Raw genomic sequence first — 922,746 nt, 5'->3', positions numbered from 1 at the left:
GAAGTGTATTCGGATATGAATGATATCATTTTAAATAAAACAACGACGATTGAGCGATGTGTGAAACGAATTCATGAAGTATATGAAGGCAATTCAAAAAATTTAACTGATTTTACAAAGCAGGATAGCATTATTTTAAATATTCAACGTGCATGTGAGGCGAGTATTGATTTGGCTATGCATATTGTGAGCGAGAAAAAACTTGGTGTACCAAAAGCAAGCCGCGAAAGTTTTAAGTTACTTCAAGAAGCAGAGCTAATTGATGCTACTTTAGCAAAAACGTTAATGAATATGGTTGGCTTTCGAAATATCGCCGTCCATGACTATCAATCATTAGAACTGGATATTTTAGAAGCAATTTTAGAGAAACATATTGATGATTTTAAGGTGTTTTCGAAGGCTGTATTACAGTTGGAAATTTAACTTGTATGGATCGGAAGCTATGCAAAATAGGAAGTCGTGTATTTCGTATGAATGACGGAGTATGCGGCTTTTTGTGTTGAGAGATATGGAGTTGGATGAATAATGTTTGCATCTGTTGCGCGGAAATGGGCCCGTGCATGCATCGGATACCGAAAAAAGCATCTAGAAACGACGAGGGCACTAATTGCCGCTAGTGTTTCTAGATGCTTATTAAAAGCGTGCTTATAAAGTGGTCACAGAAAATAGCTGTGTCTACTTTTTAGGGATTGACTACTGATAATTTCAATATAGTCGTTTACCCATGATACCAACCATTTTTGGGGTTAATGGATACTACTGGGTACCACTGGCCAACGCCATTAATTTGTACGTAAAATTCTATGAGGCCAGCACCATTAAAAACATCCGATTCAACAAGTTTGATTTTATCGTTTTTACCGACATAGTCTTTTATAATCTTGTTTAATGTTTTATCTTTTATACCTGGTGCCCAGCTGTACGGATTTTGGAATACTAAATCATGCGTCGCTACCCAACCCGTTAAGCCCTCGTATTTTACTTTTGACCAGCCGTACATTTCATAGCCGGACCAATCTTCCTGATCGTAGCCAATAGGAACACCACCTACGACTTTCACGTTTGAACGAGCTGGAATAACACCAATTGTGTCATAAATTTCACCAGGCGAAGATTTGATGGCAATTGTATCCGTTGTGAATGCTTTATCAAACTCGCCTACACTTACGATGATTGTTTTATCGTCTGCCGTTAAAATAGCCTCTTCTTGTTTTGCATTCCATGTAGTTGTTACGCCAAATGATTCACTAATGAAGCGCAACGGTACTAATGTCGAACCATTATAAACCTGCGCAGGCACGTCAATTGTAACTGTTTTGTTATTAATTTTTGCCGTTTTTGAGCCAACCTTTAACCAAATGGTTGTTTTCCCTTTTTGAGCTGTGATTGTCTTATCCTTTTGATTCCACTGAACTGTCGCGCCTAATTCCTCAAAAATTGATCGTAAGGGTACGATTGTGCGGTTGTTCACTACTTTACCGCCGTCTAACGTAACGGTTGAACTCGCACTTGCAGTTTCCATGCTGATGCCACCTACCATTAAAATGGCTAATAATGCTAGTAAGAATTTTTTCATTTTTTCCTTCCTTTCTTTCCAATAAACAATATGACTATTATACCGTGAAATATGGTTATGGTTACTATTATTAACATAATTTAACCTGTGTGATTTGAGTTTGTTATTATATAGTAACGAATCATGGATATTTACATTGTTACTTTGGTATTATAGTGTTAATAATTGGAATTTTATAGAAGGTGAATATATTGAGTTCAATCGAAATCCTATCATGGCCTTTCAAACAAGAAAGCCTCAACCAAATCAACAACAAAGAGCAATTTTTAAACTATCCTGTCATTTATGTATTAAATGGCAAAAAGGAAGCTTACATAGGAGAGACAGTTTACTTTAAAAACCGTATGAAAGCTCATTTAAAAACGCGCAAAAATGTCGACCATATTAGCTTGATTAAGCATGAAAAGTTCAACCGTTCAGCAACGTTTCACCTAGAGACAAAGCTGATTAACTATTTTCTTGGGGATGAGAGATATACGCTTCAAAACAAAAGTAAAACGGCTAGTGATTTTACCCACAACTACTACAACAAGCCTTACTACGACCAAAAATTATTTATAGAGCTATGGCAAAAGCTTCATGAACAAAACCTTGTCGACAATGAGCTCCATGTCATTGAAAACAAAGATATTTTTAAATTATCGCCATTTAAAGAATTATCGTTAGAGCAATTGGAATTAAAGGATAAAGTACTCGAATTTTGTGAGGATCGAGTAAAGGGACATACAAGTGAATATGGCAACCTTTTAGTCATTGAAGGTGAAGCGGGTGTTGGCAAAAGCGTCGTATTAAGTTCGATATTCAATACGATTCAAGAAAGGGCAGAGGAAGCTTCTTCAAATTTATATGACACAGAAAATTATTTAGTCGTGAATCATGAGGAAATGTTTAAAACGTACAAAGATATTGCGAAACAGGTGAAGCATTTAAAAGGAAAAAACTTTGCAAAGCCTACACCTTTGATTAATACGTTGCAAAAAAGAGAAGATGACCAAAAGGCAGATATCATTTTGGTTGACGAAGCACATTTACTTTTAACAAAGCCAGATACATATAACAACTTCTATGGTAGCAATCATTTAGAGGAACTTCTGAAACTGGCAAAAGTGGTCGTTATTATCTATGACCAAGATCAAGTGTTAAAACTAAAGAGCCTATGGGGTGCAGCAATATTAGAAGGACTAAAAAATCTGAGTCCTTGTACAGAAGTATTTCCATTAACAAAACAATTCCGCATGCATGCAAATGATGATGTGATCAATTGGATTAACGAATTTAAACGAAAAAGATTATTGCCACTGCCGAAAGATGAAAGCTATGAATTTAAAGTGTTTGAATCGATTAAACATATGCATGAAGAAATTAAAGCAAAAAATACAAGACATGGCTTAAGCCGCGTTGTTTCAACGTTTGATTACTTGCATAAAAAAGATGGTGGCACCTATTACGTGAAAGAATCGAACGGGGAATATCAGCTGCCATGGAATACGACGAGTACGAAATATACATGGGCTGAAAAAGCTGAAACAGTTCACGAAGCTGGCTCCATTTATACAATTCAAGGCTTTGACTTAAATTATGTTGGGGTCGTGCTTGGTCCATCTGTTCAATATGATGCTGTGAAAGATGAAATTGTCATCGATACAAGCAAGTATATGGATAAAGGTGCGTATACAGGTATGGAGGGTATTGAAAATGTAAATGAAGCGAAGGAAAAAATCGTCCTTAACTCCATTAATATTTTGATGAAGCGCGGTATTAAGGGGCTATATATTTACGCAAGTGATAAAGCATTACGAAATAAACTTTTGGGATCTCAAGAAGCAGGGGAATAGTGAAGGGGGCAGATCATATGGATAATCAGTATTTCGTAGGTTGGGGTACATTGGCTTTGATAAATGCCGCACTTGCACAAGGGAAGAATCGAACGGGGTTAAATTGGTTTTTACTTACTCTTGTATTAGGTCCATTGGCAACACTAATATTGTTATTTGTTGAAAAGAGATAGTAATTAGAATAATTAACGGGGTGTAAAAATGGCAGAAATCAAATACGAAGTAGTCGAGCATATCGGTGTTCTCTCTGAATCCGCAAAAGGCTGGAAGAAAGAGCTGAACTTAGTGAGCTGGAACGGCAATGCGCCGAAATATGATATTCGTGAATGGGCACCGAATCGTGAAAAGATGGGTAAGGGTGTTACATTGTCAGCAGAAGAAGTGCGCGAGCTAAAGCAATTGTTAAATAGTACGAACTAATGTTGTAAAATTAAATGCTAATGTCAAAACACTCAAAACCTATATCAAAGGCTTTGAGTGTTTTTGTTTTTATAAATTGTAATGAATTGTTTTTGCATGCGGTACATAACTGTTATAGGTCCTCATAGAATACCTCCAATGAGTATGTTTATGGTGATTTTTCACAAGGTAATAGAAGCACTTGCTTATTATTCATTTGAAACGGGTATAGTTTTAAATCATTTCATTAAACAAAGTCACTATATAAAAACAAAAGGAGAAGATGATTATGAACAAGAATCCATTAACCAATTCTAAAACAGGCAAGCAACCAGAAAAGCCGGTCATTCCTAACGTACCGAAAGAGCCAGCAGAACCTATTATTCCAAACGGGCCGACAGAGCCAGTAGAACCGATTATTCCGAAAGAACCGAAAGAGCCACTAAAGCCCGTGACACCGGGAGAGCCGACAGAACCTCCAATGCCAAATATACCGAACGAACCTGTGAAACCAATTATCCCACAAGAGCCAACAGAACCACTACAACCAATAATCCCACAAGAGCCAAAAAATTAGAGAAACCGATGATGCCTGAAACTTCACATCGAAGTCTCAGGCATTTTTAGTCTATTTTCCACTTTTTAAACTTCAACCACGCCCAAAAAAACGGGCAACACTTTTGCTTGATGCTTCAGCTCAAAAATATATACCCATTCCTCAGAATGACTTAGCAAAACTTCGGTATATTTGTGCTGCTTGTAAACACTATGCAAGTGTTTTGGCCATACTTCATACCTCTTATAATGCAGGTTTTGTACTTCGGCTGGGTGGCGAGCAAAATACAGTGCGTATTTATTCCCGTCAACTTGTGTTGCATACAGTTTCACGCGGTTAATGCCGAGCAAATCTTCTTTATCCATCCGATGAATTTCTGCAATATCTTCGTCTGTAAATGGCACATCATACATGCGTTCGGGACGGTCATTTTTCTGCAGATAGCCCTTGATGAGTGCGAGGTAAATCCAGTAGGCACCGAAGTTTTGCTCGTATTTTACCATGTCTATGAACAGGGCATAGATGTTAGTTTCCTGTGATTGCATTCGTTTCACTCCAATTTTGGATATGTCCTGTTTGTAAAGTGGGATTTGATCGATTTGCTTGGACAAATTTGTGTTTTCTTCGTTTTTCTATTGTGCTTTTCAGTGTGGCTTGGTTGAGTGGTTTCAGTGTGTGACAATGGTTTATTTCGAGTGCTTGTGTGTGCGCATAAGAAGTGAGTGTCGTTTGTAAGTGAAGCTGCTGAAGTAAAATCGCTTCATCTACACCTAGTACACAGGCAAGGATTGGTTGAACAATGAGTGTTTTTTCGTTTGCTATTAATTTCATTTTGTCTCCTCCTCGAATTGGGGCTTACTATGTATATAGGCTGTAGCCATTCAAAAAAGGGACATTGGTGAAAAATTTTTTTGCAGATTCAAAAAGTTCTAGTGGCTATCATGTTTTGTTCACTAAGAAAGTTTTAAAAAAACTCCGTGAATGGTCGTAGCATTTTTTAATGCGACTCTATCTTTTTCTTTTAATCTTTAATAATCTAAATCTTTTTGTATGAAGTAAATTTTAACAATGGGAACGTATAGTGAATGAAATGGCAGTGATAAGGTGAAAATTTTTATAGTAAAATATCATTTTAAGAGTCGATTTGAGTAAAATCCTCCGAATAAAATTCTACGCATTGCACAACCTAAATTGATGATATTTTAATCGGAGAAAGAAGGGTTTTTATGGATCAGGAGATGCGCTATGGAAGTGATTTTAAATATATTCCAGCTACTTCTATTCAGAGTGGCGAGGGGATGGAGGTATTACCTGACTTATATATGCATACCATTCAAATTGTAAATTTTGTGCTTTACGGAGAGCCACAAAAAGGCGAATTTGTATTGGTTGATGCGGGGATGCCTCATAGTGCAAATGAAATTATTTCCGTAGCAGAAAAAAGATTTGGCTCTAATTGTAGACCGAAAGCCATTATTTTAACACATGGCCATTTTGATCATGTAGGAGCGATTATTGAATTGATTGAGCATTGGAAAGTCCCTGTTTATGCGCATTCTTTAGAATTGCCGTATTTAACAGGTCGACAAGATTACCCTGAGCCAGATGCAACTGTAAATGGCGGTTTCATTGCTAAAATGTCGCCATTCTTTCCAAATGAGGCGATTAATTTAGGTGCGCATGTAAAACAACTTCCTTTTAATGGAGAGATTCCTTATATGGATGGGTTCCACTGGATTCATACGCCAGGGCACACACCAGGTCATATCTCGTTATTTAGAGATGAAGACGGAGCATTGATTGCCGGGGATGCCTTTGTGACGGTTAAGCAAGAGTCCCTTTATAAGGTGCTAACACAGGAAAAAGAAATTAGTGGGCCACCACGCTATTTTACGACGGACTGGTTAGCTGCTTGGAATTCTGTAAAAAAGCTAAAATCTTTGCAACCGACAGTAGCTATTACAGGACACGGTTTACCGATGAGAGGCGAAGAGTTGACGACCAATCTTCAAAAATTAGTGAATGAATTTGAACAAATTGCATTACCGAATCAGGGAAAGTATTTAAATTGAGTGATGTGTGTAGTCATTCAAACCCCCTAAACCAAAAAAAAACAGTGAAACTCTATAAGAATCAAGAGTTTCACTGATTAAAATTATATTCGAAATCCACAATTATAAATCAAATAGTAGAAGCTTCTTTTGCATGAAGGGTATTTTTCAATGCGTTTTCAAGTGTCGTAGTGAGCTGTTGGCTAATACTTGCTTGTGGGACGAAGCCTTCGAAGCCGTGGAAGCCACCAGGATATAAGTGGAATTCAACGGGTACACCGCTTTGACGTAGCTTTTGAACATACGTAATTGTTTCATCTCTAAATGGGTCTAAGTCACCGATGCATGTGAAAGTAGGCGGTAAGTCTGAGTAATCTTCCGCACGTGCAGGCGCAGCGTAAATTGGTACGTCATCCGCATCTTTAAGGTCGCCTAAATACATATCCCATGCGGCACGATTTCCAATGCCATTCCAAACGCGTTCATCTGTAATTTCCATGTTGGATGGTGTGTTACAACGATCATCAATCATTGGGTAAAGTGGAAATTGTGCTGCAATTTTTGGACCTTTACGATCGCGTGCCAGCAATGTTAAAGCGGCTGTTAGTCCACCACCAGCGCTCGCACCGACAACGACAATTCGTTCTGGATCCACATTTAACTCGTCCGCATGATCGGCAAACCATTTTAACCCTGAATAGCAGTCCTCAATTGGCGCTGGATATGGATACTCAGGTGCCAAACGATAATCTACATTGACGACAACACAATTAAATTGTTCTGCATAGTGCTCACAACCTGAACTGAACATTTCAGCTGTTCCTAAAATATAGCCGCCACCATGTATATAATAGATGCCTGGTAAAACATCTGTTTGAGCTTTAGGTCGATGAATTAAAACACGTACCTCAGGATTTCCCTCAGCCCCAGGTACAAATTTTTCAATCGTTTCGACATTTGGCGATGAGGAAGTACTTAGTTGACTAATTTGTTGTGCAATGCCAGCGCGAATGCCTTCAATTGATTCTTGTGTAATGGGCATTCCAGGCATGACTGCAAAAACTTCTCGTAACTCTGGATGAACTTTTTTCTCCATAACAAATCTACCCCTTTTTGATCGGGAATTTAATAGTGAAGTATTCCCTTCGATTATAATATTGAAAACAAAGGTAAAGTATTCTAAGAAATGTTATGAAAGAGAAAAAAGTTAAAATTTAGGGATAAAAAAGAAATGGCGTAATGTTCATACGCCATTTCTTTTTTGAATAGTAATTAAATTCGACCGTAACCCGTGAAGTGTGATTTCCAATAGCCTTGATGTACATTTGAAATATTCACTTTTGATCCACTGGCATTAATCATTTTACCATTGCCAAGATAGATGCCAATGTGTGAAACCCCTTTTTTCGAAGTATTACTGAAGAAAACTAAATCGCCAGCTTTAGGGGATGATACTTTTTTAGACTTATTATAGAAGCCAGCCGCTGTTGTTCTGCTTACTGATTTACCAGATTGCTTTAACACATAATAGACGAAACCTGAGCAATCGAACCCTGATGGAGTAGAACCGCCGTATCGATAGCGTGTGCCAAGGTATTTTTTCGCATTATTGATTACCTTTGTGCTACTCGTAGTAGAGACAGTTTTAGCTGTAGTTTTTGCAGTTGATCCAATTTGTAATTTTTGACCAATGCGAATGCTCGTTGACTTCATACCATTTGACGTCATGATGGATTTGTAACTTGTACCGTATTTTTGAGCGATTTTAGAAAGGGTATCGCCACTTTTTACGGTATATGTAGCAGCTGATGCTCCTGATACAGTCGTAAATAATAGGGATGTGCCAAGTGCAAAAGCTGCAATTTTTTTCATTAATGAATTCATTATTCGTTAAACCTCTATATCTATATAATATTTTTTTGCTCTAATTAAACCTAACATTAAAATAATATCAAAAAAGTATTTCATTTTCTTTACAGTACTATTAAAATTGAAAGTTTTTTAGGGTTGAATTGTGAATATAAAGTTATTTCACAACATTTGATGAAGTTCATGAAAGTACAATTATATGCAGATTTACATGTCCGTTTAGTTATATGGGGAAACGTCGATTCGATCGGGCCATTAAATCGTACAATAGAAGAAACGCTTGAAACAACAGCGGGGCTTCGTAATCAGGCTGTTGAGGCGACCCCTTGGGGAATAAGCGTGCGCGGAATATCCACTTATTTGTGCCGCCGTATAGGCACAAATAAGTTAGATGGAGCCACGCCCCCAGGAAAGCGTCCCCCGTAGCGTAGCAGAACGGACTTGTTTAAAAGGAATGATGGGCCATTAACCTCATAAAAGGTTCGATAGTTGGATAAAATGAGATTAAATTGAAGGGGATTTGCGTTTTTGCACTATCTTTCAGGTTGATAATATGAAACCGTGGATGTATTTCGGAAATGAAGCTATTATTATACTTGATTTAGAAGAATATAATGTAGAATCTTTTCAAAATAGAAAGCATAGCAACTATGTAAATGAGGGTGGACAATGGAAGATGTGATAATATTTTTTGTTATTTTTTGTTTGGCGTTTATACCTTTTTTATTATTTCTTCGCGGCTTCTTTATTCAGTGGCGATTGCGGAAGGCACTAAAAAGAGGATTGAAGGAAAATCGTCAACACATTGGGAATGTGAAGGGCTATAAGTCGGGAGAGTTCGAGATTTATAAACGTGTGTACAATGATGCGTTGTATCGCACGAAATATTTGAAGTTGTTCAAATCACCTATCAAACTGCAAAAACAGTTGAATAATGAGCTGAATCGGATGGTTCAAAATCCGTTCTCAAAATTTTTCTCGTGGTGTCTTATTCGTGTGAAGGGATTGTGTTCACTCGTTTTGTTACTGGCGAGTTTACTTTTTGGATCGATGGCAATGGATGAGTGGAAGGCGGCTGATTTACAGTTACCGACACTTGATCCAAATATGACGATTGCGATGAAGCAAACCGCAGATGTTAGCTTAGACGGGCTACTTCAGTTTTTTAAAGATAGTCCGGCCAAACTACAGAGCTTCAATTACGAAGCGCTTTCGCAAAAAGCAGATCCGGTTGATCCAGTCTATGCCAACTATGATATGCCGGAAAATATCGCCTCACCGGAAGAGCTTGGACAAGCGATTGTTGCACAATTGACTAATTTTGAGCCGCAATTTAATTTAACTGTTGATACATCAAGTATGCCAATGGTACAGATGCAAGAGCGTGCCTTTGAATGGATGGAGCAAGAGGAGCCGTATATTTCAAGAATGCGCCAGAAAATAAGCTATAAATATTATGATTATGGAACGGTAAACGATGTGCAGTATACAGTAAGCTATGATTTGGCGCCAGAAAAGCATGCACTCATGTTAGGGAAGGTAAAGCAAATTGTAGCGAATATGCCAACTGGTTTAGCCGACGTAGAAAAAGTAAAGTATGTGAATGATTATTTAGTATCGCAAACCGTGTATAACTTAAATAGCGCTGACAATCCGTATACACCATACTCGATTTTGATAAATGGGGAAGGGGTTTGCCAAGGCTATGCACTCGCTGCCTATTTACTGCTAAAAGAGATGGATTTTGAGGTGAGATTTGTGACGGGTGATGCAATTCCTGTTGGGGGGCATGCATGGAATTTAGTTAAAGTAGACGGTGAGTGGTATCACTTAGATACGACGTGGAATGACCCAATACCTGATCAAGGGAAAAACATTCGCTACGATTATTTCTTGCTTGCTGATGCGACGATCAGTCAAGACCATGTGTGGGACACATCCCTTTATCCAGCAACGAGCACGACGGATTATTATTAAATTAGTAACTACCTGTCTTTTTGATTCTGACAACGTCAAAAAGATATTGACAATTATTTGTACAAGATATATAGTTCATATTGGCAATGATAATCATTATCAATAAAAATAAGGAGTGAAATTTTAAATGATTTCAAAAAGACATTTTTCATTAGTAACAATGTTACTAATTTCGATTCTGTCTCTTGCACTTGTTGGCTGCTCAGATAAAGATTCTAGTACAGACAAAGAAGCTACAGGATCTAAAACTACAGATACAGAAGCAACTGCAACTGAATATCCAATCACAATCAAACACGCATTAGGTGAAACAGTTATTGAAGAAAAACCAGAACGCGTTGCAACTATTTCATGGGCAAACCATGACGTAGCCTTAGCACTTGGTGTTGTACCAGTTGGTTTCTCTGCAGCAAACTACGGAGTTCAAGATGATAGCGGTATGCTTCCTTGGACTGAGGAAAAATTAAAAGAGCTTGGTGAAGAAAATCCCAACATCTACCAAGATACAGATGGTTTAGACTTTGAAGCAATTGCAGATTCAAATCCAGATGTAATTCTTGCTGCTTATTCAGGTATTACTCAAGAAGAGTACGATACATTAAGCGAAATTGCTCCAGTTATTCCATACCAAAAAACTCCTTGGGTAGCTTCATGGCGCGATCAAATTACTTATAACTCAATGGCAATGGGTATGGCAGAAGAAGGTAAACAACTGATTGCCGATACAGAAAAATTAATTGCTGATAAAGCAAATGAACACCCTGAAGTTAAAGGCTTAAAAGCGGCGTTCGCAATGTTCAATGCGACAGACTTATCTAAGTTCTACGTTTATACACCAGCAGATCCACGTGGTGAACTTCTTAAAGAATTAGGCATGGAATATCCTGAAGGCGTTAAAGCACAAGTTGCTGATCAAGAAAGCTTCTACATCGAATTAAGTGCAGAAAATGCAGATGCTTTAAATGATACGGACATCTTCATCGCATATGGTGATGACAATACATTAGCTGCATTACAAGCTGATCCAATTCTAGGTAAAGTACCAGCTATCCAAAAAGGAAATGTTGTGATTATTGCAGACAACACACCACTTGCAGCAGCTGGTAACCCGAACCCACTTTCAATTCAATACACAATTGATGAGTATGTTTCTTTAATCTCTGATGTTGCGAAAAAGATGAAATAATATGAATAAATTATCCGTATCAGAAAAAAAGCAAGTGCTCCTACCACGTAACTTTATAAAAGTATGTATCCTTTTAGCAATTTTACTTGTTGTATGTATCGTAGCTTCACTTGCATTTGGCTCTCGGATAATTAGTGTAGCTGATTTGATGGATGGACTATTCCATCCATCTGTTCAGTCTCATGAAGCCGTGGTTGTTCGACAAAGAATTGTTCGAACAATTTTTTGTTTCATGTGTGGTGCTGCACTAGGTGTTTCAGGAGCATTAATGCAATCGGTAACGCGCAACCCAATAGCAGATCCAAGTATTTTAGGTGTCAACACAGGGGCATCTCTTTTTGTCGTTTGTGGGATTGCCTTTTTAAATATTAGTTCAGCAGGTGAATATGTTTGGCTAGCAATCGCGGGGGCCTTTATCACTGCAATTTTTGTATTTGGTATTGGTTCGATGGGCGGTAGCGGGGCAACACCTTTGAAACTTGTTTTAGCTGGTGCTGCGACGAGTGCGATTTTATCATCGCTTGTTGTTGCTGTGATGATTCCGCGTTCGAATGTGATGGACCAATTTCGATTTTGGCAAGTTGGTAGTGTGGGCTCAGGGAACTGGGATTCCATCTCGTTATTTATTCCGTTTTTGATTGTCGGAATAGTCATCGCCATTTTTACAGCGCCCGCATTAAATGCACTCGCATTAGGTGATGAGGTTGCGAAGGGGTTAGGTGTACGTACGGGCACAATTCGATTGATTGCGGCACTTGGCGGTGTATTACTATGTGGTGTGGCAACTGCATTAGCAGGGCCAATTGGTTTTATCGGCTTACTTGCGACTCACGTCATCCGTTTAGTAATTGGACCAGATTTACGTTATATTATCCCGATGTCTGCGCTATCAGGTGCCATTATTTTATCGATATCTGATGTGTTAGGACGATTACTTGGCAGCCCAAGCGAACTTGAAGTTGGGATTGTAACAGCCTTTGTTGGGGCGCCAATTTTAATATTAATTACAATGAAAGCGAAAATGCGTGCGATATGATAAATGAAACGATTCATTCCATTAGAGGTTCTAGATTAAAGAGACGTCGCCGTTTTATCATGACTACTACAGTGCTTACAATGATTACTTTAGCGCTTTGTTGTGCAATGTTGATGTTAGGAAACACGATTTATCCAGTGAAAGATGTACTTCGTGTATTAATAGGTGAAGAAGTAAAAGGGGCAACTTTTACAGTCGGTACACTACGTTTACCAAGAATGCTTGCGGGTGTATTTGCGGGATTTGCCTTTGGTGTTGGTGGCTACATATTCCAAACGATGTTACGAAATCCACTTGCCAATCCAAATGTTATGGGGATTACATCAGGTTCTAGTGCAGCGGCTGTATTTTGTATCATCGTATTGCATGCCAATAATACGGTTGTATCGATTGCTTCGGTTGTCGGTGGACTTGTAACGGCAATTGTCATTTATTTATTAGCAAAAGGAGCTTCCTTTTCGATTGGAAGATTAATATTAGTAGGGATTGGTATTCAGGCTATGTTGACTGCAGTCATTAACTACTTAATGTTAATCGGAAAAACGAATGATATTCCAACTGCGATGCGCTGGTTAAGTGGTAGCTTAAACGGAGCGAAGATGGAAAATCTTTATCCGCTATTTATTGCGGTCATTGTTTTCACACCGATTATTTTGTTTTTCGGAAAACGATTAGAAATGCTCGAGCTTGGGGAACAAGCAGCAACTTCACTTGGGGTTGATACAAACAAAACAAGGGTGATCCTGATTGTTTGCTCGGTGCTGATTCTTGCATTAGCAACCGCAGCAACTGGTCCAATCGCATTTGTCGCATTTCTTTCAGGCCCGATTGCTAAACGATTGGTGGGCGTTGGATTTTCGAATATACTTCCTGCTGGCCTGATTGGGGTCATATTAGTATTAGCATCAGATCTTATCGGACAATTTGCATTTGTTGCGAGATACCCAGTAGGTGTCATCACGGGTATAATAGGTGCACCTTACTTGATTTATTTACTAATTCGAATCAATCGAAAGGGAGATTTATAAATGAAACCAACGCACATATTTCAAGCAGAAAATATTACAGCTGGCTATGACAATAAAATGATTTTACAAGATATCAGTCTTACCATTCCAAGCAATAAGATTAGCATTATTATCGGTGCAAATGGTTGTGGGAAATCGACGCTATTAAAAACGATGGCCCGCCTTATTAAGCCGTCTTCGGGACAGGTGACTTTAGACGGCAAGCCAATCAATAAAATTCCACCGAAGCACTTAGCACGTGTTTTAGGACTATTACCGCAATCGCCAGTCGTTCCAGAGGGAATTACGGTGGCAGATTTAGTTGGGCGCGGGAGATTTCCACACCAAACCTTTTTAAAAGGTTGGACAAAAGAAGATTATGAAGCTGTTGCAGAGGCAATGGAAATCATGAATATTACAGAATTTGCTGATCGTAATATTGATGAGCTTTCGGGTGGACAAAGACAACGTGTGTGGATTGCGATGGCACTTGCCCAACAAACCGATATTTTATTTTTAGATGAGCCGACAACGTATTTAGATATTACCTATCAAGTAGAAATTCTCGATATGCTAACGGACCTCAATCGAAAATACGGGACAACGATTGTGATGGTTCTTCACGATATTAACTTATCGGCGCGCTATGCAGATCATATTTTTGCCGTCCATAAAGGGAAGTTAGTCGCGGAGGGAACACCGGAAGAAGTGGTTTCAAGCACATTGATTCACGATATTTTTGGTCTGAAATCTTTAGTTATTCAAGATCCTGTATCCGATTCTCCGTCTGTTGTACCGATTGGACGCCATCATAATCAGTTAGATATGTAATGCAAAAATAGAATGGATAAACAAATGACTTAGCGCTATGAAAATAGTTAGCTAAGTCATTTTTTGGTTCATCATCAAATTGGGGCTAATTTTTATTTGTTTTTGTTTTGTCGGGCTACGGCATGACAGCATACGAGGCCGCCAATTCAATGCATATCTCTTTTTACAAGGTTAAGAGCGTTCAAATATAACCGTTTTTCTTATCTTTCTACTTGATTAGTAAAGTCGTCAACACCTTTTCAAATGCAAGTTACGGTTTTGATGGTAAGTATTAGGCGATTTAAAAAACGAAAAGTACTAATTTAACAGCTTATCGGAGGGGTGTTGGATTCGGTACCAATATATAGGCTATTTTTTGAGAAAATCCTATTTTACGATAGTAGTACGAAAGGAGGCGTACAAAATGAAAAAAAGTTTTATCACATTTTGTGCATTTGCACTTTTAGCTACGCAAGCCCCAGCAGCTAATGCGGCGGCAACTACTGGAGGAGAATCGGACGTCCGCTACGAAAAATCGTATAAGTCTGTACAAACTTATAAATTTAATTCGATTGTTTTAAATCAAAATATTAATATTTGGGATTCAATTTCTAATTTTATAGAATTCAAACACGCTATTCCAGTAAAAGGAAATGTTTCGGTGAAAGTAACGGAAGTTAAAAAACCAGTTACAACTCAAACTGAGGAAAAAGCGCCTGTATCACAGACAGCACCAAAACAACCAACAACAAAGGTTGAAAAGGCTCCAGTAGTAACAAAAGAGCAACCAAAGACACCAGTAAAACAGGTGACACCTGAGCAACCAAAAGCACCAACAACTGAAGTAAAAACAGAGCAACCAAAAGCACCAACAAATGAAGTAAAAACAGAGCAACCAAAAGCACCAACAACTGAGGTAAAAACAGAGCAACCAAAAGCTACTGAGACAAAAACTCAGCCAAATACTTCACAAAATACAAAACCATCAACAACACCAGTGACTTCTACGTCATCTGATATCGATGCCATTGAAGCAGCAGTTGTTGAATTAACAAATGCCGAGCGTGTGAAAGCAGGTTTACAACCATTAAAAACTTACGCACCATTAATGGCTTCTGCTCGTGAAAAATCTCAAGACATGAAAGATAAAAATTACTTCTCTCATACAAGCCCAACTTATGGTAGCCCATTTGATCAAATGAAAGCGCGAGGTATTAGCTATACAGCGGCTGGTGAAAATATTGCCAAAGGTCAACGTACAGCTGAAGAAGTTGTAACAGCTTGGATGAATTCTGAAGGTCACCGTGCGAATATTTTAAATGCAAACTTCACGCATATCGGTGTGGGTTATGTAAAAGACGGTAACATCTGGACACAACAATTTATTAAACAATAATTATCACGAACCCGTTTCTTTTGAAGCGGGTTTTTTGTTGCCTAAAATGTGCTGCACATTGTATTCATTCACTAAGAATTAGGGATTTATACCATTCTTTGCGCCCATTATTGAAGGCTGTAAAAAATGATTTATCACAATAGATGCTGCACCGAGGACAATTGCTTTATCTTGAAGTGTCGAGAACTCAATCTCCGTTTTATTAACGAAAGGAGCACTGGACTGCTCAGTCGTGATATCTATCATACTTTGCTTAATTTGATCTTGGAGTAAAGTAATGCGATTTCCGATAATAATTTTTGACGGGTTGAAAGTGTAAATTAAGTTCACTAATCCTATACCTATATAGTGTCCAATGTCGGTGAATATGTTTTGAATATCTTTTTCCTTTGCCGAGAGGGCAATAAGTTTTTCAAGTGTTAAGTCAGGAATAGTTAAGGCTGCTTCTGCTTCTTGAAGAAGTGCATATTCTGATGCATAAGCTTCCCAACAGCCATTTCGACCACATCTGCATTTTTTCCCGTTTACTTGAATTATCATATGGCCACTTTCTCCAGAAAAGCCTAACTCACCGTGATATAGCTCACCATTTACAAAAATGCCGACCCCGATTCCGAATCCGATACTGACAAAAAGTAAATTTTGATGTTGGTGATTGTGAATAAATGAAAATTCTGCAAAGCCACCAGCATTTGCTTCATTACTAATATATATAGGGTAATTCACGTGATCTTTAAGCATTGTTATTAAATCAATTTGCTGCCAGCCTAAGTTGGGCGCTTTAATAATGAGACCTTCCGTATCAATAATTCCAGGTACAGCAATGCCTAAACCGATTATTTTATACGGACTTGCTGGAACATTAAGCTCTAAAAGCTGAATTAGTGTAACAATTTTTCGAAAGTAACTAGTGAATGTTGTGTCTAAAATTTCCTCGTTATTATCGAAAACGATGACGCCATTTAAGTCTGTAATAATTCCTCGTAAGTAATTTACCCCAATATCGATACCGAGCGCATAGCCTGCTTTTCCGTTGAGTTTCAGTAATTTAGATCTTCTGCCGCCAGTGGAGACATCCATACCAGCTTCTACGATGAACTGCTCTTCAATAAGTTCTTTTACTAAATTAGCAACGGTCGCTTTTTTCAGGGAAGTTTTTTCGATAATTTCATTACGTGAAATACCTGAAGTTCCTGTACCTGAACTTATTAATACCTCCTGCAAAATCATTTCTTTATTTAACTTTTTTCCTACTTGTTGGTTCCAAGACATTACATTGCCTCCTCGTATTCTTCAGCAACATTATAGGTGTATACCGCGTGAATTGTATAGCTAAAATAAACTTTGTTTATCGGATAGACAAAGATTTTTGTCTATGTTATTATAACTTTGAATTACATTATAAGGAAATAGGGGGCAATATTTGATGGGGAAATGTAAGGGGTTACATTTGTTTTTAATCATGCTGTTATCGGTAATTGTTTTAGCTGCTTGTGGTGAGGATTCGGGTTCTTCTGATAATTCATCGGGTGGTGCTGATAAAGATAGCTTGAAAATTGGTTTATCAGTTTCTGATTTAACGTTAGAACGTTGGCAGCATGACCGAGATTTCTTTATTGCAAAAGCTGAAGAATTAGGGGCAGAGGTAATTGTACAATCAGCAGATGGTGATGAAGCACAACAATTATCGCAAATTCAAAATATGCTTTCGCAAAATATCGATGTCTTGGTAGTTATCGCTATTAATTCGGATTCATTATCAACAGTTGTTGAGCAAGCAAAAGAAGAGGGTGTACCAGTTTTAGCTTATGACCGTCTAATTAATAATGCTGAAGTAGATGCTTATGTATCCTTTGACAACGTTCGTGTGGGCGAAATGCAAGCTGAGTATTTAGTAAACTTAAAGGCATCAGGAAACTTCTTCTTAATGGGTGGTTCACCAACAGATAATAACGCAAAAATGTTCCGTGAAGGACAAATGAATATTATTCAGCCATTAGTTGATGCAGGCGACGTTACAATTGTCGGCGATCAATGGGCAAAAGATTGGGATGCGAACGAAGCGCTTAAAATTATGGAGAATGCTTTAACAGCTACAAAAAATAAAATTGATGTAGTTGTGGCTTCAAATGATAGTACAGCGGGTGGTGCAATCCAAGCATTAGATGCACAAGGATTAGCGGGTAAAGTATTAATTTCTGGTCAAGATGCTGACTTAGCAGGTGTTCAACGTATTGCGGAAGGTTCACAAACAATGACGGTTTACAAGCCAATTAAAGCAATCGCTGAGAAGAGTGCTGAAGTAGCTATTCAACTTGCTAAAGGTGAAGCACCTAATAGTGATACTACTGTAAATAATGGTGTAATGGATGTGCCTTACATCAAATTAGATCCAACTTCAGTTGGTAAAGATGAAATTATGGGCACTGTAATTGCTGATGAGTTCCATTCATATGATGACGTATACAAAAACGTTCCTGAGAGCGAGCGTCCAAAAAAATAATAGGAAAAGGGAGATAACAAATCTCCCTTTTCTTTTAAAAATAATAATCTATTAATTTAGAATAATAGAAATACAAGATGTCAGTGAGGGGAAGCTATGGAAACATTTGCACTTGAAATGAAAAGCATCACGAAGGAATTCCCTGGCGTAAAAGCACTTGATAATGTAACGTTCTCTGTTCGAAAAGGTGAAATCCATGCACTTTGTGGTGAAAATGGGGCAGGTAAATCTACTTTAATGAAGGTGTTAAGCGGGGTATATCCAGCTGGCACATACTCGGGCAGTATTTTCATTAACAATCAAGAAATACGCTTTAAAAATATCAAGGAATCACAGGATGCTGGAATAGCAATTATTTATCAAGAACTAGCATTAATCGGTGAGCTATCAATTGCGGAAAACTTATTTTTAGGACATGACTTAATGCGTCAACCCATTATTAATTGGAATGAAATTTATAGACAAGCTTTACTTGCACTAAAAAAAGTTGGGTTAGATGTCGATCCTCAAAAAAATGTAAAAGAGCTGACTGTTGGAAAGCAGCAACTTGTAGAAATTGCGAAAGCACTAATGAAAAAAACGGATATTTTAATCTTGGATGAGCCGACAGCAGCTTTAACTGAAACTGATGTAGCCGTGTTGGTTAATTTATTAAATGAACTTCGACAACAAGGTGTAACATGCGTCTACATTTCTCACAAGCTAGGTGAAGTTATGGAAATTGCAGATTCTGTAACGATTTTACGCGACGGAAAAACAATCTCAACAGACCTAATTGCCGAGATGTCTGAAGATAAAATCATTACAAAAATGGTAGGACGTGAATTAACGGAGCTATTCCCATATGAATCTCATGAAATTAGCGAAGAAAATGTATTGTGTGTGGAAAATTACACTTCATATGATAAATCAGGTAAACGAGTAGTTTCGGATATTAACTTTCATGTAAAAAAAGGTGAAATTTTAGGGATATCAGGCTTAATGGGTGCAGGGCGTTCAGAATTGTTTATTAGTCTATTTGGCGGATTACCAGGAAAAAAACAGGGGACGGTCACTATCAACGGCAAGGGGACGAATATTAAAGTGCCTGCGGATGCCATTCGTGAAGGATTGGCTTATGTTTCGGAAGACCGAAAACGTTATGGGTTAGTATTAGGCATGGATATTACAAAAAATACAACTTTAATCGCTTTAAATAAAGTAATGAAAATGAAAATGATTAACCAAGCACTTGAGGTGAAGCATGCTCAGGATATTACGAACAAAATGAAGCTTAAGGCACCCAATCTTGATGTAGAGGTAGGTAAGCTAAGCGGCGGAAATCAGCAAAAAGTAGTACTTAGTAAATGGATTATGAACAATCCAAAAGTGTTGATTTTAGACGAGCCAACGCGCGGTATTGATGTTGGGGCAAAATATGAAATTTATAAAATTATGAATGAATTAGTACAGCAAGGCGTCGGGATTGTCTTAATCTCATCTGAACTACCAGAAGTTTTAGGCATGTCAGATCGAATTTTAGTAATGAGTGATGGGCAAATCACAGGAGAATTTGATAGAAATGAAGCAACACAAGAGAAAATTATGATGTGTGCGACTGGAGGAGAAAGGGTTGTCTAATGAACAAGCAATAATCAAACAACCACAGCTAGAAAAGAAAGATCGCAAATTACCGTTTAAGTTTGATTTACAAGCCTACACGTTAATTTTAGCCTTAATCAGTATTGCGATCATTTTTACAGCTTTAACAGGCGGTGAGTTTTTATCGTCTCGTAATATATCAAACTTATTTACGCAAATGTCAGTCATTGCAATTTTGGCTATTGGGATGACATTAGTAATCGTAGCAGGGCATATCGATTTATCAGTTGGATCAATGGTCGGTTTAACAGGTGGTGTTGCCGCTATGCTACAAGTGTGGCAAGGCTGGAGTACACCAGTAGTCGTAGTAATAGCGGTAGTAGTAGGTGCCATTTTAGGTTTATGGCAAGGCTGGTGGGTTGCTTATCGTGCGGTACCAGCGTTCATTGTAACACTAGGTGGGATGCTCATTTTCAGAGGGATTTTAATCGGTCTTTCGAACGGAAAAACAGTGGCAGGACTAGATGTTTCATTTAAGCAAATTGGCAATAGTTATTTACCATTTATAGTAGGTTACATAATCGTTGCTGTTGCCATTGTATTACTAGTTTACACAACAATTCACGACCGAAAAAAACGTAATGAAATGGGTTTACTATTATTACCTGCACCAATTGATTACGGGAAGGTTGCACTTTATTCAGCAGTAATCTTAGTTATTACGTATATGCTAAACCGTTATCTAGGCGTACCAACTCCGTTTTTAATTGTCGTAACGATTGCATTATTCTTCGTATTCGTGACAAATAAAACAGCCTTTGGTCGTCGCATTTATGCAATGGGTGGAAATCCTGAAGCGGCTGCACTATCCGGTATTAACATTAAACGTAATACTTTAGGTGTATTTGTCATAATGGGTGCGTTAGCAGGTGTTGCAGGTGTTCTTTTATCGGCACGTCTAAATGCAGCTACGGTATCAGCAGGTAATAGCTATGAATTAGATGCTATCGCTGCATGTGTTATCGGTGGGACAAGCTTAATGGGTGGTAAAGGTAAAATTTTCGGTGCGTTAATCGGTGCACTTATTATGGCGTCGATTGACAACGGGATGTCGATGATGAATATCGGTGCATATTGGCAATATATCGTGAAAGGCTTAATTTTAATTCTAGCAGTTTGGGTGGACGTAGTTAGTAAAAACAAATAATAGGGGGTTTTTTGAAAATGGCGTACTTTAAAGATATTTCAACAATTCAATATGAAGGTTCTCAATCTAATAATGGCTTAGCATTTAAATATTATAATCCACAGGAAAAAGTCGGCGACAAAACGATGGAGGAGATTTTACGTTTTGGTGTTGCGTATTGGCATACATTTACATATGATGGTGGCGATCCATTCGGTGCCGGAAATATGCAACGTTCTTGGAACAACTATTCAGCTATGGATTTAGCTAAAGCACGAGTGGAGGCTTCTTTTGAGTTTTATGAAAAGTTAAATGCTCCTTTCTTCTGCTTCCACGACGTAGACGTAGCGCCAGAAGGTTCAACTTTAACGGAGACAAATAAAAACTTAGACATCATAGTAGATGAAATTGAAAGTCATTTAAAAACATCTAAAACAAAGCTATTATGGAACACAGCAAATATGTTCTCAAATCCACGTTTTGTACACGGTGCAGCAACTTCACCAAATGCAGATGTGTTTGCATATTCCGCTGCTAAGGTGAAAAAGGGCTTAGAGGTGGCGAAGCGTTTAAATGCTGAGAACTATGTTTTCTGGGGCGGTCGCGAAGGCTATGAGACTTTATTGAATACGAATATGAAGCTAGAGCAGGATAACTTAGCTCGCTTCTTCCACATGGCTGTTGATTATGCAAAGGAAATTGGCTATGAAGGTCAATTTTTAATCGAGCCAAAACCAAAAGAACCTACGAAGCATCAATATGATTTTGACGTAGCGACAGGTATTGGCTTCTTACGTACTTATGGTCTAGAAGATAAATTTAAATTTAACATCGAAGCAAATCACGCAACATTGGCTGGGCATACTTTCGAACATGAGCTGCACACGGCACGTATTAACGGTATGTTAGGTTCAGTTGACGCTAACCAAGGTGACACGTTACTCGGATGGGATACAGATGAGTTCCCAACAGATTTATATACGAATACATTAGCTATGTACGAAATTCTCAAAAATGGTGGCTTAGGAAAAGGTGGCTTAAACTTTGATGCGAAGGTGCGCCGTGGCTCATTTGAACAAGATGACCTATTCTATGCCCATATTGCTGGAATGGATTCATTTGCAATTGGCTTAAAGGTTGCCTATCAATTATTACAAGACCGTGTGTTAGAAGACTTTGTAGATAATCGATATGATAGTTACAATTCTGGCATTGGTCAAAAAATTGTTGAAGGTACGACGGATTTCAAAGAGCTTGAAGCGTATGCATTAGGGCTAACAGACATTCAAAATACATCGGGTCGCACGGAAAAATTACGAATGATTATCAACCAATATTTATTAAACACTTTAAAGTAATCGAGCTTTAAGGGACCTTTTTATAAAGGCTGTCTTATAAGGGTTCTCCTTGTAGGGCAGCTATTTTTAATCATAGGAGGCATTTTTAGATGAACTATGTTTTGGGAATTGATTTAGGGACGAGCGCGGTAAAAACCTGCTTAATGAATGAACTAGGTCACATTGTGGATGAGGCTTCATTTTCTTATAAACTGTACCATGAAAAGCCTGGCTATTCTGAGCAACAGCCAAACGATTGGGTAGTTGGTGTGACGCAAACGATTCAGGAAATTACGAGTCGATTTTCAGACGAAGTAGCGCAAATCATTGGTATTAGCTATTCAGGTCAGATGCATGGACTGGTGTTATTAGATGAAAATGGTAGCGTATTACGACCAGCAATTTTATGGAATGACACGCGTACAACAGCCCAATGTGCACAAATTATTAAACAAGTAGGCAAGGAAAAGTTATTATCAATTACGAAAAACCCAGCGTTAGAGGGTTTCACGCTACCAAAGTTGTTATGGGTAAAAGAGCATGAACCTGAAATTTTCAGGAAAGCGAAGCATTTTTTATTGCCAAAAGATTATGTACGTTACGTAATGACGAGCGAAATGCAAATGGAGCGTTCAGATGCTGCAGGAACATTGCTATTAAATATTGAAAAAAATGAATGGAGTGCTGAGATTGCTGAAGCAGTAGGCATTGATGTAGCCATTTGCCCACCCCTAATCGATGCTACGACAGAGGTAGGGCCAATTACAGCACAATTTGCTGCGGAAACAGGGCTTCACCCTAACACGAAAGTATACGGTGGTGGCGCGGATAATGCTTGTGGAGCTGTTGGGTCAGGCATCGTAAAGTCTGGAAAATCCATGGTGAGCATTGGCACATCAGGCGTTTTATTGTCTTATGAGGAAGTATCGGATAAAGACTTTGATGGAAAGGTGCATTACTTTAACCACGCTGTGACAGACGCCTACTATACGATGGGCGTAACACTGTCAGCAGGGCATTCTTTAAGTTGGTTTAAGGATACTTTTGCGAAGGATTGTTCTTTTGATGAATTACTACAAGGAGCAGAAGCAATTCGAGCGGGTAGCAATGGGCTTCTCTATACGCCTTATTTGGTAGGGGAACGTACGCCATATGCGGATAGTAACATTCGTGCAAGTTTTATCGGTATGGACACAGCACATACACCAGCACATTTCGCCAAAGCTGTGTTAGAAGGCATTACGTTCTCCTTACGTGATACGCTAGAAATTTTCCGTGCCTCAGGTAAAGAAATTAACGAAATTATTTCAATCGGTGGCGGTGCAAAAAATCCAATATGGCTCCAAATGCAGGCAGATATTTTTAATACCACAATTTATAAATTACAAAATGAACAAGGGCCAAGCATCGGGGCTTGTATGATTGCCCTTGTTGGCTCAGGATTGGTTGCTTCCTTTGAAGAGGCGGTTGAAAAATGTGTAGCAATCGACGGAAAGTTTGAGCCGATTGACGAGAATGTAAAAGTTTACGATGAAGTTTATAAAGTTTACACGCAAATTTATGCACAAACAAAATCATTAAATGATGCTCTGCAATCATTTCGTTAGGAGGAATCGTAGATGAAAAAGGTGAAATGGGGAATTCTTAGCACGGCTGACATTGCACAAACGCAAGTAATTCCAGCGATTCAACGCGCTGACAATGCCGAGGTGGTAGCGATTGCGAGCCGAGGTGCGAAGGTGCATGACGTTGCGCAAGTATTAAATATTCCACATGCTTATGAAAGTTATGACGAGCTTCTACAAGATCCAGAGGTGGAGGTCATTTATATTCCGCTACCAAATGATATGCATAAAGAGTGGTCCATTAAAGCGGCTGAAGCTGGAAAGCATGTTTTATGTGAAAAGCCAGTTGTACTGCTAGAAGAGGATCTTGAGGACATTATCGCAGCTTTTTCGAAACACAACAAAGGCTTTATGGAAGCGTTTATGTATCAGTTTCATCCACAGCATCAGCGCGTGAAGGAGATCTTAACGAGTGGAGAAATTGGTGAAGTTAAGCTATACAAATCGAGTCATTCCTTTTATTTTGAACAACGTGAAGGTAATATTCGCATGGATGCAAGTAAAGGTGGCGGCGCATTATGGGATGTAGGCTGCTATTCATTGCATGCCCTACAGTATTTCTTAGAAGAGCAAGTTTTATCGATGTCATTTAAGGCGAATTTTGATGAGACAACAGGTGTTGATGTAACGGCCTGTGGCATTATTATGTTTGAAAATGATGTAATGGCAATAATCGATTGTAGTTTTGATATGACGGGACGCAATGAGTACGAAATTGTTGGAACCAAGGGGACGGTTAAGGTGAAAACAGCCTTTCGACCAGATGTCTACAGTGGAGATGCACAAATTATTGTGACAACAGGTACAACTGAAAGAGTTGAGCATATTCAAGGAGATATTTATAAGCTAGAAGTTGAATATTTTTCGGATAAAGTATTAGATGGCTCTTCATTTGAAGAACAGCATAAAGCTTCACGAAAAACGACGAAATTACTGTTACAGGCATATGCTAGCTTGAAGGATGAATAATAAATGCTAAGACAAATAACACAAGCTTCTTTTGGTGAAATTGACGGCTTTGAAGTCATTGAAACGGTGATGCAAAATGCTAGTGGAATGCGTTTTGCAAGCTGTACGTACGGCGCGACGATAACCGAAATTGCAGTACCTAATCGAGAGGGATTAATCGAGAATGTGGTGTGTAGCTTTAATCAAGTGAAGGATTACAAGCAAAATCCACAATTTTTCGGTTCAACAATTGGCCCCTTTGCTGGTCGCCTTGAAAATAGCGAAATTGTTATTGATGGCAAGACACTTCAATTAAAGCCAAATGAGGGGAAGCATCTATTACATGGTGGTAGCAAGGGATTCCATAATGCGCTGTGGACGGTGGAAACGATTGAACGGCCGGACAGTTTAACTACGAAGTATACGTTAACTTATAACGAAGAGTTTCCAGGTATCATTCAGATGGAGGTTTCTTTTACACTACTAGAAACAAATGAAGTAGTAGTTACCTATAAAGGGAGCAGTAGTGAGGATACGTTTTTAAATTGTACCAATCATAGCTATTTTAATTTATCGGGTAATTTAAAGCATCCCATTCATCAGCACACGCTCCAATTTGAAGCGCAAAGCTATATACCGATTGATGAGCAGGGTTTACCGCTTGGAGAGCCTATTGCTGTGGCTGGGACATGCTTTGATTTTTCGGCGGGTTCAATATTACAGGAGATACTTGAACAAAATGACCCGCAGATTCAACTAGCAAGTGGTGGACTGGATCATCCGTTTTTATTGAATAAGGGGAAGATTGTTTTGGCGGATGAAGAAAGTGGAAGAAGGCTATCTATTGTAACGCAAGAACCTGCAGTCGTTATCTATACGGGCAATAAAATGGGTAAGGGCTACCAGTTTAAAAATGCACCTGCTCAAAACTTTTTAGGTATTTGTATAGAGGAACAAAACGTGCCAAACAGCATAAAGTATCCACATTACCCAAGCTCGTTTTTGGCGAAGGGGAAGCTATATCAAAAAAAGACATATTATAAGTTTGAGGTTGTAGGTGTGACGTAACGGTTTTGGTGATAAAAGCCCAATAGTTGACCAGCTTTAGGCAAGACAAAAACATATGGACGAAATGACAATAATCCTCACGAACCCGTTTCTTCTGAAGCGGGTTTTTTGTATGGTTTAACCCTACTATCCTCCTGACCAAACGAGCTATCCAAAAATATACCAAAATGAATAATCAACCCAAAATTACCCTATACTTCATCAAAAAGGGGGGCCGCCATGAAACAACCTACAGAAATACAGAAAGAGATTCAACAACTGAATAAAAAATTTCTTCATTCTTCAGATTTCATAGCGAAAGAAATTGCTTGGGGCCCAGATGAGCAGGCAATTTTGTGTTTTTATTCGTCGCTTGTGAAAAAAAGTGATGTGGAGCGCAATCTTCATATACTAAGACTCGCACGAAATATGCCAACACCCCCAAACTCAAATTCAGAACAAGAAGATACCAATGAGCAAAAAGGTGAGCAACCCGAATCCAATCAACAGGACAAGGATTCCAAGCAACCCGAGTCCAATCAACAGGACAAAGATTCCAAGGAACCCGAATCAAATCAACAAGACAAAGATTCCAAGGAACCCGAATCAAATCAACAAGACAAGGATTCCAAGGAACCCGAATCAAATCAACAAGACAAGGATTCCAAGGAACCCGAATCAAATCAACAAGACAAGGATTCCAAGGAACCCGAATCCAAACAACAAGACAAAGATTCCAAGGAACCCGATTCCAATCAACAAAACAAAGATTCCAAGGAACCCGAGTCCAATCAACAGGACAAAGATTCCAAGGAACCCGAATCCAATGTACAAGACAAGGATTCCACCCAAACCGAGTCAGCAAATCTATCAACACTGATGATGGATGATTCTGTCACGATTACTACTGAATCCTATGACTATAAAAAGTTAATACAATATATCTGTAATGGCGAAACACTTATTATATTGTCCAAAACGAAAGAACTCATAAGGTTGAATAGTCCAGATTTTGTGCACCGTACACCAGAAGAACCTGGAAATGAACAAGTATTACGTGGCTCGCACGAAGGGCTTGTTGAGAACTTTGATGCGAACGTGTCGCTTATCCGAAAACGCATTAAAAATAATAAACTGGTTGTTAAAGAGACTACCCTTGGCAAGGTGACAAAAACACATGCCTACTATTTGTATATGGAAAACCTTGTAGATAGAGAAGCACTGAAAACGGTAGAGGAGCGTCTACAAGCAATCAATATAGATAAGTTTTATAGTGTAGGTCAGCTTAGTGATTGTTTAGAAGATCAAGTGTGGTCCCCGTTCCCACAACTTTTGAATACGGAGCGACCAGACCGCGTTGTAGCTAATATTCTAGAAGGTAAAATTGCCATCATGACGGATGTATCGCCGACAGCGCTCATAGGACCAGTGACGTTTTTTACATTTTATCAATCGCCGGATGATTTTAATGCACGTGTGTTAGTCGGCTCATTTTATCGCATTGTGCGGATATTAAGTTTTTTAGCTGCGATCTTTTTACCTGCGTTTTATATTGCCATTGTCAGTTTTCATTTTGAAGTGTTACCGCTCGAATTGGCCAATAAGGTAAAGATGGATATCAATCAAATTCCGTATCGACCACTTATAGAAGCATTGATTATGGAAATTACGATTGAACTGATTCGTGAGGCCAGTGTGCGTCTACCTAAATCGATAGGACAGACGATCGGTATTGTCGGAGGACTTGTTATTGGGGATGCAATTGTAAGTGCGGGACTTGTATCAAATTTAATGGTCATTGTCGTAGCATTTACAGCGATTTCAAGTTTCGTTGTCCCATCTGTTGAACTCAATACATCGATTCGCATGTTACGCTTTCCGTTTATGGCACTGGCTGCACTGTTCGGGTTTTTTGGAATTGTTATTGGGACGTTCCTTTTTGTTACTCATTTATTGAATTTAAGTTCATTAAAACGGCCTTATTTTTCACCAATTGTTCCATTTCAGCCAAAAGAGCTGAAAAAAATATTTTTCCGTGAACCTTATTACAAAGCGAATAAACAAGTTACGAGTTTTTCGCCGCCAAAGGATGACGAAGCGTGAAAATCCAATTAACGAAAGTACAATTATTCATGTTAATGTTCGTTATGCAAACTGGATTTGTGTATACGTCTTTTCAAAATTTAATTATTGAGCATGGCAGACGCGACGCTTCGATTCAATTTATCATTATTGCCATCTTGTTTTTTTTACTATTATTGTTTTTCGAACGAATGCACAAATACTTCCTATTAAACCGCTTTACGAAAGCACTCTATCTAATATATTGGTTTGCTTATATTATTGTTTTCGTTATCTATATTACGTATGTGTTAACGACTTGGGTGTTTCCAAATACACCAGATATCGTGCTAATCGCCATTTTTCTATTCGTGTGCTTTTACGCGAGTGTTAGTAGACCTGAAACGGCTGTTAATATTGGGGTCGTTTTACTTCCGATGCTTGTCCTGTTTATCATTTTTATGCTTTTGGCGATCCCTAACTTACATGTTACAAATTTACTACCGTTATTTCATGATCGAAGCAATACGTGGATGCTGGGGTTCGTTTATTCAACATATGCATTTGGCGGTGCGGAAACATATGTCATGCTGCGCAAATATGTATTAAAGGATGAAAAGATAAATAAGAAGGTATTGACAGCGTATTGGGTCAGCCTGACAAGTTTTTATTTATTGGCACTTCTATTTACACTCATGTTTTTTTCACTCGAAGAAATCAAATTGATTCCTGAACCAATTTTGTATATATTACATTCGCAAGAAGTTACCTTTGTAAAGCGCCTTGATTTGTTTTTTAGTTATATTTGGTTATCTTGGTCGTTGGTAGCTATTGTCAATTATGCACTCGTAATGCGTCTCATCTATTTTGAAAAAAAGCGAAAAGCACCTAGACTACAGCAACTCATTTTTTTCATTGTCATTGGCGTGGCTGCAACCATTCTTACTCGTTTTGAAGTACTTGATTTTTTAAAGCATTATGTTGTATATGCCAATCTCATATTTACCGTTTTACTACCAATTATTATTATACTAGTAAATAAAATAAGGGGGCGAACTGTATCCGAATCCGATATGTCATCTTAATGTTAGTGCCACTATTACTAGTAGGTTGTTGGGATGAGCGGCTTTATAAAAATTCATCTGTAGTATCATTAACTGGCTTTGAAGGGGAAATCGGCGATGTCACTGCGTACTATGCCTATCCACAAGCAACAACAGAGGAAATGAAGATGATTGTAATTGTTGGACAAGGTATGTCGCCACGTGATGTACGACAGAATGCAGATCTAAAAGTAGAGCAAATATTGGATTTATCGGAACTGTCTACAGTACTTATTTCCGAAAAAACCGCAAAAGATGATATTTATGAGTATTTGGATGTATATTTTCGTGATTCGTTCAACCCCATTACACCAAAACTAGCCATTATACAAGGAGATTTGAAGCCGTTCTTTGATTTTACAGAGGAAATGCAAAGTTCTACAGGTGAGTTTTATAATCGCTTTATTACAAGTTTGGAAGAAAATTCGATGGTCATTCCCTACACGTTGCAAACTGCGGGATCGCTTCTTTTTGAACAAGCACAGGATTTATCATTACCTTATATCAAAATGGATGAGGAAGATCGACCAATTGGTAATGGTGTAGCATTGTTTTCAGGTCGCTCTTTTACAGGTGAGACCTTAAGTGCAGATCAAGGAGTTCTACTTAATATTTTAAATAAGTCGCTTGGTCATGTCGCACGTATTACTACTTTGTATGAAGGAAGTCCGTTTTCAGTCCGTATTAATAAAGTAAAGAGAAATTTTACTATTTCAGAAAGTGAAATTGAAATCGCACTGAAAATTGAAGTTGTCGTCACTGAATTTCCGCAAGACCATTTGAAAGAAAAGCAAATTCGAACGGATCTTGAACAATTTCTCACTAAAAAAATGGAAAAAGATATGAATGAAGTAATAGAAAAGTTACAAAAGGCAAAAAGTGACGCCATTGGACTTGGTAGAAGAGTCCGTGCATTTCATCCTAGTCTGTATAAAGAAGATTGGAGCGAACATTTTTCTACATTAAAAATTCCAGTCAAAGTAGAAGTTGAAATTGTGAAATCGGGGATACTGTATTAAAGGGACCTTTCAATGGGGTTTACTGTTTAAAAAACGGACAAGATCAATGAAGATCTTGTCCGTAGTCATGTCTAAGTAAGTGACGCTTAGTATGCAGTCCAACCAGCATCAGCGGCGATAACTTGTCCGTTGATGAAGCTTGAATCGTCTGAACCTAAGAATAATGCAAGTTGTGCAATTTCCATAGGTTCACCAGCGCGAGGCATTGTTCCTAAGCCAGTTCCTTGGCGACCAGCGCCAAATTCAGAAACATCAGTCATTGAAGATTGGATGTTTGTCATTACTCCACCTGGTGCGATACCGTTGCAACGAATACCAGAGTTTGTATACATATAACCAGTGTTTTTAGTTAACCCAGCTACTGCATGTTTAGAAGCTGTGTAAGCAGCACCAGCACGAGCACCACGTAAACCTCCAGCAGAAATGTTATTCACAATTACACCGTGACCTTGTTCAAGGAAGATGTTTGTCGCGATACGCATCGCTTGCATAACACCACGTGTGTTTACTGAGAATACGCGATCCCATTTTTCGTCTGAGATTTCACCAACTGGCTCCATGCCATCCATGATACCAGCGTTGTTTACTAAAATATCTAATTTACCGAAAGCTGTTTTTGTTTCTACAAACATGTTTTCGATATCTGTTAATTCTGCTACGTTAGCGCGGTTAGCGATTGCTTCGCCACCAGCTGCTTTAATTGCATCTGCTACTACTTGAGCACCTTCAAAGTTGTAATCTGAAACAACAACTTTTGCGCCTTCTTTTGCATAAAGTTCAGCGATTGCTTTACCCATGCCAGAAGCTGCACCAGTTACGATTGCTACTTTACCTTGTAATTTCATTAATGTTCATCCTCCTGAAATACAATTATTGTACATCTGTACGATAAAATTATAATATAAACAATAAAGCGCTTTCAATAAGCAAAATAGGTTCAAATTGTACGATATTAAACGTTTTTGATAAAAATGTTCAATAAAGGAGGCACTTATGAATAAAAATGATCTTCGCATTGTAAAAACAAAACAAACGATACATAAAGCACTATTATTCTTGTTGAAAAAAAAGCCAGTACCTCAAATAAAAATTACGGAACTATGTAAAGAAGCGTCAATAAATCGAGGCACCTTTTACTTTCATTATCAAAATGTTGACGATGTGCTACAAGAGTTATTTGAAGAAATTATGCACGACCTACAAGTTTCCTATGACGAACCGTTTAAAAAGGGATTTGATATTAACGGAATAGACTTAAATCCAAATTCCGTGAGAATATTTGATCATGTGAAGAAGTATGAAAATTTTTATAAAATTGTGCTGTCTGAAGATGTGTCGATGAAATATTATTACATGCTTTTTAATGAGATTTGTAAACTCATAGCTGAGTCTGATTATGGTGAAAATGATGTGCATCTTAATAAGTATTTCCATTCCTATAATGCCAATGCAATTATTGGGCTGCTCATCCAGTGGTACTTAAATGACTTTAAAGATTCAGTGGATGATATGAATAATCAGCTTGTAAAAGTTGTGACATTTAAAATGAAGTTATAGTATCACAAAATAATGGAAGGGAACATGCCGAGGAGATTATAACCTCGGCATATTTTTTAGAAACGATTAAAATTCCATTTGTACGGGCTTCGAAATGACCTCGATAGAGAAATGTTCATTAAAAATAAAATATTTACAAATTCGACACCAAATTAGTAACTTCGACAAATAGTAATTTTAGTAAACTGTGATAAAATTTTTTATATATAGGAAAATTTTTTAGGGGGTTATGAAAATGAAAGTTGGTTTTAAATTAAATCTCGCTTTTTATTCAATTATTGCTGTTATGATTTTGACAGCGATTATCGTATTTATAAATTTAAATACAATTGAAAACAAGCAAGAAGAAGCGTTAAATAATCGAGTAGTACAAATTCGTTTAGTAGATGATATTCGTTTTAATTTATCGATGCAAGGATTATATGCACGTGAGTTAATTATTGAAAATAGTAAAGAAAATCAAGACAATTTAATAAATTATGCAAAAGATTTAGATGAAGATATCAATACTCTAAATTCAATGAGTGTTTCAAAAGAAATGACACAATATGAAGATGAAATTAGTGCCTTTAATGAATCATTTAATACAGGAATGAATAAATTCCTCGATTCTTTAAAACGCAATAATACGCAAGAAAGTATAACGATTTTAAAAAATGATATAAAAGAAGCGAATGTTGGAATTTTAGGTGTTGCCAACAAAATGATTGAGTATCAAGAGGCCCAATTAAAAAGTATAGAAAAGGAAACAGCCTCATCGATCTCAACATCAAAAATAACTTCGATAATTAGTGTCATCATTAGTGTAATTATCGGCTTTATTTTAATTGTCTTCGTTAAACGTACAATTGTTAATCCTCTAAGCAAATTGATGATTGCAGCAGAACATATTGCAGAAGGCGATTTAGTACATGAAGATGTTCAAGTTCGTTCAAAAGATGAAATTGGTCAATTAGGTATGATTTTCAATAAGATGAAACAAAATTTACAGCAATTGATTAAATCTGTACAAGATAATTCGCAGCAATTAACTGGGGCAGCAGAGGAATTATCAGCAAGTACAGAAGAAATTACAGCGACGACAGAAGATGTAACGCGTCAACTTGAAACAACGTCTTATGCAGCTCAAAGTTCAGCTGAATCAGCAAGTGAAAGTGCACGTGCGATGGAAGAAACGGCTCACGGGGTACAACGCATTGCAGAAGCATCACAAGTACTGCATAACTCATCGATTGATGCGAGTACTACAGCATCAAAAGGTAAAGATATTATTGATAGTGCAAAAGTTCAAATGACGACGATTAATGATTCAACAGGGATCGTCAATGAGCTGGTACAAAAGCTATCCAAACAAACAATCGAAATTGAAAATATGACAAAAGTGATTACCGATATTACGGAACAAACCAACTTGCTGTCATTAAACGCAGCAATCGAGGCAGCTCGTGCAGGGGAACATGGTAAAGGATTCGCCGTTGTAGCAGACGAGGTTCGAAAACTCGCGGAAAGCTCAAAACAATCAGCAAACTCGATTGTCGAATTAACAATGGAAATTCAAAAAGATACGACCAATGTAGAACATGCCGTATCGGATGCCATTAACTCTGTAAAAGATGGAGTTAAAATTATTACAAATGCGGGTGAATCATTTACTGAAATCGTAGGTGCAGTAGATACGATGACGACACAAATTGAAGAAATTTCAGCTACAGCAGAGCAGCTTTCTGCAAGTGCTGAAGAAGTTACAGCTTCAGTTGGAGAAATTGCAAATGGTGCAGATGCCGCTTCACAAAGTTTGGATTCAATCGCTGCTGCAATGGAAGAGCAATCGGCAACGATGCAAGAAGTGAGCGGAATCGCAACAGCACTAGTAGATAGCGCATCTCAATTACAGCAAGAGATTAGTAAATTTAGAGTATAAATAAAAAGAGTAGCACAACTTACTATGAGTTGTGCTACTCTTTTTTCTTGTTTTAAATCTATAGGCTAAGTTGCTACAGAGATATTATTTCTGAATTCTTTTACGAATTTCTTGCTCTATTTTATCTTTTGGTTTCTCTAATGCTAATTCCAAAACATCGTAAATGATAGCAGAAATTTGTTGCAAAGTTTGCGTATCTTGAGATGCTAACTTTTTATCATTTGACTGTAGTTCAAGTTCTTTTCTTAATAATGTATTCATCAACTGTGCAACCTCAAAATGATTATTTCCATTTAAAGTTTCTACTTGCACGCGATGACGATTCGTATTTTTTTCTTCCCAATCATTGGGCGGATTATTGAAACAATCCATTAATTGTACCGCTTCGTCATAATCTAATACGCGCTCCAATTGTGAGTTATCACTTTCAACTGGATGATATAAAGTTACACCTGGTTTAATTTTTGATTGCAACACATAATATAACTTTGGCTCTCCAGAAAAACTCTCTTCAGTAATTCGATCAATTTTACAAACACCATGTGATTTGTAAAATGTTAAGTCACCAACCTTGTACATTCACTACGCCCCCAAAACTTTTATACTTCTATTTTATTTTAAAAAATTTTTTCGGTCAACTAGGTTGATTCAAGATAGATTTAAATGTATGGGTGTAAGGGATTTTTGCAAAGGCTATTGGAATAAGGCTTTACCCATTAAAAAGCACCTATTTCTCAGGATTACCTAAGGCAAATAGATGCTTAAAAAAATTTTTTTAAGGAATGCATAGAGCGATTTCGCGTGCCCAAAATTTTATTTTAGAACAAGAATTTCTATTCCACAACTTCTCCGATAAACTTCACCACAGCATCAAATGTTTCAAAAGCTTCTGGTGTATTCATCATAAACTGATATTCATGCGGTAGTTCGTTGCCCTCATAAAATTTTTCTACGACAGGCACACCCAGTTCTTGTAATCGCGCAGCAAGTTCTTTACCATGTTCATCAAACGTCATGACATTACCATCCGTTATAAACGATGGTGGATAATCAAGTGTCACAAAATCGATTGGTGACGCGAGCCGAGCCGTTTCAGATGTTTGCCAGTTACGGTCTCCGATATAGCCCCAACCTACACGATTTAATAAAAAGGCCACGATTTTGTTGTCACTTAAGTGGCTCAATTTTTGAATGTCAAAAGGCCCGCAAAATAGAAGGAGCCCAGCTATGTTTTCTTTTGCTACAACAGGCGTGATTTTAATCTCTTTGGCATATGCTTCATTTGTTTGGATTAATGCGTACTGGCTCACGATTTGAGCACCAGCAGAATCTCCTGCAAATAACAGCTTTGTTATATCAAATTTGTAGCTTTCGGCATTTTCCATCACCCATTGATACACGTCGTTCAGCTGGAGTAAGGGTGTCGGGTATTTTGCCTTTGGGGCGAGGTCATAATTGATATTGACGACGTGATATCCTTTTTCGGCAATTTGCACCGCATATTCGGTAATGTCGGATTTATCGCCTGCAACGAAAGCCCCACCATGGACCCACAGAATAACAGGTAATGGGGTATCTACCGTTTTAGGTGAAATAACATCAAGTTCATTTGATGAAAAGCTTGATTTATAAATTATATGTTCCTGCTGGAAGGTGTTCGCTTTTATTTCAGCGTAGTTTTTAGGCTCAACAGCGACGCCACCTTCAAATAATTTCTTAATGACCGCAGAAGCGGGGTACGGCGTGAAAATAAGCAATACTAGTGAAAGAACTAGTATAAGTAAGATAGCAAAGCCTATGAATCTAAACAATATGTTCACCTCAAATAAGTATAGTAGTAGGAATAGGCTGTGATAAGTTCTACCATAAAAAGTAGCAATCTATTGTTATTATACCAATAGTTAGCACTCAACTATCAACTATCAAACACATAATCATTAAAAACATTGGAACGTCAGGATCGAGTCTCGATTGATCGTGCTAAACGTCCAGCCAAATCGTCCCCATCGGAAACCTAAAATAACATTTCTGGATACAAATGTTGGGAAGAACCAAAAGCTATTGCCGTTTCTTTGCCAAATAAAGGTGTTGCGGTAAATACAGCGACTAATTCCACTAGAACCTGTTTGTGAACCTGACATTGTCATTGCTGGTGAAAAGGCAGGGGGCGGTCCCGGTGGCATTGGGGTGTTTCCTCCCGGTTGCTGAGGATTATTCATTGGGGGCGCGCCTGGACTACCAAATGGTGGAGGATTCATTGGAAATGACCCTGGTCCATCAAATGATGGCGGGAAGAACGGATTAAATGGTTGTCCGTTTGGGCTCTCATCAAACGGATTAAACGGATATTGATTCAACAAGCATACCTTCTTTCGTTCGTAGTCATTTTAATTTATGTAAATAATGGGGAGACATAATAGGAATTAGCCTACAGTTTTCAACATGTTTTGTTTTACATGTCCATCTAAAGGGAAGAATACAAATAGAGCGAATGAACATTTCGCTAAACATGCTTGTTGATGGAATAGGACAATTTGAAGGAGTGGGAACATGGGGAACACGTCAAAAGAAATCGCACTGCAAATTTTGAATGAAAACAATATTGGTGTCATGGCAACAAATAATGGAGGCAGACCGAATTCTCGCTATATGACATTTTTATATGTTGAAAACAAACTGTACACCGTGGCAAAACAAGATTCTGCAGTCGTGAACGAGCTAAAAGAAAATGCATCAACTCATATTTTACTTGGCTATGAAAGTGACGGCTTACTTGAAACATTCTTAGAAATTGAAGGCAATGCTGTGACGACCCTACACGATATTGTGAAGCAACAACTATTAGAAAAGTACCCTGCAGCAAACGAAGAAGAATTCGTTGTTCTTCAAGTAACACCAATTCGAATGCGTATTATGAACAAAAATGGGAAAAACCAAGAAGAAGTTCATTTAATTTAAGGGGGAATCAATGTGGAGACAGTAAAAGAAAAAGTACTTTCGATTATCAATAAAAATAAAATTGGAACGATGGCGACACTTAACGGTCAGAAGCCATATGTTCGCTATATGACATTTACAAACGAGGAATTTGTGTTGTATACAACGACGACAGAGGAATCGCAAAAGGTAATGGATTTAGAAAAAAACCCGTACACGCATATATTACTCGGCTATACAAAGGAAGCTATGGATGCTCCTTATGTAGAGATTACGGCAAAGCTGACAGAGATTAAGGATGACACATTGAAACTGAAAATCGCCAATTTCTTCAAAGATATTTTTAACTCTGATGCAGATGAAATGATTACGCTACAACTAGATCCAATAACGATTAAATTAATGAACGATGGAGAGCCACAGGACTTACACTTTTAAATAACAAGGAGAAGTGAGGAGAATCCTTTATGCCTCAGTTCTCTTTTTTTTATGCGGCAATTTTATTAGAATTCATTAGAAGGTAATATTAAGGTTCATCACCATAAGTTGGGGATGACATAACTTTAGAATTCAAAGTGATTCCTTTTTAATCAAGTCCGTTCTGCTACGCTACGGGGGACGCTTTCCTGGGGGCGTGGCTCCATCTAACTTGTTACTTGCCTCTACGGCGGCAAGCAACAAGTGGATATTCCGCTCACGCTTAATCCCCAAGGAGTCGCCCCCTGCGCTTCGCGTCACTCTATTTTGGAATAAAAAATTTTTTCTAATAAGGTTTTTTAGATAAGGCTTATTCGATAAGTATCTTTTATAAAAGTTAAAATAGTTTATAGGAAATGGGTTAATCATAAATGAAACAATGGCATTCACTTTCATATCATTAATAAGATGTAATTCTGATTAATCCAGCCGCCTCGCGAAAGCGCAAGCGGCATTATCTGAAGCATTTAACCAGGTAAAAAGTACAACACTTTGTATTGGCGGGCCTTGCATGCGGGTACTGCACCCCAAAAGTTAGAGCTAAAAACGAACTTTTGGGGTGATGTTATGCCTAAGGCGAAGTATAGTGAAGAATTTAAATTAAAGGTCGTTCAGGAATATTTAAATGGCCCATATGGTTATCGATTAATTGCAAATAAATATGCACCACTTGTACCCTCACAAGTAAGACGTTGGGTAAGCGCCTATAAAGCATTTGGGCGAAATGGGTTAGCGGTGAAAAAGAAGGATCAAGTTTATTCTGTTCAATTCAAGTTAAATGTACTAAACTTTATGAAACAAACAGGTGCTTCTTTACAGGAGACAGCGATTCAATTTGACTTGAACGACCCTAATTTGGTCTCGAAATGGAAAGCTAAATTTTCAAAGGAAGGTATAGAAGGCCTGGAACGCGTGAAAGGATGGCCAACTATGCCTAAAAAAACAAATAAAACGAAACAAGAAATAATGTCACGCGAAGAACAGCTAGAACGAGAAGTGGAACTACTTCGTTTAGAGGTCGCTTATTTAAAAAAGTTGAGGGCTTTTCGGGAGAACCCAAAAACATTCCTCGAAAAGCACAAGCAACCATTGCCTTCGAGCTTAAAGAAGAAGGATTCCGATTAATCGATGTCTTAAAACAAGTAGCGATTCCAGAAGCAACGTACCATTATCACATCAAGCAACTCAAAAACGAGAACCCGGATGAAGCTTGGAAAGCCTTGATTTTAGAGACGTTTGAGAAACATGAAGGGCGATATGGTTACCGTCGGATTCATGCGGAATTAAAAGCACAAGGGTACATGGTTAATCACAAGAAAGTACAGCGCCTCATGCAGGAATTGAACTTGAAATGTGAGAAATTTGTACGCAAGTCACGCTATAAATCGTATAAAGGGACTGTTGGAAAAGTGGCTAAAAACCGTATGAATCGTCGCTTCAGTACACCACATGCCTTACAGAAAGTCGTAACGGACGTAACAGAGTTCAAGTGTACAAATGACGAAAAACTGTATTTAAGTCCGCTTATGGACTTATATAATGGAGAGATAATTGGATTTAGTATCTCAAAACGGCCGACACTAGAGTTCGTCATGGCATCACTGAAACAAGCGCTCCCAGTCCTACAGGATGGCGCAAACTATCGAATAACAATTCACTCTGATCAGGGCTGGCACTATCAACATAAGGCATGGGTACGCACGTTAAAGCAGAACAAGATTTTCCAAAGCATGTCTCGCAAAGCAACTTGTGCAGATAATGCGGCCATGGAAAACTTCTTTGGCTTATTGAAACAAGAAATGTATTACGGTGAGGAATTAACCTCTTATGAAGCGTTAAAGAAGAAAGTCGAAGACTATATCGATTACTATAATAACGAACGAATTAAACAGAAACTGGGTGGCATGAGCCCAGTAAAATACCGAACTCATGTCAACCAATTAGCTGCATAATAAAACTCTAACTTTAAGGGGTCACTACCGCGGCATTAAAGACAGTAGTATGGACACGTACCACGTGGCCATAATGCGGTCATGCCGTAGCCCGCCAATAGCTAGACAAAACGAATACAAATAAAAATCAACCCCATGTTACGGTGATTATCCAATATTAATCATAATTCACAAAATATACCAGTTATGAACGAGTAATATAGTGAATTTTTAGTATAATTAGGAGTACCTATACATAGAGGGGGAAACGTTATGCATCAAAAATTGCAAGCAGTTGTCGACACAATGGATATCTATCAAGCTACTTTTCCAGAAGATGCGTGTATCGTGGTTACGGATACGGAACAAGTAGTCGGTTATATGCCAGGGAAAAAAGTCGATTTGAAAATAAGTTTAGGGATGAAAGTTGAGAGTTTTAAAGGCACTGTTACAGTTAAAGCCCTTCATTCAAAAATGCCTGTTCGAGATGAAAAAGGGCCAGAACAGTTTGGTTTTGCTTATATTTCAACCGCGAAGCCAATTTTTGACGGTTCACAGTTTCTTGGCGTCGTCAGTGCAATTATTTCAAATGAAAAAATGGATGCGATGCGTCAACTAGCAGAAGAATTATCAAGCGCAGTGGAAGAAATGTCTGCAACCAATGCAGAATTGACAAAGGCAAGTTCTGATGTTTCCAATCGTTTAGAAGGCTTAGTACAATCAGCCGAAACCATGAATGGTGACATTCAGCAAATCAATCATATTGTCGGACTAGTAAAAGACATCGCATCTAAATCAAAAATCCTAGGATTGAATGCTTCGATTGAGGCGGCTCGTTCAGGGGAGCACGGTCGTGGATTTGCAGTCGTAGCAAATGAAATTCAAAAAATGGCTCAGGGAAGTACGGATAGTGCCAATAAAATCGCGACGCAACTTGAAAATATTCGTGAATCGATCCAATCCGTAACGGAAACATCCACACAAATCGCTGCGTTCACACAACAATTCGCCGTAAGTATGGGTGAATTAGACGGGGCCTATGCCAATATTAATGACAACGCAGCCAACCTATTAAATTTAAGTGAAGTGAGATAAAGTTGTTTATTTAAGAGCAAATGAAATATCCATTTGGCTACGTAACTTTGGGATTGCCTTTTGGATTGAATTATTAATCGCACAACCCATTGCCCGTTTTGCAATGAAAAAATTACATCAAAGTCAAGCTGCGAAAGCGCACAACAATAAATAAAAGACGACCTCGGGGAAATCTCTGAGGTCGTTTATTGTTAAGAACAGTTAAAATTTATGGCCATTTACGACAATTAGAGCGTCTCATCTAATTTCTGAATTTTTGAGTTGGAAATTAAATATACATTGCCTAAAATGTCAATTTTGTCTCCCTTTACACGTACAGCGCAATCATTGTTCGACGCATAAATATTAATTTCTTCCGATAAGGGAGATAGTTCGCGTTGAACCAATGTAATGTTATTTTCAAGATCAAAATGCGATAGGACGGAAAAATTGTCAAGGCCGATTCCGTCGTAAACAGAGCTAATTTCAACGTTATAGCCAAAACTTTTCGAACATAACCATTTAGCAGACATGTTGATTGCACCAGCGCTTGCTCCCATCACAACAGCATTGCTTTTTTTAATCGCAACAGATAAATTATATTCAATTAAAAAACTATTTTGGTTAAGAGTATTTCCACCTAACAAGAAAATAACTGAGGCATTTTGAATTAAGGTTTGGGCATCTTCCTTCTGTACGCGATAATTAATTAAATGATATTCATCGAACATAATGTCAGCCTCGTCAAACCACGAGCGTTCAGTAGCACCATCAACCTCATTAAATAAAGGATCCGAGCTAATCATAACAAGCGACTTTCTATCCGTTATATCCTCCTGTAACACCCTGCCCAGATTGTCTGGAAAAAAATCATTAAACCAACCTAAATAATAATGAGTTTTCATAAGTTCCCCCGTAATTTTATCGAATTTTCCAAAACGGTATGACTTTATTTCAAGTCTACAATTATTTCCAAGTATACAATAATTGTAAATATCCTAACGATTTTAAAAGTCTCTCCAAATAGGATTCCCAAATAAAAGTTGATCGCTGATATAGGGAATACAAATTACAAAAATACCCATATTAAGGTTCATATGAGATAATTAAACTTATAATTTAATAACAAAATAAATAAAGCTAGTAAAAGGAGCATGTACATGGAAGTTTTATTAGTAGGTACCATTCACTTAGGTTACACGCCTGACATCAACGCTTTGTCAAAAGATGATACAGACAAATATAGTGACATTCATTTTGAACAATTAACGAATGATATTGCAAAGTTTCAAGCTGATCAAATCTTTATCGAGTATCCAGTTGATTTACAGCACAATTTAAATACACTTTATCATTCAGAATTGATCAGTGAGGATTTTAAACAAAATGAAATATATCAAATAGGGTTTAGACTAGCAAAAAAACATGGACATGAGACGATTTATGCTGCCGATTGGAACGAGAATTTAGATGCATCACTTGATTTAAAATTTGTTGCAGAAGGAAAATCAAAAGAAGCGTATGAGAAAATAATGGCACGCATCCCAATCGTCATCAATAAGTTATCATCTATTATTCAGGAAAGAGAAATCATCAAATTATATAAATATATAAATTCTGACGAGTACGTATTAAACGATCATAAAGTGTATGTAGACCTTATGCAGTTAGAGGATGAAATTGCATTTGAATGGGTATCAAAATATTGGTATTATCGTAATTTACGAATCGTTCATAATATAAAAAAATCAATAAAACCTGAAACAAAACGTATTGTTATTTTATATGGTGCTGCACATAACTATTTAATTAAGCAACAGTTAGAAGACGATCCATCCATTAAAGTAATTCAATACAGTGATGATTTATGGAGGGAATTAAATGGATAGTTTTTTCATCATACTTATGGGCTTTTTAATCGTTATTGCAAATGTTATTGGGTTTATGGTCTTCAAAAAGGAGAAAAATCTATATTCTGCTGCTTTTATAATATTACTACTAGCAGGCGTATTTGGTGGACTAGGAATTGCATTAGCATTATTTATTATTAAAGATGCCTTTGCGATATTCTATGGGTTGAATCTTGCCGGTTATTTACTAATAAATAGCCTAATCGTATTTTTCCTTGCGATTTTAGTTACTATAATAAAAAAATATAACAGAATAAAAATGTGATTATGCAAAATCAATTTAATTTGTGAATGAATATACTTAAACTTTCGGAAGTTAATGCATAATACGTTGCATTGATAATTGAGCGGTGTAAGGGAGTATTTATGAAGCCGAATCACGAGGAATGAAAAAAGCACGCTAGCAATTATGGCTAGCGTGCTTTTGAATGTGCATGAAATTAATGTATTGGACGACTATTTTTGATGAATAATGATCCGATTAAACCAATAATACCAACTACTAATACAGCGATAAAGGCGTGGCTTACACCGTGTGCTAGGAAGTCAGCTGGGTTCGCTGCACCAAATTCAGCGATATAGTCTTTTTGACCAGCTGTGAATAATGTAATTGCTAGGGCTGTACCTGCAGCACCTGCTACTTGGTTTAACGTGTTCATTGCTGCAGAACCATCAGCATAAAGTTTTGGTGCTAATGTGTTCATAGCATTCGTTTGTGCTGGCATGATTGTCATTGATACACCTACGAAGAAGACACATAAAGCAGTAACGACTTGCCATACTGGTGTTGTTGCAGATAAACCAAATACTAAGAAAATCGCAGCAACTGTAATCATTGTGAAACCAATACGTGTGAAAATTTTTGCACCAACTTTATCGAAGTTCGTACCAACGATTGGTGACATGATGATGTTTAAAACGTTACCTGGCAACATTAGTAAACCAGCAGCAATTGCTGTGTAGCCTAATACATTCTTAAGGTAAAGAGGAATTAAAATCGCTACTGTTAAAATAACGAATAATGTTGCAAACATAAGTACAGTACCTAATGCGAACATTGGGAATTTGAAAACGCGTAAGTCAATCATTGGTGCGTCCATTTTAAATTGACGAAGCACGAATAATACTAATGCTAGAACACCTGCTACTAACGGTGCCCATACGATTGCATCTGAAAATGGTGTTTCTGCAAGTGTTGCTAATGCGAATACAATACCACCGAATGCAACTGTTGATAATAAAAATGAAAGAACATCGATTTTCGGTTTTGTGATTTCTGACACATTTTCCATTTTAGATGCACCGACAACTACTAGGAGAAAGTTCAGTACTAACATGATCCAGAAAATATAGTGCCAGCTAGAAGCACTAATAATTAAACCGGCGATTGTAGGACCTAATGCTGGACCAGCTGTTAATACTAAACCAACGATCCCCATAACCGCCCCACGTTTTTGAATTGGGAAAATAACTAAGACAACACTGAACATTAATGGTAAGAAGATACCTGTTCCGATTGCTTGGATTAAACGACCCACTAATAAAATGGCGAAGTTTGGCGAAAGTGCAGCAACTAATGATCCGATGATTGAAATTACTAATGCACTGACGATTAATTGGCGTGTTGAGAACCAACGTACTAAATAAGCTGATAAAGGTACTAAAATTGCTAATACTAATAAATAACCAGTCGTTAACCACTGCGCTAATCCTGCGCTAACGCTGAAGTCTTCCATGATGTTTGTTAATGCCATGTTTAATGCGGTTTCACCGAATAAACCGATGAATGAAGCAATCATTAAAACTGCGGCCATCAATTTTGGACTTTTCACTTGTAACTGTGATTCCATGAATAAATAACTCCCTTTTCTATGAACTTAAATAAGCAAAGCAAGCTGTCATGCATTGCTTCGTAAGCTTTTGTTTAATAAACAAGTCTATTAGCAACTATAACAAAAATAATCTTATGATTTCTAATAGAACTTACTCGAAAAAACAAATTGTCGTCACAAAACAGACAATATTTTACCATTTAATTTACATTTATTAAATTAATTCCAAAATCTATTTTTGTTAATAGAAAATGAAAACGATTGCATTTTGCTATTTATATTTACCGATATATTCAATCTATTAGTATCAAAGCCCATAGAACAATGTTTGTGAAAGGTTTTTAATCTTTTGATAGGAGAACTGAAAAAAATTCAAGGTTGGAATTGCTAAAATCATAAAATTTTGTGCATATATTTAGCTGTAAATAAACTGTTTTTTTAGAAGGTTCCACATTTGTAATGCTAAATTCTATTTAAATGAAGAAAAGCATATATTTCTTCACTAAATTGCCTGATCAAAAATTTGATAAACAAGCGCTTTTCTAATAAAATCACAGAAGGATAGACATGAGCTCTTATAGAAATGTGAGGAAATTAAAAATGAAAAAATATGGGATATCCCTTCTTTTAGTTGTGCTTGCATTGACGGGGTGCGATGGTGGAGCAAAAAGCACACCAACATTTGCTGAAGACGAGGCAGTGCCGTTTGAAATCGTAAAATATGAAGAAAAAATTGCGCCAGTATATGAGTCACTTGTACCGTATGTGGCGTATGCAAAAACAGCCGGACAACTAGAAGAACTACAAGCACGGTTTCAAGTAGAAGGTGTAACGATGGATATGGAAAACTATTTTGCGGTCTTTATCGTTACGTATTCGAATAGCTGTGGTATTGCGGTAGATAGTGTTTATAATCATGACGGTAATTTAGCGGCGAAGTTATTGCCAGTGGAAGGCTCTAACTGTAAAGAAGAGGGCGTACCGCATACATTTGTCCTGCAAGTCGAAAAGCAGGATTACGAAAAAGTACAATTATATAACGGAGATATTATTAAATCTTCTGTTGAGGTTGATTAATTTAAAAAAAATGCCGTTCCTTCATTTATTGATTAATGAGGGAACGGCATTTCCATTTATTTATTTAATTTAAAGTGTGAAATAACCGCTTGTAGTTGTTCTGAAAGGTCGGCTAATGATTCACTTGCTGCAGCAATTTCTTTAAACACCCTATTAGAATAACAAAATTTGTATAAAAATTGAGTGACGCGAAGCGCAGGGGGCGACTCCTTGGGGGATTAAGCGTGCGCGGAATATCCACTTGTTGCTTGCCACCGTAGAGGCAAGTAACAAGTTAGATGGAGCCACGCCCCCAGGAAAGCGTCCCCCGTAGCGTAGCAGAACGTACTTGATTAAAAAGGAATGATTAAAAAATAACTTTCACAAAGCGATCTAGTAATGTATCGATTTGTTCACGTTTTGGTATAAGCCCCATCCAATCTTCTGGAATATCTAATTCTTCATAATGAAGTCCAGCAAGTCCACCTGCTATTGCAGCAATTGTATCTGTGTCATTTCCAAGATGAACGGCATTGTAAATGGTTTCAAAGTAGCTCGTACTATTTAATAAGCTCCAATAAACCGCCTCTAACGTATGAATCACATAACCATTACTTTGAATGTCATCTCGTTGCACGTTTTCTATAGATAAGATCCGTTCAAAATGGACGGCCTCTTCTGGATAATCCTTTAATTTTGGAGTGAACGCTTCATTTGCTTGCTGTAAGCTTTCTTGAATTGACAGACCGTCCATTAGCGCATGTACAACATATACATAATGCAAACAGCAAAGTGTAGAGCGAATATGACCATGCGTTAATGTTGCATAATCCTTTACATAGCGTTCTTCTATACTTCGTTTATAGCTATAAAAGGCAATTGGCAAAATACGCATTAAGGCACCGTTTCCGTTACTTTGTTCATCAGTTTTAGCCGTTTCGAAAAGACCTTTTTGTTCCCAACGATTCATGACTTCCGAAATGGTTAAACCCACATCAAAGGAAGGCTCATCATTGTATGTCCAGTAACCACGATAACCCCAGTCACAAAAGGCACGTTTTAGATCAGCGAAGGAAGAATCATTAATTAAATGTTCAATTGTAATGAGTGTCATCGCGCTATCATCAGACCATGTTCCTGCGGGTACGTCCCAGCAACCATAACCAATCATATCGCGAACATTGAAACTGTCCCGTTCCATAAATTCCATCGGCACACCATAAGCGTCGCCAATGATAAATCCCCATAATGCACGTTTTCGTTTGTTCATGACTTTCCACCCCAAATTGATCGAATCCTCAGTAGTTATTAGTAACAGTGTACCAAATGCTTATCGTATATTCGATTGTTTTTTACAATGAAAGTCAAAGAGGATAAAAAATGAAAGCATTCAACAAAAGATTTAACGCATCTTTGTTGAATGTTATTTTTTTATGATTATACTTAAAAATAGCGAATTTTTAGGATGAATGCCCAGTGGAAGCGGGTAATGTAGTGTAAGAATATAATACAAAGGATAGAAGCGGGACTGTATTTATTTCATCAATATATACTCGACAATAAGGTGGCACTTTTCGTAATATATAGAAAGAAAAAGGGGGAGAAGACATGGATTTACTTGAGCAATTAGCAGATGCCTATTTAAATGGTGAAGATGAATTACGCTTCTTTTACAATAGCGAAACGCAAGAAGTGTATGTTCCGCTAGAAGAGGAAGCCGACGATTGGGAAGAGGATGATTCAATTGAACTGGTCCCAGTAAAAGACTCACGCGAAATGTATGAAGTCATGGTCGATTTTTCAAATCAATTTGAAGGGAAAGTAGAAGAAGCTTTGTTTCAAGCATTAAATGGACGCAAACCGTTTCGTGCATTTAAAGAAGCAGCAAGTGTCGTAGGTGTTATTGAACAATGGTATGACTATGAACTGGAGTATGCCAAAAAAGAAATGAAACAATGGTTAGAAGAACTTTAAATGAAACCAAACTTTTAAGGAAAGGGGGTATCGTAATTATGCGTAGTTGGCAAAGTGTTGCATTTGAGAAGTTGCTACTTTTAAGAGGAACAAGGAAACGATATTTAGATATTAAATTGATGCAAGAATTTATCGAAGCAAAATATCATGCAACACCTTATGAATTAAACAGTAGATTTCAACGGAGAAACAACATTCAAAAAGCTCAAATTGACGAAATGCTTTATTACATCATTAACGAACAACCGAATCCGAAAAAGGTCATTTATTATTTTCATGGTGGTGCTTATATTAATGAGCCACTTGTTTTCCATTGGCGTTATTTAGTGAAGCTTGCAAAACATACGGATTTTACGATTGTGGTTCCTATTTATCCGAAGTTGCCTCATGCGAATCACGAGGATGCTTTTCACAAGATTCATGCATTATATGAACAACTGCTTCAACAATATGATGCACCGTTTATCTTTATGGGGGATTCTGCTGGAGGCGGACTTGCTTTAGCCTTTGCACAAGATGTAAAAATTATTGGCAAGACAAAGCCAGAACAAGTAGTGCTGCATTCACCTTGGCTCGATATTACCGGTCAACACCCAGATTATTTAAAGCTACAAGAGCAAAATATCGACCCGTTACTAGGGGTTTACGGTGCTGAGCAATTAGGTAAGCTGTGGGCGAATGTTCAGCAACTCGATTATTATAAGGTAAGCCCTTTATATGGGGATCTAAAAGACATCGGACGTATCACGTTATTTGTGGGGACAGCAGAACTATTAATTGTAGATGCACAAATGCTATTAAGTAAGGCAAATGAGCAGGGTGTTGAAATCATTTATTTTGAATATCCTAAAATGAATCATGTCTTTCCTGTTTTCCCGATACCGGAGGCAAAGCATGCGATGCGAAAATTATTACTCTTATTAATGAGATGAAAAAAGTACAATGACTTCACTTCAAAAGATTTTGAGTGTGTCATTGTACTTTTTATTTTAATTATTTTGACGGTCTTCTTTAATTTGTCTCACTAACTGAATGATTAACAAAATAATTCCGATTGTACATAATACAAGACTTATTAAAAATACGGCCATCCATAATCCAAAGCCCCAATCAATCGTTACGAAAATAGAAAGGGCTAATAAAACGATGCCGGCAAATAAAAACATGAAACCACGCTTATTTAAGTTCAAAGGTATTCCTCCTTCCGATCATTAAATAAAATAACATGTATCGTGCAAGAATTACTATTAATAGGTTTATCTGAATAAAAAAATAGTATTATATAAGTCGGAATTTTCGAAAGGGATGTTAGTGCTTTGAAAGTTGAGATGAAGAAGAGTGCCCCGTGAATCGTCCTATCTAGAAGGGGCACATACTTTTAGTGTTTGAGTGGTAGTGTGAAGAAAAATCGAGATCCTTGTTCTTTTAAGCTATCTACGAAAATTTTCCCTTGATGCTGCGTAATGATTTCTTTACAAATGGCAAGTCCGATTCCATGAGAATTCAATACGTTAGCATTTGATGCGCGGTAGTAGCTATCAAATATAAATGGCAGGTCTTGGTTAGGTATACCGATGCCACTATCCTCAACAATACAAACGAATTCGCCCTCTTCAATAGCCATGGATAATGAAACTCGTCCTTCCTTCGTATATTTGATGGCGTTTGTAATAAAATTCGAAAGGACTTGTTCAATTCTTAGTAAGTCGACTAAAACATAGCAATCGGGCTGCAGCTTACAAGAAACCGAGTAAGTTAAATTGGCGTAATGAACATCATCTTCAAATCGGTAAGCAAAGTCTTCGAAAAACTGTTCAACTGAAACTTTAGTAAATGTAAAATCCATTCGTCCAGCTTCTAATTTTGCTAGTTCAAATAAATCCTGAATCAGTCGATTTAATGCGAGTAATCGTTCACGACTTCGTTGTAAGTAAAGTGTTTGCTGTGCTTGATCTTGCACGACGCCATCTAATATCGATTCAATATACCCTAAAGTTGACGTCAGGGGCGAGCGCAATTCATGCGAAATACTTTGTAATAATTTTTTCCGTTCTCCTTCATTAATGGCCAAACGAGTATTAGCATCCTTTAATGATACATTCATTTTGTCTAATGTTACAGTTCGTTCCTTTACACGATTTTCAAGCTCGTTGTATATTTCCGAGTTTTCAAGAGCTACTGCAAGTTGTGTGGAAATAATACGTAAAAAATCAAGCTGAACGGAGTTGAATGCATTGTATAATAAATGATTTTTTAAAAATAAGAAGCCCTGCGTTTTACCTTTATGTTGAATCGACATACATAGAATTGATTTTGCTTCAATTGTTAAATGATTAAAGGTTAAATTATTATCTAAATTATCAACAATTAATGGTTTTCCAAGCTGCTGAACGTAATCCAATATGATGTTTATCGATTGTTTGGTTTTCTCGGGAACTTGCCTTTTTGATATAACTTCATCTTTAACATGAGCTTGAGAAATAGTATAGTAGCCATCCTCCGTATAACGAATAAAATAACCAGAAGTAGCGTTTGCTTGTTTTAAAACCGAATGTAAAAGCTGATGCAACATTTCATCGATACTTACCTCGTTTGCTAATGTTTGTGTTACATCAAACAAGCTCATCAACTCATAGGGAAGTACTTGATAATTATTGGAGTTATTTTTGAGCGTATAGTCGGTATACCGTATTTTCCATTCATTTGCGATTGTAATCGCGCCCCATTCACGTATTTTTTGAATGCCTTCAGAAATGTAATAGGATGCCTTCGCTTGATTTGACTCCTCAATATACACATTTCCAGTACGCTCATAAATAATCGCTTCATCCTGAGGGAAATGATAAATCTTCGCTAAATGTAACGCTTGGTCATAATAACGTTTTGCTTGGTCAAGCTCACAGTTCAACGCATGTTGCTCAGCTAAAAGCGTCACATACAAATGTTCATATTGATGCGGTGCTTCCGCGGCCCATTTCTTAAAAAGACGGATACTGTCTTTTATTTCTTTTAAAAGTGTTCGTTTCGAAAGTGAATGCGGCATTCTTCCTTTTAAAAAGTCGATGTTGCAAAGTGCGCGGAAGAAGTAATAGACGGGTGTCGTAGGAAGAGAATACACCTCGTCACTTTGTTTTGCCAGATCTTTTAACAATTGCTTAATTTGCTGTTCATTTTTAAATAAGTAGGCCATGCGTAAGCGTAGTGTATAGTGCATAACCGTGACGGCTTCTTCGTCTTTTAATGTGATATGCGCGTTCCATTCTGGCTCAACATTCGGTGACTTAAGCGTATGAATCCAATGCTTTAATTCTTTCAAATAATCATTTGCAAGGACACTTTGGTATTTACCATACAATTGCTGTTGATACAAAAGTTCCTCGTTAATTACTTGTAGAGATTTCCCATCAATAAGCTGGGCGCAACATAAGAAGCAAGATGCTGCAGTAAGGGTATAGTACAAGCCGAGTTTCTCCATATTTTGTTGCATACCACGCATTTGATGGATGCTTGAATCAAAATCTTTTTCCCAGTGATTTAAGAAAATACTATAAATAAAATATACGCGAGCTAAAATATACGTATTTTCTTGATTTTCCGCCATTGAAACGGCTAATTTTCCAAAGCGTGATGCTTCTTTTACATCATTGAAGCCCGAAATTAAAATGAGCGCATAGTTAATATAGACAATGGCGCTTTCTGTAGGAGCCCCGTACTTCAATTGCAGTCGCATAAGGCGCAGTAAAATCATACCTGTTAAATTGGAACTCATTCGGAAGGAATTGCTCACGATATTGATCATAATTTGAATGAGTACATCAATTTCTTCATTTTCAATGGGCTTTAGATTAAGTAAATCTTCATTTGATTTATTGCGAAGGGCAGCCTTTAATAAGAAAAATTCCTGTGCAACTTGCCATTTTTTCGGTTCAAGCTTAATGTTCATTTGGCATAAATCCATCGCCGTAATCCCAGCATTTAACACGAGCTCGGTATTTTCTTCCTCGATAAAAATAAGCGACATTAAGCGATAAACTTTTAATTTTTCAAGTGTCGTTTGTGTATGAGAAAGAGCTTCGAAAATATACAGTTTAGATTGCTCATAATTCCCAACTAAATATTCGCATTCCCCAATCCCCATATAAATTTGGATCATTTGTTCGCGAAGCTGTGTCCATGGATCATCAGGTAAAAAAGATAAACATTGTTTGAAATACTGACGTGCATTAACGTAAAGGCCAGCACTTTTGGCATTCGTAGCAAGCTCTAAATTCCACAGGGCTAATTGTCGATGCTCAGTGGATGATAATAGTTCCACACAATTATTCAGTTGACGAACGAGAGCTTGCAACTGATTTTCAAGCACATCTTCTTGTTGCAAAAGTCGGCTAATGGCAAAATGAGTTTCCACACGCTTTTCATGAGGTAAAGTTTCGTAAGCAGATTGCTGAATGCGGTCGTGAATAAACTGGAATTTCATCGAATGTAGTTGCTGCTTATTTTCTGGCATGCTTAATAACGTAGGATCAAATTGATTATCGACTGTCACAATGAAGCCATTTGTTAATAGTTGTTCTAAATTTAAAAGTAAGTCGTAATAAGGCATTTTAGCGATTTTAGTTAATAAATAAAAGTCAAATACATGACCAAAACAAGAGGCAGTTTGTAACAGGGAGTGTGCATTGTCTGTCAGCAAACTCATACGACTTTCGATAAAATTAAACAATCCAGTATGGTCAATGCTTTGATGCAATTTTTCTATATCGTATTCCCAACTTGCGGTTTGAAGATTATAGAAAATTGTCTTTTCCTTAATGAAAATACGAAATGCTTCATGTACAAATAATGCATTTCCTTGTGTCATTTGGAAAAGGCGTAATGCAATGGTTTTTGCTGTATTACACCTTGAATGCAAAGAATCGCATACCCATTCCAAAATACAATCATAGGAAAGTAATCGCACCTGTATGCTACTAAAAGAAGGTAATTCCTTTTGCCAATGCAACAATTCGTCTTTTATCTCTTCGGATTCCTCACGACTGGCAATGACTAATAGGAAGTAACCACCCTCAAGTTGTTCATAAATTTGTTTTAACATATAAATGGTCTCATGGTCTGCCCAGTGAATGTCATCGATAAAAATAATAATCGGCTGCTTCTTTTTAGAAAAAATGAGCAATAATTTTTGAATGGATGAGAAAATAAAGGCATTTAGTTGCAATAAATATTGTTTACTCTCTTGTGTAATACGAATGCGATCATTGACGAACCACTTTAATTCGGGAATAAGCTGTAATAAGCTATCTGTTAACGTTAAATCTACGTTTAAAAGACTATCGCGAAATTCTTCAATCGCTTGTTCACCCTCTAAAAAAATTTGACGCAATAATTTTCGGAATGGTTCTACTATCGGTTGGAAGGAATGCTGCTCTTGAAGTTGATCAAATTTACCTTCAAGGAAATAGCCTTTTTCTTGTGTGGCCACTTGAATTAATGTTCGTGCAAGAGTGGATTTCCCGCTACCAGAGTTCCCGCTTATAAAAACGATTTCTTTGTGACCATTTTTAGCGCGATTATAAGTATTGTGTAAGAGTGTTTGCTCTGTTTCACGACCGTATAATTTTGATATAAGCATCGGCTGGAACGGCGTATCCTTTTCCCCAATCACAAATTGTGCTGAAAAGTCCTGGTTGACTAATAATTCCATTGCTTTTATTAAATCCATACGTAGACCGAAAGCCGTTTGATAACGGTCTTCTTTGTTTTTGCTTAGTAATTTTGCAATTATTTGATTCAAAACTTGAAGTTGACAATGCTGTTCGAGTAAAGCTAAATCTGGCGTTTTCGTTAAAATATAAAACATATAATCCGCAATATTATCTGTTTGGAATAATGGTTTTCGCGTCAACATTTCAAAAAGAATCGCACCAATCGAATAGAGATCCGTACGTTCATCAATTTCTGAAATAACACGACCCGTTTGCTCGGGCGCTAAAAAAGATAAGTCTGTTACTTTTGGTATGTGCTGCTGCGTTGTTTGAGAACTCGACCATTTCACCGCTATGGGTGCTAAAAATTTTATTTTATGCGTTTGTGGTTGAATCGAAATAAGGGTTGGGTAGAAATGTTCAATGATTTCACCATGTTGATGGATACTAATGCAAGCATTTGTTAGCTCAATCGCAATTTGTAAAATTTGATGTGAGCTAAGTGTCGTTTCTTTTAAATACTGTTGCAAAATTTGTCCTGAAAAATCCTCATAGACAATCGCATATTGCCCAGAATCGAATGTATAGTCAATTGGTTGAAAAAGCCATATATTTTGTTCTGTCTTGGCCGTAATGCGTTCAAATTGCGCTTGTACTTGTTGCTCCGAAACAATGGATGGCATTGGCTGAATGAGCATCATCTTCTTATATTTCTCAACATATTCGCGCGTTAATAGCTGGTTTAATGTTAGATTCTCAGCAAACATTTGAGAGCAGCTCCTTTAGTTAAACCCATAGTAGATGTTCGGTTTTAAGAAATTGACCTAAATCATTTAGCAATTGATGTGTTGGAACGTCGGTACTTGAATAGCGAGATAGCAATCCTTCTAATTGCTGCTCCGTTAAATGGTAATACTGAATTGTAGAGGTAGGCATGTCTTTAAATGAATCTCCAATGACGATCAGTTTTTCCGCCTTACATAACATAATCATATTTTCAATGGCTTCTTTTGATTGGTTAACGATAGAAATAAACGGATAAATATTATGGTTATGCAATATACCTTCAAAAATCTGAATAATCGCAGATGTATTTTGATCTTCAGTTAACAGTAGGATTTTTTCATGGTGATGATGGTTTTGTCGGAAGGACTTTAATGTTTTTTCAATCATTGTTAGTAACTTATTTTTCACCTCTTCAAAACGTACTTCTGGAACCATATTGTAGTTTTCCATAACTCGGAAAATATGTAGTACTGGTAAATAAATATGCGTAAACCATTCACTTTTATGATAATGTACCTTTAGTTTTTTGTAGTAACGAATCATTTGTTCCTCGTCATTATTTAGAAGGAAATCCGAAAACTTACTAAACAACTGCTGTGGTGTATCAACCTGACACGTTATCATTTTGTTGATAGATAAGCTAAAGTCCATCGGCATTTGAAACGTCTCACTTGTTTGAATAACTTTGACAGTTGGTAATAATGGATAAAGGGAATTGACCTTTTCTACGATTGCCTGATTACCATCTGAAAGTAAAACAACTGCATTTTCAGGATAGATACCAATTAGATCTATAAAACGATAAACTAAATTGCTATCGAATTTTGTATGTTGCTTAATTAACTTTTCCATAGCAATGACTGCAGCCACACCATCTTTGTAGGAACGTTTCATCGTGATGGCAGAATAGACGTCCACAATCTGCAAAATTTGCATCTCATGTGAAAGTTGATCATTCGTTAAGCCCTCTGGATAACCGGAACCATCCAAGCGTTCGTTATGTGACTTAGCAAAATGAGCAATATGTTCAAAGCCATTGCTACATAATAGTTGATAGCCTTTTGTAGGATGACTTTGAATGGCAGCGTATTCCTCTTTCGTTAAGCGTTCCTTTTTGTTGAGTAACGTACTTGTAATATTCATCTTCCCAATATCATGGAATAAGTAGCCAAGTGCAATTTCTTCTATATTTGTAATACCTTCTGAAAGTGCAAATAATGTTCCAAGCGTAAATACATCCATTGAATGGAGATACGTACTTTCATCGTGATTTTTTAAGTTTGTAAATAATTTATAAATCATAGGATTTTCCATATAATTTGCTAATAAATTTTTTAAGAAATGGACATCTTCTGAATTATTGAGCGCTTTTCCATAGCGTGTTTCCGAGCTTAACGTACCAAGTACTTTTAAAAAGTCATGACCTAGTTCATATTTCATTTGCTCTATGATATTCATCGCGGAGTTGTCTGAATGATTGGTAGTCAGTGCTTTTTCAATCATGACTTGCTGAACATTGCGATTTTTTAAAATAGTAATGATGCGATCTGTTAACACATGGCCTTTAGCTAGAAGGCAGCGTTGTTCCACAAACACATCCTCATAGACGATTTGTCCAGACTTTAAATCATTAATGAAACAAATCTCATAGTTCGTACTCGCTTTTTTTTGTTGCATTTTAACACTCTCCCTAAATCTTTTACCTGTTACAAGTAAAATAAAGTAAAAAGGTTAAAATTAAGTTAAAAACTCTTAAGTATTTAAAAAAAAACAAAAATATTTTAGTTCAATTGAATATTGTGGGGATACTATTAATAGGAAAATCAAATTACCTAGCGCTAGTGAATTAGGTAGAAAAAGGATTCGTAGCAATGAGAAAATAAAGTTAAGAAAGTGTCTATGATACAATCCGAATAGGGAAAAATTACTGGAAGAGAGGCAAAAGTCATGGTTCAACAGCTCAATCAATTTATTCAACGATGGATGCCTATTTTAACGCCACTTAGTCTAGTTATGGGTATTTTATTAGAAGAAATCGGGGGGCATTTGTTGTTTTTAGTGCCAATTTTATTTGCAGGGATGACGTTTATTAGCAGCCTTAAATTGAAGTTTCGTGATATTAAAGTGTTTAAAGAATATCCAAAAACGATTTTATTTATCATTGCATTCTTACATATCTTAATGCCATTATGGGCGTATTTTTTAGCGCAAGTTATTTTTAATGATCATTTACTTTCGATTGGGTTTTTATTATCTGTTGCAGTACCAACAGGTGTGACGAGTGTTATTTGGGTAACGATTAGTAAAGGGAATTTGCCATTATGCCTAGCGATTATTTTGATCGATACATTACTTGCACCCATTTTAATGCCTGTGACGTTGCATCTTGTTTTAGGGGAAAGCATTCAATTAGAAACATCTGCCCTTATTTTCGATTTAATATGGATGATTGTGTTGCCATCTATTTTAGGGATGATCATGAATGAATGGACAAAGGGGAAGTTATCGGAAAAGGCGGGGATGCCGTTAGCGCTTGTATCGAAGCTTTGTTTATTCGGTATTATTATGATTAATAGTAGCGCGATTGCACCGTATGTAAAAAACTTGAATGTAGAATTAGCGAGTGTTATTGGCTTAGTGTTAGTAGTCGCAGTTTCTGGTTATACGTTTTCGTTAATAATTAGTCGCACTTTTTTGAAGTCTCGTGCCGATCAAGCAACATTTGTATTTAATGCGGGGATGAGAAATATCGCAGTCGGTGTTGTTATTGCTACAACTTATTTCCCATCAAAAGTAGCCATGCCTGTTGTATTTGGTATGCTATTTCAACAAGTATTAGCCTCCGTATTTTATAAAATAATCCGAACGTAAAAGAGGGTTTAATTGGAAATTGTACGTGTATAGTAAATAATTAGTCTTTGAAATAAAAATTCATTCGTGTTTTTATACTTCCATTCGGATTTAAATGTCTATATAGCAACGTTTTGATTGATGAGTAACTGTGCAATCAAATGTACACTCTAAAAATACAGTTGTGTTACCAAGTAATACAATGTATTATTGTGGTATAACAAGAGAACGAGTATTGAAGTGTAGTATAGAAATCTTCAATTGGTGAGGGAAAATCATCTTCAACCGATTGTTTGTTTTCATCAATCATCTAAGAATGGCGGAGGGTCTTATGGAACGGTTATTAGGAAAATGGAACAGTATTAATTTAGTCAATCGCATTATAATCGGGATTGTTGTAGGTATTATACTTGCCTTAACGATTCCAGATGCAGTAAGTGGAATTACAATTTTAGGTACGTTATTCATTTCAGCTTTAAAGGCTGTAGCACCGATTTTGGTGTTTGTGTTAGTTATTAATGCCATTGCTTCACATGTGAGTGGCAAGGCGACAAATATGAAAATGATTATCGTATTATATGCAGTTGGTACGTTACTTGCAGGATTTACAGCAGTTATCGTAAGCTACATTTTCCCAACGACATTAACATTAAAAACAGGTGCGCAAGATATTTCTCCGCCAAGTGGTATTTTAGAAGTATTAGAGAAATTATTATATAACGTTGTTTCAAATCCAGTAAGTGCGATTATGGATGCAAATTATCTTGGGATTTTAGCATGGGCGGTCGTACTAGGAATCGCATTAAAAGCTTCAAGTGATTCAACAAAAACGGTGATTTCAAATTTATCAGACGCCGTAACGAAAATTGTACAATGGGTAATTAGCTTAGCACCAATTGGGATTATGGCAATTGTGTTTGAAGCGATTTCTACAACAGGTTTATCAGCTTTATCTGAGTATGGTCGTTTAATTTTAATTTTAGTTGGTACGATGTTCTTCGTGGCTTTAGTGATCAACCCATTAATTGTGTTCATCGTAGCGCGTCGCAATCCGTATCCGCTTGTTTTAGCATCATTAAAAGAAAGTGGGATTACAGCTTTCTTCACACGTAGTTCAGCAGCAAATATTCCTGTTAATATGGCATTAGCTGAAAAACTGAAATTAGACAAAGACACATATTCCGTATCGATTCCTTTAGGAGCTACGATTAATATGGCGGGCGCGGCAATCACAATTTCCATTTTAACAATGGCAACAGCGCACACATTAGGAATTGAAGTTGATTTCATTACTGCCGTTATCTTAATGGTGCTATCAGCTATATCAGCAGCTGGGGCTTCGGGAGTTGCAGGGGGTTCATTATTATTAATTCCATTAGCATGTAGCTTATTTGGCATTTCAGATGATGTGGCGATGCAAGTAGTTGCGATTGGCTTCATCATCGGTGTTATTCAAGATTCATGTGAGACAGCATTAAACTCTTCTTCAGACATAGTCTTTACTGCAGCCGCTGAATATGCAAAAGAACGTAAAACTAAATAATTAACAAAAGGCATCTCGTAACGGTATACACACGAGATGCCTTTTTGTCGAATTCATGTAGATTACCAAGAAGAAGGTTATTTCTTGGGAAATAATATACAAAATATACAAAAATTGTCGTTATAATAAGGAGAGAAAAGTTCAATGTAACGATTACTAGAGCCTTTGGAGGATAAGACATGTCAATTTTAGATAATTTACGCCAAGTAAAACGTGAGCTGCTTGCTGAAAAACATCCGCTTGCCAATGAAAATATTCAATTCCGTAAAACCTATGCAATCGGTTATGCCATGCTCGTTTGTGTGAATGGTTATCCAAGTGAGATGGCAAAGGATGTATTAAAAAAACAAGTTGCGCTACTCGATTTACCAGCGGAATTTAAAAAGCTAGCCATCTCAGTTGCGCTTGAAGCAGATCCACAATCCGTACATAAAGTGGAACTATGAAGAAGTGCAGTTTATCCGAGGTTTCCGCTTAGCAATGCTGAAAAAAGATACCGAGGTGGCGACAAAAGTGGTGCAAGCTGCTTTTGAGCAAAGTGTAGCGCTCCCATTACAGGATTTAGCCTTCTTCTTACCAGGCTTTGAATATCAAGAACGTCTTATGCAAATGACGCTACTCGCAGGTCACAAGAAAAAATTAAGCCATGCCACTTATTTAAATGGCGAGATAATTGTCAGTAAGGGTGCCGAGCTCGATTTAAATGGCATGAAAGTAACCTTTGGCAACGAAGCAACCATTATTGTTGATGGTGGTGTATTAAAAGCAGATGGTGCCCAATTTATCGCGTCACTTGATGCAAACAAAACGATGCTATCGCTACGAAATGTAGGCTTAACAAAAATTCAAGACGCTCATTTCTTCGGTGCGAGTAATGTGCGCGCCATTGAAATGAACAACGCCAAGGTGGAACTTGATACATGCTCGTTTGAAAAATGTTATGACGAAGAACGCGGTGGTGCGGTTTACTTCACGAACAGCGATCATTTCGTGTTGCGAAATTGTGTGTTTGAACATAATTCGACGCTTGGTAAAGGTGGTAGCATGTATATTGCGGGTACGGAAGCGCGTCATATGAAGAAAATGGATTTCTTCAGCCGCATTACAGGTAAAGTACAAAAGGTGAAGTTAGTTTTGGAAGGCTGTCATTTCAAAGGAAGTCGTGCAGATATGTCAGGTGCACTACATATTTATGATGCTGATATTACGATCAATAATGCGGTGTTTGACAGCTGTTCATCGCGAGCAGGTGGTGCAGCGATTGATACCTTAAATTGTACAATTTCAGCAAGTGGTAATACATTTACAAAATGTATTGCTGCCATGAATGAGGCCATTGTAGTAGTAGGAAGTACAATGGGTACAACTGAAAGTATGATTGGGAAATTTGAGTTATGTGAACCGAAAAACTTGATAACGAAATAAAAAAGAGGGTTTATCGTAAATGACTGCGATAAACCCTTTATATTTGTATAGTAGCAATTGTCAATCTCCATCACCGCCAAAATCATCATTGATTGCTGCGTACATAAAATCAGAGTAATTTAGCTCATAAGACAGTAAATCTCCAATTGCTTCATTGGACGTATAAACTTGAGCGGCAATTAATAAAGAATTACATTGGTTACGACTAATTTTAAGTTTTCGGCAAATTTCATCATGAATATCATAAAGTGCTGGGAATTGGGCGATTTCGAATTTTGCTAATGCTAGGAGTGTAAGTGTTATATAGTGACAAGTTATCACTGAAATTTCGGCCCTTTGAATGAAGGCTGCTAATGTTTGTAAATGCTTGAATGTCGCTTCACAATACGCACCCGTGCCAATCGTTAATAACAAGGCACTATTTTTGGTTTCCCTATTTCGTTCAAAGCCAATGGAAACGAGCGCTTGATAATATGTTTCATAAGTGACGGCTAATTGTTGTGGTGATTCAGGACGAGCGGCTAAAATCGCGCAAGTATTGGTTGCTAAATGCGAATATTTTAAGCTCGGCTGCTTCATTAATTCTGTAATTAATGCTTCAATTTTTTGAATGGATTGTTCTGATTCAATATGAAGTGCTGCTAAATAACATTGGTCACCACGATGGAATTTTTTCGTCAATAATTTATACATATGTAGGGCGTGTGGGATTTTTTCCGGCGTTTTCGCAAAATGGACGTAATAAGCATGGCAAACTGGCAAATTCATGCTAACAAATTGGTACCATTTCGTATGTACTTTCATTTGCTGCTGTACTTTTTCATAATCCTCATAATAAAAATGAATGTTTCGAACGGTTAATTTTAACGCTAAATTTCTGGCACACTTATCGTCCTCTGTTCCGAAGTAAAGATGGATTTTATCAAGATTGTCGAAAAATAATTGTAATCGATCGTTCATTTTTATCACCCCTAATAAGTAGTACGTTTTAACTTAGCGGAAGTTTCAATAAATGAGAACAGAATAGCTGAAAATAAGCTTGCAAATTCAAGCATAATTCAAAAGAGTATTGTATGATAGGTAAGTAATTATTATAAAAAGCTTACGAAGCTCGTTGATAGAATTGAGAGGAAGAAAGTTATGAGCCAACAACCATTTTTACCGATTATTGTAGGTACTGATATTAATGCGTACAACATGGCAATTTCATTCCATGAAGAATATAAAATTCGTCCCATTTTAGTTGGGAAAGGTGTATTACCATTTACAAATTTAAGTACGATTCCACGTGCAATCGAATATGACAAAAAATTAGCCGATCCATCACAGTTCGCGAAAATTTTAATTAGTGTAGCGAAAAAATATGAAGGTGAAGCAGAAAAATTAATTTTAGTCGGAACGAACGATTTATACGTGCGATTAATTATTGAAAACCGAGACATCTTAAAAAATTACTTCGTGTTCAATTATATTGAAGAAGAATTAATGAACGATTTACAAATTAAGTCGAACTTCTATAAGCTTTGCGCACAGTACGACATCGATATTCCGACAACAATTTTTTATGATTGCAAAACGGATGGTGATTTCGAACAAGACATGATGTATCCAGTCATCATTAAACCAAGTAACGGGATTGAATACAGCCGTCATCCATTTGAAGGACAAGCAAAAGTATTCAAAGTGGAAAGCAAAGAAGAAGTACAAAAAGTCATCGATATGATTAAAAATAGTGGCTATAAAGATCAGCTGATTATCCAAGATTATATCCCTGGTGAAGATACAGCAATGTGGGATTCTGTTGTGTATGTGAACTCAAAAGGCGAAACACAATTTGTTTCATTTGCCCAAGTGGTTTTACAAGAGCATACAAAAACAGCAATCGGGAACTACACAGCCCTGATTACACGCTACAACGAAGAAGTGATGATGAAACTACGCGGCTTTTTAGAAGCAGTGGGTTATCGTGGTTACGGTAACTTCGATTTAAAATACGATGAGCGCGACGGCAAATTCAAAGTGTTTGAAGTGAATATTCGTCAAGGGCGTTCAAGCTATTATGTCAATGCAATGGGCTATAATTTAGCACGTAACTTTGTCGATGATTTAATTTACAATCGTTCACAGGAATGCGCTTACTTAAAAGGCGATGTACTGTTCTCGGTTGTCCCTAAAATTGTACTGAAAAACTTCGTTGAAGACAAAGATGTACAAAAGGATATTCAGCGTTTAATTCGCGAGAAAAAAATAGTTAACCCATTATTCTACAAGCAGGACAAGCACTTAAAACGTAAATTCTACATGTTCATTCGCCAAGTGAACTACTATAAAAAATATAAAGAAAACGTGTGGTAATCACACAGTTAAACCCATCAACGAGTGCAAACTTGTTGGTGGGTTTTGTTTTTTACAGCGCATTATTTTCTAATAAAGATGCTATGAAAGTATTTCAAGTTTTGTCGGCTGAAGGGTTGGTCAGAGCTAGTCATCTTCTAATAGAGATGTTATGAAAGTGTATCGTGATATGGCAGGGTTTAATTTTATAGCGAGTCCGTTGAATTTTGTGGGTTGAAGGGATTGTCAGAGCTAGTCATCTTCTAATAGAGATGTTATGAAAGTGTATTGAGTTTTGGCAGGCTGGGCGCCCAGAGTCGCAAAGATATGTTGCACATATCTGTACGACTCTTCTTTGCGCCTTGGGCTAGGCCTGCCAAATCAAAGTGTAATCCATTATGCCTTTGCATGTATTCGGGTGCGGCGCTATTGACGAGCAAAGGCGCCGTTTACTTTTAAAGTGAGTCCGTTGAATTTTGTGGGTTGAAGGGATTGTTATAGCTAGTTATTTTCTAATAAAGATGTTATGAAAGTGTATTGAGTTTTGGCAGGCTGGGCGCCCAGAGTCGCAAAGATATGTTGCACATATCTGTACGACTCTTCTTTGCGCCTTAGGCTAGGCCTGCCAAATCAAAGGATAGTTCCATTCTACTTTTGCATGTATTCAGGAGCGGCGCTGTTGGCGAGCAAAGGCGCCGTTTACTTTTAAAGCGAGTCCGTTGAATTTGGTGGGTTGAAGGGATTGTCAGAGCTAGTCATCTTCTAATAGAGATGTTATGAAAGTGTATCGTTTTTTGGCAGGCTGGGCGCCCAGAGTCGCAAAGATATGTTGCACATATCTGTACGACTCTTCTTTGCGCCTTGGGCTAGGCCTGCCAAATCAAAGGCTAGTCCATTCTACTTTTGCATGTATTCAGGGGCGGCGCTGTTGACGAGCAAAGGCGCCGTTTACTTTTAAAGCGAGTCCGTTGAATTTTGTGGGTTAAAGGGATTGTCAGAGCTAGTCAAATTCTAATAAATAATCTATAAAGGTGTTTCATAATTTGGCAGGCGACCGCATATCAGCAGCAGGGTCACGTGGTACGTGTCCCTACTACTGATACTGTTGCGGTATGCTAGGCCAGCCAAATCAAAGGCTAGTCCATTCTACTTTTGCATGTATTCAGGGGCGGCGCTGTTGGCGAGCAAAGGCGCCGTTTTTCTTTTAAAGCGAGTCCGTTGAATTAAGTGTGAAAGGGACTGTCACAGATTCTCTTTTTGTAAAGGGATGAATATATGGATAGATAAGGTTCAATAGTTGTCAAAGCCTTATATTCTATAATGGCAGGATTGCCTTTTCTACTAAAACTCTAGATAAATGAGTTCACAGTATTTAGATGATAAATAAATACATTGCGATTTTACCTACTTTATAAAAAGACTGGCGGCTTGCGTGCGAAGAACCTGCCAAATGACTACACCCGAATAACCACTTTAAAAAAGGCAGATCCACTTAAACTTTCTCTACTGTATAAAAAGATTCGCCTAATAAAAAGACTGGCGCCTACCACTGTAAGCGCCAGCCCGTGAATACAAGTAAAGGGAAAATGGATACACCTTGAATGGGCGGGCCTTACACACAGCACAAAGAACATTCGCGAAAGACTCTTGCAAAGAGGCTTTGTGAATGTGTGCTGCGCCCGCCCAAATGAAACACCCGAATCACCCCTATAACAAAGGATGAATTCACTATGATAAACCCTACTGTATAAAAAGATTCACCCAATAGACTGGCGCCTACCACTGTAAGCGCCAGCACGTGAATACAAGCAAAAGGAAAATGGATGCACCCTCTATTGGCAGGTCTTTCACGAAGCACAAAGGCGAGTCGTACAGACATGTGCAACATGACTGTGCGGCTTGCGTGCGAAGAACCTGCCAAATGACTATGCCCGAATCACCGCTTTAATAAAGGATGAATTCACTGTGATTTCCCTGATTTTATAAAAAGATTCGCCTAATAAACCGACTGGCGCCTACCACTGTAAGCGCCAGAACGTGAATATAAGTAAAAGGAAAATGGATACACCTTATATTGGCAGGTCTTTCACGAAGCACAAAGACGAGTCGTACAGACATGTGCAACATGACTGTGCGGCTTGCGTGCGAAGAACCTGCCAAATGACTATGCCCGAATAACCACTTTATAAAAGGCGGATCCACTTGAACTTATCTTTCTCAACTTTATAAAAGATTCACCTAATAAAAAGACTGGCGCCTACCACTGTAAGCGCCAGCACATGAATACAAGCAAAAGGAAAATGGATGCACCCTCTATTGGCAGGTCTTTCACGAAGCACAAAGGCGAGTCGTACAGACATGTGCAACATGACTGTGCGGCTTGCGTGCGAAGAACCTGCCAAATGACTATGCCCGAATAACCGCTTTAATAAAGGATGAATTCACTGTGATTTCCCTGATTTTATAAAAAGATTCGCCTAATAAACCGACTGGCGCCTACCACTGTAAGCGCCAGCACGTGAATACAAGCAAAAGGAAAATGGATGCACCCTCTATTGGCAGGTCTTTCACGAAGCACAAAGGCGAGTCGTACAGACATGTGCAACATGGCTGTGCGGCTTGCGTGCGAAGAACCTGCCAAATAACTACCCCCGAATAACCACTTTATTAGAAAATCGATTCCCTTTGAAAATAGCTTTATCTAGCTATATATAAATTGACCACTCAGTAATTAGCGGAAATGGTATAGTTAGTAAAAAGAATGGAAGGTGATTTTAGATGACACTACATACATTTACAGCAAAACTAGATTGGCCAGGTGGTCGTAATGCGGTAGGCGATTTAAACGCAGAGCGACTTTCTACACAAATTTCCATTCCACCTGAAATGGATGGACCAGGTATTGGGACCAATCCTGATGAAATGCTACTAGGTGCAGCAGCCACTTGCTATTTAATAACACTTGCGGCAATGCTCGAACGTAGCGACATTAAAGCAAAGCTCAATATGAAATCAGAAGGCTTAGTGGACGTGACGAATGGTGTGTTCACCTATAAAGAAATTCATCATTACGTAGAAATACAGCTACAAGAACAATTGGAGCGCGCCATTCGTTTAGCGGAGCGTTATGCATATAAAGCAGAAGAAACTTGTATGATTAGTAAAGCGTTAAAAGGGAATGTAAACATTCAAGTACATCTTACTCTAAAGTAGGGGAGCGATTTGATGGATATGGTTTCAGTAATCATTCAATTAGCAATAGCTGCGATAATTATCTTTTTTATTAGTGGGCGGTTAATCGGATCTCAAGTAAGCTTAGGAAAACGAATTTTATCGGTTGTTATTAGCGTGGCTTTTACGACTTTTGTATTTTGGTATACGTATTTAAGAGATGCAAGTTATTATGACGGCAACATTGTAACGAATGTCATTAATATTTCCACACTTTTATGGCTAGGCAGTATGCTTCTGATTTCGATGCTGTTGTATTTATTTTTTGAGTTATTTGATCCAATTGAATTAAATGAGAACGGGACACCGGTTGGGCGACGCTCGTATTTTAAAACGCTTATTACGTATTGGCGCCGTCAAAAAAGGTTGCGTCAAGTTGTCAGTATTGCGGTGAAAAATGGTGTGACGCGCACAATGAAGTACGCGCGTTCAAGAGAAGATGAACGGGAATTAGCAAAAGCGCTACGAGATACGTTAGAGCAATGTGGTGGGATTTTCGTGAAGTTTGGGCAAGTATTATCAACGCGAAAAGAGTTATTACCACCTATTTTTATCGAGGAATTAGAGAAGCTTCAGCAGCATGTGAGACCTCTATCAGAACAGCAAGTAGATGCCATTTTAAAAGAAAATTTAAAAGGACAAGACCAACAATTTTTTTCTTACTTTGATAAAAGTCCATTAGCTTCCGCATCCATTGGTCAAGTACATAAGGCAGTTTTAAAGGAAACAAATGAGCCCGTAGTGGTGAAACTGTTACGCCCTGAGGTAAAGGGAATCATGACAGAGGACTTGACGATTTTAATGGAGTTCGCAGGTTGGATTACAAGTAAGTCAAAATGGGCCGAAAACTTAGGTTTTTATGATTTAGCAAAAGGGTTTAGTTTGGCGTTAAGTGAAGAAATCGACTTTCATATTGAAGCACGGAATATGGAACAAATGGGTAATATCGTTCAAACCGGAAAAGTGGACGTAAAGGTGCCGAAAGTGTTTCATGATGTGTCAAATGAAAATTTAATAGTGATGGAGTTTGTAAAAGGAAAATCTGTTTCCGTTGCAACGGATTTGTTTCAAACCGAGCAAGTGGATCGACATGAATTTGCGAAAAACTTACTGTATGCGTTTTTAGAACAAGCACTCATTTCAGGTATTTTCCACGCAGATCCGCATCCAGGTAATATTTATTTGGAGCAAGATACAGGGAAGTTAGTGATGCTAGATTATGGTGCGGTTGGTCGATTGGCCGTGCAGCAACAGGACGGATTGAAGTATTTTTTAGTAGGTATTCATCAAAACGATGCAGCACTTGTTGTCGATGGGATTAGCTTGCTTGTTGAAAATGCAGAGGATATTAATCGTCTTGAAATGGAGCAAGCCATTAGCCAAATTTTACTGAAGATTAACTTTGTTTCTCGCATTCCAACAGATGTACTTATTTACTCGATTTTCTCTGTCGCAAGAGATTTCGGCCTGCATTTTTACCCAGCTGTGAGCGTGGCATTACGGGCGGTCGTTACATTAGATGGTACGTTAGGAATCATTCACCCTGGTTTTGAAATTTTTAGCGAAGTGAAAGATTTCTCGAATGACTATTTAAAAGCAAGCTTGCTCAAGCCATTTAAAGAACCACGCGCCACGAAGCAATTACTTGAAGAAGAATTGGCATTAATGTTGCCGAATTTAAGAAAAGTGCCACGCCGTATCGATCAATTGTTTAAAAAAGTAGAAAGCGGAAAAATTATTTTACATCATGATATTTTCTCAGATAAAGCGAATGCAAAATTTGTGACCCAGCTGTTTTCTCGCTTTGTGCTATTGCTTGTCGGCATTACATTTGGCATCATTTCGGTCGCATTACTCGCCATCTCACAATTTATTCATACGGCATATGCGGTATATTTAAATACAGCGGCCTACTTAGGACTATTTTTATGTGCGATTTTACTCGTACGTTTATCCATTCAAGCAATACGAGATATAAAGAGAACCAAATGACATGAGAGATCCTTTAAAAGGGTCTCTTTTTTGTATGATTGATTTAGTATGCTAAAATATTAAATCGATAGTGAAATAGCTTATTAACGCAGTAAATTAAATTAAGAAGAAAATGCTTTAAACGCTATAAAATATGCAATTTATTAGAAAGTATTGAAAAATAAATAAAAATTAACTAGAAATAAACTGCTATTTATACAATAATAAAATTAACGAATTTTTTTTGTGTAGAAAAATGCAAAGGGTGGGTTACATGATTCAATTAAACGGACAAAATTTATCTATTAAGCAATTGGCAAGTATTTTATACGGCAACGAAAAAGTGGAAATCGCACAAGATGCCATTGCACGCGTAGAAAAAAGTCGTCAAGCGGTAGAGCGTATCGTACAGCAAGATAAAACGGTGTACGGCATTAATACGGGTTTCGGAAAATTTAGTGATGTAAAAATTGCAGAACACGAAGTAAGCAAGCTCCAATTAAATTTAATTCGCTCACATGCATGTGGGTTTGGTGAGCCATTCCCTGAAAAAGTCTCAAAAACAATGATGGTATTGCGTTTGAATGCGTTATTAAAAGGATTATCAGGTATTCGACTAGAAGTGTTAGAGCGCTTATTATGGATGATCAATGAAGAAGTCAATCCGGTAATCCCGCAGCAAGGCTCACTTGGGGCTTCAGGAGATTTAGCGCCACTTTCCCATTTAGTTCTAGCAATTATTGGGGAAGGAGAAGTTTGGGTTGAAGGCGTGTGTAAACCTTCAAACGAAGTATTTGAAGCGCATCACTTAGCACCAATCGAACTACAAGCAAAAGAAGGGTTAGCGCTGATTAACGGGACGCAGGCGATGACAGCGCAAGGGGTTGTGAATTACATCGAGGCAGAAAAGCTAGCGTATGCGAGTGAATGGATTGCTGCGATGACAATGGAATCGCTGTACGGCATAATTGATGCTTTTCATCCAGCGGTTCATGAGGCACGTAATATGCAGGAGCAAATCGACGTTGCAGCCCGAATGCGTGATTGGCTTGAAGGCAGTGAGCTTATTACACATCAAGGAGAAAAGCGCGTACAAGACCCGTACTCATTACGCTGCATTCCACAAATTCACGGGGCGAGCTGGCAAGTGTTGAACTATGTAAAAGAAAAGCTTGAACTAGAAATGAATGCCGCAACGGACAATCCATTAATTTTTGAAGATGGGGAATTAGTTATTTCAGGTGGCAATTTTCACGGCCAACCAATTGCCTTTGCAATGGACTTTTTAAAAATTGGTGTCGCAGAGCTAGCAAACGTATCCGAGCGACGCATTGAACGTTTAGTCAACCCGCAATTAAATGAAGGGCTACCCGCATTTTTAAGCGCAAATCCCGGTTTAGAGTCTGGTGCGATGATTCTGCAGTACAGTGCGGCAAGTTTAGTGTCAGAAAATAAAACACTCGCACATCCAGCTTCCGTTGATTCGATTCCTTCCTCTGCGAATCAAGAAGACCATGTCAGTATGGGGACAACAGGTTCACGTCATGCGCGCATGATTATCGCTAATGTCCGTAATGTGTTAGCAATTGAAGCGTTTTGCGCAGCACAAGCAGTGGAATACCGTGGAGTTGATAAGATGTCACCAATGCTTCGCCAAAAATGGGATGAATTACGAAAAATTGCACCGAGTATGACAGAGGATCGTATTTTCAGTAAAGACGTGAATCGCATTATCGCTTATTTACTACCGTCAGACTAATCTTTCAAAACGATAATAGGGTTAGTGTTTGTTATAATAAGCATACGAGATAGAGAGGATGTATATTATGACAAAACCACATTTACTAATCATTGATGGCATGGCATTACTGTTCCGTTCATTTTTCGCATCAGCTGCTATGAATCAATTTATTCGTTTAGAAGACGGAACACCATCAAACGGCGTGCAAGGCTTTGCAAGACACGTATTAACTGCACAAAATCTAATCAAACCAACGCATTTAGCTGTTTGTTGGGATATGGGATCGCAAACATTCCGCAATGAAATATATGATGGCTATAAAGCAAATCGTCCCGCACCGCCAGAAGAAATGCTGCCACAGTTCGATATGGCAAAAGATGTTTCCAAATTAATTGGCTGGAAAAACTTCGGAACAAAAGGACTTGAAGCCGATGATTTAATCGGTTCTATGGTTGAAAAGTGGAAAGACGATGCACAAATTACAGTCGTAAGTGGCGACAAAGATTTGCTACAATTACTGAACCCTTCAACAACGATTGCATTTACGAAAAAAGGTTACACGGAATACGATGTGTATACAGAAGCTCGTTTTGTTGAAGAATATGGCATCTCGCCAAAGCAATTTGCCGAAGTGAAGGCATTTATGGGGGATTCGAGTGACGGCTACCCAGGCGTTAAAGGAATCGGTCCGAAAACAGCATTACAACTCATTCAAAATCATGGTTCAATTAATGGTGTATTAGCTGCCCTGCCAACATTAAAACCAGGTCAACGTACGAAAATTAGTGAAAATGAAGAGATGCTACGACTATCTCACAAATTAGCGATGATTCATTGTGAGGCAGAAATTGCCGCAGATTTAGAGTCGTTAAGATTAACAGAATACACACCAGCATTGTTTAATACAGTAGAAGAGCATGGATATCGTTTAATCGCGAAGCACGCTCGTTCGATTTATTAATGCTTAGTTGGAAGAGACGTGCTTATGAAGCTTATGGGTTCTCTATTGAATTACAAATTGTAAAATAATACTTAAAATAGCTTATTGAATCGACACTAGATTTAATAGGCTATTTTTGTTTATATTCTTGAGATTTTACTTATTAAATAAAGTTTACATTAAAAAAACATAAGATTATAGCTTGGAGAATATGCACGATTTCATACAACAATACCAGCGTTGTAACATTCCCCAAAACACGTTCAAACCGTTGTTGGAAGTGGATTTGTAGAAACATGCATAAAATCACGTATAAACAATGTTCCATAAGAAAAATGAGAAACGTTATTAAATCAGCGTTTCTCGCGTCTCTGCGTATTCCCAAACTTTGATTTGGGAACGTTATTTTGTATAGGAATGTATTTCAATTTTGCTTTTTCCTTTTAGAAAAGCTCAATATAAAGAGGGTTTTCGGTTTATATTAAAGAATAGCTAAGATATAAACTACAAGGGGTTGATTAGAATGAAATTTATTGAACTAAAAATATTTACAATACTTGTTACTTCATTGCTAGTTTCAGCAGCTCTAACGTTTAATTATATTTATTTTTCACATAATCCGCCCATTTATGACGAGTTTTTTATAAGCTTATTTGGTTATAGCCTTTATGTTTTCGTATTATTTATTATTGGTGCAAGTATCTCTTTCATTTTAGACTTTAAAATCAAAGCGAAAATTTATAATTTTGTTAGTTATATTTTTAGCGGGTGCTTATTAGGCATACTATTTTGTTTTATAGCGTTTCGAGGGATAACTATTAAAATGATAGCTGAAATGATAATACTAGGCATTATCTGTGCAATTCTATTTTGGTTAATACAAGAAATATTAAAAAGAACCTTTTACAAAAATACCATTTTTCTTTAAACAAACATAATTTGGGACCCTATCGTTCACATGAAGCCAAAAATCCCCCATTTAATTAAATAGGGGGGGTTGGTTACCAAAGTGTCATTTGGGAGTGTTATTTTGTATAATTTATTAAAACTTGTTGCACTAAATTTGCCTTTGGTTAAAGCATATTTGTATACAAACAGTCTAGGCTTTATAATTTAGATACACCTTTTCCACCTTTTGTTTTTAGCGTGCTAATTCTTTCCATACCAGTAATAATAGGTTTTGCTTGGCTAATTAATTTTTGAATAACCTCAAGACCTAGAGAGGCTTGATGAGAACTTTCATCAGTCCAAACTTCATAAACGTAAACTGAATTTGGTTCATTATCGGCAATGTTCACAAGATATATTTCACATTCATCTAAAGTTTCCATTGACTCAGCTGCTTCTAACAGAATATTAACCATTTCTTCTATTTTTTCTTCTTGAACTATAAACTTATTAAGTAGGCTAAATTTATTCATTTCATTCTCCTTAAATTTGTCATTACCTAAGTAATTCTATATTCCAATACTATTCCCAAAAGTAGAGGGATTAACACTAAGTCAAATTCCTCGGTTTATAAAATGTTTGTTGTACTAAGCATCCATTTCTAAATTTCGGTTCCTTTTGAAAGTTTCTTTTTAATAACAAAGTAAGTTACTATACCTAAGCAAATGTATATAATCAACAGGTAACTTCCCAATAGCATTGAGGTCTTAAATGCAGTGGTTAGCGAATATGTACTTAGTAATATATAGATTGTTAAAAATACATATCCCTTCTTTCTACTTTTCACAAAGACGGAAGTAAAAATAGCCAATATTAAACTGACAAATATTAAATGACTTAAAATGAGCATTATATACATCAAAATATTAAAATCCATTAATTATCCCCCAATCAGCTTAAATGATACCATAAATTGCCTTTTTGTTTTTAAATACTTTAACTAAATATTCCTAAACCGTTGGGGCACGTTTATTGAATGATTGTATATGGTTTATAAATGATTTTACGAATTTGTTGTAAATTTTATATGCTTGTCACCTAAGATAATAATATTTATATTCCATCTTGGGTGCATAACTAAATTATTATTTTCATCAAATTCTAAAGCTAGATGAATTTCATCATCTCCAGTTGTAAGAATAGCCATTCTTTTATTTTCGATATCTATATATGGCTTTAAACCTTCCACCAATTCTATTTCCCAATCAAAAAAAATCATTATTAAGCCTCCTAAATTATTATTATTATGATTCATATTTTTACCTTAACTAACTTAAAAAGCAAATCGAAGGAGCAATATTTATATGTTACAACCATTCAGAACAAGTGGATCGAATAGTCCTCTTTAAAATAATTTTTCACAGCATCTCAGAGCGTTATTTTCTATGAAAAAACGACAAACAATGATTTAACAGTGTTTGTCGCTTTTGGGCGCCTTCCAAAATTGGCATTTAGGAACGTTTATTGAATTTATAATGTATATAGAGTATTTATTAGTGTCAGTTCAAGTCCGTTTTAGTAGATAAAATACCCAGTGAAACAACAGAGCGTTTACTAGGTATTTTGGTTTTTGCACTACTAAAGAGAACCCGTAAACTTATGAAGCCGCCTCTTCTTTTTTTATGTGACCTTCTAGGAAAATAGAAAATAAAAAACGCAGAAAGCTAATGCTTCCCGCGTTTTTGTCTATCATTATTTTTTATAATCAACTACGATGTATGGTTGTAGTTGGAATGGCTTTGGTGCGATATTACGGTCATTCCACATACCGAACCAGCGCTCTAGTGGATAAAAGTAATAGCCATCTTGCCAGTGATCTGAAGTGTCATAAGGATCAGCAAAAATTAATACATCGTCACCGATACCAGGTGTACCGTTATTGTCGTATCCAATAATGGCTTGCCAATGTCCACCCCAGTCACCCCATTCAACCATAATTGGACGATTATTTTCTAAATGTTCTGTCAGCCATTTTACAAAATAACTATCTTTTGCATCAGATATCCAAGCTTCTGTTGTGTCGCTATTTTCTGATGAATATAAGCTATTCCATGTAAATGTTTCTGGCAGATTGCCAACATTGTTTCCTGTTGCACCAGAGTCTGCTTGAATAAGGTCGGCCTCTGAGTAATCTTCACGGTAGCTTGATTCAACAACTTCAAAACCTTCTAAGCTAGAGAAAAAGCTATGTAATTTCGAAACATCTGAGCCGTATTCAGGAAAGTTGTTCGCAGAGCCAGGTAATGCACCTTCTACATCAAGATCCGTCATTGCCTTCATTTGCGTGGCAATTTCCATTTCTGTCATTTCGTCATAGCCGAAATGATTCGCGACCATTAATGCAGTAACAGGGCCACAAGACCATTCTGTCGTCTGTTGCATCGTTTGGAACTTTTCTATAATTGTTAAATTTTCATCTGATTTCAAATTATAAAAATCAGGCGCTTTGTAGTAGCGAGATTCGTCATTGTCTCCAGCATTTGCGTATGCATCTGCACCGCCTGCTTCATCAAAATCTTCGCCCTTTATTGGGGTTGGTTTAACTGCCACAGTAGTTTCGGCTGATGCCTTTGTGTCTACGTTTACCTCCGCATTGTCCTTTGTTTCTTCTGAGCATGCACCCAGTAACATTGCAGATGCTAAAACTGCTGTAAGGGTTTTTTTCATTTATCACTCCACCTATTCTTGGTATTTTTCGTGCATTAAGCACAAGAATTTATTATATACAAAATAACAAAATACGCAATAACTTTTTTTGATAAAATAAAAAAGCGCTAGCTTATGCAGGCTAGCACTCCTTTGGTTCAATTTTTACGAAATCCAATACTTTTCGATTATCATCATATTTGAACGTTCGAATTTGGCTTTCTCGGTTACGACCACCATTATCATGAATCGTTAAATAAAGCTCATTGTCTATAATTTCATAGCCAATTAATGGTACCCAGTGATACTTATAAAGCGGCTTGTTTTTAGAGAGAAATTGCCCCGAAAAGTAAACGTCAAATCGCATGGCAACAGGATTTCCTGCACGCAACTGTTCAACCGCCTGAGTAAGCGTACATTCCTCAACAGACCAGTCATCTCCTAGTAATCGGCGTAAGTTTCGAATCATGCGCCATTTAAAAAGTCCGATTTTCGTCCCACCCAATAATTTGTAAAGTTCATTCACATCTTTTGTGAGAATCTTTTCATCATCTTTACATAAATAATTTAAAATAACATGTGCTGTTGTCGGTCCGCATGCCGAGTTTTGATATTCTGGTCGAACATCTGAACTATATTGTGACATTCCGTTTACGTTTAGTAGTACTCGCATACTAAACACCTCCATTACTATAAAGTTATAATATACCCAGTTCATGAAGAAATTAATCTTTTTTACTTTTGAAACTTAAAATCCAAGCACTCCGTCTAACGGAAAACAATATTGAAAGAAAGGAGCCTGAAAACATGCAATTGGAACAGTTTATTCGTGAACATGGCGAAGAGTTACTCAGGCTTGCTTATACCTATGTGAAAAGTAGGGAAGCAGCAGAGGATGTCGTGCAGGACGTGTTGTTAAAGGCATATGAGCAGCGCGAGCAATTCCGTGGGGGTTCGACATACCGCACGTATTTATATCGAATGACGATTAATCGCAGCTATGATTATTTACGCAGTTGGAGCTACAAAAATACCGTTTTAACAAATAAAATCCAACAAATTTTTCAAGGAACAAAATCAGCAGAACAGCAAGTGTTAACACAATCCGACAATCGCTTATTAGGTCAAGCAGTGCTCGACTTACCAGTAAAGTATCGTGAAATTATTATTTTATATTATTATAAAGAGCTGAAAATCGATGAAATTGCTAACCTATTATCTTGTTCGGATAATACGGTGAAAACAAGGCTGAAGCGCGGTCGGGAAAAATTAAAAGATAATTTAGAAGGGGGGGCATGGGATGACGAATTCTCAAGTGAAGCAAGCAATTGATGAGACGATTGGGAAAAAGCCGATGTTAAATGAGTCATTTGTAGAAAAAGTTTTAACGAAAAAAAGGCCTCCTAAAAGAATACCATTATTGCAACCAGCTATTGTCTTTGTCCTCATGCTTGCAATTAGCGCAATACTATATTTAACACCGTCTCAAAACGAAAACTCCGCTGTGGAAATAAAAGAGCAGTATTTAACCGATGGACAAAAACAGCTTATGGAGCAGTATTATTCAGCAATTGCAAAAAAGGATAAAAAGGCACTTAGAGAAGTGGCGACATTAAGTACAGACGAAGTAATCACACGCTACAAAGTATTTGATTTAACAAAAGCGCTAGAAGTCGTTAAAACGATTGATGCAGATAACGAACTCACACTTTTTGTGAAATTACAGTCAGCTACAGAAAGATATGTATATTTAGAAAAGCTAGTACTAGATAAACCAAGCAATAAATTCGTATTAAGTGATGCATATGAATTTAGCTATTACAATCAAAAAATCGAACTGCCAAAAACAATTTCGTTAAACTATAAAACAGCACCTATTGCAACGCCAATGACATCAAATGACATTGATCTTGATCAAGCTGAAAAGGAAAGAATCAACGGCAATACGTTCTATCAGCTTGAGACGAAGCTTGGAATGAAACGAATTTTTGAAGCGTTTTCTGGGGAGCGCTTTGATTTGGGAATTGTAAGTGAGGGCATGTCGTATTTCAGTGCTGGTCATGACAATCAGTTTTATTTTATTGATGCTTTAACAATGCATATGACATTCATTTACCTGAATGACGAAGGAAACTATCAAATTATGACAGGAGAGCTTGGGGAGCGAAGCATTACAACTTATCAAACAGATGTGCTCGAAGAACCGATTTTAATAACAGTGGGTGAGCAACCCAAAATTATGACCATTCAACAAGGGCAACTCGTTTACGCCGATATTTTTGAACAAGCCGAACTTGATAATCCTAGAATATTTTATACTACAGAAGCATCAATGGGATCACATGTAGTTGTGAAATACACAGAGGACCTACAGCAAATTTCGACGGATTATAAGTTTACTGCATCTAATGTGTTAACGGATTCTCGCACAATCGACATGTTTGAAGCAAAGCCAGAGCATTTACAAGAAATGGTTTTACAAAATCGCCGTAATAGCCAAATCATATATATATTTGCTAATGGGACGCTTCATTATAAGTCTGATACACGCCTTTATTATGAGAAGCCAAAATCAGCAGATGAAAAACCGGCTTCCGGAGAATTAATCGAAGAACAATATACGAATATTCAAATCAAAACAAAAAATAATCAATATTTTATTACTGGTGATAAAGGTTTTAGCTGGACGCTAACACGTACTGGACCACGCATTTTGCAGGATGAAAAGGGTATTGAATATACGATACCTATTGCGTTTGAGGATTTACCGGAAATAAGTAACATTCTCTTAGAAGACGAGATTCAATCACTAAGAATATATAAAATTAATGGATATGGCACAAATTCTTATGTACTAGAAGAAGACATAAAAGGGATAAATGAATTATTTGCGAATTCAGCTGTAAACAAAGATTTCGTTAGTTTGGAGAAATCGGAGTTAATGATTGAAATCGAATACCACAATGGTAAAAAGGAGAAGTTCGAGTTATGGTTAAATGAAGATGGTCTAAAGAGTATTGTGATGAAAGTAGATAGGATAACTAATATAACTATACTGTATACAATTCCCGAAGAGCTAGCGAATCATTTCCGACAATTAGCTAAACAAATTGAGGAATATGATAACTCCAAATAAAAAACGAAAACTACCCCAACTATTTGAGGTGGTTTTCGTTTTTTTACAATTAGCTACATAACCCAACTGACTTATTCTCATAAGCAGGATCGGCTAAAGCCTTCACCATAAAATGTGCAACGCTCGCACGTGGAATGGTACTCGAACCTTTTGGTACACCGTCCACTTCTTCTTTATAATCCGTTGTAAGTGGCGCATCTTTTAAGCCCATAGGACGCGCAATGGTGTAAACGACACCTTTCGATTTGTAGTAGTCAAGTGCAGCGCGGTGATCGGCTAATGGATTCGCTAGCATTTTCATCATCATCTTGCCCATAATACCAGGAATTTCGCGATCCACCCCAGCAGAAGCACAGTATACTAAACGTTTCACACCCGCTTTTTCCATCCCATCGGCAATGTTTTTGCCCATTGTTTCAAGCTCATTTGATTTTTTCGTACCTGTACTAGAGCCTAAACAAGAAATAACGGCTTCATGACCAGGAATAGCAGCCGCCACTTGTTCGGCGTTAAATGCATCACCTTGAATGATGTTCACACCTGTTGTTTTTAATTTTTCTGGTGTGCGCGCAAAAGCAGTAACCTCATGACCAGCTTCTACCGCCATTTGAACGAATTGTTGACCAACGCCACCGGTTGCACCGAAAACGATAATTTTCATTAGAATTGCCTCCTTGTTATTTAAATTGATTTTTGTAATCTTACACCTTTCCACATAAACGTGAAAATCGTTGTTAACACTAAAATAATTAATCCAGCAATAAATGGATATAAAATACGAATATCATAGAGTGCACCCGCTAGTAATGGTCCTAAAATATTCCCGATACTCATGTATGCATTATTCATACCCATCGCAAATCCTTGTTCATTTCCTGCCAACTTTGAAATAAGTGTTGTTAAAACAGGACGTAAAATCGACGTTGCTAAGAAAATTAATAACGAAATGGCAAAGAACATTCTGTAGCTTCCAGCAATGATTGATAGCAAGAATCCAAAGGCTGTTACAATTAAAAATAATTTTAATACATTTAATTCACCCATTGCCTTTACAATCCAATCGACAACAAAAAGTTGCATAATCACACCAACTAATCCTGTTGCAGTAACCATGAACGCAATTTCTTGTGGGGTCGCCCCAAATTTGTCATCCACATAAAGACCAAGAACGGTTTCGTACGCCATTAATCCAAAACTCATAATCAGCGTAATGACCAATGGAATGAAGAATGGTTTCTTTACGGATAAAATAATATCCTTTACCATCGATTGATTTAAGCCTTCTACAATTGTCTCTTTTTCAAGTTGACTTTCCTTTAAAGTGAAAAATGAAACGACAAATGCGAGTACTCCGACAATCGCTGAAACAAGTAACGGTATTTTTAAACCATAATCCGCTAAGAATCCACCAATACCAGGTCCAATAACGATACCTAAAGACATCGCAGCAGAAATAAAGCTATTCCCCTTTGCGCGTTGATCCATCGTTGTAATATCTGCTACATAAGCATAAATCGCAGGTATTAAAAACGCACAGCCAATTCCACCAATTGCACGTGATAAGTAGAGTAGCCAAATCGAATTAGCAAAATAAAAAATAAACATAGAAATCGCTAATGTAAGTAATCCGATATTAATAAGTGGACGACGACCGTATTTGTCCGTCCATTTCCCACCAATTGGAGAAACTAAAAATTGTGTAAACGCAAAAATTGCAATGATTAATCCTGCTGCAGTCCCACCCTGACCAATCTCTTTTAAATACGCTGGAATAATCGGTATAATAATCCCAAAGCTTCCAACTGCGATAAACATGTTGAGCATAAGTAAAGCTAATTTTTTTCGTTGATCTGAAGTCATACACTATCCTTTCATAATAACTAATTTTACGTGTAGTACATTGTAATATGTATAGAAGTTAAAGGCTACTGCTTTATGTAGAATAATTAGTCCTAATTCAAAAAAATGAATCCAAAAGATACATAACTTTTGGATTCAAATTCGCGGGAATTAAGCTTGTGCGTTTAAAAACTCTTCAATTTGTGCAGGTGATTTTGCGTTAGCACTATGTAAGTGAGCCAATTTTTCACCATTTTTGAAGATTAATAATGATGGAATCCCCATTACTTGATATTTCTCTGCTAAGTCAGGGAAGTTATCGCGGTTAATAGAGTACCAGTCATATTGAGTATACTCTTCGATAATTGGATCGATAAACATATCCATACGTGTGCAGTCAGGGCACCAGCCAGCGAAGAATTTCACGATTACTGACTTTTCAGTACCCGTTAATTCAGTAAATTGTTCAATTGTTGTAATTTCTTGCATTCAAATCACTCCTTTAAGCCCATTGTACACACAAAGGCTGATTACGAAAAGTAATTAAGCTTCTTAAATTTAATTACCATTCATCCCTCCATTGTGCGTTTTGGGGCATTTACTTTCTTGGCGGGACAAAGCAGACTTTTTAGCTCTTTTGTTCGTTAAATTAGAATAATAATTTTATTTAAAATTGTGAGAAAATTATTGCGTAAATTATCAAAATAATCTACACTAAGAACAGAAAAGCTGTTAGAAGTTTTTTTTTCATTTCAAAATGAATGACTGTTCATTCAAGGGAGAAGGGGGAAGTGCTCGTGTCTTACAAAATTCAAAAAGTAGCTGTTTTAGGTTCAGGGGTAATGGGTTCAGGTATTGCAGCGCATTTAGCAAATATCGGGATTCCTACATTATTATTAGACATTGCACCAAATGAGCTAACAAAGGAAGAGGAAGCAAAGGGGTTAACGCTTGATTCGAAAGCAGTTAAAAATCGATTTGCTGCTTCCGCATTACAAAAATTATTGAAGCAAAAACCAGCGCCACTTTCAGCGAAAAAAAATCTAGCATTAATCACACCAGGGAACTTTGAAGATGATTTAGACAAGTTAAAAGATGTCGATTGGATTATCGAAGTTATCGTAGAAAAATTAGACATTAAAAAAGGTTTATTTGAAAAGATTGATGCTGTGCGCAAGCCAGGAACAATCGTTTCATCAAATACATCAGGGGTAAGCATTAACGCAATGGCAGAAGGACGATCAGAAGATTTCCAAGCGCATTTCCTTGGAACACACTTCTTTAACCCGCCACGTTATTTAAAATTATTAGAAGTGATTCCAGCGAACACAACAAAACCAGAAGTCGTAAGCTTCATGCAAGAATTTGGTGAAGATGTACTTGGTAAAGGTGTTGTAATCGCAAAAGACACACCAAACTTCATTTCAAACCGTATCGGTACTTACGGTTTACTAGTAACGATGCAAGAAATGATTGCTCGTAATTATTCAGTAGGTGAAGTAGATTCAGTGACAGGTACATTGATTGGCCGTCCAAAATCAGCAACATTCCGTACGCTTGATGTTGTTGGTCTCGATACATTCGCACATGTAGCGAAAAACGTATATGACCAAACAACTGGCGCGGAACAAGCGGTATTTGAAGAATCACCAATTTTAAACAAGATGATCACAAACGGTTGGATCGGTGCAAAATCAGGTCAAGGCTTCTTCAAAAAAGAAGGAAAAGAGATTCTGCAACTAAACTTATCAACGTTTGAATATGAACCAAATAAAAAGCTAGTGGCACCATCACTTGAGATGGCAAAACAAGCAAAAGGTCCAGGTGGAAAATTAAAAACATTAATTTATGCAAACGACCGCATCGGTGAATTATTATGGAACTCATTCGCCCCAACGTTAATTTATTCAGCACAGGTAATGGGTGAAATCGCAGACGATATCGTAGCAATCGATAATGCTATGAAATGGGGCTTCGGCTGGGCTCAAGGTCCATTTGAAATGTGGGATGCAATCGGTGTAGAAAAATCAGTTGCGAAGATGAAAGAAGAAGGCCGTGAGATTCCTGCTTTTGTAACAGGGTTACTTGATAAAGGCTTCACTACATTCTACTCAGAAATCGAAGGCGACTTAGCTTACTATAACGGCACAGAGTATGTAAAAGTACCAGTGAACGAAAAAGCAATCAACTTAAAACGTTATAAGAAAAAACACGGAGTCATCAAATCGAATTCAGGCGCAAGCTTAATTGATTTAGGCGACGGTATTGCATTACTAGAATTCCACTCAAAATCAAATGCGATAGGTTTAGACATCATTCAAATGATTAACTTCGCGGTTGATGAAGTAGAGAAAAACTACAAAGGTCTTGTAATCGGGAACCAAGGCAAAAACTTCTGTGTAGGTGCAAACCTTGGCATGATCTTAATGGAAGCACAAGATGACAATATTTTCGAACTTGATTTTGTTATTAAGTCATTCCAACAAGCGATGCGCCGTATTAAGTACAGTGCGAAACCAGTTGTTGCAGCACCATTCCAAATGGCTTTAGGTGGCGGTGCGGAAGTTTGTTTACCAGTTGCACATATCCAAGCCTCAGCAGAAACTTATATGGGTCTAGTTGAAGTAGGGGTTGGCTTAATTCCAGGCGGTGGCGGTAATATCGGTCTTTATGAAAAATTCATTAAAGGCTTACCAAACGGTGTTGAAGTAGACTACCAAAATATCGCAAATAAAGTATTTGAAACAGTTGCAATGGCGAAAGTTTCAACTTCTGGTGAAGAAGCGCGTGAAAATAACTTCTTAAACTTCGCAGACGGTATTTCTGTAAACCCAGATCACCTAATCTATGATGCAAAACAAGCAGCAATAGCACTTGCAGATGCAGGCTACATTCCACCAGTGAAAAAGAAAGTGAAAGTAGTTGGCGCACCAGGTTATGCAACATTACTTTTAGGTGCACAAGGTATGTTCGATTCAGGATTCATTACAGAGCATGACTTGAAAATCGCTAAAAAGCTAGCGTATGTTATTGCAGGCGGTAAAGTACCATATGGAACAGAAGTTTCTGAAGAATATTTACTAAACCTTGAAAAACAAGCTTTCTTAGAGCTAGTTGCAGATCAAAAATCACAAATGCGTATGCAGCATATGCTTGTAAAAGGAAAACCATTACGTAACTAATTAAGTAAACTATTTCGCTAGCTAGACTCGTCTCGCTAGCCCATTACAAGGGGGAAACATCATTATGCGTGAAGCCGTTATCGTTGCAGGGGCGAGAACACCAATCGGACGTGCAAAAAAAGGGTCACTAGCCAATACTCGTTCAGATGATTTTGGTGCAGTAGTAGTAAAAGAAACGTTAAAACGTGCGGGCTATGAAGGTCCAATTGATGATTTAATTATGGGATGTGCGATGCCAGAAGCAGAGCAAGGAATGAACGTTGCACGCTTAGTTGGTGCGTTAGCAGGTCTTCCAGATACAACACCTGCACTAACAGTAAACCGTTTCTGTTCTTCAGGTTTACAAACAATTGCTTATGCAGCTGAACGCATTATGCTTGGTCACTCAAAAGCGATTATTGCTGGTGGTACAGAATCGATGAGTATGATTCCAATGACGGGGAACACAGTACGATTAAACCCGAAAATTGCAGAAGATGCACCACAATACTACATCGGCATGGGTCACACAGCAGAGGAAGTAGCAAAACGCTACAATGTAAGCCGTGAAGATCAAGATGCGTTTGCAGTTCGTTCACATGAATTAGCTGAAAAGGCTATTAAAGAAGGCAAATTCAAAGACGAAATCGTGCCAATCGAAGTAACAGAATACTACGTGGACGCTGACAATAAATTACAAGAAAAGAAAACAATTTTCGATACAGATGAAGGTGTACGTCCAGGCACTTCTGTTGAAGGTTTAGCAAAATTACGCCCAGCATTCAACGTGAAAGGATCTGTAACAGCAGGGAATGCTTCTCAAACTTCAGACGGGGCAGCAGCAGTATTAGTTATGGACCGTGAAGAAGCTGAAAAGCATGGGTTGACACCACTTGCTAAATTCCTAGGATTCGCAGTGGGCGGGGTACCACCAGAAGTAATGGGAATTGGTCCAATCGTAGCCGTACCTAAAGCGTTAGAAATCGCAGGCTTAACACAAGACCAAATCGACCTTTGGGAAATTAACGAAGCGTTCGCATCTCAATCAATTCAAGTTGTACGTGAGCTAGGTATTGATATGGATAAAGTGAATGTAAACGGCGGTGCAATTGCTCTAGGTCATCCACTTGGTGCAACAGGTACAATTCTTACAGTGAAATTAATTAACGAATTAAAACGTCGCGGTGGTAAATACGGTGTTGTGACAATGTGTATCGGCGGCGGTATGGGCGCAGCGGGCGTATTTGAAATACTGTAATTCATTATTAAATAATTAGATTCACAAAATCACAAAGACCATTCTGGGAGGAATTTATCATGGAACAAACAACAAACATCATTAAAGGTGGCGGCTTCTTAATCGAGGACGTAGAAATCGAGCGCGTATTTACGCCAGAGGATTTCACGGATGAGCAAAAAATGATTGCTCAAACAACGCAAGAATATGTAACAAATGAAGTATTACCAGTAGTTGAAAACTTAGAGCACCACGAATTCGAACATTCAGTACGTTTATTAAAAACTGCAGGCGATCTAGGTCTACTAGCAGCAGACGTACCAGAAGAATATGAAGGCTTAGGCTTAGACAAAATTTCTTCAGCATTGATCGCTGAAAAAATGTCGCCAGCTGGTGGTTTCTCAATCACGCACGGTGCACACGTTGGTATCGGTTCTTTACCAATCGTATTATTCGGTAACCATGAGCAAAAATCTCACTACTTACCAAAATTAGCTTCAGGTGAATTTATCGCAGCTTACGCATTAACAGAGCCAGGTTCAGGTTCAGATGCATTAGGCGCAAAAACAACTGCAAAATTAAATGAAGCAGGAACGCACTACGTATTAAATGGTGAAAAACAATGGATTACTAACGCTGGTTTCGCAGATGTATTCGTAGTATACGCAAAAATCGATGGCGATAAATTTACAGGTTTCATCGTAGAGCGTACATTCCCAGGCGTTTCTGTAGGTCCAGAAGAGAAGAAAATGGGTATTAAATCATCTTCAACACGTACGTTAATTTTAGAAGATGCACAAGTACCAGTTGAAAACGTACTAGGTGAAATCGGTCGCGGTCACGTTATCGCGTTCAACATCTTAAACATCGGACGTTACAAATTAGGAGTAGGTACTGTAGGAGCTTCTAAACGTGCATTCGAGCTTGCTGTAGCTTATACAAACCAACGTCAACAATTCAAAACAAAATTATCTGATTTCAACTTAACAAAAGATAAAATCGCAACAATGGCTTCTCACATTTATGCGTCTGAGTCATTAAACTACCGTACTGTAGGTTACTTCGAAGACCGTTTAAGCCAATTATCTGAAGCAGAGCAAAAAGACGGAAAAGCAATTGCAGGTGCAATCGCTGAATACGCAATCGAATGCTCAATCGCAAAAGTATTTGGTTCTGAAACATTAGACTTCATAGCTGACGAAGCAGTGCAATTACACGGTGGTTACGGCTTTATGGCTGAGTACGAAGTAGAGCGCATTTACCGCGATTCTCGTATTAACCGTATTTTCGAAGGTACAAACGAAATTAACCGTATGATCGTACCAGGTACTTTCATGAAAAAAGCATTAAAAGGTGAGTTACCTCTATTACAAGTTGCTCAAGAGTTACAAAATGAGCTATTAATGCTAATGCCTGAAGAAATCGGTGACGCAGCGTTAGAACAAGAGAAATACTTAGTGAAAAACGCGAAGAAAATTGCCGTATTAGTAGCAGGCTCAGCTGCACAACGCTTTGGAGCAAAATTAGATGCAGAGCAAGAAGTATTAGTAAGCATCGCCAATATTGCGAACCAATTATATGCAATGGAATCAGCTGTAATCCGTACACAAAAAGCAATCGCACGTGACGGTGAAGAAAAAGCAGCTCAAAAAATTCTTTATACGCAAATTTTCTGCCAAGAAGCATTTGCAGAAATCGAAAAAGAAGCAAAATTAACATTACTTGCTTCAGTTGAAGGCGATAATGCACGTATGATTCTTTCAGCATTACGCAAATTAACGCGCAACAACCCTTACAACTTAATTCCTAAAAAACGCGAAGCATCTGTGAAATTAATAGAAGCAGAAAAATACGTAGTTTAATAACTACTTTCAGCAGGGGTTCAAATACTGGGCCAGAAGGTAATTATGCCGATGTGTAATTGATTGAATTAAAGAAAAACGGGTGCAGGACGCTGCATCCGTTTTTTGCTTTGTTATAGAGTATCCGTTACAATAGGTGGAAAGTTACTGACAAAAAGGAGCACTTTTATGACAATAAAATTCATTCAATATCCGAAATGTACAACATGCAAAAAAGCACAAAAATGGCTCGATGAAAACGGTGTGAACTATGAAAGTGTTCATATTGTGGAAGAAACTCCTTCTAAAGAACAATTAAAATCATATTATGAAGCAAGTGGACTGCCGCTTAAAAAGTTCTTCAATACATCCGGCATGAAGTACCGTGATCTTGGTTTAAAAGACAAGCTAGCGAATATGTCTGAAGAAGAACAATTAGCGTTACTCGCATCAGATGGCATGTTAATTAAACGTCCTATTGTTACAGATGGTAAAAAATTAACATTAGGATTTAAGGAGTCTGACTTCGTAGAAAATTGGAAATAAAGCGTTAATCTTATTGAAATTCCGAACGAAATATGGCAAACTGAACATGAATGTACTACATATTACTTGGAGGTTTTCTCATGAGCACACCAAAAGAATTACGTTATACAAAAGAACACGAGTGGGTAAAAATTGAAGACGGTAAAGCAACAGTAGGTATTACACACTTCGCTCAAGCGGAATTAGGTGACATCGTATTCGTTGAGCTACCAGAAGTAGGCGACGAAATTGCTAAAGACCAACCATTCGGTAGCGTTGAATCTGTAAAAACAGTTTCTGAACTATACGCACCAGTGTCTGGTAAAGTTGTTGCAATCAATGAGGAACTTTCTGATAACCCAGAATACGTAAACGAATCTCCATACGAACAAGCATGGATGATTACAGTTGAATTAACGAATGAAGTAGAAGTTGAAGAATTAATGAGTGCAGACCATTACGCTGAATTAATCGAAGAATAAGAATTACTATTTGAAGCACTAAAATCCGGGTTTCTGGGTTTTAGTGCTTTTTTCATTGAAAAGCGATAGTATAAATTTTAATAACTCAATCTGATAATATACATAGAAAAAGGAGGTATACCATGAACAAATGCATCATCGTCGAAGGGCGTTCGGATAAACTAAAAGTCGCGCCACTTCTAGCTGAGCCCGTTGTGATATTATGTACAAATGGCACGATTAGTGAAGACGGTTTAATTGATTTATTGTCTGTGTACGAGCATTATGAAATGGTGACAATGTTTGATGCTGATCGTAATGGAGAAAAGTTGCGTAAGCTTATGAGACGAACTTACTCCGAAGCACAGCATGTCATTATTCCAGAAGTGTATCGAGAGGTTGCAGAAACACCTGCAAGCGTCTTAGTGCAGCTTTTAAAGGAAGCGAAATTTTCAGTACAAGAAGGATGACATCACAATGGAACAATGGACGAGAGCTCAGTGGCAGCAATTAATGAATGAAAAAGAACAAACCGCATTTTTTGTTTATACACCTATGTGTGGTACATGCGATGTTTCAAAGAAATTTTTGGAAGTTATTGAGGTGTTATTACCTGATTTACCTTTAGGAATGGCAAATATCAATTATTTAGAAGACTTACCTTATGAATTAAAGATTGAAAGTGTGCCTTGTTTAATCATTACCGAACATGGTCAAATAAAGGAAAAAGTTTATGCGTTTAAATCCGTACCGTTTTTGTATGAAATATTAAAAAGTAATTGACGTATACAATTTAGCGTGTTAAAGTGAAATTCATAATAAACAAACTAAATAGCGTTACTCTTATAAAGAGCGGTCGAGGGAAGTGCCCTATGAAGCCCGGCAACCTGCATTTATGCAAAGGTGCCAATTCACACAAAGTTTAACTTTGAGAGATGAGAGAACGGTTCAACATACAGATGTGATAACCTTTCTACTTGTCTTTGTAGAAAGGTTTTTTTGTTTTTATTAGGTAGAAATAAAGCAAAATAGTCGCAGCATTAAAAAGTAATGGGTAGTTAGTTTAGTTAAAGGAGTCCTAGCGATGATTGATATACAAAACGTAACGAAAGTTTACCAAACAAAGAGCGGTCAATTAACGGCTGTTGATCAAGTAAGCTTATCGATTAAAAATGGAGAAATTTTCGGTATTATCGGCTATAGTGGCGCTGGTAAAAGTACGATGATTCGCCTTCTAAATGGATTAGAAAAGCCAACATCAGGTTCAGTCATTGTCAACGGTCAAGATATTTCAAAGGCATCAAGTAATAAGCTACGTGATGCGCGCCAAAAAATAAGTATGATTTTCCAACATTTCAACTTACTTTGGTCACGTACAGTAGAAGAAAACATCGCATTTCCATTAGAAATCGCGGGTGTTTCAAAGAATGAGCGTGCGAAACGAGTTTCAGAACTAATTGAACTAGTAGGATTAGCTGGTCGTGGAAAAGCCTATCCATCACAATTATCAGGTGGTCAAAAGCAACGTGTCGGCATTGCCCGCGCATTAGCTAACAACCCAGAAGTTTTACTTTGTGATGAAGCAACATCAGCCTTAGACCCAGAAACAACGGATTCAATTTTAGAACTTTTACTCGACATCAACAAAAAAATTGGCTTAACAATTGTCCTCATTACACATGAAATGCATGTGATTCGCAAAATCTGTAATCGCGTAGCAGTCATGGAAGCGGGGAAAGTGGTAGAACAAGGCGATGTATTGCAAGTGTTCCAACAACCTCAAGCACCAATTACGAAAAATTTCGTATCACAAGCTTCAGGTGCAACACAAGAAACGCAAGCCTCTTTACAACAAATTATCGCAAACTACCCATCTGGGAAAATCGTCAAATTAAGCTTCGTTGGTCAAACGACAGAGCAACCTGTTATCTCGCAAATTATCAAACAATTCGATATTGTCGTAAATATTGTGCACGGTAAAATTTCAACGACAAATGGTGGTTCACTTGGAACACTGTATATCCATATCGACGGTCCAGCTGACGAGGTAAAAGCAGCACTAAACTTTTTAGCACAGCACGAAGTTCAAACGGAGGTGATTGAACATGTTTAATCAATTACTTCCAAATGTCGATTGGGGTAAAATGTTAGACGCAACATACGAAACTCTGTATATGACAACTGTTGCAACGGTTATCACGTTCATATTAGGAATTTTAATTGGGATTGTTTTATTTTTAACTAGTGACAATCAGTTATGGGCAAACAAAGTGGCTCACTTTTTAACTGGATCCATCGTCAACATTTTCCGTTCGGTTCCATTTATCGTATTAATCATTTTATTAATTCCATTTACTAAATTTTTATTAGGCACAATTCGTGGAGCGAATGCCGCGCTACCTGCACTCATTATCGGAGCTGCACCGTTCTATGCACGCATGGTTCTAATTGCACTACGTGAGATTGATAAAGGGGTTATTGAAGCAGCTCGTTCAATGGGTGCGAAAACTTCAACAATCATTTGGAAGGTACTGATTCCGGAAAGCTTACCAGCGTTGATTTCAGGCATTACCGTAACAGCGGTTGCTTTAGTTGGTTATACAGCAATGGCGGGAATTATCGGAGCTGGTGGTTTAGGGAACTTAGCTTTCTTAGACGGGTTCCAACGTAATCGTACAGACGTTACATTAATGGCAACCATTTTAATTTTAGTAGTGGTATTCATCATTCAATATATTGGTGACTACATTACGACAAAAGTAGACAAGCGATAGTTAGGGGCTTAAAGGCCGTAATTATAAATTGCCTTTGTTTAACTGAAACAAAGTAGACGCAAGTTTGAAATGAGCGAGCGTCTACAAATGTAATTTACTGAATATAAAAAAGTTTTGGAAAAACGAAGGCGTAAAAACAAAACAAGACAGGGGTTTTAAACAATGAAAAAATTATTATCAAGCGTTATTTTAGGGGCATCTGTATTAGCATTAGCAGCATGTGGCAACGATGATGACAAATTAGTAGTCGGTGCATCAAATACACCACATGCCGTGATTTTAGAAAAGGTAAAACCAATTTTAGCGGAGCAAGGCATCGAATTAGAAATCGAATCATATACGGATTACGTATTACCAAACAAAGATTTAGAGTCTGGTGATTTAGATGCCAACTACTTCCAACACATTCCGTACTTCGAAAGCCAAAAAGCCGATTTCGACTATGATTTTGCCAATGCAGGTAATATCCATATCGAGCCAATTGGTATTTACTCTAAAAAATATAAATCTTTAAGTGAATTACCAGAAGGTGCAACAATTTTACTTTCAAACTCAGTAGCTGACCACGGTCGTATGTTGTCATTACTTGAAGCAGAAGGTTTAATCACTTTAGCTGATGGAATTGATAAAACAAAAGCAGAAATTAAAGATGTCGTAGAAAATCCGAAAAACTTTGTATTTGATGCGGATACTGCAGCAGAACTTTTAGTGCAAATGTATGAAAATGAAGAGGGCGACGCGGTACTAATCAACTCAAACTTCGCTATCGATAATGGGTTAAATCCATTAAAAGATTCTATCGCAATCGAGTCTGGAGATTCACCATACGTAAACATTATCGCGGTTAAATCTGGTGATGAAGATTCAAAAGAAATTAAAGCATTAGTAGAAGCATTACATTCAAAAGAAATTCAAGATTTCATTCTTGAAGAATGGGGCGGCTCTGTAGTACCGGTTTCAAAATAATCTTTAAAATATAAAATGCCTACTGTTGAAGGATATTCTTTAACAGTAGGCATTTTTTTATTGAAAACGTGTTAATCGTGAGTAAAACTTCGATACAAAATCGATAAATACTTGTTCAGACGGTGCAAGTTCTCTTGTTGTTGGTGCAATGATGCCAACATTTCTACGGATGACTGGGATTGCGATTGGCATTTTGACGGTCATGCGCGGCGTAGAATCATAGAGTGAGCTTTCTGGTAAAAGTGTGACTCCGATACCTGCAGCTACCAATCCTTTTAATGCATCCATATCTTCGCCTTCAGAAGTAATATTCGGTAAAAAACCAACTGAACGGCAAGCATCGACCGCCACTTTTTGTAAAATATAGCCTTCAGGGAAAAGTACGAAATCGTCATTGCGTAAATCAATTAAATTGATAGTCTCTTTTTTTGCGAGCGGGTGTGTCGCTGGAAGTAAGGCGTAAATGCTCTCACTAAAAAGGACAGTTGTATCGATTGCCTCATCTTTAGGAGGTAATGGACCGAGCAATGCTAAATTTAATTCTCGATTTTTTACCGCTTCAATTAAGTATTTATACGAGCCTTGACGTAATTGAAATGAAATATCTGGGAATTCTTTTTTGAATGCAGAGATGACAGTCGGTAAGACGTAGCTTGCCAAGCTTGTTGGAAAGCCGACTTTAATGGTTCCTTTTGCAGGGTCTAAATGTTCTTCTACTTGTTTGGCTGCAAAATCAATGGCCTTCAAAGCCGTAATACTGTGTTCTAAAAAAATTTTACCAATTGGTGTTAGTTTGACGTTACGTCCGATACGTTCAAAAAGTGGCGTTCCGAGCTCCTCTTCCAAATTGGCAATTTGTCTACTAATCGCAGACTGGGCAACATGTAGATGCTCTGCTGCCTCCGAAATATGTTCGCGTTCTGCTACCTCGACAAAGTAACGTAATTGTCGTAATTCCACTAGTTACACCCCATTAATCTAGAAAATAGATGGTTCCTATCCAAACTATATATTGTTTATATTATTCTGATAACTTTAAAATGTAAATATGTAATGGAAGAATGAGGGGGAATTTTTATGAGTTTTCATCAGTTACCTATAGCGCAAGGGTTATATGATCCACAGTTTGAGCATGATGCGTGTGGTATCGGAATGTATGCCAACATAAAAGGGATTGCATCACATGACATCGTGAAAAATGGTTTAGAAATGTTATGTCGCTTAGAGCACCGTGCTGGACGTGGGGGAGACGGTAAAACAGGCGACGGCGCAGGCTTAATGGTACAAATTCCAGATGCTTTCTTTAAATACAACTGTCCGGATTTACAGTTACCTAAAAAAGGACAATATGGTGTGGGCCAAATCTTTTTGACGGATGACGCAGTTCAAGAGCAAAAAATTGAACAAAAGATGAACGAATTAATTGAACAAGAAGGCCAGGAACTAATCGGCTGGAGAATTGTACCTACGAATAAAGAAAATTTAAGCGATATAGCAAAAAGTAGTGCACCAGTTGTACGTCAAGTGTTTATTGGTTCAACAGCCGCGGACGAAAAGGCGTTTGAACGTAAACTTTATGTTATTCGTAAACAAGTAGAACACTGGGCAGCACAGCAAGGCTATGAATTATATATTCCGAGTCTTTCAAGTCAAACGATGGTGTTTAAAGGGTTACTAGCTCCTGAAGAAGTGAGTGATTTTTATATTGACCTACAAGATGAAAGTTTCGTATCAGCATTAGCGCTAGTGCATTCCCGTTATTCAACAAACACATTCCCATCTTGGAAACGCGCACACCCGAACCGTTACATCATTCATAACGGAGAAATTAACACACTTCGCGGCAATATTAACTGGATGCGTGCACGGGAGCAACAATTTGTTTCAGAAGCTTTTGGTGATGATTTAGAAAAGTTATTACCAATTATCGATCAAACAGGTTCGGATTCTTCGATGCTCGATAATGCGTTTGAATTTTTCGTATTAGCGGGTCGCTCACCAGCACAAACAGCAATGATGATGATTCCAGAGCCATGGACGGAAAACCCACGTATTGAAGAAGATCGTAAAGCGTTTTATCAATACCATTCAAGTTTGATGGAACCTTGGGATGGTCCGACAGCAATTTGCTTCACAGATGGTAAACAAATTGGCGCGATTTTAGATCGTAACGGTTTACGCCCAGGAAGACTTTATGTTACGAAAGATGATCACGTGATTTTCTCTTCTGAAACGGGCGTTGTTGATTATGCGGAAGAAGATATTTTGTATAAAGACCGTTTAAGCCCGGGACGTATGCTACTAATTGATTTGGAGCAAGGAAAAATCATTTCTGATGAAGAGTTGAAAGCGGAAATGGCAACAGCTGAGCCGTACGCAAAGTGGCTTGAAGAAAACATGATTCAGCTTGACGTAAGTGAAGAAAAAGCCGTAGAGGTAAATGATTTAACATTACGCCAGAAAATTCATGGTTACACATATGAAGACGTACAAAAATATATTGTCCCCTTAGCGAAAGAAGGAAAAGATCCACTTGGTTCCATGGGGAATGATTCACCGCTTGCCGTATTATCAAATCGTCCGCAATCGTTGTTCAATTATTTCAAACAGTTATTTGCACAAGTAACGAACCCACCAATCGACTCAATTCGTGAACATGTTGTGACTTCAACGATGACGCTTCTAGGAGCAGAAGGGGACCTTTTACATCCTACAGCAACGAATGCCCGCCGTATTATGCTCGATACGCCAGTATTAACGACAGCAGAATATGAACAACTACTAGACAACGAGGAGGAAGCTTTCCAAGTAGCAGAAATCTCGCTCAAATATATTGAAAATTTAGAAATCGAATTAAATCGTATTAAAACGGAAGCAGAAGCCGCAATATTTGGTGGTAGAACAATTTTAGTATTAACGGATTATGAAGAAGACGCGAAACAATTAACGATTCCTGTGTTACTTGCGGCAAGTGCGATTCATCAATATTTAGTGCGTATTGGATTACGTACAAATGCGAGCATCATTGTCAATTGCGCAGAGGTTCGTGAGGTGCATCACTTTGCAGCGCTAATTGGCTTTGGTGTCGATGCCATTCATCCATATTTAGCATACGCAACGCTAGCAGAAGCTATTGAAAAAGAGCATTTAAACGTTTCGTATGAAAAGGCCGTTCAAAAATTCCGTAAAGGGGCTGCAGATGGTGTTGTAAAAGTCATGTCAAAAATGGGTATTTCAACAGTGCAATCTTACCGCGGTGCACAAGTATTTGAAGCGGTTGGTATTTCAAAAGCGGTTATTGATGAATACTTTACAGGGACAGCATCTCAAATTGATGGCATTAATTTAGCAACAATTGGCGAAGAGGCGAAACGTCGTCACGATGCTGCTATTGCATCAATAAGTGCAGAGCTACAATCGGGTTCTGATTTCCAATGGCGTGCAGATGGTGAGCACCATGCGTTTAATCCGAAAACGATTCATACACTGCAATGGGCAACACGGAAAAATGATTACGGGTTATATAGAATGTATGCGGAAATGGCCAATGAAGAACGCATCGGTTTCTTACGTAATTTATTTGAGTTCAAAAAGGCTGAGCGCCGATTACCGATGGAAGAAATTGAATCGGTAGACTCGATTGTTAAACGCTTCAAAACAGGTGCGATGTCTTTTGGTTCGTTATCGAAAGAAGCACACGAAACATTAGCGATTGCGATGAATAAACTAGGTGCACGCTCGAATTCAGGAGAAGGTGGGGAAGATCCAGCTCGCTTCACAAAGGATTCTAATGGGGATAACCGCCGTTCAAGCATTAAGCAAATTGCCTCAGGTCGTTTCGGTGTGAAATCACATTACTTAGTGAATGCTGATGAGCTGCAAATCAAAATGGCGCAAGGAGCAAAGCCAGGTGAAGGTGGGCAACTACCAGGGAACAAAGTATACCCTTGGGTAGCAGATGTTCGTGGTTCTACACCAGGTGTTGGCTTAATTTCACCACCACCGCATCATGATATTTATTCCATTGAAGATATGGCGGAGCTCATTCATGATTTAAAAAATGCCAACCGTTACGCACGTATTTCCGTAAAGCTTGTCGCAAAAGCAGGGGTTGGTACAATCGCAGCTGGTGTGGCGAAAGGTGCAGCGGACGTCATCGTTATTTCGGGTTATGACGGCGGTACAGGGGCATCACCGAAAACATCGATTAAGCATACAGGATTACCATGGGAACTTGGCTTAGCGGAAGCTCATCAAACATTAATGCTAAATGGTCTTCGTGATCGCGTCGTTTTAGAAACAGACGGTAAGTTAATGACAGGAAAAGACGTTGTGATGGCGGCACTACTTGGTGCGGAAGAATACGGCTTTGCGACAGCTCCGTTAATCGTATTAGGCTGTGTGATGATGCGTGCGTGTCATTTAGATACCTGTCCAGTTGGTGTGGCGACACAAAATCCAGAGCTACGTGCAAAATTTATGGGGAACGCCGATCATGTAGTCAATTATATGCGCTTTATCGCAGAAGAAATGCGCGAATACATGAGTGTTTTAGGTTTCCGTACAGTAGATGAAATGGTTGGCCGTACAGATGTATTACAAATTTCAGAGCGATCAAAACAACACTGGAAAGCAAGCCAATTAGATTTATCTGCTTTACTTCACCAAATGCAAGGGGTACGTACAAAGCAAACAGTGCAAGATCATCACATTGCTGAAAGCTTCGATGTACGTGAATTATTACCGAAAGTAGAGCAAGCAATTGCAGACAAACAAGCAATTGAACTTAGCTACCCAATTAAAAATACAGACCGAGTAATGGGAACCATTGTGGGGAGTGAAATTTCACGTAAATATGGTGAAGTCGGCTTACCAGACAATACAATTCAACTTTCATTCACAGGGCATGCAGGTCAAAGCTTCGGCGCATTCATACCACGCGGGATGGCGATGCGTGTTGTTGGGGACGTCAATGATTATTTCGGTAAAGGTTTATCAGGTGGTAAAGTAGTAGCGATTGCACCGATTAAGGGCGAGCAAGAAACAAACGTCATTGCAGGGAATGTTTGCTTATATGGTGCAACGAGCGGGCAAGCATTTATTAACGGTCGTGCAGGGCATCGCTTTGGTGTTCGTAACTCAGGTGCGAACATTGTAGTTGAAGGGATTGGTGACCACGGCTGTGAATACATGACTGGCGGTAAAATTGTCGTATTAGGTGACGTTGGTCAAAACTTTGGTGCAGGGATGTCAGGTGGTATCGGATATATTTTACCGACGGACGAAGCAAAGTTTAAAGCGCAATGTAATATGGAAATGATTCAATTTGAAAAGTTATCAAATACACATGAAATCGAAATGGTACGACAATTAATTATTAAACATTTAGAGGAAACAGATAGTACTTATGCGCTGGATATTTTAGCAAAATGGGAGCAGTTCGTACCGAAATTTGTGAAGGTTGTACCAACAGATTACAAAGCAATTCTTGAAAAAATTGAGCAACATAAATTAAATGGATTAACAGATGAAAATGCAGCGATGCAGGCGTTTATTGAAACAACTGAAAATCAAAAAAAGCTTGTGAGTTCGAAATAAGAGGAGGGTTCTAGCATGGGGAAAGCAACAGGGTTTATGGAATTTAAGCGTGAAAAAGGGCAGGAAATAGCACCACTAGACCGTATTTCGAGTTGGAGTGAATATACAAGCAAGCTACCAGATGAAAAGTTGCAAACGCAAGGCGCTCGCTGTATGGATTGTGGTACACCATTTTGTCATATGGGAATAGAGATTCGAGGCACAGCTGCGGGATGTCCGATTCATAATGTCATCCCAGAGTGGAATGATTTAGTGTACAAAGGAAAGTGGAAGGAAGCACTGGATCGTCTTCATATGACGAATAACTTCCCAGAATTCACAGGGCGCGTATGTCCAGCACCTTGTGAAGGCTCTTGTACATTAGCAATTACGGACCCAGCAGTGGCAATTAAATCAATTGAACGCACAATTATTGATAAAGGTTTTGAAAATGGTTGGGTAACGCCACGTATCCCAAAAGAGCGCACACAGTATAAAGTGGCAATCGTTGGATCAGGTCCAGCAGGTTTGGCAGCAGCCGACCAATTGAATCAATTAGGTCATAATGTCACAGTATTTGAACGTTCGGACCGTTTTGGCGGATTATTAATGTATGGTATTCCAAATATGAAACTAGAAAAAGAATTGATTGATCGACGTATAGGCATACTTTCATTAGAAGGTATTAAATTTATCGCAAACACAGAAATCGGAAAAGACTTAACAAAAGAACAGCTACAGGCAGATTTTAATGCCGTTATTTTATGCACGGGTGCTCAAAAGCAACGTCAACTCCATATGGAAGGTAGTGACGCTGGAAATATTCATTTAGCGATGGATTATTTAACGGGCGTTACAAAAAGTCTATTAGATTCAAATTTTAAAGATAAAAAGGGATTAAACGTGAAGGGGCAAGATGTCATCGTTATCGGTGGTGGTGATACAGGTGCAGATTGTGTTGCAACAGCACTTCGTCAAAATTGCCGTTCCGTCTATCAATTTGGTAAGCATCCACAGCAAGCGTTAACACGTACAGATGAAACGATGTGGCCAAAAGATCCGAACATTTATAAATTAGACTATGCCTACGCAGAAGCAGATGCAAAATATGGTGGTGACCCTCGTGAATACTGCATCCAAACGACAAAAATCGTAAAAGATGCAAAAGGAAACGTAAAAGAGTTGCACACCATTCAAATGGAAAAAATTCTAGGTGAAGATGGCTTCCATTACTTCAAGGAGCTACCAGGCACAGAAAAAGTTTGGCCAGCACAGCATGTATTTGTCGCAATTGGCTTCGAAGGTACGGAAAAAGAAACACCAGAACATTTCGGCACAGAGGTAACAAACAACCGCATCCGTGCATCTATTAAAGATTACGAAACAAATGTACCAGGTGTATTTGCAGCGGGAGACGCAAGACGTGGTCAAAGCCTCATCGTCTGGGCGATTAAAGAAGGGCGAGGCGTTGCTGCAAGCGTCCACTATTACCTAACAGAGGCCTTAGTAAAAAACTAATATAATAATTAAAAAACGCCATTTCACATGTTGAAGTGGCGTTTTTACGTGGTTGAAATAAACTCTTACAATCCCTTAATCTACATTTATTTAATGAACAATCTATAGTAAGAAAACGGCACCTACTTTTAAACGCCACAATTTATTAGAAAACGTTTAATGAAGACGCTTGTCAACCTAAATCTACTTCCGCATTAGAAAAATAAATAATCCAATTAAATCAATTAAATAAGTGAAATTGATTCTCATTTGAAACTTACCTAATGAAAATAAAGAATTCAATCAAACTGCTGTTTATATAGTAGAAACAGACTAATAGAAAGAGTTTTTAAAAAATGATAGAGAATTTTTATTTAAAATCATTCTAAACTATTTGCAACGCACATCCATTTCGGGTAAGATTGGGTATGAAATTAATTTAGCATGCATGTGTCGTGCAAATGAACATTTGGAGGTAATTTAATGACAACTTTAGAAATTAAAGATCTTCACGTTGAAATTGACGGAAAAGAGATTTTAAAAGGTTTAAACCTTACTATTAACACTGGCGAAGTACACGCAATCATGGGTCCAAACGGAACTGGTAAATCAACATTAGCTTCAGCAATTATGGGTCACCCTAAATATGTAGTAACTCAAGGTGAAGTTTTAATCAACGGTGAAAACGTACTAGAAATGGAAGTAGATGAACGCGCGAAAGCTGGTCTATTCTTAGGTATGCAATATCCATCAGAAATTACGGGTGTAACAAACGCAGACTTCTTACGATCAGCAATTAATGCTCGTCGCGAAGAAGGCAATGAAATTTCATTAATGAAATTTATCCGTGAATTAGACAAAACTATGGAATTCTTAGAAATGCCAGAAGAAATGGCACAACGTTACTTAAACGAAGGCTTCTCTGGTGGTGAGAAAAAACGTAACGAAATTCTACAAATGATGATGATCAAACCAACTTTCGGTATTTTAGACGAAATTGATTCTGGTTTAGATATCGATGCATTAAAAGTAGTATCTAAAGGGATTAACGAGATGCGTGGCGAAGGCTTTGCATGCTTAATGATTACTCACTACCAACGTCTACTTAACTACATTACTCCTGATAAAGTACATGTAATGATGCAAGGTAAAGTAGTGAAATCTGGCGGTGCAGAATTAGCGCAACGTTTAGAAGCTGATGGTTACGAATGGATTAAACAAGAGTTAGGTATCGAGAATACTGACGCTATTACAGAAGAAGCATAATTAAGGAGGACGACGAAGATGACGGTTGAAACTAAATTAGCGTTATCAGCACAAGAAGTACGCTCGTTCTCTGAACAAAACGATGAACCAGCAGCATTCGCTGATTTCCGCGTGAGCGCATTAGAAAAAGCTGCTGCGCTTGAATTACCAAAACCAGATAGAACGAATATTACAAAATGGAACTTCATTGATTTTCCTGCACATACAGTAGAAAGTGCAGCATATACATCACTTGAAGAACTACCTGAAGAAGCAAAGGCAATCATTGATACAGAAGGTCAAGAAAACCTTTATATTCAACGTAACAACACACCTGCATATATTAAAGTTTCTAACGAACTTGTAAACAAAGGTGTTATTTTCACAGATATTCAAACTGCTATTCGCGAGCATGCGGATTTAGTTGAAAAATATTACATGACAACAGCTGTAAAAGTTGATGAAAATAAGTTAACAGCTTACCATGCAGCATTAGTAAATGGCGGTATTTTCGTATACGTTCCACGTAACGTAGTCATCGAAACACCTTTACAAGTGGTATTCATAAATGATAATGCAGAAGCTTCATTATTCAACCATGTATTAGTGGTAGCAGAAGAATCTTCAGCAGTAACATATGTAGAAACATATATTTCTACATTTGAAGAAGCAAAAGGCCAAGTAAACGTTGTTACAGAAGTAATTGCAAAAAACAATGCGCAAGTTACGTTTGGTGCAGTAGATAACTTAGCAAAAGGCTTCACTTCATATATGAGCCGTCGTGGTCACGTTGAACGTGATGCAAAAATTGATTGGGCATTAGGCTTAATGAATGATGGTAATACTGTTTATGAAAACACTACAAACTTAATTGGCGACAATTCTACATCTGACTTCAAAATGGTTACTGTAGGTCGTGGTGAACAAAAATTAAACTTCACAACATTAATTCGTCAATGGGGTAAAAACTCTGACGGTCGAATTTTAAAACACGGTGTTATGAAAGACGCCGCACAATCAATCTTTAACGGAATTGGTCACATTATGCACGGAGCGACAAAAGCAAACGCAGAGCAAGAATCTCGCGTGTTAATGCTTTCTGAAAAAGCTCGTGGTGATGCCAATCCTATTCTTTTAATTGATGAAGATGATGTAACAGCAGGACACGCAGCATCTGTTGGACGTGTAGACCCAACTCAATTGTATTATCTAATGAGTCGTGGTATCTCAAAAACAGAAGCAGAGCGCCTTGTCATTCATGGATTCCTTGCGCCAGTTGTTACTAACCTTCCAATCGAAGGCGTTAAAAAACAGCTGACGGAGGTTATCGAAAGGAAAGTTCGATAATGATACCAAAAGACATTAAAAGTTATTTTCCAATTTTAAATCAAGAAATCAATGGAAATCCTCTTGTATATCTTGATAGTGCAGCTACTTCACAAAAGCCAATTCAAGTAATTGAAGCAGTTAAAAACTATTATGAATTCGATAACTCAAATGTTCACCGTGGTGTTCACACATTAGGGAACCGTGCAACAGATTCTTATGAAGGGGCACGTGAGAAGGTTCGTAAATTTATTAACGCGGATTCTACGAAAGAAATTATTTTCACTCGTGGGACAACAACTTCTATTAATACAGTGGCTTCTGGTTATGCTCGTCAAAACCTAAAAGAGGGCGACGAGATTGTTATCACACACATGGAACATCATGCAAACTTAATTCCTTGGCAACAAGTTGCGAAAGAAAAGGGTGCTGTTTTAAAATATATCGACTTAGAGCCAGACGGAACTTTAAACTTAGATAAAGCCCGTGCAACAATAACACAAAATACAGCCATTGTTTCAATTGGAATGGCTTCGAATGTTATGGGTACAATTAATCCAATCAAAGAAATTGCTAAAATTGCGCATGAAAATGGTGCAATTATGGTAGTAGACGCTGCACAGGGAGCACCACATTTAAAAATTGATGTTCAAGATTTAGATTGTGATTTCTTAGCGTTCTCTGGGCATAAAATGTGTGCTCCAACGGGTATTGGTGTACTATATGGTAAACAAGCGCTTTTAGAAAACATGGAACCAGTTGAGTTTGGCGGAGAAATGATTGATTTCGTAGGCTTATACGATTCAACATGGAAAGAGCTACCTTGGAAATTTGAAGCTGGTACTCCGATCATTGCAGGTGCAATCGGTCTTGGTGCGGCAATCGATTTCTTAACTGAGATTGGATTAGATAATATTGCAGCGTATGAGCACGCTTTAGCAGGCTATGCGATGGAACAATTATCGACAATTGATGGTCTTTCAATTTATGGTCCACGTGATGCAAACAAACGTTGTGGTTTAGTAACATTTAATTTAGATGATGTTCATCCACATGATGTTGCAACAGTTCTAGACATGGGCGGCATTGCTGTTCGTGCAGGACATCACTGTGCTCAACCGTTAATGAAATGGTTAAATGTAACTGCAACAGCTCGAGCAAGCTTCTACATGTATAATGACGAATCTGATATCGATGCTTTAGTTGCAGGATTGCGCTCAGCGAAGGAGTATTTTGGCGATGTCTTTTAATAATTTAGATCAACTATACCGTTCCGTAATTATGGATCACTATAAAAACCCTCGTAACAAGGGGTCCCTTGAAGAAAATAGTGTCACAATCGATATGAACAACCCAACTTGTGGGGATCGTATCCATTTAACACTAAAAGTTAACGATGGTATCGTAGAAGAGGCGAAATTTGACGGCGAAGGCTGCTCAATTTCAATGTCTTCTGCATCAATGATGACTCAAATCGTTAAAGGTAAAAAAGTCGAAGAAGCTTTAGAGCTTGCAGAAATTTTCTCGAAAATGATGCTAGGTGAAGACTTCGATCATGAAAAGTACGAGCTTGAGGATATAGAGGCACTACAAGGTGTAGCAAAATTCCCAGCGCGTATTAAATGCGCAACATTGGCTTGGAAAGCAATGGAAAAAGGCGTAAAAAACGAAATGAAATAATGCAAGTTAGGCTAAAGTGCTAGCCGCTCGGACACTTCAGCGCTTGTCCTGGTGGAACGAGCACTTTAGCACTTTTAGTTAATATCCAGGCTAAAGCGCTAGCCACTCGGACACTTCAAAAGTCACTTCGCGTGCAAGCACACTATGTGACTTTCTCCAGTGCCTGTCGTGACTGAACGAGCACTTTAGCACTTTTAGTTAATATCCAGGTAAAATCGCTAGCTGTTCGGATGTTTCGATCGCTTCCTGCGTGTGCGAGCACACTTGTCAGAGTTCTCCAACATCTGTCACAGCTAAACGAGCGATTTTACACTTTTAGTTAATGAACGGAGGAGACAACATGGCTAAAAAAATGCCTGATATCGGCGATTACAAATATGGCTTCCATGACAAGGACGTATCAATTTTCCGTTCTGAACGTGGATTAACAGAAGAAATCGTACGTGAAATCTCAAACATGAAAGATGAGCCACAGTGGATGCTTGATTACCGCTTAAAAGCTCTTAATAAATTCTATGAATTGCCAATGCCACAATGGGGTGGCGACCTTGCATCGTTAAACTTCGATGAAATTACGTATTACGTAAAACCATCTGAAGCTACACAAAAATCTTGGGATGAGGTACCTGAAGAAATCAAAGCAACATTTGATAAATTAGGTATTCCTGAAGCAGAACAAAAATATCTTGCAGGTGTATCTGCTCAGTATGAATCTGAAGTAGTTTACCATAACATGAAGCAAGATCTTACTGATATGGGAATCATCTTTAAAGATACAGACTCAGCGTTAAGAGAAAACGAAGAAATTTTCAAAAAACACTGGGGTACAGTAATTCCTTATACAGATAATAAGTTCGCTGCTTTAAACTCAGCAGTTTGGTCTGGTGGATCATTCATTTATATGCCTAAAGGCGTTAAATTAGACACACCATTACAAGCTTACTTCCGTATTAACTCTGAAAACATGGGTCAATTCGAACGTACGCTGATCATCGTAGACGAAGATGCAGCTGTACACTACGTAGAAGGCTGTACAGCACCAGTTTATACTACAAACTCTCTACACTCAGCTGTAGTAGAAATCATTGTTAAAAAGAACGCTTACTGCCGTTATACAACAATCCAAAACTGGGCAAATAACGTATACAACCTAGTTACAAAACGTACTGTAGTTGAAGAAAACGGTACAATGGAATGGATCGACGGTAACATTGGTTCTAAATTAACAATGAAATACCCAGCATGTATCCTTAAAGGTGAAGGCGCACGTGGTATGACATTATCAATCGCGATTGCTGGTAAAGGTCAACATCAACACGCTGGTGCGAAAATGATTCACTTAGCACCGAATACATCTTCAACAATCGTATCTAAATCGATTGCTAAACAAGGTGGTAAGGTTACGTATATGGGTCAAGTTAAATTCGGTAAGAACGCTACTGGCGCTCGTGCAAACATCGAATGTGACACATTAATCATGGACAATGCATCTACATCAGATACAATTCCATACAACGAAATCTTAAACAATAACGTATCTTTAGAACACGAAGCGAAAGTTTCAAAAGTATCTGAAGAACAATTATTCTACCTTATGAGCCGTGGTATTTCTGAACAAGAAGCGACAGAAATGATCGTAATGGGCTTCATCGAGCCGTTCACAAAAGAACTACCAATGGAATATGCAGTAGAAATGAACCGCCTAATCAAATTCGAGATGGAAGGTTCAATCGGATAATAAGTTCGATTTTCCTAAAGGATTTTCAAGTAGCCATCGTGCGCTTGAAAATCCTTTTTCTTTTGGTGAAAAGAGAGTAAATTAGCTAAAATATGTATATTTAGTGAAAAAACATGAATTTTAAACAATCGTTACGAATTTAGTCACCTTGTAAATATTTACATTAATCGTTCTTGATGAAATAATGAATGTAAGAAAGTATACATACATTTTTTATTAAGGGAGCGAAAAAAGATGGAAAACTTATTCTGGCCAATTACTTTAGGTGTACCTGTAGTTGTATTAGTAGTAGCAGTTGCTGTTATTTTCTGGGCATTAGGACAAAAGAAAAGCGGCAAGCTTTGGAAAAACGATGAGCATGATGGCGTACTAAAAGTAAAATAATCGTAAAAATAAAAGGTGTTCCAAACGTTGAAATTCAGCGTTCGGAGCACCTTTTTGATTTGGGTTATTTTAAATTCGTAATAAAGTTCTCGATTTCTGCCTGTGTTTTACGGTCTTTACTGACGAAACGGCCAAGTTCTACACCGTTTTCAAATGCAACAAAACTTGGTATACCAATGACACCTAGTTCGATACATAAATCGATAAATTGATCACGGTCTACTTTCACAAATGTAAAGTTTGAAAATTTCTCAACGACTTCAGGCATGAAAGGGTCAATGAAGCGACAATCTGGACACCAATTTGCTGTAAATTCAAAAACAACAGCAGCACCATTTTTATAAGTTTCGAATTGCTCAATAGATTGTAAATTATGCATGGTAACGCCCTCCTTTTTATACAATTATGATAGGAATAATATTAATTTGCAATGACTTTGCTATGAATTTACGCAGGATGTTGTACAATATCTTGTAAGAGGTGATGGGAATGATTTCAATCGGATTAACAGGTTGGGGAGATCACCCTGACGTCTATAGTGAAGTTACAGCAGCAAAAGATAAATTATTTGATTACAGTGGGCATTTTCCTATTGTAGAATTAGATACATCATTTTACGCTATTCCTACGCCAGAAACGGTCGAAAAGTGGTGCAAAGAAACGCCACATAACTTTCAATTTGTGGTGAAAACCTATCAAGGAATGACGGGCCACTTGCGTGATGAATTACCTTACGAAACAAAGAACGATATGTTCAATGCGTTTCGAGCTTGTGCACAAACCTTTCAAAAAAACGGGAAGTTAGCAATGGTTCTTGTGCAATTTCCCCCATGGTTTGACTGCCAACAAAAAAATGTACAATATATTCGATATATAAAACAACAGCTTACAGATTTTCCGATTGCCATTGAGTTTCGAAACCAATCATGGTATTCCTCGAACATGAAGGATAAAACATTGAAATTTTTGAAGGATAACAAGCTTACTCACACGGTTTGTGATGAACCGCAAGCGGGGAGTGGTTCTGTACCCTTTGTGCCGATTGCAACGCATGATAAAGTGCTTGTCCGCATTCATGGTCGAAACGTCTTTGGTTGGCGTAATATTGGACATAGTGAAAATTGGCGGAAAGTCCGCTTTTTATATGATTATAATGAAGAAGAACTACAAAAGTTAAGTGAGCAAATTTCATTTTTAAGTAAACAGGCGAATGAAATTTTTGTATTATTCAATAATAACTCTGGGGGGACATGCAGCAAAAAATGCAAAGCGAATGCAACAAATTTTGCAGCTTCAATTTGATGGCTTAGCACCAAAGCAAATGAATTTTTTTGATGAGTAAAGAAGAAGTGAGGTGGCAAAGGTGCGTGAAGTAATTCATTTTTTTCATACGAATGATTTGCATAGTCATTTTAGTTATTGGAAACGCAGTCAATCGTTTATACAAATGCAGCGCAAAATGCTTGCTGAACAGGGAGAGACAAGTTTTTTAGTCGATTTAGGAGATCATTTAGATCGTTCCAATTTATATACAGAAGCGACGTTAGGTAAAGGAAATATTACGATGCTTAACGATGCCCAGTACGATGTCGTAACACTTGGAAACAACGAGGGGATTACATTACCTTATGATGTTCTTTATCATTTGTATGATGAAGCTGATTTTGATGTTGTTGTCGGGAACTTACAATCACTCAAAAAGGACAATCCCGCTTGGCTCAAGCCATACACAATTTTAACAACGCAATACGGTACAAAAATTGGTGTAATTGCAGCAACCGCGCAATTCGATGCATTTTACCGACAGCTCGGTTGGGAAGTGACTTCACCACGTGATCGTTTGATTGAACAGGTGCAAATTTTACAGCAACAAGTAGATATCATTGTTTGCTTATCACATTTAGGCATTACAGAAGATGAATTATTAGCGAAAGAATGCCCTGCAATTGACGTGATTTTTGGTGCTCATACGCATCATATTTTCGAACAAGGACGCGCTGAAAATGGCGTACTGCTTACAGGCGGAGGAAAGTTTGGTCAGTATACAGGCCAGCTTACAATTGAATGGGATACGTCCGTAAACAAGGTGGCTGCAAAAAAGGATCGCTTATATGAAAATTCCCTATTACCAGAAGTAGAAGAAGAAAGTGAGTGGCTGATGGGGTTACAAAAACAAGCCAAAGCCTTATTAGAACAGCCAGAGTTTTCACTATCGAAGTCACTCAACAAAGAATGGTTTCATCGCTCACAGCTTTCAAATTTATTTGCAGAATGCGTATTTGATTATACGAAAGCTGATTGTGTATTGTTTAATGCAGGTATTTTTGTTGAAAGTATGAATAAAGGTTATGTGACTGCATATGATATTCACAAAATATTACCACATCCGATTAATCTTTGCGTTGTACAATTAACGGGCAATGAATTAAAGGAGATATTCGTTCAGTCAGAAAATGAAGAATGGCCACGTCTTGAGTTAAAGGGATTGGGTTTCCGTGGTATTATTTTTGGCAAGTTATTAAATTACGGAATCACGATGAACAAGCAGCGAGAACTTTATATAAATGGGAAGCTTATGGAGCCTGATAAAGTGTATCGACTAGCAACATTAGACTTGTTTACATTTGGCTTTTTCTTTCCTAGCTTTAAATACGCTAAAAAGCAGTATTATTTGCCAGAATTTATTCGAGATATTTTCAAAACCCATTGTAGGAAGAAATTTCAATAGATTATACTTTTTTCATTTCATGGTATAATAAACGGAATGTATTATTAGATTGGAGAAAATAGATTCAATGCGACTAATATCTATAAATGTTCTCAAAGAAGGTATGGTTGTCGGGAGAACAATTTGGAACGAAGCCGGTCATCCACTACTGCATAAAGATGTTATCGTAACGAACCGAATTGTGGAGCGATTACGCGACCTCAATATACAGTATTTATACATTGAGGATAAAGTTTCACGTGGGATTGAAGTAGAAGAAACAGTTACACCAGCCAAACGAATTCAAGTTGTAAAAAATATAACAAAATCATTTAAAGAAGTGAAGCAAACAAAGTCATCGCAAGCTCCATACGTACTCGATCAGCAATCGAAAGTAATCGGTCTTATTGTAGAAGACATTATGAATTCGATCATTGGTAGTGAAGAGGTACTGATGGTGTTGACGGATGCTTATTTATATGATGAATATATTTACCAACATTCTTTTCAAGTAACAATGTACTCAATAGCCATTGCAAAAGCAATGGGCTATTCCTATGATGATATTCGATTAATTGGTATGGGGGCCATGTTGCATGATATTGGCAAACTATTAATTCCTCCAGAAATTTTATCAAAACCTGGCAAGCTAACTGATGAAGAATATGATGAAATGAAGCAACACACACGATTTGGTTTTGACTTACTGCGAAATTTACATTCGGTTTCTTTGCTCGTTGCGCATTGTGCATTCCAACACCATGAACGTATTGATGGTAGTGGCTACCCTCGAGGATTAGTTGACTTTGAAATCCACCCATTTGCGAAAATTATTGCTGTTGCAGATGTATTTGATGCACTGACATCTACACGTGTTTATCGCAAAAAAATGCTCCCTACCGATGCTATTTCTATTATCGAGGAAGGCAGAGGCATTCAATTTGATGCGCGCGTTGTCGATGCCTTCAAACAAAGCATCGTTCATTATGCAAACGGAACACTTGTCTTATTAAATGATGGTCGACGTGGCATTGTTTCAAAGCAGAATCTTGTCGACGCTTCACGCCCATGGTTGCGTATTTTTGAAGAAAATCATTCAATGTTAGAAGCTACATATGAAATTTGCCTGAGTGACTGTCCAATGCTCGAAATTGAAAAAATTGAGTTAGATTTTGTCGTTTATGCGGAATAGAGAAATCCTCCTTACCATATTGTATAGGTAAGGAGGATTTCTTTGCGTTTTAAAAGAGCTAAAAGAATGCACTTCAAAAAAAAGCGCAGTATAAAAAATGCTGTTACGCTTTTACTGATGAGTATTGCCATCATGGTCTTTATTACTATTTATGTCGTGAATATGAGATTAATGCCAACGTATTTGCAGTATGCTGAAGTTCAAACACTTAAAGTCGCCTCTTATGTTGTAAGTAAAGCGATAAATTCAAAAACTTCGAGTGTATTAGACGTCAATGAAATTATTGTGGATATCCCAACAACATCAGACGATGTGATCACCACAAAGTTTAATACAGAAATTATTAATCAAGTACGCGCAGAAACGCAAACCCTTGTAAAAGAGTATTTAGAACAAGCAGAAAATGGGGAGTTATCGCATTTGCCGAGTTTAGAAAATGTAGAGTACGATGTTGGAAAAATGGAGGCAGGTGATGGCATCGTCTTCTTTGTACCACTCGGTCAGGCAATGAATCTACCTATTATTGGAAACCTAGGACCTAAAATTCCGATTCGTTTTCATATTATTGGGAATGTGAGCAGTACAGTAGAATCTACAATCGAAGAATTTGGCATCAATAATGCAAAGGTAGAAGTCAATTTATTGATTGCAGTCAATGTCCAAATTATTATACCATTTGCGAGTAAATCAGCTTCAGTTGAGCAAAAAATTCCAATTGCAATGGGCCTAGTAAGGGGAACTGTGCCACATATTTATAGCGCGGGTGAGGGTGCCCAGCCGTCGATTGAAGTACCAATCCCATATGAATAATGTAACTGAATAAAAGACGTAGACAGATTAATCTAAATTATTTGATTTGTAGGAATAGTAAGTTGTTGCAAGTGGCAGAATATGTTACATTGACAACAGTAACAACCTAGAGGTAGTTGAGTGTAAAGGAGAAATAGCATGACATCTTGTAAACCAACTAGTCAAAAAGAAGAGTATCTACGCAAACCAGAATGGCTAAAAATTAAGCTAAATACGAATGATGAATACAAAGGTTTAAAAAAATTGATGCGTGAGAAAAACTTGCATACGGTATGTGAGGAAGCACGCTGCCCAAATATTCATGAATGCTGGGGAGAACGTCGTACAGCTACAATGATGATTTTAGGTTCCATTTGTACACGTGCCTGTCGCTTTTGCGCAGTCAAAACGGGATTGCCAAATGAATTAGACTTAGCTGAACCAGAACGCGTGGCAGATTCTGTTGCACTAATGAACTTAAAACATGTCGTAATTACGATGGTGGCACGTGATGATTTAAAAGATGGTGGAGCGGAAGTGTTAGCAGAAACGGTACGTGCAATTCGTCGTAAAAGCCCCTTAACCTCGATCGAAGTATTACCTTCTGATTTAGGTGGCCATGAAGAAAATTTACGCATTTTAATGGATGCAAAACCAGATATTTTAAATCATAATATTGAAACCGTACGTAGCTTAACACCACGAGTGCGTGCAAGAGCTACATATGAGCGTTCACTGGAATTTTTACGTCGTGCAAAAGAAATGCAGCCAACAATTCCAACAAAATCTTCCTTAATGATAGGCTTAGGCGAAACAGTAGAAGATATTTATGAAGTGATGGATGACTTGCGTGCAAATAATGTGGATATTATGACGATTGGCCAATATTTACAGCCTACTAAAAAGCATCTACCAGTAAAAAAATATTATTCGCCAATTGAATTTGGCAAGTTACGTAAAATTGCGATGGAAAAAGGCTTTAGCCATTGTGAAGCGGGACCACTCGTACGTAGTAGTTACCATGCAGATGAGCAAGTGAATGCAGCCAATAAAAACAAGGTAGAAATTTAATTCAATGTAGCCCATTAAATTGAAACTGCCTGGAAAAATTCGTTTGGAATATTGCTTTCGGCAAAAATATTCTTTAACATGAAGATTAAGATAGGTGGTGTACAATTTGATTATTGCAGAAGGCTATACTTATGAAGTAATCGAAAATGTGCGTGACGGTTTTAAAGAAGAAGCCTTTACTGCACGTTATTCAGATATTTTAACGAAATATGATTTTATTGTCGGTGACTGGGGTTATGGTCAGTTGCGTTTAAAAGGATTTTTTGACGACAAAAATCAAAAATCAACATTTGATACAAAGGTTAGCACGATAGAAGATTATTTATATGAATACTGTAACTTTGGCTGTGCCTACTTTATCGTTCAAAAAACAGGCCGCGCACCAGAACCAGTGGCGGAAGAAAGTACTGTTGAAGTGGAGATAGAACCTGAGGGACAAGAGGACGTTCAAGAAGAAGTGGTTGTAGTTGAAAATACTCCGAAAATTTTAGAAACGACTGAAAGTATGGTAAAAGGATAAAAATAAAAACTACTAATTTTAATAATCTAAAATTAGTAGTTTTTTGATTTTTAATCACCTATTTTAGCTTAATAATTCACGTAAATATTCTCGTAAATCCACTGTTTCGGCTTCAGTTCGATTATACACATGTTCTAAATAGCCCGGTTCCTCTACATCATCGGATCCAATAATTGCAAATCGACCAAATTGAATGTCTAAAACGAGTACTTTCCCGAAAAATCGACCGCTTTGTAAGACTGCTAAATCATAGCGTTGTGTTTTTCCTGCAAAGCTGACAAAGCGCGTTTTTGTATCTTCTACATCATCATATAAGAAAAATCGTTCCATTTTGCTTTGAACCCCTTCCATTTCTAAAGAATATGGTACTATATAAGTGAAAACACTATCAACTTTTATTGATTGAATGGAGGCTTTATCTATGTATTTCGTAGATAGAAATAAAATTACATTAAACTTAACGCACTTAAACGAGTTATTAGCATTACTTGAATCAAATGATAACTGGTTATCAAATGATATTCATAAACTAGCATTACAACGTATTGGTCATAACGTGATGGAAGCAATGATGGACGTAGGAAACTTAGTTATCGACGGCTTCATTATGCGTGACCCAGGTAGCTATGAAGACATTATCGACATTTTCGTTGATGAAAAAGTAATCACACCTGAAATGGATGCACCGTTAAAAGCGGTTGTCGGCTTACGTAAAATGATTGTACGTGAATTTATCGCAGTGGATAACGAAGAAGTTTTAACTGTGTTAACAGCAAACCTAGACACAATGAAACAATTTTCTAGCAAGGTACATGATTATTTAACAAACGAATTAGGTCCTGTTTCAGCATTTTTACCAGAGGACCACAAATGAGTTTCTACAAAGCGTATTGTTTTGATTTAGACGGTACGATTTATCGTGGAAAAGCAGGTATTGAATCGGCTGTACAGTTTGTCCATTATTTACAAGCGCAGAAAATTGAACCGTTTTATTTAACGAATAATTCGTCTAAAACAAGAGAGATGCTACAACAGTCATTACGTGACATCGGCATCAATGCGCCATTAGAGCATATTTATTCAAGTGCACTAGCTACAGCAAAATACGTTGCAAAAATTTGCACTGATAAAAAGGTCAATGTCGTTGGAGAACAAGGAATTCGAACAGCACTTGAACAAGAGGGCTTAGAAATTACCGATGAGCAAAGCGCGGTTCTCGTAATGGGTATCGACCGTCAAATTACGTATGACAAACTGGTGAAAGCTAGTTTTTACGTGCAAAATGGAGCAGAGCTGATTGGCACAAATGGAGATATAAAGTTTCCAAGCGAACGCAGTTTTGCACCAGGAAATGGCTCATTTGTCCATCTTGTAGCGAATGTCGCAGGGGTCACACCGACGTTTATCGGTAAGCCTTCACCCGTAATGTTGCAGATTGTAGCAGATGAGCATCATTTCACAAAAGAACAGATGGTCATGGTTGGCGACAATTATGATACCGATATTTTATGTGGCATTAATTTTGGTTGTGATACGATTCATGTGAATACCGGTGTCACACCGACCGATCGTGTTAAGCAACAATCGAAGCTACCAACTTACTGTGTGGAGAACTTGTTAGAGTTAATTAAATAATTAATGAAAAAATCCGATGGGTAAGTAATAATTACCACATCGGATTTTCTTCTATATAGTCATAAATGCGCTTAGTTAGTTCAGCTGGTGTATCTGCTTCAACTAAATCACCATTTACAACAGCATAAAACCCTTGTGCACACTTCGTACAATAGCTTAGGCAGCCATACTCAAGGACATCAATATCGGGATCTCTATCAAGTGCATCATAAGTTTCCTGCGCACCGTTTGCGAGATTACTAATACAAAATTCAACTAATGGATTCACCTACTGTCACCTCACTATTAGCCATGCTACTTTGTTTTTTAGATAGAGTCAATTTGTATGTTTTTTAATTTAAAAACTTCTTGTGAAAAGTTTCACAAAATCAATTTTAATATATTGTGAAATTTATCACAAACCGTTATAATGATTATGGAATATTTGTGAACATACTTATTAAATTTAGATATGAGGGAGAAGCTATGAAAAAATTAGTATTATTAGGCGGCGGTTATGGTAATATGCGTATTTTACTTCGTTTATTATCAAACTTACCTGCAGATGTAGAAATTACATTAGTAGACCGTACACCATTCCATAGTTTAAAGACAGAATTTTACGCAATGGCTGCGGGTACGTCAACGGATAAAGAAATTCGTGTTGACTTTCCGGAGCATGATCGATTAAAACGCGTTTATGGAGAAATCGTGCGCATCGATCGCGAAGATAAAAAAGTATATCTAGAAGACGGACAAGAAGTATCTTATGACCAGCTTGTAATTGGTTTAGGCTGTGTAGATAAATATCATGGCGTTCCAGGTGCCGATGAATTCACATACAGCATTCAAACAATCGCAAATTCTCGTAAAACTTTTGAAAAAATCGGTGGGTTAGCACCAGGTTCAACTGTTGCCATCGTTGGTGCAGGTCTTTCAGGTATCGAGCTTGCAAGTGAATTACGAGAAAGTCGCACGGATTTAAATATTAAATTATTCGACCGCTCACACCGTATCTTACGTGATTTCCCTGAAAAATTAAGTGCTTACATTAAATCTTGGTTCGAAAAGCATGATGTTGAAGTTATTGCAGAATCAAATATTACAAAAGTTGAAGATGGTCGTCTATACAACCATGATGAAATAATCGAAGCAGATGTTATTGTTTGGACTGCAGGTGTACAACCAGTAAAAATCGTTCGCGAACTAGATGTTGAAAAAGACAAATTCAATCGTCCAATCATTACTGACCATTACCATGTTGTAGGCGATGAAGACGTATATGTTATCGGAGACTGTGCGTCTTCTCACTTACCACCAACTGCCCAATTAGCAGAAGAACAAGGCGAACGTATCGTTAAAGTTCTGAAAATGCGTTGGAAAGGTGAAACATTACCTGAAAAATTATCAGAAATTAAATTAAAAGGCTTCATGGGCTCTCTTGGTAAAAAACAAGGTTTCGTCCATTTAGCAGATACTACAGTAACGGGTCGTATTGCTCGTTTAATGAAATCTGGTTTACTTTGGTATTACAAAAAGCAAAACGAAAATTAATGAAAAAATGCCCTGTCAGCTAACGTGAGCTGACAGGACATTTTTTTATTCTTCGGTAGGGATAAAGCCAGCGTTTTCAAGTGCTGTGAAAACAGGCTTAATTTGTACGTAACCCTCACCAACAACTTCATCATTGATTAACACTAAAGGATAGAAAAACTCATCTTCATGAATACGATTTGCATAATCTTGATCGCGCTCATTATCAATTATGCCTTCAATATCGATATAACGAATGGTAAACGGTTGATTTTGGTATTTACGCTCGATTGCTGCTTGTAGCCATTCATATGTATCTTTCGATGAGGGCGCATTAACACAGCTTGCACACATGATTTCTGCACCGAAAATTTCAATAATTGCTTTTGATTGTGACATAGAATTTCAAACCTTTCGTTATTCAACAATGGATTTTTTTACTTCTTCACATTATAATGATTTTAATGAAGGGAGTCGAGCAAAATGACAGAAACAGAACAATATCAACAAGTCCAAGAAGTTTTAGATAAATTACGTCCGTTTTTATTACGTGACGGCGGTGACTGTGAATTAGTAGATGTAGAAGACGGTATCGTAAAATTACGTTTATTAGGTGCATGCGGTAGTTGCCCAAGTTCTACAATTACATTAAAAGCAGGTATCGAACGTGCGCTTTTAGAAGAAGTACCTGGTATTTTAGAAGTAGAACAAGTTTTCTAAGTATAAATTAAAGGAGCAAGAGATGATGTATCTCTCGCTCCTTTTTATATTATTGTGATACTTGTTCTCTTGCTGCACGCACTAATTCCCATTGTTCCTTTGCCATATCCACTAGCTTCGCTTCACCGCCAGTACGTTGACTTTCGATAACACGTGAGAAGAAACGTGTGGCATTTTCATAATCTTCAAGACGACGTGATAGTTCGGCAATCATATACATAATACGTACACCTGACATTTGTGTACTTGCATAATCCTCTGTAGAGAAGCTTTCCATATAATGATCGCGCGCCAGAGTTAAGAAACGTTTTTCTTGTCCCACGTTTTTTAACGAACGGTACAGCCAAGCTAATCGAAGTGCTAGTCCTGAAGTGATGACGTACTTCTCTTTTTTAATAGTCGCACATAAGAAAGCTAATTTATATGCTTGAATCGCGTCAAAAATAGAACGCTCTCCATTAAAGTTGTGCGGAATCCAATTATTACATACTTGTGCTTCTAATATTTCTTTAACACCTGGTGCAAAATATTTATTGAAGTCTTCTGTAAATGAAAAACCACAATGCTGACAAACGAATACATTATAATAAAGTGCATTCACAAGATCATCTGTATAAATTGGTTGGAAATCGGTTTCTGTGTGTTCAATTTTAATTGATTTTGAGCGAACTTTTAATGTAGGAAAGCTTTTTTTGCAATGCATACAGTCTACATTTTTTTCGTAAAAAGGTGAAACTTCCATAGCATTCAGACCTTTCGATTTATATTCTATAGCTATTATAGCAACAAATTTAGTGAAACAGTGGTTATTTAATGGATTATTTATGAAGTTTTTAGGTATTTACTCCTTTAAAAGTTTGAGCTTTTATAGGAATATTAGCTTTTAAAGCAGTTTAGTTGGCAGAGTGGAATGACAATTGATATGATTATGTTAAGAAGGAAGGTGACTGAAATGGCAAGTGAAAAACAAATAATTATTTTAACCGAAGCGGCCTCATTTCAAGTCAAAGAAATGATGGTTCAAAATGAAGAACAGCATGCTAGCCTACGTGTAGCTGTAAAAGGTGGCGGCTGCAGTGGCCTGTCATACGGTATGGCATTTGATAGCGCAATTAACGAAGCTGATTTTATCGACAACCAATATGGTATTCAAATTTTGGTATCAAAAGAAGATGCAGGAATTTTACAGGGTACAAAAATTGATTTTAAACAATCCCTTATGGGGGGCGGCTTTACCATTGATAACCCGAACGCACTTGCTTCATGTGGCTGTGGTTCAAGCTTTAAAGCAGCAGCACGACCAGCAGAACCACAAAATTGTGAGTAAGTAGGATTGTAAATAACAGTAGAAATTGATGTGTACACAATCCCGAAATAGTGTAAACACAACCCCAAAATGACATGTTTAGGGTTGTGGATACCAAGCCTTTTTGATTTGTTGTATGTTGCAAAACATAACAAATTGAGGAGGCTTTTTTGTATGGTTTTGAAAAAAAGAAGAGAACAGTCATAGGTAAAATGGCAATGGAGAAAGAATATCCGAAGATTAATTTCGAACAAGCTATTGACCTTGTAATGTCGGCTAAAAGTGCAGAAAGGGTTAGACCTCGCACAAACAATTGACGAGCTTACACCACAAGTTTTTCGTGACTATATTAACTAATTGAAACATGATGCTGTTCGCTATGAAGGGCATATATTCATCAAAAAAGTTGGTGGTATTGGTTTAGCAGATACAATATTAATATTCGTCTGCGTGTTTATAAAGCATTTAGAGCGTGATGGATTGATTGCATTTAACCCAATGGATTCTGTGAGGCTGTTGAAGCAGGATTTAGGCCTTACAAACTGTTTCACCGATGAAGAAGTCAAGGAGCTATTTAAACAGCCTTACCAACGTGAATACGTGGGTTTTCGTGACCTTGTAGCAAAATGACCTTACTATTAGATTGTGGCATTAGAGCGAACGAGTTATTGAGCCTGAGAGTCAGTAAAGCTCCTCATACAGCTTATAGGAGAGAATGCCCCCAATGATAATCTGTCATTTTCAAAAGATACCTTTTACCTCGATATGATAGCGTTTAACCGTTCTTCTTTTTTATTACTTTAACAATAATAATTATTCCTATAATACATAAACTACCTGATAAAATATGAAGGATTATGTTCCATCCTTCACTGACGTTTTGGAAATATTTTATATATAGAGCAACGCCATGTACACATAATAAGATGCCCCAAAGCAATCGCATATAAATTTTTAACCCTCCATTTTTCTGAATTGAATGAAATCTTTTTATGTATATTTTAGCACAGTAGTTTGTAGGTTAGTAGTGAATGGGAAATGTGCATCAAAAGCAGCAGCACGACCAGCAGAACCACAAAATTGTGAGTAAGTAATTAAAAAATAGGCGAACGAAACCACCTACAAAGCGTCTTAATTTGTAGGTGGTTTTTATATAGTATTTTTAATTTAAATAATGCCTATAGTTTTACTATGTTTAGGTGTATAATTTTGTATTATTGAAATTTTTGAATTATTATAATGGTAACACCTTTTGTTAAGGAGGCATTCAAATGAGTGTTTTAGAGATGCTAGATAAGTTAGATCAAATCGAAGTATTATACGAGCCAATCTATAGCGCTGATGGCCATCGTGTGGTTGCTTATGAAGTCATTGGGCAAGTGAATGTCGAAAACGATGTCATTAATATAGAACAATTTACATACCAAAAAGACGCACCAGAAGATATCCGAGCAGAAATAGAACAGCTTTTTGTGCGCAAATCATTACAGTCTGTAGCAGAAAAAATAACTGATGTTGGACTATTCCTTCCATGCAATCCGAATTTACTCATGCTTGATTTTGGAGAAAGCTATTTCAACATGCTAAAAGAAATGATCACGGAAGAAAATTTACCAAATATTACGCTTGTTATGGCTGAACATAAATTTACAGGAGATATCCAGCAACTTCATCATGCAGTGCGTTATATTAAAACGTATGGCGTGAAGATTGCACTTGCAGATGTAGGCTCGCAAACGCAATTAGAAAACTTACTAATGTTAGAGCCGAACGTGTTAAAAATAAATGTAGCGCAATTAAACTATAATTTATGGGGTGCTCAAAATCCTGCGTTTGCAACGATTCGGGCATTAGCATTAAAAATGGGGGCCCTATTATTAATTGAGAACATCGAGACAGTGTATCAGTTGCAGTACGGTTGGAAGAACGGAGCGCGTTATTACAAAGGTCCTTACTTGCAAGAACCCCAGCAACAGTTTGTATCCCGTGATTCACTCAAGGAACGCTTCCGCAATGAGTGTGAGCAATTCATCGCTACAGAGAAAAAGCGACTGATTCAAAAATATGAAGAGATGAAGCGACTTGAAAAAACAATTTATACAGTTGTTGAACAGATTGCCCCGAAAAGCACACAGGAAGAAAAGCTAATGCAGTTGGCAAAAGCTTTAGAAAATTGTGCATTCCGAATTTATATTTGTGAAAGCAATGGATTCCAAACATCACCAAATATTTGTTGGAAAGAACAGCAATGGGAAGTACAGCAATGGGCAAAGGGGAAAAACTGGAGTTGGCGTCCATACTTTTTATTGAATATCATTAAAATGTCAAATGATCATAAAGGTGAACTTTCCTCTGTATATAGTGATATTGAAACGGGTGAATTAACAAGAACTTTTTCAATGGCATTAACGAATCAAGAGTTTTTATTTATCGACATTTCGTACGATTACTTATATGAACATAATATAGTCAATTAAAAATTAAAACGTGCAAATGAAGAACACATTTCTTCATTTGCACGTTTTTTGCTACTATAGAATAAAAGGGGTGGATAAATTTGGGGAAAGATCGAGGCAAAGTTTGGCTAGGGGTAGCTGCAATTGTTGAAAATGAACGTGGCGAATGGTTGCTTGTGAAAAAGACATATGGAGGTTTAAAAGGCGCCTGGTCACTTCCTGCAGGCTTTGTACAACAGGCGGAAACCGTGACAACTGCAGCCATGCGGGAAGTATTAGAAGAAACTGGGGTAGCTTGTAGCATTAAGGGACTTGTAGGTTTTCGTTCAGGAGTCATTTTAAATGATATTAGTGATAATATGGCGATTTTTTATTGTAAGCCAGTGGAGGAAAATCCAGAGCTAAAATTACAAGAGCGTGAAATTATCGAAGCATGCTGGATGGCACCAAAAGAAATTGCGCAGCATGAATTGTCTTCTGTAATGCTAAAAGAAATGGCTAATGAGCATATAGCAGAACATGTTCATCCGATTATTGAAGACATAAATCCAGGGGATATTTTCGGCTATAACGAATATCATTTATATTTCAAGAAATAACAATTATAAAAATCAAAAAAAATTAACAATATGGATAAGTTTTGACAATTAACAACTTCACTTCTTTATTATGGATGGGTAATTGAAAGAGAACGCCTAATCATGTAAAATTATGAGAGATTATTGGGGGTATACATATTATGAATGACGTTTCATTAGTACAACTAATTATTTCGATTGTCTTATTTTTTGTTATGTTTTTCGGAATTGGCTTCTTGTTAAATATGTTATTACGTATGACTTGGTTAATGGCATGCCTTTATCCATTCGTTGTCGTATTTATAATTGACGAAGTAAGTTTCCTTGATTACATTTTTAAACCTGGCACAGCCTTCCCTGCGTTGGTGGATAAAGTACAGGTATTACAAATTGTTGATATTTTAATTTTAGCTGGTGGATTTGGTGGTGCCTTAGTAGCAGGCTTTGTTATGATTGCACTTCGTAAAGCAGGCTATCGTATGTTCTAATAAAAACACGCTTACTTGTGATGAGTAAGCGTGTTTTTATTATTTTAAATTATGCTGTAAACAAGGAATGAAAAGACAATACCGGCAAGACCTCCGATGAATACCTCACTTTTTTTATGACCAAGCAATGTTTTTAAATCCTCTATCCTTTCTTGCTCGTTCATATCTGGCCAACGTTTTATTTCTTTATAAAATAATTGCAGATCATGGCGTATTTCGTTAAGCACGGCAGCATGTTGACCTGCTTGGAAACGTACATGGCTTGCGTCATACATAACGATTCCTGCAAACATTGCAGCAACAGCAAAAATAGGTGAATCAAGGCCCGTTTCAAAGCCGACCGCAGTTGCTAAACTTGTTACTGCGGCGGAGTGAGAGCTAGGCATACCTCCAGTAGAAGTGAGTAAGCTCCAGTCAATTTTACGCGTCACAATAAAGTTAATAGGGACTTTTAATACCTGTGCAAATACAATAGCGAAGACCCCAAGCCAAAGTGGCGTATTTTGTAAAATCTCGATGATCGCACCAACTTTCTAATAATTGCCAACATTATATCATTTTCCTAGCGTTGTTATTTATTCTTTTGTAGAAAAATTTTGAAAAATCGACTATTTCGTTTTCCGAATTACCTTCTTTTGTATATAATGAAAGAGATCGATATATAGGAGGCATATAACATGAACATTGAAGCAACAGCAAAAACATTTGAAACACAATCATCTGAAACATTAATTATCGGTGTCCAAAAGCATCGTGAACAAATGAAAAACTGGTCATTATTCAGCGACTTTTATGGAGAGACAATCGACGCATGGTTGCATGCTGGCGAAATTTCTACAGACTCTAAAAAAATTACGAAATTACCATATGCAGGTAATCACACCACTTTAAAACGTATAATTTTTGTTGGTTTAGGTGAAAAGAAAAATATTACAACAACAGACTTACGTGAAGCATTTGCTAGCCTAGGCAAAGAATTAAAATCATCTAAACTAGGTGAAGTAGCATTTTGGGTTGAATCATTTACAACAGATCGCATTGATGAAGCAGAAGTAGCAAACTTAGCAGGAGAAGGCTTAAACTTAGGTTTCTATTCTGTGAAAAACTATAAAACGACTTCAAACGAAGTAGACACATACTTTGACGATATTCAATTCGTAACAGAAGCGGCTATGGAAGAGGTTGTAGCAAACTTCGAAATAGGTAAAGTTTATGCAGATGCTGTCAATGAAGCACGTACATTAATTAACTTACCTCCAAACGTATTAACAGCAACAGAGCTAGCAAATTATGCAACAGAACTAGCGAAGAAATATGACTTTGAAATCGAAGTATTAAATAAAGCACAACTTGAAGAACTTGGTATGGGCGGTATTTTATCTGTCAATAAAGGTTCAGTAGAAGAGCCTCGTTTAATTACGATTAAGTATCAAGGAAAACAAAACTGGGAAGACGTGATCGGCTTTGTCGGTAAAGGTGTCACATACGATACTGGCGGTTACTCATTAAAACCACGTGAAGGCATGGTTGGGATGAAAGGCGATATGGGCGGCGCGGCTGCAGTACTTGGTGCAATGCAAATTATCGGTGAAATGCGTCCGAAACAAAATGTTGTTGCAGTAATCGGCTCTACAGACAATATGGTTTCTGGTGATGCATTTAAACCTGACGATGTGATTACAATGTACAATGGTAAAACTGTTGAAGTATTAAATACCGATGCAGAAGGTCGCCTTGTTTTAGCTGATGCGACAACTTATGCCAAACAACAAGGTGCAAACTACTTAATCGATGTTGCGACATTAACAGGTGGTGTTATCGTAGCGCTTGGTAAGGATAAAACAGGGGCATTAACAAATAGCGAAGAATTTTTCGAAGAGTTTATGGGAGCAGCAATCGAAACTGGTGAATTCGTATGGCGCTTGCCATTAACAGAAAGCGACAAAAAACGTATTCGCAAATCAGATGTTGCCGACTTGAACAACTCACCAGGTCGCGATGGCCATATGATTTTCGGTGGTGGCTTTGTAGGTGAATTTGCTGAAGAAACGCCTTGGATTCACTTAGATATCGCAGGTACTTCAGATGCGGATGCACCACATGTATTAGGACCAAAAGGCGGTACAGGCGTTATGGTTCGTACTTTAGCTTCATTAGTTGAATTACGTGAAAATTAATTTGTAATTTTAAAAAAGGGTCTTGTAAGTTTACATTACTTACAAGACCCTTTTTGTGTAGGCGAGTAACTAACTATTTAAGATTAATGACATACACTATTAAAAGAAGGGATGGTGAATATGGTCAATCGTTATCCGTTTAATCCAGGCTATGGAGGTTATCCATCAAATCCGGGCTATGGAGGTTATCCGATGAATCCAGGCTATGGAGGTTATCCATCAAATCCAGGCTATGGAGGTTATCCATATAATCCGGGCTTTGGCATTTTTCCTTTTGGTGCACCGTTTTTAGGTGGATTTTTAGGGAGTTTTCTAGGGGGTTCATTTAATCGTTATCCACAACCTTATAACCCTTATCCCCCGAATTATCCACGCAGGAGAAATTGGTAAAGCTTTTTAGGATTTAAGAACAAAGACGCTTGCCCCGTTTGCAATAGTTAGCTATGATGAATGAAATAGATTTAATAGTTTTGAGGGATTATGAAATATGAAAAATCCATATTTATACGGGTATTTACCATTAATAACAATCATCTTATTTAGCCTAACATTCGGGATTTTTGCCGTATCAGAATCACTGCAACTGTTTCAAGCAATCGGTGTTTATAACGGCATGCGTGAATTCTTATCAGATTTAGAACTACGTTTTGTGCTGCTGATTGTCTTTGCATTAATTTTTTTCATGCTATTTTCGGCGCTGAAATTAATCGGTGAAACGATTCATGAACTAGGGATGCTATTTTTTTCAAAGGATAAAGCAGGCGATACAATTAATGCAGCACGTGGAGGCTATGTTATTTTCTTCTTTGGTGCCTTCGCTTCTGTCATTGGGGTTCAATCGATTATCATTTTAGTAACGATTTTTTTAACAACAATTTTTAGCTATTTCATTTTTAATGTTTATAAAATGAGTAGGTTTATGTCGTTTGTTGGTGTGATTGGGCTAATCTTTTTTGAAATTTTATCGTGGTTTATTTTAGTGGCGCTCGTTGCGTATGCCATTGTGAAGCTATATAACGGAATTCTTGCAAGTTTACCGTTTGCAGTTTAAAAAAGACGAAAAGACGATTTCTTCAGTTGTTGAAGAAATCGTCTTTTTTAAGTGGATAAGAAAGTATAAATTTTAAAGGGAATCCACATAAGATAAGGCATAATCTCGCACTATTTGGTCGGAATTTGTTTTTCTAATCTGTAATGGCATTAAATATTGAAAAATGAATTTTTGCTTTTTCAATTCTCTCCATGGAAGTTGGTTTGTCGTAGCCAATCCAAACGGCCGCTGTATAATCATTCGTTAAACCAGCAACCCAATAATCTTTATATTGATTTGTCGTACCTGTTTTTGCACCGATATAACCTGAGCGGCTATACAATCCTCCACCAGTACCACTACGCACAACGGAATTTAATAAGTCGCGCATCGTTTTAACTGTGCTACTTGACCAAAACTCTTGTTGATCCTTTGCCCAAGAGTAAAGTGTTTCCCCATTTAAATTTGTTACTTTACGAATACTACGAGCAGGTGTATAAAAGCCGTCGATAAAGCTTGAATAGGCATCGGCCATTTCCAGTGTCGTTACCCCATAGGTTAGGCCACCTAAAGCAGCTGCATAAGTACGGTCTTTGTCGATTATCGATTTAAATTGGAAACGATCAATATATGAAAATGCCGTATCAACGCCTATTTGTTCATATAATCGTAGTGCACTTGTATTGTAACTGTGCTTAAAGGCTGTTTCAATCGTAACATTCCCATATTCATAACCCCCATAGTTTTCTGGACAGAAGATACCGACACAATAACGACCACCACTTACAATGGCATTTTTTGAAGCGGTTGTTGTTTCAAAATAAGGTGCATACACACTAATCGGTTTAAATGATGAACCAGGCTGTCTTGGTGACTGGAATGCACGGTGTAAGTCATATTTTTGATAATCCTTCCCACCAAAAATACTGACGATTTCTCGTGTATTATTGTCAATTACAGTCGCACTTGCTTGCAGTTCGGGTGTTGTTAAAATTCGATTAATGGCCGATTCATCTTTTACTTGTTTCTCTGGTTGAAGGGCCGTATAAACATGAATGCCTTGATTCATGACACGCTCCACTTCTTTATCAAGCTCTAATTGTAATACCTCTTTTTCCATCTTATCCGTTGTAGTGGCGATTTTTTTCGCATAACCAGATTGTTCGGCAATAAGCCATTTTAATTCCTGCAATACATACGTACTATAACTTGGATATTGTTGAACTTTAGCTTTCACGGCAAGGTGAATTTCTTCGTTTTTATGCGCTGTAGCTTCGGCTTGGCTAATTGCTTGATGCTCAACTAGTTTATCGATTAAGCGTTCTTGTCTACTTTTCGTATTATCGAAATTTTTAAGCGGATCGTATAAAGATGGATTATTTGGAATCGCTGCGATAAATGCAATTTCTGCTAACGATAGCTCAGATAGTGAGCGATTAAAATAATAGCTTGCTGCAGCGCCAATACCATACACTTGATTGTTAAAATACATTTCGTTTAAGTACATTTCTAATATTTGTTCTTTAGAATACTTTTGTTCAAGCTCGTAGGCGTAAAACAGTTCCATTAGTTTACGCTCATACGTTTTTTCTACCGATAAATAACGCATACGAACCAGCTGTTGTGTGATGGTAGAACCACCTTGTTGAATCCCTTGTTCGGATGTATTCGCGATAAATGCACGAGCAATCGCACTTACATCAAAGCCAATATGTTCATAAAAGTTTTCGTCTTCACTATATAAAAACAACTGTTTGACAAACTCAGGTATTGCATCAATCGTCATAGGTTGATGGAATTCTGTATATTCTTCACTAAACACGTTGTTATTTGCATCATATAAAGAAACGGGTAATCTGGATGTTGCGACTTCAGGTAATTCAATCGATTGTTCGATTGATTGTTCATGCTGCTGTGCTTTTGCCAACTCTTTCCATACTTCACTGCCAATTAGGAGTAGTAAAGGGATGCTACATAAAATCAGTAAGTAGCCAAAAATTTGTCTCATTGTTCTGCCCCCAATAACTTATCTTAAAAAAGAGTAACATAAATAGACACTTCATTTAAGCACGATTTTTTAAAATGTCATCCATATATTGGCGCGGAAGTTTTTTAACGAAATAAATGACAACAAAAGCAAAGAGGAAAAGCATGCCTGTTGTATAGAAAACCGAATGAATGCCACCTAAGCTTGCAACAAATCCGCCTAATACAGGTCCAATGACATTCCCAAAAAATCGGAAGCTTTGATTGTAGCCCATCACTTCACCTTGAACTTCAATCGGTGCTTCACGACGTATTAAGGCAGTGGTTGTTGGGATTAACCCACCTGAAACCATCCCAAATAAAAAGCGTAAGCCGATGAGTTGCCAAAGTTCCGTGACAAAAGCTTGTGGAATAATGAAAATTACTGACAGTACCAAGAGGTAAGAAAGTATTTTTTCATAACCGTGATGATCTCCTAATATGCCCCAAAAACGGGTGAAAAGAATATTTCCAAGCCCTGCAGCACTAAATGTAATTCCAGCAAGCATGGCGACTTCTTGTGATGTTGTTAACTCAGATACATAAAGTGACAAAAGCGGTTGTATGCTAAAATTTCCAATTTGAATAAGAGAAGTAATCAGCATGACATTTAAAATAAGCCGATGGTGGAAAAGGGCCCATATTACATTTTTTTGAGAGTATATCAAATTTTTCTTTTTGGAAATGATAGTTGGCTCATGAATTCCAATAATAATGATGATGGCAGCAAGGGTAATCGAAACAGCTGTAATAATAAATGTATATTTAAAACCCACCGCATCTGCTAATATCCCACCTAAAACGGGGCCAAAAAGGGTTCCGCCAACACTCCCCATTTGTAATGTACCGAGTGTCTTTCCAGCAACTTCTTTTGCTGTGTGCTTACTGATGAATGCCATAGAAGTTGGAATAAAGCCTGTTACAATACCCATTGCAAGTCGAAGTAAAAAGAACTGTTCAACATTCTGTACATAACCCATTAAGAAAATACTTGTCGCAATCCCAAAGCAGTTAATAATCATAATCGGTTTGTATCCGTATTTATCCGCAATGCGCCCCCAAACTGGTGACATCAGTAACGCGGAAATAAAGGTAGCCGCAAAAATTAGCCCTGCCCATTTTTGAACATAGCCTTCTGTAAAATCCCCAAGTGTATCAATATAAAGCGATAAAAAGGGCATAATCATTGTAGTTGACGCAGCTACAATAAAATTCGCAACTAAAATGATAATGAAATTGTGTTTCATATTTTTTTGCAAAGTAATCACATTCTTCCGTTATTTTGAAATAATTAAAATTCATTGTAACTTATTTAGTCTCCCGAAGAAAGTTGCAGCGGAAGATAATGGCGAAAATTATTCCACATATGGTACACTATAGCTTGTTAAATAGGGAAAGGCTTTATAAGTTCTATACCCAAGTAGTCCATATTTTATTTAAAGGAGAGACTTAAATGTATCCACAATTATCGAAAGAATTAAATCCAGGTGAAGTACTAGTAGAAATGAACACAACAATGGGTTCAATTAAAATTAAATTATTCCCAGAGCAAGCACCAAAAACAGTTGAAAACTTTTTAGGTCATGCAAAATCAGGTTACTATAACGGCATTATCTTCCACCGTGTTATTCCAAACTTCATGGTTCAAGGTGGCGATCCAACTGGTACAGGTATGGGTGGCGAATCAATTTGGGGTGGTTCATTTGAAGATGAATTTTCTCCAGAATTATTAAACATCCGTGGTGCACTTTCAATGGCCAATGCAGGTCCTGGCACAAATGGTTCTCAATTCTTCATCGTTCAAGCACCTAAAGTAGAAGTTTCTATGTTAAAACAAATGGAAGTTCGCGGTTGGTCGAAAGAAGAAGTAGAAGTTTACAAGGAAAACGGTGGTACACCATGGTTAGACGGTAAACACTCAGTATTTGGACAAGTAGTCGAAGGCATGGATGTTGTTGACAAAATTGTTAACGTTGACAAAAATATGCACGATAAACCAAAAGAAGATGTTAAGATTGAGTCAATCACAGTAATTGACTAATTAACAAAGGACGTGTGAGCGAGTGGATCGATTTTTATTGAATTTCTCTGGTGGCTTTTTATATTTCCCAGAAGATAAGTCACTTTATCTTCCAGCTGCTATAGAATTCGCAATTTTAATTATTATTGTTTTTGCTACATTTCGTTTTATTCGTCGTTTAGCTGCACGCCAAGCTGATAAGGTAAAACTTCTAGAAGAACGCGCATTACAAGAACGTGATGAGCGTCTGGCGAAAGAAAAACAAATGGAATCTATACAAAAGCAATAATAGTCAAAGTAAAAGAGGCTACCCTAATTTAGGATAGCCTCTTTTATAATTATTGAAGTGCATGTTTAATACGTTCGACACCATCTTTTAATGTTTCAAATGGACAGGCAACATTAATACGTAAAAAGCCTTGACCCGCTTCTTTATACTTCGTACCTGGATCTAGTGCGACTTTTCCGATTGATAGTAAGCGGTCCATCATTTCCTTTTCAGAAAGTCCTGTTCCTCTATAGTCAATCCACATTAAATACGTTGCATCAGGTACAGTAACTTGAATGCCGTCGATTGCATTTAATTGTTCCACCACATAATTCATATTCACTTTTAAATAAGCGAGTAAATCATCTACCCATTGCGCACCTTCTGTATAAACTGCTTTTACAGCTGTGCATGCAAAAGTATTAAGTGATAGACTACCATGTGCCAGACCCGTTTTCTCTAGTGCCAATTGTAGCTCTTTATTTGGTGTGATCGTCATGGCAGCATGAATTCCAGCAAGATTAAACGTTTTCGTAGGTGCGATACACGTAATAATGTTAGCTTCATCAGCGCCTTTAACGGTTAATGTTGGCGTATATGCTTTATTAATCGAAATATCAGCGTGAATTTCATCTGCTAACAAATACACATCATACTTAATACATAATTGGATTAGCTTTTCTAAATCTTCGCGGCTCCAAACAATACCAGCTGGATTGTGTGGATTACATAAAATGTACATCTTAATGCCTGACTGGAATAATTGTTCTAACTTTTCAAAATCCCACGCATAAGAGCCATTGGTTTCTGTTAAATCACATGTCACAATTTCACGTTGCTGTGCAATTGGAACATTAAAGAATGGCGGGTAAATAGGGGTAGACATACCGATTTTGTCACCAACATGTGTAAATGTTTCAACAATCGACGCGATCGCAGGGATTACCCCTTGATGGAATAGAATTGTTGAAGGATCGATTGTCCATTGGTGACGATTTGCAAACCAATTTGTAATAGCGTGTTTTACATCATCACTTGGGAACGTATAACCAAAAATTGGATGGTTCAAACGTTCAGTTAGTGCGTCTACAACTACTTTTGGTGCTGGAAAATCCATATCAGCAACCCACATTGGCAAAATTTCCGACGTATCATCTAATTGATAAATTTCGCCCATTTTGTCCCATTTTAAAGAGCTCGTATTTTTGCGTTCATAAATTGCATTAAAAAAAGACATGATAACCCTCTTTTCTTTTTGATCTGTTCCAACCTATGTTATCATACTAGCAAAGAGAAAGAGTAATTAGGTGAATAATATGGAAAATATTGAAATGAATCGAAAATGTGTTCAAGTGTTACAACAATGGGACCCATTTAAATTTGGCGAAGAAAGTTATGATACCGAGACAGCAGATGTCGTCGCAGCACTCCAAGGTATTGATGACCCATCAGAACTTGCGAAAGTTATACAAAAGGTATATGAATATTCGTTTGAACAATGGATTCCGATTGAAGATTGCGTGACGATTTCCTACAAATTAATTGCCGTAAAATTCGAAGCGAAATGTATTATCTAAAAAAATAGCGAGCATCCATATAAGGGTGCTTGCTATTTTTATACAGTAATACTCGATTGAAGGTTCGTTTTATGATAGAATCCCATCCATTAAGTTAGAAGCAGGAACTTCTAAAATTGTCGATAATACTAGAATCGTTTGGGTAGTTGGGATTTGGTCACCAGTTTCGTAGGCCGTCAATTTTTCAATGCTGATTTGTGTTTTTTTCGCTAATTCTTCAATTGATAAATTTCGTTCTAAGCGCAAACTTTTTAGTTGTTCCTGAAGCTGTAATTTCATATGGTGCACATCCTTCCAAATGTATTTTTTGTTGTAATTATTATAATATGAAGTGAATTGTATAAAATGCCCTATTTTTGTCAAAAAAATGAACGTAAGAAAGTACAAAAAAAGAGCCACCGAACGAATTCGGAAGCTCTCACTCACCCTCAATGAATTAGCTGAAAAATACTTTGCTAATAAGGATAGCGATTATTGAAATTGGGGCTAAATAGCGAACGATAAACAACCAAATATAGTAGATAGCTGGTGAAGTTTGTAGTTCTTCTTTTGAGATTTTTTTCGAATAATGATAACCTGCAAAAATTGATGTTAATAATGCACCAATGGGCATTAGAATCGCACTAGTTACGTAGTCTACAAAGTCGAAAATCGAACGATCCATTATTTGTACGTCCGATAATATCCCGAAAGATAAGGCACTAGGAATACCTACGATAAAGATAATCGCAGCGAAAATCCACGAAGCCTTTTTTCGTTTTTCTGTTTTTTCACGAATACCGATTGAAACAACAACTTCTAGTAATGCAATAGAAGACGTAATGGTTGCAAATAATAATAGGATGAAAAACACTAATAATAAGATGCTACCGAATGGCAACTGTTCAAAAACTGCTGGAATCATAATAAATACTAACCCAGGTCCTTCAGTAGGAGAGAAACCTAATGCAAAAACCGCTGGGAAAATGACTAAACCAGCCAAAAGAGAAATCGCAATATTCATACTGGCAACATTAATGGCAGATGTTACGATTTTTTCTTTTTTCGATAAATACGAAGCATACGTAATCATCGCTGCTACACCAATACTTAAAGAGAAGAATGCTTGCCCAAGTGCTAAAATTAACGTTTCTCCATTGAAATACGACCAATCTGGGATAAACATAAATTTAACGCCTTCCATGGCACCTTCTAAAGTGATGGAACGAACAAATAATAAAATGAAGAAAATGAATAAAAGTGGCATCATCCATTTACTAGCCGCTTCGATTCCTTTTTTAATCCCAGCTTGTACAATAACTAATGTGATAAGCATAAAAGCAGCTTGTGCAATCAATACTTCCCAAGGATTCGATATCAAATCTGAGAATAATGCACCAAAATCAAGACCTTTTCCGGTCAATGAAAATGTAAAGGCGCGTACGATATAACTTAATATCCAACCACCGACTACACTATAGAAAGAAAGGATAAGCCCACATGCAACAAGGCCAATCCAACCAATCATAAACCATGGTTTTCCTGGAGCTTGCTCTTTAAATGACGTAATCGGATCCTTTTGACCACGGCGACCAATCATAAATTCTGCCATTAAAATCGGTAAACCGATAATGACTGTACATAATATGAATAATAAAATGAAAACACTACCACCATTTGTTCCCGCCATATAGGGGAACTTCCAAATCGCACCAAGTCCAATGGCACTTCCAGCAGCAGCGAGAATAAATCCAAGCTTAGATGAAAACTGATCTCTAGATGACAAAACAAAACCTCCTTAAATATGTAACAATCCATTTTACAACAGCTATATAGTATAAAGCAAAGAAATTTCTATAAGACCATTTGATTTAATTGAATACTTAAAATTCTTTACACGTACTTTTCTTTTTACGTAGCTGTATTTTTATTTTGTGCTGATAATTTGCTAGTTTAAGGCGATTCTTTGTTCCGTCCCTTGTCATATGTTATAATTTAACATGACATTTACGTATATACGATAAAGAAGGTAGGAACAAGTATGGAAAAAAAAATCGAAGTGGGTGACGTACTATCAGGTAAAGTAACAGGAATTCAACCATACGGTGCTTTTGTTGCTTTAGATGAACAAACACAAGGACTTGTGCATATTTCTGAAATCACATACGGTTTCGTAAAAGATGTAAGCGAATTTCTATCTGTAGGGGATGAAATTCAAGTGAAAGTGTTGGACGTTGATTCCGAGCAAAAGAAAATAAGCTTATCTATCCGTGAATTACAAGAAGCGCCTCATCATCGTAAAAGAGATGTTCTACCACGAAAATCATTACAAGATCGCGTGGATGAGGTCGATGCAGATGGATTCAAAATTTTACAAGATAAATTACAAGACTGGATTGAACAATCTGGTCAATAGATAGTAAAGAGAGCATTCATGTAGTTAATATGGATGTTCTCTTTTTAGTTAATTCATGTATTAAGATAGTAAAAGTAGGTGAAAAATAAGTTTTTCTAATAATATTCTATGTGAATTATAAAAGTGTTTGAAATGTGTCAAAATATTTAACAAACTCTAATGGAAGTATGTTACAATGTTCGCGGAAAGACAAAAAAATCAAAATTTTTTAAAGAGGCGAAAAATTATGGCTGAAAATTTAAACTTATTCACATCAACTCAAGAAGTAATTCATGAGGCTTTAAATAAACTAGGTTATGATGAAGCGATGTATGAATTACTAAAAGAACCTGTTCGTATGCTATCAGTACGAGTTCCTGTGAAAATGGACGATGGTTCAACAAAAGTATTCACAGGCTATCGTGCACAACATAATGATGCTGTAGGGCCAACAAAAGGTGGGGTACGCTTCCATCCTATGGTTAGTGAAGAGGAAGTGAAAGCGCTTTCTATGTGGATGACGTTGAAATGTGGTATCGTCGATCTTCCATATGGCGGTGGTAAAGGTGGGGTTATTTGTGATCCGCGTGAAATGTCGATGGGTGAAATTGAACGTCTAAGTCGAGGTTATGTACGTGCAATTAAGCAATTCGTAGGCCCAACAAAAGATATTCCAGCTCCAGACGTTTACACAAACGCTCAAATTATGGCATGGATGATGGATGAATATAGCCGAATGGACGAGTTCAATTCGCCTGGATTTATTACAGGTAAACCGATTGTACTTGGTGGTTCACAAGGTCGTGACCGTGCAACGGCTGAAGGTGTAACGATTGTTATTGAAGAAGCAGCGAAAAAACGTAACATTGATATTAAAGGTGCGCGTGTAGTTATCCAAGGTTTTGGTAATGCAGGTAGCTTCTTAGCAAAATTCATGAGCGATTTAGGTGCGAAAGTTATTGGTATCTCAGATGCACACGGTGCGTTACACGATCCAAATGGGTTAGATGTTGACTACCTATTAGATCGCCGTGATTCATTTGGTACAGTAACAACTTTATTCGAAAATACAATTTCAAACAAAGAATTATTAGAGCTTGATTGTGACATTTTAGTACCAGCTGCAATCGAAAATCAAATTACCGCTGAAAATGCACATGACATTAAAGCGAATATCGTAGTGGAAGCAGCAAATGGTCCTACTACTGCAGAAGCGACAAAAATTTTAACAGAGCGCGGCATTTTATTAGTCCCAGACGTATTAGCATCAGCTGGCGGTGTAACAGTATCTTACTTTGAATGGGTACAAAATAACCAAGGTTACTACTGGACTGAAGAAGAAGTACGCGAAAAATTATATAAAAAAATGGTAACGGCGTTTGATAATGTTTATACAACAGCGCAAAACCGTAACATCAACATGCGCCTAGCTGCCTATATGGTAGGGGTACGCCGCACAGCAGAAGCATCTCGATTCCGTGGCTGGGTGTAAGAGTTAAAACACAATCCTCACTCGATATTCGAGTGAGGATTTTTTAGTGGATAAAAAAGTATAAATTTTCAAAGAAGTTCACATTAAGACGCATTACACGTAAAATTTGTTTTTCTAACAATAATTAGTAAGAAGTATTCGCAATTCTTACAGACGAATGCGAAAATATAAAGGTATTCATTTAATACTGAGGAGGAACGAACATGAACGCATTTTCATTTTATAATCCAGTAAAAATTCATTTTGGTAAAGAAAGCATTGAACAACTACGAAAAGAGCTACCGCAGTATGGTCAAAATATTTTAATTGTTTACGGCGGGGGAAGTATTAAATCGAACGGTGTCTATGATGCCATTATGTCGATTTTAAATGATTTATCGATGAATGTATTTGAATTATCAGGTGTAGAACCAAACCCACGTGTTGAGACGGCACGAAAAGGGATTGCTATTTGTAAGGAACAAACTATTGATATCGTTCTAGCAGTTGGAGGCGGTTCAGTAATCGATTGTTCGAAATTAATTGTAGCAGGTGCGAAGATTGAGCAGGATGCTTGGGATATCGTTATGAAGAAAGTAATTCCAACAGAGGCACTTCCATTAGCGACAGTACTTACAATTGCGGCAACAGCCTCAGAAATGAACTCAGGTTCTGTTATTACAAATGAAGAAACGAAGGAAAAGTACAGTTGGGGCAGCCCGGCAGTTTTTCCGAAATTTTCGATTTTAGATCCAACGTATACGTATACACTCCCAGCCAATCAAACAGTAAATGGTGTGGTTGATACGATGTCACATATTTTAGAACAATATTTCCATAATGCAACAAATACACCACTCACAGATGAAATGAGCGAAGGGATTCTTCGTACGTTAATCGACGTGGCACCAAAAGCACTAAAAGATCCATCGAATTATGAACATCGAGAAACATTAATGCTAGCTGGTACGCTTGGATTAAATGGCTTTTTAGGATTAGGAGCTCGTGGAGATTGGGCAACGCATAATATCGAGCATTCGGTATCAGCGTACTATGATATTGCCCATGCAGCTGGCCTCGCAATTATTTTCCCAAACTGGATGAAACACAATGTACAAGTGAATCCAGCTCGTTTTGCGAAATTAGCAGAGAATGTATTTGGTATTGAGCAAGCAGGTAAAACAGAAGAGCAAGTGGCATTAGAAGGGATTGAAGCATTATCAGCATTTTGGACTTCTATTGGCGCACCGAACAAATTAGCTGATTTTGATATTGATGCAACCTACTTTAATGAAATGGTAGAGCATTGCATGGTTACTGGTCCATTCGGTAATTTCACTAAGCTACACGCTGAAGATGTACGCAAAATTTTAGAAATGTCTCTATAAAAAGAAGAAGGGCAAGTCATCTATTGTATAAGATGACTTGCCCTCTTTTGTTAGATTAATTAAATCATGCCCTTTTCTTTTTCGGGCTTAGTAGCGGTATGCTGCCATGAGCGTTCACCGTCATCTTCATCAAATGCCATTGTTACTTTCGTTACCCCTTTTTGATTTAAAAGAAGTTCTATTAAATGGTCACGAACATCATCTAAATAAGCAAGCGATAGATTCGGGTCTGTTTCAGCAATTAATTCAACGTGTAAAAATTCACCTTCTTTAATTACTTCAAGACGAGCAATATCCGTGATGTTAGGATCTTCTAATACTAAATTGCCGATATGAACAAGCATTTCTTCATCCGTTTCTCCGATAGCTCCTCGTGCATTGTCTAAGAAAACACGTCCGACTACAAAGAACATCATCACACCGATAACCATGGATACAAGACCTTCTAATTGATAAAAGCCAGTTAAGTGGGCAATAACAATGGCTAAGAAGGCAAGAACATTACCGGAAGTTGCTACCAAATCTTCCATCCATACAAGCTTCGTTGCAGGCTTTGCACGGTTCAAATATTTGGCTGATGCGAAAATAGCAAGACCTTTCTTTTTAACGCCTGCGTCATGTAAAATTTCATGTGCCGCTTTAATTAGTACGCTTCCCTCTAAAACAATACCGATTGCTAATACACCAAGTGCAATCCATATACCTTTTGATTCCGTCGCTGGATGTAAAAAGCCATGCCAGCCTTCTAAAATCGTTTCATATGAAAGAATGGCGACAATTATTACTGCCCCAAGACATACTAAGTTAACGATTCGACCATAACCATTTGGAAATCGAGGGGTAGGTGCTTTTTTAGATAATGCTGATCCAATAAATACGAAAGTCTGATTAGCTGCATCTCCTAATGAGTGCATCATTTCAGCAAACATTGCAACATTTCCTGTTAAAGAGAAAGCAATGCCTTTAATAATGCCTAAAAATAAGTTTACAAATGCTGCAAGTAAGGAAGGTTTGTTTCCTCCTTTTAATAATTTAAATATTTCTCCCATGGCGTTCTCCTCCGTTAATCCAAATACTCAATTTTAATATTCTTTACATAACTTAGTTCATGTAACCGGTTGTATAGTTCAAGTGTATGATTTGTTTTCACTGTCGAAACACGTACATTGATTTCATGTAACATCGTATCAGATTTAGGAATATCTTTAATACATACTTTTTCGACATGCATGTTATTTTGCTTCATATAATCGATTAAATCTTTAATATGATTAGAATGCTCAGTCACAATCACAATGGATACTTCCCGCATACGTAAACGTTTAGGACCAAATTTTAACAGAAGCGGTGCTAATACTTCAATACCTAATACAACAATTAACACGGTAATGAAGGCTTGCATGTAAAATCCTGCACCTACCGCAATTCCGATTCCAGCGGCTCCCCAAATCATGGCTGCTGTTGTCAGCCCCGTAATACTATCATTACCTTTACGTAAAATTACACCTGCACCTAAAAATCCAATTCCGCTAACGATTTGAGCGGCTAGGCGTAGTGGATCCATTGTTATATTAATATCATCGCGAGCGGGCGTTGAATAAGCAGTTTCTATTGAGATAATAGTAAGCAAGCAACTAAACGTCGCAATGACTAAACTTGTCTTCAACCCAACCGGCTTCTTCTTCAATTCCCTCTCTATCCCGATAATTAAACTCAAAGTTGCGGCAACAACTAGTCTAATTAAAATTTCTAATGAAAACTTATCGACCGTAAGCCATTCCATGATGTTCATCTCCCTTTTTCTATATACCAAATTCGAATCGTGAGTTTAAAACTCCTTTAAAAATATATAGTTTTCTAGAGACGGAACAAGTAAAATAAATCGAAACTAAAATAATTGTTGAAATATTTATTTGAAAGAAGGGGATTTGAATGGAGAAACCACCCATTCATCCATATATTCCAATATTAATTGGTGTGATATCTGTTTCCCTCTCTGCTATTTTTGTTAAACTAGCAAATGCAGATTCAGGGGTTATTGCATTTTATCGAATGTTATTTTCGGTATTAATAATGCTACCATGGTTTATTATGAAATATCGTCATGAGATTAAAAAATTGTCAAAAAGAGATTGGATATTTTCATCTATTGCTGGTGTATTTTTAGCTTTTCATTTTATTTTATGGTTTGAATCACTTAACTATACTTCTATAGCAAGTTCTACTGTATTAGTAACGATGCAGCCACTTTTCGCCTTTTTAGGGACGTATTTATTTTTTAAAGAAAAGATTACACTAAAGACGTTACTAGCAGGAAGTATTGCGATTATCGGAAGTGTGCTAATTAGTTGGGGAGATTTCCGTATTAGTGGAACGGCATTTTATGGGGATGTTTTAGCATTAATTGCATGTGCACTTGTTACGGGATACTTATTATTTGGTCAAGACGTGCGTCAACGCCTATCGTTAGTTACATATACAATGGTTGTTTATTCGGTTAGTACGATTACTTTATTCATTTATATAATAGTAAAGGGAGAATCATTCGGACCGTATCCTTTAATGGACTGGATGTGGTTTTTATTATTAGCGATTATCCCAAACTTATTAGGACATAATTTATTCAACTGGTCGTTAAAGTGGGTTAGTGCGAATGTAATTTCAATTGCGATTCTTTTTGAACCAGTTGGAGCGGCGATTTTAGCGATTATCGTATTTAAAGAGTATTTAACAATCACTCAAATAATCGGAGGAGTCATTGTTATTATAGGTATTATGCTATTTGTAATTGATTTCAAAAAAATATTTACTAAAAACACTTGATTTATATCATCCTTTTGAGGTATATTATTACTTGTCCTTAAAAGGATGTTGTATTTAAAAAATATTTCAAAATAGTTATTGACAATGAAAATTGGCTGTTATATACTGTTTAAGTCGCTAACGAGCGAATGAAAATACTTTCAAAAATGTTATTGACATAATAACTTTTGAGTGATAACATTAAGAAGTTCTTTTCGAACAACATGAACCTTGAAAACTGAACAAGCAACGTTAATGAAACAAAGCTTCTTAAATGAAGCAAAATAGATATCAACTTTTAGTTGATACGCTAGCAAAGCAAATGAGCTTTCAAACTAACTATTATGGAGAGTTTGATCCTGGCTCAGGACGAACGCTGGCGGCATGCCTAATACATGCAAGTCGAGCGAATGACGAAGAAGCTTGCTTCTTCTGATTTAGCGGCGGACGGGTGAGTAACACGTGGGTAACCTACCTTACAGATTGGGATAACTTCGGGAAACCGGAGCTAATACCGAATAATATTTTTCTTCTCATGGAGAGTTATTGAAAGACGGTTTCGGCTGTCACTGTAAGATGGGCCCGCGGCGCATTAGCTAGTTGGTGAGGTAACGGCTCACCAAGGCAACGATGCGTAGCCGACCTGAGAGGGTGATCGGCCACACTGGGACTGAGACACGGCCCAGACTCCTACGGGAGGCAGCAGTAGGGAATCTTCCACAATGGGCGAAAGCCTGATGGAGCAATGCCGCGTGAGTGAAGAAGGATTTCGGTTCGTAAAACTCTGTTGCAAGGGAAGAACAAGTAGCGTAGTAACTGGCGCTACCTTGACGGTACCTTGTTAGAAAGCCACGGCTAACTACGTGCCAGCAGCCGCGGTAATACGTAGGTGGCAAGCGTTGTCCGGAATTATTGGGCGTAAAGCGCGCGCAGGTGGTTCCTTAAGTCTGATGTGAAAGCCCACGGCTCAACCGTGGAGGGTCATTGGAAACTGGGGAACTTGAGTGCAGAAGAGGATAGTGGAATTCCAAGTGTAGCGGTGAAATGCGTAGAGATTTGGAGGAACACCAGTGGCGAAGGCGACTATCTGGTCTGTAACTGACACTGAGGCGCGAAAGCGTGGGGAGCAAACAGGATTAGATACCCTGGTAGTCCACGCCGTAAACGATGAGTGCTAAGTGTTGGGGGGTTTCCGCCCCTCAGTGCTGCAGCTAACGCATTAAGCACTCCGCCTGGGGAGTACGGTCGCAAGACTGAAACTCAAAGGAATTGACGGGGGCCCGCACAAGCGGTGGAGCATGTGGTTTAATTCGAAGCAACGCGAAGAACCTTACCAGGTCTTGACATCCCATTGACCACTGTAGAGATACAGTTTTCCCTTCGGGGACAACGGTGACAGGTGGTGCATGGTTGTCGTCAGCTCGTGTCGTGAGATGTTGGGTTAAGTCCCGCAACGAGCGCAACCCTTGTTCTTAGTTGCCATCATTTAGTTGGGCACTCTAAGGAGACTGCCGGTGATAAACCGGAGGAAGGTGGGGATGACGTCAAATCATCATGCCCCTTATGACCTGGGCTACACACGTGCTACAATGGACGATACAAACGGTTGCCAACCCGCGAGGGGGAGCTAATCCGATAAAATCGTTCTCAGTTCGGATTGTAGGCTGCAACTCGCCTACATGAAGCCGGAATCGCTAGTAATCGTGGATCAGCATGCCACGGTGAATACGTTCCCGGGCCTTGTACACACCGCCCGTCACACCACGAGAGTTTGTAACACCCGAAGTCGGTGAGGTAACCCTTGTGGAGCCAGCCGCCGAAGGTGGGATAGATGATTGGGGTGAAGTCGTAACAAGGTAGCCGTATCGGAAGGTGCGGCTGGATCACCTCCTTTCTAAGGATTTTTCGGAATCATTCCTTCGGGGAATGAAACATTAACGTTTGCTGTTCAGTTTTGAAGGTTCATCGAAAGATGAAAAACTTCAAAAAATATTTGCTCCTGTCGCTAGCGCTATCGTCGCAAAGCTGCATGAAGCAAATTCAGCGAAACTTATTCACGATGTGATTGAAGTTAGCTGCTTTGTTCTTTGAAAACTGGATAAAACGACATTGAAAGCAATAAACAAATTTTCTATTAGTAATAATAGATCACAAACGTCAAGTAATTGACGTGCAAACTTAAATCTTGAACTTGTTCAAGTTTAACTAAACTTTTGGTTAAGTTAATAAGGGCGCACGGTGGATGCCTTGGCACTAGGAGTCGATGAAGGACGGCACTAACACCGATATGCCTCGGGGAGCTGTAAGTAAGCTTTGATCCGGGGATTTCCGAATGGGGGAACCCACTATCTTTAATCGGATAGTATCTACACGTGAATTCATAGCGTGATGAGGACAGACGCAGAGAACTGAAACATCTAAGTACCTGCAGGAACAGAAAGAAAATTCGATTCCCTGAGTAGCGGCGAGCGAAACGGGAAGAGCCCAAACCAAAGAGCTTGCTCTTTGGGGTTGTAGGACATTCTATACGGAGTTACAAAAGAATGAGCTAGACGAAGCGACTTGGAAAGGTCCGCGAAACAAGGTAAAAGCCCTGTAGTCAAAAGTTCATTCCCTCCAGAGTGTATCCTGAGTACGGCGGAACACGTGAAATTCCGTCGGAATCTGGGAGGACCATCTCCCAAGGCTAAATACTACCTAGTGACCGATAGTGAACCAGTACCGTGAGGGAAAGGTGAAAAGCACCCCGGAAGGGGAGTGAAATAGATCCTGAAACCGTGTGCCTACAAGTAGTTAGAGCCCGTTAATGGGTGATAGCGTGCCTTTTGTAGAATGAACCGGCGAGTTACGATTACGTGCGAGGTTAAGTTGAGAAGACGGAGCCGCAGCGAAAGCGAGTCTGAATAGGGCGAATTAGTACGTGGTCGTAGACCCGAAACCAGGTGATCTACCCATGTCCAGGGTGAAGGTGAGGTAACACTTACTGGAGGCCCGAACCCACGCATGTTGAAAAATGCGGGGATGAGGTGTGGGTAGCGGAGAAATTCCAATCGAACCTGGAGATAGCTGGTTCTCTCCGAAATAGCTTTAGGGCTAGCCTCGTGATTGAGAATACTGGAGGTAGAGCACTGTTTGGACTAGGGGCCCATCTCGGGTTACCGAATTCAGACAAACTCCGAATGCCAGATATTTATACACGGGAGTCAGACTGCGAGTGATAAGATCCGTAGTCAAAAGGGAAACAGCCCAGACCACCAGCTAAGGTCCCAAAGTAATCGTTAAGTGGAAAAGGATGTGGCGTTGCTTAGACAACCAGGATGTTGGCTTAGAAGCAGCCATCATTTAAAGAGTGCGTAATAGCTCACTGGTCGAGTGACACTGCGCCGAAAATGTATCGGGGCTAAACGATTCACCGAAGCTGTGGATGCATCCGTATGGATGCGTGGTAGGAGAGCGTTCTAAGGGCGTTGAAGTCAGACCGGAAGGACTGGTGGAGCGCTTAGAAGTGAGAATGCCGGTATGAGTAGCGAAACATGGGTGAGAATCCCATGCACCGTATGACTAAGGTTTCCTGAGGAAGGCTCGTCCGCTCAGGGTTAGTCGGGACCTAAGCCGAGGCCGATAGGCGTAGGCGATGGACAACAGGTTGATATTCCTGTACCACCTCCTCACCGTTTGAGAAATGGGGGGACGCAGTAGGATAGGGTAAGCAGAGCGTTGGTTGTCTCTGTTCAAGCAGTAAGGCGTGTATGTAGGTAAATCCGCATACTATAACGTTGAGCTGTGATGACGAGCTCGTATGAGCGAAGTTCCTGATTTCACGCTGCCAAGAAAAGCCTCTATCGAGGTGAGAGGTGCCCGTACCGCAAACCGACACAGGTAGTCGAGGAGAGAATCCTAAGGTGTGCGAGAGAACTCTCGTTAAGGAACTCGGCAAAATGACCCCGTAACTTCGGGAGAAGGGGTGCTCTTTAAGGTGAATAGCCATGAAGAGCCGCAGTGAATAGGCCCAGGCGACTGTTTAGCAAAAACACAGGTCTCTGCAAAACCGTAAGGTGACGTATAGGGGCTGACGCCTGCCCGGTGCTGGAAGGTTAAGAGGAGTGGTTAGCGCAAGCGAAGCTGCGAATTGAAGCCCCAGTAAACGGCGGCCGTAACTATAACGGTCCTAAGGTAGCGAAATTCCTTGTCGGGTAAGTTCCGACCCGCACGAAAGGCGTAACGATCTGGGCACTGTCTCAACGAGAGACTCGGTGAAATTATAGTACCTGTGAAGATGCAGGTTACCCGCGACAGGACGGAAAGACCCCGTGGAGCTTTACTGTAGCCTGATATTGAATTTTGGTACAACTTGTACAGGATAGGTAGGAGCCAGAGATTCCGGAGCGTCAGCTTCGGAGGAGGCGTCAGTGGGATACTACCCTGGTTGTATTGAACTTCTAACCCATACCCCTTAGCGGGGTAGGAGACAGTGTCAGGCGGACAGTTTGACTGGGGCGGTCGCCTCCTAAAGAGTAACGGAGGCGCCCAAAGGTTCCCTCAGAATGGTTGGAAATCATTCGAAGAGTGTAAAGGCATAAGGGAGCTTGACTGCGAGACCTACAAGTCGAGCAGGGTCGAAAGACGGGCTTAGTGATCCGGTGGTTCCGCATGGAAGGGCCATCGCTCAACGGATAAAAGCTACCCCGGGGATAACAGGCTTATCTCCCCCAAGAGTCCACATCGACGGGGAGGTTTGGCACCTCGATGTCGGCTCATCGCATCCTGGGGCTGTAGTCGGTCCCAAGGGTTGGGCTGTTCGCCCATTAAAGCGGTACGCGAGCTGGGTTCAGAACGTCGTGAGACAGTTCGGTCCCTATCCGTCGTGGGCGTAGGAAATTTGAGAGGAGCTGTCCTTAGTACGAGAGGACCGGGATGGACACACCGCTGGTGTACCAGTTGTTCTGCCAAGAGCATCGCTGGGTAGCTATGTGTGGACGGGATAAGTGCTGAAAGCATCTAAGCATGAAGCCCCCCTCAAGATGAGATTTCCCATTACGCAAGTAAGTAAGACCCCTGAAAGACGATCAGGTAGATAGGTTCGAGGTGGAAGTGTGGTGACACATGGAGCTGACGAATACTAATCGGTCGAGGACTTAACCACATTTTATTGCATAACTCAATGAAACGTTTATCCAGTTTTGAAAGAACAATTCTTTCTACATATACACGGATGTTCTTTAACATGACATCCATGTCATAGTGAAGTGATGATGGCAAAGAGGTCACACCTGTTCCCATACCGAACACAGAAGTTAAGCTCTTTAGCGCCGATGGTAGTTGGGGGTTTCCCCCTGTGAGAGTAGGACGTCGCTTCGCTAGAATATATGGAGGATTAGCTCAGCTGGGAGAGCACCTGCCTTACAAGCAGGGGGTCGGCGGTTCGAGCCCGTCATCCTCCACCATTTCTATAGTGCCGGTGTAGCTCAGTTGGTAGAGCAACTGACTTGTAATCAGTAGGTCGAGGGTTCGACTCCTTTCGCCGGCACCATTATAGAGTGCCATTAGCTCAGTTGGTAGAGCATCTGACTTTTAATCAGAGGGTCGAAGGTTCGAGTCCTTCATGGCACACCAGTTTTTAATTTCATAACTGTCAGAATAAAAATATCTTATGCATTTTGCGGAAGTAGTTCAGTGGTAGAACACCACCTTGCCAAGGTGGGGGTCGCGAGTTCGAACCTCGTCTTCCGCTCCAAAAAAATGCCGGGGTGGCGGAACTGGCAGACGCACAGGACTTAAAATCCTGCGGTGAGTGATCACCGTGCCGGTTCGATTCCGGCCCTCGGCACCATTTTTACTTTAAACAAAATAATTTAGCGCTCGTAGCTCAATTGGATAGAGCATCTGACTACGAATCAGAAGGTTGTAGGTTCAAGTCCTGTCGAGCGCACCATTTTTTCGGAATGTAGCTCAGCTTGGTAGAGCACTTGGTTTGGGACCAAGGGGTCGTAGGTTCGAATCCTGTCATTCCGACCACTATTAATGGGGCCTTAGCTCAGCTGGGAGAGCGCCTGCCTTGCACGCAGGAGGTCAGCGGTTCGATCCCGCTAGGCTCCACCATAAAGTAACCAAATAAAGATCCTGGCGGTGTAGCTCAGTTGGCTAGAGCACTCGGTTCATACCCGAAAGGTCGTGGGTTCGACTCCCTCTGCCGCCATCTTAAAGGACCTTTAGCTCAGTTGGTTAGAGCAGACGGCTCATAACCGTCCGGTCACAGGTTCGAGTCCTGTAAGGTCCACCAGTAAAACAATATATAATATTTCGGAGGTATACCCAAGTCTGGCTGAAGGGATTAGTCTTGAAAACTAACAGGCGGGTTAAACCGCGCGGGGGTTCGAATCCCTCTACCTCCTCCATTTTTAAAAAAAGCATGGTGTCTGAAAGACTCAACTAAATAGTATTGTCGCGGGGTGGAGCAGTGGTAGCTCGTCGGGCTCATAACCCGAAGGTCACAGGTTCAAGTCCTGTCCCCGCAACCAAATGGTCCCGTGGTGTAGCGGTTAACATGCCTGCCTGTCACGCAGGAGATCGCCGGTTCGATCCCGGTCGGGACCGCCATTTGTGGGTTTGTAGCTCAGTTGGTAGAGCATTAGATTGAAGCTCTAAGTGTCGGCGGTTCGATTCCGTCCAAACCCACCATATGCGGGTGTAGTTTAATGGTAAAACCTCAGCCTTCCAAGCTGATGTCGTGAGTTCGATTCTCATCACCCGCTCCAAAATAGGGCCTATAGCTCAGCTGGTTAGAGCGCACGCCTGATAAGCGTGAGGTCGATGGTTCGAGTCCATTTAGGCCCACCATAGTATTATTCCGAAGTAGCTCAGTTGGTAGAGCATCCGGCTGTTAACCGGCAGGTCGCAGGTTCGAGTCCTGCCTTCGGAGCCATTTTTATGTAAAGTGGGGAAGTACCCAAGCGGCTCAAGGGGCGCCCCTGCTAAGGGTGTAGATCGCGTAAGCGGTGCGAGGGTTCGAATCCCTCCTTCTCCGCCATTGGCCCGTTGGTCAAGCGGTTAAGACACCGCCCTTTCACGGCGGTAACACGAGTTCGATTCTCGTACGGGTCATAATAGAAAAAGCGCTAGATACAAAATTGTATCTAGCGCTTTTTCGTATAATTAAAAGTTTTTTTGAACTATTTGGTTCTGTAATATTTGTTGGGTTAGTCTTACAAATATTATATTTTTCTAATAGGTATAGATATTCCTATATATGCGCATTATTGTGTGGTGATAAGTGTGAGGAACTGGCAGCTGAACGCATAGAAGATATGAGAAATACTTTTGTTATGCGTAAGTTAAATGAGAAGATAACGCCTTTATATGACAAATTTTTATTGGGAGACTTACAAGTAGATAGTCTTTAGAAAAATGTTAAAAATTAGAGGGTCAAAAGTTTTCAGGTTATCAATGATTTTTCTAAGAGGAAGTTGAAGAAAATAATTTTTCTGAAATAACTTATAGATTTAATCGATTAGTTGAAAAGATAGAACTGGGAAATGCAACAGTTACTCGAGTAGCATTTTCAATTTACGTTGGCCGTGTTCTAAAAGAACCAAAATTAATTTTATCTGTAGTAATTGGCTATTTGTATTATGCCAAATATTTTAACATAATAAATAGTTCAAAAAGAAAAGAGAGTATATATTTTTGGATATAATTGTTTGTATTAAGAACAAGAATTATAGTTAAAATGAATGGAGAGTATTTTTTAGAAAATTGATAATTATTTATTATTTAAACGTTTTTGTAACACATTAACAGCATTTTAAATAATTATTTTTAAAAAGCACAAAACAACTATTGAAAAAATACTGCGTACATATTAAACTTTCGTTATGCCAAGAAATCGTTTTCATTAGGAGACGGAGCTAGTTAATGGCAACGATAGAAAATAATAAAAGTTTTTCTAAAAAGTTTTTAAAAACTATTGCACCATCTTAAAAAAACTGTTATTATAAATCTTGTCCTTAAGAGAAAGGACATGCGGTTATAATAATGTAACTTCAACATATCCCATGGAGGATTAGCTCAGCTGGGAGAGCACCTGCCTTACAAGCAGGGGGTCGGCGGTTCGAGCCCGTCATCCTCCACCATTTCTATAGTGCCGGTGTAGCTCAGTTGGTAGAGCAACTGACTTGTAATCAGTAGGTCGAGGGTTCGACTCCTTTCGCCGGCACCATTATAGAGTGCCATTAGCTCAGTTGGTAGAGCATCTGACTTTTAATCAGAGGGTCGAAGGTTCGAGTCCTTCATGGCACACCAGTTTTATAATATGTCTGCTGCGGGTGTGGCGGAATTGGCAGACGCACTAGACTTAGGATCTAGCGCCGCAAGGCGTGGGGGTTCGACTCCCTTCACCCGCACCATTTAATTTCATAACTGTCAGAATAAAAATATCTTATGCATTTTGCGGAAGTAGTTCAGTGGTAGAACACCACCTTGCCAAGGTGGGGGTCGCGAGTTCGAACCTCGTCTTCCGCTCCAAAAAAAATGCCGGGGTGGCGGAACTGGCAGACGCACAGGACTTAAAATCCTGCGGTGAGTGATCACCGTGCCGGTTCGATTCCGGCCCTCGGCACCATTTTTACTTTAAACAAAATAATTTAGCGCTCGTAGCTCAATTGGATAGAGCATCTGACTACGAATCAGAAGGTTGTAGGTTCAAGTCCTGTCGAGCGCACCATTTTTTTCGGAATGTAGCTCAGCTTGGTAGAGCACTTGGTTTGGGACCAAGGGGTCGTAGGTTCGAATCCTGTCATTCCGACCACTATTAATGGGGCCTTAGCTCAGCTGGGAGAGCGCCTGCCTTGCACGCAGGAGGTCAGCGGTTCGATCCCGCTAGGCTCCACCATAAAGTAACCAAATAAAGATCCTGGCGGTGTAGCTCAGTTGGCTAGAGCACTCGGTTCATACCCGAAAGGTCGTGGGTTCGACTCCCTCTGCCGCCATCTTAAAGGACCTTTAGCTCAGTTGGTTAGAGCAGACGGCTCATAACCGTCCGGTCACAGGTTCGAGTCCTGTAAGGTCCACCAGTAAAACAATATATAATATTTCGGAGGTATACCCAAGTCTGGCTGAAGGGATTAGTCTTGAAAACTAACAGGCGGGTTAAACCGCGCGGGGGTTCGAATCCCTCTACCTCCTCCATTTTAAAAAAAAGCATGGTGTCTGAAAGACTCAACTAAATAGTATTGTCGCGGGGTGGAGCAGTGGTAGCTCGTCGGGCTCATAACCCGAAGGTCACAGGTTCAAGTCCTGTCCCCGCAACCAAATGGTCCCGTGGTGTAGCGGTTAACATGCCTGCCTGTCACGCAGGAGATCGCCGGTTCGATCCCGGTCGGGACCGCCATTTGTGGGTTTGTAGCTCAGTTGGTAGAGCATTAGATTGAAGCTCTAAGTGTCGGCGGTTCGATTCCGTCCAAACCCACCATATGCGGGTGTAGTTTAATGGTAAAACCTCAGCCTTCCAAGCTGATGTCGTGAGTTCGATTCTCATCACCCGCTCCAAAATAGGGCCTATAGCTCAGCTGGTTAGAGCGCACGCCTGATAAGCGTGAGGTCGATGGTTCGAGTCCATTTAGGCCCACCATAGTATTATTCCGAAGTAGCTCAGTTGGTAGAGCATCCGGCTGTTAACCGGCAGGTCGCAGGTTCGAGTCCTGCCTTCGGAGCCATTTTTATGTAAAGTGGGGAAGTACCCAAGCGGCTCAAGGGGCGCCCCTGCTAAGGGTGTAGATCGCGTAAGCGGTGCGAGGGTTCGAATCCCTCCTTCTCCGCCATTGGCCCGTTGGTCAAGCGGTTAAGACACCGCCCTTTCACGGCGGTAACACGAGTTCGATTCTCGTACGGGTCATAATAGAAAAAACGCTAGATACAAAATTGTATCTAGCGTTTTTTCGTATAATTAAAAGTTTAAATTTTTTTGAGTTATATCGATTGACCTTTACGTTACGTTATCCTTTATTGTAATTCAAAGAGGTGATGACATGCTAATTAATGAATTAGTAAAGCTTTCGGGAGTAACTGCACGTACACTTCGTTATTATGATGAAATTGGATTGTTAAAGCCATCTAAAGTCTGGGAGAATGGTTATCGTTATTATAGTCAGGAAGATATTGATCGTTTGCAGCAAATATTATTTTATCGAGAGCTTGATTTTAAACTAGAGGAAATAAAAATGTTGCTTGATGATTCACGCTTTGACGTAAAAGTTGCATTACAAGAGCAACAAAAGCTACTCCAGAAAAAGAGAAATTATTTAGATGACCTAATCGACACGATTGAAAGAACAATTCAATCTATGGAAGGGGAAATAACTATGACAAATGAACAAAAATTTGAAAAGTTCAAAGAGCAATTAATCAATGATAACGAGCAAAAATTTGCTCAAGAAATTCGTGAAAAGTATGGAGAAGAAGAAGTATTAGCTAGTTATGGAAAGATGAAAACTATGACTGAAGGGCAATACGAGGCAGCACAACAACTTGAAAGCCAGTTATTTGAACGTTTAAAAGAAGCGATGGTACAAGGAGATGCTCAGTCCGAAATATCAATGGAAGTAGTGGAACTTCATAAACGTTGGCTGAGCTTTTATTGGACGAAGTATACAAAGGAAGCGCATGTAGGTTTAGCACAAATGTATATTAATGATGAGCGCTTTATCACTTATTACAATAGTCGAGTTGGTAATGGGGCAACGTTATTTTTACATGATGCGATTATGGCATATAGTGCGCTTTAAGGTTGGGATGAATGATTCATGTTTAAAAAATGCGAAAAAGGAAATAAATTAATAAGTTCATAAGGGGGACGTTATATGGAAAAAAAGAAACTTCAAAAGTTACGGACTGCATTGAAAGATGAATTAGCAACTTTATCAGAACATATCAATGAAGAGCCAATTGCTGAGGAATCAGAATTAACTTCAGTAGACAATCACCCAGCAGATGTGGCGACTGATTTAACGACAGTTACTACGGAAATTGCACTTGATGAATTAAAAGAAGAAGAGATGGAAAAAATACAAACGGCACTTAGGGCTATAGATGAAGAGACATATGGTAAATGCACAGAATGCGGAAAAGAAATTCCGTTTGAACGGTTAGAAGCAGTTCCTACTACGCTTACTTGCATAGAGCATGCGGAAGATGTAGAAATTTGAAAAGCTGTACGTACTAACGAATTGGTTAGTATGTACAGCTTTTTCTATTTAATAAAATATGAAATTAATAAACAAACTGCTAAAAGGAAGCTGAAGATTGCGCGTGACTGTATCATGGCGAAAAATAGTTCAAAATGAGAGTACGTGTTAAATGCCACCCTACATTAAGCTTGTGTCCGCTTCAATGACTTTTGTTATAAATAACACTCCTAACTAAAAATAATATCTAAACTATAGGAAAGTAAATGAAACAAAATGAACAGAGTGAAGCGTGAATACATGTAACGTTTGCTTGAAAAATGGTATGATGGGAAAGGCATTATTTATAGAACGAAAATAAATAAGTAAGCAAATAATTAAATTAAATAAGCACGTCAAAAACGTGATACATGCAACATACTTAGTGAATTTGCAACATGACGGAGGGAATTTTCATGCAACACAAGTGGTACAACGCCACTGAGATCGAAGTAGGCTCAAATTCAAAGCAGATTTTTTATATGGAAACGATCGAAGTAAGTCGTTTATCGGCGTTAGCATTTTTTGCTGCAGGTGAAGCGAACTATAAAGGAAAACGTAACTATTGGCAAAACCGAGAAAAAACTTTTACATTAGTTGGTTTAGGTCATGCGTATACAATTGAAAATAATGAACATAACAACCGCTTTGATGCTGTCGAAGCAGAGTGGAAAAAATTAACGAGTCAAATCGTACAGGAAGACCAGCATTTACAACCGATTTTATTTGGTGGGTTTACATTTGATCCGCAAAATGAAGTAACAGGTGAATGGGCGAATTTCCCACAAAGTTATTTTACAGTAGCAACTTATCAACTAGTGATTCGAAATGATCAAGCATTTGTGACGATAAACTTCATTACCGATAAAGCGAATAGTACAGAGGCATTTGAAGTGTTACGTAAAGAGCGTGATGCGTTAATACATGCTGCTCAAGTAAAAGAATTGAAAACGTATACAAAGCCGGTCATGAACAGCTATATGGAACCTCATAAAGAAGCCTATTTACAATCAATTGATCAAGTAACGGGCTTAATCAAAGCCAATGAGGCACAGAAGGTAGTCATTGCGCGTTCTTTAGCATTGCAGTTTGAGGAAACGATTACATCACCTCAAATTTTATCGCATGTTGTCCATGAACAACCAGAAAGCTATTTATTTGGCTTAGAGCATAACGATATGCTCTTTTATGGTGCTTCACCAGAACGTTTAGTAAAAGTAGATAATGGACATGCCTATTCTTCATGTGTTGCAGGTTCTATCAAACGCGGAAAAACAGCTGAAGAGGACAATCAATTAGGACAAAGCCTATTAAATGATATGAAAAATCGTGGAGAACATCATTATGTTGTAGAAATGATTACAGAAACATTTGAGAAAAACTGCTCACAAGTCATCGTACCAAATGGACCGAAGTTATTGAAAATACGTGACATTCAACATTTATATACGCCTGTTGAAGGGCAATTAAATGAAGAAGCAACGATTTTACAGCTTGTAAAACATTTACATCCAACACCTGCACTTGGGGGTGTACCACGTGAGCAAGCACTAGAAATGATTCGTACGTATGAACCGATGAATCGTGGGCTTTATGCTGCGCCAATTGGTTGGTTAGATGCAGATGGTAATGGTGAATTTGCAGTGGCAATTCGTTCGGCTGCACTTGTTCAAGATAAAGCCTATTTATATGCTGGCGGAGGAATTGTTGCGGATTCTGAAGCACAATCTGAGTATGAAGAAACACTTGTGAAATTTAGACCGATGTTACGAGCTTTAGGAGGACAACTACATGAATGAACGTGGAATTTTAACGAATTATGTTTATAAAATTGTGTCTACTCTTGTCCAGTCAGGCGTCCAAAATGTGGTTGTCAGTCCTGGCTCACGTTCTACACCACTTGCGTATGCCTTCGCTTCTACAAAAGAATTGGCGATGCATCGTCAAGTAGATGAGCGTGCGGCTGCCTTTTATGCTTTAGGCTTAGCGAAATCAACAGCAAAACCAGTCGTATTACTTTGTACGTCTGGAACAGCTGCAGCGAATTATTTTCCAGCGATTGTTGAAGCAAAATATGCGCGTGTACCACTAATCGTACTAACTGCGGATCGCCCACATGAACTACGTGAAGTCGGCGCACCACAAACGATCAACCAAGTACGTTTATATGGAGAAAATGTCAAATGGTCAGCAGAGTTTCCGATTCCTGATGATGCACTGCAAACATTGCCATACATTGAACACCATACTGTACGCGCGGTAAATATCGCAACGACAGCACCATTTGGACCAGTTCACTTAAATATTCCATTCCGTGAACCATTATTAATTGATTTTAATGAACAATTACCGAAGGCACATTTTGTGAAGAGCTATATGAACGAATTAGTTCCTTCAAAACAAGCTATGATGGAATTAAAAGAAATCATTGAGCACACAAAAAACGGTATTATTGTTGTTGGGGAGCTACCACTTGGTACAAATACCGAGCATTTATGGGATTTCATTCGTGAAGTGAAATGGCCTGTGATGATGGAAAGCCTATCTAATTTACGAACAGAAGTACCAGAAGACTGCCAAGCACTTGCGATTACTACATATGATGCACTAATGAAAAACGAACGCTTTAAACGCAATGTGCGACCACAAACAGTTATTCGCTTCGGCGCACAGCCAGTTTCGAAATTTTTAATGCAATTTATTACACAATCTAAACCTCAAAATTATATGATTATTGATGAAGATCCAATGTTCCGAGATTCAACGCATGTCTCGACGCATTTTATTCATGCATTACCAGGTGCTTGGTTAAGTGATATAAAAATCGAGCATACTGTTGCTGAAATGGCATATGTTGAGTTTTGGAAGATGGCGGACTTATTAGCGATTAATGAAATTGAAAAATATGCAGAACACGCATCTGATGAGGGCGCGATGGTGCAAGCAATGCTAGCTAGCCTACCAGAAGGCTCAGATATTTTTGTCAGCAGTAGTATGCCAATTCGCGATATTGATACATTTTTAACTACGACGAATAAGAATGTACAAGTATTCGCCAATCGTGGAGCAAATGGGATTGATGGTGTGACTTCGACAGCACTTGGATTTAGTCAGGGACGTAAAACACGTAAAACGTATTTATTTATTGGTGATTTAGCATTTTTACATGACGCGAATGCTTTTATTGCCACGCGTTATCAAACTTGTAATTTAACGATTGTCGTGATGAATAATGACGGTGGTGGTATTTTCTCTTATTTACCACAATCAAAAATTGAAGCACATTATGAGGATTTATTTGGTACACCAACAGCTTTAACATTTGAAAAGCTTGCGAGCATGTATGACATGGATTATGCGACGGCTACTTCATCAGAAGAATTTAGTTCAGCATTACAAGCTTCAAAACATGCTGATGTAAAATTAATCGAAGTATTTACGAACCGTGAGGACAATGTACGTGAGCACCAAGCGTTATGGACACGTATTCAAGAGGTGTTAGAGCAATGGCTCGATATGTATTAAATGACACTGAGTTTTTTGTTGAGCAGTGGAATGAAGCGGCGCAAAAAACGCTCGTGTTATTTCACGGCTTTACAGGGAGTACGAAAACTTGGCAGCATGTAGTAAAACAATTACCTACTGAATTTCGAATTATTGCCGTGGATCTAATTGGACATGGACAGAGTACTGCACCTGAAGAGGTTGAAAAGTATTCAATGCAAATGCAAATTAAAGGGTTAGAAGCACTGTTTCAACATCTGCAACTAGAAAAATTTTATTTACTAGGCTATTCAATGGGGGGACGTGTGGCACTTAGCTATACGGTACGTTACCCACATCGAATCGAGCAACTACTATTAGAGAGTGCGTCCCCTGGTTTAGCGTTAGACGAAGAACGAAGCGCAAGGAAACGTGCGGATGAAGTATTAGCTGAAAAAATCATGCAAAGCGGGATACATTCATTTGTAGAAAAGTGGGAAAACATTCCGCTTTTTGCAACTCAAAAGCAGCTGCCACAACAAGTGAAACAGGAAATTCGTGAGGAACGTCTAGCACAACGAGCAATTGGTTTAGCGAATAGTTTGCGCGGTATGGGCACAGGTGTGATGCCATCATTATGGGAGGCACTTGCTTCACTTAATATGCCCGTAACATTAATTACGGGAGCGCTTGATGAAAAATTCATTAAATTAAATGAACAGATGGTCAAATTGCTTCCTCAATCAAAACACGTCATAATTCCAGCAGTTGGTCATGCAATTCATGTGGAAAATCCGACAAAGTTTGCTACAATAGTAAAGGAATCGATTTCATAATTAATTAGGGGGATAACTCGATGACAAAACAACGTCTATGGACTTCATTACATACGTATGAAGACATTAAATACGAATTCTATAACGGTATCGCAAAAATTACGATCAACCGTCCAGAAGTACGTAACGCATTCCGTCCAAAAACAACAGCGGAAATGATTGACGCTTTCACACGTGCACGTGATGATGCGCGTATTGGTACAATTATTTTGACAGGTGAAGGAGATCTTGCATTCTGCTCAGGCGGCGACCAAAAAGTTCGCGGTAACGGCGGTTATGTAGGTGATGATAACATCCCTCGCTTAAACGTATTAGATTTACAAACTTTAATCCGTAAAATTCCAAAACCAGTAGTAGCAATGGTTGCAGGTTATGCAATCGGTGGTGGACACGTATTACACGTAGTATGTGATTTAACAATCGCTGCAGAAAACGCGCGATTCGGTCAAACTGGACCAAACGTTGGCTCATTCGACGCTGGTTACGGCTCTGGCTATTTAGCACGTATCGTAGGTCACAAAAAGGCGCGTGAAATCTGGTACTTATGCCGTCAATACGACGCACAAGAAGCGCTTGATATGGGCTTAGTAAACACAGTTGTACCTTTAGATCAATTAGAAGATGAAACAGTTAAATGGTGTGAAGAAATGCTTACTAAATCACCAACTGCACTTCGTTTCTTAAAAGCTGCTATGAACGCAGATACAGACGGTTTAGCGGGTATTCAACAGCTTGCTGGTGATGCTACACTTCTTTACTACACAACTGATGAAGCAAAAGAAGGTCGCGATGCATTCAAAGAGAAACGTCAACCTGACTTCGGTCAATTCCCACGTTTCCCTTGATTTTAGATGATTTCATACGGAAAGAGCATACTTTATGTGTGCTCTTTTTTAGTGGATAATAAGTATACGAGGAGGGATTTCTATGCAACCAAACTGGGTAAAACAACGTGCGAATTTAACGCCGAATCGAATTGCATTTAGCTTTAATGAAGAGCAATGGACATTTCAACAACTACACGACCTATCTGTACCTTTGGCATACAAACTAAATGCTTGTGGATTAACTAATGGAAAACGAGTTGCAATTTTATCACCGTCAACACCTCAGCTTATTCACGTGATATATGGCTGTATGCAGGCACAATGTGAAATGGTGATGCTAAATGGCAGACTTTCTAAACAAGAGTTAGCCTATCAAATAGACGATGCTGAAGTGGATATGATTTTAGTAGCAGATGGTGAGTGTTCAAAGTTACAAGAAGATGCACGTATCCTATCATTTTCTCAATTAAATGAAATGGAACCAAAACCATTTGACATTGCTTGTGAATGGAATGATGATTTTGCGTTAACGATAATGTATACGTCTGGGACGACAGGATTTCCAAAAGGTGTATGTCAAACAGTAGGTAATCATAGCTCAAGTGGCATTAGTTCCGCATTGAATCTAGGTATTTCAGAACATGATGTTTGGCTTTGTACGGTACCGATTTTTCATATAAGTGGTTTTTCGATTGTTGTGCGTTCCTTATTATATGGAATGAAAATACGTTTATATGAAAAATTCGATGCGTTCCGATGTGCACAAGAAATTAGCACGGGCGCGGTGACCAAAATGTCAGTTGTTTCAGTTACGTTGGAAAATATCATTTCCGTCATGGAAAAGGAGCATATGACCGCGCATCCAAATTTCACTACGATGCTTGCAGGAGGCGGACCAGTCCCTATGGATTATTTGAAACGAGCGATTGCTTTGAAATTACCAGTTGCCCAAACGTACGGTATGACTGAAACAGCTTCACAAACAGCAACGCTATCAAATGAAGATGCATTAACACATCTTGGTTCTGCGGGGAAACCGTTATTTTTCAATCAAATTCGTATTGAAACGAAAGAAAATAAAAAGATCGGTGAAATTTTAGTCCGTGGTCCTCATGTAACCCCGCGTTATATAGGGAAATTTAAGAACAAAGAAACGACGAAGGACGGTTGGTTGTATACCGGTGACCTTGGCTATTTAGATAAAGAGGGTTATTTGTATGTTGTTGATCGCCGCTCGGATTTAATTATTTCTGGTGGCGAAAATATTTATCCAGCAGAGATTGAGAGCGTACTTTTATCACATCCAGCAGTTAAAGAAGCAGGCGTATGTGGGATGAATGACGAGAAGTGGGGACAGGTACCGATTGCATTTGTTGTCAAAAAGGAGAATATTTCAGAGCAAGAGTTAGTAAGCTTCTGCAAAATAAACCTTGCTAACTATAAAATACCCCAAAAAATACATTTCGTAAATTTACTCCCTAGAAATGGGTCTAACAAGCTAGTCAGAAGAAACTTAATACAAATAGTCGACAATTAGGTAAGAAGTTAATTAGGACTTTTCTAACGATTTATACTACATTCATGAAAAAGGCAAAAAACGTACCGGTTGAATTTAAAGACATTAAAATCAGTATCAATTACACAGCAGCAGTTCACTAAAAACAAATGATCTTTTGTAGCGAAACATTAAAAAATGCCCTCTTGTTCACGATAAAGTGACCAAAAGGGCATTTTTTTAGTTTGATAAAGCTTGTTTTAATACATCTATATTTTTACGCATTAACGTAAAGTAATCTTCATTATTCGCGATGTCTTCTTTCGTAAGAACACTTAAGTTATGCAAAATTAATGGTTTGGCACCAATTTCTTTTTGAATAATCTCTGTTAAACTTGATGAAACATTTTGCTCGAAGAACATGTATTCGATGTTTTCTTTTTTTGCTAAATCCACAATGGCTGTTAATTCTTTTTGTGAAGGTTCACTTTGCGAGTTTAGACCTGCAACGGGTACTTGAGTGAAGCCGTAGTGACCTGCGATGTAGCCAAATGCCGCGTGAGAGACGAAGAAAGTTTTCTTAGACGTCGATTTTGCCATTTCTTCAAAATCAGCGTTTAGCGTGTTTAAATCGGCAACTAGTTGGTCATAGTTTGCAGTGAATGTTGCTTCTTGTTCAGGCAAGGCATTTACTAATTCATCTTTAATCGATAATGCTAATTGCTGTGAAATAATAGGTGATAACCAAACGTGTGCATCCTGGTCCGTATCGGCATGGTCTTCGTGAGTATCTTCGTCGTGATCATGATCATGGTCTTCTTCTGTCGCTTCAGCATGTGTATGACCTGTAGAAATATGCAATTGGTCTTCTGTTACACCCTCAGCTGTAGGAACGAGTTTTACACCTTCATTAGCTAATGTTTTTTTTGATTTTTCTAAGAAGCCTTCAAGACCTAGTCCAACATAGAAAAATAAATCGGCATCTGCTAAAGACATCATATCTTTTTGGGTTGGTTCAAATGTATGCTCATTGGCACCTGCTGGATAAATTGAAGCAACTTCGACAGCATCTCCGCCTATACGCTCTGCAAAATATTGCAATGGATAAACCGTTGTATAAATAGAAAGTTTGTCAGATGAATCTCCTGGAGTAGTCTTACTTCCTTTTGAAGCGTCGTCAGAACTACAAGCAGCTAATAAAAGCGTGAGTACTGTCACATAGAATAATAGTTTTTTCATGTATAATGAACCCCTTAAATAGTAATTGTTACGATTTAAATATTTTTAACATTTTTAATCATACATGATGTACAAAAAAAAAACAATATAAAAAACCTTCGAAAATTATTTTTTTTTCGAAGGCCATTTATCAGGTACAGGATCAAAGCCACCTGGATGCAGTGGCTGACATTTTAAAATTCGAATGATTGTCATTAAACTACCCTTGATAGCACCATGTTTTTGAATCGCTTCAATTCCGTAACTTGAACAGGTTGGGTGAAAGCGACAAGAAGGTGGTTTCATCGGCGATAAGTACTTTTGATATAACCGAATGAACCCAATAAATAATTTTTTCATTTAGTTTCTTGCTCTCCATTTTTGTACGCACGAATTGGTTTCGTGTCGATAGTTTGCTTTAATGATACGTTGTTTTTTCGAGCAAGTAAAATAATTGCTAACGAAAAGATCCCCATGATTGTTACGATAATAATAAGAACGATTGGTAAGCTCATGCTTTCACCTCTGTATTTTCGTTTAAAGTTGTTTCTTTTTCATTTTTAGCTGCTATTGAATCTGAATGATGTGTTACTTCATCAATTGTATGCTTTACTTTATAGCCCCAATTGACAGCTATTAAGAAAAGGCCAGTAATAAGGCTGACAATACATATACATACAATGACTATTGCGGTCATAGACATAGAATTTCCTCCGTTAACTATAGTACTTCTGTTAATTTTACAATAAATACTAGCAAGAAAATTAACTTTTCCATGACGATTATGTTTCGATTTAGTCTTAATAGGAAATACTAGATATTAGAACAATTAAATTCAATAATTATACACACACAGATTTCATAATAATGTTAGGAAAAATTCAATGATAATATTTACCATTCGAAATAAAGTTTTCAAGATGTAACATCCATTGAAACTTTAAATAAATACATGGAGTGATTGAAATGGCAAAAAAAGAATTAAACAATCAATTAAATGAGTTAGTAGCGACATGGTCAGTACAGTATACAAAGTTACATAATTTCCATTGGTATGTAAACGGACCTTCATTCTTTACTCTACACACAAAATTTGAAGAGCTATACAACGAAGTGACGTTAAATTTAGATGAAGTGGCAGAACGTATTTTATCTCGTGGAGGCAAGCCCGTTGCAACATTAAAAGAGCATTTAGAGCTTTCACTTATTAAAGAAGCAACAGGAGGAGAAGCAACAGAAGAAATGGTTGAATCGACAATTGCTGACTTTAAAACGATTATGAAAACCTTAAAGAAAGCAATGGATACAGCTGCTGAAGAAGGCGATGACCGCACAGAAGATTTATTAAACGCAACATACCAAAGCTTAGAAAAGCATACTTGGATGTTAAATGCATATTTAGGTAAATAAATTGTTAAAAAACGACTCCTGTAACTGGGGTCGTTTTTGTTTTATGCAATGCATAACAGGACTTCGATTCGTTCATCCTTTAAATGGAGGTGAACAAATTTGGACAAACAAAAAGTCTATGTATCTGTGGTGAATAATACATGTAATTTTCAACCAGGCATGAATTATGAATTTGTATTGCAGATGGAACCCGTAAAGGCACGCGTGTTTTCAAAATTGTTTTATCAAATGAATGGATTAGAAGCATCCAATGCCTTCCGTGCACATATGGCTTATATTCCATATCATATGGACCGGTTAAATCATGAGATAGATCATCGTCTTCGAAAAGTGTATGCATTGATTCATGAGTTTGGTGATGACGAGACGAAACTATTTGTTGAACAGCTACCTTATTTTAAATTGAACACCACTTTGTAAGTTGAATGTCAGACATTCGTTCGCTACACTATGAGGTAGGAGTTGAGCGAAACGATGTTTACTTTTATCGATGAAAACGGTTTGACAGTAGATTTAAGATTTGATAAAGGCCCATTTGAAGTGGAGCCAAAGCATGTATTAGCGCTAGTACAACATAACGGCAAGTGGCTATGCACGATTCATCATCATCGTGGTATTGAGTTTCCAGGAGGAAAGCAAGAAGAAGGGGAAACATTAGTACAAGCGGCTATTCGTGAGGTTTATGAGGAAACAACAGTCGTTGTAGAAGATGTGAAATGGTTTGCCTATTATATCGTGTATGATGAAATCCCATTTTGTAAGGCAGTCTTTACAGCAAAGGTAAAAGAAATTCAAACGTTTGTCGGGGACTATGAAACAGAAGGTGTCATCTGGTTGACAGAGGAAGAGCTTTGGCAACAACCAAATTTAAGCTTTTATATGCGTGATGCGGGGATGAAAAAGATGTTACAGGAAGTGAAAAATCATGAATGAAAATGGTAACATCTATTCGATTCGAAATTACCCGTCACCGAATCCTCATATTCGCTTAGATGAAGTGATTTATTGGTCGCAAGGATTACGCGTAAAGGGCTTACTTGCACGTCCTAAGAAGTCAGGGAACTATGAAGGGCTCCTTTATTTACGAGGAGGACTGCAATCGATTGGGATGGTACGACCTGCACGTATTGCACAGTTTGCAGCACAAGGCTTTGTTGTATTTGCTCCGTATTACCGTGGTAATCGCGGCGGGGAAGGCAAGGATGAATTTGCAGGCGATGACCGATTTGATGCAAGTAATGGCGTTGATGTATTAAAACAATTTGTGAAGCAAGACAACATACATTTATATGGCTTCTCGCGCGGGGGGTTAATGGTGTTATGGACCGCAATTCTGCGTGATGATATTAAATCAATAGTGACATGGGCTGGTGTTTCAGATGCAACCGCAACGTATTGGGAACGTGTCGATATGCGTAGAGGTTTAAAGCGAATTGTCGGAGGAACACCGAATAAAGTACCAGAAAACTATGATAATCGAACGCCTTTATTCAACGTTGATCAAATTGATGCCCCAGTACTAATCATTCACGGGACGGAAGATCAACATGTCAATATCGAGCATGCATATCAGTTAGAGCTATACTTAAAAGAAGAAGGAAAACGCGTAGAAACTTGGTTTTCACTTGGGTTAAGGCACCATTACCCACCAAAATTAAATCGAGCGACTGTTCATAACTTATGTCAGTGGATGAAGCAACAGTAACATAAATGGAAAAGGGATGTAATGTAAGTGAAGACTTACGCTACATCCCTTTTCGTATGATATGAAATATGGTGAAGTTTAGTAAATAAACATTATGTCGGAATCAACCAATTAGCAATTAAGCTAATGGACCACCCTTTTTCACGATATCTTCGTCAACATTAACGAATTTCGTAAAGTTGTTTTTAAATAGACCAGCTAGCTCAGATGCTTTTTTGTCGTAAGCTGCTTTGTCTGCCCATGCATCACGAGGGTTTAATACTTCAGATGGAACACCTTCAATGGCTACTGGGATATTTAATCCAAATACAGCATCTTGAGTTGTTTCAACGTCGTTTAATTTACCTTCGATTGCAGCACGTACCATTGCACGAGTATAAGAAAGTTTCATACGGCTACCTACACCGTATTCGCCACCAGTCCAACCAGTGTTTACTAAGAATACTTGTGAACCGTGCTCGTCAATTTTCTTACCTAATTGCTCAGCATAAACTGTTGCAGGAAGTGGTAGGAACGGTGAACCGAAGCATGTAGAGAATACTGGTTCTGGCTCCGTAACGCCACGCTCTGTACCAGCTAATTTAGAAGTGAAACCACTTAAGAAGTGATACATTGCTTGTTCTTTATTTAATTTAGAAACAGGAGGTAATACACCAAATGCATCCGCAGTTAAGAAAATGATTGTTTTTGGGTGACCTGCTACTGATGGTAATACAATATTATCGATGTAATCGATTGGGTATGCAACGCGCGTATTTTCAGTTAATGAACCGTCATCGTAATCACATACACGCGTTTCTGGATTTACTGCAACGTTTTCTAAAACAGCACCGAAGCGAATAGCATTGTAGATTTCTGGTTCTTTTTCTTTTGAAAGGTTGATTGTTTTTGCATAGCAACCACCTTCAATATTGAATACGCCATTGTCAGACCAACCGTGCTCGTCATCCCCAATTAATTTACGGTCAGCATCTGCTGATAAAGTTGTTTTACCAGTACCTGATAAACCGAAGAATAATGAAACGTCGCCTTCTTCGCCAACGTTAGCTGAACAGTGCATTGGGAAGATGCCTTGCTCTGGTAATAAATAGTTCATAATACCGAAGATTGATTTTTTCATTTCACCAGCGTACTCAGTACCACCGATTAAAATAATTTTCTTTTCAAGAGAAGTGATGATAAATGTTTCTGAAGCTGTACCATCTACCTCTGGATTTGCTTTAAAGTTTGGAGCAGCAACGATTGTGAAATCAGCTACATGAGAAGCTAATTCCTCTGCTGTTGGACGGATGAATAATTGATGACAAAATAGGTTATGCCAAGCATATTCGTTAATTACTTTAATTGATAGTTGAGAATCTATATCTGCACCTGCAAAGCCGTTGAACACGAATAATTCATCGCACTCTTTTAAGTAGTTAATGACTTTTACATATAATTTGTCGAATACTTCTGATGAGATTGGACGGTTAATTTTACCCCAGTTAATTTTATCTTTAGAACCGTCTTCTTCAACCATGTATTTATCTTTAGGAGAACGGCCAGTATATTTGCCTGTTTCAGCACGTAAAGCACCGTCAACAGTTAACATTGCTTCTCCACGTGATGTCGCTTTTTCAACTAATTGTGGAACTGATAGTTGTGTTTGAATATTTTCCCCGTTTAAAAGTTCTTTCAGCTCGTTAGCAATTTCTACCGAATTCATCGATTAAATACCATCCTTTTTTATAGTATTCCCTTGTGTAGGGGAGTTGTTTGTTAATTCAAAAATAGTATAACACATTGATATTAATAATCTATACTAATTATGAATTATTTTTAATGGATTTTCTAACTGTAATAATTAAGACAAAATTGGTTGACATAAAATCCGTTTTTACGTAAGATTGTTTAATGAACGGATACTCTTATCCCGAGCTGGTGGAGGGGCAGGCCCTTTGAAACCCGGCAACCTGCGTTATGTTAACGTGTTGGTGCCAACCTGATGCAAGGGCAAAATAACCCTTGAACGATAAGAGTGAAAGGTAACGAAGCATATTAATCCTTTCCTCACGCGTGATGAGCGCGGTAATGAGTGAAAGGATTTTTTTATTTTGATTTAAAAATCGCGAATAGATTTAAGATAGAGTTAAATTTATAGCCTTTCAAAACCTCGTGTTAAAGCAAACAAAGCTTGGCGTTTATACTATTACTATATAAACGGACATGGGTAATGAGTACCGTATCAAAACAAAAAACAATTGCCAAAGTGAATTAGGAGGAAATGACATGACAAATCGTCGACTGTTTACATCAGAAAGTGTAACGGAAGGACATCCAGATAAAATTTGTGACCAAATTTCAGATGCTATTTTAGATGCCATTTTAGCAGCAGATCCAAACGCACGTGTAGCTTGTGAAACAACGGTAACAACAGGCTTAGTATTAGTTTCTGGTGAAATTACAACAACAACTTATGTGGATATGAAAGGAATTATCCGTGATACTGTAGCAGAAATTGGCTACACACGTGGTAAATACGGCTTTGATGCTGAAAACTTAGCAGTACTTGTAGCGGTGGGAGAACAATCTCCTGATATCGCACAAGGTGTTGACCAAGCATTAGAAGCACGTGAAGGTTCAATGACGGACGAAGAGTTAGAAGCAATTGGAGCAGGTGACCAAGGTTTAATGTTCGGTTACGCTTGTAATGAAACACCTGAATTAATGCCAATGCCGATTTCATTAGCACACAAATTAGCACGCCGTTTAACAGAAGTGCGTAAAAACGGTACATTAGATTACTTACGTCCAGATGGTAAAACACAAGTGACAATCGAGTATGGTGAAAATAATGTTCCTTTACGTGTAGATACAATTGTTATTTCAACACAACACGATGAAGAAGCAACATTAGAACAAATTCAAGCGGATATGAAAAAATACGTAATCGCAGAAGTTGTACCAGCAGAGCTTTTAGATGAAGCAACAAAATACTTCATCAATCCAACTGGTCGTTTCGTAATCGGTGGTCCTAAAGGAGATGCAGGTCTTACAGGACGTAAAATTATTGTCGACACTTACGGTGGTTATGCACGTCATGGTGGCGGTGCATTCTCAGGTAAAGATGCAACAAAAGTTGACCGTTCGGCAGCCTATGCAGCTCGTTATGTTGCAAAAAATATCGTAGCAGCTGGCTTAGCAGATCGCGCGGAAGTACAACTTGCCTATGCAATTGGTGTAGCTCAACCCGTATCGATTGCTGTAGATACATTCGGTACTGGTAAAGTTGCTGAAAGTAAAATCGTTGAGTGGGTTCGTGAATTATTTGACCTACGTCCAGCAGGGATTATTAAAATGCTTGACTTGCGTCGTCCGATTTACAAACAAACAGCTGCATACGGTCACTTCGGTCGTACAGATATAAATGTTCCTTGGGAAAATACAGATAAGGCAGCAGCTTTAAAAGAAAAAGCAGGCCTATAATAAAAAAAGAAAAGGAGCAGTGGTCGACATATCGTTGACACCGCTCCTTTTTTTATTTTTGACTTGAAAAAAATTCATTATATAAATAGGAAGAAATACATTTTTTAGTAAGAGTGTTATTTCACAATTACTTTTGTAAGGATTTATAATATTGTCCCTTTTCTACATATTCACGAATAATCCGGTCCATATCTGCACGATCTTCCGCTGTCACTTCGCGTACGACTTTTGCAGGGCGTCCCATTGCTAGCATATTTGGAGGAATGACTTTTCCTGGCGGTACAAGGCTACCTGCACCGATAAATGCGCCTTCCCCAATTTCAGCACCATCTAAAATGATGGAACCCATGCCAATTAGTGCACGTTTCTTTATTGTGCAGCTATGTAATGTTACTTGATGACCAATTGTTACTTCGTCTTCAATAATTAATGGAAATGCTGGGCTCTGGTGGAGACAAGATAAATCTTGAACACTAACACGGTCACCAATAATTGTTTTGTTGACATCGCCACGTATGACGGTATTGAACCAAATTGTAGTTTCGGCACCGATTGTTACGTCACCTGTAATCGTTGCATAATCTGCAATAAAAGCAGAAGGATGAATCGATGGAGTTTTATCTTTGTATGGATAAATCATACGAAATTCCTCTTTTCTTGTATAAAATAGTATTTGAATCTAATAGTATCGTACCAAATGAATTGAAATTTTCAAATAACATTTCTTTTTTCAATAGATGGATTATAATGAATAGAAGTTTCATATGAAGGAGGTTTAATCATGTGGAAATGGGAAGCTGAAGGGCAACCGAAAGCGGTAGTTGCTATACTACATAGTGCATATGAACATCATCGTTGGTATGCATGGTTAATTGAAAAGTTTCGAAGTGCAGGCTTTCATGTTGTCATGGGAGATTTACCGGGACATGGAGATCAAGCAAAATATGCGAGATACCATGATGAAGATTTCGAGGAATATGTATCTTATACAAAACTACTATTAAAGGTAGCACTTGAATATAATTTACCGCTGTTTATAGTCGGAAATGGTTTAGGTAGTACGATTGCGATGAAGGCACTTAAAAAAAATAAAATTGAATGTGCAGGTATTATTTTGACGTCACCTTGGTTAAATTTAAAGCTTACACCAGGTAAAATGTCCAATGCTTTAACGAGCTTAAGTGCGATTACATCAAATGTTAAGATTAAGCATGAATTGACGTTGCAACATTGCTCTAGAAATACAGATGTATTAATAGAGTTAAAAGAAAGTTTACCACTCAACAGTATGGTAACCGTGAAATGGTATCGTGATTGGCAACAAATATCGCGAACTTTACGTGATCCAGAATACAAATTTCCAGATGTTCCGCTGTTATTAATGAATGGCGAAAATGATAAAGTGACAGATATTGCAGCTTCTAAAAAGTGGCTGTTGCAACAATCTTTGACAGAATTTCATTATAAAGAGTGGGCAAACTGCCTTCACAGTCTCTATTTTGAACTGGAACGTGAAGAAGTTTTCCGCTATACAACCGACTTTATTAATAATGTATTAAGAGATTTAGGTTATATAATTGAATAGTATTTTACCTAACAAAAAATTATAATTTGTTAGGTTTTTTTTATTTTTGAAAAAATCTATCGAAATTTTCGAATATTTGTAATATACTAAATTTTAAATTAATACAATAATTTTACAAAGGGGTGGCTTAATGGGATTTATCAATGATTTTGTAGGCTGGGCAAATAATATTTTATGGGGCCCAGTTATGATTTACGGAATTTTAGTAGTTGGTTTATTGTTCTCAATCCTAACAAAGTTTGCACAAGTCCGATTAATTAAGGACATGTTTGTTCTGATGTTCAAAGGGAAAAAATCGGACGCAGGTGTATCATCATTCCAAGCTCTATCTATCGCGTTGTCCGGTCGTGTTGGTACTGGTAATATCATCGGTACAGCTTCTGCCATCGCATTTGGTGGTCCAGGTGCAGTGTTCTGGATGTGGGTCACAGCTTTCATCGGGGCTTCTACTGCTTATATGGAGTCTACATTAGCTCAAATCTACAAAGAAAAGAAAGACGGTCAATATCGTGGGGGACCAGCGTTTTATATTGAAAAATCTACTGGAATTAAAGCTTTAGGAATCTTATTCGCTATTGCGATGATATTATCTGTAGCGATTTTAATGCCTGGTGTACAAGCAAATGCCATTGCTGGAGCAGTAGATAACGCATTTGGTATCGCACCGTGGATTACAGGATTAGTAACCGCTTTATTATTAGGTGTTATTATTTTCGGTGGTGTAAAACGTATTGCAAGTGTTGCTCAAATTTTAGTTCCATTTATGGCATTAGTGTATTTATTAGTAGCATTAGTAGTTATTCTAATGAATGCTTCAGCAGTACCTGACGTTTTTGGTTTAATTTTCCGAAGTGCATTTAGTTCTGATGCAGTATTTGGAGGTATGATTGGTAGCGCCATTTTCTGGGGTGTAAAACGTGCGATTTACTCAAACGAAGCAGGTCAAGGTACAGGAGCTCACCCAGCAGCAGCTGCAGAAGTTTCTCACCCAGCTAAACAAGGGTTAGTACAAGCGGCATCAGTATATATTGATACATTACTAGTATGTACTGCAACAGCATTGATGATCTTATTCATGGGTACATATAACGTACATGATGGTAGCCAGGACGGAGCATTAATTGAAGCTAAATTCGATGAGTCTATCACGTATACACAATTTACACAAGCTGCGGTTAATAATGCATTCCCAGCGTTAAATAACTTTGGTTCAGGGTTTGTAGCAATATCATTATTCTTATTCGCTTTCACTACATTAATGGCTTACTACTACATTGCTGAAACCAATGTTTCGTATCTGTTTAAGGGTGGGGCAGAAAAAATAGGGATTTTCTTAATGAAAATTATATTACTGGTATCAGCATTCTACGGTACTGTAAAAACGTCTGACTTAGCTTGGGCATTTGGTGACGTTGGTTTAGGGCTAACGGTTTGGATAAACGTCATATTGATGTTATTCATTATGAAACCAGCATTACTTGCACTGAAGGATTATGAACAGCAGAAAAAAGAAGGAAAAGACCCAGTGTTTGATCCGAAAAAGCTCGGTATTAAAAACGCAGACTTCTGGGAAACTTATAAAAAAGATTAAATGAAAGGAGCATGCTGATTTAGTTCAGCTGCTCCTTTTTTTCTTCATAAAAATGTTTTAAATTCTCGAACTGATCAGAAGTGAAATCCTTTTGACCTCGAATATATTTTTCAAGTAAATTAAAATAACAAATCGTCAAATATTGTATATCATGATGCTGCTTAAATGGTTCGTAAATTGAACTTGGCTGTACATTTTCAAAGTAATGTTCCATTTTGTCGATTGTCCGAATGTTTATGTGTCGATTGCGCATTTCTTCAAGTACAAGTGCTGTATAGCAGTACAAGTCTTCTTTCGGATATTCATAAATATAATTAATTAAAATATGCTGGTCTTGTTTTTTGAAAATACTATTGAGCTCACGCCATTGGGCAAGTAATTGGCTTTTTGGTAAAAAGGGAATTAGCTCGCTGTGCCATAGTCTCATTGACTCATCCTTTCTTAAAGAAAAAGAGCTAAGATATCTTAGCTCTCTAATGGAATATCTTTTACTTTTTCTAGTGCAATAATAAATGGCGGATCATTTTTTTGATTTATAAATTCATAGCGTAAAACGTGGATGTACTTTTGCGGTAAATTACTTACATACGATATGACCTCATCACGCTCTTCTTTACCGCCTTCATGTCCATGATAAACGACTAGCACAATGATGCCACCTACTTTTAATAACTTCAGTAAGCTTTCAAGTGCTTGGATCGTTGTATTTGGCATTGTCACAATATCATGATTACTGCCCGGTAAGTATCCAAGATTGAAAATGGCACCTGCTACAGGCTTTGTTACATAGTTTGCGACATTTTCATGTCCGTCTCTTAATACGATAGCACGGTGTTCAAGTGCGTTGTCGAGTAAACGATGAAGTGTTGCATCGACTGCTTCTTTTTGAACGTCGAATGCATACACATAACCATCATCGCCAACTAAATTTGCTAAAAATAACGTATCATGTCCATTACCTGCTGTTGCATCGACTGCAATATCACCTTCAGTAATCGACATTTCTAATAAAGTTTGTGCATATTGGATCACGCGTTCGAGTTTCATTCGCTGATCACTTCCGCTTTATAGTGCTTTCCTTGCCATGATCCACGACGCTCTAACTCCGCATCAATCCCATTTAATACTTCCCATTTGTTTACGGACCACATTGGACCCACCATTAAGTCAATAGGACCGTCACCAGTAATTCGGTGCACAATCATTTCTGGTGGAATGATTTCGAGCTGATCCGCAACGAGTTTCACGTACGCATCTTTTTCCATAAACTCAAGCATCCCTTTTTCGTATTGTTTTACGAGTGGTGTGCCTTTTAATAGATGCAGTAAATGAATTTTAATACCTTGTACATCTAATTTTGCCACTTCACGTGCTGTTTCCATCATCATATCGTAATCTTCAAGGGGAAGACCGTTAATAATATGTGTGACGATTCGAATCCCGTGTTTGCGAAGTTTATTGACACCTTCAACATATGTTGCATAATCATGAGCGCGGTTAATTAAGTTCGCCGTTTTTTCGTGAACCGTTTGTAGTCCAAGCTCTACCCAAAGGTATGTGCGTTCATTTAGTTCTGCTAAATATTCGACAACATCATCTGGTAAGCAATCTGGTCGAGTTGCAATTGAAATACCCATTACACCTTCACAAGCAAGAGCTGCTTCGAATTTTTCTTTTAACACTTCAAGTGGGGCGTGCGTATTTGTATATGCTTGGAAATAAGCCATTGTTAGGCCATCTTTCCATTTGTTCTCCATCTTCGCTTTAATTTGTTCAAATTGAACTGGAATTGGATCTACTTTATTGCCTGCAAAGTCACCTGAACCAGCAGCTGAACAAAACGTACAGCCACCAAATGCAACGGTGCCGTCACGGTTAGGACAATCAAAGCCTGCATCAAGTGCTACTTTATAAACCTTCTTACCAAATTCATTTCTTAAATAACGATTCCATGTATAATAACGCTTTCCATCAGACGGGAAAGGAAAATTTATTTCAGTCATTAGTCTGTTCACTCCTCTAACATTTTATTTTATCATGTAGCTACAGTCTGTACTATTAGAAAATCTTTTTCTTGTACATTTTTCTCAACAGGAATAAACTTGGAGTTTGGATAAAAGTTGTAAAGGGAGGAAAACACGTGCCTAAAATAGTTTGGTTTTTAATACTTGGCACCTTTGTTAATACGGTCGGCAATTCATTTTTATGGCCTTTAAATAGTATTTATATACATGATCATTTAGGAAAAACATTAACAATCGCTGGGTTTGTTCTCATGCTAAATTCATTAGCAGGTGTATTTGGAAACTTAATCGGTGGATATTTGTTTGATAAATTAGGTGGATATAAAGCGATTTTAATTGGGGTTGTTTTAAATTTAATTTCGATTACATTATTAACCATTTGGCATGACTGGCCCCAATATGTCATTTTTTTAACGCTACTTGGCTTTAGCGGAGGAATGGTGTATCCAGCAATTTATGCAATTGCAGGGAGTGCATGGCCAGAAGGTGGTCGACGTGCGTTTAATGCCATCTTTTTAACAAATAATGTAGGGGTTGCAATTGGACCAGCATTGGCAGGAATAGTAGCAGATATTAAATTTGACTATGTTTTTAGTGCGAATTTAATTGCTTATATTTTATTCTTTTTAATCGTTGTGACAACATACAAGCGTTTTGACTCAAGTAGAATGGCGACAAAATCAATGGCAGATGATACTAAAAAAACACGCAATAAAGCGCCTATCATTGCGATTAGTATTTTAAGTATTTCACTAGTAATATGCTGGTTAAGCTATTCTCAATGGAGCGCAACGATTTCTTCGTATACACAAGGACTTGGCATGAGTTTATCGCAATATAGCTTATTATGGACAATCAATGGCTTTATGATCGTGGCGATTCAGCCGATTATTAAACCACTCGTTACCCATTGGGAAAAGAAAATAAAACATCAGCTCATATTCGGATTACTATTAATGTCTATTTCCTATATGGTTGTGTATTTTGCAGGTAGCTTTAAAATGTTTGCAGCAGCGATGGTCGTTTTAACATTTGGTGAAGTGTTCTTTACACCCGTTATTCCGATGATTGCAAACAAGTTAGCACCACCAGGGCAACAGGGCTTTTATCAAGGATTAGTGAATAGTGCATCTACAATTGGCCGAATGATTGGGCCGCTGTTTGGCGGTGCGATGGTCGATATTTATGGAATGCAAGTATTGATGTTCATATTGTTTGTATTAATCCTCCTTGCGATTATTCCTTGCTTATTATTTGATCGGGGTTTACAAAAGGCGGATCTTTAAACAGTTACTTGTACTTTTCCAGTGAATCCGCTAAAATGAATAGAAATAATAGATTTGACTGTGATGAGGAATAGTAAATGGTCGCACTTTTTAGAGAGCTAGTAGGTGGTGGAAGCTAGTAAGTGTTAAATTGAACTCGCCTCGGAGTTTGCTTTAGTGAAATTGATAGTAGCTAAAAGCCGTGTATTCGCGTTAAGAAAATCAAGCTGAGTGCTGTGTCACTAATTTGGGTGGTACCGCGGGAGTTTTAAATCCTCTCGTCCCTTCTTATTTATTTAAGAATGGGGCGAGTTTTTTTATTTTTGAAATATTCTGTTAAATTAGCTAAGATTATAAAAATAACGCAGTATCGTCTAAAGTCACAGAATAATTTACATTACGAGGAGGAAAAATTGTGAGCTTTAATCATCAAAAAATCGAAAAAAAGTGGCAGCAATATTGGGATGTTAACAAAACATTCAAAACAGAAAATGAAGCCGATAAACCAAAATTCTATGCATTAGACATGTTTCCGTACCCATCAGGTGCTGGTCTACACGTAGGTCACCCAGAAGGTTATACAGCAACAGATATTTTATCTCGTTTCAAACGTCTGCAAGGCTATAACGTACTTCATCCAATGGGCTGGGATGCTTTTGGTTTACCAGCGGAGCAGTACGCACTTGATACAGGGAATGACCCAGCTGAATTTACTGCGAAGAATATTGCGACGTTCAAACGTCAAATTCAAGAGCTTGGCTTCTCTTATGACTGGGATCGTGAAATTAATACAACAGACCCTTCATACTACAAATGGACACAATGGATTTTCACGAAATTAGTGGAGATGGATTTAGCTTATGTGGATGAAGTAGCTGTAAACTGGTGTGAAGCATTAGGTACAGTACTTGCTAATGAAGAAGTAATCGATGGTCTTTCTGAACGTGGAAATCACCCAGTAGTACGCCGTCCAATGCGTCAATGGGTGCTACGTATTACAAAATATGCAGACCGTTTAATTGATGATTTAGAAGAGGTAGATTGGCCAGAATCAATCAAAGAAATGCAGCGTAACTGGATTGGTCGTTCTGAAGGTGCACAAGTTCGCTTCGCAGTAGATGGAACAGATGCTTCATTTGAAGTGTTCACAACACGTCCAGATACATTATTTGGTGCGACATACTGTGTATTAGCTCCAGAACATAAGCTAGTAGCAGATATTACAGCACCAGAACAAAAAGCTGCAGTAGAAGCTTACTTAGAAAAAGTGGCATTAAAATCTGACCTTGAACGTACAGATTTAGCAAAAGAAAAAACAGGTGTATTTACGGGTGCTTATGCAATCAATCCAATTAACGGTGAAAAAATGCCGATTTGGATTGCAGATTACGTACTATCTACTTATGGTACAGGTGCAATCATGGCTGTTCCTGCACATGATGAGCGTGACTATGAATTCGCAAAAGAATTTGGCATCGAAATTAAAGCAGTATTAGAAGGTGGCGACATCGAGAAAGAAGCGTTCACTGGTGACGGTGTACACATTAACTCAGGCTTCCTAGATGGTTTAAATAAAATTGATGGTATCGCGAAAGCTATCGAATGGTTACAAGAAAACGGTGTGGGTGAAAAGAAAATTACGTACCGTCTACGTGACTGGTTATTCAGTCGTCAACGTTATTGGGGCGAGCCAATTCCAGTAATTCACTGGGAAGATGGTACAATGACAACTGTTCCTGTTGATCAGCTGCCATTAGAGCTACCAAAAACAACAAATATCCATCCTTCAGGTACAGGTGAATCACCACTTGCAAATATTGAAGAATGGGTAAATGTAGTAGACCCTATAACAGGCTTAAAAGGGCGTCGTGAAACAAATACAATGCCACAATGGGCTGGTTCTTCATGGTACTTCTTACGCTACATTGATCCAACAAACGAGACCGCAATTGCCGATCCAGAACTACTTAAACGTTGGTTACCAGCTGATATTTATATCGGTGGAGCTGAGCATGCAGTACTTCACTTACTATATGCGCGTTTCTGGCATAAAGTACTTTACGATATGGGCGTTGTTCACACGAAAGAACCATTCCAAAAGTTATTTAACCAAGGGATGATCTTAGGTGAAGGTAACGAAAAAATGTCAAAATCTAAAGGTAATGTTGTAAACCCAGATGAAATCGTTGAATCTCATGGTGCCGATACACTTCGTTTATACGAAATGTTCATGGGCCCATTAGAAGCATCTGTTGCTTGGAATACAAATGGCCTTGATGGTGCTCGTCGTTTCTTAGACCGTATTTGGCGTTTATTTGTCACAGATGAAGGACAACTTGCTGCAAAAGTACAAGATTCAGCTGATACAACATTAGAAAAAGTGTATCACCAAACTGTGAAAAAAGTGACAGAGGATTACGAAGGTATTCGTTTCAATACGGCGATTTCACAAATGATGGTATTCATCAATGACTGCTATAAAGCAGATGTAGTTCCTACTGAGTATGCAGAAGGCTTTGTGAAACTATTATCTCCAATTGCACCACACGTGGCAGAAGAACTTTGGGCGATTTTAGGTCATGAAGGTACAATTACGTATGAACAGTGGCCAATGTTTGACGAGTCGAAACTTGTTGACGATGAAATCGAAGTTGTTGTTCAAGTATTAGGCAAAGTACGTGCAAAAGTACAAGTGACAAAAGATATTACTAAAGAAGAATTAGAAAAAATTGCACTTGCAGATAGTAAAGTACAAGAATTTATCGATGGCAAAACAGTGGTAAAAGTCATTGTGATTCCAGGTAAATTAGTAAATATCGTAGTTAAATAACGATTCAAATAAGTAGCTACCCAAAATTAGAGGGTAGCTACTTTTGTTTATAATTTGAAACAATTGTAAAATATGATATTATTTTATAATAAGTGCTAGAATCTACCCTACAGAATAGACGAGAAAGGAAGGAAAACGATGGAAGATACGACGATTTTAATTATCGAGGATGACTCGGACATTTTGGAAGTACTTTCTTTGTATGTTCAAAATGCAGGTTATCATGTGTTAAAAGCGACAACGATTCAAGAAGGTTTACAAGTATTTTCTACACAAAAAGTAGATCTCATGTTAGTAGATATTAATTTACCTGATGGTAATGGTAGTGATCTTGCAATAGAAATCAGAAAAACTTCAGAAGTAATTATTTTTTTTATTACGGCAAATAATACGGTTGAAGATAAATTACAGGGTTTTGACGTAGGCGCAGACGATTATATTACAAAACCATTCGTTCCTAAAGAGGTAATTGCTCGTATCAAGGCACACTTGAATCGGAAAAAGGTACATAAAAAAAATCAACTAGTAGTAAATAATGATATCTTGATAGATTTTGAAGAAAAAACAGTATATAAACAAGGGAAAGAATTACATCTATTTACAAAAGAAAAGCAAATATTGTTTTATCTTGTTGAAAATCAAAATCAAGTATTGAGCGTGGAGCAAATTATAAATCAGGTTTGGGGTTATGATGAGTTTGTCGACTTAAAAGCTGTAACTGTACATATTAGCATGTTGCGTAAAAAAATTGAAAGTAATCCAACAAAGCCAATTTATATCCAAACCGTACGGGGATTTGGGTATAAGTTTGAATTGAAATAAAAAAGGTAATTCTGCTAATTTAAATAAAGCAGAATTACCTTTTTTGTCTAGAAGTATACAAGTTGGTCGATTGAATATTCTTGTAGAAGATAATCAAATTCAAAACGGTCTTTATTTTCACCGACTAAATCTAATAAATAATGCTCTACGCGGTTTTTGGATAGTTCATACGTATTTGGTAAATAAGATAATAAAAATGTATCTGCTGAAGAACCGCTAATAACGCAAGTTTTCTCAATTTTTTCATTATCAATCGTCATCAAAATCTTATCCAAGCTTGCATCAATTGGCAATACATGAGGATAAATGTGCTCATTATGAATGAGTCCTAAAAATACTGTAAATAAATACTCATTTTTAAATTCATTATCGACTAATAATAAAATTCTTTCATTGTAGTTGTCATTATCGATCTGCTCATCGATTTTTTGCTGCATTAATTGTTCCATATATTCTACAACTTGTGTGAATTTTGTATCATAAATTGCCTTTTGCATCTTCAACAAATTTAAGATTTGATACACGGGAATGAATATTTTGGTGAAATATTCTGACATTTTAAAGTTGTCAACTAGCTTTAAATAAGTTTTTTTGGCGCTTTCTACATTGGCACTAACGAGTTCATTATAAAATGTATTCAGTAACTCATCTTTATTTTCAGATTGGTGTGAAATCATTTGAACGATTTCGATGTCATTATTAATAGAAATGTGGAAAGATACGCCCGTTTCAATACATTTCACGCGTGGTGAAGTAGGGAATTGGGGATTCGCCTTTTCAACGATTGCATGAAAATCATCTGATAGTAGAACGATGGAGTTTTCTGGGTAAATACCAATAAAGTCAACAAATTGTGTTAATAAGCCCTCATTGAACATATCTTCATCACGATATAATAAACTAAAAGCATCGGCAGCCCGCATGGCATCGCGGTACGCTCGTTTCATCGTAATAGCAGAATACACATCGATAATTTGCAGAATTTCAAGCTCTGTTGTAAAAACAGAAGGGATGCTTTCAGGGTAACCTTCTCCATTTCTACGTTCATGGTGTGAGCGTGCTAAATAAGAATAATCTAAAAGTCCTATTTGTTTGAAGATTTTTTCGCCTTCAATTGTATGCGATTTCATTAATTCAAACTCTTTAGTATTAAGACGACCTGGTTTTTGCAAAATCTCTTTTGGAATTCTCAGTTTTCCAATATCATGCAATAAATAACCAATCGCAATTTGCTCAATATTGCGTAATTGTAATTTGCGCGCAAACAAAGTACCGATAATAAAGGCGTCGATGCAATGCAAATAACCTACATAATCCCATCGTTTCAGTTGCATTAAATGATCAAAATAAACATCATTACTCATAATTACATTTAATAAATCTTGTAAGTAATCGATATCAGTTTCATCTTTTAATATTTGACCGTAGCGAATTTCAATATCTAGTTCCGCTAAAAGGGTATAAAAATTAACTTTTTGAGCTTCTGGTGTAGCGGAAATACTGGATATATTGTTGAAATTGAACGTGAAATTTGGTTGCTCAAGTTGTTCTTCTTTAGCGCTTTGTTCAGGAAGAAATGTATTTGGAAGAATGGAAGTTTCATTATAATAAATAGAAATGAATTGAACACTTTTCTTTTTTAATAACTCAATTCCCTTTTCCGTTAGTTTACTATCTTTTTTCATTAGTAATTGTCGATCGATAAATATGTCAGTAGCTAAAATGTCACCAGGCGCAACATCTTGAATTAAAATTTGTTCTATTTTTGACAATGAAAACACCTCTTTAACAAAGTAGATAAATTCTCTATTTATTATTATATGTCAATGTTAAACAAAAATGGGTGAAAAATATGAATTTTTATTGATTTATTAATGAAAAAGTACTTATCTATAATAGGTTAATGTTCATATAATGACATCAAACGACCGTAAGTTATTTCATGTTATTTACATTTACTAAGAATATTATTGAAGTATAAAGTCCTATTAACTATTAAGTAAGGATAAAAACATGATTTTGATATACGATTAAATTACGCATCTGTCAATTTGGGAGGGGAGATATAACATGTCAGAGCATCATCATACAAATAATAAAAAGACTTTAAAGATTTCCTTTATAATCATTACAACTTTTATGCTGGTTGAAGCAATCGGTGGTTTTTTCACGAATAGTTTAGCGCTACTTTCAGATGCAGGACATATGTTAAGTGATGCTATTTCACTGGGTATTGCATTGATTGCGTTTATGTTAGGTGAGCGTGCGGTGTCCAATCAAAAAACATTTGGATATAAACGTTTTGAAGTGTTGGCAGCTGCATTTAACGGCATGACCTTAATGCTTATTGCGATTTTTATATGTTATGAAGCAATCGGTCGCTTTATAAAACCACCTGAGGTTGCATCAGTTGGGATGTTGATCATTAGTGCAATTGGGTTGATCGTCAATATTTTTGTAGCTTGGCTCATGACGCGCGGTGCGGATACGAAAGATAATTTAAATATGCGTGGGGCTTTTTTGCATGTCATTAGCGACATGTTGGGTTCTGTCGGAGCAATTGTGGCTGCACTGCTAATGATGGGCTTTGGTTGGCTTTGGGCTGACCCACTTGCTAGTGTAATCGTTGCTATTTTAGTATTCCGAAGTGGCTATAGCATTATGAAGGCATCCGTTCATATTTTAATGGAAGGTGCACCAGAAACGATTGATGTAGAAAAAATTGCGCGACAAATTGGTTCGAATGAGCAAGTACTTGCGCTACATGATTTACACATTTGGACGATTTCAAGTGGCTTTAATATGTTTACATGTCACATCGTTGTGGCTGCACAATTACCAATTGGTGAAAGTGAAAAGTTGCTTAAAACGATTGAACACCAATTACTAGACAAAGGTATTCATCATGTTACAATCCAAGTGGAATCAGCTATGCATCCACATGATGAAAGCTTACTCTGTACATTCAAAGCGCAAGAAGAACATCACCATAACCATCATCATTGACAATAGAGGCTACCTAAATCGGTTGATTTTTGGGTAGCTTTTTAATTTGAAAAAAAATTCAATAAAATTGAAACTATTTCTTGAAAATATGCGACTATAAAGAAAAAGGTGAAAGGGGTGAGCTTTTGACAACGCATTTAAAAGAAGTGATGGAAGCTTACGGTGAGTATTGTATCCGTGTAGCGTATTTATATGTGAAAGATTGGGCTGCCGCTGAAGAAATTGTCCAAGATGTCTTTTTAGCCTATTACAAACAACAGCAACGATTTGAAGGGCGCGCCTCGTTGAAAACTTATTTAGTAAAAATAACGATACATAAAAGTCATGACTATTTACGAAGCTGGAAGCGAAAAATGAGCCATTTCGTAACACAAAAATATGTCACACCATCCGCGGAACAAACAATAATCATCGAAGAGCAACAGTCACAATTAGTTGAAGCACTACTAAAGCTCCCTATTAAATACAGAGAAGTGCTTATTTTACATTATTATGATGACTATAAAGTTAGAGAAATTGCTGAGCTATTGCAAGTAAGTGAAAATACGATTAAAACAAGACTTACACGTGGTCGTGAAAAATTAAAACCGCTACTAGCTGAATTGGAATGGGAGGTGCTGCAATATGACGAAGTGGAAAGATGAAATTGATCAACATATTGGACTTGAACCAAAGTTTACGCCGGAAGTCAAAGCGAAAATAGTGCGAAAAGCATCTCAGCGTTCGATAAATTGGCGTTACCCACTCACGCTTTTTGCGTTTTGTAGTGTAATCATTTTATTCTTTGTCGTAGGCCCAAAACAAGGGGAACAGCCACAATTAAACGCAACCTCATTTGAAACATTAATACAACAAGCGCAAGTAGAAAAATTTTTCATCAGTTCAAAGCAAAGTGAAGATGATCAATTTTTTGCGAGAGCTTCTAGTCGCTATATGCAAGTGCATGAATTTAATGGTGAAGCTGATACCATCAAAATGAATCAGTTTTTGCGAGATATGGAAGTAATGGAGCAAGAACCAGATTTTCAAATTAATACAGATGTTTTAGTGGAAATGTCTAATGGCGGGCACTTAAAATTAAAAGTATTTCCTTATGAAAGTTGGTACGCGGTACAAGATGTGCAAACTAATTTATATTACAGTTTAAAGGATGAATCTGCTGTAAGTTTTACAAAATGGAAGGATAGTATAAAAGAGCCGCCAATTTTTACAGTCTACTTATTATTTTTAGGTGGTATTTTTGGCCTTCATTTTTTAGTAAGAAAATTATTGAAGTTGCCAATGGTTGAGAAAAGGAAAGGTGCATTCTGGAGGAATTTTGGCATTTCCCTTGCCGTTTATTTTGGCGTACAGTGGTTATTTAGATTATTTGACTCGAATTCATATGTATTTCATAAAGATGTGTGTATGCTGGTCGTCCTTCTTGTGTTAATCTTCCTTTTCTATATTGATACCTATAAAAAAAGTTCGAAAAAACAAAGGATTGCTGATGGGATTGTTACGATTTATGGCGGTATCATGATTTTAATTTTAATTAACCTTATATAGCTTATTACTGAAATGTATTTTTCGAATAAAAACTTGAAAAATTGTTCACTTTTAAGCTACATAATTGTTGCATTAAGGTAGAAAATAACTATTTAGTCACATAAGTTTTTGTGCAATACTATAGTAGTAAATGATTATTCAACCATTTAACGATCTAAACGTAGAAAGTAGTGTGGAACGATGGCACAAGCATCACATTCAGTACAAATTCCAGTAAGCCAAGACAAAGTATGGAGCTTCGTAAGTAAAATTGAAAAGTGGGCAACGTTAGTACCTGCTTATAAAGAACATAAAGATATCGATGCTCAAACATCAATTTGGACGTTCGAAGGTAGCTTTAAAGGCTTAACGAAAAAAGTTGAAATAGAAATTAAAATCGTCGAAATGAATGAACCAACGAATATTAAATTCGAAATTAAAGGTTTATCCGATAACATCAAAGGTGGCGGCGAATTTAAAGCTGAACCAAAAGACGGTGGTACATATATGACAGCTACAGTTGAAGTAACGGCTGGTGGTCTTTCAGGAGCTGTATTAACTCCTGCAATTAAAGTATTATTACCAAAAGTAACAACAAAATTAACAGAAAAAATCGCACGCCATATTCAAGCGTAATGATGTCGCCCATTAGAATGTAGATTATCTAGGGTGAAATATTTATAATCAAACTACTAAAAAGGTATTACATTTTAATGATGTAGTACCTTTTTTATTGTAGTTATATGTAAATATCTTTGGTATTATATGTAATATTATAATCAAACTATAGGTATAGGAGGATATATATGAGATATGTTCAGGTATCTTCAAAAACATATAGGGATAATACAGGCAGGAGCATAGACTTTCCTACTCTTCTAGTTGAGTATAATGGAGAGACAATGCTTTTTGAACAATTACACAGATATCAATTAAAGAATCGTAGTAAAAGCAGAACTTGGCATAAGAAGTTAGTACAAGCTGTTGGACTATTGCTTGATTATATGGAAGCTAATCAGAAATGTTATTCTTCTCCAAAAGAATTCTTTGATACATTTACGGAGTCTGTTTATTCAGGAACAATAAATGAAGAAGGTTTAGACCCTTCGGGACTTTATTGGTTACCTAAAAGAGTTGAAACAGCGAATATGCTTTTATCTGCTTTAAATGGGTTATCAGATTGGTTATATGAAGAATATGGAGCTGTTCAATTAAACCCTTGGAGAAAAGCCACAAGATATGAAGAACGACTTAACTGGATGGCACAGATAAACAAAAGTCAGAACTCATTTCTAGGGCATTTAAATGATGTTCATGAAATCTCTGAAACTGCAAAATTAGCTCGCAATGCTGTTAGAAGAAGAAAACCATACTCATCAAAAGGAGATACAAAAGCATTCCCCGAAAATAAAATACATGATCTCCTATGGGAAGGGTTTAAGAATACAAGAAAGAACTATGAATTAGACCTTGTTGATCGTTATAACTGGCGTGATATTGCCATTACTATACTGATGCATGGCGGTGGACTTAGGCATAGTGAAGTATTTCATTTATGGGTACAGGACGTCTTCCCTGACCATGAAGACCTAAATCTTGCTGTGGTACGAATCTATCATCCAAGCGAAGGAAAGGCCCCGCAGGATTTCAAGAACCCTAATATCGGTAAATATATAACAGACAGAGAAAGCTATCTGCTGTTAAAATATGGTTTGCTACCACGCAATATGTATTCCGCACAGGACAAACGATTTGCAGGGTGGAAAGAGCCAAGACTTGATAACGATCAAGATAAATACATGCATGTTTACTGGTTGTCAAAGGAATGGGGATACATCTTTATGTCTGTATGGAAAATGTATATGGCAAAAAGGTTAAGAGATGGCATTAAGGATACTCACCCATTTGCCTTTGTCTCACATTCGCCTAAGACACTTGGAGAAATGATGCCACTTAGGACTCAGAGAGAGTCTCACGAAAAAGCGATTGAAAAGATTGGTTTGACAGTCGGAAAGAAAGATGGCACTACTCCACACGGACATAGACACGCATATGGTCAAAGTCTTAAAAATGCCAATATACCTGACCGCATCAAACAAATTGCCATGCACCACAAATCAATAGAGTCTCAGAAAGTATACACAGAGCCAACAGTTGCAGATGTTACAGCTTCACTAAATAATGCCACTGCATCTTTGGATAATGGTTATGTACTTCCAATGCAGACTGAGATTGATGCATGGATGAATGAAGAAACTAAACAGCAAAACAGATACAGATATAGGAGAAAATAAATGGGAAGAAAAAAATATGATAATTTTTTTAAGTATAAAATGATTGAAGAACTTTGCAACGGCAAAGCAGCAAGGAATATTAAGCGAGAATATGATGTTAGCCATAGAACTGTTATGAGATGGCTCCGAGATTTTATTGAAAACGGAGCTTTTGGTGATAATGCATTATCGCCAAAAGAAAATCTGAGGCTTGAACAGTTAAAGGAAAAAGCTAGGAAAAGAGAACTTGAGTTAAGGTTCCATGGAACGACCACGAGTGAAAACTTCGAATGGCTTTTAGGATATGATTCTGATTTACGGCAATGGAATGAATATGCCACAGAATGGATAAAGACGGTTGTAAGAGGCAAAGCAAAAGCACTTACATGTTTAACAAACTTCTTTAAGAAATATGTTATTGAAGAAGACATCACTAGGTCTGTGCAAGAGTTCATTTCAATAAAATATGACACTCCAGATTTTTACGAGATTATTTATGCAGAAAGAGGCTCACAATTCCATGCTTTAATTGAAGCAAAAAAGGTTGTTGAATTTGTTGACTGGATTATTGCGGAGAGGTTTTCGGTTGAAGATGATTTAGGAAATAAGCTTACTCCGGCAGAATTTGAAAATCCTCTAACAAAATACTTACCAGACTCTGTAAAATTATCGCAACGTAATGAATCAAATAAGAATGTCCTGCCTTATAGATACATAAAAGACCTTCGTAATATACTCTGTCCTCAAAATGCAACCTGCTTTAAAGACTTGAAATTTGCACAAAGTGCAGGCGATTCAAGTACAGGTGGTGATTGGTTCATTGTTGATAAGTCCGTTATTGATGAAAATGACCCAGACTGTGTTTACAGAGTCAGAAAAACTTCCCCGTATGAACAGAAAGAAAAAGGACTTTCTAAAGAAGTATATGAGATGTGGTTTCCGGGGACTACTGTGTTGCTTTTAACTAAGCTCCTTCTTCCTTTAAGAACTTATCAGGTGCGTATGCTTGACAGTGGAGAAATGGATACATATAAGTATGTGCAGTCTATGCGAGATGTGGCTGGAAAATGGATTAAGAATGATTCACATTTAAGTCAGGGTACAGAAAGGAATCCTTTTAAAAGAGGCGTTCTTCGTAAATTCAAAGACAATACAACGCAGCTTGAAATGACAGGTTTTTTTATCAATACGAATAAAACAGCAGACATCAACAAAGAGGAATCAGATAGAGGTTATGACATTCCTTGGCAGTACGAAGAAGCACAATACTGGCTTGCAAAACTTAGGGATTGGCAGGTGAAGTACAATCCTATTTCTCGACCTGCAAAATGGACAGAACTGACAAGAAATCACTTAGGAGAAATAAAAGATGTGAAGATTTTAAAACAAAAGGGGGAAATCACATTTCTTTTCAGAGACCCTACTTCAATAGGACATGAACGCTTACCAATAGCAGTAAGCGGAATGGGTACTTTTTGGTATAAGACACTTAAACAGCTTGAGGTTCAGCTTAAAGAAAATACATCATCCGAAGAAGAAAGAACATTAAAATTTGTGCGTCCAGACCGTACAGATTCGACTTATTATCCCCTTCATTCACTCAGAGTATCACTTATAACTGCCTATGCTCTTGAAGGTGGAGTTCCAATGCCTATTCTTTCAAAGGCTATCACAGGTCACGCAAGACTCATTATGACTCTTTATTATACAAAAGCAGGTATTTCATATGTTACAGATACAATGAATCAGGCTGAAAAGAGCATTCTTGAAAATGATAAAGAAGCTTTTGATAGATTTATTAGAGATTCAAAGTATGAACAGTTAGAAACAAGTGTAGCTGCGAATGACCCAATAGCTTATCAGGCAGTAATCAACGCTCAAAAATCAGGTGCAAGTATTATTATAAGTGATAAAGGAATTTGTCCTAAAGGCTGTTTTGGATGCGATTCAGGTGGCACATATGTTAATAATGATACAGATAAACTCACTTATGGTGTTGTTCCGGGTTTTCCAGAGCAGAACTGTGTCAGATGTAGATGGTTCGTAACCAGTCCTGCTTTTCTTCCGGGCTTAGTGCATCATTTTAATACCATAGGCTACAATATGGGCGAAATAGGAAAACGAGTGATTAAATATCAGCATGGTATAGAACTTTTAGAAAATGAAAAATACGAATGTGAACTTAATGGAACCATATTTACAAAACATCATGAATTTCTTAAATATGAGCAATTATATGCACAGGAGATACAAAAGAATGATAAGCTAGCAAACGATTATAATGCCACTCTTCGTCTTATTGATAAGTGCATGAAGTTAATCAATAAAACATCTTCTGATGATGGAGTTCAGCTTGTAACCGTAGGTTCTATATCGGATGTTGGAATTTCTATTAATAACATTGAGCATGAACTTGAACAGCTTCAAATCATCTGTAATGGGGCGGAACTGTTTCCTGAAACAGATGCAAGCAAGGCAGTTCTTCAAAGATCTCAAATCATAGATTTAACATTAAGAAATAACAATAAAATGCCCGTTATGTTCTCATTAACAGAAGAAGAACAGCTCATTGCAGGAAATCAATTCATGAGGCTTTTAATTAATCGTGCAGGTAGTTATAAAGATGCTATTCCTTATGCACTCGGGCGTAAGAAACTTGAAGAAATCGGGTTTGAGAATGAGTTTGTTAATGAACTTAAATCTGTGACTTTAAACAGTAATTTGTTACCAATATAGACAGTTCTACTATTGATTAAGAATTATTTATGTATTGGAGGATATATGATGGAATTGCATCCAGATGAACTGTTCTCTAAGTTTTACGAGAACGCTTCTACAAGGAAAAAGAAAACATTAGAACTCATAAATAACGCCTGTAAAAAACAGTCCGAGTCTGACATAAAAGATTTTTCCATTGGCACTATAGCCAGATTGATAGCAAATGATGGCGGTCCAAGTGAACAGGCACTTAGAAACAAAAATGCAGAGGATTACAGAGTTTTGATAAGCCAGTGGGCTGAATACTATAAAACTACCACTAAAAAGCCTAAAAAAGAAAAGAGAACAACCGTAAACGATGATATCTTAGCAAGTATCTCCGAACCAACAACAAAGGCATTGGTTGGTATGCTTATGGCAGAGAATAAAAAGCTCAAAAGAGAAAACTCTCTGCTAAAGGAACAAACAACCTTTACGATTGATATGCGTTCTAGAAACGATCTAAGCAAAAATAAGGATGTCGTTATAGTCGAGCCTTCTTATAATCTGACAGATACCGAAATAGATGCACTGAGAAATGCCATATCAAACGAATTTCTGAACCATCAGGGATGGACTAAAGATAATTATGGCAGAGTAAAAGAAAACGGCATTCAGATATATAAGGCAGGCTATATAACTGCCATACAAAAAATTCTTAATAAAATATAAAAAATACATCCATAAACCAAACTCAAAAGAAAAAAAATTAATTACTTTTTAAATACCCCTGTTAGGTTCAATTACGAAGTATTTTTAGTTGCTTAAGCAACCCCACTTAAACAAAAATTTTTTTATGGTGTATAAGTGGGTACGCTCTATCTTTGCCAAAAATTATTTAACGCCCATATAAGTTTTAATTATGTCAATCCCACTATACCCAACTTCCTCCGCCATACGTTCATGCACATAGCAATAACGTAAACCATGATAAGTGAGTTTATTAGATTTCACTCTTGTACTCATGATAGAAACGCCCTTCGGGAGTCTCTACAAGCCTCCTATGACGCTCTAAAAACTTTTCACAACGGAAATTTCCCACTTGATTGACTTTCTCGCCTTCTCGGACGAATACAAGCCCTCGTTCGATTTGAGAGATTCGTTCTTCCAATAACCCCTCTTGCATCATCAGAAAGACGTACAGAGCGATGTATACCGTTTTTAGACTCTCCATTGCCCTCGTATATACCAGTTCTGCTTGTAAACGTTTCATCGCCACTACCTCGGTGTTCCGCAAGTCCATCGTCCGATAGATTGGCAATATGTCTCTAACCTCCTTTGCAGTCAGCCCTCGAAAGCCGTCTTATTGCGATAGATTATCTATTAAAGTACGCATATCTCATACTCTTTTTGCTTCCAAGACGTATCCCCTTTTACAGCTGGTGTTTTATCAAGTTGTACATCATAGTTTTTAGCAAGATTTTCATTAGTTGATAATTCATACTTTGCATTGGGAACTAAATTTAGCATGTAACAGATTGCTCCTAAATCGCCTTTTAGCGTCTTATCGCTAATCCCAAGTGTATATCGCATCCCAATATTGAGCCAATTGTTAACTGAGCCAGTGAGCCACTTTACACTATCTGTCTTTTCCAGAAGCACACGTCGGCTTTATTTGGAGTGGCGGGCATGATACCCTGATGCGGGCGTTAAATTCCTGTTACTACGCCTTTTGAGCGAGAATTATGCCCGCAGAGGCTCCATGTAAAGCCTACCGAAAAACATGCTGCGACAATTATCTTGTCCACTGAAAAGGACCTCGTGTTCAATTGCGAAATGGCTCACTTTTCATTTGCGAAATACACCCAAGCTCTTCCCGATACTTGACATAGGTAACAATATGCTTATCTTGCAAGTTGCGTAGGTTTTTCATCTCATACTTTTCATCAAAAAACTAAATAAACTGCTGACAACTGCTCTCGTAATGTGCCTAGTGGCGTATGAGCCGCTGCGAGTCTGCTTAAATAACGTTGCACACTGACTCGCGACCTCTGACAATCCATTTGTAGTGTTGATTTGAAATAAAGATTGATCATTTGTAAAGTTTGATCAAAATAAACAGTCTTTTTACAGAAACCTTATAATAACAACGTTTATCAAACTATTTTGGTCAATCATTATTATAAAAAGTGATGAAAAATACTCGTTTTGGTCAATCTTTTTTATAAACGGTGCTACGGTGGTACACGTAAGAATGCGAGTTTGCAGGCTACTTTTTATCAAACTTTATTCAAAAGCCACATGTAGTCTCGAAAATAGGGATAGCTTGCTACTGGGCGAAGTCTGCCTACTTTTAGACGAAAGGGACGATTTTGTTCCAACATTGTCATAAAAACACCTCGTGTATAGGTAGCTAAAACAAGATAAAATCAAAAAAGAGCACCAATTCAAGCCTAAAATAAATTTAAACATGATTCGGTGCTTCCGAATTTTTACTTATCTTGTTTTTTGTATTTTTAGTTTTTTATAGTTCTAACCAACCTTCAAATAAGGAATCATCTTTTAAATTAAAATAGTATTTTGCAAATCTCATAAATTCTTTAGAATCAATCTCTTTATTTTTATAAAATTGATAATAAATTTTCAAAAATTCTTCAGCTTCTTTTATCTCCCCATTATCTTTAAATAATTCCCATAACATTATGGTAGATTTTCCATAGACATATGAGCTCATAATGTTAGATTCGTATTGATCAAGTGGTAAATTAACTGGTAGTTCTAGGTTTGGATCAATTCTGTACAGCGAATTATAGGTTTCACTTTGTTTCGAACTTGAAAACTTGAATAGACTAGTTGCAAATCCCGCGAAACCTTCATCTAACCATGCATTATTATAAGGATCATTACTAATCATCCCATAAAACCACTGATGAGCAATCTCATGAACTACCATACTTTTAAGCTGGCTAGAATTGCTAGGACCACTATTATAAATCGAATTTGCTGTTACAATTCCCGGATACTCCATACCCAACCCATCTAATACAATATCTAATTGATTAAAAGGATAATGCCCCATAACTTCTTCGAAATAATTTAATGCATCGGTAGCTTCGGTGAGTATTTCTTGATATAGTTCCTCTTTTTTCTCCTCAAATCCAAATACTCTAATGGAAATGCCTTCCTCGTTCTCCACTAGTATTGGATCTTTTAATATAGCAAGAAATATCTCCTTCACATTCTTAATTTCAATCAAACCCTTGTTTGGGGTTGGAAATACTTCTTGTTCAAATGAAGAAACTAAAGTGTACTCTTTAGGAATGTCATACGCTAATTTGAAATTGCTAAATGTGGTATGATAGGTCTCTCCTCTATATCGGTACGCTTCCTTGTTCCATTGATGGTTTCTATATGTGGCAATCATTGGATAAAATTGGGCTAAATGATAGTTACCATTACTTTTCGTAAATCTTAAGCCTTTTTCGGGAAGGGTTAGTTCATAGGAAAAATTAACTTTAACGTCTCGGTTAGGTTTCAACTTTTCTAAAAGCATTATGTTTAATGTATCTTTTTCTAGTGTATAATTAACCTTTTTTCCATCAATAGAAATGTTATGAAAATTAACAGTTGAGGGATGTTCTAGATCTGGTGAAACACTTTTTGCAAACATATTAGGTATAAAATAAAAAATTAATTGATTCCAATCATCGGTAGATAGATTTTTAATTAATACATTGGTTTCTAATTGAAATTTACCTTTATCATCCATTTTCAATGTAATATCATACTCACTAAAATTTCCGGGTTCTATCCCTTCTGGTATGAACTCTTCTATATCCACCTGTTTAGAAATCGTCGTTTCCATATTACCATCTTGTTTATTTATCTTCCAAGCAACGAAAATCCCACAAAATAAAACTATACTAATAAAAAATAATTTCTTTTTTATGATTACCGCCTCCAATACTTAATTTTAGTTAATTATTTCAAAATTAAATATTTCACTATTATATTAATCTATTCATCTATTCATGAATTTTTCAAACTATAACACGCTTTCTATATTCATCTTACTGAATATAGAAAATACATTTACTAAATACATTCTTTTTTTATGACCGATATAGGAATGAATATTTTTAAAGGATATGAGCAAAATGAGTCCAATTGTCTATCCTAATCTTCCAGTGCTTCTTTAGATTCAGGAAAGACAATATTGTTTAGTTAATAATGTTATAAACAGTATTGAAGTGTGATGGATGCTTATTGTAGATGTGAACTAGAAACAAATCATGAATATTTCCCATTATTTGTAATTAAACACTTCTAAAATGAATATATTATTATTAGTTCTAAAAAAGAAAGGTGGATGTTAATTATGGATGAAATTTTGGATGAATTCCAACCAATGACAAGCGATTGCGAAAAAATTGTTTGTTCTACTAATCCTTGTGGAGCCGGAGGTGTATATACCGTAGAATACTGTTATGCTGGGTATCCGTCGGAACCTCCTAGAACACACTGTGGATGTGGATTTTTTGGTTAAAAATTAAGTTTTAAATGTACAAAAGGCAAGGTAATACCCTTGTCTTTTGTATAATTAGAAAGGTGTGTAGGATAATTTCAGAATTAATATTATTTATCAAAATTTTAATAAGTACTATATTCCTTTTTTCATTTATTTCTAAAATTTTTACCTTCACAAAGTTCCTAAATGTATTCTCATCGTTAGGTTTTAATAAGTACTTTTCTTTTATCGCTGCGATATTAATTCTTTCTCTAGAGGCACTAGTTTCATTGCTTATTATTTTTAAAAAGACAAGTTTTTACGGAGAGGTTATATTGTTCTTTTTGATTCTATCTTTTTTTATTACAGCAATCTATAGTCAAATTAAAAGGCTACAAATAAGTTGTAATTGTTTTGGAGAGCTGTCAGATGAAAAGTTGGGGAAATCTACATACCCTAGGATAGTCTTTCTTTTCATTTTATTAAATCTTCTTTTCTTTAGCAAAATTGAGGTGGGCATTACAACCTACTCATTCGAGAAGAATTTTATGTTGTGCTTTGCTAGTATTAACATTATGATTCTGTATTATTTATCCAAGAACTTTAAAAAATTAACTACTTTAAGGCGGATACCAAAATCATGATCAATTTAATATATCTTCTTACAGTTAACTTAATGCTTCTTGTATTATCCATAATGATGCTGTATTTATATAAGTTATTGATTGACTCATCTACAAACAAAAGACTTCCGAAAAATGAAGATGGATTAAAGAAAGGTGAAGTCTATCCATTGACGCAACTAAAAACCATAGGAGGTTCTCCTTTTACAAAACCTAAAATTAAAGTGGGTTCGGTAATAATTATTACTTCATATGGTTGCGAAGTATGTAAAAGAGTTTATCCTTATCTTGAGGATTTGAGAAAAGAGTTTGGAAATTTGCAATTCAATATATTGATGCTAGCAACCGAAGAACAGGCTCGAGAAAATATTCATTTGTATAATTTAGAAAAATTCCAATTAGCGTTAATTAAACATGAACAACTTCATAATCTTGGCATTACTGGCTTCCCTTTTGCTTACTTACTTTCAAGAGACGATAAAGTGCTGGAGAAAGGTCTAGTAAATCATAAGAAGGATTTTGAATTATTAATATCTTATTTACGATTTAATAAATCTTCTTAAGTTATAAAGTTGTAGTTGATAAAAGTGTGGATTCTGGTAGTCTACTACCTACCTTTAATTCTAGGAGAAATTATGATGATTTCATATTTAATCAGATCCATTAAATTAATCTACTATATAAAAAAATCGTGGTTATTTGCTACTGTATTTTTCAGAATTGTGAATGGACTACTTCCATTCGCCGAGTTATGGGTACTCCAAACTCTCATCAACGAGATTGCGCTTTTTGTAAAAGGTGATAATAGTAGTATGTTATTAATTATTAAATTAATAATACTTCAATTAGTTTTTGCAATAATTAAATCAGGAATTACCAATTTTCTGAATGTTTTAGATACAAGTATGGAACAATTACTACATTACGAATTGGGTAAAATGATAATGAATAAACTAATTAGTGTACCTTATTCTTGTTTTGAGCTACCTTCTTTTTATAATCATCAATTTCGCATAAAAAATAATTATGGGACAAAATTTTTAAGACCCATTAAAAATATATTAGAATCTTTACAAAATGTTATTAGTATCTTATCTTTTATAAGTTTTTTATTTTTTGCTCATTGGATACTAGTAATTATGGCAGTAGTAGTAGGAATTCCAACCTTTATTATTCAGTACAAATATGGACAAGCTAAGTTTAATTTACTTATAGGTCAAACTACCGAATTAAGAGAAGCAAGTTATATACATGGACTACTTAGTAACAAGCAAAGCGCAAAAGAGGTAAGATTGTTTAATTTAGGAAATACTTTTTTAGAAAAGTGGAGTAAGATTATATTAACCAATAATTCTAGGTTAATACATATTCTTAAGAAACAAAGAAATATGAATATCGGACTAGATGGACTCTCGGCAATCTTATATGCACTAGCAACAATGGTGACAGTTAAGATAATAAATTTAAAAAAATTAAGTATTGGTAATTTCGTTACAATAATACAAGCCATGAAAGAATTACAACAAAGAATTAATCACATTTCATTATTGTTGGCCGTAATTTTAGAAAGCAGCCTCTATGTCAAAGATTTCTTTGATTTTATGGATTTTGAAAATAGTGAAACTGAAAATAATACAAATATGATAGGGAAGACAGTTAAAATAACAAATGTTAAAAATATAAGAATTAGAAATTTGTTTTATAAATATCCTATAAATCAAGAATATACTTTGAAAAATATTTCCCTAGAAATTAAAGAAAATGAGAAAATTGCTATTGTAGGTGACAACGGATCAGGGAAAAGCACGTTAATCAAAATTTTAGTTGGATTATATCAACCTACAAAGGGAGATATATTATTTGGTGAAAATGAAATTAGACAAATAGAAAAAACAAGTTTAAGAGAGAATATAACTGTAATATTTCAAGACTTTGTAAAGTTTTCTTACTCGGTTAAGGAAAATATAGCTTTTAGTAATATTTCAGATATAAATAATGATATAAAAATAAATAGTGTAGTTAATGAAATGGAAATTAATAATTTGATTAAAAAGTTACCTAATGGAATAAATACCAATCTTGGTAAGATACATCCAGATAGTGTAGATATATCGGGAGGTGAATGGCAAAAAATTGCCTTGTCTAGAGCATTATTTAAGGGTTCGAATATAATTGTGTTAGACGAACCCACAGCTGCTTTAGATCCAAAAACAGAAATTTATATTTTTGAAAAATTTATTGATTTAGTTAAGGATAAAACAGCAATTTTTATATCACATAGAATGGCATCTGCTAGAATTGCAGATAGAATTATAGTTATGAATAAAGGCGAAATTGCTGAAATTGGAAACCATGAAGATTTAATAAATAAGAAAGGTGTTTATTATAATATGTATAATTCTCAAGCTGTTTGGTATCAATAAAATTAAATCAGCTTCTCTTAAAAGGTTATGGGTTTAGCAGTTTTTGATTCTAAAAGTCCAAACAAGCATAGCCCCTGTTCTAAATTATCGACGGGGGTTAAAAATTATGCATACAAGGTTTTTATAGAATTATTATTGGCTCTTCCCCAAAACATATCCAGTGTTAATAAGATTTCTTATCGTTGTAAATACGGGAAAATTGACGAGACCCCTATAAGAAATAACGTTCCCAAACGAAAAGTTTGGAAATACACCAAAAAGCGATAAACGTTGTTAAATCAACATTTTTCGCTTTTTTAGTGGAACATTATTTATACATACTTTTATGCACGTTTTTACAAAGTTAGTCCCAGCAACAAGTTGAACATGTTTTGGTGCTGGCTGCGTTCATCATGATGTTGAATAAAATCGTGCATATTCTTAACATTCCTTAACGTACAACATTTCCGAAATGTGGGCCGTACCCCTAGACAAAAAAATTTGATTATAAAGTTTGATTATATATAATCAAACTAAAAACCTTTAAATATAAGGTGTAGCTTTATTTTATTATGCTATTCACCCTATATTATGTAGATTCTAATGGGCGTTTTCTTTAAAACATGATAAATATCATATGTAACTTATGACAAGTGGATATGTAGCAGTTTCCAGTTCTTTTTTATAATTAAAATAAGAAAGAGGTGTACAGTATGACACAAATCATGATGGAACGAAGTAGTTATAGCGCGAAAGAAGAATTTTGGAACGGTTTGACACATGGTGTTGCGGCATTGCTGACGATTCCAGCAACGATAGTATTAGCAAATAAAGCACTAACAAATAGTTCGACGATTGAACTGATCAGCTATATTATTTTTGGGATTTCTATGTTTTGTTTGTATTTTGCCTCGACCATGTATCATGTATGGCCAACACACAAAGGTTTTTTAAAAAAAATGGATCATAGTTCAATCTTTTTATTGATTGCTGGAACGTATACACCGATTGTATTAGTTGCTATTGGTGGAAAACTCGGTTGGACAATTTTTGCAATTCAATGGATTTTAGCAGCGGCTGGAATTATCTTAAAGCAATTTTTCGTCTATCGATTTAAAATTCTTTCATTACTTGTTTACATTGGCATGGGCTGGATTATTATTTTTGTTGCTAAGCCATTATTAGTACACATTACAATGGCTGGTTTTTTAACATTACTTTCAGGTGGCTTGTTTTATACAGTCGGAACGTATTTTTATAAAAATAAAAAAATCCCATACAATCATGCGATTTGGCATGTATTCGTAGTTGCTGGTAGTGCGATGATGTTCCTTGCAATTTATTTATATGTATAAGAAAAAAGAGTCGATTCCATTCATAAACGGAATCGACTCTTTTTATATGCTTGCGGTGAACTTTTCTATTAAATCTTGTAAATACTCATCATACTGTTCATCATTACGCTTAATCATTAGTTGTAAAATCTGATTTAAAAACGCTTTGTTTTCCATGAAATGATCGGGCATTGCGTTATAAAGTAATTGATGATGATAATTTTCTTGATCTAAATAAAGTTCAAAGAAATAACCAATCTTTTCATCCTCATTGAATAGATGCATCATACATTCTACTTCATAGCACTGCATTATAAAGGAATGCTTAAAGCCAATGCGAACTGAAAAGGAAATGTGCCCACCTTTTTCATCAATCGTAAACGGGCTAATATTTGAAATTAGCTGTTCATTTTGATAAAGCCAAATAAGCTGATCTGCTTGTCGATTTGTTGAAAATGCGGTAATTCCCTTTGGTGCATTTTCAATAAAAAATTGTTTCGCACGCTTTGCTTGAGCTGATGTATCGTAGTCAGAAGTAGCTGCAAGAACATTTAATTGTTTCGTAACAACTTGTAGAAAACTAGGACTTTTCTGGATGTGTTCGACAATTTGTTTTACTTGCATTGGAAAAATATTCGGGATATTCGCTAATTCTAATGCTAGAGTCATCCCTAATCCTGTTTTATTTAAGCCTAGAATTAATTTTAAAAGTACACTTTTAGCCATGCCTTCTGATTGTTCAAAATAACAGAAGGCATAAATTGCAAACGTGAACTCTTCTTTATTTGTATCTTTTAGTTTTTTACAAGTTAAATGTGTTTGCATCTGCTCATCTGCTGCTAAGTAGAGCGTGGTTTGTTTATTATCTAGATTATGCATAGTGCCTTAAGCCTCCTGATTGTACACTAACAATTATGATACTAGGAAAGTATTGGGAGTGCTAGTGTATTTCAAGTAGAAAATTCTTAAGCATGAAATTGACCCGCACTCATACCAGCAATACGTCCTGTTACTAATGCAGATGTAATATTGTAGCCACCTGTATAGCCATGAATATCTAAAATTTCTCCGCAGAAATATAAACCTAGTTTTTTCTTAGAAGCCATCGTTTTCGACTCGATCTCTTTTACAGAAACGCCACCACCTGTAACAAAGGCTTTCTCAATGGGTTGTGTTCCGTGAACATCCATTGTGAATCCTATAAGTTCACGTGCAAAATTACGGATTTTTTCTTGTGAAAGCTCGATGCCTGTTAATGAAACATCAATTCCTGCACGCTCTAGTAAGAATAGTAACCAACGTTCTGGTACAAGCGATTTCCATAAGTTCTTCACGGCCTTTTTCGGTTCAGCTTTAATCGTTTTGTTGAGCATTTGGAAGCATGTTTCTTCATTATAGTCTGTTAAAGATTGAATACGAACTTGTACGGGAGCGCTTCCTGTTTTTAATTGCTCTTTCACGATAAATTGGCTACAACGTAAAATAGCTGGACCGCTTAAGCCAAAGTGAGTAAACAGCATATCCATTTGATGGGTCACGAGCACTTTGCCTTTTTTATTTAGTACTGAAACGGCTACATCACGTAATGCTAATCCTTGTAATTCACGTGATTGAATGAATGGTTCTTTTGAGGTTACGGGAACTTCAGTAGGGAACAAAGTTGTTACTGTGTGTCCCGCACGTTCCGCCCATGGATAACCATCACCTGTTGAACCTGTTTGAGGAACTGCTTTTCCCCCCACTGCTACTACGACTGTTTGAGAGCGGACTTCTTCACCACTTTCTAAACGAACGCCGTAAATCTTTTCATCATCCATTAATAATTTATTGACTGCTGTATGGTAACGCACTTCAACATTCAATCGTTTTAATTCTTTTTCGAGTGCGTCGACCACGTCTTGTGCGCGGTTTGAAACAGGGAACATACGTCCATGGTCTTCTTCTTTTAGCGCAACGCCCAGTCCTTCAAAAAATTTGATAATATCTTCATTGTTATACACCGTAAAAGGGCTGTATAAAAAACGGCCATTACCTGGGATATGTTTAATAATTTCATCTGCTGATAAACGATTCGTTACGTTACAACGCCCACCACCTGAAATCGCAAGCTTTTTACCAAGCTTCGATCCTTTTTCAAGTAGTAGAACTTTCTTTTCTTGCTCGGCTGCTGCGATTGCCGCCATTAAACCTGATGGTCCGCCACCGATTACTATACAATCAAACATGAATGATTTCTCACTTTCTTATGCAAAAATTTGCTTAGTAGCTGTTCTTTTCTATGACCTATTATACATGAAACGAAGAAACTATTTGAGTAAATGGTCTTTCACATGTAAACTTGTATAAGGAAAAGTACGGGAACTTCCTTTTGTCGGAAATCGTCATTAGAGAAAGTTAAATTCTGTAAAAATTCATTCGATACAATGAAAATAGAATGATATATCCAACATATTTATTGAATTTTTATATAGAACGGTAGGTTTTTTCATGTCTTCATTAATGAAGGGAACAGCGATTTTAACAATCGGATTGTTTTTATCGAAGCTTTTAGGATTAGTTTATATTTTCCCGTTTTATGCAATTGTTGGTGAAGAGAATATTGGGTTATACAACTATGCCTATATTCCATATAACATTATGTTATCTATCGCAATTGCGGGATTACCAATTGCGGTTTCGAAGTTTGTATCGAAATATAATGCATTAGGTGATTATGATGCAGGGCGCCGCTTAGTCAAAACAGGTGCACTTTTAATGACGCTTACAGGGATTGTGGCGTTTATTTTAATGAACTTATTAGCAACACCGATTGCGAATATTGTTATCGCGGATGATGAGCAAACATTTAGCGTAGAACAAATTGCAAATGTTATTCAGTGGGTAAGTTATGCGTTAATCGTTGTACCATTTATGAGTTTAATACGTGGTTATTTGCAAGGTTACGGTCATTATTTACCGACCTCAATATCGCAATTAATTGAGCAGATTGTTCGTATCATCTTCTTATTAGGTGGCGCGTTTGTTGTAGTAAATGTTATGGATGGCAATCAAATTACGGCCGTAAATTTATCAGTATTTGCTGCATTTATTGGTGCAATTGGAGGACTTGTAACACTGCTCTATTATTGGAAAAAATTACGCCCTGAAATTAAAGCGGTTCAAGTGATTGCACCAAAAGAGCATCAGCTACCTTACTCCAACATGTATAAAGAGATTTTTAAGTACTCGATTCCAGTCGTATTCGTAGGTCTTGGAAGTTCATTATTCCAACTTGTTGATATGCTAACATTTAACCGTGCAATGATTGCTGGTGGTGTTGAAGCAAAAATAACAGATACGTACTTCACGATGCTAAACTTATTAACACAAAAAATTGTGATGATTCCAGTCGTTTTAGCAACAGGCTTCTCAATGGCCATTATTCCAACTGTGACGAAATACTTTACACAAAAAGATTTTCGCGGTGTTCACGCGGCAATGGATAAAACGTATCAAGTGTTATTATTCATTACAGTACCAGCTTCGTTTGGGATTGCGATTTTAGCAGAAGATTTATATCATTTCTTCTATTCCTATAGTGAAATGGGTACGCAAGTATTAAGTCACTATGCACCACTTGCTGTTTTATTTGCGCTATTTACAGTATCAGCAGCGATTTTACAAGGTGTCGATTATCAAAAGTGGGTTGTATTTAGTTTATTGCTTGGTTTATTTGTCAAAACGATTTTAAATACACCACTGATTAAAGTCATGTCAGTGGATGGAGCAATTTTAGCGACAGCAATTGGTTATCTTGTAACGATTGTTATTAATGTTTTAGTCATTAACAAAGTGACAGCTTATAACTCAAAAGTTGTTATACGTCGCATTCTATTAATATTCATATTAACAGGCGTCATGTTACTTGTTGTTTGGTTAACACACACCGGTCTTACAGCAATTGCACCAGCTACTTCGAAGTTACTTGCATTAGTATACGCAGTAGTTTGCGCAGGTGTTGGGGGAGCGATTTATGGCGCAGTCGCTTATAAATTAGGATTAGCTCAAATTTTACTCGGAGATAAATTAGGGAAGATTGCACGTAAATTAAAATTGATAAAATAAAATAAAAAACGGGGCGTCTGCGTATTAGACGTCCTATTTTATTGGAGGATAAGATGCGTTTAGATAAATTATTAGCAAACATGGGTTATGGCTCACGAAAAGAAGTAAAAGTTCTATTAAAGCAAAAGGCAGTTACCGTGGATGGGGTAGAAGTAAAAGATTCTGCGATGCATGTCAATCCAGAAAAGCAAAATGTTTCAGTATTTGGCGAGCGTGTAGAATACATTGAGTTTATTTATGTCATGATGAATAAGCCACCTGGTGTTATTTCAGCTACAGAAGATAAATATGATCCAACGGTTATTGAGTTACTAGACCCATCTATACAACATTTTGAGCCTTTCCCAGTAGGTCGATTAGATAAAGATACGGAAGGGCTTTTACTCATCACAAATGACGGGAGCTTAGCGCATAACTTACTTTCACCGAAAAAGCATGTATCAAAATGGTATTATGCAAAAATTGATGGGGTTGTTACCGAAGTTGATATCGAAGCATTTGCTCAAGGTGTGACACTCGATGATGGGTATCATACACAACCAGGTGAACTGAAAATTTTGGCTTCAGGTGAAGAGTCAGAAATCGAACTGATGATTCAAGAGGGTAAGTTCCATCAAGTAAAACGTATGTTTGAAGCAGTTGGTAAAACAGTTACCTACTTAAAACGACTATCAATGGGACCTTTACAGCTTGATGAGGAGCTTGAATTAGGGGAATACCGAGAATTAACAGAAGAAGAGTTAACGCAACTTTTAGAACGTAAATAAAACAAAAGAGAATGCCCCCGACGAAAAGGGCATTCTCTTTTTTTGTCGATAAGAAAGTAGAACTTTCTTTCTAATCCTTACCTAGAAGGACTTTGCGGACATTCACCTACGAGATGATATCCATTTTATTACAGTATGGAGCTGATGACACCTTAAGTTATGTTTGGGGCAAATAGATGCCCTTTCTTACAAAATAAGAATCAGCCGCTTTCAAAGTTTCTAAGATGTCATTTTTACTTTTTTCTTCGTCGTTGTCCATTTACCTCGACTTGGACTCATTACCAAGTCATTGAAGGCTAACACATTCAAATCTCTTTGAATGGTGCGAGGAGTGATGTTGAACTCTTCGACTAAATCCTGTGTAGTCACTTCTCCTTTGTTTAGGATAAACATATACACGTCTTTAATACGATTAAGCATTCTATCAGTAGTTGGTTTCATTTGAAAACCACTCCTTCGATCTTAAATTCTCATGGCATAAGACTAGCGGACGACAAGTTATGTGCGGAGTGCACTTAGGCTTCATTAGTTTGCCTTAGACATCCCCTTTTCTGAAGGTTTGGTCAGAATGAATGTTCCGACACATACATTATAGCGAAAAATTAAGTATATTTCCATAACTTCAACTGAATTATTCATAATTTTACTGAAAATTCATATACTAAAAATTTATCCGCTTTAACGTGCAGTAAGATTACCACCTCAAGTCTTAAGAAAATCGAAAAGAGGACAATTGAAGTTTCACTTTATAGTCGATATGGTACAGTGCAACAGATGTGATTTTTATTGTATTTTTGCTATTATAGGGTAAAATTAACGATATTAAAAAATAGAGGTGTAAGAAATGAATTGGTTAGAAATCGCAGAAAAAAGAAAATCGGAATTATTAGAGGAATTACAACAGCTAATTCAAATTGAAAGTGTACTTGATGAACAAAATACATCACCAGAAATGCCATTTGGACCTGGTCCGAGAGCGGCATTAGATTTTATGTTAGCAAAAGGCAAAGCGCAAGGAATGCGTGTGAAAAATGTAGACAATATGGCTGGTCATATTGAAATGGGAGAAGGCAAGGAACTAGTTGGCCTACTTTGTCACGTAGACGTTGTACCAACTGGTGATCCTGCAACATGGACTTACCCACCATTTGAAGGACGCGTTGTAGATGGTAAAGTCATTGGTCGAGGAGCTATTGATGATAAAGGACCAACGATAGCGGCATGGTTAGCGATGAAAATGATTAAAGATGAAGGCATCGAGTTAAATAAACGTGTACGTATGATTATTGGATCAGATGAAGAAAGTGGCTTCCGTTGTGTTGATCGTTATTTTGAAAAAGAAGAAATGCCATCGATTGGCTTTGCACCAGATGCAGATTTCCCATTAATCAATGCGGAAAAAGGGATTGCTCATTTAGTATTTAGTAGTGCAAAACCAACTGGTAAGGAACAACTCGTTTCACTTAAAGCTGGTAAACGTACGAATATGGTGCCAGAAGAAGCGGTAGCTAAATTGAAATTCGTCGAAACAAATATAAATGGGAATTTTCAGAAATTTCTATTGGAAAATAACGTCGAAGGGTCTATTATTGAAGCAGAAGAAGGACATCTAATTACGGTTAAAGGGAAATCTGCCCATGCAATGGAACCTGAAAAAGGACGTAACGCGGCTGTTTACTTAGCGAAGTTTTTACAAACGGTATTAACGAGCGGACAAGATAAACAATTTGTTGATTTTTTAGTCACTGTTTTTGAGGGTGATCATTATGGTTCAGCATTGAAACTAAACTTTGAAGATGAAATGTCAGGACCAACTACTTTAAATCCTGGTATTATCACTTTTGATGAAAATGGTGCTTCTATAGAAGTGAGTATGCGCTACTCAGTAACTTATCCATTTGAAGAAAAAATCACAATGGCACAAGCTGAATTACAACATCATCAGGTCACTTTAGATGTAGCTGGTAATTCGACACCACACTATGTAAGTGAAGAAGATGATCTTATTCAAACATTGCTTGAAGTGTATCGTAAATATAGTGGGGACTTCTCAAAACCTTTATCTACAGGTGGCGGTACGTACGCGCGTGTCATGAAAAAAGGTGTGGCATTCGGTATGCTATTCCCAGGAGAACCTGATGTAGCACACCAAGCAGATGAATTTGTCGTAATTGAAAATTTAGTGAAAGCAGCTGCTATTTATGCAGAAGCAATCGTGAAATTAGCAAGCAAATAACACATAAAGGATGGTTAAAATGGGCTATAGTTTATTAAATGATCAAATCGTTAAAGATGAAGAAATCGTTGTAGATAAAGAAGACCGTGGTTATCAGTTTGGTGACGGTGTATACGAAGTTGTTAAAGTATACAATGGAGAGTTATTTACAGCTAAAGAACATATCGACCGTTTTTATGCGAGTGCTGAAAAAATTCGAATTACGATTCCTTATACGAAAGATAAATTACATCAATTAATTCATCGATTAGTGGAAGCCAATCAAGTAGATACAGGACATGTTTATTTCCAAATCACACGCGGTACGTCACCTCGTAATCACATTTTTCCTGGGGATGATGTGTTGCCTGTATTAACAGGAAATACAAAAGAAAATCCACGACCTGTACAAAATTTTGAAAACGGCGTAAAGGCAACATTCGTTGAGGATATTCGTTGGTTACGTTGCGATATTAAATCATTAAATTTACTAGGTGCAGTTTTAGCGAAGCAAGAAGCACATGAGAAAGGTTGCTATGAAGCGATTTTACATCGCGCGGAAACAGTAACGGAAGGCTCAGCTTCTAACATTTATGGTATTAAAGACGGCGTTCTATATACACATCCGGCAGATAATTTTATTTTAAATGGAATTACACGTCAAGTGATTCTAAAGTGTGCTGAGGAAATTGGTATGTCTGTAAAAGAAGAAGCATTTACTAAAGAGCAACTCCTTATGATGGACGAAGCGATTGTTTCTTCAACGACATCTGAAGTGACACCAATTATTGATATTGACGGCACAATTGTTGGCGGCGGAACACCAGGTGAATGGACACGTAAATTACAAGCACAATTCGAAACAAAAATTCCTAAAGGGATTCGTGCTTAAACTCATTTAACCATATAGATTTGAAGAGATGTGTTGTATGTTTTTACGTACAACACATCTTTTTGTATATAATTGAGACTTTACAGTAATTCCTTCTCTATTTTTTTTTGTTAATAACCTGTAAAATAGAATTTAATGACAACTAGGAATTAGTTTAGGGAGAAGATAAAATGGCTCAGCTCTTAAAAATACAAGATTATATTTCACGCTATCAGATAGATTTAGCGCGCTATCCTACTCAATTTATACGTTTAAAGCAAAATCAGTGGGAACGCGTCAAACATCAATGGCAAACCGGAGAAGTAATTGAACAATGGGAACACTTAGAAGGAGATGAGATTCAAGAGGATAAAAAGCCGTCGATTTTCCAAAAGTTCTTTCCGTTTAAAAAAGAAAAAGAAGAAATTATAGAAGAATTTGAAGATATTGAACAAGTGAAAATCTCAAATGATTGGGCAATAGAAGAATCCATTCCAGAAGAAGATACAACGCTATTTTTTGAACCAAATATGGTGTACGCTCCAAAAACAATGGAAGAGCTAAAGAAAATGTTTATCGATCAATTTTTCCATTTTCAAATGAAATGGGCAAGTTCAACGCTCCGCGAAAGATCATATGTCGATCCAAAATATATGCGTGATCCATTCCTTCGAGCAATTCTTCAAACATTACCAGACAATTATTTAGTTTTTTACTTTCCAATTATTCGTGTCAAAAAAGCACCAATCGAATTAGATATTATGATTATGACGCCTACAGATTGTCTGTGTATTACCGTTTTAGAGCAAGAAGATCAAGCTGTTTACATTGCGAACAGTGATCGATTTTGGGTAAAAAAAGTAGGGAAGGCTGAGAAAAAGGTACTTAGTCCACTTATTCAACTCAACCGTATGGAAAAAGTGATTGAACAATTATTTGTTCAAAATGGAATTGAAATGCCAATCCGCAAAATCTTATTAACACGAAACGGCTATATTGATTATCCAGGTAATATGTATGGTGTTCAATTTGTTGATAAACGAAAATTCCCAGAATGGATGCAACAATTAAAACACTCTGTATCGCCAATGAAGCATATGCAAATTCGAGCTGCACAAGCCGTGTTAAGTAATGTACAAACAACATCATTCCATCGTGATATTTGGAATACCGATACGGCAAAGAAGGAAGATTAGTTTTTGAAATTACATTTTATCATTAATCCATCTGCGGGAAATGGACGCGGTAAAAAGATTTGGCTACAATTCGAACAACAATTAACAATTCCATATGAAGTACATTGGACAGAGTATGCGGGTCATACGGTAGAAATCGCACAGCAAATTGCAGGTCAAGCAACTGAAAAAAATCCAGCATGTCTCATCGCAATTGGTGGAGATGGTACGATTCATGAAGTGGTAAACGGTGCAGCACTTTATGAAAATGTGTATATTGGAGCAATATCAGCAGGCTCGGGTAATGATTTTAAACGAGGGTTTGCAACTTTTGAAAATGCAAAGCAAATCGAACAGTTTTTCACATTTATTGATGCTACGTCGCATGATTACGGTATTGCACAGTTTAACGGTCAGTCAAAATTTTTTGTGAATAACTTCGGTGTAGGCTTTGATGCATTAGTAGCGATTACAGCAAATGAATCCAAATTAAAAAATTCATTAAATCGTTTCAAGTTAGGGAAATTAAGTTATCCTTATTTTGTTATTTTGGCACTCTTTACATTTAAACCGTTCCGTTTAACTGTTACGCAAGATGGTCAACAAAAGGTAGTGGATAATGTATGGTTTACAACAATTAGTAATCAGCCCTATTTTGGCGGTGGCATGAATTTATCGCCAACTTCGAATACATCAGACGGGGAGTTAGAGGTAACGGTAGTTTCGAATTTATCGAAGTGGAAGTTGTTATTTCTATTTGGTAGTGTATTTTTTGCTAAGCATACGAAATTAAAAGAAGTTAATCAGTTTTCTTGTAAAGACATTACATTAGTTCTCGATGAACGAATGGCGGTACATGCGGATGGTGAAAAGCAACTGGTCAATGACAAGCATACCGAAATTTATTTGACAACGAAAAGAAACGGTTGGAAATTAGCAAAATAACAGCAAAACGTTCTTGTTTACGCTATAATATGGGGAATGTACACAATAGAAATGAGGATATAGTAGTGAGATTAAAACATAAACCTTGGGCACCAGAATACATTGGGGCACATCCAGATGTCATTATTCCAAACCCAGAAAACTATAAAGGCAAGTGGAATGAAGTTTTTGGTAACGACAATCCAGTTCATATCGAAGTAGGTACGGGTAAAGGTCAATTCGTTATTGGAATGGCTTTACAAAATCCAGATATTAACTATATCGGTATTGAATTATTTGATAGCGTCATCGTTTGCGCATTAGAAAAAATTGAAGCGGCCAATAAGCCTGCAAATTTACGTCTATTAAAAATTAACGGCGCAAAATTAGAAGAATATTTTGCGAAAGGTGACGTAAACCGCGTGTATTTGAACTTTTCAGATCCATGGCCAAAAACGCGTCACGCGAAACGCCGCTTAACTCATGGCGGTTTCTTGAAAGTCTATGAAAATGTTTTAGTCGATAACGGCGAAATCCATTTTAAAACGGATAACCGTGGTCTATTTGAATATTCTTTAGTAAGTATGAATGAATATGGCATGGCACTAAAATATGTATCTCTTGATTTACATGTAAACATGCCAGAAGATAACATCATGACTGAGTACGAAGAGAGATTTTCGAAATTAGGTCAGCCGATTTATCGATTAGAATGTCAATTTGTAAAATCAAAATAGTTTGTAGTGAAGGGGAGATTTGGGATGGATCGTTACGTATTTCACAACATGACTTTAACTTGGTTGGATGGTGGCATCACAGCACTGGATGGCGGGGCAATGTTTGGGGTAGTGCCAAAAGCACTGTGGTCACGCAAATATCCAGTCAATGAGTTTAATCAAATTGAGCTACCATGTGAGCCAATGTTAGTTCAATACGAAGGTAAAAATTATTTAATCGATTCTGGTGTGGGAGCTGGAAAATTAAATGAAAAGCAACTTCGTAATTTTGGGGTATCTGAACAATCAACAATCGAAAAAAGCTTAGCTGAACTTGGGCTTACGCCAAGCGATATCGATGCAATTTTAATGACGCATCTGCATTTTGATCATGCGGGTGGCTTAACGAAGTGGGAAGATGATAAGCTTGTACCAGTGTTCCCTAAAGCAGTTATTTACACAACAAAAACCGAGTGGGATGAAATGCAAAATCCAAACATCCGCTCCAAAAATACGTATTGGAAAGAAAACTGGGAGCCGATTCAACATTTAGTGAAGCCCTTTGAAGGTGAGCTAGAAGTGGTGCCAGGTTTGAAAATGATTCATACAGGTGGTCATAGTGACGGTCATTCGGTTATACGCATCGAGCAAAATGGAGAAGTGTTGCTACATATGGCAGATATTATGCCAACACATGCGCATCAAAATCCGTTATGGGTGCTTGCGTATGATGATTATCCTATGACAAGTATTTTTGCAAAAGAGAAGTTAGTAAAAGAAGCCCTTGAAAATAGCTATCGCTTTATTTTTTATCATGATGCTTATTACCGCATGATTCAGTGGGGTGCTGATGGTAAAGAGGTTATTGATAAGTTAGAGCGTTCTAAACAAAATTTAATTCCTTATAATTTATAAAGTGGTCCTTCAATCAGTGGAGGTACTAACCGATTGTTAGTTGAAACAATCGCAATAAAAATGAAAACACCTGAAGGCAGAAGCTTTCAGGTGTTTTCTGTATTTTAAACTTGTTGAATATCTATAATTGCGCCAGAGCGTGCATCTGCTGCGAATTCATAGTTTTCTATTTCTCCATCCAATGTGCGAGAAATACCGCCACGATATACAGGTGTTTCTGTAAAACCGTTGCTAAAGTTTTCAGTCTTCATATAAATCCATGAACCATCAATTGGTGCTTGTTTTCTAAATTCATCTTTAATACTGTTTAAAATATTGTTTGGAGATGCATACGGTGAAACGCGTTCACTCATTTCTTTCACGACGATTGCTGCTGCAACGCCTGTTACTACGCCTAATGCAAAATCTTTCATGTTCATTATGAAATCCCCCTTAAAAATATCGGCTAATCTTACTTTATCATACTCCGAAATCACTGTACAAAAAAATAGAAGGTTCGAAAGTCGAAATACTATTCAAAATATATGTTATAATAAAAAAAATCTAAATTTTGAGGTGTCACAAATGAATCAAGATACATTAGCACTTTTTAAAACATTAACAGAATTACCAGGTGCTCCAGGTAATGAACGTGCAGTAAGAAACTTCATGCGTTCAGAATTAGAAAAATATTCAGATGAAATGATTCAAGATAATTTAGGCGGAGTCTTTGGTGTACGTAAAGCAGCAGATGCAAATGCTCCAAAAATTTTAGTTGCAGGTCATATGGATGAAGTTGCTTTTATGGTCACTTCAATCACAGATAACGGGATGATTCGCTTCCAAACACTTGGTGGCTGGTGGAACCAAGTTATGTTAGCTCAACGCGTGACGGTGTATGCAAAAGACCGCGAGATTCCTGGTGTTATCGCATCGATTCCTCCTCATCTATTAACAGATGCTGAGCGTTCAAAACCGATGGACATTAAAAATATGTTAATCGATATCGGCGCGGATTCTAAAGAAGATGCAATGAACTTAGGCATTCGCCCAGGCCAATCAATTATCCCAGTTTGCCCATTCACACCAATGGCAAATCCAAAAAAAATTATGGCGAAAGCTTGGGATAACCGTTACGGCTGTGGTTTAGCGATAGAATTATTAAAAGAATTACATGGCAAAGAAGTAAAAAGCCACATATATTCAGGCGCTAACGTAATGGAAGAGGTTGGTTTACGCGGTGCTGCTGTTTCAGCAAACATGATTAAGCCAGACCTATTCTTCGCATTAGATGCTTCTCCAGCCAATGATACTTCTGGAGATAAATCGCAATTTGGTCAATTAGGTAATGGACCATTACTTCGAATTTTTGATCGTACAATGGTAACACACCGTGGTATGCGTGAGTTTATTTTAGATACAGCAGAAACGAACAATATTCCGTATCAATATTTTGTTTCACCAGGTGGTACAGACGCAGGTCGCGTGCATACGCAAAACGACGGTATTCCTTCAGCGGTTATCGGTATTTGTTCTCGCTATATCCATACAGCGGCTTCAATGATTCATGTGGATGACTACGCAGCAGCAAAAGAATTATTAGTGAAATTAATTCAATCAGCAGATCAATCAACAATTGATTCAATTCGCGCTAACGTATAAAAAAATCCAAATTTGTTTTATAATACAAGAGTGTGGTCCTGCACATTCTTGTATTTTTTTGTTTGAAAGAAGAAAACACAGGGAGATGAAGAAATGAAAATTGCAGTAGGGACAAAAAATAAGGCCAAAGTTGGAGCAATTGAGGCCATCGTTAAACAATATTTTCCCGAAGTAGAAATAGAAAGTATTAATGTTGCATCGGACGTATCGATTCAACCCTTTTCAAATGAGGAAACTAGAAAAGGCGCAATCAATCGTGCGCTTAATACATTAACGCAAACGCATGCCGATTTATCATTTGGATTAGAAGGTGGCGTGGATGAAATTGACGGTACGATGTATTGCTGCAATTGGGGCGCTGTTGCATTGAAAGATGGTACAGTCTTTTCAAGTTCAGGTGCACAATTTGCTTTACCAGAAGTAATTGCCGAACAGTTACGTGTAGGTAAGGAACTTGGACCAGTGATGGACATCTATACAAATACTGAAAACATTCGTCAACATCAAGGGGCAATCGGTATTTTTACAAGTGGATTAATTGATCGACAAGAAATGTTTGAGCACATCGTGAAGCTATTAGTAGGACAACTATTATTTAAATTTAATAAAGAGTCTAACGAATGAAACAATCATTAACATTAATTGCTATTAATATAAAACATTATGATGAAAAAATAGTTAGAAGAGAGGGGAAATAATGAATCGAACTTGGATTCATGCTTTGTTATTAACGGGAGTAATCCTTGTTTTAGCAGGCTGTGGCCTGACAGTGGAAGAGCAGGCAACAAGTGGCATAAGCAAAGCTCAAACTGTTTTTAGTAGTGAGCCAGCAGTATCGAATAAATCAATTGGCAATATACAGCTATACCTTCCAAAGGGATATGGTATGGAAAAAGGAATTGATAAATCGAATTACACACTAATCGATGGAAAAGACTCGTATATTTTATTCGTCAATCCTAACGAAACAATGGAAAGCCGATTGCACTATACGATTCTAAAAGAAGATCCTAGTAGTGAAGTTCTACAAGAAAAGACATATGAAGCAGATGATATTTTTGGCTTTTCAGCAATAGTTAGGCAGCCAGAAGAAAAATACCAACTTGTTGTAAATGTTGGTGGCGTGAAGCTTACGACTATTTCAGAAGGTAAAAAAATCGATGAGAAATTGCAACAAATGATGAAAGTTGTAAAAAGTGTTCGAGTAATTGATGAACAGAAGTAGTTATCAAGGCAATTCAACTATTTTTTTGATACAATAAACAGTATGAAAGCAATCGATAAACGGTTCACTTTAGTGAGCCGTTTTCTATTGTAAGTTAAAGGAGTGATTGAATGGAATCCATACAATTAGTTGCAAAGCTTAAAGAAAAATTAGGGGAAGCAAACTACACATTCACATTCGATGAGAAATACGATAAATTACGTCTTGATCATAAAGTTTTAGGACGAGGTATGGACATTTCGTTACCGGGAATTTTAACGAAGTATGAATCGAAAAAAGAAAAAGCGATTGATGAAATTATTTATACAATCGAGCAGACTTTCTTAGCAATGGAACGTGAGCATAAAGAAGGTTTCAATGGTTTAGTGAATGTTTATCCTGTAATTCGTTCAACTTCATTTCCAAAAAAATCAAATGAGGGACACGCATTTGTTGTATCGGATCATACAGCAGAAACGCGTATTTATTACGCACTTGATTTAGGCACGACATTTCGCTTAATCGATGAATCGATGCTGGCTATATTAAAAGTTACAGCTGAACAAGTACGTGAAGCATCACGCTTTTCTGTCAAAAAATTGCCGACTTCTGTCAAACGTGATGAAGTTTCGGGCAATATGTATTACTTTTTAAATCATAATGATGGTTATGATGCGAGCCGTATTTTAAATGAAAGCTTTTTGAAAGAAATGGAAAGCCAAATTGAAGGTGAAATGACTGTATCTGTACCGCATCAAGATGTACTAATTATTGGTGATATTCGCAACGAAGTAGGGTATGATGTATTAGCACAGATGACGATGCATTTCTTTACAGTTGGAGCTGTACCGATTACATCATTGTCATTCGTTTATGAAAATGGTCATTTAGAACCGATATTTATTTTAGCTAAAAACAAAGTCAAAAAGGAGCAAGAAGATTCATGAAAGTAGCTTATAACAAAGAACATGTAGGAGATGTCCTATTAGTACAATTAGCAATGGAAGCAATCGTAAAAACACAAATGGAACGTGTAGGCGATTTAGCCATCTTAAAAGAAGAAGCAACAGGTGAAGTAAAAGCCTTCAACCTTTTTAATGCTAGTAAGTATATCGAGCTTGACGTTACAGGTAATGTTGAAGTAACGCCTGAATTAGTAGAAAAATTAGAAGCTGCCATTCAAGCAAATGATGCTGAAATTTCATTAGAAGTAGATTTCTCACCGAAATTTGTCGTAGGGTATGTTGAATCAAAAGATAAACATCCAAATGCAGATAAATTAAGCGTATGTAAAGTAAACGTAGGTGACGAAACAGTACAAATCGTATGTGGTGCACCAAATGTTGATGCTGGTCAAAAAGTCGTTGTGGCCAAAATCGGCGCGGTTATGCCATCAGGTTTATTAATTAAAGAAGGAAACTTACGTGGTGAAGATTCATTCGGTATGCTTTGCTCAGCTCGTGAACTAGCAATTCCTGGTGCTCCAGAAGTAAAAGGAATTTTAGTTTTAGACGAATCAGCTGTTGTAGGTAGTCCATTTGAAATTCCATCTCGTTAATTTGTAGATAAGTCAGTCAAGGAGCTTAGGTCTCTTTGGCTGACTTTTTATTATGTCGAAAAACATCTGTTCGAATGCGCAAATTGCAGGTTAAATATGATATGCTTTGAGGGTATACGTATTTATGTGTATGTGTAAAGACCACTACAAATTCATAGTTGTAGGGCAATGTTTTTTAAGAAAGAAGTGACGATAATGAGCTGGATAAAAAATAAATTTAATAAACTATTTAATGAAGACCCTAATGAAATGTACGAAGAAAATAAGCAAGAGTATTATAACGAAGACCATCAAGAGGACAATGATAATAATCAGCTACAACAGCATTATGAACGTCCAACGGCTATTCACAATGTACCCCAGGAAAAAAATAAAACATTTCGTTTTCCTTTAATAGATGATTTTAATGATGAAGAACCAAATCGACCTGTAGTAGAGCCAACTTCGACACGTTTTTATGAGGAAGAAAGTGAAACATTAAAGCTACCAGATTACTTACAAAAACCAGTACCAGCTCCGAATTATGAAGGGGAAGTTTCAGGTATTCGTGATCTTTTAGAGCGTCGTCGTAAAGGACGTGGGTATTCAAATGTTATTCGAAGTGATAATGATTATTCCCATAAAGTCGTTGTTTCAAAAGAAGAAAAGGAAATTTTAACGCAAAATCCAATGCGTGAAGAGAGTAAAGTAAATCAAGAGTTTATCAATCCATTAGCAAATCGAAAACGCTTTGTGCCAACGGAAGTGCCTTCACCTGTCCATGGATTTATGAAACCAACACCGATTGAAAAATTAATGGAAAAACAACATGATTCTATACAAGAAGAACCTAGTGTGAAAGAACAAGAGGTCGATGCACCTGTTCATTTAACAGGCCAACAGCTTGTTGACGATTCCATTCAGGAAAATAAAGAGCCAGTTGAAACTATAATGTTACACCAAGAACCAATAGAGCCTATAGCGGAAATAAGTGAACAATTGGAAGAGACAACGAGCATAGCTGATACGCAACCAATTGTTGAACCAATCTCATTTGAACTAGATGAAGAGGAAGTTAATTCTGAAGTAGCAATGACCACTCCCTATTTTGAAAATGTAGAAACGCCAGTTATTTTAGCACAAGAAAAAGAAGTAGAAGAGGGTCAAGTAATCCAACTTGAAACGCAAGCAGTAGAGGCTGATAGAGAACCAACGCCAGCAGAAATTTTAAATGATGTGCAAGTAAAGCATGTAACCATTGAAAATTCAACAATTCATATTGGTCAATTGAACGTAGAGCAAATGCCACAAGTAGAGCAACCAAACGTGCAAGATCAACAAAATGAACCTGAGCAGCTACAACCTAATAATACAGGTAGTCGCATACCATTTAATGTTGTCATGCTGAAATCGGATAAAGAGAAAATGTTGACGAAAAAATATGTAAATGAGCAATTAGAGCAATCGGAACAACCGATGATGTCAGTAGAGGAGTCACCGATTGAAGTAGAAGGTGAAATTACTTCAATACAAGTGACAGTAAACGCTTCGAATGAACTGCAATTCCATGAAAATGATCATCTTACATCTGAAAAAGTAGAAGAAACGTTATATGAAGAAAATGCTCATCCAGCAAATGATGTTGAAATTACCGAGCAACTAGTCGAAATGGAATCAGTTGAAAAAGAACCTATAAAATTCACAATAACTGCACCTGAAAAAACTCCAGATATTCCAGTAATGGAACAATTGGATGAACAACCAGTACAATCTGAAGTTGCAGTAGGAACTTTAGAACGCGAGGAAATTATTGAAGAAGCTGAGCCATATGTTGAAGAAATAATGGAAGTAGAACCATTGGATGTCGTTGAACAAATTGAACAAGCAGAAGTAGTAGCAAATCAGGAGCCATTGCCAATGATTGAAACTGAAGTGATGGATGAACAAGTCATTGAATCGGTTTCTGAAAAGTCGAAGGAACAACAAGCTCCTGAAATGTTAGTTGAACAACCAGAAACGCTTAATCAAGAAGATTTACCAGTTGTTGAATCAGAACAGCCAGTGAAAAAACGAATACCATATGTGAAACCACCTCTTGAATATTTAGCACCTCCAGAGGAAATGGTAGAAGACCGTGACTGGATGGATGAACAAGGTGAAAATTTAGTCGAAACACTTTCCTACTTCCAAATTCAGGCACAAATTGAATCTATCGTACAAGGTCCAGCTGTAACACAATTTGAAATAACTGTAGGACATGGTACAAAGGTAAGTAAAGTACGAAACCTAGCTGACGATATTAAGTTATCACTTGCGGCAAAAGACATTCGAATCGATGCACCAATTCCTGGGAAACGTTCGATTGGGATTGAAATTCCAAATCGTATTTCAAGATCGGTTCGCTTATCTGAAGTTACCGATTCCGAATCATTCCGTAATTCAGATTCGCCATTAGAAGCTGCTTTAGGATTAGATTTAACGGGTAAACCAGTTACAATTGATTTACGAAAAATGCCGCATGGGTTAATTGCTGGTGCAACGGGTTCAGGGAAATCAGTGTGTATTAACTCTATTTTAGTAAGTCTATTATATAAGTCTGATCCAAATGAATTGAAATTGATGCTAATTGACCCAAAAATGGTTGAATTGGCACCATTTAATAACATTCCGCACTTAGTCAGCCCAGTAATTACAGATGTAAAGGCAGCAACAGCCGCTTTAAAATGGGCTGTAGAAGAAATGGAAAGACGTTATCAATTATTTATGCATAGCGGTGCCCGTAAAATCGAAGCGTATAATAAAATGTGTGATGAAAACGGCATGTATGCACAAAAATTACCTTACTTATTAATTGTTATTGATGAGTTAGCAGATTTAATGATGATGTCTCCGCAAGATGTAGAGGATAGCATTGTCCGAATTACTCAAAAAGCACGTGCAGCAGGCATCCATTTAATCGTAGCAACACAACGTCCGTCAGTAGATGTAATTACAGGACTTATTAAATCAAATATCCCAACACGTATCGCATTTTCTGTGTCATCGCAAATCGATTCACGTACAATTTTAGATTCGCAAGGCGCAGAACGCTTGCTTGGTAAAGGAGATATGCTATATTTAGGAAATGGTATGTCCGCACCAACTCGTATTCAAGGAACATTCGTAACGGATGATGAAATTGAAGAAATCATTGAATTTGTTCGTGAACAAGGAGAGCCTGAATATATATTTAAGCAAGAAGAGTTACTTAAACGCACAGAAGCCGCCGAAGAACAAGATGAATTATTTGAAGAAGTATGCCGATTTGTATTTGAACAAGGATCTGCATCAACTTCTTTATTACAACGACGTTATCATATTGGGTATAATCGTGCGGCAAGACTAATTGACATGTTAGAGCGAGAAGGTTACGTTTCCGAGCCAAAAGGTAGTAAACCGAGAGATGTTTTCATTACGGAAGCGGATTTATCTATTCAATTTGGGGACTAAAGAACTAATTAACTAGACAATTTTAATTTTTAGAATTGTTGTTCAATTATCGTTCCGTGTATTTAGTGCTATAATGTAGGCATACTTTTAATCAATAATTCATTACCTCAATCAGCAGATTTTTACTATCTATTGAATGAAGTTAATGGCCCCGGAAACGGCATGAATTTGGTGACGAATTTTTTGTACAAGGCAATACCGAATCTAAAGTTAGGTTGACCGTGGGAAATTGATAAGATTTGATAATTCAATGGGGTCTTTGCATCCTAGGAGGGTTTTAACAATAATGACACGCTATCATTTTACAGGTATTAAAGGTTCAGGCATGAGTTCGCTTGCACAGATTTTATTTGATTCTGGAGAGTATGTGCAAGGTTCAGATGTCGACACATATTATTTTACTGAGCAACCTTTGCGTGACCGAAAAATTGAAATTTTTACATTTGATGAAAACAACATACAACCAGGCTTAACAATTATTGCAGGGAATGCATTTCCTGATGAGCACCCTGAATTAGTGCGTGCGCGTGAATTAGGCTTAGAAATTATTCGCTATCACAAGTTTTTAGGAGATTATATTAAACGCTATACATCGATCGCCATTACAGGTGCACATGGTAAAACCTCAACAACAGGTTTAATGAGTCATGTAATTGGCGGTTATATGCCGACATCATTTTTAATCGGTGATGGAACTGGCGCAGGAAAATCTGATGCCTCATACTTCGTTATGGAAGCTTGTGAATACCGTCGACACTTTTTAGCATATCATCCGGATTATGCGGTGATGACAAATATCGATTTCGATCACCCAGATTACTTTACAGATATTGAGGACGTATATAGTGCGTTCCAATCGTTGGCATTACAAGTAAATAAAGCGATTATCGCATGTGGTGACGATGAGCAATTACAAAGAATTCAAGCAAACGTACCTGTTGTATATTACGGGTTTGGACAAGAAAATGATTTTGCCGCTCGTAATATCGTAAAAACAACAGAAGGTACTGAGTTTGAAGTTTATGTACGCAACGAATTTTATAGCAAGTTCTTTATTCCATTATTCGGCGATCATACGGTATTAAATTCATTAGCGGTTATTTCTCTTTGCCATTATGAAGGAATTCCAGCAAACTTAATTCAAGAACGCTTAACTACGTATGGTGGCGTGAAACGTCGCTTTACTGAATCGAAAATTGGAGATGTTGTCATTGTCGATGATTATGCACATCATCCAACTGAAATTGCCGCGACATTACAATCAGCTCGTCAAAAATATCCAGACCGTGAAGTAGTTGCGATTTTCCAACCACACACATTCACTCGTACAAAGGCATTTTTACAAGATTTTGCGAATAGCTTAAGTGCTGCAGATGCTACGTATTTATGTGATATTTTCGGATCAGCACGTGAAAAAAAAGGAGAACTTTCAATTCAAGATTTAAGTACATTAATCGAAGGTTGTGAAGTTTTACAGTTTGAAACGATTGACCATCTGAAAAAACATAAAAATGCAGTATTCTTATTCATGGGTGCTGGTGATATTCATAAATATCAAGATGCTTTTGAAAAATTATTAAATAATGAGGAAACAGCTTAATCCGTAACGGATAAGCTGTTTTTCTTTAGCAAATAAGAAACGATAACTTTTCAAGGGAATTGACATAAAAAAGACATCACTTTGCATTATTTTGGCGCGAATGCTGTTTTTCTAAAAATAAGAATACATAATACGAGAATATGTTTTATTCAAATGGTGATTGGGAATTATGTAAATATGGACAAAAATGTAATTCTATTTTTTAAAAGGAATGTACAATTTTATGTCGAATAGTTAAAATTGAACTAGATAGAGGAGGGCATTAAATGGAAGTAGTACTTTATATTGCGGCTTTAATTGCAGCAATCGGATTTCTAGTGTTATGCGTAAGTATTGGGATGACACTGTTTTCGTTAAAGAATACATTAAATTCTATCGCAGGAACAGTTGCAGGTATTGAAGGTCAAATGGAAGGCATCACGCGTGAAACGACTACACTTTTAACGAAAACAAATTCATTAGCAGATGACATTTCGGATAAATCAGAAAAGTTAAATTCTGTTGTACATGCAGTAAAAGGAGTTGGGGATTCGATGAACAGCTTAAACGCTTCTGTTCAACGCATCACATCATCAATTTCAACAGAAGTGCATAAAAACGAAGATAAAATTGCGCAAGTTGTTCAATGGAGTAATGTTGCAATGGGCATTGCAGATCAATGGAAGCAACGAAAACCTATCAATCAAGAAGATGTGATTTACACAAGTACAAATACAAATGAAACACCACCAAACATGGAAACAAAATCGAAATTTGGTTTCTTAAAACGAAATAAAGGCTAAACAGTTATTATTAAGGGGGAGCTATTTATGGCAGAAAAGATAGTAACAGTTCAATCACCTCAAGATTTTACACAAATTGATAAATCGATTTATGGAGAGGATAGCGTTCAAATGAAAGATTTTGTCATCGGCGCTTTAGTGGGCGGAATTGTAGGGGCAGCAGCGGCATTGTTACTTGCGCCAAAAGCTGGCAGTGAATTACGTAATGATGTTGCTGTTCAAGCAGTAACATTAAAAGAAAAGGGCGCTGAGTTGTCAGAAACTGCAAAGGAAAAAACAACCCAATTGTCCAACCAATTAAAAGAGCAATCGGTAACTTTAGTTGGTAAAGTAAAGGCAAAAACAGCTAAGCAGCCACCTGCTTATGATGATGGTACGGTTTCTTCAGAAGGTGAAGAACCATTAGAGGATGTTTTTAAAGAAGCAGCAGAAGACGTAGCAGTTGCTGTAGAACAAGTAGAACAAGTAGATGAAGATGTAACAAATTCTACACGCCATTCATCAATCGAATAAAAAAATGGCCTCCAATACGCGCTATTGGAGGCCATTTCTATTTTATCTACTAGGTACAGGTTGTTCAGTTAACTGAATTTCTAATTTGTCACCGCCAAAAATATCAGCATCAAATGATGTTGGCTGACCGTTACGCAGAATTGTAAAGGAGCCTTTAAATGCTGTCGGTAGTTGCCATGTTGAGAAACGGAATACGTCTTGGTAAATCCATTTGCCCGTATCTTTTTCTACTATTTTTATCGTTGCACCATTTGGAACAGTTACGATTCCTTGTACGACTTTACCATTAACAAAAAATTCACGTGCAATTTTCGCAAGCTCGACTTGTTCGTTTTGGAAAGTCACAATCATTTTATCCTCTAATAGTAGGTTTAAATGACTCGCAATCATTTCGGCTGTTGGCAATGAAACTTGTTCAAATGTAAGCACATCTCCATTTTGAACTGGATAATGTAGTTTTCCTGGCTTGCCATTAATGAAAAGCTGTGAAGAATACTCTGGTAAATAAACAGGTTTACCATCAATTTGGATACTATATGAACGGAATTGATTGTATTGGGTTAAATTGTTTGTCTGCTTAAGGGCATTTTCAATGGTTTCTACCGTTTCAGCAACGACAATATCACGATCATTCAGCATTGTATCTAAATTTACTAATTTGTTGTTAACATATACTTTCGGTTCTAACATATGCATTGTGTCCTGGATTGTAATCGTTTTAACAGCAGCTGCATCAATAATTTCGCGGACATTGACTTTTGCATGATCCCCATTTTTACCTGCAACTAATTCAATCTTATCGCCGCCCTTAATTTGTGATTTCGTAGAAGCTTCTTCCCCATTTAATAAGATGCGAGCTGGTTCTCCGTGTTCACCTGGTACGAATACACTTTGACCATTGACCGTTATCGATAATCCATGACCTGGTTTTCCATATAGCTGTTTTGCACGAATATTCGCTGCTAAAAATGCATCGCCTACAGTCATTTCTTTTAATTCAAATAAACGCACAACCTGGTCATTAACCGTTATTGACATGTAATGGATTGGTGCTTTTTGTGCAGCTATGGCGATACCAATCGGTGTTACAAGCTCTGGTGTTGCTTCAATATTTTCAGCGCGTGTTAAATTTGGAATAGCATCTAAATCTCTTACGGCTACTCGATTTGATGGTAAATTTAAAATTTTACACAGCTCATTGGTTAAGTTAGGCGTTAAACTACCACCACCTACAAGCATGATGGCCTTTGGTGCTACTTGATTATTTAAACGTAAAATTTCTTCGCCGATAGACTTCGCTAAATTTTCAATCGCAGGATATATAGCTTGTAACACTTCTTCACGAGGGTAATATTGGTCAAAGCCTAAAATATCTTGGATTAAAATTTTATCATTTTTGTGCATTTGACGTTTTGCCATCTCAGCTACTGGGAAGTCTAATAAGTAATAATCACTTAGACTCTCTGTAATTTCATCGCCGGCTGTTGGCACCATGCCGTAAGCAACGACAGTACTCTTATCGGTTATGGCAATATCAGAAGTACCTGCCCCAATATCAACTAATGCGACATTTAGTCGACGCATTGATGGGGGAATTAAAACGTTGATCGCTGCAATTGGCTCCAAAGTTAATGCTTCCATTTCTAAATCTGCACGCTTTAATGCAGCGAGTAAAGATTCTACAACGACACGAGGTAGGAATGTAGCGATGACTTCGATAGACGCTTCATCCCCTTGCTGATCAAGTAAGCTTCCGATTTCTTCGCCATCTAAACGATAGTAAAGCACTGAATAACCTACACAGTAATAGTGGTTGTTTTTTGCATCTTCTTTTTGCTGCAATAATTGCTGCTGGGCTTGTTGTACGGCCTGTAATTCTAAGCGGTTAATATCTTCTTCTGTAAAAATAGGGCGGTTTTTAATCGAGATAGTAACGATCGCTTGCTCCGTTTTTAATGAGCGTCCGGCAGCTGCTACACTTACTTTCGTTAAAGGGCCATGTGTTTCTTCTAATTGCTTTTTTATTTCTTTAATGAGTTCTGCTACGTACAAAACATTATGTATTTGTCCATCGACCATGGCACGTTCTTTATGTTCTTTTACTAAAATATCTGCTACATGATAATGGTCCTCGTGTTGTTCTATAATAATGCCGACAACCGAACGCGTACCTATATCCAAAGCGAACAATTTATTTGTCATTTGAAAACGCTTCCTTTCAATTCATTATTACAATATACTTTAGCGAGTTGAAGCGCTAAATTAAAAATGCGTGACATTCTTTCGTTAGTTGATTATAATAGGATTATTACTTAAAAATGTATCATACTTTTAATTTATCTGAAAGTGCCGGGTACAAGGAAGAGGGGAACAAGAGAATGAGTCAACAAGATTTAGAAAGCTTACGTAGCCAGATTGATAGCTTAAACTTAGACATTTTACGTTTAATTAATGAACGTGCTACAGTCGTAGAAGAAATTGGTAAAATCAAAGAAAAGCAAGGTGTAAATCGTTATGATCCATTACGTGAACGTCACATGCTTGATTTAATCCAAAAAAATAATAATGGACCTTTAAATCAAATGACGGTTGATTTTATTTTCAAACAAATCTTCAAAACGGCTTTAAAACAACTAGAAGCTGAAAAGAAAAAGGAATTACTCGTTTCACGCAAGAAAAAGTCAGAAGATACTGTCATTAATGTTAATAATGAACTAATTGGTTCAGGGGCACCTTCATTTGTATTCGGGCCTTGCGCAGTAGAATCATACGAACAAGTAGCTGCTGTAGCGGCTTCTATTCAAGAAAAAGGCTTAAAATTAATTCGTGGCGGTGCATACAAACCGCGTACGTCACCTTATGATTTCCAAGGCCTTGGCTTAGAGGGCTTAAAGATATTAAAAGAAGTTTCAAAAGAATACGGATTAGGTGTTATTACAGAAATCGTAACGCCATCTGATTTAGATCACGCACTAGATTATATCGATGTCATTCAAATCGGTGCACGTAATATGCAAAACTTCGAATTATTAAAAGCAGCAGGTGCAACAAACAAACCAGTGCTATTAAAACGTGGTTTAGCAGCAACAATTGATGAATTCATTCATGCAGCGGAATACATTATGTCAAAAGGAAATGAAAACATTATCCTTTGTGAGCGTGGTATTCGTACGTACGAAAGAGCAACGCGTAACACATTAGACATTTCAGCTGTACCAATTTTAAAACAAGAAACACACTTACCAGTCATGGTAGACGTAACACATTCTACAGGTCGCCGTGATTTATTATTACCTTGTGCGAAAGCAGCAATTGCTATTGGTGCAGATGGGGTAATGGCAGAGGTTCATCCAGATCCATCAATTGCATTATCTGATCAACAACAACAAATGGATATTCCAACTTTCAATGCTTTCTATGATGAAATTTTAAAATTCATGAAGCAATATGAAGTATCAAAATAATTAATCCGACTCCTTAAGTTAAACACGCATAAATGGCTCAAATAAGTAATAAAGAAGGGTGCTATCCATTAGATAGCGCCCTTTTTTATAAAAAAATACGTCTGAACTATGAATTTTTATTGAATTTACGAAAATTCGAGTGATTCACTCGGTTTAAGATTGAAAATGGAAATGAAAGTATTATATCATTAGGTTATACATAAATTCGGAAATCCGAATTAGTTATTTAGAAATTGTGTAGACGAATGAACAATGAAAAGGGGGAGATTTTTTGACTGTCACAATTTATGATGTTGCGCGTGAGGCAAATGTATCGATGGCAACAGTATCACGTGTAGTGAATGGTAACCAAAATGTAAAGCCAACAACGAGAAAAAAGGTATTAGAAGTCATCGAAAGACTTGAATACCGACCAAATGCTGTAGCACGTGGTTTAGCGAGTAAAAAAACAACATCAGTAGGAGTCATCATCCCTGATATTTCGAATAATTTAAATGCTGAGCTAGCGCGTGGTATTGAAGATATTGCGACTATGTATCGCTATAATATTATTTTAGCGAACAGTGATCAAAATGAAGAAAAAGAGTTAACATTACTTGATACGATGCTTGGGAAACAAGTGGATGGTATCGTGATGATGAGTGAAGAAGTTACGGAAAATATCCAACGTGCGGTTGAAGCATGTCCCGTACCAATTGTTCTAGCAGGCTCAGTAAGTGCAACTGAAAAAGTGGCTTCCGTAAATATTGATTATTACACAGCAACACTTGAGGCCATTCAGCAATTTGTTAACAAGGGTCATAAGCGTATTGCGTTCGTTTCGGGACCATTACAATATACAGTGAATGGACAACATAAATTAAACGCATATAAGGATGCATTGCAGCAAGCAAGCATTGAAGTAGATGAAGCACTAATCGTTCCAGGGGATGGTTCTTATGATGACGGCATAGAAAGTTGGACAACATTAGGTGAATTACAAGAGCCGCCAACTGCTATTTTCGTAGGTAATGATGAATTAGCTCTTGGAATTGTTCATGGTGTTCAAGATAGTGGTAAAAGCGTGCCAGAAGATGTAGAAGTGATTAGCTTTGAAAATTCAAAATTAGCACGAATGGTACGTCCACAATTGACAAGCGTTGTGTTACCTCTATATGATATCGGTGCTGTAGCGATGCGCTTATTGACGAAATACATGAATAAAGAAGAGGTAGAAAAACAAAGTGTTATTTTACCACATCGTATTGAATTGAGAGATTCGAGTAAATAATAATGAAAACGCCATTTTCCTTTTAGGAAATGGCGTTTTCATATGTTAATAATTTATTTTACTAATAAAGTTGAGCAATTTGCATTTTTCGTTACATACGTACTAACGCTACCAAATACCATTTCTTGCATTGGATTTAAGCCACGGCAACCAATAACAACTAAATCTACACCGTTATTATTCGCATAGTTTGAAATGATACGACCCGCTGGACCGTGTTCCATTGTTACTTTTACGTTCGAATGTTTTTCATTAACGAGCGCTATTTCACTCATAATTTTTTTGCGATACTCAGCTTCGACATTATCAAGTGTATCCGCATGCTTTAATTCAGTAGTAATCCCTTCTGTTGGAATAACAGAAATTAATTCGATTACGGTTTCTTGTGAAGCAATTTTTACTGCATCTTGTGCTGCACGCAATGAATTTTCAGAACCGTCTACAGCAAGTAAAATATGTTTATACATTTAAATACCTCCAAATAAATATAATATAACCATTATATTACATAGAATGTGTTTTTGGAGCCTTTCTTAGACTTTTGTAAAAAACTATATAATCTTATGACGAAATATTGTATAGAAAAATTAAGAATTATTTTTTTCTGTTCGAACCATATGTAACGCCTTTTCAAGCATTTGTGCATTTTTTTCTTGAATTTCTGCTTTACGTGGAATTTCCTCATATAAAGAAGTTGGATCTTCCCATGTTGGAATAAATGGAACGGGTGATTGAGGTTGCCACTTATCTAGCCAATCTTGTGGTAACGGTCCTGTTGGCGCTTGTTGATCAGTCATTTCTGTCCAAATAAAGGACCAAGCACGCGGTACAACACGCCAAATATCATAACCGCCTCCACCAACAGCAATCCAGCGGCCATTACAATATTCATGGGCAAGTTTATGCGCGAGTTTCGGAATTTCTTTATAAATATTCATGGTACCATACAGATGTGTTAATGGGTCAAAATAATGGGCATCCGCACCATTTTGAGTTAACACGACATCTGGCTTGAAAAATTCAAATACTTCACGCATTGACTGTTCGTATACATCTAAAAAGCTTTCATCTTCTGTAAAGGCATCAATCGGGAAGTTAAAAGAAGTACCATAGCCTGCACCATTTCCACGTTCTGTAATATTACCTGTTCCAGGGAATAAATAACGCCCAGTTTCATGGATGGATAATGTGCACACATTAGGATCATCATAAAATGACCATTGAACACCATCTCCGTGATGGGCATCCGTGTCTACATATAACACCCGAAGACCATATTTTTGTTGAATATATTTAATGGCGACGCTGCTGTCATTGTAAATACAAAATCCTGAAGCTCGTCCTCGGAAACCATGATGTAAACCACCACCTAAATTGAGTGCATGCTCGGCTTTACCTTGTAAAACATAATCAACAGCCTGTAATGTACCGCCAACAAGTAGAGCGCTTGCTTCATGCATATTTGGAAACATAGGTGTGTCTTCTGTTCCAATTCCATAAGGCTCTCCTTGTTGCTGCGTTAATTCCCCATGACCAGCCATTTTTACCATTTCAATATATTTAGGATCATGTGCTAATGCAATTTCTTCATCCGTTGCCATACGTGCTGGGACAATATTGTCGTCTGTTAGTGCACCAATATTTTTGAGTAAATCGATTGTTAAGTGTAATCGTTTATGATTAAAGGGGTGTGTGTCCGAAAATTTGTAATTAAGTTGATCTGGCGAATAGATAAAAACGGCTTTTTTCATAGAATTACGCCGGGTAAGTTTGGCCATAGGACGTCATAGCCCTGTTGGCGCAAGTCTTCGATAATACTTAATGGATTAATTACTTGTAAACGGACACTTAAAATACGAGATTTCTCATTTTCACCATCTGGATAAATGAGGATATTTAAAATATTGGCGTGATTATCATAGAATATTTTTGTGATTTCATAAAGCATTCCAGGTCGGTCGGCTACACGGATATCAACTTTTGAACTAGGTTGATGTGTTCCAGTTAATTCAATATACGTATAGAGTAAATCAGAGGTTGTGACAATGCCCACAAGTTCTCCTACTGAAACAATCGGAATGCAACTAATTTTTGATTCGTAAACAGTTAATGCGATTTCTTCGACAAAGTCTAAAGGGTGTCCGACAATTGGATTTTTTGTCATAATACTTTCAATTGACGCGTCATAAACAGTCGAGTTTGGCTCATCGCGCAACGAAGAAGGCAATGCATTTTTAATATCGTGTTCTGTTACAATGCCAACGATCACATTGTCTTTATTTACTATAGGAACGTGACGAATCTTTTTATCTCGCATGAGGTGTACTGCATCACGTACTGTATTTTCTGGAAGAAGTTTATGTAATTCGGTGTTCATTATTTGTTCGACAATCATTTTTCAATCCCCTTTGTGATAAGAATTAATACATGAATCGACTTCTAAATCGAAGTCTGTCAAATCGTTCAAGTGTATCAGCCTGAACGCGTGAACCAATACGTGCCATTAAACAATTTGCAGGATGTGACGTAATCTCTGGATCGTCGGTCGCGTAATATTCAAAATTAGCGGACTTCATCATTCGTTCCATCATATTTCGGTAATCCCACACAGTTAAACCTGTTCCCTTTAAATCCCAATGCCAATAATATTCAGTTGTAATAACTAAATAATCTTCCATCGCATCATCCATAAACGACACTTCAATTAGCTTTTTACCTGTACCAGTTCCTCGGTAAGCAGGGATAACTTCAATTGCACCAAGTTCGATCATATTTGGAATGCGGTCCTCAGACCAACGTTCTAATGGATCTGGATAAAGATACGTAACATAACCGACGACAAGGTTCTCTTGACGGATTAAAATGATTCGTCCTTCCTCTAATTTTGCAATATTGATAAGTGCTTCATGTTGTTGGTGAGAAGGTCGAAACGCCTTTAAGTCTTCATGCAAGGTATATGTAGCTAATTTTTCAGAAGGAACAGGCCCTTCAACAATTGTATTACCATGCCTTGTTTCAAATTCAATACTGTAATATTTTTTCACGTGTTTCATATTCACACCACCTGATTATGATATTTCTATTATACAGTATTTTATGCGAAAATACGCTGATATTAACCGAAAATAACTAAATTGTTAGAAATTTGAAAATCTTAAATTTGTAATAAGATTTAACCTATGAAATAGTAGCATGATTTAGTAATAACTAAAAAGCGACAATTGAAATCAGAATAATTTGTTTTTATATAAAAATACAGTTGACTAAATAAATATTCATAATTATACTTATTTTTATCTTAATAAATAATATGAAATTCAAAAAGTACGATGATGAAATATCAGAATTTAAGAGGTGATAAGATGAAAGTAGGTATTATCGGGGCAACAGGTTACGGCGGATTAGAATTAATTCGATTGTTGCATAATCATAAAGAAGTAACGCAAGTAGGACTATTCACATCGTCAGAAGAAGGGTTGAACTTCTCGCATAAATTCCCACATTTAGTCGATTTATATGATCAGCCCTTGCAAAAGATTGACTACGATAAGTTAGCAAACTATGATGTTGTGTTTTCAAGTACACCTTCAGGAGTTTCAAGTAGCTTATTCCCACCATTATTAGGAATGGGACCGAAGTTGATCGATTTATCTGGTGATTTCAGGTTAAAGAACTTAGCCAGCTATGAAACTTGGTATAAAAAAAAAGCTGCCCCTAAAGAGGCCATTGATAAAAGTGTGTATGGTTTAACAGAGTGGAATGAGCAAGCCATTCACGGTGCAGAGCTTATTGCAAACCCTGGCTGTTATCCAACGGCAGTATTACTCTCACTATTACCTTTAATAAAAGAAAAGTTAATTGATCCAAGTTTTTTAGTGATTGATGCGAAAAGTGGAATATCAGGCGCTGGCAATAAGCCCTCACAAAGCACACATTACAGCGAGGCGAATGAAAGTCTTTCTATCTATAAGATGAATGAGCACCAACATATCCCGGAAATTGAACAGGCAATTTCGATGTTTGCGCATGTGGATACAAAAATCACCTTTAATACCCATCTTGTACCAATGACGCGCGGCATATTAGCGACCTCTTACGCACAGGTTACACAAGGCGTGACGCAGCAGCAATTAGTCACATGCTTAGTAGATACTTATGCAAGTAATCCTTTTGTACGTGTCATACAAGAAGCATCGTCGGTTGGAACGAATCGGGTGAAAGGTTCAAACTACTGCGACATATATGTAAAGCTTGATGAACGAACAAACCGCGCAACGATTGTTGGCGTTATCGATAATTTAGTTAAGGGAGCCGCTGGTCAAGCCATTCAAAATATGAATGTACAGTTTGGGTATCCACAGCAAACAGGGTTACATATTTTGCCTTATTTTGTATAAAATGATTGATTGATAGAGTATTAACAAGAAAATGGAGGATTTAATGATGACGACAGTAATTGAAATGAAAAAGCTATCCAGTAAAAATATCGTGTCACCAAAAGGATTTATAGCTGCAGGTGTACATTGTGGGATTAAGCATAAGAAAAAAGATATAGCGATTTTAATTAGTGAAGTACCTGCAAGTGTAGCAGGTGTATTTACAACAAATGCTGTACAGGCTGCACCGATTAAAGTGACAAAAGAAGTTGTTTATAATACAAAAAAAATGCAAGCAATGATCGTCAATTCAGGCAATGCTAACGCATGTACTGGGAAACAAGGTTTGGCAGATGCATATGAAATGCAAAAGTTAGCCGCACAAAAACTAGGCATTGATGAGACACTTGTTGGCGTAGCTTCAACGGGTGTTATCGGTGAAATTATGAAGATGGAGCCTGTGAAAAAAGGCATAGATCTTCTAAACCCAGATTCAAAACTTGAAAACGGTATTGATTTTGCACAAGCAATTATGACGACAGATACTGTTATGAAAAACACAACATATGCGACAATCATTGATGGAAAGGAAGTATTAGTATCAGGAACAGCAAAGGGCTCAGGGATGATTGAACCAAATATGGCAACAATGCTTGGCTTTATTACGACTGATGCTAATATTGATTCAGAGGAGTTACAAAAAGCATTATCTCATGTAACCGACTGTACATTTAACTCGATTACAGTCGACGGGGATACATCAACGAATGATACTGTTGTCGTGATGGCTAATGGTTTAGCAGGGAATAATCTTTTATCTCCAACACATCCAGAATGGGAAAATTTCTACACAGCATTACGCCTAGTCGCAGAAGATTTAGCAAAATCCATTGCACGTGACGGAGAAGGGGCTACGAAATTAATCGAAGTGGAAGTCGACGGTGCCATTTCAGATGAAGAAGCACGTAAAATTGCAAAATCAGTAGTAGGTTCACCATTAGTAAAAACTGCAGTATTTGGCTGTGATGCGAACTGGGGGCGTATTATTGCTGCAGTAGGTTATTCCGGTGCAACAATTGATCCAGAAAAAATCACGATAAAAATTGGTGGTGCTACGATGGTAGAAAACGGCGAGCCCATTAAATTTTCAGAAGAAGCGTTAATTGAGATATTAAAACAACATGAAGTGAAAATATATGTGTCGCTTGAAGTGGGTGAAGGGCATGGCTTTGCATGGGGGTGTGATTTAACTTATGACTACGTTCAAATCAACGCATCCTACCGCTCGTAAAATGGTCATCAAGCTTGGAGGTAGTACATTAGAAGGTCTAAATGAGGCCTTCTTTCGTAATTTCAAAGCACTTCAAGCACAGGGGATTCAACTAATTATTACTCATGGTGGCGGTCCGGCTATTAATCGTGCATTAGCATCAGCAGGTATCCAGTCACATACAGTAAATGGATTGCGTGTAACAAGTGAAGAAATGATTGAGCTTGTACAATCGACACTAATTGGCAAAGTAAATCCTGCACTCGTTTATGAGTTAAACGAAGCTGGCATTTTGGCAATTGGTTTAAATGGCTTCGATGGACAATTATTAAAAAGTACATTTCTCGATCAATCGACATATGGTTATGTGGGCCAAGTAACACATGTCAATACAGCGCTAATCGATACCTTATTGACAGAAAAAATTGTTCCAGTAGTTGCCTGTATAGGGGCGACAAATGACGGACAAGCACTTAATATTAATGGTGATACCGTTGCAAGTGAAATTGCATTAGCGGTTGGTGCAGACTGCTTATTATTAGTGACAGATGTTGAAGGTATTCGCATAAATGACGCGTATCAAACGGAAGTGACACGGGCTCAAATAGAACAATGGATTCATGAAGAGCATATTTATGGAGGTATGATTCCAAAAGTGCAAGGTGCATTAAATTGCTTGAAAGCGGGTATTCCATCCGTACAAATTGTCAATGAGACATTAACAGGTACAACTATACTAAGTGAGGAGCTTGTCAAATGAGTGCATTATTTCAAAATTACGCAAGAAGACCTTTCGCCATTGTCGAAGGGAAAGGCACAGAAGTTTTTGATACAACAGGAAAGCGTTATTTAGATTTTACGAGTGGAATTGCCGTCTGTAGTTTAGGTCATGCGCATCCTTCTATTGTTGAAGCCATTCAAAAACAAAGTGAAAAGCTTTGGCATATTAGTAACTTATTCGAAAGTCCGGGTCAAGAACAATTAGCGGCATCATTAGTAAGGGATTTACCGTTATCGTATGCGTTTTTTTGTAACAGTGGTGCTGAAGCAAATGAAGCGGCCATAAAATTAGCACGCAAGCATACAGGCAAGCATAAAATTATTGTATTTGAACAAAGCTTCCACGGTCGTACATTTGGTGCGATGAGTGCAACAGGTCAAGATAAAGTCCGAAAAGGTTTTGGCCCATTAGTGAGTGAGTTCGTTACATTACCCTTTAATGATGTTGAAGCATTAAAAGCAGCGGTAGACGATAAAACGGCAGCGATTATGCTAGAAATGATTCAAGGGGAAGGTGGCGTCAATTCGGTTTCAGAGGGATTTGCCAAGGCCATTCATGAAATCCAGCAAGCCACAGACGTTTTAATTATTGTCGATGAAGTGCAAACGGGTATTGGTCGAACAGGTACACGCTTTGCCTTTGAACAAACCGCAATTCAACCAAATATCGTATCGATGGCAAAAGGGCTTGGTGGCGGCTTCCCTATTGGTGGCATACTCGGGACAGAAGAGCTGTTTGATACATTTAATGCGGGTACGCATGGCACAACATTTGGAGGAAACCCGTTAGCCGTTGCTGTCGCGCAAACAGTTATTGATCAAGTATTTGATGAATCTTTTTTAAATAATGTGAAACAAAAATCTACATACTTCATTGGAAAGTTAAAAGAAGCATTTCCTGATGATATCTATACAATTCAAGGAAAAGGTCTAATGCTTGGCCTAGGTCTCGGTGGGATAGATGTAGCTCCTTATGTAACGGAGCTTGATGAGGCGGGTTTATTAACCGTCGCAGCAGGCCCGAAAGTTATTCGTTTATTACCACCTTTAACGGTGTCTGAAAAAGAAATTGATGAAGCAGTAGCTGTTTTGAAATCAGTTATTCTTAAATAAAAAAAGTGTGATTCTCCTAATGTTTGGATTAGGGAATCACACTTTTTTATTCACCTGTTAAATCCGATAAATCAAGATCAAGGTCTTCAATCGAATCATCTGGTTCATCTGGAATATCTGTTTCAACAGGATCAATCGGTTCTTCAATTGGCGGTGGAATTTCTATGATTTCACCTACTTCATTTGAATAAGCAGATTCTAATCCTGTAATATCGACTGCTACAACGACATAACGTGTACCGGATGATACATTAATCTGTAAGCCTTCGTAGGATCTCTTGGATGCAACGAATGTATGTGAACCATTTGAAATATTATAGACACGATAGCCGACGACATCATTTGAAGCAGATGCAGACCACGATAATGTACCGTTTGATAATGTTGCAAATACAGAAGTCGGTGCAACGCTATCAGCAGAGAACTGTGCCCCTGTTGAAACACCATTACCTGAGCTGAATGATAATAGTTTGGATGCATCGCCACCTAGCTTGCCAAGCATACGATCGATAAATGTTTGGTTTAACCCGTAGCCTTTCATTTCAACAAATTCTGTTGGTGTTGTTGGTAAGGCTGCATAGGATCCACCATTTATAATAACCGTTGTAGATGAAACAAAACTATCATCTGGCTGTGTTGGTAAGTTATTTTTATTGAATAAATCTGAAGTAATTAAGCCAGCATTTGCGCAAGATGACGAAGGTGCTAATCCAGAAATACCACAGAATTCTTTAGTTACTACACCTGCTGGTTGCTTAAAGCTTTCTTTTGTTCCGATAAATTCAGAATCAATATCATATAAAGCATTCATGTAATTCGCCCAAAGCGTATTAACACGATAACTTGGATGTTGATACTTATTATTAAATGCAAATAATGTTCTCGGCTGGTCATAGCCTATCCATACGCCCATTGAAATAGTTGGATTGTAACCAACTAGCCAAACATCTTTATGGTCCTGAGTTGTACCAGTTTTAGCGGCAAAGTCGGACGAGAACTTTAATAAGCTTTGCGCACGTGTTGCAGTACCGCCTTGTTGTAAGACGTCACGTAGCATATCTGTCATCATATAGGCTGTTTCTTCACTAAAGACTTCGACTGGTTCTACTTCATGTTGATAAATGATATTACCATCTAAATCTTCAATTCTGTCAATCATATAGGCATCTACGAATTTACCACCATTGGCAAATGTCGCATAGGCATTTGTATTTTCTTCAACGGTAGCTCCATGAGTTAATCCACCGATAGATGTCGATAAGTTAACATAGTCACCACTCGTTAATTTTGAAAAGCCCATTTTTTCTAAATATGAAGCAGGGCGTTTATCTAAAATCGAATCGTATAGGCGTAATACTGGCAAGTTTTGAGAAGAGGCCAACGCTTGACGCGCAGGGATAATCCCAAGCTCTTGTTCTGGATTGTAGTTTACTGGTTTATAGTCGTCATATTCACGTACAAATTTGACATCGACTACTGGGCTACCTGCACCGATAACACCGTATTCAAGCGCTGGTGCATAGGCAAGTAATGGCTTCATTGTAGAACCATTCGAACGATAAGCTTGCGTTGCGTGATTTAACTGCTCTAGTGCATGATCACGACCACCAACAAAGCTTAAAATTCTTCCCGTTTTGTTATCAATGACAATGCTACCTGTTTGAACAGGAACGTCCACTTCTATTTCTTCACCTGTTTCAGGATCTTTAACTTTTTTCTTATATGTTTGTCCGTACAATGTGAATTCGTCTGTTACTTGTTGCATCGCATCATACATATCTTTATCAATTGTCGAATAAATACGATAGCCACCTGAACGAATTGTACGATCTGCTAAAATTGTATACTTTTCATTTAAATTGGATTCTTCTTTTAAACGTGCAGGATCAATGCCATCTTTTTCAGCGAGCGTTTGCGCAAAAATTTCTTTTGCACGTGTTTCAAGCTCAGCTGTTAACCAAGGGTATTTATCTTCTGGACGTTCTTCATAGTCTTTAAAATCTTGGGTAATATTATAAGTAATTGCTTGTTCATATTCCTGGTTCGTAATATAGCCAACTTCATTCATACGGAATAATACTGTTTTCATTCGGTCTACACCAGGCTTCATTCCTTCTGCACTCTTTTTCTCACCTTTATTTGTGAAAGGTGTGTATTTGAAAGGTGCTTGAGGAATACCTGCAATATAGGCTGCCTGTGGTAAATTCAATTCAGATGCTTTTATACCAAAAATTCCTTGTGCAGCTGTTTCGATACCTGCAATGTTTCGACCAGATGAATTACGTCCATAAGGAATGATATTTAAATAAGCCTCTAAAATTTCTTCCTTTGTCATAAAGTGTTCTAAACGATAGGCAAGTAAAATTTCCTTAGCTTTACGTTCGTATGACACTTCATTTGTTAAAATTTGATTTTTGATTAATTGTTGTGTAAGTGTTGAACCACCTGTTTGTGTAGAAGAGTTCGATACGTCTTGTAAAAGCCCACGTATTACTGCTTTTGGCACAATACCAGGGTGTTCACGGAAATATTCATCTTCTGTAGCAAGTACAGCATTGATGACCATGGGTGCTATATTGGCTAGTGATGTTTCACGGCGGTCTAAATCTGTACGAATTTTTCCAATGTAAAGCTCATTTGCAAAATAAATTTCACTTGTTTCTTCATAGCTAAATATTTGTTCGCGCATTTCTTCTTTTAATCGTAAAGGTTCGTCTTTCACTAATGAAGCGAAGTAACCCGCACCGACACTGCCGACAAATATTGTGACTGTGACAATAAAAATTATAGCTAAAAGGAATAAGTTCCAAAATACACCGCCCGCGATTCGGAAGTGGCGCATCTGCTTTGAAGAAGCAAGGATTTCGATTTTTTCATTCAATTTTTCAAGCCATTCTTTCACATCATCGACCTCCTAAAATCTTGTTTATTATAGCATATTTGTTAACTAGACGAACATAGTTATTGACAACGAGCGTTTATTGGTTAGAATTAAGAATATAAATTTTCAAGCATAGATGAGTTTGCAGTAATGAATACATTCCCTGTTATAGAGAGCTAGCGGTTGGTGAAAGCTAGACATAATGTGATTCATGAATTACGTACTTGGAGTTTGAAACGATTCGCCTGCGATAAAGGCGCTTAAAGTGGAAGAAAAAACTTTTTTCTTCAAGCCGGGTGGTACCGCGTTAAATGAAACTTTGACGTCCCTGCATGCAATTTGCATGTAGGGACGTTTTTATTTTCCCTACATGCAGGACAAAACATGTAAAAGGAGAGATTTGCAATGAATGAATTATTACAAGATTTAGAGTGGCGCGGTTTGTTATACCAACAAACAGACGCTGAAGGTATGGAAAAATTACTTAATGAGAAAAAGGTTTCCTTATATGTAGGGGTTGACCCAACTGCAGATTCAATGCACATCGGTCACATCGTTCCTCTATTAACATTACGTCGTTTCCAAAAAGCAGGTCACACACCGATTCTTTTAGTAGGTGGCGCGACAGGTACAGTAGGGGATCCATCAGGTCGTTCTGAAGAGCGTCAATTACAAACAATGGAGCAAGTTGAGAAAAACGTACAAGGTCTTAAAAAGCAAATGGAACGTCTATTTGACTTTAACTCAGGTGCTGAAAACTCAGCACAACTTGTAAATAATAATGACTGGGTTGGACCAATGTCATTAATCGACTTCCTACGTGATTACGGGAAATTAATTAATGTTAACTACATTTTAAATAAAGATACAGTGGCATCTCGCTTAGATTCTGGTATTTCATTTACTGAATTTGCGTACACATTAATCCAAGGTATTGACTTCAACCATTTATACGATCACCACAATGTACGTATTCAAGTGGGTGGCTCTGACCAATGGGGTAATATTACAACGGGCTTAGAAATGATTCGTAAAACACATGATGAAAATGCGAAAGCTTACGGTATTACAATTCCTCTTGTAACAAAAGCAGATGGTACGAAATTTGGTAAATCTGCAGGTGGTTCTGTATGGTTAGACGCTGAAAAAACATCTCCTTATGAGTTCTACCAGTTCTGGATTAATACAGCTGACGCTGATGTTGTGAAATATTTAAAAATCTTCACATTCTTAAGTCGTGAAGAGATTGAAGCTCTTTCAGTAAGTGTAGAAGAAGAGCCACATTTACGTAAAGGACAAAAAGCATTAGCAGAAGAAATGACACGCTTAATCCACGGTGAAGCTGGTTTAGAAGCAGCAGAACGTATTACCAAAGCATTATTCTCTGGCGATTTAAAAGCATTATCAGTAGAAGAAATGAAAGTAGCATTCGCTGGTGTTCCTTCTGTTGAAGTTGTTAAAGAAGATAAAAACATCGTGGAATTAATCGTAGAAGCAGGCATTTCATCTTCAAAACGCCAAGCACGTGAAGATGTAACAAATGGTGCAATTAGCGTAAACGGTGAAAAAGTAACGGATTTAGAATACGTAGTTGACGCAAAAGATCGTCTTGATGACGCATTCGCAATCATCCGTCGCGGTAAGAAAAAGTACCATATGGTGAAATTCGCTTAATTGAATTTGATGAAAGTAACGTCCTAGATTGACTTCTAGGACGTTTTTTTATGTCTAAAATTATGGCTAAATGATGGCGGGAATGAATGGACTTAAAGAAAATGGGTTCACTCTAAGAGGATTTCTTCAATATAACTTGAATTGTCAATTTAAGGAGGGGTTATATGGAAAGGAAATCTTATATTAGTGAAATTTTTAGCGCAATTATTTTATTGATGGCATTCGGCTTTTTTGTACTGCCAGTTCTATTTATTATGTTAATAAGCGGATCAACATATTATATTCCACTAATTCTTGTACTTGTGGCGGTTCTTTATATTTTCTTAGTGTTCTTAATATTTAAGGTGTCTCTAAGTAAGAAAAATAAAAAAATTTTCACAGGCATCTCGTTATTTGCCATTTTACTAGCTTCGATTCAGCCAATTTATGAATGGATAGATAATCAAGTTTCAACGGTCAATGCAGAAGTTGATATTTATCAATACATGCCATTTGTAGAGAAAAATCAAGTTGTAAAATTGCCTGTTCCTGCAACACTACAGTTAGAAAAATCATTACCAAAAATGGATGGTGCTACCGCGTTATATCCGTTATATTCAGCTATTGCGCAAGCGGTCTATCCAGAAAATCATTATGACCCTTATTCAAGTGCTGTTATGGTCAATCAAACACATGAAGCCTATTCGAATTTAATTAATGGAAAAGTAGATATGATTTTCGTTGCAGGACCATCTGATCAGCAGTTAGCTCGTGCAGAAGCAAACGGAATTGAGTTAAAACGAACACCGATTGGAAAAGAGGCCTTCGTATTTTTTGTGAATAATAAAAATGAAATTGATAATTTAACATTGCAACAAATAAAAGAAATCTACTCAGGAAATATTACGAACTGGTCTGAAGTAGGCGGAAAAAACGATTCGATTCGAGCATTTCAAAGACCGCAAGATAGCGGCTCACAAACAGCTTTACAACGATTAATGGGAGACACACCCATTATGGAAGCCCCATCAGAAGATGTCGCTACGGGAATGGGTGGCATCATTAATGAAGTTTCTCAATACAAAAATTATAAGAATGCCATAGGGTATACATTTCGCTATTACTCAAATGAAATGGTGCGCAATAAGGAAATCAAATTATTAGCGATTGATGGAGTTGAACCAACAAAAGAAACAATACGCGCAAATACGTACCCGATTACTTCGGAATTTTATATCGTAACGAGTGGGGAGCCAGAAGGAAATGTTCGAGCTTTAATCGATTGGGTATTATCTGATGAAGGGCAGGCATTAGTAGAACAGGCTGGATACGTTCCGATATCTTCCTATAAATAATTTCATATTCCGCTAGTTGAATAACTGCTAGAGACATTCAATAACTTTGAATCACCTGTAATATACCAGTATAATAGAAGGTATACATAGTTTTAGGGGGTTCTGTTTTGAGTGAGCAACAAACGACAATGGTCGATGATCGGCATGCAATACTAAGCATAGCTGTAAAACCACGTGATACAATTCGCTATTTATTAAAGACAAAAAACATTGCCTATTTTATATTTTTAGGCATTGTAGGGATGTTTACGAATAATTTAATAAGTTTAGTAGGTACTAAATTTAATGGAAATTATACGCTGGGTGATTACGTTTACTCTGCATTTATGTCGAGCTTCCTTTTATATTTTTTATCGACGTTGTTATCTGCTGCTGTTTTAATGTTATCTGCTAAAGTATTCGGGGGAAAAGGTAGATTTAAGCCAATGTTTCGTATGATTAGTGTGACGATGATTCCATATATTTGGATATTGCCAATGATATTATTTTGGATGCAGTTCGCACCCCAGTCATTTTTTGAAATCACCTATATAGAAACGGGCTTGAGTGATATAATTTTACAGTTTGTTTGTGGAACGTTTATTTTTATCGCATCGATTTGGACATTTGCATTGATGATTATTGGTATTTCAGAAGTACATCAGATTTCCAAATGGCGCGCATTTTTCGCAGCGCTAATAGTTATTTTAATATTAGTTTTTTTAATAGTATTTTTCTTGTAATAAACACAAAATCCCATCATTCCAAATCACTAAAATGGAATGATGGGATTTTTATTATTTGATGGCAATAGATTTTGAAACTTCGTTAGATGTAAATTCTTTTTCAGATTTTGAAACGACGATACATGCGACACCATTACCGATTAAGTTTGTCACTGCACGTGCTTCTGACATGAAACGGTCAACACCGATTAATAACGCGATACCTTCAACCGGAACCATTGGGAAAGCAGCAAGTGTTGCAGCAAGGGTAATGAAACCTGAACCCGTTACACCAGCAGCGCCTTTTGATGTAATCATTAATACACCAAGTAAGGTAATCATTTGAACTAATGAAAGGTCAGCGCCATATGCTTGGGCAATGAATAGCGTAGACATTGATAGATAAATGGAAGTACCATCTAAGTTAAATGAATATCCAGTAGGAACAACAAGTCCAACTACTTGTTTTGAACATCCTAATTTTTCAAGTTTACGCATCATCGTAGGAAGTGCCGATTCAGATGATGAAGTACCAATTACAAGGAAAATTTCATCTTTAATGTAGTTAATGTATTTGAAAATGTTAAAGCCGTAAAAACGAGCGATTGATCCTAGTACAACAATGACAAACACAAACATTGTAAGATAAACAGCACCCATTAGTAGACCAAGAGATTTTAATGAGCCCAAACCAAAGTTACCGATTGTATAGGCCATTGCACCAAATGCCCCGATTGGCGAAATTTTCATGACCATGCTAACAATTTTAAAGAAGATTTCTGAGACTTGTTCAAAAAATGTTATAACAGGACGTGTTCTTTCACCTAATGTAGCAGCCGCGATACCGAATAATACCGCACATAATAAAGTAGGCAATAGATCACCATTTGCAAGTGCCCCAACAAAATTATCTGGAATGATTGAAAAGATGAATCCACCTAAACCAGCATCACTGTTTTCAGCGGCAGCAGTGGTATATTTTGAAATATCTGTATCACCAGCGTGTGTTGTATCAATTCCAGCACCTGCATTAACAAAAATCCCGATGCAAATTCCAATTGCTAATGCCACTGTAGAAACAATTTCAAAATAAAGTAACGCTTTCCCGCCGATTTTTCCGACTTTCTTCATGTCACCCATACTACCAATACCGATAACAACGGTTAAGAAGATAATCGGTGCAATTAACATTTTGATTAACTTAATGAATAAATCCGCTAAAATTTTTAAACTAGCCCCAAATTCAGGCCAAATCGCACCTACAACAATCCCAAGTAGGATAGCTATAATTACTTGTACAGTTAAATTTTTTAGGAACTTCATAAAAATCCTTCTTCCTGTAAATAGTATTAATAAAAATCTGATATTGTTTAAGATGTTGTTATAATACACCCGTGAAAATCATTTGTGTAATTTTGTTCATAAAAATTATTTCCTACTATTACTTTGCTACATTGTTGAAAATACGTAATTTCTGTTTATAAAACATAATTTCTGTATAATGCCATGTATAAACTGTTCTATTACACCAAAGAAATGTAAGCGCTTTAATAATTAAAGTGCATTTTGTTCATTTTGTTCAATTTTAGTTATGTACAATAAACAAGAGACAACAAAAAAACCACCAAGCTATAAGCTTGGTGGTTTTTATCTGAAAATCGTAACGACTAACGAGAGTAGTACTCTACGATTAATTGTTCGCTGATTTCAGCAGATAATTCAGAGCGCTCTGGCATACGTACGAAAGTACCTACTTTAGAGTCAGCATCGAATGATAAATATTCAGGTACGAAGTTATTAACTTCTACTGATTCAGCAACAACTGATAAGTTAGCTGATTTTTCACGTAATGAAATAGTTTGACCTGGTTTTACAGAGTAAGATGGGATATCTAAACGTTTACCATCAACTAAGATGTGACCGTGGTTAACTAATTGACGAGCTGCACGACGAGTGCGAGCTAAACCTAAGCGGTAAACTAAGTTGTCAAGACGAGTTTCAAGAAGGATCATGAAGTTTTCACCTTGTAAACCTTTTAATTTAGCAGCTTTAAGGAATACGTTTTTGAATTGACGTTCAGTCATACCGTACATATGACGTAGTTTTTGCTTTTCAGTTAATTGTAAAGCATATTCTGATTTTTTACCACGAGCATTTGGGCCGTGTTGACCTGGTGCGTATGGACGTTTTGCGATTTCTTTACCTGTGCCGCTTAATGAAATACCAAGACGACGAGAGATCTTCCAAGATGGACCTGTATAACGAGACATAATTGTGTCTCCTCCTTTTAATTTGGTTTTTGTTGTAAAAGAAAAACCAGTTGTACCCGAGCTTAAACGGTATTTTATTTTCACGTATCTTCGCCCATGCAGCCTAAAGGGTTACACAATACACCATTCTATATAAATAGAAGGAATAAAATACAGCGAATAAGTTATACAACTACTGCATTCATTTTACACAAAATCTATTGTATCTTTTTTTAAAACATTCGTCAACAAGGAGGATTGTGACCGGATTTATACTAAACGTTTTCCCGCTTTACATGGTGTAATCTAAAATACCTATATATAAATAGAGCTATCATAAACAAAATGAAACAGATATGGATGAAATTGAGTGTATTATCGTTATAATTAGAAAAATATAACAAAATTTAATAGTCAAAATGGCACGATAAGTGTATACTTTAAAGTAAGTGATTAGTAACTGATAAAGGTAATGTGAAAGAAAAGGTGATTTAATGATGGAGAATCAACAGAAGATTGATCGGTTTAAATCTGACGTTCTGAGCCTTTGTATTAATTCGAGCAAGCAATTTAATCAGTATAAGGAATATTTTTCATTTCTAAAGGAAAGTTTGCATAACTACTTTGGCATGGAAGATTGTATTTTATTGAAAGTAGATGGATTGCGACTAAATCATTTAAATGATGAAAAGGAACAATTTCTATTTAATACTCAATTAACTTTAAAATCATTCGAAAACTACTTAGGTGGGGAAAAAATCGTAAACCTGCCGAATTTTTTAAAGGAAATGGAGTATTTCGAAAATCATACAAGTATGATGTTGCTTCAAATCGATGACCAGCTTGAAGGAATTCTATTATTCAAATATAAAAACACCAACGAACCATCTTATTCTAATTTATCTGAAGAATTAATAGATGGTATTGCTTTTGTTTTTAACTTTTTAGTTCAGAGCTATAATGTGAAATTAAATGAACAAAAATTCCAAAAATTATATAATATGACGGATCTCTTTCATTCAACAATGGATATTGATGTTATATTAGAAAATGTTCTTATAACAATTGAAGAGAATTTTCCACAACTAGAAGTGGAACTCATTTTATCAAATGACCAAGATCGTCAAACAAGAATTCGTATTAAGCAGTTTGATTATTTATCTGAAAGACCCTCAACGATTGAATCATTCGTATCAGGGGAATTAAAAGAAGATGAGGATACAGAGTTAGATTATCGTCTTTTAAATGCGCCGATTAAAGGTCGACAAGCAATCTATGGTATTTTACAAGTGAAAGCACCACTTGCTTATACATTTACAGCTACTGAAAAAGAATTTATCCGTATGCTTGCTCAAGTATCTGGAAATTCATTGGAAAATGCTAAATTATATCATCAATCCCATCGATTGATCAGTGACCTGCAATTAATTAATGAAACATCGCATCGTTTAAACATGAAATTATCGATTAACGAAATGCTTCTGTTCTTACAAACGCAACTATTAAAATCGTTCCAACCAATGGAAATTGGCTTCTTATTTAAAGAAGGCGAAACATTTGAAATGACCGAAGCGCGTACAGCTATTTTCAATACAGAAGCTGGTCAGGTATATATTCAACATGTTCAACAACATTTTGAGACAACGCAAGATTCGTTGTTTATCGCTGATTTTAGTAGACTACTTTCAGAAGATATTCAGTACAAATCGATTATGGCGATTCCAATGATAGTCGAAGAGAAAATTAATGGGTTTAGCATTGTATTACATGAAGACCCCTATTTCTTCTCGTTTGATAGTTTTAAATTAATGCAGTCTTTAATTCATCATTCCTCTTTAGCTATTTCGAATTCTATTTTGCGAGAAAAGCTACAAGAAATGGTAGACCGTGATCATTTAACGAAACTATTTGCACGTAGTTATTCTGATACCTACGTAGAAAAATCGATTGATAAAGATGATTCTGGAATGTTTTTATTGATTGATATTGATAACTTTAAAAGGGTTAATGACACATACGGTCACCAAGTGGGCGATGGAATTTTAATGCAAATTGGTTCGCAATTGCAACAAGAAATCGGAACTCGTGGAATTTGCTCGAGATGGGGCGGCGAAGAACTCGCTATATATATTCCTAATATTTTAGATCATGAAGCATTGAAGATTTCAAATGAAATTGTTGACATTATTCCGAGGGTGACAAACCCAACTGTTACAATTTCAGCGGGGATGATTACATGGAATAAATCAAATCGTCCAGATTTTCAAGAGATTTTTTTACAAGCGGATACGGCTTTATATAGTGCCAAACATAATGGCAAAAACCGAGTATGTGTATTTGAAGATACGATGCAATTACAATCATAAAAAAGAGAATGTCCTCATTTTGTTGAGGACATTCTCTTTTTTGTATTAAATATGTTTTAATAGTGTCATGACAAATAACTCTAAACCTGTTTGATCGTCTTTAGAGAATCTTGCTTCTAGCGGACTATCAATATCAAGCACACCAAAAACCTCCTCGTTTTTCATAAGTGGAATAACGATCTCAGATTTTGTGGCAGCATCACAAGCAATATGTCCTGGGAAAGCATGAACATCATCAACAACATGTGTGCGCTTTTGTTCGATGGTAGAACCACAAACACCACGACCGACCGGAATGCGAACGCAAGCTGGTAATCCTTGGAACGGTCCAAGAACTAATTCCCCGTCCTTCATCAAATAGAAGCCGACCCAATTAATTTTATCTAAAAATTGATTTAATAATGCTGAGGCATTACTTAAATTTGCGATTAGATCCTGTTCGCCGGTAAGCAAAGCATCTAGCTGCTTTGATAGTGATTGATATTGTTCAGATAATGTACCTGCATAAGTTGTTTTAGAAAACATAAGTAACCTCCGTTAGAAATTTAATTTTTCGGTAATGGTATGAAAATGCTGATGTAAATCTTTTACAGTATGCGCATCGGAACCAAAAACTAAAGGTAATTGAATGGAATGAGCATAATGAATAGATTTGAATGGCGGGTAAGGTTCTTTGCAGAAAGGCTTACTTAAACCAGCACTGTTTAAATCCAATTCATACCCTTTATTTTTCATATGTAATAATAGCATTTCGATTTGTTGCCCGTCATCAATTGTTTCATTGTGTGCGAGTTGAAATTTATGAATTAACGTCGGATGTCCAATTCGTTTTGGCTTGAATGGGCCTAAATCAGCATCAATTGATCTTTTAACCGTTTCGTAATACTGTGTGTACATACATTGAATTCCACCGACCTTTTCGGCGAAATTTAAATAAACTTCTTCTGAAAAATCAATACAATCGTAAGTATTTTCACGCTGTAAAAAATGAACCGACAAAATGGCATCATCTAAATAACTACCATACGTATTTAGAAAATCGCGTGTTTCTTGTTCATACCCAACAATAAAATCAACTTCTAAACCAATATTAATTTTTATTTGTGATTGATAGCTTTGCTTTAATTGTTGCAGTTGTTGGAAATAAGCGAGTAAATCGTTTTCTTTCATCCCACTATCTTGATCAGGTGTTGGATCGATGAAATTTTTTGGCAATGGCGCATGCTCGGTAAAGGTGATTTCGTCAAAGTTATGTGCAATTGCTTTTTCAATGTATTTTTCGAAAGCATCTTTCGTACCGTGTGGACAAAATGGTGTGTGAATATGGCCATCTTTTTTCATTTGGAGATTCTCCTTTAAAAATAAGATATGATAACTTAAAAATTCCTTGAAATAGTTCAACAAATTAACCAAAACGTGGTATTATTAATAATACGTATATAGCCAATTATTGATTTTATTTGGGATTAGGGGGCTTACAATGATAAAGTATATCATCATTGTTGTCGTCATACTATTAGCATTATTAGTCGCGGGTTTAGTAGTACGACGCAAGCATAATGCAGAAATAGGACGATTAGAAAAAGAAAAAATGCAAATCCAGCATTATCCAATTTTCGAAGAACTAGCAAAAGTAAAAGCTTTAAATATGAATGGACAAACAGAAGAGCTATTTGAAAACTGGCGCAATCGTTGGTTAGATGTAGTGGATGTTCAAGTGCCAAAATTAGATGAAATGCTTTTTGATGCGGAGGAATACATCGACCGCTTTAAATTTAAAAAAGCAACGCAAACAGAGCGTGAAATTGAACAAGAAATTATAAAATGTGAGCAAGTTCGTATTGAAATTATTTCGGAGCTGGATGAACTGATAGGTAGCGAAGAAAAAAATCGCATCGAAATGGAACAGTTAAAAGAATATTACCGTTCTGCTCGAAAAACGATTTTAGCACATCAACATTCTTTTGGTCCTGCATTAGCAGAACTAGAACAGCGATTAGAAAACTTCACACCAAAATTTGAAGAGTTTAATGAGCTGACGAAAGACGGAAATTACTTACAAGCGCGTGAAATCGTATTGCAACTTAATAGTGAAGCACAAACAATTTTTAACTATTTAAATGAAGTACCGACATTGTTGACGGATATTCAAGCGAAAATCCCGACTGCTATTCATGAACTTCGAAATGGTCAACGTGAAATGGAAGAACATAATTATTATTTACGTCATTTAGAACTGACTGAGTACTTAGATAAGGTAGAAAATGAACTTAATGAATTAAAAGACTCCATTGCACAACTAAATTTAGAAATTGTTGCACCACGTATTCAAGAGATTAATGATGAGATTGATAATTATTATGATTTACTTGAAAAAGAAGTGCATGCGCGTAATTATGTAGAGCGCAATTGCTCAGCAATGTATAGCACAATAACGGATGTAATGCGTTTAACGAAGGACATTAGTGATGAAGTTGCCTATGTGCAACACAGTTACCGCTTGCAGGAAAAAGAAGCTGAAATTCCAAAAGTGGGGTTAAAGCATTTAGAAGTACTTCAAAAGCGTTATGAACTTCTTTCAACGCGTGTACAAGAAGAAAAGTCTGCTTATTCAAGCTTACAAGAAGAGTTGCAGGAAATCACAGAAGAAATTGAACGCATCGCAGAAGAGCAAGAAAGCTTCTCAAACAAGCTTAAAAATTTACGTATCGATGAAAATAAGGCACGTGCTGATTTAGAACAGCTGAAGCGTCTGTTACAAAATACAGAACGATTATTAAGTCGTGCGAATATCCCTGGAGTCCCAGAAGAAATGGACGTACGCTTAGAAGAAGCGGCAGAGCGCATTTATATTGTTGTACAAAGTCTTCAAGAAGTACCGCTTAATATCATACAAGTAAACCAACATTTAGTAAGTGCAAAACAGTGCATTGAAGAAACACATGATCGTGCACAAGAAATGATTGAAAATGTATTAATTATTGAACGTTTAATTCAATTCGGCAATCGATACCGTGCAACGAACCATTCAGTGAACGAAAGTTTATTAGAAGCAGAAGATGCATTTAAAAAATTCCGTTATGTGAAAGCACTTGAAGATTCAGCTAAAGCAGTTGAAATGGTTGATCCGCAGGCGATTAAACGTATTGAGGCATTAGTTCAAGAGCAATTACTTATAAAATCATAAGCATAACGGTTACATGTTAAGCCGTTTAGAGGTATAATAAAACAGCAAAATGAGGACCACCTTGCATTTTTTGTGCAGGTGGTTTTCTTTCGGAATTAAACGATATCTATAACATAAAGAAGGTTGAATATAAATGATTTACTTAGATAACAGCGCAACAACGAAACCCCATAAAGAAGTACTTGCAACGTTTATGCAAGTGAATGAATTATACTATGCGAATCCTGCGTCTATTCACAAAGCGGGTGTTGAATCACATGCATTATTAACAAAAGCACGCGAACAAATGGCACAAATAGTAAATACCGAGCCACACAGCGTATTATTTACTTCAGGTGGTACAGAATCGAATAACTTTGCTGTATACGGAGTCGCAAAATCAAGTGGCTTTAGAGGTAAACATATTATTACAACTGAAATTGAACATCCTTCGATATTAGAAGCTGTGAAACGTTTAGCTGAAGAAGGATTTGAAGTAGACTACTTAAAAGTCGATAAAGAGGGCGTCATTTCATTAGATGAGCTACGTGAAAAATTACGTAAAGATACAATATTAGTTAGTATTATGCATGTGAACAATGAAATGGGTGCGATTCAGCCAATTGAAGAAGCTGCTAGACTCATTCATGAAAAAAGTAATGCGATGTTCCATATTGATGCGATTCAAAGCTTCGGAAAATTACCCGTGCGATTTAATGATGAAAAAGGTCCAGACATTGTATCAATTTCAGGACATAAAATTCATGCATTAAAAGGAACGGGTGTTGTGGCATTCCGTAAAAAACCAATGTTAAAAGCATTTTTAGTAGGTGGCGGTCAAGAGTTTGGCTTGCGTAGCGGGACCGTGGCTGTACCACAAGCTGTTGCGATGGCGAAAGCGGCACGTTTAGCTGTTGAAGCAATGCCAGAACGATTCGAAAGCTATAAAAAATGGTCTACACAGCTGCATGATTTCTTTGAATCATTTGGCAAGGATGTTTATGTATTATCATCTAGAAAAGGTGCACCACATATTTTATCGTTTAGTGTTCGCGGGTTAAAGGGCGAAATTTTAATTAATGCTCTACAAAAACGTGATATTATTGTGTCGACATCAAGTGCATGTTCATCAAAACAAACGAAAACAAGCCATGTAGTAGAGGCTCTTAATATCGACGGTCGATTTAAAAGCGGTGTACTGCGCATTAGTTTTGGTGGCTATACAACAGATCAAGAAATTGAAGCGTTTAAAGCAGGATTTACAGCTGTAATGAAAGAGTTAAAAGGAGACTATCATTCATGATTTTTAAAGAAATTTTAGTTCGCTACGGTGAATTATCAACAAAAGGTCGTAACAAAAAAGATTTCATTAACCGTTTACGTGACAATGTACGTTATTCTTTCCATGACATTTTACCACTTAAAATTCGTGCAGAACGTGACCGTATGTTTATCGAAATTGAAAACGCAGAAAAATTAGCGGTATTAATGGAGCGTTTACCACATGTATTCGGGATCCAATCATTTAGCCCAGTAGCTTCTTGTGAAAAAGATTTAGATGCGATGAAAGCTTTAGCATTCGACATTTTAGAGGATTACCGTGACAAAGGTGATTTAACATTTAAAGTAGAAGTTCATCGTACAGATAAAACATTCCCATTAAACACGCATGAATTACAACGTGAAATGGGTGGAACCATTTTACCAAAATTCGACAACTTCAAAGTTCAAGTGAAAAACCCTGATGTGGCATTACGTATCGAAGTACGTGAAGACGCGATTTACATGATGGCACAGGTGATCCCTGGTGCTGGTGGTATGCCAATCGGTTCAAACGGGAAGTCGCTTCTAATGCTTTCTGGCGGTATTGATAGCCCAGTAGCAGGTTATTTAATGATGAAGCGCGGTGTTCGTTTAGAAGCAATTCACTTCTTTAGCCCACCGTATACAAGTGATAATGCATTACAAAAAGTAAAAGAGCTTACAAATGAATTAACAAAATTTGGTGCGAGAATTCGTTTACACGTTATTCCATTTACAGAATTACAAGTGGCTGTAAAAGACAATGTACCAGACAATATGACAATGACATCAACACGTCGTATGATGATGAAAGTTGCAGACCGTGTTCGTGAAGAAGTTGGCGCACTTGGAATTGTTACAGGTGAAAGCTTAGGACAAGTAGCTTCTCAAACATTAGAAAGCTTAACTGCTATTAATGATGTGACAAGTACGCCAATTTTACGTCCACTAATTTCAGCAGACAAAAATGATATTATTAAAATCGCTGAAAAAATTGGAACATATGAAACATCTATCCAACCATTTGAAGATTGCTGTACGATTTTCACGCCAGCAAGTCCAAAAACAAAACCAAAACTTGAAAAAGTTCAGCATTTCGAAAGCTTCACGGAATTTGAAGATTTAATCGAACGTGCAGTGAAAAACCGCGAAACATATAGCTTCCCTCAAAAAGAAGTGAAAGCGGATAAATTTGCTGATTTACTATAAATTTTTCAAGTATCAATAGGAATTACCTAATAGAAGAACAAATTACCTGCTGAATAGATGTATTTTATTTTCCTCACGGCGCATTCTAATTGCACAAGGAGGTGAGAGATACATGGCTTCAAACAACAATGGTAGTTCAAACAAATTACGTGTCCCTGGTGCACAACAAGCACTTGATCAAATGAAATACGAAATTGCACAAGAGTTTGGCGTGCAACTTGGAGCAGAAGCTTCATCTCGTGCAAACGGTTCTGTAGGTGGAGAAATTACAAAACGCCTAGTTCAAATGGCAGAATCACAATTACGCGGTTCAAACAACAATCAATAAGTAAAACAAAAAGGAATTGTAACTTAAAAAGTTGCAGTTCCTTTTTTAGTTTGGTCAAATGTTGAAAAAATATTGAACAAATGACAGAAATTTTTGAATTTTATCTGTATAATAATTATACTAAGATGGTAAGTATCATTTTTTATCAAAGGGGAGAGTAAGAAATGAATCACGAACACCTAATTGCACCGAAAATGTTTAATATTGTGGATGAATTTGAAAAGCATGAAAACAAAGAAACGAAAACAGCTTTAATTATTCAAGAAGAAAATAGCGAACAGACGAGTTATACATATGAAGCGCTATTACAACAAGCAAATCAAGTAGCAAACGTCTTTCAAGCACAAGGCTTAAAAAAAGGTGACGTCATTTTAATTATGTTACCACGCTGCTTAGAAGCTTATGTAGCGTATATTGCCGCATTAAAAGCAGGACTTGTCATTATTCCGAGTTCAGAGTTACTACGCGCAAAAGATATTGATTATCGCCTCATTCACTCAGAGGCAAAAGCGATTATTGTAAATGATCAATTTATTCAAGAATTTGAGCAAGTACAAAATTTAGCAAATGTGACTTGTTTCATCGTTGGGGACGAAAGACAAAATTGGCAATCGCTAACGGAACTTGCAAAGCTGCAATCAATGGAATTTACAAATGTTGCAACTACATCAGATGATTTAGCATTTTTAGCGTATACATCAGGTACAACAGGTAATCCAAAGGGTGTTATGCATTCACACGGATGGGGCTATGCACATTTACGTACAGCCGCCGCAGCTTGGTTAGGCGTACAAGATGGCGACATTGTATGGGCAACAGCGGCACCTGGATGGCAAAAATGGATTTGGAGTCCGTTTTTAGCGGTACTAGGAAGTGGAGCAGCAGGATTTGTTTACAAAGGGAAATTTGATGCAAAAAAATATTTGCATTGTATTGAAGTTCAAAAAATCAACGTCCTATGCTGTACACCAACTGAATACCGTATGATGGCTAAGCTGAATGATTTAGGGGACTATCATTTAGACTCATTACGCAGTGCGGTGTCAGCTGGTGAGCCTTTAAATCGTGAAGTAATTGAGACATTTAAGCGTGAACATAATCTGATCGTACGTGATGGCTATGGTCAAACGGAAAATACTTTATTGATTGGTACGTTGCTAGATACAGAGTTACGTTCAGGTTCAATGGGGAAACCAACTCCAGGAAACCTAATTGAATTAGTTAACGAATTTGGCGAGCCAGTAGCAGTCGGTGAAGTTGGTGATATTGCCGTGCACAAATCGACACCAGCATTATTTAAAGGCTATTACAAAGATATGGAGCGTACAGCCATTCAGTATCGTGGCGATTGGTATGTAACAGGAGACCGCGCAACAAAAGATGACGAAGGTTATTTCTGGTTTGAAGGGCGCAATGATGACATTATTATTTCTTCAGGATATACAATTGGTCCATTTGAAGTAGAAGATGCGCTAACGAAGCATCCTGATGTGCAAGAATGCGCAGTTGTTGCAAGTCCAGATGAAATGCGTGGTAATGTCGTAAAAGCATTTGTCGTATTAAAGGACCCAGCATTAAAAGAGAAGCCGACAATGATTGAAGAGTTACAAAATCACGTAAAAGAATTAACAGCACCATATAAATATCCTCGAATCATCGAATTTTTAGATGAACTACCAAAAACAATTTCAGGTAAAATCCGTCGTGTCGAACTTCGTTTAAAAGAACGAAGTTAAGGAAGCGATTGTCGAAATATTTCCTGGGTAATGAAAAAAAGATGGTGGATTATCAGCCATCTTTTTTAGTGGATAAGAAAAGGGGAATTCACATAAGCAAAGACATCCATTCGCATTATTCTGTCGTGAATTATTTTTTGCTAAAATGTGGAATAATGAAACTTTTTGTAGAATACTTTCGTACAAAAAGTAAAGGAGGTATATAGATGAATACAAAACGAATAGTAGCACTTATTATTGCAGCAGTATTATTATTTTTCTCAATCGGGATTAATACGATTATTACCATATTTAAAACAGATTTTTTTAGTAGTTTTGATAGCATTATGGGGACAAAGGATATTGTCTATGAGAAGGTTATTGAACCAGGCGATTTCGACAAACGAATTGCTCACTTAACGGTGAATGGTGTCATTCAAGATGTAAGTGAACCAAGTATTTGGCAAACAGTCGACTATAATCACCAAGCTTTTTTAGATCAATTAGATGCCGTACTAGAGGATGATTCAGTTAAAGCCGTATTATTATCGGTAAATTCACCAGGTGGTGGTGTTATTGAATCAGCAGAAATTCATGAAAAATTACTGAAAATTAAAGATGAGAAACAAATTCCAATTTATGTTTCGATGGGCTCAATGGCCGCTTCTGGTGGGTATTATATTTCAGCACCTGCAGATAAAATTTTTGCCCAGCGTGAAACCATTACAGGTTCGATTGGTGTTATTATGCAATCGATCAATTACAGTAAATTGGCTGAAAAAATTGGTGTTGAATATGAGACGATTAAATCAGGGGAGCATAAAGATATGTTCGGTGGTGCACGTCCATCAACACCAGAAGAGTTAGCAATGTTGCAAGAAATGATTGACGAATCGTATGAAGAATTCGTTAATATTATCGAAGCAGGCCGAGGTATGACAGAAGCGGATGTGAAAAAAGTTGCTGACGGTCGAATTTTAGGCGGTTCACAAGCATTAAAAGCAGGATTAGTAGATGAAATTGGTAATGAGGCAGCTACGCTTCGTACATTACGTGAAGATCATGGCTTAGAAAAAGCGGGATTTTTTGAGTACACAGTAGATACAGATAGCTGGGCGTCATTATTAGGCGTTAAAATTGGTTCTTTCTTTAGTCCATCAGCTGAATCACAATACTTATCAAAAATTATTTCTTCAACAAATTCACCACGTATGATGTACTTATACGGTGAACATTAAGGGGAGGGATCGCGATGACTGAGGGAATCGAAACATTTGAGATGATACCGACTGTAGAGCACCCTTCGATACATTTAAAAACTGCGGGCTTTTGGATGCGTTTTTGGGCGTTCATTCTTGATTCACTTGTTATTAGTGCAATTGTTGGAATAACAGTCCGACCACTATTTGCCGTCATGGATTGGGATTTAGCTGGATCTACTTGGTATGCACCAGTGACGATAATATCTAGTACTATTTTTTATGTGTATTTTGTTTTATTGACGAAATTTTTTAAGCAAACTTTAGGGAAAATGGTATTTGGCTTAAAAGTAGAAAAAGATAACGGAGGGCCGTTAGATTGGCCAACCGTTCTATTCCGTGAAGGGGTTGGCCGTTTTATTAACGGGACATTACTTCATTTGCCCTATTTGATCGTAGCATTTGCACCGCGAAATAAAAGTGTAGCCGATTATTTTGCTGATACGGTAGTTGTTCATGAGAATATTTTTGTGGAAAATGTTTAATCAAATGCAGAAGGGGTAACTATCGATATCTTCTAAACAAGGAAAGAGCTGTAAGGTATGCATTAGCCTACTATACAGCTTTTTTCTTTGAGAAAATGATGGTTTTCAAGTTCACTTAGTTGCATTAATGAATTTGACTTTAGTAATATTAGGGAATAACAAAGGAGGCGTTATGTATGGCACAAGTAACATTTAAGAACAGTCCAGTAACATTAATCGGTAAAGAGGTAAAAGTGGGCGACAACGCACCTGATTTCAAAGTGTTAGCAAATGATTTGTCAGAAGTAACATTAAAAGATTCAGAAGGTAAAATTCGTTTATTCTCAGTAGTTCCATCATTAGATACAGGTGTTTGTGATCAACAAACACGTAAATTCAATGAAGCAGCAGGGGAATTAGGCGATAATGTTATTATTTATACAGTATCAATGGATTTACCATTTGCTCAAAAACGTTGGTGTGGTGCAGCAGGTATTGAAAATGTTGTAACTGTTTCTGACCATCGTGATGCTTCATTTGGTGAAGCATATGGCGTACATATGAAAGAATTACGCCTATTAGCTCGCTCTATTTTCGTAGTAGACGAAGCAGGTAAGGTTGTGTATGTAGAATACGTTTCAGAAGGTACAACACATCCAAACTATGAAGCTGCCATTGAAGCAGTAAAAGCTCTTTCAAAATAATTTCGTTTTTCGTGAATTTGTTGTAAAGTAAATATGATACATTGTTCACCCACTCAAACTCGTCTTTGAGTGGGTTGTTCATTTGAAAAAAGAAATAACATAAAGTAGTGCAAACATGGATTGAGGGAGTTTAGTATATGGAAAAGTTTGAACAAATTTTTAGTTTTATTAACAATCGTGCGGAAGAACAAATTAAAGCACAAGAGATTGATTATTTAGAGGCGCTATTACAAGTATTAGAAGATACGCTTGATGGTAAATTTGAATGGCATGTAGAAGGCGCAACAAAAGAGGATATGCGCAAAGCTATTCAAATTGCGATTTTAAAAGGTATGCGTAAAAGTTCACAGCCAAATCACCAAATGACACCAGATACACTAGGCTTATTAGTAAGTCACTTTGTAGAGCAATGTTTTGAAAAAGAATTTACAGAAGGCTCCATTACAGTTGCTGACCTGGCATTAGGTACGGGGAATTTACTTTACACGGTGATGAATGCACTTGATGGAAAAGTGCATGCAACTGGTGTGGAAGTTGATGATTTATTAATTCGTTTAGCAGCGGCAACAGGCGATTTAATCGAGCAACCAGTGACATTATACCGTCAAGATGCACTAGAAAAATTATTAATCGACCCAGTTGATGCAGTTATTTGTGATTTACCAGTTGGCTTTTATCCAAATGAAGAAGTAGCACTAGACTATGAAGTTTGTACAGCTGAAGGATTGAGCTATGCACATCATCTATTTATCGAACAGTCGATGAATTATACAAAAGAAGGCGGCTACGGATTTTTCTTAATTCCAGCGAATTTGTTTGAAACTGAGCAAGCAAAACAACTGCATAAATTTATTAAGGAACATGCCTGGATTCAAGCGGTTATTCAGCTTCCTGAAAATCTATTTTCTGCACGTGCCCATGAGAAAAGTATTTTAATACTTCAAAAACAGAGTGCAGCTTTAAAGGCACCACGTGAAGTATTACTTGCGAAAGTACCGAATATGTCGAACCGCCAAGCACTTGCTATGTTCTTTGAAAAAGTGCGTATGTGGAAAGAAGGAAAATAACAAAAAAAGACCATTGCACCTCGTAGGTTGCAATGGTCTTTTTCTCATTTAAAATAAAATCACTCTGGAGTACGAATAACTAATACGTCACATTTAGCAGTACGTACGATTGCTTCTGATACAGAACCGATTAAGAAACGTTCAACTGCGTTTAAACCTGTAGCGCCACAGATGATTAAGTCTGCTTCTACAACATTTGAAAGTTCTTTCGTAATAATATTTTTTGGCGAACCATATTCGATTACTAAATTTACGTTTGCAACGCCAGCTTCTTCAGCTTGTTTTTTGTAACCGTTTAATAATTCTTCTGAATGTTGTTGAGCACGTTCAGCGATTGAACGGTCGTAAGCTTCGATTGCTGCAAATGAACGCGTATCGATTACGTTTACAAGATTGATAGTTGCACCTTCATTACGTTTTGCAACATCGATTGATTTACGGAATGCGAATTCTGCTTCTTTAGAACCGTCTACTGCTACTACAATACTTTTATAATGATTTGCCATTTCTATTACCTCCTAATTGTCTATAACATGATTATATCAAATGTTTTGGGATTGGAAATACCTAACAGTGAAAATTATGTGATATTATCCAGTTTTAACTTATTTTAATTTAGATATTTGTAGAAAATACACAAATTTTGTAAAATAACTATTGTTATATAATGAGTGATAACGGATATTTAGCGAATTTATTGGTGAAATAGAATAACTTTCATTATCTTATAATTCTAAATATATTATATTTTTAAAATATAACTACTCTTTTTCGAATAAAGTTGGTAGAATGGATTTGATTTACTATCACTAAATTGTAAGGGGAGGAATTTACGTTGAAAATTGGGGTACCGAAAGAAATAAAAAATAATGAAAATCGTGTCGCGATGACGCCAGCTGGAGTATTATCATTAATCGCAAATAAACATGAAGTCTATATTGAGACTGGCGCAGGTTTAGGTTCAGCATTTACAGATAATGATTATATGATGGCAGGTGCACAAATTGTAGAAACTGCTGCAGAAGCATGGAATGCTGAGATGGTCATGAAAGTAAAGGAGCCAGTTACAAGTGAATACGGGTATTTCCATGAAGGTTTAATCTTATTTACATATTTACATTTAGCTCCAGAGCCAGCATTAACAAAGGCTTTAATTGAAAATCGCGTGACTGGTATTGCGTATGAAACAGTTCAATTACCGAATCGTTCATTACCTTTATTAACTCCGATGAGTGAAGTTGCAGGGAAAATGGCTACACAAATTGGCGCACATTATTTAGAAAAATTACCAGGTGGTAAAGGAATTTTACTAGGTGGAGTATCGGGTGTACCTCGTGGTAAAGTTGCAGTTATCGGTGGCGGTATTGCAGGAACAAATGCTGCAAAAGTGGCCGTTGGTATGGGGGCAGATGTAACGATCATTGACTTAAGTCCAGAACGTTTACGTCAATTAGAAGATATTTTTGGACGTGATGTACAAACATTAATTTCAAATCCATATAATATTGCAGATACAGTGCGCACAGCAGATTTAGTTATAGGTTCGGTGTTAATTCCTGGCGCGAAGGCACCGAAACTTGTAACGGAAGAAATGATCCAAGCGATGTCTCCTGGTTCAGTTGTTGTTGATATCGCAATCGACCAAGGTGGTTGCTTCGAAACGTCTGAAAAAGTAACAACGCATGATAACCCGACGTTTGTTAAACATGGTGTAGTTCACTATACAGTAGCAAATATGCCAGGGGCCGTACCGCGTACATCGACAATGGCATTAACAAACAATACAGTGCCGTATGCATTACAAATTGCGAACAAAGGTTTCTTAAGAGCATGTTTAGAAAACCCAGCATTAAAATTAGGTGTCAATACATTAGATGGTCATGTTGTGTACGAAGCAGTCGCAGATGCACAAGGTTTACCATACGTAGTAGTTGATGATGTATTAGGAGTTTTATCAGGTTCAAGTAATTAAGCAAAAGGCTGACGAAAAGTAAATTCGTCAGCCCTTTTTTATTTCACTGCAATGAGCTCTGTTGTAATGTTTCCTTCAAAGTCTGTAATCCGTATGATGCCGTACCCTTTAGCTAAATAAAGGGTTGAGCCATTCGGATAGTTTAAGACGACAACGTTTTCAAATGTCCCAGCTTCTGTCGTTAAAGTAGTTGAAGTACTGTTAACCTTTACTTCGATTTTGTTATTTGACTCAAAGCCGTAGTCAGTATCGATCGTTGTTGTCTTTTCTTTCATTGGATAACTTAGTGAAAAGAAAAATACATCAGAGTATCCGACACCGAAATTAAAGCTGTTTTCAGATTCGATATACGTATATCCAGTCCATTCGTTTTCAAATAAATCAATTGCATTTGAAACATAAGGATTGACCGAAGCAACATACGTTTTCTGTTCCTCACCTTCAAATGAAGGGAAATATGTGTAATTATGATTTGCTTGTGGTAAAAGTCCCTTTGTTACGACAGGAGTTTCTTTTGTTTTTGTTGATACAGTTATTTTTGAAATTGAGGTATCTACAAAAAGATTACTCCAATTTGGACGAATGGAAGTTTCAGCTTTTGAGAACGATGGAATACGACTTGCTACTAATTTATTCATTGCAATGAAATTTGTCGCGTGAATATTCGGTGCATCAAGTAAAAATCGATCATTAGATAATGCAACAGATGGTGTTGCCGCTTGAATCTGGTGTTCGCTCGCAAAGTTATTAACCATGAGTGTAGATAATAAAATAATGATTGAGAAAATTGTCCGATCTTTCATGATGCACTTCCTTTCGCACGTTATAATAGTCTATTCCTTATTTTCTCCTATAAGAAACGAGTAAATTATTGTAAATAACAAAAAATGATAAAAGAGACTTAAAAATAACTAAAAAAGAATCATCAAAGCGTATTATCTACTCTGATGATTCCTTCGTCATATCGTATGCAATTATGTGTTACTTCATGAAAAAAATTAAAGAATTACTAATTCTTTTGTGAACTTCGTTAATACTTCAACACCGTCGTTTGTAACGACAACATCATCTTCAATACGAACACCTGCGACATTTGTTTTATAAATACCAGGTTCAATTGTAAAGACTGTACCTGGATTTAATGTAATCTCATTTGATCCATTAATTGAAGGGAACTCGTGAACTGAAATACCAAGGCCGTGGCCAAGACGGTGTGTGAAGTATTCGCCGTATCCTGCTTCAGTAATAACGTCACGCGCGATTTTATCTAAGTCCATAGCACGTACACCTGGTTTAACACCTGCAATCGCATCTTCATTTGCTTTACGAACAGCATTGTAAATAGCCATTTGTTCTTCGCCAGGCTGACCAAATGCTACAGTACGAGTGATGTCTGAGCAGTACCCATCATAAATAACACCTAAGTCGAATAAGATTAAATCGCCTTTTTGAACTTTACGATCTCCTGGTGTACCGTGTGGAGAAGCTGCTTTTTCGCCTGCTAATACCATTGTATCAAAGCTCATTGCATAGCCTTTTGCTTTGATTGCAGATTCAATTTCGTTTAAAATTTCCATCTCTGTTTTGCCTTCAGCAATGGCATCGCAACCAACTTGAATTGCATAATCTGCTAATTCGGCAGCTTTACGTAATTTCACAAGTTCTTCTTCACCTTTGCGAATACGTAGTGCGTTTACTAATTCATCAATACCAGCAAATTTCAATTCAGCATAGCGCTCTTGAATCGCTTCATAACGCTCTACTGTTAAGTGTGATTTTTCAATTGCTAGTGAATTGAAGTCAAGGTGACGGGCTGCAACTGTTTTTGCGACAACATCCCACGCGTTTTGAGTATCTTCATGTCCAACTACTTCATATTTCCAACCTGCTGCAACAGCATCTGGCATCTCCATTTTTGGACAAATTAAAAATGGCTCAGCTTCTTTGAATACCATAACCCCTAATAATCGTTCATGTGGATCACTTTCAAAGCCAGAAAAATAAAATACGTTATCAGGTGTTGTAATGAATGCAGCATCTAAGCTGTTTTCACGTAAATAGTTTTGTAGTTCATGTAATTTTGACACAATGTTAGCTCCTTTGATTTTAGTAAAAAAATCATTTAAATTTATTCTGCGTAATAAGCATATCAAAAAAAGGAGAATTCTGCAGTACTATCGAATTGTGTTGGTAAAAGTGTGTTTTATTATAGGAGGATTTTATAGATGCAAATTTCATATCATGGACATTCAGTTGTAAAAATTCAAACGAACGGGACAACGATCTTAATTGATCCTTTTATTAATGGCAATGGGCAAACGGATTTAGTGGTGGAAAATGAGAAGCCTGATGTTATTTTATTAACGCACGGGCATAATGACCATGTCGGAGATACAGTGGAGCTAGCGACAAAGCATGATGCGCTTGTTGTGGCACCGAATGAGCTAGCAGATTATTTAGGCTGGCAAGGCTGTCGTGTACACAATATGCATATTGGTGGGGCGTGGCAATTCGATTTTGGAAAAGTGAAATTCACACAAGCATTTCATGGTTCTTCTTACGTGACGGAAAACAATGAAATTATTTATACAGGTATGCCCGCAGGTATTTTATTCACAGCAGAAGGTAAAACAATTTATCATGCGGGGGATACGGCATTATTTGGAGATATGGAGTTAATCGGAAAACGTCATCCAATCGATGTAGCATTTTTACCAATTGGTGATAATTTCACTATGGGTCCTGAGGATGCAGCTTATGCCGTGTCGCTATTAAAACCAAAAATTGTTGTACCGATTCATTACAATACATTCCCACCAATCAAACAAGATCCCAATAAGTTTGCTGAAATGGTAGAAAGTACGGATGTACAAATTTTAAATTCAGGTGATTTTGTTAATCTATAACGAAAATTATAAACTGCCCAGTAATAAACTATGTTACTGGGCAGTTTTATGTGGATAAATCGATAGAGCCTTCGCTCAATGAATAGAACGAAAGCGGTAGTCAGTAGTGAAAAATGTAAATTTCCCCGCCTAAATGTGTTACACTAAAGACAGAAATGAATGATGAGAAATAGGTGATGAAGTTGTCAACGAAACATGAAAAAATCTTACAATACATCGAATCACTACCAGTAGGAGATAAAATTTCTGTCCGACAAATTGCAAAAGAAATGCAAGTAAGTGAAGGAACCGCTTATCGTGCGATTAAAGAAGCGGAAAATCGTCGTCTCGTTAGTTCAATAGAACGTGTCGGTACGATTCGTATTGAAAAGAAAAAGAAAGAAAATATTGAGCGTTTAACATTTGCTGAAATTGTAAATATTATTGATGGTCAAGTTTTAGGTGGGAAATCAGGCTTACATAAAACTTTAACGAAATTCGTAATAGGTGCAATGAAGCTAGAAGACATGATGCGCTATACGGATGCAGGTAGTTTATTAATTGTAGGGAATCGTACACAAACACATGAATACGCGCTAAAAACAGGTGCTGCTGTATTAATTACAGGTGGTTTTGATACGACGGATGAGAATAAACGCTTAGCGGATGAACTGGATTTACCAATTATTTCAACAAGTTATGATACATTCACGGTTGCAACGATGATTAACCGTGCGATTTACGACCAATTAATTAAAAAAGATATTTTATTAATTGAAGATATTTATGTACCGATTGAGGAGACAGCTGTACTTAAAAATACGCATACGATTGCAGATTTTCATGTACAAAATCAACGAACATCACATGGTGCATACCCAGTTATCACAAGCCAGAACAAGCTTGTCGGGATGATTACAAGTAAAGATGTAATTGGAAAAGATGAGACAGATGCAATTGATAAAGTCATGACGAAGAACCCAATTGCGGCATCAATGAAAACCAGTGTTGCATCAGCAGGTCACCGAATGATTTGGGAAGGAATCGATTTACTACCAGTCATCGATGAAGATGGCCATTTAAAAGGTGTTATTAGTCGTCAAGACGTTCTAAAAGCATTGCAACATGCTCAACGTCAGCCACAACATGGTGAAACCATTGACGATTTAGTGAAAAATGAAATGCGTGTACTTGGGGAAGAAGATATTTCTGTAGAATTTACTGTAACGCCACAAATGACCAACCAATTTGGCGCAATCTCTTATGGAGCGTTCACAACATTGCTTACAGAAGTTGGTGCATTTGCATTGAAACGACGTAAGCGTGGCGATGCCGTTATGGAAAATATGACAATCTATTTTATTAAACCAGTACAAATGGAAAGTGTGCTAACTGTACAACCACGTATTTTAGATATGTCACGTAAATTCGTGAAGATGGATTTTGAAGTGTTCAGTGGAACATTACTTGTTGGGAAAGCGCTTATGACTTTCCAACTACTAGAGCGATAACAAAAAAAGGGTTTACCACTCAATTGAGAGAGGTCCCCTTTTTTAAAACTATTTATTTAATTCGTATTCTTGTTGTACGAATTTTCCTTCATGTTGCATGCGTTTAAAGTTGTTAAAGCCTAACACTGCACCAATAATGACAAAGATAACGGCCACAATATAGCCAATCCAGTCAGGGTAAATAATCATCGTATTTAATCCGAAAAGCGCTAAGAAAATTCCTAAAGTGACACCAGCTTTTGCGGTATACCATTTTTTACGAATGGGTAGTGTTGAACGAAACTGCTTCGTTTTAAAATAGAAATAAAAAACAAATGAAATAACAATACAAGCAACTAGAAAAAAATTTAAAAAAACCATAGTGAACCTCCCAATAGCATAACTATTAGATATTGTAACTATTTTTGGTAGAAATTGCGAATGGAAATCACTTGGAATCAGGAGGAACCATTTTGAAGCGTCAAATCATCGACACAATTAAAAAGTATGAAACGATCATTATTCATCGTCACGTGCGTCCAGATCCAGATGCTTACGGATCTCAAATCGGTTTAGCTGAGCTTATTCGAAATAATTATCCGTCAAAGCAAGTATATGTTGTTGGGGAACATGAAGATTCACTATCATTTTTAGCACAGCCTCAGCAAATTGAAGACGCAAAATTCGAAGGTGCGTTAATTATCGTAACAGATACAGCAAATACGGAGCGCATTGATGATCAACGTTACGCGAAAGGTGATTTTGTCATTAAAATCGATCACCATCCAAATGATGATGCATACGGTGATATTCTATGGGTAGACACAGATGCTAGTTCTTGCAGTGAAATGATTTATGATTTATTTGAAATCGGAGAATCACAAGAAAATTGGAAGATGCCAGATGAAGCAGCACGTTTATTATTTGCTGGAATCGTTGGGGACACTGGCCGCTTTATTTTCCCAAGTGCAAGCGAGAAAACATTTGAAACGGCTGGTCATTTAATTAAGTATAATTTTAATCGTACGGAATTATTTGATGGCATGTATGAAATGGACCGTAAACTACTACATTTACAAGGTTATATTTATCAAAACTTCGTGATGGATGAGCAAGGTATGGCTTATATCAAAATGACAAAAGAAATTTTACAAGAGTTTGATGTGACTCCTTCCGAAACGTCATTATTAGTAGGTTCTTTGGGAAATGTAAAAGGGATTTGTGCATGGGTCATGTTTATTGAGGAAAATGATACAATCCGTGTACGCTTACGTTCTAAAGGACCCATTATTAATCAATTAGCCAAAAAATATAATGGCGGTGGCCATCCGTTAGCATCAGGTGCAACGGCGTATTCATGGAACGAAGCAGACCAAGTTATTGTTGATTTAAAAGATATATGTAAAGCATTTAACTAATATAAAAGGAGGGATTAGCGTGGTCGTTTATCCACAAATACGGACAAGTGCCGATTTATTAAAAAGTACGATTCGTATCGAAGAACTCATCCCTTTTTTACAACAACAAAAGGCAAAAAGCTGTGCAATTGTCAATACGAAATTGTACGGACTTTTGCCTTTTGTGCATCAAATGAAAAAGGCTGGCATTCATCCCGTTGTTGGCTTAACGATACAACTCGAAGTAACAGAAGAAATCTCTTTACCACTTGTCCTTTACGCAAAAAATAATCAAGGCTATAAAAACTTATTAAAAGTTTCAAGCAGTATAGCCATTAGACAACAGCAAACAATTCCTTTGCGTTGGTTAACAGCCTATGCCAGTGGAATTGTTTGTGTGGTTCCAGTAATAGCCCAACAAGCGATTTGGCTTCAACAATCGATTGAACCGACCATACAGGTTTTAAAGGAAAGCTATCACTCGGATTTATATATTGGTATTTCTCGAATTTTAGGGAGTGAGCAGCAAGAAGAACGTGCTATTTTATTGGCAGAGGAAAATGCACTGAAAATTATTGCACTTCATGAAAGCTTATTTTTAAAACAAGACGATTATTTTTCATATGAAGTGGCGCAAGCAATTGAAACAGGCGTGAAGCTAAGTGAAGCTACAGATCATGAGCCGTTACAAGAAAGCTATGTGCTAACAAATGAAGAATGGCTAGCTCGCTTCTCTAATAAAATAGAATGGTTAGAGCAAACAGAGACACTTTTATTAAGCTGCCAAGTGACGATTGATAGTGATCAAGTATATATGCCGAAGTTCCCGCTTGAACAAGGGAAGACGGCTGAGCAGGTTTTACAGCAGGAAGTACTGAGTGGCTTAAAAGTTCGCTTAAATGTTGAAGCATTGCCAGAGGCTTACGAAAAGCGCATGTTGTATGAACTTCATGTAATTCAATCGATGGGTTATTCAGATTACTTTTTAATTGTTGCTGATTTCATGCGTTTTGCACGAGAAGAACAAATTTTAACGGGACCAGGACGTGGTTCATCTGCTTCTTCACTTGTTGCATATGCCCTGCAAATTACACAAGTTGATCCACTGCACTATGATTTATTATTTGAACGTTTCTTAAATCCTGAACGCGTGTCATTACCAGATATTGATATTGATTTTATTGATACGAGACGTCATGAAGTGATTCAATATGTCGCGCAAAAATACGGTAAGCAGCATGTCGCCCAAATTATTACGTTCGGGACATTGTCTGCTAAGGCAGTAGCGCGAGATGTAGCGCGAATGTTTAATTTTGAAAGCGATACATTAGAGATGATTTCAAAATTGATCCCGAATAAGCTTGGTACGACGTTGCAAGATGCCTATAAACAATCAGAGCCTTTACGTGCTTGGATTGCTAGTGAACCGATTCGTCAAAAGTGGTTTGCTGCAGCATTACGTTTAGAAGGTTTGCCAAAGAATGCATCAACTCATGCGGCAGGTGTCGTTTTAAGTCCAGTACCACTTGTCGATGTAATTCCGATTGAGGAAGGACATGACGATATTTATTTAACGCAGTGGCCAATGGTAGAAGTGGAACAAACAGGTCTACTTAAAATAGATTTTTTAGGACTACGTAATTTAACGATTATTGAACAAATTCGTCGTTCAATTCAGTTTTCACATCATTTGCAACTCAATATTAATCAAATTCCTTTACAAGATGAAGCAACATTCCAACTATTGCAGCGCGGTGATACAGCAGGTATTTTCCAACTCGAATCAGATGGTATGAAAAATGCATTGCGTGAAATTCGTCCAACACACTTTTTAGATATTGTCGCGGTTAATGCCCTTTATCGTCCAGGTCCTATGGAGTTTATTCCAGTATATGCCCGCAGAAAGCACCAGCAGGAACAAGTCGTTATGCCGCATCCAGCACTCGCACCCATTTTACAAGAAACATATGGCGTCATTGTTTATCAGGAGCAAATCATGCGCATCGCCAATATCCTAGCCGGTTTTACGATAGGACAAGCGGATTTACTCCGTCGTGCGGTCAGTAAGAAAAAGCGTGAAGTGTTAGAAGAACAGCGTGCTGCGTTTGTTCGTGGAGCGATGCAACAGGGCTATGAACAGCATGTAGCAGTGGAAGTATATGAGTTAATCGTACGCTTTGCAGATTATGGTTTCCCGAAAAGTCACGCGGTTGCCTATAGCATCATTTCTTATCAAATGGCGTATTTAAAAGCAAATTTTCCTGTTAATTTTTACGCTGCATTATTAACGAATGCAACAGGTAATGCTGATAAGCTCGCCCAGATTTTAGCGGAAGCAAAATCACAAAATATCGAGATTTTACCACCATCCATCAATCGAAGTATGCGTCATTTCAAAGTGGAAAATGGTAAGATTCGATTTAGTTTATCGGCCATTAAAGGCGTGCCACAGCCATTTTTACAAAAGCTAATAACAGCTCGTAAAGAAAGACAGCAGCCATTCGAATCGATTTTTGATTTAGCCATTGCGTTAACGACGACGAACTTTACACGGAAAATTATGGAGCCTTTAATTAAGGCTGGAGCACTCGATGAATTCGGAAAAGATCGTGCCACACTTCTTGCAACGATTGAAGGGGCACAAAAACAGGCTGATTTTGTACGTCCAACTGAAGGGGAAGACTTATTTGATGGCGTGCTGCTTGCTTTTGGGAAACCAAAATACACAGAAACATCCCCAATGCCTGAGAAAATATTACTTCAATTTGAAAAAGAAGTTCTTGGATTTTATTTATCAGATCATCCCATTGTAAAAGTGCGACCGCATTTCCGAGAAGTGACTGCAACTGTGCAAATGCTACCAAAGCTAAAAGAAAATATGTATGTCAAAATGATTGGTATTGTTAGCGAAATGCGTCAGCTTCGTACAAAGCGCGGAGAATTAATGGCGTTTGTACAACTTGAGGATGAATTTGGACTTGTCTCTTTAACACTTTTCCCCAAAGAATATCAACTTGTTGCAGGTAAGTTACAAGAGGGCACATTATTATATATTGAAGGAAATTTAGAACTTCGCTTCAATAAAGCTCAAGTAAAAGTGAAACATATTGTTATAAAGTGAAACTTCAATTAGTGGGTTCTCCCACTGATTGTTAGTTGAACTAATCGGGCTTTTACTGACAGTTGATTCCATAACTACTTATATTGTATATTTTGAACCTTGAGGTAGGGGGTCTTCTACCTGTCGCTTCGCTTTTGCTACAGATAGATTACTGTCAGTTAATGCAGGATAAAATGAATAATATTAAAGGGTGTTTCTAATGAAATTTAGAGATGCTCTTTTTTGTTAGTTTCCAAAAATATAGTTGGAAATGCTTGTTTTTTAGTTATAAATACATAATTTTTGTTATATATAGTGAATAGAATGTGCGAATCCTCTTTACAAGATCAAAAACATTTTGTATTCTATTGTAGAAACTGGTCAGACCACTTTTATGGTGAGTAACGATTATGTGGACTTGATCAAATGAGGTGGAAGCAGTGGAGGAGAAGGCAACCAAAAAAGTATTTTTACAAATTGTTAATCAGCTTAGGGAATTAATTACGGAACAAAATATACAAGAAGGGGAAAAGCTCCCTTCTGAACGCGTACTAAGTGAACAGCTTCAAGTGGGAAGGTCTTCTGTACGCGAGGCACTACGAAGTTTAGAACTATTAGGATTAATTGAGACGAAGCATGGTGGGGGAACATATTTGGCAAGTATGAAGCATCATCAATTCGTTGAAATCGTCGGTTCGTTCATTTTACAAGATGCAAAATCGATAGCAGATGTACAGGCAACGAGAAAAATGTATGAACAAGAAGCGATTCGTCAAATTAGTCGAAATAAAACATTGCGAGTTTTACCGATTTGGGAAAGCTTTTTTGTAAAAGTAGAGCTTGAACAATCTTTAAAAAGGGAAGATATTTTAAGGGAATGTATCATTGTTTCAGGAAATCGTTTAGCATTTAAAATTTGGTTGCAATTACTAGCTTTTAGTACTGCTGAATTGCAACGAGAAATTCAATCAACAGAAAAAATTCATGTAGAAATGATGCTTACATCGATACAAATGGGTTATGAATATGAGGCGATTGAAGCCTATGATAAATGGATGGAAATAATTAGTGAGTAACTAATTTTAGAAGAACAAAGGGGGATTACGATGGCTATTCGTGATTTATTTTCAATTAATCGAAAAAAAAATACAGCAAGTTTTGCAAATAATGCAGATGAGAAAACATTTCCAGAAGGCATTGTAACGAAATGTCCAAAATGTAAAACGATTCATGTGACAAAAGAAATCGAGAAAAATTTAAAAGTATGTCTTAAATGCCAATATCATTTTACGCTGACGGCCAAAGAACGTATTAGCTGCTTTTTAGATAAAGATTCGTTTACATCAATGGATGATCATTTACAAACAATAAATCCATTAAATTTCCCAGCTTATATTGAAAAAGTGAATGCAGATAAATTAAAAACAGGATTGAACGAGGCCGTGTTAACAGGCGTGGGTACATTAAAAGGGATGCAAGTAGTCGCTGCAGTTATGGATTCGCATTTCCGAATGGGATCAATGGGTTCAGTCGTCGGTGAAAAAATAACGCGTGCTGTAGAAAAAGCAACGGAACTGCGCGTACCTTTTATCATATTCACGGCAAGTGGTGGAGCACGTATGCAAGAAGGCGTCTTGTCTCTTATGCAGATGGCAAAAACGAGTGTTGCGTTAAAACGACATAGTGAAGAAGGTTTACTGTACATTTCCATCATGACACATCCAACAACTGGTGGTGTTTCAGCAAGCTTTGCATCGATTGGTGATTATAATATCGCAGAGCCACAAAGTTTAATCGGTTTTGCAGGACGACGCGTAATTGAACAAACCGTTCGAGAAAAATTACCAGATGATTTCCAAACGGCGGAGTTTTTATTAGATCATGGTCAACTCGATGCGATATTTAGTCGTTTAGAAATGCGTGAAAAAATCGCAACGATTGTGAAGCTACATGTACAAGGAGGCGTGTCACATGTCTAAATTAATGGCGTTTGAAGAACCTGTTGTAAAACTACGAGAAAAAATTGATGAATTAAAATCGATTGCTGTTGAGGCAGATGTTGATATGAGCGGTGAAATCGAAAAGCTTGAAACACGCTTGCAGCAATTAGAACAAAATATTTACGATAATATGGAGCCCTGGGACCGTGTACAAGTAGCACGTCATCCAGAACGTCCAACGACACTTGATTATATTGAACATATTTTCGATGATTTTATCGAATTGCACGGAGATCGTACATTTAAAGATGATGCTGCGATTGTAGGCGGAATTGCTTCATTAAATGGCCAAGCAGTGACTATTATTGGGCATCAACGCGGAAAGTCAACGAAGGAAAATATTCGTCGTAACTTCGGTATGCCACATCCAGAAGGCTATCGTAAAGCATTACGTTTAATGATGCAGGCACAAAAATTTAATCGTCCAATTATTTGCTTTATTGACACGAAGGGGGCCTATCCAGGTAAAGCAGCAGAAGAGCGTGGTCAAAGCGAAGCGATTGCACGAAACTTGTTTGAAATGGCTGGTTTAAGGGTACCTGTAATTAGTATTGTCATCGGTGAAGGTGGTAGTGGTGGTGCACTTGCTTTAGGGGTTGCCAATAAAATCTTAATGTTAGAAAATGCCACTTACTCAGTTATCTCACCAGAAGGCGCAGCGTCGATTTTATGGAAAGATGCAAGCTATGCGAAGCAAGCTGCTGAAGCAATGAAAATTACTGCACCTGATTTAAAACGATTAGAAATTATTGATGGGATTATTCCAGAAGTTGCGGGTGGCGCGCATAAAAATATTGAAAAACAAGTGATAACGATGAAGGAATGTATTGAAGATACATTACGTGAATTAAATTCATTAACGGCAGAACAATTAATCGAAAATCGTTATACAAAATTTAAAATGATTGGGCAATATTCTGAAGAGTAGTAGTTTAAGTGCTTACGAAAGACTTAGTAGGTCAACGAAGAATGCGTGAAAGCGCATTCTTTCATTTTTTTATAAAGCTTTAAATAATTGTTTTCTAGAATAGTTACATATATGTGTTTTTTCTGTTAATGTGAATAGTATGAGTATTATAGGAGGAAAATAGTGAATGAAAAAGATCGCGGTTTTAACGAGCGGAGGAGACGCTCCAGGAATGAATGCTGCCATTCGTGCAGTCGTTCGTAAAGCACGTTTTCACGACGTAGAAGTTATCGGAGTTTATCATGGATTTGAAGGGCTCTATAATGGTGATTATGAGCTTCTCGATATTGGTGCAGTCGGCGATATTATTCAACGAGGTGGGACAAAATTATTTTCAGCTCGCTTTCCACAATTCAAAGAAGATGAGTTCCAATTTAAAGCGATTGAAAAAATGAAAGAAGAAGGTATTGAAGGTTTAGTTGTTATTGGCGGTGACGGTTCATACCGTGGTGCGATGCAACTTACTGACAAAGGCTTTCCATGTGTAGGCATTCCAGGAACAATCGATAATGATATACCAGGGACAGAATATACAATTGGTTTTGATACAGCGTTAAATACAGTAGTAGAATCAATTGATAAAATTCGTGATACAGCGACAAGTCATGAAAATACGTTTGTTATTGAAGTAATGGGACGTGACGCAGGTGATATTGCATTATGGGCAGGTGTTGCTGCTGGTGCAGAATCCATTTTAATTCCAGAAGAGCCACTGGATATTAGCGATATTGTCAATAAACTTGAGCGCGGTGTAGCACGTGGTAAACGCCATAGTATCATTATTGTTGCAGAAGGCGTTATGAATGGTCATAAACTTGCCAAACAACTTGAAGAACATATAGGAGTGAAAATTCGCACGTCTGTACTTGGACATATTCAACGGGGCGGTTCACCATCTGCACGAGATCGAGTTTTAGCAGGTCGTTTTGGCGCGCGTGCAGTTGAATTATTATTAGAAAATCAAGGTGGACGTGCAGTGGGTATAAAAAATCATGCCGTCGTTGATTATGATTTAAAAGAAGCTTTTGAAAATAAACATAAAGCCGATTTAAGTTTGTATACATTATCACAAGAACTATCAATTTAAAGTGCAAAATGGAGATGACATAATATGAGAAAAACGAAAATTGTATGTACTATTGGTCCAGCTAGTGAATCCCCAGAAATGTTAGATAAGTTAATTACAGCGGGCATGAATGTTGCACGTTTAAATTTCTCTCACGGAGGTCACGAAGATCACGCAATTCGCATTGCATCGATTCGTGACGCATCAGAGCGTATGAAAAAACCAGTCGGAATTTTATTGGATACAAAAGGTCCTGAAATCCGTACACATTCAATGGAAAATGGCGAGTTACACCTTGTAACAGGTCAAGTTATTGATATTTCGATGACAGAAGTATTAGGGACGGAATCTTGTTTTTCGGTAACCTATGAACGTTTAATCGAAGACGTAGATCAAAATAATAGGATTCTTTTAGATGATGGTTTAATTGAATTACGTGTATTAGCAAAAGACTTAGACAAAGGTCTTATTCATACGATTGTAGAAAATGCCGGTATTTTAAAAAATAAAAAAGGCGTAAACGTACCTGGTGTATCCGTAAAATTACCAGGTATTACAGAAAAAGATGCTGCTGATATTTTGTTTGGTATTGAACAAGGAGTAGACTTCGTTGCTGCATCATTCGTTCGTACTGCAAAAGATGTATTAGAAATTCGTGAATTGTTAGAGCAAAATGAAGGCGGCCATATTCAAATTATCCCGAAAATCGAAAACCAAGAGGGTGTCGACAATATCGATGGAATTATCGAGGTTTCAGACGGCTTAATGGTAGCCCGCGGTGATTTAGGGGTTGAAATTCCAGCTGAAGAAGTACCACTTGTTCAAAAATCACTAATTAAAAAATGTAATCAAGTCGGCATACCAGTTATTACAGCAACACAAATGCTAGATTCGATGCAACGTAATCCGCGTCCAACTCGTGCTGAAGCATCAGATGTTGCCAATGCGATTATTGATGGTACGGATGCGATTATGCTTTCAGGTGAAACAGCTGCGGGTCTTTATCCGGTAGAATCAGTAGCTATGATGAATAAAATCGCAGAACGTACAGAAAATTCATTAGACTATCGTTCAATCGTTGTACAACGTAGCCGTGAAAAAGGGACAAATATGACTGAGGCTATTTCGCAAGCTGTAGCCACTACATCCATTAACTTAGGTGTAAAGGCAATATTAGCGCCAACTGAAAGTGGTAATACTGCGAAAATGATTGCAAAATATCGTCCAGGCGTTTCGATCATTGCGGTAACAAGTCAAGCGAATACTGCCCAAAAATTAACTTTAGTATGGGGCGTTAAGCCGATTGTGACACATGAAGTTGAAACAACGGATGAAATTTTAGAACTTTCAGTAGACGAAGCATTAAGTCACGAATATGTAAGCTACGGAGATGTAGTAGTCATTACAGCGGGTGTGCCAGTAGGTGAGGCAGGTACAACAAACTTAATGAAAGTCCATGTCATTGGCGATTTATTAGCTCGTGGGCAAGGGATTGGAAAATCCTCTGTATTAGGAAAAGCAATTGTCGCAAAAAATGCTGGAGAAGCATTAGCTTTTGATACAGAAGGTGCAATCATTGTAACAGTTGGTTCAGATCGTGAAATGATGCCTGCCATTGAAAAGTGTGTCGGCATTATTACAGAAGAGGGTGGGTTAACTTCTCACGCAGCTGTAGTTGGATTAAGCCTTGGTATTCCTGTTATTGTTGGTGTAAAAGAAGCAACTACATTAATTCGCCACGGACAAGAAATCACAATGGATGCAGAATCAGGCGTTATTTATAAAGGTCATGCAAGCGTACTATAATTTAAAAGAGTTGCTCGAAAAGAATTTTCTTCGAGCGGCTCTTTTTTTGAAACTTTTTAGCAAGAAATTTCGTAGTATTAAGTAAGAGGAGGCAATATGCTCATGAAAAAAATATTTTTCGGATTATTAGCACTCGTTTTCGCTGAGATTGCCGTATTTATCATGGTAGGAAAAGCCATTGGCGTGTTTTATACACTATTGTTAATCGTAGCGACATCTATTATTGGCGTTCTCATTGCCAAAAAACGTGGTACAAAATCATTTCAAACGATTCAAAAAAGCATCCAACAAGGGCAAGCACCCACTGTACCAATGATTGAAACAGTGATGATTTTTGTTGGAGGGGTTTTATTAGCACTTCCAGGATTTTTAACAGATATTATTGGATTATTATTTATGTTAGGTATTACGAGAAAGTTATTTAAGCCAATGATTTTTTATTTACTACGTAAAAAAATGCGTAACGGACAAGTCGTTATTTTGCAAAGATAGATGTTTGTTTGACTTTAATGGCGACCATTAAAAGAATCGGACTGAATAAAATACCATAAAAACCGAACAATTGAATGGAAGCAGCACTTATTAAAAATGTGTGGATCATTCGAATATGAAGCGTATGTGCCCATAGCAGTGATTCAGTTAACTGTCTTGTTATTTGAACGAAAATATAAAGTGTGATAATTGCTAATGCAAGTAATTGTTGCTCGATAAAAAAATAGTAAATAGCAAGTGGAATTAAAAATAGACCAATTCCTAAAAAAGGCAAGCAATCTGCTAATGCAATAACAAAGGCCTTCATAATCGCTGCATCAAATGAAAGTATTGAAAAACCAATGCTTAGCAAGATGAATGTAAGTGTAAATAGTTGTAGCTCAACGAAAATAAAATAGCTTATGAGTGACATCGCTTTTGTAAAATAGCGTGACCAATCATTACGATAGACTTTTGGCACATAGGTAAAGAACCAAAGTCTATTTTTTTTACTTTCAAAAAGAGAAAAGTAAAAAGCAATTGTAAATAAAAATAATTCAAAAAGAGAATTCAAACTATTTTTAATTACATTCACAAAAAATAAGGTAATCTCGTTAATGATTGAAGAAAGCTTTTCAACGAAATATGGTAAAAATGGGTGATTTAAATAGTTTTCAGAGAAAGAACGTAATGTCGATTGGACAGAAGGTAATAATTGAATGGCACTTTGGATTATTAAATAAAAGAAGATACCTATAATTAAAAAGAGAATGATTGAAATGCAAAATACAATGAGGGCAAATGGCAGCCTTAAATTTCGTTTGATAAAGTCAAATAAAGGGTAAAATAGATAGGCTAAGAATAATCCTAGAACAATCGGAAAAATAAAATATAACAGCGATATATAGAGCAATAAGACCACATATTTTTGACTATTTAGAAGGAATTTATTATAATTACTTTCTTTTATCACTAAAATCACCCCTAAAAAATTCCATATATATCTCGTTAGTAACGATAAATTCTCTTTAAGTCGCAAAATCTATCATATATGCTGATTTTTCTTAAAATCAAAGTATTTCATTCACAAAGCCGTCAAAATTGATTATAATGGATTATGTAAGCGATTTACTTATAGGTTCACCTGAGCAGAACAATATGAGTGTAATTCTTTCGTTCAAAGAAAAGAAAGCACTTACAAAACTAATTTATTAAGTGAAGGAGCGATTTTTATGTCAGCAACAAAAGGTTTAGAAGGTATCGTAGCAGCAGAAACTAAAATCAGTTCTATTATCGATGACACACTAACATATGTAGGTTATGGCATCGATGACCTTACTAACAATGCAACTTTTGAAGAAGTAGTATTTTTATTATGGAACACTCGTTTACCAAAAGCGGACGAGTTAGCAGATTTAAAAAAACAATTAGCTGATAACATGGCTATCCCAGCGGCAATTACAGATTTATTCAAATCTATGCCATTAAAAACAGTACACCCAATGGCTGCTTTACGTACAGCTGTATCTATGTTAGGTACATTTGACGAAGAAGCAGACGTTATGGAAAAAGAAGCAAACTACCGTAAAGCAATTCGTTTACAAGCGAAAATTGCTACAGTAGTAACTACTTTTGCACGCGTACGTCAAGGTAAAGAACCTATTGCTCCAAAACCAGAATTAGGTTATGCAGCAAACTTCTTATATATGCTAAAAGGCGAAGAGCCAGCAGAAATCGAAATCGAAGCATTCAATAAAGCATTAGTATTACATGCTGACCATGAGTTAAACGCTTCTACATTCACAGCACGTGTATGTGTAGCTACATTATCTGATGTATACTCTGGTGTAACTTCAGCTATCGGCGCTTTAAAAGGCCCATTACATGGTGGCGCGAACGAGCAAGTTATGAAAATGTTAACTGAAATTGGTTCATTAGATAACGTTGAAGCTTGGGTACAAAACAAATTAGACAACAAAGAAAAAATCATGGGCTTCGGTCACCGCGTTTACCGTGGTGGAGATCCTCGTGCACCACATTTACGTCTAATGTCTGAAAAGTTAACTAAGTTAACTGGTAAACCAGAATTATACCAAATGTCAGTGAAAATTCATGACATGATCGTTGAACAAAAGAAATTACCTGCAAACGTAGATTTCTTCTCAGCATCAGTATATGATTCTTTAGGCATCGAACATGACTTATTCACACCAATCTTTGCAGTATCTCGTACTTCAGGTTGGGTAGCGCACATTTTAGAACAATATGCGAACAACCGTTTAATCCGTCCACGTGCGGAATACGTTGGTCCAGAAATGCAAAAATACGTTCCAATTAACGAGCGTTAATCAAAAAAGTATGATAAAATGTCTAGGATTGCACGTAAGTTGCAATCCTAGATTTATGATTATTAGGAGGCAAATTTCCAATGACTAACAAAATCGTAGTAGAAAACGGTTCTTTAATGGTTCCAAACAATCCAGTAATTCCTTTCATCGAGGGTGACGGTATTGGTCCAGATATCTGGGCAGCAGCTTCTCGCGTTATCGACGCAGCAGTAGCAAAAGCTTACAATGGCGAAAAGAAAATCGAATGGTTAGAAGTTTTAGCTGGTGAAAAAGCATTCAACGCAACTGGTGAATGGTTACCACAAGAAACTTTAGACAAAATCAACGAGTACCTTATCGCAATTAAAGGTCCTTTAACAACTCCAATCGGTGGCGGTATCCGTTCACTTAACGTAGCATTACGTCAACAACTTGACCTATATGTATGTTTACGTCCAGTTCGTCACTTTGACGGTGTACCTTCTCCAGTTAAACGTCCAGAAGATGTTAAAATGGTTATCTTCCGTGAAAACACTGAAGATATCTATGCTGGTATCGAGTTCGAAGCTGGTTCTGAACAAGCTAAAAAACTAATCGACTTCTTACAAACAGAATTCGGTACAAAAAACATCCGTTTCCCAGAAACTTCAGGTATCGGTGTAAAACCTGTATCTCAAGAAGGTACTGAGCGTTTAGTACGTGCTGCTATCGAATATGCTATCAAGCATAACGAGCCTACTGTTACTTTAGTACACAAAGGTAACATCATGAAGTACACTGAAGGTGGATTCAAAAAATGGGGTTACGCGTTAGCTGAAAAAGAATTCGGCGAACAAGTATTCACATGGAATCAATACGATGCAATCAAAGCTGAACAAGGTGAAGCTGCTGCTAACGAAGCACAATCTGCTGCATTAGCTGCTGGTAAAATCTTAGTTAAAGATTCTATCGCTGATATCTTCTTACAACAAATCTTAACTCGCCCTAAAGAGTTCGACGTAGTAGCTACTATGAACTTAAACGGTGACTATATTTCTGACGCATTAGCTGCTCAAGTTGGTGGTATTGGTATCGCTCCAGGTGCTAACATCAACTACGTAACTGGACATGCTATTTTCGAAGCTACTCACGGTACTGCTCCTAAATACGCTGGTCAAGATAAAGTAAACCCATCTTCAGTATTATTATCAGGCGTATTAATGCTTGAACACTTAGGATGGCAAGAAGCTGCGGACTTAATTACAAACTCAGTTGAGAAAACAATCTCTTCTAAATATGTAACTTATGACTTCGCACGTTTAATGGATGGCGCTACAGAAGTTAAATGTTCTGAATTCGCTACTCGCTTAATCGAAAACTTCTAATTAAAACTTACTTTTTGCCATATTATGTGAAATTGTGAACAAATTATTCAATTTTGAATAATATTGTGAACATAATAAATCATTTACTTGGTGAATATTGACTTTAATAGATTTAAGTTTCAAAATGAATAGTAACAACAAAGGGAGAAAGCATATTGTTTTCTCCCTTTTTGTATACTTAAATTGTCTATATGATTGATTAAAGAGGAGCGATTCGTTATGGTAATAAAACGTAAAAAAATCTCTGTAATTGGTAGTGGAAATACGGGTGCAACGGCGGCTTTTTTAGCTGCACAAAAAGAACTTGGTGATGTTGTCCTTCTTGATATTCCAGATGTTGAAAACCCAACAAAGGGAAAAGCTTTAGATATGTGGGAAACAGCACCTGTGCAAGGCTTTGACTCCTATGTATTGGGTACGGTGAATTACGATGATACAGCTAATTCAGATGTCGTATTAATTACTGCAGGAGTTGCGCGAAAACCAGGAATGAGTCGTGATGATTTAGTTCAAATCAATCAAGCTGTTATGAAATCCGTATCAAAAGAAGTAGCACGAACTTCACCTGATGCGACAATTATAGTATTAACAAATCCTGTTGATGCGATGACATACACAGTATATAAAGAAACAGGCTTCCCAAAAAACCGAGTAATTGGACAATCTGGTGTACTTGATACAGCGCGTTTCCGAGCTTTTGTTGCAGAAGAATTAAATGTTTCGGTAAAAGATATTACCGCTTTAGTTTTGGGTGGTCATGGTGACACAATGGTTCCATTAACACGCTATGCTTCAGTAGGCGGTGTACCATTAGAAAGTCTAATCGAATCAGAACGTCTTGAGCAAATTGTAAAACGTACACGTGGTGGCGGTGGTGAAATCGTTAACTTGCTAGGAAATGGCTCCGCTTATTACGCACCAGCTGCGGCAATGATCGAAATGACTGAAGCAATTTTAAAAGATCAAAAACGTGTATTGCCTTCAATTGCCTATTTAGAAGGTGAATATGGTTATGAAGGTATATATCTTGGTGTGCCAACATTACTTGGTGCAAATGGTATTGAAAAAGTATTTGAACTTCAATTAAATGAATCTGAAAAAAATGCTTTAGACTATTCAGTAGCTGCTGTTAAGGATGTTATGCAAGCATTAAAATAAATAGTAATCAATGTACTGCCAAAAGTGTATAGCTCCCTTTTTGGCAGTATTTTATTTTGCAGCTAATCGTATGAATATAGTGTATTACTTAATGAAATAGAATCGTTCATCGATAATTGTACTTTTTTATAAAAGTTGTTACTATTGAAAGTAATAGTAGGAAAAGTTTCACCACCATACAAATGGAATAATTGATTGGAAATGGGGGTTTCAAATCAATTTTGGAGGAAGCGAATACATGAAAAAAACCGTTTTAGTAGTAGAAGATGAAATTTCGATTGCAACATTATTAAAATATAATTTAGAGCAAGCAGGTTTTGAGGTTTTATTAGCTCATGATGGTAAGCGAGGGTTGGATACAGCAGTAGAACAGACACCAGATTTAATGCTGTTAGATTTAATGTTACCAGAGCTTGATGGTGTGGAGGTGTGTAAAGAGCTTCGTCGCTTACGTATTAACTTACCAATTATTATGTTAACGGCACGTGATGATGAGTTCGATAAAGTGCTCGGTTTAGAATTAGGCGCAGATGATTATATGACGAAACCATTTAGTCCTCGTGAAGTCATTGCACGTGTGAAGGCTGTATTACGTCGCTTTTCTGGGCCAGTTATTGAAGAAGCTGTTCCATCATCTGAACTTGTATATACTTTTGGTGATTTACAAGTGTATCCCGAACGTTTTGAGACATTTATCAATGAAGAAAAACTTGAATTTACACCGAAGGAATTTGAATTATTAGTGTACTTATTAGAAAATAAAAATCGTGTATTAACACGGGATCAGCTTCTAAGCGCTGTTTGGAAATATGACTTTGCTGGAGATACACGGATTGTAGATGTTCATATTAGTCATTTGCGCGATAAAATCGAAGAAAATAGCCGAAAACCGATTTATATTAAAACAATAAGAGGGTTAGGTTATAAATTTGAGGAGCCCAGAAATTAATGAATAACCGTTTATTTTATTCTTTTATTTTTGTCATCGTGTCAATTTTAGCTGTTCTCGGTTTATTCGTAGGACAGCTTTTTCCTTTTTTTGCAAATGATTATATTCAATCTACCATAATTGAAAATCAGCAAAAAATGGAGCAGGTTGTTCAAGAAGAAAAAATCCAATTAAGTTCTGCACAAAAGCGGGCTTTGCTTGAAACATATGAAATTGATAAAAATGCAACAACTTATAATGAAGTTCGAATGCATCTTTACACGATTCTTGTACTATTAATTGTTGTAGCATGTATCATTATGGCGTTCATGATACACCGAATGGCGAGCAACTTTATTACGCCAATTGATAATATAACGCGAACAGCAATGGAATTATCAAAAGGCAATTATCGTGCACGGGCTTTTGCAAAGGGTCCAAAAACGGTCGTGGAGCTGCGAAACTCTATCAATATTTTAGCGCGAAATTTACAAGATATTACGAAAACCCGTGTTATCGAAGAAGAACGTTTAAAAACACTAATTGAGAATATGGGAAGCGCTTTAATGATGCTAGACCGTGAAGGAAATATTTCTATCGTCAATCGGAAATTTCAAGTGTTATTTGATTTAGAAAAAGAACAATTGATTGGAAAGAATTTTTTAACTTTAGGGTTAACGAAGCAATTGGAACAGTTTATCGATTATGTATTTTTAACGGAAATGCCCTATCGTCAGCAGCTTGAAATGGAAATTGGTGATGAACTTTATAATGAACAAATTTATGGCGCACCAGTAGTTGGAGAGCATGGTCGTTGGCTCGGAGTTGTGATTGTTATGCATGATGTGAGTGAACTAATCCGATTAGAACAAATTCGTAAAGATTTCGTTGCGAATGTATCACATGAATTGCGCACACCGATTACATCGATTAAAGGATTTTCTGAAACGCTTCTTGATGGGGCCTTTAAAGATGAAAACATGCTGCTCTCTTTTTTAAATATTATTCATGAAGAAAGTAACCGAATCCAAGTACTTGTACAAGATTTGCTCGAGCTTTCTAAAATTGAAAGACATGGCTTTTTGCTTGATGTGGAACCAGTCAAATTACAGGATATTTTAATTCGTGTTGTTGATCTAACAAGCGCCCAGTTAGAAAGTAAAAATATGCAATTTGAAGTGAACATTGAACAAGATGCGTTTATTTTGGGGGATGTGAACCGTCTTATGCAAATTTTTACGAACTTAATTAATAATGCAATGGCTTATTCAAAAGAGCATACAACTGTGACACTACGTATTAGCAGTGATGAGCAATATGGAATATTTGAGATAACGGATCAAGGAATTGGAATCGAGAAATCAGAAATCCCACGTGTTTTTGAGCGCTTTTATCGTATTGATCGTGCACGTAGTCGAAATTCAGGTGGTACAGGTTTGGGCTTATCAATCGTCAAGCACTTAGTTGAAGCACACCAGGGGAAAATTCAAGTGTCGAGTGAAGTAGGAAAGGGCACAACTATGAAAGTGTATTTACCACTCCAATAAGAAATCTTAACAATGTCTTTACAATACAGAAATAGTAACTATAAATTTAACTGCTATAGTAATTACTAGAAACCCCCGTTTCAAAATAGTGAAGATAGTTAAGAAATAAAGTATTTATGACGCAGTTTGTCCATTTTGGATAAGTTGCGTTTTATTTTTGTAAAAAATGAAACTTTTTGTAAGTTCTCTACGTAAAGTAGAGAGTTTTTAAAATGAAGTAGGGGGTCCTTTATGATGAGTGTTAAGCGGACGTTATTATTTGTCAGTCTCGGATTATTTACAGTAATTGCACTAATAGCTGTAACAACATCTTGGTACACGGTAGATGAGTCTGAACAAGCGGTGGTCATTACATTTGGTCAAGTAGATGATATGATTCAAGATCCAGGGTTACATTTCAAATTACCTTGGCCTATTCAAAAAGCAGAAGTTTTATCGAAGGAAACATATAGTTTACAGTTTGGCTATAAACAGAAAGCAGATGGAACGTTAGAATCGTTTGATAAAGAAACAAAAATGATTACAGGTGACGAGTACATTGTATTAACAGACTTAGTTGTACAATGGCGTATTGTGGATCCAAGAAAATATTTATTCAGTTCACAGGAGCCGAAAATCATTCTACATAGTGCAACATCGAGTGCCATTCGTTCGGTTATTGGAAGTTCAAAAATTGATGAAGCACTAACGGATGGTAAGGCAGATATTGAAGCAGAAACACGCGAACTTCTTGTCTCGTTAATCGAAAAATACGATATTGGGATAGGGATTGTTGGCGTTAAACTTCAGGATGTGGATGTCCCTAATGCAGAGGTTCGAGCTGCCTTTACAGCGGTTACCGATGCACGTGAAATGAAAAGTACAAAAATCAATGAAACTAAAAAATATCAAAATCAACGCTTAAGTGAAGCAGCTGGTGAACGTGATGCCATCAAGTCTAAGGCAGAAGGAGAAAAGGCAGCACGGGTTGAACAAGCGAATGGTGAGGTCGCGCTATTTAATAAGCTATATGAAGAATACCGTTTAAACAAAGAAATTACGCGTGAACGTCTAATGATAGAGACACTTGAAACAGTACTACCAAATGCACAAGTATATATTATGAACGATGATGCGAACGGTACAATGAAATACTTACCACTTCAGCAAATGCAAACGAATTCTTCGACTGAAACGAAGAAGGAAGGGAGTTCAAACTGATGAGCAATAACAATAATAATTTCGATGGCGATTTAGATGCGTTTATCAAAAAGCTATTTGGCAATAAGAAAGAGCAAAATAGTGTAAAGGAAGTATCATCGGATCAAGAGCCTTCTAATAATGGGCAAGAGCCAAATCAAACAAAAAAAACAATTAATAAAACCAAAAAGCCTATGAATATGAAGCAATGGGTTGCTTCCGTAATTGTAATTACGGTCATTTTTGCAGCGCTTCTTATTGCCTTTGCTAATCTGTATGTTGTCAAAGAAAACGAATATAAGGTTGTTCGTCAATTTGGGGAAGTTGTAAAGTTTGAGAAGGAACCGGGTCTCCATATGAAAATTCCCTTTATACAAAGTGTGACAACATTGCCACGTAACTTAATGACTCATGATATGACAGAAGAAGAAATCAGTACAAAAGACAAAAAGCGGATTATTATTGATAATTATACGATTTGGAAAGTGACGGATCCAAAAGCATTAATTTCGAATGCAGGTCAATTGTTAAATGCCGAAAATCGTATGGAAGAATTTATTTATTCAGCACTTCGTACAGAGTTTGGTCAAACGAATTATGAAGACATTATTAATGAAAAAAATTCCTCGCGAGGGAATATTAATGACCGTGTAACAGAGCTTGTGAATGAATTAATTACAGCTGCGAATTTCGGGATTGAAGTCGTTGATGTACGTATTCGTCGAACGGATTTACCACAGGAAAATGAACAATCAGTCTATACTCGTATGGTGTCTGAGCGCCAATCAATCGCCCAAAAGTATTTATCTGAAGGGGATGCTGAAAAGAGTAGAGGCGATGCCAAAACAGATCAAGAAGTGCAGGTAATGCTTGCGACGGCTAAAAAAGAAGCAGCCATCATCCTTGCGCAAGGAGAATCAGAGGCAGCTCAGATTTATAATAATGCCTATTCAAAAGATCCAGAGTTTTATCGTTTATTTAGAACGTTAGAATCGTACAAGAAAACAATAAATGGCGAGACGGTTCTTATCATTCCATCTGATTCGCCATATGCAAAGTTATTATCAGGTCAAGTAAATTAATCTAATTTAATTTAATCTTTGTAAGGAATCTGTTTGTTAAACATACAGATTCCTTTTTTGTATTAATTTACCTTCACGAAAAATTCAATTTATATTACTGGAATATAATATTTTGTTGATATAATAGAATTAGTATCATTTTAAAGGAGTGTCTAGCTTGAGTAGAAAGATTCAAAACAGTTTAATAGCTTTTATAATGGCGACGTCTGTATCAGCCTTGTTTGTTCAATCCAATATTGAATTCATGAAAACTGAAATTTTTCATATACCAGTATTATTTATAGTTATTTTAGGTGTAAGCTTATTTATTGCGGAAGACGTACGTGACTCATTTAAAAAAGTACTTTGGTTTGATAAACGAGAAGATAAGCGTCCAATCTGGCAAGTAGGCATCGGCAGTATTTTCTTCTTTACACAAATTGGGTTTGTTGAAGTGTTTGCACGTCATCTAATGCATTTTAATTTAGGTGGTATGCCATTATATTGTGTGTTTGCTTTTATGAATGCTTTTTTATTAACGGTTATATATGAAGAGATTTTTTATGAAGAAGAAAAAACTAATGTGCAGATTGTTAAATTTAAAAATCGAATGAAATAATGCTTAAAACCTGTATGGAAGTGAATTCTATACGGTTTTTTTACATAGTTGAAGAGAAATTGTTAGAAATATAATATAAATTTGATATTCTATATAAACTTACTATTCTGAAAAAATAATCAAATACGAAGTAATATCGGTAATAAAAAAGCCTTTTTTCACATATTTTGGATTTATTTATTTGGAATGATGGAAAAAAATTATCATTTGTGTATAATGGATAATATATAGTTATAAGGTTATATAATTTATAATATATAGAAAGTAAAATTACCTATATCATTCGGAACGATAGGGAAATTTTAACTGTTCATATTTTTAAACATAGGAGTTGAAGCATTGATTTTATTAGATACGACATATGTGTCTCCACTTTTAGCAGAGACTATAATTAAAAAAGAAATTAAAGTTTGTGATATTCACCGACACGAAATTTTAGGTGGACAATCGAACGGTCAGCAAGGGTTAGTGAATGTCTTTGAAGATGAAGAGTTACTAATTATGAATGCTGAGGAAGCCTTTAATATTTTGAATGAGTATCACGCTGAATCGCATGTAACAAAAATGGCGAATTTATTTAAAAATAAAATTGCTTTTAGAAAACGCTTAGCCGAGAGTTATCCCGACTTTTTCTTTTTAGAAACATCAATTAGTGGATTAAGTAATGTTGATATGGAAGCGTTGGCCTATCCAATCATCTTAAAACCTTCAGTTGGATATTCGAGTGTAGGCGTTTACCGCATTGGAAATGTAACCGAGTTCAATAGTGTGGTCAATGAACTTGGTGAAACAATGCAACAATTAAGTGGGAAATACACAAAAGATGTTCTGGATAGTGAGTCATTTATTATCGAAAGTTATATTGAGGGGCAGGAGTTTGCGGTAGACCTTTATTTTGATAAAAACAATGAGCCGGTTGTATTAAATGTATTTGCACGTATGTTTAAAGACGAAAAAGATATGAGTGATCGTATTTATTATACGAGCAAGCAAGTATTACAAAACTATTTAGCGTCAATTACGGATTATTTAAAACAACTTGGAAACATCTTCGAATTACAAAGAATGCCTCTTCATGTTGAACTTCGAATTGACGAACGTGGAGTCATTGTACCGATTGAGGTGAATCCGTTGCGTTTTGCTGGAGCGGGTACAACTGAATTGGGCGATTTTGCATATGGTGTCAATCCATATGGCTATTTTTTTGAGCAAAGAAAGCCAAATTGGTCGCAATTAATAGATGCAATGGATGATAAAATTTATAGCTTTACATGTGCAGAGTTTGATACAGATATAAAGATTGATGATCGATACATAGTGCGTCATGATTTATTAAAAGAACAATTTCCTCATATTTTAGAATATCGACATATTCCATATGAAAGTGGTTCAACTTTTGCTGTAATTTTTTACAGTAGTGATTCATTAGAACAAAATGAACATATTTTATCGTTAGATTTTATGGAATTTGTAGAAAAGAAAGAGACAATTTTAACTGAAGAATAAAATATATATATAAATTGGGGGGATTGCTCAGTTAAAACAATTTGTCATTGTTTTATAGAGCATTAAAAATGTTTAAAACAGTAAAGGCTAAAATATTATTAGGGATTTTACTACCAATTATTGTACTTAGTATTGTATTTAGTACAATTCTATTCCTTGTTTCAAGTCATTTAATCGAATCTAAAATTATTCCGCAATATAATCAAAATTTAGAGTTAAGTATGGAGAAATTCAGCGCTTTATATGATACGGATTTAGTAAATGATGCAAAAAATAATGCAGATGCATATAAAGAGTTAGAGACTATTACAACGGATTTCCAAAACGAGTTTGATATGGAAAATGCTTATATTATGAGTAAGGTTGATAACAAAGAAGTTATTTTAGTATTAGGAAATGCGGATGAGTATTTATCACCACTTGATTTCACAGCAGACCAGACAGCAGCACTAAATACGACAAACATGGTTGTTAGTGAAATTTATGAAGATGATTATGGTAAGCATAAATCAACATTTTTACAGATTCCAGGAACGGATTCAGTATTAGGGTTGGATGCGGATGCGGACTTTATTGACGATTTAAATAATTTACTAATAAAAATTATTCTCACTTTAGTTATTGTGGCAACAATTACAGGCGCAATTATAGCTTATATCGTTTCGAAACGTATTGTTAATCCTTTAACAAAACTTGTAGACCATACTGAAATTGTGGCACAAGGTGATTTATCAAAACAATTAGATGTTCACGGTAATGATGAAATTGGCCGTCTAGCGAATGGTTTCTCCAACATGCAAATACAGTTAAGGGATACAATTCAACATGTAACGGAAACTAGTGATCATGTAGAAGAAGGGTCATCTACACTAAAACAAAGTGTAGAACAATTAACAATTGCATCCAACCAAGTTTCAAGTGCAATTCAAGAAATTGCTTCGAATACGGAGCTAATTACAGCAGGGGCTACACAAAATCGTGTGGCGGTAGAACATATCACAGCACAAATTGCAGATATTTCGAATGTAACAAAGTTAGTTTCGGATGAGGCAGTGAATGCAACAACTGTTGCTATGCAAGGTAATAAAGTGATTCAAAAATCTGTTGCAGGTATTGAAATAATTAATGAAACTGCCAAAATGTCATTAGCGAAAACTGAACAGATGAATAGTCGTTCCTCGGAAGTAAGTCAAATTACGAAAATTATTTCAAATATTTCAGACCAAATTAACTTACTTGCACTAAACGCAGCAATTGAAGCAGCTCGAGCTGGTGAATATGGTAAAGGGTTTGCTGTAGTAGCAGCTGAAATTCGTTCGTTAGCTGAGCAATCCGCCAATTCAGCGAGCAATATTACAATACTAATTAATGAAATGCAAAAAGACTCAAACGAATCAGTACTTGCAATTAATAATGTAGTAACGAAAATCGAGCAGGAGAGCGTTACGATTTATTCGGCAGGTGAAACATTTAGTACGATTTCAAATTTAGTAGATGATATGAAAAATGAAATCCAAAACGTAACATTCACGTTACAAGAAATAGCAGCAGGTTCTCATCAAATGCTTGAAACAACCAATGCGACAGTACAGTCTCTCGAAGAATCAAATGAGCATTCTCAAAGTATTGCAGCTTCAATGGAAGAACAAACGGCTTCTTCCGAAGAAATGTTAAGCATTTCAACAGAATTAAATCAAATGATTGTTAAGTTAAAAGGACAAATTAATCATTTTAAAATCTAATAAATATTTAAAAAGATCTAGATTATGCCAAGTTGCATACATCTAGATCTTTTTATTTTAAATAAGTAGAGAGTTTTACTTCAGAAATTACGTTTCTATTGGCAATTCATTGCAATTATCGCTAAAGTAGAAAGAGAATAAAAAACCGAACATATATGTGTATTTAGGAATTCTAATTATTGGAGGAACAAGCATGACAAAACAAAAGTTACTATTATTAGACGGCAACAGTTTAGCATATCGCGCATTTTTTGCGTTGCCGCTACTGACGAATGACAGCGGAATCCATACGAACGCAACTTATGGGTTTACGACGATGTTACAAAAAATTATCGGTGAAGAAAACCCAACACAAATGCTCGTTGCGTTTGACGCGGGAAAAACGACTTTTCGACACGAAACGTATGGCGAATATAAAGGTGGGCGCCAAAAAACACCACCAGAGTTATCGGAGCAATTTCCTTATATTCGAAAATTAATCGATGCCTATAATATAAAACGTTATGAGCTTGCTCTATATGAAGCCGATGATATTATCGGGACATTAGCGAAACAAGCGGCAAAAGAAGGTACTGAAGTCATCATCGTGTCAGGTGATAAAGACTTAACGCAACTCGCTACGGATGATGTAACGGTTTATATTACGCGTAAAGGGATTACTGATATTGAAAAATATACACCCGCACATATTGAAGAAAAATACGGTTTAACACCCGTGCAAATTATTGATATGAAGGGCTTAATGGGCGATCAATCAGATAATATTCCAGGCGTTCCCGGTGTTGGTGAAAAAACGGCCATCAAATTACTAAAAGAGCACCATACTGTGGAAGGTTTATACGAAGTTGTTGAATCATTGAAAGCTTCGAAAATGAAAGAAAAGCTTATTGAAAATGAAGAGCTAGCCCATTTATCGAAAAAATTAGCGACCATTTATACAGAGGTGCCATTAACGATTTCATTAGAGGACTTAGCCTATGCAGGACCAAATGAAGAGCAATTAGTAGAAGTTTGGAAAGAGCTTGGCTTCAAATCATTAATCGAAAAAAGTGACTTTGAAGTAGAACAAATAGAGCAAGCAGAACTCAAGTTTGATACGGTAGATGCAATTACAGCAGAAATGTTACAAGATGTGATGGCACTTCACTTAGAATTAGAAAACGAACATTATCATACATGTAAAGCTCTAGGACTTGCGCTATCTGATGGCGAAAAAACAGTCTACACAACAATTGAAGGTCTACTTAACAATGAAGTGTTAAAGAAATGGCTACAAGATGACACGAAGAAAAAATACATGGTTGATAGTAAAGCAACACAAGCAATGCTTCAGCGCCTCGATATAGAATTGAAGGGTGTTGAGTTTGATTTATTATTAGCTTCTTATATTTTAAAGCCATCTATTTCAGGTGATGATGTGGCAACCCTTGCAAAAGAGTTTGGTTATCAAGACGTGCAAACAAATGAAGCCGTGTATGGTAAGGGTGCAAAATGGGCATTACCAACAGCGGATGCCTTGGCGGAGCATGTAAGCCGTAAAGCAGTAGCAGTTTGGAAGTTACAACCTGTATTAGAAGAAAAGTTAAAAGTAAATGAACAGTTCGAACTTTATAAAGAACTAGAGCTACCCCTTGCACATATTTTAGGCAAGATGGAAAGTGAAGGCATTACAGCAAATGTCGATACACTAGAGAAAATGGGCGACGAGTTAAAAGAAAAGCTTACAGTCATGGAAGCAACGATTTATGAGCTAGCAGGGGAAACTTTTAACATCAATTCACCGAAGCAACTAGGGGTTATTTTATTTGATAAATTGGGCCTACCTGTAATTAAAAAAACGAAAACAGGTTATTCGACTGCGGCTGATGTATTAGAAAAGCTGCAATATAAGCATGATATCGTAAAACATATTTTATCGTATCGTACATTAGCAAAATTACAATCGACATACATCGAAGGACTAACAAAGGAAGTGCACCCTGAAGATTCAAAAGTGCATACGCGTTTCCAACAAGCATTAACAGCAACAGGTCGCTTAAGCTCAACGGACCCAAATCTACAAAACATCCCGATTCGTTTAGAAGAAGGTCGGAAAATTCGTCAAGCATTTGTACCATCAAAAAAAGACTGGATATTATTTTCAGCCGATTATTCACAAATCGAATTACGCGTGCTAGCACATATGTGTGAAGACGATGCGCTTGTCGATGCATTTAAACATGGCATGGATATTCATACACGTACAGCGATGGACGTATTTGGTGTTGAAGCAGATGAAGTTACAAGTAATATGCGTCGTACAGCAAAAGCCGTAAACTTTGGTATTGTTTACGGCATTAGTGATTACGGCTTATCACAAAGCTTAGATATTACACGTAAAGATGCCGCGAAGTTTATTGACAACTATTTACAAAGCTTCCCAGGTGTAAAAAATTATATGGATTCGATTATTGAAGATGCGAAGAAAACAGGTTATGTGACAACTATCTTAAATCGTCGTCGTTATTTACCAGATATTACGAATTCGAACTTCAATTTACGTAGCTTTGCTGAACGCACAGCGATGAATACGCCAATTCAAGGGAGTGCTGCGGATATTATTAAAAAAGCGATGATTGATATGGCAGCTCGACTTGAAAAAGAAGGCTTACAAGCAAAATTATTATTACAAGTACACGATGAATTAATTTTTGAAGCACCAAAAGAAGAAATTGAGATTTTAGAACGTATCGTACCAGAAGTGATGGAAAATGCGATTGAACTCATTGTGCCGTTAAAGGTAGATTATTCATATGGCACGACTTGGTACGATGCAAAGTAAGGAGTAATTTTTATGCCAGAATTACCAGAAGTTGAAGGTGTCGTTCGCGATCTGAAGCCGATTGTTGAGGGGAAAACCATTGCACAAGTGGCTTTGTCGGAAGTTGTTTATAATTCGCATGAAGCAGGAAAGCAAGCGATTGTTAAAAATAGCGAGCCTTATCAGTTTGAGCAGCTTTTGAAGGATATGACCATTCAAAATTTACAACGACGTTCCAAATATATATTTTTTCATCTAGAAAAAAACGGAGAACCCTTTGTTTTAGTGAACCACCTTGGAATGAGCGGGGCATGGTTTGTTGTACAGGATGTAACAGAAATTACAGAGGATAAATTCCGAAAACACATTCATGCGATTTTCACATTGACAACGGGTGAGCTTCTTGTTTACTCAGATATTCGACGTTTTGGAGAGTTACGTTTTATGAAAGAAATTGCTGACCATCCGCCACTTTTAAAAATGGCACCAGAACCGTTTGATGATGATGCCTGTGATTTTTTTATTAAGCAAAGTGAAAAGCCGAAATTTGCGAAGAAACCTATTAAAGAAGTAATTATGGATGGCCAAGTTATTTCAGGTTGCGGCAATATTTATGCGACGGAATCGTTATTTAAAACAGGGATTTATCCTGGACGTAAAACCAACGATGTGAGTGATGAGGAAAAAGTTGGATTGTTCCATACGATTTGTGATGTGCTACAAGAAAGCATCGACTCAGGGGGCTCAACGATTTCAGACTACCGAAGCATTAATGGTGGCGCTGGTTCGATGCAGCATCGCTTAAAAATGTACGGAAAAAAACAATGCTTAACATGTGGCACAGCGACCGAGTCAATGGTCATCGGTGGTCGAACATCGGTGTATTGCCCGCAGTGCCAGCAGTAAAGGGGAATTTGTTGTGATTATAGGATTAACAGGAAGTATAGCAAGTGGTAAAAGTGCGGTTGCGAAAATGATTCAGTCATATGGGTTACCAATCGTAGATGCAGATGTAGTAGCTCGCCAAGTTGTTGAACCAGACAGTGAGACATTAAGAAAAATTGCGGAAGTCTTCGGACAAGAAGTGATCGCAGAAGATGGTTCAATGGATCGTGCGAAAGTTGGTAATATCATTTTTCATGATGAGACGATGCGCAAAAAATTAAATGACATTATCCACCCAGCAATCCGTGGAGAAATGATCCGTCAACGCGATGAGTTCATTTCGTATGGTGAAAAAAATGTCTTTATGGATATTCCATTATTATTTGAAAGTAAGCTGGAACATTTTGTTGAAAAGATTATCGTTGTTTCTGTATCAGAGGAAGTACAATTAGAACGTTTAATGGTACGTAACGGATTCACTGAACAGGAAGCACGAGCTCGTATTGCTACTCAAATTCCAGTAAAACAAAAAGAATCATTCGCTGACGCAGTGATTAATAATAACGGCACATTAGAACAAACTGCATTACAATTGCAAAACATTTTATATGAGTGGAATGTGTTGAAGTACTAATTAAACTTGTAAAATTTAACATAGATTACTCATAGATTTAAAAGATTGTTCTGAATGATTTCGGACAATCTTTTTTCTTTTTCTAACAGATTTAAGTAGGATTATTATCAGAAAATAATAACTTTTATTATGTATATTAAATATGTTCACCTTTTAAAAAAATGTGCTATACTAATGTGCGAGAAATGAAAATAAACGAATCGAAATCTTAGGAGGATTTAAATAATTATGACAGTTTCTATCGCAATTAATGGTTTTGGCCGTATTGGTCGAATGGTGTTCCGTCAAGCTATGATGCGCGGCAATGTAAATATCGTAGCAGTAAATGCAAGCTACCCAGCTGAAACGTTAGCACATTTAATTAAGTATGACACAAATCATGGCGTGTTCCCAGGTACTGTTGAAGCTACTGAAGGTGCTTTAATTGTAAATGGTAACCGCGTAGAGCTAGTTAGCGAACGTGATCCACTAAAATTACCATGGGCTGAAATGGGCGTAGATATCGTAATCGAAGCTACTGGTAAATTCAATGATCGTGCTAAAGCTGCAATGCACTTAGAAGCTGGCGCAAAAAAAGTTATTTTAACCGCTCCAGGTAAAAATGAAGATATTACGGTTGTATTAGGTGTTAATGACGACAAATTAGAATTATCTAAGCATGATGTTATTTCAAATGCATCTTGTACGACAAACTGCTTAGCTCCAGTAGCAAAAGTATTAAATGATGAATTTGGTATCGTAAACGGTTTAATGACAACAGTTCATGCATACACAAATGATCAAAATAATATTGATAACCCACACAAAGATTTACGCCGTGCGCGTAACTGTGCATCGTCAATTATCCCAACTTCGACTGGTGCTGCAAAAGCTTTGCGTTTAGTACTACCAGAATTAGATGGCAAAATTCACGGTATGGCATTACGTGTACCAACTCCGAATGTTTCGTTAGTTGATTTAGTTGTAGACTTAGAGCGTGACGTGACTGTAGAAGAAGTAAATGCTGCATTTAAGAAAGCAGCTGAAGGTAAAATGAATGGTATTTTAAACTTCAATATGGAGCCATTAGTATCTTCAGATTACAACACAACAACATTCTCATCTACAGTTGACGGCTTATCAACAATCGTTTTAGGTGACCGTAAAGTAAAAGTAATCGCTTGGTATGACAACGAGTGGGGTTACTCTGCACGTGTAGTAGATTTAGCGACTAAAATTGCGAATGAGTTAGCAATAGTTAACGCATAATTTGGTATTTGAAAAGGCCTTTTCAGAAGTGTTTTGTTTCTGTAAAAGGCTTTTTTCTATTGCATTAAAATAGCGTGGGCACTATAATTTGAAAGCGAAAATTTTTAAAACATACGAACGCGCGCGGAATCACTATTTCATGTGCGTTGTTTTTGTTATAATACATTTATACTAACAGATCAGGAGAACAAAAATATGAGATGTCCAGCTTGTCAATACAATGGAACACGTGTTGTAGATTCAAGACCTGTTGATGATAATAAAGAAATTCGTAGACGTCGTGAGTGCGAATCTTGCAGTTTCCGATTTACTACATTCGAAAAAATAGAAGAAACACCTTTAATCGTTGTGAAAAAAGAAGGTTCTCGAGAAGAGTTTAGCCGCGAGAAGGTGCTTCGAGGTTTGATTCGTGCATGCGAAAAGCGTCCAGTTCCATTAGAACAATTAGAAGAAATTGTTTTTGATATCGAAAAAGAGCTACGTCGTATAGGGAATGCAGAAGTGCGTTCTGAAGATGTTGGTGAAATGGTAATGGATCATTTAGCGAAAGTAGATGAAGTTGCTTACGTACGCTTTGCATCTGTTTACCGTCAATTTAAAGACATTACGGTATTTATTGAAGAGTTAAAAGAAATTATGACCCGTCAATCAAATGAAAAATAACAAGGAGGGGAGATAAAAAATGGTTCACTTTAATGAATTACAGCCTACGGATCATTTTGAAATAACGCTCCCTCATGCCTTATCTACAAATGAACGTCAATTAATAACGCTTTTTTATCAGCCATTAACAGGTCCAGAGCCAATTAGTCTTTATTTAACATTATGGGCCGAAGCGGAAAGTCATTCACCACAGCAATTAACGCATTATTATTTGATGAATGTGCTGTCGATGCCATTAAAAAAAGTGTTTGAAGCACGTATTGCACTCGAGGCAATTGGCTTATTAAGCACATGGCGAAAAGACGAAAATACGAGCCGCCACTTTATTTATGAGCTTGTTCGACCACTGGATGCACCGCAATTTTTTAAAGATCCGCTATTATCGATGTTTTTATTTAGTAAAATTGGGGAGGCTTCTTATCGTAAACTCCGTCAACGCTTTTTAACTAAGAAAAGTAAAGAGAACTTTGAAGAAGTGACACGCTCATTTGTCGATGTCTATCGCCCAGTGAATATGAGCTTACCAACCGATGACTATGATGAAACACATAAGAAAACATCGGATTATCCGTTTTATTTTGAACAATTTGATTTCAACTTATTAAAAGCGGGTCTTTCCGAACAATTAATACCAAGTGCGGCTTTAACGATTCAAGCGAAAGAAACAATTGCGAAGCTTGCATTCATGTATCAATTAACACCTTTGCAAATGCAAAAGGTTGTTATTTCAGCACTGGATGACCACAATAAGTTAACGACAGAGCGTTTAAAAAAAGCAGCTGCAGATTATTATAAATTAACGATTTCTACTGAGGCTCCAACATTACAGAAAACATTTGAACCAAAGCAGCATATTATCACGAAAGAGAATTTAACAAAAGAGCAGGAGTTGCTTCAATATTTAGAAACGACACCACCTGTCCAAGTATTACGTGATGTAAATAACGGGAAAGAACCGATTCCCTCAACAATTCAAATTGCCGAAGATTTAGTGGTGAAATATAGTATGCCAATTGGGGTAGTCAATGTTTTATTAGAATACGTGATGCTATCAACAGACATGAAATTGCCTAAAAATTATGTTGAAAGAATTGCAGACCACTGGAATCGTAAGCAGTTAAATACAGCAAAAGAGGCAATGGATTTAGCGCGACAAGAACGCGATAAATATGCACAGTGGAAGCAAGAAAGTACAACAGTAAAACAACCAAATACGACACAGCCGACGAAAAAGTCTTCATACAACCGGAAAAATGGGCGAGATGAACAAGTACCAGATTGGTTTTATAAACGACATGAAAAAAAAGAGCCTGAACCAGAAGAAGGTATCGATTTTGAAAAGGAACGCTTAAAAATCTTAAAAAAACTTGGACAACATGATGGGGTAGGTGAATAACAATCGAACCGATTAACAATCAATTAAATGAAATAAAAAAAAGAATGCCTTCGTTTGAAGAACGTTTTGAAAAGATGCGCCGTGAAACAATCGAGCATCCAAAAGTACAGCAATTTTTAAAAGAGCATGAGGATCAAGTAACAAAAGAGATGGTCGATATTAGTTTGCCGAAGCTTTATGAATATATCAATCAAGCTACAAGTTGTTGTGGATGTGGTAATACGAAATCGTGTACGAATTTATTAAAAGGCTATGTTCCGACACTTTATATTACACGAAACGTAATTGATATTTCCTACGTGCCTTGTGAACAAAAAATGCGTGAAGATGAGCGCCGTGAAGTGGCGAATATGATTTCAAGTATGCATATGCCGAAAGACGTATTAAAAGCTACTATTAAAGATTTATCGATTAATACAAGTTCACGAATTAAAATTGCAAATTTAGCTGCTGAATTTGTTGCTGAATATAAACTGACGGGTGAGCTACCTAAAAAAGGTTTTTATATTTATGGAGAATTCGGGGTAGGAAAATCTTTTGTATTGGGTGCAATTGCAAATGAATTGGCTAGCTTAAAAGTTCGTTCTGTTGTTGTATTTGTACCTGAATTTTTACGTGAAATGAAAAATGCGATTGGTGATAATACATTAAATGAAAAAATCGATTATGTAAAAAAAGCACCTGTACTGATGCTCGATGATATTGGTGCTGAAACGATGTCATCATGGACACGTGATGAAATTTTAGGTACGATTTTACACTACCGTATGAGTGAAGAGTTACCGACATTTATAACATCGAATTTTGAATATAATGGATTAGAAAATCATTTAAAGCAATCGCAAAAAGGCGATAATGAACCGATGAAGGCTGCTCGAATTATGGAACGTATTAAAGCGGTAACGACTCCGGTTCAATTGGACGGAGTTAACCGCCGAAATTAAATTATGAAAAAAATTTCTTTTATTCATAGTTGCATTTCATAAAAAACGAGCGTATACTTTGAACGTAATTACAACAATTTAAATGTAAATGCTTTGAAGAGGATAACAAGTTTAACGAACTAGCTTTTTAGAGAGGGAAGTCATGGCTGCAAGCTTCCTAGCATAAGCGTTCAACTTTACTACCTTGGAGCAGTGATGGGGCGAATCCATCATCGTTTCTCAGTACGTTAACTGACCTAGAGCTTCTATTTCACATTTGTGAGAAGGAAGAAGGGTGGCACCACGAGCATACAGCATCGTCCCTTTGTAGGGACGGTGCTTTTTATTTTGCCTGAAATTGCCCACCAAAAATAAAAGGAGGAAAACAACATGTCAGAAATGATTCAATTAACATTCCCAGATGGCGCAGTAAAGGAATTTGCTAAAGGAACTTCAACTTTAGATGTTGCAGGTTCAATTAGCCCAGGTCTTAAAAAATCAACATTAGCTGGTAAAATTAACGGCACTTTAATCGATGCAAAAACAGGTATCGAAGAAGACGGTGCTATCGAGATTATTACAAATAAATCTCCTGAGGGCTTAGAAATTCTACGTCACTCAACTGCTCACTTAACAGCACAAGCAGTAAAACGTCTATACCCAGATGTAAAATTAGGTATCGGTCCAGTAATCGATTCAGGTTTCTACTATGATATCGATTCGCCAACACCAATTACAGCGGAAGATTTACCAGCAATCGAAAAAGAAATGAAAAAAATCATTGCTGAAAACATCGAAATCGATCGTAAAAATGTTTCTCGTGATGAAGCACAAAAAATTTACGAAGAAGTGGGCGACGAGTACAAATTAGAACTACTTGAAGCCATCCCAGCAGATGACCAAGTGTCAATCTACTATCAAGGTGATTTCTTCGACCTTTGCCGTGGGGTACACGTACCATCTACAGGTAAATTAAAAGAGTTTAAACTATTATCTTTAGCGGGTGCTTACTGGCGCGGGAACTCAGACAATAAAATGTTACAACGTATTTACGGTACAGCCTTCTTCACTAAAGATGAATTAAAACACCATATTCAAATGCTTGAAGAAGCAAAAGAGCGTGATCACCGAAAAATCGGTAAAGAATTAGAACTTTTCATGACTTCTCAAACTGTAGGTCAAGGTTTACCATTATGGTTACCAAACGGTGCAACAATCCGTCGTACTATTGAGCGTTATATCGTAGATAAAGAATTAGCTTTAGGTTACAAACACGTTTACACACCAGTACTTGGTTCTAAAAAATTATATGAAACTTCTGGTCACTGGGATCATTATCAAGACGGCATGTTCCCTCCAATGGAAATGGACAACGAAACATTAGTATTACGTCCAATGAACTGTCCTCACCATATGATGGTATTCAAAAACGGCTTACACTCTTATCGTCATTTACCATTACGTATCGCAGAACTTGGTACAATGCACCGTTACGAAATGTCTGGAGCAGTTTCAGGGTTACAACGTGTACGTGGGATGACTCTAAATGACGCACATATTTTCGTACGCCCAGACCAAATTAAATCGGAATTCAAAAAAGTAGTAGAATTAATTTTAGATGTATACAAAGACTTTGATTTAACAGACTACTCATTCCGTTTATCTTACCGTGACCCGAACAACAAAGAGAAATACTTCGATGATGATGAAATGTGGGAAACTGCACAACGCATGCTAAAAGAAGCAATGGATGAGCTTGGCTTAGACTACTTCGAAGCAGAAGATGAAGCAGCGTTCTACGGACCGAAATTAGATGTACAAGTGAAAACTGCAATTGGTAAAGAAGAAACTTTATCAACTGCTCAACTTGATTTCTTATTACCACAACGCTTTGACCTTTCTTACATTGGTGAAGATGGTCAACCGCAACGCCCAGTAGTAATTCACCGCGGTGTTGTATCAACAATGGAACGTTTTGTAGCCTTCTTAATCGAAGAATATAAAGGTGCCTTCCCAACTTGGTTAGCACCAGTTCAAGCGACTATTATTCCAGTATCAAATTCAGTGCACTACGATTATGCGCGTGAAGTACAAGAAAAATTAGTTGCAGCTGGTATTCGTGTAGAAATGGATGACCGTGAAGAAAAATTAGGTTATAAAATCCGCGAAGCACAAATGCAAAAAATTCCTTACATGTTAGTTTTAGGGGACAAAGAAGTTGCAGAGGCAAGCGTAAATATTCGTCGTTATGGCTCTAAAGATTCAGAAACAATTAGCTTCGATGAATTCTTAGCGAACATCAAAGCAGAAGCTACTAAGTAATATAAAGAACAAATCCTCTATTCAGTATATAGTTACTGAATAGAGGATTTGTTTGTTACGAAATAAAACTATGTATCTTTTAAGTTTAAAAAGTAAATAAAACAGTTGACGGTTTATATAAGACGTGTTAAGATTATTTAAGTTATGAATACAAATTTTGAAAGTAGAGGCTGCCCGCTTCTCACCTGACAAGTGCTTTTATAAGTTACGACCAGGTATAGACACGTTGAATTGTTTTACGCTTGTACGCGTATGCACATATAGCGGGCGGACATCTCAAATGTCCGTCCTTTTTGTTTGTATAAAACGAAAAGAAAGTATGGACATAACGCTGAGTTGTACCGTTCGACCGGGTTATACTTTACACCAAAGCATGTATTCGCGACACACTCTTGGAGGTGGATTATTATTAGCAAAGACATGTATGTAAACGAAGGCATTCGCGCACGTGAACTTCGTCTAATCGACCATAATGGTGATCAGCTAGGTCTTAAAACACGTACCGAAGCGCTTGAGATTGCTACCCGTGTTAACTTGGATCTTGTCCTTGTGGCCCCTCAAGCCAAACCACCAGTCGCTCGTATTATGGACTATGGTAAATTTAAGTTCGAACAGCAAAAAAAAGACCGTGATATTCGCAAAAATTCTAAAGTCATCGTTATGAAAGAGGTTCGTCTGAGCCCAACAATCGATGAACATGATTTCCAAACGAAATTACGTAACGGCATCAAGTTCCTTGAAAAAGGTGACAAAGTTAAAGCGAGTATTCGTTTTAAAGGTCGTGCAATTACACACAAAGAAATTGGTCAACGTGTGTTAGATCGTTTTGCTGAAGCTTGTGCTGAAGTGTCTACGGTTGAACAAAAACCGAAGATGGAAGGCCGTAGCATGTTCTTAGTTCTTCAACCGAAGAATGAGAAATAATTTTTTCAATTGATCAGTTTAGGAGGAAATCGACATGCCAAAAATGAAAACACACCGTGGTGCTGCAAAGCGTTTCAAAAAAACAGGTTCAGGTAAATTAAAATTTGACCGTGCTTATGGTAGCCACTTATTCGCTAACAAATCAACTAAAGCGAAACGTAAACTTCGTAAAGCGAAAATCGCTACTTCTGGTGATTTCAAACGCATCCGTACTTTATTAACTTACATGAAGTAATCATTTGAACATACAGGTTCAACAAAAAAAATCAAACATTCGAAAGAATTAGCAGGAGGTAATTATATGCCACGCGTAAAAGGCGGAACAGTAACACGCGCTCGTCGCAAAAAAGTATTAAAATTAGCTAAAGGTTACTACGGTTCTAAACACACATTATACAAAGTAGCTAACCAAGCAGTAATGAAATCGGGTCAATATGCATACCGTGACCGTCGTCAAACAAAACGTAATTTCCGTCGTTTATGGATTACACGTATCAATGCAGCAGCACGTTTACACGGTTTATCTTATAGCCGTTTAATGCACGGTTTAAAATTAGCTGGTATCGAAGTTAACCGTAAAATGTTAGCTGACCTAGCTGTAACTGATACAGCAGCATTCGCACAATTAGCAGAAGCTGCTAAAACTGCACAAGCTAAATAATAATTAAATTCTTGAAAGATAGGATTTACTCTAAATTAGCTAATATGCTTTGATTTCTGCATCGAAAGCGTAAGCGACAGATGCAAAAACTGCACAAGCTAAATAATATTTAGTTTATAATAAAAAGACTGATAGGGAATCGCTCCTTATCAGTCTTTTTTTCAGATTAAGGGGGATAATAAATGGAATTAGCAGCACTTACATATGTCGGGATTATTTCACTTATTTTATGTATTTACATGTATATCGACAAAGAGCGTGCCAAAAAGAAAGAATGGCGTATTTCTGAAAAGACATTGTTAACATTAGGCTTATTCGGTGGAGCAATGGGTGGCGTATTGGGCATGTATTTATTTCGCCACAAAACAAAGCACAACAAATTTGCCTTTGGTTTTCCACTAATGGCAGCGATTCATATTTTTTTGCTCGTTCAGTTATTTTAAAAATATTGCGGAAGTAAGAACGGGTTGTATATAACAACCCGTCTTTTTCTTATAGTATAAAAAATAATAGCAGAAGTGCGATGATTAACGGATAAATTATTCGCTTTTGAACCCGTAATTTTGACGAAATCCACTCATCCTCTGAAGGCGTTATTAATTGAAAGAAGGAAGCTCTTTTTATCTCTTTTAAGATCGAATCAAAGGAAGTAAATAATCCTAAAATCGTAATAATAAGTACAACCACCTTTGCCCAGTTTGGTAAAATAATAAATAATCCTATACATAATAAAATCAGGCGTAGCGGTAAGGAGAAAAAGCTTGATTTTCTTAACAATGATTTATAAATAAGATTATCAATTCGATGATCACTTAACTTACGACGTTTTGCAAAAATGAAAATGGGCGGCCTTATTTTTGCTGGTAAATAATAACTCATTTCCATACTAAATTGAAAAATAATTTTCATCCATTTGTAAAACCCCTCATATTCCCACAAAACTTCTGTTACCCAATATCGATTGGAAAATATTTTTCTGAATAAAATAACTGCACTAATGATAAAAAGGATCAAATAAATGCCAAAATGAATGGAAAAGAAATTAAGTATTAAAAACGTATGAATTACTAATAGAATTGGTAATCGCACATACCAACTTTTATATAAGTAGTTCAATGAAACATGAATCATACTAAATATATTTAGCACTAAAATGATTTTCATAATATCAATAAATGTTAAATCTATTGAAAATAAGAAGGGAGTAGCAAATCCAAGTATTAATATAATTAAGAAGTTATAAAATCCAAATGAATATAGTACGGCAGTTCGTTTTAAATTTATCATTTTTTTCACATTCTGTTGAAAAAACAAAAGATCCGCTTCGTAAATAAAAAATCGAATAGTTGATTTTGAAACAAAAAAGCTAATAATTAAGAAAACGATTAGCAATATAGTGGGGTCGATTAAGACCGCATTATGGCCACGTGGTACGTGTCCATACTACTGTCTTTAATACCGCATGCAAGGCCCGCCAATACAAAGTATCGTACTTTTAACTTAGTTAAATGCGTCTGATAATGCCGCTTGCGCTATCGCGAGGCGGCGGGGATTGATCAAGTTTATCCTCTATTCTAAGTGAATTTTGAATCCTATTTCGTTATTGAAATGAAAGTGAATGCCATGGTTTCAGTTATGATGAACACTCTTTCATTTAAACTATTTTCACGTTTATAAAAGATACTTTATCGAATAAGCCTTATCTAAAACACCTTATTAGAAAAAAATTTTATTCCAAAATAGAGTGCCGCGAAGCGCAGGGGGCGACCCCTTGGGGATTAAGCGTGCGCGGAATATCCACTTGTTGCTTGCCGCCGTAGAGGCAAGTAACAAGTTAGATGGAGCCACGCCCCCAGGAAAGCGTCCCCCGAAGCGTAGCAGAACGGACTAGATTAAAAAGGAATCACTTTGAATCCTAAAATTATGTCATCCCCAACTTATGGTGATGAGCCACTTTAATACGTTCTTCTGTAAAAAAAGATTCGTTTTGTAAGCAAAATAAAAATGTGAATCAACATCTAGTCGATTCACATTACTCCAGCTTACTCCTTCATCAATTGCTCAATCGGATTTTTCCAATTGATTTTTGCGTTAGGGTAATTCATTAAAATCTCTTCTTGTAAATATAAGAAGTCTTCTTTCGTAAACCCTTGAAGTTTCATTGCATCATGGACGAAAACAAAAATACTGATTACTTCAAACGCATTATCTGTCGTGCCTAAATATTTTTCTCCTTCAAATAATGCTCCTTTATAAGTAACGAAAAAGTTTTTGCGAATATTTTTTACATCATCATAAAAATAATACTGTCCATTTTCATAGGCCTCATCGAGTTTACGCTTCGGGTCCGTTAAATAACGAATACCTTTATAAAATATGTAAATGATAAGGATGATGATGGCGATACGTAAAAGTAGAGCCATGTAACTTCCTCCTTGATTACGGTGTTTTCATGCTATACGATTAAGTAGCATAAAAAGATTCGTTTTTTTAGTAAAAGAGGGAAAAATTTATGGAATTCAAACAATTATTTGAAATGCAACGAGAACTTGATTACTTTATCGAACAAAACCAAAACGTCGACAAAGATGTTTTTGAAGAAAAGGGATTAGCATTATTAGTGGAGCTTGCAGAATTAGCAAATGAAACACGTTGCTTTAAATTTTGGTCAACGAAGGGTCCATCTGAACGTCCTATAATTTTAGAGGAATTTGTAGATTCGATTCACTTTATGCTGTCACTAGGGAATATGCGTGGTTATCTTTTAACAGAATGGCCAAATATGGAGCAAAGTGCCGATTTAACACAAGGCTTTATCAATACGACACAAGCGGTATTAGAATTTTTAAAACAACAGACAGAAGTGCATTACAAAGAAGTTTGGCGGCACTATAGCATTTTAGCCTACAACCTAGGATTTACCGTAGCGGATATTATCGAAGCATACAAATTGAAAAACGAAAAAAATTATGAGCGTCAACGCACAGGGTATTGACGAAATTATTTCACATTTCGAAATAATATCGCTATAATGGAATGGAGCAATTATTTAGGAGGCTATTACATGACAAAGCTTGATCCAACATTACAAATGTTCAAAGATTTAACAGATGCAAACGGAATTCCAGGGAACGAACGCGCTCCTCGTGAAGTGATGAGAAAATACATCGCGCCTTATGCAGATGAAGTAGAAATGGACAACTTAGGTAGCTTAATCGCGAAAAAAGTAGGCGATGAAAACGGTCCGAAAATTATGGTTGCCGGTCATTTAGATGAAGTTGGCTTCATGGTAACACGCATCGATGAAAAAGGTTTTGTATTCTTCCAAACTGTTGGTGGTTGGTGGAGCCAAGTAATGCTAGCACAACGCGTGACAATTACGACTCGTGCAGGCGAAGAAATTATTGGGGTAATCGGTTCAAAACCACCTCATATTTTACCAGCTGAGGTGCGTAACAAAGTTGTTGATGTAAAAGCAATGTTCGTTGATATCGGTGCAACTTCAAAAGAAGAAGCAATGGAGTGGGGCGTACGTCCTGGCGACATGATCACACCATACTTCGAATTCAACGTAATGAAAAATGAAAAACATTTATTAGCAAAAGCATGGGATAACCGTATTGGTTGTGCGATTGCAATCGATGTATTAAAAGCATTAAAAGACGAAAACCACCCGAACATCGTATATGGAGTTGGGAACGTACAAGAAGAAGTCGGCTTACGTGGTGCGAAAACTTCTACATTCAAAATACAACCAGATATCGGTTTCTCAGTTGACGTTGGTGTAGCAGGGGACACTCCAGGAGTAACACCTAAAGAATCAACTTCTAAAATGGGCGCAGGTCCACAAATTGTTGTTTATGATGCATCAATGGTATCTCACACAGGCTTACGTGAATTCGTACTAGATGTTGCAGAAGAAGCAGGCATCCCTTACCAATTCGAAGCTATTTCAGGTGGCGGTACTGATGCAGGTTCCATCCACATCACACAAAACGGTGTACCAGCACTAGCAATCTGTGTAGCAACACGTTACATTCACTCACATGCAGGTATCCTGCACCGTGATGACTACGACAATGCGGTGAAATTAATCGTTGAAGTTATCAAACGTTTAGACCGTGATGCAGTAAATAAAATTACATTTGAATAATTATTAATAAATTTCCAGAATTTGAGGTAGATTTGTTCTTTAAATAGAATGAATCTACCTTTTTTATTTACTATTTATACAAAAAAAGCGCATGATGAACAATAATTACAGTGCCATCATACGCATTTAAATTATTTTATTAAATGTAATTCTGCTAGCTTCACTGAAATGGATTCCATTAATTCTTTCGTCATTTTTGGTACAAAGCTTTCTAACACTGAATTAATCATCATACCCATCATACCGCCTGCGGAAAGATCTAAGCTTCCCTTAATTTCTGTTGAATCCCCGTCTTTTGCTTCTAATTTGAAATAACCGCTACCATTGAAATTATCCGATAATCCCTTAAGCTGGAACAACACATCAGTTGGTGCAGCTAGTTCTGACACGTTAACTTGTAGCTTAATTGTCTTCTTGGTAAATCCTAAGTCCGCTAAAAAAATCCATGTGAACTGAGAATCGCTCTGAACTTCATGTCCAATGTAACCAGGAACTAAAGGCGCCCAATTGTTATAGTCTTTTAAAAAATCCCATACAACCTCATTGTTTAAAGAAATTTCTACATTATGCAATGCTTGTGGCATTAATAATTCCTCCCTCTAGATCGCTTTATGAATGACTTTATTTTAGAGAATATTTCCATATTAAAGCCATTTCCCTTATTATCTAAAAAAATGAATGATAATTCAATATAAAACGTAAAAACTCTCAAATAAACATTAAAATTCTATATAAATCAATAATTAACTAATTACTTAATTGGAAAACACATGTATAAATATCGAATAATTTAAATAAATATAAAAATTCATAATAATTCGCTTGATTTAATATTTATGCATATGTATAATAAAGACAACATAAAGGTAACAGAGGTGTTTAAGACATGAAATTATTAGAAGAAGTGCAATTAAAGCCCGTAACAAGTCTTAAAGGAAAAGACTTACTTACGCTACTTGATTATACAAGTGAAGAAGTAACACAATTAATTCAATTAGCAACACAGCTAAAAATCATTACGAAAGCGGGCAAATGTCCACGTTTACTAGAAGGTAAAACGCTTGGCATGATTTTCGAAAAAAGCTCGACGCGTACACGTGTATCGTTTGAAGTGGGAATGCAACAACTAGGTGGTTACGGCATGTATATGAATGCACGTGATATGCAAATCGGACGTGGCGAACCTATTTCAGACACGGGGAAAGTATTATCAGGTTATCTGGACGGTATTATGATTCGTGCTAACTCACATGCAATGGTAGAAGAGCTTGCTGAAAATGCTTCCATTCCAGTCATTAACGGCTTAACAGATATCGATCATCCATGTCAGGCATTAGCAGACCTTGAAACAATCGCTGAAAACAAAGGTGAGTTAAAAGGATTAAAAATTGCATATGTTGGTGATGGAAACAATGTAGCACATGCATTAGTCGTTGCAGCAGCACATGTAGGAATGCATGTGACAGTTGCAACGCCAAAGGGCTATGAATGTGACGCAACAATTATCGAAAAAGCACAAATGATTGCTGAGGAGAACGGAAGCACGGTATTTGTGACGAATGATCCTGTAGAGGCTGTTCAAAACGCAGATGCGATTTATGCAGATGTGTGGACTTCAATGGGGCAAGAAGATGAAACAGCGCAACGCTTAAAGGATTTCGAAGGCTATCAAATTAACGATGCACTTGTTGCGCATGCAAAACCAGATTATTTGTTCCTGCACTGCTTACCAGCACACCGTGAAGAAGAGGTTGCTACATCTGTAATTGATGGACCAAATTCATATATTTTTGAGCAAGCAGAAAATCGTCTTCATGCACAAAAAGCAGTTTTAGTATCATTATTAGCGTAACATTTGGTAGATGTGCAAATTGCGGGTCGCAAGTCGTATCTACTCTTTCGTAACAATACAGTATTTGCAAGCAGGAAGGGCAAACAAGTACTGTAGTAGTTCCTTTGATGTCGGAACGGGAGACGCTGTGAACACATCAAATCGCTACAATGTGATGAACGTAGTCAAGATGGAGTACCTCATCACTACATAGAAAAAGCAATCCGGGAGACGCTGGATTGCTTTTTATTTTGCACTTTAATACGGTTTACCATCTAAAAACGTACCATTCCTGTAGTTTTCAAATTTCTCTAAAATTTCCTCGTTTGTATTCATTACGAATGGTCCACGTGCTACGACTGGCTCTTTAATAGGGAGCCCCGCAAAAATAACGAATTTTGATTTACCAGTTGCTTTGAAGTGAATTTCTTCATCTGTTTCAGGAATATCAAAATGAATAACATCGAATGGCTTAACCGCTTGTTGTTGGATTTCGACATCACCTTCTAGCACATATAAATAGCTATTGTATCCTGCGGGAATCGTGAATTCATTTTCATTGTTTTCAATTGTAATGGCTGCATACATAAAGGGTGTGAAATTCTTAAGTGGCGAATGAATGCCTTTTACTTCACCTGAGAACACTTCGATTTTTCCGCCTTCGATGTTAATTACGGGTACGTCTGCATGTTTTAAATCCTCATATTGTCCATCTACTTTTTTATGCTCTGATGATAAGTTAACCCAAAGTTGTAGTACACGAACATCTTCACCACGGTCTGGATTTTCGTTGTGAATAATGCCGCGACCAGCCGTCATAATTTGAAAATCGCCTTCTTCTAAGCGCCCCCCACCGCCCGTACGGCTATCATAATGCTCCAAGCTTCCTTCAAGTACATACGTAACGGTTTGAATCCCCGCGTGAGGGTGATCCGCAAATGTGTTATGTGCGAATTTATCATCCGCTAAAATTATAAATGGATCATTGTCCATTAAATCTAATGGTTGTAAGACGTAACGTAAATGACGGCCGTCCCCATTTTGTAGTGAAATTTGTTGGATTTTTTTGATTGCTAACATGATTATCTCCACCTTTGTGAATAATTTGTTACAAAATCAACACGTGTTGTATACTTGTACTATAGTATGTTTAGAAACGATTCGCAATTGACAACTAACCTAGCTTGTTGTCTAAGCAACAGAAATGCAAAATTGTTGGGAAAAGGGGTGTCTTATATGAGTAAAGCAATAGATCCACGTACGATTCGAACACGCAAATTAATTGTTAGCGCGTTTAATCAATTATTAGTTTCAAAAGGTTTTGAGCATATGACCGTGAAGGATATTACGGAATTAGCAACCATAAATCGTGCAACATTTTACGCGCATTTTATCGATAAGTACGCATTGCTTGAAGAGGTTTTGACCGAATTAATCGAGGACATTATGCAAGATAGTCTTACGGAATTGGGGGATAAGGAAGTTTCGGAACAGCTTGTTGTGCAGTTATTTTTAGGAATCGTGCGTATTCATGATCAAATGTTCTCAAATTGCCGAAGAGGCTACTCGGCTTTTACCCAAATGATTGATGACAAAGTAAAAGTGTATTTAGAAAGAAATATGGAGCTAAGGTTACCAGAAACGGCAAAATTACAGGCTGTATTATTTAGTTGGGGTTTGTATGGAAGTTATGTAGAGTGGGACAAGCAAAAGAGAGAACCTGCAGAAGCCTTCGCTAAAAATGCGGCCGCTCCGTTATTAATGCTGCTAAAATATCCACAAATGAATGAAACCCGATAGCTATAAAAGCTACCGGGTTTATTGAATCATTCATAATTTACAGCGTAATCGTTTGATTTAATCCATTTAAATTTCAGCTCGAATAATTTTAAGAAGAACAAGTTTAAAATAATAGGTAGAACGATAAATAATGTAACGGATAATGTAATTGATGTTGTATTCCAACCAACTAAATCAAGATATTTAAGTGGTCCAACGAATCCTCCAAGACCGAATCCTGCACTATATGGTGTCCCGACGATTTCAAAATAGCCACCAAGTGCGCCTAAAATCGCGGCAGTAATGATCATCGGAAATGCAATCGTCGGCTTCATGAAGAAGTTACGCATTTGAATTTTCGCAGAAACCACATGTGCAATCGCTGTCCCAAAATTATTCGCGCGGTAACTAGCAATACACATGCCGACACCTGAGGCACATACTCCTAAATTTGCAGTACCAGCTCCAATACCAGAAAGCATAATAACTGTAGCTACACCAATTGTTGAGATGGGCGAAATAATTAAAAGTGAGAAAATCACAGCAATAATTGCACCCATGAATACTGGTTGAAGTGCAGTTGCATACATAATCACTTCACCCACCCAGCCAGAAGCTGTTTTAACATAAGGTAGAATTGCTGCACCAACAAGACCTGGAACGAACATTGATAATGCGGGCATCCCGATTAATGTGAAGTCTTTTAAATGGTTGCCTAAAAATTGGACAAATAAAACAGCAAGTGCTGCTGTAATTCCTATATTAATAACTACACCAATACCCGCTAGTGTTAAAACACCTTCTTGCATCGTATAAACCCCACTGCCAATAAATGCGGCAAGTCCAACACTGCACGTTTGAATTGGTGTAAGCTTAAAGCAAATTCCTGTCATCACACCAATGACAACTGGTAACAAACTCATAGCAATAATTGATGTATCTAAAATAATTTGTAATTGAGGCACGTATGGAATAATGAGTTTTAAAATTTCTCCTACAAGTGCATTAGGAATTAAACAAACGACAATCCCCATGCTCATTCCGGTTAGTACATTGTTAATAAAATTTTTCATAAACTCATATCCCTTCTGAATCATGTTCTCTTAGTTGATGTTTTACAGTGTAAACCTTAAATAAAAAACTATCAATATAGAAAATTCTGAAAATTTAGAGTATTTGGACCTTATTTTTTATATTGATGAATTATGTAGAAAATTGATGAATTGACATAGAAAAAATGGTCATATTAATTTTATTGCAAAATTTGATAATAAAAAGCTGCCAAAAGGGGAATCGACTTTTGGCAGCCCTATTTAGTTCATGCAGAAAATTGAGTAGCTAGCTTTTGTGAAAAGTCATTGCGCTCTGATTCATTCGCAGCATTCCACCATTTTTCTAAAAACACACCAAGACCAGGCAGTAAATGTTCCTCTCCACGTGAAATTGCATCATTTACAATGTCCTGAAATTCATGTGCATCTGATCCAGTTACATTTGTTGTAATCGCTTGTCGAATTTGAAAGTCCATATCATTTCCTCCTTTTTGCTTACTATGTACAATAACGATGGAATTATGCATACGTTCTCATTATGGAATCACTTAATGTTTATGGTAGAATTAATAACTGAATATAAAGTGAAACTTCAATCTGTGGGATGTTTTGGTACCACGGATTGTTAGTTTAACCAATCGGGCTATTACGGGAGTTGATCTCGCACCTATGCTTCTTGATGTACTTAAGCCTTGAGGTGGGTGTATTACTTCCCGTTATTGCGAGGTAAATAAAGGACGGTAATTATGAAACGAATCGAATCAACACAAAATGCACTCGTTAAACATTGGAAAAAGCTTGCAACACAACGTAAAGAACGTGAAAAAACTGGGGAATATCTTGTAGAAGGTTTCCACTTAGTAGAAGAGGCACTAAAGCATAAAGACCAAATCGTACAAATGATTGTACGTGAAGGTGTTGATTTACCCATGCTCTGGCCAATAGACGAACTAGTCATTGTGTATGTTAATGATGCGGTGGCAAAAGAGATTGCTGAAACAGAAACTTCACAAGGTGTATTTGCACATTGTAAGCAACGTGTGGTTTCAGAAGATGAGAAGTATGATTGGCGCAAAGTATTATTGGTGGATGCTGTACAAGATCCAGGGAATATTGGAACAATGATTCGTACAGCAGATGCAGCTGGTATCGATGCAGTCGTTCTAGGTAAAGGCAGCGTGGATGCATTTAATCCGAAAACACTTCGCTCTGCACAAGGATCACATTTCCACATTCCAGTCGTACGTGGTGATTTAATGGAATGGATCGAAAACTTACAGCAAGATGGTGTTCGTGTTTACGGAACCTCTTTAGAAGAATCCATTTCATATAAAGCAGTCGAACCAAGTGAAGCATTTGCACTAATGGTAGGTAATGAAGGTAGTGGCATTAATCCACAACTTTTAGCGAAAACAGATCAAAACGTCATCATCCCTATTTTAGGTGGGGCAGAATCATTAAATGTAGCTGTAGCAACAGGCATTTTATTGTATGCATTTGTAAAATAGTTAAATTTATTAAGAGGGAGTGGGTTAGTAAATACTAACTAACTCCCTCTTTTTTTGGTAGTCAGGAAGTTATATATTTCCATAAATAACCACCAAATACAATAGGTGTCTAATTCAGATAAATCTAAAAAAACAAATTTAACTTTGTCATAGAAATGTCATTTTTATAAAGTGTTTTTCTAATTCTCGTTAGCGCACTTATTTACTACTTTTGAAGGCTTTATTCCGAATTGATAAGTGAATAGTGAAATTAAAAAGTAAGAAATAAGGTTTTTTTCCAAATTGATGTTTTGACACTTATTTGATGTTTAACTAAAATCAAAGAAGGTTAGATAAATAACTTAAGTGATGTGCATGAAAGATATATTAAACGTAATAATAGTTTCCTTGTTTAAAATACAAACAACATCTCTTGTGTATGTATTAAGGAAATCATTTAATTACTTTCTACTATATACACAGTGGAAAGTTTGTAAAATATATTTTATTTAATTGTACATGCACTAATTTAATTCTTTTATTTTAAGCTCTACTTTTAAAGCGCTTAAGAAAAATCTAACAAGCTCTATTTATTGGAAAGGAGTCCAACTATGAAAGCAAATATGAAGGGAACATTACTCTCTTTATTAGGTTTAGGTGCTGTTTTATTATCAGGATGTAGTGATAAATTAACAGTTCTAGATCCTAAAGGTCCTCAAGCACAAAGACAAGCAGATGACATTATGTTATCAATTTACATCATGGGTGCCATTGTACTTGTCGTATTAGCAATTATGGTATTTATGTTAGTGAAATACCGTGCTTCAAAACAAAGTACAGATTACGAGCCACCACATATCCATGGTCACTGGCTTGTAGAAACAATTATGATTGGTATTCCTGTCATTATTGTAATTGTCTTATCAGTAGTTTCTGTTAAAAGTAACTACATTGTTGAAAGTACTCCAGCAGGATATGAAGATCAGGAACCATTAGTAATTTACGCATCATCTTCTAACTGGAAATGGCATTTCAGCTATCCAGAACAAGGAATTGAAACAGTAAACTACGTAAACATTCCAGCAGGACGTGCAGTTGAATTTAAATTATATTCTTACGGTCCAATTACAAGTTTCTGGATTCCACAACTTGGTGGTCAAAAATATGCAATGTCAAACATGGTTACAACATTACATTTAGCTGCTGATAAACCAGGCGAATTCTGGGGACGTAACGCAAACTTCTCAGGTGAAGGTACAGCAAAAAATACATTTGATGTAACTGCTATGACACAAGAAGACTTTGAAGAGTGGATTACAGATGTTAATAATACAGCTGAACCGCTTACAGAAGATAAATTCAATGAATTATTAGTGCCAGGACATTTAGGTCGTTCTACTTACACAGGTACACACCTTGAGTTCTCACCAGCACCAAGCTATCATGAATCAGCTACTACTGGCGACGGCAAAGAAAACGAAGAGGATCACTCTTCACACAGTTCACACTAATTTAAAGTTAGAACTTTTGAAAGGAGTACTACTATGAAGGAATTTTTTGCACAGTTTGCGATCCCGAACCCAAGTATATTAATTTATATTGCAGGGGCTTCTATTGTACTTGGCGCAGTTGCTTTAGTAGCAATCGTTACGTACTTTAAATTGTGGGGCTACTTATGGCGTGAGTGGATCACTACTGTTGACCATAAAAAAATCGGTATCATGTATTTAATCACTGCGTTATTAATGTTATTCCGCGGCGGTGTTGATGCGATTATGATGCGTATGCAACTAGCTGTTCCAGATAACACATTCTTAGACGCACAGCATTACAATGAAGTATTTACAACACACGGGGTAGTCATGATCTTATTCATGGCAATGCCATTTATTACATTCTTCTTTAACTATTTAGTACCATTACAAATCGGGGCACGTGACGTTGCGTTCCCACGTTTAAACAACTTAGCGTTCTGGTTATTCTTCATGGGTATGGGTTTATTCAACCTATCATTCGTAATTGGTGGATCTCCAGATGCAGGATGGACTTCTTACTTCCCATTAGCAAGTAACGAGTTCAGTTCATCAGTTGGTACAAACTACTATATGATTTCGCTTCAAATTGCGGGTCTTGGTACGTTAATGACAGGTATTAACTTCATTACGACAATCTTTAAAATGCGTGCTCCAGGTATGACATTATTCAAAATGCCAATGTTCACTTGGTCAGCACTTATTGCAAACTTAATCATCGTATTCGCATTCCCAGTATTAACAGTAGCACTTGCAATGGGTACGATGGACCGTCTATTCGGTACACAATTCTTCACAATGGGTAACGGTGGTATGGACATGCTTTGGGCCAACCTGTTCTGGGTTTGGGGTCACCCTGAAGTTTATATCTTAATTTTACCGGCATTCGGTATTTACTCTGAGATTATCTCGACGTTTGCTCGTCGTAACTTATATGGCTATAACTCAATGGTTTGGTCAATGCTTGTAATTTCAGTATTCTCATTCGCTGTATGGACTCACCATTTCTTCACAATGGGTCAAGGCGCAATGACGAACTCAATCTTCTCTATTACAACAATGGCAATCGCAATCCCAACTGGGGTTAAGATTTTCAACTGGCTATTCACGCTTTACAAAGGGAAAATTGTTATGACAACACCAATGTTGTATACAATGCATTTCATTCCTTTATTCACACTTGGTGGTGTAACAGGGGTTATGCTTGCGATGTCAGCAGCAGACTACCAATACCACAACACAATGTTCTTAGTAGCCCACTTCCATAACGTAATCATCCCAGGTGTTGTTTACGCGATGTTAGCAGGTTTAACATTCTACTGGCCAAAAATGTTTGGCTTCATGCTTAACGAACGTATCGGTAAAGCAACAGTTTGGGTAATGTCTACTGGTTTCGTACTTTCATTCATTCCAATGTATATCACTGGTTTAGATGGTCAAGCACGTCGTATGTACACTTATTCAGAATCAACAGGATTCAGCGTATTAAACATGGTAGCGTTCATCGGTGCTGGTATTATGGCTGTTTCATTCTTAATGATCGTTTGGAACATTTGGTATAGTTTCAAAAACTCACCACGTGATATTGGTAGTGATCCTTGGGATGCTCGTGGTCTTGAGTGGTCAACACATACACCAGTTCCACATTACAACTTTGCTATTACTCCAGATGTTACTGATGCAACATCAGAAGCTTTCTGGGATTCTAAGAAAAATGGCGTGCAGTTATTCAAAGGCAAAATTGAAGACATTCATATGCCAAATAACTCAGGTCAAACATTTATTCTTTCAGTATTCATCTTCATCGCAGGTTTCGCATTAGTATTCAGCATGTTTACAGTTGCGATTATTGCGGGTATCGGCGTATTTGCTTGTATGGCTTACCGTTCGTTAGAAGATGACCACGGTTACCACATTCATGCACACGAAGTAGAAGAAGACGAAAAAAATTATGCTAAAAAAGGAGGTGCGAAATAATGAGTAAAGTAAATAACAACGTTCCATTAGAGTATTCTACTGAGGAAAACAGTCTTAAAATCTTTGGTTTCTGGACATTCCTAGGTGCGGAGATTATGTTATTCGGTACATTATTCGCATCGTACTTTACACTATCAGGTCGTACAGGTAGCGGCCCAACTGGTGCAGAAATTTTTGAAATCACTCCAGTATTAATGGAGACTTTCATCCTTTTAACATCAAGTTTTACAATTGGTTTAGCCATTCATGCGATGCGTTTAGGTAGTAAAAAAGCGACATTATCATTCTTGGCTGTAACATTACTTTTAGGTGCTGGATTCTTAACTTATGAAGTATTAGAATTCATTCACTATGTACACATCGGTGCTGGCATTACAGTGAGTGCCTTCACATCGACTCTATTAACAACTCTAGGAACGCATGGTGCTCACGTAACATTCGGTTTCTTATGGGGTGTATCAATCTTCATCCAAATTGCTAAACGTGGTTTAAATGCTACTACAGCAGGTAAAACGTTCATATTCTCTTTATACTGGCACTTCTTAGATGTTGTTTGGATCTTCATCTTCAGTTTCATTTACTTGAAAGGAATGATGTAAATTATGGCTAAGTTCTTTCCTATAGGCCAAGTAATGGGCTTTATATTCTCATTAGTTCTTACTGTAATTGCAATGCTTGTGTACTTTACAGACATGTCATTTAGTACAGGAATGATCGTTCTTTTAGTTACAGCATTCATCCAAGCAGGTCTACAATTCGTTGTATTCATGCACTCTGGTGAAACAGAAGATAAATGGGGTATTTACTCAAACATTCTTTACGGTCTTGGTTTAGTAATCGTTACAATTCTTGGTACATTATTAATCCTACGCTGGGATATGTAATTCCAAGTAATTGTTCTTCTAGTTGAAAATAATGAAAAAATAGATTAGACTAGTTGAAGAATAACTTACTAAATGCTTTGACCGGGAAGAGTAATTATGACGTATTTGTTTTAGGGAGTAGAAGCCTTGACTGAAAGCTTCTATACAAATTGCATAATGAAGTTCACCCTGCGAGCAGCATCCGGGAGCCAAGAGTGGTGAAAGGATTGCCGGCTAGAGATAGTCGTTAGCTCAAATGAAGTGATTGTAGACTCGTCTACAATAACTAGGGTGGTACCGCGAAACTCGTCCTCGTCCCTTTTTTAGGGGGCGAGGATTTTTTTGTTTTTCAGAAAATATGGATATGGATTTAGAATGCTTACATTTTATTAGTGGTTATCTAGTTGATTGAAGTGGAGGTTCGACTCCTGCGGGAACAGCACGAGCGGAAAATCCAATTCAATCGAGATTTTTTTCGATTGAATTTAGTTGGAGCCGTGCCCGCGGAAAGCGTAACCGTAACGGAAATCAACGGTATTTGAGCCAGACTTTATCTGTAAAATTTTAAGTAGGAGGAATTTGTAAATGGAACAACAATTAAAGCAATTAGAACAAGAAGCTTTAGCAAAAATTACTGAAGCTGCTGATTTAAAAGCATTAAACGAAGTTCGTGTTGCGTACTTAGGTAAAAAAGGACCTATCACGGACCTTCTAAAGGGAATGGGAAAGCTTTCTGCTGAAGAACGTCCAAAAATGGGTGCTTTAGTGAATACAGTACGTGAAAACGTAACTGCTGAGTTAGAGAAGAAGGTAGCTGCATTAGAAGAAGCAGCTATTCTTGCACAGCTTGAAAGTGAATCAATCGACGTGACTTTACCAGGTGCTGCGGTACGTGTAGGAAACCGTCACCCATTAACACGTGTTATTGAAGAAATAGAAGACTTATTCTTAGGAATGGGTTATGAAATCGTAGAAGGTCCAGAAGTTGAAAAAGACTATTATAACTTCGAAGCGATGAACTTACCTAAAGGTCATCCAGCTCGTGACATGCAAGATTCATTCTACATTTCTGAAGAAACATTATTACGTACACATACTTCACCAGTACAAGCACGTACAATGGAAGCAAAAAAAGGCGAACCAATTCGCGTAATTTGCCCAGGTAAAGTATTCCGTCGTGATACAGATGATGCAACACACTCACACCAATTCATGCAAATCGAAGGATTAGTGATCGGTGAAAACATCCGTATGTCGGATCTTAAAGGAACACTTGATGCATTAGCGAAAAAAATGTTCGGTGCAGAACGTGAAATTCGTCTACGTCCATCATTCTTCCCATTCACTGAACCATCTGTTGAAGTAGACGTTTCTTGTCACAAATGCGGAGGATCTGGCTGTAATGTATGTAAACAAACAGGTTGGATCGAAATTTTAGGAGCTGGTATGGTACATCCAAACGTACTTGAAATGGCTGGTTATGATTCGACTAAGTTATCAGGCTTCGCATTCGGTATCGGTGCAGAGCGTATCGCAATGTTAAAATATGGTGTGGATGATATTCGTCATTTCTATACAAATGACACACGCTTCTTATCACAATTCCACCAAGCTGAAGTGTAAGGGGGAGAAAATCAATGTTAGTTTCATTAAAATGGTTAAGCCAATATGTAGATATTTCGTCATTAACGGCTGAGGATTTAGCAGAAAAAATTACACGCGCGGGTATCGAGGTTGATGCAGTTATCGATCGTTCACAAGGCATGAAAAATGTCGTTGTCGGCCATGTTGTATCAAAAGAAAAACACCCAGAAGCAGATAAATTAAATGTGTGCCAAGTAGATGTTGGCGAAGAAGAACTTCAACAAATCGTTTGTGGTGCACCAAATGTTGATGCAGGTCAAAAGGTAATCGTTGCGCGTCCAGGTGCAAAATTACCAGGCGGCATTAAAATTAAAAAAGCAAAATTACGTGGCCAAGAATCAAACGGTATGATTTGCTCACTTCAAGAGCTAGGCATTGAAGGTCGTCTTGTACCAAAAGCTTACGCTGAAGGCATTTATGTCTTACCACAAGACGTCACTCCAGGTGCAGATGCGTTAGAGGTATTAGGCCTACGTGATACAGTTTTAGAACTTGGTTTAACACCAAACCGTTCAGATGCCATGAGCATGTTAGGTGTTGCTTATGAAGTAGCGGCAATTTTAAGCCAAGATGTAAAACTTCCTGAAATTTCATATACAACTTCAGCTGAAAAAGCAGAAGATGTTTTAAAATTAACGGTTGAAGATAAAGAAGCGAACCCAATGTATGCAGCGAAAGTTATCAAGAACATTGAAGTAAAGGAATCTCCTTTATGGTTACAACATTACTTAATGGCTGCTGGTGTACGTCCACATAATAATGTAGTCGATGTTACAAACTATGTATTAATGGAATACGGTCAACCGCTTCATGCATTTGATTACGACAAACTAGCTACTGGTGAAATTGTTACTCGTTTAGCTCGTGACGGCGAAGTGATGACTACTCTTGATGATCAAGAGCGTAAATTAGTTAGCCACAACCTTGTAATTACAAACGGTCAAGAAGCTGAAGCACTTGCAGGTGTAATGGGTGGGGCAAAATCTGAAGTATCAGATTCAACAACAACGGTCGTAATTGAATCAGCATACTTTAATGCAGCTTCAGTTCGTCTTACATCAAGAGAAATCGGTTTACGTTCAGATTCTTCAGCTCGCTTTGAAAAAGGCGTAGATCCGAATCGTGTGCTTCCTGCTGCTGAACGTGCAGCACAATTACTTGCAGAGCTTACAGGTGGCGAAGTATTAGAAGGCACTGTATTAGTTGATGAATTAGATAAAGCGCCAGCACGTGTTGTAGTATCACCTGATTTCATTAACGGTCGTTTAGGTATGAAAATTTCTTTAGAAGATATGCTGTCAATTTTAGATCGCTTAAAATTCGAAGTAGAAGCAGTAAATGGTAAATTAGTGATTGATGCGCCAACACGTCGCCAAGATATTAAAATTCCTGAAGATATCGTAGAAGAAATTGCGCGTATGTATGGCTACGATGAAATTCCAGTAAGCTTACCAGCAAGCGAACAAATTGGTAGTCTAACAGCCTATCAAGCAGGTCGTCGTGTTGTACGTAACGTCATGGAAGGTGCAGGGCTATATCAAGCAGTAACGTATTCATTAACTTCTGCTGCTTTTTCTCAAAAATTCGCATTAAAAGCAGAAGAAACAACGAAATTATTAATGCCAATGTCTGAAGAACGTTCAACATTACGTCAAAGCTTAATTCCTCACTTAGTAGAAGCAGCAAGCTATAACGTAGCACGTCAAGCAGAAACAGTTGCATTATATGAAATCGGTTCTGTATTCCTTGGTCAAACAGCGGAAGAATTACCTTTTGAAGAAGAGCATTTAGCACTTGTATTAACGGGTAAATGGATCGACAACACATGGCAAGGTGAGAAGAAAACAGTTGATTTCTTCGTAGCAAAAGGCATCATTGAAGCCGTATTTACAAAGCTTGGTTTAACAGCTCGTGTATCTTACGCGAAAGCGCAGTTCGACGGTTTACACCCAGGTCGTACGGCTGAGATTTTATTAGACGGTGAAAAAGTTGGGGTTATCGCTCAACTACACCCACAAGAACAAAAAACGTTCAATGTAAAAGAAACGTATGTAGCAGAATTAAACTTACAAGCAATTCTTAAAGCAACAAAAGAAGAGCTAGTTTATTCAATTATTCCACGCTTCCCAGCTATGTCTCGTGATATCGCATTAGAACTTGATATCGCAACGCCAGCGGGTGAAATCGTAGACATCATTAAAGGTGCGGGCACTTCTTTACTAAAAGACGTAAAAGTATTCGACGTTTATGCAGGTGAGAAAATGGCAGCAGGTAAAAAATCAGTAGCCTTCTCATTAACATACTTCGATCCAGAGCGTACGTTAACAGATGATGAAGTAGTAGCAGCACATAATAAAGTACTAAAAGCATTAGCAACAGCTGGCGCAGAAGTACGTTAATAAAAAAAGCAGGTAGTGTTTCACTTAAAAGTGATTCGCTACCTGCTTTTTTATTGTTCAGTTTCTTCGGATTCAATTAAGTCCTTTTTAGAAGGTTTTATGATTCCGACAAGCGCACCTATTAAACCACTTATCGTATGTATGATCCCGAATGTATAGAAGTTAACAAATACATGGTTTGTATACTCATTTAGTACTGGAAAACCGTATATTTGAGAGCCAAGTGTTTTCGTATTGCCACCTAGCGACGTGTATACTTCATTTTTAAAATCATTTGCATAATAAATGAATGCAACAAGTAATGCGACACCGAAAATCAAATAAATCATACGCATCAATTGATCGTGTGCATGACGAGCACTTTCAACAAAAAAGCGATACGTAATAAATATGCTTAATATAAGGAAGGGTATAACTAGTGCTAATCCAAGTGCACCAAGATTACCTACCTCAGCCGTTTCCTCAGGTTTCAATTTAAAAAAGTATTGTATAAGCATGACTCCAAATAAACTAATGCCCATACTTATGAGCCAACTAAGTCGTAACATGTTAATCCTCCGTTTCTCTTTTAAACTATACAGGGTCAACCTCTACGTTTCAATGAAAGATAGGCATTCTTTTTATAGGATATTTCAGTATAATGAAATAGAAAGTGACATTGGGGAGGAATTGTATGCTTAACAAAGAAGAAACTGTAGTCGTATTAATTGATGTTCAAGGGAAGTTAGCGCAAATAGTTGATGAGAGTGAATTTGTTATCGGAAATATTGCGACTGTTGTGCAAGGAGCAAAAGCGTTAGAATTACCGATTTTATGGTTGGAGCAGTATCCAAAGGGGTTAGGGGTTACTGTGGAGGAAATTGCGCAGCATTTAACCGATCAAGCACCTATTGAAAAGATTACGTTTAGTGCCTATCAGACGGAGGAATTCGTGCAGGCATTAGAGCAAACCGGTCGTAAAAAGGTATTACTAGCAGGAATCGAAACACATATTTGTGTGTATCAAACTGCCGCAGACTTATTAGAAAATGGCTATGAAGTCGAAGTATTAGCCGACTGTGTATCATCAAGAACTGCAGGTGATCGTGAAGTGGGTATTCAAAAAATGCTCCAGATTGGTGCATCGATTACAAGTGTTGAAATGGCCTTATTTGAAATGCAACAAATAGCAAAAGGCGATACATTTAAATTGATTAGTAAATTTGTAAAATAAAAAATCGAGGTTAGCAGGAATACACTTGCCAACCTCGATTTTTATTTGGAAAATATTGATTGCCTACAATTATACAGCTTGTCTAGTAAAGGTATCGATTTTCTTTTGAACGACTTCTTTAGATAAATGAAGTGCAATCGCTAACTCTTCACATAAAATGGGTGAGTGTTTTTGAAGTATTTGTAAGTATTGAGGAGATAGCTTTTTGTCTTCAGTTTCTAATTGAATTTTTTTACGAGAAAGAGTATTAAGTAATTGTGCAATTTGAACATGATCGTTTGAATTTAATGTTACTTTAAACTGTTGCATTCTTGTATTTGAATGCTCAATCCATTCTCCAGCAGGTTGCGTAAAGCATTCCATTAAACTTAATGCGGCATCCTTGCTTAGAACTTTTTTTAAGTTTGAATTTTTACTATCAACGGGGTGATAAAGCTTCATCGTAGGATAGTGTGTGGAGTTTAAAACATAGTAAAGTTGAGTTTGTCCATGGAATTCACGCTCTTCAATGCCTTCAATCTTACAAATACCGTATACATTATAAAATGTAACGTCACCAACTTGATACATTTTTTTAACCTCCTAGGTCAACTAAGTTAACTTAATTTTATTAGAAATAAATTTTTTTGTCAACCTAGTTGACCTTAAAGAGCGTTTTCCTTATAGTATTAAGCGAAAGGGGACCTACTGATGGTAGATATAATCGAATTATTATATAGACAATATAAACATTTACGCGATGAAACAGAAAAAATCTGGAATGAACAAAATGATATTCAGCTGACAACTGCAGAGTGGTATGTGATTAATCATATTAATCAAGGAGCCTCTACTGTCCCTGAAATTATGAAAAGAATGGATATTACAAAACAAGCGGTACATAAATTTTTTAATGGTTTAGAAGAAAAAGGAATTGTACAAACAGCGCTAATAAAAGCACCTAAAACACAAAGAAATGCAACACTTACGTCATTAGGTTATGAAGTCATCGATAAAAGCGCATTAATCCAAGTGAAAATTGTAAAGCAAATTGAGCACAATATTGGTAATGAAAATTATTTAAAATTAAAAGAATTACTAAATATGCCTTGGCAGGATAGTGAATAAAATTGAACAATCAAGTAATAGAAAAAACACACTAATTTTCAAAAAACAAAATTAGTGTGTTTTAAATTTGAATAAAAGTATTCGAAAGTTAGTTTAATGTTGAGTGCTTTTTACCGTACGTAAAGTAAATGATTAAACCAATTACAAACCATACACCGCAAGCAATCCATGTGTTTAATGATAATTGGCTAATTAAGAAAATACATAGTAGTAACGAAAGAATGGGTAATAACGGATATAAAGGTACTTTAAAGCCGCCTTCTGGAAGCTCTTTATTTTTACGTAAATAAATGATTCCCGCCGATACGAAAACGAATGCGATTAACGTCCCCATATTCACCATTTCCGCTAATGTATCAAGTGGAATAAATCCAGCGATAATAGAAATGATTAGTGTAAAAATAGCTGTGTTTTTGACAGGTGTTTTTCGTTTTGGGCTAATTTCTGACATCGTTTTTGGCATTAGACCATCACGCGCGAACGCTAGAAGCAAACGTGTACCACCATACATCATGACTAAAATTACAGTCATCATTCCAACAACGGCTCCAAGTGAAATAATTCCAGCAATCCATCCTTGATTGATCACTTGCATCGCAAATGCTACAGGATCCGCTACATTCAATTGTGTATAAGGAACAATACCCGTTAATACAAGGGAAACAAGTATATATAAAATGGTACAAATTACGAGTGAACCTATGATTCCGATTGGCATATTGCGTTGTGGATTTTTTACTTCTTCAGCTGCTGATGACACAGCATCAAAACCAAGGTAAGCAAAAAATACGAGCGCGGCCCCACTAAACACACCACTTACGCCGAATGGTAAAAAGGGCGACCAGTTTTCTGGTTTTACGTAAAACACACCGACAATGATGAATAATAGAACGACACTAATTTTAATGGCAACCATTACCGTATTAAAACGTGCAGATTCTTTCATTCCAAACATTAATAAATAGCCCATTGTGAAAATAATTAAAATCGCAGGTAAATTAATATATGTCCCATTTTCTGGACTAAAAGCACCTGTTAATGCTAGCGGTAAATGTATATTGAATCCGTCTAATAATGAGACAAAATAACCTGACCAGCCTGTTGCAACTGCAGCAGTAGCGAGCCCATATTCTAGTAACAGAGCCCAGCCAACAATCCAAGCGATAATTTCACCAAAAACAATATAACTATAGGAATAAGCACTACCTGTCACGGGAACAGTAGAGGCAAATTCTGAGTAGCACATACCTGCTAGTGCACAAACAATCGCTGCTACAACAAATGAGAATACAATTCCAGGGCCGGCATGTTGGGCAGAAACCGTACCAGGTAAGATGAAAATCCCTGTACCAACAATTGCACCAACACCCAATAAGATTAAATCAAACGGACCTAATGTTTTAGCGAGTTGTAAACGTCCCTCTTTATGTAAAAGGTCACGAATTGGTTTTTTTCTAAATATTTTTTTCATAATTACCCCTATTTCTGTTTTACAATAATCAAAATATTATCATTATTTTGTGCGAAAATAAAGAACTTTATTGAGTTGAAGTACTAAAGTAACAAGCAATGTGCAAATTTGACAAGATAGAAGAATGAATAAGGGGAAAGTGATATATAAAGTAGAAATAAAAAAACTAGGTGCGTTTGCGTGCACCTAGTTTGAAAGATTATTTTGTGTAGTTATCAAAATAGCCTTTGATGTAAATCATTGGTGTACCTTTATCGCCAGAACCAGAAGTTAAGTCAGATAAAGAGCCGATAAGGTCAGTTAATTTACGAGGTGTTGTACCTTGAGCGGCCATATTACCTGTTAAATCTTCTTCCTTATTAGTTATATACTCTTTAATTGCTGCTTTTAATTCTTCGCCTGTTAATTGAGAGAACTCATTGTCCGCTAAGTATTTTAATTTAATTTCATTTGGTGTACCGTCAAGACCTGGTGTGTATGCAGGTGACACAACTGGGTCAGCAAGTTCCCAAATTTGGCCTACTGGATCTTTGAACGCACCGTCACCGTAAATCATGACTTCTACTAATTTACCAGTAGCAGCTAAGATTTTTGATTGGATGTCGTCAACAATTGGTTGGCAGTTTTCTGGGAATAATTTAATGCTGTCTTCAGTTGATTTGTTTGAACCAAGTAAACCGTAGTTTGAGTTAAAACCAGAACCGTTATTTGATTCAGTTAAAATGTTATCTAAACCGAATACTTTTTCAGCACCAGCAGTTGTTAAAATACGTTTTGTGCGGAAGCGAGAGTGAATATCGCAAGTTAAAACGCTTTTCGTATAGTTTAAAATTGTTTTTGCGTTGTTTGAGAAGATCACTTCTACTTCAGTGCCTTGTTCAGTGATTAATTCTTTGTAGTATTCGATATAGTCAACACCAGTGAATGTATGTTTTTTGTAGCCGAAGTGACCACGAAATTCAGATTCTGTTAAAACGTCTGTCCAAGGATTTACGCCTTTTTCGTCTAATTCATCTAAAGTAACTAAGTGGTTCCCAACTTCATCTGATGGGTAGCTTAGCATAAGGACGATTTTTTTCGTACCTTTTGCAATGCCTTTTAAAATGTTAGAGAAACGGTTACGAGATAAAATAGGGAAGATAACGCCAACTGTATCATCTCCGAATTTTGCGTTTACATCTGCAGCGATGTCCGTAATTTTTGCATAGTTCCCTTGAGAACGTGCCACAACTGATTCTGTTACTGTTACGATATCACGGTCTTCAATTTCAAAGCCTTCAACCTTTGCAGAATTTAATGCTGAATCGACAACGATTTGTACGATATCGTCACCTTCATTAATGATTGGGCCACGAAGACCACGTACGACTGTTCCTACTACACGTTCCAAAATAATCTCTCCTTATTTATAACGCTCATATTTATAAAATTCATGTTGAATAAGTTATATAGGTTAAACTCACAAGATTTACTATAACGCAGTTGTGTGATATAAGTAAAATCAATAATACTAATACTAGGTATAAGTGGTGGTTATATGTTAGCGAAATTAGAATTGTATCGAATTTTTAATGTCGTCAGTCGGAATAAGAGTTTTTCAAGGGCAGCTGCTGAATTGTATATGACACAGCCAGCAATCAGTCAGGCTATTTCAAAATTAGAAAATGAACTAGAAACCCTTCTTTTCAATCGTATACCTAAAGGGGTTACGCTGACAAATGAGGGAGAATTATTACATGAATATGTGAATTCGGCACTTGGTATTTTAGATGCTGGGGAAGAAAAAATAGCCGAATTTAGAAATTTACAAACGGGATTACTTAGAATTGGTGTTGGTGATACTATTTCTCGTTATTTCCTATTGCCTTACTTGGAAGCATTTCATTTGAAATACCCAGGCATTAAGTTAAAAGTATTAAATGGGACGACTATTGAAATATTAACGTTTATTAAAGCAGGCGAAGCAGATTTAGGAATTTGCAACTTACCAATCGTTGATGAGCACCTTCAAGTTATCCCTTGTAAAGAAATTCATGATATATTTGTGTGTGGAGAAAAATATAAAAACTTAGTGAAAAAGCCAGTTCGCTTGGAGATGCTTATGAAGTTGCCGCTAATTTTTTTAGAAAAAAGGGCGAATTCCCGCATTTATGTGGAAAGCTATTTAAAAGAACAAGGATATGCGATTTCTCCTGAATTTGAACTGGGCTCACATGATTTAGTATTAGAATTTGCGAAAATTAATTTAGGTGTAGGCAGTGTAACGAGGGAGTTTTCTAAGGATTACCTCGAAAAGGGCATCTTATATGAAATTGAACTACAAGAACCGATTCCAAAGCGAAATATCGGGATTGTTCATTTGAAATCAGTACCACTGTCACGCGCAGCAAGGAAATTTATTATGATTGTGGATCCAGCAATCGTGCATTAACTATAGAAATTGAGGAAAATAAAAATGCCAAATGAGTTTAAACAATTTGAATTATCACAAGAAATTATCGGGGCACTACGCGATTTAGATTACAGTGCACCGACAGAAGTTCAGAAAAAAGTATTACCACATGCACTACAAGAGAAAGATTTAATCGTCAAAGCACAAACTGGGAGCGGGAAAACGGCTGCTTTCGCGATTCCGATTTGTGAAAAAATTGACTGGATCGAAAACAAGCCACAAGCACTTGTGTTAACACCAACACGTGAGCTAGCGGTTCAAGTAAAGGAAGAATTCACGAATATCGGCCGTTACAAACGTGTTAAGGCAGCGGCACTATATGGTAAACAGCCTTTCCGTTATCAACAGGACGAACTAAAGCAAAAAACACATGTAGTAGTAGGGACTCCAGGCCGTGTGTTAGACCATATTGAAAAAGGAACATTGAAGTTAGAGAAAATTCGTTATCTCGTAATAGATGAAGCGGATGAAATGTTAAATATGGGCTTTATCGAACAAGTGGAAGCGATTCTATCGCATTTACCAAAAGAACGTGTAACAATGTTATTTTCTGCAACAGTTCCAGAAACGATTAAAACTTTATCATCACGCTACTTAAAAGAACCGATGGATATTGAAGTGCATACAGAAGAAGCCGCACCGAAAATTGAACATGGGGTAATGGAAGTACCTGATGGAGAGAAAATGTCGACGCTTGAAAAAGTAGTAGTTGTCGAAAATCCGGACACATGTATTATTTTCTGTCGTACGAAAGACCGCGTGGATGAAATACATGACCGTTTATATGACCGTGAGTACAGTGTCGACAAACTGCACGGTGGTATGGAACAATCAACACGTTTACTCGTTATGAATGATTTCAAACGCGGAGATTTCCGCTATTTAGTGGCAACAGATGTAGCGGCACGTGGGATTGATATCGAAAATATTTCACTCGTTATTAATTTCGACTTACCAATGGAAAAAGAAGCGTATGTGCACAGAACAGGTCGAACTGGTCGTGCGGGTTTAGAAGGAAAAGCCATCACGTTTGTTACACCGCATGAGTATGATTTTTTAGCTGGACTAGAAGAGTTTGTTGGATTTAAGATTCCACAAATGGCTATACCTACACACGAAGAAGTAGAAGCAAATGCAGATGCGTTCGATAAAAAGATGCAAGCTCGTCCACAAAAGAAAAAGCAAAAGAGTGCAAAAGTAGACGCAAAAATTATGAAGCTCTACTTTAATGGTGGGAAAAAGAAAAAATTACGTGCGGTTGATTTCGTGGGAACACTTGCGAAAATTCCGGGGATGACAGCTGATGATATCGGAATTATTACAATTTTAGATGCATCGACATTCGTTGAAATTTTAAATGGCAAAGGCAACCTTGTATTAAAAGCAATGAAAACGACGCCAATTAAAGGCAAACAATTGAAAGTAAATATTTCTACAAGTAAATAAATAAAATAAAAACATTCACTTCTAGTTGGTTGATTAGAAGTGAATGTTTTTATTTTGGTTCTTGTATATTTTTTAAGTAGTACCACATCATATTCGCAATTTCAATAGATTCTGCTTCGTGGGAAGTACCTATAAGTGAATCGCGGAACGCTTTTAGCAAAGTTTCAATGACTGCTATACGAAGTGTTTCGCGGTTGAATTCTTCAAGCACACTTTCTGTAAATTGAATACTTACAGAATGACCATCTTCATATTTCAATTCATTTTTAAAGCCGGTTAATTTTTCGATTAACATATCTTTTGTAATGGATTGATAAATTGTGTTGGATTCAACCAATTGAAGGGATCCTTGTGTGATAAGTATGTCATTATTTTTCATCATTACGGGCAATATAGCTTTAATATTACGAAATGCTACAGTAACGAATGTCTTGGCTTCGTTGGAAGTGCCATAAATTGTACGATAAGTCATGGATAGATGGTGGACCATAGCGAAAAATACCACGGCTAATTCTAATGTATAAGGTCTTGCTTCTTCTCCAAAAACATCAATTAAACGATTCGAAACCCATTCGATTTCCATATATCGATAGCGTGTCAAAAGATTGAGAAGTTCTGTATCGTTTGATTGGAAGATGCCTTCAAAGATAGAAACTAAATTTTGCTGTTTATTAATCTGCATTAAAACGATAATTTGTTCTTTTAAGACGTCTTCATCTGTTGGATCTTTTCCAAGAAGTATTTCATGTCTTCGTAAACTGGCTTCATATCGAGTTTGCTCTAAAATAGCCATAAAGCATTCGTTTTTAGAAGAAAAGTAATTATAGAATGTCCCCTTTGAAATCATTGCCTTTGAAATAATGTCTTGGATTGAAGTATTATGAAAGCCTTTTTCGATAAAAAGCTGTAGAGCGGAGTCGAGCACTTGTCTTTTTCGTTGATTCATGTTGTCCCCCCGAATATTTTATAGCTTAATTTTAATGGTACAATCATTAAATTTCAATGTTTTTGGACTCGTGGTATAAAAATGTTGAATTTTTTGGACTATGAGTATAGAATAGTTCGAGTATAAAAATATTATTTCATTACGTAGAAAAGAAGGGAATTCAGATATGGAAAAAATACAAGACGTAAAAACATTTAAAAAACCTCCTTATTTAATGATTGCTGTATTATTCGTTGGGGCATTCGTAGCGTTTTTAAATAACACATTATTAAACGTAGCGTTGCCATCGATTATGACGGCTTTCGATATTAAGGATTATTCAACAGTACAATGGTTAGCAACAGGTTACATGTTAGTAAGTGGGGTATTAGTACCAGCTTCTGCATATTTAATTACTAAATTTAGAACACGACCATTATTCCTTATTTCAATGGGGATTTTCGTTGTAGGTACAGCGTTAGCAGCATTCGCACCGTCATTCGGTCTTTTAGTAACAGGACGTATGATTCAAGCGGCTGGTGCAGCGACAATGTCACCACTTTTAATGAATGTTATGTTAATTAGCTTCCCAGTTGAAAAACGTGGGCAAGCAATGGGGATTTTCGGGTTAGTTATGATATTAGCACCAGCAATTGGACCGACATTATCAGGTTGGATTGTTGAACATTACGACTGGAGCGTACTGTTCAAAATGATTCTTCCGATTGCTATCGTTGCTTTATTATTAGCTGTCTGGAAATTAGAGGATGTATTACCAAACCGTCCTGCGAAAATTGATATATTATCTCTTGTATTATCAACAATTGGTTTTGGTGGGTTATTATATGGTTTCAGTACAGCGAGTTCAGCAGGCTGGGGTGCATTTGAAGTTTGGGGTACAATCAGTATTGGTGCCATCGGACTTGTTTGGTTTATCGTTCGTCAATTCCGATTAGAAGAACCATTATTAGATTTACGTATTTACACATATCCTTCATATGCATTAGCTTCAGTCGTTTCGATGGTATTAGCTGTAGCGATGTTCTCAGGTATGATTTTAACACCAGCTTACGTGCAAAACGTACGTGGTATTGAGCCGTTCGAAGCTGGTTTAATGATGTTACCAGGTGCCATTGTAATGGGGATTATGTCTCCAATAACAGGTAAATTATTCGATAAAGTTGGACCTCGTATTTTAGCGGTAGTTGGTTTAGCAATCGCAACAGGTGCAACTATCGGTTTAGGCTTCTTAGAAGTAGATTCTACTTATACATTTATTATTACAATGTATACAATTCGTATGTTAGGTATCTCAATGGTAATGATGCCAATTATGACAAACGGTTTAAATGCATTACCAAACCGTTTAAATCCACATGGTACTGCGATGAATAATACAGCTCAACAAGTAGCAGGTGCAATTGGTACAGCTGTATTAGTAACAATTTTCAACTCGCACACAAAAACGCGTGCAGCTGAAATTGTTGCAGATATGAAAGCAAATACAACACCAGGTGCTGCGCAACCTTCTGCAGAACAACTTGAGCAAATTCAAGAACAAATTATGCAACAAGCAATGCTTGATGGTATTACGTATTCGTTCTTCATTGCAGCAGGTGTGACAGTTATCGCGTTGATTATCGCGTTATTCTTAAAACGAGTAGATATAACAAAACGTGAAGATTTCATGGATAATACGAAAGAAAAATAATAGCTTATGAGAGAAAACGGTAGGAGTTAATTGCTCCTGCCGTTTTTTTGATGCACTTTATGAGACATATAAATCACTAGATGTGACAGTTGGTGAGCTTGTGACGATGCCATTTGGTAAATTATTTAACTTTGCAGATGATGAAGGAAATTATTTTGCTGTAATGGAGAAGTAAGAAAAGGGTGATAGCCACTTCGCCATCACCCTTTATTACTTTAAGATTTTCGTTTTTGTATGAGCTTACGTGCTTTTTCGGTATTCGCGAAATGCCACTTCGTCATTGAACGCAAGACATCTTCCCCATGCTTCATCCAAATTTTTGCAGCCATTTCATCGACTCTACCACTTGCCCCTTTTTGTAAAGGGTAGCCTGTAATTTCAGCTAAACGATCCATTTCTTTTAAAAACGCATAGCGCGCTAAAATTGATGCGGTGGCAACGGCTACGTGTAAGTTTTCCGCCTTTGTTGAGAACAAAACATTTTCTCGTACAATTTCTTTTTCACTTTTGATGTGATTATAGTAAATACCACGTTCAGCAAATTGATCGATTAAAATGTATTCAGGTTTTTCTGGGGCAATTTTTGCAAGCACATGCTTCAAGGCTTGATTGTGTAAAAGGGCTTTTATTTTCCCTTGAGAATTACCTTTTGCTTGGATCGCATTATACTTTTCGTTACGCAGTGTCAAAATACTATGGGTACATACTTTCATTAAATCAGGTGCGATTTTTCGCATGTACTCATCGGTTAATTGCTTGGAATCTTTGACGCCGAGTTCTTGTACGAGGGCAATTTTACTTGCGGGTACATATACTGCTGCAACGGTCACTGGCCCGAAATAATCGCCTGTTCCTGTTTCATCAGAGCCAATAACGGAAAGTGTGGCAAATTTTGCGGGTAATGTATCACCTTTTGTATTGGATACTTTGGCAGGTGTTTTCTGTTCAGTGGCTCCCCAACGCGCGGCTTCACGCTCTGCACCTGCTCCTTGGAACATCACTTTTCCAGATTTATAAGCGGTAATAGCTGTATCAAAAAGCTTCGCAGCGAATAGTACACCTGGTGCTTTTCGTTCAATTAAACGGTCTTTATAAAAGTCTTTCACTTTTTGTTGATCACCTGCAGTGAGTTGTAAAACAATATTTGTCATGAAGGGAATAGTTCCTTTCGAGTTGGAATCGATAGTATATAGTATAACTTTTATAAGGAAAAAGTGGAAATTTCATATATTTCTAACGATTCGGTTACAACAATGCGGGGATTGTGTTGCGGTGAACAAATTGGAAATGGTATGATGTACAATATGAAAATGGTAGTATCGCATTGAACAGGAATCAAAATTGCTTTTCGTGTTATTAGTAGGCGATTTTTATAGTGAGTACGTTACTTCGGTTACTGTTTATACAATCTTTGACGGGGGGATTATTTTGGCTGATCAGGAAAAGAATAGAATTTCTGTAGAAATCTACGGTCATACATACAAAATGGTTGGGACTGAATCCACAGGCCATATGCGCTTAGTAGCATCAATTGTTGATGACAAAATGAAAGAAATCAGTGTACATAACCCATCTTTGGACAGTGCCAAGCTAGCAGTGCTGACAGCGGTTAATTCAGTTCATGATTATTTATTGTTAAAAGAGCAATACGAAAAATTAGAAGAACAATTGAAACAGTTAAAGGGTTGACATACATGTTAGATTTATTCATTCTTTTGATATTTATTATCAGTTTAATTATTGGTGCAAAACGTGGATTAATCGTACAATTAATTCATATTGGGAGCTTTTTAGTGGCGCTTATTGTTGCGGTTGTTTATTACAAGCCGTTAGCTGATAAATTTGTTTTATGGATTCCATATCCAGGTTTTACAGATGGTTCTACGATGACGTTAGTGCTCGATTCATTAGATGTGGATCGTACGTTTTATCGTGTGTTCGCATTCGCAATTATTTTCTTTGTGGTGAAGATTGCTCTACAAATTGTTGGTTCGATGTTTGATTTTTTAACGTATTTACCGATACTTAGCTCGTTGAATTTTGTATTTGGCGCGGTACTTTGTTTTATCGAAGCGTATATTCTTTTATTTATTGGACTTTATGTTATTGCACTTTTACCGATTGAATCTGTGCAAGCGATTGTAGACAGCTCTTTTATTACAGGGCTTATGTTGGAACATACACCAGTGCTTACAAGTATGTTTCAAAATTGGTGGTATATTTACGTGAAATAATTGAAAATCATGCGAAAAGCTTCTCTCGATTTTCGAGGGGAGTTTTTTTAGAGAGGGGTGCGCTTAATGATGAACAAAAAAATTATCATTCGTACATTAGAAAAGATTGCCTTATATATGGAATTACAGGCTGAAAATCCGTTCAAAGTCTCGGCATTTCGTAAGGCAGCTACAGCACTAGAAGCAGATGAACGTAGCTTGAGTGAAATTGAAGATGTAACAGCCATTAAAGGCATTGGTAAAGGGACAGCTGCAGTGATTTTGGACTTGATCAAAACGGGTGAATCGAGCGTTTTAAATGAGCTTGAAGCTATTGTTCCAAAAGGGCTGATTCCGTTAATGAAGTTACCTGGTCTCGGTGGTAAAAAATTAGCAAAGTTGTATCAGGAGTTAAACATTATTGATGCAGAATCGTTAAAAGTCGCTTGTGAAACGGGAAAGGTTCGTGAATTAGCAGGTTTTGCGGCGAAAACTGAGGAGAAGATTCTAAAAGAGCTTGAAAACTTTGGCTCACGCGCAGAACGTCTTCCTATTTGGCAGCTAGAGCCAGTTGTATTGGAAATTAATGAACTATTAGCAAGCCTACCCGAAGTTGAAAAGTTCTCTGTAGCAGGGAGCTTCCGTCGGGTTGCTGAAACGAGTAAAGACGTAGATTTCATCGTAGCAACGGAACATTATGAAGTGGTACGTGAGGCGATTTTGACGCGTCTAGCCATTTTAGAAACAATCGCTGCAGGTGATACGAAGGTTTCCGTTGTTTTAGACCGTGAAGAGCCGGTAAATGTCGATTTCCGTATGGTGAAATTAGCTGAATACCCAACGGCACTTCATCATTTTACAGGATCTAAAGATCACAATGTCCGTATGCGCCAATTAGCAAAATCAATGGGAAAAAAAATTAGTGAATATGGTGTCGAGCAAGAGGATGGAACGGTTGCTACATTTGAATCAGAAGAAGCATTCTTTGCCCACTTTGATTTACCGTTCATACCACCGTCTGTACGTGAAAGTGGCAAAGAGTTAGATCGTTTAGACGAACTTAAGCAGCTTGTGTATTTAGATGATATCATGTCAGATTTGCATATGCATACGACGTGGTCAGACGGGGCGCATTCAGTTGCAGAAATGGGAGAGGCCTTGATCGCACGTGGTTATACACATGCTGTCATTACTGATCACTCACAATATTTAAAAGTAGCAAATGGCTTAACGCCAGAACGTTTAGAGCAGCAAAAGCTTGATATTTATGCCTTCAATGAGGCCAATCCAAACTTCCGTTTATACCGTGGAACTGAAATGGACATTTTACCAGATGGATCGCTTGATTTTGATGATGATGTGTTAAGGGATTTAGACTTTGTTATTGCATCAATTCATTCTAGCTTTACACAATCACAAGACAAAATTATGGCGCGTTTAAAAACAGCAATTGAAAATCCGTATGTGCATATGATTGCACATCCAACTGGAAGAATTGTTGGTCAGCGTGGAGGCTATGATCCAGATGTACCGCAGCTTATCGAATGGGCAGCGCAACACGGCAAAATTTTAGAGCTCAACGCGAACCCTTATCGTTTGGATTTATGTGTAGAGCACTTACAGCTGGCAATGGAAAAAAATGTGCTGATTGCAATTAATACCGATGCGCATGCAATTGATCAATTGCGCTTTATGGACATTGGGACAAAATATGCGCAAAAGGCATGGTTAAAAAAAGAATGTATTGTCAATACATGGTCAAAAGAGCAATTTGAAGCATTTATTACGAAAAATAAAGGGAACCTTAAATAGCGAGGGTCTTTGCCGTTAATGCGGAATAAATAATTTAGTAACAGGAGGTGTTCTCATGATTGAAAAACGAGCATTGAAAACACTAGAATTTGATAAAGTACGAGAACAAGTTTCGACATTTTGTACAAACTCCATCGGGAAACAGGCCATTGATGAACTAGTCCCTGAAACGGATTTTGAAACAGTCGTTGAATTATTAGAAGAAATGGATGAAGGACTAGCCATTTTACGAGTAAAAGGTAATGTGCCACTGGGCGGGATTTTTGATGTGCGTCCACATGCACGTCGTTCTCAAATTGGCGGTATGCTGAGCCCAACGGAATTAATGGAAATCGCAAGTACGATTCGTGCGAGCCGTATTTTACGTAATTTCATTGAAGATATTGAATCTGAAAATTCGATTGAAATCCCTCATTTTATTGAGCGTAAAGAGCAAATGCCAATTTTAACGGCGTTACAACATGAGATTAATGCCTGTATCGATGATAATGGGGCGGTGTTGGATTCAGCGAGCACGACATTACGTTCAATTCGTCAATCATTACGTTCGGAAGAAGCAAAAGTTCGTCAAAAACTTGAAAGTTTAACACGCGGTTCAAACGCAACAAAAATGCTTTCAGATACGATTATTACAATTCGTAATGACCGATTCGTTATTCCAGTAAAACAAGAATATCGTTCTCATTACGGCGGTATTGTGCATGACCAATCGGCATCAGGTCAGACACTTTTCATCGAGCCAGAATCCGTTATCCAATCAAATAACGAAGTACAGCGCTTAAAAGTGAAAGAAAAAACGGAAATTGACCGTATTTTAGCGTCATTAACCGCACAAGTACAAGATGTTGCGCATGAGATATTTGTCCTTATCCAATTACTTGGTGAAATTGATGTGATTTTAGCAAAAGGCAAGTATGGACAAGCAAATAAATGTACTATGCCAAAAATGAATAAGGAAGGCTATACACGCTTAGTTCGTGCGCGCCATCCGTTATTACCAATAGAAGAAGCGGTAGCGAATACGATTGAATTTGGTCGTGATATTACAGCTATCGTTATTACCGGTCCAAACACAGGTGGTAAAACAGTTACGTTGAAAACGGTTGGATTATGTACGTTGATGGCACAATCTGGTTTACCAGTACCAGCTTTAGACGGTTCAGAGCTTGCCGTGTTCGAGCAAATTTTTGCTGATATTGGCGATGAGCAATCGATCGAACAATCCCTTTCAACATTCTCATCTCATATGGTGAACATAGTTGATATTTTAAGTAAGTTCGATGACAAATCATTAGTATTATTCGATGAATTAGGTGCTGGTACTGACCCACAAGAAGGGGCGGCCTTAGCGATTTCGATTTTAGATGAAGTTGTTGGTTATGGCGCACGCGTTATGGCAACAACCCATTACCCGGAACTAAAAGCATACGGCTACAACCGTCCATCAGTTGTGAATGCGAGTGTAGAATTTGACGTTGAAACATTAAGTCCAACGTATCGTTTATTAATTGGGGTTCCAGGGCGTTCAAATGCCTTTGAAATTTCAAAACGTCTTGGATTAAATACAGTCGTTATTGATCGCGCAAAATCATTTACAGGCACAGACCGTCATGAAGTAGAGTCAATGATTGCTTCTTTAGAAGAAAGCCGTCTGCGTTCAGAGCGAGAAGCAGATGAAGCACATGTTTTATTAGAAGAAGCGCAAACAATTCGTGCAGAACTAAAAGAACGTCTCCGCACATATGATGATAAAAAAGAAAATTTAGAGAAAAAAGCAAAAGATAAAGCACGTAAAATTGTCGATGAAGCGAAAAGAGAAGCTGAAACGATTATCGCTGAATTACGTGAAATGAAAGAACAAGCTGCATCCAATGTCAAAGAGCATGAATTAATTGATGCGAAAAAACGTCTAGAAGAAGCAGCACCAAAAGAAAATAAAGTATTACAAAAAGCAGTCGAAGCACGTGAACGCAAGCAAAACTTAAAAGTGGGCGATGAAGTTAAAGTATTAAGCTATGGTCAAAAAGGCACGCTACTGCAAAAAGCGGGCCAAGATTGGGTTGTGCAAATTGGTATTTTAAAAATGAAATTGCCTGAAAGCGATTTAGAATACATCAAGCCAGAAAAAGAACAAGTAACACGTCCGATGATGAATGTGAAAAATCGCAATAGCCATGTAAAACTTGAATTAGATTTGCGCGGAGAACGCTATGAGGACGCACTTATCCGTACAGAAAAATATTTAGATGATGCATTATTATCGAACTATCCTCGCGTTTCAATCATTCACGGTAAAGGGACAGGTGCACTACGTCAAGGAATTCAAAGCTTTTTGAAAAAGCATAAGCGAGTGAAATCTTATCGTTATGGTGAAGCGGGTGAGGGCGGCTTTGGTGTCACAGTCGTTGAGCTAAAATAATAGTTGCTCCTTTGAAAATTTCAGCTAATATTAGGAATAAGAAGTAATTTTAGAAGGGAGTGTATGGAATGCTAGGATCAGACTTTTGGCACCATCCGCTCGTAGAAACAGCAGGTTATTTTAGCGTTGTCGCCCTTTGTCTTTTTGTTTCGATGATTTTATTTGAAATCGTGACAAAATATAAAAACTGGGAAGAGATTAAAAATGGTAATGTCTCAGTTGCCCTTGCAACAGGCGGTAAAATTTTGGGAATATGTAATATTTTCCGCTATTCTATTGAGCAGCACACATCGTTTATTGGCATGCTCGGTTGGGGATTATTTGGCTTTATTCTATTAATATTTGCTTATTTATTATTTGAATTTTTAACACCGAAATTTAATGTTGATGATGAAATTGCAGCAGACAATCGATCAGTAGGTTTTATTTCATTTACGATTTCAGTTGGGTTATCATTTGTCATTGGTGCAAGCATCACATCTTAGGAGATAAACGATGGAAACACTATCAAAAATTTTAATCGCGGTATGTGTACTATTTCTAGCAGTAGGAATCTATTATATGCTGACAATTTAGTCGAAGAAGCAAACAAGCTAATGAAATTTAGTTTGTTTGCTTCTTTTTTTGAAAAAATTTATTTCAAATTAATGTTTTATTGAAAAAGTATATTTTGAAAGTAAGTTATTAAGTGAATGGTAATTCAGTGATGGATTATTATGAATACCATAATAATACAGGTAGAAAATAAGTGCATAAGCGAGAAGAAATACAAAAGTTCGATTAAATGATTTGAAATAATTTCCTATTTTAATTATAATTATTAAAAGAATGAAGCTTTGACAAGGGGGAGAAGTTTTATGACAGAAAAAGTTTGGTTGGCAAGCTATCCAGAGGAAATTCCACATACGTTGGAACTTCCAAAAATTCCCGTTCAACAATTTTTAACGAAAGCGTACGAAGAAGTGCCGAATAATGTTGCCGTGCATTTTATGGGCAAAGAGCTTACGTACAAAGAATTGTATGAATCTGCTATGAAATTTGCGAATTATTTGCGTTCTCTAGGGGTGGAGAAGGGCGATCGTGTAGCAATTATGTTACCAAACTGTCCACAAGCTGTAATCGCTTACTATGGTACGATGTATGCAGGTGGGATTGTTGTTCAAACGAATCCACTTTATACCGAGCGTGAATTACAATATCAAATGGCAGATTCGGGCGCGAAAGTTATTTTAGTAATGGACATTTTATATCCACGCGCGATGAAAATTATTAAAGAAACAAAGCTTGAAAACGTCATTGTAACAGGGATTAAAGATTATTTACCATTCCCCAAAAATTTAGTGTATCCATTTATTCAAAAAAAGCAGTACGGATTTAGTGTAAAAGTAGAACATAGTGGGCAAAATCACTTATTCACAGAAATAATGAAGTCTGGAAAATCTGAATCGATGGAAGTAGAATTCGACTTTGAAAATGATTTAGCATTACTACAATATACAGGTGGTACAACAGGTTTCCCTAAAGGTGTTATGTTAACGCATAAAAACTTAATTGCCAATACGATGATGTGTGATGCTTGGATGTATCGTTGTGTGAAACGTGAAGAAGTCATTTTAGGTATCTTACCGTTCTTCCACGTATATGGAATGACGACCGTGTTAATTTTATCAGTTATGCAACAGTCAAAAATGGTATTATTACCAAAATTTGAAGCGGAACAAGCATTAAAAACAATTGATAAACAAAAACCAACCTTATTCCCAGGTGCTCCAACGATGTATATCGGCCTTTTAAATCATCCAGATCTAGCAAAATATGATTTATCAACGATTAAAGCTTGTTTAAGTGGTTCAGCACCACTGCCATTAGAAGTACAAGAAAAATTCGAAGCCTTATCGGGTGGACGCGTAGTTGAAGGTTATGGTTTAACCGAAACTTCACCAGTAACGCACGCTAATCCAATTTGGGGTAATCGTATTAACGGGTCAATTGGATTACCATGGCCAAGTACAGATGCTGCCATTTTACGTTCAGGTGAATCAGAAAGTTTACCTCCAGGTGAGATGGGAGAAATTGCGATTAAAGGTCCTCAAGTTATGAAAGGCTACTGGAATCGCCCAGAAGATACAGCGATGACATTTATAGATGGCTGGTTCTTAACAGGGGACTTAGGTTATATGGATGAAAACGGTTACTTTTATGTAGTCGATCGTAAAAAAGATATGATTATTGCAGGTGGATATAATATTTATCCACGTGAAGTAGAAGAAATTTTATACGAACATGAAGCAATTCAAGAATGTGTCGTTGCAGGGATTCCAGACCCATATCGTGGGGAAACGGTTAAGGCATATGTTGTTTTAAAAGAAGGTCATACTGTGACAGACAAAGAGTTAAATGAGTTTTGCCGCAAAAATTTAGCTGCTTATAAAGTGCCACGTTTCTATGAGTTCCGCGAAGAGCTTCCAAAAACAGCGGTAGGTAAAATTTTACGCCGTACGCTTGTTGAAGAAGAAAAGGAGAAAATGGCCAAACAAGTTGCAAAATAATTGTACGAAAATTATTGACAGAATGTTATACAAATTATAATATGAAAACATGAATGAATAGTCATTCATGTTTTCATATTTTTTTGGTGGTGAGCAGCTTGAAACGAAATAAACCCAAGTATATGCAAATAGTAGATGCAGCAGTGATAGCAATTGCAGAAAACGGCTATCATCAAGCCCAAGTTTCTAAAATTGCCAAACAAGCTGGTGTAGCTGATGGGACAATTTATTTATATTTTAAAAACAAAGAAGATATTCTGATTTCTGTATTTCAGGAAAAAATGGGTATATTCGTAGAAAATTTACAGGATATAATTAAAAGTGGAGATTCCTCTTCTGAAAAGTTATGTCAGATGATTGAAAATCACTTTCGCGTGTTATCAAGTGATCGCCATTTAGCAACTGTAACGCAATTAGAGTTAAGACAATCGAATAAAGAATTAAGATTAAAGATTAATACGATTTTAAAAGAATATTTAGTATTACTTGATCAAATTTTAATTGCAGGGATGTTAGCTGGGGAGTTCAATCAAGAGATGGATGTCCGTATTACACGTCAAATGGTGTTTGGTACGATTGATGAAATTACGACAACATGGGTGATGAACGATTATCGCTATGACTTAATGGAGCAGGCTCCGAAAATTCAGCAATTATTATTAAATGCAATAAAAGCATAATAAGGGGATGTGGGGAAATGGAGTTTTTAAGTTGGAGAGTAGAAGAAGGCGTAGCAATCGCTACAATTTCAAGACCACCAGCAAATGCATTATCACAAGGTTTAATTCAAGATGTAAACGCTTTATTAGATGCAGTGGAACAAGATGATTCAGTACGTGTGATTGTACTTCACGGAGAAGGTCGCTTTTTCTCTGCAGGCGCAGACATTAAAGAATTTACAAGTGTTCAGTCAGGAGAAGAATTTGGCGGTTTAGCGAATAACGGACAAATCGTGTTCGAACGCGTAGAAACCTTTTCGAAGCCAGTCATCGCAGCGATTCACGGTGCAGCACTTGGTGGAGGATTAGAGCTTGCGATGGGATGCCATATGCGCTTTGTGACAGAGTCAGCGAAACTAGGTTTGCCTGAGCTTTCGTTAGGTATTATTCCTGGCTTTGCAGGAACGCAGCGTTTACCTCGTTATGTTGGGGCAGCAAAAGCAGCGGAAATGATGTTCACAAGCGAGCCGATTTCTGGAGTAGAAGCGGTTCAGTGGGGATTAGCAAACAAAGCATTCGCGGATGAAGAGCTACTACCAAAGACGCTGGAAATTGCAAAAAAAATCGCGAAGAAGTCACCCATTGCATTAAAAGCAGCTATCCAAATGTTAAACTACTCAAAAACTCCATCATTTTATGAAGGCGTGGCCGCTGAAGCAAAAAGCTTTGGAGATGTATTTGTATCACAGGATGCGAAAGAAGGCATCCAAGCATTTATTGAAAAACGTGAACCAATCTTTACAGGCAAGTAAGTCTGTAAATGTAGGATAAATTAAAAGCTTTTAGGAGGTCTAGATTATGAATATTTATGTATTAGTAAAACGTACTTTTGACACAGAAGAAAAAATCGTTGTTTCTGGCGGTAAGATTCAAGAAGATGGTGCTGAGTTCATCATCAACCCATACGATGAATATGCAATTGAAGAAGCAATCCAAAAGCGTGACGCATTAGGCGGTAAAGTAACAGTTGTGACAATCGGTGGCGAAGATGCAGAAAAGCAATTACGTACAGCTTTAGCAATGGGCGCTGACGAAGCAGTATTAATTAATACAGAAGATGATTTAGATGAGTTAGATCAATACTCTGCAGCTTACATCCTAGCAGAATATTTAAAAGACAAAGAAGCAGATTTAATTTTAGCAGGTAACGTTGCAATCGATGGTGGTTCTGGTCAAGTAGGTCCACGTTTAGCTGATCTATTAGGCATAAACTACGTAACAACAATTACAAGCCTTGAAATCGAAGGCACGAATGTCAAAATTATTCGTGATATCGAAGGTGACTCTGAAATTTTGGAAACGTCGCTACCATTACTAGTAACAGCTCAACAAGGTTTAAACGAGCCACGTTACCCATCTTTACCAGGGATCATGAAAGCAAAGAAAAAGCCGCTTGAAGAGCTTGAGTTAGATGATTTAGATATCGATGAAGACGATGTTGAAGTAAAAGTAGAAACAGTTGAAATTTATTTACCACCGCAAAAAGCAGCAGGTCGCGTATTAGAAGGCGATTTATCTGCTCAGGTAAAAGAATTAGTGAACCTATTACACAACGAAGCGAAAGTTGTCTAATTAAAAATTGTATCGAAAATTAACGCAAAGTTTTACGAAGATGGTAATGGAGGGATATTCATGTCAAAGAAGGTTTTAGTGTTAGGTGAGGTTCGTGAAGGAAGCTTACGTAATGTTTCATTCGAAGCAATCGCAGCAGGTTCTCAAATCGCTGACGGTGGTGAAGTGGTTGCATTATTAGTAGGGGATGCTGTTGCTGGTTTAGCACAAGAAATGATCGCTTATGGTGCAAGCCGCGTCGTTACAGTAGAACACCCACATTTAAAAACATATACATCTGATGGCTACAGCCAAGCAATCTTAGCAGTAGTTGAGCAAGAAAAACCGGAAGCAATCGTATTCGGTCATACTTCTTTAGGTAAAGACTTATCACCAAAAGTAGCTTCTCGCTTAAAATCAGGTTTAATATCAGATGTAACAGAAGTTGAAGGTTCAGGTGATGCGACAGTATTCATCCGCCCAATCTATTCTGGTAAAGCATTTGAAAAAGTAAAAGTAAAAGACGGCGTTATTTTTGCAACAATCCGTCCTAACAATATTGCACCACTTGCTAAAGATGCAGGTCGCTCAGGCGATGTATCTTCGGTATCAGTAGAAATTACAAACTTACGAACAGTGATTAAAGAAGTTGTTCGTAAATCAACTGAAGGTGTAGATCTATCAGAAGCGAAAGTAGTAGTAGCTGGTGGCCGTGGAGTGAAATCTGAAGAAGGTTTCGAACCATTAAAAGATTTAGCAAACTTACTTGGCGGTGCAGTTGGTGCATCTCGTGGTGCATGTGACGCTGAATACTGTGATTACTCATTACAAATCGGTCAAACGGGTAAAGTTGTAACACCTGACCTTTACATTGCAGCTGGTATTTCTGGAGCAATCCAACACTTAGCTGGTATGTCGAACTCTAAAGTAATCGTAGCGATTAACAAAGATCCAGAAGCAAACATCTTCAAAGTAGCGGACTACGGTATCGTAGGCGACCTATTCGAAGTTGTACCAATGCTAATCGAAGAATTTAAAGCGTTAAAAGTTAACGCGTAATGATAAACGGCTTCCTTCAAATTTGAGGGAAGCTGTTTTTTTGCTATGTAGAGATTGGGTGAGCTTTACTTAGAAAAAGGGCGCCTACCACAGTAAGCGCCCTACATGAATGTGTGCTACGACCATATACCCTAAAACACTAAATACTCTGCATTATTACAAGACAAAAACACCACGTTAGTATCTTTTATCAATCCATTAACGCTTCGTAATATACAAGTAAAGTAATTTCATCGTATTTTCTAATGCTTCATAATGTGTACGTTCCATTCCGTGTGACGCGTGAACACCAGGTCCGATTAGGGCACCTTTGATATTATTGCCGCCACGTAGTGCTGCACTTGTATCCGAACCGTACATAGGATAAATATCAACCGCGTATTGCAAGCCATTTTCTTTAGCCAATTCGATAAAGGTTGATGTGATTTCGTAATCGTAAGGTCCACTTGAATCCTTCGCACAAATGGAAACATCATATTCTGTACAGCTTAAATCATCACCGATACAGCCCATATCAACAGAAATGTATTCAGTAATATCAGCAGGAATATACGATGAACCATGACCAACCTCTTCATAGTTGGAAATCACAATTTTCACCGGATAAGCCGGTACGATTTTCTCCTGCTGCATGATTTCAATAAGCGCCAATAAGCACGCTACACTTCCTTTGTCATCAATGAACCGAGATTTCAAAAAGCCGCTTTCTGTTACAGTCGTTTTCGGATCAATAAAAATAAAGTCACCGACACCAATGCCAAGCTTCAAAACATCTTCCTTCGTTTTCACCTTTTCATCGAGACGCACTTCCATAAACTGCGGTTCGCGTTTTTTTGATTTGCTGTCTTCAAATACGTGTACGGATGGGCTAGTGCTCAAAATAGTACCACTATAAGTTCTGCCGTCTCTCGTACGTACAAAAACATATTCGCCATCCCAAGTTGGAACGAGTGGGCCACCTAGAAGCGTAAATTTTAATGTGCCGTGACCAGTAATCGAACGAACCATGGCACCCAATGTATCAACATGCGCAGAAAGACCGATTACTTTCCCTTCATTAGCTCCGGGAATGGAAATGATTCCTCCGCCTTTCAATGTGCGCTCAAATTGATAACCCGTTTGCTGAACGAACTGTTCAACCTTATCCATAATTTCATGGCAATAGCCAGTCGGACTATGCTGTTGTAGTAAGTCCGTTGCGATTTGAAGAACTCGTTCTTTATTAATTGTAATCAATGAAACTTCCTCCCTTATCTACTCTTTCTATAGCTTACTCTACTTCCTTATAGAAGAAAAGAAGCGTATTTTTGAACTATCTAGGAATGCCATTTTAACTATTCTCAAAAAGAAATAGCGTATCAAAACGTTATCAGAAATATCCATCTTGTCGACGTAGCAGTTTACTTTAAGTATTCTTGAATAATAAATTTATTTGGAGGGTAATTTGGTTAAAAAAGCGGTTCACCTCATACGCGAAAAATGAGTACACTTTAAAACCATTCCTTATTAGGTAATGAGTACACTTTGCCAATCGCTTCAGTTTTAAAATCCCGAGCATTTTAGTATTTTTAAATTGGCAAATCATGCTATACTACAAACAGACGTTATATAAGGAGGCTATTTTATTATGGCAATTGTACACGGTACAGATCAAACTTTCGAGCAAGAAATTTCAAACGGTGTGGTTTTAGTAGACTTTTGGGCAGCGTGGTGTGGTCCATGTAAAATGATAGCTCCAGTTCTTGAAGAATTAGATTCAGAAATCGGCAACGATGTTAAAGTCGTAAAAGTTGATGTAGATAACAACCAAGTTACTGCTGCAGAATACCAAATCATGTCGATTCCATCATTACTATTATTCGTAGATGGTGAACTAAAAGCAAAAACTGCTGGCTTCATGCCAAAAGAAGCGTTAATCGACTTCATTAACGACAACAAATAATTAAAACTTTGAAGGCCGTATACCTCACGTAGGTGTACGGCTTTTTTCTTGTCGTTGAATCGGGTACACTAACGATAGATGACATAACAGTAGGTGATAACATGAATCCAACGATTAAGGCAAAGCTTGAAATTTTACCAGATGAATCAGGCTGTTATTTAATGAAAGATCGCCAAGGGACCATTATCTATGTTGGTAAGGCGAAGATTTTGAAAAATCGTGTACGCTCTTATTTCACAGGTAGTCATGATGGTAAAACAGCTCGTTTAGTAAGTGAAATTGAAGATTTCGAGTATATCGTGACGTCAAGTGATATTGAAGCGCTTATTTTAGAGCTCAATCTTATTAAGCTTCATGATCCAAAATACAATATTAAGTTAACTGATGATAAAACATATCCTTATATTAAAATAACAAATGAACGCTATCCGCGAATTTTAACAACACGTAAAATTAAGAAGGATAAGGCGAGATATTTTGGCCCTTATCCAAATGCGTATGCTGCAAATGAAACACGAAAATTACTCGATCGCTTATACCCATTACGTAAATGTGCACAAATGCCAAGCCAAGTTTGTTTGTACTATCATTTAGGACAATGCTTAGCACCATGTGTGAAGGATATTGAGAAAAAAGTGTATGACGAGATGATTGAAGAAATTTCGAAGTTTTTAAACGGTGGCGTTGAGGATGTTAAGCGGCAATTAGAAGCGAAAATGCTTGATGCTGCTGAAAAGTTAGAGTTTGAACGTGCAAAAGAATTCCGAGATTTAATGACGCATATTGATAGTATTATGCAAAAACAAAAGATTATTACAGACGATTTAAGCAACCGCGATGTATTCGGCTATGCGGTTGAAAAAGGTTGGATGTGCGTTCAAGTATTTTTTGTTCGCCAAGGGAAATTAATCGAACGTGATGTCTCTGTTTTTCCTATTTATGATGAGCCAGAACAAGAATTTTTAACGTTTGTTGGACACTTTTACAATGAACCGAATCATCTTTTGCCGAAAGAAATTTTTATTCCACAAGGCATTGATGAAAATATATTACAAAAGTTATTAAATATTAAAATCGTTATTCCAAAAAGAGGCCAGAAAAAAGAACTTGTTGATTTGGCTACAAAAAATGCGACGATTGCTGTTAGCGAAAAATTCCAACTTATTGAACGCCAAGAAGAGCGGACGGTGGGGGCGTGTGAAGCATTAGGGGAAGCGTTAAATATTTCTGCACCGCTACGGATTGAAGCATTCGATAATAGTCATATGCACGGGGCGGATCCTGTTTCGGCTATGGTCGTTTTCGTCGACGGGAAACCAGCGAAAAAGGAATACCGCAAATATAAAACAAGACAAGCTGCAAAGCATGATGATTACGGTGCGATGCAAGAAGTGATACGACGTCGTTATACGCGCGTACTCCGTGAAAATTTACCATTGCCTGATTTAATCGTTATTGATGGTGGTAAGGGTCAAATGGAAGTAGCAAGAGAAGTAATTGAAGATGAGCTTGGCTTGTATATTCCAATCGCAGGGCTAGCAAAAGATAATAAGCACAATACGTCACAACTACTTTTCGGTGATCCTGTTGAACCGATTGCACTGAAACGTACGAGTGATGCGTTTTATTTATTGCAGCGCATTCAAGATGAAGTCCACCGATTTGCGATTACGTTTTTACGCCAACAACGTCAAGCGCATGCTATTGTTTCGGCGCTGGATGATATTGAAGGAGTCGGACCAAAGCGTAAGCAGCAACTCATGAAGCATTTTGGTTCCGTAAAAAAAATACGAGAGGCATCCATTGATCAATTGCTTGAAGCGGGAATTCCTCATGCGTTGGCCCAAACAATTTATACGCATTTTCACGAAGCTTCATTAGAATGATGACTAGCATTATGTTACTATTAAAATAATTCAATATTTTCAATCGATAGAGGTGCAGTATTCAATAGTACATTGCTTGAGGAAGAACAATTCCGATGACAGCAATCGAAAGGGGAGCTTGCCGAAGTGAATTACGTATTGTTCGCGGAATTTGCTGGTGTTGCATTTAACAGATGTAAGACTGTCAGAGCTAATGTTCTGGAGAGCTATCCGTGAATTACATTTAACTATTATTTGTCTTGACGGCGACTTTCCATGAACGTGGAAGGTCGCTTTTGTTCTGGATTTGGTTAGGTAAGCGGTATTTGTAACTGCAAATAGTTGCTATGAAAAGTACTAAAAGACCAGGAAAGCACATACACTAAGTGGTTGTGAATTACAGCATATGTAGACGGTACAATGATAAAAGGGGATGTCGAAATGGAAAAAAGTTTAATTGTGCATGGTATAGCCTATGAATCGGATATTATTCGATTAACAATTGGTTACGATTCATATGAAATGGCGGCGTTATCAGGTGTATTTAGCATTTTAGAGGAAAATAAGATTAACGTAGATATTATCGTGCAGGCAGTCATTGAAAACGTCAAGCCAACGATTTCATTTACCATTTCGAAAGAGCAGTTTGCGCAAAGTTTACGTGTTTTAGAAACGAGCAAGCCATCATTAGGCTTTCGTTTTGCTGATTTTGAAGTGGGCTTAGCAAAAGTATCAATCATTGGTTCTGGTATGGCTTCAAGTCCAGGCGTGGCAGCGCGAATGTTTGCATGTTTAGGCCGTGAGCATATTCCCGTGAAAATGGTGAGTACGTCAGAAATTATCGTATCAGTTGTCGTGCCACAAGATGATATGGTACGCGCGGCAAATGCCTTACATGATGAATTTAATTTAGCGATGCGAGGAGTTATTGCGGGATAAAAGCATAAAAAAAGAGCTGCCACAAAACTGTGCAGCTCTTTTCTCATTAAATTTGTTCCTTCAAATCCCACTTTAAAGTAAATTTAACTAGGTTTTTCTTTTCATTCTTTTCTTCATAGCACTCCGTTAAGAAGCCGAGTTGCTTTTGTTTTTGCTCTGCTAAAAAACCAGCTTCTAAACGGAAACAACGCTGTTCGATATTCAAAGAGTTTTCCTCTTCTGTCGTAAGTATGTAATGTGTTTCGTCTTTGGCTTCTTTTTCAAGTACTAACTGACCCCAACCAGCTTCAACGAAGAAAGAAGCAACTTCGTCCATTGAGAATAATGGGAATTTTCTAGCTAATTCCTTGCCTGCCCAGTATAGTACATCTTCTTCATGCTTTCCTAAAATTGAATGAAGTAGATGATCACGAATGATTTCGTAACCAAAACTTGGAATCGTTTTCATTTTATACCCTTCCATAGTAAAACCTCTTTCATAAATTTTCTTATATAAATAGATTCATTGTAAAAGAATAGCGCAATAAGAAAGAATAACCATTACTAAAGCAGTAAAAAACCGTCTTTAAAATGATTATAAAATATCTTGTGTTGCCTTGACGCTAGTATCTGTTGAGAGTACAATGGACATGTCATAATATTGTACCATGATGAAATATGCAGTCAACAAAACATCGTCTAAAATTTCTTGACGAATGTGACTGGAAATTTCAAGTACTAAGGGGGGTAACAGTTTTGTCGAAAGATCGCGAATTTTTATGGCGCCGCTTACACTCGTTACTAGGTGTAGTTCCTGTCGGGTTGTTCTTGGTGTTCCACTTATGTTTGAACTTTACTGCAATTAGCGGTGAAGCAAATTACAATGATTCAATTGGACTTTTAGATCTAGTTCCACATTGGTTATTGTTAGTTATGGAATGGGTTATTATTTATATCCCACTTATGTTCCACGCATTCTACGGAGTGTTTATTGCATTTACTGCTACACACAACACGAAACGTTTCAGCACGTTCCGTAACTGGATGTTTACATTACAACGTTTTACAGGGATTTTCCTTGTAATCTTCATTGCATGGCATATCTTCCAAACACGTATCCAAAGAGCATTTGGTGCTGACGTTGATTGGAACATGATTGCAGAAATCGTGGACAATCCATTAATGTTAGCGTTTTATATTGTTGGTATCGTGTCTGCAACATTCCACTTAGCGAACGGCTTATGGACATTCTGCGTTAGCTGGGGTATCACTCAATCTAGAAAATCTCAACAAATCTTCACTTATGTTTCATTAGTGGTATTTGTGATTTTAAGTATTATTGGTGTTGCAGCAATCGTTTCATTCGCATAATCCTACCTACTTGACCACTAATATCTAGTAGGGACAAGATTGGGCTGAATTTGTGAGTAAAGTATTTAGCAATTAATTAAGGAGTGAGAAATAATCATGGCAAAGAGTAAAATTATCGTCGTTGGTGGCGGTCTTGCCGGCTTAATGGCTACGATTAAAGCTGCTGAAGCTGGTACTGCAGTTGAATTATTCTCGTTAGTTCCAGTTAAACGTTCACACTCTGTTTGTGCACAAGGCGGAATTAACGGAGCAGTTAATACAAAAGGTGAAGGGGATTCTCCATGGATCCACTTTGATGATACAGTATACGGTGGGGACTTCTTAGCGAACCAACCACCAGTAAAAGCTATGGCTGATGCCGCTCCTGGTATCATCCACTTAATGGACCGTATGGGTGTAATGTTCAACCGTACGCCAGAAGGTTTACTTGACTTCCGTCGTTTCGGCGGTACGTTAATGCACCGTACAGCATTCGCTGGTGCAACAACTGGTCAACAATTACTATACGCACTAGATGAGCAAGTTCGTTCTCACGAAGTAGCTGGTTTAGTAACAAAATATGAACACTGGGAATTCCTTGGAACAGTTATCGATGACGAAGGCTCTTGCCGCGGTGTCGTAGCTCAAGATTTACGTTCTGAAGAAATTAAATCATTCCGTTCTGATGCTGTAATTATGGCAACAGGTGGTCCTGGTATTATCTTCGGTAAAACAACGAACTCAGTAATCAACACTGGTTCTGCTGCATCTATCGTTTATCAACAAGGTGCTTCTTATGCGAACGGTGAAATGATTCAAATTCACCCAACAGCGATTCCTGGGGACGACAAAAACCGTCTAATGTCAGAATCTGCTCGTGGTGAAGGTGGTCGTATTTGGACTTACAAAGACGGTAAGCCTTGGTACTTCTTAGAAGAAAAATACCCAGCTTACGGTAACTTAGTACCTCGTGATATCGCGACTCGTGAAATCTTCGACGTATGTGTAAACCAAAAATTAGGTATCAATGGTGAAAACATGGTTTATTTAGACCTTTCACACAAAGATCCACATGAATTAGATATCAAATTAGGTGGTATCATCGAAATCTACGAAAAATTCGTAGGTGATGACCCACGTAAATTACCAATGAAAATCTTCCCAGCGGTTCACTATTCAATGGGTGGTTTATGGGTAGATTACAACCAAATGACTGAAATTCCAGGTTTATTCGCTGCTGGTGAATGTGACTTCTCACAACATGGTGCAAACCGTTTAGGTGCGAACTCATTATTATCTGCGATTTTCGGTGGTATGGTTGCTGGTCCTAATGCTGTTAATTACGTTCAAGGACTTAAAAAACATGCAGTAGATTTACCAGAAACAATCTATACTGCTCGTGAAGAAGAAGAAAAAGCAAAATGGGAATCTATCCTGAAAATGGAAGGCTCAGAAAATGCTTATTTACTTCACAAAGAACTTGGTGAATGGATGACTGACAATATGACAGTTGTACGTTACAATGACAAGTTAGAAGAAACGTATAAAAAATTAACTGAATTACAAGAGCGTTGGAACGACATCAACATGAATGACACACAAAAATGGTCAAACCAAGGTGCTCACTTCACTCGTCAGTTAAAAAATATGTTATATTTAGCTAAAGTTATGACTAAGGGTGCATTATTACGTAACGAATCTCGTGGTGCTCACTATAAACCAGACTTCCCAGAACGTGATGATGAAAACTTCTTAAAAACAACTATGGCAAAATTCGACCCTGCAACGGGCGAACCAATTATCACTTATCAAGAAGTAGACGTTTCGTTAATTCCACCACGTAAACGCGACTACTCAGCGTAAGAAGGGAGAACTATACAATGGAAACAGTAAATACTGGCAGAACAGTTAAGTTAGAAATCGTTCGTCAAGATACAGAGAATGGTTCTACTCGCGTTGAGAAATTCGAAGTTCCTTACCGCCCTGGTATGAACGTAATCTCTGCTTTAATGCATATTCAAAAAAATCCTGTAACAGCTGATGGTCAAAAAACGACTCCAGTTGCTTGGGATATGAACTGTTTAGAAGAAGTTTGTGGTGCATGTTCAATGGTAATCAACGGACGTCCACAACAATCTTGTTCAGCATTAGTAGACAAATTAACTCAACCAATTACATTAGAACCAATGAAAACTTTCCCAGTCATCCGTGACTTACAAGTTGACCGTCAACGTATGTTCAACGCACTTAAGAAAGTAAAAGCATGGGTTCCAATTGATGGTACTTATGATTTAGGTGAAGGTCCACGTATGCCTGAGCGCAAACGTCAATGGGCTTATGAATTATCTAAATGTATGACTTGTGGTGTATGTATGGAAGCATGTCCAAACGTATCTGAAAAATCTTCATTTATGGGACCTCAACCATTATCACAAGTTCGTTTATTCAATACTCACCCAACTGGTGCGATGAATAAAGACGAACGTTTAGAAACAATCATGGGCGACGGTGGTCTTGCTAACTGTGGTAACTCACAAAACTGTGTAGCTGCTTGTCCAAAAGGTATTCCTTTAACAACATCTATCGCAGCACTTAACCGTGCAACAACAGTTCAAATGTTCAAGAACTTCTTCGGTTCTGACCACATGGTTGACTAATCTAACCTATTCAAAAGGCTCTCACATTTGTGGGGGCCTTTTTTTTCGTAGTATTGGGAATATTGCCGAAGTGTGTCGACTCATTAATTAGGGAGTGAATAAGGGGTACTGTGTTTTAGTGGGCTCAGCGCATAAATCACACAAAACTTTATTACTGCACATAACTCCGTATTTCTACATTAGAAAAATAATGCTATAATGAACGGGTATTCATTATCGGGGGATGATGATTTTTCATATTAAAGGGGGAGTTTTTATGCGAGCAGCATATATTCAAGATTTACAGGAATGGATGAACGGGTTTAACTTTTCGACAAAGGTACGGGTGCGTTTTTCAGAGACAGATATGTATGGACATGTGAACAACACGAAGGTATTTGCGTATTTTGAATATGCACGTATTGAATATTTTAAAACAATGAACTTTGATTTTCTTGGCAAAGATGGCAAGAAAAATATGCTTGTTGTAGCAGACATCCAATGTGATTATGTGAACCAAGTATTTTTCGATGAGGAATTAACGGTTTATGTGAAAACAGCGTCGATTGGTTCGTCGTCTATGGATCTACATTATCTAGTGAAAAACGACAAGGATGAAATTTGCTATACAGCACGTGGAACGTTAGTACAATTGAACGCGCATACGGGTAAAGGTGTACCATTATTAGAAGAACAGAAAAAAATATTGCTTGGGAAATAGTTAAATGCCCTCACCTCACGTATGTGTACGACATAATGTACAAGGAAGAGGATAGGAGGGTGTTGCTCAATGAATCGTCCGCAGCATCGTTCGCTGTTAACGAAAAGAGAACGAGAAATTTTTGAACTATTAATTCAGGACTATTCTACTCGCGAAATATCGACAGAATTAGGCATCAGTGAAAAAACTGTGCGTAATCATATTTCAAATACGATTCAAAAGCTAGGGGTATCAAGTCGCACACAAGCAATTCTTGAATTATTACGATTGCAAGAATTGTCAATAAACTGATTGGATACTTGCTATTTTATGAAAAAAACTTCAAAATAGAACTATGAAACGTATCGGGGAGTGAATGGAGTAGATGATAGAACAAGACAAACATAGCTCTGAATCTATAGCAATCTTAGAAAAAGAATTAAGATATATTTCTCACTTAATAAAGCAAAAAGGTCGCGAAATTTTAAGCAATTATACCATCACACCTCCACAATTTATCGCACTACAATGGCTGCATGAATCTGGAGATATGACAATTGGTGATTTATCGACAAGAATGTTTTTGGCATTTAGTACGACAACAGATTTAGTCGATCGTATGGAGAAACATGAACTCGTTCAACGTGTGCGTGATGAAAATGATCGTCGCGTCATACGTATTCATCTATTACCTGAAGGCGAACGTATCATTCAAGAAGTAATTATCAAGCGTCAAGATTATTTACGTACTATTACAGGCGAATTTAATGACAAAGAGTTCGAGCAATTATCGAAGAACTTACAAAAGCTACATTTATTAATGAAATAGGATAGAGGCGGTACAAGTGAATGCCCCAATTGGTGTAATCGATTCTGGAGTTGGCGGTTTAACAGTAGCAAAAGCAATTATGGAGCTTTTGCCAAACGAAACCATTTATTATATGGGAGATACAGCGCGATGTCCTTATGGGCCGCGTACAAAACAAGAAGTACGAAATTTCACATGGCAAATGGCAAAAGCACTTGAGAAAATGGACATTAAAATGCTAGTCATTGCCTGTAACACAGCAACAGCAGCAGCATTAGAAAGTTTACAAAAACATATGCCATTTCCGGTTTTAGGTGTTATAAACGCAGGGGCGCGCGCAGCAATTAAAAAGACAAAACGTAATGAAATCGTCGTTTTAGCAACTGAGGGAACGATTAAAAGTGGTGCTTATGAAGAAGCAATTTTGTCACTTTCAACAAAGGCAACCATTCATCCGCTTGCTTGTCCGACATTCGTTCCACTTGTAGAAAGTGGTGAGTATGAAGGGCAGTTCTCTTTTGACCTAGTTGAAAAAGGACTAGAGCCAATTGCTAATGAACGATTTGATACAGTCATTTTAGGTTGTACACATTATCCGATTTTACAAAAGCAAATTGAAGCAGCTGTCGGACCAAAAGTGAATGTACTATCATCCGCTGAAGAAACAGCAAAAGATGTTGAAAGCATTTTACGTTATAATGGTCAGTTACGTACGAATGCAGAGCCACCGAAGCATATTCTTCATGCATCGGGTTCTGTACCAATTTTCCGTTCCATTGCGGAGCGTTGGTTAGAAAGTAACGAATTAGATATTCGTAAAATTTCATTTGAAAAATAAGGGGAGACTTGAATAGATGAATCGTCTATTCAAGTCTTTTCTTTATGTAATGGGCTTTTCCACTTTAGACGACTAAAAAAGTATGTTAAGATTAGTGCGCGAAACTATTTAGGAGGTCACTTATGACTAGACATGACTTACGAGCTGTGAATGAATTACGTCCAGTTCAAATTGAAAATAATTATTTAATGCATCCAGAAGGTTCTGTATTAATTACAGTTGGGAATACAAAGGTAATTTGTACAGCAACAATTGAAGATCGAGTACCAGGCTTCCTACGTGGACAAGGGAAAGGTTGGATTACAGCTGAGTATTCAATGCTTCCACGTGCCACAGAACAGCGTACACGCCGCGAATCATCAGCTGGTAAGGTAACAGGTCGTACAATGGAAATTCAACGTCTAATTGGCCGTGCATTACGTGCGGTAGTAGATTTAGATACACTTGGTGAAAAAACTGTGTGGATTGACTGTGATGTCATTCAAGCAGATGGTGGTACACGTACTGCTTCCATTACAGGCGCTTTCGTTGCGATGACTCAAGCAATCGCAAAATTAGCACAAGAAAAACCTTTCGCTAAATTCCCTGTAACTGATTTCCTAGCAGCAACAAGTGTTGGTAAATTAGCAGAAATTGGTGCTGCATTAGACTTAAACTACATTGAAGATTCTGCTGCAGAAGTTGATATGAATGTCGTGATGACAGGCTCTGGTCAATTTGTGGAATTACAAGGGACAGGCGAGGAAGCTACTTTCTCACGCGCTGAACTCAATGAATTATTAGATTTAGGTGAAGCAGGTATTGCGCAGCTAATTACCATTCAGAAAGAAGCATTAGGTGAGTTAGCAGCATTCGTTGGAAAGGTGGAAGCCTAATGAAACAAGTAGTCATTGCCACGAAAAATAAAGGCAAAGCAAAAGACTTTGAAGCATTATTCAATCCATTCGGCTATGAAGTCGTGACAATGTTCGAGGTGGCACCTGATTTAGAAATCGAAGAAACAGGTACGACATTTGAAGAAAATGCGATTTTAAAAGCAGAAACTTTAGCGAATTTACTAGGTAAAATCGTAATCGCTGATGATAGCGGTTTAATGGTCGATGCATTAAACGGTGAACCAGGCGTATATTCAGCTCGTTACGCAGGTGACCATGATGATGAAGCGAACATGGTAAAACTGTTGGCAAACATGAAAGATGTGCCTGAGGAAGCGCGTACAGCACGTTTTTGCTGTGCATTAGCTATCGCTGGACCAAATATGGAAACAAAAACAGTATTCGGTACATGCGAAGGTGTCATCGCACATGAGAAGAAGGGGACAAATGGTTTCGGCTATGACCCAGTATTCTATGTGCCAGCATTAGAAAAACATATGGCAGAGCTTTCTGCTGACGATAAAGGCGCCATTTCTCACCGTGGGAATGCCATTCGTAAATTAGCGTTACAATTAGCGGAATTATTGAAGTAATCTTTTAGTAAAATAATGAATGAGGTGACGGTATGAAACTATTAGTAATGAGTGATACGCATGGTGACGTGGAAGTGATTGAACGTGTAAAGGGTTATCATCCAGACGCTGCTAAGATGATTCATTGCGGGGATAGTGAATTACCGTACAATCATTCTGCCATGCAAGGCTTAGAGCGCGTCAAGGGCAACTGTGATCACGACAGCAACTATTTAGAGGAGATTGTGTTCCAAGTAGGCGAAGAGCGTGTATACGTGACGCATGGCCATCTGTATGAGGTGAAAACGTCGCCGATGAAACTTGTGTACCGTGCAAAAGAACTTGGTGCAACGATTGTATGCTTTGGTCATTCGCATATATTAGGCGCGGAATATATTGATGATATTTTCTTTGTAAATCCAGGTAGCTTACTGAAGCCAAGACGTATTAAAGAAAAATCTTTCGTGACGATTACTATTTCTAAAACACATTTCATTTTGGATTGCTATGATGAAAATAATGATTTGATCGAGCAAATGTTCATTGAACGATAGGTGATAGTTTGTTTAGTTGAATCGAGCAGGTTATTAGCTGGAATTATTATTTTACCCAAATAATGATTTTTATTTAAAAAGCTGTTGACTTTCAAGTTCTGCTAGCATATAATAAAAATTGTCTTTACTACCAGATAGTTAGTAAAAAACATTGTCTCAGTAGCTCAGCTGGATAGAGCAACGCCCTTCTAAGGCGTCGGTCGGGGGTTCGAATCCCTCCTGGGACATCAATAATTCGAGAAGCACTTTGCGTATATGCAAAGTGTTTTTTGTTTTGTAAAGTATAGAAGAATCATCAAATTAAAGGTGTTTATCTTGGAGAGGCGTTTTTAGATATCCCTTTTTAATATAATAAAGGCCAGTATAAATAGAATTGATTGAATGGAATTTAAAGGATTGATAAAACTGTTATTATATATCACTACTTTTTAGTGCAAATTGCAGTTTATTTTCAACTTTATGTTTACATCTGGTGCGGTATTTTGTCAGATAGAAGAAGTTTGAACTAATAGAAAAGCGTTACAAATCCTTTGTTATCAAAGATCGTAACGCTTTCTTTTTTTGGGGGAACGTTATTTTGAATATGATTGTATATATTAAATCTATGTATTAATAGTACTCGATGTTGTTTTAAAGATGCACTAATTCTTACTCAATACTATCTATATAGCATAACGATTAATGCAATAACACCAACTAAAAAGGGGATAGTGAAGGCAATTACGTTGCGTTTCTCCCCTTTTTTATAAGACCCATACGCTAACATTAAAAATGTAATCCCAAAGAAAAAATACATGATTGGCTGGAACTTTAAATCTCCTGTAATAACACCATGTAGACCAAATGCAACGGCAAAAACTATAGAAATATAAGATATTAACTTCAAGAGCTTAATCCTCCTAGCTAATCAGTTCAAATTCATATTTAACATTGTATCATTTATTTATAACGCTAAAGTTATCAAAATTACATTTGAGAACACAATTAGCCAAAGTCCCGTTTACCTTAATTAATTAGTTAATATCAAATAGTAGGATTTTACATCTTGTAATAAACTACTTAGATCAAATGATGCTTTGAAGGCAATATATAGTGCAATACCTGCTAACATAGTTATAACAATAGCGCTATCTTTAAGCATTTTTCTATTTTTCTTATAAAGGATAAGCGTTGTTATAATAATTATTAATAAGTATGATACCGATGTAATTAGTTTTACCGATACCAATTTACTATCATTTACAGCATTCATGTAATTTACTAAATCATCTTGATTGGCAGTACTCTCTTCGATAATAGATATATCTCCTTTGTAGCCAACCTTCCAAGAAAAATTATTTTGTTCTTTTAATACGGTGTACTCATAACCAAAAGATTGTTCATCACTAATAATCCCTGAATATTCCTGTGTGTCTTCCTCAGCTTGGGTGCAAGCAGATAAAATTAAGGTGAAGCTAAATAACATTAGCAGAATATATTTTTTCAATTTAATTCCTCCCGTCTTTCGATAAATTCATTTTAACCTCATTCAACAAAAGGGTGCTTATCTACAGTATATCAAGAAGTAGTATTTAATTGATTTAAATAGTTAAATAGCCTTCTCCAATTAGGACGGATGCCATTACGAAAGAATTCAAGTGCTAAAAAGTTGTACCAGTCAAAACCAATATGGTGGCTGACAAACAACAAGCTTGCCCATACCAACCATTTAAGCTCACTCATTGAACGAAAAAAACATCCATCAAAAAAGGTACTACGAGCGATTCCCGTAGTACCTTTTGTTTTAATTGATTGAAATCCCATAAAATCTCGTCCATTCCATCTTATTTTAATAATTTTGTCAATCGTATTTTCACCTTACACTTACCACAAAGGTGTTTCTTCTGCATATTTTGCATTCGTTTCCACTCCATCGGCGTTAAGGCATCGCCGAACTTTTCCGATTTAATTAACTTTCCACAAGCGTCACAAAATACTAAACGAATTTGAGGTAATGGCATTTTGTTCTCTCCTTTTAGTTACGTAATAGTAACTGTTTATCATCCAATAATATCCATATAGTGGTATAATGTTGTGAGATGAATGAATACTATTAATTGTTTGCACAGTTTGATAATACATATTCGATTGGTCATTATACGTCCAATTAAAAAGCTAGTATTACTATATCGAGGTGATCCAATGAATGAAGAGAGACAAGATCAAATTAGTCGGATTCTTTCGATGTATGATCGTTTGAAAAATGGGCAAAGTCTTGTGAAAAAAGAAGAGGCCGATCGCTATCAAAAGAGTGAAAAGTCTATTCAACGAGATATTGCAAGCATTCGAGAGTTTTTAGAAACTGAAAAACAAAATGAATTTTTGGAATACGATTATTCCAAAAAAGCCTATGTATTCGAAACGGAACAACCTTCTTGGTTAAGCAATGAAGAAATTTTTGCCATTTTGAAGGTGTTAATTGAATCGCGTGCATTTCCAAAGCATGAAATGGATTTCATCATTAAAAAGCTAACACAGCTTGCACAAAAGGAAGAACAAGCAACAATCAAGAAAATGATGCAAAATGAAAAGCATTTGTATGTCGAACTGAATCACAAAAGAGATTTGTTCCCTATGCTTTGGCAGCTTTCACTAGCAATCCAAGCGAAAAAGGTCATTTCCATGCATTATATACGTGAATTTGATCAGCAGGCAAATGAGCGAATGGTTAAGCCAGTAGGTATTATTTTCTCGGAATATTATTTTTACTTAATTGCCTATTCGGTGAAGACAGATTTTGATTTTCCAACGATTTACCGAATTGATCGGATTCAACAGTTTCAGCCAACATCGATTTCGTTTCCAGTGCCATACCAAGAGCGTTTTCAAGAAGGAGAATTCCGCAAGCGTGTGCAGTTTATGTACACGGGCGAATTATTAACCATCAAATTCCGTTTTACAGGCGCTTCGCCACAAGCGGTTCTTGATCGACTACCGACTGCGAAAGTCATAAAAAAGAGCGACGATGGCCTGATTTACGAAGCTGAAGTATTTGGTAAGGGTATTAAGATGTGGCTCCTTAGTCAGGGAGAGCATGTGGAAGTGCTAGAGCCGGTTGCTTTTCGAGAGGAAATTCAATCGAGTATAGAAAAAATGCTTGGGTTGTATATCCATACAAAGCAGTTGAAGTAATAAATGTATAGGAGTGAGTAGAGATGGGACTTAAAGATATTTTAGGGAAACTTGCAAAAAGAGCAATTGAAGAAGCACCAAACTTAATGGCAAAGGCCGCTGCTGAGGCATCTAAAAGACAAGTGGAGTTTGAAAAGCGTTCACCTTCGAATTCATCTAGCTTTCGACAGAAGCAAGGTGAAAAAACGTATGGCGGATTTACACTAGACCAGTGGGACAAGCGCTGGATGCGACTTGGCAAGCTGGAGGATTTAACGGTTGAAAATTTAAAACCATATAACAAATCAATTGGATTATATAAGGCTACGGAAAATGGAACAGTTAAATATATTGGTCGTGCGATTGAATATAACAACGGCGGATTTCGAAAGCGCTTACGAGATTATGTGCGACCAAGTGATAGCGGCCGAACGCATCAGTCTGGTCAAAGTATGAAAGCCAATGCAGTGAACTTAGTGATTTCCATATTAATTGTTGGCAATTCAGCGGCCCAAGTGGAAACAGTGAAAGAATTAGAAAAAGCAATGATTCAGCGATACGGAAGTGTTTCTGAAATATGGAATGTACAGAGAAACTAAATTTTTTAAAAATGATGAGGTGAAAAAGTGACAACGAAATTAACAAACCCAAATACAAAGATTTGTGCGATGTGTCGCCATTGGAATGGTCCAGTGGGCGGACTCCAAGTAAAACCTCGTGTCAATTCACCAAACTTTTTCAACTTTGATCCAAACGAAAAGCAAACATGCTACAAGCATCACTTTGTCCGCGCGGCTTGGACTTCTTGTACGGGTTGGGAGAAGAGGTACTAAAAAGGAATTAATTATAAAATAAATTATTTATGAATTTCAAGAAGAAATGAATAATTAAAAAGCATCAAATAGCTATGATTTATTTAATCGCGCTATCTGATGCTTTTTATATTGAGATCAAGAATGGAAACAAAATTAAATTAATTGTCTCTTCGTAATTTAAAATACAATAGTTATAACTCTTTACTTCGTTAACGCTAACTTAAATTATACAAATATAACTCCTTAAAAAGCATTCCCTTGCTCTAATCACTAATAATTGCCCAAATACCCACAATATAAAATGAATAATATGTATTCCCTACAACAATCTCATAAAAATGATCAAACCTTTAGCCCTTTACTTTTCTGGAATAATAATTTAAACTATTTAAAGTTAAGTACTCTAATTTGAGTACTTTTGAAAAAGCTACTCAAGAAGGGAACTATTATATTGAAATTTAAAGAGTTTTTAAAATTACAGGGTGTGACGGCGTCGATCTTTATGGGCGTATTTTATGCTGTAGCGATGCTATGCATTTTCTTATTAGGGTACACAGCATTACCAGGAAACATGGACGATCTGAAAATTGCGATTATTAATGATGACGCGGGAGAATCAGGTACACAAATCGCGGGTCAGTTAACAGAAAGCTTACCATTTAAAACGATTGATACGGATATAACAAATAAAGAAGCATTAGAAGAATTAGGGGATAATAAGTACGCATTAGTTATTCATATTCCTGAAAACTTTACAGCTAACGCACAAAAGGGTGAATCAGCTCAAATTGACTTTACAGTAAACGAAGCTTCAGCAACAATGGTTTCTTCTTCAATGAAAGTAATTGTAACAGAAATTAACAATCAATTAAGTGCAAGCTTCTCAACACAAACAGCTAAAGGTATATTAATGAACTTTAACTTACCTGAAGAACAAGCGAATGCAATGGCAGAACAAATTGACCAAGCTTATGTAGGGAACTACGTAATCATGAACGATGTGCCAGATGGAATGCACAATAACATGTTACCTATGTTCTTAACAATGGCTTGTTACGTAGGTGCAATGATCGCAGCAATGCAAATCGTACAAGCATTCAGATTCAGCCGCGGCAAAGCATCAAAAAAACGTTTATTTGCTTACGCTCAAGGTTCAGCACTATTAGTTGCTGTTGTTTCAACAATCTTTGCACTATTAGTAGCATTTATAATCGCCGATATCGATACAAGTATTTTATTCAAAGTAGCAGGACAACAAATTTTACTTTATATGTCAGCCTTTAACGTGTGTGCTATTTTCACATTCTTAATAGGTGAGGCTGGTATGATCTTAAATATTCCAGTATTATTAACACAAACAATTTCAAACGGTGCAACAATGCCTCGTGATATGATGTACGGTTACTTCGACGTTATGAGTCAAATCACACCAATGTATTACTCCGTGCAATCGTATTTCGCAGTGATGTTCGGTTCAACCGAGCAGGCACCATTCCTATGGGGCTTAGCGGCAGTTGGAGTTGGCGCGATGATTATTAACATGATAATTGTAGCGTTTGTTCATAAAAAAGAACCGTCTGCTAAAGAAGTTTTAGCAAAATAACAATGACATAAAAGCTTCAATCAGTTTTCTGATTGGAGCTTTCACTTTTAGGGGGGTGTACGATGTCAATTCAAATTTATATTTTAAGTAAGCTGATGGAAGAAAATAACTATCCATATAAGTTGAAAAAGGAATTATCCGAGCCTATTCCGTTTGATAAATTGGGTAATTTAACAGAGAGCAAGTTATATTATCATTTTGAGTCACTGTCAAAGCAGGGATTGGTCGAGCCTCGTGAGGTCATCAAAGAGGAGCATCGTCCGGATAAGCAGGTATTTGCTATTACCGACAAGGGACGTGAGCAATTACCTGTGAAGATTTACGAGCTGTTTAAAAAGGCAGATAAGGTAGCAGAAATGACGGTCGGATTAATGTTTTTACGCTATGTAGAAAAGGAACGTGTAGTTCAAATTCTTGAGCAAAAGTTAGAAAAAATGCGTTCGAAGGAATCGTATTTAAACGGGATTTTCAAGCAAATTCCAGCTGAGGTAGCTGTGATGGAAATGGTAGAATTCTCTCACGATTATTTTTCAGACATGATGTCTAAGGAAATTTTTTGGCTTGATCACCTAATCGAAAAATTGAAGCGTAACGGGAATCATAGTCAGTTATAGACAAAAAATTGGTATGAGTACGTTTTTCGTGTTGATTGCGTTTTATATCCAAACAGTAGAGATGAAATCAACAGCTTTCACAATAAATTATTTAATAAATACACTTCTGTTGTAGTTACACAAACTTACAACTGAGGTGTTTTTTCTAGTAAACTTTCTTTATTTAGCCTATAAATTTCTATGTGATATCTTGATAGCATAGAATTGTATAAATTTTCCGTGTAGTATAAGATGAATTTATTCTAAAGATAGTGAATTCATAGCTAGGGAAAAACAATCTTACAGACGAAGGCAAAGGTGAAAATATGCTAAGAATCTTAAGTTATTTGACGAGCAAAGAAAGGCTACTTGTAGCTGTCAGTTTAGCTTTTATCGTGATCCAAGTATGGCTCGATTTAAAGTTACCCGACTACATGGCCGAGATTACGATGCTTATTCAAATAGATGGCACAACGGTTTCGAATTTATGGCAACCGGGTGTGATGATGCTTTTATGTGCAGTCGGCAGTATGATTGCGGCCATTATCGTTGGTTATTTTGCGGCGAAAATTGCGGCGGGTTTAGCGAAGCGAATTCGTGGCATGGTATTTGAAAAAACGATTTCCTTCTCAATGGCGGAAATGAATCATTTTTCGACGCCGAGTTTGATTACCCGTTCAACAAATGATATTACGCAAGTTCAAATGATTGTTGCAATGGGTTTGCAAGTTATTATTAAAGCACCGATTTTAGCGGTTTGGGCTATTATTAAAATTTATAATAAAAATTTTGAGTGGACTGCTGCGACAGGTGTGGCGCTTATTTTCCTAGTAATATTAATTCTTGTCGTCATATTTTTTGCCATTCCAAAATTTAGAATCATTCAAACATTAACGGATAATTTAAATCGAATTACCCGTGAAAATTTAACCGGGATACGCGTTATTCGAGCTTATAATGCAGAACATTATCAGCTTGGAAAATTTGAAAAGGCCAATACAGAAGTGACGATGACTAATTTATTCGTCAATCGATTAATGGCGTTAATTGGTCCTTCGATGATGCTCCTTTTATCAGGCTTAAGCGTGGCGATTTATTGGATTGGAGCGTATTTAATCCAAAATGCCGATCAAACAGATAAACTCACTTTATTTTCAAATATGGTCGTCTTTTCTTCTTATGCCATGCAAGTCATTATGGCATTTATGATGGTTAGTATGATTTTTATCATGCTACCGCGTGCGCAAGTGTCAGCGAAGCGTATTTTAGAAGTATTAACTACTCGTCCAACCATACATGACGGCTCACTTTCAATAGACAGTGGTATTGAAAAAGTTCAATTCAACAATGTTTCATTTCATTATCCAAACGGTGAAGGCAATGTGCTGTCAGATTTGAAATTTACGGCGGAAAAAGGTGAAACGATTGCCATTATTGGTTCGACAGGTAGTGGGAAAACAACTGCCATTCAGCTTATCCCGCGTTTCTTTGATGCAACGGAAGGTGAAGTGCTTATCAATGGTGAAAATATCAAAAATTATAAGCAGGAAGCATTACGAGATGAAATTGGTTATGTTTCACAATCAGCCTTTTTATTTAGAGGAACGGTAAAGTCGAACGTTACGTATGGCTCGGAACCTGAGGAACAAGAATGGTTAAAACAAGTGATTGCGATTGCACAGGGAACAGAATTCGTTGAAAAAATGGATGATTCTTATGAGGCTGCAATTGCGCAAGGTGGTAAAAACGTCTCTGGCGGACAAAAACAGCGATTATCAATTGCGCGGGCGATTTACAAAAAGCCTTCGATCTATTTATTTGATGATTCGTTCTCAGCGCTGGACTATACAACGGACCGTAAATTGCGTTCAGCACTTAAAGAAACGATGGATGATGCCATTACGTTTATTGTGGCACAGCGTATCGGTACGATTAAGGATGCCAATCGCATTTTAGTGTTTGAGCAAGGGCAAATTGTAGGCAACGGTACACATGGCGAATTAATGAAGAACTGTGAAACGTATCAAGAAATTGCTTATTCACAGCTTTCAAAGGAGGAGCTAGCGAATGACTAATGAACATACTGAATTAGACGAGCAGCAAAAAAGTGCTAAGCCTGCATTCGGCCCTCCTCGAATGGGTGCACAAGGAAAAGCTAATGATTTTAAGAAAACGATGAAAAAGCTCGCTGTTTATTGCAAAGGTTTTATGCCATTTGTAGGAATTGCATTAGTATTAGCACTGATTGGCACAGCCTTTACGGTATATGGACCTAGTTTGTTAAGTGATTTAACGGATATGATTCAAAAGGGCTTGTTTACAGGAATTGATTTAGAGTCTGTTAAAAAAATAGGGATTTTACTTTGTGTATTCTATGGGTTGAGCTTTATATTTAGCTATGTACAAGGATTTATTATGGCGACCGTTACGCAGCGTATTACGAAAAAAATGCGTACGGATTTATCAACCAAGATGAATCGTTTGCCGTTAAACTATTACGATCAAACGAGTATCGGAAATGTGCTAAGTCGCGTGACGAATGACGTGGACACGATTGGACAAACGTTAAATAACAGTATTGGTCAATTGGTTACGTCAGTTGTTACCTTTATCGGCGTATTAGGCATGATGTTTTATACGAACTGGATCATGGCACTGACGGGTATTTTGGCTACACTTATTGGCTTTGGCTTAATGAGCGTAATTATGGGGACATCGCAAAAATATTTTGTCGCGCAACAGCAACAGCTAGGGGAGCTTAATGGTCATATTGAAGAAATGTATACAGGTCACCAAATTGTGCAGGCATATAATGGTGAGCGTGATGCGAAGCAGAAATTTGATGGCGTCAATAATGTACTTTATCACAATGCGTGGAAAGCACAGTTTTTATCGGGTTTAATGATGCCAATTATGCAGTTTATCGGCAACTTTGGTTATGTGGCAATTTGTGTGGTCGGAGCGATTTTAGTAACGAAGGGCTCAATCTCAATTGGTGTTATCGTTGCCTTTATGGTGTATGTTCGCCTATTTACACAGCCTTTAGCGCAACTAGCTCAAGCAGCGACAAGCTTGCAATCGACAGCCGCAGCTAGTGAACGAGTTTTTGAGTTTTTAGAAGAAAAAGAGTTGGACAATGAATCAAATAAACAGCTTGAATTGCCAGTGATTAAAGGCAATGTATCATTTGATCATGTGGCATTTGGTTATGACGAAAAGCCGATTATCCAAGATTTCTCATTAGCAGTGATGGCAGGGCAAAAAATCGCAATTGTTGGCCCAACTGGCGCCGGGAAAACAACACTTGTAAATTTATTAATGCGTTTTTATGAAGTGAATAGTGGAACGATTAAAATTGATGACATCCCCATTCACGACATGACGCGTGAGCAGGTGCATGAGCAATTTTGTATGGTACTTCAAGATACCTGGTTATTTGAAGGCACAGTTCGTGACAATATTGCGTATGCAAAACAAAATGCTACACAGGCAGAGATTGATACCGCAGCTCAGGCCGTAGGTATTCATCATATGATTCAAGCGATGCCAAACGGCTACGATACGATTTTAGATGAAAAAATCACATTATCTATCGGGCAAAAGCAGTTGATTACAATCGCACGTGCTATTGTAGCGAATGCACCACTATTAATCTTAGATGAGGCAACTAGTTCCGTAGATACGCGTACAGAAATGCTTATACAACAGGCAATGGATACGTTGATGAAGGGCAAAACGTCATTCGTCATTGCACATCGACTGTCAACAATCAAAAATGCCGATGTGATTTTAGTTATGAAAGAAGGCTCCGTATTAGAAACTGGTACTCATAATGAACTCCTTGCACAAAAAGGGTTTTACGCAGATTTATATAATAGTCAGTTTGAAACGGCATAAGGAATTATTGGTAATGAATAAGTAAAATCATGAGTGGAATTGTTATGATATGCAGGGAAAAGGGATACAAAGTGAGGAACTATAAGTGAATGAAAGCGATGTATTTACGTCGTATGTTTTGGAACTAAAAAATAACCGTTCAAAAGGGAGTCCCTAATTTGAACGGTTATTTTAATTACTTAACTATGTTTTGACACAGTAACTCCAATTATGAAGTCGTTACAGATGCTGGATTAAATAATGTTTCTTTAATATGATTTGCTGCAATGTAACCAAATACCGTAGCTGGCCCCAATGTTGAGCCAGGACCTGGATACGTACGGCCCATTACGGATGCTGAACAATTGCCTGTTGCGTACAATCCTTTGATAGGCTCACCTTTTTGCAACACTTCACTATACTCATTTGCCACAAATCCACCTTTTGTACCCAAATCGCCTGGATATACTTTCGCTGCGTAAAACGGTGGTTTCGAAATTTCACCTAAGTTTGGATTTGGGTAAGAAGGGTCACCGTAATACTGGTCATAAGCGGTATTACCGCGGCCGAAATCTTCGTCTTGTCCATTTTCAACGAACGTATTAAAGCGATCAATTGTTTGTCTAAATGTATCTTTATTTAGTCCACACTTTTCTGCGAGTTCTTCTAGTGAATCTGCCTTGACCATAAAGCCACTTTCGTAGGCAGATTTTGGTGTCATATTCGGTAACATGCCCGCAAATAAATAGCGTTTACGGAAGCGACCGTCTAATATGACCCACGAAGGGTTCGCATTGCCATTTTTTTCTTGTTGATCCAACATCGCATGACCTGCATCTACATAAGATTCAGATTCATTGAAATAGCGTTCGCCATTTCCGTCGACAATAATTGTATGTGGTAATGAGCGGTCAAATACCATAAAATTTGGGTTGCCTTTTGGATCCATTAAGGTAGGGCCCCACCATGCATCATCTAATAGCTCCGTGTCTAAATTATATTTTTCGGCAAGTGCCAATAAATCACCCGTATTCGAAGGGCTTCCAGAAGACCAGTCGCCATCTAAATTATGATATTTTTTGCGTAGCTCTGGATTATGATCAAAGCCACCACTTGCCATGATGGCGGCTTTACAAGCAATACTATGCGATTGTCCATTTTGCTCAACTTCCACGCCAACAATTGCATCATTTTCTAAAACAATGTCTTTTAACGGTGTATTGACACGGAATTCTACACCAACAACAAGCGCGATTTGCATTAGTCGACCGATTAACGCTTGCCCAATCGATACCCCATTTGCACCACGGACTTTTAATTTCACGCCATTCATAACCATACCAAATACGGATGAGAAATCTTTGAAGCTAGTAAATGCACGAGGTATAGGAGCAACATTACCAGAATAGATAGGAAACGGCATACTAAGACTTGGCTTCCGTAATAATTTTTCGTATTCACCAAGTTCCTTCGTATTGAAAATTTCACATTCAATCGAGCGGCCAATCTTGCCACCTGGCTTATCTGGATAATAGTCAGGGTAGTTAATGGCATCGCGCCACTTGATTCCTAGATCCTCTAAATAGTGAACCATTTTCGGTCCATTACGCACAAAAGCTTGCTTTCGTTCAAGAGTAGATGAAGCTCCATCATGTTCAATGACTGTTTCCATATAAAGCAACGCATCATCCTCACTATCTTGTAATCCAGCTTTTTTGGACACATGATTATTCGGAATCCATAGGCCACCACCTGAAAGCGCAGAAGACCCACCTAATACATCAGACTTTTCAATGACTAATGTTTTTAAACCATGAGCTTGTGCAGTGATTGCCGCAACAAGTCCTCCCGCTCCACCACCAATAACAACGACATCATACGTTTCGTTCCATTCCATAACATAAACCCCCTTTGACTGTTTTTTATTTCTAATTTAGAGATTTACTCATGCTGCGAATCTATGAGGAAATTGCGAACTATTATTATTGATATTCCCTTAATATGGGAAAATAAACCGAAAGTATATTCGCGTTTATTTAGAGCATATGCTGTTTTATATTAAAATATTTTTAAGGACCATTTAATTACTGTAATTTAGATAGAAAAGGCTATTATATAACTAAATGTTATATGTTGATAAAAAAATGGTAGTTCAAGTTATATTGATTTGCGGTTATAATAATAAGTTTCCCTGGTTTCCCAAAAAAGCTACAAACTCTACTAAACGAGTTTGTAGCTTTTTATTTTGGCCTAAATAGCATTTCTTATTTTTCACTCTAAATAATCATGCTTTCGTGCTTCATCAGCATATTGTTGTGAAATTTGACCGTTTAAGCTGTCCTCTTTCGAAACATGTAATATTTCTAACGCAGAATACATGTCCTCATCTTTGTCATTGTATAAATCATTATAATGATCGAAATCGCCTTCAAAATCTGCAGGCGTATCAGAATTTCCGTATTGGGCAACGATTTGAAATGAATCCTCATTATCTTGAAGTTCGTCATCGTCATCATCTCTACCAGAAAAAGAATTATCAACAGGTGGATGTATGACTTCTTCTTTAATAGGGCGGTCAGTTGGGATGGCTTTTGCTTCGGTATGATCAATACAAAACGCAGTGTATGGAATGGCACGTAAACGATCATAAGGAATGTCTTCATGACATTTTGCACAAACTCCGTACGTATCGTTTTCAATTCTTTCGAGTGCTGCGTTAACCTGTCCTAACAAATCGTCACTATGCACCTTTAATGCCATATCTTTTTCACGGTCGTATAATTCGGTTGCTAAATCAGCAGGATGATTGTCGATCGTTGATAATTCATCTGTTGCATCACGCAAGCTGGCCTTAGCTGTCAGCTCATTTTCACCTTCATTGGTTTCTCCAATTAACTCTCTTTTTTGTTCGATAAGCATCTTTTTTAATTTTAATTGCTGTTTTTCAGTTAGCATAAACATCGCTTCCTTTCACTCGTAGTATGAGCGAAAAGAGGTGAATTATTTAACTACGATTTTAAAAATATTTTAGTTATTATTTTCTTTTTCAAATAATTGTAAAGCTCGATATAACATGGTAGCAAATTGTGCTCTTGTAATAGGTTGATTTGGATAGAAATGGCCATTATCACCGAGTACGATATTATTTGTTGCTAAGGTCCTTACATATGGAAAATACCATGCATTTTTAGATACGTCATCAAAAGATTCTAATCCTTTAATTTTGAAATCAAATAAAAGGACAATAATTTTTGCTGCTTGCGCTCTTGTTAATGGAGATTTCGGATTAAATATGCCATCGTTCCCATCAATAATACCTGCTAATTGAGCCAATCGAATTTCATCATAATATAAATAATCTGAAGGAATATCGGTAAATTCCGAAACATCTCTTTTTATAGTTAGTAAGCCTAATCTCGAAATCATTAATATTATATGTTCCCGGGAAATCAATTCATTTGGTCTAAATTCATTATTAGGATATCCTAAAATAATACCTTTAGAAATAAGGGATTTAATAGCTTCATACGCCCAATAGTCAGTTTTAATATCACTTAAATTAATTAATTCCTCTACAATTTCTGCAATAGGTTCAGTCGGTATTACTGGTGCTTCTTTAATTGGAGGTGGTGAAGCTACCTCAGGAATTGTCTCAGTATTCGGTACAGACGGTGAAGCTGGTACTTCATCAAATGTTGGTGGTAAAATCACATCCGGAATCGATGGTGTTGGATTTGGTGTAATTGCATTGTTCGGCGGTGTACTGTCATTTACTGTAATGGTTAATGCTACGTCGTTGCCCGCGCTAAATTTGAATACAAAACTATGCGTACCTGGATTTAACGTTTCCAAATATTCCTTCTTTAGCGTGACAATATCACCTAGACCATTGATTTGATATTTATTAGCCGCAAGCATATTGCCGTTAATTTCAATTTGTTGCAATGTGTTACCAAATAAATTAAGCTGAACGGCAATATCTTGATAGCCAGTAGCTGAAGAATATTTATCAAAGTTCACTGTGTTAGTTGTAATCGTGTTAGCTGCGACCCTCGTCACCGTAATCGTATACGTTTTTGTATTGCTGTTGTTTGTAGTAATTCCAATCGTTACAGTGTTATCACCAATGTTTAGTGGAATTGCTTGAGATTGCCCACCCGTCACTACAACACCATTCACAGTCACTGTTGCCTGAGCATCCCTTAGCGTAGGTGTTATATCTATGTTTGCCACTTCATTGTCAACACTCACCGTATAGCTCGTAATTGTAGTGTTGAATGCTGGAGACAATGTACCACTACTCAGCGTCAGCCCACTTAAATCTGAGCTTGAGCTATCTCCAAATTTTATAACACGGTCAGCTGAAAAAGGAATCATCCAAACATTTTCTCCATCATAAACACCACCAAAGAACGCACTGTTGCCCTTTGTAAAGCCATTTGGCCAATTATTGAAGCCCGTCATTTCCCCAGTTGTGGCATTGAGTTTTATTAACATGCTAGCTGATGATGGCACTAACCAAATATTTGTCCCATCATAAACACCTCCAGCAAAGCTCTGACTTCCCATTGTAAATCCGCTCGGCCACCCATTATATCCAGTCATATCACCTGTTGTTGTATCGAATTTAATTACATGAGTAGCATTATTCGGTATTAGCCATATATTTGTTCCATCGAAAACGCCCCCAAAAAATGCATTTGCACTTTTGGTGAACTCGCTTGGCCAATTGTTAAACCCAATCATATCACCAGTATCTGGATTAACCTTGATTAGTCGATCTGTCCCATTCGGGATCAACCAAATACTGCTGCCATCAAAAATAGAACCGTAGAATGGATAACTACCAAGGATTGTCCCACTTGGCCAACTATTATAACTCGTCATTGCTCCAGTTACTGAATCAATTTTAATTAAACGACTGCCAGAATAGGGCGTAAGCCAAATGTTTGTTCCGTCAAATGCGCCTCCAATAAATTGATCGCTACCTTTTGTTCCACCAGGCCAATCGCTAAATCCTGTCATTACACCTGTAGTCGCGTTAACCTTGATGATTTGATTTGCACTATATGGAATTAGCCAAATGTTTGTCCCATCGTATACACCTCCAGCAAATGCATTGCTACCCTTAGTGAAGCCGACTGGCCAATCGCTAAATCCTGTCATTTCTCCAGTTGCTGGATTAATCTTGATTAATTGATCAGCATTGTATGGAATCATCCATATACTCGTACCATCGAAGATACCACCAGCAAAGGCAGACACCCCTTTTGAAAAACCACTTGGCCAATCCTGATAGCCTGAAAAAGCTGTCCCAACTACCTCGTTTCCTGCAATGGAGCCACTATACCCAATTCCGTCTTGACTCAGGATATTTGCAGCCGCTGTAACAGGTAAAATGCCCCCAATATTCGTGTCAAATTTCCCTGGAATACTAGCTACAGTAATGAGAATAATCATAACTATTACGGATATTCTTTTGGTAATTTTCATCATGTTTTTCTCCCTTTCTTATTGAAAATTTTTTTGGTGATACTAGACTGTAATCGACAATGGACTGCGTAATAAGCAAAATAAATTTCCTTTAGAGATATTTCACATTGAATGTTAATGTACTAATGTTAAAAATAGGTTAAAAACAATAAATTTTTAATAAAAATACTAATTGCTAAATATTTTTGATTCCAAAAATCGACACAAACTTTTTGGAAATGGAACCTTCTAGTTGCTCTTCAGCTATTTTATAGTGCTTTTTTATTAGTAAAAAAGAGGAGATTAGGGGTGATATTGGTGCGGGGAATAATAGAGAAGAGCCTGATGTTTGAACATCAGGCTCTTTACTTGTGCAAATTGTCACATTTGCTATTCGGATTTGTATTTGCACTTAATGTAGGTATTTTTGAAATATCATTTATAAATCTGATTCGCCATGCTCAAACTTCAAGACATAGCCATTACGTCCATTTTGCTTTACTTCATACAACGCTTTATCGGCTTCTATATATAAAACTTCAAGCTCACTAAACGATTCTAATTTCGCCGCATATCCACCAGCACTTACTGTTAAATAAGGATTTATCTCAGACGACTTATGTTCAATTTGTAAATTTGATACGGTAGTTAAAAGTTGCTGACATTGTTTTTCGGCTTGTGCATTGTCACACACCGAAATGCCAATAAATTCTTCACCGCCCCAACGTGCAATATACATATCATTACTTTTTGCAAAACTTGAAAGCTCGTTTGCTACAAGCGATAAGACGGTGTCACCCTTTGGATGCCCATACGTATCATTATATTGTTTGAAAAAATCAATGTCTAAAATAAACATCATGCATTGCAAGGAATTATGCTGTTGTAACATAGCTTGTACATGGGCCAAAAAGGCATAGCGATTTGGCAGCTTGGTTAGGGAATCATATAATGCCATTGATTTAAGTTGGGTATTGGCTAATTCTAATTCTTTATTAGATAGCTCCAGCTGTTGTGTGAGATTCTTAGATTTTTCACCTTCAAGTTCGAGTTGTTCCTGTTGCCACAACATTAAGCGTTGTGAACGACCAATAAAAATTTGAATAATCGTCCCAATTGAAAGAATGCTTATTAGAAAAATTATATACAAGTTACTATCAGAAGCCATTAGCTTTGAACTCGTTACACCAGAAATAACAATCCATGTAGAGAGTAATGAAAAGGGAAGTATGTAATGAAGTTTTGTTACAAAAAGCATGCTGCACAGCAAATAAAATAGAATGAACATTAAAATATGTCCATGATAATGTGTATCAAAATAAGTAATAATCCCACCGAAAACGACCATTATACCGATATAGGCTTCAACTAACCATGAATCTCGGCTATTATTTCTTCTTTCTGTCGTGAATTTTGAAAAATACCACAGAAAGGCAACGTTAACTATAACCAATGCTAAATAAATCCATAAATAGCCGATGAAATAGGGCTGCTGAAAATTATTAAAAAAGCGAATTGAAAAATTTAATATAGCCAGTAAAATGCTTATACATAGTATTATTTTTGCTGAACTAACAATGCGTTTTATATTGAATGCTAAAATTCGATTTTCAAATGTTTGCTGCAAGAGTAACTCTCCTTAAAGTAAAAACCATGATAAGAAAATATATTTTTATATGAATATATCTTAACATAACTTTACAATTCAGTGATGTAAATTAACTAGAAAATGCATTTGGTATAGTAATATTTAGTGATTACATTGTTTGCACAATCAAAAAAATCTACACGGTATACTTCCTTCATCAAAAACCAATACTACCTCGTATTAACCCAACCACCAGGAGGAATCCAACTTGCCAAACACAGAATCCGCACTTTCCATCTTCGCCCTAGGTGGCATCAATGAAATCGGGAAAAACATGTATGTTATCCAGTATGCAGACGAAATACTCATCATTGACTGCGGGGCAAAATTTGCTGATAAAAGCTTATTAGGGGTCGATTTAATCATCCCTGAGCTTACGTATTTAGAGGAAAATATAGATAAGATTAAAGGTTTAATTGTGACACATGGACACGAGGATCATATTGGGGGCATTCCTTACATGCTCAAAAAGTTGAATGTACCAATCTATGCTTCGCGATTTACATTGGGCTTAATTGAACTAAAGTTAAAGGAACATAAATTACTTCGTGAAACTGAATTATTTGAAATCAACGCTGATTCTTTTATCGAATTTGATCACATGGAAGTTACGTTTTTTAAAACAAGTCATAGTATTCCCGACTGTTTAGGGCTCGTTTTTCACACGCCTGAAGGAAAGGTCGTTCATACAGGGGACTTTAAATTCGACCTAACTCCAGCAAATGATCAAACATCGGATATTCATAAAATGGCGGAGCTTGGAACAGAGGGAGTCTTAGCATTAATTTCTGAAAGTACCAATGCTGAGCGCCCGGGGTTAACGCCATCCGAAAATGTTGTATCGAGTCAATTAGAAGAGGAATTTCTAAAAGCAACAGGAAAGATTTTCATCTCGACGTTTGCTTCTAATGTCAATCGAATCCAGCAAATTGTGGATGCAGCAGGCAAAACAAATCGAAAATTAGTGTTACTTGGTCGCAGTATGTTAAATGTGACTTCTGTTGCAATGCGGCTTGGCTATTTAAATATTCCAAGTTGGATGCTTGTTGAAGCACGTGATCTAAAGCAACTGCCACCAGAGCGTGTTGTTATTTTATGTACAGGTAGTCAAGGGGAGCCTTTAGCCGCGCTTTCTCGCCTATCATCTGGCAGAAACCGGGACGTCAAAGTTGTGCAGGGGGATACCGTGATTTTCGCGGCCTCAGCAATCCCAGGAAATGAAAAGGACGTCTCAAAAATAGTCGATAATCTATTCCAGCTCGGTGCAAATGTTGTATATGGAAATTCTAGAATTACGGGGTTGCACGTATCAGGGCATGGTTATCAAGAAGATTTAAAATTGATGTTGACATTAATGAAGCCAAAATATTTTATTCCAATTCACGGCGAATATCGCATGCTTTATATTCATAGGTTACTGGCTGAGGCAGTGGGCGTACCAAATGACCATACGTTTATCCTGAAAAATGGGGAGGTCGTCGATATTGTTCACTCAGTTGCGCGGCAAACCCGAGAGGTACCTGCAGGAGATACGTATGTTGACGGCATTGGTATTGGTGAGGTAGAGGAGATTGTTTTACGCGATCGTAAGCAGCTTTCCGAGGATGGAATGCTCGTCATTGTTGTAACAATTAGTAAATATGATGGTTCCATTATTGTGGATCCTGATACAATTTCAAGAGGCTTTGTCTATGCAAGAGAGTCGGAGGAATTACTAACAGACATAAATGAGCTTGCGAAAACAGCGGTTACAAATTTTAATGAAGCCAATCCTTATGGGATGAAGCGAGCCATCAAAAAAGTAGTGGATCAATATATATTCGCACTAACAATGAAAAAACCAATGATTTTACCGATTATTATTGAAATTTAGCTTAATAATTTACTCAAAGAAAACTGTTCTGAAAGAAGTATGCTCGACTTTCAGGACAGTTTTCTATTGCACCGATTAAAGCATTTTGAGTAACGCTTCTTCTCCAGTCATTCCTTCGAAAATTCCGTGTACTTTCGCTTCATGCGTCACAGATTCAAGTGGTGCCTTAAGTAAGTCATCAATTGTTCGCACACCAACCGCCCGACCAGCAAGGATTTTCCTATCTGCCAATTCACGATTCAAAAGACCGACATCCAACGCACCGCACATAATATAGCCACGTTCATTCGATATTGTCAGCAATGTCGTTTTTGGTAAGTGAACGGTCACCGCCGTAAATAAATAGCCTTGAAGTTCAATTGTTTCCGTTGAGACTACAAAAATCGCCCCCTTCATCTCTATACATATGGAAGAAGGGAGCGAGGTGTTCAATTAAATTTTTATTAACGAAGAAATCAACTGCCTATATATGCTGGATTGAAGTTTCAATTTATGAAAACGCGACGTCTAAAATCATCATCACTGTAAATCCGAGCATTAAACAAATTGTGGCTAAATCATTATTGCCATTTTCTTGAGAACCAGGAATTACTTCTTCTACGACAACGAAAATCATCGCGCCAGCAGCAAAGGCTAGTGCAAATGGCAAGATTGGTGTCATAAACGATACCGCTAACAAACCAATCATGGCTGCGATGGGCTCGACCATTCCAGAAAATTGACCATAGAAAAAGCTTTTTCTACGGGACATACCTTCTCTACGTAAGGGCATGGCTACAGCCGTTCCTTCAGGTAAATTTTGAATACCAATACCAATAGCTAAGGATACTGCTGCAGCTAATGTTGCAGTAGAAGAACCCGCGGCAATGGCACCAAAAGCAACACCAACCGCAAGTCCTTCAGGTATGTTGTGTAACGTAATCGCAAAAACAAGTAATGTACTTCGTTTTTTACTCTTAGGATGGATTCCCTCTGCATGTTCAATCGTAGAAGTTGGATGCAAATGGGGGATAATTTTATCCGCCGCAAAAAGGAATCCACCGCCTAATAAGAACCCAACGGCAGCTGGAATCCAAGCTGGATAAGAAGCGCCTTCTGACATCGAAATTGCTGGTGAAAGTAATGACCAAAAACTTGCGGCAATCATAATCCCACCTGCAGCACCTAACATGCCGTCCATGAGCTTTTGATTCACTGTTTTCGTTGTAAAGACGAGTGCTGCACCAACTGCCGTCATTCCCCATGTAAAAAGAGTGGCTAATAATACTTGCATAACCGGACTAAGCGTTGAAAAAAATTCAACCATATTGATTTTCCCCCATTCATTTTAAACAAACAGTATATTGATTTCCCTTATTATATGCTTAAAGTTTCCTTTACGCAACATTTTGTCGTGTTTGCATAAAGTAATTCATATATTAGGAAAACTATGTAGAAATCTATTTCTATATAAAATTTCATACCACATCCTCCTAAATCATATACTATTATGTTTCTATTTTTTGCATCACGACAAAATAGAATCACAAAGTAAGAGATTAAAAAGGAGGAAATGAATTTGAATACAAAAAGGCTTCATAAGTATTTTGCATTATTTATTACATTTTTAATGGTATTGTCAATGTTATCACCATTAAATGTATTAGCAAATGAGGATTCAGAAGCATTCAAGCAATCAAACTTTGATGAAAGCACGATGCTGACCAAAGCCGCAATTGCTGAACAGCTACAAGTTAGTACGGGACCTGCTACATTACACAGAGATTTGCAGGGCATATCAGGTAGCGAAGAAATTCCGGTTATTATTCATCTTTCGGAAAAGCCAGTAGCACTTGAACAAGGGATAATGGAATTAAATGGACGTTCATTTAGTAGTAATGATCGTGCAAAAAGAAAAGCAAGAGTTACCTCACAACAGGCAAAAGTCATAAAAGAAATGCATGTAGAAAATGTATCGTTTTCACAAGGTTATACATTTGATACGGTATTAAATGGTTTTGCTGCAACGGTAAAAGCGGATGATATTGAGAGGTTAATTGATATTGAGGGGATTACATTAGTCGAGCCCGATACGATAATGTATGCTTCTGAAGATGTAGCAAGTTCAGGAGAGACAAGCTTTACTCAAGCGGGACAAGTTAGTCCATTTATGAATACGAGTAATTCTTTCTTAGGTATAGAAAAGCTTTGGGCTGAAGGTATAGAAGGACAAGGCATTAAAGTAGCTGTTTTGGATACAGGTATTGATACCAACCATCCAGAGTTTGCGGGAATTTATAAAGGTGGAAAAAACTTTGTCCCACATACAGGATCTGATTATGCACGTCCGCGATCAGATGATGATGCATCTGAAACTTCACCATTAGATCGCCCAGCAAACCGAGCAGAATTCAACGCTAATGGCAGTGCATTTTATACGTCTCACGGCACACATGTAGCAGGAACAATTGCTGCAATTGGTGCCAATGATTTCGGCATAAAAGGGATTGCACCAAAAGTGGACCTATATATGTACCGCGTATTAGGGGCATATGGTAGTGGATCAAATTCGGGTATTATCAAAGCAATTGAAACTGCAGTAATTGAAGATATGGACGTTATCAACCTTTCATTAGGTGGAGGGGCCAATTCGGAAACAGACGGCGGTTCATTTGCGCTTAATAATGCGATGATGGCAGGAACGATTGCTGTTAGTGCAACGGGGAACTCTGGACCAAATCGCGGAACGATTGGAACACCAGCCACTTCACGCTTAGGAATTGCAGTAGGGAATACAACAAATCCCGAAACAATGCATAACGGAGAAGTGAATATTGCAATCGGTGACTATGAATTTAAGAAGCAGCTTGAGCTGATGGCTACAACGTTTGGTCAAGATGTTGCCACACAGCTAGATGGTGAGTTTGAAATTGTAGCGGTTCCAGGAGTAGGGAATTTGTCTGATTATAACGGAATTGATGTAGAAGGGAAAATCGCGCTGATTGCCCGTGGAACAATTGCATTTGTGGATAAAATTGCGAACGCGAAAGAAATGGGCGCAGTTGGTACGATTATTCATAATATTGCAGGTGGTACAAATGCGCCAAATGCGTCTGGCGTGTTTTTAGGGGATTCTTTTGAGTTTATTCCGTCATTTGATATGTCACAAACAGATGGCGCTGCGATTCGAGCTGCATTAGCAACAGAAGAAGGCGCTGTTATGTTCGACCGATTTGGCTCTGTAACAACAGTGGGTGATGAAGTAAATGATTCAAGCTCACGTGGACCTACGACACCAAACTTTGATATTAAACCAGATGTATCAGCACCTGGTACGAATATTATGTCCGCCGTGCCGATGTACAAAGCAGATTTCCCAGATGCAAGTTATGATGAAGCATATGGACGAAAAACAGGTACATCGATGGCAACACCACATATTGCTGGGATTGCGGCACTTGTTAAGCAAGCAAATCCAAGCTGGAGTGCGTTTGATGTAAAAGTGGCGCTTTCAAATACTGCAAAAGTATTAAATACAGCGCAATTTGATGTATTCGAACAAGGTGCAGGTCGTGTTGATGCCTATGCAGCTGCTCATCCGAGTGCACTTGCCTATGCAATTGATGAAGCTGTATTAGATAGCAGTGGCACTGTTGTCGAAAATTTAAAAGGGACGGTAACATTTGGTCCGCAGTCACTTAAAGAAGGTAATATTTCTATCACAAAACAAATTTTAGTGAAGGATATGAAGGGGATTGGCGGGAGATATAATGTCTCTGTCGATGTTACGAAAGGATTTGCAGATGCGACAGTAACGGTCGATAAACCAACATTTACGTTAAATGGTGAGGAATTATTAACGGTTACATTAACTGCATCGCAAAACACAGCGACAACACTTGGTGATGAAATGTTTGGCTATATTTACATTACGGCAATGGAAGAGAACTTAACGGATGTATCGCTATCAGTTGATCGATCTGACTTGAATATGAAAATTGGAGAGAACATTCAATTGAATGTCTTAGAAACAACAACTCCGCTTCCAAGCCCATATACCCAAATATCTCTACCATTTGCAGCAGACTTCGGTGGTGTTGCACCAGTAGAAATCAAAAACATGGCTATTTCAAAAACGGATCTATCGTTTAATGGGGATGGTATCAATGATTCAGCTACATTAGCATTTACATTGACTGGTGATGTGACAACGAACTATATTGAACTTTGGGATATTATGAATCCAGAGGGCGGAATCTATGAAGATGGCTATATTGGCTATTTACATGCGAGTAATTCATTAGTAGCTGGTTCTTATACGCTCCCTATTACTGGTTTATATCAGCCTTGGAGTGGCGGTGCAAGAGTAATGATTCCTGATGGTCTCTATACGATTGACTTCACGGGATTAGCTGCTACGGGAGTAGTTAGTGATTACGCTGGACCAGTTGTCGTAAAAACAACAAAACCTGAAATTTCAGGTGCGATTACAGATGGTATCGCAAGTGGTCAAATAATGGATAAATATATCGACTATAATGTTGAGCTTGCACGTTATGGTTTAGATTATGATTTAAATGAAAAATTATCTGCATCTTATGTCATAACGGAAAATGATGTAGCAGCTGATGCTGTTCCATTTAATTTAAATCAAAATGGTTCTTTCTCATTTGATATGAGTACTTTGAATGAAGAATCACATAATATTGTCACGGTATTTGTTCAAGATGCAGCGGGCAATAAAGGATCACAAGTAATATTTGAAAGTGAGATTGTTTCACCAGAGCAACCAAAAGCACCAGAAACACCAGAAACACCAGAAACACCAGAAGCACCAGAAGAACCTGAGACTCCAGAAGCAACAGAAGAATCAGGTGAACCAGACACAGAAGAATTAGCTGTAGCAAAAAAATCAGTTATGCGTGTAGCTTCAACAAAATCGATTCAATCTGCAGCATTAGAACAAGAACTAATCACACCACAAAATACTCCAGAATTAACTCCAGAAGTTGAAACAGAAGACATTAATTCGATTGAAATCGAATCTCTCCCTAATTTAACACTTATCGCACCAATCATTACTGAGCAACCTTATAGTGGTGGCACGATTGAAATGAATCAAAATAGTGATGGCCCAGCACGTTATACTGTACTCGAATCGCCTACAGTAGTGGACGTGACACAAAAAGCGACGTATACGGTTGCCGACAAAAATATTATTACTGTAACAAATAAAGGCTTAGTGACAGCCAAAAAAGCAGGTACGACAACCATTACTGTGAACTACCGTGGAAATGAAGTAAAGGTTCGCGTCACAGTAACAAAACAAGTCAAACCGAGCAAGCCAAGTAAACCAGAAAAACCAGGTAAACCAGAGAATCCAGGTAAACCAGACAAACCAGACAAACCAGATCCAGGTAAACCAGATCCAGGTAAACCAGACAAACCAGATCCAGGTAAACCAGACAAACCAGATCCAGGTAAACCAGACAAACCAGATCCAGGTAAACCAGACAAACCAGATCCAGGTAAACCAGACAAACCAGATCCAGGTAAACCAGACAAACCAGATCCAGGTAAACCAGACAAACCAGATCCAGGTAAACCAGACAAACCAGATCCAGGTAAACCAGGCAATTCAGGTAACCCGAGCAATCCTGGTAAGCCAGGTAAACCGTGACCTAATTAGTAACTATCAATGCTAGATAAAAATTAGAGAAGCGTTGCAAATAATTTTGGCCCTGCTTGGCTTCATTGCCATGCGGGGTTTTTTCTTAAATAAGAAGGTACCCCATCTTGCTTGTTCTATTTTGGACGAAAGTTAAAACTAGCCTAGAGCTCGTTACTCTGTAAAAACATAAATTAAATTCCTTATGATTGATAAAGTCGTCGCATACACTTATTAGGATTGTATAATTTTAAAGGAGGTTTGAAGTGAAAAAGGCCGCATATCAAAAGTTTTTCAAGGCTGGAATAGCTACAGCATTGATTGCCTCAGCAGTTGTAGTAGCTCCGCCAATTGAAGCAAATGCAAACAAGGATTCAGGGAAAGACCACAAGAAAAACAACGGGAAAGATCAAGGGAAAGGTAAAAAACCCTCACCAAAAGTGGACAAGACAAATCTACAAACTGCCATTAATAACGGGATCAAACTCAAAAAAGTAGATTACACTGTAGATAGTTGGAATAGACTTCAACAAGCTCTATCAGCAGCACAAAGAATATTAAAGGATTCAAAAGTAACTCAGGCTAATGTAATAAACGCATTAAATAGTTTGAAGGCAGCAATAGATAAGTTAGTCGTAAATAACCAGGCTACTGATGCGACTGTTACAACATATAAAGAATTTAAAGCAGCGATTAACAATCCAAAGGTTAAGAATATTTCTATCAAAAAGGATATTAAAATAGAAGAAACACTTAAGATAACTTCAGAAAAGCATATTAATGGAAATGGCTATACATTGAGTGGAGTAACTTCCTGGAGAGGTGACAATTCTCATGCACTGCAATTTATGAAAACGGTCGGCTCTTTAACGAATATTACTATTAAAGGTGCTGATACAGCAGTATATGTAGATGGATCTACTGTTACGTTAAGCGGTAAAATTGATGTCAGTGGAAACAAACTAGGTGGAATCATTATATCAGGAACTTCTGGAGCCAAGACGCAAACGCTAGTTAAAATTGTGAATGCAAATTTAGTGAATCGGGATGAAGCCAATCATAAACCGACCATTATAGAGGAACGAATTGAAAGTACCGATGCAACTAACAAGGTCGTTGGTTATGAAGGCATGTATGTTGATTATAATCAAAAATCAGCAAAACATTTACAAAGATTTTATTATTTAAATCATAAATTAAGAGCCCCGAATCCTATAAAGAGCCCAAATCCTATAAAAAGCTTCACCCTATCCCTTATGCATTCAAATGATACACATGCGAATTTAAATCAAATTGCGAAAAAAGTGACCGCTGTCAAGGAAGTGCGCGCGTCTAAACCAAAATCATTACTTGTAGATGCGGGAGATGTGTTCTCTGGAACTTTATATTTTAATGAATTTAAAGGATCAACAGACCTGAAGTTTATGAATTTAATGGGCTATGACATTATGACATTTGGTAACCATGAATTTGATTTAGGTTCGAGTGTGGAAGGACATCAAGCATTAGTAAATTTTATCAAAGGTGCAAAGTTCCCGTTTGTTAGTTCGAATATTGATTTTTCAAGGGATGCCAAATTTACTGGTTTATTCAGCGACTTGATATCAAGTAATCCAAAAAACGGAAAAATTTATAATGGGATTGTAAAAGAAATCGACGGGGAAAAGGTCGGATTCTTTGGCCTAACAACTGCAGAGACACGTGATATTTCAAGTCCAGGGTCTATTTTCTTTGAGAACTATATCGAAGAAGCAAAAAAGGCTGTCAGAGCATTTGAGGGAATGGGTGTCAATAAAATTGTTGCAATCTCTCATATTGGACACGATGACAACCCAGCCATTGACAACGATTTAATTTTAGCATCAAAGGTCGAAGGAATTGATGTGATTGTTGGAGGACATAGCCATACACAATTGGATAAGCCGCTTGTCGTTGATAGTGATGGAACACCAACGATTATTGTGCAAGCCTATCAATATAACGAATATCTAGGAACACTAGATGTTGAATTTGATAAAAGAGGCGTTGTTGTTCGTCACGATGGCAAATTAATTAAAATAGCTGATAAAGTGGAAGATTGGGAGGCTACGAAGCTACTTCAACCGTATAAATCAAAAATAGACCAAATTGCAGCTCAAGAAATAGGGGCAGTTGCTGTGAAGGCATTTGAAAATCCGCGAACAGAGGGCGAAAGTGTTCGACGAAATGAAACCCCGTTAGGCAACTTAATCACGGACGGTATGCTACAGAAAGCGAAAACGTATAATTCGAACGTCATCATGGCATTCCAAAATGGTGGAGGAATTAGAGCCGGAATCAATCAAGGACCGATTACTATTGGTGAAGTGATGACGGTGCTACCATTTGGAAACACATTAGCAACGATGAATTTAACAGGAGCAGAAATAAAACAAACATTTGAAATTAGTTTGAAAGACCTCCCATTAGAAAATGGCGGATTCTTACATGTATCGGGTGCAAAAGTAGAATATGATTCTTCTCGATCTGTTGGAAGACGGGTTGTTTCAATAAAATATAAAAATGCAGGAAACACTTACACGGAACTTCTAGATAATACAACATACACGATTGCAACAAACGCCTTTACAGCGAAGGGCGGGGATGGCTATACAGTATTAGCTAAAGCATATGGGGAAGGGCGAGTGAAGGACTTAGGATTATCTGATTGGGAAAACTTCCGTGATTATCTTGTTAGTCTGAGAACTGTCGATACCAAAGTAGAGGGACGTCTTGTAGATATAGCAAGAAGGTAACCTGGACTTATACAAAGGAATGGACCGTCTTATTCGCAATATGCGCGTGTGGAAGAAGAAATTGCACTTCGAATGATTGAGGGTTATGAATAATAAAATGTATGGAGTGATAAAGGAAGAAATATTTATCACTCCATGTTGATTTTTGAAAGGGGAATAACATTAAGCTAAGACACGTATGTACGCACAAAGACAACTAATCTATCGAAATGAAACCCGTCTTTTCTAGCAATTTTCAATAGTACATACCTTTATCGATATGCTGACCCGCCACCCCAAATAAAGCGACCACCTGTATGTGCGGTTTGGTCATGCATCGAAGATTCAACTAACTGAATTTGTCCAGGTTGCTCATAGTGATGCCAAGTGTAGCCGTCTGGTGTAATATTATGTTGGAGTAAATTGATATCCATCTCATTTAAGCCAATCTCTGTTGCTAAATGGGGATTTGTTTGGATGGCATCATAAAGTTGTAAATTAGCAATTTTATTATGCGCTTGATCAGTTAAATGATAGTCGGATTCATTGATTTCTGCAGTGAATGGACTTTCGAATACTGGGAAAACGTCTGAAACAATTTGTCCTTCATATTCAATTTCACTACGCTCAAAAGGAACGTCGGTAATCGGGTGAACATCGCCTTCATATTGTGCGTTAATCGCTTGAATGGACTCGGCCTGTACGACATCGGTGCCGTCAACTAAATCAACAACACTCACTGCAAGTACGGAAACAGCAGCTATCTGAGAGAGCTTCCATGCACCCGCTTTTGCCTTATCGTAATCTTTCGTTATAAGTCCAGATGCCGTATCATATGTACTCGTTGCACCTGTTTTCACAAAATGAATGACCGAATTGCCAAGTATTTTACCAGCATCAACTAAATCGTCGACACCATCAGTACGCGTATTTGTATCTTTCTGAATTTGTCCCTTCAGCGTTTTATATGAACCTTCCACTACTTGTCCAGCTAATGAAATACTAGCACCTGATGCATTGCCAATTCCAGTGGACGCTTGCTTTACCCATTCTGCAGATTTTTCAAATCCTGCATCCTCAATTTTGTTACTTACAAAATCCCCTGTACCAGAAATTGCTTTTTTAACAAAATTTCCAGAACCTTTTGCTATTCGTTTAATCATAAAATCCCGTCCTTTATTTTGTTTCTATAATGATTATATTATAAAAGTTTGTATATTACATAAAATGTAAGTTTAATGTATGTCGATTTTTTTGTGGTTCAATATAAGATTAGCTGTAACAAAAGAAACGTACCCAATTACGCTTTGTAGTGATACATTTAAAGGAAAAGAAAAATAAGGATGATGAGCATGAATTTATTTGTAGTAAGTGATATTCACGGGATGTATAAGCAATTTGAGCAAATGTTAACGCATTGGGACAAAGAAAGTACGCTTGTCATTTTGGGCGACCTTATCGACCGAGGACCACGATCTTTGGATGTGATACATAAAGTGATAGAGCTTAAACATACATATGGTGAGCAAGTTATTTTCTGCAAAGGCAATCATGAGGACATGCTATTGAACTATATTGAACAGCCTGAAAGTAATTATGAACGCTATTTTCGAAATGGCGGAAGAGAAACAATGGTCAACTTTTTTGAATCATTACCACAAGATATTAAGGATATTAGTGAGCTTGAGCAAGCTAATATCGTAAAGGCAAATTTCAAGGACGAACTGGCCTTTTTAGAGACTGCTAAATTACATGTGGTTATTGGGGATGTACTTTTTACACATGCTGGTTTTGATTCAGCTAATACAGATTTTACGATCACGACTAATCGTGATTTTATATGGATTCGTGAGCATTATTTAAAGGAAAATGGCACACCCTATGTTAATGTGTTTGGCCATACGCCATTAAAATATATTCACGAATCGAATGAGGTTTGGCAAAGCGCGGACGGAAAATATGTGGCAATAGATGGTGGTTGCTATTTTAGTGGCCAATTAAATGGCGTGTTCATGTCAGAACATGGCGAAGTGCTTGAAATTTATCATGTGAATGGGGATTCAAGTGCTAGTTATATTGACTAAAATAAAATTTCACTTTTAAGGGGTGCGAAAAAAATGGGTTTTTTTGATGGATTAATGGGAAATTCAAGTGAGCTAGATTTAGAAAGTGTTGAAAAAGAAAATAAGGAAATTCTAACAGAAAATGAGCGTGTTGAAAAAGCATATAAAGTCATTCGAGATACATTCATCTTTACAGATAAGCGATTAATTTTGATCGATAAGCAAGGCGTTACAGGCAAGAAAACAGAATACTTGTCGATTCCTTACAAAAGCATCATTAGCTTTTCAATAGAAACAGCAGGTACATTCGATTTAGATGCGGAATTAAAAATTTGGATGTCAGGGGTCGCGGTACCGCTTCAGAAGAAATTTAATAAGTCTACAAATATTTATGAATTACAACGCGTGTTGGCAAAGTATATCTTGAAGTAGATAAATTGAAAAAGGTACGTCAGAAAATAGTTTTCTGGCGTTTTTATGCTGGTTTTAGTTATTGTATAAATTCCTTATCAGCGCTATCATGTAATTCACATACAAATGGGAGTGAATATCATACCTATATATAACAAGCTTATTCGAGATCGAATTTTAGAAATCCTCGAATCAATACGACTTACATATAACGCATACACATTATTACCAGATCAATATTTAACAGAAATCAAAAAGAAACTTTATGAAGAAGTGAAAGAATTTGATGAGACAACAAATGAAATGGATGCGATTGAAGAGATGGCAGATGTTTTAGAGCTACTGCATGCGGCTTTGAAAGTATATGGTAAATCATTTGATGAATTGGAAGCGGTTCGTATAAAGAAAAAGGACGAACGAGGAGGCTTTGATAAAGGTCTATATTTAATCGACGTTCAGGACAAATAAATTATTTGTTGAAGAAAGAAACAAAGAGGTGAGCAATATGCGCAAAGTGTGGTTACTAAGTTTTCTCCTCCTCACAGGCTGTAGTCAATTAGTAAATGAACCAGCAGTAGAGGAAAAAACACCGCAGCAACAACTAGCACAGATGCAAGAGGAAATTTTAACCGAGCTTGAACAACAACAGCTCATTTTAGGAGAAACAAAGCAGCAGGATTTACAAAATTATAAGCAGCTGGATGACAATCATTTTACGCTTTCAGATGATTTTAGTGTAGCCATTCAAACGAAAGATCAATTGGTTGAACAATTAACGATTACACTGCCTGAACAAGTAGCGGCAGAAAATATCGAGACAACCTTTACTTTTGAAGAAAATGTAGAGGGACAATGGTTGGTCGAACAAAATATGGTGACGGCATTACAACTAACGAGAACAGCACCTACATTCAAACAACAAATTTATAGCTTGCCACTAGCTGAAAAAGTAGGGCAAATGCTCATGATAGGGATGGACGGGACAACAGTTTCCAAAGAGTTAAAGCAGGCGCTACAACAGCATATTGGTCATGTCATCTTATTTAAGAAAAATATTACGTCGACTGAACAGTTGCGTGCACTTATAACTGGAATTGATGCAGTAGAAACAGATTTTCCAGTATGGGTGGGAATTGATGAAGAAGGCGGAAGCGTGTCGCGTTTACCAAATGAGCTTGTTAAATTACCGTCTGCACACGTGTTGGCTTCCAAGTACTCAGCCATTCAGGTTGAGGCCATCTCCAAACAATTAGGTGTAGCACTAGCAAGTAACGGAATCGATATCGATTTTGCGCCCGTTATGGATGTGAATAGTAATCCACAAAATCCAGTCATCGGCAAACGCGCATTTAGTGTAGATGCAGATGTTGTTAGTAATTACGCAGGACATTTTGCGAATGGTTTACAGCAAGCAGGTGTGCAAGCTGTTGCGAAGCATTTCCCAGGGCATGGGGATACAACTGTCGATTCACATATTGGATTACCTATTATTAATAAATCAATCGAACAATTACAACAGCTAGAATTACGCCCATTTCAACAAGCTGTAGACCAAGGCATTGATAGTATTATGGTTGGTCATTTGTTAGTGCCTGCACTAGATGCGAATGAACCCGCATCACTTTCATCGAAGATTGTGACCGATTTACTACGAGAACAGTGGCATTATGATGGCATTATTATAACGGATGATTTAACGATGGGTGCACTGAATCTCCCATTACCTCAGGCAATTTTACAGGCGGTTCAAGCAGGGAATGATATCGCACTGGCAAATGGTACGCTAGCGGATGTGTTGGCGGGTCAACAACTTGTCGTGCAGGCAGTAGAGAAAGGCACAATTCCATTAGAGCAAATTAATGAAAGTGCATACCGTATTTTAGAACGTAAAAAAGAGCAACCACTACAAAATTTTTCAGTCCAGCAATGGAATCAAGAAATGCAGAAGCTTTTAAATAAATAGTACAGTAGGGTCTGTCCGGAAAGTCATTTCGGGACAGACTTTTTATTTTTTACGATAATAAGGGAACGATTTCATGATAATTGAATAAACTAGTAGTAATTTTGCTTTTATAGTTAGGGGAATAAAATGATTAAAAAATGGGTTTTGAGGCTGATTGTTATCAGTATTTGCGTGTTAGCAGGTTGTCAGGAAAAATCTTCGAACTCATCAGGCTTGGATAATAAGGTTTCTGAAGTCGATGAAACAATTGAACCTGTTATCAACCAAAATGTACCAGAAGTTGATGAGACAAAGAATGATGCCCAACTAAATCACCCTGTCGTAGTTAAGATAACGGATCCACGAACATTAGAAATAGTCCATACGATAACACCGCAAGAATTAGGTTATGATGCAAATTATGACTTGTATAAATCTAAAATTAAGGAGCTAGCGAAACAACTGGCAAGGGGAACAGATGCATCAAAAGGCTATGACCAAACAATGGTACTCGATAAGATTGAAGACAATGGTCAAATCCTTAAGGGGAATCCAGGCATGATATTAAAAGAAAGTGAACTAGTTGAAAAAATACTTGTGGCTTCAAAAAATGGAGATGATGTTCAGTTGCCTCTATATGCAATGGAAAGTAATTATAAAGTAGAGGACATTCCTTCTTTAGATGATGTAATCGTTGCTTCATTCACGACCTATTTCAATACTTCTGAAATAGGAAGGAGCAAAAATGTAGAGCTCTCAGCAATCACTTTAAACAACATTTTGGTCGGGGATGGTGACTATTTTTCATTTAACACAATGGTTGGTGAAAGAACTGAGGCAAAGGGGTATCAACCTGCACTAGAAATCATCAATAAGCAATTTGTGATGGGAATTGGGGGAGGCATTTGTCAAACGTCTTCTACCTTATTTAATGCAGTGGATCAAACGGGAATAAGAATTACAGAAAGACATCATCATTCTTTAAATGTGGGCTATGTACCCACTGGAAGGGATGCCACGGTTTCTTATGGTACATTAGATTTTAAATTTCAAAATACGAGTGGGGCTCCTTTTTTGATCAAAACTTTTTATCGTCAGGGTGAGTTAACTATTGAAATTCGGACCGCTGAGCAATATAAGGATATTTTTACAAAGTTTTAGGATATTGTTTGTACATGAATTCTTAATAAATAATCGCCCAAGTCCTTATTTGTTAAGTGCTTGGGCGTTTTTTCATATTGTGAATTTTACAGTTGTATACGAAATACCTAAGGCAATTAAACTTTGAAAGATTCTATCGTTACTTCCAACTCATAAATTCTTCGTCCCATCTTACCTCATTTCATAGGAACAGCCTATTATTTTTAGAAAATAGAAATAAATCAAAAAATACGGTTGTTTTATTTAACTAAGTATAATAATATAACCTATATAATATTAAACCTAGTTGAATAATTGGAATTGAGGTGAAGTTGTTGTCAACAGCGATAATTGAAATTGAACAAGTCTCTAAAACGTATGATGAACAAGGTACGACAGTGTTGCAAGATATTTCATTCAACATTAAAAAAGGGGAAGTCATAGCAATTTTAGGGGAAAGTGGCTGTGGAAAGAGCACATTGCTTAATTGTATCGGCGGTTTTGAATCGATTAACCAAGGGCGAATTCTGTTTGATGGAGTGTCCATTACTAAACCGAGTAAACGATGTATTATGTTAATGCAAAATTATGGGTTACTCCCTTGGCGTTCCGTTCTTAAAAACGTAGAACTAGGATTAGAAAATACAAATTTATCGAAGGATGAAATAAGGTCTAGGGCAGACCGTTATTTACAAATGGTTGGATTAGAAAATCGGAAAAATGCATTGCCAAGTGAATTATCTGGTGGCATGCAGCAACGCGTTGCTATCGCAAGGGCTTTAGCCATTCAACCAGAAGTAATTTTGATGGATGAACCGTTTGGCGCACTAGATACATTTACTCGTTATTATTTACAAGATGAATTGATGCAAATTCAACAGCGTGAGAAGATGACAATTATTTTAGTTACACACGATATCGATGAAGCGATTTACTTAGCGGATCGAATTTTAATTATGAAGCCAAATCCAGGTGAGATTCATAAAGAAATTGTGTTGAAACTGGAAAAGCCAAGAAATCGCTCGCATGCTTACTTCCAACATTATCGTGGAATGATATTTAATGAATTCCAGTTTACAAATGAAAATGCACCAATTGAATTTAACATTTAAGGAGGAGAGTATATGAAAAAAGTTTTTCTAATCATGGCCATTTTATTAGTAGCGGTGTTAGCTGCATGTGGAAATAATGAAGATGCGAAAATATCAGCAGGAGGTGAAAAACCAACAGTCAAAATTGGTTATTTACCGATTACACATGCGGTACCTTTGTATATGCAAAATAATGAGCAATATAAAGATTATAAATTAGAACTTGTAAAATTTGGTTCTTGGCCAGAGTTAATGGACGCATTGAATACCGGAGCAATCGATGGTGCATCTGTCCTCATTCAATTAGCAATGAATGCCAAAGAAAAAGGGATTGATTTGAAGGCAGTGGCACTTGGACACCGTGACGGAAACGTATTAATCGGTGGCAATGATATTGGATCCGTTGAAGATTTAGTAGGAAAGTCATTTGCGATTCCGAGTCGTTTTTCCACACACAATATTTTGTTATATGAAATGTTACAAAAGCACGGTATTGAATATGATGAAGTCGATGTAATTGAATTACCACCAGCAGAGATGCCAGCTGCTTTAGCGGAAGGTAGAATTGCTGGATATGTTGTGGCTGAGCCATTTGGTGCGATGTCAGTAGCACTTGAAAATGGGAAAGTGCTCTACCAATCAGAAGAAATTTGGAAAGATTCAATTGACTGCGGCTTAGTATTACGAGGTCAATTTATTAACGACAATAAAGAGTTAGTTCAAACATTTGTAAATGATTACATTGCCAGTGGTGAATTAGCGGAACAAAAAGATGAGCATACGCATGAAGTAGTAGGTCAATATTTAACTGTAGAAAAAAATGTATTAGATATTTCACTTGATTGGATTTCATATGACAATTTAAATATCGAAGAAGATAGCTTTGCCATTTTACGTGATGCTTTAATCGAGATGGGGTTATCAGAAAATCCACCTGCATACGAAGATTTTGTAGATGCAAGTTTTGTGAATTATTAGTAGATGGAGGAGTAATATGGTCATTTTGAAGAAACTTTCACCGATTGCGATTGGTTTCATTTTACTCATTGTTATATGGCAATTTGCGATTGTTATTGGTGGATATCAAGCGGCACTTTTCCCTCCACCTTTAAAAGTAGGAGAAACATTAGTAGCTATTATTTCAGACGGTTCGTTATTTACACATATTCAAATTAGTTTATTCAGATTCCTTTCAGGCTATTTAGTAGCGGTTATCGTTGCCGTTTTACTAGGTTTGATTGTTGGAAGATTGCCAATTATGTGGAAGGTGCTTGATCCAGTTGTTCAAGTATTACGACCTGTTTCACCTATTGCGTGGTCACCGTTTATTGTCTTATGGTTTGGAATCGGAAATATGCCAGCGATTGTTATTATTTTTATAGCTGCATTCTTTCCCGTATTATTATCGACCGTCACAGCTGTTAAAAAGGTGGATAAAACATACTTACGTATTGCCTCAAACTTTGAAATGAGTCCGTTCGAGACATTGCGAAAAATCATTTTACCCGCATCGTTTCCGATGATTGCAAACGGATTACATATGGCATTAGGTGCAGCATGGATATTTCTAGTAGCAGGAGAAATGGTTGGTACTCAATCAGGACTCGGATTTTTAATTGTCGATGCACGAAATTCATTAAGTCTAGACTTAGTAATGGCTTGTATCGTGGTAATTGGGGTAATTGGCTTAGTTTTAGATAAAGGCATTCATTATTTTGAAAGGTATGTGAATCGAATTTGGGGCGGTTCAAAATAAAACTGCCTAAAAAGAATGTTCCTTTCAGACAGTTTTTACAGGGCGGATACGAAAATCATCAACGCGTTCGCCAGTTTTAGTGGAATAGTAACCCACTTCTACACGATGTTCATTGGCATCAACAATTTCTTTGTAACAAGGTTCAAGATGTTCGGCACCCCAAATAATCATCGAATTAAACACATGCTCTAACGAAGTCCCTTTTTCAGTTAATGTATAACGATAGCGTGGTGGATGAGAGACATATAGTTCACTAAGGACGATATCAGCTTCTTCTAATTCTTTTAAGCGATTAGAGAGGACATTAGCAGACAGTCCAGGAAGCTTCAGTTTAATATCGTTGAAATTGGTTTCACCTATTAGTAACTCGTGGATGATAAGAAGTGTCCATCGATCACCGAGTATATTTAATGTTTGTGCGATGTTGCAAGGTAAGTCGTATCGTGTTTTCATGTTTTCGCCTCCTTGAATTAGTATAAGCATTAATTTTATACATTGCGAGTTAATTTTTTTAACCTATTAATTCAGTCATTCATAGTGCAATGTAGCGGCATTTCATCGCCTATTTGAATAGATAAATCCATAGAATAGTAAATTTTAGGAGGAATATAAAATGAATTTATTTTTAGTAGAATCAACAATTAATGAGGTTTCAACAAAACAGGAGTTTACAAGTTTAGTAGAGAAAGTTCATACAACGGAAGGTGTGGACGTGATTGAAGTGCAAGTGGCAAAAGATTTCTCTCGTAGCTATTTCATACTTGAATCTTCAGAGCAAAATGTTGCAATATCAGCTCTACAATCACAAGGTATATCGATTGATTTAGTAAAGGAAGTTCGTTTGATTGGGAAAGAATTAGACGAAGTAAAAGCTGGTGGCGAGCAAGTGAATTATTTAGTTGAATGGGAAATTCCAGCTGAAATTACAATGGAAAAATATTTGGAGCGCAAAAAGAAAAATTCTGTGAAATATGAAGAAGTACCTGATGTGAAATTCTCTCGCACATATGTATGTGAAGATATGACAAAATGTTTATGCTTCTATGATGCTCCAGATGAAGCGGCAGTAAAACGAGCACGTGAAGCAGTTCAAACACCAATTACGTCTTTAACGGAATTAGCAGAATAAACTATTGAAAGGGCGTGGGGATAATGGCATTGAATAAGGATCTTTTATTACAAATCATCGAAGAAAAACTGAAGCCTGTTGTGAAGAAAGTGGATGAACAGGCACATTATGCGGAAGATTATATTTTGGCATTAGGTAAGGCTGGTTTCTTTAATTCAGCAACGAAGGACTTGCCGATTTTGTTACTAGATGAAGCGACAGTCGTTCGTGAAACGGCAAAGGTTTGTATGACAACGGCGTTTTGTATTTGGTGCCATTTAGCCGCATTAACTTATTTACGCAATAGTGGAAATAACTATTTAAAACAAGTCATTTTGCCGAAATTAGAAAATGGTGGATTGTTAGGTGCGACTGGTTTATCAAACGCGATGAAATTCTACTCAGGTTTGGAAAAACTGCATTTAACAGCTGAAAAAACAGAAGACGGCTATATAATTAACGGTGTATTACCGGCCGTATCAAACCTAGGAAAACGTCATTACTTTGGTGCAATTGCAACGATTGACGAGCGAGAAGTGATGGTACTCGTTTCGACAAATACACTGGGCCTTGAGTTGAATGAGAAAATTGGATTTATCGGTGTGAACGGTAGTGCTACGTATACATGCAAATTTGATAATGTAGTTATTCCGAACAACTTTATCATTGCAGAAGATGCAAAAGCCTTTTGTGACGTAATTCGACCGACATTCATTTATTATCAAGTGCCACTTGGTGCAGGTGTTATTGCAGCAGCCGCTGAAGGTATCGAAAAAGTAAAAGCAAAGCAAAATGGCTGCAATAGTTATTTAAAAGTACAGGCGACAGAGCTTCGCAATCAATATGAAAGAATTGAGACGGAGTTAAAAAATTTAGCAAGTAATTTAACATTAAAAGATGTCGTAAATACCCGTTTACAAGCTGTACAGGATACGTTATCAGCCGTGCAGGCTAATATGATTCATAATGGTGCGGCTGGTTATGTGGCAGGAAGTGTGCCGTCTCGAAAATTACGTGAAGCATACTTTTTTGCAAATTTAACACCAACTGTACGTCACTTAGAAAAAATTAAAATGAACTTTGCTTATGTGGATAAAGAGGGGGTAGTCTAAAATTAAAACCTGGCAAAAACTAAATCGTTGAATTTATAAAAAAGTGATGAATTGTAAGTTGTTACAATTTATCATTTTTATTTTGCTATTTACTAATTTTATTGATCCACAAAAAGAGCTAATCGAATGCCACTTCAATTAGCTCAATTTATTAATCTTCTTTTCGATACTCCAAAATATCACCTGGCTGACAATCTAGTGCCTCGCAAATGGCTTCTAACGTCGAAATTCGAATCGCTTTTGCTTTGCCATTTTTTAAAATCGACATATTGGCCATCGTAATGCCGACTCGTTCTGACAGCTCGGTGACACTCATTTTTCTTTTCGCTAACATAACATCAATATTTATTATAATGGTCATTTCATTCACCTCATATCGTTAAATCATTTTCAGATTTAATAGCTAATGCATTCGTTAATAATTTTTGTAATACGGCCGCAAATACCGCAATTACTATCGATGCAAAAATGATAATGAGCGAAAATAAAACGATTCCTGGTGCATCATCTACATCTGCAATGCGAAATAAAAATGGTAAATCTACTATGAAAAATACACTAATAACAATTGCACAAAGTTTAATTTTTTTTAAAGCCTGAACGGATAACACTGAAAAAGCATTATTACGATCAATATAGCCTAATAATTTTATCGTTTGAAAAAGAGCAATAAAGTATGGAATTGCTGCGACATAAAGTACGATTACCATGGGGACAAATAATATAAATTCTTTCGTCTTTGGAACGGCAATTAAGTCGTACGTTAAAAAAGCCAAAATACCAGCAATCGGTAAGCCAATAATGATAACAGCCAGTTTTAAAATTAATGTTTCACGTTTCATAAAAACACCTCGCATTTGTTTATATAATCGATAATAAATCAATATTTATCGTTTTACAATAAAAAAATATCGATAATTAGATATTCTTTGTTGAGTTATGAGAAATGTGAGACTTACTAGTAATTCATTTTATTTCGTGAGAAAATTGTTGTAGCGAGAAAGGAGAGTGGAGCATGGATATACACCTATCACATAAAAAAATAAAGGATCTGTGCGGGGCCATCTCTTTTAAAAAAGGGCAAACATTTTATCAAACAGGGAAAGTTAAATTTCAAAAAGATACTGAAACGCATTGTGAAGCTACCGTAAAAAGTACAGAAGACTTTCATGTACGTGTGGAAAATGATGCGTTTGGTATGTTCAATACATCTTGTAGCTGTCCTACTTTGGGTGACTTCAGTAAAAGCTGTCAGCATATCGCGGCAGTATTAATCGCCATTTATGAACAAAACAAACACAAGTCAACTTTAAAGGAAAAGCAAAATATTGATTTATCTACACATGATATACAAAATAGCTTTCTGTCGATTTTTGAAGATACGAAAATTAGAACAAGTAGGCATCAGCGCCATTTTGAAGAGCGACAAGTGCTACAAGTTGAATTTATGATAACGCCAATTGAATTTACAAAAGAGGAAACGTTATTTGGACTACAATTAAAAGTTAATGGTGTCGCAATTGAGGCGATACGAGACTTTTTAATGAGCGTGAAGCAAGGTGAAAGCTATAAGTTGCAACGTAACATTAGCTATAATCCGCAACAACATTGTTTTTCAATTGAACATGATGCCCTATTGCAGGAATTGGTGAAAGTAGCACGTGATGAGGCATTTTACTTAGAAACAGCGTTGGAAAACGATTTTCAATTACCAGACGAGGCACTATTTATTCCACCATCTGCATGGGCTGGAATTGCACCGTTGTTTATGAAAATAGAAAATATTTCATTATTTTACAATAATGATTTATATAGTGTAATAAAGTTTTTTCAAGATCCTCCACCACTTCGGTTTTATGTAGAAGAGAGTGAGCAGGAGTATGTCATGCATGTAAAAGGCTTTGAACAATCGATTTTATTTCAAGGTTATCAAGCGGTACTCTTAGATGGCAAACTCTATGAACTCAGTCAACAAAGTACGAAGCAATTTGCTGAATTAAAACAAATACTTGAGCAAATTCAGGATTCGCAACTTTCTATACCGTATGGACAACTGGAGTATTTTTTAGAAACTGTTGTACCGAAGTTGAAGAAAATTGGACATGTGGAACTGTCTCATGCACTAAGAAAGCAGCGTATGAAAACGCCGCTTGTCGCGAAACTCTACTTGGATCGATTGAGAAACCGATTGTTGGCTGGCGTTGAATTTCATTACGATCAATTTGTTATCCAACCGCTTGAAGAATATGATGTTTCAAATGAAGTATTAATTATCCGTGATGTTGAAAAAGAGGCAGCTATTCTATCGATTATGGATGAATGTGGCTTTACGAAAACGGATGGCGGCTACTATATGCAAAACGAAGAGTTGGAATATCAGTTTTTATATCATGTCTTACCTAATCTCAAAGAACTTGCACAAATTTATGCCACTTCTTCCGTGAAACTTCGTATCGTAAAGGAAAATAATTTTCCGAAAATCCGTGTGAAGGTGCAAAAGGAACGTACAAATTGGCTTGAGTTTAAATTTGAGATGGATGGCGTTACAAATAAGCAAATAAAGGAAATTCTAGCCGCCTTAGAAGTGAAGCAAAAATATTATCGGTTACCTGATGGGGCACTTTTATCACTGGAAACACGTGAAATGGAAGAAATTCAGCGCTTCTTACGTGCAATCCCAGCACAGGATGATAATTATGAGACGACGTTTAATTTACCGATAATGGACAGTTTGCCTTTTTTAGAGAACTTTGAACATAGTGATATATTTACACCTGAGGAATCATTTAAGCAGTTTAGTCAGCAACTCACACAACCGCAAAACTTAACTTTTGACGTACCAGAAACCTTACAAAACGTGCTGCGCGATTATCAAAAGCATGGTTATTATTGGTTCAAACAGTTAGCCAATTTTGGGTTTGGTGGCGTACTTGCAGATGATATGGGACTTGGGAAAACGATTCAAAGTATTGCTTTTATTGTGTCTGAGCTTGATGTGATTCGAGCACAGAAACAGCCTGTACTTGTCGTTTGTCCGTCATCCCTTGCATACAATTGGCTTTATGAATTAATGCAATTTGCACCAGAAATTGAAGCACTAGTAATCGACGGAGATGTGTCGGAAAGAAGGGCGTTACTTAGCGAGTTGAAACAGCATGATGTGATTATTACGACGTATCCGTTACTTCGTCGCGATTTGTCTTTTTACGAGGATCAATTATTTCATACCGTATTTTTTGACGAGGCACAAGCATTTAAAAATCCAGCTACCCAAACTGCACGCGCTGTCAAAAAAATACGAGCAAATAATCGTTTCGGATTAACAGGAACGCCGATTGAAAATTCATTGTCTGAATTATGGTCAATTTATCGCGTTATTTTCCCGCAACTTTTCCGTGAGTTAGAAGAATTTAGCCATATGCAACGTAAAGACATTGCACGAAGAGTGCGACCGTTTATGTTACGCCGAATGAAGGAACAAGTATTAATGGAATTGCCTGGGAAAGAGGAGACGCTTGAATCCTCTGACTTATTCCCTGAGCAAAAAGCATTGTACGCAGCTTATTTAGCGAAGCTCCGTTTTGATGCACTTAAGCATTTGGACAAAGAAACATTCCATAAAAATCGTATCCGCATATTGGCAGGCATTACAAGGTTGCGTCAAATTTGTTGTCACCCAGCACTATTTGTCGAAGGCTATAATGGGCGCTCTGCAAAATTTGAACAGTTGATAAAAATACTAGAAGAGTCCAAAGTTTCTGGCAGAAGAGTACTAATTTTTTCTCAGTTTACGCAAATGTTAAAACTCATTGCAACGGAACTTTCAAAGCGTGGCGAATCGTATTTTTATCTCGACGGGCAAACGCCATCAAAAGAGCGCGTTTTATTATGTAATCGGTTCAATGAAGGCGAGCGAGATTTGTTTTTGATTTCGTTAAAAGCAGGTGGAACGGGTCTTAACCTAACGGGTGCAGATACCGTGATATTATATGATTTATGGTGGAATCCAGCGGTGGAAGAGCAAGCAGCAGACCGCGCACATCGTATGGGACAAAAGCAGGTCGTTCAAGTGATTAAGCTAATCGCAAAAGGGACAATCGAAGAAAAAATGAATAGGCTACAAGAGAAAAAGAAAGCACTCATTTCAGATATTTTACAAGCCGATGAAAAATTAACGGCTACGCTTTCAGAACAAGATGTCCGTGAAATTTTAATGATTTAAAAAAAGGGTATGAGGATGTTTTTTCCTCATACCCTTTACGCATTCATCACTCTGGTGTACGGATAACTAATACGTCACATTTTGCATGGCGTACGATTGCTTCTGTATTGGAACCGATGAAAATTTGTTCCACTGCATTTAAACCTGTGGCACCACAAACGATTAAATCAGCTTTAACAATTTCAGAAAGTTTTTTTGATAAAACTGTTTTTGGAACACCTTTTGTCATAATTGTTTTCACATTTTCTACGCCTGCATCATTCGCTTGCAATTTACAGCTTTCTAATAATATTTCACCATGCTTGCGAATTAATTCAACCATATTGTCGTACAGCATATCAACCGAAGTTGCCATACTTGTATCGATCACGTGAATAATATGTAAAGTTGAGCCAACATTGCGTTTTGCAACATCGATTGATTTACGGAAAGCCAGTTCAGCTTCTTTAGAGCCATCAACTGCTATTACAATATTTTGATAATGATTAGCCATTGGAAATTCCTCCTTTAAGATAAAAATATTATACCAAATAAAACTAAATTGGAAAAATAAAGGGTATGATATGGCTAATAAAAAGAAAAAAGCCAGTCAAATGATGAACTGGCTTTACAATAATTAAGCTGATAAACCGAATAAGATAGAAAATGGAACTGCTAATAAACATGTAAGGCCAACAAAAGTATCGAATTCTTTATTCTTTCTAAGGCTGAAGTAAAGAATTGCAGCGCCAATAATTACGCCAAAAGCGGTAAAACCATTAAAAGTAATAGCAAAAACTGATAAAAAACGTAATAAAGTATAACTAATAAAAATAGCTAAAAGTGCCTGAATCACAGCTTTTATTTCGCCTTCATTATGATGTACCATAGGATGATCCTCCTTATTAGTTTTGAATTTGAGGTAACTGGTTAAAAATAATAACATATATTTTTTCAGTTCACAAAAAAATTTTTTTGGTCTATAATCAATACTTGTTTTAGCTACTGAATCTAGGGGTGGAAAATTTGGAAGAATATACACTAGTTGAACATCTTACAGAATTAAGAAAACGTATTATTATAACGGCGATTGTCTTTATCGTTACATTAGCGATTGGCTTTTATTACTCACCAACAATTTTGAATGAACTAAAGTCACATGATGTCGCACAAGGTGTCGATTGGAATTTATTTAATTATACGGACGGCATCATGATTTACTTACAATGTGCACTCATTATCGGAATTGCGCTGACGTTACCTGTTGCGATGTTCCAATCGTGGAGATTTATGCAACCTGCACTAAGTGATAATGAGAAAAAGGGCACATTTATTTTTATACCTGCTGCATTTACTTTGTTCATCGTTGGTGTTGCTTTTGCGTATTTCGTATTGTTCCCGTTCATGATGGACTTTATGAAAAAAATTAATGATTCCATTGGTGCAACAGAAACCTACGGGATGAAACAATACTTTTCGTTCATGTTTGGGATAATCATTCCTATTGCGATTATTTTTGAATTACCCGTTATCATTGGTTTTTTAACAAAAATCGGGATTATAAATTCTAAATTATTGAAAAAGTCTCGGAAATTAGCCTATATCGTATTAGTCGTGATAGGTGTATCGATTACACCACCAGATTTTCTTTCGGATTTCTTAATTATTGCTCCAATGATTTTATTGTTTGAAATTAGTATTATTATTGCGAAATACATCGAACGAAAAGAATTAAAAAAACTAATGAGTTTAACGGAACAAGGTAGCTAAAATAGCTGCCTTGTTATTTTTTGCCAATTATATGTGAAATTTTAAGTTAATTGATAAAATTATGACGTTTATCCAACAGAAACTAAGGGGTTTGTTGGGTAATCCTACAGATGAGTAGACTTTTAATGGTTGTGAAGCGTTTGTTAAAAGTTTACGGTGAAAAGGGAATCATTTCATTTAGGCCGTTTACCTATAAATTTACAGTTATTGAATGGGAGGATAAAAAATGGACGAAAACAAAGAAACAATGTTAGAAAAAAAATCTTCTAGACGATCATTCTTAAAGAATTCAGGTCTAGCAGTAGGTGGTTTAGTTCTTGGGGGATCACTTGGCTCATTATTTACAAAAAAGGGTGATACACCTGCAGCGGTTGTAACTCCTTCAACAGGCGGTGGCCATGTTGATTACACGGAAGCATTACAGTTTTTCCGTCGTAAATCAGATTTCAATGCGATTTCTGCTGCAATGGATGTAATTTACCCAGAAGATTCACTTGGTCCTGGTGCAGTTTCTCTAGGTGCTCCATACTTTTTAGACAAACAACTTGCAGGGCCATGGGGTACAAATTCAGATGATTATCGTAAAGCGCCGTTCCAACCTGGTGAAATCCCATTGAACAACGGACAAATTTTCATCGAAGGTGCTCGTAAACTGAACGAGGTTGCCAAAAAGGAACATGACGTAGAAGGTTTCAGTAGCTTAGACGAAGAACAAAAAATCGCGATTTTAACAAAATTCGAAGCTGGAGAAGTCGAATTGATTTTAGTTCCAGCACCAGCATTCTTTGCTCTATTACGATCAGCAACTTTACAAGGTTGCTTCAGCGATCCACTTTACGGTGGTAATAAAAATATGGCTGGCTGGGAAATGAAAGAATTCCCGGGTGCTCAAATGTCATATATCCAATATGCAGAAACTGAAGAATTCGTTAAAATTGCGCCGATTTCAGTAGGCGGACATTCACATTAATGTTGTAGGAGGAAAACCATGGTTACAGTATTACCGAAAGTAGACGTCGTGACAACAGGTATGGGTTGGACAGGCGGTATCGTTGCTGCTGAATTAACAAAAGCAGGCTATCACGTAGTTGGATTAGAGCGCGGTGAAGAACGTTCTGTAGAAGACTATTTAATGGGTCATGACGAATTAAAATATAATATTCGAAAAGAATTAATGCAAAAATTAACGAAAGATACACTTACATTCCGTAACACAACTGATGACGTTGCACGTCCTGTTCGTGATGAAGGTGCCCTTGTACTAGGTACAGGTACTGGCGGTGGTGGTGCACACTGGGGAGCACAAACATATCGTTATTTCCCATATGATTTTGAGATTCGTAGTAAAACAATTGAAAAATATGGTGAAAGTAAAATTCCGGATAATATGTTAATTCAAGACTGGGGTCTTACGTATGATGAAATCGAACCATATTACACAAAGTTCGAGCAAACTGCAGGTGTATCAGGTGAAGAAGATCCTTTAGCGGGTCCACGTTCAGCACCATATCCTACACCACCACTAAAAATGGCACCAGCAATGAATATGTTTCATGATGCAGCTGATAAATTAGGCTACCATCCATACCGTGTTCCAACAGGTAACGTGTCTGAAGAATATACAAATCCAGACGGTGAAAAATTAAATGCTTGTCAATATTGCTCATTCTGTGGGAACTATGGCTGTGAGTATGGAGCAAAATCTGATCCAATCGTAACCGTTATTCCAACGGCTAAAAAGACAGGTAAATTAGATTTACGTCCACATTCATTAGTAACTCGTATTTTAACAGATGGTAAAAAAGTAACAGGTGTACGTTATCGTGATGTTATTACAGGTGAAGAATTTGATCAGCCAGCTGATGTTGTTGCATTAACAAGTTACACGTTCAACAATGTTCGTTTATTACTTTTATCTAAAATTGGTGAACCATATGATCCAGCTACTGGCAAAGGTATCATCGGTCGTAACTATGTAGATCATCATACAATTTTAGGGGCTACTGGATATTTCGAAGAAAAGAAATTTAATAACTTTATCGGTACAGGTGCATGGGGCTCAGCATTTAATGATTTCAATGCAGATAACTTTGACCATAAAGATGTGGATTTCATTCATGGCGGACAAATTGAGATGCACTTAATGGGTAACGAACCAATTGCTAATAACCCTGTATTACCAGGTACGCCTTCATGGGGTAAAGAATTTAAAGAAAAATCGTTACATTACTTTAACCGTACGTTAACGGTTGTATCACAGCGTGCATTCTTACCTTATAAAGAGAACTATTTAAGCTTAGATCCGACATATAAAGATGATTTAGGTGATCCATTAATTCGCGTAACATTTGATTATCATGATATGGACTTCAAACGTCAAGAATTTTTATCTAAAAAATGTGTAGAAATGTTAGAAGCAATGGGCGCAGATACAGTCGTAGCTCACCCAATGGCAGAACATTTCGGCGGTCGTTTTACTTACCAACATGACTCTGGTGGTGCTATTATGGGTTCTAACCCAAGCGAATCTGCTGTAAATAACTATTTACAGATGTGGGATTATGAAAGCTTATTCGTTTGCGGAGCTTCGGCATTCCCACACTTTGGACCAACAAACCCAACACCTACAATGGCTGCATTAACATACCGTGCTACAGAAGGTATGATTCAGTTCTTAAAAAATGGTGGCGGCGCATTAGTTCAACCCAAATAATAGCTAATAAATAGAAGGGAGTCCTTATTATGCCAAGTATTGGTGTACCAGGCTTAATCATTATTTTAGTAATCGCTTTAATTTTATTCGGTCCTGCCAAATTACCTCAATTAGGTAAAGCAGTCGGCGAAACTTTACGCGAATTTAAATCTTCTACGAAAGAACTAATGGAAGATGATGATACGAAGAAAAATGACAAAGAAGAAAAAGACGCTAAATAAGAGTTTCTTCTATAATATAGTAAAAAGGTAAGGAAACCGTATAGGTTTTTCCTTACCTTTTTAATTGAATCGAAAAGATTTAGATGGTGTTTGAAAGACCTCCAACATTTGAGCTGAAAATTGATCTGGATTTTCTTTACATCCTTCTGAAACCCACTCAAGAATAACTCCATAAGAACCATACATTTTATATGTATTATAATGATTGAGTGTAATCGCATTATTCGATTCATCTAAATATCGAATTTCTAAAAACATCTCTTTGAACTGTTCTAAAAAACGTTCTTTTAAATTTGGGATTGAGTTTGAAGTAGTAAGTAATTCATAAAAATGGCGATTTTCATAAATATGTAGGAAAAAGGTGTTTTGTGTACTGTTTTCGATTTGCCTATATTGAACGGTTGTTTTCACCGTAAAAGGTTTATAAAACGATTTGCTGAGTAAATTCATCATCTCATCTAAAAGTTGCGTGGCTAAATCTTCTTTATCTAAATAATAGGCATAAAATGTACTACGATTATAATCGGCGTTTTCGACAATATCTGTAACTGTTACAGCACTGTATCCTTTTTCTTTAACTAATGCAATAAAGTGCCTTTTCAAAGCGTTTTTGGTGCGTCGTACTCTTCGTTCTTCCACAATTTATTCCCCCCACCATAAATTGTAACAATTAAATGGTTAGAAAGAAATAAGTCTAAAATATTAAATTAACAGAATGTTGATGAAATTTTAGGTGATTTATACTATGTTCTTGTTAGGGGGATTAATAGGTTTTATTAAGGTAATAATTTTAAAGTCCTTTGAATTCGATAGGCGAAAACCCCAGCAAAAATGGCAAGTATAATATCTTTTGGCATCGGTGGAATCATCCATAGCCATGCAAGTTGGTACGTAAACCCTGTTGGTGCAGATACCCATAATTTAAATGCGACATAAAGCCAGGTCGTACCTAAAAAGTAATTAATGGCCGTTGCGATTAGAGCAGCAACAACGTATGACTTTTTTGTTTTATACTTTTCAACGATTTTCCCTGCCACGTAAGCGCTCAGTATAAAAGACATAATAAATCCGAAATTCGGCGACAATAATGAAGAAAAACCGCCAGTGAATTTTGAAAACACAGGAGCACCAGCAAGACCAATACATAAATAAACCGTACAAGCAATAGCCCCTTTTTTTCCGCCAAGCACTAAACCAGACAAAATTGCAAAAAATGTTTGAAAGGTAATTGGTACGCCACCAACCATTAAAAATGGGGCAAATGCTGTAATATTGGCACCGATCATAATAAGTGTCGCAAAGATTGCGCTGTGAATAAGATCCACAGTTTTAAATTTTTGAAAGTTTGTTATGGATTGCATCGATATCCTCCTTTGAGTTAACTATTTATTTTTTAAGGTTAACGTAAATATAGGTTTGAAATGTTTTTTTGTCAATTTATTTTTTGTTTAGGTTAACTCAAATCAAAAAGTCCCTTCTTTGGTTAACATATAAGAATACGTCTATAATAGGGATATCTAAAATGAAACGAGGCGAAAAATTTGACGGAGCAAAGAGACGATTTTGGTTTTCGTTTTGATAATAGTTATTTAACTTTACCAAGTGATTTTTACAAAGAAGTTGCACTCAATCATGTCAGCGCACCGGGGATTGTCATATTGAATCTCGCATTAGCTGAAAACTTAAATTTAAATGCAGATGAGCTTTCGAAACATGGAGTAGCCATTTTAGCAGGAGATGAAATGCCAAATGGAGCAGCACAAATTGCACAAGCATATGCAGGTCATCAATTTGGTCACTTTAATATGCTAGGTGATGGTCGTGCACTATTGATTGGGGAGCATATAACAGATTCTGGTGAACGAGTGGATTTGCAATTAAAAGGGTCGGGACTTACACCATTTTCACGCGGTGGAGATGGACGTGCTGCATTAGGACCGATGTTGCGAGAATTTATAATGAGTGAAGCCATGTTTGCACTCGGTATTCCGACAACTCGTAGCTTAGCCATTGCCTCTACAGGTGATCCAATTTACCGTGAAAAAGTATTAGAAGGCGCGGTATTAACTCGTGTGGCAGCAAGTCATTTACGTGTTGGGACATTCCAATATGCGGCAAGTTTTTGTGAAAAAGATGAATTGAAGGCGCTCGCAGATTATGCGATTGAACGTCATTATCCAGAGTTGAAAACTAGTGAAAACCGTTATGTTGCATTACTTGAGGCAGTTCTCGAAAAACAAGCCGCATTAATTGCGAAATGGCAAAGCGTAGGCTTTATTCATGGGGTAATGAATACTGATAATGTGACAATTAGTGGAGAAACAATCGATTATGGTCCATGTGCATTTATGGATACATTTGATCCTGCAACAGTGTTTAGTTCGATTGATAAAGAGGGAAGGTATGCATACGGTAATCAACCAGCGATTACGGCATGGAATATGACACGATTTGCAGAGAGCTTGTTACCGATTTTTCATGAGGAAGAAGACGAAGCAATTTCATTGGCACAACAAGCAATCGAAAAGTTCCCTTCATTATATGAAGCGTATTATTTTAGTGAAATGCGTGAAAAGCTCGGACTCCTTTCAACAGATGAAGATGTTGAAGAATTAATTTTAAACTTCCTTCAATTAATGGAACGCTATAAAGTAGATTACACGAATACATTTCGTGCCTTATCTGATAATGAAAGACCAAACAATTCTCTTTTTGAATCGAAAGAATTTAAAGAGTGGGAAAAAAAGTGGTTTGCCAGAATTGAAAAGCAAGGAACGAGCCTTGAAGAAGTATATGAAGTAATGCAGGCGGTGAATCCTATTGTGATTCCTAGAAACCACCGAGTGGAAGAAGCCATTGAAGCATTTGTAGAAGGCGATCCATCATACTATTTAGAGTTGCTTCAAGTGTTGACGAACCCATTTAATGTAGAGACTCAATTTAATAAGTACAAACAGCCACCAAATGATGAAACACCCCCATTTGTGAGTTATTGTGGAACATAAAGATGAAGCATGGTACAACGTAAAGTTAAAAAGGTTGAGGTAATAGGGGATATTAAAAAAAGCCCGTGTAGTACGTTACATAACGTACTACACAGGCTTAACTCTTTTAAGATAATCGATTACGATAGTCCTCATACTGGAATGTACGAATAACTTTTATACCTTCTTCATCATTATATGAACAAATACTTGGCAAATTCACACCGTTAAACATATGCGTTTTCACCATTGTATAATGCGCCATATCGGTAAATACAAGTTTGTCACCGGGCTTTAGTGGCTCATCAAATGAATAATCACCGATAATATCTCCAGCTAGACAAGTCATTCCACCTAAACGGTACGTATACGTTTTTTCGTTCGGCTGACCTGAACCGATAATATGTGCGCGGTACGGCATTTCAAGTGTATCTGGCATGTGGCAAGTTGCAGATGAATCCACAATCGCAAGCTCCATCCCGTTTTGAATAATATCTAAAACAGTTGCTACTAAATAGCCTGTATTCAGTGCAATCGCTTCACCTGGTTCTAAAATAACCTTCACATCATATGTGTCTTGAATACGATTAATTAAGCTGACTAAAAGCTCGACATCATAGCCGGGTTTTGTAATATGATGCCCACCACCGAAGTTTATCCACTTCATTTGATGTAGGTACTGTCCGTACTTTTCTTCAAAGTGAACTAAAATTCGTTCTAACACATCGGCACCCTGTTCACACATCGCATGGAAGTGAATCCCTTCCACACCCGCTAATTCATCTGGTCGGAATGATTCAAAAGGAATTCCTAAACGTGAATTAATATAGCAAGGGTCATAAAGAGGTGTTTCCACTTCAGAATAACCTGGGTTCACACGTAAACCGATTGAAATGTTTTTTTCGTGATTTAACACTTTATCTTTATATTTATTTAACTGATCAAAAGAGTTAAAGACGATATGGTCTACATATGTTAAATATTCATCGATTTCGTGCTCTGCATAAGCGGGTGCGTACGCATGAACTTCTTTACCGAATTCCTCAAAGCCAAGGCGTGCTTCGAATAATGAAGACGAGGTAATACCGGCTAAGTAATTTCTGACAAGCGGAAATGTTGACCACATGGAAAACCCTTTTAACGCCAATAAAATCTCGCAGCCTGTACGGTCTTGCACGGATTTTAATAATGTTAAATTGCGCTCTAGCAAACGCTCATCTACAACAAAGGCAGGAGAGGGTGCACTAGACCAATTGATGCCAGTTTCTTTTTCGAGAGCTGCGTCCATCATTGGTTTGTGGTTCTTCTTTACGTCCGGCATTACGCTTTAACCTCTTCTTTAGTAGTGAATTCAAGGTCCACTAAATCAGGATTTTCTGTTTCTTGCCATGGTAGACCCCATTTATTTAAAGCATCCATGAATGGGTCTGGATTGAAGTCTTCTACATTCCATACACCAGGTTTTTGCCATTCACCGTTCATAACAAGCATCGCACCAATCATGGCAGGAACACCCGTTGTGTAAGAAATTGCTTGTGAGCCAACCTCTTTGTAGCACTCTTGGTGGTCACATACATTGTATACGTAGTATGTTTTTTCTTGTCCATCTTTTAGACCGCGTACGATACAACCGATGTTTGTTTTACCTTTTGTAAGTGGACCTAATGTTGCTGGGTCTGGTAAAACTGCTTTTAAGAACTGGATTGGCTGAATCATTTGACCATTGAATTCAATTGGTTCGATTGAAGTCATCCCAACATTTTCAAGTACGTTTAAATGTGTTAAGTATTTTTGACCGAATGTCATCCAAAAGCGGATTTGTTTTAGTCCTTTAATGTTTTTTGCTAAAGATTCTAATTCCTCATGATAAAGAAGATAGCAATCTTTTTCGCCAACCTCGGGTAAGTTGTACACCATTTTATGTTCTAAAGGCTTTGTTTCGATCCATTCGCCTTCTTTCCAGAAACGACCGTTCGCTGTAATTTCGCGAATGTTGATTTCTGGGTTAAAGTTTGTTGCGAATGGCAGTCCGTGGTCGCCACCATTTGCATCCACGATATCGATGTAATGAATTTCATCGAAGTGATGCTTTTGTGCATGCGCCGTGAATACGCCTGTTACACCTGGGTCGAAGCCCGAACCTAGAAGCGCCGTAATGCCCGCTTCTTCAAAACGTTCTTTATAAGCCCATTGCCATTTATATTCGAATTTCGCAGTATCCAAAGGCTCGTAATTCGCCGTATCGATATAGTGCGTCTTTGTTGCCAAACATGCATCCATAATTGTTAAATCTTGATATGGTAAAGCTACATTGATCACCACATCTGGTTTAAATCCATTGATTAGGTCAATTAGTTCCTCCGTGTTATCCGCATCCACTTGTGCTGTGTGAATAATCGTTTTCCCACCATCTAATTTTTCCTTTAAAGCATCACACTTAGATTTTGTTCGACTCGCGATCATAATCTCTTCGAATACTTCAGAGTTTTGTACACATTTATGTACGACAACGCTAGCTACACCGCCAGCTCCAATAATCAATGCTTTACCCAATTTCTTGTCACGCTCCCAATCATAAGTTTATTTGTGTTTCGTTTTGAAACAAGATTGATTATATAGAATAGAAAGAAAGTTAGCAATTGCGTTTTTTAAAATATTTTTTTGATTTTTTAAAATGTGAAGTTTTTGTAATATGGGGGGGGAATAAATAAAAAAACAGATGAATAATCCTAAGTATTTTAAGGATTTTTCATCTGCAAGAAAGTTATTTTACGGTTTCTTTTTGTAAGAGGGCATCTTTATTTGTTACGGCATCAACGGCATCATAAATCGTGCTTTCAAAATGGTTCACTTGTAATGATGTGATACCTTGAATGGTTGTACCACCTGGTGAGCAAACCTGGTCGATTAATGCCCATGGGTGTGACTCAGATTGTAATACCATTTTGGCACTGCCAAGGACGGAGCTTGCGGCGATTTCTAATGCCATATCTTTTGGCATCCCTTCACGTACAGCTGCACGAGCAAGTGAATCAATGTATAAGTATGTGAATGCTGGGGAAGCACAGCCGATTGTTGTGAAAATCGAGAATAGATTTTCTTGTAACTCGACAATCGTACCAACTGTTGCGAAAAGCTGTGTGACAAGGTCTTTTTGTTCATCAGTTGCGTGGAGTGTGGAGAAACAACTTGTAGAAGCGCCAATTGTCGCATTGATATTCGGCATAACACGGAAAATCGTTTTGTCATGACCTAAATTTTCGTGTAAGTAATCCAGTGTTTTCCCAGCTGCAATCGAAATAATCATTTGCTTATTGGTCATGTGCTGCTGAATCGTTGGGATGACATCTTCGAACATTTGTGGTTTTACAGCAATAATGACGACATCTACTTGATGCATCATTTCTTCAATTGAATTTGCTGCTTGAATCCCGTATTTTTTCACAAGAGCTTCTGTTTTATATACAGAGCGATTGATACCATATATATTTTTTGCTTCAAATTTTTCGCTAGAAATCATGCCGTGTATTATTGCACTGGCCATATTCCCTAGTCCGATAAAACCGTACTTCATAAACTAATTCCTTCTTTCATGTATAACGAGACTTTTGCATAGCGATTAGTATACCGTAGCAAGAATCCAATGCAAACTGATATGAATTATAAATGAAAAAACAAGTATAACCATTTGCTGTTTGGTTACACTTGTTTATAAAATCTACTTATAAGAAATAGGCATTTTTTATGCCAACGGGCCAATCGATAACTTGATCGTTTTCCACTTTAACTTCTAATACTAAAATTTCGTTTTCGATTGCTTCTAATAGCCAATCGCTATAGAGTAACATCGGTTTTTCATCTTGAAGTAGCGCCTTAAGTTCGTTGTTCGTAATCGATAAAATTTCATATTCACATGTAATATGAATATGCTGCGGGATAACTTGCAGTGAACCGATTTTTATCGTACCAGGAATCGTCCCTTCAATTTCAATAATATTTGTCGTCACAACTTGTTTTTTGTGATCAACGAGTGTTTCAGTTACGAAATCGAATTTTACAGGGTATTCCACATCATTCACAATTGCAGTGCTACGACTAACAACACTAATGGGCAAATTTTCTAAAGAATTTTGGAAATTTTGCTTAAACTCTAATAATGCACTCTCTGAAAAAACAACCATTAAAAACACTCCTTCAATCTATTTTTTATGAATCATCTTAAGTTAATATGTATAGTATAAAGAATGGCTAAATAAAAAGACTATCACCTAGTCTTGGATTAAGTTGTCGCCTAAACGGGAACAATGAATTAAATTTCATTAATTTAAATATAAAAAACTAGTTGTTTCTAGCACTAATTATATACATTTTTTGGATGAATTCAAATAGAAGAAACATATATTTTGTGAATATATTGTTGAAGTTCTGAAACATAGGTACAATAAATGCAGCTGATACAGAATCTAATATAAATTCTGATCGATTTTGGAGTGATTGACATATGAAAGAAAAAACAACTTTTACGAAGCAAGGGAAAGTGGTGTTATTTCCTGGTACGATTGAACGCATGCTAGAAGAGGCGAGTGGACTAGCGGAAAATTATCAATACAACGAAGCAAATGAATTATTTGAAAAAGCCTTTGAGTTAACAGAAGGTGACGAATTATCATTAAGCGTATATGCGTACTCTTTATATGAAACGAAAAATTTCGAGCGCGCAAAAGTAATTTGTGAACAACTATTAGCATTAGGGCCTAACAATTACTTTGAAGTGATGGAATTGTATTTAACGATTGGTATGCAATTACGTCAATTTAAGCAAGTCGAAAAAATCATTGAGTCGCTATTAGAAGAAAATGCTGTTCCACTTGAACAAGTGGAAAAATTTGAACGTTTAAAAAGACTAAATGCGGAAATTGCACAAAATCAGTCGATGCAGGTCGATGAAATTGCTATTGTGGATGCAGATGAAACGGAAGAATTGGTGTTTGACGCGGTACACTTTTTACAATTACCCGTACAGCAACAACTTCTGCAAATTCATGAACTAACAGAAAAAAACATACGTCCGCTTGTTCACGAACTAACGCAAATTGTTGAAACGCAATCGATCCACCCATTTATCCAGAGCTTAATCCTTATATTATTAGTAGAACAAGAAGTCAATGTTGAGCTGACTGTATCAAAATTTGGACATTCACAAGTGGTTAATGTAGCACAACTTGAATTACCGACAAAATTGTCACAATTTCAAAAAGTAACATCAATTATTTTAGAGAAATTGGAACAAGATCCATCTACTTTAGAGTTCGTCCAATTTTTAATTGCCAAGCATGCCATTGTATTGTATCCATACGAATGGTTAGATTATGATAGTGAAGATATAGCGATAAGTTATATCGATTGGGTGAAGACGATGTTCGGCGAAATTAAAGAAATGAATTACGAAATTGTAGAGTTTTTACAAAATATAGAAGAAATTACAGAATTACAAGAGTAGTGAAAAAAGTTGAAACATTGAACAACTATGTTATACTAAAATGGTTGTCAACTTAATAGATACGACGAGTTTGTAAATCAAACAAAAAGTAAATTTTGGAGGTCATATACATGTCTGTAAATTGGGAAAAACAAGAAGGTAACCAAGGCTTATTAACGGTAACTGTAGCTGCTACAGAAGTTGATAAAGCTTTAGACCAAGCTTTCAAAAAAGTAGTAAAACAAATTAACGTACCAGGTTTCCGTAAAGGTAAAATGCCTCGTAACGTATTCGAAAAAATGTACGGTGTAGAAGCTCTTTATCAAGAGGCTTTAGAAATCGTAATTAACTCTTCATATCCAGTAGCATTAGACGAAGCTGGTATCGAACCAGTAGATTATCCAGAAGTTGCTGGTACTGAAAACTTCGCTAAAGGTGCTGAATTCACTTACACTGCAACAGTAACAGTGAAACCAGAACCAAAATTAGGCGAATACAAAGGCTTAGAAGTAACTAAACAAGCTTCTGAAGTAACTGACGAAGAAGTTCAATCTTTAATCGATGCTCAATTAGCTAAAAAAGCTGAGTTAGAAATTAAAGAAGATGAAGCAATCGTTGATGGCGATACTGCTGTAATCGATTTCGAAGGTTTCGTAGGTGAAGAAGCATTCGAAGGTGGTAAAGGTGAAGACTACTCACTAGAAATCGGTTCAGGTTCATTCATCCCTGGATTTGAAGAACAATTAGTAGGTTCTAAAACTGGCGAAACTAAAGACGTAACGGTTACTTTCCCTGAAGAGTATCATGCTGCTGAATTAGCTGGTAAAGAAGCGAAATTCGTAGTAACAATTAAAGAAGTAAAAACAAAAGTATTACCAGAATTAACTGATGCGTTCGCAAAAGAAATCGACCCAGAAGTTGAAACTGTAGAAGCATTACGCACTAAATTAAAAGAAACTACTGCTGCTAACAAAGAAGCAGATGCAGAAGCTACTTTACGTGATGAACTAGTAGAAAAAGCTGCAGCTAACGCTGAAGTTGAAATTCCACAAGGTATGATCAACACAGAAGTAGACCGCATGATCCAAGAATTTGGTCAACGCTTACAAACTCAAGGTATGAACTTAGACCTTTACTACCAATTCTCTGGTCAAAACGAAGAAGCATTACGCACTCAAATGGCTGAAGAAGCTGTTAATCGTGTAACTGTTTCATTAGTTTTAGAAGCAATCGGTCAAGCTGAAGCAATCGAAGTTTCTGAAGAAGATATCAACACTGAAGTTGAAAAAATGGCTGCTCAATTCGGTATGACGAACGAGCAAATTTTAACTGCTTTAGGTGGTACTAAAGTTCTTGAGAACGATATCCGTACTCAAAAAACAGTTGAGTTCTTAGTAGAAAACGCTAAAATCTCTAAATAATTTTAGTTAATAGTGTTCAAATTTTTTCGCAATCATTCACCATGGAAAAGGATGGTTGACGACATTAGTTGGATAGTAAATAAGACAATTATAGACAAGGTACGGATTATCCCGTGCCTTGTTTTATCACATAAACGAATAGTTATATGCATACATAATTCCGATTTATGCAAGATATTTTGCATAAATCAAAGATAATTATTATAGGTAGCTTCAATACGAACTGCCGTAAATTACTTAAGCAATGATGAGCAATCAATTTATTTGATTAAACGAGTAGAATCTTGTAAGATAGTTGCTTGAATAGGGGTGAACCAAATTGTTTAAATTTAATGATGAAAAAGGCAATTTAAAGTGCTCTTTCTGTGGTAAACCACAAGAACAGGTCCGTAAATTGGTTGCTGGACCAGGCGTATATATTTGCGATGAATGTATCGAATTATGCTCTGAAATCGTAGTGGAAGAACTAGGGATTGAGGAAGAAATCGAATTTAAAGACATTCCAAAACCTAAAGAAATTTTAAACATTTTAGGGGAATATGTAATCGGACAAGAGCGTGCGAAAAAAGCATTAGCTGTTGCGGTTTACAATCACTATAAACGAATTAATTCAAACTCAAAAATTGATGATGTGGAATTATCAAAATCAAATATCGTTTTAATTGGTCCAACAGGTAGTGGTAAAACGTTACTAGCTCAAACTTTAGCACGTATTTTAAACGTACCATTTGCCATTGCAGACGCAACAAGCTTAACTGAAGCAGGTTATGTTGGTGAAGACGTTGAAAATATTTTATTAAAACTAATTCAAGCGGCTGATTATGATATCGAACGTGCGGAAAAAGGGATTATTTATATTGACGAGATTGATAAAGTTGCTCGTAAATCAGAAAACCCTTCAATCACTCGTGACGTATCAGGTGAAGGTGTACAACAAGCATTATTAAAAATTCTAGAAGGTACTGTAGCGAGCGTTCCTCCACAAGGCGGCCGTAAGCATCCACACCAAGAATTTTTACAAATTGATACATCAAACATCCTTTTCATTGTAGGTGGCGCATTTGACGGCATCGAAACAATTATTAAACGTCGTCAAGGTGAAAAAGTAATTGGTTTCGCATCAAATCCGAATGCTGTTGTAGAAGAAGATGGGTCATTAATGTCTCAACTAATTCCAGAAGACTTATTAAAATTCGGTTTAATCCCTGAATTTATCGGACGTTTACCAATATTAGCAACTTTAGAACAGTTAAATGTCGATGCATTAGTTGAAATTTTAACTGCACCGAAAAATGCATTAGCAAAACAATACCAAAAAATGTTAGAGCTTGATAATGTAGAGCTTGAATTCGAAGACGATGCACTTGTTGAAATTGCAAAATTAGCAATTGAACGCAAAACAGGTGCACGTGGATTACGCTCAATTATCGAAGCAACAATGTTAGATGTAATGTTCGAATTACCTTCTCGCGAGGATATTAAAAAATGTGTCATTACAGCAGAAACAATTCGTGATAAAGCAGAGCCAAAGCTAATTTTAGAAGACGGTTCAGTTTTCACGAAAGAAGATAGTGAAAAAACTTCAGCATAATCTAGCTGGAAATATAAGCCAAACATGTAGCTGACTTAGACTTCATAAACAAGTCCAAAGTCAGCTTTTTCTTACAATTGGAATGATACATATTGGTTTGATGAAAATACCATAATTTAGAGAGTGCAATAAACTCTCTAAATTATAGTAGCCTCCGGCGGATGTCACAGATTTTTGAAGAAAGTTTTAAGAGGGTGTCAGCCTAAAAGTGTCGCATCCTGCGACAACGTCTGACTGACCCACGTCCTGTGGGCCTAAACTCGAAAAAATCTGGACACAATTACGCTGAGGCGTAATTGGTGAGTAACTTACACATACTTATATTGCGGGTTGTTTTTAAGATTTGGATGGAGGTGAATACCCGCGTGACAAAAAAAATTAATAATATGCCAATTTTACCTTTAAGAGGATTGCTCGTTTACCCTACAATGGTTTTACATATTGATGTGGGTCGAGAGCGTTCGGTAGCTGCTTTAGAACATGCGATGTTAGGAGATAGTACAATCTTTTTAATCACTCAAAAGGATTTACGCGTTGAATCCCCAGTGAAATCAGACCTTTTCGAAATGGGAACACTTGCAAAAGTAAAACAAATGTTGAAATTGCCAAATGGAACTTTACGAATTTTGGTAGAAGGTATTAATCGAGCAAAATTATTGCGTTATGAGGAAACAGAAAAATTTGCGGTAGCTGATCTTGAAATTTTTGAAGATGATCAGTACAAAGATTCAGAAACAGAAGCATTAATGCGCACAGTATTAACCTATTTTGAAAAGTATGCAAAATCTTCGAATAAAATTACAACTGAAACAATTGAATCTGTTTTAGACATTGAAGAGCCTGGCCGTTTAGCAGATGTCATCACTTCCCATTTACCATTTAAAATCGGGGAAAAGCAAGAAGTGTTAGCACTAACGAACATAAAAAAACGTCTAGATCATTTAATGATTCGATTGCATGATGAGCAAGAAATTTTAAATTTAGAGAAAAAAATTAGCACAAAAGTAAAACAAGCAATGGAGCGCACGCAAAAGGAATATTATTTACGTGAGCAAATGAAAGCAATTCAAACAGAGCTTGGCGATCGAGACGGTAAAACAGGTGAAATCGCAGAGCTTCGTAAAAAAATCGAAAGTTCAGGTATGCCTGATTCAACGTTAAAAGTGGCTTATAAAGAATTAGACCGCTATGAAAAGCTACCAGCAGCAAGTGCTGAAAGTGGTGTTATTCGAAACTATTTGGAATGGTTAGTAACTATTCCATGGAGCGAAAAAACAGAAGACCGTATTGATATTGCCTATGCGGAAGAAATTTTAAATCGTGATCATGACGGGTTAGAAAAAGTAAAAGAGCGTGTATTAGAATATTTATCTGTTCGCCAATTAATGAATTCATTACGCGGGCCGATTCTTTGTTTAGCTGGACCTCCAGGGGTTGGTAAAACAAGCTTAGCACGTTCAATTGCAGAAAGTTTAGACCGTAAATTTGTTCGTGTATCACTTGGTGGTGTACGTGATGAATCGGAAATTCGTGGTCACCGTCGTACGTATGTCGGTGCAATGCCTGGGCGTATCATTCAAGGGATGAAAAAAGCAGGTACAGTCAATCCTGTGTTCTTACTAGATGAAATCGATAAAATGTCGAATGATTTCCGTGGCGACCCTTCAGCAGCAATGCTTGAAGTGTTAGATCCAGAACAAAACAACACATTCAGTGATCATTTCATTGAAGAACCATACAGTCTACAAGATGTTTTATTCGTTGCAACGGCAAATGACTTAAGCACAATTCCAGCACCGCTTCTTGACCGTATGGAAATCATTAATATTGCAGGCTATACAGAGTATGAAAAAACAGAAATTACAAAAAATCATTTAATTCCTAAGCAAATGAAGGAACATGGTTTAAAGAAAGCACAATTAGCGATTAAAGATGAAGCAATTACAGATTTAATTCGTTACTATACGCGTGAAGCGGGTGTACGTGGGTTGGAACGCCAAGTAGCAACGGTTTGTCGTAAAGCAGCGAAGAAAATTGTTGCGGCTGAAAAGAAAAAAGTAACAGTGAGCTCAAAAGTATTAGTCGATATGCTCGGTAAACACCGTTTCCGTTACGGGCAAGCTGAAACTGAAAACCAAGTGGGTGTAGCAACAGGTCTTGCATACACGACAGTTGGTGGCGATACGCTACAAATTGAGGTTTCATTAACACCTGGTAAAGGGAAATTAATATTAACCGGGAAGCTTGGCGACGTGATGAAGGAATCAGCTCAAATCGCATTATCTTATGTTCGTACATTGACGCATCAGCTTGATTTAGATGCCGATTACTTCGAACAACATGATATTCACTTGCACGTACCAGAAGGTGCAGTACCAAAAGACGGACCATCAGCAGGTATTACGATGGCGACGGCAATTGTATCTGCAATTACTGGTAAAGCGATAAAACGTGAAATCGGAATGACAGGTGAAATTACACTTCGTGGTCGCGTGTTACCAATCGGTGGCTTAAAAGAGAAATCATTAAGTGCACACCGTGCTGGTTTAACAACAATCATCATTCCAAAAGATAATGAGCGCGATATTGATGATATTCCAGAAACAGTTCGTGAGCAGCTCACATTTAAACTAGTGTCACAAGCAGAAGAAGTTCTAGCGATTGCACTAGACGGAGGTTTTAGAAAGTAATGAAAGTCCATAACGTTGAAATGATCGGTAGTTTTGTCCGACCAGAGCAATTCCCAGAAGACGGCCTACCTGAGTTTGCCTTAGCAGGTCGCTCTAATGTCGGAAAATCATCGTTCATAAATCGTATGATTGGCCGTAAAGCAATGGCGCGAATTTCGTCAAAGCCTGGTAAAACACAACAGTTAAACTTCTATAAAATTGAAGAACAATTGTTTTTCGTGGATGTACCTGGTTACGGCTATGCAAAAGTTTCAAAATCAGAACGTGCAGCATGGGGAAAAATGATTGAAAAGTATTTCATGAGTCGCGAACCATTAAAAGCTGTTGTATTAATTGTTGATTTACGTCATGATCCAACAAACGATGACTGCATGATGTATGATTTCTTAAAGCACTATAATATTCCAGTAATCGTTGTTGCAACGAAAGCGGATAAAATCCCTAAAGGTAAGTGGGACAAACATAAAAAGGCAGTACGTGAAACATTAGAAATGGATAAACAAGATCCATTACTAGTCTTCTCATCTGAAAAGGGCTTAGGCTTAGAACAGGCTTGGACTGAAATCGAATCACGTATGTAAAAGTAAAGAGAGTGCTCTGTAAGTATTAACTTACGGGGGACTCTCTTTTTTAATAAATTAGAATAATTCCTTGATGTATGCCGACTTTTGCCGATAAAAATGGTAGGAGGTGTTCTTATGGATATTGCAGCACTAGCGATGTCGATGAAACAAGCAGAGTTGATGCAAAATGTTTCATTGGCGGTTACAAAACAAGCGATGGAATTTCAAGAGCAATCTACGGATCAACTGTTAGAAATTATAGATGCTCCACACCCAACATTAGGTCAATCGATTGATGTATCTATCTAAACTTTTGCATCTAGTACAGTGCGCAGACTCAGAATATTTGGTAAACTATAGTGGACTTTACAATATTTAATTACATATTATCCAAATATTTTGAGCGTTTTGTTACGAATTGTAATGAATAGAAGAAGGTAAAAATCTATTTTGATATAGTTAATAGTAGTGAGTAATATAAAGGAGGCGTCACAGTTGCTAAAAAAATTCACAATTTTATTTCTAGCAATTATTTTTGTTTTGGCCATGTTACCGTTCGAGCAACCAGCTGAAGCATCAGCTAATTATACATATGTAAAAGCCAATTATAATGAAACAGCAGATAAAAAGGGGAATGTGACACGTACGTTAAAAACTGTAACGGTCATGTCAAGTACAGGGAAGTATGTCAACTTTTCTGTTGATAATTCAACTTTGTACTATGTAAACAATACGAAAACAACAATTAGTGGTTTGAAAGCCGGCATGAAAGTTACCGTTTATGCCAGCGGTACAAAGGCGACAAAAATACAAGGAACCACAAATAACGGCAGCGGTGCAATTGTAGCAAATAGCAAGCAAATTTTAGGCGCTGTAACGGAAATCGATCCAAACGGCTTGTACATTAAAGTGAAGCCAGACGGTGGAAGTAATCAAATGTACACAGTGAACTACAATACAGGATTCTTTAAAGACAGTAATTCTGTAGACTTAGATGTACTCTATGTCGGCGATCGCGTTCGTCTAAAATTTGCGAGCGCTAACACAAAAACAGTTTCACAAGTAGAAATTGTTAGTTCTTCATCTATTTTAGTGCAGGACCTTTATAAAGCTAAATTAAATACAGTGAATACTGGTAATAATACGATTACTGTGAAAAATTCACACCCATTATTAAACTGGGAGTTCGGTACCGCTGTATCACAAGCCCAAAAAACATATACATTTACAAATAACACTTCTATTTATGTCGGCAATACAAAAATTACGAAAGCAAAATTAAAAAACTATCAAAATAGTGATTTATACTTCGTAACAGCAAAACAATTTAGTAAAGAAATTGTTAATAAAATTATCGTGCTTAAAAATAATGAATTTACATTCTATCAACCAGTTACGAGTACGGATTTAACATTCAATCACTTTGTTTTATCGAATAAACGAAATTTAGAATATCATAAAGGGTCAATTTTAATTCGTAATGGTCGCTTAATTGAACCAGAAGGCTTTAATTCCATGAACTCAGCTAACTCAATGGTTCAAACATCAGCCTTTGTCATTGCTGATGGTGTAGCAAATCCAAAGTATGCACATGTAGTAGATATTACAAATGATAGCTTAAGTGCACCTAACTTAGCGGGACATCAACTATACTTCGGTATGCTTGATTTAGCAGATTTAGATGCCTATAAACTAGAACTTACAGATGTTCTTCAATATAAAAATAATCACTGGTCAAAATACAACGCAAATTCAATATTTGCTTTTAGTAACTCAACCGATGCAACGGAATTTAATAATACGTTAGTATTCCCAGAGATGGAATTAGACAGCTATGAAGGGGACTATGGTTATTTCTATGTGAAAAATGGACATGTTCAAGCAATTCATTTTGTTGGAAATGATTTGGGTTATGCACATTTGACTACAACAGGTCGCATTAAATCGATTAATTCAAATACAATGACAGTCAATAATGCGAGTCAGTGGCTTGAAAGTTCAGGTGAATGGACGTATTTAGGAGAGTCAGAAGTAGATTTAGATAATATTATGTTCATTAAAGGCGGCAAAGTTGTTGATAAAACGCAATTGAAATCTAATGACCGTGTCGTATTATTAATGGATGAAAATGAACATACACATATCGTTATCGTGAATTAATAGTTTATAATTGGCAAGGAGTTGTCTCAATCGTTTTTGTGGCAGCTCCTTTACGCCGATTTAAGAAATGATTTCGTAATAACTCGATTGGCTCAACTATCAATCTTTTGGGGAAGAAGAAATGCCGAGATGATTGAAGTTTCACTTTATTAGAGAAGAGGTTTGATGCATGCGGAAATTAAAAACTGTTTCGACGCTATTCATTTTTACCATGATGCTTTTGGCACTTACTGCGTTACCAAAACAATCCTTTGCACAGTCGATTGATTTAACAGGTGGTATAAAAAATGAATACCAATATGAAGAATACGTTTTCTTATCGGGAAAACCCATTAAGTTTACAGGTACCAGCAAAAGCGTCTCAGTCACAACAAAAGAAAATAAAGGTAAGTTAACAGAGACGTATAAATTTACACTAACAGGACCAAATGGCGAAAAATTAACGCGTAATTTTGCTTATACATATGATGTCGAAAACTATGATCAAATTGGGCAAAGTACAGCTACTGGTGATGTATCAAAGTATACTGAAAAGATCGTTATCGGTGCTCAAACATTTACATTAGTTGATTATCAATTATCAAAAAGTACAGTAACAGACAAGCGTCCAGCTTCCGATTATTATGCAGGTGAAGCGATTGCACGTAAAACGTATACTGTTGCCAAAGATGGTAAAGAATCAGTAACGGTTCAAATTGATAGCCGCAATGAAGGTTATGAAAACTTCTGGGGTGCAACGGAAACACAAATTACTGAATACAACTATACATTTGAAAATAAAGGCGAGGTAAAAGAGGGTACTGTAACGAATACTGTATCAACTACAAAATCCCGCACAACAGAATACAACGAAAATACCGCTTCATTATCCAGCTTTAATGGGAATTACAAAACAATTAGCACAGCGGATACCGTTTCTAAGTATGAATATGATTTACCAACAAAAAGTGGAACAGTGGCATTAGATATCGAATATATGCCAAAAGTCGAAATGTTAAAAATTCCGAAATTCCGTGATTTAGCGTCAAGTTGGGCAAAAGGTAATATCGAATCATTATATGCGCTTGGTATTTTAGATGATGATTCGAATTTCTTCTCTCCATCAACACCTATGCTTCGCTATGATTTCGCAATTGCCATTGGAAAGGCAATTGATTTACGCGTATTAGAAGATACTTCAAAACGTAAATCAAAAGTGCCAACAAAAGCGATTTTTAGAGATGTATCAAAAAGTAAGAAAGATTATGATTACCTAGTAGCATCTGTTCAAAAGGGTGTTATAACAGGTACGACGCCAGCGACGTTTTTACCAGATAGTTTTTTAACACGCGAACAAGCAGCAACTATTTTAGTTCGTGCCTTAGGACTTGAAGGAAAAGCACCAGATCCAGGCTATTCAACGAACTTCAGTGATGATTATAAAATTAGCGATTATGCACGTGATTCAGTTTATATCGCTGAACAAATCGGTCTAATGTCTGGAAGCTATGGTAAATTTAATCCAAAAGGAACATTAACTCGTGCAGAGGCATCGGCTATTATTGATCGCTTCTTAAACCATTTAGAAACGAATCTAAAACAAAATTATCGTGATGATATGATGAACTTTTGATTAAGGAGGGCACAACAATGAAGACATTCAAACGAATTATGGCCATCATTTTATCGTGCTTATTAATGTTCTCTGTTGGATTACCAATGAACGCAACACCAGCAGATGCAGCAACGAATAATACGATTAAAGATGTGAAAGCTACGCATTATAGCTATCCGGATGTTCAATGGGCCGTAAGTAATGGCTATTTAACGTTAGATAGTTTAAATAAGTTTTACCCGAATACGCAAGTGAAGGAATGGCATATGTTAAAAATGCTTGCGACACTTGATAAAAACTACAATTTTAGTATTGATCAAGACGTAATGTATGCCTACTATGGAAATCTCAACGTTCCTTTGTATGGGGTATCGAACACATCGAAACGTAATGCCAATATTTCGCGCGGACATTTCGCACGAATTTATGCAGCAATGAATGGCTTAGATTTATCAGAAGCCCAAGCAGTTCAGTATTTATACTTAACGGAAATTACGAATGGGACAACGGGAAAACGTACGTTTGAAGACTATAAACCAAATCAAACGATTACTCGTAGTGATTTAGCTACTTTTATGCACCGTATTGTTAAGCAAGGTACTGTTGCATTGGAAGGCTTAGCAGAAACAGCATCTGGAAAAGACAATGGCAAGGTAACTTTACCGAATAACTTCATTGAAAGTAAGGGTGGCTCTGTAGAAATTCCATTGCAACCTGGTAAAAGTGTCAATGATAAAGAAAACCGTCCAGATGTATATAAAGCCGTAAAAGATATTGAAGTAGAATCCGAATCATTGATTGCCAATGGAGTAGATTCAACATTAGTTACACTTCAACTACGTGATAGTTACGGTAATGATATTCCTTACGATGAATCACTAGAATTTAAAGTATACTCTAAAGCAGGCGCAACACTTTCAGAGACAGGGACAAATACGAGTGGAAATGTAACGACAGTTTTCACAGATGGTCCTGAATTAAATGTCTATGTAACGGCACCCGCATTAACAAAATCGGTTGTGGATACAATTTGTTTTGAAATGGTCAACCCAACCGATCAATATTACACATATAAAAACCAAGTAATTGAAGCATCAGTCCGTTATGTTCCAACACCTGAATTGCGTATTTCTTATGAAGTATACGACCCAGATCAAACTGATTGGGCTGGCGGTGATGTGAAACCAGGTGTGAAACCTTTACCAGCATTACCACAAGGGATTGGTGATGGCGGCACAACAGTAAACTTCACTGAAAAAGGCATTATTACCGTTACAGACGTAAACGTTGATGGAAAATTATTAAAAGGTTCGAAGTGGGAAACCTATACAAACCAATCAACAGGTCAGTTGACGCAAGGAAATGTAAATTCTGAAGAGATTCAATACGGAAATGCAGAATTAAAATTAGAAGGACAAACCATTTCTGTTTGGTTATTTGAGAAAATCTTAGATAACTTAATTTATGGCACAGAAAATGATACGACCTGGGGTGGAGTAGGTAACGCCAAAGTGATGTACACGATCAACAAAGAAGGTCGTGCCACTTATGATTTACAAGGCGTGATTACGGATGAGATTACATCTAAATTCGAATCGACTTTGCTATCAGCGATTATTTACTTACTTGATGACGAAGTATTGCCAAAAGTTGATAGTATTACGCTAACACATGAAGAAAGTGTTGTGGCGATTAAAGCGTTATATGACCGTTTAAGTCAAATTGACAAAAACCTATTACAAAAAGAATATGCAGACCGAATTGGTAAACTTGAAGGTGCTGTAGCGAAAATTGCTGTTTTAAATAAAGGGAAAGAACTACAACAGCGCCCTGAAGGTATGGACCGATACACAAAAGTAATCGTGAACCTAGTAGCGCCAAGTGGTGTTGTTATTACCGATTACCGTGGTACAGTAGAAATCGAGTTTAACGGTAAAACAAAGCTTGTGTCATTCGATACAAATACAAAGGATTATAACAAAGGTACAGGTTACGCTGGTTCAGCAGTTGCATACTTCGATGATATTTTATACGGTTATTCAACGATAAAAGCAAAACTTGTCGATACCGATCCTCGTTATACGAAAGTATTAGAAAGCTTGTACAATAAAACAGTTTCGAAAAAAGCATTTACGAATTCAAAATTCGAACAAAAAAGCTGTAAAAATAACGAAATTGCCTTTTTAGTTGACCATTCAGGTTCAATTAAGAAAGCTGATAAAGACAACTATATTTCAACAAAAGTAAACCAAATGATTCAAGCGGCACAAGTAGATCCTACACATGTATATCGTTTTAATAATAAAGCGATTCATGAAGCATCAGGTGCGCCAAGTGCAGTTGCTAGTACCCAAAATTTATTGCAATATCAACCAAGAGATGCGAAATCGACAGAACTAATAAAATCTGCTACAACTGTTGTCAATAACTTCTCTAATAACAATACAAATAAAGTACTAGTCATCATTACAGATGGTAAGGCAAAGAAAAATGGTTTGGATAATTTTAAAAAATTAGCTGATGCTAAAGGTGTTAAAATTTTCACGATTTCAGTTGGTAAATACAACTCGGTTAATGAAGGACTATTAAAAAGCCTAGCAGAAAATGGCGGCCAATATTTTAATATTTCTGATGTACATGATTTACACAGTCCCTTCCAATCGATTTTAAAAGCATTATGTGGGGGAACAGTCGACACAGGCAGCATGTGCTTAGTAGCCGATTCACTATTTAACGAAGGCTCTGTTAAACTAACAAAAACAAATGTTGCAATGGAAGCACGAATTAATGAATCGTGTACAAATGTTACAAAAGTTATTGTTGTCTTTACGGCGAATAGCGGGACAACGAAATTTGAATTGAAAAATGCCAATAATGGTGTTTATAAGTTGTCAAAAAGGATAACGGAATTTAAGCAGTTCAACTTATACAAAGAGATAGAAATCGAAGCTTACGATGCAAATGATAGTTTAATTGCAACGAAAGATGTAACGCTATAAAGTTTTGCCATTCCTCCTATGATAGGTTGGGGAATGGCTTTTTTCGTTTTAAAATGGACATACTAAATGCAATTGTTACCATTAAGTCCGCATATGTTGAAAATCGTTTAGAACTTTGTTAAACTTACTTTAGAATTATTCTAATGTAAAAATACTTTTCATAGCATGTTCACAAAATGACCGTGAATAATGAAATCTTTATGATACAATAGGATTTATGAATTAGAACGTGTGAGGTGTGGAGGTTCATGCATACATTAGTGGTAGGCCTGAATTATAAAACAGCGCCAGTTGAAATTCGTGAAAAATTATCCTTTATTGAACAGGATATTCCGAATGCAATGGCTGCGTTGCAAAATCAAAAAAGCATTTTAGAAAATGTAATTGTATCTACATGTAACCGTACTGAAATTTATGCGGTAGTTGATCAATTACATACAGGTCGTTATTATATTAAGCAATTTTTAGCCAACTGGTTTAACATTCCTATGGAACAATTTGAAAATCATTTATTCATTCGTGAGGAAGATGATTCATTAAATCACTTGTTCCGTGTAACTGCCGGTATTGACTCCATGGTATTAGGGGAAACGCAAATTTTAGGTCAAGTGAAAAAAAGCTTCCTTAAAGGTCAAGAAGTTGGTACGACTGGAACCGTTTACAATCATTTATTTAAACAAGCAGTTACATTTGCAAAACGTGCACATAGCGAAACAGCAATTGGTGAAAATGCCGTTTCTGTATCTTATGCAGCCGTTGAGTTAGCGAAAAAGATTTTTGGCTCATTACAAAACAAGCATGTTGCGATTTTAGGTGCTGGTAAAATGGGTGAACTTGCGATTCAAAATCTTCACGGTAATGGTGTCGGCAAAGTAACAGTTATTAATCGTACATTTGAAAAAGCACAAAACTTAGCATCAAAATTTGATGGTGATGCCAAAGCAATGAACGAATTACAATGTACACTTTTAGAAGCAGATATTTTAATTAGCTCAACTGGTGCAACAGATTATGTCATTGATTATGATTTAATGAAGGATGTTGCGAAGTTCCGTAAAGGCGATCCATTATTTATGGTCGACATTGCAGTGCCACGCGACTTAGATCCGAAAATCGGTGATGTACCGAATGTATTCTTATATGATATCGATGATTTACAAGGTATTGTACAAGCCAATTTAGCTGAACGTGAACGCGCGGCGAATGAAATTACGGCAATGATTCAAGATGAAATCGTTCAATTTAAAGATTGGTTCAAAACGTTAGGTGTTGTCCCAGTTATTTCTGCTCTACGTAAAAAAGCAGCTTCGATTCAAGAAGAGACGATGATCAGTATTGAAAATAAAATGCCAGATTTAACAGAGCGTGAACGTAAAATTTTAAATAAACATACAAAATCAATTATTAATCAGCTCTTAAAAAATCCAATTCTTCAGGCGAAAGAAATGGCAAATTCGGATACTGCAGCTCAAGAACTTGCTTTATTCCAACAAATTTTTGGCATTGAAGAAGATGTGCAACAAGAAGTGCGTTTACAACAGCAAGAGAAACCGAAAAGTGAACAAGTAGGAACAGATCTAAGTGGCAATGCAAGTTTTTCTTTTTAATAAAAACTGTATAAAATAATAATAAAATTGCCACATATGTTCGTACTTTATTTAAATAAATGTTAAGCGTTTTCGTATCTCTATGGTAAAATTGTAGATATTGAAAACGCTTTTTTCGATGCAAAAAAATAGAGAGATTTTTAATAGGGGAAGGGTGCATATGACGACAATAGTAATGGCAAGACTATATGAGCTCATGATTATTCTCTATGCGCTCAGTATCGTACTTTATTTTACGGACTATTTATATAAAAATGTAAAATTTAGACGTGTTGCATTTTGGTTCGTCTCGATTGTTTGGGTATTACAAAACTTATTTTTAGTATTGTTTATAATAGAAACAAAGCGCTTCCCGATATTGTCCTTGTATGAAGGCGTATTCTTTTATGCGTGGTTGTTAACGACGTTTTCAATCGTCCTACACTGTATTGCTCGTGTAGATCTACCAGTTGTCTGTTTAAATTTATTAAGCTTTATCTTTTTGACGATTCATTTATTTGCACCGTCAACAGCTGAGCAAATTGTAGGGGAATCACTCATATCGGAAATGCTAGTTATTCATATTAGCTTTGCGATTATTTCATATGTGGCATTCTCAATTGCCTTTGTGTTCTCAATATTGTATTTAATTTTGTACCGTATTTTAAAGCGAAAAAAGCTAAATCATTTATGGTCGAGACTACCTAGCCTACAGCTAATGTTGAAGTGGATTAATTTATCAACATTAGTAGGGATTCCACTGCTTTTAATTAGTTTAATATTAGGGCTTGAGTGGGCATCCATAACGCTTGAAGGAGTTTCAATTTTAGATGTTAAAATTGTGGGCTCGTTTGTTGTATCAGTTGTATATTTAATAATCTTCCTACTTCATCGTAGAGGAACATTATTAGGTGCTGTCTATGCACGAGTACATATTTATTTATTTTTACTCGTTGTCGTGAATTTTTTCCTTGGCAGCAAATTATCGAATTTCCATCTATGGGTTTAACAGAAAGGTCGGAGTAACTTGAGAAAAATTATTGTAGGTTCACGAAAAAGTAAATTAGCATTAACACAAACAAACTGGTTTATTAATGAATTAAAAGCTGCAGGCGTGCCATTTGAATTCGAAATAAAGGAAATCGTCACAAAAGGCGACCGTATATTAGACGTTCAATTATCAAAAGTTGGTGGTAAAGGTCTTTTCGTAAAAGAAATCGAACAAGCGTTATACGATAAAGAAATCGACTTTGCTGTTCACTCTATGAAAGACATGCCAGCTGTATTACCAGAAGGTTTAGTTATTGGTTGTATTCCTCCACGTGAAGATGCGAGGGATGCATTTATTTCAAAAGGACATGTGAAATTTGCTGATTTACCTAAAGGTGCAGTAGTAGGAACAAGCTCATTACGTCGTAGTGCACAATTATTACAAGTGCGTCCAGACCTTGAAATTAAATGGATTCGCGGTAATGTAGATACACGTTTAAATAAATTAGAAACAGAAGACTATGATGCCATTATTTTAGCTGCGGCAGGTTTGAAACGTCTTGGTTGGAGTGACGATGTTGTCACTGAATATTTAGATACAGATATTTGTTTACCTGCTGTAGCACAAGGTTCTTTAGGAATCGAATGTCGCGAAGACGATGCCGAATTACTTGCTGAACTTGCCAAATTGACAGATGCAAAAACGTGGGTTTCAGCACATGCTGAACGTGCTTTCTTAGCGGCAATGGACGGTGGATGCCAAGTGCCAATCGCAGGCTATGCTACAGTTGAAGGTGATTATATTACGCTAACTGGATTAGTTGCAGCACCAGACGCATCTGTGACATATAAAGAGACAATAATTGGTAATGATGCTGACGAATTAGGGAAAGCAGTCGCTGCAAAATTAACAGAGCAAGGTGCCTTTGAGTTAATTCAAAAAGTGAAGGCTGAGTTAGATGCTGAGTAAGCCATTAGCAGGCAAAACGCTAATTTTAACGGGTTCTTCAGTTGTTCAGTCTGTCATTAAACAGATTGAACAATATGGAGGCAAAGTTTTATCTTACCCTTTGATTGAAACAGTTGAAAAAGTTTCAAAAGAGGAGCAAACTAATTTACGTAATCTCTCGAATTATCAATGGTTAATTTTCACGAGTCAAAATGCGGTAATTAGTTTTATTGCAAAATGTGAGCGCTACAGTGTTCAAGTACCAACAAAGTTAAAAATTGCTGTTGTAGGTGAGAAAACGGCCGCATTATTAAAACAGCACGGATTTAGTATTCATTTTATGCCTTCTGTTTTTAGCGCGGATGTTTTTGTGAAAGAGTTTTCACTAGCTAATAATGAAAAGGCTTTATTTTTACGCGGAAGTATGGCAAAAAATACGATTCATGAAGGCACGGGAGCAGATGAATGGATTGTATATGAAACCAAAACATGTGAAGCCTATTTACAACCATTACGAGAGAGTTTAAAAGAAGAAAAACAACCTATCGTACTTTTTTCAAGTCCGTCAGCAGTGGACGTGTATGCAAAATATATCGTACCAATTGTCGAATGGGGCTTCGTAAAATGTGCTTCAATCGGTCATGTCACAACAGCGGCACTTGCAAAATACGGCGTGACGCCCATTGTACAACCGAAAATTTATACGATGCAAGCTGTCATTGAACAGCTCATCTTGGAGGAAACTACAAAATGACAGAACTTTATTTCCAACGTCACCGTCGCTTACGTAACAGTGCAGCGATGCGTGCTTTAGTAAAAGAAACTTACTTACACAAAGAGGATTTAATTTATCCACTATTTGTGATTGAAGGCGAAAATATTAAAAATGAAGTGTCGTCAATGCCAGGCGTATTCCAATTTTCATTAGATAACTTAAGCAAAGAAATAGATGAAATTGTTGAATTAGGAATTCAAGCAGTAATTTTATTTGGTTTACCAGCTGAAAAAGATGAAGTGGGTTCAGGTGCATACCATGATCACGGTATTGTACAAAAAGCGACTCGTTTAATTAAAGAGCGTCATCCAGAGCTTTTAGTTGTTGCGGATACTTGTCTTTGTGAATTTACTAGTCACGGCCACTGCGGTGTTGTAGAAGGCGATAAAATTTTAAATGATGAATCATTAAATTTACTTGCTCAAACAGCAATTTCTCAAGCAGAAGCAGGCGCTGATATTATCGCACCATCAAACATGATGGACGGTTTCGTAGCGGCGATTCGTGCAGGACTTGATGCAGCAGGCTTTGAACATATTCCTGTAATGGCTTACTCGGTGAAATACGCATCAAGTTTCTACGGTCCTTTCCGTGATGCAGCTGATGGGGCACCTCAGTTTGGTGACCGTAAAACGTATCAAATGGACCCATCAAACCGTATGGAAGCCATTCGCGAAGCAACTTCTGATGTAGAAGAAGGAGCGGATTTCTTAATCGTGAAACCAGCGTTAGCCTACTTAGATATAATTCGTGATGTGAAAAACAACTTCCCATTACCAATCGTTGCGTATAACGTATCAGGCGAATATGCAATGGTCAAAGCTGCGGCAATTAATGGCTGGATCGATGAGAAAAAAGTGGTTTTGGAAACATTACTTGGTATGAAACGTGCGGGTTCTGATTTAATTATTACTTATCATGCAAAAGACGTTTGTCGTTGGTTGGAGGAAAAATAACATGCGTAGTTACGAAAAGTCAAAAGCAGCATTTGCTGAAGCGATTGATTTAATGCCAGGTGGGGTTAACTCTCCAGTTCGTGCATTCAAATCAGTAAACTTAGATCCAATCTTCATGGAATCGGGTTCAGGTGCGATGTTAACAGACATCGATGGCAACGAATATATCGATTATGTTTTATCTTGGGGTCCTTTAATTTTAGGGCACTCTCATCCTGATGTAGTAAAAGCAATTCAAGAGCAAGCTGCAAAAGCAACTTCATTTGGTGCACCATCACTATCTGAAAATAAACTTGCAAAATTAGTTATGGAGCGTGTGCCTGGTATTGAAATGATTCGTTTTGTTTCTTCGGGTACAGAAGCAACAATGTCTGCATTACGTTTAGCGCGCGGGTTTACAGGACGCGATAAGATTCTAAAATTCGAAGGTTCTTACCATGGTCATGGAGACTCTTTACTAATTAAAGCCGGTTCAGGCGTTGCGACACTTGGTTTACCAGATTCCCCTGGAGTTCCAGTAGACATTGCGAAAAACACGTTAACAGTAGCTTATAACGATTTAGAAGCTACAAAAGTAGTGTTTGAAAAATTCGGTCATGAATTAGCAGCAGTAATCGTTGAACCAGTAGCAGGAAATATGGGCGTTGTACCACCAAAACCAGAGTTTTTAAAAGGCTTACGTGAGCTAACAGAAAAACACGGTACGGTATTAATCTTTGATGAAGTAATGACAGGCTTCCGTGTTGACTATGGCTGTGCACAAGGTTATTTCGGAATCACACCAGATTTAACGACACTTGGTAAAGTTATAGGTGGCGGTCTACCAGTAGGTGCATTTGCAGGTAAACGTGAAATTATGGAGAAAGTTGCGCCAGCGGGTCCGATTTATCAAGCGGGTACATTATCAGGTAACCCACTTGCAATGACAGCAGGTTATGAAACATTATCTCGTTTAGATCAAGATTCATATGCCTATTTCCGTAAGTTAGGTGACCAATTAGAACAAGGTTTCCGCGCAGCAGCAACGAAATTTAATATCCCGCACACAGTAAATCGTGCAGGATCAATGATTGGATTCTTCTTCACAAATGAAGACGTTGTGGATTTTGAATCAGCAAAAACAGCTGATTTAGAGCTATTTGCTGAGTACTTTAAATTAATGGCAGAAGAAGGCATCTTCTTACCACCATCACAATTTGAAGGGTTATTCATCTCAACTGCTCATACAGAAGCACATATTGCCAAAACAGTACAAGCATTCCACACTGTATTTGAAAAATTAGCACGCTAATCACTTGAAACTCATAAATCTCCTTCCTATGCATAATGTAAACGTAGGGAGGGGATTTTTTTATGCTAGAGTGGAAAATGACAGAAGCATTCACGTTTCCAAGCTATCTAGGAAACGTAACCGGGGCTACTTTAACAGTAAAACCAAATTGGCAACAAGAAGAACTAGAGGATTCTATTGTTTTAAAAGGGGTGTATGTAATCAAAGGGAATGTCCAATTTGATTTTATACCAATTGAAGATGAAAAGGCTATAGAAGGTACTTTTATCGAGCATCTCGATATTGAGCAAGATCAAGCTTATTTCGAATATGCATTACCATTTTCAATTGACTTCCCACGTGATGATGTTGAGAAAATTACGATGAGGGTAGAGGATCAGGCAGCTAGCTTTGAAAAAGGCACTAATTGCACTTGCACATGGCAAGTATGCTGTGAAGTTGAAAAGAAGGCAGCTGTAATAGTAGAGAAGAAAGAAGCCGTAATAGTAGAGAAGCAGGAAGCTCCTGTAGTAGAAAAGAAGGTAGAAGAGGAAATTGTGCAACAACCGATAGAATTGGAAGTTAAGCAACTTGCTGTAGAAGAAGTAGACCTAGAATATGTGAAGTCATTTGTTGTAGAGGGTAAAGAAACGACAACAGAAGAAGTTGATTTTTTTGAACAGCTAGCGGAAGCGTATAGTGTTGTACAAGTACAATTAAAGAATGGAAATAAGTAGAATTAAGGTAGCGTGTAGGCCGCCCAAAAAGTGATAAACTTTTTGGGCGGCCTTTTCATTAAATAAAATCAACTATCAGCAAGTAGCTAATGACAATTAAAAAGAATAATAAAAAAATATCGCCTGTTGTCGGAACAAAAATGGTGCGTAACGCTTGAAATACCGTAATTGGGATGATGCAATGTTTCATAAAAAAACGTATTTTTCTTAGCCAAGGAGGAAGTAAATAAGGATTATAGCCTTTGCGCAAAACTCATCATCTCCTTTTAAAAAGTATATGCAACAACGTATGTTTAGTTCGTGTAAATTATCTCTTTTAAGAGTAGCACTTGAAATTTTATGTAAAACCGCTTAAAATAAGGGGCAACTATATATTTTGAAGTGAAGACTAGGAAGAGTATGTTGGACCATGGTGTGTAGAGAGGAAACGGTAGCTGAAAAGTTTCTACATCGTACTGACAGAAGGTAGCCTACGAGCTGACTTAGTGAACATACAGTAGCTAAGTTCCGGTTAAACACCGTTATCGAATGAAGTGCCGTTTAGGTATAGTAAGCTGTATATTTTGTATGCGAGCGCTTGACTCTTATAAAGGGTCAAAAGAAAGCGCTTGTCAGACAAGGAACGAAGCCGAATGAAGACGCAAATTGAACATGTAGTTCATGAGCGGACGATTGAGGCAAGTGACGAAGTATGCGAGCGCTTGACTTGACCCGACGGAATTAAAGGTGGTACCGCGAACTAACTCCCTCGTCCTTTTTTATAAAAAGACGACGGGAGTTTTTTTATTTTCTAAAAAAAAGGAGAGATTCATCATGACGGAAATTACAATGCCAACAAAGTATGATCCACAAGCAACAGAAGCCGGCCGCTATGAATGGTGGTTAAATGGTAAATTTTTTGAAGCAGATCCAAAAAGCGAGAAGGAACCTTATTCAATCGTAATCCCACCACCAAACGTAACAGGTAAATTACACCTTGGTCACGCATGGGATACAACATTACAAGATATTTTAATCCGTATGAAACGCATGCAAGGGTACGATGCGCTATGGTTACCAGGTATGGACCACGCAGGGATTGCAACACAAGCGAAAGTAGAAGAAAAACTACGCGGTGAAGGCATTACTCGTTACGACTTAGGTCGTGAAAAATTCTTAGAGAAAACATGGGAATGGAAAGGTGAATATGCCTCTCACATTCGTTCACAATGGTCTAAATTAGGTTTAGCATTAGATTACTCAAAAGAACGTTTCACATTAGATGAAGGTCTTTCTGCAGCGGTAAAAGAAGTTTTCGTTAAATTATATGAAAAAGGCTTAATCTACCGTGGCGAACGTATTATTAACTGGGATCCAGCAGCCAAAACAGCTTTATCTGACATCGAAGTAATCCACAAAGAAGTAGAAGGTGCATTCTACCATATGGAATACCCACTTGCAGATGGCTCTGGTGTGTTACGTGTTGCAACAACGCGTCCAGAAACAATGCTTGGTGACTCTGGTGTTGCTGTACACCCAGACGATGAGCGTTATGCACATTTAGTAGGTAAAACAGTAATCCTTCCAATTGTTGGACGTGAAATTCCAATCGTTGCCGATGATTATGTGGATAAAGATTTCGGTACAGGTATCGTTAAGATGACACCAGCGCATGACCCGAACGACTTTGAAGTAGGTAACCGTCATAACTTAGAACGTATTTTAGTGATGAATGAAGACGGCACTATGAATGATTTAGCTGGCAAATATGCAGGTATGGATCGTTTCGAATGCCGTAAACAAATTGTTGCCGACTTACAAGAAGCTGGTATCTTAGTTGAAATCGAGCCGCACGTACACCAAGTAGGTCACTCTGAACGTACAAACGCAGTAGTAGAACCTTACCTATCAAAACAATGGTTCGTAAAAATGGGACCACTTGCTGAACAAGCGTTAGCTATGCAAGCAGAAGAGGACGAAAAAGTAAACTTCGTACCAAATCGTTTCGAAAACACATATAACCGTTGGATGGAAAATATCCATGACTGGTGTATTTCTCGTCAATTATGGTGGGGTCACCAAATTCCAGCTTGGTATCACAACGAAACAGGCGAACTTTATGTAGGGAAAGAAGCACCTGCTGATAAAGAAAACTGGACGCAAGATGAAGATGTACTAGATACATGGTTCTCATCTGCATTATGGCCGTTCTCTACAATGGATTGGCCAAACGAAGAAAGTGAATTATACAAACGTTACTATCCAACAAACACATTAGTAACGGGTTATGACATCATCTTCTTCTGGGTTAGCCGCATGATCTTCCAAGGGAAAGAATTCACGGGCGAACGTCCATTTAAAGACGTATTAATCCACGGTTTAGTGCGTGATGCAGAAGGTCGCAAAATGTCTAAATCTCTAGGTAACGGTGTTGACCCAATGGATGTTATCTCTGAGTATGGTGCAGATTCATTACGTTACTTCTTAGCAACTGGTTCTTCTCCAGGTCAAGATTTACGTTACACAACTGAAAAAGTAGAGTCTACATGGAACTTTGTAAATAAAATTTGGAACGCATCACGCTTTGCATTAATGAATATGGAAGGCTTAACTTTCGAACAAATCGATTTGACAGGTGACCTTTCTACTGCAGACAAATGGATCTTAACACGCTTAAACGAAACAATTGAACATGTAACGGAATTAGCGGATAAATATGAGTTCGGTGAAGTAGGTCGTCACCTTTACAACTTCATCTGGGATGACTTCTGTTCTTGGTACATCGAAATGGCGAAATTACCATTATACGGTGAAGACGAAGCAGCGAAATTAACAACTCGCTCAGTATTAGCTTACGTATTAGACAATACAATGCGTTTATTACATCCATTAATGCCATTTGTAACAGAAGAAATTTGGCAACACTTACCTCACGAAGGTGAATCAATTACAATAGCGGCTTGGCCAACTGTAAACCCTGCCTTCAACTTTGAAGAAGAAGCTAGTGATATGCAATTATTAATGGATATTATCCGTTCTGTACGTAACATCCGTGCAGAAGTAAATACGCCAATGAGCAAAAAAGTAGCCATGACGATTTCAGCAAAAGATTCATCTATTGCATCTGTTCTGGAAGCGAACAAAGGCTACATCGAAAAATTCTGTAACCCAGACGGTTTAACAATTGGTGCTGCAATCGAAGCGCCAGCACAAGCTATGTCAGCTGTTGTTTCAGGTGCAGAAATCTTTATGCCACTTGCAGGCTTAATCAATATCGACGAAGAAATCGCGCGACTTGAAAAAGAGCTTGAAAAATGGGCGAAAGAAGTAAAATTAGTTTCAGGTAAGCTATCAAATGAACGATTCGTTGCAAAAGCGCCAGAAGCGTTAGTAGCAGCAGAACGCGAAAAATTAGCAGACTACGAAGCAAAATTCGCAACTGTTGAAAAACGTATTGCTGAATTAAAAAATATGTAATTTATTTTTGGAAGAGGTGCCGAAATATGGGTGCCTCTTTCTTTTTGAATAACAACCTAAATGTTTCTTATTCTAATATTTTCGCTATAATAAGGGGTATTACATAGACATGCTTTGAACAGCAGTATTAGGGAGAGAGAAAAAATGTTTCAAACGATGGAACAATGCACGGAGTTTATTTTTAAATTAAAAGCGAGTCAATATAAAGGGGAACCACTACAATCTGCGCGTATCATTTTAGAGCAATTAGGTAACCCAGAAAAGAAAATAAAATTTATTCATTTTGCAGGTTCAAATGGTAAAGGCTCGACATTAAATGCAACGCGTGAAATTTTAATGAATCATGGACTTCAAGTTGGTGCATTTATCTCACCACATTTAGAACGTGCGAATGAACGAATAACGATTAATAAACAGCAAATTTCCGATTCCGATTTTTTAAGAATTACCAATGAAATTGCGGCGATAATTGAACAAAAATTGGACGGAAAATTTCCAAGCTTTTTTGAAGTCGTAACGCTCATTGCGCTTCAATATTTCTCAGAGCAAAACTTAGATGTTGCCCTTTTAGAAGCAGGAATCGGTGGACGATTAGATTCAACTAACGTCATCACACCTGAAGTTTCCGTTATTACAACCATCTCATTAGAGCATACCGATATGCTCGGGGATACGTATGCGAAAATTGCGTTTGAAAAAGCAGGTATTATTAAAAGTGGAAAACCAGTTGTTGTTGGAGTGAAAAATAAAGAGGCATTGGACGTTATTCAACAAGTAGCAGCAAAAAAAAATGCAGCTATTTATACGCTTAATGAACAAATAAAGGTAGAACGAACAGCTACGCAGCAATTTAACTATGAAGCAATTGTGAAACTAGATGAAGTTGAGCTTGCAATGGTAGGTGAACATCAAATCGACAATGCGGCCTTAGCAATTACTGCAGCTAATTTATTTTTAGGTCGTTTGGATATGCTAAAAGTAAAAGACGCATTAAAGCGTGCGAAATGGGATGGCCGTTTTGAGCGCGTTGGAACGAATATTATTTTAGACGGCGCACACAATTCAGAAGGTACAACTGCATTAATCGCAGCTTTAAAATTAATAGCGCCAAAGAAAAAATATAAATTTATTTATGCGGCCTTGCAGGATAAGGACCATGCAGTGAGCATCGAAATGATGGATAAAGTAGCCAATGAGATGCACTTTACTCAAATTGATTTACCTCGTGCTGCGAAAGCCGAACAATTGATGTCACAAAGCACACATGTGAAAAAAAGTGCGCATACCAATTGGAAAGAGCTTGTGGCTGAGCAAATGGATGGTTTAGCAGAGGATGAACTATTAATCATTACAGGCTCGTTGTATTTTATTGCAGAGGTGCGCGGAGCATTTGTGAAAAAGGGGTGGCTGTAAATGATTCCATTACTCGATACGTATAAGGAACGCTGGCATGTGAAAAGTGACCACTCGATCAAACCAGGGTTATCTGCGATTCAAGAAGCATTAACAGCGTTAAACAATCCGCAAAATGATTTACAGGTGGTCCATTTTGCAGGGACGAATGGTAAAGGCTCGACGTTAACATTTGTTGAATTTATAGCACGAGCGCACGGACTATCTGTCGGCAAATTTATGTCACCATGTATTGTCGATGTACATGATCAAATTCAAATTGACGGTCAACCGATTTCAAAAGCACAAATGGATGATGTGTTTGGTCAATTAGCACAGGCAGGACTGAGTGGAAAGTTAACTGATTTTGAGTTGTTAACCACTGCAACATTTCTATTTTTTAAGCAACAAAAAGTAGATCTTGTGCTAGTAGAAACGGGCATGGGAGGTCGTGAAGATAGCACGAATGTCGTCAATCCGATTGTATCGGTTATTCCAAGTATTGCGTTAGAGCATACGAAATTTTTAGGCAATACATTAACGAGTATCGCGGGGCATAAAGCGGGTATTATTAAACAAGGAAAACCAGTTGTAATTGGCAGATTACCCGAAGAAGCATTAGTCGTTGTTAAGGCTGAAGCGATTGAAAAAGAGGCGCCATTATTCGAATTCGGTAAGCAGTTCACGGTTCTATTAGGTGAAACGGGTGAGACATATGAAAATAATTGTTACCCGTTAACGATTGCAAACTTGCAACGTCAGTTTTTAGGTGCACATCAAGGAAGCAATATGGCATTGGCAATTACTGCTTTTTTACAAGTGGCAAAAGTTTTTGCGTTATCAATTTCAATTGAAAAAATTCAACATGCGGTTCAACACGCACATTTAGCTGGTCGCTTTGAACAGGTTTTACCGAATGTCTATTTTGATGGTGCACACAATCCAGCGAGCATTCGTACACTGGTAGATACGATTAAACAGTATTTCCCAACAAAGAAAATTGAATTTGTGTTAGGTATTTTAGCGGATAAAGATGTTGCAACGGTCCTTTCGATACTAGAGGAAGTAGGGGACGCGTTTTATTTTGTTGATATAACAAATGATCGTGCAATGCCTGCTAAAACTATTTTTGAATTAAGTAAAGCAAAAGAAAAGACCATTATTCAAGATGTTTTGACTATGTTACAACAGTCACCAGGTGGAAATACGGTGAGAATTGTAACGGGCTCGCTCTATTTATTAAGTGAGATTCGTCAAAATATACGGGAAAATCAATCTTAATATAATGGCTTTCATAGGATTATTTACTGCATAATAGGCGAAAAGAAATCGAGGGGCCATTTTTTAAGAGTAATTTGTCAATTGATGAGAAATTAGCACGAAAACTTTTTAAGGTGAGACGACACTAGTCTCCCCTTTTTTTTGGTTTTATTTGATAAAGTGTGTTTAAAAAGAGGTGAGTTTATGCCCATTTTTCGTACGATAAAAAATAATTCTGTTATACAGGCGGTATTTTTCGGTTCATTAACAGGACTAGTCGGGGTATTCGCATTTATTTTATTACTACAACTTCCTACACAGGAACAACAAGAGGAACTTGTACCAACTTCTCAAATACCGGTTGAGCAGGAAAAAGTTTCCCAAGCGTTTTATGCATTGCAATTTGGTGTTTTTTCAAATTTTGATAGTGCGGCTCAATTTTTATCAAGCTATCCCGCGTTAAATAAGTCGGCAATTTTTGAAGTAGATGGGAGCTATTATGTATGGTCTCAGTTAGATTTAGAAAAAGTTGCAGGGGCAAATGTAACAACCCCGAACTCTTTTTATAAACAAATGACATTAACAAGTAGCTGTCCAAAGCATGCCGAGTTACAGTTACCTAGCTTACTGAAAGATGAGAAATGGTTCACAGGACAAGCCCTTGCTGTAAATGAAGATACTAAAAATGTAGTGCCTGATAACTGGAATCAACAAATTTTGGAAATCCAAAAATTATCTACGAACGTTGGGGTTATTCGACTGCATTTACTAATGAATTATTATGAACATTTAGATTGCTTAAAAGTGACATTTTGACGTAGAAAACTTAGCTCAAATGTCAGTTTATAAAAGGCTAGCAAAATGAATTCATTTTTCAAATTTCCATTTGTCGTTTACTATAGACATAGGAGGATTGGAAATGAATTTTACTACAGATCAACAAATTATTTTAGCTTCAGCATCGCCACGAAGAAAGGAATTGCTCGGACTGCTTTCGATACCATTTACGGTACATACGAGTGATGTTGAAGAAACCAGTGTTGTCGCAGAAACGATGCAACAATATGTGAAAGAAGTGGCCCTATTAAAAACACGTAATGTCGCGAAAAAATGCCCGAATAAACTAGTCATCGGAGCAGATACGATTGTCGTTTTTAATAATCAAATTTTACACAAACCAAAATCACATGACGAAGCAGTACAACATTTAATGCAACTTTCAAATAACCGCCATCAAGTAATGACAGCTGTGGCCATTATCGAATTAGACGGAACCGAAACGACTTTTGTCGAAATAACCAACGTCGTATTTAAGGACATATCTAAAGAGATGATTGAAGCTTATGTCAACACGGGAGATCCATTTGATAAAGCAGGCGGGTACGGGATTCAAACGAGTGGCGCCTTACTCGTAGACCGAATTGAAGGAGATTACAATAATGTTGTCGGCTTACCGATTGCGACACTCGTACAAAAATTGCTTACTTTACACTTACTAAAACTAACATTTTAGGAGTGATGGTATTGTCTATAACACCAGTAATTAATATGAAAATTAATGATGTACATGAAGCGGATCGACCACGTGAACGATTGATTCGACAAGGGGCAAAAAGCTTATCGAATCAGGAGTTAATTGCGATTTTACTTGGGACAGGTACGAAAAAGGAATCGGTATTAACAGTTGCTAATCGTGTGCTCCTTAATTTTGAAAAGCTGCATAATTTAAAGCATGCGACATTAGAGGAAATGACTGATATAAAAGGAATCGGTGAAGCGAAAGCAGTATTATTACTTGCATCGATAGAGTTGGGTCGTCGTTTAGCTTCAAAAGATTTAGAAGAACGCTATACGATTCGTTCTCCTGAAGATGCTGCTTCTTACTTAATGCAGGATATGACATCCTTACAACAAGAACATTTCGTATGTTTGTTTTTAAATGTTAAAAATCAAGTAATTCACAAACAAACGATATTTGTAGGAAGTTTAAATGCCAGTATCGTCCATCCAAGAGAAATTTTTCGAGAAGCTGTCAAACGTTCAGCTGCTTCGTTAATCTGTTCTCATAATCATCCAAGTGGTGTACCAACGCCAAGTCCGGAAGATATTGATGTGACAAATCGTTTATATGAAGCTGGAAAAATTGTAGGTGTGGATTTACTTGATCATGTAATAATTGGAGACCATCAATTTATAAGCATGAAGGAAAAGGGTTATTTTTAAATTGAAAACTACCTAAAAGTACTTAACTTTTAGGTAGTTTTCTATTTTTGGTTGATGATTAACTAAAAAAGGGTATGGAAAATGAAATTATACTGCTAAGAATGTTAATTTTGAAAATTATACAATTGAACGTAATTCGACATTTTTATTATCTATTTGTTTGAAATAGTAGATTTTATAGGGGATGCAACTTTTATTTGTTATATTCGTCATGTCACTGTGGTTATTTTGTTAAATCTTACATATTAATTTTATTTGTTTCAAAGCGAAAATAGAAATACAATAGAAAAGTAGTGTTTATATAAAAAAACATTCGACAAAAGTCGGGATATGTAGCATGTGACACTATAATTTTTTGATGTAATTCGTTATAATAGAGCGTATGATTTTAGCAACATCATAAATAAAAGAATTGTTTTAATAGAAAGGGAGTACTTAATTTGTTTGGATTAGGGAATAAAGATGTCGGGATCGATCTTGGCACAGCTAATACATTAGTATTTGTTAAAGGAAAAGGAATTGTTTTACGCGAACCATCAGTGGTAGCGAAAAATACGAAAACTGGGGAGATTGTTGCTGTAGGTAACGATGCGAAAAATATGATTGGCCGTACACCAGGCTCAATTGTTGCCATTCGTCCAATGAAAGACGGCGTAATCGCTGACTTCGAAATCACAACAGTAATGATTCAATACTATTTAAAAGAAGCAATGAAAGTTTCTGGTTCTAACTGGAAAAAACCAAATGTTATGATTTGTGTACCATACGGAATTACTTCTGTAGAACAACGCGCAGTAATCGACGCATCTCGCCAAGCGGGTGCAAAAGAAGCATTCACAATTGAAGAACCATTTGCAGCAGCAATCGGATCAAATTTACCAGTTTGGGAGCCAACAGGTTCTATGGTTGTTGATATCGGTGGCGGTACAACAGAAGTAGCAGTTATTTCACTTGGTGGTATCGTAACAAGTGAATCAGTACGCATTGGTGGGGATGCTATGGATCACTCAATTATCGCTTACATCCGTAAATCTTATAATTTAACAATTGGTGAACGTACAGCAGAATCTGTTAAAATGGAAATTGGTACAGCACGCGCTGAAGGTCCAGTTGAAACGATGGAAATTCGCGGACGCGACTTAGTAACAGGCTTACCAAAAACAATTGAAATTACATCTGATGAAATTTCTAAATCATTAAGCGAAGCAATTGCCTCTATTGTTGATGGCGTTAAGAAAACTTTAGAACAAACACCACCAGAATTATCTGCTGACGTTATGGAACGTGGTATTGTATTAACAGGCGGTGGCGCATTATTACGTAACTTAGATAAAGTTATTAGTGATGAAACAAAAATGCCTGTATTTATTGCAGAAAATCCATTAGACTGTGTTGCAATTGGAACTGGTAAAGCATTAGATAACATTGATTTGGTTCGTGCGCAACAAGTGAAGTAAGGAGGACTGACTAGCAGTGCCACATTTTACAAATAAAAAATTAATCGTACTATTAGTAAGTGTAATTTTCCTTGTGGCATTGATAGGTTTCTCTCTTCGTGATCGTCATAACGCAACTTTACCCGAGCAAATTATTAAAGATACAGTTGGCTTTGCGCAATCTATTTTTGCAAAGCCAACAAATTACATAACAGGTATTTTTAGCAATATTGATTCGCTGTTAAATACGTATGAGGAAAACCAACGCTTAAAAATGCGCCTTGAAGATTTTGCGGTATTACAAGCTGAGGTTAGTACTTTGAAAGCTGAAAATGCTTCATTACGTGACCTAACATCGATTGAGGATAGTTTGCGCGATTTCGACCCGATTCAGGCGACGGTCATTGCGAGAAACCCTGATCAATGGGAAGAAAAAATTATTTTAAATAAAGGTACAGCGCAAGGCGTTCAAAAAAACATGGCTGTAATGACTTCACGAGGATTGATTGGGAAAATTGTTATTGCGACACCCTATACTTCTGAAGTTGAACTGCTTTATACGAATAATGAAAATTATCGTGTATCAGCGCTTGTAATCGGTGAAAATAATGAGGAAATTCATGGTTTAATAGAAGGTTATGATGAAGAACGTAACGAATTATTATTAAAGCGCATTGATTCAAAATTAAATTTAAAAGTTGGCGAAAAAGTTCTTTCATCTGGCTTAGGCGGTGTTTTCCCGAAAGGCATTTTAATCGGTGAAGTAACTGAAGTGACAACGGACGATTTTGGTTTAACAAAAATGGCTTACGTGAAGCCGGCAGCAGACTTTTCCATGCTAGAAAATGTAATCATTGCAAAACGTGAGACGATTGCAATTGATGGAGCAGATGGAAATTCAACAAATAATGATTTAACAAATGGTACTGTCTCTGAGGAAGTTGAGGGGGAAGAGTAATGCTCGTTCGAATTCTTATTCCGACAGTTGCAGCAATTTTGTTTTTACTAGAATCAGAATTTGCAATGTTTTCACCGATGGAGTTTAATGGTGGAACTTACTTTTTAATCCCTCGTTTTGTCGTCCTATATTTAATCTTTTTAGCTATTTATTATGACCGTAAAAAGGCGATGATTTATGGCTTGATTTTGGGGCTCTGTTTTGATGTGTTTTATATCAATATTATTGGGCTATATACATTTTTATATCCAGCAGTTTGTTTTATTGCAGGATGGTGTATGAAACGAATTCATCCACATCTTTTATTTTCGACAGTTTTAGCAATCCTATTAATAAGCTTTTTAGAATTTGCCATTTATGAATTTTTCTATATGATTCAATTTACTACAATGGCATTAAAGCCATTTTTATTGTATCGACTTATGCCAACGATTTTGGCAAACTTACTGTTTTTAGTAATGCTTGGGTGGGTGTTTAAATATTTAATTCGCGCCCGCGTGCTTCAACGTGCTCAGTAGTATTCACAAAATTGTAGCGTGAGGTGACTGAAAAGCTATGAAAAGGCAACTTGTCCATATTAAGGGGACGAAGGATGGATTAGTACTTCGACTGGATGACCAATGTTCTTTTTCGGAATTAGTTGAAGAACTTGGAAAAAAAGTTACAGAAGGTCATCTTGATGGTAAAATAGATGTACAATTGCATTTAGGAAAACGTTACTGTACGCCAGAACAAAAAGTCCAATTAACGAAGGTTGTCGAACAACAGCAAAATTTGCATGTTAAAAATGTTCAAAGTGATGTGCTGACGATTGAAGAGAGTCAGCAACATTTAGAAGAGAACCGTTCTGAAACTTTTGTTGGAATCGTGCGTTCTGGACAAGTTCTTCGTGCAACTGGGGATATTCTCATTTTAGGTGATGTCAATCCAAATGGACGAATTGAAGCAGGCGGTAGCATCCATATTGCTGGAAAATTAAAGGGGATTGTTCATGCAGGGGTTAATGGCAATGAATCGGCGATTATTTCGGCCTCTCATTTTGAACCGACGCATGTACTCATTTCAAATCATGTTGAAGTGATGACAAATGAAACACAGTACCTCCTGCAACATACAGAGCAAATTTTTGCTTATATAGGTGAAAATGATGCAATTTGTTATGACAGAATTCAAGAAGTAAGAAATATCCGACCGAAATTATCAACATTTAAAGGGGGAAGCTAGATGAGTGAAGAGGAATTATTATTCGGAAAGAATATTGATGAAACAATAGCTCAAGATGCTACCTTACATAAGGAAGGAGCCGCTAATGTGGGAGAAGCAATCGTAATAACTTCAGGAAAAGGTGGCGTAGGAAAAACGACTACGACAGCCAATCTTGGTACTGCATTGGCCTTACAAGGTAAGAGAGTTTGTTTAGTCGATACTGATATAGGTCTGCGTAATTTAGATGTTATTCTAGGTTTAGAAAATCGTATTATTTATGATTTAGTGGACGTTATTGAGGGGCGCTGCAAAACTCATCAAGCATTAGTAAAGGATAAGCGTGTCGATGAGCGTCTGTATTTATTACCAGCTGCTCAAAATACAGACAAAAATGCAATATCTCCTGAACAAATGAAAGTTTTAATAGACGAGCTTAAACGTGAGTTTGATTACGTTCTTATTGACTGTCCTGCTGGTATTGAGCAAGGCTACCGTAATGCTGTAGCAGGTGCTGACAAGGCCATTGTCGTGACGACACCTGAAATTTCTGCAGTGCGTGATGCGGACCGTATTATTGGACTTTTAGAGCAAGAGTCCATTGAACCGCCAAAGTTAATCATTAATCGTATTCGTAAAAGCTTAATGGCTAAGGGTGATGCGATGGATATTACAGAAGTAACAACGCATTTATCAATTGATTTATTAGGTATTGTTGTGGATAGCGAAGATGTCATTAGCTCTTCAAATAAAGGAGAGCCAATTGTCATGAATCCAAACAACAAAGCATCTCTAGGCTATCGCAATATAGCTCGTCGTATTTTAGGAGATTCAGTTCCACTAATGTCATTAGAGGATGATCACCCAAAAGGCATGTTCGCCAAATTAAAATCTATTTTCAAATAATTTCGTAAGAAGCTGCCAATTTCATGGGTAGCTTCTTTTTTTGAATTGTATTGGTGAAGATAACATATAGTAGAGAAAAAAGATGGGATGGTGGGCTTGAAAAAATGGAAATGGCTCATCGCGTTTGTATTATTCGTCACAATTTATATTAGTGACACGTACGGAGATTTAACGATGAAACGCAACATTAATAAAGTGATTTACAGCTCCGAAGATTTATTGTTTATGCGTGAGGTGTTGATGGACATTAGCTTTAATAAGGATAGACAAATTACGGTTTCAGCGGATCCATCCATTGAACAGCTATTAATGTATAAAACAATCGCTCGGTATAACGAAGGGTTTTTACTTACTTATGAACAGCCGATTGTTTTGAATGCTTTGTATGATGGGCTCGTCGTTTTTACTGGTCATACAAAATACAATGGGAAAACCATTTCCATTCTTTATGAGAATGGTTTATCTGTAACATTTGGCTATGTCGACCAATTTGCCGTTTTACCTTATACTTCAGTTTCGAAAGGCGCACAAATTGCGACGAAAGAAAAAGGAAATCTGTATATTCAAATTGAAAAAGATGGCATGATTTATAATTTAAAACAAACAACACAGTGGTTAAAAGAGCAGCATCAATGAAACTAAGCATTCATCCACTTTTTATGCTACTGCTTTTTTTGATTGTACTTTATGGGAATATTGCACTCTATAGTGTTTTAATTATTTCGCTTTTGGTTCATGAGTTAGGCCATTTGCTTGCGGCCAAACTTGTTGGAGCGAAAATCCAGCGCTGTATTATCATGCCTTACGGTGGAGAAATAACATTAAAAAATGAATTACAGCTTTCCTACAACCAAATGACACTAATTGCACTGGGAGGACCTATAGCAACTTGTTTTGGTATAGTGATGGCTGGCATGTTACCTGAAAATTTGAGCACGTCATTTATCGAAATACAACTCCTTTTATTAGCGGTGAATCTAGTGCCAATTTGGCCATTAGATGGCGCGAAAATTCTGTGTTTTCTGTTATTAAATCATTATAAAAAAATTATCGTCTATGAAAGGTATTTAACCATATCTTTCTATTTACTTACCGCAATAATTATCGTACTATTATATTTGCTACCCCGTTCTCTATCCCTAGTAGTCATAAGTCTCTTTTTGTGGAGCAAAGTAATAGGAGAGTGGAGAAATCGGAAATACCGTTCAGCATTTGAAAAACTTGTAATGAACAGGTTGACTTGAAATGTTGGATATGGTAGTATTTTAATGTTAATGTTTGTAGCACCCGTGCTACTGCAACCGCGCTGAACAGGTTTAAGTACCTACTAGAGGTCACCTGCAATTACGGGCGAGTCTGAGTCTAAGAGGAGGTGCATTTATATGTACGCAATTATCGAAACTGGTGGTAAACAAATCAAAGTTGAAGCAGGTCAAGAAATCTATGTTGAAAAACTAGGTATGGCTGCTGACGAAATCGTTACTTTTGACAAAGTTTTATTCGTAGGTGGAGAAACAGTTAAAGTTGGAGCTCCAACTGTTGCTGGCGCTACTGTAACAGCGAAAGTTGTTAAAGAAGGTAAGCAAAAGAAAATTACTGTTTTCAAACTTAAAGCGAAAAAGAACTACCGTCGTAAACAAGGTCACCGTCAACCATATACTAAATTAGTAGTTGAAACTATCAACGCTTAATTTTGAGGTGATCGGATGATTACAGTAACTATTTATAGCGATGAAAATCGTAAATCGTATGGCTTTGAAATTTCAGGTCACGCATTGTCGGACGAATATGGTCGTGATTTAGTTTGTGCTGGTGCTTCTGCTGTTGCCTTTGGTGCAGTAAATGCAATCCCGCAAATTACTGGTATTACTCCAGAAATCGAGCAAGGTCCACAGGGCGGTTACTTAAAGGTAACTGTACCGCAAGCTGATTTGGATTCTGAAACAGACGCAAAATTACAAGTTATTCTGAATACAATGGTTACACAGTTTTATACGATGACAGCCAGTTACTCAGAATATATCGAATTGAAATATAAAATGATCTAGGAGGTGGAACAGTATGTTATTATTAACTTTAGACCTTCAATTCTTCGCATCTAAAAAAGGTGTAGGTTCTACTAAAAACGGACGTGACTCTGAGTCTAAACGTTTAGGCGCTAAGCGTGCTGATGGTCAATTCGTTACTGGTGGTTCAATTCTTTACCGTCAACGCGGTACAAAAATTTACCCAGGTACAAACGTAGGCCGCGGTGGTGATGATACATTATTCGCAAAAGTTGATGGCGTTGTTAAATTCGAACGTCATGGTCGCGATAAGAAAAAAGTATCTGTATACCCAACAGCTCAAGAAGCATAATTCTTGCAATTAAAGGACTGCATTTATTGCAGTCCTTTTTTTTGGATGGATAATTGAAATTTTCCTATAGTATTTTATGCATCATTTGTATGAGGTATAGAAGGAAAAATGATAAAAAACTTGTTATACTAGTGATGAAACTGTAAAACGGAGTGTGTAAAAATGACCGTTCCAACTTTAACTGTCAATGAAGCGTTACGCTACGCAAATCATGATTATTTAAACCATCTTCATTTAATTCAAATGAATTTAGATTTAGAACGAGTAGAAGAAGCTAAGAAGGTGATTGAACAATTATCTGAACATTGTAAAATACTTTCGAATGTCAATCGACTTAAATTACCAAAGACGGTAGAATGGTTTCAAACAGTAAATTGGCGATATCCTGCTTTACAGATGCAAGTGACAAGTCACGTACTTTCGCCCGTAAATAGCGAGTATGATGAAGCAATTGTTCAATACTTGGAAAAAACAATTATTCATGTTTATGATGGGCTAAGTCCATATGAAGAGCAACAATTGCAGATGAATATTGAAACAAACGAAAAGGATTGTACGATTACGTTTCATTTAAAAGGTAAATGGCAACAATCGTGCTTTTCTACAGAACAGAATATATTGAATGTGGAAACAATAGAAGAGACAGATTCGTCTTGGAAATTTGTCATTCACATACATGAGGAGTGAAATAAATGTTTGTCGATCACGTAAAGATTTACGTTAAAGGTGGAGACGGTGGAGATGGTATGGTTGCCTTCCGTCGCGAAAAATATGTACCAAATGGTGGTCCAGCTGGTGGTGATGGTGCCCGTGGTGGTAACGTTATTTTTGAAGTTGAAGAAGGATTACGTACGTTAATGGATTTCCGTTACAAACGTCACTTTAAAGCAGAGCGTGGAGAGCACGGGATGAGTAAAGGGATGCACGGACGTCATGCAGATGATTTAATCGTTAAAGTTCCACCAGGTACAGTAGTAATGAATGCAGAAACGAAAACAGTAATTGCCGATTTAGTAGAACATGGTCAACAAGCGGTTGTCGCAAAAGCAGGTCGCGGTGGTCGTGGTAACTGTCGTTTCTCAACACCTTCGAATCCAGCACCAGAGCTTGCAGAAAAAGGCGAACCAGGTGAAGAATTAGAAGTTATTTTAGAATTAAAAGTATTAGCTGACGTTGGTTTAGTTGGTTTCCCATCTGTAGGTAAATCAACATTATTATCAGTTGTTTCTTCAGCAAAACCAAAAATTGGTGCGTATCACTTCACAACAATCGTACCGAACTTAGGTATGGTTGAAACAGAAGATCATCGTTCATTTGCAATGGCAGATTTACCTGGATTAATCGAAGGCGCTCACCAAGGTATAGGTCTTGGTATGCAATTCCTTCGACATATCGAGCGTACACGCGTAATCGTACACGTAATCGATATGGCAGGTTTAGAAGGTCGCGAACCGTATGATGACTTTGTAACGATTAACAATGAATTAGAACAATACAATTTACGTCTTTTAGAGCGACCACAAATTATTGTTGCCAACAAAATGGACATGCCAAATGCAGAAGAAAACTTAATCGAGTTCAAAAAGAAAATCGGAGAAGACATTAAAATCTTCCCAGTTTCAGCCATATCTCGCCAAGGTTTAAAACCAGTATTATTTGAAATCGCTGACTTACTAGAAGTAACACCTAACTTCTTACTTAATGATATGGAAGATGAAGAATCAGATGCAGTTGTTCTTTATAAACACGAAGGTAAAGGCGGGGACTTCGAAGTTACTCGTGATGATGATGGTGCATACGTTCTTTCTGGTTATACAATTGAACGTCTATTCAAAATGACAGACTTTAGCCGTGAAGACGGTATTCGTCGCTTTGCCCGTCAATTACGTGCAATGGGTGTCGATGAAGCGTTACGTAAACGTGGTGCCGAAAATGGCGACACAGTTCGCTTGATGGAATTTGAATTCGACTTTGTAGACTAATGGTGTAGGGGGAGTACGATGAAAAACGTTGCGAATCAACGCTACTATTTAGTGCGTGAAGACGTATTAACTGATGCTATGCAAAAAACGTTAGAGGCAAAGCAGTTACTTCAAAATGGTACTGTTGCCTCTATATGGGATGCTGTGAAAGAGGTCGATTTGTCTCGAAGCGCTTTTTATAAGTATCGTGACGCTGTTTTTCCTTTCCACTCGATTGTGCAAGAACGTATACTAACGGTCTTTCTTCAATTGCAAGATCGTAAAGGAACACTTGCCAAGCTACTCGAAACCGTTTCAGAAGCACATTGTAATGTGTTGACGATTCACCAGACGATTCCAATTCAAGGGCGTGCCAATGTGACATTATCACTTGATGTGACAAGCATGACTAATGACTTGGATGAGCTCATTCGAAGTTTAAAACAGCTAGATTTTGTTGAATCAGCAGAAGTTATTAGCTCGGGTGCACTATAATAAAAGAATAAGGCTGTCTCAAGGGTGTCTTATAGGGATATTTAAGGGACAGCCCTTTCTTTACGATTAATTTACTGAAAATTTAGAACTTGATAAGTGGAGGTAGTATAATGTCTAATAATACGTGGGAAAAACGAATAGCTTATTTAGGTCCGGAAGCTTCTTTTACCTATTTAGCGACGAAAGGCCTGTTCCCAAACGATTGGCATGTTCCGTATAAATCAATTCCAGAATGTATTGAAGCCGTATCAGAAGGGAAAGTGGAGCTTGCAGTTGTACCTGTAGAAAATGCGCTTGAGGGTTCAGTTCCACTAACAGTAGACTATTTGTATCATGAAGCCAATCTATTTGTAACCGCAGAAGTGATGTCTAAAATTCAACAGCATTTGCTTGTTAATAAAAAATATGCGGATGATTTAGAAGGATTAGAAGAAATCTATTCTCATCCACATGCACTGGCACAATGTCATAAATATTTGTACTACAATCATATGAATGTGAAACAAACACCATATGCATCAACTGCAGCAGCAGCAGAGTTTGTTTCGAATACCGAAGATCGTTGTATTGCAGCAGTTGCGAACGCTTCAGCGGCTGAAAAATACGGCTTACATATTGCTCGTGAGAATATTCATGATTTCCATTTCAATCATACGCGCTTCTTCGTATTATCAAAACATAACATCCGTCATGGCCTTGTACCACTACAGGCACAGCCAAAAACGACTTTTATGCTAACATTACCGACAGATGTTTCAGGGGCTCTTCACCAAGTGTTATCAGTCTTTGCGTGGCGTAAATTGAATTTAAGTAAAATTGAATCGCGTCCTCTAAAAACAGGTTTAGGGAATTATTTCTTTATTATTGATATACTTGCAGATGAAGAAGTACCGATGATGAAAGGTGCGATGGAAGAATTAACAGCACTTGGTTGTCAGGTCAAATCACTCGGCACTTACTTTACATACGTTACACCAGAATGAGGTGAATAAGCGTGAGTCCAGTTATACTTTTTGATGGGGAATGTAATTTATGTGATTTTAGCGTGCAGTTTATTTTAAAGCGTGATCCAAAAGGAATTTTTCAATTTGCTTCGCTTCAAAGTGATGCAGGAATCGCGTTATTAGAAAAATATAACGTACCAAAAAATACGGAAAGTATCGTATTGATTGAAGATGGACAATTTTTTACGGAATCAACTGCAGCATTAAAAATTGCACGCAAGTTAACGGGATTATGGAAATGGCTATCTATAGCAATCTTTGTTCCTAAACCTATACGAGATGTGATATACAAATGGATTGCGAAAAATCGCTATAAATGGTTTGGAAAGAAAGAGCAGTGCATGCTGCCAACAGCCGAACAAAAGAATCGATTTTTATCATAAAGACTAAAAGGTGAGTCAGAAGCTTGTGCTTTTGATTCACCTCTATTTTTATAATTTTTTCGCCATTGTCACGGTTTTAATTGAAGCACCACAGGATTTGATGACATCAAACTCATCAATAATTTCATAATCGAGAGATGCATATAAATATAGATTACGTGGGACACTATAACGCACTTTACATTGCACTTCATTTAGATTTTGTTTCTTTGCATAGTTTTCAAGAGCGGCTACTAATTTTTTCGCATAGCCATTACCCTGCTCTTTGGGTAAAACGGATTGGCGATAAAAATATAATGCTTGTTCCTGAATTTGAAAGCGAACGGTAGCTACAGGCTGCTCATTTATAGTGCCTATTAATATTTGGGAACCACTTAGTAGCTCTTGTTTAATTTGCCCAATCGTTTCATCTAAAGCACTTGAAGGATGGAGATCATCTTGATATTCCGCGAAAGCGCTTAGTTGAATTTTAAGATTTGTATGAACGTCATTTATTATTGAATATTGCATGTAGGTCACTCCTTATAAAATTGTCTCTATACGTATAAATATAAATAAAAATTAATTACTATGCAATAGGGCGTTTTTGAATAATTTTTATTTAAAGTAATAAATGACATAAAAAATAGTAGGAGTAGATTATAGGAAATTAAAAAAATAAGCCACAAACGTGTATTTGACAGCGTTTGTGGCCCTTTGCTTAAAAAATATGCAATTAATGTTTTAATTCTAAACTAATTTTCCACTAAAATTCCGTGTTCGCGTAACTTTTTTTCTGCTAAATCTAAGTTTTCCTCAGAAGTAGCACTAATGACGTGTAAATGGGTGCCATCAGTTAAAGCAGATAAGTAGAGAGAATTTGTTTCATTGACACGCTTCACAAAATGTTCAACTTCAATACGATTAGAGACCATGATAGAAGCGGTAATCTCACCGTATACTGGATGTTCGACAATAACATTTTCTACAGTGACACCACAGTCCACCAACATAAATAACTCTTCTTTTGTTTGCTCAGATGAATGCATACAAACAATTTTTCGCTCAAAGCGTGTTTGTTGCATATTGTGCATGAATATATAACCTTGACTTGTCGCAACGATGGGCTCGTTACGTGCTTTTAATAAATTCATATCATTAACGATAACTTGGCGTGACACATTTGTATGCTTTGCTAAATCAGCACCAGTTAATGGTTGTTTTGCGTTTTTTAATAAGGCAAGCAACTCATGCCTACGCTCTTCACCTAATAATTTTTTCATTATTTTCACCTCTAAATGACAAAACTCGTATATTTAGTGTAACACAAGATTGAATGACAGGATGTGAAGATTGTGGCAACGCGTAAACTTACGCATATGCTAATACGAGAAAAGGAGGAATGATGTGCGCGTTCATATTGTTCAAAAAGGGGATACATTGTGGAAAATTGCCAAGCAATACGCAATTGGGTTTGATGAGCTAAAAAGACTAAATGCTCATTTAGCTAACCCAGATTATATCGTTCCAGGAATGGAAATTTATTTGCCAGAAAATATGCCTAAAAAAGAAAAAGAAGTTATGCAACAAACCGTTGTAAAGGAGCAGCCAAAGCCGGTGAAAGAAGTGCCAACGAAAGCTCCAGTTGCCCCACAGCCTATGCCGCAGAAACCGATTTGGCAAGGGGATATCTATTACCAACCGATGCCTCAACCCGCACCGCAACCGATGCCGTTTCCAAATTGGCAGCAGACGCATCTTCATTTTCAACCAACAATTGAACAATCAATGGTTGCCCCACAGCCACAGCCTGTTCAAATGCCGCAAATGATGCCACAGCAGCCAATTATTATTCAGCAACCAGCCCCACAGCCCCAACAGCCAATTTTTATTGAACAGCCGGTTATGCAACCGATGCAGCCACATTTTCACCCGCAAATGATGCCCCAAATGATGCCCCAACAGCCAGTTTGTCCATATTGTCACGGTGTCCAAATGGTAGAACCACCGCGTGTATTACCAGCGCGACGCGAAGAATCACCGACGAAAGAAGATTGGTCATGCAATGACCGTGAGCAACAAGTCCAGCATTATTATGAAGACATTCACCAAATGATGTGCATGCCGAATCCTTGTTGCTCACAAATGATGCCGATGCCTTATCCAATGCAAATGATGCCAGGCGTACAACAACCAATGAATCCAATGCAAATGATGCCAGGTGCACACCAACCAATGAATCCAATGCAAATGATGCCAGATGCACACCAACCAATGAATCCAATGCCACATCAACCGAAGTCATGGCATTAGTTATTAAAGAAAATTGTTGGAAATGGGAATCGTCAAAAGGTTCGTTTTTTATGAAATACTATGAAGATGTGTATTTGGCGACTAAGGTGAAAATGGTTCACAATCAGTTAGAAAAAATTCAATTTCCGTATCATATCATTTCTGAGAAAAATGAAGATGCACATATTTTAAAACAGCAATGGTATGAAGGGAAAAGTGCGGATTATAGAAAGCTGTCTGATCAAAAAAAAACATTAAAAGCACTGAAAGCACTACATGAAACGCGGAATGAAGTAGACTGGGAAACATACAAATTACTTCCCAATTATGAGTTGAAGGAAAAATGGCATCGTCGCTTCGAGCGTTTTATAGAAAATGAGGGGCCGTTAAAGATGTTACTTCAAGAAAACTATAAAAAAATTGTATCAATTGCAGCAAATGCCTTACAAAATATTGACGATACTAATGCAATAGAAAACCCAAAAACACTTTTACATGGGGATGTCGTCCATCATAATTTTATGATGGGGGAGAAGGGTGTAAAAATTGTCGATTTTGATTTAGCTTGTGTTGGGGAATATACCGATGAAATAATTTTGTGGATTCATCGTGTATTACCGAATGTTTCATATCAATTGCCGAATTTATTTGAGCAACATCCATACTTACAGGAAGCAAAGCATAAGTTACAATACTTACGTTTTCCAAACGAAGTAATGCGAGAGGCGTTATTTTATTTAAAATGTAATCCCCGCCAAAAACAAGCATGTTATCCATTTATACAATCAATTATAAGTGAAGCAATCCAACACGAAAAAAATTTAAGTAAGACAATTGAAATAATACAGGAAAGCTAATGTGATCAGTAAGTACTCTGAGTATCACTATAAGTATAATTATGCTAAAATAATGGAGGCTGTCTCGAATAGAGGCAGTCTTTTCTAATGAAAAGTGCAACATACGTTCGGTGCCAGACACACATTATGTTATAATAGAGGCAGAAATGTGAGGGATAAACGATGTACGATTATTTAAAAGGACAAATTACGCGTGTAACACCTGAATATATTGTATTAGAGCAACAAGGAATTGGATGGTTATTATATACACCAAATCCTTATGCCTTTCGCCAATCTGCATCGGAACAACAAGTTTTTGTATCGATGCAAGTTCGAGAAGATGCTCAAAATTTATATGGTTTCCACAGCTTAGAACAGCGCGAATTATTTAAAAAATTAATTCAAGTGTCAGGTATCGGACCTAAAGGGGCATTAGCCATTTTAGCAAGCGGTAATCCTACATCTGTCATTCAAGCGATTGAAATGGAAGATGAGGCGTTTTTAGTACGCTTCCCTGGTGTTGGGAAAAAGACGGCACGCCAAATGATTTTAGATTTAAAAGGTAAGCTTGATATATTGCTTGATACGATCCAATTGCCGAGTGCTGAGGATGAGTTACCTCTATTTGGTGTGAACCCGAACAAGCATGAATTAGAAGAAGCGCTACTTGCATTAATTGCATTAGGGTATTCTGAAAAAGAACTTGATAAAATTAAACCGCAGTTAGATGAAAATGAATCCTTAACGACGACGGATGCTTATATTAAACAAGCGCTTAAATTATTATTAAAATTGAAATAAAAAGGAGTGAACTAACATGACTGACCGCGTACTTTCAGGTGAAGCAACGGATGCTGAAGAGCAATTTGAGCTTTCTTTAAGGCCCCAACGACTTGTGCAATACATAGGCCAACAGAAAGTAAAAGATAACTTAAAAATATTTATTGAAGCGGCTAAACTTCGTCAGGAAAGTCTCGATCATGTACTCCTTTACGGTCCACCTGGATTAGGGAAAACGACACTTGCTATTGTCATTGCAAACGAAATGGAAGTAAATGTGAAAATGACAAGTGGCCCCGCGATAGAACGTCCGGGTGATTTAGCGGCCATTTTAAGTTCACTTGAAGCGGGTGATGTGTTATTTATCGATGAAATTCACCGCTTGCCCCGTGCGATTGAGGAAGTTTTATATTCAGCGATGGAAGACTTTTGTCTTGATATCGTCGTGGGAAAAGGGCCTGAAGCGCGTTCAATTCGCTTAGAGTTACCCCCATTTACACTAGTCGGTGCGACAACGCGTGCAGGTGCTCTTTCTGCGCCGCTAAGAGACAGATTTGGTGTGTTATCACGATTAGAATATTATGATGAACAATCACTGGCTGAAATTGTTATTCGTTCAGGTGAATTGTTTAGTGTGGATTTGGATGAGTTTGCAGCCCATGAAATTGCACGCCGCTCTCGTGGAACCCCACGTATTGCCAATCGTTTATTAAAGCGTGTGCGAGATTATGCGCAAGTATTAGCAAATGGTGTTATTTCACCCGATTTGGCACAGCAAGCACTTGAACTTTTACAAGTGGATCCTAGAGGACTTGACCACATCGACCATAAATTAATGCAGTCGATGATTGAACGTTTTGGTGGGGGTCCAGTCGGGTTAGATGCATTAGCTGCTTCAATTGGCGAAGAGCGTATAACGATTGAAGATGTGTACGAGCCCTATTTATTACAAATTGGCTTTATTCAACGTACGCCAAGAGGTCGTGTAGCAACAAATGAGTGCTACGAACATTTCGGTTACACACCGACAGAAAAATAATAGAAGGAAGTTTTTAACGTGAGAGTAGAAGATTTTGATTTTTATTTACCAGAGGAATTAATTGCACAAACACCATTACTAGACCGAACAGCGAGTCGTTTGATGGTTGTTAATCCGAATACTTTAGAGCTAGAACATCATACATTTGGTCATATTTTAGATGAATTAAATGCAGGGGATTGCCTTGTTTTAAATGATACACGCGTATTACCAGCACGTTTAATGGGAACAAAACCAGAAACAGGTGCACATATCGAAGTATTATTATTAAAACAAACAAATGATGATGAGTGGGAAACGTTAGTAAAACCTGCAAAACGCGTAAAAGTCGGTACTGTAGTGACATTTGGTGATGGTTTACTTACAGCGACTTGTACAGGTGAATTAGATCATGGTGGTCGTACGTTTAAATTTGAATACGAAGGTATTTTCTATGAAATCCTAGATCAACTGGGTGAAATGCCTTTGCCACCATATATTCGTGAAAAATTAGATGACCAAGAACGCTATCAAACCGTTTATGCGAAAGAGCGCGGTTCGGCAGCAGCACCAACAGCGGGCTTACATTTTACAGAACCATTACTTGAAGCAATTAAAGAAAAAGGCGTTAAAGTTGTCTTTATTACACTACATGTTGGTTTAGGTACATTCCGCCCTGTAAGTGTTGATTCGATTGAAGACCATGACATGCACTCTGAGTTTTACAGCGTATCAGAAGAAGCAGCGGCAACAATTCAAGGTGTTAAAGATGCGGGCGGTAAAGTGATTTCAGTTGGTACAACGTCAACACGTACGTTAGAAACTGTAGCTCGTGATAATAATGGTAAAATCGTTGCATCACAAGGCTGGACAAATATTTTCATTTTCCCAGGCTTTGAATATAAAGCAATTGATGGACTGATTACAAACTTCCATTTACCAAAATCAACGTTAGTAATGTTAGTAAGTGCACTTGCTTCAAAAGAGTCGATTATGAATGCCTACGAAAAAGCAGTTGAAGAGAAATATCGTTTCTTCAGCTTTGGCGATGCGATGTTCATTCGTCCTAAGAAGTAATTTGCATTTCGTTTAAAATCTCTATACAATAATACTTTGCCCCGCAATCACGGGCTGTAAGACGCTGAACTAAAAGCTAGAGGAAACCAAGAAGCATACGTGGGAGATTGATTGCCCGTAATAGCCCGATTGGTGAAGGCTAACAGTCAGTGAGGGATAAAGTCCCGCGCTGATTGAAGGCTCATTTTATGCAACACCTACTACTCCTAGTAGGTGTTTTCATTCGAATAGGGAAACCTTGCCGAATCGAGCCATAATGTTGCAAATGTAACATTATTATTCGAAGTACTGTTTATACTTTAGAAATGAGAGGGAAATTTACATTATGACACAACCACCAATTCGTTATGAATTAATTAAAACATGTGCGCAAACAGGAGCTCGTCTTGGAATTGTCCACACACCACATGGTTCTTTTGAAACACCAACATTTATGCCAGTAGGCACGCAAGCAACTGTAAAAGCGATGAGCCCTGAGGAATTAAAAGAAATGAATGCAGGAATCATCCTTTCAAATACGTATCATTTATGGCTACGTCCAGGAAATGATATCGTAAAAGAAGCGGGTGGCCTACACAAATTCATGAACTGGGATCGTCCAATTTTAACAGATTCAGGCGGCTTCCAAGTATTCTCTTTATCGAAATTCCGTAAAATCGAAGAAGAAGGCGTCCATTTCCGCAATCACTTAAACGGGGACAAACTATTTTTATCTCCAGAAAAAGCGATGGAAATTCAAAATGATTTAGGTTCCGATATTATGATGGCTTTCGATGAATGTCCACCATTCCCAGCAACATACGAGTATATGGAAGCATCTGTAGACCGTACAACACGTTGGGCAAAACGTTGTAAGGAAGCACACGCACGTCCAGACGAACAAGGATTATTCGGTATTATTCAGGGTGGCGAATACGAAGAGCTACGTCGTAAATCGGCAGAAGCGTTAGTTGAACTTGATTTACCAGGCTATGCAATTGGTGGTCTTTCAGTTGGTGAACCGAAAGATATTATGAACAAAGTGTTAGAGTTCACAGCACCAATGATGCCAGCAGATAAACCACGTTATTTAATGGGCGTTGGTTCACCGGACTCTCTTATTGACGGTGCTATCCGAGGCATCGATATGTTTGACTGCGTATTACCAACACGTATTGCACGTAATGGGACATTAATGACTTCTGAAGGTCGTATGGTGATTAAAAATGCCAAGTATGCACGTGATTTCCGTCCAATCGATGAAACATGTGATTGCTACACTTGTAAAAACTACACACGTGCTTATGTACGTCATTTAATTCGTACAGAAGAAACATTTGGTTTACGTCTAACTTCATATCACAACTTACGCTTCTTAATTAAAACAATGGAGCAAGTACGTCAAGCAATTCGTGAAGATCGTTTAGGCGATTTCAAAGAAGAATTCTTCGAAAAATACGGCTATAATAAGCCAAATGCAAAAAACTTCTAAATTAAGTATTCAAAAACCGAAAATTAATGAAGTTTTTTACGAAAAGATAGAGTTTTTAGCGCAAAAACTAGCGATTCTATACTATACTAGGTAAGTGAGATAGAGAAAGGGGGCAAAATGAGAATGGAAGGTATCATGCAGTTTTTACCAATTATCGTAATGTTCGTTGCGATGTGGTTCATTTTAATTCGTCCAGCACAAAAACGTCAAAAAGCAACATCGTCAATGCAAAACAGCATTAAACGTGGAGACAAAGTCGTAACTGTGGGTGGTTTACACGGTGAAGTAGATGCAGTTGAAGATGCAGTTGTATATATTTTAGTTGACGGTACGACACGTTTAAAATTCGAACGCCAAGCAATTGGTCGTATAGAATCAGTTTAATAGTTGAAGTTGTTTAAAAGCTTGCGGAAGAATAATTTTCCGCAAGCTTTTTGTATAGATAAAAAACAATTTGTCGATTCTAAATACATCCTGACAATACAGCAGAACTGGTCATAAATGGGGTGGAAACTTGAATGACTATGCGTTAATTATCGCACGCACAATCCTTTTATACATTATTTTACTTGTCGTGTTCCGCTTAATGGGGAAGCGAGAAGTTGGAGAATTAAGTATTGTTGATTTAGCTATTTTTGTGTTGATGGCTGAAGTTGCGGCATTTGCATTAGATGATACACATGCTCATTTTGGTAAAGCTGTGCTACCAATTGGTATTTTATTTTTAATTCAGTATTTAAATTCTTTGTTAATTTTAAAAAATAAGCGCATCCGTGATTTTATTGAGGGCGATCCGACAATGATTATTCGTGACGGGTGGATATTAGAAAAGGAAATGAGAAAGCAACGATATAATTTAGATGACTTGTTGCAACAACTACGTGAGCAGGGAGTCGCTTCTGTTCAAGAAGTGGCATATGCTTTCTTAGAGCAGTCTGGGAAATTATCTATTTATAAAAGAGAAGATAACGCTCATCCTCAACTGATATTACCCCTTATACTTGATGGCTATGTCGACGAACGGCATTTGAAAATATTAAATAGGGACAGAAAGTGGTTAGAGCAAGAATTGTTAGTGCTTGGCTATCCAGATTTGAAGGAAATCTTTTTTTGCAGTTATGAGCGTGAAAAGTGGTTTGTCCAATTACGTGCGCGAAAAGATTGAACGAATATATTGCCAATCAGAAGAACGAATTTGACCTGTCGCAAGAAGAAGTGTTATCACTATACAAATGGTGATGAAACATGACATAAATAGCGGCATATTTGGCGTGAGTAAAGGCTGAATAAAACAAGTTAAAATAAATAGGAAATAAGGTATTACAAAGAATTTTATACCGACTTTCATTTTTTCGTGCTGTCGAATTGTCGCAATGTGAAGGAACGAAGTAATAAGTACGCCAAAGCCGATCGCCACAATAGCACCATGTTCTTGAATGGAGGATTGTGAGGCAAGTAAATATAGTAAAAATAATTTTCCAATACCACCGTAAATGGAATTCATCATGGCGACTTTCGCTTCATCCACTGCTTGTAAGATAGAATGGAGTGGACTTTGAATATAATAGAAGTAAAAAATAGGAGCTAAAATTTTCATATAGCCTCGATTTTCCTCTAAATGAAACAACTTCATTGTTAAATCATCACCATGTAAAAAGAAAAAACTAGCTGCGATACAGCCCACAATAGAAGAAAGACGTAATGATAATGAAATACGTTGATTTAACAATGACCAATTTTTACTAGCAACAGCACTGCTGACGGCGGGTATTAACACAATAGCTAAAGCACTTGGAATAAAAGCAGGGAATAATAATAATGGAATATGAACTCCAGAAATAACGCCATAAAGGGTAGTAGCTGCGCCTGCAGTAATGCCTGAAACTGTTAATGCTTTCAAAAAAATGATGGGCTCTAGAAACCAAGTGAACGTACCGAACAATTTACTACCTGCAGAAGGTACAGCGACACGAACGATTGGCTTAAAATAGGATGGAGTCTTTGCATTTTTCTTAAACGTTCGTTTCGATTTGATGTAATAATAACCTAAAAATAAAAATGAAAAAACTTCTCCTAATGCGGTAATCCCCATTGCATATGCTGCAGTTTTTGCAGGCTCATTTGGATCCATAAAAAAAGGCAATAAAAAAACAGTCAATGTGATTCGTACAATTTGTTCAAGGAGCTGTGCCCAAGCAGTTGGCCCAATTTTTGTTAAACCCTGCAAATAAGATTTCATAAGTCCAGAAAAAATAATGATAGGTACTGTGCATAGTCCGACATATAGGATATAGATTAAATTTTCGTTATGTAATAGCGATTTTGCAATATAAGGAATTGTCAATGCAATGATGGGTGTAAAAATGATTATAAATAGAAAAGAAAGTTTTGTCGCTGTTCGCATAATTGAGGAAATATGCTCGTCCTTTTGTTTTGCATGCACATGAGCGACAAGTTTTGCAACGGCAATAGGAATCCCGAACTGAATGACTGAAATAAAAAAGATAAAGGCTGGATAAGATGTCATATATAAGCCAACGATCTCTTCACCAGCAATGCGCATAAACTGCATGCGGTAAACAAAACCGAACAACTTTGAAATGAAAATAACAAACATTAAAAATAGCGTTCCTTTTAAAAATGATCCCAACTATCTTATCCCTTCTCATTTTTAATTGATTCATATACAATACGTATATGCAAGAACTATTGGAGTTAAAACTAATGCTTGGCGGTGATGAATATGACGGTTCCTTATGCAAGTTTATACGAAAAAGTTCAAATTATTTTAGAAAACAAAGTAGAGGAATTCCACTATTTTGGTTATGATTCAATTACAAAGCAGGATTTGTGGGGCTTTTGCGTCAAAAAGGTATGGCGTAAACAAGATGTCCAAAGCTTAAAGCTACATGAATTAACTTCAGGTATTTTTAATGTATCTGCATCAGAAATCATTCAATATTTTCAAGTACATGGTTTAAAACAAGCATCATTTGAGATGGAGCTTTCAAAAGAAGGGCTGAATGAATTGTTTCAGCTATTACCAACAGACTTTTCAAAAAATAATGGAAAGTAATCCAAATTATCTAGTAATAATTTGACAGTTGGCGTAAGCTGTTTCATAATGGGATTGTTGAACTTTTTTATGTAGCGGGAACATTATTCTGGGAAAGTAATGAATGGAATGTAAACAGATACATAGTTTGTTGGAAAGGTTCTTTACTTTTCCGTCGCACAAGTTTGTTGTGCGAATTTGAGGAGGATTTTTAATGAAATTAGCAAACCGTATTATTACGTTTGTTCTTGTCGTAGCGCTGCTATTTACAGGAATGGGCACAACGGTAGAAAAGGTTTTAGATGATGTTAAGCTTGGCTTAGATCTTCAAGGTGGATTCGAGGTTCTATATGAAGTTGAATCTCTAGTAGATGGACAAGAAGTTAATCAAAAAGTACTTACGGATACAACATCGGCATTAGACCGTCGTATCAATGCATTTGGTGTAAGTGAACCAAGTATTGATGTTGAAGGGGAAAACCGAATCCGCGTACAGCTTGCAGGGTTAGAAGATCAGTCTTCTGCACGTGAGTTATTATCAAGTACAGCGAATTTAACATTCCGTGACGTGAATGACAATGTCTTACTTGATGGAACGGATTTAAAAGAAGGTGGCGCGAAAGCCTCTTTCGACCAACAAAACCAACCAATCGTTACGTTAACATTAAAAGATGCATCAAAATTTGCAGAAGTAACTCGTAAGGTTATGGGCATGGGTGCTGGTAAAAATCTTCTAGTTGTATGGTTAGACTTTGAAGAAGGTGTAGACTCTTACGCTGCAGAAAGCCAAAAGGCACCAGCTGATCAAAAATACGAATCTGCAGCAGCAGTTTCACAAGTTTTAAATACAACAGACGTTATGATTTCAGGTAACTTCACAGTTGAAGAAACGAAAAACTTTGCGTCTGTCTTAAATGCTGGTTCTTTACCAGTTAAATTAACTGAAATTTACTCAACTTCGGTTGGTGCTCAATTCGGTGATGAAGCGTTAAATGATACAGTATTTGCTGGTGTAATCGGCGTATTATTAATTTTCATCTTCATGTTATTGTACTACCGCTTACCAGGGTTTATTTCAATCATTACACTAACTGTTTTCACATACCTTGTACTTATCGTATTCAATGGTATTAACGCGGTATTAACTTTACCTGGTATCGCCGCAATCGTATTAGGTATTGGTATGGCTGTGGATGCCAACATTTTAACGGCAGAGCGTATTCGTGAGGAATTACGAGTAGGCCACACGGTAAAAGAGGCCTTTAAATTAGGGTCTAAACAATCATTATCAGCAATTGTTGACGCGCAATTAACAACATTACTTGCTGCTGTTGTATTATTCTACTTCGGTACAAGTTCTGTAAAAGGTTTCGCAACAACATTAATTATCTCGATTTTATTATCATTCGTTACAGCAGTTTGGGGTTCACGTGTTTTACAAGGCCTACTTATAAACAGCGGGTACTTCAATAATCCAGCTTGGTTTGGTATTAAAAAATCAAAACAACATTCAATCGATGAAGGCATTTCTTCATTAGATTTAACAACGAAATTTGATAAACTTGATTTCGTACACAACCGTAAAAAATTCTATGCGTTTTCAACAGTTATTTTAGTTGTTGGTATCGTCATCTTATCTGTCTTTAAATTAAACTTAGGTATCGACTTCTCAAGTGGTACACGTGTTGAAATTGGATCGGATACAGAATTAACACAACAAGGCGTTATCGATTACTTAGATGAAATTGGCTTTGAAAATGATGATGTCGTAATTTCTGGTGATGAATCGAAAGTTGCAGTAATGCGTTATAAAGACGACTTCTCACAACAAGAAGTATTAGACTTTAAAGCAGCTGTTACAGAGAAATATGGTCATGAACCAAGCTTAAGTACTGTATCTGCAACGGTTGGTAAAGAATTAGCGAAAAATGCAATTTATGCATTAGCGTTAGCGGCACTTGGTATCATCATTTATGTAGCGGTTCGTTTCGAATGGCGCATGGGCCTAGGTGCAATCATTTCGTTACTGCATGACGTCTTCTTCATCGTTGTGGCTTTCAGTATGCTACGTCTAGAGGTAGACATTACATTTATCGCAGCAGTATTAACGATTGTAGGTTATTCAATTAACGATACAATTGTAACGTTTGACCGGATTCGTGAAAATATTGATCGTCAAGAAAAAATTACGACAAAAGAAGAATTGGCAAATATCGTCAACAAGTCACTTCGTCAAACGATGGGACGTTCTGTTAATACGGTATTAACGGTAATTATCGTTACGATTGCTTTAATTTTCTTAGGTGCACCATCAATTCAAAACTTCTCAATCGCACTTTTAATCGGTTTAGTAACAGGTATGTATTCTTCAATCTGTATCGCTGCTCAAGTATGGTATACATTAAAAGCACGTGAGATGGATAAAAAAGGTACAACTGTTGTGAAAAAAGAGAAAAAACAATGGGGTTCAGACGAACCACAAGTTTAATAAAAGATGTATAGAAGGCATATTGTAGGTTACAAACTTACAAAATGCCTTCTTTTTTTGTTTAATAATTTAAGAAAAAAGGAAAAGCATTTTATGGATGTTCAAATTGAATGTAGCAGGAGTGATAGACATGAAAATGCAATGGACACTTGTAGTTGGACTTATTTTTGCCATTATCATCGCAGTGTTCGCGACAGTAAATGTCGGCAGAGTGCCAATCAATTATATTTTTGGTGAAGCAAGATGGCCGCTGATTTTAGTTATTCTCGGATCTGTGTTAGCAGGATTTATTATTAGCTTTTGTTTCTCAGCGTTTCGTATGCTTAGTGCGCAACATCAAACAAAGGCAGTTAAAAAAGAGCTTGAGCAAAACCGTGTAGTATTAAACGAAAAAGACAGTGAAATTTTACGTTTAAAAGAGGAATTGAAACAGCGCGGTGCTTCAGCATTTGTCGTAGAAGATATTGCGGATGATCTTGGATCGAATCAAAAATCGACGAAATAACAAGGCAATGAGATGTTTTGTAAGAGTAATTTTACAAAGCATCTTTTTATTTGGGAATATATTATTTCAAACAATAAATTTTCGAAACATTTTTTATGAAACAGGACTAAAATTCGGTATAATGGACTGCATGAGGAAGTGAATTTACATGATAAAATCGCAAAAGCTTTGGACTATTCAGGAGCCGAACGAACAGCTCGTGAAACAATTAAGTACGGAATTAAATATTTCTACGATAGCTTCGAAAATTTTAATAGCAAGAGGGTGTGAAACAGTTGAGCAAGCGCGCCCTTTATTAACCATCGATGCAACTCAATATCATGATCCATTTCTATTGGCGGGAATGGAAGAAGCTGTTGCACGAATTGAAGAAGCACTTGAAAATGGAGAGAAGATTTTAGTTTATGGGGATTATGACGCGGATGGTATTACTAGTACAACGGTTCTACTAAATGCCTTACTCGATATAGGTGCAGATGTGGACTTTATGATTCCAAACCGATTTACACATGGTTATGGTCCAAATGTTGAACTTTTCAAAGAAGCACATGAAAAAGGCGTACAATTAATTATTACGGTCGATAACGGTATTAGTGGGATTGAGCCCGTAAAAGTTGCGCGTGAATTAGGTATGGATGTGATTATTACCGATCACCACGAGCCAGGAGAAGCGCTACCTGATGCGAATATCATTATCCATCCCCGTATTCCTGTAGGGCATTATCCGTTTGGTGAGCTTGCTGGTGTAGGTGTTGCATTTAAATTAGCACATGCATTATATGGTGAATTGCCGGAGCATTTATTTGAATACGTTGCAATTGGCACAATAGCCGATTTAGTTCCACTTGTTGGGGAAAACCGTTATTTAGTACAGTGCGGATTAAAAGCATTAAGACAAACTTTTAATCCATGGGTTCCTGCAATGTGTGAAGCAGCTGGTGCAACGCAAAAAGAGATTACGGAAGAGACAGTTGGCTTTTACTTCGGTCCTCGTTTAAATGCAATCGGGCGATTAGGAAATGCTGCACCGGGCGTCCACTTTTTAATGAGTGATGACCAATTACAAGCCAATAGCCTAGCGAAGCAATTAAATGAAAAAAATACTGAACGGAAAAAAATTGTTGAGGATATTGCAATCGAAGCAATAGAGATGATTGAGTCAAACGAGGAGTTACGCAATTCTTTAGTATTAGTTGTTGCTGGAGAAGGTTGGAATGCCGGGGTTGTAGGGATTGTTGCCTCGCGCTTAGTTGAAAAATACTATCGTCCAACGATTGTACTATCGATTGATCGCGAAAAAGGAATTGCAAAAGGTTCAGCACGTAGTATTGAAGGTTTCCATTTGTATAATGAGCTTGCAAAAAACAGTGACATTTTACCACATTTCGGAGGACATCCGATGGCAGCAGGGATGACGCTTGAGCTAGAAAATGTGGAAGATTTACGAAAACGATTGCATGAACAGGCGTCTAGCTGTTTAACGGAAGACCAACTTATTCAAAAGTTATTTGTGGATGTTCCAATTGAATTAAGCGAAATTACTGTAGAGTCGATTGAAGAGATTCGTCAGCTTGCTCCATTTGGAACGGAATTTCCGAAACCGATTTTTGCAATTCAAGACGTTCATGTGAAGTCAATGCGGAAAATTGGATCGGCAGAAAATCATTTGAAAATGGAATTAGAAGACCCGCACGGATCACTGGATGCAATCGGCTTTGGTAAAGGGCGTTTGTTTGACGAAATTGCATATGGAGTAAAAATTTCGCTTGTTGGCGATTTACAAATCAATGAATGGCAAGGCAATAAAAAGCCTCAATTTATGATTCAAGATCTTGGCGTAAACGAGTGGCAACTTTATGATTATCGAGGAAAGAGTCAAACGGCCAATTGGCTACAAAAAATTCCTGTTGATAAGTCAGACTTTATCGCTTTTAGTGAGCAGACAAAAGAATATTTTGCAAAATTAATGCCAACAGAAATCCTTTTAGTAACAGAAACGACAAATTTACAACATTTAAAGCAAAGTATCGTCGTGCTTGATTTACCTGAGAACGTGTCACTTTTTGAAGAACTGTTAAAAACCACTTCAATCGAGCGTATTTATGCCCATTTTTATACGAATAACTCACAATATTTTGAAGGGATGCCGTCGCGTGATCACTTTACTTGGTATTACGGATTTCTTAAAAAACGTCCGACCTTTAACCTAAACCAACATATTTTACAATTATCGCAACATATTGGACTAAATATTGATGTAATTAAATTTATGACAAAAGTGTTTTTTGAGCTAGGATTTGTTACAATAGAGAATGGTTTGACGACCGTAAATGAAAATGCACCCAAAAAAGCATTATCAGAAGCGCCGTCTTATAAAATGCGTTCACAACAAATTGAGCTTGAACAAAAGCTTTTATATGCAACTTTTAGTGAGTTAAAACAATGGTTTGATGAACGGTTGAGTTCTTGAGGAGGACATGGAATAATGGATTTAAAGCAATATGTAACGACAGTAGAAAACTGGCCAAAAGAAGGAATCAGCTTTAAAGATATTACAACAATTATGGATAACGGTCCTGCATATAAATATGCAACCGATGAAATTGTTAAGTATGCAAAAGAAGTTGGTGCTGAAATTATCGTAGGTCCAGAAGCACGTGGTTTCATCATCGGTTGCCCAGTAGCATATGCACTTGAAATCGGTTTTGCACCAGTACGTAAACCTGGTAAATTACCCCGTGAAGTAATTTCTGCTGATTACGGTTTAGAATACGGTAAAGATACATTAACAATGCACAAAGATGCAATCAAGCCAGGACAAAAAGTATTAATCTGTGATGATTTACTTGCAACTGGTGGTACTGTAGAAGCAACAGTTCGCTTAATTGAGGAACTTGGTGGTAAAGTAGTAGGTGCTGCTTTCATTATCGAGTTAACAGAATTAAACGGGCGTGCAAAAATCGGCAGTATACCTATAAAAACTTTAATTCAATACTAATTGAATGGAACTACTTTGCACATTTGTGTAGGGTAGTTTTTTTATTAAAAGCTCCTAAATCCCCTGAATGTCAACAAAATTCCGTTCATTGATTTTACATATTTCGCAAATCTAAAAAACTAAATGGCTTACTACCTTTACATTTACTAGCCTTTTTTTATACAATTGAATTTATATCTAACGTGAAAATTAATGGAACAAGGTGGACAAATTATGGCGAAAGAACAAATATTAGCGCCCGAAGATGTTTTCGAGCTCGTAAAATCCTATATGAATGAAGAACATGTTGCCTTTGTTGTCAAAGCATATGAGGTAGCAAAAGAAGCACATAAAGAGCAGTTCCGTAGCTCTGGAGAACCTTATATTATTCATCCCGTACAAGTAGCGGGTATTTTAGCTGAGCTGCAAATGGACCCTGAAACGGTTGCTGCGGGCTTTTTACACGACGTGGTAGAAGATACAGAAGTAACGCGTGAAGACTTAGTGAATGCCTTTAGTGAGGAAGTAGCTAAGCTTGTTGATGGTGTAACGAAGCTTGGTAAAATTAAATACATGTCAAAAGAAGAACAACAAGCAGAAAATCATCGAAAAATGTTCGTTGCGATGGCACAAGATATTCGTGTCATCTTAATCAAGTTAGCGGACCGTCTGCACAATATGCGTACGTTAAAGCACTTACCTGCAGAAAAGCAACGCCGTATTTCCCAGGAAACGCTTGAAATCTTTGCGCCACTTGCTCACCGATTAGGAATTTCAAAAGTGAAGTGGGAGCTGGAAGATACAGCGTTACGTTATTTAAATCCGCAACAATACTATCGCATTGTCAGTTTGATGAAGAAAAAGCGTGACGAGCGTGAGGCGTATTTAGATAATGTGATGGATGAAATTAATTCACAGCTTAAAGAAGTAGAAATCGAAGCAGACGTATATGGTCGTCCAAAGCATTTATATAGTATTTATCGTAAAATGGCGTTGCAAAAAAAGCAGTTCAATGAAATATATGATTTATTAGCTGTTCGTATTCTTGTCGATAGCATTAAAGATTGTTACGCCGTGATTGGGATTATTCATACACTTTGGAAGCCGATGCCTGGTCGATTTAAAGATTATATTGCAATGCCAAAGCAAAACTTATATCAATCTCTGCATACAACTGTGATTGGGCCGTATGGTGATCCACTAGAAGTGCAAATTCGTACGAAGGAAATGCACAAAATTGCTGAGTTCGGTATCGCAGCACACTGGGCGTACAAAGAAGGAAAAACGGTTGATGAAAATGTCCAAAACATTGATCAAAAATTAACATGGTTCCGTGAAATTTTAGAGTTCCAAAACGAATCGTCTAATGCAGCAGAATTTATGGAATCATTAAAATTCGACTTATTCTCGGATATGGTATATGTATTCTCACCAAAAGGGGATGTCATCGAATTACCCGCTGGTTCTGTACCTATTGACTTTGCATATCGTGTGCACTCGGAAGTCGGTAACAAAACAATTGGTGCGAAAGTAAACAGTAAAATGGTTCCACTAGATACGCCGTTAAAAACGGGCGATATTGTAGAAGTTTTAACATCGAAACAATCATTCGGTCCAAGTCGTGACTGGATTAAAATTGCACAAAGCTCGCAAGCAAAAAACAAAATCAAACAATTCTTTAAAAAATATGTGCGTGAAGAAAGTGTCGATAAAGGCAAAGAACTCGTTGAAAAAGAAATTAAAGCACAAGAGTTTGATGCTAAAGTTGTCATGACTCCTGAAAACATTAAGCGCGTGATCGAAAAATATAATTACACTCATGAAGATGATCTATATGCAGCAGTTGGCGTAGGTGGCATTACCGCACAACAAATCGTCAACCGTCTCGCTGAAAAGATGCGTAAAGAGCGTGAACAAGAAGAAGCGCTTGAAAAAATTGTGAAGAACATGAACAATCAAGTTCCGAAAAAACATACAGAGTCTGGCGTGGTTGTTAAAGGTATCGACAATTTACTTATTCGTTTATCTCGCTGTTGTACACCAGTTCCAGGTGATGTCATTGTCGGTTTTATAACAAAAGGGCGTGGGGTTTCCGTTCACCGTGCTGATTGTCCAAACATTCAAGTAGATGAAAATATAGAACGTCTTATTGAAGTAGAGTGGGAAAACTCAGGCATGCATGTGAAGAAGGATTATCCTGTTGATATTGAAATTTCAGCATACGATCGTCCAGGTATTTTAAATGATGTCATGCATGCCGTAAGTGAAGCAAAAACGAATATTTTAGCGGTAACAGGACGTGCTGACCGTGAAAAAATCGCAACGATTCATTTAACGATTGCCATTTCTAACATTTCTGGACTTCATAAAGTCGTAGAAAAAATTAAACAACTACCGGACATTTATTCGGTACAACGCGTTATTAATTAATAGATTGAAGGTTAAACAATTATGCGAGTAGTATTACAACGTTCAAGAAATGCATCGGTTACAGTAGATGGTAAAGTAACGGGTGCGATTGAAAAGGGCTATGTGTTACTTGTTGGGATTACACATGCCGATACAGAAGAAGATATTGCATATGTAGCGAAAAAAATTGCAGATTTACGCATTTGGGAAGATGAAGACGGGAAGATGAACCGCTCGATTATAGAAGTCGGGGGAGCAATTTTATCGGTTTCACAATTTACATTGTACGCAGATACGCGTAAAGGGAAACGCCCAAGCTTTATCGAAGCAGCAAGACCAGAGCAAGCCGAGCCTTTATGGTTAGCGTTTAATGAACAATTAAAAACGCACGGCTTACATGTGGAAACGGGGATTTTCGGAGCTATGATGGATGTGGCTTTAATCAATGACGGGCCAGTAACCATCATTATCGAGTCAAAAACAAAATAACAAAGCGCACGAATCACTTCTTTACAGCATATTCTAAAGTATGCTTGCAAAGGAGTGATTTTTTGGTTCAACCGGTTTCTTATTCGAATGCCTATTGGTTAGAAGCTATTCAGCCGTTCTTAGGTCAAATGGTAGCGGTACAACAAACGGGTAATCATGTACAACAAGGTATTCTTGCTGCCATTTGTCCAGATTATATCGTCCTGGATGTATGCCGAATGCCATTTTTTATTCGAATTGAACAAATTGTTTGGGTGACACCGTTTATGAAAAACAGCTAACAAAATGGTCTACGTACCTTCTCTTCGTCATATGTTGAATAGGACGATTTAGGAGGTGCTTTTTTGTTTCAACGTGTAAATAAGTTATTAATTGAATTGCCGCAAGTTGAGTACGGGGATGCTAATGCGGCGAGTGCAGTGCAAGAACTGCTAGGTGGAAAGTTTGGCGAAATGTCGACATTAAACAATTATATGTATCAATCCTTTAATTTTCGTGGGAAAAAGAAATTAAAACCGTTCTACGATTTAGTTGCTAGTATTACTGCAGAGGAGTTTGGTCATGTTGAACTTGTCGCCAACACGATTAATTTACTTCATAAAGATTCGACATTTGCTGCAAATCCAAATGTCGCCCCAATGCAAAATGCAAAAAACATGAGACACACACAAAGTTTCATTGCGGCGGCTCAAACAGCACTCCCTATGGATTCGATGTTAAAGCCTTGGACAGGGGAAAATGTATTTTCAAGCGGTAATTTAGTACTTGATTTACTGCATAATTTCTTTTTGGAATGTGGCGCACGGACTCATAAAATGCGCGTATTTGAAATGACGGATCATCCGACAGCACGGGAAATGATTGGCTATTTATTAGTGCGCGGTGGTGTGCATATCGTGGCTTATGCAAAGGCTCTCGAAATGGCGACAGGGCTTGATGTCACGAAAATGCTACCAATTCCAAGCTTAGATAATCATGTTTTTGATCAAGCACGTAAATATGAAGACCTCGGATATGGAAATGTACTGTTTACATGGAATTATGTGGGCGATTATAAGGATATCGATAAAATTTGGAAAGGTCCACATCCGATAACGAATGCCCCATTAATCGTAAGAGAAGGAACGCCAAAGGGAGCGAAAATTCCGGATTTACAGGAGCTACCAGAAGAATTTGCGCCAGGTATAGGTCCTGAAGAATATCAAATGATTGCAAAAAGACTCATGGCGAATATTTAAAAAAGACGGGATTCATCCCGTCTTTTACTATTTCTCGCAATAATGGACAACTGTATGAAAATCAAGATCTCCACCAAAAATGGACAACGCACTACCGATTGTAACATGTAGCTTGCCGTTAGAAATTGACTCGAAATTTTTTAAATCCTCAATTGAACGAACCCCACCTGCATAAGTTGTAGGAATGGAAGTCCACTGTGCTAAATCACGCACTAATTCTTCTTGCATGCCGCTGCGTTTACCTTCAACATCCACCGCGTGAATTAACAGTTCATCACAAAATTTTTCAATATCCTTTATCGATGTGGAATTAACTTCAAAATCGCTAAACTTTGTCCATTTATCCGTAACGACATACCATTTACCGTCACGCTTCCGGCAGCTTAAATCGATCACTAATTTATCCTTTCCAACCGCTTCGACTAATTTTAATAATCGTTCCATATCAAGCATGCCATCATGGAATATGTAAGACGTTACGATTACGTGTGATGCACCAGCTTCGATGTAGTGGTTCGCGTTATCAGCTGTAATGCCACCACCGATTTGTAGACCATTTGGATAGGCTTGTAATGCACGAATTGCTGCTTCTTCATTGCCAGCTCCAAGCATTATGACATGTCCACCAGTTAAATGGTTTTGCGCAAATAATTGTGCATAATAAGACGAATCATGTTCGGATGAAAAATTTTCAACTACTTTTTTATTTTCATAGCCGAGCGTGCTCCCGACAATTTGTTTTACTTTTCCTTCATGTAAATCAATACACGGTCTAAATTCCATTCCATTCACTACCTTTTCTAAACATCTTGTCTTATCATACCATTTTGACACGTGGAATTAATAGAAAAATCAGACGTATAAGAAATGGCATTTAAATAAGACAGTCGTTTTTCCGTATGTTAAAATGAGCATACTAAAGTAAAGAAAGTGTGGCATGGAAATGGCGGAAAATCTGAATTTGTTCGATCTCAATAAGCTCTTTATTCTAGGGCATCCTATTGTGACGATTTTTCATAATGCAACGAATATGTATTCCATTATTCGTGTCAAAATTAAAGAAACGAATATTCAATATGATGAAAAAGAAATTATTGTTGTCGGTTATTTTCCTCAATTAGCAGAGGATGAACTCTATCGCTTTACAGGCCATATGAAAAGTCACCCAAAATACGGGATGCAATTTCAAATCGATACGTTTGAAAAAGAAGTGCCAACAACAGAGCAGGGCGTAGTCCATTATTTATCGAGTGATTTATTTACAGGTATTGGCAGGAAAACTGCTGAATTAATTGTTGAAAAACTAGGCGTCGATGCCATTAATAAAATCCTAAATGATCCATCTGCACTCGATGCTGTCCCTCGTTTAAATGATGATAAAAAGCTTACGATTCGTCAGACGATTGAAGAAAATTTAGGGCTAGAGCGGGTCATGGTTCGGTTAAATGAATGGGGCTTCGGTCCACAGCTTGGCATGAAAATTTATCAAGCGTACCGTGAAGAAACGATTAATTTACTGACAGAAAATCCGTACCGATTGATTGAAGAGGTCGAAGGGGTCGGCTTTATACGTGCAGATGAATTGGGTTCTAAACTAGGCATTACAGGGAATCACCCAGACCGTATAAAAGCAGCTGTATTTCATGTATTAACAAATGCGGCACTTTCAGAAGGACATGTCTATTTGGATGCAGAACAGGTGCTACCAATGGTTAAGGATATGCTAGAGCAAAGTCAGCGCATTGAAATTCCGTATGAGGCGATTTCGAAAGCGTGTATCGAAATGCGGGAGGACTCGAGAATTTGTGGTGAGGAAACGCGCATGTATTTGCCATCACTGTATTTTAGTGAGGTGGGTATTGCCAGTAAAATTATTGAGTTGAAAGAAAAAAATAATACAGCAGAAAACTTCTCACGCGATGAAATTCGTAAAGCGATAGGCGATATAGAAGAGCAATATAATGTTTCGTATGCGCCAACACAAGCGCAAGCAATTGAAACGGCGTTAAATTCAAGCGTCATGATTTTAACAGGGGGACCTGGTACCGGGAAAACAACCGTTGTACGAGGATTAGTCGAAGTATATGCTGAATTACACGGCTTGTCGCTCAATCCAAAAACGTATGTTGAAAAAGAAGAGCCTTTTCCAATTGTATTAGTAGCACCAACAGGACGTGCAGCAAAACGTTTAGCCGAATCTACTGGCTTACCTGCTATGACGATTCACCGTTTACTTGGCTTCAATGGCCATGAAAAGGCAGAAGAAACAGAACGTGAAGTTACAGGTCGTTTAATCATTATCGATGAAATGTCGATGGTAGATACGTGGCTGGCACATCAGTTATTAAAAGCATTGCATGAAGATGTACAAGTAGTATTTGTAGGTGACCAAGATCAGCTCCCACCAGTAGGTCCAGGGCAAGTGTTAAAGGATTTACTTGCATCGAAGCAAATACCTACAGTGGAGTTAACAGATGTTTATCGACAAGCAGAAGGTTCGACAATTATCGAAATGGCGCACCAAATTAAAAAAGGAATTGTTCCAGATACATTGACTGCAAAAACTTCGGATCGTTCCTTTATTCAAGCTGCTGCTGCACAAGTAACGAGTGTTGTCACGCAAATTGTGAAAGGGGCACTTGCAAAAGGACAAGCGATTCGCGATATTCAAGTACTAGCACCAATGTATCGTGGACCTGCAGGTATCGATAATTTAAATAAAGAAATACAGCAGCTCGTCAATCCAAATGACGGATCACGTAAAGAAATTGTTTTTGGTGATACGATATATCGCATTGGTGACAAGGTGTTGCAACTTGTAAATCAACCTGAAAACAATGTATTTAACGGGGATATGGGTGAAGTCATCGCCATTATTCGCGCGAAAGAAACGGTTGAAAAGCAAGATTTACTTATTGTGAGTTACGATGGTATCGAGGTAACGTACCAACGTCATGATTTAAATCAAATTACTTTAGCGTATTGCTGCTCAATTCATAAATCACAAGGCTCTGAATTCCAAACGGTTATTATGCCAGTTGTGCGCGGATATTCCAAAATGTTACGACGTAATTTGCTCTATACAGGTATTACGCGCGCAAAAAACTTTTTAATATTATGCGGAGAACCTGATGTTCTAGCGAAGGGTTTAGCAAAGACGGATGATTTAATGCGCTACACAAGCTTAATGGCTCGATTAAATCCAGCATTATCAGAAAATGTGGCAAAATCTGTAAAAGAAACTGATGAAAAAGAGATCGTAGTAATGGAGAAAGTGGAAGCAAAAAAAGCGAATAGTGAAGAACAATTAAGTTTACTAAATGTCTCAGATTCTCATAAAATTGGTGAAACCTTACCGAATCACCTGACAACAGAGACAGCTCCTTATATCCATCCACTCATTGGTATGGACAATATTTCACCTTATGATTTTATTGAATAACAAAATATGCCAGTTTGTTTTTTCTATGTGCACCTAGAAAAAACGAGCTGGTTTTTATTTTGAATAAATAGAGAAAACGATGGGATATATTATATTTATAATAATTTCCTGCGTGAATTGCTTAAAAAGTTAGAAATTTAAAAAGAAACTATTAATTAATAATATGTAAATGGGTATGGTAGTATAAATAAAAACTTATACGATATCTGAAGCGTGATGTCAGTAATTGTAAAATGAAAAGGTTTACAAAATTAAAAAAGAGGTGCACATACAGTGGATTACATTTGGGGTATCGTTGGTATTCTTGTCGTAATCGGTATTGCGATTGCTTTTTCAAGCAATCGTAAAGCGATTCAGTGGAGAATTATTTTATCAGGTTTAGTTGTACAACTTATTTTTGCTTTTATCGTATTGAAATGGTCAGCAGGCCGTGAACTATTGATGAAGCTTTCAGATGGCGTACAAAAATTAATCAGTTATGCGAATGAAGGGGTTACTTTCGTATTCGGTGGCTTAGCAGATGCTGACAACGTAGGATTTGTATTTGCAATGAGCGTATTAACGATTATTATCTTCTTCTCATCTTTAATTGCAGTTCTTTATTACTTAGGAATTATGCAATTAATTATTAAAATTATTGGTGGTTTCTTATCAAAAGTATTAGGAACAACAAAAGCAGAATCAGTTAATGCTGCTGCCAATATTTTCGTAGGTCAAACAGAAGCACCGCTTGTCATTCGTCCATTCCTAAATAAAATGACGAAATCACAATTGTTCGCAGTAATGACTGGGGGACTTGCATCTGTATCAGGTTCTGTATTAATTGGTTATTCGTTACTTGGTGTTCCTTTAGAATACTTATTAGCAGCAAGTTTCATGGCTGCACCAGCTGGTTTAATTATGGCGAAATTAATGATTCCAGAAACGGAAGTTGTTGATGAAGCAGACTTCAAATTAGAGCGTAACTCAGAATCTACAAACGTCATTGATGCAGCCGCTCAAGGTGCATCTGATGGTATGAAATTAGCAGTAAACGTTGGGGCAATGTTATTATGTTTCATCGCGTTAATCGCTCTTTTAAATGGTATTTTAGGTGGCGTTTTGGGCTTATTCGGTCTTGATAACGTAACTTTAGAAGGTATTCTTGGTTATGTATTCTCACCAATAGCATTTGCAATTGGTGTTCCTTGGCATGAAGCAGTAGATGCAGGTTCATTTATCGGTCAAAAATTGATCTTAAATGAATTCGTAGCCTACTCTAACTTTGGTCCAATGATTGGAGAATTCTCTGAGAAAACAGGAATCATCATTTCATTCGCACTTTGCGGATTTGCTAACTTAAGCTCGATGGGTATTTTAATCGGTGGTTTAGGTGGTATGGCACCAGATAAACGTAGTATGATTGCGAGCCTTGCATTGAAATCAGTAGCTGCAGGTACATTAGCATCATTATTATCAGCTGCTATTGCAGGGATGTTCTTATAATCGATTCAATTTAAAGGCTGTGCTAAAAGTTACTTTTAGCACAGTCTTTTTTTTATGGTTAAGAAAGTATACCTTTTTAAGGGAACTCGCAAAAGAAAAGACATTTCGCGCTATTTTGGCGTGAATTGTATTTTCTAATATTGAATTTCAGCTGCTAACTGTTCTAAAGCGTTTTTATTTGTTAATGTATAACCTCGATTGTGCTTTTCAATATAGCCAGCTTGATTAAATTGTGCGAGTACATATAACAAATGGCGATAGGAAACACCGAGGTATTCACATACTTCGGTATGCCTTTCTTTATAATAGTGCTGATCCGATGAAAGCAATATAAAGGATGCTAAACGATTTTCGAGCGGATAAGCCTGATTTTGTGTGTACTTTGCAGTTACAGTCGTGGTCTTTTTACTTAAAAACAAGCAAAGGATTTTTAAAAATACAGGATCTGCTAACACTTGTTCCTTCACTTCACGAATGGGAATAGCCAAACAAATGGATTTGGTAACCGTTTGAATACCTTTCGAATAACGTTCGGAATTTAATAACTCGATTTCACCCATGAAGGTAGGGGCTGCTAAAAAATCAATTAACGAAATTTTACCGTTTTTATGCGTAATATATAGTTTTGCTTTTCCTTCTACCATGTAAAATAAATAATCAGGAAAAGATTGTTCTTGGAAAATCAGTTCACCCTTCTCAAATTCAAATACATGAATGTAAGGGGTAATATCAAAAGAAAAAAATGGTGTAATTGGGTACTTCTTTATATATGCTACAGCTTCTTTTTGGGCTAACTTTTTCAAATTATAATGCAACTCCTCATCTTAAAATATGAGATATCTCACATTATTGTATAATTCACCATGTTATTATTCAATGTAATAGAATGGAAAAAGGACGGTTTTTATGAATAATCAACGGTGGTTAGCAAAAAACTTCTTTATGTTTTTTATTACATGGGGTATCTTTTTACCTTATTGGACGGGTTGGCTGATTAATGATAAAGGGCTAACAGTATCAGAAGCGAGTATCATTATGGGATTTGGTTTAGTGGCACGTGCTGTGGCGACCATGTTTGTTTTCCCTTATGTTTCTAAAGTGATGAGTAATAAAAATGTATTGCTTTTCTTTACAATTGCTTCATTGATTGTGACTTTATTTTACATTCCGATTGATTCATTTGCAGGGCTATTTATTATAACCATGTTATTTAGTGCGTTTTATCCAGCCTTGCTACCGGCAGTTGAAAGTAGTGCATCCACGTTAATGCAGCACGGAAAAATTCATTACGGGAAAGCGCGTTCACTTGGGTCATTTGGTTATGTTATTGCAGTTTTAATTATTAGTATGATCACGGGTATGTACGGAGAGCAAATGATTTTATGGACGATGATTTTAGGGTTAACTGCACTTTTGGCCATTCAATTAATGCCAGCTCCACAAGTGTTAAGTCTCGCGCCGAAACAAGATATTACAAAAGCTTTATCGATGAAAAGTTTATTTAAAGTAAAAAGCTTTGGTGTTGTGTTACTTGTTGTGATCTTACTACAAGGTGCACATGCTTCGTATTACAATTATGGCTATATTTATTTACAAGATTTAAACGTTAATCTTTTTTATATTGGGATGATTTTAAATGTTGCAGTACTTTTTGAAATCTTATATTTTTTAAAGGCCGATACATTTTTAACGAAGTGGAAGCCATCATCTTTAATGCTTCTAGCAGCAATTGGAGCTACCGTACGATGGCTTATCGTGTATCTTTTTCCGAATATGCCGATGTTCATTATTTCGCAGGCACTACATGCTTTATCATTTGCGATGGCACACTATGCCTTCATTCGTTATATTTCGAAAGCATTACCAAAAGAACAAATTCCAAACGCACAGGGGATTTATTCAGCGCTTGCCATGAGTTTGAGTGCCGCATTATTAACGCTTTTAGGCGGTGCACTTTATGAAATTGAACCTGGATTAGCATTTTTAGGTATGATTATTTTTACTGTACCAGCAATTTTCTTAATTCTTTTCACGAAAAAACGATTTGATTATTAAGGAATGGCGATTGACAGTCGGATTTCATTTTTCTATAATGAACAATAGAATATAATGAAAACGATGATGGAAAAAGTACGTATGGACAACGCGAGCAGAAAGAGATTTCTTGGCTGAAAAAATCTCCGTGTAAAAAATACCGAAAGCTACTCCAGAGTGCAACTAATACCTGCCGTTCGCCTACGTTACAGGCGCTTGAGATATGATGTGTTTTTAACGCATTATAAATTAGGGTGGTACCACGAAATTACAGTCTTCGTCCCTTTACCGGGATGAGGGCTTTTTTGTTTTTCTGGATTACATCATCATCATTCAAAACATTTAAATTATTTTAGGAGGAAAACAACATGACAAAAACTATGACAGCTTCAGAAATTCGTCGTCTATACTTAGACTTCTTTAAAGAAAAAGGACACCATGTAGAGCCATCAGCACCACTTGTACCAATTAATGATGCATCTCTATTATGGATCAACTCAGGGGTAGCAACATTAAAACCTTACTTTGATGGTCGCATTATTCCAGAAAACCCACGTATTACAAACGCACAAAAATCAATTCGTACAAACGATATTGAAAACGTAGGGAAAACAGCACGTCACCATACATTCTTTGAAATGTTAGGAAACTTCTCAATCGGCGATTACTTCAAAAAAGAAGCTATTCACTATGCATGGGAATTCCTAACAGATCCAAAATGGATGGGCTTTGAACCAGAAAAGTTATCAATCACAATTCATCCAGAAGACCAAGAAGCATATGACGTATGGCATGACGAAATCGGTATTCCTGCTGAACGTTTAATCCGTTTAGAGGGGAACTTCTGGGACATCGGGGAAGGTCCATCTGGTCCAAACTCTGAGATTTTCTATGACCGTGGTGAAGTATATGGTTTTGGTGCACCTGAAGAAGAAATGTACACAGGTGGAGAAAATGAACGTTATTTAGAAATTTGGAACCTTGTGTTCTCTCAATTCAACCACAACCCAGATGGCACATATACGCCACTACCAAAACAAAACATTGATACAGGTATGGGATTAGAACGTATTGTTTCAGTTGTACAAAATGTACCAACAAACTTCGATACAGACCTATTCATGCCAATTATCGAAAAAACGGAAGACTTCGCAAACCGTAAATATACACGTCCACAAGAAGTTGACTTAAAAGAAATTTTCGGTTCAACGGAAGATATTAACACACCATTCAAAGTAATTGCTGACCATATTCGTACAGTAGCCTTTGCGATTGGTGACGGTGCATTACCTTCAAACGAAGGTCGTGGCTATGTATTACGTCGTTTACTACGTCGTGCGGTTCGTTATGCTAAACAAATTGGGATCGAAAAACCATTCATGTTTGAATTAGTGCCAACTGTTGGTGAAATTATGGAAGACTTCTACCCACAAGTAAAAGAGAAGGAAGCATTTATCCAACGTGTTATTAAAAACGAAGAAGTTCGATTCCACGAAACTTTAGACGGCGGTTTAGCAATCTTTAACGATGTTGTTGAAAGTCAAAAAGCTAAAGGTGAAACAGTGATTCCTGGCGCGGATGCATTCCGTTTATATGATACATTTGGTTTCCCAATCGAATTAACAGAAGAGTACGCAGAAGAAGTTGGCATGACAGTGGATCACGAAGGGTTCAATTCATCGATGGAAGCACAACGTGAACGTGCTCGTAATGCCCGTGTGGACGTGGACTCAATGCAAGTTCAAAATGAAGTACTGTCAAATTTAACTCAAGAATCAACATATATTTATAATGCTTTAGAAGCTTCGACATCAGTTGCAGCAATCGTTGTAAACGGCCAAGCGACAAAAACAGCTTCAGAAGGCGATGAAGCACTTATTATCTTATCTGAAACACCATTCTACGCTGAAATGGGTGGACAAATCGCGGATACAGGTATCATCGAAGCAGATGGTTTCACTGCCATCGTGAAAGATGTACAAAAAGCACCTAACGGCCAACCGTTACACACAGTAGTTGTTGAATCTGGTGAAATGCACGTAGGAGATAAAGCTACAGCAAAAGTAAATCGTGAAAAACGTACACTAATCCTTAAAAACCATACAGCTACTCACTTAATGCACCGTGCATTAAAAGACGTATTAGGCGATCACGTAGCACAAGCAGGTTCTTATGTAGGTCCTGACCGTTTACGTTTCGACTTCTCTCACTTCGGCGGGGTAACTAAAGAAGAATTAGCACAAGTAGAACGTGCTGTGAATGAAAGAATTTGGGACGATATTGAAGTTGTTATTAAAGAAATGGATATTGACTCTGCAAAAGCAATGGGGGCAATGGCACTGTTCGGTGAAAAATACGGGGATATCGTACGCGTAGTAGCTGTATCTGATTACTCAATCGAGCTTTGCGGTGGGTTACACGTTTCTCGTTCATCTGAAATTGGCATTTTCAAAATCGTTTCAGAAGGCGGTATCGGAGCAGGTACTCGTCGTATTGAAGCGGTAACAGGTAAAGCGGCATACGAAGCAATTAAAGAAGAGGAAGCGGTTCTTAACGAAGCAGCTCATCTTTTAAAAGCAAATCCAAAAGACGTGGCTACTCGTGTTGCTTCATTACAAGCAGATTATAAAGAATTACAACGTGAAAATGATTCATTATCACATAAAATGGCGAATGCACAAGCGGGCGCAATTCTTGATGCAGCACAAAAAATTGGGGACGTAACAGTTCTTGCAACACGTGTTGATGCAAAAGACAACAATCAATTACGTCAAATGATGGATGATTTAAAAGAAAAAATGGATGCAGCAGTAATCGTACTTGGTGCAGTAGCAGATGATAAAGTCATGCTTTGCGCAGGTGTAACAAAAGATATCGTAGGCGGAAACTATCACGCAGGTAACATCGTGAAAATGGTGGCAGAAGCTACTGGCGGTAAAGGTGGAGGCCGTCCAGATATGGCGATGGCTGGTGCGAAAGATGCTTCTAAATTAGACGAAGCATTAGCAGCTGTGTACGAGCATGTAAAATCTTTATAATTCGAACTTCCTGAAATTTACTCAAGCATATTTGAAGTGCATGCTCGAATAAGCTATAATAGAGAAAATGGAGATGGGGTCTAATCACTCCATCTCCTTATTGCTGAAAGCGAGGTGCTGGTCTTGAGTTCTTTCGATCAAACGATGAAATTTAGTTTTCCTGAAGAGTCAATGGAACAAGAAGTAAAGCAAGTGATGTTGAAAGTGTATAAGTCATTAGAAGAAAAAGGCTATAACCCAACAAATCAAATTGTCGGTTATTTGTTATCTGGTGACCCGGCATACATCCCTCGCCACCAGGATGCACGTAATTTAATCCGCAAGCTCGAGCGAGATGAAATTCTTGAGGAGCTCGTAAAATTTTATATTAAGAAGAATACTGAGGCGGAAAAATGAAAATTATGGGTTTAGACGTCGGCTCAAAAACGGTCGGTGTCGCGATAAGCGATGCATTTGGCTGGACGGCTCAAGGGATAGAAACTGTAAAAATTAATGAAGCGATAGGCGAATTTGGTATTGAACGTATTAAAGAGCTTGTAAAGGAACACAATGTAACGGAATTCGTTGTTGGGTTTCCGAAAAACATGAACAATACAGTTGGACCACGTGGGGAAGCATCTGAAAGTTATAAAAAGTTACTAGAAGATACATTCGGCTTCCCAGTAAAATTATGGGACGAGCGTTTAACGACAATGGCTGCAGAACGTATGCTTATTGAAGCAGATGTAAGCCGAAAAAAACGCAAACTAGTCATTGATAAAATGGCAGCGGTTATGATTTTACAAGGATACTTAGATAGTAAAAACTAAACGTTTTGTTCAAGCAAAACGTTTAGTTTTTGCCTTGAAAGCGAAGCTTCAAAGGCAAAAATTAAAGTCGCTCCAACATGAGACGTATTGGTTCTTAAAATGTAACCAATTTTGTATAATAAATGGAGTAATAGGTTAAGCCTAAATATTATGAAGAGGTGACTATAATGTCAGAACAACAACAAAATCAAATTACAGTAGTAGATGAAAATGGAAACGAACAACTTTGCGAAATTTTACACACTTTCGAATCAGAAGAATTCGGTAAATCATACGTATTATATTCTTTAGTAGGCGCTGAAGAAGACGAAGACGGCGCAGTGGAAATTTTTGCCTCAGCTTTCGTACCAGCTGAAAACGGTGAAGATGGCGAATTAACGCCAATCGAAAATGAAGCTGAATGGGATTTAATCGAAGAAGTATTAAACCAAATTGAAGACGAAATTGGCGAAGAAGAATAATCTTTTCGTAATTTAACATGAAAATAAAGCAGAGTAGGCAAGAGCCGACTCTGCTTTGTTATTATAGGAGGGCCTTTCATGGAAGATCAAATTTTTGTATTACAAACAGAAGACGGGAAAGAGCAACAATGCCGCGTTGTATTTTCGTTTGATTCGGACGAGCATTCATATGTACTATTTTCATTAGTAGGTGACACGGATACTGGTATTTCAGCATTACGCTATGAAGTAGATGAAAATGGTGAAATGTCGAGTTTTTCAGATATCGAAACGGATGAAGAATGGGCAATGGTAGAAGAAGTAATGAATACAGTCATCGCTGAATTTGGTGCTGACCAAGCGAACTTCTTTACAATCACGAATGATCAAGACGAAGAAGTGATGTGTCAAATTTTACACCGATTCGAGCAAGGCAATAAAAACTATTTATTCTATGCTATTTTTGAAGACGATGCACCAAACTTAGATGAAGTATTCGCATCAGCTTACATCGCAGGTGAAAAAGGTGAAGTTATCGATTTATTACCAATCGAAACAGATGCTGAGTGGGAAATGATAGAAGAAGTTTTAGCCTCGTTAGCACAATAATAACTTGAAACTTCATTAGTCGCGGTTTTCTTCATCTCCCACTTGTTAAAGCAATCGGTCTTAGCTAATGCGGGATAAACCATTTGAGAATCTAATTAGCCATAACGGGTTAGTTAGATTTTTTTGTAGCGAACAATTTTTTAGGGCATTCGTCAGTTGAAAAGAGTTTAAAATAGAACAATTCGTATTACTTTTATTCGTTTTATTGTATCAACTAGAAATATTTTGTATCATTATGAAAGAAAAAGGGGGGACGCCCGTGTTAGATGAAGAGAAGAAACAAGAAATGTTCAAAAAAATGAAAGATAGAAAAGGGGAGATTCGAACTGTGCGAAGAGTCGTTTCTATTATTGCAGTTGTTGCTCTCATAGCATTAGTAATCATTGGATTTTTAGGTTATAAATACATATCTTCTGCTTTGGAACCAGTGGATCCAGAATCGAATGATCAAATTGCAGTTGAAATTCCAATGGGCTCAGGGATTACCGTGATTTCATCTGTTTTAGAGAAAAAGGGAATTATTAAAGATGCGAAGATTTTTAAATATTATACGAAGTTTAAAAACGAATCAGAATTTCAAGCAGGCAATTATTCATTAACAAAATCAATGACGCTAGATGAAATTATCGAAAGTTTAAAAACAGGTCGTGTATACCGTGAGCCGGTATTTACAATGACGGTACCCGAGGGATTAACACTCGACCAAATTGCGAAAATCGTAGAAAAAAATACATCTATTTCTGCAGAAAAATTTATGGAAAAGACTACCAATAAGGCATTTATTGAACAAATGATGGCAGAATATCCGGAATTATTAACAGAGGCTATTTTACAGGAAAATGTTCGTTATGCATTAGAGGGATATTTATATCCTGCAACTTATCCTTTCTTTGAAGAAAATCCGACGATTGAAGAGATTGTTAAAACGATGTTAGACGCGACAAATTCAATTGTTTCAGATTTTAAAGTAGTACTTGAAGAAAAACAAATGTCTGTTCATGAGCTGTTAACATTCGCCTCTTTACTAGAAGAAGAAGCAACTGCACAAACCGACCGTGAGACAATTGCAAGCGTATTCTTCAACCGTATCGCCATTGACATGCCACTACAAACAGACCCAACCGTTTTATATGCATTGGGATCACATAAAGAGCGTGTATTGTACGAGGATTTAGAGGTACAAAATCCGTATAACACCTATCAAAATGTTGGCTTACCACCAGGACCAATTGCAGGGGCAGGAAAAGTATCAATTGAAGCAGCATTAAATCCATCGCAAACGGATTATTTATATTTCTTAGCTGATAAAGAAGGTACGAACCACTTCGCAAAATCTTATGACGAGCATTTAGCAAATATTGAAAAATATTTAAAATAAGTAATTGAAAAGGAATCGAATGTCTTGAAACTCCGTCAAAAGGCGGAAATAGTTAAGATTGTTCGCATTCCTTTTGTTTTCATGCTATTATAAGTTGTGATTTTTTGTCCTTATATATAAACATTGTAGGCGCAAACATCTCGTTTCGTCTTTTTATTATGTCGATAAAGACTTGCGCAAACAATCAAGTAAAGGGAGATTGACGAATGGAATTATCAGACGCTTATATTGCTTCCTTCATTCCTGAACGTGATGAATTACTCGTTGAAATGGAACAGTTTGCATTAGAAAACCACGTTCCGATTATGCAGCTTGCGGGGATTGAATCGTTGAATCAACTTTTACGTATTCAAAACCCAAAATCGATTTTAGAAATTGGTACGGCCATAGGTTATTCTGCAATTCGAATGGCACAGGCGATACCAGAATGCACGATTGTGACGATTGAACGTGACGAATCACGTGTCCAGTATGCGAACCAATTCATTGCAAGATCAGAGGTAGCAGACCGTATTCAAGTAATTGAAGGCGATGCATTAGATGTGGATTTAGAAAGTATTCAAAAGTCTTTTGATGCGGTTTTCATTGATGCGGCAAAAGGGCAATACATGAAATTTTTCGAAAAATATGCGCCGCTCGTACCATCAGGCGGAGTATTATACATCGATAATATGTATATGCACGGACTTTCAGATTTAGATATAAAAGAAGTACCGAGAAGAAAAAGAACAATGATTCGAAACTTAAAAACATTTTCTGATTGGATTATGGCACATCCAGATTATACGAGTGCTTTCTTCCCAGTTGGAGATGGATTGTTAATTTGTTTGAAGAGGTGACGAAAGGTGAAAAAACCAGAACTATTACTTACACCCCAATCAGTTGAGCATGTCGTTGCATTATTAGATGCAGGTGCAGACGCTTTCGTAATTGGTGAACAAAAATTTGGACTACGTTTAGCTGGAGACTTTACAGTAGCTCAAGTTGAAGAAGCAACGAAACTAATTCATACTGCAGGTAAGAAAGTATATGTAGCAGTGAATGCTATTTTCCACAATGATCGTTTAGATGCATTAGATGACTATTTAAAAGAAATGGTACGTATTGGTGTGGATGCACTAATTTTCGGTGATCCAGCAGTAATTGTAGCGGTACGTGAATTAGGCATTACAATTCCTCTTCACTGGAGTCCAGAAACAATTGCAACAAACTGGTTCCAAGTAAATTATTGGGGCGAGCGCGGCAGTAAACGTGCTGTATTAGCGCGTGAGCTTTCAGTTGATGAAGTGATTGAAATTAAAGAAAACACAAAACATGAAATCGAAGTGCAAGTACACGGGATGACATGTATGTTCCAATCAAAACGTTCACTATTAGGTAACTATTTCTTATACCGTGAAGAAGCGATGGAAATTGAAAATCGTAAAGACAATAAAAACATGTTCTTACATGACAATGAGCGTAAAAATAAATACCCAATTTATGAAGATTTAAATGGTACACACATCTTCTCACCAAACGATATGTGCATTATCGAGGAATTGAATGAGTTATTTGAAGCAGGAATTGATTCAATGAAAATTGATGGCGTGCTACAATCATTTGATTATGTTGTTACGGTAACTAAGCTATATCGCCAAGCAATCGATACATATTTCGATCAAGGTGAAGATGCGTATGACGAAATCAAATCCGAATTATTTGAGCAAGTAGAAGCAATTCAGCCAGCGTTACGTCCACTGGATACTGGCTTCATCTTCAAAGAAACAGTTTACTAGAGGGGAGAACGTCACAGCATGCTACAGTTAATTCAAAATGAAAAAATCCGTGAAACAGTTAACGGAAAAAAAGTAATTACGAAAAAACCTGAGCTTTTAGCACCAGCAGGAAGCTTAGAAAAATTAAAAGTAGCCGTACACTACGGTGCAGATGCCGTATTTATCGGTGGTCAAGAGTTTGGTCTACGTTCAAACGCAGGTAACTTTACAATTGACGAAATGCGTGAAGGTGTTGAGTTCGCCAAGAAATATGGTGCCGTTATTTACGTTACAACGAATATCTTCGCACATAACGAAAATATGGACGGCTTAGAAGAGTATTTACAAGCAATTGAGGGTGCTGGCGTTAAAGGGATTATCGTGGCGGACCCATTAATTATCGAAACTTGTAAAAAGTGCGCGCCTTCTTTAGAAATCCACCTTTCTACACAGCAATCATTATCAAACTGGAAAGCTGTGAAGTATTGGAAAAGTGAAGGCTTAGAACGTGTCGTGCTTGCGCGTGAAGTTGGCGGCGAAGAAATGCGTAAAATGAAAGAAGAAGTAGACATTGAAATCGAAGCATTCGTGCACGGTGCTATGTGTATCGCTTATTCAGGTCGTTGTACACTTTCAAACCATATGACTGCACGTGATTCAAACCGTGGTGGCTGCTGTCAATCTTGTCGTTGGGACTATGACCTATACGAAGAAAAAGAAGGCGAAGAAGTAGCGTTATTCAACGAAGGCGAAGCGCCATTCGCTATGAGCCCGAAAGATTTAAAATTAATCGAATCAATTCCTCATATGATTGAGCTTGGCATTGACTCATTAAAAGTAGAAGGTCGTATGAAATCAATTCACTACGTAGCAACAGTAATCTCTGTTTACCGTAAAGTAATTGACGCTTACTGCGCAGATCCAGAAAATTTCACATTCCAAAAAGAATGGTTAACTGAATTAGCGCGTTGTGCAAACCGTGCAACAGCTTCATCATTCTTTGAAGGTGAACCAAGCTACAAACAACAAATGTTCGGCTTCCACTCACATAAAATGAAATGGGACTTCGCCGGTTTTGTTATGGATTATGATCAAGAAACACAAATGGTCACATTAGAACAACGTAACTACTTCAAACCAGGAGATACAGTTGAGTTCTTTGGTCCTAATTTAGAAACATTCCAAACAACTGTTGAACAACTTTGGGATGAAGAAGGTAATGAGCTAGATGTAGCACGTCATCCATTACAAATCGTAAAATTTAAAGTAGATCGCCCAATATCGCACTTTGATATGATGCGAAAGGAGAATAACTAAATGAAAAAGCGTCCAGTTGTTATCGGGATTGCAGGTGGTTCATGCTCAGGTAAAACGAGTGTAACCCAAGCTATTTATGATGTTTTCCGCGATCATTCCGTAGTTGTCATCGAACAAGATTATTATTACAAAGACCAAAGTCATATGACATTTGATGAACGTTTATTAACAAACTATGACCATCCATTAGCGTTTGATAATAATTTATTGATCGAACATATTCATAGCCTACTTGACTATAAAGCAGTTGAAAAACCTGTTTATGATTACGTTCAGCACACACGTTCAGAAGAAGTAATTCACGTTGAGCCAAAAGAGGTAATTATTATCGAGGGAATTTTAGTATTAGAAGATGATCGTTTACGTGATTTAATGGATATTAAATTATTCGTCGATACAGATTCTGATTTACGTATTATTCGTCGTATTCAACGTGACATTAAAGAGCGCGGTCGTACTGCAGATTCAGTAATTGATCAGTATCTTTCGGCTGTTCGTCCAATGCACAATATGTTTATCGAACCAACAAAACGATATGCAGATGTGATCATTCCAGAAGGCGGCGGCAATAATGTTGCAATCGACTTAATGGTAACGAAAATAAAAACAATTCTTGAATCTGATCCGATTGTGTAATATGATGGGTAAGTATTTACAATATTTACATTTCAACAATCGATGAGAACATAAATAAGCATTCACGAAATTCGGCTGCTAGTAAACGCGGTGTAAGTGAGCTTCTAAACGAAGCAACCTACACATATCGTTAACTAGTAGTCGGGTTTTCTATTATTTATTGAACAAAATACGCTTGCAATATTCATAATGGATAAATCGTATAATTAGAAAAAGAAAACGAAAAAGTAACCGTTTTCAAGTTATTATAAGGAGTGGTAATGATGTCAATTGAAAAACAATATCCAATGACACTAGAAGGTAAACAAAAATTAGAAAATGAATTAAACGAATTAAAAACAGTAAAACGTCCTGAGGTGGTAGACCGTATTAAAGTGGCACGTAGCTTTGGTGACTTATCTGAGAACTCTGAATACGATTCAGCAAAAGAAGAGCAAGGTTTCGTTGAAGGGCGTATTTCTTTAATCGAGCAAATGTTACGTAACGCATTAATTATTACAGATGATGTAACAACAAATGCTGTATCTTTAGGGAAAACAGTTACTTTTGATGAGTTAATTAAAGGTAAACGTGCGGACTTTGAAGAGTCTTACACAATCGTAGGTTCTGCAGAAGCAGATCCAGTGGAAGGTAAGATTTCAAACGACTCACCAATCGCAAAAGCATTAATGGGTAAACATGTAGATGATGTAGTTAAATTAACAACACCAGGCGGAGATATGGAAGTTGTTATTTTAAAAATTAAATAATTTTAAAAAATAACAAGCAGTTAGCGAATGATGCTAACTGCTTTTATTTTTGTTAAGGAAATTATAAATCCATCGTATTGTGGATAACTTTTAAATAAAGCATATCTCACGTCTAGGCTAAAGCGCCAGCCCCTCGAGCTTTTCGACCCCTCCTACGAAAGTGATGGAACGTTTACTTTCTTGTCGGGTCCTCCAAAGCTGTTCGGGGCTAAACGGACGCTTTAGCGCTTTTGTTCTTGGAGAAAAATAGGTCTTTGAAGAAATTTGTATAGGAAAAAATATCATTTTGCGCGATTGAAGTGCAAAATATGTTTTTGAAATGCTAAAATGGATGCATGCATAGGGGGAGATGAAATGGAACGTAAAAGACGGTTTCAAACACGACAACAGTATGCGGAACAAAAAGCAAATGAATCAAAATTTGATAAGGTCAATCACTATTTAAATTATTTAATCGCAATTGTTGCGGTATTAATTATTTTTACGCTTTGGTTTATTCTTTCAAAAGATTCGAAACCCGATACAGACGTGGCAGAAGCACCAGAACAAGCTGAAACGGTCGATAAGGACACGAATACGTCTTCTAATGAGGAAAATGAAGATAGCCCTTCAGAAGAGGGGGAAAGCGAAACAGCGACCTCTGATGATGAAACAACAGATGAAACAACGAATCAGGCTTCCGAAACGATTGTAAATTCTTCATCAGATCCAACTGTATCGGAAGTACAAACGAATCCCGATTGGCAAGCATATCCGACTGAACAAACAGGAGAGCATGTATCCGCTTTTGAAAAAGGGAATATCGATTATGAAGAAAAGCTAAAAGCAATTTTTAGCGTAATTGATTTGCAACAAGAAAATAGTATTGTTTTGAGTGTCCGTAATAATGGTAATACAAAGTCTGCAATCGCAGTTGTCACATCAATGGATAAAGAGAAAAAATACCGCGTTAGTATTGAATGGATTGACGGTGAAGGATGGAAACCTGTTCAACTAGAAGTATTAAATTCATTGGACGGTGTGAATTAATCGAAATTTCCTTGACGAATGACTAGTAAATTGATTATTTTTAGAACAGTGTCTAAATATTGGAGGAATGAATTTTATGAAAATCGCCGTTATTGGTGCAATGGAGCAAGAAGTAGAATTACTACGTGCTGCATTAGAAAATACAACAACAGAAACAATCGCAAACAGTGAATACACAACAGGTACATACGAAGGTAAGGACGTTGTACTTTTAAAAAGTGGTATCGGGAAAGTAAATGCTGGAATGTCGACTACTATTTTATTAGAAAAATATCAACCAGATGTTGTCATTAACACAGGCTCAGCAGGTGGTTTTGACACATCACTTAAAGTGGGCGATATCGTCATTTCTGATGAAGTACGTCACCATGATGTAGATGTAACTGCTTTCGGTTACGAAATTGGTCAAATGGCGGGCATGCCAGCAGCATATCATTCAGATGAAAAATTGATCGAAGTTGCAAAACAAGCTGTAGCTGAAGTGGGTGAACATGCATCTGCACTTGGTCTAATTTGTTCAGGGGATGTATTTATGAGCAATCCTGTACGTGTAGAAGCGGTTCGTAAAGACTTCCCAACAATGAAAGCAGTTGAAATGGAAGCAGCTGCCGTTGCACAAGTATGCTATCAATTTAATACACCATTCGTAGTTATTCGTGCGTTATCGGATATTGCAGGTCAAGAATCGAACATTAGCTTTGATGAATTTTTACCAGTAGCTGCCAAGCATTCAACACAAATTGTGTTAAAAGCAATTACAAAACTATAATTCATCATTCGTTCAAAAAATGTCTTTCTATGTGTTAAAAAAGTCACAGTCAGTTTTTTTATTAAATGTTAGGGTACTAGTAGAATGACTACTTTCGTTTTTTAAGGAGGCTTAGCAAATGGTATTTTTAATGGCAATCGCAATGGGTATTACAACGATTTTAGGATTAGTTATGTTTGCTGAAACTAGTGAAGGCATAGAATAAAACCATGTTTTTCCATATTGAACAAATAAGCAGGGTGTTTTGTGAGTAAATCTACTTACAAGGCACCTCTTTTATTGTTGCGCATGTTCGTTATGCTTAAATTGTTGATACAGCTTTATGAGTGCACGTTTTTCGATGCGTGACACGTAACTACGTGAAATATTTAACAGCTGCGCAATTTCTTTTTGCGTGAGTGGATCAGCATTCTGAAGTCCGTAACGGTAGGAAATAATTTCGAGCTCTCTTGGGTCTAATGTATTCAAATAGCGATACAGCTCATCGAAATGCTCCTTTTGTTCGATATGTTCCATTGCGGAAGGTTCTTCCAGTTGCAACAAATCTCGAATTTGTAAGGATTGACCGTCTTTATCAGTGCCAATGGGCTCAAAAAGTGAAACATCTTTTTGGACCTTTTTTTGAACGCGCAAATGCATGAGGATTTCATTTTCAATACAGCGTGCAGCATACGTAGCAAGACGTGTTTTTTTCTCTGGCGTAAAGCTACTTACAGCTTTCATTAAGCCGATGGTGCCAATGGAAATATAATCATCTAATAATTCATGAGGGGGATGGAATTTTTTTACGACATGCGCAACTAATCGCATATTATGTTCGATTAATTCAATGCGCGCTTGTTCATCACCTTCCATATAGCGTGCAATCACTTTTGCTTCATCTTCTCGAGAAAGTGGATTATAAAAAGTTTGGCCTTTTAAATAGCCTATTAAAGCGGGGAGTTCAAGCCAAATCTGCAACATAGAAGTGAACATACCGCTCAAGCGAAACATCCTTTCTTTTTCGACAGTATATGACAACAATTTAGTGGAAATGAAAAAAAGTGTAAGAGACGAATCGCTCTTACACTTTCTTTAGTGTGAATGTACTAATCATTAGAAAAGCTAATACTGGGAATAAGATCATGTAAAAAGTTACGGATAACATGTTGGTAAAGAAATATGAGAACGTAAGTAATGTACCTGCTGCGGTAATTGGCAGCCCAACAAAATAACCGTTAGAATCCATGACGTTAAATCGTGCTAAACGTAAAGCCCCTGCTGCAATAAATAGTACTGGCATCATCATGGCAGTTACGCCACCGTCGATAAGTGCAACTTCATACATTAGTAACGCGGGCGCAACACCAAATGAAATAATGTCTGCCATTGAATCGAGTTGTTTACCAAGCTCCGATTCTTGATTGAATTTGCGAGCTACTTTTCCGTCGTAGCGATCTAAAAATGCAGCGATGAAAATTAATAAGACACCGTAGCTATATGATTCATTAAGTGTGGCCATAATAGCTGCGCCACCAAATGACATATTCGAAATTGTAATAATATTTGCTGCGTTAGATTTTATTTTTTTTACTGTTGAATCAACTTTTTGAAGTAAAAACATTAGAACACTCCTTTGCTTAATCCGCTATATTCTATTATACTTCTAAATTTTAAAAAAGGTAGTAGTTAAAATCTAATAAGACCTTTCCATGAACGATTATCCATTATATAATTTATCTTTATCCCACCTTCGATAAAGGGTGAAATAAGAAAAAAGTGGCAATATTAATAAGGCTTATAAAAGCTTATTTAGACTATTGGAGGTCCATGGATGAAAGAAAAATTATATCAAAGCTTAATCGAACTTTCAAATGGAAAAATCTCTTCGAAAATTTTACAACGCACGGCACAATCTGCTGTAAGTAAAAAATTTATTCGTAGTTATAGTAATATATACGGAATCAACTTAAAGGAAGTTTCAAAATCTCCCGAGCAATTTTTAAGTTTGCATGATTTCTTTGTTCGCCAATTAAAAGAGGACGTACGAAAAGTGGATATGCGAGTGAATATATTTACGAGTCCTGTTGATGGGAAAATAGAAGCATTCGGAAAAATTGAGGATGGCATGACGTTTGTCGTAAAAAATAAACCGTATTCAATTGTTGACTTATTGGGAAGTGATTCGCAAGCTAAACGTTATGAAAATGGCCAATATATTGTATTTTATTTAAGCCCAGCAGATTATCATCGTATTCATAGTCCAATTGATGGTTTTCTTCGACATCAGTATGTATTAGGACAAAAATCGTATCCAGTGAACCAATTAGGATTGCAATATGGCAAAAAACCGATAAGTCATAACTATCGTATGGTTAGTGAAATTGAATATGATGACACGCACATGACAGCGTTTATTAAAGTGGGTGCGACATTTGTCAATTCAATCAAGTTAACGAATACAACGAAAAAATGGCTTAAAGGAGAAGAAGTCGGGTACTTCGCTTTTGGTTCGACTGTTGTTATGTTATTTGAAGATGATGCCATAAAATTCAATGAGCGAGTCATTCGTGGCACGATGATAAAAATGGGAGAAGCCTTTGCTACTATGTTATAATAAAGAAATAAATTTTGAGTAAGGGGCTACGAATTTGTATAACTTTTTATTACCAAATGAATTTGTGAACAGTGTGTTTGAAATTACACCTGAAAAACTAAATGAATTAGGCATTAAAGGTATTATTACCGATTTAGATAATACGTTAGTGGAATGGGATCGTTCAGATGCAACGGAAGATTTAGTGGCATGGTTTGATATGATGCGTGAAGCGGGCATTAAGATTATTATTGCTTCAAATAATAATGAGGAACGTGTGCGTAAATTTGCAGAACCACACGGAATTCCGTTTATTTTTCGTGCAAAAAAACCATTAGGCGGGGCATATTATGCGGCGCTTGTACAGTTACGTTTACGTCGCAATGAAGTTGCCATGCTAGGAGATCAGCTATTAACGGATATCATGGGTGCAAAACGTCAAAAGTTATATACGTTTTTAGTGCGTCCCGTTGCCGATTCAGATGGCTTAGTCACAAAATTTAATCGTTTTGTTGAACGTCGTGTTTACAACGATTTGAAACGAAAAGGTCAATATCCTTGGGAACAATAGTACCAAGTGTTGCACAATAGTGTGCGAAATAGTTAGGAGGAATTTTTTTTATGAATGAAATGCCACAATGTATTGGCTGTGGAGCACTGATCCAAACAGAAGACAAACAGGGGCTAGGTTATGCACCTGCATCTTCTCTAGAAAAGGAAACGATTATTTGCCAACGTTGTTTCCGCTTAAAAAATTACAATGAAATTCAACCAGTTAGCTTAACGGATGATGATTTTTTACGTATTTTAAATGGTCTTGGAGAGCAGCAAGGTCTTATCGTTAAAATCGTCGACATCTTTGACTTTAACGGCAGCTGGTTACCTGGTTTACACCGATTTGTAGGGAATAACCCAGTACTTTTAGTTGCGAATAAAGCAGATCTTTTACCGAAATCGGTGAAGGAAAAGAAAGTAATCAACTGGTTAAAACGTGAAGCAAAATCGTTAGGCTTAAAACCAATTGACGTGAAGCTTGTTTCTGCACATAAAGGAATGGGCATGGCTGAAGTTGTAGAGGCGATTGAAGAATATCGAAAAGGACAAGATGTTTATGTTGTAGGTTGTACGAATGTAGGGAAATCTACGTTCATTAACCGCATTATTAAACAAGCAACAGGCGAAGGCGAAGTGATTACAACATCTCATTTCCCAGGTACAACATTAGACATGATTGGTATTCCACTAGACGATGGTTCATCACTTTTTGACACACCAGGGATTATTAATCATCACCAAATGGCACACCATATTGATTCAAGCGAATTAAAATATATTATGCCGAAAAAAGAATTGAAGCCGAGAGTATACCAGCAAAATGCTGGTCAAACATTATTTATCGGTGCATTAGCACGTTTTGATTTCATTCAAGGTGAGCGAGCAGCGTTTACGGTACATGTGGCGAATGATTTACCAATTCACCGTACAAAACTAGAGCGCGCGGATTCGTTATATGCAGAGCACAAAGGGGAGCTATTAGCACCTCCAACTGCTGCACATATTGATAAAATGCCAGAACTAGTTCGTCGCGAGTTCTCAATTAAAGAAGATAAAATGGATGTCGTTTTCTCAGGTCTAGGTTGGATTACTGTACAAAACGCTAATGTAGTCGTAGCGGCTTATGCACCAAAAGGCGTAGAAGTATTCATCCGCCCATCATTGATTTAATTTTAACTAGATATTAGGTTGCATAATCAATGGCTATAACATGAAAGAAGGAACTATTTCGATGAAAAAGTGGTTTGCGGTTATAGGAGATCCAATTGCACAATCAAAATCTCCAGAAATGCACAATGCATGGTATGAAGAAGACAACGTGGATGCAACATATATCCCAATTCATGTAAAGCCTGAGCAATTACAACAGGCAGTTGAATCGTTCAAGCTGCTAGGTGCTAGTGGTTGGAACGTGACAATTCCACATAAACAAACGATTATTCCGTTTTTGGACGAATTAGATGAACTTGCTGCTAAAATGGGTGCGGTGAATACCGTTGTCCGCACAGCAGAAGGCAAACTTAAAGGCTATAATACAGACGGCCCAGGCTTTGTAAAATCTTTGGAAAACGTCATTGGGACAACTTGTCGTGATGAGCATGTTTTAATCATTGGTGCGGGTGGTGCTGCACGTGGGATTGCCTTTGCTCTTCAACTAGCAGGCTATCGCAATATAACAATTGCCAACCGTACTGTTGAAAAGGCTCAGCAAATTATCGCTGAATTAGGTACTGGAAACGGGATTTCAATGCAGCAGGCTGAGCAAAATTTAATGAGCTACAAAATTTTTATTCAGACAACGCCTGCAGGTATGTCAACAGGGAACTTTGCATTGCCATTTTCGCTTGAAAAGTTCCCAACAGGCGCAATTGCAGCAGATATTGTGTATAATCCATTAATGACGCCATTTTTGCAGGCGGCTGAGCAAAAAGGCGCTACCATTGTGAATGGCTTAGGTATGTTCGTTCATCAAGGGGCCATTGCCTACCAATATTGGTTAGGTGACTACCCAAATACAAATGTAATGATTGCTCGCTTAACGAAGCAATTAGGAGGAAATTAAATTTTATGTTAACAGGTAAACAAAAACGTTTTTTACGTGCTGAAGCACATCACTTAGATCCAATCTTCCAAGTTGGTAAAGGTGGCGTAAATGATGCAATGATTGCTCAATTACGCAATGTATTAGAAGCTCGCGAACTAATTAAAGTTCGTATTTTAGATAACTGTGAAGATGACAAACGTGAAGTAGCACAAAGCCTAGCGGAAGGCACTCGCGCTGAGCTTGTACAATTAATCGGCTTAACAGTTGTTTTATATAAAGAATCTCGCAATAACAAAAAAATCGTATTACCAAAAGTTGCTACGAAGTAAGGTGAATTGTGATGAAGAAGGTTGGTCTTTTTGGCGGAACATTTAACCCCGTGCACATTGGACATTTAATTATGGCAAATGAAGTTTATGCAGCACTCGATCTTGCGGAAGTTCGTTTTATGCCAAATGCAACGGCTCCACATAAGGAAACTTCAGCATCAGCTACGAATGAACAGCGTCTTCAGATGGTAGAGCTTGCCATCGAAGGCATCTCTTATTTTAAAGTGGAACGCTTTGAAATGGAACGTGGTGGTGTATCATATACTTATGACACGATGAAGGCAATGCGTGAACATGAGCCAGATGTGGAATTTTATTTTATCATCGGTGGCGACATGATTGATTCCCTTCATACGTGGTATCGTATTGATGAACTAATGGAGCTCGTTCACTTTGTTGGTGTGAAGCGTCCTGGTTCAAAAGCGAAAACTTCATACAATGTGCAGATGGTAGAGGCGCCAGAAATCAATCTTTCTTCAACCTTTATTCGAAAACGATTACAGCAAACAGGACCATTGCAGTTTTTATTGCCACTTACTGTAGAAAGCTATATCCGAAAGGAAGGTCTTTATGGAGCGACAAAAATTACTCGCGGCCATTAAAGGTCGTATGCCTGAGAAACGCTATATTCATACTATTGGCGTGATGGAAACAGCAATTACATTAGCAAAAGCATACGGAGAAGATCCTAAAAAGGCTGAAGTCGCAGCGATTTTACATGATGTTGCGAAATTTGCAGATGTAGATTGGATGAAACGGATTGTAATCGAACAAAAGCTTGATAAGCGTTTGCTTGATTGGGATGCAGAAATATTACACGGACCAGTTGGCGCATGGATTGCACAAACTGAATTTGGCGTTGAGGACGAAAACATGTTAAATGCGATTCGTCATCATACAACGGGACGCGCGAACATGACAAAATTTGAAAAAATAATCTATGTAGCAGACATGATTGAACCGAACAGAAAGTTTGAAGGAGTAGAGGTGCTAAGAACTTTAGTGAAAAAAGATTTAGATGAGGCATTTCGCGCTTGCGTATTGCACACTTTAAGCTTTTTAATCGCTTCTGAACAAGCCATCTACCCAGTATCAATCGACTGCTACAATAGCCTAATGAGAGAGGATTAACATACATGAATGAAACTTTATTAAATCTTACGTACAAAGCAATCGATGACAAGCGAGGCGAAGATATCATTGTATTAAATATGCAAGGTATTTCACTTTTAGCAGATTATTTCGTTATTGCAGAAGGTAGCTCAGAGCGCCAAGTGCAAGCGATTGCGCGTGAAATTAAAGCTCAAGCTGAAGAAGCTGGCTTTGAAGTTCGTAAATTAGAAGGTCTAGATACAGCGCGTTGGATTTTAGTTGATATGGGCGATGTTGTTGCACACATTTTCCACAAAGACGAGCGTGCTTACTATAACTTAGAGCGTTTATGGGGAGATGCACCGCAATTAGACGCACCACAATTAGAAGAAGATGACGAATAGTTATCACCGTTTTGCGGAAGTATACGATGAGCTAATGACTGATATTCCATATGATGAATATGTTCAGTGGGTTCAATCGCATGCGCCTGCAACTGGGTTTCCAAAGCTTCTAGACATTGGCTGTGGGACAGGGACGTTAGCGTTTATGTTGCATCAAGCAGGCTATGATGTTTCGGGTATTGATCTATCCGAAGAGATGCTAGCCATCGCAAGCAGTCGTCTGGGTGCAGCTGGTGTATCGATTCCGCTCTATGCGATGTCAATGGATGAGCTAGACGGTTTTGATAATTTAGATGTTGCCATAATTCCGATTGATTCAATCAATTACGTAAAAGAAGAAGCAAATGTTGTAGAAACATTAAAACGTATTTATGGCAGCCTTCGTAATGGGGGACAACTATTTTTTGATGTTCACTCACTTTTCAAAATGGACGAAATCTTTTTAGATGGTCCATTTACGTATGATGACGGAGAAATTACGTATGTGTGGCATACAGAACAAGGCGAATTCGAGCATTCGGTTTATCATCAAATGACGTTTTTCGTTCAAACAGCAAATGGCTTATTTGAACGTTTTGACGAAGAACATTTCCAACGTACATTTGTGTATACACAATTTGAAAAGTGGCTAAAAGAAATTGGCTTCTCACAAGTTGAGATAACAGCGGACTGGACGACGGAAGCACCGTCTGAAGAAAACGAACGTATCTTTATTCGCGCTGTAAAGTAAATAGCTGAAAAAGAAACTTTCGGCGATTTTGAACGAAACATCTTTTCATTAAGATAGGAACTTTGTATAGTGGAGGTAAGCTCCATATATAAAACCATCTTGATCGAAAGGGTGTTTTTTTATTCTTTCATTTCTAGAAAAGTACGGAAAACAACTACTCATCCCTGGTAGTATTGGAATAGCCTTCCTCGTTTATTTCTTCTTTATACAAGATTCCCCTGAACAATCCTCAATAGAAACGATTGATACCATTTCTACATTCGCAGCTACGGACCCTGTACCTGAAATTGAACAACCTTTGGTGGATAGCTCACCGCAATCTATAGTAGTTGATGTGAAGGGTGCTGTTCGCTATCCAGGCGTTTACACGCTTGAAGATGGGCAACGAATTGTTGATGCTATTGAACTTGCTGGTGGTTACATCGATCAAGCAAATCCTTCTATAATTAATCATGCACAAAAGTTGCAAGATGAGATGGTCATTTATATTCCGAAAATAGGTGAGGAGATAAGTGAAACAATCGAACAGTTGGTACAGGTACCGCAAACCACGACTTCCTCTAGCGGCTCTTCTAAATCTGGCAAAATCAACTTAAACCAAGCAGATGAAAATGGTTTAACACAGCTGCCAGGAGTTGGTCCGTCGAAAGCAAAGGCTATTATTCAATACCGCACAGAACAAGGGCAGTTTCAAGTAATTGAAGATTTAAAAAAAGTAACTGGTATAGGTGAAAAAACATTTGAGCAGTTAAAAGATTTAATTGATGTGAAATAACGAGAGATTTCTGAAATATCTTACATTGCGATTCATAACAACTACGTTTAAACTAAAAGTGAATCAAATTTTGGGGGTTATCATATGGAGCGTATTACTTGGGATCAATTTTTCATGGCACAAAGTCATTTACTTGCCCTACGAAGCACATGTTCACGATTAGCTGTAGGATCAACAATTGTTCGTGAAAAACGTATTATTGCAGGCGGTTATAACGGGTCTATTTCAGGTGACGAGCACTGTAACGAACAAGGGTGCTATGTGATCGACAATCATTGTGTTAGAACCGTTCATGCTGAAACAAATGCCTTACTGCAATGCGCAAAATACGGAACTCCAGCGAACGGCGCAGATCTTTATGTCACACATTTTCCTTGTTTACCTTGTACGAAAACAATTATCCAAGCTGGGATTAAAAATGTGTATTACGCAAAAGATTATAAAAACAATCTGTACGCGATGGAGTTGTTTAAAAAGGCGAATGTTAATGTCGTACATATTCCATTTGATGAAGCGAAAATTGATTTTTTAAAGGATGAAAAGTACGCATTAACATTTGAAATGCTGCAAAAGCTACGCGAACTTGGCGCAAGTAGGGAAGAATTGCTCCCACTTGAGGAGAAGATGCATGCTTTATTTGGTCAACTTATTCAAGCATAATTGGATTTATTATGCCTTATCGATTTTAATTAGCGCGCTTGCTGCCTTTGAATCGGTAAGGCTTTTATTATTATTACTTGGGTTACTTATCCTTTTTGGCTTCTATAAAAAAATGTGGAAAGGTCATTTGATTCTTTTAACTGTTATTAGCGTTATGTCGTTTAGTTATTTTAGTTACGAAGTGAAAAAGTTAGATGAGCCTGTTACGTTCCCGACAGAGCTAATTTGGACGGATGAATATAAAATTAACGGTGTCACGCTACGTGGATTTATGAAGGATGAAAAAAATGAGAAGCTTTATGTGACCTATCAATTCAATAGTGAACATGAAAAGCGTTATTATGAGGCACAGCAACTCGCTGGTATGCGTTTTGAGGTCTTCGGTGAACAAGTACCCCCGTCTCCTCCTGCACATCGCTACGGCTTTTCTATGGCTCGTTATTTAGAAAGTAAAAACGCGCGTGGTATTATTGAAATTTCCTCCCTTCAATTTTTAGTTAAGCAAAAAACAATATTGCAGCCACTTTATGACCAGCGTTTTAAAATGAAAGAACATATTGAACGAACTTTTCCACCTTCTCTTGTTGCAGAAGCGCAAGCCTTATTAATTGGCTTACAAGAAAATGTGGATGATGAGTTAAATCGTGCCTATCAAAAGCTAGGCATTACGCATTTATTTGCGATTTCAGGTTTACATGTTGCACTCGTATCTGTGTTATTTTTTCAACTTTTATTAAGAATAGGGGTACGTCGAGAACTTGCAAACCTATTACTTCTCGTCGTTTTACCTATGTATGCCGTTTTAGCGGGCGGTGCACCCTCTATTTGGCGTGCAGTTAGTGTGGTGGAGTTTATCATGCTGGCACAATATTTTCGTCTTAAGATACCTATGGACGATGCCTTATCACTAAGTTTTATTTTCTTTGTCCTATTAGAACCAGGTGCGATTTTTCAAGTGGGCTTTCAATTGTCGTATTTAGCCACGTATAGCTTAGTGTATTCTGGTCGTATTTTATCGCGTTACTCAAATTGGTGGTTGCAATCTTTTTTTATAACCTTCGTTTGTCAAATTCTTGTGTATCCTCTGTTATTATTCCACTTTTATGAGATTAGTTTGTCCTCCTTTTTAGCCAATATCTTCTTTGTCCCTCTATTCTCCTTTGTTATTTTACCAATCAATTTACTGCTATTGGCTCTAACTTATATCCCATTTCCTATTGATACCCTCCTTTTTGCAATTTATGAACCCCTTCGTACAGGTTTGACAAAGGCTATTATTATTCTTCAACAACCGATCGTGCAAATGTGGAATCCTGGAAGGCCGTCGATATTTTGGCTTCTTGTTCTTTATGGTAGTGTGTTTGTGACATTTTATTTACTGGATCAAGCTGCGAATATAAAAAAAGTTATCGTAATATTGCTTGTTCCTGCGATCGTCTTTCATTTTCATACGTATACACACAAAGATTTGCAAATTGCTTTTGTCAATGTGGGACAAGGGGATTGTGTCGTTATAGAACTTCCATATCGCCGACAAGTAATCGTTATTGATGCAGGAGGGTTACTGCGTTTTGACCAGGATAAGTGGAAGGAACGTAGGACCCCTTATGAAGTGGGGAGACAGGTCGTTGTACCTTACTTAAAGGGCAGAGGGATTCAAAAAATGGACCTTTTTATATTAACGCATGCCGATGCGGATCATGTAGAAGGCGCGGAAGAAGTGTTGCGAGAAGTAAGGGTAAAGGAAGTCCATGTCACGCCAAACTCACTTGAAAAAGCTGTGATGAATGACTTTTTAGATGAATTGAAGCATACGAAAACAATTGTCAAAGAACGAATGGTTGGTCATGAGTGGCAAGTGGGCGATGTGGAATTTCGTTATTTATGGCCGCATGAAACGGAATATGGAGGCAATAATGATTCGCTCGTGTTACTCGTGCAGCAAGAAGGGTTTAAAGCGCTTTTCACTGGTGATTTAGAAAAAGAAGGAGAGGCAGAGCTGGTGAAGTTGTATCCAGATTTACTGCAAAATGTTCATTTGTTAAAGGCGGGGCACCATGGAAGTAAAACGTCAAGTATCGAGGAATTCGTCGCATTAACAAGCCCACGCCTTGTTGTTTTTATGGCCGGTGAGAATAATCGTTATAATCATCCACATATTGATGTGGTCAACCGTTTTGAACAACGGAATATTCCTTATGTGACGACTGGCTATGAAGGGACGGTAGAAGTGAAAATTCGACAGGGCCAAATGCAAATAGAAAAATCAAATACCTACTTTCAAAAATAAAAAACGGAGCGACTCCAATTAATTTAGAGTCGTTCCGTTTTTACATAGAACGGGTTGCAACCTCTACTACGATTGCAATGATGAACATTACGATGAAGAAGCCTCCACCGACGATGAACCCGTTACCTACGATACCAAAGTCATTGCCTTTTAGTGCGCGACCTTGGCCTTCAAATGGGTTTTCAGAAACATAATTTGGATCTTGATGTCCTGCCATAATTATCCCTCCTAATCTCCAACCATTATAAGGCAATCATCTAAAAAATGCTATATATAATCCTAATTATTCCTTATCTAGTAAGGGTTTTCCCTGCCTTAAAATATTCACATTCTCAATAGAAGAAAAAATGTGTATACTAGAATTTACGATATTAAAGGAGGTTCCCGTATGTTTACTAAAGTATGGCAAGATTTTAAAAAAGGGAATTTCGCTCCGGTTTATTTACTTGTAGGGGAAGAATCCTATTTTGTAGATGAAACGATCCAACAATTAAAGGCCGCACTCAGTAAGGAAGAAGAGGCGGAAGTGATGACATTTGATTTAAATGAACAGCCAATTGATTATGTGATCGATGAAGCCGATACAATCCCATTTTTTACTGAACGTAAATTAATTATAGCCAAAAATGCTTCTTTTTTAAAAGCAACAGAAAAAGGAAAAGAAAAAATTGATCATGATGTGAAGCGCCTCGAAAGTTGGTTGGCCAATCCAACTGATACGGCAGTGACGGTATTTATTGCACCTTTTGAGAAGCTAGATGAGCGAAAGAAAGTAACGAAGCTGATGAAGGAAAAATCGGTCGTTTTATTAGCAGAAACACCTCAAAATCAGGATTTAGATGTTTGGATTCAAAGTGAGACGGCTAAATTCGGTAAGGCGATTACAACAGAAGCTATGAATAAGCTTGTTGAAATGGTCGGCCCGAATATGCTGCAGTTGCAAATGGAAATCGAGAAGATGTCTCTTTATTTAGGGGAAGACCATGAAATCACGATGGAACTTGTCGAAGACTTAGTTGCAAAAACATTGGAGCATGATGCGTTTAAAATGTTAAATGCGTATTTAAATCACAATCAACAAGAAGCATTAAAAATTTATCATGATTTGCTTCGACAAAAAGAAGAGCCAATTAAATTAGTCGGTTTACTCGCAAACAATATCCGCACAATGACGAATGTTTTTTATTTGCAAAAGAAAGGCTATCACCAACAACAAATCGCCAAGCAATTAAAAATACATCCTTATCGTGTGCAAATTATGCTAAGTCAAAAAAACCGTCCAGCTGACCAACGTTTACTTCAAGCACTCTACAGCTTAGCAGACGTCGATCTACAACTAAAAACAACAGGTGGTAACCGAGAGCGCCACTTGGAACTGTTTTTAATGAAAAAATTATAATAAAACAGCCACTGTCTAACTAAAATACGATAGACAGTGGCTGTTTTTCTTTTGTACACGATTCAGGTTAGACAACGAAAAAAGCCAACTGTTCAATTAAGAACAGTTGGCTTTAGAAGTTAGAATTAAGCTTTTTTCGCTAAACGAGACTTTTTACGAGAAGCCGCGTTTTTGTGAATAAGACCTTTAGAAGCAGCTTTATCTAAAGCTTTAGAAGCAGCAACTACTAATTCTTGTGCGTTATCAGCACCTGCAACGATAGCTTGTTCAGCTTTTTTAACTGTAGTACGCATAGCTGATTTAGCTTGTACGTTTAAAGCGTTAGCTTTTTCGTTAACTTTTACACGTTTGATAGCAGATTTAATGTTTGGCATATATTTTCACCTCCTAGATTTTAGGTACGAGATGAGTATCTTCTCACTTATTTCATGTGTCAATACAACAAAAATCATTCTATCAAAGGATTGAAAGAATTGCAATACTTAAATGCAAAGAATATTTACTTGACAGATTGAACAAACTTCATGTGGAGGTGTTTTCGTGAAGAAAATTGAGTGGAATTATACGGATTTAATCGATGAAACAAAAGAAGTTGTTCTCCATCAAACAAAGGAGCAAAAGGAAAAGCTTCATAGTGAACGTGGCGTTCAGATGGAAGAAATGCAACAAAACCGAGTGAAAGTTACGAAAGTAGTAGTAAATGCTGTAGGAGAGGAGAAGATAGGAAAAAAACAAGGTACGTATATTACATTATCGCTACCTACCTTAACGATTGAAGATAAACAAGGCTTTTCCCAAATGAAAGAAACGTTGCTAAAATATTTACATGAACTGCATAAAAATATTTCTTTGACGACACAATCAAAAGTTTTAGTCATCGGACTGGGAAACAAAACGATTACACCAGATGCAATCGGTCCTTACACCATTGATGCGATGCATAAAATGCAATCAGAACTTGAAGGACCCGAGTTTATTTTGTATGCACCTGGTGTTACAGGACAAACAGGCTTTGAAACAAGTGAATATGTACAGGCGTTAACCGAAAGAATCAAGCCGTCCCTTGTCATCGTCATAGATGCGCTGGCAACGAGTGGCAGTGCACGATTATGTCGAACGATTCAATTAACGGATACAGGCATTCATCCTGGAGCAGGAGTTGGAAATCAGCGAAAGGAAATTTCTAAAGAAGCATTAAATGTTCCTGTTACTGCAATCGGAATCCCGACTGTTGTTGAAGCACCAATATTAATTGCGGATGCTATCGATGTTGTGTTTCGATCAATTGCTGCAAAAATCGGAGAAAAAGGGAAACCATCGAGTAAACTTTCAGTATCAAACTGGACACCTACGAGAGAAGAAGTGGATTTAACGACAATTGAACCCATCTTTGGGGAGTGGGTAACATGGACAACCGAAGATCGACGCCAATTGTTCGAGGAAGTATTTAATACGCACCCAGAGCGACTAATTGTTACGCCAAAAGAAGTGGATTTTTGGTTAAGTCAATTTGCCTATCTATTAAGTGAAAGTTTATTCGATTGGATAAAAAATGCTAGAAGCACGTTCTAATTTTATTCCTCTCTCCATATCGTAGTGGAGAAAGGGTGTTATGCATGCAAAAATTGAAACGCTTTAGCTTACTGTTCTTATTTTTATTTACATTGCCAATCGCAATTGGGCAACTACCTTTTCCGAACAATGAGTTTTCTGAAAAACCAAAAGAACCGGCTCATGTTGTGTATGCCGCATCACAAGTTTTATCTACGCAGCAACCTTTGATTCAAACGAATGTGCCTTTTCATGTATTAATGCTCTATACGCATTCCCATGAATCGTATAAGCCTGTCGTTGCGCAATCAAAAGGTTTACAAGAGGTATACGATGATCAGACAAATATTTATTCGATGCAGCAAATGATGCAACACTATTTTCAGCTCAATCAAATTACATCAAGTGTCGTTGATTTTGATGTGATGACTGAATTAAAGAGCACTGGTGCAAAAATGTATCAGGCCTATGGTGTTATGCGTCCAGTATTAGCGACAAAATTAAGCGGTGAAAACTATGATTTAGTTATTGACTTTCATCGGGATTCAGCAACGAGTAAAGTGACAACACTGGAAAGTAACGGCGAGCGTTTTGCGAAAATTGCCTTTGTTGTAGGTGCAAAGCATGCAGGATATGAAGCGAATTTAACTTATGCAACTGCGCTTAGTGAACAATTAAATCGTATGATGCCTGGTATTTCACGTGGCGTTATTAAAAAAGAAGGGGAAGGCGTAAATGGAGTGTACAATCAGGATTTATCGCCAAAGATGGTGTTGATTGAACTGGGCGGTATTGATAATACAAAAGAAGAAATAGAGCGTACGATGGCAATTTTAGCGCAAGCGATTCGAAAAGCGTTTATGGAGATCACCGTTTAAGCAATTTTTTGTCTAATATAGCACTTTTAAATGGTGCGAAAGAAAATTTGATTTAGCTCGTTTGGCGTTGGCTGTTGTAGTTTCGCGTAAGTTCATAGTATAATTTAAATTACAGAATGCCTCTTGTGAACCTTTACTTCATTGGTAATTGCGCACAGAGGCTATATTTTAGTAGAAAAGTAAGTGGATAAAGATCTACATACGTAGTGACACCATCTCGCACGTAAATGGAGATACGGTGTTTTTTCTAATTAGGAGAGGACAAATACATGAACCGAGAAGAACGCTTAAAACGCCAAGAAAACATCCGAAATTTCTCGATTATCGCACATATCGACCACGGGAAATCAACATTAGCAGACCGCTTATTAGAAACAACGAAATCCGTGACACAACGTGAAATGAAGGCTCAATTATTAGACTCAATGGATTTAGAACGTGAGCGCGGAATCACGATTAAATTAAATGCTGTTCAATTAAAATACAATGCTAAAGACGGGGAAGTTTACACATTCCACTTAATCGACACACCAGGACACGTCGATTTCACGTATGAAGTATCTCGTTCATTAGCTGCATGTGAAGGTGCAATTTTAGTAGTCGATGCAGCACAAGGTATTGAAGCACAAACATTAGCCAATGTTTATTTAGCAATAGATAATGATTTAGAAATCTTACCAGTTATCAATAAAATCGATTTACCCGCAGCAGATCCTGAGCGTGTACGCGGAGAAATAGAAGATGTTATCGGTCTTGATGCTTCTGAAGCGGTACTTGCTTCGGCTAAAGCTGGTATTGGAATTGAAGAGATTTTAGAGCAAATTGTAGAAAAAGTACCAGCTCCACAAGGCGATCCAGATGCGCCGTTACAAGCGTTAATTTTCGACTCTGTCTACGATGCCTATAAAGGGGTAATCATCTCGATTCGTATCGTTAACGGTACTGTAAAAGCTGGCGACACGATTAAAATGATGGCCACAGGTGCCGAATTTGAAGTAATCGAAGTAGGTATCCATACACCAAAAGCAATTCCTCAAAAAGAATTAACAGTTGGTGACGTAGGTTACTTAACCGCATCAATTAAAAATGTGGGCGATACACGTGTAGGGGATACGGTAACATATGCTGGTCCTAATGGTGCCACAGAGGCGTTAGAAGGGTACCGTAAGTTAAACCCAATGGTATACTGCGGTCTTTATCCAATCGATACAGCGCGCTACAATGACTTACGTGAAGCATTAGAAAAGTTAGAATTAAACGACTCAGCACTACAATACGAGGCCGAAACATCTCAAGCATTAGGCTTCGGTTTCCGTTGTGGATTCTTAGGACTTTTACACATGGAGATCATCCAAGAGCGTATCGAGCGTGAGTTTAATATTGATTTAATTACAACAGCTCCTTCTGTAATTTATGAAGTAACGAAAACAGATGGCACTATTTTAAAAGTGGACAACCCATCAATGATGCCAGACCCACAAAAAGTTGATAAAATTGAAGAACCATATGTAAAAGCAACAATCATGGTACCAAACGATTACGTAGGTGCAGTTATGGAGCTTTGCCAAAAGAAACGTGGTAACTTCTCTGGTATGGATTATATCGATTCTACGCGTGTAAAAATCGTTTATGAAATGCCGTTAGCAGAAATTGTGTATGATTTCTTTGACTTCTTAAAATCAAATACAAAAGGTTACGCGTCATTTGACTATGAGTTAATTGGCTACCAACCATCTAAATTAAATAAAATGGATATTTTATTAAACGGCGAGCAAGTCGATGCATTAAGTTTCATCGTGCACAGAGACTTTGCTTATGAGCGCGGAAAAATAATTGTAGAGAAATTAAAAGAATTAATTCCTCGTCAACAATTCGAAGTACCAATTCAAGCAGCAGTTGGTCAAAAAATTATTGCCCGTTCTACGATTAAATCAATGGGTAAAAACGTTCTTGCAAAATGTTACGGTGGTGACATTTCACGTAAACGTAAATTACTTGAAAAGCAAAAGGCCGGTAAAAAACGTATGAAACAAGTTGGTTCAGTAGAAGTACCTCAAGAAGCCTTCATGGCGGTACTGAAAATGGACGATCCGAAGTAAATTTTTTAAGGCAGAAAGAGCAATCTTTCTGCCTTTTACTTTTTAGGTGAGAAATAGGTAACAATTTGCTAAAGTAAGAAGGAAATGAAATCTAATTTAAAATGAGGCGTGATTTTATGTCGGACATTTTAAACTTTTTACAATTTAAAAATGAAAAATTAGAACGTCAGCTTGAAAAACTATTAGAACGGGCTAATTCTCCAACGGACCTTGTTGATGCATTATTAGAAAATAAAGCAGTGAAGCTAGAAGACCATAAATTATTTTTGGCATTTTTAGCATATTTAGAGCAAGGTCAGCTCGATGCAAAAACTTTATTTCAAGATGTAATCAAGCTACCAAAACACCATTTTGAAGCAAAATATGAAATGAATTGGACACAAGTCATTCAATTAAGTGTCACATTTCTTACAATTTTGCGCATAAATGACAAAGAAAGCTATAAACATTTCATCGACTAGCTTGTCGGAACGTATGACTATTCGCTATAATGATGAAATGAGTAAAAGGATTGAGAGGGGCAACAGTCGATGAATGAAGAACAACGACTAGCTAGTCAGCAGATTAAACAACCAAAAGAAGAAAAAGACTATAGTAAATATTTCGAAAAAGTATTTACGGCTCCTTCGTTAAAAGACGCGAAAAAACGTGGTAAAGAAGAAGTTAAATATCATAAAGATTTTGATATAGATGAAAAGTATTTAAGAATGGGTACAGATCGTAAGTTTTACATTCGTACATATGGCTGCCAAATGAACGAACACGACACAGAAGTAATGGCTGGTATTTTCATGCAGCTTGGCTATACACCGACAGAAATGATCGAAGAAGCAGATGTAGTGCTATTAAACACATGTGCAATTCGTGAAAACGCAGAGAACAAAGTATTCGGTGAGTTAGGCTTCTTGTTAAAATATAAACGAAAAAATCCAGAGATGTTAATCGGCGTTTGTGGATGTATGTCGCAAGAAGAATCCGTAGTTAACAAAATTTTAAAACAGTACCAGCATGTTGATATGGTGTTCGGTACACATAATATTCACCGTTTACCAAACATTTTACATGACGCCTATATGTCGAAAGAAATGGTCGTAGAAGTTTGGTCAAAAGAAGGCGATGTCATCGAAAACCTTCCGAAAAAGCGGATTGGCTCGATTAAAGCATGGGTGAACATTATGTATGGCTGTGATAAATTCTGTACCTACTGTATCGTTCCTTATACACGTGGTAAAGAGCGTTCTCGCCGTCCAGAAGAAATCATCCAAGAAGTACGCGATTTAGCCGCACAAGGGTATAAGGAAATTATGCTACTTGGTCAAAATGTTAATGCATATGGCAAAGACTTCGAAGATATTGAGTACCGTTTAGGTGACTTAATGGATGAATTACGTAAAATTGATATTCCACGAATTCGTTTCACAACAAGTCATCCACGAGACTTCGATGATTATTTAATCGAAGTGTTAGCAAAAGGTGGCAACTTAGTAGATCATATTCATTTACCAGTACAATCTGGCTCAAATGAAATTTTAAAAATTATGGCGCGTAAATATACGCGTGAGCACTTTTTACAATTAGTTGATAAGATCAAAGTAGCTATTCCAGGAGTAACGTTAACAACTGATATTATCGTTGGTTATCCGAATGAAACGGAAGCACAATTCCAGGAAACGCTTGATCTTTATCGCCAAGTAGGCTTTGATATGGCGTTTACCTACATCTATTCGCCACGTGAAGGTACACCGGCTGCGAAAATGATCGACAACGTAACTGAAGAAGAAAAGAAAGACCGCTTACAACGTTTAAATACAGTGGTAGGGGAATTTTCTGCAAAAGCTTTAAAAGATTTAGAAGGTCAAATAGTAGAAGTTTTAGTTGAAGGCAGCAGTAAAAGACGAGATGATGTTTTAGCTGGCTATACGCGTAAAAACCGTCTTGTAAACTTTAAAGCGGATCCAAAATACATTGGAAAGCTTGTTCAAGTAAAGATTTTAGAAGCAAAATCATACTCGCTTATGGGAGAGTTTGTTGAAGAAATTAAAGAATAGGTGGAATTCGTAACATGACAAAATTATATTCTAAAGACGAAATCGTCGAAAAGGCAAAAGAAATTGCACATATGATTGCTAACACGGAAGAAGTAGAGTTTTTCAAAAAAGCAGAAGAACAAATTAACGAAAATCAATTTGTCCGTGAAAAAATTGCATCATTAAAAACACTTCAAAAGCAAGCGGTAAACTTTCAGCACTTAGGGAAAGAAAAAGCATTAAAAATGATTGAAGGCAAAATTACAGGGATTGAAGAGGAAATTGATTCTCTTCCAGTCGTACAGCAATTCAAACAATCACAATTTGAAGTAAATACATTATTACAATTAGTATCAAATGCCATCGCCAATAACGTAACAAATGAAGTAATCGTATCAACTGAAGGCGATTTATTAAAGGGTGAAACAGGATCAAAAATACGTAATAGCGTTCCAGGTTCTTGCTCATAATATTTTTTTAAAACAGCTCTCTACTTCTAGGTAGAGGGCTTTTTTTTACATCATATTACATTTTTTGTAGGTTTTTAGTCGCAATAAGTGTAATTTTTTGTTATACTTTTTAATTAGTGTAAGAAATTAGGAAGGATAAGGTGTATGAACGAATTTGGTAATCAACGACATAGCGATGATGAAATGTATTTTTGGTTATGTCAAATGGCACGACAAGTTGACACGGCTATATTAATCATTGATCCGAAAAAAGGATATACAATTAATTTCGCAAATCACATCTTTACTCGTTTGACTGAATACAGCGAGTTAGATTTAATGGGTAATACATTATCAACATTATACGGACCGTTAACAGATTTATTAAATGAACAGGCAATACAAGAAAGTATTGAAAATGGCTTAACATTTAAAACATCTTCTTTCCATTACCGAAAAGACGGTTCGGCTTTTTGGAATGAGGTAAGTAATTTACCAGTGCGCAACCTAAATGGTGAACTCCAATATAGCGTGCTTATAATGAAAGATGTTACCGAGTCGATCAACGTAGAATCCTTAATTGAATTAGAGCGTGATGTGTATTTTAGCTTAGAAAATGGAGAATCTATTGACGAAGTTTTAGGAAATATTTGTTCAAATGTAGAAACGACATTCGGGAAAAAATGCCATTGTTCGATTGTAATACACAATAAAAGTAATCATTCCGTAAAATACTACGGAGAATTTGCTGATGAATTAATTACGATAGATAAAAATTTACATATATTAGATGTCCGTGAAGAAAGACAGCATCTTGTAAAAAAACCAGTGATTGTACGAGATATTCAAAGTTCGAATTTAAGTAAAAAATATAAACAGTTAATTGATAAATTTAATTTGCAATCTTTATGGAGCCAGCCAATTTTAAATACGGAAGGCGAAGTGATTGGTTTATTTACAATGTATTTTGAACAAGAAGCAGAACCGCAAGAAGTTGACTTCAAGTTTTTAAATCGCATTGCACCGATTGTTACCTTAGCATTGAAGTATTTTGAACAAAAAAACGCCATTCGATTATTAGCATATCAAGATGTATCAACAGGATTAAATAATTTAGAACAATTTAAAAATACGATGAATGCTTTAATTGAACACGGTTGTGAAGGCTATTTATATATTATTGAGCCAGGTGAATACCAAAAGATTGTTGATATATACGGCCGTCAAGGCGGCGATGAAATTTTACGCCAATTAGCCAGTCGACTTCAGAATGTCCGTACATTTGAAGATTCGATACTTGCACGTTATACGAACTCATCGATAATTGTCGCTTCACGTTTGGGAATGAAGGAAATAAAAATTTCACAACAAGAACGGGAAGGAATATTGTTTGAGCCATATTTCATTGATAATAAAGAAGTATACGTTACGTTAAAGGTTGGGACCTCAGGTTTTTGTGAAACAATAACCTTAAACGAAGCAATTCGACAAGCTGATACGGCATTATCAAGTGCTATAAAAGCCACAGGTACGGTTGTGAAACGATTTGAAGAAGGACTAATTGAATCTGTTGAGCGCGAAATGAATGTATTGGCGCATATTCCCCACGGGCTAAAAAATGCTGAATTTTTCCCAATGCTACAGCCGAAAGTCAATATTGAAACCGGAAAAATTAAGAGTTTTGAAGCATTGGCTCGTTGGATTTCAGCTGATTTAGGATTCGTTTCACCAGCACAATTTATCCCTGTTGCCGAAAATACCGGGAATATTTATAAAATCGACCGTGATATTTTCCGAAAAGTACTGCAGTGGCAAAAGCAACGTTTAGAAACTGGATTTAAAATGTATCAAGTATCAGTAAATATTTCACCAAGTCATTTTTATAATCCCTCATTTGTCGAAGGTTCAATCAAGTTGATCGAACAGTACGGGATTGATCCGCAATATATTAAATTCGAAATTACAGAGAGTATTGAACTAGAAAATGTCATGCGAGCAAAGCGAATTATTAACGAACTAAATGAATACGGCATTGCAACATCTATTGATGATTTCGGAGTCGGTTATTCTTCGCTAAGCTATTTACAACAGCTACCATTTGAAGAAATTAAGATTGATAAAAGCTTTGTCGACAATTTAGCAGACCCGCGCATGAATGCAGTCATTAAAACGATAATTCAGCTTTCAAACGACTTAAATATGGAGTCGGTTGCAGAAGGAATTGAAACAGAAGAACAACATCTTGAATTGAAGCGCCTTGGTTGTGACATAGGTCAGGGTTATTACTATTACAAACCAATGAAGTTAGAAGACATTGATCAGTTATTAGAGGATCAAAAGTTAAATATATAACACATGAAGCAGCTATTCTTTTTGAGTAGTTGCTTTTTCAAATTTCACATCACCCTTTAGGCAACTGCCGCATACACTAGTTCGAGTAGTTGAAGAAAGGGGAGATGTTCGGTGAAGCGTTTGCGCCAAATTGTAACAAAAGCAGTGATTGCGAAAGGAAAAAAACGTACCGAATGTAAAGAAACGCTAAGTCCACCGAATGCGCCGACAAGTATTCTCGGCTGTTGGGTTATTAATCATCATCATCAAGCAAAACGAGTTGGTAAATATGTTGATGTATCTGGGAAATTTGATGTAAATGTTTGGTATGCGTACAATAATCATTCGAAAACGGCGGTATTTACGGAAACGATTTCGTATAAAGATCGTATAAAGCTATCATTCCGAGATGGTGATACGGGTGATTCAGATGATGTTAAGATTCGTGTGTTGCAACAACCAAATTGTATTGAAGCCATCATTACGAAGCAAGGCGATAAATTCCAGGTGACAATTGAAAGGGAATTCTTAGCTGAAATTATTGGAGAAACGACAGTTGTTATAAATGTGCATCCATCAGATTATGAAGAAGATTGGACATATGATGATGAAAGTTCTATTAATGCATCAAGTTCTTCTAGTTCCTCTAGCTCTAGTTCATCTTCTAGTTCGTCATCGTCAAGTTCAGCGGCACAGCAGTTTGATTCTTCATCTTTTGAATAATCGATCTTATGCTCAAGCGATAAAAAGCTTGAGCCTTTTTATTTTCAAAAAATCGTTTTGAGATTGGTTTTGCAAGTGAGGAATTTCTTGTGGCTAGTGGTATAATAGCAAGTACAAGTTTTAGCAAATGAGGGAAGTTCGAATGACTACATATACACCAATGATGCAGCAGTACATGCTCGTTAAACAAGATTATCAAGATGCGTTTTTATTTTACCGTTTAGGAGATTTTTATGAGCTCTTTTTTGATGATGCCATTAAAGCATCACAGCTTTTAGAAATTACGTTAACAGCGCGTGGAGGGAGTACGGACAATCCGATTCCCATGTGTGGTGTGCCACATCATGCGGCGCAGGGCTATATTGAAACACTCGTTGCAAAAGGCTATAAAGTAGCCGTTTGTGAACAAACAGAAGATCCGAAGAATGCAAAAGGCGTTGTGAAGCGCGAAGTCGTACAAGTCATTACGCCAGGTACGATTACAGAAGGAAAAGCACTCGACGGAAAAACCAATCATTTCATCGCAGCGGCAGAAAGTCTTTCAAATAATGAGATTGCGTTTGCCTATTTAGATGTATCAACTGGTGAAGCACACACATCCATTTTAGAAGGAAGCGCCAAGGAATTGGTTCAACAATTAAATGCCTATGCGATTAAAGAAGTCATCTTAACAGAGCAGTTACAACTTTTAATGGCCGACTTTGCAGAAAATAGTGGAATCGTGCTGTCATTAGAAAAAGAAGAAATGAATGAACAACGTGCAGCGAAATATGTAACAGACATTCCAAGTGTCCTGCAAGGTGTTGCCAAACGTTTATTACAATATGTTGAGCGCACACAAATGCGTTCACTATCCCATATTCAAGCATTTACGTATTCAGAAGCAAACAGTTACTTACGCATTGATACAAACTCCAAACGTAATTTAGAGCTAATTCAATCGATTCGTGGTGGGGATGCGAAAGGTACATTACTTTGGTTACTAGATGAAACGGTTACTGCGATGGGTGGACGTAAGCTAAAGCAATGGATGCATCAACCATTAGCAAACAAACAGGCAATTGAAGCACGTCAAAGCGTTGTTACAGAGTTAATCGAGGAATTTTTCTTACGTGACGAATTAACACAGCTTTTAAAAAGTGTCTATGATTTAGAACGTTTAGCAGGACGTGTTGCCTTTGGTTCAGTAGGTGGTCGTGATTTAGCACAACTACGTGAATCATTACGCCAAGTACCGTCCATTAAAGAGAAACTAATCGAAAGTGGCCGTGAAAAATGTGTTGCACTGGGGCGAGACTTAGATTTATGTGCAGATGTCGAACAACTATTAGCCAATGCCATTACCGATCATCCACCAATTTCCATTAAGGAAGGCGATGTGATTCGCGATGGCTACAACGACCAGCTTGATCAATATCGTGATGCATCCCGTCACGGCAAGGATTGGATTGCCCAACTTGAGCAAAAAGAGCGCGAATTAACAGGCATTAAAAACTTGAAAATCGGCTATAACCGTGTATTTGGCTACTATATTGAAATTACGAAATCTCACTTAGGCAATACGGATTTAGCGCGTTTCGAACGGAAGCAAACATTAGCCAATGCCGAGCGTTATATCACAGAAGAGTTAAAAGAAAAAGAAGCGCTTATTTTAAATGCGGAAGAGCAAAGTTTAGCGCTAGAATATAATTTATTTGTCGCATTACGTGATGAATTAAAAACTTATATTCCGCGTGTACAAGCATTAGCAGCTCAAATTAGTGAACTGGATGTATTGATGAGCTTTGCTGCTGTAACGGATAAATATCGTTTTACAAAACCAGTATTCCATGAAGGCCGCGCGTTAAAAATCATTGAAGGCCGCCACCCGGTTGTAGAAAAAATGCTGAATAAGCAAAGCTATGTACCGAATGACTGCGTATTAATGGATGATAAAAACATGATGCTGATTACAGGTCCGAATATGTCGGGTAAAAGTACGTATATGCGTCAAGTGGCATTAATCGTAGTACTCGCACAAATGGGTTGTTATGTTCCAGCACAAGAAGCCTTATTACCGATTACTGATCAAATTTTCACACGAATCGGAGCAGCAGATGATTTAGCAGCAGGACAATCAACATTTATGGTTGAAATGTTAGAATCACAACATGCGATTACCCATGCGACAAAAAATAGTTTAATGCTTTTCGATGAAATTGGTCGTGGGACATCAACATATGATGGAATGAGCTTAGCGCAAGCAATGATGGAATATATTCATGAAGAAATTGGCGCCAATACATTATTTTCAACGCATTATCATGAGTTAACGGATTTAGAAAACGAACTAGACCGCTTGCAAAATGTTCATGTTAGTGCAACGGAGCAAGATGGGCGAGTCGTATTCTTGCATAAAGTAAAAAAAGGCGCGGCCGATAAAAGTTACGGCGTGCATGTGGCAGAACTTGCAGACATGCCTCAAGCGATATTAAATCGTGCACGTGTGTTGTTAGAGCAATTTGAAGCAAGCGATATGAAACAAGAGAAAATGCCAACAGTACCAGTTGAAGTGCTAAAACCAGAACCAGAACCAGAAAAAGTGGTTATTCAGCCGACTGTTGCTGAAGAAGAATTACAATTATCGTTGTTCCAAATTCAAGAAGGCCCTGCTATTTCAAAAGAGGAACAAGAAGTTTTGGCAGCTATTTCAAAATTAAATGTTATGGGCACAACACCAATGCAGGCAATGACCATGCTTTATGAGTTACAACATAAACTATTAGCAAGTAAATAAGGAGGAATGCCGGATGGGAAAAATTCAAATTATGGATGAATGGCTGTCGAATAAAATCGCAGCTGGTGAAGTAGTAGAGCGACCATCATCCGTTGTCAAAGAGCTAGTTGAAAATGCCATTGATGCGGGTAGTACATCGATCGAGATTTTTCTTGAAGAAGCCGGTCTTACTTCCATTCAAGTAGTGGACAACGGGAGTGGAATGGACGAAGCCGACGCATTAATGTCGTTTTCTCGTCATGCGACTTCTAAAATTGAAAAAGAACAAGACTTATTCCGAATTCGTACGTTAGGTTTCCGTGGAGAGGCTTTGGCGTCAATTGCCTCTGTTTCTAAATTAACATTACGCACATCGGACGGAGATGGAGGGGTACACCTGTATTTAGAAGGTGGCCATTTAAAAGAGCATAAACCAACTGCCCTACGTCGTGGTACAGACATTACAGTAGCACAGCTATTTTACAATACCCCCGCGCGCTTAAAATATTTGAAAACGATTCAGACTGAGTTAGGGCATACGATTGATTTTATTAACCGTATCGCATTAGGTTACCCGGAAGTTGCGATTAAGCTTGTGCATAATGGTCAAACATTGCTACAAACAAATGGACGTGGTCAAGTGCAGCAAGTATTAGCTGCGATTTACGGAGCGCATAATGCGAAAAAGATGCTAGCTTTTGAAGGCAGTAATAATGACTATAAAATTCACGGCTATGCATCACTACCTGAAGTGACACGGGCATCGAAAAACTATATGTCACTGTTTGTAAACGGACGCTGGGTGAAACATTTTGTTATTCAAAAGGCCATAATTGATGCGTATCATACGTATTTACCAATAGAACGATTCCCAATTGTATTACTTTATGTAGAAGGGGATCCGCAATTAACAGATGTCAATGTCCATCCTGCGAAGCATCAAGTACGACTTAGTAAAGAGCCAGAGCTACTAAAATTAATCGAGGATACAATTCGTCAAGCAATTCGTGCGGTTAATCGAATCCCACTCGCTGAAAAGAAAGAAAAGCCAGTCCGAGTTCCAAGCGAACAAATGAATATTTGGAATCCGAGCACTGCGACTACACCAGGTTTTGATACACAAAAAATGACATCACTTGTTGAACGATTAACGAACGAGCAGACAATCGTGAGAGAACCCTATGTACCTTCACCGATGCAAACTCAGCAAGAAGAACATTTTGATCAACAAGTAACAATATCGCAACCAACCGTAGAAGTAGTGCAAGAAATGAATGAACTAGAAAGTATACCGTTTGAACCAATGCAAGAGGTAGAAAATGTTGATGAAATTGAACGAACTAATCCAAAACGCCATTTCCCACAAGTAGAAATCGTTGGTCAAATTCATGGAACGTATATCGTGGCACAAATGGAAGACGGCTTTTATCTAATCGATCAACACGCGGCACAAGAACGTATTAAATACGAATATTTCCGTGATAAAGTTGGGGAAGTCAACGCCAATGAACGCCAATCACTCCTCATGCCATTAACATTTCATTATTCTGCAGATGAGGCCATCCGTTTAAATGAATCAAAAGCAGCCTTAGATGATGTTGGGGTATTTTTAGAAGAGTTTGGTCAATCATCATTTATCGTACGAGAATATCCGACATGGTTTCCAAAAGGGGAAGAGCAGGAAATCATCGAGCAATTGATCGAGCAAGTGTTAAACACGCGTATAGCAGATATCAAAAAATTGAGAGAAGCAGCTGCCATCATGATGAGTTGTAAAAAGTCGATTAAAGCGAATCACTATTTAGACCAGCAGCAAATGGAGCGTCTCATTGAAGATTTGCGAAACGCAGACAATCCATTTACTTGTCCACATGGGCGCCCTGTTTTAATTCACTTTACGTCGTATGAAGTAGAAAAAATGTTTAAACGCGTTATGTAGTTTGACAATGAAAGGGTGGATGGAATGGAGAAAAACACGTTTTATATGACAATGACGGATGGACATGAAGTGTTTGTAAGAACATTTAAACCTGACGAAGGGATAATCGGACATATTCATTTGCTACATGGGATGGCAGAGCATTCGGAACGTTACGAGGAATTCGCCCAAGTTTTGGTGGCCCAAGGTTATTTTGTTTCGACACATGATCACCGTGGTCACGGTTATACAGCTGATAAAAATGGTCAGCTGGGCTTCTTCGGTTATGAAAAAGGTTTTGATCGTGTTGTACAGGACGTTTATGAAGTCTTAAAACAAGTTGAAATCATCGCAAATACAGGACGCCCCATTCTTTTTGGTCACAGCATGGGCTCATTTATCGCGAGACGTTTCGCGCAGCTTTATAGTGAAATGATCGAAAAGCTCATTTTAAGTGGATCTGGTTCTCCGTCACTACTCCATTCAGCTGGACATGTTATTGCAAAACAATTAGTGAAGCTTCAAGGGCCAACGACATCGAGTCAACTGATGAACCTATTGAGCTTTGGTAATTTCAACAACAATGTGAAGAATGCGAAAACACCCTTTGATTGGCTTTGCACGGATGAAGAGGAAGTGCAAAAATATATCGATGATCCACTTTGTGGGTTCATATCGACAACACAGCTCTTTGCTGATTTAACAGAAGGTATGATCCAGTTAGATGATCAATCTAAAAATGAGCAAATTCGTTCAGATTTAGCTGTATTATTTGTCAGTGGGACAGATGATCCAGTTGGTGGTAACAATGCAAAAGATGTATTAAAAGCGGCTGAGCAGCTTGTAGATGCAGGTGTAACGAATGTATTGGTGCATCTATTTGAAGGGTTGCGCCATGAAATATTAAATGAACGAAAAAAACATCAAGTATTTGAAATAATTGTACGGTGGTTAAAAGATGAAAAATAAAATCGATGTTGTGGCCATTATCGGTCCAACTGCATCAGGTAAAACAGCGCTTAGTATCCGATTAGCCAAGGAAATCGATGGTGAAATTATTAACGGCGATTCGATGCAAATTTATCGCAACTTGGATATTGGGACAGCAAAAATTACGCAAGAGGAAATGGAAGGCATTCCACATCACTTGCTAGATATTAAGGAACCAACAGAAGGATTTTCGGTTGCGGAATATCAACAGCTTGTTAGAGGGAAGATTGAAGAAATTCAGTCGCGCGGTAAAATGCCAATCATTGTTGGCGGAACAGGGCTTTACGTGCAATCCGTTTTATACGATTTCCAATTTACAAAACAAGAAGTCAATGAGGAAGCACGAAATACGTATTACAAAGAGTTAGAACAGCTTGGTCCAGAGGCAATGCATGCGAAATTAGCAATAATTGATCCTGCAGCTGCAGCCGACATTCATCCGAATAATACCCGAAGAGTCATTCGCGCACTTGAAATGGCCGAACTTGCGGGGGTATCTCGTGCGGAAGAACAATTTAATCGTGGCGATGTTGCATTATATAATCACCTCATCATCGGAATGGATATGGACCGTGAAAAATTATATGAACGCATTAATTTGCGTGTCGATTTAATGATGGAAGCAGGTCTTGTGCAAGAAGTGCGGGCTTTATATGATGCAGAAATCCGTGATGTGCAATCGATCAAAGCGATTGGCTATAAAGAGTTGTATGCCTATTTTGATGGACGTTTAACGCTTGAAGAAGCCAAGGATCAAATTAAACAAAATTCCCGTCGCTATGCAAAACGTCAATTAACTTATTTCCGTAATAAAATGAATGTTCAATGGATTGGTAATAATTGGGACAAAGTAAAATATTTTTTCTAAATTCTTCTAATTTTAGGAGGAAAAGAGTATACTATTACCTAATAGTACTATATGGCATGTATTCTACTTTAAGGGAGATAATAGATATGAAATCGACGAACTTACAAGATACGTTTTTAAACCAATTACGAAAAAATAATACATTTGTAACAGTATTTTTATTAAACGGTTTTCAATTAAAAGGTTTAATTAAATCCTACGATAACTTTACGGTATTGTTAGAAACAGAAGGGAAACAACAGTTAATTTATAAACATGCGATTTCAACTTTTGTTCCTACAAAAAATGTTGCGTTAACAGAAGAGGAAGCGTAAGTAGTGTATACAACTAGCAGATTGTGATTGTTTCAATTATAATGACTTAGATGTTAGAAGTATTGGAGGATTTTATAATGAAAGCAATGACAACAGATGAGCTAGTGAACTTATTAGATGCAAACGAAGATTTACATGTAATCGATGTACGAGAAGATTTTGAAGTTGAACACGGAATGATTCCAGGTGCTGTTCATATTCCATTAGGTTCAATTCCAGAACGTACAAATGAATTAGATGCAAAAACACCATACATCGTTGTATGTAAAGGTGGCGGACGTAGTGCCAATGCATGTCAATATTTAGAAGCACAAGGATTTAACGTAATAAATCTTGAAGGCGGCATGATGGCGTACGATGGCGAGTTAGAATTTAAATAATTTTCAATAACGTAGTAAGCACAGGAGTTTTAAACTCTTGTGCTTTTTCTTTGTTAAGGAAATTATAAATCCTCGTATTGTGGATAACTTTTAAATAAAGCATATCTCACGTCGAGGCTAAAGCGCTAGCCCCGCGAGCTTTTCGACCCCTCCTAAGAACGTTTACTTTCTTGTCGGGTCCGCCAAAGCTGTTCGGGGCTAAACGGACGCTTTAGCGCTTTTGTTCTTTATTTTGCAAATTGAATTTTTTTTGCGGGTAGGCACCAACCGCGTGTATAGGAAAATACGCGTAAAATCGTAATAATCACAAACAGCGTATATAAGAAGAAATCTCCAGAAAATAATTCAAGACCAATTAATAGACCAGCAATTGCAGCCCAAACGCCATAAATTTCATGTCTAAGGACAATTGGCTTTCTTCCTGCGAGTAAATCACGAACAATTCCTCCACCAGCCCCTGTTAAAACAGCCGCGACAATGACAGCTGCAACTGGTAATTGTAAATGCACCGCATGCATGGCCCCTTGAATGGCAAATGCCGACAATCCAATTGCATCGGTAAAGTTCCCCCAACGATTCCAATGCTTTATTAAATGATGCGGCATTAAAAAGAAAATTGTAATCGCCGCTAACGCAATTTGAAACATCATTTCTTGACTCCACAATGTTGAAACCGGTAAACCAATCAATAAATTTCGAATTGCGCCTCCACCAAACGCTGTTACAATGCCTAAAATATAGACTCCAAATAAATCGTATTCTTCCTCCATTGCAACGATTGCGCCAGAAATGGCGAAGGCAATGGTGCCAATGACGCTAAATACATCCCAAGCCATAAACATCCCCCTAAAAATCGAATCGACATTGAGAATAGCAGTTTTTCAATCGTTCGTCAAAGTAAAATCATTTGATGTATAATAGAAGATAGTTTTAATAGAATGGAGCAAGAAAAAATGGCATTTCAATCAAGTATTACAAATGAAACTTTAGCGCTCGCGTCACGTATCGAAGAGAAAGTGCACAGCTTTCATCAAAAAGTAGATGAACAAGCATTTTTCAATCAACAAAAGGTATTAGCAGCGTTTCGAAATAATCAAGTAAGTGATTTCCACCTACATCCCTCAACAGGCTACGGCTATGACGATGAAGGGCGTGATAATTTAGAACGCGTGTATGCGGAAGTTTTCGGTGCAGAGGCAGCCATCGTTCGCCCGCAGATCATTTCAGGAACACATGCGATTACATTAAGCTTATTCGGCGTATTACGTCCTGGTGATGAGTTAGTGTATATTACAGGCAAACCATACGACACACTGCAATCAATTGTTGACGGTGGCGAAAAAGATACAGGCTCTTTAAAAGACTACAAAATTGGTTATTCACACGTCGATTTAATCGATAATAAAGACATCGATTGGGACGGCGTAAAAAAGGCGGTCAATGAAAATACAAAAATGATCGCGATTCAACGTTCAAAAGGTTATGCGACACGTCCGTCATTTACAATTGCGGCCATAACTGAAATGATCCGTAATATCCGTGAAATCGCACCACATGCGGTTATTTTCGTGGATAACTGTTATGGTGAATTCGTAGAAAAGTTGGAGCCTACAGAAGTTGGCGCAGATTTAATCGCGGGTTCCCTTATTAAAAACCCAGGTGGTGGTTTTGCGAAAATTGGGGGATATATTGCTGGACGCGCGGATTTAGTTGAAAAATGTGCATATCGAATGACTTCTCCAGGTATTGGAGCAGAAGCTGGAGCGAGTTTAAATACGCTTGCAGACTTTTACCAAGGTTTCTTCATGGCTCCACATGTCGTGGCACAAAGCTTAAAAGGTGCAATTTTCACGTCAGCAATACTTGAAGAAATCGGTATGACAACAGCACCGCATTATACAGATGAACGTACGGATTTAATCCAATCCGTTTCATTCCAAACGGCGGATCAAATGATTGCATTTTGTCGTGAAATTCAAGCGGCTTCCCCTATTAATGCACATTTTGCTCCAGAACCAGCGTATATGCCAGGGTATGAAGATGATGTCATCATGGCGGCAGGTACATTTGTACAAGGGTCAAGCATTGAGTTAACAGCTGATGGCCCAATTCGTCCGCCATACACAGCTTTTGTACAAGGTGGCTTAACGTATGAACACGTAAAATACGCGATTTGTTTAGCGGTTCAGAAGTTAAAATAAATAATTTTAGTCGCATAATATTTAAATTGTGCGGCTTTTTTTATAAAAGAATATTTTCAGTCAATTCGCTTCCTATTTGTACGGATTTTCTGTTTTATACATCGTATGTTAGTTTTTCTTACATGCATTTGACAACGTTCGTCACAAGTCGTATGATATTTGCAAGGGAGGTGGATTAAATGAGTAGTGAAATTCGACGTTCTATGCCATTATTGTCCATTAGTATTGTCATGCAATTAACGGACCTTACAGCAAGACAAATTCGATATTACGAAGAACATGATTTAATTCAGCCGCACCGCACAGAAGGAAATCGGCGTATGTTCTCACTGAATGATGTCGATACCTTATTAGAGATCAAAGATATGTTAGAACAAGGTGTTAATATGGCAGGCATTAAAAAAGTGTTTGCAATGAAAAATGACCCTGCAATGAAAGATGCTAGCAAAGAAATCTCAGACACAGAATTACGAAAAATTTTACGTGAGGAAATGCGTCAAGCACAGCGTATGCAAAAATCATCTATTCGACAAGGGGATTTATCACGTTTTTATCAATAAAGCGTGTAAAATATAAGATCGATACTATATCGGTACTGAACAAATTTAGGAGTGTGGAATTTAGTGGGTAAATACACAAAAGACGATATTAAACGTCTCGTACAAGAAGAAGAAGTAAAATTTATTCGTTTACAGTTCACAGATATTTTAGGAACGATTAAAAACGTAGAAATTCCAGTAACTCAATTAGAAAAAGCATTAGACAACAAAATGATGTTTGACGGCTCTTCAATTGAAGGATTCGTGCGTATCGAGGAATCTGATATGTACTTATATCCTGACTACGATTCGTTTATGGTTTTCCCATGGACTGCCGAAAAAGGAAAAGTAGCACGTTTAATCTGTGACATCTACAATCCAAATGGTGAGCCATTCGCAGGAGACCCACGTAACAACTTAAAACGCGTATTAAAAGAAATGGAAGAGTTAGGTTTTACAGATTTCAACTTAGGACCTGAACCAGAGTTCTTCTTATTCAAATTAGACGCAAAAGGTGAACCAACGTTAGAAGTAAATGACCATGGTGGTTACTTCGACTTAGCACCAACAGACTTAGGTGAAAACTGCCGTCGTGATATCGTATTAGAGCTTGAAGAAATGGGCTTTGAAATCGAAGCTTCTCACCACGAAGTTGCACCAGGTCAACACGAAATCGACTTTAAATATGCAGATGCTATCACAGCTTGTGACAACATCCAAACATTTAAATTAGTTGTAAAAACAATCGCTCGTAAACACGGATTACACGCAACATTCATGCCAAAACCATTATTTGGTGAAGCTGGATCAGGCATGCACTTTAATGTGTCTTTATTCACAGGCAAACAAAATGCATTCTACGATGAATCAGCAGAGATTGGTTTATCTGAAACAGCAATGCAATTCATGGCTGGTGTTTTAGCGCACGTACAAGGTTTCACAGCGATTACAAACCCAACTGTAAACTCTTACAAACGTTTAGTACCAGGTTACGAAGCGCCATGTTACGTAGCATGGTCTGCACAAAACCGTTCTCCACTAATTCGTATCCCATCTTCTCGCGGCGTATCAACACGCGTAGAAGTACGTTCAGTGGATCCAGCTGCTAACCCATACTTAGCAATGGCTGTAATTTTAGAAGCTGGCTTAGAAGGTATTCGCCAAAAAATGACACCTCCAGCTGCAATCAACCGCAACATCTATGTAATGAGTGAAGAAGAGCGTAAAGCAAATGGTATCGATAACTTACCAGCTGCTTTAAATGACGCACTTGATTTACTTTCAAAAGATGAAGTCGTTAAAAGTGCGTTAGGTGAGCATATTTATGCAAACTTCAAAGAAGCAAAAGAAATCGAGTTCGACATGTACCGTTCAACAGTACATCAGTGGGAACGCGATCAATATATGAAAATGTATTAATTTTTAGAAAAAGCGCAAGGGCGATTTAATTTGCCCTTGCGCTTTTTTTTTATGTCCACAGCTTTTAATTCTTGTTCCCAATGCCATCATATGAAATTAAAAAATAAAGGGATTTCCGCCTAATACCAACGAATAAAATTAAGTTAAGAATTATTTAGGAGGTATATATTTACATTCGAACATTAACCTAACAAAAAGGATGTGGTTTAATTGGATTTCAAAACAGTCATGCAAGAGCTTGAAGCATTAGGCAAAGAGCGCTCGAAAAAAATCTATATGTCAAACGGTGCAAAAGAACCTGTTTTCGGTGTAACAACGGGTTCAATGAAGCCAATCGCAAAAAAAATCAAAATTGATCAACCATTAGCAGAAGAGCTTTATGCAACAGGTAATTATGATGCGATGTATTTTGCGGGCATTATTGCAGATCCAAAGACAATGACGCAAAGCGATTATGATCGTTGGATAGAGGGGGCCTACTTTTACATGATTTCAGACTTTGTCGTCGCGGTGACATTAGCGGAATCAGATATTGCCCAGCAAGTTAGCGATAAATGGATTAATAGTGGAGAAGAACTAAAAATGTCAGCTGGTTGGAATTGCTATTGCTGGTTACTTGGCAATCGTAAGGATGAAGAGTTCTCCAAAGAGAAGCTGCTAGGCATGTTAGAAAAAGTGAAGGAAGAAATACAAAATGCGCCACCCCGCACAAAGGCAGCGATGAACAATTTTGTTATGACAGTTGGTGTATCCTATAAACCACTGCATTATGAAGCATTGGAATTCGCTAAGGAAATCGGGCCTGTTGCTATGCCACGTGAAGGGAAGAAACCTGGTAGTTTACATGCCTATGAAGACATTCAAAAACAAGTTGAAAAAGACCGTATTGGGTTCAAACGAAAATATGTAAGATGTTAAATTGTGACAAATAGAGTAATCACTTGTTTCCAGTTCATGAGTTTATTAAACTAATAGTAGGAAATTCGAGGGGGCCTTTGTGATGAAAAAGAGTATTGCTATTGATATGGACCAAGTATTAGCAGATTTTTATTCGAAATTATGTGCTACATATAATGAAAATTTCGGAACGAATTTTACCAAAGAAGAATTTTTATTAACGACGCAGCGTGATTTACCAACGGAAGACGGAAAAAAACTATTTGCATTATTAAATGAACCAGATTATTTTCGTGATTTAGCCGTATTAGATTCAGATGCAATCGAGGTTATCAAGGAGTTACAAGAGCATTATGAAATTTACATTGCAACAGCGGCTATGGATGTACCAGGTTCCTTCACGGCGAAATACGAATGGCTACGGGAGCATTTGCCATTTTTAAAAACGCAAAATATTGTATTCTGTGGCAATAAAGCTGTGATACATACCGATTATTTGATCGATGATAGTTCGAGACAGCTTGAAGCATTTAAAGGAACGGGTGTTTTGTATTCAATGCCATATAATGCTGCGGTGGAAGGCTATGTCCGTGTGCAAAATTGGCGAGAAATTAAAGAGTACTTTTTAGAACAATTAAAAGCATAGGTGAATGGGATGGATTGTAAATAAAACAATCTATCTTTTTTTTTTTTTCTGGAGTATTACAGAGGTATAGTAGTATAATTTGAATTATCTGAATAATTGAGTTTGCTAAATGAGTAGTGAATAAAGGGGATGTAGAGGATGAAACCGATTATTGGCTTAACGATGTATGATATTGATAAAAAATTAGACATTAATAATGCGTATTTACATTCTATTGAACAAGCGGGAGGCATACCGATTTGTATTCCGAACGCAACGGAAGACACGGTTGAAGCCTTATTATCAGTTGTTGATGGCTTACTTCTAATTGGAGGCGAAGATTTAGATCCGTTTTTATTTGGAGAAGAGCCGCATCAAAAAATTGGGCGTGTCGTTCATGAACGTGATGTCAGTGATCTATTATTAATGGAGCATGCGTTTGACAAGCAAATGCCGATTTTAGGTGTCTGTCGTGGGGCGCAGGTGATGAATGTGGCTTTTGGGGGGACGATCATTCAAGATATTCCATCTCAAGTTGAAAATGCAATTGGGCATAAGCAATTATCAAAGCGCGGTGCACTCGCACACAGTGTAGAAGTTCTAACTCCGAAGTTTAAAGAGATTTTCGGGGACGATTCGTTCCGTGTGAATACATTCCATCATCAATCGGTTGGTAAACTTGGAAAAAGATTAGTAGTTTCTGCTATTGCGAAAGATGGTGTTATAGAGGGAATTGAGCATGAATCACACCCGTATTGTGTATCCGTACAATGGCATCCTGAAGAGCTTGCACCACTAGGAGATGTGTATGCACAGCGTTTATTTAGAAGCTTTGTAGAAGCGTGTGAAAAGTAAAATAGGGTATTTAAAAGAGTTCAGCGATTTTGCTGAACTCTTTTTTCATGAAAAAAGTCTATCTACTATTAATATAGAAGATAGACTTCGAACATTTAATGTACGTTGCGATATAAGCCGACAACTTTACCTAAAATCGAGATTTGATTGACGATAATCGGATCCATTGAGCTATTTTCAGGTTGAAGGCGGAAATGTGTTTTTTCTTTGTAAAAACGTTTCACAGTAGCTTCGTCTTCTTCCGTCATAGCTACAACGATCTCACCATTGTTTGCTGTTGACGTTTTCTTTACGATTACATAATCCCCATCTAAAATTCCTGCGTCAATCATCGATTCACCCATAATCTCAAGCATGAATAGTTCATCTTCAGATGCCCCGTATGTATCTGGCAGTGGGAAGTACTCTTGAATATGCTCAATCGCTGTAATGGGTAGGCCAGCAGTAACCTTACCGATTAATGGTATATGAACGACACCTGGTTTTGGGATTGTCGAATCTTCTTGTTGTAAAACTTCAATAGCGCGTGGCTTTGTAGGGTCACGACGAATAAGCCCTTTACTTTCTAAACGAGCTAAATGCCCGTGGACAGTTGAACTAGAAGCTAAACCAACCGCTTCACCAATTTCTCGAACAGATGGGGGGTAACCTTTAGAACGAACTTCCTCTTTTATGAAAGCTAGAATTGCTAATTGTCGCTTTGAAATTTTTGTTGTCAACTTGCTCACCTCTTTAATATAAAATGGATATTTTTAATTAAATACAGTATAGCAGTATGCGAACATAAATGCAAACATAGGTTCGAGAAACGGTTGACAAAAACATATGTTCGTATTATTATGAGAACACATATTCCGAACATACATTCGAAAAGGGGCAGTTATTTATGAAGAATTTAAAGTTAAACAGCTTTGCAGCAATGTTTCTAGCATTTTCAGTTTTTTTTATTGGAATTATTGTAATGAAAGACGACCAAATTGAATTATACGAACAGGTAACAATTGAACATGGGGACACTTTATGGACAATAGCTGAACAATATCGTGGTAAAATGGAAAAGCATGATTGGATTCACGCTGTAAAAAAACAAAATGAATTATCGAGTGAAGAAGTAGTAAGTGGTCAAATTTTAAACGTACCCGTTGAAAAGAACGCCGATTATATCACTAAATCAAATGAACCCAATTATGCACAATCCATTAAAGTAGTGAGAGAGAATAATGAATCAAAATAAAGCCGTCATTTATTGTCGTGTTAGTACAGAAAAGGACACGCAAGAAACATCATTAGTACGTCAGCATGAAGAGCTTACAAAATACGCGAAATCACTAGGTTACAGTGAAATAGCTGCTTTTAAAGACCAACATAGTGGTTTTGAAGTCGACCGAGATGGCCTATTAGATATGCTCGAATATATGAAAGAGCATCAAATAAAGGCATTATTTGTGCAGGATGAAACACGATTAGGTCGTGGTAATGCACGAATGGCCGTATTACACCTCATTCAAAAATATGAAGCAACAGTCTATTCACTAAATGATGCGGGTCCACTCGCATTAAATGAAATGGATACGATGTTACTTGAAATTTTAGCTGTTGTTGAAGAATATCAGCGCCGCATGCACAATGCAAAAATTCGCCGTGGCATGCGCCGAGCTGTTGAAAATGGTTATATGCCACAAAATAATTTGAAAAATCGTGGCAATATCGAAGGACGTGAACGAAAAGAAGTACCTGTTGAAGAAATTGTCCAATTGCGTCAAAAAGGGTTAACATTTGCTGAAATTGCATCAACGCTTTCAGGACTTGGTATTCAAATAAGTAAAGCGACCGTTCACCGCAGATATATTGAATTTATGGAACGACTTGAAGAGTAAACACTTGCTCTCCAAGTCGTTTTTTTATACCTTTGTATTATTGGAATTAAGAAAGGTGAGAATGTAATGTTATCTAAAGAAAAAATGGCGCGAATCAATGAGTTATCAAAATTAGCAAAAGAAGGAAATTTAACGGAGGAACAAGCAAAAGAGCGTACGGCCCTTCGAAAAGAATATTTAGATGTATTTCGGTCTACAATGCGTGACACAATTGAACACGTAAAAGTAGTAGACGAAGAAGGAAATGATGTAACTCCAGAAAAATTAAAACAAATTAAAGCGCAAAAAAATTTATTAAATTAAAAAATTGCAATTAATGTGACACATTCGAAATTGAGTATGGCATATTTTGTGAAACGTTACGATAAGTGATTGTTTTCTTACTCAAATTTGTCTAAACTATAGAATGTATAAATATAGTTCGAGAAAGGATGTCAAACAATGACACAACAGATGGATCAGTTAGCAATTAACGCAATCCGTACACTATCAATCGACGCAGTCGAGAAAGCGAACTCAGGTCACCCAGGATTACCAATGGGTGCTGCACCAATGGCTTATACGTTATGGACGAAGCAATTACGTCATAACCCACAAAATCCAAAATGGTTCAACCGTGACCGTTTTGTATTATCAGCTGGACATGGATCAATGCTTTTATATAGCTTATTACACCTTGGTGGATACGGATTAGATATGGAAGAAATCAAAAGCTTCCGTCAATGGGGTTCATTAACACCTGGACATCCTGAATATGGTCACACAACTGGGGTTGAAGCAACAACAGGCCCACTTGGTCAAGGGATTGCAATGTCAGTAGGTATGGCAATGGCTGAACGTCATTTATCTGCTACATACAATAAATCAGGTCACGAAATTGTCGATCACTACACATTTGCACTTTGTGGTGACGGGGACTTAATGGAAGGTGTCGCTGCAGAAGCAATTTCTTTAGCGGGTCACTTACAATTAGACAAGTTAATTGTGTTATATGATTCAAATGATATTTCACTTGATGGTGATTTAGAAAAGTCATTCTCAGAAAACATCCAAAAACGTTTCGAATCTTACAATTGGAATTACTTAAAAGTAGCAGACGGAACAGATACAGCGTCAATCAATGCGGCAATTGAAACAGCAAAACAAAATACAGGCGGTCCAACAATTATCGAAGTAAAAACGGTAATTGGGTTTGGGTCACCAAATAAATCTGGTAAATCAGATTCTCATGGTTCTCCACTTGGAACAGATGAAGTATCATTAACAAAAGCAGCTTACGGTTGGGAGCATGAGCCATTCCACGTACCTGCTGAAGTTTATGAAACATTTAAAGCAGCATCAGAAGTACAAGGTGTGCAAGCAGAAGCAGCTTGGAACGAAATTTTTGCAAGCTACAAAGCAGAATACCCTGAATTAGCAGCTCAATTTGTGAACGCAATGGAAAATAAATTACCTGAAAACTTTGCATCAGAATTACCTGTATATGAAGTAGGTAAATCAATTGCAACTCGTTCGTCATCTGGTGAAGCAATTAACGCCATCGCGAAAATGACACCATCATTCTTCGGTGGTTCTGCAGACTTAGCAGGTTCTAACAAAACAACTATTAAAGGCGCTGGTGACTTCTTCGCTGAAACTCCAGAAGGCCGTAACATTTGGTTTGGTGTACGTGAATTCGCTATGGGTGCCGCCATGAACGGTATGGCTTTACATGGTGGTTTAAACGTGTTTGGTGGTACATTCTTCGTATTCTCTGACTATGTTCGTCCAGCAATCCGTTTATCAGCTTTAATGGGCTTACCAGTAACATATGTATTTACACATGATTCAATTGCAGTAGGGGAAGATGGTCCAACACATGAACCAGTTGAACATTTAGCTGCATTACGTGCAATGCCAAACCTTTCAGTAATTCGTCCTGCAGATGGTAACGAATCAGCAGCAGCTTGGAAATTAGCGGTTGAAAGTACTTCTACACCAACAGTATTAGTATTATCTCGTCAAAACTTACCAGTATTAGATGCAACAAAAGAAACAGTATACGCTGGTGTTGAACAAGGCGCTTACGTTGTTTCAAAAGCAACAAAAGAAACACCAGATGCGATTTTAATCGCAACAGGTTCAGAAGTTTCTTTAGCAGTGGAAGCACAAAAAGTGTTATTGACTGAAGGAATTGATGCATCGGTTGTCTCAATGCCATCAATGGATCGTTTTGAAAAACAATCAAAAGAATACAAAGAATCTGTTTTACCAAAAGCGGTAACAAAACGTTTAGCAATTGAAATGGGTGCGTCATTCGGCTGGCATAAATATGTTGGTTTTGAGGGCGATGTATTAGCAATCGACAAATTCGGTGCTTCAGCTCCAGAAAAAATTGTCCTTGAACAATACGGCTTTACAGTGGAAAATGTAGTTGCGAAAGTAAAAGCACTATAATTGAATCCTCAAAAAATGTCATCCGCCTATATTTGGCGGGTGGCATTTTTATTAGGTTTTCTATGACCAAAACGTGCTTAATTGTTGACGGAATGGTACGATAAAACTTGGATAAAAGGAAGCATCAGATGAAGGAAGTGAACGGTTTATGACAACAGATCAAATTCAAAAAGAAATTACAACATACATTGAAAAAGTACTTTTTTTTCTAACAAACAAAACCGATGTGAAGCAATTTGAACAAATGATTCAACAAAATGTCAATCAAAAACGTGAGTCAGCAACTTCAACAGAAGATTTTTATGATCGCCTCATGTTAAATATTGCGTATTTTGTTGACAATAAAACAGCTTGGACACAGATTGTACGTGATACATATGGTTCTGGGTCATTTCCAAAAGTGAGCTTTATCGAAAACGAATTAATGGCGCAGCAAATGCGAATTCGTAATGATGTTGCAGAAAAAATGGATGACTATAAAGAAGCATTTCACAAGCAATATAAAGAACTTAATGTTTCAGATGAAGATGTAATCTATGATTATGCATATGCATCGATCGAACATACACTACGCATTGATTTTTTAACTTATGTAACGATAAAAAATGCGGAAACGTTAACTGAAGGAAATATCGACGAGACGTTAAAAATGATGGACGGCTATATTGCTTACTACGCCGACCAAATTGTTAATCAAATGACGCTTTCTTAAAAGAGTTAATACGTGATAAAAGGAGTATATGATGAAAACACCATTTAATTATTTACACAAAACACCAGCAGTACAGGGGGATAAACAACCCGCCATTTTCTTATTACACGGTTTAGGAAGTGATGAAAAGGATTTAGTACAATTAGTTGAATCATTTTCATCACAGTGCCACATTTTCAGTTTACAAGGACCGATTCAGCATCGTCCTGGCTATGCTTTTTATACGTTTGAAGAAGAGGGCAAGCCAGATCGTGCCATTTTCGACAAAGTGTTAAAAGCGGTAGAGGCGTTTATTTTTGAAGCGATTCAAGAATTTAATTTAGATGAAAAGCAAATTTATGTAGTTGGCTTTAATCAAGGAGCGGCCATGGCGGGATCGTTAGCAATGGTTATGGGCAATGCAATACGAGGCACTGCGATATTAAGTGGTTATTTACCAGAGTTTGCTGCGCTAGAATATAGTAAAAAAACAATGGATGAAACGAAGATTTTCATTTCACATGGTGAATATGATTATGATTTCCCATTTGTGTGGGCAGAGCATGCCTCAAACTTCTTTAATGAATACGGCACGAAAGTCGTGTTCAAATCGTATCCAATAGGGCACGGTGTATGCGAACAAAATTTACAAGATTTAATTGCCTTTTTGGCTGAAGATTTACCAACAACTTTAAATTAACAACAAAAAGCGGATGCCTGAAATGAATCGGGCATCCGCTTTTATTTTAGTAAGAAAGTGCTAAATCACCGTACATAAGGGCGTTTTAGCGCTTTTGTTCAATATCAAGTAATTTTTCCGCTTCTTCAATCGGCATTGGCTTGTAGAAATAATAACCTTGCCCTGCTGGACAGCCTAATTGTTGGAGCAGTTTAAGTTGCTCTTCTGTTTCAATACCTTCTGCAATTACACGCATATTAATATTGTTTGCAAGCTGGATGATCGTTTGTACGACTGCATGCATACCAGGTTCAGTTATTTCGTTGATAAAGCTACGATCAATTTTTAATTCTGAAAATGGCAGTTGTGGTAGATAACTAAGGGATGAATAACCAACACCAAAGTCGTCAATCGAACTTTCAATTCCCATAGTATTTAGCGTATTTAAAATTTCCTTCGCTTTTGTTAAATCATCTAATTCAATACTTTCTGTTACTTCAAATTTAATATACTTAGCAGGAACTTCAAATTGTGAAAACACGTTTACGATATTTTCAATAAATTTAGGATCATAAAAATGATCGGGCGATACATTTAGTGCAATCGGTAATACTTTTTTGTTATCATTGATCCGATTTTGAAGCCATGTTAAAACAAATTTGAAATTTAATAAATCGATTTCTTTAATTTTTCCTGATTGTTCTGCTATGGGAATGAATTTTGCGGGTGATACATTGCCGAGAACTTTTGAATTCCAACGAGAGAGACCTTCAAAACCTTCAATTTCAAGTGTTTCAATATTTACTTTCGGCTGTAAATGAACTTGGAATTCTTCGTTTAAAATCCCACAACTTAAATGGTTAAAAATTTTCATTTCTTCCGCTAATTTTTGATTACTATTTTCCTCAAAAACAGCTGCATAAGTACCGTTTACTTTACGTGACGTTGATAATGCAATGTCTGCTTTGTGAATACATTGGTCGATTGTAGATTGTTTATCGAAAAAGGTAACACCAATTTTCAATGTAATATAATTTTTTTCTCCGTTGATGAGGTAAGGCTCGGTTATTAATTGTTTGAGAACGGGTAGGTAATTTAATAAATTTGTATAATTGTTTATTTTTGCCATAATAATTGAATTAGAGAAGCGGGCTACAAACTCTTTTCCTGGTGTATTTAGTTGATCTAATCGGTCCGCAATTTGTTTTAATAAATCGGCCCCAGCTTTCCTTCCATATAAATCGATTATTTTGTTATACTCTCTTGCGTGTAGGATAGCGACAAAACCTTTTTTTCCTTCGTCTATCCAATCAAAAAGAGTTGTTTTAAAATAATGCGTATTTGGAAGGGTTGTTTCGACATCATAAAAAGCTAAACGTCGAAGCTCATTTTTCTGTTTCGCATACTTTATAGCAAGCTGAATTAAAAGTGCAAGTCGATTTAAATAGTTGATATCTGCTTGTTTTAATTCGTTATCTTCTTGATGAAATAATGTCAACATCCCTAATAAGTCATATTGTGGTGTTAAAATCGGTTTTGACCAAGTACCACAGACATCGTTTAATTGGAAATTGTAAAATGATTGTCGTTGTTGTTGTGTTAGTTTGATATCTTTTAAATAGATGGCTGATTCATTAAAGCCCATATTTGGCGTAACTTTTATTAGCTCAAGTTCATTGATAATTTCGATTGGCAATGTATTGGAACCAATTGTTTGCGCTTTTAGCTGTTCGTCAAACAGATGAATCGTACAATATACATCGCGGATATAGTGATTCTCAATTTTTTTTGTAATTAATGTCAAAATGAATTGTAAATCGTCATCGGCATCAATTGCTTCGTATACTTCATGCTCAAGTTTAGAAAGCATTTTATTTAACTCGTTCTCTGTGTAGTCTTCACACGTTAGGAAAATATATTGTATTTTTTGATTTTCGTCTCGAATCGGATGAATCGTAATATTATTCCAAAATGTAGAGCCACCCAATGTATAATTTAAAATTGTAAATTTCCGTGACACACCATTTTGAATGTGATATATAAATTCATTTGCAGTTTCTGTATCTGTACGATGACCATTAAAGATTGAAAAATTTTGTCCAATGAGTTGCTCGATTGAGTAATTTGTTAATTGAAGAAATTCTTCGTTGGCATGAACAATAGAAAGATTTGAATCATGGAAATCAATGATTACAGTGCCTTTCGAAAGCTGGTTACTTAAGGTTTTTAGCCAAATAAATAATCTGTCTTTTGATAGGGGTATTAATTGATCGAGTTTCATAATATCTCCCCCTTATTAGGTATGGTTAATAATTTAAAGTATATCAAAATTCCTATAAAATGAAATATAAATTAATTAAATGTTAGAAAAATTTAAAATTATATGTTTTAATGCCTATTTTAATATAATCCTTAGTTCTTATTTTAGTGCATAAAAAGACTAGCAACCACTTGGATGCTAGTTTTTTAGACTATTTTGATCCATTGTTGAATTTGTCTGAAATCGCTTCTTTTACATCAGCAATTTTTTCTTGTGCTTCCCCTTTTAACTGATCTAATTTTCCTTCAGCTTGTAATTTTGGGTCATTTGTTTTTTCCCCAACCGTTTCTTTTACTTCCCCTTTAATTTTATTACCTGTACTTTTTAATTTATCAGAAAATCCACTCGACATTGTATGACCTCCTTAAGTTTTATACAATATCTATCTTCCCTCTATTAAAAAAATAAAACCTATTGTTAGTTATTAAATTGAATATTTGATAAAACTTTGAAATTAATGCCATTGAAATAATCAATTACATCATGATGTAATTCGTCTATTGTTACAGGAATTTATAGAAGATTTCTCGTTATATTTGTAGAATTTAATTACTATAATACAAATGGAGATAAGTTCCATATTCGTAGCTATACAATATTTTAAGATGAACTATTAATATATAATAACTTCCCAACATCGATTTGGAAATTTTTAAAGGAATTCAATAGCATCTTCTAGAAACCTTAATATATCAACTTAGGAGGTTTTTAAATGTCTTCTCATATTAGAGTACGGGCTGGTGCAATAATCATAGAAAATAATGAAATATTATTAACGGTGTATAACGACCCAATAAGAGGTATCGTTTACGATTTACCTGCTGGTGGAGCGGAACCCAATGAATCAATTACAGATACAGTTAAAAGAGAAGCTAAAGAAGAGACGTGTATAGATGTAGAAGTAGGTCCTCTGGCTTTTGTTTATGAATACACACCTCATCTTAATTTTGAAAAGTTTGGGAACATACATACATTGGTTATGATGTTTGAATGCAAAATAAAAAGCCCTAGTACACCAAAATTCCCAGAAAACCCAGATTCAAATCAAATAGATGTTAGATGGGTTCCTATTTTAGAGTTACAAAATATTGAAATGTACGCAAACATCGGACCTTATTTACAAGAATATACGCAAAATCCTAGAAACATTGATTTAATAGAAGAGCATAAACTAAATCTAAATGAGGTTTATCGAGTTCGTTAGAATTATCTTATACAATACCATACAAAAAAACGTTTCCAATGATACTTAGGGAACCAATACCCCTTATTCAATTGAATACAAATCTTGAACGGAGAACCACCATGAATAAAAATCTAACAATCAAAAAAATCGATAACATAAATGGCTTTAAATTAGACTACGCGCTCGAGCAAAAATTAATCGACTTAGAATGGCGTATTCAATCTAAAAAGTTTTCCGAACTATTTGCCCAAATTTCAGCGGAGACTATAAAAGGAATTGGCATTAGCTGGTCAAGCCCTTTTCATCCTTATGCAAAATATATTGATGTCTTAGCTAACGACTCATCTTTTGAACTGATGAACCACTTACTTGCCGCCACTGATACGCACGATAAAATCATTTTATCCTGCTGGGACCATGAATTAGAAAAAATACAGTTGTTGAAACAATTTCAATTCAAACTGTTCCGTAAAACATACATTGAAACTTACGAAATAAGCTCATTATTAAAACGGTTAGAACAAGAACAATCAACACAAACACTCATCCCATTACTCGAAATATTAAATGAGCCTACTTTAGAACAGAATCTTTTTAAACTACTAAAATACAACTATGAGCAAACCCATTTAGATAATCCTGCAAAAGACGTTACTTGGCAAACTTGGAAGGAAATTTTATTAGACGATACACCAGACTTTAATTTAAGCTTTGTAACAGTTGAAGAAAATAACGTAATGGCCTATATTTTTCTTCATCCAATATCACCAGACCATTACGAAATAGGGTGGGTTGGCATGAATAATCACACAAACCTTCTGCCCATTTTGAAGCAACAGCTTATCCAATTACAACGCCAAGGTGTCAAAACAGTCGAATTTGAAATCGACACAACTAACCACATGTCATGGCAATTTGCAGCATTACTACAATTAGAAAAGAAAAAAAGCTGGAATTCTTATTATGTAGAGACTATGTGAAGATTAATCTTCTTAAAAATGGGGGAGTTATTTTGGGTGAGAAAAAGCCGAGATTATCTTTAACTGGTGCAATAGTTATTTTAAGCATTTGCATATTATTTTCTGCTTTTATTATTTCAAACGCTATAAGAGATTCATCAAGGGTTAATGTCGACAATGGAACTTATGGATATGAAATAAACAGATTTAATGAGAATTTTGAAGAACTAATAAAAACATTTCAAGGAGATAATGAAGAACGGTAATCGCTTTTCTTATTGAACTATGCGCTTAGTGTAACAAGCACTCCTTTAAATATTCCCCAACACCGCTTTGGGAAGGTTCTTTGTGTAAAAAAATGGTATATTATTTCTGAGGGGAGTGTTTACGTATGATAGTATTTGCATTTATAAGTGTATACGTAATGCCAATTTTAGCTATTATATTTTGTATCAACCTTGTAGAAATAATTAAAAAAATAAAAAAAGAACAGCCTACTTCCACTAATACGTTCTGGTTAACAGCATCTTTTGTTTTAATTGTCTGGAGTATCGCTTTAACACCTTTTAGTTGAATGATAAATTCAATAAACGTTCCCAAATGAATCCTGCTTTGGGGACGTTTTTTTTAGGTTTAATGCTATAATCAATATTATGATTTACAAAAAATAGGAGGTTTTAATTAATGACTCTTTTATCTTTGACAGTAATTGTTTTGGCGATAATTATACAAATTAGCACTAAGTCTAAAAAAATTCTTTTATTTATTCCAATCTTCTTTTCCTCACTGTTTATAATTGCTATCTTTTTAAATACAGATTTTGGAACAATTACAACACAATATATTTTATTTTTAGTAATTTTGTGGTCATTGTTTATTTATAAAACATACAGACTAAATATAAATAGCGTTCCCAAATGAAAGTTAGGTAACCAATAACCGTGTCTAACTTTTAGGGGGCACTTCAAGCTTGGTAACATTTCAAACAGCGACAAGCACTGTGAAATCAGTGTTTGTTGCTGTTTTTATAGAGAATAACGCTCTGAGACGCTGTGAGAAATTAAAGCTTCTTTATCTGTTATTTCGCCTTTGTCATTTGACCAAATTCGAAATTTTTGTCCACCAATTTCAACTACCAATACGTATTCTAAAAACCATTCTCCCCACGAACTTATATGATTTATCGTGACAATATTTTCAATGTCGGGATTATTTTCTATAATTTTATCTTTTACGCTGTTCATCATAATGTTAGGCATTAATAAATACGCAGCTACAATTATAAATACTGTACTACTTAGAACGATTATCACTTTTTTCAAAATATCACCTCTAATTATATTTACGCTACCTTCGGATATAGACGAAGGTAATCTCTAATGGATACATATTTATCCATTTTATTCTCATTGGTGACAGTGTTAAAAAATAATTCGTTTAAGAATGTTACCAAACCTCGCTTTGGGAATGTTAATTTTCAGCATTCTAATACGTATTAATTATTATTTTCACAGGGTATTTTATATACTAAAACGAATCTGAATTAACACAAGGTTTGTTTTTAAATAGCGGTAAAATTCAATTATATAAAGGGGGTGTAAAAGTGGACCTATTACTTTGGATAACTATCGGTTTCATAATAATTGGATTTGTTGTTATCTTCTCTATGAAAAAAAGTATGGAGAGTAAAGTCGCTTTTATAAAAGCAAATCCGGAATCAGAGGAAAATTTATCAAAAGCTAAATCTGTAATTTGGTGGATATGTGGTACTTTTGCTTGGGGGATAGTGAGTATATCTCTTGTTGTTAGGTGTTTTTAGAATTGCTTTGGATAACTGTTGGCATCAAATGTACTTTAAAAAACAAGTAGTTTTGTATTAATTGTCTTAAGGATTACTGTAATATCTATTTTTGAACAATAAATACTATATACATTATAAATTCAATAAACGTTCCCAAATGAAACTTTGGGGACCAATTCCCCCCCTTTTTTTAATTGAATGAGGGGATTTTGCCTCTTATGAATGATAAGTCCACAAATTGGAAATTTTATGCTATATAATTTATCGTAGTTAGTAATATAAATAATAAATAACTCTAGAAATTTGCTCAGTTTACGGAAAAACATAACAGGAGGTAATCAAATGGATGCTTTGATGTTAGAGGGATGGACTCCTATATTACTTTGCGGAATTATGTTTGCAATTGGGATGTATATTATATCCCGTAAGGTTTCAAGAAAAGCTTTAATTTTAACTGCCACTGTATTAAGTCTAATTTGTATTGGATTAATTATTTTTAGCAAAGATGTAGTTGGTGGTTGGGACGGTATCTTTTTGGCTTACTTCACGATTACTATTTTTGTAGGAGTATGGATAGGTACTTTTATTGGAGCTATTTCAAAGAGGTAAAATAAATGTTTTCTCGTTTTTCACTTACTTTATTAATTACTCTTTTGTCTGCTACTATTACTTCTAGAGTTGGCTAGAACAAATAGCAAATTTTTTTGTCACAATCGGGTTGGCTGAAGAAGTGTCTTTATTTTACTAAAATACAAGATTACTTTAATTTTTAAAAGATTTATAGCGTATACAAAACAAACGTAAATAACGTTCCCAAATGCAAGTTAGGTAACCAATAACCGTGTCTAACTTTTAGGGGTCACTTCAAGCTTGGGAATATTTCAAACAGCGACAAACACTGATTTCACAGTGTTTGTCGCTGTTATTATAGAAAATAACGCTCTGAGACGCTGTGAGAAACTATTTTAAAGAGGACTGTTCAATCCACTTGTTCTGAATGGCATGAAATGTTACCAAACAGCGCTTTGGGAATGTTATAATTAAATTTTAAAATTTCGAATTTTCTAAAGGGGATTTATATGAAATTAAAAAATGTAACATATCTAAATCAGGATATGAAATTTGAAACACAAAATATTGAAATTATAGATGGTGAAATTCATTTCGATTTTCATGATGTAAACGATGAAGGAACAATCGATTGCTCGCATTATTTTGTAATCCCTGGATTGATTAATGCTCATTTCCATAGTTATTCGCCCTTAACTAAAGGATTGATGAAGGAAACATCCATTGAGGATTGGAGCAACAATACGAAGCAAGGAAAAATACAAAAACTATTTTTTGATTATATCGACAATGAAATTTCAGAAGAGGATTTTGTGTATGTTGCGCAAAAGAGCTATATTGATATGGTTAAAAATGGGGTAACGTTTGTAAGTGATTCTGATCCACAAACACCACAATTACTAGCTGACGCAATAAAAGAGCTTGGAATACGCGCAATCATTGATACATATGGAGAAATTGGCGATTATTATCATAAATCAGAAGGAACGGTTTTATTTGGTACGCATTTATTAGAGGAAGAAGATTTCACTGAAACGGATTTAAATAAATTAAAAGAAATCAAAAACAACTATAACTCTATCATGATGACACATTGTTTAGAGAATGAATGGAGATATAACATCGTTAACTCTAAATTTGGAAAATCGAGTATCGAAATTTACAATGAACTAGATTTACTAGATGATAAAACCGTTCTCTTTCACGGAGTTTTTATGTCGAAGCATGATATAGAGTTAGTGGCCAAACATAATAGCTCTATCGTTCATTGTCCACTCTCTAACTTAGATACAGGTGCAGGTGTCGCAGATGTTAATTATATGCTTGAAAATGGAGTCAACGTTTCTTTAGGAACGGATTACGTTCATACGAACATGTGGGAGTTAATGCGATTGACTTACTATTTATTGAAAACCACTAGTCCTGTTCAAAAATATTCTTCAGAGGATATTTTTAAAATGGCGACTATAAATGGAGCTAAAGCATATGGTTTACACGAAAGTATCGGACAAATAAAAGCAGGTTATAAAGCAGACTTAGTTTTTATTAAGAAAAATTTGGATTTAGAACCATTGATTAATAACGAGGATTTTTCTAATTATCTTCACAACTTATTATTTTATAGTAAAGAGGATTCCATCCAACATGTAATGGTTGAAGGTAAATGGGTTATGAAAGATCGAAAAATGGTGACAGTAGATGAAAGAAATGTAGAGAGTAAATATAACAAAATTACGGAAGGTTTTTTAAACTATTTAAGAGATCAATCTTAACATAATTTCAGGTATAGATTTTGCATATTGTTATTTTAAATGGTTTGGGTTGCTATTTTTGGTGATGTAAAACAATTATACAATCCCATTCAAAATAACGTTCCCAAATAAGCCATTATGAACGTTCAATCGAGCAGCTAGGACAACTTCTTGTCTTAGCTGCTTTTAAATTTGGCTCCCAAACAGCGCTTTTGTAACTTTTATCCAGTAAATTTTAACGTTATAATCACTTGTATAAAAAACCTTTGGAGGGCTGGCTGTATGGAGAAAACAAGTTTATATGCATACATTAGTTTTACTGGTAAGGATGATGTTGACGATTTTCCTGTCGAAGTAGTAACAGAGATGTTAGGTGTACAGCCCACAACAATTTTGCGAATGGGTGAAAGAATAAATGATGTACATACACGTTCATTTACATCCTGGCAATACGAATCTGAAACATTGGAAACACTTGATGTAGATGATGTTTTACTACCCATTTTAAATTTTTTTCAAGACAAAGCAGATTCAATTAACCGTTTAAAAGAAGAATTGAATTTGAATGTACAAATTGAATTAGTGATAACAATGATAGATGGTTATACACCAGGTTTGGTAATTTCTCCTCAATTTAGTAGATTTGCTTCCGCTATCAATGCATTTATTGATATTGATATGTATATATATCCTTTTAGTGAACCTGAGGAATAATAATTGATACTTTATGAATACGATATAAATTTCAAATCTCAATAACGTTCCCTTTACCTGCTGACCTTCCTAAACACGCTTTGGGAAGGTTTTTCTTCAACGAACGGATAGTTTAAAACCTTTTATACAATCATATGTTTAAAGTAAAAAAGGAAGTGTACAGAATAAAAAAGGGCAAAATCACTTTAATTGGAACCATTGTGATTTTATTTGTTTTAGCTTTTCTATTTATCTATAACATCTCAACTAAAGGGGAAATACCTGAATCTCCACCTTCAATAAGTCCTGAATTAAATGCTGAAAATGAAAAGAAAATAAAAGAATCAGAAGAAATTACAACCCTACTTTATCAAAAGGGAGGCTTATTTGAACAGGTAAATAACAAATTAAAAAATAACGGTTATTCTTTTCAAATGATGCTTGCAGTTTATTCAAATGATGATATACGGGTGAAATATATTTTAGAAAAAGATGCGACTGAATCCATACAGAAAGAAGTAAAATCAATTTTCTTTGAAACAGTTGAAAATGTTAGTCTAGACTCCAAATCATTTAATCTTAAAGTCGTAGATAGAAATGATGGACCAGATTGGTAATGGAGTTTTTATTTCACTAAGGAATTTAGTACAACAAGAACTAATAACGTATACAAAACAAACTGAATAAACGTTTCCAAACGCAAGTTTGGTCACGTCCCGAAAACCCACAAACGATGTCCAATCAACGTTTGTGGGTTTTTTAGCGGTGAATTCTTTATACACAATTTTTTTACACATTTGATAAATTTCAGGCGTAGCAATGGTTTGAACTGGTTTTGGGGAATGTTGCAACATTGGTATTGTTGTATGAAATCGTGCATATTCTGCAAGCCATAATCGTGTGTTTCTCTAATACGAACTTTATTTATTGAGTAAAATTTCTATGACGTCTTCCTATTATTGTGCTGCGTATACTTTGTAAAAATGATCTAAAGCATCTGTTCCTGTCTCATCAATTAATGTTTCCGATTGAAGCTGCATGGTAACGGTTGTCTTTTCTTCAATTAATGTTTCATTATCAAAAAATAAATGCACTTCGACATCGCCGTTTTCGCGTAATTGCGCTTTTTTCGTGTCATTATATTGTTGATCAGCAAAAAGTTCATTGTCTTTCCAGGTACCAGTGATTTTTAAATATTGTTTTTTTTCATCATAAAGCCATTGAACATCACGTAAAGTAGTTTTAAAAAGGTCGTTAATTGTAAAAGTTTCGTTGTTGTATTGTAGTTCAACCGCCCGAAGCGTATGTACCTCAACTGAAATGGCTGCTGCTGCATCATTCGCCTTTGAGCCTATACCAGAAACCGCCTCTTTAATTTCGCTGTAAGTATCTCCACAACCTGTAAGTATCGATGCAAATAGTAAAAGTGGAATTAATTTTTTCATTACAGTTCCTCCGATGATGTTGTCATTACTTCTATCTTACTAAAATGTCCTTGCTTAAACATGCCGAAATATTCATTGAATGTGAAAACTTTGTAACAGCACTTTCTAGGCTTTCAAAATGATTAAAAATTATCATTGAAATAACAAAGTGTATAATAATTTGCAAATATGGGCATGTAATAAGTAACAATGTATCAGTGAGAAATGGTGAAAAATATCATTAAGAATTTGAAATGGAAGAGGGTAGATACAATGAAAATTAATGACGAATTGTTAGATCGACTCGGAATTTATTTTGTTTATCATGAAGTATATAACCGATATGGAATAACTTTTGAAGTCTTCGTAGACCGTTGGGAAAGAGGAATTTTAGAAATTTAGTTATGATTGTTATTTTTTATAATAAGGTGATGTTTTTCGCAAGCAAGAAACCATTTCATGATATGTAAGGAAAGCCTTTGATGCGATTGTCAAAAGTTTTCCTTTTTTGTTTTCTCAAGTTACGGTAGGATAAATGCAGAAAATGGTTTATAGAGAGGAATAAAACATGAAAATTCGTGAACGAGGTATACTAATTGGCCAATTACAGCCAGGTAAAAAAAATTGCATAACTGATGTTGTGGGTGTGAAAGTGGGACATGTTACGCTTGATAGTCCTTTAAATGAACAAGGGGAAAAGGCTTGTACAGGTGTGACGGCCATTTTACCGCATGGCGGAAATCTATTTCAGCAAAAGGTAACAGCCGCAAGTTATGTGTTAAATGGGTTTGGGAAATCGACAGGTCTTGTACAAGTGAATGAGCTAGGTGTTATCGAATCACCGATTATGTTGACGAATACATTCGGAATACCAGCCGTTACACAAGGGACATTAGAATACTTACTTGAACAAAATGAAGAGATTGGCATTTTAACAGGGACAATAAATATCGTCGTCGGGGAATGTAATGATGGTCATTTAAATTCAATTCGTCATTGTCCCGTTTTACCAGAGCATGCAAAGGAATCCATTGAAAATGCGACGAATTCAGTGGCTGAAGAAGGCGCGGTTGGTGCAGGTAAAGGAATGATGTGCTTTGGCTACAAAGGGGGAATTGGAAGTGCTTCTAGAATCGTAGAAGTAGCGGACACGGATCAAACGTATATGCTTGGTTGTCTCGTGTTATCGAATTTTGGTTCAAGTAATGAATTTATGAAAGAGCGTTATACAACTACGAAACAGCAGGCGAATTCTACCATTGCGCCTACAGATGGGTCAATTATTATTGTATTAGCAACAGACGCCCCGCTTAGTAGTAGACAATTGACACGTGTGATTAAAAGATGCGGGATTGGGCTAGGTCGAACAGGTAGTAACTTTTCAAACGGAAGTGGTGACATTGTTATCGGCTTTACAACGGCTCATCAAATACCACATAAAACAAATGAACTTGTCGAAGCACGAGCTCAACTACGTGATGATCACCCAATGATGAATCAATTATTTACTGCAGCAGCTGAAGCAACAGAAGAAGCGATACTTAATTCAATGTCACAAGCGAAAACAACAGTAGGTAGACAAGGACATGTCGTTGAAAAATATCAATTTAATTAATTTGTTTAGGGAGGAGCAGCGAAGATTTCTTTCGCTGCTTTTTTAATGCATGCAACGTGTTTACAAAAACAAAGCACTTATTTCAATATAGAAAGCAAAATGAAAGAAAAAACTTCCACATTAGAAGTAAATATGTTATTTTATAGAATAATAACTGAAAAGTCTAAATTTTATAATAATTAGCGATCTAAATGAAGATACATAGAATTTGAGGTGTTATACAATTCTAGAAAAATATTTACACCCGATTCGAATAGGAATAGGGGCAAAAGAGCGGCCACCAATTATTGAAAATAAGGAGCCGTTAATTGAAATGTCGCCGATTGAAAATCGTTTATTTATTCGTTCTAATTATTTTGAACAAGGTATTCCGAATAGTTTGAAATCCATTTATTTACGTCAGTGTGCAGTGGAAAGATTACTTGAAGCACTGTCATATTTACCTGAGAAGTACAGTTTCATTTTGTATGATGGCTTTCGACCGTTACAAGTTCAATCGTATTTATTTGAACAAATACAACAAAATTTGCAATTAACTTATCCTAATTGGTCTTTTGAAGAAGTACAGCAAGAAACATTAAAATATGTCGCATTTCCGAGCATTGAAGAAGGGTATCCTGCTCCGCATTTAACAGGTGGGGCCATTGATTTGACACTGGGTGATGAGGCGGGCAATCCTCGTGATTTAGGAACCGATTTTGATGAAATGAATGCAAAATCAGCGACCGTCTATTTTGAAAATCATCCATTTGAAAATGAAGAAGCCTATAAAAACCGTCGCTTATTATTTCACAGTATGACACAAGCAGGTTTCCAAAATTATGAGGAAGAATGGTGGCATTATGATTTTGGAAATGTCACTTGGGCGAAGAAAGCAAACGCACAAGTCGCCGTTTATGGACCGATTATTGCGACAATCAAACAACATAAAGTAAAGGAGTATCAATTCAAATGAAAGTTTATATTAGTGCAGATATTGAAGGAATTACAGGGACGACTGTTTGGAGCGAAACAGAGTTAAATGCACCAGATTATGCGCAGTTTCAAAAGCAAATGACAAAGGAAGTACTTGCCGCGATTGAAGGTGCGATTGCTGGAGGTGCAACAGAAATTTTATTAAAAGATGCCCATGATTCGGCACGAAACATTTTATTAGAAGACCTTCCAGAAAACGTGAAAATCATTCGAGGATGGACTAATGAGCCGATGTGCATGGTTGCCGGCTTAGATGCAAGTTTTGATCGCGCTATTTTTATCGGTTATCACAGTGAAGGTGGCAGCGAACGAAACCCATTAGCACATACTCTTAGCCTACTAGCTGATGTGAAAATCAATGGGGAATATGCGAGTGAATTTATCATTAATACCTACGCCGCAGCACTTCATCACGTACCCGTTGCATTTGTCAGTGGGGATCAAGGCCTAATCGAACATATTGCACGCTATAACGAAAACATCGTGACATTTGCGACAAAAGAAGGAATTGGTTCTGCAACGATTAATGTGAGTCCACAAAAAACGTTGAACGAAACGAAGAAACTGGTCGAACATGCTATGAAAATTGACCGTGAACAACTTCAAATTGAACTACCAAAACAGTTCAAAATTGAAATTATTTATAGAGATCATATGAAAGCTTACCGTAATTCATTTTATCCTGGTGCTACTTTTAAAAAACATAATACGGTGGAATTTGAAACATCGGATTATTTTGAAGTACTAAGAATTTTACAATTTTTAACTTAAATTAACTAAACAGCAGGTGATGATATGAAAATTACGGAAATAAAAGTCGGAATAGTAGAAGCACCCCTTATTACACCGTTTAAAACCGCATTACGTACTGTACATACCATTCAGAATGTATTGGTTAAGGTTTATACAGATGATGGACAAGTTGGGTACGGCGAGGCAGCTCCCACACATGTCATTACGGGTGAAACACGCGCATCGATTCAGTACGCGATTGAGCAAGTAATTGCCCCGCTTATTACAGGGATTGAAATTGGCGAAATGGCTGTGTTAAGTGAAAAAATCGATCACTGCATCTATCAAAATACAAGTGCAAAGGCAGCAGTAGAAATGGCACTATATGATTTGTGGGCCAAAAAATACAATGCCCCGCTTTATAAATTACTGGGTGGCTATCGTCAAGAACTTACGACTGATATAACGATTAGCGTCAATGACAGTGATGAAATGGTGAAAGATAGTTTGGAAGCTGTGAAGCGCGGATTTTCAATATTAAAAGTGAAAGTCGGAAAAGATCCAATAGGGGATGTAGACCGCGTATTAGCAATTCGAAAGGCTGTTGGACAAGACATTATACTGCGCGTTGATGCCAACCAAGGCTGGACACCGAAAGAAGCGGTTCGTATTATCGGACAGCTAGAAGATCAGAATGCGCAAATTGAACTTGTTGAACAACCTGTACACTATAGTGATATTGCAGGTATGCAGTATGTAACGAATCATACGCAGACGAATATATTAGCCGATGAGAGTGTATTTTCACCTAAGCAAGCACTGGAGGTAATTGAAAAACGAGCTGCGGATTTCATTAATATTAAGCTCATGAAAACAGGCGGTATTTCTAAAGCACAAATGATTTGTAATATAGCGGAAGCGAGCGGTATAGCCTGCATGATCGGTTGTATGCTTGAAACAAAAATTAGCGTCAGTGCAGCAGCCCATTTCGCGGCAGCTAACAAAAATATTACAATGGTCGATTTAGATGGACCTAGTTTATGTGTTAGGGATCCGATTGAGGGTGGACCACGATTTGAAGGGCAATTGATTCAGATGGGCGATACACCGGGATTAGGATTTTTAATATAGATTTTAATTTTTATTGAGGTCAAAACATTAGGTGAATGGGGGAAATTATGTGAAAAAAGTATTATTAGCTTTAACATGTATGTTTGCACTTGTTTTAGCGGCATGTGGTGATTCAGATTCAAAATCAAGCACAGCGGGTGATTCAAGTAAAGCAACAGAATACCGTACAGTGTATTCAGGGGAAATTAAAACATTGAACTACTTAAAAACATCAGAAACAAATGAATTTGCAGTTGCCGCTAACTTAGTGGACGGACTTATCGAATACGATGAGTACGGCGTTGTAAAACCAGGTTTAGCAGAAACTTGGGAACCGAATGCAGATGCAACTGTTTGGACATTTAAGCTTCGCGAAGGTGTGAAGTGGGTTGACCATGATGGAAAAGAAGTAGCTGATGTTGTCGCTCAAGATTTCGTAGATGGATTAAACTATGTGCTTGATGCAGCAAACGAATCTTCAACTGCTTGGATTGCTACTGTTGTGAAAAATGGTGATGCATTCTATAACGGCGAGATGACAGATTTCTCACAAGTTGGGGTAAAAGCACTTGATGATTACACATTAGAGTACACATTAGAAGGCTCAACGCCATACTTCTTATCAATGTTAAACTATGTATGTTTCTTCCCAGTAAACGGCGAATTTTTAGCTGAAAAGGGAGCAAGTTTTGGTACTACTCGTGAAAACTTCCTATACAATGGCGCTTACATTTTAGACAAATTTGAACCACAAAATGAGCGTGTATTAGTTAAGAATAAAACATATTGGGATAAAGACGCGGTGAAAATCGATCGTATCCGTTACAAATATAACAAAGAAGCAGCAACTGTTGCTCCAGAGTTATTCTTACGTGGCGAAATCGATGGCGCAACAATTCCAACATCAATTTTAGATGAATGGTTAAATAGTGAGGATAAAAAAGATTCAGTACGTCAAAGTACTAACAACTTCTACACGTACTTCTATGCATTAAACTTCGATCCACAATATGATGCAGAGTACGAGCCAGAAAATTGGAAAGTAGCAGTAAATAATAAAGATTTCCGTAAATCGTTATATCACGCATTAGACCGCGTATCGGCTTTATTAACAGTTGAGCCTTTCAATCCAAAAGATTTAGTTTCAAATACGATTACACCGAAAAACTTCGTTGACGTTGAAGGTTTAGATTACACATTATTAGCTCCATTAAAAGCAATTACTGAATCAGATTCATTTAATGCAGATTCAGCATTAAAGCATAAAGAAGCAGCTATGACAGCTTTAGCAGGTAAAGCAACATTCCCAGTAAAAGTTGTATTACCTTACAACTCAGGTTCTCCTGAATGGGCAAACCGTTCGCAAGTAGTAGAACAACAACTTGAAAAGTTATTAGGAGCGGATTATATCGACGTTGAATTATACGCTGGTCCTGCAACTGGTTTCTTAGGGGAAGTTCGTCGTCCAGGTAAATTCTCAATGCTTGAAGCAAACTGGGGTCCAGACTTTGCTGATCCATCAACTTACACAGATCCATTTACTGTAGGTGGAACATATAACAAGCCAGAACTTGCTGAAGGCTATAACGGAGAGTACCAAGCGTTAGTAGATGCTGCAAAAGCAGAAGTAGAGCCTGCAAAACGTTATGAATTATTTGCAAAAGCGGAAGCATTTTTAATCGATGAAGCATTCGTTATTCCATACGCTGTTGGCGGTGGCGGTTATGTTGCTTCTAAACTGAATCCATTTGAATCACAATATTCACCATTTGGTGTAACAGCAGAGAAATTTAAAGGTCAGACAATCCTAGAAAAGCCAATGAGTAATGAAGAATATAAGTCTGCTAAAGAGACGTGGGAAAAAGAACGTGCAGAAGCTTTAGCAAACGCTTCAAAATAAGAGTAATTCGCGCGCTTTTTACAAGAAGTAAACTAGGAGATGACAGGAATTTTCTGCATCTCCTTTCTTTTTTAGTAATTAGTACTTCGAATTTATTTGATGAGGAGGATGGGAGCATGCTGAAATATATTGGAAAACGATTAGCGCAGTCAATTCTCACGCTATTCATTATTATTACGATTGTTTTCTCGCTGTTACGCTTAATGCCTGATGAAGGGTATTTAGGAGCAGCGGCAGAAAAAATGTCGTTAGAACAACAAGAAGTATATTTAACAAGTTTAGGGTTACGAGATCCGTTACTTGTACAGCTAGGAAACTTTTACACGAATTTAGTTCAAGGAGATCTTGGAAAATCCATTACATATCGAACAGATGTCCCAGTTGTAGATATTATTCAAGATAAAATGATGTACTCAATTTTATTTGGTTTAGGGGCCGTTATACTATCGTTACTTGTAGGTGTGCCATTAGGAATTTTGATGGCTCAATTTAAAGGGCGCTGGCTAGATCGTTTAGGAACGGGTTATATCGTCATCATCGTGGCAGTACCAGCAATGGTTTATTTCTTAATAATTCAAATGTATATTTCAGATTGGCTGAATTTGCCGATGCTATTTGATGAATACAGTCCGAAAAGCTTTATTTTACCGTTAATTTGTATGGCGCTCGGACCGATTGCTTCTTATGCGATGTGGATGCGTCGATACATGGTTGACGAATTAAACAAAGATTATATTAAGTTAGCACGTGCAAAAGGGGCAACAGAGCGGACGATTATGTTCCGACATGTGATGCGTAACGCGTTCATCCCGATGGCTCAATATTTACCTGCTACAATCCTATTTACCATTACAGGTTCTATTTATATTGAATCCTTATTCTCAATTCCAGGGATGGGTGGACTTTTAGTTGATGCAATTCAGCGTCAAGATAATAACGTTGTACAAGGACTTGTACTTGTATTTTCTTCATTAGGAATTATCGGATTAATTTTAGGGGATCTTTTAATGGCAATTGTCGACCCTCGAATTAAGTTAGGGAAGGGAGATAGTGTACGCTAATGGGCTTATTTACAAAAGAAATTCAGAATATTTCGGAAAAATCAAATGAACAATTATTTGAATTCGCAGGAGTAGATGATGCGAAAGCAGAAGAAACCGCTTATTCAAATTATTCTTATTGGCGTTCTACATTCCGTTCTTTCTTAAAAAATAAAATCGCCGTATTTTTACTGATCTTTGTGGTCGTATTAATTGTGTTTACGTTTCTCCAACCGTATTTACCAGATCAAAAATCACCAACGGAAATTTACATTAATCCTGAGACAAGTATGCAAGACCGTAATGTCGCTCCAAATGATGAATATATTTTCGGGACGAATTCAATTGGGCAAGATTTATGGTCACGTATTTGGCAAGGAACACGTACATCCTTATTCATCGGCTTTAGTGTTGCAATTATCGAGGTAATTATCGGCTTTACGATTGGTGCTTTATGGGGCTATTCTCGAAAACTCGAATTACCGATTACACAGCTCTATAACATTATGGATAATATCCCGACAACAATCGTACTTATTTTAATGGCGTATATTTTACGTCCAGGTATTTCGACGATTATTATCGCAATGTGTATTACTGGATGGGTAGAAATGGCACGATTTTTACGAAATCAAATCGTCATTTTACGTGATCGTGAATACAATTTAGCATCGAAAACACTTGGGACACCTGGTTATAAAATCATTTTGAAAAACCTATTACCATACTTAATTTCAGTAATTATGCTGCGCATGAGCTTAGCGGTACCAGCTGCGATTGGCGCGGAAGTATTTTTAACATATATCGGGTTAGGGTTGCCAGTAAGCGAACCGTCTTTAGGGAATTTAATTAATGAGGGACGTGTACTGATGATGTCTCCAGATTTACGTTACCAATTAATTTTCCCGAGTATTGTACTAAGTGTTATTACAATTGCCTTTTATATTATCGGAAATGCGTTTGCGGATGCAGCTGATCCAAAAAATCATGTATAAGGAGGATGGCGTTAAATGGAGCGAGAAAAAATCTTATCAATTGAAAATTTAGTTATAAAGTTTAAATTGCGCGGTCAAACATTAACGGCCATTCGAGATATTTCACTCGATTTATATAAAGGGGAAAGCCTTGCGATTGTAGGGGAATCTGGCTCAGGTAAATCGGTTTTAGTGAAATCAATCATGGGATTACTTGATAAAAATGGCTTTATCGATTCAGGAAAAATTTTATATGATGGCCATGACTTATCCAAGTTTAAATCAGAGAAGGATTGGCTAAAAGTGCGCGGTAAAAAAATTGCGATGGTCACACAAGATCCAATGACATCATTAAACCCATTAAAAACAATTGGGAAACAAATTGAAGAAAGTGTTGTACTTCATCAAGGGTTAAAAGGAAAAGACGCCTACGAAGTAACGTTGCAGCTACTTCGTGATGTTGGAATTCAAGATGTAGAACGTCGCTATAAGCAATACCCCCATGAGTTTTCAGGAGGGATGCGTCAACGAATTGTCATTGCAATAGCCGTTGCGTGTAATCCGCAAATTTTAATTTGTGATGAGCCAACGACAGCACTCGATGTAACCATTCAAGCACAAATCTTGCAGCTGTTAACGAACTTACAGGAGAAATATTTATTAACGACGATTTACATTACGCATGATTTAGGGGTTGTTGCAAAGGTAGCAGATCGTATCGCAGTTATGTATGCAGGAGATATTATCGAAGTGGGGCAAGCAAATGAAGTGTTCTTTAACGCGAAACATCCATATACTTGGGCATTGATTTCCTCGTTACCACAACTAGGTGTGAAGGGGGAAGAACTTTATTCGATTAAAGGAACACCACCTAACCTTTTCAAAGAGATTAAAGGGGATGCATTTGCGCCCCGCAATCAATATGCTCTAAAAATTGATTTTGTAGAACGTCCGCCATTCTTTAAAGTGTCGGATACGCATTTTGCTCGTACGTGGTTACTCGATCCAAAAGCGCCGAAAGTAGACCCTCCAGAAGTGTTACAAGCCTTTTTTGAAGAAGGGAGACGATACGCAAATGAGTAAGCAGTCGAGAGAAAAACTAATTGAAGTTAAAAATATAGATATTGTTTTCGGAAGCGGAAAAAAGCAATTTAAAGCCGTAGATAATGTGAGCTTTGATATTTATAAGGGTGAAACATTTGGTCTTGTTGGCGAATCAGGTTCTGGTAAAACGACAATTGGTCGTGCCATTATGCGCATTAATCCTGTAACAAATGGTGAAATCTTATTCCATGGAGAAAAAATTAATGGCCGCATAACGCGCGCATGGGATAAAGAAATTACACAGCGTATTCAAATGATTTTCCAAGATCCAGGTGCATCTTTAAATGAACGCGCGAAAGTCGATTACATTATTTCAGAAGGTCTAATAAGCAACAAAAAATATAGTAATGAGGAACAACGTGTTGAAAAGGTGAAAAAGGCATTACTTGAAGTAGGGCTTTTACCTGAATTTGCTTCACGCTTTCCACATGAGTTTTCAGGGGGGCAAAGACAGCGAATTGGCATTGCCCGAGCACTTGTAATGGAACCCGAATTTATCGTGGCTGATGAACCAATCTCCGCGCTAGACGTATCAATTCGTGCGCAAGTATTGAATTTGTTATCAAGCTTACAGGAACAACGAGAGTTAACTTATTTATTTATCGCACATGATTTATCGATTGTTCGTTTTATTACTGACCGTACTGCAGTTATTTATAAAGGCCAAATCGTGGAGTTAGGGGAAACAGAAAAATTATTCAATAATCCGTTACACCCTTATACAAAGGCATTACTCGCTGCAGTGCCAGAGCCGAATCCGTTCAAAGAGCGCCAAAAGAAATTGCAAGTGTACGATCCGTCTGTACATCAATATGAAATGGATCCGCCACAATTTGTTGAAATTGAAGAAGGGCATTTTGTGTTAGCAAATAAAGAAGAACAGGAACGCTATAAAGAGCAAATCAATCTAGGAGGGGTAGCGTTATGAGTATAGTCATTCCAAAGGCACTTAAAAAGGGAGATACCGTTGCGCTCATTAGTGCTTCAGGTGCAACACCAACTGAACGCCTTCAACCGGCGATCGAAGCAGTTGAAAAGCTTGGATTCCATGTTGTTGTAGGAGAAACATGTCGTGCACGTCATGGTTATTTAGCGGGATCAGATGCATTACGTGCTGCTGAATTAAATGCGATGTTTGCAAATCCTGAAATCGACGGCATTTTCTGTATTCGCGGTGGTTACGGGGCGACACGAATTTTACCATTATTAGATTTAGAGCTCATTAAAAATAATCCGAAAGTTTTTGTTGGCTATAGCGATGTTACAGCATTGCATATTGTATTCAATCAGCATTGTAATTTTGTAACGTATCACACTCCAATGCCATCAACGGAATTTATTAAAGACCAGATGGATGATTACACATGGGATTACTTTATCAATAGCGTGACAAACACAGCTTGGAGCGATTATCTGTTAGAGAATGTTGTTGGTGAAGAAATGATTACCCTTTCGCCAGGAACAGCAACAGGTAAACTTACAGGCGGAAATTTAACGCTTGTTGCCGCTTCTTTGGGTACACCATATGAAATTGATTTAAATGGAAAAATTTTATTTTTAGAAGATATCGATGAAAACGTACAGCGAATTGACCGTATGTTAACGCAATTACAATTGTCAGGAAAGCTTGATGGATTAGCGGGAATCCTACTTGGCGCATGGACAGATTGTGGTCCAATGGATACGAAAAATCCAGAAAATAATTTAAGTTTAGAAACGGTCTTTGACGAAATTTTAGCCCCACTGAACATTCCAATTTTAATGAATGTCACTTGTGGGCATGTGCTACCAACGATGTCTTTGCCACTTGGAAAAACTGTAACAGTGGATACTTCGAATAAAACAATTCGTGTTATAGGTTAAGCCGATGAATGAAATTATCCAGCAATTTATTGAAAATAGTTCTTATAAAATTCATACGGTTGTTCAAGACTATGAAACAGATGAAGTGCTCGTTCATATTCGTGCCGATGAGGTTTTTAGTAGTGCAAGTGTAATAAAAGTGCCAATTTTAATCGCTATTTTGCATCATTTACAACAAAAAGGTGGAGACTTACAGCAAGTGCTAACGATTGCCTCTGAAAATGTCGTTGAGTTTAGTGTCATCACGGAACAGCAGCAAACTTCAGCTACATTGTATGAACTATTAACATGGATGATTATTACGAGTGATAATACAGCTACAAATGAATGCATAGACTTCTTAGGGATGGATGAATTCAATCGTTATTTTAAAGAAATTGGTTTAAGCAATACGGTTGTTCAACGAAAGATGATGGACTTCGAGCGTCAGCAACTTGGTCTTGATAATGAGACGTCAGCACGAGATATGCAACATTTGTTTAAGCTAATCTATGAAGGTAAATTGCTTGAACCAAAGTGGAATGACATCGCCATCGATATTTTATGTAGGCAACGAAGTCAAGATTCCTTAAAGCGCTATCTTTTAGAGCCAGTGAAAATGGCGCATAAAACAGGGGGCCTTGATACGGTTGATCATGATGTAGGCATTGTGTATACAGATGGGACCGCTTATTTTATTGGTGTTTTTATTACAGAAGTAACCAATAACGAAAAGGCAAAACAGGAAATTGGTCTTATTTCAAAAATGGTTTATGAACATGTTGTGAATAAGGGGGGAAGGACTTGAATGCAGTAGTCAATGTGATGATTGCAAATTTACATGATAAAGCAGATGTTTTATCAGAGCTAGTTGATGAAGCATTGTACGGAATGCCTGTAGAAGTGTTAGAAGATGTGGATGACAAGTGGGTTCGGATTCGTACATTTTATCGTTATGAAGGGTTTACTTTAAAAGAAAATTTAGACCTAAACAGTGAAACGTTAACTGCTTGGAATGCCGATGCTAATGATGTTGTCATTGAAAGTTTTGCAGATGTATTAACTGCACCTAAAATTCAAAGCGCTAAAATCATGACGTTAACACGAGGTGCATTTATTCAAGTGGTGGAAGAGGCTGGTATTGAAAAAGGCTGGTCAAAAGTACAGCTCGTATCAGGTGAATGTGGGTATGTACGATCGGATTGGGTGCAAAATCGTGTGAAAGTATATACGACAACCGAAGATTTATTCCGCCAGCAAGTCGTACAAACGGCTTTGCGTTATTTAGGAACACCTTATCGATGGGGTGGAAAATCACCTTTAGGAATTGACTGCTCTGGTCTTTGTTCGATGGCGTATATGTTAAATGGGGCTTATATTTATCGTGATGCGAAAATAATTGACGGTTTCCCGTTACGTGAAATAACACTGGAACAGATGAAACGCGGGGATTTAATTTTCTTCCCTGGGCATGTAGCGATGTATATAGGCGATGATCATTATATTCACTCATCACTTGGTGGCAATGAAGTGAATGTGAATAGTTTAAATCCACATGAAGAAAACTACCGAGAAGATTTGGCGACGACGATTACAGGTGTTGCCAGTTTATTTTAAAAAAAGGTGATTCAGAGGAAATTTATTTTCCTACGAATCACCTTTTAATTAGAAGTTTTTACGAATCCATTCGTTTGCTTCGAGCCAGTTTGTGACACGAATGACGTTTGAAGGAATCGGTTTTTGATTGTATGGCGTATCGAATAAAACAACAGGGATGTTAAGTTCCTCTGCAATTTCAACGGCATTATCATGCTTGTCCTCGAAAAATGCTTCCACATGATATTTTTTAGCGACTTCGATTTTTTTATGACTGCCAATTAGTTCGATATGATCATACGGCACATGACAGGCATCAAACCAATTTTTCGTAATATCGAATACATTGTTACCGCGGGCGGAAATGTAGTAAAGTTCGTACTGCTTTTGCCAGTCACTTAATATAGGCTGTGCATGAGCAGCTAACTCGCTTACTTCATACATATAAGGTTCATTTTCTTCAAACCATGTTTGAAATTCCGCACGATCAACAGGATGTGGAAACCCGCTTAAAAAATCGTATTCCGTTACATCTTGTAGCGTCATATTAATATTATACTGGCGATTAATATGAGGGATTAATGTAGCGGGACTAGTAACCGTCCCATCAATATCAATGCCAAATCGATGTTTTGTAGCAGTCATTTCCAAAATCCCCTATTCTATGCGTTGGCGTTTGCTTCTGCTTCACGTTTTTCTACCATTTCAGCAGCTAATTTATCGATTTCTTTTTTCAGTTCTTCTACCATTGTTGCTTCTGGTACTTTACGGACTGTTTTGCCTTTCATGAACAGTAAGCCTTCACCGCGAGCACCTGCGATACCGATATCGGCTTCGCGTGCTTCACCAGGACCATTTACTGCGCAACCAAGAACGGCAACTTTTAAAGGTACATTTAATTTTGAAATGTATTCTTCTACTTCGTTTGCAATTGAAATTAAATCGATTTCAATACGACCGCAAGTCGGGCAAGAAATTAATGTAGCCATGTTTGATGCTAAGCCGAATGATTTTAAAAGTTCACGTGCAACTTTAATTTCTTCTACTGGATCCGCTGATAATGAAATACGTAGTGTATTCCCAATACCTTTTGAAAGGATAGCACCAAGACCAGCAGCAGATTTCACTGTACCAGCAAATAATGTTCCTGATTCTGTAATACCTAAGTGAAGTGGGTAATCAAATGCTTTTGATGCTTTTTCATACGCTTCAATGGCAAGGTTTACGTCAGAAGCTTTCATTGACACGATAATATCGTGGAAATCAAGGTCTTCTAAAATTTTAATATGATGTAAAGCGGATTCAACCATACCATCAGCAGTAGGGTATCCGTATTTTTCAAGGATGTGGCGTTCTAAAGAACCAGCATTTACCCCGATGCGAATAGGAATACCTTTTGCTTTTGCCGCATTGACAACCGCTTCTACTTTTTCACGGCGACCGATATTACCTGGGTTAATACGAACTTTGTCGATACCGCCCTCAATCGCAAGTAATGCTAATTTGTAATCAAAGTGAATATCCGCTACTAACGGGATATTAATTTGTTTTTTAATTTCTGGAATAGCTAATGCAGCGCGTTCATCTGGAACAGCCACACGTACAATTTGACATCCAGCCTCTTCTAAACGCTTAATTTCAGCAACAGTTGCTTCAACATCATGCGTTTTTGTAGTACACATACTTTGGATAATGACTTCGTTATTACCACCTATTGTTAAATTACCGACACGCACTGGACGTGTTTTCGTACGGTGAACGATTTCACTCATGAAAATTCTCTCCTTCTCAGGCTTTTAAATGTCTGTCATCACAATTTGTGACGAATTTTTTATGTAAGCCATCACTCAACCATTATTTTATCAGTGTATGAAACGAAGAACAAGGAAGAAACGCTAGGATTTCATTTTGAACAAGTTTCTTTCGATGTTAGACGTAATGGAATTAAAATAGTTTCGCCTGCAACAAGTGTTTGTAATTGTAAGTGCGGATTTAACTCATAAAACTTTGAAAGTCTTTCAGGAAAAGTCATGTGTATAGGGGATGGAGTTGCGGAAAACAAACTATAAATGGTATCGTCTTCCATTACCTGAACGGATACGTAAGAAAATTCTTCTTTAGGTTCACAGGGAATTGTTTCGTTATAAAAGGATGCGAGTGGAATGGTCCCTTCCTGTAAATCTACTTTTATCACAAAGACCAGCATGACAAGTAAAATGGAAGCTAGTAAAAAGCGCATAAAAAATCCCTCCGTCTCCTCTGAAATTCATTAAAAAATCTATTAATAAATTATATGTTGGACGAAAGGATTCATGTGTTATTTTGAAAGTGGATATTTTGTTAAAGCGATGATAATAAAGAGCATCGTAACAAATATACTTAATAGTGTCATAAAAGTTGAGGGAATTGGGAATAGATTACCGAACATTGTTAGCAATGTTGACCATGTACATGCAAATACAGCTGTACGCCACACTTGTCGATATTCACCTCGGCGTTTCATTGGCTTGATAAAAAACAGACCCGCGAGTGCATAAAGGCTGACTTTAATAAAATAGATAAGGGTATTCATGACAAATAAAAAAACGACTGCAATCGGATAAACGAGCCATTGAATACTTTCAATGTATTGTTCGATTTCAGCATAGCCAAAAATCTCATCCGCACCGGTATTAATAAATTGTCCAAATGAAAATGCGGTTAAAAGGGCAATCATTAAGAAAGCGTATTGCATGACTTTTCCAATAGAAAGAATTCGGTAAGCACCGAGTTTTTTTGGATTTGATAAACTATCAATAAATAATTGTATGTGTGAAATTTTCATATGTACTAAACTCCTTTTGTCAGTAGTTTAACATGAAAATTCTAGTAAATGTACCGCTTCATTGGAAAATGAAACTTTTTCGAAAAGCCTTTCGTATAATTGTTAGGTTAAAAGAAAGGTGTGAAACTTTTGGATATTATCGCATGGATTATTATACTTGCACTATTTGTTATTGCATTTATTGGATTGGTGTATCCTATTATTCCGTCTGTATTATTTTTACTTGGCGGATTTATTGCCTATGGATTATTTTATAGCTTTAGCGATCTGCCATGGTGGTTCTGGGTTATTGAACTGTTGTTTGTCGCATTATTATTTGTCGCAGATTCGATTTCCAACTGGATCGGCGTAAAAAAGTTCGGTGGTTCAAAAGCGGGTATATGGGGGAGTACCATTGGGTTACTTGTGGGACCATTTGTCATTCCGTTTGCAGGGATTATTGCGGGACCTTTCATTGGCGCGATACTCGGTGAACTCATCTTTGCACGTACAAATTTGAAACAAGCCATTAAAGTTGGTGTTGGCTCTGTAATTGGATTTTTAACATCTGTGGTGACAAAAGCAGTGATTCAGATCATTATGATTATTATCTTTTTTATCGCGCTATAACTGGAGAATCGACTACCGGTAATCGTCCGATTGATGAAGGCTAACAATAAGCGAGAACTTCTACTAATTGAAGATTCACTTTATTGCAATTCAGGAGTGCAATTAATTGTAAATAGAGGCTATCTTGTCGTACACTAAGTATGGAAAAGATTACAATGGTTTGCAAATGGAGAATTTAGTTTATATTTCCGTCAAAAGGCTGAAATGTTGATTTTGCTATATTTTTCATTGAAGCGCACTCTTTTTTTTGATAACCTAGTATTGTAATCAACATTAAATTATTGTTCCTGGGAGGAATTCACAATGGCTTACGAATTACCAAAATTATCTTACGCTTATGACGCATTAGAACCACATATCGATGCAAAAACAATGGAAATCCATCACACTAAACACCACAACACTTATGTAACAAACTTAAACGCTGCTGTAGAAGGCACTGAGTTTGCGGACAAAGATATCAACGAACTTATCGCTGACATCAACGCTTTACCAGCTGACAAACAAACTGCAGTACGTAACAATGGTGGCGGTCACGCTAACCACTCATTATTCTGGGAAGTAATCGCTCCAGGCGGTTCTAACACTCCAGTAGGCGAAGTAGCTAAAGCTATCGACGCTAAATTCGGTTCTTTCGAAGCTTTCAAAGAAGAGTTCGCTAAAGCTGCAACTACTCGTTTCGGTTCAGGTTGGGCTTGGTTAATCGTTGACGGTGACGGCGTTGCTGTAACTTCAACTCCAAACCAAGACTCTCCAGTAATGGAAGGCAAAACTCCAATTTTAGGCTTAGACGTATGGGAACATGCTTACTACTTAAACTACCAAAACCGTCGTCCAGACTACATCGGTGGTTTCTGGAACGTAGTAAACTGGGACGTAGTAGAATCTAAATTCCAAGCTGCTAAATAATATGCGAGAAGTTTTCTTCAACTATTAGGTATCTCAGTTTGCGACGAAAGCGAAGCGACAGGAGCACTTCTGGGACGTAGTAGAAGCTAAATTCCAAGCTGCTAAATAATTTTATATTTATAAAATAATATTAGCTTATAGAAACGCATGAAAAGTGTACAACTTCTCATGCGTTTTTTTTCGTTGTTAAGGAAATTATAAATCCATCGTATTGTGGATAATTTTTAAATAAAGCATATCTCACGTCTAGGCTAAAGCGCCAGCCCCTCGAGCTTTTCGACCCCTCCGTTGATGCGTGATAGAACGTTTACTTTCTTGTCGGGTCCTCCAAAGCTGTTCGGGGCTAAACGGACGCTTTAGCGCTTTTGTTCTGACAACGGAAGTGAAATTTTGTACGATTTCTTTAATAAATAACTGAAATTGGGGTGGGATTGAACTATACGAACAACAACGATCATAGTGAATAAAAAGGTCAAATGAATAAATTCATATAGTTAGCGATATATATTTAAGAAGTAGTTTTGTAGGAGGAAATTTACAACACTGCCTCTTTTTGTTTTAAATCAATTGTTTTCAGGGTATTTTATAGAAATAGCAAAGTTAGGAGGAATCGAAATGAGTTTAACCTATCAAAATATTTTGGTTGCTGTAGATGGTTCCAATGAGGCTGATTTAGCATTTAAACGAGCAATTCAAATTGCCATTAATAATAACGGCTCGCAATTGTATATTGTTCATGTAATCGATACCCGTGTATTCGCTGTGTATGAATCATACAATCGCGATTTTGCAGAACGAGCAAATGAATTGGCAACGGAAAAGCTAAAAGGCTATGAACAACAGGCGGTAATTGCTGGAGTAGAAAAAGTTGAGACTATCATTGAATATGGATCACCTAAGGACATTATTGCTCGAGATATTCCGAATATGAAACAAATTGATTTAATTATTTGTGGTGTAACGGGAAGAGGGGGAGTTGAACGATTTTTAATGGGCTCGGTGTCAGAATCAATTGTGCGCAGTGCAAAATGTGATGTGCTTGTTGTCCGAAATTTATTATAAATGAAAAAAGGAAGTGCTTTAGATCAAAAAGCACTTCCTTTGTTTTTATAGAGTAGCTAAAAAATAGCCAATAAAGGCAAATAGAACACCTAAACAAATGGAACTAATTAAATAGCCAATGGCAATTTGATAGTTTCTTTTTTCAACAAGTTGAACCACTTCAAACGAAAAAGTTGAAAAAGTTGTAAACGCACCTAAAAATCCAATAGCAAACAGTTGGTGGAAGGCATTTGTTAGTTCAAACCCAAAGATAAGTCCAAGTAATAAAGAACCGATACAGTTGATGATGAATGTTGCAAAATAGCCGGGTTTTTGCAATTTTTTTTTTATATATTCGCTGAATGTAAACCGGCCAATCGCTCCGAAAAAGCCGCCAATTGCAACAAAAATCATGTGGAGATTCCTCCTTTACGACCAAGCATTAGACCAATGAAACTAAGTAACACGCAGCCAATACCACTCAAGAGCATATAAAGAATGGCTAGTAAGATTTCCTGCTGTTCGAATAATATAAATCCATCTACACTAAATGTCGAAAATGTAGTAAAGCCACCTAAAAAGCCTGTTGTTGCCCCTAGTTTTATAACGGGACTTCGATCGAACAATTTCTTTCCAATTAGAAAGGCAAATAAAAAACTGCCACCCCAATTTATGAGTAATGTACTATATGGGAAAATCGATGATGTCAAAAATGCCTCTCCTATAAAAAATCGAAGTAACGCACCAAGAGCACCACCAATACCAACTGCAATCATCGTCATTTCATCACCTCAGTATATTACGTTATAGCTTATATTTTGAACCGAATTTTTGAAAATGGAAACCTTTATTTTTCCGTACCGTCTAAATGTTGATTAATGTGAAGTCTCCTCTTTTTTCAGCGTGCGCACAGTGTTATACTAAAAGGTATGATTCGGGTAGATTAAATAAATTACATATTTAGAAAGGGGAGTTTAAATTGCGAAAATTACCGCAAAATCGTGCAGCGAGTCCGAAAGCAAATCAAGCAAGTCTCACATTTCGGATGAACGTCCTTTTCTTTGCAATATTTGTGCTTTTCTCAGTATTAATATTCCGTTTAGGTTATTTACAAATTGTAAATGGCGAGGATTACGTACGAAAATTAGAGCAACAAGAAGAAGTACGGGTCAATACAAGTGTGCCACGTGGACGTATTTTTGACCGTTATGGACGAGTTTTAGTAGATAACGAACCAGAAAATGCGATAACGTATACGAAGATGCAGACAACAAAGTCTGCTGAAATGCTTGAAATTGCTGAAAAGTTAGCGGGATTAATTGATCAGCCAACGGAAAAAGTTACACATCGTGATAAGCTCGATTTCTGGATATTACGAAATCCAGATAAAGCGAAAGAAAAAGTAACGCAAGAAGAAATGACTAAATTCAGTCAACAAAACGAAGAGCTTGAACAAAAGGAAATTAATGCAGAATATGATCGTCGTCTCCGCGAACGTATCACAGATGCAGAACTAGCTCAGCTTTCAGATTTAGATTTAGAAATGCTTGCGATTTATCGTGAAATGACAACTGGCTATAACTTATCACCTCAGATTATTAAAGGGGAAAATGTAACTGCCGAAGAGTTCGCACGAGTTTCCGAACAGCTATCTGAATTACCGGGGGTTAATACAACAACCGACTGGAAACGTGTTCGATTATCTTCATTAGCAATTTTAGGACGAACTACGATTCCAAGTAAAGGTGTCCCTAAATCAAAACTAAATTACTATTTAGCACGTGATTATTCACGTAATGATCGTGTCGGAGAAAGTTATTTCGAAGCGCAATATGAAGAGATTCTTCAAGGTGAAAAATCGGTTGTGAAAAACTTAACAAACAAAAAAGGTCAAGTTGTTGAAACGATGACAACTTTTGCTGGGGAACCAGGTAAAGATTTAGTCTCAACAATTGATGTGGAGCTACAAGCGAAGGCAGAAGAAGTAATGGAACAGAAATTACTCGAACTAAAAGCTATGGGTGGTTCCTATTTATTAGACCGAGGATTTTTCGTTATGATGAATCCAAATACGGGAGAATTATTATCTGTCGTTGGTAAAAAGATTGAGTACGATGAAGAAACAGGCAAACCTTATATTCTAGACTATTCATATGGGGCATTTACTACCGCCTATGAAGCAGGTTCTTCTGTTAAAGCAGCAACTGTTTTAATGGGATATAATGAAGGTGTTATTAAACCTGGTACAGTAATGCTCGATTCACCAATGCATATTGGTAATTTGACATTGAACTCACTATTCAATGAATCAGGTAGTCTTATGATCGATGATTTAACCGCATTAGAGCGTTCATCAAACGTCTATATGTTTAAAGTCGCGATGGGTGTTGGTGGGCGTTCTTATACACCAGGTATGCGTTTTAGCTTGAATTCAGATACATTACAAACGATGCGTAATGAATATGCACAATTTGGTTTAGGTGTTCCGACAGGGATTGATTTACCTGGTGAAACAACGGGTTATCAAGCAAACCCCGATACAGATGTTAAGTTATTAAACTTAGCAATTGGTCAGTTCGACACGTATACACCGATGCAATTGGCACAATATATTTCTACAATTGCCAATGGTGGTTATCGAATTCAACCACGTATGTTAAAAGAAATTCGAAAACCTTCTACGGATGGTGAAAACTTAGGTCCCGTAGTTGAAGAAATAACACCAACTGTTTTAAATAAAATTCAAAACAGCAAAGAAGAAATTGATCATGTTAAAGAGGGGCTATATCGTGTATATAATGGGTCAAACGGTTCAGCCCGTAGTGCATTTGCGGATGCGAAGTACACAGCTGCAGGTAAAACAGGTACTGCCCAAGTAGTATACTATGGCCCACAAAAAGATAAATACGGTACAGATACAATTAACAATGTTCATGTTGGATTTGCACCATATGAAAATCCTGAAGTGGCCTATGCGGTCATTTTCCCATGGTCTACAACGAACTTCTCTGTTCACTTATCTCAAGCGAACAAAGCAGCTCGAGAAATCTTAGATTACTATTTTGAGTTGAAAGAGAAATATGCTAAAGAAGGTTTAACAACAAGTGACGTTGAAAAACCAATTATTAAACATTCTGATGAAAAATTAGAAGAAGATGAAGAAGAACAAAAAGTAAATGAATAATAAATTTCCCGTAGTTTGAACGCTACGGGATTTTTTAAAGGAGAAAAAAATGCGTAAAAAAGCTTTTAATGCCATCATCATCATCGGGGCAATCAGTAATGCCATTATCTTGGCGAATATGAATACACCGATTTGGCTCATTATTGTCATGTCGATTGTATACATAGCGATTTTTACAGGAGCGATCTATTTAATGGAACCCCGTCTTGTTAAAATGGAACGCCAACAAAACTTAAAAGCTTACCCGTTTTTAAGAGAGTTATTGGATGCCAAAAAAATGACGATTACATTGCGCGATGGCATTATTCTATATAATGCTACATTTGAAGGGTATAAGAGTAAACGAGATGCGACAACATTGTTAATTCATGTACATACAGTAAAAACAAAAAAGGCACCATCATCTATAACAGAACATGAAATAAAACTAATGGATATTAAGTCTATAAAAAAGGTTCAATAAGGTTATGAGAGACAATTTGCAAAATACCAATGCAAATTGTCTTTTTTATTGAATAAGAGACATCAATTCGTGCGATATTAGCACGAATTATATTTTTGTAATATTTACAATCTTTTACGGAGGCTTAACAAAATCTGGATATCCCCTCAATAAAGAATGTTTATAGTGAGAATTGTACTTAAAACATTTTGATAATAAATGGAGGAATTGCAAATGAAAAAGTGGCAGTACTTAACATCATCGGCATTACTTTGTTCGGCATTATTTTTAGGGGCATGTGGAGAAGAAAATGATGCTTCATCCGCAGAAGGAACTACAGATCAATCGGAATCAGGCAATGTTCAATTATCAGGTAGTGTAACAGGCGATGGTTCATCAACGGTAGCGCCAATCACGGAAGCAATCGTTGAGGAATACGCAGCTGTACAAAAAGATGTACGTGTAGCAGTTGGTGTTTCGGGTACTGGCGGCGGATTCGAAAAATTTATCAATGGAGAAACTGATTTTTCCAATGCATCACGTCCAATAAAAGATTCTGAAATAGAAGAATTAGCTGCTGCAGGAATTGAATTCACGGAATTTGAAATAGCATACGATGGATTGTCTGTAGTCGTTCATCCAGAAAATACATGGGCAAAAGATTTAACGGTAGAACAATTAAAACAAATTTGGATTGAAGATGGCACGACAAAAAAATGGTCGGATATTGACCCGTCATGGCCAGCAGAAGAAATTGTGTTCTATTCTCCAGGATCAGATTCAGGAACTTACGATTACTTTGATGAAGTCATTTTAGATGGGGAAGACATCGTGAAGGCTGCAACTTTATCAGAAGATGATAACGTACTAGTACAGGGCGTTACGGCAGATAAAAATGCGATTGGTTACTTCGGTTATGCGTATTACCTTGAAAATAAAGACAAGCTACAAGTTGTATCTGTTGATGGAATTAAACCAACAAATGAAACGATTGAATCAGGTGAATATTCTCCATTATCTCGTCCACTATTTGTCTATGTTAAAAATAGTGCTATAAAGGAAAATGAAGCAACCTATGATTTCATAAAATTTACACTTGAACATGCAGGAGAAATGGCAGAAGTTGTTGGTTATGTAAGCTTACCCGCTGAAAAATATAAAGCCAGCTTAGAGGATCTAGAAGGCTTAAAATAATCCACATTAAAGGTTGTTAGAGGTAGACTGCCTTAGCGCCTAATTAGTTTGGAAGGAGTTTTCACCAATGACAACAAAACAGCAGGAAAAACCTTCAGTGCAGCAATTAATTGTCAAATCTCATAATCGCAAAGGAAAGAAAACGATAGAAAAGCTCGTACCAGTACTATTATTTTTAACCGCAACAATATCGGTACTTACAACGTTTGGCATTGTTTTCACGCTCATCTTTGAAACATTTGAATTTTTTTCACGCGTCTCATTAATGGATTATTTATTTGGCAAAGAGTGGCTTCCGTTTTCAGGAAAAGAACCGTTGTACGGTATATTACCGCTCCTACTTGGGACATTTAAAGTAACATGTATCGCGCTATTAGTGGCTGTTCCATTTGGATTAGGTGCCGCCATTTATTTGAGTGAATATGCTTCAGAACGTGTTCGTAAAACTGTCAAGCCGATTTTAGAGGTGTTGGCAGGTGTTCCTACAATTGTTTATGGATTTTTTGCCCTGACATTTGTAACGCCTATTTTACAAGTAATTGTACCAAATTTAAAGATTTTTAACGCTGTAAGTCCAGGGATGGTTGTAGGGATTATGATTTTGCCAATGATCATCTCCATGTCTGAAGATGCGATGAGTTCGGTACCTAGTTCGATACGAGAAGGTGCATTTGGATTGGGTGCGACCAAATTTGAAGTTGCGACTAAAGTCGTGCTACCAGCAGCTTTGTCGGGAATTGTTGCATCTATTGTGCTAGGCATTTCCCGGGCAATTGGAGAGACAATGATTGTTTCACTAGCTGGTGGGGCAACACCAAAATTCGACTTTGGCTTTACAGACTCCATCCAAACGATGACCGCTTATATTGTACAAGTTACTACAGGAGATGCAGGTTATGGCACAACGATTTATTACTCGATCTATGCAGTTGGTTTTACGTTATTTATCTTCACATTAGCAATGAATTTACTAGCGACTTACATTTCAAAACGCTTCCGAGAGGAGTATTAACATGCGCTATTTGCAACATGATTTAGTGATGAAACGAATGAATAAGCGGCTTCTTTCCAATAAAATTTGGAAAATGATGTTTATGATTGTAACAAGTTTTGCCATGATTGCTCTCGTAATATTACTTTACCGAATTGTATCACAGGGTTTAAGTTATTTGGATTTTGATTTTCTTATGAATTTTGCTTCGCGTATTCCTGAAAATGCGGGGATAAAGGCTGCACTTGTAGGTTCTCTATGGTTGATGTCAGTTGTAGCGCCAGTTTCGATTGTTATTGGGGTTGGTACTGCGATTTATTTAGAGGAGTATGCAAGACAAAATAGGCTAAATGATTTTATACGCGTGAATATCTCAAATTTAGCAGGAGTACCTTCCATTGTGTTTGGATTATTAGGGTTAACGATTTTTGTGAGGCTATTTGGATTTGATAAAAGTATATTGGCCGCTGGATTGACGATGAGTTTGTTAATTCTACCTGTCATCATTGTAGCAGCTCAAGAGGCCATTCGTGCGGTCCCTAATGAACAGCGTGAAGCATCTTACGGGATTGGTGCAACAAAATGGCAAACAATTGTACGTGTCGTATTACCTTCAGCTATTCCAGGTATCGTAACAGGAAGCATTTTAGCTTTATCTCGCGCGATTGGTGAAACAGCACCACTTGTTGTCATTGGTATACCTGTCATTCTACAATTTTTACCTACAGGTTATTTGGATACATTTACAGCGTTGCCTATGCAAATTTTCGATTGGGCCAAGCGTCCACAAGAAGAATTTCAGTTCGTAGCATCAGCAGGAATCATCGTTCTGTTGGTTGTATTAATTTCGATGAACTCCGTTGCTATTATTATTCGAAATAAATTTCAAAAACGTCACTAGGAGTGAAGAGAAGTGGTCCATATTTTAATGAAGACGATGGAAAAGGAAAATATCTTGCATTTACCTGAAAATAAATCGACGGTTATGCAATCAAATGGCTTTAATCTTTGGTACGGTGAACATCATGCGTTAAAAAATATAAATTTAGACATGAAAGAAAATGAAGTGACGGCAATTATTGGACCTTCAGGGTGTGGAAAATCGACATATATTAAAGCGTTAAATCGTATGGTCGAACTTGTACCAGGAGTCCGTACTACCGGGGAAATCAACTACCGAGGACGTAATATTTTCGATTCTAAGTTTGAAGTAGAAGAAATTCGTACGAAAGTGGGAATGGTTTTTCAAAAGCCAAATCCATTCCCAAAGTCGATTTATGATAATATCGCTTATGGTCCCCGCATTCACGGGATTAAAAACAAAAAGATATTAGATGAAATTGTAGAAAAATCCCTATGTGGCGCGGCGATTTGGGATGAAGTGAAAGATCGTTTACATCAAAATGCATATAGCCTTTCAGGTGGTCAGCAGCAACGCATTTGTATTGCTCGTTGTTTGGCAATTGAGCCAGATGTTATTTTAATGGATGAGCCAACGAGTGCACTGGACCCAATTTCAACATTAAAAATAGAAGAACTCGTACAAGATATGAAGAAGTCCTATTCCATTGTTATTGTCACGCATAATATGCAGCAAGCAGCGCGAATAAGTGATAAAACCGCATTCTTTTTGAATGGGGAAGTTATCGAGTTTGATCGAACAACTAAAATTTTCTCAACACCAAAAGATCAGCGTACAGAAGATTACATTTCCGGGCGTTTTGGTTAAACAATCCATTTCAGATTTCTAAAGTATAAGAGGGAAACTTCTTATACTTTTTTTATTTTGAAACGTAACCTATTTGGAAATCGTTTACAATGTAAGAAAGGAGGCAGGACGATATGAAGGTAGACATAGAACAAATCATTGATGAATATAGTGCACATTTACTGCGTCTTGCGTACTTTTATACGAAAAATATTCATGCTTCAGAAGATATTGTACAAGAAGTATTGATAAAATTTTATGAAGCGAATTATGAAGAGCAGGGTCAGTTACGAAGCTTTTTAGCAACGATGACCGTTAATAAAAGTAAAGATTATTTAAAAAGCTGGGCCTATAAAAAAATGCAATTTGAAACGAAATGGTGGATGAAAACAACGGACCGAGATCATGTCGTACAACTAGAGGAACGTTCAAGTATTGGTGCAGCGATTTTAAAGCTACCACTCAAATATCGTGAGCCGATACTTTTATATTATTACGAGGAAATGTCTGTTTTACAAGTAGCAGAAATTTTACAAATTAACGAAAATACCGTGAAAACAAGATTAAAACGCGCGCGTGACCAATTACGACCTGTACTAGAAGGAACATGGGAGGTGCTAAATCATGAATGAATTCAAAAGGGCGTTGATCGATGTTGCAGGGGACATGTCAGAAAGTGAAAAGGCCATAAAAAATTCCATTTTACATAAACAACCGCGTAAGAAGAAAAATTATATAGCTTATTATTTAATGCCAGTAGTTGTAGTGGCATTATTGATAGTTGCTGGTTTGCAGTTTATCCCCAAAGTAATGGATATTCGGCAAGCTGCACAGCCGACGAATGTATTGCTGTTTGAATTTTTGACGGTACTTGATGAACAAGGTAAACGAACGGAAGAGATTCTGCGTGCAAGTCCTTACTATGAAATGATAAGAATAATTGGTATCCCAAAATACGCACAAAGTATGGGCATTACGATTACAGATGCGGAAATCGAAAAAGGTACGGAAAATTTAGAAAAACTATGGCGTGAAATTGAACTACCGAAAGCTTTAGCAAGGGCAAATATTACCCAGAATCAATTTGATAAATCGATTGCACCGTTAATAATTGAACAAGCTGTCTATGCAGGAAAACTGCAAGAAAAATGGTTTAACGACTATCCGAAAATGGTTGTAGCGATTGCAGCGCTATATACGGATAGAAAGGCATTTTCGTATATGGATGAACATTACGAAACACAGTTAACTAAATTTAAAGAACAGCACAAAATCCCATCTTATCCAGAGTTAAAAAGTCTAGGCGTATCAGGTGCCGTTGTCGCAGTAGAGGATAATATGTTTTTACTGATTGAAAATACGACAGTAAATGAATACGCACAACTTTCAGAAAACTATGATTTTGAGGATATAAATGCAGCTTGGTTTATGAATGATCTGAATCAACCTGTAAAAGTTGGAGATTATGTTGACGTGAAAGAAGTATCGACTTCAGTGGAACGTATCGGGACTGAAAAAGTAAGCGTAGGTCTTCATACAGGTATTGAACTATTATTACCTAGCGAAAGAGCACATGAGATAAAGGAAATTCACTTATCAGAGGCCAATCTTCCGACATTTAATGAGCTATTTTCAAGAGCAGATTTCGTTCACCCAACAATGGCGAATATTTCTAGGGCTCCACTATATATCGTACAACTCGAAAATAAGTCTTATACGGTTTGGCAAAACAAAGCTGAACAACTATACATGAAGCGCTTTGGAGAAGTGGAAGTTGCTCAATTTACACGTTATACATCGAAAAAACTCCTTGCGCTCTTCCAACAAATTGAATCAAAGTAATTTATGTAATGAGTGCATACATGTTACAATAGAGGGAATTCAAATAAGTGAATGAACTTATTTAATCTAAAGGAGCATAACAAATGTTAAAAACAATCGTATTCGATCAATTAAAACAAGCAATGAAAAATAAAGACGTTCTGGCAAAAGGTGTCCTAACATTAATGAAGTCAGCACTAGATGCAGCGGAGAAAGAAAAAGGTTCAGAGCTAACACCTTTAGAAGAAACAGCAATTGTTAATCGTGAAATTAAACAAACGAACCAAGCATTAGAAGGTGCACAAAAAGCAGAACGTGCCGATTTAATTGAAAAAGAAGAAGCTAAATTAGTCATTTTAAAAAGCTTCCTACCAAAACAGTTAACAGAAGAAGAAATTATTGCTGAATTACAAGCTGCAGGTGTTGCTGCTGGTATGAATATGGGTGATGCAATGAAAATCGCGAAACCATTATTAAATGGTAAAGCGGACGGTGCCACTATTTCAAAAGTAGTAAAATCATTAATTTCTTAATTGAAAAAGGCTATGTCAAGATACATGGCCTTTTTCATCTAGTCATTTTTATACCAAATTAACTACGGTTACATAGGAGGATTCAAATGAATTTACATGATCAAATTAAATTGTACAAGCCATTTAATGAGCAAGAACAGAAGGATCGTGATTTAATTTTACGTGTGATGGTGACTTTGTCAGATGTTTTGACACGTAATAATGAGATTTTACATTTTACCTCTTCCGCATTTGTATTAAATCCAAGTCGTACGCATGTTTTAATGGTTTATCATAACATTTACAACTCATGGAGCTGGACGGGAGGACATGCAGACGGAGAACCAGATTTGTTTGAAGTGGCGAAAAAAGAGTTGATGGAAGAGACGGGTGTGTCTGAAGCAAAGGCGATTCAACAAGAGTTAATTTCGCTCGATATTCTACCAGTTATTGGTCATGTTAAAAACGGGAAATATGTAGCCCCACATTTACATTTCAATACAACTTACCTTTTTGAAGCGAGTGACGATGCGCAGTTTAAGGCTAAACTCGATGAAAATAGTGCTGTTGGTTGGATTGCTATAGATGAAATTCATGAAAAATGTACGGAACCACATATGATTCCTTTATATGAAAAGATTTTAGAAAAAGTAAAGCAACAGCAATTATAACGAAAAAACAACTTGACCGGTTAGCGGACAAGTTGTTTTTTTATTCGTCAAAATCAATCGGACGTGTGCGAATATGTTCATGATAGCGGCGTGCATCACGATAAGGAATCAATCGTTGTTGTGAACGTAAATCATCCATATCCATTAAAAATTGCTCAATACGTCCCCTCTGTAAATAGATGAGTCGTTGGAACGGGTTAATGGCAATTGCTTTTGAATATTTGCCGAAAAGTGTAAAGTTATGTCCTTGATTGAAGTATAAATTTAAAATAGCGCGGTTATGCGCAATGGCGTGCGGTGTATCACAACGATACCAAATATCTTTAAACGTTACACCAAGTAAAACAATGTATTCAATCGCATCTAGCACAGATATTTCCTTAAAGTTAGCTAACTGTTCAGACTGTATTTCGTAAATTTTAAGATTCGGGTCAAAAGCTAATAATTCATAATAAATAAGTGGAATTGGCGGTGATTTTGTCCGCTCTTTAGCCGCTATATTGGAAGGGGGACGTTTAGCACACAAAAATAAACTACTTTTTGCGAAATAGCTAATATCCTTTCCAATGACTTGTTGATGTTGAGAGTTTTCATAGATGACAGCATAATACATATCGCTAAATTCAATGATACGGTATAAATGATTATCATAATGGCTAGATTGGATATAATGTAAACAGCTATCTATCGTTTCAAAACCTTCATAAAAAGAATAACTTTTATAAATCGATAAAAGCCAATCACGACATAAACTATCTTCCGTTTCAAAGCCAACTGTTTCGTCTGAAATTGTTCGAGATGTGACTAATTTACCATCAAATTGACGTAAAAAACGATTCGCTAATAGATGCTGAATTAAGCGTATTTCATAATCTTCTTGCATAATGGTGGGGAGCAATAAAATCTTCCTTTCAGTAAATATTGAATTATTTAGATATATTAGATAGATATTAGTAATTATAGCACAAAATGCTAGGATCATAAGGCTAATTTGACTAGTTGTATGTTAATATTGCTTCTATTTATAGCGAGATTCTTTTTAGTTAATACGTGAAGTCTTTCAGTAAGCAGGAGCATTGATAAAATTATGAAGATCAGTGGGGATTTAAGCGGATATCGTAAATCAATAGAAATAATTGTTACTTTTGTGAAATAACGATCTTTAAACTTGAAAAGAAATCAAGTAGTAAAGCCAAAAAAATTAAAAGATACCCATACGAATTTGAAATAATTTCACAAAATTCTATAGCCGTGTGCTAAAATAACGTTGTATAAACAAAAGGGAGGCTGTTTTCCAATGGCAAAAAAAGTGAAAGAATATACAATCGCTCCTGAGCGTGTAGAAGAAGCGTTATTAATTCAAAATCGTATGATCATCGAATTATTTGTACAAGTTTTACACGAACAATTAGTAATCGAGCGTCCTACATTACATGAACGTATCGAAAACTTAATTGAGCTTTCAGATCACGATCGTGAATTAAAAGATACTTTACACGGTTTAACTAAAAAACTGTAATCACATACATTACGTATGGTGCGACATCCGATTTTTCGGGTGTCGTTTTTGTGTTTTTATAATAAATTTGACAAAGAATATTCTAAAATTGAAATACGTGAGTTTTAATTACTATTTTTTCGTTTCATTTTTCGCTATACTAACGATATTCATTTTAATGCGGTTATCAAAATACCGAAGATAAAATTAAACAATTTGATGGAGGGATTTCACATGACGAACGAGATTAAGACACTTTTAAACGATGAAATTCTTCATTTTTTATATAGCAATAATGCGTTCCAAGGGTTAACGGAAGAAAATCAGCAGCAGTTTTTAATTCGTTTTCAAACGAATGAGACATTCAAAGAAATGGTTGAGATTTCAATTGCTTTAGAAGAAGTGATTACGGAAGTTGAGGCGACTATGCCCAAAATACAAGATAAAGATTATGTATTTCAGCGGGAACAAAAACAATTGTTGAAGACACGAACAGTTGTATCAGAAAATGTCTATTACGTACCCTTCGATGAAATGGGGAAATTTTATTCACCTATTATTATCGCTGTTCAGCAATCCGAATCGATGGAGGAATTTGAAGCGTTTTGTAAGGGGATAATTTTGCCATTATTTAATTTAAGTGCACAGCAAAAGCGTGACATTATTCTTCTACCGTTCAGTGAAAATGTTCGCACACCGATTTGCTTTAAAAATGGGTTGTTGGAAGTTGATTTATTAGAAGTATTTATGAATGAAAATTATGGTGGGGAGGCAAAAATTGTACCCATACTTACTCAAGCTCTTGAAATGTTCCAACAAGATACGATTTGTAATCAGCGTGATTTAATGATTATAACGGACAACCAATTTACCGATTTTAATGAAATGCAGACAGCTGATTTTTCTGAGTCATTTGCTGAGTTAGACGTCGATGTTTCAGTCATTGCAATGAGTGAAGTTGATTTTGAAGTACAGCCGATTCCGTTTGCTGAAAAAGTATTTTTTGCTAATGAATAATGAATAAATAATAACGAATCCAAAACTGGGTTCGTTTTTTGCTTTTTTGAAAGGGAAAAGGGAGGGAGTTAGCGAATACTATTAATATATATAGAAAAGAAAGTCTAATTTAAGAAAGTGGAGTGTTACCATGTACGCAGCATATTGTCGAACTTTTCAAAGTTCATTGAAATTAGGAATGAAATTTATGGACTGGCGCAAACCAGAGCTTATAGAAGGTGAAAACAGTCTACTACAATTACCTGAGTTAATTAAAAGCTTAGCTTATCAAAAGTTATTAATCGTAACGGATGCTGGAATTTCAAAACTGAAGTTAATGGATCCGCTGTTAACAGAATTAGAAGGTAAAAATATTGACTATGTCATCTACGACAAAACAGTTCCCAATCCAACGTTCACAAATATTGAGGAAGCCTTACAGCTCTATCATGAAGGACAATGTGAGGCCATTATTGCATTTGGTGGTGGTTCTCCTATGGACTGTGCAAAAGCCGTTGCTGCAAAGGTGGCACGTCCAGAAAAAGAGTTAGCCCAACTAAAAGGGCTATTTAAAATTCGAAAAGAAATCCCAACATTATTTGCAGTGCCAACAACTGCGGGTACAGGTAGTGAAGGAACGGTTGCAGCTGTTGTTTCAAACAGTGAAACACATGAAAAATTTGCGATTAATGATCCCGTATTAATTCCCCATTATGCGGTATTAGATCCATTACTAACTGTGAATTTACCGAAGCATATTACGTCGACGACAGGGATGGATGCGTTAACTCATGCTGTTGAATCTTATATTGGACGTAGTAATACCGAGGAAACGCGTAAGTATTCACGTGAAGCGGTGAAAACTATTTTTAAATATTTATACCGTGCGTATGAAGACGGAACAGATATTGAGGCACGTAAACAAATGCAGCGTGCATCGTATTTAGCTGGACTTGCCTTTACACGTGCATATGTGGGCTATGTACATGCCATCGCGCATACATTAGGTGGCTTTTATCAGGTGCCACATGGTTATGCAAATGCTGTTATTTTACCGCATGTGCTACGCTTTTATGGGGATAGCGCGGCAAAACCATTAGCGGAATTAGCAAATTTAGTTGGTGTTGGTCAATTTGGTGATAGTGATGAAACAAAAGCGCAGTTATTTATCGAAGCCATCGAAGAGCTAAATCAAAAAATGGACATTCCGAAAAAAATCGAAGGGATTGTTAATCGAGATGTACCATTAATGGTAGAACGTGCACTTGATGAGGCAAATCCTTTATACCCTGTGCCAAAAATTGCGAATAAAGATGAAATGTTTTATTTATATCAAATTATTCAAGCATAAAATATTATTATAAATTGAAAATGGGATGTGAAGGCTAGTTTGCCCGACACATCCCGTTTTTTTTATTTTTCTAATTTGGAATCAAAGTAGTTTAGCAACCCTTGATAAATACCTAAAGAAGCTTGCTCTCGGTAATAGTCTGTTGTAATGGCACGCTCTTCAGATGGATTACTTAAATAACCAAGTTCTAGTAAAATAGCATTTTGTCGATTTTCACGAAGTACTAAATAATCTCCAAAACGCGAACCGCGATCTTTTAAGCTTACTTTTTTTGCGATACCTGCATGAACATATTCAGCTAATTCTTTTTGATAGCTGTTTGTGTAATACGTTGTAAAGCCGTGAACAGAACTATCCTCTAATGCATCATAATGAATACTAATAAAGGCGTCTGCTGCAAACTGATGTGAGATAGCCACACGTTTACGTAAATCAACAAATACATCCGATTCGCGTGTCATAATGACTGTCGCTCCAGCTGATTGTAATTTTGATTTTAAGAGTTCAACTGTTAGGAGATTGATATCCTTTTCGTCTGTTCCGCGTACACCAGTTGTGCCGCGATCATTACCACCGTGACCTGCATCTAAGACGATTGATAAGCCTTTAAGTGTCCCTTTTTTTCGGGTTTCCACTGCTTTAGTGGTAGTTTTTTGTGATCTGCTAGGATCGCTATTTTCGGTGACAACCCAATTGGCTACATAGGCTGTGTCGTTTTCATTTAAAGCGACTTTATACCAATCATCCTCTGTTTCAACGATTGTGTAAGTTCGACCGGCATCCGCACGTGTAACGACATTGGAAGCGGTAGAGGCACTTTCACGTAGGTTTGTCCCATTGTAAATAATAGTAACAGTCCCTTGAGTTTTTTTCGTTTCAGTCGTTTCTTTTACAGCTGTTTGTTTTGTAAAGGTTCCATAAAAACTATAAATCCAACCTTTTTTCCCTTTTTCATATTCAATTTCAACCCAATTGTGGTTGCGGCTAATGACCGTGAATTTTTGGTCTTTTGCGGCTACGCCTAATTTTTTCGAAGTTAAATCTGCTTTTTTTCGAATGTTAACGGCATTAACATTTACAGTAAACGTATTTGGATCATTCTCTGTTTGTTTTTCGGCAGACTTCTCTGTTGGTTTTTTCGACTCTTCACTAGAAGACTCTTTTAAAACGGTTTCTTCTTTCACTGTGACATAATCAGCAAACACCCAGCCAGAATAATCTTCATATTGAATTTGAATCCAGTCTTGCTCTTGACGAATATACTCACTCTCAGTACCAGAAGAAATTTTTGTTAAGACGGCAGCTGAAAGGGAAGGTTCTGCACGTAAATTAAGTGCATCTACTTTTGAGATGACTGTTTTTTTCGTCGCAGCCGCGGTTTTTTGAGTAGCAGACTTTACAAGCCAAGACGCAACCCATCCTTCTTTTTGACCCACACGTACTTTGTGCCAATCGCCTTCTTTTGAAATGGAAACGAGCGATTCGCCTTCTTTTAATGTTTCAATAATAGGGTATGATAAACCGGGTCCTTCGCGTAAATACAGAATTTCTGCATTAACAGTGAGTTCTTCTCCCTCTGCTGAAGCCTTTTTCAACGGTTGCATAACAGGGAGAAGTGTAGCTATGAATAACATGACGATAAAAAGAATCGACAAATTTCTTCTGTTCATAGTGACCTCCTTTTATTAATTTTTTGTGCTATATACGTGTATAGAGGCGTAAATGATTTATGATTGAAATGAACAACTGTGGAAAAAATTAGCAATCTATTCATTTTCTATGTACCCTCTTATTATAAGTTGAATTATGACGAAAAATATAGTTTTTTTTAAAATAGTTGACAATCGCGTGAGACATCATTAAGATTAGTGTTAATTTAACAAATGAAACATTGCCATTGACCAAATAAGTAGCGGTTGCCACTACTGATAAGAGAAGGAAAGACACCGGCTGAAATCTTTCCTACAGTAAGTAACATGTGAACAACACTTGAGAGGCGTTTCCTCGAAATTTTTAACAGATAGTAGGGGAAGACGGAATCGGCCGTTATCCGAATACGAGAGGATGTAGAAATACATCAATTAGGGTGGAACCGCGGAAGAACTTACAAGCTTTCGTCCCTTGCATTTATTTGCAAGGGACGAAAGCTTTTTTTTTCTGAATTTCGACTTTATTCTGGTCAAATAAGAAAGGAGTGCTTTTATGAATTTTAAAGTACCAAAAGGAACACAGGACATTTTGCCAGGTCAATCGGAAAAATGGCAGTATGTAGAACATGTCATTCGTGATTTATGCAATAAATATCGTTATAACGAAATTCGTACACCAATGTTTGAATCAACAGATTTATTTCATCGTGGTGTAGGGGACACAACGGATATCGTACAAAAAGAAATGTATACATTTACGGATAAAGGGAATCGTTCATTAACGTTACGTCCAGAAGGAACGGCTTCAGCGGTACGTGCTTACGTTGAACACAAAATGTTTGGACAAGCCGACCAACCAGTTAAACTTTACTATACGGGGCCAATGTTCCGCTATGAGCGTCAACAAGCTGGACGATATCGTCAATTCGTACAATTTGGTGTAGAAGCAATTGGTTCAGCAGACCCGGCAATTGATGCAGAAGTGATGTCACTTGCTATGGATGTTTATACAACACTTGGTTTAACGGATTTAAAATTAGTAATTAACTCATTAGGTGATAAAGAAACTCGCGATGCACACCGTAGTGCACTGATCGAACACTTTACACCAGTAGTTGGCGAACTTTGTAGTGATTGTCAAAGTCGCTTAGAAAAAAATCCATTGCGTATTTTAGACTGTAAAGTAGATGCAAAACATCCTGCAATGGCGACTGCACCTGCATTAACAAACTACTTAACAGAGCATTCAGCTGAGTACTTCACAAAGGTAAAACAATATTTAGATGTTTTAGGTATTCCCTATGAAGTGGATCCTAATTTAGTACGTGGGTTAGATTATTACAACCACACAGCATTTGAAATTATGATCACAGGTGAAGGCTTCGGTTCGATTACTACTTTATGTGGTGGAGGACGTTACAACGGTTTAGTAGAAGATATTGGTGGTCCAGAATCACCAGGTATTGGCTTTGCACTTTCAATAGAACGTTTATTATTAGCGCTTGAAGCCAAAAATATCGAGCTTGCTGTTGAAAATAATTTAGATATGTATGTAGTTGCGATGGGCGATGAAGCAAAACTAAAAGCAGTGGAACTTGTTAGTACTTTCCGTGCAAAAGGCATTTCAGCGGATATAGATTATTTAGACCGCAAAATGAAAGCACAAATGAAAGCTGCTGACCGTGCGAATGCAAAATTTGTGATTGTGCTAGGTGAGACAGAGCTAGAAGAGCAAGCAGTGAATGTGAAGACGATGGAAACGGGCAATCAGACGAAAGTGGAGTTTGGTCACTTGGTTCAATACGTATTAGAAAACAAATAGTTGGAGGAATCGAAATGGCACAAAGAACACATGCATGTGGCGCAGTAACAGCTGCACAAGAAGGACAAGAAATCGTATTAAAAGGTTGGGTACAAAAACGCCGTGACCTTGGTGGATTAATTTTCGTAGATATGCGCGACCGTGAAGGTATCGTACAAGTAGTATTTGGCGATCACGCGAAAGCAGCACTAGAAACAGCAGAAAAAATCCGTAGTGAATATGTAATTGAAGTAACAGGTAAAGTAGTTTTACGTTCCGGATCTCAAATTAACAAAAACATGAAAACGGGTGAAATCGAAGTTTTAGCTTCATCATTAACAATTATTAATGAGGCAAAAAACCCACCATTCGCTATTGATAACAACGTAGAAATCTCTGAAGAGCTACGTTTAAAATATCGTTATTTAGATTTACGTCGTCCAGTGATGTTTGACACATTTAAAATGCGTTCAGATGTAACACGTACGATTCGTAACTTCTTACAAAACGAAGGTTTCTTAGAAGTAGAAACACCAATCTTAACAAAATCAACTCCAGAAGGTGCACGTGACTATTTAGTACCATCTCGTGTACATGACGGTGAGTTTTATGCATTACCTCAATCGCCACAATTATTTAAACAATTATTAATGGTAGGTGGTTTTGAGAAGTACTTCCAAATTGCACGTTGTTTCCGTGATGAAGATTTACGTGCTGACCGTCAACCAGAGTTTACACAAGTCGACATCGAAACATCGTTCTTATCAATGGACGAAATCATTGCAATGAATGAACGTTTACTTACGCAAGTGATGAAAGACATTAAAGGAATCGATGTTGTAACACCATTCCCACGTATGAGCTACACAGAAGCGATGGATCGTTTCGGTTCAGATAAACCAGATGTACGTTTCGGTTTAGAATTAAAACAGCTTTCTGACATCGTGAAAGACTCTGCATTTGGTGTATTTGCAGGAGCAGTAGCAAACGGCGGCGAAGTAAAAGCAATTAACGTAAAAGGCGCAGCAGCGAACTATTCTCGTAAAGATATCGACGCTTTAGGCGAATTTGCTGGCCGTTACGGAGCAAAAGGCTTAGCTTGGTTAAAAGTAACAGAAGAAGGTTTAAACGGCCCAATCGCGAAGTTCTTTGAAGGCGAAGCCGCTACAGCGATTACTACTGCAACTGAAGCAGAAGCAGGAGACTTATTATTATTCGTAGCAGACAAATCATCTGTAGTAGCAGATGCACTTGGCGCGTTACGTCAAAAACTTGCTAAAGAATTAGGCTTAATCGATGAATCAAAATTCGAATTCTTATGGATCGTTGACTGGCCATTATTCGAATACGATGAAGAAGAAGGTCGCTATTATGCAGCGCATCACCCATTCACTCGTCCGTTCGATGAAGACTTAGAATTAATGAACACAAATCCTAAAGAAGTTCGTGCACAAGCATATGACATCGTATTGAACGGTTATGAGCTTGGCGGTGGTTCATTACGTATTTACGAACCAGACCTACAAGCAAAAATGTTCGAATTACTTGGCTTCACAGAAGAAGAAGCACGCGCACAATTTGGTTTCTTATTAGAAGCATTTGACTACGGCGTTCCTCCACACGGTGGATTAGCAATGGGTCTTGACCGTTTAGTCATGTTATTATCAGGTCGTACAAACTTACGTGATACAATCGCATTCCCGAAAACAGCAACAGCAAGCTGCTTACTAACAGCAGCACCATCTGGCGTATCGGATGCACAATTAGAAGAATTAAGCTTACGTATCGCACCTAAGAAATAATAATGAAGTAAAAAAGACGTTGAATCCAATGATTTAACGTCTTTTTCCTATTTTTTGTATAAAATCTAGTACTATAATAATATTTTCTAGTATTATGTATTTTTCGTTTGAATATTCAGAAAGTTGATGCTACTATATCAATAACACGAATCCTAAAATGTTCGTTAATGAATTGTTACTTAACACTTTTGACCGAACATTAAATCGTTGGGAGCTACTTATTATCGTAGAAGCAAACATGCCCCATTTTAGAGCGGGAAGTTTAACGCTACGACTAGTGCACCCCCCTTTTGTAATACGGGATCAAAACGATGTTTTTAACATGACGGCATATTTGGGATTCGTCTATTCCTTGTCTTACCCTTTTACAAATTGTAAAGGGGTATTTTTGTGTGCCGGGCATGTCTGTCAACTAGGTGATGAAAGTTCACTGTGGGCGTCAGGATATGCGAACCACTAGCTGAAAACAAGGGTGTCCGTGGTGACGCGGAATCTGAAGGAAGTTCGAGGCAAAATCTTGGTCTGAGGAACACGAATCGCATGAGGTTGTCTCATCTGGATAAGGTTGCAAAACAAACTGAAGTCCAAAATATCCTCGGAAAGATGAGGCGATAAATGCGGCAGATGGATGAGAGGAAAGTGGGCAGACTTACCCCGGGAGATCTGATGAATAACCCATAGAGGGAACCTGTACAGCGATGTACAACTGAATCATTAGAAGTCAGCAGAAGCCATAGTACCAGTAATGGGAAGGGCTGAACGAAAGGAGTGAACGTGTATAAGGGTATTACATGCGAATGATGACACAGAACTGAAAAGTCTATCCTACAGTAAGGTACGGAATACCCCAGGAGTAGGAATAGCGTGGAATTCTGCATGTGCATTCCTTACCCACACGCGAACATATGGATGGATTAATCAACGTTATAGTAAACAGAGATAATTTGAATGATGCTTTTGAGAAAGTGCGTAAAAACAAAGGTGCAGCCGGTGTCGATGCGAAAGATATAGAGGCAACCCGCCAATACTTAAAAGAAAATAAAGTCCAAATTATCGAAGCAATTCGAGCAGGAAAATACAAACCTCAACCAGTTAGAAGGGTGGAAATCCCAAAACCTGATGGAGGAAAACGACTTCTAGGAATCCCGACGGTTACAGACCGTGTCATTCAACAAGCAGTCGTGCAAGTATTAACCCCAATACTAGACCCAAAGTTTAGTAATTTTAGTTATGGATTTCGTCCGAACAAAAGCGCTCATCAAGCAATCGAACAAGCAAGAAACTATATTGAAGAAGGCTATACGTATGTCGTAGACATAGACCTAGAGAAATTCTTTGATAAAGTTCAACATGATAAGCTGATGTCACTTATGGCGAAATATATTTTATGTAAACCAACCTTGAAATTAATAAGAAGCTTCTTAAATGCAGGAACCATGATAGATGGAACGTTTATTTACGCAAAAGAAGGAACACCACAGGGTGGACCATTAAGTCCACTATTGAGTAATGTGATTCTTCATGAACTGGATAAAGAGCTAGAGAAACGCCAACATAAATTCGTGCGTTACGCAGATGACTGCAACATTTACGTCAAAAGCGTAAAAGCGGGAGAACGAGTTAAGGAAGGCGTCACATCATTTATCGAAAAGAAACTTCAATTAAAAGTAAATGAAGAGAAATCAGCAGTGGGAAAGCCGAGAGCACGTATATTTTTGGGTGTGAGCTTCTATAAATACAGAGGTGAAATCAAGGTATACGTGCCAAAGAAATCAAAGAAGCGTTTCGAAGAAAAGCTGAAGTACATTACGAACCGTAATTACTCAATTGATATGGAATCGCGCATTCAGAAAATTAACTACTTAATTCAAGGATGGGGAAACTATTTCAAAGTTGCCGACATACAGTCTTACGCTAACAAAATAGATAGCCATATTCGAAGAAGATTAAGGGCATGTCGATGGAAAGAATGGAAAAGAACCATCTCAAAATATAGAAACCTCAAAAGATTAGGAATCAGCCATAACGATGCCTATAAAATGGCCAATACCCGCAAAGGGTACTGGCGCTCCTCGAACAATCCAATCGTCAATCGAGCATTAAACAATAAATATTGGTTAAAACTCAAGTTGAAGAACCTCGCTACAATCATAAATCCAACATAAAACTTTTGAACCGCCGTATACGGAACCGTACGTACGGTGGTGTGAGAGGTCGACTAGCCAATTAATGGCTAGTCTCCTACTCGATTATTTCATAAATATATCCGAATGTTACTTGCAACGAGGAATCGATGTGTTTATAATTCCTAGTAGAATGATAAAGATTGAGGGGTACAGCAAATGTTACATCAGTTTTCACGAAACGAGTTAGCAATCGGTACAGAAGGACTCGAAAAATTAAAAAATACAACCGTTGCAATATTAGGGATAGGCGGTGTGGGTTCATTTGCGGCAGAGGCATGCGCGCGAAGTGGGGTAGGCCGTATTATTTTAGTTGATAAAGATAATGTCGATATTACAAATGTTAATCGTCAATTAGTAGCGTACTTATCAACAGTTGGTAAATCAAAATCAGGTGTGATGAAAGAACGTATCGCGGACATTAACCCTGAATGTGAAGTAATCGATATGCATATGTTCTATACGGAAGAAACGTATGAACAATTTTTTGCACAAGGTATTGATTATGTCATCGATGCATCCGATACAGTGATATACAAAATTCATATAATGAAAGAATGTTTAAAACGAAATATCCCTATGATTTCAAGTATGGGTGCAGCGAATAAAATGGATCCAACACGATTCAAAATTGCTGATATTTCGAAAACACATACCGATCCACTTGCGAAAGTAATTCGTACAAAACTTCGTAAAGAAGGAATTAAAAAAGGCGTAACGGTTGTATTCTCGGATGAATCGCCAATCGTTGTACGACCAGAAGTAGCCCAATACGTAGGTAAACCTGAAGCAGAAATTCGTAAAGCACAATTACCACCATCTTCAAATGCGTTCGTGCCATCTGTAGCAGGATTGATCGCAGCAAGCTGGGTTATTAATACAATTTTAAAAGACGTTCAAATTAAGCGCGTACAAGATTAACTTTAAAGTAATATTTTAAGGAACTATTATTACGAAGAAAGGCTGTATTAAAAGTCAATTTTAATACAGCCCCTTTTTTATCCAATTATTTCAACCGCTTGTTTGTAAGTATCTTCAATGTTTTTCGTTACGGTAAATTGATCATGATTAATTTTTTCGAGAATATTACATAATTGGTCAATTGAATTTGTGCTTTGTTCAATAATGGCTGCAAAATCATTGGTAGAGACTTCAATTGATTTTCCGTTTTGTTCAATTGTATGGACGTTCGTAGAAAACTGTGATAAATTTTGTTGTAATTTTTTTATTGCGTCAAATAAATTCGTAAACGTTCTGTTCGAATCATCAACCATTTCAACTTGGCCAGTCACGTGATGAAGTCCGTTATTTAAACGCTCGAGTGCTTGCTTGTTGAATAAATTAACCTCATCTAAATTTCGATCGATTTTTACGACCGTTTCATCGGTAATACTTGCTAATTTTCGAATTTCATCGGCTACAACGGCAAAGCCTTTGCCATGTTCGCCTGCACGTGCTGCTTCAATGGAAGCGTTAAGGGCAAGCAAGTTTGTTTGTTCAGTAATTTTTTTGATGGAGAGAGCAAAATCATTTGTTTCTGTAATCTTGTTCGATAACGAAAGGAATGTCCCATTTAATTCATTAAAGAAAGATGTGAAAGTATCGATTTCATTTTTGAGTTTTGTCATCGAATTGGCACCATCGACTGCGCTCATACTAGCATTCTCAGCTTCATTAATAATTTGGTTTAATTCAAAAACGATGGATTGAAGCGCTGTATTCGTTAATTCTGTACTTTGGACAATATCATGAACATGAGCAGATTGTTTGTGCGCACCGTTGCTAACTTCCTTTAAAGAAGCAAGCATTTGTTGATGGGCAGCACTTGAGTGATTAGTACTATCTGTGATCAGTTCGAGTTTTCCGGTAATACTTTGGACAGAAGTTTCGAGGCGTTGATGCAAAGCCTCTTCGTGGAATGCACGTTCGTTTGCATCGACCATTAATTTCTCAATATTAAAAATCATATTTTTGTTTTGACGTACTTGAAGGAAAATAGCGATTGCCATTAAAGTTTGCGTCACGAAAACATTGGCAGGGTCAATCGCAAAACCAGAAGTATCCATTGTAAAGTTAAAAATCAAAGCAAGTGTTGAACCGATATAACCAGTAACAAGAACTTTAATTTTATTGTGTACACTACTTAAAATTAAAACAAAGATACTCAAAATGATTGTAGCAAGCGTTACTTTATTCGTCGCAATTGTTCCATAAACAGTAATCACAGCGGCTATTGTTACGAAATATGGAAAATAAGGCTGGATGACACGAACTTTTCGCTGAATCGCATAAAAAATAAATGCAAACGTAACCGGAATAATTAAAGAAAGTGCGACTCCAACTGGACGATCAATAAAGATTTGTGCAACTCCACCTAAAACAGCTGCTATCCCATAGACAAGCATGAGAATCGTATTCTTTTCTATTAAGTCTTTTTTCTTAAGCTCCTCAATAAGCATAACGACACACCTTTCGATTAATTTTTTGTATTTTCTGTCAAATATATACTTTTCATTAATTTATACAACATATTACTTCAGCTGTCACGCTTTTTTGAATGAGCATTCATTAATTTTTCGTTTCGTTATTATTGTGATAAAATAAATGTAACGAATTGGAAAGGGATTATTTCGATGAAAATTCAGGAGTTAGAATACCGTGGAATAAATTTAATGGATGTTGTTGGAACAGTGGAAATCGCTATAGATGCCGATCGAATGACAGTTCATGTATTTGATACACAGCAAATAGTTGAACCAGAATATCATTTTCAAACGAAGTCCTATACGTTGAGTGAAGGGTTTTTTAAGTTGGCGATAGTGTTAAAACAAAAGCAATTTTTCTTAGAAAGTAAAGATGAAAATTTGGAACAATGGATTGATTTGCATACGTGGATTTTTTATTGTTCAAATCAATCGATTAAAAAATATGGTCAGGGTGAAATGACAGTCATTCAAAAAGAGCAATTCAAACAATGGATTGATCAACCTGAAGCATCTTTAGAATATTATCCTAAATATTTTTTGCGTTTGAAGTAAGAATTAAAATAATTCAAATAACATAATATTCTATTAAAAGGTGGAATATGGCAAAATTAAGTCGGGTTTTTAATGATTTTTCCATTTTCAAAGTTTGACGTTTTTTTTTTGCTATAGTTAGGGTAGTAATATTATAAGTATATGGGATGGTAGGGAGGAGACGGTTTATGAATTTTGAACTAAAAAATGATTTATTAAATTTACCAAATATAGAATTAAAAATGGATCATATCGTATTTGATCATATTGATACAAAGCCAAATTGGTCAAAGGCTTATGAAATGTTAGATGAGCTTTTACAAAAGATGGCAGTAGGTTTCAATGCTTCAATTGAGCGAAAAGAGGGGGCGTTACCGAAAGCCTCAACGTATTGGGTACCATTTATGAATATCGCTTCTAAGCTTTTGTATTTCACAGGCTTAGCGCATTCGAATTTAATCAATGCAGAGGACGAGGATGCTAAAACTCACATCGTAAAATTATACCAAATGAGTGTTGCGTGTTTACCAAATGCTCAAGTTGAAGAAAATGAAGAATTTTTAACTGAAGTGAAGAAGAGTATTATTGCAATTGCACCTCAAACAAAGCAACCTGTTGAAATTTCAACATCAAGTACAGTGGATGAATGCATTGCTAAATTCGAAACATTTTCAAAAACATATAAATGATGTAATACATGTGCTTAATAAGTTCAATCTTATTAGGCATTTTTTGTTGAATGTAAAGCTATTATTTAGTTTGATTTTTCGAATATAGCTAGAAAAAGGAGGATTGCCCGTTTTGTTGAGCAATCCTTTTTTCTATTTTTGAAACGATTTCAACTTCTCATAAATCGCGGCCATGCGTTTTTCTTCTCCTGCAATAATTGGTTTATAAAATTCAGTGCCAACCAGTTCATCGGGTAAATATTGCTGATTGACCCAGCCACCGAATGTCCCAATGGGTGTGTTATGTGGATACTGATAACCAACATGTCCGAGCTCTATTGCTCCTGCATAATGGGCGTCTTTTAAATGGTTTGGAATCGCCCCAGTTTTTCCTTCATGAATCGCCGCTATTGCAGCATCTAGTGCTTGATAGGCTGAATTTGATTTATCTGATAGGCACATTTCTACAACCGCCGTTGCGAGTGGTATACGTGCTTCAGGCAATCCAAGTTTTATCGCTGCTTCTGTGGCGGCTTGTACATGTGCACCGACAGCTGGATTGGCTAATCCAACATCCTCATAAGCCATCACAAGTAATCTTCTACAAACGGCTACTAAATCTCCATTTTCGAGTAAGTTTGCTAAGTAAAACAGTGCGGCATTCGTATCACTGCCCCTAACTGATTTTTGCAACGCCGATAGTAAGTTATAAAAGTGAGAGCCACCTTTATCTCCGAATACGCCAATGCGTTTTGCTAAAGCATCGATCGCATTGTCATTTAAAATTGTTACATTATCTACTTCATCAGAAGCATAGTATACAGATTCTAATAAGGTTAAAGCTTTTCGTGCATCTCCATTACTGGCATTTGCAATACGTTCAAGCTGATCGTCTGTCACCGTGATTTCGTAATGACCCAGTCCTCGTTCTTTGTCTGCTAAAGCATATCGAAGCAGTTGCTCTACATCTTTTCCTGTTAACCGTTCTAATTGTAAAATCTCTCCACAACGTGAGCGAATGGCTGGATTCACATCATGAAATGGATTTTCCGTTGTCGCGCCAATTAATACAATCGAACCGTTTTCCACATGGGGTAGTAGTGTATCTTGCTGCAACTTATTGAAACGATGGATTTCGTCCAAAAATAAAATTACTTTTCCGCTCATCCGTGCATCCATTACGACTTGTTCAATATCTTTTTTACCTGCGTGCGTCGCGTTTAGTGCGAAGAAAGGTAATTTTGAGCTGCCTGCAATCGCATTGGCAATCGAGGTTTTTCCAACTCCTGGAGGACCGTATAAAAGCATCGATGGAACATGACCTTTTTCAATCATTTTAAAAAGTGGAGTTTCTGGACCGATAATATGCTGCTGACCGGCAATTTCTCGTAAAGTACGCGGTCTCATTTTATAAGCTAATGGCTCATTTTGCATGATGAATCGCTCCTTTTGTGTCTTTCTTGAGATAATGATAAAGTATTTCCGAGTGGAATAAAAGGTGTTATGTTATAATGTAGGGTATATATGGACTAGAAAATAGAGGTGTTAAGATGAAAATATCAACTAAAGGTCGTTATGGTTTAACAATTATGATTGAATTAGCAAAACATCATGGCGAAGGTCCGATTCCCCTGCGTAAAATTGCGGCTGAAAAGGGATTATCTGAAGCATACTTAGAGCAACTTGTGTCACCATTACGCAATGCGGGATTAGTGAAAAGTGTGCGCGGAGCTTATGGTGGCTATATGTTAGCGCATAAGCCAAATGAAATTTCTGCAGCAGATGTAATTCGTGTTTTAGAAGGACCAATTCAGCCCGTTGAAGGAATTGAAAACGAAGAAGCTCCACAACGTGAATTGTGGATGAGAATTCGAGATGCAGTCAAAAATGTATTAGATACAACGTCAATTGACGATTTAGCGAAGTATACAAATGAAGAAGTAGCAGACGGTTATATGTTCTATATTTAAACCGTTTAAAAGGAGTATTAACAGTTATGAACACAATTTATCTCGATCATGCGGCCACTTCACCAGTTGCCCCTGAAGTAATTGACGTCTTTGCTCGTGCAATGGCAGAAATAAGTGGGAATGCATCGAGTATTCATACAGATGGTCGTCTAGCACGAAAAGCATTAGACGAAGCACGCAGCGTGTTAGCCAAAAAAATTAATGCCAAACCAACCGAAATTATTTTCACAAGTGGTGGTACAGAAGCTGATAATACAGCGATTTTTGGTACAGCGTATGCACGTCGACAAGAAGGTAAGCATATTATTACGTCTCAAATTGAGCATCATGCGATTTTACATGCGTGTGAAAAATTAGAGCGTGAAGGCTTTGATGTTACGTATTTACCTGTGGATACTTTTGGTCGTGTTTCCGTTGAAGATGTCAAAAACGCGTTACGTGACGATACGATTTTAGTATCGATTATGTTTGGTAATAATGAGGTTGGAACGATTCAACCAATTGAAGAAATTGGTGCACTATTAAAAGATCACCAAGCATCGTTTCATACAGATTCAGTTCAAGCGTTTGGTTTAGAAAAAATTGATGTAGCAGCTATGCATATTGATTTATTAAGCGTTTCTGCACATAAAATTAACGGACCAAAAGGCATCGGGTTTTTATATGCAAAACAAGGGCTAAAATTTGCGAACTTTATGTACGGTGGGGCACAGGAGAAAAAACGTCGTGCTGGTACAGAAAATGTTCCAGCTGCAGTTGCTTTTTCAAAGGCAGCCCAAATTTCAGAAGAAAAAGCTTCAGAGCGTAAAGTGAAATACACTATGTATAAAGCAATTTTAATTGAGGAATTCCAAAAAGCAGGTATTGAATTTAAAGTGAATGGTCATGAACAGCATGTACTAACTCATGTGTTCAATGTGACGTTCCCAGGAACAGATGTAGAGTCATTTTTAATAAATTTAGATATGGCAGGCGTTCTTGTATCAAGTGGTTCAGCATGTACAGCAGGTTCAATAGATCCTTCTCATGTGTTAGTTGCCATGTTTGGTAGTAACGCGCCAGAACTTCGTAGTTCCATTCGCTTTAGTTTTGGGGTAGGATTATCAGATGAGTTAGTTCGCGAGGCAGGGAAGCGTACTGCGGAAATTGTCAAACGACTAACGTAACTTCTTGATGTGGGTATGAAAACACCTATATAAAGAAGTTATAGTCTCCGGCGGATGTCACGAATTCAGCTAGGATTACTTTGTGCAAGCACAAAGCCAAATTCTAACGCGAGTTTTGCCGAGGTATAAGTGATTAAAAGTAAAGACTTCGCGCCTTTTACGCGATTTGTCTAAGAAAAGGTGAATAGTAAATGGTAGAAACAAGAGATCCATCACAAATCCGAGTAGTAGTTGGTATGAGCGGTGGGGTAGATTCATCAGTAGCAGCCTATCTTTTAAAAGAGCAAGGCTACGATGTTATCGGTATTTTTATGAAAAACTGGGATGATACAGATGAATTTGGTGTATGTACAGCAACAGAGGATTATGAAGACGTAATCGCTGTTTGTAACCATATCGGCATTCCGTATTACGCAGTCAACTTCGAAAAACAATACTGGGATAAAGTGTTTACGTACTTCTTAGAAGAATACAAAGCAGGACGTACACCAAACCCAGATGTAATGTGTAACAAAGAAATTAAATTTAAAGCATTTTTAGAACATGCACTAGCTTTAGGTGCAGATTATTTAGCAACAGGTCACTATGCACGTGTGACACACGATGAAAATGGTGTTCGTATGCTACGTGGTATTGATAGCAACAAAGACCAAACATACTTCTTAAACCAATTAACACAAGGTCAGCTCGAAAAAGTAATGTTCCCAATTGGAGATTTACCAAAACCGGAAGTGCGTAGAATTGCAGAAGAAGCAGGTCTAGCAACTGCAAAGAAAAAGGATTCAACAGGGATTTGCTTTATCGGTGAACGTAACTTTAAAGAGTTCTTAAGCCAATACTTACCCGCACAGCCTGGCAATATGGAAACATTTGAAGGCGAAGTTAAAGGAAAACATGATGGATTAATGTACTACACATTAGGTCAACGTCATGGTTTAGGCATCGGTGGCGATGGTGAACCTTGGTTTGTTATCGGAAAAGACTTAGAACGTAATGTTTTATATGTGGGACAAGGCTTCCATCATGATGCCTTATATTCAGAAGCATTATCAGCAGTGAAAATGAGCTTTACTAGTGAAGTGAAAACAGGCACATTTAACTGCACAGCAAAATTCCGTTATCGCCAAGAAGATTCAGCAGTTACGGTTACGATGCGTGAAGATGGATCGGCTTTCATTGAATTTGCTGAACCAGTACGCGCAATTACACCAGGACAAGCAGTCGTATTATACGACGGAGAAGAATGTCTAGGTGGCGGTACGATTGATGAAGTATTTAAAAATAGCGAAAAATTAACGTATGTAGGTTAATGATCGGTAGACGTTCATGAATAGGTGAGCGTCTATACGTTTGTTTGAGGTGAAATGAATGGATACAAATTATAACGAAATCGGCATTAAAGCGTTCCAAGAAAAACGCTACGAAGATGCAGCACAAGCATTTACACAAGCCATTGAAACAAATCCTGAAGAAGCTGTAGGCTATGTGAATTTTGGTACATTACTTGCGGCTATGAACGATATTGAACGTGCAGAGCGCTTCTTCCAAAAAGCGATAACAGTCGATGAAAAAGCAGCAACAGCCTATTACGGATTAGCCAATCTTTATTTTGAAGCTGAGCGTTTCACAGAAGCTGCCAAATTATATCAAAAAGCAATCGATCACGGCATTGAGGGCGCAGATGCATACTACATGCTAGCAAAAAGCTTTGAGCGTGAAGAACATTACAAATTAGCATTACCATTTATGCAACGCGCGGCAGAAATTGCACCGAAAGATATTCAAATTCGTTTAGCTTATGGGATTTTATTATGTACATTAGAAATGTTTGAATTCGCGAAACCAGAGCTTGAATTCGTCATCGAAGAAGATTGGAATAATGCAGATGCCCATTACAATTTAGGTGTACTCTATGCGGTTTCAACACAAGATACAGATAAAGCAAAATATCACTTGAAACAAGCATTCACGCTACAACCGAAATTCGATCAAGCAAAATATATTTACGATATGATTTGTCAGCGAGCTAATTAAACATAGGACCTTATACTTCGAATATTGGAGAAGTATAAGGTTTTTATTTTTATGGCTCATCACCATAAGTTGGGGATGACATAATTTTAGGATTCAAAGTGATTCCTTTTTAATCTAGTCCGTTCTGCTACGCTTCGGGGGACGCTTTCCTGGGGGCGTGGCTCCATCTAAACTTGAAAATAGTTTAAATGAAAGAGTGTTCATCATAAATGAAACCATGGCATTCACTTTCATTTCAATAACGAAATAGGATTCAAAATTCACCTAGAATAGAGGATAAACTTGATCAATACCCGCCGCCTCGCGATAGCGCAAGCGGTATTATCAGACGCATTTAACCAGGTTAAATGAATGACACTTTGTATTGGAGGGCCTTGCCTTGCAAGCGGCATTAAAGACAGTAGTATGGACACGTACCACGTGGCCATAATGCGGTCATGCCGTAGAATCGAAATTTGGTCTAATTAATGACTTGGGTGGACGTGTCCCATGATTATTACGAGCTAAATGAACTATCGTAAACCTGTTTAAATAGTTTGAAAATTCCGTTTAGAAAAGTTACAATGAGTAATAGAAATGCAATGATGAAAAAGAGTAGTAAAGTGTCGTTTTTTAGAGAGCTAACGGTTGGTGGAAGTTAGTAAACAAACTTTATGAATGGACTTTCTAGCTGCGCAGAGGAAATGCTGCGCCGTAGCACTCACGTTACGAGTAGTTGAGTGGACTAATTTTTTTAGTCAATAAAGGTGGCACCACGGCTCTTTCGTCCTTTACATACGAAAGGGCCTTTTTGTGTTTTTTTAAGCCGAGCTGAGGAGAGATGAGAGATGAGTATGAGAGTTGAAACGAAAGATTATGTACTGAAGCAAATCAATGGCGATACATTAACGCCAATTTCCATTTTTATCGCATTACAAGGGAAAAACAAAATACTATTTGAATCGAATGCAAAATTTAAACAAAGTGGTCGGTATTCATTTATCGCCTGTAATCCGATTGCAGAATTAAAGGGCGGACAGGTTGAAAGTGAATTTTATAAGCAAGGTCAAGAGATGCAACGAATTCAAAAACCTGTATTACAAGTGTTAAAGCAATTACTCCCAATTCGAAATGGAAACTATCCTTTTGCCTTTTTTGGTGGAGCAATTGGTTATTTTGGCTATGAAACGGCTTTCCATTTTGAACAGATTGGTGAAGTTGTAAATGATGTTTATGAAATGCCAGATGTCCATGTATTTTTTTATGATACGTTTATTGTTTTCGATCATCTCCTGCAACAAGTAACGATTGTGGCGATTGATTTATTTCAAGAAGGGCGTAGTGTCGAAACGATGGAGCAAGATGTGGCTACATTTGAACAAATGCTGAAAAAGAAGCTACCACAGTATCCAGCGCAGAAAGTGGACGTAGAATTTTACCCGACAATCGAAAAAAGCCAATTTATCGAAATGGTAGAGAAAGCAAAAGATCATATTCGTCGCGGGGATATTTTCCAAATTGTTTTATCCCAAACATTTGAAGCACACTACGATGGAGATCCGCTTCAGTTATATCGGAAATTGCGCACTTCAAACGCTTCACCCTATATGTATTATATAGATTTTGGGAATTATACGATCCTAGGTACATCACCAGAAAGTTTAGTGAAAGTGCAAGATAGAATTGTAACAACGAATCCAATTGCTGGTACGAAGCCGCGTGGTCAGTCCGTTGGAGAAGATGAAGCAATAGCCGAAAAATTACTGCAAGATGAAAAAGAGATAGCCGAGCATAAAATGTTAGTGGATTTAGGAAGAAATGATGTGGGACGTGTGGCTCAAATTGGAACGGTTGAAGTAACGAAGTTCATGGAAATTGAACGCTATAAATTTGTTATGCACATCGTATCAGAGGTGAAAGCGAAATTACGTGAAGATGTGCATTTAGTAGATGTACTTGCATCTAGTTTACCTGCTGGAACGGTATCAGGTGCACCTAAAATTCGAGCGATGCAACTAATCAATGAGCTAGAGAAACGAAAACGCGGTGTATATGCAGGGGCAGTTGGCTATTTATCAACGACAGGAAATATGGATTTAGCACTTGCAATTCGTACAATGGTTGTCAAGGATGAGAAAGCATATGTGCAAGCAGGGGCAGGTATTGTTTATGATTCACTTCCAGAGATGGAGTACGAGGAAACCCTAAATAAAGCGAAAGCGTTATTGGAGGTGCGCGTATGATTTTACTCATCGATAACTATGATTCATTTACGTACAATTTGTATCATCAAATTGCAAGCTGCGGGCAAGAGGTACATATTGTCCGAAATGATGCCATAACGGTAAAAGACATTCGAGAACTAAATCCAAAAGCGATTATCATTTCCCCAGGACCCGGTGAGCCACACGAAGCTGGAGTTGTGCTTGAAATGATTCGTACTTTATATAAGGAATATCCGATTTTAGGTATTTGCCTTGGACATCAAGCAATTGGGGAAGCATTCGGTGCGCGTATCAACCGTGCAAACCATATTATGCATGGGAAGACGAGTTTACTGACCTATAAAAAGAAAGGCCTCTTTTCTGAGTTTGATTGTGAACTGGAAGTTATGCGCTATCATTCACTCGTTATTGAAAAGGTAACACTACATGAAGATTTAGAAGTAATCGCAACGTCCGTAGATGACGGTGAAATCATGGCGATTCAACATAAAACGTATCCACTTTTCGGTCTTCAATTTCATCCCGAGTCAATCGGAACAAAAACAGGAACTGATATGATCCGAGCATTTTTACAAAAAATCGGGGTACAAGTATGATCCCAAAAGATAAATTTGATGTAGCTGCAGTAGAACAATTGAAGATGAAAAAGCTACTAAAAAAGCATTACTAAATTTTGAACCGTAAATAAATCGCCTAATCTTTTAACGGTTAGGCGTTTTTATTATGTAAAAAAATTTTTTGAGGAAAATGCGTCCAATTGAAAATTTCTGCCGTCTATAGGGTTGAAAGGAGGACATAAAATGGACATTGAACAATTGATCGATACATATAGCGATTATTTATATCGCATTGCCTATATTTATACAAAAGATCGAACGGTCGCCATTTGTGTTGTGGTTTATGGTGTATTAGTCGTCAGAAAAATTTTGCCGTTAACCATTGAACTAGAAAAAAAAGATGAATTTTTATGGTAGTGAAAATAAGAGGGCCGTCACAGAATAAATGAATTATTCCGTGACGGCCCCTACCTTGTTTGAAACTTCTTATAATTGAGCGACAAGTATCATAGGTATATGTTTTGAAAATTTTTCTCCAGCAGTAGCCCAATATTCTTCTTTTGCTACGTCACGTAAAAGGTTTTAAGAAGTTATGAATTATTACAGTAGTTTTGAAATATCATTTTCTGCTTTTAGTGGATTGTCTTTTGGAGCGTAGCGTTTTACCACATTGCCGTCACGATCAACTAAAAACTTCGTGAAATTCCATTTTACGGATTGCCCTAATAAACCTTTTGTTTCGGAAGTTAGGTGTTGGAATAGTGGATGTGCTTCTGACCCATTCACTTTAATCATTTCATGCATCGGAAATGTTACACCGTAATCTAAACGGCAAAACTCTGCAGCATCTGCACCAGATGTTAATTCTTGCTTGAATTGATCTGAAGGGAAGCCAAGTACAACAAAGCCTTGGTCTTTATATTTATCGTAAAGCTCTTCTAATTGAGTAAATTGTTTTGTGAAACCACATTTACTCGCGGTATTAACGATCATCATGACATCGCCTTTATAACGATTTAAGTCATATTGTTCACCTTTTTCAGTCTTGACAGGGATTTCGTATATATTCATCTAAATTCCTCCGTTCTATTACTGTTATTATCGTATTCTTCCTAATCGTACAAAAAATAGTTTGTACTGTAAAATAAATTCCCTCTTTAAAATCTAAATATAATTTTATAAATCTTGTCGAAACCATGTCAGCGTAAGGGAATAATAGAGGAGGTATGACAGTTGTCACTATGTTGCGATAGTGTTTACGCTTACATTTTGAATAGAGAGAAAAATTGAAGTTGAGGAGTTAATTTTATTATGGGTAAAAAGATTGCGTGGGTTACAGATTCTGCTGCACTTTTAGCAGAGGATTTTATTAAAGAACATCATATTCATGTGCTTGCATTAAACATTGTTTTTGAAGAAGGTGCCTTACGAGAAACAATTGATATGACACACGATGAATTTTACGATAAATTAAAGAAATCTAAAATACATCCAAAAACATCACAGCCAACTTTTGGTGAGCATGTTGCATTGTATGAAAAATTAAAAGAAGAAGGTTATGACGCGGCAATTGCGATTCATACATCTGAACAACTTTCAGGTACGGTTTTAAGTTCACCAATGGCAGCAGAACAAGCTGGGTTCAAAAACTATGTCATTGATGCAAAAATTGGATCTTATCCGATGCAGGTGATGCTAGAATTAGGATTAAAGTTAGAAAAAGAAGGGCTACCGCCAGAGCAAATCGTAAAAGAAATCGAAGCGATTCGAGGTAATGCAGAGTTAGCATTCATTCCTGCTAGCTTAGAGCAATTACATAAAAGTGGTCGCGTATCAGGTACGGCGATGTTTTTAAGTAATCTCCTTAATATTAAATTAGTCATTGAATACAACAAAGAAGGCGGCGTTGAAGTTGCGCAGAAAGTTCGTGCAGATAAACGTGCAAAAAATGCTGTCATCGAAAAATTACAGCGTGCTATGGCAAAATCACCTGTACAAGAAGTAGCCGTTATTAATTGTAATAATGAAGCTGGGGCAAAGGAATGGAAAAAGGAATTACAAAAGCAATTCCCCGAAATTACATTCAAGCCAACGCCATTATCGGCATGTGTAGGTGTACATGCAGGTGAAGGAACATTAGGTTTAACATGGGTTCGAAATTAAAAAGTGAAAGCAGGCCATCCAAAATGGATGGACCTGCTTATTTTTATGAGTGCATGTTAACTTCTGTTACATGCTTTGTACGTTGAATGAAATGAATCATCATAGCTAAGCCAAAAGTGACTACTAAAGCGGAAGAAATGAAAAGAATAATCCCACTCCAACCAAAATTTAACCAGAATACGCCACCTAATGTACCACTAATACTAGATCCCATATAGTAAGCGAACAAATAGAGAGAGGATGCTTGTGCTTTGTCCTTATTTGCAAGTTGACTTACCCAGCCGCTCGCAATGGAATGAGAGCCGAAAAAACCGAAAGTAAAAATGACTAGGCCAATGACTTTAATGGATAAGTGTGCAGGTGATGTCAGTACGACACCCGTAATCATAATAAGTATGCCTATATACAGAACGCGTTGACGACCAAATTTATCTGACAAACTACCGAACCAAGCAGAGCTCCATGATCCAACTAAATAGACGATAAAAATCCAACCAACTACTGCTGTATTTAAATTGTACGGAGGCTCTACTAATTTAAAGCCAATATAGTTATACATAGTGACGAAGCTGCCCATTAGTGTAAAGCCAATTCCGAACAAGCACAGTAATTGTGTATTTTTTAAATGTGCAAGTAATGAGTGAGTAAGCGGCTTCCATTTTAAAGGGCGTGGGATGAAATGTTTCGATTCAGGTAATGCCCAAACAAAATAGCAGCAAATGATTAGGCTAAGAATTCCAAGAGTAATCATGCCGACTTGCCAGTTGAAATAGTGTGTCATCGTCCCCATAATAACACGTCCTGATAATCCTCCAATCGCATTCCCGCTAATATATAACCCCATCGCTGCTCCGAGACTTGTTGGTTCCATTTCTTCGCCCAAATAGGCCATCGCAATTGCAGGAACTCCCGCAAAAACAAAACCTTGCACAATACGTAGTAGCAATAATACTTCAAAAGTTGGGGAAAAAGCTAAAACGAGTGTTAATGCAGACGCTGCGAAAATGGAGAAGGTCATCAGTTTTTTTCTACTCCAAGCTTCAGATAGAGAACCAAATAAAAGTAAACTAAAGGCAAGTACTCCTGTCGCTACAGACAATGAAAGACTAGCAATTGCGGGGGAAATCCCATACTCCTTAGCAAACTGAGGCAATAACGGCTGTGTAATGTAGAGATTAGCAAATGTGATGAATCCCGCTGCGAACAAGGCCAGATTTGTTAACGAAAATGCTTTTGTTCCTTTTTGTATGTAATTCATAGAAAAAATCCTTTCAAGTGACAAAAATCCTAACAACCGTTTTGAATACTACATTTCTTCTATTATAGTAGACATGTCAAAATAAAGATAATTCATTCTAATTATGTTCCTTATAAATATAAGTAATAAAAAGAGGCTGTGCTAAAAGTCAAATTGACATTTATCACAGCCTTTCTACGTTATTCTTCGATTTTTTTACCTGTTATAACTTTGGCGATTTGTTCGATTGTCATATCAGAGCGTAAATCGAATGCTCCTTTTTGAATAGAACGCGCATACTCAGGCTTTGATAAAAATAATTCAAGTTCACGGCCGTTTGCAATAATCCCTTCATCCTCGACTTGCTGCCCAATGGAGTAAAGCGTTACATTTTCGTATATGTAGATGGTTGCTGAAAGAACATCTTCTGTATCGTTCTTTTCAGTAGACGTATTTGACATGATCTCTTTATCTTTTGATACAGATGCTGTTGGTGATTTTTGTTGCTCATTTGTAGGTTGCTCGAGTTGTTTTTCAAGCTTGGCAATTTTTGTCTCATATTCTTCAATTTGCTGTTCGTATTCTTTTATATCTTTTTTCTCTGAGTTCGGAGCAAATTGATCGTATAAGGCTAAGCTAGCACCTGCAAGAAATAAGCCTATTCCAAACGCACGCATAGAAGATTTCATTGGCGACCTCCAGTAGCGATGATTGATTGAATTTGACCATGCGTTAGTGTAGAGCGCTTACTAATTTCATCAATCGATAAACCTTGTCCATTTAATGCAAGTACTTGGCTCACTAAAATGCCGTTAATCGGTTTTTGAGTTTGCACTGGAGCAGTTGGCTGTGTTGCTTGTGCCTGTGCTGCTTTTACTTGCGCGGCCACTTGTTGAAAAGAGGCCATCGCATCTTGTTGTTTCATTTGGGCACTATTTGGCGATTTCACTTGGAAGTTTGGCTCTACAAGTAATTCTTCTTCTACCATTTTAATACGACGCTTCAATGAGTTTGTTTCTTGATAAATATTAATCGATAAATCTTCTAGTTCACGCTCAACTCTGGCTGATTTATCTTTAAAAAATAACGAAATGATGACAATGACAATCCCTGCAATCATCAGTATCGATGAAAGTTCAATAGGTAGTTCAATAGGTAGTTCCATAGGTAATCCTCCAATTCAACAGATTCTAACCTGTATTTTACCATAGGAAAAGTTATTAATAAATCATGCTAGATTTTTCGCGAGAGTGTGTTATAATGGTTAAGTCGTATAAATCATGCTCAAATAAATTTATATTCTTAATTTAGAGTGGGAGGGTTAATAATGCGCGTAAATATTACATTAGCTTGCACAGACTGCGGCGAACGTAACTACATTTCTAAAAAGAACAAGCGTAACAATCCAGAGCGTCTTGAACTTAAAAAATATTGCTCTCGCGAGAAGAAGTACACGCTTCACCGTGAAACAAAGTAATAATCGCTCAATTAGCCAAAACCACTTGTTGGTTTTGGCTTTTTACATGATTACTTGTTAAAAGCTTTTGTGATTTTATAATGAAGTCATTACCTGATGACAAAAGGTTTTAAATTTAATGAGAGAGTAGGGTACTTGTGTGGATAAAAAGACGCTTCGATTAAATGTACAGCAACAGTTAGAGAAAATGACGTATTTGGAATATTGTAACCGTTCGCAACATCTTGGAAAATTACTATTAAATGAAGATGCGATTATAGAAGCAAAAACCATTGCCATTACATTATCGAATCGCCCTGAAGTCGATACAATATATATCATCGAGCAACTGTGGAAAATGAATAAGCAAGTTGTCGTTCCAAAATGTACCCATGAAGACCGCTCAATGATGTTTTATGCCATCGAAAGTTTGGCTCAAACAGAACGGGCGTATCATAATATTTTAGAACCGATTCCTGACTACACTGAGCTTGTGGAAAAGGAGCAAATTGATACTATCATTGTACCAGGTGTCGTATTTGACCATGAAGGCTACCGTATTGGCTTTGGTGGTGGGTATTATGATCGCTATTTAAAGGACTTTAAGGGAACAAAAATTTCGCTAGCCTTTAATGAACAACTGATGAATCAAGTACCAAAAGCATCACATGATTTACCAGTGCATATACTAATTACAGAGACAGAGCGCATAGTTTGCGAATCGTCGTCGGAGGGAAATTAAATGGAGTCGATGTTAGACATTATAGGCTTATTAAAAAAATATGGTATTTACATTTATACGAAAGACCGCATTGGAGATTTGTATTTAATGGAAGATGAATTAAAAGAGTTATTTAAGGCAAGATTTATGGAGCCGAAAGATTTCCAAATGGCGCTGTTAATTTTAAGACAAGAAGAACGAAGACTTAAAGAAGGAAAAATTTAAAAATTTATTGTATAATAATGTGTAACGTTTTAGTAACTGCTAGTTTCACTGGGGATATTAAACGGAAGTCATGAAGATATGTCCAAGAAAGCAGCGGAAAAACAGACCGCTGTTTTATTATTTTGTGAAACTTTTCTTACACCAAAACGTATGTATATAGAGTGTAATTTTCAGAAATCATTTGCTTTTAATACACGTATTAAATTTTGTTGCGTATCGAAAGAAAAAAGATTAAGATAGATTTTGTTTCACGCAATAATTACATTACTAAAATAATTATATTAAACATTTAGAGAGGGATGTATAGGGTATGAAAAAATTTAATTGGCCTAAACATTCGATACTAGCGATTGCAGTAATTGCAACATGGATAAAAACCGTTTTTGTATATCAAATTAGCTTTGATATGGACATAGATAATGCAATGCAATGGGTGATTTTAATTATCAACCCAGCAAGCTTTTTATTATTTTTCTACGGCTTATCATTGTTCTTTAAATCGCAAAAAACGAGAAATCGTTATATCGTAGGTGGAAGTATACTATTAGCATTTGTCTTATACGGAAATGTAGCGTTTTATCGTTTCTATAATGACTTTGTTACATTACCGGTATTATTCCAAACAAGTAACTTTGGGGAATTAGGTTCATCGGCTGCAGCAATCATTAGCTTATCGGACTTATTATACTTTGCAGATGTCGCACTTATTTTATTAGCGATTAAGTTTATTCCAAAATCAGAAAAAATGACATTGCCAGTACGTAAAGATGCACGAAAAGCATATTTTGTTATGGCGACTGCGATGTTATTCTTAAATTTAGGATTAGCTGAAACAGAGCGTCCGCAATTATTAACACGTGCATTTGACCGTGAATTATTAGTAAAAAATATTGGTACGTATAATTATCATTTATATGACATTTACGTTCAATCAAAATCATCTGCACAACGCGCATTAGCGGATGGAAGTCAATTAGTGGAAGTCGGCAACTATGTACGTGCGAACCAAGCAGAACCGAATGATGAAATGTTCGGTAAATACAAAGATCGTAATGTTATTGTGATATCACTTGAATCATTACAAAATTTTGTTATTAACAATGATATGAATGGTCAAGAAATTACACCATTCTTAAATTCTTTAACACAAGATAAAGACACATATTACTTTAACAATTTCTATCATGAAACAGGCTTAGGGAAAACATCGGATGCAGAGTTTATTACCGAAAATTCATTATACGGCTTAGGTCGTGGTGCAGTATTCTTCACGCACGGTGAAAATACGTACAATTCAATGGCAGAGCGTTTAGGAGAAAATGGTTACTTTACAAACGTTATGCACTCAAATAATAAATCATTCTGGAATCGTGATATGATTTATAAATCTTTCAATGTTCAAAAATTCTATGATGTGGATTCATATGAAGTGACAGATGATAATTCTGTAAACTGGGGCTTAAAAGATATACCATTTTTCGAGCAATCAGCTGCTTTAATGAAAGAAATGCCACAACCATTTTATAGTCGTATGATCACATTAACAAATCACTTCCCGTTCTATTTGGATGAACAGGATCAAATGATCAATGAATACGATTCAAATTCAGGTACATTAAATCGTTATTTCCAAACAGTTCGTTATTTAGATGAATCGATTAAAGTATTCTTTGAACAATTAAAAGAGCAAGGATTATATGATAACTCGATTATCGTTATGTATGGTGACCATTATGGTATTTCTGAAAACCATAATAAAGCGATGGCAAAATATTTAAATAAAGAAGAAATCACACCGTATGATACGGCTTTATTACAATCGGTTCCATTCTTCATTCATATTCCAGGTTCGAACGACGGACAAGTAATGGAGGAAGCTTCAGGTCAATTAGATATCCGACCAACAATTCTTCACTTATTAGGTATTGATACATCGAAAGATATGCAATTAGGTGCGGATCTGTTCTCTGAAGAACATGAAGACTTTGTTATCTTCCGCGATGGTCGATTTGTTACAGACAAATCGGTTTATGCTGGAGAAGTATGTTATGACCGTGAAACTGGAGAAGAAGTTGGAATTGAAAATTGTCAGCCATATATTGATCGTGCAACGAAAGAATTAGATTACAATGATCAAATTATTAATGGTGACTTACTTCGTTTCTATGATGAAAAAACGGGGAATTTAAAAACTGATACTGAATCCACTAAAAAATAAGAATTAGTCAAAGCGTCTCAAAATTGAGACGCTTTTCTTGTGTGAATAAGACAGCATGACTTTTCAAAGCAATTCATATATGAAAAGGAAAAAACGTACCGTGATTATCACGATACGTTTTTCTTTTGCAATTAGTGATGAGTAGGTGGGTAGCCTTGATTTAAAACCGTCATAATGACAAACCAACCAAATACACCTGCAGCTACTAAATTAAAAACTACGCCTAGGATGTTTTTTTCTTTGATTGATTGGAATATGCCAACTACACCGAAAATTGCAACTAACCCGAAAATAACCATTAATAAGTTCATTAAAAATTGACACTCCTTTCGACATTACCAAATAATGTCGCAACAATATTCCTCTTTTATTGTAAAGGTTTCCAATTAATTTGTCGAGGCATAAAAATGACGTTTATATGAACGAATGCTTTTTTGTACGATTAACTATGGAGTACATTGTCCTAAACGTGAGATAGGGTACCTAATTGTGCTATTTGATGCTGGTGTCTTACTATGAATAAGAAAAACTGTATAATAAGGATGAGGTGATCGTGATGTTAAATGTTAGGGTATACAATCTTGGCCCTGTTCAAACAAATTGTTATATTATTAGTAATAAAAATAAGGATTGTTTAATTTTTGATCCAGGTGAGGAAGCAAACCGCATTGTAGGCGAATTACGAAAAAATGGGTTGAATCCATTAGCCATTTTATTAACACATACGCATTTTGACCATATTGGGGCTGTAGATGCGATTCGCGATACATATAAACTACCGTTATATGTGCACGAAAAAGAAGTGAAATGGTTAAATGATCCAATGAAAAACGGGTCAGGAAAATATGCGGAACTGCCAAATTATATAGTGAGAGCACCAGAAGAGCAGCATATTATTCGAACTGAAGGTCAAATGACAATTGGTGATTTTGCATTTGAAATAGCTTATACACCAGGACATTCTCCAGGTAGTGTGTCATTTATTTTTAAAGAAGATGGGTTCGCAATTGTCGGGGATACACTGTTTGAGCAAAGTGTAGGACGTACAGATTTGATTGGTGGTTCCATGACAGTTTTAATGAAGTCCATTCATGAGAAGTTATTATCACTTCCGGAAGATACGATTATCTATCCAGGGCATGGCGCATACACGACGCCAGCTGCAGAAATGGAGTCTAATCCATTTTTAAATGGGTTTTAAACTACAAAAGTGCTAAAACGCCCGTTAATCCCCGCCCCACACTGGAGAGCCCGACGCAAAAGTAAAAGCTACACCTTTTGCATGAGGGATCGAAGTGTTTGAGGGGATGGCGTTTTAGCCTGGACGTGACAAACACTTTATTCTCCAGCTGACCTGGATGCGATAGCGCCTGTTAATCCAGGCACAAAAAAACGACTGTCGCTTATTAAAGCGAAGTCGTTTTTTTTTAGTGTCCAGCACCTGGTGTGTGTAAGAACGTCGTGTAGTACGTAAATCCTGCAAAGAATACAGTTAAATACGCGCCAAAGATGTACATGTACATGCGTTCTGAAAGATTTAAGAAGCCTAATAATAAGAATAAACCTGTATTACCTACGAATAATAGCGAAACCTCGTTCATACCACCAAGGTAGAACATAACGGCGAAAATAGCTGTCCAGAATGCCATAACTTTATACATATTGCTCATGAAAAATTCCCCTCCTTTTACATAGAAATAGAATAATCTCTCATTTATTATAAAACAATCGTCTCTACAATGTAAACTGCAAGTTATGGAATAGTTGTGACAAACGAATGATTTTTTCCATTAGTCGCCAACTGTGATTTTATATTTACAAAAATCGCAAGACTGCAGCATGCTTTCAATTTGAACAAACTCATTCGTTTCAAACAGTATTTCTGTCTGCCCCCGTAAATAGGACTCATGTAATTTACAAATAATTTCACCATGTTGAGAAATTCGATCATGGAATGGGCAATTATAAATGGAGAAAATTAGTGATTTTGAATGTTGGTGTTCATGAATTTCCGGAACATAGCCAATAAGTTTGGCACTATTTGTTAAAATTTTTATTTTTTCTTCGAATGAAGGTGGTCGTTTATGTTTGCGTTCGTTTAGAAATTGTTGCATCGATTGTTTGCCGTCTTTAAAGCTGATTTGAATCGCTTTTTTCAGGGCTTCATCACCTAGCTCTTGGATTAATTCGACCGACCAATTGACTAATAACGAAGGGTCACGTCTAGGGAAGCTTAAATTGATACCTTCTTGTTTTGCTCGGTAAACACGACCTGGTCGCCCACCTTTACCTGTTTTTAAAAACTCCGCAGATATAACACCAATTTCAGAGAGCTTTGTTAAATGTAAACGTGCCACATTGGAGTGAATCTTAAATTCATCCGCGATTTCTTGTACAGTATAGTATTTTTTGTGCTGAAGCATGTATTCATAAATAGAAAAGCGCGTTTCGTCTGCTAACGTACTAGTTATTTTTATAGGATGGAGCATGATTTCACCTCACATTCGATGGAATTATAAAAGATGTTATGAATAGAATGTATTGAAATTTGTTGAGAAACTCGGTAGAAATTGTTTTGTAATAAGTGGAGCTTTCATCTTATTTTACATGAAATACCGTTGAAATTGTTCATTTATATAGAAAATATTGACCAAAAAGAAATTATTTGTTATTTCATAGGATTATTTAAAATTACGATTTATAATAACGCTAAGCTCGAGTGCAAGAAGAATATAGAAAATACTAGAGGTGATTTTCATCGAACAAGAATCAATGATTGAACAAAAATGTCTCCAATTATTACATCAAGCAAGTGAATATGAGGCGTCTGATGTGCACTTGCTCCCTCGTGAAAAAAATTTCAAAATTTTGTTTCGAAAATATGGCCGGTTCGTTCAAATGGGTGAATTCCCCAATGATTTGGCGGCACGAATGATATCTTATTTTAAATTTTTATCTTCGTTAGATATTAGTGAAAAGCGTAAACCTCAAAGTGGTGCCTTCCAAAAATCCATTCAAAATAAGAACTATTCTTTCCGAATTTCTACCTTACCATCTACCTTTCACAAAGAAAGCTTGGCAATCCGATTTTTGCGTCAGAACTTCACACGTCCAATTCCTACCATCTGTCATGATCCTAAGAGTGCAGAGACATTGACCAAACTTGTGGAGTATCCAAGTGGGTTGCTTTTAATTAGTGGTGCGACTGGCTCGGGCAAAACGACGACGTTATATTCACTTTTACACTATTGTGCGAAGGAATTGTCACGTCATGTTATTTCATTAGAGGATCCCGTAGAAAGTACACAGGAAGATCTCCTTCAAATTCAAGTGAATGAGCGCGCTGGAGTGACCTATTCAGCAGGATTAAAAGCAATTTTACGTCATTCGCCAGAAGTGATTATGGTCGGAGAAATACGTGATAAAGAAACCGCGCAAATTGCGATGGAAGCGGCCTTTACAGGGCATCTCGTCATCTCTACAATTCACGCGAAAGACACGGTGAATTGTTTATATCGACTATTAGATTTATCCATTTCGGTTGAAGATATGCGTCAAATGTTGTTAGCAATCGTGACTCAGAGTTTAGTTACAACAAAGACAGCTGAGTATAAAGCGCTTTTTGAAGTACTGATGGGCGAGCAATTACAAAACGCGTTACAACATGTTCAAGAAAAAAGAGACTATGAATTGCCGGAAGAATGTACAATAGTTGGTCAATTGAGCAGGTTGGAGGAGCAAGACTATGAATATACCAATCATTAAACATAGATCCTTTACCAAAATTAAAAGAAGGAAGGCTACCTCAAAAGTAAGTGAGCTACCGACATTTTTACATCGAATTAGCACACTATTAGGTGAAGGATATACGTTTGCTCATTGTATTGAAATGTTACTACCTTACCATGTGAAAAACTATGAAAATTTACAACAAGAAATTTCGTCTATTCTTCATAATGGAGGTAGTGTTGCTCAAGTATTTCAACAATTAGGATTGGACAATCAATATTTAGTTTCAATAGAACTAGCAGAAATGACGGGACAATTACAGGAAACGGTGCAAATTGTTGCAAAGCAATTAACCTTTGAACAAGAGGCAAAATCCAAATTAATGAAAGTATTAGCTTATCCCGTGGTATTGTTTATCTTTTTAATTTTCTTGTTTTTAGCGTTTCGTACGTATTTTTTACCGAACATGTCCTCAATGGTGTCATCGCGCGTTGATAGTGGGAAATCAACTAGTATTCAGTGGTCTACCTTTTTTTTGCATACGCCAGATTATATTATTGTGACCTTGATTCTTTTAAGTTTAACAATTGGTGGCTTTGTTCTATATGTTAGAAAAAAACGGATCGATATACAATTGAAACTATTATTTAAGTTACCATTTATCGGTTTGTTTTGGCGATTAGTATTAACACGACAGTTTTCAAGGGTACTAGGAAATTTGATTTTGGCAGGGTTTTCGCTACAGCACTCGTTAGAACATATTAAAAATCAAACGCATCAAAAACAACTCGCTTATGTTTCTAATGTCATACAATCTCGAGTGATTGTTGGGGATTCACTCGCACAGTCTGTTCGGAATGTTGGCTATTTCTATCCGAAATTTGATCATTTTGTTTCTCACGGTGAGACAAGTGGTTTATTAGGCAGAGAGCTAATCTTATATTGTGAATTACTAGACGAACGGCTTCAAAGTACCATTCACATATTATTAGCGATCATTCAGCCCGTGTTATTTATCGTTATCGCGATATGTGTTATCGCCGCATATTTAAGTATATTAATTCCAATGTATGACGTAATTGATTTTATTTAAAAGGGGTGTACCAATTGAAAAACGAACGTGGATTTACATTAGTTGAAATGCTAGTCGTACTATTAATCATTTCAGTGCTCATCTTAGTAACCATTCCAAACGTAGCCAAACATTTCTCATCAATCGATAAAAAAGGCTGCGATGCATATGTCCTAATGGTACAAGGTCAGGTGGAGGCGTACAAATTAGAAGAAAATAAGTATCCAAATGATGTAGGTGATTTAGTCGCTGAGGATTACTTGCAAGATGGCAATACAACTTGTCCGAATGGAGATAGTATAACGATTACACCAGAAGGTAAAGTGGTGGGTCCAGAGAGTAACTCAAATTGAAACGATTTTTTCGTGATGAACGGGGGTTTACTTTAATTGAAATGCTCGTTGTCCTAACGATTGTCATGGTGATGAGCTCGCTACTTGTCTATTATTCTCATGAAAAATTTCAAAAGCATCTCACTTATCAAACGATGAATCACTTTGAGCTACTTATTCGAATGACACAAATGTTGGCGATTGAGGAACGCTATCCTCATACATTTACTGTAAAAAACCGTACGCGCATTAGCATTAAAAGGCTCGAAGCAGATGAAGAACTAATGATATTGGATTTGCCGATAGGGCAGGAAATGATACTGACAACAAATAATGCACAATTATATTTTCGTACGAATGGGAATGTACGAAGTTTTGGCGCAATTACGTACGATTATGGAGAAGAGGCACATAACTATTCTATAAATATCGGGAAAGGCCGTATTGTAAAGAGGGTGATTATCTATCAATGAACATGGATTTTCATTTATTGAAACGCTTCTAGGAGTTATCATTTTATTTTTTCTATGTGGCACGATCATTCCTATTACTTTTCATATGAAACATGAAATGGCATCACAAAAGATGCAGACACATGCCGCGGAAGTTGCATTTAACGGTGCGTTAACCTATTCGCGTTACGGTAACCAAACGGGAATACAAGAAATAGATGGGATTGTTTATGAATGGTCTTTTGAAGGCGTAGGTATTTGTGTTTTCTATAAAAACGGGGAAAATCATGAGGAATTATGCGTATGATGCGAAATATTTTACAAAATGATAGAGGGTATACATTGTTGGAGAGTCTTTTTCAATTAATGGTTTTTATGATTTTTGCCTCAATTAGTGTATTAATGATTATTTGGTTTCGAGATTTGTATAATCTTGAAAAGAAAAAGGATGATGTAAATTGGGAACTCTTCGTTTATGATATAAATCAGTATAATGAACAGTCCATATCAGGGACTTTAACTGACAATGAAACCTTGCAAATGGTATTTTTAACAGACCCCAATGAGCAAGATGACCGAGTGTATAATTTTAAATTATCTGACGCGCATTTGTATAAAAGTTCTAGAAACGGAGGCTATGAAATCATGTTACCATTTGTAGAAAATTGGGATTTAACCGTTGACGGTTCAACTATTTTGATGAAAGTGGTGATGAAAGATGGCTCCATACGAGAAAGAAGAATCGTTAAACCGTATGTACAATAATGAGCGCGGGGTTATCTTTCCACTTGCAATCATTTTACTTTTTATTGTCACAGGAGCTGCCTTACACTATACAAATGCCTACTTAGCTGAATTAAAAATTTATAATTCATTGGAATCTATTTACGTTCGTGCTACGATAAATATACTAAATAGTATAGATAGATGAATCGAGCAACTCGTAATTAGAAGAAGGTGATAGCCATGCGAAAAATATATTTAGTTGGATTTATGGGGAGCGGAAAAAGTGCAATAGGCCGTCGATTAAGTTATTACTTGAAAATGCCCTATTATGATATGGATCATGAAATTGTACGCCAACAAGGAATGTCAATTCCAGAAATTTTCGAGAAATACGGGGAACAGCGATTTCGCGAAATCGAAAAAGAATTTTTACAAAGTTTTCGCGACGAAGCTTGTATCATTTCAACAGGTGGAGGCGTTGCCATGATTGAGGCGAATCGTAAAATCATGCGTCGTACAGGACTCGTATTTTTCTTAGATGCACGTTTCGAAGATATTTATATGCGTATAAGAAACGATAAAAACCGTCCTATTGTTCAAAAATCATCGGAGCAAGAGTTAGAAGAACTATTTAACCACAGACGGAAATTTTATCGGGAAGCAGGGCATATACAAGTATTAACTGCTAATCGCACATTGCGTCAAATTGTTGAATACATTGCATTCCAAGTAAAACGACTAAAAGGCGAATGGTAAATAGTATTATTGTTTTAATGTTCGTGTTTTCGACTAAAATCAAAAAAATATTGCGTTTACATCACATTCAATGTTAGGATATGGCTAAGAGTTATCTTAAAATCTTAGTTCAATATATTTCACGCGGATGATGGTACGGGGAGAGAACGTGAAGTCACGTCGCCGAAGGAGCAAATAGCAAATGCTATGAATCTCTCAGGCAAAAAGACTCGTATTGGACGCAACTCTGGAGAGCGCTGCAAACTTAAATTGTAGCCACCAAAGGGGAAAGCCTAAATTGTGATGGAAATTCAAATTTAGGTGTAACTTTCAGGTGCAAGGACAGAGAATCCCAATTTACGGGATTCGTCTGTCCTTTTTTTTCGCAATGAAAGGTAAGAGCTCTTCAAAATACATACTTTTAAGGAGGACATTGAAATGACAAATGAATTAAAACGTACACCACTTTTCGACGAGTATGCTAAGTATGGTGGGAAAACAATTGATTTTGGTGGCTGGGAGTTACCTGTACAGTTTTCATCTATTAAAGAAGAGCATGATGCAGTTCGCAATCGTGCGGGCCTTTTTGATGTATCGCATATGGGAGAAATCTTCGTCGAAGGTCCTGATGCACTTCCTTTTTTACAAAAAATGTTATCCAATGATATTTCTAAAATCGCAGTTTGCGGTGCACAATATAGCGCACTTTGCTACGAAACAGGCGGTGTTGTAGACGACTTATTAACATATCGTTTAGAAGACAACCGTTATTTACTTTGTGTCAATGCAGCAAATATTGAAAAAGACTTCGCTTGGTTACAGCAACATGTAGAAGGTGAAGTTACATTAACGAACGCTTCTGCTGACTATGCACAAATTGCACTGCAAGGACCATTATCTGAAGAAGTATTACAAACATTAACAGATACAGATCTTTCAACGATTAAATATTTCAAATTCCAAGACAACGTAACAGTCGCTGGTCATAATGTAATTGTTTCTCGCTCTGGTTATACGGGGGAAGACGGTTTTGAAATTTATGGTGCACCAGAAGCTATTAAAGATCTTTGGAACAAAATTTTAGAAGCGGGCAAAGACAAAGGTGTAGTTGCTACTGGACTTGGTGCACGTGATACATTACGCTTTGAAGCTTGCTTACCGTTATATGGTCAAGAATTATCAAAAGATATTTCCCCCCTTGAAGCAGGTATCGGTTTTGCTGTGAAATTAGCAAAAGAGCCACAATTTATTGGTCAACAAGCGCTAATCGAACAAAAAGAAAATGGTCTTCCTCGTAAATCAGTTGGGATTGAAATGATTGATAAAGGTATTCCACGTCACGGTTATAAAGTGTTTAAGGACGGCAAACAAATAGGTGAAGTTACGACGGGTACACAATCGCCGTTAACAAAACGTAATATTGGTTTAGCTTTAATTGACGCAACATTCGCTGAAGTCGGAATTGAAGTAGAAGTTGAAATTCGCAGTAAATTTGCGAAGGCAGTTATTGTGGAAACTCCATTTTATAAACGCAGTAAATAAAACTTTTGAAAAGAGGGTTATGTAATGAAACATCGTTATTTACCAATGACAGAACAAGACGCGCAAGAAATGTTACAAACAATTGGCGTTTCTACAATTGATGAGCTATTCGCGGATATTCCAGAAAAAGTACGCTTCCAAGGTGAGTACAACATTAAGGCAGCAAAATCTGAAGCAGCATTAATGAAAGAATTAGCGCAACTTGCAGCGAAAAATAAAGATACTGCTTGTAACGTATCATTCCTTGGTGCAGGTGTTTACAATCACTACAAACCAGTTGTAGTTGATCATGTCATTTCTCGTTCAGAGTTTTATACAGCGTATACACCTTATCAACCTGAAATTTCTCAAGGCGAATTACAAGCGATTTTTGAGTTTCAAACAATGATTGCTGAACTTACTGGAATGGACCTTGCCAACTCATCTATGTATGATGGCGGTACAGCATTAGCTGAAGCAGGTATGCTAGCTGCAGGGCATACACGTCGAAAAAAATTACTTGTTTCAGGTGCTGTCCACCCAGAATACAAAGATGTTGTGGCAACTTATGCATACGGCCAATCAATTGAAGTTGTAACGGTTCCTACAAAAGATGGAGTAACAGATATTGAAGCACTTAAAGGCTTAGTAGATGATCAAACTGCGGCTGTTATTGTGCAATATCCAAACTTCTTCGGTCAAGTTGAAAACTTACAACCGCTTGCAGATATTGCGCATGATGCGAAAGGATTATTCATCGTTTCTTCTAACCCATTAGCACTTGGCGTATTAACTCCTCCAGGTAAACTTGGCGCAGATATAACAGTAGGTGATGCGCAACCATTTGGTATTTCTGAAGCGTTTGGTGGTCCACACTGTGGTTTCTTCGCCGTAACAAATAAATTAATGCGTAAAGTTCCAGGCCGTTTAGTTGGTGAAACAGTAGACCAAGATGGTCGTCGTGGATACGTTTTAACTTTACAAGCACGTGAGCAACATATTCGTCGTGACAAAGCGACATCGAATATTTGTTCGAACCAAGCATTACTAGCACTTGCAGCATCAGTTGCGATGTCAGCTCTTGGTAAACAAGGCGTACAAGAAATGGCGAAGCAAAATATCGTTAAAACGCGCTATGCAAAAAATGAATTTGAAGCAGCTGGATTTGAAGTTGTTTTCCAAGGCGCTCACTTCAATGAAATCGTAGTAAAAGCAAACAAATCAATTACTGAAATTAACAAAGCTTTAATCAAAAAAGGGATTATTGGTGGTTTTGATTTAGGTCGCGTTTACCCTGAATTAGAAAATCATGCGTTAATCGCTGTTACGGAAATTCGTACAAAAGAAGAAATTGATGCATTAGTTGCAGAAATGGGGTCTCACAATGAATAACGATAACCAATCACTCATTTTTGAAATTACAAAAGAAGGCCGTGTAGGATATAACCTAGAGCCACTTGATGTGCCAGACTTCGATTTATCTGAATTATTACCAGCTGAGTTAGTACGTCAAGAGCCAGCCGAGCTTCCAGAGGTATTTGAGCTGGACCTTATGCGTCACTATACAGCACTTTCTCGTCGTAACCACGGTGTAGACTCAGGCTTCTACCCACTTGGTTCATGCACGATGAAATACAACCCAAAAATTAATGAAACAGTCGCTCGCTATTCTGGCTTTGCGAACGTTCACCCATTGCAAGACGAATCAACAGTACAAGGGGCAATGGAACTTTTATATGACCTACAAACATCTTTACAAGAAATTACAGGCATGGATGAAGTGACATTACAACCAGCAGCGGGAGCACACGGTGAATGGACAGCTTTAATGATGATTCGCGCATTCCACGAAGCAAATGGTGAAGGTCACCGCAATAAAGTAATCGTCCCTGACTCAGCACATGGAACTAACCCAGCTTCTGCATCTGTTGCAGGATTTGAAACAATTACAATTAAATCTGGTGAAGACGGCTTAGTAGATTTAGAAGATCTGCGCCGTGTTGTGGGTTCTGATACAGCAGCATTAATGTTAACAAACCCAAATACACTAGGTTTATTTGAAGAAAATATTTTAGATATGGCAGAAATCGTTCACGGTGTTGGCGGTAAGGTTTACTATGATGGAGCCAACTTAAATGCGGTTATGAGCAAGGCGCGCCCTGGTGATATGGGCTTTGACTGTGTACATTTAAACTTACACAAAACATTCACTGGCCCACACGGTGGCGGTGGTCCAGGTTCAGGTCCAGTAGGGGTGAAAGCAGGTTTAATCCCATTCTTACCAAAACCAGTATTAGTAAAATTAGAAGATGGCTCATTCCACTTTGACTATAACCGTCCACAATCAATCGGTCGTGTAAAACCTTATTACGGGAACTTTGGCATTAATGTTCGTGCCTACACATACATCCGTACAATGGGTCCAGACGGCTTAAAAGCGGTAACAGAATATGCGGTATTAAACGCAAACTACATGATGCGTCGTTTAGAAGAACATTTCGACCTTCCATACAACCGTCATTGTAAACATGAATTTGTCTTATCAGGTCGTCGTCAAAAGAAATTAGGCGTACGTACTTTGGATATTGCAAAACGTCTGCTTGACTTTGGTTACCATCCACCAACAGTTTACTTCCCGTTAAACGTGGAGGAGGGCATTATGATCGAACCAACTGAAACAGAATCAAAAGAAACATTAGATGCATTCTGTGATGCGATGATTCAAATTGCACAAGAAACGATTGATAACCCATCAATCGTACAAGAAGCACCACATACGACAGTTGTCAATCGTTTAGATGAAACACGAGCTGCGCGTACCCCAGTATTACGTTATACAAAACAAGAAGCAGTGACTATCCAATAAATTATTAAGAGGCTGGGAGTATTCCCCAGTCTCTTATTTTTATATAATAATTTAATTATCGGAGGTTGCAGGATGTTCGACCTCTTTTAAATACATATTATAATAGAAGAAACTCATCGAATTTTTAAACAAATGAAAAAAAGCCCTCTAGAAGTAGAGAGCTTGAGACATAAATTATTTTGATTTTACTTTACCTGTCCAAGTTTTGAAGCCGCCTTGTAATTGGTAAATTTGAGTATAGCCTTTTTTCTTTAAGTTTAATGCAGCACGTGCACTGCGACCAGAGTTTTGGCAGTAAAGATATACGGGTAAGTCTGGACGAACTTCTTTATGACGATTGTTGAATTGCGTCATCGGGATGTTACGAGCACCTAAAATGTGACCCGCTTCAAATTCTTTAGGTTCGCGTAAATCGATTAATTGTGCTTTACGGTAGCCTTCGATAAATTGTTCTTGTGTTAAGTTTGTCACCGCTTTTTTTAAGCGTAATGAGTTTACAACAATGTAAACTACGATGATGACTAAGATAGCCAATAGTGTGTATAAAATTGTCACTGCGATATTGCCCCTTTCTTTCTCTATTTTCTATTATAAGAGATGAACTAGAGATAGTCGAGTGAGTTTGTTAAAATGAACTATTGGAGGCGAGAAAATTTTGAAAAAACAGTGGTGTTTTATCAATTCAGGTCCATGTAGTCCATCTTTTAATATGGCATTGGATGAGGCATTACTCGATTGGCATAGTGAAGGTAGTATTCCACCAATTATTCGATTTTATGAATGGAATCCAGCCACACTTTCAATTGGTTATTTCCAACAAGTCAAACGTGATATTAATATGCAAGCAGTAAAAGAGCAAGATTTAGGCTTTGTTCGTCGTCCTACTGGTGGGCGTGCGGTGTTGCATGATCAAGAACTTACATACTCGGTAATCGTATCAGAAGCTTATCCAGAGATGCCAACGACTGTTACAGAAGCTTATCGTGTTATTAGTGAGGGAATTTTACTTGGGTTTCAGAATCTTGGTTTAGATGCGTATTTCAGTGTACCTGATTCGCAAGAAAAATTTGATGACTTAAAAAAGCCGAAAAGTGCGGTTTGCTTTGATGCACCGAGTTGGTATGAGCTCGTTGTGGAAGGGAAAAAAGTAGCAGGTAGTGCCCAAACACGTCAAAAAGGTGTTATTTTACAACATGGAGCAATTCTTTTAGATTTAGATGAAGAGCGATTATTATCTGTTTTTAACTTTGAGACAGAAGAATCAAAGGAAAAAATGCGCAAAAAATTACCAGAGAAAGCTGTAGCGATGAATCAGTTTTCCGAAATACCATTTACAATTGAACAATGTGTTGAAGCTTTTTCGAAAGGTTTTGAACAAGCGTTGCATATTGAACTCGTTCCGTATGAGCTATCGGAGAAACAATTACAATATGTGGAACAGTTGGCACAAAATAAATATGCATCGGATGAGTGGAATTTCAAAAAATAGAAAACGAACATCTGTTTTCATTTTTTTGAAAAAAATTTTTTGATACTTAAAACCTTGATACACGTACGGTTAACACGATTTCAAAAAAATCAAGACCTTGTTTGAAAAAATTATATGTTGTACTCTTTTTTAAGTAAAGAAGTACATACCCAATATATAGGATAGTTAAAAAGAATCAAACACTACATATTGTGTTTGATTCTCGTTTTTGTTGGGAACTTATAAATTATTAAATCGTTCAAAGGGGGCTTATGTGGTGGCAAGTGTTATAGAAGAAACCATCCAAGTCAATCAGTTAAATCAAGATATCGAGCAGTTTCCTCAAGTACATCCGATTACATCGGATATGCATATTACCCATAGAGGTGTGTCTCGTCTGGTTATGATTGACCGTTATTCTTTTAAAGATACGGAAAAGAAAACATTAAAAGTAGGAGATTTTGTTGTATTAACCGTAAAACAAGATCCAAAATTCCCTGCACGTGGATTAGGGATTATTCAATCGATTAATCTAGATAAAAAAACGGCATCGATTTTAATTGAAGAAGATTACCGACATGTATTAGATGGGGACGAGCAAACAACAGGTGTTGTCGAACGCTCTTTAGATATAATCGAAAAACCTTTAGAAATTTATTATGAGCAAATTGCCAAACGTAATGCGACGGGCTTAGCTGCTGTTGAAAAAACAGAAGAAAAGCGCAAAGAATGGTTTGAAAAGTTTTATGAACAATTAGTAGCACTTAACTTTATTCCTGCAGGTCGTGTAATTTATGGTGCTGGCTCTGAAACCGAAGTAACATTCTTTAACTGCTACGTTATGCCATTTGTTGCGGATTCTCGTGAAGGCATTAGTGATCACCGTAAGCAAGTAATGGAAATTATGAGTCGCGGTGGTGGTGTTGGTACGAATGGTTCAACACTTCGTCCACGTAACACGTTGGCACGTGGGGTAAATGGTAAATCATCTGGTTCGGTAAGTTGGTTAGATGATATTGCGAAGTTAACACATCTTGTTGAACAAGGTGGATCACGTCGTGGTGCTCAAATGATCATGTTAGCGGATTGGCATCCAGATATCGTGGAGTTCATCATTTCTAAAATGCAAAATCCACGTATTTTACGCTACTTAATGGAAAATACAGAAGATGAAACAATCATCCGTATGGCGAAAGAAAAGCTAAAATTCAAAGCGTTAACATCACAAGAAGACGCAATGTATCAAGGTATCTTAAACTTCAAAAACATTGAAGGTTTCGGGGGCTTTAACGAAGCTATTATCCGCGATGCTGAAACAAAACTTCGTGATGGTGGTACGTTCTCTGTACACAATCCAGATTTCTTAACGGGTGCGAATATTTCGGTTACATTAACGAAAGAGTTCATGGATGCTGTTGAAACAGATGGTGAATTCCCATTACGTTTCCCAGATGTAGCAAACTACACACCAGAGCAAATGAAAGACTACAACGAAAAATGGCATGAAGTAGGCGACGTTCGTGAATGGGAAAAGCTTGGTTATCCAGTGCGCACATACCGTACAATTAAAGCAAAAGAGCTTTGGAATTTAATTAATATTTGTGCAACATATGCTGCAGAGCCAGGTATTTTCTTCATCGATAACGCCAACGACATGACAAATGCGAAAGCATATGGTCAACAAGTTGTAGCAACCAATCCATGTGGAGAACAACCACTAGCACCATACTCAGTATGTAACTTAGCTGCGGTAAACTTAGCGCAGTTTGCTAATAAAGAAACAAAAACAGTTGATTTTGATGCCTTACGTAAAACGGTTCAAGTTGGCGTACGCATGCAAGACAACGTAATCGATGCAACACCTTACTTCTTAGAAGATAACAAAAAACAAGCTCTTGGTGAACGTCGAGTTGGTCTTGGTGTTATGGGTCTTGCTGATTTACTTATTTACTGTGAAAAAGAATACGGTTCAGAAGATGGCAACAAACTTGTTGATGAAATCTTTAAAACAATTGCGATTGCAGCTTATGAACAATCAATCGAGTTAGCTACAGAGCGCGGAAGCTTCCCATTCTTACAAGGTGAAACAGATGCGGAAACAGCTCGTTTACGTGAAGCATTTATTAATACAGGCTTCATGAAGAAAATGCCTCAGCATATTCGTGAAGGCGTTATTGCTAGCGGTATTCGTAACTCACACTTATTAACAGTTGCACCAACAGGAAGTACAGGTACAATGGTAGGTGTAGCGACAGGACTTGAACCTTACTTCAGCTTTACTTACTACCGTTCAGGTCGTTTAGGGAAGTTCATTGAAGTGAAGGCAGAAATCGTAAAAGAATATTTAGATAAAAATCCAGGTGTAGATGAAGCAAACTTACCAAACTGGTTCAAATCTTCAATGGAACTTTCTGCGGAAGCTCATGCGGATGTACAATGTATCATCCAAAACTGGATTGATTCATCGATTTCGAAAACTGTAAACGCACCAAAGGGCTACGGTGTAGAGCAAGTACAAAAAGTGTACGAGCGTTTATACAATGGTGGCGCTAAAGGTGGTACTGTTTACGTAGATGGTTCTCGTGATACACAAGTATTAACGTTAAAAGCCGAAGAATCAAGTGTAGATAACCAATTAGAATTTGAAGAATTAAAACAATCAGAAGTCGAAATAAAGCGTCAAGTAGTATTAGTGGATACGATTAAACCATTAACAGATACAGACGTAACAATCGGCTCAGAAGTAGGTAATACATGCCCAGTTTGCCGTCAAGGTACGGTAGAGGAAATGGGTGGCTGCAATACATGTACAAACTGTGGTGCACAGCTGAAATGTGGATTATAAGATAAAGATCATGAACTTTTTATAGCTTTGAATTGATCTCCCTTTAAATCGGAATGGTTTGAAGGGGGATTTTTCTGTTATACAATGTTTTCGTTAAAATGTTTCTAAATAAAAGTTAGGAAATTTGGCAATTCAGCACATAGTTAGTCATATAGTTTAGAAAAAAATATCAGCCTAATTACTGATAGGAAATCGCCAGTAAATCCATTATTATTGTAAAGTAGTTTTAAACTATCAGGTATATCCTGCAAATATATTGAATGATAGGTGGAAAACATGAATTATCAAGTATTATTATATTATCATTACACAACAATCGAAGACCCAGCGGCATTTTCTGAAGTGCACTTACAAGCGTGTAAAGAAATTGGTTTAAAAGGTCGTATCTTAGTTGCGACAGAAGGTATTAACGGTACGGTTTCTGGAACTGTAGAGCAAACAGAACAGTATATGACTATGATGAAAGCGGATCCGTTATTTGATGGAATCGTATTTAAAATAGATGTAGTAGAAGGGCATACGTTTAAAAAAATGCATGTACGTCCTCGTCCAGAACTAGTGAATTTGGGTTTAGAAGAAGACGTGAACCCACATGAATTAACAGGGCGTCATTTATCACCTGAACAATTCCTAGAAGAAATGCAAGATGAAAATACAGTTGTTTTAGATGTACGTAACACATATGAATATGATGTCGGCCATTTCCGTGGTGCGATTCGACCTGAAGTAAAAAACTTCCGCGATACACCAGAATGGGTACGTGAGAATAAAGAGCTTTTCGAAGGGAAAAATGTGTTAACGTATTGTACAGGCGGAATTCGCTGCGAAAAATTCTCAGGCTGGATGAAGCGTGAAGGATTTGGCGATGTAGGTCAATTGCACGGTGGTGTTGCGACTTACGGCAAGGACCCTGTAGCGAAAGGTCAATTATGGGACGGGCAAATGTACGTGTTTGATGAGCGTTTAACCGTGCCGATTAACCAAGTAGAACATGTTGTAGTTGGTCGTGACCACTATGATGGAACACCTTGTGAACGTTATATTAATTGCGCCAACCCTGAATGTAATGCACAAATCATTGCATCAGAGGAAAACGAAGCAAAACACTTAGGTGGTTGTACAATGGACTGTACAAAGCATGAACGGAACCGTTATATTGTGCGTCATAACTTAACGGAAGAACAAGTAGCGCAAGCAATTCAATTATTAGAAGCATAATCATTCATAAAGTACAGGAAGTCTCTTACAAAATGTAGGAGGCTTTTTGCTTTATAGTATACTTGTAATAGGTTAAAGGGGGGGAATGAATGTTTGATTTATCAATCGACACCCAAAACAAAGTGGATACAGCATATATTTTATATTTTTCAGAAGAAGAACCAGATCCAGAATATGTTGCAATTCAATTAGCGGCATTAAAACAGCAGCTTTCATACATACCAACCCAATTTCATGAGGCAATTTTAAATGAAACCATCTATAAAAATAAAATAAGCTATAACCACTACATGCTGTGGTGTGAGCAAGTAATGGCTGATTATGAAGACATGCGTACAGGCGCAATTAATCGTAGGCAGCAAATCATCGGAAAGCTGAGTGAATCGGGTAATCAAGTATTTCGCGAAACACTTCATGACGGTGACATTTTAAGAGTGGAGCGAATAGGTGACAATGTAAAAGTTTTACTTGATATGCGTGGAGGTTTTACGCCAAAGTCTATGATTGAGCTGACATTTATAGATGCGAAGGATAGTGGCATATTAGATTACAACTATGTTTATGATGAACTGATTGAAACAGCTACAGGTTTTGGATTGCGTGTGCTTTCTGGGTCCCCTTATTTACAATGGACGATTTTTTTCAAAGATGTCACAGCTAAGTATTTATTTCGTCCAAATGCTTTTAATGAAAGAGAGCACTATTCAGAGTGGAATCAATTTAAGTCAGCACTCAATTCAAAACTGCACTATTATATCGTGGAACAATTTCAATTTGTTGAAATTCGTATAAGCGAACTGGAACAACGGAATAATGGGATATATGCAGGCGCTATTTTTCTTGGCGACACAGTGGAGCAAGCAATTGAGCGTATTTACTGCGATACCTATGAAGATCCGTACGCTTACTTTAGTGAGATGGTGTCAGTTAGTGAATTAGAACAAGCTGCGCTAAGTAGTGATAAATCCTTACGAGTTCGAGCGTTTAATACGATGTTTGAGCATGGTGAAGCAGTCGCCACAATCGTCAACCGTGTGCTGCGTGTCATTGAAGTGGAAGAACATGAAGAAATGTTAATGGAAATTACCGCGAGTCACTTTGATAAGCTTGGTTCCTTAGATTCGGACGTAAAAAATCGATGGTTAAAGTAAAGTCCCGTAATCTAAAGGGAAATTTACCGTTTTCATTTTCAAATTCGTAAAAAGTGGTTTATACTTAAGTAACAGCGATTTATGTAAGGAGGAAACAAACATGACAGAACAAAATCAAACAGAAAAAAAGAAAATGAGCCTACAAGACTTAGTTAAGCAACAACTTGAAGCGAAAAAGAATAATGCAGGTGCTGGTAAAGGTAATTTAAAAGGCGATACATCAACGAAAAAAATGAAAAGCCAACAAGCGAAAAAAACAAGCAACACGCGTCGTAAAATGGGTGTTTAATTTAGTTAGTTAGTTAGTTAATTAATTGAATAACTTATAACTTTAAGGCCTGGACAATCAATTATTGTTCAGGCTTTTTTAATGTTTAGTTTTTGAATACTTTGACAAAATAGGTAGATTCAATTTACCATTAAGTTAGTAGCGAGAGAAGCAATAACTTTGCGAAAATAATGATTATTAAGTAGATGGTTATTCGAAAAGTTAATTATTAAAACGCCTCATAAAAAATATGTTATCATTATTAAATTCGTGGATAGAATTCGACACATATGGAACAGGTGGCTAGGTAGAAGTGAAAGATTTAGCCTAAGAGCAAGTTTCCTGTTTTGCTAGAGTCCTTGATATTTATGAAAAGTAGTACTACAGGCAAGTAGATAGAGCGGAGTGAGAGTAGATGGAGAAGAGTAAAGGACAGTGGTCAAGTAAGTTAGGATTCGTATTGGCGTCTGCAGGTGCAGCAATCGGATTAGGTGCGATTTGGAAAATGCCATATGTAGCCGGGCAAAGTGGTGGCGGCGCATTCTTTTTAATTTTTGTAATTTTAACAGTTATCATTGGTTTACCAATGTTGTTATCGGAATATATTATCGGACGAGGTTCACAAAAAGAGGCAGTAACTGCTTATAAAGTATTAGCACCGAACACTAAGGCGTGGGCTTGGATTGGTAAGCTAGGCATTATCGGTTGCTTTTTATTATTATCGTTTTACAGTGTAGTTGGTGGATGGATTTTTGTTTATAGCGGCGTTTCCGTTGTGGGAAAAGTCATTGAACCTACTGTGGGCGCAGGTGCGTTTTTTGATCAAGTTACAGGGACACCGTGGATTGCTTTACTGGGTTTAGCATTATTCACAATTGCGAATATAGTTGTTATCGCACTGGGTGTTCAAAATGGCATTGAAAAAGCAAATAAGTTTATGATGCCGCTGTTATTTATTATGTTCTTTGTTTTAGTTATTCGCGCGGTCACTTTAGATGGTGCAATGGAAGGCATTAAGTTTTTCTTATATCCTGACTTTTCGAGTATCACAGGGGAATCGATTTTATATGCATTAGGGCAATCGTTTTTTGCTTTGGCGGTTGGTTTTTCATGTTTAGTTACATATAGCTCGTATTTAAAGAAAGAGGTCAGCTTACCGAATTCTGCGGGTTCAGTTGTAGGCTTAAGCATCTTTGTATCGTTTTTAGCGGGCTTAGCAATATTCCCAGTTGTTTTTGCGTTTGATATGGAAGTCACAAGTGGACCACCATTATTATTTATGGTACTACCAGCAGCGTTTTCACAAATGCCATTTGGTGAACTATTTTTAGCACTGTTTTTATTATTATTTTTATTCGCAACGTTAACATCGGCCTTTAGTTTGTACGAAATTATTGTTGCAGCTGTCATTGAAAAATGGTCAATTTCACGCGGCAAAATCGCGACGTTAATTGGGATACTCATTTTTATGGCATCAATTCCGTCAACGCTTTCTTATAGTAGCTTATCGGAAGTGGAGATTTTTGGGCGTAGCATTTTTAATTTTACTGATTTTATTGTCTCGAATATTCTACTACCAGTTGGAAATTTACTAATTGCGATTTTTGTTATGCATGTGATGGACAAGAAGATCGTGAGAAAAGAATTACTTGAAGGCAGTAAATTGGGCGAAGGCTTTTATAAAACGTACCGCTTTTTAATGACATTTGTTGTCCCCACTGTCATAGTCATTGTGTTAGGTTATTTAGTATTCCAATATTAAAATACCGTAAAAGAAAATCGAATATTGACTCGCGTACATCTCTAATTTATAAATTAGGGATGTTTTTTTATTAATAATGTTGAGTTTTTTGTAGTATTTTAGTTTTTGTGAGTTAATTAGACCTAAATGTGTTTAATATATAAATATAATAGTCCTATAAAAATGTAAAAAAATGAGGCAGCACGTGCAGGGGAGAATGGTAAAGGTTTTGCTGTTGTAGCTAACGAAGTAAAGAAACTTGCAGAACAAAGTGCGGTCATTGCAACGGATATTACGGCGGTCACACAGCAATTATTAGATCGCGCAAAAATCGCCCAATCCCAATCGCATGAAGGGAAAGAAGCGGTTGTGTCAGGTGTTGAGACCTTAGAAGAAATTAAAACAGCTTTTGATGATATTAAGCTATCGTTCAATGAAATCCAAAAAAAATTATCAACGAACATGACAACAATCATTGAAACAAATGATATGGTTGAAAATGTGATGACGCAAATGGAAAGTTTAGCACATATCTCTGAAGAAAATGCGGCAACTACTGAAGAAATTGCTTCATCGATTTATGAAGAAAATGAAATGGTGAAATCGATAACTTCTGCTACAAATGACATGAAGCAGTTGCAAGAAGAATTGAGAGCGTTAACGACTTCTATAGATTTATAAGTTAGTTTATATTGGGATATTGGAGACGTACCAACCCAAACGAAAAGGCTTGCATTCGATTTTTCATATTGAAAAATCTGTATGTAAGCTCTTTTTTGTTTTACAATAATAGTAAATAATTTGATGGAGGTTAAAGATGAACTATTCATTTAACAAATTATCAATTTCAGAGCTAGATGAAGCGGCTCAGTTTATTGCCAATTTAAATTCGAAAGAAACACATCATATTGGCTATTGTGGCACAGAAAAAGACGACATTCTAAAAGCGCTTAAAGAAGATTTCATACATAATTCAGAAACGACAGTAGTTGCATGCTTCTTAGAGCAGACACTACAAGCAATCATTGGCTTAGATATCGATGAAGATTGCGCTGAAGTTTGGGGCCCTTTTTCGATAAATGAAGATTTAGAGCGACAGCATCAATTATGGGGATTTCTAATGGAGCAATTTCCAGAGGTTACGCAATTCCAATTTTTCATCAATGAACATAACATTCTTCAACAGCAATTCATGAACGAACTTCAAACGCAAAAGACGGGTGAACATTTGTATTTAGAAATTATCCGAGATACTTTTGAACCTGTAACTACTATTTTAAGCAAATCATATGAAGAGCAAGATTTTGCAGAGTTTACACATATCCATACAGAAGCCTTTCCAAAAACCTATTATAATGCAGCTACCATTTTACAAAAAATCAAACGTAGCAATACCAATAAACTTAAGTTACTAAAGTCATCAGATGGCGTTACACAGGGCTATGTCTATTATGAAATAGACTTGGGTGAACAGACTGCCCATTTGGAGTATATTGCGATTGCATCCGAATATAGAGGGTTAGGGTTAGGCACGACATTATTAAGAGAAGTATTAACAGATATCTTTTCATATGAAGAGGTAAAAGGAATTACATTAACAGTAAATCATACAAACGATCGTGCTAATTATGTTTATTTGAAAGCGGGATTTCAAAAGAAAGCCATTTTATGGAGCTTTGAATGGAACAAAGACCATCACACTAATGGAAAGTGAAAAAACAACTTTGGGATTATTTGACCAACCCGTATTTGAGAGGAGAAAACTTCTTAATTTTACTGAATGAATGTGTTGCAGTCGGAATATATTTAAGTTGGCATGTTACTTACAATGGAAATCTGTCATCTGAAGCTATCCTTAAAAAATTTTTAGAAAGCGAGTGGCTTATAGATGTATAAATTTTATGGGGATAAAGAAAGCGACAAAGTTATTATTGCCATCCCAGCACTAGGTGAAAGAAAAGAAATGTTTCAGCCTTTAGCAAATGAAATGAATGACTATCGTTGGCTTGTATTTGATTTACCAGGAAATAATAAGCAGCAGTTAAACGATTATTCCATTCCTAGTTTTTGCGAATTTATGAAGCAAACGATGGAATTACTACATATTAATCAGGCGCATTTTGTGGGAAATTCCTTAGGCGCTTGGGTTATTCAAGCATTTGCGGCCGTTTATCCGCAATCTGTACAGTCACTTACATTATTAGATGGAGGACATTATTTTCTTGATGAACGAAATGAAGACCATGAAGATGTAGAATTGCCTTCAAATATTGAAGATTTTGAAGATATAAGGGTGGCAGTCCGAGAACTCACATATGCAATGCCACATTTAGAAGAAGAGGCTTATGCTAATTTTGAATCATATACCCTCAATAACTATATCGAGCAAGGTGAATTTTATGCGCACCATTGCAATGAGGTTGCGTATAATGCCCTTTCAAAAGAGATTTCGACCGTGGATTATTGTTTAAAGAAAACAACACTGCCGATACATTTACTCATTGCTGAAGCTTCAGCGGATGAACTATCAGTTGAAAAATCACGATTATTTAGTAAAAGATATGAGCAGGCAACAGTAACGAAAATAAAGAATGGACAGCATTACCTGCCCTTAACAAATACAAAAGCGGTATCCGAATTTTTAAAGGAAGCGTATCAAGCTTTTAATAGAGTTGAATAACCTCTTACTTTCAAAAAATAAATAATTGAAAATTCAATTTCTAATGATATAATAATTGTAATATATTTGAAGGGATGATGATGGGACAATGATTAAATAATTCTATTTTACACGTAAAATGTATATGCATTTTCACATAAAATAGGATTAGTCTGCCCACTTATTACCTTTATCATGCCGTTTTCTTGGCTTATTTGATAATGAATTCTAATCCTTCTGAAGCTTTTTCAGGAGGTTTTTTATTTGTCTATGCGTATGCATTCAAACCAAATGATTGGAATGATTGTATGCAATATGAAACAAAAATCATCTCCAATTCCCTAAGTAATCAATAAAGTTGGAGGTGGCAATAGTATGCCGATAGAGATTAAAAATATGAATTTCGGATTTGATGCGCTGGATGAACCGATATTTCAAAATGTAGATTTAAATATAGATACAAAATGGCGTCTTGGTTTAATTGGAAGAAATGGACGTGGAAAAACTACGCTATTAGACTTACTGATGAAAAAGTACCCTTATGAAGGTGAAATACTTTGTGATGTGGAGTTTGTTTACTTCCCGCAAACGATTGTAAATAAGGAAAGCTTAACATACTATGCGATTGATGAAGTAATGCCAGTTGAATTATGGAAACTAGAGAGAGAATGCCAATACCTGCAATTAGATAAAGCGATTTTATGGCAACCATTTGAACAATTATCTGGAGGTGAGCAAACCAAAGTGTTGCTAGCAGCACTTTTTTGTGAAGAATCTCGCTACCCCCTTCTTGATGAGCCAACGAATCATTTAGATATTCAGGCAAGAACTATTGTCATTAACTATTTGAAAAAGAAAAAGGGCTTCATTGTAGTAAGCCATGACCGCACTTTTGTCGATGAAGTTGTCGATCACATTTTGGCTATTGAAAAAAGCCAATTAACGATTTTTAAAGGTGATTTTTCTACTTACGAGCAACAAAAGGAACATCAGGATCAGTATGAATTAGAACAAAATAAACTATTGAAATCAGAAATTGATCGGCTTAAGCAAACAGCAAGGGAAAAGTCTGATTGGGCCATCAAAAAGGAAAAACTATCAGGCAATGACCCCTTTGGAAATGCACAGGCTAAGCGGATGATGAAACGATCGAAAGTAATTGAAAAACGTATGAACTTCAAAATTGAAGAAAAGACAAAGCTACTTCACAATATTGAATCTGTCAGCTCATTAACAATCAATTGTCTATTCAGTCATCGTAATCCTGTACTTAGAGTGAAAGATTTTTCATTAAGTTACGGTGAAAAGCCACTCTTTCAACCGATTACATTTGAACTCTATCAAGGTGAACAAGTCGCACTTGTTGGACCGAATGGAAGCGGTAAATCTTCGCTATTAAAATACTTGATCGATCAAAGTTTTTCTGGGTCAATTAGCGGTGAGGTTATACTTCCACATGGATTGACGAAAAGTAATATTCGCCAAATTCACAATGACAATACGGGGTTATTAAAAGATTTTGCTGTTGAAAATCAACTTGATTACACGCTATTTTTAAATAATCTCCGTATTCTAGGGTTTGAACGTGATGTGTTTAATGTTCCAATTGAATATATGAGTAATGGGCAACAGAAGAAGGTCGAATTTGCCAAATCATTAGGAACATCCGCAGAAATGTTTATATGGGACGAGCCGTTAAATTATTTGGACGTGTTTAACCACAAGCAAATTGAAACGATGGTTCTTGCTTATAAACCTACCCTTTTATTTGTTGAACATGATCAAACATTTCTTTCAAAGATTGCGACAAAAACGATAGAAATTATTCCTTATTAAATAGAATCAAAGAACAACTGATAGAATCAAGCCCAAATGAGATTGTTTCTTTCGATTGGGCTTGATTTTAGGGAAAGGTGATTCTAAATTGAAAGTCATTCGTCTTTAACGTTAAGGAGGGGAAAGTGTGCGACACCAAGTTTTTGATGCCCATTATGAGGCTGTTTATAAATACATACGCTATTTAACGAATGATGCAGAGTTGACACATGATTTATTGCAAGAAACCTTTTACCGATTTTATCAAAAAAATTATATCGAGCATGAACGTACCTATTTATTAAAAATTGCACGAAATCTTGTGTATGACCATTATCGTAGGAAAAAATTGATTTCGTTTTTTCAGTTAAAGACAGAACCAATCGCTAATATGAAATTGCCTGAGGAAATTATTGTTCGAAATGATGAGGTACAGAAGCTTTATGCTGCGCTCCAAAAAATTAAATGGAATTACCGTGAAGTAGTTGTGCTGCGTTATATCGAGGATTACTCGGTGAAGGAGACAGCTGAAATATTGAGGTGGAATGAAACGAAAGTAAAAAATAATACCGTGCGCGGGTTAAAAGCATTACATGAATTGTTAGGAGGGGAAACGAATGAATGAAAAAGAGCCATTTATAGCATTGCGGGACATTGAAATCGACATAGCAAAAAGAGAGCAAGATTTTGATCGGATTGAGCAACGCGTTAATCAAAAAGTATTTCATTGGCAAATTCCTGCCGTTGCGTTTGGCATCGCGTGCATCATTTTCTTCCTCTTAGTCTCTATGCCGGTACAGGATAAACAGCTTGTACAATCAAAAGATGAAAGGCAAATGGTAAAGACTTTATCATTTGCTGGTGATGGGGAACCGAATTCTCGCTGGCAACTAGGAGTTAATGTGAAAACAGATAGCGAATCTATTGAAAAAATGGAACGGTTAATCGACTATTTAGTGCCAATTGATCAGCCGCAAGGAACTCGTGAAATCGAACAATCGTTGAAAATTCTTTACAGTGATGGTTCAATCGAACGCTGGCAAGAAATTCAATTTAGCGGGAAATGGACGTTTTATGATGTAAATCAGCAACAGTATTTTGAGCTACCTAAAGACTACTATTTTTATGCGAATTTTTTAATGATGTATAACTGGAATGACAATTCTTCTTCACTTTTTGCTATTTTAGCGTTCTGTATTGTTATTGGCTTACTGCAAACCTTCATTCAAAAGAAAATCAAACAAACTACACTTGAGTACGGTAAAGATGGCGCACATTCAACCTATTGGCAAACAGTAAGTGTCATCTTAGTAATTATTTTGGTAGGGGCACTCTTTTTTAGCGTAGAATTATTACATTTTTTAGTTGTGGTGCTTTTATTATTTGTGTCGTTTTTAATTAATGTATGGCTTGAAAACAAAAATGGCAACAACAACTGGCGCAAGTTATCTTTACTTTGTAATATGGCGTTTCAAACGGGCGTTATGTATGTCACATTTATATCGTGGCTTTAAGAATTATCTTAGCTATATGTCTTTCAAATGTAATGGTAGTGACTTGTTAATTGTGAATATTCATTATTGGTGTTGGTGAGAATAGTGAACCAACGAGGCTCTCTTTAAGGAAATATTTAGAAGGAACTAGTAGTCTTCCTAAAGTTATCAAAGGGAGAATTGACCAAACTGTTTAAAATCGTGTGAAAAAGATAGAAGCTTTTTTATATGGTAAAATCATTAGTAGTTAAATTTTTGCTTTTTTCTTGCTATTTTAAAAACTGGTATTCAAAATAAAGATAAATTTAACATTACCAGATTTATAAGAAAGGGGCGTGAATCTTTGTCAAAAATAATTATTATAGAAGATACGGAAAAGATAAGAGAGGAACTGAAAACCTTTTTAATCAGATATGGGTATGAGGCTGTTGCGCTAACGAATTTTGAAAATATAATTCATGATACGCTAAAGGAAAAGCCGAATCTAATTCTTTTAGACATTAACCTACCTATAACGGATGGATACTATATTTGCAGAGAAATAAGAAAAGAATCTGCTGTACCTATAATTGTAGTGACGAGTAGGGATAACGAAATGGACGAACTCATGAGTATGAATTTAGGGGCGGATGATTTTATAACAAAACCCTATAATACTCAAATTCTTCTAGCAAGAATTGAAAGTATATTAAGAAGAGTTAATGGAGTGACTAATCAGGATACCATTGCGTATAATGACCTAAAGTTAAATTTATTAAATGGGTCGGTTACGTATAACGACCAGACTGCGGAATTAACGAAAAATGAATTAAAAATACTTTCTTGCTTGATTAAAAGTAAAGGGAAAATCGTTTCAAGAGATGATTTAATGGACTTTATGTGGAATGCCGATGTTTTTGTAGATGATAATAACTTATCTGTTAATGTCACGAGGCTTAGAAAGAAACTTGAAGGATTAGGGATGAAGGATAATGTAGAAACTAGACGTGGATTAGGGTATATACTTCCATGACGCTAAAAGAGTATTTAAAAGATAGAACGTTATTCTTGCTCATCAATTTTATAGTATTCATCATCATTTGCGGTATTATGTTAATAACGAATATAAGCAGCAACATCATTCTCCTGGTTTTCTGTATTTGGTTTTTCCCCATCCTTACGTATATCATGCTAGAGTTTTTTAAACAGAAAATGTTTTATAACGAGTTAAACAGTATAATGGACAGTTTAGATCAAAAGTATCTATTGTCTGAAATTATGAAAGAACCTGAAAATATAGAAGGTAAGCTTTTATTTGATATATTGCGACAGACAAATAAGGATATGCATGAGCATGTAAAGAGCTATAGAAATCGAGAAAATGAGTATAGGGAATATATCGAAACCTGGGTGCATGAGATCAAAACGCCCATTGCATCAACAAGGTTAATAATCGAAAACAACCAAAACGCCATTACTCGAAATATTCAAGATGAAATAAAAAAAATTGAAGCCTATATAGAACAGGTTCTATATTATTCAAGAAGTAATCATGTCGGTAAGGATTATCTTATTAAAGAGGTCTCTTTAGCCGATCTGGTTAGACAAGTTATCAAGAGAAATTCGAGAGACTTTATTAGCAAAGGGATTACAGTCGATATAGAAGCAGTAGAAGGAATGGCGTACAGTGATGCGAAGTGGCTGGAATTTATAGTAAATCAACTCATTGGAAATGCGATTAAATACACTAGGGAACGTGATGGAAAAGTAACTATTCATACGATTAGAAATGAAAACAATATCGTACTTACCATAGCGGATAATGGCATAGGTATTATAGATAAGGATATAAATAGAGTTTTTGAAAAAGGATTTACTGGAGAAAATGGACGAAAGTTTGGCGGGTCCACTGGCATAGGGCTTTACTTGTGCAAAAAACTTGCAGAGCAGCTTGGTCTAGGGCTTACGTTAACCTCTAAAGTGGGAGAAGGAACAAAGGTTAGTATTACTTTCCCCTTAGGTAGTGTTAACTTAATGAACTAATTCATATTAAAATGACGGATTTATGGCTGTGTCTTATTGGCTGTAAATCCGTCATTTATTTTAGAATAAAGAAAATATAAAATTTTAAGTTGGAATAATGTTTAGCTTCAGCTACCTAGCCCCTCGGAAACTCCAGCTTCTTTCGGGGCTTAGCGAGGGTGCTTGCGCTTTTCTTTATAACCTTGCAAAAATGTAACGTTAATAAAATATAAACTAATATGTCATCACCTTTCCCACTGATAAAATGAAAACAAATAATACAGTGGGAGGAATTAGAGTGGAGCAACTAGATCTGAAAAAAATATTAATAAAGGTAGTTGGGATCATTGTTATATTAGTAGGCGTTTACTTTGTTTATGAATACGTTACTGAACCAAAAATAGTAGATGGTGTTGTGTCAAAAAATGTCGATGATAAAGGAAATCCTGTAGAAGTAACGGCCGAGTTTTCGCCAGAGGATGAGATTTATTTTTCTGCTAAGAGAAACAGATTCTGGATCAAAAATGCAGAGGTCGTTTGGTACAAAGATGAAATCGCTACAGCGAATAGAATTTACGTTGAGGAAAAAGTGAAGGTTAATAAAGCTGGGTATTTTTCTGCGAAGCTATCCGTACCAGAAGGTCTTGAAGAAGGTCATTACGGTGTTACTATTTATGTAGATGGGAAAGAAATTATGGAAACAAAAGACGAGTTTGATGTGAAAAAGTAGAAGGTGTTGGGGAAGGAACAAAGGTTAGTATTACTCCCCCCTTAGGTAGTATTAACTTAATGCGGTAATATATCTTAATGACGGATTTATGGCTAATGTATGTATTAGCTGTAAATCCGTTTTTTTAATCCGTGGGGCTTAGCGAGGGCGCTTGTGCATTTCTTTATATCCTTGCAAAAATGTAACATTAATAAAATGTAAACCAATAGGTCATCACCTTTCCCACTGATAAAATGAGTACAAATAATACATGGGGGGAATTGAGATGAAATCGTTAGGGATGGAAAAAGTAGTGACATTGGTAAGGAATTTTATTAAATGGTTCAATTGGAAAAGGGTAGTACTATTGTTGGTAGGAATTGTCATTTTGTCAGTGGGTACTACCAATCTGTATGGATACGTTACTGAACGAAAAATCTTAAATGGTGTTGTGTCAAAAGATCTCAGTGACAAGGGAATGCCTGTAGGAATGACTATGTTCACTCCAGAGGATACGGTTTATTTTACTGCAAAGGGGAACCAATTTTGGATTAAAAAAGCAGAGATTGTATGGTATAAAGGAGAAATAGATAGAAAGAACAGAATTCATGTTGAGAAAAATGTTGCGCTTAACAAAGAGGGCTATTTCACTGCTAAGTTACCAGCCCCTGAAGGTCTTGAAGAAGGACATTACGGTGTCACTATTTATGTAGAAGGTTCAGACTTTATGCAAACAAGGGCCGAATTTGATGTAATAAAGTAGAAAGTGGAGGTAGCAAACAATGCACACGATATTAAACGTCGATAAAATTGAAAAATATTATGGAAATAAGGGCAATATTACAAAAGCTATTGATAATATAAGCTTTGAGGTAAGTGAGGGAGAATTTGTAGGCATAATGGGTCCTTCAGGTAGCGGTAAGACTACTATCTTGAATTGTATTTCAACGATTGATAACGTTACAACTGGCAAGATTATTATAAATAACAAAGATATTACGGCTCTTAAGAAAAAAGCTCTAGAAGCATTTAGACGTGATGAACTCGGCTTTATATTCCAAGATTTCAACCTTCTTGATACACTGACTGCTTATGAAAATATTGCTTTAGCTCTAACGATACAAAAGAGGGAAATAACTGAAATAGATAACCTGATTAAAGATGTTGCGAAAAAACTCGGAATTACCGAGATACTTAGCAAGTTCCCGTTTCAATTGTCTGGGGGGCAAAAGCAAAGAGTAGCATGTGCAAGGGCTTTGGTTACGGAGCCCTCTCTTATTTTAGCAGATGAACCTACGGGCGCCTTGGATTCAAAATCTTCAAGATTACTATTGGACTCATTTGAAAAGTTGAATAAAGAATTTCATTCGACGATCCTCATGGTTACTCATGACTCCTTTACAGCAAGTTATGCTCATAGAATTTTGTTTATAAAAGATGGTAAGATTTTTACTGAACTAATACGTGGCGATGATACGAGAAAGGAATTCTTCAATAAAATAATTGAAGTGGTTACTTTACTTGGAGGCGATGTAGGCCATGTTCTTTAAAATAGCAATCAACAATGTCAAAAGAAGCTTTAAGGATTACACCATATATTTCCTCACATTGACCTTAGGCGTATGTATATTTTACAGTTTCAATTCAATTGAAGCGCAAAATTCAATTTTAGAAATGAATAAAGATCCCAATGTTATTTTAACATTAAATAAACTGATGGCTGGAACATCTGTATTTGTATCAATGGTTCTTGGTGGGCTCATCATTTATGCCAATAATTTTTTAATAAAAAAGCGAAAAAAAGAATTAGGTATCTACATGACATTAGGCATGCCAAAAGGTACAATCTCTAAAATATTGCTTTTTGAGACCCTTTTTATCGGTGTGATATCCCTTGTGGTTGGACTTGGGCTCGGGATAATCGTTTCACAAGGAATGTCAGTCATTACGGCCAATATTCTAGGCTTTGATTTGAAGAAATTTAAGTTCATTATTTCATTTGGTGCAATGATTAAAACGGTCATTTACTTTGGCATCATTTATCTTTTAGTAATGGGCTTCAATCAGGTCACAATTTCAAAATACAAATTGATTGATATGTTAAATGCAGCAAAGAGAAATGAAAAAGTTAAGTTAAAAAATTCTTTTATATCAATCCTTATATTTCTGATATCTGTAGGGTTATTAGTAACTGCTTATAGTAGGATTCTAAAGAGCGGTATAAATGCTGAAGTTAATGAGTTGTTAATCACTGTCATACTAGGCGTGGTTGGAACACTGTTTTTCTTTTTCAGTCTCTCTAGTTTCTTTATCCATGTTGTGCAAAAGAACAAAAAAATCTATTTAAAAGATATAAACATTTTTGTAATAAGACAAATCAATAACAAAATCAATACGAATTTCCTGTCTATGACTGTTATCTGTCTAATGCTTTTTTTAACGATTTCACTGTTATTTACGGCGTTTGATTTAAAAGGGAGTATTGATAGAAGTGATAAAACTTTTGATGCTTCAGCAGTGGTGTTTGTTCATAATGAAAGGGAAGATCCTAAGGACAATGATATCGAAGAATTTTTAAATAGAATTAACTTTAAATTTGAACCTTATGAGAAGCATGCTTTTTATGGTGAATATAAACTGAATGTTACGCCTGAAAACATGTTATCAAAGTATTTAACTGAGCAGGAGCGAATCGAATTAAAGGGAAGTGTATTTTATGACTATCCGATATCTGCCATAAAAATATCGGATTATAATGCAATGATAAAACTTAAGGGACAGGAGGCTATTGATTTAAAGGGAAATGAGGTTTTGGTTGTAACTAACTCCGAGGGGACAGATCAGGTTTTTTCAAACGATACAGGAAGGGAAAAGATTATTCATATAGAGGGTAACACCTATACCATCAAAAATGAATCTCCTATAGAGGAAACTATAAATATTGCTGTTCTCAATCAATTCTTTTATCTGATTATTCCTGATAACTTCGCTGGAGGTCTACAACTAGAGGTTTCAGGCGTTAATGTAAAATACGAAGATAAATATTCCGACAAGTCGGACGAGAAATTCATCAAGCTATTCAACAAACTTGAAACAAAGCAATATAAAGACGTCTCTTCGGCTTCGGTTTATGGGCGTACCTGGGACCAAGTACAAGATAGAAAGAATGGTGCAACAGCATTAATTGTATTTCTCGGTCTATTTTTAGGTCTTATATTTATCATCACGAGCGCGGCCGTTTTGGCATTGCAACAGTTATCTGATGCAAGTGATAGCTTGGAACGATATAAGTCTCTAAAGAAAATTGGTGTCACTGAAAAATTAATTAACAAAGCCATATTGAGCCAAACCTTCATCTATTTTATGGCACCGTTAAGTCTAGCGATTCTTCATTCAATCATTGGAATAAGTGCCGTTAGGGAATTATTTAATTTTAGCTACCAAAGTATAATAGTTAGTGTTTTATTCCTTGCAATAATATATGGCGGCTACTTTTACGCAACGTATATCGGCATTAAGAATATAGTTAAAAATAGTAATTAGTTTTGCAAAGGGGCTGTCCTGGAAATATTTCGGGACAGCCCCTTTGCGATGAGGATGGTGAGAATTTATTCTGACCACCGAAGGAGTACCGCCTTAAGCGGATAATTAATACTCAAGTAATGATTTTTCTGGAAATTTACATCTTCCTTGACAGCCCCATTTTTAGTGTGAAGTATATTTTTTAGGTAAGTGGGTAAATAACTAAAAGAATGACTTTATTGAAGTTATTTACTAATACTTATCCAGCAGGAGGGAACTGTTTGAAAGCAGTAACATATCAAGGTGCAAAAGATGTGCAAGTAAAGGAAGTCCCAGATGCAAAAATTGAAAAACCAGATGATATTATTGTCCGCATTACATCTACTGCTATTTGCGGTTCGGATCTTCATATTTTCCGTGGATCCATTCCGACAAAAGAAGACTTTGTCATCGGGCATGAACCGATGGGTATTGTGGTAGAGGTTGGTCCTGAGGTAACGAAGGTGAAAAAAGGTGACCGCGTTGTTATTCCTTTTAATGTGTCTTGCGGGGAATGCTTTTACTGCCAAAATAAAATGGAAAGTCAGTGTGATAATTCAAACGATAATCCAGAAATTGATTCGGGTGCTTATTTTGGTTATACGGAGCGCTACGGTAATTTTCCAGGGGGCCAGGCTGAATATATGCGTGTACCATATGGGAATTTTATCCCGTTTAAAGTACCAGAGTCCTGTGAGCTAGAAGATGAAGCATTGCTATTTATTTCGGATGTGTTGCCGACTGCTTATTGGAGTGTGGAGCATGCTGGTGTCAAAAAGGGTGATACTGTTATTGTAATAGGATCGGGGCCCGTTGGATTAATGGTACAGAAATTTGCATGGATGAAAGGTGCAAGTCGCGTGCTAGTCGTAGATCCACTTTCTTATCGATTAGAACATGCAAAGCGTACAAATAATGTAGAAATATTCAATTTTGATGATTTTGATGACATTGGCGGACATCTACATGAAATTACGCGAGGCGGTGCAGATGTTGTTATAGACTGTGTAGGGATGGACGGTAAAATGTCACTGCTTGAGAAGGCGCAGCAGAAGCTGAAGCTACAGGGCGGAACATTAAGTGCTATTCAAGTTGGCATTAAGGCAGTAAGGAAGTTTGGGATCATTCAACTAACAGGTGTTTACGGGGCCATGTACAATATGTTCCCCCTTGGCAATATGTTTGAGCGCAACGTGACATTAAAAATGGGACAAGCTCCTGCTATTCATTACAGTAAGATGCTTTATGATATGGTTGCCCAAGGGAAAATTGACCCAACAGAGATTATTACACATAAAATGCCACTATCAGAGGCAAGTGAAGCATACCGTATGTTTCATGATCATGAAGACCAAAGCATTAAGTTTATCCTAAAACCATAATACAATAGTGCATTATCAGTGCGAGAATCTCCCCGTAAATCTTTTTCATGATGTATCCAAATATAAAAGAGTAGCCAATAAAACGGCTACTCTTTTTAGATTGCTGTATAGGTAAAGAAATTTTTATATAATAGTTACATACATATTTTTAAAATATATACTAGTAACCGGTATTAAGGAAAGAAGCTCCAACAATAACTAGCAGAATGAAAAGGACAACTAAAAGAGTAAAACTTAAACCTTGGCCGTATCCTCCACTACCGCCGCCGCCGTTATCATACCCAACTGAACCCATATAAATCACCTCTTTTATTTAGGATTAGTTCAGAATATGTAAGAAATATTAATACGTATGGATGTTTGTAATAGAAAATTTTTTATTATTGAAAAGTTATTAAAAATCGGAATGATAATTCTTTGCGCTATTCGCTCATCTAAATGGATATTACCAAATCGGGGACCAGGTTTTTAAAAAATGAAGAGCCCGTTCTTTGCCAATACCTATTAATTTTTGCTTCTCTTCATCCCCCATATCAAATTGGGTGGCACTATACATTTCGACTGGAATAAAAATGATGTTCCTCTCATGCCTTCGTCCGATATATCGATTGTCGTGTGCATTTTTCATCGTTGAAAAGAGGGCTTCAAATAGTTGAATCGCATTATTAATTTTATGCGGTTCCATTTCATCACTAGCACTACTTAGCTTTATCCCAATAACAGGCCTTATTTTGAATCCGTTATCATAAATCCAGAGTGGAAAATTGCTCAATACACCACCATCCACAATAACACATTCCTTTTGGCCATCATTTAAATAAACGGGCTCAAAGAAAAAAGGAAGTCCGCAACTCATACGTAACGCGCGAGAAACTGGGAATGAATTGCCATCAATTCCGTATTGATGTAAATCGTCTGGTAGTACTAGAATTCTACCATTCGTTAAATCAGAAGCAACGAGCTTTAATGCACCGTTTGGTAAATCACCAAATGAATAGATGCCTTTTGTCGATAATTTTTGAAGGAACCATTTTTCTAACGACTTTCCGCGATACATCCCAAATCGCATATATAAATTGACCCATTTTAAAAAGGGCATACCGATACATATTTTCGGTGGATCCAGTAATACTTTCAAGTTAAGTTCATCAAAAATGTCTTCAAGCTCTTGTGCATTAAAGCCCGCAGCAATAAAGGCTGCTAAAATCGCGCCAGCACTCGTGCCAGCTACGCGCTTAAATTGTATCCCGCGTTGCTCTAACATCTGTAATGCTCCTACGTAAGCAAATCCTTTAATGCCCCCGCCAGAGAATACCCCGTCAACCTCCATTTGTTTTCCCCTTTAATTCTTTTTTACACTGTAAGATTAAAAGAATGCGTTTAGAACTAAAAATTTAAGGGTTCCTATCTTCCATTTCTTCCTTGCCAATGTATGACTTAATAGTAGAAACTATATGAATTGTCGAACATTAGTACACTTATCTTGACAGAAGTCTCAATCAGAAGTAGTATATTTTGGTTGCGAAAAATAATATAAATTAATATTTATTTGATATGCTATTCGACAGTAAAATCTCAATTTAATAGAAGTAAATAAAGTAGGTGCAAAATGAAAAATTTATTTAGTAAAAAATCTGAACGAGCAAACAACTTCTTATGGATATATTCAGTAGCTGTTTTGATGTTATGGGTAAAAACATACGTAACTCAATCAGCACAATTTGACTTAGGTGTAGAAGGATCTCTTCAACAATTCCTTTTAATACTAAGTCCTCTAGGTTCAATCATGCTATTTTTAGCATGTTCATTTTTATTTAAAGGGAAGAGAAAATATTCGGCGTTAGTCATCTTATATACGCTTATGTCGATCCTTTTATATTCGAATGCGGTTTATTACCGATTCTTTAGTGATTTCATTACGTTGCCAACCATTTTCCAAACACAGAACTTTGGGGATATAGGTGGAAGTATCGTTTCATTACTAAAACCATATGATATTTTGTTCTTCTTAGATGTAATTGTCATGTTTTACTTACGATTCTCTCGTAAAATTCAAAAAGAAACAAATCGTATTGGATTCAAAAAAGCAATTGCCATTATTGCGATGGCATTTATCGTATTAATCACAAATTTACAATTAGCTGAAGCGGATCGTCCGCAATTATTAAGTCGCGGTTTTGACAGAACTTATATTGTGAAATATTTAGGTATGTATAACTATGTGATTTATGATTCAGTTAAAACAATAGAAGCATCATCAGAACGTGCTTTAGCGGATAGTAGTGATATTACAGAAGTAATCAACTATACAAAATCCAACTATGCCGAACCAAATGCACAATATTTTGGCGCAGCAAAAGGAATGAACGTTATCTATTTACATTTAGAGTCATTCCAAAACTTTATTTTTGACTATAAATTAAACGGTGAAGAAGTGACACCATTTTTAAATTCACTAGCGAAAGATGATAATACATTGTACTTTAATAATTTCTTCCATCAAACAGCTCAAGGTAAAACATCAGATGCAGGGTTTATGTTGGAAAATTCATTATTTGGGTTACCACAAGGATCGGCTTATATTACAAAAGCACAAAATACGTACCAAGCAGCACCTAGTATTTTAAAAGATCATGGCTATACATCAGCAGTCTTCCATGGGAATAACGGAAGCTTTTGGAATCGAAATGTTATTTATAAATCATTCGGATATGATAGATTTTATGATGCAAGTTTCTATGACACAAGCTCTCCAGAGGACATGGCTGAATATGGCTTGTTAGATAAACCATTCTTTGAACAATCAACAAATCTTTTACAAGCATTACCACAACCGTTTTATACGAAATTTATTACGGTAGGGAATCACTATCCGTATAAAATGGATCAAGATTTAGTAACAATTGAAAAAGCTCAGACTGGCGATGCGTCTGTTGATAATTACTTCCAAACTGCACGTTATGCCGATGAAGCAATCGAACAGTTTGTCAATCAATTAAAAGAATTAGGTTTATATGATAATACGATGATTGTTCTTTATGGTGACCATTATGGTATTTCTGAAAATCATAATAATGCGATGGAACAAATTATTGGAAAAGAAATTACACCATTTGAAAGTGCTAATTTACAACGTGTGCCATTATTAATCCATGTTCCAGGAATGCAAGGCGGAACAAAAGATACTTATGGTGGTCAAACGGATGTCCTACCAACAGTGTTACATTTATTAGGAGTCAATACGCAAAACTTTATTCAATTTGGTTCAGATCTACTATCACAAGAGCATAGTGAAATTGTTCCATTTAGAAATGGCGATTTTGTTAGCCCTACGATTTATTCAATTAATGAAAAATTTTACGATAATCAAACTGGTTTGCTATTAGATGATAGTCAATTAGATTTGGCAAATGCAATCAAAAATAAAGTGGATGAGAAATTAAAATTTTCCGATAAAGTAGTGAATGGTGATTTATTGAGATTCTATACGCCAACAGGATTTACACCAGTGGATCCTTCACAATACAATTACAATAATGATGCAACTGTTGAATCTGAATAATTTTTAAATTTAATGGCAGTTCAAGAAGATGTGTTTGATATCAAAGAGTGTTTGAGCCAATTGCTTATTGATAACTTACCTTCATCTTGAACTGCTTTTTTTATGCTGATGTACTTTGCGCGGATTGAGAAATAAAGAACAAGTAGTGAAGATTTTCGATTTCATTTTTCGAATTACTTTTTTTCATGCCTAATTTGTAATATGATTAGACTAGTAAAGAAGCATGCATCATAAATAAGTGCGATTAGATAAAAAATAATGATTAATAGAAGTGATTTTTAAAGATCAAGGAAAGAGGCACATTATGAACAAATCATCCATTTATGGATTAACATTAGAGCAACTGAGGGAGTGGCTTGTAGCACATGGTCATAAACCATCGAGAGCATTGCAAGTATGGGATTTTCTTTATAGAAAGCGTATAACGGATTTTTCGGAGATGAAAGATGTAAACCCGGAATTTGTGCAGCTACTAGCAGATAACTTTGTCATTCAAACATTAACACAACATGTTAAACAAGAGTCTGCGGATGGAACGGTTAAATTTTTATTTAAATTAAAAGATGGCAGTTTGATTGAAACAGTTATGATGCGCCAAAAATACGGCTTATCTGTTTGTGTTACGACACAAGTGGGCTGTAACATTGGCTGTAGTTTCTGTGCAAGTGGAATCATCGCAAAAAGCCGTGATTTAACAGCTGGAGAAATTGTCGAGCAGATTATGAATGTGCAACTTCATCTAGATCAATTAGGCAATGATGAGCTAGTAAGTCATATTGTTGTAATGGGTATTGGCGAGCCATTTGATAACTTCGTAAATTTATTAGACTTTTTAAATGTCGTGATGGATCATAAAGGCCTAGCGATTGCGGGTAGAAAAATTACTGTATCGACAAGTGGAATTATTAACAAGATTTATGACTTTACGGATGCAGGATTACCAGTAAATTTAGCGATTTCTTTACATGCGCCGAATAATGAACTGAGAACGCGCATTATGAAAATTAACCGTGCAATGCCAATTGAAAAATTAATGGCGTCATTGAAATATTATTTAGAAAAAACGAACCGTAGATTGACGATTGAATATATTTTATTAAAAGATGTAAACGATCATAAACAAGAAGCAATAGAGCTTGCAGAACTATTTGTTGATATTAAAGATCAACTGTATGTCAACTTAATTCCGTACAACCCAGTAGATGAACATAGCCAATATCAAAGAAGTGAACAAGCATCGGTGTTAGCATTCTATGATACGTTGAAAAAGAACGGCGTCAATTGTAAAATCCGTCAAGAACACGGTACGGATATTGATGCAGCATGTGGTCAGCTACGCAGTAAACAGCTTAAGAAAGATGCTGTACAATAAATTAAAAATAAATTTTTAATAACAATGAAGCAGTATCTTCCATCGCTTGTGGGAGATGCTGCTTTTTTGTTTTTACAAAAGTAACTGAATACAGGCTAGTTAAATGACAAAAAGATTAGGCGATTGCCTCAAATGAAAATAATAAATTATTATGTTTGGGTGCGCACCTCCACTATTTTTCCCCATATGCTATTCAAAAAGGGAGAAGGAAAAAAGTGTGGCGATTGAGTTAGTTGCACTCCATTGGATATATGTTTTATTTATTGTTCTCATTATCGGTTTTATGGTGAGACGATTGGATACATCACTTATTTGTATTTTAGGGATTTTCATTATTGCATTTGTGGCAACAGGTAATCTTACTGCTTCAATTAGTGGTATTTTTTCGAGTTTTATTTATGCGATTACGGAATTGTTATCGACCATCTTAATTATTTCAATTATTGTTGCAATGAGCCGAGTATTATCAAAAACGGGTATTAATGAAGTAATGATTGCACCGTTTACGAAAATTATTAGAACACCAACACTTGCCTATTGGACGATTGGGATATTGATGATGATTATTTCTTGGTTCTTCTGGCCATCACCAGCTGTGGCACTTTTAGGGGCTGTTTTATTGCCAGTGGCGATTCGCGCGGGACTTCCTGCACTTGGTGTTGCAATGGCCATGAATTTATTTGGCCATGGTATTGCTTTATCAAGCGATTTTGTCATTCAAGGCGCGCCGAAGATTACAGCGGATGCAGCGGGAATTCCAGTAGGTGATGTTATTTCGGCAAGTATACCGCTTGTTATTGTCATGGGCGTAGTGACGACCATTGTGGCATTTATAATGTTGAGACGTGATATGAAGCGCGGGAAGATGGACATGGTAGGTTCCTATGAAGGAAATATTGATGTGGAAACACCAGAGGATTTACTAACGCTCACGCAAAAACGATTCTTTGCTATTTTAATTCCTGTCGCGTTTCTATTAGATGTTGTAGCAATGGCTGTGTTCAAGCTACAAGGCGGCGACGCTACCGCCTTAATCGGAGGAACGGCCGTATTTATATTGCTTTTACTATGTATGGTTGCACATAAAAAGAAGGGCTTAGATGAAACGACCAATTATTTCATAAAAGGTTTCCAATTTGGGTTTAGGGTGTTTGGTCCAGTAATACCGATTGCCGCTTTCTTCTATCTTGGGGACTCTGGATTTAACGCGATTATTGGGGATTATTTACCGAAGGCATCGAATGGAATTGTCAATGATTTAGGTGCATCCTTAGCTGCAGTCGTACCCATAACAAAAGAGATTGCGGTTGTGACATTAACAGGTGTTGGGGCGATTACAGGACTTGATGGTTCTGGATTTTCAGGCATTTCATTAGTCGGTTCTATTGGGAATCTATTTGGTACGGCGATAGGTGAGGGGACAGCTACATTAACCGCACTTGGTCAAATAGCCGCAATCTGGGTTGGTGGAGGAACTTTAATTCCTTGGGCGCTTATACCAGCTGCAGCAATTTGTAACGTAAGTCCGTTTGAGCTCGCGAGACGTAATCTTGTTCCAGTTATTATTGGGTTAGTGGTTACAACGATTGTTGCGATGTTTTTGATTTAGTTGAAATACTGTATAGATAAATAACGATAAGCAGCTACATTAGCTATGATTAATGTAGCTGTTTTTTATTGTATTGCAGAGAGTAATCGCGACTTCCGAATTGCAGATGGAGAAGTGTCACTTAGGGCATTTGTCTACAACTTTTTGGAAGTGAGTGCAATGAACGGGCAAGCCGTCCAATCTACATGTAGATTGTTGACGAATCAAGCCTTCTAACTATCAATATATGAGCACGAACAATGTTTTAGGAAAGGGGGTAAGCTCAATGGTAGGTATTCTCGTTTTGCCTAAACGATAAGTTGAAGGAAGCGTTAAAAATCTCGAACAGAAGCAAAAAAGTAGGCCTACGATTGGATTATATTAAACAGGTAGAATACCGCAATTTAATGTACTGGATGAGCTGTGATACTTGCAAAAAACGAGCTATATTTGGGGAGGGTTAGTATGTGATATGGTGAACCGTATCATAAGTAAGTGCGGAAAAAACTATTCAATTTAGGTCTAAAAAATCCTACTACACATTAAAAATTTTGTAGTAGGATTTTTCGTTAAAGATGTAATGTAATGTAGGTTGTTAATAGTATAAATAATAATAACGTTTCTAGATTGGTGAAAATCATATTGTTTTTGAATTTAGAGAGAACCGTATTGGAGTGGAGAAGGCTTTCTTTAACGGCAAGGGCAAAATAATAAATTATGAGCAGGCTGAATAAAAACATGAAGCTAGCAAAAACATGCTCGCCACTTTGCCAAAATGCAATGCCGAGAAAAAGTGACCATATACTTTTAAATACATTTGCTATGGCTTCGAAAGGCTTTGAAATTGCTGCAAATAAAAAATCACTCGTAGCATTAAAAGTAGCATCTCTCGAGGTTTGTTTAATAACAAAAATATTATGTCCAGCTTGAATAGTCATTGTGATTAGCTGCATGAAAACATAGAGTAAACCAAATATCGTTCCGGCTAATAATATGGAAGAGTCTAAGTAGAGATATAATGCGATAGGTAGCGGCATCCAAAAAGCAAATTTTAAAGCCATTATTGTATGTATTAAGGCATATTCATTTCGGCTTACTAGCTGTTTATGAATAACAATTAAAATTAAAAATAGAAATAGTCCGAGCCAACTAAAGATTACAGAAGATATGAGCATAAATCCTCCTAATGAAGAAGTATTTTAAGTTCGTTTCATTCTAGTTGTCTAATTAAAATTTCCCAATTATTTCTCTAACTGCAAAATTACCTTCGTGAAATCTTTAAAATCATTAATATGCTTCTCTAAAATAGCTTGTAAAATTTCCAATTCAAGCGATTGATAGTCGTGTACAGCGATGTTACGAAAGCCTACCATGTTCATCAATGTTTTGGCTAATGTTGCATCAAGTAAGCCAGCCTCCTGTAGCAGCTTAAATCCTTCACGGCTTGCTTTTGGAACGCCTAATTTTCGTTCACTAACAATGTGCATGGCTAAGTCAATACTTGCCTCACACGCACGTTGAATATTTAAAATAATGCTATCTTGCTTTGTGAAATCTTCTAAATTTTTTGGGTTGCCGGCATACACCTCATGAATTCGATTCACACAGCGTTCGATTGTAGTCGTCTTATTTAAGATTACATCATTCATCTCCAAAAACACTCCCTCTTTCTTTTATCGCTTCAATAATGGGTGCCCGTTGCTCGCTTAATGTAGCATACATACTATATGCACGCATTTTTTGACGCGTAAATTCATTTGAGTTTTGAATATAAATAGGGGTACCGTGTTCGAAAATTTGCATCGTAAATACGGTGTCAATTTGTTTTAAGTCGATTAAATCGACCTCTCGATTTGCAATAGCTGCCAATTCACCAGCTAAGTTATAACGTTCATATGATGATAACGAATGCTTACTAAAATAAGCTAAATCAATATCACTATCTTCACGAGCATTACCTTTTGAGAAAGAGCCAAATAAAAGTATGAAATCTGGCTGTGTATGCTGCTTTAACATTTCAATTAATTGTTGCTGCAATTCTTCCGATAACATTCGCATCACCATCCTTTTCTATATTATAAACGTTAACGGAAAAAACCGCACTTATACTTATTACGGTGAACCGTATCATAAATAAGTGCGATTTTTTCTGAAATACAGAAATAGCATCATCCCCTATTGATAGGAGGGTGCTATTTTTTTAGATAGACATTTGTTGTATGAATGCTTGTTTTTGTTCTTGAAGTGTTATTAGTCTCTGTTATTCTAAATAATTTTTTTGAAAATTTATTTGTAAAGTTAGTAATTAATATTTGTTCATTATTAGAGAGAATGTAAATTAAGCTTTTTTTCCATCCTTCTAAATTTAAATATCATCTTTTCAATATGAACCCTGTGTTTGCTTAGAAAATAATGAAGTACGGCTTCATCAAAGGTGCTTAAGAACCTATCAACATTGACATGTATATATTAATTAAAGTACGATGAAAATACTTGGAAATTTATAGGTTATTTGTAAATGAAAATTTACGTAGAACGAACTACTGCAAACAATTAAGATTACAGATTGAAAAACATGCAAACGAAAAGTAGTGTGATTTCATAAAGATGGACATATTTAGTTTCCAAGCATTAGATTTTTAATAAAAGGTTGGAGAAAAATGAACAGTAACAAGTATAAAGATTATTTTACAAAAGACTATTTGATGGGGCCAAATTCGATACGACTTCTCGAGGAGCTCCTAGTTAAAAATCCAGATGCCATAACGGGTGGAACAATTCTTGATCTTGGCTGCGGTAAAGCACTAACATCGGTTTATATTGCCAATGAAACGAATGCAAATACTGTCTATGCAACAGATTTATGGATTTCTGCAACAGAAAATTGGGAAACAATACAAGAGTGGAAGCTTGAGGATAAAATGATTCCAATTCATGCGAACGCACTAGACTTACCTTTTGCGAATGATTTTTTTGATGCAATTGTGAGCATTGACTCTTACCATTATTACGGCTGTGAGGAAGAATTTTTTGCGAAAAAAATGCTTCCCCTTTTAAAAAGTGGTGGGTACGCACTAATTAGTGTTCCTGGTTTGAAATCAGAGCTTGAACAAGTACCAGAGATTATGAATGAGTGGCTTGAAGATGCTGTTGATACTTTCCACAGTGCAAATTGGTGGGGAAAACATATTCAACAAGGCTGTGATGATTTAATCGAGGTGACGGTATATGAATCGGATCAATTCGAAGTGTGTTGGCAGGACTGGATAAATACGGGGAACGAATATGCGTTAAATGATGCGAAATTTTTAAACCGTGGCTTAAATGAGTTATTAAACTTTGTCATGATTGTTGTTCGTAAAAAATAGTAACCGTTCAACTAATATAAAAAACATAAATGCTTTTAATGACATGCTTCCCAGTTTGCGAGAACAGCTTTTTTTTAGAATGGACATATAACCCAAATGCCATAGCAGGTAATACATTAACAATTAATGAAACAAAAGTTGTACTTAAGGGTATTACTGTCAGTGGTAAAATGATGCGAGAACATCGCAATTTAAAATCGCACTTAACTACATTACGCAGAACCGTATCATAAGTAAGTGAGGTTTTTTATAATATAAGACAGTCTACGAATTAAAAGTAGACCGTTTTTTATTTATTGACATGGAGTTCACTCCATCTTTTATAGTGAAGATATTATAGGGGTGGGGTGGATTAAATGGTGATTTTAACTTATATATTGATTGGGTTATATGCATCTTTAACAGGGATAGCAGGGATCAAACAGTGGAAGGACCTAGGATATCATACACGAGCTTTCTTATTTGTTATTACGTCAATATGCATAATTTTAATTTTATTTATACAAAATAAAGACTTGTTATTTATTTTGTTAATTGTCGCATTTGTAGTACTCCATATGTTGACGATTATTCAAGGGGTGGTAACAAATGGGAGAATTAATTATAGTCACCATATCATCCGCTTCATTTTCCATAGTATAATTATTCTAATGGTTTATAAATTTATAAAATAGTAGGTGGTAGTGGTGAAAATTGGTGAATATGCGGATCTTACCGGGATTAGTAAGGATACTATTCGTTACTATGAAAAAATAGGTTTGTTGGAGCCAGAAATAAAGAATAAACATCGTAATTATAAAGATAATGACGCAATTTTAATAAATACCATTATCAAACTTAAACAAACTGGATTTTCATTATTAGAAATTAAAATACTTTTTGATTGGTCAAAAAACTTAGATCAACATAAAAAGTTAACACAAATGGAAATTCAAAATGTTCTTCAAATTAAAGAGATATTCCAAAATAAATATGCGCAAATTGAACAACAGGAAAATCATATTAAACAAATAAAACAAGTATTATTAAATGCAAATCATAAAATGGAGCAGCTCTTAGAGAGAAATAAAGGTTAGAAGTTTTAATCTTTAATAGAGTATGTGAAAAAACGCCCTTAGCTATGCTACGTTGAACCGTATCATAAATAAGTGAGGTTTATGAAAAAAACCACTAGAGAAAATTCTAAGTGGTTGCTTGTTTTATCAGGTGTTTTCAAAAACTAGGCAATATTTAACGGTGGCTACTATCACTTAGGTCATGAATCTAAATTAAGACGTCAATTATTTTCTATTAAGACGCCATTAGAGATATAGTCTTCACTGTAATACCATATCCTATACTTAGTTAGCTCATTGTAGAAAGAGGTAAATTGTCTGTCAAACTTTTTGTCATTATTCATATCAAAGTTAATTCTTACATCAGGATCTCTAAGGGTGTCAGATTGATACGCTTCAATAAATGTATCTTCCAGAATATTTTGCTCAAAGTCCTCACTATTTATATAATCTCGAATTAAATGAAAGACTTCAAAAGATTCTTCCTCAGACGGGGGATTTCTCCAAGTGATATTCCACTCGATTCCACCATGTCTATGCATTTGCAACTTTATTTTTTTAATGTCGTCAAACTGATCTTTGAGTTCATTTGAAAGTTCACGACTATCCGCGGTATTAATCTTTTGATAAGTCGCACATCCCGATAATAACAGTATACTAGCAAGACCTACTATAACTTTTTGTGATTTCAAAATATCACAACCATTCGTGATTTTATTTAAAGTACATAAAATCTTTTGGAGAAACAAACTAGATTCATTAGTATAAGTTAAAACCGTATTTCCTTGATTATTGCTTAATTCTAATGAGTTAGAATTTTTATATTCATTTGCAAAAACCTCCGATGATGAAAAGATTACATGAACATGCTGCTTGAAATGTACTAATATACGGTTTTATAAATAACGGTGTTAATCATCTTTCTAATTCAATATATTCTCGTAACAATTTCCAAGATTGTTGTTCTTTTCGCCAGATGAACATACATTGTGCGCAATAAGGAGTACCGTTTATTAAGTTTATTTCTTTTCCTAAAATTAAATACTCTAGTCCGTTTTTTCGACTTGTAATAGAAGAAATTTCAAAGCTTTTTGTTGTATCGTCTGTCTGCATCAAAACACCGTTAATATCATAGTCATAGCCATAAACCTCAGGCTCATCGATATTAGAATGCGCCCAATATCCAATAAATTTTGATGACATAAATTGTTTAATTGCGTCCCCATCTTTACTAATAAACCCCTCATTCCAACCAGCAAAGTAATTGTCTAATACAGATTGTATTGTTTCCATTTTATATCCTCCGATTTTAGCATGATTTCGCTTTGATAATAATGATGCAGGAAGCAACATTGCTTTCTTGCTATGAAACTCGCTGTTGTTAACTTTAACTGCCATATTATATAATTCGTTAATTCATCGAAATTTCCTTGTGGCAAATTTAAAACTTATGTCACCTTATTTTTAAAGGAATTGATGATAGATTTTTTAGAACTAGTTGCGAAAGAAGTAGGAGCGTCATTAGATTTATATTTTAGTGCAGTTTAAAACCTCATTTAGCTTTATCACGGAGAACCGTATCGTAAGTTTTTAATTTATTAAGATGGATGGATTCGCGGATGTCTTTACCCCCGATGAAAGGGGACGTTTCAACTACTTTCTCTAGATAGGAGGGGTTTTATGAGTAAGGTAAGCCCGTTTTATACCAGCCGCTGCGATTTGTAACGTAAGTCCATTTTGTCACAACGATTGTCGCTATGTTTTTGATTTAGTTGAGTTATTGTATAGAGAAATGACGAAAAACAGCTACATTAACTATGATTAATGTAGCTGTTTTTATTGTCAGATGTGCAGATGAAGAAGCGTCACATTAGGCATCTGGCTCTAACTTTTTTGAAGTACCTTATAAGCTATGATTAACATTGAATAACTAATTTCGAATTAGATAATCAAACGCCCCTAATGCAGCAGTTGCACCGGATCCCATAGCAATAATAATTTGGTTGTAGGCACTATCAGTACAATCACCTGCAGCAAATACACCAGGAATTGTAGTAGCACCACGCTTATCGACAATAATTTCACCAATCTTGTTGCGTTCAAGTATGCCATCTAACCAGTCAGTGTTTGGTATTAATCCGATTTGGACAAACACACCAGCTAATTCGAGCTGTTTTTCTTTACCTGACTCACGATCTACATAAGTCAGCCCATTTACTTTCTCGTCCCCTGTAATTTCTGTCGTTTGAGCATTTGTTAAGACAGTCACATTTGAAAGACTAAGTAAACGTTTTTTTAATACATCATCCGCTTTTAGTTCTGCACCGAATTCAAGAACCGTTACATGATGAACTATACCGGAAAGGTCAATGGCTGCCTCGATACCAGAGTTACCGCCACCGACAACTGCAATATCTTTTCCTGCAAATAATGGACCATCACAATGAGGGCAATAGGCCACACCTTTATTTTTAAACTTTTCCTCACCTGGAACATTCAAATTGCGCCAACGAGCACCAGTTGAAATGATAATTGCTTTACTTTTTAGAATAGCCCCGTTTTCTAATTCAACCTCAACAAATTCTTTCTTTTCTAAACGTTTTGCACGCTGTAGGTTCATGACGTCGATATTATAATCCTTCACATGCTCTTCAAGGGCTTGTGCAAGTTTTGGTCCTTCCGTCTCTTTTACACTAATAAAATTTTCTATTGTTAGTGTATCTAAAATTTGGCCACCAAAACGTTCTGCTACAATACCTGTCCTAATTCCTTTACGTGCTGAATAGATAGCTGCACTAGATCCTGCAGGACCGCCACCTATAACAAGGATATCGTATGGTTCTTTGTTTGAAAGTTCTTCTGTCTTTGGACCAGTACCTAATTTAGCTAGGATTTCATCAATCGTCATACGACCATTTCCAAATGGCGCACCATTTAAATAGACAGCGGGGACAGCTAAAATATCTTTGCTTTCCACTTCTTTCTTGAATGCTGCGCCATCTATCATAGAGTGTGTAATGTTTTGATTTAGTACACTCATGATATTTAAGGCTTGGACAACATCAGGACAATTGTGACAAGTTAAACTAACATATGTTTCAAAGTGATACTCACCATCAATTTTTTTAATTTGATCAATAACATTTTGATCTATCTTTGGTGCGCGTCCGCTTACTTGAAGCAAAGCTAACACCAAAGAGGTAAATTCATGACCTAAAGGGACTCCAGCAAAAGTAACACCGGTATCTTCTCCAACGCGATTAACGCTAAAGCTAGGTGTTCTCACGAGTTCTACATTTTCTACTGTAATTTTAGATGACATAGAAGCTAGCTCATTAATTAGAGCTAGCACCTCGTCGGAAACTTTGTCAGAGCCTAAGCTTACTTTGAGCACGATATCGTTTTCTAACATTTGTAGGTACTGATTTAATTGAGATTTGATTTCTGCATCAAGTGCCACTGAGTCACCCTCCTTAAATTTTACCTACAAGGTCAAGGCTTGGCTTAAGGGTTTCGTCGCCTTCGCGCCATTTTGCTGGACACACTTCACCTGGATTGTTACGAACATATTGTGCTGCCTTAATTTTGTTAATAAGAGTGCTTGCGTCACGCCCAATTCCGCCTGCATTAATTTCAAGAGCTTGAATGACACCATCTGGATCAATGATGAATGTACCGCGATCAGCAGCACCTTCTTCTTCGATTAACACATCAAAGTTACGAGAAATTTGGTGTGAAGGATCGCCAATCATTGTATACGTAATTTTACCAATTGCTTCTGATGAATCGTGCCAAGCTTTATGAACAAAATGAGTATCAGTTGAAACAGAATATACTTCAACACCAAGTTTTTGTAGTTCTGGATATTGTCCTTCAAGATCTTCAAGTTCAGTTGGACAAACAAATGTAAAGTCTGCTGGGTAGAAACAGATAACACTCCAATGCCCTGTGAAATTTTGTTCTGTAACTTCTACAAATTCACCGTTTTTGTATGCTTGTGCTTTAAAGGGTAATACTTCTTTTCCGATTAATGACATAAAATAACCTCCAAAATTTTGTTAAACTAATTCCCTAATATTTTGTTACATAATAAGAAGAATATACTAGGATTAAATTAAAAAGATATGTATTAATTGTCATAATGCAATTTGGTTTTGAATGCCAAAATTAAAGGACATTCATGATGGTACATCGCGAATGTCCTTTAATCCCTGTTTCGTAGGCTAACTCTTAGTTATTGAAAAATTCAAAGTATAAAATGAGAATAATCCTGTATTAATGTCCAATACCTTCGATTTTCTTACCTTCAACAAATGAAGGGACATCTAACTCTAGTAAATCATAAATAGTAGGCGCTATATCTAAATTAGAGGTGGAGCTAATTTGTTTTCCTTTGTGAAATTCCGCCCCAGTAGCTATAAAAACAGGTCGAAGCATGCTTCTTTCTCCATTTCCTCCATGTGTTCCTAATTCAATAGGGGGAGTTATATTTTTTTCAATGCCGCTACCCATTACATAGCCAGAAGCCCCAATTAGCATAACATCGCCTGAATTTTGATGATTCAAAACGGTTATATTTTTATTTATATTTTTCATAACTTTTTCATAAGGATGGATTTTTTTGGTGAAAGTATGTTTCCTAATATCTTTCATATGCTCTTTAACCTTATTGAACGAGAAGTTGTCTGTTTTAATCATAGACATGATGTCTTCTAGGTTATGTTGAATGACCTTTCCATTTTTGTTTGAGACTTTTACATCTTTAAATGCCTGAATAATCTCATCACGGACACTCTCATATTCATCGAGAGGGACAATCCCACCTTTTTCACGGTTCTGTAAGTTAATGTATACATTTGCTGTTGATCCACTTGGAATGGCATATGCCTTTGATTCTTTTAAATTGATTTGATTTTTTTTATCTACAGTTAATAACCCAGCATCTTTTAAAACTTTATTAGGCGAAAGGGTAGAATGGGCAGGTTCCATTCCATGATCGGAGACTAAGAACAAATAATCATTCTTGTTTAACGAATTCAATGTTTCACCGACGACCTTGTCTGCTAACTGATATGACCATTCGATATAGCTCATATATTTTTCTGATTTTTCACGTGAATATCCTGGCTGCCGAGGGTCTATTAATAAATACTTATGTTGTTCATGATCAATGTGGGGACTATAAAACATTAGCAAATCAGGATTGTATTTTTGTTTTATATAAAGTGATACTTTAGTGACCCACATGACATATCGTGTACTTATCTCTTCATATTCTTTTCTCGTAATCCATCCCTTTTCAAGGGCATTATCATCGTCTTGTGCTGGATAAAAACCAAACTCCTTCTCGATTTCATCAGAAAATCCTTTAGGACCACTAATTAAACTAGAGGTTACTGCTGTCCGATACAACTGTACAGGTAGGGTAAGATCTGCGTCATTTAGTTTGATTTTGAACCAAAAACCAGCAGGCTGATGATCGTTCATATGTAATGAAAGAGATCCCCATTGTTTTCCCTTTACAATGGAGTCTTTAGGATCTACCTTTTTATCATCAGAAAATATAAAGGTGTCATAATTTTGTTTTTGATCATCAGTTGAGTCAATCGCCAAAATGTGGATGACTCGATTCTTTTCATTTTTCATGATAATAGAGAATTTAGTTTCCTTTAAAAAACTGAAGCTTTTTGGAGAATTAACCCATCCAGCAGTTTTTATATAGGAAAAAGATAACGACTCCAAATTGCTTGGAGACCGTGTTTTTCCAGAATAAATAGAATAATCTCCTTGTTGTCCCTCTTTAAGATTGGCCCCTGGAAAAGCAATAGTGGCTGTTGTTTTCCCTTGTTTGCTAGCTTCTATCCACAATGGAGGTACTTGGCTTTTCGACTGGAAACCGCTTTCTTCATTATCTAAGGCTGTATTTGGTTCGTGCCAATGATTACTTACAACTCCGGTCTGGTTAGGTGTAGCCCCTGTGGCAATTGCTGCGTGTGAAGGTGCTGTAAGAGAAGGAGTAATAGTTGAAGGATTTATTGATGAAATCCCATTGTCTTGCATCTGCTTAATATGAGGCAATTTATTCTCTTTTACATATTGATTAGTATAGTCATTTTTCATTCCGTCAATCGAGATAAGTATGACCTTTCTATCAGGTTCTTGATTTTCATTAGCTTCTACTTCATTAATTATGGTGAAAAGACACAAATTAAAAACAATAATGCCTATGTATAAATATTTTTTCATTTTCTTATCCTTATCCTTTCTGTAAGCTACATCTCTTCAAAAGTAAAATTGGTATTTTTCGAATAGCTCTAATACCTACCCTAAACAATTACCCTTTTTCCCATGGATGAAACTTTTCAGCAGATAAAGATAGAAAACGGATTCCTAACATTGGAATTCGTTTCTTGTATAAATTAAAAAAAGAAAAACAAACTAATTACGCAATCTAGAACTGCATTAGGAGCATTCCTGTTAGAAACATTTTCGGGGACTTGAAAATAAAAAAGCCCTCTTGTATGATGCTTGAGTGTCAACAGCCATTGACTCGCACATCTACAGAGAGGACTTCCAAAAATGAATTTTAATACGAATGAAAAAATTAATCAAGTTTCTGAAAATACTTTAGTCATCGGCATCGACATTGCCAAACACAAACACTTCGCTTGTGCAATTGATGATCGTGGCCGTGTGCTCCAAAAATCATTTCCAATACTGCAATCGCGCGTTGGATTTGAAGGCTTTTATGAACGTCTACTTACGTTAAAAGTAGCCCATGAAAAACAGGGAATCCTTGTTGGTTTCGAGCCAACAGGTCACTATTGGATGAACTTAGCAGCGTTTTTAACGAACTACGGGATTCCGTTTGTGATGGTCAATCCGATGCACGTCAACCGTTCAAAGGAATTGGACGATAATCTCCAAACTAAAAATGACCAAAAAGATGCACTCGTCATCGCACGTTTAATGCGAGATGGACGCTTCAGTTATCCTCGTCTTTTAGAAGGTGTGGAAGCGGAATTACGAAATGGCGCGACATTGCGCTCGAAAATTCAAGAAGATTTAAATGCCCTTCGAAATCGCCTGATTCGTTGGTTAGATCGCTTCTTTCCCGAGTTTCCACAAGTCTTTAAGAAGTTCGGGAAAATGGCGTATGCGGCGCTCGAAATGACGCCACTACCTTCGGATATTAAAGGGAAATCACCAGATGAACTACTCTTCTTATATCGCCAAGTAGAAGGAATGAAAAGCCCACAACTACCAAAGGCAAAACAATTAGTTGAAGCGGCTCAAAACTCGATTGGATTAACAGAAGGTTTAGTGATGGCCAAATATGAAATCGCCACACTGCTTTCGCAAATCAAATTGATGCAAGCTCAACTTGATGAATTAACGGTTCAGCTCACAGAGCTAGCGAAACAAATGACAGATTATGATTATTTAGCATCTATACCAGGAATCGGGGATGTAACGGTTGTCGATTTACTTTCAGAAGTCGGTTCTTTAACACAATATGAGCATCCACGCCAATTAATTAAACTCGCGGGACTTACATTGCGTGAAAACTCTTCTGGTAAGCAAAAGGGACAAAAGCGCATTTCTAAACGAGGAAGACGTAAGCTACGAGCACTCTTGTTTCGTGTGATGATGCCCCTAATTCGACATAATCAAGCATTTAAGCAATTACATGAATACTACACAACACGTACAGTGAATCCACTTCGCAAGAAGCAATCGATTGTCGTCCTGTGTGGCAAGTTACTCAAGATTTTACATGCCTTGTGTAAAAAGAAAACAATGTTTAACGTACAACAAATGATGAACGATTTCGCCAGTCTTCAAGCAGCTGCTTAAACGTACTTCATCAAAAGTCCAACCAAGAGGATGACACGGAGAAGCCGGCACTATTTATTCCATTCGACCGTGCACAAATAGCAACGAGTCCCCTGAGGAGCATCGCCAGCCTCTGCCTTATGAATAGACCGAACGAAGGAATGTACGCGCAATTAGACGCCTAGAGACATGGGAGGGTCCGTCATCATAAGCAACGCAGAGATCCAAATGTGCATCAAAATAACGTACTGGATCAAGGGATTAATTACCATTAAAAGGGAATTAATTTAGCGAAGCTTTCAGGTGTATTGTTAAAAAAATCAATAATTACAAAATAAAGATAGATGTACGTGTCGAAAAAAAATTTTTGAACACTCAAAAATGGCGCGAGCCATTGATATATCAACATTTATAGAGGGAGGAAATAACATGAAAAATAAGAAGCAACAAAAATCTAATAACGCGCTAAGTGTAGGGAAAATGATTGAAAATACGAAAGAAAATATTGAAGAAGCAGAAATTAGTATGGAATTTGCGATTCCCGAAGAACTAGAAAATCTAGAGGAAAAAAATGCTCGTCGTAGACACTCAATTAACATAATGGAAGATCAAATTAAGGACGAAGCGGCTTTCCAAGCTAGAAAGGATAGATTTAAATAAGATTTTGAAGAAGTCTTATCTTATTATGCTTCCTGGGATACAGCCAAACGCGTAGTTTCAGGCCTTACTCCTGTTGCATCACGTTCGTCGTGAATAAGCATGTGCTTTCCCTCAGAAAGCTTTACTTAATACAAAAGGCACTAGACGTAATTCACTCACACCTGCACGCCACTCAACTGACAAAATGTAAAATTTCTATTAAAGATTAGCCCACCTACTCCATCAAATCGAACTCAGTTAATGGTGAAAACTTCCTCTAAAAGTCTAAACTGCTATAACAACTGAACATATACTACTTAGAAGTCTAAACTTGTAAGGGGGTGAGCAAACATGCCATTTTATCCACCAGCAGGAAGAAGAGGGCCATACCCTATACAAAGACAACGATTTGGACCTCCTCCACCAAATGCATTTAGTAGACCGAATAATGGAGCCTTTTATAACGGTAATCAATTTGACCCAAGACAAGATCAACAAATGTTTAATCCCTATCAACAACAACCGCAACCTTCTAGATTTGGAATGGTATCGGATAATCTAAATACGATGATGGGCCATATGGGAACTATCACAAATGGAATTAATATGATGAGGCAGGTAGGTGGAATTATGAGTCTCTTTAGACTTTAAATAGCCTTTTCAACGAATAAAAATGATAAGCAGCTACATTAGTCATTGCTAATGTAGCTGCTTTTATTGTTGTTTTAACTTATAGATTTGTTTACAAAAAATTGCTTATGCTGATTTATCCCTATTACATGACCTGAATCTAATGTAATCGTTAATGTGAAAATTTCTGATGGTTTATCTGAAAAATACCATGTTCGTCCTGGACCGACTAATAATAAATAGACTTTCGTTTTTTGATCACTCATAAAATTTAATGAATTCTTTGATATCACAGAATGTTCGCGTTTCATAATTTGAATTTGCGCTAGTTGTTCGGCAGCAGAAAGTGTATCTGGAACAACGAGGCTCAGCTCGGAAATTTTTCGAATAGAAGTGATTGAGAAAGGAATTTCGCTTTCTGGAGTATCGTTTAATCTAGCGATAAATTCAATAATATTGCCTGAAGGGTCTTCAAAGTAACAAGACTTAGCAACAAAAAATGAAAAATAGACTTCATCGTCACCATCTTCTTTTAATAATACCGTTTTAGACTTTAGCCATTCTTTCGCTTCGACAAACTGATTGGCCGGAATATCAAGTGCAAAATGGTAAAAGGGTTTACCTTCGACACCCTGATTTGTGAATTCAATAATACTGATGCCTACTTGAATTTGAAAACAGTTTGAAGATGCATTTAGGATAGTGAATCCGAGCAGTTCTCCATAGAAAATTTTCATTTCTTGTAATTTATTTGTTTGCAATTGCACATGCTTAATATCCATTTCGAAAACTCCCTTATTAAACCAAGTTATATGCTCATTTTAACAATAGGGTTAAAATGGCAACATTAGACTATTGAATGAAATTTGATTGGTAGCTAACTAATGACGATTTATCGCTTTTTCTACGAAGACAACGTATAATGAAGATAGCAGAAGAAGAATTCATTTTTTCCTCTAGTTAAAAAAAGAGGTGCAACTACTTGAAACAATTTAACAAAGAATTACCAGAACAATACGATGCATTAAAAAAACAAGCGAATTATACGTCAAGCTGGCGTGAACGTTTAGACGCAGTTAAAACGTTATCGGCTTACCAAAATGAAAAAGTAATTGATTTATTAACAAATCGTATGAAAAATGATACGGTTTATAAAGTTCAAACGGCTGCATATGAAGCACTTGCAGCATTCGGTGAAGATGTAGAAAAACCAAAACCTGCTCGTTTTGATATTATCAAAGGTACAGATAAAATTTTCCTACGTGTGAAAAAAAGCTTACCAAAAGACCACACTGTGGCTGACTTTGCGGATAAGTTAAAACGTATGCGTTCAGATGTTTATGATGCGTATGAAGGCGACAAAGGTGCACAATTTATGACTTGGTTAGAGGAACGTTGGGCTAAGTTGTAATACCGTTCTATAATAAATATCAAAAGGTCATTTTCTCCGAACGTGGAGAGAATGGCTTTTTTTGTGGCTCATCACCATAAGTTGGGGATGACATAATTTTAGGATTCAAAGTGATTCCTTTTTAATCTAGTCCGTTCTGCTACGCTTAATCCCCACAGCTTGCATATGTGCTAATAATTCATGAAGGTCTACGGGCTTTGTTAAGTAATCATCTGCGCCAATTGTAAGTCCATGTATTTTATCTTCAACCGCATGTTTTTGGCTGACCATAATAATCGAAACATCCGTTGTTTGTTGTTGACGGACCCATTTACAGAAGTCTTCACCACTCATTTGAGGTAAAATGAGTTCTAAAATAATCATACAGGGGTAGTCAGACACAAATCTTTTTTTACCTTCTTCTGCAGAACGCGCTATCGTGACGTCGAAATGATGTTGTTCTAAAAAGTTTTTAAGCGTTGTTGCCCATTGGACATCCGCATCGACGATTAATAATTTTTGGTTCATTTCCATCCCCCATTTGATATGTACTACTTTAATGATAACGTTTTCTTTTTGATAACTAAATAAAAATGGTTCATCACCGTAACATGGGGTTGATTTCCATTCCGGTACGGACGCTTTCCGCGGGCACGGCTCCAACTAATTTTTTGTGCCTCTTACGGCGGCACAAAAAATGGATTTTCCGCTCGTGCTGTTCCCGCAGGAGTCGCCTTCCCTCCATTCCAATCAACTCGTTTTTCTATCAAGTTTTGTCATCCCCAACTTATGGTGGAGAGCCATAAAAATTTAAAATATTCCATAAAAAGCAGTATCCCTATGAAGGAATACTGCTTGTTTCATTTTAAAAGATTTTAATTATTCCACTTCAATAGCAATCGTATCTGTGATGTCTCCATTTGAAAATCGAGTAAGAGCGGAGATTATGTATTTCCCTTTTTCAGCTGGAGCTGTAAAGCGTTCTGAAGAAGCGATTTCTTTGTAATCATAATCCTGTTCCCATTGTTGGATGGTGATACTTGTTGGATTTTGGCTAAAGTGAAATGCAATCTCCTCATTCGGTTTTACTTTGATATAAGGCATCTTTTTTTCCACTATCATTTCATGAGGAGCAGCAGTATCCACACAAATACTTTCCCCATCAGAATGCCAGCAATAACTACCTCGAACCGTTTCAATCTCTTGAGCATTTGTCACGGCGGTTACAGTAGGGATTTCCACGACTTCATCTTTTAATAACATAAATCTCCCTGCAATAACAAGAATAATTAGCGCAATTATAAGAAATAATTTATTCGTATTTTTAAACATATACTTTCACCTCATTTATCTCTATTTCTATCATTTTAATAATGTAGTATTTATTATACAATTTTGAAAACGAAATGAAAGAAGGGATTTAAGTGGAAAATGAAAAAATAATCATGATTTTTAAGCGCTTTGCAGAATTAGAAGCAAAAGGGAATAGTGTACTTTATTCGTATTGGAGTAATGAAATCTTATCGGATGAAAGATTAATAAGTTTAATTTCAAAAATGCCACAATCACAACCAAAACCAAATTTATTCTTTGCCTCCGTTCAATGGCTTGCTTTACAAAAAAAACATGAATTATTTCAAGTTTTTATGCATCCGGAAGCAGCGAACTTAGAAGAAAGTTTTCGATTGTTGAAACAGCTATGTAGTGAATATGAGAATGAATTAATTCAACTATTTCATACAAGGTTAGTTCAAACAAATGAAATAAATCGAGCATCCTATTTGTACCCAATTTTTGCGGAAATTTATCAAAGCATAAAAAAACCTTTAACGCTAATTGAAATTGGAACGAGTGCAGGGATTTTGCTAGGTGTTGATCTATTCAATTATGAAATTACTGAAGGAAACAATACTAAAATATTGGGGGATTCATCAAGTGATATTACGATTCGTTCAATTAATAATGGACAACCATTAAATATTTCGAATGAACTTGTCATTCAAAATCGTATCGGAATTGATTTGAATATTATTCAGTTGGAACATGAGGATGATTATCGCTGGATGCAATCTTTAATTTGGCCTGAACATAAGGAAAGAAAGGCGCTCCTAGAAAAGATTAAAGATGTAAATATAAACTGTTCGAAGACATTAGTTGAAGGGGATTTTCTAGAGATTATACCGAATTATTTAGAAATACGAAATGACGATTCGCAAATTGTAATCTTTCATACTCATGTAGCAAATCAATTTTCAAATGAGTTAAAGGAAAGCTTATTAACTATGATTCGTCAGTTAAGTAGAAATGTTCCGTTGTATCACGTATATAACAATATGTACGACACAAATTTACATGTAGATTTAATTAAGCAGGGATCGATCATAAATTTGAAGGAACTGAAAAATACAGATGGACATGGAAAATATTTTAGTTGGAATTAATTCTAAAGTTTCATAGAAAATGATGCGATTTTGAAAAGTTGACATGCCTCTATCTACATCCTATCAAAAATTAAATTATAAGTCTATTTATAATTTTCTGTCCATGTGATAATTAATATGCGCAAATCTTTCATAACGTTATGATGAATCGAGGACAACGGTGAAACAAAATATTTATGATAACGACCAATTTTTTCAAGGCTACGAAGCCATACGAGCACGTGAAAATAATTATAATAATTTATTGGAACAGCCAAACTTTATCGCTCTTGTTCCAAACTTAACTGATAAAGTCGTGTTGGACATTGGCTGTGGTATGGGGGATTTTGCTTCGTATTGTATAACAAATGGGGCCAAACAAGTTACAGGCATCGATATTTCCGCCAATATGATTTCTAAAGCAAAACTACGACATACCCATGAAGGATTATACTTTAAAAACTCTGCAGTTGAAGATTTGAACATACCAATTGGAGAAGTTGATTTTATTAGTAGCTCGCTAGCTTTTCATTATGTGGCTGATTTTACTACACTTATGAAGAAAATCAGCGCGGGATTATGTGATGAAGGTACTTTACTATTTTCAATTGAGCATCCAATCTCAACAGCGAATAAAGGCGGGGTTGACTGGCCAGTAGATGAAGCAGGAAATTTACTTCATTTTGCGATTGATCGTTATCAGCAAGAAGGAATGCGTACGTTGAATTGGCTTGTTGATAATGTGATCATGTATCATCGGACGCTTTCAACAATACTGAATACGTTGATTGAACATGGCTTGCAAATTGAAAAAATAGTTGAGCCCACACCGACGAACGAGGCAATTGAAAAGTTACCAAGTATTCAAAAAGAATTTCGGCGACCGTCTTTTTTAATTGTTAGAGCGAAAAAGATTTCCTCAAATATTGAAGGTGAATCGGAATGAGAACATTCGGTATACTGGAGGGGAATAAACCTTATCTAAATAGAGTAGCTGCATATGGCGTCATTTTAAACGCTTCACAAAATAAAGTGGCAATTATTAGGAATGAAAAAAATGATTATTTTCTTCCTGGTGGCGGCTTAGAGGAGCATTTTGTCGTTTGGGAAGAAATTCATGAAGCAATACGGAAATTGATTTTCGACCATCATTGCTGGGCAGTACAGGAAGCAATTAAATAATGATAAAAGGGAGAGCTTACGATTCATTTGAATTGTAACATCTCTCTTTTTGTTTACAAATAAATAAACAAATTATATAATTGTTTTAAATTAATAAACGAAATGGAGTTTTGTTTATGGAATTACAAAATATTGAGGTTGAGCATTTAATCCAAGGCTACCAAGTGGAAGAGAATCATTTTTGCTGTTTGTTTTGTGAAGAAAAGTTTTATGAGCATGAGGTATTTCCGATTGAAGGGCGATTTTTATCAGCTGAGGGTATGGTGAAACAGCACATCGTAGCAAAACACAGTTCACCATTTCATGCAATTTTGCAGCTAGATAAAAAGTTGACGGGTTTATCAGATGTGCAAATCGAAATGATGACGCATTTTTATGACCAAACTGGTGATCAAGAGATCGTTAAAAATAGTAGCGTTAATAGTGTATCCACTGTACGCCAGCATCGATTTAAGCTGCGTGAAAAGGAAAGACAAGCGAAATTATTTTTAGCATTAATGAGAATTTTAAAAGATCCGCAAAAATACGCGGTACATAAAGGAGCGAGACAAGTGGACGAACGTTACGGGATTGAACAAGCAGAGCGTGAAAAGGTGTTAAAAACTTATTTTAAAAACGGTTTAGATGGTGGAATTGATACGATTCCTAGTAAAGAAAAGAAAAAGCTTATTATATTGCAGCACATTTTATTACGTTTTGAAAAGGGGAAAACGTATTCAGAAAAAGAAGTAAATGAACTATTAAAAGTGGTCAATGCAGATTTCGTGTCACTACGCCGTCATTTAATTGAGTACGGCTTTATGGAACGTAGTGATAACGGGGCTAGTTATTGGGTAAAGGGCTAAATATTTAGGGGGATTCAGGCGAAACTCTTTAAATGAAGACCTTTGATAAATTGGTAGTTGTGTATTTTAATATAATGGTTATCCATGTAAAGATGTAACACTTCAAAAGATGAATTGTTGCATCTTTCTGCATTGAAATCATGTATTAATCTGGCTCATCACCATAAGTTGGAGATGACATAACTTTAGAATTCAAAGTGATTCCTTTTTAATCTAGTCCGTTCTGCTACGCTACGGGGGACGCTTTCCTGGGGGCGTGGCTCCATCTAACTTGTTACTTGCCTCTACGGCGGCAAGCAACAAGTGGATATTCCGCGCACGCTTAATCCCCAAGGGGTCGCCCCCTGCGCTTCGCGGCACTCTATTTTGGAATAAAATTTTTTTCTAATAAGGTGTTTTAGATAAGGCTTATTCGATAAAGTATCTTTTATAAACGTGAAAATAGTTTAAATGAAAGAGTGTTCATCATAACTGAAACCATGGCATTCACTTTCATTTCAATAACGAAATAGGATTCAAAATTCACTTAGAATAGAGGATGAACTTGATCAATCCCCGCCGCCTCGCGATAGCGCAAGCGGTATTATCAGACGCATTTAACCAGGTTAAATGAATGACACTTTGTATTGGAGGGCCTTGCATGCGCCATTAAAGACAGTAGTATGGACACGTACCACGTGGCCATAATGCGGTCAGGTAGTGACCCCTTAAAGTTAGAGTTTTATTATGCAGCTAATTGGTTGACATGAGTTCGGTATTTTACTGGGCTCATGCCACCCAGTTTCTGTTTAATTCGTTCGTTATTATAGTAATCGATATAGTCTTCGACTTTCTTCTTTAACGCTTCATAAGAGGTTAATTCCTCACCGTAATACATTTCTTGTTTCAATAAGCCAAAGAAGTTTTCCATGGCCGCATTATCTGCACAAGTTGCTTTGCGAGACATGCTTTGGAAAATCTTGTTCTGCTTTAACGTGCGTACCCATGCCTTATGTTGATAGTGCCAGCCCTGATCAGAGTGAATTGTTATTCGATAGTTTGCGCCATCCTGTAGGACTGGGAGCGCTTGTTTCAGTGATGCCATGACGAACTCTAGTGTCGGCCGTTTTGAGATACTAAATCCAATTATCTCTCCATTATATAAGTCCATAAGCGGACTTAAATACAGTTTTTCGTCATTTGTACACTTGAACTCTGTTACGTCCGTTACGACTTTCTGTAAGGCATGTGGTGTACTGAAGCGACGATTCATACGGTTTTTAGCCACTTTTCCAACAGTCCCTTTATACGATTTATAGCGTGACTTGCGTACAAATTTCTCACATTTCAAGTTCAATTCCTGCATGAGGCGCTGTACTTTCTTGTGATTAACCATGTACCCTTGTGCTTTTAATTCCGCATGAATCCGACGGTAACCATATCGCCCTTCATGTTTCTCAAACGTCTCTAAAATCAAGGCTTTCCAAGCTTCATCCGGGTTCTCGTTTTTGAGTTGCTTGATGTGATAATGGTACGTTGCTTCTGGAATCGCTACTTGTTTTAAGACATCGATTAATCGGAATCCTTCTTCTTTAAGCTCGAAGGCAATGGTTGCTTGTGCTTTTCGAGGAATGTTTTTGGGTTCTCCCGAAAAGCCCTCAACTTTTTTAAATAAGCGACCTCTAAACGAAGTAGTTCCACTTCTCGTTCTAGCTGTTCTTCGCGTGACATTATTTCTTGTTTCGTTTTATTTGTTTTTTTAGGCATAGTTGGCCATCCTTTCACGCGTTCCAGGCCTTCTATACCTTCCTTTGAAAATTTAGCTTTCCATTTCGAGACCAAATTAGGGTCGTTCAAGTCAAATTGAATCGCTGTCTCCTGTAAAGAAGCACCTGTTTGTTTCATAAAGTTTAGTACATTTAACTTGAATTGAACAGAATAAACTTGATCCTTCTTTTTCACCGCTAACCCATTTCGCCCAAATGCTTTATAGGCGCTTACCCAACGTCTTACTTGTGAGGGTACAAGTGGTGCATATTTATTTGCAATTAATCGATAACCATATGGGCCATTTAAATATTCCTGAACGACCTTTAATTTAAATTCTTCACTATACTTCGCCTTAGGCATAACATCACCCCAAAAGTTCGTTTTTAGCTCTAACTTTTGGGGTGCAGTACCTCATGCCGTAGCCCGCCAATAGCTAGACAAAACGAATACAAATTAAAATCCACCCCATGTTACGGTGATGAACCATTAATCTGTTAAATATATAGGTATATTTACATTTGTTGTAAACTAGTGTAATATAATTTTCAGCAAATATAAAAATATATAGTATATTATTGAGCTTTCATATAGTGCGCTGTCATAAAGTAATACACTGCGCTTTTTCAGGAGGAAATGTATGGGGTTATTAGCTGTTTCAAGTTTATGTATTATTCTCGTCATTATTGTGATAAAAACTATTTTAGAAAAACAAAAATTACAACAGCAAGTAGATCTTTTGAAACCATTACTTCACGCAGTTGAAAATATACACGATATTACATATTACGGAGAAGTGAGCCCTAAAATGAAGTATATATATTTGAGTAAAAGTATAGACGAGGTTTTAGGTGCAAATACATATGAAGAACAAGTGAAGAATCCAGAGAACTTTTTTGATTTTCTTCATCCAGATGACTTACAAGTTAGTCATCAAAAGGTGTCTGGACTATTAGACTATTCAAAACCTATTCAAATCCGACTTAGAAATAAAAATGGCGATTATATTTGGTTTGAAGAATATGTAACGCCGATTTATAAAGATGGTAAGTTAAATGCACTTATTGGTGTGCTTCGAAATGTTCAGGAAAAGAGAGTGCTTCAACAACAGTTAGAGTATAAGGCGCATGTTGATACGATGTCGGGGCTATATAATCGGGAATTTTTCCAAGCGAAAATGAAACATTTTGATCAAGAGGAAAACGCTCCCGTAGCAATCATTGTTGGTGATTTGAATGATTTAAAATGGACAAATGATCAATATGGTCACTTGCAAGGTGACGTAATAATTAAAACAGCTTCAACTATTTTTAATCAGTTCTCAAGTGATCAAGTAATTGTTAGTCGAATCGGTGGAGACGAGTTTACTTTGTTAGTAACGTATTTCAATCGATTTGAAGTGGACCAATTAATGGAGAAAATTGTTTTTGAAATCGAGAAATATAATGCAACAACAACCTCTTCAGTGAACGTTTCCTTAGGCTGTACTTATAGTGAAAACTCTTTAGGTAGGATGGAACAGCTATTTTGTGAAGCAGATCAAATCATGTATGCTCAAAAAAATTTAAATAAAGAAGCAATGTTTGTTTGACTAGTATAAAGAAATTTGAATATATTTTTAAAGTTTGTCTTTAATAAGTCGATTTTGACATTTAGGGATAGGCTTTTTTTGTGGCAAAAAAGTATGGATTTTCAAGGGGATTCACTTAAGAACAGACATAGTTTTGCGGGATTTGTTTTTCTAAACGTTTAAAAATTTATTCGTATATAGCGGTAAAAAGGTATTTTAGCATAGAATATCGAATTGTTAAGTTAGAGAAAGAGAGGGAAAATGATGATGCAACAGCAATCGAAGAAAACAGTCCTAAAATTTATTCTATCCCTCATTTTTTTAGTGGGTGGAGTTAGTGGAATTCTAATCATTTTAGGTGAAGATACGGATGTAAAGCAGCATGATATCGAAGAAGTAGACGAGATGGAATTAGAAGAAATAAAAGAAGAGGAACCATTTCCGATTTGGATGGCCGACGTTGCTGCATTTGAATTTTTCTATCGAGGTGAATTTATACTTTCGCAAGAGCAAGCAAAATACGCTGGTTTGAAAAGTATTATTGCACAAAAAGCGCTTATCTATCATTTAACAAACAATGGGTATATTTGGGATGATTTTCGTACAGAGCTAAATCGTTCTGCAAGTGAAGGCTTAATGCAAAATGAAATGAATAATCCACTATTGCAAGATTATTTTGATGAGCTTTTTGAAATGTTGGATATTACAGAGGAAGATTATTTAAATTATTTAATATTGGGAAAAGAATATGATGCAAAATATGCTAGCTTGTTTGAAAAAAGAATAGGATTAGATGAAGATGGTGCATTCGCTGAAACTGAAGTGGCATTAAATTATCTACCATATACGGGGATTACGGAAGAACAACTAGACAATTTAGCAAGCAAAATACCAAAAGACCTGCAACCAATGGATCCCCAGCCAACCCTGTCATTTAGCCAACAAGTAGACTATTTAACTGTGACTATGGATGCTGAGGGAGACTATATTTTTACAACAGGAGCATATCCATATGGACTTCGATTGGAAGAGCGCTATTGGACAATTTTTAATGAGTTAGAGCGTACGGTAGGAATGGAGATTGCACGTGTGTCTATTGACGCGTACATCGAGGCCATTGCCAACTACTCGAATGATGACCCAGAAAAAATGAAGGCGGTACAAGAAGTTGACGAGTATTTTGAAATAATAAAGAACACGTTTGATCATTATACGTTTACGTGGAATGATTAAGAATATGTATAGGGAAGTAGAAATGTAAGACGCTATTTAGGATTCATAAAATCGTTTAGCTAATTAAATAATAGCTGGACGATTTCCTTTCCATGTGAGTCTTGACGTTCTAAAATGGCGTGACCCGCATCTACATAGGATTCGGATTCATTCATATAATGTTCACCTGATTGATCTACGATGAGGCAGTGGGGCATAGAACGTTCATAAGAGGCGTTGAAAGCCAAACGGGAACTATACAGAACTTACATGGAACTAATGAATGCCAAAAGTAGGGCAAGTGCACCGAGAATGTAAATTAATAAAAGTAATGTTAACGCAATTGCTTTGTTACGCTTGAATTCTAAAGTGAATAGTATGAGGCCAAAAAGTAGTAACAAAACAGTAGAAACTTGCCAAATGATTACAGGAAACTTTGCATAAAGGTTACTCACCAAAAGAATAAAATGCAGTATATAAAAACCAATAAATACATAAGAAATTCGCATAGGTGGCTTGTGAATCGTACCGAACATCAATGTAACTGGAATGATTAAAAGTAAGATCATGGCGATTAGAGCAAGGAGTAAGGTCAAGGTCATGATAAAAGCTCCCTTCAATGAATTTGTTTTTATTAGACGCTAATGGAAATAAAAGGTTACTTTTTGTGAAGATTACAAAAAACGCCCCTTCTGATCATAGTTCAGAAGGGGCGTTTCCGATTATTTTACCTCGTAGCCAAGCTCTAACTGGAGAACGCGAGTGATTCAGAATGCAAAGGAGAAGTTGTGGAAATAATTTATTGGAATATAATTGAAATTATATGTCGCGTCGTGATATAGTCGAGCTACGACATAGTGGAGGGACTTATGGATAAAATTCTAAAAAAATATCATCCGATGACAGAGACAGCGTTTTATATTTTGTTTTCATTAAGAGTGCCTCGGCATGGCTATGGCATTATTAAAAATATTGAGGCATTAACAAATAGTCGGTTAAAACTCGGATCCGGTACAATCTACGGTACATTAACAAAAATGCAGCAAGACGGATTGATTCAATTATTTTCTGATGAAGAACGAAAAACTATATATGAAATAACGACACTTGGTAAGCAAGTATTACAGCAAGAAATGCAACGTATCAATGAATTACATGCCAATATTTTACGCTTTGAGGAGGGGGAAGTATGAAAAAATGGCGACCGCTTTGGAGTTATCGAGTAGAAGAAACAGAGCAATGGCTACATGAAATGTCGGCGCGGGGCTATCATTTGAAGCGAATCAAAATGAAGCGTCAGTTTGTGTTTGAACAAGGGGAACGCTGTGAAAAAAATTATGTTATTGACTACCGTTCGAATAAAGAACAAGTAGCACAAGCAGGGTGGCAGGAAGCATCAAGTACTGGTAAGTGGACGATTTATCATTCACAATCTGCAAAGCTTAAACCATCGAAGGAAAAGGTGTATAAGCGATTACGCGTCCATTTTTATGTATTTATTATGCTAGCTTTATTTTTCGCTCCCATGATATTTTTGCCCTTATTTTTTATGCTTAGTTTGAATAATAATCTGTTTGCGTTTTTGATCGGCTATGGTGGATTACTAGCAATTATTTTATTCGTAACACTAAAGTTTCAAAAAAAAGAGCGACAATTTCTTGGCGTACATGAATTGTCCCATAATAAGAAAGCGATAAAAAAGATACGTACTGCTTGGTTTTATCATCCATACGCAACGAAAAAATGGTTGATGAAAATGTTTGAAGAAGGCTATGAATTAGACCATGCTACAAATGTCTTTTTCTATTTTATTCCGAAAAAAAGCGCATTTATTACTTATGAAATTGCTTACGAAAGAACCATTACTGCCAACTATTTTGAGTTACATAAGGAAATGGGTTGGTTGTTAAAGTTTACTTCGAAGAATCCGTTTTATTCGCCAACGATTTGGGCAATGCGTTATGAGGAAGGGGAAGAGAAGCCGCGCCTCACATATGAGGTCACGGAACAATTACAAGCTTTAAAGCGGTCGTTAAAATTCACAACATTTTTTACATGCTTACTTTTATTTTCGCTTGGATGTAATGTCATAATAACCTTTTCTATAAGCGGTTTGTCCATATTTGAACAGATTACGTTTCATACGATTATATTCACTTTAAATTTGTTCCTATTATTCCTGTGGCTATTCATTTGGGTAAAATCCTTTAAAGGCTATCTAAAAGAAAAAGAGCAGTTGAAATTGGATGAGGTGTTGTAATGACAACGAAAAAAGGCAAAGTCGAAAAATTAATCCAAAGTGGCACACAGAAATCATGTGTGTCATTTTTTTGAAACTATTTGTTACGTAGATTCCGTCAAAGTAATGAATGAAGGAGGTGCGCTATTGTTAACAAATGAAGAAATGCACGATTTAATGGATACATACAGTCCGTATATGCTGCAAATGAGTTTTATGTACGTCAAGGATTGGGCAGCAGCAGAGGACGTTGTTCAGGAAGTATTTATTCACTATTTTAAAACGTATACACAGTTTGATGGACGTGCAAGTATTAAAACATATTTAACGAAAATGACGATCCATAAAAGCATCGACTATTTACGTAGCTGGACATCAAGAAAACGAATAGTAGCGAAACTGTTCGGACAAAAACAAACGACAACGTATGAATTTGAAGCGCATGTTGAACAGAGTGAATTGATGAAGCAGGTGCTGCAGCTACCATTGAAATACAGGGAAAGTATTTTACTTTTTTATTATGAAGACATGACGACACTTGAAATAGCAGCATTACTAAGTGTATCGGAAAATACAGTAAAAACGCGTCTGAAAAGGGCACGCGAACAGTTAAAGAAACGTACGACTTTGCAAAGTTGGGAGGAGCTCGCGGATGAATAGGTTTCAAAAAGAAGGACAAGAAATTTTTAAAAACGCAACGTTAAGCGATGAAAGAAAACAGCGTGTCATTGAAACTGTTCATTCGAAGACTAACCGTAAAAGTGCGTGGCTTCCTGCTATTGTTGTGATGTGTGCGCTTGGGATTGGTTCGTTTTTATTATTCGCACCGAGTGATGAGCACAAAGTACAAGAGGAATTGTATAGCGCTTCCACACTCGAGCCATTAATTGAACAGGAGTTTAGAGATTATTCATATGAAACACTAAAAATCATTGAGCCATTTACGAAAGATAACACGGCACTTGTTGTAAATAAAGTATTATGGGAATCTGAATCAAATAATGAATGGCTGTATGAATTTCTATATGCAGAAAAAACAAATGGAAACTGGAAAAAAGAAGAACGATTTGCTTATTATTTTTATGAAAATCAATCGGCTCAACTTGATTTAGCCGGGCAAAAGTATTTATATGGTATTTTAAATGACTCCAATGTAGATACGGTTTTTGTAGGAGATAAGGAAGTAAGCTTATATGACTTGGACAACGGAAAAAAACTGTGGTTTGCGAAAGCAAAATCAAATCAAACACCCGTTTATTATGAAATAAAGGGCAAACTGATACGTCAAGGTCAGCTGGGCATGATGAATAATCAAATTGGGATTCCGTTTATCGAAGGCATTACAAATGAAAAATCATTCTATAATACACGTGACACGATGCATCGTGGTAACAATGATTATAGTGAATTTTCGGTATTATATGATCCGTATTACTATGCAGAAAATCCCTATACCGCAGGCGATGTTGTCGTCATAGCAACTGATAATGGACTTGAAGTAACGCGCATTATCGACACCGATGAAAATAAATTGGCAATTGATGAAAGTACGATCATTTCAAGAGATGACTTTATCTCCAATGAGTTTTACTTAACTGCAAATTATGATGGGGATTCGTCAGTTTATAGTAAGGAAATAACGGAATTCCCAGTGACAAAGCGTGATGAAGTATTTGTCCATCCTGATAACTGGGGCAGTGATGGTTTTAAAGGGCCAATTGCAAAAACGGCGATTAAAGGCTATGTACTAGGCTATGATTTAAACGGTGTGACAAATACGATGAAACAAGATGAATTGAATATGTTCCGCGTGGTACAGAAAGATGTGCAAGAGATGAAAACATCTGAATACGCAGAACATGAATTGAAGAGATTTTTAAAAGGGGCATCAGCACAGGATATTGCGATTATCTACTATTATGCAGCGTATCTACAAGATTACGAAACGATGTATGCGATGTATGCACAGCAAGACGAGGAAACACCAATGTATGAACAGTGGCACCAGCTTCAAAAAACACAAACACAAACCATGTTGCAGCATAATCTTGTGAAACTGTATTATACACAACATTCGACATTGAACGAAAAGGAAAATCAGCTCGAACTGTATAATGATGAAGCAAGGAATCTGCTGTTTAAGCTCCCAATGATTCAAGAAGATGGCGTTTGGAAAGTACGGTACACAACCGTTTCAGATAACCGAAATTAACAAAGAAAGCAGTCACAAATTTGTGATTGCTTTCTTTATTTATTGAATATTTCATTTATTTATTGGCGTGTTTCATGTTACGCTATAAACAGAGGTGAAAAAATGGATTATACGGTATTAAAAAACTTTAAAGCGCGTTATTTTTTACTCTTCTTTGTTCTATGCTTTTTTGTATCCATCTTTTTTTCTATGTCTTTATTTGAAGTAACTGGAATAGGCGATTGGATAACACTCGGACTTTCACTTTGCTGCCTATTTTACGTGCTGTATCAAACGAAAAAATGGAAAATCACATACAATGAGCAGTCGGTGAAGGAGGCGATGACGAAAGGACGATGGGGTAGGTTTTTATCATTAACGGCATTTATTCAAATTTCTGCTGTTTCGTTAGGTACTATGAGCATATCTTTGTTATTTCTGCTGTTTGAAGAACAAATTCGCAATCTATTATTTTTATTCCCAATATCCGAAGTCGTGCCAAACATGCCGCTTATTGTTTATGTTTTGTTTTTTATTAATATTTGTATTTTAGCCCCTATATGGGAAGAATTATTTTTCCGTGGTGTGCTCCTTAGACGCTTTACACTGAAATGGAGTCCGCAAAAAAGTATTATCATTTCGTCGTTACTATTTGGAATCATTCATATCAATCCACTCAATATGCTATTCGCGTTTGGCTTAGGTTGCGTGTTGGGCTACGCCTACTTAAAAACAAAATCAATTATTGTTCCTATGCTTTTACATAGTTTTAGTAACTTCTTGGCCTTTATCCAATATTGCATAGCCAATCAAAGTACTGGTTCACTTAACTTACCTGAAAAGCAAGCCGTTCAAACGGAGCTTTATATTAGTGGAATCATTTTTCTGGTCTTTTTCCTTTCAGCCCTCATCCTACTTATCAAGAATTATAAACATTTCCGCGCGCTTTCAGTGCAAACAAAAAACGTCGAACTGCCAGTTGAATAATGGTAGTTCGACGTTTTTCTTATACGCTGAGCATTTGTCCAAACACACCTTGCTGTTCTACAAGCTGCTGTCTTGGTCCTTGTTCAACAATTTTCCCCTGATTTAAAACAATGACGTAATCGACTTTACGGATCGTATTTAAACGGTGGGCGATGATAAAGCTCGTGCGGTTTTCCAATAGCTTTTCGAGCGCGGCTTGGATGTGTAATTCGGTCACCGTATCAATGCTACTTGTTGCTTCATCTAGTAGTAAAATTTTCGGATTGGCCACAAAAGCACGTGCGATGGAGATAAGCTGCTTTTGACCTTGTGAAATTTGAGTACCATCTGAAGATAAAATGGTATCGTATTTGTCAGGAAGCTTTTCGATGAATGTATGTGCATTAGCCTTTTTCGACGCTTCCACAATTTCTTCATCTGTCGCATTTAAACGACCGTAGCGAATATTATCTTTAATCGACATTTCAAATAGGAATGGATCTTGCAATACGAATGCCATTTGTTCCCGTAACGTAGCTTTTGAAATTTGTTCAATCGGCTTACCATCAAATAAAATAGCACCATCTGTTTTTTCATAAAGTCCCGTTAATAGCTGCATAATCGTTGTTTTTCCAGCTCCGGTTTGCCCGATGAGTGCTACGGATTGACCAGCTTCGACATTAAACGAAACATTGGATAAGGTAGGGCTTAATGCATCTGTATCGTATTGGAACGAAACATTATCAAATGCAACATTGCCCTTTAACGCCGCATTTTCACCGGTAATGGTGTCTTCTTTTTCATCTAAAATTAAAAAGACACGTTCCGCCCCAGCGAGTGCTGATAACACGGTATTAAACTGGTTTGCTAAATCATTCAGCGGACGTGTAAATTGACGGGCATATTCTGTGAAAATGACAATCGTACCAATTGAAATATGGCCGTAATAGGCAAGTAAACCACCAACAAACGCTACGATGGCAAAACTTAAACTGTTTAAGGTATTCATCACTTTTGGGATAAACCCTGAATACGTTAACGACCAAAATCCCGCTGTTCGAATACGTTTATTTTTTTCTTCAAATTGGCGTAGCATTTCGCTTTCTTGAGAGAATGCTTTCACAACATGCTGACCAGTAATCGATTCTTCAATTAAACCATTCATTTCGCCAATGGCAGCTTGCTGTTCTTTGAATAACAAGCTTGTACGCTTCGTAATCCAGCGCATTCCGTAAAACATAAGGGGTACAATAATCAGCGTAATAAGCGTTAGGGTAGGGCTTAAAAACAACATGACACCAATTGTTCCCGTTAACGTTAAAATACTGGAAACGACCTGAATGAATGCACTATTCAATGTAGAACTAATAGTTTCCATATCATTTGTCGCGCGGCTCATTAGTTCGCCGTGTTTTCGTTTATCAAAAAAGCGTAGCGGTAATTTAAAGAAATGCGCATACAGGCTTGTACGGATGCGTAAAACAGTTTGCTGCGCGATGCTAACCATCCAGAAGTTTTGGAAGTAACTTGCTATTCCGTATAAGAAATAGACGCCTACTAGTATATATAGCCATGTATCCAGTTCAGTAAATGTACCACCTTCAATAAATTTATCAAGCAGACGACCAATCATAAATGGTCCGATTAATGCTAGTGCAGAACTTGCAACAACGAGTAAGAGTACAACAATTAATAGCGTTTTTTGTTCGGCAACAAAATCTAAGATGCGCTTTAACGTAAATTTCCAGTTTTCAGCACGTGCTCCTTTTTTCTTTTTCCCACTCGCTTTTTTTATTTGTTCTTTCGTAATGAGGGGTTCGTAGTCAAAAATTTTCACGACGTCTGCACCTCCTGTTGTGAAGTGACAATTTGTTGGTACAGCTCATTTGTTTGTACTAATTCATCATGTGTACCGAATCCATGAATTTTTCCTTCATCAATTAATAAAATACGGTCTGCTGTTTTGGCTGTGTGAATTTTTTGTGTAACAACAAGCATCGTCATTTGTTCCGCGTCTAACGATTCCCAAAGACGTTTTTCTGTCGCTACATCAAGTGCGGATGTGCTGTCATCTAAAATAAGCAGCGATGATTTTTTTAACAGGGCACGTGCAATCGCTAAACGTTGCTTTTGACCACCCGATAAATTGACACCTTTTTGTCCAATCATCGTTGCATATCCTAGATCAAACGCTTCGATGGCATGGTGAATTTGTGCTTTTTTCGTCGCTTCAATCATCATTTCAAATGTAGCGTCTTTTTGCCCCCAACGTAAATTGTCTAAAATCGTTCCAGAGAAAAGTAAGGATTGCTGCGGGACATAGGCAATCGAGTTCCGTAATTGTTGAAGTGGAATCTCTTTAATATTCGTTTCATTAATATAAATTTCACCATACGTCGCATCATAAAAATGCTCGACAAGCTGTAAAATGGTGGACTTTCCAGAGCCTGTTGCCCCCATAATCGCAATTTTTTCATTGGATGCAATGGAAAAGGATAGACCATTTAATGTGTTACTAGCCGTCCCAGGATATTGGAATGAAACATCCTCAAAACGAATAGCGAACTTTTCTAAAATAGGGGATGTGTTCTGCGCTACTTCCTCTGTTCCTTCATCGATTAATAAGATTGATTCTATACGTTCGGCGGATGCTTTTGCACGAGCGTAAGCAATAATGATGAATGAGAACATTGAAAATGCAGCGGTAATTCGGAACGCATAGTTAACAATAGCTGCTAAATCCCCGACAAGGATACCATTTGTGTCAATCAGCTGTGCACCAACCCAAATGACAACGAGTAAGCTAACATTCATGACAAATTGTAAAACAGGTAGTGCAATTTCCATAATGCGCGTTGCTTTGGTCGTATCAAGCTTTAAATTTTCAGCAACCGTTTGGAAACGACTTTCTTCGTACTGCCCGCGCATATATGCTTTTATTAAGCGGACTGCCTGTAAACCTTCTTGAAGTTGTCTATTTACGGCATCTAGTCGTGTTTGAACGCGTGCGAAAAGCTTAATGCCAATGGAAACCATCCATACAAGGAATACGATTGAAAACGGCAAACTGACACATAAAATGAGTGCCATTTTAGCATTTACGAAAAATGCCATCGCAAGGGATCCAACTGCCAATAACGGAGCTTTCATCGCAATGCGCAGTAACATGAAGACAATGGATGACACTTGGCTGACGTCACTTGTTAAGCGCGTAATAAGAGCTGAAGTGGGAAACGTCAAATACGTCGCCATCGTTAAGGATTGGATTTTTGCATACAAGGCTTTTCGCAAATCAAATGCAAAGCTTTGTGCAACATGTGATGAGAAAAAGGAGTTAAATATACCACTGATAAATGAAAAAAGGGTAAGTACAAATAGGCATCCACCCCAAAACGCCACATTATGTAAGTTTTCAGTAAGTAAGCCTTTGTTAATCATATTGGCCATAAAAATTGGTTGAATGAGTTCAAAGGCGAGCTCTAATAACATGAATAAAAGAGCAAGAATAGCCGTCACTTTATAGCGTTTTACAAATTGAAATACTGTTTTCATGCGTTTTCTCCTAAGAAGTTTTGTTTTGTAGCGTTAATTTGAATAAACGAGCTACTTTTGATTTATTTGAAGATTCTCTTTATTATGCCATTTCGACATTGAGAACTCAATAAAAATACTTCGAGAGACTAAATATAATGGGTTCATATTAGTGAAGTTCTTTAATTTCTTAAATTTAGTAGACTAAAAATCTCATTCAAAAGAAAAAAGCTATGCATACGATAATTCGTATACATAGCTTTATAGATTTAAAGTTTAGTCATGTACCATTGTTGAAGCGATTTCTGGGTTTTTCTCGACTTCATGTAATTTTTTGAATGAAGCGATTGCGACTTCGACCATATCATCTTTTGGATCTTTTGTAGTTAACAATTGTAGCCAAAGACCTGGATAGCCTAAGAAACGTAGTACCGGAATCCCGCGTACAGAGTTTGTAGCTTGTAATACTTCAAAAGAAATGCCAATAACAACAGGGATTAAGCAAATACGACTCACTAAACGTAACCAAAGTGGATCTACTGGAATGAAGAAATAAGTACAGCAACTAACGATTACTGTGAATAAAATAAAGCTTGAACCGCAGCGGTAATGTAGACGTGATTGTTTTTGCACGTTTTCAACCGTTAACTCTAAGCCGTTTTCATAACAGTTAATCACTTTATGCTCGGCTCCGTGATATTGGAACACACGTTTAATAAGTGGTGTCATTGTGATGATTTGTAAATATGTTAAGAGCAAAATAAGCTTGAAGCCTGTTTCAATCAATACTTGAACGATCCTACCTGGGAACCAAGGTTTTAAAAATTCTGCTAAAAACATTGGAACTAAAGTAAAGACGAATTTCCCAAATAAGAACGAGAGTACGCCGAGTGCTGCAACACCTAAAACTATCTTCAGTTTCGATGGCTCTTCTTCTTCCTCATCTTCAATAAGCTCATCACCAGGGTCGACCTGATAACGCTCTGAAGCAAATTGTAAATGGCGCGAACCAACACCCGCAGATTCAAGTAATGCAACTACACCGCGAACGAACGGAATTTTCTTCAGTTTTTGATAAATTGGTTTTTTCTCTTTTTCTACGTGGAAATATTCAATGGAATCGTCGTTACGTCGAACGGCCGTTACCATATGATCTTTTCCTGCGAACATAACACCCTCTATAAGTGCTTGCCCTCCGTAAACCGGCGTATTGTTACTCACTTGTTGTACACCACTCTCTGTAAATAGTTTCTAAATATTAACTATGCTATTGTACTATTTTTTTGGAAAAAGAACTATGGATTCGCATACCTTTTTTTAATATTGGCAACAATGAGGAAAAAAGGGGAGATTTTGAGCATGTATGTTTTTGTTACAGCAATTGCGGTTGCCTTGTTTTTAACAGTTAGTCTGAAGTTTCTGCATGTATTTCATTTAATTACATGGAATCCAATAAGTTTTTTAAAGAATGTTACTTACATGGAATGGAGTACGTTTGAAAAATGGTTTGTCCTATTTTTAATTTTATCTGTTGCAGCGGTCATTTTATATTTTATCTCTGTAACGATTCTTGGAAAATCGCCACTTGTCTTTTCACTCATTCTTGGAATAATAATTTCCGTTGCAATCGAGTGGGAAGTTTTAAATCTGTCATTAAAATGGTCGTCAGTGAAAGAAATTTCGATTCCGTTTGTTGTCATTGTTCTAATTGCATTACGTTTCGTGGCGGAAACTGCTCAATACAACACTCAAACTGTTAAAGAAAATAAAGCGGTTAAAAACTAATGTGTTAAAATAATAATTGAATGCAAAACGAGTGATTGACCTTAATTTTTGAACGAAAAATAAACTGCGACAAATGTTTCTGAAATTTTTCGACTAAATAAATAATTAATCACTCACTCTGGCGTATGTGTTAAAATAATATTAATAAAATTTTAGAGAGTAGATGGTTATTATGGAAAAATATATACTATTGAATGGACCGAACTTGAACCGTTTAGGAATTCGTGAGCCTGAAAAATATGGCTATGAAAGCTTAGATGATATTTTGACGAAATGTAGAAAAGTAGCAGAGCCATACGGAGTGGAAGTAGTATCACTTCAATCCAATCATGAAGGTGAATTAATAGATTGGATATTTGAAGCAGAGGATTCAGGAGTGGCTGGCATTGTATTTAATCCAGGTGCATTTTCTCATACGAGTATTGCATTAAGAGATGCTGTAGCTGCTGCTTCTGTAAAAGTACCGTTTATTGAAGTACATATAACAAATATTCATAATCGTGAAGAATTTCGCCATCATTCCTATATTGTACAAAACTGTATTGGTCAAATTACTGGGTTAGGTACTATGGGCTACGAATTAGCGTTAATGAAATTTTTAGAAAAACGATAAGGTGGTAAATAACATGAAATTAGCTAAATTACGTCAAGCATTAATTGATAATAAAATCGATGCATTATTAATTACAAATGAATACAATCGTCGTTACATGACAGGCTTCACTGGTACTTCAGGTGTAGCAATCGTTTCTCAAAATGATGCGGTGTTTATTACAGACTTCCGTTATACAGAGCAAGCTGCTGAACAAGTTAAAGATTTCCGTATTGTAGAACATAAAGGAACGATTTTTGAAGAAGTGGCAAAACAAGCGGCATCAATGGGTGTTAAAACAATCGGATTTGAAAAAGATGCGATGCATTATGGCACATATGAAGTGTATAAAGCGGCAGTAAATGCTGATTTTGTACCTGTTTCGGGTCTAATTGAAAAAATTCGCTTGATTAAGACACCAGAAGAGATTAATATTATTAAGGTTGCATGTGAAATTGCAGACAATGCATTTACACATATTTTAGACTTTATCAAGCCTGGTAAAACAGAACTTGAAGTTTCGAATGAATTAGAATTTTTCATGCGTAAACAAGGTGCTACAAGCTCATCTTTTGACACAATCGTCGCAAGTGGATTACGTTCTGCGTTCCCACATGGAGTTGCTACGGAGAAGGTCATTGAAACAGGTGATTTTGTAACGCTTGATTTTGGTGCTTATTATAATGGATACATTTCGGATATGACACGCACAATCGCGGTAGGACAACCTTCAGATAAGTTAGTAGAAATGTACAATGCTGTGCAAGAGTCGCAGGCTTTAGCACTAGAAAAAGTAGGACCTGGCATGACGGGTATCCAAGCAGATGCCGTAGCTCGTGATTATTTAAAATCAAAAGGCTTAGGCGAAGCATTTGGCCACTCAACAGGTCATGGTATCGGTTTAGAAGTGCATGAAGGCCCTGGATTATCATTCCGTTCTGAAACGGTGTTAGAACCAAATATGGTTGTAACAATTGAACCAGGTGTCTACATTCCTGGAATTGGTGGCGTTCGAATTGAGGACGATATTTTAATCACTGAAACGGGTAATGAAGTATTAACACATTCGGCAAAACAATTAATTATTTTATAATTTGGAGGAAATAACAAATGATCTCAGTAAATGATTTCCGTACGGGTTTAACAATTATCGTTGAAGGTAACTTATTCCGCGTATTAGAATTCCAACACGTTAAACCAGGTAAAGGTGCTGCATTCGTACGTTCGAAATTACGTAACCTACGTAACGGTAACGTAACAGAAAAAACGTTCCGCGCTGGTGAAAAAGTAGAAAAAGCAATGATCGAAAACCGCAAAATGCAATATTTATATGCACAAGGTGACGAACATGTATTCATGGATATGGAGTCTTATGATCAAACAACTTTAGCAGAAGCTCAAATCAAAGACGAATTATTATACCTTTTAGAAAACATGGAACTTCACATCCAATCATTCCAAGGTGAATTAATCGGTATCGAATTACCAAACACAGTAGTATTAACAGTTGCTGATACTGAACCAGGTATCAAAGGTGATACAGCTTCAGGCGGTACAAAACCAGCGAAAATGGAAACTGGCTTAATGGTTAACGTTCCATTCTTCGTAAATGAAGGCGACAAATTAATCATTAACACAACTGAAGGATCATACGTTTCACGTGCGTAATCTTTAGTTCTATTGAAAAGGCAGGAATGTTGTTTTACAGCATTCTTGCCTTTTTTAATAAAAATTATTTACAAATTATATCCATACAAGGAAAAGATTCAGTATAATCAAAGAAAGGGAGTGAACGTTGTGATTAAAAAATTAGCAGTTGAAAAGCCAATAATTCAAGCACCAATGGCAGGCATTACAACCCCAGAATTTGTTGCTGCATGTAGTGATGCGGGGGTATTAGGTTCAATTGGCGCAGGTTATTTAAATGGTGAACAAACAAGAAAATTTATTCAAGATGTAAAAAAATTAACGAATAAACCATTTAGCGTGAACTTATTCATTCAAGAGGAACCTCGAATTGATATAAATGTATTGCAAAATGCGCGTGTAGCGCTGCAACCGATTTATGAAGAATTAGGGATTCCGAATACGCAGCGTGTCATTTCAGGCGAAGTATTTGAAGGGCAAGTTCAAGCTGTAATTGATGAACAAGTGAAAATAGTTTCGTTTACATTTGGTATTCCTGAAAAAGAAACGATCGCACGATTAAAAGCACATAACATTTTATTAATCGGTACTTCAACGACAGTTGCGGAAGCGCTTGCAGTTGAAGAAGCTGGCTTTGATGCAGTCGTTGTACAAGGGAATGAAGCAGGTGGGCACCGTGGGTCATTTACAGAGCCAATGGAGTTAATTCCAACACACGAATTGGTGAAGCAAGTTGCGGAAACTGTGAAGATTCCTGTAATTGCAACAGGGGGAATTATGACTTCTGAACACGTTCAGGAAATGTTTAACCTAGGTGCAAGTATGGTTCAAATTGGGACCGTACTATTAACGGCTCATGAATGTGGAGCGAGTAATGTACATAAAAATGCGATTTTACAATCCGAAGAAAAAGCAACAACATTAACACGTGCGTTCACAGGTAAATATGCGCGCGGATTAAAAAATAAATTTACTGAAAAATTACAAGAAGCAGTAGTAGCCCCATATCCGTTACAGCATTATTTAACACTTCAAATTCGTCAAGAAAGTGCTAAGCAAAATAAACCTGAATATTTATCACTATGGATGGGCGAAAATAGCTATTTAGCAAAAGCTGCTTCCGTGCAAGAAATTGTAGATAACTTATTAAAATAATTTGTTTAAACAAAACGCATGAATGAATTCAATCATTTATGCGTTTTTTTATGTTTCGTGTGATGAATGACCATGCGTGTGCATACAGTTTGGTAAGGGAGGAGGGCTTTATTGGAGTTGCAAGATGTGCTTCGAGTGGCGGGTGTTGGCTTAGTAATAGCACTTCTTCATATCTTTTTTGAGCAAATCGGAAAAAAAGAGTTTTCATTTTTTTTATTTTTTGTTGCGTATCTTTACATGACGGTGGAGCTTATAAGGTTTTTAAGGCTGTTTTTCCAGGAAATTGTTGTATTTTTCCAATGGTTAACGGCCATTAGTTAAATGACAATAGCATTTGCGAGCATAATCTTTTTGCTTTTGTTATTGCTATTGAAACAATCAATGGACAAGCTGCATCCAATTATTCTAGTGATTCTCTTCTTTATTTTGATGCAGTTTGTCATGATGGGGCAGCTTATTCCTTTATGGCAACAGTTAAGCAATGTATTTCAAGCTGTGCCGTACAGCAAAAGCCTATTATTTACTGCCTTTCTATTCGTCATAGGAGAAATGATTTGTGCATTGCTTGACCAATTTGAGTATGAAGCGATTGCCACTGTGGTGAAGCTTTCCATTCGTATTACAGTCGTTTCATATTGGCTAAAAATTTTACAACCAGCATTTCAAACGCTCGTAAACTTGCTAGAAAGGTTTATGTAATGGATGTTTTCTTGTCAATGTTTTCCGAACCCATAAATTCGCTTGTTACATCATTTCTGTATGCCGCACTTTATATCCTTTTTTATTTACTTCTTATTGCGCTCATTCCACAGCAATCGATGATCATCGAACAACTATTTATTTATATATTTATCGTAATTTTTGCCCAAAAAGTTATCGATGCATTTGTCGTACTCTATGAATTAATCCAAGTGTTACAACATTTTTATATTGCGGTGATACCCGTTATTACCCTGCTACTAATCGCCATACAGAATATATTTACAATCCTTGCATGGAATCCGATTATTATTTTTCTCATACAAGCCATCCTATTCATTTCTACAAAGTTATTAATACCAACGTTACTGTGCGCATTATTTTTAGACGTTTGTACAAAAATTTATCCAGCCATTTCATTTTCGAAAGCTGCAGAATTATTACGTACGTCGGTGTTAAGTATTATTTTAGCAGCCGTAATCGCGTTAACCTCAATCTTAACATTTTCAGGAGTCGCATTTTTTCAATTAAATGAAGCAGTTAAATCGCCTATAAAAAAACTGATCGAATCGAATATTCCGCTTATTGGGAACTTAATCGTTGAAGGACTCTCCTTTTTCCAAAAAACACAATCAACGGTTTCTAGTGTTGTAGGACTTGGTTTTTTAACGGTCGTTTGGACGGCGGCATTTTATCCAGCGATTGTTTTATTGTTACATGCACTTCTATTTAAAGTGATTGGTGCGTTTGTTGAACCATTTTCTAATACGCGAATGAGCAGTTTGTTTGATGATGTCGGCAAAACATTGCTAGTACTTTGCGCGGTTGCCTTGTTACTTGGCTTTTCCATCGTATTTATCGTTTTACTATGCATCGTGTTTACACAATTATCATTAGGAGGATCTTCATGATTGAAATTTTTTTAATTGTGATGCTGGGTAGTAGCTTATTGATGTTCACAGAGGAAAAGGAATGGCAATCCTACGTGAAACTTGCACTGTATTTGACGGTATCGAGCTACATTGTTTCATTATTTGCATAAAAAAGTTGAGTGGCACATACATTGTGTAAAAAAACGAAGTAAAGGTGGCGTATAACGTAACTATGTGGAAAAGAGGAATGCAAACCGACCGCTCCTTCTCATAGGGGGCATCATTTTCATAGCATTAAGCATGCTATTTGTTTTCGCGGGAAATTTCAATCAGCCGAGCAAACTGACAGATGAACAGCAGTTAGCAAATCTCCTAAGTGAAATTCATTCAGTCGGACAAGTACAAGTATATTTTCATTATGAAAAATCGGCTACAAACAATGGTTTTTTAGCAGTCTCACAACAGCAACAATTATCTGGTGTTATCATTGTGGCAGAAGGTGCACATAACGCGCATGTAAAAAGCTTACTAAAAGAGGCGGTTGGTAACGTTCTGCAAATTCCATCACATCGTATTCAAATCGTCCCGATGCAATTAAAGGAGGAAGGCAAGTGAAGGTGAAAAAAAGAACAGTATGGTTGTTAACATTCGTCAGCTTAATTGCGGTAATTTCCGTATATTATGTTTTTAATGATAAGCAAGGACCTAATTTTATGGCAATTTTTACAGATGATGCACTAGACAATACGGAAATTGTCGGAGTGAATCAAAGTACAACGCAACCAGTCAATTCAGAGAGTGACTTATTTCAAGAAATTCGTTTGGAATTGGATAATAAACGGAGTCAATTACGCGAGCAATTAACTCAAAAGATTGCATCCGCACAGTTATCGGCAGAAGAAAAAAATGCGGCATTTGATGAAATGGATAAGCTCATCAAACGCGAATCGTCTGAAGCGATGTTAGAAATGTTAATAAAGTCAATGAATTACTCAGATGCCCTAGTTCGAATTGAGGATGAAAAAGTAGCGGTGTCAATTATGTCAGACGAAGTGTCGAAACAACAGGTTAATGAAATTGTGTATATAATCCGCTCAGAAATGGATGAAAATGTGGTTGTAAGCGTGGATGTACAACCTTTTAATTAAAAAATGGCTTGAATATGTAAAACTCCAATTGTGTTATATAGCAGAATCCCCTAAAATTCTTTGTTTTAATATAGTTTTGTTCTGATTTGTGCTCATTTTTATTTAAAATGAAATAAAGTATTTCATAATAGTCGGAAAAATTATAAAATAGGATTTGTAGTATTAAACTTTTTTTACAAGGGAGAGTTAAGAATGTTCAAAGTTCAAGAAATCCGTGAAATTATCAAATTAGTAGATGCTTCTTCAATTGATGAGTTCGTATATGAAGCAGATGGGGCAAAAGTAAAATTAAAGAAAAATGGCGGGGTTACGCAAGTAGTAGCTCCTAAAAATTTCGTAGAAGCAACACCAGCTCCAGTAGTGGCAGCACCAGTAGCTCCAGCAGCACCAGCACCAACTCCAAAAGTAGAAGCTCCTGCACCGGTAGCACCAGTAGCAGATACAGCTGAACTACATAAAATCACTTCGCCAATGGTCGGTACATTCTATCAATCTCCAAATCCAGAATCACCAGCTTTCGTAAAAGTGGGCGATAAAGTAGGCGACGAATCAATCGTATGTATCGTTGAAGCAATGAAATTATTCAACGAAATTGAAGCTGAAATTAAAGGTGAAATCGTTGAAGTATTAGTGAAAGATGGCCAATTAGTAGAATACGGTCAACCTCTATTCCTAGTAAAAGCTGAATAAGGAGTGCTACTAACTATGAAAAAAGTATTAATTGCAAACCGAGGCGAAATTGCTGTACGTATTATCCGTGCATGTAAAGAGCTAGGTATTCAAACTGTTGCAGTATACTCTGAAGCTGACGCAGAAGCGTTACATGTTAAATTAGCTGACGAAGCCTATTGCATCGGTCCTAAATTATCAAAAGATTCGTATTTAAGTTTCCCGGCCATTTTAGGCGTAGCGCAAAAAACAGGTGTTGACGGCATTCACCCAGGTTACGGTTTCTTAGCGGAAAACGCAGCATTTGCGGAAAGCTGTGAAAATGCAGGGATTAAATTTATCGGTCCTTCATCGGATGCGATTAAAATAATGGGTATTAAAGACGTTGCTCGCGACACAATGGAAGCAGCAAACGTACCTTTAGTTCCTGGTACAGGTATTGTGCCTGATATCGAAACAGGTAAACAGTGGGCAGCAAAAATCGGTTACCCAGTCATCATCAAAGCAACAGCAGGTGGTGGTGGTAAAGGGATCCGTGTTGCACGTACAGAAGAAGAGCTTGTAAAAGGCATTGAAATTACGCAAAAAGAAGCAGCAGCGGCATTCGGTAACCCTGGTGTATATTTAGAGAAATTTATCGAGTACTTCCGTCACTGTGAAATTCAAGTGTTAGCAGATGGCCACGGCAATGTCGTTCACTTAGGTGAGCGTGACTGTACGGTACAACGCCGTATGCAAAAGCTTGTCGAAGAAGCACCATCTCCAGCTTTATCTGAAGAGCGTCGTGCTGAAATGGGCGAAGCAGCAGTGAAAGCAGCAAAAGCTTGTAATTACGAGGGTGCAGGGACAATCGAGTTCATCTATGATTACCAACAAGATAAATTCTACTTCATGGAAATGAACACACGTGTACAAGTAGAACACCCAGTAACTGAAATGATTACAGGTGTAGATATTGTTCAACAACAATTAAAAATCGCTTCTGGTGCTGAATTACCATTCAAACAAGAAGATATTAAGATCAATGGTTGGGCAATGGAATGCCGTATCAACGCTGAAAATGCATACAAAAACTTTATGCCTTCAGCGGGTACAGTAGAAACTTACGTGGTTCCTGGTGGCTACGGCGTACGTGTAGATTCTGCTGTTTACGCAGGTTACACAATCCCACCATATTACGATTCAATGGTCGCAAAATTAATCGTTCACGCGGACACTCGTGAAGAAGCTATCGCTAAAATGAATCGCGCGTTATCTGAGTTCGAAGTAGCAGGTCCTGGGATTAACACAACAATTCCATTCCACCAAGCACTTATGAACAACGATGTATTCAAATCAGCGAAGTTCAACACGAAATTCCTTGAAGAGAATGATATTTTAGGTGTTAACAAGTAATCTAAATCTTTGGTTTCTGGATAGCACAGGGAATAAAACAATAAATTAAGATTCTTAATTTTTTACCTTCTAATAATTCATTTTATTAGGAGGTTTTTTCGTGTCTTGATGAAGTGATACGTTTTATTGTGATGGTACATCTGTTGTTATTAATTGCTCAAGAGAGGTGCCTTTTTTAGATAAACATATATAAAGAAAATCTAAACTATCTTTAATGCTAAACATTACTACTGTTCAACTAATGGAAACAGGTATGATTTAAGTTTTAAAAGGAATTTCGAATATATATAGCGAAATAGTATTTAGTTGGAGGTGACTAGGGAAGTGAAAAAAATTATAGTTTTAATGATTGTTATCTTGATAGGCATTGTCTTTTGGATCAAGATAACCCCACCTTTAGAATACGGTACTATTGCAGGTAATGGTGAATATACGTCCGTTGTAATAGGATTAGGAAATACAGGTTTTAATGATATTCAAGTTACTGAAGTATATGTTAATAATGGAGAGACACCCTCACAAGTAAAAATGCAAATTGAGCATCCAGATAAGGGGTTCATTGTAACAGACGACTTTTCATCTTCAGAAGCAGCTACACATAATTTTTTTAGTTTAATGGACACAAAGATAAAAAAAGGAACGATAATTGGCGAGATTTATGAACGACAAGATAAAAAACAAGTACATGAAGATGACAGAATTTATGGTCTAACTATTTTGAATGAACAACCGATTTCTAAAGTAACAATACAATACCGTTATTTAGGAATGCCCTATAAAATTGAGGTGCAGGTTAAGTAGTTTTTAATGAAATTTATTAATGTTATTTTGGTTGGCAATTTATTTTATACAGTTCTATTTAGTTACATTATTTGGTATATTACGTTTAAATAAAACTATTTAGAAAGAGGAATATAGTGAGCCTTTATCGTTATTTTGCTTCAAAAAAACCCTTACCGACTGTTACAACTTTAGAAAAATACCATTTTGGGGAACAGTTTGAAGTTCTTCCTTGTAGAAAAAGTCCTCCTATCGCAGCAGGGGGGCAAATTCAAAAGCCTAATATCTACAAGGTGAGAGGGAATACGAATGAAACGTTTTTAAACCAACTTGTTGACTATATTAAGGGGAATGTTGAAGAACAAAACCGAGTGGAATTTTGGTCAATATGGCACAGTGAAAAAGTGCCTTTTAAAAACATACATCGAATAAATCCACAGCAAGTAACGATTGAAGATTTACGATTCTTAAATGAACATAAAAATAGCTGTATTAAATTTTTTCCTAAAAATAATAAGTAGCTTTATTGAAATGCGAAATTAAGGATAAAAGTTACCAACATGAAGTGACCCCTAAAAGTTAGACACGGTTATTTCGCTTAGGCAGCTTGGGAACATTTCAAACAGCGACAAACACTGTTCTAACAGTATTTGTCGCTGTTTTCACTAGATAATGCTCTGAGACGCTGCGAAAAATAATTTTAAAGAAGACTGTTCGATCCACTTGTTCTGAATGGCTGTAACATATAAATAGGAATCTCAATGAAATGTTACCAAACGACGGTTTGGGTGCGTATTTTTATTCAGACCAACTATAAGATTTAAGATAACCTTAATTAATAAAACCAAAAATTGGATATTTGTATTAAAATTAATGATGAAAGTATTTTTAATTGGCGGTGAAAATATTGAAGAATACCAAATTAAGAATTGTATGGATTATTCCTAATGTTTTTTGTTACCTAATGGTTATTATTTTTTCGATTTTTGTAGCTTTAAATGCAGAAGGTTTACAAGAAATAAACCGACTAGGTATATGGGTATTTGCAATGATTATTCTTTTCTTAGTATCCATTTTTAATAGTTTTCGAATCTGGACATGGATAAGAGAAGGGAAAATGTAATAATTCTTTTAAGTGAACTTGGTTTTAAAACTATAAACCTTCCCAAACGTCGCTTTGGGAAGGTTTAGGGCATAAAAAAAGACAAAATAAAACATCATAGCGAATACGCTATGATGTCTCTTAATCTGCTTTTCTGTGGAATTTTGTATTGTATGGTGGATAATCTTATTTGGCATAAACAGTTTTTTTAATGTAAGTACCATTTGGTTTATAAGCATGTCCGAAATTACATGTAGGACCAGTATCTACAGCATACCTAACTTTGTGGTGAGTTGTGAAAAGTTCGAAGTTGATGCTTTCATTTGCTGCGATTGGTGTGTTACTTTTGAACTGAACAGAGTAATCCTCTTCCAACTTAAATCCGATTTTAGCTTCGAGACCGGCTTTAGAGGCACCAAAAGATCCGTCATAACTTGATTTAAATTTTTTAGTTTCCGAGTATTCAAACTTATCAGGACCATCTATAAAGAAGGTTTTATATGGGTAGTTTTCGTTATACCAGCCAGACCCTAAGTCATTCACATAACATATGTCGCCCTTCGCATACGGAGTAACTACTTGGTCTGGTTTACTAAAGTCTGTTTCTGAAGGTATATATTCATATTCAATTCTAATAGGAACTTTTTCTAAACCTTGTTCTACTGCAATTTTTTCCAATTCTGACTTATCTGTAATATTTACAGATGCACCTTCAGAGAATTGTAACTGCGTTTGCATCTCTAGGCTAGTAGGTACTTTAGAAGTCATAGTATCTTTACTTTCAATCTTTATCCCATCTAACTTACAATGGGATGAAGAGGTACTTGCAAAAGATGTTGGGACTATTGAAAAACAAAGAATAGATGCTAAAAATAATGAACCAAAAGCTTTTTTAAACATTTTATTACCTCCTTTTTATATTCTACTCATATTATAATATACATATTAATACTTTTATTGTAAATTATATAAAAAATTACATTTATTGGAGGTTGTGTTATTGAAGAAAATTTTACTCTCTGGCTATTTCATAATAATTTTTTGCATCGGTATATTGTTCGTACCTGTGTCATTAAAGTGGGGGCCTCATCTTGAATTTTATGATAAAAGGTATGCTCCTATATGGCAATTACACACGAAAGAATTCCAAGTTGATGATTATTATCCAACTTATGAACTTGATATTATGAGAATAGTATATGAAATTGGCATAGTATCTTTATTAATCTTTATATTATATTTTATATTAAAGGAAGTCTAAGCTCTTAAAAAAGATGAATTTATAGAACTAAAGGCCATTTCGATTCTTATCCTCCCACCATTCCGGTGTACTATGAGGTACATAGGTTTCAATTACCCATGTACTACCATATGGCCAACGCCCAACAGTTCTTTCCATGCCCTAATTCTGAGTGAAATTGGGTGATTTAGTTGAATAAGTCATTATCGAAATTAGTATCACTAATATCTGGATGCTCTAATGATTTTTCATCTTATATCAACAACTTTAATATACAAACATAAATATATACAAATAACGTTCCCAAATCCAAGTTTGGGGGCATAAGAAAAATCGGTGAACGTTGATGGAACAGCGTTTACCGATTTTTTGTTGGAACATTGTTTATACGGTTTTTTATGCACTTCTTTAAAAGCTCAGTTACATCAACGGATTAAGCACAATTTGAGCAACGCAAAGTGATCTCAGTTATTGCATAAAAATGGGTATATTTTTTATCTTTGTAAATACTTAAAACTTCGACGAGACTCAAAAAAATTGTGACGTAGTACTAAAAGTAATGGAGTGCGTTGATCAAAAGGAATTAATGCCTTTTTTGTTGAGTTAATTAAACTAACAAATTGTGTTAATTCAAAAAGGATTCAACGCTTTAGAATAACTTAGAAAATATTGTGAAGGAGAAATTTCACTGAAAAAAAACGGTTTTACCCTTTGCCAATTATAAAAGAAGATACCTTAAAATTCATTCCGGAAATTCAAATAATTCCTGGATTGATTGCATATGTTAGGTATTACTAACAGCAGGGGAAGTGGTTACATTTATTGAAAAGGCGCTTATTTTTATCATTACATTAAGACTTATTTCAGGAAGTATTGAGATAACAGCTGCTGCGTTAATGTATAAATTCAATGATTTAGAAAAGGCATTTTATATTAATACACTACTTGCTTTAGTAGGGCCAGTTATTTTAATTGTTACGACAGCAATCGCATTACTTGGACTGGCTGAAAAAATTTCGATGATAAGAATCGTATGTCTTTTCGGCGGAATATTTTTAATTCTTTATAGTTTAAATTCAAAATAAAAAGGCTAACTTTCAGACATTACATACTTAAAGGACCCATACAGCAACAATAGCTGTTAGGTCCTTATTTTCATGCTGTTTTATTTGTTTTTTCGATTTCATCGACTTTGATGAACTTAAAGACGATGAATAATAAGATGAATCCCAATACGCCTGCCGTAATATAGCTGACATTGAGATAGTCTTTCATGACAAGTGACATAATAGGGGGACCAGCTGCAACACCGATAAATCTTGCCGAGCTATAAAAAGAGGATACTGTGCCTCGTAACTCTTTTTCAATGTTTTCTGTAATAATCGCGTCCAGTGCAGGCAGTAGTGCGCCAATAGCGATTCCCACGATGCTCGTTACGACTAACAGCAGGATTAGCTTTTTGCTTGTATACCCTACGAAGACGATGCTGACAGACATGGCAATTAAGGAGAAAATGATTATTTTTTTCATCGTTGCTAGATGGCCTTTAATCTTTCGACCTGAAATAAAAGAAGCAATACAAAGTAATAAAAGTGGGATGGCCAAAACGAAACCTTTTTTAATGCCTTTTATATCATGAACTTTTTCAAGGTTTTCTGATAAGAAAAATAACATACTAAATAATATCAGCATAACAAGGACCCCATTTAGGAATACGGTATACAACCACTTTCCTTCCGCTTTGAATACTTTTTTAGTGTTGCGTAAAAACTCCTTAAATTTCACTGGTTCTTCCTTTTCTTTGGGGACTTTAACAAAGAAAAAAATAAGTACGATAGAAATTAAACTGAGCGCTGAAATTGAAAAGAAGGGTAGAAACCATAAAATAGCGGCAAATATTGAACCTAAAATGGGACTTAACACTTTTCCAAATGTGTTCGACGTTTCAATAATTCCTAAAGTAGAACTTACTTTTTCATCATCTTTATATAGATCACCCACAAGTGGCAAAACGATTGGCATGGCACCAGCTGCTCCTATTCCCTGGATGATCCTACCAACGATAATCATGGCGTAAGGATCCTCCATTTTCCATGAAGCAAACCCAGCAATTAGACCGCCAATTAAAGCGAAGATTAAACTTGGTAATATTACCATTTTCCTACCGAAACGGTCTGATAAATAACCGGCTACTGGTATAAGAAAAATAGCTGCGACAGAATAGCTTGTAATAATCATGCTCGATTGAAATGATGTGATTCCGACCTTTTCTTCCAGTATCGGGAGCACGGGAATAAGCATGGAATTTCCAAGCGTCATGATGAGAGGGATTGACGTTATACTTACAATACACCAGATACTTACTTGATCCTTACTCGCTTTCATTACCACACCTCAACTAATCCGTTTTTATTAAGGTTATGGTTTCCATTCGTGTTCATTTTATGCGCTATATGTTTTTTGAAAAACTTTTACTAAACAGTATTATAAGGAAACATACTTATAAAACCGTTGAGTGCGTATTAAAATATCACTTGAAAAGCTTGCATGCCAAAGTAAATTCCAAAACCAATCATTATTATGGATGAGATAAGGGAGACGGTTTTCAAAATATTGGTAGATAATAATTTACGAGCAGCACTGGATAAAAAGGCCATAATAAAATCCACTAAGATAATGCCAAGCAAAATGGCGATACTATTTATAATGATTTGATAATCTGAAGAGATTCCGGCCGTTTTTGCGAGCATGGAGCCATATATCCCTAGCCAAAAAAGAATGGTCAATGGATTCAACATTGACATGAATAAACCAGCTAATATAGAATTTCTAAGTCTCGTCATTTTACCGGTTTTTAAATTCATATCAATTTTATGTAGGGATAGTAAATTTTCTATACCGGTATATAAAAGAACAAAACAGCCGAACGACCAGAGGAATATTTTCAAATATAACGAATCAATAAATTGTCCAATTCCAAAATAAACAATGAACATATAGATAATGTCGGTTACCAATGCACCAAGACTAAAAAACCAGGCATGAAAAAAACCATTTTTAAATCCAGTATTTATTAGGACAGTCTTGACGGGTCCAATTGTTGCAGCCATTGATATGCCTAAAAAGATATAGGTGAATACAGTATTCATGAATAGCCCTCCACTAATATAACGTCATTCATTTTATTCGAAGTAAATGACATATAGGACTATTTAAAAAGGAAATTGTAATAGAATATCTAGTTTTCTTGCAGCTAATAAAGTCTATACAAATTCAGAAAATGGCAACAATTAAAACTTTTTTCTATCCATCATAAAAATATTGCATTTTACACGACAAGCGAATATTATAATAAAGTTCTTAAAAAATGTTCGTGTTTTGAAAAGAGGGATTTTGTGTTTCGTTTAAAGGAAAATCAAACAACGGTGAAGACGGAGCTTTTTGCTGGTCTTACAACGTTTTTAACGATGGCTTATGTTATTATTGTCAATCCAATCATTTTAGCCGATGCAGGTGTGCCAATTGATCAAGTGTTCATGGCAACAATTATTGCAGCTGTTATTGGTACAGGTTGGATGGCGCTTTGTGCGAATTATCCAATCGCAGTAGCTCCTGGTATGGGTTTAAATGCGTATTTCACGTATACAGTCGTATTAGCTTCTAATGGTGAAATAAATTATTTAACTGCATTTTCAGCTGTATTTGTAGCAGGCTTATTATTCGTTATTATTAGCTTAACGCCATTCCGTGAAAAGCTAATTACAGCAATTCCAGAAAACTTAAAATTAGCAATTACCGCGGGAATTGGTTTATTCATCGCCTTTATCGGTCTGCGTATGTCAGGGATCGTTGTGGCGAATGATTCAAACTTAGTTGGTTTTGGGGATATTGCGAGTCCAGGGACATTATTAACATTTGTCGGCTTATTCATTACAGTTGGCTTAATGGCTCGTAAAATTAACGGTGCAATCTTCATCGGGATGATTATTACCGCGATTATTGCAATTTTTACAGGTCAGCTTACGGTTGATAAAGTTGTTGCGATGCCGCATTTACCAGAAGGTATTTTATTGTACAATCCAATAGATGCGATTGGTGAAGTTGTTGAGTACGGCCTTTACGGCGTTGTGTTCTCATTCATTTTAGTTACATTATTTGATACGACAGGTACGATGATCGGGGTAGCAAAACAAGCAGGATTAATGAAAGATGATAAGCTCCCACGTGCGCGTAAAGCATTATTATCTGACTCATTTGCGACAACATTCGGTGCGATGTTTGGGACAAGCCCATCAACTGCTTTCTTAGAATCAGGTTCTGGTGTAGCAGTTGGCGGACGTACAGGATTAACATCATTAACTGTAGCTGTCTTATTCATTGTTGCTTCATTCTTCGGGCCACTTGTTGGTTCGTTATCAGGTGTAGCAGCCATTACATCGCCAGCATTAATTATCGTAGGTAGTTTAATGATTGGCGTTGTAAAAAACATGAAATGGGATAACATTGAAGATGCATTCCCCGCATTTTTAGTTATTTTAATCATGCCACTTACTTCAAGTATTTCAACAGGGATCGCATTAGGATTTATTAGTTATCCACTAGTGATGCTTTTCAAAGGTCGTGCAAAAGATGTACATCCACTTGTATATATTTTCGCGGTACTATTTATTATTCAATTAGTCTTTATGCCACACTAATTAGGATGTGCTGTTTCGCTATAAAAGCGGACAGCACATTTTTTAATTCTATTCATTTTCCCCTATTACCCAATCCCCATATAATTATTTGTCCATTTCTATTCTTCATACATTTCAATGAAATAAAATCGAGTACATTTTTTTTGCGCTTTTATCAATAATAAGAAAGTGTAAATCGTTTTAAGGATGTGGAGATTTGAAAAAAACACTTATTTTTTCTTTCTTAATTTTAATCATTTCCGGTGTTTCCATGTTATATGTATTCGATGAGACTTCTGCTGAAAAGGAAAGAAAGTATTATGAAGAAGCAGGCTATATTATTTGGGATATCCAAACAACAGAAAAGGTCGTCGCGCTTACATTTGATGATGGCCCTCATCCAAAGTACACCGAACAAGTATTAGATCTATTGAAGCAATACGGAGCAAAAGGTACTTTTTTTATCGTCGGTCAACATGCTGAAAAAAACCCGCAAGTTGTGCTACGTACGTTTGAGGAGGGACATGAGATTGCCAATCATACGTATACACATCCTTACACGAAATCAGTTTCTAAAATCATACAGGAAATTAAACAAACGAATGATACCATTTATAGCATCACTGGTTATTCGCCGAAATTATTTCGACCTGTAGAGGGGTATTATACAGAAGAAATTGTAAAGGAAGTTGTAAAAGCTGGCTATAAAATTGTGATGTGGTCTTGGCATCAAGATACAGAAGATTGGAAAGACCCTGGCGTTAATGTGATTGTTAAGAAAGTGTTAGATGGAGTGGGAGAAGGGGACAATGTGTTGTTTCATGATGGCGGAGGAAATCGCGAACAAACGGTGAAGGCATTAGAAAAAATTTTACCCGAGCTTCAAAAAGAAGGATATAAATTTATTACGATTACAGAAATGATTAAGCTACAAGAGAAGGTAAATAAAATCTCAAATGATTGAAGGTGATGTTTATTGTATCGTTCTATCGTTTATGCGCTATCATTTGTCTTGATTTGGAGTGTGATGCCAGTCGCAAAGGCTGCTGCAGAAGGTGGAACTCCCACTAAAGAAGAAGTGCAACAGCTACGTATGCAGTATTATTTTCAATTTCAGGGAGTTTTGACGCCTTGGTATTATTTAGCGGCTGTTGACCAATATGAGCGGAATATTCAAGACGTTCGAATTGATATTCCTAAAAGAGAAAGCATTATAGCAATCCAATTTTCCGATGAGTATTGGTCAGGGATATTGAATCCGATGGAAAATGACACATCTCCGCACGCCATTGATTATTTTGGTGGGATGGGACTAGATGGTAATGACGATGGGGTTGCAGATAAAACAGATGACGAAGATGTGTTGTTTTCAATGGCAAAATATTTAAGTGCATATGGATATGGGGAAGATCAATTTAAATTAGCCTTATGGGAATATTACAAAAATGAACTGACCGTCAAGCAAATTATGGTAATCGCTAATGTATATGAAAAATTTGGAACAATTGACTTGAATGCTCATACATTCCCCGTCGCAATAGGTTATGAGTATAGCTATAGAGGTACATGGGGTGCGAATAGAGGATGGGGTGGTAACCGGATTCATGAAGGAACCGATATTTTTGCCGGATATGGTACACCAATTCTTTCGGCCTCCTATGGTGTCATTGAAGTAATGGGCTGGAATCAATTTGGTGGGTGGCGTATCGGGGTTCGTGATAACCATAATTCATATCATTATTATGCACATCTTGGGTATTTTGAAGAAGGTTTGCAAGAAGGGGATATCGTTGAAACGGGTCAAGTCATTGGCTACGTTGGAAGTTCGGGTTATGGCAAGGAAGGTACGGCAGGTAAGTTTCCACCACATCTGCATTACGGAATCTACAAATTCAACGGTCGTACAGAATGGGCGTTTGATCCATATCCGTCGCTTTTACAATGGGAAAAAGAGGCAAGGAGTGCTAAAAAACGCTAGGACTGATTTTCTAGCTATTGGCAGGCTACGGCATGACTTTTCATTCCAAAAACTGAGTGACGCGGAGCGCAGGGGGCGACTCCTTGGGGATTAAGCGTGCGCGAAATATCCACTTATTTGTGCCGCCGTATAGGCACAAATAAGTTAGATGGAGCCACGCCCCCAGGAAAGCGTCCCCCGTAGCGTAGCAGAACGAACTTGATTAAAAGTAATCACTTGAATCTTAAAATGGCTCAATCCCCAACTATATGGTGATGAGCCTAAATAAAATATAAATTTACAAATACCTACATAAGAAAAACATAGTTAGTCTTCTTCGTTCAAACTCAAAAAACTTCTAACCGAATTAACATAGTCCTTTTTAGGATAAAATTTATATAAACTACTAGCTATTCGCACCGGATCGCCATAAAAAAATCGCTCGTATTGTGTTTGTCTTGTGCCAAATGCGCTCATTGTTAAATCCCAGGCTAAGCGGAAAATTTTGACGCGTTCGTCAGCTGGTATAAAGGCACCTTGAAGGTATTGATCTAATTGTGGGCGGATAGTGGAATGAAATGCGTTTTCTGTTGGTAAAGAAATCATCCCACTTGCCCCGATTAATTGAATGATTTCGATAAAACGAGGATACATTTTTGGGAAAATAATACTTGCTACTTGAAGTGGCATTAGATTAGGACGCATTATCCCGAATGAATCTAGTTTGGCATCATTTTCTGCTTTTTCGATGAGAGCCTTCATCGTTTCCAGGCCGACAATGATTTCGGACATTTTTTCTTGGATATGTGGATATTCACGAATGTTAATCGTCTGGATAAGAAGCTCTGCGAGTCCTAAAATAAATTCAGTTTTGACAATTTGTCTAGTTAGTACTTGGTGATTCGCAAAATTATGGAAGCTGCTTTGGGGGACAAATGATTCTGCTATTTTAACGTTATTGTAATAAAAGACGCGTTCCCAAGGGACAAACACATCGTCAAATACAACAATGGAATCCATTTCTTCAAATTGCGAGCTTAGTGGGTGATTAAAAAAGGAGTCCCCACCAACATAGGAATCACGACAAATAAATTTGAGCCCATCGGTATTGGATGGAATCGAAAAAGCAAACGCTTCATCGTCATCAATTAACATTTTAGGAACACTAAATACTAAAACTTCATCGGTTAATCCACCTTGTGTGGCTAATAACCTAGCCCCTTTAATAACTATCCCGTCATCCGTTGTTTTGACAACCTTTGCTGCAATGGGTTCTTTTGAATTCGGCAAATGAACTTGAGAGCGGTTAACTTGAGGGCTGATAAATGTATGGGTAAATGATAAATCATAATCTGTTGCGCGTTCATAAAGTGCACGTAAATGATTAGCAAAACAGTTTTCTTCGCCTTCTAACAAGCTTGCTGAAGAAGCAAAGCTCATTAAAACGGTATTTAAATAGTCTGGACTTCTTCCCATGATTCCATTTGAATGCTTTGCCCACTGTTCAATCATCTTACGCCTTTTGATAAGGTCTTCTTTTGTTTTTGGCTGCAAATACGAAACGCCAACTCGTGCTCCTGAAGTAGGTGAAATAAACGTCATAATATCTTTCAGGCTTTCATCATATTGTAAATCATAAAGAGCTGCCTTCGACTTAATAATACCTTTAAATGCTGGATGCTCGGATAGTAAGCCTTCAACTCGTTGCCCGTCTAACCATATTTCATTATTTAAATTGTTTAATCGAGTGATGAAATCCTGTCCATTTGTAATTCCCATCGTCATGCTCCTTTATAACCGAGGTACTTCTCATTATCATATTAATGAGTAGATAGTTTTGTACGTAAATTTTTTGTGAAATCGAAATGGCTTATTTTTTTATGGTCAACTGGCAATTTCTCGTGGTATGATGCTAGCGCAATAGGTTTGAAGAAGGTGAAGAAATGTGGGAATCCATTAAGTGGCTTATTCCGACTGTCAAAGTTCCAACTTTAACGGATGGATTTGTCGCCATTGGAATATTAATTGTTGGGTTGATAATTATCCGATTCATTGTAAGACCATTCATGATGAAATTTTCGAGTATGTTCGAAAAAGGACATCATCCGGTTTTAAGTGATATAACGAAGAATATTTACCCCTCATTACGAAGTGCGTTAATTTTTAGTTTAGTCGTTATCGCAATGTCGTTATTAGTGGAAGTTTGGCTATTTAACAGTCCAAAATTAAGCGTGTATATTGAATCAGTTTATGTATTTTTTGCGTTTAAAGCGCTAAATGATGTGTTAGGTTTCTATTTAAAAAACCCAGAACGCTTTGAAACGGGTAAAGATCAAGATATTTTAACGCCATTTTTCCTACGCATAAGTAAAGTAGGGGTTATGGGGATTGCGCTGTTTACGATTGCGTCACTTTGGAATTTTAATTTAAATGGCTTTTTGACGGCCATTGGACTGACTGGTGTGGCATTAGCGTTTGGCATACGTGATACATTGTCGCATTTTTTCGGGGGAATGAGTGTTGCACTCGATAAACCGTTTCAAATTGGTGATTGGGTTATGAGTAGCGATGAAAATATCGATGGGACGGTTGAGGATATTAATCTACGAAGTACACTTATACAAACATCTGATAAAGGGCTTGTGTATGTACCAAATTCGTATTTGGTGAACCGCCCGATTTATAATTTATCAAAACGAGAACAACGGAAAATTGAGCATTACATATTTGTATCGAGTGAAAATAGTGAAGAAGCCATTGTAGAATTTATAGAAACGCTCCGTGAGCAAATTGCCTTGCATCCAAAAACGTTAAAATCAATTATTCATGTAGCGATGGATGAGCTTAGACCATCTGCTTGTCGCATTGTCATTCGTTATTTTGTGGCAACGAATGATACGGCAATGATGCTTCAAATAAAGCAAGATATATTGTTTGTTGCGAAGCACTATTGTGAGGAACATGAATTACAGTTAGTTGAACCAAATCAACCGCAATTTGTATGGCATGACTCGAATCATTAAATTCGTAAATATTTACTCAAAAGATGTTTTCATGATTACTCGTGCGGATATATGTAGTATAATAAGCGTAGGTATAGTAGTAGAAAACCTTTTTACATAAGAAAGGATGTTTTAGATGGCTGAAAAACAACCAGTAGCATTTGTGCAACCGACACCAGTTGGCAAAGAAGAGTTAGGTAAAATTGAAGTAGCACCAGAAGTAATCGAGGTTATCGCTGGTATTGCAGCAACGGAAGTAGAAGGAATCGCTTCAACACGCGGTAATTTTGCATCTGGCGTTGTAGAGCGCTTCGGTAAAAAAGTACATTCAAAAGGCATTAAATCAGCTATGTCTGAAGAAGGCAATATTTTAATTGATGTGTTCTGCACAGTAAAATACGGGATGTCGATTCCAAAAGTAGCGAAAGATGTACAATCTTCTATTCGCCAAGCAATTCAAAATATGACAGCAATTGAAACTAGTGAAGTGAATGTTCACATTACAGGTATTCAATTCGAAACAGCGAAAGACGCTGAATAATTTAATGTAATTTTTTAAGGTAATATGACTGGACGTCTCGTCTCGTCCTATTACCTTTTTTGTTTTTAATGAATGGCGTTTTATTGTCATGTACTATTAGGGTATAGGTAACTAAGTTAAGTATGAGGGAGGACGAAAATGTGACAATTTTTTCTGCAGGGCATCGACAACTAAGAGAAACACAACTTAAGGAAGAAACGTTTGATTTGTTTGTAATTGGCGGTGGCATTACAGGTGCTGGGATTGCTTTAGATGCGGTGACGCGCGGTTTAAAGGTGGCGTTAGCTGATATGCAGGACTTTGCAGAAGGAACGAGTAGTCGCTCGACAAAGCTTGTACATGGCGGATTACGTTATTTAAAACAATTGGAATTAAAAGAAGTCTCGGAGTTAGGGCGTGAACGAGCGATCGTCTTTGAAAATGGCCCACATGTGACAACACCTGTTTGGATGTTGCTGCCGTTCTACAAAGGAGGTACTTTTGGTCCGTTTACAACTTCACTTGGCTTAAAGGTTTATGACATTTTAGCAGGAGTTAAAAAGGGTGAACGTCGTTATATGCTCTCTGCTGCAGAAACGATGGCAAGAGAACCTTTAGTCAAAAAAGACGGATTATTAGGTGGCGGTATTTATGTCGAATACCGTACGGATGATGCGCGGTTAACGATTGAAGTGTTAAAAGCAGCCGCTACAAATGGTGCAATTGCTATGAACTATTTAAAAGTAGTCGCAATTCAATCAGATAATTTAGCATTTACAAAAGTGATAGTAGAAGACCAGCTAACGGGTGAACAATATAGCGTTAGAACAAAGAAAGTAGTTAATGCAGCAGGTCCTTGGGTAGATGATGTACGAAAATTGGACAACTCACAGGGGAACAAGCATTTGATTTTATCAAAAGGTGTTCACCTCGTTTTTGATGGCGCAGATTTCCCATTGAAACAGGCGATTTATTTTGACACTGAAGATGGTCGAATGGTGTTTGCCATTCCACGAGCAGGTAAGACATATGTAGGGACCACGGATACATTTTATGACGGAGACCCACTCGATATGAAAGTCACGGCAGATGACAAAAACTACTTACTGGAAGCAATTCATTATATGTTTCCTCAGCTAGAAATGACCGACCAAAAAATTGAATCGGCATGGGCAGGTGTGCGTCCTCTTATCCACGAGGAGGGCAAGGGTCCATCTGAAATTTCGAGAAAAGACGAGATTTGGCAGTCTGAGAGTGGTGTTATTACGATTGCGGGTGGAAAGCTAACCGGTTACCGGAAAATGGCGGAGAAAATTGTTGACTTGGTTGTTAAGCAACTCAATGAAGAGTTTAAAAAGAACTATGGAAAATCCATCACAAAACACTTTCCGATTTCTGGTGGGGATATTAGTGGATCCAAATTTTTTGATAGCTATGTAAAAAAACGTACAACTAAAGGACAACAGCTTGGCTTAACAGAAGAGCAAAGTAGTTACTTAGCGCGCTTTTATGGCACAAATGTAGATAAAGTATTTCTCTATGTATCCGAGGCAAAAGGCAACTTGCCCCCGATTGTTTATGGACAACTCTATTATGCCATGAATGAGGAATCAACAAGTACAGCCTGTGACTTTTTCATGCGTCGAACAGGTGCCTTATTATTTGATATTCATTTTGTAAACCAATTTAAAGAGTTAGTTGTCGATGAAATGGCGCACTATTTAGGCTGGACTATGGAAGAAAAAAGAAATAACTTTACACAATTGCAGCGAGCTTTGGAGGAAGTTTCTTTTTCGTAATCGTTTATGATTGTACTTACTAGTGGAGTTGAGATGAGCTAATTGTCAAAATTTTATAAAAATATGTATATCGGCTAATTGTTACGAAATGGCAGAAGCCGCAATCGAGATTAAAGGAGTAACTTGCATGGAAAACTATATTTTGGCTTTAGATCAAGGAACAACAAGTTCTCGTGCCATATTATTCAATAAAAAAGGGGATATTGCATTTGTTGCGCAACAAGAATTCAAACAATATTTCCCGAAATCTGGTTGGGTAGAACATAATGCTAAAGAAATCTGGAGTTCAATCTTGTCCGTAATTGCACAAGTATTATCAGAAAATAACATTAAAGCCACGCAAATTGAGGGAATTGGCATTACGAATCAGCGCGAAACAACGGTCGTCTGGGATAAAAATACAGGGGAACCCGTATATAATGCTATCGTTTGGCAATCACGTCAAACTGCTGACATTTGTAGCGAATTAAAAGAAGCTGGCCATAATGATTTGTTTCGTGAAAAAACAGGTTTACTTATTGATGCGTACTTTTCTGGAACAAAAGTAAAATGGATTTTAGACAATGTGAAAGGTGCTCGCGAAAGAGCAGAAGCCGGTGATCTATTATTCGGGACGATTGATACGTGGATTATTTGGAAACTAACAGAAGGCGCTGTTCATGTCACTGATTATTCGAATGCCTCACGAACACTTATGTATAATATTTTTGATTTAAAATGGGACGAAGAACTATTAGATATTCTCGGAGTTCCAGCTTCGATGTTACCTGAAGTAAAACCGTCATCTGAAATTTACGGTGAAATTGCAGGGAAGCATCTATTTGGACATGCTGTTCCAATTGCGGGCATTGCAGGCGATCAGCAAGCATCATTGTTTGGACAAGCTTGCTATGAAAAGGGCATGGTCAAAAATACGTACGGAACAGGCTGTTTCATGTTGATGAATACCGGTGAAGAAGCGGTGAAATCAGAGCATGGCTTATTAACAACAATTGCGTGGGGGTATGACGGAAAAGTAACCTATGCACTTGAAGGGAGTATTTTCGTTGCAGGCTCCGCAATTCAATGGCTACGTGATGGGCTTCGCATGATACGAAAATCAGAAGAAAGTGAAACGTATGCCAAGCGTGTCACAGATTCGGATGGTGTTTATGTTGTGCCGGCATTCGTAGGATTAGGGACGCCATACTGGGACAGTGAAGTGCGCGGTGCGGTATTTGGGTTAACGCGTGGAACGTCAAAGGAACATTTCATTCGTGCAACCTTAGAATCGCTTGCGTATCAAACGCGTGATGTATTAGCGGCGATGAAATCGGATTCGGGCATTGATTTAAAAACGTTACGTGTCGATGGTGGAGCAGTTATGAATAATTTTTTAATGCAGTTCCAAGCAGATATTTTAAATATTCCAGTTGAACGCCCAGCGGTTAATGAAACAACCGCACTAGGTGCAGCTTATTTAGCAGGGCTAGCAGTTGGTTTTTGGGAAGACTTAGAGGTCGTGAAGAAGCATTGGCAAATTGATGAAACCTTTGATGTGAAAATGGAAGAAAAGGAACGTGAAGAATTATTCAAGGGCTGGCATAAGGCCGTAAAAGCAGCACAAGTATTTAAATAGATGTTTTTGAAAGCCAAATCAGATTGGTAGGGCAGGAATTAACCGATATGTTTGTGCTATAATTAATGGAATCTATTTGAGGAGTTAAAAGTATATGAGTAAAGATTTTATCCGTATAGCCAATGAGGCAGATATCCATTTAATAACGGCTTATTTTGAGCAAGCATTGGCGCATTATGAAGAGGTAGGGGAAATATTGGCCATGCAAGACATTAAATATTTCCTACAAAATTTACATGAGTTCCAATTTGTTATATTAAAGGAAACAACAGCGCAAATAACGTATTTATTTGAATTCCCAGAAACAGCTGATGGCAAACGTGAAACTGGCACGGTTGTTATCCCGCTGCAAAACAATTAAATTTGAGAAATCAAATTTAATTGTTTCTGCATCGAAAGCAAAGCGACAGATGCAAAATAAGGAAATCAAATTTAATTGTTTCTGCATCGAAAGCAAAGCGACAGATGCAAAAATCTGCATCGAAAGCGAAGCGACAGATGCAAAATAAAGAAAATCAAATTTAATTGTTTCTGCATCGAAAGCGAAGCGACAGATGCAAAATAAAGAGAAATCAAATTTAATTGTTTCTGCATCGAAAGCAAAGCGACAGATGCAAAATAAGGAAATCAAATTTAATTGTTTCTGCATCGAAAGCAAAGCGACAGATGCAAAATAAAGAAAATCAAATTTAATTGTTTCTGCATCGAAAGCGAAGCGACAGATGCAAAATAAAGAGAAATCAAATTTAATTGTTTCTGCATCGAAAGCAAAGCGGCAGATGCAAAATAATGCTATAAAAAGGTCTGTTGGCAACGTGAAGAGTAACAACTAATGACGTTGACCCACAGTCTTTTTTATTTTTAAACAGGAATAAAACATAAAATGCAAGGCAACAAGTTAATATAGTGAATGTGCGACATGTTTGATAATTTCGAGCATGTCACATTTTTATTGCAAAATAGCGCATTTTAGAGAAGAAAATGCACTTGTAATTTAACGTTCAAAATTTTTCTTTCAATCTGTGCTATGACAATAAAAATATGCTATTATAGGAACTAATGCTACTTATGAAGGAGAGCTTTAACTTATGAAACGAACAGAAGCGCGCCAAAAAGCGTTACAAGCTTTGTTTCAGTTAGACAGCACAGAACTTTCGGTAGAAGAGGCAATTGGACATTCGCTTGAAGAAGAGCAAAAGTCAAACGCCTTTTTAGAACAATTAGTTCGTGGGACAACTGAAAACTTAGAAGCAATCGATGCAGCGCTAGAACAAAAATTAGAAAATTGGACGCTTAGCCGTCTACCAAAAATTGAGAGAACGGTTTTACGTTTAGCAGTGTACGAATTAATGTTTGAAAAAGAAACACCAAATAAAGTTGTAATGAACGAGGCAATCGAGCTTTGCAAAATTTATGGTGATGAAAAATCAAGCAAATTCGTTAATGGTGTACTTTCGAAATTTACTGAGCAATAAAATCAATCAATGTATATAATTCGATAAGATTAATATATGAAGATTTAAATTGGACAGGTTGTCATTTTGAAAAATGCACATCAATATATGTGGACGTCTACTCAAATTTAGACAACCTTCCAAATTGTCGTGATCACTGGGAGGAGTAACAACATGTCAAGTGCAATTATTAATGGTAAAGAAATCGGTCAAGAAATCCGCGGTGCAGTAGCAACTCGTGTAGAATCTTTAAAACAAAACGGGGTAACACCTGGTTTAGCGGTAATTTTAGTGGGAGAAAATCCTGCTTCAAAAACATATGTAGCCAACAAGCAAAAGTCTTGTGCGCAAATCGGTATGTTTTCAGAACTAATAAAATTACCAGAAGATATTTCAGAACAAGCTTTACTAGAACAAATTCGTGAATGTAACGAACGCACTGATATTCACGGTATACTCGTTCAACTCCCATTACCTAAACATATTAATGAAGATGAAGTGATCGCTACGATTTCTCCGGAAAAAGATGTCGATGGTTTCACTCCTATTAGTGTAGGTAAAATGATGTTAGGACAAGATACATACTTGCCATGTACACCTTATGGGGTCATGAAATTATTGGAACACTCAGGTATTGAAATTGCTGGAAAACATGCCGTTATTGTAGGACGTAGCCATATCGTTGGAAAACCAATGGGACAACTATTACTACAAAAGGATGCTACCGTAACATATACACACTCAAAAACACCAGATTTACCTTCATTCACGAAGCAAGCTGACATTTTAATTGCCGCTGTTGGACGTGCGAATTTCATTACGAAAGAGCATGTAAAACAAGGCGCGGTAGTAATAGACGTCGGGATTAACCGTGATGAAAATAACAAGTTATGCGGTGACGTGAATTTCAAAGACGTAGACGGTATTGCCTCACACATTACACCAGTACCAGGTGGCGTGGGCCCAATGACGATTACAATGTTATTAGAAAACACGGTTCAAGCTGCTGAAAAAAAGTTAGAACGTCAATCGAAATAATCTAACTTCAAAAATCACTATTTTGATGTTGATCAAAATAGTGATTTTCACTTTATATACAAAAATCTATTAAAAAGGAGCAAACGTCGATGTCATCGTCTTCTTATTTAAGTGTAAAAGCGTTAACGAAATATATTAAACGAAAATTTGATGCCGATCCGCATTTACGTGATGTCTATGTGACGGGAGAGCTTTCGAACGTGAAAATCCATAGTTCGGGGCATATTTACTTTACGTTAAAAGATGACAGCTCTCGCATTGCCGCGACAATGTTTAGAGGTCAAGCTTCTAAACTAACATTCAAACCCGAAGAAGGCATGAAAGTGTTTATTCGCGGAGATGTGAATGTGTATGAAGCGAGCGGTGCGTATCAATTATATGCCCAAACGATGGAGCCAGATGGAATCGGTGGCTTATTTGTTGCGTTTAATCAACTAAAAGAGCGCTTACAAAAAGAAGGGCTCTTTAATCCTGATTTCAAACAACCAATTCCACAGTATCCGCAAACAATCGGCGTATTAACAGCGACAACGGGTGCGGCGATTCGAGATATTTGCACAACGATCAATCGACGATACCCACAGGCTGAAATCTTAATTTATCCGACGCTTGTACAAGGGGCGGGGGCTGCACCAAAGATTACAGAGAATATTTATTTAGCCAATCATCAAGCGCTCTGTGACGTATTAATCGTTGGACGTGGTGGTGGTTCGATTGAAGACTTATGGGCGTTCAATGAAGAAATGGTTGCGCGTGCGATTTTTGAAAGTCGTATTCCTATTATTAGTGCGGTCGGACATGAAACGGATACAACGATTGCCGATTTTGTAGCGGATCTGCGTGCGCCAACACCAACAGCTGCCGCGGAATTAGCAGTTCCAAATCAGCAAGAACTGTATCAGCAACTGCTGCATAAACAGTCCATGATGCATCAAATGATGACGTCACGCTTAAATTTTGAGCGCACGCGACTAACAAAATTACAAAATTCCTATCCACTTGCAACACCTGAACGTTTATATCGTCCTTTTATAGAGAAGCTTGCACAAATGGATACGGCTCTTCAAAATGCAACAAAATTATATGTATTAAACCAGAAGTCGAAATTACAAACGATTGATGGTCAAATGAAGCTTTATTCGCCGCAACATAAGCTAGCAAGTGCTAAACAGCAGCTAGTCCATCAACAAGAGAAAATAAACCGGTTAATGCAGCAGCAACTTGCGCAAAGTAAAGTCACATTTACCAATCAGTTACGTATGTTAGAAGCGTTAAATCCACTTTCTTTAATGAGTAAAGGGTTTAGCGTAGCATATAAAGATAAAAACGTAGTAAAATCAGTTCATGAGCTTCAACAAAATGATATCGTAAACGTGACATTCCAAGACGGATATGCAGAAGCAAAAATTGTGAAGACGCATGTGCAAAAGGAAGGGGAATTCTAAATGACAAAACCAACATTTGCAACAGCAATGGCAGAGTTAGAAGAAGTTGTTCGTAAGCTAGAACAAGGCGATGCGCCATTAGAAGAAGCGATTGACTTATATAAAAAAGGGATGGAGCTGTCGAAGCTTTGTCACGATACACTTCAAAATGCCGAGCAACAATTAATTTCAATCGTTGGAGAAAACGGTGAAAAAGAGCCGTTCCAACAAGGAAATGGAGAAGAGTAGCGAATGGAAAACACGTTAAAGCACTTTATCGATAGTAAAATTCCAGAAATCGAAAACGTTTTATTTGAACTGGTAGAAAAAATCACAGCGCCAGCGCAATTAAAAGAATCGATGCTGTATTCCTTAAAAGCTGGTGGTAAACGAATTCGTCCATTATTCGTTTCAGCAGTATGTGAAATGTACAAGCAACCGCTAGAGGCGAGTTATACAGTAGGATCAGCAATTGAAATGATTCACACGTATTCATTAATTCATGATGATTTACCTTGCATGGATGATGATGAATTACGTCGTGGTAAACCAACGAACCATGTTGTCTACGGTGAAGATGTGGCAACACTTGCAGGCGATGCACTTAATACATTAGCATTTGGTGTATTAGCACGCCTACAAAACGTGGCTGCAGAAAAACGTATTGAATTAGTAGATTTATTAAGTGTGGCTGCAGGTGCTGAAGGTATGGTTGGTGGTCAAATTTTAGATATGGATGGCGAAAAGCGTTTGCTAAATTTACAAGAGCTTGAAACGGTTCATGTAAACAAGACAGGTGCCCTATTACGTTACAGTATTGAATCAGGTGCGGTTTTAGCTGGTGCGTCTGTTGCGGATCGTCAAGCATTAGTAGAGTATGCACACCATATTGGATTAGCATTCCAAATTCAAGATGACATTTTAGATATTGAGGGTACTTCAGAGCAACTAGGTAAAACAGCGGGGAAAGATGTAGCAAGTGAAAAAAGTACATACCCAGCATTACTTACTTTAGACGGTGCAAAGCAAAAGCTCGATGAACATTACCATTTTGCCATCGAAGCATTACAAAAAGTAGAAGTGGATACTTCACTTCTGCAACAATTTGCACAATATATTGTGAGACGTACAAACTAAAATGTGTTAAACTTTTGTCTTGTATTGTTATAATAATAAAATCACAATGGTGAATAAAACTGATGAAAAGGTGTGTGGATGAGATGGATTTAACTAAAATTTCTAGTCCATCCTTTTTAAAAGACTTAAATAAAAAGCAACTAGAGGCACTAGCTGTAGATATTCGTGCCTTTTTAATCGAAAAATGTTCCGCGACAGGTGGTCATATTGGACCGAATCTTGGCGTTGTCGAATTGACGATTGCATTGCATAAAGCTTTTAATAGTCCAAAGGATAAATTTTTATGGGATGTTGGACATCAAGCATATGTTCATAAAATTTTAACAGGTCGTGCGGATCAATTTGATACGTTACGTCAATTTAAAGGGCTGTGCGGTTTTCCGAAATTAGTGGAAAGTGAACACGATATGTGGGAAACAGGGCACAGCTCAACTTCTTTATCGGCTGCTATGGGTATGGCAGCTGCTCGTGATATTAAGGGCGACAAAAACTTTGTTGTACCAGTTATTGGTGATGGTGCATTAACTGGCGGTATGGCATTAGAAGCGCTCAATCATATTGGTCACGAAAAGACGAATATGATTGTTATTTTAAATGACAACGAAATGTCAATCGCACCAAATGTAGGCGCACTTCATGATGTGTTAGGTCGTTTACGTACAGCGAAGGAATATTCACGTGCAAAAGAAGATTTAGAGGCATTAATGCTTAGAATTCCAGTTGTTGGTGATAAATTAGCAGCAACAGCAGAACGTGTAAAAGATAGTTTGAAATATTTAGTCGTATCGGGTGTCTTTTTCGAAGAACTGGGCTTCAAATACTTAGGTCCAATTGATGGTCATGATTTTGAAGCATTAGAAAGAACATTAGAATACGCGAAAAAAGTAAAAGGTCCCGTGATCGTTCATGTAATTACGAAAAAAGGGAAAGGCTACAAACCAGCTGAGGAAGATACAATTGGTACTTGGCATGGTACAGGCCCTTACAAAATGGAAACTGGTGCTTTCGTTAAGTCAGCAACAAAAGGTCCAGCTTGGAGTAGCTTAGTAGCGGAGTCTGTTCGTAAATGCATGAAAGAAGACGAACGCATTGTGACAATTACACCAGCAATGCCTGTTGGTTCGAAATTAGAAGGCATTCAAAAGGATTTCCCAAATCGTTTCTTTGATGTGGGAATTGCTGAGCAACATGCAACAACGATGTCTGCAGGTCTTGCCACACAAAAAATGAAGCCGTTTTTAGCAATTTATTCAACATTCCTACAACGTGCTTATGATCAAGTGTTACATGATATTGCACGTCCAAATTTAAATGTATTCATCGGTATCGACCGTGCAGGATTAGTTGGCGCGGATGGCGAAACGCATCAAGGCGTATTTGATGTTTCGTTCTTACGTCATATTCCAAATATCGTATTAATGATGCCAAAAGATGAAAACGAAGGCCAACATATGGTCAAAACGGCGCTAGAGTACAACGATGGTCCAATCGCATTACGTTACCCACGTGGTAATGGTTTAGGTGTTGAAATGGATGCCGAAATGAAGGTTCTTCCAATCGGTTCATGGGAAGTGTTACGCGAAGGCAGTGACGCAGTTATTTTAACATTTGGTACAATGATTCCGTTAGCGTTAAAAGCAGCGGACAAGCTAGCAGAGCAAGATGTTCAAGTACGCGTTGTCAATGCTCGCTTCATCAAACCAATGGACGAAAATATGCTTCATGACATTATGAAAGCCAACTTACCAATTTTAACTATTGAAGAAACAATGCTTCAAGGTGGATTTGGTAGTGCTGTACTTGAATTCGCCTTTGATAACAAGTACCGCAATGTTCAATTAGATAGAATGGGTATTCCAGATGAATTTATTGAACATGGTGATGTGGATCGTCTACTGGAAGAAATCCATGTAACGGCAGAAGAAGCAGTGAAGCGTCTTGAACTGCTAGTGCCGAAAAAACAGTCAGGTAGGGTTTAATACAGTATGACAACAAAGCAACCAAAAGAACGAGTTGACATTTTATTAGTAGAACGTGGACTTTGTGAAACACGAGAAAGAGCAAAACGCTCCATTATGGCGGGTCTTGTATTTTCTAATGAAATTCGCATTGACAAACCGGGCGAGAAGATTTCGATTGATGCGCCGCTACAAGTAAAAGGCTCAGATATAAAATATGTATCTCGTGGCGGATTAAAACTTGAGAAAGCTTTAGCTATTTTCGATATGTCCGTAGATGGAAAATTAATGCTGGATATCGGTTCTTCAACTGGTGGATTTACAGACTGTGCGCTACAAAATGGCGCACGTCACTGTTATGCGCTGGATGTTGGCTCAAATCAATTAGCATGGAAAATCCGTTCAGACGAGCGTGTAACGGTAATGGAAAAAACCAATTTCCGTTATACGAAGCCAGAAGATTTAGGGGAAGGCTTACCAGAGTTTGCGACAATCGATGTGTCGTTCATTTCATTAGCATTGATTTTACCGGTATTAAAAACGGTATTAATTCCTGGTGGTGACGTGATGGCACTTGTGAAGCCGCAATTCGAAGCTGGACGTGAAAATGTCGGCAAAAAAGGGATTGTCCGTGAACCGAAAATCCATTTAGCAGTTTTAGAAGAAACGGCAAAAATGGCGACAGAAGTTGGATTCATCGTCAAAGATGCTTCGTTCTCTCCAATCACAGGTGGCGAAGGGAATATCGAGTTTTTATTCCATTTATATAATCCACGTGACGGGGAAGAAGTTACGGCATTCACTGATTTTGATTCAATTGTAAAAGAAGCGCATGCGCAATTAAAATAGTAAAGGAGGCAAATTCTATACGTAGAGTTTGCCTTTTTTATTTTATTAATAATCTTTCAGTTGTTGATAAATTGGCATTTTGAACATATGTACGGTTTTTTTCTTGTATTTCCTTTATGCAAATGGTAGTGTAAATATACATACATTGTTACAAAAATTAATGAGGTGACCTGAATGAATAAAGGACAACGCCATATTCGCATTCGCGATATTATTACAAATAATGAAATTGAAACACAAGATGATTTAGTTGATCAATTAAAAAATGCAGGCTATAACGTCACACAAGCAACCGTGTCTCGTGACATAAAAGAATTACATTTAGTAAAAGTACCACTACAGGATGGTCGCTATAAGTATAGTTTACCAGCAGACCAACGTTTTAATCCGATTCAAAAGCTTCACCGTTCATTATCAGATGCGTTTGTTTCAATTGACGGGGCATCACACTTTTTAGTAATGAAAACACTACCAGGTAACGCCAATGCGATTGGTTCACTTTTGGATCATTTAGATTGGACGGAAGTATTAGGGACAATTTGCGGAGATGACACAATTTTAATTATGTGCCGCACAGAAGATGACCGTGAAGAGATTAAAAATCGTTTACTAGATATGCTATAAACCGAGGTGGAAAGGTTTGTTAAGAGAATTAAGCATTCGAAACTTTGCAATTATTGATGATTTAACAGTGGGCTTTGTTGATGGCTTAACAGTACTAACAGGTGAGACAGGTGCTGGTAAGTCGATTATCATTGATGCGGTTAATATTTTGGCAGGTGGCCGTGGCTCAACGGAATTTATTCGACATGGTGAGAAGAAAGCTGAGCTAGGTGGCTTATTCCAAGTAAATAATGAACAACATCCTATTTACTTGAAGCTAGAAGAGCACGGGATTGAAGTTGAGGAAGGTACGATTATTTTACGTCGTGATTTACATGATTCTGGTAAAAGTATTTGTCGTGTGAATGGCAAACTTGTTCCTTTATCTGTACTTCGTGAAATTGGGGGTAGCTTAATCGATATTCATGGTCAGCATGAGAACCAAGAATTAATGGATGAAAAATTCCATATTCATTTACTCGATCATTTTGCTCATCGTGAGCTACTAACAGTGAAAGCGGATTATGATGATGCATTTGAAGCATATCGTCAGTTAAAACGAGAAGTAGCTGAGTTAAGTATTGATGAACAGCGTATGGCTCAACGAATCGATTTGTATCAATTCCAAATTCAAGAGCTTGAACAAGCTGCTTTACGTGTGGATGAGGAAGAGGCATTAACCGAGGAACGTACGCGTTTAATGAATTTCCATAAAATTTTTGAACGTGCCAATATGGCCTATGATTCGATATCTGGGGATTCCAACGGGCTTGATAAAATTGGGAATGCGATGCGTGCTTTAGAGGACATCATCGAGCTCGACCCAATTTTCAAAGAACCATCAGAAGCGGTCACGTCAAGCTTTTATGCACTACAAGATGCCGCTTATCAAATTAAAAATACCTTAGATGATTTAGAATATGATGAAGAACGTTTAAATGAAGTTGAACAACGTCTAGCCCTTTATCAAACAATGAAGCGCAAGTACGGTACAACGGTTGAAGAAATTTTAGCGTATTTTGACAAGATTGAAGAAGAATTATCTCAACTCCTTAATCGCGATGAAACAATGCATAATAATGAGCAAATGTTAGCAAAAATGGAAGCAAATTTAGATAAGCTTTCCGCTCAACTAACAGTAATTCGTAAAGAAAATGCATTAAAATTAAGTGAAGCGATTATGAATGAATTACGTTTTTTACATATGGAAAAAGCGCAGTTCATCGTCAACTTTGATAAACTTAATCATTTTGATGCAAACGGGAAAGACGGAGTGGCGTTTTATATTTCAACAAATGTCGGCGAGCCACCAAAATCGTTACCAAAAGTGGCATCTGGTGGGGAACTATCTCGTATGATGTTAGCGCTTAAAACCATTTTTTCTACTTCCAATGGGATTACATCCATTATTTTTGATGAAGTGGATACGGGCGTTAGCGGACGTGTCGCACAAGCGATTGCGGAAAAAATTGCAGCCATTTCCATTAATTCTCAAGTATTATGTATTTCGCATTTACCTCAAGTGGCAGCGATGGCCGATCACCAATATTACATTAAAAAGCAAGTCGAGCATGATCGTACCTTTACGACAATTACTGAAATGCAAGAACAGGAACGTATCGAAGAAATTAGTCGTATGATGAGTGGTGCGGAAATAACAGAGCTGACATTACAACATGCATCTGAACTCATTCAGATGGCGAGTGAACGTAAGACAGCATTAATTAAATAATTAATTTTGGCTGTTCCTGATGTACTCAAATTAGGAACAGCCTTTTTTATCCTAATAAAGAAAGTGTTTAAATGCTCAAATATTTCCGTTCATAACTCGCCTTTTTTTTCACATAGTAAGCAAGAAGGAGGTGAAATATGAAACGGAAAATTTCGGTTGTTTTGCTGTTTTTGCTTGTTTTGTTACCGTTACAAAGCTTTGCAAAGGAATTAATTCCAATGGGAAATTCCATCGGTGTACAATTACAAATGCCGTATGTTTTTGTGTCGCATGATGTTCTTTTACAGTCAGGTGAATGGTTGAAACAAGGCGAACGCGTTACGAAAGTAAACGATAAAAAGGTGACCAATGTAGAAATGCTGCTAAATCAAGATTCAGCAGTAAAGTTAACTATTGATAATGCAGGGAAAACAAGAAATTTGACGATTACAAATGAGCAGCTAGTCCATTTAAAGCCGTTTTTAAAAAGCGAAACGGATGGTATTGGGACTTTAACATTTATCGATCCTGAGACAATGGAATACGGAGCGCTCGGTCATCAAATTGTTGATATGGTACTAAAACAGCCGCCAAATTTCACAGATGGTGCGATATACGAGGCATCCATTTCACAAGTGAAAAAAAGCGTTCCTGGACAACCAGGATACAAAATTTCAATTGTTGATCATTCGTTAATTCCTCTTGGATCTGTGATGTCAAACGATGTATACGGTATTTTTGGTAATTGGCAACAATCGTTACATCAAAGTTTGCATCAACCGCTTGAAATTATACATGCAGGTCAATTAAAAAAGGGGAAAGCGGAGATGTTAACAAGTATTGATGGTGGGGATGTGGAATCCTTTACAATTGATATTGGCGAAACAGATGGAAATCAATTTACGTTTCATGTAACCGATAAACGATTAATCGAAAAAACAGGAGGCATCATTCAAGGGATGAGTGGCAGCCCAATTATACAAAATAATCAATTCGTAGGAGCGGTAACTCACATGTTTGTTGAAGAACCGACAAAAGGTGCGGGAATCCTTATAATCGAAATGCTAAAAAAAACCCCAAATTAAGAACTTTTTGACTATACTTTGAATAAAAGTATAGTCATTTCCTACTTTTTTTATTAAAATAGTACATAACGATAATTCGACAAATTGTAGACCCATAAATTTCTATGTCGATTTGAATAGAAAATATAATACTAGATGCTCATTTTTGGTTGTTTAAGAGGAATTTTTGAAATGCTGTCGAAATTTCATAAAGGTTAGAGCAATTAAATGAGATACTGGACAAATTCAATATTGCACAATCCGTAGCAAAATGTTGAAATGAGTAACAATAAATCACCAGTACATCTAATTACAAAAATTAAAGGGGGATTTTGTTTGACGAAAGTGAAAATTGCGATTGTTGACGATAATCGTGAACTTGTGAAAACAATGGAAGCATTTTTTCAAAACCATCAACAAATCGAAGTTGTAGCAACTGCATCAAACGGAAAAATGTGTATTAAAATGTTAGAAGAGCATACGGTAGACGTCCTATTGCTAGACATTATAATGCCTCATTTAGATGGACTAGCTGTATTAGAAGCGATGCATAAAGAAGATCGTCAACTAAATACGCAGGTCATCATGCTTACTGCTTTTGGACAAGAAGATGTCATGAAGCAAGCTGTCAATTTTGGTGCATCTTATTTTATGTTAAAGCCCTTTGAATTTGAGCAACTAGTTCAAAAAATCCTCCACTGCGCTGGACAAAGAGTTGAATCGGACAAGCGACACTCGATTTTGGAACCAAAAGGTGCTGCTAAACTTGATCAACGACAATTAGATTCGACGATTACATCCATTATTAAAGAAATTGGTGTGCCTGCACATATTAAAGGCTATTCATACTTAAGAGAAGCGATTCAAATGGTCTATTATGACATCGAATTATTAGGTTCTGTAACGAAGATTTTATATCCTGAAATCGCCAAAAAATTCAACACAACCTCTTCTCGTGTCGAACGTGCCATCCGCCATGCCATCGAAGTCGCATGGAATCGTGGTAGCTATGAAAATATTTCAGAGATTTTCGGTTACACAGTGCACCACATGAAGTCAAAACCAACGAATTCTGAATTCATTGCCATGATTGCCGACAAGATTCGCATTGAGATGGTCGCGAGTTAAATATTGGTATGACTGAGTTTGTAGCGGACAGGCTGGCGGAGAATGCCCGGTAAACTTATTATAAATAACGATTATATAACGAAATTAATAGCGCCTTCTAAGACAGTTTATTACGACTGTTTTGGGAGGCGTATTTTTTATGGCGTTAAGTCCGTTTTTAATCGAAATTGACCGCTACATGCTTGATTGTAGCGCAAAGGGATTATCGAAAAAGACGATGAGTTCGTATGAACAGACGTTGAAACTATTTGCAAGATACCTAGAAGATAATTTCAGTATAATCGACGTTAATAACGTCACAGGAGAGCATGTACGCGCTTATATTCGTTCGATTGAAGAAAGGGGCAAGTTCCAAGTAAGCGCTGCTGAGACTCCCGTTAACTACCCAGAACGACGAGGCGATTATGGTAAGCCAGTGAGTAAGACGACTATCGCAAACTATGTCCGAAATATTAAAGCGTTTTTCTCGCATCTGTATACGGAGCATACGATTCGTAAAAATCCGTTGAAAGATTTAAAGAACGTAAAGCCGGAGCGCAAAATTAAAATCATGCTTGAGGATAACGAATTAAAACAGTTTTTCCGTTCTTTTGACGTAACTAAATTCGATCAATACCGTGATTGGATTATCGCTCGTATTATCTTTGATACTGGCGCAAGAATAGGCGAATTATTGGAGGTTGTGCCTGCGGATATAGATTTACGTAGTAATGCGATTCTATTACGCAAAACAAAATCGGGTAAACAGCGCTTTGTTTACTATTCTCAAAAGACGCGCAATCACCTTAAATCGTGGGTTACGTACAAGGATCGTTATATGGATAGTCCGTACGTGTTCCCGACAAATCGAGGTACAAAGCATCGTTTGGAAGGCGTAGAGCGTTCATTCAGACTTCGTAGTCGAGACGTTGGATTGCAAGTTACTCCTCATTTACTTCGAAATAACTTTGCAAAAAGATATTTAATTAATGGTGGGGACCTTGCGACATTATCACGATTATTAGGGCATGCGAGTGTAGAAATAACCGCACAAATTTACTTAGATTTTGCGGATAAAGAGGTTATGCAGAAGTATCGACAGCATAGTCCACTTGAAAATTTAGATATTTAATCATAGAAAAAAGCCGCTAGTTGTTGACGCAACTAACGACATCTTAAAACTTAATATCTACGCTAAAGATTGCCTGACAGCATATAGCGTTATTAGGGTTCATTATATCGAAAAAAATTCGATGATGCAACTCCTATTAAACGCACACTTTTTTAGCAGTAGCGTCGCCAGGTTGCCCAATAACTCGACGTAAAATAAAACTGGTCAGCGCAGTCCGTCGCAATGCAACCTACGGAATATATCGCACAAATAGCCTTCCCGTTGGCTAGCGATGAATAGCGAGCACAGCTTTATGGTGCGGTAGGTTTATCGGCTCATTACGGTGAGGGTAACTACGATCGCGCGCTTTTATGCGCACACATAGGACGATAATTATGTGAGATTGCAGCGGAAGAAATTCCGATACGAACGGGACAACGAGAAACCTCGGACGTCACATGACGCTAGGAAATTGCGTATTTGCTTTATGTCGCTTAACGAATTTATTTTTGTTACGCGATATAAGGTAACTACGTTCAGCCGATGTTCCTGGAGCGTGCGCCATTCTGCTAGTTTGAGGGTGCAATTGTCAATGGAAATAGTTTATAAATTAATGTTTTAGTGAATATATAAATAAAAGCCACTCTACCCACTAGAGTGACTTGTGAATTATTTTTTTACTTTATCTGAATCGACATAAAAACAAAATGCCTTTTTTCCACAATCTTTAGCATAAATGCGCTTACCTTTGACTGTGATGTATGGTCTACAAATTTTTACTTTATTATTCTTATTTTCATTTTTCATAATAACGCCTCTTTTCAGGAATTTTTCCTTGTAGAGGGTGTACCAACTTTGATATAATAATTAACGTATAAATTAATTTTATTAGCGGATCCTCGCTTTGCAGAGCGAATGGGTAAGAAACGCTAAAAATCTTATTAAGCTGGTTGACCTCTACAAGAGAGGCGATTAGCTTTTTTTATTTTTTGATTATCGTAAGTGGCTATTGAACTCATTCCTTTCATACGTCATGTATTATTTTGAGAGTATGTAAGCTTATTAATAATGTAAACTACTTTATATTGTTTGTCAAGTTACAATATTATGAAAGTTGAAAAATGATTATAATTTACTATTTCAAGAATCTCTTAAATCTTTTTTAAACATATATAATACTTATATACCCATAAATTTGAAATTTATAACACAATATATTGTGTTCGATTGTTCATTAATGGTGTTATTGTATACGAGGTGAAATGTAATAGGAGTTAGTTAAATATATGGGTTAATTCCTAAGAGGGATTATACGGCATAGTTTTAAAATTATCAAAATTATTGATTAAATAAAAATGAAATAAAAGGCACAAAAAGTTATAATAGCGCCTTTTTTAAAATGAAAAGAATTTTTCAGATTCAATGATAATATTATAAGAATTGCTATAATTAAATAGAAATCTTTGGAGGCGATTAAAATTAGAAAAAAATTAATCTTTATACTTACTTTAATTTTTATGTGCTGTTTGTTTATAATGGTTAGGGACGTTGACTTTTCAGGTAATATTGAGAAAACTTTTGCTAGCTTTATACAAGTATTTATCGCAAATCATAAATACCTTTTATATAGTTTGGTTGGAGTGATTGCATCAGGGGCTATTTTAGCTTGTTTACTAGTAGAAAAACTTGAAGAATATTATAAAGAAAGAAATTATAAAAATTATAAATATGTTGGTAAAATATCTACTATACTTATTATTATATACATAATAGCACTCATAACTACATCGGGAAGCAATATTGGACCTATGTTATTTGGAGGAGTATTAACATTTTGGGTAGCTGCATTACAGGAAAATGAAAAAGAGTAAATTATACATATAACTGCGGAGAGGCAAGCGCACAAAGATAAGCGGAGGCTACGATTGACCCTCCGCTTTTTCTTTGCGTTAAAATCCGCTATGCGCCCAATACGTACCAGCTATCGCAGTTAAATCGTCCACATGCGTAGCCTTCGCAGCACGCGCAATAGCATCGCCTTCAAAGCGTAATTCCATCAAGCGCATATCTCCGTCTTTCCACCGCACATCTACGCCTTTTATTCCTGGCATGTTCGCAATTTCTTTTACCGTCTCACGCACCGCCAATAAGAACTGCTTACGCGAGGAATTAGCGGACACGGGAATAGGCTCGTCTACTGCGATCATTGCGACATTAATTCCGTCTACATACGTTACCGATTTTACCGCAGCGTCTCCGAAAGCCTTGCGAGCAGCCTTCGCTATTTTCTGTTCGTCAGTCAGCGATTCTACTGCGACTTGCTCCGCCTTTACTTTAGCGCGCTTGGCTGCGTCCTCTTTTTCGCGTTCTTGGTAGCGGATAACATCGCGCTCCATTTCCTCCGCAGCTTTTACCGCCTCACGCTCCGCTTGTTTTTCGGGTGAGTCCGTCATTATTGCGATTGATACCGCTAATACTCCGACTACTAGGCACGTTAATAGCGCCAATTTTACGATCTTTTTCATGCGTATGACCTCCTTTTATGTAATTATTTTACATTAATACTATCTAAAATTAATATAAATAACAATATAAAAGAACGCACAACCGTTAGGCTATGCGTTCTTGTCGTTATTAAATACAATATCGTACGGATTTCCACCGGACATAATTTCACTTTCCGGTAAGAACGATAACAGTTGAGTTATATCAGTAATATTCATTGCTGCTGCTATCTTTTCTAACGTAGGAATATGCAGTCTTTCAACATTACCTCGACAAAGTTGGCTAATCGTTGCTTGTCGAACACCGCTCATTTCTGCTAATTGTTGCTGCGTTAACCCTCGTTCTTTCATTCGAGCCTTTAAATGAAAAATTATATGAATTGGATCATGTGGATCGACTTCGTTGTTATTAAATAAAGCTTTTAAAGCATCTTCTCCGTTAATGTAATTACTCATGTCTTTCACCTCGAAAAAATAATATCATACTTTTATACGTTTATGCGAATAAAATGTTGACTTCGAATTTAATTAAGGTTATTATACTCTTAGGCGTATAAGTAACGCGTATTTTTTTACCCCAATTATACTCGTAAACGTATAAAAGTATATTGAGAGGTGAGTAAGTGAAGCAGTTAGTATCAAAAGCAACGGAAAAGCAGTATGTAAAGGCGTGGTTAAAGTTACTTACAGAAGTAGCTCAAGTACCCAGGCGCATTATCAAAGAGGGAGACGGTTATTTTTTCGATGAAGGTTCAGCAGACATTAGACCGTATTTTTACGGCTCAATCAGTTTCGGATTAGTGGTTTTATTATTTTGCTATTTAACGGTAAGTGGGTGAGAGCGCCGTTACACAGTTACACGGTTACGCAGTTATGCGCTAATGTCGTCGGGGGAGAAGTTTACATCGAAAGGGGATAGCGTTGGATTATCTTAAAATAGTAAATTATCGAGGGTACGAAGTGAACGTGAAGCGTCCAGCGAAGAAGCAACGTGCTGATAAAAAACATACGGTTAAGGCATTATTGTCGGAGCGAGAAAAGCAGTTATTGAACGTCGTTATGTATCAACAGGGCTACGATAAAGTCGTTGAATTCGTTACAGATGCAATCGCAAATGGGTTACACCTGGCGATTACAAAGGACGACATGATCGCAGCTAAACGATATTTACGTGATATTGAAGGAATTCAAGTAAACGGCCGACTCAACGCGGAATTATACGAGCAGTTTCGTTTACTCCAATTAAAGGCGAATCTAAATCAACGCCAGCTAATGCTTGTCCTCATTAAAAAGGCGGTCGAAATGGCAGGTTATCTATGGAAATAGAAAGGGAGAGGAAATTATGAATACATTAGAATGTTCACGCAAAATTATTAAAATTACAGACGATGTTACGTTGGTTATCAACCACGATCAAGGTATGAGAGATTCGGGAATCTTACGTTTTGCTAACAACGACTACGAGATTGAATTTGATTTCACAGAATCTACACGCCAAATTTTTAGCGACATTACAAACATGAGCGCACTTGAATTATTGAATGTACTAGCGCAGAAAGCAGAATAAGAAGGCTATCGAGTTGCTTACGGCTTTATCACAATAACGGGAGGAATGTAATATGTGTCAGTATCATTCGAAATTTACAGAGTTTGTTGATGGTTTACGAGAACAACGCTCGGCATTAAATAAACAACAATCACTATTAGATAAAAAAATTAGTAACTTATATCACGACTTAGAAGGCATTGAGCCTGCGGAAGAATTTGCGCTTAGTTTTGTTAAGCAGTTACATGGCACACTTAAAAAGCGTCGAGTAATCAAAGACGAGATTGCTCGCTTAGATGCCGTATTACGTCCAGTAATGGACATAACGGAGAATGTAGAGGAAGCAGTTAAGAGTCGTAAACGCCACAGTAAACGTTGGCAGCACGATTTTAAAATGACGATGACATTAGAAGAAGTAATTTCCGAGAATTAGACGAAGGTGATCGCGCCAACGGTCATCGAATTGCTAAGACTGCGCCAACAGTTGAAGCACTATACCGAGTACGCGTCGATGTTCATATGGCATTTCCATCGAGCAATCGGCGTTCAGTTAAACTTAGGAGGGAATCGTATGAACAACGTAAACACAGTCGCTATCCATTCGCCAAAGGCCGCAGGGTTAATTGTCAAGCGAGGTCAAACGGAATTAAAGACGGAGCCTAATCGCAACCGTCCCGACCGTCTCGTCTTTATATTCGAGCAATCCGATTTAGTGTCGGAAGTATTGAACGAGGTTAGGCGCTGCGGACGGCCTCAACCGCTTTACACTTCCGCAAAATAAAAAGTGCAAAACGGTACTTAGAAACCGCGTTATATCAGCGTTTGTAAGGTGTCGTCCTTAAAGGGAGTATATATAAAAGTGCAAGTAATTGGCGACATTCTTTTTGTCGACAATAGGCGAATTTATGAGCCGTATCTTTTGATTTTATCTCTTATACACTTTGCGCAATATAAAAGTGCAAGAGTTTAATTCTATGTACCTTATATTCTCGTTAATGCAATTATGTTCTAATATATAACAATATTCTGTTTGTACTCTTAAAGGGAGTATATATAAAAGTGCAAAGACTAAGGAACGTTCGCAAGCTCACATTCCTATTTTGCTAGCGCAAAATGACATCGATAATATATCACATTCGCTAATAAATATCGCAATAATCGGTGAGGTGGTAATCATCGTATATTCTAAAAAATCGGAGGTACTCAATTATGACGAAAGAAGTAATGGTAATCGATAGCATTATGGGCGCAGGCAAGACGACATATGCGATTGATAAAATTAATTTGGCGAGTCCGTTAGAACGTTTCATCTATATTACGCCATTTTTATCGGAAATCGAGCGTGTTATTGATGCGGTAGATAGTCGCGTATTTGTACAGCCATCTACTAATGTAACTGGCGGGAGTAAATTGACATCGCTAAAGCAGCTTATATCGGAAGGACGCGATATTGCAGCGACACACGCGCTCTTTGAAATGGCAGACGATGAGCTTCGCGATTTACTTCGTGAAAATAACTACACGTTAATACTCGATGAAGTAATCAGTGTTATTGATAATGCGAAAGTATCTCACGCAGATATGCGTCTGCTACTTGACCGCGGATTTATTAAAATCGTTAATCATCGCGTAGTATGGAAGGCTAGTGAGGCGGAGTATGACCACGGTGTACACGATCATATTAAATTACAGGCACAAGCAGGAACGCTTTATTATATGCGCGACAAGTTTCTAATCTATGCATTCCCACCGTCAATCTTTGAAACGTTCACAGACGTCTATGTCCTCACGTATCTATTTGACGCTCAACTTATGAAATATTACTTCGACTTATACGAAATTCCGTATGAAATAAAGGCGGTACGTGACGGTCAATTGGTCGAATATGATAAGCACAAAGAAAACCGCGAGGCTCTCCGCTCATTAATTAATCTTTACGACGGTCCTCACAATCGTCATGGTGACGTACCAACAGCATTCAGCGTTCGTTGGCTAGGCAAACGCAGCGACGAGGAAATTGAAGGAATTCAAGCGAGTATTTATGCGTATGTTCGAGGCGTAGCAAAGGCGAAGGCTGGTGATGTCTTATGGACGACAGTTAAAAAGCACCAATCGGATTTAAAAGGAAAAGGATATGCAAAAGGATTTTTAGCGTGTAATGCTCGCGCCACAAACGAATACGCAGACCGATCAACACTAATTTACGCATATAACCGTTTCATGCATCCGAATGAGCGCGCGTTCTTTGAATGTCACGGAATCGGCGTAAGTCAAGAAAAGTTAGCGGTATCTGATTTATTACAGTGGATATGGCGCTCACGCATTCGCAATGGTAAGGCAATCAATTTGTATATGCCTTCGTCCCGTATGCGCTATCTATTAGATGCATGGTCAAAGTACGAGATTTAAGTTTTAACTATTCAGCCTCGAAAACAATTCGGAAGGGGAAATGGTAATGACTATTCCAAAAATTAAGCAAGGCGAAGTATTAAAAGTAACAGCGTTTAAGAATCCAGGCTCCGGTGCTATCGAATTCGCTCGTCGTTACATCGGACCAGGACACGATTATGAGGAAATGCTTGAAATTATGTCGGCGGTAATCGACGGACATTTTGCCGAGATACATGATAAGAAGGTCAAACGTTGTCAATGTTGCGGTTTCTATTATCGTGACAAAACAAAGAATAATAGTGGTACAACATGCTCGCGCGAGTGTAAAGCGATAAAAGATTCGGTGTTAAAGACGTACGCTCGTCGCGTCAGAGCAGAGGAGAAAGGAACAACCCGCAAATCGTACAAAGATGGTCGTTATTACGGCGGAGAATATTCGTTTTGGTGTAATGAGCAAGCGATGTTTGAATATGACCGTAAGCGCAGTGTTTATACTCACGGGAATGATTTCGAAGAAGTAGTCGCTGCGGCTCAAAGACGATTAAACATGGGTGGCAAAAAACGTATTACAACCGATTTCAATTTATACGAGGACGATTGGAGCACCGCTAAATATAAACCATCGATGGAATTTTATGGAGACACTAAAGCAACGGGCGGTAGTGTGACAATTATTAAACGTTCTCGCGAAGAAATTGAAGCAGATTTATTAGGGCGTTATGGTGAAAAGCACCTTTTAAAAATGCGTAAAAGAGCATTAGATCATACAAAAATAATTAATCGAATTTAGGTGCGGACATGCCGGCTAATAGTGAGGAACGGGTGTTCTAAGCATCGACATTTATTTTTGATTAAATAGCGTAAATTTCACTAAAAAACGAAAGGAGAATGGATATGGATTTCAGCGATTACCTACGACAAACAAGGTATTTTTACGGATTAACATTAGAAGAATTAGGACGACGTATTGGTTATTCAATCGGACACATTAATGATATTGAAAATAAACGTAAGATAGCAACAGAAAAATTTAAAGCAACGGTTAGACGTGAATTTCCTCGGAATGACGCGTTTGACCGTTTTTTAATTGAAGCGAAAGGGAGCGTGTAATTTATGGCAGCAGAATTATGGCGACAGTCCGAAAACAGTTTCACGCTTTACCTCGATACCAAGCACGTGCGAGAAGTCAGCAACATTAAACGTTCTCGCGATTGGGACGTTACCGCAACGTATCAAAAAGGCGGACAGGTAGTCGGTTTACAATGGCGAGTACCCGAGTCGGACTATCGTGCTGCTAAGCGCATTGAAAAACGAGTCAACGCTAATGTACATGAAATCGAAGAATCACCGCATTTAAGCGCCGAGAGTGTCGGGTAGGAACAAACACCTTACCCACTTCACTATCGACGCTAGAATCGAGCGGAATGGCGAGTTTATGTTCATATATGTATAGAAAAATAGAGGGGGCAATTTAAATGACAGATGAACCAAAGTTGTTCACGCAGGAAGAAGTAACGGAAATCGTCCAACGGCGACTTGCCCGAGTACACATGCAGTATGATCGCCCGCCCACGAAGAAAGTAGCGCATCAAGCGTTGATGGAAGTGGCGGAATTAGCGATTCAACTCGCTAGGGAGGTGAAAGAATGACAGATGAAACACTAGCACCAACTGACGCAGTTTCAACGGAAGAATCGGCGGAGGTTATTGAGCCGTCGGAACAACCGATTGAGACAGAAATTTCAGCGGACGAGTTGACAACATTACGCGAGCAAGCCGAAGAATTAAAGGAGATACAGGCACAGTTAGCTGCGGAAAAGCGTAAAGAGGAAATCTTACAGCGAGCAGCGGCGGAAGAAATTAAAGGTATGGACAAGATTTACGATTTCTTAGATCCATCATTCCTTACGGACGAGAAGTTACCCGAAATTTTTGCAGCAGTAAACGCGCATCTTCACCCACGACAGCTACCTATCGGAATAACAATGAACAGAGGCAGTGGACAGCCGCAAGAGAGGTCAACTACCTTCTTACTGGCAGAGGCAGCAGAAAAGGCGCGCACTTCGGGACGCATTGAAGATTTAACAGCTTACAGTAAATTAAGACGCACTTTAAAAAAATAACAAACAAAAACCAGGAGGTCATTTAAATGACAAACACACAGACAATGTATTCAGCGGATTTAGTAGGGAAAAAGGAATCGGTAGTAGATGAAATTTTATTACTTAACCCAAATCAAACGCCATTAATCAATTTGTTAGGTTTTAGCAAGCCAACGACTAATACAATTCACGCATGGTACGAGGATGAGATGTTTCCTACGAAAGCGAAAACAACGGCGGTTGCAGATGCAGCAACGACGGATTTAAAAGTTGACGACGTTGAGCCATTCACGGTGGATTCAGTAGCGCAGATTGACGAGGAGCTAGTGTTAGTTACCGCAATTAACGCAGGTACGAAAACACTAACAGTTGTACGTGGCTACACAGGCACAACAGCCGCAGCAATCACAAAAGGCGTAGATATTGAGTTCTTATTCACAAAAGGTGCAGAAGGCATGGAGGCTCGTAAGGCACGCGTTAAACCTCGTACACGCCAGGATAACAATACGCAGATTTTCATGGAATCGGTATCGGTAACAGGAACGGCACAAGCGGTCGACCAATACGGTATTCAAGACTTATACGACCATGAGCGTGTGAAGAAACAATTAGAGCTGGCGTTACAGCTTGAGAAAGCATTAATCAACGGTATCAAGTACGACGATGGTTCTGTACGACAAATGGCGGGTATGCGTCAGTTTATCAAAACGAACGTGACGGATGCAGCAGGCGCTAAAGTCGGGTTAGATATGCTACGCGATATGGCGCAGTCAGTGTTTAAAAATGGCGGGCTATCTTCGGGTGGTCAATACGTATTCATCGTATCGGCGAATCAGAAGGTCGCAATTTCCGACTTACAAGGCGACAAGCTGCGTTTAGTTCAATCAGAAACGGCACGTGGTCAAGTCGTTGATAAAGTTGTAACGGACTTCGGGACGTTCTCTATCGTTATGGATGATAACGTAAAAGACAACGAGATTTTCTTCATTGATCCAGCGCGAATTGCGATTCGTCCGCTAAAAGGTCGTGAGTTTGGTCACGTTGAGACTGCGATTACTGGCGATACGAAAGGCGGATTCGTAGTCGGTGAATACACGCTTGAGTTCTTGCAAGAGAAAGCTCACGCACGCATTAAGAACTTAGGATAATTTTACCGAGAGGCTACCGTTTAATTACGTAGCTTCTCTTTTTATTACGGAGTGCGGAAACACTCCACCAAACCTTTGAGCGCGAGCGTGCGCTTTTTGTTCGTGGAAACACGGACACCGCCTTACCTACGATTAGGCGTGTGATTGTTTTATATGGCGTGAGGGCTTGTCACCTTTGCGTCAATCCTCTTAAATCCCTTGCGTACCGCAGATACGTTTAGGGGTTGTTTTAAGTTTGGCGAGATTTTCGCAATTAGGGAGTGTTGTATGCCGTCAAAAGCTGCGACACTCCCTCTTTTTTTGTATTTAAAACTAAGTGAATCGGAAGGAATGGTTCGAATGGATAGAAACACTCAAAGCGCTTTAATCCGTCAATCCGCAACAATGGCATCTTACGCAATTGAAATGCCATCAACGGTTGATATGACGTGTACGAAGCGTGATTTAAAAGGCTATCAAGCGAGTTTGACGCTAATAAAAGGAAACGATTTAGAACCGTTTGCTAAACAGGCGATTGTATTCGTCAATGCGACGTTGAAATACATTCGTTATCGCACGGAGAAGAATCTAATTGAGGCACGTAAGCAACGCGATTCCCTCGCTCAAATGATGACGGACGCCCTCGCAGAAATGGGAGGAATATAACGTATGGCAATAGATTTAGTAGCTACGCTCCGTCTCAAAGATGAAATGTCCGGCAGTCTAAAGAAACTAGCCGGAGCAGCAACCGTAGGATTCGCAGCAATTGGCGGAGCAGCAGTCGCAGCAACAGCTAAATTCGCCTCAATTGACGGGGAACTACGTCGTACCGCTTCATTATCCGGTGCTACGAGCGAGGAGTTTAAATTACTGACGCAAGCAGCTACCGAGATGGGCAGCAATTCAACTAAGTCAATGTTAGAAATTTCACAAAGCATGAGTGAGATAGCAGCAAACGGCATGAACGCGAATGAAGTAATGTCCGCTATGCCAGGTATTATCGCAGCATCCGAGGCGTCTGGCGAATCGTTAGCAGTTGCGGCAGAGACCGTATCGAGCGCACTTAACATATGGTCGATGGAAGCAGAGGAATCTGCTCACGTTGCCGACGTACTAGCAATGGCAGCAAACGTATCAGCGGCAGGTATTGACGATATGGGTTATGCATTTAAGTACGCCGGGGCGCCTGCAGCCGCATTAGGAGTATCACTCGAAGAAACAGCAGCCGCAATTGCTGCGATTACAAATAATGGTATCGACGGGAGTACAGCTGGAACTGCGCTACGTGCATCTTTACTGGCTCTTAACAACCCAGCGAAGGCACAGGCGAAGATTATGGATCAACTCGGTTTTAGCGTTACTGACGCAGAAGGCAATTTTAAATCGTTATCCGGAATGATTGGCGATATACAGAAAGCTACGGAAGGAATGACTGAGGCTGATAAGGTAGCCACGTTAGGCAAACTTGTAGGAACCGAGGCGGTAAGTGGTTTCTTAGCACTCGTCAAAGCCGGACCGGCAGAACTAGCTAAGATGACTGATGCGCTCCGAGATTCCGATGGATTAGCCGAGCAGACGGCTAACGATATGAATCAAGGTGTAGGCGCAATGATAAAAGGCATCAAGTCGCAATTCGAGGCGTTCGCGTTCCAGGTTGGACAAGCGTTAGAGCCAGTTTCAACGCGAGTATTAGAAATGGTTAAGGGTATTGACTTCGCGCCAATTGTAACGGGTGCAACGGAACTAGCGGAGAAGTTAGTAAATGTATTCGAAGCGGTGGTAAATAACTGGCCGCAAATTGTAGAAACGATTAAAACGACTACTACGATTGTAATTGGTGCAGGCGTTGCATTTGCTACGTTTAAAGGCATTATGGCAGGTATGACGATTATCGGTACAATTAACGCTTTAATGGCTGCGTATCGTACAGGAACACTCGTTGCGACAGCGGCTCAAATGGGATTAAATACAGCGATGTTATTAAGTCCGATTACGTGGATTGTTGCGGGTATCGCTTTATTAGTCGGAGCAGGCGTTGCGTTAGCTTTAAAATGGCGACAAACCGCAGGCTCATGGAGCGAAGTATGGCGTGATATTCAAAAAGGGGCAGCAGTCGCAGTAAACGGTGTTATCGGATTAATCAACGGATTAATTAAAACGATCAATCTGATTCCAGGCGTTAATATTCCGATTATGGCGAAAGTCGACTGGGGCAAAGATACTTCGTTTAATACGGAATCGGTCGTAGCCAAAGGTACTGGTGGAGCAATGATAATGGGGTATTACCACGGATTAGATAACGTGGAATATGACAACAAGGTCGTTAAAGTTCACCGTGGCGAGGCAATTCTTCCGGCCCAAGAAGCACAACAATGGCGTGAAGGTAAGTCTAGCGGTGGTACTTCTGCTCCGATTATTAACATTGCGAAAATGGAAGTACGCAAAGATTCCGATATTAAGGAAGTTGCGTACGAATTAGCTAGATTAATCGAGAAAGAGGCGATGCAATATGCGTAATTCCTCATTTAGACCACAACTTCCGAGAGAAGGTGACGGAGTGTCTCGCTTAATCGGAACGATGCAAGCAATCGGTTATAACGAAGGCGGCGATATTAAGCGAGCAGTAGTCACAAGCGAATATCCGGATTTTAAAATTAGGATAGACGGTGAAACAGTCGAAACTCCAGCCGAAGGTATCATATGCAACCCGGACTTATTTCAGCGTACAGAAACCGTCAAAATTAACGGAGTAGAGGCTACGATTGAATATCCGAATAGGCTAGTGCCAGGAGCGAGAGTGTACGTCTTTGATCCCGAGCATAATCAGCTAGTGTACGTATTAACGATGGCAGAGTAAAACAATGGGGTGAGTGACGTCTTTTTGACGCTACTTGCCTTTTTATATTAACGGAAGGAAGGCGATTGAATGAGACGAACACTAACGATTGAGGAGTTAAGAGCAGGCATTAAACGCCTAAAAGAAGAGAAGGAACAAGCGGACATTAAGCGAGGTTATTGTAAGCTACCACCGCCAAAAGTAAGCGACGTGTGGGCGTATGAAGCTTATAAAACGCATCTACCGGAAATCAAAGAGTTTCTAGCGGATTATGCAAAGGTATTGCTAACGAGTAAACAAGTCGTAGTCATTGGTGAATCAGAAAAGCTTAAGCAATGGCGAGAACTATTTGACGTTGCGAGTTACTGCGACGACGATGTTTTAAAAGGTAAATGTGCTTTTATCTCACATGTATATCTTAAAGAAGCGGTTGAGGGTGGAGCATTTAGTAAGGTAAATAAATATGCGGAATTAGCGCAAATGATTGCGAAAACGCTGAATGATTATCCGTATAGCATTTATGAGAAAGATGCTTTTGCGGACAATTACGACGGTGGCTTCGATAAATACTACTCACAAAAACAGGAGGAATTACAAATATGGCGAGAAAACTAGACGATGTTTTAGGGGAATTAACACCGGATCAAATTAAGGCGGCGCATCTCCTATTCGAGAATGACATCGCAGAACCGAAGGCTAGACGTTCATACGGTGAACTTTCAACGGAATTAGGCGTTACAGAGCGCACGCTTTATAACTGGCGTAAACTTGATACGATGCTCGAGTACAAAGTCGTTATGACAGATATGTACACGAAAGAACATCGTGCTCGGATTATGCGTGCAGTAATGCGTGAGGCAGAGTTAGGTAACGCTTCAATGGCGAAGTTATTCATGCAGAATCAGAGCATGTTAGTAGACCGTTCGGAAATCGAAGTAAAGTCGGAGAGAGTCGATGAAGGCGAAGTTATGGCACAGTTAGAGCGTTTCAAAAGTAAGTGGTAAATAGCGATATATCAACGATTTAGCGGAGTTGGCTACGTGCTGGCTTCGCTCTTTTTTTTATGCCGATTTCTAGCGATATGGATTCCGATTGATTCCGAGAACTGACGCATTTTCAACGTAAAACATCGGCTGGAACGTCCTGGCGCGTGCTTACCTCCGAAAATAAATCGTATTCTGACAATTACCTTTATCATAACTTAACAGTTTTGACAACGATTGCTCGACGTGATAAGATAGCGATATAAACGTTATCAAAACTTATTATCAAAAGTGGAGGTGGATTTATGACTAAGTACGGATATGCTCGAGTATCAACGATTGCACAGGATTTAGAGGCGCAGATTCAAGCGTTAGAGGCGGAAGGTTGTTCGGTTATCTATCGTGAGAAGTTCACAGGAACCAAGACGGATCGCCCGATATTTAATGAGGTTATGACGCAACTATTGGAAGGTGATACGTTGGTGGTGACGAAGTTAGACCGACTGGCCCGTAATACGAAGGAAGGTATCGAGGTTATCGAGGTACTATTCGATAGAGGCGTTAAGGTACATGTATTAAATGTTGGTCTACTAGAGAATACGACTATGGGACGATTCTTCCTTACGACGTTGCTTGCAGTCGCAGAAATGGAACGTAATTTAATCATCGAAAGAACGCAAGAAGGTAAAGCAATCGCAAAGCAACGTGATGATTTCCGAGAAGGTCGTCCGAAAAAGTACGATAAGAAACGACTTGATACTGCGATGCAATTACTCGACGACAACAGTTATAAAGCGGTTGAAGCGATGACAGGAATTTCAGTTGCAACTTTAGCGCGAGAGAAAAGAAAACGTAAAGACAAAGCAATCACGAACGGTTGAGCAACGATGCTTGCCGTTCTTTTTTTGCGTTTTCCCCAAGCGCCATATCCGAGACGTGCGCATCTGACACCGGAACAATCGACATACCAAATTTGAAACAAGCCCACTATTGACGTTTACCCAGGACGGCCATGTTAACGTAAAATCAACGCAGCCTTAAAAAATCCGCTACAATTTTTTGAAACTAGTCGGATAGCCTTCGCTAGAGGCGATTCTAACGAAGTGAAATTCGGTCATGTGCATAGTTGGGCGGTTAAATCGATATAGCGCTGTTTGAGATATGTATCGTAAGGACGGTAAATACGGTCTGTATAGTATGGACGGCATGGCTAGGATTAGCGACGCAAAATTGACGCATATATAATAGTAGAAATCCGCTTCGTAAATAAGCTCGTACAACTATGAACAAACTTGAACAAACGCAGTAACGACGCGGTTTCAACGCGAAAATAATTATTGCAATTCATGTAATGTCGATGTATAGTGTGAAACAGCGCAAAAATAGTATTTACCGGTTATACGAAGAAAGGTATTTAAAATGAAAATGAATGTGAAGGAAGTAGTTAAATTTACTGGAAGATGTAAAACTGTTGTTTACGATCATATTGGAAAAATAAGATTAATGGACGAAACTTTTGCTTACGATGAAAATGGAGATACGTATTTCTCTACAGTAGAATTAGCTGCGTACAAAAAGATGCTAGAAACGATTGATATTACGCGAAGTATTTTAAAAGGTATTGTGGCTTTATTTAAGACATTAGGTAAATATGAGTATTTAAACGATAAATAATTGGTTTACAATTACGAAAATACAATGTAAAATTATCGATAAATATAAGTCGTAAAAAACTGCGAAGGCTGGCGGTAGAATGACCGCTAAACTTTCGTTGTATAATCGTTAATTATAATAAGCCCTATACCGAAAAAATACGTGCCATCCGCCATGCCATCGAAGTCGCATGGAATCGTGGTAGCTATGAAAATATTTCAGAGATTTTCGGTTACACAGTGCACCACATGAAGTCAAAACCAACGAATTCAGAATTCATTGCCATGATTGCGGACAAGATTCGCATTGAGATGGTCGCGAGTTAAAGACATTATTTTGAAAATTAGTTTAACTATTTATACAGAGGGGTAACATGACTTTAGTAAGACATTTCTTATCTTAGTTTTTACCTCCTTTCTTAGGATAATATGTGCGAAGCATAGTATTCTCATTTAAGTACCTAATATTTATTAGGTGCTCTTTTTGTGTGCCGGGCATGTCTGTCAACTAGGTGATGAAAGTTCACTGTGGGCGTCAGGATATGCGAACCACTAGCTGAAAACAAGGGTGTCCGTGGTGACGCGGAATCTGAAGGAAGTTCGAGGCAAAATCTTGGTCTGAGGAACACGAATCGCATGAGGTTGTCTCATCTGGATAAGGTTGCAAAACAAACTGAAGTCCAAAATATCCTCGGAAAGATGAGGCGATAAATGCGGCAGATGGATGAGAGGAAAGTGGGCAGACTTACCCCGGGAGATCTGATGAATAACCCATAGAGGGAACCTGTACAGCGATGTACAACTGAATCATTAGAAGTCAGCAGAAGCCATAGTACCAGTAATGGGAAGGGCTGAACGAAAGGAGTGAACGTGTATAAGGGTATTACATGCGAATGATGACACAGAACTGAAAAGTCTATCCTACAGTAAGGTACGGAATACCCCAGGAGTAGGAATAGCGTGGAATTCTGCATGTGCATTCCTTACCCACACGCGAACATATGGATGGATTAATCAACGTTATAGTAAACAGAGATAATTTGAATGATGCTTTTGAGAAAGTGCGTAAAAACAAAGGTGCAGCCGGTGTCGATGCGAAAGATATAGAGGCAACCCGCCAATACTTAAAAGAAAATAAAGTCCAAATTATCGAAGCAATTCGAGCAGGAAAATACAAACCTCAACCAGTTAGAAGGGTGGAAATCCCAAAACCTGATGGAGGAAAACGACTTCTAGGAATCCCGACGGTTACAGACCGTGTCATTCAACAAGCAGTCGTGCAAGTATTAACCCCAATACTAGACCCAAAGTTTAGTAATTTTAGTTATGGATTTCGTCCGAACAAAAGCGCTCATCAAGCAATCGAACAAGCAAGAAACTATATTGAAGAAGGCTATACGTATGTCGTAGACATAGACCTAGAGAAATTCTTTGATAAAGTTCAACATGATAAGCTGATGTCACTTATGGCGAAATATATTTTATGTAAACCAACCTTGAAATTAATAAGAAGCTTCTTAAATGCAGGAACCATGATAGATGGAACGTTTATTTACGCAAAAGAAGGAACACCACAGGGTGGACCATTAAGTCCACTATTGAGTAATGTGATTCTTCATGAACTGGATAAAGAGCTAGAGAAACGCCAACATAAATTCGTGCGCTACGCAGATGACTGCAACATTTACGTCAAAAGCGTAAAAGCGGGAGAACGAGTTAAGGAAGGCGTCACATCATTTATCGAAAAGAAACTTAAATTAAAAGTAAATGAAGAGAAATCAGCAGTGGGAAAGCCGAGAGCACGTATATTTTTGGGTGTGAGCTTCTATAAATACAGAGGTGAAATCAAGGTATACGTGCCAAAGAAATCAAAGAAGCGTTTCGAAGAAAAGCTGAAGTACATTACGAACCGTAATTACTCAATTGATATGGAATCGCGCATTCAGAAAATTAACTACTTAATTCAAGGATGGGGAAACTATTTCAAAGTTGCCGACATACAGTCTTACGCTAACAAAATAGATAGCCATATTCGAAGAAGATTAAGGGCATGTCGATGGAAAGAATGGAAAAGAACCATCTCAAAATATAGAAACCTCAAAAGATTAGGAATCAGCCATAACGATGCCTATAAAATGGCCAATACCCGCAAAGGGTACTGGCGCTCCTCGAACAATCCAATCGTCAATCGAGCATTAAACAATAAATATTGGTTAAAACTCAAGTTGAAGAACCTCGCTACAATCATAAATCCAACATAAAACTTTTGAACCGCCGTATACGGAACCGTACGTACGGTGGTGTGAGAGGTCGACTAGCCAATTAATGGCTAGTCTCCTACTCGATTGTGTGCCGGGCATGTCTGTCAACTAGGTGATGAAAGTTCACTGTGGGCGTCAGGATATGCGAACCACTAGCTGAAAACAAGGGTGTCCGTGGTGACGCGGAATCTGAAGGAAGTTCGAGGCAAAATCTTGGTCTGAGGAACACGAATCGCATGAGGTTGTCTCATCTGGATAAGGTTGCAAAACAAACTGAAGTCCAAAATATCCTCGGAAAGATGAGGCGATAAATGCGGCAGATGGATGAGAGGAAAGTGGGCAGACTTACCCCGGGAGATCTGATGAATAACCCATAGAGGGAACCTGTACAGCGATGTACAACTGAATCATTAGAAGTCAGCAGAAGCCATAGTACCAGTAATGGGAAGGGCTGAACGAAAGGAGTGAACGTGTATAAGGGTATTACATGCGAATGATGACACAGAACTGAAAAGTCTATCCTACAGTAAGGTACGGAATACCCCAGGAGTAGGAATAGCGTGGAATTCTGCATGTGCATTCCTTACCCACACGCGAACATATGGATGGATTAATCAACGTTATAGTAAACAGAGATAATTTGAATGATGCTTTTGAGAAAGTGCGTAAAAACAAAGGTGCAGCCGGTGTCGATGCGAAAGATATAGAGGCAACCCGCCAATACTTAAAAGAAAATAAAGTCCAAATTATCGAAGCAATTCGAGCAGGAAAATACAAACCTCAACCAGTTAGAAGGGTGGAAATCCCAAAACCTGATGGAGGAAAACGACTTCTAGGAATCCCGACGGTTACAGACCGTGTCATTCAACAAGCAGTCGTGCAAGTATTAACCCCAATACTAGACCCAAAGTTTAGTAATTTTAGTTATGGATTTCGTCCGAACAAAAGCGCTCATCAAGCAATCGAACAAGCAAGAAACTATATTGAAGAAGGCTATACGTATGTCGTAGACATAGACCTAGAGAAATTCTTTGATAAAGTTCAACATGATAAGCTGATGTCACTTATGGCGAAATATATTTTATGTAAACCAACCTTGAAATTAATAAGAAGCTTCTTAAATGCAGGAACCATGATAGATGGAACGTTTATTTACGCAAAAGAAGGAACACCACAGGGTGGACCATTAAGTCCACTATTGAGTAATGTGATTCTTCATGAACTGGATAAAGAGCTAGAGAAACGCCAACATAAATTCGTGCGTTACGCAGATGACTGCAACATTTACGTCAAAAGCGTAAAAGCGGGAGAACGAGTTAAGGAAGGCGTCACATCATTTATCGAAAAGAAACTTCAATTAAAAGTAAATGAAGAGAAATCAGCAGTGGGAAAGCCGAGAGCACGTATATTTTTGGGTGTGAGCTTCTATAAATACAGAGGTGAAATCAAGGTATACGTGCCAAAGAAATCAAAGAAGCGTTTCGAAGAAAAGCTGAAGTACATTACGAACCGTAATTACTCAATTGATATGGAATCGCGCATTCAGAAAATTAACTACTTAATTCAAGGATGGGGAAACTATTTCAAAGTTGCCGACATACAGTCTTACGCTAACAAAATAGATAGCCATATTCGAAGAAGATTAAGGGCATGTCGATGGAAAGAATGGAAAAGAACCATCTCAAAATATAGAAACCTCAAAAGATTAGGAATCAGCCATAACGATGCCTATAAAATGGCCAATACCCGCAAAGGGTACTGGCGCTCCTCGAACAATCCAATCGTCAATCGAGCATTAAACAATAAATATTGGTTAAAACTCAAGTTGAAGAACCTCGCTACAATCATAAATCCAACATAAAACTTTTGAACCGCCGTATACGGAACCGTACGTACGGTGGTGTGAGAGGTCGACTAGCCAATTAATGGCTAGTCTCCTACTCGATTGTTAAATTTCACATACTTCACTTGAATTAGGGTAATGAATTACTATTTATTACTTGAAGTTGAGGTGAGGAAAGTGAAGAGCTGGCAGTTATTAACTTTAATTATTATTGTGATAAGCTTTGCAGCAGTACTTTTATTTCCGCGAGTTTTAAATACAACCGCTTTGCGTTGAATTAGATACTTCTCATTCAGCGCTTGAAAATTACATTGTCTATTTAGAAACGCAACGTGAACGTTGTTACAATCATATTATATTACTTGGTACACAAAACGAACGGCAATTACAGCTATTAAAAATTGAATTACACGACTATTTAAATGCTCTGATAAACATACAAAGTACCATTAAATATGACAATTTAATAGATAGTGAATTAAATAAATCAATAGAACTAGACCGAAATTTTATTGAACAAACAATCGATGCAATTGAGACTAAAGACGAACAACTTTTAGTTAATATATCAGAAATATACTATGAATTATTAGAATATCAAAGATTACTTAGACTAGAGATAGCAGGTAATTTTTCCTATTAAGATATTACTGTTTAGTTAATTCAGACTTTTCCAATAAAATATTCTCTATGTGTTTAATATTTATCTAAACAAAATTCTAAAATTTGTATATACTTATATGTATGGGGAGGAGGATTTGCGTGGTTATTTTTGAAAATCGATTTTTTGAAATCACAGAAAGTAATGAAAAAGTCTTTATCAAAACGAAAGAACCCGGTTTTATGTTAAGAGATTTTGATACAATTGTGCGCCTTAATCCTCGCATTAAATTAACCAATTTTGCTGTATTAAAAAAAGTTTTAACAGAGGTTTCTGCTACTCCAGTCGAAATAGGTACATGGTTACCGACTGTGACATTAGAAATATCACGGGATAAAATGTCAGCTTCTTTATTCGTTTATGAAACACAAGAAAATGTCCGTTCTAATCAACAAAAATTCCAAGATGATGTTATGAAATTGTTAAGAGAGCATAATATTAAACATGGATTTTTAGACATAAAAGTGGAATCTATTGTAAGCGGTAAGGCCATTTTAATCGCACAGGGTACACCACCTGTTAAAGGTGACGATGCAAAAGTAAGCTATTTGCAAATTCCTGAACGAAAACCTGTCATTCGCGAAGATGGAAAAGCAGATTACTATGATATGAACTTCATTTATGAAATTGAAGAGGGCGCATGGCTAGGCGAAAAAATTCATGCACAGCCAGGTATTCCAGGAACAAATATTCATAATGAGCCAGTAGCAGCACAAAGTGGTCGCGATATGCCATTAAAATATGACCGAAAATCAGCTTATGAAGTTGAAGAAGATGGTAAAACAATCATTCGATCTAAAATTAGCGGAGTATTTGAAGATCATAAAGGCATGGTAGGCGTAAATTATCATTTACCGATTAACGGTGATGTTGGTGTTGAAACAGGGAACATAGATTTTAATGGTTCTTTATCTATTCGTGGTACGGTCCATGCAGGATTTACTGTTATTGCAAAAGGAGATATTTCAATTGAAGGGCCAGAGGGTGTTTCTGGAGCGAAATTGATTAAATCTATTGATGGCGATATCTTTATTCGCGGAGGCATTTTCGGATTAGGTCAAACGCGTGTTGAAGCGGGAGGCAATATTTTCGTTAAGCACGTGAACGAAGCGAACTTAATCGCAGGTAGTGACGTTAATATTGGGTTCTATGCTTTAGGATCTAATATTCGAGGACATTCGATTCTGGTGGATGAACGAAAGGGTAAAATTATCGGGGGTACAGCTATTGCAAAAAGTACCATTGTAACAGCCGTTTCAGGAAACCGTTTAGAACGTCGTACAGAGTTAATTATTAATAGCGTCAATAAGGCAGAGGGGCTGGAATTAATTCAGTCGAAAGCTACTCTACTAAAATCAATGCAAGAAGATATTTTGCAATTAGAATCACAAGTGAACCGCGTATTGCCGGTAGTAAATAATTTAACGAAACCACAAGTAGCTGCATTTGAACAAACAAAACAAAAATTATTTTCTAATAAAGAATCAGCTGCTAATTTAGATCGTGAAATTAAACAATTAATGAACGATTTACGAAGTGTCGGTAAAGAAGAAATACAGGTTACAAGAGACGCTTTTCCAGGTACATATATCCAAATCGGTAAAAAATCTACCATCCTATCGAATATGACAAATGGTCGATTCTTATTAGAGTTTGGAGAGCTGAATGTCTAATGAATAAAATTCCAATTTTTGCACATCGTGGTGCAACAAGCTATGCAGTAGAAAATACAATGAAAGCGTTTCAAAAAGCCAAGAGTCTGGGTGTAGACGGAATCGAGTTGGATCTTCAACTTTCAAAGGATGCCGTATTCATCGTTTTTCATGATTTAGATTTGTTACGATTAACGGGCGTTCGGAAATTAGTATCGAATTGTACCTTTGATGAGTTAATGAGTTTTAATCTTGGCACGAAATTTAAACGACGTTTTTCTCGTCATCGAATGATGGCATTTCAAGATATTGTGAAATGGGCAAACGAAGAAAATATGGCATTGAATATCGAATTAAAAGAATCGATTTTAAACAATGAGGACGTACTTCGAGAAGTTTTGCAATCGTTAGAGCTTCCTGAAAATAGTCACTTTTCATCGTTTTATGAACCGCTATTAAAAGTGGTGAAAGAAACACGTCCACAATATGAAACGGCATTGATTATCACTAAAAAATTCGATTGGCAAACAATACATGGTCGCACAACGTATGATGTGATTCACGCAAACAAAAAGTATTATAAACCACAATACTTAAAATATTGCGATGAAGCAAAAATTGGAATTCGTTTTTATGGAATTGAGGGAAAGGAATCGTATTTAGCGAATCCTCATCCAGCCGTTATCGGTTGGATTACTGATTATCCAGAGAAAGTACGGAAAGCACAGCTGAAGTAAACTAAAAATCCACTAGGTTCGATTGGACCTAGTGGATTTTTTAGTATGAAGTTTCAATTATTTCGTCACTTTTTTCTGCCATTTATCTGCAACTTTTCCCTTTTTACGATCGCGGTGCAATAGGAAACCTGCGAAGAAGAAGAAGGCAACGACGAAGAAAATAGCCCCAACGATGAATTGTAACCAAATCCATGGAAACGGTGCAATGAGAATACCGAAAAGTGTATCACGCATAAATTTAATACCAGCAGCCATCATGATTGCTGGAATAACTAAAATTATAAACGCTAGCATACGAGCCATATCTAAACCTCCTAACAATACAATTAATTTTACAATGGCTCGAGGGAAAGTCAAGAAGACACCAGTTTTTCCAAAAAGAAACAAAGGAAATGTGACGAAGAAACGTCCAGTTATTTTTCTAATATAATATTAAATGGTAATTTTTATTAAGAATTTTAGGGAGATTTAACTAAAAATATTCTCTTAAATTATCGGAATTTTCTAACTTAAAGAGATTTAGCGATTTATAGTTGCGCGAATGAAATTTTGAAAGTATTGTAAATTTAAGAAGCGAAAATTATTCGTTTTTAAATATCTGATAGACACTTTTGACAATAATTCATTTTAAACGAGAAGGTAAGCGCTTTCTTGATAAAAGGAGAAGAGTATTATGGAAATTTTTAAGTACATGCAAAAATATGATTTTGAGCAGGTAGTGTTTTGCCAAGATGAGGCATCTGGGTTAAAAGCGGTCATTGCAATTCATGATACAACATTAGGTCCGGCTCTAGGAGGTTCACGTATGTGGACTTACGCCTCTGAAGAAGCAGCAATTGAAGATGCATTGCGACTTGCTCGTGGGATGACATACAAAAATGCAGCGGCAGGATTAAATCTTGGCGGTGGTAAAACAGTTATTATTGGAGATCCGTTTAAAGATAAAAATGAAGAAATGTTCCGCGCATTAGGACGATTTATTCAAGGATTAAACGGTCGTTACATAACAGCAGAAGATGTTGGAACAACTGTAGCAGACATGGATTTAATTCATGAAGAAACAAATTATGTGACTGGGATTTCACCAGCATTCGGTAGCTCAGGCAATCCATCACCTGTTACTGCATACGGCGTATTTTTAGGAATGAAAGCTGCAGCTAAAGAAGCATTTGGTGATGACTCATTAACTGGGAAAACGGTTTCTGTGCAAGGATTAGGAAATGTTGCATACACTTTATGTGAGTATTTACATAAAGAAGGGGCTAAATTAGTCGTAACAGATATTAACCAATTAGCAATTGACCGCGTTGTAAATGATTTTGGCGCGACAGCAGTAACACCAGATGCTATTTATGAGCAAGATGTCGATATTTTCTCACCATGTGCTTTAGGTGCGATTATTAATGACACGACGATTCCAAAATTAAAAGCAAAGGTTATCGCTGGTTCAGCTAATAACCAATTGGCAGAATCTCGTCACGGTAAAGTTTTACATGAAATGGGCATTGTTTATGCACCAGATTATGTTATCAATGCAGGTGGCGTTATTAACGTTGCTGATGAATTATATGGCTACAATCGTGACCGCGCGATGAAACGTGTTGGAACGATTTATACAAGTCTAGAGAAAATTTTCGCCATTTCAAGAGAACAAGATATTCCAACATACTTAGCAGCGAATCATTTAGCGGAAGAACGTATCGCACGCGTTGCTAAATCACGTAGCCAATTTTTACAAAATGAAAAAAGTATTTTAAACGGTCGTTAATTTTTACAAATCGATATATTCGAATAAAGGGGTGTCGGATATGGCAAGAGAATATGATGTCGTCATTTTAGGCGGAGGGACAGGCGGCTATGTAGCAGCGATTCGTGCCTCACAACTTGGCTTGAAAACAGCCATCGTTGAAAAAAACAAACTTGGAGGCACATGCTTACATGCGGGATGTATTCCGACAAAGGCATTACTAAGAAGTGCAGAAGTATTTGTTCAATCTAAACGAGCTGAAGAATTTGGAATTGAGCTAAATGATGTAACAGTAAATTTCACAAAAATCCAAGCGCGTAAACAATCGGTTGTTGAACAGCTCTATAAAGGGGTTCAACACTTAATGAAAAAAGGGGAAATCGATGTTTATGACGGTTATGGTCGCATTCTAGGTCCATCCATTTTCTCACCACTGCCGGGTACGATTTCTGTTGAAATGAATGATGGCACGGAAAATGAAATGCTGATTCCGAAAAACGTCATCATCGCAACCGGCTCGAGACCGCGCAAATTAGAAGGATTAACAGTTGATGGGGAAAAAGTATTTACTTCGGATGAGTTTCTAACAATCGAAAAACTGCCAAAGTCGGTCATCATTATTGGCGGTGGGGTAATCGGAATCGAATGGGCTTCTATGCTTAGTGATTTTGAAGTTGATGTAACGATTTTAGAGCTTGGAGATCGCATTTTACCGACAGAAGATGAAGCTATTTCAACTGAAATGTTAAAAATTTTAAAGAAACGTGGCATCAATATTCATACAAATGTGTCGTTTGATGCGGACCAGATTACAACAGCTGATCAGGTAACAGTCACGCTTAAAGATGGAAATACAGTAACGGCCGAAGCGCTATTACTTTCGATTGGACGTCAAGCAAACGTTGAAAATATCGGTATTGAAAACACGGATATTGTCCTTGAAAAAGGCTTTATCGACGTAAATGAGCAGTTCCAAACGAAGGAAAGTCATATTTATGCGATTGGTGATGTGATCGGTGGCATGCAACTTGCACATGTTGCCTCTCATGAAGGGATTCTAGCTGTGGAACATATTGCAGGAGAAACAGCAATGCCGATTCATTATGCGAATATCGCGCGCGGTGTCTATAGTAATCCAGAAATTGCGAGTGTTGGTTTAACAGAAACACAAGCAACCAGTCAAGGCTATAAAGTGAAAGTCGCAACATTCCCATTTAAAGCAATCGGTAAAGCGATGGTTTATGGGGACACTGAAGGATTTGTAAAAGTGATTGCCGATGAAGATTCGAATGATGTGATAGGGGTGCATTTAATCGGTCCGCATGCAACGGATTTAATATCAGAAGCAGCACTTGGTTTATTTTTAAATGCGTCATCATGGGAAGTTGGACAAATGGTTCATCTACACCCTTCATTAAGTGAAGTGATGGGTGAAGCAGCGTTAGCTATTGAAGGAAAAGCAATTCATTATTAAGAACAAAAGCGTTAATAAGCCCGTTTAGCCACGACTTGCTTTCGAGGGTTCGAAAAGCTTGAGGGGCTGGGGTTTTTCCTAGACGTGAAGTACGCTTTATTTCAAAAGTTATCCACAGTACGAGAAATTTCTAATTGCGTTAACAAAACAAAATACACCCGGTGAGCATATGCGCACCGGGTGTCACTCTAAGCAGATTGGGGTTGGTTATATGAGTGAAAACCAATTAACACATGATCAATTAGGACTAACAAATGAAGAAGTATTAAAAATGTATGAAACGATGTTAATGGCACGTCGTATTGATGAACGTATGTGGTTACTGAATCGTGCTGGGAAAATTCCGTTCGTTATTTCTTGTCAAGGTCAAGAAGCAGCACAAGTTGGCGCGGCCTTTGCGCTAGATCACACGAAAGATTATATTGCACCGTATTATCGTGATATGGGTGTTGTACTACATTTTGGGATGACGGCACAAGATTTAATGTTATCTGCATTTGCGAAAGCAGAAGATCCAAACTCGGGTGGCCGCCAAATGCCAGGTCACTTCGGACAAAAGAAAAATCGTATTATAACAGGTTCATCTCCAGTAACGACACAAGTTCCACATGCAGTGGGTGTTGCGTTAGCAGGGAAAATGCAGCAAAAGGATTTCATTACCTTTGTCACACTTGGTGAAGGTTCTTCAAACCAAGGGGATTTCCATGAAGGGGCGAACTTTGCAGGCGTTCATAAATTACCTGTCATCATTATGGTAGAAAACAATCAATATGCGATTTCTGTTCCAGTGGAGCGTCAATTAGGCTGTGCAAAAGTGTCAGACCGCGCGATTGGCTATGGTATGCCAGGTGTCACTGTGGATGGTAAAAATCCACTTGAAGTTTATAAAGTAGTTAAAGAAGCAGCTGACCGTGCTCGACGCGGGGAAGGTCCATCTTTAATTGAAACTGTAACTTTCCGATTAACGGCGCATTCATCTGATGATGACGATCGCCAATATCGTACAGCAGAGGATATCGCAGAAGGTAAAGCGAAAGATCCACTTGTATTATTTGAAGCCTATTTAAAAGAACAAGGAATTTTAGATGAGTCACTAATCAAAACGATGAATGAAACGATCATGAAAATCGTGAACGAAGCAACAGAATACGCAGAAGCAGCAGCCTATGCAGCACCTGAAGACGCACTGAAATATGTCTATGCGGAAGGAGAAGATGCGTAATGCCAGTAATTTCTTATATTGATGCGATCAATTTAGCAATGAAAGAAGAAATGGAACGTGATGAAAGCGTCTTTATTTTAGGCGAAGACGTTGGACGTAAAGGTGGCGTATTCAAAGCGACGAATGGCCTTTATGAGCAGTTCGGGGAAGCGCGTGTCTTAGATACTCCTTTAGCTGAAAGTGCGATTGCCGGTGTAGCAATAGGGGCTGCGATGTATGGCATGCGTCCAATTGCTGAAATGCAATTTGCTGATTTCATAATGCCAGCAGTGAACCAAATCGTCTCAGAAGCTGCAAAAATTCGCTACCGCACAAATAATGATTGGAGCTGTCCGCTTGTAGTTCGTGCTCCATTTGGCGGTGGGATTCATGGTGCACTGTATCATTCACAATCAGTGGAAGCTCTTTTTGCAGGAACACCAGGTTTAAAAATCGTTATCCCATCAACACCGTATGATGCGAAGGGCTTATTAAAAGCAGCTATTCGTGACCCAGACCCTGTGTTGTTTTTCGAGCATAAGCGTGCCTATCGTTTAATTAAAGGTGAAGTACCGACGGAAGATTACACATTGCCAATCGGAAAAGCTGATGTAAAACGTGAGGGCGACGATATAACCGTTATTACGTATGGCTTAGCTGTACATTTTGCGTTGCAAGCAGCAGAGCGACTTGCTAAAGATGGCATCCAGACACATATTTTAGATTTGCGTACAGTGTATCCATTAGATCAAGAAGCAATTATTGAAGCAACGAAAAAGACAGGGAAAGTACTGCTTATTACTGAGGACAACAAAGAAGGTAGCATACTAAGTGAAGTGGCTGCAATTATTGCAGAACATTGCTTATTTGATTTAGATGCGCCGATTAAACGCTTAGCAGGACCAGATGTTCCAGCGATGCCATATGCGCCAACGATGGAAAAGTTTTTTATAATCAATCCCGATAAAGTAGAGCGTGCGATTCGTGAATTAGCGGCGTTTTAAGTGAATGTACTAATGAGATCGAAATACACAACTACGAAAAGCATTCTTAGCAAACACATAATGGAATGTTGATGTAATTATGGCAAAGCATAATTACGATATAGGAGGATTTGAAAATGACAATTCAAAATATTTTAATGCCGCAGCTTGGAGAAAGCGTGACGGAAGGTAAAATTGATCACTGGCTCGTAAAAGTGGGCGATAAGGTCAATAAATATGATCCATTAGCAGAAGTAACAACAGATAAAGTAAATGCTGAAATTCCTTCTTCGTTTACAGGTGTGATTTCAGAACTTATTGCTACTGAAGGCGAAACTTTACCTGTTGGCGCGGTCGTATGTACGATCGAGATTGAAGGAGCAGAGATGCCACCTGCACCAGCGCCAAAAAGTTCAAATGTTAGCTCGGCCATTTTAAATGCGGGCATACAGAAAAAAGAGCCAGAAGCAAAAGCTGCACCCGTAGAAAAACCAGCTCGTCCAGAACGAAAAGGTGGTCGCTACTCACCAGCAGTTCTCATGCTTGCAAACGAGAACGATGTCGACTTATCTCAAATTGTCGGTACAGGAATGGATAATCGCATTACACGTAAAGATGTAGAAGCTTATATTGCTGCAGGGAAACCGACGAGTCAAGCGATTTCACATGACGAACAGCCGATTCCAGTACTGGAAGATTCGCCAATTAAAGAAGCAGCTGAACAAAAGCCACATACAAAACAAGCTCAAGAGCAAGTGGTAACAGCAAATGGGGATATCGAAATTCCAGTGACACAAGTCCGCAAAGCGATTGCCAAAAATATGCTTCGTAGTACACATGAAATTCCACATGCATGGATGATGATGGAAGTGGATGTGACTGAACTTGTTGAATATCGTGACGGGATTAAAAATGAATTCAAACAAAAAGAAGGATTCAATTTAACGTATTTCGCATTCTTCCTAAAAGCAGTTGCGCAAGCGTTAAAAGAATTCCCGATGATTAATTCAGTATGGGCGGACGATAAAATTATTCAAAAGAAAGATATTAACTTATCGATTGCCGTCGCAACAGAAGACGCGTTATTCGTCCCTGTTATAAAAAATGTCGATGAAAAATCGATTAAAGGTATTGGCAAGGAAATTCACGAATTATCGACGATTGTACGCAATGGGAAATTAAAATTAGACCATATGCAGGGTGGTACGTTTACGGTTAATAACACAGGATCATTTGGTTCTGTGCAGTCGATGGGCATCATCAATTATCCGCAAGCAGCGATTCTGCAAGTGGAAAGTATTGTAAAACGACCTGTAATAGTACAGGGCAATATGATCGCGCCACGTCATATGGTGAATTTATGTCTGTCATTAGATCATAGAATTTTAGATGGACTAATTTGCGGGAAATTCCTATCTAGAGTAAAGGAAATTCTCGAAAATGTAGATAAACAGAAGATGTCAGTCTACTGAAAGTGTGCCGAAAGCCTGTAAATAAAGGCTTTCGGTGTTTTTTTTGCTTTATTGTCTGAACATTCTCGTGTAAAATGTAGTACAGAAATATAACAAGGGGGGAAGCTAGTTAGCGTCCATATGTCAACTACTATGAAAGAGATTGAATTTCAATCTGTGAGCTACGATCAGTGGCAACAAGAAGCAGTTAAAGCTTTAAAAGGGAAGCCGTTTGAATCGTTATTTACAAAAACTATTGAAAATATCACATTACAACCACTTTATACGCAAGACAGTTTGATTGAAAAGTTAGGGGACCAATTAGAAAGTCAAGTTTCCACAATTCGTTCTTTAACAAAATCATCTGGTTTTGATGTAGCCCAGCAAATTGTTGGAACTGATGAGGCAAGCTTTTTTGCAAACATAGATGAAAGCCTAGCACGTGGTAATCAGATGATTACGATCAACAGCCCAGCAAGTTTTGAATGGACAGAACAAGTATTAGGACAATTAGTTCCTTACTTATCAGAAAATTCATTCAAAATTACAATTCAATCTAGTGAAGACGTGTTATTAAGCGTTTTCGATAAAATCGATGAAACTCAACGTGAAAATGTGAACGGTTACATCGTTGCACCAGTTGCAGTGGAGCTACCAGCATATCCGAACGTGCGTACATTCGCAGCAAATACCATTACCCATCACAATAATGGCGCCAATGTTGTACAAGAGTTAGCGATTGCGTTAGCACAGGCTTCTCAAATGGCTACTGAAGCGGACGACTTTAAAGCGTTTGAAGAGAAATTCTTTGTACAATTTGCAGTCGATACACAATTCTTCCTAGAAATTGCGAAAATTCGTGCCTTTAAAGTGTTATGGAAAGCATTTGCTTCAGCTTTCGGCAATGAAGCAAGTGCTGTCCCAGTAGTAGTCGAAACATCTGTACGTAGCTTCTCTAAATACGATGTGTACGTAAACTTACTACGTGCAGGTAACGAAGCATTCTCAGCAGCAATCGGTGGTGCAGATGTCATTACTGTACATCCACATGACTGCTTAACGGCGATCTCTGAGCAATCTGTACGTATCGCACGTAATGTATCCCTTGTTACAAAAGAAGAATCGCTCGTATTAAATGTCCTTGATCCATCAGGTGGTTCTTACTTTATCGAATCACTCACAGCGGATTATGTAAAAGAAGCATGGGCATTATTCCTTGAAATCGAAAAAGCTGGCGGATTATCTGCTTACGGCATCGATTCAAAAATTGAAGAAGTTTACGCAACTCGCATCGGACAAGTGGAAACACGTAAGCATTCATTAATCGGTACGAACATTTATGCAAATCCAACAGATGAAATTTCTACTGATGAAAACGCGCAATTTGCCGCAGTAAAACGTATTGCGATTCCGTTTGAAGATTTACGCGAAAACTTTGCACAAACAGGATTGAAATCAGCAATCCTGACATTCGGTCAATTGAAAAATTACAAACCACGTGCAGACTTTGTTCAAGGTTTCTTTGCTACAGCAGGTGTCGTTGCACACCAAACAGAAGGCTTCCAAACAATTGAAGAAGCAAAAGCATGGTTAGATACAGCAGCGTACGATTATGTAGTCGTAGCGGCAACAGATGACGATACAAAAGCGTTAATCCCAGCATTATTAGAAGGTAAAAAAGCTTCAATCGTACTTGATGCAGCAGGAAAATATAAAGAAGAGCAAGATGCTTGGCTTGAAGCAGGCTTAAATGGCTTTATTTTTGCAGGACAAAACATCGTTACAAAACTAAATGATGTCGTGATGAGCGTGAAGGGGGTACAACAATGAGTAAAGCAAATTTTGAATCCGTAGTGATTGAAGATGTGTTAGCGAAAGAGCAACTAACTTCTACAGGCTCATTTATGACAAATGAAGGCATTGAAGTAAAATCTGTATACAATGCAGAGGATATTCAAGATGCAAAACATACAAAAGACGTTGCAGGTATTGCACCGAATACACGTGGTCCTTACCCAACAATGTACGTCGCACGTCCTTGGACTGTCCGTCAATATGCAGGTTTCTCAACAGCAGAAGAATCAAATGCCTTTTACCGTCGTAACTTAGCGATGGGGCAAAAAGGATTATCTGTTGCATTCGACTTAGCAACACACCGTGGCTATGACTCGGATCACCCACGTGTAACGGGCGACGTTGGTAAAGCAGGTGTAGCGATTGACTCTGTTGAAGATGCTAAAATTTTATTTGCAGGGATTCCATTAGATCAAATGTCGGTATCGATGACGATGAACGGCGCGGTACTTCCAATTTTAGCGTTCTACATCGTTGCTGCAGAAGAACAAGGGGTAACACCTGATAAGCTTGCTGGTACCATCCAAAATGACATTCTAAAAGAATATATGGTGCGTAACACTTATATTTATCCACCAGCAATGTCGATGAAAATTATCGCGGATATTTTTGAATATACGGCGAAATTTATGCCAAAATTCAACTCGATTTCAATTTCTGGTTATCATATTCAAGAAGCGGGTGCGACGAATGATATCGAGTTAGCTTATACATTAGCAGACGGACTTGAATATGTACGTACGGGCTTAAAAGCAGGAATTGATATTGATGCCTTTGCACCGCGTTTATCATTCTTCTGGGCAATCGGTATGAACTACTACATGGAAGTAGCAAAAATGCGTGCAGCTCGCCGTATTTGGGCTCAGATGATGTCGACATTTAATCCAAAGAACCCAAAAACATTAGCGTTACGTACACACTCTCAAACTTCTGGATGGAGTTTAACAGAGCAAGATCCATTCAATAACGTGACACGTACATTAATCGAAGCAAACGCAGCAGCAATGGGTCATACGCAATCACTTCACACGAATGCACTTGATGAAGCAATTGCATTACCAACAGATTTCTCTGCACGTATTGCACGTAATACCCAGTTGTTCTTACAAGAAGAAACAGGTATGACGAAAGTAATCGATCCATGGGGCGGTTCTTATTATGTTGAGAAATTAACAGAAGAGCTAACAGAAAAAGCATGGGCATTAATTGAAGAAATTGAGGAACTTGGCGGTATGGCGAAAGCAATCGAAACAGGTCTTCCGAAAATGAAAGTCGAAGAAGCAGCAGCAAAACGCCAAGCAAAAATCGACTCAAAATCAGAAACAATTGTCGGGGTCAACAAATACCGTTTAGCGGAAGAAGATCCAATCGACATTTTAGATATCGACAATGCGATTGTTCGCGTTGGACAAATCGAGCGCTTAGAAAAAATGAAAGCAACTCGTGATAATGAAGAAGTACAAAAACATTTAGCCCGCTTAACAAAAGCAGCGGAAGATGGATCAGAAAACTTACTAGCTATCGCAGTAGATGCAGCGAGAGCACGTGCATCTCTTGGTGAAATTTCTGATGCAATTGAAGCAGTATCTGGTCGTCATAAAGCGGTTATTCGCTCTATTTCTGGTGTATACTCTGCCAATTACTCGGATACAGAAGTAATTAAAGAAGTGAAGCAAATGACGGCAGATTTCCAAGAAGCAGAAGGTCGTCGTCCACGTATTTTAATTGCGAAAATGGGTCAAGATGGTCATGATCGTGGGGCGAAAGTTGTTGCGACAGGCTATGCGGATTTAGGCTTTGACGTTGATATTTCGCCATTATTCATGACGCCAGAAGAGACAGCACAAATGGCCAATGAAAATGATGTGCATGTTATAGGTGTTTCAAGCTTAGCTGCAGGACATAAAACATTAGTACCAGAATTATTAGCTGAACTGAAAAAATTAGGTCGTGAAGATATTATCGTAATCGTTGGTGGTGTTATTCCAGCGCAGGATTATGATTTCTTGTATGAAGCAGGTGCGGTGGCCATCTTTGGTCCTGGTACAGTGATTCCAGTTGCAGCGATTCGCATAATCGAAGAAATTTACAAAGCTCTAGGCTACGAGGAAGTGGCGGAGTAATGACAAAAGAGCATCAAGACCGTAGTGCTTTGTTTGTCATGGATGGTGTGAAGGGTGGTCATGATGGAATGAGCTATTCAAACCCAAAGAAATTCAGAAAAAAAAAGCAGGAAACTCTTGATATAAAGAAATTAGCTGAAGAAGTGCGAGCAGGTGACCGTACTTCTTTGGCAAAGGCAATTACATTGATCGAAAGCTCGAACAACGCGCATAAAGAAGATGCACAAAAACTACTACAAGAACTATTACCATACACAGGAAACTGTATTCGTATCGGGATTACAGGGGTTCCAGGAGCGGGGAAAAGCTCGTTTATCGAAGCTTTTGGAACAATGCTCTGTAAAATGGGGAAACGCGTTGCAGTGCTAGCCATTGATCCGAGCTCGTCGTTATCAGGCGGTAGTATTCTGGGTGACAAAACGCGGATGGAAGAGCTTGTGCGTCAAGAAAATGCCTTCGTTCGACCGTCTCCAAGTGCAGGTACATTAGGCGGGGTGCATAAAAAATCGCGTGAAACGATGCTTCTTTGTGAAGCGGCAGGCTATGATGTCTTACTCATTGAAACAGTGGGTGTTGGTCAAAGTGAGACGTATGTGCGCGGAATGGTCGATTTCTTCTTGTTACTTGTATTAACAGGTGCTGGGGATGAGCTGCAAGGCATGAAAAAGGGAATAATGGAACTTGCGGATGGGATTGTGGTACATAAAGCAGATGGTGACAATGTGCGCCCTGCAAAACGTACCATGCAAGAGTATAAGCAAATTCTTCATTTCCTGCAGCCTGCAACACCAGGTTGGATGAGTACAGCATTAACCGTTTCTTCGCTAGAAAAAACGGGATTAGAAAATGTTTGGACTATGCTAATGGAGTTTGAGCAATCGGTTAAAAGTTCAAATTACTGGGCAATTCGCCGCCGTGAGCAAACGAGAGATTGGTTCCATTCAATGATTACCGACCATTTAATTGACTCGTTTTATCAAAACGAAGAACGCAAAATGCAGGTTCGTTCGTTAGAAACTGACATACTAAAAGGAAGCCTTACAGTAACTCAAGGTGTCAACGCGTTATTTGACGAAAAAGAAACGCATGAATTGTAATCAATGGTCTTTGCACATCTCTTATATCCTTGCTATGATTAGAAGGAATATTGAAAGGGGCTAAAAGCTTATGAATATGGACTATGATTTATTTATGCAACAAGTGACAACAACTGCTCGTGCAGAAATGGAAGCGGCAGGTTATGAACAATTACGCACACCAGAAGACGTGGAAGATGCCTTTGCTCGTAAAGGTACAACTTTAGTAATGGTCAACTCAGTTTGTGGTTGTGCAGGCGGTATTGCACGTCCAGCAGCAACTCATGCTGTCTATTACGATAAACGTCCTGACCATTTAGTAACAGTATTTGCTGGGCAAGATAAAGAAGCAACAGCAGCAGCTCGTTACTACTTCGGTGAAGATCACATCCCATCATCTCCATCATTTGTTTTATTAAAAGATGGTCAAGTTGTAGCAGATGTTGGTCGCTATGAAATTGAAGGTCATGAAATCATGTCAGTTGTAACAAATTTACAAGGCAACTTCGAGGAATATTGCGAAGAAGTATAAAACCAATTTTTTAAAGTGTACGGGGTCCATCTAAAAGTTATTTTTGTAGGGGATTCCATGCACTTCCTAATGAAGGAGTATTACCGATATGAAGAAATTTTCAATCGGCTATCGTACACTTAAAACCGCGCTTGGTGCTTCTATTGCGATAGCGATTGCCCAGTATTTTGATTTGCAGTTTTTCACTGCGGCGGGCATTTTGACGATTCTTAGTATTCAATCAACGAAAAGAAAATCCGTTCATGCTGTTTATACACGTATTGTATCAAGTGTGATCGGTATGATTTATGCGTTCGTATTTTTCGAAATATTCGGTTATCATGCATTTATCCTAGGAATTGTCCTTGTGTTATTTATCCCTACGATTGTCTCACTTGGAGTCGCAGAAGGCTTTGTATCAAGTGCGGTCGTTATGATGCATATATTTTTTACTGCCAATTTTACAATGGATTTATTCATAAATGAAGTGGCTATTATGGCTATTGGTTTTGGGATGGGCTTAATCGTCAATATGTACATGCCAGACATTCAGCAAGGTCTTTTCCATCATCAAGATGAGGTCGAGGAGTTATTTAAGAAAATACTCTCTGAAATCGCAGATTATTTACGAAATGGCGATACGATGTGGGATGGTAAAGAGCTCATAGAGGCAACAAACGTGCTAAATGACGCGAAAGCACTTGCATTTAAAGACGTACAAAACCATTTATCGCGTAAAGATAATATCTTTTATATTTATTTTGATATGAGAGAGAAGCAGCTCGAAATCATCGAGCGTGTCCTACCTAAAATTACCGCATTACCAGTCATGACGGAACAAGCACCGTTAATTGCGACATTTTTAGAAGATTTAAGTGAACATGTTCACGGAGGCAACACCGCAAGTCATTTCTTAGAGAAACTAGATAAAGTAAAAGAAGAGTTCGCAAAAATGCCACTGCCAAAAGATCATGAAACCTTTTTAGCAATGGCGGCAATGTATCAGTTTATTGAAGAAATGGATGAGTATTTAGTCATCAAGCAGTCATTTAAAGGACTGTCATAAAAAAAATGGATGTAGAAACATCCATTACATGATGGCTGCTACACCCATTGCCACAGTTGAGATTAACATAATCACAACCATTGAATAAACGACGATTCTTTGGAATTTCTTGTTACTCATGACTTTCGCTCCTTCGTGGTGAACTAATATTAGTTTACCAAATCTCAAGGAATTCTCAAGTACTATTCAAATTGTAAATTCGAAATTATTAATTATTTTGATAGGGGAGTCACATTCGTGGAAAAAGTAGATCATATCGGTATTGCCGTTCGTAATTTAGAAGAAAGAATTACATACTACACAGAAACGTTAGGCTTGAAATTATTAAAAGTAGAAGAAGTAGAGTCTCAGCAAGTGCGTGTTGCCTTCATCGATGCAGGGAATGTGAAGCTTGAGCTATTAGAACCGATGAGTGAGAAAAGTACAATTCACGGCTACTTAGAAAAGCGCGGAGAAGGCATTCACCATGTGGCATTTGGCGTAACGGGGATTCGTGAACGCATGGCTGAACTTCGCGAAAAAGGTGTACGACTATTATCTGACGAGCCAGGACCTGGTGCTGGTGGCGCGGAAGTAGCATTTTTACACCCGAAAGACTCATTTGGTGTACTTTATGAATTATGCGATAAAAGCGGAAAAGGGGATCACTAATCATGACAATTACGATGGATATGTTTGATAAAATTAATGAGCTTTACGACCGCAAAGGAATCATTCAATTAGGTGGCGGTGACGCACGTATCGATAAGCAACACGAGAAAGGCAAAATGACAGCTCGTGAGCGTATTGAAATGTTATTAGATGACGGTTCATTCGTAGAAATCAATCCATTCATTTCTCACCGTACTGTCGACTTCGGTATGGAAAAATTAGAAGGCCCTGGTGATGGGGTTGTCACAGGTTTTGGTAAAATTAACGGCCGTAATATCTATTTATTCGCACAAGACTTCACAGTATTCGGTGGGGCACTTGGTGAAATGCACGCCAAAAAAATTGCAGCAGTCATGGATTTAGCAGCGAAAAACGGCACGCCATTTATCGGTATTAATGATTCAGGTGGCGCACGTATTCAAGAAGGTGTACTTTCATTAGATGGCTACGGTCACATTTTCTACCGTAACTCAATATATTCTGGTGTGATTCCGCAAATCTCAGTCATTATGGGGCCATGTGCAGGTGGAGCTGTTTATTCTCCAGCCATCACAGACTTCATTTTAATGGTTGATAAAACGTCTCAAATGTTTATCACAGGTCCAAAAGTAATTGAAACAGTAACAGGTGAAAAAATTTCTGCTGAAGGTTTAGGTGGTTCGAAGGTGCATAATGCAGTGTCTGGTAACGCGCATTTCCGTGCTGAAAATGAAGAAGCAGCGATTGCACAAATTCAGCAATTACTTTCTTACTTGCCACAAAACAACAAGGAAAAAGCACCGAAACAAGCGGCTCCAGAAGGGGATAACTACCGTTCAGAGCTTGTAGACGTTGTGCCAATCGATCAAACAAAGTCTTATGATGTGCGTAAAGTAGTAGAGCAAGTCGTGGATGAAGGTTCGTTCATGGAAGTCCAAAAAGAATTCGCGAAGAACATCGTAGTTGGTTTTGCTCGTATTGCGGGTGAATCTGTTGGGCTAGTATGTAACCAACCGAAATTCCTTGCAGGCGGACTAGATATCGATTCATCTGATAAACTAGCACGCTTTGTACGTACTTGTGACGCATTTAATGTACCAGTCATTACATTTGAAGACGTTTCTGGCTTCTTCCCAGGGGTTAAACAAGAACACGGTGGTATTATCCGTCACGGCGCGAAAATTCTTTATGCATACTCAGAAGCAACTGTACCAAAAATTACAGTCATCTTACGTAAAGCATATGGTGGTGCGTATGTAGCTTTAAACTCAAAAGCAATCGGTGCAGATCTTGTATTTGCTTGGCCAAACGCAGAAATCGCAGTTATGGGAGCAGCAGGTGCAGCAAACATTATTCACGCTGGTGAAATTGCGAAATCTGCAGACCCAGATGCGACTCGTGCAGCGAAGATTGAAGAGTACAAAGAAAAATTTGCCAACCCTTACGTAGCGGCATCTCGTGGTATGGTTGATGACGTTATTGACCCACGTGAAACACGCATTAAGTTAATTCAAGCATTAGATATGCTTTCAACAAAACACGAAGATCGTCCGTACAAAAAACACGGAAATATTCCTCTATAATTTGCAAACCAGTCACATCAAAGTGACTGGTTTTTTGCTTTTAATATTGAAGTGGATAGTATTTAATCTTCGGGCGTATAAAAAAATCCGACTTTACTATTATTGTACTGGTTGTAATTTTTTGTTATTTTCAATATATAGAACTAATCGATGAGGAGGTAAGAAATTTGAAGATACTCCACTTTGAAAAGGAAAAATATGAGCTAGACAAGACATTAGAACAAGAATTGTTAAAGAAAATCACCAAGCTCCAACTTTCTGAACAAATTGAAGAAAAATGTGATTTATTAAAACAGTTAGCTTACCTTTATTTTCATGCAGGCCAACTACATAAAACGATAACTATCGTAGAACAAATGGATTCTTTCATATTCGATCATCCATATTCGACACAGTTAAGTTTTATTTATTATATTCGATCAGAATTTGCACTTTTATATAATGATTGGACATATGTACTGGAATATTGTGAACAAGGAATTACGATTGCCCAACGATTACAACAGTTTGACTATGTCAGTCACTTTTATCGAATTTTACAGCAACTTGCGCTAAATGATGAGCGCTTTGAAGACGCCATTACCTTAGGACGTTTAGCTATATTTTTTGCAAGAAAGCAGAAAGTTCCACATCTGCACTTTATTCAACAATGTAATATTGGAACACTACAGGCTTATTTATACCTCGATCAACTTGAGCAGGCAAAAGAGCTCAAAGTAGATACAGGGGAGATTGAAGATGCCATCGTTTTAGTACTAGTTGAAATAGCAAAGTATTTAGTTGAATCCCGTAAGACAACACATAAAGAAGATAGAATCGAAAATTTACTCCAGTGTTTGATTGATGCACATCAATACAATACAGTGAAGAGCCTTATTCGATTGCTAAGGGAAAAATATTCTCATATTGAACTCGACCAACATTTACTAAACAATTATGCAAGTTTTGAAGCCGATGAACAAATGATTCAAAACTTTGAAAAGCTTGCCTATTATGATCAGTTGCGCGCAGTATTTGTGACAAATTGTGATAATGAAAAAATGGGGTATCATTCAGGAGAAAGTTATCGTAAATTATTGAACACGCAATTTGATGAAACGGATGACGAAAAATATATTTCCATTATTACCTTTATAATTCATGTAAATGAACCTGATTTATTAAATAAAAATATTAAAATAAAGTATGAGCAGTATTTAAAAATCAATCAAGTTTTTTCTGATTTGTATCCGCAAAGCTTACGGGGAAAATACTATCCAACGTCGTTTTGTGCGATGTTTATTACAGATGAGCCATTAGATATGCAAAAGATTGGTAATGATTGTCAATGTTATTTAAATCAAATGGATTCCATGTTAGAGGACAAGCAAATCCATTACTATATCCACATGGGTGGTTCTTGTAAGCAAAAGAAACTTTTACATTCGGTACATGATATATACCAAGAGGCGGAGCAAAGTTTATACTATGCACGTGTTACACATCAACCAATCGTAATCTTTGGAAAGTAGGGGATTCCATGAACAAGCAAACACTATTCATGCTCAGTTGTGAAGATCACGAGCTTTTTAAACAAGTATTAGAGCAGCATCATATGCTAATCCCGCTCATTTACGAACCGAAAGAAATGGCAAGTATTGTTTCAAAGCAATTAAAAGACATCTTTTTTGCAGTCTATAAAAATTCCGATGAGCTATTTATTTACCCAGAGCTTTCCTTTTTACATTCATTCCGCACAATTCTCATTGAAAATGTAATGAGGTGTGCAGTTGTAAAGCAATATGGCTATAAATTACATGGCAATGCGACACGTAGTTTTTGCTTTGCAATTTACTTAACAAATTTTATTGCCGATTGTTTAACAGATTATTTGGAGCAACATCCTGAATATAAAGCAGAGTTTCGCTTATTTATCTCACATGCGAATACCGATTTAGAAGGTCTTTTTAACGAGACTTTTAAAAAAATCCAAACCTATCCAAAAGAAATTATGGTCGCCAATTCAAATGTTGTGAAATATTTTACGTCATTAATGTCGTCAGAAGAACAGTTTTTTGAAAAGGGTTTAAAAGAGGCTTATCATCAATCGTCTGCACTTTGTGACCAAGTCTATTTTGATGCAAGCGCCATAAGTAATGGTTTAAAAACTGACAAAAGCCGTTCAAGCTGAGCTTTAGAATACAGTTCTTTTAGCTGTTTCAATAATTAGTTCTCCAGGTTCTCTGTTTTGCGCCTCAAATTTTTATGGTTACTATTACTTTAAATAAATCTTTACACTATTTGTTTGAGTCCGAATAAGGGGGATTAACAACGGTAAGACTTCGTATTTTATACACGTTTTTATTCATTAAAGCCGATAATGTAGCAACGTCCAAAATGCTCCTAAACGTTGCTATGACTGGATTTTAATAAACGTGCATAAAACAACGCATAAACAATGTGCATAAAGAGAGCCACAAAACGTTGAATTCACAACGTTCGTGGCTATTTGGTGTATTCCCAAACTTTGATTTGGGAACGTTTATTAAGTTTGGTTTGTATACTTTATAAATCTTTTCTACATTAAAGTTCATTTGCTTACGTCTTTTTTCGTTCTTGACTTCTTTGTAAAGTTAGCAGCAAATATCCCACTTCCTAATGCAATAAATATTGCAACCCAAGTCCAAAAACTCATAAAACCACCTCCTTTTTTCCTTCTTATTTATTAAATAAGAAGGAAAAAGAAAATCCCCTATTCAAAATAATAAATGGGGATTTAGTTACCTAACTTTCATTTGGGAACGTTATTTAGAATAGCCATTCAAATATTATTGCAATTAAATACAAGGGTACGGCGACTAAAATAAAACCCGCAATGAAGTAGGATATTAACTTTAATATATCAAATATTGCACCAGCAAAATCATCAATGAATTTTAACATTTAACCACTCCAATTATTAGGTGTTTATTTTATCATATACTAATTTGTATAATTTAACCATTTTAGATTAATACGAAAAACGCTACCACAGCGGTGTTTGGGAACATTCCTTGCTTAACGTTGTAAATCCGTTTTTTCTGACGGGACCCCGTTTAGCGTTGTAAATTCCTAACATTCTTCAATAATCATTTAACACTAAATATAACTGTAAATGTACTTCCTGCACCTGGCTGACTTTCGACCGTAATCTGGCCATCGCAAAGCTTCACTAATCGTTTGACTAATGCGAGCCCAATACCATACCCTTGCGCGTTGTGAGAAGCATCACCTTGATAAAACTTTTCAAAAATACGTTGTGTAGCTTCTTCACTCATCCCAATGCCCTCATCCTTGACCAAAAACGTGATTCCGTTATCCGCTTGCACAAGCTTCACGGTAATCGTGCCGTTTTGTTCACTAAATTTAATCGCATTGTCTATAAGGTTCAGCCAAATATGCGCCATTAAGTCCGCGTTACCGTGATATAAAACCGGTTCGAGGTCGACGTCCAAATCGAGTTGCTTTGCAGCCCATTTCGGTTCCAGTAACACGAGGATTCTTCTGATCTGTTCATCTAATTGAAACAAGGCCTTTTCTGGGATGATATCCAGATGCTCGTACTTTGATAGGGTCAGTAAGTTGGTGGATAAACCCGCTAATCGGTCCGATTCTAGGAGAATAATATTTAGATATTCTTCTCGTTCCTCCTGCGTTAGCTGTTGATTTTTTAAGAGCTTCGCAAAGCCTCGGATCGAAACAAGAGGCGTTTTTAATTCATGCGAAAAATTATTAATAAAGTCACTTCTGAGCGTTTCAATATTTTCTAGTTCATGGGTCATTTTATTAAAGCTCGTGGAAAGTTCCTCCAGCTCGACAATGCCTTTTACATTGATTTTCGTCGTGAAATCACCACCTGCTACTTGGTGGGTCGCATCGATGACTTGGCGCAGTGGATTCAACGCTTTTTTGCTAAAAAAGATTGTTAAGGTTGTGCCGAGTACGATACAAAAGAACGAGAATGCACCCAGGTGGTATTGCGACACGTATGGTAACAGAAAACAAAGACATTACACAAGAAACAGTTCGTCAAATCGAAGCAGCTCTTCCGTTACGCCGTTTAGGTACAGCAGATGAAGTAGCTCATTTAGTTGTATTTTTAGCAAGTGATGAAGCAGCCTATATTACAGGTGCTGAGCATATTGTGGATGGCGGGCAGTGGATTCAATAAATTTTATTTTCGAAGAGCATTTCCTCCAGTAAAAGGGAAGTGCTTTTTTTAAACTAAGATGCATTTAATTATTATGTTTTTGGAGGTACAAAATGAAATTTGGAATTATTGGAGCAGGGCCAATCGGTCAAAGCATTGCTAAGAAATTAGTAAATAGCGGACACGAGGTAAAAGTAGCAGATGTACGAGGAATGCAACGTTTAGTAGGGAAAACAATCGTTGGGACAGCTGTTAGCCCAGAAGAGGTTGTTCAGAATATTGAGGTGTTAATCATCTCTGTCCCACTACATGCGATTCCGACGATTCAGCCTCTCTTAGAGCAGGTGGGAGATAAAGTAATTGTTGTGGATACATCGAATTATTATCCATTTAGAGATAAACAAATCGAAGAAATTGATCAAGGGATGGTTGAAAGTGTATGGGTTACAGAACAGCTTGGGCGACCCGTGATTAAAGCGTTCAGCAACCTACTAGCCTTTACATTAGAGAATAAAGGGACAACGGCGGGAACAACGGGGCGTATTGCGATGGCTGTTGCAGGGGATGATGAAGGGCATAAACAAATCATCATGGATATTGTAAACGAATGCGATTTTGATGCTGTCGATGCAGGCTCTATTACTGAATCTTGGAATATGCAACCGGGTACGCCGGCGTATTGCACAGAGCTAACGAAAGAACAACTAGTGCTAGCCTTAAAAAAAGCTGACAAACAGCACGCACCTCGATTACGTGATGAGATTATGTCGCAGTTTTCATTTGATTTCACACATGAAGATATTGTTGCACTGAACCGAAAAGTTTTTGGGGCGTAAAGGTAACCCCCTCGTTTGGTAACATTTCATGCCATTCAGAACAAGTGGATCGAACAGTCCTCTTTAAAATAATTTCTCACAGCGTCTCAGAGCGTTATTTTTTATAAAAACAGCGATAAACACTGTGAAATCAGTGTTTGCCGCTGTTTGAAATGCTACCTAACTTTGAATTTGGGAACGTTATTTGAATTTATTTTGTATACAGTATTAGTTGTTGTTACATTGGGATCCCTGTTAGTGCAATAATGATAAATAGTTAATTCAATTCAATCGTAATTGGTTCGAAATCAATTCGTTTATTATCACTTTGACTATTACTTACATGGGCGAATGGGTAAAACGTAATCGATGTTGCCTCGGAATCCAGTCCATGAATTGTTGCATTCCAGGTGATATCTTCACTCGAATCCCCACCTTTTGTGTCAGATCCACCATTATATGGAACTTCATATTTATTGCCTAAATTATCAATCGCACTCAACTCAGCCTCAACATACCTCCATCTTTCATGAACAGCAGGATCGATATCTTGTAAGTAATTGATCGTTAAATTAACATCTGTTTTGATTGCATCGATTAGCTCGATCGTTACCCCCTCTTTGTTTACTTGCTCATTAATTACGATCTGTTTTCCTTCTAGCTTGTTTAAAGAAAATTCAAAATGCCAGTCACCTTTCATTACTTTTTCTCCTGAATGAATTGCTTGAGGACTCCACTCTATATTCACTTTGTCTTGTGGGTTATCACGCATGGATACCGTCATCATGCCAACATAGCCAACACCGTTCACATACTTCCCACCATAGCCTGCGTTACTTATATTCGTTGGCATATTTTCAAAAGTCGGAAATGAACCTAAATCCTCTTCAGCTCGTAAAACGTATGAAAGAGTTACCGTACTCCCATCGTAAAATGCTTGCTCAATAATTATCTCAATCCCATTGCTTTCTTCAACTAAACCAATATCTGTACTGATTTCCTCATATGCTTGATAGTAGCCTTCTTGTGAAATGAAATAGTCGAATGCCTGACCAATAATCGGAATTTGTGTAACAAAGTTAGCAAATACAGGTGAAACATAAACAGATGAAATTAGACCAATCGATAGAATTCCCACGGCAGCAGTATATTTAACCATTCGTTTAAAAGGGAATTTCCGCTGCTTCTTCTCTTGCTGAAAAGCGTCAGCCAAAATAGCGTCTAATTCTTTAGAAGGAACAGGAATTTCATTCATAGCCTCTTTAAATCGGTTTTGTTCGTTCATCTATGTACACTCCTTTCAATGCCTTTTTTATTTTCTCTAACGCTCTTTTACCATTCGATTTCACTGTGCCAATCGGTTCGCCAAGCACCTGTGCTATTTGTTCGAAAGTCAAATCCTCATAATATTTTAAAAGCAGTACCGTTTTATATTTTTCATCTAACCGATAGATCGCATCAAGCAAGTCCAACTTTTCATCAGATGTTGCGATTTCAGTAGAGAGAGTTTGCAATTTTAACTCATCAATTAAAATTACATTTTTTTGTTTATGTAATACATGAAGCGACGCATTAATACAAATTTTCATCAGCCATGTTGTGAAATACTTTGGCTCTCGTAGCTGATGAATGGACTCAATCGCCAGTAGCACCGTTTGCTGAAAAACATCTAGTGCATCCTCTTTATTTTGAACATAACTATAAGCAGTTCTATAAAGCTTATCTTTTTCTTGATTTAGCAAAAATAGTAGAGCTTCGCGATCTCCTCTTATAGCTTGCTTTGCCTTCTTTTCGTTAACCGTCATGTTTTCACCCCCTAATTATTAGAGAACCAGTCATCGAAAAAAGATGCACTTTTTTATAAGAAATTTAAAATTATAGCAGTGGAGCTAGTTGAATAAAAAATTCTCCAAAGCGATGGGGGAAGAAAAGCAGCTAAGACAAGAAGATGTCCTAGCTGCTCACCTGAATGTTCCAAAAGTTTCATTTGGAAACGTTTATTGAACTTATTATGAATATTTTATAAATTCTTTACGGCTTGAAAGTATATTCAAAAATTATTTAGAAAGCTTGCTATCTTTAAGGACAATAATCAAGTAATACGTCGCATAGTAAGCGAACATAATTAAGATTAAACCAGCTCCCCAAGAATTTCCCGCAGCGTATTCTATATTTTGCATTCCATTTGCTTGTTCCTGTAGCTTACTAAGATCCTCCAATGTGGCTAAATAATAAATACGATAAATTAATCGCATAAAGAATAAGAGTGTCACTGCACTACCAATCCAAATATTTGGTCGAAAGTACCAATCTTCTTGTCGCTTTTCAAAAGTGGTTTTTCTAAATCCGTAATAAGCTAGAGAAGCACCTATTAAAATGCCTAGAATATCAGAAATTAAATTTATAGGATGAGAAATTCCTAATTTTAATAACCACAATCCTACGATTAAGAAAATGATAGCTCTTGCTAACAATTTTCTTTGATTCATTTTTTGCCAACCAGTATTTCGACGGAATCGGCGATAAATGATAAAAAGAAACAAAATAGAAATAATGATAATTGCACTAATAGATAATTGCATAAAAACCTCTTCTTTTAGATATTAGTCTAAGAATTTTAAATGAATAACTATACTTAATAAATAATAGCATAACGGTTTATTTCCAAAGCGCGTTTGGTAAACAAAAGCAGCTAAGACAATGAATAGTCCTAGCTACTCGATTGAACGCCACCTAAGAATGATTTAGGAACTCTATTTGGATAGAGTTGTATAGCCTATACTTAGTTAAATACAACAAATAAAATGATAAACTTTTCGCTATGTGCATCTACTACAACCATTCAATTCATTTAGGGAATTAATTTTTTCCTTTTATAATCTAAAAGTATCGGTGTTATATTTAGTATTATAGAAAAAATTGTCAGTATCCATAACGACTTTTCCATAGTAGGCACAACATCCAATAAAGCTGCCCAATCTTCTACTTTTACCCAATTAGCTATTACACTATTTTCTGCACATAGCGTTAATGCTGTAAATGATAACCCCATTGCCATCGCAAACTTGTAATCTTTTCCTCTTGCATACATATAAAGATTGATAAAAGTTGATACAATTGCGATAAGACCCAATATTATCCACATAATAATACCTCCAGTAAACTTACAATTTTTAATAAAGACATAAATTGTAAACACTTCTCTAAAAATCCACTTTCAACAATGGTTTGAAGGTATTTTGATGAGTGTTGCGTTAGTAACGATACTTTTGAAATTTATTATATAGTTCTTTGGTTTGTCCATCTTTGAAAATTACAAAAGGAATACTACTATTAACAAAATAATCAAAGCCAAATTAGAATTCAAAATCTATTTTTAAACCGTCAATATCTGCATTTTTTACATATGAACGCTTTTTCTAGTTAATCCACGGCATTCGAAATATTCCAAGCTGCTTTCTGTGTTTTGGGCTCTTTCTCATAAGGATGGTCGTGCTGGGCGATAATGAAAATCGCGCCTTGCTCGATGCCGTGACCGTAATGGACAATTTCCTCTCGAGATAATTTCATATTACGTAAGCAAACTTCATAGACATTTTGTTGCATGACGACACTTAAGATTTGATCCACTAAATTTCCTGCTTGATGAATTTGGAGATCTGTATACATTTTCAACGACTGTAGTGGGAGGATGTCTTTAGCGAAAAGATGGATTTCAAACTCTGAAAAGCCGTGCCCACGAATGATATTTAATTTTTGAGTTGCTTCCTCTATTGAATAGACCAATGCAATTTCACGTCGATATTCCAACTTTCTCACATCCTTTTTATGTATTTTTACTTATTTTAATAGATTTCATTCGAATAGTGTAGTTTTTCGATAAATCAGTACCCAATTTTTCAAATTATATCCTGTATAATATGATTAAAAGAAGTTCAAATAGAACAAGTGGAGGGTGTTAGATGTTTCTAAAATCCGTCAAACTAAAAAAAGAACAAATTCAAGATTATCGACAGTATCCATTTTCAATACCGTTCGTGCGCTACATGGATGAGCTTGATTTAGATGCACCGGTGACGTTTTTCGTTGGAGAAAATGGTGCAGGAAAGTCAACTTTGCTCGAAGCCATCGCAGATCAAATTGGATTTAATCCAGCAGGTGGGAGCACGCAAAATTACAAGGCATATGATGTGGATCAGTCGGAATCGGCACTCGGTGATTATGTCAAATTATCATGGTGGCCGAAAGTAACGAATGGCTTTTTCTTGCGAGCAGAAACCTTTTATCAATTCGCATCGCATTTAGACGACACCGATATGAACGGCTATAGGGCATATGGGGGGAAGTCACTTCACCATCAATCTCACGGGGAGTCGTTTTTTTCGCTTTTTCAACATCGTTTCAATGGGCAAGCCATCTACTTATTAGATGAGCCAGAAGCTGCGCTATCACCAACGAGACAGCTGGCATTTTTAACGCTAATCAATGACTTAGTGAAACAAGGCAATGTCCAATTTATTATTGCAACGCATTCGCCGATTTTACTAGGCTATCCGGATGCCGTTATCTACCAGTTTGATGAGCAAGGAATTGAACCGATTGAATACGAGCAAACCGAGCATGTCCAAGTTACCTCTTACTTTTTGAAGCATCGTGAGAAAATGCTGAAAGATCTGTTTGAGGAGGATGAGGAAGAATTTTGAAACCTTTGTAACTAAAAACTAGTAAATAAAGAAAGCAAAGGAGAAGATAAGGTGAAAAAGTTCATTTTTATTTGTGCGTTTTGTTTTCTACTAGTTGGGTGTAATGAGCAAGGACAGTCCGATTCAATCATGAACACAGCAGATATTCATTTTGATGTTGATTTTAATTTAGAGCAGAAAAAAAGCATGAACCTATATATTGAGGAATATGAATACGGTCATTTAAAAGAAGATCGCTTGATGAATTTCGGAAAAGAAGTAAAGGGCAAAGGAAAGCTAGAGCTTGCAGTATTTCGCTTAGGAAATCCAGACGATGAATTATTTTTTATCGGTGCGATCAACGAAGGGAAAAACAGTGCATCTGCACGATGGATTACCCCTGCACCAGCCATAGCTTGGGTTACGAGTGATGCGAACTTAAACAAATTGACAAAAGATACAACCGAGATTATCGGGGCAATTGGCTTTTTTGACGAACAATCGACACCGATGAGTTTGCAAATCGACCCGGTACGCGGAGAGTTTGTTGCCAATTACGAAAAAATAAAAACAGTTTATGTTGTTATCGTGGACGTTCGATAAAAGCATCGCACGTTGTAATTTACTTAGACAGTTATGAATATTCAGTATAAACTAGTTGTAAGAGGAGGCGGAACAGATGGAATGGCAACAACTACAAAAGCAATCGGAAAATTATAAACTCCAGCTATTAGAAGTGGAGAAATTAAATAAAAAGAAAATAACGATGGAACGCTTAATCCAACATGCCCAGCGTGAAATTACTCACTTTAACCAAGAGTTAGCGTCAGCTAGGAAAGACTTAAATAAATTAGAGGAATATTCATTCGTTAATTTATTCCGAGAATGGTCTGGGAAGAAAGACGAACTCATCGAACAAAATCTAGACCGGGTTGCCGTGACGGAACTAAAGCTTGTGGAATCTCAGCTTACATATGAAGATTTACAAGATGATTTAGTCGACATTATTCATAAGTTAAATGCTATCAATGAAGAGTTTGTTGTAAAAGAATTAGACCGTCTTGATCGAAAGAAACAGCTTTATATAATGCAGCACGCACCGCTTATAGCTGATAAATTGACGGAGATTATGGAGCAAGAGCTGTTATGTAAACAATTGATCGTAGAAATTGGGGAAGCAATTGATGCTGGTAATAAAGCATTAAGTACATTAACGGATGCTGGTTCTTCATTACATCAAGCGTCAAACTATTCAACATGGGATACGTTTTTAGGTGGTGGCTTTATGGCAACGGCTTTAAAGCATGAAAAATTGGATGAATCGAATAGCCAGCTTCACTTAGCACAAATTGCCTTACAGCGTTTCAGCAATGAATTGTTAGACGTAAAAGATATGCGTAATGATGCGATTCAAATTGATACGGACGGCTTTGTGAAATTCACTGATTATTTCTTCGATAATATTTTCACGGATTGGTCCATTCATTCGAAAATTTCAACATCGATGAACCAAATTTCTCGTGTACAAGATGACGTGAGTAATACGATTCAACTATTAGAAAACAAATTGAACTCAACATTGCGTAAAGAGGCGGAGTTATTCCGTGAAAAAGAACAAATTTTAACTGCGGATGAACAATCGTTGTTTTTTCAAAAATAGAGGCGTACAATAAAGAAAACCTATATATGAGTAGGGTTCAACAACAATTCGTACCTCCTAGGAAAGCTAGGAAAATGATAAAATCGGTACGTTAAAAGGAGATTTTTAAATGAGTCGCTTAGTAGAAGAATTTTTAGAATTAGTACAAATTGATTCTGAAACAAAACATGAAGAAGTAATCGCCCCAATTTTAGTGAAAAAACTAGAAGATATGGGCTTTGATGTATTCCAAGATGATGCACATACACGTAACGGACACGGCGCGGGTAACATCATCGCTACTTTAAAAGGTGATGATTCTATCGAGCCAATCTACTTTACTGTACATATGGATACGGTAGTACCTGGCAATGGTATTAAACCAGAAATCCGTGAAGACGGCTACATTTATTCAGATGGCACAACAATTTTAGGTGCAGACGATAAAGCAGGTATGGCAGCAATTTTCGAAATGGCACGTCGTATTAAAGAAAAAGACATCAAACATGGTACAATCCAATTTATCATTACAGCAGGTGAAGAAAGCGGCTTAAAAGGCGCGAAAGAATTAGACCCTTCAAAAATTATTGCAAAATACGGTTTTGCCGTAGATAGCGATGGTAAAGTAGGCGGAATCGTAGTTGCAGCGCCATTCCAAGCAAAAGTGAATGTAAAAGTATTTGGTAAAACTGCGCATGCTGGTGTTGCACCTGAAAAAGGGATATCAGCGATTACAGTAGCTGCAAAAGCGGTTGCACAAATGAAACTTGGTCGTTTAGACGAAGAAACAACAGCGAATATTGGCCGTTTCGAAGGTGGTAAAGCAACAAATATCGTATGTGATGAAGTAACAATTTTTGCAGAAGCTCGTTCGATCGACGAAACAAAATTAAATGCACAAACTGCACATATGAAAGAAACATTTGAACGTGTTGCGAAAGAATTTGGTGCACGTGCTGAAGTGGAAATTGCACTAGCATACCCAGGTTTCCGTGTTACAGAAAATGATAAAGTTGTACAAGTGGCACAAGCTGCAGCAAAAATAATTGGTCGTACACCACAGCTAGGTATTTCAGGTGGTGGTAGTGATGCAAACGTCATCGCTGGGTTCGGCATTCCAACAGTTAATTTATCAGTAGGCTATGAAGATATTCACACAACTAGTGAAAGAATACCGGTTGAAGAATTAGAGAAATTAGCCGATTTATTAGAAGAAATTATTAAACAAACATCTAAATAAGAGGTGAACGTATGGGATTTGAAAAAGCGGTCGTTTTTGCATGTGGAACTGAAGACTACGCAGTACCAGTAGACCAAGTTGTATCGATTGAAAAGTTAGAGCGTGTGACACCGATACCACATTTACCAAATTATTTGCTTGGTTTTACCCGTATTCGTGGTGAGCTAACACCAGTCATTGATTTTGAACGAATTTTATACAATCGTCCAACGACAACGGATACATCAAAAGTGATTGTATTATCCACAGATGTGGTGAATTACGGTTTACTCGTTGGAGATGCGAAAGAAATTTTAGATTTTGATGAAAGTGTATTAAAACAAATGGGCTTAGTGAATTATGAAAAAACAAAATACTTCACAGCTGTTGCCAATTTGGAAGACCGTATGATTTCATGCGTGGATCCAAGTATTTTAGTTAATTCATTAGAAGGCATTCGTGAAATAATCAATTATTTACACAAAATGCTGGAGAATGAAGCTGAACAAACAAATGCATAACAGTGTAGCGGTATCGAGAATATTCGGTACCGCTATTTCTTTTTATTTGGCCCATCAACATATGTTGGGAAGATGATTAGGGATTCCTTTTTAATCCAGTCCGTTCTGCTACGCTACGGGGGACGCTTTCCTGGGGGCGTGGCTCCATCTAACTTGTTGCTTGCCTATACGGCGGCAAGCAACAAGTGGATATTCCGCGCACGCTTAATCGAGGGCACTGAAAAACTATCGTTTTTTAGATTGAATCCCTTTTGACATAAAAAAATAAGGCATGTTCGGTTCAATTTCAACAGAAAATGTCTTATTACTTTGTCTATTCCTTATTCTTTTAAGTTTATTAGTTTTAATATCCGTTTTAAATTGACCGCAAAGATGGTTGTGGCACTTTGTATTTCCATGCCAAATAGACCCGTGCTATTTGCCGTATGATAGCCGTGCCCATTCTTTAATTCACTATTTTTTGCCTCAATTTTATAACGTTCTTTAGAAAGTTTTTTGAATTCCTCCGTATTTTGAAATTCTTCCTGTTCTACATGCTCTGTTGATTTAATTGTTACGTTATAGGTTTTTGTTCTAGCACCTTCTTTATAACAATTTTCTTTGATAGGGCAAACCTTACATTTTTTAATATCGAAGTAATATTTCAATTGATCGTTTCTTTTGGATTCGTCAGGTCTTTTCACAATCGCTTTTCTTTTTGCTAAATGCCCTGCTGGACATACGTATAAGTCAGCGTCTTTATTGAAAGTAAATAAGTCATTTTTTTTATGTCCATTCGTAATTAATGGGTGTAGTTTTGATACGAGTTGAATTTTTTCATCTTTGACATAGGTTAAATTCTCTTTACTTGAATACGCTGTGTCTGCTAATAGGGTATCGAATGCCATGCCTGTGCTTTTACTTTTTTCAATTAACTCTTTCAAGTAGTGCCCGTCGCTTGCTTCGCCCGTCGTTACCACTGCCGCTGTAATAATTCGTTCATCACTCATCGCAATATGGGTTTTGAATCCAAAGAAAGAGGAGTCCGCTGTTTTATGACCAACACGTGCATCTGGGTCACTTGAGTAACTAAGATGAAAGTTTGTATCTTCAATCACTTCTTTTAAAACATTTAACTTTTCTTGTACAGCTGGAACTTGTGCCATTTTTGATTGTGTTTCAACGACTTGTACCACTTGATGGCAGTAAGCTAATTCATCTTCTAGCTCATTTGTTGTTGGCTTGACAGGAAATTTTTCTTTCATTTGTTCATCAATTTGATAAACAGCTTTACGCACATTTTTCGCTTTTTCTTGTAAAAATTCTTTAGGAGATTTCTGATTAAAACGTGCTTTTGTATGTGTTGCGTCGACTATAAGCATTTTACTCGTAAGAATGTCTTTTTCTAAAGCAACTTCAACGGTCTTTTGAATTAATAAATCTAAGAGATTCACATCTTGAAGTCGAAGACGACGGAATTTTGTGAGAGAACTTGGATTAATGACTTCATCTTCTGGCGCCATATCTAAGAAATATTTGAATGACATATCATATTTTGAACGTTCAACTAAATCTACATCCGATAGATCATGTATCACTTTTAAAAGTAGATATTTAAACATACGAATCGGTGGGATGGCATTTCGACCATTATCTAAACAATATTTATTTTTTAGCTCATCCAAAATAAATGAAAAATCAACAAGTTCATTGATTTGGCGAAGCATATTATCTTTTGGAATGATTAAATCATAAAGAGCCATATAAGGGCTTAAATTTAGGGTTTCTTGTTTAGGAATCATGGTCACACCGCCTGTAATTAATTAATTTTATTATACTATGAAAAAAAGCGACTGCGGGACTTTTTCAGTGCCCTCCGCTTAATCCCCAAGGAGTCGGCCCCTGTGCTTCGCGTCACTCCATTTTGGAATAAAAATCAACCCCATGTTTCGGTGATGAACCTTTTATTTGCCACCGTCATTTAAGTGTTCGAATCGATTCACTTGGCTATGCCACCAATTTAGTTATACTGTTTAAAGAATAAAAAGTATTTAAAATAACAACCTTAAGTAAGTAAAAAATTTTTTTCTTTTTTAATTTAGTAAATAACTGGATTGGAATAAACTAAAGATGCAATCCTTAGCTCAAACGAAACGATAACTGTCCAATATAATGATTTTCATGGAAGGACACTCGAACGGTTTCCTTTAGCATTCCAAAATGGTGGATACAGCATCAATAATTAACATATAAATACCAATAATTGAAAATTGTTCCGCATTAAGTTAACCTATAATTGAAGGGGTGTAATTAAAATGAGCGTTGATGACGTTTTTTTGATGGTTACAATATTGTCTATTGTAATTTGTGATGGAATAGCAGTGTATTTATACCTTAAAAAAAGATTTCCTTTATGGGGTTCAGCAATTATTATTGCTCTTTTAGTTCCGGTGATTGCTTATAGTTTTGTGGAAATAGGAATTGATTATTTTGAAAATAACAATACTGATCCAGATTACTCAGGAGTAGAAGTTGGTATTGCAGGGGCATTTATGGCGTTTGTCCTCGCAATAAATGCAATTATCATATTTGTCATAGGAATTATTTTAAATGTTTCTACGTTTATCAAAAATAAAAAAAAACATAAAAACAAAACACATAACAGCTTGAACTTGTAATTTATCAATTAAAGGAGCACCAGATGCCTAAGAACAATCACATAATGTCTGATCACACAGACAGTGTTTATAATCGACACCATATTTTGTGTAACAACAATCATGTGTCTTACAACAATTATCTAAAGCATTTATACCATTTTTTGAACTATCACATGCGGGATAGCCACCACAATTTTTACCACAGTAGATATATCCACCAGCGAGACATCCATCAAAAAAACCTTCTGCATTTACTTGTTCAAGTAATTGACCTGGATAATAATTTTCATCATAATTATATTCCTCTTTGAATTTCGATTCTGTCTCTTTATTAGCAACAATTACTTCATCAGTTAATGTATTTTCAATAATTGATACGGTTTGTTCATTAGCAGCTCTAAAAACAATTAAATGATATTCTTTTGAATTTTCTACTGTTCTTTCGTTGATAAGGGTACCGATGAAAAAGTCTGAAGTATCTTCAACATTTCCATTAAAATAACGAGTAATGTAACGAACACTAAATTTATCATCAATTTTTAAATCAATGCCTGTTGCAGTAACTATATCATTTTTCGGGGTAACAGTATCAAATTTTAAACCATCAATTACTTCCATTGAATCTACATCAAAATCGAATGGATGGTAATGTTGAACTTCCTTAATTAAATTATGGAACTTTTTTTGCCCTAAAATAGCCTCTAATAATTCCTTTTTATCTTCATCGTTTAAATAGTAACCAACATCCATATATAATTCCTCCTCAAATTTTTTATCAGTACTGATATTTTATAAAGAAGTACAAGTATCCTATTTCACAACCAATTAAGGAAAAAAGATTTTATTAATTCGATTAAAGACAAAGCCAATTATTAAATTCAAAATAGTGATTGATATAGTATTTTCAAAATTTATTGGTTCATATAGTTCCATATAAAATACATGATACGTTTTTTCAAAGCTACCTAATGTAGCTAACTCTATTGAAATATATAGTGCTAAAAGAGTAACTGTTAAACTAAGGTCGGAGGTTAAACTAAATATTAGAAATGCTAAACTACTGATTAACAATAGCTGAGTAAACAAGAGGAATATCGCTGCTATAAAGTTAAAATCCTCATATTGAACTTTTAAAACTAAGCAAATAAGAACGCTTGGAAACATTAAAATAAGGAAACTATATTTATAGGTATTCATTATTATCGAAATAATAAAACAATTTAGGTATACTAAATAGGTAGTATCAAGATACATAACGGAGGAATTAAAATGAGTTTATTATTTAAACCTTTTTCTATACGAAATCTAACATTAAAGAATCGCCTTGTGATGGCGCCTATGTGTATGTATGAAGCAAATGACGATGGATTTGTAAAACCGTTCCATGTCGTGCATTATGCGAGTCGTGCGATGGGTGGGATTGGCAGTATCATTTTGGAAGCTACAGCGGTTTGTCCACAAGGTCGAATTACAGCAAGTGATTTAGGGATTTGGTCAGATGCACATATCCCAGGGTTAAAAGAAATTACAGAGCAGATTAAAGCTTATGGGACTGTGCCAGGAATTCAGCTTGCTCATGCAGGTCGAAAAGCGACAGTGGATGGTGAAACTTTTGCTCCTTCAGCGATTGCCTATAATGAGAGCTATAAAGTGCCAACAGAAATGTCACTTGAACAAATTAAAGTGGTAATTGAACAGTTTAAAGTAGCTGCAGAACGTGCAATAAAAGCTGGTTTTGAAGTATTAGAAATTCACGGTGCCCACGGTTATTTAATTAATGAATTTTTATCGCCATTATCGAATAAACGTACCGATTCATATGGGGGTTCCACAGAAAATCGCTATCGTTTATTACGTGAAATTATTGATGCGATTCGTTCAATTTGGGATGGCGTGTTATTCGTGCGTATTTCTGCAGATGATTATGCAGAGGGAGGATTAAACGCACAAGATTATGTGCAAATCTCCGAATGGATGAAAGAACAGGATGTTGATTTAATCGATGTTTCGACGGGTTCCGTTGTACCAGCAACAATTGATACGTTTCCGTTATACCAAGTGCCACATGCTGTAAAAGTACGTGAAGCAGGCTTACCAGTGGGTGCAGTTGGGCTTATTACGACAGGGAAAGAAGCGGAGAGTATTTTACAAAACAAACAGGCTGATGTCATTATTATTGGCCGTGAATTATTGCGCGATCCATACTTTGCGTATCATGCTGCAAAAGAACTTGATGTCAAATTAACACCAGCTGTAAAAACATATCAGCGTGCTTGGTAAATGATGAAAGCCGACAAACTTTTGATTGTTTGTCGGCTTTTAATTATAAAGAGGGCTTTTGTTTTTTCTTAAATTGTTTCACATATGCATAGCCAGTAAAGACAAAGACGAATACGGAAATAATGGCAAGGGTTAGTACTAAATTGTCTTCAACCCACGGGACATTGCCAAGTAAATAGCCGCCAAACAGCCAAACAGCTGTCCAAATAACGGCACCGGCAAAGTTATAACGAACAAATTTCCAATACGAATAGTTCATATAACCGGATATAAATGGCGTCATCGTACGCATTAATGGAACAAAGCGTGAAAACGTAATGGCAACACGGTCATAATTGATTAAAAATTGATGTGCCTTTTCAATCGTTTGGTCAGGTATGAATCGTTCTAACGGCCTGTACTTTAATGGGATTTTCTGGATCGTTTTGCCAATATAATAGTTATTACTATCGGCAAGGGTGGTCGCCAAAATAAATACGATGAACAAAACTGTTAAATCCAATTTATCAATTGCAGCTAGCGTGCCACTAGTAAACACGGTACTGTCACCAGGTAAAAAAGTTAACAGTACAAAGGCAGTTTTCGTAAAAACAACGGCGAATAGTAATAAGTATATATAAACTCCTAGCTCTTTTATGTAATAGAAAATAACTTTATCGATCTCACGTAAAAATTGAATGAATTCTAGTAGCACATAAGCCCTCCCATCTCACAAAACTGATATCAACAGTATAACTGAAAAAATGTTTTTTATCCCGCATTAACAGGCAGTAGAACTTCCAACTGCCTGTAAAAGCCCGATTGGTGAAAACTAACAATCCATGTGGGATGCCCCCGACTCTTGAAACTTTTTACTGATTTTCCCGTATATAAAAGAGAGGTGAGGAGAATGAATAGTTTTGAACGACCAAAATTACATATTCCAAAAACAAAATTAGAATGGATTTCTGATAGTCTTGGTTATGTTGCACTTGCTGTGATGGTTGGACTTATCGTTTTTAATTGGAGCAAGATGCCTGACCAAATTCCCGCACACTTTGGCATATCAGGCGAGGTTGACCGTTGGGGTTCGAAAATGGAGCTATTCATATTACCAGGGATTGCAATTTTCCTTCAAATAGTGATGACGGTAGTTGAAAAGTTTCCAGAAACGCATAACTATCCAGCTCGTTTCAATGAATCCAATGCAGAAGCGTTCTATACAAACAGCCGCCAGACGGTAAACTATATGAAAAATATTATCAATGTTTTGTTTGCATATGCCGTCTATATTACTATTAGCATTGCACTTGGTACCGAAGCAACTTTGGGTTGGCCATTTTTTGGTTTGCTGGCATTATTATTGATTGTGATGGTATGGAAAATGATAGGAATTTATAAAATTAAGTAAAGAGGAGTTTTTTGAACATGAAAGCTTATTTAGCAAATGGGTTATTCTCAATAGGGGATCGCTATGTCAATGAAGTGATTGCAAAAGAGCTACGCGCGGCAATGCCGAGTATTGAGCTATATGTACCACAGGAAAACGATGCAATTAACGATAAAAATGCCTACGCAGATAGCTTAACGATTGCACGTGCAGATTTAGACAGTTTGAAGGCAAGCGATGTCCTTATTGCGGTCATTGATGGCGTGGAAATCGACTCAGGCGTTGCTGCTGAAATCGGCGCGTTCTCAATGTTGAATCGTCCCATCGTGGCGTTATTATCAGATGTTCGTCAATTAGGTCGTACGAATACGAAAAAAATTGATGCACTCATTGCCGATGGTACGGAAAATCAATTTATTTACCGAAATTTATTTGTTATTGGTTTGGTTAAGGAAAATGGTGTTGTCGTTTCTACTGTGCAAGAGGTTGTAGAAGCAGTGAAGAAAATCGAAAATCAGTCATAAAAAATGAGGCGCTTTTCAAAATTGAAAAGCGCCTCATTTTTTTATGAAGGTAATACCATCGAAGTCAATTGAGCTGAAATTTGTAGGATTTCTTCAATGACAGCATCATGATTGTGGTTGTCATTAATAATAAAAATATAATCGGCTTCATCCATTTGTGGATATTCTTCATTTTGCTTGGACGCTTCCTTTTGAAGAGCTAGCACTTCTTCAAAAGTTGAACAATCACTGCGAAAAGGAGAAGTACTGCGATTACTTTCTTTTATCCGTGCAATAATTACTTCGTCAGGAATATCAAAATAGATGAGGATACGTGTGAATTTATTTTTTGTAAATATTTTTTCGAAAATGGTTGAACGATGTACACGACTTAAATGAGTATTACATAAAATCATATTTGTGTTTGTACAGGAAATATAATAATCAAGCGCCAATTTTGACATCGTATTCTTCATAGTATGATTTCCTTGTTTTGGAAGGGAGTCTTGATAGTAAGATTGAAGAAACTCGACATGCGCTTCTTGGTCAATCACAACGGAATTGGAAAGTTTTTGTTTGAGTTCATTTGCAAAAGTTGTCTTCCCACTGTGAGTCTTTCCAATGGTCACTACAAATAATCGATTGGCCATACAGAGTCACCACTTTCTAATACAATTAATAAATAAATAACATACTTAACAAAAATTTACATATAATTAGTTTATCTTTTTTTTATAATTTTTACAATTTTTTTATTTTCATTCGTCTATAGAAGTAGGAGAGGTGAGAAACTTGGATTTTGATAAGATTTATGAGCAGCAATTTCAAAAATTATATCAATACATACGTTATATGGTGTCGAATGCGGAGCTAGCGGAAGACTTGACACAGGAGACGTTTTTAAAGTTTTATAAAGCAAAGTTTAGACACGAAGCAAGCGCTGTGACATTCATTCGGCAAATCGCAAGAAATTTAGTGTATGACCATTATCGTAAAAAAGGATTAATTGAATGGCTGCCTTTTACAAAATCACATGAAAAACAAGAAATAACTTATGTGCCCCATGATTGGATCATCCAAGAAGAAGACCGACAAACCATTTATGAAGCCTTACATCAGCTAAAGCCAATGCAGCGAGAAGTGCTCATTTATCGGAAAATTGAAGAACTCTCCATTAAGGAAACATGTGAAATTATGGGGATTTCAGATATGAAATTAGTCAATACACAACGAAGTGCTATGAAAGCTCTTCAAAGCATTTTAGGAGGTGACATTGATGAATATTGATAATCGCTTACAAAAGCTTAATAATATGCCAGAAGATGAACAAGTAAAGCAACGCATTTCACAAAAGATTAGTGAAGAACCCGCACGAAAAAAGAAGGATATCATGCTTTGGAAAGAAGTCGTACTATTCGCCGCTATCGCTTGTATTGGGTTATTTTTAATCATCACACCTTCCATAAAAAATAACCAAGCCGCAACGGATGAAATTCAACAGATTTATACGTATTTTAGTGCAAAAGAAGGCGAATTTCGTGCACGTCCTTCGATGCAATATGTCGGCATGCAACAGGTGAAATCGGATTTAACGGTTATATTTTTTGAACAAATTGATCAGATGAAAGTTGTAGAAAATGGACAACTGGGTGATCATTTTATCGATGTAATCGTAGTGAAAAATAATGAAAAGCAGCGCTATCAATTATCAGATCTAACTTTATATGATGTGGATCATCAAATTTTTTACGCAGGTGAAGGAAAACTCTATGAAGATGTTTTTGACGCGTTATATAGGGGTAAAAGCAACTCAATAACATTACTGCTACCACCAATCGTCATTTTAATGAATGTCATACCGAACTATTATTATAAGAAAAGAAGAATTAAGTTACCTGAAATAAATAAAGGTGCAACAAAATATGCAATCATCGCGATGGGTGTTTTAGTAGGCATTTTTGGTTATGCGTATTATGTTGGCCCATTGTATAAGCCATTTCTTTACGTATTATTAATCGGATATGGTTATTTTATGTGGCGAGTTGTAAAAAGAAATGTACAAAATTTAACAGTTTATAAGGTAGAAAAATGGAAAGTGATTATATTGATTGTGGCAATTGTTGTATTTGTTTATACAGGGTGAAGGCAGCGCAGGCATTACGTTTGGGGAAAGTATAAGTTTAATCGAATAAAAATGAAAACAACCTGGGTCTGTTAAGTATAATGGACTCAGGTTGTATTATTTTGTAAAAAATTATTTTTTTTAATTTGAACGAAACGAGCACTTGAAACATCTAATCTATAAGAGGTGAAGAAATGGATGAAATCGACTTAGCAAAACGTGCCATTCGAGGTGATGAGCAGGCACAATTACAACTGTTAACATTGTATCAAGACACGATGTACCGCGTGGCTTTTAGTTATTTACATAATGAACATGACGCCAACGATGCCCTCCAAGAAATGATGTATCAAGCACTAAAAAATATGAATAAAGTGCAGTCACCACACTATTTTAAAACATGGCTTGTTCGAATTGTCATCAATACGAGTTTAGGCATAAAACGAAAGCAAAATGGAGTAATTTTAACAGACCAAATAATTGAACAACCGCAACAGGTAAACGAACTCATTGAATTAAATGAAATGATTTCACTATTAACGATTGAACAACAACAATTAATTCATCTGAAATATTTTCGAGATTTAAAAAATAGTGAAATTGCACAAATTCAAAATATACCAGAGGGCACGGTTAAATCGAGATTGCATCATTCATTAAGCAAACTAAAACGGATTTTCAGAGAGGGGGATATGTCATGAGTGATTTTAAGCCAAATCATGAAGAGGACTATTTCAAATTGCTTGACGGCCTGCCGATTGATCCATCCATATCAACAGCACAACAACTTGCTCTAAAGCGTTTAAAGAAGCAACAGACCCGTAAGAAAAGGGGCATTCAATTAATTGTAGTTGCGGCAATTTTGATGATTACACTTTTAAGTTCAATTCGTTATTCAACTAATTTTGCACAAGCCATGTATCAAGTACCGATTTTTAAGCCGTTAGTTGAAATGATAGCGTTTGATAAAGGTATGGAGGATATTCTTGCAAATCAGTATTTTGAAGAAATAAATGAAAGTCAAACGCTGGATGGAAAAACGCTTACGATTACAGGTGTTGTAGCAGATGAATCGGGAATGATTATCTCTTATAAGTTGCAATCAGACGAAGATTTAGCTGAGATTTTTGGTGTTATACCTGAAGTACTGCAAAATAATGAGCCTATTCAAGCAGGTGTTAGTAGTAGCTGGTCTGCACAAGAAGAGGGCACATTCGAGATAGAAAATACCTTTGAAATTTCGGCGCCACAAGGAATGGACTATTCTTCAAAAGATTTTGAGTTGCAGTTATCATTACGCGACCGACCTGACACGGTATTTGAAATTCCATTCACTTTGAAGAAGGAGATTAAAGCATCTGAACACTACAAAATCGATAAACAAGTCGTAGTGGATGGGCAACGCTTTACAATGAATGAACTGGTTATTTCTCCATTGCGCACAGAAATCGTGTTATCGATTCATCCAAATAATACAAAACGAATTCTTGATTTTGGGGATATCCAAATTTATGATGAGCGTCAGGAACAATGGGGGAAAATTAGAAATGGTACTTCAGGTTTTGGCAGTTTAGATGATGAAAAATTTAGCCTGATGCTTGAGAGTAATTATTTTAGAATACCAAAAAGTATAACGGTTGAATTTAGTGATATTGAAGTAATTGATAAAAAAGATGAAATTATTGAAATAGATTTTGAAAAGAAGCAGGTTTTGACCCAAGCAGAAGGAGTAATCAAAGAACTTGAAATTGGCGACAATTATGAAATCCAGTATAAGGTGTTCCCAACGAATAAACATACTCATAAAACTTACTTTAGTGAAGTAACCGATGCAAATGGAGAAGAGTTTCACTTTAGTAACGCATGGATTTCAGACGATGATGGTTTTCTGCTAGTGGGGCAACAACTTGATAAAGAGTTAATAACTACTTCTACATCACTAGTAAATCCGGTACAACTAAAACTTTCACGTTATGAGCAATATTTGAGCGGAGTGGGGGTTGTTGAGGTGGACCTTAAATAATAAGTAAAAAAGAACCTTCTATTTCAAAGTTTTAATTGAAATAGAGGGTTCATTTTATGTTTTGGTGCATGTGCCATTGTCAGCTCATTGAAATAAATTGATAGAAAAATTACTTCCTCTCCGCCTTTAACGCAATATAAACCATCATAACCAAAATCAGCGTTGCGCCAAACCATTGAAACGATCCAAACGGTTCCTTTAACCATAAAACTGTTGCGAGAACAGCAGTCAGTGGCTCGATATTACCAAGGAGACTTGTTTCTTTAGCGTTTAAGGTTTTCAAGCTTTCAATGTAAAACCAAAACGCCAGCATCGTCCCGAAAATGATGACAATTACTAAGTAAAGGATTGTAGTGCCAGTCCAACTGGATACATCCACATCCCAAGGCGCTTTAAAGAAGCTCATAGTTACTCCTGCAAGAAACATTGCCCAGCCGACCACAACGAGTGAATCAAAGCGTCTTAATAGTTGAATTGCATAAAGTGTGTAGAACGCTAATGTGACTCCAGATAATAATCCCCAAATAATGGCGGGTAACGGAACAGCCAGTGCGGATAAAGAGCCATTCGTTAATAAGAAGAAACTACCGCCAAGTGCAAGTATGATGGTAACTGCATCTTTTTTCGTGAATTTGGATTGCCCGCGTAGTACGACCCACACGATAATCATGACAGGCGCTAAATATTGTAGTAATGTAGCGACCGCGGCATTGCCTTCTTTTATGGAAGCCATATATGTATACTGTACCGCAAGCATGCCGAAAACTGCGAAAATGACCAGTCGTAGCGCGGAAGATTTGTCCTGCCAAATGTGAATAATTTGTTTGCGGTCTTTAAAAATTGCTTGCGTAAGTAGTAGCAGAATTCCTGCAATGACAAGGCGTGTTGACACAAGCCAGCCGACATCAATCCCTAGTGAAAATAGCTGCTGCGTCACCGTTCCGCCAATTCCCCAGAAAAAACTGCCCGCTACAACAAGTAAAAATCCAATCAATCTTTTATTTTTCATGATATACCTCGAATTATGTATGATATTCACATTGTAACGAATTTATATACAAAATACTATGTCCCTTTTGTCCCTTGATTTCTCTATATAGTTTGTAAATGGAAACTTAGGAGGAATCATATGTTAACAATTAGTGCAGGGCATTACGGGAAAGGTACAGGGGCTAAGGATTTAATCGATGAAGGGGAGGAAGTCATATTTGTTGTAAAGGAACTTGCCAAACGATTAAAAAGTGCGCAAATACACACAAATATCATAATTGATCAACAGTCCAAAAATCAGCAACAAAATTTAGCGTATTTAGTGAAGGTACACAATAAAACAAATCGAAAACTAGATGTCAGCATCCATTTTAATGCGGTACGTGCAAAAACGACAGCTGCCATTGGAACCGAAGTGCTCTATGTAAATCCCGCGATTCTACCACTTGCCAAAAAAATGAGCGCGGCCATTTCAAATGCTGGTGGCTTTAAAAATCGCGGGGCAAAACGTCGTACCGATTTAGCCATATTAAATAAAACGACCGCGCCCGCCATTTTAATCGAAATTTGTTTTGTCAATTCTACTAAGGATATATTGCTATATCACAATAACCAATTTGAAATTTTTGATGCAATTGTGCAAGTTTTGCTAGGATTTGTATAACCAACGATAGGGTTTGTTACAAGTTGGTTGCACGTTAATAGTCTGAAATTACATCGAGTTACTTATTGTTTCTAGATGAATTATTTTTAGCCTTTTTACCTTGCTGATGCAGTTCATCAAATTCTTTGGCAATTTCTTCTCTCACTTTGTTCGGCGCAATTTTTAGGTTTTTCGGTGTTTGAGGTAATGATTGCTTATTCGTGCCTTTACTTTTACTATCGTCTCTTCCCATACGAATTCTCCTTTCAACTAGGTTCATTCTTAATATGGCATCAGAACGATTTTTTATCACAAAAAATAAATACAGGCACAAAATGTTGATTGTACAACGTTTTGTGCCTGTTTTTTGTGTCTAAAAGTGGAGAAAATAAAATAGAAAATTTGGTTGCAAAATCCATTGCTTCTGCATATAGTTTCTCTAAGGAAACATTTTGTTGTGTATAAAAATTTAATTCGCAAAGGAAAAGGAGTGTTAAAGAGTGAAAAAATTGGTAGGTGTTTTAGGGCTTGGACTTCTTTTATTACTAGCTGCTTGTAATGGGGAAGGTGACAATGCAGATTCAAAGGAAAAGGAAGGGATAGTAGTAGCAACGACTGGTCAAATTGCGGATGCTGTCAAAATAATTGGTGGTGAGCATTTACAAGTAACCAATCTTATGGGACCAGGTGTAGATCCTCATTTATACAAGGCGACACAAAGCGATGTAAGTAAACTGGATAAAGCAGAGGTTATTTTCTATAACGGTTTACATTTAGAAGGGCAAATGCAAGATATCTTTAATAAAATGGCAGAGCAAAAAACAGTAACAGCTGTTGCTGAAAGTATTGAAATGAGTAAGCTACTTGCTGATGAAGCAGATTCCACTTTACATGACCCACACGTATGGTTTGATATTGAGCTATGGAAAGAAGTAGTTAAAACGATTGGGAAAACGTTAGTCGAAGAGTATCCAGAGCATAAAGAAGATTTTGAAGCAAATAAAGAAGCATATTTAGTGGAGTTAGATGAATTAAATCAATATGCGAAAAAAAGAATTGAAGAAATTCCAGCTACGCAACGTATTTTAGTGACAGCGCATGATGCATTTAATTATTTCGGTAAAAGCCAAGGTTTTGAAGTAACCGGATTACAAGGCTTAAGTACGGAATCGGAGTACGGAGTAAAAGACGTACAAAATATGGTTTCGTTCTTAGTTCAAAATAATATTAAAGCGATTTTTGTTGAATCCAGTGTTTCTGATAAAGCTTTACAGGCCGTTATTGAGGGGGCGAAAGAGAAGGGGATTGAGGTAACAATTGGTGGCGAATTATTCTCTGATGCAATGGGTGCTGAAGGGACAGAAGAAGGTACATACATCGGTATGTATAAGCACAATGTAGACACGATTGTAAATGCATTAAGGTAGGTGAATGCTATGGAAGCATTAAAAGTAGAGAACTTGGCGGTGGCTTATGATAAGAAAAAGGTTTTACAAAATGTAAATATATCTGTTCCAACGGGTCATTTAACGGCCATTATTGGACCAAATGGAGCAGGGAAATCTACATTATTAAAGGCTATTTTAAATCAACTTCCAAATAAAGTTGGTCGTGTGGAAATCTTAGGTAAAGTTTTTTCTCCTAAAAGTTTAATTGTTGGATATGTGCCACAGCGAAATGCAGTCGATTGGGATTTCCCAACGACTGCTATCGACATCGTATTAATGGGGCGTTATGGGCACCGAGGATTATTTAAACGTATTACAAACGAAGATAAAAAACAGGCATTAGCAGCGCTCACAAGTGTAGGGATGCAAGATTTTGCAGAACGTTCAATTGGGCAGCTTTCAGGTGGGCAACAACAACGGGTGTTTCTAGCACGTGCGCTTGCACAAAATGCAGAAGTCTATTTTTTAGATGAACCGTTTGCAGGTGTAGATGCAGCAACTGAAAAAACGATTATAGATATTTTAAAACGCTTAAAGGCAGAAGGTAAAAGTATTTTTGTTGTGCATCATGATTTACAAACCGTAAAAGATTATTTTGATTACACCATTTTATTAAATAAAACGATTATTACATCAGGTGCTACCGAAGACGTATTTACGGTAGATCAATTACAAAAAACCTATGGTGGCAAACTTTTGCTGATGAATACATTGTAAGGAGGGCACCATGTTAACTGGAAATATATTATGGATATTACTCGGGACAATGCTATTAGGTGTTGCAACAGGTATTACGGGTACGTTTTCCTTTTTACAAAAGCAAAGTTTAGTCGGAGATGCAGCTGCACATGCGGCATTACCGGGTATAGCCCTTGCCTTTTTAATAACAGGTCAAAAAGATTTACCTATTTTAATGATTGGTGCAGCGATGACAGCTGCTTTATCTGTTTACTGTATTCAATGGATCGTCACGTATTCAAAATTACAAGCCGATACAGCAATTGGGCTCGTGTTATCAGTCTTCTTTGGGATAGGGATTGTACTATTAACAATTGTAAATCGAAGTCCTTTAGGCAATCAAAGTGGATTAAATGATTTTATATTTGGTAAAGCAGCTGCCATGACAAGGGCCGATTTAACTTGGTTATTTATTAGTGCTGCGATCATTATTGTTGTAAGTATTTGTTTTTATAAAGAATGGAAGCTGATGATTTTTGATCCTGTTTATGCAAAAGGGATTGGCTTACCAGTTGAAGCATTAAAAGCTGTATTAACAAGCTTAATTGTTTTAACAATTGTGACAGGCATTCAAGCAGTAGGTGTTATCTTAATGTCCGCTTTATTGATTATTCCAGCAGCGACTGCAAAGCTCTGGACGAAACGTTTATCAACGATGCTTTTGTTAAGTGCTTTTATTGGTGGGATGTCGGGCGTATTTGGCACATTAATTAGTTCTGTACGTACAGGATTATCTACAGGGCCTATCATCGTATTATTTGCCGCTGTTTTGTTCTTTTTATCTTACATTATTAGCCCAAGTACAGGGCAATTGAGCAAATATATAAGAAAGAAAAAATTCAGGGTGAGTAGTTATGATTGAGTTTTGGATTGTTTTGACGGGTATATTAGTCGGGGTTACGTGTGGATTAGCAGGTGTGTTTTTAATTTTAAGGAAATTGGCAATGATTGCTGATGCGATTAGTCACACCGTTCTATTTGGTATGGTCATGGCATTTATCATTACACAATCTTTAAGCGGCATTTGGATGTTAGTAGGAGCAGCAATCGCAGGGATTCTAACAACCTATATTGTGCAAGTATTACAAGCTTCGGGTATTCAAAAGGATGCAGCTATAGGTGTAACATTTACTTCATTATTTGCATTAGGGGTATTACTCATTACGTTATTTGCAGCCAATGTACATTTAGATGTTGAGCATGTGTTGATGGGCGAAATAGCATTTGTTCCATGGGATACGTGGACTATTTTTTCATTGACGATGCCAAAAGCCGTTTGGATGCTAGGTATTGTACTATTCATCAATATAGTGTTCCTAGTTCTTCTCTATAAAGAATTGAAATTGACAACATTTGATCCTGTTTATGCAGCGACGATTGGGTTGCCAGTGGTGTTGATTCATTATAGCTTTATGACGACGATATCATTGACGACCGTTTCATCATTTGATAGTGTGGGAGCAATCCTTGTTATTGCTATGTTAATAGGACCAGCTGCAACGGCCTATTTAATTAGTCGTTCCATTACGCAAATGTTTTTATGGAGCATGAGCTTCGGTGTAATGGCAGCAGTATTTGGCTATTATGTAGCTAAATACTTGGATACATCGATTTCAGGGATGATGGCAACAGCAGTCGGTTTCATTTTTATTGTTGTATTCGTGATAGACAAATTTAGACAAAAGCAAATAAAGAAATCAATAGATTTATAGAATTATACAAATCCCGGTTATTTTAAATGACCGGTTTTTTAAATTTCAAAAGGTATTTTGCAGTTCCTAGCTTTTTAATTATATAAAAAAAATTTTTTCTCCTTTGTTTTGTTGTATAGCTCCTCATTTGGGGAATAAGGAAAACAAAAGGCTTCTATAAACACAAAGGAGAGTCCATATGGAACTGCTAATTTTCATTATTACATTACTTGTTTTATTATTAATAACAAATTTTATATCGAGCTTTATATCTTTTATACCGATTGCACTTATTCAAATTGCTGTAGGAATCATATTTAATTTAGCAGTACAGGATTTTTCCATTGAAGTAGAATCTGAATGGTTTTTGCTGTTGTTTATCGCACCATTACTCTATTATGACGGTGCACATTTTCCCCGCAATCAATTGTGGAAGTTACGGTTGCCGATTTTAGGGAATGCCATTATTCTCGTATTGCTTACGACCCTTGTAGGTGGGGTGTTTGTGCATTGGCTTATACCTTCTATTCCGTTAGCAGCAGCCTTTGCCTTAATGGCAATCTTATCTCCAACGGACCCGGTGGCTGTAAATGGAATTGCTAAGCGCGTCCAAATCCCAGAACGTATTATGAATGTCGTACGTGGTGAGTCGTTAATTAATGATGCATCAGGCTTAGTCGCTTTTAAATATGCAGTGGCTGCAATTGTTACAGGTTATTTTTCCATTCAATTAGCTATTGGAGATTTCCTGTACACGTTTTTTGTAGGGGGAATTATCGGAGCAATCGGGGCAATGTTAATATTTTTATTACGCTTTAGTATACGTAAATTCCCGAATATTGACGTGACGTTTTATGTACTGATTCAGCTTCTTACGCCATTTATCTTGTATTTAGTTTCAGAAGAGCTATTTCATGCTTCGGGTGTAATTGCTGTTGTGGCAGGGGGCATTTTATCGGCCATTTTTAATGAAAAAACAGAGCATCTTGTGGCACAAGAGCAGATCTTAACGGATAATCTATGGTCCATTTTAACGTTCACACTAAATGGCGTCATTTTCCTTTTGTTAGGTCTCATTTTACCTACAGCAACGAAAACAGTATTTACAAGCCATGAATTTCCGAATGACCTGTTATCTCTATACGTACTTGTTATAGGAATTGCGGTATTACTAATCCGACTCATTTGGACAATGATATTTAATCAGCTCGATTATCGGCTATTTAAAAATCCTGAAAAAGTGTACTTTAAAGATGAAGTTTTAACTACACTTGTCGGAGTTCGCGGGACAATTACAATGGTCGGAATTTTATCGTTACCTCTTGCTATGAATAGCGGCGACTCTTTTCCTGAACGTCAATTGCTCATATTTTTAGCTGCTGGCGTTATTTTATTTACATTAATTATTGCAACAATTTTCTTGCCATTATTAAGTGAACCGACTAAGGACAAAGATATAAAGTTAGTTGAGGAAAAGCGGAAAATGATACACCAGGCCATATTATCAATTCGTGCTAATATGAATGATGAAAATGCCGTGGCTGCACTTCAGCTAATCAAACAGTATAATGTAATGCTTTTAAACGTGGACCGACAACAAGGTGAAAAAAACCTTCAAAATCAGCGGCTACAAGCATTACAAATGCGGAAATTAGGTTTGCAGCTAGAGGGATTTTATACGGAAAAGTATTTAACGGAAAAAAATATTGACCCATCAATTCGTTCTGAACTGGAATACAAGTTCAAGGAAAAGATGAAAGGTTTCAATACCAATCCTTTTACAATCCTATTGAAACAATTCCGTTCTATGATCCATCAGCGGAATATTGACAAACTTTCACCTGACATGTTGCACCAAATCAAAATAGGAGAGAGCGAACTAAATAATTATGTTACGGCTTCAATTGTCGAGCATATGAAAAATAATCCAGACATTTCATTAGATATTGCGAATAGGTTAATAATTTATTATCAACACCTCCAAAAAGCTTATCAAAATGAAGATCAACTAGATAGGGAACAGCAAATAGAGGATTTATCATTTATAGCAATTGAAGCACAGCGCGGATTAATCAATGATTGGTACCGTGAAGGTGAAATTACAAACGAAGTAGCGAGAGAATTAAAACGATTTTTGATTTCATTAGAAAGCATTATTCTTATGGAACAAGAGGAATAAGAAATAAACGGACTATCATAACATTGTTCTACAGCCCAGCCAACTGATTCCAAATTGAATTAGTTGGCTTTTGTGTGCTTGGCATGTGCATGAACTAGAGGGTGCAAGTCGCGAACCCACGATAAGCCTTTATGGTACTTTAATTTTATGGAAAAAAAGTTTATAATTAACATTATTAATAATCTTAAAATAGGAATGCATTTGTTGGCAAGAAGACGATATTAAGGGTGTGCTTTTTATGTAGCATCAATTGTCAAATCAGGCAAGTAACTTTATATAATGCATTCAATTAATCGAGGAGTTTACATATGAAAAATAAAATTATTCCGATTATCATTGCTGTAATTGTTATTTTTGGAACTCAGTATCTTTGGGAACAATATCAAACGCAACAATTAATGAATGAAATTAAAGATATGGAATTTGTAAATAGAAATGATATTGCTAAATTAGTAGTAGCTTCTTATCCATCAATGAATTCTTATTCGACATGGGATAAAACGATTATAAACGAAGCCATTAATGCACTAGCAAAGCTTGAAGTGGAAAATACGCGTAAATTTAAAGAAAGTAATACTTATTATAAAGTAAAACTTTCAGACGATGAGAACTTTAAAGCATTAACCTACACGTTTTATGATAATAATTTTGTGAAAAAAGAGGACTTGGTAGGTTACATCGGTTCCACACAATATTTTAAAACCGAAGATACATTATTCGGAGATATGTTTTACCCACTTTTAGAAGCTGAATTGAATAAATAGAAAGTGTGAAAACTGACCGCAGTGTTCGTTGTTGGAGATACTGGTATGTGTTTGGTAGTAATCGCTAAACCTCTCTTTTAAATTGAATTTGTCTGATTTTTAAATAAATTATTTTAGTGAGGGGGTACTAATATGTTTTATCGTAGAAAATATTATGTTGTAAAGAATGAATTTGTAGGTACATTTAATAAGCACTTTAATGAAACTAATTTGCCTAATCAATTAAGCCACGGTAGTCGTCTAATTGGTAGATGGATGAAAGCAAACGATGATAATACTACAGAAATATTTGCTATTTGGGAATATGATAATTATGAGACTTATATTGAAATTGAAAATAAAATTAAAGCAGATGTCAATCATGTAAATAAAATTAAAAAATGGTATGACGAAAATGGTGGGAGAGAACATGTTCTATCGAAATACATATTACAAGTTAAAAATGAAAAATTGATTTCTACTGTAATTAACTCATTTTGATGATACTTTCTCGCGCCCGATTCTTTATCGTACACTTGACATTTTAAAAATTTCCAGTTACCATTATTTTCAATAAAAGCATACAAATTCGTTGATGAGAAAAAGTAGTAGTTCAATTTGTTCTACAGAGAGCCGGCATTATGGTGCAAGTCGGTGTGCAAATGTACTATGAAAATCCTCTCTGAGAAGATTAGCTGAACTAAAGTAAGCTAATTCGGATGTCTACCGTTAATAAGAACACGTATGATTGTACGTTGCTAAGTGCTATTGGTCGGTTTTTCAATAGAATTAGGGTGGTATCGCGGTTAACCCCGTCCCTTTACTTGGGACGGGGTTTTTGTATGCCTTTTATACAATAAGTATAGGAGGAATGGATATGCAAGACGATGTAAAGAGAGAAACGACCGTAGAAAGAGAAAGTAGGATTCAAAAGTTTTGGAGTAACGAAAATATTTTTGCGCACTCTGTTGACAATCGAAAAGATCACCCTACATTCGTATTTTATGAAGGACCGCCAACTGCAAATGGTTTACCACACGTAGGACATGCACTAGGTAGAACAATTAAAGATGTAGTTGCTCGCTATAAAACAATGCAAGGGTTTCAAGTTGAAAGAAAAGCAGGATGGGATACACATGGTTTACCTGTCGAGCTAGGAGTTGAAAAAGAGTTGGGTATCTCTGGTAAACAAGAGGTTGAAAAGTATGGTGTCCAACCGTTTATCGAGAAATGCAAAGAAAGTGTATTTAAGTATGAACTAAAGTGGAGAGCATTCACAGATCAATTAGGTTATTGGGTTAATATGGATAATCCTTATTTGACATTGAGTAATGACTATATAGAATCCGTATGGAATATTTTAAGTCATGTTCATAAAGATGGACGCTTGTATAAGGGGCATCGTGTATCTCCATATTGTCCAAGTTGTCAAACTTCCCTAAGTTCTCATGAAGTTGCACAGGGTTATAAAGATGTAAAAGACTTATCTGCTACTGTGAAGTTTAAAGTTCAGGGAAAGGAGGAGTATTTTCTTGGATGGACAACAACGCCGTGGACATTACCTGCAAATGTTGCATTAGCGATGAATGAAACCATATCATATGCGAGGGTTTTGAAAGATGGAGAAGTTTATATTGTTGCCAAATCCTTAATAGAAAAGCTTTTCCAGGGGGAAGTGGAGATAATCTCTGAACATACTGGTGCAGACTTTGAAGGAGTTCGCTACGAAGCACCATTTCAATATGTTCAAGTAGAGAGAGGACATGAGGTTGTACTTGCAGACTATGTAACAGAATTAAGTGGGACGGGCATTGTTCATATCGCACCAGCTTATGGTGAAGACGATTACAGAACTGTACAACAAAATGAATTATCATTTATAAACGTGGTAGATTCAAAAGGATGCTATACAGCTGAAGTGTCAGAGTTAAAAGGTAGATTCGTTAAAGATTGTGATGTAGAGATTATTAAATTGTTGGCAGAAAAACAGCTTCTGTTCTCGAAAGAAAAATATGAGCATAGTTATCCTCATTGCTGGCGTTGTGATTCGCCACTACTTTATTACGCGACAGATAGTTGGTTTATCAACATGTCGGCGTTAAGGGATGAGTTGATTGAAAATAATAATCAGGTAAATTGGTATCCAGACCATATAAAACAAGGACGCTTTGGTAAATTTTTAGAAAATGTAGTGGATTGGAATATTAGTCGAAACCGCTATTGGGGAACGCCTTTAAATATTTGGATTTGTGAAGACTGTGGTCATGAAGAAGCGCCGAAAAGTATAGAGGCATTAAAAGATTTAGTTAAACAACCATTTAATACGGATCTCGAGCTACACAAACCATATATCGATGAAATTACTTGTGAATGTCCAATCTGTCAAAGTGAGATGAAACGTACGCCAGAAGTAATTGACGTTTGGTTTGATAGCGGTTCAATGCCGTTTGCACAATATCACTATCCATTTGAAAATGATGAAAAGTTTAAACAACAATTTCCAGCAGATGTTGTCATCGAAGGAATTGATCAAACAAGAGGATTCTTTTATAGTCTCTTAGCTGTATCGACATTATTCACTGGCAAAGCCCCTTATAAAAATGTGTTATCTCTAGGCCATGTTTTAGATGAAAATGGTCAAAAAATGTCTAAAAGCAAAGGGAATGCATTGGATCCAGTAGAATTAATGGAACAGTACGGAGCAGATGCACTTCGCTGGTCATTACTTGTTGATAGTTCGCCTTGGAATCCGAAACGATTTGCAAAACGTAATGTACAAGAAGCGAAGTCGAAATTAATTGATACATTAGACAATACATTTAAGTTTTATCAGCTATATGCCGAAATTGACCAATTTACGTATAATTCAGCACATGTAGGAGAACGCTCGACGTTAGATCAATGGATTCTTTCAAGATTGCATAAGACGATTCAAAAAGTGACGAACTTCATGGAGGAATATCAATTTACACAAGCATCTAGAGAAATTGCTCAGTTAGTAGAAGAGCTTAGTAATTGGTACATCCGCCGTTCTAGAAATCGCTTTTGGGCAAATGGCATGAGTGCAGATAAGATTGCAGCTTTCAGCACATTACATGAAGTATTATCAAATATTAGTTTATTGTTAGCTCCGTTTACGCCTTATATAGCAGAAGATATCTATCAACAGTTACATGGAGAAAGTGTTCATCTTCAGGATTATCCAAGCGTGAATGAAAGTTTAATAAACAATCAATTAGAATTTGAAATGCAACATGTACTGTCTGTCGTTGAATTAGGACGAAGTATACGTAATGAAAAAGCCATCAAGGTAAAGCAACCACTTGCAAATTTATATATTTCTACGAAGTCATCACATCAAAATTACCTTGTTTATAAAGAAATTATTGAACAAGAGTTAAATGTAAAAAGTGTACAGTGGGTGAGCAATTTCAAAGAGTATGAAACCATTCAGTATACATTAAACTTTAAAAAGGCTGGTGCTGCTTTTGGTAAAACGGTAAACAAAATGAAGGAAATTGTTTTACATTTAACGAGCGAAGAAAAGCAGCAATTAGAGCAACAGCAGTCACTTGAGGTATTAATAGATGGTCAAAATGTAACATTAACGATGGAACATCTTATAAAACATTCAATTGTAGATGAACGATTTGCATTAAATGAAGATGGTGAATGTCGTGTGTTATTAGATCTTGTCATCACAGATGATTTGAAAAAAGAAGGCCAAATGAGAGAGTTAATTCGTGCCATTCAGGATGCAAGAAAGCAATGGAACCTTCCTGTAAATGAATATATCGCAATAAGTATTGTTTCAGATGAGGGGACAATTAAATGGTTAAAGGATTATGAAACCTTTTTGAATCAAAATGTACTTCTACAGGGAGTACAATATCAAGTTGAATATGATACAAATAAAAAAATATCGCTTAGATTATTCGATGAACAAGTTTCAATTTATTTAATAGAGCAATAAAATTTTTAAAGAGATGAAAATGTTCGGGTACTTACACAATAAAGCAAGGCTAAACTACAAATTCGCAATATAAACAGCAAATAAAGAGGCTGGGACATAAGTAAAAAATTTAAAGAAATAAGCAAAATATTATGATGAAAAAATGATAAATCGAAAATTGATTGGAATGGAGGGTCGACTCCTGGGGAATAGCGTGACGCCTGAGTCTACAGGCTCAGGCCACGCCCCCGGAAAGCGTACCCGGAATGGAAATCAATTTTCTTGCGACGAAAAAATAGCATTTTTCTCACAGAGAAAAATGCTATTTTTGGGTTTTGTCCCAGCCTCTATTTATGTGTTTAATTCTTATTTTGTACCAGACAACTGAACGGGTTATTAATAGAAGTAATGGTTCATTTTTTAGATATTTTCTTGTATCGTTTCATTTGTAGACTCCGGATAGTATAGTTCCTTACGTAAACACACATCTTTATGTTGCAAATTCTCGCCTTTGAAACGAAGCCATATTTCATCGTCTGCCATGACACCATGTGTTTTTTGGACAATGCCCCAACGATTATATGCTTGCATGCCAAGACTTTCGAGCAATTCATTGGCATTGGCACGTGTTGGTGGGAAAGTGCGCCACTTGAGCCATTTTTCAAGTTCCTCTAATGTTATATGTCCCTCCATATTCGGTGAAAACTGCTTATTGAAATCATCAATATAGTTAATGACGTACGGTGTGCCACCATTAGAGGGCTTTAAATCTACACTAGCAATTACATCATCCATCCACATGACATCAAATTTCATGTAATCAATCATTTATTTCACTTCTTTCAAAGAAAAGATGTTTTAGATTTGGTTCGTTTAACTGAGATAGTAATACTTGCTTTGCTCGTCCAAAATCAATTGTACTCGTCTCTAGTGTTGCAATTAATTTTAATTTATCAATAAATGCTGGTCCTTTATAAAGAGTTACTTGTTTGGAAAAGGATGAGTTAAATGGTTTTGCCTTTACTTTACGTTTTAATATCGTTATAGGTTTACCCAAAATGTAGTCCTTTTCATCAGATAATAAGCTTAAACCATTATCAAAAATTGGTGCAAGCTTCCATTCCTTTTCAAGCGGATCATATAAGAACAATATGTTATTCGTATGTCGGTCCTCATTTAAAATAATCGCATCAAAGGCAAGTAGGCGAGCGATTTCTAAACGTACATTTAGTCCAGTAAAGTCCTGTACTAGCTGCATGATTTGCTCAAATTTTTCATGCGTAGAAAGAGATTTATCATTAAGAATTGGATCCGTCGATGTAAAGTTGGCTTCAAATAGACGTTCAAGCGTAACTTCTTGCAATTTCCCTCTGAAATCATAAGAATAACAGCCAATAGAAGTTTCTCCATAAGGCACAACAATTTTACAGGGATAGTACTTTACATAATCTTTTTCTTGTAATGTAGAGCAAGCTAATACAAGTGAAGCAAGCACTTCAGCTTGACCTTCATAGCCAAGTGTATTTTGCTTAACCCACTTATCACCTATACGCCATTTGGATTGGTCACCTTTACTAGAAGTACTTATAATCCGAATGGCATCAGTTGGTATATGAATTTTTTTCATGCTTCTCACGTCCAATAAATTTGTTATGTTTATTATATCGTTTTGGGTAAGGAAGTACATATTATAAAGCAATTAAAATATGATTTATGTACCGGGCGCAAAAATAATTCAATGATGTTTGTGCTCGGTACATTCTATTACTCATTCATTCTTTTTCTAGCAGTATTCGTTGCTGGAGATACTGGTATATGTTCGGTAGCTATTGCTAAACCTGATTTCGGCATATTCACATACATCGCTTCAGAGGCACCTTTTCCGATTTGATACGTTTCGTGAAAAACACCGACACTTCCATTATCTTTAACCTTTTGATTGTATGCTTTCCACGCAGCAGCATGGTTTTTTCCATGAGCATAGTTGATTAAATCATTGAAACTTTTCCAGTATTGAATAAGGACAACCTTTCTCCAACTGAAGAAAAATTCAGTGTGTAAGAAGCCCCATTGTGGGTGTTGGTACAATTCTTTAATCATTGGCCCCATCGCTTTAAACACCGGTAACCACTTCCAAAATTTGAACAGGTCATTAATCCGCATCCCAATCATAAAAACAACAAATTCTTGATCCTTGGAATTGGCGATATGTCTGCCGTTGAAAATTTTCGCTCTTATAATAAAATCTCCTTATTATATAAAAGTAGGCTATGTAAGCTTGTATGCAAGATTTTATTCAAAGATTCCATTTTTACTCATTTGGAAACGTTATTTTGAGTACTCGTACGATTATGATTCCTAATAAAAAAAGCCATATGTAATTCTTCATAGATAAAATCTTCTTTTGGTTAGATATTAGAAACTACATACTGTTGCTTTATTCAACTTTTTATTTCAATAAAATACTTGTTGTTTCCTCGATGAAATCATCAATCTTTTCTGCATTCGCAATGCCAGCTTCGATACGATTATAACGGAAGGCGCGAATAATCGAAAACAGGTGGGGCAATGCATGCAATTCTTCGTCAGTTAGCGGACGCACCTTTTTGTAATACTCCATAAATAGTTGAAAGCGTTCATCTGAAGGCAATTGTCCAGTATAAGGAACGTGCCAGCAAGAATAGATTCCCACAGCCACGCATTCATTAACTAAAACTTCGTCGCCAGCCAAATTAAAATCAAAAAGGGCGACCATTCGTTCATTATCAAACCGCATATTGTAATAACAAAAGTCACCCTGGGTAGCTGCTTTTGGAAGTGACGGCCACAGCGTTACTAATTGGTTCCTAGCGTCCAAATATAATTTTTTAATACTTGCAAAATGAGCGTTATGTTGAAAAGCTTCTTCAAAATCACGGAAGGAGAGCTCATTTTCATCATAATCACCAATTGCTAAAGTCTTATTGCCACCGAACATCGACCAAGAAGTGGCTTTATTGAGTCTGATTTTGTTATGTAAACTAAACTTGTGCATTTTCCCTAGATTAGCAGCGATTTCTTTTAGATGTCCATCGGTTAATGCATTGATTTCTGAACCAGCTGTTAATTTTTCTTCAAGTGTTAAAATATAGTCCGCGTATAAAACAGTGTAACGTTCATCAACTGATTTGATATAAAGAGGGGTAGGGAAAATCGTGTTAAGCTGATTCGCAAACTGACAATTGTGCTCCGCACTGTCTAAGTTCGTTTTTTCGCCTTTTAGAATATATAGTTGTTCATTAGTGCCTTGCAATTCATAAATGATTTTATCAGCGTTTCGAATTTCAGTTATATCCTCCTTAAATAATTTGCTCCATGTATGTTGGACGTATTGAATAAGTGTATTCATATCAATGTTAGGCATATATAATAAGGCTCCACCCTTCGTAAATTGTAAGTGTTTTTTATTTTACAACTTCTTTAAAAATGTGCTCTAGAGAGAATATTATTGTGAGGAGTTGGTTTTTTGGTTGATCTATTGGATAATTTCTCTATTATTATAGACATTTCAAAAAAATTAAAAGAGAAAGAAAACTAAATCCATTTGAATTTTCAATTTATATCATTATAAGGATTGCCATTTTTCTTTGCGACAGGAAGTTATCTACTTTTGTTTTTGGATAAAAACTTCGGCTAAAAATATAAAACGAACGAAAAGATTTTTTGAATATGCTTAAGGCAACAGAGGGGCCCGGACACTTTAGCTAATTTAGTGTCTTCAGCAGGCCCATGTCTTGATTAAACGTACTGGCATCAATAATTTACTTTATAATATAGCCATATGAAGAACCATCATCTGTATAGCCGATTAATCGCTCCCCAACTGCAGTTCCTGCTCCAGCATAGCCCCAGAATACATTTTTAGTCCCTATTTTAAAGAATTTGCCTTTTCCTACAACTTCACTTTTAGATACAAGAGGTGTTCTATAACCATATTTTGCTGTTGGGGCACTAGACATTAATTGCAAACCTGTAAAATAGCCAGTTGATTTAGAATTTAACCATTGGTCATACGATATGCTTTGGTTAGTTGTGAATGAATACTCAATAAAAGTAGTATACCGACCATTTTTCATTTTACTAGAATTTGCAGTGAACATTTTAGAATATGCACCTTTTGGAAGTCCGATAGTATCAACAAAGATAACATGTTCAATTGCGCCAGTACCAAGTGTGCTATAAGTGTAAGGTTTTCCAAGTATTTCTTTGAAGCCTTGTCCTTCAGCCATTTCTTTAAAGTTTGTTACTGTTAAAATATTTGTACCTGTTAATGCAACTTCACGGAATTCATTTAAATCATTGAAATCTTTTGGAGATTTTTTCATATTGCTTAAAAATCGAGTTAAGATTACAGAAACTTCTGCACGTGTAGTTTTATCATTTGGTTTAAATGTTTCATCAGTGTAGCCAGATAATAATCCTGTACCTAAAGCAACTCCGATATAAGGTAAGTCAGCTTTGTTTACTCCACCTTTATAGAATTCTGGAATTGGGATAATAGTAAGGTCAGAGTTAGCCATTTCATCTATAGCATTTTGGTATTCAATATTGCTGCTAGCTAAACCTTTAGATAACCATTTAGCAATTTCTGCACGTGTCATAACTTTATCAGGTTCAAACTTTTTACCATAGTCTTTAGTATCAATAATACCAAGTGCAATGGCTTCATTTACTGATGGGTATGCCCAGTGAGTGCTTGGAACATCTGAAAAGGTACTGTTGCTTTCAAAAGCGCCATCGAAAGCACGAGATAAGAATGCGGCAAACTCTGCTCGAGTTACATTGTTTGATGGACGGAATGTGTTATCTGAATAACCTGTAACCATTCCTTTTGAAACAGTTTCATAAATCGCAGACCCTGCCCAGTGAGTTTTAGGCACATCTTTAAAATTTTGATTTGCTGCTTCAGCATTAGCTCCAACAAGACCTAAAGACATAGCTGTAACTGATAAAGCTACTACTGTTGTTTTAAATAATTTTTTGAATTTCATATACATTTCACCTTTTCCTTATTTGTTTTTGAAACTATGATTCCATACTATAATTTACATTATATAACATACTTAGAGATATTGAGTGTGTCATATCAATGCTTAAATTAGATTGTTTTCTAATATTAAGGGTTAAGGGGGCATCATTAAACCAATGTTTTTGAGGTTTTAATAAAAATAGCACATCATTAGAGAGAGATTTTACTCACTAAAAAACACAACCGTTGAGTTAACAGCGTTTGTGTTTTTAGAAATATTTCCATTTTGGGGCGTTTCGCTTTATCTAATCAAAGAAGCTACATAAATTTATGTTTATTTATATTTCTCGAAATGCTTTAATTGTTCTGTCGAAAGGTTCGTTCCATCAATTGAATAATATTCAAATTGACCTACTTTACCCTTATTATGAGCGAAATAAGTATAAACAACATTTGGCTCGTCAGAATAGATAACATTTACCCAATAACTCGGAAGACCTGCAAAATGCCATTTCGCTTTAATAGATTCAGTTTCATCTTTCTGATAAAACGTATTTTCAATTAAATAATCTTCTACTCTCTTTTCATATAATTGTTTTTTTATTTCTATTGTACAAAACGGAGCAAGTATTACAATTACTACTGCTATTATCAATAGTTTTTTCATTCGATCCCCCATCACTAATTATAATTAAAATCATTTTTAACATTTCCGCTTTTGCATTATAGAAATTAACTTCGATAAATATGGCGATGAAACCTTCTATCTAACCCGTAATGTTAGTATGCAGGAATTTTATTTCACAAACGGACATTTTATTGCGTCGTTATTATTGTACAAATACCCTTTATTTGGGATAATTTACTAAAATATATTAATTGGAGGATGAAAATGCGGCATTTTAAGAGCTACTGCTTGTTTATAATTTTCACTTTGTTGTTAACAGGCTGCACAGATGTAGAAAAAGAAAAACCTCCATCAAATACGAAAATAACGATTGAGTCATACAACATGAATGAAAAAGAAAGATTGCTCATTAGTAAAACAGGTGTGGCGCAAATTGAATATTTCAAGCTGAATGGCACTTTGAAAGAAGACGATGATTTGCAATTTTCAGTGGAGGTATATGAAAAGGGTAAGTTTAAAGAGGAGTTACTAAAGACTTGGGGTGCAATCGAAACAAAATATAAAGACAGCTTAATTTCTTTTGGAATAAGTGACATTAGTGGCGAAGATCATTCTTTAAAACTGCTAAATGGTATACCTTCTGGGCTTGCTTCAAAGTTTTATTCATATAACATGACGAGTCACTCTTTTGGTAAGCTAATTGGCGAAAAAGTTACTTTAGAAAAAGATAAACCAATTTATATAGCAGCGTGGCTAGGTACTACTAAAAACAGCCTGCGTACTGTTGGGGGCGAAAATGGAGACCTACCCCCAGGTATTGAAGAATATGAACTCGCATTTTTATATAAAGTTTTATGGACCGACAAAAAGGAGAAGTAACTTTTGTCTAGTTCAAAAATCTAGGTATATTATTGAATATCATTCTTTTATGAAATGTAACCAAACGAAGGTTTGGAGTGGAAGAAGTGTTTATATTTGAAACCTTTCCCGCAATTTACCGTTAAGTATTATTAGACAACAATAAAAAATAGAAAGAGGGGCTTGGGGAACATTCCAAACAGCGATAAACACCGATTCAACAGTATTTGTCGCTGTTTTTTATAGAAAATAACGCTCTGCAACGTATAAAAAAATCTCATTGAAAAGTTACCAAACGTCGCTTTGGGAACTTGTTGAAATCATTTATAGATTATTCCTTTTTTGAAACTTTTAATTAATTTCATTCGTACAAGTAAATTAATGGTATTTTACAAAGCGATACTATTGGTTTAGTTCAGTAGGATTCTTGAAGGAGAAAAAAGGGAGGGGTTTGATGGATTTAAAAATAAATAAGAATTATATTTGGGCATACTTCATAGCATTTTTTGCCCTATGGTGTATCAGAGAGTTATGGCTAGTTCAATATTTAGATTTGATGGATTCTGTTCCGAGAGCTATATCATCAGCCGTTATTAAAGTAGTTATTTGGATAATTCCAGTTTTAATATTAGTTAAAGTTATGGAAAAAGCGGTTCCATTTTCATATTTAGGGTTACGTCATAACTTTAGAAATGGTTTAAAATGGACATTTTATGTATCGTTGGTTTTCATATCTTACTTCATAATATTAAATTTCACTATTTTACATAATAACCTTGATTTTCAAATAGGGTTTAACGAATTGCTAAATACTGTATTATTAGTCGGGATTACTGAAGAAATTGTCTTTAGAGGTTTTTTATTAAAAAAACTGATGAATTCTTTTAAATTTTGGATAGCTAATGCGATTACATCTTTACTTTTTGCATCCATTCATTTTCCTATTTGGTTTTATAAAGGGCTTTTCGAATTTCCTTATATTTTAACTGCTTCATTAACAGCTTTTATATTGAGCGTTATATTCGGTTATGTGTATAAGAAAAGCGGTTCTCTTTGGTCGGTAATCGTTATCCACTCTTTATATAACTTGTTAGTATCGCTCTTCTACTAACTTATAACTCATCCAATATTATTAATTTTATGATAACTAAAGGAGTGATGTTTTTGAAAAACGCTAAGATAAAAGAATTTTTAGAGTGGATTAAGTCTACTGTCATAACGTGTATAATTACGATTGCCGTTATTATATTTATAGTGTCACCTGCAGTAGTAAACGGTGCTTCGATGATGCCAACGTATGAAGATGGCGATATCGTTTTATTAAATATAATCGGTATGAAAATTTCCGGTATTGAAAGATTTGATGTAATTGTATTCGAAGCTCCTAATGGAGAGACATATATTAAACGGGTAATAGGATTGCCAGGAGACCATATTTCATATGAGAACGACACACTTTATATTAACGATGAAGCGATTGAAGAGGCATATTTAGACGTATATAAAAAACAACTGTTAGATAATAGTCTACTAACAGAAGATTTTACATTACAGTCTGCAACGGATTACTCAACGATTCCAGAGGGCTATTTATTTGTTTTAGGTGATAATCGCCGAAATAGTCTTGATAGTAGATATGCTAGTGTGGGATTAGTACCAATGGAAAAGGTATTTGGAAAAACCAATATTAGATTCTATCCACTTGATAGTATCGGTATTGTTAAATAATCCTATTTTTTAAGCCGATAAGTAAAATATACAAAATGAATACAAATAACGTTCCCAAATGACTCTTAGGGAACCAACACCCCCTTATTCAATTGGATAAGGGGGTGTTTTAAACTGCGTGTGTACGATACGTCTCCAAGCTCTGCTTTAGGAATTATGTTTGCTACGATGTAATTTAATTGTTAAAATTAGTAAAAATTAGTTATGAGGTGTGGGGGAATTGAAAAGAATTATAGTATGTTTCAGCCTTATGTTCATTCTCGTTGCTTGCTCAAATAACAGTGAGGATAACTCTACAAATAGTGACAAAATTGAGGAAGTGAACGATTCAGCCCAACTTTCGGAAGATACAACTCTTCAAACTAACGAATTAGAATTACAAAATAAGGAATTATCATCTGCTTTGAATAGTATGGAAACGGACCTCAATTACAAAAAAGAAGAAGCTGAGTATTATAAGCAATTGATTGATGACCTTATTGAAGATTATAGTGACACCCAATTAAAAGATTTAGCAATAAAGTTATGGGATTATCAATTAGAAATTAACGGAGTATCTGTTCCGACAAACGGAATAGTGGAAATACAAGAAAATACGATTGAAATTTCTTTGATAGAAAGACAATCAGCCTACCCTATTTTCCCAAATGAAATTTATATGCAAGGGCAAATAAGTGGGAATTATATAGACCATTTAAAAATGACTTCCAATCCTTCTGAAACCTATGTAACGGATGGCACAGTTGTTACTGCTATTCATCATAAATTTGTAGATGTAGAAAAGGGTTCAACTATTTCATTTACTGTATCCGAAGAATTAAAAAAACGATTAGGACTAGAAACTACTCAAATTACAATTAATAAAAAATAAATGCTTCATTGACATACTACACTGATATAACTGTAATCATAAATATACATGCCCATATAATAAAACGTTCCCAAATGCAAGTTAGGTAACCAATAACCATGTCTAACTTTTAGGGGTCACTTCAACGACGCTTAGGGAACTTTATTATTCCATTTTATGTCTATATTGAAAATTGAAAGTTTAATGGGGGCATCATTATGTGGGTCATATTAGGTCTTATCGCAATAATAGCAACTTTTATTAACCTTTATATGTATGCAACAGGCAAAGATTACAAACTTGCGATGGCAATGGGGTTATCATTTACAGCATTAACAGTTTGTGCTGATTACAGTTATCTAAATACGTGGATAAAAGTGGAGGATTGGGCAGCTTTATCAGATGTAGTACCAGGTATGTCTAGGGCATTTTGGTTTTTGACAATTGTTTCTATTTTATTAAATATAGCACCTGTACTTTTCGATTTAAAAAAAAAATAAATTACCTTAATTGAATGCAATGATTGCAATAGATGTATATAGCGAAAAGTTTATTAGTTTATTTGCCTAATTTAACCGAGCATAAGCTATACACCTCTATACAAATAACGTTCCCAAATGACACTATGGGAGCCAACACCCTCTATTCAATTGAATAGGGGGTGTTTCGACTGTTTATGAACAGTAATTCTCCAAATGAAACTTTAATTAATGGGCTTGTTTTATTAATTCTGCTATTAAATTGAAAACTTCTTTGTCACGCATGAGATATTTATCTGCTAATTTCTTATCAATAGCGAATACTTCTAAAATACTATTTCCAGTATTTTCATCTTGGCTAACAAAAAGTATAAGATTATCCGCAACCGTCGATTCTAAGTCAATAATATAGTAATTAAGTTCAGTTAAAGCGTTTAAATCTTTTTGTTTAATACCTGTTACCTTTGTGTTTTCTAATTGATTCAGTAAATTGGCTATCATTTCTGTTGAAAGTGTAGCTTTTTTGTTTTCTGTAATATCTTCGGAAACATAATTAATCGTTCCAGTAGTATACAGCTCTTTCGAATAATCTGATTCAACAATTTTGAATACTTCAGATACACTAGATTCCCTATATTTAGCTGAACTAATATTATATATGTAACCTGAAATAAGAACTCCTATAATGATAAGCCAAGTCCATCTCTTCAAAAACTCACCCCCTTCTTTATAATTATATATTATTTAATTATTCCGAAATATATTTCCGAAACTAAACCCCTCTGAATATCACAAAAATGTTAGGGATTAATTAAATCAGTAATACACTAAACCAATATTTACATACATTGATTATTCAAATAAACGTTCCCAAATCAAAGTTAGGTAACCAATAAACGTGTCTAACTTTTAGGGGGCACTTCAATAAACCTTAGGGAACCAATACCCCCTATTCAATTGAATAGGGAGTATTTTGGCTGCTTGTGAACGATAAGTGCCCAAACTATGCTTTGGGAACTATCTAGAAGGTATTGATGATATTTATCTAGAATTATATTTGTGTAACATAATTTCGACGATGGAGGCTTAACGATGAAAATTTTTGATGCACATTTCCATATTATTGACTTTGATTTTCCCATTAAAGAAAATCAGGGGTATATACCACCAAGCTATGTGGTAGACGATTACGAACAAGATACAGCGCATCTGAACGTTCAAGGTGGTGCAATTGTTTCAGGATCATTTCAAGGCTTTGATCAGAATTATTTATTAAAAGCTTTAAAAGAAATGGGGCCAACGTTTTGTGGTGTCACACAATTACCATATAGCGTGTCGGATGAAGAAATTATTCATTTACATAATAACGGAGTTAAAGCGCTTCGATTTAATATTAAACGAGGTGGCTCAGAAGATTTATCAAAATTAGATTACTTTGCAAGACGTGTATATGATTTAGTTGGCTGGCATAGCGAATTATACATTGATTCAAAAGAATTACCTGACATTGCAGCAACAATTGAAACGTTACCAGCAGTTTCAATTGACCATTTAGGCTTATCAGAAGAAGGCTTACCACATTTACTCAAATTAGTGGATAAAGGTGTTCGTGTGAAGGCAACAGGTTTTGGGCGTGTCGAGCTTAATGTGAAAAATGCGTTAGAATTGATTTACAAAGTAAATCCAGATGCATTAATGTTTGGAACAGATTTACCTTCAACACGTGCAAGACGACCTTTTAGTGATACCGACATTACACTAGTTCAAGAACTATTTGATGATAAAGAGATCGATAAGATTCTCTACATAAATGCACAGAATTGGTATTTCAAATAATACATCTGTATACAAAAAACGTTCCCAAATGTGAACTGCACCTCCTTGTTAGATGTGTCTAACAAATGGGGTGCAGTTCAATAAAAGCTTGGGAACGTTCGAACCAGCAGCTAAGACTTATAAACCGTCTTGGTTGCTTTTTACCTCAATTAGGTTACCAAACGTCGCTTTGATAACTTTAATATTTAACGAGGTGAAAAATCCATAATTTGTTATAATTGAATAGAGAAAATACAGGTTCTACAATGTCGTATGGGAAGATAAGAACACTTCATTTTAAGGGACTAATAAGTAACATTTAGAAAGTAGGTAAATGATTGATTCCACTAGTTTATGACCAAGTAAATGGTTGGGGAAAAGACGATGAATTTTTTTTAACATTATTGAAGAAGATTAATGTAAAGACTATAGCCGATTTAGGCTGTGGGACAGGGAGATTAACAACTCATTTTGCGAAAGCAAACTATCAAATTACAGCAATTGACCCAAATGAAGAAGCAATTAAATATGCGAAAAATAAGCAATATTCTGATGAAGTGACATGGATAGTTGGTGATAGTTCAAATCTACAAACCAATACATATGAAACAATAATTATGACTGCGAATGTTGCACAAGTATTTCTTACAGAGAAAAGCTGGGAAAATGTTGTTACAGATGCTTTTCGAGCGTTAAAACCTGGAGGCCATTTTATTTTCGATACTCGTAATCCATTAGAAAAAGTGTGGGAAGAGTGGGAAAAAGATACGACACCGGATATAGCAACAGATTTATTGAATGGTGAGCCACTTGAAATTTGGACACAATATGAAGGATTAGTAGACGATGTTTTTACTTTTTATGAAACGGTGAAAAGAAAACATACTGGAGAAGTAGTTATTCATGAAAAAATGCAATTGAAATTTAGAACACAGGAAGCAATTTATGAATCACTAAAAAAAGCAGGGTTTTCACGGATTCAAGTTTATGGAGATTGGGAATTTAATCAAGCAACTTCAAAAACAAAATCTTTTATTTTTCATAGTATAAAATAACTCACTTCAACTTTTATGCAGAGTTATCCAAATAACGTTACCAAATCAAAGTTAGGTAACCAATAACCGTGTCTAACTATTAGGAGTCACTTCAAGCTTGGGAACATTTCAAACAGCGACAAACACTGATTTCACAGTGTTTGTCGCTGTTTTTATAGAAAATAACGCTCTGAGACGCTGTGAGAAATTATTTTAAAGAGGACTGTTCGATCCACTTATTCTGAATGGCATGAAATGTTACCAAACGACGCTTTGGGAATGTTTTTACCTCAACTAACGTAGCAATTTAGTGTAATAAACAGTGAAATTTTGAGAACACTAAAATGAGGTGTTTTCTTATGAAAAAAATACTTATTTTAATTATTGCCATTTCTCTTTTTGCTGTTTTATCGAAGGCGATAGCTACGACAAATAACTATGATGAAATTGCTAAGTCTGATAAAGTAGGCGTTACAATTTATGCAAAAAAGATGAATGGATTATATACAGATTTTAAAATTGATTTTCAAGGTAGCCTCTTTTCAAAACCTTATTGGATAAACACAACAAGTCCTACTTGGTCTCCTGAGATTATCTATGAGGATATCAGTCAAGATGGAAAGAAAGAGCTTGTCATAATTTTGACTAAAGGTACTGGTACTGGTGTTTTAGAACGTGAAGTTCATGTGTTTCAAATGCAACAGCAAAAATCCGAGAAAACACAGAGTATGATGCCAGTTGAGGTACCTGTTGATGACCCAATAGCCATATTATTAAAAAACGTAAAGACCGAGATAACACCAAACAAAGCAATTGTTAGTATTGGTGACAAGAAATATACAATTGATATTAAACCTTTGGGTATTCAACCTGAACATTTGTTTGATGATATATACTTTGGTAATCGTATCAACTTTGAAATAAAAAACAATCAACTTATTGCAAAACTCGGAGGACAAATCTCTCCAGTATGACGATTTGTTTTGATTCTTCATGCAATGGAAAGGCAGCCCAAAAGTATGTGACTGCTCTTGATGTATTTATAAATAAAGTTAAATTAGATATCCTTGAAGGATAAATGGGCGGAGGGATGAAGTTTGACGAATAACATTATCGAACAAGCAAAACGTGGCTTGAAAGGTTTTGCAGTAGGCTATTATCATACTAGTGGTTGTTATGGTAAGTATAGAGAAGAATATTATAAATATTTTGCAGACGAAGATTTTGAAACTAGAAAATACTCGATTGTTGCATTTACCTGTATGTTAGGGACTTGGGAAACAGGATATTGCCAGGTATTTCAGCCAGTCAAAGAGTGGGAGGTACATAGAGATCCTTTAAATCAATATTATTGCTTCGAAGATTATCTTGATGCACTTTTAAAATATCACGACCGGATAGAAAAAGAATTCCCCTATATGTTTGAAAATATAGTGTACTGTTTAATAAAAATTGAACAAGATAAAGGGATTAGTTATGAAGAATGGTTTCCTGAACATAACCCTAATATTTTTAAACGTGTAAAAGAAGAAATTTTAATTCCCAAAAAACATTTAGCAGAAAAACATAGCCATCTAAAATACTTATTAAAAGAAATAGGTATTGAACCTTTTTTTGAATCGGACAAATTTTAAAATTAGATTCAGTACTAAGGATTTATAAAGTATACAATACAAACCTAATAAACGTTCCCAAATGAAAGTTTGGGGACAGTTTAAAAAGGCACAAACGTTGATTTAACAGCGTTTCGTGCTTTTTCTTGTGAACATTTTTTATACCATATTTAATACAGATGGCTCAAATGGTTGATACAATTGTATTTTGCTTGTTGGAAGTGTTCTCTATCTTGTATAAAAGTGTATATTCCTTATTGTTGTAAATTCATATTTTTCTTACTATACCCAAAATGGGAAACCACAATAAATCAGATTCCCCCAATTATTTAAAAACAACAATTAAATTTAACAGAGCCTTATATTTAAAATACGTATTTAAAGATACTATGCCGAAGATTAGCATTAGCCATGGAGAGCTGAATCTAAAGATGGCGGAAGGTGTTTCGAATAAGAATGCACCCCAAAAGTTCCCATAACCCTGGTGTATAATAAGCATCTTTAATATTTAGAAACTGTGCTGAGTTTTTAAATACACAAAATGTGATAAAAAGGAAAAAGAATGCGCATGCCCCGTATGTTTTGCTAAGACGCTGTAAATAATTTTTTTCAGAGGATTGATCGGAAAACAGGGAATCATCTTTATTATTTGGATTTAACCAATACTGTAAAGTCGATAACCGTGAGCCGCCTACATGTACCCAGCCAAACTCCTCATAAAGTGCTTTGTATTGCTGAAATTTTTGTTCAGATGCAAATGTATAAAAGAAGAGGCGTGTAAGGAAATCATTATATTAGATGTTGTTTTCTTGAATCAAAATACAATATAGGGTTAATACGGTAAAATTATATTAACCCAGCATACAGTGATTATTGAAAAGTAGAAGATGTTGTACATCATACATTAAAAAGTAGGGTACAAATGCTACGATGTTCATGTACAATCGCACTCACTTAAAGATGTACACTTTTGCCTCACTTTCTAGCATACTAATCATGAGGTGATTAGTATGTACATAACGCTAGATGTTCAAACGAATTTTGAAATTAATAGTCTTTCAGACTTACCAAAATTCAAACAGTTAATGGAGAATTTAAAAATGAAAATTAACAAAAGCCAGTTGGCTAGAGAAATGGGTGTGGATCGACGTACAGTTGATAAGTACCTAAATGGATTTACACCAAAAGAAACAAAAGAAAAGGCATCTATTTTAGATGATTATTATGAGGTAATCGCTGCACTACTGTCGGAGGATTCAAAGCAGGTGTTTTATTACCGCCGTATACTTTGGCAATATTTAAAAGACAATCACGGTTTAGAATGTGGTGCTTCTACATTCCGTCGCTATATCGCAAAGACACCCGAATTCGCAGCTTATTTTACAGATCAAATGCGTATTCCCTCACCGAAAGGTACGACAAGATTTGAAACACCACCAGGTCAACAGGCACAGTTTGATTGGAAGGAAAGCATTCCTTTTGAGACAAGTGATGGTGAAAAAGTAGAGGTAAACGTAGGTGCGCTGGTTCTAGGGTATTCAAGATTCCGTATATTTACTCTGACATTGAGTAAAACACAAGATGTTTTGTTCTCATTTTTAACCGAAGCATTCGAAAAAATTGGGGGTGTTCCAAAAGAGATCGTAACTGATAACCCAAAAACAATTATGGATGTGGCACGAACAGAACAGTGTTCAGGAAAAATAAATAGCAGGTTCGCCGCTTTTGCGAAGGATTTTGACTTTAAGGTACGACCATGTATAGCACGGCGTCCTCGTACAAAAGGTAAAGTAGAAACACAGATGAAATTTATTGATGAAATCCATGCATATCAAGGTCAATTGACCTTAGAAGAGCTCTATCATTTCATTGAAAAGTTAATGAATCGATTGAATCAATCTTTCCATCAAGGGTCAGGCAAAATACCCGTATTTGCTTTAGAAAAAGAAAAGAGCTCCCTACTTCCGCTACCCGCAGAAAAGATAAGGAACTCTTACCGTATCAAGCATCAGCTTGTACAAGTAAACACATCAAGTATGGTCTCCTACAAAGCCAACCAGTATTCAGTCCCCACTAAGTACATTGGCCAAAAAGTTGGGATACAAATACATGATGATCAATTATGGATTTATTATAACATGGAGTGTATTGCACAGCATCTTATATCGAATCGAAAATTAAATATTCGTCCTTCAGATTATAAAGAAACCTTGCAAATTTCTGCACCTCGTTATCCAGACATTGATACTTTAGCGAAAAACAATCTAAAAGCTATTGGAGAGGTGTATGACACATGATACAGCAAACAAATTATCAGCAACTTTTGAAGAACTTAGAGTATTTAAAATTAAAACAAATGGTTACACATTTAGATGAAGTCGTGGACTTCGGCATCCACAATCAAATGTCATTTATCGATACGTTGATTAAATTAACAAATTATGAAATTGATTTACGTGAACACAATATGATTCATGCGATGGTAAAAGTGGGTGCCTTCCCAAATCTAAAAGAGATAAAGGACTATGATTTCGACTTCCAACCGTCAATCAACCCGCAACAGATTCATGATTTTCTTACATTACGTTTTATTGAGAGTAATGAAAACATCGTATTTTTAGGCCCTAGTGGTGTGGGTAAGACCCATTTAGCCTCCGCTATCGGGATTGCGGCTGCAAAAAAACGTACAAGTACGTATTTTATAAAATGTCATGATTTGATTCAGAACTTAAAAAGGGCTCGCCTAGAGAATCGTCTAGAGAGCCGCTTGAAGCATTACACAAAATATAGGTTACTTATTATCGATGAAATTGGTTATTTACCCATTGATCCGGAGGATGCAAAACTCTTCTTCCAGTTAATCGATATGCGTTATGAAAAACGAAGCACAATCTTTACAACAAACGCTAACTTTAAATCTTGGGACGAAGTGTTTCAGGAGCCTAAGTTAGCCAATGCGATTTTAGATCGCATTTTACATCACGCAACGGTTGTAACAATCATCGGTAATTCTTATCGTTTGAAAAACCATTTAGCTCCAGAAAGTGAGTAATTTTATACACAGTTAAGTGAGCGTTTTTGTACATAGATTAATTGACATTTGTACAGGGAGATTTAGATGGATAAGAGAATAGAGGAATTAGTTAATTTTACAAAAGAAAAATACTGCTTACACGAATATTATTTACATACATTTGATATTTACCGAAGTACGACAATTTTCAAAGATACGGTTTATACCCTAAGCATGGAATGGTTTCCAAATCATATTAAAAATTGGGATGATGAAACCTATAATCCAGAGGGAACAGCTTGTATTGAGTTAGACATCCATTCAAGAAGGACAAAACGTGTCATTTTTAGTAAGGGGATATCGACTGTTGATGGTATGACGTTTGATTTGAATAATAGGGATGAAATCATCAAGTGGATCGAAAAGGAAACGGGTTTAAATTATGGAAGGCAGTTTGAGTTCTGGAAGGAAGAAGAAAGAGGCCTTCAATTCAAGGAATGTATAGATGGGGTTGCAGTTTCTCCGTCAGGTAATATTGAATTAAAACTAGATAAGGAAGGGAGGCTGACCTTATTTTCTATATATGGACAGTTTCCCTCAGAGAAACTAGTAAAACAAGAAAAATATTTACTTTCCCTTGAACAAATAGAAGAGTTAGCCAAGGAACAATTAAAGTTAGTTGAATTTCCAGTCACTGAACAAAAAAAGCTCATTCCTGCATTTGCAATAGAAGAAATTTATATTAAGAATAACTGTTTTTCTACCTTACCCTTTGTAGATGATACGTTTTCTTTGCAAATGGACAAAGTGTTAGAGTGGGATGATAATATTCAAGAAACTTTCCAAAGTAAAATAATATCACTCATTGAAAATGTCACGCCTGATCAAGCATTTCAGTGTGAACCACATCCAGATTTGCGATCAATAACAGAGGAAGAAATTAAAAAGTGTGTTAGTAACATTAAAAAATTTTTTAGTCAAGAATACCCGAATGATTCAGGGAAATGGGTATTAAAGTCGCTATATCGAGATAAGGGATACATCCATGCAACATTAAAAGCAAAGGAACAGAAAGAGCGCGTATTTAAAAGGAAATTGAAGCTATTCATTGACTCGGAGACTTATCAAGTATTGAACTTCATGGATAATAAGCCATTTTTAAAAATATATATGGAATTAGAAGAAGCAGAGGAAATAAAGGTTAAAAAAGAGGAAGCATTTAAGAAATTAAAGGACTTCATTGAATTGACACCATATTATGTATATGATTTTGAGCAGGGTAGCTATGTTTTATGCGGAAAGTTAGATTGCCATTTTGCAGTAAAGGCGAATAATGGAGAAGTTGTTGAATTAAATGAATTGTAACTAAATGCAGTAAAAAAATAACCACCTAGAATGTTGATATGACAACGTTCTAGGTGGTTTTATAATCGCTTTATTTAGATGAAATCATTTACTCAGCTTATCTTTTTAATTAGCTTCTCTAAGCTTCTTGACTCGCATTTACTATAACGGATTAATCCTCTCTCTCAACAAAAAACGTGATTAAAACAAACAGTAAAAATGCGAGTAATAAAAGTGTTCCGCCAACGATGAATAGTATCATGACGAAAGTTTCGTTTAAGTTAAATGGATTTATGTTGTACATCCACATACCAAACGTTAAGCCGAATGCGCCGGTCATCGCTAAAATCCCGTGTACCGTTACTAACTTTTTATATTTTACACGGTACATCTTATAGAAAATCCCCCATGCAAAAACTGATAACCAGCCAACAAGTAGTATGTGAGCGTGAATAGGGCGCAGTGAATAATCCATATTGCCTGCCATTTTTGAACCTAAAAATGTACCAATTAAACCGAAAATCGCCGCGAAGCGAATTAAACGAATACTCCATTTTTGTTCCATTATTAATCCCCCTTAGATTGTGTATGAATACGTTCTACATCAGATAGAACAGACAAACCCCTATAAAAGAAGTTTGATTGTAAAATTTGCACCAAAATTGGCTTTACTTTTAACAGCAATATAGCCGTTATCGTGATCACATCCCTCGCTAAGTCGAAATCCAGTCCGAAATCGATGTAATAGTTTGTTCGTGTATGTACCTCCGTTTTGTTTGAATTGGTGCATCTAGTTCACAGTATAGTAGATGAATATAAACTTAAAATGAACAATAGCATATTATTTTCAATAAAAGATAAATAAAGTAAAAATTTTATGAATAATGGTAAAAAAATTATTATTTCAGGCCATTCTTCGTGGAAAAGAAAAATAAAAAAACAGATAGAACGGTATCAATAAATAATACTTGTTCTATCTGTTTCGATGATTAAACTTTTCTTACCTCTAATTAAACTTAGGTCGGTCCGTCATAGCGGGTCTTTTTTTACTATTTTACGCCTGGCACCCAACCAACATTACGTTTCATTCTGATCATTAGCGGCTCTGGAATGTTATTATCACGACTCATATCCATTTCAGTAATAACTGGTTCACCAGCTGCTACTTTTTCTACCCAGTGTGGTTCAATTAATAGCTCACGACCAAGTGCAAGTAAATCAGCGCCTGTTGCCATCGCTTCTTTCGCATCTTCTGGTGAAAAAATCGAACCAACGCCGATAAGCGGTACACGACCCTTAATGACGCGGTTTAAAATTTTAATACGGTTTTCTTTTTCACCGCTATATCGACGCGCTTCTGCACGGAAATCACCTAATGAAATGTGTAAGTAATCGAGCTTTTCATCTGCTAAACGATCTACAAGTTGAACCGTTTCATCTAGAGTGATCCCATCTTCCTCAGGCTCTTCGGGGCTAAAACGATAACCAACGATAAATTGGTCATCAGCATATTGCGCTTTTGCACGGTTTACACGATCGATAATTTCTAATAAGAAGGTCATACGTTTTTCAACAGAGCCACCGTAACGGTCTGTACGTTTATTTGTAAAGCCTGAGAAGAATTGTTGTAATAAATACGTATTGGCACCGTGAATTTCAACACCGTCAAATCCTGCTTCAATTGCGCGACGTGTCGTTTCACCAAAGGCTATTACGATTTCCTCAATTTCTTCTACCGTTAAAGCACGAGCCACACCGCCATCTGCTGCTGTCGTGTCACTTGCACTTACGATATCACCATTTGGTACAAGGTTACGTCCTACTTGGCGTCCGCCATGCTGTATTTGTAAAATTGCTTTTGCACCACCATCGTGAATTGCATCTGCAATACGTTTTAAGCTTGGAATGTATTCATCGCTATGCGCCGAGATTTGACCTGGGAAGGCTTTCCCATTAGGAATTACGTAAGCACATGCTGTAATCACCGCACCGACGCCATATGAGCGTTCACGGTAATATGTAATCTCCGCATCTGATACGGTATCATCAGCATTTGCTGAGTATGTTGTCATTGGCGCCATCATGTAACGATTACGAATTGTGACGCCGTTTTTAAAAGTAAATGGTGTTAAATAAGTTGTCATATTGTTCACTCCTTCTAAACAAGAGTAATTTTATCGGATTTAAAAGTCAAAGATTGTGCTTTACTACTACTTTCCTGCATCATAATGAAGAAAGCAGTAGAAAGGATAATTATATTGAGAGTAGTTTCAGAAAAATGCGGATTTAAAACGCTAAGAATGTAGATGAATCGAAATGCGGCGGTGCTTGGAATTGAAAAGAATAATATCTGGTTTACCCAATATTTTTATTCTTCTTATAAGATAATTTTAGGGATAACCAATTTATGGAAAAAAGTATAATTGCAGAGATTATAGCAATTCCAAATAATTCAATAGTCTCTTTAGAAGTAGATGGTAGACCCTTGATAATTAATGTTATTGCTGCAAATACAACGAAAAACTTAATTGCATTTTTTATTAAACGTTTGTTTGCCTTTGAGTAATCTGTACTTGTGAAGATTGATGTATATTCAATGCCTGATAAAATGTAACGCATTAAAATATAGATTATAGGGATTAAGATATTTATAAAAGCAAATAGTGGATTGCTTATTTGAACTTCATTATAAAATTTCGCTGAAATGAAATAAAGTACATTGATTAAAATTAATAGCAGTAAAGCTTCACTGAAAAAGTCTTTGATTTTATTTTGCTTATACTCATCTGACGGTAAAAAAAAGAAAATTACTGAATTCTTCATAATTCTTCCTCCCAAAATAAGTCATTTAGTGTTTGATTTAACGCTTTAGCGATTGCAATACATAGTGTTAGTGAAGGATTAAATTTGTTATTTTCTATTAATCCAATGGTTTGACGCGTGACGCCCGTCTGTTTAGCAAGTTCATCCTGTGTTATATGCAAAACTGAACGTCGTGACTTAACTTTATTTTTCATTCATTTTCTCTCCTAATTCATATTCGGTATTACAATCAGGTTAATTGTAATGTATATATTGCAATTAAGCAACATATATATTGCAATTTTAAAGCAGGAGTAACCGAAATAACGTTCCTAATGAATGTTTGAGCCACTAAAAAAGCCATCAATAGTCTCTTGAATAATGTAGGTGTCTTTCTGTAATAGGGCCATTTTCTCAAATGATTTTAATTTAAAAATGGATATTTATGTTAATATTTAGGTGTGAGATGAAAAGTGGATTTGGTTACATAGAAATTTATTGCAGATGAAAAAGAGTTAGCATTGGTGAATATTTTGTGTGGAAGTGGTTTGTCTTAGGAGAGGAGATAAAAAAATGATTGAATTACGAAAGATAACTGGGGATAACATAGATGAAGTAATAGTACTTGAAGTTGGGGAAAACCAGAAAGACTTTATAGAAACTACTAACCTCAGAAGCTTTGCAGACGCTCATATGTTGAACGCAGACGGTATACCAGCGACTCCACTAGCCATTTATGCTGATGATATTATGGTTGGATTTTTGATGTATATTTACGATACGATGGATCATGAGTCATTTGAAAATGAAGTTTTCTATGGTAAGAAGAGTTATTTCATTTGGCATAATATGATTGATAAAATTTACCAAGGAAAAGGATTTGGCAAACTTGCTTTTGAAAAAATGTTGGCGGATATTGAAAACATGCCAGATGGGGAAGCAGAATTTGTAACCCTCTTTTATCATACAAGTAATGTCATAGCTAAAACATTATACGCATCATTTGGTTTTGTAGATACTGGCATCATTCAGGATAATTCGATGTTGGCGATTAAAAAGTTAGATAGAAAAATAACAGAATCCTTGTGCAATAGATTAGGGGATGCGAAATGATACAGGTTTTATTTGTTATCTTATTATGGGTTATACCGATTATCCTTGTTACAAATACATATTTTAAAATGGATAAGGAAGAACGACAGAAGCTTAAAACTGAGTTTAAAAGTCCGTTAACATTTTTATGTGTGGGATTGCTAATTATAGGCTTTTTGCTATCACTTTCTGGAATTATCCTAGCGATTGGATTGCTTCAGCATATTGGTGTAACTATGGTATTTACTAGTTGGTTTACTACTAGTATTGTAAACTGGAAAAAAGGAAAAACTAATTTTATAAAAAGTGCTGTACTTATTTTATTAGGGGTCTTAGGAATAGCAGCTTATGGATTTATGGTTACCTAGAAGAACTATCGGTTTTAAAAAGTAGGAGGTATCTTATGACGTCAATCGTTTTAATGCTTGTTATTGTATTAATAATATGGCGAATTAAACAAAAAAAGGAACTATTCGCTAAACTTTCTTTTGGTGAAAAAATTTATACATCCCTAATATATGTAATGTCTTTATTCATAATTTTTTGGACTGCTTCAAAGCTTCTGACAGCAATTAAAACGTTTGAATTAAATGGGTTAATTGAAACATTTATTTTCTTAATTATTTTAGCTTTTGGATTGTGGCTCATTGTTACTATTTGGTCAAAGATTTTACCTAAAAAAGTATTAGAAGATTTATAAAGTATACAAGTTAATTTTGTGTTGTAATACGTCATTTATTTTTCTAGTTCTATTCTACTTCGGCTAAAAATATAAAATATTTGGAGACGTTTTTTATTTCAATTAAGTTTTATGAATCTTTGACAAAAAGAGCTACACTTATCCCAATATGAAGGATAAACGTAGCTCTTTGTAATAATGGCATTAGGCCCAAAGGTATTATTATTCAAGAAAGATTTAATAAAATTTTAGGTTTGCCGGATTATGAAACATTCGTTGCCGAAATAAACGGTGAGTTAGTCGGTTTTGTAGGAATGTGTAAGCAAACTGCATATGAATTTGATGGGCCGTATGTAAGAGTTTTAGCACTAGTAGTTCATGAAACTATCGAAGGAAAAATATTGGACAAAGTCTTATGTTAGCAGTTGAGGACTGGGCAAAAAAGAACCATTGTGTAGCAATTACATTAAACAGTGGGAATAGAGAAGAACGAATCGCTGCACATAACTTTTATAAAAATTTAGGATACTTAGGAAAAAGTACAGGTTTTAGCAAAAGTATAATAGTTTCAAATAAAAGTTAGGGAATCGATCCGCCATTTTATTAAATGGGGAGGGCTGCTTAGGATCGCGATTTTCCTAAATGAAAGTTTAGGAATACACCAGAAAGCTACGAAAATAGAAGAATAAGAGTTCGAAAAGGTTGTACGGTAATAATATACCGTGCAACCTTTTTATAGTTTAAAAGTACAAAACGACAAGTTTCAAAAAAAGGTACAAAGTCATTTTAAAATATTGGTAACTTATATCTTATTGACCTTTATTACTATTTAATGGATTTTTTACGTAGAAATATGTTGAATTTAATATTTTTCTATATATAGTATATTTTTGAACTATTCATTTATTTGTATATTTATAATTACGCTTCAAAATAGAGGTTCAGGTAATTGAGCAACTTCTATTTTGTGACTTCTTAAATTTAAATATCATTCAACAGGAGGTAATGTATTTTGAAAAAAGTATTGTCAATTGCAACAGCAGCAGCTATGGCTATTAACATTGTGAGTGTTCCATTTAATGTGTTGGCTGAAGAGGTACCAGGTCAAAATGTAGTGAATCTAGCAATCGAAGAGCAGGTCAACACATCATCTAAAGCTTTCGTGAGTAAATTTAGTTTGCAAGGGAAAGACATTTTAAGTGCATACAATGAAGTTTTCAAAATGGATAATACGAATATTAAATCGATCGAAAACAATGGTGGGGTGTATTCTAAGTCGTATCTTAAATATGCAATCGATGAAAATTTAACTACCCACTGGGAGACAGGAAAACCTAATAGTGACACGTTTACAAATGAAGTGGTGTTTACTTTCAATGAATTAACGGATTTAAATCGCATCGTTTATGCAGCGCGTCCAGGTGGTAAAGGCTATGCTCAGGAATTTGAAGTATATGGTTCTACTACAGATGGAAGCGATGATTTTACTTTAGTAACGGAAGGTGAATATAAAGGCTCTGTTGGAGATGTCATTGAAATTAAATTTAACCGTAAAGAGTTTAAGCGACTTAAATTTGTATTTAAAAAAGCCAATCAGAACTGGGCAAGTGCGGGTGAATTTAGTTTTTATAAAGAAGATTTAGTAACGGATCAAATGGCTAATTTATTTACGGATAGCACAAAAAGTAAAATATCCGATGATTTTAATTCGCTAGAAGCATTAAATAAGCTTGAAAATAATGTGAAAGCACATCCTCTATATGAACAATTTAAAGAGGATATCGAAAATGCTAAAGCATTAGTAAATCAGCAAAACATAGAAGCAACTACAGCGGTAACGAACACATTTAGTCATTATGCAAATGCACAGTATGCTGAGCAATTTAGAATGGACTATGACAATATCAAAAGTATACATAACAATGCAGGTCACTATAGCAGTGCTGTTATCGAAAACGCCGTTGACGGCAAATTAGATACATATTGGGAAACAAACAAAGCGAATAGTGCTAGTTTTTCAAATGAAGTGGAAGTAGCATTCAAAGAAGCCGTTACATTAGATCGTGTGATGTTTGGAGCAAGAGCATCTGACCGTAAAGGGTTTGCAGAAGAGTTTGAAATCTACGCTTCTCAAACATCACAAGGAGATACATATCAGCTAGTAGCAACTGGTAAGCAAACAATGGTAGCCGGATTAGTGGAAGCTAAATTCGAACCGACAACATTTAAGCGTGTGAAGTTTGTATTTAAAAAGTCCAATCAAAACTGGGCAACATTATCTGAATTAGCATTCTACAAAGAAGATGAGATCCAAGATAAGATGAACCGTCTCTTTACAGATACTACAATGAGTAAGGTCGTATCAACATACGATACATTGGATAAAATCAATGCGCTAGAAGCAGAAGTTAAGTCGCATCCTTTATATGAAACGTATAAAGAGGCCATTGAGCTAGCGAAACAGATTGTAAAAGGTGAGCTTGTTACCGAAGGAAGAATTATTGAAGCCGAACAGCACGGGAATATGGTTAGTCATGCGCAACAAAAGCTGAAAATGTCATATGGAACAAATAACCAGCCAACTGGAATTGTAGCAAGAGCTGGTGAGAAGATTACGGTATATGTAGATGCAGATGCTGGTGGGCCATTACCACAACTAGTCTTCACACAACAGGAAGGTAGCTGGAATGCGTGGACAAACACGATTAGTTTAAAGCAAGGTAAAAACGAATTTACAGTTCCAAAAATTTACACAGGAAATGTGACGCAAGGCGGACCCATCTATATCGTCAATCCGTACACATCTGAACAGCAAAAGAAAGCTCCCGTTATTAGATTTGAAGGGGGAGAAAGATTCCCGATTTTCAAAAAAGGTACAGATCCACAAGCATTTAAAGTATTTTTAACAGACTATCATAACCGTTTAAATGCAGATAATGCAGAACATCCGGATGTGTTAGACCGCGAATTAATCGATGTAGTTGAAATCGTGAGTGACCGTATTATTTTCACAGGTACAGCTTCACAAGCATATGACGCATATATTACAAAAAATAATGATCCAATGGGTACAGTAAATGGTTATGATGTGTGGATAAATAAATTATTCGAATTCTCTGGATTAGATGGCAGCAGCGAAATACATGATTCAAAATTGATTCGAGAAAATATTCGTTTAATGCAACCATATGGCGCAATGTACGCCGCAGGAAATCATACAGGTATTCAAAGAGGTACTGTTCCTTTAATGTTTAATGATTTTAGTAAAACATACCCTGGGTGGGGGTTAACCCACGAAATAGGACATCGCATGGCTGTTGGTGTACGAGAATATGGCGAAGTTACAAATAACATGGTATCGATGGGGATGTCAGTGGATTATCATTCAATCGATACGCGCATTCCGTATGAAACAATGTATGGCTATTTAATTGAGGAAAATAAAGTTTCAAGAGAAAATACAGGTTATTTCGGAGGACTCGGGGCGTTTTGGCAGCTTGAATTAGCACACCCTGGCTACTGGGCAGAATTAAATAAGCTCTATAGAGAAAGAAACCTATCGCTTACAAACGGAGATTTGTCCAAGCAAAAATATTTAATTGAATTATCTTCAGAAGTATTACAGCAAGATTTAAGCAGTTATTTCGCCCGACATGGATTTACGGTAAGTGATGAAACGAAAGCGGTAGTTAGCAAGTATGCCGCACCTAAAAAATTGTGGTATTTAAATAATAGTGTAATTGGTTATGAAGGGACGGGCTTTAAGGCAAGTGCTTTGGTCGATATCAATATCATGCGTAACGAAGAAAAACGAAAAAATACGTTAATGCTGGATATGGACAAGGACAATACAAATGCTTTACTAGGCTATGAAATTATTCGTAATGGGAAAGTAATTGGCTTTACTTCAACTGCAACGTTTGTCGATCAAAATGTTGATGTAAACGAAAACTATACGTATGAAGTAATTGCGTATGACAAAAAGCTGAATAGTTTAAAACGTGTTGGAGTTAAGGCTTTCCAACCAGCACTTTCTATCGAAAATCAGTTAACACTTAAATTACAACAAGAATTTGACCCAATGGATTATGTAAAGGCAGTTGACTATCAAGGAACGGATATTACACAAGACGTTACCGTTACATCAAATGTGGATACCAATAAAAAAGGTACTTATAAGATTGTTTATACAATCAATCATAACGGAAGTACGGAAACAAAAACGACAGAAGTTACTGTAGTAAGTGACTTTGAATACGCTTCAGATATTAGCCCTGTAACTGCAAAGATTGCGTGGGGTGGTTACCAGAAAGATAAATCGCCATCTGGTGGGATAATTGGACTTATGAGACAAGGTCTTGAAACGACGTATGCTAAAGGAATCGGAGCACATGCTGCATCAGAAGTCGTGTTTAACATCGAGGATAAAGGCTTTGATTTCTTTGAAAGTTACATCGGAATCGACCAAGCGATGAAAGGTAGTAAGTCATCAGCAACATTTGAAGTTTGGGTTGATGGCGAAAAGCAATATGTGAGTGATGTAGTTGAATCAAGCACAGAAAGTAATTTTGTTAAAGTGCCTGTAACGGGTGCCAAAGAAGTAAAACTGATCACAACGGATGCTGGAATTAATGGGAATGCGGCTGACCATACCGTTTGGGCAGATGCTAAGTTTACGAAAAACGAAAGTAAGCCAGTTTTAACTGTCGCAGAAGATTTTGCAATGGTGAAATTAAACAGTGACTTTGATCTTCTAAAAGGTGTAAATGCGTTTGATGCCGAAGATGGCGACTTACTTAGCGCGGTGAAAGTAACGGTAAACGGCTATACGCCGAATAAATCAGGCTTATATCAAGTGGATTATGCTGTCACAGATAACGATGGCAATACCGTAACTACATCGAAGGAAGTCTATGTATATAGTGATACAACGTTTGCGACTGATATCGATTGGAAGTCTGCTACCACAGCTTGGAACAAAGTAAATAAAGATAAGGCTTCAGCAGGCGATATAATTAAATTACTCGTTAACGGGGAAACAAAGGAATTTGAAAAAGGTATCGGAACACATGCAAACTCTGAAATTGTATACGACCTTGAAGGAGAAAACTTTGATTACTTTGAAACATTCGTAGGTATCGAGAGAAGTATCGCTGAAAATGCTACATCAAGTGTAACGTTCAAAGTACTAGCTGATGGACAAGAAGTTTATAATAGCGGGGTTATGAAATATAACACAGAAGCAAAATTCGTGCGTATTCCTGTAAAAGGTGTAAAAGAGTTAAAACTGATTGCGAATGATGGTGGGTATAACGGTTCTGACCATGCCGCTTTTGCAGATGCGAAGTTCTATTTCTCGAATGGACTCCCAGAACTTTCGATTCCTCAATCAGTTGCAACGAAAGTAGGAGAGCCAATTAATGTAAATGTGGCGTACACAGCAGTTGATGCCGAAGATGGCGACTTAACTTCTCAAGTAAACGTGACAGGTATTGATAAAGTAAACTTTAACAAACCAGGGAAATATGAAATAACCTACACAGTAATAGATCATGATGGCAATACCGTAACAAAAACGAGAACGATTGCTGTTGTAAATATGGGAGATTATAACTACCTTTCAGATTTTGATTGGAGTTCGACTCAAAATAGTTATGCCGCTCCAATAAAAGATAAAGCAATAAGTAATAACCGTTTAAAATTAACGAATGACAATGGTAGTGAAGTCGTATATGAAAAAGGGATTGGCGCGCATTCTAACTCTACAATCGTGTATGATTTAACGGATAAAGATGCCGCTTACTTTACGTCGTTTGTTGGCGTTGACCGACAAATGTATAACAGCGTAGGGTCTGTCGTGTTCCAAGTATACGTCGATGGCGTGAAGCAATTTGACAGCGGTTTAATGGCATCAAAAGCTGCTCATAAATTCGTTGAAGTCAATCTAGCTGGAGCAAAGGAACTTAAATTAGTTGTGACAGACGGCGGTAATGGAAATGGCTCTGACCATGCAACATGGGGTGACGCAAAATTACACTTTGCCAATGCAAATCGTGTATATACGGATGATCTTGCATCTAGTATAGAAATTGCTCAAGCAGAGGATTTAGAAAGTTACACGGAAGCTAGTGTGGAAGCTTTACAAAATGCCATCACAAATGCAAATGCAGTTTTAGCAGATATAAATGCTTCCCAAACAGAAGTCGATGAAGCATTAACCGCATTAAATGCAGCAAAGCTAGGTCTAGTAGCAATTGATTTTAATCAAGTCATTGCAATTTCAGATGCCGCTTTAAGTAATGCTATTAAAACAACATTAGGTATAAATGGTGATATTACGCTAGGGGATATGCAAAACCTAACAACTTTAACAAGTGAATCACAAGGAATACGATCTCTAGAAGGTTTACAATACGCAAAAAATTTAGAGACACTCACTATTTCGGCAAATGAAATAACAGATTTCTCTACATTAAAAGGGTTACGTAAATTAATGACACTGAATGCCAATCCTCAATTTGTTGAAATGGGAGAAATGAAAGGTTCAGTAATAGAGATAGAAAACATTGTGAGAGGGATAGATGGTCTGAAAGTTAAACCTGTTTCAGTTGTATTTAGTAACACAATCATTCAAGAATCGAAAGAGGTAGACGTAAAAGGATTGGATGAACACCCAGAATTGTTCACAATCGATCTTACGAATGAAGAAAAAGGACTTTATTGGTTAGGACTTTCTTATAAAATTGAAGAAAGTACCGTAATGTTACGCTACCTGATTAACAATAAATAAAAACGTTAGACATCCCCGCGAGCGATTAAACAACAATACAATAAAACGAATTGAAACGGCTTGAGACATTAAATTAATGCTCAAGCCGTTATGTTTTTGCTATTGAAGGTTTATGATAAAACATAGATTATATCCAAAATTTTAAATTGTTTGAACTAATTTCACGGATTCACTAGGAATGGCTTGTTCTGAAACACTATCGAAGAAATGTAATTTGTCCGGTTGGAAAGAAAAGTTATATTCTTTACCTACCGTGAAAGATGTATCTCCTGAAACCTTCGTAATAAAGCTTTGTCCATTTACTGTACTATGAATATAAGATTCTGCACCTAGTGATTCCTTAACTTCAATTGCAGAAGGGAAGGTATTTTCGCTAGTTTGTCCAACTATAATATGTTCAGGGCGAATCCCAACAATTGTTTCCGTCCCATTTTTTAATACGTGTAGGTACGCTTGCGGAATCGCAACTTTATGGTCGCCGATTACAAAATGCTGACCAGAAATTCTAGCATTGAAGAAGTTCATTGCGGGTGAGCCAATAAAGCTCCCTACAAAAACATTATTAGGGTTTGTATATACTTCTTCAGGTGTCCCAATTTGTTGAATAACCCCGTCTTTCATAACAACGATACGAGTGGCCATTGTCATAGCTTCTGTTTGGTCATGCGTTACATAAATGGTTGTCGTGTTTATATTTCGATGTAATTTTTGGATTTCTGCACGCATTTGTACACGTAATTTTGCATCGAGATTGGATAATGGCTCATCCATTAAAAATACTTTTGCTTTACGTACAATAGCGCGACCTAGTGCTACACGTTGCCGTTGTCCGCCAGATAAGGCTTTTGGTTTTCTCTTTAAATACGGCTCAAGGCCTAATATTACAGCAGCCTCATTTACACGACGCTCAATTTCTTGTTTGGGTACTTTGGCAAGCTTTAATCCAAAGGCCATATTTTCAAAAACCGTCATATGTGGATAAAGCGCATAACTTTGGAAAACCATCGCTATATCTCTATTTTTAGGTTCTACATTATTCATAAGTTGATCGTCAATATAGAGTTCACCTTTTGAAATCTCTTCAAGCCCTGCAATCATACGTAATGTTGTAGATTTCCCACAACCAGAAGGTCCTACAAAAACAATAAATTCTTTGTCATTAATATGCAAATTGAAATCTTTCACAGCTTCATTTTCTTTATCGTAAATTTTATAAATATGTTCTAAACGAATTTCTGCCATTCTCTTCAACTCCCTTATTAAGATAGATTAAGCGTAATTCAAATTACATTATGTGCCTAGAGGAGTTTCTGCCACTCTTTCATATGAGTGAGTGTGCATTTTGTACAATTTTAAAGCAATGCTTATTTTTAGAAGGTCATCACTACTTTTTAAATTTCTGCCACTTAATTCTTCAAAACGTTCCAGTCGCTTTTGAAGCGTATTTCGATGAATATAGAGTGCTTTCGCTGTTTGACTAAAATTACAAATATGTTGTATATAACATTCAACCGTTTCTAATAGAGTTCTTTCAGCAACCGATTCTTTTAGGATGATGGAAACGAATTGTTCTCTTTCACGGTCAAGGGTAGCTGTTAGCATTTTCGTTAAAATCATTTCGTCGAGTTCAAAAACCACTTTTCGATCGGAATGGCATATTTCATTTGGAATGCTTTGCAGCAATTGATAGCTTTCTCGCAATCTATCTTTTTGTTCAAGAGGGGTTGTCATTATGGTGAAAGATGTTTTAAAATCATCTTCAATCAACGCAATAAACGGCGTAAAATTTATAAATTCTTCACCATTTACTAGTAAAACACCATATGTTAGTTCATCAAATGGTAATATATAGCAAAAGCAACCTGCAATAGACTCCAAAACATGTTGCAAGTCATTAATTTTATGAAAAGGTTCTAAAAAGACCACTTTTAATAATTGAAAATGATGAATATCTTCGGGCGGTTGTATGGATTCATCTGTAAAAAAACGCATCCAAAGATGTTGCATATCAAAATATTCAGGTAGGGGTTTCAAGAAGATCGACAGCACTGTACGTTCTTGCTCGGTTAATTGACTTTTGGGCACTTCTAATAAACCATACTCACTTTGAAAGATAAACTTATTGGCGGTATCTGTTCGATAATCGGTTAATTGCGGAAATGTTTCAAATAACAATTTATAATTCATTGTTTTTCCCTCCACTTTGACTAAAGGAATGATGTAATGAGAGCATTTATAAAAAAGTATAATACGTTACATAATCAAATGTTTTTACTATTTTCAGTCGTGTCCCTCGTCATTATTAGTGCGGTTACTTTAATCGGATATAATAAATTTTCTTCTGTTTATGATGAAATTGTACAAGCGCAGTTAGAACAAACGAGCGTCGAATTAAACAGCGCAATTGATGCAAAGTATTCACAGGTAAGTATGATTGCGTCACAAGTTTCAACCGATGAGGATATTCAAAATTTAATGTATCAATTGTTAAGTCACCCTGATATGGCAAGCCTACAAGCGCAGACTTTTAAGCGAACGTTAAATCGTTACTATCCTTATGTTGAGAGTATTTCAGATTACCGTTTTTATGCATTAGACGGAACGGGATTGTTTCCGGCCTCCCAAGATTTAACGGTGATTATCGATGATCAATCGATTCAAAAGGCTTTAGATGCAAAAGGACAACTTATATGGGTAGGGCAGGATTCGAAAAGTCATAGGTATTCTTATGCGATTAAAGTCATAAGATTAATGAACCACTCCTATGAAAATAGTGGGTTTCTAGTATTGAAACTTTCAAATGAATATTTCGATACGCAGTTTGGTGATACCGATAACTTTATTCAAATCTTTGACCATTCAAAACAGTTTCTTACAGGGAAAAATTCGTCTAACGTATTGCTTACGGATGAAGGGAAAATCTCCATCGACGACGAGCCATTTTATGTCGTTAAAAGTGTGTCACCACGAACTGAGTGGACAATCTATGTTGCACAATCAATGGAAAGTTATAATTTAAAAATACAAAAGATTCAGTTATTTTTAGTTGGTATTGCGCTAATTGGTGTCGTGCTGGGCTTTTTATTGTCTTGGATTATTGCATCCTATATCACATCGCCATTAAAACAGCTTATCGAGGCGATGCGTAAGGGACCAAAAAGGCAGCTGCTACATATTGAAGAAACGAACAGCTCTCTTGAAATGCATACCTTACATCATACCTACAATCAATTTATTACTGATATCGAAAGGCTTATTGAAGAGGTATATGAAAAGCAACTACTTCAACAGCAAGCAGAATTGAAAGCATTACAATCTCAAATCAATCCGCATTTCTTATACAATACATTAAATACATTTTATTGGAAATTGATCGATGATGGCAAGGACGAGCTTGCGGATTATGTGTTATCCATGTCTGCCCTGTTTAAATATAGTGTTAGCGCTTCAACAACGGTCACAGATGTTGTTACTCTTGAACAGGAATTGGAGCAAGTTGAGCATTATTTAAATTTGATGAAGATGCGTTTAGATGACCGTTTAACATGGCGTATTCAATGTGAACCGGAACTTAAATCCGTTCAGATTCCCAAACTAATATTGCAGCCATTTATTGAGAATGCGATTATTCATGGGATTGAGCCACAACGCACAAAAGGGATTATAGATATAAAAATTTGTTCAAAAGGGCCGCACTTATTATCGATTATCATTCAAGATAATGGGAAAGGGATGCCTGCAACTACGCTAGAAAATTTAAATAAAGTGACAGATATTCCAACGGGCATGAATCATATCGGCATTCATAATATTCGGTTGCGACTCGCTATTCATTATTCAGAAAATGTTGCAGATTCACTGTACTTCAAAAGCGATGAAACTGAAGGTACTAAAGTGTCACTTATTTTACCTAAGGAGGAAAAATACTCATGACAATTCAGTTATTAATTATTGAAGATGAAGCGATTGTTCGAAAAAGTCTAAAAAATATGATTGAAAAAAATAGACAAGCCATCACTGTTTATACAGCAGCCGATGTTTATGAAGCTAATGAGTATTTCCAGCTTGCACCTATACACGTATTAATTCTTGATATTCAGCTTCCTGAAATTGACGGCCTCACATTCTTAAAAAAGCTACGACAAAAACAACCGGATTTAATTGTGATTATTTTATCGGCACATGCTGACTTTTCTTATGCGCAGCAAGCAATCGATTTGCATGTCGAAAAGTATTTGATAAAGCCTGTTTCAAGGGAAGCATTATTAGAAGTGATTGATCAAAGTATAAAGCACGTGAAGATTATACCAAGCGCGGATCACGCCAGTATTCAACAAGCGTTAAATTATATTCATACACATTTTAATGAACCCCTAACGTTACAAGAATTATCTGAGATTGTACACCTTAATACGAGTTATTTTAGCTCTCTTTTTAAGCAATCTGTTGGTGTGAATTTTTTGCAATACCTCACGAATTACCGTATTAAAGAAGCAAAGAAATTATTATTAGAGCACAATTACTCAATTGAAGAAATTTCAATTCGAGTAGGCTACAAAACTTCTAAGTATTTCATCCAAATTTTTAAAGAGTATGAGAAGATTACACCAAATCAATACCGAAAACAAAGACATTCCAAAGATAATGGGGTTTATCCTAAATAATTTGGAATTTTCAGTCTCTTATTTTTGATATTATAATCTTAATCACATATGGGGGGGAGATTATAATGAAAAGGTTTAAGAAAGCGCATACATTTTTCTTAGCTAGTATAGTTGGGGCACTATTAGTATTAGGTGGATGTAGTTCTTCGAGTAGTGATAGTTCAGTTAGTGGGGATGGAAACAAGGTTGTAAAATTCATGCATATTTGGCCACCGGGTAGTTCAAAAACGCAAAATCAAATTGTTGAATCGGTTGTTAAAAAGTATGAGGATGACAATCCAGGTGTAAAAATTCAAGTAGAGTATTTAGAAAATGAGCAATACAAAGATAAAATCAAAGTTCTTTCTTCATCAAACGAATTGCCTGATGTAGGGGTGACATGGGCAGCTGGTTATTTAAAACCATTCGTTGAAGGTGGTTTAATGGCAGACTTGTCTGACGTATTAGCAAAAGATAATTTAAAAGACCAATTCGTTGGTGGTACAACAGAAGCATATGCCTTTGATGACAAGACATATGGTCTACCAATCGAGTTAAATATTGCACCAGTTTACTACAACAAAGAAATTTTCAAAAAGAATGGTTTAGAAGTACCGACAACATACGCTGAATTTGTAAATGTTGTAAAAACATTAAAATCAAGTGGTGTAACACCAATTGCACTTGGAAATAAAGAGGGGTGGACAGGCTCGCTATGGTATATGTACTTAGCAGATCGTCTGGGTGGCTCAACACTTATTTCTGAAGCAATTGCACAAGAAGTATCATTTGAAAACGATGATTTAGAACAAGCAGCGGCAGATTTCAAAGAATTAGCTGCATTAGGTGCTTTTAGTAAAGGGACAAATGGTTTATCAAATGACGAAGCAAAAGTTGAATTTTTAAATGAAACGGCAGCCATGTATCTAATGGGTAGTTGGGAATTACCGAATTTCACAACGAGTGATGAAACAACACAAGAATTTAAAGATCGAATTGGATACTTTAATTTCCCTAATTACGAGAGTGGCGCGGGTGCAGCAGATAGCTGGATCGGTGGACCAGGTGTTGGTCTATTCGTTTCTGAAAATTCAAAGGTAAAAGACGAATCAAAAGAATTCGTTCGTTACTTTATCGAAGAATGGGGTAAACAATCGTTCACTAAAGCGGGCGTAATTCCAGCTACAAAGGTAGATACGTCTTCACTTGATTTACCACAAATGAATATTGACGTTTTAAATGATTTAAACAAAGCAAAAAATATTACACTATTTGCTGATGTACAAATGCCTGCTTCAGCAGCAGACACACATTATAATTTATTGCAGTCATTAGTTAGTGGAGATATAACACCTGCTGACTTTACGAAGCAAACAGAACAATCGCTCAAGTCTGCTAAATAAAGTGAAACTTCAATCAGTGGGGGTTTTGCCTCATCCCCACGGATAGTTAGTTGAACCAATCGGGCTTTTATGGGCAGTTGATCTCCCTCCCACCTATGCTTTTCGTTCTTCTTAAGAACTAAGGTGGGAGTCTTACTGCCCGTTAATGCGGGATAAATTTATTAGGACATATCAATTATTGATATGTCCTATTTTCAAAAGGAGTGATACCTATGAATCGATTGAAAGCTTCGAAACTTGATTTGTTGATATATGTCGGACCAGCGTTACTCTTACTGCTGGGTATTGTTTATATACCTATTGTACAAACGGGCTATTTTGGCTTAATGGAATGGAATGGAATTGGTCAAAAAACATTTGTCGGGCTTGAAAACTATTTAGCATTGTTACAAGATTCAAAGTTTTGGAGTAGTGCCTATCATTCGCTTATTTTAGCAGGGGCTTCAATTATTAGCCTTATATTTTACTTAACGATTTCATTCGTTTTAGCAAGCCGCATTAAGGGAGCGAATCTACTACGCAAAATTTATTTGATTCCTATGTTACTGGCTTCTGTTGCGATTGCACAACTTTGGATGAAAATTTACAATCCATCGAACGGAATGCTTAATATGTTTTTAATGAAACTTGGTTTCGAAAATACACCTGCATGGCTTGGCGATGCAAATTTAGCGCTTTATGCAATCATTGTGCCAACAATTTGGCAATATGCAGGTTTTTATATTCTTATTTATTATGCTGCGTTAAAAAATGTTCCGGAATCTCTTGTTGAAGCAGCGCGTATCGATGGCGCATCTTCATTCCAAATTGCACTTAAAATTAAGTTACCGTTAATTATGAACGTTGTGAAGGTAACCATCGTACTAGCTGCAGTTGGATCGTTGAAATATTTCGATTTAATTTACATTATGACAGGCGGTGGGCCAAGCGGTTCAAGTGAAGTAATGGCCTCATATATGTATAATACGGCCTTTAATAAATTTGATTTTGGCTATGGTAGTGCGATTGGTTTCTTCTTATTAGTCATTTGCCTGGTGGCGACATTCATAATCCAACGTTTGACTATCGCTGATAAGGATCTTTATTAGAGAGGATGAACAGCTATGGATATGTTAAATGAAAAACTAAAAATGCCAGAAGTAGTAGCGAAGAAGACGTCAGAGCACAGCTTTATGCAAAGAATTGGAAAGGGCGTACTTTATGTCATATTGATTGGTATTGCCATTATCCAGCTATTTCCTATCTATTGGCTTGCGCTATTTTCTTTGAAAAACAACTATGAAATTTTTAATTTATCACCACTTGCATTACCGCAGGAATTACGTTTTGAAAACTACATTAAAGTATGGACAGAAGGAAATATAGCAACATACTTTTTTAACAGTATTTTTTACACAGTTTCAGCGGTTATTTTAACAATTTTATTAGCGAGTATGGTTACCTTTGCGATTACGCGTTTGCAATGGAGAGGACATAAGCTTGTACTAGGTCTCTTTATGCTAGGGCTGATGATTCCTATTCACTCTACGCTTATTCCATTGTTTAATACGTACACAGCCATTGGGTTGATCAATCATCCGCTTTCATTAATCTTGTCTTATACGGCATTTAATATGCCCGTTACGATAATGATTTTACTAGGATTTTACGAAGCATTATCACATGAAATTGAGGAAGCAGCCATTATAGATGGTGCGTCTATCCATCAAATATTTTTCCGAATTACATTGCCAATGACAGCTCCGGTAATTGCTACGGCATCGATCATTAATATGATTTACAACTGGAACGAATTTGTTTTCGTAAATACATTTATTAGCTCAGATGAACTGAAAACACTGACAGTAGGTATACAAAACTTTATTGGGCAGTACTCGACAGATTGGGGTGCTATTGGTGCAACGCTAATGTTTAGTATTATTCCAATATTGATTATCTTCCTTGTTTTAAGTGATCGTATCGTTGAAGGGATTGCTGCAGGTTCTGTAAAAGGCTAAGGAGGAATTATTATGTTACAACAAACATTTTCAAAACTATTTGTCGTTTGCGAATGGATAATGAATCTGGTGCTACTGAATCTGCTGTTTATATTTTTTAGTTGCACAGGTCTTATCCTATTTGGATTTGCGCCGGCGTATACAGCAATGAGCCTTGTTTTTAAACAGCTCTATGAGGGAGAAGATGTACGAATTGTTCGTAGCTTTTATACGATTTTTAAAAGTGAGCTTATTAAGAGCAATAAATTTGGTCTAATATATGGCTACTTGCTTATACTCTTATTTATTAATTTTTTGTTTATACAAACGTTACCAGTAACCATTCAAACGGCAGCGATGCTAGTACTTATTGTACTCACTATACTTGTGCTAGGTAGCAGTTTATACATTTTTCCTTTGTATACGAAGTTCGAATCTACTGTTTGGTTACTAATTAAAAATAGTTTGCTTTTAGCAATCGCCTTTTTACCACGTACAATTTTCACACTCATTCTAATTTTTGCAGTGGGCGTTATTTGTTTTTATCAACCAATTCTAATTTTCCTTATAGGGTTCAGCGGTATTTGTGCGATTACGATGCTCACGAGCCAACCATGTATTAAAAAAATAATTTATACAACTTAAGGAGTGTGTGTTTATATGATTCAAAATCCAATTTTAACAGGCTTTAATCCAGACCCTTCGATTTGCCGTGTTGGCGATGATTATTATATTGCAGTATCTACATTTGAATGGTTTCCAGGTGTAGGCATTTACCATTCAAAAGATTTAGCGAATTGGACACTTGTACGTAGACCATTAGAGCGCCTTTCTCAATTGAATATGATTGGTAATCCAAATTCTGGTGGCGTTTGGGCACCTTGTCTTACATACAGTGATGGACAATTTTGGCTTATTTATAGCGATATTAAAGTCGTTGCTGGGCAATGGAAAGACGGACATAATTACTTGGTAACTGCTACATCTATTGAAGATGAATGGTCAGAGCCTATTTACTTAAATAGTGCAGGATTTGATCCCTCTTTATACCATGATGAAGATGGAAAAAAATATCTCTTAAATATGGTTTGGGATGCAAGACTTCATAATCATCCGTTTTATGGAATTAGTCTTCAAGAGTATGATCACGAAATAAAATCTCTTATCGGGGAACGTAAAATCATTTTTAAAGGGACAAACGCTAAACTGACAGAGGCACCGCATCTTTATAAAATTGACGGCTATTATTATTTATTAACGGCTGAAGGGGGCACGCGCTATGATCACCGTGCAACAATTGCGCGCGCATCATCGATTGAGGGGCCATATGAATTGTCTCCACATAATCCATTAATTACGGGATTCTTTACACCGGAAGAAACGCTACAGAAGGCGGGGCATGCTTCACTCGTTCAAACGCATACAGATGAATGGTATTTGGCCTATTTAGTTGGTCGTCCACTGCAAGACGAAAATAAACCATTACTTGATCCACGTGGCTATTGTCCATTAGGTCGTGAAACCGCTATTAGTAAAATTGAATGGAAAGACGGTTGGCCTGTTGTAGTTGGAGGCAATTATCCACAACTACAAGTTGAGGCACCAGCTATTGTGCCACAACCAATAAGTAATTCAGCACCAATCACGTATTTTAATAGTGAACTGCCTTTGGATTTCCAAACGTTGCGTCAACCGATGGACAGCTTTGCAACTTTGCTAGAACGTCCTGGCCATTTACGTTTAATCGGGAAAGAATCCTTAACATCTACATTTAAACAAGCGTTCGTTGCAAGACGTTGGCAGGATTTCCACTTTGAAGCCGAGACAAAGGTAGATGTATCGCCAACAACATTCCAACAATATGCAGGCCTTGTAAATTACTATAATACAGAAAATTGGACTGCTCTTGATATTACATTTGATGAAGAGCTAGGGCGTGTTCTGACAATTTTAAGTAATGACAATACGGCTTTTAGTGCGCCTTTAGAAACGCCAGTTGTGCTACCTGAAAAGGGTGAAGTTTACTTGAAGGTATGTGTTGCAGCGAATGTTTATCAGTATAGTTATTCACTAAATGGGACGGACTGGGAAGAAGTAGGACCAAAATTTGAAAGCTATAAGCTGTCAGATGATTATGTACAAGGTGGAGGTTTCTTTACGGGTGCCTTTGTCGGTATGCATTGTGTGGATTTAGAGAAGCAATCACTTCCTGCTGATTTCGAATACTTCCGCTATGAACCTAAAAAACATGAATAGTGTCAGCGTGTCTATAGCGTTTCAGTTTTTTATTGTATTAATAGTAAAAGACCTAGATCACCAAATAACAACAATCTTTTAAAAAACAGCCTTTTTTAAAGATGATATGCTCTAAAACTATATTGTTGTATATTAAGAAATCTAAAAGGTATATTTAAGCGTTTAAATATACCTTTTAGTTTATTGAATATGAAATTTAGTACTTAACATCTTTAGGGATTTTTAAAAACTGAACACTGTCTTTCCAAGGATATATCTTTAATTCGAGGGTAATAGTTGGTTTATCATCAGACTGAGATTGAGTGAAAATTTGGTCATAACTAATAAGTTTTCCGTTTGAATTATAATGAGGTATACTCCCTTGTTTCTCCCAACCTGCTTCTGAAAGTGGTGTAAACACATTCACATCAAAGGTAAATAAACCCTTACCTAAATACCAATCATAATTTTCTTCAGTAGTAATTTTTATAAATTCACTATCTGAACTCTCCAAAATATTTACGACTTCTTTTGAAGTAACTGAATCAATTGGCGGAGAAGGATAGTGCCAATAATTACTTAGGAACAGATAAAAGAGGACGAGCAGAACAATGGCTATTAGAAAGCTTTTTCTATCCTCTATTAATGCTATATTATTCTTCATGCTATAAAAACACCTCTATATTAGTTTCATACATACATTATATTTCTACTTATATTCTACAATCCCTTTAATATCAGAAACGTTCATTTATCACATCTCCAAAGAAGCTTGGTAATAAAAGGACTGACTTAACAAAAGTTGGTCCTTTTTTGCGTGAATTTTTAGCAGATTGATAAGTCACGGTTACGAAATAACTGACTGAGTAAATAGTATTAATTCCTGAAGTGATTGAATATTCGAAATAAGTACATACTTACTTATAAGGGAAATTGTGATAGGATAAAAATGATAAAAATGATAAAAATAATATATAAAAGGAAATGAGGATACAATGTTTTATAACTTAAGAAAAGTTTTCATAGTGACATTAATAATCGCAACTTCACTATTATTATTCAATGAGGACACCGTATTTGCAAATCAAAGTGTCGGCAATGGATTATATATATCGAATAACGTCTCAGTAGAGGTAAATGGAGAGAAGGTAACTTTTAAAGACCCAACCTTAAATAAGAATGGTCATCTATTTTTACCAATGCGAAATTTCTTTGAACTCATTGGAACTTCTGTAAATTGGAATCAAAAAACAAAAACAGCTAGTGCTGAGAGAAATGAAAAACGTGTGGATGTCACGGTCAACTCAAAAAGTGCCAATGTAAATGGCAAAAAGGTTGCAATCGATGTACCTCCATTCCTTTATAAGGATAAAACGTACGTACCCATTCGATTTTTAAGTGAAAATTTAGGGGGCAACGTAAAATGGAATCAACAAGCTCAAAAAGTTGAAATATCAATAAATGAAGAACAAACAACGCTTCCTGAAACACCGACAGTCATTGAAAATCCCTATTATTTACTTATAAATAATAAACGAATTGTTATGACAGATCCAATTATTACAAGACAGGATAGAACGTATATTCCTGCAGAGTATTTGTATGAAAACCTTGAAAATGCTTCTGGTAAATGGCTTTCTAAAGATCAATTTGAATTGCAAATTTCAGGTTTAATATTTGTTTTCACAAATGGAAGTAAAATAATACAAGTAAATGATGAATTGATCATCACTGCAGAACAACCCTTTATTCAATCGGAAAAAATGTATGTACCCGTAAAGTTCATTGTAAATTCGATGGGTGAGGGAGGAAACTTACGTTATTTAAGTGAACAGAAGGAAATGTATATTTACTTATATCAATCCATGTTTACAAGCAAGTTTTTGGAAAAATCATTTGGTTCAACGAAGGTACCACAAAGTACGCCAAGTGCGAAAATTACAGGGAATCGTTCATTATTAGTGAGTGATAATCCCGAAACATTAACAACGAGTGATATACCGAAATCAACTGCTACACTATCTGAGCAAAATGTACACACTGACAAAGCTTTGAATGAGCATCGTATTTATGGTTGGCACTATAATACACTTGGAAAAAATACCGAATTGGGAATAACGGTAGAAAATACGTCAACAACAACTAGCTTAAAAGTAACGAAGTCTGAAGGCCTCTTCAAAAGTAGCAGCAATAGTTGGATTAATTACGATATCGGTTTACCGATTGCTGATCAAGTTCTAAACAATCAATTACAGCAAGCGGAAAGTGAAGGTATTACGATTGCACCGGGTGAGACGAAAATGATCCAATTATACCAATTGTACAACTCGTATATTATCGGCTTTTTACACGACTTGGATATCCAACCTGTAAATACTGGGGAAAGTAGCTATACAATACGAACAGTACTAGCTAAAAATAATGAAGAGTTAACAACAATCCATTCATCCCCTGTACCAATTAATTCATTAGCGGCACATCCAAGAGGCGTTTGGCCAAGTTCGTCAATTGTCTCGGAATTTCCAACGTATACAATAGGTGATGCCCAAGTAGGTTATAGTATCTCAAATGGCAAAACGGATCATTTCTTGACGAAAGAAAGTTCTTTAGAACAGTTAAACGGTTCTGTTGGAAATTCAGGGCATTTTGGCATAAATTATACCGTAGAAATTCCTGTGGATAATCCAACTGGTCAAGTAAAAAACGTAAAAATAAAACTATCGGGTCGAGGCGGTTTGTATAGTGGAGCTATTAAATTAAATGGACAAGTTCATTTAATTCCTACATTAAAACCGGGTACAGAATATATTGAACTTCCTAGCTACACAATTAATGAAAGTCATGAAATCATCACATTAGAATTAATGCATTCTGGTGGAAGTAATTTACCTTTAGCAATTTATATTGAGACAAAGTAAAATTGTATATTTTACATTTAAAGAAGCACTCTTTTAGGGTATTTAAGTTTTAATGTATATAACAAAAATTTATAATAAAACTAAAAAACATCCATTAAAAATTTTTATTGAGATAATGGATGTTTTTTTAAATTTTGGTCTTCTTTACTTTACTTAAAGCTCTTTTCTCAAAGATTGTTGCTAAGAAAAAAGAAAAGTGTCCTTCTTCCACAATCGCGACCAGATTGTTGAGTAGTAATGATGCGAATGAAATGCAAAAATACTTATGACTTTTTTATTAATGCTCCTGTTAGCTTAATAAGGGGCATGAATTCTAATTTCTTAACAATCGTAGCAGCTGTAAACCATCAGATGGATGTCCGCTATATCCTGGCATCCACCTAGGATATGTAATAGGTATAATAGTGGAAATAAAATTGACAAAGTTTAAAATTGCTGTCGACCATAGGAGTGAACGTAAATCCCCGAGAGAAGTATAAAAAGTAAAGAATAAACATAATAGGGTAATTAGCAATGACATTGCTGGACCACCTATTAGAGAAATAATAGATTGTTGTTTATTTAATCCTTTTTCCCATGAACAATAACCTACATATGACCAAATGATATGAAAATGAAGTCTTCCTAATCTAAAATTTTCTCTGTTTTTTTCATTTGTATTACCTAGATAAATATGTGCGTTAGATTTTGAGGAAATGATTACTCCAAGTCCATGCCCTATTTCATGCAATAAGACTGTAATTGGGATTACTAATAAATAAAAGAGTAGAAATACTAACATATCTTTCTCCCTTCACCTGAAATTTAATAATATAAGTTTATATTCGAGATGTAACTTTTTATATCCTTTTTATTCCACAATTTCAGATTGTGGAATAACATTCTTTACCTAAAGCAACAATACACCCCTCAATGCGGGGAATTCATTATTTAGGACATATTTATATAATTACACAATAAATGAAAAAATAGTGTAACCTTTTGGAAGCTCATGCAACTAATGTTATGAAAAGATTGAAAGGACTGAATAAAATGAAAATGAAAAAAATCGCACCATTAGCGTTATCAGCACTTTTATTAGGCACAGTTTCAGTAGCAGCGGAGCAACCAGATTCAAAAGAGGTGACACAAGAAGTGCAACACCAATCAACCTTCAACCAAACGACTGGTAAAATTACAAGCATTGCTTCTTTTGGCGCTTCAATGATGTATACCATTGAAGATGAAGAAAATCCATTCCAATTTATTGTCAGTGATTCTACTATTGTTTTAGACAAGAAGGGCAAACCTGTGGAATTAAAGGAAGGCAATACGGTGACAATTTATGTGTATGCCAATCAGCCGATGATTTTAATTTATCCACCGCGTTACAATCCAGCAGTTGTCATTGTGGGGGAAGAGGAAGATCCTGATTTTGTGAAAGTAGGAACCTTCGATAAAAATTTTGTGAGTGAAGACAATCAATTGAAATTGAATTTTAGCGAACATACACTCATTGTGAATGCGAACGGCTTAGAAGTACCTAAAGATGAAGTAACAAAACAAAATGCGATCGTTTTCTATGGTCCAGCAACATTTAGCATTCCAGCACAAACGACACCATCGAAAGTTGTTGTATTCCCGAAATACGAAGATCAATTAGTTGAAGAAATACCAGAAACCGAAGAAACGGAAACAAATGCAGCTGCAAAAATCGATGCAATTATCGGCAAGGATTTTTATGAAGTAAAAGGCAAAAAAATGGTACCATTACGCAAAGTTTCAGAAGCATTAGGCTATAAAGTGGAATCAACTGCGAAAGGGGCTATCCTATCAAAAGGGGTACCTTCCTACACGATTACGCGAGGTGAAAAAGCATATGGTTACAATAAATCACTCCGCCAATTTGAAGTGGCTCCAGCATTACTTGAATACGGCAAAACATATGTCGAGTACAACTTTGCATTAGAGTTATTGAAGTAAATCATATGTAGTAAAGGCTAATTCAAAAATAAAATTCCGTTGCCCTTCACTAGTAAGGTATAACGGAATTTTTTTCATGCAATCTATTAATATTCCCGAAATGGTGTAAAATAAACCGAATGTAATGATTTTGTAACTAGACTGTAACAGAAATTTGATGTTACAACCCCAATTACCTATATATATTTTCCAATTACTTTTATACAATATTATATGAGACAGTTAAAGAAAGGAATAGAGAACAATGAATCAAAAATTGATTACATTGGTTGTTGCGATTTTCCTCGCTTGTACGATCGCTGTTTCACCGACATCAGCAAAAGTTGTATTTGAAGATGTTGCGACAACCGATGCCACTTACGATGAGATCCAGTACTTAATTGATTTAGGTGCAATTCAAGGAGCTCTTATTAATGGCAAATCTTTTTATTTGCCAAAGCAAAGTGTTACACGTGGACAAGCTGCAAAAATGGTTGTTATTTCTGCAGGTGGTAAACCACTAACTGTAAGCCAATCTTCATACACTGATTTAAAAGCAGGCACTGAATTTTCTACCTATGTAGAGCGTGCGAGAACGCTAGGATATTTTCAAAACGACTTCAGGGAAGTTTTTACCCAAATGAAGCGTTAACTCGTGAGGAAATGAGTTATGTTTTAACGAAAGCATTTACTATCAATCCAGACAATTTTAAGGATTATGAAATGCCTTTCAAAGATATAAGTTCTTCTAATACATATGCTCCTTATATTAAGGCTTTATATTATAGTGGCATTGCACAAGGCTATCTTGGAAATTATTCACCTAAAAGTTCTGTAACACGTGCAGAGTTTGCTTCATTCGTGGCACGTTCGAAAAGTGATAAATACCGGTTTACCACTTCCACAACAAGCCGAAAAAAGTAGATACAAATCAAGTTATTGGTTTAATAGCTGGTAACAACCGATGCGTTAAATTTACGCACGGCACCGAATGCAACGAGTACAATTTTAGGTAAAGTAAATACAGGTGGTAAACTATCTGTTTATGCAATTGAAGGAAGCTGGTTAAAAGTTTCGTATCAAGGGCAATATGCGTATATTAATAAATCATATGCCAAATTCCTTGAACAAGATGGTAACGCAATTGGTGCGGCGACGAAATCCGTAACAGCCAATGAAACGTTAAATTTGTATTATAAGACATCTTCTTCATCAAAAAAAATAGGCTCGATCACAACGGGGACAAAGCTTTCCGTTTATAAAGAAATTAGTGGCTACTATTTAACAATAGTTAATGGCTTACCTGGCTATATTATTAAATCTAGCACAACGGATGTTCACTCATCTACAACACCATCAGCACCATCTGATACGAATGGTAATTCAGGCACGGTAACGTCTACGACTGCTAAAGTAACAGTTGGCGGATTAAATATGCGTGATTCTGCCACAACGAATGGTAAAGTTCTGAAATCATTATCTAAAGGTACAATGCTTACGGTACATTCGATTTCAGGTTACTGGGCAAATGTATCAGTTGGTGGCGTAACGGGTTATGTTAATAAATCATATATTAAGCTAATCAACCAATCAGGCAGTTCTGTTAAAAACCGCATTATCATTTTAGATCCAGGTCATGGCGGGAAAGACCCAGGCGCGGTTAGTTCAGGTGAAACTGAAAAAAGCCATTGTCTTAAAAGTAGGTTCTCTAGTGAGACAAAAACTAGAAGCTGCAGGCGCTAAAGTTTATATGACGCGTACAGGTGATACGTACCCAACATTAGAACAACGTGTAGCCTTCACGAAAAATAACTTTGGTGAAATTTATGTGAGTGTTCACGTAAACTCAGCGACATCTTCAAGTGCAAAAGGGACTGAGACGTATTACAACGTTTCAACAGGCGACCAATACGAAGAAGATCAAAAATTAGCGAAATATATTAATAGTGAAATCGTGACCAACGCCAACATGACAAATCGTGGTGTTAAAGAAGGACCATTTTACGTTATTAAAAATATGATTATCCCATCCGTATTAGTAGAGCTTGGCTTTATTTCAAATACAGAAGATCGTCAAAAGTTAGTTAATGATAAATACGTAGAAATTTATGCACAAGCTATTTATAAAGGCATTGTCGATTACTACGCAAAATAATTTGTTCCATCAAGACTTAGTGAGTAAAAACTTGCTAGGTCTTTTTTTATTTGAAGCATAGTGTAGTGGGGGAATTGCTATTACTAAGCAATTAGTTGAAGAAGGCTTTATTTAACCCCACTCACGATTAGGTCCGCTCTTTCAAATGGTTTATGCTCTGCAACATACATATCTTCTGAAACCATCCAATTACTTTCCCACATTTCACGAGCTTCTTCTCCGTCTCTTTCTAAGCCTCTTGAAAGTCGAATATTTCTTGGGGAATTAACCCATATTTTCAAATCATATTTGTCAGCCAGTTCTTTTCGAATGGTATACACACCTTCGATTATTACAATGCCACCAATTGGAACAGTATGCCATTTAGCTAAGCTATCCGTTTCCCAATCATATCTTTGGTAACATCCCACGCTATCTTGCGTTAGAGGTTCTAAGACCTGATTTAATAATCGTATCCAATCAAAATCAGCACCAATAGGCTTTTTAGTAGGTTCTAAATTCATAATTAGAGAGGAGGGAAGATAAAAATCATCCATATGAACAATGGTTACATCTGAAAAATTCTCTTTTATTTTATCAGCAAATGTACTTTTTCCAGAACCTCCGCAACCATCTATCCCAATCAAGAAAGTGGATTGCTTATTAGAATTACCTTTAATTTTCTCGCTAAACAGTTGTCTTAAAGAATGATAATCTTCACTTCTCATTTTGATATCCTCCTTGAAATCTATTTAACATCCAAAGAATGTTATACTACAACTAACAAATTATGGCTAAATGGAGACTGTGTAATGAATATTAATCCTGTCATTATTAATAACTGAATTAAAGGAGTAGCGTTAGAAAGAATGCAGATTACAACGTTAATTATAACAATGTATCCCACGCTTTCGGAGCATTTCATGGAAATATTATCATTTATATTTTTAGGCTTTTTTCTTTATGTTGTTGTATTTTTAGCAGTAAAGCATGGTATTAATTATTCGGAACTTGGCCTTTTAATTAAACGGAAGTATAAGATTGAAGAAAGAACAACTAAATTTAGTAATGAAGACATCGAAATAGAGTTAGAGAAAGAAATTGAAAAAGAGTTAAAAAGAGAAAATAATAAATAAGACTAGGAGCATGTCCCAAAACCATTTGGGGTGGTTATGAAAATATCAATCTATAAAGGAGCAAGCTGCAGGAAAATTGTACTCGCTAATTAATTATCGGTATGGGTCCTGGTGGTTATGTAGCTACAATTTGGAATGATTGCACTTAAACTAACGGGGCTTTAGCGGAACAAGTATTCATAGCGTATACATAAATTAACCAAATAACGTTCCCAAATCAAAGTTTGGTTACGTAAAGAAAAGCAACAAACACTGATGAGACAGAGTTTGTTGCTTTTTCTTATGAATATTATTTATACATTGATACAAAAAACGAAAAATTAGTAATACATCTTCATACAAAATAACGTTTCCAAATAAAAGTTAGGTAACACATAAATTGAACTTAGGGTGCTAAATACCAAAATTGAATGAAAAAACATTCTCTTTCTAAAGGAAATCGCTTTTTTAATACTTTCACAAAGAAAAAAGCTGACCGCAAAGAATTATGATGAAATGCTTCTTTGTGTCAGCTTCTCCCAAAACAGTCTAACTGCTTTTGTTACTTACGATGTTCTACAAGGTCAATTGCACCCAATACTATATGGGCTAAGCCGAAACCAAAAATCGTATTGGCAACCATTTTATTCGTACCAATTTTTTGTTTCATGGCATATCCAGCGGCAGTAACAGCTGATCCAAGTACAGTCGGAATTAAACCTTCACGAATATTGTTCATAAAAGTCCCTCCATCATCGTAGTAGGTGTATGACACCATTACTAGTGTTTGTAGTTTACGAAAGTATATGCTTTCGTTTTAATTTTTTTATGTAAGATAATATTTGAAAAAATTGAAATAAATGTAGAACTATAATAGTTCAATGATTTAGAGTTTAGGTCACCCCAAAAACCATAGTACTGACTAGTGTCATATACGCATTCCTAAATAATCCATCTATATTATGAAAGTCAAACTAAAATGAATAACCAACTTTTTTGAGCCAGCCTTGTTCAAAACAGTTGGTCTTTTTTGTTGTTAAGTTTTTAGAAAATTTACAATTGACATCTATATCGGCTTCCGATACAATTTGTATCAACGGATGATATATCGGTGTACGATATAAGGAGTGATGACATGCAACAACCGCTTACTGAAGGGGTTTATTATATATTATTAGCACTTTTTGAGCCGCGACATGGTTACGGCATTATGCAGCTCGCCGACGAATGGAGCAACGGCCGCGTAAAATTAGGCGCAGGTACTACATACGGTGCACTAAAAAATTTGCAAGAAAAAAAATATATTGAAACTTTAGACGGTGAAGGACGTAAAAAAGAGTATGTCATTACTGATTTAGGGAAAGAAGTCGTTGGAATGGAAGTTCGCCGCTTACAAGAACTCCATGAAAACGGGGAAAAAATACTTTCGCTGTATGGAAAGGGATGACGGAAATGAAAAAGTACAAAGTTTTCTTCCATGATGCAAAAGAAGAAAAATGGATTAATGATATGAGTGCAAAGGGCTGGCATTTAACGAATTATAATTACCGCTTTTACACATTTGAAAAAGGCGAGCCAGATGAGTATACATATCGCTGTGATTTATTAGATAATTTTGGGTTCGGCAAAGCGGCAAAAGAATATATTGAATTTGTGGAAAGTACGGGCGCTGAAAAAGTGTTTAAAAGATTGCACTGGGTGTATTTCCGCCAGCATCGCAATTTAGGACCGTTTGAGCTGTATTCTGATGCCACGTCAAAATTATCGTATATTAACCGGATGCTGACGCTGTATGGAACGGTTATTTTTTTGAATGCAATTTCTGCATTTGCAAACGGTGGCCTAAGCTTTACAGATTCAGGGCTTCGTATGAATAGCTTTTTATCAGGCGTGAATTCAGGTCTTTCTGCTGTGTTGCTCATTCCAACAGTTGGCTTATGGCTGCGTCGAAGAAAGTTAAAAAAGAAACTGACATTATTTGAAGTATAGGAGGGATTTAGGATGGTTTTACAACTAACAAACGTAACAAAGCGTTACAAAGATTTTACAGCCGTTGATCACTTGAATTTTACAATTGATAAAGGGGAAATTTTCGGGCTAATTGGACAAAACGGTGCTGGTAAGACAACGACATTCCGAATGATTTTAGATTTGCAGGACACAACAGAGGGCACGGTAACGTGGGACGGCCAGCCAATCAAATCCGTCAATCGAGATATTTTAGGGTATTTACCAGAAGAGCGCGGGATTTTTCCACAAATGAAAGTCGAAGAACAACTGTTTTTCTTTGGCACATTACGCGGCATGAATCGTGAACAATTAAAGCAGGATATCGATTTTTGGATTAAGCGCTTTGATTTGGAAGAAAAGCGTCATGAAAAGGCAGAAACGTTATCAAAAGGGAATCAGCAAAAGGTTCAATTGATTGCGAGTTTTATTCATAAACCGAAGTTTCTCATTTTAGATGAGCCGTTTAGTGGGTTAGACCCAGTGAATATGGAGCTATTAAAAGATGCGATTTTACTCTTGAAGGATCAAGGGATGACGATTTTATTCTCTAGTCATCAAATGGATAATGTTGAGGAATTATGTGACCGATTATGCTTACTAAAGCGCGGTGAAGCGCTATTTTCAGGTTCACTACTTGATCTGAAGAAACAGTACGGTAAAACGAAATTAACGGTGCGTACCGATAAAACGTTTGAAGTATTATCCGAGTATCCAGGAGTGAAGCATGTGAAGATGGAACGCGACGGGCAAGTGGTTCTAACACTTGAGGACGAATCATTCGCACCACAGTTATTTGAACGTTTTTCAAATGGGGCTTATATTGAGAAGTTCAGTTTGGATTACTTATCGCTTCATGAGATTTTCAAGGAGAAAGTAGGTGGCGGACTTGTCTAAATTTACGATACTTGTTAAACAATTATATAAACAAAAAATACGTTCGAAACCATTTATTATAATGACAGTGCTTTATTTAGTCGGGATTAGTGTGTTCATGTTTTGGTCAGAAATAAAAGAACTCCTATTTTCTGGTGAGGAAGAAACAATTGCCGTTGTCAATGAGACGGACTTTGATGTGTCACAAATTTTGCAAGTAAATGACAATTACAATTGGGAATTCGTCAATGCAGGTGAAATTAATGAAAAGCTAGAAAATGGTGATTACGAAGCAGCCTTTACGCTTCAAGATGAGGCAGGGAAGCTTGCTGTTAAAATTGAATCGTTTGATCCGCTGCCATTAAATGATCAGCAAGAGTTTAGTAGTATGCTAAGTCAAGTAGGGAAATTGTATGCGATGGGGCAGCTAGATTTAACACAGGAGCAACAGCAGTTTTTACTTTCAACAGAGCCGCTCATTTCACTAGAGGCGATTAATAAAGAAGCCGTTGATGGAAAGTCTACAGACGAAAAAATGGCAGGCGTATGGGTTTCGTATGCAATCGGAATTATTATTTATGCCTTTGTTGCTACCTATTTATCGATGATTACAACGGAAGTCGCTTCGGAAAAAGGGTCACGCGCACTTGAAATGCTCCTTGTAAGTGTTAAGCCAGAAACGCATTTCCGTTCGAAAATAGTGGGCATATTTTTAGTTGCCTTGACACAATTTGCTATCCTATTTGGCGCGATACTTGCCCTGTTGCGCTTTACAAATGACGGAAAGAACTGGTCGATAGTGACGGATTTACTAGATTCCTTATCACCAAGCTACTTCATCTATGTCGTAGGCTTCTTGTTCGTCACAATTTTCATGTATTTAATTATAGGTGCATTATTTGGCTCTCTTGTTTCAAAAGTAGAAGAAGCAGGGCAAGTAATGATGCCTGCATTAATGCTAACGTTAATCGGATTTTATGTCATGATTTTCGGTATGAGTAATCCTGATACGATGCTCATTAAAGTATTCTCGTACATTCCTTTTACAGCAGGGATGGTCATGCCGATGCGAATTGGAGCGACAGATATTTCAGCAATTGGACCAATGATTTCGTTCCTTTTGTTAGTCGCAACGACAGGCTTACTTTATTATATTAGTTTAATATTCTACAAACGAAGTGTATTAACGTATTCTTCAGGAGGCATCATTCAAAAAATTAAAACGGTATTTAAAGTAACAACATAAGGTGCGAGTAGCTATTCACGGGCATTCGTAGTAAACTAATGATGTACGGAGAGATTTGTCTTTTACGACAAGTCTCTCTTTTTTGAACGAAAAACGAGTATAAGGATGACAAGATGAGACAAAAAGTAGAATTATTAGTAGATGCAAAGGCAATTAAAGATTTAACGAATGGCTATCCATTAATTTTAAAAGATGCTATTGCGACAACAGAAGTAACGGTTGAAGAAGGCAGCTTAATTCATTTAGTAGATAAAAATGGCGGCTATATCGCAACTGGTTATTACGGTGCACAAAATAAAGGCATCGGTTGGGTATTAACGCGTAAAGAAAAAGAACAAATTGACGTGAAGTTTTTCACGAAAAAAATTCGTGAAGCGGCTGAAAAACGTGCGGACTTTTTCGCATCGGAAGAGACATCTGCATTCCGTGTATTTAACGGAGAAGGCGATGGTATTGGTGGCTTAACGATTGATTTCTTCAATGGTTTTTACTTAGTGAACTGGTATAGTGAAGGCATTTATTCATTCCGTGAAGATGTATATACAGCATTAAAACAAGCAGTTAATACACGTGGTATATATGAAAAATTACGCTTCAACACAAATGGTCAGTACATCGAGCAAGATGATTATGTATCAGGCGAAAAAGGAGAATTCCCTTTAATCGTTCAAGAAAATGGCATGAACTATGCGGTTGATCTAAACGATGGTGCGATGACAGGCATTTTCTTAGATCAACGTAATGTACGTAAAGCACTACGCGATCGTTATTCAATGGATAAAACAGTTTTAAATACATTCTCTTATACAGGTGCGTTCTCTGTGGCAGCTGCTTTAGGTGGCGCGGCTGGTACGACAAGTGTTGATTTAGCAAAACGTAGCTTAGCTAAAACAATTGAGCAATTTAGTGTGAATGGTATCGACTTTGAGTCACAAGATATTAAAGTGATGAATGTATTCGATTACTTTAGCTATGCAGCACGTAAAGGCTTGAAATTTGATGTGGTGGTACTTGATCCACCAAGCTTTGCACGTACGAAAAAAATGACGTTCAGTACGGCAAAAGATTATCCAAAATTATTAACGGATGCATTAGCAATCACAAATGATGGTGGTATCATTGTCGCATCTACGAACAATGCCAGCTTCAATATGAAGAAGTTCAAAACATTCATCGACAACGCATTTAAAGATACGAACACAAAATATCGAATTTTAGAAGAGCATCAGCTTCCTGAAGATTTTACGGTGCCACACAACTTCCCAGAGTTCAACTATTTAAAAGTGGTCTTTATTCAAGTATTAAACTAGGAGGTACGAATATATGAAATACAACAAAACAATCATGTTAAAGCTGATTAACGAACATCGCGAACTACATGACGAATTAAAAAAATTAAAAACTGAAATGGGTCTTGAGAAAAGTTTTGCGGTGAAAGCATTGTATCACTCAATGGTAGCCGAAGAAGGTCCATTTATGAAAGAGTATCAAGAGTTAGATCGCTTAAAATAATATTATTTTGTACGCTGTATCGGTTTTTTACTGAATCGATACAGCGTTTTTTTATTTTACCCAAAGGCGCATTTCATCATGAAATTATCATTAATTGGTTTCTTAAAGCGGTTAGTTCCATTTTACTATTTTCCATTTAATGTTAAAAAACTCACATATTATTAATGGGTAACCCCTTACACTGAAAGTAGAAAGGATGATCTATATGTCAATTAGAAATAAGTTGCTAACTGGCTTTGCTATTTCTATTTTCGTAACGGTATTAGCATGTATCACAATATTTATCCAGCTAAAAAATATTGAGTCACAATACAGTGACACATTAAACACGGGTTTACCACAAACGTATTCAACAGCTGAACTTAGTCGGCTTTCAATGGCACAGGCTACATTAGTGCAAAATTATATTATGGGAAAAGATACGAAGCAAGCCATTCAAACGAGGCGCGATGAAGTGAATGGTCTGATTAGTGAGCTGGATCAAAGCCTAAATAATGACAATGAAACAGCCCAAGCATTAATTACTAGTATAAAAGAAAAAGCAGAAGTAATGCATCAATCATTTGATGAAGCACTTTCTTTAAAAGATAAAAAAGGATTAGCAACAGCGGCTGACTACTATATTAATACGGCAGGCATGAACGTTATTACATTTATGGACGATGCGACGTTACTATCTAGTGAAATATCAGAAACATTTGTGAAAGCACAAAATGATGCCGATGCAAAAATGAATCGCGCATTCATCATTACAATTATTGCGATTATTATAGCAATTGCAGCTGGGGTCATTACAGCACTATTCATAACGAAACGTATTGCAAAACCGATGCATAAGTTAGAACAGCATGTGCAAGAAATTACGAATGGAAATTTAGCAATCGAACCATTAACAATCCATTCGAAAGATGAAATCGGCAATCTGTCTCTCGCAATGAACGAAATGAAAGACACACTAACAAAGCTTCTTTATAATTTATCGGATAATGCGGGTCATTTAAGTTCAACGTCTGAAGAGTTAATGGCATCAGCGGAAGAAGTAAATGCAGCAGCATCTATCATGCTTGACGGTGCAAAAGCCGGAGCTCAATCAGCATCGAATATGTCAACGTCTGCAATGGAAAGTTCAACAGCGATGGATGAAACAGCAACTGCGGTTCAAAAAATAGCTCAATCCACACAGGATCTGCATAGCTTTGCTAGTCAAACAGAGGACATGGCGAAATCTGGATCTCAAAATATCCATACAGCAAGTGATCAAATGTCATCCATTTATCAATCAACCAAGTTAACGACTGAATTAATTCAAAAGTTAAGTCAGCAATCAAAAGAAATCGAAACTATTACACAGGTCATTACGGGTATTTCGGATCAAACGAATTTGCTAGCACTCAATGCAGCGATTGAAGCAGCCCGCGCTGGTGAACATGGAAAGGGCTTTGCAGTCGTTGCTGATGAAGTTCGTAAGTTAGCAGAGGAATCGAATCGTTCAGCGGGGAAAATTGGTACCCTTACAAATGAAATTCAACAAGATACGAAAAATGTGGAACAGGCAATTGAAGTAAGTTTAAATAATGTGGAACAAGGAGTAGGCATTATTGAACTAGCTGGCCAAACATTCGATCAAATCGTAGGAGCCATTGAGGATATGAAGGAGCAAATTGAAGATGTTTCAGCTGTCACAGAGCAAATTTCTGCAACGGCAGAGGAAGTTGCAGCTTCAGTATCAGAGATTGCCCGTTCTTCAGAAATGACACGTTTAAGTGCAGAGCAATCATTCGATTCATCTGAACAGCAAATGTCATCATTACAAGAAATATCAGCGGTTGCCAATGATTTAAGCGGTCGTGCTCAAGAATTACAACAAGTCGTATCGAATTATCGATTATAAGCACGTTGTCAGGTCACATCTCGTGGCCTGATTTTTTTATGTAAAAAAATTTTTTTCAAATAGATGTCCCTTTTTATGAATGATTTTTCTATTTATTCATTAAAGGGGGAATTTAAATGTTCCAGTATTTAAAATTGTACCAATCATTTCAATCCGTTGAGCAAATGGACGAGCATGTCGAAAAACATTTGAAGTTTCAGGAGTTAACGAAATCCGAGCAGCGAATTTTACGTGCTATTAGCCAGCATGCACTCGCAACACCGGGTGCTGCCCATTTAAAGGCTAAAACGATTGCAGAAAAACTACAAATAACAACGAAAACGGTGTATCGCGCGGTAAAAAAATTACAGGAAATAGGCGTGTTAGAAAAAATCGCGCAAACGAAAATGAATGGCATAAAAGGTGCTAATATTTATGTTATTTGTCCTTTTGTCCCATCGAAAATGTCTGAACGAGTAAAAGCGGAAGAAACCACAGCACCAAGCATTCCACAACCAAAAGATGAAGCCCAATCTCTTTTCTTTCAATCATCTTTTAGTAGTAATAAATTAATAGTAACGAAAACGCTATGGCATGAAAAATTAATAGCTATTTACACAGATTGGCCGATTAACGAAACATTAGTAAACCAATTAGAAGAAGCAATTGTTCAATTACCGATTGAAAACGCAAAAGACTTTGACCGTGCAAAGTGGATAATTAGGGAGTTATTAGTACGTATTCAAACGGGTGTATTAACAGTTCATAGTAGCTTTAAAGCAGTAACACTTGGGGCATATAAAAAATGGTTTATCCCACCAACAGCAATCGAAAGTGAAGTCGCTCCATCCAAACGTCCAGTGCCATTTTATGATTGGTTAACAATTCGCGAATCAATTTAATTCGGATTCCGAAAAAATTTTATGGTCAAATATATCAAAATATTTAAATTTTTGATAAAATGATGGAACTTGAGTAAAAAGAGGGTGAACAAATGAAGGTATTTTTTAAGCTAGCTTGGTTTTTTAAAGAGCGTAAAAGGCAATACATTATCGGATTATTTATGCTGACGTTAGTTGCTATTTTACAGCTAATTCCGCCAAAAGTAATCGGCTTTACGATTGATGAAATTGGGGACGGTTCGTTAACAAAGGCTGGACTGTTTAAATGGTTAGGTATTATTGTCATCGTGGCGATTTTAATGTACATACTGCGTTATTACTGGCGCCAAATGATTTTCGGTTCGTCTAACTTTTTAGCACGATCACTTCGTCAAAAATTGCATCGTCATTTCACGCAAATGTCGCCATCCTATTATCAAAAGCATCGCGTCGGTGATTTGATGGCGCATGCAACGAATGATATTAGTGCCGTGCAACAAACAGCGGGTGGTGGAGTATTAACGCTATTTGATTCCGTGACAACGGGTGGATTCGTCATTTTAGCGATGGCGATTACGATTGATTGGCGTTTAACAGTAATCGCACTTATTCCGATGCCTTTAGTTGCGCTATCGACGAGCTATTATGGCAAGCTGTTACATGAACGCTTCCGCCATGCACAATCGGCGTTTTCTGATTTGAATGACAAAAACACAGGAAAGTATCTCCGGTGTAAAAGTACTAAAAACATTTGGGCAGCAAAGCCAAGATGTGGATGATTTCACGCGTTTATCGGATGAAGTGGTTGATAAAAACCTGCAAGTGGCGAAAGTCGATTCGTTATTTGATCCGACCATTAGCTTTGTTGTAGGACTAAGCTTTTTATTAAGTCTTGGTTTTGGGACGAAATTCATTTTAGAAGGTGCGATGACTGTAGGGGACTTAATAACCTTTACGACCTATCTAAGTATTCTTGTTTGGCCGATGCTGGCAATTGGGATGCTGTTTAACATCGTGGAGCGCGGGAGTGTATCGTATGACCGTATTGAAAAATTGTTAAATACACCAATTGAAATTGATGATAAGCCAGATGCAATTGCAGAAATGCCTTCTGGGGATATTCAGTTCAATGTGAAAAACTTTATTTTCCCTGGCGATATGGAGCCTTCATTACGCAATGTTCAGTTTGAATTAAAGCGCGGTGAAACGCTTGGGATTGTTGGGAAAACAGGGGCAGGGAAAACGGCGATATTAAAGCTTTTACTGCGTGAATTTGAAGGGTATGAAGGGGCCATCCAATTTGGTAAGTACCCTATTGATGATTATCAAAAAGTGAAATTACGTGAAGCCATTGGTTATGTGCCGCAAGATCATTTCCTGTTTTCAGCGAGTCTCTATTCAAATATTGCATTCGCAAATCCAGAAGCGACGATTGACGAAGTACGTGCTGCCGCGAAATTAGCTAATATTGATGAAGACATTTTGAGTTTCACAGATGGTTATAAAACATTAGTAGGCGAACGTGGCGTTTCCTTATCAGGTGGACAAAAGCAACGTATTTCAATTGCTCGAGCGCTTTTAATGAAGCCAGAGCTCCTTATTTTAGATGATTCGTTATCAGCAGTGGATGCACGTACCGAAGAAGCAATTTTACACGCGCTAAAAGAAGAGCGTAAAGAGGCGACAACGATTATTACGTCCCATCGTTTAAGTGCGATTCAACAAGCACATGTCATTATTGTCATAGATGACGGTACCATCATCGAAAAAGGGACACATGACGAGTTAATGGCATTAGAAGGTAGCTATTATGAAATGTACCAATTACAGCAACTAGAGCAATTAGTGGAGCAAGGAGGCGATAGTCATGGCGAATGAAACGATTTCAAGTAAAGAACAACGCGACGTATTAAAACGATTGCTTTCGTATTTAAAGCCACATAAAAAGCTGTTGTCAATCGCACTCTTCTTCCTTGTATTAACGGTAATTGGTGATATTATTGGACCCTATTTAATTAAAATCTACATTGATGACCATTTAATGGTTGGCAGTTTTGACTTGAAACCTGTCCTTATTTTAGGGATTAGTTATTTTACGATACAAATATTAAACGTGGTTATTACCTATTATCAAAGCTTGAAATTCCAAGAGCTTGCACTTAAAGTCATTCAACAGCTACGAATTGATGTCTTTTCAAAAATTCATAAGCTAGGTATGCGTTATTTTGACCAAGTACCAGCGGGTTCGATCGTATCACGTGCGACAAATGATACGGAAGCGATAAAAGATATGTTCGTGAGCGTTTTGATCAGTTTCGTGCAAGCGGCATTTTTAATAATCGGTGTGTACATCGCGATGTTCTTCTTAAATGTGAAGCTCGCACTCGTGATGCTACTTTTATTGCCAGTTATTATTTATATTATTTTGCTATACCGACGTATGAGTGCCGTTGTTTACATGCGCATGCGTGAAAAGCTAGGGGAATTGAATGCCCGTCTTTCTGAAACATTATCAGGGATGAGCATCGTGCAAGTATTCCGCCAAGAAAAACGCTTTAATGATGACTTCGATACGATTAATGATGAGCATTTTGATGCGATGATGGCCAACACGAAAATGAACAGTTTATTACTTCGCCCAATCATTGATTTAGTGTATTTTACGGCGATTGTTATTTTGTTATTTTACTTTGGTTGGACTTCGTTTGATACAGCGGTGGAAGTTGGGGTTGTGTATGCATTCGTAACGTATATGAACCGTTTCTTTGACCCTATCAATCAAATGATGGAGCGTTTAGCGTTATTCCAGCAAGCGATCGTTGCAGCGTCGCGTGTTTTTGCATTAATGGATAATGAAGAACTAGAACCGAAACAACAGGATCAGCCATTGTCTGTAACGGACGGGCACATTGAATTTAAAGACGTATCGTTTAGTTATGACGGCAAGCAGGATGTGTTGAAAAATATTTCATTTACCGTGAATCCAGGTGAAACGGTAGCACTGGTTGGCCATACGGGAAGCGGGAAAAGTTCCATTATTAACTTACTCATGCGCTTTTATGAATTTGAGCGTGGAGAAATTCTAGTCGATGGGCAATCGATTAAACAATATTCACAACAAGAATTGCGCGATAAAATGGGCTTAGTTCTACAGGATCCATTCCTGTTCTACGGGACAATTGACTCCAATATCCGTCTCCATAATGAAAGCCTAAGCTTAAAAGATGTGAAGGAAGCGGCAGAATTCGTGCAGGCCAATGAGTTCATTGAAGCGTTACCAGATGGCTATCAAAATCGTGTCACAGAGCGCGGTTCGACATTTTCAAGTGGTCAGCGTCAGTTAATCGCTTTTGCGCGCACGATTGCGACGAATCCGAAAGTACTTGTACTGGATGAGGCGACAGCTGCAATTGATACGGAAACCGAAGTGGGGATCCAACAATCGCTTGAGAAAATGCGTAAAGGACGTACAACGATTGCCATTGCACACCGTTTGTCGACGATTCAAGACGCCGAGCAAATTTTAGTGCTGCATAAAGGGGAAATCGTCGAGCGGGGGACGCATCAAGAGTTACTCGCTCAAAAAGGGTTATATGAAAAAATGTTCTTACTACAAAATGGAATAGTGGAATAACGAAACGATTGGCTTCCTAAAGGGGGTCAATCGTTTTTTATTTTTATTGAGTAGTTAAAAATTAAATTTGGCTCATCACAAGTAACGTAGGGGTGAGATAACTTTAGTATTCAAGGTTTCCTGCTTAATCCACCGTTCTGCTACGCTACGGGGGACGCTTTCCGCGGGCACGGCTCCAACTAACTTGTTGCGTGCCACTTACGGCGGCCCACAACAAGTGGATTTTCCGCACGTGCTGTTCCCGCAGGAGTCGCCCCCTTCACTTCGCGGCACTCAATTTTTGCCATAAATTTAATTTTAATTTGGTTTTTCAATAACGCATTTCTTGTAATAAAGTTAAAGGAAAGTGTGTTAATCATAAATGAAACAATGACGTTCACTTTCATTTAAGTTACAATATTTGATTTGAAATTCATATTGAAAAGAGGATAAACTTTATAAATACCCGCCGCCTCGCGTTAGCGCAAGCGGTATAGTTGAACGCTTTTAACCTTGTAAAAGGAAAAACACGTTGAATTGGCTGGCCTCGCATACGGCATTAAAGACAGTGGTATGGACACGTACCACGTGGCCGTAATGCTGTCATGCCGTAGCCAGCCAATAGCTAGACATAACCATTGAAAAAATTAATACAATTTCTAATGCAGTAAGTAAATTTTAACTAAAAAGTAAGTGAAACCTAATTATATGAAAGGAGTCTTACCTAAAAAGGGAGGAATACTTTGTGGGTTTTAAATGTTGCAAGTTTGTTTTTTGGGCGTAGAGCTTGTAGTTGGGGAAGAAGTTTATGACGAATTAGGTGGTGCTTGCAAAACATATCAGGTAAAAAAACAATATACGTGCTATAGCAAGGACACATACAGGGGGAATCAATAATGAAAAAATTCATGAAAATGGGACTTATCGTTGGTACATGTCTACTAGCATTACTCGGTTACGGCATTTATCGGGCATTTTTCGATATGAGTCATTTGCCAACAGGAGAGTTTCTGACTGAAGAAGTATCCCCTGATGGCTCATATACTCTAAAAGCCTATGTCACAAATGGCGGTGCAACCGTGTCATATGCTGTTATAGGTGAACTTATTTTTAATAACCAAAATAAAAAGCCAAAAAATATTTATTGGAATTACCGCGAAGAAAATGCAGTAATCGAATGGGTTGACGATCAAACGGTCATCATTAATGGGCATTCCTTAAAGGTGCCAAATGAAACATTTGATTTCCGTAATCCGTAACAATAATTAAAGCGTTCCACCAGCCCCACCGTCCATATTAATCGCTGTACCTGTAATATAGCTCGCCGCGTCCGATGCTAAAAAGACGATGGCATTGGCTGCTTCTTCCGTGTTTCCGATACGACCAAGTGGGATAGTTTTGCCGACTTCTTTTGAATAGGTATCCCATGATTTATGGGGCATCGCTTTTTTCCAGCGCGCTTCAATTTGACTACTACGGATGAGACCAATACATACCGCATTGACACGAATATTGTATTTGCCTAAATCATTGCTCATCGCTTTTGTGAGAGCAAGTCCAGCTGCGCGGCTTACTGTTGTTGGAAGGCTCTCTGCTGGCGGTGTTTTTGCTAGTACCGCTGATAAATTGACGATGGCACCATGACCTGCCGCCTTCATGAAGGCAACTGCGTATTTTGAGGTATGTATGGCGCCAAATAATTTTAAATCTAAATCCGCTTGCCATAATGGGGTATCGACGTCCTCGAAACTATTTGCGGAAGCTGTCCCTGCATTGTTAATCAAAATTTCGAGCTTGCCATATCGCGCCACAGTTTCCTCGACAATACGTTTGCAATCCGCCTCTTTTGAAATATCCGCAACCACGGTAAAAACTTCAATACCCGTTTGCTCTTGAATAATTGCTTTTGCCTCCGCAAGTCCAGCTTCACCACGTGCCGCAATGGCAACCTTTGCACCTTCTTTTACAAATTGTAGTGCACTATAAAGACCAATTCCTTTACTACCTCCAGTAACTAAAACCACTTTGCCTTGTAAGCCTAAATTCATAATTTTTCCCTCCACTTGTTTATTCTAAATAGTTTTATTATTGTATCAAAATTTTCTGAAGAAATAATTAAAAATAGCGAGATGCAGAGAAAATTTCTAGTAATGAAGAAAATTATAGATTCGACATTTACATCTGAAATTTCGACAACTATAATGAAATGAGCTATATATGACGTTGAAAGTAGGAGCTTTATTAATTAAATAGATTAATAGTCGTATTTTGGTAGAAGATAGAAGAAGGTGCAACAATGTCAGAACAGAAAAAAGGCGTGCTCTTTGCAGCGGCAGCCTATATTATGTGGGGGCTAATCCCACTGTACTGGAAACAAGTGCAACATGTATCCAGTATTGAAATTTTAGTTGGACGAGTTATTTGGGCGTTCATTTTCACAGCAATTTTCATCCTTATTATCGGGCAACGAAAACAGCTCATTGTCGATATTAAGGATTTATGGTTAAAACAACTCCAATTTTGGTCACTTTTTATAGCGTCCATTATCATTTCTCTTAACTGGGGTATTTACATTTGGGCGGTCAATAACGACCACTTATTACAAGCAAGCTTAGGCTATTATATTAATCCCCTGATTTCCGTAATATTCGGGATGTTTTTCTTTAAGGAAAAGTTATCTAAGGCAACGATTTTATCGGTCATCATCGCGGCATTTGGTGTTTGCTTTCAAGTGTTTACAGGTGGGACATTCCCTTGGGTATCGCTTACACTCGCGATAAGCTTTGCGTTTTACGGGGTATTGAAAAAGAAAATTCCGCTTGATGCGACGCGCGGTTTAGCGATTGAAACACTTTTCATTTTACCATTTGCAATTGTTGGTTATATTTTCTTAGCGCAAACTTCCGAAGTATCCTTTTTACACGTGGATTGGAAAACGAATTTCTTCTTAATCGGTAGTGGGATTATTACCGCATTACCCCTTGTATTATTCGCGAAGGGTGCACAAAAAATTCCGCTATATTTAATGGGTTTCATTCAATTTTTATCACCAACAATGAGCCTACTAATCGGTATATTTGTTTATAAAGAGCCATTTACAGGAACTGAGTTTTTCACATTCTGCTGTATTTGGTTAGCCGTATTTATTTTTTCTCTTTCAAAATTTGTCGAGGCGAGAAAACGTCATTCAATCTAATGAATTTGTTGCCCTGTAGCATTTGTTACAGGGCATTTTTTTATAAAAATAAACTACATAATGCAAAATCTATTGAGTTTCTTCTTATTAATAAAGCGAATGAACTAATAGCTACATGTTATAAAACCTGTGATTTTATGTATTGATTTATTAAAAATATTACGTTTTACAATATAATAAATTCTGATAATTAATTTTTCCGCGTTTTATTTCACTTTTCTAATTGTATCAACCGAATCTTTGTGCTATCGTTTCTTAATGAATGGTATGTGAAAGTTTTTACAAATGGTGAAAATTTTCATAGTGTAAAAAAAAAATTAAGTAATGGCAAAGGAGAGTTATTATGTCAGAAATGAACAATCAACAGGTTGAAAAAGTATCTGTTACTCAAGAGCAATTAGACGTATTAGACCAATTATTAAAGCCAGAGGTACAAGCATCATTAACTACGCTTGTTGACAACCTTCCAAAATTGGCTGAAATGACAACTCTATTAACTAAAGCGTATGACTTTGCAAACGCTGTAGCTACAGACGATACATTAAAAAATGATACAGTTGCTGCAGTTACAGAAATGGCTGCTCCAGTAGTTGGTACAGCAAAATCTTTAGCGCAAACTGCTATTGAAGCAAAAGACCGTGCAGAAGAAAGCACTGAAACTGTTGGCGTATTTGGCTTATTAAAAATGATTAAAGATCCACAAGTACAAAGTGTACTACGTTTCGCAAACTCATTCTTACAAGTAAGCGCTGAGCGTAAATTAAACAAATAATTCGCAAAATCTAATTTAAAATGGAGGATGTATTTACTATGTCAAAAGAGATCGTTATTTTAGGTGCGGGCTTTGCGGGTGTACTAGCTGCTCAAACTGCTCGTAAATATTTATCTGCTGATGAAGCAAAAATTACTGTAGTCAATCAATTCCCGACTCACCAAATCATTACTGAATTACACCGTTTAGCTGGTGGTACTATTAATGAAGGTGCAGTTGCATTACCACTTGCAAAAATTTTCAAAGGTAAAGATATTAACCTTGAAATCGCTAAAGTAAACAGCTTTAACGTAGATGACAAAAAGGTTGTTTTATCAAATGGTAAAACATTATCATACGATACATTAGTTGTATCTTTAGGTTCTCAAACTGGTTTCTTCGGTATCCCAGGATTAGAAGAAAACTCATTTGTATTAAAATCAGTTGATGAAGCTAATGCTATTCGTGAGCACATCGAAGCACGTATTAAAGCATATGCGCAAACAAAAGACGAAGCAGATGCAACAATCGTTATCGGCGGTGGCGGTTTAACAGGTGTTGAACTTGTTGGTGAAATCGTTGACCACTTCCCGAAAGTGGCTGCGAAATATGGCGTAAACTTCTCTGATTTAAAAATTAAATTAGTAGAAGCAGGTCCTCGTATTTTACCAGTATTCCCTCCAAACTTAATTGACCGTGCAACTGAATCATTATCTAAACGCGGTGTAGAATTCATTACATCAACTCCTGTAACTGGTGTTGAAGGCAATGTAATTCAATTAAAAGACCGTGAACCAATCGTTGCGAACACATTAGTATGGACTGGTGGGGTAGCTGCACTTCCATTAGTAGCTGAATCTGGTCTTGCTGCTGACCGTGGTAAAGCAACAATCAACGACTTCTTACAATCAACTTCTCACCCTGAAGTATTTGTAATTGGTGATGCTTCTGCGCACATTCCAAACCCAGGTGATCGTCCAACTTACGCACCAACTGCACAAGTTGCATGGCAACAAGGTGAAATCGCTGGTTACAACATCTTTGCTCAAGTAAAAGGTGCTGACTATAAAGAATTCAAATTCACAAACTCAGGTACTTTAGGTTCACTTGGCCGTAAAGATGGTATCGCTACAGTAGGTGCTAACAATACACAACTTGTAGGTTTACCAGCATCATTAATGAAAGAAGCTTCAAACATCCGTTACATGACGCATATTAAAGCGTTATTCGGTTTAGCTTATTAATTTATAGTATTTCAAACGACTAGAGGAATTTTTCCTTTAGTCTTTTTTTGTTTTATTATAAATTATTGAATAATACCGTGAAAAAACAATTTTTTGATTATATTTCCTATTTTGGAAAAGATAGATTACAATTAGTATAATAATAACTTGTAACTTAATAGAGATTGATTCTGGTTGGGGGAAATGTATATGAATATAATTAATAGCGGGGATTCCTTGTTTTTATTAAATGTACAACAACAACTTGAGTATGAAAAATTAAATGAATATGAATTCTATTTTAGCATGTTAAGGCATGATTTTTTAGATACGCCTTCTGCGATAGCTAGTATGAGAGATTGCTGGGTTTACTTTTATTATAAAGAGGTGCCGGATTTTAATTCGGAATTATCATTAATGTATGTATTACGTCGATATATTTTAGAAAATGTTCTAAAAAACCCAAAGTTCGAACGCTTAAAGAAAATTGCAAAAGGGTCGATTACGAACGCGTTAATGTGTGCTGCGTTCACTGTAAATATATTTCTCGACTTTCTACGAGAAATTTTTGAAAGTGTGCCAGAAATAGATGTTAAGTTTTTTTCTAAATTTAGCAATCATTCAAAGATGTTATTTAATGAACAATTTCAACAATATCAAGATTACCCTAAAAAATTAGTGATCATTGAAAAGACTATTTTAAAAGAGTTGCGTAGTCAATTGGAAGTGAATTCAGAACGTTATGAGCAAGCTATTCTAAAGGCAATTCAATTTATGGATCAATATACTTTAAACGAAAAAGAACTTTTTGATAATAAAGGTTATATTCATTAGGAAGTTTAAATGGATAGACAAGTATATATTTTAGAAGAAAGTGAAGCCTATCAATTTAATCGAAACGACCGTTCGTTAGATGAACAACTACACCAATTTCGATTTAGAAATGCTTTTATCTAGATTCAGCGTTTGCATATATTTATTACGAATTATATAAATAATATTGTGAAAATCACCTGGGTTAGTACGAATAATCTTTTTGAATTTACAAATAATACAAAAAATTCTAAAAATGACTTTCACTATTGCCATACTCATATTAAAATAGAAAGAGTACATCGAAGGAGGTATCACTATGTTAGTAAAACAAAAGTATTTAAAAAAGAAAGATGTTAGTTTTGTTAAAGAAACAGATACAATTTCAAAAGTATTGGGCCAATTAAATGACAACGGATTCCGCTGTATACCAGTATTAGACGCAGCAGGTGAAAAATTTATCGGCAATATTTATAAAGTCGAAGTCCTGGAGTACAAGCTAAAAGAGGGCGATATGAAAGAACCCGTTAAAATTTTAGCGGAAGAAGCGGATGCATTTATCCATGAAAACAGTTCTTTCTTTGAAGTGTTCCATTCGATCAAACAGTTACCATACTTAGCAGTTGTCGACACGAAAGGCAACTTCGCAGGGATTTTACCGCATTCAAAGGTATTTGAACTGTTAGAGGAAGCATGGGGTTACCGAACAGGGAGTTGTGCAATTACGATTGCCCTTCCGGATACAGACGGGATTTTAATCAAAGTATTAACAGCGGTTAAGAAAATTTGGTCTGTGCACTGTTTATTCTCCCTAGATGATGATACAACTTATCTTCGCCGTGTAGTCATCACCCTTTCAAAAGGTGCAAAGCAATCCACTGTCGATGAAATAGAAGCATCTATTTTAAAACAAGGGGCACGTATTATTGATCTAGAAGTATTCGATAAAGAAAACTTCTAAGTAAAAATAAATAACTAAACGAAATAAAACGATCATTCAAAGCAATATGAATGATCGTTTTTACTACTTTAATACGTAAATAATAAGAGAAACTAGTTGCTTACTGAACTTTTTCCATTTGCGTTGTTAATGGTAAAACTTCCTCAAAAGTTAATTCAGGATTATTAAAAATGATGCCGTAGCGTAGGCCGTCTTCATCCCATTGAATATATTTAAATTGTTCTAAATCCGTCTTTGATGCAGGGAGACCACGAACTTCTGCTGCCTCATCTGCTGAAATTTTAAGTGCTTCTTGTGGTTTGAGAATTGAAAGCGTAAACGCTGGCTCACCATTTTGCAGGTACGTTAAGGCAATTTCTTTTGTTTCCTCAACATGCATATTCTCAATTGAAACAACTGTTAATCCATTTTGTTCGGGCATTTGTAGAAAAGAGCCGACAAGTCCCGTCGCTTCTTCTAATGTAATGGGGTCTGGCGTTTCAATTTGTTCTGTCACCATATCCGCATCAGCTGGAACTTCTGCGATAAATAACGTATCGTCAATTTTTGCATTCGGTTCAAATTTCGTATATTCCTGGGTTAAATGCATATCTTCTGATGTCGTGACTGTTTTTAATGTCATCCACGTTTTTTTATCGACCCAAACTTCAATATCACCGATTAAGGAATTTTTATTTTTCACCTTGGCAATTAAATGATACGTGTCATGACCGGCAATCTTTTCGTCCTTCCCAACAGAAATTGTATGGGTATTTTTTACAAGATTAAGCATTTGCTGTGCTTGCTCCTGTAGGGTAGGTGGCACATAGCCCTCCATTTCACCGTCCGTCATTGTAAAGATTGAGCCCGAATTTGTAGTTTTGTTATACATCGTTAATGTCTTGCCATCGTTAATAACAAAAGATTCATCGCCTGTTTCCTCAACTGATTCGATTCGGACTTTACTATTCTTTTGCCATTGCTTAACGGTAGAGCTTCCTTCATTGTCTATTGTCAAAGTATACTCTCCGTAATAAGAGGTAATATCAGACGTTTCCAGCATTGCTTGATTTAAAATTTCCTGTGGGGAGTAATCCTCTGCTTGATTACAAGCACCTAAAGCGAGCGTACAAATTAATGCTGTTGAATAAATGATTTTTTTCATTGTTCAATCTCCTTTGGTAGCCAACAAACAATGGCAGTTTCGTTATGTTTTGAAATGGCTTCAATCGTGCCATCGTGTTTTTCAATTATTTGCTTGGCAATACTTAAGCCCAATCCTGCACCGCGTTGTCCTACTTGACTGCGCGATTGTTCGACTTGGTATAGTGGTTCGAATATTTTATCCCACTGCGAAGGTTCAACAGTAGTACCACTATTTTGGACGACGATGTATACACCTTGCTCCTCACATGCCGCAATACACCAGTCCGGTTTTTGTAAAGCTTCGAAGGCTGCTAGACGAATTGTCCCAAATGGATTTGTATGAACCCACGCATTGGACATGAGGTTATCTAATACACGCATAAGCTGCTTAGGGTTAACGCTATACTGACCAAACACATGATTGCTCATTTCAAAAGTAAAGCCTTTTTCCTTACTGATATTTTCGTAATCAGCGAGCAGCATGTCGAAAAATTCCTCGCCGTCTACTGTGACGCGCTCCATTTCATAAGAAGGGGACTGTAGTAGGGTAAACATCATTAAATCGTCGAGCAACTGCTTCATATACACTGATTTTGTGGCAATGATTTGTAAGTATTCTTGCGCTGTTTCTGGCTTTGCTGTACCTGCCTGCAAGCTCTCCGTGTATGCTTGAATCGACGTTAACGGTGTTTTTAAATCGTGTGAAAGGGTTGCTATCATAAATTGTTTTTGCTGCTGTTCCACTTGTAGTTTTTTACGTGTTTCTTCAATTTCTTTTTGCATCGCCTGAAAGCTTTCGCTAAGCTGACCGAATTCATCGTTAGTGACAGGTAAGTTTTTTGTTGGCTGTCCTTTTGCAAAGGCACCCATTTGCTGCATTAAAAGTCTTAACGGGCGATTCAATCGTTTATTTAAAAAATAGATGACGCTGCTGTACAAAATGATTAAAACGAGCACAATACCGCTAACAACAAGTATCGTTTTTGAATGTACTTGCTCGACCCATTCCGTACGAGCAAGGGTGATCTTATACAAACCAACGATTTGACCGTCTGCATAAATCGGTTCCTTGTAAACATACGTTTCGTAATTTTGCTTAAAATCAAATAAATTTTTATACAAGTTGTTTTTCTTCTCAAAAAGAGCATTACTGGCAAGTGGGTTCGATGAGAAAAGTATGCGTCCGTTCGGGGCATACAGTGTAATTATTAGCTCATCCGATGTCTTATCTTCAATGTCATGGAAATCAGTTGTACCTACATACAGGGCCTTGTTTTCCAACGTTTTTTTGATGTTGGATATGGTATTCCACTTTTCAAAATATTCCTCTACGTTTTTATCCTGATAGTAAGCATTAATCGATACATATAAACCATAAAAGGCAAGCAGGGGTACAAGCATGACGATTAAGTACGTCATGAGTAGCCAAGTTTTAATTTTCACAAAGGTTCACCTACGAATCGGTAGCCCTTGCCCCAAACAGTTTGAATGAAATAGGGGCTTTTCACAGGATCTTGTAGTTTTTCGCGTAATGCTTTAATGTGCACCGTTACGGTATGTGTTTGATCGAGTTCGACCTGTTGCCAAACATGGGTGTACAGAGCTTCCTTTGTGAAGAGTTCAAATGGATTTTGTGCAAGAACTTTCAGTAGCGCGAATTCCTTTTGCGTTAAATTGATTTCGTTTTCCTTCAAGTACACACGCTCTTGTTGCCAATCAATTTGTAAACCATTCGCAAAATGAATAACCCTGTCTTCTGGTACTTTGTGATAGCGGCGCCAACGTTTTAGCTGAGAACGTACACGAGCCTTTAATTCCTCAAGTGAAAACGGCTTCGCTAAATAATCGTCTGCCTCCTGTAAGCCAGTCACCTTATCTGAATCTTCGCTTTTAGCACTAATCATAATAATGGGTACATCACTTTGCAGGCGAATATGCTCAATTAATGATAGTCCCTCCATTTCAGGTAGCATCCAATCAACAATTAATAAGTCAAAGTTTGCGGTATAAAAGTCCGCTAATCCTTCTAAACCTGTCGTTGCCCATGCGACATGATAACCTTCGTTCGTTAATGTATCTTTTATTATTCGTGCAATTTCACGATCATCTTCCACTAGTAAAATCTCTTCCATAAGTTACCTCCTGATAAAACTATAGCAAGTAAAAGTTTTAATCTTGATTACTTTATAAATTCTTTATTTTTAAAGGAACTTCAATATACATTCTTATTTTATAATAATTAATCGCTTAATATGGTAATAAAAACTAATTTTTTTATTAAATTGAAATTAAGGGGTTTATATGTTTCCTTATGTGTGTATAAAAAATAGGCTATGTTAAAGTTTGATGTTGAAATTTGATTACCTTCAAAAAAATATCAAAGAATTTCTATTGACATCCTTTATTTTTGAAATGACAGAAACCTATCAAAGTTTACGTTTGTCGAAATTTAATGTGTAATGCTCGTTTGACTTTTAGGGCTTTCATCCAAACGCGAGGACTTACAGCGTTAGACGAAATAAAGTTACCAAACATCGCTTTGGGGACTTTAGGGAAACAAGAATATTGTCTTACAACAAGGATATACTACCTAAAATTAGGTAGGTGGTTAGATGAAAAAAATATCATTAATATGTGTACTATTACTATTAAGTCTAACGACGTTGTTCTATGTAACTTTGGGAAAATCAACAAACGGAAAGGCAATAAACGAAGAAAGTGAACAATTATTAGAAGCCATTTCAGAGCCTTGTAGTCTAATTTTGGAATCTGTTGATAAAAGTCTGACGAATGCAAAAGGTGTAGCATTAATCTATAAAGTGCAATTAAACCCACCAAGTTTTGCAAGAACTAATATAAGTATTCTTGCTGTTCATCTTCCCAAACCATCTTCTTATGGTGACTTTGATAGCTATGAAGGCTTTGCGTTCATTCCCAAAGAAATAAGTTGGCGTTTTAAGCTTTATCCAACCCCAGAGGATAATGGTCCAAGTTGGGCTGGACGATTTGATTTAATTACAGCAGAAATGAAGAATGTCGAAGTTCAGGTACGCCTCTCAAATTCCAAAACTAATAAGTTAGGACCAAGTGTTCTAACAAACAATATTAGTTACTGTAAATAGTAAATTCAAAGTAACGGGTGTTTTACTTCAAGAATGGAGTAAAGCTTTTTTCTTGTTCAACTAACTCTCTCCCGATAGTTAAATAGGGTTTTATTGAGCATCTAATAACTTTCTTAATTCGTTTGTATCTTCAGGCGAAACAATATAGCCATATTTTTCGTGACCGGTATAGGTTATTACGCTTTCATCCCCCGCATTTCCAAGTAAGAGATGTAATCCGTGAGTATCCCCATTTTCATAACGAATCAATATGTCGTAGTCTGGTTTTTCGTTAATCACATCAACATCTTGATTTTTTCCTTTTGCTTTTTTTAGAACTTCCTTGAAACCTGATATTGCTTCTTCTCGGTTAATCGAAAGGATATAGTTTTCATTTAATCCACCATAACCATTAGATTTAGAAATTGAAATATCAGATACATTATCTAATAATGTAATCTCTTCATTTTGAGACTGACAAGCAATTAGAGTAACACTACAAAAAGCTAATAGTACTGACAATAATCGTTTCTTCATAACAAAACCCCTTCCATTTATCAATCTAGACATAAATTGTAAATAGAAAGTTCCCAAACCGCTGTTGAATTGACCCCTAAAAGTTAGACACAGTTTTTTAAGCAACTATCAGAATAAGTGGATCGAACAGTCCTCTTTAAACAATTTTTTCACAGAGTCCCAGAGCATTATTTTCTATAAAAAACAGCGACAAACACTGAATTAAAAGTGTTTGTCGCTGTTTAAAATGCTACCTAACTTTGATTTGGGAACATTATTATGAATGATTATGTATATCTTATAAAACTTTAATGAACAAAAATATCTTGAATTTAAGTGTGCTACTACAACAATTGCGCCCGATTGTTGAATACCGAAAAAGAGTATTTTCGCAAATAATTTAAATTCCCCTTAAACTATTAGGAAGAAATGCCCGCATTCATATTCAGTTAACTTTAAAATATCACCATATTTTTCATGCCAATCTCCATTCTCCAAATCAGTGTTTAATCTATTTAGACATTCACAAACGACCTCTTTGCGACCTTTAGCAAGTGGAGATGTTCCCTCGTGAAAGTCTTTGTTGAAATATAATTCAGGCTTTCTCCAACCACTAAAGAAAAATTGATCTACTAAATCATACGGAAGTGGATATGCTTTTATTTTTACAGGTTGTGTAATCTGAGCCTCTACCAATTGTGATAAAACCTTTATAGGTGGATGGATTTTGTATGCGTCTTCCAATAAAGGCTTAAAATAATCCAGCAACCAACAACCTGTAGCACACATTCTTGGGTCTAAAGTAAAAATCACGATCCTACCATTTTCTTTTAAAACTCTTTTCATTTCACTAAAACATAAGGATAAGTTTTTAAAATGATGTGACGCAAGCGTGCAGATAATTCCGTCTACTGACTTATCCTCTAACGGTAGACTCTCTGCAACACCCTCTTTCCAAATAACATTCCTATGTTGTTTACCTTGTGTTCTCATTACTTCCGAAGGCTCCAAAGCAATTACACGATATCCTATATTTGCTAATTCGTAACTATAGTTACCTGTTCCCGCACCAATGTCTAATATCGTTGCTGGAGCATCTACGTCAAGTTCCCGTATTAATCTTTGTACAATACGTGTATCTGCACGCCTAGTAGTGTTATAGGTCTTACCAATTTGATTGTAAATCGCCATTTTTTCCACATCCCTTTTGTAAGATTACTTTAAAGAAGGACTTAGTAAAAGAAGAATGAAGTGATTCGAAAATGAAATTTGATGTGATTTGAGATTTACACAAGAATTGCATATTAAGTGATGTGACAATTGTTATTGTTTCTTACCTTTTCGTTCTAAAAGTACAGGTGCTATATTTAGTAAAATAGAAACAATTGTCAAAAGCCAAAACACCTTATTCATAGCAGGTACTTCCCTTAAAGCTGACCAATCTTCACTTTTTATCCAATTCGATACAAGACTATGTTCTGCACAGAGTGTTAATGCTGTAAATGATAATCCCATTGCCATCGCAAGTTTATAATCTTTACCTGTTGCATACATATAAAGATTTATAAAAGTTATAACTATCGCAATAAGACCTAATATTACCCACATAATAATGCCTCCATCATACTTTCATTTTTTAATATAGACGTAAATTGTAAGTATATGGTTCCAAAACCACTGTTTGGGAACATTTCATTGAGATTCTATTTATATGTTACAGCTCTTCAGAACAAGTGGATTGAACAGTCCTCTTTAAAATGATTTCTCGCAACATCTCAGAGCATTATTTTCTAATAAAAACAGCGATAAACACTGATTTAACAGTGCTTGTCGCTGTTTGAAATGTTACCAAGCTTTTATTTGGGAACGTTATTAGGTTAATTTTTGTATGCTTTATAAATCCTTATCGCACTAATGCAGCAGTTTAGTTCAACAATCTGGACCGATTGTTGCATAAAATAAGAGAAGAATCCCTTCAAAAAGGATTCTTTTATTTATGATGATATGTAAAAAGTATTTGACATTTTTTGGCCAGTGATACAATAATACATGTAAAATACTTTTTACATTTATGAAGAGGAGCATTCCTGTTAGAAACATTTTCGGGGACTTGAAAATAAAAAAGCCCTCTTGTATGATGCTTGAGTGTCAACAGCCATTGACTCGCACATCTACAGAGAGGACTTCCAAAAATGAATTTTAATACGAATGAAAAAATTAATCAAGTTTCTGAAAATACTTTAGTCATCGGCATCGACATTGCCAAACACAAACACTTCGCTTGTGCAATTGATGATCGTGGCCGTGTGCTCCAAAAATCATTTCCAATACTGCAATCGCGCGTTGGATTTGAAGGCTTTTATGAACGTCTACTTACGTTAAAAGTAGCCCATGAAAAACAGGGAATCCTTGTTGGTTTCGAGCCAACAGGTCACTATTGGATGAACTTAGCAGCGTTTTTAACGAACTACGGGATTCCGTTTGTGATGGTCAATCCGATGCACGTCAACCGTTCAAAGGAATTGGACGATAATCTCCAAACTAAAAATGACCAAAAAGATGCACTCGTCATCGCACGTTTAATGCGAGATGGACGCTTCAGTTATCCTCGTCTTTTAGAAGGTGTGGAAGCGGAATTACGAAATGGCGCGACATTGCGCTCGAAAATTCAAGAAGATTTAAATGCCCTTCGAAATCGCCTGATTCGTTGGTTAGATCGCTTCTTTCCCGAGTTTCCACAAGTCTTTAAGAAGTTCGGGAAAATGGCGTATGCGGCGCTCGAAATGACGCCACTACCTTCGGATATTAAAGGGAAATCACCAGATGAACTACTCTTCTTATATCGCCAAGTAGAAGGAATGAAAAGCCCACAACTACCAAAGGCAAAACAATTAGTTGAAGCGGCTCAAAACTCGATTGGATTAACAGAAGGTTTAGTGATGGCCAAATATGAAATCGCCACACTGCTTTCGCAAATCAAATTGATGCAAGCTCAACTTGATGAATTAACGGTTCAGCTCACAGAGCTAGCGAAACAAATGACAGATTATGATTATTTAGCATCTATACCAGGAATCGGGGATGTAACGGTTGTCGATTTACTTTCAGAAGTCGGTTCTTTAACACAATATGAGCATCCACGCCAATTAATTAAACTCGCGGGACTTACATTGCGTGAAAACTCTTCTGGTAAGCAAAAGGGACAAAAGCGCATTTCTAAACGAGGAAGACGTAAGCTACGAGCACTCTTGTTTCGTGTGATGATGCCCCTAATTCGACATAATCAAGCATTTAAGCAATTACATGAATACTACACAACACGTACAGTGAATCCACTTCGCAAGAAGCAATCGATTGTCGTCCTGTGTGGCAAGTTACTCAAGATTTTACATGCCTTGTGTAAAAAGAAAACAATGTTTAACGTACAACAAATGATGAACGATTTCGCCAGTCTTCAAGCAGCTGCTTAAACGTACTTCATCAAAAGTCCAACCAAGAGGATGACACGGAGAAGCCGGCACTATTTATTCCATTCGACCGTGCACAAATAGCAACGAGTCCCCTGAGGAGCATCGCCAGCCTCTGCCTTATGAATAGACCGAACGAAGGAATGTACGCGCAATTAGACGCCTAGAGACATGGGAGGGTCCGTCATCATAAGCAACGCAGAGATCCAAATGTGCATCAAAATAACGTACTGGATCAAGGGATTAATTACCATTAAAAGGGAATTAATTTAGCGAAGCTTTCAGGTGTATTGTTAAAAAAATCAATAATTACAAAATAAAGATAGATGTACGTGTCGAAAAAAATTTTTTGAACACTCAAAAATGGCGCGAGCCATTGATATATCAACATTTATAGAGGGAGGAAATAAAATATGGACTGGATTGTTTTAACTGTTCTTTTTATTATCATAGGGATTAGTGTTATTTTGATTATCAGTACTCTTGTATCTTTACCACAATTGGGTGACGAAAGAAAAAACCTTATCAAAATGAAAGCCCAGTCCTACTCCTTTGCAATAGTAATCGGATACGCGATAATTGAACTTTTTAAAAAAATATATATAAATATTTGGAAAGATGGTTCGTATGAGGGTATAAACCCATTTACCTTTCTCATAACGACTTCCATTATATATTTAATTTCATTACTATTTTTTAGGAAGAAATACGGTGGTTAAATGAAAAATCACATTAGAAAATTAAGGAAATCAGCTGAATTATCCCAAGAAGAACTAGCTAGGCTCTGTAAGGTATCCAGACAAACAATAAATGCAATTGAGAATGATAAATACGACCCTACTTTGCAATTAGCATTTAACATAGCAAGTGCATTAGAAACTACGGTAGATGAGCTGTTTGTCAATAAATAAAAAACCAAAAATCGGGCGTGATTGTTTAATAAGCGTCTCTGTTCTTATTAAACTAACGGGTGCCCTTTAGTGCAACAAGGATTTATAAAGTATGCAGAATCATTCAAAATAACGTTCCCAAATCAAGTTAGGGAACCAATCCCCCCATTCAATTGAATAGGGGGATTTTGACTGCTTATGAACAGTATGTCCTCAAACCACTGTTTGGAAAACTTTTACCTCAACTAACGTGGGCAAAGGGTTGCAAATCAGCAGGTTAAAAATTTTTAGCTTGTTCAGCAATCGAGCCAGATTGTGGAGCAACGCAGTCTAAAGGAATTACAAAAGAGCAATTAAACTATTAGTGAATTTATATATCTTCCTTTTTTGTTTACTTTCATTAAATAAAAATAATTAATGAGATTTTTTCATAATATGTAAACTTTTCTTTAGGTTCTGCGTTGTATAGGCAGAAGGGAGGTAGACATGGCAAAGCAATCAATGAATGAATTTCTGCAGCAAGTAGGAACTATGTTATATTGCTATTTGAGAAAACGTGGACTAGCCCATGAGGATGCAGAAGATATTGTTCAAGATACATGTTATAAATTTTTATTATATAAAAATGGGATTCAATCGGAAAAAGTAATGAGCTGGTTATACCGTGTAGCTACCAACCAGTTTTATGACCTCAAGAGAAAAGACAAGCGCCATCCAACAACCGATATTGATGGAGTTCAGCTAACAGCATTGACTAATCTCCCAGAAATGCAGATTTTGAAAAAAGAAAAATCAAAGGACGTACGAGACACGCTAAAAACGCTGTCCATCTTGCATCAAGAATTATTAATTCTAAAATATGAGTTGGGATTATCGTACAAAGAGATTTCAGCTTTAATGAACATGAATGAGAATACGCTAAAAACCCATGTCAGACGCGCAAAGGAAAAGTTTATAGGACGATTTGAGGAGGATGTTTATTATGAATAAGAATCAAAATAGTTTCTTATTTGATGAAAATCAAGCAAAAAAAATAATGAGAAAAGCTAAGTTTTGGTCAACGATAAAAATTATTGGCATTACGATAATTGTTACGCCAATTGTTCTAGTAATTTTATTGTATAGTTTTAGTCAGTTGTCATCTTATAATGCCCATAAAACAATGGATGATATTGTGCAGTTTAACAAAATCAGTGCACCTAATGTTCATATTAGTAATCAAACATATAATCCTAATTGGTTAGGAGGAGAAATACAGATAAAGACCTATAAGGTACTTGGAAACAGACCTTATATTTGGGAGCCAATTGAAGGAAGTTACAATTTGTTCGGTACTTTTACGCGAAATTACGGTTTATATGGATCAATTCAATTAGATGGATCTGAATCACTCATAGAATCACATCAACTCGAAAGGTTTAATGCTTACACTGGTGATAGAGAGATGCTGTTTTATCATCCTGAAATATCATATGATATTTATAAGGATAGCCTAAGTGAGCTAAATCAATTTGAAGAAAACACTTTAGTAGAAATCGGCTTATCTTTTAATCAAGCATATAATCTTGATGAAATTAAAAGTATTCTCCCTCCTAATGTGCAGGTAGTGTGGTGGTGGGTAGATGCCTATACAAATGAGCGATTAGATTTTATGAGGCAAGCACAGGGTACCATTCAATCTGATTCTCCGTTCATTTATGGATTTCATTCAGAGCAATCAAAACCAAAAGCTCAACAATCTCAAAACGATGAGATTGGCTCTTTTATTGGAAACATTGAGGGTCTTCGAGAAAGTAAGAACTTTGAGTGGGAAATAGACCAAGTATATCAATCTTTAATAGGGGAAAATGGCACTTTAGATAAAAGTGATGTAAAAATTATTGGGGCCGTAGTAACTGGCACATCAGAGCAATTAGAGTTATTACAAGGGCAAACATACATTAAAGCATCTACATTCGGGGTAATATCTGATTGGAAATAGGTGTAACTTGAAAGACAATAAAACATCTTCTCTTTAATAAGATGGCGTTTTCTTCTAATCAATTAGATTTTGGAGCAATACATGTAGAAGAGATTGTGAAGGATTCTACTTAAACTATCAGCGTGCTTTAGTACAACAGGATTTATAAAGTATGCAAAATAAACCTAAAAAACGTTCCCAAATGAAAGTTTGGGGACAGTTTAAAAAGGCACAAACGTTGATTTAACAGCGTTTCGTGCTTTTTCTTGTGAATGTTTTTTATACCATATTTTATACAGATGGCTCAAATGGTTGATACAACTGTATTTTGCTTGTTGGAAGTGTTCTCTATCTTGCATAAAATCGTGTATATTCCTTATTGTTGTAAATTCATATTTTTCTTACTATACCCAAAATGGGAAATCACAATAAATCAGATTCCCCAAATTATTTAAAAACAACAATTAAATTTAACAGAGCCAAAAAATAAAGTGAAGTTAGGAATGGGAAAAGTTAGACGGTTATTTTGGATTGATCAAGAGAATTTTGAATGAAATAGATTAAAAAAGAGGTTTTAATATTTGAAATGGAGGAAACATAAACAAAAAAGAGTAGGTGATCGTATTGCAAACGGCATTAAAATATTTTCGTCAGACTCACTTAGAATATTTATGGCTCCATTTTCTTGTCGCAATTGTCTTAATCGTCACTTCAGTATTCTGGTTTATTTTGCCTTATTATATTATTAGCTACGGCCTATTTGAGACGTTTTTACAACAATTCACTTTTGTATTGGCTCTATTTTTGGTGCCATCCTTTTTCATTACGCTACATTGCTGGTTCATTAATATGAAAGCAGCTTTAAAATGGAAAGAAAATCACCCGAACGAAAATGTAATGCGTTGGGTTTTAAAATTTCAGTCGATAACTATTGCTATTGTCATTATTTTTACGGCCATTATCATGTCCACTTTATTTTTCATTGATATGGTTCGTTAGTATATCTTTTTCGTCAGGTATTTCTTGAATACGATGCTTTTTACTTCTTCACATATGTCTCACAGCTTCGTCAAAAAAAGTTCACATATTAAAAAGCAGTAATGTTCTGTAAAATTTGGTACGATTGAGGCATCAATGTAAGGGAGATCGAAGACAACATGAATACAGATTTAAATATCTTCTTGGCATTCGGTGCTGGGTTTTTAAGTTTTATATCGCCATGCACCTTGCCTCTTTATCCGGCCTTTTTGTCATATATAACGGGTATGACTTTTGATGAGTTGAAAAATGAGCGCGGCATGATGCAAAAACGAGCTATCATACATACACTATGCTTCCTTCTAGGTTTTTCAATCATTTTTATTGCCATTGGGTTTGGTACATCATTAGCACAAACCTTTTTCATTCAATATAAGGATTTAATCAGACAAGTTGGGGCCATTTTAATTGTCGTTTTTGGATTAATGATCGTCGGCTTGTTACAAATTGATTTGTTAATGAAGGATCGTAAATTCGCATTTAAAAATCGTCCATCCGGTTACATTGGATCGGTGCTGATTGGGTTAGCATTTGCTGCGGGCTGGACGCCATGTACGGGTCCTATATTAATGGCCATTATCGCATTAGGAGCGACAACGCCTGATTCGGCCATTTGGTATATGCTTTCTTATTTCCTTGGCTTTGCGATTCCATTCTTTGTCTTATCATTCTTTATCACACGTTTAAGCTGGATTCGTCATCATAGCCAAAAAATCATCAAAGTTGGTGGCTGGGTAATGATTGCTTTAGGTGTATTATTATTCTTTGATGGTTTAACGTACATTATTACAATTTTCTCACCGATTTTCCGTGGATTTACAGGTTTCTAATAGTTACATGGACAATGTGAAGTGCTATACTTATGAAAGTGAAGTGAAAAATAAATGTCAACTGTTTTAGTTGTAGATGATGCATTATTTATGCGAGTTGCCATTAGCAATATGCTAAAAGAATGGGGCTTTGAAGTAGTAGGGGAAGCAAGCAATGGGAAAGAAGCTATTGCCCAATACAAAGAGTTAAAGCCAGATTTAGTGACGATGGATGTAACGATGCCGATTATGACAGGGCTTGAAGCAGTAAAACACATTATTTCGTATGATCCTGATGCTAAAGTGATTATGATTACGGCATTAGGTCAGCAAAAGAAGATTAAAATAGCGATTGATAGTGGCGCAAAGGATTTTATAACGAAGCCATTTAATCCAGAACAGTTAAGAGAAGTCGCGTTTAATGTATTAAATACAGTTAAAAATTAGTCAACATAAGAGGAGGAATATAATGTTTGACAATATACCTTCTTACTACTTAGTAATTGGCTCAACGATTATGGCGATTGTAATGGGTACGTTTGTGATGTTTATTCGATTACGTGCACAAAAAAAGCCTGTATCGACTAAGAAGATTCTCATTCCTCCGTTTGCGATGTCAACAGGGGCATTAATGTTCATTTTTAAAGAGTTTCGTGTTGAGCCAACCCAAATTTTAGAAGCAGTTGGTATTGGAGTTTTGTTCTCGATAGTATTAATCGTCTCATCGAAATTTGAAATTCGTGATGGCCAGATTTATATGAAGCAGTCGAAAGCATTTCCGTTTATTTTAATCGGGTTGTTAGTTTTACGAGTTATTCTCAAGCTAATGTTCTCAGATACCTTAGATGTTGGAGAACTTGCAGGAATGTTCTTCATATTAGCATTCTCAATGATTTTACCATGGCGTATCGGGATGCTCATCAAATATAAAAAAATCGAAAAATCACATATTGTGGCATAAGAAAATCCTTACAAGGCGCGAGTGCTTTGTAAGGATTTTTTTCGTCGTTTGTTAAATTTTATAATCATCGCACAATGGATAAATCTCGAAAAAGGCTTATCCCATGTCAAGGCCAAACGGACACTTTAGCACTTTTGGTCATTACGCTTCAAATAAGTGTTCATACGGTTTTGTATCAATTTCCATTTGATTCATTTTTTTGCGTAAAAATTTATGGTCTCGCTTTGGTGATGCAATAATATAACCACGGATGATTAAATCCAAACTGATCTTTGTCGCTTTTTCTTCGATCGCAAGCTCTCCAATTTTCCCCGCAATCTTTTCCTTAGCCACTTGGCGGAAAAGCTCTGGAACTGGACTCACGAGCTCTCTTAAAAGTTCCTTCTCTTCAACGCCCCACATATCGATCGTTTTGTCTAAATAAATATTTTGCCAATCTAAATCCGACTTGCCATCTTGTTTCGGGAGCGCTTTTAAAAACTTGCGGAACATGAAGAAGCCACCAATGCCCATTAACGAAACGAGTATAACAACCCAAAATAATATGAACCATAAAAACCAGCCATCTAAGCCCAAAATTTTCACCTCTTTATTCACTTTAATATTTATCTCTCTGTAACGGTGGGAGATAAAACCCCCAACTAATTGAAGTTTCACTTTATTATATAAGGTTTTGTAAAAAATTTCATCGGAATGTCCCTTTTTTTACATAAAAATCCTATATATAAGGCAAGGAGGTGATAAACATGAATGAATTCGGATTTGTATCGGCAACGATGGCGGTATTTTACACAACAGGATTAGATGAGTTTAATGAACCTGTAATTAAAAGTACAACTTACCGCAACATTTCACCAAATGTTTCAGCTACGCAAATGAAAACCGTGGCACAAGCACTAATCGGATTAACGGATTACGGCTATGTGGAAACCGTAAAAACGCAAAAAGACTTAATCGCGTAACCCAATTTAAATTTCCAAAAGAGGAGGTGATACCATGAGCCTAGTTTTACAGTTAACGTTTACGAATGCGTTAAAACAAACAATGACGTTAAACATCGATAGTCCAAAGGCAAATTTAACTGAAGCCGAAATTGACGCAGCGATGCAAACCATTATTGATCAAGCTGTATTTGAAAAGGAAGGCTTTGCGTTTAACACGAAAAAATCAGCACGTATTGTAGAACGCAATGTCACACCATTTGAATTGAATGTTTAACAAACAAGCCGGTGAAGCGCTAAACTTTACCGGCTTTTCAAATTATCAAAGGAGAGGAGGTCATTTCATGGAACAGTGGATAACGATTCTTCAAGAAGTAAGTTTTCCAATCATTATTTCATTTTATTTGTTATATCGCATTGAAACGAAACTTGAAGCGATTCATACGGCACTCGTATCATTGAATAACCCCGCGAAAGTGTAGCCAATTGTGAAACCGCTCTTCACAATTTCGACACACAAACTTTCTAGGTGAATGTATTGTATAAACTTGGTACTTTCGCTAAGATGAAAGTAAGATTTCGAGAGTGGAGAGAGAGACATGAAAAAAAAATCACTCGCACTTGCGATGCTGCTTGTAGTGGCAACGGTGTTAAGTGCCTGTAGTAACTATCAATTCAAACCAACTACGAACTATGAAATTTCTAATTTTACAGCGATGGATCAGCGCGGTGAAGAAGTGACCTTAGATAGCTTGAAAGGGAAACCGTGGCTAGCGATGTTCATCTTTACAAACTGTACGTCGATTTGCTCACCGATGACGTACAATATGAAGCTCGTTCAAGATGAGTTAGTGAAAAAGGGCGTTGAAGATTACAATATCGTCGCGTTCTCAATCGACCCTGCCTATGATACACCAGAAGAACTGACGAAGTATTTAGAACGTCACAGCGCACCTGATGAATCCAAATGGCATATGCTAACAGGCTATGATCAAACATTCATCGAACAATTTGCAGCAAATTCATTTAAATCATTAGTGAAGGCAGATCCAAACAGTGACCAAGTCATCCACGCCAATACGTTTTACTTAGTCGATGAAAAAGGCATTGCCGTGAAAAACTATACAGGTTATTCACAATCAGAAGACGGCGTACCGTATGATACGATTGTGACAGATTTAGAATCATTAATTGAAGAACGTTTAGGGAAATAATGAATGAAGGAAGCATAAACATTAACGTGTTTGTGCTTTTTTGTTTTGCATTTAAAGGGATTCCTATTTAATAAAGTCCGTTCTGCTACACTACGGGGATCGATTTCTTCGGGGCGTGGCTCCATCTAACTTATTGTTTGATACCACGGCGGCAAGTAATAAGTGGATATTGCGCGCACGCTTAATACCCAAGGAGTCGCTCTTGCGCTTCGCGGCCGCAATTTTGCGAATTAATCGTGCTAGCAAAGCAACAGTAAACCCAATTATTAATAGAATAGTGGATTTGAACTAATAATTACATAAATTTTTCCGATAGTATAGTTAGTTAGGGAATGGAAATTCAATAGTTGCTACTGAATATTAACGAAAAATATTCGATGAAATGACAATTAATGTTCGAATTTGTATAACAATCCCAATTTTTTGTATAAACAGGTATACTAAGATTAGACATAATTTGTAAGGAGATGGATTACATATGGATTATAAAAAGATTTTAGCCGCAACGGCAGTGACGTCGGCTGCGATTGTTGTGCCAGTGGTGGCACAGGCGGAGGAGACTACAGAAATTGAAGTTACTACTAATGGTGAATTAATTAGCGAAACGAACTCTGTATTTGGAAAAACAATTAAAGCCAATACTAAAATCGATGATGTAGATTATAAGTACACAGCGTACGAATGGTATATAGAAGGTGTAAAAGTTAGCACTGGCACAGAGTATAAGGTTCCAATCTCTGCAGTGGATAAAACAGTAAAGCTTATCGTGACGTATGTAGATGGAGAAATAACTAAAAAAATGTCCGATACAGTAACGATTGATTCCTTAGGGAAAGCTGAAGCTAAGTTTAATGATGAAGATGGCAAGCCTGTTGAAACTGCTACGATTAATTCTTCAATTACAGCAAAAGGCTATAAAGTAGATACAGGTGAAGTTGTTACGGGGTTCCAGTGGTACATCGTTGATACTAATACTTATAATTTTGAACTATTATCCGGCGAAACAGATGTTGAACTGGATGTTCCATTTAAAGCACAAGGAAAGCAGCTTTTATTTGTCGTATCTACTAAACAGGGAAATTATTATACATCAGTAATCGATGTGGAAGAAATTGTAGTGGAAGAAAACGATACGAAGTTTGAATTAGCGCTTAACGGAACAACAACATCTAATATAGATGAAGTCGAGTTAGTTGCTGGAGATGTTGTTTCAGTAAAAAATATTACAGTTGATGGTGGAAATAATGTAAAACTTACTGCTTCTCAATTTGACGTGAAGTATCAATGGTATGCAATTACTAAAGAAGATAATAAAGTTAATTCTACAATACTAGTAAAAGATGCCACAAATGCTTCATTTACAGTTCCTGCAGATAGCGCAAAAAAAGAATATGGGCAATTTATGGTTGAAATATATATTTCAGTTCCACAAATTGAGTTTGACTTTATGTATCCTGTGTTTGTTGGAAATAAATTAGCGGTCAGTGAAATTTTAGAAACATATATTACGAATTTAGTTGATTCTTCATCGAAAGCATATCAATTAGATATTAAAGCACCAGACTATACAGATGATATGACTTTAACAGGCTTTATGCGTTTCAAATCTTATGTAAGTTTCTTAAATAGTGAATATGAAAAATTATCACCAAATCGCAAACAGTTAATTAGTAATTATGCTTTATTACAAGAAGCAAATCAAGATGTACAAGCATTTACGAAGTTTTATGATGAGTACAAAAAATTTGTTGATTTAAAAATGAACTTCGAAAATAAAACTGTAAAACATGCAGATTTAACTAAAAAATTTGCGACATTAAAAACAGCATATAATAAATTGACAGCAAAACAACGTTCATTAATGCCACTTGCAGGAATAGAAACAAACTATGTGGATATTATGCAAGAATGGTTAAATAAAAGTGCAACGAGTTACGATTCTAAAGACTATATTACTTATAAAATTATTGATGATTTAAACAAAGAAATAGTAGGTTTATTAATATTAAACACTACTTCGGAGGACAATACTACATATGGCAATGCGTATTTAATTGCAAGAGAATACGATATGTTTCCATTTGAATCTATTGTAGAATTCCAAAGCAAAGTAAAAACATTGACTGAAGAAGCTGCGAAAGTAGATAAAACATTTCAACCACTCATTTATACATCTGTTTTAAAAACAGCACAAACAAATGCGAAAAAAGCACAAGCTGTTGTTGATAAAATAAACCTTATCGAAAATGCAAAGGATTCTAAGAAAAAAGCAAGTGCTATCATTGCTGCTAATAAATTATATGATAAGTTAACTGCTCTACAAAAGTCTTTAATTTTAAATATAAAAGCCCTTACACCAGAAGAAACGGATGCGCAAGATGAAGCATCTGAAGTAGTTGAAGAGTTAAGAGATTTAATAAGTGGATTAAAAGATTATACAGAGAGCACAGAAGATTTAACTTTGACAATTGAAGAAATTACAACACAGTATAAGTTATTAAGTCCGGCAGATAAAAAGCAGGTGACGAACTACTCCACTGTCGCCCAAGTAAAAAAAGATGTGAAGGCTGCTGACAAAGTAGTGAAAGCATTTGCTGCTGCGGAAAAATTAGAAGATGATGCAAATACCATAGATTCTGACAATGTCAAAGGTATCATTAGTAAATTAAAATCTGCAAAGACAAAATATCAAGCGGCGTATAAAGCTTATATTAAGTTAACGCCAACAGTACGTATTCTTGTTGATAGTTCAATTAGTGAAAAAGATTTAATCGAATCTTTTGATATCATTATTAAAGGTATTGATACCGAAATCGACAAATTATCTGAGGTTACTGTAACAGATAGCAAAGCGAGCACGTTAATTGATGAAATCACAAAATTTGAAGCTGAAGTAACTAAGGGAAGTACAGATACTACAGTAGCATTAACAACATTAAATTCATTAAAAACACAGTATAAAGCATTATCATCCGTCGATAAGAAAAAAGTTTATAATTATTCAACACTTTCAACAATAAACGCGAACATTTCAAAAGCTAAAACGGCTGAAACTAAATTACAAGCCGCACTGAAAGATGGTAGTGAATCGAAGCTTACAACTGCTTTAACGGCCTTTAAAAAGTTAACGGAAATTCAACAAGGCCTAGTAAGTAAATCAATTTTAGATGATGTAAATACAGCATTAGAAGATATTCAAGATGGTAAGACTGATAAAAGTGATCTTGAATTCATGTTTGAAACTTTAGCTGGTGAATACGGCTATGAAGATGTTAAATCAGCACAAAAGGAAGCAAATCGTTTGTCTGCAAAAGAATTAAAAGCTATTAAGAATTATAATGCTTACCAAAATGCGTTAAAAGAACTGAAGGCTGTAGAATCATTCATTGCAAAAATTGATAAGTTAGGAGATACTCCTACGTATTCTAAAAAGCAAACGATTATTACAAACTACAATAAGTTAACTGCCAAGCAGGCTATGATATTTGAAAGTATGGATGGCTATCCACAAATCATTTCAGAAATGATTAAAAAGTTAACAACTTCTTCTAAAAATTTAAATGAATTCATTGGATCACTTTTAGTATCTGGACAATATGATTTAAAAGCTTCTTTTAATGAAGTTCCGGAGGTTAAAGGTGAAGCCCTAAGCTTTGTTACTAGCTTTGATGAATTTTTAGCAGCAATTGATTCAGAATACAAAAAGTTAGACAGTAAAGAAAAGAAATTAGTACCGCATTATTCAATTGTGACACAGGCGAAAAAGGACTCAAAAGCGATTAAATCAGTTATTGAATTAGCAGTAAAATATAACGCAAGTAGCGTTGATAGTAAGGGGTCCGATGAACTTAAAGTTCAATGGGAACGTGCATTCAATAAATTATCAGCCCAGCAACAAAGTTTGTTTAATTTAGCAATGCCAGGTTTTAAGAAATAACGGACGAAAACCCGATACAACACGTATCGGGTTTTTTCAATGTTAAGGAAATTATAGATTTTCGCATTGTGGATAACTATTACAAAAGTTTCATCTACGTCTAGGCTAAAGCGCCAGCCCCTCGGACATTTCGAACCCTCCTGCAAAAGTGGTGAAGCTTTTACTTTTGCGTCGGGCCCTCCAATGTCTGTCGGGGCTTAGAGGGCGCTTTAGCGCTTTTGTTCTTAAAACCCCCCTCGCCATTTCCTCCCAATCTTGTTATAATCTAAAAAATCAGATTATTTAGAGAGAAAAGGAGAGACATCATGGTCAACATCCCATTATTTATCATAGCTTGTATCTTACTCATCATCTTACCTGGCCCAGACACGGCGATTGTCACGAAAAATACAATCGTTGGGGAGCAAAAGGGTGGCTTTCAAACGATGTTGGGTTCTTGTGCGGGGCTAGCGATTCATACGATTGCGGCGGTTGCAGGGCTTTCTGCAATCATCGTAAAATCAGCACTGGCATTTACGATTTTAAAATATGTGGGCGCGGCGTATCTTTGCTATTTAGGTGTAAAGACTTTCATGGCGATGCGCGCGAGAAAAGATCAAATCGATGAAGAAGTACTTGTCGAGGCAAAGGGGAGCTCTTATTTCAAGCAAGGCTTCATCACCAATATTACCAATCCGAAAGTGGCGGTATTTTTCTTAACATTTTTACCACAGTTTTTAGCGCCAAAGAGTGAGCCATTTTGGTCGTTTTTAATTATGGGTATCATTTATTCGGTACTGACGTTTTTATGGTTTGCGTTTTATGTGTTCTTGCTTGATCGAATTCGTACCTTTATGAAACGTCCAGCTACACAAGCAGTCATTGAAGTGTTGACGGGTGTTGTACTTATTGGCTTTGGCATAAAATTGGCATTTGAAAAAGCATAATCGAAGGAAAAAAAATTTAATTTAAAGGGAGATTTTCTATTGAACCAAACTTTACTAGTTATTGACGCACAACAAGAATTGATAGATGGTAATGAAAAGGAAAAAGGCGTTTTTAATAAGGAAACGCTATTAAAAAATATAAATTTAGTAATTAAAAAAGGAATAGACGCCGAAAGTTTAATCGTTTTCATAAGAGATAAGGATGTTGCTGAAGGTATCGGTAAAGGATTTGATATTCATGAAGCTATTGATATCCCTAAAGAAGCAAAGATATTTGATAAGCTGGCAACCAATTCGTTTTATGGGACTCCGTTATTAGAATTTTTACAAGAAAGGAATATAGAGCATTTAGTTATAATGGGGTGCAAGACAGAATATTGTATTGATACAGCGGTACGAACGGCAACGATAAAGGGTTTAGATGTCACCTTAGTAGGAGATGGTCATTCAACAACGGATTCACAAACTTTAACTGCTGAGCAGATTATACTTCATCATAATGAAATCCTACATGGACATTATAATGTTGATAATTTTTCACTAGTTAGGAATACAGATGACGATCTGTTTCAACCGAATCATAATGATTATCGGTAGTTGAGTTCATTAAACGGAGAGATTATTAACCATTAAGTGCAAGCTGCTTTATTTGTAAAAGTCGTTCAATTTGTGTAACTTTTTGCTTTTTTGGGTAAAGGCTACAAGATGTAAATTGAAGGGAGGGGTCATGATAGCATTATACGTTGTCATGTGGATTGCCTTTATTGCAATGATTGCAGTTAACTTTTTGGCGAATTCGCTACCGATTAATGGGCAAACGACTGCAGAAATTTCGAATCGCCTAGATGTTGTCTTCACACCAGCAGGCTATGTATTTTCGATTTGGGGCCTCATTTATTTTTTATTGGTTGTCTGGCTCATCCTCAATTATCGGAAAATAAAAGAAAACCGTTTCGAAACAAAAATTGGCATCCTTTTTATTGCAAGCTGCATATTCAATATCGGCTGGTTATTAAGTTGGCATAATGAACAATTTGCGTTATCGGTTCTTGTTATGTTTTTATTATTAGGCACTTTGATTATGATTTATTTACAATACAGTCCAATGCAAACGGGTTTTTCAGAGCGTTTACCGTTCTCATTTTACTTAGGATGGATTACAGTAGCGACGATTGCCAATGTTAGCTATGTCCTGAAGTATTATGAGGTAGATTTAGGTATCTCGGAGGTGCTTGGCTCACTCGTACTCGTTGCTGTGGCAGTAGTCATAGGCTATGCGGCAATCGCTTATTCAAAGGATATTTACTTCGTGCTCGTTATCGTGTGGGCGCTTATAGGCATTGCTGTACGAACGACTGATGAAACAATGCAACACGGCACGATTATATTAACTGTTATATTGGTCATTGCATCGCTCATTCAATGGATTGCAAATCGAAAAAGTATGGCAAAATAAAAGAAGTCAATGAGTTCAAAATTTGAATTCATTGACTTCTTTTTTTACGTAACACAATAGCCGATAAAATTAAATACCGTAATCGAATTGAATCCCATGTAGAAACATAACGCCACGGCAATTGCCATCGAAATCACAATGATAACGGCTGCTTCTTTAAAATAAGTTAAAACAAGTAACACGATAAATACGGCGGTTAATAAGAAGAACATAATGCCGATACCGGTCATTTGGAAATGCGCGGTCATACCCGTTTCAACGACAGAACTGTTGAAAACTTGGAAAAGGGCAGATACGTTTTCACTTTGAACAAATGACATCGGAGGTTGCTGCTCACTAAAAATCGCAGTAATCGCTAAAATGGCGATTAATAGACCTGTTTCGATTTTTACCCACGTTCTTGGTTCAAAGAGAGGCTTCTCGATTTTTAGTTTGATCAAAAGGCCATTTCCTAAAACGATAAAGGTTAATGGAAGTAATAGTACATGCTTGATAAATAACCATTGCCCGTATTTACTTGCCCAACCTGTGACGTAAGCTGGCACGATGGCATCTATGAGTAAGACGCCACTTAGTGCGATGGCTGAGAAAGCAACGAGTGCCGTAGGGGAAAACCATTTCAAAAAGGCTTCCCAGTTATTCGAATTCGTTGAAAAAAAGCTAATGATGATTAATATACCAAGCCAAATACTAACCGCAAATAAATGAATGAAGTCAAAAGCTTCACCAGCAATGGGCTTCATAGAACTCGCATGACTTACATAGGCCATCGCAGCAATAATCGCAATGAGTAATGTAATGATTGCGACGGATAAGATTTTTTTTTTTGATTTCGTGCTTGCTGACACGACAATTAGTAAAACAAGCGTAAATAGCAAGATTGTAACCCATGCATGTCCGACTTTATACTTTGAAATGATCGTCCACAACGAGTCTACAAATCCGAACTGTGGAGTTAAAATCATTAACAGCTGAATATTCGGTACAAACGCGACAATCGGTATGACCGAGCTACTCATATAAAGCCATTTGCTCGAAATTTCAAAGCTTGGTCGAAGCGTTTCAGGCATGAGTTTTAATATGAAAGTCCCCATTAAAGTAGCAAGACTTGCATATAAAATGAATTGACTCATGATCGTAATGAAAATCATTTAGTCTTTTTTCTCTTTGTTAGAGTAAAGATGCTAACTAAAATAAGAACAATTAAAATGACCCCAACAATTAGTAAGGGTGTTGATGAAGATTTTTCTTCATCTACGGTATCTGTCGCCTGTGTAGTTGGTTCTACCACTGGTTCTTCAGTAACTTCAGTTTCCTCAACGGCTTCGGCAACAGGTACATCAACAGTAAAAGAAAATGCTCCAGTTAACGGGTGACCGTCTTGGCTAATACTATTCCATTCGACTTTGTATGTGTCATTTGGAAGGGGTGCTGATAGTTGGCCAGTTAATACACCGTCTTTTACAGTAGTAGAATCGATTGCCATTTCAGTGCCATCGCTTGCTAATACTTTAAAAATACTGCCTTCTTCAATTTTTCCAGAATACGTTAAGCTGATCGTTTGGAGCTCGGTTGTCACCGTTGAACCATCTTCTGGATTGGTAGATTCTAATAATGTATGTGCTGCAGCATTCGGTACGAAAAGTAAAAATACTGCAAGAATCGATAATAAAAAAGGTTTCATAATAGTCGATTCTCCTTTCGTTTCGATATTTATTCATTCCCTATTGTATCGGAAAATAACAGTTTTTTCACTGTTTTGATAGTAGAAATCCAGGGTTTCGGTCGTTTAAGTGCGATAATTGAAAAATTGTGCGATAAATTTAACATGAATTATATTATAATAATATTTAAAATATTCAGTTTCATGAGTGTGTTGAACATGGTAAACGTAAGAATAGCGAACGTAGCAGATGCAGAACAAATCGTAGAAGTGATGAAAAATGCCGAGGAATCAGGCTTTATGATGTTCTCGCCAGGTGAACGACAAATCAGTGCAGGGGGTTTCAGGAAGTATATTGAAAATTTAAAACAAAATCCAAAATCACAAATTTTTGTAGCATGTAACAATGAGCAAATCTTAGGCTACATAATGGTAGTCAATGAGCAGCCAGAACGTATTTCGCATCGTGCATATATCGTCATTGGCGTACATAGTGATAGTCGTGGAAAGGGAGTAGGCAAAGCTTTATTTACGGCTGTTACACAATGGGCAAAGGAAATGGATCTCCACCGTCTCGAACTAACGGTGATGGTGAAAAATGAAGATGCTGTACATTTATATAAAAAAATGGGCTTTGAAATTGAGGGCACGAAAAAGGATTCATTATTTGTTGATGGGCAGTTTGAAGATGAATATTATATGGCGAAAATATTATAGACGCAAAGAAAATTTATAAAAAGCGACTCATTTTCAGTGGAAATATTACTGAAAACAGGGTCGTTTTTTTGTACTTTAAACAGCTGTTTTTGAGGGATTCATAGGTATTTATAATTAGAAATAACGTATTGTAAATTGGTGCTAAAATAGATAATTTGTTCATTTTAAAGAATATAGTTATTTTAATAGAGAAAATAAAATGAACATAAAATTTTCAGAAAAATGTTGACAACGCTTTCATAACTGAATTATATTATTTTCATGAACACATTTAGGAGGAACTTTTAATGATTCAGTCTGTAGACAGGGCTATGAAGATTTTGGATTTTCTAAAAAACAATCCTAAAGGTTATGGTGTCACTGAAGTAGCAACACATTTACAAATTGCAAAGAGCTCTGCACATCGATTGTTAGCTACTCTCGTAGAACATAACTATGTTCAACAAACTGAAACCCAAGATTATATTTTAGGATTAAAGTTTATCGAAATGAACCAATACGTTACTTCGAATTTGGATATTTTATCGATTGCACATCCACTCATTGAGGAATTATGTCAAGAAATTGATGAAATTATCCATTTAGTTCAATTACGTGATTTCGAAGTTGTTTACATCGATAAAGTAGAAAATAATCAATCAATTCGGATTTATTCACAGATTGGCCGTACAGCACCACTTTACTGCACAGGTGTCGGTAAGGTAATTATGGCGTATCAGGAACCTCAATACATTGAAAATTATTTGAAGTTTCAGAAAGAATTTACACAATTCACACCATATACAGTAAAAAATAGTGGAGAACTGATGGAAAGATTACATCAAATTCGAAAAAATGGATTTGGTTACGATAACCAAGAACATGAATTAGATATTCGTTGTGTTGCAGCGCCAATTTTCGATTATCAAAATAAGGTTCAATTTGCGATCAGTGTGACTGGGCCAATTCAACGTATGACCGATGAAAAAGTTCGAAAATTAATTCCTTATGTGCTTGAATGCACACAACAAATTTCAAAAAAATTGGGATTCGTCCCAAAATAATTTTTTACACGGTTAATAGAACGGTGTTCCGCAATGAGGAACATTTTGTTTTTATTATATTTTAGGAATGCAGTTCCATAATACGGAACAAAATTAACTTAGGGGGAGATTATTGATGATTAAAAAACTATTAGGGGTAGTAGCATTAAGTTCTACTTTTATGTTAGCAGCATGTGGTTCAGACGGAGGTTCATCATCAAGTGAAGATTTTCCGAATAAGAACATTCAAATTTTAGTTCCTTACGCAGCAGGTGGCGGTACAGATACACTAGCTCGTCAATTTGCGGAACTTGCAAAAAATTCAGTAGGTAGCAGTGTTTCTGTTCAAAATGTTGAAGGTGGCGGTGGTGCTGTTGGTATGCAAAAAGGTACGAATGCCAAAAAAGATGGCTACACAGTAACCATGACTACGGTTGAATTATTAACTTTACCAAATTCAAATTTAGCACAATTTACGTACGAAGATTTTACTCCGGTTGCATTATTAAATAGTGATCCAGGTGCCATTACAGTAAAAGCGGATGCACCTTGGAATACAATTGAAGAATTTTTAGCAGAAGCAGATAAAACAAATTTAAAAATTGGTAACTCAGGTACAGGTGCAATTTGGCACTTAGCGGCAGCAGCTTTAGGAAAAGAAGTCGGAAAATCATTTAACTATATTCCATTTGAAGGTGCAGCTCCAGCAGTAACGGCCGTATTAGGTGGTCATATTGATGCCGTATCGGTTTCTCCAGCAGAAGTTATTAACCAAGTTAACGCAGGTGAGTTAAAAGTGTTAGCAGTTATGGCAGATGAACGTGTTGACTCGTTACCAGACGTACCAACATTTAAAGAAAAAGGCATTGATTTATCTATTGGTACTTGGAGAGGTTTAGCAGTACCAAAAGATACGCCAGAAGATATTGTGAAAACGTTAGAAGAAAAATTTGGTGAAGTTGCCAAAAGTGATGATTTTAAAGCACAAGTTGAAAAATTAAACTTAGGCTACAAATATATGAATACAGAGGAATTATACGCATTCTGGGAAGAACAAAATAAAGTTTTCGAAGAATTAATTCCAACTTTAAAGTTAAATTAGTTTGCCTTTAGACAAAGCAATTTCGCTTTGTCTATCTTTTAAAAGGGGTGTTTATTTTTGATAAATTCAAATCGAGTAATCAGTGTATTACTATTAATTATTTCAGGCTATGTGTGGTTTACTGCTAGTGGATATCCAGAGCAAACAGGGGCTGGACCAGGACCAGACTTCTTTCCACAAATGGCAGCAATTGTTTTGGCCTTATTAGCATTCATCTTATTTTTTCAAAAAGCAGAAAATGAAGAGGCAAGTGAAATTGATAAAATGGCATTTACAAAACAAGATATAAATCGATACATATTGATTTTTATCGCATTTATCATATTTATCATCATTTCACCATTTGTGGGCTTCTTTGTAAGCGCTACTCTTTTCATCATCGCATGGATGTTCTTAATGAAAGAAAGAAATTGGAAATTTGTTTTAATTTTATCAATCGGATTTTCACTTGTCATTACAGTTGTATTTGAATTTTTACTAGGGGTTCCCATTCCCCATGGATTTTTATATTAGAGGGGTGTAAGGATGGAACTATTATTAAACGGATTTGTTAACGTATTTAATCCCCTAACGATCGTGTTATTAATATTAGGTGTAATTGCAGGTATTATTATTGGATCGTTGCCAGGGTTAACTGCAACGATGGGTGTTGCGTTATTTTTACCATTTACATTTGGAATGGACGCTGTAACAGGCTTTTATTATTAGTAGGGGTTTACTTCGGTTCGATATACGGTGGATCAATCGCGGCAATTTTATTAAACACACCTGGTACACCAGCTTCAGCTGCTACTTCTATGGACGGCTATCAGATGACGGTCCAAGGAAAAGCAGGAAAAGCACTTGCAATTGCAGCCATAGCATCGGGTATTGGTGGCTTATTCAGTGTTGCAGTATTAATTTTAATTGCACCAGCATTAAGTAAAATTACACTGGGTTTTAGTTCACCTGAAATGTTCGGATTAGCGATATTTGGTTTAAGTATTATTTCTTCAATCTCTGGTAAATCGGTTATTAAAGGGTTAATTTCAGGATTTGTAGGAATCTTGATTTGTACAATTGGTTTAGACCCAATGACGAGTTATCCAAGGTTTACATTTGGCAGTGTTTCTATGATTTCAGGGATTTCATTCATCGCCATTATGATCGGTTTGTTTGCAGTTTCTGAGGCATTTTGTATGGTTGAAGAACGCTTAAAGCTGGGCGATAAAGCGAAGAAAGTCGTTGCCAATTATGCATTACCAAAATTACGTGAGTACAAACATTTAGTGCCCTCGTTTATACGTTCAAGTACGATTGGTACATTTATCGGAATTATTCCAGGTGCCGGTGCAGACGTAGCAGCATTCGTTTCTTATAACGAAGCAAAACGTTGGGCAAAAAAAGATGAAAAAGATTCATTTGGTAAAGGAAATCCAAAAGGTGTTGCCTCTGCGGAAGCAGCAAATAACGCCGTAACAGGTGGCTCAATGGTACCGCTATTAACATTAGGTATCCCAGGTGACTCTGTAACAGCGATTATGTTAGGAGCACTTGTTGTACAAGGAATTCAACCGGGACCACAAATATTCACGACAAGTGGACAACTTGTTTATACATTATTCGCAGGGATGATCATTGCCAACATTTTAATGGTGATTTTCGGTATTTCAGGAATTCGTCTTTTCACTAAGATTTTAAATGTACCAAAAGTAGGTTTAGCGCCTATTATCATTGTTATTTCAATGATTGGAGCATTTGCATTAAATAATAACTATTTCGATGTTTATGTGATGTTATTTGCCGGAATCGTTGGTTACTTCATGAAAAAATACGGTTTCCCAGCTTCACCATTAGTACTAGCGTTAATTTTAGGACCAATGGCAGAAAGCGAGCTTCGTCGTACATTAGTTATGTCTGAAGGCTCATACTCAGTATTTTTAGATCGACCAATTGCGATGGTATTAATCGTATTAGCAGCACTTACTCTATTCTTACCGATTATCGGTAAATTAATTAAGAAAAAAACGACAGCACAGTAAGGAGAGAGCAGATGTTTGACGTACTAACCATCGGAGAAACGATGATTTTATTAGAGCCTGTTGAAGAAGGTTCTTTAAAATATGTAGGGAATTTTAAAAAAAAATACGGTGGTGCTGAATCAAATGTTGCCATTGGTTTGACAAGATTAGGTTCAAAAGTAGGCTGGATTAGTGGTGTTCACGATGATCCATTAGGTGATTATTTAATTTCAAGTATTCGTGGTGAAGGAATCGACACATCAAAAATCGTGTACAAAGAAAATACAGAAAATGCGATGTATATTAAAGAACGCACAAGACCGGGTGTCAATTATGTTTACTATTATCGTACGGGCTCGGCAGCAAGTGAACTAACTTTCGAAGATTTAGATTTGGAATATTTAAAACAGACAAAAATGATTCATTTAACAGGAATCACACCGTTATTAAGTGACAACTGCTTAGAATTAGTACGTAAAGTGATGCGTTTTGCGAAAGAAAACAACGTCTTAATTTCATTTGATCCGAACATTAGACATAAATTAATGATTCGACGTGAGGATGCAAAAGAAGTGTTATTAGATTTATGTTTACAAGCGGATATTCTTTTACCAGGTTTAGATGAAGCAAAACTATTAACTGGTTTAGAAGATATTCAGGAGATTATGCACTATTTCCGAAAAAATGGCGTGAAATATACGGTCATTAAAGATGGTGAACACGGTGCGTATTATTTGGAAGAAGATGGTTCGGTAGGAAAAGTGGAAAGCTTTAAAGTGGATAATGTAGCCGACCCAATAGGTGCAGGAGATGGCTTTGCAGCTGGACTACTAAATGGTTTGTTAAATGGAAAATCGTTACAAGAAGCTGTAAAGCAAGGCTCATTAGTAGGCAGCTTTGTCGTGCAAGTAAAAGGCGATATTGAAGGTTTACCAACACTGAAAATGCTAGAAAGCTATCAAAAAGAATCAAATGATGTATTGAGATAAGGGGGATAATTTAGATGAGTGCAATCGATCAAATTATTGAATCAGGAATTGTAGCAGTTGTTCGCAAAATTGAGCCAAGTAAAGTGTATCAAACAATTGATGCATTAATCGAGGGTGGTGTTAAAGCCATCGAAGTCACATTGGATTCTGAAAATGCGCTAGAAGTCATTAACAATGTGCAAAAAAAATATGGCAACGAAATCGTCATAGGTGCCGGAACAGTGCTTGATCCAGAAGGTGCCTACAGTGCAATTTCGAATGGTGCACAATTCCTTTTTGCCCCAACTTTATGTGAAGATACTATTCGCGTAGCAAAACGATATAACAAAATCGCCATTCCGGGTGTTTTCACGCCAACAGAAATTTTAAAAGCATCTGAATATGGAGCAGATATCGTAAAAATATTCCCTGGTTCTGTACTTGGACCACAATTCATAAAAGATGTGAGAGGCCCCTTAGGTCATATCAAAATGATGCCAACAGGTGGGATTACATTAGAAAACTTAGGTTCATTCATTAAAGCAGGTGCAGTTGCAGTTGGTGTGGGTGGTTCATTATTAGACAAGAAATTGATTGCAAATGAAGACTGGCAAGGTTTAGCAAACTTAGCAAAGGCATTTGTAGATGAAGTGAAAAATTCTAGAAATTCATAGAATGTGATGTGGCGATATGTCCAAAATCAAAATATATATCCTGTTATTAATCGTCATGCTCTTCTGGGGGTTAAATCTAGTAGCATTAAAAGTACTTGTTTCGTATTTTAGCCCGTTTGTTATGACCGGCATAAGAATTTTTATTGCAGGTATTTGTGTACTAATCATATTAGCCGTTTTAAAAAAATTAGTGTTTCCACAAAAACAGCATTGGAAATGGATATTGATAGCTAGTATTTTAGGTGTCGTGCTCCATCATTTATTATTATCAATCGGACTTACAAAAACTACTGCTGTCAATGGCGGAATCATATTAGGGTTTAGTCCATTATTGACGGCGATATTAGCGTTGATTTTTGGATTTAATAAGTTTAATTTCATTTCATTTGCTGGGTTTATATTAGGTGCATTTGGTGTTTCCATCTCTGTTTTAAATGGTGGAAACATCGATGCGACCTTTTCATTTGGCGACCTTATGATTTTCCTTTCAATTCTTTCACAAGCCTTTAGTTTTTTAATCATTAAAAAGGTTTCGGAAAGCTTTGAGAGTGTGGTACTAACAGGTTACATGTTGTTAATCGGTTCGTTTATATTGATTGCGATTAGCTTAATTGTTGATCCATCAGGATTTACTGATTTTGTTGATGCACCAATCAAAGCCTATGTCATTTTAATCGGGTCGGCATTATTTGCAACAGCGATTGGTCATATGGTTTATAATTTCGCAATCTCCAAAATTGGACCAGCAGAAACCGCGATTTTTGGTAATTTTAACACCGTATTTGGCTTGATAGGCTCAGCAATTCTTTTAAATGAAGCGGTTACGTCTATTCAAATTGTAGGGTGTATTTGTATCATCATCGGGGTGTTATTTGGTACTGGAACGATTGAAGCGTTTGTGAAATCGAATTTTAGGAGGGTGTAAAAATGTTTTCATTACAAAATAAAGTAGCATTAGTAACAGGCTGTAGTCGGGGTATAGGCATGGAAATGGCCATCGCATTAGCAAAAGCGGGGGCAGATATCGTTGGTGTTAGTAAATCGTTGACACGTGAAAATTCCGAGCTAACGTCAATACTAGAACAGTTAGGACGAAAATTTTATACGTATCAATGCGATTTCTCAAATCGAGAAGATGTAGTCACATTTGCCAACAAAGTGAGTACGGAACATCAAATTGATATATTAGTAAACAATGCAGGAACAATTTACCGTGAGCCATCTGTTACACACAATATCGATCAGTGGGACAACATTCTAGAAACGAATCTTTCTTCACAATTCATTTTAAGTCAAGCAGTTGGCAAACAAATGGTGGAAAGAAAGAGCGGGAAAATTATTTTTACAGCGTCCTTATTAAGCTTCCAAGGTGGTTTGACTGTTCCGAGTTACGCCGCAAGTAAAGGCGCTATAAAACAGTTAACACATGCACTTGCAAATGAATGGGCGAAAGATAATGTGCAAGTGAATGCCATTGCTCCAGGTTATATTGCCACAGATAATACGTCAGCTTTACGAGAAGATCAATCTCGAAATGATTCGATTTTAGCGCGTATTCCTGCAGGTAGATGGGGAACTCCAGCTGATATTGGGGGAGCGGTTGTATTTTTAGCATCAGAAGCATCAAATTATGTGAACGGCATTGTACTACCGGTTGATGGTGGTTGGCTAGCTCGATAATAAGGGGGAATGAACATGTACACAGAATTGAAGGGGAAAGTCGTTTTAGTTACAGGTGCGAGTACAGGAATTGGGCAAGCAGTTGCCTTGAAATTTGCTGAGCAACAGGCAAAAATCGTTGTCAATTATAATTCCAATGAACAAAAAGCACAGGATTTAGTTAAACAAATTATTGAAAATGGCGGCGAAGCCATTGCGATTCAAGCAGATGTTACAAATCGCGAATCCGTGAATTCGTTAATCGCATCAACTGTACAACATTTCGGTTCTTTAGATATCCTTATTAATAACGCTGGTTCAATGGTAAGTCGTGTTCCATTTGAACAGCTTACAGAAGATGTATGGAATCAAGTTTATGACATCAACGTTAAATCCATTTATTATGTGACACAAGCAGCTTTACCACATTTAAAGGAAAGTGAAAGCGCAGCAATCGTCAATGTTGCTTCAGTAGCTGGCCGTAACGGTGGTGGGCCGGGTGCGATTCACTATGCATCAGCAAAAGGAGCGGTAATTACATTAACAAAAGGAATGTCGAAAGAGTTCATTCCATATGGTATTCGTGTAAATGGTGTAAACCCTGGCGTAATTGGTACACCTTTCCACGATAAATTCTCTCCTACGAACGTTCGTGAAGGATTTAGAAATACAATCCCAGTTGGCCGAGAAGGGACACCTGAAGAAGTGGCGAACATCATTGCATTTTTAGCATCTGATGAAGCTTCTTACATGTACGGCGAAATCGTTGAAATCAACGGCGCACAGCTTCTAGATTAATTGAAATTAGTTTGATGAAAACAAGGTATGGATATCAAAGTCCATACCTTGTTTTTTAGATTATTCCGCCGTTAATAGTCGCTCAAGTTCTTTTAATACAGCCCCGCAGTCCGTATCTTGTTGGAAAGCACCACTTGCACCGATACCTAATATAAATTATTAATTTCCTTTTAAATGAAAAAAATCAAACTTTCGTGCATTGAGAATCGTTTAATATGTAAAGAAAGGAGTCGTATTCTTGTTACCAATTCAGGACTTAAAAGAAATAATGAATCTATATACAGAACCTTTAATACGTTTAGCTTATTACTACGTAAAGGATCCCCAAGCAGCAGAGGATATTGTGCAAGAAGTATTCATAAAAATGTATCATGCTCAAAGTAATTATGAAGAACGTGGGGAACTAAAAGCGTACTTATATAAAGTGACAGCGAATAAAAGCAAGGATTACTTAAAAAGTTGGTCTTATAAGAGAGTACAACTACAACATAAAATTTCCACTTTGGGCAGTAAAATCGAATTGGACGAATTGGTTAGAAAAGATGAACAAACCCTAATAGGAGAAGCAATCCTTGAATTGCCATTAAAACAGAGAGAAGTACTCATTTATTACTATTTTAATGAGATGACGATTAGCGATATCGCAAGTATTTTATCTACTCCAGAAAGTACAATTAAAACGCGATTAAGAAGAGGGAAAGAGCTCTTAAAAAATAAACTGAAGGACGTTGAATGGGAGGTGCTTTTAAATGGATAACTATACACCAAATGAATTAAAAGACATAAAGACCATGAAGCAACGTGTGATGCAAAATGTCGTGCAAGAAATAGAAAACAACGCTCAAAAAACCAAATATAGATGGGGAGTTATCATGCTAGCTGGTATTTTAACAGTAAGTGCTATGCTTTTTTTATTAAACCAATTATTCATTGTCGATCAGCAGTCAGCAACTACCAATCCCTTTGACTTTACTGCACCTACATTTGAAGACAGACAAGGTTTATATTATCTTCATGGATTCACTTTAGGTGATTCAAAATTAAAAGTGGTGGAGCTCTTAGGGGGGGATTATACAACAGAATTTCATGAGGACGGTAGTGGTGCTGACCTAATTTTAGATTATAATGGCGATGCCAGATTTTACTTTTATCAAGAAAAATTACTTCTAATCTTACTTATGAACACAAATAAAGATGCGTTTGAGAAATTATATAATGATTACGATGGAAGTAAATTTACTACTTCCGATGGACAGCGTTACTTTTATTCAATCGAAACTTCTCAAGTATTAAAAGCAGAGTTTACACCAATGGAAACTTTGTACTTATCTCTATCACATGCCACTCCAGGGGAACTTCAGGATATTATAGAATATCTGAAACTTAAAGAAAATAAAGATTAGTTTAAAATGGAAACAAATGGTGTATGCTCATTGATAAAAATGAGAAAAATAAAAACACCTTTCATTGAAAAATGGACAGGACCCATCAAACAAGGTAGAGGTGTCTTTTATGGAAACAAGATATAGAGAAGGCTGTTACGGCTTGTCTGGCCATAAATTTACGCCCTTTGCCCAAAATCAGAATCGGTATTGATAGTAAATAAGAGAGCCTGCCCAGCCAATCATATGGATGATCAGTAAAAGCCCAAGCACCTGTGCAACTGAAAATTGAACACCACAAGCAAGTAAAACAAAAAAGATATAAATGGCCGCTAATGTTACTTTCCAGCCAGAAGCGAGTGCATTTTTTGTTATTTCTGCATTGCGTTCATCCAGACCTCTTTGCTCAGCTGCTTTTTTTCGTCCATACATCAGACCAAATAACCCTCCACTAATACCGAGTACAATTCCTACGATTCCCATTACGTTCATTGTTCTTCACTTCCTTCTTCAAAAATAAATACATCTTCAATCGTTTTGCCAAATAATTTTGAAATACGAAATGCTAATTCTAATGATGGATTATAGCGTCCGTTTTCAATGGAAATGATCGTTTGTCTAGATACGCCTAGGTTTTCAGAAAACTGTTCCTGTGTCCATCCCAATGACGTTCGCAACTCTTTAATATGATGTTTCATTACTCACCGCCTCGATGTAAAGGTGCCTTTACGTAAAGGTTACTTTACTTTTCTTGACATGTCAATATTTTCTAAAAATTTATGTGAAAAAGAAGAGGCGTAATGTAGTAAGTTAAATAACACATGAAATAGCTTATCAATGGGTTGCGATTGATAGCATAAATAGTTAAGTGGATGATGAAAAAGGCCGGCAGATTGATTTATGCAGCTTTTTATTCATAAAAAGTCCTAAAGACCAATACTTAGAAAACCCTTTGAAACTCTTGAAAAAGCCACAAAACGTTGATTTTCACAACATTTGTGGCTTTTTGGTGTGTTCCAAAACTTTTACTTAGGAACGTTATTTTTAAAAGTATTGAATATTTATTTAAGAATTTAAATTAGATAATAATTGCTCAATAACTTCTTGGTCTTCAGGATATTTATGAATTAATTTTGAAATTTCATAGCTATTCTTCCAAGAAATTTCTTCGATTTCTTCATCAGGGTCTTGATATTGAACTTTACCACCAGTTATTTCACATAAAAAATATTGTGTAATTACTTTATAATCTTTGATAATTGTTTTTTTAGTATGTAATTCTTTAACAATCTTAGCTTCATAACCAGTTTCTTCTGCAATTTCGCGTATGCAAGCTTCCCTTGAGGTTTCCCCAACTTCTACTCCACCTGAAGGAATGCTCCAACTATTGGAATCCTTTGTACGTATCATTAATACACGATTGTCTTTAATTATAATGGCTGATGCACCATTCCAAACCTTATATTGCATAATCTCGAGCTCCCATTTTGGTGGTCTAATTGAATCTTTCGTAATATAGCTTTTGGGTCGTCGTTTTTAATAACTGCCCACTATAGTTATCACTTATTATGATTCTTATAGCTTTTTTCATGAATGTAAACTTCACTTTCCATTCGTAACCAATTACCAAGAGCAGTTATAATTAGCACAAAAATCCCGAGTAAAATATAAGATATACTATAATGTCCTAAAAAAAATAAAACTAATCCAACAACTAGCAGTAATATCACAAAAATTATTGACCATATTTTTAATTTTCCTTTTTTCGTCATAATATCCCCCTTATTTAAATATTTATTTGTATTATTTTACCATAAAACTAAATTAATAATGTAAAGTATCTCAGGATCAGCTACATTAACAATTGAAAAAGGTCAGATTTCTTTTAAGGGGTTTCTTTAGAAAAATACGGGTTCAAAACGATAAGAATATGCACGACTTTATTCAGTAACAGCGATGATGCTACAATCCTTTAAAATCGTTTAAATCGTTGCCAGCACTTACTTTTATCAAAAGTGCATAAAACAACGTATAAACAATGCATCACACAAAAGCCCTAAACGCTGTTAAATCAACGTTTAGGGCTTTTACACGTATTCCCAAACTTTCATTTGGGAACGTTTATTGGGTTTATTTTGTATACTTTATAAATCGTTGTTACACAATAGTCACTCGTTCTCTTATTAAAAAGTGATACAAATTTTGTTCAGCCTTATAAGTTAGCTAATTTACTACTTTCCCTTTGGCATTTAATACTTTAATTTCATAAGAGTCAATTTGAGGTACTGAATTTAGTTCTTTAGATTGTAAGATTTTATTTATTGTTTCTTCAATATCCATTGCCAACTTTTGTGCTTTTTTACCTGAACCTTTTATTGATGTATAAATAGTAATGGATTTTTGAGAACTAGTAGTTATATTTTTAAATACGTCGTAATCTGCTTTAAGACCTTCATTTAAAGACTTTGTTATGAGTAAAAGTTCGTCGTCCATTTTTTTATGTTCTTCAGTCATAAAAGATAAATCCAATCTCATTACAATAACTGTATAGTCTTTTAATATGGAAGATTTAATTTCACTCTTTGCAATGGATTCAATATTTTCTTTTACTGAATTAAAATATTCCTCATTCTCCGAAACTTGTACCCTCAATTCTTTCGCTGAGGTCGAACCTACAGAAAACTTTAAATCCTCATATTTCTCATGAATTTTTTCCGTTACTGAGTTCAATATAGAATGAATTATTTTTTCTTCTTTAGTAAATGAAGGTTTTTGTTCCTCTTTATTTGCAACAGCAGTATTGTCCTCTAAAGGCTTATTTAACAGGCTAAATGATGTTATTCCCACTAGAAGTATTCCAATAATAATCAATATCCTTTTTAACATATAATCCCTCCGTTAAAAAGGTACGTCTTGTATACTTGAAAAATTCCAAAACAAGTTCCCAAAGTGGTGTTTGGGTGCATTTTTACTTTAATGGTGCAAATGTTTCTAAATCTAGCGAGACCGATGTTAGTTATTGTTCAGATGCCTAATCGCATGAACGGAATTTTCCTGAATGATTCCTGTTTCGATAAAGCCTAAAGAAGCGTATAATTCTTTCGCTACAAGATTATCTTTATGATAAAAAAGATCGATATATTGTGATTCCCCGTGCGGTAATTCTTCAATATGTGCAAGCATTTTTTCAAATGCAATTTTTCCATAGCCTTTATTCTGATAGCGTTTATCAATCATAAAATGCCAAACAAAATACGCTTTCTCCCCATAATACACTTCATTTTTAAATGATTCATGATCCGTCGTGTCATAAATATACATTAAAAATCCAATCATCGTATTGTCCGCATAAATGGCGAATGGGGAAGCAGGTATGCCATCTATGTTCAACATGTGAGCGTCTGCAAAGCATCTAAGGTTCGTCGTTCCTAGTATAAATTTTTTCTGCTCATCTTCAACATCTAGTGCAACTACTTCATCTATGTTTGTTCCATCTATTGCTCTTAATTCAATCATCTTGCTCGCTCCTTTTTCAGAAAAATACCTTCTAAGATAGAATAAACCAATTAATAACAATTAAATACAATAATAGTAAAAATAAAAAGGTGTAGTTATCGAATAACATTCCCAAACCGACGTTTGGTAACATTTCATGCCATTCAGAACAAGTGGATCGAACAGTCCTCTTTAAAATAATTTCTCACAGCGTCTCAGAGCGTTATTCTCTATAAAAACAGCAACAAACACTGATTTCACAGTGCTTGTCGCTGTTTGAAATGTTACCAAGCTTTCATTTGGGAACGCTATTTGTATGTATTTGCATAACTTACTAATGCTCCCATTTAGTACAATATTGTTACCCATTAAAAAACATACATTAAAATACATGAAACGAGAAAGACAGTAAAAAAGAATGGAAAATAATATGATTTTTCTTGTTGTGTTTTTTCTTTTCTTTCATAGCCTTTCCAACCAATAAATATACCTAAAAACATTCCTATAATGCTAACCTGTAAGATTGTCACTATATATTCAATTAAAGGTGTATATGTCGTTACATAACTACCATTTCCAACCTCTGTAACATCTTTATAATCGACAAACATAATGGAAAGAGCTAATCCCAGTAATAAGCCATAGATGCCTGATTTTCTTAATATACCTTCCATTAAATTATTCTCCTTTTACTCCAAACAGATATTAATTAATCTGCATATTTGCGTTAACTAATACTTTTCGACAATTAATATTGAAAACCCTTCAAAACAAGTTCCCAAGCTTGCACATTTGGGGATGTTTTCAATATTTATTTTGCATATTAAATAATATTGAATTAGAGTATTTCGATATTATAAATTAACTTTTAACAAATAATCCTTATAATATATATTATGTTATAATTTTACTTATATAACAAGGATGTACTAGTCCAATGGTAAACAAATAATCCGAGAAAATCCTAAACTATTTTATTAACAATAAGATAAACATGGATTTTCTCTTTTCAGCTTATAAACATTTAGAAATGAGGAAAATAAAACATGTTAAATAAATTGAGCGAGACTATTTATTATATGTCTAATCAAGATGAAAACGACCGACCAACATTAGGCCTGGTATGTGGCGACCAATATAGTTTAATAATAGACTGTGGTAACTCTACTCAGCATGCGAAGGATTTTTTACTAGAAATTGAGAAACTAAATGTACCCCCAGTTAAATATGTGGTCATTACCCATGCACATTGGGACCATTTCCTTGGCATGAATGAATTTGATGCAACGGTTATTGTGAATAGTCAAACAAACGAATTGTTAAAAGTATGGCAAAGTTACACATTTGGTGACAGTTCACTACAAACGTATTCGCAGACTAAATTGATGAGCGATAAGTGTATAGAGATTATACAAACAGAGATTCCAAATAGGGAAAATTTTAAGTTAAACTCTCCACATATAATCTTTGAAGAAACGTTAACTCTAGATTTAGGAAATAAAATTTGTGTACTTGAAAAAATCAACAGTACTCATTCAGATGACGCTACAATCATTTATATTCCTGATGAGAAAGTAATTTTTTTAGGTGATTGTGTATATGGTACAACGACAAATTCTTTATTCCATTATAAAAAATCTTTATTATTACCAATGATTGAAGCTGTTCAAAAATACAATGCTGAAGCGTTCCTACTTGGTCATGAATCAATTTGTGACTTAGAGGAGATGCAAACCTTTTGGGGAGAGTTAAGAGCAGCAAGTGAAGCGGCCAAATCTTCTTCTTTAGAAAATGCAATAGAGTCCTTCAAGCTAGAGAATAAAAGAAATCCAAATGATGATGAGTTATTTTATATAAAAGCATTTGTAAATGACCATATTATTCAATCACTTTAATTTGATAAAAATATGAATTATAAGAACCAATCGTCACTTAATAAATTGACGATTGGTTCTTTTTAAATTAATCAAAAAAAAGTACTCCCTAATTTACTTGTAATTTAGTTTAAGACAGACGTTCCCAAAGCGATGTTGCTTTGGGGACTTTCTAAAATTGAGAATACAGGAAAATATAGTAAAATATAAATATTATGAAGAGAAGGGGTGTTTTTATTGGAACAAAGTATATCAAAAGTCTACATACCACCAAAACACATTGTTTCCGCAGCAACGATTGTACTTAATGATAAAAGAGAAATTCTATTAATCAAAGGACCTTTGAGAGGCTGGGAGATGCCGGGAGGGCAAGTAGAAGAAGGTGAATCTTTAAAAGAAGCTGCTATTAGGGAAACAAAAGAGGAAACAGGTATAGATGTAGAAATAGTAAAGTTTTGTGGGATATTCCAAAATGTAAGGAAATCGATTTGTAATACACTTTTTTTAGCAAGACCTATTGGAGGTAAATTCACTACTTCATCCGAAAGTTTAGAAGTAGGATTTTTCCCGATTGATGAAGCTTTAAAAATGGTAACAGTGGGGAATTTCCGACAAAGAATTGAATGCTGTCTAGATGAGAGTAATCACCCTTTTTATATAGATTTTTAAAACTTTATTGCTTAGCTAGCGATAAGTATCAATATTAGCTAAAAAACGTTCCCAAATGAAAGCTTTGGAAATACGTGTAAAAGCCCTAAACGCTGATTTAACAGCGTTTAGGGCTTTCTGTGTGATGTCTGGACAAAAATTATAGGGGCTGTAGCTTTGACCATGTTATGAACAGTATTCCAAGCAATTGAAAAAGCCCGTAACCGTTAAAAATAAATGGTTACGGGCTTTTTTACAGTTTAATAACAGTAATGACGACTTACTTCTTTTCTTCTTTCAACTGCTCAATTTCTTGGTGCCTAAAGCGTGGTTTCAAGGAGATTTAAAATAATTTATTCAATAATTCTACTCGATTCGTGACACTTAATTTTTGGAAAATGTTATTTAGATGCTTTTTAACAGTATTAATTGAAATATATAATTCTTCTCCTATATGAGAATTTGTACATCCTATTTTCACCAATTCAATTATTTCCATTTCTCTTGAAGTTAGAGGGAACTTTGTTTCTTCATTACAATGTAGAAGTACTGAAGAAATAATTTGTGATAAGTAATTAAATCTTAGTACATCATGCCAGGTAAATTGATTAGAGTTTTCTTTACTAACAACTCCAATTGCCCCAATAATTTGTTCATCGTGCTTTAATGTTATAACCATTTCATCATAAAATCCGTACTTTAACATAAACCTTTTAAAGTATTCGGATTCCTCGTATTGCTCTTTTGTCACAACATCCATTAATTTCAAAGCGTTTCTTTTTTCAAATCGTTTTATATTTAAAGAGGGATATAAAAAATCTTGTATGTAAATATCATCTAGATACTCTGATAACATTTTATCTGAAATGTTATTGTTTAACGGATTTTTTAAATTCCCGTCTTTATCAGATAACCAAAATAATGTGTGTTTATAGTCAAAAATATTTTCTAATTCTTTTAAAACGATGCTTCTTGTTTTAGGTATTGATTTTGTAATCTGGGAAGCGAAGTGAATAATTTTTTCATAGTCTTTTATTGGTAATAAGGAACTCAAGAAATCCACCTCCTATCATAAAATTATACTTTAGTGTAATTTTATTCTTTCTAAAACAATATTATCATAGATATAACGTTTGAGAAAGGATGGGGAATAGATATGAAAAAAACAGCATTTATTAGTGACGAGAGTTTTTTCTGGCACGACACAGGGAATGGAGCATTATTTTTAACACCAGGAGGGTATGTTCAATCGGATGGACATGCTGAGAATCCTGAAACAAAACGTAGATTCAAAAATTTAATGGAGCGTAGCGGGTTATTTGAGCAGCTAGTAAAGCTTAAACCTAAATCAGCTACAGTAGAGCAAATTCAGTATTATCATACAAGTGAATACGTAAATAAAGTTAAGGATTTAAGTGACCTTGGTTTTGGTGATGCGGGTGAACTTGCTTTAGTTGGAAAGGGCTCCTATGAAATTGCTCTTCTTTCTGCGGGGGGCGCAATTACTGCGGTTGAAGCAGTTGTTAATGGAGAATGTGATAATGCTTATTCATTATCTAGACCACCAGGACATCATGCTGAAGCAGATTTAGGAATGGGTTTTTGTTTATTTAATAATGTAGCGATTGCTGCACATTATGCTAGAAAAGAACTTGGTTTAGAGCGCATTATGATTATAGATTGGGATGTACATCATGGTAATGGTACTGAGTCAGCTTTCTATAACGATCCAAATGTATTATTCATTTCTTTACATCAAGAAGGGTTATTTCCTGCTGGACGTGGCTTAATAGATGATGTTGGAGAAGGTGAAGGTAAAGGCTATACAATTAATATTCCTCTTCCGGCTGGTACCGGTAATGCGGGATATATGCATGCACTTGAAGAAATAGTTAAACCTGCAACAGAAAAATTCAAACCACAGCTTATCCTTATCTCTGCTGGTCAAGATGCTAGTATATTTGATCCTCTTGGAAGAATGATGATAACTGCGGATGGGTACAAAAAAATGACTGATTTTATGTTACAACTTGCAGATACTCATTGTGAGGGGAAATTAGTTGCTGTTCATGAAGGTGGATATAGCACTGCTTATGTACCATTCTGTTCACATGCAATTGTGGAGCAATTAAGTGGCATTAAAACAGATGTAGAAGATCCGTTTATCCATGCATTTAGTGGTGTTCCTTATGAAGAATTAACTAAGAGTCAAAAAGAACGTATTGAAGAGATAAAAAAAGTGCACCAATTATATAATTTTCAAGCTTAGGGATTAGACAAGTGAGTTTTGGTGTATAACCAACATTTTGCGCTTATCTTTACCGTTCAAAACGAATAACTTTACAGTATTCAATGTAAAGTTATTCGTTTTTTTATTTCTTATTTTTTATAGTATTTAATAGTAAATAAAGAAAGGCTGAATAGTACATTCCAAATGAGTCAGCTACTAGAATTAGGGTAGAATCCTACTAACAATGAGAGTACTGAGGTATCCGCCATCGAAGCTAGGCTTTATATTGAGCAGCGAGCATGATAGTCTCATTTTGCAGAGCCAACTACATTAAGCTTGCATCGTTTAGACCGCAATTTTACAGCAGAAGCACCAAATGAAAAGTGGACAACTGCTATTACAAAGTTTAAGTTATTTGGCGAGAAGCTTTATTTATCGCCTGTTTTAGATTTATTTAACAGTGAGATTATCACGTACACTATGGCTCAAGACCAACATTTTCACTTGTTTCAGACATGATAGATAAGGCCTTTAGAACGCTTGCCTGAGGATCATCAGCTATTGATGCATTCCGATCAGGGCTGGCATTATCAAATGAAGCAATATTGCCAAACGCTCCAAGCAAGAGGCATTGTGCAAAGTTTGTCACGTAAAGGCAACTGTTACGATAATTCAGTCATAGAGAATTCTTTGGGATACCGAAGTCAGTCTTCTCTAAGCTAAAGGATTGATAGTAAGGGCAGCTTCGATAATATTATGTAATTTTGTATCACCTTTTTTATTCGACATCTGAAAAGTTTTAAGTACCCGTTGTTTCACTAAAGGCTTGAATCATCACGATTAGTTCGTTTTTTTACTTTCATCTTAGTCTTTAAATTTAGTATAAACTCGCATCCAAAAGCTATTAATAATCCAATCCAAAAAATTACACCTGAAGTAAAAGGCTCACTTCCAGATATTAAAAAATAACTATAATTTATAAATAATAACAGCATATAAATGTAAAACCCAAGAATTGCTCCTTTTCTCCAATTTTTTTGCTCCAATTTAGAAGTCTTTCTGAAGAATTTCATTATTACCCTCCACATTAGTTATTGCTATAAAAGCAACCAGTTACACGTTTACTCTTCGATTCACACCTTTACTCTCTTATAATTCTACAAAATCTTGTTATCACCTTCCAAAATAACCCCTATTCAATTGAATGGGGGTTGTTGGTTTCCTAACCTTAATTTAGGGAATAGGGTCACTAAATATTACCTTCTGTTTTTTCGATTTCTGAAACAATATTTCTAAGTTTTTTTAAATAATTTTGTTTAATCCAGCTACCAAATGCATCTTCGTTGTTAAAACCTTTTTCAACTAGTATTGTATTGAACCTTATTAAATCTGATTTCATTTCTTCAACGGTTTCTGCTGAAAGATTGGATTTAGAAATAGAAGAATATCTTATTAAGTAGTTACTTAACTTCAAAAGTATTTCAGAATCAGCTTTGTCTATGGTTTTACTCGTTTCACCTATGTTGAGAGCATGCATAGTTCCAAAACCTGTAGCTTCTAATTGTTTCGAAAGTAAGGCTAAATCAGACCAATTTTCGTTTTCCTGTTTAGAAATAATTTCGTGTAATTCAAATAAATTATCGATTGCGCTTGTTTTAAGTGTCCGTTCGGTCATACTGTTCATCTGAATAACAGACATTACAACAATAGAAATTAGGACAATATTTAAAAATATTGAAGCTGAAATTAATAGTTTATGCTTTTTATTCAATACTATCACTCCTAAGACGTGACCCCTTGTATAACTCAAACAATCCAACGAATAAAAGATTTATTTTAATTTGAAGGAGGTTTTGTTAAACCCATTTATCATAATGATAGACGGTATTGACCAGGTCCATTATGGTTGTATAACAGTTCTAATTGAGGCTTCAATAATTTGCGAAGGGTAATCCGTACCTTAAACCTAGTGCTTTTGTAGATTCTGCAATTCGATTCGATTGATTGTTAAAATAATAGAATAAACCTATAAAAATTAGAATACCTAACAATATAAACTTAAAAGCCTGTGCTGTTATCAAAAGGCGTAGCTTTTCCGTTAACTAACACATTAATTGTGTCATATTCTGCATCACCACTAGTCAGTTTATATACATGCTGTTTTAACTCATTATTTTCTTGATTCTCACTATCTAATTTTATGTTTAATATGTTCTCTATCACTTCAAGATCGGCTGTAACTGTTCCTGTAGATTGAAAAATAATATAGGTGTTCTTTTTACCATCACTAATCCGTTGCAGTGTGTAATCAGAGTTAATTGCATCTTGTACTTTATTAGGAACACTTTGAATTTCACTAATACTCAATTTTGATGAATTACAAGCTGCTAATATCAATGTGAAAAATAGTATTAAACAAAATAATTTTTTCAATTAAATTTTCTCCTGCCTTTTTAATCGTTATAAGTCATTATTCAATTTGCTTATATAGAAAACCTTCCAAGCGATGTTGAAGTACCCCTAAAAGACAGAGAAATTCCTCTGTCCTATTTTAAAAACCAGACATTTATATCATAAATAATTCCAAAGTTACCATATAACTGGTTCACCACCGTAACATGGGGTTGATTATTGTTTTATCAGTTTGTCTAGCTATTGTCGGGCTACGGCATGACAGCATTATGGCCACGTGGTACGTGTCCATACTACTGTCTTTAATGCCGCATGCAAGGCCCTCCAATACAAAGTGTCATTCATTTAACCTGGTTAAATGCGTCTGATAATGCCGCTTGCGCTATCGCGAGGCGGCGGGGATTGATCAAGTTTATCTCTAAGTGAATTTTGAATTCTATTTCGTTATTGAAATGAAAGTGAATGCCATGGTTTCAGTTATGATGAACACTCTTTCATTTAAACTATTTTCACGTTTATAAAAGATACTTTATCGAATAAGCCTTATCTAAAACACCTTATTAGAAAAAAATTTTATTCCAAAATAGAGTGCCGCGAAGCGCAGGGGGCGACCCCTTGGGGATTAAGCGTGCGCGGAATATCCACTTGTTGCTTGCCGCCGTAGAGGCAAGTAACAAGTTAGATGGAGCCACGCCCCCAGGAAAGCGTCCCTCGAAGCGTAGCAGAACGGACTAGATTAAAAAGGAATCACTTTGAATCCTAATATTATGTCATCCCCAACTTATGGTGATGAGCCAGATAACTAACAGAAAGTCCAATCAAAACAATGCAGCATGCCTCAATTTTAATGGTCATGTGGATGTCATGAATGAATATAGAAGAATGGACAGATATGGTAAGCAAACACCAATGGAATTAAAGCTAGCTCAATGATTTTTGTCCAGTTCAGTGTTGAAATTCCAATCTATTAGATAAGAAAGCAGGTGCAGCCATTAATAAGGGTGCACCTGCTTATATAGATTAAGAAAGTAATTTTAGTTTAAATTAGTTAACAAGATTTCCCCATTTATCATCATCATTTAATATATTTATTACTCATCAGCACATCTTGAAGCAGCTCAGTCGGAATTTCAACCGTTACGAGCCCCATAAAGCCTGGTGCTATTTCATATACATCAAAGGACATCACAAGTTTTCCTGCTTCGGTAATATAGAAGTTTTGCTCAGGTGAAATGCTTTCAAATACCCCAAATGATTCGTCATGCCACTCTGTACCACCTATCCAGTACATTTCATCACCGTTTGCTTCAATCATTCTATTACGCAGTTCATCTTCTACATAGCGACTAATAATTTCTACGTAACGATCATCTTTAAACAGACTCGGTAATGTAATGACCGTTTCAGCCTTTTTATCAATCGTCGTATACTTCATAACAGTAGAACGAGATACGACAATGACTTCTACATAGCGACCAAATGACAATATGTCGTCGGTATCGGTTTCGATAATATAGCCGCTATTTACTGACATATTTCCAGCTTCCATTTCCTCTATATCCACCTTAAACTGCTCATATAGTGCCTTGCCTTCCTCGGCGTATTTTTCGTTCAATGCATTAATGTCAGCAGATGAGCCCGAAATTTGAGGCACTTTAATGTCTGCTGTATATTCATCTTCCACCATCTCATAATTGGTAAATGTAAGCACCTGCACGATTGGTCCAATCACTGGTACATCTGCTAAATTTTTCGCCATTGCTGGACTTGTATTTAGCCCAACTGTGAACAGCACTGCTGCAGCCGCCGCAGATGTTAAAAAAATCGGTAGTTTGCGTTTCTTCTTTTGAGGTCGTTGTAAATTTTTTTCAATCATCATTTCTAGCTCATCAGGAATTGGTACATCCTTATATTGATCCTGTAATTTTTTTAACTTGTCATCCATTGACCAAATCCTCCTCCATCTCTAGCTCAATTTTTAACAGCTTTAATGCTTTATAAAGCCTAGATTTCGCTGTGCTTAATGGAATCGTCAAAATGTGTGCGACGTCTTCGATTTTCAAATCCTCAAAATAACGTAGCACAACGACCTCACGTAATTGTAGAGGTAAATGTTGCAATGCCTGCTGTAAATCAAGATTGCGGTATGTATCTTGCTCTGATAATTGAAGGAGGGCATCGTCTCCAATGAGTTCGACACGCTTTTGCTTACGCAGTAAATCAATCGCCGTGCGTACTAAAATTGTATAAAACCAGCTTTTCATTTGCTCACGATTTGTCAGCTTTTTCAGCGCGAGCCAACCTTTTTGAATACTGTCTTGCACGACATCAAGCGCATCTTGCTCGTTTTTTGTGTAGCTATATGCGAGTCTATATAGCGACTTTTGGTGCGTGCGAATAAATGTAATAAATGCATCTTCTAATTCTTCAATCATTCCTTGAAGCTCCTTTTTTATTCTGTCGACAATTATAAGACGGGTGGAAGGGGACGAAAAGTTTAAAGGGGTGGAAAATCTTTTCATAAAAATAGCATTTGCTCACGTTCATGCTTTTAGTATTTTTTAATTATTATCTAATAAATTTGTAAAAAAACAATAAGTTATTTTATTAGATTATTCAGAATATGGAAACCTTTATTTTTTTCTATTTACTTTAATTTGAATCTGTTGTATTATTCTAAATAATTTAAAAGATTGCAATGATTGGAAGTAATAAGGAACACTTATTGTATAGAGAGCTGTTGGTTGGTGAAAAACAGTCAGTAAATTCCCGAACTCGTCCAGGAGTATTTATACTGAATTTAAGTAGGTATAGACGGCAACTACCGTTATAGTTTAAGTGAGTTAATTTAAATATTAACTAATTAGAGTGGTACCGCGAATTGAACTTCGTCTCTTTGTTGAGACGGAGTTTTTTTATTTTTAATGTGCTAATCGAAAGGAGAAAAATTTTATGAACAATTGTTTTATTTGTAACAAACACGCTGGAAATATTCAAACAGCAGGAGCTATGATTTATGAGGACGAATATGTTTTTGTTGGACATATTGATAGAAATGGTAATCCAAACTATCTTGGGCATATTATGATTGATTTAAAAAGACACGCTCCGACACTTGCTGATATGACGATGGAAGAAGCAAAAGCGTTTGGGGTTATTATAGCTAGGATTAGTAAAGCTCTAATGGGGTCAGAAAGTGCTGAACACATCTATTCCTTTGTTTCAGGAAATTCTGTTCCACATCTTCATATGCATCTAGTAGCTCGTTATCCAAATACGCCAAAAGAATATTGGGGACCATCCGAAGTTTACGATTGGAAAGATGCTCCTATGGGTGACAATAATGATGTTATTGAATTTTGTAATCGCCTTAAAACGTATCTAGTGGATAATCCATATGAATAATATTAGTAAAGATTTTAGTTGGGTTGGTAGCGAACAAGATTTTGTCGATAAACTAAGTGTTGTTCAACTCAATCATATTTTAGTTGGGCGTTATGGTGGTAATTCTGATGCAGGACAGTATAAGAACGAAGATGGGTGTTTAGTTTGGTACAATGAAAAGGAAGATTGGGAGTTCGTTATTATTCTTGATGCTCATAATACATCAGAGAGTGCAAAAATCATTTTAGAACAATTTAATAAGGAAAAATATCTTATTAAAAGTTTATTATCCTCATCGGCAATTCATCAAACTCTTAAAAGATTGGAAGATAAAATCTTAAATATGTTTCAATCTGAGGAGTTCTTATCTGTTTGTCGAGAAGTTAAAGGAGAAACTGCTTGTTTAATTGTGGTAAGGAAAGGCAAGTATGTTTGGTGGTTTTCTGTCGGTGACTGTATACTTTGTTTATTTCATCAAGAATTAGCAGCACTAGGTCAGTATCAATTAAATCAAAGACAATTTTATGAATGGGTAGGACAAGTTAATACTTTTGAACAAGAAGTTCCTTGCTACACTATTGGGAGAAGGGAATTAAGGCAAGGAGAAAATCGTCTGTTCCTTACAACCGATGGATTAATAGACCAAATGAGCCTTGGAAGTCGTTTTAATTAAACGCAACTTTATATTTTAATTACCGTCTTTCTATATAATTTAGATAGAATTGGATATAGGAGATATATATGAAAAATCTTAAGTTCAAAGAATATAGTACTTTGCTATGTGTGAAAATCAATTTATTTACAGCCCTTATACTATTCATATTATTTATTTGTTCGAAGTTATTTATGGAAAATTTTCAAAATGATGCTTTCTCTGTTGTAAAAGAATTAGACAACGCAGCAGGAGCGATGATAGCAATCGTTTTAGTCGGTGGATTAGTAGGGATTTTATTGATTAGTTGCTCAATATTAGTACCATTGATAATTCCGCTTTTCAGTAATTTTAGCGATAATTTAAAATCACTGATAGGTCTTGTGATTGTTAACTTTGGAATAGGATATTTTCTTTTCTCGAACTTTACTTTACAGCTGGCTTTATATTATTTATTACCTGCATCTGTCGGAATGTATTTTTCAATGTATGTCAGATATAGCAAACGGAAAAATACCGAAATGCCAGAGATGGATATATGAATTTTCACTCTAAAAAGGGCGCCATCCTCCAACAAGGATAAGCGCTCAATTTTCATTTAAGGACCATTTAGTTAAAAGAAAAACGATTATATCAGAAGATCGAGTTTTGGTGCTACTCTAAATTGACTACTTACTTTCTATATTTTTAATTCCAGCAAGAAAGGCTCTAATCGTTATTATTAAGCTTTCATCCAAATCCAACGACATTTTAAATCCGCCCCTTTGCTCCAAAGCTGAAAACCCATGTAGTATACTGCGCAATCCTCTGACGGCATGCAAGGTATTATCCTTGTTTAAGTCAAATGTCTTTAAAACTCGAACGACAAGGTCAACGATTTTTTCTCCTGCCAATTGAACATTTACATCTTCAGGATTAGGAGCCAGCAGTGTTGCCTCATAAATTCCCGGATGTTTACGAGCAAAGCTAATGTAGGCTTTGCTTACTTCTAGTATAACGTCGTTAACTGAGGCCCTGGTCGCTGCCTGTGATAATTCGGCATAAAGCATTTCAAGTCCGTAAATCGCTAATTTTCTTCTTAAGTCCGGCAATCCACCGAAATGATTGTAGAGTGAAGGTGGGCGAATTTTAAGTCTTTTAGCTAGATTTGCAAGTGTGACCTCCTCTATGCCATGTTGATCTGCTAGAATCCCGGCTTCTTTTAATATTGACGCTAAATCAAGTCCGACTTTTGGTCTTGGTGACATGACAATTACTCCCTTATTTCAATTTGCATTCTAAACGATCAATAGCTTCTTCAATCAGTTTTATTGGATTTTCAATAATTTTCCCATGTCCAACTGCTAGAAGTGTTGGCTTTATCCCAGCTATTTTTTTAGCACTTTTTAATGCAGTTTCTTTACTCCACGTACCCCAAGCAGGAAATGGAAACAACGGTTTTACATCCCCCGCAACCGCAATCCCTCCTCTTACTTGCAGAGCATCACCGACTATGATTGCATTTGTTCTTATGTCAAGAAAAGACATTGAACCTGGGGTATGACCGGGTGTTTCAAAAGCCTTAAGAGAACCAATTTGATCCCCTTCCTTTAATAATTCATTCGCACGAGTTTTTAAAGTATTCGGCACTCCACCCTTAATAGGCGTTTGGTCTTCGTGGCTATCAAGTGAACGGTCCCCATTCATCAAGCGGTGATCTCTTTGTGAGATATAGACTGCAATATCCGGAAATCTTTTTTTAATTGCATCAAGTGCTCCAACATGATCTTCATGTGCATGGGTTAGTACAATTTTCGTAATGGGCTTACCTATCACTTCAGCTGCTTGAAAAATTCCCTTAGCAGCAAAGCCAAGAGCTGTATCAATTAAAGTCAATCCTTCCTCTTCCTCAACAAAGTAACAGTTGACCGGAAAAAGAATAGGCATAAAAATTAATTGGTATAGATACCCCTTTTTAATCATTTTCATGTTTCCGCACCCCTTTAACTAATAGTATTAGTTAAAATTTAACTAACACTATTAGTTTTGTCAAGAAATTTATTCCTTTTTTAAAATTTGTAATACTGCTGATTAGCTTGGAAGTACTGTTCGAGAAAAGGTTTGGAAGAATTGTACTTAAACAAACGGAGGAATTATTTTGATAACGATATTCCGCAATCGGGCGCTTTCCTGGAAAAAGGGGCGGGCGCGATTCTTTAATAAGGATCGCGTAACTTTTCATTAAAGGGCCATTATCTTGAATAACATTTTAAGAAAAGTTGGATACTTTTTGGATTATTTTGGTAGAATTTAATTAAGCGAGGGTAAGGGGGTTAATTAATATGAACGGTGATGCCATTGTTTGGATGATTATTTTTTTATCTATTGTGATTGGTGATGGTTTAGCATTGTATTTATACAAAAAAAAGAAAATCCCTTTATGGGTTTCTGCAATTGTTTTGGCTCTTTTATCTCTAGTGATAGTATCTAGTTTTGTATCATTAGGAATTTATTATGGTAATAAAAATCCTGGAAATAATGCTGGTGACGAATGGCAAGGAATCGCTTTTGCAGGAGGGTTTATAGCAATAGTCCTGGCTCTCAATGCAATTATTATGTTTGTCATAGGAGTTATTTTAAATATTTATACATTCATTAAAAAGAAACAAAAAACATAACTGCCTGGACTTTGAGAATAATGCTTGTATGTTGATATTGGTATTATATTGAAAATCAAATATTTTGAGAGATATTGAGGTGATTTATTTGAAGAAGGTAGTTACACTTCTTGCTTTCACTTTTATCGGAGTTTTTATAATAGGCTCTTTTCCTACGGTTACAAGTGCTTGTTCATGTATAGAATTACCAAGTGTAGAGGAAGAATTTGAACGTTCAAAAGCCGTATTTAGTGGGAAAGTTGTTGATATAAAAGTAAGAAAGAATTTAAAAGGATATACATCTAAATCCGTTCTTTTTGAGGTAACGAAGACATGGAAGGGTGTTGAACAAACACAAATTATTATTACCACTGGGCTAGATGATGGAGACTGTGGATATGATTTTATAAAGGGAAATGAATATTTGGTTTATGCAAAAGAATCAAGTATGTATGGGGCAAAATCGCTTGTAACAATCCTGTGTGATCGTACTGATGTGTTGAGTTCTTCACAAAAGGATTTGGAGATACTTGGACAAGGCCAGCCCCCAATTGAAGAAGTTAATTTAAGTGGTAAACATAATCAAATTTATATTTGGGCTACACTGGGAGGAGCCATTTGTATTGTTGTGTTTTTCATTTTAGTTAGAAGAAAGTTGAGTTAATGGTTGGAATAAATGATTAATATAGAAAGAATTACATCAAGCTTTTTTCCACAATCGGGAGCTATTATTGAATAACCTTCTTTTCTCCAGAGCAACAATCTTTTAAAACAGCCAAAAATAAACAAGAACCTTACTACGTTTGATATGTAATAAGGTTCTTAAAAATAATTTGAATTTGAATGGTTAACAAGAATGTTGTTGCTTAAAAGGATTACATAGTTTAAGTGAATTTAGTTACGTTGGTTGATGGTATCATTCAACTTTTTGCGATATTTGTCCTTCCAAGTTTGTTCATCCTTCACTAACTCGTCGCAGAAAGTAGCTACATCTTTGCCCGTAAGTTCAGTGACTGTCTTACCTTCCGCTACACCTTCCTCAAAGAGTTCTAGAATGCCGCAAAATATACGACTGCTATCCTTCCAGTCAGTGGGACCACCACCCGCAGTCCACAAATACTTTTGGATTGCTTTATAAGCGGTGCAGTACTCACGTGGAAGTGCCTTCGCACGTGCCTCCATCGCCCTCCATTCTTTTTTATCATCAAGACTTCCAACTATTTTTTCAAAAGATTTTTTAAAAAAACTCATTTTACTTACCACCTTTGATTTTAAGTTCGTTAATTTTGCTTGAGATGAATTCCCATTTTGCCCAAAAAACTTCAAGTTGTTTTTGTCCTGCTGCGTTGAGCGTATAAAATTTTCTAGGTGGTCCCATAGTAGATGGTTTTTTTTCTATGTTTACAAGATTATTTTTTTCTAGGCGCATAGTAATTGTATAGACAGTACCTTCAACTACATCAGTGAAGCCAAGTTGACGAAGATTTTGCGTAATTTCATATCCATAAGTTTCACCACGGCCTATGATTTCAAGTACACAGCCCTCAAGCACTCCTTTTAGCATTTCCGTAATGTTTTCCAAAAAATCCACTCCATTTATATTTCTAACTATCAGCGTTCTTTGTATCAGGTGCTTTGTTGTAAAGGTATTAAGTAATACCGACTACTGGTATATAGTATCACAGAATAGCTGCATTTAAAAGCTAACAATATTATGAATTAAAGCATTATATTTAAGAATGAAGGAACTTCATAAACCTTTATTGAATTTGTATATCAGTAATAAAGTTTTTTTGCTTTTAAAAGCTTAAGGTTTCAACAATAATTTTTTAAGGAATATTTACTTTTTAAAAAAGGGGTAATCAAAAAATGAAAAAATTGTTCTCAGGCGTATTTCTTACATTAATTCTAATCCTTACCTCGTCACCTACTTTTGCAGCAACCACTCAAATAAAAATTGACGGTGTTACGATTGTATCCGATGTGAATCCCGAAAGTAAGAGTAACCGTACAATGGTTCCATTACGTGTCATTAGTGAAATTTTAGGAGCCAACGTTAAGTGGTCGGATTCACAAGTCACGCTTACTAAAAACGATATGAAAGTAATCTTAAAACTTAATAGCAATAAAGTGGTGAAAAATGGTAAAACGGAGCTTCTTGATGTAAAGCCATACATGAAGAATAATCGTACTTTTGTTCCGATGCGTTTTATTGCCGAAACATTTGGCAGCAATGTCAATTACAAAAACGGTACAGTAACGGTTGATACAAAGCCATTGGTTATTGATGGTGTAAAAGTTAAAGCATTGCAGCACGAATATCATGCGACAATGGGCGGAGTAGTACAACAAATCAAAGGAAATGGTTATAACGAAGCCATTTATAATATTTTTATAGAAAACAAAGGAAGTAAGGTCGAACCGCCTTCAGATTACACCTGGTCAGTTCATAGCATCACAACTGGGGGGTATTATAAAGGTGGACAATATGATTTTCTAGACCAAGAAGGGAACAGCGTAGAACGTTTTGATATCTATAATTTAGTTCGAGGTTATGATGAAAAGTTGCCCCTTCCACCCCAAACTTTGATTCATGTGCCTACTGAAAATCAATGGTATTTATTTAGTGATCCCGCAAGACAAGCCATTGATCAATTAATTGATAGGGCTTCGGTGAATGGCTTTGTGACGGTTATTATTAATACAGTTCCATAAGGTATACAAAAGGTTTTCTTATTGTGTTAACAGGTGCTTTAGTGCAACAAGGGTTTATAAAGCAAACCTCCAGAAAAAGACGCTTTGGGAACGTATGTACTTTAACAAACGCATTAGAAAAAGAAGAAATAGTAGAGGAGAGATTAAATGAAAACCAATATAGAAGATCACATTACCGATGTTATGATTGAATTTGACTTTTCAGGAACAGTTCTTGTCAAAAATGATAAAAAAGCTTTAATAGAAAAAAGTTATGGTTACGCTAATCGTTCAGAGCAAATTGTAAACAGCTTTGATACACGATTTGGAATAGCATCGGGTTGTAAATTATTTACAGCGATAGCAATTTGTCAACTTGTGGAGGATGGGCTTCTTTCTTTTGATACAAAGTTAAAAGATTGTCTTAATATTTCTTTTCCTTATTTTGATAAGGATATAACTATTCATCATCTATTAACACATACAGCTGGAATACCTGATTACTTTGATGAGGAAGTTATGGATGAATTTGAAGAGTTGTGGATTAAGAACCCGATGTATCTAATAAGATCCTTGAAAGATTTTTTACCATTATTTCAGAATCAACCAATGAAATTAGGAGTTGGTGAAAGATTTCATTATAATAATGCGGGATACATTTTACTTGGACTAATTATAGAGCAGACAAGCAAAATTAAATTTGCTGATTACATTAAGGAAAATATTTTCAATAAATCTGGGATGACTGAGTCGGATTATTTTGAATTCGATTCTTTACCAATAAGAACAGCACTTGGGTATATTGACTTTCCTAATGGTACTTGGAAGACGAACATTTACTCATTGCCCGTAAAAGGTGGTTCAGATGGTGGAGCATTCGTAACCGTGAATGATATAGGGAATTTATGGGATGCGCTTATAAATAATGAATTATTAAGTGAAGAATACACTCACCAGTTACTTACTCCTTATATTAATACAAGTGATGATGATAATAGCTTTTATGGTTATGGGATATGGATTAAGAAAAATGGTAATGAAATTTTAAAATATCACATAATGGGTTATGACCCTGGAGTTAGTTTCCATTCTGCATTTTATCCTAAGTCTTTAATTAAAACTGTAATATGTTCGAACAAGTCTGAAGGAGCATATGACATTATGAAAGTAATCGAGGAAGAAATATTAAAATAAAACAAAAATCATCTGAGATTGTGAAACATTGTACTTAAAGTAACATATTCAGTCTGGGGAGGAATAATCTACAATTAATTCTCAATCTCTTACAGCTTTGAAAATTAACTTAACACAACGAATTTCTTCTTGAACCGATATATCTTTATTATTTACGTTATTCATTAAGAACCTCCTCAGTTGTTTCATCAATCGGTATTTTAGGATTAGGAATAGTTATAGTATTCAGTAAAGGAATTGTGCTATATTCAGCTAAAGGGCCATATTATGGAGCAAACTCAAATAGAATATTTTTACTTTTTTGACCATTATGGTAAAATATATTTGTAATATTTAGCGTTGATAGGGAAGAGTAAGTATTGGAGTTTTTATAGAGAGCTTCTGATGGTGGAAATGAAGCAAAACGAATTTACTGAACATGGCCTTTGAGCTTCGTACCGATATGTAGGCTACGACGAGATGAGCACTCGTTACAACAGCGGCGGTATGAGTTCGTACTGGCAGAGGCAAATAGTGTAAGCTATTTGTAAAATTAGGTGGTACCACGAGATAATTCGTCCTAATCGCAATTTGCGGTTAGGACTTTTTTTATTTTAAGGGGGAAACATAGAATGAATATATTAATCGGAGGCGCTTGGCCATATGCAAATGGTTCTTTGCATTTAGGTCATGTAACAGCACTTTTGCCAGGAGATATTTTGGCAAGATATTATCGCTTAAAAGGTGAAAATGTGCTTTATGTATCAGGTAGTGATTGTAATGGTACGCCAATTTCAATACGGGCTAATCAAGAAAATACTACAGTCACAGCAATAGCAGATCGCTATCATACTGAATTCTTACAATGCTTTAATGAATTAGGATTTACCTATGACCTATATACAAGAACTGATGCATCACATCATCATAAAGCTGTACAAAATATATTTTTAAAGCTTTTAGAGAATGGCTTTTTATTTAAAAAAAGGATTGAGCAAGCATACTGTACAGTAGATAATCAATTTTTACCAGACAGATTTGTGGAAGGAACATGTCCAAATTGTGGGGCAAAAGCACGTGGAGATCAATGTGACAATTGTTCAGCTATTCTAGATCCACTTGATTTGAAAGATAAAACATGCAAAATTTGCGGAAATGAGCCAGAGATTCGTGAAACGGAACATTATTATTATGAGTTTAGTCATTTTCAACAGCAATTAGAGAACTTTGTTAATGAAGCATCTAGTGAAGGAAGATGGCGAGAGAATGCCGTACAGTTAACTAAACGTTATTTAATTGAAGGATTACCAGATAGGGCTGTCACAAGGGACTTACCTAATGGTATTTCTGTACCTGTAGATGGTTTTGAAGAAAAGAAAATCTATGTTTGGATTGAAGCAGTAGCAGGATATTATACAGCAAGTTTAGAATGGGCAAAACAAAATGGAAAAGATGTTTCCGAATGGTGGAATGAGGAAGCCGTTTCCTATTATATTCATGGTAAAGATAATATTCCGTTTCATACAGTAATTTGGCCAGCAATCTTAATGGGTCTAGGTCAAGAGGGATTACCAACACATATTGTTTCAAATGAATATTTAACATTAGAGAAAAGAAAACTTTCCACAAGTCAAAATTGGGCAGTTTGGGTACCAGAAATATTAAAAGATTATCATCCAGATTCGATTCGCTATTTTTTAACAATCAATGCTCCTGAAAATCGTGACGCCGATTTTTCTTGGCGAGAATTTATCTACAGTCACAACAGTGAACTATTAGGTGCATTTGCCAATTTTGTGAATAGAACGTTGAAATTCATTGCAAAATCCTTTAATCACAAAGTCCCTCAAGCAAAAGTAAACAACAGTATTAAATTAGATGTGGAACACTTATATACAAAAGTTGGGGAACATATCGAATCAGGTGAAATGAAACAGGCAATTGAAGCTATTTTTAACTTTATTCGTACATCAAATCGCTACTTTGATGAAGAGCAACCATGGACTACAGTTAATAGTCATATTAAAAAATGTGAAGAAACGCTTGCAACTAGTGTTTACATTATTCAAAATTTAGCTCAATTATTACATCCCTTCTTACCATTTGGAAGTGAAAAGATTCGACAAATGTTGGGTACATCTTTACACGGATGGGATGAAGTTGCTGACTTACCAACGGAACTTAATAATGTAGAACCTTTATATGTAAGGATTGATGTAAAAAAAATAGAAGAAGAACTTCAAAAATTAGAAGAAGCATATAAGTGAGTTTAAGTTTTAACAACCAATTTTTTGTGACGATAAGCCTTTTAGGCGATTTCTTGGAATTGAAGCATTATATTTAAGAATGAAGGAACTTCATAAACCTTTATTGAATTTGTATATCAGTAATAAAGTTTTTTGCTTTTAAAAGCTTAAGGTTTCAACAATAATTTTTTTAAGGAATATTTACTTTTTAAAAAAGGGGTAATCAAAAAATGAAAAAAATGTTCTCAGGCGTATTTCTTACATTAATTCTAATCCTTACCTCGTCACCTACTTTTGCAGCGACGACTCAAATAAAAATTGACGGTGTTACGGTTGTATCCGATGTGAGTCCCGAAAGTAAGAGTAACCGTACAATGGTTCCATTACGTGTCATTAGTGAAAATTTAGGAGCTAACGTCAAGTGGTCGGATTCGCAAGTCACGTTTACTAAAAACGATATGAAAGTAATCTTAAAACTTAATAGCAATAAAGTGGTGAAAAACGGTAAAACAGAACATCTTGATGTAAAGCCATACATGAAGAATGATCGTACTTTTGTTCCGATGCGTTTTATTGCCGAAACATTTGGCAGCAATGTCAATTACAAAAACGGTACAGTAACGGTTGATACAAAGCCATTGGTTATTGATGGTGTAAAAGTCAAAGCATTGCAGCACGAATATCATGCGACAATGGGCGGAGTAGTACAGCAAATCAAAGGAAATGGTTATAACGAAGCCATTTATAATATTTTTGTAGAAAATAAGGGAAGTAAGGTAGAAGCTCCTGCTAATTATACGTGGATAAGTTATCCTTCAATTGGTGAATATTATAAAGGTGGTCAATATGATTTTCTAGACCAAGAAGGGAACAGCGTAGAACGTTTTGATATCTATACTTTAGTTCGAAGTTATGATGAAATGTTACCTAGTCAACCCTTAGTTTTGATTCATGTGCCTACTGAAAATCAATGGTATTTGTTTAGTGATCCCGCAAGACAAGCCATTCATCAATTAATTGATAGGGCTTCGGTGAATGGCTTTCTGACGGTTATTATTAATACAGTTGTATAAAAAGTGTTTTCTTATTGTGTTAACAGGTGCTTTAGTGCAACAAGGGTTTATAACGTATACGAAATAACTTAATAAACGTTCCAAAATGAAAGTTAGGTAATACATCTGAAAGGTACGATTGTTGTTAAATCAACGTTCGTGCCTTTTTGAGATGACTATTGTTTATACAGACTTTTATGCAACGCTATAAAAACATAGCTACGATAGGACTTTTTAAGATTTTGCAGAGCATGTTATCTGAATAAAAACCTGTATATAGAGACAATTTATTGATGCTTTAAACCTTTAATTTTTTTAATAATATTTGAAAAATAAAGAATGTGTTCTTTCGTTGATTGGACGTCAATTTTCAATAAACTTAAAATGCCTTTCACATACCATAGTTCTAATGTTTGATAAAATTCTTTCAAATTAACCGAATCCTTACAAGCTGACAGAAATTCTTGATTGTATGAAGGAAATGCCTCTAAATTCTGCGGTAAATATGAAGCGAAAATGGCGACTAAATCAAAATACTGTGGTCCTTTACGAGCTTCACTGAAATCAATAAAACAAACATTTTGTCCAGCAGTATGTAAAATATTCCAAGCACCTAAATCTCCGTGAATCCAATTCGTTTGAGTATTATCCAATGCTTTTAACTTTTCGATGGAAGGGGAAAGCTCATTATAAATCGTTTGATAGTGATTTTTTAAAAGTTCTTTTGTATCCGTCCATAACATATCTAATGCGAAACGATTTGAACGTTCTGGTTCATAATGAAAATCATTTAAATTTTTTTCTAACATTTGATAAGTATTTAAAACCTTTTGTAAGGGGACTTTTTCATTTATTGAAGGTACATAAACTTGCAATTGATATAAATTTTTATTTACTTCAATAAATGGTTCATCAAAATTTGTCGTTAAAATCTCACTCACAATATCTTTACTTCTCTCACTAATATGTCGTATAAGTTTATACTCAAAATAAGCTTGTTCTTTTTTATCAAGAGATTTTAAAATAAATTTCCTTGAAGTACTTGTATGTAATAAATGGGTTGAAGCCGTTTTACCCTTAGTCAATAGCGTGCTATTTGTAATTGAAGGTATACCAAATAATTTTACTATTTCTTCAAAATTGATCATAAATTACAACCCCTTTTCGCAATTAAATATTATAACAATTATTAACTGAATATCCTATTTAAAAAACGTTCCAAATAAAAGGTTGGACACGTTACGATAGAAATAACGACTGGAGGTAGTTTTTATGGATTCTAATTATAACTGTTTTATTAAAATCTGTTTCATAAGTGGCGATTTTCAATGTGATGTTTCAAGTGACACACAGTTATTTAGTTTTAAATCAGGTATAGGTTTTATAGCCATCCCACATTTTTTCTCTACTCTTTCTTCTCTATACAAGGGAGAAATCCATGAAGAAAAATTGTATTGTCATGGAAACGAGGATTACTATATATTTTCCAGTGATGGTTCAAATCTTAATATTGAACATATAGCCCATTACCCAGAGGACAACTTTACATATCAATTTAAACTAACTGAGTACATCAAAGCTATTTGTATAGGATTCCAAAACTATCTCCAACAGCTTGAACAAAAAGAAATACTACCTTTAAAAATGCAGGAACAAGCTCATCCATTAGAAAATGAGGTGTTAGCTGCTTTTCATGATTTTTCATTACTTTTAAATCGCTAAAACGATAACGTCCCCAATCAGCAGCTATAGCAAATACATTGCCTTAGCTGCTTTTTCTTTAATTAGATACAAATGCTACGATGTTCATGTACAATCGCACTCACTTAAAGATGTACACTTTTGCCTCACTTTCTAGCATACTAATCATGAGGTGATTAGTATGTACATAACGCTAGATGTTCAAACGAATTTTGAAATTAATAGTCTTTCAGACTTACCAAAATTCAAACAGTTAATGGAGAATTTAAAAATGAAAATTAACAAAAGCCAGTTGGCTAGAGAAATGGGTGTGGATCGACGTACAGTTGATAAGTACCTAAATGGATTTACACCAAAAGAAACAAAAGAAAAGGCATCTATTTTAGATGATTATTATGAGGTAATCGCTGCACTACTGTCGGAGGATTCAAAGCAGGTGTTTTATTACCGCCGTATACTTTGGCAATATTTAAAAGACAATCACGGTTTAGAATGTGGTGCTTCTACATTCCGTCGCTATATCGCAAAGACACCCGAATTCGCAGCTTATTTTACAGATCAAATGCGTATTCCCTCACCGAAAGGTACGACAAGATTTGAAACACCACCAGGTCAACAGGCACAGTTTGATTGGAAGGAAAGCATTCCTTTTGAGACAAGTGATGGTGAAAAAGTAGAGGTAAACGTAGGTGCGCTGGTTCTAGGGTATTCAAGATTCCGTATATTTACTCTGACATTGAGTAAAACACAAGATGTTTTGTTCTCATTTTTAACCGAAGCATTCGAAAAAATTGGGGGTGTTCCAAAAGAGATCGTAACTGATAACCCAAAAACAATTATGGATGTGGCACGAACAGAACAGTGTTCAGGAAAAATAAATAGCAGGTTCGCCGCTTTTGCGAAGGATTTTGACTTTAAGGTACGACCATGTATAGCACGGCGTCCTCGTACAAAAGGTAAAGTAGAAACACAGATGAAATTTATTGATGAAATCCATGCATATCAAGGTCAATTGACCTTAGAAGAGCTCTATCATTTCATTGAAAAGTTAATGAATCGATTGAATCAATCTTTCCATCAAGGGTCAGGCAAAATACCCGTATTTGCTTTAGAAAAAGAAAAGAGCTCCCTACTTCCGCTACCCGCAGAAAAGATAAGGAACTCTTACCGTATCAAGCATCAGCTTGTACAAGTAAACACATCAAGTATGGTCTCCTACAAAGCCAACCAGTATTCAGTCCCCACTAAGTACATTGGCCAAAAAGTTGGGATACAAATACATGATGATCAATTATGGATTTATTATAACATGGAGTGTATTGCACAGCATCTTATATCGAATCGAAAATTAAATATTCGTCCTTCAGATTATAAAGAAACCTTGCAAATTTCTGCACCTCGTTATCCAGACATTGATACTTTAGCGAAAAACAATCTAAAAGCTATTGGAGAGGTGTATGACACATGATACAGCAAACAAATTATCAGCAACTTTTGAAGAACTTAGAGTATTTAAAATTAAAACAAATGGTTACACATTTAGATGAAGTCGTGGACTTCGGCATCCACAATCAAATGTCATTTATCGATACGTTGATTAAATTAACAAATTATGAAATTGATTTACGTGAACACAATATGATTCATGCGATGGTAAAAGTGGGTGCCTTCCCAAATCTAAAAGAGATAAAGGACTATGATTTCGACTTCCAACCGTCAATCAACCCGCAACAGATTCATGATTTTCTTACATTACGTTTTATTGAGAGTAATGAAAACATCGTATTTTTAGGCCCTAGTGGTGTGGGTAAGACCCATTTAGCCTCCGCTATCGGGATTGCGGCTGCAAAAAAACGTACAAGTACGTATTTTATAAAATGTCATGATTTGATTCAGAACTTAAAAAGGGCTCGCCTAGAGAATCGTCTAGAGAGCCGCTTGAAGCATTACACAAAATATAGGTTACTTATTATCGATGAAATTGGTTATTTACCCATTGATCCGGAGGATGCAAAACTCTTCTTCCAGTTAATCGATATGCGTTATGAAAAACGAAGCACAATCTTTACAACAAACGCTAACTTTAAATCTTGGGACGAAGTGTTTCAGGAGCCTAAGTTAGCCAATGCGATTTTAGATCGCATTTTACATCACGCAACGGTTGTAACAATCATCGGTAATTCTTATCGTTTGAAAAACCATTTAGCTCCAGAAAGTGAGTAATTTTATACACAGTTAAGTGAGCGTTTTTGTACATAGATTAATTGACATTTGTAATTAGATTCCCACTCCGCTTCGGGAATATTTTTTTCTTTTAATAACACAAACAATACTGCCGATATACGAGTTAATAGTAGTATTTAATAAAGGGGTGTTATAAGTGATTGGAAAAATTCAAACAACACAATTAAATACATTAGGGGCAGTTCAACACAAAAATATAATGAAAGTGCCAGAATCCAAATTCCAAAAATTAGGTTATCATTAAATGAGATTAATTTTAGTACTGAAACAACTATAGAATGGATGAAAACGGAAGACTTCTTTTACCAGAAGATTATGTTCACAAATATGAACAGGTAGAAATATAAAAAAAGCTAAAGAATAATCCAGAGTGCAGTATGATTGTTTGAAAAATTATGCTCTTGCTAGGAATATAATAATTAATTTTTTACCAATTAACTGTAAGTTTTATTAGCCGATAATATAACATAATACGAATTTCAAAAGGGGATGTTTGAAATGAGGTCAGTAGGCATTGATGAAATAACATTAAAATTACTGGGTGTGGAAATATCAGATAAGAAAGTACAAATGCCTGTGCCTAAATTTAATGGTGCAACAGGTATTCCGACAAAATTAACTCCAGCGATGAGTGAAGAAAAATATAAAGAAGCAATTATTGCACAGGCTAAAAAGGATTTTGAAAATGGTAAGTTTGGTGGTCATAACAATTCTTCTTATATGGTATTAAAGAACAGCTTTGTTTCTGTCGTATCACCTGACCGTAAAGGTTCAATCGCACAAATGATAAGACAAATACCAGCCTTACAGCGTGGTAAAGTCAGTTATTTAGAGGTAAAGGACGCAAAGGGAAATCTTACGTCTACCTATTCGCCTCATAACGGTTGGCACGCAATTGGTACAAAAGATGAACAGCGTCGTGAAAGTGCATTTGATGCAATTTATACAGAAGCGTGGCGTGCATTAAAAGCAGAAGCACAGCAGCAAGTAAAACCAACGTCAGGTTCGATTGATACATTTATTTAAGTTATACAAATACATACAAAATAACGTTTCCAAACCAAAGTTAGGGAACCAACAACCCCCATTCAATTGAGAGGGCACTGAAAAAGTCATTCAATTATAGGTAGAGCGTCATGGAACGAAAATTCGTTCCATGACGCTCTTTTTCTTCGATGCCGTTGATTTCCATTTCGGCGGACGCGTTTCGCGGGCACGGCTCCAGCCTTCTCCCTCGCTATGCTCAGTCCGGGTGCTTCCGCTCGTGCTGTTCCCGCAGAAGTCGCCGCCTCCATTCCAATCAACTAGAACCACTTTCATCAGAAAAATAGCTTTCCTCTTCTTACAACCTTTCAGATTTCTTGTATAATAAAAGGACTAATAAAAGGTGGTGCGACCATGATTTCTAAACAAGAAACGTTGAATTTAAGCCCTTATATGGCGTTGTACGATTTAATCATTCCAAAAGACAATATGCTTCGCCGAATCAATGAGCTCGTAGATTTTTCATTTATCCTAGAAGAACTTCAGTCAAAATACTGTTTAGATAATGGCCGTAACGCAATTCCACCGATTCGCATGTTTAAATATTTACTATTAAAAGCGATTCACGACCTATCGGATGCCGACCTTGTCGAGCGTTCGAAATACGACATGTCCTTTAAATATTTTTTAGACATGACCCCAGAAGAGGATGTCATTGATTCAAGTTCGTTGACAAAATTCCGTCGACTTCGTCTTCAAGATATGAATCTATTAGATTTACTGATTCAGAAAACCGTTGAAATTGCCTTAGAAAAAGGGCTACTACTCAGTAAAATGGTCATCGTTGACGCTACTCATACAAAGGCTCGTTATAATCAAAAATCGCCAAAAGAATTTTTACAAGAAAAGTCGAAAAATTTGCGAAAAGCTGTGTATCAATTGAATGAAGAAATGGTTGGGAAATTTCCAGCGAAACCTACATCGAATGAAGTCGCAGAAGAATTAGACTACTGTCGTCAAGTAGTGGAAGTGGTAGAAACACAATCAAAGGTTGCACAAATCCCGGCTGTAAAAGAAAAGTTAAATGTTTTAAAAGAAGTAATTGATGATTATGAGAACCAGTTAAGCTATTCGAATGATCCGGATGCACGCGTAGGGCATAAGTCAGCCGATTCTTCTTTCTTTGGTTTTAAAACGCATATTGCGATGAGTGATGAACGAATTATTACAGCAGCGGTTGTGACGACAGGTGAAAAAAGTGATGGTCATTATCTTCAAGAACTAGTTGAAAAAAGTAAAGAAGCAGGTATGGAAATTGAAGCAGTGATTGGTGACGCCGCTTATTCTGCGAAAGATAACTTACACTATGCCAAATCAAAAGAGCTCCAATTAATTTCAAAGTTAAATTCAGTCATTACAAACGGTAGCGGACAACGAAAAATTGAATTTGATTACAATAAAGATGCCGGGATGTTTGTCTGTCCAGCTGGGCATCTAGCTATTCGAAAGACACTTTCTACGAATAAAAATAAGAATAAAAATCCGAAAATGTCCTACTACTTTGATATTGAAAAATGTAAAGTTTGCCCGATGCGTGAGGGCTGTTATAGGAACGAGGCAAAAAGTAAAACCTATAGTGTGACCATTAAATCAACGGAACATGAAGAACAATCGATTTTCCAAGAAACAGATGCATTTAAAATGCTGGCGAAAAATCGTTATAAAATCGAAGCGAAAAATAGTGAGTTAAAAAATCCACATGGCTATAAAACAGCCAAATCTGCGGGTTTATTTGGCATGCAAATTCAAGGAGCCACAACGATATTCGCAGTGAATCTTAAACGAATATTGAAACTGCTAAATGAAAAAGAGTAAGAAGTAGGCAAAGAATAAGGCACTTTCTATTCGTTTTCGAATGGAAAGTGCCTTATTTTTGTTTGAAAAATTAATTCGTCATAAAAAACGTAAGTTTTTCAGTGCCCTCTCAATTGAATAGGGGTTATTTTGCTGCTTATGAACAGTAGATCCCCAAACCACTGTTTTGGAAGGTTTGTGCTTTATCGAAATGAATAGTTTATATCTAAAAATATTTTTTCATAGTGTCACAAATGCCCATTGATTTCAGTTATATATGTTAGAAAGGAGGGAACCACTTTGACTGTACTGAATAAATCCAAGGAAAATTCCAATCTAAATATAAAATCCATCGTGGAACAAGTTAAAACAGGTGATATCCATGCCTATACAGAAATAATTTGTTGCTTTCAAAAGCCCATCTATATTTATTGTTACTATTTGCTAGGCAGCAAAGAAGATGCTGAGGATGCTTCACAAGATATTTTTATAAAGGGATTAGAGAATATTAATAAATTTTCTTATAATACTTCTTTCTCAGGATGGCTTTATAAAATTGCTCATCATCATTGTATTGACTTAATAAAAAAGAAAAATAAAGGATATAAATTTTGGACAGGTTTTACGAAGGATCATACAAATCAGACTCATATACAAGAGTCTAGCTATGACAACATCATTCACGAGTTATTAGAAAAATTAAATATGGACGAAAAAAGGATTCTGCTTCTTCGATCTATAGAGGAATATAGTTTTGATGAGATTGCTTCTATTATGGGACTTAAGACAACTACTGTACGAAAAAAGTATGAACGACTACGTAAAAAATTGGTGAAGGAAAATAAGTTAGGAGAGGATATTTATGGACACTCGTTCAAAACTTGAAGATAAGGAGTTAGCTCAGATAGAAAGACTTATTCGAGAAACACCTATTGAAGTTGATTTAGTTGATCGTACTATGAACAAATATGAAAGTAAACGTAACACAAAGCAACGAGAAAGTTTTAGAACTCATATGAAAATACGTCAAAAGCTGATGATAATTACCGCCTCTGCAGCAATGATTTTTAGTTTGACTATTGTTATGGGGTTAATATCGCCAACGATGGCGGCGACGATGAAAGAAGTGCCTTTATTATCATCTGTTTTTAAATTTACAAGGGATCTTGGTCTACACGCCGCAGATGAAAAGGGACTCTCAACAAAATTGAATTCAAGTGTTACGCATGAAGGCTTTACATTAAATGTAACAGAAGTAGTGTATGACGGTACACGTGTTGCAATTGGGATTGAACGCCACCATATAGAGGGTGAAAATTCAAAAGAAAGTTTATCAGAACAAATAAGTAAGATTGAGTTTTTACTAAATGGTGAACCATTGGATCACACTAATTTTAGTGGTCTTTTTTTACAACCAAGTAAGGATAATAATTCCGTAATTTTAGAATTTTCAGATTTGAAGAATCAAGGTGGAAGTCCTTTCCCAAAACAGTTTGATTTGACATTATCCACTACAATAACTGGGATTTCTGAACCGTTTAAAATAGATATTCCAGTGAGTGATATTGGAAACTATGTAAACCTACAACCTAATATAAGTAGAAAACACAAAAATAATCAGCTTACTATTGAACAAATTATTCTAACGCCCATTACAACTAGTATTACGACAAGAATAGCCTTGCTTGATAAATCAACTTCTGTAGATTTCCGGAGTGGAATTAATATCGCAGTTTTTGATGAACAAGGGCGTGAACCAAGACTAGTTCATGGCAATGGCCGCCGTGAGACGAATAAAGGAACTAGCGATTTGATCATGGATTTACGGGTTCATCCATTTGAAACCTTACCAAAAGCTATTACAATCAAACCGTATATTCATCTTTATGACGGTGAGGGATCATACCAACTGGATGAAAACGGCGACCCGAAGATTCAATACATTCCTGAGCTAGAAATAACAATACCAATTAACTCAAAAGAATAAAATAGTAAAGAAAGTGCGGCAGAGCTCACTTTCTTTACTATCTAGTACTTCAAACTATCTTTTTACCTCAAAATAATAAGTACCAAGTATTGCCCCGTTAGATTTATAAGCGTGTGGATTAACTTGAAAAGGGATTGTTCCTTCTTCAGATAAAGGGCCATTTTCTTGAATAACAATAACATAAATTCAATACAAATATGGATAATTATGTTAATTTATAATAGTAATGTGTAATGAATCAATTAAGGCTAATAATCCACTATTGGGGGGAAACAATGAAAAAAGGTCAATTAGATGTTATTAACTTAGAGAAATTAATCCAAGATCAAACTGATTATATTAATTTTATCGTAAGTGAAGTTAATGACCACGCTCTTAGAATAGCTGTTATTAATGGGGAATTCCACTGGCATAAACACGAGGATTGTGATGAATTATTTTATGTGTTGGAAGGAGAACTATTTATCGATATAGAAAACAATGAGACAGTATCTCTTAAACCAGGTGAAATATTTACTGTTCCAGCTAATACAATGCATCGAACTCGTTCAAATGAACGGACAGTTAATTTGTGTTTTGAAAGAACCAGTAATGATATAAATGGATAGCTAATTAGACAATATTCAGCGTATCTCTTCAATAAAGTGTTATAGCGCGCGCAAAAATAATTTATAAAATATACAAATTAAAGTTTCTAAATAAAAATTTGGGAAGACACAAAACCCCAAGAAATGCTATGAAAACAACATTTCTTGGGGTTTCCTTTAGTGGCTTTATTTAAAAAGCGAACTTCAACAAACGGGCGCTTTTCTTTAATAGGAGAGCGTCCTTCTTCATGAATAGGGCCAAATTGTTGAATAAAACATTTTATGCAATGTTTCCAAATGCCGCATTTGTTGCATTTTCCTTAGTATTTTTAAAGAATAAAAAAGTCCTTATATTTTTTCTCATATCTACATAGATGTTTCATTTTGGAAATAGTGGTAGAATTATCAGAAAAAATAGGGTGGATTTAAAGTGAAAAAAAGATTAGGTTGTCTCCACGCCCACTACTCAAATATTGAATATATCGAAAAAGCACTTTTACCATACGATATTGAATGCGTACATTTTGTAGACCCTGCTTTAATGTATCGAGTGACATCGGATAAGAATTTTCATGTCCTCGATGCTCAAAATAAAGTGAACGAACAAATAGAGTGGATTTCAAAGTCAAATGTCGATGGGATTCTCATTACGTGTACGAATTATATTGCCATATTACAAGAAGAAAAATTATCAATATCTATTCCAATCTTCAAAATTGATGAACCTTTTTTTGAACACATTTGTAACATAGAACAGCCCCAAATGCTTTTATTTACAAACCCTGCGACAGTTAAGGGAAGTATTGAACGTCTTAATCAGTATGCTAAACAGCAGAAAAAGTCAGTAGATGTAGAGGCGATTACCATTAATGGCACGTTTGAATTAATTATGCAAGGTTTAAAAAAAGAATATAACAATAAACTAATAAGTTTTATAACTGCTGCTATTCAGAAAAACAAAGTGATTTCAGTTGCCCAATTATCAATGGTTGATGCTGCTAAGGAAGTTGAGTATATGACATCTACGTCAATCATAAACCCATTGGACACATTAGTTTCGTACATAACTAAACAATTGGAAATGGAAAAGTAGGAATTCCAGCCTAATTAGAAGCGTTTAATATAATCTACACGAAATATAAATAATGCCTAGGAAAATAATGATCTTCAACAATCTGGCACTTTTTTTTAAAAGGAAAGAGTCTTTTAAGGGCTATATTGTGGAATAAAAAAATATAAGAGTAGAAATTTATGATAAGATTAATTTGAAGATTCTAACAGATAAGAATCGTTGTTTAGAAAGAGGGGGAAGAAGTGTCGTATTGCAAAGTTCGTAAGGCAGAGATTTATTATGAAGATATAGGTGAAGGTAAACCAATTTTATTAATACACGGATTTACTCTTGATCATAGAATAATGAGTGGTTGTATGGAGCCAATATTTACTTTAAGGGATGGATGGCGGAGGATTTATATTGACTTACCTGGAATGGGGTTAACAAAGAATTATAACGAAATTAGTAGTTCAGATGATATGTTAAACGCGCTTACTGATTTTATCGAAGCTGTACTTCCTAATCAAGAATACATAATTGCAGGAGAATCTTATGGTGGCTATATAGCAAGTGGACTTATTGAAAAGCAAAAAGAACGAATACTTGGAGCTGCATTTATTTGCCCTGTTATTATTCCACAGCTAGACGATAGAACGGTTGAGAATCATAGAATTTTTAGAAGAGACGGAGAATTTATAGAAAAACTATCAAAAGAAGATTTAGCCGTTTTTAGTAGCAATCAAGTTATACTGGATGAGTATAATTGGTTACGTTATAACAAAGAAATTTTATCTGGATGTAAAATTGCAGATGAACTACTTTTGGTAAAGGTTAAGAAGAACTATGAATTTTCATTTAAAGTTAATCAGTCTATTTTTACCAGACCTAGTTTATTTCTTTTAGGCAGACAAGATTCTTCTGTTGGATACAAAGATGCATTAAACATAATGGAATACTATCCAAGAGGGTCATTTGCAATATTGGATATCGCAGGTCACAATTTACAAATTGAGCAACCTCAACTTTTTAGTTCTTTAGTAAATGAATGGTTAGATAGAACAGAGGAATTACTATAAACTAGCTAGTAAGGAGCTTGTTCAGCAATCGGAAAACGTTGATTTAACAATGCTCCTGCCTTTTTCGTTTTTCCAAAACTTTTATTTGGGAACATTATTTTGTATGTAAATGTATGAATAGGCAGTTATTCATACATTCTATTTTTTTGAATCATATAAGAATTCTTTACTTTAAGAGTAATATGTTGATATAGCTAAAATAAAAATTCCCATGACTATCTGTAACATATACTTACATTTTTACCTCCTAATTTAAGACGTTGAACTTTAAGAAGGATTGCCTTTGGAATTGTGAAAACAAGAATAAAGTAGTTATGGAGGTCAATTATGAGTATATTTTTAAAATCCAATAATACACGTACTAATATTAATGTAAGCAAAAAGGAAATAGCATTTTCTGTTTTATTTTCATTGATTTTCGGATTTATATTGGGTTTCGTTGCTAAAATACTAGATTCACCTATAATTCCCAACGAAATTTCAATTTTGTCATTTATAGGTAGTAACTGGGGGATATGGATATTCATTTCTACTTTGGTGGCTGTATATTCATACACGCCTAAATTAGCCGCAACACGTGTTTTTATATTCCTTATTTCAATGCTATTTTCGTATTATATATATTCAATATTAGTTCTTGGACTTTTTCCATTAAAATATATTATTTTTTGGTGCATCGTTGCATTACTATCAACACTTCCAGCCTATATACTGTGGTTTTCTCATGCTGATAATTTCATTTCCAGTATTCTAATAGCATTACCTATATCTGTAATTTCATTTGATGGATATAAAATCTACCTTTCTACGGTAGAGTATTATGAAAAATTTAGGCAGTACGAAGATATTATGGTAAGTGATGGAGATTATTTTTATATGCTAGGTACTGAAATAACATATTCTTTATTGATAATTATTATTTTATTTCTTGTTCCTAAAAGAAGAAAACAATGTCTATATATTATTCCTTTTTCTATAATTGTGTTTTCTGCATTAGTGGCCATAATAATTTAATTATTAGAATCTATATGATATTTTAATCGATACCGTCTTCCAGCTTCGTTGATTGAAGCAAAGAAGGGAACATACTGGACCTAAGCAGCTAAAATCAAACGCTTTATTCAATTGAATAGAGGTTAAAAGCGTCTTTTGGTAACCTAATTGTAAAAAGCAGCCAAGATAGTTTATAAGTCTTAGCTGCCATAATTGTATACTCGTTTATCTTCTCAATATCACGTTTAACTTAGTTTCATAACATTGGAGCTTAGGAATAGCATAAAATATAAGGCAAAAACGCTGAATAATATTATTCTTTCTTTCCGAGCAATAAATGAGATACAAGTTAGAACTATCGCTATCCCAGAAATCACACTAAATAACGGATCTTTAAGAATTAAGCTTAATACGAAGCCAATCATAAATACAGAAAATGAAATGCTTTTTAAGGTATAAAAGAATCGCTGGCTGCCCGTTTCAATGATTCTCCACTGTCCTAAGTATTTAGCAGCTTCCTTTTTCGAAGGTACAGTTAAATTTTCTTCTGCAAATTGTAGATAAATTGGCTGGATATAAGGCGCATGCCCATCAACCGATTCATAACCCCAATAAAAAGGACTGTCTTTCACCTGAAAAGGTACAATTGGTGGAAAGATTGCTTGTTGTAAAACATCTCTGTCCGTATTATGAAATGTTGGAAGGGCAATTTCCGCATCATAGGAGAAGATAACACGTTGCCCTTCTAGTTCACCAAAATAGCGAGTCCATTTTAACGTGCGGACATTGCTAAATAAAAAATGGAATTTTTTCTTTTTTTGCATATAAGCTACACTACAATCCACCGGAATCCAACCAACATTTTCTACAAAAAACTCATTCCATACATGTGCATTCACTTTTCCATTCGCCCACGTGCCGACAACGGTTCTACAAGGAATACCGAGTGAACGACAAAGTGAAGTAAATAAGAATGAATACTCCCCACAGTCACCTTGTTTCGTCTGTAAAAATGATAGGGTGCCTCTACTTTTAGGTGGGTAAACATATTTGTATTCATTCACTAAATAATAAAAGATTTCCTTAGCTTTCTCAGTAACGGTGTCAGCCTGAGCTGTGATTTGAAGCGCTAAGTCTTTCATTTTTGAATCAACTACAATTAATGTGCCACTTCGCAAATAGTAGGCTTTCTCTATTTCAGAAAGCTGCGTTTTGTTACATGGCTTTTGTGTATCGATGGCATAATGGATGGTAAACAATTCATTTTCATTTAAGGTTAACGTAAACACAGTATTTTGACCATCATCAACATATTTATTTTCGGCCTGATGTGAAGCACTTGTATCAGGATGATCCATAGGAAGTGTTGTCCAAATCTTTGTTTTGCCTTTATTTAAGTTATGGTATGAATATGCTATGTTCACTCGGTTGCTCATATTCGCCTCCTGTTAGTATAGAATCGGTTAGTATCAGAAGTGAAAATGGATTTTTTTGAAATTATCCATTATTCTGAATTTTACCTTCTATAATAATGTACGGTTGTTAATAAGATAAGTTTCAGTGGGGAGGGAAAATGTACATTTAATTCTCAATCTATTAAAATGGAAATATAAGGGGGTTGGATTTTATTGAAAAAATTGGTATTTAGCACAGTATTAGTTATAAGTCTTGGATTAGTAGGATGTAGTGAAAAAACAACCAATGAAGAATCACAAAAGGATGAAAAATAGATTGCTGAAATACCAATTGAGGAAGCATCAAACAAAGAAACATTATTATTAGGTGTTAATGAAGATGGTAAAGTAACTGAAAAAGAGTATAAACAAATTCAATTTGGTATGACACCCGAAGAGGTATTTAATATCATTGGGTCAAAGGGAACAGTAGTTGCTGAAAGTGGCACTGATGGTGATTCGGATAATACCGTTATATATAAATTTGAAACAGATGGCGACTCGTCGGTTTCTGAAATGACGTTCGTGGGTGATAAACTAAGTTATAAAGCACAAATCGGATTAGAAACATCTGAAATTGAAATAAACCATGAGCAATTAAATAAACTTGAAAAAGGTATGACAAAAGAAAGCGTATTTGAGATTCTTGGTGGTAAAGGTGCACTCGTTGCTGAATCTGAGGTTTTAGAAATTTACAGTTATAACAACCCAACTTCAGATGCCGTTGTAACGTTAAAGTTTATTGAGGGTAAATTTAAGTCAACCGGTGAACTAAAAGGTTCTAAGGCATCTTAGTGCTAAATATCTTAATCGCATTTTATGCATTGTTCTTAAACAATCCGTACCTTTGAGTAGAAGCAGGAATACTTGTTTATTGCATAGCTATTTTACTGTTGAAATATATGCTGATTTTACTTTTCTCCCCAACAATCGAGTATGAGACTATGTAGAATTTTATGGTAAATTATTGAATGAGGGAGGAGATGTTTTGAAAATATTTCTTAAAATCATGCTTAGCATTTTAGGTGTCATATTATTAGGAATTGGAGGAATTGTAGTTGCCTTTCTATTAGAAATGAAACCCGATAAAGATAAAGAAGAGGAAGTCAGAATTCAAGCTGAACAATATTTAGAGGATAATTTTAATGATAATTTCGAGATATATGACACTTTGTATGATAATATGGGGAACTTTTATCGATCCTCTTAAACCTAAAAGTTATAAAGAGTTTGATGTTGCACCAATTATCCGTATTACTGTCCCTCGTAAAAAGAGCGCTGATGACGAAAAAATCTTAAATGAATTAATTGCTTCTTTAAAAAGCGAAGATAAATTAAAACACGGCACGTTTGCTATGGATTATATCGATGAAAAAGGTGTAATTTTAGATGATGAATGGCATAAAGATTTCTAATTAAATAACTTCTTCAATTTGTGATCTTTTAATAGAGGAAACTATTATTAAAGTCGACGATGAAAGTGATACAATATCTATCCAGAATTGGAGAACTTATTTTGAGGCTGTTTTTACTATTTTTAACTCAGTCTCTAATGCTACTTACAATGTAGCCGCAAATAACGTAGTAATAGATGGTGGATATGGAATCTCTACAGGTTCAAGAGAGTTTACCAAAAATGATTCATGGGCAGAGACAAAAGTAAATTATAAAAATTTTTATGATTCTTTTATGGCACTGGGTCAAGCGGCTCCAGGGAATTCTTTATCCAAAACAATTGGAATTTCTATAGTTAGAAATTCCAATATGACAAGAGTAGCAAGTGGGAACGTTAAGTCTAATGAAGGAATTTCAGCTGGCAGAATGGCACCCGGTGATTACACAGTTATGTATAATATCCATGATCCAATTAAGTGGAACCTAGCAGTATTCTACTTTTTAAATAATGCACCATGTCCTCAATGTATACCAGCTAGTGAACCGCAGCCTTTTGCGTTGGAAAATGAAAAATTTCCTCAACAGCAAGTTTTTAAAGAGAATAATACAATTTCAAATTTAAAAACAAAAAAATCTATATTATCGATTAATGATTTGATGGATGACCACTTTGATGAAGAACTACAGGGATATGTCTATAGTATGAAAAGCTTTAATACTGGAGATTCAATTACTATAAATGATACCATTACAGATGTTTACTATGACATTGATAAACAAGCAACAAGTCTAGGTTTTGACTACTCGGATAAAACAGACTCTAATAAAACCTCAAAGGTTTATTGGGAGTTTGCTGGTGACATTAGGAGTAGATTTTCCGTTGGAGATAGTATTTCTGTGAGAACAGAAGTAATTGCTATTAACAGAGATTTAAACCTTGAAAATGATCCCAAATATCGAAAACTGAAACATAGATGAATGGTAATGCCCTAAAGGTGAGTTTCTATCAATAAAATATTAGAGTAATACGAAAAATCTAACTATTTTTTTCGTATTACTTTTAATAATTTGTTAAATCATTTATCCTTTATGAAGATTTTTTGCCATCTTGAAGAAAAAAACTACAGTATTACGTTTAGTATAAACGTGAACATTGGTTCCATCATCAAACAGGAGAATTACACTATGAATGAAAAGGTGGAATTATTTTATGGATGAAAAACGGAAGGAAGAACTGAGGATTAAAGAAAATAAATTAATGATGAGACAAGCGGGCTTTATAGTATTAATGATAATAGTTTTTATACCATACTTTAAATTCTGTGCATACTTGTCAAATTTATTTCTTTTTAATTATTTTATGTTCAACCTTACAATGTTACTAGGTATTCCTTTATCATACTTTGTTGCAAAATATTTAGTTCGGGTAATAAAAAAAATAATCTGAATAAAGTATCTAGTATATCAACTCAACAGGTTCTTTAGTTAAAGATTCGCTTTCCGAAACAATCAATCTTTTTTATAAAACCAAACTTAAATCTGCTGTATAAAAACCCATTTTGATCTATCTTTTGTCAAAATGGGTTTTTATTATTTATTGTAAAATGTGGGTTTGGGATGTGCTTAGGATCAAACTTTCTTTTAAAGCTACACAATTCATAGGCGCTATCCTTAAATAAGGAAAGTGCTTTTTCTTGTTAAGGAAATTATAAATCCATCGCAGTGTGGATAACTTTTAAATAAAGCATATCCCACGTCTAGGCTAAAGCGCCAGCCCCTCGAGCTTTTCGACCCCTCCGTTGATGCGTGATGAAACGTTTACTTTCTTGTCGGGCACTCCAAAGCTGTTCGGGGCTAAACGGACGCTTTAGCGCTTTTGTTCTTGGGTAAAATGTTTCATCATCACATTCGCACATAAATCCACTTTTTTGTGGAAGGCTATTTTCATGTGGAGGTGTAGAAATGGGGAAAAAAACGTCGGATGTCAAGGAAGAAACAGCTAGCCTTGCATGGTGGCAATTATCCCTTATTGGGGTAGGTTGTATCATTGGTACAGGGTTTTTCCTTGCATCCAGTATTGCGATTAAAATGACAGGTTCTTCTATAATCCTAGCCTTTATAATGGCTGCAACGGCAACGTATATCGTGTATGAAGCATTAGCTAAAATGTCTGTCAAAGATCCACAGAAAGGGTCTTTTCGGACGTATGCGAAAAAAGCGTATGGGCGTTGGGCCGGTTTTAGCAGTGGCTGGGTGTACTGGTGTTCGGAGATATTAATTATTGGCAGTCAGCTTACTGCAATTTCGCTATTATCTAAGTTTTGGTTTCCTAACGTTAAGTTGTGGATATTCGCATCCATTTATGCAGTTCTCGGTCTCATTGTTCTTTTTATCGGGGCAAAAGCATTTGGAAAATTAGAAAGCGTATTTGCAGTAATGAAAATTGCAGCAATTTTAATGTTTATTGTAATTGCGATTTTAGCGCTGACAGGGGTAATTGGTGGAAATTCAAATTCTAACATGCCCGGGACTGTAAAGGAATTTTTCCCGAATGGTTTTATCGGATTTTGGAGCGCTCTTATATTCGCTTTTTATGCTCATGCTGGCATTGAAGTAATGGGCATCATGACCATCCATCTTAAAAAGAAGGAGCATGCGCCTAAATCGGGTAAAGTTATGTTAGGCCTGCTTGGCATCATTTATGTTACCGCACTTTCGTTGGCGCTATTACTGAAGCCATACGATAAGTTCAAAGAAAACAAAAGCCCGTTTGTTGAGGCTTTATCAGGTATCCATAATATCGAATTTTTCCCGCATGTGTTTACTGCAGCCATTATTATTGCAGGGTTTTCAACGATGGCTGCATCCCTTTTTTCGGTTACCACAATCCTTGTAACAATATCTGAAGACGGGGACGCTCCGAAAGTTTTTAGTCAACAAAAGAAAAAGAAATTCAAAATGCCACTACCTGCAATTATTTTAACATCAACGGGACTTGTTCTTTCAATTGTTACCTCTTTGTTACTGCCTGATAAAGTGTACGAATATATAACGACCGCTGCGGCCTTAATGCTTCTTTATAATTGGCTTTTTATTTTAGCCATGTATCACAGGTTAATTGAACCGACCACTTCAGATAAAGTAAAAAGAATTATTGGAATGATACTAGTCGGTTCAGCAGTTAGTGGAACACTCTTCCACCAAACAAGTCGTCCAGGCTTTTTTATCAGTCTAGT

Annotated in this window: 896 protein-coding genes, 40 tRNA genes, 3 rRNA genes, 1 other RNA gene, 10 pseudogenes, 4 riboswitches and 10 other annotated features (2 of these 964 running past the window's edge); of the genes and pseudogenes, 722 read left to right on the top strand and 228 right to left on the bottom strand. The window is 36.8% G+C overall.

Annotation, left to right across the window (positions count from 1 at the left end; genetic code table 11):
- Both DCE79_RS14705 and DCE79_RS14700 read left to right on the top strand, forming a co-directional pair.
- Nucleotides 1-23 carry the end of a type VII toxin-antitoxin system MntA family adenylyltransferase antitoxin gene (locus DCE79_RS14705; protein WP_108713747.1) on the top strand. The gene continues 388 nt to the left of window position 1, outside the view, so only the last 23 of its 411 coding nucleotides appear in the window; the start codon falls outside the window, past its left edge; it ends in the stop codon at nt 21-23.
- Entirely contained in the window at nt 16-423 is a 408-nt protein-coding gene (locus tag DCE79_RS14700; protein WP_108713746.1) for a type VII toxin-antitoxin system HepT family RNase toxin, read from the top strand. The genes DCE79_RS14705 and DCE79_RS14700 overlap by 8 nt, the downstream gene beginning before the upstream one ends.
- Nucleotides 424-718: 295 nt before the next feature.
- On the opposite strand, the gene DCE79_RS14695 is transcribed toward DCE79_RS14700, so the two are convergent.
- Entirely contained in the window at nt 719-1,576 is an 858-nt protein-coding gene (locus DCE79_RS14695; protein ID WP_108713745.1) for a stalk domain-containing protein, read from the bottom strand.
- A gap of 182 nt (nt 1,577-1,758) precedes the next feature.
- Between DCE79_RS14695 and DCE79_RS14690 the strand changes: the two genes are divergently transcribed.
- The 5 genes from DCE79_RS14690 (at nt 1,759) to DCE79_RS18785 (ending at nt 4,387) form a co-directional block, all read left to right on the top strand.
- Nucleotides 1,759-3,411: a DNA/RNA helicase domain-containing protein gene (locus tag DCE79_RS14690; protein ID WP_369916784.1), complete on the top strand. Its 1,653-nt coding sequence runs from the start codon at nt 1,759-1,761 to the stop codon at nt 3,409-3,411.
- Nucleotides 3,412-3,428: 17 nt separating this feature from the next.
- Nucleotides 3,429-3,584, top strand: coding sequence for a hypothetical protein (locus DCE79_RS18665; RefSeq protein WP_168214694.1), 156 nt, complete (start codon nt 3,429-3,431; stop codon nt 3,582-3,584).
- A gap of 28 nt (nt 3,585-3,612) precedes the next feature.
- Nucleotides 3,613-3,831: a YdbC family protein gene (locus DCE79_RS14685; RefSeq protein WP_108713744.1), complete on the top strand. Its 219-nt coding sequence runs from the start codon at nt 3,613-3,615 to the stop codon at nt 3,829-3,831.
- A gap of 150 nt (nt 3,832-3,981) precedes the next feature.
- Nucleotides 3,982-4,128 (top strand): hypothetical protein, encoded by a 147-nt coding sequence (locus tag DCE79_RS18790; protein ID WP_234417275.1) that lies wholly within the window; start codon nt 3,982-3,984, stop codon nt 4,126-4,128.
- Entirely contained in the window at nt 4,100-4,387 is a 288-nt protein-coding gene (locus DCE79_RS18785; protein WP_234417274.1) for a hypothetical protein, read from the top strand. The genes DCE79_RS18790 and DCE79_RS18785 overlap by 29 nt, the downstream gene beginning before the upstream one ends.
- A 65-nt stretch (nt 4,388-4,452) precedes the next feature.
- Here DCE79_RS18785 and DCE79_RS14675 read toward each other — a convergent pair whose 3' ends face one another.
- Both DCE79_RS14675 and DCE79_RS14670 read right to left on the bottom strand, forming a co-directional pair.
- The gene (locus DCE79_RS14675; protein ID WP_108713742.1) at nt 4,453-4,911 is read right to left on the bottom strand and encodes a hypothetical protein; all 459 of its coding nucleotides are present in this window, start codon (nt 4,909-4,911) and stop codon (nt 4,453-4,455) included.
- Nucleotides 4,892-5,197, bottom strand: a complete 306-nt coding sequence (locus tag DCE79_RS14670) for a hypothetical protein (protein WP_108713741.1) — start codon at nt 5,195-5,197, stop codon at nt 4,892-4,894. Before DCE79_RS14670 ends, DCE79_RS14675 begins: the two co-directional genes overlap by 20 nt.
- Nucleotides 5,198-5,592: 395 nt before the next feature.
- Between DCE79_RS14670 and DCE79_RS14665 the strand changes: the two genes are divergently transcribed.
- Nucleotides 5,593-6,438 carry an MBL fold metallo-hydrolase gene (locus DCE79_RS14665; RefSeq protein WP_108713740.1) on the top strand — a complete coding sequence of 282 codons (846 nt, stop codon included), beginning with the start codon at nt 5,593-5,595 and terminating at the stop codon, nt 6,436-6,438.
- Nucleotides 6,439-6,547: 109 nt separating this feature from the next.
- On the opposite strand, the gene DCE79_RS14660 is transcribed toward DCE79_RS14665, so the two are convergent.
- Together DCE79_RS14660 and DCE79_RS14655 are read right to left on the bottom strand one after the other, a co-directional pair.
- On the bottom strand, nt 6,548-7,513 hold the full coding sequence (locus DCE79_RS14660; protein WP_108713739.1) for an alpha/beta hydrolase: 966 nt from the start codon (nt 7,511-7,513) through the stop codon (nt 6,548-6,550).
- Between the two features lie 176 nt (nt 7,514-7,689).
- Nucleotides 7,690-8,301, bottom strand: coding sequence for a C40 family peptidase (locus DCE79_RS14655; protein ID WP_108713738.1), 612 nt, complete (start codon nt 8,299-8,301; stop codon nt 7,690-7,692).
- Nucleotides 8,302-8,839: 538 nt separating this feature from the next.
- On the opposite strand from DCE79_RS14655, the gene DCE79_RS18865 reads away from it, so the two are divergent.
- The 7 genes from DCE79_RS18865 to DCE79_RS19000 all read left to right on the top strand — a co-directional run bounded on the left by DCE79_RS18865 (nt 8,840) and on the right by DCE79_RS19000 (nt 15,698).
- Nucleotides 8,840-8,968: a hypothetical protein gene (locus tag DCE79_RS18865; protein WP_255417950.1), complete on the top strand. Its 129-nt coding sequence runs from the start codon at nt 8,840-8,842 to the stop codon at nt 8,966-8,968.
- A 101-nt stretch (nt 8,969-9,069) separates the two neighbouring features.
- Complete coding sequence (locus tag DCE79_RS14645) at nt 9,070-10,263, top strand: transglutaminase domain-containing protein (RefSeq protein WP_159083115.1); 1,194 nt, start codon at nt 9,070-9,072, stop codon at nt 10,261-10,263.
- A 127-nt stretch (nt 10,264-10,390) separates the two neighbouring features.
- On the top strand, nt 10,391-11,449 hold the full coding sequence (locus DCE79_RS14640; RefSeq protein ID WP_108713735.1) for an iron-siderophore ABC transporter substrate-binding protein: 1,059 nt from the start codon (nt 10,391-10,393) through the stop codon (nt 11,447-11,449).
- A 1-nt stretch (nt 11,450) separates the two neighbouring features.
- Nucleotides 11,451-12,485 carry a FecCD family ABC transporter permease gene (locus tag DCE79_RS14635; protein WP_108713734.1) on the top strand — a complete coding sequence of 345 codons (1,035 nt, stop codon included), beginning with the start codon at nt 11,451-11,453 and terminating at the stop codon, nt 12,483-12,485.
- Complete coding sequence (locus tag DCE79_RS14630) at nt 12,482-13,513, top strand: FecCD family ABC transporter permease (protein ID WP_108713733.1); 1,032 nt, start codon at nt 12,482-12,484, stop codon at nt 13,511-13,513. Before DCE79_RS14635 ends, DCE79_RS14630 begins: the two co-directional genes overlap by 4 nt.
- Nucleotides 13,514-14,323 (top strand): ABC transporter ATP-binding protein, encoded by an 810-nt coding sequence (locus DCE79_RS14625; protein WP_108713732.1) that lies wholly within the window; start codon nt 13,514-13,516, stop codon nt 14,321-14,323.
- Nucleotides 14,324-15,110: 787 nt separating this feature from the next.
- Nucleotides 15,111-15,698, top strand: coding sequence for a CAP domain-containing protein (locus DCE79_RS19000; RefSeq protein ID WP_369916819.1), 588 nt, complete (start codon nt 15,111-15,113; stop codon nt 15,696-15,698).
- 78 nt (nt 15,699-15,776) lie between these two features.
- Here the strand turns inward: DCE79_RS19000 and DCE79_RS14610 are convergent, their stop codons facing one another.
- On the bottom strand, nt 15,777-16,970 hold the full coding sequence (locus DCE79_RS14610; protein WP_108713731.1) for an ROK family protein: 1,194 nt from the start codon (nt 16,968-16,970) through the stop codon (nt 15,777-15,779).
- A 154-nt stretch (nt 16,971-17,124) separates the two neighbouring features.
- Between DCE79_RS14610 and xylF the strand changes: the two genes are divergently transcribed.
- The 10 genes from xylF to DCE79_RS14560 all read left to right on the top strand — a co-directional run bounded on the left by xylF (nt 17,125) and on the right by DCE79_RS14560 (nt 30,108).
- Nucleotides 17,125-18,201: a D-xylose ABC transporter substrate-binding protein gene (gene xylF, locus DCE79_RS14605; protein ID WP_108713730.1), complete on the top strand. Its 1,077-nt coding sequence runs from the start codon at nt 17,125-17,127 to the stop codon at nt 18,199-18,201.
- A 96-nt stretch (nt 18,202-18,297) separates the two neighbouring features.
- Nucleotides 18,298-19,821: a xylose ABC transporter ATP-binding protein gene (locus tag DCE79_RS14600; protein WP_108713729.1), complete on the top strand. Its 1,524-nt coding sequence runs from the start codon at nt 18,298-18,300 to the stop codon at nt 19,819-19,821.
- A complete protein-coding gene (locus tag DCE79_RS14595; RefSeq protein ID WP_168214693.1) occupies nt 19,814-20,989 on the top strand; it encodes a sugar ABC transporter permease in 1,176 nt (391 codons plus the stop codon). Before DCE79_RS14600 ends, DCE79_RS14595 begins: the two co-directional genes overlap by 8 nt.
- 17 nt (nt 20,990-21,006) lie before the next feature.
- Nucleotides 21,007-22,326 carry a xylose isomerase gene (gene xylA / locus DCE79_RS14590; protein ID WP_108713728.1) on the top strand — a complete coding sequence of 440 codons (1,320 nt, stop codon included), beginning with the start codon at nt 21,007-21,009 and terminating at the stop codon, nt 22,324-22,326.
- An 89-nt stretch (nt 22,327-22,415) separates the two neighbouring features.
- Nucleotides 22,416-23,912, top strand: coding sequence for a xylulokinase (xylB, locus tag DCE79_RS14585; protein ID WP_108713727.1), 1,497 nt, complete (start codon nt 22,416-22,418; stop codon nt 23,910-23,912).
- 12 nt (nt 23,913-23,924) lie between these two features.
- Nucleotides 23,925-24,899: a Gfo/Idh/MocA family protein gene (locus tag DCE79_RS14580; protein WP_108713726.1), complete on the top strand. Its 975-nt coding sequence runs from the start codon at nt 23,925-23,927 to the stop codon at nt 24,897-24,899.
- Nucleotides 24,900-24,902: 3 nt separating this feature from the next.
- Nucleotides 24,903-25,946, top strand: coding sequence for an aldose epimerase family protein (locus DCE79_RS14575; protein ID WP_108713725.1), 1,044 nt, complete (start codon nt 24,903-24,905; stop codon nt 25,944-25,946).
- Between the two features lie 219 nt (nt 25,947-26,165).
- The gene (locus tag DCE79_RS14570; RefSeq protein ID WP_234417272.1) at nt 26,166-28,028 is read left to right on the top strand and encodes a spore germination protein; all 1,863 of its coding nucleotides are present in this window, start codon (nt 26,166-26,168) and stop codon (nt 28,026-28,028) included.
- Nucleotides 28,025-29,071 (top strand): GerAB/ArcD/ProY family transporter, encoded by a 1,047-nt coding sequence (locus DCE79_RS14565; RefSeq protein WP_108713724.1) that lies wholly within the window; start codon nt 28,025-28,027, stop codon nt 29,069-29,071. The genes DCE79_RS14570 and DCE79_RS14565 overlap by 4 nt, the downstream gene beginning before the upstream one ends.
- The gene (locus tag DCE79_RS14560; RefSeq protein WP_108713723.1) at nt 29,071-30,108 is read left to right on the top strand and encodes a Ger(x)C family spore germination protein; all 1,038 of its coding nucleotides are present in this window, start codon (nt 29,071-29,073) and stop codon (nt 30,106-30,108) included. Before DCE79_RS14565 ends, DCE79_RS14560 begins: the two co-directional genes overlap by 1 nt.
- An 86-nt stretch (nt 30,109-30,194) precedes the next feature.
- Here DCE79_RS14560 and DCE79_RS14555 read toward each other — a convergent pair whose 3' ends face one another.
- Complete coding sequence (locus tag DCE79_RS14555; RefSeq protein WP_108713722.1) at nt 30,195-30,953, bottom strand: SDR family oxidoreductase; 759 nt, start codon at nt 30,951-30,953, stop codon at nt 30,195-30,197.
- A 148-nt stretch (nt 30,954-31,101) separates the two neighbouring features.
- Between DCE79_RS14555 and DCE79_RS14550 the strand changes: the two genes are divergently transcribed.
- Together DCE79_RS14550 and DCE79_RS14545 are read left to right on the top strand one after the other, a co-directional pair.
- The gene (locus DCE79_RS14550) at nt 31,102-31,665 is read left to right on the top strand and encodes a TetR/AcrR family transcriptional regulator (RefSeq protein WP_108713721.1); all 564 of its coding nucleotides are present in this window, start codon (nt 31,102-31,104) and stop codon (nt 31,663-31,665) included.
- A gap of 235 nt (nt 31,666-31,900) precedes the next feature.
- On the top strand, nt 31,901-33,586 hold the full coding sequence (locus tag DCE79_RS14545; RefSeq protein ID WP_108713720.1) for a methyl-accepting chemotaxis protein: 1,686 nt from the start codon (nt 31,901-31,903) through the stop codon (nt 33,584-33,586).
- Between the two features lie 84 nt (nt 33,587-33,670).
- Here the strand turns inward: DCE79_RS14545 and DCE79_RS14540 are convergent, their stop codons facing one another.
- From DCE79_RS14540 to DCE79_RS14530, 3 genes are all read right to left on the bottom strand, one after another.
- Nucleotides 33,671-34,165 carry a CarD family transcriptional regulator gene (locus DCE79_RS14540; protein ID WP_108713719.1) on the bottom strand — a complete coding sequence of 165 codons (495 nt, stop codon included), beginning with the start codon at nt 34,163-34,165 and terminating at the stop codon, nt 33,671-33,673.
- 254 nt (nt 34,166-34,419) lie between these two features.
- Nucleotides 34,420-35,397 carry an alpha/beta hydrolase gene (locus DCE79_RS14535; protein ID WP_159083114.1) on the bottom strand — a complete coding sequence of 326 codons (978 nt, stop codon included), beginning with the start codon at nt 35,395-35,397 and terminating at the stop codon, nt 34,420-34,422.
- A gap of 126 nt (nt 35,398-35,523) precedes the next feature.
- A complete protein-coding gene (locus DCE79_RS14530; RefSeq protein WP_108713717.1) occupies nt 35,524-35,943 on the bottom strand; it encodes a hypothetical protein in 420 nt (139 codons plus the stop codon).
- Nucleotides 35,944-36,136: 193 nt separating this feature from the next.
- Here DCE79_RS14530 and DCE79_RS14525 point away from each other — a divergent pair, with 193 nt between their 5' ends.
- The 5 genes from DCE79_RS14525 to DCE79_RS14505 all read left to right on the top strand — a co-directional run bounded on the left by DCE79_RS14525 (nt 36,137) and on the right by DCE79_RS14505 (nt 40,026).
- The gene (locus DCE79_RS14525; protein ID WP_108713716.1) at nt 36,137-36,544 is read left to right on the top strand and encodes a pyridoxamine 5'-phosphate oxidase family protein; all 408 of its coding nucleotides are present in this window, start codon (nt 36,137-36,139) and stop codon (nt 36,542-36,544) included.
- 12 nt (nt 36,545-36,556) lie between these two features.
- Nucleotides 36,557-36,961 (top strand): pyridoxamine 5'-phosphate oxidase family protein, encoded by a 405-nt coding sequence (locus DCE79_RS14520; protein WP_108713715.1) that lies wholly within the window; start codon nt 36,557-36,559, stop codon nt 36,959-36,961.
- Between the two features lie 606 nt (nt 36,962-37,567).
- On the top strand, nt 37,568-38,125 hold the full coding sequence (locus tag DCE79_RS14515; protein WP_108712468.1) for a helix-turn-helix domain-containing protein: 558 nt from the start codon (nt 37,568-37,570) through the stop codon (nt 38,123-38,125).
- Nucleotides 38,065-38,952: an IS3 family transposase gene (locus DCE79_RS14510; protein ID WP_108711351.1), complete on the top strand. Its 888-nt coding sequence runs from the start codon at nt 38,065-38,067 to the stop codon at nt 38,950-38,952. The genes DCE79_RS14515 and DCE79_RS14510 overlap by 61 nt, the downstream gene beginning before the upstream one ends.
- Before the next feature lie 252 nt (nt 38,953-39,204).
- Entirely contained in the window at nt 39,205-40,026 is an 822-nt protein-coding gene (locus tag DCE79_RS14505; protein WP_108713713.1) for a methyl-accepting chemotaxis protein, read from the top strand.
- A gap of 227 nt (nt 40,027-40,253) precedes the next feature.
- Here DCE79_RS14505 and DCE79_RS14500 read toward each other — a convergent pair whose 3' ends face one another.
- Complete coding sequence (locus DCE79_RS14500; protein ID WP_199912279.1) at nt 40,254-40,910, bottom strand: Type 1 glutamine amidotransferase-like domain-containing protein; 657 nt, start codon at nt 40,908-40,910, stop codon at nt 40,254-40,256.
- Nucleotides 40,911-41,165: 255 nt separating this feature from the next.
- On the opposite strand from DCE79_RS14500, the gene DCE79_RS14495 reads away from it, so the two are divergent.
- Together DCE79_RS14495 and DCE79_RS14490 are read left to right on the top strand one after the other, a co-directional pair.
- Nucleotides 41,166-41,894, top strand: coding sequence for a DUF5694 domain-containing protein (locus tag DCE79_RS14495; protein WP_108713711.1), 729 nt, complete (start codon nt 41,166-41,168; stop codon nt 41,892-41,894).
- The gene (locus DCE79_RS14490) at nt 41,887-42,180 is read left to right on the top strand and encodes a 3-isopropylmalate dehydrogenase (RefSeq protein ID WP_108713710.1); all 294 of its coding nucleotides are present in this window, start codon (nt 41,887-41,889) and stop codon (nt 42,178-42,180) included. The genes DCE79_RS14495 and DCE79_RS14490 overlap by 8 nt, the downstream gene beginning before the upstream one ends.
- Before the next feature lie 175 nt (nt 42,181-42,355).
- On the opposite strand, the gene DCE79_RS14485 is transcribed toward DCE79_RS14490, so the two are convergent.
- The gene (locus DCE79_RS14485; protein WP_108713709.1) at nt 42,356-43,765 is read right to left on the bottom strand and encodes an MDR family MFS transporter; all 1,410 of its coding nucleotides are present in this window, start codon (nt 43,763-43,765) and stop codon (nt 42,356-42,358) included.
- 582 nt (nt 43,766-44,347) lie between these two features.
- Between DCE79_RS14485 and DCE79_RS14480 the strand changes: the two genes are divergently transcribed.
- Nucleotides 44,348-44,824, top strand: a complete 477-nt coding sequence (locus DCE79_RS14480; RefSeq protein ID WP_108713708.1) for a Fe-S oxidoreductase — start codon at nt 44,348-44,350, stop codon at nt 44,822-44,824.
- 346 nt (nt 44,825-45,170) lie between these two features.
- On the opposite strand, the gene DCE79_RS14475 is transcribed toward DCE79_RS14480, so the two are convergent.
- Nucleotides 45,171-46,073: an ADP-ribosylglycohydrolase family protein gene (locus tag DCE79_RS14475; protein ID WP_108713707.1), complete on the bottom strand. Its 903-nt coding sequence runs from the start codon at nt 46,071-46,073 to the stop codon at nt 45,171-45,173.
- Nucleotides 46,074-46,411: 338 nt separating this feature from the next.
- Here DCE79_RS14475 and DCE79_RS14470 point away from each other — a divergent pair, with 338 nt between their 5' ends.
- The gene (locus DCE79_RS14470; protein WP_108713706.1) at nt 46,412-46,777 is read left to right on the top strand and encodes a UPF0158 family protein; all 366 of its coding nucleotides are present in this window, start codon (nt 46,412-46,414) and stop codon (nt 46,775-46,777) included.
- A 38-nt stretch (nt 46,778-46,815) separates the two neighbouring features.
- Nucleotides 46,816-47,709: an alpha/beta hydrolase gene (locus DCE79_RS14465; RefSeq protein ID WP_159083113.1), complete on the top strand. Its 894-nt coding sequence runs from the start codon at nt 46,816-46,818 to the stop codon at nt 47,707-47,709.
- A 57-nt stretch (nt 47,710-47,766) separates the two neighbouring features.
- Here the strand turns inward: DCE79_RS14465 and DCE79_RS14460 are convergent, their stop codons facing one another.
- The 3 genes from DCE79_RS14460 to DCE79_RS14450 form a co-directional block, all read right to left on the bottom strand.
- Nucleotides 47,767-47,967 (bottom strand): hypothetical protein, encoded by a 201-nt coding sequence (locus DCE79_RS14460; RefSeq protein WP_108713704.1) that lies wholly within the window; start codon nt 47,965-47,967, stop codon nt 47,767-47,769.
- A 188-nt stretch (nt 47,968-48,155) separates the two neighbouring features.
- On the bottom strand, nt 48,156-53,249 hold the full coding sequence (locus DCE79_RS14455; RefSeq protein ID WP_108713703.1) for an AAA family ATPase: 5,094 nt from the start codon (nt 53,247-53,249) through the stop codon (nt 48,156-48,158).
- Between the two features lie 19 nt (nt 53,250-53,268).
- Nucleotides 53,269-54,945: an HD-GYP domain-containing protein gene (locus DCE79_RS14450; protein WP_108713702.1), complete on the bottom strand. Its 1,677-nt coding sequence runs from the start codon at nt 54,943-54,945 to the stop codon at nt 53,269-53,271.
- A 270-nt stretch (nt 54,946-55,215) separates the two neighbouring features.
- On the opposite strand from DCE79_RS14450, the gene DCE79_RS14445 reads away from it, so the two are divergent.
- The 4 genes from DCE79_RS14445 to DCE79_RS14430 all read left to right on the top strand — a co-directional run bounded on the left by DCE79_RS14445 (nt 55,216) and on the right by DCE79_RS14430 (nt 59,086).
- Complete coding sequence (locus DCE79_RS14445; protein ID WP_108713701.1) at nt 55,216-56,139, top strand: bile acid:sodium symporter family protein; 924 nt, start codon at nt 55,216-55,218, stop codon at nt 56,137-56,139.
- Nucleotides 56,140-56,449: 310 nt separating this feature from the next.
- Nucleotides 56,450-57,661 (top strand): serine/threonine transporter SstT, encoded by a 1,212-nt coding sequence (gene sstT, locus DCE79_RS14440; protein ID WP_108713700.1) that lies wholly within the window; start codon nt 56,450-56,452, stop codon nt 57,659-57,661.
- Nucleotides 57,662-57,840: 179 nt separating this feature from the next.
- Entirely contained in the window at nt 57,841-58,107 is a 267-nt protein-coding gene (locus DCE79_RS14435) for a hypothetical protein (protein ID WP_108713699.1), read from the top strand.
- Nucleotides 58,067-59,086 carry a right-handed parallel beta-helix repeat-containing protein gene (locus DCE79_RS14430; protein WP_159083112.1) on the top strand — a complete coding sequence of 340 codons (1,020 nt, stop codon included), beginning with the start codon at nt 58,067-58,069 and terminating at the stop codon, nt 59,084-59,086. The genes DCE79_RS14435 and DCE79_RS14430 overlap by 41 nt, the downstream gene beginning before the upstream one ends.
- Before the next feature lie 60 nt (nt 59,087-59,146).
- Here DCE79_RS14430 and DCE79_RS14425 read toward each other — a convergent pair whose 3' ends face one another.
- The gene (locus DCE79_RS14425; protein ID WP_108713697.1) at nt 59,147-60,046 is read right to left on the bottom strand and encodes a DUF4003 family protein; all 900 of its coding nucleotides are present in this window, start codon (nt 60,044-60,046) and stop codon (nt 59,147-59,149) included.
- Between the two features lie 180 nt (nt 60,047-60,226).
- Between DCE79_RS14425 and DCE79_RS14420 the strand changes: the two genes are divergently transcribed.
- The 6 genes from DCE79_RS14420 (at nt 60,227) to DCE79_RS14395 (ending at nt 70,231) form a co-directional block, all read left to right on the top strand.
- On the top strand, nt 60,227-61,441 hold the full coding sequence (locus DCE79_RS14420; RefSeq protein WP_108713696.1) for a carboxylate--amine ligase: 1,215 nt from the start codon (nt 60,227-60,229) through the stop codon (nt 61,439-61,441).
- A 2,757-nt stretch (nt 61,442-64,198) separates the two neighbouring features.
- On the top strand, nt 64,199-64,633 hold the full coding sequence (locus DCE79_RS14415) for an SACOL1771 family peroxiredoxin (RefSeq protein WP_108713695.1): 435 nt from the start codon (nt 64,199-64,201) through the stop codon (nt 64,631-64,633).
- Between the two features lie 12 nt (nt 64,634-64,645).
- Entirely contained in the window at nt 64,646-66,643 is a 1,998-nt protein-coding gene (locus tag DCE79_RS14410) for an ABC1 kinase family protein (RefSeq protein ID WP_108713694.1), read from the top strand.
- Nucleotides 66,644-66,896: 253 nt separating this feature from the next.
- Nucleotides 66,897-68,381 (top strand): histidine ammonia-lyase, encoded by a 1,485-nt coding sequence (gene hutH / locus DCE79_RS14405; RefSeq protein WP_108713693.1) that lies wholly within the window; start codon nt 66,897-66,899, stop codon nt 68,379-68,381.
- A 67-nt stretch (nt 68,382-68,448) separates the two neighbouring features.
- Nucleotides 68,449-69,324 (top strand): 5'-3' exonuclease, encoded by an 876-nt coding sequence (locus DCE79_RS14400; RefSeq protein ID WP_108713692.1) that lies wholly within the window; start codon nt 68,449-68,451, stop codon nt 69,322-69,324.
- A 502-nt stretch (nt 69,325-69,826) separates the two neighbouring features.
- Entirely contained in the window at nt 69,827-70,231 is a 405-nt protein-coding gene (locus tag DCE79_RS14395; RefSeq protein WP_108713691.1) for a hypothetical protein, read from the top strand.
- Between the two features lie 178 nt (nt 70,232-70,409).
- On the opposite strand, the gene DCE79_RS14390 is transcribed toward DCE79_RS14395, so the two are convergent.
- The 4 genes from DCE79_RS14390 to DCE79_RS14370 all read right to left on the bottom strand — a co-directional run bounded on the left by DCE79_RS14390 (nt 70,410) and on the right by DCE79_RS14370 (nt 73,570).
- Entirely contained in the window at nt 70,410-70,724 is a 315-nt protein-coding gene (locus DCE79_RS14390) for a putative quinol monooxygenase (RefSeq protein ID WP_108713690.1), read from the bottom strand.
- A 530-nt stretch (nt 70,725-71,254) separates the two neighbouring features.
- Nucleotides 71,255-71,470, bottom strand: coding sequence for a hypothetical protein (locus tag DCE79_RS14380; protein WP_108713688.1), 216 nt, complete (start codon nt 71,468-71,470; stop codon nt 71,255-71,257).
- 473 nt (nt 71,471-71,943) lie between these two features.
- Nucleotides 71,944-72,918, bottom strand: a complete 975-nt coding sequence (locus tag DCE79_RS14375) for a papain-like cysteine protease family protein (RefSeq protein ID WP_108713687.1) — start codon at nt 72,916-72,918, stop codon at nt 71,944-71,946.
- Nucleotides 72,919-73,039: 121 nt separating this feature from the next.
- Entirely contained in the window at nt 73,040-73,570 is a 531-nt protein-coding gene (locus tag DCE79_RS14370) for a C39 family peptidase (protein WP_108713686.1), read from the bottom strand.
- Nucleotides 73,571-73,704: 134 nt separating this feature from the next.
- On the opposite strand from DCE79_RS14370, the gene DCE79_RS14365 reads away from it, so the two are divergent.
- Nucleotides 73,705-74,229: a sigma-70 family RNA polymerase sigma factor gene (locus DCE79_RS14365; RefSeq protein ID WP_108713685.1), complete on the top strand. Its 525-nt coding sequence runs from the start codon at nt 73,705-73,707 to the stop codon at nt 74,227-74,229.
- Nucleotides 74,198-76,033, top strand: a complete 1,836-nt coding sequence (locus tag DCE79_RS14360; RefSeq protein WP_108713684.1) for a hypothetical protein — start codon at nt 74,198-74,200, stop codon at nt 76,031-76,033. The genes DCE79_RS14365 and DCE79_RS14360 overlap by 32 nt, the downstream gene beginning before the upstream one ends.
- A gap of 49 nt (nt 76,034-76,082) precedes the next feature.
- Here DCE79_RS14360 and DCE79_RS14355 read toward each other — a convergent pair whose 3' ends face one another.
- The 3 genes from DCE79_RS14355 to DCE79_RS14345 form a co-directional block, all read right to left on the bottom strand.
- Nucleotides 76,083-76,694 carry an NAD(P)-dependent oxidoreductase gene (locus tag DCE79_RS14355; protein WP_108713683.1) on the bottom strand — a complete coding sequence of 204 codons (612 nt, stop codon included), beginning with the start codon at nt 76,692-76,694 and terminating at the stop codon, nt 76,083-76,085.
- Nucleotides 76,695-76,714: 20 nt separating this feature from the next.
- The gene (locus DCE79_RS14350) at nt 76,715-77,893 is read right to left on the bottom strand and encodes an MFS transporter (protein WP_108713682.1); all 1,179 of its coding nucleotides are present in this window, start codon (nt 77,891-77,893) and stop codon (nt 76,715-76,717) included.
- Between the two features lie 150 nt (nt 77,894-78,043).
- Nucleotides 78,044-78,361 carry a thioredoxin family protein gene (locus DCE79_RS14345; RefSeq protein WP_108713681.1) on the bottom strand — a complete coding sequence of 106 codons (318 nt, stop codon included), beginning with the start codon at nt 78,359-78,361 and terminating at the stop codon, nt 78,044-78,046.
- A gap of 308 nt (nt 78,362-78,669) precedes the next feature.
- Here DCE79_RS14345 and DCE79_RS14340 point away from each other — a divergent pair, with 308 nt between their 5' ends.
- The 10 genes from DCE79_RS14340 to DCE79_RS14295 all read left to right on the top strand — a co-directional run bounded on the left by DCE79_RS14340 (nt 78,670) and on the right by DCE79_RS14295 (nt 88,837).
- Entirely contained in the window at nt 78,670-81,054 is a 2,385-nt protein-coding gene (locus DCE79_RS14340; protein WP_108713680.1) for a 3-hydroxyacyl-CoA dehydrogenase/enoyl-CoA hydratase family protein, read from the top strand.
- A gap of 64 nt (nt 81,055-81,118) precedes the next feature.
- Nucleotides 81,119-82,291 carry an acetyl-CoA C-acetyltransferase gene (locus DCE79_RS14335; RefSeq protein WP_108713679.1) on the top strand — a complete coding sequence of 391 codons (1,173 nt, stop codon included), beginning with the start codon at nt 81,119-81,121 and terminating at the stop codon, nt 82,289-82,291.
- Nucleotides 82,292-82,350: 59 nt separating this feature from the next.
- The gene (locus tag DCE79_RS14330; RefSeq protein WP_108713678.1) at nt 82,351-84,132 is read left to right on the top strand and encodes an acyl-CoA dehydrogenase family protein; all 1,782 of its coding nucleotides are present in this window, start codon (nt 82,351-82,353) and stop codon (nt 84,130-84,132) included.
- Nucleotides 84,133-84,300: 168 nt separating this feature from the next.
- On the top strand, nt 84,301-84,657 hold the full coding sequence (locus DCE79_RS14325) for an arsenate reductase family protein (RefSeq protein WP_108713677.1): 357 nt from the start codon (nt 84,301-84,303) through the stop codon (nt 84,655-84,657).
- An 80-nt stretch (nt 84,658-84,737) separates the two neighbouring features.
- Nucleotides 84,738-85,118 (top strand): glycine cleavage system protein GcvH, encoded by a 381-nt coding sequence (gene gcvH / locus DCE79_RS14320; protein WP_108713676.1) that lies wholly within the window; start codon nt 84,738-84,740, stop codon nt 85,116-85,118.
- A gap of 122 nt (nt 85,119-85,240) precedes the next feature.
- On the top strand, nt 85,241-85,567 hold the full coding sequence (locus DCE79_RS14315) for a toprim domain-containing protein (protein ID WP_108713675.1): 327 nt from the start codon (nt 85,241-85,243) through the stop codon (nt 85,565-85,567).
- Nucleotides 85,568-85,574: 7 nt separating this feature from the next.
- The gene (locus tag DCE79_RS14310) at nt 85,575-85,880 is read left to right on the top strand and encodes a thioredoxin family protein (protein WP_108713674.1); all 306 of its coding nucleotides are present in this window, start codon (nt 85,575-85,577) and stop codon (nt 85,878-85,880) included.
- Between the two features lie 57 nt (nt 85,881-85,937).
- Nucleotides 85,938-86,039, top strand: a riboswitch (SAM riboswitch).
- Between the two features lie 142 nt (nt 86,040-86,181).
- Complete coding sequence (locus DCE79_RS14305) at nt 86,182-87,210, top strand: methionine ABC transporter ATP-binding protein (protein ID WP_108713673.1); 1,029 nt, start codon at nt 86,182-86,184, stop codon at nt 87,208-87,210.
- The gene (locus DCE79_RS14300) at nt 87,203-87,871 is read left to right on the top strand and encodes a methionine ABC transporter permease (protein ID WP_108713672.1); all 669 of its coding nucleotides are present in this window, start codon (nt 87,203-87,205) and stop codon (nt 87,869-87,871) included. Before DCE79_RS14305 ends, DCE79_RS14300 begins: the two co-directional genes overlap by 8 nt.
- Before the next feature lie 162 nt (nt 87,872-88,033).
- Nucleotides 88,034-88,837: a MetQ/NlpA family ABC transporter substrate-binding protein gene (locus tag DCE79_RS14295; RefSeq protein ID WP_108713671.1), complete on the top strand. Its 804-nt coding sequence runs from the start codon at nt 88,034-88,036 to the stop codon at nt 88,835-88,837.
- A gap of 57 nt (nt 88,838-88,894) precedes the next feature.
- Here the strand turns inward: DCE79_RS14295 and DCE79_RS14290 are convergent, their stop codons facing one another.
- Nucleotides 88,895-89,797 (bottom strand): glutamate biosynthesis transcriptional regulator GltC, encoded by a 903-nt coding sequence (locus DCE79_RS14290; RefSeq protein ID WP_108713670.1) that lies wholly within the window; start codon nt 89,795-89,797, stop codon nt 88,895-88,897.
- Between the two features lie 117 nt (nt 89,798-89,914).
- Here DCE79_RS14290 and gltB point away from each other — a divergent pair, with 117 nt between their 5' ends.
- The 8 genes from gltB to DCE79_RS18660 all read left to right on the top strand — a co-directional run bounded on the left by gltB (nt 89,915) and on the right by DCE79_RS18660 (nt 102,284).
- Nucleotides 89,915-94,435 (top strand): glutamate synthase large subunit, encoded by a 4,521-nt coding sequence (gene gltB / locus DCE79_RS14285; protein ID WP_108713669.1) that lies wholly within the window; start codon nt 89,915-89,917, stop codon nt 94,433-94,435.
- A gap of 15 nt (nt 94,436-94,450) precedes the next feature.
- Nucleotides 94,451-95,932: a glutamate synthase subunit beta gene (locus DCE79_RS14280; RefSeq protein ID WP_108713668.1), complete on the top strand. Its 1,482-nt coding sequence runs from the start codon at nt 94,451-94,453 to the stop codon at nt 95,930-95,932.
- A 462-nt stretch (nt 95,933-96,394) separates the two neighbouring features.
- Entirely contained in the window at nt 96,395-97,177 is a 783-nt protein-coding gene (sufC, locus tag DCE79_RS14275; RefSeq protein ID WP_108713667.1) for a Fe-S cluster assembly ATPase SufC, read from the top strand.
- A gap of 18 nt (nt 97,178-97,195) precedes the next feature.
- Nucleotides 97,196-98,503, top strand: a complete 1,308-nt coding sequence (sufD, locus tag DCE79_RS14270) for a Fe-S cluster assembly protein SufD (protein WP_108713666.1) — start codon at nt 97,196-97,198, stop codon at nt 98,501-98,503.
- A complete protein-coding gene (locus DCE79_RS14265) occupies nt 98,503-99,732 on the top strand; it encodes a cysteine desulfurase (protein WP_108713665.1) in 1,230 nt (409 codons plus the stop codon). Before sufD ends, DCE79_RS14265 begins: the two co-directional genes overlap by 1 nt.
- Entirely contained in the window at nt 99,722-100,162 is a 441-nt protein-coding gene (gene sufU / locus DCE79_RS14260; protein ID WP_108713664.1) for a Fe-S cluster assembly sulfur transfer protein SufU, read from the top strand. The genes DCE79_RS14265 and sufU overlap by 11 nt, the downstream gene beginning before the upstream one ends.
- 340 nt (nt 100,163-100,502) lie before the next feature.
- Complete coding sequence (sufB, locus tag DCE79_RS14255; protein ID WP_108713663.1) at nt 100,503-101,900, top strand: Fe-S cluster assembly protein SufB; 1,398 nt, start codon at nt 100,503-100,505, stop codon at nt 101,898-101,900.
- Nucleotides 101,901-102,134: 234 nt separating this feature from the next.
- Nucleotides 102,135-102,284, top strand: a complete 150-nt coding sequence (locus tag DCE79_RS18660; protein WP_168214707.1) for a hypothetical protein — start codon at nt 102,135-102,137, stop codon at nt 102,282-102,284.
- 64 nt (nt 102,285-102,348) lie between these two features.
- On the opposite strand, the gene DCE79_RS14250 is transcribed toward DCE79_RS18660, so the two are convergent.
- Entirely contained in the window at nt 102,349-102,663 is a 315-nt protein-coding gene (locus DCE79_RS14250) for a thioredoxin family protein (RefSeq protein ID WP_108713662.1), read from the bottom strand.
- Nucleotides 102,664-102,773: 110 nt separating this feature from the next.
- On the opposite strand from DCE79_RS14250, the pseudogene DCE79_RS14245 reads away from it, so the two are divergent.
- The 6 genes and pseudogenes from DCE79_RS14245 to DCE79_RS14220 all read left to right on the top strand — a co-directional run bounded on the left by DCE79_RS14245 (nt 102,774) and on the right by DCE79_RS14220 (nt 108,563).
- Nucleotides 102,774-103,626 (top strand): annotated as a pseudogene (locus tag DCE79_RS14245) (DUF72 domain-containing protein).
- A gap of 21 nt (nt 103,627-103,647) precedes the next feature.
- Nucleotides 103,648-105,012 carry a bifunctional metallophosphatase/5'-nucleotidase gene (locus DCE79_RS14240; RefSeq protein ID WP_108713661.1) on the top strand — a complete coding sequence of 455 codons (1,365 nt, stop codon included), beginning with the start codon at nt 103,648-103,650 and terminating at the stop codon, nt 105,010-105,012.
- 67 nt (nt 105,013-105,079) lie between these two features.
- The gene (locus tag DCE79_RS14235; protein WP_108713660.1) at nt 105,080-106,183 is read left to right on the top strand and encodes an HD-GYP domain-containing protein; all 1,104 of its coding nucleotides are present in this window, start codon (nt 105,080-105,082) and stop codon (nt 106,181-106,183) included.
- A 42-nt stretch (nt 106,184-106,225) separates the two neighbouring features.
- Nucleotides 106,226-106,993 (top strand): sporulation protein YunB, encoded by a 768-nt coding sequence (gene yunB / locus DCE79_RS14230; protein ID WP_108713659.1) that lies wholly within the window; start codon nt 106,226-106,228, stop codon nt 106,991-106,993.
- Nucleotides 106,994-107,131: 138 nt separating this feature from the next.
- Nucleotides 107,132-108,043: a lipoyl synthase gene (gene lipA, locus DCE79_RS14225; RefSeq protein ID WP_108713658.1), complete on the top strand. Its 912-nt coding sequence runs from the start codon at nt 107,132-107,134 to the stop codon at nt 108,041-108,043.
- Nucleotides 108,044-108,149: 106 nt separating this feature from the next.
- Nucleotides 108,150-108,563 (top strand): YutD family protein, encoded by a 414-nt coding sequence (locus DCE79_RS14220; RefSeq protein WP_108713657.1) that lies wholly within the window; start codon nt 108,150-108,152, stop codon nt 108,561-108,563.
- A gap of 63 nt (nt 108,564-108,626) precedes the next feature.
- Here the strand turns inward: DCE79_RS14220 and DCE79_RS14215 are convergent, their stop codons facing one another.
- Entirely contained in the window at nt 108,627-108,893 is a 267-nt protein-coding gene (locus DCE79_RS14215) for a DUF3055 domain-containing protein (RefSeq protein WP_108713656.1), read from the bottom strand.
- Nucleotides 108,894-108,984: 91 nt separating this feature from the next.
- Between DCE79_RS14215 and DCE79_RS14210 the strand changes: the two genes are divergently transcribed.
- Together DCE79_RS14210 and DCE79_RS14205 are read left to right on the top strand one after the other, a co-directional pair.
- Entirely contained in the window at nt 108,985-109,437 is a 453-nt protein-coding gene (locus DCE79_RS14210) for a DUF86 domain-containing protein (RefSeq protein ID WP_108713655.1), read from the top strand.
- Nucleotides 109,434-110,198 carry a TIGR01457 family HAD-type hydrolase gene (locus tag DCE79_RS14205; protein WP_108713654.1) on the top strand — a complete coding sequence of 255 codons (765 nt, stop codon included), beginning with the start codon at nt 109,434-109,436 and terminating at the stop codon, nt 110,196-110,198. Before DCE79_RS14210 ends, DCE79_RS14205 begins: the two co-directional genes overlap by 4 nt.
- A 31-nt stretch (nt 110,199-110,229) precedes the next feature.
- Here DCE79_RS14205 and DCE79_RS14200 read toward each other — a convergent pair whose 3' ends face one another.
- Complete coding sequence (locus DCE79_RS14200) at nt 110,230-110,466, bottom strand: YuzB family protein (RefSeq protein WP_108713653.1); 237 nt, start codon at nt 110,464-110,466, stop codon at nt 110,230-110,232.
- Between the two features lie 197 nt (nt 110,467-110,663).
- Here DCE79_RS14200 and DCE79_RS14195 point away from each other — a divergent pair, with 197 nt between their 5' ends.
- Nucleotides 110,664-111,731, top strand: coding sequence for an NAD(P)/FAD-dependent oxidoreductase (locus tag DCE79_RS14195; RefSeq protein ID WP_108713652.1), 1,068 nt, complete (start codon nt 110,664-110,666; stop codon nt 111,729-111,731).
- A 45-nt stretch (nt 111,732-111,776) separates the two neighbouring features.
- On the opposite strand, the gene DCE79_RS14190 is transcribed toward DCE79_RS14195, so the two are convergent.
- Nucleotides 111,777-112,109 (bottom strand): YuzD family protein, encoded by a 333-nt coding sequence (locus DCE79_RS14190; protein WP_108713651.1) that lies wholly within the window; start codon nt 112,107-112,109, stop codon nt 111,777-111,779.
- Here DCE79_RS14190 and DCE79_RS14185 point away from each other — a divergent pair.
- A pseudogene (locus DCE79_RS14185) lies at nt 112,063-112,430 on the top strand (NifU family protein). The gene DCE79_RS14190 and the pseudogene DCE79_RS14185 sit on opposite strands and share 47 nt — an antisense overlap.
- 49 nt (nt 112,431-112,479) lie before the next feature.
- On the opposite strand, the gene DCE79_RS14180 reads toward DCE79_RS14185, so the two are convergent.
- Nucleotides 112,480-113,172, bottom strand: a complete 693-nt coding sequence (locus DCE79_RS14180; protein ID WP_108713649.1) for a DUF2225 domain-containing protein — start codon at nt 113,170-113,172, stop codon at nt 112,480-112,482.
- Nucleotides 113,173-113,382: 210 nt separating this feature from the next.
- On the opposite strand from DCE79_RS14180, the gene DCE79_RS14175 reads away from it, so the two are divergent.
- The 6 genes from DCE79_RS14175 (at nt 113,383) to DCE79_RS14150 (ending at nt 117,258) form a co-directional block, all read left to right on the top strand.
- Nucleotides 113,383-113,757 (top strand): HesB/IscA family protein, encoded by a 375-nt coding sequence (locus DCE79_RS14175; RefSeq protein WP_108713648.1) that lies wholly within the window; start codon nt 113,383-113,385, stop codon nt 113,755-113,757.
- Nucleotides 113,758-113,906: 149 nt separating this feature from the next.
- Entirely contained in the window at nt 113,907-114,053 is a 147-nt protein-coding gene (locus tag DCE79_RS18555; protein WP_159083111.1) for a hypothetical protein, read from the top strand.
- 40 nt (nt 114,054-114,093) lie between these two features.
- Entirely contained in the window at nt 114,094-114,366 is a 273-nt protein-coding gene (locus tag DCE79_RS14170) for a hypothetical protein (RefSeq protein ID WP_108713647.1), read from the top strand.
- A gap of 641 nt (nt 114,367-115,007) precedes the next feature.
- The gene (locus DCE79_RS14160) at nt 115,008-116,213 is read left to right on the top strand and encodes an EAL-associated domain-containing protein (RefSeq protein WP_108713646.1); all 1,206 of its coding nucleotides are present in this window, start codon (nt 115,008-115,010) and stop codon (nt 116,211-116,213) included.
- Between the two features lie 80 nt (nt 116,214-116,293).
- On the top strand, nt 116,294-116,791 hold the full coding sequence (locus tag DCE79_RS14155; protein WP_108713645.1) for an NUDIX domain-containing protein: 498 nt from the start codon (nt 116,294-116,296) through the stop codon (nt 116,789-116,791).
- 137 nt (nt 116,792-116,928) lie between these two features.
- Nucleotides 116,929-117,258 carry a YuiB family protein gene (locus tag DCE79_RS14150; RefSeq protein WP_199912334.1) on the top strand — a complete coding sequence of 110 codons (330 nt, stop codon included), beginning with the start codon at nt 116,929-116,931 and terminating at the stop codon, nt 117,256-117,258.
- Between the two features lie 44 nt (nt 117,259-117,302).
- Here the strand turns inward: DCE79_RS14150 and DCE79_RS14145 are convergent, their stop codons facing one another.
- Nucleotides 117,303-117,776: a divergent PAP2 family protein gene (locus DCE79_RS14145; protein WP_108713643.1), complete on the bottom strand. Its 474-nt coding sequence runs from the start codon at nt 117,774-117,776 to the stop codon at nt 117,303-117,305.
- 159 nt (nt 117,777-117,935) lie between these two features.
- Between DCE79_RS14145 and DCE79_RS14140 the strand changes: the two genes are divergently transcribed.
- From DCE79_RS14140 to DCE79_RS14130, 3 genes are all read left to right on the top strand, one after another.
- A complete protein-coding gene (locus tag DCE79_RS14140) occupies nt 117,936-119,435 on the top strand; it encodes a leucyl aminopeptidase (protein WP_108713642.1) in 1,500 nt (499 codons plus the stop codon).
- A 120-nt stretch (nt 119,436-119,555) separates the two neighbouring features.
- Nucleotides 119,556-119,825, top strand: a complete 270-nt coding sequence (locus tag DCE79_RS14135; RefSeq protein ID WP_234417271.1) for a hypothetical protein — start codon at nt 119,556-119,558, stop codon at nt 119,823-119,825.
- Between the two features lie 97 nt (nt 119,826-119,922).
- Nucleotides 119,923-120,486: a DUF5366 family protein gene (locus tag DCE79_RS14130; RefSeq protein WP_108713641.1), complete on the top strand. Its 564-nt coding sequence runs from the start codon at nt 119,923-119,925 to the stop codon at nt 120,484-120,486.
- 133 nt (nt 120,487-120,619) lie between these two features.
- On the opposite strand, the gene DCE79_RS14125 is transcribed toward DCE79_RS14130, so the two are convergent.
- Both DCE79_RS14125 and DCE79_RS14120 read right to left on the bottom strand, forming a co-directional pair.
- Nucleotides 120,620-122,473 (bottom strand): transglycosylase domain-containing protein, encoded by a 1,854-nt coding sequence (locus DCE79_RS14125; RefSeq protein ID WP_108713640.1) that lies wholly within the window; start codon nt 122,471-122,473, stop codon nt 120,620-120,622.
- 55 nt (nt 122,474-122,528) lie between these two features.
- Complete coding sequence (locus tag DCE79_RS14120) at nt 122,529-123,737, bottom strand: MFS transporter (protein ID WP_108714502.1); 1,209 nt, start codon at nt 123,735-123,737, stop codon at nt 122,529-122,531.
- A 206-nt stretch (nt 123,738-123,943) separates the two neighbouring features.
- Between DCE79_RS14120 and DCE79_RS14115 the strand changes: the two genes are divergently transcribed.
- Nucleotides 123,944-124,531 (top strand): peptidylprolyl isomerase, encoded by a 588-nt coding sequence (locus DCE79_RS14115; protein WP_108713639.1) that lies wholly within the window; start codon nt 123,944-123,946, stop codon nt 124,529-124,531.
- A gap of 22 nt (nt 124,532-124,553) precedes the next feature.
- Nucleotides 124,554-124,799 (top strand): hypothetical protein, encoded by a 246-nt coding sequence (locus DCE79_RS14110; protein WP_108713638.1) that lies wholly within the window; start codon nt 124,554-124,556, stop codon nt 124,797-124,799.
- A gap of 49 nt (nt 124,800-124,848) precedes the next feature.
- On the opposite strand, the gene DCE79_RS14105 is transcribed toward DCE79_RS14110, so the two are convergent.
- The gene (locus DCE79_RS14105) at nt 124,849-126,015 is read right to left on the bottom strand and encodes a MalY/PatB family protein (RefSeq protein ID WP_108713637.1); all 1,167 of its coding nucleotides are present in this window, start codon (nt 126,013-126,015) and stop codon (nt 124,849-124,851) included.
- A 79-nt stretch (nt 126,016-126,094) separates the two neighbouring features.
- Between DCE79_RS14105 and DCE79_RS14100 the strand changes: the two genes are divergently transcribed.
- A complete protein-coding gene (locus DCE79_RS14100; protein ID WP_199912278.1) occupies nt 126,095-126,355 on the top strand; it encodes a DUF1871 family protein in 261 nt (86 codons plus the stop codon).
- 69 nt (nt 126,356-126,424) lie between these two features.
- Here the strand turns inward: DCE79_RS14100 and DCE79_RS14095 are convergent, their stop codons facing one another.
- Together DCE79_RS14095 and DCE79_RS14090 are read right to left on the bottom strand one after the other, a co-directional pair.
- A complete protein-coding gene (locus tag DCE79_RS14095; protein ID WP_108713635.1) occupies nt 126,425-126,634 on the bottom strand; it encodes a helix-turn-helix domain-containing protein in 210 nt (69 codons plus the stop codon).
- A gap of 157 nt (nt 126,635-126,791) precedes the next feature.
- On the bottom strand, nt 126,792-128,120 hold the full coding sequence (locus DCE79_RS14090) for a sodium-dependent transporter (protein ID WP_108713634.1): 1,329 nt from the start codon (nt 128,118-128,120) through the stop codon (nt 126,792-126,794).
- Between the two features lie 255 nt (nt 128,121-128,375).
- On the opposite strand from DCE79_RS14090, the gene yugI reads away from it, so the two are divergent.
- From yugI to DCE79_RS14075, 3 genes are all read left to right on the top strand, one after another.
- Nucleotides 128,376-128,750, top strand: coding sequence for a S1 domain-containing post-transcriptional regulator GSP13 (yugI, locus tag DCE79_RS14085; RefSeq protein ID WP_108713633.1), 375 nt, complete (start codon nt 128,376-128,378; stop codon nt 128,748-128,750).
- A gap of 226 nt (nt 128,751-128,976) precedes the next feature.
- On the top strand, nt 128,977-130,221 hold the full coding sequence (locus tag DCE79_RS14080; RefSeq protein WP_108713632.1) for a Glu/Leu/Phe/Val family dehydrogenase: 1,245 nt from the start codon (nt 128,977-128,979) through the stop codon (nt 130,219-130,221).
- A gap of 203 nt (nt 130,222-130,424) precedes the next feature.
- Nucleotides 130,425-131,588, top strand: a complete 1,164-nt coding sequence (locus DCE79_RS14075) for an iron-containing alcohol dehydrogenase (RefSeq protein WP_108713631.1) — start codon at nt 130,425-130,427, stop codon at nt 131,586-131,588.
- Between the two features lie 59 nt (nt 131,589-131,647).
- On the opposite strand, the gene DCE79_RS14070 is transcribed toward DCE79_RS14075, so the two are convergent.
- Both DCE79_RS14070 and DCE79_RS14065 read right to left on the bottom strand, forming a co-directional pair.
- The gene (locus DCE79_RS14070) at nt 131,648-132,637 is read right to left on the bottom strand and encodes a cation diffusion facilitator family transporter (RefSeq protein WP_108713630.1); all 990 of its coding nucleotides are present in this window, start codon (nt 132,635-132,637) and stop codon (nt 131,648-131,650) included.
- Nucleotides 132,638-132,651: 14 nt separating this feature from the next.
- Nucleotides 132,652-133,371 (bottom strand): MgtC/SapB family protein, encoded by a 720-nt coding sequence (locus DCE79_RS14065; RefSeq protein WP_108713629.1) that lies wholly within the window; start codon nt 133,369-133,371, stop codon nt 132,652-132,654.
- Between the two features lie 149 nt (nt 133,372-133,520).
- On the opposite strand from DCE79_RS14065, the gene DCE79_RS14060 reads away from it, so the two are divergent.
- The 50 genes from DCE79_RS14060 (at nt 133,521) to DCE79_RS13815 (ending at nt 152,289) form a co-directional block, all read left to right on the top strand.
- A complete protein-coding gene (locus tag DCE79_RS14060) occupies nt 133,521-134,411 on the top strand; it encodes a DMT family transporter (protein WP_108713628.1) in 891 nt (296 codons plus the stop codon).
- Nucleotides 134,412-134,731: 320 nt separating this feature from the next.
- A 16S ribosomal RNA gene (locus tag DCE79_RS14055) occupies nt 134,732-136,284 on the top strand.
- A 321-nt stretch (nt 136,285-136,605) separates the two neighbouring features.
- Nucleotides 136,606-139,533: ribosomal RNA gene (locus DCE79_RS14050) — 23S ribosomal RNA — on the top strand.
- Nucleotides 139,534-139,632: 99 nt separating this feature from the next.
- A 5S ribosomal RNA gene (gene rrf / locus DCE79_RS14045) occupies nt 139,633-139,748 on the top strand.
- Together the 16S, 23S and 5S rRNA genes with 19 tRNA genes alongside form the textbook arrangement of a ribosomal RNA operon.
- 10 nt (nt 139,749-139,758) lie before the next feature.
- A tRNA-Val gene (locus tag DCE79_RS14040) sits at nt 139,759-139,834 on the top strand.
- 10 nt (nt 139,835-139,844) lie between these two features.
- Nucleotides 139,845-139,920 (top strand) — tRNA-Thr (locus DCE79_RS14035).
- A 7-nt stretch (nt 139,921-139,927) separates the two neighbouring features.
- A tRNA-Lys gene (locus DCE79_RS14030) sits at nt 139,928-140,003 on the top strand.
- Nucleotides 140,004-140,049: 46 nt separating this feature from the next.
- A tRNA-Gly gene (locus DCE79_RS14025) sits at nt 140,050-140,124 on the top strand.
- Between the two features lie 7 nt (nt 140,125-140,131).
- Nucleotides 140,132-140,220 (top strand) — tRNA-Leu (locus DCE79_RS14020).
- 25 nt (nt 140,221-140,245) lie between these two features.
- Nucleotides 140,246-140,322 (top strand) — tRNA-Arg (locus tag DCE79_RS14015).
- Nucleotides 140,323-140,328: 6 nt separating this feature from the next.
- A tRNA-Pro gene (locus DCE79_RS14010) sits at nt 140,329-140,405 on the top strand.
- Nucleotides 140,406-140,413: 8 nt separating this feature from the next.
- Nucleotides 140,414-140,489, top strand: a tRNA-Ala gene (locus tag DCE79_RS14005).
- A gap of 23 nt (nt 140,490-140,512) precedes the next feature.
- Nucleotides 140,513-140,586: transfer RNA gene (locus DCE79_RS14000), tRNA-Met, on the top strand.
- Between the two features lie 7 nt (nt 140,587-140,593).
- Nucleotides 140,594-140,670: transfer RNA gene (locus DCE79_RS13995), tRNA-Ile, on the top strand.
- Between the two features lie 22 nt (nt 140,671-140,692).
- Nucleotides 140,693-140,785, top strand: a tRNA-Ser gene (locus tag DCE79_RS13990).
- 48 nt (nt 140,786-140,833) lie between these two features.
- Nucleotides 140,834-140,908 (top strand) — tRNA-Met (locus DCE79_RS13985).
- A gap of 3 nt (nt 140,909-140,911) precedes the next feature.
- Nucleotides 140,912-140,987, top strand: a tRNA-Asp gene (locus DCE79_RS13980).
- A gap of 5 nt (nt 140,988-140,992) precedes the next feature.
- Nucleotides 140,993-141,068, top strand: a tRNA-Phe gene (locus DCE79_RS13975).
- Nucleotides 141,069-141,071: 3 nt separating this feature from the next.
- Nucleotides 141,072-141,145 (top strand) — tRNA-Gly (locus tag DCE79_RS13970).
- A 5-nt stretch (nt 141,146-141,150) separates the two neighbouring features.
- Nucleotides 141,151-141,227: transfer RNA gene (locus tag DCE79_RS13965), tRNA-Ile, on the top strand.
- Nucleotides 141,228-141,236: 9 nt separating this feature from the next.
- Nucleotides 141,237-141,312, top strand: a tRNA-Asn gene (locus tag DCE79_RS13960).
- Between the two features lie 14 nt (nt 141,313-141,326).
- A tRNA-Ser gene (locus tag DCE79_RS13955) sits at nt 141,327-141,417 on the top strand.
- 2 nt (nt 141,418-141,419) lie between these two features.
- Nucleotides 141,420-141,491, top strand: a tRNA-Glu gene (locus DCE79_RS13950).
- A 952-nt stretch (nt 141,492-142,443) separates the two neighbouring features.
- Nucleotides 142,444-142,519: transfer RNA gene (locus tag DCE79_RS13945), tRNA-Val, on the top strand.
- A gap of 10 nt (nt 142,520-142,529) precedes the next feature.
- A tRNA-Thr gene (locus DCE79_RS13940) sits at nt 142,530-142,605 on the top strand.
- A 7-nt stretch (nt 142,606-142,612) separates the two neighbouring features.
- Nucleotides 142,613-142,688 (top strand) — tRNA-Lys (locus tag DCE79_RS13935).
- 19 nt (nt 142,689-142,707) lie between these two features.
- Nucleotides 142,708-142,792, top strand: a tRNA-Leu gene (locus DCE79_RS13930).
- A 43-nt stretch (nt 142,793-142,835) separates the two neighbouring features.
- A tRNA-Gly gene (locus tag DCE79_RS13925) sits at nt 142,836-142,910 on the top strand.
- A gap of 8 nt (nt 142,911-142,918) precedes the next feature.
- A tRNA-Leu gene (locus DCE79_RS13920) sits at nt 142,919-143,007 on the top strand.
- 25 nt (nt 143,008-143,032) lie between these two features.
- Nucleotides 143,033-143,109: transfer RNA gene (locus DCE79_RS13915), tRNA-Arg, on the top strand.
- A 7-nt stretch (nt 143,110-143,116) separates the two neighbouring features.
- A tRNA-Pro gene (locus DCE79_RS13910) sits at nt 143,117-143,193 on the top strand.
- 8 nt (nt 143,194-143,201) lie between these two features.
- A tRNA-Ala gene (locus DCE79_RS13905) sits at nt 143,202-143,277 on the top strand.
- 23 nt (nt 143,278-143,300) lie between these two features.
- A tRNA-Met gene (locus DCE79_RS13900) sits at nt 143,301-143,374 on the top strand.
- Between the two features lie 7 nt (nt 143,375-143,381).
- Nucleotides 143,382-143,458: transfer RNA gene (locus DCE79_RS13895), tRNA-Ile, on the top strand.
- 22 nt (nt 143,459-143,480) lie between these two features.
- Nucleotides 143,481-143,573, top strand: a tRNA-Ser gene (locus tag DCE79_RS13890).
- A 48-nt stretch (nt 143,574-143,621) separates the two neighbouring features.
- Nucleotides 143,622-143,696: transfer RNA gene (locus DCE79_RS13885), tRNA-Met, on the top strand.
- 3 nt (nt 143,697-143,699) lie between these two features.
- A tRNA-Asp gene (locus DCE79_RS13880) sits at nt 143,700-143,775 on the top strand.
- Between the two features lie 5 nt (nt 143,776-143,780).
- A tRNA-Phe gene (locus DCE79_RS13875) sits at nt 143,781-143,856 on the top strand.
- A 3-nt stretch (nt 143,857-143,859) separates the two neighbouring features.
- Nucleotides 143,860-143,933: transfer RNA gene (locus DCE79_RS13870), tRNA-Gly, on the top strand.
- 5 nt (nt 143,934-143,938) lie between these two features.
- Nucleotides 143,939-144,015: transfer RNA gene (locus DCE79_RS13865), tRNA-Ile, on the top strand.
- Nucleotides 144,016-144,024: 9 nt separating this feature from the next.
- Nucleotides 144,025-144,100, top strand: a tRNA-Asn gene (locus DCE79_RS13860).
- A 14-nt stretch (nt 144,101-144,114) separates the two neighbouring features.
- A tRNA-Ser gene (locus tag DCE79_RS13855) sits at nt 144,115-144,205 on the top strand.
- 2 nt (nt 144,206-144,207) lie between these two features.
- Nucleotides 144,208-144,279 (top strand) — tRNA-Glu (locus DCE79_RS13850).
- Between the two features lie 133 nt (nt 144,280-144,412).
- Nucleotides 144,413-145,168 (top strand): MerR family transcriptional regulator, encoded by a 756-nt coding sequence (locus DCE79_RS13845; protein WP_108713627.1) that lies wholly within the window; start codon nt 144,413-144,415, stop codon nt 145,166-145,168.
- 75 nt (nt 145,169-145,243) lie between these two features.
- Nucleotides 145,244-145,588 (top strand): TraR/DksA C4-type zinc finger protein, encoded by a 345-nt coding sequence (locus DCE79_RS13840; protein WP_108713626.1) that lies wholly within the window; start codon nt 145,244-145,246, stop codon nt 145,586-145,588.
- Between the two features lie 434 nt (nt 145,589-146,022).
- Nucleotides 146,023-147,405 (top strand): isochorismate synthase, encoded by a 1,383-nt coding sequence (locus DCE79_RS13835; RefSeq protein WP_108713625.1) that lies wholly within the window; start codon nt 146,023-146,025, stop codon nt 147,403-147,405.
- The gene (gene menD, locus DCE79_RS13830; protein WP_108713624.1) at nt 147,398-149,131 is read left to right on the top strand and encodes a 2-succinyl-5-enolpyruvyl-6-hydroxy-3-cyclohexene-1-carboxylic-acid synthase; all 1,734 of its coding nucleotides are present in this window, start codon (nt 147,398-147,400) and stop codon (nt 149,129-149,131) included. The genes DCE79_RS13835 and menD overlap by 8 nt, the downstream gene beginning before the upstream one ends.
- Nucleotides 149,113-149,925 carry a 2-succinyl-6-hydroxy-2,4-cyclohexadiene-1-carboxylate synthase gene (menH, locus tag DCE79_RS13825; protein WP_108713623.1) on the top strand — a complete coding sequence of 271 codons (813 nt, stop codon included), beginning with the start codon at nt 149,113-149,115 and terminating at the stop codon, nt 149,923-149,925. Before menD ends, menH begins: the two co-directional genes overlap by 19 nt.
- Before the next feature lie 20 nt (nt 149,926-149,945).
- On the top strand, nt 149,946-150,770 hold the full coding sequence (menB, locus tag DCE79_RS13820; protein ID WP_108713622.1) for a 1,4-dihydroxy-2-naphthoyl-CoA synthase: 825 nt from the start codon (nt 149,946-149,948) through the stop codon (nt 150,768-150,770).
- An 82-nt stretch (nt 150,771-150,852) separates the two neighbouring features.
- On the top strand, nt 150,853-152,289 hold the full coding sequence (locus DCE79_RS13815) for an o-succinylbenzoate--CoA ligase (RefSeq protein WP_108713621.1): 1,437 nt from the start codon (nt 150,853-150,855) through the stop codon (nt 152,287-152,289).
- A 198-nt stretch (nt 152,290-152,487) separates the two neighbouring features.
- Here the strand turns inward: DCE79_RS13815 and DCE79_RS13810 are convergent, their stop codons facing one another.
- The 4 genes from DCE79_RS13810 to ytzI all read right to left on the bottom strand — a co-directional run bounded on the left by DCE79_RS13810 (nt 152,488) and on the right by ytzI (nt 154,168).
- Nucleotides 152,488-153,486 (bottom strand): metal ABC transporter solute-binding protein, Zn/Mn family, encoded by a 999-nt coding sequence (locus DCE79_RS13810; RefSeq protein WP_108713620.1) that lies wholly within the window; start codon nt 153,484-153,486, stop codon nt 152,488-152,490.
- Nucleotides 153,487-153,591: 105 nt separating this feature from the next.
- Entirely contained in the window at nt 153,592-153,825 is a 234-nt protein-coding gene (yidD, locus tag DCE79_RS13805; RefSeq protein WP_108713619.1) for a membrane protein insertion efficiency factor YidD, read from the bottom strand.
- A complete protein-coding gene (locus tag DCE79_RS18655) occupies nt 153,822-153,980 on the bottom strand; it encodes a hypothetical protein (RefSeq protein WP_168214690.1) in 159 nt (52 codons plus the stop codon). Before DCE79_RS18655 ends, yidD begins: the two co-directional genes overlap by 4 nt.
- Entirely contained in the window at nt 153,977-154,168 is a 192-nt protein-coding gene (ytzI, locus tag DCE79_RS13800) for a YtzI protein (protein ID WP_108713618.1), read from the bottom strand. The genes DCE79_RS18655 and ytzI overlap by 4 nt, the downstream gene beginning before the upstream one ends.
- A 263-nt stretch (nt 154,169-154,431) precedes the next feature.
- On the opposite strand from ytzI, the gene DCE79_RS13795 reads away from it, so the two are divergent.
- The 4 genes from DCE79_RS13795 (at nt 154,432) to DCE79_RS13780 (ending at nt 156,580) form a co-directional block, all read left to right on the top strand.
- Nucleotides 154,432-154,875 carry a Dps family protein gene (locus DCE79_RS13795; RefSeq protein ID WP_108713617.1) on the top strand — a complete coding sequence of 148 codons (444 nt, stop codon included), beginning with the start codon at nt 154,432-154,434 and terminating at the stop codon, nt 154,873-154,875.
- 159 nt (nt 154,876-155,034) lie between these two features.
- Nucleotides 155,035-155,295: a transposase gene (locus DCE79_RS13790; RefSeq protein ID WP_369916818.1), complete on the top strand. Its 261-nt coding sequence runs from the start codon at nt 155,035-155,037 to the stop codon at nt 155,293-155,295.
- Nucleotides 155,296-155,349: 54 nt separating this feature from the next.
- Nucleotides 155,350-155,808 carry an NUDIX hydrolase gene (locus DCE79_RS13785; RefSeq protein WP_108713615.1) on the top strand — a complete coding sequence of 153 codons (459 nt, stop codon included), beginning with the start codon at nt 155,350-155,352 and terminating at the stop codon, nt 155,806-155,808.
- Entirely contained in the window at nt 155,801-156,580 is a 780-nt protein-coding gene (locus tag DCE79_RS13780; protein WP_108713614.1) for an alpha/beta hydrolase family protein, read from the top strand. The genes DCE79_RS13785 and DCE79_RS13780 overlap by 8 nt, the downstream gene beginning before the upstream one ends.
- A 118-nt stretch (nt 156,581-156,698) precedes the next feature.
- Here the strand turns inward: DCE79_RS13780 and pckA are convergent, their stop codons facing one another.
- Nucleotides 156,699-158,285, bottom strand: coding sequence for a phosphoenolpyruvate carboxykinase (ATP) (gene pckA, locus DCE79_RS13775; RefSeq protein ID WP_108713613.1), 1,587 nt, complete (start codon nt 158,283-158,285; stop codon nt 156,699-156,701).
- A 199-nt stretch (nt 158,286-158,484) separates the two neighbouring features.
- A riboswitch (SAM riboswitch) is annotated at nt 158,485-158,598 on the top strand.
- 250 nt (nt 158,599-158,848) lie between these two features.
- Here pckA and metK point away from each other — a divergent pair.
- Nucleotides 158,849-160,045 (top strand): methionine adenosyltransferase, encoded by a 1,197-nt coding sequence (gene metK / locus DCE79_RS13770; RefSeq protein ID WP_108713612.1) that lies wholly within the window; start codon nt 158,849-158,851, stop codon nt 160,043-160,045.
- Nucleotides 160,046-160,172: 127 nt separating this feature from the next.
- Here metK and DCE79_RS13765 read toward each other — a convergent pair whose 3' ends face one another.
- On the bottom strand, nt 160,173-160,685 hold the full coding sequence (locus DCE79_RS13765) for a gamma carbonic anhydrase (RefSeq protein WP_108713611.1): 513 nt from the start codon (nt 160,683-160,685) through the stop codon (nt 160,173-160,175).
- Between the two features lie 141 nt (nt 160,686-160,826).
- Here DCE79_RS13765 and DCE79_RS13760 point away from each other — a divergent pair, with 141 nt between their 5' ends.
- Nucleotides 160,827-161,630 carry an alpha/beta hydrolase gene (locus DCE79_RS13760; protein ID WP_108713610.1) on the top strand — a complete coding sequence of 268 codons (804 nt, stop codon included), beginning with the start codon at nt 160,827-160,829 and terminating at the stop codon, nt 161,628-161,630.
- Nucleotides 161,631-161,769: 139 nt separating this feature from the next.
- On the top strand, nt 161,770-163,221 hold the full coding sequence (locus DCE79_RS13755; RefSeq protein WP_369916817.1) for an alanine/glycine:cation symporter family protein: 1,452 nt from the start codon (nt 161,770-161,772) through the stop codon (nt 163,219-163,221).
- A 19-nt stretch (nt 163,222-163,240) separates the two neighbouring features.
- On the opposite strand, the gene DCE79_RS13750 is transcribed toward DCE79_RS13755, so the two are convergent.
- From DCE79_RS13750 to DCE79_RS13740, 3 genes are read right to left on the bottom strand one after another with little or no spacing between them, the layout of a single operon-like run.
- Nucleotides 163,241-163,648, bottom strand: coding sequence for a pyrimidine dimer DNA glycosylase/endonuclease V (locus DCE79_RS13750; RefSeq protein WP_108713608.1), 408 nt, complete (start codon nt 163,646-163,648; stop codon nt 163,241-163,243).
- 38 nt (nt 163,649-163,686) lie between these two features.
- Nucleotides 163,687-164,268 carry a tRNA 5-(aminomethyl)-2-thiouridylate-methyltransferase MnmM gene (locus DCE79_RS13745; protein ID WP_108713607.1) on the bottom strand — a complete coding sequence of 194 codons (582 nt, stop codon included), beginning with the start codon at nt 164,266-164,268 and terminating at the stop codon, nt 163,687-163,689.
- Complete coding sequence (locus DCE79_RS13740) at nt 164,265-165,224, bottom strand: tRNA modification radical SAM protein MnmL/YtqA (RefSeq protein WP_108713606.1); 960 nt, start codon at nt 165,222-165,224, stop codon at nt 164,265-164,267. The genes DCE79_RS13745 and DCE79_RS13740 overlap by 4 nt, the downstream gene beginning before the upstream one ends.
- Nucleotides 165,225-165,361: 137 nt before the next feature.
- Between DCE79_RS13740 and DCE79_RS13735 the strand changes: the two genes are divergently transcribed.
- The 3 genes from DCE79_RS13735 (at nt 165,362) to DCE79_RS13725 (ending at nt 170,162) form a co-directional block, all read left to right on the top strand.
- Nucleotides 165,362-166,531 carry an MDR family MFS transporter gene (locus DCE79_RS13735; RefSeq protein ID WP_108713605.1) on the top strand — a complete coding sequence of 390 codons (1,170 nt, stop codon included), beginning with the start codon at nt 165,362-165,364 and terminating at the stop codon, nt 166,529-166,531.
- Between the two features lie 51 nt (nt 166,532-166,582).
- Nucleotides 166,583-166,799, top strand: a binding site (T-box leader).
- A gap of 126 nt (nt 166,800-166,925) precedes the next feature.
- Nucleotides 166,926-169,340 carry a leucine--tRNA ligase gene (leuS, locus tag DCE79_RS13730; protein WP_108713604.1) on the top strand — a complete coding sequence of 805 codons (2,415 nt, stop codon included), beginning with the start codon at nt 166,926-166,928 and terminating at the stop codon, nt 169,338-169,340.
- 138 nt (nt 169,341-169,478) lie between these two features.
- Nucleotides 169,479-170,162 carry a response regulator transcription factor gene (locus DCE79_RS13725; RefSeq protein WP_108713603.1) on the top strand — a complete coding sequence of 228 codons (684 nt, stop codon included), beginning with the start codon at nt 169,479-169,481 and terminating at the stop codon, nt 170,160-170,162.
- A 47-nt stretch (nt 170,163-170,209) separates the two neighbouring features.
- Here the strand turns inward: DCE79_RS13725 and DCE79_RS13720 are convergent, their stop codons facing one another.
- Nucleotides 170,210-171,934 carry an HD-GYP domain-containing protein gene (locus DCE79_RS13720; protein WP_108713602.1) on the bottom strand — a complete coding sequence of 575 codons (1,725 nt, stop codon included), beginning with the start codon at nt 171,932-171,934 and terminating at the stop codon, nt 170,210-170,212.
- A gap of 298 nt (nt 171,935-172,232) precedes the next feature.
- Here DCE79_RS13720 and DCE79_RS13715 point away from each other — a divergent pair, with 298 nt between their 5' ends.
- The 7 genes from DCE79_RS13715 (at nt 172,233) to gmtX (ending at nt 180,397) form a co-directional block, all read left to right on the top strand.
- Entirely contained in the window at nt 172,233-173,168 is a 936-nt protein-coding gene (locus DCE79_RS13715) for a cation diffusion facilitator family transporter (RefSeq protein WP_108713601.1), read from the top strand.
- Between the two features lie 125 nt (nt 173,169-173,293).
- Nucleotides 173,294-173,812 carry a sigma-70 family RNA polymerase sigma factor gene (locus DCE79_RS13710; RefSeq protein WP_199912277.1) on the top strand — a complete coding sequence of 173 codons (519 nt, stop codon included), beginning with the start codon at nt 173,294-173,296 and terminating at the stop codon, nt 173,810-173,812.
- Nucleotides 173,793-174,716: a hypothetical protein gene (locus DCE79_RS13705; RefSeq protein ID WP_108713600.1), complete on the top strand. Its 924-nt coding sequence runs from the start codon at nt 173,793-173,795 to the stop codon at nt 174,714-174,716. Before DCE79_RS13710 ends, DCE79_RS13705 begins: the two co-directional genes overlap by 20 nt.
- Nucleotides 174,717-174,896: 180 nt before the next feature.
- Nucleotides 174,897-175,331, top strand: coding sequence for an SRPBCC family protein (locus DCE79_RS13700; RefSeq protein ID WP_108713599.1), 435 nt, complete (start codon nt 174,897-174,899; stop codon nt 175,329-175,331).
- Between the two features lie 170 nt (nt 175,332-175,501).
- Entirely contained in the window at nt 175,502-176,989 is a 1,488-nt protein-coding gene (gmtY, locus tag DCE79_RS13695) for a gamma-mobile-trio recombinase GmtY (RefSeq protein WP_108713598.1), read from the top strand.
- Nucleotides 176,990-179,704 carry a gamma-mobile-trio integrase GmtZ gene (locus DCE79_RS13690; RefSeq protein ID WP_108713597.1) on the top strand — a complete coding sequence of 905 codons (2,715 nt, stop codon included), beginning with the start codon at nt 176,990-176,992 and terminating at the stop codon, nt 179,702-179,704. It begins immediately after the preceding gene.
- A gap of 48 nt (nt 179,705-179,752) precedes the next feature.
- On the top strand, nt 179,753-180,397 hold the full coding sequence (gene gmtX, locus DCE79_RS13685; protein WP_108713596.1) for a gamma-mobile-trio protein GmtX: 645 nt from the start codon (nt 179,753-179,755) through the stop codon (nt 180,395-180,397).
- Between the two features lie 271 nt (nt 180,398-180,668).
- On the opposite strand, the gene DCE79_RS13680 is transcribed toward gmtX, so the two are convergent.
- From DCE79_RS13680 to DCE79_RS13675, 3 genes are all read right to left on the bottom strand, one after another.
- Complete coding sequence (locus DCE79_RS13680; protein ID WP_159083110.1) at nt 180,669-180,938, bottom strand: hypothetical protein; 270 nt, start codon at nt 180,936-180,938, stop codon at nt 180,669-180,671.
- A gap of 110 nt (nt 180,939-181,048) precedes the next feature.
- On the bottom strand, nt 181,049-181,327 hold the full coding sequence (locus DCE79_RS18550; RefSeq protein WP_159083109.1) for a hypothetical protein: 279 nt from the start codon (nt 181,325-181,327) through the stop codon (nt 181,049-181,051).
- Nucleotides 181,328-182,189: 862 nt separating this feature from the next.
- A complete protein-coding gene (locus DCE79_RS13675; RefSeq protein ID WP_135841907.1) occupies nt 182,190-183,629 on the bottom strand; it encodes a M1 family metallopeptidase in 1,440 nt (479 codons plus the stop codon).
- A 596-nt stretch (nt 183,630-184,225) separates the two neighbouring features.
- Between DCE79_RS13675 and DCE79_RS18995 the strand changes: the two genes are divergently transcribed.
- The 4 genes from DCE79_RS18995 to DCE79_RS13655 all read left to right on the top strand — a co-directional run bounded on the left by DCE79_RS18995 (nt 184,226) and on the right by DCE79_RS13655 (nt 188,552).
- Nucleotides 184,226-184,816, top strand: coding sequence for a MauE/DoxX family redox-associated membrane protein (locus DCE79_RS18995; protein ID WP_369916782.1), 591 nt, complete (start codon nt 184,226-184,228; stop codon nt 184,814-184,816).
- Nucleotides 184,813-185,358 carry a TlpA family protein disulfide reductase gene (locus tag DCE79_RS13665; RefSeq protein WP_108713592.1) on the top strand — a complete coding sequence of 182 codons (546 nt, stop codon included), beginning with the start codon at nt 184,813-184,815 and terminating at the stop codon, nt 185,356-185,358. Before DCE79_RS18995 ends, DCE79_RS13665 begins: the two co-directional genes overlap by 4 nt.
- A 75-nt stretch (nt 185,359-185,433) precedes the next feature.
- The gene (locus DCE79_RS13660) at nt 185,434-187,218 is read left to right on the top strand and encodes an ABC transporter ATP-binding protein (RefSeq protein WP_159083108.1); all 1,785 of its coding nucleotides are present in this window, start codon (nt 185,434-185,436) and stop codon (nt 187,216-187,218) included.
- Nucleotides 187,219-187,910: 692 nt separating this feature from the next.
- Nucleotides 187,911-188,552, top strand: a complete 642-nt coding sequence (locus tag DCE79_RS13655) for a PAQR family membrane homeostasis protein TrhA (RefSeq protein WP_108713590.1) — start codon at nt 187,911-187,913, stop codon at nt 188,550-188,552.
- A gap of 42 nt (nt 188,553-188,594) precedes the next feature.
- Here DCE79_RS13655 and DCE79_RS13650 read toward each other — a convergent pair whose 3' ends face one another.
- Both DCE79_RS13650 and DCE79_RS13645 read right to left on the bottom strand, forming a co-directional pair.
- Nucleotides 188,595-189,410, bottom strand: a complete 816-nt coding sequence (locus DCE79_RS13650; RefSeq protein ID WP_108713589.1) for a cysteine methyltransferase — start codon at nt 189,408-189,410, stop codon at nt 188,595-188,597.
- Between the two features lie 86 nt (nt 189,411-189,496).
- Nucleotides 189,497-190,756, bottom strand: a complete 1,260-nt coding sequence (locus DCE79_RS13645) for a BaiN/RdsA family NAD(P)/FAD-dependent oxidoreductase (protein ID WP_108713588.1) — start codon at nt 190,754-190,756, stop codon at nt 189,497-189,499.
- Between the two features lie 262 nt (nt 190,757-191,018).
- Here DCE79_RS13645 and DCE79_RS13640 point away from each other — a divergent pair, with 262 nt between their 5' ends.
- On the top strand, nt 191,019-192,635 hold the full coding sequence (locus DCE79_RS13640; RefSeq protein ID WP_108713587.1) for a putative polysaccharide biosynthesis protein: 1,617 nt from the start codon (nt 191,019-191,021) through the stop codon (nt 192,633-192,635).
- Nucleotides 192,636-192,688: 53 nt separating this feature from the next.
- On the top strand, nt 192,689-193,402 hold the full coding sequence (locus tag DCE79_RS13635; RefSeq protein ID WP_108713586.1) for a pseudouridine synthase: 714 nt from the start codon (nt 192,689-192,691) through the stop codon (nt 193,400-193,402).
- A 219-nt stretch (nt 193,403-193,621) separates the two neighbouring features.
- Here DCE79_RS13635 and DCE79_RS13630 read toward each other — a convergent pair whose 3' ends face one another.
- A complete protein-coding gene (locus DCE79_RS13630) occupies nt 193,622-193,843 on the bottom strand; it encodes a DeoR family transcriptional regulator (protein ID WP_008408196.1) in 222 nt (73 codons plus the stop codon).
- A 403-nt stretch (nt 193,844-194,246) separates the two neighbouring features.
- Here DCE79_RS13630 and pepV point away from each other — a divergent pair, with 403 nt between their 5' ends.
- From pepV to DCE79_RS13600, 6 genes are all read left to right on the top strand, one after another.
- Entirely contained in the window at nt 194,247-195,638 is a 1,392-nt protein-coding gene (pepV, locus tag DCE79_RS13625; RefSeq protein WP_108713585.1) for a dipeptidase PepV, read from the top strand.
- A gap of 19 nt (nt 195,639-195,657) precedes the next feature.
- A complete protein-coding gene (gene dat, locus DCE79_RS13620) occupies nt 195,658-196,509 on the top strand; it encodes a D-amino-acid transaminase (protein ID WP_108713584.1) in 852 nt (283 codons plus the stop codon).
- A 170-nt stretch (nt 196,510-196,679) separates the two neighbouring features.
- Nucleotides 196,680-197,684 (top strand): nuclease-related domain-containing protein, encoded by a 1,005-nt coding sequence (locus DCE79_RS13615; RefSeq protein WP_108713583.1) that lies wholly within the window; start codon nt 196,680-196,682, stop codon nt 197,682-197,684.
- A gap of 3 nt (nt 197,685-197,687) precedes the next feature.
- Nucleotides 197,688-198,608, top strand: a complete 921-nt coding sequence (locus DCE79_RS13610) for a diacylglycerol/lipid kinase family protein (RefSeq protein WP_108713582.1) — start codon at nt 197,688-197,690, stop codon at nt 198,606-198,608.
- Between the two features lie 65 nt (nt 198,609-198,673).
- Nucleotides 198,674-199,324, top strand: a complete 651-nt coding sequence (trmB, locus tag DCE79_RS13605) for a tRNA (guanosine(46)-N7)-methyltransferase TrmB (RefSeq protein ID WP_108713581.1) — start codon at nt 198,674-198,676, stop codon at nt 199,322-199,324.
- Between the two features lie 24 nt (nt 199,325-199,348).
- Nucleotides 199,349-200,218, top strand: coding sequence for a YtnP family quorum-quenching lactonase (locus DCE79_RS13600; RefSeq protein ID WP_108713580.1), 870 nt, complete (start codon nt 199,349-199,351; stop codon nt 200,216-200,218).
- Nucleotides 200,219-200,322: 104 nt separating this feature from the next.
- On the opposite strand, the gene DCE79_RS13595 is transcribed toward DCE79_RS13600, so the two are convergent.
- Nucleotides 200,323-200,637: a PepSY domain-containing protein gene (locus tag DCE79_RS13595; RefSeq protein WP_108713579.1), complete on the bottom strand. Its 315-nt coding sequence runs from the start codon at nt 200,635-200,637 to the stop codon at nt 200,323-200,325.
- A gap of 145 nt (nt 200,638-200,782) precedes the next feature.
- Here DCE79_RS13595 and DCE79_RS13590 point away from each other — a divergent pair, with 145 nt between their 5' ends.
- The 9 genes from DCE79_RS13590 to DCE79_RS13550 all read left to right on the top strand — a co-directional run bounded on the left by DCE79_RS13590 (nt 200,783) and on the right by DCE79_RS13550 (nt 210,984).
- On the top strand, nt 200,783-201,859 hold the full coding sequence (locus DCE79_RS13590) for a M42 family metallopeptidase (protein ID WP_108713578.1): 1,077 nt from the start codon (nt 200,783-200,785) through the stop codon (nt 201,857-201,859).
- 93 nt (nt 201,860-201,952) lie between these two features.
- Nucleotides 201,953-202,483 (top strand): DUF84 family protein, encoded by a 531-nt coding sequence (locus DCE79_RS13585; RefSeq protein WP_108713577.1) that lies wholly within the window; start codon nt 201,953-201,955, stop codon nt 202,481-202,483.
- A gap of 73 nt (nt 202,484-202,556) precedes the next feature.
- Nucleotides 202,557-203,084, top strand: coding sequence for a hypothetical protein (locus DCE79_RS13580; RefSeq protein ID WP_108713576.1), 528 nt, complete (start codon nt 202,557-202,559; stop codon nt 203,082-203,084).
- 110 nt (nt 203,085-203,194) lie between these two features.
- On the top strand, nt 203,195-204,010 hold the full coding sequence (locus DCE79_RS13575; protein ID WP_108713575.1) for a DUF1444 domain-containing protein: 816 nt from the start codon (nt 203,195-203,197) through the stop codon (nt 204,008-204,010).
- Complete coding sequence (ytpR, locus tag DCE79_RS13570) at nt 204,007-204,621, top strand: YtpR family tRNA-binding protein (protein WP_108713574.1); 615 nt, start codon at nt 204,007-204,009, stop codon at nt 204,619-204,621. Before DCE79_RS13575 ends, ytpR begins: the two co-directional genes overlap by 4 nt.
- 168 nt (nt 204,622-204,789) lie before the next feature.
- Nucleotides 204,790-208,089, top strand: coding sequence for a DNA translocase FtsK (locus DCE79_RS13565; RefSeq protein WP_369916780.1), 3,300 nt, complete (start codon nt 204,790-204,792; stop codon nt 208,087-208,089).
- A 286-nt stretch (nt 208,090-208,375) separates the two neighbouring features.
- On the top strand, nt 208,376-209,689 hold the full coding sequence (gene murC / locus DCE79_RS13560) for a UDP-N-acetylmuramate--L-alanine ligase (protein ID WP_108713572.1): 1,314 nt from the start codon (nt 208,376-208,378) through the stop codon (nt 209,687-209,689).
- Nucleotides 209,690-209,955: 266 nt separating this feature from the next.
- Entirely contained in the window at nt 209,956-210,471 is a 516-nt protein-coding gene (locus tag DCE79_RS13555) for a DUF948 domain-containing protein (RefSeq protein ID WP_108713571.1), read from the top strand.
- A 27-nt stretch (nt 210,472-210,498) separates the two neighbouring features.
- Nucleotides 210,499-210,984: a YtxH domain-containing protein gene (locus DCE79_RS13550; RefSeq protein WP_108713570.1), complete on the top strand. Its 486-nt coding sequence runs from the start codon at nt 210,499-210,501 to the stop codon at nt 210,982-210,984.
- 42 nt (nt 210,985-211,026) lie between these two features.
- Here the strand turns inward: DCE79_RS13550 and DCE79_RS13545 are convergent, their stop codons facing one another.
- The gene (locus tag DCE79_RS13545; RefSeq protein WP_108713569.1) at nt 211,027-213,186 is read right to left on the bottom strand and encodes a cell division FtsA domain-containing protein; all 2,160 of its coding nucleotides are present in this window, start codon (nt 213,184-213,186) and stop codon (nt 211,027-211,029) included.
- A gap of 176 nt (nt 213,187-213,362) precedes the next feature.
- Here DCE79_RS13545 and DCE79_RS13540 point away from each other — a divergent pair, with 176 nt between their 5' ends.
- The gene (locus tag DCE79_RS13540; RefSeq protein WP_108713568.1) at nt 213,363-214,448 is read left to right on the top strand and encodes a bifunctional 3-deoxy-7-phosphoheptulonate synthase/chorismate mutase; all 1,086 of its coding nucleotides are present in this window, start codon (nt 213,363-213,365) and stop codon (nt 214,446-214,448) included.
- A 271-nt stretch (nt 214,449-214,719) separates the two neighbouring features.
- On the top strand, nt 214,720-215,718 hold the full coding sequence (ccpA, locus tag DCE79_RS13535) for a catabolite control protein A (protein WP_108713567.1): 999 nt from the start codon (nt 214,720-214,722) through the stop codon (nt 215,716-215,718).
- Between the two features lie 53 nt (nt 215,719-215,771).
- On the opposite strand, the gene DCE79_RS13530 is transcribed toward ccpA, so the two are convergent.
- The 4 genes from DCE79_RS13530 to DCE79_RS13515 form a co-directional block, all read right to left on the bottom strand.
- Nucleotides 215,772-216,185: a universal stress protein gene (locus DCE79_RS13530; RefSeq protein ID WP_108713566.1), complete on the bottom strand. Its 414-nt coding sequence runs from the start codon at nt 216,183-216,185 to the stop codon at nt 215,772-215,774.
- Between the two features lie 120 nt (nt 216,186-216,305).
- Nucleotides 216,306-217,469: an acetoin utilization protein AcuC gene (locus DCE79_RS13525; RefSeq protein ID WP_108713565.1), complete on the bottom strand. Its 1,164-nt coding sequence runs from the start codon at nt 217,467-217,469 to the stop codon at nt 216,306-216,308.
- Nucleotides 217,466-218,113, bottom strand: coding sequence for an acetoin utilization AcuB family protein (locus tag DCE79_RS13520; protein WP_108713564.1), 648 nt, complete (start codon nt 218,111-218,113; stop codon nt 217,466-217,468). The genes DCE79_RS13525 and DCE79_RS13520 overlap by 4 nt, the downstream gene beginning before the upstream one ends.
- Nucleotides 218,114-218,138: 25 nt before the next feature.
- Nucleotides 218,139-218,771: a GNAT family N-acetyltransferase gene (locus tag DCE79_RS13515; protein WP_108713563.1), complete on the bottom strand. Its 633-nt coding sequence runs from the start codon at nt 218,769-218,771 to the stop codon at nt 218,139-218,141.
- Between the two features lie 309 nt (nt 218,772-219,080).
- On the opposite strand from DCE79_RS13515, the gene argC reads away from it, so the two are divergent.
- The 4 genes from argC to DCE79_RS13495 are packed head-to-tail and all read left to right on the top strand — an operon-like array spanning nt 219,081 to nt 223,257.
- Nucleotides 219,081-220,115: an N-acetyl-gamma-glutamyl-phosphate reductase gene (gene argC / locus DCE79_RS13510; RefSeq protein WP_108713562.1), complete on the top strand. Its 1,035-nt coding sequence runs from the start codon at nt 219,081-219,083 to the stop codon at nt 220,113-220,115.
- Between the two features lie 46 nt (nt 220,116-220,161).
- Nucleotides 220,162-221,385 (top strand): bifunctional ornithine acetyltransferase/N-acetylglutamate synthase, encoded by a 1,224-nt coding sequence (argJ, locus tag DCE79_RS13505; protein ID WP_108713561.1) that lies wholly within the window; start codon nt 220,162-220,164, stop codon nt 221,383-221,385.
- Entirely contained in the window at nt 221,348-222,124 is a 777-nt protein-coding gene (argB, locus tag DCE79_RS13500) for an acetylglutamate kinase (RefSeq protein WP_108713560.1), read from the top strand. The genes argJ and argB overlap by 38 nt, the downstream gene beginning before the upstream one ends.
- The gene (locus DCE79_RS13495; RefSeq protein WP_108713559.1) at nt 222,121-223,257 is read left to right on the top strand and encodes an acetylornithine transaminase; all 1,137 of its coding nucleotides are present in this window, start codon (nt 222,121-222,123) and stop codon (nt 223,255-223,257) included. Before argB ends, DCE79_RS13495 begins: the two co-directional genes overlap by 4 nt.
- Nucleotides 223,258-223,303: 46 nt before the next feature.
- Here DCE79_RS13495 and DCE79_RS13490 read toward each other — a convergent pair whose 3' ends face one another.
- Nucleotides 223,304-226,159 carry a transglycosylase domain-containing protein gene (locus DCE79_RS13490; protein ID WP_108713558.1) on the bottom strand — a complete coding sequence of 952 codons (2,856 nt, stop codon included), beginning with the start codon at nt 226,157-226,159 and terminating at the stop codon, nt 223,304-223,306.
- Nucleotides 226,160-226,543: 384 nt separating this feature from the next.
- On the opposite strand from DCE79_RS13490, the gene tyrS reads away from it, so the two are divergent.
- The 3 genes from tyrS (at nt 226,544) to DCE79_RS13475 (ending at nt 229,868) form a co-directional block, all read left to right on the top strand.
- Nucleotides 226,544-227,812, top strand: coding sequence for a tyrosine--tRNA ligase (gene tyrS / locus DCE79_RS13485; RefSeq protein ID WP_108713557.1), 1,269 nt, complete (start codon nt 226,544-226,546; stop codon nt 227,810-227,812).
- Nucleotides 227,813-227,976: 164 nt separating this feature from the next.
- On the top strand, nt 227,977-229,146 hold the full coding sequence (locus DCE79_RS13480; RefSeq protein WP_108713556.1) for a PstS family phosphate ABC transporter substrate-binding protein: 1,170 nt from the start codon (nt 227,977-227,979) through the stop codon (nt 229,144-229,146).
- Nucleotides 229,147-229,253: 107 nt separating this feature from the next.
- Complete coding sequence (locus tag DCE79_RS13475) at nt 229,254-229,868, top strand: YIP1 family protein (RefSeq protein ID WP_108713555.1); 615 nt, start codon at nt 229,254-229,256, stop codon at nt 229,866-229,868.
- 54 nt (nt 229,869-229,922) lie between these two features.
- Here DCE79_RS13475 and dctA read toward each other — a convergent pair whose 3' ends face one another.
- The gene (dctA, locus tag DCE79_RS13470; protein ID WP_108713554.1) at nt 229,923-231,173 is read right to left on the bottom strand and encodes a C4-dicarboxylate transporter DctA; all 1,251 of its coding nucleotides are present in this window, start codon (nt 231,171-231,173) and stop codon (nt 229,923-229,925) included.
- Nucleotides 231,174-231,517: 344 nt separating this feature from the next.
- On the bottom strand, nt 231,518-232,120 hold the full coding sequence (rpsD, locus tag DCE79_RS13465) for a 30S ribosomal protein S4 (protein ID WP_108713553.1): 603 nt from the start codon (nt 232,118-232,120) through the stop codon (nt 231,518-231,520).
- A 476-nt stretch (nt 232,121-232,596) separates the two neighbouring features.
- Here rpsD and DCE79_RS13460 point away from each other — a divergent pair, with 476 nt between their 5' ends.
- On the top strand, nt 232,597-234,465 hold the full coding sequence (locus DCE79_RS13460; protein ID WP_234417269.1) for a sensor domain-containing diguanylate cyclase: 1,869 nt from the start codon (nt 232,597-232,599) through the stop codon (nt 234,463-234,465).
- Between the two features lie 45 nt (nt 234,466-234,510).
- Here DCE79_RS13460 and DCE79_RS13455 read toward each other — a convergent pair whose 3' ends face one another.
- Both DCE79_RS13455 and hisJ read right to left on the bottom strand, forming a co-directional pair.
- Nucleotides 234,511-234,990 carry a GAF domain-containing protein gene (locus tag DCE79_RS13455; protein WP_108713551.1) on the bottom strand — a complete coding sequence of 160 codons (480 nt, stop codon included), beginning with the start codon at nt 234,988-234,990 and terminating at the stop codon, nt 234,511-234,513.
- A 12-nt stretch (nt 234,991-235,002) separates the two neighbouring features.
- Nucleotides 235,003-235,806: a histidinol-phosphatase HisJ gene (gene hisJ, locus DCE79_RS13450; protein ID WP_108713550.1), complete on the bottom strand. Its 804-nt coding sequence runs from the start codon at nt 235,804-235,806 to the stop codon at nt 235,003-235,005.
- A gap of 139 nt (nt 235,807-235,945) precedes the next feature.
- Between hisJ and ezrA the strand changes: the two genes are divergently transcribed.
- From ezrA to DCE79_RS13400, 9 genes are all read left to right on the top strand, one after another.
- Nucleotides 235,946-237,652, top strand: coding sequence for a septation ring formation regulator EzrA (gene ezrA / locus DCE79_RS13445; protein WP_108713549.1), 1,707 nt, complete (start codon nt 235,946-235,948; stop codon nt 237,650-237,652).
- 133 nt (nt 237,653-237,785) lie between these two features.
- Nucleotides 237,786-238,934, top strand: a complete 1,149-nt coding sequence (locus DCE79_RS13440) for a cysteine desulfurase family protein (RefSeq protein WP_108713548.1) — start codon at nt 237,786-237,788, stop codon at nt 238,932-238,934.
- Entirely contained in the window at nt 238,931-240,142 is a 1,212-nt protein-coding gene (gene thiI, locus DCE79_RS13435) for a tRNA uracil 4-sulfurtransferase ThiI (protein WP_108713547.1), read from the top strand. The genes DCE79_RS13440 and thiI overlap by 4 nt, the downstream gene beginning before the upstream one ends.
- Nucleotides 240,143-240,254: 112 nt before the next feature.
- Complete coding sequence (locus DCE79_RS13430) at nt 240,255-240,470, top strand: alpha/beta-type small acid-soluble spore protein (protein WP_108713546.1); 216 nt, start codon at nt 240,255-240,257, stop codon at nt 240,468-240,470.
- A gap of 164 nt (nt 240,471-240,634) precedes the next feature.
- Complete coding sequence (gene mbcS / locus DCE79_RS13425) at nt 240,635-242,206, top strand: acyl-CoA synthetase MbcS (protein ID WP_108713545.1); 1,572 nt, start codon at nt 240,635-240,637, stop codon at nt 242,204-242,206.
- Between the two features lie 206 nt (nt 242,207-242,412).
- Complete coding sequence (gene sppA, locus DCE79_RS13415) at nt 242,413-243,423, top strand: signal peptide peptidase SppA (protein ID WP_108713543.1); 1,011 nt, start codon at nt 242,413-242,415, stop codon at nt 243,421-243,423.
- 14 nt (nt 243,424-243,437) lie between these two features.
- Nucleotides 243,438-243,929, top strand: coding sequence for an RDD family protein (locus DCE79_RS13410; RefSeq protein ID WP_108713542.1), 492 nt, complete (start codon nt 243,438-243,440; stop codon nt 243,927-243,929).
- Between the two features lie 176 nt (nt 243,930-244,105).
- Nucleotides 244,106-244,612 (top strand): thiol peroxidase, encoded by a 507-nt coding sequence (gene tpx / locus DCE79_RS13405; protein ID WP_108713541.1) that lies wholly within the window; start codon nt 244,106-244,108, stop codon nt 244,610-244,612.
- Nucleotides 244,613-244,749: 137 nt separating this feature from the next.
- Entirely contained in the window at nt 244,750-245,679 is a 930-nt protein-coding gene (locus DCE79_RS13400) for a class I SAM-dependent methyltransferase (protein ID WP_108713540.1), read from the top strand.
- A 59-nt stretch (nt 245,680-245,738) separates the two neighbouring features.
- Here the strand turns inward: DCE79_RS13400 and DCE79_RS13395 are convergent, their stop codons facing one another.
- Entirely contained in the window at nt 245,739-246,185 is a 447-nt protein-coding gene (locus tag DCE79_RS13395) for a universal stress protein (RefSeq protein WP_108713539.1), read from the bottom strand.
- 329 nt (nt 246,186-246,514) lie between these two features.
- Here DCE79_RS13395 and ald point away from each other — a divergent pair, with 329 nt between their 5' ends.
- Entirely contained in the window at nt 246,515-247,651 is a 1,137-nt protein-coding gene (gene ald, locus DCE79_RS13390; protein ID WP_108713538.1) for an alanine dehydrogenase, read from the top strand.
- A 38-nt stretch (nt 247,652-247,689) separates the two neighbouring features.
- Here the strand turns inward: ald and DCE79_RS13385 are convergent, their stop codons facing one another.
- The gene (locus DCE79_RS13385; RefSeq protein ID WP_108713537.1) at nt 247,690-248,454 is read right to left on the bottom strand and encodes a 5,10-methylene tetrahydromethanopterin reductase; all 765 of its coding nucleotides are present in this window, start codon (nt 248,452-248,454) and stop codon (nt 247,690-247,692) included.
- A gap of 195 nt (nt 248,455-248,649) precedes the next feature.
- On the bottom strand, nt 248,650-249,738 hold the full coding sequence (locus DCE79_RS13380; protein ID WP_108713536.1) for a M24 family metallopeptidase: 1,089 nt from the start codon (nt 249,736-249,738) through the stop codon (nt 248,650-248,652).
- A 138-nt stretch (nt 249,739-249,876) separates the two neighbouring features.
- Here DCE79_RS13380 and DCE79_RS13375 point away from each other — a divergent pair, with 138 nt between their 5' ends.
- Together DCE79_RS13375 and DCE79_RS13370 are read left to right on the top strand one after the other, a co-directional pair.
- Complete coding sequence (locus DCE79_RS13375; protein ID WP_108713535.1) at nt 249,877-250,557, top strand: metal-dependent hydrolase; 681 nt, start codon at nt 249,877-249,879, stop codon at nt 250,555-250,557.
- Nucleotides 250,558-250,739: 182 nt separating this feature from the next.
- Nucleotides 250,740-252,047: a DRTGG domain-containing protein gene (locus tag DCE79_RS13370; RefSeq protein WP_108714500.1), complete on the top strand. Its 1,308-nt coding sequence runs from the start codon at nt 250,740-250,742 to the stop codon at nt 252,045-252,047.
- Between the two features lie 48 nt (nt 252,048-252,095).
- On the opposite strand, the gene DCE79_RS13365 is transcribed toward DCE79_RS13370, so the two are convergent.
- Nucleotides 252,096-252,407 (bottom strand): YtpI family protein, encoded by a 312-nt coding sequence (locus DCE79_RS13365; protein WP_108713534.1) that lies wholly within the window; start codon nt 252,405-252,407, stop codon nt 252,096-252,098.
- A gap of 92 nt (nt 252,408-252,499) precedes the next feature.
- Between DCE79_RS13365 and DCE79_RS13360 the strand changes: the two genes are divergently transcribed.
- The 8 genes from DCE79_RS13360 (at nt 252,500) to DCE79_RS13325 (ending at nt 262,854) form a co-directional block, all read left to right on the top strand.
- Nucleotides 252,500-253,444 carry a DHH family phosphoesterase gene (locus DCE79_RS13360; protein WP_108713533.1) on the top strand — a complete coding sequence of 315 codons (945 nt, stop codon included), beginning with the start codon at nt 252,500-252,502 and terminating at the stop codon, nt 253,442-253,444.
- Between the two features lie 19 nt (nt 253,445-253,463).
- Entirely contained in the window at nt 253,464-256,544 is a 3,081-nt protein-coding gene (gene dnaE, locus DCE79_RS13355) for a DNA polymerase III subunit alpha (RefSeq protein ID WP_108713532.1), read from the top strand.
- Nucleotides 256,545-256,963: 419 nt separating this feature from the next.
- Nucleotides 256,964-257,599: a FadR/GntR family transcriptional regulator gene (locus tag DCE79_RS13350; protein WP_108713531.1), complete on the top strand. Its 636-nt coding sequence runs from the start codon at nt 256,964-256,966 to the stop codon at nt 257,597-257,599.
- A 30-nt stretch (nt 257,600-257,629) separates the two neighbouring features.
- Complete coding sequence (accD, locus tag DCE79_RS13345; RefSeq protein ID WP_108713530.1) at nt 257,630-258,502, top strand: acetyl-CoA carboxylase, carboxyltransferase subunit beta; 873 nt, start codon at nt 257,630-257,632, stop codon at nt 258,500-258,502.
- Entirely contained in the window at nt 258,495-259,451 is a 957-nt protein-coding gene (locus DCE79_RS13340; protein ID WP_108713529.1) for an acetyl-CoA carboxylase carboxyltransferase subunit alpha, read from the top strand. The genes accD and DCE79_RS13340 overlap by 8 nt, the downstream gene beginning before the upstream one ends.
- A gap of 166 nt (nt 259,452-259,617) precedes the next feature.
- On the top strand, nt 259,618-260,577 hold the full coding sequence (gene pfkA, locus DCE79_RS13335; protein WP_108713528.1) for a 6-phosphofructokinase: 960 nt from the start codon (nt 259,618-259,620) through the stop codon (nt 260,575-260,577).
- 24 nt (nt 260,578-260,601) lie between these two features.
- On the top strand, nt 260,602-262,362 hold the full coding sequence (gene pyk, locus DCE79_RS13330; RefSeq protein ID WP_108713527.1) for a pyruvate kinase: 1,761 nt from the start codon (nt 260,602-260,604) through the stop codon (nt 262,360-262,362).
- 102 nt (nt 262,363-262,464) lie between these two features.
- Nucleotides 262,465-262,854, top strand: a complete 390-nt coding sequence (locus DCE79_RS13325) for an FxsA family protein (protein ID WP_108713526.1) — start codon at nt 262,465-262,467, stop codon at nt 262,852-262,854.
- On the opposite strand, the gene DCE79_RS13320 is transcribed toward DCE79_RS13325, so the two are convergent.
- A complete protein-coding gene (locus DCE79_RS13320) occupies nt 262,838-263,806 on the bottom strand; it encodes an AI-2E family transporter (RefSeq protein ID WP_108713525.1) in 969 nt (322 codons plus the stop codon). The genes DCE79_RS13325 and DCE79_RS13320 overlap by 17 nt on opposite strands.
- A 259-nt stretch (nt 263,807-264,065) precedes the next feature.
- Between DCE79_RS13320 and citZ the strand changes: the two genes are divergently transcribed.
- From citZ to DCE79_RS13210, 22 genes are all read left to right on the top strand, one after another.
- Nucleotides 264,066-265,181 carry a citrate synthase gene (citZ, locus tag DCE79_RS13315; protein WP_108713524.1) on the top strand — a complete coding sequence of 372 codons (1,116 nt, stop codon included), beginning with the start codon at nt 264,066-264,068 and terminating at the stop codon, nt 265,179-265,181.
- 80 nt (nt 265,182-265,261) lie between these two features.
- Nucleotides 265,262-266,524, top strand: a complete 1,263-nt coding sequence (gene icd, locus DCE79_RS13310; RefSeq protein ID WP_108713523.1) for an NADP-dependent isocitrate dehydrogenase — start codon at nt 265,262-265,264, stop codon at nt 266,522-266,524.
- Between the two features lie 219 nt (nt 266,525-266,743).
- Nucleotides 266,744-267,682 carry a malate dehydrogenase gene (gene mdh / locus DCE79_RS13305; protein ID WP_108713522.1) on the top strand — a complete coding sequence of 313 codons (939 nt, stop codon included), beginning with the start codon at nt 266,744-266,746 and terminating at the stop codon, nt 267,680-267,682.
- A gap of 238 nt (nt 267,683-267,920) precedes the next feature.
- Nucleotides 267,921-268,631, top strand: a complete 711-nt coding sequence (locus DCE79_RS13300) for a response regulator transcription factor (RefSeq protein ID WP_108713521.1) — start codon at nt 267,921-267,923, stop codon at nt 268,629-268,631.
- Nucleotides 268,631-270,157: a two-component system histidine kinase PnpS gene (gene pnpS / locus DCE79_RS13295; protein WP_108713520.1), complete on the top strand. Its 1,527-nt coding sequence runs from the start codon at nt 268,631-268,633 to the stop codon at nt 270,155-270,157. Before DCE79_RS13300 ends, pnpS begins: the two co-directional genes overlap by 1 nt.
- A 234-nt stretch (nt 270,158-270,391) precedes the next feature.
- Nucleotides 270,392-271,357 carry an FtsH protease activity modulator HflK gene (gene hflK / locus DCE79_RS13290; protein ID WP_199912332.1) on the top strand — a complete coding sequence of 322 codons (966 nt, stop codon included), beginning with the start codon at nt 270,392-270,394 and terminating at the stop codon, nt 271,355-271,357.
- Nucleotides 271,357-272,418 (top strand): protease modulator HflC, encoded by a 1,062-nt coding sequence (hflC, locus tag DCE79_RS13285; RefSeq protein ID WP_108713518.1) that lies wholly within the window; start codon nt 271,357-271,359, stop codon nt 272,416-272,418. Before hflK ends, hflC begins: the two co-directional genes overlap by 1 nt.
- A gap of 157 nt (nt 272,419-272,575) precedes the next feature.
- A complete protein-coding gene (locus DCE79_RS13280) occupies nt 272,576-273,016 on the top strand; it encodes a DNA polymerase I (protein ID WP_108713517.1) in 441 nt (146 codons plus the stop codon).
- A 339-nt stretch (nt 273,017-273,355) separates the two neighbouring features.
- Complete coding sequence (locus DCE79_RS13275) at nt 273,356-274,522, top strand: ATP-grasp domain-containing protein (protein ID WP_108713516.1); 1,167 nt, start codon at nt 273,356-273,358, stop codon at nt 274,520-274,522.
- 68 nt (nt 274,523-274,590) lie between these two features.
- Nucleotides 274,591-276,264, top strand: a complete 1,674-nt coding sequence (locus tag DCE79_RS13270; RefSeq protein WP_108713515.1) for a methyl-accepting chemotaxis protein — start codon at nt 274,591-274,593, stop codon at nt 276,262-276,264.
- Nucleotides 276,265-276,457: 193 nt separating this feature from the next.
- The gene (gene polA, locus DCE79_RS13265; protein ID WP_108713514.1) at nt 276,458-279,085 is read left to right on the top strand and encodes a DNA polymerase I; all 2,628 of its coding nucleotides are present in this window, start codon (nt 276,458-276,460) and stop codon (nt 279,083-279,085) included.
- A 12-nt stretch (nt 279,086-279,097) separates the two neighbouring features.
- Nucleotides 279,098-279,970: a bifunctional DNA-formamidopyrimidine glycosylase/DNA-(apurinic or apyrimidinic site) lyase gene (mutM, locus tag DCE79_RS13260; RefSeq protein ID WP_108713513.1), complete on the top strand. Its 873-nt coding sequence runs from the start codon at nt 279,098-279,100 to the stop codon at nt 279,968-279,970.
- 13 nt (nt 279,971-279,983) lie between these two features.
- Nucleotides 279,984-280,583, top strand: a complete 600-nt coding sequence (coaE, locus tag DCE79_RS13255) for a dephospho-CoA kinase (protein ID WP_108713512.1) — start codon at nt 279,984-279,986, stop codon at nt 280,581-280,583.
- A 228-nt stretch (nt 280,584-280,811) separates the two neighbouring features.
- Nucleotides 280,812-281,831, top strand: a complete 1,020-nt coding sequence (locus DCE79_RS13250; RefSeq protein WP_108713511.1) for a glyceraldehyde-3-phosphate dehydrogenase — start codon at nt 280,812-280,814, stop codon at nt 281,829-281,831.
- Nucleotides 281,832-282,026: 195 nt separating this feature from the next.
- Nucleotides 282,027-282,494, top strand: coding sequence for a transcriptional regulator NrdR (nrdR, locus tag DCE79_RS13245; protein ID WP_108713510.1), 468 nt, complete (start codon nt 282,027-282,029; stop codon nt 282,492-282,494).
- A gap of 19 nt (nt 282,495-282,513) precedes the next feature.
- A complete protein-coding gene (locus DCE79_RS13240; RefSeq protein WP_108713509.1) occupies nt 282,514-283,890 on the top strand; it encodes a replication initiation and membrane attachment family protein in 1,377 nt (458 codons plus the stop codon).
- A 2-nt stretch (nt 283,891-283,892) separates the two neighbouring features.
- Nucleotides 283,893-284,834: a primosomal protein DnaI gene (dnaI, locus tag DCE79_RS13235; RefSeq protein ID WP_108713508.1), complete on the top strand. Its 942-nt coding sequence runs from the start codon at nt 283,893-283,895 to the stop codon at nt 284,832-284,834.
- A gap of 369 nt (nt 284,835-285,203) precedes the next feature.
- A complete protein-coding gene (gene thrS / locus DCE79_RS13230; RefSeq protein WP_108713507.1) occupies nt 285,204-287,135 on the top strand; it encodes a threonine--tRNA ligase in 1,932 nt (643 codons plus the stop codon).
- A 155-nt stretch (nt 287,136-287,290) separates the two neighbouring features.
- Nucleotides 287,291-287,437 (top strand) — a sequence feature (ribosomal protein L20 leader region).
- Nucleotides 287,438-287,555: 118 nt separating this feature from the next.
- A complete protein-coding gene (gene infC, locus DCE79_RS13225; RefSeq protein ID WP_108713506.1) occupies nt 287,556-288,059 on the top strand; it encodes a translation initiation factor IF-3 in 504 nt (167 codons plus the stop codon).
- A 34-nt stretch (nt 288,060-288,093) separates the two neighbouring features.
- Entirely contained in the window at nt 288,094-288,294 is a 201-nt protein-coding gene (gene rpmI, locus DCE79_RS13220) for a 50S ribosomal protein L35 (protein ID WP_108713505.1), read from the top strand.
- Nucleotides 288,295-288,360: 66 nt separating this feature from the next.
- On the top strand, nt 288,361-288,720 hold the full coding sequence (gene rplT / locus DCE79_RS13215) for a 50S ribosomal protein L20 (RefSeq protein ID WP_108713504.1): 360 nt from the start codon (nt 288,361-288,363) through the stop codon (nt 288,718-288,720).
- A 182-nt stretch (nt 288,721-288,902) separates the two neighbouring features.
- Complete coding sequence (locus DCE79_RS13210) at nt 288,903-289,163, top strand: DUF1294 domain-containing protein (RefSeq protein WP_108713503.1); 261 nt, start codon at nt 288,903-288,905, stop codon at nt 289,161-289,163.
- Nucleotides 289,164-289,212: 49 nt separating this feature from the next.
- On the opposite strand, the gene DCE79_RS13205 is transcribed toward DCE79_RS13210, so the two are convergent.
- The gene (locus tag DCE79_RS13205; RefSeq protein ID WP_159083107.1) at nt 289,213-290,112 is read right to left on the bottom strand and encodes an ABC transporter permease; all 900 of its coding nucleotides are present in this window, start codon (nt 290,110-290,112) and stop codon (nt 289,213-289,215) included.
- 650 nt (nt 290,113-290,762) lie between these two features.
- Nucleotides 290,763-291,143 carry a sigma-w pathway protein ysdB gene (locus tag DCE79_RS13200; protein WP_108713501.1) on the bottom strand — a complete coding sequence of 127 codons (381 nt, stop codon included), beginning with the start codon at nt 291,141-291,143 and terminating at the stop codon, nt 290,763-290,765.
- Nucleotides 291,144-291,232: 89 nt separating this feature from the next.
- Here DCE79_RS13200 and DCE79_RS13195 point away from each other — a divergent pair, with 89 nt between their 5' ends.
- Entirely contained in the window at nt 291,233-291,715 is a 483-nt protein-coding gene (locus DCE79_RS13195; RefSeq protein ID WP_108713500.1) for a dUTP diphosphatase, read from the top strand.
- 69 nt (nt 291,716-291,784) lie between these two features.
- Nucleotides 291,785-292,873 carry a M42 family metallopeptidase gene (locus tag DCE79_RS13190; protein WP_108713499.1) on the top strand — a complete coding sequence of 363 codons (1,089 nt, stop codon included), beginning with the start codon at nt 291,785-291,787 and terminating at the stop codon, nt 292,871-292,873.
- A 131-nt stretch (nt 292,874-293,004) separates the two neighbouring features.
- Here the strand turns inward: DCE79_RS13190 and DCE79_RS13185 are convergent, their stop codons facing one another.
- Nucleotides 293,005-293,457, bottom strand: coding sequence for an SRPBCC family protein (locus tag DCE79_RS13185; protein WP_108713498.1), 453 nt, complete (start codon nt 293,455-293,457; stop codon nt 293,005-293,007).
- Between the two features lie 302 nt (nt 293,458-293,759).
- On the opposite strand from DCE79_RS13185, the gene argF reads away from it, so the two are divergent.
- Entirely contained in the window at nt 293,760-294,725 is a 966-nt protein-coding gene (argF, locus tag DCE79_RS13180) for an ornithine carbamoyltransferase (protein WP_108713497.1), read from the top strand.
- A gap of 237 nt (nt 294,726-294,962) precedes the next feature.
- Here argF and DCE79_RS13175 read toward each other — a convergent pair whose 3' ends face one another.
- A complete protein-coding gene (locus DCE79_RS13175) occupies nt 294,963-295,784 on the bottom strand; it encodes a pirin family protein (RefSeq protein WP_108713496.1) in 822 nt (273 codons plus the stop codon).
- Between the two features lie 156 nt (nt 295,785-295,940).
- On the opposite strand from DCE79_RS13175, the gene DCE79_RS13170 reads away from it, so the two are divergent.
- Entirely contained in the window at nt 295,941-296,504 is a 564-nt protein-coding gene (locus tag DCE79_RS13170; protein WP_159083106.1) for a TetR family transcriptional regulator, read from the top strand.
- Nucleotides 296,505-296,530: 26 nt separating this feature from the next.
- Here DCE79_RS13170 and DCE79_RS13165 read toward each other — a convergent pair whose 3' ends face one another.
- Both DCE79_RS13165 and sspI read right to left on the bottom strand, forming a co-directional pair.
- A complete protein-coding gene (locus DCE79_RS13165; protein WP_108713494.1) occupies nt 296,531-297,556 on the bottom strand; it encodes a PTS sugar transporter subunit IIC in 1,026 nt (341 codons plus the stop codon).
- A gap of 245 nt (nt 297,557-297,801) precedes the next feature.
- Complete coding sequence (sspI, locus tag DCE79_RS13160) at nt 297,802-298,011, bottom strand: small acid-soluble spore protein SspI (protein ID WP_108713493.1); 210 nt, start codon at nt 298,009-298,011, stop codon at nt 297,802-297,804.
- A gap of 270 nt (nt 298,012-298,281) precedes the next feature.
- Here sspI and DCE79_RS13155 point away from each other — a divergent pair, with 270 nt between their 5' ends.
- The 7 genes from DCE79_RS13155 (at nt 298,282) to pheT (ending at nt 307,437) form a co-directional block, all read left to right on the top strand.
- A complete protein-coding gene (locus DCE79_RS13155) occupies nt 298,282-299,043 on the top strand; it encodes a TrmH family RNA methyltransferase (RefSeq protein WP_108713492.1) in 762 nt (253 codons plus the stop codon).
- 590 nt (nt 299,044-299,633) lie between these two features.
- Complete coding sequence (gene qoxA / locus DCE79_RS13150; RefSeq protein ID WP_108713491.1) at nt 299,634-300,533, top strand: cytochrome aa3 quinol oxidase subunit II; 900 nt, start codon at nt 299,634-299,636, stop codon at nt 300,531-300,533.
- A 33-nt stretch (nt 300,534-300,566) separates the two neighbouring features.
- A complete protein-coding gene (gene qoxB, locus DCE79_RS13145; RefSeq protein ID WP_108713490.1) occupies nt 300,567-302,531 on the top strand; it encodes a cytochrome aa3 quinol oxidase subunit I in 1,965 nt (654 codons plus the stop codon).
- Nucleotides 302,531-303,130 carry a cytochrome c oxidase subunit 3 gene (locus DCE79_RS13140; protein WP_108713489.1) on the top strand — a complete coding sequence of 200 codons (600 nt, stop codon included), beginning with the start codon at nt 302,531-302,533 and terminating at the stop codon, nt 303,128-303,130. The genes qoxB and DCE79_RS13140 overlap by 1 nt, the downstream gene beginning before the upstream one ends.
- Before the next feature lie 3 nt (nt 303,131-303,133).
- Nucleotides 303,134-303,415, top strand: a complete 282-nt coding sequence (qoxD, locus tag DCE79_RS13135) for a cytochrome aa3 quinol oxidase subunit IV (RefSeq protein WP_108713488.1) — start codon at nt 303,134-303,136, stop codon at nt 303,413-303,415.
- Between the two features lie 68 nt (nt 303,416-303,483).
- Nucleotides 303,484-303,717, top strand: a binding site (T-box leader).
- A 262-nt stretch (nt 303,718-303,979) separates the two neighbouring features.
- Nucleotides 303,980-305,017 (top strand): phenylalanine--tRNA ligase subunit alpha, encoded by a 1,038-nt coding sequence (gene pheS, locus DCE79_RS13130; protein ID WP_108713487.1) that lies wholly within the window; start codon nt 303,980-303,982, stop codon nt 305,015-305,017.
- Between the two features lie 14 nt (nt 305,018-305,031).
- The gene (gene pheT, locus DCE79_RS13125; RefSeq protein ID WP_108713486.1) at nt 305,032-307,437 is read left to right on the top strand and encodes a phenylalanine--tRNA ligase subunit beta; all 2,406 of its coding nucleotides are present in this window, start codon (nt 305,032-305,034) and stop codon (nt 307,435-307,437) included.
- Nucleotides 307,438-307,487: 50 nt separating this feature from the next.
- Here pheT and DCE79_RS13120 read toward each other — a convergent pair whose 3' ends face one another.
- Nucleotides 307,488-307,985, bottom strand: coding sequence for a nucleoside-diphosphate sugar epimerase (locus DCE79_RS13120; RefSeq protein ID WP_108713485.1), 498 nt, complete (start codon nt 307,983-307,985; stop codon nt 307,488-307,490).
- Between the two features lie 125 nt (nt 307,986-308,110).
- Here DCE79_RS13120 and DCE79_RS13115 point away from each other — a divergent pair, with 125 nt between their 5' ends.
- The gene (locus tag DCE79_RS13115) at nt 308,111-308,650 is read left to right on the top strand and encodes a hydrolase (protein ID WP_108713484.1); all 540 of its coding nucleotides are present in this window, start codon (nt 308,111-308,113) and stop codon (nt 308,648-308,650) included.
- 69 nt (nt 308,651-308,719) lie between these two features.
- Here the strand turns inward: DCE79_RS13115 and DCE79_RS13110 are convergent, their stop codons facing one another.
- Entirely contained in the window at nt 308,720-309,220 is a 501-nt protein-coding gene (locus tag DCE79_RS13110; RefSeq protein WP_108713483.1) for a CarD family transcriptional regulator, read from the bottom strand.
- Between the two features lie 120 nt (nt 309,221-309,340).
- Between DCE79_RS13110 and DCE79_RS13105 the strand changes: the two genes are divergently transcribed.
- Nucleotides 309,341-309,757 (top strand): MarR family transcriptional regulator, encoded by a 417-nt coding sequence (locus tag DCE79_RS13105; protein WP_108713482.1) that lies wholly within the window; start codon nt 309,341-309,343, stop codon nt 309,755-309,757.
- Nucleotides 309,758-309,845: 88 nt separating this feature from the next.
- Here DCE79_RS13105 and DCE79_RS13100 read toward each other — a convergent pair whose 3' ends face one another.
- Nucleotides 309,846-311,228 carry a branched-chain amino acid transporter BcaP gene (locus tag DCE79_RS13100; RefSeq protein WP_108713481.1) on the bottom strand — a complete coding sequence of 461 codons (1,383 nt, stop codon included), beginning with the start codon at nt 311,226-311,228 and terminating at the stop codon, nt 309,846-309,848.
- Between the two features lie 199 nt (nt 311,229-311,427).
- Nucleotides 311,428-312,618 carry a coenzyme F420-0:L-glutamate ligase gene (locus DCE79_RS13095; RefSeq protein ID WP_108713480.1) on the bottom strand — a complete coding sequence of 397 codons (1,191 nt, stop codon included), beginning with the start codon at nt 312,616-312,618 and terminating at the stop codon, nt 311,428-311,430.
- A gap of 147 nt (nt 312,619-312,765) precedes the next feature.
- On the opposite strand from DCE79_RS13095, the gene DCE79_RS13090 reads away from it, so the two are divergent.
- Nucleotides 312,766-313,659 carry a LysR family transcriptional regulator gene (locus DCE79_RS13090; protein ID WP_108713479.1) on the top strand — a complete coding sequence of 298 codons (894 nt, stop codon included), beginning with the start codon at nt 312,766-312,768 and terminating at the stop codon, nt 313,657-313,659.
- Nucleotides 313,660-313,683: 24 nt separating this feature from the next.
- Entirely contained in the window at nt 313,684-315,126 is a 1,443-nt protein-coding gene (locus tag DCE79_RS13085; RefSeq protein ID WP_108713478.1) for a DEAD/DEAH box helicase, read from the top strand.
- A gap of 49 nt (nt 315,127-315,175) precedes the next feature.
- On the opposite strand, the gene DCE79_RS13080 is transcribed toward DCE79_RS13085, so the two are convergent.
- Nucleotides 315,176-316,072 carry a TetR/AcrR family transcriptional regulator gene (locus tag DCE79_RS13080; protein WP_108713477.1) on the bottom strand — a complete coding sequence of 299 codons (897 nt, stop codon included), beginning with the start codon at nt 316,070-316,072 and terminating at the stop codon, nt 315,176-315,178.
- A gap of 166 nt (nt 316,073-316,238) precedes the next feature.
- On the opposite strand from DCE79_RS13080, the gene DCE79_RS13075 reads away from it, so the two are divergent.
- Nucleotides 316,239-317,762 (top strand): DHA2 family efflux MFS transporter permease subunit, encoded by a 1,524-nt coding sequence (locus DCE79_RS13075; RefSeq protein ID WP_108713476.1) that lies wholly within the window; start codon nt 316,239-316,241, stop codon nt 317,760-317,762.
- A gap of 215 nt (nt 317,763-317,977) precedes the next feature.
- Here DCE79_RS13075 and rnhC read toward each other — a convergent pair whose 3' ends face one another.
- Nucleotides 317,978-318,913, bottom strand: coding sequence for a ribonuclease HIII (gene rnhC / locus DCE79_RS13065; RefSeq protein ID WP_108713475.1), 936 nt, complete (start codon nt 318,911-318,913; stop codon nt 317,978-317,980).
- Between the two features lie 277 nt (nt 318,914-319,190).
- Between rnhC and zapA the strand changes: the two genes are divergently transcribed.
- From zapA to DCE79_RS13015, 10 genes are all read left to right on the top strand, one after another.
- Nucleotides 319,191-319,451 (top strand): cell division protein ZapA, encoded by a 261-nt coding sequence (gene zapA / locus DCE79_RS13060; RefSeq protein ID WP_108713474.1) that lies wholly within the window; start codon nt 319,191-319,193, stop codon nt 319,449-319,451.
- Nucleotides 319,452-319,456: 5 nt separating this feature from the next.
- A complete protein-coding gene (locus tag DCE79_RS13055; protein ID WP_108713473.1) occupies nt 319,457-319,996 on the top strand; it encodes a CvpA family protein in 540 nt (179 codons plus the stop codon).
- Between the two features lie 69 nt (nt 319,997-320,065).
- Nucleotides 320,066-321,787: a DNA polymerase/3'-5' exonuclease PolX gene (gene polX / locus DCE79_RS13050; protein ID WP_199912331.1), complete on the top strand. Its 1,722-nt coding sequence runs from the start codon at nt 320,066-320,068 to the stop codon at nt 321,785-321,787.
- 55 nt (nt 321,788-321,842) lie between these two features.
- Nucleotides 321,843-324,206: an endonuclease MutS2 gene (locus DCE79_RS13045; RefSeq protein ID WP_108713471.1), complete on the top strand. Its 2,364-nt coding sequence runs from the start codon at nt 321,843-321,845 to the stop codon at nt 324,204-324,206.
- 68 nt (nt 324,207-324,274) lie between these two features.
- Nucleotides 324,275-324,691 carry a DUF350 domain-containing protein gene (locus DCE79_RS13040; RefSeq protein WP_108713470.1) on the top strand — a complete coding sequence of 139 codons (417 nt, stop codon included), beginning with the start codon at nt 324,275-324,277 and terminating at the stop codon, nt 324,689-324,691.
- Nucleotides 324,692-325,063: 372 nt separating this feature from the next.
- A complete protein-coding gene (locus DCE79_RS13035; RefSeq protein ID WP_108713469.1) occupies nt 325,064-326,755 on the top strand; it encodes a long-chain-fatty-acid--CoA ligase in 1,692 nt (563 codons plus the stop codon).
- 98 nt (nt 326,756-326,853) lie between these two features.
- Nucleotides 326,854-327,435, top strand: a complete 582-nt coding sequence (locus DCE79_RS13030; protein WP_108713468.1) for a fatty acid metabolism transcriptional regulator FadR — start codon at nt 326,854-326,856, stop codon at nt 327,433-327,435.
- A 17-nt stretch (nt 327,436-327,452) separates the two neighbouring features.
- Nucleotides 327,453-328,226 carry an enoyl-CoA hydratase gene (locus DCE79_RS13025; RefSeq protein WP_108713467.1) on the top strand — a complete coding sequence of 258 codons (774 nt, stop codon included), beginning with the start codon at nt 327,453-327,455 and terminating at the stop codon, nt 328,224-328,226.
- A 46-nt stretch (nt 328,227-328,272) separates the two neighbouring features.
- Nucleotides 328,273-329,046, top strand: a complete 774-nt coding sequence (locus DCE79_RS13020; RefSeq protein WP_108713466.1) for an electron transfer flavoprotein subunit beta/FixA family protein — start codon at nt 328,273-328,275, stop codon at nt 329,044-329,046.
- A gap of 60 nt (nt 329,047-329,106) precedes the next feature.
- On the top strand, nt 329,107-330,084 hold the full coding sequence (locus DCE79_RS13015; protein WP_108713465.1) for an electron transfer flavoprotein subunit alpha/FixB family protein: 978 nt from the start codon (nt 329,107-329,109) through the stop codon (nt 330,082-330,084).
- A gap of 198 nt (nt 330,085-330,282) precedes the next feature.
- Here the strand turns inward: DCE79_RS13015 and DCE79_RS13010 are convergent, their stop codons facing one another.
- Nucleotides 330,283-331,311 carry a M42 family metallopeptidase gene (locus DCE79_RS13010; RefSeq protein WP_199912330.1) on the bottom strand — a complete coding sequence of 343 codons (1,029 nt, stop codon included), beginning with the start codon at nt 331,309-331,311 and terminating at the stop codon, nt 330,283-330,285.
- Between the two features lie 400 nt (nt 331,312-331,711).
- Here DCE79_RS13010 and trxA point away from each other — a divergent pair, with 400 nt between their 5' ends.
- The 3 genes from trxA (at nt 331,712) to DCE79_RS12995 (ending at nt 334,830) form a co-directional block, all read left to right on the top strand.
- Nucleotides 331,712-332,026 carry a thioredoxin gene (gene trxA / locus DCE79_RS13005; protein WP_108713464.1) on the top strand — a complete coding sequence of 105 codons (315 nt, stop codon included), beginning with the start codon at nt 331,712-331,714 and terminating at the stop codon, nt 332,024-332,026.
- A gap of 101 nt (nt 332,027-332,127) precedes the next feature.
- Nucleotides 332,128-333,912: an excinuclease ABC subunit UvrC gene (gene uvrC, locus DCE79_RS13000; protein ID WP_108713463.1), complete on the top strand. Its 1,785-nt coding sequence runs from the start codon at nt 332,128-332,130 to the stop codon at nt 333,910-333,912.
- Between the two features lie 39 nt (nt 333,913-333,951).
- Nucleotides 333,952-334,129: riboswitch (Lysine riboswitch) on the top strand.
- 203 nt (nt 334,130-334,332) lie between these two features.
- Nucleotides 334,333-334,830 carry an ACT domain-containing protein gene (locus tag DCE79_RS12995; protein WP_234417265.1) on the top strand — a complete coding sequence of 166 codons (498 nt, stop codon included), beginning with the start codon at nt 334,333-334,335 and terminating at the stop codon, nt 334,828-334,830.
- 46 nt (nt 334,831-334,876) lie between these two features.
- Here the strand turns inward: DCE79_RS12995 and DCE79_RS12990 are convergent, their stop codons facing one another.
- On the bottom strand, nt 334,877-335,293 hold the full coding sequence (locus DCE79_RS12990) for a YslB family protein (protein ID WP_108713462.1): 417 nt from the start codon (nt 335,291-335,293) through the stop codon (nt 334,877-334,879).
- A 272-nt stretch (nt 335,294-335,565) separates the two neighbouring features.
- On the opposite strand from DCE79_RS12990, the gene DCE79_RS12985 reads away from it, so the two are divergent.
- From DCE79_RS12985 to DCE79_RS12935, 11 genes are all read left to right on the top strand, one after another.
- On the top strand, nt 335,566-336,180 hold the full coding sequence (locus tag DCE79_RS12985) for a succinate dehydrogenase cytochrome b558 subunit (RefSeq protein ID WP_108713461.1): 615 nt from the start codon (nt 335,566-335,568) through the stop codon (nt 336,178-336,180).
- Nucleotides 336,181-336,276: 96 nt separating this feature from the next.
- Nucleotides 336,277-338,022 (top strand): succinate dehydrogenase flavoprotein subunit, encoded by a 1,746-nt coding sequence (sdhA, locus tag DCE79_RS12980; RefSeq protein ID WP_108713460.1) that lies wholly within the window; start codon nt 336,277-336,279, stop codon nt 338,020-338,022.
- A 17-nt stretch (nt 338,023-338,039) separates the two neighbouring features.
- Nucleotides 338,040-338,816 (top strand): succinate dehydrogenase iron-sulfur subunit, encoded by a 777-nt coding sequence (gene sdhB, locus DCE79_RS12975; protein WP_108713459.1) that lies wholly within the window; start codon nt 338,040-338,042, stop codon nt 338,814-338,816.
- A 256-nt stretch (nt 338,817-339,072) separates the two neighbouring features.
- The gene (locus tag DCE79_RS12970) at nt 339,073-339,516 is read left to right on the top strand and encodes an acyl-CoA thioesterase (protein ID WP_108713458.1); all 444 of its coding nucleotides are present in this window, start codon (nt 339,073-339,075) and stop codon (nt 339,514-339,516) included.
- A 69-nt stretch (nt 339,517-339,585) separates the two neighbouring features.
- On the top strand, nt 339,586-339,807 hold the full coding sequence (locus DCE79_RS12965; RefSeq protein ID WP_108713457.1) for a helix-turn-helix domain-containing protein: 222 nt from the start codon (nt 339,586-339,588) through the stop codon (nt 339,805-339,807).
- A gap of 73 nt (nt 339,808-339,880) precedes the next feature.
- Complete coding sequence (locus tag DCE79_RS12960; protein ID WP_108713456.1) at nt 339,881-340,324, top strand: MarR family winged helix-turn-helix transcriptional regulator; 444 nt, start codon at nt 339,881-339,883, stop codon at nt 340,322-340,324.
- Nucleotides 340,325-340,340: 16 nt separating this feature from the next.
- Nucleotides 340,341-341,141 carry a glutamate racemase gene (gene racE / locus DCE79_RS12955; protein WP_108713455.1) on the top strand — a complete coding sequence of 267 codons (801 nt, stop codon included), beginning with the start codon at nt 340,341-340,343 and terminating at the stop codon, nt 341,139-341,141.
- A 122-nt stretch (nt 341,142-341,263) separates the two neighbouring features.
- Nucleotides 341,264-342,016 carry a ribonuclease PH gene (gene rph, locus DCE79_RS12950; protein WP_108713454.1) on the top strand — a complete coding sequence of 251 codons (753 nt, stop codon included), beginning with the start codon at nt 341,264-341,266 and terminating at the stop codon, nt 342,014-342,016.
- Nucleotides 342,016-342,609, top strand: coding sequence for an XTP/dITP diphosphatase (locus DCE79_RS12945; RefSeq protein ID WP_108713453.1), 594 nt, complete (start codon nt 342,016-342,018; stop codon nt 342,607-342,609). Before rph ends, DCE79_RS12945 begins: the two co-directional genes overlap by 1 nt.
- Nucleotides 342,610-342,641: 32 nt before the next feature.
- Nucleotides 342,642-343,142, top strand: coding sequence for a YfcE family phosphodiesterase (locus DCE79_RS12940; RefSeq protein WP_108713452.1), 501 nt, complete (start codon nt 342,642-342,644; stop codon nt 343,140-343,142).
- A 153-nt stretch (nt 343,143-343,295) separates the two neighbouring features.
- Nucleotides 343,296-343,369, top strand: a tRNA-Arg gene (locus DCE79_RS12935).
- 431 nt (nt 343,370-343,800) lie between these two features.
- Here DCE79_RS12935 and DCE79_RS12930 read toward each other — a convergent pair.
- From DCE79_RS12930 to DCE79_RS18545, 4 genes are all read right to left on the bottom strand, one after another.
- A complete protein-coding gene (locus tag DCE79_RS12930; protein WP_108713451.1) occupies nt 343,801-344,028 on the bottom strand; it encodes a hypothetical protein in 228 nt (75 codons plus the stop codon).
- Nucleotides 344,029-344,151: 123 nt separating this feature from the next.
- Complete coding sequence (locus DCE79_RS12925) at nt 344,152-344,628, bottom strand: hypothetical protein (RefSeq protein WP_108713450.1); 477 nt, start codon at nt 344,626-344,628, stop codon at nt 344,152-344,154.
- Nucleotides 344,629-344,699: 71 nt separating this feature from the next.
- Nucleotides 344,700-344,945 carry a hypothetical protein gene (locus DCE79_RS12920; protein WP_108713449.1) on the bottom strand — a complete coding sequence of 82 codons (246 nt, stop codon included), beginning with the start codon at nt 344,943-344,945 and terminating at the stop codon, nt 344,700-344,702.
- Between the two features lie 20 nt (nt 344,946-344,965).
- Nucleotides 344,966-345,142 carry a hypothetical protein gene (locus DCE79_RS18545; RefSeq protein ID WP_159083105.1) on the bottom strand — a complete coding sequence of 59 codons (177 nt, stop codon included), beginning with the start codon at nt 345,140-345,142 and terminating at the stop codon, nt 344,966-344,968.
- A 181-nt stretch (nt 345,143-345,323) separates the two neighbouring features.
- Between DCE79_RS18545 and DCE79_RS12915 the strand changes: the two genes are divergently transcribed.
- The 7 genes from DCE79_RS12915 (at nt 345,324) to DCE79_RS12885 (ending at nt 353,200) form a co-directional block, all read left to right on the top strand.
- Nucleotides 345,324-346,313 (top strand): helix-turn-helix transcriptional regulator, encoded by a 990-nt coding sequence (locus DCE79_RS12915; protein WP_108713448.1) that lies wholly within the window; start codon nt 345,324-345,326, stop codon nt 346,311-346,313.
- 23 nt (nt 346,314-346,336) lie between these two features.
- The gene (locus DCE79_RS12910; protein ID WP_108713447.1) at nt 346,337-346,891 is read left to right on the top strand and encodes a GIY-YIG nuclease family protein; all 555 of its coding nucleotides are present in this window, start codon (nt 346,337-346,339) and stop codon (nt 346,889-346,891) included.
- A 27-nt stretch (nt 346,892-346,918) separates the two neighbouring features.
- Nucleotides 346,919-347,125, top strand: coding sequence for a hypothetical protein (locus DCE79_RS12905; protein WP_108713446.1), 207 nt, complete (start codon nt 346,919-346,921; stop codon nt 347,123-347,125).
- Nucleotides 347,126-347,558: 433 nt separating this feature from the next.
- Nucleotides 347,559-348,710 carry a YhgE/Pip domain-containing protein gene (locus tag DCE79_RS12900; RefSeq protein ID WP_108713445.1) on the top strand — a complete coding sequence of 384 codons (1,152 nt, stop codon included), beginning with the start codon at nt 347,559-347,561 and terminating at the stop codon, nt 348,708-348,710.
- A gap of 62 nt (nt 348,711-348,772) precedes the next feature.
- Nucleotides 348,773-349,324: a PadR family transcriptional regulator gene (locus DCE79_RS12895; RefSeq protein WP_108713444.1), complete on the top strand. Its 552-nt coding sequence runs from the start codon at nt 348,773-348,775 to the stop codon at nt 349,322-349,324.
- A gap of 305 nt (nt 349,325-349,629) precedes the next feature.
- Nucleotides 349,630-351,378 (top strand): ABC transporter ATP-binding protein, encoded by a 1,749-nt coding sequence (locus DCE79_RS12890; RefSeq protein WP_108713443.1) that lies wholly within the window; start codon nt 349,630-349,632, stop codon nt 351,376-351,378.
- Nucleotides 351,371-353,200, top strand: a complete 1,830-nt coding sequence (locus tag DCE79_RS12885) for an ABC transporter ATP-binding protein (RefSeq protein ID WP_108713442.1) — start codon at nt 351,371-351,373, stop codon at nt 353,198-353,200. Before DCE79_RS12890 ends, DCE79_RS12885 begins: the two co-directional genes overlap by 8 nt.
- Nucleotides 353,201-353,408: 208 nt before the next feature.
- Here the strand turns inward: DCE79_RS12885 and DCE79_RS12880 are convergent, their stop codons facing one another.
- The 4 genes from DCE79_RS12880 to DCE79_RS12865 form a co-directional block, all read right to left on the bottom strand.
- A complete protein-coding gene (locus tag DCE79_RS12880; protein ID WP_108713441.1) occupies nt 353,409-355,076 on the bottom strand; it encodes an FAD-dependent oxidoreductase in 1,668 nt (555 codons plus the stop codon).
- A gap of 374 nt (nt 355,077-355,450) precedes the next feature.
- The gene (locus DCE79_RS12875; RefSeq protein ID WP_108713440.1) at nt 355,451-356,134 is read right to left on the bottom strand and encodes a TraR/DksA C4-type zinc finger protein; all 684 of its coding nucleotides are present in this window, start codon (nt 356,132-356,134) and stop codon (nt 355,451-355,453) included.
- 72 nt (nt 356,135-356,206) lie between these two features.
- Nucleotides 356,207-358,639: an S-layer homology domain-containing protein gene (locus DCE79_RS12870; protein WP_159083104.1), complete on the bottom strand. Its 2,433-nt coding sequence runs from the start codon at nt 358,637-358,639 to the stop codon at nt 356,207-356,209.
- Nucleotides 358,640-359,090: 451 nt separating this feature from the next.
- Nucleotides 359,091-360,278: a GGDEF domain-containing protein gene (locus DCE79_RS12865; protein ID WP_108713438.1), complete on the bottom strand. Its 1,188-nt coding sequence runs from the start codon at nt 360,276-360,278 to the stop codon at nt 359,091-359,093.
- Between the two features lie 229 nt (nt 360,279-360,507).
- On the opposite strand from DCE79_RS12865, the gene DCE79_RS12860 reads away from it, so the two are divergent.
- A complete protein-coding gene (locus DCE79_RS12860) occupies nt 360,508-362,172 on the top strand; it encodes a ribonuclease J (RefSeq protein WP_108713437.1) in 1,665 nt (554 codons plus the stop codon).
- Nucleotides 362,173-362,247: 75 nt separating this feature from the next.
- Here DCE79_RS12860 and DCE79_RS12855 read toward each other — a convergent pair whose 3' ends face one another.
- A complete protein-coding gene (locus DCE79_RS12855) occupies nt 362,248-362,568 on the bottom strand; it encodes a YunC family protein (RefSeq protein WP_108713436.1) in 321 nt (106 codons plus the stop codon).
- A 94-nt stretch (nt 362,569-362,662) separates the two neighbouring features.
- Nucleotides 362,663-363,478, bottom strand: coding sequence for a ZIP family metal transporter (locus DCE79_RS12850; protein ID WP_108713435.1), 816 nt, complete (start codon nt 363,476-363,478; stop codon nt 362,663-362,665).
- Nucleotides 363,479-363,730: 252 nt separating this feature from the next.
- On the opposite strand from DCE79_RS12850, the gene DCE79_RS12845 reads away from it, so the two are divergent.
- Nucleotides 363,731-367,831, top strand: a complete 4,101-nt coding sequence (locus DCE79_RS12845; RefSeq protein ID WP_369916776.1) for a S8 family serine peptidase — start codon at nt 363,731-363,733, stop codon at nt 367,829-367,831.
- A gap of 254 nt (nt 367,832-368,085) precedes the next feature.
- Complete coding sequence (locus DCE79_RS18540) at nt 368,086-370,593, top strand: 5'-nucleotidase C-terminal domain-containing protein (protein WP_159083103.1); 2,508 nt, start codon at nt 368,086-368,088, stop codon at nt 370,591-370,593.
- Nucleotides 370,594-370,844: 251 nt separating this feature from the next.
- Here the strand turns inward: DCE79_RS18540 and DCE79_RS12835 are convergent, their stop codons facing one another.
- Nucleotides 370,845-371,735, bottom strand: a complete 891-nt coding sequence (locus DCE79_RS12835; protein ID WP_108713434.1) for an HNH endonuclease — start codon at nt 371,733-371,735, stop codon at nt 370,845-370,847.
- Nucleotides 371,736-371,924: 189 nt separating this feature from the next.
- Between DCE79_RS12835 and DCE79_RS12830 the strand changes: the two genes are divergently transcribed.
- The 8 genes from DCE79_RS12830 (at nt 371,925) to DCE79_RS12795 (ending at nt 378,975) form a co-directional block, all read left to right on the top strand.
- Nucleotides 371,925-372,656, top strand: coding sequence for a metallophosphoesterase family protein (locus DCE79_RS12830; RefSeq protein WP_108713433.1), 732 nt, complete (start codon nt 371,925-371,927; stop codon nt 372,654-372,656).
- Between the two features lie 33 nt (nt 372,657-372,689).
- Entirely contained in the window at nt 372,690-373,067 is a 378-nt protein-coding gene (locus tag DCE79_RS12825; RefSeq protein WP_108713432.1) for a PH domain-containing protein, read from the top strand.
- 111 nt (nt 373,068-373,178) lie between these two features.
- Nucleotides 373,179-373,514, top strand: coding sequence for a phosphoribosyl-ATP pyrophosphohydrolase (locus tag DCE79_RS12820; RefSeq protein ID WP_369916775.1), 336 nt, complete (start codon nt 373,179-373,181; stop codon nt 373,512-373,514).
- A 37-nt stretch (nt 373,515-373,551) separates the two neighbouring features.
- Nucleotides 373,552-375,009: a beta-N-acetylhexosaminidase gene (gene nagZ, locus DCE79_RS12815; protein ID WP_108713431.1), complete on the top strand. Its 1,458-nt coding sequence runs from the start codon at nt 373,552-373,554 to the stop codon at nt 375,007-375,009.
- A gap of 126 nt (nt 375,010-375,135) precedes the next feature.
- Nucleotides 375,136-376,149 (top strand): VanW family protein, encoded by a 1,014-nt coding sequence (locus DCE79_RS12810; RefSeq protein ID WP_108713430.1) that lies wholly within the window; start codon nt 375,136-375,138, stop codon nt 376,147-376,149.
- A gap of 314 nt (nt 376,150-376,463) precedes the next feature.
- Nucleotides 376,464-377,240, top strand: coding sequence for an ABC transporter ATP-binding protein (locus DCE79_RS12805; protein WP_108713429.1), 777 nt, complete (start codon nt 376,464-376,466; stop codon nt 377,238-377,240).
- 12 nt (nt 377,241-377,252) lie between these two features.
- The gene (locus tag DCE79_RS12800) at nt 377,253-378,197 is read left to right on the top strand and encodes an ABC transporter substrate-binding protein (protein WP_108713428.1); all 945 of its coding nucleotides are present in this window, start codon (nt 377,253-377,255) and stop codon (nt 378,195-378,197) included.
- Nucleotides 378,198-378,213: 16 nt separating this feature from the next.
- Nucleotides 378,214-378,975 carry an ABC transporter permease gene (locus tag DCE79_RS12795; protein ID WP_108713427.1) on the top strand — a complete coding sequence of 254 codons (762 nt, stop codon included), beginning with the start codon at nt 378,214-378,216 and terminating at the stop codon, nt 378,973-378,975.
- A 24-nt stretch (nt 378,976-378,999) separates the two neighbouring features.
- Here DCE79_RS12795 and DCE79_RS12790 read toward each other — a convergent pair whose 3' ends face one another.
- Entirely contained in the window at nt 379,000-379,428 is a 429-nt protein-coding gene (locus DCE79_RS12790; RefSeq protein ID WP_108713426.1) for a winged helix-turn-helix transcriptional regulator, read from the bottom strand.
- 160 nt (nt 379,429-379,588) lie between these two features.
- Here DCE79_RS12790 and DCE79_RS12785 point away from each other — a divergent pair, with 160 nt between their 5' ends.
- Together DCE79_RS12785 and DCE79_RS12780 are read left to right on the top strand one after the other, a co-directional pair.
- Nucleotides 379,589-380,104: a DUF4242 domain-containing protein gene (locus DCE79_RS12785; protein ID WP_108713425.1), complete on the top strand. Its 516-nt coding sequence runs from the start codon at nt 379,589-379,591 to the stop codon at nt 380,102-380,104.
- 23 nt (nt 380,105-380,127) lie between these two features.
- Nucleotides 380,128-381,195 carry an acyl-CoA dehydrogenase family protein gene (locus tag DCE79_RS12780; RefSeq protein ID WP_108713424.1) on the top strand — a complete coding sequence of 356 codons (1,068 nt, stop codon included), beginning with the start codon at nt 380,128-380,130 and terminating at the stop codon, nt 381,193-381,195.
- A 151-nt stretch (nt 381,196-381,346) separates the two neighbouring features.
- On the opposite strand, the gene DCE79_RS12775 is transcribed toward DCE79_RS12780, so the two are convergent.
- Together DCE79_RS12775 and DCE79_RS12770 are read right to left on the bottom strand one after the other, a co-directional pair.
- The gene (locus tag DCE79_RS12775) at nt 381,347-381,556 is read right to left on the bottom strand and encodes a helix-turn-helix domain-containing protein (protein ID WP_108713423.1); all 210 of its coding nucleotides are present in this window, start codon (nt 381,554-381,556) and stop codon (nt 381,347-381,349) included.
- Between the two features lie 10 nt (nt 381,557-381,566).
- Complete coding sequence (locus DCE79_RS12770) at nt 381,567-382,037, bottom strand: DUF2975 domain-containing protein (RefSeq protein ID WP_108713422.1); 471 nt, start codon at nt 382,035-382,037, stop codon at nt 381,567-381,569.
- A 173-nt stretch (nt 382,038-382,210) separates the two neighbouring features.
- Between DCE79_RS12770 and DCE79_RS12765 the strand changes: the two genes are divergently transcribed.
- Complete coding sequence (locus DCE79_RS12765; RefSeq protein WP_108713421.1) at nt 382,211-385,417, top strand: DEAD/DEAH box helicase; 3,207 nt, start codon at nt 382,211-382,213, stop codon at nt 385,415-385,417.
- Nucleotides 385,418-385,463: 46 nt separating this feature from the next.
- On the opposite strand, the gene DCE79_RS12760 is transcribed toward DCE79_RS12765, so the two are convergent.
- On the bottom strand, nt 385,464-385,910 hold the full coding sequence (locus DCE79_RS12760; protein ID WP_108713420.1) for a universal stress protein: 447 nt from the start codon (nt 385,908-385,910) through the stop codon (nt 385,464-385,466).
- 123 nt (nt 385,911-386,033) lie between these two features.
- Nucleotides 386,034-386,285, bottom strand: a complete 252-nt coding sequence (locus tag DCE79_RS12755; protein WP_108713419.1) for a hypothetical protein — start codon at nt 386,283-386,285, stop codon at nt 386,034-386,036.
- A gap of 128 nt (nt 386,286-386,413) precedes the next feature.
- Here DCE79_RS12755 and tatC point away from each other — a divergent pair, with 128 nt between their 5' ends.
- The 4 genes from tatC to tatA all read left to right on the top strand — a co-directional run bounded on the left by tatC (nt 386,414) and on the right by tatA (nt 390,100).
- Entirely contained in the window at nt 386,414-387,166 is a 753-nt protein-coding gene (tatC, locus tag DCE79_RS12750; RefSeq protein WP_108713418.1) for a twin-arginine translocase subunit TatC, read from the top strand.
- Between the two features lie 226 nt (nt 387,167-387,392).
- A complete protein-coding gene (locus DCE79_RS12745; RefSeq protein ID WP_108713417.1) occupies nt 387,393-388,136 on the top strand; it encodes a gluconate 2-dehydrogenase subunit 3 family protein in 744 nt (247 codons plus the stop codon).
- Between the two features lie 18 nt (nt 388,137-388,154).
- Entirely contained in the window at nt 388,155-389,879 is a 1,725-nt protein-coding gene (locus DCE79_RS12740; RefSeq protein WP_108713416.1) for a GMC family oxidoreductase, read from the top strand.
- Between the two features lie 29 nt (nt 389,880-389,908).
- Nucleotides 389,909-390,100, top strand: a complete 192-nt coding sequence (tatA, locus tag DCE79_RS12735) for a twin-arginine translocase TatA/TatE family subunit (protein ID WP_108713415.1) — start codon at nt 389,909-389,911, stop codon at nt 390,098-390,100.
- 60 nt (nt 390,101-390,160) lie between these two features.
- On the opposite strand, the gene DCE79_RS12730 is transcribed toward tatA, so the two are convergent.
- Both DCE79_RS12730 and DCE79_RS12725 read right to left on the bottom strand, forming a co-directional pair.
- Nucleotides 390,161-390,739, bottom strand: coding sequence for a TetR/AcrR family transcriptional regulator (locus DCE79_RS12730; protein WP_108713414.1), 579 nt, complete (start codon nt 390,737-390,739; stop codon nt 390,161-390,163).
- Between the two features lie 137 nt (nt 390,740-390,876).
- The gene (locus DCE79_RS12725; RefSeq protein ID WP_108713413.1) at nt 390,877-391,461 is read right to left on the bottom strand and encodes a biotin transporter BioY; all 585 of its coding nucleotides are present in this window, start codon (nt 391,459-391,461) and stop codon (nt 390,877-390,879) included.
- A gap of 180 nt (nt 391,462-391,641) precedes the next feature.
- Here DCE79_RS12725 and DCE79_RS12720 point away from each other — a divergent pair, with 180 nt between their 5' ends.
- The gene (locus DCE79_RS12720) at nt 391,642-393,105 is read left to right on the top strand and encodes a protein adenylyltransferase SelO (protein ID WP_108713412.1); all 1,464 of its coding nucleotides are present in this window, start codon (nt 391,642-391,644) and stop codon (nt 393,103-393,105) included.
- Between the two features lie 106 nt (nt 393,106-393,211).
- On the opposite strand, the gene nspC is transcribed toward DCE79_RS12720, so the two are convergent.
- The 4 genes from nspC to DCE79_RS12700 all read right to left on the bottom strand — a co-directional run bounded on the left by nspC (nt 393,212) and on the right by DCE79_RS12700 (nt 397,265).
- Nucleotides 393,212-394,375 carry a carboxynorspermidine decarboxylase gene (gene nspC, locus DCE79_RS12715; RefSeq protein WP_369916816.1) on the bottom strand — a complete coding sequence of 388 codons (1,164 nt, stop codon included), beginning with the start codon at nt 394,373-394,375 and terminating at the stop codon, nt 393,212-393,214.
- A gap of 29 nt (nt 394,376-394,404) precedes the next feature.
- Entirely contained in the window at nt 394,405-395,637 is a 1,233-nt protein-coding gene (locus DCE79_RS12710) for a saccharopine dehydrogenase family protein (protein ID WP_108713410.1), read from the bottom strand.
- Between the two features lie 211 nt (nt 395,638-395,848).
- Nucleotides 395,849-396,658: a pyrroline-5-carboxylate reductase gene (gene proC, locus DCE79_RS12705; protein ID WP_108713409.1), complete on the bottom strand. Its 810-nt coding sequence runs from the start codon at nt 396,656-396,658 to the stop codon at nt 395,849-395,851.
- 148 nt (nt 396,659-396,806) lie between these two features.
- Entirely contained in the window at nt 396,807-397,265 is a 459-nt protein-coding gene (locus DCE79_RS12700) for a hypothetical protein (protein WP_108713408.1), read from the bottom strand.
- Between the two features lie 320 nt (nt 397,266-397,585).
- Here DCE79_RS12700 and DCE79_RS12695 point away from each other — a divergent pair, with 320 nt between their 5' ends.
- The 16 genes from DCE79_RS12695 to DCE79_RS12620 all read left to right on the top strand — a co-directional run bounded on the left by DCE79_RS12695 (nt 397,586) and on the right by DCE79_RS12620 (nt 418,844).
- On the top strand, nt 397,586-398,584 hold the full coding sequence (locus DCE79_RS12695; protein WP_108713407.1) for a tetratricopeptide repeat protein: 999 nt from the start codon (nt 397,586-397,588) through the stop codon (nt 398,582-398,584).
- A 110-nt stretch (nt 398,585-398,694) separates the two neighbouring features.
- Nucleotides 398,695-399,984, top strand: a complete 1,290-nt coding sequence (tig, locus tag DCE79_RS12690; RefSeq protein WP_108713406.1) for a trigger factor — start codon at nt 398,695-398,697, stop codon at nt 399,982-399,984.
- A gap of 319 nt (nt 399,985-400,303) precedes the next feature.
- Nucleotides 400,304-401,575, top strand: a complete 1,272-nt coding sequence (gene clpX, locus DCE79_RS12685) for an ATP-dependent protease ATP-binding subunit ClpX (protein WP_108713405.1) — start codon at nt 400,304-400,306, stop codon at nt 401,573-401,575.
- Nucleotides 401,576-401,922: 347 nt separating this feature from the next.
- Nucleotides 401,923-404,265, top strand: coding sequence for an endopeptidase La (gene lon / locus DCE79_RS12680; RefSeq protein WP_168214687.1), 2,343 nt, complete (start codon nt 401,923-401,925; stop codon nt 404,263-404,265).
- Entirely contained in the window at nt 404,265-404,846 is a 582-nt protein-coding gene (gene yihA, locus DCE79_RS12675) for a ribosome biogenesis GTP-binding protein YihA/YsxC (RefSeq protein ID WP_108713403.1), read from the top strand. Before lon ends, yihA begins: the two co-directional genes overlap by 1 nt.
- 117 nt (nt 404,847-404,963) lie before the next feature.
- Nucleotides 404,964-405,137: a YjfB family protein gene (locus DCE79_RS12670; protein ID WP_108713402.1), complete on the top strand. Its 174-nt coding sequence runs from the start codon at nt 404,964-404,966 to the stop codon at nt 405,135-405,137.
- A 186-nt stretch (nt 405,138-405,323) separates the two neighbouring features.
- Nucleotides 405,324-406,988: a phosphate ABC transporter ATPase gene (locus DCE79_RS12665; protein ID WP_108713401.1), complete on the top strand. Its 1,665-nt coding sequence runs from the start codon at nt 405,324-405,326 to the stop codon at nt 406,986-406,988.
- 169 nt (nt 406,989-407,157) lie between these two features.
- Nucleotides 407,158-408,600, top strand: a complete 1,443-nt coding sequence (locus DCE79_RS12660) for an S-layer homology domain-containing protein (protein WP_108713400.1) — start codon at nt 407,158-407,160, stop codon at nt 408,598-408,600.
- A gap of 17 nt (nt 408,601-408,617) precedes the next feature.
- A complete protein-coding gene (locus DCE79_RS12655) occupies nt 408,618-411,581 on the top strand; it encodes a VWA domain-containing protein (protein ID WP_108713399.1) in 2,964 nt (987 codons plus the stop codon).
- Nucleotides 411,582-411,829: 248 nt separating this feature from the next.
- Complete coding sequence (gene hemA / locus DCE79_RS12650) at nt 411,830-413,188, top strand: glutamyl-tRNA reductase (RefSeq protein WP_108713398.1); 1,359 nt, start codon at nt 411,830-411,832, stop codon at nt 413,186-413,188.
- A gap of 160 nt (nt 413,189-413,348) precedes the next feature.
- Nucleotides 413,349-414,176 (top strand): cytochrome c biogenesis protein CcsA, encoded by an 828-nt coding sequence (gene ccsA / locus DCE79_RS12645; protein WP_108713397.1) that lies wholly within the window; start codon nt 413,349-413,351, stop codon nt 414,174-414,176.
- A gap of 18 nt (nt 414,177-414,194) precedes the next feature.
- Nucleotides 414,195-415,127: a hydroxymethylbilane synthase gene (gene hemC, locus DCE79_RS12640; protein ID WP_108713396.1), complete on the top strand. Its 933-nt coding sequence runs from the start codon at nt 414,195-414,197 to the stop codon at nt 415,125-415,127.
- On the top strand, nt 415,117-415,860 hold the full coding sequence (locus DCE79_RS12635) for a uroporphyrinogen-III synthase (RefSeq protein WP_108713395.1): 744 nt from the start codon (nt 415,117-415,119) through the stop codon (nt 415,858-415,860). The genes hemC and DCE79_RS12635 overlap by 11 nt, the downstream gene beginning before the upstream one ends.
- Nucleotides 415,857-416,837: a porphobilinogen synthase gene (gene hemB, locus DCE79_RS12630; protein ID WP_108713394.1), complete on the top strand. Its 981-nt coding sequence runs from the start codon at nt 415,857-415,859 to the stop codon at nt 416,835-416,837. The genes DCE79_RS12635 and hemB overlap by 4 nt, the downstream gene beginning before the upstream one ends.
- Before the next feature lies 1 nt (nt 416,838).
- A complete protein-coding gene (gene hemL, locus DCE79_RS12625) occupies nt 416,839-418,128 on the top strand; it encodes a glutamate-1-semialdehyde 2,1-aminomutase (RefSeq protein WP_108713393.1) in 1,290 nt (429 codons plus the stop codon).
- A gap of 62 nt (nt 418,129-418,190) precedes the next feature.
- Nucleotides 418,191-418,844 carry an alanine racemase gene (locus tag DCE79_RS12620; protein WP_108713392.1) on the top strand — a complete coding sequence of 218 codons (654 nt, stop codon included), beginning with the start codon at nt 418,191-418,193 and terminating at the stop codon, nt 418,842-418,844.
- A 58-nt stretch (nt 418,845-418,902) separates the two neighbouring features.
- Here DCE79_RS12620 and DCE79_RS12615 read toward each other — a convergent pair whose 3' ends face one another.
- Entirely contained in the window at nt 418,903-419,094 is a 192-nt protein-coding gene (locus DCE79_RS12615) for a hypothetical protein (RefSeq protein WP_108713391.1), read from the bottom strand.
- 125 nt (nt 419,095-419,219) lie between these two features.
- Nucleotides 419,220-419,603 (top strand) — a binding site (T-box leader).
- A 54-nt stretch (nt 419,604-419,657) separates the two neighbouring features.
- On the opposite strand from DCE79_RS12615, the gene DCE79_RS12610 reads away from it, so the two are divergent.
- The 21 genes from DCE79_RS12610 to DCE79_RS12510 all read left to right on the top strand — a co-directional run bounded on the left by DCE79_RS12610 (nt 419,658) and on the right by DCE79_RS12510 (nt 437,879).
- Entirely contained in the window at nt 419,658-422,300 is a 2,643-nt protein-coding gene (locus tag DCE79_RS12610; RefSeq protein WP_108713390.1) for a valine--tRNA ligase, read from the top strand.
- Nucleotides 422,301-422,444: 144 nt separating this feature from the next.
- Nucleotides 422,445-423,713: a bifunctional folylpolyglutamate synthase/dihydrofolate synthase gene (locus DCE79_RS12605; protein ID WP_108713389.1), complete on the top strand. Its 1,269-nt coding sequence runs from the start codon at nt 422,445-422,447 to the stop codon at nt 423,711-423,713.
- A complete protein-coding gene (locus DCE79_RS12600) occupies nt 423,714-424,973 on the top strand; it encodes a bifunctional folylpolyglutamate synthase/dihydrofolate synthase (protein WP_108713388.1) in 1,260 nt (419 codons plus the stop codon). It begins immediately after the preceding gene.
- 183 nt (nt 424,974-425,156) lie between these two features.
- Nucleotides 425,157-425,768, top strand: coding sequence for a translation initiation factor 2 (locus DCE79_RS12595; protein ID WP_108713387.1), 612 nt, complete (start codon nt 425,157-425,159; stop codon nt 425,766-425,768).
- Nucleotides 425,769-425,871: 103 nt separating this feature from the next.
- Nucleotides 425,872-426,465: a Maf family protein gene (locus tag DCE79_RS12590; protein WP_108713386.1), complete on the top strand. Its 594-nt coding sequence runs from the start codon at nt 425,872-425,874 to the stop codon at nt 426,463-426,465.
- A 5-nt stretch (nt 426,466-426,470) separates the two neighbouring features.
- Nucleotides 426,471-427,175 (top strand): RadC family protein, encoded by a 705-nt coding sequence (gene radC / locus DCE79_RS12585; RefSeq protein ID WP_108713385.1) that lies wholly within the window; start codon nt 426,471-426,473, stop codon nt 427,173-427,175.
- A gap of 440 nt (nt 427,176-427,615) precedes the next feature.
- Nucleotides 427,616-428,632 carry a rod shape-determining protein gene (locus DCE79_RS12580; protein ID WP_108713384.1) on the top strand — a complete coding sequence of 339 codons (1,017 nt, stop codon included), beginning with the start codon at nt 427,616-427,618 and terminating at the stop codon, nt 428,630-428,632.
- Nucleotides 428,633-428,648: 16 nt separating this feature from the next.
- Nucleotides 428,649-429,569 (top strand): rod shape-determining protein MreC, encoded by a 921-nt coding sequence (gene mreC, locus DCE79_RS12575; protein ID WP_108713383.1) that lies wholly within the window; start codon nt 428,649-428,651, stop codon nt 429,567-429,569.
- The gene (gene mreD, locus DCE79_RS12570) at nt 429,569-430,087 is read left to right on the top strand and encodes a rod shape-determining protein MreD (protein WP_108713382.1); all 519 of its coding nucleotides are present in this window, start codon (nt 429,569-429,571) and stop codon (nt 430,085-430,087) included. Before mreC ends, mreD begins: the two co-directional genes overlap by 1 nt.
- Before the next feature lie 37 nt (nt 430,088-430,124).
- Entirely contained in the window at nt 430,125-430,793 is a 669-nt protein-coding gene (locus DCE79_RS12565; RefSeq protein WP_108713381.1) for a septum site-determining protein MinC, read from the top strand.
- Between the two features lie 87 nt (nt 430,794-430,880).
- Nucleotides 430,881-431,678: a septum site-determining protein MinD gene (gene minD, locus DCE79_RS12560; protein ID WP_108714496.1), complete on the top strand. Its 798-nt coding sequence runs from the start codon at nt 430,881-430,883 to the stop codon at nt 431,676-431,678.
- A 96-nt stretch (nt 431,679-431,774) separates the two neighbouring features.
- Complete coding sequence (locus DCE79_RS12555; protein WP_108714495.1) at nt 431,775-432,314, top strand: peptidoglycan DD-metalloendopeptidase family protein; 540 nt, start codon at nt 431,775-431,777, stop codon at nt 432,312-432,314.
- A complete protein-coding gene (locus tag DCE79_RS12550; protein ID WP_108713380.1) occupies nt 432,311-432,922 on the top strand; it encodes a site-2 protease family protein in 612 nt (203 codons plus the stop codon). The genes DCE79_RS12555 and DCE79_RS12550 overlap by 4 nt, the downstream gene beginning before the upstream one ends.
- A gap of 45 nt (nt 432,923-432,967) precedes the next feature.
- Nucleotides 432,968-433,046, top strand: a sequence feature (ribosomal protein L21 leader region).
- A gap of 14 nt (nt 433,047-433,060) precedes the next feature.
- Nucleotides 433,061-433,369 carry a 50S ribosomal protein L21 gene (gene rplU / locus DCE79_RS12545; protein ID WP_108713379.1) on the top strand — a complete coding sequence of 103 codons (309 nt, stop codon included), beginning with the start codon at nt 433,061-433,063 and terminating at the stop codon, nt 433,367-433,369.
- 15 nt (nt 433,370-433,384) lie between these two features.
- Entirely contained in the window at nt 433,385-433,726 is a 342-nt protein-coding gene (locus DCE79_RS12540) for a ribosomal-processing cysteine protease Prp (RefSeq protein ID WP_108713378.1), read from the top strand.
- 13 nt (nt 433,727-433,739) lie between these two features.
- Nucleotides 433,740-434,036, top strand: a complete 297-nt coding sequence (gene rpmA / locus DCE79_RS12535; RefSeq protein ID WP_108713377.1) for a 50S ribosomal protein L27 — start codon at nt 433,740-433,742, stop codon at nt 434,034-434,036.
- A gap of 162 nt (nt 434,037-434,198) precedes the next feature.
- On the top strand, nt 434,199-434,723 hold the full coding sequence (locus DCE79_RS12530; protein WP_108713376.1) for a Spo0B domain-containing protein: 525 nt from the start codon (nt 434,199-434,201) through the stop codon (nt 434,721-434,723).
- A 5-nt stretch (nt 434,724-434,728) separates the two neighbouring features.
- Nucleotides 434,729-436,018 carry a GTPase ObgE gene (obgE, locus tag DCE79_RS12525; protein WP_108713375.1) on the top strand — a complete coding sequence of 430 codons (1,290 nt, stop codon included), beginning with the start codon at nt 434,729-434,731 and terminating at the stop codon, nt 436,016-436,018.
- Between the two features lie 18 nt (nt 436,019-436,036).
- Nucleotides 436,037-436,492 carry an ACT domain-containing protein gene (locus tag DCE79_RS12520; protein ID WP_108713374.1) on the top strand — a complete coding sequence of 152 codons (456 nt, stop codon included), beginning with the start codon at nt 436,037-436,039 and terminating at the stop codon, nt 436,490-436,492.
- 110 nt (nt 436,493-436,602) lie between these two features.
- A complete protein-coding gene (gene pheA, locus DCE79_RS12515; protein ID WP_108713373.1) occupies nt 436,603-437,475 on the top strand; it encodes a prephenate dehydratase in 873 nt (290 codons plus the stop codon).
- Nucleotides 437,476-437,486: 11 nt separating this feature from the next.
- Nucleotides 437,487-437,879, top strand: a complete 393-nt coding sequence (locus DCE79_RS12510; RefSeq protein ID WP_108713372.1) for a thiol-disulfide oxidoreductase DCC family protein — start codon at nt 437,487-437,489, stop codon at nt 437,877-437,879.
- 48 nt (nt 437,880-437,927) lie between these two features.
- Here the strand turns inward: DCE79_RS12510 and DCE79_RS12505 are convergent, their stop codons facing one another.
- Together DCE79_RS12505 and DCE79_RS12500 are read right to left on the bottom strand one after the other, a co-directional pair.
- A complete protein-coding gene (locus DCE79_RS12505; RefSeq protein WP_108713371.1) occupies nt 437,928-438,389 on the bottom strand; it encodes a GNAT family N-acetyltransferase in 462 nt (153 codons plus the stop codon).
- 224 nt (nt 438,390-438,613) lie between these two features.
- A complete protein-coding gene (locus DCE79_RS12500) occupies nt 438,614-439,141 on the bottom strand; it encodes a transcription repressor NadR (protein WP_108713370.1) in 528 nt (175 codons plus the stop codon).
- A 124-nt stretch (nt 439,142-439,265) separates the two neighbouring features.
- Between DCE79_RS12500 and DCE79_RS12495 the strand changes: the two genes are divergently transcribed.
- The 8 genes from DCE79_RS12495 (at nt 439,266) to DCE79_RS12460 (ending at nt 446,500) form a co-directional block, all read left to right on the top strand.
- Nucleotides 439,266-440,171, top strand: a complete 906-nt coding sequence (locus DCE79_RS12495; RefSeq protein ID WP_108713369.1) for a LysM peptidoglycan-binding domain-containing protein — start codon at nt 439,266-439,268, stop codon at nt 440,169-440,171.
- Nucleotides 440,162-441,007 carry a phosphotransferase gene (locus tag DCE79_RS12490; RefSeq protein ID WP_234417264.1) on the top strand — a complete coding sequence of 282 codons (846 nt, stop codon included), beginning with the start codon at nt 440,162-440,164 and terminating at the stop codon, nt 441,005-441,007. Before DCE79_RS12495 ends, DCE79_RS12490 begins: the two co-directional genes overlap by 10 nt.
- A 162-nt stretch (nt 441,008-441,169) precedes the next feature.
- Complete coding sequence (gene ruvA / locus DCE79_RS12485) at nt 441,170-441,790, top strand: Holliday junction branch migration protein RuvA (RefSeq protein ID WP_108713367.1); 621 nt, start codon at nt 441,170-441,172, stop codon at nt 441,788-441,790.
- A 16-nt stretch (nt 441,791-441,806) separates the two neighbouring features.
- The gene (gene ruvB / locus DCE79_RS12480; RefSeq protein WP_108713366.1) at nt 441,807-442,808 is read left to right on the top strand and encodes a Holliday junction branch migration DNA helicase RuvB; all 1,002 of its coding nucleotides are present in this window, start codon (nt 441,807-441,809) and stop codon (nt 442,806-442,808) included.
- Between the two features lie 18 nt (nt 442,809-442,826).
- Nucleotides 442,827-443,864, top strand: a complete 1,038-nt coding sequence (queA, locus tag DCE79_RS12475) for a tRNA preQ1(34) S-adenosylmethionine ribosyltransferase-isomerase QueA (RefSeq protein ID WP_108713365.1) — start codon at nt 442,827-442,829, stop codon at nt 443,862-443,864.
- Nucleotides 443,865-444,189: 325 nt separating this feature from the next.
- Entirely contained in the window at nt 444,190-445,335 is a 1,146-nt protein-coding gene (gene tgt / locus DCE79_RS12470) for a tRNA guanosine(34) transglycosylase Tgt (RefSeq protein ID WP_108713364.1), read from the top strand.
- Between the two features lie 123 nt (nt 445,336-445,458).
- The gene (gene yajC / locus DCE79_RS12465; protein ID WP_108713363.1) at nt 445,459-445,719 is read left to right on the top strand and encodes a preprotein translocase subunit YajC; all 261 of its coding nucleotides are present in this window, start codon (nt 445,459-445,461) and stop codon (nt 445,717-445,719) included.
- A 130-nt stretch (nt 445,720-445,849) separates the two neighbouring features.
- Entirely contained in the window at nt 445,850-446,500 is a 651-nt protein-coding gene (locus tag DCE79_RS12460; RefSeq protein WP_108713362.1) for a DUF421 domain-containing protein, read from the top strand.
- Here DCE79_RS12460 and DCE79_RS12455 read toward each other — a convergent pair.
- Entirely contained in the window at nt 446,480-447,985 is a 1,506-nt protein-coding gene (locus DCE79_RS12455; protein ID WP_108713361.1) for a putative polysaccharide biosynthesis protein, read from the bottom strand. The two genes, DCE79_RS12460 and DCE79_RS12455, sit on opposite strands and share 21 nt — an antisense overlap.
- Nucleotides 447,986-448,072: 87 nt before the next feature.
- On the opposite strand from DCE79_RS12455, the gene DCE79_RS12450 reads away from it, so the two are divergent.
- From DCE79_RS12450 to DCE79_RS12410, 9 genes are all read left to right on the top strand, one after another.
- On the top strand, nt 448,073-448,411 hold the full coding sequence (locus tag DCE79_RS12450) for a post-transcriptional regulator (RefSeq protein WP_234417404.1): 339 nt from the start codon (nt 448,073-448,075) through the stop codon (nt 448,409-448,411).
- Nucleotides 448,412-448,604: 193 nt separating this feature from the next.
- Nucleotides 448,605-450,878 (top strand): protein translocase subunit SecDF, encoded by a 2,274-nt coding sequence (gene secDF, locus DCE79_RS12445; RefSeq protein WP_108713359.1) that lies wholly within the window; start codon nt 448,605-448,607, stop codon nt 450,876-450,878.
- A gap of 130 nt (nt 450,879-451,008) precedes the next feature.
- Nucleotides 451,009-451,383: a LapA family protein gene (locus tag DCE79_RS12440; RefSeq protein WP_108713358.1), complete on the top strand. Its 375-nt coding sequence runs from the start codon at nt 451,009-451,011 to the stop codon at nt 451,381-451,383.
- A 148-nt stretch (nt 451,384-451,531) separates the two neighbouring features.
- Entirely contained in the window at nt 451,532-453,853 is a 2,322-nt protein-coding gene (gene recJ, locus DCE79_RS12435; protein ID WP_108713357.1) for a single-stranded-DNA-specific exonuclease RecJ, read from the top strand.
- 15 nt (nt 453,854-453,868) lie between these two features.
- Nucleotides 453,869-454,381 carry an adenine phosphoribosyltransferase gene (locus tag DCE79_RS12430; RefSeq protein WP_108713356.1) on the top strand — a complete coding sequence of 171 codons (513 nt, stop codon included), beginning with the start codon at nt 453,869-453,871 and terminating at the stop codon, nt 454,379-454,381.
- 213 nt (nt 454,382-454,594) lie between these two features.
- Nucleotides 454,595-456,790, top strand: a complete 2,196-nt coding sequence (locus DCE79_RS12425) for a RelA/SpoT family protein (RefSeq protein WP_108713355.1) — start codon at nt 454,595-454,597, stop codon at nt 456,788-456,790.
- Between the two features lie 21 nt (nt 456,791-456,811).
- Complete coding sequence (dtd, locus tag DCE79_RS12420; RefSeq protein ID WP_108713354.1) at nt 456,812-457,258, top strand: D-aminoacyl-tRNA deacylase; 447 nt, start codon at nt 456,812-456,814, stop codon at nt 457,256-457,258.
- Nucleotides 457,259-457,320: 62 nt separating this feature from the next.
- Nucleotides 457,321-457,539 carry a YuzF family protein gene (locus tag DCE79_RS12415; protein ID WP_108713353.1) on the top strand — a complete coding sequence of 73 codons (219 nt, stop codon included), beginning with the start codon at nt 457,321-457,323 and terminating at the stop codon, nt 457,537-457,539.
- Between the two features lie 63 nt (nt 457,540-457,602).
- Nucleotides 457,603-458,496: a manganese catalase family protein gene (locus DCE79_RS12410; protein ID WP_108713352.1), complete on the top strand. Its 894-nt coding sequence runs from the start codon at nt 457,603-457,605 to the stop codon at nt 458,494-458,496.
- A 27-nt stretch (nt 458,497-458,523) separates the two neighbouring features.
- On the opposite strand, the gene hisA is transcribed toward DCE79_RS12410, so the two are convergent.
- Nucleotides 458,524-459,279: a phosphoribosylformimino-5-aminoimidazole carboxamide ribotide isomerase gene (gene hisA / locus DCE79_RS12405; protein WP_108713351.1), complete on the bottom strand. Its 756-nt coding sequence runs from the start codon at nt 459,277-459,279 to the stop codon at nt 458,524-458,526.
- Nucleotides 459,280-459,439: 160 nt separating this feature from the next.
- Between hisA and DCE79_RS12400 the strand changes: the two genes are divergently transcribed.
- Together DCE79_RS12400 and DCE79_RS12395 are read left to right on the top strand one after the other, a co-directional pair.
- Nucleotides 459,440-461,938, top strand: a complete 2,499-nt coding sequence (locus DCE79_RS12400; RefSeq protein WP_108714494.1) for an SF1B family DNA helicase RecD2 — start codon at nt 459,440-459,442, stop codon at nt 461,936-461,938.
- Between the two features lie 273 nt (nt 461,939-462,211).
- Nucleotides 462,212-463,423 (top strand): NupC/NupG family nucleoside CNT transporter, encoded by a 1,212-nt coding sequence (locus tag DCE79_RS12395; RefSeq protein WP_108713350.1) that lies wholly within the window; start codon nt 462,212-462,214, stop codon nt 463,421-463,423.
- Nucleotides 463,424-463,557: 134 nt separating this feature from the next.
- Here the strand turns inward: DCE79_RS12395 and yeiL are convergent, their stop codons facing one another.
- Nucleotides 463,558-464,226 carry a transcriptional regulator YeiL gene (yeiL, locus tag DCE79_RS12390; RefSeq protein WP_108713349.1) on the bottom strand — a complete coding sequence of 223 codons (669 nt, stop codon included), beginning with the start codon at nt 464,224-464,226 and terminating at the stop codon, nt 463,558-463,560.
- A 103-nt stretch (nt 464,227-464,329) separates the two neighbouring features.
- Between yeiL and DCE79_RS12385 the strand changes: the two genes are divergently transcribed.
- The 14 genes from DCE79_RS12385 (at nt 464,330) to mtnN (ending at nt 477,988) form a co-directional block, all read left to right on the top strand.
- Complete coding sequence (locus DCE79_RS12385) at nt 464,330-465,478, top strand: 3-phenylpropionate MFS transporter (RefSeq protein ID WP_108713348.1); 1,149 nt, start codon at nt 464,330-464,332, stop codon at nt 465,476-465,478.
- A 359-nt stretch (nt 465,479-465,837) separates the two neighbouring features.
- The gene (alaS, locus tag DCE79_RS12380) at nt 465,838-468,495 is read left to right on the top strand and encodes an alanine--tRNA ligase (RefSeq protein ID WP_108714493.1); all 2,658 of its coding nucleotides are present in this window, start codon (nt 465,838-465,840) and stop codon (nt 468,493-468,495) included.
- A gap of 123 nt (nt 468,496-468,618) precedes the next feature.
- Entirely contained in the window at nt 468,619-468,891 is a 273-nt protein-coding gene (locus tag DCE79_RS12375; RefSeq protein ID WP_108713347.1) for an IreB family regulatory phosphoprotein, read from the top strand.
- On the top strand, nt 468,888-469,304 hold the full coding sequence (gene ruvX, locus DCE79_RS12370; protein WP_108713346.1) for a Holliday junction resolvase RuvX: 417 nt from the start codon (nt 468,888-468,890) through the stop codon (nt 469,302-469,304). Before DCE79_RS12375 ends, ruvX begins: the two co-directional genes overlap by 4 nt.
- Before the next feature lie 167 nt (nt 469,305-469,471).
- Nucleotides 469,472-469,765: a DUF1292 domain-containing protein gene (locus tag DCE79_RS12365; RefSeq protein ID WP_108713345.1), complete on the top strand. Its 294-nt coding sequence runs from the start codon at nt 469,472-469,474 to the stop codon at nt 469,763-469,765.
- A 78-nt stretch (nt 469,766-469,843) separates the two neighbouring features.
- On the top strand, nt 469,844-470,353 hold the full coding sequence (locus tag DCE79_RS12360) for a DUF1292 domain-containing protein (protein WP_108713344.1): 510 nt from the start codon (nt 469,844-469,846) through the stop codon (nt 470,351-470,353).
- A 259-nt stretch (nt 470,354-470,612) separates the two neighbouring features.
- Nucleotides 470,613-471,731, top strand: a complete 1,119-nt coding sequence (mltG, locus tag DCE79_RS12355) for an endolytic transglycosylase MltG (protein WP_108713343.1) — start codon at nt 470,613-470,615, stop codon at nt 471,729-471,731.
- Nucleotides 471,732-471,937: 206 nt separating this feature from the next.
- Nucleotides 471,938-472,570, top strand: a complete 633-nt coding sequence (locus DCE79_RS12350; protein WP_108713342.1) for an O-methyltransferase — start codon at nt 471,938-471,940, stop codon at nt 472,568-472,570.
- A gap of 6 nt (nt 472,571-472,576) precedes the next feature.
- Nucleotides 472,577-473,509: a peptidase U32 family protein gene (locus DCE79_RS12345; protein WP_108713341.1), complete on the top strand. Its 933-nt coding sequence runs from the start codon at nt 472,577-472,579 to the stop codon at nt 473,507-473,509.
- 18 nt (nt 473,510-473,527) lie between these two features.
- Nucleotides 473,528-474,805, top strand: a complete 1,278-nt coding sequence (locus DCE79_RS12340; protein WP_108713340.1) for a peptidase U32 family protein — start codon at nt 473,528-473,530, stop codon at nt 474,803-474,805.
- A complete protein-coding gene (udk, locus tag DCE79_RS12335) occupies nt 474,806-475,441 on the top strand; it encodes a uridine kinase (RefSeq protein WP_108713339.1) in 636 nt (211 codons plus the stop codon).
- A 263-nt stretch (nt 475,442-475,704) separates the two neighbouring features.
- Nucleotides 475,705-476,190, top strand: coding sequence for a transcription elongation factor GreA (greA, locus tag DCE79_RS12330; RefSeq protein WP_108713338.1), 486 nt, complete (start codon nt 475,705-475,707; stop codon nt 476,188-476,190).
- Nucleotides 476,191-476,544: 354 nt separating this feature from the next.
- A complete protein-coding gene (locus DCE79_RS12325; protein WP_108713337.1) occupies nt 476,545-477,219 on the top strand; it encodes a YrrS family protein in 675 nt (224 codons plus the stop codon).
- A 76-nt stretch (nt 477,220-477,295) separates the two neighbouring features.
- Entirely contained in the window at nt 477,296-477,988 is a 693-nt protein-coding gene (gene mtnN, locus DCE79_RS12320; protein ID WP_108713336.1) for a 5'-methylthioadenosine/S-adenosylhomocysteine nucleosidase, read from the top strand.
- Between the two features lie 276 nt (nt 477,989-478,264).
- Here mtnN and sigK read toward each other — a convergent pair whose 3' ends face one another.
- Nucleotides 478,265-478,972: an RNA polymerase sporulation sigma factor SigK gene (gene sigK, locus DCE79_RS12315; protein ID WP_108713335.1), complete on the bottom strand. Its 708-nt coding sequence runs from the start codon at nt 478,970-478,972 to the stop codon at nt 478,265-478,267.
- A gap of 79 nt (nt 478,973-479,051) precedes the next feature.
- Nucleotides 479,052-479,591, bottom strand: a complete 540-nt coding sequence (pssA, locus tag DCE79_RS12310; RefSeq protein WP_108713334.1) for a CDP-diacylglycerol--serine O-phosphatidyltransferase — start codon at nt 479,589-479,591, stop codon at nt 479,052-479,054.
- Between the two features lie 210 nt (nt 479,592-479,801).
- On the opposite strand from pssA, the gene DCE79_RS12305 reads away from it, so the two are divergent.
- The 12 genes from DCE79_RS12305 to DCE79_RS12250 all read left to right on the top strand — a co-directional run bounded on the left by DCE79_RS12305 (nt 479,802) and on the right by DCE79_RS12250 (nt 489,442).
- Nucleotides 479,802-480,584: a phosphatidylserine decarboxylase gene (locus DCE79_RS12305; protein ID WP_108713333.1), complete on the top strand. Its 783-nt coding sequence runs from the start codon at nt 479,802-479,804 to the stop codon at nt 480,582-480,584.
- A gap of 34 nt (nt 480,585-480,618) precedes the next feature.
- Nucleotides 480,619-481,134 carry a YqeG family HAD IIIA-type phosphatase gene (locus DCE79_RS12300; RefSeq protein WP_108713332.1) on the top strand — a complete coding sequence of 172 codons (516 nt, stop codon included), beginning with the start codon at nt 480,619-480,621 and terminating at the stop codon, nt 481,132-481,134.
- A 50-nt stretch (nt 481,135-481,184) separates the two neighbouring features.
- On the top strand, nt 481,185-482,288 hold the full coding sequence (yqeH, locus tag DCE79_RS12295; protein ID WP_108713331.1) for a ribosome biogenesis GTPase YqeH: 1,104 nt from the start codon (nt 481,185-481,187) through the stop codon (nt 482,286-482,288).
- A gap of 61 nt (nt 482,289-482,349) precedes the next feature.
- Nucleotides 482,350-483,180 carry a shikimate dehydrogenase gene (aroE, locus tag DCE79_RS12290; protein WP_108713330.1) on the top strand — a complete coding sequence of 277 codons (831 nt, stop codon included), beginning with the start codon at nt 482,350-482,352 and terminating at the stop codon, nt 483,178-483,180.
- Between the two features lie 5 nt (nt 483,181-483,185).
- Nucleotides 483,186-483,491, top strand: coding sequence for a ribosome assembly RNA-binding protein YhbY (yhbY, locus tag DCE79_RS12285; RefSeq protein ID WP_108713329.1), 306 nt, complete (start codon nt 483,186-483,188; stop codon nt 483,489-483,491).
- An 11-nt stretch (nt 483,492-483,502) separates the two neighbouring features.
- On the top strand, nt 483,503-484,093 hold the full coding sequence (locus DCE79_RS12280) for a nicotinate-nucleotide adenylyltransferase (protein ID WP_108713328.1): 591 nt from the start codon (nt 483,503-483,505) through the stop codon (nt 484,091-484,093).
- Nucleotides 484,062-484,622 carry a bis(5'-nucleosyl)-tetraphosphatase (symmetrical) YqeK gene (yqeK, locus tag DCE79_RS12275; RefSeq protein ID WP_108713327.1) on the top strand — a complete coding sequence of 187 codons (561 nt, stop codon included), beginning with the start codon at nt 484,062-484,064 and terminating at the stop codon, nt 484,620-484,622. The genes DCE79_RS12280 and yqeK overlap by 32 nt, the downstream gene beginning before the upstream one ends.
- Before the next feature lie 5 nt (nt 484,623-484,627).
- On the top strand, nt 484,628-484,987 hold the full coding sequence (gene rsfS / locus DCE79_RS12270) for a ribosome silencing factor (protein WP_108713326.1): 360 nt from the start codon (nt 484,628-484,630) through the stop codon (nt 484,985-484,987).
- Nucleotides 484,977-485,717, top strand: coding sequence for a class I SAM-dependent DNA methyltransferase (locus tag DCE79_RS12265; RefSeq protein ID WP_108713325.1), 741 nt, complete (start codon nt 484,977-484,979; stop codon nt 485,715-485,717). The genes rsfS and DCE79_RS12265 overlap by 11 nt, the downstream gene beginning before the upstream one ends.
- 301 nt (nt 485,718-486,018) lie before the next feature.
- Nucleotides 486,019-486,492: a helix-hairpin-helix domain-containing protein gene (locus DCE79_RS12260; protein ID WP_234417403.1), complete on the top strand. Its 474-nt coding sequence runs from the start codon at nt 486,019-486,021 to the stop codon at nt 486,490-486,492.
- A gap of 84 nt (nt 486,493-486,576) precedes the next feature.
- Entirely contained in the window at nt 486,577-487,152 is a 576-nt protein-coding gene (locus tag DCE79_RS12255; RefSeq protein ID WP_108713323.1) for a ComE operon protein 2, read from the top strand.
- Nucleotides 487,121-489,442, top strand: a complete 2,322-nt coding sequence (locus DCE79_RS12250; protein ID WP_108713322.1) for a DNA internalization-related competence protein ComEC/Rec2 — start codon at nt 487,121-487,123, stop codon at nt 489,440-489,442. The genes DCE79_RS12255 and DCE79_RS12250 overlap by 32 nt, the downstream gene beginning before the upstream one ends.
- A 40-nt stretch (nt 489,443-489,482) precedes the next feature.
- On the opposite strand, the gene DCE79_RS12245 is transcribed toward DCE79_RS12250, so the two are convergent.
- On the bottom strand, nt 489,483-489,659 hold the full coding sequence (locus DCE79_RS12245; RefSeq protein ID WP_108713321.1) for a YqzM family protein: 177 nt from the start codon (nt 489,657-489,659) through the stop codon (nt 489,483-489,485).
- Between the two features lie 171 nt (nt 489,660-489,830).
- Here DCE79_RS12245 and holA point away from each other — a divergent pair, with 171 nt between their 5' ends.
- Nucleotides 489,831-490,841, top strand: a complete 1,011-nt coding sequence (gene holA, locus DCE79_RS12240) for a DNA polymerase III subunit delta (protein WP_108713320.1) — start codon at nt 489,831-489,833, stop codon at nt 490,839-490,841.
- Between the two features lie 125 nt (nt 490,842-490,966).
- Here holA and rpsT read toward each other — a convergent pair whose 3' ends face one another.
- Entirely contained in the window at nt 490,967-491,215 is a 249-nt protein-coding gene (gene rpsT / locus DCE79_RS12235) for a 30S ribosomal protein S20 (protein WP_108713319.1), read from the bottom strand.
- Nucleotides 491,216-491,381: 166 nt separating this feature from the next.
- Between rpsT and gpr the strand changes: the two genes are divergently transcribed.
- From gpr to DCE79_RS12165, 14 genes are all read left to right on the top strand, one after another.
- Nucleotides 491,382-492,413: a GPR endopeptidase gene (gene gpr, locus DCE79_RS12230; protein ID WP_108713318.1), complete on the top strand. Its 1,032-nt coding sequence runs from the start codon at nt 491,382-491,384 to the stop codon at nt 492,411-492,413.
- A 44-nt stretch (nt 492,414-492,457) separates the two neighbouring features.
- Nucleotides 492,458-493,270 (top strand): stage II sporulation protein P, encoded by an 813-nt coding sequence (spoIIP, locus tag DCE79_RS12225; protein WP_108713317.1) that lies wholly within the window; start codon nt 492,458-492,460, stop codon nt 493,268-493,270.
- A gap of 269 nt (nt 493,271-493,539) precedes the next feature.
- Nucleotides 493,540-495,369 (top strand): translation elongation factor 4, encoded by a 1,830-nt coding sequence (gene lepA, locus DCE79_RS12220; protein WP_108713316.1) that lies wholly within the window; start codon nt 493,540-493,542, stop codon nt 495,367-495,369.
- Between the two features lie 116 nt (nt 495,370-495,485).
- Complete coding sequence (locus DCE79_RS12215) at nt 495,486-495,830, top strand: hypothetical protein (protein ID WP_108713315.1); 345 nt, start codon at nt 495,486-495,488, stop codon at nt 495,828-495,830.
- A 69-nt stretch (nt 495,831-495,899) separates the two neighbouring features.
- The gene (gene miaB / locus DCE79_RS12210; protein ID WP_108713314.1) at nt 495,900-497,417 is read left to right on the top strand and encodes a tRNA (N6-isopentenyl adenosine(37)-C2)-methylthiotransferase MiaB; all 1,518 of its coding nucleotides are present in this window, start codon (nt 495,900-495,902) and stop codon (nt 497,415-497,417) included.
- 14 nt (nt 497,418-497,431) lie between these two features.
- Nucleotides 497,432-497,866: a YlbF/YmcA family competence regulator gene (locus DCE79_RS12205; protein ID WP_108713313.1), complete on the top strand. Its 435-nt coding sequence runs from the start codon at nt 497,432-497,434 to the stop codon at nt 497,864-497,866.
- A gap of 144 nt (nt 497,867-498,010) precedes the next feature.
- Complete coding sequence (locus tag DCE79_RS12200; protein WP_108713312.1) at nt 498,011-500,197, top strand: bifunctional diguanylate cyclase/phosphodiesterase; 2,187 nt, start codon at nt 498,011-498,013, stop codon at nt 500,195-500,197.
- 111 nt (nt 500,198-500,308) lie between these two features.
- The gene (gene cotE, locus DCE79_RS12195) at nt 500,309-500,899 is read left to right on the top strand and encodes an outer spore coat protein CotE (RefSeq protein ID WP_108713311.1); all 591 of its coding nucleotides are present in this window, start codon (nt 500,309-500,311) and stop codon (nt 500,897-500,899) included.
- Nucleotides 500,900-501,041: 142 nt separating this feature from the next.
- Nucleotides 501,042-503,675: a DNA mismatch repair protein MutS gene (gene mutS, locus DCE79_RS12190; protein WP_108713310.1), complete on the top strand. Its 2,634-nt coding sequence runs from the start codon at nt 501,042-501,044 to the stop codon at nt 503,673-503,675.
- A 13-nt stretch (nt 503,676-503,688) separates the two neighbouring features.
- Nucleotides 503,689-505,593: a DNA mismatch repair endonuclease MutL gene (gene mutL, locus DCE79_RS12185; protein ID WP_108713309.1), complete on the top strand. Its 1,905-nt coding sequence runs from the start codon at nt 503,689-503,691 to the stop codon at nt 505,591-505,593.
- Nucleotides 505,594-505,617: 24 nt separating this feature from the next.
- The gene (locus tag DCE79_RS12180; protein ID WP_108713308.1) at nt 505,618-506,541 is read left to right on the top strand and encodes an alpha/beta fold hydrolase; all 924 of its coding nucleotides are present in this window, start codon (nt 505,618-505,620) and stop codon (nt 506,539-506,541) included.
- A complete protein-coding gene (miaA, locus tag DCE79_RS12175; RefSeq protein ID WP_108713307.1) occupies nt 506,531-507,430 on the top strand; it encodes a tRNA (adenosine(37)-N6)-dimethylallyltransferase MiaA in 900 nt (299 codons plus the stop codon). Before DCE79_RS12180 ends, miaA begins: the two co-directional genes overlap by 11 nt.
- 86 nt (nt 507,431-507,516) lie before the next feature.
- Nucleotides 507,517-507,744 (top strand): RNA chaperone Hfq, encoded by a 228-nt coding sequence (gene hfq, locus DCE79_RS12170; protein WP_108713306.1) that lies wholly within the window; start codon nt 507,517-507,519, stop codon nt 507,742-507,744.
- Between the two features lie 77 nt (nt 507,745-507,821).
- On the top strand, nt 507,822-508,124 hold the full coding sequence (locus DCE79_RS12165) for a rhodanese-like domain-containing protein (protein ID WP_108713305.1): 303 nt from the start codon (nt 507,822-507,824) through the stop codon (nt 508,122-508,124).
- Between the two features lie 227 nt (nt 508,125-508,351).
- Here DCE79_RS12165 and DCE79_RS12160 read toward each other — a convergent pair whose 3' ends face one another.
- Nucleotides 508,352-508,960: a trimeric intracellular cation channel family protein gene (locus tag DCE79_RS12160; RefSeq protein WP_108713304.1), complete on the bottom strand. Its 609-nt coding sequence runs from the start codon at nt 508,958-508,960 to the stop codon at nt 508,352-508,354.
- A 117-nt stretch (nt 508,961-509,077) separates the two neighbouring features.
- Here DCE79_RS12160 and DCE79_RS12155 point away from each other — a divergent pair, with 117 nt between their 5' ends.
- From DCE79_RS12155 to DCE79_RS12130, 6 genes are all read left to right on the top strand, one after another.
- The gene (locus DCE79_RS12155) at nt 509,078-510,325 is read left to right on the top strand and encodes a methionine gamma-lyase family protein (protein ID WP_108713303.1); all 1,248 of its coding nucleotides are present in this window, start codon (nt 509,078-509,080) and stop codon (nt 510,323-510,325) included.
- Nucleotides 510,326-510,504: 179 nt separating this feature from the next.
- Entirely contained in the window at nt 510,505-510,885 is a 381-nt protein-coding gene (locus DCE79_RS12150; RefSeq protein WP_108713302.1) for a MerR family transcriptional regulator, read from the top strand.
- A 63-nt stretch (nt 510,886-510,948) separates the two neighbouring features.
- On the top strand, nt 510,949-512,283 hold the full coding sequence (glnA, locus tag DCE79_RS12145; RefSeq protein ID WP_108713301.1) for a type I glutamate--ammonia ligase: 1,335 nt from the start codon (nt 510,949-510,951) through the stop codon (nt 512,281-512,283).
- A gap of 210 nt (nt 512,284-512,493) precedes the next feature.
- On the top strand, nt 512,494-513,201 hold the full coding sequence (locus DCE79_RS12140) for a DNA alkylation repair protein (protein WP_108713300.1): 708 nt from the start codon (nt 512,494-512,496) through the stop codon (nt 513,199-513,201).
- A gap of 82 nt (nt 513,202-513,283) precedes the next feature.
- A complete protein-coding gene (locus DCE79_RS12135) occupies nt 513,284-513,826 on the top strand; it encodes a 5' nucleotidase, NT5C type (protein ID WP_108713299.1) in 543 nt (180 codons plus the stop codon).
- A gap of 138 nt (nt 513,827-513,964) precedes the next feature.
- The gene (locus tag DCE79_RS12130) at nt 513,965-514,660 is read left to right on the top strand and encodes a gamma-glutamyl-gamma-aminobutyrate hydrolase family protein (protein WP_108713298.1); all 696 of its coding nucleotides are present in this window, start codon (nt 513,965-513,967) and stop codon (nt 514,658-514,660) included.
- Between the two features lie 95 nt (nt 514,661-514,755).
- Here the strand turns inward: DCE79_RS12130 and lexA are convergent, their stop codons facing one another.
- On the bottom strand, nt 514,756-515,379 hold the full coding sequence (gene lexA / locus DCE79_RS12125; RefSeq protein ID WP_108713297.1) for a transcriptional repressor LexA: 624 nt from the start codon (nt 515,377-515,379) through the stop codon (nt 514,756-514,758).
- Nucleotides 515,380-515,546: 167 nt separating this feature from the next.
- On the opposite strand from lexA, the gene DCE79_RS12120 reads away from it, so the two are divergent.
- The 6 genes from DCE79_RS12120 to DCE79_RS12095 all read left to right on the top strand — a co-directional run bounded on the left by DCE79_RS12120 (nt 515,547) and on the right by DCE79_RS12095 (nt 520,364).
- Complete coding sequence (locus tag DCE79_RS12120; protein ID WP_108713296.1) at nt 515,547-515,894, top strand: cell division suppressor protein YneA; 348 nt, start codon at nt 515,547-515,549, stop codon at nt 515,892-515,894.
- A complete protein-coding gene (locus DCE79_RS12115) occupies nt 515,881-516,537 on the top strand; it encodes a YneB family resolvase-like protein (protein WP_108713295.1) in 657 nt (218 codons plus the stop codon). Before DCE79_RS12120 ends, DCE79_RS12115 begins: the two co-directional genes overlap by 14 nt.
- A 66-nt stretch (nt 516,538-516,603) precedes the next feature.
- Complete coding sequence (locus DCE79_RS12110) at nt 516,604-516,840, top strand: DUF896 domain-containing protein (protein ID WP_108713294.1); 237 nt, start codon at nt 516,604-516,606, stop codon at nt 516,838-516,840.
- A 138-nt stretch (nt 516,841-516,978) separates the two neighbouring features.
- Nucleotides 516,979-518,973, top strand: a complete 1,995-nt coding sequence (gene tkt, locus DCE79_RS12105) for a transketolase (RefSeq protein ID WP_108713293.1) — start codon at nt 516,979-516,981, stop codon at nt 518,971-518,973.
- A 148-nt stretch (nt 518,974-519,121) separates the two neighbouring features.
- Nucleotides 519,122-519,685 (top strand): DNA helicase, encoded by a 564-nt coding sequence (locus DCE79_RS12100; protein WP_108713292.1) that lies wholly within the window; start codon nt 519,122-519,124, stop codon nt 519,683-519,685.
- 31 nt (nt 519,686-519,716) lie between these two features.
- Nucleotides 519,717-520,364, top strand: a complete 648-nt coding sequence (locus DCE79_RS12095) for an alpha/beta hydrolase (RefSeq protein WP_108713291.1) — start codon at nt 519,717-519,719, stop codon at nt 520,362-520,364.
- A gap of 85 nt (nt 520,365-520,449) precedes the next feature.
- Here DCE79_RS12095 and DCE79_RS12090 read toward each other — a convergent pair whose 3' ends face one another.
- Together DCE79_RS12090 and DCE79_RS12085 are read right to left on the bottom strand one after the other, a co-directional pair.
- Nucleotides 520,450-522,624 carry an EAL domain-containing protein gene (locus DCE79_RS12090; protein WP_108713290.1) on the bottom strand — a complete coding sequence of 725 codons (2,175 nt, stop codon included), beginning with the start codon at nt 522,622-522,624 and terminating at the stop codon, nt 520,450-520,452.
- Between the two features lie 190 nt (nt 522,625-522,814).
- On the bottom strand, nt 522,815-523,015 hold the full coding sequence (locus DCE79_RS12085; RefSeq protein WP_108713289.1) for a CsbD family protein: 201 nt from the start codon (nt 523,013-523,015) through the stop codon (nt 522,815-522,817).
- A 360-nt stretch (nt 523,016-523,375) separates the two neighbouring features.
- On the opposite strand from DCE79_RS12085, the gene DCE79_RS12080 reads away from it, so the two are divergent.
- From DCE79_RS12080 to DCE79_RS18535, 4 genes are all read left to right on the top strand, one after another.
- Nucleotides 523,376-523,867 carry an NUDIX domain-containing protein gene (locus tag DCE79_RS12080; RefSeq protein WP_108713288.1) on the top strand — a complete coding sequence of 164 codons (492 nt, stop codon included), beginning with the start codon at nt 523,376-523,378 and terminating at the stop codon, nt 523,865-523,867.
- Between the two features lie 101 nt (nt 523,868-523,968).
- A complete protein-coding gene (locus DCE79_RS12075; RefSeq protein ID WP_108713287.1) occupies nt 523,969-524,829 on the top strand; it encodes a hypothetical protein in 861 nt (286 codons plus the stop codon).
- The gene (locus DCE79_RS12070; RefSeq protein WP_159083102.1) at nt 524,826-525,074 is read left to right on the top strand and encodes a hypothetical protein; all 249 of its coding nucleotides are present in this window, start codon (nt 524,826-524,828) and stop codon (nt 525,072-525,074) included. The genes DCE79_RS12075 and DCE79_RS12070 overlap by 4 nt, the downstream gene beginning before the upstream one ends.
- A gap of 125 nt (nt 525,075-525,199) precedes the next feature.
- A complete protein-coding gene (locus DCE79_RS18535) occupies nt 525,200-525,382 on the top strand; it encodes a hypothetical protein (RefSeq protein ID WP_135841902.1) in 183 nt (60 codons plus the stop codon).
- A gap of 451 nt (nt 525,383-525,833) precedes the next feature.
- On the opposite strand, the gene DCE79_RS12055 is transcribed toward DCE79_RS18535, so the two are convergent.
- A complete protein-coding gene (locus DCE79_RS12055; RefSeq protein ID WP_108713283.1) occupies nt 525,834-526,130 on the bottom strand; it encodes a hypothetical protein in 297 nt (98 codons plus the stop codon).
- A gap of 281 nt (nt 526,131-526,411) precedes the next feature.
- Between DCE79_RS12055 and DCE79_RS12050 the strand changes: the two genes are divergently transcribed.
- The 5 genes from DCE79_RS12050 (at nt 526,412) to DCE79_RS12030 (ending at nt 530,240) form a co-directional block, all read left to right on the top strand.
- Nucleotides 526,412-526,627: a hypothetical protein gene (locus tag DCE79_RS12050; protein ID WP_108713282.1), complete on the top strand. Its 216-nt coding sequence runs from the start codon at nt 526,412-526,414 to the stop codon at nt 526,625-526,627.
- 324 nt (nt 526,628-526,951) lie between these two features.
- The gene (locus DCE79_RS12045; protein WP_108713281.1) at nt 526,952-527,218 is read left to right on the top strand and encodes a YesK family protein; all 267 of its coding nucleotides are present in this window, start codon (nt 526,952-526,954) and stop codon (nt 527,216-527,218) included.
- A 470-nt stretch (nt 527,219-527,688) separates the two neighbouring features.
- Nucleotides 527,689-528,951 carry an amidohydrolase family protein gene (locus DCE79_RS12040; RefSeq protein ID WP_108713280.1) on the top strand — a complete coding sequence of 421 codons (1,263 nt, stop codon included), beginning with the start codon at nt 527,689-527,691 and terminating at the stop codon, nt 528,949-528,951.
- Nucleotides 528,952-529,212: 261 nt separating this feature from the next.
- Entirely contained in the window at nt 529,213-529,644 is a 432-nt protein-coding gene (locus tag DCE79_RS12035) for a DUF4279 domain-containing protein (RefSeq protein WP_108713279.1), read from the top strand.
- Between the two features lie 134 nt (nt 529,645-529,778).
- Entirely contained in the window at nt 529,779-530,240 is a 462-nt protein-coding gene (locus tag DCE79_RS12030) for a hypothetical protein (RefSeq protein WP_108713278.1), read from the top strand.
- 339 nt (nt 530,241-530,579) lie between these two features.
- On the opposite strand, the gene DCE79_RS12025 is transcribed toward DCE79_RS12030, so the two are convergent.
- Nucleotides 530,580-531,068 (bottom strand): 23S rRNA methyltransferase, encoded by a 489-nt coding sequence (locus DCE79_RS12025; protein WP_108713277.1) that lies wholly within the window; start codon nt 531,066-531,068, stop codon nt 530,580-530,582.
- A 547-nt stretch (nt 531,069-531,615) separates the two neighbouring features.
- Between DCE79_RS12025 and DCE79_RS12020 the strand changes: the two genes are divergently transcribed.
- From DCE79_RS12020 to DCE79_RS11965, 12 genes are all read left to right on the top strand, one after another.
- Entirely contained in the window at nt 531,616-532,662 is a 1,047-nt protein-coding gene (locus DCE79_RS12020; protein WP_108713276.1) for a DmpA family aminopeptidase, read from the top strand.
- A 208-nt stretch (nt 532,663-532,870) separates the two neighbouring features.
- Nucleotides 532,871-533,617, top strand: coding sequence for a M15 family metallopeptidase (locus tag DCE79_RS12015; RefSeq protein ID WP_234417263.1), 747 nt, complete (start codon nt 532,871-532,873; stop codon nt 533,615-533,617).
- A complete protein-coding gene (locus DCE79_RS12010) occupies nt 533,614-534,408 on the top strand; it encodes a M55 family metallopeptidase (protein ID WP_108713274.1) in 795 nt (264 codons plus the stop codon). The genes DCE79_RS12015 and DCE79_RS12010 overlap by 4 nt, the downstream gene beginning before the upstream one ends.
- Nucleotides 534,409-534,432: 24 nt before the next feature.
- Nucleotides 534,433-535,500 (top strand): dipeptide epimerase, encoded by a 1,068-nt coding sequence (locus DCE79_RS12005; protein WP_108713273.1) that lies wholly within the window; start codon nt 534,433-534,435, stop codon nt 535,498-535,500.
- Nucleotides 535,501-535,549: 49 nt separating this feature from the next.
- The gene (locus tag DCE79_RS12000) at nt 535,550-537,379 is read left to right on the top strand and encodes a peptide ABC transporter substrate-binding protein (RefSeq protein WP_108713272.1); all 1,830 of its coding nucleotides are present in this window, start codon (nt 535,550-535,552) and stop codon (nt 537,377-537,379) included.
- Nucleotides 537,380-537,495: 116 nt separating this feature from the next.
- Complete coding sequence (locus DCE79_RS11995; protein WP_108713271.1) at nt 537,496-538,440, top strand: ABC transporter permease; 945 nt, start codon at nt 537,496-537,498, stop codon at nt 538,438-538,440.
- Nucleotides 538,440-539,414, top strand: a complete 975-nt coding sequence (locus DCE79_RS11990) for an ABC transporter permease (protein WP_108713270.1) — start codon at nt 538,440-538,442, stop codon at nt 539,412-539,414. Before DCE79_RS11995 ends, DCE79_RS11990 begins: the two co-directional genes overlap by 1 nt.
- 15 nt (nt 539,415-539,429) lie before the next feature.
- The gene (locus DCE79_RS11985; protein WP_108713269.1) at nt 539,430-540,476 is read left to right on the top strand and encodes an ABC transporter ATP-binding protein; all 1,047 of its coding nucleotides are present in this window, start codon (nt 539,430-539,432) and stop codon (nt 540,474-540,476) included.
- Entirely contained in the window at nt 540,469-541,425 is a 957-nt protein-coding gene (locus DCE79_RS11980; RefSeq protein ID WP_108713268.1) for an oligopeptide/dipeptide ABC transporter ATP-binding protein, read from the top strand. The genes DCE79_RS11985 and DCE79_RS11980 overlap by 8 nt, the downstream gene beginning before the upstream one ends.
- The gene (locus tag DCE79_RS11975; protein WP_108713267.1) at nt 541,422-542,360 is read left to right on the top strand and encodes a S66 peptidase family protein; all 939 of its coding nucleotides are present in this window, start codon (nt 541,422-541,424) and stop codon (nt 542,358-542,360) included. Before DCE79_RS11980 ends, DCE79_RS11975 begins: the two co-directional genes overlap by 4 nt.
- A gap of 4 nt (nt 542,361-542,364) precedes the next feature.
- Nucleotides 542,365-543,147: a serine hydrolase gene (locus tag DCE79_RS11970; RefSeq protein ID WP_108713266.1), complete on the top strand. Its 783-nt coding sequence runs from the start codon at nt 542,365-542,367 to the stop codon at nt 543,145-543,147.
- The gene (locus DCE79_RS11965; protein ID WP_108713265.1) at nt 543,144-543,956 is read left to right on the top strand and encodes a C40 family peptidase; all 813 of its coding nucleotides are present in this window, start codon (nt 543,144-543,146) and stop codon (nt 543,954-543,956) included. The genes DCE79_RS11970 and DCE79_RS11965 overlap by 4 nt, the downstream gene beginning before the upstream one ends.
- Before the next feature lie 48 nt (nt 543,957-544,004).
- On the opposite strand, the gene DCE79_RS11960 is transcribed toward DCE79_RS11965, so the two are convergent.
- From DCE79_RS11960 to DCE79_RS11945, 4 genes are all read right to left on the bottom strand, one after another.
- Nucleotides 544,005-544,580, bottom strand: a complete 576-nt coding sequence (locus DCE79_RS11960; protein WP_108713264.1) for a hypothetical protein — start codon at nt 544,578-544,580, stop codon at nt 544,005-544,007.
- A gap of 17 nt (nt 544,581-544,597) precedes the next feature.
- On the bottom strand, nt 544,598-545,707 hold the full coding sequence (ispG, locus tag DCE79_RS11955; protein WP_108713263.1) for a flavodoxin-dependent (E)-4-hydroxy-3-methylbut-2-enyl-diphosphate synthase: 1,110 nt from the start codon (nt 545,705-545,707) through the stop codon (nt 544,598-544,600).
- A gap of 131 nt (nt 545,708-545,838) precedes the next feature.
- Nucleotides 545,839-546,174, bottom strand: a complete 336-nt coding sequence (locus DCE79_RS11950) for a hypothetical protein (protein ID WP_108713262.1) — start codon at nt 546,172-546,174, stop codon at nt 545,839-545,841.
- A gap of 78 nt (nt 546,175-546,252) precedes the next feature.
- A complete protein-coding gene (locus tag DCE79_RS11945) occupies nt 546,253-546,759 on the bottom strand; it encodes a DUF1189 family protein (RefSeq protein ID WP_108713261.1) in 507 nt (168 codons plus the stop codon).
- A gap of 129 nt (nt 546,760-546,888) precedes the next feature.
- Between DCE79_RS11945 and DCE79_RS11940 the strand changes: the two genes are divergently transcribed.
- From DCE79_RS11940 to DCE79_RS11930, 3 genes are all read left to right on the top strand, one after another.
- Nucleotides 546,889-547,368 (top strand): DUF456 domain-containing protein, encoded by a 480-nt coding sequence (locus tag DCE79_RS11940; protein WP_108713260.1) that lies wholly within the window; start codon nt 546,889-546,891, stop codon nt 547,366-547,368.
- A gap of 303 nt (nt 547,369-547,671) precedes the next feature.
- Complete coding sequence (locus DCE79_RS11935) at nt 547,672-548,277, top strand: superoxide dismutase (RefSeq protein ID WP_108713259.1); 606 nt, start codon at nt 547,672-547,674, stop codon at nt 548,275-548,277.
- Nucleotides 548,278-548,892: 615 nt separating this feature from the next.
- Complete coding sequence (locus tag DCE79_RS11930) at nt 548,893-549,339, top strand: universal stress protein (RefSeq protein ID WP_108713258.1); 447 nt, start codon at nt 548,893-548,895, stop codon at nt 549,337-549,339.
- A 45-nt stretch (nt 549,340-549,384) separates the two neighbouring features.
- On the opposite strand, the gene DCE79_RS11925 is transcribed toward DCE79_RS11930, so the two are convergent.
- Together DCE79_RS11925 and DCE79_RS11920 are read right to left on the bottom strand one after the other, a co-directional pair.
- Entirely contained in the window at nt 549,385-549,732 is a 348-nt protein-coding gene (locus DCE79_RS11925) for a fluoride efflux transporter FluC (RefSeq protein WP_108713257.1), read from the bottom strand.
- Nucleotides 549,729-550,100, bottom strand: a complete 372-nt coding sequence (locus DCE79_RS11920; RefSeq protein ID WP_108713256.1) for a fluoride efflux transporter FluC — start codon at nt 550,098-550,100, stop codon at nt 549,729-549,731. The genes DCE79_RS11925 and DCE79_RS11920 overlap by 4 nt, the downstream gene beginning before the upstream one ends.
- Before the next feature lie 197 nt (nt 550,101-550,297).
- Here DCE79_RS11920 and DCE79_RS11915 point away from each other — a divergent pair, with 197 nt between their 5' ends.
- The 10 genes from DCE79_RS11915 to DCE79_RS11870 all read left to right on the top strand — a co-directional run bounded on the left by DCE79_RS11915 (nt 550,298) and on the right by DCE79_RS11870 (nt 559,841).
- Nucleotides 550,298-552,502, top strand: a complete 2,205-nt coding sequence (locus DCE79_RS11915; RefSeq protein WP_108713255.1) for a penicillin-binding transpeptidase domain-containing protein — start codon at nt 550,298-550,300, stop codon at nt 552,500-552,502.
- A 49-nt stretch (nt 552,503-552,551) separates the two neighbouring features.
- Nucleotides 552,552-552,965 (top strand): response regulator, encoded by a 414-nt coding sequence (locus DCE79_RS11910; protein WP_108713254.1) that lies wholly within the window; start codon nt 552,552-552,554, stop codon nt 552,963-552,965.
- 213 nt (nt 552,966-553,178) lie between these two features.
- On the top strand, nt 553,179-554,138 hold the full coding sequence (locus DCE79_RS11905) for a PstS family phosphate ABC transporter substrate-binding protein (RefSeq protein WP_108713253.1): 960 nt from the start codon (nt 553,179-553,181) through the stop codon (nt 554,136-554,138).
- Between the two features lie 67 nt (nt 554,139-554,205).
- On the top strand, nt 554,206-555,150 hold the full coding sequence (gene pstC, locus DCE79_RS11900; RefSeq protein ID WP_108713252.1) for a phosphate ABC transporter permease subunit PstC: 945 nt from the start codon (nt 554,206-554,208) through the stop codon (nt 555,148-555,150).
- 1 nt (nt 555,151) lies between these two features.
- Nucleotides 555,152-556,030, top strand: coding sequence for a phosphate ABC transporter permease PstA (gene pstA / locus DCE79_RS11895; RefSeq protein WP_108713251.1), 879 nt, complete (start codon nt 555,152-555,154; stop codon nt 556,028-556,030).
- A gap of 36 nt (nt 556,031-556,066) precedes the next feature.
- The gene (pstB, locus tag DCE79_RS11890; protein ID WP_369916815.1) at nt 556,067-556,858 is read left to right on the top strand and encodes a phosphate ABC transporter ATP-binding protein PstB; all 792 of its coding nucleotides are present in this window, start codon (nt 556,067-556,069) and stop codon (nt 556,856-556,858) included.
- Between the two features lie 113 nt (nt 556,859-556,971).
- Entirely contained in the window at nt 556,972-557,469 is a 498-nt protein-coding gene (locus tag DCE79_RS11885; RefSeq protein WP_108713250.1) for a sigma-70 family RNA polymerase sigma factor, read from the top strand.
- Entirely contained in the window at nt 557,462-558,679 is a 1,218-nt protein-coding gene (locus tag DCE79_RS11880; RefSeq protein ID WP_108713249.1) for a mechanosensitive ion channel domain-containing protein, read from the top strand. The genes DCE79_RS11885 and DCE79_RS11880 overlap by 8 nt, the downstream gene beginning before the upstream one ends.
- Before the next feature lie 83 nt (nt 558,680-558,762).
- The gene (locus DCE79_RS11875; RefSeq protein WP_108713248.1) at nt 558,763-559,191 is read left to right on the top strand and encodes a GatB/YqeY domain-containing protein; all 429 of its coding nucleotides are present in this window, start codon (nt 558,763-558,765) and stop codon (nt 559,189-559,191) included.
- 86 nt (nt 559,192-559,277) lie between these two features.
- Nucleotides 559,278-559,841: an NUDIX hydrolase gene (locus DCE79_RS11870; RefSeq protein ID WP_108713247.1), complete on the top strand. Its 564-nt coding sequence runs from the start codon at nt 559,278-559,280 to the stop codon at nt 559,839-559,841.
- 40 nt (nt 559,842-559,881) lie between these two features.
- On the opposite strand, the gene DCE79_RS11865 is transcribed toward DCE79_RS11870, so the two are convergent.
- Nucleotides 559,882-560,724: a hypothetical protein gene (locus tag DCE79_RS11865; RefSeq protein ID WP_108713246.1), complete on the bottom strand. Its 843-nt coding sequence runs from the start codon at nt 560,722-560,724 to the stop codon at nt 559,882-559,884.
- Between the two features lie 414 nt (nt 560,725-561,138).
- Between DCE79_RS11865 and DCE79_RS11860 the strand changes: the two genes are divergently transcribed.
- From DCE79_RS11860 to DCE79_RS11850, 3 genes are all read left to right on the top strand, one after another.
- Entirely contained in the window at nt 561,139-561,360 is a 222-nt protein-coding gene (locus DCE79_RS11860; RefSeq protein ID WP_108713245.1) for a phosphate-starvation-inducible protein PsiE, read from the top strand.
- Nucleotides 561,361-561,573: 213 nt separating this feature from the next.
- Nucleotides 561,574-562,356, top strand: a complete 783-nt coding sequence (locus DCE79_RS11855) for a vWA domain-containing protein (RefSeq protein WP_108713244.1) — start codon at nt 561,574-561,576, stop codon at nt 562,354-562,356.
- 130 nt (nt 562,357-562,486) lie between these two features.
- On the top strand, nt 562,487-563,686 hold the full coding sequence (locus DCE79_RS11850; protein WP_108713243.1) for an iron-containing alcohol dehydrogenase: 1,200 nt from the start codon (nt 562,487-562,489) through the stop codon (nt 563,684-563,686).
- A gap of 62 nt (nt 563,687-563,748) precedes the next feature.
- Here DCE79_RS11850 and DCE79_RS11845 read toward each other — a convergent pair whose 3' ends face one another.
- Nucleotides 563,749-565,356: an N-acetylmuramoyl-L-alanine amidase family protein gene (locus tag DCE79_RS11845; RefSeq protein ID WP_108713242.1), complete on the bottom strand. Its 1,608-nt coding sequence runs from the start codon at nt 565,354-565,356 to the stop codon at nt 563,749-563,751.
- Between the two features lie 218 nt (nt 565,357-565,574).
- Nucleotides 565,575-565,811 (top strand) — a binding site (T-box leader).
- Between the two features lie 77 nt (nt 565,812-565,888).
- Between DCE79_RS11845 and hisS the strand changes: the two genes are divergently transcribed.
- The 5 genes from hisS to DCE79_RS11815 all read left to right on the top strand — a co-directional run bounded on the left by hisS (nt 565,889) and on the right by DCE79_RS11815 (nt 572,042).
- The gene (hisS, locus tag DCE79_RS11840) at nt 565,889-567,157 is read left to right on the top strand and encodes a histidine--tRNA ligase (RefSeq protein WP_108713241.1); all 1,269 of its coding nucleotides are present in this window, start codon (nt 565,889-565,891) and stop codon (nt 567,155-567,157) included.
- 14 nt (nt 567,158-567,171) lie between these two features.
- A complete protein-coding gene (aspS, locus tag DCE79_RS11835) occupies nt 567,172-568,938 on the top strand; it encodes an aspartate--tRNA ligase (protein WP_108713240.1) in 1,767 nt (588 codons plus the stop codon).
- A gap of 146 nt (nt 568,939-569,084) precedes the next feature.
- Nucleotides 569,085-569,283: non-coding RNA, 6S RNA (gene ssrS, locus DCE79_RS11830), on the top strand.
- Nucleotides 569,284-569,843: 560 nt separating this feature from the next.
- Nucleotides 569,844-571,103: a group II intron reverse transcriptase/maturase gene (gene ltrA, locus DCE79_RS11820; RefSeq protein WP_108714481.1), complete on the top strand. Its 1,260-nt coding sequence runs from the start codon at nt 569,844-569,846 to the stop codon at nt 571,101-571,103.
- A 177-nt stretch (nt 571,104-571,280) separates the two neighbouring features.
- A complete protein-coding gene (locus DCE79_RS11815; RefSeq protein WP_108713239.1) occupies nt 571,281-572,042 on the top strand; it encodes a tRNA threonylcarbamoyladenosine dehydratase in 762 nt (253 codons plus the stop codon).
- Nucleotides 572,043-572,119: 77 nt separating this feature from the next.
- Here the strand turns inward: DCE79_RS11815 and DCE79_RS18650 are convergent, their stop codons facing one another.
- Complete coding sequence (locus DCE79_RS18650) at nt 572,120-573,580, bottom strand: methyl-accepting chemotaxis protein (protein ID WP_108713238.1); 1,461 nt, start codon at nt 573,578-573,580, stop codon at nt 572,120-572,122.
- Between the two features lie 174 nt (nt 573,581-573,754).
- Here DCE79_RS18650 and DCE79_RS11805 point away from each other — a divergent pair, with 174 nt between their 5' ends.
- A complete protein-coding gene (locus tag DCE79_RS11805; RefSeq protein ID WP_108713237.1) occupies nt 573,755-574,159 on the top strand; it encodes an aminopeptidase in 405 nt (134 codons plus the stop codon).
- Between the two features lie 167 nt (nt 574,160-574,326).
- Nucleotides 574,327-574,827: a GTPase gene (locus DCE79_RS11800; RefSeq protein WP_108713236.1), complete on the top strand. Its 501-nt coding sequence runs from the start codon at nt 574,327-574,329 to the stop codon at nt 574,825-574,827.
- 132 nt (nt 574,828-574,959) lie between these two features.
- Here DCE79_RS11800 and DCE79_RS11795 read toward each other — a convergent pair whose 3' ends face one another.
- Nucleotides 574,960-576,240 (bottom strand): replication-associated recombination protein A, encoded by a 1,281-nt coding sequence (locus DCE79_RS11795; RefSeq protein WP_108713235.1) that lies wholly within the window; start codon nt 576,238-576,240, stop codon nt 574,960-574,962.
- Between the two features lie 116 nt (nt 576,241-576,356).
- Here DCE79_RS11795 and cymR point away from each other — a divergent pair, with 116 nt between their 5' ends.
- From cymR to DCE79_RS18775, 7 genes are all read left to right on the top strand, one after another.
- On the top strand, nt 576,357-576,776 hold the full coding sequence (cymR, locus tag DCE79_RS11790; RefSeq protein ID WP_108713234.1) for a cysteine metabolism transcriptional regulator CymR: 420 nt from the start codon (nt 576,357-576,359) through the stop codon (nt 576,774-576,776).
- 26 nt (nt 576,777-576,802) lie between these two features.
- The gene (locus tag DCE79_RS11785) at nt 576,803-577,942 is read left to right on the top strand and encodes a cysteine desulfurase family protein (protein ID WP_108713233.1); all 1,140 of its coding nucleotides are present in this window, start codon (nt 576,803-576,805) and stop codon (nt 577,940-577,942) included.
- A gap of 191 nt (nt 577,943-578,133) precedes the next feature.
- The gene (mnmA, locus tag DCE79_RS11780; protein WP_108713232.1) at nt 578,134-579,252 is read left to right on the top strand and encodes a tRNA 2-thiouridine(34) synthase MnmA; all 1,119 of its coding nucleotides are present in this window, start codon (nt 578,134-578,136) and stop codon (nt 579,250-579,252) included.
- Nucleotides 579,253-579,310: 58 nt separating this feature from the next.
- Complete coding sequence (locus DCE79_RS11775) at nt 579,311-579,976, top strand: tetratricopeptide repeat protein (RefSeq protein ID WP_108713231.1); 666 nt, start codon at nt 579,311-579,313, stop codon at nt 579,974-579,976.
- A gap of 572 nt (nt 579,977-580,548) precedes the next feature.
- Nucleotides 580,549-580,750, top strand: a binding site (T-box leader).
- Nucleotides 580,751-580,809: 59 nt separating this feature from the next.
- Nucleotides 580,810-582,198 (top strand): anthranilate synthase component I, encoded by a 1,389-nt coding sequence (trpE, locus tag DCE79_RS11770; RefSeq protein ID WP_108714491.1) that lies wholly within the window; start codon nt 580,810-580,812, stop codon nt 582,196-582,198.
- Nucleotides 582,195-582,776 (top strand): anthranilate synthase component II, encoded by a 582-nt coding sequence (locus DCE79_RS11765; protein ID WP_108713230.1) that lies wholly within the window; start codon nt 582,195-582,197, stop codon nt 582,774-582,776. Before trpE ends, DCE79_RS11765 begins: the two co-directional genes overlap by 4 nt.
- 204 nt (nt 582,777-582,980) lie before the next feature.
- Nucleotides 582,981-583,154 (top strand): hypothetical protein, encoded by a 174-nt coding sequence (locus DCE79_RS18775; RefSeq protein ID WP_234417262.1) that lies wholly within the window; start codon nt 582,981-582,983, stop codon nt 583,152-583,154.
- Nucleotides 583,155-583,337: 183 nt separating this feature from the next.
- Here DCE79_RS18775 and DCE79_RS11755 read toward each other — a convergent pair whose 3' ends face one another.
- Nucleotides 583,338-583,808 carry a glutathione peroxidase gene (locus tag DCE79_RS11755; RefSeq protein ID WP_108713229.1) on the bottom strand — a complete coding sequence of 157 codons (471 nt, stop codon included), beginning with the start codon at nt 583,806-583,808 and terminating at the stop codon, nt 583,338-583,340.
- A 240-nt stretch (nt 583,809-584,048) separates the two neighbouring features.
- Here DCE79_RS11755 and DCE79_RS11750 point away from each other — a divergent pair, with 240 nt between their 5' ends.
- Nucleotides 584,049-584,900, top strand: a complete 852-nt coding sequence (locus DCE79_RS11750; RefSeq protein ID WP_108713228.1) for a DegV family protein — start codon at nt 584,049-584,051, stop codon at nt 584,898-584,900.
- A 43-nt stretch (nt 584,901-584,943) separates the two neighbouring features.
- On the opposite strand, the gene DCE79_RS11745 is transcribed toward DCE79_RS11750, so the two are convergent.
- The 3 genes from DCE79_RS11745 to DCE79_RS11735 form a co-directional block, all read right to left on the bottom strand.
- Nucleotides 584,944-586,158: an MFS transporter gene (locus DCE79_RS11745; protein WP_108713227.1), complete on the bottom strand. Its 1,215-nt coding sequence runs from the start codon at nt 586,156-586,158 to the stop codon at nt 584,944-584,946.
- A gap of 179 nt (nt 586,159-586,337) precedes the next feature.
- A complete protein-coding gene (locus tag DCE79_RS11740) occupies nt 586,338-586,826 on the bottom strand; it encodes an MltG/YceG/YrrL family protein (RefSeq protein ID WP_108713226.1) in 489 nt (162 codons plus the stop codon).
- A complete protein-coding gene (locus DCE79_RS11735; protein ID WP_234417261.1) occupies nt 586,823-587,302 on the bottom strand; it encodes a hypothetical protein in 480 nt (159 codons plus the stop codon). The genes DCE79_RS11740 and DCE79_RS11735 overlap by 4 nt, the downstream gene beginning before the upstream one ends.
- A 162-nt stretch (nt 587,303-587,464) precedes the next feature.
- On the opposite strand from DCE79_RS11735, the gene rpmG reads away from it, so the two are divergent.
- The 4 genes from rpmG to DCE79_RS11715 all read left to right on the top strand — a co-directional run bounded on the left by rpmG (nt 587,465) and on the right by DCE79_RS11715 (nt 590,757).
- The gene (gene rpmG / locus DCE79_RS11730; protein WP_008408521.1) at nt 587,465-587,614 is read left to right on the top strand and encodes a 50S ribosomal protein L33; all 150 of its coding nucleotides are present in this window, start codon (nt 587,465-587,467) and stop codon (nt 587,612-587,614) included.
- Nucleotides 587,615-587,753: 139 nt separating this feature from the next.
- The gene (locus tag DCE79_RS11725; protein ID WP_108713225.1) at nt 587,754-588,335 is read left to right on the top strand and encodes a 5-formyltetrahydrofolate cyclo-ligase; all 582 of its coding nucleotides are present in this window, start codon (nt 587,754-587,756) and stop codon (nt 588,333-588,335) included.
- Nucleotides 588,336-588,539: a YqgQ family protein gene (locus DCE79_RS11720; protein WP_108713224.1), complete on the top strand. Its 204-nt coding sequence runs from the start codon at nt 588,336-588,338 to the stop codon at nt 588,537-588,539.
- Between the two features lie 310 nt (nt 588,540-588,849).
- Nucleotides 588,850-590,757, top strand: a complete 1,908-nt coding sequence (locus DCE79_RS11715; protein WP_108713223.1) for an LTA synthase family protein — start codon at nt 588,850-588,852, stop codon at nt 590,755-590,757.
- Nucleotides 590,758-590,888: 131 nt separating this feature from the next.
- Here DCE79_RS11715 and DCE79_RS11710 read toward each other — a convergent pair whose 3' ends face one another.
- Nucleotides 590,889-591,068, bottom strand: coding sequence for a DUF2759 domain-containing protein (locus DCE79_RS11710; protein WP_108713222.1), 180 nt, complete (start codon nt 591,066-591,068; stop codon nt 590,889-590,891).
- 245 nt (nt 591,069-591,313) lie between these two features.
- Here DCE79_RS11710 and DCE79_RS11705 point away from each other — a divergent pair, with 245 nt between their 5' ends.
- Nucleotides 591,314-591,958 (top strand): MBL fold metallo-hydrolase, encoded by a 645-nt coding sequence (locus tag DCE79_RS11705; RefSeq protein ID WP_108713221.1) that lies wholly within the window; start codon nt 591,314-591,316, stop codon nt 591,956-591,958.
- A 226-nt stretch (nt 591,959-592,184) separates the two neighbouring features.
- On the opposite strand, the gene DCE79_RS11700 is transcribed toward DCE79_RS11705, so the two are convergent.
- Nucleotides 592,185-592,427, bottom strand: coding sequence for a DUF2626 family protein (locus tag DCE79_RS11700; protein WP_108713220.1), 243 nt, complete (start codon nt 592,425-592,427; stop codon nt 592,185-592,187).
- Between the two features lie 120 nt (nt 592,428-592,547).
- Nucleotides 592,548-593,246 carry a helix-turn-helix transcriptional regulator gene (locus tag DCE79_RS11695; protein ID WP_108713219.1) on the bottom strand — a complete coding sequence of 233 codons (699 nt, stop codon included), beginning with the start codon at nt 593,244-593,246 and terminating at the stop codon, nt 592,548-592,550.
- 259 nt (nt 593,247-593,505) lie between these two features.
- Here DCE79_RS11695 and comGA point away from each other — a divergent pair, with 259 nt between their 5' ends.
- The 11 genes from comGA (at nt 593,506) to gcvPB (ending at nt 602,190) form a co-directional block, all read left to right on the top strand.
- Nucleotides 593,506-594,522 (top strand): competence type IV pilus ATPase ComGA, encoded by a 1,017-nt coding sequence (comGA, locus tag DCE79_RS11690; RefSeq protein WP_234417260.1) that lies wholly within the window; start codon nt 593,506-593,508, stop codon nt 594,520-594,522.
- Nucleotides 594,503-595,579, top strand: a complete 1,077-nt coding sequence (gene comGB / locus DCE79_RS11685; RefSeq protein WP_108713217.1) for a competence type IV pilus assembly protein ComGB — start codon at nt 594,503-594,505, stop codon at nt 595,577-595,579. The genes comGA and comGB overlap by 20 nt, the downstream gene beginning before the upstream one ends.
- A gap of 5 nt (nt 595,580-595,584) precedes the next feature.
- Entirely contained in the window at nt 595,585-595,911 is a 327-nt protein-coding gene (gene comGC / locus DCE79_RS11680; RefSeq protein ID WP_199912274.1) for a competence type IV pilus major pilin ComGC, read from the top strand.
- Nucleotides 595,908-596,363, top strand: coding sequence for a competence type IV pilus minor pilin ComGD (gene comGD / locus DCE79_RS11675; protein WP_108713215.1), 456 nt, complete (start codon nt 595,908-595,910; stop codon nt 596,361-596,363). The genes comGC and comGD overlap by 4 nt, the downstream gene beginning before the upstream one ends.
- 85 nt (nt 596,364-596,448) lie before the next feature.
- Entirely contained in the window at nt 596,449-596,649 is a 201-nt protein-coding gene (locus tag DCE79_RS11670) for a hypothetical protein (RefSeq protein ID WP_234417259.1), read from the top strand.
- The gene (gene comGF, locus DCE79_RS11665; RefSeq protein WP_108713213.1) at nt 596,646-597,107 is read left to right on the top strand and encodes a competence type IV pilus minor pilin ComGF; all 462 of its coding nucleotides are present in this window, start codon (nt 596,646-596,648) and stop codon (nt 597,105-597,107) included. The genes DCE79_RS11670 and comGF overlap by 4 nt, the downstream gene beginning before the upstream one ends.
- A complete protein-coding gene (locus tag DCE79_RS11660; RefSeq protein ID WP_108713212.1) occupies nt 597,061-597,273 on the top strand; it encodes a hypothetical protein in 213 nt (70 codons plus the stop codon). Before comGF ends, DCE79_RS11660 begins: the two co-directional genes overlap by 47 nt.
- Before the next feature lie 35 nt (nt 597,274-597,308).
- Nucleotides 597,309-597,824 carry a shikimate kinase gene (locus DCE79_RS11655; RefSeq protein WP_108713211.1) on the top strand — a complete coding sequence of 172 codons (516 nt, stop codon included), beginning with the start codon at nt 597,309-597,311 and terminating at the stop codon, nt 597,822-597,824.
- Between the two features lie 127 nt (nt 597,825-597,951).
- Nucleotides 597,952-598,045: riboswitch (glycine riboswitch) on the top strand.
- Nucleotides 598,046-598,241: 196 nt separating this feature from the next.
- Nucleotides 598,242-599,345, top strand: a complete 1,104-nt coding sequence (gene gcvT / locus DCE79_RS11650; protein WP_108713210.1) for a glycine cleavage system aminomethyltransferase GcvT — start codon at nt 598,242-598,244, stop codon at nt 599,343-599,345.
- 24 nt (nt 599,346-599,369) lie between these two features.
- Nucleotides 599,370-600,716: an aminomethyl-transferring glycine dehydrogenase subunit GcvPA gene (gene gcvPA, locus DCE79_RS11645; protein ID WP_108713209.1), complete on the top strand. Its 1,347-nt coding sequence runs from the start codon at nt 599,370-599,372 to the stop codon at nt 600,714-600,716.
- Entirely contained in the window at nt 600,709-602,190 is a 1,482-nt protein-coding gene (gcvPB, locus tag DCE79_RS11640) for an aminomethyl-transferring glycine dehydrogenase subunit GcvPB (RefSeq protein WP_108713208.1), read from the top strand. Before gcvPA ends, gcvPB begins: the two co-directional genes overlap by 8 nt.
- A gap of 174 nt (nt 602,191-602,364) precedes the next feature.
- Here gcvPB and DCE79_RS11635 read toward each other — a convergent pair whose 3' ends face one another.
- The gene (locus tag DCE79_RS11635; RefSeq protein WP_108713207.1) at nt 602,365-602,745 is read right to left on the bottom strand and encodes a rhodanese-like domain-containing protein; all 381 of its coding nucleotides are present in this window, start codon (nt 602,743-602,745) and stop codon (nt 602,365-602,367) included.
- Between the two features lie 154 nt (nt 602,746-602,899).
- On the opposite strand from DCE79_RS11635, the gene DCE79_RS11630 reads away from it, so the two are divergent.
- From DCE79_RS11630 to DCE79_RS11540, 20 genes and pseudogenes are all read left to right on the top strand, one after another.
- Nucleotides 602,900-603,679: a lipoate--protein ligase family protein gene (locus tag DCE79_RS11630; RefSeq protein WP_108714489.1), complete on the top strand. Its 780-nt coding sequence runs from the start codon at nt 602,900-602,902 to the stop codon at nt 603,677-603,679.
- 256 nt (nt 603,680-603,935) lie between these two features.
- Nucleotides 603,936-606,503 carry a vitamin B12-dependent ribonucleotide reductase gene (locus tag DCE79_RS11625; RefSeq protein WP_108713206.1) on the top strand — a complete coding sequence of 856 codons (2,568 nt, stop codon included), beginning with the start codon at nt 603,936-603,938 and terminating at the stop codon, nt 606,501-606,503.
- Between the two features lie 276 nt (nt 606,504-606,779).
- Entirely contained in the window at nt 606,780-607,721 is a 942-nt protein-coding gene (locus DCE79_RS11620; RefSeq protein WP_108713205.1) for an oxygen-dependent tRNA uridine(34) hydroxylase TrhO, read from the top strand.
- A gap of 89 nt (nt 607,722-607,810) precedes the next feature.
- Nucleotides 607,811-608,872, top strand: a complete 1,062-nt coding sequence (locus DCE79_RS11615) for a DUF4085 family protein (protein WP_108713204.1) — start codon at nt 607,811-607,813, stop codon at nt 608,870-608,872.
- A gap of 100 nt (nt 608,873-608,972) precedes the next feature.
- Nucleotides 608,973-609,161 carry a hypothetical protein gene (locus DCE79_RS11610; RefSeq protein ID WP_108713203.1) on the top strand — a complete coding sequence of 63 codons (189 nt, stop codon included), beginning with the start codon at nt 608,973-608,975 and terminating at the stop codon, nt 609,159-609,161.
- Between the two features lie 394 nt (nt 609,162-609,555).
- A complete protein-coding gene (locus DCE79_RS11605; RefSeq protein WP_108713202.1) occupies nt 609,556-610,902 on the top strand; it encodes a sodium-dependent transporter in 1,347 nt (448 codons plus the stop codon).
- Between the two features lie 186 nt (nt 610,903-611,088).
- Nucleotides 611,089-611,562, top strand: a pseudogene (locus tag DCE79_RS11600) (methyl-accepting chemotaxis protein); the annotation flags it as partial.
- A 136-nt stretch (nt 611,563-611,698) separates the two neighbouring features.
- Nucleotides 611,699-612,595, top strand: a complete 897-nt coding sequence (locus DCE79_RS11595; RefSeq protein ID WP_108713201.1) for a GNAT family N-acetyltransferase — start codon at nt 611,699-611,701, stop codon at nt 612,593-612,595.
- On the top strand, nt 612,592-612,777 hold the full coding sequence (locus tag DCE79_RS18525; RefSeq protein ID WP_159083101.1) for a hypothetical protein: 186 nt from the start codon (nt 612,592-612,594) through the stop codon (nt 612,775-612,777). The genes DCE79_RS11595 and DCE79_RS18525 overlap by 4 nt, the downstream gene beginning before the upstream one ends.
- Nucleotides 612,770-613,561 (top strand): alpha/beta fold hydrolase, encoded by a 792-nt coding sequence (locus tag DCE79_RS11590; RefSeq protein WP_108713200.1) that lies wholly within the window; start codon nt 612,770-612,772, stop codon nt 613,559-613,561. Before DCE79_RS18525 ends, DCE79_RS11590 begins: the two co-directional genes overlap by 8 nt.
- A 354-nt stretch (nt 613,562-613,915) precedes the next feature.
- A complete protein-coding gene (abc-f, locus tag DCE79_RS11585; RefSeq protein WP_108713199.1) occupies nt 613,916-615,376 on the top strand; it encodes a ribosomal protection-like ABC-F family protein in 1,461 nt (486 codons plus the stop codon).
- A gap of 127 nt (nt 615,377-615,503) precedes the next feature.
- The gene (locus DCE79_RS11580) at nt 615,504-615,980 is read left to right on the top strand and encodes an RNA polymerase sigma factor (protein ID WP_108713198.1); all 477 of its coding nucleotides are present in this window, start codon (nt 615,504-615,506) and stop codon (nt 615,978-615,980) included.
- Nucleotides 615,973-616,869, top strand: coding sequence for a hypothetical protein (locus tag DCE79_RS11575; protein ID WP_108713197.1), 897 nt, complete (start codon nt 615,973-615,975; stop codon nt 616,867-616,869). The genes DCE79_RS11580 and DCE79_RS11575 overlap by 8 nt, the downstream gene beginning before the upstream one ends.
- A gap of 322 nt (nt 616,870-617,191) precedes the next feature.
- Nucleotides 617,192-617,860, top strand: a complete 669-nt coding sequence (locus DCE79_RS11570) for a response regulator transcription factor (protein ID WP_108713196.1) — start codon at nt 617,192-617,194, stop codon at nt 617,858-617,860.
- The gene (locus DCE79_RS11565) at nt 617,857-618,870 is read left to right on the top strand and encodes a sensor histidine kinase (protein ID WP_108713195.1); all 1,014 of its coding nucleotides are present in this window, start codon (nt 617,857-617,859) and stop codon (nt 618,868-618,870) included. The genes DCE79_RS11570 and DCE79_RS11565 overlap by 4 nt, the downstream gene beginning before the upstream one ends.
- A gap of 277 nt (nt 618,871-619,147) precedes the next feature.
- Entirely contained in the window at nt 619,148-619,579 is a 432-nt protein-coding gene (locus DCE79_RS11560) for a hypothetical protein (protein WP_234417258.1), read from the top strand.
- Nucleotides 619,580-619,844: 265 nt separating this feature from the next.
- Entirely contained in the window at nt 619,845-620,321 is a 477-nt protein-coding gene (locus tag DCE79_RS11555) for a hypothetical protein (RefSeq protein WP_234417257.1), read from the top strand.
- A gap of 19 nt (nt 620,322-620,340) precedes the next feature.
- A complete protein-coding gene (locus DCE79_RS11550) occupies nt 620,341-621,108 on the top strand; it encodes an ABC transporter ATP-binding protein (RefSeq protein WP_108713194.1) in 768 nt (255 codons plus the stop codon).
- On the top strand, nt 621,098-623,101 hold the full coding sequence (locus DCE79_RS11545; protein ID WP_108713193.1) for an FtsX-like permease family protein: 2,004 nt from the start codon (nt 621,098-621,100) through the stop codon (nt 623,099-623,101). The genes DCE79_RS11550 and DCE79_RS11545 overlap by 11 nt, the downstream gene beginning before the upstream one ends.
- Before the next feature lie 260 nt (nt 623,102-623,361).
- On the top strand, nt 623,362-624,501 hold the full coding sequence (locus DCE79_RS11540) for a zinc-dependent alcohol dehydrogenase (RefSeq protein ID WP_108713192.1): 1,140 nt from the start codon (nt 623,362-623,364) through the stop codon (nt 624,499-624,501).
- Nucleotides 624,502-624,661: 160 nt separating this feature from the next.
- On the opposite strand, the gene DCE79_RS11535 is transcribed toward DCE79_RS11540, so the two are convergent.
- Nucleotides 624,662-624,796: a YjcZ family sporulation protein gene (locus tag DCE79_RS11535; protein ID WP_108713191.1), complete on the bottom strand. Its 135-nt coding sequence runs from the start codon at nt 624,794-624,796 to the stop codon at nt 624,662-624,664.
- 150 nt (nt 624,797-624,946) lie between these two features.
- Nucleotides 624,947-625,831: a patatin-like phospholipase family protein gene (locus DCE79_RS11530; protein WP_108713190.1), complete on the bottom strand. Its 885-nt coding sequence runs from the start codon at nt 625,829-625,831 to the stop codon at nt 624,947-624,949.
- A gap of 279 nt (nt 625,832-626,110) precedes the next feature.
- Here DCE79_RS11530 and DCE79_RS11525 point away from each other — a divergent pair, with 279 nt between their 5' ends.
- From DCE79_RS11525 to DCE79_RS11515, 3 genes are all read left to right on the top strand, one after another.
- Nucleotides 626,111-628,063, top strand: a complete 1,953-nt coding sequence (locus DCE79_RS11525; RefSeq protein ID WP_108713189.1) for a lipoteichoic acid synthase — start codon at nt 626,111-626,113, stop codon at nt 628,061-628,063.
- 304 nt (nt 628,064-628,367) lie between these two features.
- The gene (gene rlmN / locus DCE79_RS11520) at nt 628,368-629,435 is read left to right on the top strand and encodes a dual-specificity RNA methyltransferase RlmN (protein ID WP_108713188.1); all 1,068 of its coding nucleotides are present in this window, start codon (nt 628,368-628,370) and stop codon (nt 629,433-629,435) included.
- 217 nt (nt 629,436-629,652) lie between these two features.
- Nucleotides 629,653-631,044 carry a hypothetical protein gene (locus tag DCE79_RS11515; protein WP_108713187.1) on the top strand — a complete coding sequence of 464 codons (1,392 nt, stop codon included), beginning with the start codon at nt 629,653-629,655 and terminating at the stop codon, nt 631,042-631,044.
- Between the two features lie 548 nt (nt 631,045-631,592).
- Here DCE79_RS11515 and DCE79_RS11510 read toward each other — a convergent pair.
- The 3 genes from DCE79_RS11510 to DCE79_RS11500 form a co-directional block, all read right to left on the bottom strand.
- The gene (locus tag DCE79_RS11510; protein WP_135841914.1) at nt 631,593-632,084 is read right to left on the bottom strand and encodes a hypothetical protein; all 492 of its coding nucleotides are present in this window, start codon (nt 632,082-632,084) and stop codon (nt 631,593-631,595) included.
- Nucleotides 632,085-632,264: 180 nt separating this feature from the next.
- A complete protein-coding gene (locus DCE79_RS11505; RefSeq protein ID WP_108714486.1) occupies nt 632,265-632,672 on the bottom strand; it encodes a type VII toxin-antitoxin system HepT family RNase toxin in 408 nt (135 codons plus the stop codon).
- Nucleotides 632,665-633,075 (bottom strand): type VII toxin-antitoxin system MntA family adenylyltransferase antitoxin, encoded by a 411-nt coding sequence (locus DCE79_RS11500; RefSeq protein ID WP_108713185.1) that lies wholly within the window; start codon nt 633,073-633,075, stop codon nt 632,665-632,667. Before DCE79_RS11500 ends, DCE79_RS11505 begins: the two co-directional genes overlap by 8 nt.
- Before the next feature lie 608 nt (nt 633,076-633,683).
- Here DCE79_RS11500 and DCE79_RS11495 point away from each other — a divergent pair.
- Both DCE79_RS11495 and DCE79_RS11480 read left to right on the top strand, forming a co-directional pair.
- Entirely contained in the window at nt 633,684-634,391 is a 708-nt protein-coding gene (locus DCE79_RS11495) for an SAM-dependent methyltransferase (RefSeq protein ID WP_108713184.1), read from the top strand.
- 686 nt (nt 634,392-635,077) lie between these two features.
- Complete coding sequence (locus tag DCE79_RS11480) at nt 635,078-635,467, top strand: MerR family transcriptional regulator (RefSeq protein ID WP_159083100.1); 390 nt, start codon at nt 635,078-635,080, stop codon at nt 635,465-635,467.
- A 200-nt stretch (nt 635,468-635,667) separates the two neighbouring features.
- Here DCE79_RS11480 and DCE79_RS11475 read toward each other — a convergent pair whose 3' ends face one another.
- The 5 genes from DCE79_RS11475 to DCE79_RS11455 all read right to left on the bottom strand — a co-directional run bounded on the left by DCE79_RS11475 (nt 635,668) and on the right by DCE79_RS11455 (nt 641,692).
- The gene (locus DCE79_RS11475; RefSeq protein WP_108713181.1) at nt 635,668-636,138 is read right to left on the bottom strand and encodes a hypothetical protein; all 471 of its coding nucleotides are present in this window, start codon (nt 636,136-636,138) and stop codon (nt 635,668-635,670) included.
- A 223-nt stretch (nt 636,139-636,361) separates the two neighbouring features.
- The gene (locus DCE79_RS11470; protein WP_108713180.1) at nt 636,362-636,739 is read right to left on the bottom strand and encodes a DUF4440 domain-containing protein; all 378 of its coding nucleotides are present in this window, start codon (nt 636,737-636,739) and stop codon (nt 636,362-636,364) included.
- A 637-nt stretch (nt 636,740-637,376) separates the two neighbouring features.
- Nucleotides 637,377-638,906, bottom strand: coding sequence for an alkyl hydroperoxide reductase subunit F (ahpF, locus tag DCE79_RS11465; RefSeq protein ID WP_108713179.1), 1,530 nt, complete (start codon nt 638,904-638,906; stop codon nt 637,377-637,379).
- 13 nt (nt 638,907-638,919) lie between these two features.
- Complete coding sequence (gene ahpC / locus DCE79_RS11460) at nt 638,920-639,483, bottom strand: alkyl hydroperoxide reductase subunit C (protein WP_108713178.1); 564 nt, start codon at nt 639,481-639,483, stop codon at nt 638,920-638,922.
- A 238-nt stretch (nt 639,484-639,721) separates the two neighbouring features.
- Complete coding sequence (locus DCE79_RS11455) at nt 639,722-641,692, bottom strand: alkaline phosphatase family protein (protein WP_108713177.1); 1,971 nt, start codon at nt 641,690-641,692, stop codon at nt 639,722-639,724.
- Nucleotides 641,693-642,025: 333 nt separating this feature from the next.
- Between DCE79_RS11455 and DCE79_RS11450 the strand changes: the two genes are divergently transcribed.
- The 3 genes from DCE79_RS11450 (at nt 642,026) to DCE79_RS11440 (ending at nt 644,572) form a co-directional block, all read left to right on the top strand.
- Nucleotides 642,026-643,303 carry an IS110 family RNA-guided transposase gene (locus tag DCE79_RS11450; RefSeq protein WP_108712525.1) on the top strand — a complete coding sequence of 426 codons (1,278 nt, stop codon included), beginning with the start codon at nt 642,026-642,028 and terminating at the stop codon, nt 643,301-643,303.
- Nucleotides 643,304-643,711: 408 nt separating this feature from the next.
- Nucleotides 643,712-643,942 (top strand): spore protein Tlp, encoded by a 231-nt coding sequence (locus tag DCE79_RS11445; RefSeq protein ID WP_108713176.1) that lies wholly within the window; start codon nt 643,712-643,714, stop codon nt 643,940-643,942.
- Nucleotides 643,943-644,272: 330 nt separating this feature from the next.
- Nucleotides 644,273-644,572 (top strand): hypothetical protein, encoded by a 300-nt coding sequence (locus tag DCE79_RS11440; protein WP_108713175.1) that lies wholly within the window; start codon nt 644,273-644,275, stop codon nt 644,570-644,572.
- 74 nt (nt 644,573-644,646) lie between these two features.
- Here the strand turns inward: DCE79_RS11440 and DCE79_RS11435 are convergent, their stop codons facing one another.
- Nucleotides 644,647-645,333 (bottom strand): VOC family protein, encoded by a 687-nt coding sequence (locus DCE79_RS11435; protein ID WP_108713174.1) that lies wholly within the window; start codon nt 645,331-645,333, stop codon nt 644,647-644,649.
- Between the two features lie 200 nt (nt 645,334-645,533).
- Here DCE79_RS11435 and DCE79_RS11430 point away from each other — a divergent pair, with 200 nt between their 5' ends.
- Nucleotides 645,534-645,962 (top strand): HEAT repeat domain-containing protein, encoded by a 429-nt coding sequence (locus DCE79_RS11430; protein ID WP_108713173.1) that lies wholly within the window; start codon nt 645,534-645,536, stop codon nt 645,960-645,962.
- Nucleotides 645,963-646,088: 126 nt separating this feature from the next.
- Here the strand turns inward: DCE79_RS11430 and DCE79_RS11425 are convergent, their stop codons facing one another.
- Both DCE79_RS11425 and DCE79_RS11420 read right to left on the bottom strand, forming a co-directional pair.
- Nucleotides 646,089-646,469, bottom strand: a complete 381-nt coding sequence (locus DCE79_RS11425; protein ID WP_159083099.1) for a response regulator transcription factor — start codon at nt 646,467-646,469, stop codon at nt 646,089-646,091.
- Nucleotides 646,470-646,820: 351 nt separating this feature from the next.
- Nucleotides 646,821-647,273, bottom strand: a complete 453-nt coding sequence (locus DCE79_RS11420; protein ID WP_108713171.1) for a cAMP-binding protein — start codon at nt 647,271-647,273, stop codon at nt 646,821-646,823.
- A gap of 92 nt (nt 647,274-647,365) precedes the next feature.
- Between DCE79_RS11420 and DCE79_RS11415 the strand changes: the two genes are divergently transcribed.
- From DCE79_RS11415 to DCE79_RS11400, 4 genes are all read left to right on the top strand, one after another.
- Complete coding sequence (locus DCE79_RS11415; RefSeq protein WP_234417256.1) at nt 647,366-648,382, top strand: DUF2332 domain-containing protein; 1,017 nt, start codon at nt 647,366-647,368, stop codon at nt 648,380-648,382.
- Nucleotides 648,383-648,542: 160 nt separating this feature from the next.
- The gene (locus DCE79_RS11410; protein ID WP_108713170.1) at nt 648,543-649,307 is read left to right on the top strand and encodes a class I SAM-dependent methyltransferase; all 765 of its coding nucleotides are present in this window, start codon (nt 648,543-648,545) and stop codon (nt 649,305-649,307) included.
- Nucleotides 649,304-649,543 (top strand): NUDIX hydrolase, encoded by a 240-nt coding sequence (locus tag DCE79_RS11405; RefSeq protein WP_108713169.1) that lies wholly within the window; start codon nt 649,304-649,306, stop codon nt 649,541-649,543. Before DCE79_RS11410 ends, DCE79_RS11405 begins: the two co-directional genes overlap by 4 nt.
- Before the next feature lie 116 nt (nt 649,544-649,659).
- Entirely contained in the window at nt 649,660-650,388 is a 729-nt protein-coding gene (locus DCE79_RS11400; RefSeq protein ID WP_108713168.1) for a DUF2087 domain-containing protein, read from the top strand.
- Nucleotides 650,389-651,112: 724 nt separating this feature from the next.
- On the opposite strand, the gene DCE79_RS11395 is transcribed toward DCE79_RS11400, so the two are convergent.
- Together DCE79_RS11395 and DCE79_RS11390 are read right to left on the bottom strand one after the other, a co-directional pair.
- The gene (locus DCE79_RS11395; RefSeq protein ID WP_108711351.1) at nt 651,113-652,000 is read right to left on the bottom strand and encodes an IS3 family transposase; all 888 of its coding nucleotides are present in this window, start codon (nt 651,998-652,000) and stop codon (nt 651,113-651,115) included.
- Nucleotides 651,940-652,497 carry a helix-turn-helix domain-containing protein gene (locus DCE79_RS11390; protein WP_108712468.1) on the bottom strand — a complete coding sequence of 186 codons (558 nt, stop codon included), beginning with the start codon at nt 652,495-652,497 and terminating at the stop codon, nt 651,940-651,942. Before DCE79_RS11390 ends, DCE79_RS11395 begins: the two co-directional genes overlap by 61 nt.
- A gap of 277 nt (nt 652,498-652,774) precedes the next feature.
- Here DCE79_RS11390 and DCE79_RS11385 point away from each other — a divergent pair, with 277 nt between their 5' ends.
- The gene (locus tag DCE79_RS11385; protein ID WP_108713167.1) at nt 652,775-653,725 is read left to right on the top strand and encodes a sensor domain-containing diguanylate cyclase; all 951 of its coding nucleotides are present in this window, start codon (nt 652,775-652,777) and stop codon (nt 653,723-653,725) included.
- Nucleotides 653,726-653,968: 243 nt separating this feature from the next.
- Entirely contained in the window at nt 653,969-654,937 is a 969-nt protein-coding gene (locus DCE79_RS11380; protein ID WP_108713166.1) for a hypothetical protein, read from the top strand.
- Between the two features lie 245 nt (nt 654,938-655,182).
- On the opposite strand, the gene DCE79_RS11375 is transcribed toward DCE79_RS11380, so the two are convergent.
- Entirely contained in the window at nt 655,183-655,518 is a 336-nt protein-coding gene (locus DCE79_RS11375) for a hypothetical protein (RefSeq protein WP_108713165.1), read from the bottom strand.
- A gap of 267 nt (nt 655,519-655,785) precedes the next feature.
- Between DCE79_RS11375 and DCE79_RS11370 the strand changes: the two genes are divergently transcribed.
- From DCE79_RS11370 to DCE79_RS11350, 5 genes are all read left to right on the top strand, one after another.
- Entirely contained in the window at nt 655,786-656,109 is a 324-nt protein-coding gene (locus DCE79_RS11370; protein ID WP_108713164.1) for a PadR family transcriptional regulator, read from the top strand.
- Nucleotides 656,106-657,176 carry a DUF2812 domain-containing protein gene (locus tag DCE79_RS11365; protein ID WP_108713163.1) on the top strand — a complete coding sequence of 357 codons (1,071 nt, stop codon included), beginning with the start codon at nt 656,106-656,108 and terminating at the stop codon, nt 657,174-657,176. The genes DCE79_RS11370 and DCE79_RS11365 overlap by 4 nt, the downstream gene beginning before the upstream one ends.
- Before the next feature lie 126 nt (nt 657,177-657,302).
- Nucleotides 657,303-657,815 carry a sigma-70 family RNA polymerase sigma factor gene (locus DCE79_RS11360; protein WP_159083098.1) on the top strand — a complete coding sequence of 171 codons (513 nt, stop codon included), beginning with the start codon at nt 657,303-657,305 and terminating at the stop codon, nt 657,813-657,815.
- Complete coding sequence (locus DCE79_RS11355; RefSeq protein WP_108713161.1) at nt 657,808-659,367, top strand: hypothetical protein; 1,560 nt, start codon at nt 657,808-657,810, stop codon at nt 659,365-659,367. Before DCE79_RS11360 ends, DCE79_RS11355 begins: the two co-directional genes overlap by 8 nt.
- 102 nt (nt 659,368-659,469) lie before the next feature.
- Nucleotides 659,470-660,333, top strand: coding sequence for a CPBP family intramembrane glutamic endopeptidase (locus DCE79_RS11350; RefSeq protein ID WP_108713160.1), 864 nt, complete (start codon nt 659,470-659,472; stop codon nt 660,331-660,333).
- Nucleotides 660,334-660,352: 19 nt separating this feature from the next.
- Here DCE79_RS11350 and DCE79_RS11345 read toward each other — a convergent pair whose 3' ends face one another.
- The 3 genes from DCE79_RS11345 to DCE79_RS11335 all read right to left on the bottom strand — a co-directional run bounded on the left by DCE79_RS11345 (nt 660,353) and on the right by DCE79_RS11335 (nt 665,064).
- Nucleotides 660,353-662,149: an ABC transporter ATP-binding protein gene (locus tag DCE79_RS11345; protein WP_108713159.1), complete on the bottom strand. Its 1,797-nt coding sequence runs from the start codon at nt 662,147-662,149 to the stop codon at nt 660,353-660,355.
- Nucleotides 662,146-663,864 carry an ABC transporter ATP-binding protein gene (locus DCE79_RS11340; protein WP_108713158.1) on the bottom strand — a complete coding sequence of 573 codons (1,719 nt, stop codon included), beginning with the start codon at nt 663,862-663,864 and terminating at the stop codon, nt 662,146-662,148. Before DCE79_RS11340 ends, DCE79_RS11345 begins: the two co-directional genes overlap by 4 nt.
- Nucleotides 663,865-664,119: 255 nt before the next feature.
- Nucleotides 664,120-665,064, bottom strand: coding sequence for a DUF1385 domain-containing protein (locus DCE79_RS11335; RefSeq protein WP_108713157.1), 945 nt, complete (start codon nt 665,062-665,064; stop codon nt 664,120-664,122).
- Between the two features lie 138 nt (nt 665,065-665,202).
- Here DCE79_RS11335 and DCE79_RS11330 point away from each other — a divergent pair, with 138 nt between their 5' ends.
- From DCE79_RS11330 to DCE79_RS11265, 15 genes are all read left to right on the top strand, one after another.
- Nucleotides 665,203-665,628 (top strand): DNA helicase, encoded by a 426-nt coding sequence (locus DCE79_RS11330; protein ID WP_108713156.1) that lies wholly within the window; start codon nt 665,203-665,205, stop codon nt 665,626-665,628.
- Between the two features lie 172 nt (nt 665,629-665,800).
- Nucleotides 665,801-666,241, top strand: a complete 441-nt coding sequence (aroQ, locus tag DCE79_RS11325) for a type II 3-dehydroquinate dehydratase (protein WP_108713155.1) — start codon at nt 665,801-665,803, stop codon at nt 666,239-666,241.
- Nucleotides 666,242-666,254: 13 nt separating this feature from the next.
- Entirely contained in the window at nt 666,255-667,313 is a 1,059-nt protein-coding gene (locus DCE79_RS11320; RefSeq protein ID WP_108713154.1) for a M24 family metallopeptidase, read from the top strand.
- A gap of 17 nt (nt 667,314-667,330) precedes the next feature.
- A complete protein-coding gene (gene efp, locus DCE79_RS11315) occupies nt 667,331-667,888 on the top strand; it encodes an elongation factor P (protein WP_108713153.1) in 558 nt (185 codons plus the stop codon).
- Nucleotides 667,889-668,017: 129 nt separating this feature from the next.
- Nucleotides 668,018-669,022 carry an NAD(P)H-dependent flavin oxidoreductase gene (locus DCE79_RS11310; RefSeq protein WP_108713152.1) on the top strand — a complete coding sequence of 335 codons (1,005 nt, stop codon included), beginning with the start codon at nt 668,018-668,020 and terminating at the stop codon, nt 669,020-669,022.
- A gap of 111 nt (nt 669,023-669,133) precedes the next feature.
- Nucleotides 669,134-669,343 (top strand): stage III sporulation protein AC, encoded by a 210-nt coding sequence (locus DCE79_RS11305; protein ID WP_108713151.1) that lies wholly within the window; start codon nt 669,134-669,136, stop codon nt 669,341-669,343.
- A 42-nt stretch (nt 669,344-669,385) separates the two neighbouring features.
- A complete protein-coding gene (locus DCE79_RS11300) occupies nt 669,386-669,721 on the top strand; it encodes a pyruvate formate-lyase (protein ID WP_234417255.1) in 336 nt (111 codons plus the stop codon).
- Nucleotides 669,722-669,738: 17 nt separating this feature from the next.
- Nucleotides 669,739-670,632 carry a stage III sporulation protein AE gene (locus DCE79_RS11295; RefSeq protein WP_234417254.1) on the top strand — a complete coding sequence of 298 codons (894 nt, stop codon included), beginning with the start codon at nt 669,739-669,741 and terminating at the stop codon, nt 670,630-670,632.
- The gene (locus tag DCE79_RS18860) at nt 670,629-670,763 is read left to right on the top strand and encodes a hypothetical protein (protein ID WP_255417945.1); all 135 of its coding nucleotides are present in this window, start codon (nt 670,629-670,631) and stop codon (nt 670,761-670,763) included. The genes DCE79_RS11295 and DCE79_RS18860 overlap by 4 nt, the downstream gene beginning before the upstream one ends.
- Nucleotides 670,764-670,893: 130 nt before the next feature.
- The gene (locus DCE79_RS11290) at nt 670,894-671,208 is read left to right on the top strand and encodes a hypothetical protein (protein WP_108713148.1); all 315 of its coding nucleotides are present in this window, start codon (nt 670,894-670,896) and stop codon (nt 671,206-671,208) included.
- Nucleotides 671,205-671,741, top strand: coding sequence for a SpoIIIAH-like family protein (locus tag DCE79_RS11285; RefSeq protein WP_108713147.1), 537 nt, complete (start codon nt 671,205-671,207; stop codon nt 671,739-671,741). The genes DCE79_RS11290 and DCE79_RS11285 overlap by 4 nt, the downstream gene beginning before the upstream one ends.
- 192 nt (nt 671,742-671,933) lie before the next feature.
- Nucleotides 671,934-672,431 carry an acetyl-CoA carboxylase biotin carboxyl carrier protein gene (gene accB, locus DCE79_RS11280; RefSeq protein ID WP_108713146.1) on the top strand — a complete coding sequence of 166 codons (498 nt, stop codon included), beginning with the start codon at nt 671,934-671,936 and terminating at the stop codon, nt 672,429-672,431.
- Between the two features lie 15 nt (nt 672,432-672,446).
- Complete coding sequence (gene accC / locus DCE79_RS11275; protein WP_108713145.1) at nt 672,447-673,805, top strand: acetyl-CoA carboxylase biotin carboxylase subunit; 1,359 nt, start codon at nt 672,447-672,449, stop codon at nt 673,803-673,805.
- A gap of 324 nt (nt 673,806-674,129) precedes the next feature.
- Nucleotides 674,130-674,606, top strand: coding sequence for a hypothetical protein (locus tag DCE79_RS11270; protein ID WP_108713144.1), 477 nt, complete (start codon nt 674,130-674,132; stop codon nt 674,604-674,606).
- Nucleotides 674,607-674,722: 116 nt separating this feature from the next.
- Nucleotides 674,723-675,106 carry a hypothetical protein gene (locus DCE79_RS11265; protein WP_108713143.1) on the top strand — a complete coding sequence of 128 codons (384 nt, stop codon included), beginning with the start codon at nt 674,723-674,725 and terminating at the stop codon, nt 675,104-675,106.
- A gap of 767 nt (nt 675,107-675,873) precedes the next feature.
- On the opposite strand, the gene DCE79_RS11255 is transcribed toward DCE79_RS11265, so the two are convergent.
- Nucleotides 675,874-676,587, bottom strand: coding sequence for a hypothetical protein (locus DCE79_RS11255; protein WP_108711273.1), 714 nt, complete (start codon nt 676,585-676,587; stop codon nt 675,874-675,876).
- A gap of 94 nt (nt 676,588-676,681) precedes the next feature.
- Here DCE79_RS11255 and DCE79_RS11250 point away from each other — a divergent pair, with 94 nt between their 5' ends.
- Both DCE79_RS11250 and DCE79_RS11245 read left to right on the top strand, forming a co-directional pair.
- Complete coding sequence (locus DCE79_RS11250) at nt 676,682-676,948, top strand: hypothetical protein (RefSeq protein ID WP_234417401.1); 267 nt, start codon at nt 676,682-676,684, stop codon at nt 676,946-676,948.
- A 788-nt stretch (nt 676,949-677,736) separates the two neighbouring features.
- Nucleotides 677,737-678,012, top strand: a complete 276-nt coding sequence (locus DCE79_RS11245) for a YqhV family protein (protein WP_108713141.1) — start codon at nt 677,737-677,739, stop codon at nt 678,010-678,012.
- Nucleotides 678,013-678,082: 70 nt separating this feature from the next.
- Here DCE79_RS11245 and DCE79_RS11240 read toward each other — a convergent pair whose 3' ends face one another.
- Entirely contained in the window at nt 678,083-679,312 is a 1,230-nt protein-coding gene (locus tag DCE79_RS11240; protein ID WP_108713140.1) for an MFS transporter, read from the bottom strand.
- A gap of 137 nt (nt 679,313-679,449) precedes the next feature.
- Nucleotides 679,450-680,076, bottom strand: a complete 627-nt coding sequence (locus tag DCE79_RS11235; RefSeq protein ID WP_108713139.1) for a LysE family transporter — start codon at nt 680,074-680,076, stop codon at nt 679,450-679,452.
- A 246-nt stretch (nt 680,077-680,322) separates the two neighbouring features.
- Between DCE79_RS11235 and DCE79_RS11230 the strand changes: the two genes are divergently transcribed.
- The 3 genes from DCE79_RS11230 to DCE79_RS11220 all read left to right on the top strand — a co-directional run bounded on the left by DCE79_RS11230 (nt 680,323) and on the right by DCE79_RS11220 (nt 683,581).
- The gene (locus tag DCE79_RS11230) at nt 680,323-681,624 is read left to right on the top strand and encodes an NCS2 family permease (protein WP_108713138.1); all 1,302 of its coding nucleotides are present in this window, start codon (nt 680,323-680,325) and stop codon (nt 681,622-681,624) included.
- Between the two features lie 196 nt (nt 681,625-681,820).
- Entirely contained in the window at nt 681,821-682,567 is a 747-nt protein-coding gene (locus DCE79_RS11225; RefSeq protein WP_234417253.1) for a polysaccharide deacetylase family protein, read from the top strand.
- Between the two features lie 63 nt (nt 682,568-682,630).
- The gene (locus DCE79_RS11220; RefSeq protein WP_108714483.1) at nt 682,631-683,581 is read left to right on the top strand and encodes a M23 family metallopeptidase; all 951 of its coding nucleotides are present in this window, start codon (nt 682,631-682,633) and stop codon (nt 683,579-683,581) included.
- 306 nt (nt 683,582-683,887) lie between these two features.
- Here DCE79_RS11220 and hpaB read toward each other — a convergent pair whose 3' ends face one another.
- Nucleotides 683,888-685,339 carry a 4-hydroxyphenylacetate 3-monooxygenase, oxygenase component gene (gene hpaB, locus DCE79_RS11215; protein WP_108713137.1) on the bottom strand — a complete coding sequence of 484 codons (1,452 nt, stop codon included), beginning with the start codon at nt 685,337-685,339 and terminating at the stop codon, nt 683,888-683,890.
- A 164-nt stretch (nt 685,340-685,503) separates the two neighbouring features.
- Here hpaB and DCE79_RS11210 point away from each other — a divergent pair, with 164 nt between their 5' ends.
- From DCE79_RS11210 to DCE79_RS11130, 17 genes are all read left to right on the top strand, one after another.
- Nucleotides 685,504-686,583 (top strand): mechanosensitive ion channel family protein, encoded by a 1,080-nt coding sequence (locus DCE79_RS11210; protein ID WP_108713136.1) that lies wholly within the window; start codon nt 685,504-685,506, stop codon nt 686,581-686,583.
- A gap of 115 nt (nt 686,584-686,698) precedes the next feature.
- Nucleotides 686,699-687,103 (top strand): Asp23/Gls24 family envelope stress response protein, encoded by a 405-nt coding sequence (locus tag DCE79_RS11205; RefSeq protein WP_108713135.1) that lies wholly within the window; start codon nt 686,699-686,701, stop codon nt 687,101-687,103.
- A gap of 140 nt (nt 687,104-687,243) precedes the next feature.
- Nucleotides 687,244-688,881 (top strand): glycerol-3-phosphate dehydrogenase/oxidase, encoded by a 1,638-nt coding sequence (locus DCE79_RS11200; RefSeq protein WP_304598427.1) that lies wholly within the window; start codon nt 687,244-687,246, stop codon nt 688,879-688,881.
- A 127-nt stretch (nt 688,882-689,008) separates the two neighbouring features.
- A complete protein-coding gene (glpK, locus tag DCE79_RS11195; RefSeq protein WP_108713133.1) occupies nt 689,009-690,499 on the top strand; it encodes a glycerol kinase GlpK in 1,491 nt (496 codons plus the stop codon).
- A 94-nt stretch (nt 690,500-690,593) separates the two neighbouring features.
- The gene (locus tag DCE79_RS11190; RefSeq protein WP_108713132.1) at nt 690,594-690,860 is read left to right on the top strand and encodes an aminopeptidase; all 267 of its coding nucleotides are present in this window, start codon (nt 690,594-690,596) and stop codon (nt 690,858-690,860) included.
- A gap of 727 nt (nt 690,861-691,587) precedes the next feature.
- Complete coding sequence (gene nusB, locus DCE79_RS11185) at nt 691,588-691,974, top strand: transcription antitermination factor NusB (protein WP_108713131.1); 387 nt, start codon at nt 691,588-691,590, stop codon at nt 691,972-691,974.
- 153 nt (nt 691,975-692,127) lie between these two features.
- Nucleotides 692,128-692,991, top strand: coding sequence for a bifunctional methylenetetrahydrofolate dehydrogenase/methenyltetrahydrofolate cyclohydrolase FolD (folD, locus tag DCE79_RS11180; RefSeq protein WP_108713130.1), 864 nt, complete (start codon nt 692,128-692,130; stop codon nt 692,989-692,991).
- Nucleotides 692,992-693,080: 89 nt separating this feature from the next.
- A complete protein-coding gene (gene xseA, locus DCE79_RS11175; RefSeq protein WP_108713129.1) occupies nt 693,081-694,436 on the top strand; it encodes an exodeoxyribonuclease VII large subunit in 1,356 nt (451 codons plus the stop codon).
- Nucleotides 694,437-694,664, top strand: a complete 228-nt coding sequence (xseB, locus tag DCE79_RS11170; RefSeq protein WP_108713128.1) for an exodeoxyribonuclease VII small subunit — start codon at nt 694,437-694,439, stop codon at nt 694,662-694,664.
- A 3-nt stretch (nt 694,665-694,667) separates the two neighbouring features.
- Nucleotides 694,668-695,552, top strand: a complete 885-nt coding sequence (locus tag DCE79_RS11165; protein ID WP_108713127.1) for a polyprenyl synthetase family protein — start codon at nt 694,668-694,670, stop codon at nt 695,550-695,552.
- 83 nt (nt 695,553-695,635) lie between these two features.
- Nucleotides 695,636-697,531 (top strand): 1-deoxy-D-xylulose-5-phosphate synthase, encoded by a 1,896-nt coding sequence (gene dxs / locus DCE79_RS11160; RefSeq protein ID WP_108713126.1) that lies wholly within the window; start codon nt 695,636-695,638, stop codon nt 697,529-697,531.
- A gap of 6 nt (nt 697,532-697,537) precedes the next feature.
- Nucleotides 697,538-698,359 carry a TlyA family RNA methyltransferase gene (locus DCE79_RS11155; protein WP_108713125.1) on the top strand — a complete coding sequence of 274 codons (822 nt, stop codon included), beginning with the start codon at nt 697,538-697,540 and terminating at the stop codon, nt 698,357-698,359.
- Nucleotides 698,360-698,533: 174 nt separating this feature from the next.
- Nucleotides 698,534-698,983 carry a transcriptional regulator AhrC/ArgR gene (gene ahrC, locus DCE79_RS11150; RefSeq protein ID WP_108713124.1) on the top strand — a complete coding sequence of 150 codons (450 nt, stop codon included), beginning with the start codon at nt 698,534-698,536 and terminating at the stop codon, nt 698,981-698,983.
- A 16-nt stretch (nt 698,984-698,999) separates the two neighbouring features.
- Nucleotides 699,000-700,694, top strand: coding sequence for a DNA repair protein RecN (recN, locus tag DCE79_RS11145; protein ID WP_108713123.1), 1,695 nt, complete (start codon nt 699,000-699,002; stop codon nt 700,692-700,694).
- Nucleotides 700,695-700,831: 137 nt separating this feature from the next.
- A complete protein-coding gene (locus tag DCE79_RS11140; RefSeq protein ID WP_108713122.1) occupies nt 700,832-701,758 on the top strand; it encodes a SpoIVB peptidase S55 domain-containing protein in 927 nt (308 codons plus the stop codon).
- A 315-nt stretch (nt 701,759-702,073) separates the two neighbouring features.
- Nucleotides 702,074-702,865 (top strand): sporulation transcription factor Spo0A, encoded by a 792-nt coding sequence (spo0A, locus tag DCE79_RS11135; protein WP_108713121.1) that lies wholly within the window; start codon nt 702,074-702,076, stop codon nt 702,863-702,865.
- A gap of 139 nt (nt 702,866-703,004) precedes the next feature.
- Entirely contained in the window at nt 703,005-703,976 is a 972-nt protein-coding gene (locus DCE79_RS11130) for a tyrosine-type recombinase/integrase (RefSeq protein WP_108713120.1), read from the top strand.
- Between the two features lie 648 nt (nt 703,977-704,624).
- On the opposite strand, the gene DCE79_RS18645 is transcribed toward DCE79_RS11130, so the two are convergent.
- Entirely contained in the window at nt 704,625-704,762 is a 138-nt protein-coding gene (locus tag DCE79_RS18645) for a hypothetical protein (protein WP_168214713.1), read from the bottom strand.
- A 656-nt stretch (nt 704,763-705,418) separates the two neighbouring features.
- Between DCE79_RS18645 and DCE79_RS11125 the strand changes: the two genes are divergently transcribed.
- Nucleotides 705,419-705,826, top strand: a complete 408-nt coding sequence (locus DCE79_RS11125; RefSeq protein ID WP_135841923.1) for a hypothetical protein — start codon at nt 705,419-705,421, stop codon at nt 705,824-705,826.
- A 78-nt stretch (nt 705,827-705,904) separates the two neighbouring features.
- Here DCE79_RS11125 and DCE79_RS11120 read toward each other — a convergent pair whose 3' ends face one another.
- Nucleotides 705,905-706,480, bottom strand: a complete 576-nt coding sequence (locus DCE79_RS11120) for a hypothetical protein (RefSeq protein ID WP_108713118.1) — start codon at nt 706,478-706,480, stop codon at nt 705,905-705,907.
- A 90-nt stretch (nt 706,481-706,570) separates the two neighbouring features.
- On the bottom strand, nt 706,571-706,915 hold the full coding sequence (locus tag DCE79_RS11115; RefSeq protein ID WP_108713117.1) for a helix-turn-helix domain-containing protein: 345 nt from the start codon (nt 706,913-706,915) through the stop codon (nt 706,571-706,573).
- A 167-nt stretch (nt 706,916-707,082) separates the two neighbouring features.
- Here DCE79_RS11115 and DCE79_RS11110 point away from each other — a divergent pair, with 167 nt between their 5' ends.
- From DCE79_RS11110 to DCE79_RS10990, 23 genes and pseudogenes are all read left to right on the top strand, one after another.
- Nucleotides 707,083-707,298 (top strand): hypothetical protein, encoded by a 216-nt coding sequence (locus DCE79_RS11110; protein WP_108713116.1) that lies wholly within the window; start codon nt 707,083-707,085, stop codon nt 707,296-707,298.
- 82 nt (nt 707,299-707,380) lie between these two features.
- Nucleotides 707,381-707,785, top strand: a complete 405-nt coding sequence (locus DCE79_RS11105; RefSeq protein WP_108713115.1) for a hypothetical protein — start codon at nt 707,381-707,383, stop codon at nt 707,783-707,785.
- Between the two features lie 16 nt (nt 707,786-707,801).
- Nucleotides 707,802-708,026: a hypothetical protein gene (locus DCE79_RS11100; protein WP_108713114.1), complete on the top strand. Its 225-nt coding sequence runs from the start codon at nt 707,802-707,804 to the stop codon at nt 708,024-708,026.
- A gap of 52 nt (nt 708,027-708,078) precedes the next feature.
- On the top strand, nt 708,079-708,438 hold the full coding sequence (locus DCE79_RS11095; RefSeq protein WP_108713113.1) for a hypothetical protein: 360 nt from the start codon (nt 708,079-708,081) through the stop codon (nt 708,436-708,438).
- 776 nt (nt 708,439-709,214) lie between these two features.
- Nucleotides 709,215-710,414, top strand: a complete 1,200-nt coding sequence (locus DCE79_RS11085) for a hypothetical protein (protein WP_108713111.1) — start codon at nt 709,215-709,217, stop codon at nt 710,412-710,414.
- Nucleotides 710,415-710,460: 46 nt separating this feature from the next.
- The gene (locus DCE79_RS11080; RefSeq protein ID WP_108713110.1) at nt 710,461-711,186 is read left to right on the top strand and encodes a hypothetical protein; all 726 of its coding nucleotides are present in this window, start codon (nt 710,461-710,463) and stop codon (nt 711,184-711,186) included.
- A 104-nt stretch (nt 711,187-711,290) separates the two neighbouring features.
- Nucleotides 711,291-711,506, top strand: a complete 216-nt coding sequence (locus DCE79_RS11075; RefSeq protein WP_108713109.1) for a helix-turn-helix domain-containing protein — start codon at nt 711,291-711,293, stop codon at nt 711,504-711,506.
- 3 nt (nt 711,507-711,509) lie between these two features.
- Nucleotides 711,510-711,773, top strand: a complete 264-nt coding sequence (locus DCE79_RS11070) for a hypothetical protein (protein ID WP_108713108.1) — start codon at nt 711,510-711,512, stop codon at nt 711,771-711,773.
- A 98-nt stretch (nt 711,774-711,871) separates the two neighbouring features.
- A complete protein-coding gene (locus DCE79_RS18520; protein ID WP_159083097.1) occupies nt 711,872-712,045 on the top strand; it encodes a hypothetical protein in 174 nt (57 codons plus the stop codon).
- Nucleotides 712,042-712,518: a hypothetical protein gene (locus DCE79_RS11065; protein WP_108713107.1), complete on the top strand. Its 477-nt coding sequence runs from the start codon at nt 712,042-712,044 to the stop codon at nt 712,516-712,518. The genes DCE79_RS18520 and DCE79_RS11065 overlap by 4 nt, the downstream gene beginning before the upstream one ends.
- Nucleotides 712,519-712,544: 26 nt before the next feature.
- Entirely contained in the window at nt 712,545-713,645 is a 1,101-nt protein-coding gene (locus DCE79_RS11060) for an SU10 major capsid protein (protein ID WP_108713106.1), read from the top strand.
- 339 nt (nt 713,646-713,984) lie between these two features.
- Nucleotides 713,985-714,290 carry a hypothetical protein gene (locus tag DCE79_RS11055; protein WP_135841924.1) on the top strand — a complete coding sequence of 102 codons (306 nt, stop codon included), beginning with the start codon at nt 713,985-713,987 and terminating at the stop codon, nt 714,288-714,290.
- A gap of 3 nt (nt 714,291-714,293) precedes the next feature.
- Nucleotides 714,294-716,141: a phage tail tape measure protein gene (locus DCE79_RS11050; protein WP_108713104.1), complete on the top strand. Its 1,848-nt coding sequence runs from the start codon at nt 714,294-714,296 to the stop codon at nt 716,139-716,141.
- Nucleotides 716,134-716,481 carry a hypothetical protein gene (locus DCE79_RS11045; RefSeq protein ID WP_108713103.1) on the top strand — a complete coding sequence of 116 codons (348 nt, stop codon included), beginning with the start codon at nt 716,134-716,136 and terminating at the stop codon, nt 716,479-716,481. The genes DCE79_RS11050 and DCE79_RS11045 overlap by 8 nt, the downstream gene beginning before the upstream one ends.
- Before the next feature lie 69 nt (nt 716,482-716,550).
- The gene (locus DCE79_RS11040) at nt 716,551-717,075 is read left to right on the top strand and encodes a hypothetical protein (protein WP_108713102.1); all 525 of its coding nucleotides are present in this window, start codon (nt 716,551-716,553) and stop codon (nt 717,073-717,075) included.
- Nucleotides 717,060-717,464 carry a phBC6A51 family helix-turn-helix protein gene (locus DCE79_RS11035; RefSeq protein WP_108713101.1) on the top strand — a complete coding sequence of 135 codons (405 nt, stop codon included), beginning with the start codon at nt 717,060-717,062 and terminating at the stop codon, nt 717,462-717,464. Before DCE79_RS11040 ends, DCE79_RS11035 begins: the two co-directional genes overlap by 16 nt.
- Before the next feature lie 284 nt (nt 717,465-717,748).
- The gene (locus DCE79_RS11030; protein WP_108713100.1) at nt 717,749-718,324 is read left to right on the top strand and encodes a recombinase family protein; all 576 of its coding nucleotides are present in this window, start codon (nt 717,749-717,751) and stop codon (nt 718,322-718,324) included.
- A 550-nt stretch (nt 718,325-718,874) separates the two neighbouring features.
- A complete protein-coding gene (locus DCE79_RS11025) occupies nt 718,875-719,117 on the top strand; it encodes a hypothetical protein (protein WP_135841925.1) in 243 nt (80 codons plus the stop codon).
- A gap of 137 nt (nt 719,118-719,254) precedes the next feature.
- Nucleotides 719,255-719,422: pseudogene (locus tag DCE79_RS11020) on the top strand (sporulation initiation factor Spo0A C-terminal domain-containing protein); the annotation flags it as partial.
- Nucleotides 719,423-720,096: 674 nt separating this feature from the next.
- Nucleotides 720,097-721,356 (top strand): group II intron reverse transcriptase/maturase, encoded by a 1,260-nt coding sequence (gene ltrA, locus DCE79_RS11010; RefSeq protein WP_108714482.1) that lies wholly within the window; start codon nt 720,097-720,099, stop codon nt 721,354-721,356.
- 601 nt (nt 721,357-721,957) lie between these two features.
- Nucleotides 721,958-723,217, top strand: coding sequence for a group II intron reverse transcriptase/maturase (gene ltrA / locus DCE79_RS11000; protein WP_108714481.1), 1,260 nt, complete (start codon nt 721,958-721,960; stop codon nt 723,215-723,217).
- Between the two features lie 744 nt (nt 723,218-723,961).
- On the top strand, nt 723,962-725,533 hold the full coding sequence (locus DCE79_RS10995) for a flagellar assembly protein A (RefSeq protein ID WP_108713098.1): 1,572 nt from the start codon (nt 723,962-723,964) through the stop codon (nt 725,531-725,533).
- Entirely contained in the window at nt 725,533-726,249 is a 717-nt protein-coding gene (locus DCE79_RS10990; RefSeq protein ID WP_108713097.1) for a glycerophosphodiester phosphodiesterase, read from the top strand. Before DCE79_RS10995 ends, DCE79_RS10990 begins: the two co-directional genes overlap by 1 nt.
- A gap of 57 nt (nt 726,250-726,306) precedes the next feature.
- Here the strand turns inward: DCE79_RS10990 and DCE79_RS10985 are convergent, their stop codons facing one another.
- Nucleotides 726,307-726,552 carry a DUF2627 domain-containing protein gene (locus DCE79_RS10985; RefSeq protein WP_108713096.1) on the bottom strand — a complete coding sequence of 82 codons (246 nt, stop codon included), beginning with the start codon at nt 726,550-726,552 and terminating at the stop codon, nt 726,307-726,309.
- Nucleotides 726,553-726,922: 370 nt separating this feature from the next.
- On the opposite strand from DCE79_RS10985, the gene DCE79_RS10980 reads away from it, so the two are divergent.
- The 10 genes from DCE79_RS10980 (at nt 726,923) to DCE79_RS10935 (ending at nt 739,735) form a co-directional block, all read left to right on the top strand.
- A complete protein-coding gene (locus tag DCE79_RS10980) occupies nt 726,923-728,017 on the top strand; it encodes a Glu/Leu/Phe/Val family dehydrogenase (RefSeq protein WP_108713095.1) in 1,095 nt (364 codons plus the stop codon).
- Between the two features lie 40 nt (nt 728,018-728,057).
- Complete coding sequence (gene lpdA, locus DCE79_RS10975) at nt 728,058-729,470, top strand: dihydrolipoyl dehydrogenase (RefSeq protein ID WP_108713094.1); 1,413 nt, start codon at nt 728,058-728,060, stop codon at nt 729,468-729,470.
- Between the two features lie 211 nt (nt 729,471-729,681).
- A complete protein-coding gene (locus DCE79_RS10970; RefSeq protein ID WP_108713093.1) occupies nt 729,682-730,692 on the top strand; it encodes a thiamine pyrophosphate-dependent dehydrogenase E1 component subunit alpha in 1,011 nt (336 codons plus the stop codon).
- Nucleotides 730,692-731,675, top strand: a complete 984-nt coding sequence (locus DCE79_RS10965; protein WP_108713092.1) for an alpha-ketoacid dehydrogenase subunit beta — start codon at nt 730,692-730,694, stop codon at nt 731,673-731,675. Before DCE79_RS10970 ends, DCE79_RS10965 begins: the two co-directional genes overlap by 1 nt.
- A gap of 116 nt (nt 731,676-731,791) precedes the next feature.
- Nucleotides 731,792-733,126 (top strand): dihydrolipoamide acetyltransferase family protein, encoded by a 1,335-nt coding sequence (locus DCE79_RS10960; protein ID WP_108713091.1) that lies wholly within the window; start codon nt 731,792-731,794, stop codon nt 733,124-733,126.
- Nucleotides 733,127-733,258: 132 nt separating this feature from the next.
- Nucleotides 733,259-734,935 carry a methylmalonyl-CoA mutase family protein gene (locus tag DCE79_RS10955; protein ID WP_234417252.1) on the top strand — a complete coding sequence of 559 codons (1,677 nt, stop codon included), beginning with the start codon at nt 733,259-733,261 and terminating at the stop codon, nt 734,933-734,935.
- The gene (scpA, locus tag DCE79_RS10950; protein ID WP_108713089.1) at nt 734,932-737,082 is read left to right on the top strand and encodes a methylmalonyl-CoA mutase; all 2,151 of its coding nucleotides are present in this window, start codon (nt 734,932-734,934) and stop codon (nt 737,080-737,082) included. The genes DCE79_RS10955 and scpA overlap by 4 nt, the downstream gene beginning before the upstream one ends.
- Nucleotides 737,082-738,179: a methylmalonyl Co-A mutase-associated GTPase MeaB gene (gene meaB / locus DCE79_RS10945; protein ID WP_108713088.1), complete on the top strand. Its 1,098-nt coding sequence runs from the start codon at nt 737,082-737,084 to the stop codon at nt 738,177-738,179. The genes scpA and meaB overlap by 1 nt, the downstream gene beginning before the upstream one ends.
- Before the next feature lie 70 nt (nt 738,180-738,249).
- Nucleotides 738,250-738,690, top strand: a complete 441-nt coding sequence (locus DCE79_RS10940) for a BrxA/BrxB family bacilliredoxin (RefSeq protein ID WP_108713087.1) — start codon at nt 738,250-738,252, stop codon at nt 738,688-738,690.
- An 88-nt stretch (nt 738,691-738,778) separates the two neighbouring features.
- The gene (locus DCE79_RS10935) at nt 738,779-739,735 is read left to right on the top strand and encodes an aromatic acid exporter family protein (RefSeq protein ID WP_108713086.1); all 957 of its coding nucleotides are present in this window, start codon (nt 738,779-738,781) and stop codon (nt 739,733-739,735) included.
- A 24-nt stretch (nt 739,736-739,759) separates the two neighbouring features.
- Here the strand turns inward: DCE79_RS10935 and prli42 are convergent, their stop codons facing one another.
- Nucleotides 739,760-739,855: a stressosome-associated protein Prli42 gene (gene prli42, locus DCE79_RS18515; RefSeq protein ID WP_159083096.1), complete on the bottom strand. Its 96-nt coding sequence runs from the start codon at nt 739,853-739,855 to the stop codon at nt 739,760-739,762.
- 117 nt (nt 739,856-739,972) lie between these two features.
- On the opposite strand from prli42, the gene mce reads away from it, so the two are divergent.
- The 4 genes from mce to DCE79_RS10915 all read left to right on the top strand — a co-directional run bounded on the left by mce (nt 739,973) and on the right by DCE79_RS10915 (nt 744,118).
- Nucleotides 739,973-740,386 carry a methylmalonyl-CoA epimerase gene (gene mce, locus DCE79_RS10930; RefSeq protein WP_108713085.1) on the top strand — a complete coding sequence of 138 codons (414 nt, stop codon included), beginning with the start codon at nt 739,973-739,975 and terminating at the stop codon, nt 740,384-740,386.
- Between the two features lie 14 nt (nt 740,387-740,400).
- Nucleotides 740,401-741,948 (top strand): acyl-CoA carboxylase subunit beta, encoded by a 1,548-nt coding sequence (locus DCE79_RS10925; protein WP_108714480.1) that lies wholly within the window; start codon nt 740,401-740,403, stop codon nt 741,946-741,948.
- 167 nt (nt 741,949-742,115) lie between these two features.
- Nucleotides 742,116-743,459, top strand: coding sequence for a hypothetical protein (locus DCE79_RS10920; RefSeq protein ID WP_108713084.1), 1,344 nt, complete (start codon nt 742,116-742,118; stop codon nt 743,457-743,459).
- A gap of 8 nt (nt 743,460-743,467) precedes the next feature.
- Entirely contained in the window at nt 743,468-744,118 is a 651-nt protein-coding gene (locus tag DCE79_RS10915) for a hypothetical protein (protein WP_108713083.1), read from the top strand.
- Between the two features lie 937 nt (nt 744,119-745,055).
- On the opposite strand, the gene DCE79_RS10910 is transcribed toward DCE79_RS10915, so the two are convergent.
- The gene (locus tag DCE79_RS10910) at nt 745,056-745,952 is read right to left on the bottom strand and encodes a HAMP domain-containing sensor histidine kinase (RefSeq protein ID WP_108713082.1); all 897 of its coding nucleotides are present in this window, start codon (nt 745,950-745,952) and stop codon (nt 745,056-745,058) included.
- Nucleotides 745,953-745,954: 2 nt separating this feature from the next.
- On the opposite strand from DCE79_RS10910, the gene DCE79_RS10905 reads away from it, so the two are divergent.
- Nucleotides 745,955-746,137 carry an SDR family oxidoreductase gene (locus tag DCE79_RS10905; protein WP_199912273.1) on the top strand — a complete coding sequence of 61 codons (183 nt, stop codon included), beginning with the start codon at nt 745,955-745,957 and terminating at the stop codon, nt 746,135-746,137.
- A gap of 92 nt (nt 746,138-746,229) precedes the next feature.
- On the top strand, nt 746,230-746,952 hold the full coding sequence (locus tag DCE79_RS10900; RefSeq protein ID WP_108713081.1) for an NADPH-dependent F420 reductase: 723 nt from the start codon (nt 746,230-746,232) through the stop codon (nt 746,950-746,952).
- Nucleotides 746,953-747,208: 256 nt separating this feature from the next.
- Here DCE79_RS10900 and DCE79_RS10895 read toward each other — a convergent pair whose 3' ends face one another.
- The 5 genes from DCE79_RS10895 to DCE79_RS10875 form a co-directional block, all read right to left on the bottom strand.
- Nucleotides 747,209-748,216 carry a DUF4179 domain-containing protein gene (locus DCE79_RS10895; RefSeq protein ID WP_108713080.1) on the bottom strand — a complete coding sequence of 336 codons (1,008 nt, stop codon included), beginning with the start codon at nt 748,214-748,216 and terminating at the stop codon, nt 747,209-747,211.
- Nucleotides 748,194-748,736: a sigma-70 family RNA polymerase sigma factor gene (locus DCE79_RS10890; RefSeq protein WP_108713079.1), complete on the bottom strand. Its 543-nt coding sequence runs from the start codon at nt 748,734-748,736 to the stop codon at nt 748,194-748,196. Before DCE79_RS10890 ends, DCE79_RS10895 begins: the two co-directional genes overlap by 23 nt.
- A gap of 252 nt (nt 748,737-748,988) precedes the next feature.
- Nucleotides 748,989-749,513: a CcdC protein domain-containing protein gene (locus DCE79_RS10885; protein ID WP_108713078.1), complete on the bottom strand. Its 525-nt coding sequence runs from the start codon at nt 749,511-749,513 to the stop codon at nt 748,989-748,991.
- Nucleotides 749,514-749,782: 269 nt separating this feature from the next.
- A complete protein-coding gene (locus DCE79_RS10880) occupies nt 749,783-750,076 on the bottom strand; it encodes a hypothetical protein (protein ID WP_108713077.1) in 294 nt (97 codons plus the stop codon).
- A gap of 278 nt (nt 750,077-750,354) precedes the next feature.
- Nucleotides 750,355-750,750, bottom strand: a complete 396-nt coding sequence (locus DCE79_RS10875; RefSeq protein ID WP_234417251.1) for a YflT domain-containing protein — start codon at nt 750,748-750,750, stop codon at nt 750,355-750,357.
- Between the two features lie 143 nt (nt 750,751-750,893).
- On the opposite strand from DCE79_RS10875, the gene DCE79_RS10870 reads away from it, so the two are divergent.
- The 5 genes from DCE79_RS10870 to DCE79_RS10850 all read left to right on the top strand — a co-directional run bounded on the left by DCE79_RS10870 (nt 750,894) and on the right by DCE79_RS10850 (nt 754,992).
- The gene (locus DCE79_RS10870; protein ID WP_108713075.1) at nt 750,894-751,634 is read left to right on the top strand and encodes an AAA family ATPase; all 741 of its coding nucleotides are present in this window, start codon (nt 750,894-750,896) and stop codon (nt 751,632-751,634) included.
- A 51-nt stretch (nt 751,635-751,685) separates the two neighbouring features.
- Nucleotides 751,686-752,216, top strand: a complete 531-nt coding sequence (locus DCE79_RS10865) for a hypothetical protein (protein ID WP_108713074.1) — start codon at nt 751,686-751,688, stop codon at nt 752,214-752,216.
- A 76-nt stretch (nt 752,217-752,292) separates the two neighbouring features.
- Nucleotides 752,293-753,273, top strand: a complete 981-nt coding sequence (locus tag DCE79_RS10860) for a hypothetical protein (protein ID WP_108713073.1) — start codon at nt 752,293-752,295, stop codon at nt 753,271-753,273.
- Between the two features lie 109 nt (nt 753,274-753,382).
- Nucleotides 753,383-754,492, top strand: a complete 1,110-nt coding sequence (locus DCE79_RS10855) for a M20/M25/M40 family metallo-hydrolase (protein ID WP_108713072.1) — start codon at nt 753,383-753,385, stop codon at nt 754,490-754,492.
- An 11-nt stretch (nt 754,493-754,503) separates the two neighbouring features.
- Nucleotides 754,504-754,992: a chemotaxis protein CheW gene (locus DCE79_RS10850; protein ID WP_108713071.1), complete on the top strand. Its 489-nt coding sequence runs from the start codon at nt 754,504-754,506 to the stop codon at nt 754,990-754,992.
- 320 nt (nt 754,993-755,312) lie between these two features.
- Here the strand turns inward: DCE79_RS10850 and DCE79_RS10845 are convergent, their stop codons facing one another.
- Nucleotides 755,313-756,773, bottom strand: a complete 1,461-nt coding sequence (locus DCE79_RS10845; RefSeq protein WP_108711276.1) for an IS1182 family transposase — start codon at nt 756,771-756,773, stop codon at nt 755,313-755,315.
- Between the two features lie 513 nt (nt 756,774-757,286).
- Here DCE79_RS10845 and DCE79_RS10840 point away from each other — a divergent pair.
- Nucleotides 757,287-757,649, top strand: coding sequence for a hypothetical protein (locus tag DCE79_RS10840; RefSeq protein ID WP_108713070.1), 363 nt, complete (start codon nt 757,287-757,289; stop codon nt 757,647-757,649).
- Nucleotides 757,650-757,676: 27 nt separating this feature from the next.
- Here DCE79_RS10840 and DCE79_RS10835 read toward each other — a convergent pair whose 3' ends face one another.
- Nucleotides 757,677-758,381, bottom strand: coding sequence for a phospholipase A2 family protein (locus tag DCE79_RS10835; protein WP_108713069.1), 705 nt, complete (start codon nt 758,379-758,381; stop codon nt 757,677-757,679).
- A 519-nt stretch (nt 758,382-758,900) separates the two neighbouring features.
- Between DCE79_RS10835 and namA the strand changes: the two genes are divergently transcribed.
- Complete coding sequence (gene namA, locus DCE79_RS10830) at nt 758,901-759,911, top strand: NADPH dehydrogenase NamA (RefSeq protein ID WP_108713068.1); 1,011 nt, start codon at nt 758,901-758,903, stop codon at nt 759,909-759,911.
- Nucleotides 759,912-759,954: 43 nt separating this feature from the next.
- Here the strand turns inward: namA and DCE79_RS10825 are convergent, their stop codons facing one another.
- The gene (locus DCE79_RS10825) at nt 759,955-760,605 is read right to left on the bottom strand and encodes a DedA family protein (protein ID WP_108713067.1); all 651 of its coding nucleotides are present in this window, start codon (nt 760,603-760,605) and stop codon (nt 759,955-759,957) included.
- A gap of 195 nt (nt 760,606-760,800) precedes the next feature.
- Here DCE79_RS10825 and DCE79_RS10820 point away from each other — a divergent pair, with 195 nt between their 5' ends.
- Together DCE79_RS10820 and DCE79_RS10815 are read left to right on the top strand one after the other, a co-directional pair.
- Nucleotides 760,801-761,301, top strand: a complete 501-nt coding sequence (locus DCE79_RS10820; protein ID WP_108713066.1) for a DUF1648 domain-containing protein — start codon at nt 760,801-760,803, stop codon at nt 761,299-761,301.
- Between the two features lie 17 nt (nt 761,302-761,318).
- Entirely contained in the window at nt 761,319-761,804 is a 486-nt protein-coding gene (locus DCE79_RS10815) for a nucleoside 2-deoxyribosyltransferase (RefSeq protein WP_108713065.1), read from the top strand.
- A 41-nt stretch (nt 761,805-761,845) separates the two neighbouring features.
- Here the strand turns inward: DCE79_RS10815 and DCE79_RS10810 are convergent, their stop codons facing one another.
- Nucleotides 761,846-762,433 carry a P-loop nucleotide/nucleoside kinase family protein gene (locus DCE79_RS10810; protein WP_108713064.1) on the bottom strand — a complete coding sequence of 196 codons (588 nt, stop codon included), beginning with the start codon at nt 762,431-762,433 and terminating at the stop codon, nt 761,846-761,848.
- 133 nt (nt 762,434-762,566) lie between these two features.
- Here DCE79_RS10810 and DCE79_RS10805 point away from each other — a divergent pair, with 133 nt between their 5' ends.
- The 4 genes from DCE79_RS10805 to DCE79_RS10790 all read left to right on the top strand — a co-directional run bounded on the left by DCE79_RS10805 (nt 762,567) and on the right by DCE79_RS10790 (nt 765,928).
- Nucleotides 762,567-763,070 carry an RNA polymerase sigma factor gene (locus DCE79_RS10805; protein ID WP_234417250.1) on the top strand — a complete coding sequence of 168 codons (504 nt, stop codon included), beginning with the start codon at nt 762,567-762,569 and terminating at the stop codon, nt 763,068-763,070.
- Nucleotides 763,060-763,926, top strand: coding sequence for a hypothetical protein (locus tag DCE79_RS10800; RefSeq protein WP_108713062.1), 867 nt, complete (start codon nt 763,060-763,062; stop codon nt 763,924-763,926). Before DCE79_RS10805 ends, DCE79_RS10800 begins: the two co-directional genes overlap by 11 nt.
- Nucleotides 763,927-764,099: 173 nt before the next feature.
- Complete coding sequence (locus tag DCE79_RS10795; RefSeq protein WP_108713061.1) at nt 764,100-764,606, top strand: sigma-70 family RNA polymerase sigma factor; 507 nt, start codon at nt 764,100-764,102, stop codon at nt 764,604-764,606.
- Nucleotides 764,603-765,928: a DUF4179 domain-containing protein gene (locus tag DCE79_RS10790; protein ID WP_108713060.1), complete on the top strand. Its 1,326-nt coding sequence runs from the start codon at nt 764,603-764,605 to the stop codon at nt 765,926-765,928. Before DCE79_RS10795 ends, DCE79_RS10790 begins: the two co-directional genes overlap by 4 nt.
- Nucleotides 765,929-766,037: 109 nt before the next feature.
- Here the strand turns inward: DCE79_RS10790 and DCE79_RS10785 are convergent, their stop codons facing one another.
- Nucleotides 766,038-766,937 (bottom strand): EamA family transporter, encoded by a 900-nt coding sequence (locus tag DCE79_RS10785; protein ID WP_108713059.1) that lies wholly within the window; start codon nt 766,935-766,937, stop codon nt 766,038-766,040.
- Between the two features lie 120 nt (nt 766,938-767,057).
- Between DCE79_RS10785 and DCE79_RS10780 the strand changes: the two genes are divergently transcribed.
- Entirely contained in the window at nt 767,058-767,582 is a 525-nt protein-coding gene (locus DCE79_RS10780) for an N-acetylmuramoyl-L-alanine amidase (protein ID WP_108713058.1), read from the top strand.
- Nucleotides 767,583-767,640: 58 nt separating this feature from the next.
- On the opposite strand, the gene DCE79_RS18640 is transcribed toward DCE79_RS10780, so the two are convergent.
- On the bottom strand, nt 767,641-767,814 hold the full coding sequence (locus tag DCE79_RS18640) for a YfhD family protein (RefSeq protein WP_168214718.1): 174 nt from the start codon (nt 767,812-767,814) through the stop codon (nt 767,641-767,643).
- A 247-nt stretch (nt 767,815-768,061) separates the two neighbouring features.
- Between DCE79_RS18640 and DCE79_RS10775 the strand changes: the two genes are divergently transcribed.
- From DCE79_RS10775 to ileS, 8 genes are all read left to right on the top strand, one after another.
- Entirely contained in the window at nt 768,062-768,988 is a 927-nt protein-coding gene (locus DCE79_RS10775; RefSeq protein ID WP_108713057.1) for a metal ABC transporter solute-binding protein, Zn/Mn family, read from the top strand.
- Between the two features lie 9 nt (nt 768,989-768,997).
- Nucleotides 768,998-769,726: a metal ABC transporter ATP-binding protein gene (locus DCE79_RS10770; protein ID WP_108713056.1), complete on the top strand. Its 729-nt coding sequence runs from the start codon at nt 768,998-769,000 to the stop codon at nt 769,724-769,726.
- Nucleotides 769,727-769,736: 10 nt separating this feature from the next.
- Entirely contained in the window at nt 769,737-770,609 is an 873-nt protein-coding gene (locus DCE79_RS10765) for a metal ABC transporter permease (RefSeq protein ID WP_108713055.1), read from the top strand.
- Nucleotides 770,602-771,459: a metal ABC transporter permease gene (locus tag DCE79_RS10760; RefSeq protein ID WP_108713054.1), complete on the top strand. Its 858-nt coding sequence runs from the start codon at nt 770,602-770,604 to the stop codon at nt 771,457-771,459. Before DCE79_RS10765 ends, DCE79_RS10760 begins: the two co-directional genes overlap by 8 nt.
- Nucleotides 771,460-771,637: 178 nt before the next feature.
- Nucleotides 771,638-773,617 carry a cation:proton antiporter gene (locus DCE79_RS10755; protein ID WP_108713053.1) on the top strand — a complete coding sequence of 660 codons (1,980 nt, stop codon included), beginning with the start codon at nt 771,638-771,640 and terminating at the stop codon, nt 773,615-773,617.
- Nucleotides 773,618-773,925: 308 nt separating this feature from the next.
- Nucleotides 773,926-774,381, top strand: coding sequence for a hypothetical protein (locus DCE79_RS10750; protein ID WP_108713052.1), 456 nt, complete (start codon nt 773,926-773,928; stop codon nt 774,379-774,381).
- Between the two features lie 132 nt (nt 774,382-774,513).
- On the top strand, nt 774,514-774,861 hold the full coding sequence (locus DCE79_RS10745) for an NIPSNAP family protein (protein WP_108713051.1): 348 nt from the start codon (nt 774,514-774,516) through the stop codon (nt 774,859-774,861).
- An 82-nt stretch (nt 774,862-774,943) separates the two neighbouring features.
- Nucleotides 774,944-775,183 (top strand) — a binding site (T-box leader).
- A 54-nt stretch (nt 775,184-775,237) separates the two neighbouring features.
- Nucleotides 775,238-778,333, top strand: coding sequence for an isoleucine--tRNA ligase (gene ileS / locus DCE79_RS10740; protein ID WP_108713050.1), 3,096 nt, complete (start codon nt 775,238-775,240; stop codon nt 778,331-778,333).
- Nucleotides 778,334-778,732: 399 nt separating this feature from the next.
- Here the strand turns inward: ileS and DCE79_RS10735 are convergent, their stop codons facing one another.
- The 6 genes from DCE79_RS10735 to DCE79_RS10710 all read right to left on the bottom strand — a co-directional run bounded on the left by DCE79_RS10735 (nt 778,733) and on the right by DCE79_RS10710 (nt 783,987).
- Nucleotides 778,733-779,140 carry a hypothetical protein gene (locus tag DCE79_RS10735; protein WP_108713049.1) on the bottom strand — a complete coding sequence of 136 codons (408 nt, stop codon included), beginning with the start codon at nt 779,138-779,140 and terminating at the stop codon, nt 778,733-778,735.
- On the bottom strand, nt 779,133-779,939 hold the full coding sequence (locus tag DCE79_RS10730; protein ID WP_108713048.1) for a HipA domain-containing protein: 807 nt from the start codon (nt 779,937-779,939) through the stop codon (nt 779,133-779,135). The genes DCE79_RS10735 and DCE79_RS10730 overlap by 8 nt, the downstream gene beginning before the upstream one ends.
- A gap of 137 nt (nt 779,940-780,076) precedes the next feature.
- On the bottom strand, nt 780,077-780,550 hold the full coding sequence (locus DCE79_RS10725; RefSeq protein WP_108713047.1) for a DUF4188 domain-containing protein: 474 nt from the start codon (nt 780,548-780,550) through the stop codon (nt 780,077-780,079).
- A gap of 211 nt (nt 780,551-780,761) precedes the next feature.
- Entirely contained in the window at nt 780,762-781,715 is a 954-nt protein-coding gene (locus tag DCE79_RS10720; protein ID WP_108713046.1) for a protein kinase family protein, read from the bottom strand.
- A 397-nt stretch (nt 781,716-782,112) separates the two neighbouring features.
- Nucleotides 782,113-783,342 carry an S-layer homology domain-containing protein gene (locus DCE79_RS10715; RefSeq protein WP_159083095.1) on the bottom strand — a complete coding sequence of 410 codons (1,230 nt, stop codon included), beginning with the start codon at nt 783,340-783,342 and terminating at the stop codon, nt 782,113-782,115.
- 312 nt (nt 783,343-783,654) lie between these two features.
- Complete coding sequence (locus tag DCE79_RS10710) at nt 783,655-783,987, bottom strand: DUF3139 domain-containing protein (RefSeq protein ID WP_159083094.1); 333 nt, start codon at nt 783,985-783,987, stop codon at nt 783,655-783,657.
- Between the two features lie 345 nt (nt 783,988-784,332).
- Here DCE79_RS10710 and DCE79_RS10705 point away from each other — a divergent pair, with 345 nt between their 5' ends.
- The 5 genes from DCE79_RS10705 (at nt 784,333) to DCE79_RS10685 (ending at nt 787,884) form a co-directional block, all read left to right on the top strand.
- A complete protein-coding gene (locus DCE79_RS10705; RefSeq protein WP_234417249.1) occupies nt 784,333-784,827 on the top strand; it encodes a hypothetical protein in 495 nt (164 codons plus the stop codon).
- 433 nt (nt 784,828-785,260) lie between these two features.
- Complete coding sequence (locus DCE79_RS10700) at nt 785,261-785,917, top strand: CPBP family intramembrane glutamic endopeptidase (protein WP_108713042.1); 657 nt, start codon at nt 785,261-785,263, stop codon at nt 785,915-785,917.
- Between the two features lie 47 nt (nt 785,918-785,964).
- Nucleotides 785,965-786,534: a signal peptidase I gene (gene lepB, locus DCE79_RS10695; RefSeq protein WP_108713041.1), complete on the top strand. Its 570-nt coding sequence runs from the start codon at nt 785,965-785,967 to the stop codon at nt 786,532-786,534.
- Between the two features lie 250 nt (nt 786,535-786,784).
- A complete protein-coding gene (locus DCE79_RS10690) occupies nt 786,785-787,405 on the top strand; it encodes a hypothetical protein (protein ID WP_108713040.1) in 621 nt (206 codons plus the stop codon).
- Nucleotides 787,406-787,602: 197 nt separating this feature from the next.
- Nucleotides 787,603-787,884, top strand: a complete 282-nt coding sequence (locus tag DCE79_RS10685; protein WP_108713039.1) for a hypothetical protein — start codon at nt 787,603-787,605, stop codon at nt 787,882-787,884.
- A gap of 207 nt (nt 787,885-788,091) precedes the next feature.
- On the opposite strand, the gene DCE79_RS10680 is transcribed toward DCE79_RS10685, so the two are convergent.
- On the bottom strand, nt 788,092-788,574 hold the full coding sequence (locus tag DCE79_RS10680) for a hypothetical protein (RefSeq protein ID WP_108713038.1): 483 nt from the start codon (nt 788,572-788,574) through the stop codon (nt 788,092-788,094).
- 381 nt (nt 788,575-788,955) lie between these two features.
- On the opposite strand from DCE79_RS10680, the gene DCE79_RS10675 reads away from it, so the two are divergent.
- The 4 genes from DCE79_RS10675 to DCE79_RS10660 all read left to right on the top strand — a co-directional run bounded on the left by DCE79_RS10675 (nt 788,956) and on the right by DCE79_RS10660 (nt 792,346).
- Entirely contained in the window at nt 788,956-789,699 is a 744-nt protein-coding gene (locus tag DCE79_RS10675) for an amidohydrolase family protein (RefSeq protein WP_108713037.1), read from the top strand.
- A gap of 317 nt (nt 789,700-790,016) precedes the next feature.
- On the top strand, nt 790,017-790,733 hold the full coding sequence (locus DCE79_RS10670; protein WP_108713036.1) for a class I SAM-dependent methyltransferase: 717 nt from the start codon (nt 790,017-790,019) through the stop codon (nt 790,731-790,733).
- Nucleotides 790,734-791,071: 338 nt separating this feature from the next.
- Nucleotides 791,072-791,686, top strand: a complete 615-nt coding sequence (locus DCE79_RS10665) for a hypothetical protein (protein WP_108713035.1) — start codon at nt 791,072-791,074, stop codon at nt 791,684-791,686.
- A gap of 123 nt (nt 791,687-791,809) precedes the next feature.
- Entirely contained in the window at nt 791,810-792,346 is a 537-nt protein-coding gene (locus DCE79_RS10660) for a hypothetical protein (RefSeq protein ID WP_108713034.1), read from the top strand.
- Between the two features lie 404 nt (nt 792,347-792,750).
- Here DCE79_RS10660 and DCE79_RS18990 read toward each other — a convergent pair.
- Nucleotides 792,751-793,086, bottom strand: a pseudogene (locus DCE79_RS18990) (DUF2812 domain-containing protein); the annotation flags it as partial.
- 249 nt (nt 793,087-793,335) lie between these two features.
- Between DCE79_RS18990 and istA (DCE79_RS10650) the strand changes: the two are divergent.
- The 3 genes from istA (DCE79_RS10650) (at nt 793,336) to DCE79_RS10640 (ending at nt 796,703) form a co-directional block, all read left to right on the top strand.
- Nucleotides 793,336-794,622 carry an IS21 family transposase gene (istA, locus tag DCE79_RS10650; RefSeq protein ID WP_108711590.1) on the top strand — a complete coding sequence of 429 codons (1,287 nt, stop codon included), beginning with the start codon at nt 793,336-793,338 and terminating at the stop codon, nt 794,620-794,622.
- Complete coding sequence (gene istB, locus DCE79_RS10645) at nt 794,619-795,377, top strand: IS21-like element helper ATPase IstB (RefSeq protein WP_108711591.1); 759 nt, start codon at nt 794,619-794,621, stop codon at nt 795,375-795,377. The genes istA (DCE79_RS10650) and istB (DCE79_RS10645) overlap by 4 nt, the downstream gene beginning before the upstream one ends.
- 66 nt (nt 795,378-795,443) lie before the next feature.
- Entirely contained in the window at nt 795,444-796,703 is a 1,260-nt protein-coding gene (locus DCE79_RS10640) for a hypothetical protein (RefSeq protein ID WP_108713033.1), read from the top strand.
- Between the two features lie 151 nt (nt 796,704-796,854).
- On the opposite strand, the gene DCE79_RS10635 is transcribed toward DCE79_RS10640, so the two are convergent.
- The 4 genes from DCE79_RS10635 to DCE79_RS10620 form a co-directional block, all read right to left on the bottom strand.
- Nucleotides 796,855-797,247 carry a hypothetical protein gene (locus DCE79_RS10635; protein ID WP_108713032.1) on the bottom strand — a complete coding sequence of 131 codons (393 nt, stop codon included), beginning with the start codon at nt 797,245-797,247 and terminating at the stop codon, nt 796,855-796,857.
- 484 nt (nt 797,248-797,731) lie between these two features.
- Entirely contained in the window at nt 797,732-798,826 is a 1,095-nt protein-coding gene (locus DCE79_RS10630) for an NADH-dependent flavin oxidoreductase (RefSeq protein ID WP_108713031.1), read from the bottom strand.
- A gap of 211 nt (nt 798,827-799,037) precedes the next feature.
- Complete coding sequence (locus tag DCE79_RS10625) at nt 799,038-799,505, bottom strand: hypothetical protein (RefSeq protein ID WP_108713030.1); 468 nt, start codon at nt 799,503-799,505, stop codon at nt 799,038-799,040.
- Entirely contained in the window at nt 799,502-799,699 is a 198-nt protein-coding gene (locus DCE79_RS10620) for a helix-turn-helix transcriptional regulator (RefSeq protein ID WP_108713029.1), read from the bottom strand. The genes DCE79_RS10625 and DCE79_RS10620 overlap by 4 nt, the downstream gene beginning before the upstream one ends.
- Nucleotides 799,700-800,057: 358 nt before the next feature.
- On the opposite strand from DCE79_RS10620, the gene DCE79_RS10615 reads away from it, so the two are divergent.
- The 5 genes and pseudogenes from DCE79_RS10615 to DCE79_RS10595 all read left to right on the top strand — a co-directional run bounded on the left by DCE79_RS10615 (nt 800,058) and on the right by DCE79_RS10595 (nt 808,045).
- A complete protein-coding gene (locus DCE79_RS10615) occupies nt 800,058-800,597 on the top strand; it encodes a GNAT family N-acetyltransferase (RefSeq protein ID WP_108713028.1) in 540 nt (179 codons plus the stop codon).
- Complete coding sequence (locus DCE79_RS10610; RefSeq protein WP_108713027.1) at nt 800,594-800,944, top strand: Fe3+-siderophore ABC transporter permease; 351 nt, start codon at nt 800,594-800,596, stop codon at nt 800,942-800,944. The genes DCE79_RS10615 and DCE79_RS10610 overlap by 4 nt, the downstream gene beginning before the upstream one ends.
- Before the next feature lie 35 nt (nt 800,945-800,979).
- A complete protein-coding gene (locus DCE79_RS10605; RefSeq protein ID WP_108713026.1) occupies nt 800,980-801,276 on the top strand; it encodes a hypothetical protein in 297 nt (98 codons plus the stop codon).
- Between the two features lie 233 nt (nt 801,277-801,509).
- Nucleotides 801,510-801,838, top strand: a pseudogene (locus tag DCE79_RS18985) (GNAT family N-acetyltransferase).
- A 429-nt stretch (nt 801,839-802,267) separates the two neighbouring features.
- Entirely contained in the window at nt 802,268-808,045 is a 5,778-nt protein-coding gene (locus DCE79_RS10595) for an NPCBM/NEW2 domain-containing protein (protein WP_108713025.1), read from the top strand.
- Between the two features lie 141 nt (nt 808,046-808,186).
- Here the strand turns inward: DCE79_RS10595 and DCE79_RS10590 are convergent, their stop codons facing one another.
- Together DCE79_RS10590 and DCE79_RS10585 are read right to left on the bottom strand one after the other, a co-directional pair.
- Nucleotides 808,187-809,287 (bottom strand): ABC transporter ATP-binding protein, encoded by a 1,101-nt coding sequence (locus DCE79_RS10590; RefSeq protein ID WP_108713024.1) that lies wholly within the window; start codon nt 809,285-809,287, stop codon nt 808,187-808,189.
- A 48-nt stretch (nt 809,288-809,335) separates the two neighbouring features.
- On the bottom strand, nt 809,336-810,232 hold the full coding sequence (locus DCE79_RS10585; protein ID WP_108713023.1) for a PucR family transcriptional regulator: 897 nt from the start codon (nt 810,230-810,232) through the stop codon (nt 809,336-809,338).
- A gap of 36 nt (nt 810,233-810,268) precedes the next feature.
- On the opposite strand from DCE79_RS10585, the gene DCE79_RS10580 reads away from it, so the two are divergent.
- From DCE79_RS10580 to DCE79_RS10550, 7 genes are all read left to right on the top strand, one after another.
- Nucleotides 810,269-811,978 carry a sensor histidine kinase gene (locus tag DCE79_RS10580; protein ID WP_108713022.1) on the top strand — a complete coding sequence of 570 codons (1,710 nt, stop codon included), beginning with the start codon at nt 810,269-810,271 and terminating at the stop codon, nt 811,976-811,978.
- Nucleotides 811,975-812,709: a response regulator transcription factor gene (locus DCE79_RS10575; RefSeq protein WP_108713021.1), complete on the top strand. Its 735-nt coding sequence runs from the start codon at nt 811,975-811,977 to the stop codon at nt 812,707-812,709. Before DCE79_RS10580 ends, DCE79_RS10575 begins: the two co-directional genes overlap by 4 nt.
- A gap of 65 nt (nt 812,710-812,774) precedes the next feature.
- Nucleotides 812,775-814,091: an extracellular solute-binding protein gene (locus DCE79_RS10570; RefSeq protein WP_108713020.1), complete on the top strand. Its 1,317-nt coding sequence runs from the start codon at nt 812,775-812,777 to the stop codon at nt 814,089-814,091.
- Nucleotides 814,092-814,303: 212 nt separating this feature from the next.
- On the top strand, nt 814,304-815,179 hold the full coding sequence (locus tag DCE79_RS10565) for a carbohydrate ABC transporter permease (protein ID WP_108713019.1): 876 nt from the start codon (nt 814,304-814,306) through the stop codon (nt 815,177-815,179).
- 42 nt (nt 815,180-815,221) lie between these two features.
- Nucleotides 815,222-816,088 (top strand): carbohydrate ABC transporter permease, encoded by an 867-nt coding sequence (locus tag DCE79_RS10560; RefSeq protein ID WP_199912322.1) that lies wholly within the window; start codon nt 815,222-815,224, stop codon nt 816,086-816,088.
- 12 nt (nt 816,089-816,100) lie between these two features.
- Entirely contained in the window at nt 816,101-816,712 is a 612-nt protein-coding gene (locus tag DCE79_RS10555; protein WP_108713017.1) for a YesL family protein, read from the top strand.
- 15 nt (nt 816,713-816,727) lie between these two features.
- Nucleotides 816,728-818,323 carry a glycoside hydrolase family 43 protein gene (locus tag DCE79_RS10550; protein WP_108713016.1) on the top strand — a complete coding sequence of 532 codons (1,596 nt, stop codon included), beginning with the start codon at nt 816,728-816,730 and terminating at the stop codon, nt 818,321-818,323.
- A gap of 196 nt (nt 818,324-818,519) precedes the next feature.
- Here the strand turns inward: DCE79_RS10550 and DCE79_RS10545 are convergent, their stop codons facing one another.
- On the bottom strand, nt 818,520-818,966 hold the full coding sequence (locus DCE79_RS10545; RefSeq protein ID WP_108713015.1) for a hypothetical protein: 447 nt from the start codon (nt 818,964-818,966) through the stop codon (nt 818,520-818,522).
- 361 nt (nt 818,967-819,327) lie between these two features.
- Between DCE79_RS10545 and DCE79_RS10540 the strand changes: the two genes are divergently transcribed.
- Nucleotides 819,328-821,220, top strand: coding sequence for a copper amine oxidase N-terminal domain-containing protein (locus DCE79_RS10540; RefSeq protein ID WP_159083093.1), 1,893 nt, complete (start codon nt 819,328-819,330; stop codon nt 821,218-821,220).
- Between the two features lie 313 nt (nt 821,221-821,533).
- Here the strand turns inward: DCE79_RS10540 and DCE79_RS10535 are convergent, their stop codons facing one another.
- On the bottom strand, nt 821,534-822,001 hold the full coding sequence (locus DCE79_RS10535; RefSeq protein ID WP_108713013.1) for a hypothetical protein: 468 nt from the start codon (nt 821,999-822,001) through the stop codon (nt 821,534-821,536).
- 251 nt (nt 822,002-822,252) lie between these two features.
- Here DCE79_RS10535 and DCE79_RS10530 point away from each other — a divergent pair, with 251 nt between their 5' ends.
- The 6 genes and pseudogenes from DCE79_RS10530 to DCE79_RS18745 all read left to right on the top strand — a co-directional run bounded on the left by DCE79_RS10530 (nt 822,253) and on the right by DCE79_RS18745 (nt 825,316).
- Nucleotides 822,253-823,182, top strand: a complete 930-nt coding sequence (locus tag DCE79_RS10530; protein ID WP_234417247.1) for a stalk domain-containing protein — start codon at nt 822,253-822,255, stop codon at nt 823,180-823,182.
- Between the two features lie 244 nt (nt 823,183-823,426).
- Entirely contained in the window at nt 823,427-823,813 is a 387-nt protein-coding gene (locus DCE79_RS18765) for an S-layer homology domain-containing protein (RefSeq protein WP_234417246.1), read from the top strand.
- The gene (locus DCE79_RS18760; protein ID WP_369916814.1) at nt 823,729-824,085 is read left to right on the top strand and encodes an S-layer homology domain-containing protein; all 357 of its coding nucleotides are present in this window, start codon (nt 823,729-823,731) and stop codon (nt 824,083-824,085) included. Before DCE79_RS18765 ends, DCE79_RS18760 begins: the two co-directional genes overlap by 85 nt.
- A 27-nt stretch (nt 824,086-824,112) precedes the next feature.
- A pseudogene (locus DCE79_RS18980) lies at nt 824,113-824,214 on the top strand (SH3 domain-containing protein); the annotation flags it as partial.
- Nucleotides 824,215-824,349: 135 nt separating this feature from the next.
- A complete protein-coding gene (locus DCE79_RS18750; protein ID WP_234417244.1) occupies nt 824,350-824,904 on the top strand; it encodes an SH3 domain-containing protein in 555 nt (184 codons plus the stop codon).
- A complete protein-coding gene (locus tag DCE79_RS18745; RefSeq protein ID WP_234417243.1) occupies nt 824,873-825,316 on the top strand; it encodes an N-acetylmuramoyl-L-alanine amidase family protein in 444 nt (147 codons plus the stop codon). The genes DCE79_RS18750 and DCE79_RS18745 overlap by 32 nt, the downstream gene beginning before the upstream one ends.
- Before the next feature lie 107 nt (nt 825,317-825,423).
- On the opposite strand, the gene DCE79_RS10520 is transcribed toward DCE79_RS18745, so the two are convergent.
- Nucleotides 825,424-826,023, bottom strand: coding sequence for a uridine kinase family protein (locus tag DCE79_RS10520; RefSeq protein ID WP_108713012.1), 600 nt, complete (start codon nt 826,021-826,023; stop codon nt 825,424-825,426).
- A gap of 195 nt (nt 826,024-826,218) precedes the next feature.
- Between DCE79_RS10520 and DCE79_RS10515 the strand changes: the two genes are divergently transcribed.
- Nucleotides 826,219-826,431 carry a hypothetical protein gene (locus DCE79_RS10515; RefSeq protein WP_108714477.1) on the top strand — a complete coding sequence of 71 codons (213 nt, stop codon included), beginning with the start codon at nt 826,219-826,221 and terminating at the stop codon, nt 826,429-826,431.
- A 541-nt stretch (nt 826,432-826,972) separates the two neighbouring features.
- On the opposite strand, the gene DCE79_RS10510 is transcribed toward DCE79_RS10515, so the two are convergent.
- On the bottom strand, nt 826,973-827,149 hold the full coding sequence (locus DCE79_RS10510; RefSeq protein WP_108713011.1) for an asparagine synthase: 177 nt from the start codon (nt 827,147-827,149) through the stop codon (nt 826,973-826,975).
- 396 nt (nt 827,150-827,545) lie between these two features.
- Between DCE79_RS10510 and DCE79_RS10505 the strand changes: the two genes are divergently transcribed.
- From DCE79_RS10505 to DCE79_RS10460, 10 genes and pseudogenes are all read left to right on the top strand, one after another.
- Entirely contained in the window at nt 827,546-827,857 is a 312-nt protein-coding gene (locus DCE79_RS10505) for a PadR family transcriptional regulator (protein ID WP_108713010.1), read from the top strand.
- A gap of 5 nt (nt 827,858-827,862) precedes the next feature.
- Entirely contained in the window at nt 827,863-828,399 is a 537-nt protein-coding gene (locus DCE79_RS10500) for a DUF2812 domain-containing protein (protein WP_159083092.1), read from the top strand.
- 12 nt (nt 828,400-828,411) lie between these two features.
- Complete coding sequence (locus DCE79_RS10495) at nt 828,412-829,314, top strand: ABC transporter ATP-binding protein (RefSeq protein ID WP_108713008.1); 903 nt, start codon at nt 828,412-828,414, stop codon at nt 829,312-829,314.
- A complete protein-coding gene (locus DCE79_RS10490; RefSeq protein ID WP_108713007.1) occupies nt 829,307-830,539 on the top strand; it encodes an ABC transporter permease in 1,233 nt (410 codons plus the stop codon). Before DCE79_RS10495 ends, DCE79_RS10490 begins: the two co-directional genes overlap by 8 nt.
- Before the next feature lie 113 nt (nt 830,540-830,652).
- Nucleotides 830,653-831,849, top strand: a complete 1,197-nt coding sequence (locus tag DCE79_RS10485; RefSeq protein ID WP_108713006.1) for a class I SAM-dependent rRNA methyltransferase — start codon at nt 830,653-830,655, stop codon at nt 831,847-831,849.
- Nucleotides 831,850-831,862: 13 nt separating this feature from the next.
- Entirely contained in the window at nt 831,863-832,051 is a 189-nt protein-coding gene (locus tag DCE79_RS10480) for a hypothetical protein (protein ID WP_108713005.1), read from the top strand.
- 205 nt (nt 832,052-832,256) lie between these two features.
- A complete protein-coding gene (locus DCE79_RS10475) occupies nt 832,257-833,942 on the top strand; it encodes a methyl-accepting chemotaxis protein (protein WP_159083091.1) in 1,686 nt (561 codons plus the stop codon).
- Between the two features lie 116 nt (nt 833,943-834,058).
- Nucleotides 834,059-834,823 carry an HTH domain-containing protein gene (locus DCE79_RS10470; RefSeq protein ID WP_108713003.1) on the top strand — a complete coding sequence of 255 codons (765 nt, stop codon included), beginning with the start codon at nt 834,059-834,061 and terminating at the stop codon, nt 834,821-834,823.
- A 92-nt stretch (nt 834,824-834,915) separates the two neighbouring features.
- Nucleotides 834,916-836,680: pseudogene (locus tag DCE79_RS10465) on the top strand (ABC transporter ATP-binding protein).
- Nucleotides 836,670-838,436 carry an ABC transporter ATP-binding protein gene (locus tag DCE79_RS10460; RefSeq protein ID WP_108713002.1) on the top strand — a complete coding sequence of 589 codons (1,767 nt, stop codon included), beginning with the start codon at nt 836,670-836,672 and terminating at the stop codon, nt 838,434-838,436. Before DCE79_RS10465 ends, DCE79_RS10460 begins: the two are co-directional and overlap by 11 nt.
- Nucleotides 838,437-838,615: 179 nt before the next feature.
- Here DCE79_RS10460 and DCE79_RS10455 read toward each other — a convergent pair whose 3' ends face one another.
- Nucleotides 838,616-838,795, bottom strand: coding sequence for a hypothetical protein (locus DCE79_RS10455; RefSeq protein WP_135841918.1), 180 nt, complete (start codon nt 838,793-838,795; stop codon nt 838,616-838,618).
- A gap of 516 nt (nt 838,796-839,311) precedes the next feature.
- Here DCE79_RS10455 and DCE79_RS10450 point away from each other — a divergent pair.
- Complete coding sequence (locus DCE79_RS10450) at nt 839,312-839,674, top strand: DUF5412 domain-containing protein (RefSeq protein WP_108713000.1); 363 nt, start codon at nt 839,312-839,314, stop codon at nt 839,672-839,674.
- A gap of 6 nt (nt 839,675-839,680) precedes the next feature.
- On the opposite strand, the gene DCE79_RS10445 is transcribed toward DCE79_RS10450, so the two are convergent.
- Nucleotides 839,681-840,463, bottom strand: a complete 783-nt coding sequence (locus DCE79_RS10445; protein WP_108712999.1) for an SDR family NAD(P)-dependent oxidoreductase — start codon at nt 840,461-840,463, stop codon at nt 839,681-839,683.
- A 248-nt stretch (nt 840,464-840,711) separates the two neighbouring features.
- Here DCE79_RS10445 and rarD point away from each other — a divergent pair, with 248 nt between their 5' ends.
- The 5 genes from rarD (at nt 840,712) to cbpA (ending at nt 845,359) form a co-directional block, all read left to right on the top strand.
- Nucleotides 840,712-841,611, top strand: a complete 900-nt coding sequence (rarD, locus tag DCE79_RS10440) for an EamA family transporter RarD (protein WP_108712998.1) — start codon at nt 840,712-840,714, stop codon at nt 841,609-841,611.
- 343 nt (nt 841,612-841,954) lie between these two features.
- Entirely contained in the window at nt 841,955-842,383 is a 429-nt protein-coding gene (locus tag DCE79_RS10435; RefSeq protein WP_108712997.1) for a helical membrane plugin domain-containing protein, read from the top strand.
- Between the two features lie 38 nt (nt 842,384-842,421).
- Nucleotides 842,422-843,606: an NAD(P)/FAD-dependent oxidoreductase gene (locus tag DCE79_RS10430; protein WP_108712996.1), complete on the top strand. Its 1,185-nt coding sequence runs from the start codon at nt 842,422-842,424 to the stop codon at nt 843,604-843,606.
- Between the two features lie 189 nt (nt 843,607-843,795).
- Nucleotides 843,796-844,419: a serine protease gene (locus DCE79_RS10425; protein ID WP_108712995.1), complete on the top strand. Its 624-nt coding sequence runs from the start codon at nt 843,796-843,798 to the stop codon at nt 844,417-844,419.
- A gap of 298 nt (nt 844,420-844,717) precedes the next feature.
- Entirely contained in the window at nt 844,718-845,359 is a 642-nt protein-coding gene (gene cbpA / locus DCE79_RS10420; RefSeq protein ID WP_108712994.1) for a cyclic di-AMP binding protein CbpA, read from the top strand.
- A 100-nt stretch (nt 845,360-845,459) separates the two neighbouring features.
- Here cbpA and DCE79_RS10415 read toward each other — a convergent pair whose 3' ends face one another.
- Genes DCE79_RS10415 through DCE79_RS10405 form a run of 3 tightly spaced genes read right to left on the bottom strand, consistent with a single transcriptional unit; the run spans nt 845,460 to nt 848,616 of the window.
- Nucleotides 845,460-846,503, bottom strand: a complete 1,044-nt coding sequence (locus tag DCE79_RS10415) for a LolA family protein (RefSeq protein WP_108712993.1) — start codon at nt 846,501-846,503, stop codon at nt 845,460-845,462.
- A complete protein-coding gene (locus DCE79_RS10410; protein ID WP_108712992.1) occupies nt 846,500-847,927 on the bottom strand; it encodes a sensor histidine kinase in 1,428 nt (475 codons plus the stop codon). The genes DCE79_RS10415 and DCE79_RS10410 overlap by 4 nt, the downstream gene beginning before the upstream one ends.
- A complete protein-coding gene (locus DCE79_RS10405; RefSeq protein ID WP_108712991.1) occupies nt 847,924-848,616 on the bottom strand; it encodes a response regulator transcription factor in 693 nt (230 codons plus the stop codon). Before DCE79_RS10405 ends, DCE79_RS10410 begins: the two co-directional genes overlap by 4 nt.
- Nucleotides 848,617-849,096: 480 nt before the next feature.
- On the opposite strand from DCE79_RS10405, the gene DCE79_RS10400 reads away from it, so the two are divergent.
- Nucleotides 849,097-849,606 carry a YoqH family protein gene (locus tag DCE79_RS10400; protein ID WP_108712990.1) on the top strand — a complete coding sequence of 170 codons (510 nt, stop codon included), beginning with the start codon at nt 849,097-849,099 and terminating at the stop codon, nt 849,604-849,606.
- A 90-nt stretch (nt 849,607-849,696) separates the two neighbouring features.
- Here the strand turns inward: DCE79_RS10400 and DCE79_RS10395 are convergent, their stop codons facing one another.
- The 3 genes from DCE79_RS10395 to DCE79_RS10385 form a co-directional block, all read right to left on the bottom strand.
- Nucleotides 849,697-850,122, bottom strand: a complete 426-nt coding sequence (locus tag DCE79_RS10395) for a YhfM domain-containing protein (RefSeq protein WP_108712989.1) — start codon at nt 850,120-850,122, stop codon at nt 849,697-849,699.
- A 390-nt stretch (nt 850,123-850,512) separates the two neighbouring features.
- Nucleotides 850,513-851,292 (bottom strand): class I SAM-dependent methyltransferase, encoded by a 780-nt coding sequence (locus DCE79_RS10390; protein WP_108712988.1) that lies wholly within the window; start codon nt 851,290-851,292, stop codon nt 850,513-850,515.
- A 132-nt stretch (nt 851,293-851,424) separates the two neighbouring features.
- Entirely contained in the window at nt 851,425-851,709 is a 285-nt protein-coding gene (locus DCE79_RS10385) for a hypothetical protein (RefSeq protein WP_108712987.1), read from the bottom strand.
- 584 nt (nt 851,710-852,293) lie between these two features.
- Here DCE79_RS10385 and DCE79_RS10380 point away from each other — a divergent pair.
- The 9 genes from DCE79_RS10380 to DCE79_RS10340 all read left to right on the top strand — a co-directional run bounded on the left by DCE79_RS10380 (nt 852,294) and on the right by DCE79_RS10340 (nt 859,226).
- Nucleotides 852,294-853,571 carry an IS110 family RNA-guided transposase gene (locus tag DCE79_RS10380; protein WP_108712525.1) on the top strand — a complete coding sequence of 426 codons (1,278 nt, stop codon included), beginning with the start codon at nt 852,294-852,296 and terminating at the stop codon, nt 853,569-853,571.
- A 410-nt stretch (nt 853,572-853,981) separates the two neighbouring features.
- Nucleotides 853,982-854,287 carry a DUF2178 domain-containing protein gene (locus DCE79_RS10375; RefSeq protein WP_108712986.1) on the top strand — a complete coding sequence of 102 codons (306 nt, stop codon included), beginning with the start codon at nt 853,982-853,984 and terminating at the stop codon, nt 854,285-854,287.
- Nucleotides 854,288-854,479, top strand: coding sequence for a helix-turn-helix transcriptional regulator (locus DCE79_RS10370; protein WP_108712985.1), 192 nt, complete (start codon nt 854,288-854,290; stop codon nt 854,477-854,479).
- Between the two features lie 465 nt (nt 854,480-854,944).
- Nucleotides 854,945-855,448, top strand: coding sequence for an RNA polymerase sigma factor (locus DCE79_RS10365; RefSeq protein ID WP_108712984.1), 504 nt, complete (start codon nt 854,945-854,947; stop codon nt 855,446-855,448).
- Nucleotides 855,441-856,439, top strand: coding sequence for an anti sigma factor C-terminal domain-containing protein (locus DCE79_RS10360; protein ID WP_108712983.1), 999 nt, complete (start codon nt 855,441-855,443; stop codon nt 856,437-856,439). Before DCE79_RS10365 ends, DCE79_RS10360 begins: the two co-directional genes overlap by 8 nt.
- Nucleotides 856,440-857,042: 603 nt before the next feature.
- A complete protein-coding gene (locus DCE79_RS10355) occupies nt 857,043-857,417 on the top strand; it encodes a hypothetical protein (protein ID WP_135841959.1) in 375 nt (124 codons plus the stop codon).
- Between the two features lie 158 nt (nt 857,418-857,575).
- A complete protein-coding gene (locus DCE79_RS10350; protein WP_108712981.1) occupies nt 857,576-858,286 on the top strand; it encodes a cytochrome c biogenesis CcdA family protein in 711 nt (236 codons plus the stop codon).
- A 54-nt stretch (nt 858,287-858,340) separates the two neighbouring features.
- The gene (locus DCE79_RS10345) at nt 858,341-858,712 is read left to right on the top strand and encodes a response regulator (RefSeq protein WP_108712980.1); all 372 of its coding nucleotides are present in this window, start codon (nt 858,341-858,343) and stop codon (nt 858,710-858,712) included.
- A gap of 22 nt (nt 858,713-858,734) precedes the next feature.
- A complete protein-coding gene (locus DCE79_RS10340; RefSeq protein ID WP_108712979.1) occupies nt 858,735-859,226 on the top strand; it encodes a CcdC family protein in 492 nt (163 codons plus the stop codon).
- Nucleotides 859,227-859,367: 141 nt separating this feature from the next.
- Here DCE79_RS10340 and DCE79_RS10335 read toward each other — a convergent pair whose 3' ends face one another.
- On the bottom strand, nt 859,368-859,802 hold the full coding sequence (locus DCE79_RS10335; protein ID WP_108712978.1) for a DUF2621 family protein: 435 nt from the start codon (nt 859,800-859,802) through the stop codon (nt 859,368-859,370).
- A 170-nt stretch (nt 859,803-859,972) separates the two neighbouring features.
- Between DCE79_RS10335 and DCE79_RS10330 the strand changes: the two genes are divergently transcribed.
- The 8 genes from DCE79_RS10330 to DCE79_RS10295 all read left to right on the top strand — a co-directional run bounded on the left by DCE79_RS10330 (nt 859,973) and on the right by DCE79_RS10295 (nt 867,700).
- A complete protein-coding gene (locus DCE79_RS10330) occupies nt 859,973-860,188 on the top strand; it encodes a DUF1659 domain-containing protein (RefSeq protein ID WP_108712977.1) in 216 nt (71 codons plus the stop codon).
- Nucleotides 860,189-860,222: 34 nt separating this feature from the next.
- The gene (locus DCE79_RS10325; RefSeq protein ID WP_108712976.1) at nt 860,223-860,444 is read left to right on the top strand and encodes a DUF2922 domain-containing protein; all 222 of its coding nucleotides are present in this window, start codon (nt 860,223-860,225) and stop codon (nt 860,442-860,444) included.
- 67 nt (nt 860,445-860,511) lie between these two features.
- Nucleotides 860,512-860,649 (top strand): YvrJ family protein, encoded by a 138-nt coding sequence (locus DCE79_RS10320; protein ID WP_108712975.1) that lies wholly within the window; start codon nt 860,512-860,514, stop codon nt 860,647-860,649.
- A 117-nt stretch (nt 860,650-860,766) separates the two neighbouring features.
- On the top strand, nt 860,767-861,381 hold the full coding sequence (locus DCE79_RS10315) for an SCO family protein (protein WP_108712974.1): 615 nt from the start codon (nt 860,767-860,769) through the stop codon (nt 861,379-861,381).
- Nucleotides 861,382-861,859: 478 nt separating this feature from the next.
- Nucleotides 861,860-865,318, top strand: a complete 3,459-nt coding sequence (locus tag DCE79_RS10310; protein ID WP_108712973.1) for a hypothetical protein — start codon at nt 861,860-861,862, stop codon at nt 865,316-865,318.
- 305 nt (nt 865,319-865,623) lie between these two features.
- Nucleotides 865,624-866,244 (top strand): LysE family translocator, encoded by a 621-nt coding sequence (locus DCE79_RS10305; RefSeq protein ID WP_108712972.1) that lies wholly within the window; start codon nt 865,624-865,626, stop codon nt 866,242-866,244.
- 39 nt (nt 866,245-866,283) lie between these two features.
- On the top strand, nt 866,284-866,841 hold the full coding sequence (locus tag DCE79_RS10300) for an isochorismatase family protein (RefSeq protein WP_108712971.1): 558 nt from the start codon (nt 866,284-866,286) through the stop codon (nt 866,839-866,841).
- 130 nt (nt 866,842-866,971) lie between these two features.
- The gene (locus DCE79_RS10295) at nt 866,972-867,700 is read left to right on the top strand and encodes a TspO/MBR family protein (RefSeq protein WP_234417242.1); all 729 of its coding nucleotides are present in this window, start codon (nt 866,972-866,974) and stop codon (nt 867,698-867,700) included.
- Nucleotides 867,701-867,744: 44 nt separating this feature from the next.
- On the opposite strand, the gene DCE79_RS10290 is transcribed toward DCE79_RS10295, so the two are convergent.
- On the bottom strand, nt 867,745-868,833 hold the full coding sequence (locus DCE79_RS10290) for a copper resistance D family protein (protein WP_159083090.1): 1,089 nt from the start codon (nt 868,831-868,833) through the stop codon (nt 867,745-867,747).
- Between the two features lie 14 nt (nt 868,834-868,847).
- The gene (locus DCE79_RS10285) at nt 868,848-869,384 is read right to left on the bottom strand and encodes a copper resistance CopC family protein (protein ID WP_168214717.1); all 537 of its coding nucleotides are present in this window, start codon (nt 869,382-869,384) and stop codon (nt 868,848-868,850) included.
- 198 nt (nt 869,385-869,582) lie between these two features.
- Here DCE79_RS10285 and DCE79_RS10280 point away from each other — a divergent pair, with 198 nt between their 5' ends.
- From DCE79_RS10280 to DCE79_RS10225, 12 genes and pseudogenes are all read left to right on the top strand, one after another.
- Nucleotides 869,583-870,080 carry a GNAT family N-acetyltransferase gene (locus DCE79_RS10280; protein ID WP_199912272.1) on the top strand — a complete coding sequence of 166 codons (498 nt, stop codon included), beginning with the start codon at nt 869,583-869,585 and terminating at the stop codon, nt 870,078-870,080.
- A gap of 287 nt (nt 870,081-870,367) precedes the next feature.
- The gene (locus DCE79_RS10275; RefSeq protein ID WP_108712967.1) at nt 870,368-871,123 is read left to right on the top strand and encodes an IclR family transcriptional regulator; all 756 of its coding nucleotides are present in this window, start codon (nt 870,368-870,370) and stop codon (nt 871,121-871,123) included.
- 115 nt (nt 871,124-871,238) lie between these two features.
- On the top strand, nt 871,239-872,204 hold the full coding sequence (locus DCE79_RS10270; protein ID WP_108712966.1) for a tripartite tricarboxylate transporter substrate binding protein: 966 nt from the start codon (nt 871,239-871,241) through the stop codon (nt 872,202-872,204).
- Between the two features lie 57 nt (nt 872,205-872,261).
- Nucleotides 872,262-872,717 carry a tripartite tricarboxylate transporter TctB family protein gene (locus DCE79_RS10265; protein ID WP_108712965.1) on the top strand — a complete coding sequence of 152 codons (456 nt, stop codon included), beginning with the start codon at nt 872,262-872,264 and terminating at the stop codon, nt 872,715-872,717.
- A gap of 12 nt (nt 872,718-872,729) precedes the next feature.
- Nucleotides 872,730-874,225: pseudogene (locus DCE79_RS10260) on the top strand (tripartite tricarboxylate transporter permease).
- An 11-nt stretch (nt 874,226-874,236) separates the two neighbouring features.
- Nucleotides 874,237-875,193, top strand: a complete 957-nt coding sequence (locus tag DCE79_RS10255; protein ID WP_108712964.1) for a sugar kinase — start codon at nt 874,237-874,239, stop codon at nt 875,191-875,193.
- A gap of 14 nt (nt 875,194-875,207) precedes the next feature.
- Entirely contained in the window at nt 875,208-875,846 is a 639-nt protein-coding gene (locus DCE79_RS10250; protein WP_108712963.1) for a bifunctional 4-hydroxy-2-oxoglutarate aldolase/2-dehydro-3-deoxy-phosphogluconate aldolase, read from the top strand.
- Nucleotides 875,847-875,862: 16 nt separating this feature from the next.
- On the top strand, nt 875,863-876,771 hold the full coding sequence (locus tag DCE79_RS10245; RefSeq protein WP_108712962.1) for a DMT family transporter: 909 nt from the start codon (nt 875,863-875,865) through the stop codon (nt 876,769-876,771).
- A 2-nt stretch (nt 876,772-876,773) separates the two neighbouring features.
- Nucleotides 876,774-877,526 carry an SDR family oxidoreductase gene (locus DCE79_RS10240; protein WP_108712961.1) on the top strand — a complete coding sequence of 251 codons (753 nt, stop codon included), beginning with the start codon at nt 876,774-876,776 and terminating at the stop codon, nt 877,524-877,526.
- A gap of 15 nt (nt 877,527-877,541) precedes the next feature.
- The gene (locus tag DCE79_RS10235) at nt 877,542-878,303 is read left to right on the top strand and encodes an SDR family NAD(P)-dependent oxidoreductase (protein ID WP_108712960.1); all 762 of its coding nucleotides are present in this window, start codon (nt 877,542-877,544) and stop codon (nt 878,301-878,303) included.
- A gap of 238 nt (nt 878,304-878,541) precedes the next feature.
- Nucleotides 878,542-879,060 (top strand): sigma-70 family RNA polymerase sigma factor, encoded by a 519-nt coding sequence (locus DCE79_RS10230; RefSeq protein WP_234417240.1) that lies wholly within the window; start codon nt 878,542-878,544, stop codon nt 879,058-879,060.
- A complete protein-coding gene (locus DCE79_RS10225) occupies nt 879,053-879,706 on the top strand; it encodes a hypothetical protein (RefSeq protein ID WP_108712959.1) in 654 nt (217 codons plus the stop codon). The genes DCE79_RS10230 and DCE79_RS10225 overlap by 8 nt, the downstream gene beginning before the upstream one ends.
- A 177-nt stretch (nt 879,707-879,883) precedes the next feature.
- Here DCE79_RS10225 and DCE79_RS10220 read toward each other — a convergent pair whose 3' ends face one another.
- The 7 genes from DCE79_RS10220 to DCE79_RS10190 all read right to left on the bottom strand — a co-directional run bounded on the left by DCE79_RS10220 (nt 879,884) and on the right by DCE79_RS10190 (nt 883,854).
- On the bottom strand, nt 879,884-880,177 hold the full coding sequence (locus tag DCE79_RS10220; protein WP_108712958.1) for a hypothetical protein: 294 nt from the start codon (nt 880,175-880,177) through the stop codon (nt 879,884-879,886).
- Nucleotides 880,174-880,383, bottom strand: coding sequence for a helix-turn-helix transcriptional regulator (locus tag DCE79_RS10215; protein WP_108712957.1), 210 nt, complete (start codon nt 880,381-880,383; stop codon nt 880,174-880,176). Before DCE79_RS10215 ends, DCE79_RS10220 begins: the two co-directional genes overlap by 4 nt.
- A gap of 367 nt (nt 880,384-880,750) precedes the next feature.
- Nucleotides 880,751-881,155, bottom strand: coding sequence for an NUDIX hydrolase (locus tag DCE79_RS10210; RefSeq protein ID WP_108712956.1), 405 nt, complete (start codon nt 881,153-881,155; stop codon nt 880,751-880,753).
- 89 nt (nt 881,156-881,244) lie between these two features.
- The gene (locus DCE79_RS10205) at nt 881,245-881,457 is read right to left on the bottom strand and encodes a hypothetical protein (RefSeq protein ID WP_108712955.1); all 213 of its coding nucleotides are present in this window, start codon (nt 881,455-881,457) and stop codon (nt 881,245-881,247) included.
- 451 nt (nt 881,458-881,908) lie between these two features.
- Nucleotides 881,909-882,571, bottom strand: coding sequence for a hypothetical protein (locus tag DCE79_RS10200; protein WP_108712954.1), 663 nt, complete (start codon nt 882,569-882,571; stop codon nt 881,909-881,911).
- 126 nt (nt 882,572-882,697) lie between these two features.
- The gene (locus DCE79_RS10195) at nt 882,698-883,201 is read right to left on the bottom strand and encodes a GNAT family N-acetyltransferase (protein ID WP_108712953.1); all 504 of its coding nucleotides are present in this window, start codon (nt 883,199-883,201) and stop codon (nt 882,698-882,700) included.
- A 347-nt stretch (nt 883,202-883,548) separates the two neighbouring features.
- On the bottom strand, nt 883,549-883,854 hold the full coding sequence (locus DCE79_RS10190) for a hypothetical protein (protein ID WP_108712952.1): 306 nt from the start codon (nt 883,852-883,854) through the stop codon (nt 883,549-883,551).
- A gap of 405 nt (nt 883,855-884,259) precedes the next feature.
- Here DCE79_RS10190 and DCE79_RS10185 point away from each other — a divergent pair, with 405 nt between their 5' ends.
- Both DCE79_RS10185 and DCE79_RS10180 read left to right on the top strand, forming a co-directional pair.
- Entirely contained in the window at nt 884,260-885,075 is an 816-nt protein-coding gene (locus tag DCE79_RS10185; protein ID WP_234417239.1) for an MBL fold metallo-hydrolase, read from the top strand.
- Between the two features lie 216 nt (nt 885,076-885,291).
- Nucleotides 885,292-885,723, top strand: coding sequence for an NUDIX hydrolase (locus DCE79_RS10180; RefSeq protein ID WP_108712950.1), 432 nt, complete (start codon nt 885,292-885,294; stop codon nt 885,721-885,723).
- 322 nt (nt 885,724-886,045) lie between these two features.
- On the opposite strand, the gene DCE79_RS10175 is transcribed toward DCE79_RS10180, so the two are convergent.
- Nucleotides 886,046-886,756, bottom strand: coding sequence for a response regulator transcription factor (locus DCE79_RS10175; protein ID WP_108712949.1), 711 nt, complete (start codon nt 886,754-886,756; stop codon nt 886,046-886,048).
- Nucleotides 886,757-886,858: 102 nt separating this feature from the next.
- On the opposite strand from DCE79_RS10175, the gene DCE79_RS10170 reads away from it, so the two are divergent.
- Together DCE79_RS10170 and DCE79_RS10165 are read left to right on the top strand one after the other, a co-directional pair.
- Nucleotides 886,859-887,971, top strand: a complete 1,113-nt coding sequence (locus DCE79_RS10170) for a class II histone deacetylase (protein WP_108712948.1) — start codon at nt 886,859-886,861, stop codon at nt 887,969-887,971.
- A 306-nt stretch (nt 887,972-888,277) separates the two neighbouring features.
- Nucleotides 888,278-888,660, top strand: a pseudogene (locus DCE79_RS10165) (DDE-type integrase/transposase/recombinase); the annotation flags it as partial.
- A 90-nt stretch (nt 888,661-888,750) separates the two neighbouring features.
- Here the strand turns inward: DCE79_RS10165 and DCE79_RS10160 are convergent.
- From DCE79_RS10160 to DCE79_RS10140, 5 genes are all read right to left on the bottom strand, one after another.
- Complete coding sequence (locus DCE79_RS10160) at nt 888,751-889,005, bottom strand: hypothetical protein (RefSeq protein WP_108712947.1); 255 nt, start codon at nt 889,003-889,005, stop codon at nt 888,751-888,753.
- A gap of 176 nt (nt 889,006-889,181) precedes the next feature.
- Nucleotides 889,182-889,703 carry a hypothetical protein gene (locus DCE79_RS10155; RefSeq protein WP_108712946.1) on the bottom strand — a complete coding sequence of 174 codons (522 nt, stop codon included), beginning with the start codon at nt 889,701-889,703 and terminating at the stop codon, nt 889,182-889,184.
- Nucleotides 889,704-889,990: 287 nt separating this feature from the next.
- Nucleotides 889,991-890,365 carry a peptidylprolyl isomerase gene (locus DCE79_RS10150; RefSeq protein ID WP_108712945.1) on the bottom strand — a complete coding sequence of 125 codons (375 nt, stop codon included), beginning with the start codon at nt 890,363-890,365 and terminating at the stop codon, nt 889,991-889,993.
- A gap of 1,054 nt (nt 890,366-891,419) precedes the next feature.
- Nucleotides 891,420-892,289 carry an anti-sigma-V factor RsiV gene (locus DCE79_RS10145; protein WP_108712944.1) on the bottom strand — a complete coding sequence of 290 codons (870 nt, stop codon included), beginning with the start codon at nt 892,287-892,289 and terminating at the stop codon, nt 891,420-891,422.
- Entirely contained in the window at nt 892,282-892,779 is a 498-nt protein-coding gene (locus DCE79_RS10140; RefSeq protein WP_108712943.1) for an RNA polymerase sigma factor SigV, read from the bottom strand. The genes DCE79_RS10145 and DCE79_RS10140 overlap by 8 nt, the downstream gene beginning before the upstream one ends.
- 254 nt (nt 892,780-893,033) lie before the next feature.
- Nucleotides 893,034-893,243 (top strand) — a binding site (T-box leader).
- 53 nt (nt 893,244-893,296) lie between these two features.
- Here DCE79_RS10140 and DCE79_RS10135 point away from each other — a divergent pair.
- From DCE79_RS10135 to DCE79_RS10125, 3 genes are all read left to right on the top strand, one after another.
- Entirely contained in the window at nt 893,297-893,749 is a 453-nt protein-coding gene (locus tag DCE79_RS10135) for an HIT family protein (protein WP_108712942.1), read from the top strand.
- Complete coding sequence (locus tag DCE79_RS10130) at nt 893,742-894,401, top strand: PP2C family serine/threonine-protein phosphatase (RefSeq protein WP_108712941.1); 660 nt, start codon at nt 893,742-893,744, stop codon at nt 894,399-894,401. Before DCE79_RS10135 ends, DCE79_RS10130 begins: the two co-directional genes overlap by 8 nt.
- A gap of 68 nt (nt 894,402-894,469) precedes the next feature.
- The gene (locus DCE79_RS10125) at nt 894,470-894,922 is read left to right on the top strand and encodes a hypothetical protein (protein ID WP_108712940.1); all 453 of its coding nucleotides are present in this window, start codon (nt 894,470-894,472) and stop codon (nt 894,920-894,922) included.
- A 126-nt stretch (nt 894,923-895,048) separates the two neighbouring features.
- Here the strand turns inward: DCE79_RS10125 and DCE79_RS10120 are convergent, their stop codons facing one another.
- Both DCE79_RS10120 and DCE79_RS10115 read right to left on the bottom strand, forming a co-directional pair.
- Nucleotides 895,049-895,627, bottom strand: a complete 579-nt coding sequence (locus DCE79_RS10120) for a TetR/AcrR family transcriptional regulator (protein ID WP_108712939.1) — start codon at nt 895,625-895,627, stop codon at nt 895,049-895,051.
- Between the two features lie 13 nt (nt 895,628-895,640).
- Nucleotides 895,641-896,348, bottom strand: coding sequence for an MBL fold metallo-hydrolase (locus DCE79_RS10115; RefSeq protein ID WP_108712938.1), 708 nt, complete (start codon nt 896,346-896,348; stop codon nt 895,641-895,643).
- A 353-nt stretch (nt 896,349-896,701) separates the two neighbouring features.
- On the opposite strand from DCE79_RS10115, the gene DCE79_RS10110 reads away from it, so the two are divergent.
- Both DCE79_RS10110 and DCE79_RS10105 read left to right on the top strand, forming a co-directional pair.
- Nucleotides 896,702-897,037, top strand: a complete 336-nt coding sequence (locus DCE79_RS10110) for a hypothetical protein (protein WP_108712937.1) — start codon at nt 896,702-896,704, stop codon at nt 897,035-897,037.
- A gap of 88 nt (nt 897,038-897,125) precedes the next feature.
- Complete coding sequence (locus tag DCE79_RS10105) at nt 897,126-897,680, top strand: hypothetical protein (protein ID WP_108712936.1); 555 nt, start codon at nt 897,126-897,128, stop codon at nt 897,678-897,680.
- A gap of 230 nt (nt 897,681-897,910) precedes the next feature.
- Here the strand turns inward: DCE79_RS10105 and DCE79_RS10100 are convergent, their stop codons facing one another.
- On the bottom strand, nt 897,911-898,267 hold the full coding sequence (locus DCE79_RS10100) for a DUF1048 domain-containing protein (protein WP_108712935.1): 357 nt from the start codon (nt 898,265-898,267) through the stop codon (nt 897,911-897,913).
- Between the two features lies 1 nt (nt 898,268).
- The gene (locus DCE79_RS10095) at nt 898,269-898,598 is read right to left on the bottom strand and encodes a PadR family transcriptional regulator (RefSeq protein WP_108712934.1); all 330 of its coding nucleotides are present in this window, start codon (nt 898,596-898,598) and stop codon (nt 898,269-898,271) included.
- Nucleotides 898,599-898,885: 287 nt separating this feature from the next.
- Between DCE79_RS10095 and DCE79_RS10090 the strand changes: the two genes are divergently transcribed.
- From DCE79_RS10090 to DCE79_RS10075, 4 genes are all read left to right on the top strand, one after another.
- Nucleotides 898,886-899,731 (top strand): copper amine oxidase N-terminal domain-containing protein, encoded by an 846-nt coding sequence (locus DCE79_RS10090; RefSeq protein WP_108712933.1) that lies wholly within the window; start codon nt 898,886-898,888, stop codon nt 899,729-899,731.
- Between the two features lie 147 nt (nt 899,732-899,878).
- Nucleotides 899,879-900,904, top strand: coding sequence for a serine hydrolase domain-containing protein (locus tag DCE79_RS10085; protein ID WP_108712932.1), 1,026 nt, complete (start codon nt 899,879-899,881; stop codon nt 900,902-900,904).
- 330 nt (nt 900,905-901,234) lie between these two features.
- Nucleotides 901,235-901,469: a binding site (T-box leader), on the top strand.
- A 46-nt stretch (nt 901,470-901,515) separates the two neighbouring features.
- Nucleotides 901,516-903,150, top strand: coding sequence for a methionine--tRNA ligase (metG, locus tag DCE79_RS10080; RefSeq protein ID WP_108712931.1), 1,635 nt, complete (start codon nt 901,516-901,518; stop codon nt 903,148-903,150).
- 209 nt (nt 903,151-903,359) lie between these two features.
- Complete coding sequence (locus DCE79_RS10075; protein WP_108712930.1) at nt 903,360-904,202, top strand: copper amine oxidase N-terminal domain-containing protein; 843 nt, start codon at nt 903,360-903,362, stop codon at nt 904,200-904,202.
- 266 nt (nt 904,203-904,468) lie between these two features.
- Here DCE79_RS10075 and DCE79_RS10070 read toward each other — a convergent pair whose 3' ends face one another.
- Complete coding sequence (locus DCE79_RS10070) at nt 904,469-905,329, bottom strand: phosphotransferase (protein WP_108712929.1); 861 nt, start codon at nt 905,327-905,329, stop codon at nt 904,469-904,471.
- 124 nt (nt 905,330-905,453) lie between these two features.
- Between DCE79_RS10070 and DCE79_RS10065 the strand changes: the two genes are divergently transcribed.
- The 11 genes from DCE79_RS10065 to DCE79_RS10010 all read left to right on the top strand — a co-directional run bounded on the left by DCE79_RS10065 (nt 905,454) and on the right by DCE79_RS10010 (nt 916,682).
- A complete protein-coding gene (locus DCE79_RS10065; protein WP_108712928.1) occupies nt 905,454-905,903 on the top strand; it encodes a hypothetical protein in 450 nt (149 codons plus the stop codon).
- 160 nt (nt 905,904-906,063) lie between these two features.
- Complete coding sequence (gene istA, locus DCE79_RS10060; RefSeq protein ID WP_108711590.1) at nt 906,064-907,350, top strand: IS21 family transposase; 1,287 nt, start codon at nt 906,064-906,066, stop codon at nt 907,348-907,350.
- Entirely contained in the window at nt 907,347-908,105 is a 759-nt protein-coding gene (istB, locus tag DCE79_RS10055) for an IS21-like element helper ATPase IstB (protein WP_108711591.1), read from the top strand. Before istA (DCE79_RS10060) ends, istB (DCE79_RS10055) begins: the two co-directional genes overlap by 4 nt.
- Nucleotides 908,106-908,624: 519 nt before the next feature.
- A complete protein-coding gene (locus DCE79_RS10050) occupies nt 908,625-909,152 on the top strand; it encodes a hypothetical protein (RefSeq protein WP_108712927.1) in 528 nt (175 codons plus the stop codon).
- Between the two features lie 372 nt (nt 909,153-909,524).
- Complete coding sequence (locus tag DCE79_RS10040) at nt 909,525-910,985, top strand: IS1182 family transposase (protein ID WP_108712925.1); 1,461 nt, start codon at nt 909,525-909,527, stop codon at nt 910,983-910,985.
- A 279-nt stretch (nt 910,986-911,264) separates the two neighbouring features.
- Entirely contained in the window at nt 911,265-911,849 is a 585-nt protein-coding gene (locus DCE79_RS10035) for an RNA polymerase sigma factor (protein WP_108712924.1), read from the top strand.
- A complete protein-coding gene (locus DCE79_RS10030; RefSeq protein WP_108712923.1) occupies nt 911,827-912,951 on the top strand; it encodes a DUF4179 domain-containing protein in 1,125 nt (374 codons plus the stop codon). Before DCE79_RS10035 ends, DCE79_RS10030 begins: the two co-directional genes overlap by 23 nt.
- A gap of 275 nt (nt 912,952-913,226) precedes the next feature.
- Nucleotides 913,227-913,559, top strand: a complete 333-nt coding sequence (locus DCE79_RS10025) for a cupin domain-containing protein (protein WP_108712922.1) — start codon at nt 913,227-913,229, stop codon at nt 913,557-913,559.
- Between the two features lie 409 nt (nt 913,560-913,968).
- The gene (locus DCE79_RS10020; protein WP_108712921.1) at nt 913,969-914,631 is read left to right on the top strand and encodes a hypothetical protein; all 663 of its coding nucleotides are present in this window, start codon (nt 913,969-913,971) and stop codon (nt 914,629-914,631) included.
- A 221-nt stretch (nt 914,632-914,852) separates the two neighbouring features.
- On the top strand, nt 914,853-915,668 hold the full coding sequence (locus DCE79_RS10015) for an alpha/beta fold hydrolase (RefSeq protein ID WP_108712920.1): 816 nt from the start codon (nt 914,853-914,855) through the stop codon (nt 915,666-915,668).
- Nucleotides 915,669-915,995: 327 nt separating this feature from the next.
- On the top strand, nt 915,996-916,682 hold the full coding sequence (locus DCE79_RS10010; RefSeq protein WP_108712919.1) for a DUF6518 family protein: 687 nt from the start codon (nt 915,996-915,998) through the stop codon (nt 916,680-916,682).
- Between the two features lie 224 nt (nt 916,683-916,906).
- Here DCE79_RS10010 and DCE79_RS10005 read toward each other — a convergent pair whose 3' ends face one another.
- On the bottom strand, nt 916,907-918,097 hold the full coding sequence (locus tag DCE79_RS10005) for a transglutaminase-like domain-containing protein (RefSeq protein WP_108712918.1): 1,191 nt from the start codon (nt 918,095-918,097) through the stop codon (nt 916,907-916,909).
- Between the two features lie 294 nt (nt 918,098-918,391).
- On the opposite strand from DCE79_RS10005, the gene DCE79_RS10000 reads away from it, so the two are divergent.
- From DCE79_RS10000 to DCE79_RS09980, 6 genes are all read left to right on the top strand, one after another.
- A complete protein-coding gene (locus tag DCE79_RS10000; RefSeq protein WP_369916813.1) occupies nt 918,392-918,910 on the top strand; it encodes a hypothetical protein in 519 nt (172 codons plus the stop codon).
- Nucleotides 918,911-919,103: 193 nt separating this feature from the next.
- On the top strand, nt 919,104-919,325 hold the full coding sequence (locus DCE79_RS18735; protein WP_234417238.1) for an alkaline shock response membrane anchor protein AmaP: 222 nt from the start codon (nt 919,104-919,106) through the stop codon (nt 919,323-919,325).
- Nucleotides 919,279-919,530, top strand: coding sequence for a hypothetical protein (locus DCE79_RS18730; protein WP_234417237.1), 252 nt, complete (start codon nt 919,279-919,281; stop codon nt 919,528-919,530). Before DCE79_RS18735 ends, DCE79_RS18730 begins: the two co-directional genes overlap by 47 nt.
- Nucleotides 919,531-919,879: 349 nt before the next feature.
- A complete protein-coding gene (locus DCE79_RS09990) occupies nt 919,880-920,488 on the top strand; it encodes a hypothetical protein (RefSeq protein WP_159083089.1) in 609 nt (202 codons plus the stop codon).
- A gap of 232 nt (nt 920,489-920,720) precedes the next feature.
- Nucleotides 920,721-920,957 (top strand): hypothetical protein, encoded by a 237-nt coding sequence (locus DCE79_RS09985; protein WP_108712915.1) that lies wholly within the window; start codon nt 920,721-920,723, stop codon nt 920,955-920,957.
- Nucleotides 920,958-921,472: 515 nt separating this feature from the next.
- Nucleotides 921,473-922,746, top strand: partial view of an amino acid permease gene (locus tag DCE79_RS09980; protein WP_108712914.1) — the 5' portion only. Its footprint extends 79 nt past the window's final position; the window shows 1,274 of its 1,353 coding nt (coding positions 1-1,274); it begins with the start codon at nt 921,473-921,475; the stop codon falls past the right edge of the window.

The sequence above is a fragment of the Lysinibacillus sp. 2017 genome, from assembly GCF_003073375.1.
Classification (GTDB): Bacteria; Bacillota; Bacilli; order Bacillales_A; family Planococcaceae; genus Solibacillus.
This window is presented reverse-complemented; position numbering and strand designations above follow the sequence as displayed.

Coding starts and splice junctions, on each gene's coding strand:
- DCE79_RS14700 (WP_108713746.1), top strand. CDS start 16: ATGAATGATATCATTTTAAATAAAACAACGACGATTGAGCGATGTGTG.
- DCE79_RS14695 (WP_108713745.1), bottom strand. CDS start 1,576: ATGAAAAAATTCTTACTAGCATTATTAGCCATTTTAATGGTAGGTGGC.
- DCE79_RS18665 (WP_168214694.1), top strand. CDS start 3,429: ATGGATAATCAGTATTTCGTAGGTTGGGGTACATTGGCTTTGATAAAT.
- DCE79_RS14685 (WP_108713744.1), top strand. CDS start 3,613: ATGGCAGAAATCAAATACGAAGTAGTCGAGCATATCGGTGTTCTCTCT.
- DCE79_RS18790 (WP_234417275.1), top strand. CDS start 3,982: ATGGTGATTTTTCACAAGGTAATAGAAGCACTTGCTTATTATTCATTT.
- DCE79_RS18785 (WP_234417274.1), top strand. CDS start 4,100: ATGAACAAGAATCCATTAACCAATTCTAAAACAGGCAAGCAACCAGAA.
- DCE79_RS14675 (WP_108713742.1), bottom strand. CDS start 4,911: ATGCAATCACAGGAAACTAACATCTATGCCCTGTTCATAGACATGGTA.
- DCE79_RS14670 (WP_108713741.1), bottom strand. CDS start 5,197: ATGAAATTAATAGCAAACGAAAAAACACTCATTGTTCAACCAATCCTT.
- DCE79_RS14665 (WP_108713740.1), top strand. CDS start 5,593: ATGGATCAGGAGATGCGCTATGGAAGTGATTTTAAATATATTCCAGCT.
- DCE79_RS14660 (WP_108713739.1), bottom strand. CDS start 7,513: ATGGAGAAAAAAGTTCATCCAGAGTTACGAGAAGTTTTTGCAGTCATG.
- DCE79_RS14655 (WP_108713738.1), bottom strand. CDS start 8,301: ATGAATTCATTAATGAAAAAAATTGCAGCTTTTGCACTTGGCACATCC.
- DCE79_RS18865 (WP_255417950.1), top strand. CDS start 8,840: ATGAAACCGTGGATGTATTTCGGAAATGAAGCTATTATTATACTTGAT.
- DCE79_RS14640 (WP_108713735.1), top strand. CDS start 10,391: ATGATTTCAAAAAGACATTTTTCATTAGTAACAATGTTACTAATTTCG.
- DCE79_RS14635 (WP_108713734.1), top strand. CDS start 11,451: ATGAATAAATTATCCGTATCAGAAAAAAAGCAAGTGCTCCTACCACGT.
- DCE79_RS14630 (WP_108713733.1), top strand. CDS start 12,482: ATGATAAATGAAACGATTCATTCCATTAGAGGTTCTAGATTAAAGAGA.
- DCE79_RS14625 (WP_108713732.1), top strand. CDS start 13,514: ATGAAACCAACGCACATATTTCAAGCAGAAAATATTACAGCTGGCTAT.
- DCE79_RS14610 (WP_108713731.1), bottom strand. CDS start 16,970: ATGTCTTGGAACCAACAAGTAGGAAAAAAGTTAAATAAAGAAATGATT.
- xylF (WP_108713730.1), top strand. CDS start 17,125: ATGGGGAAATGTAAGGGGTTACATTTGTTTTTAATCATGCTGTTATCG.
- DCE79_RS14600 (WP_108713729.1), top strand. CDS start 18,298: ATGGAAACATTTGCACTTGAAATGAAAAGCATCACGAAGGAATTCCCT.
- xylA (WP_108713728.1), top strand. CDS start 21,007: ATGGCGTACTTTAAAGATATTTCAACAATTCAATATGAAGGTTCTCAA.
- xylB (WP_108713727.1), top strand. CDS start 22,416: ATGAACTATGTTTTGGGAATTGATTTAGGGACGAGCGCGGTAAAAACC.
- DCE79_RS14580 (WP_108713726.1), top strand. CDS start 23,925: ATGAAAAAGGTGAAATGGGGAATTCTTAGCACGGCTGACATTGCACAA.
- DCE79_RS14575 (WP_108713725.1), top strand. CDS start 24,903: ATGCTAAGACAAATAACACAAGCTTCTTTTGGTGAAATTGACGGCTTT.
- DCE79_RS14570 (WP_234417272.1), top strand. CDS start 26,166: ATGAAACAACCTACAGAAATACAGAAAGAGATTCAACAACTGAATAAA.
- DCE79_RS14560 (WP_108713723.1), top strand. CDS start 29,071: ATGTTAGTGCCACTATTACTAGTAGGTTGTTGGGATGAGCGGCTTTAT.
- DCE79_RS14555 (WP_108713722.1), bottom strand. CDS start 30,953: ATGAAATTACAAGGTAAAGTAGCAATCGTAACTGGTGCAGCTTCTGGC.
- DCE79_RS14550 (WP_108713721.1), top strand. CDS start 31,102: ATGAATAAAAATGATCTTCGCATTGTAAAAACAAAACAAACGATACAT.
- DCE79_RS14545 (WP_108713720.1), top strand. CDS start 31,901: ATGAAAGTTGGTTTTAAATTAAATCTCGCTTTTTATTCAATTATTGCT.
- DCE79_RS14540 (WP_108713719.1), bottom strand. CDS start 34,165: ATGTACAAGGTTGGTGACTTAACATTTTACAAATCACATGGTGTTTGT.
- DCE79_RS14525 (WP_108713716.1), top strand. CDS start 36,137: ATGGGGAACACGTCAAAAGAAATCGCACTGCAAATTTTGAATGAAAAC.
- DCE79_RS14515 (WP_108712468.1), top strand. CDS start 37,568: ATGCCTAAGGCGAAGTATAGTGAAGAATTTAAATTAAAGGTCGTTCAG.
- DCE79_RS14505 (WP_108713713.1), top strand. CDS start 39,205: ATGCATCAAAAATTGCAAGCAGTTGTCGACACAATGGATATCTATCAA.
- DCE79_RS14500 (WP_199912279.1), bottom strand. CDS start 40,910: ATGAAAACTCATTATTATTTAGGTTGGTTTAATGATTTTTTTCCAGAC.
- DCE79_RS14495 (WP_108713711.1), top strand. CDS start 41,166: ATGGAAGTTTTATTAGTAGGTACCATTCACTTAGGTTACACGCCTGAC.
- DCE79_RS14490 (WP_108713710.1), top strand. CDS start 41,887: ATGGATAGTTTTTTCATCATACTTATGGGCTTTTTAATCGTTATTGCA.
- DCE79_RS14485 (WP_108713709.1), bottom strand. CDS start 43,765: ATGGAATCACAGTTACAAGTGAAAAGTCCAAAATTGATGGCCGCAGTT.
- DCE79_RS14480 (WP_108713708.1), top strand. CDS start 44,348: ATGAAAAAATATGGGATATCCCTTCTTTTAGTTGTGCTTGCATTGACG.
- DCE79_RS14475 (WP_108713707.1), bottom strand. CDS start 46,073: ATGAACAAACGAAAACGTGCATTATGGGGATTTATCATTGGCGACGCT.
- DCE79_RS14470 (WP_108713706.1), top strand. CDS start 46,412: ATGGATTTACTTGAGCAATTAGCAGATGCCTATTTAAATGGTGAAGAT.
- DCE79_RS14465 (WP_159083113.1), top strand. CDS start 46,816: ATGCGTAGTTGGCAAAGTGTTGCATTTGAGAAGTTGCTACTTTTAAGA.
- DCE79_RS14455 (WP_108713703.1), bottom strand. CDS start 53,249: ATGTTTGCTGAGAATCTAACATTAAACCAGCTATTAACGCGCGAATAT.
- DCE79_RS14450 (WP_108713702.1), bottom strand. CDS start 54,945: ATGCAACAAAAAAAAGCGAGTACGAACTATGAGATTTGTTTCATTAAT.
- DCE79_RS14445 (WP_108713701.1), top strand. CDS start 55,216: ATGGTTCAACAGCTCAATCAATTTATTCAACGATGGATGCCTATTTTA.
- sstT (WP_108713700.1), top strand. CDS start 56,450: ATGGAACGGTTATTAGGAAAATGGAACAGTATTAATTTAGTCAATCGC.
- DCE79_RS14435 (WP_108713699.1), top strand. CDS start 57,841: ATGTCAATTTTAGATAATTTACGCCAAGTAAAACGTGAGCTGCTTGCT.
- DCE79_RS14425 (WP_108713697.1), bottom strand. CDS start 60,046: ATGAACGATCGATTACAATTATTTTTCGACAATCTTGATAAAATCCAT.
- DCE79_RS14420 (WP_108713696.1), top strand. CDS start 60,227: ATGAGCCAACAACCATTTTTACCGATTATTGTAGGTACTGATATTAAT.
- DCE79_RS14415 (WP_108713695.1), top strand. CDS start 64,199: ATGACACTACATACATTTACAGCAAAACTAGATTGGCCAGGTGGTCGT.
- DCE79_RS14410 (WP_108713694.1), top strand. CDS start 64,646: ATGGATATGGTTTCAGTAATCATTCAATTAGCAATAGCTGCGATAATT.
- hutH (WP_108713693.1), top strand. CDS start 66,897: ATGATTCAATTAAACGGACAAAATTTATCTATTAAGCAATTGGCAAGT.
- DCE79_RS14400 (WP_108713692.1), top strand. CDS start 68,449: ATGACAAAACCACATTTACTAATCATTGATGGCATGGCATTACTGTTC.
- DCE79_RS14395 (WP_108713691.1), top strand. CDS start 69,827: ATGAAATTTATTGAACTAAAAATATTTACAATACTTGTTACTTCATTG.
- DCE79_RS14390 (WP_108713690.1), bottom strand. CDS start 70,724: ATGAATAAATTTAGCCTACTTAATAAGTTTATAGTTCAAGAAGAAAAA.
- DCE79_RS14380 (WP_108713688.1), bottom strand. CDS start 71,470: ATGATTTTTTTTGATTGGGAAATAGAATTGGTGGAAGGTTTAAAGCCA.
- DCE79_RS14375 (WP_108713687.1), bottom strand. CDS start 72,918: ATGAAAAAAACCCTTACAGCAGTTTTAGCATCTGCAATGTTACTGGGT.
- DCE79_RS14370 (WP_108713686.1), bottom strand. CDS start 73,570: ATGCGAGTACTACTAAACGTAAACGGAATGTCACAATATAGTTCAGAT.
- DCE79_RS14365 (WP_108713685.1), top strand. CDS start 73,705: ATGCAATTGGAACAGTTTATTCGTGAACATGGCGAAGAGTTACTCAGG.
- DCE79_RS14360 (WP_108713684.1), top strand. CDS start 74,198: ATGACGAATTCTCAAGTGAAGCAAGCAATTGATGAGACGATTGGGAAA.
- DCE79_RS14355 (WP_108713683.1), bottom strand. CDS start 76,694: ATGAAAATTATCGTTTTCGGTGCAACCGGTGGCGTTGGTCAACAATTC.
- DCE79_RS14350 (WP_108713682.1), bottom strand. CDS start 77,893: ATGACTTCAGATCAACGAAAAAAATTAGCTTTACTTATGCTCAACATG.
- DCE79_RS14345 (WP_108713681.1), bottom strand. CDS start 78,361: ATGCAAGAAATTACAACAATTGAACAATTTACTGAATTAACGGGTACT.
- DCE79_RS14335 (WP_108713679.1), top strand. CDS start 81,119: ATGCGTGAAGCCGTTATCGTTGCAGGGGCGAGAACACCAATCGGACGT.
- DCE79_RS14330 (WP_108713678.1), top strand. CDS start 82,351: ATGGAACAAACAACAAACATCATTAAAGGTGGCGGCTTCTTAATCGAG.
- DCE79_RS14325 (WP_108713677.1), top strand. CDS start 84,301: ATGACAATAAAATTCATTCAATATCCGAAATGTACAACATGCAAAAAA.
- gcvH (WP_108713676.1), top strand. CDS start 84,738: ATGAGCACACCAAAAGAATTACGTTATACAAAAGAACACGAGTGGGTA.
- DCE79_RS14315 (WP_108713675.1), top strand. CDS start 85,241: ATGAACAAATGCATCATCGTCGAAGGGCGTTCGGATAAACTAAAAGTC.
- DCE79_RS14310 (WP_108713674.1), top strand. CDS start 85,575: ATGGAACAATGGACGAGAGCTCAGTGGCAGCAATTAATGAATGAAAAA.
- DCE79_RS14305 (WP_108713673.1), top strand. CDS start 86,182: ATGATTGATATACAAAACGTAACGAAAGTTTACCAAACAAAGAGCGGT.
- DCE79_RS14300 (WP_108713672.1), top strand. CDS start 87,203: ATGTTTAATCAATTACTTCCAAATGTCGATTGGGGTAAAATGTTAGAC.
- DCE79_RS14295 (WP_108713671.1), top strand. CDS start 88,034: ATGAAAAAATTATTATCAAGCGTTATTTTAGGGGCATCTGTATTAGCA.
- gltB (WP_108713669.1), top strand. CDS start 89,915: ATGAGTTTTCATCAGTTACCTATAGCGCAAGGGTTATATGATCCACAG.
- DCE79_RS14280 (WP_108713668.1), top strand. CDS start 94,451: ATGGGGAAAGCAACAGGGTTTATGGAATTTAAGCGTGAAAAAGGGCAG.
- sufC (WP_108713667.1), top strand. CDS start 96,395: ATGACAACTTTAGAAATTAAAGATCTTCACGTTGAAATTGACGGAAAA.
- sufD (WP_108713666.1), top strand. CDS start 97,196: ATGACGGTTGAAACTAAATTAGCGTTATCAGCACAAGAAGTACGCTCG.
- DCE79_RS14265 (WP_108713665.1), top strand. CDS start 98,503: ATGATACCAAAAGACATTAAAAGTTATTTTCCAATTTTAAATCAAGAA.
- sufU (WP_108713664.1), top strand. CDS start 99,722: ATGTCTTTTAATAATTTAGATCAACTATACCGTTCCGTAATTATGGAT.
- sufB (WP_108713663.1), top strand. CDS start 100,503: ATGGCTAAAAAAATGCCTGATATCGGCGATTACAAATATGGCTTCCAT.
- DCE79_RS18660 (WP_168214707.1), top strand. CDS start 102,135: ATGGAAAACTTATTCTGGCCAATTACTTTAGGTGTACCTGTAGTTGTA.
- DCE79_RS14250 (WP_108713662.1), bottom strand. CDS start 102,663: ATGCATAATTTACAATCTATTGAGCAATTCGAAACTTATAAAAATGGT.
- DCE79_RS14235 (WP_108713660.1), top strand. CDS start 105,080: ATGCGACTAATATCTATAAATGTTCTCAAAGAAGGTATGGTTGTCGGG.
- lipA (WP_108713658.1), top strand. CDS start 107,132: ATGACATCTTGTAAACCAACTAGTCAAAAAGAAGAGTATCTACGCAAA.
- DCE79_RS14215 (WP_108713656.1), bottom strand. CDS start 108,893: ATGGAACGATTTTTCTTATATGATGATGTAGAAGATACAAAAACGCGC.
- DCE79_RS14210 (WP_108713655.1), top strand. CDS start 108,985: ATGTATTTCGTAGATAGAAATAAAATTACATTAAACTTAACGCACTTA.
- DCE79_RS14205 (WP_108713654.1), top strand. CDS start 109,434: ATGAGTTTCTACAAAGCGTATTGTTTTGATTTAGACGGTACGATTTAT.
- DCE79_RS14195 (WP_108713652.1), top strand. CDS start 110,664: ATGAAAAAATTAGTATTATTAGGCGGCGGTTATGGTAATATGCGTATT.
- DCE79_RS14190 (WP_108713651.1), bottom strand. CDS start 112,109: ATGTCACAATCAAAAGCAATTATTGAAATTTTCGGTGCAGAAATCATG.
- DCE79_RS14180 (WP_108713649.1), bottom strand. CDS start 113,172: ATGGAAGTTTCACCTTTTTACGAAAAAAATGTAGACTGTATGCATTGC.
- DCE79_RS14175 (WP_108713648.1), top strand. CDS start 113,383: ATGGCAAGTGAAAAACAAATAATTATTTTAACCGAAGCGGCCTCATTT.
- DCE79_RS14160 (WP_108713646.1), top strand. CDS start 115,008: ATGAGTGTTTTAGAGATGCTAGATAAGTTAGATCAAATCGAAGTATTA.
- DCE79_RS14140 (WP_108713642.1), top strand. CDS start 117,936: ATGAACATTGAAGCAACAGCAAAAACATTTGAAACACAATCATCTGAA.
- DCE79_RS14135 (WP_234417271.1), top strand. CDS start 119,556: ATGGTCAATCGTTATCCGTTTAATCCAGGCTATGGAGGTTATCCATCA.
- DCE79_RS14130 (WP_108713641.1), top strand. CDS start 119,923: ATGAAAAATCCATATTTATACGGGTATTTACCATTAATAACAATCATC.
- DCE79_RS14125 (WP_108713640.1), bottom strand. CDS start 122,473: ATGAGACAAATTTTTGGCTACTTACTGATTTTATGTAGCATCCCTTTA.
- DCE79_RS14120 (WP_108714502.1), bottom strand. CDS start 123,737: ATGAAACACAATTTCATTATCATTTTAGTTGCGAATTTTATTGTAGCT.
- DCE79_RS14115 (WP_108713639.1), top strand. CDS start 123,944: ATGTATCCACAATTATCGAAAGAATTAAATCCAGGTGAAGTACTAGTA.
- DCE79_RS14105 (WP_108713637.1), bottom strand. CDS start 126,015: ATGTCTTTTTTTAATGCAATTTATGAACGCAAAAATACGAGCTCTTTA.
- DCE79_RS14100 (WP_199912278.1), top strand. CDS start 126,095: ATGGAAAATATTGAAATGAATCGAAAATGTGTTCAAGTGTTACAACAA.
- DCE79_RS14095 (WP_108713635.1), bottom strand. CDS start 126,634: ATGAAATTACAGCTTCAGGAACAACTAAAAAGTTTGCGCTTAGAACGA.
- yugI (WP_108713633.1), top strand. CDS start 128,376: ATGGAAAAAAAAATCGAAGTGGGTGACGTACTATCAGGTAAAGTAACA.
- DCE79_RS14080 (WP_108713632.1), top strand. CDS start 128,977: ATGGCTGAAAATTTAAACTTATTCACATCAACTCAAGAAGTAATTCAT.
- DCE79_RS14075 (WP_108713631.1), top strand. CDS start 130,425: ATGAACGCATTTTCATTTTATAATCCAGTAAAAATTCATTTTGGTAAA.
- DCE79_RS14070 (WP_108713630.1), bottom strand. CDS start 132,637: ATGGGAGAAATATTTAAATTATTAAAAGGAGGAAACAAACCTTCCTTA.
- DCE79_RS14065 (WP_108713629.1), bottom strand. CDS start 133,371: ATGGAATGGCTTACGGTCGATAAGTTTTCATTAGAAATTTTAATTAGA.
- DCE79_RS14060 (WP_108713628.1), top strand. CDS start 133,521: ATGGAGAAACCACCCATTCATCCATATATTCCAATATTAATTGGTGTG.
- DCE79_RS13845 (WP_108713627.1), top strand. CDS start 144,413: ATGCTAATTAATGAATTAGTAAAGCTTTCGGGAGTAACTGCACGTACA.
- DCE79_RS13840 (WP_108713626.1), top strand. CDS start 145,244: ATGGAAAAAAAGAAACTTCAAAAGTTACGGACTGCATTGAAAGATGAA.
- DCE79_RS13835 (WP_108713625.1), top strand. CDS start 146,023: ATGCAACACAAGTGGTACAACGCCACTGAGATCGAAGTAGGCTCAAAT.
- menD (WP_108713624.1), top strand. CDS start 147,398: ATGAATGAACGTGGAATTTTAACGAATTATGTTTATAAAATTGTGTCT.
- menH (WP_108713623.1), top strand. CDS start 149,113: ATGGCTCGATATGTATTAAATGACACTGAGTTTTTTGTTGAGCAGTGG.
- menB (WP_108713622.1), top strand. CDS start 149,946: ATGACAAAACAACGTCTATGGACTTCATTACATACGTATGAAGACATT.
- DCE79_RS13815 (WP_108713621.1), top strand. CDS start 150,853: ATGCAACCAAACTGGGTAAAACAACGTGCGAATTTAACGCCGAATCGA.
- DCE79_RS13810 (WP_108713620.1), bottom strand. CDS start 153,486: ATGAAAAAACTATTATTCTATGTGACAGTACTCACGCTTTTATTAGCT.
- yidD (WP_108713619.1), bottom strand. CDS start 153,825: ATGAAAAAATTATTTATTGGGTTCATTCGGTTATATCAAAAGTACTTA.
- DCE79_RS18655 (WP_168214690.1), bottom strand. CDS start 153,980: ATGAGCTTACCAATCGTTCTTATTATTATCGTAACAATCATGGGGATC.
- ytzI (WP_108713618.1), bottom strand. CDS start 154,168: ATGTCTATGACCGCAATAGTCATTGTATGTATATGTATTGTCAGCCTT.
- DCE79_RS13795 (WP_108713617.1), top strand. CDS start 154,432: ATGGCAAAAAAAGAATTAAACAATCAATTAAATGAGTTAGTAGCGACA.
- DCE79_RS13790 (WP_369916818.1), top strand. CDS start 155,035: ATGAATTATGAATTTGTATTGCAGATGGAACCCGTAAAGGCACGCGTG.
- DCE79_RS13785 (WP_108713615.1), top strand. CDS start 155,350: ATGTTTACTTTTATCGATGAAAACGGTTTGACAGTAGATTTAAGATTT.
- DCE79_RS13780 (WP_108713614.1), top strand. CDS start 155,801: ATGAATGAAAATGGTAACATCTATTCGATTCGAAATTACCCGTCACCG.
- pckA (WP_108713613.1), bottom strand. CDS start 158,285: ATGAATTCGGTAGAAATTGCTAACGAGCTGAAAGAACTTTTAAACGGG.
- metK (WP_108713612.1), top strand. CDS start 158,849: ATGACAAATCGTCGACTGTTTACATCAGAAAGTGTAACGGAAGGACAT.
- DCE79_RS13765 (WP_108713611.1), bottom strand. CDS start 160,685: ATGATTTATCCATACAAAGATAAAACTCCATCGATTCATCCTTCTGCT.
- DCE79_RS13760 (WP_108713610.1), top strand. CDS start 160,827: ATGTGGAAATGGGAAGCTGAAGGGCAACCGAAAGCGGTAGTTGCTATA.
- DCE79_RS13750 (WP_108713608.1), bottom strand. CDS start 163,648: ATGAGACTATGGCACAGCGAGCTAATTCCCTTTTTACCAAAAAGCCAA.
- DCE79_RS13745 (WP_108713607.1), bottom strand. CDS start 164,268: ATGAAACTCGAACGCGTGATCCAATATGCACAAACTTTATTAGAAATG.
- DCE79_RS13740 (WP_108713606.1), bottom strand. CDS start 165,224: ATGACTGAAATAAATTTTCCTTTCCCGTCTGATGGAAAGCGTTATTAT.
- DCE79_RS13725 (WP_108713603.1), top strand. CDS start 169,479: ATGGAAGATACGACGATTTTAATTATCGAGGATGACTCGGACATTTTG.
- DCE79_RS13715 (WP_108713601.1), top strand. CDS start 172,233: ATGTCAGAGCATCATCATACAAATAATAAAAAGACTTTAAAGATTTCC.
- DCE79_RS13705 (WP_108713600.1), top strand. CDS start 173,793: ATGACGAAGTGGAAAGATGAAATTGATCAACATATTGGACTTGAACCA.
- DCE79_RS13700 (WP_108713599.1), top strand. CDS start 174,897: ATGGCACAAGCATCACATTCAGTACAAATTCCAGTAAGCCAAGACAAA.
- gmtY (WP_108713598.1), top strand. CDS start 175,502: ATGAGATATGTTCAGGTATCTTCAAAAACATATAGGGATAATACAGGC.
- DCE79_RS13690 (WP_108713597.1), top strand. CDS start 176,990: ATGGGAAGAAAAAAATATGATAATTTTTTTAAGTATAAAATGATTGAA.
- gmtX (WP_108713596.1), top strand. CDS start 179,753: ATGGAATTGCATCCAGATGAACTGTTCTCTAAGTTTTACGAGAACGCT.
- DCE79_RS13680 (WP_159083110.1), bottom strand. CDS start 180,938: ATGAAACGTTTACAAGCAGAACTGGTATATACGAGGGCAATGGAGAGT.
- DCE79_RS18995 (WP_369916782.1), top strand. CDS start 184,226: ATGTACAAAAGGCAAGGTAATACCCTTGTCTTTTGTATAATTAGAAAG.
- DCE79_RS13665 (WP_108713592.1), top strand. CDS start 184,813: ATGATCAATTTAATATATCTTCTTACAGTTAACTTAATGCTTCTTGTA.
- DCE79_RS13660 (WP_159083108.1), top strand. CDS start 185,434: ATGATTTCATATTTAATCAGATCCATTAAATTAATCTACTATATAAAA.
- DCE79_RS13655 (WP_108713590.1), top strand. CDS start 187,911: ATGACACAAATCATGATGGAACGAAGTAGTTATAGCGCGAAAGAAGAA.
- DCE79_RS13650 (WP_108713589.1), bottom strand. CDS start 189,410: ATGCATAATCTAGATAATAAACAAACCACGCTCTACTTAGCAGCAGAT.
- DCE79_RS13645 (WP_108713588.1), bottom strand. CDS start 190,756: ATGTTTGATTGTATAGTAATCGGTGGCGGACCATCAGGTTTAATGGCG.
- DCE79_RS13640 (WP_108713587.1), top strand. CDS start 191,019: ATGTCTTCATTAATGAAGGGAACAGCGATTTTAACAATCGGATTGTTT.
- DCE79_RS13635 (WP_108713586.1), top strand. CDS start 192,689: ATGCGTTTAGATAAATTATTAGCAAACATGGGTTATGGCTCACGAAAA.
- DCE79_RS13630 (WP_008408196.1), bottom strand. CDS start 193,843: ATGAAACCAACTACTGATAGAATGCTTAATCGTATTAAAGACGTGTAT.
- pepV (WP_108713585.1), top strand. CDS start 194,247: ATGAATTGGTTAGAAATCGCAGAAAAAAGAAAATCGGAATTATTAGAG.
- dat (WP_108713584.1), top strand. CDS start 195,658: ATGGGCTATAGTTTATTAAATGATCAAATCGTTAAAGATGAAGAAATC.
- DCE79_RS13615 (WP_108713583.1), top strand. CDS start 196,680: ATGGCTCAGCTCTTAAAAATACAAGATTATATTTCACGCTATCAGATA.
- DCE79_RS13600 (WP_108713580.1), top strand. CDS start 199,349: ATGGATCGTTACGTATTTCACAACATGACTTTAACTTGGTTGGATGGT.
- DCE79_RS13595 (WP_108713579.1), bottom strand. CDS start 200,637: ATGAACATGAAAGATTTTGCATTAGGCGTAGTAACAGGCGTTGCAGCA.
- DCE79_RS13590 (WP_108713578.1), top strand. CDS start 200,783: ATGAATCAAGATACATTAGCACTTTTTAAAACATTAACAGAATTACCA.
- DCE79_RS13585 (WP_108713577.1), top strand. CDS start 201,953: ATGAAAATTGCAGTAGGGACAAAAAATAAGGCCAAAGTTGGAGCAATT.
- DCE79_RS13580 (WP_108713576.1), top strand. CDS start 202,557: ATGAATCGAACTTGGATTCATGCTTTGTTATTAACGGGAGTAATCCTT.
- DCE79_RS13575 (WP_108713575.1), top strand. CDS start 203,195: ATGGAATCCATACAATTAGTTGCAAAGCTTAAAGAAAAATTAGGGGAA.
- ytpR (WP_108713574.1), top strand. CDS start 204,007: ATGAAAGTAGCTTATAACAAAGAACATGTAGGAGATGTCCTATTAGTA.
- DCE79_RS13565 (WP_369916780.1), top strand. CDS start 204,790: ATGTTTTTTAAGAAAGAAGTGACGATAATGAGCTGGATAAAAAATAAA.
- murC (WP_108713572.1), top strand. CDS start 208,376: ATGACACGCTATCATTTTACAGGTATTAAAGGTTCAGGCATGAGTTCG.
- DCE79_RS13555 (WP_108713571.1), top strand. CDS start 209,956: ATGGAAGTAGTACTTTATATTGCGGCTTTAATTGCAGCAATCGGATTT.
- DCE79_RS13550 (WP_108713570.1), top strand. CDS start 210,499: ATGGCAGAAAAGATAGTAACAGTTCAATCACCTCAAGATTTTACACAA.
- DCE79_RS13545 (WP_108713569.1), bottom strand. CDS start 213,186: ATGACAAATAAATTGTTCGCTTTGGATATAGGTACGCGTTCGGTTGTC.
- DCE79_RS13540 (WP_108713568.1), top strand. CDS start 213,363: ATGAGTCAACAAGATTTAGAAAGCTTACGTAGCCAGATTGATAGCTTA.
- DCE79_RS13530 (WP_108713566.1), bottom strand. CDS start 216,185: ATGTATAAACATATTTTACTTGCTGTAGACGGTTCTGAAAATTCATTG.
- DCE79_RS13525 (WP_108713565.1), bottom strand. CDS start 217,469: ATGAAAAAAGCCGTTTTTATCTATTCGCCAGATCAACTTAATTACAAA.
- DCE79_RS13520 (WP_108713564.1), bottom strand. CDS start 218,113: ATGATTGTCGAACAAATAATGAACACCGAATTACATAAACTTCTTCCA.
- DCE79_RS13515 (WP_108713563.1), bottom strand. CDS start 218,771: ATGAAACACGTGAAAAAATATTACAGTATTGAATTTGAAACAAGGCAT.
- argC (WP_108713562.1), top strand. CDS start 219,081: ATGAAAGTAGGTATTATCGGGGCAACAGGTTACGGCGGATTAGAATTA.
- argJ (WP_108713561.1), top strand. CDS start 220,162: ATGACGACAGTAATTGAAATGAAAAAGCTATCCAGTAAAAATATCGTG.
- argB (WP_108713560.1), top strand. CDS start 221,348: ATGACTACGTTCAAATCAACGCATCCTACCGCTCGTAAAATGGTCATC.
- DCE79_RS13495 (WP_108713559.1), top strand. CDS start 222,121: ATGAGTGCATTATTTCAAAATTACGCAAGAAGACCTTTCGCCATTGTC.
- tyrS (WP_108713557.1), top strand. CDS start 226,544: ATGAATGAATTATTACAAGATTTAGAGTGGCGCGGTTTGTTATACCAA.
- DCE79_RS13480 (WP_108713556.1), top strand. CDS start 227,977: ATGGAAAGGAAATCTTATATTAGTGAAATTTTTAGCGCAATTATTTTA.
- dctA (WP_108713554.1), bottom strand. CDS start 231,173: ATGAAGTTCCTAAAAAATTTAACTGTACAAGTAATTATAGCTATCCTA.
- rpsD (WP_108713553.1), bottom strand. CDS start 232,120: ATGTCTCGTTATACAGGTCCATCTTGGAAGATCTCTCGTCGTCTTGGT.
- DCE79_RS13460 (WP_234417269.1), top strand. CDS start 232,597: ATGGAGAATCAACAGAAGATTGATCGGTTTAAATCTGACGTTCTGAGC.
- DCE79_RS13455 (WP_108713551.1), bottom strand. CDS start 234,990: ATGTTTTCTAAAACAACTTATGCAGGTACATTATCTGAACAATATCAA.
- hisJ (WP_108713550.1), bottom strand. CDS start 235,806: ATGAAAAAAGATGGCCATATTCACACACCATTTTGTCCACACGGTACG.
- ezrA (WP_108713549.1), top strand. CDS start 235,946: ATGATAAAGTATATCATCATTGTTGTCGTCATACTATTAGCATTATTA.
- DCE79_RS13440 (WP_108713548.1), top strand. CDS start 237,786: ATGATTTACTTAGATAACAGCGCAACAACGAAACCCCATAAAGAAGTA.
- thiI (WP_108713547.1), top strand. CDS start 238,931: ATGATTTTTAAAGAAATTTTAGTTCGCTACGGTGAATTATCAACAAAA.
- DCE79_RS13430 (WP_108713546.1), top strand. CDS start 240,255: ATGGCTTCAAACAACAATGGTAGTTCAAACAAATTACGTGTCCCTGGT.
- mbcS (WP_108713545.1), top strand. CDS start 240,635: ATGAATCACGAACACCTAATTGCACCGAAAATGTTTAATATTGTGGAT.
- sppA (WP_108713543.1), top strand. CDS start 242,413: ATGAATACAAAACGAATAGTAGCACTTATTATTGCAGCAGTATTATTA.
- DCE79_RS13410 (WP_108713542.1), top strand. CDS start 243,438: ATGACTGAGGGAATCGAAACATTTGAGATGATACCGACTGTAGAGCAC.
- tpx (WP_108713541.1), top strand. CDS start 244,106: ATGGCACAAGTAACATTTAAGAACAGTCCAGTAACATTAATCGGTAAA.
- DCE79_RS13400 (WP_108713540.1), top strand. CDS start 244,750: ATGGAAAAGTTTGAACAAATTTTTAGTTTTATTAACAATCGTGCGGAA.
- DCE79_RS13395 (WP_108713539.1), bottom strand. CDS start 246,185: ATGGCAAATCATTATAAAAGTATTGTAGTAGCAGTAGACGGTTCTAAA.
- DCE79_RS13385 (WP_108713537.1), bottom strand. CDS start 248,454: ATGAAAGATCGGACAATTTTCTCAATCATTATTTTATTATCTACACTC.
- DCE79_RS13375 (WP_108713535.1), top strand. CDS start 249,877: ATGCAAATTTCATATCATGGACATTCAGTTGTAAAAATTCAAACGAAC.
- DCE79_RS13365 (WP_108713534.1), bottom strand. CDS start 252,407: ATGGTTTTTTTAAATTTTTTTCTAGTTGCTTGTATTGTTATTTCATTT.
- accD (WP_108713530.1), top strand. CDS start 257,630: ATGGCTATTCGTGATTTATTTTCAATTAATCGAAAAAAAAATACAGCA.
- DCE79_RS13340 (WP_108713529.1), top strand. CDS start 258,495: ATGTCTAAATTAATGGCGTTTGAAGAACCTGTTGTAAAACTACGAGAA.
- pfkA (WP_108713528.1), top strand. CDS start 259,618: ATGAAAAAGATCGCGGTTTTAACGAGCGGAGGAGACGCTCCAGGAATG.
- pyk (WP_108713527.1), top strand. CDS start 260,602: ATGAGAAAAACGAAAATTGTATGTACTATTGGTCCAGCTAGTGAATCC.
- DCE79_RS13325 (WP_108713526.1), top strand. CDS start 262,465: ATGAAAAAAATATTTTTCGGATTATTAGCACTCGTTTTCGCTGAGATT.
- citZ (WP_108713524.1), top strand. CDS start 264,066: ATGTCAGCAACAAAAGGTTTAGAAGGTATCGTAGCAGCAGAAACTAAA.
- icd (WP_108713523.1), top strand. CDS start 265,262: ATGACTAACAAAATCGTAGTAGAAAACGGTTCTTTAATGGTTCCAAAC.
- mdh (WP_108713522.1), top strand. CDS start 266,744: ATGGTAATAAAACGTAAAAAAATCTCTGTAATTGGTAGTGGAAATACG.
- DCE79_RS13300 (WP_108713521.1), top strand. CDS start 267,921: ATGAAAAAAACCGTTTTAGTAGTAGAAGATGAAATTTCGATTGCAACA.
- pnpS (WP_108713520.1), top strand. CDS start 268,631: ATGAATAACCGTTTATTTTATTCTTTTATTTTTGTCATCGTGTCAATT.
- hflK (WP_199912332.1), top strand. CDS start 270,392: ATGAGTGTTAAGCGGACGTTATTATTTGTCAGTCTCGGATTATTTACA.
- hflC (WP_108713518.1), top strand. CDS start 271,357: ATGAGCAATAACAATAATAATTTCGATGGCGATTTAGATGCGTTTATC.
- DCE79_RS13270 (WP_108713515.1), top strand. CDS start 274,591: ATGTTTAAAACAGTAAAGGCTAAAATATTATTAGGGATTTTACTACCA.
- polA (WP_108713514.1), top strand. CDS start 276,458: ATGACAAAACAAAAGTTACTATTATTAGACGGCAACAGTTTAGCATAT.
- mutM (WP_108713513.1), top strand. CDS start 279,098: ATGCCAGAATTACCAGAAGTTGAAGGTGTCGTTCGCGATCTGAAGCCG.
- DCE79_RS13250 (WP_108713511.1), top strand. CDS start 280,812: ATGACAGTTTCTATCGCAATTAATGGTTTTGGCCGTATTGGTCGAATG.
- nrdR (WP_108713510.1), top strand. CDS start 282,027: ATGAGATGTCCAGCTTGTCAATACAATGGAACACGTGTTGTAGATTCA.
- DCE79_RS13240 (WP_108713509.1), top strand. CDS start 282,514: ATGGTTCACTTTAATGAATTACAGCCTACGGATCATTTTGAAATAACG.
- thrS (WP_108713507.1), top strand. CDS start 285,204: ATGTCAGAAATGATTCAATTAACATTCCCAGATGGCGCAGTAAAGGAA.
- infC (WP_108713506.1), top strand. CDS start 287,556: ATGTATGTAAACGAAGGCATTCGCGCACGTGAACTTCGTCTAATCGAC.
- rpmI (WP_108713505.1), top strand. CDS start 288,094: ATGCCAAAAATGAAAACACACCGTGGTGCTGCAAAGCGTTTCAAAAAA.
- rplT (WP_108713504.1), top strand. CDS start 288,361: ATGCCACGCGTAAAAGGCGGAACAGTAACACGCGCTCGTCGCAAAAAA.
- DCE79_RS13210 (WP_108713503.1), top strand. CDS start 288,903: ATGGAATTAGCAGCACTTACATATGTCGGGATTATTTCACTTATTTTA.
- DCE79_RS13200 (WP_108713501.1), bottom strand. CDS start 291,143: ATGGCTCTACTTTTACGTATCGCCATCATCATCCTTATCATTTACATA.
- DCE79_RS13195 (WP_108713500.1), top strand. CDS start 291,233: ATGGAATTCAAACAATTATTTGAAATGCAACGAGAACTTGATTACTTT.
- DCE79_RS13190 (WP_108713499.1), top strand. CDS start 291,785: ATGACAAAGCTTGATCCAACATTACAAATGTTCAAAGATTTAACAGAT.
- DCE79_RS13185 (WP_108713498.1), bottom strand. CDS start 293,457: ATGCCACAAGCATTGCATAATGTAGAAATTTCTTTAAACAATGAGGTT.
- argF (WP_108713497.1), top strand. CDS start 293,760: ATGAAATTATTAGAAGAAGTGCAATTAAAGCCCGTAACAAGTCTTAAA.
- DCE79_RS13175 (WP_108713496.1), bottom strand. CDS start 295,784: ATGTTAGCAATCAAAAAAATCCAACAAATTTCACTACAAAATGGGGAC.
- DCE79_RS13170 (WP_159083106.1), top strand. CDS start 295,941: ATGAGTAAAGCAATAGATCCACGTACGATTCGAACACGCAAATTAATT.
- DCE79_RS13165 (WP_108713494.1), bottom strand. CDS start 297,556: ATGAAAAATTTTATTAACAATGTACTAACCGGAATGAGCATGGGGATT.
- sspI (WP_108713493.1), bottom strand. CDS start 298,011: ATGGACTTTCAAATTCGACAAGCGATTACAACAAATGTAACTGGATCA.
- DCE79_RS13155 (WP_108713492.1), top strand. CDS start 298,282: ATGAAACGAATCGAATCAACACAAAATGCACTCGTTAAACATTGGAAA.
- qoxA (WP_108713491.1), top strand. CDS start 299,634: ATGAAAGCAAATATGAAGGGAACATTACTCTCTTTATTAGGTTTAGGT.
- qoxB (WP_108713490.1), top strand. CDS start 300,567: ATGAAGGAATTTTTTGCACAGTTTGCGATCCCGAACCCAAGTATATTA.
- DCE79_RS13140 (WP_108713489.1), top strand. CDS start 302,531: ATGAGTAAAGTAAATAACAACGTTCCATTAGAGTATTCTACTGAGGAA.
- qoxD (WP_108713488.1), top strand. CDS start 303,134: ATGGCTAAGTTCTTTCCTATAGGCCAAGTAATGGGCTTTATATTCTCA.
- pheS (WP_108713487.1), top strand. CDS start 303,980: ATGGAACAACAATTAAAGCAATTAGAACAAGAAGCTTTAGCAAAAATT.
- pheT (WP_108713486.1), top strand. CDS start 305,032: ATGTTAGTTTCATTAAAATGGTTAAGCCAATATGTAGATATTTCGTCA.
- DCE79_RS13120 (WP_108713485.1), bottom strand. CDS start 307,985: ATGTTACGACTTAGTTGGCTCATAAGTATGGGCATTAGTTTATTTGGA.
- DCE79_RS13115 (WP_108713484.1), top strand. CDS start 308,111: ATGCTTAACAAAGAAGAAACTGTAGTCGTATTAATTGATGTTCAAGGG.
- DCE79_RS13110 (WP_108713483.1), bottom strand. CDS start 309,220: ATGTATCAAGTTGGTGACGTTACATTTTATAATGTATACGGTATTTGT.
- DCE79_RS13105 (WP_108713482.1), top strand. CDS start 309,341: ATGGTAGATATAATCGAATTATTATATAGACAATATAAACATTTACGC.
- DCE79_RS13100 (WP_108713481.1), bottom strand. CDS start 311,228: ATGAAAAAAATATTTAGAAAAAAACCAATTCGTGACCTTTTACATAAA.
- DCE79_RS13090 (WP_108713479.1), top strand. CDS start 312,766: ATGTTAGCGAAATTAGAATTGTATCGAATTTTTAATGTCGTCAGTCGG.
- DCE79_RS13085 (WP_108713478.1), top strand. CDS start 313,684: ATGCCAAATGAGTTTAAACAATTTGAATTATCACAAGAAATTATCGGG.
- DCE79_RS13080 (WP_108713477.1), bottom strand. CDS start 316,072: ATGAATCAACGAAAAAGACAAGTGCTCGACTCCGCTCTACAGCTTTTT.
- DCE79_RS13075 (WP_108713476.1), top strand. CDS start 316,239: ATGGAAAAAATACAAGACGTAAAAACATTTAAAAAACCTCCTTATTTA.
- rnhC (WP_108713475.1), bottom strand. CDS start 318,913: ATGACAAATATTGTTTTACAACTCACTGCAGGTGATCAACAAAAAGTG.
- DCE79_RS13055 (WP_108713473.1), top strand. CDS start 319,457: ATGTTAGATTTATTCATTCTTTTGATATTTATTATCAGTTTAATTATT.
- polX (WP_199912331.1), top strand. CDS start 320,066: ATGAACAAAAAAATTATCATTCGTACATTAGAAAAGATTGCCTTATAT.
- DCE79_RS13045 (WP_108713471.1), top strand. CDS start 321,843: ATGATTGAAAAACGAGCATTGAAAACACTAGAATTTGATAAAGTACGA.
- DCE79_RS13040 (WP_108713470.1), top strand. CDS start 324,275: ATGCTAGGATCAGACTTTTGGCACCATCCGCTCGTAGAAACAGCAGGT.
- DCE79_RS13035 (WP_108713469.1), top strand. CDS start 325,064: ATGACAGAAAAAGTTTGGTTGGCAAGCTATCCAGAGGAAATTCCACAT.
- DCE79_RS13025 (WP_108713467.1), top strand. CDS start 327,453: ATGGAGTTTTTAAGTTGGAGAGTAGAAGAAGGCGTAGCAATCGCTACA.
- DCE79_RS13020 (WP_108713466.1), top strand. CDS start 328,273: ATGAATATTTATGTATTAGTAAAACGTACTTTTGACACAGAAGAAAAA.
- DCE79_RS13015 (WP_108713465.1), top strand. CDS start 329,107: ATGTCAAAGAAGGTTTTAGTGTTAGGTGAGGTTCGTGAAGGAAGCTTA.
- trxA (WP_108713464.1), top strand. CDS start 331,712: ATGGCAATTGTACACGGTACAGATCAAACTTTCGAGCAAGAAATTTCA.
- uvrC (WP_108713463.1), top strand. CDS start 332,128: ATGAATCCAACGATTAAGGCAAAGCTTGAAATTTTACCAGATGAATCA.
- DCE79_RS12995 (WP_234417265.1), top strand. CDS start 334,333: ATGGAAAAAAGTTTAATTGTGCATGGTATAGCCTATGAATCGGATATT.
- DCE79_RS12990 (WP_108713462.1), bottom strand. CDS start 335,293: ATGGAAGGGTATAAAATGAAAACGATTCCAAGTTTTGGTTACGAAATC.
- sdhA (WP_108713460.1), top strand. CDS start 336,277: ATGGCAAAGAGTAAAATTATCGTCGTTGGTGGCGGTCTTGCCGGCTTA.
- sdhB (WP_108713459.1), top strand. CDS start 338,040: ATGGAAACAGTAAATACTGGCAGAACAGTTAAGTTAGAAATCGTTCGT.
- DCE79_RS12970 (WP_108713458.1), top strand. CDS start 339,073: ATGCGAGCAGCATATATTCAAGATTTACAGGAATGGATGAACGGGTTT.
- DCE79_RS12965 (WP_108713457.1), top strand. CDS start 339,586: ATGAATCGTCCGCAGCATCGTTCGCTGTTAACGAAAAGAGAACGAGAA.
- DCE79_RS12960 (WP_108713456.1), top strand. CDS start 339,881: ATGATAGAACAAGACAAACATAGCTCTGAATCTATAGCAATCTTAGAA.
- rph (WP_108713454.1), top strand. CDS start 341,264: ATGACTAGACATGACTTACGAGCTGTGAATGAATTACGTCCAGTTCAA.
- DCE79_RS12945 (WP_108713453.1), top strand. CDS start 342,016: ATGAAACAAGTAGTCATTGCCACGAAAAATAAAGGCAAAGCAAAAGAC.
- DCE79_RS12940 (WP_108713452.1), top strand. CDS start 342,642: ATGAAACTATTAGTAATGAGTGATACGCATGGTGACGTGGAAGTGATT.
- DCE79_RS12920 (WP_108713449.1), bottom strand. CDS start 344,945: ATGGGATTTCAATCAATTAAAACAAAAGGTACTACGGGAATCGCTCGT.
- DCE79_RS18545 (WP_159083105.1), bottom strand. CDS start 345,142: ATGCCATTACCTCAAATTCGTTTAGTATTTTGTGACGCTTGTGGAAAG.
- DCE79_RS12915 (WP_108713448.1), top strand. CDS start 345,324: ATGAATGAAGAGAGACAAGATCAAATTAGTCGGATTCTTTCGATGTAT.
- DCE79_RS12910 (WP_108713447.1), top strand. CDS start 346,337: ATGGGACTTAAAGATATTTTAGGGAAACTTGCAAAAAGAGCAATTGAA.
- DCE79_RS12895 (WP_108713444.1), top strand. CDS start 348,773: ATGTCAATTCAAATTTATATTTTAAGTAAGCTGATGGAAGAAAATAAC.
- DCE79_RS12890 (WP_108713443.1), top strand. CDS start 349,630: ATGCTAAGAATCTTAAGTTATTTGACGAGCAAAGAAAGGCTACTTGTA.
- DCE79_RS12885 (WP_108713442.1), top strand. CDS start 351,371: ATGACTAATGAACATACTGAATTAGACGAGCAGCAAAAAAGTGCTAAG.
- DCE79_RS12880 (WP_108713441.1), bottom strand. CDS start 355,076: ATGGAATGGAACGAAACGTATGATGTCGTTGTTATTGGTGGTGGAGCG.
- DCE79_RS12875 (WP_108713440.1), bottom strand. CDS start 356,134: ATGCTAACTGAAAAACAGCAATTAAAATTAAAAAAGATGCTTATCGAA.
- DCE79_RS12870 (WP_159083104.1), bottom strand. CDS start 358,639: ATGATTATTCTCATTACTGTAGCTAGTATTCCAGGGAAATTTGACACG.
- DCE79_RS12855 (WP_108713436.1), bottom strand. CDS start 362,568: ATGAAGGGGGCGATTTTTGTAGTCTCAACGGAAACAATTGAACTTCAA.
- DCE79_RS12850 (WP_108713435.1), bottom strand. CDS start 363,478: ATGGTTGAATTTTTTTCAACGCTTAGTCCGGTTATGCAAGTATTATTA.
- DCE79_RS12835 (WP_108713434.1), bottom strand. CDS start 371,735: ATGATTAAACGAATAGCAAAAGGTTCTGGAAATTTTGTTAAAAAAGCA.
- DCE79_RS12830 (WP_108713433.1), top strand. CDS start 371,925: ATGAATTTATTTGTAGTAAGTGATATTCACGGGATGTATAAGCAATTT.
- DCE79_RS12825 (WP_108713432.1), top strand. CDS start 372,690: ATGGGTTTTTTTGATGGATTAATGGGAAATTCAAGTGAGCTAGATTTA.
- nagZ (WP_108713431.1), top strand. CDS start 373,552: ATGCGCAAAGTGTGGTTACTAAGTTTTCTCCTCCTCACAGGCTGTAGT.
- DCE79_RS12810 (WP_108713430.1), top strand. CDS start 375,136: ATGATTAAAAAATGGGTTTTGAGGCTGATTGTTATCAGTATTTGCGTG.
- DCE79_RS12800 (WP_108713428.1), top strand. CDS start 377,253: ATGAAAAAAGTTTTTCTAATCATGGCCATTTTATTAGTAGCGGTGTTA.
- DCE79_RS12795 (WP_108713427.1), top strand. CDS start 378,214: ATGGTCATTTTGAAGAAACTTTCACCGATTGCGATTGGTTTCATTTTA.
- DCE79_RS12790 (WP_108713426.1), bottom strand. CDS start 379,428: ATGAAAACACGATACGACTTACCTTGCAACATCGCACAAACATTAAAT.
- DCE79_RS12785 (WP_108713425.1), top strand. CDS start 379,589: ATGAATTTATTTTTAGTAGAATCAACAATTAATGAGGTTTCAACAAAA.
- DCE79_RS12780 (WP_108713424.1), top strand. CDS start 380,128: ATGGCATTGAATAAGGATCTTTTATTACAAATCATCGAAGAAAAACTG.
- DCE79_RS12775 (WP_108713423.1), bottom strand. CDS start 381,556: ATGACCATTATAATAAATATTGATGTTATGTTAGCGAAAAGAAAAATG.
- DCE79_RS12770 (WP_108713422.1), bottom strand. CDS start 382,037: ATGAAACGTGAAACATTAATTTTAAAACTGGCTGTTATCATTATTGGC.
- DCE79_RS12765 (WP_108713421.1), top strand. CDS start 382,211: ATGGATATACACCTATCACATAAAAAAATAAAGGATCTGTGCGGGGCC.
- DCE79_RS12760 (WP_108713420.1), bottom strand. CDS start 385,910: ATGGCTAATCATTATCAAAATATTGTAATAGCAGTTGATGGCTCTAAA.
- DCE79_RS12755 (WP_108713419.1), bottom strand. CDS start 386,285: ATGGTACATCATAATGAAGGCGAAATAAAAGCTGTGATTCAGGCACTT.
- DCE79_RS12745 (WP_108713417.1), top strand. CDS start 387,393: ATGGACGAAAACAAAGAAACAATGTTAGAAAAAAAATCTTCTAGACGA.
- DCE79_RS12740 (WP_108713416.1), top strand. CDS start 388,155: ATGGTTACAGTATTACCGAAAGTAGACGTCGTGACAACAGGTATGGGT.
- tatA (WP_108713415.1), top strand. CDS start 389,909: ATGCCAAGTATTGGTGTACCAGGCTTAATCATTATTTTAGTAATCGCT.
- DCE79_RS12725 (WP_108713413.1), bottom strand. CDS start 391,461: ATGCAATCCATAACAAACTTTCAAAAATTTAAAACTGTGGATCTTATT.
- nspC (WP_369916816.1), bottom strand. CDS start 394,375: ATGATGGACGCAGCTCTCGAAAAAGAAACTGGCATCAATTGGTCTAGT.
- proC (WP_108713409.1), bottom strand. CDS start 396,658: ATGAAGTACGGTTTTATCGGACTAGGGAATATGGCCAGTGCAATAATA.
- DCE79_RS12700 (WP_108713408.1), bottom strand. CDS start 397,265: ATGGTTGTTTTTTCAGAGAGTGCATTATTAGAGTTTAAGCAAAATTTC.
- DCE79_RS12695 (WP_108713407.1), top strand. CDS start 397,586: ATGAAAGAAAAAACAACTTTTACGAAGCAAGGGAAAGTGGTGTTATTT.
- tig (WP_108713406.1), top strand. CDS start 398,695: ATGTCTGTAAATTGGGAAAAACAAGAAGGTAACCAAGGCTTATTAACG.
- lon (WP_168214687.1), top strand. CDS start 401,923: ATGGAGGTGAATACCCGCGTGACAAAAAAAATTAATAATATGCCAATT.
- yihA (WP_108713403.1), top strand. CDS start 404,265: ATGAAAGTCCATAACGTTGAAATGATCGGTAGTTTTGTCCGACCAGAG.
- DCE79_RS12670 (WP_108713402.1), top strand. CDS start 404,964: ATGGATATTGCAGCACTAGCGATGTCGATGAAACAAGCAGAGTTGATG.
- DCE79_RS12660 (WP_108713400.1), top strand. CDS start 407,158: ATGCGGAAATTAAAAACTGTTTCGACGCTATTCATTTTTACCATGATG.
- DCE79_RS12655 (WP_108713399.1), top strand. CDS start 408,618: ATGAAGACATTCAAACGAATTATGGCCATCATTTTATCGTGCTTATTA.
- hemA (WP_108713398.1), top strand. CDS start 411,830: ATGCATACATTAGTGGTAGGCCTGAATTATAAAACAGCGCCAGTTGAA.
- ccsA (WP_108713397.1), top strand. CDS start 413,349: ATGACGACAATAGTAATGGCAAGACTATATGAGCTCATGATTATTCTC.
- DCE79_RS12635 (WP_108713395.1), top strand. CDS start 415,117: ATGCTGAGTAAGCCATTAGCAGGCAAAACGCTAATTTTAACGGGTTCT.
- hemB (WP_108713394.1), top strand. CDS start 415,857: ATGACAGAACTTTATTTCCAACGTCACCGTCGCTTACGTAACAGTGCA.
- hemL (WP_108713393.1), top strand. CDS start 416,839: ATGCGTAGTTACGAAAAGTCAAAAGCAGCATTTGCTGAAGCGATTGAT.
- DCE79_RS12620 (WP_108713392.1), top strand. CDS start 418,191: ATGCTAGAGTGGAAAATGACAGAAGCATTCACGTTTCCAAGCTATCTA.
- DCE79_RS12610 (WP_108713390.1), top strand. CDS start 419,658: ATGACGGAAATTACAATGCCAACAAAGTATGATCCACAAGCAACAGAA.
- DCE79_RS12605 (WP_108713389.1), top strand. CDS start 422,445: ATGTTTCAAACGATGGAACAATGCACGGAGTTTATTTTTAAATTAAAA.
- DCE79_RS12600 (WP_108713388.1), top strand. CDS start 423,714: ATGATTCCATTACTCGATACGTATAAGGAACGCTGGCATGTGAAAAGT.
- DCE79_RS12595 (WP_108713387.1), top strand. CDS start 425,157: ATGCCCATTTTTCGTACGATAAAAAATAATTCTGTTATACAGGCGGTA.
- DCE79_RS12590 (WP_108713386.1), top strand. CDS start 425,872: ATGAATTTTACTACAGATCAACAAATTATTTTAGCTTCAGCATCGCCA.
- radC (WP_108713385.1), top strand. CDS start 426,471: ATGGTATTGTCTATAACACCAGTAATTAATATGAAAATTAATGATGTA.
- mreD (WP_108713382.1), top strand. CDS start 429,569: ATGCTCGTTCGAATTCTTATTCCGACAGTTGCAGCAATTTTGTTTTTA.
- DCE79_RS12565 (WP_108713381.1), top strand. CDS start 430,125: ATGAAAAGGCAACTTGTCCATATTAAGGGGACGAAGGATGGATTAGTA.
- DCE79_RS12550 (WP_108713380.1), top strand. CDS start 432,311: ATGAAACTAAGCATTCATCCACTTTTTATGCTACTGCTTTTTTTGATT.
- rplU (WP_108713379.1), top strand. CDS start 433,061: ATGTACGCAATTATCGAAACTGGTGGTAAACAAATCAAAGTTGAAGCA.
- DCE79_RS12540 (WP_108713378.1), top strand. CDS start 433,385: ATGATTACAGTAACTATTTATAGCGATGAAAATCGTAAATCGTATGGC.
- rpmA (WP_108713377.1), top strand. CDS start 433,740: ATGTTATTATTAACTTTAGACCTTCAATTCTTCGCATCTAAAAAAGGT.
- DCE79_RS12530 (WP_108713376.1), top strand. CDS start 434,199: ATGACCGTTCCAACTTTAACTGTCAATGAAGCGTTACGCTACGCAAAT.
- obgE (WP_108713375.1), top strand. CDS start 434,729: ATGTTTGTCGATCACGTAAAGATTTACGTTAAAGGTGGAGACGGTGGA.
- DCE79_RS12520 (WP_108713374.1), top strand. CDS start 436,037: ATGAAAAACGTTGCGAATCAACGCTACTATTTAGTGCGTGAAGACGTA.
- pheA (WP_108713373.1), top strand. CDS start 436,603: ATGTCTAATAATACGTGGGAAAAACGAATAGCTTATTTAGGTCCGGAA.
- DCE79_RS12505 (WP_108713371.1), bottom strand. CDS start 438,389: ATGCAATATTCAATAATAAATGACGTTCATACAAATCTTAAAATTCAA.
- DCE79_RS12500 (WP_108713370.1), bottom strand. CDS start 439,141: ATGAAAAAATTATTAGGTGAAGAGCGTAGGCATGAGTTGCTTGCCTTA.
- DCE79_RS12490 (WP_234417264.1), top strand. CDS start 440,162: ATGGCATTAGTTATTAAAGAAAATTGTTGGAAATGGGAATCGTCAAAA.
- ruvA (WP_108713367.1), top strand. CDS start 441,170: ATGTACGATTATTTAAAAGGACAAATTACGCGTGTAACACCTGAATAT.
- ruvB (WP_108713366.1), top strand. CDS start 441,807: ATGACTGACCGCGTACTTTCAGGTGAAGCAACGGATGCTGAAGAGCAA.
- tgt (WP_108713364.1), top strand. CDS start 444,190: ATGACACAACCACCAATTCGTTATGAATTAATTAAAACATGTGCGCAA.
- yajC (WP_108713363.1), top strand. CDS start 445,459: ATGGAAGGTATCATGCAGTTTTTACCAATTATCGTAATGTTCGTTGCG.
- DCE79_RS12450 (WP_234417404.1), top strand. CDS start 448,073: ATGAATATGACGGTTCCTTATGCAAGTTTATACGAAAAAGTTCAAATT.
- secDF (WP_108713359.1), top strand. CDS start 448,605: ATGAAATTAGCAAACCGTATTATTACGTTTGTTCTTGTCGTAGCGCTG.
- DCE79_RS12440 (WP_108713358.1), top strand. CDS start 451,009: ATGAAAATGCAATGGACACTTGTAGTTGGACTTATTTTTGCCATTATC.
- recJ (WP_108713357.1), top strand. CDS start 451,532: ATGATAAAATCGCAAAAGCTTTGGACTATTCAGGAGCCGAACGAACAG.
- DCE79_RS12430 (WP_108713356.1), top strand. CDS start 453,869: ATGGATTTAAAGCAATATGTAACGACAGTAGAAAACTGGCCAAAAGAA.
- DCE79_RS12425 (WP_108713355.1), top strand. CDS start 454,595: ATGGCGAAAGAACAAATATTAGCGCCCGAAGATGTTTTCGAGCTCGTA.
- dtd (WP_108713354.1), top strand. CDS start 456,812: ATGCGAGTAGTATTACAACGTTCAAGAAATGCATCGGTTACAGTAGAT.
- hisA (WP_108713351.1), bottom strand. CDS start 459,279: ATGGAATTTAGACCGTGTATTGATTTACATGAAGGAAAAGTAAAACAA.
- DCE79_RS12400 (WP_108714494.1), top strand. CDS start 459,440: ATGGCGGAAAATCTGAATTTGTTCGATCTCAATAAGCTCTTTATTCTA.
- DCE79_RS12385 (WP_108713348.1), top strand. CDS start 464,330: ATGAATAATCAACGGTGGTTAGCAAAAAACTTCTTTATGTTTTTTATT.
- alaS (WP_108714493.1), top strand. CDS start 465,838: ATGACAGCTTCAGAAATTCGTCGTCTATACTTAGACTTCTTTAAAGAA.
- ruvX (WP_108713346.1), top strand. CDS start 468,888: ATGAAAATTATGGGTTTAGACGTCGGCTCAAAAACGGTCGGTGTCGCG.
- DCE79_RS12365 (WP_108713345.1), top strand. CDS start 469,472: ATGTCAGAACAACAACAAAATCAAATTACAGTAGTAGATGAAAATGGA.
- DCE79_RS12360 (WP_108713344.1), top strand. CDS start 469,844: ATGGAAGATCAAATTTTTGTATTACAAACAGAAGACGGGAAAGAGCAA.
- DCE79_RS12350 (WP_108713342.1), top strand. CDS start 471,938: ATGGAATTATCAGACGCTTATATTGCTTCCTTCATTCCTGAACGTGAT.
- DCE79_RS12340 (WP_108713340.1), top strand. CDS start 473,528: ATGCTACAGTTAATTCAAAATGAAAAAATCCGTGAAACAGTTAACGGA.
- udk (WP_108713339.1), top strand. CDS start 474,806: ATGAAAAAGCGTCCAGTTGTTATCGGGATTGCAGGTGGTTCATGCTCA.
- greA (WP_108713338.1), top strand. CDS start 475,705: ATGTCAATTGAAAAACAATATCCAATGACACTAGAAGGTAAACAAAAA.
- DCE79_RS12325 (WP_108713337.1), top strand. CDS start 476,545: ATGGAACGTAAAAGACGGTTTCAAACACGACAACAGTATGCGGAACAA.
- mtnN (WP_108713336.1), top strand. CDS start 477,296: ATGAAAATCGCCGTTATTGGTGCAATGGAGCAAGAAGTAGAATTACTA.
- pssA (WP_108713334.1), bottom strand. CDS start 479,591: ATGTTTTTACTTCAAAAAGTTGATTCAACAGTAAAAAAAATAAAATCT.
- DCE79_RS12305 (WP_108713333.1), top strand. CDS start 479,802: ATGAAAGAAAAATTATATCAAAGCTTAATCGAACTTTCAAATGGAAAA.
- yqeH (WP_108713331.1), top strand. CDS start 481,185: ATGAATGAAATGCCACAATGTATTGGCTGTGGAGCACTGATCCAAACA.
- aroE (WP_108713330.1), top strand. CDS start 482,350: ATGAAAAAGTGGTTTGCGGTTATAGGAGATCCAATTGCACAATCAAAA.
- yhbY (WP_108713329.1), top strand. CDS start 483,186: ATGTTAACAGGTAAACAAAAACGTTTTTTACGTGCTGAAGCACATCAC.
- DCE79_RS12280 (WP_108713328.1), top strand. CDS start 483,503: ATGAAGAAGGTTGGTCTTTTTGGCGGAACATTTAACCCCGTGCACATT.
- yqeK (WP_108713327.1), top strand. CDS start 484,062: ATGGAGCGACAAAAATTACTCGCGGCCATTAAAGGTCGTATGCCTGAG.
- rsfS (WP_108713326.1), top strand. CDS start 484,628: ATGAATGAAACTTTATTAAATCTTACGTACAAAGCAATCGATGACAAG.
- DCE79_RS12265 (WP_108713325.1), top strand. CDS start 484,977: ATGACGAATAGTTATCACCGTTTTGCGGAAGTATACGATGAGCTAATG.
- DCE79_RS12255 (WP_108713323.1), top strand. CDS start 486,577: ATGGAGCGTATTACTTGGGATCAATTTTTCATGGCACAAAGTCATTTA.
- DCE79_RS12250 (WP_108713322.1), top strand. CDS start 487,121: ATGCTTTATTTGGTCAACTTATTCAAGCATAATTGGATTTATTATGCC.
- DCE79_RS12245 (WP_108713321.1), bottom strand. CDS start 489,659: ATGGCAGGACATCAAGATCCAAATTATGTTTCTGAAAACCCATTTGAA.
- holA (WP_108713320.1), top strand. CDS start 489,831: ATGTTTACTAAAGTATGGCAAGATTTTAAAAAAGGGAATTTCGCTCCG.
- rpsT (WP_108713319.1), bottom strand. CDS start 491,215: ATGCCAAACATTAAATCTGCTATCAAACGTGTAAAAGTTAACGAAAAA.
- spoIIP (WP_108713317.1), top strand. CDS start 492,458: ATGCAAAAATTGAAACGCTTTAGCTTACTGTTCTTATTTTTATTTACA.
- lepA (WP_108713316.1), top strand. CDS start 493,540: ATGAACCGAGAAGAACGCTTAAAACGCCAAGAAAACATCCGAAATTTC.
- DCE79_RS12215 (WP_108713315.1), top strand. CDS start 495,486: ATGTCGGACATTTTAAACTTTTTACAATTTAAAAATGAAAAATTAGAA.
- miaB (WP_108713314.1), top strand. CDS start 495,900: ATGAATGAAGAACAACGACTAGCTAGTCAGCAGATTAAACAACCAAAA.
- DCE79_RS12205 (WP_108713313.1), top strand. CDS start 497,432: ATGACAAAATTATATTCTAAAGACGAAATCGTCGAAAAGGCAAAAGAA.
- DCE79_RS12200 (WP_108713312.1), top strand. CDS start 498,011: ATGAACGAATTTGGTAATCAACGACATAGCGATGATGAAATGTATTTT.
- mutS (WP_108713310.1), top strand. CDS start 501,042: ATGACTACATATACACCAATGATGCAGCAGTACATGCTCGTTAAACAA.
- mutL (WP_108713309.1), top strand. CDS start 503,689: ATGGGAAAAATTCAAATTATGGATGAATGGCTGTCGAATAAAATCGCA.
- DCE79_RS12180 (WP_108713308.1), top strand. CDS start 505,618: ATGGAGAAAAACACGTTTTATATGACAATGACGGATGGACATGAAGTG.
- miaA (WP_108713307.1), top strand. CDS start 506,531: ATGAAAAATAAAATCGATGTTGTGGCCATTATCGGTCCAACTGCATCA.
- hfq (WP_108713306.1), top strand. CDS start 507,517: ATGAAATCGACGAACTTACAAGATACGTTTTTAAACCAATTACGAAAA.
- DCE79_RS12165 (WP_108713305.1), top strand. CDS start 507,822: ATGAAAGCAATGACAACAGATGAGCTAGTGAACTTATTAGATGCAAAC.
- DCE79_RS12160 (WP_108713304.1), bottom strand. CDS start 508,960: ATGGCTTGGGATGTATTTAGCGTCATTGGCACCATTGCCTTCGCCATT.
- DCE79_RS12155 (WP_108713303.1), top strand. CDS start 509,078: ATGGCATTTCAATCAAGTATTACAAATGAAACTTTAGCGCTCGCGTCA.
- DCE79_RS12150 (WP_108713302.1), top strand. CDS start 510,505: ATGAGTAGTGAAATTCGACGTTCTATGCCATTATTGTCCATTAGTATT.
- DCE79_RS12135 (WP_108713299.1), top strand. CDS start 513,284: ATGAAAAAGAGTATTGCTATTGATATGGACCAAGTATTAGCAGATTTT.
- DCE79_RS12130 (WP_108713298.1), top strand. CDS start 513,965: ATGAAACCGATTATTGGCTTAACGATGTATGATATTGATAAAAAATTA.
- DCE79_RS12120 (WP_108713296.1), top strand. CDS start 515,547: ATGAAGAATTTAAAGTTAAACAGCTTTGCAGCAATGTTTCTAGCATTT.
- DCE79_RS12115 (WP_108713295.1), top strand. CDS start 515,881: ATGAATCAAAATAAAGCCGTCATTTATTGTCGTGTTAGTACAGAAAAG.
- DCE79_RS12110 (WP_108713294.1), top strand. CDS start 516,604: ATGTTATCTAAAGAAAAAATGGCGCGAATCAATGAGTTATCAAAATTA.
- tkt (WP_108713293.1), top strand. CDS start 516,979: ATGACACAACAGATGGATCAGTTAGCAATTAACGCAATCCGTACACTA.
- DCE79_RS12100 (WP_108713292.1), top strand. CDS start 519,122: ATGACAACAGATCAAATTCAAAAAGAAATTACAACATACATTGAAAAA.
- DCE79_RS12095 (WP_108713291.1), top strand. CDS start 519,717: ATGAAAACACCATTTAATTATTTACACAAAACACCAGCAGTACAGGGG.
- DCE79_RS12090 (WP_108713290.1), bottom strand. CDS start 522,624: ATGAAACTCGATCAATTAATACCCCTATCAAAAGACAGATTATTTATT.
- DCE79_RS12085 (WP_108713289.1), bottom strand. CDS start 523,015: ATGTCGAGTGGATTTTCTGATAAATTAAAAAGTACAGGTAATAAAATT.
- DCE79_RS12080 (WP_108713288.1), top strand. CDS start 523,376: ATGTCTTCTCATATTAGAGTACGGGCTGGTGCAATAATCATAGAAAAT.
- DCE79_RS12075 (WP_108713287.1), top strand. CDS start 523,969: ATGAATAAAAATCTAACAATCAAAAAAATCGATAACATAAATGGCTTT.
- DCE79_RS18535 (WP_135841902.1), top strand. CDS start 525,200: ATGATAGTATTTGCATTTATAAGTGTATACGTAATGCCAATTTTAGCT.
- DCE79_RS12045 (WP_108713281.1), top strand. CDS start 526,952: ATGGATGCTTTGATGTTAGAGGGATGGACTCCTATATTACTTTGCGGA.
- DCE79_RS12040 (WP_108713280.1), top strand. CDS start 527,689: ATGAAATTAAAAAATGTAACATATCTAAATCAGGATATGAAATTTGAA.
- DCE79_RS12035 (WP_108713279.1), top strand. CDS start 529,213: ATGGAGAAAACAAGTTTATATGCATACATTAGTTTTACTGGTAAGGAT.
- DCE79_RS12030 (WP_108713278.1), top strand. CDS start 529,779: ATGTTTAAAGTAAAAAAGGAAGTGTACAGAATAAAAAAGGGCAAAATC.
- DCE79_RS12025 (WP_108713277.1), bottom strand. CDS start 531,068: ATGAAAAAATTAATTCCACTTTTACTATTTGCATCGATACTTACAGGT.
- DCE79_RS12020 (WP_108713276.1), top strand. CDS start 531,616: ATGAAAATTCGTGAACGAGGTATACTAATTGGCCAATTACAGCCAGGT.
- DCE79_RS12010 (WP_108713274.1), top strand. CDS start 533,614: ATGAAAGTTTATATTAGTGCAGATATTGAAGGAATTACAGGGACGACT.
- DCE79_RS12005 (WP_108713273.1), top strand. CDS start 534,433: ATGAAAATTACGGAAATAAAAGTCGGAATAGTAGAAGCACCCCTTATT.
- DCE79_RS11995 (WP_108713271.1), top strand. CDS start 537,496: ATGCTGAAATATATTGGAAAACGATTAGCGCAGTCAATTCTCACGCTA.
- DCE79_RS11990 (WP_108713270.1), top strand. CDS start 538,440: ATGGGCTTATTTACAAAAGAAATTCAGAATATTTCGGAAAAATCAAAT.
- DCE79_RS11985 (WP_108713269.1), top strand. CDS start 539,430: ATGGAGCGAGAAAAAATCTTATCAATTGAAAATTTAGTTATAAAGTTT.
- DCE79_RS11980 (WP_108713268.1), top strand. CDS start 540,469: ATGAGTAAGCAGTCGAGAGAAAAACTAATTGAAGTTAAAAATATAGAT.
- DCE79_RS11975 (WP_108713267.1), top strand. CDS start 541,422: ATGAGTATAGTCATTCCAAAGGCACTTAAAAAGGGAGATACCGTTGCG.
- DCE79_RS11970 (WP_108713266.1), top strand. CDS start 542,365: ATGAATGAAATTATCCAGCAATTTATTGAAAATAGTTCTTATAAAATT.
- DCE79_RS11960 (WP_108713264.1), bottom strand. CDS start 544,580: ATGACTGCTACAAAACATCGATTTGGCATTGATATTGATGGGACGGTT.
- ispG (WP_108713263.1), bottom strand. CDS start 545,707: ATGAGTGAAATCGTTCACCGTACGAAAACACGTCCAGTGCGTGTCGGT.
- DCE79_RS11950 (WP_108713262.1), bottom strand. CDS start 546,174: ATGCGCTTTTTACTAGCTTCCATTTTACTTGTCATGCTGGTCTTTGTG.
- DCE79_RS11945 (WP_108713261.1), bottom strand. CDS start 546,759: ATGAAAATTTCACACATACAATTATTTATTGATAGTTTATCAAATCCA.
- DCE79_RS11935 (WP_108713259.1), top strand. CDS start 547,672: ATGGCTTACGAATTACCAAAATTATCTTACGCTTATGACGCATTAGAA.
- DCE79_RS11930 (WP_108713258.1), top strand. CDS start 548,893: ATGAGTTTAACCTATCAAAATATTTTGGTTGCTGTAGATGGTTCCAAT.
- DCE79_RS11925 (WP_108713257.1), bottom strand. CDS start 549,732: ATGATTTTTGTTGCAATTGGCGGCTTTTTCGGAGCGATTGGCCGGTTT.
- DCE79_RS11920 (WP_108713256.1), bottom strand. CDS start 550,100: ATGACGATGATTGCAGTTGGTATTGGTGGTGCTCTTGGTGCGTTACTT.
- DCE79_RS11910 (WP_108713254.1), top strand. CDS start 552,552: ATGCGTAAAAAAGCTTTTAATGCCATCATCATCATCGGGGCAATCAGT.
- DCE79_RS11905 (WP_108713253.1), top strand. CDS start 553,179: ATGAAAAAGTGGCAGTACTTAACATCATCGGCATTACTTTGTTCGGCA.
- pstC (WP_108713252.1), top strand. CDS start 554,206: ATGACAACAAAACAGCAGGAAAAACCTTCAGTGCAGCAATTAATTGTC.
- pstA (WP_108713251.1), top strand. CDS start 555,152: ATGCGCTATTTGCAACATGATTTAGTGATGAAACGAATGAATAAGCGG.
- pstB (WP_369916815.1), top strand. CDS start 556,067: ATGGAAAAGGAAAATATCTTGCATTTACCTGAAAATAAATCGACGGTT.
- DCE79_RS11885 (WP_108713250.1), top strand. CDS start 556,972: ATGAAGGTAGACATAGAACAAATCATTGATGAATATAGTGCACATTTA.
- DCE79_RS11880 (WP_108713249.1), top strand. CDS start 557,462: ATGAATGAATTCAAAAGGGCGTTGATCGATGTTGCAGGGGACATGTCA.
- DCE79_RS11875 (WP_108713248.1), top strand. CDS start 558,763: ATGTTAAAAACAATCGTATTCGATCAATTAAAACAAGCAATGAAAAAT.
- DCE79_RS11870 (WP_108713247.1), top strand. CDS start 559,278: ATGAATTTACATGATCAAATTAAATTGTACAAGCCATTTAATGAGCAA.
- DCE79_RS11865 (WP_108713246.1), bottom strand. CDS start 560,724: ATGCAAGAAGATTATGAAATACGCTTAATTCAGCATCTATTAGCGAAT.
- DCE79_RS11860 (WP_108713245.1), top strand. CDS start 561,139: ATGGCAAAAAAAGTGAAAGAATATACAATCGCTCCTGAGCGTGTAGAA.
- DCE79_RS11855 (WP_108713244.1), top strand. CDS start 561,574: ATGACGAACGAGATTAAGACACTTTTAAACGATGAAATTCTTCATTTT.
- DCE79_RS11850 (WP_108713243.1), top strand. CDS start 562,487: ATGTACGCAGCATATTGTCGAACTTTTCAAAGTTCATTGAAATTAGGA.
- DCE79_RS11845 (WP_108713242.1), bottom strand. CDS start 565,356: ATGAACAGAAGAAATTTGTCGATTCTTTTTATCGTCATGTTATTCATA.
- hisS (WP_108713241.1), top strand. CDS start 565,889: ATGAATTTTAAAGTACCAAAAGGAACACAGGACATTTTGCCAGGTCAA.
- aspS (WP_108713240.1), top strand. CDS start 567,172: ATGGCACAAAGAACACATGCATGTGGCGCAGTAACAGCTGCACAAGAA.
- ltrA (WP_108714481.1), top strand. CDS start 569,844: ATGGATGGATTAATCAACGTTATAGTAAACAGAGATAATTTGAATGAT.
- DCE79_RS11815 (WP_108713239.1), top strand. CDS start 571,281: ATGTTACATCAGTTTTCACGAAACGAGTTAGCAATCGGTACAGAAGGA.
- DCE79_RS18650 (WP_108713238.1), bottom strand. CDS start 573,580: ATGCTTATTGAGGAGCTTAAGAAAAAAGACTTAATAGAAAAGAATACG.
- DCE79_RS11805 (WP_108713237.1), top strand. CDS start 573,755: ATGAAAATTCAGGAGTTAGAATACCGTGGAATAAATTTAATGGATGTT.
- DCE79_RS11800 (WP_108713236.1), top strand. CDS start 574,327: ATGAATTTTGAACTAAAAAATGATTTATTAAATTTACCAAATATAGAA.
- DCE79_RS11795 (WP_108713235.1), bottom strand. CDS start 576,240: ATGCAAAATGAGCCATTAGCTTATAAAATGAGACCGCGTACTTTACGA.
- cymR (WP_108713234.1), top strand. CDS start 576,357: ATGAAAATATCAACTAAAGGTCGTTATGGTTTAACAATTATGATTGAA.
- DCE79_RS11785 (WP_108713233.1), top strand. CDS start 576,803: ATGAACACAATTTATCTCGATCATGCGGCCACTTCACCAGTTGCCCCT.
- mnmA (WP_108713232.1), top strand. CDS start 578,134: ATGGTAGAAACAAGAGATCCATCACAAATCCGAGTAGTAGTTGGTATG.
- DCE79_RS11775 (WP_108713231.1), top strand. CDS start 579,311: ATGGATACAAATTATAACGAAATCGGCATTAAAGCGTTCCAAGAAAAA.
- trpE (WP_108714491.1), top strand. CDS start 580,810: ATGAGAGTTGAAACGAAAGATTATGTACTGAAGCAAATCAATGGCGAT.
- DCE79_RS11765 (WP_108713230.1), top strand. CDS start 582,195: ATGATTTTACTCATCGATAACTATGATTCATTTACGTACAATTTGTAT.
- DCE79_RS18775 (WP_234417262.1), top strand. CDS start 582,981: ATGGACATTGAACAATTGATCGATACATATAGCGATTATTTATATCGC.
- DCE79_RS11755 (WP_108713229.1), bottom strand. CDS start 583,808: ATGAATATATACGAAATCCCTGTCAAGACTGAAAAAGGTGAACAATAT.
- DCE79_RS11750 (WP_108713228.1), top strand. CDS start 584,049: ATGGGTAAAAAGATTGCGTGGGTTACAGATTCTGCTGCACTTTTAGCA.
- DCE79_RS11745 (WP_108713227.1), bottom strand. CDS start 586,158: ATGAATTACATACAAAAAGGAACAAAAGCATTTTCGTTAACAAATCTG.
- DCE79_RS11740 (WP_108713226.1), bottom strand. CDS start 586,826: ATGAAATCTTCTATGCGTGCGTTTGGAATAGGCTTATTTCTTGCAGGT.
- DCE79_RS11735 (WP_234417261.1), bottom strand. CDS start 587,302: ATGGAACTACCTATTGAACTACCTATTGAACTTTCATCGATACTGATG.
- rpmG (WP_008408521.1), top strand. CDS start 587,465: ATGCGCGTAAATATTACATTAGCTTGCACAGACTGCGGCGAACGTAAC.
- DCE79_RS11720 (WP_108713224.1), top strand. CDS start 588,336: ATGGAGTCGATGTTAGACATTATAGGCTTATTAAAAAAATATGGTATT.
- DCE79_RS11715 (WP_108713223.1), top strand. CDS start 588,850: ATGAAAAAATTTAATTGGCCTAAACATTCGATACTAGCGATTGCAGTA.
- DCE79_RS11710 (WP_108713222.1), bottom strand. CDS start 591,068: ATGAACTTATTAATGGTTATTTTCGGGTTAGTTGCAATTTTCGGTGTA.
- DCE79_RS11705 (WP_108713221.1), top strand. CDS start 591,314: ATGTTAAATGTTAGGGTATACAATCTTGGCCCTGTTCAAACAAATTGT.
- DCE79_RS11700 (WP_108713220.1), bottom strand. CDS start 592,427: ATGAGCAATATGTATAAAGTTATGGCATTCTGGACAGCTATTTTCGCC.
- DCE79_RS11695 (WP_108713219.1), bottom strand. CDS start 593,246: ATGCTCCATCCTATAAAAATAACTAGTACGTTAGCAGACGAAACGCGC.
- comGB (WP_108713217.1), top strand. CDS start 594,503: ATGAATATACCAATCATTAAACATAGATCCTTTACCAAAATTAAAAGA.
- DCE79_RS11670 (WP_234417259.1), top strand. CDS start 596,449: ATGAAACATGAAATGGCATCACAAAAGATGCAGACACATGCCGCGGAA.
- comGF (WP_108713213.1), top strand. CDS start 596,646: ATGATGCGAAATATTTTACAAAATGATAGAGGGTATACATTGTTGGAG.
- DCE79_RS11660 (WP_108713212.1), top strand. CDS start 597,061: ATGGCTCCATACGAGAAAGAAGAATCGTTAAACCGTATGTACAATAAT.
- DCE79_RS11655 (WP_108713211.1), top strand. CDS start 597,309: ATGCGAAAAATATATTTAGTTGGATTTATGGGGAGCGGAAAAAGTGCA.
- gcvT (WP_108713210.1), top strand. CDS start 598,242: ATGACAAATGAATTAAAACGTACACCACTTTTCGACGAGTATGCTAAG.
- gcvPA (WP_108713209.1), top strand. CDS start 599,370: ATGAAACATCGTTATTTACCAATGACAGAACAAGACGCGCAAGAAATG.
- gcvPB (WP_108713208.1), top strand. CDS start 600,709: ATGAATAACGATAACCAATCACTCATTTTTGAAATTACAAAAGAAGGC.
- DCE79_RS11630 (WP_108714489.1), top strand. CDS start 602,900: ATGGCATTGGATGAGGCATTACTCGATTGGCATAGTGAAGGTAGTATT.
- DCE79_RS11620 (WP_108713205.1), top strand. CDS start 606,780: ATGAATTATCAAGTATTATTATATTATCATTACACAACAATCGAAGAC.
- DCE79_RS11615 (WP_108713204.1), top strand. CDS start 607,811: ATGTTTGATTTATCAATCGACACCCAAAACAAAGTGGATACAGCATAT.
- DCE79_RS11610 (WP_108713203.1), top strand. CDS start 608,973: ATGACAGAACAAAATCAAACAGAAAAAAAGAAAATGAGCCTACAAGAC.
- DCE79_RS11605 (WP_108713202.1), top strand. CDS start 609,556: ATGGAGAAGAGTAAAGGACAGTGGTCAAGTAAGTTAGGATTCGTATTG.
- DCE79_RS11595 (WP_108713201.1), top strand. CDS start 611,699: ATGAACTATTCATTTAACAAATTATCAATTTCAGAGCTAGATGAAGCG.
- DCE79_RS11590 (WP_108713200.1), top strand. CDS start 612,770: ATGTATAAATTTTATGGGGATAAAGAAAGCGACAAAGTTATTATTGCC.
- abc-f (WP_108713199.1), top strand. CDS start 613,916: ATGCCGATAGAGATTAAAAATATGAATTTCGGATTTGATGCGCTGGAT.
- DCE79_RS11575 (WP_108713197.1), top strand. CDS start 615,973: ATGAATGAAAAAGAGCCATTTATAGCATTGCGGGACATTGAAATCGAC.
- DCE79_RS11565 (WP_108713195.1), top strand. CDS start 617,857: ATGACGCTAAAAGAGTATTTAAAAGATAGAACGTTATTCTTGCTCATC.
- DCE79_RS11555 (WP_234417257.1), top strand. CDS start 619,845: ATGAAATCGTTAGGGATGGAAAAAGTAGTGACATTGGTAAGGAATTTT.
- DCE79_RS11550 (WP_108713194.1), top strand. CDS start 620,341: ATGCACACGATATTAAACGTCGATAAAATTGAAAAATATTATGGAAAT.
- DCE79_RS11545 (WP_108713193.1), top strand. CDS start 621,098: ATGTTCTTTAAAATAGCAATCAACAATGTCAAAAGAAGCTTTAAGGAT.
- DCE79_RS11535 (WP_108713191.1), bottom strand. CDS start 624,796: ATGGGTTCAGTTGGGTATGATAACGGCGGCGGCGGTAGTGGAGGATAC.
- DCE79_RS11530 (WP_108713190.1), bottom strand. CDS start 625,831: ATGGAGGTTGACGGGGTATTCTCTGGCGGGGGCATTAAAGGATTTGCT.
- DCE79_RS11525 (WP_108713189.1), top strand. CDS start 626,111: ATGAAAAATTTATTTAGTAAAAAATCTGAACGAGCAAACAACTTCTTA.
- rlmN (WP_108713188.1), top strand. CDS start 628,368: ATGAACAAATCATCCATTTATGGATTAACATTAGAGCAACTGAGGGAG.
- DCE79_RS11510 (WP_135841914.1), bottom strand. CDS start 632,084: ATGGCTTTAAAATTTGCTTTTTGGATGCCGCTACCTATCGCATTATAT.
- DCE79_RS11505 (WP_108714486.1), bottom strand. CDS start 632,672: ATGAATGATGTAATCTTAAATAAGACGACTACAATCGAACGCTGTGTG.
- DCE79_RS11500 (WP_108713185.1), bottom strand. CDS start 633,075: ATGTTATCGGAAGAATTGCAGCAACAATTAATTGAAATGTTAAAGCAG.
- DCE79_RS11495 (WP_108713184.1), top strand. CDS start 633,684: ATGAACAGTAACAAGTATAAAGATTATTTTACAAAAGACTATTTGATG.
- DCE79_RS11470 (WP_108713180.1), bottom strand. CDS start 636,739: ATGGAAACAATACAATCTGTATTAGACAATTACTTTGCTGGTTGGAAT.
- ahpC (WP_108713178.1), bottom strand. CDS start 639,483: ATGTCATTAATCGGAAAAGAAGTATTACCCTTTAAAGCACAAGCATAC.
- DCE79_RS11455 (WP_108713177.1), bottom strand. CDS start 641,692: ATGAAAAAATATTTATACATAGGCATTATTGTTTTTAATTTGTGTCTT.
- DCE79_RS11450 (WP_108712525.1), top strand. CDS start 642,026: ATGAATTTTAATACGAATGAAAAAATTAATCAAGTTTCTGAAAATACT.
- DCE79_RS11445 (WP_108713176.1), top strand. CDS start 643,712: ATGAAAAATAAGAAGCAACAAAAATCTAATAACGCGCTAAGTGTAGGG.
- DCE79_RS11440 (WP_108713175.1), top strand. CDS start 644,273: ATGCCATTTTATCCACCAGCAGGAAGAAGAGGGCCATACCCTATACAA.
- DCE79_RS11435 (WP_108713174.1), bottom strand. CDS start 645,333: ATGGATATTAAGCATGTGCAATTGCAAACAAATAAATTACAAGAAATG.
- DCE79_RS11425 (WP_159083099.1), bottom strand. CDS start 646,469: ATGAACCAAAAATTATTAATCGTCGATGCGGATGTCCAATGGGCAACA.
- DCE79_RS11420 (WP_108713171.1), bottom strand. CDS start 647,273: ATGTTTAAAAATACGAATAAATTATTTCTTATAATTGCGCTAATTATT.
- DCE79_RS11405 (WP_108713169.1), top strand. CDS start 649,304: ATGAGAACATTCGGTATACTGGAGGGGAATAAACCTTATCTAAATAGA.
- DCE79_RS11400 (WP_108713168.1), top strand. CDS start 649,660: ATGGAATTACAAAATATTGAGGTTGAGCATTTAATCCAAGGCTACCAA.
- DCE79_RS11390 (WP_108712468.1), bottom strand. CDS start 652,497: ATGCCTAAGGCGAAGTATAGTGAAGAATTTAAATTAAAGGTCGTTCAG.
- DCE79_RS11385 (WP_108713167.1), top strand. CDS start 652,775: ATGGGGTTATTAGCTGTTTCAAGTTTATGTATTATTCTCGTCATTATT.
- DCE79_RS11380 (WP_108713166.1), top strand. CDS start 653,969: ATGATGCAACAGCAATCGAAGAAAACAGTCCTAAAATTTATTCTATCC.
- DCE79_RS11375 (WP_108713165.1), bottom strand. CDS start 655,518: ATGACCTTGACCTTACTCCTTGCTCTAATCGCCATGATCTTACTTTTA.
- DCE79_RS11370 (WP_108713164.1), top strand. CDS start 655,786: ATGGATAAAATTCTAAAAAAATATCATCCGATGACAGAGACAGCGTTT.
- DCE79_RS11365 (WP_108713163.1), top strand. CDS start 656,106: ATGAAAAAATGGCGACCGCTTTGGAGTTATCGAGTAGAAGAAACAGAG.
- DCE79_RS11355 (WP_108713161.1), top strand. CDS start 657,808: ATGAATAGGTTTCAAAAAGAAGGACAAGAAATTTTTAAAAACGCAACG.
- DCE79_RS11350 (WP_108713160.1), top strand. CDS start 659,470: ATGGATTATACGGTATTAAAAAACTTTAAAGCGCGTTATTTTTTACTC.
- DCE79_RS11340 (WP_108713158.1), bottom strand. CDS start 663,864: ATGAAAACAGTATTTCAATTTGTAAAACGCTATAAAGTGACGGCTATT.
- DCE79_RS11330 (WP_108713156.1), top strand. CDS start 665,203: ATGTATGTTTTTGTTACAGCAATTGCGGTTGCCTTGTTTTTAACAGTT.
- aroQ (WP_108713155.1), top strand. CDS start 665,801: ATGGAAAAATATATACTATTGAATGGACCGAACTTGAACCGTTTAGGA.
- DCE79_RS11320 (WP_108713154.1), top strand. CDS start 666,255: ATGAAATTAGCTAAATTACGTCAAGCATTAATTGATAATAAAATCGAT.
- efp (WP_108713153.1), top strand. CDS start 667,331: ATGATCTCAGTAAATGATTTCCGTACGGGTTTAACAATTATCGTTGAA.
- DCE79_RS11295 (WP_234417254.1), top strand. CDS start 669,739: ATGTTTTCCGAACCCATAAATTCGCTTGTTACATCATTTCTGTATGCC.
- DCE79_RS18860 (WP_255417945.1), top strand. CDS start 670,629: ATGATTGAAATTTTTTTAATTGTGATGCTGGGTAGTAGCTTATTGATG.
- DCE79_RS11290 (WP_108713148.1), top strand. CDS start 670,894: ATGCTATTTGTTTTCGCGGGAAATTTCAATCAGCCGAGCAAACTGACA.
- accB (WP_108713146.1), top strand. CDS start 671,934: ATGTTCAAAGTTCAAGAAATCCGTGAAATTATCAAATTAGTAGATGCT.
- accC (WP_108713145.1), top strand. CDS start 672,447: ATGAAAAAAGTATTAATTGCAAACCGAGGCGAAATTGCTGTACGTATT.
- DCE79_RS11255 (WP_108711273.1), bottom strand. CDS start 676,587: ATGTTTAAAAAAGCTTTTGGTTCATTATTTTTAGCATCTATTCTTTGT.
- DCE79_RS11240 (WP_108713140.1), bottom strand. CDS start 679,312: ATGAAAGCGAGTAAGGATCAAGTAAGTATCTGGTGTATTGTAAGTATA.
- DCE79_RS11235 (WP_108713139.1), bottom strand. CDS start 680,076: ATGAATACTGTATTCACCTATATCTTTTTAGGCATATCAATGGCTGCA.
- DCE79_RS11220 (WP_108714483.1), top strand. CDS start 682,631: ATGCCAGTCGCAAAGGCTGCTGCAGAAGGTGGAACTCCCACTAAAGAA.
- hpaB (WP_108713137.1), bottom strand. CDS start 685,339: ATGGGAATTACAAATGGACAGGATTTCATCACTCGATTAAACAATTTA.
- DCE79_RS11210 (WP_108713136.1), top strand. CDS start 685,504: ATGTGGGAATCCATTAAGTGGCTTATTCCGACTGTCAAAGTTCCAACT.
- DCE79_RS11205 (WP_108713135.1), top strand. CDS start 686,699: ATGGCTGAAAAACAACCAGTAGCATTTGTGCAACCGACACCAGTTGGC.
- glpK (WP_108713133.1), top strand. CDS start 689,009: ATGGAAAACTATATTTTGGCTTTAGATCAAGGAACAACAAGTTCTCGT.
- DCE79_RS11190 (WP_108713132.1), top strand. CDS start 690,594: ATGAGTAAAGATTTTATCCGTATAGCCAATGAGGCAGATATCCATTTA.
- nusB (WP_108713131.1), top strand. CDS start 691,588: ATGAAACGAACAGAAGCGCGCCAAAAAGCGTTACAAGCTTTGTTTCAG.
- folD (WP_108713130.1), top strand. CDS start 692,128: ATGTCAAGTGCAATTATTAATGGTAAAGAAATCGGTCAAGAAATCCGC.
- xseA (WP_108713129.1), top strand. CDS start 693,081: ATGTCATCGTCTTCTTATTTAAGTGTAAAAGCGTTAACGAAATATATT.
- xseB (WP_108713128.1), top strand. CDS start 694,437: ATGACAAAACCAACATTTGCAACAGCAATGGCAGAGTTAGAAGAAGTT.
- DCE79_RS11165 (WP_108713127.1), top strand. CDS start 694,668: ATGGAAAACACGTTAAAGCACTTTATCGATAGTAAAATTCCAGAAATC.
- dxs (WP_108713126.1), top strand. CDS start 695,636: ATGGATTTAACTAAAATTTCTAGTCCATCCTTTTTAAAAGACTTAAAT.
- DCE79_RS11155 (WP_108713125.1), top strand. CDS start 697,538: ATGACAACAAAGCAACCAAAAGAACGAGTTGACATTTTATTAGTAGAA.
- ahrC (WP_108713124.1), top strand. CDS start 698,534: ATGAATAAAGGACAACGCCATATTCGCATTCGCGATATTATTACAAAT.
- DCE79_RS11140 (WP_108713122.1), top strand. CDS start 700,832: ATGAAACGGAAAATTTCGGTTGTTTTGCTGTTTTTGCTTGTTTTGTTA.
- DCE79_RS11130 (WP_108713120.1), top strand. CDS start 703,005: ATGGCGTTAAGTCCGTTTTTAATCGAAATTGACCGCTACATGCTTGAT.
- DCE79_RS18645 (WP_168214713.1), bottom strand. CDS start 704,762: ATGAAAAATGAAAATAAGAATAATAAAGTAAAAATTTGTAGACCATAC.
- DCE79_RS11120 (WP_108713118.1), bottom strand. CDS start 706,480: ATGAAAAAGATCGTAAAATTGGCGCTATTAACGTGCCTAGTAGTCGGA.
- DCE79_RS11115 (WP_108713117.1), bottom strand. CDS start 706,915: ATGAGTAATTACATTAACGGAGAAGATGCTTTAAAAGCTTTATTTAAT.
- DCE79_RS11100 (WP_108713114.1), top strand. CDS start 707,802: ATGAATACATTAGAATGTTCACGCAAAATTATTAAAATTACAGACGAT.
- DCE79_RS11095 (WP_108713113.1), top strand. CDS start 708,079: ATGTGTCAGTATCATTCGAAATTTACAGAGTTTGTTGATGGTTTACGA.
- DCE79_RS11085 (WP_108713111.1), top strand. CDS start 709,215: ATGACGAAAGAAGTAATGGTAATCGATAGCATTATGGGCGCAGGCAAG.
- DCE79_RS11080 (WP_108713110.1), top strand. CDS start 710,461: ATGACTATTCCAAAAATTAAGCAAGGCGAAGTATTAAAAGTAACAGCG.
- DCE79_RS11075 (WP_108713109.1), top strand. CDS start 711,291: ATGGATTTCAGCGATTACCTACGACAAACAAGGTATTTTTACGGATTA.
- DCE79_RS11070 (WP_108713108.1), top strand. CDS start 711,510: ATGGCAGCAGAATTATGGCGACAGTCCGAAAACAGTTTCACGCTTTAC.
- DCE79_RS18520 (WP_159083097.1), top strand. CDS start 711,872: ATGACAGATGAACCAAAGTTGTTCACGCAGGAAGAAGTAACGGAAATC.
- DCE79_RS11065 (WP_108713107.1), top strand. CDS start 712,042: ATGACAGATGAAACACTAGCACCAACTGACGCAGTTTCAACGGAAGAA.
- DCE79_RS11060 (WP_108713106.1), top strand. CDS start 712,545: ATGACAAACACACAGACAATGTATTCAGCGGATTTAGTAGGGAAAAAG.
- DCE79_RS11055 (WP_135841924.1), top strand. CDS start 713,985: ATGGATAGAAACACTCAAAGCGCTTTAATCCGTCAATCCGCAACAATG.
- DCE79_RS11050 (WP_108713104.1), top strand. CDS start 714,294: ATGGCAATAGATTTAGTAGCTACGCTCCGTCTCAAAGATGAAATGTCC.
- DCE79_RS11045 (WP_108713103.1), top strand. CDS start 716,134: ATGCGTAATTCCTCATTTAGACCACAACTTCCGAGAGAAGGTGACGGA.
- DCE79_RS11040 (WP_108713102.1), top strand. CDS start 716,551: ATGAGACGAACACTAACGATTGAGGAGTTAAGAGCAGGCATTAAACGC.
- DCE79_RS11035 (WP_108713101.1), top strand. CDS start 717,060: ATGGCGAGAAAACTAGACGATGTTTTAGGGGAATTAACACCGGATCAA.
- DCE79_RS11030 (WP_108713100.1), top strand. CDS start 717,749: ATGACTAAGTACGGATATGCTCGAGTATCAACGATTGCACAGGATTTA.
- ltrA (WP_108714482.1), top strand. CDS start 720,097: ATGGATGGATTAATCAACGTTATAGTAAACAGAGATAATTTGAATGAT.
- ltrA (WP_108714481.1), top strand. CDS start 721,958: ATGGATGGATTAATCAACGTTATAGTAAACAGAGATAATTTGAATGAT.
- DCE79_RS10990 (WP_108713097.1), top strand. CDS start 725,533: ATGAATAAAATTCCAATTTTTGCACATCGTGGTGCAACAAGCTATGCA.
- DCE79_RS10985 (WP_108713096.1), bottom strand. CDS start 726,552: ATGGCTCGTATGCTAGCGTTTATAATTTTAGTTATTCCAGCAATCATG.
- DCE79_RS10980 (WP_108713095.1), top strand. CDS start 726,923: ATGGAAATTTTTAAGTACATGCAAAAATATGATTTTGAGCAGGTAGTG.
- lpdA (WP_108713094.1), top strand. CDS start 728,058: ATGGCAAGAGAATATGATGTCGTCATTTTAGGCGGAGGGACAGGCGGC.
- DCE79_RS10970 (WP_108713093.1), top strand. CDS start 729,682: ATGAGTGAAAACCAATTAACACATGATCAATTAGGACTAACAAATGAA.
- DCE79_RS10965 (WP_108713092.1), top strand. CDS start 730,692: ATGCCAGTAATTTCTTATATTGATGCGATCAATTTAGCAATGAAAGAA.
- DCE79_RS10960 (WP_108713091.1), top strand. CDS start 731,792: ATGACAATTCAAAATATTTTAATGCCGCAGCTTGGAGAAAGCGTGACG.
- DCE79_RS10955 (WP_234417252.1), top strand. CDS start 733,259: ATGAAAGAGATTGAATTTCAATCTGTGAGCTACGATCAGTGGCAACAA.
- scpA (WP_108713089.1), top strand. CDS start 734,932: ATGAGTAAAGCAAATTTTGAATCCGTAGTGATTGAAGATGTGTTAGCG.
- meaB (WP_108713088.1), top strand. CDS start 737,082: ATGACAAAAGAGCATCAAGACCGTAGTGCTTTGTTTGTCATGGATGGT.
- DCE79_RS10940 (WP_108713087.1), top strand. CDS start 738,250: ATGAATATGGACTATGATTTATTTATGCAACAAGTGACAACAACTGCT.
- DCE79_RS10935 (WP_108713086.1), top strand. CDS start 738,779: ATGAAGAAATTTTCAATCGGCTATCGTACACTTAAAACCGCGCTTGGT.
- prli42 (WP_159083096.1), bottom strand. CDS start 739,855: ATGAGTAACAAGAAATTCCAAAGAATCGTCGTTTATTCAATGGTTGTG.
- DCE79_RS10925 (WP_108714480.1), top strand. CDS start 740,401: ATGGATATGTTTGATAAAATTAATGAGCTTTACGACCGCAAAGGAATC.
- DCE79_RS10915 (WP_108713083.1), top strand. CDS start 743,468: ATGAACAAGCAAACACTATTCATGCTCAGTTGTGAAGATCACGAGCTT.
- DCE79_RS10905 (WP_199912273.1), top strand. CDS start 745,955: ATGGTAACAGAAAACAAAGACATTACACAAGAAACAGTTCGTCAAATC.
- DCE79_RS10900 (WP_108713081.1), top strand. CDS start 746,230: ATGAAATTTGGAATTATTGGAGCAGGGCCAATCGGTCAAAGCATTGCT.
- DCE79_RS10895 (WP_108713080.1), bottom strand. CDS start 748,216: ATGAACGAACAAAACCGATTTAAAGAGGCTATGAATGAAATTCCTGTT.
- DCE79_RS10890 (WP_108713079.1), bottom strand. CDS start 748,736: ATGACGGTTAACGAAAAGAAGGCAAAGCAAGCTATAAGAGGAGATCGC.
- DCE79_RS10885 (WP_108713078.1), bottom strand. CDS start 749,513: ATGCAATTATCTATTAGTGCAATTATCATTATTTCTATTTTGTTTCTT.
- DCE79_RS10880 (WP_108713077.1), bottom strand. CDS start 750,076: ATGTGGATAATATTGGGTCTTATCGCAATTGTATCAACTTTTATCAAT.
- DCE79_RS10870 (WP_108713075.1), top strand. CDS start 750,894: ATGTTTCTAAAATCCGTCAAACTAAAAAAAGAACAAATTCAAGATTAT.
- DCE79_RS10860 (WP_108713073.1), top strand. CDS start 752,293: ATGGAATGGCAACAACTACAAAAGCAATCGGAAAATTATAAACTCCAG.
- DCE79_RS10855 (WP_108713072.1), top strand. CDS start 753,383: ATGAGTCGCTTAGTAGAAGAATTTTTAGAATTAGTACAAATTGATTCT.
- DCE79_RS10850 (WP_108713071.1), top strand. CDS start 754,504: ATGGGATTTGAAAAAGCGGTCGTTTTTGCATGTGGAACTGAAGACTAC.
- DCE79_RS10845 (WP_108711276.1), bottom strand. CDS start 756,773: ATGATTCCTAAACAAGAAACCCTAAATTTAAGCCCTTATATGGCTCTT.
- DCE79_RS10840 (WP_108713070.1), top strand. CDS start 757,287: ATGAGCGTTGATGACGTTTTTTTGATGGTTACAATATTGTCTATTGTA.
- DCE79_RS10835 (WP_108713069.1), bottom strand. CDS start 758,381: ATGGATGTTGGTTACTATTTAAACGATGAAGATAAAAAGGAATTATTA.
- namA (WP_108713068.1), top strand. CDS start 758,901: ATGAGTTTATTATTTAAACCTTTTTCTATACGAAATCTAACATTAAAG.
- DCE79_RS10820 (WP_108713066.1), top strand. CDS start 760,801: ATGAATAGTTTTGAACGACCAAAATTACATATTCCAAAAACAAAATTA.
- DCE79_RS10815 (WP_108713065.1), top strand. CDS start 761,319: ATGAAAGCTTATTTAGCAAATGGGTTATTCTCAATAGGGGATCGCTAT.
- DCE79_RS10810 (WP_108713064.1), bottom strand. CDS start 762,433: ATGGCCAATCGATTATTTGTAGTGACCATTGGAAAGACTCACAGTGGG.
- DCE79_RS10800 (WP_108713062.1), top strand. CDS start 763,060: ATGAATATTGATAATCGCTTACAAAAGCTTAATAATATGCCAGAAGAT.
- DCE79_RS10795 (WP_108713061.1), top strand. CDS start 764,100: ATGGATGAAATCGACTTAGCAAAACGTGCCATTCGAGGTGATGAGCAG.
- DCE79_RS10790 (WP_108713060.1), top strand. CDS start 764,603: ATGAGTGATTTTAAGCCAAATCATGAAGAGGACTATTTCAAATTGCTT.
- DCE79_RS10785 (WP_108713059.1), bottom strand. CDS start 766,937: ATGAAAAATAAAAGATTGATTGGATTTTTACTTGTTGTAGCGGGCAGT.
- DCE79_RS10780 (WP_108713058.1), top strand. CDS start 767,058: ATGTTAACAATTAGTGCAGGGCATTACGGGAAAGGTACAGGGGCTAAG.
- DCE79_RS18640 (WP_168214718.1), bottom strand. CDS start 767,814: ATGGGAAGAGACGATAGTAAAAGTAAAGGCACGAATAAGCAATCATTA.
- DCE79_RS10770 (WP_108713056.1), top strand. CDS start 768,998: ATGGAAGCATTAAAAGTAGAGAACTTGGCGGTGGCTTATGATAAGAAA.
- DCE79_RS10765 (WP_108713055.1), top strand. CDS start 769,737: ATGTTAACTGGAAATATATTATGGATATTACTCGGGACAATGCTATTA.
- DCE79_RS10760 (WP_108713054.1), top strand. CDS start 770,602: ATGATTGAGTTTTGGATTGTTTTGACGGGTATATTAGTCGGGGTTACG.
- DCE79_RS10755 (WP_108713053.1), top strand. CDS start 771,638: ATGGAACTGCTAATTTTCATTATTACATTACTTGTTTTATTATTAATA.
- DCE79_RS10750 (WP_108713052.1), top strand. CDS start 773,926: ATGAAAAATAAAATTATTCCGATTATCATTGCTGTAATTGTTATTTTT.
- DCE79_RS10745 (WP_108713051.1), top strand. CDS start 774,514: ATGTTTTATCGTAGAAAATATTATGTTGTAAAGAATGAATTTGTAGGT.
- ileS (WP_108713050.1), top strand. CDS start 775,238: ATGCAAGACGATGTAAAGAGAGAAACGACCGTAGAAAGAGAAAGTAGG.
- DCE79_RS10735 (WP_108713049.1), bottom strand. CDS start 779,140: ATGATTGATTACATGAAATTTGATGTCATGTGGATGGATGATGTAATT.
- DCE79_RS10730 (WP_108713048.1), bottom strand. CDS start 779,939: ATGAAAAAAATTCATATACCAACTGATGCCATTCGGATTATAAGTACT.
- DCE79_RS10720 (WP_108713046.1), bottom strand. CDS start 781,715: ATGCCTAACATTGATATGAATACACTTATTCAATACGTCCAACATACA.
- DCE79_RS10715 (WP_159083095.1), bottom strand. CDS start 783,342: ATGAAATTCAAAAAATTATTTAAAACAACAGTAGTAGCTTTATCAGTT.
- DCE79_RS10710 (WP_159083094.1), bottom strand. CDS start 783,987: ATGAAAAAACTATTGATAATAGCAGTAGTAATTGTAATACTTGCTCCG.
- DCE79_RS10705 (WP_234417249.1), top strand. CDS start 784,333: ATGAATGAAAAAGAAAGATTGCTCATTAGTAAAACAGGTGTGGCGCAA.
- DCE79_RS10700 (WP_108713042.1), top strand. CDS start 785,261: ATGGATTTAAAAATAAATAAGAATTATATTTGGGCATACTTCATAGCA.
- lepB (WP_108713041.1), top strand. CDS start 785,965: ATGTTTTTGAAAAACGCTAAGATAAAAGAATTTTTAGAGTGGATTAAG.
- DCE79_RS10690 (WP_108713040.1), top strand. CDS start 786,785: ATGTTCATTCTCGTTGCTTGCTCAAATAACAGTGAGGATAACTCTACA.
- DCE79_RS10685 (WP_108713039.1), top strand. CDS start 787,603: ATGTGGGTCATATTAGGTCTTATCGCAATAATAGCAACTTTTATTAAC.
- DCE79_RS10675 (WP_108713037.1), top strand. CDS start 788,956: ATGAAAATTTTTGATGCACATTTCCATATTATTGACTTTGATTTTCCC.
- DCE79_RS10665 (WP_108713035.1), top strand. CDS start 791,072: ATGAAAAAAATACTTATTTTAATTATTGCCATTTCTCTTTTTGCTGTT.
- istA (WP_108711590.1), top strand. CDS start 793,336: ATGTACATAACGCTAGATGTTCAAACGAATTTTGAAATTAATAGTCTT.
- istB (WP_108711591.1), top strand. CDS start 794,619: ATGATACAGCAAACAAATTATCAGCAACTTTTGAAGAACTTAGAGTAT.
- DCE79_RS10640 (WP_108713033.1), top strand. CDS start 795,444: ATGGATAAGAGAATAGAGGAATTAGTTAATTTTACAAAAGAAAAATAC.
- DCE79_RS10635 (WP_108713032.1), bottom strand. CDS start 797,247: ATGGAACAAAAATGGAGTATTCGTTTAATTCGCTTCGCGGCGATTTTC.
- DCE79_RS10630 (WP_108713031.1), bottom strand. CDS start 798,826: ATGACAACTTATTTAACACCATTTACTTTTAAAAACGGCGTCACAATT.
- DCE79_RS10625 (WP_108713030.1), bottom strand. CDS start 799,505: ATGAAGAATTCAGTAATTTTCTTTTTTTTACCGTCAGATGAGTATAAG.
- DCE79_RS10620 (WP_108713029.1), bottom strand. CDS start 799,699: ATGAAAAATAAAGTTAAGTCACGACGTTCAGTTTTGCATATAACACAG.
- DCE79_RS10615 (WP_108713028.1), top strand. CDS start 800,058: ATGATTGAATTACGAAAGATAACTGGGGATAACATAGATGAAGTAATA.
- DCE79_RS10610 (WP_108713027.1), top strand. CDS start 800,594: ATGATACAGGTTTTATTTGTTATCTTATTATGGGTTATACCGATTATC.
- DCE79_RS10605 (WP_108713026.1), top strand. CDS start 800,980: ATGACGTCAATCGTTTTAATGCTTGTTATTGTATTAATAATATGGCGA.
- DCE79_RS10590 (WP_108713024.1), bottom strand. CDS start 809,287: ATGGCAGAAATTCGTTTAGAACATATTTATAAAATTTACGATAAAGAA.
- DCE79_RS10585 (WP_108713023.1), bottom strand. CDS start 810,232: ATGAATTATAAATTGTTATTTGAAACATTTCCGCAATTAACCGATTAT.
- DCE79_RS10580 (WP_108713022.1), top strand. CDS start 810,269: ATGAGAGCATTTATAAAAAAGTATAATACGTTACATAATCAAATGTTT.
- DCE79_RS10575 (WP_108713021.1), top strand. CDS start 811,975: ATGACAATTCAGTTATTAATTATTGAAGATGAAGCGATTGTTCGAAAA.
- DCE79_RS10570 (WP_108713020.1), top strand. CDS start 812,775: ATGAAAAGGTTTAAGAAAGCGCATACATTTTTCTTAGCTAGTATAGTT.
- DCE79_RS10565 (WP_108713019.1), top strand. CDS start 814,304: ATGAATCGATTGAAAGCTTCGAAACTTGATTTGTTGATATATGTCGGA.
- DCE79_RS10560 (WP_199912322.1), top strand. CDS start 815,222: ATGCCAGAAGTAGTAGCGAAGAAGACGTCAGAGCACAGCTTTATGCAA.
- DCE79_RS10555 (WP_108713017.1), top strand. CDS start 816,101: ATGTTACAACAAACATTTTCAAAACTATTTGTCGTTTGCGAATGGATA.
- DCE79_RS10550 (WP_108713016.1), top strand. CDS start 816,728: ATGATTCAAAATCCAATTTTAACAGGCTTTAATCCAGACCCTTCGATT.
- DCE79_RS10545 (WP_108713015.1), bottom strand. CDS start 818,966: ATGAAGAATAATATAGCATTAATAGAGGATAGAAAAAGCTTTCTAATA.
- DCE79_RS10535 (WP_108713013.1), bottom strand. CDS start 822,001: ATGTTAGTATTTCTACTCTTTTATTTATTAGTAATCCCAATTACAGTC.
- DCE79_RS10530 (WP_234417247.1), top strand. CDS start 822,253: ATGAAAATGAAAAAAATCGCACCATTAGCGTTATCAGCACTTTTATTA.
- DCE79_RS18765 (WP_234417246.1), top strand. CDS start 823,427: ATGAATCAAAAATTGATTACATTGGTTGTTGCGATTTTCCTCGCTTGT.
- DCE79_RS10520 (WP_108713012.1), bottom strand. CDS start 826,023: ATGAGAAGTGAAGATTATCATTCTTTAAGACAACTGTTTAGCGAGAAA.
- DCE79_RS10515 (WP_108714477.1), top strand. CDS start 826,219: ATGGAAATATTATCATTTATATTTTTAGGCTTTTTTCTTTATGTTGTT.
- DCE79_RS10510 (WP_108713011.1), bottom strand. CDS start 827,149: ATGAACAATATTCGTGAAGGTTTAATTCCGACTGTACTTGGATCAGCT.
- DCE79_RS10505 (WP_108713010.1), top strand. CDS start 827,546: ATGCAACAACCGCTTACTGAAGGGGTTTATTATATATTATTAGCACTT.
- DCE79_RS10500 (WP_159083092.1), top strand. CDS start 827,863: ATGAAAAAGTACAAAGTTTTCTTCCATGATGCAAAAGAAGAAAAATGG.
- DCE79_RS10495 (WP_108713008.1), top strand. CDS start 828,412: ATGGTTTTACAACTAACAAACGTAACAAAGCGTTACAAAGATTTTACA.
- DCE79_RS10485 (WP_108713006.1), top strand. CDS start 830,653: ATGAGACAAAAAGTAGAATTATTAGTAGATGCAAAGGCAATTAAAGAT.
- DCE79_RS10480 (WP_108713005.1), top strand. CDS start 831,863: ATGAAATACAACAAAACAATCATGTTAAAGCTGATTAACGAACATCGC.
- DCE79_RS10475 (WP_159083091.1), top strand. CDS start 832,257: ATGTCAATTAGAAATAAGTTGCTAACTGGCTTTGCTATTTCTATTTTC.
- DCE79_RS10470 (WP_108713003.1), top strand. CDS start 834,059: ATGTTCCAGTATTTAAAATTGTACCAATCATTTCAATCCGTTGAGCAA.
- DCE79_RS10460 (WP_108713002.1), top strand. CDS start 836,670: ATGGCGAATGAAACGATTTCAAGTAAAGAACAACGCGACGTATTAAAA.
- DCE79_RS10455 (WP_135841918.1), bottom strand. CDS start 838,795: ATGATTAACACACTTTCCTTTAACTTTATTACAAGAAATGCGTTATTG.
- DCE79_RS10450 (WP_108713000.1), top strand. CDS start 839,312: ATGAAAAAATTCATGAAAATGGGACTTATCGTTGGTACATGTCTACTA.
- DCE79_RS10445 (WP_108712999.1), bottom strand. CDS start 840,463: ATGAATTTAGGCTTACAAGGCAAAGTGGTTTTAGTTACTGGAGGTAGT.
- rarD (WP_108712998.1), top strand. CDS start 840,712: ATGTCAGAACAGAAAAAAGGCGTGCTCTTTGCAGCGGCAGCCTATATT.
- DCE79_RS10435 (WP_108712997.1), top strand. CDS start 841,955: ATGTCAGAAATGAACAATCAACAGGTTGAAAAAGTATCTGTTACTCAA.
- DCE79_RS10430 (WP_108712996.1), top strand. CDS start 842,422: ATGTCAAAAGAGATCGTTATTTTAGGTGCGGGCTTTGCGGGTGTACTA.
- DCE79_RS10425 (WP_108712995.1), top strand. CDS start 843,796: ATGAATATAATTAATAGCGGGGATTCCTTGTTTTTATTAAATGTACAA.
- cbpA (WP_108712994.1), top strand. CDS start 844,718: ATGTTAGTAAAACAAAAGTATTTAAAAAAGAAAGATGTTAGTTTTGTT.
- DCE79_RS10415 (WP_108712993.1), bottom strand. CDS start 846,503: ATGAAAAAAATCATTTATTCAACAGCATTAATTTGTACGCTCGCTTTA.
- DCE79_RS10405 (WP_108712991.1), bottom strand. CDS start 848,616: ATGGAAGAGATTTTACTAGTGGAAGATGATCGTGAAATTGCACGAATA.
- DCE79_RS10400 (WP_108712990.1), top strand. CDS start 849,097: ATGAAAAAAATATCATTAATATGTGTACTATTACTATTAAGTCTAACG.
- DCE79_RS10395 (WP_108712989.1), bottom strand. CDS start 850,122: ATGAAGAAACGATTATTGTCAGTACTATTAGCTTTTTGTAGTGTTACT.
- DCE79_RS10390 (WP_108712988.1), bottom strand. CDS start 851,292: ATGGCGATTTACAATCAAATTGGTAAGACCTATAACACTACTAGGCGT.
- DCE79_RS10385 (WP_108712987.1), bottom strand. CDS start 851,709: ATGTGGGTAATATTAGGTCTTATTGCGATAGTTATAACTTTTATAAAT.
- DCE79_RS10380 (WP_108712525.1), top strand. CDS start 852,294: ATGAATTTTAATACGAATGAAAAAATTAATCAAGTTTCTGAAAATACT.
- DCE79_RS10375 (WP_108712986.1), top strand. CDS start 853,982: ATGGACTGGATTGTTTTAACTGTTCTTTTTATTATCATAGGGATTAGT.
- DCE79_RS10370 (WP_108712985.1), top strand. CDS start 854,288: ATGAAAAATCACATTAGAAAATTAAGGAAATCAGCTGAATTATCCCAA.
- DCE79_RS10365 (WP_108712984.1), top strand. CDS start 854,945: ATGGCAAAGCAATCAATGAATGAATTTCTGCAGCAAGTAGGAACTATG.
- DCE79_RS10360 (WP_108712983.1), top strand. CDS start 855,441: ATGAATAAGAATCAAAATAGTTTCTTATTTGATGAAAATCAAGCAAAA.
- DCE79_RS10350 (WP_108712981.1), top strand. CDS start 857,576: ATGAATACAGATTTAAATATCTTCTTGGCATTCGGTGCTGGGTTTTTA.
- DCE79_RS10345 (WP_108712980.1), top strand. CDS start 858,341: ATGTCAACTGTTTTAGTTGTAGATGATGCATTATTTATGCGAGTTGCC.
- DCE79_RS10340 (WP_108712979.1), top strand. CDS start 858,735: ATGTTTGACAATATACCTTCTTACTACTTAGTAATTGGCTCAACGATT.
- DCE79_RS10330 (WP_108712977.1), top strand. CDS start 859,973: ATGAATGAATTCGGATTTGTATCGGCAACGATGGCGGTATTTTACACA.
- DCE79_RS10325 (WP_108712976.1), top strand. CDS start 860,223: ATGAGCCTAGTTTTACAGTTAACGTTTACGAATGCGTTAAAACAAACA.
- DCE79_RS10320 (WP_108712975.1), top strand. CDS start 860,512: ATGGAACAGTGGATAACGATTCTTCAAGAAGTAAGTTTTCCAATCATT.
- DCE79_RS10315 (WP_108712974.1), top strand. CDS start 860,767: ATGAAAAAAAAATCACTCGCACTTGCGATGCTGCTTGTAGTGGCAACG.
- DCE79_RS10310 (WP_108712973.1), top strand. CDS start 861,860: ATGGATTATAAAAAGATTTTAGCCGCAACGGCAGTGACGTCGGCTGCG.
- DCE79_RS10305 (WP_108712972.1), top strand. CDS start 865,624: ATGGTCAACATCCCATTATTTATCATAGCTTGTATCTTACTCATCATC.
- DCE79_RS10295 (WP_234417242.1), top strand. CDS start 866,972: ATGATAGCATTATACGTTGTCATGTGGATTGCCTTTATTGCAATGATT.
- DCE79_RS10290 (WP_159083090.1), bottom strand. CDS start 868,833: ATGAGTCAATTCATTTTATATGCAAGTCTTGCTACTTTAATGGGGACT.
- DCE79_RS10285 (WP_168214717.1), bottom strand. CDS start 869,384: ATGAAACCTTTTTTATTATCGATTCTTGCAGTATTTTTACTTTTCGTA.
- DCE79_RS10280 (WP_199912272.1), top strand. CDS start 869,583: ATGGTAAACGTAAGAATAGCGAACGTAGCAGATGCAGAACAAATCGTA.
- DCE79_RS10275 (WP_108712967.1), top strand. CDS start 870,368: ATGATTCAGTCTGTAGACAGGGCTATGAAGATTTTGGATTTTCTAAAA.
- DCE79_RS10270 (WP_108712966.1), top strand. CDS start 871,239: ATGATTAAAAAACTATTAGGGGTAGTAGCATTAAGTTCTACTTTTATG.
- DCE79_RS10255 (WP_108712964.1), top strand. CDS start 874,237: ATGTTTGACGTACTAACCATCGGAGAAACGATGATTTTATTAGAGCCT.
- DCE79_RS10250 (WP_108712963.1), top strand. CDS start 875,208: ATGAGTGCAATCGATCAAATTATTGAATCAGGAATTGTAGCAGTTGTT.
- DCE79_RS10245 (WP_108712962.1), top strand. CDS start 875,863: ATGTCCAAAATCAAAATATATATCCTGTTATTAATCGTCATGCTCTTC.
- DCE79_RS10240 (WP_108712961.1), top strand. CDS start 876,774: ATGTTTTCATTACAAAATAAAGTAGCATTAGTAACAGGCTGTAGTCGG.
- DCE79_RS10235 (WP_108712960.1), top strand. CDS start 877,542: ATGTACACAGAATTGAAGGGGAAAGTCGTTTTAGTTACAGGTGCGAGT.
- DCE79_RS10225 (WP_108712959.1), top strand. CDS start 879,053: ATGGATAACTATACACCAAATGAATTAAAAGACATAAAGACCATGAAG.
- DCE79_RS10220 (WP_108712958.1), bottom strand. CDS start 880,177: ATGAACGTAATGGGAATCGTAGGAATTGTACTCGGTATTAGTGGAGGG.
- DCE79_RS10215 (WP_108712957.1), bottom strand. CDS start 880,383: ATGAAACATCATATTAAAGAGTTGCGAACGTCATTGGGATGGACACAG.
- DCE79_RS10210 (WP_108712956.1), bottom strand. CDS start 881,155: ATGCAATATAAGGTTTGGAATGGTGCATCAGCCATTATAATTAAAGAC.
- DCE79_RS10205 (WP_108712955.1), bottom strand. CDS start 881,457: ATGACGAAAAAAGGAAAATTAAAAATATGGTCAATAATTTTTGTGATA.
- DCE79_RS10200 (WP_108712954.1), bottom strand. CDS start 882,571: ATGTTAAAAAGGATATTGATTATTATTGGAATACTTCTAGTGGGAATA.
- DCE79_RS10195 (WP_108712953.1), bottom strand. CDS start 883,201: ATGATTGAATTAAGAGCAATAGATGGAACAAACATAGATGAAGTAGTT.
- DCE79_RS10190 (WP_108712952.1), bottom strand. CDS start 883,854: ATGGAAGGTATATTAAGAAAATCAGGCATCTATGGCTTATTACTGGGA.
- DCE79_RS10185 (WP_234417239.1), top strand. CDS start 884,260: ATGTCTAATCAAGATGAAAACGACCGACCAACATTAGGCCTGGTATGT.
- DCE79_RS10170 (WP_108712948.1), top strand. CDS start 886,859: ATGAAAAAAACAGCATTTATTAGTGACGAGAGTTTTTTCTGGCACGAC.
- DCE79_RS10160 (WP_108712947.1), bottom strand. CDS start 889,005: ATGAAATTCTTCAGAAAGACTTCTAAATTGGAGCAAAAAAATTGGAGA.
- DCE79_RS10145 (WP_108712944.1), bottom strand. CDS start 892,289: ATGGATGACAAGTTAAAAAAATTACAGGATCAATATAAGGATGTACCA.
- DCE79_RS10140 (WP_108712943.1), bottom strand. CDS start 892,779: ATGATTGAAGAATTAGAAGATGCATTTATTACATTTATTCGCACGCAC.
- DCE79_RS10135 (WP_108712942.1), top strand. CDS start 893,297: ATGAACAATTGTTTTATTTGTAACAAACACGCTGGAAATATTCAAACA.
- DCE79_RS10130 (WP_108712941.1), top strand. CDS start 893,742: ATGAATAATATTAGTAAAGATTTTAGTTGGGTTGGTAGCGAACAAGAT.
- DCE79_RS10125 (WP_108712940.1), top strand. CDS start 894,470: ATGAAAAATCTTAAGTTCAAAGAATATAGTACTTTGCTATGTGTGAAA.
- DCE79_RS10120 (WP_108712939.1), bottom strand. CDS start 895,627: ATGTCACCAAGACCAAAAGTCGGACTTGATTTAGCGTCAATATTAAAA.
- DCE79_RS10115 (WP_108712938.1), bottom strand. CDS start 896,348: ATGAAAATGATTAAAAAGGGGTATCTATACCAATTAATTTTTATGCCT.
- DCE79_RS10110 (WP_108712937.1), top strand. CDS start 896,702: ATGAACGGTGATGCCATTGTTTGGATGATTATTTTTTTATCTATTGTG.
- DCE79_RS10100 (WP_108712935.1), bottom strand. CDS start 898,267: ATGAGTTTTTTTAAAAAATCTTTTGAAAAAATAGTTGGAAGTCTTGAT.
- DCE79_RS10090 (WP_108712933.1), top strand. CDS start 898,886: ATGAAAAAATTGTTCTCAGGCGTATTTCTTACATTAATTCTAATCCTT.
- DCE79_RS10085 (WP_108712932.1), top strand. CDS start 899,879: ATGAAAACCAATATAGAAGATCACATTACCGATGTTATGATTGAATTT.
- metG (WP_108712931.1), top strand. CDS start 901,516: ATGAATATATTAATCGGAGGCGCTTGGCCATATGCAAATGGTTCTTTG.
- DCE79_RS10075 (WP_108712930.1), top strand. CDS start 903,360: ATGAAAAAAATGTTCTCAGGCGTATTTCTTACATTAATTCTAATCCTT.
- DCE79_RS10070 (WP_108712929.1), bottom strand. CDS start 905,329: ATGATCAATTTTGAAGAAATAGTAAAATTATTTGGTATACCTTCAATT.
- DCE79_RS10065 (WP_108712928.1), top strand. CDS start 905,454: ATGGATTCTAATTATAACTGTTTTATTAAAATCTGTTTCATAAGTGGC.
- istA (WP_108711590.1), top strand. CDS start 906,064: ATGTACATAACGCTAGATGTTCAAACGAATTTTGAAATTAATAGTCTT.
- istB (WP_108711591.1), top strand. CDS start 907,347: ATGATACAGCAAACAAATTATCAGCAACTTTTGAAGAACTTAGAGTAT.
- DCE79_RS10050 (WP_108712927.1), top strand. CDS start 908,625: ATGAGGTCAGTAGGCATTGATGAAATAACATTAAAATTACTGGGTGTG.
- DCE79_RS10040 (WP_108712925.1), top strand. CDS start 909,525: ATGATTTCTAAACAAGAAACGTTGAATTTAAGCCCTTATATGGCGTTG.
- DCE79_RS10030 (WP_108712923.1), top strand. CDS start 911,827: ATGGACACTCGTTCAAAACTTGAAGATAAGGAGTTAGCTCAGATAGAA.
- DCE79_RS10025 (WP_108712922.1), top strand. CDS start 913,227: ATGAAAAAAGGTCAATTAGATGTTATTAACTTAGAGAAATTAATCCAA.
- DCE79_RS10010 (WP_108712919.1), top strand. CDS start 915,996: ATGAGTATATTTTTAAAATCCAATAATACACGTACTAATATTAATGTA.
- DCE79_RS10005 (WP_108712918.1), bottom strand. CDS start 918,097: ATGAGCAACCGAGTGAACATAGCATATTCATACCATAACTTAAATAAA.
- DCE79_RS18730 (WP_234417237.1), top strand. CDS start 919,279: ATGACACTTTGTATGATAATATGGGGAACTTTTATCGATCCTCTTAAA.
- DCE79_RS09990 (WP_159083089.1), top strand. CDS start 919,880: ATGACAAGAGTAGCAAGTGGGAACGTTAAGTCTAATGAAGGAATTTCA.
- DCE79_RS09985 (WP_108712915.1), top strand. CDS start 920,721: ATGGATGAAAAACGGAAGGAAGAACTGAGGATTAAAGAAAATAAATTA.